This is a genomic window from Mycobacterium hackensackense (assembly GCF_025822555.1).
In the GTDB taxonomy this organism is placed as follows: domain Bacteria; phylum Actinomycetota; class Actinomycetes; order Mycobacteriales; family Mycobacteriaceae; genus Mycobacterium; species Mycobacterium fluoranthenivorans.
The window spans coordinates 1436606-2203119 of sequence record NZ_JACKUC010000030.1 but is presented as its reverse complement, the minus strand read 5'-3'; the positions used below and the strand labels follow the sequence as shown (position 1 = coordinate 2203119).

Genomic DNA, 766514 nt, shown 5'->3' with positions numbered 1-766514 from the left:
AGTTCATGTTCCAGGGCTCGCCGTAGGTGGTGACCGAGTCACCCTCCTTGGCGATCAGCCGAGCGAACGGACGCAGCAGCACACCACCGGCAGCACCGGTCACCGTGCCATGCGCATTCGACACCGCCACCGCACCATTGGCGCCCGAAACATCGGTGGAGAAGGTCGCCACTTCCTGGATACCCGGGCCGTTACCCAGATCCGCGCTGATCGACGCACCCGGGAACAGGTTCGGCGTGATCACCTGCAGCGGGTTCGACGGCGTCGCATCGTCGAGCAGGATGTTCGGCGTGGTGTAGCTGAAGTTGATACCCACACCGAGCGACCACGGGAAGCCGATCTGGTAACCCAGCTCCAACGTGCCCTCGAACTCATCCGCGCCCGGGCCCGAGACGATGTACTTGGCCTTACCCGAGTGGAACCACTCACGGGTCAGCCGGTTGCGGTCCAACGGGAACACACCATTGAGGAACGTGTCCCACTGCTGGATGGTGAGGGTCCGGTCCTTGCCGTCAACGAGACTCAACTCGTTGTCCAGACCTGCGTGAGAAGTGCCCGTNCGGTTGCGGTCCAACGGGAACACACCATTGAGGAACGTGTCCCACTGCTGGATGGTGAGGGTCCGGTCCTTGCCGTCAACGAGACTCAACTCGTTGTCCAGACCTGCGTGAGAAGTGCCCGTGCTGATAAAGAGCGATGCAAACGCTCCAGCCACGACAGTGACCATCGCAAGCAGCACCCGACTGAATGCCTTCATGTTCTCCCTAGCTGTGCCGACGGTGTTCTGGCGTGGAACACCGTATCTGTCGATGTGTGGCCCGGCCCTCACGCAACCTCACACCTTGCAAGACCTCCATGTGAACCAAATTAGAAAGCCCACATGTTGCTCTTACTCTTTGCTCATCGTTGACACGAGGAACATAACGGGGAGGCATCCACCCGGCAACGCGTACATGGCGACATCCGGCACCCCCCTACACCGCGACGGGAGTTTGCTGGGTCATGCAGATGCAGCAACGATCGGGCGCACCAGCGGCAGCGCACCACAGCGGGTACACATTTGCCTCACGCGTCAAGGCGCACAGAGATTTGCGCCGAAATCAAAGAGATTCCAGCCGATCAGAACGAAAACACAGCTCAGCCGTGGTGCGGCGGCACGTTGTCCCGCAGCCACCGATCGCGATCAGATGCCTCCGCCGGCAAATTGTCACCGCGCTCATCGCTGGTCGTGCTCGGCAGCTCGTCGCCGAAGATGGCGTTAACTACATCTCGCGAAGGCTTCGGGGGACCGCTCACATCACTCTCCAGGTGTGACTAAGATCACAATCGCAGGCCCGGTGCAGTTCACACGCGTGTAACGCAACGGGCCTGCGATTTCTTCCTTCACGTGCGCGAACGAGCATATTTCTGATCTGACAAACGCTGCTAAATGTCCAGGCTCGAGAGCTGGCCGATGATCTGGCCCGCCAGGGGGCCCAGAGTGGCCATTCCGTCGCGCACTGCCGCCCGCGAACCCGCGATGTTGACCACGAGGGTGCTGCCCGAGATACCGGCCAGACCCCGCGAGACACCGGCGTCGATGATGCCGGCGGACAGTCCCGACGCCCGCAGCGCCTCGGAGATACCGAGCAGCTCGCGGTCCAGGATGTCGACGGTGGCCTCCGGGGTGACATCGCGCGGACTCACGCCCGTGCCGCCGACGGAGATGACCAGATCCACCCCGCCGATCACCGCGGTGTTGAGCGCGTTGCGGATCTCCACCTCATCGGCGGACACCACCACGACTCCGTCGACCAGGAATCCGGCCTCCCCGAGCAGCTCGGTCACCAACGGCCCGCTGTGATCTTCTTCCCCATGTGCAGTCCGGTCGTCGACCACGACGACGAGTGCACGCCCTACCACCGACCCAGGTTGTTCCATGAGTGCCACCGTATATCCGGCCACGGACAACGGAGCAGCCGACAGCCGCGCGTCGCCACGTGTGCGGGTCATTGCGCGGCCTTGCCCAGGGTGACGTCCACCGTGGCCGGCTTCCCGGACTGATCCAGGTAGGTCAGGGTGATCTTGGTGCCGGGCGCTTTGGATCGCACCGCGGCCACCAACGCGTCAGCGCTGCCGATCACCCGGTCGTCGACCTTGGTGACCACCACACCGCTGGGCAGGCCCGCCGACGCGGCCGCGCCACCCGCGGTCACCTCGACGATCTTGGCACCGTCGACACCCGCGTCGTTACCGACCTGCACGCCCAGCGAGGCGTGTGTGGCGGTCCCGTTCTGGACCAGCTCGTCGGCGATCCGCTTCGCCTGGTCCACCGGGATCGCGAAGCCGAGCCCGATCGAACCGCTCTGGGACTGGCCTGAATCGCCACCGAGGGTGGCGATGGCCGAGTTCACGCCCACCAGCTCACCGTTCATGTTGACCAGCGCGCCGCCGGAGTTACCGGGATTGATCGCGGCATCGGTCTGGATGGCGTCGAGCACGGTGTTCTGGTTCTTGGCATCGCCACCGGCGGCCACCGGCCGGTTCAGTGCACTGACGATGCCGGTGGTGACGGTGCCCTCAAGTCCGAGTGGCGAGCCGACCGCCACCACGTCCTGGCCCACCCGCAGGTTCTCCGAGGAGCCCACCGTGATCGGGGTCAGACCGGACACGCCCTGCGCGCGCACCACCGCGATATCGCTGCTCGGATCGGTCCCGACGACGCTGTACGTCGCGGTCCGGCCGTCGGCGAAGGTCACCTTGGTCTGTGCGGCACCACCGGCGGAGGGCGCCCCGGGTGCGGACGGGCCTCCGGGACCCGCGCCGGCCACCACGTGGTTGTTGGTGAGGATCAGCCCGTCGGTGCTCAAGATGATGCCCGAGCCCTCCTCGGACGCCCGGCCCATATCGGTCTCCAGCTTGACGACGCTGGGCACCACCTTGGCGGCGACCTGCTCGACGGAGCCCACCGGCAGGTTGGCGGCCGGGACACCTGGGGTCGCGCCACCGAAAGAGGTGGTGGCCGTGGTCCGGTCTGGCTGGGCCAAGACGGCCACCCCGCCGCCGACGCCGGCCGACACGACCGCGACGGCGATCGCTCCCGCGACCAAAGCCCCTGTGCGCGAACGCTTTTCCGGACGATGTCCGGGCACCGGACCGGGCCCTCCGGCTGGTCGATACGGGTCGTACTGGGGCTGCGGCGGGTGCTGTTGACGGGGTTGCTGCGCGTATCGCCAGTCGTAGGACTGCTGGTAGCCGCTCTGCGGGCCGGTCTGCGGAACGCCGTGCGGCGGGGAGTACCCGGACCCCGGTTCATACCCGCCGGGGCGCTGCGGGGGCGTGTACCTGGGGTGGTTCGTCATGTGGCTCCGCGCTCTTTCTGTCGAGATCCTGTTACCTGGTCAACGCATCCGTCACGTACACAGTGCCCACTTGGGCTGAGAATCCACTTAGAGAACGTCCAGGACAACACGAAGAGATCCCCCTCGCGTCCCAGATCACACCCCGATGCGCCGCAGTACCCTCAGGCCGAGCGTCAATTATTCTCCGCGCCGGCCACCGCACCGTCCACTGAATTGACGGTGCGTGTCGCGGCGGGCATGTCGGCAGTGCTTTCGGGGATCGCCCGCCGACCCGGCAGCAGTACCCGGATCGAGGTGCCCGGCGGGTCGCCACCCGGCACGGTGTCCTCGACCCGAAGAGTCCCACCGTGTTTGAGCACCACCTGTTTGACGATCGCCAGGCCGAGACCGGATCCGGGCATGGCCCGGGCCGACGTCGACCGGTAGAACCGTTCGAAGACCAGGTCACGCTCCTCGGGCGGGATGCCCGGCCCGCGATCGGCCACCACCAGTTCCGCGTGCACGGCGTCGCGCTGCTGGAGTCGTACCGACACCCGACTGCCGGGCGGGCTCCATTTCGCCGCGTTGTCCAGCAAATTGAGCACGGCCCTGGACAGCCCCGCGGCATCGCCGTAGACCTGCCACGAGATCACGTCGGCGTCGAACTCGATATCGCCGCGGCGACGGCGCACCCGCTCCAGCGACCGTTCCACCACCTCGGAGATGTCCACCGCCTCATGGATGACGACACCGGCATCGTCCCGGCTGAGGTCCACCAAATCGCCCACCAGGGTGGACAATTCGCCGATCTGAGCGACCACGTCGGCTTGCAGCCCGGCCATCTCGTCGTCGGGTAGCCGCGGCGCACCCGGCGCCATCGAGGCGATCAGCAGCTCGACGTTGGTACGCAGCGAGGTCAGCGGCGTGCGCAGTTCGTGTCCGGCATCGGTGACGAGCCTGGCCTGGCGTTCCCTGGATTCGGCCAGTGCGCGCAGCATCATGTTGAAAGCCTCGGTGAGCCGGGCGAGTTCGTCGGTGCCCACCACCGGGATCGGCCGCAGGTCGTCGGTGCGGGCCACCCGTTCGGCGGCCTGGGTCAGCCGGCCCACCGGACGCAGGCCGGCGCGGGCCACCATCCCACCGGCGATGGCGGCGACCGCCATCCCCGCGCCGCCCACGATGGCCAGCACCGTGCCCAACCGTTTGAGCAGTGCCAGCGTCGGCGCAAGACTCTTGGAGATCAGCAGCGAATTACCGTCTGCGAGATGCACAGCCAGCACCCGCTGATTGTTGACGGTGCGCAGCGACATGAGCAGTTCGCCTTGGACCACCGCCTTCTCGGGCGCGCCCAGCGGCAGCGTCTGGCCCTGCTGATTCGCCGTGTAGATATAGCGGCCGGGGCTGACCAGCATGGCGTTCACATCCGAATAGGCGGTGCCCTCGATGGCCTTACCCGGATCCGCGGCCAGCGACCCGCTCTCGATGAGCAGCTGGGCCCGGCTGTGCAGCTGATTGTCGATATCGGCGAACACCGAACGCGACACCACCACATACACGGCGACGGCCATCAGGACCACGACCATGGCCACCATCGACATCGCCAGCAGCATCACCCGCCAGCGCAGCGAGACCGAACTGACATTGCGAACCGTGCTGTAACGACGATGAGGCGGTTTCACGGCGTTCATCCGACCGGGCATCAGGGCGGCGTTTCACGCAGCACATAACCCACCCCGCGCACGGTGTGGATCAGCCGCGGTTCTCCTTCGGCCTCGGTCTTGCGCCGTAGGTATCCGACATACACCTCGAGGGCATTGCCCGATGTCGGGAAATCGAATCCCCACACCTCTTCGAGAATGCGGCTGCGGGTGAGCACCCGGCGCGGATTGGCGATCAGCATCTCCAGCAGGGAGAACTCGGTGCGGGTGAGGCTGATGGACCTCTCACCGCGGGTGACCTCGCGCGTGACGGGATCCAGGCTCAGATCCGAGAAGGTCAGTGCGCGGGATTCGCTGCTGTCGTCGGGCACCCGGCGCCGGAGCAGCGCCCGCATCCGGGCCAGCAGTTCCTCGAGCGCGAACGGCTTGGGCAGGTAGTCGTCGGCGCCCGCATCGAGGCCGGCCACCCGTTCGGATACCGAATCACGGGCGGTCAACACCAGGATCGGCAGATCGTCACCGGTGCTCCGAAGATGCCGGCAGACCTCCAGACCATCGAGCCTCGGCATCATGACATCCAGGACCAAGGCGTCCGGACGGTCACTGGAAATCAGATCCAGTGCCTCGACACCATCCTGGGCCAACTCGACCGAGTACCCGTTGAAAGAGAGCGACCGGCGCAGTGATTCGCGCACCGCGCGATCATCGTCAACGACAAGAATGCGCACTGCCACAGTGTCACCCGCGCGTCTGAGAGCGACCTGAGAGGCGCGCCGGAGAGGTGTCGGTCGGACGCTTACTTGCGGTCGAGGTCAACGAGGCCGAGACGGGCAGCCTTGAGCAGGCGACGCGGCACCTTGTGCTGCTGACCGGCCACGTTGACGTTGACCAGGCCGGTGGCCTCGGTCTTCCACTGCGCGCGGCGGCTACGGGTGTTCGAGCGCGACATCCGGCGCTTGGGCACAGCCATGATCGAGATCTCCTCCTGAGGGGGCACCGACGCGCAGAGCACAGCGGCGGCAATTGGCATCCAGGATAGCCCGGGCTGCCGGTTGCCTCCAAACCGCTGAACGGTCGGCGGTAACCCGACGCCGTTTCCTCATCCAATCGGCCCACCACCCGACACCTCGTCACCGAGACTGAACCCAGGGCGACGCCGGCTTGCGGATCGATGCCTCGCTCAGGCTCGGGCCCACCCGACCCCTTGACTCGAGACCGGCGGTACCCGATAACCTACCGGTTGGTTGGTCGCGGTCAGATCGCGTCCAGTTCGAGGGAGAATGCGTGACGCCTGCAGCTGGTGCGGTCCGGATCGGCAACTGTTCGGGCTTCTACGGCGATCGCCTCGCGGCGATGCGGGAGATGCTCAGCGGTGGTGAGCTGGACTTTCTGACCGGCGACTATCTCGCCGAACTCACCATGCTCATCCTGGCGCGCGACCGCGCGAAGAACCCCGGGCTGGGCTACGCGAAGACCTTCCTGCGTCAGCTCGAAGAGTGCCTGGGCATCGCGCTCGACCGGGGCGTGAAGATCGTGGCCAACGCGGGTGGCCTGAACCCCGCGGCTCTGGCCGCCGCGGTGCGCGAACTCGCCGACCGCCTGGGCCTGACCGTCAACGTCGCCCATGTAGAAGGGGACGACCTCGTCGGGCGCGGCGAGGAACTGGGGTTCGGGAACGTGCTCGCCGCCAACGCCTACCTCGGCGCGTGGGGCATCGTCGACTGCCTGAACGCCGGCGCCGACATCGTGGTGACCGGCCGCGTCACCGATGCCTCGGTGATCGTCGGGCCGGCCGCAGCACATCACGGCTGGAGCCGGACCGATTACGACGCGCTGGCCGGTGCCGTCGCCGCGGGGCACATCATCGAATGCGGCACGCAGGCCACCGGCGGCAACTTCTCCTTCTTCACGGAGATCCCCGCGACTGCCGGGGTGTTCCGGCCCGGCTTCCCGCTGGCCGAGATCGCCGGCGACGGATCCTCGGTCATCACCAAACACGCCGGGACCGGCGGTCTGGTCAGCCCGGATACCGTCACCGCGCAACTACTCTACGAGATCACCGGCGCGCGGTATGCGAACCCGGACGTGACGCTGCGGATGGATTCGATATCGCTGTCCCCCGACGGGCCGGACCGGGTGCGGGTGGACGGCGTGCGCGGCGAGGCGCCGCCACCGACGCTGAAGGTGTCGCTCAACAGCATCGGCGGGTTCCGCAACGCGACGTCGTTCGTGCTCACCGGCCTGGACATCGAGGCCAAGGCCGAATTGCTGCAGCGCCAGCTGGAGAGCAGCCTCACGACGCGACCGGCCGAGCTGGAATGGACCCTGGCCCGTACCGACCATCCCGATGCCGACACCGAAGAAGCCGCCAGCGCCTTGCTGCACTGCGTGGTCCGCGACCCTGATCCCGCCAAGGTGGGGCGCCAGTTCTCTTCGGCCGCAGTTGAACTCGCGCTGGCCAGCTATCCCGGCTTCACCTCGACCGCGCCACCCGGGGAAGGTCAGGTGTACGGCGTGTTCACCCCTGGCTATGTCGACGCCGGGTTGGTGCCGCATATCGCGGTGCACGCCGACGGCAACCGGGTCGAGATCCCCGCCGCCACCGAGACGCTGGCGCTTGCCCCCGCCGACGAACCTCCCCTGCCGCCACCACCTGCCGACGGGCCGACGGTCCGGGCTCCCCTGGGCCGCGTCGCGGGTGCCCGCAGCGGCGACAAGGGCGGATCGGCGAACGTCGGTGTGTGGGTGCGCACCGACCCGCAGTGGCAATGGCTGGTGCACACGCTGACGGTGGACCGGCTGCGCGAATTGCTGCCGGAGACTGCCGAACTGGAGGTCACTCGGTACGTGCTGCCCAATCTGCGCGCGCTCAACTTCGTCATCGACGGCATCCTGGGCAAGGGTGTCGCTTATCAAGCCCGGTTCGACCCGCAGGCCAAGGGCCTCGGCGAATGGTTGCGATCCCGCTGTCTCGACATCCCGGAAAGGCTGCTGTGACCGACATCTGGCACACCCCAGAACGCGACGAGCTCCGAAAGACGGTGCGCACCTTCGCCGAACGCGAGATCCTGCCCAACGCCACGGCGTGGGAACGCGACGGTGAGCTGCCGCGCGATCTGCACCTCAAGGCCGGCGCCGCGGGACTGCTCGGCGCCGGGATGCCCGAATCGGTGGGCGGTGGGGGTGGCGACGGCGCCGACGCCGTCGTCATCTGCGAGGAGATGCACCAGGCCGGCGCCCCCGGCGGCGTGTTCGCCTCCCTGTTCACCTGCGGGATCGCGGTGCCGCACATGATCGCCTCGGGCGACCAGCGGCTGATCGACACTTACGTGCGACCCACCTTGCAGGGCAACCTGATCGGCTCACTGGCCATCACCGAGCCCGGTGGTGGCTCCGACGTCGGGCACCTCACCACCAAAGCTGTCCGCGACGGCGACCATTACGTCGTCAACGGCGCCAAGACCTACATCACCTCGGGCGTGCGGGCCGACTACGTGGTGACCGCCGTGCGCACCGGCGGCCCGGGCGCGGCCGGGGTGTCCCTGATCGTGGTCGACAAGGGCACACCGGGATTCGAGGTCAGCCGCAAGCTGGACAAGATGGGCTGGCGCTCCAGCGATACCGCCGAGCTGTCCTACACCGATGTGCGGGTCCCCGTCACCAATCTGGTCGGCGTGGAGAACACCGGCTTCCTGCAGATCGCGGGCGCATTCGTATCCGAACGGGTCGGTCTTGCCGCCCAGGCCTATTCGAGCGCTCAGCGTTGCCTCGACCTCACCGTCGACTGGTGCCGCAACCGGGAGACGTTCGGTAGGCCACTCATCACGCGCCAGGCCGTGCAGAACACGCTCGCCGAGATGGCGCGCCGGATCGATGTGGCTCGGGTGTACACGCGGCGGCTGGTGGAGCGGCAACTGAACGGGGATGACAACTTGATCACCGAGGTGTGCTTCGCCAAGAACACCGCCGTGGAGGCCGGCGAGTGGGTGGCCAACCAGGCCGTCCAATTGTTCGGCGGCATGGGCTATATGGCCGAGTCCGAGGTGGAACGACAATACCGCGATATGCGGATCCTCGGCATCGGTGGGGGTACCACGGAGATCCTCACCTCACTGGCCGCAAAGACGTTGGGGTATCAGGCATGACCGCACTGAAATCCACCCTGGATCCTCGCTCGCCCGCGTACGCCGAGGCGGCCGAGGCGATGACGGCCAAGCTCGCCGAGCTCGAAACCGAGCACGCCAAGGCGCTCGCCGGCGGCGGGGAGAAATACGTCGACCGCCATCATGCCCGGGGCAAGCTGACCGCACGCGAACGGGTCGAACTGTTGGTGGATCCGGATTCGCCGTTCCTGGAACTGAGCCCGCTCGCGGCGTGGGGCAGCGATTTCGCCGTCGGCGCCAGCGTGGTGACCGGGATCGGCGCGGTGGAAGGCGTCGAATGCCTGATCGTCGCCAACGACCCGACGGTCAAGGGCGGCACCACCAATCCGTGGACGTTGAAGAAGATGCTGCGGGCCAACCAGATCGCGCTGGAGAACCGGCTCCCCCTGATCTCCCTGGTCGAATCCGGCGGGGCCGACCTGCCCACCCAGAAGGAGATCTTCATCCCCGGCGGCCGGGGTTTCCGGGATTTGACCAGGTTGTCCGCCGCCGGCATTCCCACCATCGCACTGGTCTTCGGCAACTCCACCGCCGGCGGCGCCTACATCCCGGGCATGTCCGACCATGTCGTGATGATCAAGGAGCGCTCCAAGGTGTTCCTGGCCGGTCCGCCGCTGGTGAAGATGGCCACCGGCGAGGAGTCCGACGACGAATCCCTCGGCGGCGCCGAGATGCACGCCCGCACTTCCGGTCTGGGTGATTACCTGGCCATCGACGAACTCGACGCCATCCGGATCGGGCGGCGCATCGTGGCGCGCCTGAACTGGCGCAAACAAGGCCCCGCACCCGCCCCGGTGGTCGAACCACGCTTCGACGCGGAGGAACTGATCGGCCTGGTCGGCGCCGACCTGCGCATCCCGTTCGATCCGCGCGATGTGATCGCCCGGATCGTGGACGACTCCGATTTCGACGAGTTCAAACCGCTGTACGGTTCCTCGCTGGTGACGGGGTGGGCACGGCTGTACGGCTACCCGGTCGGCATCCTGGCCAATGCGCGGGGCGTGCTGTTCAGCGAGGAATCCCAGAAGGCCACCCAGTTCATCCAGCTCGCCAACCGCGCCGACACCCCGTTGTTGTTCCTGCACAACACCACCGGTTACATGGTGGGCAAGCAGTACGAAGAGGGCGGCATGATCAAACACGGTTCGATGATGATCAACGCGGTCTCCAACTCGACCGTGCCGCATATCTCGTTGCTGATCGGCGCGTCCTACGGCGCCGGGCATTACGGCATGTGCGGGCGGGCCTATGATCCGCGGTTCCTGTTCGCCTGGCCCAGCGCGAAATCCGCGGTGATGGGCGGCACCCAGCTGGCCGGTGTGCTCTCCATCGTCAGCCGGGCCGCCGCCGAGGCCCGCGGACAGACGGTCGACGAGGACGCCGATACGGCCCTGCGGGCCGCGGTGGAGGCACAGATCGAGGCCGAATCACTGCCGGCCTTCCTGTCCGGCCGGCTCTACGACGACGGCGTGATCGATCCCCGCGACACCCGGACCGTGTTGGGAATGTGCCTGTCCGCCATCGCCAGTGGCCCGATCGAGGGGACGTCGAACTTCGGCGTCTTCAGGATGTGACGCAGATGAGCGCTTGCGCGAAGAGGAAAGACCAGTGATCAACAAAGTTCTGGTTGCCAACCGCGGTGAAATCGCCCGCCGTGTCTTCACCACCTGCCGTCGGCTCGGTATCGGCACCGTCGCGGTGTACACCGACCCCGACGCCGGCTCACCGCATGTCGCCGAAGCCGACACCCGGGTACGTCTGGACGGCCGCAACGGCTACCTGGACAGCGCCCAGTTGATTGCCGCAGCACAGGCATCCGGCGCCGACGCGATCCACCCCGGCTACGGATTCCTCTCGGAGAACCCCGACTTCGCGGACGCCGTCGAGCAGGCCGGGCTGATCTGGATCGGCCCGCCGGTGCCCGCGGTGCAGGCCATGGGCTCCAAGATCGAGGCCAAGAAGCTGATGTCCGCCGCCGGCGTGCCGGTGCTGACCGAACTGCACCCGGACACCGTCACCGCCGACCAGCTACCGGTGCTGATCAAGGCCTCCGCCGGTGGTGGTGGCCGCGGCATGCGGGTGGTCCGCGAGTTGTCGGCGTTACCCGCCGAGGTTGCCGCGGCCCAGCGGGAGGCGCAATCGGCGTTCGGCGACCCGACGGTGTTCTGCGAGCGCTACCTGGCCGGCGGGCACCATATCGAGGTGCAGGTGATGGCCGATGCACACGGCACCGTGTGGGCGGTCGGGGAACGTGAATGCTCCATCCAGCGCCGCCACCAGAAGGTCATCGAGGAGGCGCCGTCACCGCTGGTGGAACGCACGCCCGGGATGCGCGACAAGCTCTACGAAGCGGCCCGGCTGGCCGCCGGCGCGATCGGTTACACCGGCGCCGGCACCGTGGAGTTCATGGCCGACCACCGGGGCGACTTCTTCTTCCTGGAGATGAACACCCGACTGCAGGTCGAGCATCCGGTGACCGAGGAGACCACCGGCCTGGACCTGGTCGAACTCCAGATCGATGTGGCAGACGGGCGCCGCCTCGACCCGGATCCACCTGCCGCCCATGGCCATTCGATCGAGGCCCGGCTCTACGCCGAGGATCCGGCCGAGAACTGGCAGCCACAGGCCGGCCCGGTGTACCGGTTCGGCGTCCCGGCCGCCCGCACGCAGTTCAGCACGCTGGGCGGGCGCAGCGGGGTGCGGGTGGACTCCGGCATCGTCGACGGCTCGGTGGTCTCGGTGTTCTATGACCCGATGCTGGCCAAGGTCATCTCGTACGCACCGACCCGCGACCGCGCCGCAGCCATCCTGGCCGACGCCCTGGCCCGCACCCAGCTGCACGGCATCAGGACCAACCGCGATCTGCTGGTCAATGTGCTGCGGCACCCAGCATTCCGCGACGGCGACACCGACACCGCATTCTTCGATACGCACGGCCTTTCCGAGTTGGCGACTGCGCCCGCCGCGGCGACCGTCCCGTCCACGGTGGCCGCCGCACTGGCCGACGCCGCATACAACCGCTCCACGGCAACGGTTTTCGCGCCCGCGCCGAGCGGCTGGCGCAATATCGCGTCGGGCCACCAGAGCCGCGGGTACCGGGATGCCGGTGGCACCGAGCACCTGGTTCGCTACCGGTTCACCCGGGCCGGGGCCGAGCTTCCCGACCATGCCGGGCTGTCCGTCGTCACCGCGACACCGGACCGGATGGTGCTGGCCGTCGACGGGGTGGAGCTGCCGTTCGACGTGGCCCGCCACGGAGACGAGGTCTTCGTCGACTCCCCGCTGGGCGCCGCGCGACTGACTGTCCTGCCGCGTTTCCCGGACCCGGACGCCGCGGTCGCGCACGGCTCCCTCCTGGCCCCCATGCCCGGGTCGGTGGTGCGCGTCGGCGCCGCCGTCGGCGACACCGTCACGGCGGGCCAACCCCTGATCTGGCTGGAGGCCATGAAGATGGAACACACCATCGCCAGCCCGCATGCCGGCGTGCTCGCCGAACTCCACGTCGCGACCGGCCAGCAGGTCGACGTCGGCGCCGTACTCGCCCGTGTAGACACCCCCGAAGGAGAACAACCGTGAGCTTCATCGAAACCGAGGAACAGCGGGCGCTGCGCGACGCCGTCAAGGCGATGGCCGCCAACTACGGCCAGGACTACTACCTGGAGAAGGCCCGCGCGGGCCAGCACACCACCGAATTGTGGAGTGAGGCAGGAAAACTCGGCTTCATCGGGGTGAACCTCCCCGAGGAGTACGGCGGCGGCGGCGCGGGCATGTACGAGCTGAGCCTGGTCATGGAGGAGATGTCGGCGGCCGGGTCGGCGCTGCTGATGATGGTGGTCTCCCCCGCCATCAACGGCACCATCATCTCCAAGTTCGGCACCGAGGAACAGAAGAAACGCTGGATCCCGGGCATCGCCGACGGCTCCATCACCATGGCCTTCGCGATCACCGAACCCGACGCCGGGTCCAACAGCCACCGCATCACCACCACGGCGCGCCGCGACGGCAGCGACTGGATCCTGTCGGGACAGAAGGTCTACATCTCGGGTGTCGACCAGGCGCAGGCCGTGCTGGTGGTGGGACGCACCGAAGACTACAAGACCGGCAACCTCAAGCCGGCCCTGTTCGTGGTGCCGATCGACACCCCCGGGCTGCACTGGACCAAGATCGAGATGGAGATCGTCAGCCCTGAGTTCCAGTTCCAGGTGTTCCTCGACGACGTCCGGTTGCCCGCCGATGCGCTGGTCGGCTCCGAGGACGCGGCCATCGCCCAGCTGTTCGCCGGGCTCAACCCCGAACGCATCATGGGTGCGGCCAGCGCGATCGGCATGGGGCGCTTCGCCATCAACAAGGCCACCGAGTACGTCAAGACCCGCCAGGTCTGGAAGACGCCGATCGGTGCGCATCAGGGCATCTCACATCCCTTGGCGCAGAACCACATCGAAATCGAACTCGCCAAGCTGATGATGCAGAAGGCCGCCTCGCTGTATGACAGCGGTGACGATTTCGGGGCCGCCGAGGCGGCGAACATGGCCAAGTACGCCGCGGGTGAGGCGTCGGTGCGGGCGGTCGACCAGGCCGTGCAATCCCTCGGCGGCAACGGGTTGACCAAGGAGTACGGCATCGCCTCGGTACTGACCGCCTCGCGGCTGGCCCGCATCGCCCCGGTCAGCCGGGAGATGATCCTGAACTTCGTCGCCCAGACCTCGCTCGGCCTGCCGCGGTCGTACTGATGTCCGACACACTCGTCCACTACGACGTCGACGACGCCGTCGCGAGGCTCACGCTGGACTCCCCGCACAACCACAATGCGCTGTCCACCGCACTGGTGAGCCAGTTGCGCGACGGGCTCGACCGCGCGGCGGACGCGCCGGGGATCCGCGCCGTGGTGCTCGGGCACACCGGTAAGACGTTCTGTGCGGGCGCCGACCTGAGTGAGGCCACCGGCCGGGACCCGGGTGACCTCGCCGTGGATCGGGCCCGCGAGATGACGGTGGTGCTCCGCGCGATCCTGGAGTTGCCGATCCCGGTCGTCGCGGCGGTCGACGGGCATGTACGCGCCGGCGGTATGGGCCTGATCGGTGCGTGCGATATCGCGGTGGCGGGGCCGGCCAGCACGTTCGCCCTGACCGAAGCCCGGATCGGGGTGGCGCCGTCGATCATCTCGTTGACCCTGTTGCCGAAGTTGACCGCCCGCGCGGCGGCCCGCTACTTCGTCACGGGTGAGAAGTTCGGTTCCACCGAGGCCGCCGCCATCGGGCTCGTCAGCATCGCCGCCGACGATGTCGGCGCCGCCGTGGCAGCCCTCACCGACGAGATCGCCAAGGGTTCGCCGCAGGGGCTGGCAGCCTCAAAAGCGCTGACCACGGCCGGCATCCTGGCCGACTTCGACCTGCACGCCGACGACCTCGCGGTGCAGTCGGCACGGCTCTTCGTCTCCGACGAGGCCCGCGAAGGCATGCTCGCCTTTCTGCAGAAGCGCACCCCGAACTGGCCGAAATGAACCGGACGACGGCGATACAGCAAACATCCCTGCGCCGGACAATATTTGGCTGACGGTATTGCATGTACCGCCATTGGCCGTAGGCTCATCTCTGATGAGCACTTCAGCGCCGCGGAGCGGATCGATGCGGGCTGCCGACACCGACCGGATCCAGGTTGCGCAGTTGCTGACGGATGCCGCCGCCCAGGGCCGCCTGTCGCTGGAGGAGTACGAGACCCGGCTGGCGAAGGCCTATGCCGCGCAGACATGTGCCGAACTCGACCGCCTCAGCGCCGACCTCCCCGGGGGCGGCGCGACCGGCAAGGGTATCTGTCGACCGGCGCCGTCGACGCTGTTGCTGGCCATCATGAGCGGCTACGAACGCCGCGGTCGCTGGAACGTGCCCAAGAAGCTGACCACCTTCGCCCTGTTCGGCGGCGGCGTGGTCGACCTGCGCTACGCCGACTTCACCACCGCCGACGTGGAGATCCGCAGTTACTCGATCTTCGGTGGGCAGACCATCCTGGTGCCACCGGAGGTCAATGTCGATATCGGCGGCGTCGGCGTGATGGGCAGCTTCGACCACAGCATCGCGGGCAGCGGGACACCCGGCGGTCCCCGGGTGCGAGTCCGTGGTTTCTCGCTGTGGGGTTCCGTCGGTGTGAAACGCAAGAAGCGGCGCAGCCCGAGCTCCGAGTCCGACGGCTGACGTCACCGACGCTCCGGCCGGATTGGCGTCACCGACGCCGTGAGGTCAGGTAGTCGCCGACCACCGCGGCACCGAGTCCATCCAGATCGGGGACGACCACCCGGCCCTGCACCCGGCGCGCGACCTGATCGATGAACTTCGCCAGTCCGGGATCGTTGCCGAGCCGGAAGATGGTCACCTGCGCACCGAGCCGGGCCACCTCGTCGAAACCCTTGACCGTGAACGCGATGGTGCGCCGGTGCGGCGGGTAATCGAAGAACACCGAAGTACCATTTTCAGGGTCCCCGTAGTCCTCCAAGTGCGCGGTGGGTTCGCCGTCGGTGACGATCATGATGACCGGCTGCGCGTTCGGATGGCGGCGCAGGTGCCGGGTCGCCAGCGCCAGCGCGTGGTGCAGGTTGGTGCCCTGCTCGTAGACACCTTCCAGCCCGGTGAGTTCGGCCGCACTCACCGTGCGGGCATACCGACCGAACGCGATGATCTGCAGATCGTCGGACCGGAACCGGGTGCTCACCAGATGATTCAGCGCCAGCGCGGTGCGCTTCATCGGTAACCACCGATTCTCCATCACCATCGAGAAGCTGGTGTCCACCAACAGCGCCACGCAGGCCTGCGTGCGGGTCTCGGTTTCGGACACCTCGACATCGTCGACCGTGATGCGCAGTGGACCTTCGGCTGTGGTTCCGGCCGTGCGCAGCACGGCATTGGTCAACGTCCTTGTCACATTCCAGGGTTCGGTATCGCCGAACTCCCACGGCCGCGTCGCCCCGGTCAACTCCCCCGCCGCGCCGGCACGCTGGGTCTGGCGTTCCCCACTGCGCCCGGACAGCTGGCGCGCCACATCGCGAAGGGCGGTCTGGCCCAGCTGGCGCATGGCCTTCGGTGAGAGCCGCCACTTTCCGTCCGACCCACGGTCCAGGAAGCCCTGATTCATCAAGGCGCGCTCCAGATCGGCGAGCGTGCGGGCATTGACCGCCGCGTCCTCGCCGAGCTGACGGGCCAGGGCGTCCAGGTCGACATCTTCCATCGTCGCGCCCGCGTAGCTCTGCGAGAGCTGCTCGGCCAGTTGCTCCAGCTCGGCGATATCGGCCAGCGCCTGGGCACCCTCCCCCATGCCCAGCGGGTCGCCGCCGGAGAACTCCTGCGAGCCCGTCCAATCCTCGCCGGGCCGGGCTGCCTGCAGGTGCGAGTCCAACCGGTCCAGCGCATTCATCAGCGACGGCGATCCGAAAGCCTGCTGCGCCAGGGCATCCAGCTCTGCACGCTGCTCCGCGGACAGACTGTTGCGGAAGCGCTGGGCTGCCGCGGCGCGCTTGGCCAGCGAGTCGATCAGCTCTTCCACGTTGCGCGGGTTCTCGGGGAAGTGCTGACCGTGCTTGGCCATGAAGTCCTGAAAATCCTGCTCGGAATCTTGTCCTTTGGCGTGTTTGTCGAGCAGGTTGTTGAGGTCGTCGAGCATCTCGTTGACGGCCTGGCGGTCCTCGTCGGTGGCGTTCTCCAGCGCTTGCTTCATCCCGGCGAAACGCTGGTCGAGCATCTCGCGGCCGAGCAGATCCCGGATCTGCTCGTACTTCTGCCGCGCCTCCGGTGAGCGCCAGTCGTAGTCTGCGAGTTCCCGCACCGCCTTGGCCGGCGACGGTGACAGGGCCTCCATCTGCATCTCGCCGAAGCGGGCGTCGTCGTCGAGGGCACGGGCCAGTTCCTTGCGTTCGGCCAGCACCGCCTCGTCGAGCAGCTTCTTGATGTCCTGCAGGGTGCCGTCGAGATTGTTGCGCTGCAACAATTCCCGGCGCTTGCGGTTGGCTTCGGCGGCAAGCTTGTCCGCGCCCGTCATATTGCCGGTACCTCGGCGCAGCAGTTCGGACAGGGCCCGCCGCGGCGAGCTGCCCTCCATGACGTCCTGGCCGATCTGTTCGAGTGCCTCCCGAAGGTCGACCGGTGGCGCCAGCGGGTCCGGGCCGCCGGTGTATCGCGAATAGCGCGAGAGGTGTTTAGCCATATACGGTTTCGCCCTCACCTGAGGTCTTGTCTATCCGCTTCGCCAGGTACAGCGCTTCCAGGGCCAGTTCCACCGCGGCGGCGCGTTCCCCGTCGGTGCTCGCCCCGAGCCGTTCGGTGATCGCATCCAGTACGGGGAGATCCGGCAGAGCCGCCAGCACATCCTTGGCACTGACCCGTTCACCGGTGGTGACCGGGGAGCCCCCCTCGATCGCGGAGACCAACGGGCCGACGTCGATACCGCCGAGCGCGCGCGACGCGGTGTCGGCCGTCGCCCGACGCAACAGGTGCTCCAGCACCACCTGCTCCCGGCCCTCTTCACCGGATTCGAATTCCAGTTTGCCGCGCAGCACGTCGATCACCGTGCCGAGGTCGACCACGCGGGCCACCGGCTCCTGCTCGCCGAGGATCGCGCCACGGTGCCGTGCGGAGGCGGCGACGGTTTCAGCCGCGGCGATCGCAAATCGGGCTGACACGCCCGAACGCTGGTCGATGGCGGTGGATTCGCGAAGTGAGCGGGCGAAGCGCGCGACGATCTGCAGCAGGTAATCCGGCACCGGAGCACTCAGGTGCGCCTCTTGCTTGATGACGGCCACCTCCGCTTCCAGCTCCAGCGGATAGTGGGTGCGGATCTCGGCGCCGAACCGGTCCTTGAGCGGGGTGATGATGCGGCCGCGGTTGGTGTAGTCCTCGGGATTGGCGCTGGCCACGACGAGGACGTCCAGCGGCAACCGCAGCGTGTAGCCGCGGACCTGGATATCGCGCTCCTCCATCACATTGAGCATCGACACCTGGATGCGCTCGGCGAGGTCAGGCAGTTCGTTGACGGCGACGATGCCGCGGTGTGCGCGCGGGATGAGGCCGTAGGCGATGGTCTCCGGGTCACCGAGGCTGCGGCCCTCGGCCACCTTGATGGGGTCGATATCGCCGACCAGGTCGGCGACGCTGGTGTCGGGGGTGGCCAGCTTCTCGGTGTAGCGCTCGCTGCGGTGACGCCAGGAGATCGGGAGGTCGTCGCCGACCTCGGCGGCCCGCCGGATCGACTCCGGGGTGATGGGGCTGTACGGATGCTCACCGAGTTCGGAGCCGGTGATGACGGGCGTCCACTCGTCGAGCAGCCCGGCCAGTGAACGCAGGAGGCGGGTCTTGCCCTGCCCGCGTTCGCCGAGCAGCACGAAATCGTGCCCGGCGATCAGGGCCCGCTCGACCTGCGGCAGCACGGTGTCCTCGAAACCGAACAGACCCGGCCAGATATCGTCGCCGTCAGCGAGGCGAGTCAGCAGATTCTCCCGGATCTCCTGCTTGATTCCACGCTCTTCGTGACCCGTTGCGCGCAGCTCGCCGACGGTACGGGGCAGATTGTTAGGTGACGTCACCACTCCACGCTACGACTGCTGCCGGGCAGCGGCATGGCCACCTGTGATTTCCACCGACGAGGTACCCGGTACCATGGGTACCGTGAATTTGCTCGAATGGCGTGATCGGCCGGATACCGTGCAGTTCGGCCCGGCATCCAGGCAATCCAAGCTCCTCGGTTTGCTGACCGCAATCTTCGTCCGCCCGGTGCTCGGGGCACTCACCATCATCGGCCTGATCTTCAACAAGGTATGGCCGGCCGGGCTGCAACGGGCGCACCTCGATGTCATCGACCGGCCGCTGCGCGTCATTCGGCCCCTGCCCGGTACGGCGGTGACCAAAGAGGCCCTGCCGCACTGCACTGCCGAGTGGCTCGTCGCCCCGAACGCGCGGGACTCCGATCGTGTCATCGTCTACTTCCACGGGTCGGCCCTGGTCACCCTGGGGCTCAACTCGCACCGGCGGTTCGCCTCCAAGCTGTCGGAGGCCACCGGCGCGCAGGTGTTCAACGTCGGCTACCGGCTTGCCCCACAGGCCAGCATCGACGAGGCCGTCGAAGACGGGTTGGACGCCTACCGGCATGTACTCGCGCTGGGTTTTTCCCCCGATCAGGTGGTGTTCGCCGGTGATTCGGCCGGCGGTTTGATGGCGGCCGACACCGCGCTCGCGGTGCGGGACGCCGGTCTGCCGGTACCCGCAGGTCAGGTGCTGCTGTCAGCCCTGACATCGGCCGATATGCAGCTGAAGTACGAGGCCCTCAAGGAACACATGGACGTGCTGTTCCCGTTCATGACCGTCAAGTTCATCTACGACGTATTCGCCACCGTGAACGGCACGCGGCCGGTGCCGGTCATGCCGTCGGAGGCGAACATGAGCGGCCTGGGCCCCTTCCTGTTGCAGATCGGCACCAACGAGATGCTGCGCAATGACACCTTCACGCTCGCCGACCGGCTGCGCGCCGACGGTGTCCCGGTCTGGGTTCAGGTGTGGGACAAGGCCATGCACATGTTCCAGTTGTCGTTCGACGTGAACCCGGACGCGCGACGGGCGGTCGAGGAGATTGCGTCGTTCGTGGAGTACGTGACGATGCCGGCTCGCGACGAGGCGGTGTCCTAGCGTCGAATGGCCAGTTGTGACACGCGTTCTCGACTTTCGCGGGTCATAACTGGCCAACGGGTTATCCACACCTGAGGATCCATCCACAGCCCGGACGTTGTGGCGGGCCGACGCCGGAGATTTGTCTGCCCGCACCGACACCGTGGCGTCATGACGACACGTCCCATTCTCGGCACTGAGGCATTGACAGCCGGCACCGCTACCCGGCGAGGGCTTCGCGGGAAATATCGTCCGGTGTACCGAAATGTCTATCTGCCTGTACAAACCGAGCTGACTGCCGCAACCCGCGCTGAGGCCGCCTGGCTGTGGTCCGGCCGAAAGGCAATCGCCGCAGGACTGTCGGCGGCGGCACTTTATGGCACGCGATGGGTCGACGCCACCGAGCCCGCCGAGTTGTACCGGACCAACGGAAAACCCGTAAGTGGAATCCTCATCCACCGCGACACACTTCTGCCGTGGGAGATCGGCTCCGCATCGGGCATCCCGGCGACCACGCCTGCTCGTACGGCATTCGATCTCGGACGTCGACCTGGCCGCACCCGCGCCGTGATACGCATCGACGCGCTCGCCCAATCGACCGGGCTGCGAGTCAGCGACATACAGCCTCTCCTCGGGTGCCACCCTGGGCTACGCGGCATGGTCCAGCTACGCAAAGTGCTCGACCTCGTCGATGGCGGTGCCGAATCCCCGCAGGAAACCAGAACTCGCCTGGTACTCACCGACGCTGGGTTGCCGCGACCCACGACACAGATCGTGGTTGCGCGCTACCGAATCGACATGGGGTGGGAGGAAGTGAAAGTCGGCGTCGAGTACGACGGCGAGCAGCACTGGAAGGACCCGGCACAGCATGCCCGTGACATCGACCGGTTGGCCGATCTGGCGGCTCTCGGGTGGCGGATTATTCGCGTCAGCGCACAGATCCTGCGCTACCGCCAGCGCGTCATCCTGGCGCGAACGTGCGCAGCGCTCGCGGAAGCGGGCGCCGACTGGCCAGTTATTGCACGCATTCTCGGATCTGGTGTGCAATAACTGGCCAATCGGCCGTAGTACTAGTGCGCGAAGTGCCGTGCCCCGGTCAGGTACAAGGTGATGCCGGCCTTGGCCGCGGCCTCGGTCACGACGTCGTCACGCACCGAACCACCGGGATGCACAATCGCTTTCACGCCCGCGTTGGTCAGCGTCTCCAGCCCGTCTGGGAACGGGAAGAAGGCGTCGGACGCGGCGACGGCGCCCTTGACCCGGTCACCGCCCCGCTCGACCGCCAGCCGGGCGGCGTCCACTCGGTTGACCTGTCCCATACCGACGCCCACGGTGGCGCCGTTGGATGCGACCACGATGGCGTTCGATTTCACCGCACGGCAGGCGCGCCATGCGAACACCAGATCTGCCAGTGTCGCGGGATCGGCGGGCGTGCCGGTCGCCAGCGTCCAGTTGGCCGGGTTGTCACCTTCGGCGTCCAGCACGTCGCGTTCCTGCAGCAGCAGCCCGCCGCTGATCTGACGGAATTCGACGCTGGACTCCTGCGGTTCGGACGCCACCAGGATGCGGATGTTCTTCTTGCCCGACAGCACTTCCACCGCACCGGGCTCATAGGCCGGGGCGACGATCACCTCGGTGAAGATGTCGGCCACCGTCTGCGCCATCTCCACGCTGACGGTGGTGTTGGTCGCGATCACGCCACCGAAGGCCGAAAGCGGGTCGCACTCATGGGCTTTGCGGTGCGCGTCGGCCACCGAGACCGACGAGACCGCGATCCCGCACGGATTGGCGTGCTTGATGATGGCCACACAGGTCTGCTCGTGGTCGAACGCGGCCCGCCACGCGGCATCGGCATCGGTGTAGTTGTTGTACGACATCTCCTTGCCGTGCAGTTGCTCGGCCTGCGCCAGGCCCGGCCAGCCCGCGTCGTTGCGGTACAGCGCCGCACCCTGGTGCGGGTTCTCGCCATAGCGCAGTACCGCGGCACGCCGCCAGGTCGCACCGACCCATTGCGGCGGAGCATCCGGCGCTGCGCCCGCTTCCGGTGAGAGCACCGAACCCATCCAGCTGGCCACCGCCACGTCGTACTCGGCGGTGTGCCGGAACGCCAACGACGCCAGCCGCTTTCGCTCGGCGAGAGTGAATCCGCCGCCACGCACCGCAACCAGCAGGCCCTCGTAGCCGAGCGGGTCGACGACCACGGCCACGCTGGGGTGGTTCTTGGCGGCCGCACGCACCATGGACGGGCCGCCGATGTCGATCTGTTCCACGCACTCATCCGGTCCGGCGCCGGAGGACACCGTCTCGCTGAACGGGTACAGGTTGACCACGACGAGTTCGAACGGGGCGATGCCCAGGTCCGCCAGCGCCGTCTCGTGTTCGGACTTGCGCAGATCCGCGAGCAGCCCGGCGTGCACCCTCGGGTGCAGGGTCTTCACCCGGCCGTCGAGCACCTCGGGAAACCCGGTGATGTCCTCGACCGGTGTCACCGGAACCCCGGCCTCGGCAATCGTTTTCGCGGTCGAGCCGGTGGAGACGATGCTCACACCCGCCTCGTGCAGGCCGCGGGCCAGCGCCCCCAGACCGGTCTTGTCGTACACGCTGATCAACGCGCGCCGGATCGGCCTGCGTCCTTCATCGGTCACCACAGTCTCCTCAACATCCGAAGGTCGCCTTTCGCCCGTTCCAGGTGAGGCCGCGGGTAGCCACCGCGGCGAGCACGTCCACCAGCAGTCGACGTTCGACCACCTTGATGCGTTCGTGCAAAGTCTCTACGTTGTCATCATCGAGCACGGGCACCGCTTCCTGCGCCAGAATCGGCCCGGTGTCCATTCCGGCATCCACGAGGTGCACCGTGGCGCCCGTCACCCGCACGCCGTAGGCCAGTGCCTCGGCCACGCCCTGCGCGCCGGGAAAAGACGGCAGCAGGGCCGGATGGGTGTTGACCACACGGCCAGAGAATCGCGAAATAAACTCGGGCCCAAGAATTTTCATGAATCCCGCGCTGACGACGAGGTCCGGCTCGTGGCCGGCGACCGCTTCGGTCAGCGCAGCGTCCCAGTCGGCCCGGTCGGCATGGTCACCCAACCGCACGGTGAACGACGGCACCCCGGCACCGGCGGCGATCTCCAGGGCGTGGCACTGCCGGTCGGTGCCCACCGCGACCACCGCACCCGGAAAGTCAGTGGCTGCGGCGGCCAGCAGCGATTCCAACAGGGAACCCGTCCCCGAGGCCAGTACCACCAGCCGCGACGGTGCAGTCGGGGGCACTCGAAGCGTGGGCTGCACGCCCAGCAGCCTAGTCGGCCTGCTCGCGGGGCTTTTCGACCGGATCCCCGTCGGTGAGGAAGTGCTCTTCAGGATCCAGCAGTGGCGCATCCAGCGGCGGCTCGTCCGCCACCTCGACCGACTCGACGGCCCCGACCACCTCGGCGTCGATCGGCTCGCCGAGCACGACCACATCGGTGATGGCGTCGTCATCGGCGTCGAGTTCAGGTTCCGGTTCGGGCACCGCGACGGGTGTGACCGGTTTCGGCCGACGCGCCAGACCGCCGGCCATCGCGACGGTCAGACCGCCGATCGAGAAGAACCACAGGAACACCGCGGGCCCGAAGGTGACCTGGTCCACCCCGACCTCGCCGAAGTTGCCCAGCCGGCCGCCGCCGGCGTAGCCGAGCAGCGCCATCACCGCTGCGGCGAGTCCGGCCGCCACCACCAGCTTCGCGGCGGCCGTCGGCAACGGCAACGGACGCCGCGCACACTGTTGGCCGAGTGCCACCGCCGAGACCGCGGCGACGATCAGCAGGGCGACCCAGATCGGTCCCAGCGGTGGCGTCGGGACGGCCGCCAGTACGGGCACCGCCGGAATGTCACCCCCCAGCACGACGAACGAGCTGAAGCTGGCCAGCCCGACATGTGCGGTCGACCCGACCGCCACCGCCGCGGTACCGACGATGACATTGGGGATATAGAGCATCGAGAGCAGAGCCAGACTGAACTGGCCGAACATCGAGTCGGTGATCCCGAACAGGTCGTGCATGGTGCCCCAGTGCACCACCAGCGATCCGACCGCGACCACACCGGACAACCCGAGCAGCGCCAGGACCCCGGCGCCGGCGGCGCGCAGCGCATCGGACACCCAACGCGGGATCCAGGGAACGGTCTGCACCTTCCCGGTGAGCAGGACGCCGATGGCCGCACCGATGGCATGCACCACGAGCACACCGGCGAAGGCACGCCCCGCACTCGGCGTCTGCAGTTCGGTCAGCACCGAGGACGCGTCGTGGATCACTGCCAGGGACAGCGCCGCGATCAGCAGCGGACCGCCCAGCGCGGAGGCCACCACCCAGCGGATGACGAACCACGACGCCCGGGCCGAGGCGGCCGCGGTGGTGCGCGCGGTACCCCAGACCATCAGCAACACCGGCAGCAACGGCATGACACCGAGCTCGCGGCCGCCGATGGACACCGGCACCTGGTGCACCCCCAGCCACATGCTGGCGATGGCACCGAAGGCGCCCGTCATATCGCTGTTGGCGATGAGCAACTGCAGCAGCGTCACCGCGGCGATGATCCCGAGGGCGACGACCGACGGACCGAAGGCGACCCGGAGCAGGTCACGCGCCTGCCGGGTGCCGACTGATCGGTTCTCCACTAGCTGGGTCGCTCCTCGTGCACTGGGCCTACGCACGCCGTGTCCACATTGCTCGGGCGCGCGACGCCCAGACTACGACGGCGGCGGCCCGGCTTGCTGTGAGGACGCGGCCGGGGGTTGCTGCTGCGTCGGGACCGCGGTGGTCGGTTCGGACGAGCCGGCGGGCTGGGGCTGGCCGAACGCAGGAAACCCGGTGGGCGGGGTCGGCGGTCCGCTCTGCGGGCCGGGTGCGGGGACGGCGGAGAAGCCACCGGTGTTCGACCCCTGCTGGTAACCGCCGTACTGCGCCGGCGGCGCGTAGCCGGGCCGGCCCTGCTGCGGCGGCGCCTGAGGCGCACCATAAGGCTGACCGGGCTGACCCGGCTGACCGTAGTACGGCGCGCCGTACTGGCCGTAGGACTGCTCGTAACGCGGGCGCGGTTCCGGCGCGGCGATGACCCCGGACTCCAGCAGCAGCGCCGCGATGGCGGCGCCGGCCTGCAGCACGGTGCTGATGATCACCAGGTACAACGCCCAGCCGATCGACACGCCCTGCGGCGCATTGATCACCTCGCCGAGCACCAGCAGGAACGACAGCAGCGCGATGGCCGCCACCACTCCGGTGGACACCTTCTGTTTGGGCAGCAGACCCACGGCGGCGATCAGGCCGGCGAGCACCGAGGCGGCGACGGCCAGGCCGATGCCGATGGTGCTTCCGCTGGCGCTGCCGAACTGCGGGAAGTCCGAACTCTTGATGGTCAGCAGCGGCCCGAAGTTGAACGCGTAGGTCGCCAGTCCGAGCACGGTGACCGCGGCGAACAGGTAAACCGGCAGCTTGGACGGCCCGGCCGGCTCGGCGACCCTTCCGTACTGCTGGGTCGGAGCACCGTACTGGCTGCTCTGCTGGGCGGGCGGATATCCGGGACTACCGGGTGGGTAAGTCATGACTCTCCTGTGTCAGCGATCTCGACCACCCACGCTAGCGCACCCAGGTGTGAGCGACCCTAAGCCGATACGAGCACCGGAGCATCGATTGCGCCCTGTTCGGATGCCTCGATTTCGCGGACCAGGGGCAGCACGTGCTTGCCGAAGTACTCGATCTCCTCCTGGAAGTGGAGGAAACCGCCGAGAATCAGATCGGCACCGCGTTTGCGGTACTCGGCGATCCGCTCGGCGATCTGCTCGGGCGTTCCGATCAGCTGGGTGCGGAACCCGTCGTTGTACTGAACGAGATCCTCGAACGACGAATCGGCCCACATACCCTTCTTGTCGCCGGTCGAGTTGCCGGCCTGCTGCACCGCCCCGCGGAACCCTTCCACCGCCGGCTTGTTGGCCTTGGCGATGATCTCGCGCAGCGTCTCGCGCGCCTCCTTCTCGGTATCGCGGGCGATGATGAACCCGTTCAGGCCGAACTTCACCTCCCGCCCAGCCTCGCGGGCATGATCGCGCACCTCGACCACCTGCTCGGTGAGGCCCTGGTAGTCCTTACCGTTGGAGAAGTACCAGTCCGCGTAGTAGCCGCCGTTGCGCCGCGCGGCAGTGGAGTTGCCGCCCTGGAACAGTTCCGGATTCGGACGCTCGGGGGTGTTGAGCGGTTTGGGCTTCAGGGTGAAGTCGTGGATGCGGTAGAAGTCGCCACGGAAATCGACATCATCCTCGGTCCAGATCTTGCGCAGCACCTGCAGGAACTCCGCGCTGCGCCGGTAGCGCTCATCGTGCTCCAGCCACGGCTCACCCAGATGGGTGAACTCGTCCTTGAACCAGCCGGAGACGACGTTGACGGCGAACCGCCCGTTCGAGAGGTGATCGGCCGTGGCACCCAGCTTGGCCAGCACCGCCGGCTGCCACAGCCCCGGATGCACCGCCGCGATCACTTTCAACCGCTCGGTGGCCAACAACAACGCCAGGCTGAAACTCGTCGACTCGTGCTGGTACTCCGCGCCATAGCTGGCCTCGTAGCGCACCTGCGACAGCGCGTACTCGAACCCGTTGTTCTCCGCGGTCTGAGCCAGCTTCTTGTTGTACTCGTAGTTCCAGTCGGTGCGCTGCTCGATATCGCTGGTCACCAAACCACCGCTGACATTGGGCACCCAATAGGCGAACTTGATGTGATCGGCAATCCGTTCAGTGGTCATGGCGTGTGATTCCATCCCGCTGCGACCAGGACGTCACGGGTAACGATCTGCGTGAACCTAAGAATCCACCCCACGCTTGCGCTGGCAGACTAGAACACGTTCTAATTCTTGCCATGGACTATGGGCTCGTACTCTTCACCAGTGACCGCGGCATCACCCCGGCGGCTGCGGGCAAACTCGCCGATGATCACGGTTTCACCACCTTCTACGTGCCCGAACACACCCATATCCCGATCAAGCGGGAAGCCGCGCACCCGACCACCGGCGACGAGTCCCTGCCCGACGACCGCTACATGCGCACCCTGGATCCATGGGTCTCCCTCGGCGGGGTGGCGGCGGTGACCGAGCGGGTGCGCCTGTCCACCGCGGTGGCCCTGCCGGTCGAACACGATCCGATCACGCTGGCCAAGTCGATCGCCACGCTGGACCACCTGTCCGGCGGACGCGTCAGCCTGGGCGTCGGATTCGGCTGGAACACAGATGAACTCGCCGACCACAAGGTGCCGCCGGGCCGGCGTCGGACGATGCTGCGTGAGTACCTGGAGGCGATGCGTGCGCTGTGGACGCAGGAAGAAGCCGAGTACGACGGCGAGTTCGTCAACTTCGGACCTAGCTGGGCGTGGCCCAAGCCGATGCAGTCACACATCCCGGTGCTGGTCGGCGCCGCGGGCAACGAGAAGAACTTCAGGTGGATCGCGAAGTCGGCCGACGGCTGGATCACCACGCCGCGCGACTTCGACATCGACGCGCCGGTGAAGCTGCTGCAGGACACCTGGGCCGCCGCCGGACGCGACGGGGCACCCCAGATCGTCGCGCTCGACTTCAAGCCGGACGCCGAGAAACTGGCGCGCTGGCGCGACCTCGGCGTCACCGAGGTGCTGTTCGGCCTGCCCGACAAGCCCGAGGCCGAAGTCGGCGCCTACGTCGAGCGCCTCGCAGGCAAGCTCGCCGCCCTCGTCTAGAGGTTGCTGGAGGCGGCCGGAAGGTAACCCTGCGCCGACTTTTCGGTGGCCTCCGAGTGAACATCAATCGACCGGGGCATGGCCGGACTCACAGGATGTTCACTGGTTGAGGCCCAACGATGCTCGCATGTCAGTCGCCCCGCTCCCGGACGAATACGAGTACGGGTACAAGGTCAGTGTCCCCACCCGGCCGGTGCTCGTGGCCGCCCGGAGGTCGCATCCCGGCACGGCCGATGCCGCCCAGGCGCGCCTGTTCGCGGCGCTGCTGGAGGCCGAGATCGCCGAACTCAGCGCTTATGCCATCGCCGCCGAGGAGAAGTGGATGCGCAGCCACCCGACAGACGCCAAACGCCCGGATGGCTTGTCCCGCCAGCACGCTCGCGTCGACGAGGCTCGACGACTGCTGGCCGCGTTGACTGAGCGTTTCCTGCTCAGCTGAGCGAATTCGGATCAGCGGGAATGGAATTCGGCCGCCACCCACCAGCTGTGCGCCGGCGGTAACAGCCTGCCCCCCGGCTCGAGTTTGCTGGCACCCGTGCGGCCTCAAGCCAGCGTTGCGCGGTTGCCCTTCTCGGTCGGTCGCACCGAGATCCGGGCGCCGAGGGGCTCACCCTCGGACAGCAGCGCCACCAGCGCCTCATCCGTGGTGGTGGCCAGGAATCGAGAGCCGTCGGCGTCCAGGCGACCGACGATGATGCCGGTGTGCGGCGTCCAGTCGTAGCGCACCGTATAGGTCTCGATGCTCGCGGCCCCGTCGGCCTGTTCGGTGACGGCGACGGCCGGGAACGCGGCGACCTCGGCCTGCAGGTCGGCGCTGCGATCGGCCACCCAGTCGGCCGGTTCGGTGGAGTAGATCCCGACCGAGTACTTGCTCGCGATGCCGCCGTTGGCGCCCACCAGCGCGAACCGCCCTGGTGTATCCCGCATTTCATTGACCGCCTCGGCGATACCGTGCAGTGAGTAGTTGTTGCCGGGGCCGCCGAAGAAGGGCAGCCCGCCCGTCAGCGTCAGGCCACGCTCGTCTTCGGTGGACAGGCCCACGCCGTCGCAGATGTTGAACACGGGGAACGCGAAGCAGCTGTAGAGGTCGAAGGCCGCGATGTCGTCGATACCGATACCGGCCACCCGCAGCGCCTCGTGCACCGCGAGAATCGAGGCAGGGCTGGCGCCCAGGTCGGCCCGCTCGAGCAGCTTCTGCTCTTTCATATCGGCGTGCCCGCGCAAGTACACCCATTTGTCTTCGGGCACACCGAGTTCGCGTGCCGAGCCGACCGACATGAGCAGTGCCGCAGCCCCCTGGTTCACCTGGTCGCGCGCCACCATCAGCCGCGGATAAGGGTCGCAGATCATCCGGTTGGCGGCCGTGACAGTGGCCAGTTCGTCCACCGAACGTTCCGTCGGCGCCGACGAATACGGGTTCTTGGCGGCGACTTTGGAGAACGGCGCGAACAGTTCGGCCATCGCCTGCCGGTAGTCCGCGACCGACAGACCCAGCCGGGCCCGCCGCGCGTTCTCCAGCAGCCCGTACTGCACCGGGGCACCGATCAGGCCGTGTGTGACCGTGTACTCGTCGAAGATGCCGTCATAGCCATAGCCGCGATCTTCCAGTTGCCCGCCGATGACCTCGGAATGGTCGGGCTTGTCCTCGCGGTCGGCGAAATACCGGAGACTGGAGGTGTTCTCGGATCCCATCACCAGGACCACATCTGCCTCGCCGGCGGCGATGGCGGCGGCGAACTCGGTGATCAGGTGCTGCGGGCTCTGGCCGCCGATGACCTCAAGGACGGCGCGGGCCGGGCCGGCGCCGATCCGGGCCGCGACCGAGCGTGGGTAGTTGTCCGACTTGCCCAGCGGCGCCGGTGTGCGCCCGGAGATCTCGAACTGGCGGGTTCCGGCGATGACGTCGATGGCCGCGGCGACGGTCGCGGGGTCGGCATCGGTGTTCTGCAACGCAGCCTGCGCGGCCGCGGCGGCCAGGTCGACCGAGGACATCCCGCGGTATCCGGAATCGCCGAGGCGTTCGGTGAACTGCCCTACGCCGACGATGACGGGGGTGCGTGGATCGACCATGACGATTCTCCTGACACGTGTTAATTCGCCAGGCTAATGGATATCAGGAGGGTGTTCCACTTTCCGGGCCGCTCATGCCGCACCAATGGCTCGATTTGACGTACGACCGATTTGGTGTACAACAAATCAGTTGTACATCGAAATTGGCGTACAGTGTTGGCATGCCCTGGGAGCTACGGCCGATGTCCCTCGTGGTCGGCGGCATCGTTCCGCCGCAGAACGTGGTCGGCAGAGTCCGTGATGTCGCCGACGTCATGGCCTCGCTGAGCGGTGGCGGCTCAGTACTTGTGGGTGACCGTCGGCACGGCAAGACATCTTTGGCGCGCGTCGCCCAATTTGAAGCCGCCAATGCCGGCGCGGTGGTCATCGCAGCCAGCGCTGAACGGGAAACCTACGCCGACTTCGTCGGGTCACTTGCCACCGAACTGGGTCGACTGGAACCCGCCTGGGCACAGGAGATGGCGCGGCTCCGGCTGTCGCTGTCCGCGGGGCCCATCAAGATCGAGCGCGGTCGCAACGCCGCCAGTGTGCTGGACGATCTCCTGGACCGAGCAGTCAGTCGGGCCGCGGGGCGACAGGTTGTGCTCTTCGTCGACGAAGTCACCATCCTGGCCCGCAATCTCGAACGCCATGAGCGCGGAGCAGGCGACAACTTTCTTCACATGTTACGACGTTTCCGCCAGAAGCACGGCTCCGCGGTGGCAACCGTGTTATCGGGTTCGATTGGCTTCCATCATGTTTCGCCTGACGCCCCGAGCACGGTGAATGACATTCGCAAGATCACGGTCGGGCCTATCCGCTCTGATCACGCCGCCTATCTGGCCGAGTGCCTCTTATTGGGCGAAGGTGTCCAATCCGAGCATCGCAGGGACGTGGCCGAGGCTGTGGCCGCAGCGGCGGAGAACATCCCCTACTACATCCAGCACCTGGTGGCGGCCACCGTCATCGCATGGCGTGCCACCGGGAAACTGCCACGGGCGGAGGATATTCCGCGTTTCGTCGACACTGCCATCGAGGACCGCGCAGATCCGTGGGACCTGAAGCACTACCGCAACCGACTGAGCGACTACTACGGCACCGACGCGACAGCGGTCGGGAGACTGCTCGACGTCTATGCCCATGCACCTGGCCGGCTCACGATCGATGACGCACTCACCCGAACACAAGGTGAAGGAATCGACATCACCGACCGCGTCCAATTGGTGACCTTCGTCGAACGTCTGGAGCTGGACCACTATTTGGAGCGCATCGGAGACGCCGACAAGTTCGCCTCGGCGCTGGTGCAGCGGGCTTGGCGCGCGATGAGGCGATGACGATGCACCCCAGTTTCACACCATCAGCCCTGACCGCGGAGGAACTCGACGCGTCAACAGTCGGCAGAGAGGCAATTTTCGACACTTTGGTGCAGCGGATCACAAGCGCCGTCAACGACGGTTCGCGTCCCCACACGTTGATTGTCGCTCCTCGCGGCGCCGGCAAGACGCACACCATCCGCGTTGCCGTACACCGCAGCCTCGCAGATACAAAGACGGCACAATCGCTCCTGCCCGTGTTCATTCCGGAAGATTCGTTGGCCATCGGATCGTATGGTGACCTTCTGGTGGAGATCGCCCGAGCCATCGATGCCGATCTGGCCAAGGCTGCCGTGGAGTTGCGTAGACACAAAGACACCATCGGCATCGAGGCTGCGATCATCGATGCTGCTGGTGACCGCATGATCCTGCTGGCCGTAGAGAACCTCGACAGGGTATTCCACAACCTGGGGCAAGGCGGGCAAGGAGCACTCCGCGCCTGGGTCGAGACATCAACCGCTGTGACCATCTTCGCGACGGCCCCGATGTTGTTCTCGGGCATTTCATCTCGTTCGTATCCCTGGTACGGATCGTTCAGCATCCAAACGCTGCCGGAGTTGACGGTCGACGAGGGCGTGACGATGCTGAGCCGGGCAGCCCGCGGCCGCGGAGACGCCGCACTTGGGGCGTTCATCGAGTCCCCCATGGGCCGTGAACGTCTCCAGGTCATTCACCGTTTGGCCGGCGGGTCGCCACGACTGTGGCACATCTTGTCCGATGCCATCGACATCGAATCACTCGATGCCTTGATACCGGCAGTGGAATCACTGCTGGACCGGCTGGCGCCGTACTACCAGGAACTGCTGTGGCAACTGCCTCCCAGTGAGCAACGCCTAGTAGTGGAGCTGGGCCGCGGCTGGCGGCCACAGACTGTGAGTGATTTGGCTACCGCAGTGGGCATTACGAATCAGTCGGCGGCGACTGCGCTGGGCAGGCTGACCTCCTCTCGCTGGGTGACGTCCAGCAAGGCTTCGTCCGGCGATCGACGCGCGTCGTGGTACGACCTCACCGAGCCATTGTTGCGGTATCACCTCCAGTACCGTGAAGATCGCGGAAAGCCGTTGCGGCTCATCGTCGAATTTCTGCGAGGATTCTTCTCCCAACATCACCTCATCGAGGAGCTAGGCAATGCCGCGCCCGGCTCGCGCATGGAGAGACACCTCCAGAAGGCGATCAATGAGGAAAGTCGATGGTTCGTTCTCGGGGCACTGCACGATCCCACCCGGCTTCTCGGCAGCTTGAGAACCTGGATGGTCGACGAGCATGCGTCCCTCAACGATATTGCGGTGATTCTCGAGGCTGTCCTACTGGCCGCCTTGGGGGACTCCTCTCCGCGAGTTGCCCCCGGCCGACTCACTGGCATCATCTCCGACGCCGTGAATGCCCAATCCGGCTATACAACTCCGCACGACAAGATCAACGCCGCGCTGCGGAATCTTCGCACCAGAGCCTGGAGCGATGACGCAAGCGATGCCATTTCGGTGTTCGAATTCCTCTGCAGCGCAAAGGCAAGCGACGATCTTGCCCATACGCTCGATTCGGAGTGTCCGGCTGTCCGGGAGCGGCATATCTCACCACCGGCACTCATGCTCCGAGGATTGTTGGGCATGGCGCTCAAGCGTGATGGCAACACCGATCTCGCACTTGCGGTATTCAGCGACATTCTCGATGACATCCATGCGTCGAACGAGGTACCGGACGCCGAGAAGATCTTTATGTGGCGAATGTGGGTCACCACGGCCTTGGAGGCCAAAGCACCGCCACCGCGGCGACACGGTGACACAGCAGCGGGCTTCGCGCTGGGATTCTCCCTACAGGACGGAGATATTCGCCCGAGCGATTTCGCCAGGGCTATGGGGATCTTCACCGAAGACAGCCAGGCCATCGTCGCTGCCACCACGATGCTCGTCCAATCTCGGGCGGTAGGTGACGGATATGACCCGCGACGTTACGTCGACGAACCGCTCCTTCGGGCCGTCGATCAGCTCATTGAGGAACAGCAGGCCGAAAGATCCTGAGGTGCAGCACCGACCCCCAACGCCTTGACGAGGCTGTCACTTAGTGACAAAGTGGAGTTGTCACTAAGTGACAGGGATGGGGTGGTGCAGATCGTCGACAAACAGGCTCAGGCCCGCCTGGACGTGTCGAGGCGGGCCGCCGCGCTCTTCTGGGAACACGGGGTCGCCGCCACCAGCGGTGACGATATCGCCGCTGCCGCAGGCCTTTCCACCAGAACCATCTGGCGCTACTTCCGCTCCAAGGAGAGCTGCGTCGAGCCCTTGCTCGCCAAATCGGCGGAACGATTCCTCGATTCGGCGCGCCGCTGGCCGCACGAGCTGTCCCTCATCGAACACCTCGCGGCCGAGGCCATCGCGTATCCCCTGTCACCACAAGACATCGAGGACGAGATCGCGGCGCTGCGGATCGCCACGCTATCGGGTACCGATCCCGCGCTGCGGACCGCCTATCTCATGGTGCATGACGAGATGGAACGCGGTCTGATCCCGGTGATCGCCGACCGGCTCGGCGTGCCGGACGACCATCTCTCCGCACGGCTCTACGCCGCCACGGTCACCGGCGCGTTCCGCGTCATCGACGAGGACGTCGGCCACACCGTCATCGTCGAAGGCAAGCCGGTCAGCCAGGACGAGGCCTACGCACTGATCGACCGAGCCATCAAGGAAGCCACCGACGGCCGCATCGGCGGACCCGTGCGGCGCTGACCCACTCTGCCCCAATTCATTACGAGCCCACATCACGGTGGGCCCGTCGACCCAGCGCGCCCCGAGAAAGGACAACCGTGCCCTTCCACATCACCGTCGAGGAGTTCTTCCGCCCGCCCGAGCGCACCGCGGCGACCATCTCCCCCGACGGCACCCGCCTGGCCTATCTGGCACCGTGGCGCAACCGCCTCAACGTCTGGGTGCAGAGCCTGGACACCGACGAGCCCGCGCGCTGTGTCACCGCCGACGACACCCGCAGCGTGTACATCTACCGATGGACCCACGACCCGCGCTGGCTGCTGTACATGCAGGACACCGGTGGTGACGAAAACTGGCACCTGCACCGCATCGATCTCGACGACCCGTCTGCCCCTGCGGTCGACCTCACCCCGTTTCCCGGCACCCGCGCTGATTTCGAGGTGCTCAAGGGGCGGCCCGGCAAGGCGGTTGTCCAGCTCAACAAACGCAATCCCGAACTGTTCGACGCCTACGAAATCGATATCGCCACTGGTGAGCTGACGCTGCTGGCCGAAAACCCCGGCACCGTTGTCGGTTGGCTCAGCAGCCAGACCGGCGACCTGTTCACCAATACGCTGACGGCCGACGGCGACGTCGAACTGTCACGCTGGGATCCGACGGCAAAAGCGTTGCGCCCCATCAAGACCTATGACGGCATGGACCATCCGCTCGGTATCCATCCCGTCGCCGTCACGCCGGACGGGACCGGACTGTGGCTCGGTTCCAACGAAGGCTCCGACCACACCCGGCTGGTCCGCGTCGATGTCGCCACCGGCGCCGAGACCGAGGTCGACAGTCACCCCACCCTCGACCTGGCCGCGCAGATGGTGCTGCCCTCACCGCTCATCCGCAGTGCCCGCACGGGTGAGCTGATCGGAGCCCGCTACTACGGGGAACGTCAGGTGACCCACGCGCTGGACCCGGAGTTCGCCGACATATTGGGCGCTTTGACCGAGCTCTCCGATGGTGACCTGGCCGCCATCTCGTCCGACGACAGCGGACGGCGCTGGGTGGTGAGCTTCACCCACGACCGCGACCCCTGGGCCACTTACCTTTACGACCACTCCACCGGCGAGCACCGGCTGCTGTTCCGGCCGTACCCGCACCTGGACCCCGATGCGCTGGCCCCGATGAGGGCGGTCACCATCCCCGCCCGGGACGGGCTGACGCTGCACGGCTACCTCACCCTGCCGGTCGAAACGGAACAGACGAACCTGCCGCTGGTGTTGCTGGTGCACGGCGGGCCGTGGGCGCGGGATTGCTGGGGTTATCAACCCGACGTGCAACTGCTGGCCAACCGCGGATATGCGGTGCTGCAGGTCAACTTTCGCGGGTCGACGGGCTACGGCAAGGCGTTCGTCCAGGCCGCAATCGGCGAGTTCGCCGGCAAGATGCACGACGACCTGATCGACGCCGTCGACTGGGCCGTGGCGCAGGGTATCGCCGACCGGGACCGGGTGGCGATCTTCGGCGGTTCCTACGGCGGATACGCGGCGCTGGTCGGCGTGACCTTCACCCCGGACGTCTTCGCCGCGGCCATCGACTATGTCGGCATCTCCAGCCTGCCCAACTTCATGCGGACCCTGCCGAATGTCGCCCGGCCCTTCCTGGCGAACAACTGGCACCGCTATGTCGGCGACCCGTCGGATCCGGCGCAGGAGGCCGATATGCTGGCCCGCTCGCCGATCACCAAGGTGGATGCCATCCGCACCCCACTGCTGATCGTCCAGGGCGCCAACGATTCTCGGGTGGTACAGGCCGAGTCCGACAACATGGTGGCCGCCCTGCGGGCCCGCGGGGTGCAGGTCGAGTACATGGTCAAGGACGACGAGGGGCATGGATTCCTCAACCCGGACAACCAGATCGACATGTACCACGCGGTGGAACGGTTTTTGGCGGCTCACCTCTGACACGCGAAAAGACGCAAACCCTCCCTTTTCCGGTGAGAAAAGGGAGGGTTTGCGTCTTTTGGCGGTGAAACCTACAGGGTCTCGAAGATCTCCCGGGCCAGCTTGGCGGTCTCGGACGGCGTCTTGCCGACCTTCACGCCCGCGGCCTCCAGAGCTTCCTTCTTGCCCTGCGCGGTGCCCGCACCGTCGGAGACGATGGCGCCGGCGTGGCCCATGGTCTTGCCCTCCGGGGCGGTGAAGCCCGCGACGTAGCCGACGACCGGCTTGGTGACGTTGGCTTGGATGTAGGCCCCCGCCTTCTCTTCAGCGTCGCCACCGATCTCACCGATCATCACGATCAGCTTGGTCTCGGGATCCTTCTCGAACGCCTCGAGCGCGTCGATGTGGGTGGTGCCGATGACCGGGTCGCCGCCGATACCGATGGCGGTGGAGAAGCCGAGATCGCGCAGCTCGTACATCATCTGGTAGGTCAGGGTGCCGGACTTGGACACCAAGCCGATCGGGCCCTTGCCGGTGATGTTGTTGGGCGTGATGCCGACCAGCGACTCACCCGGGGTGATGATGCCGGGGCAGTTGGGCCCGATGATGCGGGTCTTCTCACCCTTGTCGACGTTGTAGGCCCACGCGTAGGCGCTGTCCTGCACCGGGATGCCCTCGGTGATGACCACCAGCAGCGGGATCTCGGCGTCGATGGCCTCGATGATGGCGTCCTTGGAGAAGGCCGGCGGCACGAAGGCGATCGACACGTCGGCGCCGGTCTCCTTGATGGCCTCGGCCACGCTGCCGAAGACCGGCAGCTCGACGGGGTTACCGTCCTTGTCCTCGTGAGAGACGGTGGTGCCGGCCTTGCGGGCGTTGACGCCGCCGACCACCTGGGTGCCGGCCTTGAGCATCAGCTTGGTGTGCTTGGTGCCCTCGCCGCCGGTGATGCCCTGGACGATGACCTTGGAATCCTTGTTCAGGAAGATAGACATCTTTGTTGGCTCCCTTACTTGTTGGCCAGCTCGGCGGCCTTGTCGGCGCCGGCGTCCATGGTTTCGGCCTGGATGACCAGGGGGTGGTTGGCCTCGGCCAGGATGCGGCGGCCCTCTTCGACGTTGTTGCCGTCCAGGCGCACCACGAGCGGCTTGTTGGCCTCGTCGCCGAGGATCTCCAGTGCCTTGACGATGCCGTTGGCCACCGCGTCACAGGCGGTGATGCCGCCGAACACGTTCACGAACACGCTCTTGACCTGAGAGTCATTGAGGATGACGTCCAGGCCGGCGGCCATCACCTCGGCTGAGGCGCCACCACCGATGTCGAGGAAGTTGGCGGGCTTGACGTTGCCGTGCTTCTCACCGGCGTAGGCGACGACGTCCAGGGTCGACATGACCAGGCCGGCGCCGTTACCGATGATGCCGACCTCGCCGTCGAGCTTGACGTAGTTGAGGTCGTTCTCCTTGGCCTTGAGCTCCAGGGGATCGGTGGCGTCCTTGTCCTCGAACTCGGCGTGGCCGGGCTGCCGGAAGTCGGCGTTGGCGTCCAGGGTGACCTTGCCGTCCAGGGCCAGGATCTGGTCGTCGGGAGTGCGGACCAGCGGGTTGACCTCCACCAGGGTGGCATCCTCGCCGACGAACACCTCCCACAGCTTCTGGATGGTGACGGCCGCGGCGTCGAGCACCTCGGCGGGCAGGTGGCCCTTCTCGGCGATCTCGCGCGCGAAGGCCAGGTCGACGCCCTTGACGGCGTTGACGGGCACCTTGGCCAGACGTTCGGGCTTGGTCGCGGCGACCTCTTCGATCTCCATACCGCCCTCGACCGAGCACATGGCCAGGTACGTGCGGTTGGAGCGGTCCAGCAGGAAGGAGATGTAGTACTCCTCGGCGATATCGCTGGCCTCGGCAACGAGCAGCTTCTTGACGACGTGGCCCTTGATGTCGAGGCCGAGAATGTTCTGGGCGTGGGTGAAGGCGTCCTCGGGGGTGGCCGCGTACTTCACGCCGCCGGCCTTGCCGCGGCCGCCGACCTTGACCTGAGCCTTCACCATGACCGGCTTACCGATCTCCTCGGCGATCGCCTTGGCGTCCTCGGGCGAGTCGGTGACCCGGCCGGGAGTGGTGGGGACGTTGTGCTTGGCGAACAGCTCTTTCGCCTGATATTCGAAGAGATCCATGAGCTCTGAGAAATCCCTGTCTGTCTGCGTTGACGTTTGGTTTCACTTCAGCGTGTGGGCCTGACCGGCTCGCTGGGCACTTTATCGACCCTTGGCGCGGGCTCCCCCATCGCCCACCTGACTTGTGCTAAATCTCACCGAGGTGGCCCAGTGAGACAAGTCACATTCCCGCCCGGAATACGCGCTTAGGTTGCCACCAACATTGGGGTTTGGTTAACGTGCCTACTGGTCCAGATCACGGCAAGGTCACGAAAAGAAGGACATCGCAGGTTGCCTGAGCACAGTTCGTCCCGCTTCCCCAAGGGAACACCGACGAACGCTCGCACCGCGAAGAGTCCGCTGTCGGCCGCCGAAATCACCGACATCATCCCGTTCAACGAGTTCGGTGACCTGCACGAACTCGAGTTCCGCGACAGCTCCGCCTTCGACAAGGAGCAGCGCGTCATCGCCGCTCCGGAACTCGATGATCTGCACGACACCGACGACCTGGTCCCGCTGCGGCTCGCCGTGCCGACCGAGTTCGAATCTCACGAGCCCCGGCCCTCCGCCCGCGGCTATCGCGACAGCCACACCGACCTGAGCGACGGCCTGGCCCAGACCGACGTCATCGACATCCGCGGCCAGCGCACCGGTGGCGCGCACCGCAAGCAGACCGTGGGTGCGGTCAAGAGCCGGCTCCTGATCGCCGCCATGGCCGCCGGCGCCACCGCCTCGGGTGCTTACACGCTGAGCACCGCCGATTCGTCCACGGCCACCTCGGACACCGTGCTGACCGGCGCCCAGGCCGGGATCAGTGGCGGGGTCATCACCGGGTCGGCCGACGGGATGCAGATCGTGACCGTCGAGCCGGCCGCCAGCTCGGCCGTGCACGCCGAGGAGATCACCAAGGCCGCCGCGTTCGCCCAGGAACGCGCGGAGCGTGAAGCGCGACTGAACAGGCCGCTGTTCGTCATGCCCACCAAGGGCGTGTGGACATCGGGCTTCGGCTACCGCTGGGGCGTGCTGCATGCCGGTATCGACATCGCCGGGCCGATCGGCACGCCCATCGTGGCCGTCGCCGACGGCACCGTCGTCGACGCCGGCCCGACCGCGGGTTACGGCGCATGGGTCAAGATCCGCCACAACGACGGCACCGTCACGCTCTACGGCCACGTGAACACCTGGCTGGTGTCCGTCGGGCAGCGCGTGATGGCCGGTGACCAGATCGCCACCATCGGGAACCGCGGCAACTCCACCGGCCCGCACTGCCACTTCGAAGTCTTGCTCAACGGCAGCAACCGCATCGACCCGGTGCCGTGGCTCGCTCAGCGGGGGCTTAGCCCCGGCACCTACGTTGGATGACGTGAGTCCCGAGCACGTCCCTGAGGATCCCCGCACCAGCATCATCCGCCGGAACCCCACCGGTTCGTTCCCGGCGCTTTCGCCTGCCCTCGGCACCGACCCCACCATGTTCGTGCGTACCCCTGCCGAGCAGGACCAAACCAGTTACATCCCCCGGCCCACCCCGCAGGCCGTGGCACCGCGCCGTGAGGCCGGGCCGGCCGCGGCCATCGCCGCCGCAGTGCTGAGCATCTTGACCGGCTGGGCCACCGCCGTCATCGCCACCGATCTGATCGCCGGGTGGTGGCGCACCGACCGGTTGTTCTGCGTCGCGATCGGCTTTCTCACCGCGATCTCGGCGGCCGCCGGGATCGGGGGTTTGATCGTGCTGCTGCTTCAGCGCCGGATGGGACGGCTGCTGATCGTCGTCGGCGCCACCATCGGCCTGTTGATCTTCGGCTGCTTGTTCCTCGCCGGGGCGCGGCTGCACCCCGTCGTCTACGCGATGCCGGCGTTACCGGTCGCCGCGATCGTGCTGGCGTTGCTGCCCGCGACGGCACGGTGGGCGAAGGGTTAGGCCGTCACGGTCAGAGCTTGCTCACCGGCGCGTGGTTGTGCATCAGCTTGACCCGGCCGGCGCTACCGAAGTCGATGAGCGACATCGCCGATTCGCCCACGCCGGACACCTCTTCGACCCGACCCAGCCCGTACTTGTCATGGGTCACCCGGTCGCCGGGCTCCAGGGTGATCACCGTGCGGTTGCGCACCTTCGCCGGCGCCGGGCGTGCGCTGTCGGCGAATCGCCCCACACTGCGCGGGGCGCTCAGCACTGATGCCGGCGTCTCGACGCGGCGCCAGTTGATGAGGTCTTCCGGGATCTCGCGCAGGAAGCGGGACTCCGGGTTCAGCATCGGCTGCCCCCAGGACGACCGCACCTTGGCGCGGCTCAGATACAGCCGCTGCCGGGCCCGGGTGATACCGACATAAGCCAGCCGGCGTTCCTCGGACAGCTCCGTCGGGTCGCCGAGGGCGCGCATGTGCGGGAACATGCCGTCCTCCCAGCCCGTGACGAACACCACGGGGAATTCCAGGCCCTTGGCGGTGTGCAGGGTCATCATGGTCACCACACCCGAACCCTCTTCGGGGATACCGTCGGCGTCGGCCACCAGCGATACCCGTTCCAGGAACTGGGCCAGCACCCCGGTGTCCGGAATGTCTTCGTCGACCAGGTCCTCTTCTTCGCGCAGCGCCTGCGCATTCGCCAGGTCGATGCTGAATTCGTGTGCGACGCTGACCAATTCGTTGAGGTTGTCCAGCCGTGCGAGATCCTGCGGGTCGTTCGACGATTCGAGTTCGCGGCGGTAGCCGGTGCGGTCGAGCACCGCCTCGACCAGATCGCCGAGTTCACCGTCGAGCCCGGCCCGCAACGAGTCCAGCAGCTCCACGAAGGAGGCGATGGCCTTCTCCGAGCGGGTGTTGAGCATCGGGACCTTGCCCTCGGCGGCCACCTGCAGCGCGTCGTTGAAGTTGGTGCCGGTGTTCTCCGCGTACACCGCCACGCACGCCTCGGCCCGGTCGCCGATGCCCCGGCGCGGGGTGTTGAGGATGCGCCGCATGCTCACCGAGTCGCCGGGGTTGTCCAGCACCCGCAGGTAGGCGACGATATCGCGAATCTCCTTGCGCTCGTAGAAGCGCACGCCGCCGACGACCTTGTACGGGATGCCGGAGCGGATGAACACCTCCTCCAGGGCACGTGAGGAGTTGTTGGTGCGGTAGAACACCGCGACGTCGTTGTAACTGATCTGGTTCTGGTCGGCCAGGGCGTCGATCTCACCGGCGACGAACCGCGCCTCATCGTGCTCGTTGTCGGCGACATAGCCGACGATGAGTTCGCCCTCCCCGGAATCGGTCCACAGCCGCTTCTCGCGCCGTCCCGCATTCCGGGAGATGACCGCGTTGGCGGCGTTCAGAATGGTCTGGGTGGAGCGGTAGTTCTGTTCCAGCAGAATGGTGGTCGCGTCCGGGTAGTCCCGCTCGAAATCCTCGATGTTGCGGATGGTGGCCCCGCGGAACGCGTAGATCGACTGGTCGGCGTCACCGACGACGCACAGCTCGCCGGGCGGTACGTCACCGGCGGGGTCGTGGCCGACCAGTTCGCGGACCAACATGTACTGGGCGTGGTTGGTGTCCTGGTACTCGTCGACCAGGATGTGCCGGAAACGCCTGCGGTAGTACTGCGCCACCTGTGGAAACGCCTGCAGCACATAGACCGTCTCACCGATGAGGTCGTCGAAGTCCAGGGCGTTGGCCGCGCGGAGCCGGCGCTGGTATTCGCCGAACACCGAGGCCACGGTGCGCGACATGTCATCGGAGGAATCGGTCAGCTCGGCGACCGCGCGCTCCGGGTCGATGAGCTCGTTCTTCAGATTGGAGATGCCGTTGGACAGCACCCGCGGTGAATACCGCTTGGTGTCCAGCCCCATGTCCTTGGCGATCATCATCAGCAACCGCCGCGAATCGTCGGCGTCGTAGATGGAGAAGTTCGAGTTCAGCCCGGGCATCAGGGAGGCCTGGTTGCGCAGGATGCGCACACATGTGGAGTGGAACGTCGAGACCCACATGTTGCGCGCGCGGGGCCCGACCAGTTGCACCACCCGTTCGCGCATCTCCGCGGCGGCCTTGTTGGTGAAGGTGATGGCCAAGATCTGGCCGACGCCGACGTCGCGGGCGGCCAGCAGGTAGGCGACCCGCCGGGTGAGCACCGCCGTCTTACCCGAACCGGCGCCCGCCACGATGAGCAGTGGCGAACCTTCGTGCAGCACGGCCTGGCGCTGCTGCGGGTTGAGGCCGTCCAGCAAGTTGTCGGTGTCAGCAGCAAGAGTCATATCGCAGTCAAACCTACAACCGCGGGCAGACACTTTGCGCTGGCCCGGCCGTTAGTGGCACACTCGATTTGTGCTCCATCAGCAGCGACGATTTTTTTACGGGTACCGATCCGCGGTGCCCGTGGTCTAGCTGCTTCCCCAGAGCCCCGCGGTCCGCATCCGGATCCGGGGCTCGTCTGTTGTGTGAGGCCCGAAACCGGATGAAACCAAAACCCACCAACAGCGAGGAACCCATGACCATCGAAACCAGCGAGCTGCCGAACATCGACGATCTGCGCCTGGAGATCGACCGCCTTGACGCCGAGATCCTGGCCGCCATCGCACGCCGCAAAGAGGTCTCCCAGACCATCGGCAAGATCCGGATGGCCTCCGGCGGCACCCGCCTGGTGCACAGCCGCGAGATGAAGGTGATCGAGCGCTACAGCGAGCTGGGTCCCGAGGGCAAGGACCTCGCGATGCTGCTGCTGCGCATGGGCCGCGGCCGGCTCGGCCACTAACGCGTTTTACCGAAGCCCGCCTGCTCCAGCACCTTCTGACCCGCCGCACCGGTCACGAGGTCGATGAACTTGTGGGCCAGGTCCGCATTCGCGGCACTCTTCAGGGTGGCGATCGGGTAGGTGTTCACCGCACCGGAGGACTCCGGGAACCCGACGCCGTCGACCTTGCCGCCCGATCCCGCGACATCGGTGACGTACACCAGCCCCGCGTCGGCCTGACCGGTGGACACCTTGCCCAGCACATCGGTCACCGACGTTTCCTCACTGACCGGTGCCAGCGTCACCTTGGTGGCGTCCTCGAGCTTCTTCGTCGCCGACCCGCACGGCACCTGCGGCGCGCACACCACCACGTTCAGACCGGGCTTGGCCAGATCGCCGAAAGTCTTGATGCCCTTGGGGTTACCGGGGGCCACCGCAATGGTCAGCACGTTCGTCGCGAAGTTCACCGGGTCCCCGGCCAGCAGCCCGGCCGCAGCCGCCTTGTCCATGTTCTTGGCGTCCGCCGAGGCGAACACATCGGCCTTGGCGCCCTGCGTCAGCTGCGTCACCAGGTCCGAGGATCCGGCGAAGGAGAACTCCACCGTGGCCCCCGGATTGTCGGTGTTGAACTGATCACCGATCTGGGTGAAGGTCTGCTTGAGCGAGGCCGCGGCGAACACCACGAGGTGCTGCGCGGGCGCCGCGCTGCCGGGCGACGTGTCGGAGCCGCAGCCGCTGAGCACTGCCGCCGCGGCCAGTCCGGCAGCCGCCCACGCCCTCATGCGTTTCATCTACGTGTCTCCCGGGGTCTCGACGATGACGGTGGTGGCCTTGACGACGGCCACGGCGACACTGCCGGGCTCGAGCTGAAGATCGCGCACGGCGTCGGTGCTCATCAGCGAGACGACGGTGAACGGTCCGCACTGCATCTCGACCTGGGACATCACCGTGTCCGAGACGACCTTGGTGACCAGCCCGGCGAATCGGTTGCGCGCGGAACTGCCGATCGCGACCGGATCCTGCGGCACCCGGCCGGCATGCTCGCGGACGAAGCCGGCCAGCTGCGCGCCGTCGAGCACCTTGCGGCCCGACTCGTCCGTACTCGCCGCGATGCTGCCGTCGTCGATCCAGCGCCGGACGGTGTCATCGCTGACCCCGAGCAACTCGGCGGCCTCGCGGATACGGAGTGTCGGCACGGCAGAATCGTATCCGCATCTGCGGATAATTCACACAGATAGCACCGAAGATGCGGCTAGGGGGTGAAGGCGATGTACTTCGTCTCCAGATACTCCTCGATGCCCTCGGTGCCGCCCTCGCGGCCGAACCCGGATTCCTTCACACCGCCGAACGGCGCGGCGGGATCCGAGATCACCCCGCGGTTCACCCCGACCATCCCCGACTCGATCGCCTCGGCCACCCGTAGGGCACGGTCCAGGGACTGGGTGTAGATGTAGGACGCCAAGCCGTATTCGGTGTCGTTGGCCGCGGCGATGCCCTCTTCCTCGGTGTCGAACCCGGCGATCGGCGCGACGGGCCCGAACACCTCCTCCTTGAGGATGCGGGCATCGGCGGGCACCCCGGCCAGCACCGTGGCCGGGAAGAAGTTGCCGGGGCCGGCCGGGGCCTCCCCACCGACGGCGACCTCCGCGCCGCGGTCCACCGCATCCGACACCAGCTCGTTGACGATGCCCAGCTGCTTCGGTGAGATCAGCGGCCCCAGCGTGGACGCGTCATCGAGCCCGTTGCCCAGCTGGTACTCGCTCATCCGTTTGACGAGCTTCTCGGTGAATTCCGCGCGCACCGCGTTGGCGACGTGGAACCGGTTGGCCGCCGTGCAGGCCTCGCCGCCGTTGCGCATCTTGGCCAACAGGGCGCCCTCGACGGCGGCATCGACATCGGCGTCGTCGAACACCACGAAGGGGGCGTTGCCGCCGAGTTCCATCGACGTGCGCAGCAGTTTGTCCGAGGACTGCTTCACCAGCGCCTTGCCCACGCCGGTGGAACCAGTGAACGTCAGCTTGCGCAGCCGGCCGTCGTCGATCAGCGCGGTGGTCAGCGCACCGGGGTTCGAGGTGGGCAGCACCGAGAGCACACCCTTGGGCAGGCCCGCCTCGTCGATCAGCTTGGCCAGCAGCAACATGGTCAGTGGGGTCTCCTGCGCGGGCTTGACCAGCATGGTGCAGCCGGCGGCCAGCGCCGGGCCGATCTTGCGGGTGCCCATCGCCAGCGGGAAGTTCCACGGCGTGATGGCGTAGCACGGGCCGACCGGCATCTTGGTGACGACGATGCGGCCGGTACCGGCCGGGCTGTGGGTGTAGCGGCCGCCGATGCGCACGGCCTCCTCGGAGAACCAGCGGAAGAACTCGGCGCCGTACTTGACCTCGCCGCGGCTCTCGGCGATGACCTTGCCCATCTCCAGCGTCATCAACGTGGCGACGTCTTCGGCACGCGCCGTGAGGGTTTCGAAGACCGACCGCAGAATCTCGCCGCGCTCCCGGGGCGCGGTGGCAGCCCACTCGGCCTGCACGGCCACCGCGGCGTCCAGCGCGGCGATACCGTCTTCGGGCGTCGCGTCGGCGACGGAGGTGATCACCTCGTCGGTCGCGGGATTGTGTACCTCGAAGGTGGACGAGCCGGCGCGCTCTTCGCCGCCGATCCACAGTCCGGTGGGCACGGATGAAATCAGCTCTGCCAAGTGTTCGGTGCGCATACATCCATCATGTACACCCTCGACACGCATACCGCACTAAGGTCTGAAGAATGAGTGCTGACATCACCGCTACGGCCGCATGGCATTCGCTGGCGCGCCACCATGACGCCCTCGCGTCGAAGAATCTTCGGGAGATCTTCGCCGAGGATCCGGCCCGCGGCACGGAACTGACGCTGACCGTCGGCGACCTCTACATCGACTACAGCAAGCACCGCGTCACCCGCGAAACCCTGGATTTGCTGGTCGATCTCGCCAAAGCCGCTGACCTGGAAGGCCGCCGGAACGCCATGTTCTCCGGCGAGCACATCAACACCTCCGAGAACCGCGCGGTCCTGCACACCGCGCTGCGGCTGCCGCGAGGGGCGGCGCTGACCGTCGACGGCCAGAACGTCGTCACCGATGTGCACGAGGTGCTCGACGCGATGGGTGCGTTCACCGACCGGTTGCGCTCCGGCGAGTGGACCGGCGCGACCGGCCAGCGGATCACCACGGTGGTCAACATCGGCATCGGCGGTTCGGACCTGGGGCCGGTGATGGTCTACGACGCGCTGCGCCACTACGCCGACGCGGGCATCTCCGCGCGGTTCGTCTCGAATGTCGATCCGGCCGACCTGGTGGCCAAGCTGGACGGACTCGATCCCGCCACAACGCTTTTCATTGTTGCCAGCAAGACCTTCTCCACCCTGGAGACGCTGACGAACGCCACCGCCGCCCGACGCTGGCTCACCGATGTGCTCGGCGACGCCGCGGTCTCCAAGCATTTCGTGGCGGTCTCGACCAACAAGCGGCTGGTCGACGAGTTCGGCATCGACACCGCGAACATGTTCGGGTTCTGGGACTGGGTCGGGGGCCGTTACTCGGTCGACTCGGCCATCGGGCTGTCGGTGATGGCCGTCATCGGCAAGGAACGCTTCGCGGAGTTCCTGGCCGGCTTCCACCTCGTCGACGAGCATTTCCGCACCGCACCCCTGGCCGAGAACGCCCCGGCACTGCTCGGCCTGATCGGCCTCTGGTACAACAACTTCTTCGGCGCCCAGTCGCGTGCCGTGCTTCCGTACTCCAACGATCTGTCCCGGTTCGCCGCGTATCTGCAGCAGCTCACCATGGAGTCCAACGGCAAGTCGGTGCAGGCCGACGGCTCACCCGTGACCACGAGTACCGGTGAAATCTATTGGGGCGAACCGGGAACCAACGGCCAGCACGCCTTCTACCAACTGCTGCATCAGGGCACCCGGCTGATCCCCGCCGATTTCATCGGGTTCAGCCAGCCCACCGACGATCTGCCGACCGCCGACGGCACGGGCAGCATGCATGACCTGCTGATGAGCAACTTCTTCGCCCAGACCCAGGTGCTGGCGTTCGGTAAGACCGCCCAGGAGATCGCGGCCGAAGGCACGCCCGCCGACGTGGTGCCGCACAAGGTGATGCCGGGTAACCGGCCCACCACGTCGATCCTGGCCACCAAGCTCACACCGTCGGTGGTCGGTCAGCTCATCGCGCTCTACGAGCACCAGGTCTTCACCGAGGGCGTCATCTGGGGTATCGACTCGTTCGACCAGTGGGGCGTGGAACTCGGCAAGACTCAGGCCAAGGCCCTGCTGCCGGTGCTCACCAGCGACGCGTCGCCCGCCGAGCAGACCGATACCTCCACCGACGCCCTGGTGCGTCGCTATCGCACCGAGCGCGGTCGATCAGCCTGAGCCACAGCGATTTCGGCGCGTTCACGCTCGCTGAGCGAATGTGAGCGCGCCGAAATCACCGAGGTGGATCAGCCCGGGAGCTGGATCGTGCGGCACGGACCGCCCGGGACGCACGCGATCCCGCCGCCGGGACCGGCTTCGGCCCACGGACCGCCGGGGACCTGCGCCGACACGTGGCCGTCCGGGCTGGCCTGGGCACCGGGACCACCGGGAACCTCGGCACCTGCGCCCTGCGGACCCGCCGACGGCGTACACGGCGTGCCGTCCGGGTTGTAGCAGCCGGGGGCCGGCGGTGCCGGCGGCATCGGCTCGGCCATGGCGGCCGGGGCAAGTGCGATGGCTCCAGCAGCCGCAGCACCTGTGAACAGTAGGGGCGTCATCTTCATCAGTTTCACCATCATGTGGTTCGACTACCCGACTACTGCGCAGGGTTAAACCAGCCAATCCGAAAAATCACGCAAAACGCTTGGTGTACTTCGGCGGCAGCAGCCGCATGATCTGCGTCAACGGCGCCCACGGCCACCCGGGCACCACGGCGCGGCCTTTCTCCTTCTCGATGGCGTTGACCATCGCGCGGACCCCGGTCTCGTTGTCGACCATGAGCAGGGTCGACCCGGACTTGGCCGTCATCTCGGATTCGATGTACCCGGGTTCGATGACGGTGACCCGGATCGGTCCCTTGTCGTACTCGGCGCGCAGCGACTCACCGAGTGAGGTCATCCCCGCCTTGCTGGCGCAGTACGCGGCCTTCGTACCGGGAACACCGGTGTTGCCCAGCACCGACGAGATGAGCACCAGGTGCCCTCCCCCGGATTTCTTGAACATCTCCAGTGCCGTCTCGATCTGGACCAGCCCGGCGACCAGGTTGGTCTCGATGGTGGCCTTGTTGGCCCACGGCTTGCCCTCGCCCAGCGGCCAGCCCTTGCCGATACCGGCGTTGACGATGACCCGGTCGATACCGCCCAGCTCGTCGGACAGCTCACCGAACACCCGGGGGACGGCCTCGTGGTCGTTGACGTCCAGCGCGGCCACGGCCACCTTCACATGCGGGTGCTTCGCGGCGATCTCCGCCTTCAGCTCATCCAGCCGGTCGGTGCGGCGGGCACAAAGGGCCAGGTCACGGCCCTTGGCGGCGAAAGCGCGGGCCATGCCGGCGCCCAGTCCGGAACTGGCGCCGGTGATCAGGATCTTCTGGCGAGTCATGCCGAGCAGAATAACCCAGTTAGATAACTGACCGGAAACCTGAGGTTGCTACTTGAGCAGGCGGGACAACCTGCGGTCCGCCAGTTTCTTGCCACCGGTCTGGCATGTCGGGCAGTACTGGAACGACTTGTCGGCGAAGGACACCTCGGCCACGGTGTCCCCGCACACCGGGCACGGCAGTCCGGTGCGCGCGTGCACTCGCAAACCGGAACGCTTCTCGCCCTTCAAGGTGGCAGCCCCCTGCCCCACCGACCGTGTCACGGCATCGGTGAGCACCGACACCATCGCGTCGTGTAGTGCGCCCAGCTGATCGGGCGTCAACTTGGCGGCGGTGGCGAACGGGGAAAGCTTTGCCACATGCAGGATTTCATCGCTGTACGCGTTGCCGATACCGGCGATGATCTTCTGGTCGGTGAGGACGGTCTTGATCCGGCCGGTCTGGCTGGCGAGCACCTCCGCGAGTTCGGCAGGCCCGAGTGACAACGCATCCGGCCCGAGCGCGGCGATCTGCGGGACGGCCAGCGGATCAGCCACCACCCACACCGCGAGCCGCTTCTGCGTGCCGGCCTCGGTGAGGTCGAAACCCACGCCGCCCCCGTCCGATATCGCCGCCGGGGCGGCTCCCAGGTGCACGCGCAGGGCGATCGGCCCTTTGCCGGGTTTGAGCGGCGTCGGTGCCAGCTTGTCGGACCAACGCAGCCAGCCGGCGCGGGACAGATGCATGATCAAGAACAGCTCACCGACCTGCAGACCGAGGTACTTGCCCCACCGCGACGCCCCGGTCACGGTCTGCCCGTGCAGGGCGGTGACGGGCGGATCGAAGGTCTTGAGGACCGACAGGGCCGCCACGTCCACTCGCGTGACCGGCCGTCCGACGGCATGCCGACGCAGGTGATCGGCGAGTGCCTCGATCTCGGGCAGTTCGGGCATGTGTCCAGTGTGACATCCAGGGCGAGCGCAGCGACGGGGGAAAGTATTCAGGGCGAGCGCAGCGACCGGAGAAGACGGAGGCAAGTGCCACACCGATATCGTCGGTATGTGCCGCCGTTCCTGCGCCGCCTGCTCATCCTCAATCCGGCTCCGAGGCGCTGGCCGTTCGCGCTGCGGGCCGGGATCTGCATGGCGGTGCCGGTGCTGGCGGGCTGGCTGTCGGGCGATACCGGGGCCTGGCTCATCGCGACCATCGGCGGATTCACCGCCCTGTATGGCAGCGGCCGCCCTTACCTCAACCGTGCGGGCTATCTGGCGATCATCGCGCTGAGCTTCGCCGCCGCGGTGGCCCTCGGCGATTGGGCGGCACGGATCCCGCTGCTGGGTCTGGTGACCATCACGCTGATCGCGATGGTCGCGGTGCTGGTGTGCCACGCGCTGAGCGTCGGGCCGCCCGGGGCCTACATGTTCATGCTGGGCTGCGCGGCGGGGACCGCGACGGCGGCCACCCACCTGACGCCGTGGCATATCGGCGCCCTGGTGTTGTCCGGCGGGGTGTTCGCGTGGCTGGCGCACATGGTGGCGGTGCTGTGGCGGCCCCGCGCACCGGAGTATGCGGCGGTGGGCGCCGCACGCGCCGCGGTTATGCGCTACCTCGAATCCGGCGAGGGCGCCGACCGCCACCAGGCGGCCCGAGCGTTACACCAGGCGTGGGTGACGCTGGTCAATTTCGAGCCGGCTCGGCCCCGTCGGGACGGCACGTTGCAACGTCTGCGGGCCGAAAACCACCGCCTGCATCGCGTTTTCGCCGCGGCGATGGCTGCCGTCGATCGCGGCGAGCCGCTACCCGATATCGACGACCCGTCGTTCGCCGACACCACCCCCGATCTCCCACTGGGCCGTCCGGGGAATCTCACGTTGCTGCGGCGCGCCCTGACACCGGGCTCGGACTCCCTGCGGCTGGCAGTGCGGGTCGGTATCGCGGTCGCCTTGGCGGGCACAGTCGCCTCGGTGTTGTCCATCGATCACGCCTACTGGGCAATGGCGGCCGCGGTGCTCGTGCTGTATCAGGGTTTTGATTGGACGCGCACCGTACAGCGTGGGGTCGAGCGCCTGGTGGGCACGTGGCTGGGGCTCGGGCTGGCCGGGGCCATCCTGGCCTGGCACCCCCAGGGACTGTGGCTGGTCGCGGTGATCGCCTTGCTGCAGTTCATCATTGAGATGTTTGTGATGCGCAACTATGCGATCGCCGTCGTGTTCATCACCCCGATCGCACTGACCATTGCCACCGCCGGCCATCCGGTGGACGATCTGGGCCGACTGCTGCTGGCCCGTGGATTGGACACCGTGATCGGATGCGCCGCAGCTCTTCTGGTGTACCGGGCGGCGATCCGCACGCGCGGTCCCGCACCGGTGACCGAGGCCATCGATGCCACCCTGGCGGCGATGGCAGCCACCACCACACATCTGGAGGCCGGCTCCGTCACCACCGCGCAGGCCCGCGCCGACCGCCGCGATCTGCAGCTGCGCGCGATGGCGATGCTCGACGTGTACCAGGGTGCCGTCGGCGGATCAGCCTCCCAACGCGAGGCCGCTGAACGGCTGTGGCCGACAGTGGCCGCCACCGAGCACGACGCGTACCGCACGTTGACCGCCTGCTGGCAGACCGAGCACCGACGACCGGATCACGAATAGCCAGCACGCGTGCTGCCAATATCTTTCGCGACACGCCACGGCGGCGCCCCCGTTGCTAGAGTCGACCGTGGCGTCGTGTGAAGGGGGACCCTTCGGTGGGTGATGAGCAGGAGCGGCTTCGCTCGTTGTATGAGTCGTATCTGGACGCATGCAACAAGCACGACTTCACGCGGATGAGCACGTTTTACGCATCGCCCATCAGCATCAACGACACCCCCACGGATCCCACGAGGGTCACCGAGCAGTTCGTCCCCCTGGTGTCGGCCTTCCCCGACTGGCAGTGGGAGGTGCGGCACGAACTCGTCGAGGGAGACCTTGTCGCGCTGCACTTCTCGGTGGCAGGCACCCACCTCGGCACCTTTCGCGGAATCGCAGCGACTGGCCGCCGCGTGGTCACCTCTGAATTCACGCTTTATCGCGTCGAAGGCGACAAGTTCACCCACGTATGGGATATCACCGATATGGACGCGGTGCTGGAACAGATCACGGGCACCGAAACGCAGTGACGCCCAGTCTCAACTGAAGGGCAGATCGAGGTCACTGCAGTGGTATGTCCAGGCCGCGTTCGGCCTCGGTCCGGGGCCCGAAGTAGCGGCGTTCGGATTCGTCGATCGCGAGGTCGTTGATGCTCGCCTCCCGTCGACGCATCAACCCGTGCTCGTCGAATTCCCACAGTTCATTGCCGTAGCTGCGCCACCACTGGCCCGCGGAATCGCGACACTCGTACTGGAATCGCACCGCGATGCGGTTCCCATGGAAATCCCAGAGACTCTTGCGCAGCGCGTAGTCCCGTTCTCGCTGCCATTTGGCGGTCAGGAATGCGACGATCTCGTCGCGGCCGGTGACGAAGACGTTCCGGTTACGCCACACGCTGTCCCGCGTGTACGCCTTACTCACCCGCTCGGGGTCACAGGTGTTCCACGCGTCCTCCGCGGCCTGGACTTTCTGGAGTGCCGACTGCAGATCGAACGGTGGTAGCGGTGGACGCTCCTCGTCTGCACCCATCGGATGGGACCTCCCTCTGTACGCGTCGACGAACCTAGACGAACCTACCGACGAACCTTCTGTGCCGACAGACCTTGCGAGAACCGATCCTGCCCAACGCCTTCGGCGTCAGGAGCGAACGACCAGGGAGAGCAGCCAGCTGACGATCGACAGCATGATGGCCGCCCAGATCGCGGTCCACCAGAAGTGGTCGATGAACAGCCCCCAGTGCGTGGTGTGTTCGGTGATCCACGACGTGATCCACAACATGAGTGCGTTGACCACGACGTGGAACAGGCCGAGGGTCAGGACGTAGAGCGGTATCGAGATGATCTGCACGATCGGTTTGATGACGGCGTTGACGAGTCCGAAGATGACCGCGACGACGAAGATGATGCCGACCTTCTGAAGGGTCGTGGCACCGCCGACGAACGTCATGCCCGGCACGAAGAGCGTCACCACCCACAGCGCCAGGCCGGTCAGGGTGGCGCGCAGCAGAAATGATCCCATGCTGTGATCCTGCCAGGTCAGGCGCGAAGCAGATAGATGTCCATGATCCAGCCGTGCCGCTGCCGGGCTTCGGCCCGGCGCGCCACGATCCGGTCACCGACGTCGCCCACCCTGCCGGACTCCAGCAGTTCGTCCGGCGTCCCCAGATAGGCGCCCCACCAGATCCGGGTGTCGGGCGGACAACTCAAGAACGAGCACTCGCCGTCCAGCATCACCACGGCGTCGGTGTCCAGGCCGTTCTCCCGCAGCTGACGGCCAGTGGTGATCAGCACGGGCGCACCGATGTCGTTGAGCGCGATGCGATGTCGTGCGGTCAGCGCCTGGATGGCGGTGATCCCGGGGACGACGTCGAAGTCGAACTCGACGTGCTCGGCCACTCGCTCCAGGATGCGCAGCGTGCTGTCGTAGAGCGACGGGTCACCCCAGGCCAGAAACGCGCCGACACCGTCGGGTCCGAGTTCATCCTGGATGGCCTGGGCCCATAGCCGGGCTCGGGCGGCGTGCCATTCGTTCACGTTGTCCCGGTAGGCCGCGCTGTCGGCGGCGGCGGCCCTTTTGGGGTCCGGTAGTTCGACGAACCGGTAGCCGGGTTCGGTGATGAACCGGTCGCAGATCAGCCGGCGCAGCGCGACCAGGTCGTCTTTCGTCTCACCCTTGTCCATAGCGAAGAAGACATCGGTGTCGTTGAGCGCCGAGATCGCCTGCGTCGTCACGTAGTCGGGGTCGCCCGCGCCGATACCGATGACATGAAGGGTGCGCACCCGCAGAAGGCTAGCGGAAACGATTTATCCGGTACCGCAGGTATTGACTAAAAGTGTGACGCGGACGTAGCTTCGAAGTCACCGACCCGAAAGGTGGCAACGATGACGGCTTCGCTGAAATCCCAGACCACGCGTGCGGAATTCGCCGAGCGGCTGCTGAAGGGCTCGGTACGCAAGTCCTACGCCCCGATCGTCGATATCGACTGGGACGCCCCGCTGGAGGCGGACAAGTTCTTCTTGCCCCCCAAGGTGGTCTCGCTCTACGGCACCCCGTTGTGGGAGGCGATGAGCCGGGCCGAGCAGATCGAGCTGTCCCGTCAGGAGCTGGTGAACACGCTGTCCGCCGGCATCTGGTTCGAGAACATCCTGAATCAGTCGCTGCTGCGCAAGATGATGCATCAAGACCCGACCGCGGCCACCACGCACTATGAGCTGACCGAACTGGGCGACGAGACCCGGCACATGGTGATGTTCGGCAAGGCCATCGCGAAGGTCGGCGCGGACCCGATCCGGCCCCGGCTGTATCAGCGCGTCATCATCAACGGGCTGCCGTTCATCTTCCGCGGATCGGTGCTGTGGGTGGCCGCCCTGATCGGCGAGGAGATCTTCGATTCGCTGCAACGGCAGATGATGGACGATCCCGAGCTGCAGCCAATGGCGCAGCGGCTGATGCGGATTCACGTCACCGAGGAGGCTCGCCACATCCAGTTCGCGCGTGACGGCCTGCGCAAGCGCACCCCGTCCATGTCGCGCTGGAAGCGCTTCTGGATCGGCAATCTCAACGGCGCGGGCGGCCTGTTCTTCCGATTCCTGTTCACCAACAAGGTGCAGTACAGCCGGGTCGGCCTGGAGGCGCGGGCGGCGCGCAGGATGGCTCGCGCGTCCGCGCACCGGCGCGAGGTGCAGATCGCCGGGTTCGCCCCGTTGGCCGCATTCCTCGAGGAGGTCGGCCTGATGGGCCCGATCGCGAGGCGGGTCTGGCGGCGCACCGGGTTTCTGCCCGCGAAGGGTCCCGCCGTCGCGCAAGCCGAGGATGACGACTGCGGAACCTTCGTAGAGGACGTCTACGACGGTCCCGCGACCGTGGACGGCCACGCGGTACGGGTCCGGCTCACGGGGCATCTCGATCCGATCGACGGTAGGTATCACTGGCAGGGCACCGTGTTCGACGCGCCGGCCGAGACCCCGCGCGGCGCGGTGCCGGTCGTCATCGACGGCAATACCGTGACGGGCCGGTGCACCGAACGCACCCAGCAGGGCGGTTATCAGATCGCCGGTGCGGGGGCTCCGCCGTTCCGCCTGGTGTAGCCGACTGTCAGCATCGCGATCGCGAACACCGCGCCGACACTGCCGGAGATCAGCAGCGGCACGGTGCCATCCTGCCCCCAGGCCAGCCCGGCCCATACGCCGGCGATCAGGATCGCAAACCCGCTTGCGCCTTGGAAGACACCCTGCGCGCTGGCCTGGAGATCGGCGCCGACCAGGGTGGAGATCCATGCCTTGCCGACGCCATCGGTGCAGCCGGTGAACAGTCCGTACGCACCGATCAGCAGCCAGGCGGCCAGCGGATCGGTGGTCAGCCCCAGCCCGGTGTAGCCGATGGCAAAGAACACCAGCCCGATACCGAACACCTGCACCCGGCCGATCCGGTCTGCCAGCAGCCCGGCCGGATAGCTGCTCAGCGCGTAGACCGCGTTGTAACCGACATAGGCCAGGATCACCTCGACGACCGAGAAGCCGATCTCGTTGAGCCGCAACAGCAGCAGCGCGTCGGGAAAGTTGATGATTCCGAATGCAACGAGGATGCCCGTGGTGCGCCAGAACCGGCGCGGGAGGTCCTTGACGCGCGCGAAGAGCGGTGGCCGCGTCGTGGGTGCGGGACGTTTGCGTTCCTTGGACAGGAACACCAGCGCGACACTGAGCACGGCGGGTACGACGGCCACCCACAGCAGCGGCGCGATCTGATGGTCCAGCAGCTCGTAGCCGGCCAGCCCGATCAGCGGTCCGACGACCGCACCGAAGGTGTCCATGGCGCGATGAAAGCCGAACACCCGGCCGCGGTGACGCTCGTCGATATCGGCGACCAGGAGGGCGTCACGCGGGGCGCCGCGCAAGCCCTTTCCCAGTCGGTCGACGACCCGACCTGCGAGGACTCCCTGCCAGGCGCCCGCGGCGGCGACGATCACCTTGCCGAGGGCGGCCATCCCGTACCCGGTGGCGATGAGCGGGCGTCGCGCAAACCGGTCACCCAGCGGCCCCGAGGCGAGTTTGGTCAGCGACGCCGCCCCCTCGGCGGCACCCTCGATCGCGCCGACGACAGCGGGTGGGGCGCCCAACACGGCGGTCAGGTAGATGGGTAACAGCGGGTAGAGCAGCTCGCTGGCGGTGTCCTGAAGAAACGACACCGCGGACAGCACCCGGACATTGCGCGTCAGCCAGGTGCCCATCCGGACATCTTCCTCCGAACCATTCCGGCACACAGAACTAGAACACGTTCTAGTATCGGTGCATGCGGTTCACCTATGCGGAAGCGATGACAGACCCGAGCTACTACATCCCGCTCGCCAAAGCGGCCGATGAGGCCGGCTATCACGCCATGACCATTCCTGACAGCATCGCGTACCCGGAGGTGTCGGACTCCAAGTATCTGTACACCGCCGACGGCAACCGCGAATTCCTCGACGGCAAATCCTTCATCGAGTCCTTCTCGCTCATCGGCGCACTATCGGCCGTCACCACCAAGCTGCACTTCAACATCTTCGTGCTCAAGCTGCCCATCCGGCCGCCGGCACTGGTCGCCAAACAGGCCGGGTCGCTGGCCGCACTGTTCGGCAACCGGCTGGGCCTGGGCGTCGGCACCAGCCCGTGGCCCGAGGACTACGAGATCATGGGCGTGCCGTTCGCCCGGCGCGGCAAGCGGATCGACGAGTGCATCGACGTCATTCGCGGCCTCACCTCGGGCGACTACTTCGAGTATCACGGCGAGTTCTACGACATCCCGAGCATCAAGATGACACCCGCGCCGACCAAGCCGGTGCCCATCCTGGTCGGTGGGCACGCCGACGCCGCGCTCAAACGCGCGGCGCGCAATGACGGCTGGATGCACGGCGGCGGAGATCCCGATGAACTCGACCCGCTGTTGAAGAAGCTCCAGCAGTACCGCGAGACCGAGGAGCGGATCGGGCTGGCCGACGAATTCCAGGTCCACGTCATCTCGATCGACGGGTTCTCCCTGGACGGGGTGAAACGCCTGGAGGACAAGGGGGTCACCGATGTGATCGTCGGCTTCCGGGTCCCCTACATCATGGGCGACGATACCGAGCCGCTGGACGCCAAGATCCGCAACCTCGAGTGGTTCGCCGAGAACGTCATCGCCAAGGCTACGTAGCCAGTAGCGCGTCGACGGCGCGCGCGTTGAGCACCTCGTCCAGCGCCATGACGGCACCGCCCACCGGTGCCGCCGCACCACGGTGCACCGAGGCCACCACCTCCAGCTCGCGAGTCGCCATCGCGGTCGCGTTGCCGTACAACGCTTCTCGCAACCCCGCGACGAAGATGTCATAGGCACCGGCCATATCGCCGGTGATGACGAGCACCTTCGGGTTCAGCAGATTCACCGCGGGCGAGATGCCCTCACCGACGTAGCGCCCGCTGTCGCGGATCATCCGGCGGGTCTCGGGGTCGCCGCCGTTGGCCAATTCGACGACATCGCGCAGATGCCGCACGGCGTAGCCCTGCTGCTGCAATTCGTGCACGATCGCCCAGCCGCCGGCGACGGTCTCCAGGCATCCGGTGTCCCCGCACCGACAAGCGCGACCCGCCGCGACGGCGATCTTGTTGTGGCCGAACTCGCCCGCGGCACCGGAGACCCCCCGCTGCAGCGCACCACCGGCGATGATGCCCGCGCCCAGACCGGTCGAGGCCTTGAGCACCAACAGGTCGCTGTGCCCCTCGAGCTCTCCGCCGCGCTCGGCGAGGGCGATCGCGTTGGCGTCGTTGTCCAGGATCACCGGGACGTTGCCCAGTCGGATCACGTCGGCGAAATACGGGCGCAGCGCCACCCCATCCCAGCCGCGCAGGATCGGCGAATCCCGGCTGCAACCCCGTTCGCGATCCACCGGACCGGGCAGGCTCAGTCCGATACCGAACACCTCGACACCGGGGTACTCCTCGAGCAGAACGTCGAGGCGCTTGGCGACATCGGGCATCAGGTCGTCGGGCCCCAGGGCCACCTCTTGGTCGATATCCGACAGCCGCAGGACGGTGCCCGCCAGGTCACAGACCGCCAGCCGAGTCCGGCTGATGCCGACGGAGACCGACAGCACGACGCCCGCGTCGGCATTGAAGCTCACCGGGGTCGCCGGTCGCCCGCCGGTCGAGGGCACCTGCTCACCTTCGAGTACCAGGCCGGCTGCCGTGAGCGCCGCGATGCGCGCCGCCACGGCGGTCCGGGACAGCCCCGTCGCGGTGGCGATGTCGGCGCGCGTGGTTTCCCCACGCTCCCTGATCAGGGTGAACACATCGCCGGCGGTGGCCATGCCCCGATTGAACACCGAAAACGTAAGTTCCGCCACTTTGACCCGATTTAGACAAAAGTTAGTTGGCTGGTAGGCGTAAGTGGTTCTAGGCTGATCAGGTGACTCCCACCCTCGCCCGGCCGCACCGGCCCCACTCCGTCGTCGCGCCCGACCCGACCGTGCGCTGGCTGGCGGTGTTCGCGCTGGCCCTGGGTGGTTTCGCGATCGGTACCACCGAGTTCGTGGCGATGGGACTGCTGCCCGATATCGCCGCGAGCCTGCACATCTCCGAGCCGACCGCGGGACATGTCATCTCCGCCTACGCCCTCGGTGTGGTGATCGGCGCCCCGCTGATTGCGGCGCTGACCGCGCGGATGAACCGCAAGACCCTGGTGCTCGCCCTCATGGTGCTGTTCACGCTGGGCAATCTGGCCAGCGTGTTCGCCCCGACCTACGGCACCCTGATGGCCGCTCGGTTCGTCGCGGGCATCCCGCACGGCGCCTTCTTCGGCATCGCCGCGTTGATCGCCGCGCACCTGATGGGCCCGCAGAACCGCGCGAAGGCCGTCGCACACGTGCTCACCGGTCTCACCGTGGCCACCGTCGTGGGCGTCCCGGCCGCGTCGGCACTGGGTCAGCATTTCGGCTGGCGCAGCGCTTTCGGCCTCGTGGTGGGCATCGGGCTGGTCACCCTGACCGCCATCTGGTTCTGGGTGCCGACCCTGCGCAGCATGCACATCACCAGCCCGCTCACCGAACTCGGTGCGCTGCGCCGGGTGCAGGTGTGGCTGGCCCTACTGGTCGGAATGGTCGGCTTCGGCGGCATGTTCGCCGTCTACACCTACGTGGCCACCACGATGACCGACGTCGCCGGCTTGCCGCGCGCCCTCATACCGCTGGCGCTGATGGCCTTCGGCCTCGGCATGGTGATCGGCAATCTGGCCGGCGGCCGGATGGCCGACATCTCGGTGATCCGTGGGCTGTACCTGTCGATCAGCACGCTCGGTGTGGTGCTCGCCCTTTTCGTGCTGGCCGCCCACAATCCGTGGACCGCGCTGCCGGGGCTGTTCCTCATCGGGGCCGCGGGAGCGGCCATCGGTCCGGCACTACAGACCCGGCTGATGGACGTCGCGCACGATGCCCAGACGCTGGCCGCGGCGCTGAACCACTCCGCGCTGAACATCGCCAACGCCGCCGGAGCCTGGATCGGCGGGGTGGTGATCGCCGCAGGGTACGGCTACACCGCCCCGGCGGCGGCCGGTGCACTGCTGGCGGTGGCAGGTCTGGTGGTGCTGACGCTGTCGGTCCTGCTGCAGCGCCGCCGCTGACCCCCGGTCGCTTCCGCTCCTGCCCGCAGGATCACTCGTCGATGACGTGCACGGCGGCTTCTTCCGCGGAGGCCGCCCCGCCGTCGATGCCGACGTCGGTACCGATCAGATCCGATTCGTCGTCCTCGCCGGAGCCCCCGTTGGGTGCGACCAGCCGGCCCGACCGGACACCGCCCACCTCGTCGTCTCCGGCCTGTTCGTCCGGGACGTAGGCCTCGTCCAGTTGCATCGCCGGGTCCGGGACCTCCGCGGCCAGGAACTCGTCGAGTGTGTCGTGATCGCGCGGTTCCTGCCATTTCTCCGGCGGCGAGTAGCCCTCGTCCAGGAGATCGTTGACACCGCGGTCGAGCAGGGTGTCCTCCTGCGTCAGCTGGTCGTCGTCGTCGACGCTGTACAGGCCTGCGGTCTCTTCGGGGCTATCTGGACTACTCATGGACACCACGATGGCACTGACCGCGCCCGACTGCCACCCTTCACCCGCACATCGGCGACAACCCGGAGAAGTGCACGGCGGGCAGGCCGTCGATGGTGACGAAATCGGTGCCGGGCGACCACTGGGCACCCGGGGTGATCCACGGCGGCACACCCTGCGGATACGCGATCGTGAGATCGCCGAAGTACCGGACATCGGCCGGGCAGGCGGCGTCCTTCGCGGGCTGGGGATTCCAGGCGTGCACGACAACGGGGTTCACCAGTCGGGTGCCCTGCGCGCAATTGGGTTGGCACTCCACCGAACTGTCGGTGCCTGTCCCGCGGGCGCCGTCGGGACCCCACGTCGCCCACACCATGTCCTGCAGCACGCCGGTGCCGTCGCAGTTGTAGTCGAAGGTGGCAGGCTGAGTCAGCACGGTCTTGTCCGGGTCGTAGCACTTCCCGATCGCGAACACGGGGGTGCCGGCCTGCGGTTCGGCGGTGGCGAGCGCACTCGCCCCGAATACAGCCAGGGCGGCGGCGGGCAGTGCCAGCAGGCGAATCACGTGCGGAGATTAGCAATCGGCCGGCGGGCCCGCGCGGTATCACCGGCCAGCGCGATGACCAGTTGTTCGACGACGTCGGGGTCGGTGAGCGTCTCGCCGTACAGCTCGCGCAGTTGTCCGAGGCGGTAACGGACCGTCTGCGGGTGCACGAAGAGCGCGGCGGCGACGTCGTCGCGGCGGCCCTGATGGAGCAACCACGCCCGCAAGGTTTCGACCAGTTTGTCCCGCACCGCGGGGCGTTGCGAGTCCAGCGGTGTGAGCACCGCGGCCCGTAGGTCGGCGAGTGCATCCGGATCTGCCTGCAAGACAAGGACTTTGAGGTTCTCCTCGGTGTCGAACGGATCCGCGTCCTCAGCGCAGAGATCGACCGCGCGCAGTACCCGGGCCACGGATTGGGCCACCCGCGCCCACGGCCGGTCCGGCCCGATGACCACACCGGGGATGTCCAGCTGCCGGCGCAGCGCGGAGCCGTCGGTGCACAACAGCACCGTCACCGGCCGGGTGAGCGCGGGCAGCGCATCCTCGGGCACTTCCAGGCTGGCGGCGGCGAGCACACCGGCCACCCGGCGTTCGGACCCGCGAGGTACGGCGACGGCCGTCAAGGTGGCGGGCGCACGCCACTCGGCGCGTTCGGCGCAGGCCAGCAGATCTTCCAGGGGTGCGCCTCGGAGTAGTTGGCGGGCAAGGGTTTCCCGGTGGCGCTGCCTGGCCAGTCCGGACTTGGCGAGTTCGTGGGCGTGGCCGGCGACGCTGGCGGCCGAGAGGCGATCGATATACGCGAACACCTTCTCGGCGAACACCGCGAGTTGGTCCCCCGGTACCTCGTGTGCGACGGCGACGGCGCTCCATTCGCGCCACGCGGTCCGGGCGCCGCTGCGGAACGCGGCGAGCAGCACATCGGTGGACCGGTTCTGGCGAGCTTCACCCTGGCCCAGGGCGAAGGCACCGTCGAGCGCCGGCTGGATCGACGGCGAGGTGTCCGGGTCGTCCCCCTTGGACACCAGCTGCAAGAAGGCAGCCAGGGATTGCTGGACGGCGCGTTCGATGTTCTGCCCGGTCCGTCCGCTGAAGGCGTCGGCGTAGCTCGGAACGTCGCTGACCACGGCGGCGACGGTCCGCTCGGCAACGACAGGCAGTACCGACCGCATGGCGGCCGACACCGCCTCAGGTAGCGGTGCCCACACCACCCGGTCATCCCTGCCCACACGCCCGCCGCTCTATTTGTACTTTTCGAACAATATCACCATCTAGTTTCACACAATTCTGTCGAGAACCCGCGCATTTTTACAACGATGATGGAGGCATGACTTCAGCCATCGCCAAGGTCCGACGTGGACCACTGCGCGCTGTCGCCCACATGGTGACCACTCCCCTGGTGCCGCGGGACTTTCTCGACCTCGTCGACCCGCTCGGCAGTTCGCGTGACCTGCGCGGCCGCGTCGATGCCGTCACCTCCGAGACCGACGACACGGTGACGGTGCACATCCGGGTGGGCCGCGGCTGGCGGGGACACCTCGCCGGCCAGTACGTCCGCCTCGGCGTCGATATCGACGGCGTCCGGCAGTGGCGTACCTATTCCCTGACCTCACCGGTCACCCAGACCCGCCGCCTCGCGATCACGGTCAAGGCGATCGACGGCGGGATCGTCTCGAATTACTTTGTGTCCCAGGCCCAGCGTGGCACCGTCGTGCATCTCGACCAGGCCACCGGTGATTTCACCCTGCCGCGGTCGCACCCGGCCAAGACGCTGTTCGTCACCGCCGGCAGCGGCATCACCCCGGTGATGGGGATGCTGCGCAGCCATCTGGCCGACCTCTCCGACGTCGTCGTGGTGCACAGCGCCCGCACCCCCGAGGACGTGGTGTTCGGCACCGAACTGCGCCGACTCGCCCAATCCGGTGCCATCCGTCTCGTCGAACACCACACCGGCACATCGGTGCGCCTGACCGCCGCCGATCTCGGCGCCCTGGTGCCGGACTGGGCCGAACGGCAGACCTGGGCCTGCGGGCCCGCAGGCCTGCTGGACGACCTCGAGGCGCACTGGGGACGCCATGACCTCGCCGATGCACTGCGCACCGAACGCTTCACGATGCCGTCGGTCGACGGCGGAGACGGCGGGCAGGTCAGCTTCACCAAGACCGGCATCACCGCCGACACCGCGCCCGCGACAACGCTTTTGGAGGCCGGTGAGAACGCCGGCGTGCTCATGCCGTCGGGCTGCCGGATGGGTGTGTGCTTCGGCTGCGTCCTGCCCCTGCGCGGCGGCGCGGTCCGTGACGTGCGCAACGGCGCCGTCACCATCGGCGCGCCGGATGCCGGCGTCCTCGTGCAGACCTGCGTCTCCACCGTCGCCGGCTCCTGCGAACTCGACATCTGACCACCCACATCGACGGGAAGACATCATGACCGCCATCCAGAACCAGCCCACCAGCCCGGTCGCCCACTTGACCGCCGACGATATCGAGAACCTCGGCCGCGACTTGGATGCCATCCGCCAGAGCGTCCTGGACGCCCGCGGCGCGGACGACGCCCGCTACATCCGCACTGTCATCAAGACCCAACGCGGCCTGGAGGCGGGAAGCCGCGCGGTACTGCTCTTCTCGCTGTTCCCGCCCGCCTGGTGGCTGGGCACCGCCGGGCTGTCGGCCGCCAAGATCCTGGAGAACATGGAGATCGGGCACAACGTCATGCACGGTCAATGGGACTGGATGCGCGATCCCAAGATTCACTCCACCACCTGGGAGTGGGATCACGCCTCCACCGCCGAGCAGTGGAAGCACGCACACAACGAGGAACATCACACCTACACCAACGTGCTCGGCAAGGACGGCGACCTCGGCTACGGGATCATGCGGGTCGACGAAGAACAGCGCTGGAGCCCGTTCCACCTGGGCCAGCCGGTATGGAATGCGATCAACGCGTTGATCTTTCAGTACGGTATCGCCGCGTATGACCTCAAGCTCGGCAAGAACCTGAAGACCGCGGAACGCCGCAACAACCCCGATTTCCGGGCCCGGGTGAAGGCCACGCTGCGCAAGGTCGGCACGCAGGGTCTACGCGACTACGTCGTGCACCCGCTGCTGTCGGGGCCCAGCGCGGTCACCACCCTGACCGCCAACCTCACCGCCAATCTCGTGCGCAACGTGTGGACGCACTCGGTCATCATGTGCGGCCACTTTCCCGAGGGCGTACAGACTTTCACCTACGACAGCATCGACGGCGAGACCCGCGGCCAGTGGTACCTGCGCCAGATGCTCGGCTCGGCGAACATCACCGGCAGCCGGCTCATGCACCTGATGAGCGGCAACCTGTCCTTCCAGATCGAGCATCATCTGTTCCCCGACCTGCCGAGCAACCGGTACGCCGAGGTCGCCCCGCAGGTGCGCGACATCTTCGAGCGCTACGGGCTGACCTACACCAGCGGTCCGTTGATCAAGCAGGTTGCCTCGGCCTGGGGCAAGGTCATTCGGCTCTCGCTGCCCAACGATCTGCTGGGTTCGCGCTCGTCCACGCCGCGGCAACCGGCGGCTGTGGCGGCCTGACGAACTGTCCACAGTTCACGTCAAGGGCACGCCGAACGCCAGCACCGCGGCGTCGTCTTGGACGCCGGTCCCCAGACTGTCGAGCAGTGCGCGGATCTCGCGCACGGCCTGCTGTGCGCTCGCCGGTGCCCACTCCTTCGCGCTGGCCAACAGGGCGCCGTCATCGTCGAAGCGCTCCCGACCGATTCCGGTCAGGGCCTCGGTGAGCCCGTCGGTGTAGAGCACCATCGTGTCGCCCGGGTTCAGGTGCAGGGTGTGCGCCACGAACCGCGGTTGTTCCACCATCCCGACCGCCTGACCCCCGAGGGTGTCGGCGTAGAAGGCGCTCCCGTCGGCGCCGAGCAGCAGCGGCGGCAGGTGGCCGCCGCTTGCCAATTCGATGTCGAACCCGTCTCCGGCTCTGACCATGTTGCCGTAGATCAGGGTGCTCAGCGTCCGCTTGGGCGCCAGGCCGAGGTGCTGGGCGAGAACGGAGTTCAGATTCCCGAGCACCGCCACCGGGTCCTCGTTCGAGACGGCCGCCGACCTCAGCACGTAGCGGGTCAACCCGGTGACCACCGCCGCGTCGACACCCTTGCCGATGACATCGCCCAGAAAGAAGCCCCATGTCGACCGGTTCACCGGGAACAGGTCGTAGAAGTCGCCGCCGATGTCATCGGTGGACGCGGCGTAGTAGTAGTCGGCGGCATCCAGCCCCGGTGGCGGTGACAACACCGGCGGCAGCAGTGAACGGCGCAGCGTCTCGGCGAACGCTCGGGCCCGCGCACTTTCGGCCTCGGCCCGGGTGCGCTCAGCCAGCAGTTCGCGCTCGTAAGCCCGCCGGTCCGTGGCGTCGACCGCCGTGATGCGCAGCAGCTCGAAATTCCCCTCCGCATCCGTTTTCACGTTGGCGGTCAAGAACATCGGCCGCCGTGTTCCGTCCACACCGACCATGTCGACCGTGACACCCTGCAGGTCACCGGTCATCGCCAACAGGGGCGCGAAGTGCGTCTCGTAGTGAATACGCCCACCGACGCTCAACAGGTCGGTGATCAGGGTGCCGCGCAGCGCGTCGTGCTCATAGCCCAGCCACGCCAGGACGGTGGCGTTCACGCGCAGGATTCGGCCCGCGCCGTCGGTGATGAGGTGCCCGCACGGCGCGTGCTCCCAGAGGTCGTCGACGTCGAGGGGGCTCACGGCGCTGTGGCGAATGTCGTGATCGCGGCGGCGGTGGCTTCGGGGTGGCTGACGTGGGGGCAGTGCCCGGTGGCGTCGAGGGTGACCAATCGGCTGCCCGCGATCTGGCTGTGCACGTAGGCGCCCACCCCGGTCGGCGCGATGGCGTCATGCGCGCATTCGATGACCAGGGTGGGCACCGTGACGTGAGCCAGGTCTGCGCGGTTGTCGGACAGGAAGGTGGTCCGGGCGAAGACGCGGGCGTGCGCCGGGTCGGTGCGGCAGAACGACGCTTCGAGTTCCTCGGCCAGTTCGGGACGCTCGGCGTTACCCATGATCTGTGGCGCCATCGCTGCCGACCAGCCCAGGTAGTTCAGTTCCATCGACTCCAGCAGCTCGTCGATATCGGCTCGGGAGAAGCCACCGCGGTAATCCTCGTCATCGAGGTACCGCGGCGACGGGGTCAGCATCACCAGCTTGGCGAACCGCGTGGGGTCGGCGAGGGTGGCCAGGACGCCGATCATGGCCGACACCGAGTGCCCGACGAACACCACCTCGCGCAGGTCGAGAGCGCGCACGACCTCCACGACATCCTCGGCGTACCCGCTCAGCGCGGAATACTTGGTCTCGTCCCACGCCGCCGGGTCCGATGCTCCGGAGCCGACGTGGTCGATCAACACGATCCGGAACGTGGACTGCAGTCGTTGCACAACAGAGCGCCACAGGTTCTGGTCGCAACCGAAGCCATGCGCCAGGAACAACACCGGCCCACGCTCGACACCGAGGACGGTGACGTTGTTGCGCGTGCGTACATCCACCGCGTCAGTTTAGGAGGCCCGACATCGAAGTAGTCTCGCGTCCATGACCGTGACCGTCGACGAGCTTGAGGTCGCCGATCCGGCGGACGCCTGGACCCGGGCCGGGTTCGGTGTCGATTCCGACGGTGTGTGTCGCGTCGGCGGTGTCGGCATCCGTCTGGTCGGGCGGGACGGCGGTACCGGCATCCTCGGGTGGTCGTTGCACGGCATGCGGGTCGACGGTGCACTCGACGGCATCCCGACCAAGATCTCAGACGTCGTGGCTGCGGCGCCGGGCACGCACGCCAACGGCGTCACCGCGATCGACCACATCGTGCTCCTGTCACCCGATCTGAACCGCACGGTCGCGGCGCTGGCCTCAGCCGGGGTGCAGCCGCGGCGGGAACGCGACGGCGAACTCGGCGGGAGGGCGATCCGGCAGATCTTCTTCCGGTTCGCGGACGTGATCATCGAGGTGGTCGGTTCACCCGGGGTTGCCGGTGCGGGTCCGTCGTCGCTGTGGGGGATCACGTACGCCGTCGCCGACATCGATACCAGCGCCGCGTTCTTCGCTGACTACTGCACGCCCGTGAAGGACGCGGTGCAGCCCGGGCGCCGGATCACGACACTCGATCACCGGGCCCTCGGAATGTCGGTCCGGACGGCCTTGATCTCGCCGCCTATCCTCAGCGCATGACCGACCCTGTGATCATCCATACCGACGGCGGGTGTCGCCCCAACCCCGGCCCCGGCGGCTGGGGTGCGGTACTGCGCCACCGCGAGCACGTCCGGGAGATGTGCGGCGGCGAGCCCGGCGAGACGAGCAACAACCGGATGGAACTGACCGCGCCGATCATGGCGCTGGAGGCGCTCACCCGGCCCGTGCTGGTGCACCTCTACACCGACAGCACGTATGTGCGCAACGGCATCACCAAGTGGGTGCTGGGCTGGGAACGCAACGGCTGGCTGACCGCCGCGAAGCAGCCGGTGAAGAACGTCGACCTGTGGCAACGCCTGCAGGCCGCGTGCGCTCGGCACGAGGTCGAGTGGTTCTGGGTGAAGGGCCATGCCGGAGTCGCCGACAACGAGCTGGCCGACGTGCTGGCCACCCGCGGGATGCAGGAAGCGATGGGCGTCGCCGGCTGAGTCGTCAGCCCGGCTCGGGCAGCGGTCGACGCCGCCGCCCGAGCCGATGGTCGCACGCTACTTCGAAGTACCCTGTGAGCCACCGTCGTTCGACTCGTGTGACGTCTTGGGGGTATCGGAACTCGATGCACTATCCGGCTTTGTGGCGCCCGCCGTGGCCTTCTTCGGGATGGAGAACTTCAGGGTCGGCAGCTTGAACGTGGGAAGCTTGAGCGTCGGCTTCTTCCACGCGGGCTTCGCTGCCGTGACGGTGTCGGCAGTGTCTGCCTTCTTGGTATCGCCGGCGGTGTCCGTCGACGCCTCCGGGGCACCGTCCGCGGCGGCAGCCGCCACCTTCTGCTTGGGAACCGTCTTCGGGGCCGTGTCCACCTTCGCCGTCGACAGCGTCACGGTCGGAGTCGAGTCGGCGATCGCCGTGGACGCCACATCTTGGGTCTTGGCATCGGTCTTGGTCGTCACCGCCAGCGTCGGCGACGGGGTGAACAATGCCTTCTCCGCGGCGATGAACCCTTCGATGGCCGTCTTGATGGCGTTGAGGGCGAAGTTGATGGCCTGGGCCGGAGTGAATTTGCCCAGGACGAACGTGCCGTCCAGCGCGCTGGCCAAGGCACCTTGCACACCGGCGGCGATCGGAAACAGTAGTCCCTGGGTCAACAGGCTCGGCTGCTGAGCCAGCCGGTTATCCACGTGAAGGCCGGCGAGTACCTGCGTCACGCCCTTCACCAAAGTGTCCGCCGCGTAGGTCACGACGTAGAGCGGAACGGTGACCGCCGTCCCCAACGGGCCGGCCGGTTGGTAGTAGTACGGCGCGAAGAAGTCCACGCCGCTGGTCAGCTGCAACGGCAGCGATTTCACCTCGTGCACCGCCAGCGGTACCACGCGTTCTGCGGCGTGTTGCACCGACGGTGCGCTCACCACCGCCGCGGTCGCTATGGCCATGGCACCGGTCAGCGCCAGCGTCGGCGTCATACGTTCACGGATATCGATCAGAGCGTCCACTCTTCCCCCGTCGGTCGGATTCAACATTGTCAGCAACCATGCGTTTGCCGCCTGGTGAGCAGATCACGACGTCCAGCAAATGTCTGTGATTTTGCACAGCTGGACTAACTTCACAGCGAATTGGCAGGTTGTTCCGGATCAGTCGGGCACAACACCGTCGAGCAGAGGTGACCTACTCCCAGACCACCTCGGCAGGCGTCTTATCCGGCCGCAGCCCCCGCCAGCTGGGCTGACGCAATCGACCGTCCGATGTGCGTTCGCTGTAGCGCACCTCACCCACCAGTTCTGGCCGAACGAATGTCACGCCGCGCCCGTCGAGTGTGGAAAGCTTTGCATTGAAGGGTGATTCGCGGGTTTCCAGCGGCTTCAGCGTCTCCCGCAGATCGCTGAGCATCTTGTCGGTGAAGCCGGTGCCGACCCGCCCTGCGAAGTGCAATCCGCCCTGGGCGGGAATGCCGACCAACAGTGCCCCGATGCCGCTGGTGCGCCCGCCCTCCCCCGCGCGCCAACCGCCGATCACCACTTCCTGGGTGTTCCAGAACTTGTCCTTGATCCAGGCCGTGGACCGCCGGCCGGGCTGATAGGTCGAGTCCCATTTCTTGGCCACCACCCCTTCCAGCCCGCGCCGGCGCGCCTCGTCCAGCGCACCGGTACCCGGGAGCAGGTCGGGAACGATCAGCCCGCCGCCGGCGGCCAGAGTTTCCAACAACTTCCGCCGGTCCCGGTAGGTGGCGCGTAGCAGCATCCGGCCGTCGAGTGCCAGCAGGTCGAACGCCCAGAACTCGACGTGGGTGTCGGGTCCGCGGTTCTGCATGGCCTGGAAGCTGGGCACCCCACCCTCGAGCGCGACGACCTCGCCATCGAGGGTCACGTGGTGGTCGGCCAGATCGGCGGCCACGGCCTGCAACTGCGGGAACTCGGCCGTGACATCGCGTCCGCTGCGCGAACGTAGTTGCGCCACACCGTGATCAGCGTCGACGAGCAGCCGGTAGCCGTCCCACTTACCTTCGAACGCCCATAGCGACGGATCGAGTTCGGCGACGGAGCCGTGTGTGGTCAGCATCGGCGCGATCTCGCCGGGCTGGTCCTTCATGCGCTGCACGATCCAGTTCTTGCCCTCGGTCTGGATCAGCACGTAGCGGCCGGAGATCCGCGAGCCGCGCAGGTTGACGATCACCTCACCCTTCTTGCCGCTCGGGTCGCCGTCATCGCGGAACTTCTCGGTGTCATAGCGTCCGGAGTCCCAGATCCGGACCTCGCCGCCACCGTATTCGCCCTTGGGAATCGAACCTTCGAAGGTGGCGTACTCCAGTGGGTGGTCCTCGGTGTGCACCGCGAGGTGGTTCACCGAGGACTCGCCGGGCAGGTTCTTCGGCACCGCCCAGCTGACCAGTACGCCATCGCGTTCCAGCCGGAAGTCGTAGTGCAGGCGCCGGGCGTGGTGCTCCTGGATGACGAACCGGTCGCCGGAGCCACCCAGGCGGCGGCCCTCTGCGGTGGTCCCCACCACCGGCGGGGCGCTGGGCACCGGCTCTGGTGTCTTACCCGGGTCCCGCATGCTGCGGTATGTGGTGAGTTTGTCCGGCAGCACCACGGTGTCGTCGAGTCCGGCCAGCAGGTCGCCGTCGCGGTCGAGGCGGGCCAGCACCTCGTCGAAACTCAACTGCCGCAACGCCGGATCGTCGAGCTCCGCCCAGGTCCGCGGCGCCGCGACGGTCGGGTGCTCGCGGCCACGCAGCGAGTACGGGGCCACCGTGGTCTTGGCGGCACTGTTCTGGCTCCAGTCCAGGAACACTTTCCCCGCGCGCAGGCTGCGGGTCATGGTGGCGGTCACCTGCTCTGGCATCGCCTGCTCCAGTTGCTGGGCCACCCGGCGCGCCAGGACCGACGCGCCGTGCGAGCTGACCGGTTCGGTCAACGGCACATACAGGTGCACACCCTTGCTTCCGCTGGTGACCGGGAATGTCGGCAACCCGATATCGGCCATCAGATCGCGCACCTCGCGGGCCACCGCGCACAACTGGCCCATCTGCACCCCGTCTCCGGGGTCGAGATCGAACACGATGCGGGTGGCCGGCCCCACCGTCTGGGCGACGAACTTCCACTGCGGGACGTGTACCTCCAGCGCCGCCTGTTGGGCTATCCACGCCAGGCCTTCCCGGGTATCGATGATCGGGTACACGGTGGTCGCCGACTTGTGTGCGATGGCGCCGCGGCCAAGCCAGTCCGGCGCCGAAGAGGCCAGTTGCTTCTCGAAGAAGGACGCCTCGTCGACCCCGTTGGGCCACCGTTTCCGGGTCACCGGTCGGCGGGCGATATGCGGCACCATCGCGTCGGCGACGGCCAGGTAGTACTCGAAGACCTCGGCTTTGCTGGTGCCGGTCGCCGGATAGAGCACCTTGTCGGGGTTGGTCAGTTTGACGCGGCCGTAGCGCTCCACCTCATCAGGTTATTCCCGCATGCCTCCTGACAGCATTACTCGCTGTTACCTTGGGATGGTGAGGCGATTCTGCGTGGCGTGCCTGATGGTCGTGGCGGCGGTCGCCGGGGCCCCGGCCGCCGGCGCGGATCCAGCTGACCTGGTGCCGTACTGCTCGGGTGATCAGACGCCGATGGACAGCAATTGCCGGGTGGCGCCGTCGCAGGTCTTCACCCATGACCACTCCGGCGCCAATCCCGAGACACCGCTGGGTCTCACGCCCGACGAAGTACCGGCGGTGTAGCCGATGCGGTCGATCTGGAAAGGTTCGGTCGCCTTCGGTCTGGTGAACGTCCCGGTGAAGGTGTACAGCGCCACCGAGGACCACGACATCAAGTTCCATCAGGTACATGCGGAGGACAACGGGCGCATCCGCTACAAGCGCACCTGTGAGGTGTGCGGCGAGGTGGTCGAGTACCGGGATATCGCGCGCGCTTACGAATCTGACGACGGGCAGACGGTGGTGATCACCGACGAGGACATCGCCACCCTGCCGGAGGAACGCAGCCGCGAGATCGAGGTGGTCGAGTTCGTTCCCGCCGAGCAGCTCGACCCGCTGATGTACGACAAGAGCTACTACCTGGAACCCGATTCCAAATCGTCGAAATCCTATGTGCTGCTGGCACAGACGCTGGCATCGACGGACCGGGTCGCCATCGTCCACTTTGCACTGCGCAACAAGACGCGGCTGGCGGCGCTGCGGGTCAAGGATTTCAGCAAGCGGCAGGTGATGGTGGTACACACCCTGCTGTGGCCCGACGAGATCCGCGACCCGGACTTTCCGGTGCTGGACAAGGAAGTCGAGATCAAACCCGCCGAACTGAAGATGGCCGGGCAGGTCGTGGAGTCGATGACCGACGATTTCCACCCCGAACAGTTCCACGACACCTATCAGGATGAGCTCCGCGAGCTGGTGACGGCCAAACTCGAGGGTGGCGAGGCCTTCACCACCGAGGAGCAGCCGGCCAACCTCGATGAGGCAGAGGATGTCTCGGACCTGCTGGCCAAGCTCGAGGCCAGTGTGAAGGCCCGACAAGGCGATGGCGAGAAGCCACCCGCGAAGAAGGCTGCCGCCAAGAAAGCCCCGGCCAAAAAAGCCCCGGCCAAGAAGGCCGCCGCCAAGAAGTAGCGGCGGGCATTCCGTTCCTCACCCCGGGACCGCCGGCTCGCGCCTGAGCCGAAACCCGCCCAGACGTGACAGTCCCCGACAAATTAGAACGTGTTTCAGAAAGTGGTTCCGAAGCTTAGTCAGCCTTGCTACCGTGGCGCCGGAGAGAGAAACGAGGCAGGCATGATTCTGGACAGATTCCGGCTCGACGATCAGGTCGCGGTGGTCACCGGCGCGGGCCGCGGACTGGGCGCGGCGATCGCAGTTGCCTTCGCGGAAGCCGGTGCGGACGTGCTGATCGCGTCGCGTACGCAGGCTCAGCTCGAGGAGGTCGCGGCGCAGATCGCCGCCACCGGCCGCAGGGCCCATATCGTCGTGGCCGACCTCGCTCATCCCGAGGCCACCGCCGCGCTCGCGGAACAGGCGGTCGGCGCGTTCGGGAAACTAGACATCGTCGTGAACAACGTCGGCGGCACCATGCCCGGCCCACTGTTGAACACCTCCACCCAAGACCTCAAGGATGCGTTCACGTTCAACGTCGGGACCGCACACGCGCTCACCCAGGCGGCCGTGCCGCTCATGCTGGAGCACTCCGGCGGCGGCTCGATCATCAACATCACCTCGACGATGGGCCGGCTCGCCGGACGCGCGTTCGTCGCCTACGGCACCGCCAAGGCCGCCCTTGCCCACTACACCAGGCTGGCCGCGCTCGACCTGTGCCCGCGGATCCGGGTCAACGCCATCGCACCGGGATCGATCCTCACCTCGGCGCTGGACATCGTGGCCTCGAACGAGGCGTTGCGCGACCCGATGGAGAAGGCCACCCCGATGCGCCGACTCGGTGATCCCGTCGATATTGCCGCTGCGGCAGTCTATTTGGCATCGCCGGCCGGTTCCTACCTGACGGGCAAGACCCTCGAGGTCGACGGCGGCCTCACCTTCCCGAACCTCGACCTGCCCATCCCGGATCTCTGAGGAGCACGCAAGAATGGCCATCAAAGTCGCCGCGATCGGCACCGGAAACGTCGGCAGGCACGCCCTGAGTCAGCTCATCACCGACCCTGCCTACGAGCTCACCGGCGTGTGGGTATCCTCGGCCGCCAAGGCCGGCCAGGACGCGGGCACGCTTGCCGGTCTTGATGTCACCACCGGCGTCATCGCCACCAACGACCTCGGCGACGTGCTGGCCACCGAACCCGAATGTGTCGTCTACACCGCGATGGCCGACAACCGGCTGCCCGAGGCCCTGGAGGACTACCGCCGCATCCTGGCCGCCGGCGTCAACGTGGTGGGCAGCGCGGCCGTGTTCCTGCAGTACCCCTGGCAGGTGTTGCCCGTCGAACTGATCAGCCCCATCGAGGAGGCGGCACGGGCGGGATCTTCGTCCATTTTCATCAATGGGATCGACCCCGGATTCGCCAACGACCTTCTGCCCCTTGCTCTTGCCGGTACGTGCCAGAGCATCGAACAGATCCGATGCATGGAGATCGTCGACTACGCCACCTACGACAGCCCCACGGTGATGTTCGACGTGATGGGATTCGGCAAGTCCCTCGACGAGCTGCCGATGCTGTTGCAGCCAGGGGTCCTGAGCCTGGCCTGGGGGTCGGTGGTGCGCCAGCTCGCCGCCGGCCTGGGCATCGAACTCGACGAGGTCACCGAGACCCACGTGCGGGTACCCGCGCCGGAGGACTTCGACATCGCCTCCGGGCGCATCCCCCAGGGCAGCACAGCGGCCATGCGGTTCGAGGTACGCGGCATGGTCAAAGGTCATCCCGCGGTCGTCCTTGAACATGTCACCCGGCTGCGCGACGATCTGTGCCCGGAATGGCCCCAGCCCGCACAGGAGGGTGGGTCTTACCGCGTCGAAGTGACCGGCGAGCCGTCTTACGCCCTCGATCTCTGCCTGAGCAGCCGCAAGGGCGACCACAACCACGCCGGACTGGTGGCCACGGCCGCCCGCGTCGTCAACGCCATACCCGCTGTGGTGGCCGCGCCGGCGGGCATCGTCACCACGTTGGACCTGCCCCTCATCACAGGGAAAGGGCTGTACGCTGGCGCTTGACGCCGGAGTTCAATGAGAGGGGCCCGCGGATGCGGTCAATGTTCGTTCTGCCTTCACTCCTTGCTGCGGCCGCCGTGGTGCTCGCACCGACCGCCGCAGCCGACCCGGACTCCACGTCCGATTCCAACCTGCCTTCGTGTACCAGCGTCGGCGGAAACGAAATGGGCGGCGCCGCAACCGAATGCGCCACGCCCGGCAACGTTCAGCTCAACGCCTCCCCGCCGGAGCCCACCTACCCGTACCCCTGGGACGACGAGTTCTATGGACCCGCCCTGATCATCGGTGGCGACGGCGGAGGTGGCTACCACGGCGGCGGAGGCGGTCACCGCTAGGAGGCCACATGCGCATCGTCGTGATACCGGCCCTGCTCGCCGCCGCGATGCTCGGCGTGCCGGTGGCGGCAGTGCTTTCTGCGCCGCTCGCGGCGGCTGCACCCCAATGCGTGCACACCGGCCCGATGACGACGCAATGCGCATCGCCCGGGCACACCCAGATCGTCACGTCGCCTCCCGCCACCAACAACGGCCCGTTCTACGGTTGGCCCTACGGGGGCGGCGGGATCGTCATCGGCCTCGGCTGAGCCGACCCGACTGGTGACGATCGCAAGGTTTCGGCTACCCTAACTTTTCTATTCGTAGCCCCGGATAGAAGAGAGGGTCAGTTGTTGCAGGACACGCAGACACGGGTACGGCCGGGCTGGTATCTGCTCGGGCCCGCCTTCGTCGCCTCCATCGCCTACGTCGATCCCGGCAACGTCGCGGCCAATGTGAGTGCCGGAGCCCAGTTCGGTTACCTGCTGGTCTGGGTAATCCTGGTGGCCAACGTCATGGCCGGGCTGGTGCAGTACCTGTCAGCCAAACTCGGGCTGGTCACCGGCCGCTCGCTGCCGGAAGCGATCGCCGACAACACCCGCACTCCCACCCGGATCGCCTTCTGGTTGCAGGCCGAGACGGTCGCGATGGCCACCGACCTGGCCGAGGTCGTCGGCGGCGCCATCGCCCTGCATCTGCTCTTCGACCTACCCCTGCTGGTCGGCGGAATCATCACCGGCGTGGTCTCCATGCTGCTGCTGGCCGTGCAGAACCGCCGCGGACAGCAGGTCTTCGAGCGGGTGATCACCGGACTGCTGCTGGTCATCGCCATCGGATTTCTCACCAGCCTGTTCGTCGAGCCACCCGCACCCGCGGACATCGCCTCGGGTCTGATCCCCCGATTCGACGGCCCGGAGAGCGTGCTGCTGGCCGCCGCCATGCTGGGCGCCACCGTCATGCCGCACGCGGTGTATCTGCATTCCGGGCTGGCCCGCGACCGGCACGGCCAGCCGGACGCCGGCCCGGCCCGGCGGCGCCTGCTCCGCATCACCCGCGTCGACGTCGGCATCGCGATGCTGATCGCCGGCGCCGTGAACCTCGCCATGCTGCTCGTGGCGGCCACCAACCTGCAGGGTATGGAGAACACCGACTCGATCGAAGGCGCGCACGCCGCGGTGGCCGACACCCTTGGCCCGGTGGTGGCCTTGTTCTTCGCGATCGGGCTGCTGGCCTCGGGCCTGGCCTCGACCTCGGTCGGCGCCTACGCCGGGGCGATGATCATGTCGGGTCTGCTGCGCCGCACCTACCCGCTGTTGCTGCGCCGGCTGGTGACGCTCATCCCGGCATTGGTCATCCTGGGCATCGGTGTCGACCCGAGCCGCGCCCTGGTGATCTCCCAGGTGGTGCTGTCGTTCGGGATCCCGTTCGCGCTCATCCCACTGGTCCGGCTGACCAGCAACCGCACGCTGATGGGCCCCGACGTGAACCATCGCATCACCACCGGACTGGGCTGGCTGGTGGCGGCCGTCATCACCGTGCTCAATATCGTGCTCATTTACCTGACTGTGCGAGGCTGAATGAAGTTGTCGCACATCTATTTCGCGTACGGGTCCAACCTGTGCGTGGACCAGATGGCGCGGCGCTGCCCCGATGCCACCGACCCCCGGCCCGCGACGCTGCCCGATCACGACTGGTTGATCAACGAACGGGGCGTGGCCACGATCGAACCGCTGGACGGCACACTGGTGCACGGTGTGCTGTGGCGGGTCAGCCCCCGTGATCTGTCCACCCTGGACAGCGCCGAAGGAGTCCCGGTGCGGTACCGGCGCGACCGCCGGGTGGTGTTCACCGAGGACGGCCCGCGCGACGCCTGGGTCTACATCGATCCGCGCGTCGAGCCCGGACCGCCGCGGCCCGGCTACCTGGAACGGATCATCACCGGCGCCGTCCACCACGGGCTGCCTCAGGCGTGGATCGACTTCCTGCACCGATGGGACCCCGCCGGCTGGCCCCGCCGCGACCGCGGCGCGCACGCGTCGGCGCCGCAATCACTCACCGCACTCCTGGCCCACCCCGAGGTGTCCGAGGCGGTGACCCTGCGATCGCGGTTCGGCTTCCTGGCCATCCACGGCGGCGGGCTGGAACGGATGACCGACGTCATCGCCGAACGCGCCGCCCAGGCCAGCGGGGCGTCGTCCTATGTCGTGCGTCATCCCGCCGAGTATCCGCACCACCTGGCCTCCGCCCGGTATCTGCCCGAGCAGTCCGAACACCTTGCGGCATTTCTCGACCACGTCGACATCGTGGTGTCCCTGCACGGCTACGGCCGCATCGGCCGGAGCAACCAACTGCTCGCCGGGGGCGGCAACCGGGCGCTGGCCGCACACCTGGCCCGGCATCTGTCGATACCGGGCCATCACCTGGTGACCGATCTCGAGGCGATACCCCGTGAACTGCGCGGTCTGCATCCGCAGAACCCGGTGAACCTCGCCCGGCAGGGCGGCACTCAACTCGAATTACCGCCGCGCGTGCGCGGACTCAGTCCGCGCAGCGGAATGGTGGGACCCGACGGACTCACCCCTGCCACCGCGGCCCTGGTCCGCGGACTGGTCGCGGCCGCTCGCTCCTGGCACTGATGAAGAACGACTCGTAGAGCCGCCACGCCGCGGCGGTCGCCTTTGAGGCAAGTTCCTCTGTGCGCCTGGCGATCTCGTCTGCGTCACCGCCGGCATCCACGAGGGCCGCCTTCCTCGACGGCGTGGCCATCCAATCCTCGACCAACGCTGCGGTGACTTCCGGGTGGAACTGGACACCGACGTGCGCGCCATGGGTGTACGCGTGCAGACAGCGTGGCGTCTCGGCCAGTACCGTGCTGCCGGGCGGCGCGGTGATGTGGTCGCCGTGCCAGACGAACCACGTACCACCGTATGGCGCCGGCCCGGACACCTCACACCAGCCGATCTCCGAGCCGCCCATCGGGCTCACCCGGCCCCCGAGCCGCAAGGCCAACAACTGTGCGCCGAAACAGATGCCCAGCACCGGGGTACCGGCAGCCATACAGGCTCCGACGAAGTCGTGTTCGGCTCGTATCCAGTCGATGTCGAGATCGTAGGCCGACTCCTTGCTACCGAGCACGGCGATGGCCCGATACCGGCCCGCGGCCGGGAACTCCTCGGTCTCGACGTCGACGACGCGGTAGTCCCAGTCCTGGTCGGCGAGCCACTGCGCGAGGTTGCCGGGACTGTCGTCATGCTGATGCTGCAGGACCAGAACGAGGTCTGACGCGTTCACTGGAACGACCTCGCCTCGTCAGCGGCCGAAGCTTCGGTGAAATACACTGCTGCCCTTCGGGTTCGGTCGACTTCGGTGTTGAACACATCCGGTCGGGCGTAGTGCCCGGTGACATCGAAGTTCAGCCGCTCCTGCGCCACCCGAGACAGGTCGAGTTCGGCGACCAACACCCCCTCCACCCCGACCACCGGGGATATCAGCCACTTTCCGTTCGGCCCCGCCACTGCGCTGCCCCCGTCGAACACCGTCTGTTCGCAGGCTTGGCGAAGGCGTTGCGCCAGCGGGAAGTCATCGGGGATGGAATCCGCGGTGACCAGGCCAGAGGCCGCGATGCTGAACACCCGTCCCTCGGCGGCGACGAACCGGGTGATGTCACCGGTCAGGGTGCTCGATCCGGGCCACGACCCGATATGCACCGTCTCGCCCTGGGCGTACAGCGCCGAGCGCGCCTGCGGCATCCAGTTCTCCCAACAGTTCAGGCTGCCCACCGTGGCGGAACCGAAGCGGTGTGTCCGCAGGCCGGCGCCGTCGCCCTGAGCCCAGACCAGTCGCTCGTCGTAGGTGGGAATCAGCTTGCGGTGATGCCCCACCAAGCCCCGGGCCGGGTCGATGGTCAGCAAGGTGCACCACACACTGCCGGTCCCCACATCACGCCCCCGTTCGGAGACGCCCACGATGATGCCGATGCCCAGGTCCGCGGCGATGGTCTCGATCTCCCGCTGTTCGGGGCCGCCGATCTCCACGGCAGAGTCGAGATAGTAGGCATAGCAGTCTTTTTGGTCGGCACTGTCGAACAGGGCGCCGCCAGTGCGCGGCGGCCAGAACGGGTACCCGGACAGATAGGTTTCCGGATACGCGATCAGCGTGGCGCCGGCGGCGGAGGCGACCCACGCCGCCTCCGCGATCCGCGCCAGCCGGGCGGCCGGTTTGAGCCAGGGCCCGCCCAGTTGTGCGGCGGCTACCGTGATCGTGTGCGGTCCGGGTGTCGATTCGCGATGCTCGGCAACGACTTTGAGTGTCATCGTCAGAATACTTCGAAGTATTCGCGCTGTTCCCAGTCGGTGACGGCGGCGTTGAACCGGGCGACCTCTTTCTTCTTCACCGTGGTCAGGTAGTTCACGAACACGTCGCCGAGTTCGCGTCGCATCAGCTCGCTGCTGTCGAAGCAGCGCAGCGCCTCTTCCAGCGTGGCGGGCACCAGGGGCACGTCGGCCAGGTATGCCTCATCGGCCGACGGCCCCGGATCGAGCTTGCGCGCGATGCCGTCACGTCCGCTGATCAACTGCGACGCCAGGTACAGGTATGGGTTGGCAGCGGGCTCGCCGATCCGGTTCTCCAGGTGCGTCGAACCGTCACCGCGCGCGCCGGAGACGCGGATCATCGCCCCGCGGTTCTCCTCCGCCCACGCAATCCGGTCCGGGGCAAAAGAATTGGCTATGTAACGCTTGTAGCCGTTGATCGTCGGCGTGGTCAGTACCGAACTGGCTCTGGCGTGTTCCAGCAGACCCGCCATGAAGTGCCGCGCCACCTCCGAGAGCAGCTCGCCGTTCTGGCCGGGAAAGATGTTGGGCGAGCCGGCATCCCCGAGGGATTGGTGCAGATGCCAGCCGCTGGAGACGATGTTGGGAAACGCGGGCCGGGACATGAACGTGGCGTGGTAGCCGTGCCTGCGACAGATCTGCTTGATGGCGCTTCGGATCAGCAGGACGTTGTCGGCCGAGGCGATACCGAGGAGCGGATCGAAGGTCATCTCGACCTGGCCCGGCCCCCATTCGTCTTCGATGGTGGCCAACGGCATGCCGAGGGCGACGATCTGGTCGCGCAGGACGCTCAGGATCCCGTCGGCTTCGTCGCCGCGATTCTCGGTCAGGTATTGGTAGCCGTGGGACAGCGCCGTCACCTCGGGCGGCGCCGGTGGCCAGCCCGAGTCGGCGAACGAGAGCTTCGGGTCGACGAGCCGGGTGAGGTAGAACTCGAGTTCGGCACCGGTGGTGTAGGTGTAGCCGTCACGTTCGAGTGCGGTGAGCTGGCGCTGGAGCACCCCGCGGGTGTCGAACGGCACCCGCTCGCCGTTGCGGTAGTAGAACTCGGCGAGCACCCAGCCGGTGCCGTCTACCCAGGGCAGCACCCGGAAGGTGGTGGGGTCCGGCACCAGCACGCCGTCGGGCAGTCCGGTCAGCCGCTCGTCGCCGAAGCCGCCGGCCTCGAACGGCGGCACCGCGGGATTGTTGGTGGTGTCGAAGATCAGGGTGGCGGTCTGGAAGTCCTTACCCTCGGCCATCGCCGAGAGGAAGTGCTTCACCTCCAGCGTCTTGCCGCGCAGGATGCCGTGTTGATCTCCCCAGCTGATGCGCACCTGCCGCAGATCGAGCTCTGCGATGCGGGCGATCAGTCGTTCACCCGCGTCTTTCTGCTCTGGCGACCACAGGTCGTGGGTGGCAATGAATGAAGAGCCCATCGCTGATCCTTATCGTCCGGCCGACCGACCTGAGTTCAGGTGATCAGATCACCTGACTTGTTATATCAGCGTTCTGCCATCTCCACGACTCGAAGCGTCAGCCTCTGTTGATCAGATGATCGGTCGTACTGACCAGGTGCGTCAGCATCTTCTCGGCCGCATCGGCCGGCTCACCGCGCCGGATCGCATCGCGGATGCCCTGGTGGTCGGCCAGGGAACGGCTGGGCTGCCCCGGGCGGGTGAGCGAGGTCTCCGACGTGCGGTCGAGCGGTTTGCGCAAGCCCTTGAGCAGCTTGATCAGCACCGGATTGTGCGACGCAGCGGCCACTCCGAGGTGGAAGCGGCGGTCACCGTCCAGGCCGGGCTCCCCCGCGTCGATCTCGGCTTGCATCTGTTCGAGCGCTGCGTCCAGTTCGGCCAGGTCACTCTCGTCGGCACGTACCGCGGCCAGCCGGGCACATTGCGTTTCCAGCGCCTGTCGCGTCTCCCAGATGTAGGGGTGATCCACATGGGTCTCGACCAGTTCGGTGGCCAGCGACGAGATCACGTCTTCCGGACGCTGCTGGAGGTAGATGCCGTCACCGTGGCGTACGTCGACAATGCCCTGCGCGCGCAGGGCATTGATCGCCTCCCGCACCGATGACCTGCCGACCTGCAATTGCGCGGCGAGGTCGCGCACGTTGGACAGCTTGTCGCCGGGTTGCATACCGCTGGTGTCGATGAACTCCCTGAGCCGTTCGCTGACCTGCTCATAGAGCGGCCGGCGGTCCACCTGACGCATCCCGGCCATCGCCCGTCCTTGTCCGCTGATCTGATCTTCTGATCACCAGTTTGACAGATCGGCCCGGCGAACCGCGCTCCAGCCGGGGCGCGCACCAAAGAAGTTGCCGCACTGGCAGTTTCCAACAGCTAGTCGGCCTAATATCACCCCATGACCCATGACTTCCGGTTCGGCTTCAGCATGCGCGACGCCACCTCCGCAGGGTTCGTCCAGGAAGAGGCCCGGCGCGCCGAGCATCTCGGCTACGACGTCCTGCTCGTTCCCGACCATCTGGGGATCGCCGCTCCGTTTCCCGCGCTGACCGCCGCGGCCACCGCCACTGAGCGGCTGCACCTCGGGACGTTCGTACTCAATGCCTGTTTCTACAAGCCGGCCCTGTTGGCCCGCGATGTGCAGACCCTGCACGACATCTCCGGCGGCCGGTTCGAGGTCGGCCTGGGCGCGGGGTACGTCAAGGAGGAGTTCGACGCCGCCGAGCTGCCGTTCCCCAGCGCCGGGAAGCGCGTCGACTACCTGGCACACGTCACCGCCTATCTGGCCGAGCACGTCCCGGACGCACCGATCGTGATCGCCGGCGGGGGCGACCGGCTGCTCACCGTGGCAGCCAGGTGGGCCACCACCATCGGTGTCACCGGCGATCTGGCCGATCGCCTCGCGTTCCTGCGCACCGTCGCCGGCGACCGTTTCGACGCGCTGGAACTCAACGTGGCCATCACCGCGGTGCCGACCGACGGGTCCGGGATTCCGGACCTCAAGATGACGCGCCGGTTCGCACCGGACGCGACCGACGAGGAACTGCTCGACAACCCGGGCGTGCTGTCCGGGACGCCCGCAGACCAGGCCGACAAGCTGCGCCGGCTGCGCGACGAGCACGGCGTCACCTATTTCGTGGTGCAGTCCGCGCACGCCGAGGCGTTCGGGAAGGTGATCGCCGAACTCAGGTAGGCCTCACAGCCCGTCGGCAAGGTGGTAGTACACCGAATTCCACCGCAGTTCGCGCTGGAAGTCATGGGTGACGGTGTCGGCGTCGATGGTCACGAGTTCGGTGCCGGTGATCAGCGCCAGGTCCCGAATCGCGGACACCGATACCGCGGTGGTGAGCACGGTGTGGTGCGGCCCGCCGGCCATCAGCCAGGTCTCGGTCGAGGTGGACCATGACGGCAGGGGTTCCCACACCGCACATGCGACCGGCAGCCTCGGCAGGGCGGCAGGAGGCTCAATGACCTGAACTTCGTTGGCCACCAACCGGAACCGTCCACCGACATCGCAGATACCCAGCACCACGGCGTCACCGGGCGCGGCGGTGAAACGCAGCCGGACCGGGTCCTCCCGGCCACCGATGCCGAGTGGATGCGCTTCCACGGTCGGGGTGTGCGCGGCGATGCTGGGGCACACCTCGAGCATGTGGGCTCCGAGGATCGACTCCGCACCGGGGGTGAGGTCGTAGGTGTAGTCCTCCATGAACGACGTACCACCGGGCAGCCCGGTAGCCATGGTCTTGACGGCACGCACCATGGCGGCGGTCTTCCAGTCGCCCTCCGCACCGAAGCCGTAGCCGTCGGCCATCAACCGTTGCACGGCGATGCCCGGCAGCTGGCGCAGGCCACCGAGGTCCTCGAAGTTGGTGGTGAACGCGCTGAATCCACCCTCTTCGAGGAACTGCCGCAGACCGATCTCGATGCGTGCGGCCTCGCGCAGGGTGTCGTGTCGCTCGTTGCCGGGGCGCAACTCCACGGCGACGACGTATCGGTCCTGGTACTCCTGCACCAGCTTGTCGATATCGGTATCGGCGGCGCTGTTGACCGAGGCCACGAGATCGTTGACCGAGTACGAGTTCACCGAGATACCGAACCGGGATTCGGCTTCCACCTTGTCACCTTCGGTCACCGCGACATCGCGCATGTTGTCGCCGAACCGGGCAAGCCGCATGCCGCGCAGGTCCGCGGCGGCCAGCGCGGACCGCGCCCACGAACCGATCCGCGCGGTGGTATCGGGATTACCGACGTGGCCGGCGATCGTGGTGCGCGGCACCGACAGCCGCGTCTGGATGTAGCCGAACTCGCGATCCCCATGCGCCGCCTGGTTGAGGTTCATGAAGTCCATGTCGATGGTGTCCCAGGGGATCTCGACGCCGAACTGGGTGTGGAAGTGCAGCAGCGGCTGGCGCAGCGCGTTCAGCCCCCGGATCCACATCTTGGCCGGCGAGAAGGTGTGCATCCAGGCGATCACACCCACGCACTCATCGCTGGTACCCGCCTCGCTGAGCAATCGGTAGATGGAATCACCGGTGGTGACGACAGGCTTCCACACCACCGGGACCGGCAGGTCCGCGCTGGCGTCCAGCCGGTCGGCGATGACCCGTGATTGCTCGGCAACCTGGTCCAGGATCTCCTGACCGTACAGCGACTGGCTGCCGGTGACGAACCAGATCTCTTTTCTGGCAGGACTTTCCATGATCTTGGACATCAGCCCTCTTTCTGTCCGTAGACATTCTGGTAGCGCTCGTAGAGCGCGGTGACATCGCCGGCCGAGAGTTCCGCAGGGCGGCCGAGCTGGCGACTGAGGTAGGCGGTGCGCGCGACGTCTTCGAGCATGACCGCGGCCTTGACGGCCGACCGGGCATCCGGTCCGATGGTGAAGGGGCCGTGATTTGCCATCAGCACGGCCGCAGAACGGCTGCCGCGCAGCGTCTCCACGATCCCGCGCCCGATCGAGTCGTCCCCGATGGGAGCGAACGGGCCGACGGGTATCTCACCGCCGAACTCGTCGGCGATCATCGTCAGGATGCACGGGATGGGCTCCCCGACCGCCGCCCAGGCCGTGGCATATGTCGAGTGGGTGTGCACCACGCCCCCGACCTCCGGCATATGACGGTAGACGTAGGCGTGCGCCGCGGTGTCCGAGGAGGGCGCGAGTTCCCCGTCGACCAGTTCACCGTGCAGGTCGCAGACCACCATCTGCTCGGGCGTCATCGAATCATAGGAGACACCGGACGGTTTGATGACCATGAGTTCCCGGTCGGGAACGCGGGCCGAGACGTTGCCCGCGGTCCAGATCACCAGCTGGTAGCGGGTCAGCTCGGCGTGCAGATCGCACACCTGTCGCCGAAGCTGGGTAATCGCTTGGGACACTTCTGATGTCACGGTCACTGGGTAATCCTCGCCATATCGGGTTGGCCGGCCGCCGCGCGGATCGCCCGCAGCCTGCGCATCATCGGGTTTCCCCGACCGAACCAGTCGTGCAGCGCCACGTACTCGGCGTACAGGGCGTTGTAGCGTTCGACGTTCTCCGGGATCGGCAGGAACGCATTTCGGGTGCGTCCGCCCATCTGGGCCGACGCGGTGGGCACATCGGGGTAGATACCGGCCGCGGTTGCCGCATGGATGGCGGCGCCGAGAGCGGGCCCTTGCGCCGAGGTCACGCAGGACAGCGGTAATCCGGTGATATCGGCGTAGATCTGCATCAGCAGACGGTTTTTGATCAACCCGCCGGCGACCACGAGCTCCTCGACCGGGACTCCCGCGCGGTTGAAGGTCTCGACGATCATCCGGGTGCCGTATGCGGTCGCCTCCAGCAGTGCGCGGTACTGGTCGACACAGGTGGTGTCCAGGCTCTGCCCGACGATCACCCCCGACAGGTGATGGTCGACCAGCACCGAGCGGTTACCGCTGTGCCAGTCCAAGGCGACCAGTCCGTGTTGACCGATCTCCTGCTGGGCGGCCAACTCCGACAGGTGCTCATGTACCGATATACCGCGCTGCTGCGCTTCCCGCGTGTACTGCTCGGGCACACTGGATTTGGTGAACCAGGCGAAGATGTCGCCGACGCCGGACTGCCCCGCTTCGTAGCCCCAGAGTCCCATGGTGATGCCGCCGTCGACCACGCCGCACATGCCCGGTACGTCGCGGACCTCACGGGCGTTCATCACGTGGCATGTGGAGGTGCCCATGATCGCGACCAGGCGCCCCGGCTCGGCGGCATCTGCAGCGGCCACGGTGACATGGGCGTCGATATTGCCCACGGCCACCGGGATTCCGGCGGGCAACCCGGTCCATGCCGAAGCCTGCGCGGTCAGGTGACCGGCCGAAGCACCGAGCGCGGCGATCGGTTGTTCGATCTTGTCGGCGACGAAATCGACGAAGGCCGGATTGAGCGCGGCCAGGAAATCCCTGGACGGATAGGCGCCGTCCTGGCGGATCGCCTTGTAGCCCGCGGTGCTGACATTGCGCACATAGGTTCCGGTGAGCTGCCAGACGATCCAGTCGGCGCCCTCCACCCACCGGTCGATGGCGGCATAGACCTGTGGGTCCTCCTCCAGGATCTGCAGGCCTTTCGCGAATTCCCATTCGCTGGAGATGAATCCGCCGTACCGCGGCAGCCATGCCTCCCCCCGCACGGCGGCCAGGGTGTTGATGCGGTCGGCCTGCGGTTGCGCGGCGTGGTGACGCCACAGTTTCGCGTAAGCGTGTGGGCGGTCGGCGAATTCGGCCAGCTGACACAGCGGAGTGCCGTCGGCGCGGGTGGGCACCATGGTGCAGGCGGTGAAATCGGTGCCCACCCCGATGACGTCGGCGGGGTCGATACCCGCCGCGGCGACCGCCTCCGGCACCGCAAACCGCAGCACGTCGACATAGTCCTCGGGCACCTGCAGCGCATAGTCCGGTGGGAGCCGGACGTCGGCAACGCCCGGTAGCGCCTCGGTGATCACACCGTGGCGGTACACGTGGTCGGCGAACGCCAGTTCCTGCCCGTCGGAGACGCGCACCACCAAGGCACGCCCGGACAACGTCCCGAAGTCGATACCGACGACATACCTGCCCCTGGTCATCGATCCGCCCTCTCCGCCGTGGTGCGGAAACGGACCATCACGACCACCCCTACCGAGCTTGTGCGCTGCATCACACTGCGAATGTTAACGTGAACATTCACGATCGGTCAACGCACGATTTGTGTCGTCACCACACCCCACCGGTGCGGTCGTGCACCCCGTTCACGTAGGCCGGTACCAGCGATTCGGACCACCAGAACCAATGCCGGACCGGGGTTGACCCGCCGCTAGGTGATCGTTAACATCCAAAATGTGATGCCGGCCACTTTCTCCCCTGCCGGCGATGCCGGCCATCGGCGCGCGGCCGAGCGGCAGATCCCGGGAACGAACAGGAGTCAGGTGTGAAGAGAACCTTTGCGGCCGTCATCGGCATCGCCGCCGTCACCGCCGCCGTGGCGGCCTGCGGGAGCGGGAAGGCCCCCGAAGGCGGTGGCGGTGGTGCCGGCGGCGCGACCACCCTGGGCTTCGCCCAGGTCGGCGCCGAAAGCGGTTGGCGTACCGCCAACACCCAGTCCATCAAGACCGCCGCGCAGGCCGCCGGCATCGACCTGAAGTTCGCCGATGCCAACGGCGAACAGGAGAAGCAGATCTCGGCCATCCGCTCATTCATCCAGCAGGGCGTCGATGTCATCGCCTTCAGCCCGGTGGTTCGCACCGGTTGGGACGCAGTGCTTCTGGAGGCCAAGAACTCCAAGATCCCGGTGATTCTCACCGATCGGGCGATCGACACCCAGGAGAAGGACGTCTACAAGACGTTCATCGGCGCCGATTTCGTCGAGGAAGGCAAGCGCGCCGGCACGTGGGTGGCCGATCAGTACGCCGGCGCACCGGGGCAGGTCGACATCGTTCAACTGGAGGGCACCACCGGCGCCGACCCGGCCATCGACCGCGACACCGGTTTCAAGCAAGGCATTTCGTCGAACCCGAACCTGCGGATCGTGGCCTCGCAGACCGGTGATTTCACCCGCTCCGGCGGCAAGCAGGTGATGGAAGCCCTGCTGAAATCGACCCCGAAGATCGATGTGGTGTTCGCGCAGAACGACGATATGGGTCTGGGTGCCATGGAGGCCATCGAGGCCGCGGGCAAGGTCCCCGGCAAGGACATCAAGATCGTCGCGGTCGACGCCACCCACGACGGGATGCAGGCACTGGCCGACGGGAAGTTCAACTACATCGTCGAATGCAACCCACTGCTCGGGCCGAAACTCATGGACCTGGTGAAGCAGGTGGCCGCGGGTGAGCAGGTACCGGCCCGTGTCGTCGTTCCCGACGAGGCCTTCGACCAGCAGCAGGCGATCAAAGCGCTGCCCGGACGTCAGTACTGAGCGGCGGGGATATGCCCGCGAAGGAGCCCGTACCCGTCGTCGAGATGCGGGACATCTGTGTCGAGTTCCCCGGAGTCAAAGCGCTTGATGCCGTGGACTTCCGGTTACTGCCCGGCGAGGTGCACGCCCTGATGGGTGAGAACGGCGCCGGCAAGTCCACCCTGATCAAGGCGTTGACCGGGGTGTATCCCATCGACTCCGGGCAGATCATCGTCGACGGCACGCCACGGTCCTTCACGGGGCCGCGCCAATCCCAGGAAGCCGGTATCAGCACCGTCTACCAGGAGGTGAACCTGTGCCCGAACCTCTCGGTCGGCGAGAACATCCTGCTCGGCAGAGAACCGCGACGGTGGGGGCATATCGACTACCGCGCCCTGCACCGCCGGGCCGGCGAACTCCTCGCCCAGCTCGAACTCGACATCGACTCCCGGTCACGGCTGGGCGCCCATCCCATCGCGGTGCAACAGTTGGTGGCGATCACGCGGGCCACCGCCATGCGGTCGGCGGTACTCATCCTCGACGAACCCACCTCCAGCCTGGACGCCGGTGAGGTCAGCGAACTGTTCGGTGTCATCCGCCGGCTGCGCGACGCCGGGACGGCGATCCTGTTCGTCTCGCACTTCCTCGATCAAATCTATGCGATCTCCGACCGGATCACGGTGCTACGCAACGGAAAACTGGTCGGAGAGTACCTGACCACCGAGCTACCCCGAGTCGGCCTGGTCACCGCCATGCTGGGCCGCGCTGTCGACGCTCTCGACGAGGTCGCCGACACCACGGCGGCAATCGAGGTGACCGGCACGCCGGTGGTGTCACTCCAGGGTTTGGGCCGGGTGCCCGCGGTGGAACCGGTCACCCTCGATATCCGCCGCGGCGAGATCATCGGGCTGGCCGGGCTGCTGGGATCGGGCCGCACCGAACTGGCCCGGCTGATCTTCGGGGCCGACCGCGCCACCGCCGGTCAACTGTGTGTCGACGGCAAACGGGTGATCATGCGGACGCCGCGCACCGCCATCGATCACCGGTTCGCATTCACCTCCGAGAACCGCAAGGAAGACGGAGTTTTCGGGGAACTCACCGTTCGGGACAACCTGGTGCTCGCGCTGCAGGCCCGCCGCGGCTTCGCCCGGCCGTTGTCGGCGCGAGCCAAGGACGAACTGGTCGACAAGTACATGGAGGCCTTCGACATCCGGCCGCGCCGGCCCGATGCCCTGATGAAGAACCTGAGCGGCGGCAATCAGCAGAAGGTGCTGCTGGCCCGCTGGCTCATCACCGAACCGCAGCTGTTCATCCTCGACGAGCCCACCCGGGGTATCGACATCGGCGCGAAAACCCAGATCCAGCAACTTGTCACGGAGTTGGCCGCCGGCGGGATGGCCGTGCTGTTCATCTCCGCCGAGCTTGAGGAGGTGACCCGGGTGTCCCATCGCATCGCGGTGATGCGGGACCGTCGCAACGTCGCCCAGGTCGATACCGACCAACAGCCCGACCTGCACGAACTGATCGCGGCGAGCCCGTCATGACCAGAAGGATCGCCGCACACCAATTGTTCTGGCCCGCATTGGCGCTCATCGCGCTGCTCGCCGCGAACGCCGTGCTGTCCCCCGGTTTTCTCAGTGTGCGCGTCCAGAACGGGCACTTGTACGGCAGTCTCATCGACATCCTGCGCAACGGTGCGCCGACACTCCTCGTCGCGCTGGGCATGACGCTGGTGATCGCCTCCCGCGGCATCGATCTGTCCGTCGGCGCGGTGGTGGCGATCGCCGGCGCCGTGGCGTGCGCCCACATCGCCGGCTCATCCCAGCCCGACAGCGTGGCCACGGTGCTGACGGCGATGGCCTTGGCCGTACTGGCGGCCGCCGTGCTGGGTCTGTGGAACGCCACCCTGGTGGCGGTGCTGGGTATCCAACCCATCATCGCCACGCTGGTCCTGATGACCGCGGGACGCGGTATCGCGCTGTTCGTCACCGAAGGCCAGATCGTCACCGTCACCAGCGCCCCGTTCAAGATGCTGGGGGCGGGCTACTTTCTGGGCCTGCCGGTCGCGATCCTGGTGAGTCTGTCGATATTCGTGCTGATCGGCCTGCTCACCCGCCGCACGGCGCTGGGCATGCTGCTGGAGGCCGTCGGGATCAATCCCGAGGCAGGCCGGCTGGCCGGGGTACGCAGCCGGACCATCGTTTTCGCGGTGTATCTGTTCTGCGCGCTGTGCGCCGGCATCGCCGGCCTGATGATCGCCTCGAACATCTCCGCCGCCGACGCCAACAACGCCGGGCTGTGGATCGAGATGGATGCCATCCTGGCGGTCGTGATCGGGGGCACCTCACTGCTCGGCGGCCGCTACAGCCTCACCGGGACCCTGCTGGGCGCGTTGATCATTCAGGCGCTGACCACCACCGTCTACACGCTGGGTATCCGACCTGAGGTCACGCTGGTGTTCAAATCCGTTGTGGTGGTCGCGGTCTGTCTCATGCAGTCGGCGAAGTTCCGCGCGTCGTTCACCCGCGGCCGCCGACGTCCCACGTCCGGACCTCCGACCGCACCGACACGTGCCCGCCGGACCGAGCCGAAGGTGCCCGCATGACGACCACCCTCGCCCCACCCCGGATCCGTAAGCTGGCGACCGGAAAGTACACCGGACCGCTGGCCACCCTGGCATTGTTCGCCGTGATGTTCGGCGGCGTCCTCAATCGTTACGATTTCTCCAGCCCCACACAGGTTTTCCTCAATCTGTTCGTCGACAACTCCTATCTCATCGTGCTGGCCGTCGGGATGACCTTCGTGATCCTCACCGGCGGTATCGATCTGAGCGTCGGGTCGGTAGTCGCGCTGTCGACGGTCATCCTGGCCAAGACCCTGCAACAGGGCTGGCCCACCTCCGTCGCCATCATCACCGTCATGCTCGTCGGTCCCGCACTGGGACTGGTGATGGGCGTGATGATCGAACGCTTCGATGTCCAGCCGTTCGTCGCGACATTGGCCGGCATGTTCCTGGCGCGCGGGATGTGTTACGTCGTCAGCGTCGATTCACTGCCCATCAAGGACCCGGCGGTGCGCACCCTGGGTCTGCACTACCTGTACCTCTACGACGACAAATTCATCCGTTGGCCGGTGGTCATCGCGCTCGTCGTGGTGGTGGTCGCGCTGTACGTCCTGCACCTGACCCGGTTCGGCAGAACGGTGTACGCGGTCGGCGGTAACCGGCAGTCGGCACAGCTGATGGGTTTGGACGCGGCGGCGACCCGGATATCGGTGTACGTCATCAGCGGATTCTGCGCATCGCTGGCGGGCGTCCTGCTGGCCGTGCAAAAGCTCTCGGGCTACAGCAACAACGGAATCGGGCTGGAGTTGGATGCTATCGCCGCGGCCGTGATCGGCGGTGTCATCCTGGCCGGAGGCGTGGGCTACGTCGCGGGCGCCCTGATCGGGGTGCTGGTACTGGGCACCATCGAGACGTTCGTCACCGCGGCCAATCTCGATTCCTACTGGACCCGCATCATGACCGGCGCACTGTTGCTGATATTCGTTCTGGTCCAGCGTGTCTTGGTGCGGCCGACGTCATGAGCCCCGGCAATAATAGGTCGATGAGCCGCAAGCCAGTCATGTCCGACGTTGCCCGGCTCGCCGGGGTGTCCCATCAGACGGTGTCGCGGGTGATCAACGGCTCCCCCAGTATCCGGCCCGCCACCCGGGAACGGGTGGAGCACGCCATCGCCCAACTCGGCTACCGCCCCAACAGCGTGGCCCGCGCGCTGGTCACGAGCAGGTCGGGCATCATCGGGATCATCGGCAGCAGCACCGCCCAGTATGGCCCGGCGAGCACCCAACGCTCGGTGGAGGAGTCGGCCCGGGAGGCGGGTTTCTTCTCGAGCTCGGTGACATTGGCGTCGTTGACCCGACAGGAGATTCGCAGCGCGCTGGATCATCTGTCGCGGCTGGCGGTGGAAGCCATCGTGATGATCGTGGCACAGCAGGACGCCCTCAACGTGGTGAGCTCCGAGGATTTCGGGGTGCCGGTGATCGTGGTGGAAGGTGATCTGTCCGGGTCCGGGTTGTCGGTCGGGGTCGACCAGATCGGTGCCGCCCGCACGGCCACGCAGCATCTGATCGACCTCGGCCACACCGAGATAGCCCATGTCAGTGGTCCCGATGGCTGGCCGGAGGCGACGGCGCGCACCAAGGGATACCTCGACGCGATGCTCGCCGCGCGATTGGCGCCGCGCCCACAGTGGCGCGGTGACTGGAGCGCGGGGCGTGGGTACGAACTCGGCCAACAGATCGCGGCCGATCCCGATATCACCGGGATCTTCGTCGCCAACGACCACATGGCCATCGGGGTGCTGCACGCGCTGGCCGAGGCCGGCCGCCGGGTGCCCGACGAGGTCAGTGTGGTGGGCTTCGACGACATCCCCGAAGCGCCCTATCTCATCCCCGCGCTGACCACCATCCGCCAGGACTTCGCCGCGGTCGGCCATCGCGCCATTGCCCTGGTGAAAGCTCAACTGTCCGATACCGAATGCGAGACGGCGCTGCTGGGCGCGGATCTCGTGGTGCGGGACAGCACGGCGCCCCCGCCGGGGACGGCTTAGATGCGTACCGCCGAGGTCACCGCCCACGGCCTCGAATACGAGCTGTCGGCCGGCGGGGTGCGCGCCGTGCTCACCGGAGTGGGCGCGGCGATCCGGCAGCTGTCGGTGGACGGTGTCGATCTCACCCCGGGCTACCGACCCGACGTGCTGCGGCCGTTCTACTCGGGCACGGTGCTGATGCCATGGCCCAACCGGGTACGCGACGGCCGCTGGACGCACGGTGGCGTCACGCAGTATCTCGATATCACCGAACCGCGGCGCGCCAACGCCCTGCACGGACTCCTGTGCTTCACCGAGTATCGGCTCCTGGAGCACACAGATTCCTGTGCAGTCCTCGGGGCGCAGGTCTTTCCGCAACACGGGTACCCGTTTCAGCTGGACACCCGGGTCCGCTATGCCCTGGTCGACGACGGTCTGCACGTCACGCACACCGTCGCGAACACCGGACCGGAGACCGCGCCCGTCGGCATCGGCACCCACCCGTTCCTGTGCATCGGCGATGTGCCCACGGCCGCACTGACATTGACCGTCGCCGCCGATGACCACATCGATGTGGACGACCGCCTCAACCCCGTCGGGGTCAGCCCGGTGCACGGCGGTTACTGGGATCTCCGCGCCGGGCGTCTGGTTGCCGATCTCGACCTGGACGATGCCTGGACTGGTCTGCACATAAGCGACGGCGGTAGCACACACACCTTGAGCGCACCCGACGGTCGGACGGTATCCCTGTGGGCCGATGAACAATTCGGCTATCTCCAGGTGTTCACCACCCGCCGCTATCCGGTCGGTGACGGGTTCAGCACCGCGATTGCGGTGGAACCGATGACCGCCCCCGCCGACGCCCTCAACAGTGGGGCCGGCCTGCGGTGGCTTGAGCCCGGCCAGGACTGGTCGGCATCTTGGTCGATCCGCTACCGCGGCACCGCTCAGTAGACGCGGCGCGCCGCCCCGCTCGGGATACCGCACAGGAAATCCGGTTTCGGTAGCCGGTGGTCCTGGGCGGCCCGGCCGACGGCTTCGATGACGTCCCGCAATCGTTCGGTCCTGACCAACGCCAGCGCCGAACCGCCGAACCCGCCACCGATCATCCGCGCCCCCAGTGCGCCCGCATCCAGGGCGGCGTCCACCGCAGTGTCCAGCTCCGGCGAACTGACCACCAGATCGTCGCGCAGCGACGCATGCGAGGCGCTCAGATGTGGTCCGATGGCGGCGATCTCATCCGCGCGCAGCAGATCGGTGACCGCGCTGACCCGGCGGATCTCGGTCAGGACATGCCGCAACGCGCGCCGCAGCGGCGGGTCGTCGGTTCCGGCGCAGTTCAACACCGCGTCGACATCATCGGTGTGCAGCAGTGCCGAGCGGCCGATGCGCGCGCACACCCGCTCCACCCGAGACCGCCGCAGCCCGTAGGACCCTTCGACCAGCCGGTGCGGCGCGTTGGTGTTGATCACCAGAAGGACCACTCCCGCAGGCCGGCAGTCGAGTTTCAGGTGTTCCACACCAAAGGTGTTGCAGTCCAAGAGCATCACATGACCGGCGCGGGCACGCAGAGCGGCGGACTGATCCATGCCACCGGTGGCGGCACCGACCACGACGTTCTCGGCGGTGATGCAATCGCGGGCCAGCGTGCGGCGCCCGGAATCGTCGGTCGCCGCGCCGAACAACTCGGCGATCGCCAGCGCGGTCGCCGTTTCCAGCGCGGCCGAGCTCGACAAGCCGGCGCCCTGCGGCACCGACGAATGCACGGCGATGTCCAGACCCGGTATCCGGGCGATGGTGTCGTGGTAGGTCATCGCCCACGGCACCCCGGCGACGTACCCGGCCCACCCGTTCGGCCGGTGTGGCCCGATATCCGCACCGCCGCCCTCCCAGTGGTCCTGGTGACCGGTCGACGCCAGCCGGACCCGGTCCTCGTTGTGCACCCGGACCGCGACGGCGGTGGCGTAGGGCAACGCGAAGGGCATCACCGAGGCGCCGATGTAGTCGATATGCTCGCCGATCAGGTTGACCCGGCCCGGCGCCATCCACACCCCGTCCGGCGCCCCGCCGAAGCGCTCCCGGAACAGGTCGTCGGCCCGACCACAGAGTTCGTCGGGCGCAGCAGGAGCCACCAGATCAAGGTTGTTCATCGTCGGTGCCCTCATGCGATCTCCCGAAGCCGGTCGGCGATGTGTTCCGGAGTGGTGTCGTTGACCCATGCCCCCATCGCGGATTCCGAACCGGCCAGGTACTTCATCCGGCCGGGCGCACGCATGAGGGAGAACAACTGAAGGTGCAGCCGTCCGTGGGCACGGTCGGGTCCGACCGGTGCCTGGTGCCATGCCGCGATGTACGGAGTCTGGTCGACCCCGTCGAAGAAGCGGTCGACCCTGCCGAGCAACTGCAGGTAGATCGTGGCCAGCTCGTCCCGTTCGGCATCGGTCAGCGCGGGGAAATCCGGCACATCACGATGCGGCACAAGGTGTATCTCCAGCGGCCAGCGCGCGGCGGCGGGGACGAACGCGGTCCAGTGCTCAGCGGTCACAAGCAGCCGGCGTCCCGAATCGCGTTCGGCGCCAAGGATATCGTCGTACAGGTTGCGACCGGTGCTGGCGGCGTGGCGGCGCGCCTGCCGAACCATTGCCTGGGTCCGCTGCGGCAGGAACGGATAGGCGTAGATCTGGCCGTGCGGATGGGTGAGCGTCACCCCGATCTCGCGACCGCGATTCTCGAAGCAGAACACCTGTTGCACACCGGGTACCGCCGACAGTTCGGCGGTGCGGTCCGCCCACGCCTCGATGACGGTGCGCGCCCGCCGATGCCCCAGGGTGGCGAAGCTGGCATCGGGATCGCTGGTGAAGCACACCACCTCGCAGCTGCCCGTACCCGGTACCTGCGGCCACAGCGGCTCACCGTCGACATGGGTGTCGGTTGCCGCTGCACGGGAGGACAATGCGGGGAAACGGTTTTCGAAGACGACAACGTCGTAGTCGGCGGCGGGTATCTCGGTGGCCGGCCGGCCCGGCCGGGTGGGTGCCAGTGGCGATTCGTCCGGGCCCGGCAGGAATGTCCGGTCCATCCGATGCGCGGCGATGGTCACCCATTCGCCGGTGAGCACGTCGTAGCGCAGCTGCGATTCCGACACCGCGGGTTCCAGCGGCCTGGTGTCGGTGAGCCCTCCGGTCCGCCGCATCCGCCCTCCGCTGTCGAGTTCGTCGAAGTAGATGAGCCGGCGGCCGTCTGCCAGGGTGGTGACGGTCTTGCGGACGGTTGCGGTCGTGACGGTAGGCGGTGTGGGCACGGGTCAGCGACCGCCCCTGCGCTTGTTGTAGATGTCGAAGCCGACGGCCGCGAGCAACACGAGACCTTTGATGACCTGTTGCACGTCGCTGCCGATGCCGACGATCGACATCCCGTTGTTCAGCACACCGAGCACCAGACCGCCGATGATGGCGCCGAACACGGTGCCCACGCCTCCGCTGGAGGATGCTCCGCCGATGAAGGCCGCGGCGATCGCCTCCAGCTCGAAGTTGATACCGGCCTGCGGGGTGGCCGAATTCAGCCGCGCGGCGAACAGCAGCCCGGCGACCGCGGCCAGCATCCCCATGTTGACGAACACCAGCAGGGTGACCCGTTTGTTGCGGACACCGGACAGGCTGGCGGCTGCGGCGTTGCCGCCGACGGCATACACCTGGCGCCCGAACACGGTGTTACGCATCAGGAATGCGTAGACCAGGGTGAGCACGACGAGGATGATGCCGACGATCGGCACGCCACGGTAGCTGGCCAGCAAGAGGGTCACCGCGCCCAGCGCCACCACGATCCCTGCGCACTTGGCGACGAACAGGGCTCGGCTGGAGACCTCCTGGCCATACTGCAGTTGTGCGCGTCTGCGCCGGATCTGCATGATCACGGTGGCGACCACGGCAATGCCGCCGAGGATCACCGTCGGCCAGTGGTAGAGCGCGGCATTGCCGAGTTCGGGCAGGAAGCCACTGCTGACCTGCTCCAGCCCGCGGGGCATCGGCGCGATCGATTGTCCTTCGAGCACGTACTGGGTGGCGCCGCGGAACACCAGCATGCCGCCGAGTGTCACGATGAACGACGGAATACCCACATAGGCGATCCAGAAGCCCTGCCATGCGCCGATGAGTGCGCCCATCCCGATGCACAGCAGCACGGCCAGCAGCCACGGCATATCGTTGCGCACCATCAGGACGCCGGCCATCGCCCCGGTGAAGGCCGCCACCGAGCCGACCGACAGGTCGATGTGACCGTTGATGATCACGATGACCATCCCGATCGCCAGGACCAGGATGTAGCCGTTCTGCTGGATGATGTTGGTGACGTTGAGTGGTTTGAGGACGATTCCGCCGGTCCACACCTGGAACAGCAGCAAGATCGCGATCAGCGCGACCACCATTCCGGACTGACGCACATGCGACATCAGGAACCGAGTCACCGCGTTACCGCCGCGTCCGGACGGCGGCGTTCCGCCCTTGTCGATATCGGGCGCCGGCTGTTTCGCGGTGATGGTCACGCGGATCCTTTCATCATGTGGTGCATCAGGGTCTCTTGTGTCGCGTCGGCACGCGGCACCTCTCCGGTCAACCGGCCCTGACTGAGGGTGTAGATGCGATCGCAAAGCCCGAGCAGCTCAGGCAGTTCGGAGGAGATGACGAGGACGGCCTTGCCACGGGCGGCGAGTTCATTGATGAGGACGTAGATCTCGTGCTTGGCGCCGACGTCGATACCGCGGGTCGGTTCGTCGAGGATCAGCACGTCGGGGTCGGTGAACAGCCACTTGCTGAGCACCACCTTCTGCTGGTTGCCACCGGACAGTTTCCCGGTGGCGGTCTGCACCGACGCGGTCTTGATTCGCATCGAGGACCGGAATTGTTCCCCGATCCGGGTCTCCTCGTGGTGGTCGATGACCGAGTGGTGGCTGACCTTGTCCAGGGAGGCCAGGCTGATACTGGTGGCGATGCTGTCCATCAGGTTGAGCCCCAGGCTCTTGCGATCCTCGGTGGCATAGGCAATTCCGTTGCCGATGGCGCGTGGCACCGTACTGGTGTCGATCTCGCGGCCGGCCTTGAACACCTTGCCGTTCTCGTAGCGCCCGTACGATCGCCCGAACACACTCATCGCGAGCTCGGTGCGACCGGCGCCCATCAGCCCGGCGATTCCGACGATCTCCCCGGCTCGGACGTTCAGCGTGACATCGTCGACAACCTTGCGGTGTTGGTCGATTGGGTGCAGCACGGTCCAGTTGGCCACCGAGAACACCACATCGCCGATCTCGCAGCCCTGCCGGGACGGGAACCGGTCGGACAGATCACGGCCGACCATCGCCCGCACGATGGCGTCCTCGGTGAGGTTCTCGTCGACCGGCACGGTGTCGATGGTGCGGCCATCCCGCAAGGTGGTGACGGTGTCGGCGACCTGCAGCACCTCATTGAGCTTGTGCGAGATGATGATCGAGGTGATGCCGTGCTCGCGCAGACCGACGATCAGCTCGAGCAGGTGTTTGCTGTCCGAATCGTTGAGGGCCGCGGTCGGTTCGTCGAGGATGAGCAAGCGGACATCCTTGGACAGCGCCTTGGCGATCTCGACGAGTTGCTGTTTACCGACGCCGATATCGGAGACCCGGGCCTGCGGGCTTTCGCGCAGACCCACTCGATCCAGCAGCGTCTGCGCCTTCTGCAGCGTCCGGTCCCACGAGATCACCCCGCGGCGTGAGATCTCGTTGCCGAGGAACATGTTCTCGGCGATCGACAGGTAGGGCACCAGGGCGAGCTCTTGGTGGATGATCGCGATACCGCACCGCTCGCTGGAGCGGATATCCCGAAATGCGCACAGCTCCCCGCCGAATCGGATCTCCCCGTCGTAGCTGCCATGCGGGTACACGCCGCTGAGGATCTTCATCAGGGTCGACTTGCCGGCCCCGTTCTCGCCACAGATGGCGTGGATGGCACCGGCCTGCACCGTGAGGTCCACTCCGGACAGCGCTTTGACACCGGGAAACTCCTTGGTGATTCCCCGCATCTCCAACAGCGGTGTCGCGGTCACTTCACCTGGTCCGGCGTGTAGTAGCCCGAATCGATCAGGACCTTCTGGTAATTGGACTTGTCGACGCTCACCGGATCCAGCAGATAGGACGGCACGATCTTGTCCCCGTTGTTGTAGGTCTTGGTGTCGTTGACCATCGGGGTACCACCGGTCAGCACGGCGTCGGACTCCTGCACTGCTGCCTTGGCGAGTTCGCGGGTGTCCTTGAAGACGGTCTGGGTCTGCTCACCGGAGACGATCGACTGCACCGAGGCGAGTTCGGCGTCTTGGCCGGTGACGATGGGCAGCGGTTTGGCCGCATTGCCGTAGCCGGCGCTCTTGAGCGCCGAGAGCACACCGCGGGAGATGCCGTCATACGGTGAGAGCACGGCGTCCAGGCGGGCCGTGGTGTAGGCCTGGCTGAGCAGGTTGTCGGTCCGGGACTGAGCCAGTCCGCCGTCCCAGCGCAGCGTGGCGACCTGGTCGAAGGTGGTCTGCCCGCTGCGCACCACCAGCTTCCCGCTGTCGATGTAGGGCTTCAGCACACTCATCGCGCCGTCGTAGAAGAAGGTGGCGTTGTTGTCGTCGGGCGATCCGGCGAACAGTTCGATGTTGAACGGTCCCGCGCCACTGGCGAGTTTGAGCTTGTCGACGATGTAATTGGCCTGGAGCACTCCAACTTTGAAGTTGTCGAAGGTGGCGTAGTAGTTCACGTTCGGGGTGCCCTTGATCAACCGGTCGTAGCTGATGACCGGGATCTTGGCATCGGCGGCGCGCTGCAGTGTATTGGTCAGCGAGGAACCGTCGATCGGTGCGATCACCAGGAGCTGGACGCCCTTGGTGATCATGTTCTCGATCTGCGAGACCTGGTTCTGCACGACATCATCGCCATACTGCAGGTCGGTCTTGTATCCCAACGCCTGGAACTGGTCCACCATGTTCTGGCCGTCGCCGACCCATCGCTCCGAGGACTTGGTCGGCATCGCGATACCGATCGTGCCTTTCTCGGGGCTGCCACCCTTGGCGGCCTCGGTGGACCGGCCGCAGCCGACCAACACCACGGTGGCCATCACCAACAGAGCGACACACCATCTCAGCAACCGCATCTTTCCTCCTGCCGACACGCGGGCGGGGGTTCCGAGACCCAGCCTTTCCCGCGTTCTCTCCAAATGTGAACGTTAACACTCCACGGAAAGTATGTGAGCCAGTTCACTCGATGTCAATGGGATGCTGCACTGCCGCACCGATTACCCAGGTGAGCGCGATTATTTTGGGGTCAAACCACCGGGGCGGCGGCCCTACCGTTCGAACGACGATGTGATCATTAACATCGCGACACTTCTGGCGCCGCCGCGACCCCGGGGCCGATCCGCATGTGATATCCGCAATGCGCCGAGCAGCGTCCCATCCACGCAGAGTCCGGATCCGAATACCGGATGTGACACACATACATCCAGGTGGCCGGTCCATCGCGGTGATCGGCAGCGGCGTGGCCGGACTCACCGCCGCCTACGTACTGTCCGACCGGGACAACGTCACACTGTTCGAGGCCGATGCCCGCTTCGGCGGGCACGCCCACACGCAGTACGTCGACGACGGTGCGGGCGGCACCATCGCAGTCGACACCGCCTTCCTGGTGCACAACGACCGCACCTACCCCACGCTGTGCCGGCTGTTCGGCGAGCTCGGTATCGCGGTCCAGGACACCGATATGTCGATGTCGGTGCGCGATGACGCCAGCGGGCTGGAGTACGCCGGGGCGCGCGGTCTCGGCGGACTGTTCCCGTCGTGGTCCAACCTGACCCGGCCGCAATACCTGCGGATGTTGACCGAGGTCAGGCGGTTTCACCGATCGGCCACCGAGCTGCTGGACGCCGACGACACCGGCGAGACCGTCGGCGCGTTCCTCGAGCGGCACCGCTTTTCCCGTTACTTCACCGAGCACTTCATGAAGCCACTCATTGCGGCGGTCTGGTCCTGCCCGCCAGGTGACGCACTGCGATACCCGGCCCGCTACCTGTTCGTCTTCCTGCAGCACCACGGCATGCTGTCGGTGTTCGGTTCCCCGGTGTGGCGGACCGTCACCGGCGGTTCGGCCACCTACGTCGAGGCGATCGTGGCGCGCATCTACGAGCCGCTGACCAATGCGCCGATCGTGTCGGTGCTCCGCAGGGACGACGGGGTACTCCTCACCGCAGCAGACGGCCCGGCCCGCCTGTTCGACGCCGTCGTCATCGCCACCCATCCCGACCAGGCCCTGCTGATGTTGGCCGCACCCACCGCAGCGGAGCGGGCCGTGCTGGGTGCGATCCCGTACAGCCTGAATCAGGCACAGCTGCACACCGATACGTCGATCCTGCCCAAGCATCCGCGGGCCCGGGCGTCCTGGAACTATCTGACCGGGCCCGACAACGACGCCGTCACGGTGACCTACGACATCACCCGGCTGATGCGCCTGGGCGGCCAGAAGCGCTACCTGGTCACCCTCGGCGGAAACGACCGAGTCGACCCGTCTTGCGTGCTGGCCGAGATGATGTACAGCCATCCGGCCTACACCACGGAATCCGTTGCTGCCCAGGCACTTCTACCGACCATCGATGACGACCGCGTGGTATTCGCCGGGGCCTACCACGGCTGGGGATTCCACGAGGACGGCGCAGCCGCAGGGCTACGGGCCGCGCAGCGACTCGGTGCCCGCTGGCCGACCGGAGCCACCGAGAAGACACTCACATGCTGACGCCCGCGCTGTACCGCACCAAGGTGACCCATGTGCGCCGGGCGCCCGTGCGCCACTTCTTCGAACACCGCGGCTACAGCTGGTACATCGATATCGATCAGCCGCCGCGGCTGCCGCGCTGGCTGGCGCCGTTCGCCCGGTTCGACGCGCGCGACCACCTGCAGGGCGGGCCGAAAGATTCACTGCGGCAACGGGTCGACGCCTTTCTGGATGCGCAGGGCATCGACCTGCAGGGCGGCACGATCACCGCGCTGTTACAGGCCAGGGTACTGGGCTACGTGTTCAATCCGCTGAGCCTGTTCTGGTGCCACGATCGGGACGGCACCCTACGCTGCGTCATCGCCGAAGTGCATAACACCTACGGCGAGCGGCACGCCTACCTGCTGGATCCGGACACCTCGGAGCCGGTCGACAAGCAGATGTACGTATCCCCGTTCAACGGGATGGATGGCCACTATCGCGTGCGGGCGCCCCTGCCGGGACCACTCCTGGACGTGGCGATCTCCTTGCACCGCGACGTCCATCCGACATTCGTGGCCACCTTGCACGGCATGCGGCGACCGGTGAGGGTCGCCGAGGTGGTGCGCCTGCAGTTCGCCGCGCCGCTGGCACCGCTGACCGGGGCGCTGGCCATCCGCATGCATGGCATCTACCTGTGGCTACGCCGCGTTCCGCTGACTCCCCGACCCCACACCGTCACCCGCGAAGGAATACCCGCCCGTGAGCATTGATGTCGAAGGTTTCGAAGCCGACCACGTCGTTGATTCGGTTCGCTGGCCCGACGTGGCGACCGTGCCGTCCGGTCCACTCAACACCGTCTCGGCGGCGATCGCCGACCGGCTGCTGCGACGGGCGGTCACCCGGCTGCCGGTCCGGCTGGTCTACCCCGACGGTTCGGTGGTGGGCGCCGCGGATCCGACCCTGCCCACCATGGTGATTCACCGGCCGGAGGCACTGGCCCGCCGGATCGGCCGGTACGGATTGATCGGCTTCGGCGAAGCCTACATGGCCGGGGACTGGGAATCCGCTGACCTCGCCGGAGTGCTCACCGAGTTCGGACGATCCCTGGCTGAGCTCATACCTCCTGCCCTGCAGCGGTTTCGGCGGTTCGCGGTGGTCCGGGCGCCGCGCTCGCAACGCAACCACCCCACCCAGGCGCGGGAGAACGTGTCCGCGCACTACGACCTGTCCAACGAACTGTTCGCCGAGTTCCTCGACAAGACGATGACCTACTCCAGCGCACTGTTCGATCACCTGCCGGCCACCTGGGCGGAACTGCCTGCGGCGCAGCACAACAAGATCGACCGGCTTCTCGACGCGTCGGGCGTACACGTGGGCAGCGAGGTGCTCGAGATCGGTACCGGATGGGGCGAGCTGTGCATCCGGGCCGCCCGCCGCGGCGCCCACGTCCGTTCGGTCACGCTGTCGGTCGAACAGCAGCGCCTCGCACAACAGCGGGTGGCCGCGGCAGGGTTCTCCGACCGGGTGAGTATCGAACTGCTGGACTACCGCTCGGTGCAGGGACAGTACGACGCGGTGGTCTCGGTGGAGATGATCGAGGCCGTCGGCTATCAGTTCTGGCCGACCTATTTCCAGACGCTGGAGCGGCTGGTGCGTCCGCACGGCCGCGTCACCATCCAGGCGATCACCATGCCGCATGACCGCATGCTGGCCAGCCGCGACACCTACACCTGGATCCAGAAGTACATCTTCCCCGGTGGACTGCTGCCCTCGGAAGACGCGATCGCCGATATCACCGCGCGACATACCGGGTTGCGGACCGTGGACGTGTCGTGGATGGGGTCGCACTACGCCGAGACGCTGCGGCTGTGGCGGGAGCGGTTCCTGCACCGCGGCGAGGCAGTGCACGCCTTGGGGTTCGACGAGGTGTTCGTGCGGATGTGGGAGCTGTACCTGGCGTACTCCGAGGCCGGCTTCCGCTCGGGCTACCTCGACGTGCTGCAGTGGACATTCGCACCGACATCGCGGCCGACATGACCACACAGGTCCGGCCGGCCGCTAGGCTACGGCTCGTGACCACCGACCTCGACGTCCTGTTGCGCCGGGTCGCGCGCCGTGACGCCGAGGCCTTCGCCCAGTTCTACGACCACACCAGAGCCAGGGTGTTCGGCCTGGTCACCCGGGTGCTGCGCGATCCCGGCTACAGCGAGGAGACCACGCAGGAGATCTACCTGCAGGTCTGGCACAACGCCGGAGGCTACGACCCGGCAGCGGGGTCACCGCTGGCCTGGCTGATGACGCTGGCGCATCGCCGCGCGGTGGACCGGGTGCGTTCCGAGCAGTCGGCGAGCCAGCGCGAGTCCCGCTACGGCGCGGCCAGCGTGGACACCCCCACCGACCACGTCGCGGATTCGGTGATCACCCTCGACGAGCATCGCCGCGTCGTCGAGTGCCTCGGTTCGTTGACCGACGTGCAGCGTGAGTGCATCGATCTGGCCTACTACGGCGGACTCACGTACCGGCAAGTCTCGGAACGCCTTTCGGCGAATCTCGCCACCGTCAAATCGCGGATGCGCGACGGCCTGCGCGCGCTGCGTAACTGTCTGGGTGCCGCATGACCGGGCCCGTCGAGCATGAGGTGATGACGCTGGCGACGCCGTACGCGTTGCACGCCGTCGATGACGGTGAGGTCGAACGCCATCTGGCCGACGCGCCGCCCGCGGTCGCCCAGGAGTTCACCGCCGAGGTCGCCGCGGTGCGCGAGTCGATGGCACGGGTTTCGGCCGCGACCGCATTGGAGCCGCCGGCCTACCTGCGGGACCGGATCCTGGCCGCCGTCGAGTCACCAGGTCAGGTGCATGAGCTTCGGCCCAACCGGTGGCGGACGGCCGTGCTGGCCGCGGCGGCGGCCGTCGTCGTGGCTGCTGCCGGTGTAGGGGTGGGGATCGCACTGCGGCCGACGACACCTGCACTGACTCCCTCGACCGCGCAGCAGGTGTTCGCCGCACCCGACGTGCGCACCGTGTCCGGCCCGATCCCCACCGGCGGTACCGCCACCGTGGTGTTCTCCCGGGAACGCAACGCCGGCGTGCTGGTCATGAACAATGTCGCCCCGCCGGCCACCGGCACCGTCTACCAGATGTGGCTGCTGCGCGATACCGGTCCGCAGTCGGCGGGCACCATGGATCAGGCAGCCGTGGCACCGTCCACCACCGCTGTGCTGCCCGATCTCGGGGATGCGACCGCCCTGGCATTCACTGTGGAGCCGGGCAAGGGCTCGACCGCACCGACCGCACCGATCTTCGCCGAGCTACCGCTGACTTAGGCCGGTCGGCCCGGCTTGGGTAAGCTTCGAGCGTCCCTGGCCCCCGTAGCTCAGGGGATAGAGCACGGCTCTCCTAAAGCCGGTGTCGCAGGTTCGAATCCTGCCGGGGGCACTTTTATGTGTACGACCTCGGGTAATGGGTGACGTTTCTACTCCGGCTGATGGTTGACGTTGTTTCGGCTGATGCTTGTCAGTTGCTTCGGTTGATCCTTGGCACCCCCTGGATGAGGGAGTTGCGATGGTGACTGCACACCCGGAGCGCAGCACCTTGAGGTTCGCCCTTGCGCGCGCCTGCACAGTCCATAGTTGTTGCAGGGCTTCGATATCGACCGCCGGGGAACCTGGACCTCGGAACCGCCGGTCGACTCAGCCCGGTAACACCGTGAGATGGAGCCGAGCGATGATTCGCAGGGCCTGAGCCGGGTCGCAGCCATCGAACACTGCGGCGTGTACTCCGCGCATCGCCCCGGTGATCGCTTGAGCGGCTGCCGCGATGTCGGTATCCGGGTCGATCGCCTCGGCGCGCGCCGACGTAGCGAGCAGTTGCGCGACCGCCTGCTCGAAGGTGTCGTGCCAGCGCAGGGCGAAGCTGTCCGACCGAGGAACCCCGAGATCGCGGAAGAGGACGTGCGCGGACGGCGTGGCATAGATGGCTTCGGCTGACAGCCGCAGGAACAAGCTCAACTGCAGCAACGGCTCGGATGGCCATTGGGCCCCTTGATACCGCTGACCCATGGCATCGATCAACACCGTGGCCGCATCGTCGATCGCCGCTCGGAAGAGGTCACGCTTGCTCTCGAAATGATGAAAAGCGGTACGCAGCGCGACACCGGAAAACCGGGCCACTTCTTCGACCGTGATCTGGCTGTAGTCGTGATCTCGCAGCAATGCTTGCGTGGCGTGCATCAAGCGGGCATCCGTCGGGGCGGATTCGGCAACACCGTCGGACGCGTCGTGGACCCACCGGTACAACGTGGCCGGGTGCACCCCCAGCTCCCGCGCAACGGCCGATGCGCGCTGGCCACCGAGGACGCGCTCGACCGCGGCGCGCCGCTCGGGGTCGCTCCGGTGCGCCCTCTTACTCATCCGCCGATCGTACTCGGAGTTGCGTCATTTGCATTGCACATGCAATTGTCGCAATATTGAACGCGCGGCAGATCACCCAGACCACGTCAGGCGCCAATGAGGGGGTTATCGATGAGCAAGCCGTTCCGCGCTTCGCGAGCGCTGGTTACCGGTGCCAGCTCGGGAATTGGCGAGGCCTTCGCCCGAGCGCTCGCGAAGCGCGGTTGCGACCTCGTGTTGGTGGCCCGCCGACAGGATCGGCTCGACGCACTCGCCGACCAGCTTGAGGCGAAGTATGGAATCTCCTGTACCCGTGTCACTTTCGACCTATCAGTGGATGGAGCGGGCAGCCGGCTGCGCGATCTCGTCGAAGGGGATATCGACCTCCTCATCAACAACGCCGGCTTCGCCACTCAAGGGCCATTCCTCGATGGGGATGCGAAGGATTTTGCGCGGGTGCTGGCGGTCGACATCGGAGCGGTAGTCGATCTCTGTCATGCGTTCCTGCCCGAAATGGTTCGGCGCCGTCACGGGGCCATCATGAACATCTGCAGCACCACTGCTTATCAACCGGTGCCAACCCTGGGCGTGTACGCGGCGTCGAAGTCCTTCGTGCTCAGCTTCAGCCAATCCTTGTGGTACGAAGCAAAACAGCACGGAGTCAAGGTCTTTTCATTCGCCCCAGGCCCCACCCACACCGAGTTCTTCGATGTGATCGGCGAAACCGCGACAGTGGTAGGCCGACTGCAAACCGCCGATCAGGTCGCCGCGGCCGGTCTGAGGACACTCGATCGCCGCCAGCCGCCACCCTCCGTGGTCTCGGGGCTGGGCAATTCGCTATCCGCTGCACTGGCGAGGCTTGTCCCGCGACGCCTGTTGCTCCCGGCTCTTGCGCGGTCGATGCGCCCACTCAAAGAGTCGAGCATGAGCTCGCATCGGGGCCGGGGCAGCCTGAACAACCCCTAGTACAACGTCATTCACGATCACCTATGAGGAGCGGATCATGATCCTGGTTACCAGCGCAGCAGGCGGTGTCGGACGTCCGCTGGTTCGAGGTCTCGCGGCGAACGAACGCGACGTGCGGGCCTTCGTCAAGAACGAGGAGCAAGCGCAGCGATCGAAGGCCGACGGCGCCACCGACATCGTGATCGGAGACCTCCGACAACCAGGCGACCTCGAGACGGCGCTACGCGGAGTGAGCCAGATCTATCACGCCGCCCCGACCCAGCTCGTGAACGAGCTTCCCGTGACCGAACGGCTGATCGCAACGGCTCGGGCCGAACGGTTGGATCACGTCGTCTTCCACTCGGTCATCCATCCCGACATCGCCGAGCTTCCTCATCATCGACAGAAGCTGCTGGCCGAAGGGGTACTACGGGAGTCCGGTCTGCCCGTGACGATCCTTCGTCCCTCGCACTACATGCAGAACGTGCTGGACTTCTGGGACTTCTTCGGTGCGGGCCTACTCCCGTATCCCACCTCCCCGGAGAGCCGGATGGGTGTGGTCGACGTCGAGGACATCGCTGCCGCGGCCGCCAACGTGTTGACCCACCCCGAGGGGCACATCGGCAAGACGTATGACCTGTCTGCCGTCGAACTCGATCGCCACGAGATGGCACGGATCTGGAGCCGAGTGCTCGGCCATCCGATGACCGCCGTCCGACTGCCCCCAGAATCCTTGACCAATCCTCTGCTGGCCGTTGGACCGTTCGGTGCTGCGATTGCGCGGTCACTGGTTTCGACCAAGCTTCGTTCGGTCCCGCACATCATTCGTGGACTCCGCGCCGCGCCCAATGCCCGTGGCTTCCGTAGTTGGCCCGCGGATGCCCAGGACACCTACGTACAGATGATGAAGTACTACGACGTGCACGGACTACCCGCCGGCAACTTCGATGACCTACCGAAGGTACTGGCGCGGCCGGCCACCAACTATGAGCAGTTCGCGCGCCGCATCGCATCAGCACACGGCCTCACTGCACCTTGAGGCACCCGACTTCACGCGACGAGATAAGTCATGGACGCAGCCGCAACGACCCGACTAGTCCGCCAGGGAGTGAGAGACCTGAGCGGCTTCGGTGAGCGCGGTGGCCACGGCAGCCCGGCGCATCTCGATGGCTTCCCCCAAGATGCGGGCCAGCCGTGGGTCGGCGCGCACCACGACATTCATCGCATCGCGGGGAACCTCGACAATGGTGGTGTCGCTGGTCGCCACCACCCCACTGACCACCCGTTGACGAGTCAGCGCGGTCGTGCCGATGTAGTCACCGGGCTCCAGTTGTCCGAGGGTCAATTCCACGCCGTCGTCGGTGCAGACGACCATCGCCGCGGCGCCCTCGGTGATGAATCCGACGGCATCTGGCACTGTGTCCACGCGTTGGATGGTCTCCCCCTCGGCGTACACCAGCCGTCGGCCGGCCCCGATCATCGTCGTGATCGCGTAGTCCACGAGGCCCAGTGACTGACCAACGGTCCGGAGCTTTTCGGCGACATAGTCGGTTTGCGGTGTGCAGTCGGCACCGTCGAGATGCAGGCGTGCCCGTTGCGCGGCATACCACGCACGATGCAGCAAGAGGTTGCGCACCGTGGACGCATCGGCGGGTGAGAAAACCGGAACCGACACCTTGTATTTGGCGTCGCCCAGTGTGGTCACCCGCGCGGGCATATGGGGCACCTTCGATGGCAGTGCCTCGGCGATCCCCAGCAGGTTTCGGGAGACGACTCCCGGCGGATCGTCGGGGCTGAAGCTCAATGTCACGGTGGCGCAGAAGGCCGCTCCGGTGACCCTGCTGAGGTTGGTGAACGAGCCGGTCGCCAGCGTGGCATTCGGAATGATCTGGATGCCGTTGCCGGTGTCGATATGCACCGAGCGCCAATTCACCTCGACCACACGCCCTTTGGCGTCATCGGTGTCGAGCCAGTCACCGATGCGGAAAGGCTGCTCGAAGAGCATCAGCAGGCCGGCGATGACGGGCCCGACGGCAGTCTGCACCGCCAGGCCGATCACGATGGAGGTCACCCCGACTGCGGTGACCAATCCCCCGATGTCGGCACCCCACACCCAGGACAACAGCACGCCGATGCCGACGATGATGAGGACCAAACGACCCAGGTCGATGAAAATGGTCGGCAGGCGTTCGCGCCAACTCCCCGTACGCGCTTGCCCGAAGAGCACGGCGTTGGCGCCGGAGAGCAGGAACAACATGACCAAGAAGCCGAAGACCGTGGCCGCGATCCGCGACCAGGTGGCCTCGATGTCACTGCGCTGGACCTGGTCGACCAGGACGAATAAGGCACAGGCAGGAAGTACGTAGTTACGCAGCAGCAGAACAGGTTTCGCGTAACTGCTGTTGCGTCGGGTCAGGTAGTTGTACAACTCGGTCAGCACAAGCAGCATGATCGGCAGGCCGATCACGATGGCCAGTGCCGGCCAGAACCACGACTGGCCGGTGATGTTGCTCATGACACCCGCCGCGACGTCAGATCGAGCGACCAGATCGCCTCACCACTTCGACCGCCGGGCACGGTACCGGCAGGAGTGAACGTGTAGATGCCTTTCAGCGCATCATGAACCCTGGCGCTGACGAACACCCCCGGTTCACTGGTGGCCGCGTGCACGCTGTGGGCCAGGTCGACCGCTTCACCCCACAGGTCGTACACCTTCGCGCGCTGGCCGATCAGGCCACTGGAGACCGCGCCGCTGTCGATTGCGGCGCGGATCGACAGCGTGGCCTCGTGCGCCGCGTTGGACCTCTCGATGATCTCCGTCAGCTCACTGGCGAAGGCCACCGTCCGGCTGGCGTGGTCGACTCGGGGCACCACCAGCCCGCAGCTGGCCAGAAATCCGTTGTGCAGGTGCCTGACTCGCTCGATACCGTGCCGTTCGGCAGCCTCGTCGATGCCTTCGATGATGGAGTTGAGTAGTCCCACCGAATTGTCGGACGATGTCGAACGCGAGAATGCGTCGAACCCGACCAGCTCGGCGTAGATCACGGAAACATCCCGATAGTCGTTGCTGATGTTCTCCTCGCCATCGCGGTACCGTCGCGCCAGCGTCTCGGGCATCAGGCTGGACAGCAGTTCGTCGTATTCTCGGCGCTGCTGATCGATCAGTTCCTGTTTGACCTGGAGCGTATTGCTCATCTCATTGAAAGCTGCTCCGAGATCACCGATTTCATCCTTCGTGGTGACCGGCACCGCGACATCTCGTTCACCTCCGCTCACCCGACGTACTGCGGCGGCGAGCCTGGTCAGTGGCCGGGTGAGGATCCGACTGAACACCAGGCCGATCAGGCATACCGCCAACACGATCGCCGCGATGGACAGCGCGATGTTGCGAGCGAACTGGTTGACCGGTGCGAGCGCCTCGGAGACGTCGACCTTCGCGACCAACACCCAGTCCAAGCCTCGAATATCCAACGGCATGTACGCGACCAAAGCCTCCGGACCGACGTAGTCCGGCGCGGTCGTCACACCGGATTCACCTGCGAGGGCGCGGTTGACGGCCAGGGTGTCCACCCGTTGCAGCAGCACGCTGCCCTTGACTTCAACCTCCCTGGCCGCAATGTCCTCGGGGGTGCCGCTGGCGATGACTTCCTTGGCGTATTCGGCCGGATTGGTCAGCAGTTCCCGCGACACCGAGCGCATGAGCCTGTCGGACCCCGCCAGGTAGGTCTCCCCTGACTTACCGAGTCCATCTGTCTCCCAATCATTGTCACCGGTCATCACATCGTTGATCCGGTCGAGCGACAACTGCAGAGCGAGCACCCCGGTGATCGCGCTGCCGGTACCGATGGGGGTCAGGACCCAAGGAGTGGGTTTGCCGTATGACGGGGCATAGCGCTCGAAATCGGAGACGAACGTCTCGTCGACCGAGGACGCCTGCACAGTTTGGCGATACGCATCCGCCACCTCGGTGGTCTTGTACGGTCCGGTGAGCAGGTTCGTCCCGAGGTCGACACCCTTGTATGCGCTGTAGACGACGTCACCCGAGGTATTGAGGATCAACGCGTCCTCGAAACCGAACCGCGTGGTGAGGTCGGCGAAAAAGGGCTGATAGCGCGCATTCGCCGCCGACCACGCGCTGGCATCACCGGCCGTGTTCACCTTGAGCGCGACATCGAAATCACCATGGGCGGGCACCGTGTAGGCGTTCTGCAGATAGACCGCCGCGTTCGAGGTCGGCTCGAACAACGTCCCGTCCACGGCTTTGCCGGTTGCCTTCGCCAACCCCGGGCCGAAAACCGACGCGTAGTAGTTCGCCACCGCTGCGCGCGCACCCGCGGGTGGGGGTGTTGCTTGAAGTTCTGCGAACGCCGCATTGAAATCCCGTGACGCACCCACTGCGGTCGCGCCATGCGTGACGATCGACGCGCCATCGGTGATGGATCGATAGTAAGCGGTGATTTCGCGCGCCCGCGACTCACGCAATTGAGTCAGCCGCTGAAATTCCGTGGCCCGAAGAGAATTGGTGCCCGAGATATACCCGATGGCGCCCGCGATCAACACCGATATCACGCTCACCGTAAGCAGCATCACCAGCAGTTTGGACTGGAACCCCAGGGCTCTCCCGCGCGAAACTCGGCCCACTATCGATATTCGCGACAAAGCGGTCCACCCATCGACGCACTACCGGACGAGCAATTTCTCGAATGCTAACGGACCGAGGTCGACTTGTTCTCGATATACGAAAGAGACGTTATGCGGACACCACAGCGCATCGGACCGATCCACTCGAAGTGCACGTCGAAGACCGGAGCTATCTGCACCGCCCCGCGGATGCGTCGCGGCTCACTGCGCGCGCAGCCGCAGCGTCAGGTAGGCCTCCCGGCCACGGCTGAACATGACGCTGTCCCCTCCACTGTCGGGGTGATGCCTGGCAGCATAGAGTCGCCAGGCCCGACGCAGCTGTGCAATCGAAAACGGTTCCTGCACACCGAGAATGACAAGCGGATCGGTGGGCGCCGCAGGCAGCGCACGCCTGCCCACCGACATGCCGGACTGTCCCGAGGCTGCCTTCTTACCCGGCACCTTCTTCGCGGGCGCAGCCTTCTTACCCGGCACCTTCTTCGCGGGCGCGGCCTTCTTGGCCACCTTCTTCGCGGCCGCTTTTTTCGCCGGCGCTTTTGCCGCAGCCTTCTTGGCTGCGGCTTTCTTGGGTGCGGCCTTCTTGGGTGCGGCCTTCTTCACCGGCCGACGGTGGGCATCCCCGCCCCCCGATAGCTCCTTCAAGATCGATGTCCTCTCGCCGTAGTGACCAGGTCCCCGAATTGCGGACTCATGCCATCACCGGTTCGTCGAGCGAATCCCCGGGCGGATCCAGACTGCGTCCCGGTGGCCGGTCGGCTCGATGCGCGGTCTCCGGCACCCCGATCACCAGCAATACCAATGCAAGAACCGCGATCCCCGTCAGCACACCCATGGCAGTGGTGTAGCCGCCGAGAACGATGATCGCTCCGGCAAGCGTCGTGGACACTGCGGCGCCGATTCCCTGAACCATGGTCGCCGCTCCCAACGCGACGTTGAAGCGCCCGCTGCCACGGGTCAGATCAGCCACCATGACCGGGAACAAGGCGCCCTGCAGACCCGCCCCCACTCCGTCGAGGGCCTGGATGGCGATGATGGACGTCGTGTCACCAGCCAGGACGAACAACAATCCCCGCAGCGGCAACACCACGAATGCCGCGACGAACAACGGTTTGCGGCCCCAGCGATCTGCGTTGCGGCCCACCAGAATCGCCATCGGGATCATCACCAGCTGCGCGACAACGATCAACGCCGCCTGAAACAGCGCCCCTTCGTGGGCATTGGCCAGCGCGAGCTTCTGTCCGGTGATGGGCAGCATCGCTCCGTTGGCAAGCTGCCACAACATCGTCACCAACGCCAACATCAGCAGGGACCGGTTCCGCAACAGCACCGCCAAGCCCGACGGTTGATCGTCACCACGCAGTTCCGGGGCCAGCCCGCGCGCAAGTTTGTCGTCGATCAGCGTGGCCTTGATCATCAGCGTGGCGATGACCACGAAGATCCCGCACACGCCGGCGATCCAGAAGCCGGCACGCAAGCTGATCAGATAGCCGGCCAAGCCGTAGACCGTGGAGCCGACCACGTTTCCGGCGTGGTTGAACGCCTGCATCCGTCCGGTGCGACTCGCAAAAGCCTGCGGACCGACCAGGCCGAGTGCGATCGCCCCGATCACCGGGGCGAGCACCACAGCCGCGATTCCGGTCATCAACTGCGCGGCGGTCACCACGGCGAGACTCGGGGTCAACGTGACCACGAAGGTACCCAGAGCAGTCAGCGCGGCCGCCCCCATCAGAAGACCGCGTTTGTGGGTGGTCCTGTCGATCAGGGCTCCGGCCGGCGCGTTCAACAACAATCCGACCGCACCGCCCAGCGTCAGCACCAGCCCGATACTCGCCGGGTTCCACCCCTCCTTGTTGATCAGATAGATGCCCAGAAACGGTCCCAGGCCTGCCTGGACATCGGCGAGGAAGAAGTTGACCCAATCCAGCGCGCGCAAAGACCGTCTCAACTCGCCGGACGACGCCGCGGGCACACTGGCTGAACTCACCGCACCTTTGTCCCCAGAAAAGTGCCATCACAAACAGCTCATCTGCGAAAGACAGGAAGCCGGCAGGTGACACACAGAGTGCTCCGGGACCCGCACCGTCCCGGGCTTCAGCAGTGCAGGTCCGCCGGTGGCTGTGTGAGATCGATGAAGAAAGCCTCCAGCGGCTTGTCGATGCAGCGGTTTCCGCTGAATGCGACGGTGTGCTGATCGCCGTTGAAGGTGATCAGCGGGGCCCCGAGTTGGGCGGCCACGTCGACACCGACCTGGTACGGCGTCGCGGGATCGCCGGTGGTGGACACGACGACGACCTTGCCAGGCCCGGGGCTGGTCACCGGGTGTGGCACCGCGGTCGGCTGCACCGGCCAGAACACGCACAGGGGGCGGGGAGCGAAGCCGGTGAACTCGCCATAGCTCTTGTAGGGCGCGGCGCGGCGGACGTCGCGATCGTTCTCCGCCCAGACAGCTGGATCGCTCGGATAAAGGTCGTCGGCGCAGTGCACCGCATCGAACGCGTCCTCCAGGTTGGCGTAATGGCCCTCCTCGTCCCGTTCGGAGTACTCGTCGGCGAGCTCGAGGAGATCGTCGGCATCGCGGCCACGTGCCAGGGCGGTAAGCCCATCGGTGAGCCGCGGCCAGTCCTCGGAGTCGTAGAGCGCTGCGTCGACACCGGTCATGGCGTCTTGATAGCTCAGCCCGCGCGGGTCGGCGGTACGGGCAGGCTCGTCGGCCAGTGGGTCGACGAGTTCCCGGAAGCGGACGACGGACTGTGTCGGATCGACCCCGAGAGGACAGTCCGGTTGGGAGGCGCAGTCGCTGGCGTAGGCGTCGAAGGCCTGCTGAAATCCCGCCGCAGACACGATCTCTTTGGCCAATGGATCAGTGAACTGATCCACCACACCGTCGAGCATCATGGCCCGCACCCGATCCGGGAACTGTTCGGCGTAGGCGGTTCCCAAGCGAGTGCCGTAGGAGTAGCCGAAGAAGTTGAGCTTCTCCTCACCCAGAGCTGCCCGCACGGCGTCCATATCGCGCGCGGTGTTCTCGGTGCTCATGCCCGCCAAAAACGGCGCACCCACCCGGTCCAGACATTTCTGCGCGTGTTGGCGCTCGGTGTCTTCGATGTGCGCGACGCCGGGCGGGCTGAAGTCGACTTGAGGGTCGGTGCGGTCTTCGTCGAGCTGCGCGTCCGTCTCGCACCGCACTTCGGGGGTGGAGAATCCGACACCACGCGGGTCGAAGGCCACCAGGTCGAATTGGCGCCCGATCTCGGTTTTCGCGAGTTTCGGCACGAATCGGGACATGACGTCGATGGCCGACACGCCCGGCCCGCCCGGGTTTGAGATGATCGTGCCGAGGCGCTTGCCACTGGCCGGGACCCGCATCACCGCCAACCGCACCTGTGCTGCTTGCGGATTCGCGGCATCAGTCCAATCGACAGGCACCGACAACGTGGCGCATTGGGCGGTGGGCACGCGACTGGTGTCAACCCAGTCGTCACAACTGCTCCACGCCAACGCGTGACCGGGCTCCGCGACCTCGCCGGGGGATGCCACGGCGGGTGGGACGGTATCGGTCAGCGCCAACGTCACCGCGCAGACGATCCCGGACACCACGACCATCCCACGGTTCCCCCACCTCGACATGGCGCCATACTCGCACGAAGTGGCCCCTCACAACCGATTACCAATCAGCGTCGAGTGGGTTCCGTCATCAATCCGGCAGCCCCGAAGTCTCGGCGCACGGAGCGGCGCAGGCCGCATACATCGGCGCCGCGACCGAACGTGCGTCGGCGACGGCCGCGAACACGTAGCGGTCGGGTCGCACGACGACGAACCGCGCGCCGTTGGTCGTCATGGTGTTCCAGAGCTGACCGGTAGGGTCGCCGATTTCCTCACCCTCGACGACCGAGGTACCGGGTCTGATCGTGAGGAATCGTGCGCCGAAACGTTCCCAATCTGCGACGGTGGCTTTCGGCATAGCCGTCCGCGGGTCTTCGTCCAGTCCCAGGATCACCCACCCGGGCCCCAGCGCTTCGTCGATGTCGGACATCCGAATTCCGGGCAACGCCACGCGCGCCGGTGCGATCAGGTATCCGACCAATGCGTTCTGTTTGCCTGTGGGCAGGCATCCCGGGCCCAGGGGTGTCGGCTTGGCGATGTGGCGAACGACTGCCGTCATGACGCCCGGGATCTTCGACGCGGCACGAAACACGTTGTCGCGCAGCTTCGCCACGGTTCTGTTGGAGGTCATGACGAGACGGCCGAAGGTCACCGCGCGGTTGGTCATGGCGTCGTGATGGGGTTCTCGTTCGCTCTGATAAGTGTCCAATAATCGGTCGCCGGCCCGACCGCGGATCACCGCTTCGAGTTTCCAAACGACGTTGGCAGTGTCGCGGAAGGCTCCCGAGATTCCCTGTCCGGCAAAGGGAGGCATGACGTGGGCGGCGTCGCCGAGCAGGAGTACCCGCCCCCGGCGCCATTGCTTGGCCTTGCGGACGTGGAACGTATAGGACCAGGTACGAGCAATATCGATATCGTCAGGAGTCACGCCCTCCGCGGCGAGCATTCTCCATACGTTGTCCTCCGCCAGCATCGTTTCGGCGTCCTCGCCTGGATTGACTCGCCACTCCCAGCGGTAGTAACCACCTGGGCACGGACACCGCACACCCGGCCGGTCGGGGGAACACACGAAGTCGAAGTGTGGATCGCGGTGCAGAGGACGCTTGACGAGAGCCTGAACGTCCATCCACTGCTCGGAGTACGACGTCCCGGCAAAAGGAATGTCGAGTTGCTTTCGCATAGAGCTGCTTCCGCCGTCGCACGCCAAGACATACCGCGCGCGCACCACTCGTCGGTCACCGTCGACATCGCTCAACCGAAGGGTCACCTCGTCGGCATCCTGGCCGACGAACTCTGCCGTCCAGCCGGCGTTCACCTCGACCGAGGCGAACCGTTTCAGGCCGTCGCGCAGTGCATGCTCCAGTGCCGGTTGGTGAAAAAAGTTGGCCAGCGAGTGGCCGGTGTACGCGGTCGGTTCGGCAGGCGTGGCCAGGAACGGTTTGCCGTCAAGCCCGATGAATCTGGCGGTGACGCCGAGGTGCATGTGCGCGGTCACCTCGTCGTAGAGCCCGAGCCCACGAATGACGCGCAGGGCCTCATCATCGAGCGCGATGGCACGCTGCCGCTCAAAGATTGCCAAGTCACGCTCGACGACCAGGGTGCGCAGCCCGAACGCTCCCGCGGCATTCGCTGCGGCCGCCCCGGACGGACCGAGGCCGACAATCACCAGGTCGTACCCGGCGTCGTCCCCGGACATTTCATCCGTCATGACAGAACCCTTCATCCCATGCGACCGCGCGTGACCCGGACCACGATGCACCTTAAGTGATGAAATCGTCACATACGACTATAGCGTCAGTCAATGAGCTCAGGCGCCCAGGGCGGGCAGGCCACCGGTCACCTGTCCACGTCCCGAGTAACCGCACGATGGCTTGACTGACTATCGACTCGCATGTGACGATTTCGTCATTCATACCGAAGGAGCAAGCGCGATCACGGCGCACGCGGGTGCCCACAGTGACATACACCCCGCTCCGAGACGGCAACGCATGGAGGTCAGAGCCGCGTGAACCAAACGCATACCGAGGACGTGTTGTGGCCGCGCTACGCCGAGCCCGCCGATATCGCCGACATCGAGGCGGTTCCGCTTGCTGAACGCGGACTGCCAGTCTCCACCTATGCCCTGCTACGCCGGGCCGCCACGTTGTGGCCGGACCGGACCGCTCTACGGGTACTTCCCGACGGCGACCGGTGGCAAGAGCCGACGGTCGTCAGCTTCGGACAGCTGCTGACCGACGTGCACCGGACGGCAAACCTACTGCACCACTTGGGAGTTGATCGTCACAGCACGGTCGCTCTGATCGCTCCCAACTGCGCGGAACTGGTCACTGCCACCTTGGCTGCCCAGCTCGCCGGCGTCGCGGCGCCCATCAACGCCGCCCTGTCGCTCGATCACATCACCGAACTCCTACGCCGCTCCGGCGCACGCGTCCTCATCACGGCCGGCCCCGAACTCGACCCCGCGACCTGGGCCACCGCTCGACAACTGGCCACCGCGCGGGTCGTGGACACCGTGCTCCTGCTCGCGCCGACCGGGGAAACGGTGAGCAGCCCCGAGCCCCTCGGGGTGGACGGGCTCACCATCGGACCGCTGCACGCGCTCGCCATGGACTTCGACGGCACCGAGTTCACCGGAATCCCGCCCTCCGGCACCGACCTGGCCGCGGTCTTTCACACCGGTGGCACCACCGGTGCACCGAAACTGGCCGCCCACACCCACACCAATGAGGTCGCCGACGCCTGGATGATCGCCGCCAACACCGCGCTCGACGAGGATTCGGTGGTCTTCGCCGCGCTGCCTCTTTTTCACGTCAACGCGCTCGTGGTCACCCTGTTGGCACCGTTGTTTCGCGGCCAGTCCGCGGTGTGGGCCGGCCCGCTGGGCTACCGCGATCCGATGCTCTATGGCAACTTCTGGAAAATCGTTGAGCGATACCAGATCAGCGCGATGAGTGCGGTGCCCACGGTCTACGCGGTGCTTGCGCAGTGCCCCGTCGATGCGGACATCTCAAGCTTGCAGTACCCGTTGGTGGGTGCCTCGGCGCTGCCCCCGTCGGTGCGCACCAAATTCGCCGAGCACACCGGACTGCAGCTGCTCGAAGGGTACGGACTGACCGAGGCCACCTGCGCCAGCGTCCGCAGCTTCACCGAACTGCCCCGCGACGGCGCCGTCGGCCAGCGGCTGCCCTACCAACACCTCAAAGCCGTCGACATCGACGACGACGGCACCCGACACGACCTGCCCGCAGGCCAGGTCGGACACCTCGTCATCTCCGGGCCCTGCGTGTTCCTCGGCTACGTGGTGGGACGCGACGGCGACGAATTCCGGCTCGACGGCCTCGGCGCCCTCGTCGACGGCTGGCTGGACACCGGGGACCTGGCGATGGTCGACGCGGAGGGTTTCGTCCATCTCCGCGGCCGTGCAAAGGATCTCATCATCCGCGGCGGCCACAATATCGACCCTGTCACGATCGAAGACGCTTTGTTGACCCATCCCGACGTCACCGGAGCCGCCGCCGTGGGACGTCCCGACATCCACGCCGGCGAAGTGCCTGTCGCATACGTCACGCTGACATCTCCGGATGCGGTATCCGCCGAGGACCTGTGCAGCTGGGCCACGGCCAGGGTGCCCGAGCGCGCCGCCGCACCCAAACTCGTGACCGTCGTTCCGGACCTGCCGCTCACCGCGATCGGCAAACCGTACAAACTTCCGCTCCGCGCCGATGCCGCCCGCAGAGCCGCGCTCGACGCACTGGCCGAACTACCCGGCATCGCCGACGTTACCGCCGCGATGGATGGCAGCGCCCCAGTGGTGACCGTCACCGTCGACTCGTCAGCGGACCGCGACGCTGTCGCCACGGTTCTCGACCAGTTCACGACGGCGTGGCGGATAGAAGCACGTCATGGATGACACCGCCACACCTGCTGCTCCGCCATGCACCCGGCACTGATCCACCCTGTCACCAGCACCGCGCCAAGGAGTGCCAGCCAATGCCCAAGCCGCGCAACGTTCCCACCTATCGCCACGATATCTATTCGACGGCGGCCATCGTGGACCCCTATCCGCATTACGCGCGTCTGCGGGACCTCGGCCCCGTCGTCTGGCTGTCCAAACAACGGGTGTACGCGCTGCCTCGCTACGCCGAGTGCAAGGCAGCACTGCGTGACGACGAGACGTTCGTTTCCGGTCGCGGCGTGGCCCTCAACGCTTTCACCAACCGGATGTCCCGCGGCACGACGCTCAACAGTGACAGTGAGGACCACGACAGACGACGCAAGCTCGTCGCCCACCGGCTGACCCCCAAAGCACTGCGAACAATGTCCGACGCGGTCACCGACCGGGCCGAGCAGGTGGTGGACGCCGCCGTCACCAGGCGCACTGTCGACGGAGTCCGTGATCTGGCCAGCGCCCTACCTCTGTCGATCGTGCCCGACTTCGTCGGATGGCCTCGCGACGGTCGCGACCAGCTCATCGATTGGGCGGGAGCGACATTCGACTTCCTGGGCCCGCTCAACAAGCGCAGCATCGCCGCCCTGCCCGCCAGTTTCAGGATGCTCCGGTTCACCCGACAGGTGGTGCGGGAGCGCTCAGTCCTGGAGGGGAGCATGGGCCACGACGTCATGACCGCCGTCGACGCAGGCACCCTCGACACGTCCGAAGTCCCCCCTCTGATGATCGACTATCTGGCTCCCTCGCTGGACACCACTATCGGCGCAATCGCCAGCGCGCTGTACCTGTTCGCCACCCACCCCGATCAGTGGAAGGCGATCCGCGCCGATCCCACCCTGATCCCGAACGCAGTGAACGAAGTGGTGCGCATCGAATCCCCGCTACGCGCCTTCTCCCGCAGCGTCGCCCGCGATGTCGACATCGCCGGCACCGTCATTCCCGAGGGGGCCCGCGTATTGATCATCTACGCCTCGGCCAACCGCGACGCCCGCCAGTGGGATGACCCGGACACCTTCGACGTCCACCGCGATGCCACCGCCCAGATCGGCTTCGGTCACGGAACGCATGGTTGTGCCGGCCAAGGCCTGGCCAGGATGGAAACACAGGCGATCCTCACCGCCCTGGCTGACCGGGTGGAGACGATTCGCTGCGCGGGTGAACCAAAATGGGCTCTCAACAACATCATTCACCGCTTCGAACGTCTTCCGATCGAACTGATTCCCGCTGGAGAGGAATGATCATGAAGGTCGACATCGAGTACGCGCGCTGCGAGGGCCACGGCCTGTGCACGATGCAGGCTCCCGATGCCTTTCACCTCGACGACGACGGCGAGCTGAACTACCGGTTCCGGGGACAGGACATCCCCACCGATATGGAAGGCGACGTTCGCTCGGCCATCGACGCGTGCCCCGTGGCCGCGCTGAGCGAAGGAGCCTGATGCCTCAGACAGTGCGCGGTGTGATTTCCCGGGTCCAGGAAGCAGCCCGGCGAAGTATCGGCCCGGTACTGCGACACCTCCTCGTCTGACGAAAGTGTCATAACTGACTGTCATCGCATAGACTTGCCGCGACGTGGAGGTGGGAGTAGTGAGCGACGGGCAGATCCCGGTACCGAATCGGCTGGAGCGACAAAAGCAGCGCACCCGGGCAGCCCTGCTTCGAGCGGCGCAGGAGTTCATCGCCGCGGGCAAGCTCAATGCCCCGATCTTGGAGATCACCCAGGCCGCCGATATCGGAATGGGGTCGTTCTACAACCACTTCGGGTCCAAGGAGGAGCTGTTCGCGGCCGCGGTCGCCGATGTGCTCGACGCTCAAGGCGAGCTGCTGGATCGACTCACCGAGTCGTTGAGCGATCCGGCGGAGCGATTTGCCTGTCGGTATCGCCTGTGTGGACGACTCTTCCGGCTCCAGCCCCAAGAGAGTCGCATCATGCTGTCCATCGGAGTCTCCCTCCTGTCCTCGGACCGTGGGCTGGCACCCCGTGCCAAACGCGATATCGTCGCCGCGTCCGAGGCGGGCCGCTTCCAGGTGGATGATCCCGACATCGCCCTCGCCATTGCCGGCGGCGCGCTGTTGGGACTTGGACAACTCCTCCTCGATCAACCCGACCGCGACGACGCCCAAACCGCCGATGACGTCACGCGTGACATCCTGCGCATGTTCGGTGTCACCGCCAAGCGTGCCGAACGCCTCACGACACAGGCACTTCCCGACCTCACACCCGGCAACGACGCGGGGTCGGCCGCGTAGCGTCTGGCTCGGCTTCACTATCCCGACAGGGTGCCCACTTCGTCGAGTACATCTACCGGCGTGATGACGGGCGGCGCGCTGAAGAGTTCACCGTGCGCTTCGATCGCCTTGCGGACCTGGCAATGCAGCTGTACCTGCCGGTTGGACTTGGTGTCATACGCATCGAGGATTCCGAATGTCGTTCCTCCGGAATGGAATCCGACCCACAGTTCCGAGCCGGACTCGGCGCCGATGCGCCTGTGGGCCTCCCGAAGCACGGCGGCGACGTCGGCTTCTCGCCCGGGCCGGGCTTCCAGCGTCACGAGAAATGCCTGCACCGTCACCTCCCGATTCCTTAGATTCCCTGGGCCATCGGCATACTGTGTCCGACCCGGTTGAACCGCTTACCACGGGCGATTCTCCGCATGTCGGCGTCCTGCCCGATGAGCTCGCTCAGCGCCCGATGAAGAGCGGCACCGGTGCGCTCGCAGAACTGCCGCGGCTCCTCGGCGGCGTCGGGCAACTCGGGGATGACGAGATCGACGATCCCGGCGCGGCAGAGGTCCAGAGATCGGATGCCTTGTCGCACAGCCATCTCCGGGGCGTGCTCGACGTCGCGGTGCACGATCGCGCTGGCGCCCTCGGGCGGCAGGGGCGATAGCCACCCGTGCTGAGCGGCCAGGACCCGGTCTGCCGGAACAAGGGCGAGCGCACCGCCGCCGGTGCCCTGTCCCAACAGCAGGGATACCGTCGGGGTGTCGAGGTCGACCATATCCGCGATACAGCGCGCGATCTCCCCGGCCAATCCCCCTTCCTCGGCGTCCTTCGACAGCGCGGCGCCGGCCGTGTCGATGACGGTGACCAGCGGCAGACGAAGATCCTTGGCCAGGCGCATACCGCGCCGGGCTTCGCGCAGCGCACCGGGCCCCAGCGGGGTGAGCGGGGTCTGGCCGCTGCGGTCCTGCCCGAGCAGTACGCACGGCATATCGCCGAAGCGGACCAGTGCAAGAATGAGGCCGGGTTCCGACTCGCCCTGCCCAGTGCCGTTGAGCGGCAGGATGTCTGCGGCGGCGTGGAACAACAGCTCGCGGACACCGGGGCGATCCCGCCGGCGTGACGCCAGCACCGAGGTCCACGCGGGCACATCGCCGACCACCCAATCCGGCGGGTCGACCACGTGGGTGCAACTGCGGGGGGTGTCGGTCATGATGCGCAGGGCCCGGTCCACGATTTCACCGAGTTGTTCGGGTGGCCGGATGGCGTCGATCAGACCATGCGCTTGCAGGTTCTCCGACGTCTGCACATCCGCCGGAAACCGGTTCCCGTAGAGCGCCTCGTAAACGCGCGGGCCCAGGAAGCCGACGAGGGCCCCCGGTTCGGCGACGGTCAGATGCCCCAACGAACCCCAGGAAGCGAATACCCCGCCGGTCGTCGGGTGCCGCAGGTACACCAGGTAGGGCAGGTGGGCGGCTTTGTGTGCGGTGATCGCCGCCGTGATCTTGACCATCTGCAGGAAGGCCACGGTTCCCTCCTGCATCCGGGTACCCCCGGAGGTCGGCAAGGCCAGCAGCGGCAGCCCCTCCGCGGTGGCGCGGTGCACGGCCGTGACCAACCGCTCCCCCGCCGCGACGCCGATAGAGCCAGCGAGAAATGCGAAGTCACTCACCAGGACTGCCACCCGGCGACCACGAATGGTGATGGCGCCCGTCGTGACCGATTCGTCGAGGCCCGTCTTTTCCCTGGCCGCCGCGAGTTCCTCGGCATACCCGGCGTCGACGGCGAACTCGGCCAACGGCGAGTCCCAACACTCGAAACTGTCGGCATCGGCGATGACGTCGAGCACCTCCCGCGCGGACAGCCGGCGCATCAGACCGCTTCCTTCAGCCAAGCGCGCACCAGGTCTTCGTCGGCGCCTAGGACCGGTGGCGCGAGGTGCTGGGTCTCGGTGACCTCGGTGCCGTCGGGTTCGAAGAAACGCAACGGCGGCCCGGGCAGGGTGACCGTCCCCAGCGTGGCGTGCTCGACGTCGACCAGCAGTCCCTGTGACCGCGTCTGCTCCCACTCGTAGACCTCTTTGACGTTGCGCACTTTGCCTGCGGGAACGCCGATTTCGTCGAGCAGCGCGAGAAGCCGGGCGGTGTCGTAGGTGGAGAACAGGTTCGAGACCAGGGCGATGACGGCTTCCTGGTTGGCGACCCGTTGCGGGTTGGTGGCCATGCCCTCGGTGTCGGGATCGACGCCGAAGCCCGCACAGAATCGGTGCCACAGCCCTTCGCTGCCCACCGAGATCTGGACAGCGCCGTCAGCGGTGGGGAAGAGCCCGTACGGGCAGATGGATGGGTGGTGGTTGCCCTGGGCTTCGCCGATCTCACCGGCGACGGTCCATTTCGTGCCTTGGAACGCGTGCACGCCGACGACGCTGGCCAGCAAGGAGGTTCTCACCACCGTGCCCTTTCCGGTGCGGTCGCGATCGCGCAGGGCGGCCAGCACGCCGAAGGCGCCGTACATGCCGGCGAGCAGATCGGCGATCGGCACGCCGACGCGCTGCACATCCTGCGGGCTTGATCCGGTGAACGACATCAGTCCTGCCTCGCCCTGCGCGATCTGGTCGTATCCCGAGCGGCCCCCCTCCGGACCGTCGTGGCCGAAGCCGCTGATCGACAGGACCACCAATCGCGGATTCAGCTCCGCCAACCGCTGCGGCGGGAAGCCCAGGCGGTCCAGCACCCCGGTGCGGAAATTCTCCAGCAGCACATCGGACTTCTTGACCATCTCTTCCAGCGCCTGGCGGCCGTCGTCGGTCTTGAGGTCCAGGGTGATCGAGCGCTTGTTGCGGTTCGCGGACAGGAAATAGGTGGATTCCCGGTCGGCGCCGCTGGGCTCGACGAACGGCGGGCCCCACCCACGTGTGTCATCACCGCCCTTCGGCGACTCGACTTTGATGACGTCGGCACCGAGGTCGCCGAGCATCATCGCCGCGTGTGGTCCCGCGAGGGCGCGGGTCAGATCGACCACCACGGTCCCGTTCAGGGGACCGGTTCGGCCTGTCGAGTTCAGTGTGACCGTCATCGGCGCTACTCCTTTTGGATTGGTGACCTAGTGGCCTATCCAATTTATTGCACCATCCGGATCGCGCGGTGTCAACGTGAGTTTGCGCAGTTCAGAAGGGGTCAGAGCGCAGCAGGAGCGGCGACACGCACCCATGCGTGTCGCCGCTCCTGTGAGAACAATTCGGTCAGAACCAACCAGGAAGAACGAGGACGGCCCAGGCGATGAGCGGCCCCACCGCGACGACGATCGCGCTGTACTTGAGGATCTGCTTGTAGAAGACGTCCCGGTCGATGCCTTGCGCATTGGCCAGCACGAGCGCTCCGTTCGTCGAGAACGGGCTGACATCGACGATCGTCGACGCGATCGACAGCGCGACGATCACCCCTACCGCGCCCACCTGACCGGCCATGAGGAAGGGCACCGCCAGCGGAATGGTGGCCCCGAGGATCGCGGTCGAGGACGCGAAGGCCGACACGATGGCACCGATGTAGCAGAGCAGCAGGGCCACCAACAGCGGGGCGCCCAGCGTGGCCACGCCGTGGCCCACCCATTCCACGGTGCCCGCTTCTTGAAGGACGCCGACGAAGGTGAGGACGCCGCCGATCAAGAGCACCGTCGACCAGCTGATCTGATTGATCGCCCCCTTCTGCGCCTTGGGCGAGACCAGCGCGAGGATCACGGCGACCGTCATCGACACGAAGCCGACGTCCAAATCGAGGATCAGGGAGAACACCGCCAGCGAGGCGAGGCCGACGAGCGTGAGGACCTGCTCGATGGTGATCGCCTTGACCGCGGTCGCCAGCGGCGGGGCGTTCTCGACCGTCACCGCCTGCGAGCGGGCCTTGGTCGTCGTGGTGCCGAAGCCGCGCATCACGGTGGCAGGAGATCGTCCGCCACCAACGGCTCCCGTGTCACCTTCGGGACGCAGCTCGTCATCGTCGTGCACGCTGCGCCCGATCAGCTCGCGCCCGCCGAGGAAGACGAAGAGCGCCACACCGATCGCGGCGTTGAAGAACAGACTCCCCAGAAACAGCGTGAGCGGACTGTTCACCAAGCCCGCCTTGGACGCGATGTTGTTGACCGTGACGCCGTAGATGCTGATCGGCGAGAATCCGCCGGCTTGCGCGCCATGCACGACCATCATGCCCATGAGCAGGGGTTTGATCCGGTACCGCGACGCGAAGCCGAGCGCGATCGGGGCGACGATCGCCACCGCCGCGGGGCCGAGCGCCCCGATCGACGTCAACAGACCAGTGACACCGAACATGACCCACGGAATCAGTGCGACGCGGCCGCGGACGAGCCGGACCGCCCCACGAACCAGCAGATCGACGGTGCCATTGTTCTGTGCGATGGCGAACAGGTAGGTGATACCGACCAGGGTCAGGAAGAGGCTGCTGGGAAAGCCCCCGATGATCTGGTCGGCGTCCATTCCCACCCAGATGGTCCCGACGATGAACGCCGCGACGAAGCCGAGCGCACCCATATTGACCGGGAGCACCGTGGCAGCGACGAACATGACGACCAACGCCAGGATGGGGATCACTTCTATGGGCATCGGGAACTCCAGTCTCCGGTGTGGCTAATTGGCCTAGCCACTGAGTCACTAGGCAGTGAATCAGTGAAGCAGATCACTGTCAAGCCGTCATGTGTCGAAGGTCATGTTCCCATGATGGTTATCCTTGGCTTGAAGGAACGGAGAGTGAGTGACTCAGTGGCTGAGCAAATTCGCCCGGTAGCCCGACCGCGGCTCTATGAAGTCATCGTCGAACAGCTGTGCAAGCACATGGCCGACCGCGACATGCAGACCGGTGACCGCCTGCCGCCAGAACGCGAATTGGCCGCTCAACTCGGCGTGAGCCGGGCCTCCCTGAGTCAGGCTTTGGTGGCGCTGGAGGTCCAGGGCATCCTGACGGTCCGTCACGGCGATGGCGCAGTCCTCATCCGTCGCCCCGTCGGGGATGCCGCGATCCGCGCACTACGCGAGCACGCCGACCGTCTCCCCGAGGTCATCGAGGCGCGCGAGGCCCTGGAGGTGAAGCTCGCCGAGCTCGCCGCAGAGCGTCGCAGCGAGGCGGAGATGGCCGCCATCGATGACGCCCTGGCGATCATGGAGATGGAGATCACCAGCGGCGAACGCGGAGTCGCGGGCGACGAGCACTTCCACGCCGCCATCACCGCTGCCGCGCACTCCCCGCTGCTCGCCCGCCTGATGGGCGAGATCGCCGAGTTGGTTCGCGAGACGCGCATCGAGTCCCTGTCCCAATCCGACCGGCCGCGCGCCTCCCTGGAGGGCCATCGCAAAATCGCCGATGCGGTGCGCCGCCAAGATCCAGTCGCAGCCAGTCAGGCTATGGCAGAACACATTCGGATGGTGTCCGACGTTGCGCTGTTGCGCGCCGGGGATTGACCGACGCCGTCCCACCAGGGCGCGCACTCAACGTGCAGTGAGAGCCTCGATGGCGGCATCGATATTCACGCTGGCATCCAGCGCATGCGCACCCCGGAGCGCAGAGATCACGATCGTCACGAAGCACTCGACCATGACATCCACGTCGAATCGATCCTCGTTGTCCAGCCAATACACGCTGGCCTCGTCGATGGCCGCGACCACGGCACGTCCCATCATCGTCCAAGCCGGATTGGCAGGGTCGATGCCCAGGACGCCGGCGGCAGCGCCGAGAGCCCTCGATCGGGCAGACTGAAACACCTCCCACGCCTCGGGATCCGCACCCCCACTTCTGAGTACGCAGCGCAACGCCAGACCGCGGTGACCCGCCAGGTAACGCAGATGCGCCGCGAACGCCTGTCGCAACAACTCTGCCGGAGCGAGCGTGGGGTCGACGACAAATGCCGCATCCATTTGCGCGGCAACCTCGCGCATCGCTGCGAGATAGATTCCTCGCTTGTTTCCGAAGTGGTGAAACAGCAACCCGTGTGCGACTCCGGCGCCCTTGGCGATATCGGTCACCGCCACGTCGTCATAGTGACGGTCGGAGAACAGCTCGATGGCGGTATGAACGAGCCGCTGTCGCGTCTCGGCGGCTTGCGCGGCACGCGTCGTGGTGCCAGTTCGCTGGGTCGGCATCGCGCCCTTCCGGGAAGATCTCGCTGCAGTCTGTCCGCGGGGACTTTAGTGCCCCACCCTATCCGGTCTGCAGTCGATGATCGGAAGTCACCAACCCGCGATGCCCTCGCGTGCCTGGCCGCGTCCGCTGTCTCCCCTGCCCCTCCCACCGGGCAGCTATGAGAGATTTCACCGGTCGGCGCCGGGCTCATTCGTGTCGTGCACCGGCTTCTCGGCCGTTCCGGCGGTCTTGTCTACGGCGGTGATGTGTGAACCACCGCGGTGGTGCTCCTGGACTTCGGACGAAATCGTCGATGCCGATCGCGACGACGCCGCGGTGGGTGTGCTGTCAGTTCCCGTCACCCCGCGGGCCGCATCCAATCGGCCCCGACCGGTGACGCTGGGCATGCGCCAGCCGGTGATCTGACCGAAAGCCTTCGTCCACAGGCGTTTCGGTGATCGGCGCGCGCTGCCGCCACTTTCTTCGGCCACCGCGGCGGATCCGTGGACGCCCGCCCGTGCAGCGACATCGGTCGCACCGGTCCCGTTGTCGGAATCAACGCCGGCCGGCGAAATCCGTTGGGCAACGGATACTGCGGGTGTCGGGGCTGTCGTGTCGGCGGCCGACACCGCAGCGCTTGCCACCTGTTGCGACGATGCAGATGCGGGGGCAGGTTCCTCGGCGGTACTGGTGTCTGCAAGCACGTGGGGACGACGGATATAGGCGCTGTCGATGTACGGGCGTAGCCACTTGTCGGCGGCGGTGGTGTCGATGCCGGCGATGCGCAACGGCGCGGTGATCGGCAAGTCTGCGGTGGGGACGACGTAGTGCGTGGTGGTGCCACCGGCCGCGTTGACGGTCACGGTCTTCAGCGTGCCCGGTGTGCTCGGGTCGGCGGCGGCACCGTAGTCCGGGTGCACGAATGCCACACCCATCACCGCATTCGTGACCGCCAACGGATTGAACCTGTCCGGCCAGTCGGCGATACCGTCATACTCACGGACGATTTCCGTGGTGTCGTACGGTGTGGGCAGTAGTCCCGGCGGCACCGACAACCACAGCAGCGGATTCTTGGCCACGATGCCGCCGGTGGTGTTCATCGGATCACCGAACGTCACGAAGGTCAGTTCCGTCGGGGGCCGCTCCGCGGCGACCCGCAGGGCAAATGACTGCTTGACGTAGTCCAGCACGATGGCGCCCTGACTGACACCGGCAAGAGTGATCTTGGTGCCGGCGGGGACTGCATCCAGGTGTGCGTTCACGCCGGTGGCACCGATCGCCGAGTCGAGCGCAAACAATAGGCCTGCGGGATAACCGATTCCGGTGATGGGGCCGGCTTCGGCGAGGTATCCGTCCGCAAGTCCCAACGCCTGTTGGGCAACGGGGACGGTATTACACAGGCAGGTGCCCTGCAGATAGAACGCGGCGATGTCGGGGCTGCCGGCGACCGCGGCCCGGGCCACCGGCGCGGCACCCTGAGCGAAAGAGAGCATGGCGGCGAAACCCGCAGCGACGATGCGCGACTTGGAGTCCACGAAGAAGCCTTCCGTTGTCACAGTGGCGGTAAGCGCCCGCTCCGGTGGTCCCCACCGGTGCCACGGCAGGATTCGCACACTCACGAAACCCAGAGGTCGCGGGCGGGAGGCGGATCAATCGCGCTGTCAACACAGGCCCGTACCGGCGCACCGAAGCATCGACATGCGACCCGTCCTTTTTGGCACGCCAGTACCGATATTGACGCAGCAAAAATAACACGGTGTGCATACCCCCGCTTACCGAAAACTTCTGCAGCAGATCGGCTTCGACGAGATCTCCGTCACTCGCCTCGCTTCCCCGTGGACTGTCCGCAGGCCTGCGCCATGGAGTCGACACCTAAGTTGACTTACAGTCATTGACTGTAAGTCAACGTCGGGATAGGGTCGCGAATGTGAGCACCGTCAGCAAGAGCGACATCCAGAGCGCCGAAGACGTCAAGGCAGGTATCCGTGATATCGCGGACCTGATCAAGGCGAACGCCGGCACCTCGGAAGCCCAACGGCGTGTCTCGCAGGAGACGATCGACGCACTCAAGAGCGCAGGCGCATTCCGGATTGCCACGCCGCGCCGTTACGGCGGACTCGAAACGAGCCTGCGCGACATGATGGACGTCTCGGCTCTCATCGCCGAGTCCGACGGGGGCGCATCCTGGGTCGTCACATTGTCCAACATCAACGCCTGGGTAGGTGGCCTCAATGGAGGTCAGGCAGCAGACGAGGTGTGGGCACAGGGCCCGGACTCGATCATCGGTGGGGTTGTCGCGCCCTCGGGTACGGCTCGTGCGGTCCCAGGTGGCTATCAGGTCAGCGGTAGTTGGGCGTACTCGTCGGCAAGTCTGCATGCGGACTGGGCCGGCGGCGGTGTGTATGTCCTCGACGAAGCCGGAGAGGTCGTCGACCAGGGCATGGTGTCCCTACCGCGCGGCGACTTCCGAATCGAGGACACCTGGTACGTCGCAGGGATGCGGTCTTCGGGAAGCAACACCGTCATCGCCGAGGATGTCTTCGTGCCCGAGCACCGGTTCGGATCCCTGCTCCCCGTCATGATGGGGTCCTACCTCGCCGATCATCCCGACTCCGCGTTCTATCGATCGGCAATCGGACCGATGCTGGTGATGGTGCTCGTCGGACCACAACTCGGCTTGGCGCGTGCGGCATTGAATCTCGTCACCACCAAGGCCCCGGGAAAGGCATTGGCATACACGACGTTCGAACGACAGGCCGATTCAGTGGCATTTCAACTCCTCATCGCCGAAGCCGCCACGAAGATCGACACCGCGCACCTGCATGCCCACCGCGCCGCAGGTGACGTACAGCGCCACGCGGAAGAAGGGGTCTTCCCCGACACCGCTATCCGCGCCAGAATCCGTGCAGACGCTGCGGTCGCGCTGCGCAACGTCAATGAGGCACTCAACATCTTGCTCGATGCCAATGGATCCGGGAGTTTCGCAGAAGTCAATGTGCTTCAACGAATTTGGCGCGACTCCAACGTTGCTGCTCGACACGCGGTCATTCTGCCGCACGTCTCGATGGAGACGTACGGGAAAGCACTGCTCGGCGTAGAGGATCACATCACCCAGATCCTCTGACGCGAGAAGCGTCAGCAGATCGAGTGTCGGCACATCGACGAAACCCGTTGTCCATACGTGTGTGGAGATTGATCAAACATGGCCAGTATCGAGACATCGAGAATCATCGACGCATCGCAGAAGAACGTGTGGGATGTCGTGGCAGACCCCCGCAAGTTCGAGCAGTGGAACACGTTGCACACCCGGTGGGAGGGTGAACCTCCGCGCGAATTGGCGCTGGGGTCGCAGGTCACCGAGGTGGTATCGATCATGAAGATACCCAACACCGTCACCTTCACCGCTGTGGCGTTCGAACCTCCGAATCAGGTCAGCCTGGCAGGCAAGGGAACTGGCGGGATGAACGTGGCGCTCACCTTCTCCGTGGCGCCAGACGGCGACAGCAAGTCCGTCGCCACCATCACGGTCGACGTGGCCGGCGCATTGCTGTTCGGCCCCATGGGCAAACGTGTAGAGAAGACCCTGGTGGCCGAACTCGTTGCGTCCCTGGACAATATCGCGGCAATGCTCTGAACGACGAGCTTCGGGTACTCCTTCGGCCCTGAAAGGCTGGTCACCACATGCGGCGATCGTGGCTCACCAAGCTCGAACCGGTTGCTGCACAGAGTGTGGCGTCGGCGGTCTTGGCCGCACGTGCCGACGAACTCACCGCCCTGCTGGGTCCCGGCCCCGCGGGCTGGGCAGTGGAACTCGGCGCGACCATGGCCGGCCACATCACCGCAGCGATCCCGGAACTGGCGGTCGACGTGATCGCCACGGAGGTGCGCAAAGGATGCGAGGCGGCGGCGATCGGCACCCTGGCTGCGCTCGCACAGGATGCGGACGTGACGGCGATGGTGACGCCCGAGGTCCTGTCCGGTCCGATGGAGGTGGTGGCACGCGGAATTGGCATCGAGCACATGTTGCGCAGCATCCAGGTCGCCCACGCAACCGCAACAGAAGTCATCCTCGACGCCGCAGATCGAGTGCTTCCTGAAAGCCGACGCTTTGCCGAGATGCGGCGAGTCAGTGAACTCCTGTTCGGCGTGGTCGGATTCCTGACCGAGCGCATGGCTGCCGAGTACACCCGCGCTCATCAGGCTTGGTTGACCAGCTCGGCAGCTCTGCGCATGGAGATCGTCGAGGACATCCTCACTGGCGATGGCGGCGCGTCACCGGATCGCGCGACCCGAATCCTGGGATATGACCTGAGTCGGTGGCATCTCGCGCTGATCGTCTGGACAGACGATGCGGCGCCTCATGATCCGGTCCACCTGACCTCCGCTGCTGCCGACGTGCTGGCCGCTGCGGGCTGTGTGTCCACTCTGCTGCTACCGGTCGGCGGCCATCGCGTCTGGGCGTGGGGATCGCGTACCGCCCGACCACCGACTCCAGCCGATGCGGTGCCGGCGCCGCCCGCGCCGGGCGTGCGGGTGGCGACCGGCCTGCCCGGCATCGGCGTTGACGGGTTTCGTCGCAGCCACCAGCAGGCCGGCGATGCCGCGCATATCGGCACGATGTCGACACGCGACGAGTGGCTCCTTCGCTACGACGACCTCGATATCGTCGCCATGCTCAGCGCCGACCTACAAGCGGCCGGCGAATTCGTGGTCCGCGAGCTCGGCGAGCTGGCCGGACACCAGGAATCCGTGGCCGTGATGCGCCACACGCTCAAGTGCTACCTGGATCGAGACCGTAGCCTCGCCCGGACCGCCGAACACCTCCACGTCGCCCGCAACACGGTGGCTTATCGTGTGCAGCGAGCTGAGCAGTTGCGCGGGCGTCCCGCCACCGAACGCCGCCTGCAGCTGCACGCTGCCCTCACCCTCGCCGAGGAGATCGGCATCGCCGTTCTGCCACGAAACCCATCGGGCTGAGTGATCAGCGTCGACGGCATGACCATGTGGATCGAAGTCCAATATTCCTTCTCGAATTTGGGACGGAACACCGAGCTGATCGGCGCTTCTCCGCCTTGACTCGACGCAGCCCCTGCCCAACTTCACGACATCGAGGAGAACACGTGGTCGTCCACCTCGTCCGCTTTCACGACGAGCACCGCGCCGCCTGGGGCGTGTTAGACGGTGCCACCATCTCCCCGCTCGACGGGGACTACGAACACACCGCCGGCCTGATCGAGCGCGGCGAAGCCGACTGGCGCGCGGCCGGCACGAAGCCGGGATCCCTCGCGTTCAGCGATGTCGAGCCGCTCTCCCCCGTCACCACCCCGTGTCGAGTGATGTGCCAGGGAGCCAACTATCGCCAACATGCGATCGAGTCCGGTATGGACCCTGACGAACGAGCGTTCAACTTGTTCTTCGACAAGACCGACGCTTCCGTCACCGGCCCACACGCCGCGGTCACCCGCCCGGCCCATGTCGCACTCCTGGACTACGAGATCGAGCTGGCCCTGGTGATGCGCCAAACCGTCAGTGCACCGACGACGATCAGTGTCGACAACCTGCACGAGTACGTCTTCGGTATCACCATCGGCAACGACCTGTCCGCCCGCGACGTACAGCTGCCCCAGGGCCAGTTCCTCAAGGGCAAGAGTTACCGCGGCTTCTGCCCCCTGGGACCTGTGCTGGCAGTGCTCGAACCTCAGGATTTCTCCTTGCTCGGCGATCTGGAACTGCGGTTGGACGTCAACGGCACACCGCGGCAACGCGACAACACCTCCAATATGCTCTACCGCCCGGCGGAGACGTTGACCGAGCTCACCGAATTCTGCAACATCAGCCCGGGCGATGTGCTGCTCACCGGCACCCCGCACGGCTGTGTGGCGACCTCACCGCCGCCACTGGTGCGCCGGCTGGCCACTGCGCTACTGCCCGAGGACAAGCTCTGGGCTTCGTTCATCAAGATGAACAAGCGCAAGCCCTATCTGAAACCCGGCGATGTCATCAGCGCCTCGATCCGCAATCCCAGCGGTTCTGTGGACCTTGGCACCCAACGGACCACCATCGTTGCCCCGTCGGCCTAGAAAGGACGAAGCCCTGTGAGCACCCCGCCGAGCCAGCCGCAACCATCGACCCCAATTCGATCAGACATGTCCACTGCACCAACGGATCTCGAAGAACACCCGGATCGTCTGGTGCCCGACTTCATTGCGCACTGGGTGGTGAAAACCGCTCGCGGCGCCGAGATGATCGCCTGGTACGGCACCGTATTCGACGCCCGAGTGGTCCACGAGGATTCGCAGATCGCGTTTCTCACCTGGGACAGCGAGAGTCACCGTCTCGCTCTGATCAAACTACCGGCACCCCTGCGGCACGCTTTCCCGCTTGCCCGGTTCCGCCGCAAGACCTACGGCATCGACCACCTCGCGTTCACCTTCACCTCCGTGACCCGTCTGCTGTTGACCTATGAACGCCTCAAACATGCCGGAATCAAACCGGTTTGGTCGATCAACCACGGACCGACCACCAGCCTGTACTACGAGGACCCGGAGGGTATTCGGCTGGAGTTCCAAACCGAGAACTTTCCCAGCGCCCAGCTGACCGCGGACTACTTCAACAGCAAGGAGTTCGCCGACAACCCCATCGGCGTCAACGTCGATCCCGATTATCTGCTCGAACGTCTGCGCGCAGGTACCTCGGAGACCGATCTGCTCAAGCCCGGCGCCGGCACCCGCCCAGGAACCAAGCCGCGCGCCAACAAGCGCACCCTCACGTGGAAGACGTTGTGAGCCATGGCCACTGAACAGATCGTGATCGTCGGCGCCGGGGCAGCCGGTTGCACCCTCGCCCTACTACTGGCACGCCGTGGGATAGCCAGCACCGTCGTGGAACAGCGCACCGACACGCGCCTGCACCCCGCCGCGCACGTGGTCAACGCCCGCACGTTGGAGATCTGGAACGAGGCCTCACCGAGGCTGGTACACGACCTGGAGGTGATCACACCGCCGATCGACACGGTCAACATCATCCGGTGGTGCACCGACGTCCACGCCGCACCGTTGGGTGACATCGATCTGCTCTCCGAACCCGAGCAACTCGCCGAAGTCCGCTCGCACAGCCCGTTTCTGATCTCCCACATCGGTCAGCATCTGCTGATGCCGACGTTGTGGAAAGCTCTCGAGGGCGAGGCATTGATCGACTTCCGCCGCGGCTGGCACGCCGTCATGACCGCGGGTCAGCTGTCGCTGCAGACACCCGATGCGATGCCGCAGAGCGAAACACCGCGCTACATCATCGCCGCCGACGGCGCGAACAGCTCCCTGCGCGAGGCGGCGGGCATCGCCATGACCGGGCCCGTCCTGGCCAACATGGGCAGCGTCTTCTTCCACGCACCGGAGCTCTATCCCGACGGCGCCGACCGCCCGTTGCTGAGTTGGATCTATCACCCCCGCTTCAGCGGAGTCATGATCGCCCACGCCGACGACGACTACGTGTTGATGACGCCGTACCTTCACCCCGCTCAGCTCATCGCACGCAGCAGTCGCGACTATTGGGACCGGCAACTGCCCCACGTCCTCGGCACGAGCAATTACGGGATCCGATCCACCGGCACGTGGACCATGACCTCGCAGATGGCGCAGAGCTTTCGCCGTGGACCACTGCTCCTGATCGGCGATGCGGCACATCGCTTTCCGCACACCGGTGGCTTCGGCCTCAACAGCGGCGTCCAGGACGCCCACAACCTGGCCTGGAAGCTTGCCGCGGTACTCGCCGACGGGGCCCCCGACTCGCTGTTGGACACCTACGAAACCGAACGCCGGCCGGTGGTGACCCGATTCGCCGAGCAGAGCACGTCCAACCATTTCAAGCTTGACGAGGTCACAGCACCCCTGGGCATCACCAACCGATCTCTGCATCTGGCCACCGAGCTGATGACAAAGCCGTGGCTGTCCTGGATTCCCGACCGCGCCATAGCCACGATCGCCGATACACTGACCACCGCTCAGACGTCACGGACCAAGCGACTCCTGCAGCAGGGCAACCGAAGCCAGCGATTGCGCCGGCGCATGGCCGAGCAGATCCCCGGACAGTTGGAACATTTCGTGGCCAGCGGTTTGGAATTCGGTTACGCCTACGACAGTCCGCTGATCGACACCGCTACCGAGGGCCCCTGCCCGGCCGGCGACGTGTCTCGCTATCACCCGAGCACACACCCCGGCGCCCGACTGCCGCACACCCTCGTACTCGACGAAACCGGAAGCATCCGACCCCTGCACCACCTGATCGGCCCGACCGGGTTGACACTGTTCACCGGCGACCCCCACGCGTGGACCGCGAGCACGCGGCACCGGCCGGTGGGCGTGCCCGTCACGGTCACCGCACTGACCCCGCCCAGCCCGGATACCCGGGACGCGATGCTGGACCTCCTCGAAATCGGCGAACACGGCGCGGTGCTCGTTCGCCCCGACGGCCACGTCGTGTGGCGCAGCCGCACCGGAGTCGATGCAGCCGAGCAGTTGCAACGGTTCGTCCGCGACGCATGGGCACCTCTGTACCGAGGCAACGCCCCGAGTCTTCGGAGCCCCGTCTGAGAACGCCTCCCCACGTCGCGGAAGGACCCCGACGCGGTCGACTAATCGCAGTGTGGGAAGCCCACCGTCAGGATCGACCGGCCGCGGCGGCCCGGTAATGTTCGCGGATCTGCTTGGCCGGCACCTTGCGATCGAGGGCAAGTGCATAGGTCACGACAAAATTCTCATCGAGACCCGCCTCGATCAGATCACGCAGATGCCGCTGCGGGCGCTCCCGATCACAGCCGCGGACCGCGCTTCCGGCGAGTTCGAAGTCATAGGACAACAGTCGTGCGAATTGGCGACGCAACGGGTCACACAACGGCGACATCGTCCGCCCGGTGGACGGGTTGTACGCCCTCGCTGCGGTCGCCCACCCTCGAAAATCGACGCAGCCGGCTCTCTCGAGCACGACGAGTGTCTGGTGGACGGCCATCGGAACGGCACGTTCCAGCCAGCGGTCGTCAGGCCACACAAGAACTACCGGGCCGCTGCCCCACTCCCAATCCGTGAGCCGGCACACTCTGCGACGCGCAGTCCCTTGCGAGAGCGCACGAAGCAGCGGCATATCGTCGAGGGACTCTCGGCGCTGAGGCGTGACGAGCACACGCCTATTCATATTCGCCACACTATGACGAAGCCACTCAGCCATCCGCATGGTCGATTCGGGGTCGTGCAATGCGTGGGCAGGCATCCACACGCCCCGATGGCGGACGTCAGTGATCACACAATGAAGCGTGTCACGTCGACATGTCTGAACTAACCCGATATTCAGGACCAGAGCGTGAACAGAATTTACAAAATTCCCCCAGTATCGGGCTTATCGCAAAATACCCGACTTATCGATATCAAGTCAGCGACAAGCACGCTCAGATATCCGCCATCAAATACAGGGCCTGAAGAATGCGAACTTGACCGGTAGGCAGTTCTGGAACAGCTTCGGTACGCCGATCTTCGGCAGTCCCACCTTGACGAGCTTCGGGGATGACACCGCCTGCGCGGCGTCGGCAACCGTCGACAGTGCGCTCACACTTGACTTGGCGGAACTGGTTCCGCTGCTCCCGCTGCTCCCGCCCACCGAACCCAAGGCCTTGCTCACGTAGTACACGGCGTCGGCGGCGTCACTGATCCCGCCGACGATGCTGGTCGGGATATCGATGGCCGAGTTGACCACACTGAATACGTCCTTGGTGGCTCCGATCCCGGACGGTATCCGGCCACTCTGCTGCGCCACCTGAGCGGCATCACTCCATTGCTGCGTGGTCACGCTCGCAACGGCCGGAGCCTGCGCCTTACCGAGCGCCGCGGACAGCGCGCTGCGGCACTCGCCGGTACCCGCGTCGCGCACCTCACTCCTTTTACACGTCGACGAAACACAGTTGCCGTTGAATTCCGACTGCCCGGTCACACAGTCCGCCGAACTGGGAGCAGCTGTGATCACCCCGACTGCCGTCAACGGTGTAAAGGCGGCCAGCGCAGCCGCCACATAGCGGCCCGACGAGTTGGCCATGGTTCACTCCTAACCCAACGAATTCGGCGAACGAATATCCGAGAAGCTGTGCGCGAATCGCCAGTCCGCGCAGCGGACTGGCGACGAAGTGACCGCGCTCAGCGCGGCGGCGGAGGGCACGGATTGACCGGCGATCCGCACGGCGGAGGGGGTGGCGGAGCTGCGTTCGAAACTCCCGCTCCGATACCCAGTGCCGCCGTGCTCAACCCCGCGATCAGCACGGCAGAACCAAAGACGTGACGTACGTTGCGCTTTACAGTCAAGATCTCACCCTTTCGTCAAATCATCTGGACGACAACCAAACTAGCGACACGAGTTTGGCGCATGCCATGGTGCGCTGTGATTTCCATGTGTGTTCAGCACTCGCTCGACCTGCCCTCCCCGGCAGATCGACAGCCGAATGGTGTGGTGTACGCCGAGAAATCGGCGTACACCACACCAGCCGAACTAGCGCCAGCCGAGGCCGCCAGGTCCCGGCGGCGGCGGGTTGGGAGCCGGCGGACAAGGCAGCAGAGGCACGCAGCGCACGGGCGCGGGTGGGCCACCCGGTCCCGGCGGAGGCGGCGGAGCGGCACTGGCCACCCCAGCCCCGAACCCCAGTCCGGCCAGCACCAGGCCGCCACAGACTGCTACGGCACCGCGCAGACTACTTCTTCGATCGCGCATCACATTTCCTTTCAGGTAGTTGTGCAAAATTCGACACCGTTTGCACAGCAGCGACTTTCGTATCATTTCGTCACATCAGCACCACGACAGCATCACGAAATGCGCACTATGCCCCGCCTGTGCGTGAGCTCGCGGCAAGCTCGGAAGTAGCTAGCACACAGCATGTTTCGGGGCACATCAGATTCTTAGCCCGGGACGGGCGGCCACCCACACTGACCCCATAGCGTTTCCCATGTCCACACCAAATCGACAACAAGGAGCACTCCATGAGCAGCGCAAAGACACGTGCTCGGCGGATTGCCGCCACCGCAGGGATATTCGGGGTTGTGACGATGGGCGCGGTCGGATTCGGATCCGCCACCGCCTCGGCGTTCCCCGGACCGCCCGGGCCGCCCGGACCACCCGGACCCGGGCTGTGCATCCCGCTACTGCCGTGCGCTGGCCCACCGCCGCCTCCGATGCTGGGCGGGCCTGGCCCCGCGCCGGGGCCGTTCGGTTTGCCCATTCCCTTCCTGTGACCGAGTGAGGCGGGTTTGGTGCCATCCGGGCTGCACCAAACCCGCCTTCGGGAGACCCCTCAGCTGGAAGCGGATTCCGCCTTCTGCTGCTGCGGTGACAGGTCATTGCCGAGCGGCAGGGTGACGGTGAACGTCGTGGCGGACGGAACGCTGTCGACGGCTATCGATCCGCCGTGAGCAGACACGACCGCCGAGACGATGGCCAGCCCCAAACCCGTGCTGCCGCCGCGCCGTGAACGCGAGCTGTCGCCCCGAACGAATCGGCCGAAGATCTCCGACTGCTGTTCTGCCGGAATCCCCGGTCCGTCGTCGATCACGTTGATGGTCACGGCATCGGATCCCTGGGCCAGCACGGTGGTGATCGTCGTGCCGGCGGGGGTGTGCACGCGGGCGTTCGACAGGAGGTTGGCGAGCACTTGATGCAACCGTCCCACATCGCCCGCCACGACGACCGGTTCTTCCGGCAGTTCCAGATCCCACTGGTGGCCCGGTCCCGCGGCGTGGGCATCACTGATCGCATCGATGGCCAGGGCGGAAAGGTCGACAGGTTCATGCTCGAGCGGCCGGCCGGCATCCAGGCGGGCCAGTAGCAGCAAATCTTCCACCAGCCTCGACATTCGCTTGGCCTCGGAGTCGATTCGGCTCATCGCGTGTGCCAATCGATCCGGTGACGGATCATGCTGACGTTGAACAAGTTCGGTGTAGCCCCGAATTGCCGCCAAGGGCGTGCGTAGCTCGTGGCTGGCGTCCGCGACGAACTGCCGCACCCGGGTCTCACTGGCATGCCGGGCGGTCATCGCCTCACCGATCCGGTGCAGCATTCGATCGAAGGCTGCGCTCAGCCTGCCGACCTCGGTATATCGCGAGCCTGCTGTGCCCGCGTTCGGCGCCTTCGGCAGTGTCACCTCGCCACGATCCAGTTCGGAGTCAGCGATCCGCTGCGCCGTCGTCGCCACCGCCGACAGTGGTGCCAGCTGACGTCGCAAGATCAGCACCCCGGCAGCAATCGCGGCCGTCAGCGTGACCACACCGATCACGATCAGCATGCCGACCACCGCGAAGAGCGTGTCGTCCACCGGCCGTGTCGGCAGCCCGGTCATGATCGCCTCACCGCCGAGGCCTGGAGTGGTGATGAGGCGATATCGACCCAATCCGTCGATGACCTGCGACTCGGGGCCCGCTGTGATCATCCCGGCGAGTTCTTCGCGCGCGGTCGGGGTCACCTCTCGCAGGCTCCCGCGGTCGGTGATCACCGCAGCATCGAGCAACCGTCCGTTGTGGTAAACCGCGCCAAGCGTGCCGCTGGCCTGTCCCGGAGCATTGAGGAAGAACGGGCCGGGCCCCGATGGCCGATGTTCGTCCGGCATCATCGGTGGTGGGCCCAGGGAATACAACATCGAGGATCGCCAGCCCGCTTCGACCACCTGATCGTCCAGCTGGTCGATCAGGAAGCGGTCCAGTGCCAGCAGCACGCCGGCGCCGATCGCCGAGCAGGCCAACGCCAGCACCACTGTTTGTGCCGCCAGCAGACGTACTCGGAGTGACCAGCTGCTCGGGTGCGCCACGCGCCAGAACAGGCCATGGTCGAGGTCGGCCATTCTTGTGTGAGACGCGGAACTCATGACTTTCTCACCCGCAGATCGTCACTCGCCCAGCTAGCACAAAACTGTGCCGGACTTAGGTCTCAGCTTTGAATTCTCTGTCGGACGTCAATTCCTAACTTCCTCATAGGTTTCCAAAGGCGTTCGCAGATTTGCGCGCCCGACACTCACGCCATGATGCCACGCCTTTTCGACAGCACTCCGACCTCGTTCGGGCCGCAGGCGCGGGAACGTCCGTTGGGCGTCGGCAGGTCTCCGATGACCGTGCTCGTCGTCGACGATGACCGCGTGGCCGCGGAGATCGTGTCGATCATGCTGAGTTGGGAGGGTGCCGACGTCATCACCGCGCACGACGCGGCCGAAGCACTGTCCCTGGCACGCAGGCACCGCTTCGACGTGGCGATTCTGGACCCGCGCCTGCCCGACGCGGATGCGTTGTCACTGCTGCGCACATTGCGTCACGATCAACCGGCACTGTTGGTACTCATGTTGCTGCCGGCGGGATCAACCAATGAGCGCCTCGCCCGGTTCGCCGCCGGATACGAGTACCTGGCCAAGCCGTTCTCGGTGGAGGAGCTTTCACTGAGGTTGCGGATCTTGTTGTCGCGCGCGGCTTCAGGAGTGAATGGCGGCCTGCCGGACATCGTCGTCGGCGACCTCGTGCTCAACGAGGAAGGTCGCGAGGTGACGCGTGCCGGGCGTGCTCTCGCTCTCACGTACACCGAGTTCGAGCTGTTGCGCTACTTCATGCGCAATCCGCACCGCCTGCTGACCAAGCAGCAGATACTGGCCAGGGTGTGGCCGTACGGATACTCGGGCCGCCCCAACATCGTCGAACTCTATGTATCCAGTCTGCGTAAGAAGATCAATCAGGATGCGGCGCCGATGATCCACACGCTGCGGCTGAGCGGTTACATCCTCAAACCCGCCCTCGGCGAGGCCACGTGCCGAACTTCGTCCGACAAGCAGATCGAGACCGGGAACGCACCGAGGTGACTACTACCGAGTCGCCGGTTTGAGGATGTATCCGACGCCGCGCAGCGTGTGGATCATCGGCGGGTGGCCGGAATCGATCTTCTTCCGCAGATAGGAGATGTACAACTCCACCACGCCCACGCGCCCACCGAAGTCGTGATCCCAGACCCGGTCGAGAATCTCGCTCTTGCTGACGACCCGGCGGGCGTTGTGCATGAGGATACGGAGTACCTCGAACTCCCTTGACGTCAAGCTTATCGGTTGCCCGGCACGGGTGACCTCGAAACTGTCCTCGTCGAGAATCAGGTCTCCCACGACGATTCTTGCGCTGCCCTCGACGACCGCCGCACCAACGCGCCGGACCAGAGACCGGAGGCGAAGAATCAGCTCTTCCAGACTGAACGGCTTCGTGACGTAGTCATCACTTCCCGCGCTCAAACCGGCCAGTCGTTCCTCGACGGAATCGCGTGCCGTGAGCAGGAGGACGGGCAGAGCCGGTTGCTGGCCGCGAAGATGCCGCAGGACGTCCAAACCGTCCATATCGGGCAGCATTCCGTCCAGAACCACGACATCGGGCGGATTCCGGCGTGCCTCGACGAGAGCTGAAGTCCCGTCGGCCGCCGTCGACACCTGCCAACCCTCATAGCGCAGCGCCATGGCGATCACCTCCGTCAGCGCCAGCTCGTCGTCGACCACCAGCGCCCGCAGCGGTGATCCGTCGGGGCTGCACATGGCCACCTGTTTGCCCCCGGTCACCCACCCCGACAACGTGTTCCCACCTTCTGGTGCACTCACCGGGCCATTGTCGTCGATCGAGATGAGCGCCACCTGTGCTTGACATAGCGCGCGGCTAGGAATGACACCGGGACCCAGATCACGGCCTTGACAGAGCAATTCACCGGCCCTGGCACACGGCGCACCCAGCAACGCGATAGCCGGCACCAATATCGCTCACCTAGCGTCACCCGAGGTAATGCTCCAGTGACAGAAGGGCCGATGATGAAATCATCACTCCTGCGCGCACACCTGGTGTGCTCGCGACCGGGTGGCCCCGTGGCGTTCCAGGGTGGGCATCCGTAACGAATGCCCCTGCTCTCACGTGTCTTCCGAACTGCCGCCGGTACATCCGCGGCGAGCGTCGTCCTGCTCTGCGCCACCGCTGGTGTGGCGCAAGCAGAACAACTCAACGTGCCCAGCCTGGTACGCACCACCGATACAGTCGACGGCTGGCGTATGACTCTCGCCCTGACCGACGCGCAGATCAATGGGGTGCCGAACATGGCGTCCGCGCCCTTTGCCAGAGAGGCGTTCTTGTCCGCCAGAGTGTCGCTGACCATCGACGGCTCCGGGACTGCCCCGATACGCGACGGGCAAGTGGTGTTCGGTGCCCAACTCGGTTGTCAGGTCGATCTGAGCGACGGCCTCGATCTCGGGGTCGGATTGGACACCGATCTGTTCGACGACGACTCGGTGGTCGGCATCGGACCCGATATCGGGTCGACGATCTATCCAGGCGGTATCAGCGTCGTGGCTCTTGGCGCCAAATCGTTGAAAGGGCAGAGCGCCACCGTCTCGGTCCTGGACGCGCATGTCCAAGTCGACAAGTGCGGCGGCGCGGTGACCCTGCGGCTTTTCGCCTCCGCGCAGACGAAGACCGACTCCTCCGACGACAGCGTCAACGTCTACAGCGAGATCGTGCCGTTGTGAACCGCGCCCGCAGGCTCATCGTGAGTGCCGGGGCCACGGCGATGATCGCAGTGCTCTCATGTGGCTACGCCGCCGCCGATGACTCCGATGATGATGACGACGACGACTCGAGCCGTTCCGGCAGCAGCATCGAAACGTGGCCACCGACATCGGTGGCGTGGCCACCCTTCTCCGCTCCACGCGAATCGGAACCCGCAGATGACAATTCGGTAACCGACCCGGGTTGATAGCGGCCGGTTACCCGATTCATAGGTGGCGCATAACCTGGCCTGCTTGTCTCGGCGAACACCGCATGAACAACGACGGAACGAAAGGGGCACCCTTGGGCTTCGAGAAGTGGTTGACCAGGAAAGACAAAGGGAACCAACGGAACTCCGACGTCACCACCCAACCCACCGGTTACCAGCAGACAGCGAGCCGACTGCATTCCTTCAATCGCTACGAGATCAAGTATCTCCTCGACGAGTTCAAGGTTCCGGCGCTGCGAGAAGAGTTGGACGCGCACATGGGTTCCGACCCCTTCTCACCGCACGGCGGCTATCCGGTGACCTCGCTGTACTACGACACCGCCGACCTCCGGTTCTACTGGGAGAAGATCGAAGGCCTGCATTTTCGGCGCAAGCTACGGATGCGGCTCTACGGTGCGCCGTCGGAATGCACCGAGACCACGCCCGTGCAGGTGGAGATCAAACAGCGGGTCAACCGCGTCACCCAGAAACGTCGTATCGAGTTACCCTACGGTGTCGCCCGACGATGGCTCGATGACCGTGAATCCCTGCCGAGCGACATTGCGCACGGTCCGTTCGTCAACGAAGTGACCACGCTCATCGGCAATCTCGATCTCCGGCCCATCGTCACCACCGGCTATCTGCGCGAAGCATTCGTCGGACGCGACGCCGACCTCGGGCTGCGCGTCACCATCGACCACAAGGTGCACGGACGCGATCGCGATTTCCATTTCGCGTCCGGCGCCCAAAACCGCCACATCATCCCACCCAAACTCGCGATCGTGGAGATCAAGGCCAACGAGCGGGTGCCGTACTGGGTCACCGACCTCGCCGCCCGCATCGACATGTCCGTCATCCGGGTATCCAAGTACTGCCAGTCGGTGCAGGCCTTCGGACTCGCGCCGCGGTCGATGATGGGCGCCCCCGAACTCATCACCCCCGATCCCTCGACACCCGTGGACGCCTTCGGCGAATTCCAACCCGCAACAAACTGATCCGGAAAGGCTATTGTGACCATCGATCTACAAGATCTCAGCGGCACGTTCACCGTGTTCGATGTCGCCGCATCCCTGGCGTTGTCCTTCGTGCTGGCGGCGATCATCGGCTGGGTCTATCGCTTCACCCACAAGAACGTCTCCTACAGCCAGTCCTACGTCCAGACCCTGGTGATGGTGTGCATGGTCATCTCGGTCATCATGCTCGTCGTCGGATCCAATATCGCCCGCGCTTTCGCCCTGGTCGGGGCGCTGTCGGTGATCCGCTTCCGCAACGCCATCAAGGAGACCCGCGACGTCGGCTTCATCTTCCTGGCCATGGCGGTCGGGATGACCACCGGAACCCGCTTCTACCTGCTGGCCGTCGTGGCGACCGTGGTGATCTGCCTGGTGCTGCTGATCATGTACCGATTCAACTGGTTCAAGCTGGATGTGCAACGCCAGGTCGTCAAGGTACAGGTTCCGCCGGAGCCGGAGTACACCGCTCGCGTGGAGGACGTCCTGATCGAGTACTGCACCGAATTCGAACTCGTCTCAACTGAATCCGCTCGCTCGGGCGCTCTCAACGAGCTGTACTACACCGCCCAGTTGAAGAAGAACCGCAAGGCCGGCGAGTTGATCGCGGCCCTGAGCGCGGTCAACAGCGGGCAACGCGTCACCGTCCTGACCGGCTACGACCAGACCGACCTCTGATGTCCGAGGCCGAGCATCGGGCGGCCGCCTCTGCATCCAGACGGCCGCTCGTCCACCGCATCCCGGTCCGGCTACGCCAGTACTGGAAGCTGCTGGCGGCGATCGTGGCGGCCATCCTCGGGTTGGTCGCCACGCTCGGCGATACGGTCATCCGCCCCTACATCACCAGCGATATCGCGGTGATGACCTCGGACATCACCGAGAACATCACCGGCACAGTGGATCTGTTCGACAGCAGCGTGCCGCACAACCTGGCCATCGATCTGACCGATGCCGAGTACAGCGACATGATCAACGCCTACGCCAAGGACGGAGAGAAGAAGTGGGTGAACGCCGACATCACGATCGACGGCCTGTTGATCACCGATGTCGCGGTCCGGTTGAAGGGCAACTCGACGCTGATGGGGTTGCGCAAGAACAGTGACATCCGGCCACCGGACGGTGCCGGTGGCGGCGCACTACAGGGCGATGCGATGAACATGGTCAGCGCGACGGCCGAGGACCCGGCGTCGCTGCCGTTGCTCATCAGTTTCGACCAGAACGCCGAGGGCCGCGGATACCAAGGTATGACCGAACTCTCGGTGCGCCCGGGCACACCGGTGCTCAACGAGGCACTTGCCTTGTCCTTGACCGCCGCTTCCGGCCAACCCACCCAGCGCTATACCTACACGACGTACACGATCAATGGACACACCACGACGCGTCTCGTACTGGAGCACCCCGATGACCTCTACGCCGACGCCCTATTCGCATCCGACGGGTACCTGTACAAAGCTGACGCCAACTCGCGGCTTGAGTTTGTCGGCACCGACCAGTCCGACTACGCCGGTCAGTTCAAGCAGATCAACGCTGCCGACAGCGGGAACCTTCAGCCGCTGATCAACTTCCTGCGATGGCTCGATGGTGCTGATGATGCGGAATTCGACGCCCATCTGTCCGACTGGGTCGACGTCGAGTCCTTCGCCCGCTACCTGGCCACCCAGAACCTGCTCGTCAACGCCGACGATATGGGCGGTCCGGGCCAGAATTACTACCTTTGGTATGACCTCCATACCGAGAAACTCAGCGTCGTGTCATGGGACCTCAACCTTGCCATGCAAGGTGATGCGGCCACCGGCCCGCACGATGAGGTGAAGATATCCATGCCCGGCGGGGCAGCCGGTGACAAAGCACCCCCCGAAGGTGTCCCCGGGGGACAGGGGATGCCGAATTTCGAGAATCAACTCAAGACCCGGTTTCTGAAGTCGACGGCGTTCACACATATCTATGACGACGCCTACTGGGAGCTCTACGACCGGATGTACGGTGCCGGTCACGCGCATCGGGTCCTCGACCAGATTGGCGCCGCGATACCCGTCACCGATGGGCTCGGGGCGGAAACACGGGACGCCGCTGTCGATTCCATGCACACCTGGATCGACCAGCGGGTCACGGCACTCGATACGGTTGCGGCCGGCTGAGCTGTAGTTCTGTTGACGACGGTTGGCGGGCGGGTTACGGGCTCGTCGCAATCGAGGGTGTGGTGGTATTGCGAAGCGCTCTGTTCGTGGCAAGAAGTGTCAGAGGGCGCGCAGGGCCACGCGCGTCTGCGTCTGTGCCGCCCCGCACTCCTTTTTCAGTCGGCGTAGCAACAGATCGAGCGCGCGGGTGTCCGGGACGTATGCCCGCAGCAGGTAGTCGTAGGGGCCGGTCATGTGGATTGCGTCGACGATCTGGCGGTCGGTCTCGATCAGCGTGGTGAAGGTGTCGTAGTCGGTCTCGGTATCGAGGCGGACGTCGATGAAGACCTCAAGGCCGCCGCGAGGACCGGGTACGTCCTGGCCGGCGAGGATGGTGTAGCCGAGGATGACCCCTTCGGTTTCCAGCCGTCGCACCCGCGCCGCCGTGGCGTTCGTGCTGAGCCCGACCTGACGGCCGATCTCGCTGAACGAACGACGGGCATTCTCCCGGAGAAGACCGAGAATCTGCTCGTCTATCCGATCCATGCTTGGTAGATTAGCTGCTACGCGGCGAATTTGTCGGTGCCGCCGGCCGACACTTTCTCACACTGGACCAATGCTGGATGAGATCTGGACCCCGGCCGCCGCGGGGGTCGTCGCCGGACTCGGCGCGGCGATGCCACTTGGCGCAATCGCGGCGCTGTTGTTGCGCGAGGGACTGGTGAATGGGTTCCGGGTGGCCGCTGGCGCAGCTGCCGGGGTAGCGACGGTAGACCTGGTCTACTGCACGATCGCGACGCTGACCGGCGCGACCTTCGCTTGGGTGATCGATGATCACCGCGGAGCCTTCCTGCTCGCCTCGGGACTGTTGATCGTCGCCATCGGCGTGAGGCAGCTGTGTCAGGGCCTGAAGCAAGGTCCCCGAGTAGCGCAGGAAGTCGAACGGGCCTCGGCGCGCAGGGCGTTTGGCCGGTTCGTCGGTCTCACCGCGATCAACCCGATCACTTTGGTGTACTTCGTCGCCTTGTCCGGCGCAGTGACCACTTCCGGTGGCTCATGGGTCAGGTCAATCATTTTCGTCGCCGCGGTCGGCGGTTCCTCGCTCGCTTGGCAGCTCCTTCTCGCCGGGGTCGGTTCGAGGGTCGGTGCGTCGGTGAGCCTGAGCGCTACTCGCGTCATCGGTGTCATCGCTTCGCTACTCATCGCCGCTCTGGGCGCTGTGGTCCTGATCAATGGCGCTGCCGCACTTGGATAGCCGTCGCTCGAACGGTTCGAGATTCCGTGGTGGCCGATCGCGCCATCGGGAACTGCGGCGCACGGATCGTTCGATCCGTGCGCCGCAGTCGTGTGTACGTCAGTGCGCGGGTGCCGACAGGTCGTACAGCGTGATGCCGTCCACCGTCTTCGCGGTGTAGTGCTGTTTGACCCAATCCGAGATCTTGTCGGACTCCGACTTCGATCCGGATCCACCACCGAAGGACGGCATTCCCGGCCGTTCCGACAAGTAGTAGTAATGCACGAGCCCATCGCGGACGTAACCCTGGAACTGCTCCAAGGTCGGCGCCGGATCCCCACCACCGAATCCGCCGATCGGCATCACCGGGTGGCCGGTGGCCAGTTGGTAATCCGAGGCGTCCAAAGATCCGGTGGTCGCGGCGACCCATCTGTAATCGCCGGCATTGGCCATCAACAGCCACGACACGTCTGCGGAGACCTTGCCCCCGCCGGGGCCCCACGCGGGCGTACCCGACTTGTCACCGGGAGCACCGGGACCGCCCCCCGGGAATCCCGGCATCCCACCGTTCTTCGACGACGGTCCCGCGGTGATCACCGGACCACTGTGCGCGGTGGTCAGGGTCTGGACGCTGTACGCCACCGGTCCTGCCGTGGCGGCGACCACGGCCAGCCCGGCCGCGAACACCTTGAGGTCGCGGGCGGCGACGGTCAGGCCGGGCCGGATCAGCGAGGCGAGCAGCATGCCGACCGCCAGAGCGCCGGTGGCCACGACCACCCACCGCAACCACGGCAGGAAATCGGGTGCTCTGCCCAGCAGCACCCACGCCCACGCCGCAGTCAATGCGACCACCGAGGCCAAAACTGCAGTCACCCAGCGCTTCTCACGGTTGCGCCACAGGTGTGTCACGCCGATGCCCACCAACGCGGCGACGGCCGGCGACAGGGCGACGGTGTAGTAGTCGTGAAAGATCCCCGACATGAAGCTGAACGTCAGGGCCGTGACGACCAGCCATCCGCCCCAGGCGAGGTAGGAGGCGCGCCTCGGATCGATCCTGTCCGCTCGCCCACACAACACGAGACCCGCGACCAGCAGTATCAATGCCGCCGGCAGCAGCCAGGAGATCTGGGTGCCGGATTCCGTGGTGAACAACCGCGTGATGCCGGCCTGCCCGAACATCGGGGCGCCGGGACCGCTGGGACCGCCGTGGCCCACACCCGCGGGCATCCCACCGCCACCGCCGGCACCGCCGCCCAGGATCCGACCGAGTCCGTTGTAGCCGAGCGTGAGCTGCAGGAAGCTGTTGTTCGACGATCCGCCGATGTAGGGGCGATCGGACTTCGGCCAGAACTCGACGAGCGCGACCCACCACCCGGCGGCCGCGATGGCGGCCGCCAGCCCGGCGAACAGTTGGACGATTCGCGTCCGCAAGCGAGGCGGAGCGGCGACCAGATAGGCGATCGCCAGGCCCGGCAGGATCAACATGACCTGCAGTTGCTTGGTCAGGAATCCGAAGCCGATCAGTACACCGCACAACACGACCCATCGGGTGCGCCCACTGTCGATGCCGCGCAGCAGCGCCCAGGTCGCAGCCACCATCAGGAATACCAACAGGGCATCCGGATTGTCGTAGCGGAACATCAGCGTGGCCACGGGTGTCAGCGCGAGTACCGCGCCGGAGATCAGTCCTGCACCTGGGCCGAAAGCCCTTCGCACCGTGGCGTATAGCAATGCCACCGACGCCACACCCAGCAGCACCTGCGGTATCTGAAGGGCCCAGGAGTTCATGCCGAACAGGCGGGTGCTGATCTCCATGACCCATAACGACGCGGGTGGTTTGTCGACCGTGATCGAGTTGCCCGCGTCCGAGGAACCGAACAGGAATGCCTTCCAGCTCTCGGTGCCTGCCTGCACGGCGGCAGCGTAGAAGGAGTTGCCCCAGCCGTTGCGGCTGAGCCCGATGGTCCAGCACACGGCGGTGGCCAGGAGCAGCGCGATGAGGCCGGGCCGGGCCCAACGCGGGTCCGCCGTGTCACCGAGTTGTGCAGCGTCGCCGGTGCAATCGGTCGTGTCTGCTGCAGCAGTCATAGTTTCTCTCCGGTCACGTAGGGGCTGGAATCAGCGGTTCGGGTGAAAGACCCACGAGCGCAACACGATGAAGCGCAGCACGGTGGCGACCAGGTTGGCCGTGACGAGCACACCCAACTCGAGCCAGTGCGGGGTGGGGTGGACCAGCGCATGAACACTGGCCAGCGATCCGCCGGTGATCAGCAGCGCCATCCCGAAGACCAGCAGGCCCTCACCGTGATGACGGGCGCGGCCCTGCTGCCCGCGGATACCGAAGGTGAACCGACGGTTGGCTGCGGTGTTGGCGATCGCCGTCACCAGCAGCGCCACGAAGTTGGCCGTTTGCGATCCCAGCGCGGTGTGCAGCCCGCTGAAGATGAGCAGATACGCCAGGGTGCTGATGACGCCGATCGCCCCGAAGGCCGCCAGTTGATAGATCGTTCCCCGTGCCGGGGCGACGTGCTCCCGGCCGACCCGCAGGTCCGCAGCGACCTCGTCGACCGGGATGCGGCCCAGGGCGAAGCCCTTGCGCATCCGGGCAATCCCCTTGAGGTCGGCGGTGGCGGTGGCGACGATGTCGACCCGGCTGTCGGGGTCGTCCACCCAGTCCACCGGCACCTCGTGGATGCGCAGGCCGGCCCGCTCGGCCAGCACCAGCAATTCGGTGTCGAAGAACCATCCCGTGTCCGCCACCAGGGGCAGCAGCCGGTGCGCCACGTCCGCGCGGATCGCCTTGAAGCCGCACTGGGCATCGGAGAACTTCGCCGACATCGTCGTCTTGAGGATCATGTTGTAGCAGCGCGAGATCACCTCGCGCTTGGGGCCGCGCACCACCCGTGATGTGCGGGCCAGCCGGGTACCGATCGCCAGGTCGGAATGACCGGAGATCAGCGGAGCCACCAGGGGACCCAGGGCAGCGAGGTCGGTGGACAGGTCGACATCCATGTACGCCAGCACGGGGGCATCCGAATTCGACCAGACCGCGTTCAGCGCGCGGCCGCGCCCCTTCTGCTCCAACCGGACCACCCGGACTCCATCGAGTTCTTCGGCGAGCTCAGCGGCGATGCGAGGGGTGTCGTCGATACTGGCGTTGTCGGCGATGGTGATGCGCACCGGGTAGGGCAGGGTCTCGGCCAGGTAGCGGTGCAACCGACGCACCGAGCCCGACAGGGCCGCCTGCTCGTTGTAGACGGGCACCACGACGTCGAGAACCGGGACGCCGCGGCGGGCGGCATCGGCCAGCGCGCTCGACCGCGAAGGCGTGGACACGCCACTTTCGAGGGCCGCGGAATCAATCAGCATCTTGGTCATGACCATGATCATGGGGCCCGGGCATGAGCGGGATATGGGACAAACATGTGCGAAAGCTATGCGATGGGGACCGCGCCCGCCGGGGTCCCCGCGACCGCCGAATCAGGCCACTACGCGCCTTCGGTGCGGATCTGGTGCGCCCCCGGCGTGGGCTGGTACGTGGTCGCATCGGTACGGAACTCGGCGCCGCTGTAGCGCTCGAGCAAGCTGGACACCTTCCGGGTGAGGCGGCGGTCGGCAAGGTCACTGAGATAGGGCACGCGCTCGGCGATCGCGTAGGGCAGCATCCGCGCCACGACATACAGGAGCGCGGCGGCCGCACGGACACGATCCGCGCGGGTGATGATCACGCCCATCTTGGCAGCCCTGGCGGTGTCGCCGCTGATAAAGGTGCGGATGAAGAACAGCTTGCTGAGGCTGCGCTCGAACGGTTCCCGGATACGGGTGCTCAGTGAGTCCTCCGGCTCGAATCGGGCACCCATGGTGCCGGCCACCAGACGGCCGCAGGTGTCGTCGTCCCACCCGGCCCGCAGCGTCGCGTGGCGGGTGGCCATCACATCCACGATTTCCTGTGGGGTGGTGGGCAACAACTCCTCGGGTAGGCCGAGCAGGAAGCATCGGTACCGATAGAACTCCACGCGGGCCCGTTCGTCCGCGGTGAATTCGCGACGCCCCGTACCGACGATCTTCAACGCCAGTGCGAACATCGCCGCGTTACCCGCCGGCATCTGATCGGCCTGTGGGATCGGCACACCGTATTCGCCACTGTCCCAACGGCCCTTACGCATGACATTGATCCGGACCATCGAATGCATCAACCGCACCATCGCCGCACTCTTGAAGCTGTACCCGTCGCGCGCGAGAGCGCCGGGCAGAACCGACGAGACGAAGAACGCCGCCGTCTCCTTGACCCGTTTGCCCGAGGTTCGTTCGCTGAACGCACCCGTCACGGCCATCGGCAGCGCCGCATACTTGTTGACGAACGTTCCGAGCAGACCGCCGCGGATGACGTAGGGCAATACGTGGGCGGTGGCATTACGTTCCAGACGCGCGCCGCGCTCCACCAGATCCAGGTCGATCCACTCCGGGACACTTTCCATGTCCTCGATGAAATCGACCAATTCCGTTGGGGCACCGTCGACTTGATCAACACCCTTATCGCAGGCCTCGACCAGCATGTCGACCAGACGCTTGAATCCGTACTCGAACATCAACCCGGCATACGCATCGCCGACGCGATCCCCGAGCAGCGTGTAGTCGGCGACCACCGACACCAACTCGGCGTTGGCGAGTAGCCGTGGACGCTGATCGGCCAGTTCATCTCGCATCTGAGCCGGAACGTTCGGATCGGTGGTGAAGCGCAGCGGCATCGTGTCGAAGTCGATCGAACCGTAGATCTCGGGCTGCGCCTCGCGTTGGCCTCGAATCCGAACGGCCCGCTCCTGTGCGGTGAGCATTCCCCGTGGTCCTCTTTCTCGTCGCCGGCAGCTACGCGCCTCCCGATGCCAGGTTGGCACTGAGTGCCAGGTTAGTCCGTGGCGGCAGCGAATGCCAGCGTGAGTCGTCACGACCGCATCGCAGCGCCGGGCCGACTCAGCGACCCCGATCTAAGTACGGCGCAGGCGCAAGGGCCGCGAACGCTTCATCGAACAACGCCGAAATCGAATCGCCGCCCCCCGATTGCGCCCAGATCTTTCCGGCAGCCCGATACGCACCAGTGGCCGCGGCGACGATCACCGGCAGATACAGGTCGTTTCCGGAATGGGCGAGTCGGGTACGAGCCGCGGCGACGAGGCCGGCCTGCCATCGATCGACGCGATCAAGGTAGCGAAAACGCAGGGTCGGCGACTTCTCGATCAGCGCCAGAAACGCCAACGCGCGCGCGTGATCTTCGTCGACCCACTCCACGAACGGGGTCAGGCTGTGTCGAAGTGCGGTCCAGACATCCTCGTCGGGCGGCCGGGACAGAAAAACCTCACAGCCGATATCGGACAACACCGGCAGCTGCGAGATCACGATGTCTTCCTTGGTCTTGAAATACCGAAAGAAGCTGCGCCGGGACAACCCCGCCGCCGCGCATATCTCGTCGACCGTCGTCTCATCGAAACCCTTGGCGAGGAACAACTGCGTTGCCATCTCGGCGACCTCAGACAGCATCCGGTCCTTCATCCGGCGCTGAAGGGATTCTCCGGCACCGCCTGGGGTGATCATGTTCGCAGTCTAGTGAGCGCGGTACCTGCCGAGACCGTCCGCGATCGATCGGTCAGCGGGTGAGATCCGGGCGGTCGAGAATGAGATCGGCTGCGCGCAGGGCGATCATCATGGTGGGCGCGTTGGTGTTGCCCGAGGTGATGGCCGGGATCACCGACGCATCCGCGACGCGCAGCCCGTCGACTCCGCGCACACGCAGATCGGGACCGACGACCGCGCCGTCGTCAGTTCCCATCCGACACGTGCCGACCGCGTGGTAGATGCTGCTCTCGGCGGTGGCGAGCCAACGCCGCGCATCGCCGCCGAACGGGTTGAGCGGGGCGCCGGTGACCCCGCGCATCGCCCGCTGAGACTCGACGAGGTCACGGGTGAGTTCCGCACCCTCCAACAGCTTTCGCACATCTTCGGCCCGGCCCAACCGGTCGAACTCGATATAGGGTTTGCCGCCCCGGACGCGCACCCTCCCCCGGCCCTGGGGATGCATCAGCACCGTGTAGGCCGTGAACGCATCGGAGCGCTTCAACTTGGCTCGGCCGCTCACCGGATTGAGCTCGTAACTGGCCGGGGTCACCGCAATCTGGAAATCCTCGGTGAACAGCTGGGCCTCAAAGGGTGTGGTCGTCAACGGACCCTCGCCACGAGCACGGAAAGCGCGAACCGCCTTGGCAAGACGCACCGGGCCCATGGTGTTGATCGTCGGCACCTTCGAGGCCCAGCGTTGCGTGACGACGAGATGGTCGTGGAAGTTCTCCCCCACCCCCGGCAGGTCGGCCACGCCGCCGCCCGCGGCGATGCCGGAGTTCATCAGAAGCGCGGCAGAGCCGATCGCGCCGGCGCACAGCACGACCTCTTGGCGCGCCCGAATGACACGATCGCCGACCTGCACCCCGACCGCGCGCCCGTTCTCGACGATCACTCGCGTCACGGTGGTGCGTGTCAGGACGCGTGGGCGCTGTTCGCGGGGCAGGCCGTGCAGGAATTCCCGACCCGAGGAGCTGCGGTAGCCGCGCCGTTGGTTGACCTGGCTGCGCGCCACTCCGGCTTGGTCCGCGCCGTTCGGATCGGGGTTGCGCCGATGCCCGGCATCTACCGCTGCCTGAATGAACGCGTCATCGATCTCGTGGTGATGGCCGCACCACGAAACCGCGATGGGACCGCAACCGCCTCGATAGTCGTCGGGACCCTCGACCCAGTTCTCCAGCGCCTTGAAGTGTGGGAGCACCTCGGGGTAGGACCAGCCGGTCGCGCCGGCTCGCGCCCAGCCGTCGTAGTCGGCTCGCCGCCCCCGGGCGTAGACCATGGCATTGATTGATCCGCTGCCCCCGACGATTCGCCCGCCGGCGAAGGCACCCGCCTTCCCGTCCCTGCTCGGTTCGGGTGCGGTGGGGTATTTCCAGTTGGCCGTGGCGTAGAGCGTGACGATACCCAGGGGCAGCGCCACGTCTGGGCGTCGATCGGTGCCGCCCGCCTCAAGGAGGATCACACTGGCCCCGGCCGCGCAGAGCCGACTTGCGAGGATGGATCCGGCGGACCCCGCCCCGACCACGACGTAGTCCGCTAGATCGTGCTCGCTCATGCCGAGCTCCTCTCAACGCGTGAATGCCGGGTCAACCCGCCATCCGGCCAACAGCATAATTTAACATGCATTCGAAACTTGCCGATCGGTTATCGGCGACTGCGCGCACCACCACCGGCACCCCAGGCCGAAGTCGCTATTGTCAACGTGCTCCCCACGCGTTGAAGGACAAGCACATTGACCAACGACATCGACTCCATCGTCGCAGCCCGCCGGTCCGAGCGGCTACCAGCCGATGCGGCGACGACACTCACCCACCTGTTGGCCGTCCGCGTGAGTTGTCGTGCGTTTCGACCGGAACCCGTTGCCGAGCAGACGATCCGCGAGATTCTGTCCACTGCACAGTTGACGGCATCCTGGTGCAACAGCCAATCCTGGCAGGTGGCGGTCGCCGGCGGCGCAGGAACCGATCGCCTCCGCGCTGCGCTGTACACCGCAGCGTCGAGCGGTGACACCGCAACGCCCGATATCGCGTTTCCTCGCGAGTACCGCGGCGTCCATCGCGATCGCCGCCGCGAGAGCGGGTACCAGCTGTACAACGCGCTGGGTATCGAACGCGGCGATCACCAGCGTCAGAGGGAGCAGACGCTGCAGAACTTCACCTTCTTCGGTGCACCGCACGTGGCGATCATCCACACCGATGAAGCACTGGGGCCATATGGTGCGGTCGACTGCGGCGGCTACGTCAACAACTTCCTGCTGGCTGCGGCCGCACGCGGAGTCGGCAGCATCGCCCAAGCCGCCCTGGCGATGTACCCCGACGTTCTCCGCACGGAACTCGGCCTCACGCCGAACCGTACCGTCGTCTGTGGCATTTCCTTCGGCTACCCCGACCTCGACCACCCGTCCGACAGCTACCGCACCACGCGCGCCCCGCTCGACGAGGTCGTCGAGTGGGTCAATTCCTGACCGTGACCGCACGGTCGGCAGCGGGTGGCGTTCCGCCCACCCGCGGACGTTCCCTCCCGCACAGTGAGTTCGTTGCGCTCTAAACTCGGGAACGTGCACATCCGAGGTGGCCCGCAGGTCGCGCCAGGTCGACGCTCGAGACGCCAGGGGCGTGGTGCCGGCGCAGCTTCACCGGTGGCGCGGTGAGTACGCCCTCGCGGCGGTCGCAGCGCGAACGCGTCGAAGAGTCCTCGCGGCGGTTGGCAGAAGCCGCCATCGAGCTGATCGCGGAGAAGGGCTACAGCAATACCACCGCCCAGGAGATCGGGATCCGGGCCGGGTACAGCCGTGCGATGGTGCGAGAGCGGTTCGGGTCGAAAGAGGCGCTGCTCGAAGTGATCCTGCGCGACTACGAGGGCCGCATCGATGTGCCGCGCGAGCCCGACACCTCAGGTCTACAACGCGCGCTGGCCCCGATCCTGGCCCTGCGCGATTTCGCGGCCGAGGATCCGCGTCTGCTGCGCGCGGTGTTGAGTCTGAATTTCGAAGCGCTGCATGACCACGACGTCCTTCGCGGCCGGATTCGGGCCTGGCTCGTACAGCTGGCGGACGGTATCCGCAAGGCGGTCGTCGAGGGTCAGGCCGATGGCTCCATCTCCGATCATCGCGATGCCGACGAGGTCGGTTCGGAGCTGATGGCCACCGGTATCGGCTACGCCTACGCGTGGATTCTGGACCCGCGCACCGTTGACTTCGAAGCGGTGTTGACACGCTGGCACGACCGGGTCGCCGCCCGACTGGCCGCCCACGTGTAGCAGCGGGCGCAGTCGCCGGACTCGGATTACGTTGGCCGGCTATTCCGAAGAGTGCGGGACGTTCTGGAGACGGAGCTGACCGTGAGCCATCAGCCGGGCCGATTCGTCCTGGATGCGGATCTCCCAAAGCTGTTGCGTACGACCACGGTGTACCGGCAGGGCGGTCGCCGTGAGGTTGGCACCGCGGGTGACGGGGCGAAGGAAGTCGGTCTGGTTGGCCAGCCCGACGACCTTTCCCTGTTCGCCGTACCAGAGTCCGGCACCGATGCTTCCGGCGGTTTCCACCACGGCACAGTAGACGCCCCCGTGGACGTTCCCGTAGGTCTGTAGGTGGCGGTCATCGATGGTCCAGCTGATGTCGACGCGGTCGGGGTCGGCGTGGTCGAGTTGGAGTCCGAAGGCCTGGTTGGGACCGATCGACATGAAGGTGGCCAGCATTTCGTCCTGTGCGGCTGATGGTGAGTACTGAGTGCTCATGAGGTGAGTCCTTCGATCTCTTGGGGGGTGAGCCAGCAGGCGTGGACACCGAACGGCACGCGTTGGGGTAGGTGGAGGCGGGCGAGCTCGGTCATCGTGCGTGCGTCGATGACGATCAGTTCGGCGCTGTGATCGTCCATGAGCAGGTCGACCAGGTATCCATCGTCTTCGCCGGAAGCGTTGGGCTTGGGAATGAAAAGGGCCTCGCCGCCGTACATTTCGCCGTAGTCGAGGTAACCGGTCTCAACTTCGTCGATGAGGTCGTATTTCAACACGCCCCTACCCATGTAGCCGTCGCCATGCTCGTCGAGCAGATAGCAGTAGCGGCTTGGTTTGCCGACGTAGTCCAGATTGAGACTCGGCCGCTCGTAGCCGTGGTCGATGAGCAGGGTCTGTGACGAGATCTCGTTCGTGTCGAGGTTCAGCACCCAGGACCACACCTGGGCCGGGGGCTCCTCAGGGGTGTGGATGGGGACATCGGCAGGATAGGAAGGGAAAGCAGGTGAATAGAGCACGATCTCCGCTGCGCCATCTTCACCGCAACGCTCCCAGGCGTTGATGACGTGCCAGACGGTGGCGGGACGGTCGGTTTCGAACCACTGCACCACGGTGCTCTCGTCGAACTGGCGCGGTAGCACCCCCCAGCGCATGCGGTAGTCATCGTCGAACCGGAAAACGCTACCGTTCGGTTGCGTCAACCCTTCCGGATTCAGTCGGACCGAGATGTCCGGAAAGATCAGGTAGTTCTCCGTCAGGAAGAAGTCGTGTAGCCAGCCCATGCGGTCGGCTGACGCGCCATGAACGGCGGATTGGCGGACGAGCCGACCTTGGCTTATCAACCCGGCGATGATCTCGCCTGACGGTTGAATGCTCAGGTTGTAGACGTCACCCGTCGCTGGCTGGATGCGGGGATGGGCCGAGAACGGCCCTTCCCATTCGCCCTGCCAGGTTTCGATGCGGCCGGTGCCATCGATCGTGAGCCGTCCGTCGCTGATATCGGTGTTGAGGACGAAGGCGTGACCGGTTTCCTGCAGGCAGTAGAGCTTGCCGTGGTGATGGCGTATCGATGTTGATCCTGGGGTGAGCTCGAACGTCGTCAAGTCGGGCAATAGCCCATTTTTCACCCGCTCGGCCACCAAGGCGTTCTTTTCGATTGCGGCCGAGCCGCCGCCGGCGATGTCGGAGAACTCCGGGTACACCTCGCGGCCGGCCTGATGCTCGACCTCGAAGCGGGGCGTGCGGACGTAGGCGTTCGAGTAGGTGGCCGTTCCATCGCGAACCTGAATCTGATGCAGCATCCCCGCACCCGCGAACGCGTGCAGCCGAATATGAGTCGGATCGAATTGGATATTCGTCCCGTTGCGAAGGTAGACACCTTCGAGATCAGTTGGCAGGTCGCCGGTTACCGTGATCGGAGCGTGGCTGAGTTCTGCCCGGACCGGTCGGTAGCCCGCGACGTTGTAGACACTGGATCGGTTGTACTCGGCGACATTCAGCGCAGCTTCGATGGCATCGTCGCGGGCATCGAACAGGCTCTGGCCCCGCGCAGGGGCAGGAACAACTTCAGCGGTGTCCATGTGGTTGCACTCCCTATCTGTTCGGTGTGGCGGTGCGTGGAGGACCAGGTGCATCGGAGAAGCGCGCGAACAATGTGGCGAAGGTCGTTACGTCCCGGGGCTCCCATGAGGTGAGTTCCGCTTTGATCGCAGCTCGTTGGGCGGCGCGGGTGCGGCGCAGTCGTCGATTTCCGTCGCTGGTCAGCTCCAGACGCTGATGGCGGGGATGGGACGGGTCGGCACTGCGCGTGAGCAGACCATCGTTTTCGAGTTCGGCCAGTTGCCTACTCACGGTGGACTTGTCGAGACCGTAGGCACCCGCGAGATCCACAGCATGCGCACACTCGGCCTGCGCAATGAACTCCAAGAGCGTGTAGCCGACAAAACTGAGACCGTCATAGACATCCCAGCCCTGGTTTCTGATGTTGCGAGCGAATGTGATTACGGCTTGGTGGATCTGGTCGATGTCGGAGTCGAGTGCCACAACGTCAATCTAGAGTTGCATGATGCAACTGTCAAGGTTGCATCATGCAACTCACCGGACGGCAGGCTTGTCGGAGGAGAGTTCCTCGCCCGCCCCTCACAGAGCGGTCCGCAATGCTCGCACGGCCCGCACCGCGTCGGTGTCGGCGATGATCGCAAAGCTGCGTTCCATCAGAACCTGAAGCAGCTCTTGACCTCTGGGATTGAGTGTCTCCCAGGAGATCATGGCGAGCAGCGGCAGGGCGATCTGCGCCACGACGGCGATCTGGAACTGTTGCCACGCCCGGTCGAACGGGTAGTCGACGCCCAACCCGGCGAGAGTGTCGACGTATCGGGCGACCAACTCACGCTCGCGCCCGTCCCGCTCCTCGGGGGTGAGCCCCTGGCCGACGAGATAGGCCACGTCCCACATACCGCAGCCGCGGCCGGCGAACTGATAGTCGACGGTGACGTGCGGGCCCGTGTCACTGAAGAAGAGGTTGTCGGCCCGCAGATCGCCGTTGACCAGCGTGGCCGGCTCGGTGAGCGCGCCGAGCAGATCGGGTGCCAGGGTGGCGTACTCCTGAATCAGCTCGGCCAATCCCACTGGAGCACCGGCCCGTCCATGCTCGACGTAGATCGGCCAGCCGGCGGCGGCGCCAACGCCGAACAGGCCCGCCATGCGAGCGTCGTCGATCTGTAGGAAGGCCGGATTCTTGGTGGCTGCGGGTTTCATGCTCCAGCCCCAGGCATGGAAATACGCGAGCTCGTCCAGTACCGCCTGGGCGCGGTCGATGCTCAACCCCGCGAGGTGGTCGGCATTCTCCAGTCCCGCAAGGTCTTCCATGACGATGACGAAGTCGGTGCTGTCGTTCTCGATTGCGGCGAAGTAGTTGCGCGGCGCGCTGATCGGGGCCACGGGTGCCACCTCGCTGTAGAAGGCGACCTCACGGTCATAGAGGTGAATCGACTTGGCCAGTTCGAGATAGGCGGGGTAGTCGGTCGGCCATTTGATGATGACCGTGGCCGGGCCGGCACCGTCGACGTCCAGATGGGCTCGGTACAGGAAGGATGCGAAGCCGACTCCTTCGGCGATTCGCTCCACGCGAACGTCTCGGATGCGCGATCCGGGCGCGATGGCCTGCGCCGTGACGAGGACGTCGGTCAGCCACTCGGCGGTGAGTTCGCCCGCCGAACGGGGGAAACGCGAAATTATTGAAGTCATGTTAGAAAAGTAGTTGTTAACTTGCGCACAAGCAAGTATGAATGTGGTCATGGTTACACACCGCTTGAAGATCGTGGGCAGCCGCGCACTCGTCACCGGCGCCAGCCGGGGAATCGGTGCCGATCTGGCGCGCGGACTGCGACGCTCCGGCGCCACCCTGGCCCTGGTCGCCCGCCCCTCCGAGGAACTGTTCGCGTTGGCCGAAGAACTCGGCGCGAGGGCCTACCCCACCGACCTCACCGATCACGAGGCCGTTCGGGGCCTGCTCGATCGCGTCGAGGCCGATGGTCCCATCGACATCCTGGTCAACAACGCCGGCGACGAGAAAATCGGCCGCTTCGACGAGATGACCGCCGAAACACTGGATTTCATTCTGGATCTGAACGTCCGGGCGGTGGTCGAACTACAGCGCCAGGCTGTCCCGCGCATGGTCGCCCGGGGGCGCGGCCACGTGGTCAACGTGTCGTCCATCGGCGGCCTGATCTGCCCACCCAATCTGGCCGTCTACGCGGCCACCAAGGCGTTCATCACCCATCTCACGGCCAATCTGGCCGCCGAGTTCCATGACAGCCCGGTCGGTTTCACCAAGGTCGAGATCGGTGAGGTGGCCGACACCGGCCTGATGGAGAAGGGGCGCACCGACGCGGTCTTCACCGCGCTGGTGCAGCGGATGTACCGGCTGCACCTGAGCAGATTGATCACGCCGGCAGAGATCACCAGTGCCACGCTGGCAGCCATCGAGAACGGGCGCCTGTCCGTACGACTGCCCCGGCGCATCGGTCTCAGCTCGCACCTCGTCGACGCCCCGCGTGCGCTGACCAGTCTGCTGGCGCGCGATCTTCGTCGTAAGCAGCCCTCGATGGCCGACCGGTGAGCGACCGGGCGGCGAGTCCGCGGACGGTCGTCGAACGCTACAACTACGAGCTCTGGAACGACCAGAACTACGCGGTGGCCGAACAGATCATCGGTGCGGAGATCATCCGCAACACGCCGGGCAGTCAGACCGTACTGACGCACGAGCAGGCGGTGACACGCGTCCGGGACCTGTGGGCCACGGTGCAGAACGTGCACTTCACGCTGTTGCAGATCGTCGCCGACGCCGAACTCTGCTCGATCGTGTACCAGGCGGACATCGTCAACCACGACGGCACGCCCGACGTCATCGCGGCCATCGAGGTCTTCCGGGTGGCCGAGGGTCGAATCGTCGAAGTCTGGAACCCCTGCACCTATGACCATGATCGGTGGCCTGAAACCGCCCCGGAGAGGAACGCATGAGCACGTCCATCACACCGGAACTGGGCTTCTATACCCTTGGCGGACAACCCGAATCGCCGCGGGTGCTGATCGACGAGGTTCGGCAGGCCGAAGCCATGGGCCTTGGGCACGTGTTCATCTCCGAACGCTTCAACACCAAAGAAGCGTGCACACTGTCCGGCGCGGCCGCCGCGGCCTCTGAGCACATCGGCATCGCCACCGGCGCGACCAACCACAACACCCGCCACCCCATGGTCACCGCGGCATACGCGCTCACGATGCACGGGATGAGCAACGGCCGCTTCACCTTGGGTATCGGACGCGGAGTACCACCGCTTCAGGATGCCTTCGGCATGCCCCGCATCACGACCGCGCAGATGGAGGACTTCGTCGGCGTCATGCGCAGGCTCTTCCGCGGGGAAACCGTCGTCGGCCACGACGGCCCGATGGGGCGCTACCCCCTCCTGCGACTGGGCCAGGACTACGACGTCGACATCCCGATGGGCATGGTGGCCTTCGCACCGAACTCACTGGAGTTGGCCGGCCGGGTGATGGACCAGGTCATCCTGCACACCTTCTTCACCGACGAGACCCTGGCTCGATGCGTCCAGACGGTGAAGTCCAGCGCCGAACGCGCCGGCCGCAATCCGGACGACGTCAAGGTGTGGTCGTGTCTGGCCACCATCGGTGACCACATCCCCGAGGAGATGCGGCTGCGAAAGCTCGTCGGGCGGCTGGCCACCTATCTACAGGGCTACGGCGACCTGATGGTTCGCACGAACCGCTGGGATCCCGCAGTCCTGCAACGCTTCCGCGACGACGCGGTGGTCAAGAGCTTCTACGAGGGTGGGCTACAGGCGATCGACAGTCCGACCACGCCCATCGACAAACTCGAACACATCGCGACCCTTCTCCCCCCGGACTGGACGGCACCGGCAGCCACGGGTAGTGCGCCATCCTGTGTCGCCACCATCCGGGAACAACTGGCCCTCGGCGCCGATGGCGTGATACTTCACGGCGCCACCCCTGCCGAGTTGGAGCCGATCCTGGCGGCCTACTAGGTAGCCACCCGTCGACGCCGGGGACTCAAGGCTGTTGTCCGTAGACGTGCTGATATCGGTCGAAGAGCCGGTCGATCGCAGTGTCGGGAAGGGGAACCGGTTCACCGAACTGACGCGCGATATGCACGGTCCTGGCCACATCCTCGAGCATCACCGCGGCTTTGACGGCGTCCTGCGCGTTGGTCCCGACGGTGAACGGTCCGTGGTTGCGCATCAACACTGCCCGGCTGCGGTGTCCGGTGAGGGTCTCGACGATGCCGCGTCCGATGGAATCGTCGCCGATCACCGCGAACGGGCCGACCGGGATCGGACCACCGAACTCGTCGGCCATCGCGGTGATGACGCACGGGATGGGCTCACCACGTGCGGCCCAGGCGACGGCATAGGTCGAATGGGTGTGCACGATCCCGCCCACCTCGGGCATATGCCGGTAGACATAGGCGTGTGCCGCGGTATCGCTCGACGGGGAGCGGTGCGATCCCACCGAACCGGGAACGACCCGGCCATCCAGCGTGCACACGACCATATCCTCGGGACCGAGGTGGTCATAGGACACCCCGCTCGGCTTGATGACCATCAGGTCGGCGCCCGGTACTCGGCTCGACACATTGCCTGCGGTCCACACCACCAGACCGTTGCGCACCAAATCCTGGTGCAGGAGCGCCAGTTCATGGCGAGCCTCGGCGATGGCCGTTTCGGTGCTCATGCCGGCACCCCTGCCGCGCCGGCCCCCACGGTGCCGAACCGGTACTCGGTCCGGCTGCGGTACACCTCACCCGGGTGCAGTTCCACCGACGGGAACTCCGGGCGATTGGGGGAATCGGCGAAGTGCTCCGGTTCCAGGGCGATGGCATCGCCCTGACGGTAGATACGACCGCCCGCTCCGACGACGCTGGCATCCAGGAAGTTGCCGGTGTAGACGTCGAGTCCGGGTTCGGTGGTCCACACCTCGAGCGCCCGCCCCGACTCGGGTTCGACGAGGTGCGCCGCCCTGGCGAATCGGCTGCCGTCCAACGGTTTACGGAGGACGAAGTTGTGGTCGTAGCCACGTCCCAGACGCAACTGCTCATGCCCGGTCCGGATCCGTTCGGAGATCCGTCGGGGTGCGCGAAAGTCGAAGGGGGTACCGTCGACCTGCTCGAACTGCCCGGTCGGAACCAACTCGGCCGTGACGGGCAGGTAGGCGTCGGCATCCACCGTCAACAGGTGCTCCCCCGCGCTTCCCGAACCCTCACCGGCGAGGTTGAAGTAACTGTGCCCGGTCATGTTCACGATGGTGGGCGCATCGGTGGTCGCTTCGAACCCGAGCCGCAGCACATTGGCGTCACGCAGCAATTCGTAGCGCGCCGTGATCGTGACGTTGCCGGGGAAGCCGTTGTCGCCGTCGCAGCTGGTGATGGTCAATTCGAGGCCGCACGCGTGCGGGGTGTCCACGGCTTCCATCGTCCACACACGCTTGTCCACACTGGCGCTGCCGCCGTGCATGGTGCCGAAGGGATCGTTACGGTCCAGCTGGTACGTCACCCCGCCCAGGGTGAAGCTGCCATCGAGAATCCGGTTGGCGCAACGCCCCACGATGGCGCCCAGATAGTACTCATCGGCTTCGTAGGAGCTCAGTTCGTCGTAGCCCAGCACGACATTCGCCGTGTCCCCGTCGTTGCCCGGAACTTCGAGGCGCTGGATGATCCCCCCGAAGGACAGGATCACGACCCGCATCCCGGTCTCGTTCTCCAGGATTCCCCGATGGACCTGGGTGCCGTCCGCGGTGACCCCGAACTCCTGTATCGCGCTGCTGGACCTCATGTGGCTGTCACCTGGTCGGTGCCGGCCGGCGCCGGCTGTTCGAAGATCACGCAGTTCTGCCTGTCGATGTCGGTGTTGATGGTGTCCGGACTCGTCACACTCAGCGCCGACAACGCGGTCGCCCGCGCGTTGGCGGGGATCAGGCCCTGCCCGGCCACCGTGCCGAGGATCAATCCCGCGAGATGCGCGTCACCGGCCCCGGCGGTGTTCTTCGCCGCGACGGTGCGAGGCGCCTGGTGGTGTAGCACCGTACCGTCCCATACCCAGCTGCCCGACCGGCCCGCCGTGATGCAGAAGCTCAACCCCGGATACCTGCCGACCAGCAGACCGACTGCCTGGTCCACCACCGTGCTCGTATTCTCTTTCAGTACAGCGAATTTCACCCCGACGAGCGCGGCCGCTTCGTCGATGTTGATGGAGAGCACATCCACCAAGCCCAGCACGCCGTCGGTGTACGCCTGGCGGATCTCGCCGGAGAGGAACGAGGCGAAGCGGCCGAAGCCGTGCCGGGTCGCCAACTCCAGCAACGCGATGCGCGCAGCCATGGGTACCTCGGGTGCGGCAAGCACGATCCCGTGGTCGGCGTGCTCCACGAACAACGCCGTGGTGGCGTCGATGTCCGCCGGCCCGACGACCGAACTGGCGGTATCGGTGAGGGTCAGGTTGCCGCCGTCGCCGTTGGGATAGCTGAAGCAGACAGAGCTCAGTGTCGGTCGTGTGTGATCCGTGGCGACGTATGAAACGTCCATTCCTTCGGCGGCAAGTTCTGTCAGCACGGTCCTGCCGGCGGCATCATCGCCCACACTGCCCACCGGAACGACCCGCAGCCGCCGGTCCGCAAGCCGGGCGACGTAATGCAGGATGATGTGCAGCTTGCAGCGGTCCTGTGTGTCGACTAATCGGGCAGCCCTGCTCTCTTCGCGTCCGAGCGTGTGGTCGCCCTCCAGCACCAAGGCCGTGCCGACTCCCAGTCCGCCGGTGCCGATCACGATGTCGCATCGGCGTCGGTGGATACCGGTCACAGTGCGGTCACCCAGCCTGGATTCAGCGAGATCGGGTGCTGTGCCGTCTCTTTGGTTGCCGTGAGCATCGCATCGGGGTGGCCCTGCAGCAGGGTGACGGGATACTCGGCGGTGGGGTCACCGAACAGCGCCACCCGCAGCGCGGTCTGCTTCCAGGCACCGGTATCGCTGAACAGACGCACCCGGCGGGCCGCCAGAATCTCGCGCATGCCCAGTGTCACCGACATCGGCGGGACGAATTGGTAAGCGCCGCCCAGGGTTCGCTGCGAGAGCGCGATGATCGTGTCGACATTGTTGTCCTGGATTCGCGCTGTCGAATTCCGCAGGTCGTCCACCGAGATCTCACTGAACGGGTTGCGCCGCGCCTGGTTGTAGGCCACGTGACCGTCCTGTCCCCAACCGCCGTAGGCGAGGTCGGCGGGATTCTCGATCAGTTCGGCCGACATGGCGGCACAAGTGTCCGGTGTCAGCCAGTGACGCTGCTCCACTGCCGGCAGCAGGGCAGCGTCGATCGCACCGTAGAACTCGCGCTCCATGGTTCCGCGGAAGCTGTACGGATGATCGCGCGAGATCTCCAGACCCTGCCAATCCAGACATTCGTCCATGTGGAACACCTCGAGATTGCGCAGACTCACCTTGTCGGCGTTGACGATCCGTGCGAACGGCTCCATCCACGCCATCGGTCCGCACGGCAGGATCATCCGAAAATTGCGTCCTTCGTGCTGCGCCTGCACGACCGCGTCGACGAACTCCCGGGCCATGACGCGGCCCATCTCGGTCCTGTCCTCGACCATCCGGAACGGGATCCGGCGGGCGGGATGGGTCGTCAGCTCGTCCGCGGGAATCGCGCACCATTCCAGCAGCGCGCGCTTGGACAGAGTTTGCATGAAAGTACTCCTTTGTCATGGGGACGGTCGTCGGGTCGAGACCGTCAGGGCATGGGATTGAGTGCATCGAAGGCGCGTTCGGTCGCCTTGTAGAGCGCACCGGTGACGCCGCCATCGCCGCCGAACGCGGCCAACCGCACGTCGGGCATGATCGGCACGAGTTGATCGAGTTCGTCGCGCAGTGCGTCCAAGAGCATCTCGCCACCCTTGGACAGACCACCGGCGATCAGCACGCATTCGGGGTTGATGACGCACACCGCGGCTGCGATGCCCGCCGCGATTCGATGAGTCATGCAGCGGAACACCGCAAGTGAGGCCTGGTCACCTTCGCGGATGCCCCGGAACACGACCTCGGCGTCGACCTCATCCGGGTTGCCACCCGCGAGCTCCCGCAGTCGAGAACCGCCTGGCTCGGTGGCAGCGGCCCGCCCATGTCGGGCCCAGGCCCGTCCGCCGGCGGCCCACTCCCATGCGCCGATGCCGCTTCCGGCGGGCGGGTCATCACCGAAGCTCAGCGGTAGGTAGCCGAGTTCTCCGGCGGCACCGACGGCTCCCGTGACCGGGCTGCCATTGGCGATGATGCCACCGCCGATGCCGATGCCGAGCTGCACGTAGAGGACCGTTCCGATACCCTCCGCCGCCCCGGCCACGGCCTCGGCGAGCACCGACAGGTCGGTTTGGCGTTCGACGAACACCCGCTCCGGTTCGACGTCGAGGCACTCGGCGAAGGCAGCACGCAAATCCGTGCCGTCCCAGTCGAGTATCTGTGGGGCGAGGCTGACCACGTGCGTGCGCGGGTCGACGACCCCAGGGGTGCTGACCACGATGGTGTGGAACTCCGAACTGTCCTCAGGACCACTCTGGCGAACCGACGTCACCGCCTCCCCGACCAGACCGAGAAGGTAGTCCTTGTCGGGCTTCTCCCGGCGAGTGCGAACCTCCTTGGCGGCCAGAACGTCGCCGTCCAGGGTGGCGGTTCGGGCGCTGACCTTGTCGGCGCCCACATCGATACCGAGTACGCATCCGTGCGTGGTCGATATTCTCAGACTCAGTGCGGGACGGCCTTGTTGGCGCTTGGACGGCTCCGACTGATACTCCTCGAGCAGCCCTTCAGCGATGAGGTCGTCACAGATTTCCTTGATGGAGGTCTTCGACAGCTTGATGATGGCACCGAGCTGTGCTCGGGTGACACCTCGCCGGCTGTGCACCACGTCCAGGACCAGCCGGCGATTGCGCGCCCGGGCCCGTTGCGGACTGTCGAAGACCACCATGGAAGTCAGCCTTTCTCGTCGGTGATGTCAATGGGTGAGAGGTCCGGGGCGGCGAGCACCGACGCCGGCTCGCCGCGGAAGTTCGCCAGGAGCGCGGCGGCGGCCGCACATCCGATGACGACGATCGCGGCGATGTTACCGAGGTTGCCCGGATACTCCGGCCACGGGATGAACTGGAAGTACAGCGGCGCCAACAGAATTGCGATTGCGAGCCCGGGGAACACCACATGGAGCACGATATTCGTCCCGCGTTCGGCGCGGTCGGTGAGGTGGTATTTGATGCAGGCGAGGCAGGTCATGATGTAGATGATGATGGCGAACACGGTGATGAGCGCTCCGAGCACCGAGAACGTGGTGACCGGCCCCAGGATGAGTCCCAGGCCGAGAGCGACGATGATCGACACTCCCGTCTGGAAGTAGATGGCGAAGGTCGGAGTCGCGTGGGTGGGATGGGTACTGCCGAAGCGGGCCGGTAGCCGACCCATCCGTCCGAAGGCGAAGACGATTCGGGACGCGGCGATCGTGCCGGCGTTGATGTTTCCGAGGAAGCTGTTGAACAGGGCGAGCAGGACGAGTACCCAGGCGGGGCCCCAGAACTTGTGCGCCAGGTCGATCCACGGACTGTCCGCGGTCGCGAAGTTGGCCATATCGTCGAAGCCCCATCCGATCACCGACGCATAGGAACACAGCACGTAGAAGGCGCCGCATGCCACTGCCGAGTACATGATGGTCCGCGGGATCGTGCGGCGCGGGTCCTTGACCTCTTCGGCCAGTGGCGCGGCGGTTTCGAAGCCCTGAAACGCGAGGATCGAGAAGACGACGGCCTTGAAGATGCCCGTCCACCCCGGCTCGAGCGCGTTCGCGGGATTGAAGACGGCCAGGGTGTTGTGGTGGCCGCCGGCGACGATCATCCACACCGCCAGGACGAGGAAGGTGCCGATCTCCGCCGCGCCCATCACCACACCGGTGGCCGTGGACTGCTGGACGCCGCGAATGTTGAGCAGACAGACCAACAGAGCCGCGGGTATCACGAACACCCACCAGGGGATGTCGACTCCGGCCGCCGCGTTGATGGTGCCGGAGAGGAACTGGCCGAAGAACACGAGAACGATTGGCGCGATGAGTAATTCGAGCGGCGCGTACAGCCATCCGACGAAGGCTCCCGCCCTCTTGCCGAGGCATTGTTCGACGTAGTCGGCGAGGCCGCCGGCCGAGCTGAACACCCGGGCCAATGACCCGATTGCCACGCCCACCAGGAGAATGACGATCAGTGCGAGAAGAACCGCCAGCGGCGTCGCGGGGCCGGCGAACGCCACTGCCACCAAGAGCGAGGACGCGACCCCGGCGGCAGGCCCCATATGCGTCAGAGCCTGGAAGACTCCCGGCACCAAACCGATCGAGTTGCTGTTCAGAGATTGCGCCGGAGGCGCCGGTTGTGCCATTCATGTCTCCCTAATTAGATCGGACAGTGTCCGTATTAATGGAAGAAAGCTAACGCCTACCGCCCGACCTCGCAAGACCTGGGAGTTAAGAACTTGTTACCGCACCATCGAGGGCGCGTCGAGCAGGGCCTCGCATCGAGAAAGCACACCGAATACGGCGCCGCCGCTGCGCCGGACCTGACTCCGGCCGCGATCCGTCAGGGGCGCGTTTGCCGTCTCTTACCCGAGTACATCCGCTCGTCTGCGGTCTTGAGCAGGTGGCTCAGCACGGCTTCCGAATCACCGGTCGGCGTCGGGCCTTCGGCTCGGGCGCTACCGATGCTGACGCTGATGCCCTCGCGCGACAGGAGCTGCCGCAGGGCGTCGGCCACTTGTTCCTTGGTGCGATCCGGCTGAACCGCCACCGCGATCCCGAACTCGTCACCGCCCAACCTGGCCGACACCGCGTGCAGTCCCACCGTGCTGGTGATGCCGGCGGCCACGCGCCGCAGCACCTGGTCACCGTGGTCATGCCCATAGCTGTCATTGATCACTTTGAGGTCGTCGACGTCGACGAGTAGCACATCGACACCGTCCGGCGAGGTTTCGATCAGTCGCCGCGCGCGCAGATCAAAGGCGCGCCGATTCGCCAGCAGCGTCAACGGATCCGTGGTGGCGACCATGTGACTGCGAGCGATCGCCTGACGGATCTCACTGGTGTACAGCCCGTGCAGGAGCACCGTGCCGTTGACGGCCAGCAACAGCACCATGGTCTGCCCGACGCCACCGAGCGGGTCGGTGTCGCCGGCGGCAACCGTCCGGACGCCGAACACGATGATGACGACGCTGGACACCGCGATGTGGACCAGACGGGGTATGGCGGTGAGAAAATGCGCAGCGTAGGCACCCACCACCGCAAACAATGCGGTGCCGAGCAGCGCGGCGGCGGCGTTCTGGAACGCCGCCAGGATCACCGTCAGCCCGGTGTCGGCATAGCCGACGAACAACGTCGGAGCGGGTTGCCAACGCGCGCGCTGCGACCACCACACCGACCCGAGGTGCAGTCGGGTGGTGGCAATGGCGACCGGGAGCGTGGTGAGGGAGACCACCAGCACGACACCTCTGGCCACGGGTGCCTGCGGCCCGTCCGACGAGGCCAGGGAGAACATCGCGATGACACCGAACAGCAGCACGAACGCCGCTATCGCGTACCTGAAAACCGACTCGCGCAACAGCAGGCCGTCGAGAATTTCGCGTTGCTGCAGCCGTGACCGCAACGCCATCATGATCCCCCGATACACCCGTCCCTGGGTCGATAGTAGCCATGCACGGTGGCCTGGGCGTTTCCGCACAGGCATCGCCCGGCCATGCCGTCGCGGAGATCGGGTGTCAGCCGAGGCCGGTCAGCGTTGCCCGGGCCACCTCATCGATGACGTCGGAGACTTCGCCGCGACGCCGCCACGCCGCCAGCTGCCGGCCGGCCCCGTTGCCCTCGGCGAGCACGCGCTGTAATTCCGCAGTCACGGTGTCATAGTCCCCCACGGTCTGCAGCGCCTCTGTCACCCGAGCCAGCAGCGCTTCCAGCATGCGCGGCGCGGGCACCAATGCGTGACTATCGATCAAGTCAACGGCGAAGCCGCCCAAGCCATCTCGTGACGCACGCCAGTACGCCGTGGCCAACGCGTGTCCCGAGACGGGCTCCTGTGACCGGCCGCGCTCGATATCGTCGAGGGCGGTCATCACCAACGCGCGGACCAGCGCGGCCAGCAGCACGGTGTCACCGACCGTCGCGGGCACATCCGCGACGCGCACCTCGACGGTCGGAAACTTCACCGACGGACGCACGTCCCAATAGACCATCCCGTCGTCCAGCGCGGCGCCGGAGGTGAGCATGATGTCGACCAGTGCGTCGTACTCCGCGGCAGAGGCGAAATGCGGTGGCGGGCCCGCACTGGGCCAGCGCGCCCACAGCACGCTGCGCCAGCTCGCATACCCGGTGTCGGCGCCGCGATAGACCGCCGAGTTCGCGGACAATGCCAGCAGCGTCGGCAGCCACGGCCGGAGCCGATTGCTCACCTCGATACCGGTGTCCCGATCCGGGACGGCGACATGCACATGGCATCCGCAGATGCCCTGCTCGTGCGCGATCATCCCGAACCGCTCGGCGATCTTTCGGTACCGCGGGGTGTCGGTGATCGGAAAGTGCTGCGGCACGGTCGGCGGCAGTCCTACCGCCAGCAGTCGGGTGCCGGCATCCGCGGCGGCCTGGGCCGCGCCCGCGCGCAGTGTCGACAGTGCATCGCGGAGCTCTCGGGCACCGTGGACCACCGGCGAGGTCGTCTCCACTTGGCAACTGGTCAGCTCCAACTGCAGATCGAGGCCGCGCTGTTCGGCGTATTTCGCCACGTCACGATTGCGGGGCACGGGTTCTCCGGTGCGGGGATCGACGAGGAGGAACTCCTCTTCGACCCCGACCGTCGGATGCTCAACCATGTCCGGGGATTCCCCCAGGTGGCATGCCCGCAAACCAGCGCCGTTGAAGGACACGTGCTCTCGCACCCTTTCCCGGCGCGGAGCCGGCGAATTCCCGCCGATTACTCTGTTAGTTGCAGTAACGTCGCGGTCATGGCGTGGATCCTCGGTGGTTATCAGAGCGATTTCGCCCGCAACCTGCACCGCGAGGGTGCCGATTTCGCGGCACTGACCGCCGAGGTGGTCCGTGAGACGTTGACCGCCGCGAAGACACGGCCGGCCGATATCGGCGTGGTACACGTCGGCAATGCGTTCGGCGAGATGTTCGCGGCCCAGGGCCACCTGGGTGCCATGCCCGCCACCGTCGAGGACGCGCTGTGGGATGTCCCCGCGTCCCGGCATGAGGCGGCGTGCGCGTCGGGCGGGGTGGCGATCTTGGCCGCGCTGGCCGACCTGCGGGCCGGCAACTACGACAGCGCCCTGGTGGTCGGCATCGAATTGGAGAAGACGGTGCCCGGCGACCTCGCCGCGCAGAATCTCGGCGCGGCCGCATGGACCGGGCACGAGGGTGCGGACGCGAAATTCATGTGGCCCCACATGTTCTCCCGGGTGGCCGACGAATACGACCGGCGTTACGGCCTCGCAGACGTTCACCTCGACGCCCTCTCGGCACTGAATCACGCCAACGCCAAGGCCAACCCGAACGCACAGACCCGGGAGTGGGCGGCAACCACCGACAACCCGGTCGTGGAGGGCCGGATCCGGCGACTGGATTGCAGCCAGATGACCGACGGGGGCGCCGGCGTGGTGCTGGTTTCCGACAGCTATCTGCGCGACCATCCCGAGGCCCGACCGATCGCCCGTATCGACGGTTGGGGGCACCGCACCGTCGGCCTGGGACTGCAGCAGAAACTGGACCGCGCCGAGGCGGATCCGTATGTGCTGCCCCATGTCCGGCGCGCCGTCGTCGACGCCTTCACCCGCGCCCAGGTGACCCTGGAGGATCTGGACGGTTTCGAAGTGCACGACTGCTTCACCCCGAGTGAGTACCTGGCGATCGACCATATCGGTCTCACGGGGCCCGGCGAATCGTGGAAGGCCATCGAGAACGGCGAGATCGAGATCGGCGGCAGGCTGCCGATGAACCCGAGCGGCGGCTTGATCGGCGGCGGTCATCCGGTCGGCGCCACCGGGGTCCGGATGCTGCTCGACGCGGCCAAACAGGTCGCCGGAACCGCCGGGGACTACCAGGTCGACGGCGCGAAAACGTTCGGCACCTTGAACTTCGGTGGCAGCACCGCCACCACCGTCAGTTTCGTCGTCTCCCAGGGGTTCTGATGAACGTAGAAGTGGTCGCCAAGTATCTGTCCACCCTCCCCGAGGAGGACGACCACCCGTACCGCACCGGCCCGTGGCGCCCACAGACCACCGAATGGGATGCCGTGGACCTGCGCGTCGTCGAGGGCGAGATCCCCGGCGATCTGGACGGGGTGTACCTGCGCAACACCGAGAATCCGCTGCATCCCGCGTTCAAGACCTATCACCCTTTCGACGGCGACGGCATGTTGCACATCGTCGGATTCCGGGACGGAAAAGCCTTCTACCGCAACCGCTTCATCCCGACCGACGGCTTCCTCGCCGAGCAGGAAGCAGGTGGCCCGCTGTGGCCGGGCATCGCCGAGCCGGTCGAACTCGCCCAGCGCGATCACGGCTGGGGTGCACGGACCTTGATGAAGGACGCGTCGTCGACCGATGTGACCGTGCACCGCGGGGTCGCGCTCACCAGCTTCTACCAGTGCGGAGACCTGTACCGGATCGACCCGTACACCGGGGACGCGCTGGGCAAGGCGGACTTCTCCGGCGGCTTTCCCACCGACCTGGGTGTCTCGGCGCACCCCAAGGTCGACGGCACCACCGGCGAACTGCTGTTCTTCAACTACGGCAAGCAGGCCCCGTACATGCACTACGGCGTGGTCGACGAGCGCGATGCCCTGGTGCACTACGTCGACGTCGAACTCCCCGGCCCGCGACTGCCGCACGATATGGCGTTCACCGAGAACTATGTGATCCTCAACGATTTCCCGCTGTTCTGGGATGCCGAAATGCTCAAACACAACGCGCACATTCCCCGGCTGCACCGGGATCTGCCGTCCCGGTTCGGGATCTTGCCACGGCGCGGCGGGTCCGGCGAGATTCGCTGGTTCGAGGCCGCGACGACGTATGTCCTGCACTTCACCAACGCCTTCGAGGACGGCGACGAGATCGTGCTCGACGGGTTCTTCCAGGGCACCCCCGAACCGACCGACGCCGGAACCGCCGACGGGATGGATCCGCGGTGGCAGCGGTTCTTCCGGTATCTGTCCCTGGACGGGATGCAGACCCGGCTGCACCGCTGGCGGTTCAACCTGCGCACCGGGCAGACGCGCGAGGAGCAATTGTCCGACAGCTTGACCGAGTTCGGCATGATCAACCCGTCCTATGCGGCCAAGGACTACCGCTACACCTATGCCGCGACGGGCAAACCGGGCTGGTTCCTGTTCGACGGACTGGTGCGCCACGATCTGCACACCGGTTCCGAGCAGCGCTACGCGTTCGCCGACGGGGTGTACGGCAGCGAGACCGCCATGGCGCCCCGCCTCGGGAGCAGCGCCGAAGACGATGGCTACCTCATCACCATCACGACCGATATGACCGCCGATGCGTCGTATTGTCTGGTGTTCGACGCTGCCGGACTCGCCGACGGCCCGGTGTGCAAACTGCAACTGCCGGAACGGGTTTCCAGTGGAACCCACTCGACCTGGGCGCCGGGTTCGGAGCTGCGGCGCTGGCGGGAGTGATGGAGCCCGGCCCGACCGTGAACGCCGTCGGCAGGATGCTCGGCCTGCTCGGTGACGAGTGGACGCTGCTGATCGCCCAGCAGGCGCTGTTGGGCGCCACCCGGTACGGGGAATTCGCCGCGCGGCTGCCGATCTCGAATGCGGCGCTGACATCGCGGCTGGCGAGCATGACGTCCGAAGGGCTGCTGGACCGGGCGGGCCGAGACTATCGGCTGACCAGCAGCGGCCGGTCACTGTGGCCGATGCTGGTGTCCATCTGGGAATGGGAGCGCCGCTGGGTGCCCGAGCATGCGCTGCCTGCGATGTGGCACTCCGGCTGCGGTGCGCAGTGTGCGCCGTCGCTGACCTGTGGCGGCTGCGGCGCGGCCACGACCGAGAAAACCCTGGATGCCCGGTGGGGTCCGAGCGGATCCTGGGCGCGGTCCATGCCCACCGTCGCCACCAGGCGGCGATCCCAGGGCGACCGAGCGGGCCTGTTCCCGCAGACCATGACCATCCTGGGCAACCGGTGGTCCTTCGCCGTCATGGTCGCCGCCTTTGTCGGCACCAGCCGGTTCACCGATTTCGCCGCCCAACTCGGCGCCCCGCCCGGCTCCCTGTCCGACCGGCTGCAGATCCTGGTGGCCAACGACGTCCTGACCACCACCGACGGCCGCTACCGATTGACCGAGAAGGGCCGCGCGGTGCTGCCCATCCTGGTGACCGCCCTGGACTGGGCCCAGCGCTGGCTCGCCACACCCGAGGGCCCGGCCGTCGAGCTCACCCACACCACCTGTGGCGCCGCCTTCCATGCCGTACTGGCCTGCGATCAATGCGGGGAGGTCCTGCACGGAAGGTCGGTCGGCATCGTCCCCACCGCGTAGCCGGACCACCACACATGCTGCGCCACACCGGGTATCGGTGGTCACCTGGTGAAAAAATTCTCGAACTCAGGACTGGCACTCTCGCATCGAGAGTGCTAAAAATAGAACTGCACAGTGATTTGGCTGCCCGCCAGGGTGGTGGGCTCTTGAGCGAATGAGGAGGTGGATTACTGTGCTCCGTTTCGATCCGTTCAGTGACCTTGACGCCCTGACCCGCGGGCTGCTCACCAGCCAATCCGGATCATCGCGCACCCCCAGGTTCATGCCCATGGACCTGTGCAAGATCGATGACCACTACGTTCTGACCGCGGATCTTCCCGGCGTCGATCCCGGCTCGGTGGACGTCGATGTGGACAACGGCACGCTGACCATCTCGGCCCACCGCACGGCCCGCACCGATGACTCGGTCCAATGGTTCGCCAACGAGCGGTTTTTCGGCAGTTACCGCCGGCAGCTCTCCCTCGGCGAAGGCATTGACACCTCAGCCATTTCAGCGACGTACGAGAACGGTGTCCTCACCGTCACGATCCCGCTGGCCGAACGGGCCAAGCCGCGCAAGATCGATATCGCGCACGGCGGCGGCCAGCGATCCATCGAACCGAATACCGTCGACTCACAGTGAGTCGCAACCGCCGGGGGTGGCGTCACAGCCCACCCCCGGCGGCTTCACGCGCGCTGTAGCCGGAACCGCAGGTTGTTGCGCACCGCCGGCCACTCGATATCCAGAATCGAGTAGACGACGGTGTCCCGGCGCGATCCGTCGGGCAGCAGCTGGTGACTGCGCAGCACCCCGTCCAGTTTGGCCCCCAGCCGCTCGATTGCCGCGCGGCTGGTGGTGTTGAAGAAATGGGTGCGGAATTCGACTGCCACACAGTTCAACTCGTCGAAGGCATGGCCGAGCAACAGAAGTTTGGCCTCGGTGTTCACCCCGGTGCGGCGCACCGAGGCGCGGTACCAGGTGGCCCCGATCTCCAGTCGCCGGTTCGGCCCGTCGATGTTGAGGTAGCTCGACGACCCGACCAGAGTTCCGTCCAGGGCCCGCACCACGAAGGAGAACGCGGCCGGGTTGCCCAGCCAGGTCTGCACCCAACGGCCCGCGGTATCCGGTGACGGGGCACCGGTGAACCACAGCCGCCCGAGATCGCCATCGGCGGCGGCTTCGGCGATCTCGTCGGTGTGATCGGTGCTCAGCGGTTCCAGCGTCACCCAGTGTTGCCCCGTCAGCGTCACGGGTTCGACGAAGCTAGTCACCCCAGGCCACCACCATGGTCAGCACCGACAGCACGATCCCGACGGCCACCGCACCCGCGCCCACGAACAGCCCGTAACCCGCGGCAATGGGCGCATGCACGTACAGCCGGAAGTACCAGCCGATCAGCGCGGCGATGATCATCGAAAGTGACAGGGCGGCAGCAGAAGCCAGCCGAGGTGACAGGCGTTGTGCGGCCATCGCGGCCGCCACGATCAACGTCGAGGCCAGCAGCACGATCAACTGCCCGACACCGAAACCGGGCGGTGGCACCTCGATGGCGCCCGTCCTCGCCCCGATGGCATTGGCCCGGCCGCCGTGGGTGGTGAGCCAGGGCAGCCATGCGCTCACGATCAGCACGAGCGCACACAGTGCCACCAGCCAGCCGGGACGCAGACGTGCCATACGGCTCAGGTTATCCGGTTGGCCACCGTAGTCTGGGTTGCCATGACGGATCTCCCCGATTGGGCACGGGAACTGGACTTGTCCCCGCATCCGGAGGGCGGCTGGTACGCGGAGACCTGGCGTAGCGCGCTGACCACTCCGCAGTCGGCGCTGCCCCCGGAGTACACCGGGCCGCGCAGCGCGGGCACCGCAATCCTGTTCTTGTTGATGCCCGGTCAGCAGTCGGCCTGGCATACCGTCCGCAGTGCCGAGTTATGGCTCTATCACCGCGGCAGCCCGCTGGTGCTGGAAGTCGGGCCGCGCCAAGCGGAGGCCTCCGAACTGCTGTTGGGCGCCGATATCGCCGCCGGCGAGCAGCCGCAGGTGGTGGTGCCGCCCGGACACTGGCAGCGGGCCCGGCATCTGGGGCGAGCGCAGCGACGGGGAGAAGCACCGGACGAACCCACACTGGTCAGCTGTGTGGTCGTGCCCGGTTTCGACTTCGCAGACTTCGCACTGGGGGCGCCGAGCCCTTAGCCTTTCCTGGGGCGAGCGAAGCGACAGGAAAGGTGGCGCCCTATGCAGGGGCACATCATCGTGTGCGGCACCGACGCGTTGGCCGAGCGCATTGCCGACGAGCTGCGCGGCGCCGGCGCGACGGTGGTCCCGCTACAGGATCCGCGGGCCCTGTCCACCGCCGATGTCCCGTCGGCCACCGCGGTGGTCTGCGTCGGCGACGATGACGCCGTCAACCTCGAAATCGCCTTGCTGGCACGCCAACTGAGCCCGCAGGTGCGGGTGGTGGCCCGACTGGCCAATGGCGTGCTCCGCGAGGCGGTCGCGTTCGGCAACGGGCCCGGCGCCATCCTCGACGTCGCCGACCTGGCCGCCCCCTCGGTGGTCGAGGCCTGCCTGGATCGCACCACCCACACCATCGCGGTGGCAGGTATCGACTTCGTCGTGTCCGGTGCCGACGTGCCGCGCGACGCCACCCTGCGCGAGATCTACGGCGACCTGGCCCCGGTCGCGGTGATCCACGGCGACTCTTCGGTGACCGCGTGTCCGGGTCGTGACATCACCGTCCACGAGGGCGACCGGACCGCCATCATCGGTACCGCCGCCGAACTGGCCGGACAAGGTATCGAGGTGTCGAAACCTTTGAGCCACAACCGGGTCCGGCGGCCGCCGCTGCGCAGGTTCTTCGATGCGGTCCGGGTACTGCGCGATGACATCAACCCGATGTTCTACCGGGCGCTGGCGGCGTCGATGACCCTGCTGATCGGGTCGACCGTGCTGTTGCGCTTCACGTATCAACGGCCGCCCGGGATGAGCTGGATCGACGCCCTGTACTTCAGCACCGAAACCATCGCCACCGTCGGTTATGGCGACTTCAGCTTCATCGACCAGCCGTCCTGGCTGCGCCTCTGGGGTATCGGGCTGATGTTCGCCGGTGTCACCACCACCGCGATCCTGGTGGCCTTCGTCGCCGACGTGCTGCTGTCGCGGCGGCTGGCCCAGTCCGCGGGCCTGCGGCGGGCCCAGCATCTGCATGACCACATCGTCGTGGTGGGCCTGGGCTCGTTCGGAATCCGGGTGGTCAGCGACCTGGTGCACGCCGGATACGACGTCGCCGTCATCGACAGCGATGAGGACAACCGATTCCTGCCCACCGCACGCCGCCTGGACGTCCCGGTCATCTTCGGCGACGCGACACTGCGCGAGACCCTCGAATCCGCCCGAGTGGCGCAGTGCCGGGCGATCGCCGTCCTGACGCCCAACGATGTGGTCAACATCGAGACCGGCATCGTGCTACGCGAGCTCACCGCAGACCAACCCGTCGTGATGCGGGTGTACGACCGGGTGCTCGGCGCCGCCGTCGCGCAGCGGTTCGGTTTCGAGAACGTGCGCTCGACGGTGGAGCTGGCCGCGCCGTGGTTCATCGGCGCCGCACTCGGTCTTCAGGTGTTCGGCACCTTCTCCGTCGGCCAGCATTCGTTCATGGTGGGTGGGGTGCGCGTGGAACCGGGCAGCGAATTGGACGGGGCGCGGATGGCGGATATGTCCACGCAGACCCGGGTCATCGCGATCACCCGACCGGGTGTGGCGACGCGGCTGCATCCACGTCGCGACACCCAACTCACCGCGGGTGACACCGCCTATCTGGTGGGGCCCTACCGCGAACTGCTGGCCACCTTGGGGAAAGGGCAGGCCGTCAGGTCAACGACGACAGGTTGAATCCCGCGCCGGTGGGGTCGGTGACCGACGCCAGCCGGCCGTACGGGGTGTCCTCCGCGGCGCGGACGACGGCGCCGCCGTTGTCGACGATCAGCTGCTGGGTCTTGTCCACGTCGTCGGCACCGAGGAAGAAGAACCAGTTCGACGGTTCACCCGCGCTCATGAACGCGGTGCCGTCCATCACGCCGATCAGCGGTTCGCCATCGAATACCGCGGTGCTGTAGCGGAATTCGTCGGTATCCCCGGCCACCTCGGTCTGCCAGCCGAAGACCTGCACGTAGAAGTCGAGCACCTCGGCGAAGTCGAGGGTGGTCAGCTGATGCCACACCGGGGTGCCGGCCACGCCGGTGATCTCCGTGCCGGGGTGACCGGTGGGCTGCCACAGCCCGACCACGCCCCCGCTGGGATCGGAGACCATGGCCATCCGGCCCTGGGCGGGGATGTCCATGGCGCCGCCGCAGCAGGCCCCACCCGCCGCCGTCACCCGGGCGAGGGTGGCATCCACATCCGCGGTGTGCAGGTAGGTGTTCCACCGGTCGATGGGATGGGTCATCAGGCCGGCCACCGGCTTTCCGTCGACGTGGGCGGTCACGTACCCGCCGTATTCGGGGCCGGCATCTTCGAAGGTCCAGCCGAAGACGGTGCCGTAGAAGCGTCGGGCGACCTCGAGATCAGAGGTGGCCAGGTCGATCCAACAGGGTGCGCCGAGTGGTGTCGTCATGCCGGTACCGACCCGCGCCGGCTCCGAAACTCATCGCGGTTGTGCGGTTTCATGGGCAACGCGCCGGATGTGCCCACGGAATCGGCACAAATGCGTCGCGGCAGCCGCGCGCACGCAATGCAGATGCCACGCGCCCCAGGAATCGCCGATCACGCAGCAGTCCTGCACTCACCCGGATGACGGTCCACCCCTTCTCCTCGAGCAGCGCCGCCCGGTCGATGTCCCAACTGCGCTGCTGGGCATCCGTCCAGTGCTGGGCGCCGTCGTATTCGACCGCAACATGGAATTCGGGCCACCCCATGTCGAGGCGCGCAAACGCGCGTCCGTATTCGTCGAACACCTCGATCTGGGTGTGCGGGATCGGAAAACCCGCCGATATCAGAGCAAGCCGGGTCAACGACTCGTACGGTGACTCCGCTCCCCCGTCGACGAGTGGCAAGACCTTGCGCAGCTGCTTCAACCCGCGCGCTCTCGCATGCCGCTGCGCCACCTCTTCGATCTCGATGACCTTGACGTTCGTGGCGGCAATCAACGCGTCGATCCGCTGCACCGCTTCCGTGACGGGCAGCCACCTACCGAGGTCGAAAGCGGTCCGGGTAGGCGTCGTCGTCGGTATCGGCGTGCCTGTCACCTCATCGGGGTGCAGGCGCTCCGTATGCACCGTCAGTAACGCGGGCGGACGCCGGTTGCCATGTAACAACTGCGCGGGTTCGCCAGGTTCAATCCACTTGGCGCCCAGCATCGCCGACGCCGACAACCCGGCCACCACGCCCTCACGGCCGGACCACAGCCAGGCAGCGCACGCACGCAGTTGGGGTGTCAGCTCAGCACCGCGTGGAATCCACACCCCGGGGTAGACGGCTTGGTAGAACCGCCGAAGCTCCCACGATGTCAGCGCGCCGGCGTCGAGCATCTCGCCCGCGCGAAACGGCCAGTCGATGGCTTGCATGCGCCGACCATCGCAGTCGCACCCGACGATTCAGGGCCCTACTCAGCCGGTTATCCACAGGCTGGCCGTCGCGTTTGTGCGGTTTCGGCGGGCCGCTACGGCACGTCGCCCACGAAACCGCACAAACGCGTCAGGAGAAGACGGTCCTGAACTTGTACAACGACTGCTGGATATCGGTGCGCAGCGCGGCGGCCACCACCATGCCGATCGGCCCGAACAGCGCCGGACCACCCAGGTGGATGTCCAGCTGCACCGCCGATCCCTCATCCACGGACTTCACCTTGGCGATCAGCTTGACCTTCACGCCACCCTTGCCGTCCCCGTTGAGGGTCATCGACTCCGGCGGCTTGTAGTTCACGATGGTCCAGTTGACCCGGTTGGCCATGCCCTTGACCTCGACGATGGAGTCGATCTTGGTGCCCTTGTCCAGCGTCTGCGGCAGCGTCGAGCGCCACACCCGGTGGATGCTGAGCCACTCGGAGAACCGGGACAGATCCGACGCGGCTTCCCATGCCTTCTCCGGCGACAACGGCACGTCGACGGAGACCGATAGCTTGGCCATTTACGCCGGGTGGGTGGGGTCGATGTTGCGGGCCGCGTTCTTGGCCGCGTCCTGCGCCTTGTCGACGATGCCCTGGTACTTGTCCCCGGTCTTCTCGTCCACGATGTCGCCGACCTTGTCGATCGCGGCTTCCACCTTGTCGGTGTTCTCGGCGATCAGGTTCTTCGCCTTATCCAGAAAACTCATGGGGCCTACCTTATCGCCACAGTTTGCGGGGTTCGCCAGACACTCGGCCCTCGATCCACCACAACACCTCGATGACCGCGGCGGCCACCAACCCGATGCCCAGCGCCAACGATGTCTGCGCGACATTGCTGGGATCGAGCATGAACTTCTCCTGGGCCAGCGGGATCGAGAAGATCACCACGTAGGCCAGCGCGGACACCGCCACGAGTGCCACCCGCCACCACTGGTAGGGCCGGGCCACCACGGCCAGCACCCACACCGCACCCACCAGCAAGGTGATCAGCGCCGCCGTGGACGCCTGGGTCTGCTCGACCTTGGTCGCATGCGAACCCTGGTAGGCGAGCAGATAGGAGATCAGCGTGGCCAGGCCGACCACCACACCGTTGGGCACCGCCGAGGTCATCACCCGGCGCACGAAGCCCGGATGGGCTCGCTCGTTGTTGGGCGCCAGCGACAGGATGAACGCCGGGATGCCGATGGTGAACCAGGCGGCGATGGTGACGTGGATCGGCTGGAACGGGTACAGCAGGGCATCGGATCCGAACAGTTTCGACGCCAGGCCGCCGAGACCCACCAGCGCGGCGAGCAGCACCGAGTAGACGGTCTTGGTGAGGAACAGGTTGGAGACCCGCTCGATGTTGCCGATCACCCGGCGGCCTTCGCCGACGACATACGGCAGGGTGGCGAACTTGTTGTCCAGCAGCACAATCTGGGCCACGGCACGGGACGCCGAGCTGCCCGATCCCATGGCGACACCGATATCGGCATCCTTGAGCGCCAAGACGTCGTTGACGCCGTCGCCAGTCATCGCCACGGTGTGCCCGCGGGACTGCAGGGCGTGCACCATGGCCCGCTTCTGGTCGGGGCGAACCCGGCCGAAGGTGGTGTACTCATCCAGCGTGGACGCCAGCTCTTCGGGCTCATCCGGTAGCCGGCGCGCATCGAGGGTTTCGCCGTGCAGGCCCAGTGTGCCGGCCACCGCACCGACGGAGACGGCGTTGTCACCGGAGATGACCTTGACCGCGACCTTCTGCGAGGCAAAGTAATCCAGGGTGTCGCGGGCATCCGGGCGCACCCGCTGCTCCAGCACCACCAGCGCGGCGGGGGTGATGGTGCCGGGGGCGTCCGGGGCATCCACGGCGGTGTCGGATGATCCGAGCAGCAGCACCCGCAGCCCGTGCGCCCCGATCTGCTCGGCCTCTTCGGCCTCAGGGGAGGCCGGGTCCAGCAGCACATCGGGCGCCCCGATCACCCAGTTGCCGTGGTCGCCGTAGGAGGCGCCGCTCCACTTGGTGGCCGATTTGAACGGTGCCGAGGCGGTCTGGGTCCAGCCGGGCGGCATCTTGTAGGCCTCGGCGATGGCGGCGATGCTGGCGTTGGGGCGGGCGTCGTCGGCGGCCAGTTGGGCCAGTACGTCGGTCACATCTTCGGTGCCAACCCCGCGGTCGCTACCCAGCTTCTTGAGATCGCTGACTCGCATCCCGTTTTCGGTCAGCGTGCCCGTCTTGTCCGCGCACACCACGTCGACCCGGGCCAGGCCCTCGATGGCGGGCAGCTCCTGCACCAGGCACTGCCGCCGGCCCAACCGGACCACGCCGACGGCGAAGGCGATCGAGGTCATCAGCACCAGACCTTCGGGCACCATCGGCACCAACGCCCCGACCATCCGCAGCACCGACTCGCGCCAGCCGACGTCGGTGGTGAACAGCTGGGTGTAGATGATCAGCGCGCCGGCAGGCCACAGCAGGTAGGTGATGAACTGCAGGATCTTGTTGATCCCGCTGCGCAGTTCGGATTTCACCAGGGTGAACTTGCTGGCCTCCTCGGCCAGCTTGGCGGCGTACGCCTCACGGCCCACCTTGGTGGCGCGGTAGGCACCGCTGCCCGACACCACGAAACTGCCCGACATCACCGGATCGCCGGCGTCTTTCTGGATCGGGTCGGCCTCACCGGTCAGCAACGATTCGTCGATCTCGAGGTTGGCGCCCTCCAGTACCTCGCCGTCGACGATGATCTGGTCACCGGGCCCGAGTTCGATGATGTCATCGAGCACCACCTCGTTGGGTGACAACGCCACGGTCCCGGACTGCCTGCGCACCAACGGTTTCGCCTGCCCGACGATGGCCAGCCGGTCCAGGGTCTGTTTGGCCCGCAACTCCTGGATGATGCCGATCGCGGAGTTCGCGACGATCAGCAGGCCGAACAGGCCGTTGATCACCGACCCGGTGGCCAGCACGATCGCGAACAGCACGCCGAGAATCGCGTTGATGCGGGTGAACACATTGGCCCGCACGATCTCGGACACGCTGCGTGCGGCCCTGGTCGGGACGTCGTTGGTCTGCCCGTCGGCAACCCGCTGGGCGACCTCGGTATCGCTGAGTCCCGAAATGATCGTCGTCACTTGGTGAATACCGCCTCGTCGTAGTACTCCAGGGTGAGCTTGCCGCCGTCGAAGGTGGCCTTGGAAATGCTTCCGGGTGGGGAGTTTTCGCTGATGAACGAAAACGTGAAGATATTGCCGTCCCAATGGGTGAGTTCGACGGTGTCCCCGCGTGGACCGAGGGTGAGCGCCAGTGTGCCGTTCTTCTCCGCGATGACGGCCGGTCCCCAGTAGTCATTGCGGTAGGTGCCGACATAGCTCGACAATGGTTGTGCCGGTGCGGGATTGGCCGTCCGCTCCGCGCCGACCAGCGAGCCGACCGGTTCGCTCATCGGGAGCATCGCCCCGGTGTACAGCTTGTACCAGTCCTCCCGCACCGAACCGAATTGGACAAGGTCGGCGAATTCGGCAGTGAGCGCCTCGGGCACACCGGACGGGGTGGCGTTGGTCAGCGCGACGATCGCCACGTCGGCCGACGGCAGGAACAGGACATTGGTGCCGGCGCCGAGCTCGAACGCGCCGGAGTGGCTCAGCTGGGTGCGGGCCGCCGAGGTGGTGCCCACGTTGAACCCGAAACCGTAGGAGCCCGTACGCATCGCAGGTTCCGACGGCGGGCTGGACACCACCTGGGGAGTGAGCGCGGGCAGCAGGGCCTTCGGGTCGATGAGCTGGCGGCCCTGGTAGCTGCCGTTGGCCAGCACCATTTCCAGCCAGTGCGTCATATCGTTGACCGACGAACTGACCCCACCGGCCGGAGCCTGCTGGTCGGCGTCGCGGACGAACTCGGGCTGGTATCCGCCGTCGATGCGGATATGGCCCACCGCGCGGTCTTTGCGGCCTTCGTAGTCGGCGAAACGGTAACTGGTGGAGGACATTCCAAGCGGACCGAACAGCACGTCGCGGCCCAGCTGGTCCCACGACTTACCCGCTGCCGCGGCGACCGCCTCGGCACCGGCGGTCAATCCGTAGTTGGTGTAGGCGTAGGAGATCCGGAACGGGTCCAGTGGGAGTTGGCGCAGCCGTTCCAGCACCTGCCGGCGGTCGTAGCCGATATCCTCCAGTAGATCGCCGGCGTGGTCGGGCAGGCCGGAGCGATGGGAGAACAGGTCACCGATGGTGACCATCCGGGTGACGGCGGGATCTGACAGCGCGAACCACGGCAGCTTGCTGATGACCGGGGTGTCCCAGCCGATCGCCTTTTCACCGACCTGGTGTGCGACCACGGTGGCACTCAGCGGTTTGGACACCGAGGCCAGCTGGAAGACGGTGTCCGGGCCGACCTTGTTGGCATCGCCGGTTCCGGCTCGGTTGTCCTTGACACCGAACCCTTTGGCATAAACGGTTTTTCCACCGTGCACCACCGCGACCGCCAGACCGGGGATCCCCGATTTGCGCATGAGTTCTTCGGCGATTCCGTCGAGTTTGCCGACTGCGTTCTCGACCGCGTTGTCGGGCAACGGCATTGCCGGGACGAGCGGGGGCGGTTGATCGGACAGGATCCTCGCCGGGCCGGTCTCCGGCGTCGTGCAGCCAGCGAGCAGCGCGACAGCCGCGATGCACAATATCCGTCTCACAGGGAAGAACGCTAGCCGCTCAGAGCCGCCACCATGCGTCTATCGGCCGTGCCGTGGCTGCGCCGTCGACCCGCTGCCCGGGTTTGGGCGTCGCCACGGTCACCCCTTCCGCCGAGGCGGCGGTCAGCAGTCGCTCGACGGGTTCGGACCACGGGTGCGGCGCCAGCCGGAAGGTGGCCCAGTGGATCGGTACCAGCAGACCGGCGTCGGTGACATCGCGGTGGGCGCGGACAGCGTCCTCGGGGTTCATGTGAATGTCGGGCCAGCCCGGGTGATAGGCGCCGATCGGCATCAAGGTCAGGTCGAACGGGCCGTACTCGGACCCGATCCGGCCGAAGCCGTTGGTGTACCCGGTGTCGCCGCCGAAGAAGGCGCGGTGCCGGGGACCGATCACCGTCCACGACGACCACAGGGTGGTGTTCCGGGTGAGGAACCGGCCGGAGAAGTGCCGCGCCGGCGTGCACACCAGCCTGAGCTCGCCCAGCGTGGCGCTCTCGTCCCAGTCGAGCTCGACGATCCGGTCCGGCGGGACACCCCAGATACGCAGGTGGGACCCGATGCCCAGCGGAACGTAGAACTTGGCCCGCTGCGACCTGGCCAGCCCCTTGATGGTGTCGATATCGAGGTGGTCGTAGTGGTCGTGGCTGATGATCACCGCATCGATCGCGGGTAAGGCGTCGAGTTCGACCGGCACGGGATGCAGCCGCTGGGGCCCCACGGCACGCGACGGGGAGCAGCGCTCGCTCCACACCGGATCGGCCAGCACGCGATAACCGTCGACCTCGATGACCGCCGACGAGTGGCCGAACCAGGTGACCGCCAGGTCGGCGGCCGGGGCGGTCGCCGTCGGGCGTACCAGCGGAATCTCACCGCCCGGCCGCTGTTGGTCGCCGGTGAACAACTCGCGGATCAGCGACCACTGCTGCTGCCTGGTCAGTTGCACCTCGGAGGCGGGCTCGCGGTTGACGAACACCCCGTCGCGGTAGTTCTGGGAGGTCTTCGCCGCGGCACCGATATCGGCGGCGCCCAGCGACTCGGGGGCGCCGCGCAGGGCACGCAACGCCCAGCCGCCGGCCACCAGTGCTGCGGTGCCACCGACCACCCGGGCCGCTTCCGCGATCATCGCTGCTCAGGCCCCCGTGAAGTTCGGCGGCCGCTTCTCGATGCGCGCCACCTGCGCTTCGATGACATCCGGGCTGGCCCACGCCTTGTTGAACATCCGGGTGTGGTCCCCGCGGACGGTGTCATAGGCACCGTCGTCGTTGAGCACCCGCTTGGAATGTGCGACCGACAGGGGCGCGTAACCGGCGATCTCGGCGGCCCAGGTCTGCGCGTCGGCCAGCGTGCCGGTGCGGTTGACCATCCCGGTCAGCAGCGCGGTGTCCAGGTCGAGGCGTTCGGCGGCGATCAGCATGCCCCGGGCACGGCCATGGCCGACCAGCGACGTCAGCCGGCGGATGCTCCAGTTATCCAGGGCCAAACCGTATTTGGCGATGGGGAACTGGAAGTAGGTGCTGGGGGCGGCCACCCGCAGATCGCAGATCATCGCCAAGATGACACCGGCGCCGATCGCCGGGCCGTTGAGTGCGGCGATGATCGGCACCGGGCTGGCGTCGATCGCCAGGTTCAGGGCCAACGCCTTGTCCGGGAGTTCCTTGGCCACGCCCTCGGCGTCGGACAAGTCGGCACCGGCGCTGAACACCGTGCCCTGGCCCGTCAGCACGATGGCCCGCACGTCAGATCCCGACGCCTTCTCGATCTCTTCACGCAATCCATCGACAAGTGCGCCGTTGAGCGCATTGCGCCGCTCGGCCCGCTGCATTTCCAGAGTCAGGACATTCCCGTCCCGGGTCACTCCAATCATGGTCGCCAGCCTATATAGGTTCCTCGGGCATGCACCTTCCGGCGTAGCTGCGGTGCAGTTGCTGCCGGGATACTCCCAGCCGCCTGCCGATCTCTCCCCAGGACATCCCGGCCTGTCGGGCCTTGAACACAGTGGCGTCGTAGTCGGCGAGGATTCGCTCCCTCTCGTCGCGCACCATCGCGAGCTTTCGCGCGATCGCCCCGCTGCAGAACTCCTGGAAGACGGGGTCGTGATCGGGCGGCGGGGGTCCTTGTCCGGCCCGCTCGAGAGCTTCCAGCGCCTGGCGAGCCGTGTCGGTCAGGGTCGGATCGTCCCGCCAGTCGGCGTGGTCATCGTCGTCCTCATCGTCGCCCCACACGTCGTCCATCGCTTGAGGGTGCCGCTGCGCACCGACAACATCGCCGCTCTCGGGTGGTTCTCTTCTGAACTGTGTCAACAATCGCTGACACAGTTCAGAAGAGACCCGCCTGGGAGCCCGTCGCATAACCTCATCCCGTGAGCCGGACCCCAGCCCTCGCCGTCCGAGATGCCGTCCTCGACCCGGGATCGTTCCTCAGCTGGGACAGTCCGCCGGTGCAGGTGCCCACCTCGGAGGCTTACCGCAGAGAACTCGACGCGGCGCAAGCCAAATCCGGGCTGGATGAGTCGGTGATCACCGGCGAGGGCACCGTGTTCGGCCGCCGGGTGGCCGTGCTGGCCTGCGAGTTCGACTTTCTGGCCGGATCCATCGGGGTGGCCGCGGCGGAACGCATCACCGAAGCGATCCAGCGCGCCACCGCCGAGCGGCTGCCCTTGCTGGCCTCCCCCAGCTCGGGGGGCACCCGGATGCAGGAGGGCACCGTCGCCTTCCTGCAGATGGTGAAGATCGCCGCCGCGGTCGAACTGCACAAACGGGCGCATCTGCCCTACATCGTCTATCTGCGGCACCCCACCACCGGCGGTGTCTTCGCGTCGTGGGGCTCACTTGGACATGTCACGGCCGCCGAACCGGGCGCGCTGATCGGTTTCCTCGGTCCCCGGGTCTACGAACACCTCTACGGCGAGCAGTTCCCGGAAGGTGTCCAGACCGCGGAGAACCTGTTCCGGCACGGCGTCATCGACGGCGTGGTCCCGGTCGAGGCGCTGCGGTCCGTCCTGGACCGCACGCTGGCGGTGCTGGTCGACCCGCCTGGGACCCCACCACCGGCGCCACCGGCCCAGCCGATCCCCGACATCCCCGCCTGGGATTCGGTGACGGCATCCCGTCGCGCCGAACGCCCGGGTGCGGAGTACGTGCTGGCGCACGGGACCACGAAACCGGTGCCGCTGTCGGGTACCGGTGGGGACACCAGCCAGATGCTGCTGGCACTGGCCCGCTTCGGTGACCAGCCGGCCGTCGTCCTGGGGCAGCAGCGCATCGGCACGCTGGGCCCGGCCGCGCTGCGTGAAGCCCGCCGCGGCATGGCGCTGGCGGTGAGCCTGCGGCTACCGCTCGTCTCGCTCATCGACACCCGCGGCCCGGCGCTCTCGGTGGAGGCCGAACAGGGTGGGCTGGCCGGCGAGATCGCCCGCTGTCTGGCCGAATTGGTGACCCTGGACACCCCGACGGTGTCGGTGCTGCTGGGTCAGGGCAGTGGCGGCCCGGCCCTGGCGATGGTGCCCGCCGACCGCGTACTGGCCGCCCAGCACGGCTGGCTGGCCCCGCTCCCCCCGGAGGGTGCCAGTGCCATCGTCTTCCGTGACACCGATCACGCGCCGGAACTATCTGCCGCACAAGGTATCCGGTCGGCCGACCTGTTACTCAACGGGATCGTGGACACCATCGTCGACGAGCGTCCGGACGCCGCCGACGAACCGCTGGAGTTCACCACGCGGCTGTCGATGACCATTGCCGCCGCGCTGTACGAGCTACGCACCATGCCCGACACCGAACGGCTCGGCCTGCGGCTGCACCGATATCGCCGGATCGGGCTCACACCTCGATAGGCGGTTTGAGCCGTTCCATCGTGTACTGCCTGTCCCGCCTGGCCGCGAACGAACTGGCGGCCAATGACACCAGCAGCACCCCGGTCAGGACGGCGATCGCGATCCACAACCGCGAATCGATTCCGCCGGCGATCAACTGGCGCAAGCCGTTGACCGCGTACGTCATCGGGTCCACCGGGTGCAGGATCTGGAACGGTTTGGCCGTGGTCTCCACCGGATAGATACCGCCGGCCGAAACCAATTGCAGCATCAGGAAAGCCAGCGTCACGACCCGCCCGACCGACACCCCGAACAGGGCGTTGAACGCCTGAATCAAGGCCAGGAAGGTCGCCACGATCAGCAGCAGGAAACCCACCGTGGCGATCGGATGACGGGCCTGCAGGCCGACGCCGAAGTGCACCACCAGATACATCACCCCGACCTGGCAGACCGTGATGAGCAGCGCGGGCCAGTACGACGCCAGCACCACCCGCAGCGCGCCGAGCCCGTTGATGATGGGCCGGGACTGCACCGGTTTGAGCAGCATCCAGATGATCAGCGCACCGATGAAGAGCGCCAGCGGCAGGAAGAACGGCGCGAACCCCGTGCCGAAGGTGGCGGCGGCGTTGTCGGTCTGGATGTCCAGAGTCACCGGCGCGGCCAGGGTCTTGGCGACCGCAGTGCGCTGCTCCGGCGTCCAGGACGGGACTCGGGTGGAACCCTCCTTGAGCTTGGCGGCCAGCTCCTGGCTACCCGCGCGCAGCTTGCTGGTACCGGCCGCGAGTTGTGTTGCTCCCGAGGAGAGTTGGCCTCCCCCGGCGGCCAGCTGCATCAGTCCGCTGTTGAGCTTGCGCGCACCGCTGTCGAGTTGGTGCACACCGTCGCGCAGCTTCACCACATCGGCGCGCAGCCCGCCGTTGAGTGCGCGGGTGAGAAACACCCGCAGCTTGCTGTTGGGGTCGCCGAGTTCGTTCTCCAGCTGTGTCGCGCTGTCGCGCAATCTGTTCAGTCCGTCGTCGGTGGTGGGATCGATTCCCTTGGCCCGCAGTAGTCGCTGCGCGCCGGACAACACGTCACCGGCATCGCGCACCGCCGGATCGGGGTTGGCCTGCAACATGCCCACGGCCTGATCCACCAGCGTCGCCGCCTGGGCCTGGTCGATGTTGAGCGCGGCGATCCGATCGGTGGTCGAGCGCACCGCCCCGGACAACCGGGACGCGACGAATCCGACCTCGTCGGGATCCAATCCCAGATCACCGACTCGGTCCAGCATGGTGACCAACGGACCCGTCGCGGTATCCACGGACGCGGACAGCTGACGTGTCCCGGCGGCCAGCTGCGCCGAGCCGTCGCGTGCGGTCACCAATCCGGCCGTCAACGCACCGGCACCGTCGGCGAGTTTGTGCGCGCCGTCGTCGGCGGCCGCGGTGCCCGTGGCCAACTGGCCCGCCCCGTCGGCGGCCTGGACCAATCCGGCACCGGCGTCGGTCAGTCCGGTCAGCACGGTGCCCAAGGTGCGCTGCCCGATGCTTGCGTTGACCTGGTTGATGACTTCCCGGGCGGCGTTCTGCCCGATGATCGAACCCAGATAGTTGTTGGCGTCGTTGAACTTGAACTGGATCTGCGCCTGCTCGGGCGAGCCGCCCGACGGGGAGGCGACATCGGCGCTGAAGTTCTCAGGCAGCGTCACCGAGAAGTAGTACTTGCCGCTGGACACCCCCGCCGCGGCCTCGGTCGACGACACCCGGTGCAATTGCAGCTGGCCCGAATCGACCAGTGCGTCAGCCACTTCCGCCCCGGCGCGGACCTGCTGACCGTCCACGACGGTGCCGGTGTCCTCGTTGACCAGTGCCACCGGGATCTTGTTCACCTCGGCGAACGGATTCCAGAACGCCCACAGATACATGGCGCCGTACAGCAGCGGCATCAGGATGACGGTGACCAGCGCGATGCGGGGCAGCGCGCCCCGGGAGAAGCGCTTCAGATCGGTACCCAGCGACATTCCGGCAAGCATGGCTACTCACTCCCCACGTTCAGCTGGGCGCGCACACCCGTGTCGGTGACACCGTTCACGGTCGCGGTGATGACGGTCTGCTGCTCGCCGAGCGCGATGAGCCGCTTCAGCACGATGTCGCGGTTTCGGTCGTCGGTGAGGTGATCGAGGTTGGCGACCACCAGCAGGGGTGGTGTCGCGGTATTGGCCAGCGCGATGCGCAGCAGCGTCTGCTCGAGTTCGGACAGTTCGTCGAAGTACGCCGTGAGCGACGGCAGCGCCACCTCACCGAACACGGGTGCGCACACCCTGGTCAGGTCGTCCTGGTCGGCCGCGCCGATGAAGCGATACCAGGCTGCATCCCAGCGCTTCTGCTCGGTGATCAGATCGCGGACCGTCACCGATTCGGCGATCTTGTCCAGTTCGTCGATGCAGGCCAGCGCGGAGTGGGCGAAGATATCGCGGGCCCGGCTGTGACCGAACACCGTGATCTGTCCTTCGACGGGTTTCATCCGGCCGGCCAGTGTCATCAGCAGGGCGGTGCGGCCGGTACCGGTCGGATAGACCAGCACGCTCACCCCGCCGGCCTCCACGTCCAGATCGATGGGGCCGTAGACCGGGCCCCAGGGCCCGGTCATTCTGATGCCGCGGGCCGTGATTGCCGGCTCTGGTTCTGCCACTGAGTCATCTCAACACATCGGGCTGACCGGGCGAGCGCTAGTCGAGATTCAGATAGCCACCGAACATGCTGAGCAGCTGCACACTGCGCCACCAGATCAACGCCAGGAACAACACCAGCAGCCCCACCACCAACGAGGTCTGGACCAGGTTACGTTGTGCGCGTGGCGGATACACCAGGCCGGCGGCCACCACGCATCCGGTCACCAGCCCGCCGACGTGGCCCTGCCAGCTGATGGCGCCCGACCCGAGCAACGGGCCGATGAAGGTGAACGCGAGGTTCAGCCCGATGAGCCCGACGACCCATTTGACGTCGAGGCGCAGCTTTCGCGCCACCACGAACGTGGCGCCGAACAACCCGAACACCGCGCCCGAGGCACCGGCGGTCGCGGTGTTCAGCGGGGCGACCAGGAATACCAGCACCGACCCACCGAGCGCGGACAACCCGTAGAGCGCCCCGAACCGGACTCGGCCCAGCAGCCGCTCCAGCGGTGGGCCGATGACGTACAGCGCCCACATGTTGAACAGGATGTGTGCGATGCCGTAGTGCAGGAACGCCGAGGTGACCAGGCGGTAGTACTGGCCGTCGGCGACGGCGGGCGGCCACAGCGTCAGGTGGCTCTCCAGTTCGCGCGAGGTCATCTGCAGCACGAACATCAGGACGTTGATCGCGATCAGCGTGTAGGTGACGTACGGGGTCTCGCCCGCGGGCGTCCCCCCGAAGTGGCCTTCGACCCGGCGCACGGTGGCCGCGCCCGCCGTCACACAATCCGGGCATTGGTGCCCCACGGCGGCGTCGCGCATGCAGTCACCGCAGATGAAACGCTGGCAGCGGGTGCACTGTACGAACGCCGGCCGGCCGGGATGCCGGTAGCAGGTGGTGGCCTGCGGTGGCGGTGGCATCTGCGACGGTGGGTAGGTCATGCCCTACATGATGGCCGATGGCGCGCGGCGCCTCGTCAGGACATAGAGCACCGCGGTGGCGACACCGGCCTCGATCAGCGACACCGTGGTCGCGACCGTCATCAGTCCGTTGACCTGCTCGGGCGCCGCGGCACCGTGGTGGTGGGTGGGCATCGACCAGTGCACGGCGATCATCGCGAGGTTCATCACCGCGACCACACACCAGGTCCGCAAGCCGCAGCCACGCCACAGTTCGTAGGCGCACATCAGGCAGGCTGCGGCCATGGCCACGATGAGCACCGCGACCACCGGGGTGCGGGCATGGCCGATCATCGTGGCGTGCAGCGCGGCCGACCCGGCCGCCACCACAGCACACGTCCGCCGTCCGAGAACGGCGGACGTGCTGCTGACGGTGGACATGTACTAACTCTCGCAGCAGTGCGACTTCGGCGCAGCGGGAACGTTCAACGCGGGGTTGCGGTCGAAGAACGACACCGGCTTGAGCTTGAAGCCCGCGTAGTCCACCGGCATGACCGGCCAGTCCTCCGGGCGCGGGAAGTGCGTCAGCCCGAAGGTGTGCCACACCACGATGTCCTGACCGTCGATATCGCGGTCCTGGGCCACGTAGGCCGGCAGCCCGGCATTGCCCGGGTTCTGGTTGACGAACCGCCCGGCCGGATACCGTTCGGCGGGGTCGTATTTCGTCACCCACAGGTGCTTGGTGGCGAACGCCGCGCGCTGGGCGATCGAGCTGGTCGGGTGGGCCAGCAGCGCCGGCTGACCTTCGGGATGCAGCGCGTAGCCGACGTGCTGGCCCAGCCGGTTGGTCTTCTCCGGGTTGGTGATGTGCCACACCCGTGCCTTGAGGTTGTCGGCGGTGCGCATGGCCTCCGACTCCCGGGTCAGCCGGGTGCGTTGCGGCCGGAAGGCGTTACCCCACGGGTTCTCCGGGCCCATCGGGACGGCCACGGCGTCGACCTCTTCGACGACGTTGCACTGGCCGTCCACCTCCATGTCCAGCCGTGCCGAGAACAGGTGCTGGTGGAACGGTGCGCCCAGCCCGGGCGCCATCTCGGTGGAGAACCCGTCGGGCCCGCGGTAGGCCGAGGCGAACACGATGCCGGTGGCCTTGGCCTCCAGCTGGATGGTGCCGTCCAGGTAGAGGTACCAGTAGAACCCGTAGTCGTAATTGCCGATGGTCAGGAAGAACGAGATGACGAGTCGCCGCGACCGCCGCACCTCGGCCATCCCGTTGAACATGTCGGTGTGCTTCCACAGCACGCCGTAGTCCTCCTCGTGCAGGCAGATCGCGTTCTTCATCACCTTCGGGTTACCGTCCTCGTCGGCGATGGTGACGTCGAAGTACTTGATCTCGCCCAGGCAATCGCAGCCCAGCTCAAGGGAATTGGTGTATCGGCCGAACAGGTACTCACCCTGGTCGAAGTAGTTCTGCCAGTACCGCACCGGCGACGGGTCGGCGTAGGGCACCACCATCTCGGCGATCGACGCGCGGTACACCACAGGCCGGCCCGCGATGGACAGCTGGTGCAGGGTCAGGCCCTCGCGGACGTCGAACCCGAACCGGAACTTCCAGTCCGCCCAGCTGATCTGGTTGCCGTCGACGGTGAAGCTGGCCCCCTCGGGCTGGGTGATCTCGATGGGTTTGAGGTCGGTGCGCGGCGGCACCGCGTGCGGTTCGGCATCCCACTGGCCACGCTCGGCGGGTAGCGGCAGTTCGATCTCGTCGATCACCTTGGTGACCCGGCGCTCGGTGAGGTCCACGTAGGCCACCACCCCGTCGATGGGGTGCGCCCACGGCAGGTCGGCGGCGTCGTACTGATAGAAGGCCAGCACCCGGACGATGCGCTTGCCCACCTCGTCCTCATGCCCGAAGACGCCCGCCGACAACGGCACCGCGCGCACATCGGCGTGGGTGAGCCCGCGCTTGTCCATCGCGGCCAGCCATTCCGGGCAGTCCAGCAGGAAGGCCTCGATGTCCTCGAATTCCTGGTCCAGGATCGGCACGTGGCCGTCGACGCCGGCGTCGACGTGCTCCAGCGACACCACCTTCTGCTGGGTCACGGAGACCACCAGGTCACTACCCTGGCCGGTGGCGCGGTCGAGCAACAGCACCCGGGCCTGCCGGTCGATCGGGTCACCGGGGGCGTAGGCCTGCACGACCGACTTGTGCGGCTCCTCCAGTGCGACGAAGACGAAGCGCACGGAGGCCGACAGCAGGCCGTTCTCGTCGACGATGCGCCGGGCCGCGCGGATCTCCTCCGCGCTCAGCGGGTTCAGCGGGTGCTCGGAACTGCCGGTGGTGGTGGTTGTTTCGAGGAACGCGGTGCTCATCGTGCAATCTCCTTAACGGTTTCGATCTCTTGGTGGCCGGCGTGCGGCCGCAGCACTGCGACCGCGGCGCCGCCGAGGAAGGCTCCGGCGAGCAGCACCCCGATGACACCGGCCAGGGTGGCTGACCCACCGACGAGCAACGGCAGGTTGACCGCCGTCATCACCGAGAGCACGGCCAGGCCGATGAAGCCCAGCCCGGGCGCGATCACGGTGTGCCACAACCGGGTGTCGAATCGGGTGCGGCGGAAGTAGACGACGACCGCCGCCGAGGTGAGGGTCATCAACACGGCGATACCGACCGAGGCGGCGCCGACGAACCAGGTGAACACCTGGGTGACCGGGTCGAGATTGGCCAGCACCGCCACCACGATCAACACCAGTGCCGAGACGGTCTGGACCACCGAGGCGATATGCGGGGAATCGTGGCGCAGGTGTGAACGGCCGCAGCGTTCTGGCAGCGCGCGGGTGTTGCCGAGCGAGAAGATGTAGCGGGCCAGCACGTTGTGGAAGGACAGCAGGGCCGCGAAAAGGCTTGTGATGAGGAAGATCTGGACCAGGTCGCCGGCCACCGAACCGAGGTAGCGGTTGGCGGTGTCGGTGAGCATGGTGGCCGGTGTATCGGTGGCCGCGGCCACCGCACCGGTGTCGCCCCAGGCGCTGACCATGACCCAGCTGGAGAGCGCGTAGAAGCCGCCGATGAGCAGCAGCGCCACGTAGGTGGCCCGCGGGATGGTGCGGGCCGGGTCGCGGGCTTCGTCGCGGAAGACCGCGGTCGCCTCGAAACCGATGTAGCCGGCCAGGGCGAAGATCAGCGCGATACCCGGTGCGCCGCTGAAGAAATTGCCGGGGTGCAGGACGGCGGTCGACAGGCCTTCGGCGCCGCCCTTGGTGATGACCGCGGCGTTGATGACCAGGACGATCCCGACTTCGCAGATCAGCAGGACGCCGAGCACCTTGCCGGACAGTTCGATGTGCCGATACCCGAGGGTGCCGACGACGGCGAGCATCGCCAGCGCGTACAGGTACCACGGCACCGCCGGGCCGCCGTGGCTGGTGACCAGTTCGTTCAGCGCCGCCCCGACGTAGCCGTACACGCCGCCCTGCACCGCCGTGTACGACAGCAGCGCCAGGAACGCCGCACCCAATCCGATGTGACGCCCGAAGCCGTGGGCGATGTAGGTGTAGAAAGCCCCGGCGCCGCGGATGTGGCGGGTCATCGCGGTGAAGCCGACGGCGAACAGCAGCAGCACCGCGGTGCACACACCGTAGGAGGCCGGGAAGGCCGCGCCGTTGCCCGCGGCGATGCCGATCGGGAAGGTGCCCGCCACGACGGTCAGGGGTGCGGCCGCGGCGACGACCATGAAGACGATGGCGGTGGGGCCGAGTTTGCCGGCCAATCGGTGAGCCTGGCCACCGGCCGCGCGGCCGGCATCCAGGACTGCGTCAGTTGTCATGGGTCTACCTTCGATGGAATTGAATGTGAATTGGTTGCCGTGCGGTAAGGCTTCGGTGAGTTCAAATGAGAATGGCTGTATGTGGCAATTCCCATTTGACGGAGGAAATTCAGAGAGCGATATTGACGGCCTTCGTCTGGGTGTATTCGGCGATGGCGCCCTCGCCCAGTTCGCGGCCCCAGCCGGATTGTTTGTAGCCACCGAACGGCAGCGCGCTGTCGAACGCGTTATGGCAGTTCACCCAGACCGTGCCGGCCTTGATCTGCGCAGCCACCTCGTGGGCGGTGGACACATCGCGGGTCCAGACGCTGGCCGCCAGCCCGTACGGGGTGTCGTTCGCTGCGGCGCGGACCCCACGTTCCCGGTTGAACGGCACCGCGACCGCCACCGGCCCGAAGATCTCCTCGCGGTAGACGCTGAAGTCGTCGCGCACGTCGACCAGCAGCGTCGGCTGTACGTAGAAACCGGTGTCGCCGTGCCGTCCGCCGCCGGCCAGCGCGCGGGCGCCCTGCTCGATGCCGGCGTCGAGGTATCCGGTCACCTTGGTGAGCTGTTCCCGCGACACCAGCGGGCCGATGTCATTGGTGGGATCCAGTCCGGGGCCGATGCGCAGGCCCGCCGCATGCTCGGCGACACCGGCCGTGAACTCGTCGAAGATGGTGTCCTCGACCAGCAGGCGAGTGCCCGCGGTGCAGGTCTGGCCGTGGTTGAACAGGAATCCGCCGGCCACGCCGGGGATGGCGGCGGCCAGGTCGGCGTCGGCGAACACCACCTGCGGGCTCTTGCCCCCGAGCTCCAGGGAGACCTTCTTCAGGTTGCCCGAGGCGGCGTTGACGATCTTCTTCCCGACCTCGGTGGAGCCGGTGAAGGCGACCTTGTCGACGTCCGGATGCGCCGACAGCGCGGCCCCGATATCACCGAAGCCGGTGAGCAGGTTGAACACTCCGTCGGGCACACCGGCCTCGGCGATCACCTCGGCCAGCAGCACCGCGGTCAGCGGGGTCTGCTCGGCCGGCTTGAGGATGACGGTGTTACCGCAGGCCAGCGCGGGCGCGACTTTGAAGGCCGCCATCACCAGTGGGAAGTTCCAGGGGATGATCTGGGCGCAGACCCCGATCGGTTCGCGCAGCGTGAAGGCGTGGAAGCGGCTGCCGGGCGCCCACGGCACCGACACCGGGACGGTGCGGCCCTCGATCTTGGTGGCCCAGCCGGCGTAGTAGTAGAAGATCTCCGCGGCCCAGGTGACGTCGACGGCCTTGGCGACGGCCACCGACTTGCCGTTGTCGATGCTCTCCAGCTCGGCGAACTGGTCGGCGCGGGCGGTGATGCCCTCGGCGATCCGCCAGATCATCCGCTGCCGCTGCGCCGGTGTCATCGCCGGCCAGGGGCCGTCCTCGAAGGCGCGCCGGGCGGCGGCGACCGCGCGTTCGACGTCCTCGACGCCGCTGTGCGGGACGGTGGTGATCACCTGCTCGGTGGCCGGGTCGACGGTGTCGAACCGCCGTCCCGAGAGCGCGTCGGCCCATTGGCCGTCGATGTACATCTGCCGGGGTGCCGACACGAAGGCCGCGGTCCGCGGGTCCAGATCCGGGCTGAGCATGGTTGTCATGTAGGTCATGATTACGCCCCGATGTGGTCTGCGTCACCACTAATTCCTAATGGGTTTTCCGCACTTTTGCATTCTCATTTGGAACGTCGTTGCCATTCTCATTTGGACGTCGGGAATTCGCAGCGTACGGATGCAGCGGTGGACAAGTGACGCACGGGGCCGGTTCGATTCTCATTTGAAGTTTTCGAAGATTTACCTGACAACGCTGTGCCGGGGTGGGTGATCGGCTACGTTGCCGAAGTGAGTGGCAGACGGGCGATGCGGAGCAGCTCACCGGTGTCCGGGTTGCGACGGGCACAGCTGTCGTTCGCCCAGGTGCTGGGGCAGTCAGTGTCGGCGGTGGCGCCCTCGGCGGTGATGGTGACCTTGCCCGCCCTGGTCATTCCCGCGGCCGGGCGCGCGACGCTGCCGGTGTTCGTGGCGACCGCGCTTTTGATGGCCGCGGTGGGTTACTGCGTCACCCAGTTCTCCACCCGGATGGTCGCGGTCAGCGGGCTGTACAGCTACACGGTCAAAGGACTGGGGCCGGTGCCCGGTATCGCCGCCGGCTGGTCGGTGGTCATCGGTTACGCGGCGGCAGCGATGGCGAGCACCCTGGGCGCGGCAAGCTATCTCACCGCACTATTGGGCCGCCTGGGGGTGCCCGACGGTCGGCCGGTGATCGCGGTGCTGGCGGTGCTCGTCGGCGTCGTCGCGTGGGCGTTGATGGTCCGCGGTATCCGGTTGTCGGCCCGCATCTCCCTGACGGTGGAGGTGTTCGCCATCGCGGTGGCCGCCGCGGTGTTGGTGATCGCCTTCACCCGATCGGTCTCCGGCGGCCACGACCCACCCAAAGTGGATGTTCCCGACAGTCATTCGGCGTTGGGTTTTGCTGTGCTGCTGGCCATCACGTCGTACGTGGGATTCGAGAGCGCGGGCACCGTGGCGCGTGAGGCGCAGCGTCCGTTCGTCACGGTGACCCGGGCGATCCGGTGGTCGCCGCTGGCGCTCGGCGTGCTGTACACCTTCGCCGCGGCCATGCAAACCACCGGAACCATCAGGGCCGGAATCGGTTCCGTGCCCATCGTGCTCTCGTTGCCCGACAACGCGGCGCTGTCGGTCGTGATGGAATTGGGTATCACCGCGTCGTGGTTCGCCTGTGTCATCGGATCCACCACCGCGCTGTCCCGCACGCTGTTCGCGATGGGCCGCGAGGGCGTGCTCCCGGCACGGGTCGGGCGGGCACATCCGGTGTACCGCACCCCGCATGTGGCGCTGAGCGCGGTGATGCCGGTCATCGTGGCGGTGCCGGTCGGCTATCTGTTCCTCGCCGGATCCAGTCGCGAGGTGCTGGTCGGACTGCTCGCAGTGTCCGCGCACGGCTATATCGGGGCGTATCTGCTGGTGTGCCTGGCGGCCCCGGCATTCCTGCGTCGGATCGGCGAACTGACCCGCGGCCCGTTGGTGATCGGGATCGCCGCGGCCGCGGCGATGATCGCCATCATCTGTTGGGCTGCGCTGACGGTGGCCTCACCGGTCTGGATCGCCACCGCGGTCTACGCCACGCTGCTGGCCGCGGGTTTCGTCGCGTTCGGGTTGCGCCGCCGCAGGGTGCCCGACCTGGCCGAACGGGTCGGGGTGTTCGACGAGACGGTGGCCGGTGACGTGTTCGCCGACTACAACCCGTGGGAGGTGCGCCGGTGAGCCCCGGCGGGCTGGAGCGAAGCGACCGGGGAATCGGGCGCGGTGACGGCGCCCTGTCGGGTCGCCAACCCAAGGCGGTACAGAGTGCGTTGCAGGTGCTCGAAGCGGTCGCGCTGGCGGGGGCGGGAGTCACCGCCAAGGAGATCGCGGACCGTCTCGGTATGCCGTCGGCCACGACTTATCGGTTGTTGAATCTGCTTGTCGCCGATGGCTATATCGTGCGACTGCCGGATCTGTCCGGATTCTCGCTGGGTCCGCGGATGGGGGTGCTGATCGACGCGGCGGTGTCACCTACGGTGTGCACCGCGGCCCGGGAGACGCTGGCCGAGCTGCGGCTGTCGGTGCGCTTCGGTGTGCATCTGTTCTATTTCACCAACACCTCGGTGCGGTTGGCCGACTCCGATGACGAATACCCGCCACCGGCCGACGAATCGGTGCTCAATCACCACCTGCACGCCTGCGCCGTCGGCAAGCTGCTGCTGGCCGAGAAGCGCGATATCGACACCCTGCTCACGTTCCCGCTGCACAGTCTGACCGGCCGCACCATCACCTCCAGATCGGTTCTGGTCCAACAGCTCCAAGAGATCCGCGACCAGCAGATGGCCACCCAGGTGGGCGAAGTCACCGAGGACTCCGCCTGTGTCGCGGTGCCGGTGCGATCGGCCACCGGGGCCTTGGTGGCCGCCGTGGCGATGTCGGCGCGCGCCGACCAGGAGCAGCTGTTGATCCGGCAGGTCCCCGTCTTACGGGAGTGCGCGGCGCGGCTGAGCCCCCTGCTGGCCTGACTGGTTTCGCCCAATTGATCAAACGGGCGCGAAAGTGCGAGTAGATCACGCCTTTTCGTCGAACTCGGCGCGGAAGGTCAGCGCTCCAAGTCGGCGATATCGAGCCGCTTGATCGGCCCGACGATCACCAGGTAGCACAGCAACGCCAGGACCGCACTGAGGCCGACGTAGAGCAGCGCGAGTTCGAAGGAGCCATGCGTCTTGACCAGATAGCCAATCACGATCGGCGTCGTGATGGCGGCCAGGCTGCCGAAGGTGTTGAACACACCACCGGACAGGCCGGCGATCTCCTTGGGCGCGGTGTCGGCGACCACCGCCCAGCCCAGCGCACCGAGACCCTTGCCGAAGAACGACACCGCCATCAGCAGCACGACGAGCCAGGACGCGTCGACATAGTTGCACCCGATGATGACGGTGGCCAACAGCAGGCCGACCACGATGGGCAGCTTGCGCGCCTTGGTCTGCGACCAGCCGTGCCGCATCAGCCCGTCGGAGAGCACGCCGCCCAGGATGCCGCCGACGAAGCCGCAGATCGCAGGCAACGATGCGACGAAGCCGGCCTTGAGGATCGACATGTGCCGCTCCTGCACAAGGTAGACCGGGAACCAGGTCAGGAAGAACCAGGTGATGGTGTTGATGAAGTACTGACCGAAGTAGACGCCGAGCATCATCCGGTTACGCAGCAGGGCCTTGACGTAGTGAAGTTGGTTGGCGCCCTTGGCTTCCGCGGGTGCGGCGTCGCCGGCATCCATATCGACCAGCGCCCCGCCGGCGCGGATGTAGTCCAACTCGGCCTTGCTCACACGCGGATGGTTGCGCGGAGCGTAGATGACGAACATCCACAGCAGACCGAACAGCACACCGATGCCGCCGACGATGGTGAAGACGTGCTCCCAGCCGGCGGTCACCACCAGCCAGCCCATTAGCGGGGAGAAGGCCGCAGTGGCGAAATACTGCGCGGAGTTGAAGATCGCGGCGGCGGTGCCGCGCTCCTTGGTGGGAAACCACGCAGCGACGATGCGCGAGTTGCCGGGGAACGACGGGCCTTCGGCCAGACCGACCAGCAGGCGCAGCAGGAACAGCAGCCCGACGGCGGTGCCCATCGAGAAGTTCCCGACGAAGCCCTGGCAGACCGTGAAGATGGACCACGACAGGATCGCCCCGCAGTAGACCTTTTTGGAGCCGTAGCGGTCCAGCAACCAGCCGGCCGGGATCTGGGCCACCAGGTACGACCATCCGAACGCGGAGAAGATGTAGCCGAGCGTGACCGCATCGATGCCCAGGGCGTCCTGGATCGCGTCGCCGGCCATCGAGATGGTGGACCGGTCGGCGTAGTTGATGACGGTGACCGCGAACAGCATCGCCAGGATCACGTAGCGCACGTGACCGGCCTTGGCCGCCGGGGTACGAGCTGGGCTGTCGGCCGGCGCCGTGGTTGCGGGATTCATCGGGACTCCTTGCGTGGCCGGTCGTGCAGACAACCGGGTGGCTCAGGTCACATCGGTGACCCCGGCCGACTCTAGGCACCCGGAAACATTCCCGTCCAAGCCCGATTCGGCATATAACGATGCCGATCGGGCATCAAACTTTGCCATGCAGCCAATGCATCAATAAATCCACAATCGGTGTTGGACTGAATCGGACGGCGTCCCTACCGTGGATGTCATGACCACCAGCGCACCCATCAAGAGTGCACTCAGCGCGCCCGACGCGGCGATCAAAGCTCTGGCGGCGGGCGCTGCCACGCAGGACCGGATCACCCACGTGACCCTGTCATCGGTCACCTTGCCGCTACAGAATCCGATCAGCGACGCCAAGGTGCTCACCGGTCGGCAGAAGCCGATGACCGAGGTGGCGTTCCTGTTCGCCGAGATCCACACCGCCGACGGCCACTCCGGTATCGGGTTCAGCTATTCCAAGCGCGCCGGCGGCCCCGCGCAGTTCGCCCATGCCCAGGAGGTCGCGCCCGTCCTCATCGGCGAAGACCCCAACGACATCGCCAAGATCTGGACGAAGCTGGTCTGGGCCGGCGCCTCCGTCGGCCGCAGCGGCGTGGCCACCCAGGCGATCGCGGCCTTCGACATCGCACTGTGGGATCTCAAGGCCAAGCGTGCCAACCTGCCCATCGCCAAACTGATCGGCAGCCACCGCGACTCGGTGCCCACCTACAACACCTCGGGCGGATTCCTGCACACCCCGATCGAACAGGTGCTGGAGAACGCATCCGCAGCCCTGTCCACCGGTATCGGTGGTATCAAGATCAAAGTGGGACAACCCGATTGGCGCACCGATATCGCCCGACTGGAGAAAGTGCGCGAGCACCTGGGTGACGATGTGCCGTTGATGGTCGACGCCAATCAGCAGTGGGACCGGCCCACCGCCATGCGCATGGGCCGCATCCTGGAGAAGTTCAACCTGGTCTGGATCGAAGAACCCCTCGACGCCTACGACGCCGAGGGGCACGCGCATCTGGCCCGCGCCCTGGACACCTCCATCGCCACCGGCGAAATGCTGGCCAGCGTCGGTGAACATCAGCGCCTGATCGACGCCGACTCGGTGGACATCATCCAACCCGACGCACCGCGCATCGGTGGTATCACTCAGTTCCTCAAACTGTCCACGCTGGCCGAGCAGAAATTCCTGCAACTGGCTCCGCATTTCGCGATGGAGATCCACCTGCATCTGGCCGCGACCTATCCGCACGGGGTGTGGGTGGAGCATTTCGACTGGCTGGACCCACTTTTCAACGAGCACCTGGAGATCAGCGCCGGCCGCATGCACCTGTCGGACCGCCCCGGACTCGGCTTCACCCTCAGCGACCAGGCCCGCGCCTGGACCGTCGGCACCGCCGAATTCAGCTGAGGCCGAGGATCTCCACACTCTCCTCGCGCATCTGCACCTTGCGGATCTTCCCGGTGACGGTCATCGGGAACTCCTCGACCAGGTGCACGTAGCGCGGAATCTTGTAGTGCGCCAACCGGCCTTCGGCGAAGGCCCGGATCGCCTGGGCATCCAACGGGTCCGCGCCCGGCTTCATCTTGATCCAGACGCAGATCTCCTCGCCGTACTTCGCATCGGGGACGCCGATCACCTGGGCATCCTCGATGCCGGGGTGGGTGTAGAGGAATTCCTCGACCTCGCGCGGGTACACGTTCTCCCCGCCGCGGATCACCATGTCCTTGATCCGGCCGACGACGGTGCAGTAACCGTCCTCCCGCATGACCGCGAGGTCGCCGGTGTGCATCCAACCGTCCTCGTCGATCGCCTCGGCGGTCTTCTCCGGGTTCTCCCAATATCCCAGCATCACCGAATACCCCCGGGTGCAGAACTCCCCGGGCTGCCCTCGTTCGACGATATCGCCGGTTTCCGGGTCGACGATCTTCACCTCGACATGCGGATGCGCGCGGCCGATGGTCGCGGTACGGCGGTCCAGGTCGTCGTCGTGCAGGGTCTGACACGACACCGGTGAGGTTTCGGTCATGCCGTAGCAGATGGCGACCTCGGCCATGTTCATCTCGTTGATGCAGCGCTTCATCACCTCGATCGGGCAGACCGCGCCGGCCATCACGCCGGTCCGCAGGCTCGACAGATCGGCCTCCGGGAACGACGGATGGTTCTGCATGGCGATGAACATCGTCGGCACCCCGTACACCCCGGTGCAGCGTTCCTGCTCAATGACTTTCAAGGTCAGGCCAGGATCAAACCCGGGCGCCGGGATCACCATCGTCACGCCATGCGTGGTGCAGCCCAGGTTGCCCATCACCATGCCGAAGCAGTGATAGAACGGCACCGGGATACACAGCCGGTCCCCCGGCCGCAGATTGATGCCCTCGGTGACGAAGAACCCGTTGTTCAGGATGTTGCGGTGCGACAGGGTCGCCCCTTTAGGGAAACCTGTAGTGCCCGAGGTGTACTGGATGTTGATCGGGTCGGTGTTGTTCAGCGTCTTCTGCCGTGCCGCCAGTTCCTCCGGAGCCACCGCGCCGGCACGCAAGGCGTCCCAGTCAGCCGTGCCCAGGAAGATCACGTCGGTCAGCGTGGGCGCTTCCGGGCGCACGGCGTCGACCATCGCGACGTAGTCCGAACTCTTGAACTCGGTGGCCGAGATCAGCATCCGCACACCCGACTGGTTGAGCACATACCCCAGTTCGTGGGTGCGGTAGGCCGGGTTGATGTTGACCAGGATCGCGCCGATCTTGGCGGTCGCGTACTGCACGATGGTCCACTCGGACCGATTCGGCGACCACATGCCCACCCGGTCGCCTTTGGCGATCCTGCGGCCCAGGAGTCCCCTTGCCACCATATCGATTTCGTCGTTGAGTTCACGGTAGGTCCACCGGGTGCCTTGTGCGCAATCGACGAGCGCCTCGATGTCTGGGTGGGCAGCCGCGGTGCGCTCGAAGTTCGCGCCGATGGTCTCCTCGAGGATGGGCAGGGTCGTCGGCCCGGCGTCGTAACTCAGCATCATTGCACCAGATCCTCGTAGCGGTGCTCGGTCGGAATCGGCGACCCCGACTCGTGCGCTTCGTCTTCGCGCCGCCGCAGTTCGACGCGCCGGATCTTGCCGGAAATAGTCTTGGGCAGTTCGAAGAACTCGACCCGACGCACCTTGAGATACGGCGCGAGGTGGTCGCGGGCGTATTCCATGATGGCGCGCGCGGTCTCGGCGTCGGCCGACCACCCTTCGGCCAGTGCCACATAGGCTTTCGGGATGGCCAGCCGGGTGTCATGCGGTTGCGGGACGACCGCGGCTTCCACGACGGCGGGGTGCTCGATGAGCACGCTCTCCAACTCGAACGGCGAGACCTTGTAATCGCTGGACTTGAACACGTCATCGGTACGCCCGATATAGGTGATGTATCCGTCCGCGTCGCGGGCCGCGACATCACCGGTGTGGTAGTAGCCGCCGTGCATCACTGTCGCATTGCGTTGTGCGTCATCGAGATAGCCCGTCATCAGGTTCAGCGGCGCCTTCGACAGGTCCAGGCAGATCTCGCCTTCGTCGGCCAACTCGCCGGTGAGCGGGTCGATGAGTACCACCGGCACGCCGGGCATGGGCCGGCCCATCGAGCCGGCCTTGACCGGTTGCCCCGGGGTGTTGCCGACCTGCAGGGTGGTCTCGGTCTGCCCGAACCCGTCGCGGATGGTCAAGCCCCACGCGCGCTGCACGGTTTCGATCACTTCGGGGTTCAGCGGCTCCCCCGCGCCCAGGATCTCGCGCAGCCCTTCGGGTTTGGATCCGAGGTCGGCCTGGATGAGCATCCGCCATACCGTGGGCGGTGCACAGAAGGTGCTGACGCCGGCCCGGTGGAGCTGCGCCAGTAGGTCGGCCGCGTCGAACCGGCTGTAGTTGTAGACGAAGATGGTCGCTTCGGCGATCCACGGCGCGAAGAAGCAGCTCCAGGCGTGCTTGGCCCAGCCCGGCGAGCTGATGGCTAGGTGCACATCCCCGGGGCGCACCCCGATCCAGGCCATCGTCGACATGTGCCCGACCGGGTAGGAGATCTGGGAGTGCTCGACGAGCTTCGGCTTGCTCGTGGTGCCGGAGGTGAAGTAGACCAGCAGCGGGTCCTCGACGGTCGTGACGGTCTCGTGTGCGTCGGGGGCGACGTCGTACGCGTCGGCATAGCGGTGCCAACCCGCCACGTCGCCGACCGCGATCCGCACGTAGTCCCCCGGTACCTGCTCGAACTTGGGTGCGTCGGCGGCGTTGGCGATGACGAACCGGGCGCCGCCGCGGGTAATCCGGTCGGCCAGATCCTCCGGTCCGAGCGCACCGGTGGTCGGCATGATGACGGCTCCGAGCTTGGCGACGGCCAGCATCGCCTCCCACAGTTCGACCTGGTTGCCGAGCATCAAGATGACCCGGTCGCCCTTGCTCACCCCCAGCCCGCGCAGCCACGTCGCCACCTGGTCAGAGGCCTGCGCCATCTCGGCGAAGGTGACCTTGCGCTCGCTGCCGTCCTGCTCGACGATCCACAGAGCGGTGCGCTCGTTGTTGTGCGCGATGACGTCGAACCAGTCGGTCGCCCAGTTGAAGGAGCCGGTGATCTCCGGCCACCGGAACGTCTCGACGGCTTTGTCGTAGTCGCTGATGACCTCGACCAGATGGTCGCGGGCATCGCGGTAGAGGTCGGTGTTGGTCGACATACAGATAGGATCTACGTCACACTCGCCCGTCCGCTACCCCCGAAAGAGGGGAATTCTGTGCAATCGCTGTTAAGGCCTCGCGATACCGATGCGGTGCGCGCTGAGCTGCGGCGGGTGGCCGCCGAGGCCAGGGTTCCGGTGCTGTTCGGCGGGGAGGTGCACGGGGACGCGCTGCTGCTCACCGAGTTCGTCGGCACGCGAACAGGCGGGCTGCGGGGGCTGGTGGTGCGCTCCCGGTCCGGGCTGGGCGGGGCCAGCATGGTGGCCGGCCGGCCGATGGCGGTGGCCGACTACCGCAACGACGTCAACATCACCCACGACTACGACGCACCGGTGTCCGGCGAAGGTATCCGCTCGGTGCTGGCAGTGCCGGTGCTGGTGGACGGGCAAGCCCGGGCGATGCTCTACGGCGCGTACCGCTCCGCCGCCCCGATCGGTGGCCGGGCGATGGACCTGATGGTGGGGTCGGCGCGGCGGCTGTCGCATGAGCTGCGGGTGCGCGACGAGGTGGACCGACGGATGCGGTTGCGCGAGGCGCACCTGTCCGGCTTCACGGATCGGGTGGCCGACCCGGAGAAGATCCGGGAGGTGCACGCCGACCTGCGCCGGCTGGCCGCCTCCGCACCGGACGAGATGCAGGGCCAACTGCGGGTGCTGGCCGACCAGTTGGGGGCGGCGTTGTCAGGCGGCGCTCCGGTTGCCGCACCGCTGACTCAGCGCGAAATTGACGTACTTGCCCAGGTCGCCCTCGGGTGCACCAATGTGGAAGCCGCTCAGCGACTTTCGTTGAAACCGGAGACGGTGAAAAGTTATTTACGCAGTGCCGCAGCGAAACTCGGGACGAAGACTCGGCATGAGGCGGTGTCGCGGGCCCGGCGGGGGCGGTTGATTCCGTGACGGTCCACCGTGTCGATCGACTCACCGACGATCGTATGCACAGGTAAACGCCAATTGGGCTATTGCTGCGATCCGCTCGAGGATTCCGACGCGGATTTTGCACCTTCGGCGCTCTTGTGACCGGCACCGTCGGGTGACGTCGATCCGGAAGTGCTCGAGTCATTCTGACCAGTTGACTCGGTCGTGGTATTCGCCCCCGCACCCGCGGTGTCAGTCGTCTCAATCTTGGTAGCTGAGGCCTTCTTTGCCGGCTTGGCGGTAGTCGCTTGAGACTTCGTGGTACCGGCGGCGGCTTCTGTAGATTGCGTCGACTTCGTGGTTCGGTCTGCAGACTCGGTCGACTCGGTAGCGTCAGCCGTTTCTGCCGCGGATGTCGATGTGGAATCCGATGACCCCGCGGTCCGCGCCGACGTTCGAAGGGTGACCGTCTTCGCCGATGAAGTCGATGCCGAGTCGGCGACAGCGGCGGAGGTCTCGGTAGTCTGCCCCGGCGGCTCGGTGGTCACGCCGGTGGACCCATCCGGAACAGTGATCGGGTCCGCCTTTGCGGGCGCTCCGCCGAAGTTGCTTGCGAGGGCGCCGACAAGGTTTCTGACTGCGCTGACCGGGATTTCCACGACGCCGGGAACAACCTGGAGAAGTGCCGCGACGGGGCCGCCGGCGGCATAGGCTTTTTTGATCCCGGCCACGAACTTGTCGAATGCGGTGAATTCCAAAGAGAATCCGGTGCGGGTGAGTTTGGAGTAGGTGACCACCCACTGGCCGTCGACCTTTTCGTACTCATCGGTGTAATGGCCGTAACCATGAATCGTGACAAGCCCGGCCAGGGAAAGTCTGTCCTGCATGGTCCATACGGCACCGGCCGTCGTATCTGAGCTCAGGTCGATATCCGGGTCATAACCTTGGTGGCGGGTATTGATTGCACTCAGTGTCAGTGCAGTGAAAGCGATGAACAAGTCGCGGCTGGAGAAGTACGGCCCGTACGACCCCGTGGTGTCGACCACAGCGTCGGAGGCAAAAAGTCTGCGCAATGCCGCCCAGTTCTTGGTATCGACATCGTTAAAATACGTCGCCTTGAGTAGCTCGATCGCTGCCGTCTCGGTGGCCGCGTCGGTGACGGTGGCCATTAATGACACCGCCGGTGCAGTTCCACGCATCGGAACAGCTACCGCGGAGTGCGCTACCGGAACGACACCGACACCGGCACCGATTGCGGCGACGGCGCCTAATGCGACCGCAGTGCGCAGCATGCGTCGCTCCCCCGATGCGACCACGCGGTGCCGACTGTGTGCTTCTTTGCGCATTGCTCACTCTCCCCGTCGGAACTGCGTGTAGCAGGACCACCCCCTGGAGCAGGGTGTCAAATATTCAACTATATACATTGATTATGTGAATAGTAGCCAGGGTTGTATCCGCGCGTCAACGGATGTCATCCGCCCAGAAGGATGCAGACAGCTCCGAAGGGCCCGGCCCGAGCTGGGTGGTCCTCAAAGTTGACGGCAGTTGATACCGCCCAAGCGACAGGATGCACAGAATGACGCGCGCGGCAGGGGCCACTCGTCAGGCCAGCGAGTCCTCCCACGCCCGATACAACCCCGCGAAATGCCCACCCGCATCGATCAATTCACTGGGCGGCCCGTCCTCGACAATCCGCCCGTGCTCCAACACCAGCACCCGGTCCGAACTCAACACCGTGGACAGCCGGTGCGCGATCACCACGGCGGTGCGGTCGGCCAGCACCGTCACCAAAGCCCGTTGCACCAGACGCTCGCTCGGGATGTCCAACGAGGACGTCGCCTCATCCAGAATCAGCACCGCCGGATCGGCCAGGAACGCCCGTGCGAACGCGATGAGCTGACGCTGCCCCGCAGAGAGCCGGCCACCGCGTTTGGCGACGTCGGTGGCGTACCCGTCGGGCAACGCGTCGATGAACCGGTCCGCACCGACGGCCTCTGCGGCGGCGCGCACCTCGGCATCGGTCGCAGAGGGCCTGCCGAAGCGGATGTTGTCGGCGACGGTGCCCTCGAACATGAAGTTCTCCTGGGTCACCATCACCACGTGGCGGCGCAGTTCGGCCTGCTCGATATCGCGCAGGTCGACCCCGTCCAGGCTGACCACCCCCGAGACCGGGTCGTAGAACCGCGCAATGAGTTTGGCGATGGTGGTCTTGCCGGCGCCGGTGGTCCCCACCAGCGCCACCGTCTGCCCGGCAGGCAGGTGCAGCGTCAGATCCGGCAGCACCGGACGGCCCGGCACGTAATCGAAGCGCACATCGCGGAAGTCGACCTCGCCGCGCACCGCTGCCAACCGCACCGGATCCGAGGGATCGCGGATCCCGGGCTCGGTGGCCATCACCCCGGAGATCTTCTCCAGCGCGGCCGACGCCGACTGGAAGGTGTTGAAGAACTGCGAGATCTCCTGCATCGGTTCGAAGAAGATGCGCAGGTACAGCAGGAACGCGGTGAGCGTGCCGAGCGTCATCCGGCCTTCGAGCACCAGGTAGCCACCGTAGAGCAGCACCACCCCGGTGGCGATGTTGCCGACCAGTCGCACGCTGGGCATGAAGATCGCCATCAGTTTGAAGGCGCGCTCGTTGATCGACTTGTACTGGTCGGCAACGTCTTCGAAGATCTCCTGGTTGCGCGGCTCGCGGCGATACGCCTGCACGGCCTTGATGCCGGTCATGGTCTCGACGAACTGCACGATGACCAGGGCCGCGGCCTCCCGCACCTTCAGGTAGGTCTTCGACGATTCGGTACGGAACCACCACACCAGCCCGACCAGAATGGGGAAGGCACACAGGCACATCAGGCCCAGCCGCCAGTCCAGCACCAACAGGAGCACGGCGGTGCCGCACATCGTGAGCACGGCGGTGATCAGCCCGTCGAACCCCGTCGACAGCATCTCCTGGATGGCCTCGATGTCATTGGTGGACCGGGCCACCACCCGCCCCGACGTGTAGCGGTCGTGGAAGGCCACATCGAGACGCTGGAAATGACGAAACAGCCTGCGCCGCAATTCCAGCAGCACCTGCTGGCCGATCCGTCCGGACCGCCGCAGGAACACCATGCGGCTGCCGGCCTGCAGGATGACCACACCGCACAGCACCGCCAGGATGACCACCAATTCGCGCGCCGAACCGCCGGCCAGGATCGGCGGGATGCCATGGTCGATCCCGCGCTGCACCAGGATGGGCACCGACAGCCGGGCTGCGTTCTCGACCACGACGATGATCGCCAGCACCGCAATCACCGCGCGGTAGGGCCGCAGTAGCGAGAACAGCAGCGCGCGCGCTTCGCCGCGCCGCGACACGGTTTCGTCGATCACCGAATCGTCGGCGGACTCGACCGCCTGACCGCGCCAGTCCGTGGTACTCATCGCTGACGCTCCCAGGTGGACAGCGCTTCATCCTCCAGGTGCAGATGCTCCAGCTGAGAACGGCATTCGTCGTTCTCCCAGTCGCAGGAACGCTCGGCGCCGTCGTCGAGCTCGTCGTCGGCGGCCAGCAGATAGCGGTATTCGGGCACGCCGGCCAGCAGTTCGCCGTGCGTGCCGATATGCGTGATGGTGCCGCTCTCCAGCAGCGCGACCCGGTCGGCGAGCAACACCGTCGAGGCGCGGTGCGCCACCACGATGCCGGTGACCTCGCGCAGCACCCGGCCCAGCGCCTCGGTGACGACAGCCTCGGTGTGGACGTCGAGCGCGGACAGGGTGTCGTCGAGCACCAGCACCGACGGGTGGGCGAGGATGGCCCGCGCCAGCGAAAGCCGTTGCCGTTGACCACCGGACAGGCTCATTCCCTGTTCCCCGATGCGGGTGTCCAGACCGAACGGCAGATCGTAGACGAACTCGGCGGCCGCCACCCGGACCGCTTCGGCGAGCTGCTCGTCACTCGCGACGGGGTTACCGAGCTGCAGGTTCTCCCGCACGGACATGGAGAACAGCGTGGGATCCTCGAACGCGGTGGCCACCGCGTGACGCAGCGCCGGCAGCGACAGGTCACGGATATCTTTGCCGTCCAACATGATCCGGCCCTCGGTGACGTCGTAGAGCCGGGACAACAGGGCGGCGAGCACCGTTTTGCCCGATCCGGTGGAACCCACCAGGGCGATGGTCTCCCCCGGCTCGACGGCCAGGTTCACGTGCCGCAAGGCCCAGTCCGAGCTGTCTGCAAACCGGAAGCCGACGTCGACGAGTTCCAGCCGACCGCCGCGCGGAGTGGCACCGTCCGGCCCGTCGGTGATTTCGCTTGGCGCGTCGAAGATCTCGGTGACCCGGTTGGCCGCCGTCATCGCCTCCTGTGTCATCGACAGCAGGAAGCCCAGCGAGGCGATCGGCCACACCAGCGACAGCATCATGGTGATGAACGCGACCAGGGTGCCCATGGTGACCAACCCGTGGCCCGCCGCATAGGCGCCCACACCGAGGACGACGATCAGCGTGACCGTCGGGATGACCTCCAGCAGCGTCCAGAATTTCGCCGACACCCCGACCTTGCAGACCTCGGTGTCGAACAGGTCGGAGGCCCGCTCGTCGAACCGCTCGTAGGCGTACTCCTCCCGGCCGAACGCCTTGACCACCCGCATCCCGAGGGCCTGCTCCTCGACGTGGGTGGCGACGTTGCCGGACTGGTCCTGCGCCTGACGGGACAGCTGGGTGAACTGCCGCTGGAAGTGCAGCACCGTCGCGGTGATCGGCGCGATGGACAGCACCACGACGACTCCGAGCGGCCAGTACATGGCCAGCAGGATCGACGTCACGACGACGATCTGGACGAAGTTGAGCATCAGGAACAGCAGCCCGAAGGACAGGAACTGCCGGATGGTGCCCAAGTCGTTCATCACCCGCGACAGCAGCTGCCCGGACTGCCACCGGCCGTGAAAGTTCATCGGCAGGATCTGCAGCCGCGCGTAGAGGTCTTTGCGGATATCGGCTTCCACGCCCATGGTGGCGCGCGCCACCAGCCAGCGGCGGATGAACCACAGCACGGCTTCGGACACACCGACGGCGGTGGCGGCCGAACCCAGGATCCACAGCCCGCGCTCGTCCTGGTGGCGGATCGGGCCGTCGATGACCGCCTTGGTGATCAGCGGGATGGACACCGTGGCGCCCAGGCTGACGAACGCGGCCAGCACCATGACGGCCCAGCGCACGCGGTAGGGCTTCAGGTACGGCAGCAGGCGCAGGATGTCCGAGGACGCGCGGATACGACGCGGCGGCGGCGCAATGGCCGGTGCCCCGCGCAGCGCACTTCCGTCCGTATCCATGACCCCACCCACTAAGACTGTCTAACTCACGTCACCGACATCTACGTCGTGACCAATCGCGATCTTCCGACGCACGGAGCGCCGCGAAGCCCATCCCCCGGCATCAATGCTGCCATGCCGGACAACCGAATAACCCGACACGACACCACGTTAAAACCTCAACAAATATTGAGGTCAATTGATTTCCCCGTCGCTGCGCTCGCCCCAGAACGATTCCCCACCTCAGATGAAGCCGAGGTACCCGATCACGCCGGCGCCGGCCACGATGAACAGCGGATTGACCTTGCTGACCAGGAAGATCCCGGTGCACACGGCGGTGACGGTGTAGGCCCGCCAGTCGTGGTCGGCGGCCCGGCTCATCACCAGCGAGGTGGCCAGGATGAGCCCGACGGTCAGCGGCGCGAAACCCTTCTCCACGGCGATACGCAGTTTCGACTTCTCGGCGCGCTGCCAGAACAGCGTCACGACGTAGACGAACGACGCCGCGGGCAGCACCATCGCCACCATCGCGATCAACCCACCCAGGATTGCCGCGGGCACACCCCCGACATGCAGACCCGCGCCGTAACCCACCATCGACACGATCAGGATGCTGGGTCCCGGCGCGGTCTGCGAGATGGAGAACAGGTCGGCGAACTGGTTGTTGGTCAGCCAGTGCCGGTGGTTGACCGCCTGCATGTGCATCTCCGGCAGCACCACGTTGCCGCCGCCGATCGACAGCAGCGAGAGCATCCCGAACAGGCCGGCGATCTGCAGGTAGGTGCTCACGACTTGACCTGCGCACGCCCCCGTGGCCAGGCCCAGATCAGGCTCAGCGGCGCCATGATCGCCAAGGTCCCCAGCAACGGCCAGCGCAGCACCCCGTTGAGCAGGAATGCCCCAGCGAACAGCAGCACCGGCACCACCCCGGTGAGGCATTTCTGGCCCGTCTTGATCACCATCGTCAGCGTCAGCGCCACCGCCGCGGCCGACGCGCCGTGCAGCACCCCTTTGACGGCGGGCACTTCCTTGAAACGGAAGTAGACGAACGACAGCACCAGGATGATCACCAGCGGCATGAGGCACAGGCCGACGACGGCCGCGACCGCCCCGGCCAGGCCGCGCATCTTGGTGCCGGCGAAGACGGCCATGTTGACCTGATTGGCGCCGGGCAGGATCCGGCACATCGTCATCGCCGACAGGAACTCCGCCTCGCCCAGCCACTCCTTCTCGACCACCAGCACTTCCCGCGACCAGGCCGAGAGCCCCCCGCCGAACGACGCCAGGGCGATGTGGTTGAACGTGAGCGCCAGTTCCACCAAGGACACCTCACGCGCTCTGTCTGACCCCGGGTCCCCGACATCACTCATGCATCAAGTCCGGATCATGCGGGAAATCGTCCTCGCCATGCTCCCCCGGCCGCAGTGGATCCGGCGGCTCGTACTGATGCGAGGACTCCCAGTCGAAGGCGAAGATCGCGCCCAGCCGGGCGACGGCCTCGGAATCCTCGACGATGACGCCGAGCTCGCGGCGCAGGTCGAAGGCACTGCGGTCGATGTTCATCGAGCCCACCAGCGCGTGCGCGTCATCGGCGATGAGCAGTTTCGCGTGCACCCGCAGGTTCTTCTGCTTGTGCACCTTCACGCCGAACCGGCGCAGGGTGCGCAGCGAGGCGAAGGTGTCCAGGATGTCCCACTCGCTGATGCCGTGCTTCCCGCCGCACAGCACGCGCACCTTCACGCCGCGCCCGGCCGCGGCCGCAATGTGGTCCAGAATCACCGCGTCCACGTATTTCGGATGCTGAATATCGAGCCGGTGCCGGGCGGCGTCGATGAATTGCGCCATGTGATATCGCGAATTCGAATTGCTCCACAACAGCCCCTCGAACACCGCCGGATGCCAATCGTCGCGGTGCTCCCAGTCCGCGTCGAACGCGTCGACGATCTGCGCCACGTGTTGCGGCACCGTGGTGACGACGCCGTAGTCGCGGGTGAGGGTGAAGTACTTCTCGCAGAGGTTGAACGTGGCCACCAGCGCGGCCTGCCCGTCGACGACGATCGACTTCTCATGCGTGACATAGAACTTCGGATTGGTCCACGCCACGTTCACGCCGGCGGCCTGCAGCCGGGTGAACGAATCGTCGTTGGCACGGTCCCCGCCGGAGCGGGCCGGGTTCAGCATCACCCGCACGTCGACACCCGCGTCATGCCGCTCGATCACCGTTTCCAGCAACGATTCCTCGGTGAAGGTGAATTGTTTGAGGAGTAACGATTTCTCGGCCGACGCGACGAATTGCCGTACAGGTTCGACGCCGTCATCGGGCTGCACGATCACCCGCGGCGTAAATGCCTGCATAAATGCCGGATGCTAGCACCCAATGGTGTCCGGGACGTGCCTGCCGCAATAGCGGTGATTCATCGGGCAAGATGGGCCTTATGGACAGTGGAGCAGCGTCACCCCGGGTTCTCGTCGTCGACGACGATCCCGACGTCCTCGCGTCCCTGGAACGAGGCCTCCGGCTGTCCGGATTCGAGGTCGCCACGGCGGTCGACGGCGCCGAAGCCCTGCGCAGCGCCACCGAGACCCGGCCGGACGCGATCGTGCTCGATATCAACATGCCCGTGCTCGACGGCGTCAGCGTCGTCACCGCGCTGCGCGCCATGGACAACGACGTACCCGTCTGCGTGCTGTCGGCCCGCAGCTCGGTGGACGACCGGGTGGCCGGGCTGGAAGCCGGCGCCGACGACTACCTGGTGAAGCCGTTCGTGCTCCAGGAGTTGGTGGCCCGGGTCAAGGCGTTGTTGCGCCGTCGCGGCTCAACCGCGACCTTCTCCTCGGAGACCATCTCGGTCGGCCCGCTCGAAGTCGACATCCCGGGCCGGCGGGCCCGGGTCAACGGCACCGACGTCGACCTGACCAAGCGCGAATTCGACCTGCTCGCCGTGCTCGCCGAGCACAAGACCGCGGTGCTCTCCCGCGCCCAGCTGCTGGAGCTGGTGTGGGGCTACGACTTCGCCGCCGACACCAACGTCGTGGACGTGTTCATCGGCTACCTGCGCCGCAAGCTGGAGGCCGGTGGTGCGCCCCGGCTGCTGCACACGGTCCGCGGCGTGGGGTTCGTGCTGCGGCAGCAGTAGGTTCGCATGGATCTCAACGACCGGCTGTACCGAATACTCGGACTACCCAAGCGGGCGCTGTCGCTGCGCTCGATCGTGCTGGTGGCGTCGTTCTCGGTGATCGCCACCGTCATCACCATCGGCACCTGGGTGTGGATCGGCATCACCAACGAGCAGTACAGCCAGCTGGACCGCCGCCTCGACTCGATCAGCAGCCTCGGCGATGTCACCACCCTGCTCAGCAGCGCCCTCAACGATCACACCGACGAACCCGCGGCCAACGGCGGCCTGGTGCGCACCGCCCGCATCGCCGGATCCACCGTGTCCGCGCCCGATGACATCGTGCTGCCCGAATTCCCGGACGGTTTCGCGACCACCACGATCAACGGCGTCAAATATCGGGTGCGCACGTTCAGCGCCGGCCAGGCCTCGGTCGCCCTGGGCGCGCCGACCGCCGAGACCGAGCACCAGATCGACGCCCAGCACCGCCGGGTGTTGCTGATCTGCGGCGGTGTCATCGGCGGCACCGCCATCGTCGGCTGGATCATCTCGGCCATCATGATCACCCCGTTTCGGCGGCTCGCCCAGCAGGCCCGGGCCATCAACTCGCAGTCCAAGCCCGAAGAGGTTCAGGTGCGCGGCGTCTGGGAGGCCACCGAGATCGGCGAGGCGGTCGAGGGCATGCTGGCCCGCATCGGCGACGAGCAGCAGCGGACCAAGGCGGCGCTGGAGTCGGCGCGCGATTTCGCCGCCGTCGCCTCGCATGAGCTGCGCACCCCGCTGACCGCCATGCGCACCAACCTCGAGGTGCTCGACACCCTGGAGATGCCCGACGAGCAGCGCAAGGAAGTGCTCGGCGACGTGATCCGCACCCAGACCCGGATCGAAGCCACCCTGACCGCGCTCGAGCGTCTGGCGCAGGGCGAGCTGACCACCTCCGACGACCATGTGCCGGTGGACATCACCGAACTGCTCGACCGCGCCGCACATGACGCCATGCGCGTGTACCCCGACCTGGATGTGTCGCTGGTGCCCGCGCCGACGGTGCTGATCCTCGGGCTGCCCGCCGGGTTGCGGTTGGCGGTGGACAACGCGATCGCCAACGCGGTCAAGCACGGGAACGCGACCCGGGTGCAGCTGTCCGCGGTGGCCTCACGGGCCGGGGTGGAGATCGCCGTCGACGATGACGGCGTCGGGCTGCCCGAAGAGGAGCGCACCCGGGTGTTCGAGCGGTTCTCCCGCGGGTCGACGGCATCGCATTCCGGGTCGGGCCTGGGCTTGGCGCTGGTGGCTCAGCAGGCCGAATTGCACGGCGGCACAGCCTCATTGGAGGCCAGCCCGCTCGGCGGCGTGCGGTTGCTGCTGCGGTTGCCCGGGCCGGCCTAATCCGAGCCGAGCGGCCGGTTATGACACGCGTTTCGTACTTCCACGTGCCACAACCGGCCAGTCGAGAACCTCGGTTGCCCGAGCCGGCCTAATCAGAGCCGGCGGTCGGCGCCAAGCAGTAGGCCCGCACCGGGGCGGGGTAGCTGTAGGTGGTGGTGTCGGCCGGGCACTGGGCGGCCGCGGAGTCGAATCGCTGTACCACCTTGTAGGCCTTGTCATCACTGACGGCGCAGTCGGTTTGTTCGAGGTTCTTGCCGCTGGCGGTGGGGTGATAGCAGTGCCCGGCGGTGAGGTTCTCGACGAGGCAGAGCCGGCCGACCGCGTGATGGTCGAGAGTCCAGTCATAGCTGATGTAGTTGGCATTGGCGCACGAGCGGTCACTGTCGAGCACCGCGCCCACCGTGAAGCTGGGGTCGGTGCCGCAGTCGGTGCGGTGCACGTCTTTTCCGTCGGCCCCGAGTGCAACACAGTCGCCGACAAGGTAACTCGTGATCTCCTGCTTCGCAGCCGTGGTCGCTTGCTGCACTTCGCGCTTCTCGGCCAAGCTGAATTTGGCGAGCAGAATCAGTGAGACGCCGATGATGGTGAAGGCCAACCGGGCCTTCTTGGTGCGCCACCACCGTGTCTTGGCCGGAGCGGGCTGGGCGGTGGTTTGCGGGTTGGTCATATCTGTCGATCCTTTTTTCACGTGGACACCGAAAGCCCGCATGCCGGGGCCTCTTGCAAGGTGTAGTCGCGAAACATTCGTCGATCCGAACGCCGCCCGAGGGTGATCTGCCCCACGCCCGGACCCGCACAAGACAAAGAACCGCCGTCGCTGCGGCCCACATTGGACCGGAACGACGGCGGTTCTGTTGGTACTCGCTAGCGGGTGGCCAGCAGGTCGATGACGAATATGAGCGTCTTGCCGGACAGCCGGTGGCCGCCACCGGCCGGACCGTAGGCCTGCTCCGGCGGGATGGTCAGCTTGCGCCGGCCGCCCACGCGCATCCCGGGGATACCGTCCTGCCAGCCCTGGATGAGGCCGCGCAGCGGGAAGGTGATCGACTCGCCGCGGTTCCACGAGCTGTCGAACTCTTCGCCGGTGTCGTACTCCACGCCGAGGTAGTGCACCTCCACGGAGCCGCCGGGTACCGCTTCCTCACCGTCGCCGACGATGACGTCTTCGATGACCAGCTCGGTGGGTGCCGGGCCGTCCGGAAATTCGATTTCAGGTTTTGTTGCCACGATTGTCCACCGTAGTCGGGCACACTGGCTTCATGGCCACTGATGCGGACATCCTCGCCGAAGTCAACAAGCTCGTCGCAGAGGAGCAGGAGCTGCGCACCGCACTGCAGCACCGCGAGATCGACGAATCGACCGAACACCAGCGCCTGCGCTCCATCGAGGTGCAGCTCGACCAGTGCTGGGACCTGCTGCGGCAGCGGCGGGCGCTGCGGGAGTCCGGCGGCGATCCCGACGACGCCGCGGCCCGCCCCGCCGAAGAGGTCGAGGGCTACCTGGGCTGACACCGGGTGGCACACGCGCAGTACGACGTCGTCATCGTCGGGGGCGGACACAACGGTCTGGTCGCCGCCGCGTATTTGGCACGTGCTGGGCGCCGGGTCCGACTGTTGGAGCGGCTCGATCATGTGGGTGGCGCGGCCGTGTCCGCGCATGCCTTCGACGGTGTCGACGCCCGGCTGTCGCGGTACTCCTATCTGGTGAGCCTGCTGCCGCGGCGCATCATCGACGAGCTGGGCGCGCGAATCCGGCTGGCCCGACGGCGGCATTCCTCGTACACGCCCGACCCGGCCACCGGGGGGACCACCGGGCTGCTGCTCGGAGCGCACGACACCTTCGACGTCATCGGCGCCCGGGCCGACGCAACCGGTTTCGCCGACTTCTACCGGCGCACCGGGCTGCTCACCAAGGCGCTCTGGCCGACGCTGCTGCAACCGCTGGAGACCCGGTCCGCGGCGCGGCGCCGGGTACTGGCCGGCGGGGACGATGCGGCCACCGCGTGGCGCGAGATCGTCGAAGAACCGATCGGGCACGCGATCACCGCGGCGGTGCGCCACGACCTGGTGCGCGGGGTGATCGCCACCGACGCCCTGATCGGCACCTTCGCCTCCGTCGAGGATCCCGCCCTGCTCCAGAACGTCTGCTTCCTGTATCACCTGATCGGCGGCGGTACCGGTGACTGGGATGTGCCGATCGGCGGGATGGGCGCGGTCACCGGCGCCCTGAGCGCGGCGGCCAGCGGCTTCGGCGCTGAAATCACGACTGGTGCAGAGGTTTTCGCGATAAGTCCGGACGGCGAGGTACGCTACCGGGCCGGCGGGCAGGACCACACGGTGTCCGGCACGCACGTGCTGGCCGGTGTGACGCCCACCGTGCTGGCCGGGTTGCTGGACGAGCCCGCACCCGTGTCCGCGCCGGGAGCCCAGATCAAGGTCAACCTGATGCTGCGCCGCCTGCCGCGACTGCGCGACACCTCGGTGACCCCCGAGCAGGCGTTCGGCGGCACCTTCCATATCAACGAGACACTGACCCAACTGGAGGGCGCTTACACCGCGGCGTCCCGCGGCCAGATGCCCGAACCTCTCCCGTGTGAGATCTACTGCCATTCGCTGACCGACCCCAGCATCCTGTCCGCGAGCTTGCGCGCCGCCGGGGCGCAGACCCTGACGGTGTTCGGACTGCACACCCCGCACAGTCTGTCCGCCGGCACCGACCCGGACCGGGCCAGGACTCGGTTGACCTCTGCGGCCCTGGATTCGCTGAATTCTGTGCTGGCCGAACCGATTCAGGACGTGATTGCCGAGGACGCAGCCGGCCGGCTGTGCATCGAGGCCAAGACCACAGCGGATCTGGAGAACATCCTGGGCATGACCGCGGGCAATATCTTCCACGGCGCCTTGGGCTGGCCGTTCGCCGAGGACGATGAGCCGCTGGACACCCCGGCACGGCGCTGGGGCGTGGCGACGGCGCATCCACGAATCCTGTTGTGCGGATCAGGCTCCAGGCGTGGCGGTGCGGTGTCGGGGATCGGCGGGCACAACGCTGCGATGGCCGTGCTAGAGAGTTAGCTTCCGCAGAATCGTCTGCAGCGCAAGCAGATCGGCGTCACCCAGGGCGGCCAGCGCGGCCGGAGCCGGGTCCTGCACCGCCTCGACGGCGGCGGCCACGGCCTGCCCCTCCTCGGTGAGCGACACCACCTTGCAGCGCCGGTTCGCCGGATTCGTCTGGCGCAACACCAGGCCGCGCTCCTCCAGATCATTGACGGCCACCGTCGCCGCGGGGGCGTCCATGGTGGCCGCCTCGGCCAGCTCTTTGACCGTCATCGGGGTGCGGGCCAGCCTGCGCAACACCCGAATCCGGCTGAACGGCAGACCGGACCGGTCGATCACCGCGCGCTTCCAGTCACCGCGGTTCTCGTGCACGAGTGCGGACATCCGTTGCCACACCTCGTCGGCAATCGCGTCATCCGACATGGACCGCCGCCTTCCCTTCGATCAGCGGGACCAGCCGTTGCGCCGAGGCCAGGGCACGCGGCGCGGTGGACACGAAGCCCAACACGATGATCACGACTCCGAGCGCGACACAGACGAACCACAGCGGACGGGCGGCGGCGATGAAGTCGACCCCCGAGGCCAGCAGTGTCGTGCCCGTCACCGAACCACACAGCGCCACACCGATACTCACCCCGATCTGCCGGCTGGTGCTGGTCACCGCCGATGCCGCCCCGGCCCGATCCAGTGGCATCCCGCTGACCGCCGCGTTGGTGATGGGGGCGTTGACCATCGAGAAGCCCATACCGAACACGGTGAACACCACCAGCAGCGCCCACACCGGCGTCGTCGCCGTCAGGAACGTCAACAAGAACGCGGCCGTGGTGATCAGCACACCGGCCGCCAGCAGTGACGGCCGCGCACCGTAACGACCGACCAGCCGGCCCGACAACGGTGAGAACATCAGTGCGCCGACGGCGATCGGCAGGTAGATCAAACCGGTGTGCATGGCCGAGAACCCGCGCTCGGCCTGCAGATACAGCGACATCATGAACAGGAACGCACCCCAGGTGGCGAATGCGCTGATGGCGATCACGGTCGCCGAGGCGAACGGGACGCTACGGAAGAAGCGCAGGTCGATGAACGGGTCGTGGCGGCGCGACTCGAAACGCAGGAAGGCGGCGAACGCGACCGCGGCCAGCACCGCCACCGCGATGACCCGCGGGTTGGTCCAGCCCATCCCGGGCCCCTCGATCAACGCGAACACGACACCGAACAGGAACACCACGGCCAGGCCCTGCCCGATCGGGTCGACATTGCGCATGGTCGCCGATTTCGTCTCGGGCACGAAGATCGCCGTGAGCAGGACCGCAGCCGCACAGATCGGCAGGTTGATCCAGAACACCGCGCGCCAGCCCACGTACTCGATCAGCAGACCACCCACCGTCGGCCCCAGCGCCATCGAGATGCCGACCACCGCACCCCAGAAGCCCAGTGCGCGGGCGCGTTCCACCTTCCCGGTGAAGACCTGCGAAATGATGGACAGCGCAACGGGGTTGAGCATCGAACCACCGATACCCTGCAGCAACCGGGCGGCGATCAAGGTGTCGACACCCGGAGCCAGGCTGCACAGCAGTGAGCCGACGGCGAACACCGTGAGCCCGATCTGGAAGATCCGCCGGCGGCCGAACCGGTCACCCATCGCACCCGAGAGCATCAGCAGCGAGGCGAGCACCAGGGTGTAGACGTCGACCACCCACTGCAGCTGCGCGGGGCTGGCCCCGAGGTCGGTGCGGATGGACGGGATGGCGACGTTGACGATGGTGGCGTCCATCGACACGATCAGCAGACTGAGGCAACACGACACCAGGACGACGGCTTTACGCCGCGGGGTCAGGTTGCTGATGGCGTCGGGCCGCCGACGACCATCCCGCACAGTTTCATTCATACAACCATTGTGAAACTACAATCATTACCTTTGCAAACGCTGTCAGCCCACAAACGAGAATGCCCCCGAAAGCCGGAGCTCTCGGGGGCATTCCTGCGCAGTCTCAGCTGCGGGTATCGATCCCCGCGTAATCGCGCTCGGTGTAGCCGGTGTAGATCTGCCGCGGCCGGCCGATCTTGCCGGGCTCGGAGTGCATCTCGCGCCAGTGCGCGATCCAACCCGGCAACCGGCCCAAGGCGAACAGCACGGTGAACATCCGGGTCGGGAAGCCCATGGCCCGGTAGATCACGCCGGTGTAGTAGTCGACGTTCGGGTAGAGCTTGCGCTCGATGAAGAAGTCGTCGGTGAGCGCGATCTCTTCGAGCTGCTTGGCGATGTCCAGCAACTCGTCCTCGACACCGAGCTTGCCCAGGATCTTGTCGGCCTGCTCCTTGACGATGCGCGCCCGCGGGTCGTAGTTCTTGTAGACCCGGTGCCCGAAGCCCATGAGCTTGACACCCTCTTCGCGGTTCTTGACCTTCTTGACGAAGGTCTGCACATCGTCGCCGCCGGACCGGATCTTCTCCAGCATCTCCAGCACCGCCTGGTTGGCGCCGCCGTGCAGCGGGCCCCACAGCGCGTTGATGCCGCCGGAAATCGAGGTGAACAGGTTGGCCTGCGACGACCCGACGAGGCGCACCGTCGAGGTCGAGCAGTTCTGCTCATGGTCGGCGTGCAGGATGAACAGCATGTCCAGCGCACGGACGATCTCGGGATCGACCTCGTAGGGCTCGGCCGGGAAGCCGAACGTCATCCGCAGGAAGTTCTCGACCAGGGTCAGCGAGTTGTCCGGGTACAGGAACGGCTGGCCGACCGACTTCTTGTAGGCGTAGGCCGCGATGGTCGGCAGCTTGGCCAGCAGCCGGATGGTGGACAGCTCCACCTGCTCCTTGTCCAGCGGATCCAGCGAATCCTGGTAGTAGGCGCTCAACGCGTTGGCCGCCGACGACAGCACCGGCATCGGGTGCGCGTTGCGCGGGAAACCGTCGAAGAACCGCTTCAGATCCTCATGCAGCATGGTGTGCCGCTGGATCTGGGTGGTGAACTTCTCCAGCTGCTCGGTGGTGGGCAGCTCACCGTAAATGAGCAGGTAGCTGACCTCGATGAAGGTGGACTTCTCGGCCAGCTGCTCGATCGGGTACCCGCGATACCGCAAGATGCCGGCGTCACCGTCGATATAGGTGATCGCGGATTTGGTGGACGAGGTGTTGACGAACCCGCCGTCGAAAGTCGTGTAGCCCGTCTTGGCGAGCAACGAACCCAGCGCGATGCCGTCGGAACCCTCGGTGGCGCGCACGATGTCCAGGTCCAACGAGCCACCCGGATACGACAGGGTCGCTACTTGGTCAGGGCTGGAGTTTTCGGCCACGGGAACCCCTTCTGTGGTCGTGAGCTAAGCGTCACTACTGGACGGTAGTCGCTAACGTTGCGGCCCGCTTGCGGGGGGTGCCACGTCACGTGCCGGACGCTGCGTTGCTTGCGGTGTCGGCTCCCACGATCGGCGGAACCTCTCGAAGGTCGCCGACAGGCGTTCGCACAGGATCCCCGAGTTGATCGGCGGATGCCCGGGCAATCCGAGCCCGGCGAATGCCGAGGAGAACAGCAAGGTCCAGATATCGGCGACGAGTCCCACCGCGGGGTCGGACACCCGGACACCCAGCCGTTCGGCCAGGACCTCCACCGAGGCGCCGGCATGCCGCTGTTTGAACGTGAACGGCGAGATGGACATCGAGGTGGCGCCGTTCACGATGGAGATCAGCACCGCCATCCGGGTGAAGGCCGGCGACTCGTGGCCCCGGCGCGGAGCGAAGATCTCCAGGTGCGCCCGCAGCAGGGCCTCATGCGCGGTGATCCCCCCGGGCTGGCGGCGCAGCGCCTCGGCGACGTAGCCGTCCATGTCCTCGGCCAGCGCGGCGACGACATCGGCCTTGGTCGGGAAGTACCGGCTGAAGGTGCGCGGGGACACCTCGGCGGCGACCGCGATCTGCTCGACCGTGGTGTTGTCGAATCCCTGCCGCTGGCACAACTCGGCCGCGGCGGCCACCAGCGTCGCGCGGGTCTTGAGCTTCTTACGTTCCCGCAGTCCCGCCCCGACCTGATCAGACATTCGCCGCCACGTCGAGGTCCGCGACGAACTCCCCCGTCTGCACACACGCCTGGTTCAGCCGCTCGACCATGAGCAACGGCCCGAGCGGGCCGCCCTCGGTGTCTCCGACGAGATCCCCACACGCCGCGACGATGATCGACGAGAACACCGTCACCCCCAGCAGCAGCCGGCGGTCATCGGTCGGCACGCCCATCCGATCGGCAAGGACCGCAAGCACTCTCGGGTGTCTGAACTCGAAGGCGGCCTGACGCAACACGTCCGAGCCGTTGATGATGCGCAACATCAGCACGATGCGGCCTTTGGTGAGCCGGCCGACGGTTTGCCCGTCGACGCGGGTCAGCACCTCCACGTGCGCGGCGCGCAGCGCTTCCAGTGGTCCCAGGTGCCGCGGCAGACGGGTGATCTCGGCGGCGATCTCCTCCGCGAGATCCTCGATGAGCGTGAGGAACACGGCCTCTTTGGTCGCGAAGTAGCGACTGAACGTGCGCGCCGAGACATCCGCCTGCGCGGCGATCTGGTCGACCGTGGTGCGCTCGTAACCCTGGCGCAAACACAAGTCCAGCGCGGCGTCGATCAGTGTCGTGCGGGTTCGCTGCTTCTTGCGTTCACGCAAGCCGAGATCGGTCCCCACCCCGGCATCAGCCATTGGTGGATGGTAACTCCCACTCACGCATCGTCCCGGCTATATGCGTGCACTCGGTAACGCGCGAACGCCGGACCGGCCAGGGCAGCCACCGTCACACCGATCACCACCAACAGCCCACCGCCGGCGGCAGCCGCCGTCGTTCCCACCACCGCGGCCGTGGCGCCGTGAGCCACATCGGCGATCCGCGGGCCGCCCGCCACCACCACGGTGAACACCCCCTGTAGACGACCACGCAGATCGTCGGATGCCGCCTCCTGCAGGATGGTCGACCGGAAAGCCGCCGACACCATATCCGCGGCGCCGCCCAAGGCCAGGAACGCCAGCGCCACCCACAACATCAGGCCCGCCGTGCCGTGCGCGGCTCCGGCCGCCACGCCGAACCCGAACATCGCCAGCCCCCACACCACGATGGAGACCAGCACCGTCAAGCCCTGTCTTCGGACCCTGGGCAACCAGCCGGAGAACACGCCGCCGGCGACCGCCCCCACCGACATGGCCGCGGCCAGCAGCGCCATCGTGGTGCCGCCCTCCACCGGTCCGCCGAAGCTCTCGTGGGCCATCTGCGGGAACAGCGCCCGGGGCATCCCGAAGATCATCGCGATCAGGTCGACGACGAAGGACATCAGCACCACCTGGTTGCCGGCCAGGTAGCGGAAGCCCTCCAACACCGCGCGGAAACCGAACTTGCCCTGCCGGGGCGAGCCAAGCGACGAGGAAAGATCCGCGTCGCCGGTTCGGGTGGGTGGCATCTTCGCCAGCCGGACCGTCGCCCAGATGGGGGTGATGCACGTGACAGCGTCGATCAGATACAACGTCGACAGATCGACGAAATGCAGCAGCATCCCGGCCAGCAGCGGGCCGACGATGGCACCGAACTGCATCACCGTCATGTTCAGCGAGTTGGCCGCGGGCAGCTGCTCAGGCGGCAGCATACGGGGAATCGCCGCCGCCCGGGTGGGCGAGTTGACGGCGTAGAAGACCTGCTGCAGCGACAGCAGACACAGCACCACCCAGACGTTGTTCAGCGCGAGCGCGGCCTGCAGCCACAGCAGCACCGACGAGGCGGCGAGCCCGACGGCGGTGATGATCAGCAGCAGCCGGCGATCCATGGCGTCGGCCCAGGCCCCGCCCCACAGACCGAACACGATCAGCGGGACCAGCGCGAAAAGACCGGACAACCCGACGTAGGCCGAGCTCTGGGTGAGCGCGTAGAGCTGGACGGGGACCGCGAAGATGGTCAGGTTCCCGCCGATGACGGTGACGATTCCGGCCAGCCACAACCGCCGAAAGTCCGGGGTTCTCAGCGGTGTGGTGTCGGCGAACAACCCTCTCAGGGCTGTAGCCGCTCGACGTTAAATGTCGCCGCCGGAGCGGCTCCGACCAGACCCTGCGTCACGCGAATCCTGTTGTGTACCCGGTTCTCCCGGCCCTGCCAGAACTCGACGACCTCAGGGGCGATCAGATACCCACCCCAGTGCGGTGGCACCGGGGTGGTCTCCTGGTCGGCGAACCGGGCCGTCACCTCGTCCAGCTGATCCAGCAGCGCGCGACGCGAGGCGATCGGCTGCGACTGGTGCGAGGCCCACGCACCGAGCTGCGAGCCGCGCGGGCGCTTGCTCCAGTAGTCGGCCGTGGCCTCCGCGGACACCTTGGTCACCGGACCGCGCAGGTGCACCTGACGCCCCAGCCCGTACCACGGGAAGGTCGCCGACGCGTACGCGGTCGCGGCGAGCTGCTCGCCCTTGGCGGAGTCGTAATTCGTGTAGAAACTGATCCCGGATTCGTCCACGCTCTTGCACAACACCGTCCGCGTCACGGGCCTTCCCCGCTGGTCGACGGTGGCCACCACCATGGCGTTGGGCTCGGCCAATCCGGCCGCCCCGGCCTCGGAGATCCATGCGCGCAACAGCGTCAGCCAGCCGGTCGCGGGGTCCGGACCGAGCCAGTCGGCATCGAGGTCGACACTGCCGTCCTTCTCGACCGATCCGTACTCGACCCGCATCGCGGCCAGGTCCTGATTGTCGGCGCTGGTGCTCACGCGCCAACGCTACGCCAGCCGATGGCCACCGCACACGGCCGTCGCCGACCCGGGTGCGACAATTCCGCACATGACTGTTCCGGAAAACTTCGTTGCCGGGCTGGAAGGCGTCGTGGCCTTCACCACCGAGATCGCCGAACCGGACAAAGACGGCGGCGCACTGCGCTACCGCGGCGTCGACATCGAGGATCTGGTGACCAAGCACGTCACCTTCGGCGACGTGTGGGGCCTGCTGGTCGACGGAGAGTTCGGGCGGGGCCTGGCCCCGGCCGAGCCGCTCCCGCTGCCCATCCACTCCGGTGACGTCCGGGTCGACGTGCAGGCCGGGCTGGCCATGCTGGCGCCCATCTGGGGCTATGCGCCGCTGCTGGACATCGACGACCAGACCGCCCGCGACCAGCTGGCCCGCGCCTCGGTGATGGCGTTGTCCTATGTCGCGCAGTCCGCACGCGGTATCGGCCGGCCAGCGGTGCCACAGCGCACCATCGACGAATGCGACACCGTCACAGCACGTTTCATGACCCGCTGGCAGGGCGATCCGGATCCCCGTCATATCGAGGCCATCGACGCGTACTGGGTGAGCGCCGCCGAGCACGGCATGAACGCGTCAACTTTCACGGCCAGGGTGATCGCCTCCACCGGTGCCGATGCGGCGGCGGCGCTCTCGGGTGCGGTCGGCGCGATGAGCGGGCCGTTGCACGGCGGCGCCCCGGCACGGGTGCTGCCGATGATCGAGGAAGCCGAACGGACCGGTGATGCGCGCGCGGTGGTGCGCGGCGTCCTGGATCGCAAGGACAAGCTGATGGGCTTCGGGCACCGCGTCTACCGCGCCGAAGACCCCCGCGCCCGGGTGCTGCGGGCGACGGCACAGCGGCTGAACGCACCGCGATTCGAAGCAGCGGCGGCGCTGGAACAGGCTGCGCTGGCCGAGCTGCGGGAGCGCCGGCCCGACCGCGCCATCGAGACCAACGTGGAGTTCTGGGCCGCGGTCATCCTGGATTTCGCGCAGGTACCGGCCCGGATGATGCCCGCCATGTTCACCTGTGGACGGACCGCCGGCTGGTGCGCACACATCCTCGAGCAGAAGCGCCTGGGCAAGCTGGTGCGCCCGGCGGCCATCTACGTCGGACCCGAACCACGGTCACCGGAAGCCGTGCCAGGCTGGGAGCACGTCCGCACGTCGTGAGTGTCTTCGACACGGCGACAACGACTTCGGCCTCGCCGCGTCAGCGACTGGGTTCCCGCTCGCAGGTGCCGACCCGTACCCCTGCGCCGCCCCCGTAGGCGAAGCTGCGCCGCCAGGCCACCCTGGCCCAGATGGGCGCCCCGGCGACCAAGGTGAACGGCGTCGCCAACGGGAAATCGTCGTCACTGGACCGAATCTCGGTACCGCGCACGATGGTCGCCAGTGCCAGCGTGGCTTCCAGCATGGCGAAGTGTTCGCCGATGCATGACCTCGCACCCGCCCCGAAGGGCAGGTACTGCCACCGGTCCATGGTCTTGACCGCCTCCGGCCGGAACCGCTGGGGATCGAAGAGCTGCGGCCACTCCCACAGTGTCGGATCACGTTGCACGGCGTACGTGCCGAACACCAGCAGCGTGCCGGCCCGCACGCGGTAGCCGTCCACCTCGATATCGCGCACCGCCGTGCGGGCTGCCCCGGGTGCGGGCGGGCACAAGCGCAGCGCTTCCCGCAGCACCTGCACGGTGTAACCCAGGTGATCGATGTCCTCGGGTCCCAGCGCGCGGTCACCCAGTTCGGCAGCCTCCGCGCGGACGTTCTCCTGCATCTCCGGATAACGGCCGAGCTGCCACAACGCGTAGGTCAACGCGGTCGCGGTGGTGTCATGGCCGGCGGCGATGAACACGATGAGCTCATCGCGGATCTCGGCGTCGGTCAATCCCTGACCGGTCTCCGGATCGACGGCCGCCATCAACGCGCGGACCAGGGGTGCGTCGAGATCGGGATCGTCGCGGCAGGCCTTCAGCACGTCCTCGGCAAGCCTGCGCAACGTCGCGGCCGCGGCCCGAGCCCGGTTGCGCCCCGGGGTGGGCACCCACCTGGGCAGCCGCAGCGGGGACACCGCGCGGTCGGCGATATAGGCCAGAACCGTGCGCAGCGGCTCGTCGATCTCGTCTGCACGCTGGTCCAGGTCCAGCCCCAGCACCGCCCGGCCCAGCGCACGCATGGTCAGGCGGCGGCACTCCTTGTCCAGGTCGATGCGGGAGCCTTCCGACCAGCCGTCGACCACCGACTGCGCAGCCTGCGCCATATCCCCGGCGAAGGTCTGCACCTGCTTCTTGGTGAACACCGGTTGCACCGCGCGCCGGCGTGGCAACCACTCATCGTGCATCAGGTCGAACAGGTTCTCACCCAGCACATGCTGCATCTCGCGATGCGTGGTCGCCTTCTCGACGTACTCGCTGCTGCGCCCGAGAATGTCGCGCCCGCCGCGGGGCGAGGTGACCAACACCACCTCGGGCATCAACCACCGGGGGGCCAGCTTCAATCGGGTCACCGGGCCGCCGGAGTCGCGCAGCACCTCGAACCCCGTGTGGAAGCTGCGCAATGCGCGCAGCTTCTCCCGGTACGGCAACGGATTGAGCGGTGGCTGCGGCAGGCCCTCGACCGAGAAGTTGCTCATACGTTCAGCCTGGTAGCGGTGGCGCGGGTGCCCTAGCGTAGTTGACTACTTGTCTTTGCCTACTCGACGCATTGCTGTCACTCGCCCCATCCGCGATGAGATCCGCAGACCCGGCCGGTCTGTACCGTCGTCCACCCATCCCGCTTCTAGGAGAGACCATGGCCATCGAGATCATTCCCGCTGTCAGCCCGCACCTCGTCGTCGACGACGCGGCCGCCGCCATCGATTTCTACGTCAAGGCGTTCGGCGCCACCGAACTGGGCCGGGTGCCGGGCCCGGACGGTCGGCTGGTGCACGCCGCCCTCACCATCAACGGTGCCACCGTGATGCTCAACGATGACTTCCCCGAGTACAACGACGGCAAATCGCAGACACCGAAGGCCCTCGGCGGATCGCCGGTCACCATCCATCTGACCGTGACCGATGTCGAGGCCAAGTTCGCGCGGGCCGTCGAGGCCGGCGCCGAGGTGGTGATGCCGCTGGAGGACCAATTCTGGGGTGACCGGTACGGGCTGGTGCGGGATCCGTTCGGCCACCAGTGGTCACTGGGACAGCCGGTGCGCGAAGTCAGCCCGGAGGAGATCGCCGAGGCGATGCAGGCACAGTAGCGGGCCCGCGCCTCGCGCGGAAACACCCGGTTTTCGACCGGGTCAATTCGGCACTGTCCCTATGGGATTCGTCAGCCCGCGACGGCCCGTCCGCGACGGTATCGTCTGACCGAATATGTCCATTCGCCAACGGTCCGCGGGCACGGTCGAGTACTCCCTGTCAGGGGCGGTCGCGGCACGTGTCGATGGCGCGACGGTGCCGTTGGGCGGACCGAAGCAGCGCTGCGTGCTCGCGGTGCTACTGGCCCACCACGGCACCGTCGTCAGCATCGATCGCCTCATCGATGCGATCTGGGCCGACGAGGCTCCCGCGAAGGCACTCGCGTCGCTGCGGTCCTATGTCGCCAACCTGCGCAAGGTGCTCACGCCGGCGACCGATGACGGAACGGCCCGGCTGGCATCGCGCCCCAACGGTTACCAGCTGAACCTGCTGCCCGGCGATTCGGTGGACCTGCACGAGTTCGAGGCGCTGGTCCTCAAGGGCCGGGCGCAGCTGGTCGGCGCGGATGCCGAGGGCGCGTTCGCCTCGCTGAGCCAGGCACTGCAGCGCTGGCGCGGCGACCCGTTCGGCGAGTTCCTCTACCGCGACTTCGCGATCCCAGAAGCGCGGCGCTACAGCGCATTACAGACCACCGCGATCGAGGCCCGCTTCGACGCCGCCGTGCAGTACGGCCGGGGCGCTCAGATCATCCCGGAGATCGAGGCGGCGGTGGCGCATGATCCGCTGCAGGAACGATTGTGGGGACATCTGATGCTGGCCCTGACGCAGGCCGGCCGGCCCGCGGACGCGGTGCGGGCGTTCGACCGCGTCGGCGCGGTCCTCAAACGTGAACTGGGTGTCCGCCCCGGCGAAGGCCTGCAGACGCTGTTCGAGAAGATCGGCGACGGATCCGCCGACCCGCTGGGCACCACCTCCACGACAGCGCCCGAGCTGCCGCTGCCGCCGCTCTACGTGGGCCGGGACTCGGCCACCGACGCGGTCACGGCATCGGTGAACCGGATCCGGTTCGGCACCGGCGGACTGACGCTGGTGACCGGCGAGAGCGGTATCGGCAAGACCTCCCTGGCGCAGGCGGTCGCGGAGCGGACCGGCACCGGCGAGATCCAGGTGGTCTGGGCCGGTCACCCCACCGGGATCAGGCTGCCGCTGATGTGGACGTGGATTCAGGTGCTGCGCCAGCTGGGCACCGATCTGGGCTCCGCGGGACGCCACGTCGTGCGCCGGGCGGCGCCCGGTGTCGTCGACGCACTGGTCCCGGAATGGGGCGACGACGATGTCGGTGCGGCCGTGGCGGATCTCCCGCAGCGAACCGCGGTGGCGGCGACCGGCTTCGCCCTGGCCGAGGGTATCGCCGGCGCCCTGCGCGAGTTGTCGGCACTGCGCCCGTTGCTGTTGATCCTCGACGACCTGCACCACGCCGACACCGCCTCACTGCAGGCGCTCACCCTGCTGACCACGCAACTGGCCCGGGTGCCCATTCATATCATCGGCACCTGGACCTACTTCGGCGCCGACCGTCCGGTCAACCGGAAGGCCCTGACCCGGCTGCTGCATTCCAGCAGCATGGCCACGGTCCCACTCGGCGGTATCGACCGGACCGCCGCACACCAGCTGATCCACACGGTCTCCGGGGCGCCGGCCCGCAGCGAGGTCACCGAGTCGGTCTGGCGCCAGTCCGGCGGAAATCCGTTCTATATCAAGGAGATCGCTCGCGGCCTCGGTGCCGACGAGCCGACTGACGGGGTACCCGATGCCGTTCTCGGGGTGGTCGGTCGGCGCCTCGGCACACTCGACCGGCCCACCCGGCGCACGCTCGGGGCCGCCGCGGTGATCGGTCCGGTCTTCGATGTCGCCGCCCTGGCCGACGTCGTCGACCTGTCGGTGTCGGCCGTGCAGGCCCGGTTGCGCCCCGCGTACGAAACCGGGCTGCTCGACGAGGTTCCCGGCCAGCCCGGCGCCTACCGGTTCAGCCACGGATTGGTGCGCGACGCCGTGCTGGCCCACCTGTCCACCACCGAACGCACTGCCGCACACGCCTCGATCGCCACCACGCGCGCCGCCGCCATCGCCAGCGACGCCTACGAGGACGCGATCGCCGGCGCCGACCACGCCTGGCAGGCCGGCGCCGCACTCAACCCGGACACCGCACTGGAGATCAGCGAGACCGTGATCGAGCGGGCATTGAGCCGCTCGGCCTACGACGACATCGCCGTGCTGGCCGAACATGCGCTCCAGATCGCCACCCGGCTGCCGGCCAAACCCGAGTACCTGGCCCGGCAGGCCACGCTCTGGATGCACCTGGCCGGTGCCAAAGGAATTCTCGAAGGCCAGACCAGCAGCGCCGTCACGCATGCCATCGCCCGGGCCTTCGAGATCGGCGAACAGGTACGCGGCCGCAGCTTCTACGGTGCCGTCGCGTTGCAGTGCTTCGCCCGGATCGGCATGGGCCACACCGAGGAAGCGGCGGTCCTCGCTCATGGCCTGCGCGAGCAGTATCTGCGTTCCGGTGACCCCGACGCCGGGCTTGCCAGCGACTTCACCCAAGTGATGGTCCATTTCGTCCGCGGCGATACCGACGCCGCGATCGCCACCGGCCAACACATGATGGAGAACTTCCCGCCGCCGGAGACCGTCACCGATCCCCTGCACTTCGTCCACCCGCGGGTGTACTGCTGGATGGCGATCGCCGAAGCACAGCGCGGCAACACCGTGGCGATGGACGACTATCGGCATTCGGCAAGGGAACTCGCGCAGAGTCGGGGTGACACGTTCAACATCCTGGCCTCCGAGCTGACCCAGGTGGAATGTGCGGCCATCCTTGGTGTCACCGCGGGCACCGCCGCGGCGGCCGCGGAGGTCGACCGCAAGCTGTGCGCCGCGGGTGGACACCAATGGGCAGCGTGCGCCCGGATCATCAGCATCTGGGCCGAGGTGATGGAGACCGGCGTCGACCACGCGCCCGCCGCGTTCGAGGCATTCGACGAATTCGCCGGCGACGGCTCGGTGGCGATGCACGCGTTGTTCCTGGCATTGCTGGCCGATATCGAACAACGGGTGGGCCGCCCCGGTTCTGCGCGCGAGATCCTGACGCGCGCCCGCACGCTGACCGAAACGACCGGCGAGCATTCCTGGGACGACTTCATCGACCGGCGGGTGCAGGCGCTGCAGCGCTAGAACGGCCGCGCAAACGTATCCAGGCGTTCCTGTTTGGTGCGCTGCAGGTGTGCCGCGACCGCGGCGCTGGCGGCCTCCGCATCGCGGGCCCTGATCGCCTCCAGGATGGCTTCGTGTTCCACCACGACGTCGGCGAGGTCGTCGCGGTGGACCGCCTCTTGGTCGTACACCCGCAGCCTGGCCACCAGATTGGCCAGCGTCTCGTGCAGCGTCGAATTGTGCGACGCCGCCCACAACACTTCGTGCCACTGGGAATTGAACTGCCGGGCCACCTCGGGTTCTTCGGCCTCCGCGGCATGTTGGTGCAATTGGGTCAGCTGCGCCAACTGCAACTCGGTGCGCCGGGCCGAGGCCGCCTCCGCCGCAGCCTTTTCCAGCGCGATCCGCACGTCGTAGATCTCGATGACATCGTCGGGAGTGCCCGACCGGATGCGATAGCCGCGCGCCGATCGGATGATCAACCCCTCTTGTTCCAGCCGGCTCAGCGCCTCGCGTACCGGCGTCCGGGAGACTCCGTATGCCGCGGTGAGGGTGCTCTCGCTCAGCGGTTCGGCCGCCGAGAAGCGACCGGCGAGCAGGTCAGCGCGCAGAACGCTGTGAAAGGGGGTTCGCTGCACCCGACCGAGCATACGTTTGGTGCCGTTATGTATACAAAAAATACTCATGGTGATGCCAAGTCATACGAAGTGCACCTTGCCCGTCCATACTGATGCCTTCGCGTTCGGCCCTAAGGAGACCCATGAGCACCCAGTCCACCGACACGACGCCGGCCGCCACCGGCCGCGCCCTGCGCTGGCGCGTCGTCGATATCGTCGTCGCCAGCGTGCTCGCGACGGCCGCCGGCCTGGTCTTCGTGCTGTGGAACATCGCGTCGAACCCGATCAGCACACCGTTGAGCGCGGCCCTACCCGGCCTGCAGGCATTGCTGGGTGGCGGCTGGCTGTTCGCCGGCGTGCTCACTGCTCTGGTGATCCGCAAGCCCGGCGCTGCCCTGTACGGCGAACTCGTCGCCGCCACGGTGTCGGCCCTGGTCGGCAACCAGTGGGGTGTCCTCACCCTGGAATCCGGCCTGGTCCAGGGCCTCGGCGCGGAACTCGTGTTCGCCGTATTCCTCTACCGCCGTTGGGGACTGCCGACCGCCGTGCTCGCGGGCGCGGTGGCGGGGCTGGCCCTCGCCATCAATGACCTGATCCTCTGGTACCCGGGTTCGGCGAGCGCGTTCATCACCATCTACACCGTGTCGGCGATCGTCTCGGGAGCGCTGATCGCCGGACTGTTGTCCTGGTTCGTGGTGCGCGGCCTTGCCAAGACCGGAGCCTTGAGCCGCTTCGCATCCGGCCGGGCGGAGCCCGATCCGCGCACCCGATGAGCCGATCCGCAGGAACCGGTGCCGCCGTCACGGCACAGGGTTGGGGCTGGCGGCATGCAACGCGCACGCAGTGGGCGGTACGCGATCTCGATCTCACGATCGAACCCGGGCAGCGGGTGTTGCTCCTTGGGCCGTCAGGAGCCGGCAAATCGACTGTGCTACAAGGTATCGCGGGACTGCTCGGCGGAGCAGAAGAAGGACAGCAGGCCGGCCGTCTCCTCGTCGACGGCGCCGCGCCGACCGCCCAGCGGTCCAGGATCGGCATGGTGCTCCAAGATCCCGACGCACAGGTGATCTTGTCCAGGGTCGGCGACGACGTGGCGTTCGGGATGGAGAACTACGGCGTCGCGCGCGAGCAGATATGGCCCCGGGTGCGCGAGTCGCTCGACGCGGTGGGGCTGAACCTGCCTCTGGCGCATAACACTTCGGAGCTGTCCGGCGGCCAGAAACAGCGGCTCGCGCTGGCCGGCGTGATCGCGATGAACCCCGGCCTGATCCTGCTCGACGAACCGACCGCGAACCTGGACCCCGAGGGTGTGGTCGAGGTCCGAGACGCGATCGCCGAATCCGCGCAGCGCACCGGCGCCACGTTGATCGTCATCGAGCACCGCACCGACGTGTGGCTGCCGGTCATCGACCGGGTGATCGTGCTGGGTACCGACGGCGCGGTGATCGCCGACGGCACACCGCAACAGACGATCCGGCGCGAACACGCCTATCTGATGTCCGCGGGCGTGTGGGTGCCCGACACGCCACCGCCCGTGCTCACCCGGCACCGGCACACCGATACCCGCACACTGCTGTCAGCGGTGGACCTGTCGCTGGGCCATCGCGGTGGTGCGCGGCTGCACACCGGTGTGAACTTCTCGATCGATCGGGGACAGATCTCCGTGATCACCGGCCCCAACGGGGCGGGCAAATCCACGCTGGCACTGACCCTCGGCGGTCTGCTCCCCCCGGCCGCGGGACGCATCGAGGCCGACACCGCCTTCGCGCCCGTGCCCGCACGGCGCCAACCCATCAAGTGGAAATCCCGGGAACTGATCACCCGGATCGGCAGCGTCTTCCAAGACCCCGAGCACCAATTCCTGACCGGCACGGTCCGCGGCGAACTGGCCCTCGGCCCCAAGGCCCTCAACCGGAATGCCGCCGAATCCACCGTCGACGCGCTGCTGGAGCGCCTGCACCTGACCCATCTCGCCGACGCCAATCCCTACACCCTTTCCGGCGGTGAGAAGCGCCGGCTGTCGGTGGCCACCGTGCTCGCCACCGGTCCGCAGGTGATCGTCCTGGACGAACCCACCTTCGGCCAGGACCGTCGCACGTGGGAGGAGCTCATCCTGCTGCTCGCCGAGATCGCCGACGAGGGCACCGCCGTCGTCGCGGTCACGCATGATCTGGATTTCACGGCGCTGCTCGCCGACGCCCGCATCGAGCTGCCGGCCTGGGAGACGGTGTCATGACGGAGGCACTCGCGGCACGGACGGTCAACCCCGTCGCGCGGCTCCTCGCGGCCGCGATCATCGCGGCCGGGCTGGTGCTGTCCCTGGACTGGGTGTCCGCCCTGACCGCGCTGATCCTGGAGGTCGGCCTGTTCTTCGCGATCGGCGCCCGACCGCGACCGGTGCTCATTCGCAGTGCGCTGCTCGTGGTGGCGGCGGCGGTGACCGCGGTGACGATCCTGTTGTACGGCCAGTCCAGCGGTGCGGTCCATTGGCATTTCCTGCTGATCACCGTGAGCGACGGTTCGATCGCGCTCGCGCTGGCCACCTTCCTGCGGGTGCTCGCGATCGCACTGCCGTCGGTGATCCTGTTCGCCGACGTCGAACCCACCGAACTGGCCGACGGCCTCGGGCAGGTGCTGCGGCTGCCGGCCCGGTTCGTGCTCGGTGCACTGGCCGGGCTGCGGCTGGTCAACCTGCTCGCCGAGGATTGGCGTTACCTGGGCTACGCCCGCCGGGCCCGCGGGGTCGCTGACCACGCGCCGCTGCGCCGGGTTGCCGGTCAGGCGTTCGCGCTGCTTGTCTTCGCCGTGCGGCGTGGCTCAAAACTGGCCACCGCCATGGAGGCCCGTGGCTTCGGTGCCCACCGCACGAGGTCATGGGCCCGTCCGTCACCCTTCAGCGGACGCGAATTCGCGCTCATCGCCGCAGGATTCGCCATCGCCGCCACCGCCACCACCGTCGCGGTGACCACCGGAAACTGGAACTTCATTGGCCATCGATGACATCGCGGCCCGGCTGGCGACGGACCGGGCGACGACGGTCCTGATCGACGGCCGTTCGGGTTCCGGGAAGTCGACGCTGGCGACTCAGCTGCACACCGCGTGGCCGGACAGCCTGGTGGTCCGTCTCGATGACATCTACCCGGGGTGGGACGGGTTACTCTGGGCCGCCGAGCATCTGCAGCGCGAACTTCTGGCGCCGCGCGCGGAGGGGCGGCCCGGACGTTGGCGCGGCTGGGACTGGACCCGTGACGCGCCGGCCGGCTGGCACACCGTCGGGCCGCAGCAGCGGCTCGTCGTCGAGGGGATCGGCGCCCTGACTCCAGCCTCGCGGGCCCTGGCCGACCTGGGCATCTGGGTGCATGCCGAGGACGACGACCGCAAACGCAGAGCACTGAGCCGCGACGGCGACCTGTATCGGCCGCACTGGAACCGTTGGGCCGCACAAGAACTGGCGTTCATCGAACGTCATCGACCACAAGCGTGCGCCGACCTCATCGCCGTACCGACCGGCCTCGGATTCGGCTTCACCACACCGGAAGGGCTGCCATGACCACCCCACTTTCCCTGGCCCTGGAGTACTTCCATCCGTGGCCGAACTCCGCCGGGTTCTATATCGCGCGAGACCGCGGCTGGTACGCCGAGGCCGGCATCGATCTGCAGATCCGCACGGTGGATCCGGGTATCGGGGACAGCCTCGAGCACATCCGGCGCGAGCTGGTCGATCTGGCGGTATTCCCCACCAACCGGCTGTTGGTGCGCGCCGAGCGCGGCGAGCCACTGCAGGTGATCGCCGCGGTCAACCAGCGCGGCCTGGAGACCATTCGCACGCTCGCCGACAACGGGATCGAGACCCTGGCGGACCTGACCGGCAGGCGGTTGGCCCTGAATCCGACACCGCGCGGTGTGGCGCTGGTACGCGATCTGGTGCGCGATGCCGGCGGCGACCCGGACGCCGTGACCCTGGTGGATGTCGGGGTGCGGGAGTTGACCAGTGCGGAACTGGCCGCCGGGGTGGCCGATGCCACCTTCGGGTCGTACTGGGCGTGGGACATCCTGCTCACCGAGCATCCGGATCGGCCGGAGCGGGTCTGGCGGGTCGATGATCACCTGCCGTTCGGCTACCACAGCTATCTACTCGGTGCGCATACCCGCCTGGCCGAGCAGAACCCCGTGCTGCTGAGGGATTTCCGCGATGTCACCGATCGCGGGTTCCGGCATGCCGCCCGACACCCCGACGAGGCGGTGGCACTGCTCGGGGGCATCACCCCGTACTTCCCGGACCACGTCATCGCCCGTTCGCTGGAAGCCATTGCCCCGACCTGGTTTCATGAAGGCAGTTGGGGCACAGTGCGTCCCGAACTTGTCGAACCGTACGCACACTGGCTGGCCGGACATGGAATACTCAGCGCGCCCGATCGCTGGGAGTCAGCCTTCGCCGACTCGTCCTTCGCCAAGACGGCCCAGTCGCTATGAGTGAGAACCCGGTCGTCGGCGCTCGGGAGCTGGCCGCCGAGCTGGCCGGTCCGCAGGCGCCGGTACTCCTCGACGCCAGCCTGATCCTGCACCGGCCCGAGTTCGACGGCGACTACCGGACCGACAGCGGGCGTCACCTCTGGCAGTCGGGCCACCTGCCCGGCGCCATCCACGTCGAGGTCGACGCCGATTTCGCCGTGTCCGCCCCGACCCACAACCAGCACCCACCGGCGCAGGTATTGGCTGAGCGTGCAGCCAGATTCGGCATCGGCCCCGACACCCCGACGGTCGTCTACGACAGCACCGGTGGTTTCTGGGCGGCCAGGGTCTGGTACCTACTGCGCTGGATCGGTGTGCCGGTCCGCGTGCTCGACGGTGGCCTGGCCGCCTGGAGTGCGGCCGGACTGCCGACCGACGCCGGCTCCACGCAGCCCGTGCCGGTACCGCCATGGCGCGTGCGCGCCATCCGCGATGCCTGGATCGAGCTCGACGAGCTTCGTGAAATCGACAGCAGCGCAGCCAATCTGGTCTGCGCCCTGTCGCCCGCAGCATTCACCGGCGCCGAGCCCACGCGTTACCACCGGCGCGGACACATCCCGGGCAGCCGCAACGTCGCGACCCGTTCCCTGCTCGACCAGCGGGGCCTGCTGCTACCGCCCACCGAGATCACCGCGCTGTACCGGGACGCCGGCGCCGACCTGGACCGGGAGGTGCTGCTGTACTGCGGGGGCGGCATCTCCGCGACGGTGAACGCACTCGCGTTGGTCGCGGCCGGCATCGAGCGGCTACGCGTCTACGACGGATCACTGGAGGAGTGGAGCGCCGACCCGTCGCTCCCGTTGACCGTCGGTTGAGCCCGAAGTCAGCGCCCCAGCGCGGACAGCAGTCGTTGTCCGACAGTCGGTTTGGGTGCCGTCGCAGCGGCCGCCAGCATATCGTCGACTCGGGTGAACTTGTCCCGCGGGCGATCCTCGCCACCGCGCGCGATCTCCGCCGCGTCGATGGCACGCCAGCCCGCGGCGTCAACGACCGCGGGCCGGCGGCCTCGGACCAGCTTGTCCAGCGCCCCAGGCTTGTGCACCCGGTCGCCGAGCTGTCCTCGGTTGTAGTCCTCCACCAGATTGTGCACCGTCTCGGCGGCACACGACTTGTTGGTGCCGATGAAACCGGTGGGACCACGCTTGATCCAACCGGCCACATAGGCGCCAGGCACCGGCACACCGTTGTCGAGTACGCGGCCACCGGCGTTCGGCACCACGGCGGCGTCCTCGTCGAACGGTAGCGCGGGAATCGCCTTGCCGCGGTAGCCGATCGAGGTCAGTACCATGCCTGCGTCCACCGTGCGGTGCGCATCGGTACCGGTGACGCCGAACTCGATGCCGGCGACGCGGTCCTGCCCCACGATCCGCCGCGGGGTGAGCTGGTAGGCCAACCGGATCCGCGGGCGGGTATGGGGTGCGCTCGTCGCGGACACGGTAGGGAGTTTGGACAGGATCTCCAGCTTGTTGCGGGTCAGCGGGTCCGATTCGTGGGCCAGGTCGCGGATCACCAGGTCGTGGTCGGCGGCGTCGAGCACCACGTCGCAGACCGAGGTCAGCCCGATCAACTCGGGCAGGGTGAAGGCCGACTGCGCGGGTCCGCGCCGGGCCGCGATCACGACTTCCTGCACCTTCGAGCGCCGCAGTGCGGCAAGGGCATGGTCGGCGATATCGGTGCGCGCCAACGTATCCGGGTCGGTGGTCAGGATGCGGGCCACGTCGAGCGCGACATTGCCGTTACCGACGATGACCACCCGCTCATGACTGAGGTCCACCGGCAGGCCCACGAAGTCGGGGTGCCCGTTGAACCAGGCCACCACCTCGGTGGCGGTGGCGGTGTTGGTCAGGTCCATCCCGTCGATGTCGAGACGCCGGTCGTTGGGCGCGCCGACCGCATAGAGCACGGCGTGGTGGTGTTCCAACAACTCCGCATGGCTGAGGTGCTTGCCCACCTCGACGTTGAGGAAGAAGGTGAAGCCGGTCTGCCGCGTCATCCGGTCGAACAGCCGGGTGACGCGCTTGGTGCTCTGGTGGTCCGGCGCCACTCCGGCGCGGACCAATCCGTATGGCGTGGGCAGTTTCTCGAAGACGTTCACCCGGACCCCTCGCTGGGTGAGCAACTCGTCGGCCGCGTACATCGCCGCCGGACCGGAACCGACGATCGCCACGGTGAGCGGATCACCGGCGCGCGGATACACCTTTGGCGCCTCCAGTACCGGCGCCAGCTTCGACGTCGGCGGCAGCTTGCCCTCCCGCTTGGGGTAGAACGCCGCGTTCAATTCGATGAACGGCAACTGGTTCTCGGTGAGCCGGGTATCGGGCCCGATCGCACCGACCGGGCATGCGCTGACGCACGCGCCGCAGTCCACACAGGCATCGGGATCGATGTAGAGCATCTCGGCGGTGGCGAAACCCGGCTCGTCCGGCGACGGGTGGATGCAGTTCACCGGGCAGGCGTAGACACAGGACCCGTCGCTGCAACACGACTGGGTGATCACATGAGGCATCGGGCAGCCGTCAGGCGACCGAGACCAGGTGCTGGCGCTGCGGCTCGCTGCGGTAGCGGCTGGGGCTGCCGTTGATCCGGCAGATGCGCCACACCAGCTTCGCCAGCGGGTTCATCAGACCACTGTCGTGGGCCAGCATCCGCACGTCACCGAACATGTCGCGCAGCATAAGCCGTGACTGCGGAGATCTGAAGAAGATGTCCTTGCGCACCGAGCGCGGGATGTCGAACTTCTTCCAGAACGTGCGCGGCGGCACGATGATCGCCGAGCACAGGATGCGCATCACGATCGGGACGTAGATCGACAGCACGAACCGCTTACGCCACGACAATTCGGGAACCCGCTTGCGCAGGTACTCGTGCGCGAACGAGATGTGCCGGGCCTCTTCGGCGACGTGGATCGCCATCACCCGCTCCATGATCGGGTGCAGGGCCTTGCCCTCGCGCAGCACGTTCTTCTGGGTGTGGTCGATGGGCTCCTCGCCGGCGAGAATGCCGAACCAGAACGGGATCGGCAGCGGGCCTGCCACCAGCGGGATGCCGGGCTGGATCCACTTCAGCAGCCGCGGCATGCCCGGCACGTCAGCACCGATGCGGTTGACCATCTCCTGGAACATCAGGGTGTGGTTGCACTCCTCGACCGCCTCGTGCAGGCAGTACCGGTATTCCGGGGACCCGTTGGGCGTCCAGAAGGCGTACTCCATCAGGCCGCGGATGAGGATCGACTCGAAGTGCAGGCCGACCTTGGCGACATTGGCCTGGCGCCACATGCCGATCTCGATCTGACGCTCCAGAGGCTGGGCCTGGTACCAGGGATGCTGGCCGATGGGATCAGTGGCAGGAAGCACCCACCGCGGGTCGTTGGGGATCACGGCAAACTCCGGCGAATCCCACTCGATGTCTTTGTACGGATTGAAATTGCGCCGCACCGAACCCTCGGACAGCGTGGTGAGCATCTCGACGTACTGCGTGTCCTCGCTGACGTCCATGTTCTTGCGCCAACGCCGGATCATCTTGGTCCTAGCCACTTGAATCCCTCCGTGAGGTTTACATCGAACGGCCTCTTGTCTAGACGGTACCGCAGGTATCGAGTAAAAGTCCACACTCCTGGCGCTACATTTGCTGATATTCACGACCCGTCAAGGGAAAGTCCTGCAAACACTCTAAACGCCGCCGGACAGTGTGTTTGCTACACGCCGCCCGAGCCCTGGCTCGGAGAGTGCGGGATCGCGCCGCCCCCGACGGTCTGACCACGCAATCGTGCGACTTCGCCACCTCGGAATTACCACCTGCGCCGACCGCACAAACCTTGCTGCGCAACCCCGGAAGGCGACACCACATCGATACCGAAACCGGGGTCATCCGACGGACGACGGCGGACACCCGCGTTCCTCCGTCCATGCCGCGGCCACGCACCCAGCGTCAAAGGCGCGCAAATTCTCGTCACCTCGCTACACTCCCAGCTGACTCACAGCACCGACGAAGGATGCAGATGGCCATCAATCGCAACGTCAAAGGTGTGGTGATCGGCGCCGTGCTCGTCGTCGGCGTCCTGATCGCGGGCGCGGTGCTGTCGAGTTGCGCCACCCAGGTGGGGCCGGGGCAGACGGCGGTCAAGGTGGACGACTACGTCCTGATCCCCACCGACCCCAAGGTGGAGGGTTGCATCGATCCGGAGACCTCGGAGTTCAACCCACCCGGTGGTTTCAAGGCGTATCGCTATCCGTCCCGGCAGATCAGCTGGGACGCGACGGGCGGGCCCGATTCCGAGGCGGAGGCCACCATCGTGGTGTCCAATGCGACCGCCCCCGCCGAGCTTCGCGTTCCCGTCGTGATCACCTTCGATCTGACCACCGACTGCAGCATGCTGATGGACTTCCATCGTGACTTCGGCACCAAATACCAGGGTTGGCTGGACAACGACGGTCTGGTCACCCCCGGTTGGGTGAACCTGTTGCGCTACGTCATCGGCCAGCCCGCCGAACAGGTGCTCATCAGCGTCGCCCAGAAGTACACCTGGCGGGAGATCTGGAATGACGAGAAGGTCCGGATCGAATTCCAGAACGCACTGCGCGACGCCCTGCCCGGCGCGTCGCGGGCCCGCACCGACGGGCGGGAGTTCTTCACCAACTTCCAGGTGACCGTCATGAAACCGGATCCGGTGGAGTCGGGGCTCAAGGACGCGATCATCGCCGAGCAGAAGGCGATCGCCGATGCCCGGGCCGCCGAGGCCAAGGGGGTGGCGGACGCCAACGCGGCCAAGGCCAAAGCCGAGGCGGACAAGGCAGCCGCACAGGCCCAGACTGAACTGGCCCGTCAGCGTGCACTTCAGAAGCAGGCCGAGATCGCCGGCTACCCGGACGTGGACGCCTACCTCAGGGCCATCGCCATCGAGAACGGGCAAAACCCGTTCCAGCCCACCTATGTGGTGCCCCAGGCGCCCTGAACCGCACCGGCGTCTTCATGGCTGGCGCAGGCCGATAATCTGAACGTCATGGCCGAACTGACGATCCCCGCCGATATCAAGCCGAACGACGGACGCTTCGGGTGCGGACCGTCCAAGGTGCGCCCCGAACAATTGGCCGCACTGGCCGCCGCGGGTGACCTGTTCGGCACCTCGCACCGGCAGGCCCCGGTCAAGAACCTGGTGGGACGGGTTCGGGACGGCCTGCGCCAGCTGTTCGCGCTACCCGACGGGTACGAGGTCATCCTCGGTAACGGCGGATCCACCGCATTCTGGGATGCCGCGGCCTTCGGCCTGGTCGACAAGAAGTCGCTGCACCTGACCTACGGCGAGTTCAGCTCGAAGTTCGCCTCGTGCGTGGCCAAGAATCCGTTCGTCGGCGATCCCATCATCATCAAGACCGAGGCGGGCACCGCCCCGGAGCCGACCTCGGACCCGTCGGTCGACGTCGTCGCCTGGGCGCACAACGAAACCTCGACCGGCGTCGCGGTGCCGGTACAGCGTCCCGCCGGCGATGCGCTGGTGGTCATCGACGCCACCTCGGCGGCCGGCGGGCTGCCCGTCGACATCGCCGACACCGACGCCTACTACTTCGCCCCGCAGAAGAACTTCGCCGGTGACGGTGGCCTGTGGATCGCGGTGCTCTCGCCCGCCGCGCTGGCGCGCATCGAGGCCATCGCGGCGACCGACCGCTGGGTGCCCGATTTCCTGTCCCTGCCCATCGCGGTGGAGAACAGCCTCAAGAACCAGACCTACAACACCCCGGCCATCGGCACGCTGATCCTGCTCGCCGAGCAGATCGACTGGCTGTTGGGTAACGGTGGGCTGGACTGGGCGGTCAAGCGCACCGCCGATTCGTCGCAGCGGCTGTACTCGTGGGCCGAATCGTCGGCGTTCGCCACGCCGTTCGTGGCCGACCCGGCGCTGCGGTCGCAGGTGGTGGGCACCATCGATTTCTCGGATTCGGTCGATGCCGCGGCCGTGGCCAAGGTGCTGCGCGCCAACGGCATCGTCGACACCGAGCCCTACCGCAAACTGGGCCGCAACCAGCTGCGGGTGGCGATGTTCCCCGCCGTGGAGCCCGACGACATCAGCGCCCTGACCGCGTGCGTGGACTGGGTTGTCGAAAAGCTCTGACCGGCCTGCGTGTCCGCACGGTAACGGACAGATAACGCTGTAGGGTGCGCGGGAGGAGGTCAGTATGCGTGAACTCAAGGTCGTCGGGCTCGACGTGGACGGCAAGAGGCTGATCTGCGAGGGCGCCGACGCGAGCGACAAGTTCGTCATCAAGGTCGACAACCGGTTGCGCGCCGCCGTCCGTGGGGACAAGGCCACCTCCAACCAAACTCAGATCGAGGTCGAGGTGTCGACGACGTTGCGTCCCAAGGAGATTCAGTCCCGCATCCGTGCGGGCGCCTCCGTCGAGCAGGTCGCGGCCATCACCGGCGCCGATATCGAGCGCGTGCAGCGGTTCGCTCACCCCGTGCTCCTGGAGCGGGCCCGCGCGGCGGAGCTGGCGACCGCGGCGCATCCCATCCTGGCCGACGGTCCGGCGGTGCTGACCCTGCTGGAGACCGTCACCTCCGCCCTGATCTCGCGCGGCCTGGATCCCGATGCCACCACCTGGGATGCCTGGCGCAACGAGGACGGTCGCTGGACCGTGCAGCTGGCCTGGACGGCCGGCCTGTCGGACAACACCGCGCACTTCCGGTTCACCCCGGGCTCGCACGGCGGCACCGTGACGGCCTTCGACGAGCGGGCCGCCGAGCTGATCGAGCCGAACTTCACCCGCCAGCTGCGCACGGTCGCGCCGGTGGCTCAGCTGGAATTCGAAGCGGTGCCGGCTCCCGCGCCCGCCCCGGTGACTGCTCCGGAGCCGGTGGCGGCACCCGCGCCCGCGACGATGGCGGAGCCGACACCCGAACCTGCACCCCCGGCGCCCGCAGCCAAGCCCGCGCGTAACCGCAAAGCCCGCGCCACGGTCCCGGCGTGGGAGGACGTGCTGCTCGGCGTGCGCTCCGGCACGCAGCGCTGAGCCGGTTCCCTCCGGTCAGAGCGAAGGAGCGTTCGCGCTCATCGGCTGGCGAGCAGCGCGAGCAGGGTCGCCCAACCGGCGGCCACACCCACCGCGGAACCCAGCACGAACCAGCGCCATACCGGGCGGGTACGCCAGCCCCACACCGTGGGAGCCAGACCACCGACCGCCACCAGGTTCAACCCGACGGTGAGCAGCGGGTGCACCCGCGTCAACCCCACGCTCAGCACGATGATGGCCGCGGCGGTCAGGGCCGCCACGAACCCCGCGACGGTCAGACCGGTACCCCAGGGCACGCCCGCTCCGCGCGCATGCGATCGCGTCGTGTCACCCGACATCACGCCAGCCTAGCCCGCTCATAGAAGGCCAACGCGGCAGCCGTGGCGACGTTGAGCGAGTCGGTGCCGCGCGCCATCGGGATGCGCACCCGGACGTCGGCGGCCCGCATCGTGTGCTCGGCCAAGCCGGGCCCTTCGGCACCGACCAGGATCGCCACCTTGTCGCCCACCAAGCCGCTCATGGCCGCGGCCAGCGTGTCGGCGGCCGGATTCGGGGTCATTGCCAGCACCCGGAAACCGTTGTCCCGCAGGGTATCCAGCTCGCGAGGCCAGGACGGCGCCCAGGCGTAGGGCACCAGCAGCGCGTGTCCCATCGACACGCGCACCGCGCGCCGGTAGAGCGGATCGGCACAGCCGGTGCCGAACAGCACCGCATCCACGTCCAGGCCCGCCGCGTTGCGGAAGATCGAGCCCAGGTTCTCGTGGTCGTTCACGCCTTCCAGCACCGCGATGGTGCGGGCGTCCTCGAGCACCTCGGCCACCGACAGTTCGGGCGGGCGCGGGGCCGCCGCGAGCACGCCACGGTTGAGGTGGAAGCCGATCGCCTGGGCCATCACCTCGGCGCCGGCCCGGTAGTAGGGCACGTCCACATCCGCCAGATCGGCCGCCAGTTCCCCCAGCCGGCGATCGGTGCCCAGCAGCGCCCGCGGGGTGAACCGGGAGGCGAGCATGCGCTGCACCACCAGCACACCCTCGGCGATCACCAATCCCTTGCCGCTGGGCAGATCCGGCCTGCGGTCGACACTGTTGAGATCGCGAAAATCGTCCAGCCGCGGATCGGCCGGATCCACGATGTCGATGATGTCGGTCAGGTCGCCGAACCTTCGTCGACGATGGCCAGCATCAGGTCAGCGGCCTCCAGAAGCGTCTGGCGCTGTTCGGGGGTCAGCGCATCCAGCCGCTGTTGCAGCCATTCCCGGCTGGCCTTGCGCTCGGCCTCGATCAGGTCGGTGCCGGCCCGCGAGACGGATACCAGGACCTGCCGGCGGTCGGCGGGATGCGCGGTGCGGTCCACGAAGCCGAGATCGACCAGCGACGCGATCACCCGGGTCATCGACGGCGGGCGGACACGCTCGCGGATGGCCAGCGCGCCGGGGGTCATCGGCCCTTCCTTGGCCACCGTGGCCAGCGCCGAGAGCTGCGACAGCGACACCGGTGAGTCCGGCCGGCGGAACCGCAACTGCCGGGCCAACCTGATCACGGCCAGCGACAGATCACTCGACAACCTTGAGTCGACGTCCGCCACAGGCCAAGACAATACCCAGAGGCCATCCGGGAAGTCGGGAGGCTACGTCGGGGACTACCTTGTGAGGCGATGGCAGAGAACACGGCCGACCCGATCGAACCGCCCGCGCTGCCGGCCAGGCTCCTCGAACCGGTGCCGGTCATCATCGCGATCGCGGCCGGCTGGCTGATCGCCGTGCTGCTGGCCTTCACCGTGCCCGCCCTGCACACCTGGCGGCCGATCACCCTCGCCGGGCTCGGCGTCGGAGTGCTCGGCACCTCGATCTTCCTGTGGCAGCTGCGCTCCGCCCGTCGCGGCGACCGCGGCGCGCAGCGCGGCCTCGTCAACTGAATCGAAGGAGCACAGTGCCGTCCAGACAGGGATCCCCGCTACTGCAGGCTCAGATCGACATCCAGGCCCCGGTGTCGCAGGTGTGGGCGCTGATCTCGGATCTGCGCCGGATGCCGAAGTGGAGCCCGCAGTGCCGCGCGATGTTGGTGCTCGGGCGCACCCGCGTCGGCGCCAAGGCGATCAACCTCAACCGCCGCAACAAGACGTTCTGGCCCACGACGTGCACCGTCACCGAGATCGTCCCGCAGCGCAAGCTGGCCTTCCGGGTCGACTTCAACGCCATGGTGTGGAGCTATGAGCTCGAACCGATCGAGGGCGGCACCCGGGTGGTGGAGACCCGCCGGGCACCCGAGGGCTTCAAGACGGTCCCCACCATGCTGGTCGACAAGATGATGGGCGGGGTGCCCAGCTTCGAGCAGGAACTCGTCGCCGGGATGAACGAATCGCTGCGGCGGATCAAGACCGCCGCGGAGCGTTAGGACCCGTCCGCGGGACGTTCCGCGACGTCCAGCACGCCGTCGTCGTACGGATCGAACAGCGGCGACCCGGTGCCGGCCGGAACCGGGGTGTCCGAGTGCGCGCCGCAGCCGTACTCGCCGTCGACCACCCGGCCGTCGGCGGACATCTCGTTCCCACAGACCCCGAACACGATGCCCAGCGAGCCGGCCAGAGGCAGATAGAACCCGCATTCGCGGCACACCCGCCGGGTGGCACGGGCCATCGCCGAATCGGGGCCGAACTCGCCGTCGTGCCAGCGCTGCGCCGCATCGAGCCTGCCCTCCAGGCTGAGCACCTGACGGCGGCCCAGGCCGACCTCGCCGGCCAGTTCGTCGAGTTCCTCGTCGCCGCTGGACAGATAGCCGGGCACCAGTCGCGGATCGTCGGCCGGTGGGGCCAGCAGGTCACCGGGGCTCAGATCGCCCGGGCGGACGCGCTCCTCCCACGGCACCCACTGCGGCGCCAGCAGCGCGGTGGGACCGGGCACCAGCACCACTTCGCTGATGGTGACGTGGTCGGCGCCGGGATACCCGGCCACCACGACCGCCCACTGCCAGCCCTGATAGCCGGTCAGCACGGCGAGAAAGCGGTGCGTCGCGGCGGCCGGGTCCTCGAATGCCGAGCCCAGATACTCGCCGACGGCGTCGGCCCCGCTGAACTCCTCGATCGCCGCGCGCGCGGCGTCGACCGCACCGAGCAGCAAGGCTTCGAGCGCAGGTGACCGTTCCGCCTGCGGCTCGACCTGTTCGGTGACTTCGGCGACCGTGTCCGTTCCTGTGTCCATCGATCGCAATTATTGCCTGACCATGCCCACCAGAGCCACACCGGTCGCCTTCCCACGGCAGCCGTCGCGGTAAGGGACAATCGAGGTCGTGCCTTCCCGGGACCCCAGATACCACCCACCGCGGCCGCCGTCGGACGGTGAGCACCCCGGCATGGCGAACTATCCGAGCGACGGTGGCGCAGGTTCCAACGGCCGGCGTCAGCACCCGCCGTCCGGGCCGAGCGCCAACAGGTGGCTGCCGCCGCTGGACGAGGACACCCCCCGGCGCCACACCGATCCACCGCCCCGGACCCGTTCGGGCGTCGGCGCGGCGGCAGGCGAGAAAGTGACCGTCACCCGCGCCGCCGCCCAGCGCAGCCGGGAAATGGGCAACAAGATGTACGACCTGGTGCACCGGGCCGCCACCGCCGACGGCGCCGACAAGTCCGGGCTGACGGCACTGACCTGGCCGGTGGTGGCCAGCTCGGCAGTGGACGCCGCGATGGCGGTGGCGCTGGCCAACACGCTGTTCTTCGCGGCGGCCTCCGGCGAGAGCAAGGGCAAGGTGGCGCTGTATCTGCTCATCACCATCGCCCCGTTCGCGGTGATCGCCCCGCTGATCGGTCCTGCGCTGGACCGACTGCAGCACGGTCGCCGGGTGGCACTGGCCATGTCGTTCGCGCTGCGCACCGTGCTCGCGGTGGTGTTGATCGCCAACTACGACGGCGCCACCGGCAGCTATCCCTCCTGGGTGCTGTACCCGTGCGCGCTGGGAATGATGGTGCTGTCCAAGAGTTTCTCGGTGCTGCGCAGTGCGGTGACCCCGCGGGTGCTGCCACCGACGATCGATCTGGTGCGGGTGAACTCCCGGCTCACCATGTTCAGCCTGCTGGGCGGGACGATGGCCGGCGGGGCGATCGCCGCCGGCGCCGAATACCTGCTCAACATGGCCGAACTGCCCGGCGCGCTGTACGTGCTGGTCACGGTCACCGTGGCCGGCGCAGTGCTGTCCATGCGGATTCCCAAATGGGTCGAGGTGACCGCCGGTGAGGTGCCGACCACCCTGAGCTACCACGGTGGCGGCACCGAGGCGTTGCGCCGGCCGGCGACGCAACGGCAGCCCTTGGGCCGCAACATCATCACCTCACTGTGGGGCAACTGCACCATCAAGGCGATGGTCGGATTCCTGTTCCTCTATCCGGCGTTCGTGGCGAAATCGCACGGCGACGGTGGTTGGGAGCAGCTGCGCATCCTCGGGCTGATCGGCGCGGCGGCCGGAATCGGTAACTTCGTCGGGAACTTCACCGCGGCCCGGCTCAAACTCGGCAGGCCCTCGCTTCTGGTGACCCGGGCCGCCATCGCGGTCACCGTCATGGCCCTGGCCGCCGCCGTGTTCGGGAATCTCCTGGTGGCCGCCCTCGCCACCCTGGTGACCTCGGGCGCCAGCGCGATCGCGAAGGCATCGCTGGATGCGTCCCTTCAGGACGATCTGCCGGAGAAGTCGCGGGCATCGGCGTTCGGCCGCTCGGAATCACTGTTGCAGCTGGCCTGGGTGCTCGGCGGGGCGACCGGGGTGCTCATCTATCCGCAGCTGTGGATCGGGTTCACTACGATCACCGCCGTGCTGATTATCGGTTTGGCCCAGACACTGGTGAGCTACAACGGCGGATCCCTGATACCCGGCTTCGGCGGCAACCGCCCGGTGCTCGCCGCAACCGAAGGCGGCCCGGTGGCCGCTTCGTCGGGACGCCGATGAAGCGCGTACTCGCTGCCCTGTTGGCGGTGGCGCTGTTGGCGTCGGCGGGCACCGGACTGCTGGTGTGGCAGCTGAGCCGGCACGACGGCACCGGGCTTCCGGAGATCAGCGCCTACTCGCACGGCGAGTCGGTGCGCGTCGGCCCCTACCGGTATTGCCAGGTGCTCGATCTGGACAACTGCGAAATTCCGCAGACCACAGGTAGTTTGGCGGTGAACTCGCGCAACCCGCTGCAGCTGTCGGTGCCCTCGGCGATCGCGCGGGCGCCCTGGTGGCTGATCCGCGCCTACGAAGACGCGCCGTCGCCGGTCGTCTCGGAATTCCGGCCGGGCACCACCTTGGCGGTCACCATCCCCACCGTCGACGCGCGATTCGGCAAGCTCACCGGGATCGCGGTCCAGGTGCCCACCCTGGTGCGCGATGAGGCGGGCAACGAGTTCCCGCTGCCGCACGCCGAGTGGTCGGTGCGCACCGTCTGGAACTAGACCGGCGGGGTCCCGTCACCAAAAGGTCTGCCGCCCAGGACTTCCCGACCGTGCGGCGTGTTCCAGCCGGACAGCTCGGGCCCCTTCGGGACGATCTGGGTGGGGTTGATGTCCTTGTGCACGACGTAGTAGTGCTTCTTGATCTGATCGAAGTCGATGGTGTCGCCGAAACCGGGCGTCTGGAACAGGTCGCGGGCGTACGCCCACAGCACCGGCATCTCGGTCAGCTTGGACCTGTTGCACTTGAAATGCCCGTGGTAGACGGGATCGAAGCGGGCCAGCGTGGTGAACAACCGGACGTCCGCCTCGGTCAGCGTGTCACCCACCAGATACCTTTGCGCGCTTAATCTTTCGGATACCCAATCCAATGCGGTGAACAGCCGGTCATAGGCGGCGTCGTACGCCTGCTGGGAGCCGGCGAAGCCACACCGGTACACGCCGTTGTTGATCTCGGTATAGATGCGCCTCGCGACGTCGTCGATCTCGTCACGCAACGGTTCCGGATACAGTTGCGGCGCCCCGGCCCGGTGGTAGGCGGTCCACTCGGTGGAGAAGTCCAGGGTGATCTGGGCGAAATCGTTGGTCACGACGGCGCCGGTCGGCACGTCCACGATCGCCGGCACCGTGATGCCCTTGGGGTAGTTCGGGTCACGCTTGAAGTACGCGTCCTGCAGGCGTGGGATCTGCAGTACCGGGTCGACTCCGCCGGGATCCAGATCGAAGGTCCAGCTGCGCTCATCGTGGGTGGGCCCGCAGTAGCCGATGGACAAGGCGTCCTCCAGCCCCAGCAGGCGCCGCACGATGATGGCGCGGTTGGCCCACGGGCACGCCCGCGCCACGATCAGCCGGTAGCGTCCCGGCTCCACCGGGAAACCGTCGCGGCCGTCCGCGGTGATGCGGGTGGTGATGTAGTTGGTGTCGCGGTTGAACTCCCCTTGCGGGCTGACGTAGGCCATGGCCCCAGTGTTCCCCGTCGAGCGTCGAAAACACGTCGGCCATCCACAAATTTGTCGACAAGAAGTCGACGCTCGGTGATGCACGGAACCGCGTGGGGCCCCGGAGGGTCCAATAAGTGTGGACGTTCTGGCGTGGCCCTTCCTCGGCTCGGAGGCGCGCGCCGCCGGCCTGGTGACCGATCACCGCCTGCGGACCGCCTACGTCGCCGTCCACCGCAATGTCTATGTGCCACGCGATGTCGCACTCGATGCCAAGGACAAGGCTGTGGCGGCATGGTTGTGGTCGGGCCGGCGGGGCGTCGTGGCCGGGCTCTCGGCGGCCGCGCTGCTCGGCTCCCGCTGGATCGACGGACACCTGCCCGCCGAGCTGAACAGGCCGTCGCGCGACAAGGCCAACGGGATCGTGCTGCACAGCGACGCGTTGGCGCCCGGCGAGGTCACGCGAATCCGCGGTATCGCAGTCACCACGCCGGCACGGACGGTCTACGACCTGGGCAGGGCCACGGACCTCCACACCGCCGTCATCCGCATCGACGCCCTTCGTCATGCGACCGGCGTCCACATGGCACAGATCAATGCCGTCATCGCCCGCCATCCGGGCGCCCGGTGGGTGCGTCGGTTACGGCGAGCCGTTGAACTCAGCGACGGCGGCGCCGAATCTCCGCAGGAGACGCGGACCCGACTGCTTCTCGTGGCGCATGGACTGCCGCCCCTGACGACACAGATCGAGGTGCGCGCTGCCTACGGTTTCGTCGCCCGGCTCGATATGGGCTGGCCCGCCTATCGGGTGGCCGTCGAATTCGACGGAGCCCAGCACTGGACCGACCCGCGCCAGCGCAGTCACGATATCGATCGCATGGCCGAACTGACCGCACTGGGTTGGAGCGTGGTGCGCGTCAGCGGGGAGATGCTGCGCGACCGACCTCACGTGATCGTGCAACGCGTGAGCGCAGCGCTACGCGAACGTGGACTTGTCGTCGAAAAAACCCGCTAAGAGCGACGAAAACTCGACGTTCGCGGAGGAGAACTACGCGTCGAGTTCGCGGGCGACGGCCTTGACGACTTCGGACACCCGGCGGGCGACCTTACGGTCGGGGTACTTACCCTTGCGCAGCTCGGGCTGGATGGTGCTCTCCAGCAGGGTGATGAGGTCACCGACCATGCCGTGCAGTTCGTCGGGGGTGTGCTTGTGCTCGACGGTGACCGCCTCGCGGCGCGTCTTGGCCAGGCTCGGCGGCGGGTCGATCAGCTTGACCTGCAGCGCCTGCGGGCCGCGGCGACCGGCAGCAAGCCCGAACTCGACCTTCTGCCCGGCCTTGAGACCCTCGACACCCGCGGGCAGCGCCGAAGACCGGACATAGACGTCCTCGCCGTCCTCCTGGGACAGGAAGCCGAAGCCCTTCTCGGCGTCGTACCACTTAACCTTGCCCGTCGGCACCGCTGTTCACCCGCTCGTCTCTAGATCACATAAGTAATGCGTCCCGCCTGCGCAGGACGCAATGTTAGGAGGATCTTATCCAATTCTCGGGTCGCCGCGCTCATGGGTAGTCTGATGTGACCGCTGGAGGAGACATGCGCCTGATCCTGAATATCATCTGGTTGATCTTCGGTGGGTTGTGGCTGGCCCTCGGCTACCTGCTGGCCGCCATCATCTGTTTCGTCCTCATCATCACGATCCCGTTCGGGTTCGCTTCGCTGCGTATCGCGCTGTACGCACTATGGCCGTTCGGGTACACCGTCGTCGACAAACCTGGCGTGCGCCCCGGCGCCCTGATCGGCAACATCATCTGGATCATCGTGGCCGGAATCTGGTTGGCCATCGGGCATCTGGTGAGCGCCGTTGCCATGGCCATCACCATCATCGGTATCCCGCTGGCGCTGGCCAATCTCAAGATGATCCCCGTGTCGCTGATGCCACTGGGCAAGGAGATCGTGCCGGTCGACGAAGCACGACGGGTGACCGGATGACGCTGACCGATCTGGGCGTGCCCGCCCTCCGCATCAGCCGCCCGGCACCCACCGCGGGCCCACTGATCGACACCTTCGGCCGCGTCGCCACCGACCTGCGCGTATCGCTGACCGACCGCTGCAATCTGCGCTGCACCTACTGCATGCCGGCCGAGGGACTGGACTGGCTGCCGGGCAGTCAGCTGCTCAGCGCCGCCGAACTGAGCCGTCTGCTGCGGATCGGCATCACCCGGCTGGGCATCACCAACGTCCGGTTCACCGGGGGCGAGCCGCTGGTCTCACGAAATCTGGAAGAGGTCATCGCCGCGGCTGCGGCCCTGCGGCCCCGCCCCCAGATCGCGATGACGACGAACGGGATCGGACTGGCCGCCCGGGCCGCCGGGCTGAAGCGGGCCGGCCTGGACCGGGTCAACGTCTCCCTGGACACCGTCGACCCGACGCACTTCGCCCAGATCACCCGCCGCGACCGCCTCGATGACGTGCTGGCCGGGCTGGCCGGCGCCGCGGCAGCCGGGCTGGCCCCGGTCAAGGTCAATGCCGTGCTGGACCCGCGGACCGGTCTCGACGATGTGGTGCCGCTGCTGCGCTTCTGCCTGGAGCACGAATATCAGCTGCGGATCATCGAGCAGATGCCGCTGGACGCGGGCCATGAGTGGAGCCGGGACCGGGCGATCGGCGCCGACGCGGTGCTGGACACGTTGCGCCGGTACTTCGACCTCCGGCCGGATCCGGCCCCGCGGGGTTCGGCGCCGGCCGCTCTGTGGCGCGTCAACGGCAGTGCGGCCACCGTCGGGATCATCGCGTCGGTCTCGGAGGCTTTCTGCGGGGCCTGCGACCGGACCCGGCTGACGGCCGACGGTCAGATCCGCAACTGCCTGTTCTCGACCGCCGAGACCGATCTGCGCGGACTGCTCCGCGGGGGTGCCGGTGACGAGGAGATCGAGACCGCGTGGCGGCAGGCGATGTGGGTCAAGGCGGCCGGGCACGGCATCAACGACCCCAGTTTCGTCCAGCCGTCGCGGCCGATGAGCGCGATCGGCGGCTAGCCGTGACACCGTCCGCTGACGGCTCACCGATGACGGTCACCGTGCGATATTTCGCCGCCGCACGGGCCGCTGCCGGAATCGAGACCGAAACGTTGCAGCTGCAAAAAGAATTGACGCTCGCAGCTCTCGTACAGCAACTCTCGTCCCGGAGTCCAGAGTTGGCCAAAGTGCTGGCACGCTGCTCTTTCCTGTGCGACGAGGTCGCCGTGCGCGATCTCGAACGGCCGCTCCGAACAAACCAAACCGTCGATGTGTTACCCCCGTTCGCGGGCGGATAGTCGTGATTTGCGTCACATAACGAAACGGTCACAACGAGGCCAACCCGAGGTTCTGCGCCGAAAACACCTGCGAAAACGCCCGAGCGGCCTGCGCCTTTAAAGTCCTCATAAGATTTGCTGCCTGTGAAAACGCCGAAAACGCATCGAAGTGACGCATGCCCGGCGAACCGATACCGTCTTGTCCCAAGCCATTTGACCTATATCGAGTGGCCCGCTGTGCCCACTACGCCGAGCTCCATCCACCGGGCACTGCCACCAACGAACCAAACCTTGGATGGAGGCGGGGGACCCACCGGTCCGCCGAAAGCAGACCAGGGCTCCCGAGCCCTTGGGGTGAAGCCGGCGTCGGAAACGACGCAGGCCGGACAACCTCTCCAGTCCGAACCCGACAGCTGACCTCGCAGGCGTTCACGAGAGGACTGTCTTTACGTATGAGTGGACGGCACCGTAAGCCCACGTCAACCTCAGTCAGCGTTGCCAAGATCGCCGTCACCGGCGCTGTTCTCGGTGGCGGGAGCCTCGCCCTTGCCGGCCATGCCGGTGCCGCCACAGACGGTGAATGGGACCAGGTCGCCCGCTGCGAATCCGGCGGCAACTGGGCCATCAACACCGGCAACGGCTACCAGGGCGGCCTGCAGTTCTCGCCGGGCACCTGGTCCGGCCACGGCGGCGGTGAGTACGCCCCGGCCGCCCATATGGCCACCAAGGACGAGCAGATCGCGGTCGCCGAGCGCGTGCTCGCCACCCAGGGCAAGGGTGCCTGGCCCGTCTGCGGACGCGGCCTGTCCGCCTCGACGCCGCGCAACGTGCTCGCCGAGCCCGCTCCCCCGCAGGCACTGGACAACCCTCTCGTCAACGGTGAGCTGCCGCCGCCGCCCGCGCCTGAGCCGGCCCCCTTCGACGCGCTCGCCGCGCCGCTGCCCGACGCTCCTCCTCCGCCGCCCGCGCCCGAACCGCTGCCGCCGGCCCCCGACGTCATCCCCGCCGTCCCCGTCGATGCGGTGAGCCCCGCGCCGGCCGATCTGCCGCCCGCACCGCTCGATGCGCCTGCACCTGCACCCGTCGACGCCGCACCGCTGGACGCGCCGGCCCCGCCGGCACCTGCCCCAGCCCCGGCCGACATCGTCAACGTCGACAATGTGGTTCCCGCTCCGGCACCGGTCGATCCTGCCGCGCAGCCGGCGATCCAGGCCGCCAGCTGGGATGCCGCACCGGCACCTGCCGATCAGCCTCAGGTGTGGGCACTGCACGGCGCCCCGATGCCGCTCGACCCGGTCCTGCCGGCACCGGCCCCCGCCCCGGCGCCCGCGCCCGCTCCGGTCGCTGCGCCCGATCCGCTGGCCCCGCTCGGTGCCGTCAATGTCCCGCAGCCGGCCTATGACGTCGCCAACCAGGCGATCTCGGGTCAGCTTCCGGTGCCGGCCGAGGGGGTGCCGCACCTGATCAGCCCGGACAACCTGCCGCCGGGATCGACCATGGATCCCAACGCCGACGGCAACGAGAGCCCCAATGTCAGCTACCTGCGGCAGCTGTGGCACGCCGTGCAGAACCAGGACATCACCGGTAAGGACGCACTGATCGCGATCACCACACAGCGGTCGATGAACAGCCCGATCCCGGACGAGATCCCGGCCCCGCCGAACGCCCCGGCGCCGGCGGCACCCGCCCCGGCCGATCCGGCGCCCGCGGTCCTGCCGACGCCCTGACGACGCTTTCACGACAATGGCTGTATTCCGCTGAGGAATACAGCCATTCGTCGTTCCGGGCTCAGGCCGAGTTGACCCACTCGTCGGTCCCGTCGCCGAAGAACTGGTGCTTCCACACCGGCAGCCGGGCCTTCACGCGGTCCACCAGCAGCGCACACGTCTGGAACGCGGCGCCCCGATGGTCGGCGGCGACGGCGACGGTCAACGCCGCATCGCCGATGTGCAGCACACCGATGCGATGGCTCACCGCGACCGCCCGCACCCCCTGGGCCGCGCCGGCCACCTCTTCGACCACCTCGGTCAGCGTCTGCAGGGCCGACGGGTGCGCGGAATACTCCAGCCGGGTGACCGAGCGACCGCCGTCGTGATCGCGCACCACACCGGAGAAGCCCACCACCGCCCCGGCCGCCTCATGGGCGACCAGTGCCTCGTGTTCAGGCAGTGAGATCAGGTCCTCGGTCAGCGCGATGCGCACGACCTCAGCCGACATGGTCACCACCGCGCAGTTGGTCCAGGGCGTGCTCCAGAACGCCGTCGAGCACGCCGAGACCGTCCTTCACGCCACCGGTGGAACCTGGCAGGTTGATGATCAGGACCCCGTCGCGCACACCGCACACACCCCGGGAGAGCACCGAGGTCGGCACGTGCGGCAGTCCGGACCGGCGGATGGCGTCGGCCAGGCCGGGGATCTCGTAATCGACGATGTTCGCCGTGGCATCGGCGGTGCGGTCGGTCGGCGAGATGCCGGTGCCCCCGGAGGTGAGCACCACGTCGACGCGCGCCCCGACCGCGGCGAACAGGGCGCGGCTGACCGCGACCCCGTCGGCGACCACCACGGGCGGCGGAACCTCGAATCCACGGGCGGTGAGCCAGTCCACGATCACCGGTCCGCTGCGGTCCTCGTAGACGCCGGCGGACGCGCGGGTGGACGCGACGATGACCTGGGCCGTTCTCATCGTGTCGCCGTCGTCATCGAGTCCACGTACCCGTCTTGCCGCCCTCTTTGTGCACCACCTGAATCCCGTCGATGCGGGCGACCCGGTCGACGGCCTTGATCATGTCGTACAGGGTCAGCGCGGCCACGCTCACCGCGGTCAGCGCTTCCATCTCGACGCCGGTGCGGTCGGTGGTGCGGACGGTGGCGGTGATGGTCACCTCGGTGCTGCCGATGGTGAAGTCGACGTCCACACCGGTGAGGGCCAGCTGGTGGCACAGCGGGATCAGGTCACTGGTGCGTTTGGCGGCGAGAATGCCGGCGACCCGGGCCGTGGCCAGGGCGTCACCCTTGGGCAGTCCGCCGCCGGCGATGAGCTCGATGACATCGGCACGGGTCTGCACCGTGCCGATGGCCACGGCGGTGCGCTTCGTCGCATCCTTGGCCGTGACGTCGACCATGTGGGCGGCGCCCGACTCGTCGAGGTGCGAGAGCCCGCTCACCTGACTACTTGTTGATGACGGTGACCGAGTGCAAAAACGGCAGATCCTCGGCCGGCAGCGGGAAGGTCACATCGCCGAACGGCGAGAGGGCGCCCACGCGGTCGGTGGCGAGCTCACTGACGGCGTGCTCACCGTCGGCAACCTCGGGCCAGCCATTGTCGACGTACTGGTTCTTCTTGTCAGCCACGACTGCCATTGTGGCAGGTACTGCGCGCCGGAGCGAGACCGGTGGCCGTCTCACCGCTCGGCCCCGTAGGAAGCTGCTTTACGCTGGTCAGCGATGAGCCAACACGGAGGGACCGGGGGATCGATGCCGACCGTGCCCCTGGGTGTCTGGTTGGCCGACCTTCCCGACGACCGTCTGATTCGTCTGCTGGAGTTGCGACCCGACCTCACCCAGCCGCCACCGGGCACGATCGCGGCGCTCGCGGCCCGCGCCCAGGCCCGCCAGTCGGTCAAAGCCGCCACCGACGCGCTGGATTTCCTGCATCTGGCGGTGCTCGACGCGATGCTCGCACTGCAGGCCGACGCCGGACCGGTCCGACCCGAGGCGGTCGTGGAGTTCCTCGGCTCCCGGGCCAACGCCAACGAGGTGCAGGCCGCGCTGACCGACCTCACGGACCGCGCGCTGGTGTGGGGCACGGACGCCCTGCGCGTGACGCCCGAGGTGGCCTCCGGTCTGCCGTGGTTTCCCGGACAGGCCAGCCAGGCCGAGCCCGATCTGGATCCGGCGACGATCACGGCACTGCTGGCCGGTGTCGACGAACCCCAGCGCGAGCTGCTGGTCCGGTTGTCGGAGGGCTCGCCGGTGGGGCGCACCCGCGACGCGGCGCCCGGCACGCCCGCCGACCGGCCGGTGCAACGCCTCCTCGCCGCCGGGCTGCTGCACCGCATCGACACCGACACGGTGATCCTGCCCCGGCTGGTCGCCCAGGTGCTGCGCGGCGAACTGCCAGGTCCGGTCGGGCTGCACCGCCCGGATCCCACCGTGCACAAGACCAAGCAGGCCGACGCCGACTCGGTGGCCGCCGGCGCGGCGATCGATCTGCTCCGCGAGATCGACCTGGTGCTCGAAACACTCTCGGCCACACCGATTTCCGAGCTGCGGGCCGGCGGTCTCGGGGTACGCGACGTCAAACGGCTGACCAAGCTGACGGGTATCGACGAACAGCGACTGGGGCTGATCCTCGACATCGCGGCCGGGGCGGGCCTGATCGCCTCCGGAGTACCCGATCCACTTCCGCCGGACGGCAGCGCCCCGTACTGGGCCCCGACGGTGGCCGCCGACCGTTTCGTGGAAGCCACCACCGCCACCCGCTGGCAGTTGATCGCCGCCACCTGGCTGGACCTACCGTCGAGGCCGGGGCTGGTGGGCACCCGCGGTCCGGACGGCAAACCCTACGGTGCGCTCTCCGATGCGTTGTACTCCACCGCGGCACCACTGGATCGACGGCTGCTCCTGGCCACCCTGGCCGAGCTGAAGCCGGGTGCCGGGGTGGACGCCGCCTCGGCGGCCGGCGCCATGATCTGGCACCGTCCGCGCTGGGGTGCCCGGCTGCAGCTCGAGCCGGTCACCGACCTGCTGCGCGAGGCGCATGCGGTGGGCGTGGTGGGGCGCGGTGCCATCGCCACCCCGGCGCGGGTGCTGCTCGCCGGCGGCACCGACGACGAGGTCGTCGCCGCGATGGACAAGGCGCTGCCCGCACCGCTCGACCACTTCCTGCTGCAGGCCGATCTCACGGTGGTGGTGCCCGGCCCGCTGCAACGGGACCTGGCCGAGCAACTGGGCGCGGTGGCCACCGTCGAATCGGCGGGCGCGGCGATGGTGTACCGGATCAGCGAGGCGTCCATCCGGCACGCCCTGGACTCCGGGCGTACCGCCAGCGAGCTGCACGCGTTCTTCGAACGGCATTCGAAAACTCCTGTGCCCCAAGGTTTGACCTACCTGATCGACGATGTGGCCCGCCGGCACGGGCAGCTTCGGGTCGGGATGGCCGCATCCTTCGTGCGGTGTGAGGACCCCGCGCTGCTGGCCCAGGCGGTGGCCAGCCCGGCCACCGAGTCACTGGAAATGCGCGTGCTGGCGCCGACGGTGGCGGTCTCGCAGGCACAGATCGGCGATGTGCTGGCGGTCCTGCGCACCGCCGGCTTCGTTCCGGCGGCCGAGGATTCCTCCGGTGCCGTCGTCGATATCAGCGTCCGCGGCGCCAGGGTGCCCGTGCAGGGGCGGCGCCGGACGTATCGACCGCTGAGCGCACCCGCGGCGCAGACGCTCGCCGCGATCGTCGCCGTGCTGCGCAAGGTGTCCACCGCGCCTGCCGCGGGGCAGCGTCTGGACCCCGCCGGGTTGATCGCGCAGCTGCAGCAGGCCGCGCTCAACCAGCAGCCGGTGGTGATGGGTTATGTCGACCCGGCCGGGGTGGCGACCCAGCGGGTGGTCGAGCCGATCAACATCCGCGGCGGCCAGCTGACCGCCTTCGATCCGGCCGCCGGACGGGTCCGCGAGTTCGCGATCCATCGCGTGACGTCCGTGGTGTCGGCAGACCCTGGATAATGGACGGGATGATCTCCGCGCATGAAGGCCGCTCATGACTGACGGCCCCTTGATCGTGCAGTCCGACAAAACGGTGCTGCTCGAAGTCGACCACGAGCTCGCCGGCGCCGCCCGGGCGGCCATCGCGCCGTTCGCCGAGCTCGAACGTGCCCCTGAACACATCCACACCTACCGCATCACCCCGCTCGCGCTGTGGAATGCGCGCGCGGCCGGACATGACGCCGAGCAGGTGGTCGACGCGCTGGTGAGCTTCTCCCGGTACGCGGTACCGCAACCGCTGTTGGTGGACATCGTCGACACCATGGCCCGGTATGGCCGGCTGCAGTTGGTCAAGCATCCGGCGCACGGCCTGACCCTGGTCAGCTTCGACCGCGCGGTGCTCGAAGAGGTACTGCGGCACAAGAAGATCGCCCCGATGCTGGGCGCACGCCTCGACGACGACACCGTCGTCGTGCACGGCAGCGAACGCGGCCGGGTCAAGCAGATGCTGCTCAAGATCGGTTGGCCGGCCGAGGATCTCGCCGGTTACGTCGACGGCGAGGCGCATCCCATCACCCTGGAGCAGGACGGCTGGGAGCTGCGCGACTACCAGGAGATGGCCGCGGACTCGTTCTGGGCCGGCGGCTCCGGTGTGGTGGTGCTGCCGTGCGGTGCCGGTAAGACGCTGGTGGGCGCCGCGGCGATGGCCAAGGCCGGGGCGACGACGTTGATCCTGGTCACCAACACCGTGGCCGGGCGGCAGTGGAAGCGCGAGCTGATCGCACGAACCTCCTTGACCGAGAACGAGATCGGCGAGTACTCGGGCGAACGCAAGGAGATCCGGCCGGTCACCATCGCGACGTATCAGGTGATCACCCGCCGCACCAAGGGCGAGTACAAGCACCTCGAGCTGTTCGACAGCCGTGACTGGGGTCTGATCATCTACGACGAGGTGCACCTGCTGCCCGCGCCGGTCTTCCGGATGACCGCGGACCTGCAGTCGCGCCGCCGACTGGGACTGACCGCCACGCTGATTCGCGAGGACGGCCGCGAGGGCGATGTGTTCAGCCTGATCGGCCCGAAACGCTATGACGCACCGTGGAAGGACATCGAGGCCCAGGGCTGGATCGCACCCGCCGAATGCATCGAGGTGCGGGTCACCATGACCGACAACGAGCGGATGCTCTACGCGACGGCCGAACCCGAGGAGCGGTACAAACTCTGTTCCACGGCACACACCAAGATCGCCGTGGTGAAGTCGATCCTGGAACGGCACCCGAAGGAACCCACCCTGGTCATCGGCGCCTACCTGGACCAGCTCGACGAGCTCGGTGCGGAACTGAACGCCCCGGTGATCCAGGGTTCGACCAAGAACGCCGAGCGCGAGGCACTGTTCGACCAGTTCCGCCGGGGTGAGATACGGACACTGGTGGTCAGCAAGGTGGCGAACTTCTCCATCGACCTACCGGAAGCATCTGTGGCCGTTCAGGTTTCGGGCACCTTCGGGTCCCGGCAGGAGGAGGCGCAGCGACTGGGCCGGTTGCTGCGGCCCAAGGCCGACGGCGGTGGGGCGGTGTTCTACTCGGTGGTCTCCCGCGACAGCCTGGATGCCGAGTACGCCGCGCACCGGCAGCGCTTCCTGGCCGAGCAGGGCTACGGCTACATCATCAAGGACGCCGACGACATGTTGGGACCGGCGATCTAGGCGTCCAGTGCGCCCGCGGCCAGCGCTGCCGCGTTGATCCGAGTGAGCACCTTGTGCAGGTGCTCCAGTTCGGCGAGATCGACGCCGAGGCGGGCGACCACGGCGGGCGGGATGTCCAGCGCCCGGCGCCGTAATGCACGGCCGTCCGCCGTGAGCTCGACGTGGGTGGTGCGCTCATCGGCACTGCTGCGGGTGCGGCTGATCAGTCCCAGCGCCTCGAGCCGTTTGAGCATGGGCGAGATGGTGGCCGGTTCCAGTTGCAGAAGCGCGGCGATCTGCTTGACCGACAAGGGAATTCCCTCGGCGTTGGCGTTGTCCCAGAGCGCCAGCATCACCAGGTACTGAGGATGGGTGAGGCCGAGCGGTTCCAGCAGTGGACGGTAGACCGCGAGCACGGCACGGTTGGTCACCGCCAGCGCGAAGCACACCTGACGCTCCAGGGCGAGGGGATCGACATCTTCGGTCATGGTGGGCATGGCCACAGTGTACTACTTGATTAGCCCACTAATCATTAGTGTACTATCTAAGTACCACCCGGCACCGACCGTAGGAGCCACGATGACTGCGTCCCAGCCCACCACGTTGCAGTACCTCGCGTACGCCTATGGACGGCGCCTGCCCGACTCGATGCGGGAATGGGTGGCCAACGACCTGGCCGGCCCGGGCGCGATCCGGCGGCACATGATCCGGTACTCGATTCCGCCGCTGTTCATCCTGGCCCCCCTGTGGCTGCTGCCGGCCTCGCTGTACGTGCACCTCGAGATGACGGTGCCCATCTATTTCTGGGCCGTGGTGATGGCGTTCGTACTCAACAAGATCTGGCGCAGACACCGCCTCGCTCAGCACGGCCTCGACCCCAACCTGGTCGACTCGGCCAACCGCGAGCGCAACGCCCGCCTGCACGAGGACTACGCCCGCCGCTTCGGCCCCCGCCCCGAATCGGCGAAGTGGCAGTCCAACTCGAGTCCGTTCTGATTCTCAGACGTGCGGCCCGACGGGCTTGACGACGGTCAGCAGCACCGCCGAGTCCGCCAGCGCGTCCAGGCGGTGCCGGGTCCGCGGGATGACGAGGTGATCGCCGGGCGATCCCTCCCAGCTCGCCTCGACATTACTGAGCCGGACCCGGCCTTCGATCACGTGCAGGGTGGCCTCCCCCGGGCTCTCGTGCTCATCGAGACCGTGCCCCTCGGTCAGCGCGATGAGGGTCTGCCGCAGGGCGTGCTCGTGGCCGCCGTACACCGTGTGTGCACTGCGACCGCTGCCGGCGGCGCGGGCTGAGGCCAGTTCTTGGCGGGCAAGGGCCGTCAATGAGATCTTCTCCATGGACCCGATGCTTCCACTTCCGGGCCGTCCGCAATCCGAGAAGTCGCAGTTGGACCGAACTCAGGCGCGAGATGACGGTGCCGCGCCTTCGCCGCCTCTCGCATCGGACAGCGCCGCTTTGGCGTTGCGCGAGATGTCGTCGGCGATGATCTCCGGCGCACCGTCGAGCAATCCGTCCACGGCCAGCCGGGCGACCACCGCGGGATCGGTCTTCTGATCGGCCGGGATGTAGGTGACCATATCGGTGTCCATATAGCCGACGTGCAGGGCCGACACGCTCACCCCGCGCGGGGCCAGCTCTTCGCGTACCGCGTCGGTGAGCGCCCAGGCCGCCGCCTTCGCCGAGGCGTAGGCACCCGAGGTGTGCGGGTGCAGCCAGGACAGCACCGACAACACATTCAAGATGGCGCCACCGCCGTTGCCTTCGATGATCGGAGCGAACGCCCGGATCACGTTGAGTGTGCCGAAGTAGTGGGTCTCCATTTCCAGCCGCACATCCTCGATCGGCCCGGTGAGCAGATTGGCCCGGGTGGACACCCCGGCGTTGTTCACCAGCACCGTGACATCGGCGGCTATCCGGGCGGCTCGGCCTACCGATGCCGGGTCGGTGATATCCAGCTGGATCGGGATGACGCCGGGCAGGTCGACGGTCTCGGGCCGCCGCGCCGCGGCGTACACCTTCGCACCGCGTGCGACCAATTCGATGGCGAGCTGTTTGCCGAGCCCGCGGTTGGCGCCGGTGACCAGCGCCGTGATTTTCTCAGTCATAGCGCGCACAACGCCCGCACCGCCGGGTTCGGTACCTGACCGTTGTGAGGAATCTCCTTCCAGCTGCGAGCGCACCGATCCTGGCCGGGGGTGTGCACCGTGCCGACGATGAAACGATGCGACGACATCTGCACACGTCGGTACTGCCCACCGCCGCGGCCCTGGCGGCGGCCATGGGGGTCGGCCGGTTCGTCTACACCCCGATCCTGCCGATGATGACCGCCCAGACCGGGCTGACCGCACACTCCGGCGGGCATCTGGCGACCGCCAACTACCTCGGCTACCTGGGTGGGGCCGTCGCGACGATGCTGTCCCCGCGGCTGGCCCGTTCCGGGCCGGCGTGCCGGGCCGCACTGGTGGCGATCGTCGCGAGTATGGCGGCAATGCCGTTGACGCTCAACCTTTTTGCATGGCTGACCCTGCGTACCCTGGCCGGCTTCGCCAGTGCGGTGGTGTTCGTCATCGCGGTCAACACCCTGCTGGAACGGCTCCCGGAGAAGGCCGGCGGGGTGGGCGCGGGGATCGCATTGTCGGCGGTGCTGGTGCTCGCACTACCCGCGCACACGGGCTGGCGTACGGCGTGGTGGTCGGCGGCCGCGCTGGCCGCGGTACTCGGTGCGCTCGGCGTGCTGGTGCACCCGCAACCAGTGACCGCGACGGCCGCCACCGCGCGGGCGCGGACGCATCGGGGCTCCGCGGATTCCCCGGTCGCTTCGCTCCTGCCCGCCGGCAGGGCGGGCAGTACTCGCTTCGTGCTCCTGTTCACCGGCTACACCCTGGAGGGCATCGGCTACATCATCGCCGGCACCTTCCTGGTGGCGGCGGTGGCACAACACTCCCCCGGCGCTCTGGGCAACAGTGTCTGGCTGGTGGTGGGTCTGGCTGTCATCCCGTCGGCCGCCCTGTGGGCGCGGCTCGGCAAGCGGCACGGGCAGCCGACCATGCTCACCGTGGCACTGGCGCTGCAGGCCGCCGGGATCGCGCTGGCCTGTCGGGGCAGCGTCTCCGCCAGCCTGACCGGCGCCCTGCTGTTCGGGGGCACCTTCATCGGGGTGAGCACACTGGCGATGGCCGAAGGCAGGTTGCTCGGTGTCCGCGGCGCGGTGGCCGTGCTGACCGTCGGCTACTCCGTCGGCCAGATCCTGGGGCCGCTGCTGGTGGCCCCGCTGCTCGACGGCGGCTACCGGCCCGCGCTGGTCGCGTCGGCACTCATCGTGTCACTGGCCGCGCTGGCGACCGCTGCGGTATGGGTCATCGGCCGGAAGCCACGCATCGGCGTCGAGCACTCCCAAACCGCCTGTATCACGTGTGAATTCGTCGATGACGGCATGGACGATCGGATTGGATTCACCCCGGCGCCACACCAGTGACCACGTCCACACCGGGGTGGGTCCCACCACCGGCCGGCGCACCAGATCGCGCGGCTGCGCGTCGTTCTGCCCTTTGGGATTGTTCAGCACGGGCCTGCCCAGGTTGCGCACGTGCTCGAAGAACGTCGGCCCGGTGACTCCGCCGTCATCGGTGCGCATCACCCGGGCCCCGGTATCGGCGGCGAACTGCTCGGCGTAGCGGTTCCAGGACGACCAGCTCGCGGTGTCCGTATCGACCAGCACGACGGTGTCCTTGGCCGATACCGGCGATTCATCGCTGCCCGGACACAGGGCGTAGAGCCGATCGACGCCCACCAGGCTGGCCTCCAGCGACAGCGCATCGAGGTCGGCGCCCTGCACCCAGCAGATCGCCAGATCCAGGCTGCCTTCGGCCACCCGGGCGGCCTGGGTGTGCGACGGCATCACCCAGGTGTCCACCCGAAGCTGCGCCACCCCCGCGGCCCGTTCGGCCCAGTCGACCGGGCACCAGTTGACGTAGCCGATGCGCACCGGGTCGGAGACCACCAATCCCGCTGCACTCCTGCGTAATTCGTCAGCCTGCTCGATCAGTGCCCGCGCACCGGGCAACAGCGCGGCCCCTGCCGCGGTGAGCGCGACCGAACGCCGATCCCGGTCGAACAACTGAATCTTGAGCTCACGTTCGAGCACCTTGATCTGCTGCGACAACGACGGACCCGCGATGCGCAGCCGTTCGGCGGCGCGGCCGAAATTCAACTCCTCGGCCACGGTGACGAAGTACCGCAATTGGCGCAGCTCCACCGGAGAAAGCCTAGTAGGCACACACTTGCACCAGGGAGGATTACCGTCCTGCCGCGACGGCATCATGGGCGCGATCCTCGCGTTGAGCTCGGTGACAGACCCGCTCAGAAAGGCAGGATCATGAACACTCCCACCACCCGCGTCGCGATCATCACCGGCGCCTCCCAGGGCATCGGAGAGGCACTGGTCGCCGGCTACCGCAAGCTCGGCTACGCGGTCGTCGCCAATTCCCGCAGCATCGCCGAAAGCGACGACCCGATGGTGCTGACCGTCGCCGGTGACATCGGCGCACCGGGTGTCGGCCAGCGGATCGTCGACGCCGCCATGGAGCGGTTCGGCCGCGTGGACACCGTCGTCAACAACGCCGGCATCTTCGTCGCCAAGCCGTTCACCGAATACACCGACGCCGACTACGACGCCGTCACGGGCGTGAACCTGCGCGGCTTCTTCGAGGTCACCCGTGCCGCACTGGCCACCATGCTCACCCGGGACGGGGGCGGCAACATCGTCACCATCTCGACCAGCCTGGTCGACCACGCCAACTCCCAGGTGCCCTCGGCGATGGCGTCACTCACCAAGGGCGGGCTGAACGCGGCCACCAAGGCGCTGGCCGTCGAGTACGCCGGGCGCGGGATCCGGTCCAACGCGGTGGCGCTGGGCATCATCGACACCCCGATGCACGCACCCGAGACCCATGACTTCCTGGCATCCCTGCACCCGATGGGTCACCTGGGTGAGATCGACGACGTCGTGGACGCGGTGCTGTACCTGGAGCAGGCGAAGTTCGTCACCGGCGAGATCCTGCACGTCGACGGAGGCCAAAGTGCCGGGCACTAGCGAGGACATCGTGCGTACCGTCCTCGACGAGTGGAAGGCCGGGATCGACACGCACGACCCGGCGCGGGTGGCTGCGGTGTTCACCGAGGATGCCGTGTTCCAGGGGCTGCACCCCTACACGGTGGGACGCGACGGCGTGTTCGCCTACTACGAGGGACAGCCGCACGGACTGACGGTGGACTACCGGATGTACGAGATCCGCCGGCCCGCCGAGCAGGTTCTGCTCGGCTACGGGCACGCCGATTTCACCCGCCCCGACGGCACCGTGCTGGCCCTGATGCTCGGCGTGGCAGTCACTCGCGATGGGGACGACTGGCGGATCGCGCAGTATCAGGTCAGCGCGGTGCCCGGTTAGCCGAGGGCCGGGATGACCTCGCGCTCGAACAACTCGATACCGGACCGGTCGTACGCGGCCTCGGGGAAGTAGAGGATGGCGTACTCGCACCCGAGGTCGCGTAGCCGTGTGAGCCGCTCGATGACCTGTTCGGGGGTGCCGGTGGCCGAGTCGGGCGAGGCGACATTGGCCAGCATCGCGTCGACGGCAGTCGCATCGGCCTTGCTGACCTGACGGGCCCGGATCCGGGCCAGCCGGTCCTTGACCTCAGCTTCGGACCGACCGACCACGGCGTTGAAATTGGCCGAGCGCACGATGGCGCCGTAGTCGGTGCCGACATCGCGGCAGTGGTCCGCCAGGATCTGGGATTTGCGGGCGAACTCCTCGGGGGCCGCGCTGAAGTTGGTGTACTGCGCGTACTTGGCCGCGATCTTCAACGTGACCTTCTCGCCGCCGCCGGCGATCCACAATGGCGGCCCGCCGTCCTGCAGCGGCTTCGGCGCCACGATGGCGTCGTTCACCTGGTAGTACTTGCCGTCCAGGGTGGCGCGACCGTCGCGCCAGGCGTCCCGCATGATCTGCACGCCCTCGTCGAGGCGGCCCAACCGTTCGCCTGCGGACGGGAAACCGTAGCCGTAGGCCCGCCACTCATGCTCGTACCAGCCGCCGCCGATACCCATCTGGGTGCGCCCGCCGGAGATCACATCGACGGTGGACGCAATTTTTGCCAGGTAGGCGGGGTTGCGGTAGCTCATGGCGGTGCACATCTGGCCGAGCTTGACCCTGCTGGTGGTCGCGGCCAGCGCGGCCATCAACGACCACGCCTCATGGGTGGCCTCGTCGGTGGGCACCGGGACAGTGTGGAAATGGTCATACACCCACACCGAATCCCAGCAGCTCGCATCGGCATGAGCAGCCAATTCGCTCATCAGCGGCCAGTGTTGTTCGGTGGGGATGTCGACGAGATCGAGTCGCCAACCTTGCGGAATGAAGAGTCCGAAGCGCATGCATAGAAACTGTAGGCCCACCGCTTTGTTATCTCGTCTACACTCTAAGGAAATTGTTCGCTACATCAATGGGTGAGGACTGGCCATGACCAACTCGACGCGCCGCTACGCGGCGGCCGTGGCGGCGGCCTTCGCACCACTGGCTGTCGTTTCCGTGATCACTGCTGCACCGAGCTCCGCCGAGTGCGGGGCCGACCAGTCCGAGTTCAACGGCAACTGTGTCTCGTCGAACTGCAAGAAGACCGAGGTCCGCGACTCCGGCACCGGTGAGTGCCGCAGCGCACTCTCGGCGGCATTCGGTAAGGCCCAGCCGCGCCAGGTCGCGGAGGTCAGCCCCGAGCAGTGGAACAACGCCTATCACGTGGCGCAGCAGTCCGGTGTCGTGCCGTCCGGCGTGAAGGCCACCAAGGACGTGTTCAGCGTGGTGAACTCCGCGATCGACGTGCCGACCAGCCTCATCGGCGGGGTGAACGACCTCGCCTACACCGGTTTGCTGTTCAGCCGCATCGCCGGCGGGGGCGCCGCAGGTTTCTCCGCCGCGTCCGCCCCGGTCAGCGCGATGGGCGCCATCGCCGACGCCGCGCAGGCGCTGCCGTCCCCGAAGATCGGGCTGCCCAAGGTCGGCCTGCCCAAGGTGGGGCTGCCGAAGATCGGGATGCCGAAGCTGTTCTCGACCTGCCTGCCGGTGAAGTTCGTCTTCTTCCGGCCCTGCATCTGATCCCACGCTCGTTCGACTGGCCGGAAACCTCAGGGTTTCCGGCCAGTCGTCTTTTCACGGTCGGTACAGGGCGGCGACATCGCGCAGACTGACCTTGAGCGCCGGATTGCGGGGCAGCGCGTCGACGACCACCACCCGCACCGGGACGCTGTGGTGCGGCAGCGTCTCACGCACGAGGTCCAGCAGCGCCGCCGGATCCGGTGCGGGAGCATCCGGGATGAGTTCCACGGCGGCGAACGGCACCTGGCCCAGCCGGGCGTCGGGCACCCCGACCACGCAGGCGTCGCGCACACCGGGATGGTCGAGCAGCACCCGGCGCACCGTCTCGGGCAGGATCTTGAATCCCCCGCGGTTGATCGCACCGTCGGCGCGGCCGTGCAGGGTGATGAAACCGTCGGAGTCGATGGACGCGATATCGGTGGTGCGGATCCAGTCCGGGTTGATCGACGCGATCCGCGCTTCCAGCAGGCCCTGCCGCCCCGCCTCCAGTTGTTCTCCGGTATCCGCGTCGATGATCCGTACTTCGGTGTCGGGCAACGCTTTTCCTGAGCTTAACCGTTTGGCGGCACCGAACTCGCGATACAGCTCGGGCGTCCACGCGCACACCGATCCAGCGAACTCCGTTGCACCGTAGGCCAACAGCACCGGAATCCGGTAGCGCCGCTCGAACGCGTCGCGCACCTCCGGATCCAGCGGACCGGAAGCACTGACGATGAACCGCAACGAGGCCAGATCGACGGGGTCGAGGTCGGCGTCCAGCAGCATCCGCACCACGGTGGGTTGCACCCCGGCCCGTTGCAGCCGATAGGTTTTCACCACCCGCACCCACTCCTGGACGCTGAACTTCTCCAGCAGCACCATGCGCTTGCCGATATAGGCACCGGTGATCAATTGGCACACCCCGCCGATCCCACCCAGTGGCCAGTACACCAGCTCAGGCGGATCGTCGGCTCTGGCCTGCCCGCCGGTCACGCTGTACACCGCGCGTTCCAGCACACGGGCCGCAATGGCCTGCCGTTTGGGTGGCCCGGTGGTGCCGCTGGTGAGGACGTGCACACCGCAGCGGCCCGCAGCGGTGTCGACGTGACTGCGCGCCAAGCCATCCACGAGGTGCGCGCCGCTCACCGAGATCCGCACGCCGGCACTGCCCGCCGCCGCCGCGGCGGCCACCACCGGCTCGGTCCAGTCCTCGTCGTCGGCAAGCACCGCGGGCAACCGGAGTTTCTCGATATCGGCGGCGATGGCGGTTGGGGATTGGAATGAATAGATCATCGACACCCAGCGGTGCGCAGCCAGCAGACCGATGATCGCGGCGGCATGCGGCCAGCGGTTGCGCACCACCAGCCCGATCGGTGCGCCGGCCGGCACGCCGGCGGAGCCCAGCGCGGCCTCGACCGCGGCGGCCATGGCGGTGACTTCGGTGCCGGTGTACCAGTGCCCGTCGAATTCGATACAGGGCCGGTCAGCGTAGCCGGTCACCCTTGCCGCAAGGGTTTCGGTAAAGCTTTCGGTCACATGGCCACGGTAGCGGTCCCGCGAAAACCCCACGCCGACACCGACACGTTCGGTATACACAGGACCGCTGGTATCACCTATCGGGTTGGGGGGTCTGATGTCGATGAACCATGGCGGCACACGGGTGCGGCGGTCGGTCGCGATGTTGTGTGCGGTGTTGTGGGCGTTGGCGACCATGTGGATGGCGGGCGGCGTCGCCCACGCCGACGGGACATCGACGAAGGACTCCACACAGAGCAGCGCATCGGAGGGTGGTGCGTCCACGTCGGAGCCGGCCACCCACGACAAGCCGACGGCCGATTCCCCGGCCGCCGGGGAGGGCGCCGCCACCGGGGAATCGAACACCCAGAAGGCCGACACCCAGAAATCCGGCACCGAGAAATCCACCGCCACCGATCCGCCCAGGACCCGCGGCACCCACAAGCACGGCACCTCCCGCCCGGCGGCCAAACCCAAGACCGCATCGCCGGCCGCGACGGACACCACGTCAAGTTCCAAGTCCGACACCAAGGCCGATGCCAAACCGGCCGCGACGACGCCGGCCGATGCCGACGCGGCGCCGAGGACGACGAAGGCCAAGACCGTCACGGTCAGTGCGGCGGCCGCCACTCTTGCGGCGGCACCCACGGCCGCGAAGGTCGCCACCGCGGCGGTCACCCCGTCGGCCACGGCATCGGTGCCCAACCCGATCAAGCAGATCACCCAGTTCGCCCGCCAGATGACCGGGCTGGCCAATGACCTGGCCTTGATCGCGGTGTCGCTGGTGAACAATCTGGCCGCGGCGGCGGCCACCACCATCGGCCCCAAACCGTTCTTCGGCCTGCCGTACAACATCGCCAAGACCGTCGCCGGCACCACCGCGATCGCGGCCAAACTGCTGGACGGCACGCCTTTGGATGCCGTCAGCGAGGGACCGTACACGGTGAACTACGGTGTGCCCGATCTGCTGTCCTGGCTCAATCCGGTGAAATCGCCTGCGGGAGCCAATCTTCCGTTCACCGGAATGTCGGCCGACCACCCGCTGCCGATCATCCTGCTCAACGGCACCAGCGCCACCCAGGGTGTGAACTGGAGCGTGGGCGCCCCGGTGCTGGCCAACGCCGGCTACACGGTCTACACCTTCAACTACGGCAACACCACGACGAATCCGTACTTCCCGGTGCAGGCCACCGCCGATATCCGCAAGTCCGCGCAGGAACTCTCCGACGAGGTGGACCGGGTACTCAACGAGACCGGTGCGGACAAGGTCATCCTGATCGGTCACTCACAGGGCGGCGGCATCATGCCGTCGTATTACATCAACAATCTGCACGGGGACGAGAAGGTCTCGCAGTTCATCGGAATCGCGCCGAGCAATCACGGCACCAACGTGGACGGGCTGGTCGATCTGAAGAACATCCCCATCCTGGGCCCGGCACTCGCGCCGCTGATCTACCGCATCGTCGATCTGTTCGGCGCCGCCTGGACCCAGCAGGCCGTCGGTTCGCCGCTGCAGCAGGAGACCTACGGCGCCGGTGACACCCGGCCGGGCGTGCTGTACACGACGATCGCGTCGAAGTTCGACTGGGTGGTGACGCCGTATACGCAGCAGGCGCTGGCCGCCGGCCCGAACGTCACCAACATCGTGCTTCAGGATCTGTACCCCAACTACAACGCCGGGCACCTGGGCATCGTGTTCTCCGCCCCGACGTGGACCGCCGTGTTGGGTGCACTGGCGGCGAACCCGGCGGCGAACGTCGCACCCACAACGGCGCTCGCGGCCTGACCCGACGGCCGAAAAATTGACATCATCGGCCACGAGATGGCCGAAAGTCGCTCGCGTACACCGGACCATCGGCTATACCCATACCCAAGGGTATTGCCCAGGGGGGTCGGGGAGGCCACAGTGTCGATGAGTCGTGTCCGCATGCGCACCTGCCGTTTTCCGGCCGCGCTCTTGGTGATCGCCTGGTTGTTCGCCGCGCTCTGGCTGGCCGGCGGCGTGGCGTATGCCGATGACGCCACCTCGCACGATTCGACGCCGGGCACCTCCCAATCGGGTGACAAGAGCGCCACGTCTGCAGACAAGCCGACCGCGTCGGAGGAGAAGACCGACACCCCCACCCGCGTCGGCAAGCCGCGCGGCGCGCGTAAGCACGGCACCGCCAAACAGGCCACCGAGACCACACCGGATACCAAGCCGGACGCCAAACGCGGTCCTGATTCCGACACGAAGGCCGGGATCAAGCCGAAAACCAAGGCCGCGCCGGAACCGGATACCAAGCCGCTCACCACCACCGCGAAGAAGTCGGGCACCACCGCCACGGCCACGCAGGCCAACGGCGCCGCTGCCGCAGCGGCCCTGAAGCTGGCCTCCCCCGCGGTCCTGCCGTCGACCACCGCCAAGGCGCCCAACCCGATCGCGCACGCGGTCCAGTTCGTCCGGCAGATGACGGGACTGGCCAACGACATCGGCCTGCTCGCCGTCACCGTGGTGAACAACCTCGCCGCCGCGGCGGCCGCCACCATCGGCCCGAAACCGTTCTTCGGGGTGCCCTACCACGTGGCCAGTGCCATCGCCGGAACGGCGGCCACCGCGGGCAAGCTGCTCACCGGGACACCGCTGAACGCCGATTCCACCGTCAAGGGGCCGTTCAAGGTCACCTACGGGGTGGGTGACCTGCTGAACTACTTCAATGCGGACAAACCGCCGGCCGGCGCCAACGATCCGTCGATCAAGCTCACCGCGCAGCATCCGCTGCCGATCATCCTGGTCGCCGGGACCGCCGCCAACGCGCCCTTCAACTGGAGCGTCGGTGCACCGGTGCTGGCCAACGCCGGCTACAAGGTGTTCACCTTCAACTACGGCAACGTCACGAACAATCCGAACTGGCCGGTGCGCGGCACTGGCGATATCCGCGAATCCGCGCAGGAACTCGCCGACGAGGTCGACCGGGTGCTCGCCGAGACCGGCGCGCCGAAGGTCATCCTGATCGGCCACTCCCAGGGCGGCGGAATGACGCCGGAGTACTACCTGAACAATCTCGACGGGGCGGCCAAGGTGTCGCAGTTCATCGGGATCGCGCCGGGCAATCACGGCGCCGATCTGAGCGGGCTCGCCTACATCCAGAACATCCCGGTGATCGGAAAACCGATCTTCAACCTGGTGAACCTGCTGGGCCCGGCCTGGCTGCAGCAGGCCATCGGGTCGCCCCTGATCGACGAGATCTACGGCAACGGCGACACCCGCCCCGGCGTCCTGTACACGACCATCACCACGAAGGACGACTGGATCGTCACGCCCTACACCAATCAGGCGCTGGACGGGCCGAACGTCACCAACATCATCCTGCAAGACCGCTACCCCAACTTCAACGCCGGACACCTGGGCATCGTGTTCGCGAAGCCGACCTGGGACACAGTGCTCGGCGCGCTGGCGGCCAACCCGGCGGCCAATCGGGCACCGCAGGATCAGACCATCGCCGCCTGAAAACGACTGCCCACCAATAAGTTCAGAGCAGTGGCTAGGCTGGTGGCATGGCCCTTTCCAAGGAAGAACGCGAACAGTTTCTCGCCGAGCCGCATATCGCCGCACTGTCGGTCTATGCGGGTGACAACCGCGGACCCCTCACCTTGCCGATCTGGTACCAGTACTCCCCCGGCGGACAGCCCTGGCTGCTCACCGGGAAAGGCTCCCGCAAGCACACGCTGATCGAGTCCGCCGGTCACCTCTCGCTCATGGTCGAACGCCTCGAACCATCCGTGCGGTACGTCGCGGTGGACGGTGCGGTCGACCGCATCGAACCGGGTACCGACGATCAGCTGGTCGAGATGACCAAGCGCTATCTGGCACCGGAGAAGGTGGATCCGTACCTGGAGTTCGCCCGCCGCGAGCACGGGGAGAGTGTCGCGGTGTTCCTCAAGCCCCAGCACTGGATCTCTTCGGACCTGGGTGCACTGTGACCGCGCTTTCCGACAAGGTCGTCGCATTCCTTTCGGAGGGCACCCGCACCGCCGTATTCGGATGGGTGGCCTCCGACGGCCGGCCGCTGGCGGCACCCGTGTGGTTCTTTGTCGACGGCGACGAGTTGGTCTTCAACACCGGCAAGGACACCGCCAAGGGAAAGGCGTTGCTTCGCGATCCGAGAGTCGTGCTGTGCATTGACGATTCGCAGCCTCCGTACTCCTTCGTCCAGGTTCAAGGAGTGGCCACCCTCAGCGAGGACCCCGCCGAACTGCTCAACACGGCGACCCGCCTCGGCGGCCGGTACATGGGCGCTGACCGGGCGCGGGAGTTCGGTGAGCGCAACGGCGTCCCCGGCGAATTGGTGGTGCGGGTACGGCCGACGAAGGTGCACGCCGGTTTCGACGTCGCGAGTTAGAGACCGAGGGCGGCCATCGCGCCGTCGATGCTCGCGCGGCGCAGCGGTTCGTACGGGGTGTCGGGGAACTGCAGGCAACAATCCTGCACGCCGCCGAAGGCGATGACCGCTCGAGCCGACTGCGCCAGCGTGGGCCGGCTGCCGAACACCAGCTTGCCCAGCCGCTCCCGCCACGCCAGCATCACGTCGATCAGCCCCAGGTCGGCCAGCGTGGTCAGCTCGGCGACGATCAGGAACAGGTCGGCGCGGTGCCGGTAGTGGAAGTCGAAGTAGCCCTCCAGTAGTTCGCGGGGCCCGGTCCGCGCCGATCCGCGCAGCCGTTCGTGCCCGGCCACGAACGCCTCACCCTCCTCGATGAGCGGCGTCAGGATGCTGCGGACCAGGTCTTCCCGTGACCGGAAGTGGTAGTACAGCGCCGGTTTGGTGATACCCAGCCGGTCGGCGATGTCCTGCAGGCTGGTGCGCTGCACCCCCTTCTGGCCGAACAGCTCGCGCGCCGCCTCCTGGATGCGCTGACGGGTCTCCGACGGGGGCTTTGTCACGTAGCCACCCTAGCTGACTTAACGGGCGGTAAGCTGCTCGGCGTACACTTACCGATCGTTAAGTAAGGAGGCCGACATGAAGGCTCTCATCTCCGGTGCCAGTATCGCGGGCCCGGTGCTCGCCTATTGGCTGGCCCGGCAAGGCATCGACGTCACCGTGGTGGAACGCGCGCCCGCACTGCGTAAGACCGGTGGCCACGCCATCGACCTGTTCCGGCCCGCAATGGCGATCGCCGAACGCATGGGTGTGCTGCCCGAGGTCATGGCGCATGCCACCGGGACCACCCGACTGAACCTGTACCAGCCGTGGACACCGCGGCCGGCATCGGTCGACTACGTCAAATTGGTCGGCGCCATGTCCGACCGGCACGTGGAGATCATGCGGGACGACCTCAGCGAGATCTTCTACACCGCCGGGCGCGATGACGTCGAATATCTCTTCGGCGATCAGATCACGGCCATCACCGACGACGGCGACGTCGAGTTCCAGCACGGCCCGGCACGGCACTTCGACCTGATCGTCGGTGCCGACGGATTGCATTCGGGGGTAAGGCAACTGGTGTTCGGGAAGGTGACCGAACATTTCCTCGGCGGCTACCTGGCCGTCGTCTCGGTGCCGAAATCCCTTGCCGCCGACGGGGTGATGGCCGGCTACTACGCGCCCGGTCGGGTCGCACTGCTCTACACCGCCGACCATCTCGACGACGCGCGGGCGGTGTTCATCTTCCGCACGCTGCACACGCCGGCGTTCCACTACGACCACCGGGACGTACCGGCGCAGAAAAGCCAACTGCGGCAAGCCTTCGCGGGCACGTCGGCGGAGGTGGACAGGTGGCTGACCGAGGTCGAGCACACGCCGACCTTCTACTTCGACGCCATCACCCAACTGGAGATGCCGACGTGGTCGCGCGGTCGGGTGACCCTGGTCGGCGACGCCGGGTATTGCCCCGGGCCGGCGGTCGGCGGCAGCACCAGCCTGGCGGTGTACGGCGCCTACATGCTGGCCGACGCGCTGGCGAAAGCCGGTGGTGATCATGTGGCGGCATTCGCCGCTTATGAACGCAATATGGCCGCACCCGTGGTGGGCGCCCGCAAGCTGGCCCGGGTCAACGCCAAGACCGTGGTGCCGGGATCCCGGCTGGGGGTGCGCGCGTTGATCGGTCTGGCGGAGTTGATCACCGTGCTGCCGCTGGGGGTGACACAGTCCGTGGCCCGGCTCAACCGCAGGGGTGTGCGGCTCTACGACACCATGCCGCTGCCCGCCTGAACACACAAATCCCCCGGAACCGCAGTGGTTCCGGGGGATTCGCGTGAGATGACTAGCTCTCCAGCGACGCCGGGGGCAGGAACCGGTCGCCGTACTTGGCGGCCAGTTCCTTGGCGCGGGCCACGAAGGCTTCCTTGCCGACGCCGAGCGGTCCCTCGTACCCGACGATGAACTGGGCCGAGCCACCGGTGTACGGCGGGAAGCCGATACCCATGATGGAGCCGATGTTCGCGTCCGCGGTCGAGGTCAGCACGCCCTCGTCGATGCACTTCTGGGTTTCCAGCGCCTCGGCGAACAGCATGCGGTCGATGGCGTCCTGCAGCGGGATCTGCGCCGACCCCTGCCCATCAACCGCGGCGGTGAACGTCTCACGCAGCCCCGGCCACAGCTGGGTGCGCTTGCCGTCGGCGTATTCGTAGAAGCCGGCACCGGCCAGCCGCGAGGGACGGCCGATCTCGATCATCTTCTCCACGACCGCCTCGGCCGGGTGCGGCTCGTAGGTGCCACCGGCGTCTTCGATGCCCTTGCGGGAGGCGACCGCGATCTTGTGCATGAGCTCCAGGTTCAGCTCATCGGAGAGCTGCAGCGGCGCCGCCGGGTAACCGGCCTGCGATCCGGCCTGCTCGATCGACGCGGGCTCGACACCCTCGCCCAGCATGGCCAGCGCCTCGTTGACGAAGGTGCCGATCACGCGCGAGGTGAAGAAGCCGCGGCTGTCGTTGACGACGATCGGGGTCTTCTTGATGGCCAGCGTGTAGTCGAACACCCGGGCCAGCGCCTCGTCGGAGGTCTTCTCCCCGCGGATGATCTCCACCAGCGGCATCTTGTCGACCGGCGAGAAGAAGTGGATGCCGACGAAGTCCTCCTGGCGCTTCACGCCGGTCGCCAGACCGGTGATCGGCAGCGTGGAGGTGTTGGAGCCCAGCAGCGCGTTGGGCTCGACGATGTCCTCGATCTCCTGGAACACCTTGTGCTTGAGTTCCTGGTTCTCGAACACGGCCTCGATCACGAAATCGACGCCCGCCAGATCCGCCGGATCGGCGGTCGGGGTGATCTTGGCGAGCAGTGCCGCAGACTTCTCTTCGGTGGTCTTGCCGCGCTTGAGCGCCTTGGCTTCCAGACCCTCCGAGTACGCCTTGCCCTTCTGGGCGGCCTCGATGGTGACGTCCTTGAGCACGACGTCGAAACCGGCCTTGGCCGACACGTAGGCGATACCGGCGCCCATCATGCCGGCACCCAGCACACCGATCTTGGTGATCGGCACCGGTGCGATGCCCTCGGGCCGCGAGGCGCCGCCGTTGATGGCCTGCAGGTCCAGGAAGAACGCCTGGATCATGTTCTTGGCGACCTGACCGGTGACCAGCTGGGTGAAGTACCGGCTCTCGATCCGCGCCGCGGTGTCGAAGTCGACCTGCGCACCCTCGACGGCCGCGTCCAGGATCGCCCGCGGTGCGGGCATGGGGGCGCCCTTGAGCTGCTTGCGCAGCAGTGCCGGGAACGACGGCAGGATGGCCGCGAGCGCCGGGGTCGCCGGGGTGCCACCGGGGATCTTGTAGCCCTTGACGTCCCACGGCTGCACATGGGCATCCGGGTTCGCCTTGATCCAGGCCTTGGCGGCCGGGATCAGTTCCTCGACCGAACCGACGAGCTCGTCGACCAGGCCGACCTCCTTGGCCTTGCCCGCGGTGAACCGGGTGCCCTGGCTCAGGATCTCCATGAAGGCCTTCTGGATACCGAACATCCGCACGGTGCGGGCCACGCCGCCGCCGCCGGGAAGCAGGCCCAGGGTGACCTCGGGCAGACCGATCTGCACGCCCTTGACGTCGGCGGCGATGCGGTGGTGGGTGGCCAGCGCGATCTCCAGGCCGCCACCGAGGGCTGCACCGTTGATCGCGGCGACGACGGGCTTGCCGAAGGTCTCCAGCGTGCGCAGGTCGCGCTTGATGGTCTCGACCTCGTTGAACGCGTCAGCGGCGTTGTCGGGGCCGATGTTGATCATGGCCTTGAGGTCACCGCCGGCGAAGAAGGTCTTCTTGGCACTGGCGATCACCACACCGGTGATCTCCTCCTGCTCGGCGAAGAGTCGCTCCACGGCCAGGTGCATCGACTCCTTGTAGTGCTCGTTCATCACATTGGCCGACCCGGTCGGGTCGTCCAGGGTCAGGGTGACGATGCCGTCGGCGTCCTTGTCCCAGTGAATCGTGTTCTCAGTCATTGGTTCAGTTCTCCCTAGACGCGCTCGATGATGGTGGCCACGCCCATGCCGCCGCCGACACACAACGTCAGCAGGGCACGCCGGGCGCCGCGGCGCTCCAGCTCGTCGACCATGGTTCCGGTGATCATGGCGCCGGTGGCGCCCAGCGGGTGGCCCATGGCGATGGCGCCACCGTTGACGTTGAGCTTCTCGTCCGGGATGTTCAGGTCCTTCTGGAACTTCAGGACGACCGACGCGAACGCCTCGTTGATCTCGAACAGGTCGATGTCATCGACGGTCAGGCCGGCCCGGTCGAGCACCTTCTTGGTGGCCGGGGTCGGGCCGGTCAGCATGATGACCGGGTCGGCACCGCTGGTGGCGGTGGCCACGATGCGAGCCCGCGGGGTCAGCCCCTGCGCGGCACCCGCAGCCTCGGAGCCCACCATGACCAGCGCGGCACCGTCGACGATGCCCGAGCTGTTGCCGCCGGTGTGCACGTGATTGATCTTCTCGACGTAGTGGTACTTCTGCAGCGCCACATCGTCGAAGCCGCCCATCGCGCCGATACCGTCGAACGCGGTCTTGAGCTTGCCCAGGCTTTCCACGGTGGAACCGGGACGCATGTGCTCGTCCTGATCGAGGATGACCAGCCCGTTCTGATCCTTCACCGGCACCACGGACTTGGCGAAGTAGCCACCCGACCAAGCCGCGGCCGCGAGCTCCTGCGAGCGGGCCGCGTACGCGTCGACATCCTCGCGGGAGAAGCCCTCGATGGTGGCGATCAGGTCGGCGCCGATGCCCTGCGGCACGAAGCCCACGCGGTAGTTGGTCTCCGGGTCCAGCGCCCAGGCGCCGCCGTCGGAGCCCATCGGGACACGGCTCATCGACTCGACGCCGCCGGCGAGCACCAGGTCATCCCAGCCTGAGCGCACCTTCTGGGCGGCCAGGTTGACGGCCTCCAGGCCGGAGGCGCAGAACCGGTTGAGCTGGAAACCACCGGTGGTATCGGGCATGCCGGCGGCCAGGACCGCGGTACGCGCGATATCGCCACCCTGGTCACCGACCGGGGACACGACACCCAGGATGACGTCGCTGATGACGGATTCGTCGAGGTCGGGGAAGCGGGTACGCAGTTCGTCGATCAGACCCACAACCAGGTTGACGGGCTTGACCTCGTTGAGGGCACCGCCGCGCTGCTTGCCGCGAGGCGTGCGAATGGCCTCGTAGATGAAGGCTTCTTCGGACATGTGTAGTTCCCTTTCGGGTGGGTGACGGGATCGTCGGTCGGGACTCGAGTCCACTGGTCGCGAAGCCTAACAAAACCGCAAACCAACCTGTTGGTTGGGCGTATGCTCAGCGCCCCGAACACCCACTACACACTCATGCCGTGCGCGGTTCCTCCAGCTCAGCCAGGGTCGGGTAGTCGATATAGCCTTCGGCACCCGGGGCGTAGAAGGTGGCCACATCTGGCTCGTTCAGTTCCGCGCCCAGTAAAAGACGGTCGATCAGATCGGGGTTGGCCAGGAACGTCCGGCCCACGGCGACCGCGCTGACGGCGCCCCATTCGGCGTAGCTCTCCAGCTGGCAGAAGTCGGTGCCCGTCTCGCGCCCGGTGTTGAGCACCAGGGTGCCCGACCACACCGCGCGCAGCACGCCGAACTCCCGGGCGCTTGGGTCGATCAGCACGTGCAGATAAGCCAGTCCCAGCGGGGCGATGCGGTCGAGCAGCGCCTCGTACACCGCGACGGTGTTCTCCTCGCGCATATCCCCCGCGGAGTTCCCGGGCGAGATACGCAAGCCGACCCGCCCTGCGCCGATCTCGGCCACCACGGCCTCGACCACCTCGGCGGTCAGCCGGGCCCGATTCTCCGGCGAACCCCCGTAGGCGTCGGTGCGCTGGTTGGTCACATCCGATGAGAATTGGTGCAGCAGATAGCCGTTGGCGCCATGGATCTCCACACCGTCCAGTCCGGCGTCGACGGCACGCCGGGCGGCGGCCCGGAAATCGGCGATGATGCCGGGAATCTCGTCGGTACGCAGCGCACGCGGCACCACGAGCGCCTTCTTGCCCGACGGGGTGTGGGTGGTCATGTTCGCCGCGATCGCCGACGGCGCGACGGGCTCGATGCCGCCGTTCACCTCCGGATGACCCATCCGGCCAACGTGCCAGAGTTGCATGAAGATTCGGCCGCCCGCGTCGTGCACGGCACCGGCGATCTCGGCCCACTTCTCCTGATGCCGGTCGGTGTAGTTGCCGGGGGTGTTCATATAGGCGCCGTTGGCCACCTCGGAGATGGCGGTGGCCTCCGTGATGATCAGTCCCGCGCCCGCGCGCTGTGAGTAATACTCCGCGGCCAGATCCGACGGCGTGCCGTCGGCCTGCGCCCGGGACCGGGTCAGCGGTGCCATGAAGATCCGGTTCCGCGCGTCGGTGTCGCCGACGCGGATCGGCTTGAGCAGTGTGGCGTCGGGCGCGAGGGTGAAAGCCATGTGCTGGTAAGCGCACCTGGCAGTCGATTCATTCCGTACTGTGCGGCGTTGCACACGGCACTGGGCCTTCCGGGCGCTGGTCGACTCGGCGCGCCGTCCGGTCGCCTAGGCTCGGAGGGCATGACGGTCTCGCGGCTCCAGCCGTATGCGGTGACGATCTTCGCCGAGATGTCCGCGCTGGCGGCCCGGATCGGTGCGGTGAACCTCGGTCAGGGCTTCCCCGACGAGGACGGCCCGGCCGGCATGCTCAAGGTGGCCCAGGACGCGATCGCCGAGGGCGTCAACCAGTACCCGCCCGGCGCGGGTATCCCGGCGCTGCGCCAGGCCATCGCCGCCCAGCGCGCCAGGCACTACGACGTCGACTACGACCCCGACTCCGAGGTGCTGGTGACGGTCGGCGCCACCGAGGCCATCGCCGCCGCCGTGATCGGGCTGGTGGAGCCCGGCTCGGAAGTACTGGTGCTCGAACCGTTCTACGATTCCTACTCCCCCGTCATCGCCATGGCCGGGTGTGTGCGCAAGGTCGTGCCGCTGGTGCCCGACGGCCGCGGTTTCGCCCTCGATATCGACGCCCTGCGCGCCGCCGTCGGGCCGCAGACCCGAGCGATGATCATCAACTCACCGCACAACCCGACCGGGATGGTGCTCAGCGATGCCGAGCTGAGCGCGATCGCCGATCTCGCGGTGGCCGCGGATCTGCTGGTCATCACCGACGAGGTCTATGAGGCGCTGGTGTACACCGACTCCGACTACCGCAGACACCTGCCCCTGGCCCGCTTCCCGGGCATGGCCGAACGCACCGTGACCATCTCCAGTGCGGCCAAGATGTTCAACGTGACCGGCTGGAAGATCGGATGGGCCTGCGGTGCACCGGAACTCATCGCCGGTGTGCGAGCGGCCAAACAATTCCTCACCTATGTCGGGGGCGCGCCGTTCCAGCCGGCGGTGGCGTACGCCCTGGACCACGAGGACGTGTGGGTCCGCACGCTCCGGGACAGTCTGGAGAGCAAACGGGATCGGCTGTCCGCAGCGCTGACCGACCTCGGTTTCGAGGTGCATGACAGCCAGGGCACCTATTTCCTGTGCGCGGACCCGCGGCCCCTGGGCTATCACGACAGCACGCAGTTCTGTGCCGAGTTGCCGCACAAGGCCGGCGTGGCGGCCATCCCGATGTCGGCGTTCTGCGCGGATACCGACAACACGTGGAATCATCTGGTGCGCTTCGCGTTCTGCAAACGCGATGACACCCTCGACGAGGCGATCCGCCGATTGGAGGTGCTGCGGTGAACACCATCCCGGAACCCACGCTGGCCCGTATCGACGCGCTACTGGCCGATGTCGACGCGGACCTGGCCGCGCAGTATCCGGGTGACCGCCCCGAGACGCAGCCGGCGCACACCGTGTACATCAGCGCGGCCGACGCCTCCGCGGACACCCCCGCGATCTGGGGTGCGGCGGCGCTCGAGCTGCTGGATCGGCACACCTCGGTATTGCTCGAGCTGGGCGACCCCGCCGTCCTGGAGTTGGTGCGGCACCGGCTGTCCACCGCGCCCATCGCCGATCTGCGGCTGGATTTCGAGGACGGCTACGGCCGGCGCGGCGATACCGTCGAGGATGACGATGCCGTCCGCGCCGGCCACACCCTGCGCGCACTCGGCTTGGGCAGCTGCGGTATCCGTTTCAAAGGGCTGACCCTGGCGGATCGCCCCCGTGCGGTGCGCACCCTGGAACTGGTGCTCGACGGCGGGCTACCGGAGGGCTTCGTGTTCACCGTGCCCAAACTGCGGGCGGCCGAGCAGGTCACCGCGACGATGTGGCTGTGCGAGGCGCTTGAGCATGCGCACGGGTTGCCCGCCAGGTCATTACGGTTCGAACTGCAGATCGAGAGTCCGCAGGCGGTACTCGGCGCCGACGGCACCGCCACCTTGGCCCGAGCCCTGCACCTGGCCGAAGGTCGTTGCACCGGCCTGCATTACGGCACCTACGACTACAGCGCCGCGTGCGGTATCACCCCGCAGAACCAGTCGTTGGAGCATCCGGTGGCCGATCATGCCAAGGCCGTCATGCTGGCGGCGGCGGCCCAGACCGGGGTGTGGGTGGCCGACGGGTCCACCCAGGTGAATCCGGTGGGCACCGATACCCAAGTGGAACAAGCGATCCGACGACACCACAGACTGGTGACCCGCTCCCTGGAACGCGGTTTCTACCAGGGCTGGGATATGCACCCGGGCCATCTGGTGACGCGCTGGCTGGCGACGTTCACCTTCTTCCGGACCGCATTGGTCGCCGCGGCCCCGCGCCTGCAGGCCTATCTGGACCGGCGCGGTGGCGCGGTGGTCGACGAGCCGGCCACCGCGGAGGCGCTGGCGGCCGTGGTGCTGCGCGGACTCGACTGCGGCGCCTTCGGTGTCGACGAGGTGCTGGCCCAGGCTCCGGGCGCGGACCTCGCGACCCTGCGGGCACTGAAGTCGCGGCGGATGTGAATCGTCTGCGGATAATCGCCACTGGTGCCGCAGATGATTCACATTCGGGTACCGATCTAGGCATGCCCAACCGTTGATGGCGGTCGGCGTCACGTCGGTGATACGCGACCGAGTTCCGGTCTGAGCCCTACCGAGCAAGGTCGTGACACCTACGCGAACGGGTACGGTCCCGCGAAGGTACCGAGCTGGACCATGTGGCTGACCAGGCCGTCGCGGTCGCTCCACGAGTGCAGCAGGTAACCCCGAGGACCATCGTGACTGGACGGGCCGGCCGTGGCGGCGAACTTCAGGTCGATCTGCGTCGCGGTGCTCGGGCTCGTGCACAACACCGTGCCGGCCCAGCGCTTGACCATGGGCCGGTGCACATGCCCGCACAGCACCGCCTCGACGTTGCCGAACCGCGCGACGACGCCGCGCAGTGACGACTCGTCGAAGTACCGGTATTCGTCCAGGTACGGTATGCCGCTGACCAGCGGCGGGTGGTGCAGCATCACCACCGTCGGTTTGTCCGGCTTCTGGGCGAGAGTGTCTGCGAGCCAGTCCAACCCGGCCTGGTCGAGGTGACCGTGGTGCTGCCCGGGAACGGTGGAGTCCAGGCCGATGATCCGTACCGGATGGTCGTCGACGCAGTAGTGCAGCGGGCCACGCAACGGCAGGTAGCCATGATCGGAGAACGCCTCCCGCAAGCGGGCCCGGTCGTCGTGGTTGCCCGGGATCACCAAATACGGAATGGGAAGGGCGGTAAGGATATCCCGCACCATCGTATACTCGTCGGGCCGTCCTTCATCCACCAGATCACCGGTGATGAGCACCAGGTCGGGACGGGCATCCAGCGTGAGAACGTGCTCGATCGCGTCGGCGAATCCGCGATTGGAGTCCACAACCCCCTGGTAGAGCACGCCGTTCGGCCGCACGTGCGGGTCCGACAACTGCGCGATCAGCACATCGAACGTTCCGTGTATTGCTTCTCCGGCGGTGCCGCGAACTCGCCCCGCTTGGACGTCCGCAGCCCCAGGGTGACCAGCGACTGCACCGTCAGCGTCGCCGCCGTCACCCCGTCGATCACCGGCACACCGAGGTCGGCCGAGATGGCGGCGCACATATCGGCCATCCCCGCACAACCCAGCACGATGGCATCGGAGTCATCGGTCTCCAGCGCCTCCCGGCAGGCTTCGGTGATGATCTTGCGGGCATCGGGATCGGTCTCCAGGTCCAGCACCGCGATCTCGCAAGCATGTATTCCTCGGCAGAACCGTTGCATACCATAGTGTTCGGCCAGATCGGCGGCCCGCCCCATGGTGCGAGCCAGGGTGGTCACCACGCTGAAGCCGCGGCCCAGATGGCTGGCAGTGTGCATGGCCGCCTCGGCGATGCCGATCACGGGTCCGCGGGCCACCTCGCGGGCCGCGTCCAGGCCGGGGTCGCCGAAGCAGGCGATGACATAACCGTCGACGCCGTGGGCTTCACCACGCTTGACGGCGTCGAGCAAGCCGGGCACGCTCATCGCCTCGTCGTAGTGACTCTCGATCGAGGGCGGGCCGAATTCTGAGGTGACCCCGATGATTTCGGTGTCCGGACCGGCCACCGCCCGGGCGCACGCCTCGATGGTCGAGGTCATGGCCCGGGTGGTGTTCGGGTTGATCACCCAGATTCGGCTCATGCCACCGATGCTGCCACCAGCGTGTCGCGCTTGGCCAGCAGGTAGTAGAGGCCCAGCGCCACACCGCAACCGATGAACCAGCTGTACTGGGCCGCGGTGTGCATACCGTAGACGCTGCCGCCGAGCAATACCGGAAGCATGGCCAGCACCGCCCCGACCACCGTGGCGATCACCGCACACTTGTTGTAACCCTTGGTGTACCAGTACTTTCCGGACTCCTCCATGGTGAACAGGTCGTCCACCACCACCTTCTGCTTGCGGATCAGGTAGAAGTCGGCCAGCAGCACCCCGAACAGCGGGCCGATGAACGCGCCCAGCGTTTCCAGGGTGTAGTGGATGACCTCGGGGTTGTTGTACAGGTTCCACGGGGTGATCAGCACCGAACCCACCGCCGCGATCATGCCGCCGGCACGCCAGCTGATCTTCTGGGGGCTGACATTGGAGAAGTCGAACGCCGGCGAGATGAAGTTGGCGACGATGTTGATACCGATGGTGGCGATGGTGAAGGTCAACGCGCCCAGCACGATGGCGAAGGTGCTGTCGATCCGGGCCACCGTGGTGACGGGATCGGTGATCAACTCGCCGAACACCGGAAGTGTCAGCGACGCCGTCACCACCACCAGCACCGAGAACACCAGGAAGTTCACCGGCAGGCCGAGGAAGTTGCCCTTCTTCACCGCCGCGAACGACTTGCCGTAACGCGAGAAGTCACCGAAGTTGAGCATCGGGCCCGAGAAGTAGGACACCACCAGGGCAATGGCACCGAGCATCACCGGAACCGAGGACCAGCCGGTGTAGGTGACATCGCCGAGGTTGAGATCGATGGCGCTCCAACCGGCCTTGTGGATCAGGTAGCCGCACAGGATGAACATGACGACGTACACCGCGGGCCCGCAGAAGTCGATGAACTTGCGGATCGATTCCATACCGCGCCAGAACACGCATGCCTGCAACACCCACAGCAGCAGGAAGCTACCCCAGCCCAGCAGGGACAGTCCGGCGAACCCGTAGTCGTCGACCACCGCGTACGGTGCCAGCCCCGGGAAGAGCTTGACCAGCACGATGTCCAGGGCCGCCGACGCGAGGAAGGTCTGAATGCCGTACCAGGCCACCGCGATCAACCCACGGATGATGGCCGGGATGTTGGCGCCCAGCACACCGAACACGGTGCGGCAGATGACCGGGTACGGCACACCCGCCAGCTGACTGGGTTTGGCCACCAGGTTGCACAGGAAGTAGACGATGCTGATGCCGACCAGCAGCGCCACCAGCACCTGCCAGCTGGCCAGGCCGAGCGCGAACAGGCTGCCCGCGGTGACATAGCCACCGACGCTGTGCACATCGGACATCCAGAACGCGAAGATGTTGTAGGAACCCCAGGTCTGGTTGCGCAGCGGGGCCAGGTCTTCGTTGGTCAGCCGCGGGTCGTACCCCGGCTTGATCTCACCACCGCCGACCGGGTGACCGGCCGCTTCCACGATGTCACCGGCGCCGATGGCGGCGCCGGGAGGCAGGTCGTTCTTGGGGATGACGGTATCGGTCATAGTCGGTGACGCTAGAAACCGGGTGTTTCCCTGCTGTTTCACCGCGACTATGGATTGATTGCGAAGAAAATATATTGCCAGCTAGGCAAGTAGGCCGGTGTCGGTCGGCAGCGTCGCGATCACGGCGTTGAGCCGTGCCGCGTGGACGTCGGAGGCGGCCAGCAGCCGTGGTGCGTCGCCGGCCAGGAAAGCCTCCAGCATCTCGCGATGATCGGCGTGCAGGTGCGCACGATCCTCGGGGCCGACATGGACCATCGACTGCACGGGTTCGGTGACATTCCACGCCGCCTCGAGCATGTGCAGCAGTCGGTGCATGCGTGAGGGCCGGGTCAGTGCGGCATGGAACTCCCGGCTGCCCCGGTGGTAGGCGACGCCGTCGGCGTCCCGTACCGCTTGTTCCAGGAGATCGTTGACCGCGATCACCGCGAGCCTGTCCTCCTCGGTGGCATTGGCCACCGCGGCGGCCAGCGATGCGGACTCCAAAGTCTCACGCACGATGTACATCTCGCGTAGTTCCTCGGCGGTCAACTGCGCGACGCTGTAGCCGCCGTTGCGCCGCTGCGCCACCAGGCCCTCACCGACCAGCGTTTTCAGCGCCTCCCGCACCGGGATCTGACTGACTCCGAACACCTCGGCCACCTCGGCGAGCGGGATCGGGGTGCCGGGGGGCACGCCGCCGTCGAGGATGGCGCGACGCAATTCGCCGAGCACGGCCTGCTGCGAGGAGCCCGCATGATCGGCCACCAGATGTTCGAGCAGGGCCGATCGCCGTTGGGGCCGCATGCCCGCAGGGTAGGACACCGGTGTTGCGGCCCTGTTTCAGACCGCTTACAGCGCGGCGCCCACCTCCCAGATGGGCTCCAGCGCGGCAATACCGGTGCGGACCAACGGGCTCAGCACGACGTCGGTGGCTCCGGCGTCGAGATAGCGCCGCAATTGTGCGGTCACCTGGGCGGCCGTGCCGACGGCGGCGAGATCGATCACCGAATCCACGCCTTCGCGCTCGATGACCTTCGCGTACGACGGGATGGTGGCGTAGAACTCGAGGGCCTCCTGCGCCCGGGCCCGGCCCTCGTCCACATCATCGGTCACCAGCACGGGCACCGCGGCGATCACCTTCGGTGCGGGCCGGCCCGCCTCGGCCGCCGCTTTGGAGATCGTCGGCACGATGAACTCCGCCACGGTGCGCGGCCCCGCCAGGTACGGCAATGTGCCGTCGGCCAGTTCTCCCGTCACGCGCAGGGCCTTGGGTCCCATGGCGGCGACGTACACCGGAAGTGGTGACCCGCCGGCCACCGTGACCGGCCATTCCGGGGCCGCGGTGAACTCGGCACCGTGGAAGTCGACGGTGCCGGTGTCGAGGATGGACCGCAGCACCTGAAGGTGCTCGCGAAGCCGGCCGATGGTGTTCGGCCAGGCGGTGCCGAAGGCGGCCTGCTCGGGTGCGTGCGCACCGAGCCCCAGTCCGAGGCTGAAGTTTCCGCCGGTGGCGGCCTGAGCCGTCTGCGCCTGCGAGGCGACGATGAGCGGGTGCCGCGGGTTGATGGGCACCACGAACGTCCCGACACCCAGGCCGGGCACCGCGGCGCCGACGTAGCCGGCCAGCGAGATGGCGTCATGGTCGAACTGCTGGGCGATCCACAACTGGCGGATGCCTGCGTCGTAGGCGCGGCGGGCCTGGTCGATGGCGGCTTCGACGTGGTTGGCAGAAGTACGGTCGGGATCGAGCACTACTCCGGTGGGCATGCTGAGCACAACCCTCCGCCCGGCACCGGGAATTCCGTTCGGCTCAGGCTGAGTACTTGTCCATGACCTGTTGATGCAGGCTGTCCACGGCGGTGTCGAGCACCAGCTTCTTCGCCCGCCGGACGATGAAATCCGGGATCGGCGCGGCGAGGTCGATGATGAGGTCGAAACGCACCCGGGTCCGGTCGCCCTCGCGGGTGAGGTTGTATTCACCGTGCTGGCCGCGCTGGGTGCCGGTATCGGCGGCGTCCCACACCACCCAGTTCTCACCCCAGTGATATTCCAGCAGTTCCCTGTCGGTGAATCCCATGATCTTGAGCGTTGCCCGCACGTGATGCGGGCGACCGTCCGGATGACGGTCGAGCACCTCGGTCTCCCGATGCAGCGACGACCACGACGGCACCGAGTCGATATCGGCGATAGCGTCCAGGATCTCCTCGGGCAGGGCGTCGAAGACGATTTCCCGCGTTGCCGTGACAGCCATATGGGCAAATGTAATTACCCATTCAGCCTCGCGCAACGATTCTGAAAGCTAATTTTGTCTCAGACGTAAACGCATCGTCACCAATCGATCTGGTCGATCGGGGTGGCCGATGACGGCGGCGCGCCGACGGGTCCCGCGGGTGTCCGGGAGAACCGTGGAGCCGGCGCGGCCTGGATCATGCCGTGCGTCTCGATCAGGGTGGACCGCGCCCGCAGATGTGCGTTGCTGGCAGCTTCACCCCACGTCAGAACCGGAGTCACGCAGGCGTCGGTGCCGGCGAAGATCTCGGTCCACTCCGCGCGGGTGCGGCGGGCGAATCGTTCGGTGAACACGGCGCGCATCTCGTCGTAGCGGTCACGCTCGTGCTGGCCCGGCACCTCCTCGGCGCGCAGGCCCAGACCGGTCAGCAGATGAGCGAAGAACTGCGGTTCGATCGCACCGACCGCCATATGACCGGCGTCGGAGGTCTCGTACACCCGATAGAACGGGGCGCCGCCGTCGAGCAGGAACGACTCCCGCTCGTCGCGCAGCGCGCCGGTCGCCTTCATCGTCCACATCATCTGGGCCAGCAAGCTGACCCCGTCGACCATGGCGGCGTCGAGCACCTGTCCCGCACCGGAGCGTTCCCGCTCATACAGCGCGGCGACGATGCCGACCAGCGCCAGCATCGACCCGCCACCGAAGTCGGCGACCAGGTTCAGTGGCGCCACCGGCGGGCGGTCGCGGTATCCGATGGCGCTCAGCGCCCCGGTCTGGGACAGGTAGTTGATGTCATGGCCGGCCGTGTGGGCCAGCGGTCCGTCCTGGCCCCAGCCGGTGATGCGGACGAAGATCAGCCGCGGGTTGCGCTGCGCGCACTCGGCGGGGCCGATGCCAAGCCGCTCGCACGTGCCCGGGCGGAAACAGTCCAGCAGCACATCGGCTTTGGCGGCCAGCGCCAGCAGCGGCCCCGGATCGGCCTTCACGTCGAGGTCGACCACCCGCTTCCCGCGGTGCATCAGGTCGACGTTCTCCGCGGGCATCTCCAGTTGGCCGGGCCGTCGCACCCGCACCACTTCCGCACCGAGGTCCGCCAGCATCATGCCGGTGTGCGGCCCGGGCCCGATGCCGCCGAGTTCGAGGACGCGAACTCCGTGTAGTGGTCCCACCTACTGCTGCTTCTGCCTTCGCAGCACTTCCTTGCGCAGCCCGTCGGTGGCGACATCGAGGGCACCCTTCATCACCTTCTTGAGGATGAATCCGGGCAGCGGGATGGCGAGTTCGACGGTGATGTCGAACCGCACGCGCGTCTTGGGGTCAGTTCCCCCCAAGGGGGTCAGGGTGTAACTGCATTTCTGCGATTTCAGCTGGCTCGCCTTGACCAGCTCCCAGCTGACCTTGTCCGGCTCCCAGGTGTACTCGACGGTCAGTACGTCGGTGATGCCGACCGTCTTGATGGTCTGCTTCACCACGCGGGGGCGGCCCTCGTCGTCGGTGTCGACGACCTCCGCCTTCTGATACTGCGGTGACCACGTGGGGGTCGACTCGACGTCGGCGACGACGGCGAAGATCTCGTCGGGTGTCGCTTCGATGACCACTTCGCGGGAGTCACTGGTTGCCATGGGGTGACCATAGCCACCCGCTACCGGCCCGCGGTCACAAATCAGCGCCTCGATGTCGTGCAGAGTTCACAATCTGATGGAAGCATCGGCCGAGTGGCCGCCACCTTGCCAGACAACCCGCAGACCATCGCCTATCCCGCGCCGGGCGCCCGCCCGCATCGCCGGGACGGCGATCCGCTCGAGCCGCACGTCATCGTCCTGTTCGGGGCGACCGGCGATCTCGCCAAGCGCAAGCTGCTCCCGGGGATGGCGTACCTGGACCAATCCGAGCTCGCGCCCAATATCCAGGTGGTCGGGACCTCCCTGGAGGATCTCACCGACGACGAGTTCCGCGCGCTGGCAAAAGAGGCCATCGAGAAGTTCGGCACCCACAAGCTGACCGATGAGCAGTGGGCCAACTTCGCCAAGATCGTGAGCTATGTGCCCCAAGGTGCGGGCCCGGAGGCACTGGCCACGGCGGTCGCCGACGCCGAGACCAGGCTGGGCGGCAATGCTCAACGGCTGCACTATCTTTCGGTACCGCCCAAGGCCGCGCGTGCGGTGATCACCATGTTGCGCGAGGCCAATCTGGTGGAACGCTCGCGGGTGGTGATGGAAAAGCCGTTCGGCACCGACCTGGCCAGCGCGGTCGCGCTCAACGATTTCGTGCACGAAACCTTCAAGGAACGTCAGGTCTTCCGCATCGACCACTTCCTGGGCAAGGAAGCGGCACAGAACATCCTGGCGTTCCGGTTCGCCAACGGCCTCTTCGAACCGATCTGGAACCGCAACTTCATCGACCATATCCAGATCGACATCCCGGAGATGCTCGGCCTGGACGAGCGGGCCAACTTCTACGAGAGCACCGGCGCGTACAAGGACATGGTGGTCACCCACCTGTTCCAGGTGATGGCCTTCGTGGTGATGGAGCCTCCGACCGCGCTGGAACCCCGGGCGATCAGCGAGGAGAAGAACAAGGTCTTCCGTTCCATGCTGCCGATCAAATGCAGCGACGTGGTGCGCGGCCAGTTCGCCGGCTACCGCGAACTCACCGGTGTCGCAAGGGATTCGGACACCGAGACGTTCATCGCCCTGAAGGTCGGTATCGACAACTGGCGCTGGGCCGGTGTGCCCATCTACCTGCGCACCGGCAAGAAGATGGCCGAGGGTATGCGCATCATCTCGATCGCCTTCAAGGAGGCCCCGCGGACGATGTTCCCGGCCGGCTCCGGTGTCGGCTCACAAGGGCCGGACCACTTGACCTTCGATCTGGCGGACAACTCCAAGGTGTCACTGTCGTTCTACGGCAAGCGGCCGGGGCCCGGGATGAAGCTGGACAAGATGTCGATGCAGTTCTCGACGACGGAGATCGCGACGAACGGCGACGTGCTGGAGGCCTACGAACGGCTGATCCTGGACGCCATGCGTGGCGACCACACCCTGTTCACCACCGCCGAAGGTATCGAATCGCTGTGGGAGCGCTCCACACAGCTACTGGAGGACCCGCCCCCGGCCAAGGTCTACCAGCCCGGAACGTGGGGCCCGAACGCCATCCACCAGCTCATCGCGCCGAATGCCTGGCGGCTGCCGTTCGAGCGGGCCTGGCGCGAAAAGCCGAAGTAATCCCGCCTACCGCCCCGGTGGCACCAGCATCGACTGCCACGTCCGGTTGCCCGGGTTGGCGAGGTCGCCCTGGGTGTAACGCCGGCCGTCTGGGCCGATGTAGTCCCCGGTGGCCGGGTCATAGGGGACGGCCACCACGGGCGGCGGTGGTGACACTGCGGCCGCACCCTGCGCGGCACCTTCGGGAGTGGACGCCGGTGGCGTGCCGGGCGGGTACTGCGGAATGCTCTGCCCGGACAGCGTGGCGTTCGGATCGCCCTTCCAGTTGTAGCCGTCGTTGAGCGGGACGTACTCCTGGTCGCTCTCACACATCTCGACCGTCGGCGCCCGCTTCCACGGCTTGGCCTCACATGGGATATTGCGCGCCCCACGGACATTGAGATCGGAATCCTGAGGAACCCGGCAGTACAGTTCACCGGCGGTCCGGTCCGGATAGTCCTGCATCGACGGTGCGCGCTGCTGTTTGACCGGCAGGAAGCCCGTGTTGCAGGGCGGCGGCAGGTTCAGGTTGAGGTTGAAGTCCAGATAGATCCCGTTATAGGCCTGTTTGACGTTGGCGTCCGCGGCGGCGATCGCCGACATCACCGCCGTGCCCTGCGGGAACAGCACCAGCAGCTGCTCGATGTCGTTGCGGTAGGTCACCGCGATATCGCCCAGGCTGACCAGATTGGCCAGCAGCACCGGCAAGGCGGGCGCCACCCGGTCGAAGAGCTGTTTACCTTCGTTCAGCGCCGGGGCCCCCTGCTCCAGCAGATCGGCGAATGCCCGGTCCTGGGCTTTGAACTGGCCGAACAGTGACGCGGTGTGCGCCGCCCAGGTCCGGATCGAATCCGCGGTCTGCACCTGTGAATCAAGCACCGGAGGCGCCTCATCGATGAGCCGGCCCAACTGCTCGGTCGACATACCGCCCTCGATGGCCAACGAGGTTGAGCCGTCGACGATGCGCGACAATTCCGGCCCCAGCCCGCCGACCGCCTTGGCGGCCTCGTCGACCACGGTCTTCAGGTTGTCCTGCGGGATCGCCTGCAGCGCACGGTTGGTGGCATCCAGCAGATGGCCGATATCGGGGGGCACCGACACCTTGCCGACCGGGATCACATCGCCGTCATGCAGAACCGCCGCCGCGCCCGATCTGTCCACGCCGGGGGTGAGTTCGACGAACTGCTCGCCGACGGCCGAGCGGCTGTGCACCGCCGCGGACACATCGGCGGGTACCGACGTCGACGACTTCAGGGTCAGTTCGGCCCGCACCCCGTCCTTGGTCACGTCGACACTCGTGACCCGGCCGATTTCGTCACCGCGATAGGTCACCACCGAACTCTCGTACAGGCCACCCGAGGTCGGCAGGTCCAACGACACCGTGTACCGGCCGTATCCCAGCAGCGCGGGGACGTTCACGATGCCGAAGGCCATGACGCCCACCGAGATCAGCGTGACGGCGGCCAGGATCGCCAGCTGGATCCACACCTTGCGATGCAGGCGCAACATGTCAGTACCCCCCGAAGTGGTAGGGGGCGACCAACGGGTTGCCACCGGTATAGGGGCTCGGCATCTGCCCGATGGTCCGGCCCCACTGCATCTCGAGCTCGGTCAGGTCGCCCTCCCAGCGGGTGCCGGTGAAGATGCTGCTGTCCAGCCGGCTCAGCGTCAGGTCGAGCACCAGGGTGATGTTGGCGAAGTCGCCGCGGAACCACTTGGACAGGTTGCTCTTCACCCACGGGTAGGTGGACAGGAAGTCCAGTCCCCTGGTCAGCGACGGGCCCGCGTCGGCCAGCGAGCGCAGCACCGGGCCGATATTGCGGAGGTTGTCCACCAGTGCCTCTTTGCTCTGCCGCACAGTCGAATTGGCGACGGCACTGAACTTGCCCAGCCCGTCGATCGCGTCGGCCAGCTTGGTGCGGGTGTCGGCCAGCACAGCCAGCGCCTGCGGCAGGGTGGTCAGCGCCTTGTCGACGGTCGCGTCGTTGGCGGCGAACTTCCCGGCCAGCGAGTTGAGATGCTCTGTCGCGGTGATGATGTCGTCGGTCTGTGCATTGACCTGGGTGATGAAGGTGTCCAGCTGGGTGAGCAGGCTGCGCATGTCGTTCTCACGACCGGACAGCGCCTTGGCGAAAGTCTGGTTGATCTCCTGCAACTCCCCCAGCCCGCCACCGTTGAGCAGGACCGACACCGAGGCCAGCGTCTGCTCGGTGGTGGGATAGGTGGCCGCCGAGGACAGCGGGATCAGTGACCCGTCGTGCAGCTGCCCCTGCGGCGCTTCGTCGGTCGGCGGGGCGAGTTCGATGTGCATGGAGCCCAGTAGGCTGGTCTGCCCCACCTTGGCGGTGGCGTTGGCGGGCAGGTGCACGTCGCCGTTGATCCGCATGGTCACCAGCGCGTGCCAGTCCTGCACCTCGATCTTGGTGACGTTGCCGACGTTCACATCGGCCACCCGTACCCGGGTGTTCTGCTGGATGACCACGACATCCGGCAGCTGCGCCTGAACGGTGTAGGAACTAGGCCCGTCCCCTGCCGATGTTGAAGTGCCGGGCAGGCTCAGCGAGTTCAGGCCGCGCCATTGGCATCCGGGGATCACCGCCAGGCAGGCCACCAGCAGTACCGCGAGCAGGGGCCGCCTCATGGCGTACCACCACCGGGAACCATGAGACCGGGCAGCCCGGCCGCGGGGTCGAGTGTGGCCGTGGGTGGCGCTTCGGCGGCGAGCAGTCCCACCGGGTCGACTCCAGACCCCGTCGCTTCGCTCGCCCCGACCTGCGCCGGCGGCGGGGGGAGCAGTGGATCTCCGGGAGGCCGCAGCCGGTCCTCGCTGTAGGTGATCTCGTTCGGGCGTGCCACGGCGCCCACGAAGGGGTTGCCGCCGATCGGGAAGAAGTTCATCTGGCGGTTCTTGACGATGGGTGCCAGGTACTGCACGCACAGCTTGGCCGACTGTTCGGAGTTCAGCCGTGACGCGGCCTGGACTGCGCTGCAGAGGAATTGGACCGTATCGGCGAAGTTGACCGGCGCGAGGATACCGGTGATCGCACTCTGGGCGGGCTGGTAGATGTTGACGAAATTCTGGAAGACCGTCGGCCCGATGTGCAGCACCTGCTTGATATCGGTGCGGCTGTCGTTAAGTGCGGTGGTGATCTGGTTGAAGTGGTCGAAGGTGGTGCCCAGCGCCTCGCGGTTCTCGGCGACGAAGCCGCGCAGATCTCCGACCGCGGTGTCGAGACCCTTTGTCGCATCGGCGACTTCGTCGGGCGTGTTGGTCAGCACCGTACTGACCTGGGCGAAATTCTGATTGAACGCGGCCAGCAGGTCACTGCTGGACGACAGGGCGGACACCAGCAATTGCATGTTGCGCACGGTGCTGAAGATGTCGGAGCTGTGGTCGCCGAGCGCCGAGAGCGCCTGCGACAGTTTGATCACCGTGTCGCGAGCCGTGTCACCCTCGCCGCGCAAATTGTCGGCAGCGCTGTTGATGAACTCCCCGACCGAGTTGGGGCCGCCGGGGCTCTGTGGTTGCAGGGCGGCGGTCAGCTTCTCCAGTTGCTGCCGGAAGTCGTCCCATTCCACCGGGACGGCGGTGCGGTCCTGCGGGATCGACGACCCCGCAGCGAGTTTCGGTCCACCGTCGTAGGCGGGTACCAACTGGATGGCACGCGCGCTGACCAGCGACGGGGACAGGATGGCCGCCTTCACGTCGGCCGGCACCGGATATTGCGACTCGACGGAGAAGGTCACCTTGGTGGATTGCGGTTGCGGTTCGATCTTGTCGACCGTGCCGACGGCCACGCCCAGGATTCGCACCTCGTCGCCCTTGTACAACCCGTTGGCGTTGGCGAAGTACGCGCTGAAGGTGTCCTTGGCGACGTGTTTCCACCAACCAGATCCGGCCGGCGTCGCCACCACGCTGATACCGGCGGCCAGAATGACCACCAGCAGAACCCCCGTCAGAGAGCGGGCCTTGGAGTGTGTCACGGCTGACCTCCCGGCTCACCGGGTGCGGGCACCAGGACCGGCGTGGGTCCGGTGTACGGCACCGGCCCGACGATTCCGGGCGGCGCCGGGGCCGGCGGTCCAGGGGGCGGACCACCCGCCGGCGGGGCCGGCAGCGGTTCGCGATAGGGATAGCGCGGATCGCCCGGATTACCCGTGATGGCGTCGGGCAGGAAGAGTTTGGGATCCCCACCCTGGCCGGTGCGCGGGAAGGGGGACGGCAGGGCTGGGGTACCCGGTTGCCCGATCGCGGGGTCGACCAGTTCCGAGGGCAGTTTCACGTTCGGGTCGAGCCCGAGGTCGGAGAAGGCCGAATCGATGAACGGCTGGACGAATTGCCCGGGCAACAGGTTGACCAGGGAGGCCTTGAAGTACGGTCCCGAACCCAACACCTCGCCGAACGACATCGCGTATCGGCGGAACAGGGCGACGGTGCGCTGCAGTTCCTTCCTGCGGTTGTCCAGGATGGACAACACCCCGTTCACCTTGTCCAGGGCCGGTGTGAGCTGGGTGCGGTTGTCGGCCACCAACCCGGAGATCTGATGTGACACCGCCGTCAAGTTGCCCATGAAGCTGTCCAGGGCGCCTTGCTGGGCCACCAGTTCGGAGAGCAGGGCGTTGGCGTTGACCACGAGCCCGGCGATCTGGTCGCTGCGCTTGGCGAGCACGGTGGTGACCTTGTTGGCGTTGCCGAGCAGGTTGCGCAGCTGCGCGTCGCGCGTGTTGAGGGTGTCGGAGAACTGGGCGACACCGTCGAGGGCCAGCTTGAGGTCGCCCGGGGTCTGTTTGAACGTATCGGCCAAAGTGGTCAGCGCCGAGGACAATTGGGTGGTGTCCAGGCCGCTGACGGCGGTGGTCAGGTCACCGAGTGCGGTCGGCAGGTCATAGGGCGAGGTGGTGCGTTCCAGCGGGATGGTGCCGGTGAGGTGGCCGTCGCCGCGCGGGGTGATCTCCAGCATCTTGGTGCCGAGCACGGTTTCGGTCTTGATCGCGGCCTCGGTGCGGTCGCCCAGGTCGACACCGTCCTTGACGGTGAAGTCGACCCGGACCTTGGTGCCGTCGAGGTGGATATCGGACACCCGCCCGACGGACAGGCCCGAAACCCGCACGTCACTACCGGGTTTGATGCCGCCGGCTTCGGAGAAATAGGCGGAGTAGTCCGATGTCCCCTTGATGAACGGCAGCCGGTCGTAGGAGAACGCGGCGATGACCACCACGATCAGGATCAGGGTGCCGACCACGCCGACGACGATCCGGTTGCGCTCGGCAAGGGGTTTGATGTTGGGGCGCTTCAGTTTCAATGTCATTTGGGTGTGCACCGTCCTGTGTCCTGGCCGGCGAGTTTGATGAACACGGGTTGGCCGCCTTTACCGTTGACCTTGAGAATCGCGTCGCACAGGTAGAAGCCGAAGTAGTCACCGTAGAGCCCGTTGCGCGCCAGGATCTGATAGGCGTCGGGCAGCGTTTTCACCAGGTCGTCCACGTAGGCGTGGTCGGCCTCGATCTGACCGGACACCCGATCCGCCTGTACCACGGCCTCTTTCAGCGGGGGGCGCATATCGGTGAGCAGGTCTGCGACGGTGGCCGTCGCCGCGCTGATGTGCGCCACGCCGTGTGCGATATCGGTCCGGCGGTCCGACAATCCCTGCACCAGTTCCGAGAGTTTGTCCAGACCTGCCGAGAACTGTTCATCGCGTTCGCCGAAGGTACCCAGCACGGTGTTCAGGTTGGTGATGACCTGACCGATGAGTTGGTCACGGCCGGCCAGCGTGGTGGTCAGTGCCGACGTCTGGGCCAGCACCGAGGAGATGGTGCCGCCCTGGCCCTGGAACACCTTGAGCAGCTCGCCGGACAGCGCGTTCACCTGATCGGGATCCAGCGCCCGGAACAACGGGCGGAACCCGCCGATCAGCGCGTCCACGTCCAGAGCGGGTGAGGTGCGCTCCTTCGGAATGGTCTCCCCCGGCGTCAGCCGGTGCACCGACCCCGCACCTTCTTCGAGCGCCAGATACCGGTCCCCGATCAGGTTCTCGTAACGCACCGCCGCGGTGGTGCCCTCGGTGAGGGCGAGGTTCTTGTCGATGGAGAAGTCGACGTGGACGGTGCCGTCCTTCTGCAGCGTCATCGTGCCGACCTTGCCGACCTCGACGCCGGCGATGCGGACGAAGTTGCCCTCCTTGAGTCCCGACACATTGGTGAACACCGCGTGGAAGGTGACCCGCGAGTCGAACCGGAACTGCCCGAACACCGTCACCAGCGCGAAGAGGAAGACCAGGCACATGGCGGTGAACAACGCCACCCGCACCACCGTGCCGGTGAGGCTCTTTCGTCGCATGAGTCGTCCTAGGGGTTCGCGGGCGGGGGAGGTACGGGTGCCGGGTCGGGCGGCGGGGGCAGTCCCGGTGCGAACTGTGGCGGGAACGGTCCGGGTGCGGGCGGGCCGTTGTATCGGATGCTGGGCGGTTCGGGGACCGCCCGGGTGACCGGTAGGTAGTTGGCCCAGCCCGGGAATCCGATACCGGGGTTGGTGCGGATATCCGGCCCGGTGCCGAACCCGGTATCGGTGACCAGGTATTTGACCGGGAAGTTCTTGGTGACGTCGGGCAGCGACCCGCAGCTCGGCCTACCGCCGGGTCCACCCTGGGCGTTCACGATGGGCAGGTTGTCCGGGAAGCGGTACGGGTCGTCGCCGGCGAGCAACGCGGCGTCCATGATGACCGATTTCCCGTTGCCGCCCATGGCATCCCGGCCGCCGTGTTCCAGGAACCACTGCGCCCCCTGGAACAGGCAGGTGTAGGTGGGTGAGTACTTCAACAGCAGGCTGGTGGTCGGGTCCAGGATGTTCATGGCGCGCACCAGGTTCTGCTCATTGCCGCCGATCACGTCGACCCCGGTCTGGGCGAACCCGATCGCCGACAACAGCACGTCGTCCAACGCCTGAGCGTGCGTGGTGATCGTGGTGCTCGTGGTGGCCGCCGAGTCGAGGATCGACAGGATGTCGTCGGCGGCATCGGAATAGGCGGCGGTGGTCCGACCGAACAGTTGCCAGTCCCGCTGCACCGTGGGCATCCGCGGGTTCACGGTGAGCAGCAGGTTGTCGGCCGACGTGATGGCCTCGCCGATGCGCTCGCCCTTGCCGCGCAAGGACTCCGCCACGGCCGACAGCACGGAGTTCAGTTTCGCCGGGTCGATGGCGTGCACCACCGACTGCAGGTTCTCGAAGACGGTGTTCACCTCGACGGTGACATTGCGGGACTGCAGCACTGCGCCCGGTTTGAGCGATTGCGGACTGGCGTTGTCCGGCACGATGAGATCGACGTATTTGGCCCCGAAAGCGGTGCTGGACTTGATCTCTGCTTCGACATTGCTGGGCAGGTACCTGAACGGCCCGGGGTCGAGTTTGAGGTTCAGTGACGCGAGGCCGTCATGTGTGCCGATGCCACCGACCTCACCCACCTGTACGCCGCGCAGTTTGACCTTGGCGCCGTTCTCCATGACCAGACCGGCACGGTCGGAGATCAGGGTGACCGCGACGAAAGACCGCAGCGTCCCGTTGAACAGCACGGCGGTGAGTGCGATCAGCGCGCCGATCAGGATGAAGAGGATGGGCGCGTACCAGATCGGGTCGATCTTCTCGCGACGGGCACTGTTGGTCATCCGGGTCAGCCCGAGAGGTGGAAGTTGCCGGACTGTCCGTATACGGACAGTGTGATGGTGAGCAGCACGAACACCGTGGCGGTCACCGACGTGCGGACCGCCCGCCCGACGGCCTCCCCCACGCCGGCGGGCCCGCCGGTCGCGGTGAAGCCGTAGTAGGTGTGCACCACCATGACCGCGGCTGCCATCGACAGGGCGGCGATGAACGACCACACCAAGTCCATCGGGCGCAGGAAGGTGGAGAAGTAGTGCTGGTACACACCGTTGGACTGGCCGTAGATGACCGTGGTGCCGAACTGGGTGGCCAGGAAGGACATCAGCACGGCCACCGTATAGAGCGGGATGACCACGACGACGCCGGCGACGATGCGCGTCGACACCAGGTAGGTGATGGCCCGGATGCCCATCACCTCCAGCGCATCGATCTCCTCGTTGATCCGCATGGCGCCCAGCTGTGCGGTGGCGCCGGCGCCGATGGTGGCCGCCAGGGCGACCCCCGCGGTGGCGGGGGCGATGAACCGGACGTTGAGGAACGCCGACAGGAAGCCCGTCAGCGCCTCGATGCCCACATTGGACAGGGTGTTGTAGCCCTGCACCGCGATCAGCGCACCCGTGGACAGGGTGAGGAAGCCGATGATGACGACGGTGCCGCCGATGACGGCCAGCGCGCCGGTGCCCAGCCCCATGACGGCGATGAGCCGGAGCACCTCGCCGGGGTAGCGCCGGATGGCATCACCGATGTGCAGCAGCGACTGACCGTAGAAGGCGGTCTGCTCGCCGATCACCCGGAGCCGGTCGGCCGGGGTGCGCTTGCCGGCGGTGGCGTCACTCATCAGGGCGCGACCTTCACACCGAGTGCAGTGGCCAGGATGTTGATCAGGAACAGCGCCATGAACGCGAACACCACGGTCTCGTTGACCGCGTTGCCCACACCGGTGGGGCCGCCGCCCACCGACAGGCCTTTGTAGCAGGCGATCAGCCCGGCCGACAGGCCGAACAGCAAGGCCTTCACCAACGACACGATCACCTGGGGCAGGCCGGTGAGCAGGGTGAGCCCCGCGACGAACGCGCCGGGAGTGACGTGCTGAACGTAGACGACGAAGAGGTAGCTGCCGGTGAGGCCGACGACAGCGACCACGGAGTACAGCATCAACGCCACGAAGGTGGCGGCGATGACGCGTGGAACCACCAGGGCCTGAACAGGATTGACGCCGATCACCTTCATCGCGTCGATCTCTTCGCGGATGGTGCGGGCGCCGAGGTCCGCGCACATCGCCGTGGCCCCGGCGCCGGAGACGACGATGGCGGTGACGACGGGCCCCACCTGGGTGACCGAGGCCAGCGCCGCCCCCGCGCCGGAGAGGTCGCCGGCCCCGATCTCCAGCAGCACGATGTTGAGGGTGAAGACGATCAACACGGTGTACGGGATGGACAACATGATCGTCGGGAAGATGGACACCCTGGCGACGAACGAGATCTGTTCGAACAACTCACGCCAGGCGAACGGCCGCCGGAACATCGCAGCGAAGGTCTCGGCGCTGAGCACGACGAACTCGCCCACGGCATCCATGGACCGGGCGACCTGCCCTGTCAAGGGTCGAGCTGTCATCGCGCGGACGTTAAGGCCACCGAAGTTAGCTGTCAAAAGCAGTGCTCACAGAAATGGCGACGTCAAGATCGGATTTTGCTGGTGGACATGACGAGAATAGTTTTGCTCAGCGTGATCTGATCTCATCGATGCAAACGCTTGCCGCACAGTAAGCTCGTCCTATGACACCTGCCGATCCGGAAGCCCAGCCGGAAGTCGACCCGAACGCGACACCCAGCGGTACCGGTTGCCTGGAGTGCGATGCGGCGGGCGGCTGGTGGGTACACCTGCGCCGCTGCGCCGCCTGCGGGCATATCGGCTGCTGTGACGACTCGCTGTCCCGCCACGCGCAGGCGCATTGGCGTAGCACCGGGCATCCCGTCATCCGCAGCTTCGAACCGGACGAGGACTGGTTCTGGAACTACGACACGAACGAATACTACGACGGCCCGGAACTGGCCGAGCCGCAATGCCACCCGCTGGATCAGACGGTTCCGGGGCCGCGCGGACGGGTGCCCAGGGACTGGATGGCCCAGCTCCAGGCCAGGGGCTAACCCAGCACTGCCTGCGCGGCGTTATAGCCCGGAATGAACGTGATACCGGGCCCGCCGTGGCAGCCGGCACTGCCGAGGTACAGACCCTCGATCGGAATCGGTTGGTCGACATAGCCGCATGCGCCGGGCCGGTTGGGGCCCATCTGCTCGGGGTGGATCAGCCCGTGACAGTAGTCACCCCCGGGGGCGCCGAACATGGTGCCCATATGCCGCGGGGTGAAGGTGGTGTGCCGGGTGATGAGCTGCTCGAAATCCGGTGCGATGCGGGTGATCTTCTCGATGACGCGGCGGCCCATCTCGGCCTTCGATTCCCCGTAGGACGCCGAACCCGCTTCGATCGGAAACCACAGCGCGAACGCCGACACCGCGTGCTTGCCCGGTGGCGCCAGGTCGGGGTCGTGCACGGACGGCATCTGCATGGCGACGGCGGGATCGGCGGGCACGATACCGCGCCGACTGTCCTCCCACTGCTGTTGCAGTTCCTCGGGAGTGCTGAAAAGCCCGATGGCCGCCTGCATCTCAGGGTTGTTGAGCATGCCGTAGGGTTCGGCGAAGGTGGGGATGCCGTCCAGCGCGAAGTGCATCTGCAGGTAGCTGCCGCGGTGATCGATGCGGGCGAAGCGTTCCCGGATATCGGCGGGGACCGCGCCGGGGTCGATCAATCCGTTGACGGTGAGATCGGGTGCGATGCCGGAGACGACGACCGGCGCACTCACCACGGTCCCGTCGGCCAATCGCACTCCGGTAACCCGCCCGCCGTCGACCAAGATCTCGTCGACCTTGGCGCGCAGGCGCACTTCGCCACCGGCCGTGGTGAGCCGGCGCACCAGGTGATCGGTCAGCGTCCCGATACCGCCGCGCAGCTTCTTCATCAGCACGGCATTCTCGTCGGGCACCGCCAGCCCGAACGCCAGCGCCGCGGCGCTGCCCGGGGTGGCAGGACCGCGGTAGGTGGTGTTGACGGCCAGGAAGGACAACATGCCGCGCAGTGCCCCGTGCTTCTCACCGTCGGGCAGATAGCGGTCCAGCACGTCGGTGACCGAGCCGAACAACATGTCGCTGATCGCCGCACGTTCGAATTCGTTTGTGGCACAGCCGTACATCTCGTCGAGTGTGCGGGGCGGCTTCCCGGCGTCAAAGCGCCCGAGCGCCCGGGTGGGCGCCTGGCTCCAGGCCATCAGGCCGGCCATACCGTTGACCGCCTCGGCGCCGTGCACCTCGTTGAGGTGGGTGAGCAGCTTCATCGGGTCGGTGTAGTAGATCACCGGCTCGTCGCCGATTCCGCGCAGTGACACCGACATCACGTCGACGTCGACACATGGCAGTTCGTCGAGACCGAGTTCCGCGCTGACCACTGCGGAGGTCGGGAACTGCAGTGAACCCGCGATCTCGAATTTGTAGCCGTCGAAGAGTTCGACGGTCGAGGCCATGCCACCGGCGTAGAGCTTGGAATCCAGACAGAGGGTGTGCAGTCCGGCGCGTTGCAGCAGGACGGCGGCGGCCAGGCCGTTGTGGCCCGCACCGATCACGATGGCATCGAAATCCGTGGAATCCGGCATCAACCGAGGCTGGCAGCCGAGGAATGTTTTGTCAATATTGACAAAACTAGGACGGGAGGAGGCCCGTCTCCAACGAGTTCAGCGCACTGCGGGTCAGCCGGGCCAGTTCGGGAAGCGACCGCTCGCCGAGCATCCATACCTCCATGGCACCGAACACCGCCGCGGCGATACACCGGGCCGCCACCGTCACCCGCAATCGGGCGTCGGTACCCGGCCGGGGCGGGTAATCGCGACGCAGATGTTCTTCGACGACTTCGGCGAAATCGGCCTCGACCTGCCGGATGTGGCGCACGATCCGGCCGGGCTCCAATTCCTCGGCGCGCAGCGCGGCGATCTTGGTCACCGCCTCCACGTCGTACGGCGACGCCAGGATCGCCGAGTGCACCGACTCCACGATCGACTCGCCCGAGTTCCGTTCGGCCAGGGCCGCGCGGAACCACTCCAGGCCGGCGTCGTAGTCGACGAAGAGCAGATCGTGCTTGGACGAGAAGTGGCGATAGAACGTCCGCAGCGACACCCCGGCATCGGCGGCGATCTGCTCGGCCGAGGTCTCCTCCACCCCCTGAGCGAGAAACCGCACCAGGGCCGCCTGCCGCAGCGCTTCGCGGGTGCGCTCACTTCGCGCCGTTTGGGCTGGCCGGACCATTATTTCAACGTACCGCAGCGCCCACGTCACACCCCGAGGCTGACAAAGTGCACCGTTTGACATGCTTGCCGGGGTTGCCCACAAAGTTGCCCACAGAAGATGACTCGCAGGAGATCGCGTGAAGGTTCACCACCTCAACTGCGGCAGCATGAGACTGCCGACCTATCCCCTGGTGTGCCACGTGCTGCTGGCCGAAACCGAACACGGACTGGTGCTCGTCGACTCGGGTTTCGGCACCGGCGACTGCGCCGACCCGCGGCGCCGCATCGGCCCCGTCCGGCGTCTCACCCGTCCCGCGCTCTCGCGCACCGAGACCGCTCTGCACCAGATCCAGGAACTCGGGTACCGCGCCGGCGATGTGCGCCATATCGTGGTCACCCACTTCGATTCCGACCACATCGGCGGGATCTCCGACTTCCCGCTCGCGCGCATCCACACCACCGTCGCCGAGGCACGCGGCGCCGTACATGCCCCGTCCCCGCGTGAGCGCATCCGGTACCAGAAGGCACAGTGGGCGCACGACCCACTGCTGGTCGAGCACAATCCCGACGGGGAATCCTGGCGCGGATTCGCCGCCGCCAAGGAGCTTTTTCCCGGCATCGTGCTGGTGTCGCTACCCGGGCACACCCGCGGCCACGCGTGCGTCGCCGTCGACGCGGGGCAGCGCTGGATCCTGCACGCCGGTGACGCGTTCTACCACCACGGGACGATCCGGGGCACGACGGTCCCGCCGATGTTGAGCCGGATGGAGAGTTCCGTCTCGTTCGACCGGAAATGCCTGCGGGACAACCATGCTCGACTGGCCGAGCTGGCCGGCCGACACGAGCCCGATCTGTTGATCGTCAACGCGCACGACCCGGTGCTCCTCGATCAAGCCCGGGTCAGCGGCGGGCACGCCGGCGAAGCACCGATTCCACCCGGCTCATGACGTCGTAGTAGTACGTCGGCGTGATCCGCGTGAGCGCGTCGAACACGTACGCGTCGGGCCCCACCAGGACGCGGGCCTTCCCAGCCTCCACGCCGCGGTGGATGATCGCGGCCGCCTTGTCGGGTTCGGTCATGGTGAGCGCGGCGAACTCCGCCACCATCTCATCGTGCGTGCGCCCCCGGCCGTCGGGGTCCTTGCGGACCCGCGCATTGCGCACGATATTGGTGTTGATCCCACCCGGATGCACGTTGACCGCCGACACACCGGTACCGCGCAACTCCTGGCGCAACGCGTCGGTGAAGCCGCGCACCGCGAATTTCGCAGCGCAATAAGCACTCTGGTTGGGCATGCCGGCCAGGCCGAACACGCTGGAGGTGTTGACGACGACCCCGCAATCCTGCCGCACCAGGATGGGCAGGAATGCCCGCGTGCCGTTGACCACACCGTGGAAGTTGATATCCCACGACCAGTTGTCGTCGCCGGTGTTCGCTTCGAGCACACTGGACGACACGGCCACGCCGGCATTGTTGAACACCGCGCCGATCGGTACCGGCGCCCACTCGGCGACCTCGGCCGCGAAGTCGCGCTGAGCTTGGGCGTCAGCGACGTCGAGCACCGTGCGCAGCACCGGACCGGACAGCGCGGCCTCGGTCTCCTTGAGTCCCGCCTCGTCGATGTCGGAGATCGCCACCGGACAGCTGTGCGCCGAAAGCCGCTGTGCCAATGCCCGTCCGATCCCGGACGCGGCACCGCTGATGACCGCGGTGCGGCCACTGATGGTTCTACGCGTGGACTTGCTCACGTTGCTCCTCATGTGGTGTCTCGGCCGGCGTGCGACGCCGGAAGACCACGGCGCGCCCGCCCGCGCCGGGGGCCATCGCGACGCCGCGCGAACGTTGCGGTTCCCCGGCTGCGGTGGTGGTGCCGAAAGCGAAGTCCTGCAACAAGGTACGCAGCGTCACCGTCATCTCCATGTTGGCGAACGCCGCGCCGATACAACGCCGGATGCCACCGCCGTAGGGAATCCAGGTGTAGTTGTCGGGATTGGATCCGAGGAACCGGTCGGGGTCGAAGGCCATGGCATCGCGGAAGTTGGACTCGCAGCGGTGCGACAGGCCGAAGCTCGCGATGACGGCGGTACCTTCGGGAAGGACCCAGTCGCCCAACCTGATTCGGGTGTCGACGATGCGCGCGGTGAACTCCACCACCGGCCGCGTGCGCTGCACCTCCCAGATGACGGCCTGGCGTAGCTCGCCGCCGTCGTGCTCGAGGCGCTCCAGCACCGACGGATGCCGGCGCAGTCGTTCGATCACCCACGACAGTGTCGTCGCGGTGGTCTCGTGTCCGGCCGCGAGCAGGGTGAGCAGTTCGTCTGCGACATGATCGTCGGCGATCGGCGAACCGTCCTCGTAGCGTGCGCTCAACAGCAGCGCCAGCACGTCACTGCGGTCTTCGAACCGGGGATCGGCGCGGGCCTCGGCGATCAGCCCGGCGATGATCTCGTTGTAGCGGCGCCGGGCCCGCTGCACCCGGCCCCATGGACTCCACGGCCCGAGATCCCGACGCAGCGCCCGGGGCAGGATCGCCATCTTCGATGCCAGCGGGACCATCGGCGGCAACAGCTCGCGCAACTCGTCCAGCGCGGGGCCCTGTGCGCCGAAGACGGTGCGCAGGATGGCACTCAACGTGATGCGCATCATCGGTTCGAGCGTCGCGAACTCGACACCCTCGGGCCACGTCGCCGTCTCCCGACGCACCTCTTCCTCGATGATGGCTTCATAGGAGGACATCCGCTTGCCGTGGAACGGCGGCACCAGCAGCTTGCGCCGTTCCCGGTGTTCGTCACCGTTGAGGCTGAAGGTGGATCCGGGGCCCAGCACCGAGCCCAGATTCGCCGGCCTGCTGATCAGGTCCGGTCCGGTGGTGAACAGCTCCTTGATCAGCGCCCGGTCGCTGATGACGACGGCGGTGCCGAAGATCGGCACTTTCACGGTGAAGGCCGTGCCGTACCGCCGCGCGGCGGTGTCGAGCACCCGCCGCCGGGCACTGAGGAACACCAGGCCCTGCACCAGTGGAGGCCACCGCGGACCGGCAGGCAGCCGGATCGGATCGGTCGTCGCTTCGGCCATGTCCACACACCCATCAAGTTGGTACTGCGATGTACCGACTACGGTACGTGGAAGTACCGGGCTCCACAAGAACGTGTCAGGACATCGGCGTGATGAGCGCGATGGTCGCCTCGACCGCCTCCTCGGTGAAATCGCTCATCCGGCCGCCGTTCTCCACCGTGACCGCGGTGAGCTCGCGCAGCCCGCCCAGCAGCATGATCAGCCGTTGCCGCGAGATCGGGCCGATCCCCGCCTCGCGGAACTCGGACCGGTCCACCAACTGGTTCACCATGCCGACGAACTGCTCCATGGCGTCACGGACGAGCTGACGGCCCGCCACCCCCAGCGAGGGGCCGTCGCGGATCCAACTCAACGTCAGGCCGGGCCGGGATTCGGCCGAGGCGATCCAGGCTTCGATGGCCTGGCGGGCTTGCTGCTGCCAGGGCGCCCCGGGATCGACGGCCGCGGCGATCTGCTGCACCTGTTCGGCGTTGGCCTCGGCCAACAACCGCACAAAGCACTCCTCCTTGCTGGCGAAATGCTCATAGAACGTGCGACGCGACGTCCGGGCCCGGCGCACGATATCGGCGATCGTCGTCTTGGCATAGCCAGTCTCGGCGATCGACTCTTCGAACGCCGTGAGCAGTCGCTGACGGAAGTCGGGCGCAGCGGGTTCGGTCGTCACCAGGTCCACCTCATATCGGGCAGTCATCGTACTGCCCGAGAACGCGCAGGTGGTGCACAGCAATCGCACGCATACTGGCCGCCATGTCTTTGGCGGTGGCACCGCTGACGCTGTCCACCGCGGCGACATCGTGGACCGTCGATGCGGCTTCGACGGCGCTGCTTGTGCTGGCAGGCAGCGCCTACGCGTGGTGCTGCCGGCGCGCGCACGCTGCCAAGGCGCCGCTGCCGGCCCCCAGACGGGCCGGATTCTGGAGCGGAATCGCGGTCTGGGCGCTGGCCACCATGAGCATGGTCGGCGTGTACGCCCCGGTGCTGTTCTGGGTGCGCGCTCTCCAAGTTCTGCTGCTGCTGTTCGTGGTGCCGATGTTGTTGGCGCTGGGCACCCCGCTGACCGCGTTACGCGCGGCGGGCGGCGCCGCACTCGTCGACAGGGTGCTCGCCGGCAAGGTCGCCCGCGTGCTCACCCATCCGGCCACCACCTCGGTGCTCATGTTGGCCACGCCGTGGCTGCTCTACCTGACACCCTGGTACGTGGCGGCCCTGACCAACCCGGCCATCGAATCACTCACCCGAATAGTCTTGGTACTCATCGGTTTCTGCTACTTCTATGCGCGCATCCAGGCCGACCCGGTGCCGCGGCGGTACCCGCAGATGATCTCGGTCGTGATCAGCATCGCCGAGACACTGGGCGACGGTCTGTTGGGCCTGGTGTTGTGGCTGGGACCGCTGGTCGCCACCGACTACTACCTGGCCCTGAACCGCACCTGGGGCCCCAGCATGCGGGTGGACCAGTCGATCGGCGCGGGCGTGCTGTGGATTCTCGGTGACGTGCTCGGTGTGCCGTTCCTGATGGTGCTGATGCGCGCGCTGTCTTCCGACGAGCAGGCCCAGGCCGCGGTGCTCGACGCCGAACTCGATGCGGCCGACGACACGTCCGGTGAACAGACCTCATCCGCACTGTGGTGGGAGGCCGATCCGCAGCTGCGTGACCGCTTCCACCGCCGAACAACCGAATAGGCGTACATGCTGACCTATCTGCAGGCCGTTGTCATCGGCGCGCTCCAGGGTGTCACCGAACTGTTCCCGATCTCCAGCCTGGGCCATTCGGTGCTTGTCCCGGCCTGGCTCGGCGGGTCCTGGAGTCAGCTTGTGACACAGGGCAATTCCCACGGCCACACCCCGTACCTGGCCTTTGTGGTCGGGCTGCACGTCGCGACGGCACTGGCCCTGCTGGTGTTCTACCGGCGGGACTGGGTGCGCATCATCGGCGCGTTCGTGACCTCGGTGCGGATCCGCAGGATCGAGACGTCCGCGCAGCGGCTGGCCTGGCTGCTGGTCCTCGCGACCATCCCGACCGGGCTGCTCGGGCTGGCCTTCGAACATCCGCTGCGCACGCTGTTCGCCACCCCGCTGGTGGCGGCCGTGTTCTTGACGCTCAACGGTGTGATTCTTGCCATAGCCGAACTGTGGCGAAGGCGGCTGCCGGGCACACGAACCCTCGACGACCTCAGTGCGGTGGAGGCCGGTGGTATCGGCCTGGCGCAGAGCCTGGCACTGCTGGCCGGGATCAGCCGGTCCGGGGTCACGATGGTCGGCGGGCTGATCCGGGGCTTGGACCACGAGGATGCCGCCAAGTTCGCGTTCCTGCTGGCCACGCCGATAATCCTGGCCGCAGGCGTGCTCAAGTTGCCGGAACTGGCCGAGCCGGCCAGCCGGGGCATCCTGGGCCAGGTACTGGCGGGCTCGGCCGTCGCCGCAGCGGCGGCCTACCTCTCCGTGCGCTTCCTGACCCGCTATTTCGAGCACCGCACGCTGCTGCCGTTCGCGGTCTATTGCGTTATCGCAGGCGCGGCCTCGGTCGTACACTTCGCCTGATATGCCCGACGCCGCCCGGCACCGATTGCCTGAACCGCCTCGGCGCCGGCTCCGCTGGGCCCGCGTCGTCCTTGCTGTGTTGTCCACCGCACTGGTGGCGGTGTCCGGGGCGGCGTGGTGGACCACCCGCGGCGTGCTGACCGGATTCACCGTGTCACATGCGCTGGCCGACTCGGCGCACATCAAAGGCGGCCCGATCAATATCCTGCTGATCGGGCTGGACTCCCGAAAGGACCAGCACGGCAACGACCTGCCGCAGGAAGTGCTGGATCAGTTGCATGCCGGGGATTCCGAGACCGGCGGCTACAACACCAACACCCTGATCCTGGTGCACGTCGACGCGGACAACAAGGTGACCGCCTTCTCCATCCCGCGGGATGACTATGTCGACTTCCACCGCCTGCCCGGTTACACCAATATCAAGATCAAAGAGGCCTACGGGCTGACCAAGTTCTACACCGAACAGCACCTGGCCGATGAGGGGATCGGCGACCGCGAAACGCTCGAGATGGCCGGCCGCGAGGCCGGCCGCGCCGCCACCCTGAGCGCCGTGCGCAGCCTCGTCGGGGTACCCATCGATTACTTCGCGGAGATCAATCTGGCCGGCTTCTATGATCTGGCGTCCACTCTGGGTGGCATCCAGGTGTGTCTCAACCACGCGGTGGACGACGAATATTCGGGGGCGAACTTCCCGGCGGGTCTCCAGACCCTCAACGCCGCGCAGGCGCTGGCCTTCGTCCGGCAGCGGCACGGTCTGGAGAACGGTGACCTCGACCGCACCCACCGCCAACAGGCCTTCCTGGTGGCGGTCATGCGGCAGCTGCAGGAGTCCGGCGCTTTCACCGATATCGGCAAGCTCAACGAGTTGATGGCGATCGCCCACAAGGACATCGTGTTGTCCAGCGGCTGGGACTCCGATCTGTTCCGCAGGCTGGGCTCGATCAGCGGTCCGGATGTCGTCTACAAGACCCTGCCCGTGGTGCGCTACGACACCCGAAACGGCCAGGACGTCAACATCATCGACCCCGACGCCATCAAGGCACAGGTGCGCGCGGCGTTCTCCGACGGCACTCCGGTCGCCACCTCCACCACCGTCCCGACGAACCCCGTGCAGGTGGTCAACGCCGACAGCAACTGGACGGCCTCGACCGTCGCGACCGCCCTGGAGAAACGCGGGTTTCACGTCGAGACGCCCGATATCCAGCTCGAGGACAAGCCTGCACTGACGACCATCAGCTACGGCGCCGGGGCCGACGACGTCGCCCAGGAGCTCTCCGGTCTGCTCGGTGCCGTGGTGACCGTCGCGGACAAGGAGCTGCCGGCGGGTCAGGTGCGGGTGGTGATCGGCAACGGTTATCTGGTGCCGGCCAAGCTGACCGCGCAGGATTCCACGTCTTCCACGTCCAGCACCACACCCAGCTCGTCCGCCGCCAGGACCGCCACGACGTCCGCGCACCGGCCGTGGTTCGGTACCGAGGAGGCCGGGTCCAGCGACCCGACTCCCGACCACGGCCTGCCGGTAAGCGGCGACCGCACCCCGTGCGTGAACTGAGGCCCACAGCGGGTTGACATCCGTGCCGGAGTCAGGCCCCAGCGCCGTTTCCTAGCCTGGCGCGACAATGACGCTGCCATTTCTGGGCCCGATCACGCTGGCGGGCTTCGCCCACGCATGGTTCTTCCTGTTCGCACTCGTCGCCGCGGCGGTGGCCGTGCTCTACATCGTGATGCTGCGCAAGCGCCGGATCCGGGTGCTGCGCTTCGCCAATCTGCACATCCTGGACAAGGTCGCACGCCCACGCACCGATCGCTGGCGGCACCTGCCGGCAGTCCTGCTGGTCGGTGCTCTGCTGCTGTTGAGCTGCGCCTTGGCCGGGCCGACCCATGACGAGCGCATCCCGCGGGACCGGGCGGTGGTGATGCTGGTGATCGATGTCTCGGAGTCGATGCGCGCCACCGACGTGTCTCCGAGCAGGCTGGCGGCCGCCCAGGCGGCCGGGAAGAAGTTCGCCGACGAACTCAACCCCGGTATCAACCTCGGCCTGATCGCGTACGGCGGCACCGCAACGGTCCTGGTGGCCCCGACCACCAACCGCGCCAAGATGAAGAACGCCATCGACGGACTCAAGGCCGAGGAGCGGACCGCCACCGGCGAGGCCATCTTCACCGCGCTGCAGGCGATCTCGACGGCGGACGCGGTGATCGGCGGCGGCGACGGACCACCGCCGGCGCGCATCGTGCTCGAATCCGACGGCAAGGAGACGGTGCCCTCACAGCCCGACGAGCCGCGCGGCGCGTTTACCGCGGCACGGGCCGCCAAAGACCAGGGCGTGCCCATCTCGACGATCTCGTTCGGTACCCCGGACGGTTATGTCGACCTCAACGGGATCCGCCAGCCGGTGCCGGTGGACGATGCCACGCTGAAGAAGATCGCCGAACTGACCGACGGCCAGATGTTCTATGCGTCGAACCTCGACGAGCTCAACGGGGTGTACGACAAGCTGCAGCAGCAGATCGGGTATCAGACGGTACCCGGCGACGCCAGCGCCGGCTGGCTGCGGTTGGCGGTGCTGGTGACGGTGGCGTCCGCGGTGGCGTCGCTGACGCTGAACCGCCGAATTCCGGCCTGAGGGAAGGGGACAGCCCGGGAAGTCATCGTTCCGTCGCGGCGACTCGGGCATCCCTGCGGTTGCCCCACCAGATGACCAGGCGTCGTACGCCTTGGATCACGAGGAACACCGTGATCACCGCCGGGATGACCAGCATCAGAGTCGGTCCACCGAAATGCGTACCCAGGACCAAGACGAGCGCCCACACCGCGGAGGCGATCACCGAATAGCCGACGAACCGCCCGAAAGGCCGTCGTGCCGTGCCGAGTGAGGCCGGCACGAAACCGCGCGCCGGGGGCACCCAGCGCTGAACGATCATGGCGCCCAACACACCTCGGCGTTGCACGGAGTGGTGCGCGCCGTAGACGTGTTTGCGGGAACGACGCACGATCCTCGTCTTGAGCAGCCTCGGTCCGAGCGTCCGGCCGAGCCAGTAACTCACCATGTCACCGACGACGGCGGCGCCGATCGCGACCGCGAGCAGCTCAGGAACGGACAGATCGTGATCGGTCGCCAGTATCACGGCGACCAGAATCGGTTCGGCGGCGATCACGATGCTGAATACCGGCACCGACGAGCCGATGACGACCGCTGCCAACACGACGAAGGTCAGCGGCCCGACGGGTATTTCGGGCAGGAAGTTCAGTGGGAACACGTATCCGCTGTCCTTACTCGCAAGAGGTGAACAGCGTGGGGTGCCACGGATCTGGCGCCGAGGTCACCGGTGACCTCGGCGCTGTCCCCCGTCCACAGGTCGCGCACGCTGTAACAGGACGCCGGCGGCAGTCCCACTGCGGCGGCCGTGGTCGCGATATCCCCCGGCACGCTCGAGGGATTGAACAGCGCGACCGCCACCGAGGAATCGGCGAGCCGCTTGGCCCAGATCCGCCCATCGCCGCCGACCTGGCGGGCCTTGGCCATCAGCGGGTCCTGATCGACCGCGATGACCTCGCGGTTGGTGAGGATCGACAACGTGGTCGGCGACATTGCCCGTAAGTCGTTACCGGCCAACAACGGGGCGCCCAGCATCGCCCACAGGGAGAAATGGCTGCGCTGCTCGTCTTCGGTCAAGCTTGGTTGAGTGGCGGCGATCCACTGCGCGGTCCGCGCCGGCATGGCCAACATCGGCTCGATCAGCGCACGTTGGTCGGCGGTCAAGGGCTGCGACTTGATGGTGTGGCGCAACAGTTCTCGGTGCCGGAGAAAGAAGTCGCTCCACGTCACCCCGACCACCAGCATGTCCGGGTCGCTGCGATATGCCGGGCGGTCATTTGCCGCGGCGGCATCCGCGAACTGGTCGGGGACGCCGCCGAACATCCCTGAAGCGAACGGATCCACACCACCCGGCATGGTTAACACATTGCGCCACAACGGAACCAGGTCGCCGGACGTGCGGACCATGTCCGCGACTCCAGTCCAGTCGAAGCGGGCACCCGCGGCGGGGTCCCCGGAACTGTTCGGGTTGATGCTGTAGACGATGCGTCTTCCGCTGTCCCGCAGGGCCGACCCCATCGCGCCGAACACCCGAACCTGTTCGTCGTGGTCGGCGGCGACGCTGCACCAGTCGTACTTGAGGAAGTCGATTCCCCACGCCGCGAAGGTCGCGGCGTCCACGGTTTCGTGGCCGAGGCTCGCGGTGCCCACACCTTGTCCACAGGTCTCGTTGAACGGGCTCGAGTACAGACCGAACCGCAGTCCGCGTTCGTGTGCGTAGTCGACCAGCGGTGTCAGCCCGAACGGAAAGCGCTGAGGGTCGGGGACCAGCTCACCGGCAGAATTGCGTTCTGGTGCAGCCCATCCCGCATCCAGATTGACATATGTGTATCCCGCATCTCGCATGCCGGAGGACACCATCGCGTCGATGGTGTCCCTGATCGACTGGTCGTCGATCTCCATTCCCGAGTTCCACGAGTTCCATCCCATCGGGGGCAGCGGTACAGGTGGTGCGGCGATCACGACATCGGCGGGGTACGAACACCCGGAAACCACAGCGGCAACTCCCAGCACGCACAGCAAGCGACGCAAGACCCCGACCTCCCGATGGTGGACGACTAGGACACGGCGGATTGCGGCTGAACCGCGTCGCGCCAGGCCAGCGGGTTCAGTTGACGGAAGGGGTCTTCGGCGCGGATGTCCTGCAGCTCGCGCAAGATGTTCTCCACCGCCGTCTGGGTGGTCTTCTTGACGGTCTCCACCCACTCGTCGTCGGATACACCGGCCGGTTGTGTGGTGTCGATCGGTTGACCGAAGCGCAGGTAGTTCCGCTGCGGGCTGGGAATCAGCGTCGGGCCGATCCCCCGCACCAAGGGCATCGTCATGTCCGGCTTTCCGGTGACGGCCAGACCCAACTTCTCGGTGAGCCTGCCCAGCAGGCTGTCCCGCGGGGTGATGCTGTGGTAGATGTCGTCACCGCCGACATAGCCGAATGGGACGATCGGATAGTCGTTGGCGATCGCCACCCGCGCGAAGCCGGCGCGCCCTTGCCACTTGAGTTGGTATTCCTCGCCTTTGAACTTTCCGATCTCGCGACCGCCGCCGGGAAACACCAGCAGTGTCTCGTTGTTCTGCATCAGCTTGGTGGCATTCTCCGGCGTTCCGACGACCCCGCCGCACGCGGCCAGAACGTCTCCCATCGGCCCCGGCATGCTTCCCATCCCCCGTTCGGTCAACGGCCGGACCCGGGTGCCGATCGCCCGCCGTACCGCCAGGCAGGTCAGCCACGCTTCGCCCATCCCGGTCTGGGTGTGGTTGCCTACCAAGAAAAACCGGCCGTCGCGCGGGAGGTTCTCAGTGCCGTCGATGTACGGCCGGGACAGCTCGATCGCCGGCCACAGGCCGTCCGCGGTGGCTTCCACCAGTTTTCGCAGCGCCCGGACCCGTGCGGGCTGTTCGATGATCTGTTCGGTTCTGGCGGCGGCGTTCTTCATTGGGACGTTCCTTCCTTGGCCGGGGCGGGGGCGCAGGCGCGTGGCGCCCGGGAGAAGACGGCGGTCATCGACGGCGGACCGAACCTCGAGCGTGGCGGTCGAAGAAAGTCGATGTTCATCTGCGGGTCGGCGGCCTTGCCGAGCGCAACCAGCGCCGGCGCCGAGTAGGCGCGCAGCGAGCTGATGATGCCGTCGTGCATGGTCGGCAGGATGGACGCGCGCGGCATGATCGCCAGTGATGTCGGCACCATCACGATCGGGGTGAGCAGCATCCCCCACGGCGAGGCACGCTTGAGGTCGATCACCAGGAAGCGGGAGGCCACCCGCGTGGCCTCGGCGATGGCGCGATACGCCGTCGCGGGCGGCAGGTGATGGAAGGCCAACGCGAACACCACCAGGTCATAGGAGGCGTCCTCGGCATCGATGGCGGTGGCATCGACCACCTGGGTGCGCGCCCGGGGATGAGATCCGAGCGGGCCCGCCGCCATGTTGGCCACCGACGTCGGGTCCAGATCGCTGGCGGTCACAGTGGCGGTGGCGTGCAGTTCCAGAATCCGCGCCGATAACCGGCCATGGCCGGCGCCGATCTCGAGAATGCGCGGGTTGGCGATATCGGCGACGACCTGAAGTGCCGTCCTCGCGTGGTGATCGTGAAGGCCGGTGCGTTCACCCATCGCGTCGAGCCCCTCGATCACTCGCTGCTTGAGCTCGTCGGGGACGTCCTGCCGATCGGTGTACTCCAGGACGTCCGTCTGCATCAGCCGGTCCAGTCGCGTGGCGTCGGGGCCGCCGCGCGGCATCGACGCAATCGACGACGTCGCGGTGTTCTGCTGGGTCATAGTCCCGAAAGTACCAAACGAACTGTTTCGTTTGGTTATGATCTTCCTGTGAGAAGTACAGCCGAACTACGCGACGTGATCATCGACGCGGCACGCGCCGAGTTCGCCCGATACGGACTGGCCGGCGCCCGGATCGACCGGATCGCCAAATCCGCGAACGCCAGCAAGGAGCGGCTCTACGCGCATTTCGGCGACAAGGAGGCCCTGTTCCGACAGGTGGTCGCCGCCGACAGCGCGGAGTTCTTCAGTGCGATCGCTGTCCGGCCGGACGCCGTCGCCGAATTCGCCGGAGACCTCTACGACCTGGCCACCAGCAAGCCGGAGCATCTCCGGATGATCACCTGGGCACGTTTGGAAGGCGTACCGCTCGAGGAACCCGAGCTCGACGGCCACAACATCCGCGAACGCGACACCGCTTCGATCATCGCCGCCCAGGCGGCCGGCCACGTCGACCGGCGATGGGAGCCCCACCAGCTGCTGATAATGATGTTCGGCATCGGGATGGCCTGGGCGGCTTGGCCGGAGGTCGGCCCCGTCGACGCCGATACCCACGCCACCAGCCGCGCCGCCGCGGTCGAGGCGGCCGCCCGCATTGTTGCCCCACGGGAACCGGCGGCCCTACAGACGTGAGTTAGTCGGTTCACCGCGATTGCGTTGTGGCACCAAGAACATGGTGTGACGTTGGCGCGCGGACGCAAGACGCGCCGCCCGCGCTCGGGCTGAAATGGCTTGGTAATTCAGCACATCGCGATCTTTCGAGGAGCCACCATGACCGACGCTCGACTCAACCTGCGACCGGGAATCGGCTACCCGGATATCCCCCTGTTCCAGGGCTGGGGCACACCCAGCCGCATCGAGGCCGACGTGTACGAACTGGAGTCCTACGGCCAGGTGCCGGCCGACCTCAACGGGCGTTACTACCGCGCCGCGTACGACTGGGCGTTCCCGCCGATGGCAGACGATGAACTGTTCATCAACGGAGACGGTATGACCGCGATGTTCCATTTCCAGAACGGCCACGTGGACTTCAAGTCGCGATTCGTGCGTACCGAGAAGTTCCGGCTGGAACGCGCCGCCCGGCGCGCCCTGTTCGGGCGATACCGCAACGTCTACACGGCCGACCCGAGCGTTCGTGGCCGCGTCCGCTCGACGGCGAACACCCATGTCGTCTGGCACGGCGGCAAGCTGCTCATGCTCAAAGAGGACGGCCTGCCCTGGGAGGTGGACCCGGAAACCCTTGAGACAGTGGGCCAATGGGATTTCTACGGGGCGATGACCAGCAAGACCTGCACGGCGCACCCGAGCTTCGACCCCGACACCGGAGAGATGTTCCTGTTCGGTTACGAGGCCAAGGGTGAGGCCACCCGCGATATCGCCTACTACGTCGTCGACGCGAGTGGGCATGTGACACACGAGACGTGGTTCGAGGCCCCCTACCCCGCCTACATCCACGATTTCCGGGTCTCCCCCAGTCATGCGGTGTTCCCGATCAGTCCGGCCGCGACCGACCTGGACCGGCTCAAAGCCGGTGGTGCGCACTGGCAATGGGATTCGTCCAAGGCGTCCTACGTCGGGGTGCTACCACGGTACGGGCACGGCGAGCAGATCCGGTGGATCGAGGTGCCGACCCACGCCCCGGGCCATTTCGTCAATTCCTACGACGAGGACGGTGTGACCGTCGTCGACGTCTGCCAGGGCAAGACGGGACCGTTTCCGTTCTTCTTCCCCGACGTGCAGGGCAACATGTTCGACCCGGCCGATATGGCGACCTACCTGACCCGGTGGCGGATCGATCCGAGCGATCCGGCGACGCCGGTCCGGGTGGAGCGCCTCGATGAGGTCGTCTGCGAATTTCCGCAGATCGACGCCCGGTGGGAGATGTCACGGCACCGGCATGGCTACTTCTTGGTCATGAACGCGGGCATGCCCGCCGGCCGGCTGCTGGAGGCGCCCGGCGACCCGGCATTCCCGGACGGCGCACCTGACGTGGTTCCCGCGTCGCCGGCCACGAACGGGATCGGCCACTACGACTTCGACAACGGGCAGTTCACCGTGCACGCCCTGCCCCCGGGCGATACCGCGCAGGAGGTCGAGTTCGTCCCGGCATACCGGGGCGCCCCCGAAGGGGTCGGCTATCTGCTGGCGCTGGTGAACCGGGTCGCCGAGCGCCACAGTGACCTGCTGATCTTCGATGCCGAGGACGTCGGGGCGGGTCCGTTGGGTGGGTACAAGCTGCCCGTGCGGCTGAGCACGATCCACGGGACCTGGATGCCCGAACACCAGCTCGGTCTGTAGCGCATCGGCTTCCGGGCGGATCTCAGCCGAGCAGGGCAGGGAAGTCTCGGGCCAGGCTGAGGGCGACGACCATGGGCGTGGGATCGTCGAGGGCCGGCCGTTCCAGACGTTCGTCGGCTTGGCGCACCCGGTAGGCGACCGTGTTCGGCGCGATGTGCAGCTCTTCGGCGGCCGCGAGTCTGCTGCGTCCGTGCCGCAGGTAGGCCCACAGTGTTTCGCGCAGCATCGCCGACTTGGCGTCACCGTCGGTCAGACCCTTGAGCACGTGGCGGACGTACCTGCCGGCGGCCTCGGGGTCGGCAAGCAGCACCGCTTGCAGCCCGACATCGTCGTAGGTCCATGCGCCCTCGCTCTGGTGCTGCCCACCCACGAGCGCAGCCTGCCGGGCCCCGAGCAACGAGCTCTGCAAGCCGGCCACGTCCCGGCCGACCGGTCCGAACGCGACGATCGATCCGGGCGGGTGCGGGACACGGTCCGTGACGGCCGAGACCGGGTCCCGCGGCGCAGCGGACAGCGACCAGATCACCGTGGAGCCATCCGGCTGGTCGAGGACCAGACTGTTGACCGCCTCGATCGTCGCGCTCACCGCTGCGACATAGCGCGTGACGCTGCCGTCCCATCCGGTCGGCGGGGCCGGGTCGACCGACCGGATCACGGCGGCCAGATGGTCACCGCGCAGGCGGATCCCGAGGAGTTGTTCGCTGCCATCCCGGGCGGTGCCGTGCTCGACGATGTGCTCCATGGTCTGGCGGCGCAATGCCGCCAGGCGGCCGTGCCACGCCGCACGTTCCTGGTCGTAGGCCGTGGCGAGCTCGCGGACGAGGCCGTCGACGAATTCGAACAATCCCTCGGAGACCGCGCGCAGTTCGTCGGCGAGCCGCTCGGCCGGCACCTCGCGGGACAGCACCTCCAACAGGGCCATTTGAACGGTGGTGTGGCTGAACCACACCACCCGCAGGATTGTCTCGATTCTGGCGCCTTGGCGGACGGCGCGCCGGACACTCTCGAAGCCTTCCGGCGGTGCCGGGGCCTCAGCGCGCCCGGTACGAAGGTTGACCAAGACCGTCAGGAGCGCGGCCTCGCACGCCACCCGATCCAGCCCGTCGACGGTGATCGTCGGATCGGCCCGAGCGGACGCCTCGTAGGTATCGCAGATCTGCTTGGATCGCTGGATCGCCCAGGCCGTCGGCTCGTCGCCGAGGACCGCCCTGGCGCGGGCAACGGTCTCCGGCAGGCTCACCGGATCGAGGTCGTCACTCGTCGCGGGTTGGGAGGGCCGTAAGGCAGACATCCAGGCCGACATCGGCGGACGCCCTCCTTCCGGTGGCTGCTCATCGCCATTCGTCCGAGTACGAAACCAGGCGGGGACCGGCGCTCATCCGGTGGCTGTCTACGACAAGCAACGTATATCAAGCTCGAGCCGAACGATTCGCGTCAACACCGCGAGTGGCTGGTGGCCAACACCTTTGGCACGAAGGATGTGCAGCCCGAAAGCTCGCCAAAAAAAGCGGAGGATGAACCGAGATGGAGCTTGGTGGCCAGGGCCGGGATCGAACCGGCGACCTTCCGCTTTTCAGGCGGACGCTCGTACCAACTGAGCTACCTGGCCGGAAGGCGCCGGTCTTTCGACCGAGCAAGCCTTACGCCGCAATACTGCGACCCTGACGGGACTCGAACCCGCGACCTCCGCCGTGACAGGGCGGCGCGCTAACCAACTGCGCCACAGGGCCTTGCTTTCCTGCGTGCTCCGCGTTTCCGCGTTGCGTACCCCCAACGGGATTCGAACCCGTGCTACCGCCGTGAAAGGGCGGCGTCCTAGGCCACTAGACGATGGGGGCCTAATCCGAATTCCTCCGGGGTACTCGCAACTACGTTCCGTTGAGAGCTTCGATAGCTTAGGACACCACCGCCGGAAATCCCAAACGGGATCCCCCCGCCCAGCTCAGACCACCTGTCGGACCACCTGACGACGACCGTCCGACGGCAGGCAGTATTCTGTTGCTCCACGCCCCTATAGCTCAGTCGGTAGAGCTACGGACTTTTAATCCGCAGGTCCCAGGTTCGAGCCCTGGTGGGGGCACTGAAAAGGCCACAAGGTCATCATTTATTCATCGGGTATGGCGCGATCGAGAAGGTCCGCCACTTCCGTATGCACCTTCCCGCGGCGCATGTACACATCCTGAGTCATGCCCACTTTGGAGTGGCCCAGCTGATCGGCGCCGACCCTCGCGGACAGGCCGGCGTCGTCGATCAGAGTCGCTACGCTCTTGCGGAACGAGTGGCTCGTGACGTCGGGCACCCCGAGGTCGTCGCGTACCTTGCGCCACTGCTTGTTGAAGTTGTCCGGGTCGCGCCAGGTGCCGGCCGTCGACGGGAAGATCATCGGCTGCTCACCGAGGAAGTCGCGGCCACGTCGATCCTCCAGCGCAGCGACCGCGAACGCAGGCAGCGGCACTACTCGTATCGCCGAATCGGTCTTGCCGCTGTCGAGCCGCTTCAGCCCTTGCCCTTCTATCCGAGTGAGCTTGCCCGCGACGGTGGGTGTACCGCTTCGCCGAACGCTGGGCAGCGGCCAACGGGCAGCACGGTGTAGACAACCACGCGCTGATTCCCGGCACCCCACAGTGGTGCGCCCTCCCCGACGATGACGCCCGCAAGCTCCTCGCCCTGATCCTGGGCGGCGTCCGCGAAGCACTCAACCACGATGTCGTACAGGGACATCGTGCCGATGCCGGCCGCCAGATCGCCGACTCACAGAACTGGGCCACCCAGGCTAAGCGCGTCACCGGCCGCAGCGGCTCCTCCTACATTGCCCGGAAGGCAGCATCTTGAAAGACACCGAATTCTGGTCAGCAACAGAACAACTCAAGCTGATCCATCAATCGGCACGCGCGAGCTACGTCGCACCCTGGGCCCTCCTCGTCGCCATCCTCAACCGTGTCATCGCCACCACCGGACCGCACGTGATGCTCCCCGGCCCGCCGGCCCCGGCGTCACTGAACATGGGTGTCGTACTCGTCCGGCAAAGGCGTCACCGACAAGCTCAGCCGCGTCGTGTGGCCCGCCGACATTCACGAGGAAGGGCCTCGGCTCCGGGCAAGGGATCGCCGAGCTGTTCAAGGAACAAAAGAATCCTGAGGACCGGATCGACCGCGCGCTGATCACCGTGTCCGAGATCGACCATTTGACCGCCCTCAATGCCGGGCAGGGCAACAACACCCGGGCCGCAGTCAAGGCGGCACTGACAGGTGATCGGTTGGGCAGCAAGGGTGCATCCGCCGCCACCACGCGGGCGGTCCCGGCCGACTCCTACCGCCTCTGCTTGTCGATCAGTGCGCAGTTCGGCCACTGCGGTGTCCTCCTCGACGACGTGAGCGGCGGTACACCACAGAGGCAGATCTGGATGAACAACCAGACCTACGGCTACGGCCACGGCCTCACACCTCGCCCATACGGCAGCACCGGCAGCCCCACGGACCAGTCACGAGAATCACGTGCACGCTTGGTACAAGCCCGGGGACCCGAACGACATTGCCAGCGCGGGAGTCCCCTATATGCCGGGCGGGCCGGTCAGCAATGGCATGCCACAGGCAGCTCCGCTCACCGGTGGGCCACCGGCAGTGTCGCCTGCCTCGTTCGGCCCGTCGAGTCCGTTCGCGGGACAGGCTGGCCCGGGTGTCGCACCGGGTCAGGCGTATCCGTCGCACGGCGGGAATAGGGACAACGCAGTCGGCGGCTTGCCCCTGGACGCCGCGATGGCCGCGACCAGCGTCGCCGACATGATGCTCCCCGGCGCCGGTGCTGCAGCCAAGATCGGTATCCAGCTCGCCAGCCGCACGATCGGTTACGGCGCGCAGAATCTCGGTATCGCCGCCAACGCGATCGGCGAAACCCTGTCCCTCGGTGATAACCCGCGCGGCGGTATCGGCAACTCGTGGTTGGGGAAGCTCGCCGGCGGTCTCGCCGGCGCCGCACCTGCATTGCCGAACCTGGCTGGGAAGAAGCCGCCCGGCCCAATGGATCAGGTCGGTGGCGGACAGGGCAAGGGCGACACGACGATCAACCAGAACGACCAGAGCATCCACATCAAGAACGAGAAGGCGTCAGAGGATCAGACCGGCAAGGTCATCGCCGAGCAACGCGCCGCGATGTTCGCGCCGCCCGGACAGTCGGGCGGATGACCGGCCAGCAGTGCGAGACATGCGCTCACGTCAACCGTGGTCAACCTGACCACGGTCCCGGCCCCGACATCATCCGCGCCCAACGACTACTCCTGGCCGTGCTGAACCACGACGGTGACGCCGCGGTCCTCGTCGCCGAAGAGATGCACGACTGCCTCGACTGCCGCGGCCGACTCCTGTCGATGTTCCTGATGATGGCCGGCGGCCTCGTCACCCTCGTGACCGGCTCTCGCGAGAACGCGATCGAGTGTGTCGAAGAGGGGCTGGTGAGTGACCTAGACCCCGTCGCACCATTTCGGGGCTGACCCCTGAAATGAGTGCCCCGCCAAGACAGGGTTTGCAGACGCAACGAACCTTGCTGCTCGGTGGTCCGCCCTCAGCGGGGGCGGACCACCGAGCAAACTTGAGCACTCCTGACTCAATCGAACTTGAGTAGGCCAGACGCAAGCAATTTAATTTGCGCCGAAACAAAATGGAACTACAAGAATGTGATTAGCTAGATTCGACAGCTAGCACGCAGCGGGGATTCCCTGTGCCTCCGGTCGCGCTTCAACCGAGCTCAGCTCTCTGATGCTGACGTTGTCTACGACGACCGGATCGGGCTGGCTGGGGCTCTGCAGACCGAGCCCATCCGCGGCAGCGCGAACGGTGTAAACGGCCTCCGCGACTACTCCCTCAATCGGAAAATCGCTGGTAGTTGACATGCCGATAGTTAGGCGGTTGTCCGTAGGCGCGTACGTGAAGATGACGTCGCCCTGATGCCGCTCGTCCAGGACGGCGATGAACTTGTCGACAGCTCCGCGGCCTCCAGCCATGCTGAGGGCAATCTCAACCCAGTAGGTGGGCTTCGCCATGTTCATTTCCCTAGGCATGTCGTTTGCTCAATCATCCGCGCGTTCTGGTCGACGAGGTTCGGAATTGATGGCCACAATATAACTCTCGCTTGGTGTTGTGCAGGACAAGCGCATGTAACAAGTGCGTATTCCCCGGATCTCTCAGAGTATGCCCACCCAGCATCCCTCAGCCGCCTGAGCAATACCTGAACGTGACTTGGACACGTGTCAAGATCCGTCCATTCGGGCATGATCTTGCACTTTAGCGCCGAGGCGGACTCGTCAGAGTGAAGAATTCGCCGCCCTGGCCTTAATGTGCCGTGCGTCACATGCGCCCCTCGTGGATGCCGCCAGCGCCGCCTTTGTGGACCCGTTCGTCGCCACCACCACCCGCCCCACCGTCAGATCACTAGGCAAGCCGCCGGCGGAGATGCCCCCTACCTGACTGGGCGCCGCCTGCAGAGCGGCGATGGTCAATCGGGCGCCGACTCCCCGGAGGGTGAGTCCTGGAGGACGACCAGCTCTTTGAACAGTTCATCGACGGTGACCTCCTCGTTCGCCGCCGACGTGACGGGGTCTTCAATCCACTCTGATCCGTCAAGCGGCTGCTTGCCGGGAGTAAAAGCGTCCATTAGATGCACCGCGGGATAGAAGCCGCTCTTAGCGTCGCCCTCCAGCAACCCCAGTGATCTCAGCTTGCCCGTGTCATGCGACAGTGCACGGTCACCGACGTGGGCGTACATCTCGGCGAGCTCGGGGGTGAGGCGCCTAAGCCGCGACCGTGGCGTCGGTTGATTTTCCGGCAGGGACAGCAACAGTGTCCGACGGCGTTTTGACGTCTCGCCCTGGGTCTCGTATTGAAAGACCTCATGCACGTAGTTCACCCAGGCAACCTGGCGCTGCTGGATTTGAACGAGAGCGATCTGTTCGCGAAGCTGATCTACGAATCCATCTGCGGCGTAAGCGATTAGGCCAATAACGTCACCTTTCCGAGACGCTGCGTCTAGCTTCGAGTAATAGCGGTTGCGGGTGCGGTTGTAGTGGTCCGAAAGCAGACTGCTCGACACCCACGGTACCAAGTGCGAGTGTGCCAGGATCGCGCACTCCAACGCCCCCGCGGTGCGGCCATTGCCGTTGCCAAAGGGGTGAATCCATGCAATGTATAGGTGGCTGAGCACAGCCGCGTAGAAAGCCTGGAAGAACCTCTTGTCGGCGTCAAGGTTCTTGTCGAAAACGTGGTTCAGCATTTCGTTGATCCAGTCACACAGGCGCTCAACGAGATACGGAACGTCTTCAGGGGGAGCTGCACGGTAGACGCTGCCGACCAACAATTGCTTCGTTGTGTACTCGCCTGGCACAACGTGGTCGTCATCGGGAATCCCATCGAGGATCGCGCGGTTCTGAGTTTTCAGCCAATCTGGCGTGACACGCCACGACCCGCCTGAGCGCTGCGCCGCGACGTCGACGCCACGCAACACCCTCTCCATGTTCTCGACCTCTCGCTGCAGGTACTCCTGGGACGGCGGAAGATTGCGACGGTCCTCAAGAATCTCGGTCACCTCGGTCTCGGTCAACGTGTTCCCCTCGATCGCGGTCGTGGCCGAGACACCCTTGATGAGGTAGACCTGCGCGAGCTTCGCGGCCAGGCCAGGCTGCAGCGGAGTACCAGCCATATGGGCACACTTGGAGAACGCCTCGCCAAGACGTACGCTCAGCGTGTCGTACCTTCCGTCTGCAAATTCGAAGGTTATCCAGGGATGTGTGGTCTGATAAAGTTTGTCTCCCATCAGGCAATACTAGAAACTTCACTCATATTTGTCTAGAATTGCGTCCGAATGAGCGCCGGTTTTCGCGTCGGGCGAAACCTGCGTTCATGGTCACGATGCGCCGAGCAGGGAGCTCGACTCGAAAAAGGAGTGCCAGTGAAGACGTATCCAGTGACTGTGCGCCGTTCCGGTGGATGCGTGCAGATCGATTTCCCCTCACTCGGCAATGAGGCCTACGAGTTCGATCTCGAACATCTGGCCGATGCACCCGCTGTAGCGAGGGATCACATCGCAGAAGCAACAGGCGAGGCAACGTCTGACATCGCATTGGCCATCCAGTGGGCCGTCGCGCCACCGAGTCGGCTCCGCAACGTGCACGCACAGTTGAGGCTCCGACACTATTCCGTCGGGTCGATCGAATGGGCAGACAGCGGCGTCTGGAGATTCGAAATCGAGGGGGGTCCTGGACTCGACGGCGCCCGGGCCGCCGGTGTGATCGTGGGTGACGTTGGGGAAGACGGCCCGGACCGTGACCTATGGGCGCCTCAGCACGTGCAGTGGGCAACCAACCTGACGAACTACACCGGCAACGGAATGTACTCGCCGCCCGAACTAGCCGATCGGATCCTGACGACTATCGCCACCGACCACGGTGGCGACTGATCAGCCAAGCGATCTGAAGTGAGAGTGCCAGCTTTCGTTCCCATTGGCATATCCGGCTCCGCGTCCGCTCTGGCGATCGCTGCCCTTTTGCACGCAAGCAGATCGGCGATCAACTGGGGATCAGTGGCAGACTGGGCGGCTGCTGCCGGCTCAGTATTCGCGGCCTTCACTGCGCTGTACATCGCCACGACCGATCGACGCGAGCGTCACCGTGAACGGGCAGCAACGAGTGCGGAGCAGGCTACCCTCGTCATCTCGAAAGTCAGACAACCAGAGGGTCCCGACGGGTACTTCACCGTCGAGGTCTTCAACTACGGGGCACAAGCGGTGCTCGACCTAGCTTTCGATTCAGCACTGTTCGACGACCATCCCAAGGCTGTCGCCGAGGTCGACGAAGCGAGGCGGATGACCACGGTTCTCGACTGTAACCGCCAGCCTTACAGGTTCTTCGTGGTGTTCATCGACGCTGACAAGAGACCAGTCCTCGCGGGCAACGAGCGCGACGGCGATGGCCGAGTTATCCACACCCCTGTCGATCTGACAGCCGTGCATGTGTGGGTTCGCTTTCGAGACGCCGATGGCATCACCTGGCGCCGGTCAAGTACGGGCGGCATCGAACGGATTGGACTGAGGCACCGGTAATTCGTGGCGATTCCAGCCGCTGTGTTCGACCGGTCTCAGCCCTCGCAGGCGACGCCGTCTCCATCTCGAACCTGAGAATCCTTATAGTCAGGATCGCCCTGCGGAATGTTGTACCTGCCGTCCTTGTGCGCTTCGGTGCAGTTCTTGTACGGACCAGCGGCCTGCGCGGCGGGAGCGACGGCTGCGCCGGCAACTGCGATCAAAGTAGCGGCGATCAGCGCACGCACCATCGTGGATACCTCTTCGAACCTCGTCGGCTGGTGTGGGTGTTCCTGCCGTGGCGAGATCGCACGCTACAACGCTCCGAGGTGCGGTGATTCCAGAAGTCGTGCGTTGTCCGTTCTTCGGCTGACACTGTCTTTGAACCCGCAGCACATATTGACGGTCGCGACTATCGTGCGCGGTTATGAGCGCGCCGCCGGGCGACGAAACCGCCGACTACGACGAGGCGCTCCCTGGTGCCCAGACCGAGCTCGCCCCGTCAGCGTCGGAGACGGATGCGCACACCGCGTGGTCGCTCGACGACGGCCCGGAATGGAAGCCACCGTTCTGGTCGCCCGGCCGGATCACCGCGGTGGCAGCCGGGGCGAGCACCGCCCTCATCGCAACGGCCGCGGTCGTCGGGTTCCTGTATATGCGCGACCGCCTGGACGCCGTGCAGGTGCCGGCCGCCGACGCCACACCGACCAGCACCGTTGCATTGCCGCCCCCGCCGCTGCCCGCACCACCGCCGGTCACCATCACCACTGTGGTGGTCCAGCAGGCGCCGAAAACCATCACCAATGTAGCTCCCCCGCCGACTTGGGACAGGCCGACGCCGCCCGTCGTCTTTCCGTCAAAGCCGCCACTCGCAGGCCCGCTTCCAGACCTGATGCCTTACAACGCCGAGTTCCTCAGCAATCTGCGAGTGTACGGCTGGACGATCTGGAATGAGGCGGTGATGATCCAGCGTGGCCACGAGACATGCGCCATGATGCGGGATGGAGAGCCGCGTGGGCTCATCAGCCAGAAGCTGATCGGCGTCGAGCCTCAGCTGACGATGCAGATGGCGATGCAGTTCACCAACATCGTCACGTCGGCTTACCCGAACTGCCCGTAAGTCAAGGGGAAAGATAATCGCAAAAGCGAAGCACGGCAAGGAAAAGGCCGCTGAGCAAGTGGTTCAACCGCCAGGCAATGCCCCTGAACAGTTGTCTACCGAGCAGCTAGTCGCCGGCGCCCGTCGCTTACACGCGCGACTCGCGAGAAGCCTCGATGCCTCGGAAAATGGTGAGTCGGGGGCAATCGACGACATCGCCGCAGCGTTGCGAACAATTCTCGTGCGCGGCAGAGGCGACGACGTTCTTCGCCGACTATGTAGGCGGACGAAAATCGCTCAACCCCAAATTCTTGTGACCAGGCCCACTGCCGATAGCCGCAACGTCGTTTTCGAGTTTGGGGGCCTACCAGCCAGCCCACCGGAGACCGAGTATTCACAGTGGATGGATGTCGACGTTTGGGCGCGTGGAACTGCTCTCATCATCGCGGGTGGACGACCCCGAAAGAACACATGGGAGCAACTGATCACGCACTACGCCAATACATTCGGGGCGCACATGGGCGTTGAAGTCCCGTACGTGCTATCGGCAATGTCGCTGATGTCGACCACAATGGGCGGCAGGCAGCTCACACTCGGCGAACATTTGATCCACTGCGCGGGGATCATCGCGGAGGACGCGCTATTTCAAGCGCTGACCGAAGTGGACGGCCAGTCAATTGTGGTGCCGAATTCACGCCGCCGGGTGCTCAGCCCAATTACGGGGCTGTGTATCCGCATCGATCCGAGCGGTTTGCCAGGGTTCCATCTTGTTGTTGATGATGCATCGATCCCTAGGGCAGACAACGTCGTGCTCTTCAGGGCGAAAATCGAGGGACACTACTACCGGATTGCTACAGCAGACGCGATCGGCCAGCAGAAGAGAGTCAACTCAACACTGTTCTCCGTGCCAGTTCTGAAACGCGCGCTGGCGATTCCGCCTTGGTGGGACGAGCCAGACACCTCCGCGACACCCGACCCGCCCACTGAAGCTAAATGCTGACGCGCTGGGAGACGCGGGCACGCGGCGTTTGGCGTTAGCGATCAGCGCTCGTCGGGGCCGGTGGCGACCCGGCATCCGTCGGTAAGTGGTGGCCCGTACACCGTTGCACCGCAGCCGGGTTCGCGACACCGCCATGTGCGGTGGCCGCCGCGCTGATCGCAGGAGCATCCGGCGTGGCCGACGAGGACGCGGTTCGGGCCGAGCTGGTGGCCCGCTGGGCAGTGCGTCGGCGCCTGCTCAACCCAGCGCCCCCGGCGATTGCGGTAGAGGTCACCGAGGCGGGGCATGCGGGCAGCGTAGGGCGGGGTGCCGACAGGATGTCGGCTGGCGGCAATACCCTCAGCTCATGACCGCCAGTTGGCAGGAGCAGTACGCGCGAATGCAACGCTCACATCGACGACTCAAGGACGCACTCGCTCAGCGCACCGAACCCGGTGACCCGGACTATCCGCCGCTCGACGCGTTCTACCATTTCTGTTGCGACGCACTGCATTTCCGCGACTGGATTTCCAGTGACCTTCACGAGCATGCATCGGCGGCAGTCGAGGCGATCAACCAGCACACGGCGCTGTCGATCTGCTCCGATGTGGCGATCGGTGGCAAGCACCGGATCATGAGGCAGACGGCGCGAACGCCAGGCGGCCCATCGACGGCAGAGAGGGTAGGCGTGACGATAATGGCCCCTCTGGCAGGCTCCGACAGCGTTGGCTGGACCCAATACACAGTTCATGTCGACGCCGGCGACCACGGCACACTCGACGCATCACAGGTCGCGGACGACGCGATCGCCGCCTGGGACGCGTGGCTAACCGCGAGAGAGATCGCCGTGCCGTCGGCCTGATAACCAGCCAACAAATCAGGTCGACGCCTCGGCCGCCTTCCCAAACCGCTCATACGCACCCTGCCGCGAAGTCCCCAACGCAGCACCGATCAAGTCCCACGTATCCCCGGCAGCACACGCAGCAGCCACCGCAGCCACCAATTCGGCATCCGCTGCGGCCACAGCATCCCGCGCCGCGATAATCCGACGGAAGTGCGACGCATCACGCGCATCCTCCGGATTCACCTCGACAGCGTCGAGGAAATGTTCAAGCTCGTTCTGTCCTGCCTTCACCCTCGTCATGCTTCCCCACCCGACCTGCCGAGGCTGCGCATTTCCCGCAAAGTGTCGACACCCGCCTGGAATCAGGATCCTCGGACAGCCATCGAGTCTGATCTCGGCATCGCTTGATGACCCCGTCAGAATTCTTGAAGGGGGGGCCGGGGGGTTGGCTCCTGACCCCCGAATCAGGATTTCTCTCCCCCCGGGTGGAATGGTCGGAGGCCGGTAGGCCCTTGTCAGGGTCAACCCTGGAATGGGATCTTTTGGTGGAGCCGACAAAAAGGCTGGTGAGGACCATCTTCCCGGCGCCGGGAAAGAGCTGCGACACCCTCTACGTGACGCAGGTCGGGACCTCAGTGACAACCCAGTCTGTCGGCGCCGACAACGTGGCTGCCAGGACCTTATTTGACCCCCGTTGAGATGGACATCGCGTCCCACTCAAAATCCGCGGCCCTGCTGTCCGCCTGGCGGACAGCACTTCATCGATCCGCGCGGCTGGTCTCAGGGTTTGAGAGGGAGCCGAAACCACCGCTCAACGAGTCCAACCGTGGTCAGGTTTGACCACGGTCGCCATAGCAGGTCGGTGAGACATCATGATCCATGAAGACTTACTCACTCGACGAGGTCGTTGCCGAATGGGGCTTGACCGAAGATATGTCGGATCCGGTGCGGTGGTTGGCGAATCAGATCCGGGCGGGTCGGGTTCGGGCCCGGAAGATTGGTCGGTCGTGGCGGATGACGCAGGCTGATGTCGATGCGGCACTGGAGGTTTTCGCCTCAAAGCCTCCTCCGACAGCGGTTGCGGGACAGCCCGACGAGCTGCGGCGTGGGTTGTCGGCGGCCTCGCTTAACAGGCGCATTGGAGGCTGACGGTTCCTTGCCAACTCACTTGTCAGTGGTGCTGGCTAGCCTGTCCAGGGGTCAGGATCCCGATGCGCGATGGCGGCGCGATGCTGGCTTCTCAACATCAAAAACCTCGGGGCCCTGACCGTCTGACAGAAGCACATCGTTGGGCTTCCCTCGCGCGCTCTATGCCCCGCTGCGCGGAGCCGAAAACCCCGGCGTCTCAAATGTTGCATTTGCTACCCCTAGGTCCGGTCATAGATTGCGGGGTCGCGCCCACTCCGGTTCCCAGGAACGGGACATCATCCAAAGCATCAACGTCCTCTGCCCGTATCCGGTACTGCCGCCCGCTCCTGCCCACTGCGTAGGCGGGTAGTTCACCGGATTTCACGGCTTCCCGGATCGTTGCTGCCGAGACCTTCGCGTGCTCGGCAGCCTCAACAGCCATCAACCAAACAGTCATTGCCGCTCCAATCGAGTCGAGAGTCGCCCATCCTCATGCAAGATCATCTTGATTGCCGACCGCAGCCCTCTCGGGTCAGATTCTTCAGATGACACTTCAGTCCTACTCACTACAACACCTTGTCGATGCCGGCTTAGCTCCGTCAGTTCGATGGTTAGCAACCGGCATCAAAGACGGCCGAATCCCTGGCCGGATGATCGGCCGCTACTGGAAGAGCTGGCGGATGACGGATGAGGACTTGGCCGACTACCTGGAGGCAGCTAGACCCGCGGCGGTAGCCATTCGGCCAGCCACCGAGACTTCCGAGAAGGCGCCCGTTCCGGAGGAGTCGTGGGGTTTGATTCGATCGGGGTTATCGGCACGCAGCGCTCGCCGGTTGATCGACTAGCTGGAGACCAAACTCCAGCATCGGTTATTCATCGGTAATGGCCGGTATCTAGGCGATCCGAGCGAGTACCAACCGGTAGCGTTCAGTTATGTGATGCCCGCTCAGGTGTGGTTTTTGAGATTCGTCACGCTACATCGAGTTCTTTGACCCACAATTCCGCAGGTCCCAGGTTCGAGCCCTGGTGGGGGCACCACCCGATTCAGGCGCTGCGCGCCGTCGCGATCTCGTCGGCCAACGGCGCGACAGCGCCGATGATCTCGGCCACCAGCTGCTCAGGTACCCCTGCGGCGGTCAGGCTGTCCGACAGATGCCCGGCGACCAGAGCGAAGTGGTGCGGGGTGATCCCACGACCCTGATGGACCTGGCGCATGGGTGCGCCGGTGTAGGGGTCGGGCCCGCCGAGGGCGGCACCGAAGAACTCGGCCTGTTTGCCTTTGAGCCGGGCCATGTTCGTTCCGGTGAAGAAGCCCGCCAGCTCGTCGTCGGCGAGCACACGGACGTAGAAGTCCTCGACGACGGTCTCGATGGCCTCCGCCCCGCCGATCTGTGCGTAGATGCTCATACGTCAAGGACACCGCGTCGCCGTTGCCGCCCCGTTTCGGCGAGGTACCTGCCACGCTACAAGGACCTCACACCCTCATGCATGCGATTTCACCTGTCGCCGAACATATTTGACGACTCTCAGCCTTGACCGTGTTTCGGCTTGTGCCCGTTGGTATTTCCCTTGCCGTTACCGCCACCGCGATCCTTGGGCGGGCCCTGCTGGTCCGTGGGGACAGGCGCCGGTGACGGCGGCGGCACCACGGAAGTCGTTGGCGGCGAAGGCTCGGAGGTGGTCGAGCCGGCCGGCTCAGGGACGCTGGGCCGCGACGCGGAATCCACGACGAAGGCCAACACCACCATCACCACGACGGCGATGGCTCCGATCACCGCGATCACCGGCCGACGCCGCCGGCGCTGCCGCCGCGCCGGGACCACCCTCGTCGTCGGATCGACCGGTGGACTCTCCAAAACCCGGGTCGGCGGGCGCACCGGCAGCCCACCTGGCAACGCGGCACGCATCTCGGTGGCGCTGCCGAAGTCTCGCGCGAGTGCCCGCTCGATGACGTTCACCAGTGCGGGGTCGGCATCGGGCCGCAGAGCAGCCAGCGGCGCACGCAGCCCCTCGGAGATGGCGCGGACCAGTTCGGCGAGATTCTCCTGTGGGAAGGGCCGTCGACCGGACAGCGCTTGGTAGCCCACCACCCCGACGGCGTACAGGTCATCGGCCGCCGTCGCCGGCCGGGCGGCGATCCGCTCCGGTGACAGGTAGGCCATGGTGCCGATGATCTGGCCGGTCATGGTGTCCGCCGAATCGGCAAGCTTGGCGATTCCGAAGTCGGCCACCTTCGCCGTTCCGTCTTCGGTCAGCAGGATGTTCGCGGGTTTGATGTCGCGATGCAGCACGCCCGCCCTATGCGCCGCCGATAGCGCGGACAGCACCTGGTCGAGCAGTGCCCGCACCGCATGATCCGGAAGTGGGCCGTGATCGAGCGCGTCGGCCAGCGTCCGTCCGGACAGCCGTTCCATCACGATGTAGGGGGTGGTCCGGTATTCACCGACATCGTGCACCGCCACCACATGCGGATGACTCAGACCGGCCGCCGCACGGGCCTCCACGTCGAACCGTCGCCTGCTGTCCGGTTGTGCACTCAGCGGCGCAGAGAGCAGTTTGATGGCGACCGCACGACCCAGCCTGACATCCCAGCCCGAGTGAACCTCCGCCATACCGCCGCGGCCCAGCAGCCCCCGCAGTTCATACCGGTCGCCGAGAAGTTCCGGGCGCTGCATGCCCACCACGCTAACCTGCCCGCCGCCCAGCGGAATCGACGGTCAGACCAAGGCCAACCGATGGCAGCGCCCCGAAGCCTGCGTCTAGCCGGGCCCGGCCGCGTTCTTGTAGATCGTCGTCGCCTGATCCATCGCCGTCATACCGTTCTTCACATCGACGCTGATCGCCTGGACCGCCGCCTGGCCGCCCTCCGGAGTCAGCGTGTCGCACTTCGCCCCGGCCTGTTGGTAGCTGTCGACGGCACTCTGCAGCGCGGCCGTCATATCGCGCCGCGGGGCGGGCAGCATCGCCTCGATATCCCCGGCAGCCTTGGACAACCGGTCGCAGGAGGCCTGCATGGCGCCGAAGTCCTGCCCCTCGGCCGCCGCTTGCAGGCTCTTGATCGAGTCGTTGACGCGACCCAGGGCCGGCATGAACTTCGTCACCCACTGCTGGGTGGCGCCGGCCTGCACCTTCATCGACACCGTGGGGTTGGCCGACATCAGCGCCACGCCGGCCTGTGTCGGGACGGGAGCCCCCGCCGCGGTGATCTGCGTGGGCTGAGCCAGCACAACTCCGGCCACGATGGCGCCGGCGCCCACCGCGAAGACCGCCGAATACCAGACGCGCAGTGACGTGGACATCCTTCTCCTGACACAACTAAGGCCCCGTCGGAACTGTCAAGCAAAGGCTACGCGACGGTCCCGGCTCTGGCCAGCACGGTCATTTCGGTCCCTGGGCGCGGCCGCACCGATGGCCCACCACCCGCGATACCGTGGTCACGGCAGGTGTCAGATCGCACAGGCCCGGCCCGGCGCGTCAGCCAGGGTGGATGCCGAACCGCGGTCAGCAAATTGATTGACGCCTGCGCAACCAGGACGCACGACCGGACGATCGACAGTCCGCACGCCGCTGCGACGCCCCCGCAGTACGATTCAGCCCTGGTGTCAGCCGACCTTCGGGCAGTAGAAATTGGGGCTGTCGCGGTACTCGACCGGCGGCAGATTCCGTGCCGGGGTCTGCACCAGCGGCGAGTCCACCGGAATCCGGCCCGTCGCCCGGTCCATGGCGGAACGCTTCCGCGGATGCATCAATCTGCGCTTGGGACCGAACTTGGTGACCAGCGTGATCCCCGCGCACAGCCGGTCGTGCAGCCATTGCTGACGGGGCGACCAGGTGTAACCCATCAGGTCACGGATCGGCGGGTCGTAGAGCGCCACCGTCATGAACGTCAGGAACCGTTGCATGACCTTGAGGTTCTGCGCCCAGAGCCAATCCGGAATCCATTGCAGCGAAGGATGTTTGGGCATGGTCGACAGATCCATCACCTCACGCGCCGCATAGTTGTTCTCCAGTACGTTGCGGCACATGTGGTCCCAGTACTCCTGGAATTCCTCCCAGCTCTTGGGGACCGGCCGCATGCTCATCCCGTACATGCGGTACCAGGTGATGTGCTCGGAGAACAGCTGGCGTTTGTCGGCCTCGGTGATTCCGCCGCCGAACTTCTCGGCGGCCAGCAGGGTCGACTTGAAGAACGTCGCGTGCGCCCAGTAGAAGACCTCCGGGTTCAGCGCGCTGTAGCGGCGGCCCTGCTCGTCGACGCCCTTGATGCCGATGTGGTAATCGCGCACCTCGGCGCCGGTCTGTGGCGCCCGATAGCCGTCGAACACCACGCCGCCGATGGGATAGATCGACCGCATCAGCCGCGGGATCCGTTCCATGAAGAAGATCGAGTGGTCCTTCACCGCCGCACCCAGCTGTGGGTGCATGTTCTGCATCGAACCCGCCCAGGTGCCCTGGAACAGGCCGGTCCATTGACCGAAGTACTTCCAGGTCAACGAGTCCGGGCCGAGCGGGACCGGCGGCGCGTCATAACCACCCGCAGACACCGGGCAACCCGCGGCGAGTGCAGCATCATCGGCCGCCGGGCATGTCGGCGACGTCTCTTGTGCCACGGACGCCCTTTCCGTCAGGGGCAGCCATATTCTGACTACACTCGTTGTCACTATGGAGCTTAGGAGCAACGAGCCGTCCGGTCAACGACGAGGTCGCTGGTCGGGAGTTCCCCTGCGCGACCGTCAGGTGCTCCGGCGCAGCGAGCTGATCGCCGCCGGCGTCACGCTGCTCGGCGGGCCGGACGGGCCCAGCCTCACGGTGCGCGCGGTGTGCCGGGCAGCCGGTCTCACCGAGCGCTATTTCTACGAAAGCTTCAGCGACCGAGATGAATTCGTGCGCGCCGTGTACGACGACGTGTGCACCACGGCAATGACGGCGTTGGCGTCGTCGAGCACGCCGCGCGAGGCCGTGGAGGCATTCGTGGCCCTGATGGTCGACGATCCGACGCGGGGACGGGTGCTGCTGCTGGCCCCGGAGCGCGAACCGGTGCTCACCAGGTCCGGCGCCGACTGGATGCCCACGTTCATCGGGCTGTTGCAGAGCCGGCTGAGCCACGTGAGCGACCCCGCCCGCCAACAGATGATCGCCACCGGACTGGTCGGCGCCCTGACGGCCCTGTTCACCGCGTACCTGGACAACCGCCTGTCGGCCACCCGGCAGCAGTTCATCGACTACTGCAGTGACCTGGTGTTACGCCGCGCGGCGGCGCACTGACCCCGACCTACTGGTCGGGGGTGCTGACCTGCGCGAGATCCGCTTCCTGCTGGGAGGCGGCCTCCAGCTCGGCCTGCTTCTGCTCGGCCTCGGCCTTGGCGGCGGCCTCGTCGGCGGCAGCCTTCGCGGCCCGGCCGTCCGGGCTGGCGACCGAGGCACCGGGGTTGGTGGCAGTCGCGTACGAGCCTGCGCAGTTCAGATAGAACTGAACCTGGCTGGACACATGCACACCGTCGTTTGCGCTGGCGAAGGGCGCGGTCTGCGAGCGCGTGACGATGCAGTCGCCCTCGCTGAGCTTGTCCCCGACCCGCGCCGCCACGACGACCGTCTGACCCGCATCACTTGCCGCGGAGCTTGCATCGCTATAGGTCTGCCCGGCGTACGAATCGGCAGCGGCCACACCGGTACCGAAAAGCGCGGTGGCGGCCGCCAGCGCACCGACTGTGCCCGACCCCAAAACGATCAGCTTTTTCACGTGTGGCCCTACTCCCATTACTCAGGGTTTTGTTGTAATCGACAGAGCGTAACGTGCCTTGTAGTGGGCCGCATCCTTCCCGTCGACGTCGACGGGATTCGCAATCGTGTGAAAACCGTTACACGACGGCCCGGACCATGAACTTGATGTAACCGGAGTCCACAGATATATTGACTGCTACCAACAGGTACAGATAACTGGGAGCGAACGTGCCGCAAGATCTACCCGACGTGCAGTTGTTGCGTGAACTTGAGCCCGTCGTCGAACAGAACATCAACCGGCATCTGTCGATGCGCAAAGACTGGAACCCCCACGACTACATCCCATGGTCGGACGGCAAGAACTTCTATGCGCTCGGTGGTCAGGAATGGGATCCGGAGCAGTCCAAACTCTCCGAGGTCGCCCAGACCGCAATGGTGCAGAACCTGTTGACCGAGGACAACCTGCCCTCCTATCACCGCGAGATCGCGATGAACTTCACCATGGACGGCCCGTGGGGCTGGTGGGTGAACCGCTGGACCGCCGAGGAGAACCGGCACGGTATCGCCCTGCGCGACTACCTGCTGGTCACCCGCGCCATCGATCCGATCGAGCTGGAGGAACTGCGCGTCGAGCAGGTCACCCGCGGCTTCTCACCCGGCCAGAACCAGCAGGGCGACCTGTTCGCGTCGACCCTCTTCGATTCCGTCGTCTACGTGACGTTCCAGGAACTGGCCACCCGCGTCTCGCACCGCAACACCGGCAAGGCCTGCGAGGAGACCGTCGCCGACCAGCTGCTGGGGCGCATCTCCGCCGATGAGAACCTGCACATGATCTTCTACCGCGATATCAGCGCCGCGGGCCTGGACCTGGTCCCCAATCAGGCGATGAAATCGCTGCACCGGGTGCTGCGCAACTTCAAGATGCCCGGATACACGGTGCCGGAGTTCCGCCGCAAGGCCGTCATCATCGCCGTCGGCGGTGTCTACGACCCGCGGATCCACCTGGACGATGTCGTGATGCCGGTGCTGAAGAAGTGGCGCATCTTCGAGCGCGAGGACTTCACCGGCGAGGGTGCCCGGCTGCGCGACGACCTGGGGCTGCTGGTGCAGGAACTCGAGGAGACCTGCGTGAAGTTCGAGGTGGCCAAGGAACGCCGACTGGAACGCGAGCGCAAGATGGCCGAGAAGAAGGCGATGAAGAACCTGCTGGTGTCGACCTCCGCGGCAGGATGACTCTCACCACCCACCGTCCGACGTCGGCCCGATCCCTGCGGATCGGGCCGATCTCATTGCGTTCCCCCGTCGTGCTGGCCCCCATGGCCGGCGTCACCAACGTGGCGTTTCGCACCTTGTGCCGGGAGCTCGAGCAGGCCCGCGCCGGGACGGTCAGCGGCCTCTATGTCTGCGAGATGGTCACGGCCCGCGCGCTCGTCGAACGCCATCCGGTCACCCTGCACATGACGACCTTCGCGCCGGAGGAGTCCCCGCGGTCGCTGCAGCTCTACACCGTCGACCCGGACACCACCTATGCCGCGGCGAAGATGATCGTCGACGAGGGCATGGCCGACCACATCGACATGAACTTCGGCTGCCCGGTGCCCAAGGTGACCCGCCGTGGTGGCGGTTCGGCCATCCCGTACAAACGCCGGCTGTTCGGCCAGATCGTCGGTGCCGCGGTGCGCGCGGCCGAAGGTTCCGGCGTTCCCGTGACGGTGAAGTTCAGGATCGGCATCGACGACGCCCACCACACCCACCTCGATGCCGGCCGGATCGCCGAGCAGGAAGGCGCGGCCGCGGTCGCGCTGCATGCCCGCACCGCCGCCCAGCGCTATTCCGGTGCCGCCGACTGGAGTCAGATCGCGGCGCTGAAACAGCACGTCACCACCATCCCGGTGTTGGGCAACGGCGACATCTTCAACGCCGACGACGCACTGGCGATGATGGAACAGACCGGATGTGACGGAGTAGTCATCGGTCGCGGCTGCCTGGGCCGGCCCTGGCTGTTCGCCGAATTGTCGGCGGCGTTCACCGGCCGGCCGATCGCCACCCCGCCCACCCTCGGCGAGGTGGCCGACATCATGCGCCGCCACGGTGCCCTCCTGGCCGCGCACTTCGGCGAGGACAAGGGCATGCGCGATATGCGCAAGCACATCGCCTGGTACCTGCACGGCTTCCCGGCCGGCGCCGACGTCCGCCGGGCGCTGGCACTGGTCAAGACCTTGGACGAACTCGACGCGCTGCTCGGCGAGCTCGACGGCGAGGTGCCGTTCCCGCCCGCTGCGTCCGGCCCGCGCGGCCGTCAGGGCTCACCGTCCTCGGTGACGCTGCCCGAAGGCTGGCTCGACGATCCGGACGATCTCACGGTGCCCGAAGGTGCCGATGTGATGCATTCCGGCGGCTGAACCGACCCCTGACATAGTTGCGTCTGAAACGATATTGAGATGGCCCTGTCACTTCCTCGGGCTGGCTGACGCTCAGGTTGTCTCAGTACGATGAGGGCCCACTTCACCCCTTCCGGCTGGCGGAAGGGGGTACCGGGCTGCTAGACAACAATGCAGCCCCCACGACCACGCGTGTGCAACGGCGCGCACGTCCCCGCGAACGTCGAAGGCCGGTACGACATGAGTGACGGCGACAACGCCACTCCCGGTCTTTGGGGTCCCGCGGAGCCGTCCGATCAGGACGGCACGAAGCCTTCACAGGGCTCTCAGCGACTTACCCGATCGACCCCGCCGGGACCAGGTGCCGCGCCGTGGGAGCGCGCCCAGGGTGTGCTGCCGCCCGATCGACGGCCTGACGTGGAAGGCACCGGTAACCACACCGACGGCGTCGCCGTTGCCGACCTGATCGCCAAGCTCGCCAACGAGTCGGGCACCGGCGGCCGTCGCCGGCGCCGCCCCGCACCCCAACCGACGGCACCCGAGCCGACCGTGGAGGAACAGGCCGCCGCGACCCCCCTGCTCGAAGACGACCCCGTCGCGCCGGCGGACACGGGCGCTACGGGCGATTCGGACACCGAGGTCATCCACATCGCGTCGGCCTACGCCTCCGATTACACCTCCGTACTTCCCGATCTGGCCCTGGCTCATCCGGACCGACCGGCCCACATCACCGCCGCACCTGCGGCTCCGCGGGGCACCCACCGCCGGGCCCGCATCATCGGCCGGGTCGCCGCGGCGCTCATCGCGGTATGCGCGCTGGCACTCACCGGTGGGGCCTGGCAGTGGCAGTCGATGAAGAACAACAGCCTCAACAAGGTGTCCGCACTGGACCTCAACTCGCGCGATATCGTCGACCCCACCGCCCAGTTCGGGGACGAGAACTTCCTCATCGTCGGTGTCGACAGCCGGATCGGCGCCAACAGCGATATGGGCGCGGGCAGCACCGACGACGCCGCAGGCGCACGCTCGGACACCGTCATGCTGGTGAACATCCCGGCCAACCGCAAACGGGTGGTGGCGGTGTCGTTCCCGCGCGATCTCGCCATCACGCCGATCCAATGCCAGGCGTGGGATCCGTCCACCGGGAAGTACGGCCCGGTCTATGACGAACAGACCGGCGAATACGGTCCCGACGAGGTCTACACCGAGACGAAGCTGAATTCGGCGTACGCGTTCGGCGGCCCCAAATGCCTGGTCAAGGTCATCCAGAAGCTGTCCGGCCTGTCGATCAACCGGTTCATGGCCGTCGACTTCGCGGGCTTCGCGAAGATGGTCGACGCCCTCGGCGGGGTCGAGGTGTGCAGCACCACCCCGCTGGAGGATTACGAACTGGGCACCGTGCTGTCCACCGCCGGTCGGCAGATGGTGGACGGGCACACCGCGCTGCAGTATGTGCGGGCCCGCCAGGTCACCACCGAGGTCAACGGTGACTACGGCCGCATCAAACGCCAGCAGCTGTTCCTGTCCTCGTTGTTGCGGTCGCTGATCTCCAAGGACACGTTCTTCTCGCTGAGCAAGCTCAACAACGTCGTCAACATGTTCATCCAGGACAGCTACGTCGACAACATCAAGACCAAGGATCTGGTGGACCTCGGCCAGTCCATCCAGGGTGTGAACGCCGGGCGGATCAGCTTCATCACGGTGCCCACCACCGGGCAGACGGACTCGGACGGGAACGAGCCGCCGCGCACCGACGACGTCCATGCGCTGTTCGACGCGATCATCAACGACGATCCGCTGCCCGAGGAACGCAACGCCGACAACACTCCCGTCCCGCAGACCCCGGAAGCGCCGAGCGCGCCCGCACCGGGCACCGCCGAGGTGGTCGACGCCGTGGCCACCGACCCGAGCCTGGTCACCGTCCGGGTGTCCAACTCGACCGGCGAGAACGGCCTGGCCGCCGACGCCGCCTCAGCCCTGCAGCAACACGGTTTCAACGTCGACGCTCCCGACGACTATCCGGGGCCGCTGAACTCGACGACGGTGTTCTTCGCTCCGGGCAATGAGCAGGCGGCCGCGACCGTGGCGTCCTCGTTCTCCAACGCCACCATGGAACGGACGACGGGCCTGGGCAGTGTGGTGCGCGTCGTGCTGGGCTCGGACTACCGCACGGTGACCCCACCGCAGCCGAGTGGCTCGGCGGTGCAGGTGCATCTGGTCCACGGCGTCGCCACCGAGCCGACGCGCCTGCCCGAGGACCTGACCGTCACCAACGCGGCCGACACGACCTGCGAATAGCCGCACACCGCCGCCTGCGGCCATTCATCGCGAGTTCACCTGCGGCATCGTGACGATCCCGCATCGCAACCGTAGGCTTATCGCCATGCGTACCGCGTACCACGAGCAGCTTCAAGGCCTGAACGATCGACTGGGCGAGATGTGCGGCCTGGCAGGTCAGGCGATGGAACGCGCCACTCAGGCCCTGCTCCAGGCCGATCTGGTGCTCGCCGAGCAGGTGATCACCGACCACGAGCGCATCACCGAGATCAGCAAGGAAGCCGAGGAAGAGGCGTTCGTCATCCTGGCACTGCAGGCCCCGGTCGCCGGCGACCTGCGCGCGATCGTCAGCTCCATCCAGATCGTCGCCGACGTCGACCGGATGGGCGCGCTGGCCCTGCATGTGGCCAAGATCGCCCGTCGCCGCCACCCGCAGCATGCGCTGCCCGAAGAGGTGAACGGCTACTTCGCCGAAATGGGCCGGGTTGCAGTCGAATTGGGCAACAGCGCCCAGGAGGTGCTGCGCACCCTGGATCCGGAGAAGGCGGCCCAGATCCGCGAAGAGGACGATGCGATGGATGATCTGCATCGCCATCTGTTCTCCGTCCTGATGGACAAGGAGTGGCGCCACGGTGTCACCTCCGCCGTCGATGTGACACTGCTGAGCCGGTTCTATGAGCGCTTCGCCGACCACGCGGTGGAGGTGGCCCGCCGGGTGATCTTCCAGGTCACCGGTGAACTGCCGGCCGACGACGAGGCCACCCCGCGCTGAGCGGTTCCCCTTCGCTACGCTCGCCGGGATCATTCCCCTTCGCTACGCTCGCCCCGCGATCATTCCCCTTCGCTACGCTCGCCCCGGGACGATGCGCACCCCCTCCTTGCGTGCGGCCAGCAGATCGCGCAACACCGTCTCCAGCACCTGCAGATCCGCATTGCTGTAGCGCTGCAGGAATTCGCGCATCCCGCGGTCCATCTCGTCGTGCAGTTCGCCGTGCGCGGCGGTGACCAGCTCCCCGTCGGCGGTGAGGCCGAGCGCGATCTCCTTGCGGTTGCCGGGCACCGGTGTGCGCTCCACCAGCCCGGCCTCGACCAGGCGCTGCACGTGTTTGGACACCGTCCCCTTCAGCTGACCCGACCGCGCGGCCAACCCGACCAGACTGAGCGGGCCGTCGGCGATCGCGGCCAGCAGGTGCATCGACAGGGTCGGTAGCGCGCGGACGGTACCCTCCAACCGCTTCGGGCAACGGGCGGCGATGAAATCGCGCTCCGGGTCACCGTCCTCATCGGTGTCGAACTTGTCGCCGACAGCGCCGATCAGCGCGTTGATCGCGTCGACCAGGGCGGCCTTGGTTTTCATGGAAACAATCTTGCCATCCCGGCCCCGTCGGCATACATTGTTTCCATAGAAACTATTTCTACCGAAACTCGAGGAGCGCCATGAAAGCAGCCGTTGTCACAGCATTCGGCCAGGTTCCCGCCTACGCCGACTTCCCCGATCCACAGGCCGGCGAGGGGACGGTGACCGCCACCGTCGAAGCCTCCGCACTGACGAATCTCACCAGGGGATTGGTCAGCGGAAAGCACTACGCCAGTGGCGAACTCACCCTGCCCACCATCCCCGGCTTCGACGGGGTGGCGCGCCTACAGGACGGGCGACGGGTGTACACCGGAGCGGTCGCACCCTACGGCATGATGGCCGAGCGCACCCTGATCAGCACCCACGGCGCCGTCGAGTTGCCCGCCGCCGTCGATTCCGTCACCGCGGCCGCCGTCCCCAATCCCGGCATCTCGGCGTGGACGGCACTGGAACATGCGGCGGCACTGCGCCCCGGCCAGCGCGTACTGGTGCTCGGTGCCACCGGCGTCACCGGCTCGATGGCGGTGCAGCTGGCCAAGACGGTGTTCGGCGCGGGCCGTGTGGTCGTCGCCGGCCGCGACACCGCCCGGCTGGACTGGCTGCGCACCGTCGGGGCGGACGAGGCGATCGCACTGGGCGAGGACGACCTCAGCGCCCGGGTGTCCGCGCTGCACGCCGAGCAGCCCTTCGACGCCGTGTTGGACTACCTGTGGGGACAGCCCGCCGAGACGGTGCTTTCCGCCCTGGCCGCGAGCCACCCCTCGGCGCACTATCACGCCACCCGGTTCATCCAGATCGGATCGATGGCCGGACTGACCTTGACGCTGCCCGCCGGAATCCTGCGCGGTACCGGCATCGTGCTGTCCGGTGTCGGCATCGGCAGCGTCCCGCCCGAGGTGCTGGCGCGGGTGCGCACCGAGGCGTTGCCCCGGTTGTTTGACATGGTCGCTACCGGCACCCTCGAATTACGCACGGCCACAAGGCCCTTGGCCGAGGTAGCGCAGGCCTGGACCGCCGCCGAACCGTCCGGTACCCGGGTCGTGCTCGTCCCCTGAGTGGCTCGCTCTAGCCGAAGCGGCCCGAGATGTAGTCCTCGGTGGCCTTCTGCGTCGGGTTGGAGAAGATCTTCTCGGTGTCGTCGATCTCGATCAGCCTGCCGGGCTTGCCCGTTGCTTCGAGATTGAAGAACGCGGTCTGGTCGCTCACCCGGGCGGCCTGCTGCATATTGTGCGTGACGATCACGATGGTGAAGTCCTGCTTCAGCTCCGAGATCAGGTCCTCGATGGCCAGTGTGGAGATCGGGTCCAGTGCGGAGCAGGGCTCATCCATCAGCAGCACGTCGGGCTGAACGGCGATGGCGCGGGCGATACACAGCCGCTGCTGCTGACCACCGGAGAGGCCGCCACCCGGCTTGTCCAGGCGGTCCTTCACCTCGTTCCACAGGTTGGCGCCCTTGAGCGAACGCTCGCAGACCTCATCGAGGGTCTTCTTGTTGCGCACGCCCTGCAACTTCAGGCCGGCCACCACGTTGTCGCGAATGGACATGGTGGGGAACGGGTTCGGGCGCTGGAACACCATGCCGATGGTCTTGCGCACACCCACCGGGTCGACGCCGGCACCGTAGATGTCCTCGCCGTCGAGCAGCACCGAGCCCTCGACACGGGCGCCGGGGATGACCTCGTGCATGCGGTTGAGGGTGCGCAGCACGGTCGACTTGCCACAGCCCGACGGGCCGATGAACGCCATCACGCTGCGCGGCTGAACCGACAGCGAGACGTCGGACACCGCGTGGAATGCCCCGTAGTAGATGTTGACGTCTTTGAGATCAAGCCGTTTTGCCATGGCAGTTCACTCCTCTAAACCTTCTTGGGGGCAAAGATCTTGGCGACGAGTCGCGCGCCGATGTTGAGTACGGCGACCAGCAGGATCAGGGTGAGCGCCGCTCCCCACAGCCGGTCGGTGGGCACCGGGTTGGCGCCGGCGCCGGCCGAGATCTGGTCGTACATCATGCCGGGCAGCGATCCCATGAACCCGCCGAACATGTCGAAGTTCATCGCCTGGGCATAGCCCACCAGGACCAGCAGCGGTGCGGTCTCCCCCATCACGCGGGCCAGGGCCAGCATGACACCGGTGACGATGCCCGACAGTGCCGTCGGGATGACGATCCGCATGATCGTCTTCCATTTCGGCACGCCCAGTGCGTAACTCGCCTCGCGCAGGTCCATCGGGACGATGCGCAGCATCTCCTCGGTGGCTCGCACGATGACCGGGATCATCAGCAGCACCAGCGCGAGCGACACCGCGAAGCCGGACCGCTCGAAGCCCAGCGTGGCCACCCACAAGGCGTAGATGAAGAGCGCGGCGACGATGGAGGGCACACCGGTGAGGATGTCCACCATGAAGGTGGTGAGCTTGCCCAACCGGGTGCCGCCGCCGTACTCGACGAGATAGACGGCCACGAACACGCCGATCGGGATCGAGATCAGCGAGCAGACCAGGCCTTGCAACAGCGTGCCGACGATCGCGTGGTAGACGCCGCCGCCGGCGCTGAACGTCGTCATCCCGGCTTGGGAGTTGGTGAACCACGTCGGCGCGCTGATGGCCTTGAAACCCTTGACGATCACCGAAAAAAGCACCCACACCAGCGGTACCAGGGCCACCAGCACCGACCCTGTCACCAGCACCGTCGCCACGTTGTTGGTGACCTTGCGGCGCGCACTGACACCCTGGAAGGCGGGCGCCTTGACCGGCTTTTCCAATGTGGAGGTCATGACTTTGCGCCCCTTCCGGCCACCGCGGCGCGGGCCAGCGAGTTCACGATGAAGGTCAGGATGAACAGCACCAGGCCGGCGGCGATATAGGCACCGGCCTTGTACTGGTCGTTGAATTCGCTTGCGGTGGCGGCGATCTTGCTGGCGAAGGTGTAGCCACCGTCGAACAGCGACCATCCGAACGCGGTCTGCGTGCCACGCAGGATGATCAACAGCGCGATGGTCTCACCGAGCGCACGGCCGAGGCCGAGCATCGCACCGCTGATGTAGCCGGACAGACCGAACGGCAACACCGTGGTGCGCACGACCTCCCAGCGGGTGGCGCCCAGCGCCAGCGCGGCCTCGATCTGGCCGCGGGGCGTCTGCATGAAGACCTCGCGGCTGACGGCGGTGATGATCGGCAGGATCATCACCGCGAGCACGATGCCCGCGGTGAAGATGGTGCCGCCGCCGGCCACCGACGCGGTTCCGGTCTTGAACAGGAACAGCCAGTTCAGGTTCTCGTTGAGCCAGATCGCGAAGGGCTTGAGCACCGGCGCCAGCACGTACAGGCCCCATACGCCGTAGACGATGGACGGCACCGCCGCGAGCAGGTCGACCATGTAGGCCAGCGGGCCGGCCAGTCGCTTCGGGGCGTACTGGGTCAGGTAGATCGCGATACCCAGTGCCACCGGCATGCCGAGCACGAGGGCGAACAGCGACACGAAGACCGTCACCTGCAACAGGTCGAAGATGCCGAAGTGCATCGCCGAGGTGTCGGTGGTGACCCAGTTGCCGCCGTAGGTGAAGAAGTTCTCTTTGTTGCGGGCCAGCGCGGGGATGGCCCGCCACAGGAGGAACACCCCGATCGCCGCGATGAGCGCGACGATCAGGATGCCCGATCCTTCGGAGAGACCACGGAAAATGCGGTCTCCCAAGCGTACTTTCGCACCCTTGGAGGGGTTGGTGGAGATGGGCTCCGGCGCCGGGATGGGTGAGGCGATTACCTCACCCGATCCCGCGTCGGCTGGATTAGGTGTCGTCACTGTTATCCCGTCAGGGACCTGGTTGGTCATCGGTCCGCAAGTCCATCCTCACCGCAATTGTGGTTACGCGCCAGCCGTCAGGAGATCGCCGAAACGGAGGCCAGCAGGCGCTGCTTGAAGCTGTCCGGGAGGGCGACGTAGCCGGCCTGGGACAGGCTGGCCTGGCCCTGGTTGGCCGACACCGTGAGGAAGGACTTGACGGCCGCAGCGGTGTCGGCGTCGTAACCCTTCGAGCAGACGATCTCGTAGGTGGCCAGCATCAGCGGGTAGACGCCGGCGTCCTTGGAGGCGTACAGCGCGTTCAGATCCAGGGTCAGATCCTTGCCCTCGCCCTTGAACTTGGCGGCACCGACGGCCTTCGCGGTGGAGTCATCGGTCAGCGCCACGGCACCGGCACCGCTGTCGATCTGCGCGGTGTGCAGGTTGGCTGCCATGGCCGGGCTCTTCTCGACGTAGCCGATCGACCCGGGGGTGGCCTGAATGGCCTGCACGACACCGGAGGACTTCTGCGCACCCTCACCGGCGCCACCCTGGAACTCCTTGCCCGCACCCTTGGTCCACGCCTGCGGCGCGGCGGCGGCCAGGTACTTCTGGAAGTTGTCGGTGGTGCCCGAGGAATCCGAGCGGTAGATCGGCTTGATGTCCGTGTCGGGCAGCGTGGTGCCCGAGTTCAGCGCGGCGATGGCCGGGTCGTTCCACTTCTTGATCTCGCCCTGGAAGATCTTGGCGAGCACCTCGGGGTTCACGACGAGGTTGTCGACACCCTCGATGCTGTAGGCCAGCGCGACGGGGCCGAACACCAGCGGCAGGTTCCAGGCGTCGTTGCCACCGCAACGCTCCTTGGCCTTGGTGATCTGATCGTCTTTGAGCGCCGAGTCGGAGCCGGCGAAGTCGACCTGCTTGGCGATGAACTGGTCCACACCCGCGCCGGAGCCGGTCGGGTTGTACGCCAGGGTCTTGCCCGAGCAGACCTGTCCCCACACCTTGTTGAACTCGGCGATCGCGTTCTGCTGGGCGGTCGAGCCCTCGGCGGTCAGGCTGTTCTTGCCGGCGCAGTCGGCGGCGGAGGCGGCCGAGCTGCCGGAGGCGGCCGACGAAGAAGAGGAACTGCCGGAGTTGTTATCGCTACCGCACGCGGTGAGCGACAGTGCGGCGACGGCAGTCATGGAGAGCGTCGTGCCAAGGACCTTGCCAAAGCGATTGAGCTTCACTTATCCCACTTTCGGTTGACGGCTTCAGGCTCTCCGGCAACGTATGCGGTGGTAGTGGACTCTTAACGGATGGAAAGTGAACGGAAGGTGAATAGGTCCAGGGGGTTCACAGGATGCTGAGAAAGGCCTTCGAGCAGCCCGCGCAGCCTAGATTCCGTAGGCGACATCGGTGCTGAACACCGTGAAACCCAGCCGCTGGTAGGTCTTCACCGCCGCGGTGTTGTCCCCCTCCACATAGAGGGTCACCTCGGCGCCGGGACCCAGCCGCTGGGCCAGGTGGTGCAGGCCCACCAGCGTCAGCACCGCGCCCAACCCGCGGCCCTGCGCGGCCGGGTCGACACCCACCACATAGACCTCGCCCAAACCTCGGTCGTGCACGTCCCCGCCGGGCGCGGAATGGATTTTCGTCCAGTGGAAACCCAGCAGCCTGAAACCACCGCCCGAGTCGCTGCGCTCCAGCCCGCCGGAGCCCTCGAACACCATGAACAGCCCGGCCGGGTCGAACCAGCTCTCGCCGCGACGCTCGGCGATATCGGCCTCGGTCCACCCACCCTGCTCCGGATGCCAGGCGAACGCGGCGTTGTTCACGCGCAGCAGCTCCGCGTCATCGGACGGTCCGGCGTAAGTCCGTAAGCCGTCCACCGCCGGAAGCGCCGGCAGGTCGGCCAGGCCGCGGCGCATCTGGAGCAGCTCACGCTTGGGAACCAGCTTCAGCGCGGCGGCCAGCGCTTGAGCCGGTTCCAGGTTGCCGTGCGCCCAGACCCGGATATCGTCTCCGGACTCGGCCAGACCGGTGCGCGCCAGCGCGGACCCGATACCGCGCCGCCGGGCCTGCGGGTGCACCACCAGCTCGGCCATGGCGGGGGCCAGGTTGAGGTAGCCGACCAGTTCCCCGCCGTCGAGGGCGAGCAGGTGGCGGGTGTCGTCGCGCGAAAGCTCGCGCAACACCTGATCACCGACCGGCGCGACGCCGTCGTGGGCAGTGGCCGCGTCGATCAGCGCCGCGATGCGCTGCTGTTCGGATACCGGCAGTCCGGTCTGCCACGAGATCACTGACTGTGCAGCGGATCGAACGCCTCGGACGCCGAACCGAAATCGTCGTCGTCGAACACGTCGTCGTCGTCCGCTTCGGGTGCCGGGGCCCGGCCTCGAGCGGGACGCACCGCTTTGTATCCGACATTGCGCACGGTGCCGATCAGCGATTCGTATTCGGGACCGAGCTTGGCCCGCAACCGCCGCACGTGCACGTCCACCGTGCGGGTACCACCGAAGAAGTCGTAACCCCACACCTCCTGCAGCAGCTGTGCCCGGGTGAACACCCGCCCGGCGTGCTGCGCGAGGTACTTGAGCAGCTCGAACTCCTTATAGGTGAGGTCGAGCGGGCGGCCACGCAACCGCGCGGTGTAGGTACCTTCGTCGATGACGAGCTCACCGAGGGTGACCTTGCCCATGCTCTCCTGGTCGGATACCCCGCCGCGCCGGCCGACCAGCAACCGCAGTCGGGCGTCGATCTCGGCGGGCCCCGTGCCGGGCAGCAGAATCTCGTCCAGGCCCCACTCCACGTTGACCGCCACCAAGCCGCCCTCGTTCACCACGGCCACCACCGGGATCGATGTTCCGGTGGTGCCCAGCAGTCGGCACAGCCCCCGGGCCGCCGCCAGATCGGTGCGCGCGTCGACGATCGCGACGTCGGCGGTACTTGCCTCCAGCAGGGAGGAAACCTCAGTCGGTGCGGAGCGAACGTTGTGTGCCAGAAGGGACAATGACGGCAGCACGGACTCAGGATTCGGGTCTACGGTGAGTAGCAAAAGCTCCAAAAGGCCCTCCGGCGCCCCAGAGGATTCCCAGGACAACGTTGTCGAAGGTCATCTTCCAGATTCATGGCTGACACGTGGTCGTTACGACCGACGATGCGTTAACGATAGCGTGCTACCTGCTGATTAGCTGAGTTGAACGGAGCGCCGCGAACTCCGGGCCCCGCCGGGTACGCCAGAATGTCCGGGTGCGCAAACTGCTCGCCGGTCTCATCGCGACTCTCACCACGCTGGTGCTGGGAGCCGTCGCTGTCGATTTCGGCGCGGCGATCTACGCCGAATACCGGTTGGCCCGCAGCGTTCGCACCGCCGCTCACCTGCCCTTCGATCCGTGGGCCAGCATCCTGAGCTTCCCGTTCATCTCCCAGGCCGCCAACCACCGCTATCGGGAGGTGGAGATCCGGGCCACCGGGGTGGACCACCCGATCACGGGCAAGGTTTCGCTGGAAGCCACGCTGCACCGCGTCGACCTGCACGACTCGTCCTGGCTGATCGGTCCGGATGCCACCCTGCCGGTGGGCAAGCTGGAAAGCCGGATCATCATCGACTCCAGGCACGTCGGCGATTTCATGGGCATCAAGGACCTGCAGGTCGAGGCCCCGCCGCGGGAGTCCAACGACGCGACCGACAACACCACGGAATCGGGCATCTCCAGCGGCGACGGGCTGGTGTTCACCGGCACCCCGGCCGCCGCCGGTTTCGACAAGCGGGTCAGCGTCTCGGTCGATCTCACCCTCGACGGCCCGAACCAGACCACCCTGGTGTTCACCCCGACCAACGTGCTCACCGGACCCGGCACCGCCGATCAGGCCGTACCGCAGGACCGCACCGCCGCGGTGCTGGCGGCCTTCACCTCGCAGGTGCCCGGCCAGAAGCTGCCCTTCGGTCTGACGCCCACCTCGGCCGGAGTCCGCGGATCAGACATCATTGTGGAAGGCATCACCGAGGGAGTAACCATCACACTCGACGGGTTCAGACAGTCATGAACAGTTCCATGGCCCTGGTCATCGTCATGGTGATCGCCGTGCTGGGTCTCGGCTACATCGTCGGGCGCCTGATGACACTGCGGGCCGGCATGCTGCGCGCCGCGGCCGAGGACGCCCCCACCGAGGATGTCGACACCTCCGATCTCGGGCTGTCCGGCACCGGACCCACGATCGTGCATTTCACCGCCGTGTGGTGCGGGCCGTGCGCCGCTGTGCGCCGCGTGGTCAGCCAGGTCTGCGCCGAACTGCCCGCGGTGGCGCACGTCGAGATCGATATGGACGCCAATCCGGCCGCCGCCCGGCGCCTTTCAGTGCTGTCACTGCCGACGACCTTCATCTTCGATGCCCAGGGCCGGCAACGCTTCCGCGCAACCGGGGTTCCCAAGGCCGCTGACCTGCGCTCGGCCCTGGAGCCACTATTGGCTTGACCGCAGGGTCAACAGGTATTGTGTGCGACGTGTCCGCCCGCCTTGAGCTGCTGCTCACCAAGCGCCGCGCAGTCGATCTGTGCCGCGTCGCGGGTTGTTGCTGTTGTTGTTGTAGCTGCTGAGTAGCCGCGCTTCTCTCTGCGCCGCGCTCGGGGCCAGGCCACCAGGCCGGAATGTGCCCCTTCAGCCCCAACCCCAGCCCAGCAACAGGAGCACAGATATGTCCACCACCACCAGCACCATCACGAATCAGGCCCTCGACCAGGTCGATGTCCGCGGTCCCCGCTTCGTCGCCTGGGTCACCACCGGCGTGCTCATCGTCACGCTGCTGGTGTCCGCGATCAGCGTGCCCGCCGCGGCGGTCATCCTCGCCCTGCAGGCCGTGGTCTTCGCCATCGGCGCGGTACGGGGCCCCCGTCAGCACCCTTACGGCCGGGTGTTCGCCGCGCTCATCGCACCGCGACTGGGCCCGGTCACCGAGAAGGAACCGGTGCCGCCGCTGAAGTTCGCCCAGTTGGTCGGCTTCCTCTTCGCCGTCGTCGGCGCCGCGGGCTTCGCTTTCCAGGCGGCGCTCGGCGGGCCGCTGCTCGGCCTCATCGCCACCGCGTTCGCCCTGTTCGCGGCGTTCCTGAACGCAGCCTTCGGCATCTGCCTGGGCTGCCAGATCTACCCGTTCGTCGCTCGCCTGCGACGTGCAACTCCCGCCACAAGCCGATAACCGAAAGGAATCACTCCATGGCACGCTCCGACGTCCTGGTCTCCACCGACTGGGCCGAGAGCAATCTCGACGCGCCGAACACCGTCTTCGTCGAGGTCGACGAAGACACCTCGGCCTACGAAGGCGGTCACATCGCCGGCGCCGTCCGGCTGGACTGGAAGACCGAGCTGCAGGACCAGGTCAAGCGTGACTTCGTCGACCAGCAGCAGTTCTCGAAGCTGTTGTCCGACAAGGGAATCAGCAACGACGACACAGTGATCCTGTACGGCGGCAACAACAACTGGTTCGCCGCGTACGCCTACTGGTACTTCAAGCTGTACGGCCACAACGACGTCAAGCTGCTCGACGGCGGGCGCAAGAAGTGGGAGCTCGACGGGCGCCCCCTGGTGACCGAGGTACCCACCCGCCCCGCCACCTCGTACACCGCCGCGGCGCCGAACAACGACATCCGCGCCTTCCGCGACGAGGTCATCGCGGCCATCGGCGAGAAGAACCTCGTCGATGTGCGCTCCCCCGACGAGTTCTCCGGCAAGATCCTCGCGCCCGCGCACCTGCCGCAGGAACAGAGCCAGCGCCCCGGCCACATCCCCGGCGCCATCAACGTGCCGTGGAGCAAGGCGGCCAACGAGGACGGCACCTTCAAGTCCGATGAAGACCTGGCCAAGCTCTACGCGGCGGCCGGCCTGGACGGCGAGAAGGAGACCATCGCCTACTGCCGCATCGGCGAGCGTTCCTCGCACACCTGGTTCGTGCTGCAGGAACTGCTGGGTCACCAGAACGTCAAGAACTACGACGGCAGTTGGACGGAATACGGCTCCCTGGTGGGCGCCCCGATCGAGTTGGGAAGTTGATATGTGCTCTGCACCGAAACAAGGTGTGACGCTGCCGGCAGGCGTCGACCTGGAGAAGGAAACCGTCATCACCGGTCGTGTGGTGGACGGATCGGGCCAGACCGTCGGCGGCGCGTTCGTGCGGCTGCTGGACAGCTCGGACGAGTTCACCGCTGAGGTGGTGGCCTCGGCGACCGGCGACTTCCGCTTCTTCGCCGCACCGGGCACGTGGACCGTGCGTGCGCTGTCGCCCGCGGGCAACGGCGACGCCAGCGTGACGCCGTCCGGCGCCGGGATCCACGAAGTCGACATCAAGGTCGCCTGACGCCGATCGAGTGCCGCTGCGCTCGGGCCTCCGGTTCGAGCGCAGCGGCTCCCGGCAGTTAGACTCCTGACGTGGTTCTCTTCTTCGAATTCATGCTTGTGGCGGCCGTGGTCGTCATCACCTGGTTTGCGCTCTACGCGCTGTACCGCCTGATCACCGACGAGGCGTGAGCAACGACGACGCCGTCGAGCCGGGGTCGGGCGACCGGGCCGTAGCCGCAGCTGCGGAGCGGGCCAGGATCACCGCGGCCCGCAACATCCCGACGTTCGACGATCTGCCCCTTCCGGCGGATACCGCGAACCTCCGGGAAGGCGCCGACCTCAACCCCGCACTGTTGGCGCTCCTGCCGCTGGTCGGCGTGTGGCGCGGCGAGGGCGAGGGTCGCGACACCCACGGCGACTACCGTTTCGGCCAGCAGATCATCGTCTCTCACGACGGTGGTGATTACCTGAACTGGGACAGCCGCTCCTGGCGGCTCGGCACGGACGGCGAGTTCGAGTCGACCGGGTTCCGCGAGTCGGGATTCTGGCGCTTCGTGGACGATCCCGCCGATCCGTCCGAGACACAGGCCATCGAGCTGCTGCTGGCCCATTCCGCCGGCTACGTCGAGCTGTTCTACGGCCGCCCGCGCAACCAGTCCTCCTGGGAACTGGCCACCGACGCCCTGGCCCGCAGCAAGTCCGGCATGCTCGTCGGCGGGGCCAAGCGGCTGTACGGCATCGTCGACGACGGCGATCTGGCCTATGTCGAGGAGCGGGTCGACGCCGACGGCGGGCTGGTACCGCACCTGTCGGCGCGCCTGAGCCGCTTCGTCGGATAGCCGCACCGGCGCATAACCTACGCCCAGGCCAGCGATACCGGGCGCCCAGCAACGGCCCATACCGTCGTCTCCGTCAATTCGAGAACGGAGAATTCATGGCTCTGACAGCACTACGCACCGCGGCGCTGGGCCTCACCGGTGCGGCCTTGATCGCCGGCGTGGTCGGTTGTTCGTCGGGTGGAACGTCAACGGAATCAACGACTTCGGCGACGGCATCCACCTCCTCGAGCGCGACGTCGGAATCCACGTCGGCGGCGTCCGCACCCGACGGTCACGATGCTTTCACCGCCTGCATGACGGAGCACGGCGTGCCCGCTCCGCCGGAGGGCGGTCCGCCCGCCGGAATGACCCCGCCGCCCGGGATGACGCCACCGAGCGGTCCGCCGCCCTCGGGCGCACCCCATCCGGGCGAGGGTAAGACACCGCCGGCACCTCCGGGCGTCGACCAGGGCACGTGGGATAAGGCCAACCAGGCCTGCGCGTCGCTCGCCCCCGCACCCCCGAAGTAGCCCAGACATGGGGCGGCCCCCGAGCCGTAGTTCTTGGTGGGACAAAACCAAGGGCTCGGGGGCCGGGTGGCTGCTTGGAATTCGCCAGCGCTCGCAGGTGGATTCCTCGCGCCTGCAGCTGCTAGCGAGCAGCCACCTCACTTGTCCGTATGCCAATCAATGTGTCGGACCACCTCCTTCCCTGTGTACCGACGAAAGTACTCGCGCCCCGCGGACCCGACAACCGAATATCGTCAGGATTCGCGGTCGACCGCGGTGTCCACCCACTCGGCCAGCTGCGCCGCGAGCGGCGCCGGCGCCAGGGCGACACCGTCCAGGGTGTGCACACGCGCGGCCAACGTCACCGCCGAGAGCAGCCAAACACCTTGCGCTGCAAAAAGATCGGCGACGGTCAGCGGACGGTACACGACCCGCGGCGCGGTCTGGAACAGCGCGCGCACGGTGGTGCCGGGCAGGATCGCCGGCGTGGCCGGCGGGCTGATCAGGGTTTCGCCCTCAGCGATCACCACCGACGAACGCGGGCCCTCCAGCACCAGCCCGTCGGCGCCGACATAGATCGCGTCGCCGGCGCCGCGGCGGGCGGCCTCCCGTAGCGCCGCGGCGTTACCGGCGTAGGACAACGACTTCGCCGCATGCAGGGGATCGTTCAGTCCACGATCCAGCGTCACCGCAGCCACCCCGTCGCGGCGGGCCGCGGCCACCCGGTCCGGCACCGGCGATATCGCGGCGAAGGCCGCGCCACGGCCGTACACCAACCGCAGCACCGCGTCCCCGGCCCACCGCGAGACCGCCGTCGCCGCCGCCGTGCGGAACAGCGCGAGGTCGACGGGCGGCAGCGCCGCGATACGTACGGAGTCGGCCAGCCGGCTCAGATGGGCTTCCAGCAGACAGGCCCGCCCCCCGCGCACCAGGGTGGTCTCGAACACCCCGTCACCGTGGGTCAGCACCGGGTCCGTGACCCGCACCAACGGCTCGTCGAAACCGTGCACGTCCCCGTCGAGCGTCACGACGAGACCGGCGGGCATGACGCCAGAGCCTAGTGACCGCTGCGCCGTAGGCTTGGGGCATGTCTGCAGTTCCCGCCCCTGAACACGGTCCCGACGCCGGCGCCGTCTGGCACTACGGCGATCCCTTCGGCGAGCAACGCGCCGCTGCCGACGGCGCCGTGGTGGTCGACCGGTCGCACCGGGCGGTGCTCGCACTCACCGGCGGCGAACGTCGCTCCTGGCTGCACACCATCTCCAGCCAGCACGTCAGCGACTTGACCGACGGCACCGTCGTGCAGAACCTCAGCCTCGACGGGCAGGGCCGTGTGGAAGATCACTGGCTGCAGACCCAGCTCGACGGTGTCACCATTCTGGACACCGAGCCGTGGCGCGGCGAACCGCTGCTGGCTTATCTGCGCAAGATGGTGTTCTGGGCCGACGTGGTGGTCGAACCCGCCGATCTGGCCGTGCTCTCCCTGCTCGGGCCGGCCCTGACCACACCCGAGGTCCTGGCCGCGCTCGGCGTCGACGCTCTGCCTGCCCCCTGGACCGCGGTCGGGCTGCCCGGTGGCGGCTTCCTGCGCGGCGTCTACCCCGGCGAATACGACCTGGTGGTGCCGCGTGACACGGTCGGCGACCGGCAGCGCACCCTCGCGGCGGCCGGCGTCCGGCCGGCCGGAATCTGGGCCTACGAGGCCCACCGGGTGGCCGCCCTGCGCCCACGGTTGGGGCTGGACACCGATGAGCGGACCATCCCGCACGAGGTCGGCTGGATCGGCGGTCCCGGTGAAGGCGCGGTGCATCTGGACAAGGGCTGCTATCGCGGCCAGGAGACCGTCGCCCGCGTCCACAACCTGGGTAAACCGCCCCGCGCTCTGGTGCTGGTGCAGCTGGACGGCTCCGGGGACCGGCCCTCGACCGGGGACCCGCTGACCGCCGGCGGCCGGCCGGTCGGGCGACTGGGCACCGTGGTGGATCATGTCGACGACGGTCCCATCGCGTTGGCGCTGGTCAAGCGGGGCATCCCGGCCGATACGGAGCTGAGCACCGGTGGTGACGTGGCCGTGGCCGCGGTGATCGATCCGGATTCGGTGGCCGCCGATGACCACGTCGGCGCGGGCCGAATCGCGCTGCAGCGGCTGCGCGGCGGTGACCGTTGAACTGCTCGGGCCGCGCCGACGACCTGTGACAGGCAGGGCCTACCAGCGCGGCGCCGCGCGGCACGGTAAAGTGGCCGCAGGACAATAACGACACACAGATCGGAGCCGCCTGCACGTTGGGCCGCTCCGTTATTGCGCGAGGGGGTCCCCCATGGGCCGCGGCCGGGCGAAGGCGAAGCAGACGAAGGTCGCACGCGACCTCAAGTACAGCTCGCCACAAACCGACTTCGACAGGTTGCAGCGTGAGCTGTCACATGCCGAGTCTGAGAACGACTTCGGGGGCAGTGACGGCTTCGCCGATCAACACGCCGATGAAGACGACTGGCGGCGCTGACTCACGCAGAGGTCTAGCCCCGCGGTTCTGACTTCCGTCAGAACCGCGGATGCTGACCGACGAGGTGTGCGCGGGCCTCACCCTTGCCGCTCTTGGCAACGGTGCCCAGCGTCCAGCAGTTCAGATGACGTGCGGTGAGAATCGCCAGTGCGCGGTCGGTGTCCTCCGGCGCGACGATGGCGACCATGCCGACGCCCATGTTGAACGTCTTCTCCATTTCGGCACGCTCCACGCGACCGCGCTGGGCGATCATGCCGAAGACCGGCGCGGGCGTCCAAGTGCCGCGGTCCAGCTCGGCGACCAGTCCGTTCGGGATGACCCGTTCGAGGTTGCCCGCCAGCCCGCCACCGGTGACGTGGCAGAAGGTCCGGACCTGGGTCTCCGATGCCAGCGCCAGGCAGTCCTTGGCGTAGATGTAGGTGGGTTCGAGCAGTTCCTCGCCGAGTGTGCGGCCGAACTCCTCGACGTGGCCGGCCAGATCCATCCGGTCGATCTCCAGCAGCACCTTGCGGGCCAACGAGTAGCCGTTGGAGTGCAGGCCGGTGGACGCCATGGCGATGATCACATCGCCGGGCCGGACCAGTTCCGGCCCGAGCAGGTCGTCGGCTTCCACGACGCCGACACCGGTCGCCGAGATGTCGTAATGGTCGGGCTCCATCAGTCCGGGGTGCTCGGCGGTCTCCCCGCCCAGCAGCGCGCAGCCGGCCAGGACACAGCCGTCGGCGATACCGGACACGATGGCGCTGACCCGCTCGGGGACCGTACGTCCGACGGCGATGTAGTCCTGCAGGAACAGCGGCTCGGCCCCACAGACGACGAGGTCGTCGACGACCATCGCCACCAGGTCGAGGCCGACCGTGTCGTGCTTGTCCATCGCTTGTGCGATGGCCAGCTTGGTGCCGACGCCGTCTGTCGACGAGGCCAGCAGCGGTTCTCGATACCCGCCGCGCAGCGCGAACAGTCCGGCAAACCCACCCAGACCGCCTCGGACCTCCGGGCGGGTGGCTTTCTTGGCCAACGGTTTGAACAGCTCGACGGCGCGATCCCCCGCCTCGATGTCCACCCCGGCCGTTGCATAAGAGATGCCGTGTTGTTCGGCGCGACCCTGACTCATCAGGCTAAAGGCTACCGCTCCCGGTCCGGCCCCGACACCGCTGGTAAGGCCCGGGCGTTCTGCCGGGGCCACACGCAATGAGGTGACGTATGACACTCTGGGCGCTCATGAACCGATTTCGCTGGTCGGCGCTGGCCGCCGGGGCTGTCGTGGCGGGTGCCGCGGGCCAGTCCGCAACGGCGTCCGCCACCGCCGGAGTGGGCGTGGAGGCGCAGATCCTGGCGCAGGCCACCCGGGACGGACACGACTACATCACCAAAGAGATCACCATCGCCCCAGGCGGCGGTACCGGTTGGCACTGGCATCAGGGCCGGGTGTTCGGCCTGATCGAGTCCGGGACGCTCACCCACTTCCGGGCGGACTGCTCGGTGGACGGGGTGTATCCGACCGGAGCGCCGATCACCGAGGAGAGCGGTCCGGTGCACAACGGCCGCAACCTGGGTCCGGACCCGCTGGTGATGTGGGTGGTCTACATCGATCCGGCCGGCGCCCCACCGGCCACCGATGCGCCGGATCCCGGCTGCGGTTTCTAGTGCCGGACGACGGCGGAGCCGTCAGGGCCTTCTGATCGCGGAGGCGTTGTCGTTGGCCGGCTCCAGCGGGATCCCGCTGCGTGCCGCGTTGGCCAGCATGTGCTCGATGACGTTCTTGCCCAGGGCGCTCTCGCCCGGGAGTTCGATCGGGTAGTTCCCGTCGAAACACGCCGAGCACAGCCGCGATGACGGCTGCTCGGTGGCGGCGACCATGCCCTGCTGGCTGATGTAGCCGAGGGTGTCGGCACCGATGGCCCGACGCACGTCCTCCAGCATCTCGTCCTCGTCGCCGCTGGAACCGTTGGCGATCAGCTCAGCGGGGGTGGCGAAGTCGATTCCGTAGAAGCACGGCCACTTCACCGGCGGCGAGGCGATCCGGACGTGCACCTCGAGGGCACCGGCCTCCCGCAGCATCCGGATGAGGGCGCGCTGGGTGTTACCGCGCACGATCGAGTCGTCGACGACGATCAGCCGCTTGCCGCGGATGACTTCCTTGAGTGGGTTCAGCTTGAGTCTGATGCCGAGCTGACGAATGGTCTGCGACGGCTGGATGAAGGTGCGCCCCACGTAGGCGTTCTTCATCAGGCCCTGTCCGTAGGGGATACCCGAACCCTGCGCATAGCCGACCGCCGCGGGGATCCCCGACTCGGGAACCCCGATCACCAGGTCACCCTCCACGGGGTTCTCAGCGGCCAGCCGACGGCCGATCTCGACGCGGGTGGCATGCACGGACCGGCCACCGATCACACTGTCCGGCCGGGCCAGGTAGACGTATTCGAAGACGCAGCCCTTGGGGGTCGGATTCGCGAATCGGGTGGAGCGCACCCCGTCGGCGTCGATGGCCAGCAGCTCGCCGGGCTCGATATCGCGCACGAAGGACGCACCCACGATGTCCAGTGCCGCGGTCTCCGAGGCCACCACCCAGCCGCGGTCCAGCCGGCCCAGCGACAGCGGGCGCACACCGTGCGGGTCGCGCGCCGCGTACAAGGTGTTCTCGTCCATGAAGGTCAGGCAGAAGGCACCGCGCACGGTCGGCAGCAGGTCCAGGGCGGCTTGCTCCAGGGTGGCATCGGCCGCGCCGTGGGCCAGCAGTGCGCCGAGGATGTCGGAGTCGGTGGTGGCAGCAGGGGCGCCACGGGTCTCGATCAGCCCGGCTTCACGAGCCTGGCGGGCCAGCTCCGCGGTGTTGACCAGGTTGCCGTTGTGTCCCAAGGCGACACCGGTGCCGGCGGCGGTGTTGCGGAACACCGGCTGGGCGTTCTCCCAGGTGGTGGAGCCGGTGGTGGAGTAGCGGCAGTGTCCGACGGCGACGTGGCCGGGCATGGCCGCCAGCGTCTGCTCATCGAACACCTGACTGACCAGACCCAGATCTTTGAACACCAGCACCTGCGAACCGTCGGCGACGGCGATACCGGCCGCCTCCTGGCCACGGTGTTGTAGCGCATAAAGGCCGTAGTAGGTGAGTTTGGCCACATCTTCGCCGGGAGCCCAGACGCCGAAGACGCCACACTCTTCTCTCGGGTCTTCTTCGGTCTGCTCGATCTGCTCGGCGGTCACGATCAGTCTGCTCCCTAGGGGCTGTGGGTGACGTAACACAGTTTACGGGCAACCCCCGTCATTAGCTGAATCGAACGGCGGATTACCCACTCGTGAACGTCAACGCCCTTGGCGGGTGAAGACATTCCGGTGCCGGCACCGCACGCCACTACGGTGGACGGACGTGAGCCACGACACCGTCTCGGGCGACCCGATCACCGCGGAACCCGCCGACTGGCACCCACTGACCCGGGTCGCGTTCCGGTTCTGCGTCGTGTACTTCGGATTGTTCTGCCTGTGGTTCGCCCAGATCACCTTCGCCTTCGCCGGGCCGGTGGCGATGCTGCTGCCCGAGGGTTCGGTGCAGTGGCAGATGCTGGTGACCGATCCGCTCACCAGCTGGGTGGGCCGGCAGGTCTTCGGTGTCGACGCGCACCTTCGCCCCGGCTCCGGCAGCGGCGATCAGGCCGCCATCTGGATCGCGATGTTCTGTCTGCTCGTCGTCGCCGTGGCGGGCACGGCCGTGTGGTCCGCACTTGATCGGCGCGCCACCGGCTATCCGCGACTGGCCGCCTGGTTCGCCGTCTTCCTGCGGCTCTGCCTGGCCGGGCAGATGTTGTTCTACGGTGTCGCCAAGGTCATTCCGACGCAGATGCCGCAGCCGCCGCTGACCGCCCTGCTGGAACCGTTCGGCGAGTTCAGCCCAGCCTCGGTGCTGTGGCTACAGGTGGGTAGCTCGCCGCCGTACGAGGTTCTGCTCGGGGCCGTCGAGATGCTCGCAGGCCTGCTGCTGTTCGTACCGCGCACCGCCACCCTGGGTGCGTTGGTCGCCCTGCTCAGCATGGCGCAGGTGTTCATCCTCAACATGACCTTCGACGTGCCGGTCAAGATCCTGTCCGGACATCTGCTGCTGATGAGTCTGGTCTTGCTCGCACCCCGGGCCCGGCGGTTGTTCGACGCCGTCGTGCTGGAGCGGGCCTGCGGACCGGTCACCGTGACGCCGTTGTTCAGCAGTGCCCGGGCCAATCGCTGGACCACCAGAGTGCAACTGGCCCTGTGCGTCTGGGTACTGGCCGGGTTGCTGCTGCAGGGCTGGCAGGCCTGGAGCAGCTACGGCGGCGGGCGACCCAAGCCGGAGCTATACGGCATCTGGTCGGTCAGCTCGTTCAGGCTGGACGGTCAGCCGCTACCGCCGCTGACCACCGACGCGAGGCGTTGGCAAAAGCTGGTCTTCGACCAGATCGGGGCCGCGACATTCCAGGCGATGGACGGCTCGCTGCATACCGCACCCGCCGATGTCGACGCCGGCACCCACACCCTGGTGCTCACAACTCCACTGCCCCCGCCCGACGGTACGTCCGCCCCCGCGCCGGACCCGACACTGTTCGCGCGGTTCACCTACGCACGGCACGGCCCGGACCGGCTGACGCTGACCGGCACGTTGCGGGGCGCACCGGCGATCATCGAACTCGACCGGTTGGACCCGGACAGCTTTCCGCTGCGTAACCGCGGATTTCACTGGGTACAGGAGTACCCGTACTTCCGCTGACTCGTCAGTCCGGTAGCGGCACCACTGGCAGCCAGCCGGCGATCTCGCGGGCCCGTGAACCGGACATCGTCATCCCGGGCGCCGAGTCGATATCGAGCAGCCCGGTGGCGAGCAGCAGCCAGGTGCGCGGATCCGCCTCGACCACATTCGGTGGGGTGCCGCGGGTGTGCCGGGGGCCGGCGATGCACTGCACGGCGACATACGGCGGCACCCGGACCTCGACGCTGGCGCCGGGGGCCAACGCGGCCAGGGTGCGCGCGGTGAGCCGGACCGCAGCGGCGAGAACGGGCCGCTCCGGGGCCGGACGGCTGTCATCGCGCAGCCAGTCCGCGACGGCGAGCACCGCGGCCCGCGTCTGTTCCGGATCTGCTGTTCGGCGCGCCACCATCCCATTAGTGTCGCAATGTGGCAGCCGAGCGCTTCGCACCGCCGTATCGGGCGGTCGGTGCGGTCGCGCTGGCACTGTTGACCGGCCTGGCCGTCGTCATCTCTCTGCAGTTCCGGGGCGAGTTCCGTTACCGCGTGGAACTGACCGTGCTGTCGCCGCGAGCCGGCCTCGGAGTGGATCCGGGATCGAAGGTCACCTTCAACGGGGTGGAGATCGGCCGGGTGCGCACGATCTCCCCCACCGATGTGGACGGGACGCCCCATGCCCGGCTGGCGGTGCAGATCGAACCGCGCTACCTGCCGCTCATCCCGTCGAACGTCACCGCCGATATCAACGCCACCACCGTGTTCGGCAACAAGTACATCGCGCTGAGGTCACCGGAAATCCCCTCGCCACAGCACATTTCACCCCACGGCGAGATCACCGCAACGTGGGTCAGCACCGAGTTCAACACCCTGTTCGAGACGGTGATGGCCATCGCCGAGCAGGTCGACCCGGTGAAGCTGAACCTGACACTGACCGCGGCCGCGGAGGCGCTGGACGGGATGGGCGCCAAGTTCGGGAACTCCCTGCAGGACGGCAACGCGATCCTCGCGGATTTCATCACCCGCACCGACGAGTTCGGGCATGACACCCGGTCATGGGCCACGCTGGCCGATCGATACACCGACGCCGGCCCCGACCTGTTCGACGGACTGGCCGCCGCCGTGCGCACCGCCGCCACGCTCAACGACCAACGCGGCGCCATCGATCGGGCGTTGCTCGCCGCCGTCGGGTTCGGCGACAACGCCGGCGACATCCTGGAGCGAGGCGGACCGTTTCTGTCGCGCGGCGCCCAGGATCTGATACCGACGTCGAAGGTGTTCGACGTCTACAGTCCGCAACTGCTGTGCACCATCCGGAACTACTACGACGTCGCACCGCTGATGGCATCGACGTTCGGCGGCGACAACGGCTACTCGCTGGACTCGGCGGGCACGGTGTTCGGGTTCGGCCTGCCCAACCCGTACGTGTACCCGGACAACCTGCCCCGGGTGAACGCCCACGGCGGTCCGGAGGGCAAGCCAGGCTGCTGGCAGAAGATCACCAAAGACCTCTGGCCCGCACCATATCTGGTGATGGACACCGGCCTGTCCATCGCGCCGTACAACCATTTCGAATTCGGCTCGCCGATCTTCACCGACTACGTGTGGGGCCGCCAGGTGGGCGAGCCCACCATCAATCCGTGAGGGTTGACCTCAACCTTCATTGAGCTCCTAGCGTGGGTTCATGACATTCACACCGTACGAAATCGCGTTCCTCGACAACGCGGAACTGGGTCGCCTGGCGACCATCGGGCCGGATGGAACACCGCAGAACAGCCCGGTCGGCTTCACCTACAACGCGGAGCTGGGCACCATCGACATCGCCGGCTACCGGATGTCGTCCAGCCGCAAGTTCCGCAACCTCGCCCGCAACGACAAGGTCGCCTTCGTCGTCGATGACATCACCTCACGCGAACCGTGGCGGGTGCGCTGCCTGGAGATCCGGGGCACCGCGGAACAGGCGACGGTCCCCGTCCGCACCGGGCCGGCCGGCGACCCGTTGGATTCCGCCATCATCAGGGTGACGCCACGGCGGATCATCAGTTTCGGCATCGACGATCAAGACACCGAACCACACGACCTGGTGCCCGATATCCGCGACGCCTAGCGATGACGCCGCTGGACCACCAGCGCCGCCACCGCGCCGGCCTCATTGATGGCCAGGTGCGCCAGCATCGGTGCCAGCAAGCTGCCCGAGCGGCGATACAGCCAGTCGAAGGCCCATCCAGCGGCAGCCGTGGCCACGACGGTGGCCCACACGAGCCCATCCCCCGAGTCGCTGCGCTCCTGCCGGGCGTCGCCGATATGGCTGAGGCCGAACGCGATCGCCTGCACCAGCCGGCCGGCCCGGGGGCCGAAAGCCGCCGCGGTGACGGTACCGAGCCCGCCCCGAAACGCCGCCTCCTCGGCCCAGACGGTGGCCACCGGGATACGCACCAACAGCCAGCGCGCCGGATCGGCGGGCAGTTTCCGCGCCGCCATTCCGGCCCGCACCGGTGGCAGCGCCGCCGCGACCGCGGTACCCACCGCGATCGGGGCGGCCACGACCAGGCCCAGGCGTATACCGGAGCGCACCGCCGGGCCACGCAGCCCGACCCGGGCCCCGCTCCAGGTCACCAGGGCGGTACCCGCCGCGACGCGCACGGGCGCGCGGGTCAGCGCCGATTTGCCCGCCGCCACGGTGGCCGCCAGCACAATAGCCCCAATAACTTTGTGGGACATCAGTATTGGTCGGATGCGTCGTCGTGGTGCAAGGCACCGCGGATCCGTGCGGTGTCCGCCGGAGTCCAGCCCGGCGGTGCGGCGACGGCCACCCAGCCGTCCAACACCGAGTCGCCGTAGTTGTGCCCATGACCGCCGGGCACCCCGGACGCGTTGGTCATATCGGCACCCACCTGCCAGAACGTCACGATCGGATACCAGCGCATGGACGCCGTGCGATCCGCACCGGGCGGCTCGGTCAGCCAATCCGGCCGGGAGAACAGGAGTTTCGGCGACCACCAGACGATCGGGTCGGACGCGTGCTGCAGGAACAACACCCGGGTGCCGTCCCACGGTGCCGCAGCCACCCGCGCGATCTCGTCCGCATTCTGAGCCTGCGAGAACCGCACCGTGCGGCCGTTGTCGTAGCGCGGTTCGACCTCGCGGGTGCCCGGGTCGCGCCGCTGCACCAGACCGCTCCACAGCGCGCTCTCGTTCGGGGGCCCTACCCACAACACCGAGGAGAAGTCCATCGCGGCGACATCGGGCAACCAACCGAAGGCGCCCTGCCCGGCCAGCGACCCCAGGCTCTCGCCGTACAACGCCAGCCTGGGCCGGTGCTCCGGCGGCAGTTTCGACCAGCGGTCGTGGATCGCGTCGATCATCATCCGGCCGGTCTGCACCGACTTCTGCCGGTCACCGAGAAACGAAATCCAGCTCGGCAGATACGAATACTGCATACCGACCAGGGCGGTGTCGCCGTTGTACATCAGCTCGATGGCGCGCGCCGCAATCGGATTGATCCATCCGGTGCCCGTGGTCGGGATGATCACCAGCACCTTACGGTCGAAGGCATCCGTGCGCTCAAGCTCGCTGAGCAGCACCGCCAGCCGGCCTTCGTCGGTGTCGGCGGTCTCCAGACCGGCGTACACCCGGATGGGTTCTTGAGCCGGGGTGCCGTTGATCCGGGTGAGTTCGCCGGCATCGGGGCCGCCGGCGACGAAGTTGCGCCCCTGGTAACCGAGGCCGTCCCAGGACGCGAAAGAGGTGGGGCTGCCCGACCTCTCCGGCTCCAGCGGTTGGCTGACCCCGGCCCGTGTCGTCGAGTTCTGCGGCTGGAAGACGCTGCTCGCACCGATCAGGAAGCCGCGGTACAGCACACCGTTGACGAGGGTGATGATGAGCACCACGACGATGGCGGTACCGATGAAGAACGCCACCTCATGGTGCAGGTGCCAGCGCCGGATCAGCAGCCGGGCCAGCAGTTTGACCGCATCGATGAGCACTCGCCAGGTCCCCACACAGGCCGCGCCGACCAGCAGCGCGATGATCAGCGTGCGCAGGTAACTGGCCGTGCCCGGGCCCGCGATGCCCATCGCCGCCGACACCTGCCGCTGCCACGCCGCGGCCGGGATGAGCACCAGCAACGCGGACCCGACGGACGCGGTGACGATCACGGCCTTGAGCACCCGGGTCACCCGCGGAGGCGGTGGCCACCAGGATCGGTACCGAAGCACGAAGCGGTACAACAGCTTTCCGACGCCGACACCGATGCCGTAACCGATCGCCGAGTTGATGCCACCGATCAGGCCGGCGAACAGCCAGTCCCGCGGCAACAGTGACGGGGTCAGCGACAGACAGAAGAACAGTGCGCCGAACGCGACGCCGACGAAATCGAGGCGGACCAGGCTCCAGGCCCACACCAGAAGGGGGTGGTGGTAACCGGTCCGCTCGATCACCCGAACAACCCGGGCAGCACGCCCTCGGACGTCCTGCGCAGTTCGTCGAGCGTCACGGTGAACTGACCCTGCACCTCCACCGAGTCGCTGCCTTCGTCGGCCACCCCGATGCGCTGCACCGGCAGGCCACGCGCCTCGCACATCGACCGGAATCGGCTCTCCTCGGTGCGCGGCACCGCGACCAGCACCCGGCCCGACGACTCGGAGAACAGGAACGTGAACGGACCCGTGCCCTCCAGGAATTCGTCGGGAATGATGATCCGGCAACCGGTTTCGCCGGCCAGCGACGCCTCCACGACAGCCTGGATCAGACCGCCCTCACTGAGGTCGTGCGCGGCCGAGATCAGTCCGTCGCGCGAGGCGGAGGTCAACACCTCCGACAGCAGTTTCTCGCGGCCCAGATCAACCTTGGGGGGCACGCCGCCGAGGTGGTCGGCGGTGACCTGCGCCCAGATCGAGCCGTCGAACTCGTCATGGGTGTCGCCCAGCAGCAGCAGGGTTTCACCGGGCTCGGCTCCCAGACCGGTGGGGATCCGGCGGGTCACGTCATCGATGACACCGAGCACCCCGACCACCGGGGTGGGCAGGATCGCGGTGCTGCCGGTCTGGTTGTAGAAGCTGACGTTGCCACCGGTCACCGGAATGCCAAGGGCGGCACAACCATCGGCGAGTCCCCGCACCGCCTGCGAGAACTGCCACATGACACCCGGGTCCTCCGGCGAGCCGAAGTTCAGGCAGTTCGTCACGGCCACCGGGGTGGCGCCGGTGACGGCGACGTTGCGGTAGGCCTCCGCCAGCGCGAGTTGCGCTCCGGTGTACGGGTCCAGCTGGGTGTAACGCCCGGAGGCGTCGGTGGAGACCGCGACACCACGGCCGGTGGCCTCGTCGATGCGCAGCACACCACCGTCGGCGTGTTCGGCGAGCACGGTGTTACCCCGCACGTAGCGGTCGTACTGCTCGGTGATGAACGCGCGGCTGCACAGATGCGGACTGCCCACCATCGCAAGCAACGTGGCGCGCAGCTCATCGCCGGTCACCGGGCGAGGCAGCGCGGCGGTGGTGTCGGCGATCAGCGCGTCCTGGGTGTCGGGGCGCGCGACGGGCCGCTGGTACACCGGGCCTTCGTGGGCGACGGTGCGTGGCGGCACGTCGACGACGGTCTCACCGTGCCAGGTGATCTCGAGGCGGTCGCCGTCGGTGACCTCCCCGATGACGGTGGCCAGCACCTCCCACTTGCGGCAGACGGCCAGGAACGCCTCGACGTTCTCCGGTGTGACGACCGCGCACATGCGTTCCTGGGATTCGCTCGACAGGATCTCGGCCGGGGTCATGTTCGCGGCGCGCTGGGGCACCGTCTCCAGCTCCACCCGCATACCCCCGTCGCCGGCCGATGCGAGTTCGGATGTGGCGCAGGACAATCCGGCACCACCGAGGTCCTGGATACCGACCACCAGGTCGGCCGCGTAGAGCTCCAGGCAGCACTCGATGAGCACCTTCTCCATGAATGGGTCACCGACCTGCACGGCGGGCAGTTTCTTGCGGCCCGGACCGGATCCCTCGTCGCCGCCGAAGGTCTCCGATGCCAGCACCGACACACCGCCGATACCGTCCAGACCGGTGCGGGCGCCGAACAGGATGATCTTGTTACCGGTGCCCGAGGCGAACGCCAGGTGCAGGTCCTCCTTGCGGAGCACGCCCACGCACAGCGCGTTCACCAACGGGTTGCCGGCGTACGACGCGTCGAACACCGTTTCGCCGCCGATGTTGGGCAGGCCGAGTGAGTTCCCGTAACCGCCGACACCGCGGACCACCCCGTCGAGCACGCGCCGGGTGTCGGGGGCGTCGGCCGCCCCGAACCGCAGCTGATCCATCACGGCCACCGGGCGGGCGCCCATCGCCATGATGTCGCGGACGATCCCGCCGACGCCGGTGGCCGCACCCTGATAGGGCTCCACGTACGACGGGTGGTTGTGCGATTCGACCTTGAAGGTGACGGCCCAGCCGTCGCCGATGTCGACGACGCCGGCGTTCTCGCCGATGCCGGCCAGCATCCCGGCCCGCATCTCGTCGGTGGTGGTCTCCCCGAAGTAGCGCAGGTGCACCTTGGAGGACTTGTAGGAGCAGTGCTCGCTCCACATCACCGAGTACATGGCCAGTTCGGCATCGGTGGGTCGGCGGCCCAGGATCTCGCGGATGCGCTGGTACTCGTCATCCTTGAGACCGAGCTCACGGTAGGGCTGCGGATGTTCGGGGGTGGTGGCTGCCCGCTCGACGGTGTCTACTTCGGGACTGTTACCAGAGGTCACCGGCATAGTTTATTCGTTCTTCGCGTAGCGGCCGACCAGCACCGGCCCGAGCACTCCCCAGAGCAGCACGCTGCCGAGCACCACCAGGATGGTGGACAGCAGCACGGCGCGTTCGGCGGCGTCCTCCAGCACGTTGAACGCCAGCAGGCCCAGCACGATGGTCGCTGCTCCGCGCGGCGCGAGCACGGCCACCAGCCGCCGTTCCGACCGGCTCAAACCCGACCCGGTCAGCGACAGCACCACCGGGACGAACCGGACCACGGTGACCACCAGCACACAGAACACCACCAGCCCGATCGACACACCCTCTTCGAGGACGTACCAGGCCACCGCGCCGAAGACGAACCACAGCACGGCCGACAGCAGGAACGCCACGTCGTCGAGCAGTTCCAGTTCCCGCCGCTCATCGGAGTAGCGCCGCAACCCGTTGAACGCGATACCGCAGACGAAGGCCGCCACGAACCCGTTCCCGTGCGAGGCCACGTTGAGGGTGTAGGCCAGCACCGGTGTGCACAGCAGGATCAGCCGTCGGGCCCGGTCGGTCATGAACCCGCGGCGGTCCACGGCGTTCGCGGCGACGGCGGCCACCGCACCGATGGCCAGTCCCAGCACGACGGCGCTCAACAGATGCGGGACGGCGTCGCGCACGGCGTGCATCAGACTCTCGGCGCCGGCTTGTTGGCCCCCGGTGATCGCCAGCGCGAAGACCAGGATCGGCGCGACCACACCGTCGCTGTAGCCCTCCTCGACGTTGAGCAGATTGCGGACCCGCGCCGGGATGCGGTCGTCGTGCAGGAAGGACGCCACCGGCGCGAAATCGATGGGTACCACCACGCAGGCGACCGCAAGCAGTGCGGCCCACGACAGCCCGGGCAGCAGCCAACTGCCCAGCAGCACCGACAGGCCCATGCTCATCGGCAGCGCGATCACGATGAGCCGGAACGCGGGCCCGAACATGCCGCCGAAGAAACCGCCGCGCACATGGGTGGCGTGACCGAACAACAGGATGGCCAGGATCACCTCGATGATCGGCAGGATCACATCGGTGTCGAGGCTCGCCGCCAGCGCGTGATGGGTACTGACACCCACCCCCGCACCCACCACGACGAGCACCATGGCGGGCGTGATGCGCCAGCGCTCCAACTGCCGCGCGAACAACGCCCACACCGCCAGCGCCGCGCCGATACCGACGACCGACCACACCATGCCCGCGGACACGCGTCAGGAAGCGGCAGTCAAGCAGAAGGCGTTTCCGTCCGGGTCCGCGAGCACCACCCAGCGGAACTCCGCGCCGAATTCGTGCCGGCCGGTCTCACGAGCGCCCAGCGAGACCAGGCGAGCCACCTCCGCCTCCATATCGGCGGCGCTGAAATCGACGTGCACCCGGTTCTTGCCGGGCGTGGGATCCTCGACCCGCTGGAACCCCAGCCGCAACCCGCTCGGCAAGGCGACGAACACGAATTCCCCTGGCATCACCGGGGTCAACTCACCGCCGGTGGCGGTGGCCCACCACGCCGCGAGGCGATCGGGGTCGAGTGAGTCGACGGTGATCATCTCCACGCCAAGGCCCATACCGGGAGCCTAGCGACTACCCCCGACGTCTACGACTCAGGACGAACCGGCGGGCGCCAGGAACGCCTGAAGCGCCGCCGAATACGCCGCGACGTCGAGGGCGCCCATCATCTCGCGGGCCGAATGCATGGCCAGCTGAGCCGCGCCCACGTCGACCGTCGGGATACCGGTGCGCGCGGACGTCATCGGCCCGATGGTCGACCCGCACGGCAGGTCGGCTCGGTGCTCGTAGCGTTGCAGCGGCACCCCGGCCTGCCGGCACGCGAGCGCGAACGCCGCCGCGGTCCGGCCGTCGGTGGCGTACCGCAGGTTGGGCTGCACCTTGAGCACCGGGCCGGCGTTGACGGCGATGAGGTGACCGGGTTCGTGCCGGTCCGGGTAGTTCGGATGGGTGGCGTGGGCCATGTCCCCGGAGGCCACCATCGACTCGGCGCAGCGGCGCAGGAAATGCTCCCGGCCGTGACCCGCCGCCAGCACGATGCGCTCCAGCACGGTCGGCAACAGCTCGGACTGGGCGCCGTGATCGGACTGCGAGCCCACCTCCTCGTGGTCGAACAGGGCGAGCACCGGGATGTGGCCGGTGGGCTGCACCGCGAGCAGCGCCTCGACCCCGGCGTAGCAGGTGACCTGGTTGTCCAGCCGCGGGGCGCTGACGAATTCGCCACCGGCGCCGGTGACCGCCGACGCCGCCAGGTCGTGGGTCATCAGGTCGAAGCCCAGGACCTCAGAGGAGCGCACCCCGGCGCGTTCGGCGACGAACTCGAGGAACGAGCGCTGCTCCCCCAGACCCCAGATCGCGTTGACGTGGCGCTGCGGGTCGGGGCTGACACCCTTGCGGTCATCGGACAGGTGGATGGCCAGCTGCGGCACCCGCAGGATCGGGTCGTCGATGCGGACCAGCCGGTGCTCCACCCCGGCGACACCGCCGGACCCACTGCCCGCGTCGCTGCGCTCCCCCGCGCCGACGATCGACAGCCGGCCGCTGATCCCGAGATCGCGGTCCAGCCAGGAGTTCAGCCACGCACCGCCGTAGGGCGCCAACGCCACCACCTGCCAGCCCGCGACCGCCCGGTCCGGGTGCTGCTTGACGCGCAGGTTGGGGCTGTCGGTGTGGCCGCCGACGATCCGGAACGGCACATCGCCGGGCGTCGAATCCCAGGCGACCAACGAACCCGCCCGCACCGTGAAGTAGCGGCCGGAGGCGGGCCAGGCGTCCGCCTCGGACAGTTCGGTGTATCCGGCGGCCTCCAACAGGCGCGCGGCGGTCGCGCACACATGGAACGGCGACGGTGAGGCGTCGATGAACGCACACAGGCTCTGGGGGCTAGCTGGCATCTTTTCATCTTGACCGGTGTGCCGAGCGTCGGCCGCGCTAGGGTCTGCGATGTGCCCGATCTTGTTCCGCAGGCGGTGCTTGCGCCTCTGACGCCGGCCGCCATCTTCTTGGTCGCCACCATCGACGACGGTGGTGAGCAGACAGTGCACGATGCCCTCGGCGATATCTCGGGGCTGGTTCGCGCCATAGGTTTTCGCGATCCGGCCAAGCATCTGTCCGTCATCACGTCGATCGGCTCGGACGCCTGGGACCGGTTGTTCAGCGGACCGCGGCCGGCCGAACTACACCCGTTCATCGCGTTGGAGGGCCCGCGGCACAGCGCCCCGTCCACCCCCGGGGATCTGTTGTTCCACGTCCGCGCCGAGTCGCTGGACGTGTGTTTCGAGCTGGCCGGCAAGATCGCCCAGGCGATGGACGGCGCCATCACCATCGTCGACGAGGTGCACGGGTTCAAGTTCTTCGACAACCGCGACCTGCTGGGCTTCGTGGACGGCACCGAGAACCCTGGTGGCCAAGTGGCACTGCACGCCAGTCAGATCGGCGACGAGGATCCCGACTTCGCCGGCGGCTGCTACGTGCACGTGCAGCGCTACCTGCACGATATGTCGGCCTGGAACGCGCTGTCGGTCGAGGAGCAGGAGCGCGCGATCGGCCGCACCAAACTCGACGACATCGAACTCGACGACGCCGTGAAACCCGCGAATTCGCATGTGGCCCTCAATGTGATCGAGGATGACGAGGGCAACGAACTGAAGATCCTGCGCCACAACATGCCGTTCGGTGAGATCGGCAAGGGTGAGTTCGGGACCTACTACATCGGGTACTCGCGCAGCGCCGCGGTCACCGAGCGCATGCTGCGCAACATGTTCATCGGGGATCCGCCCGGCAACACCGACCGGATTCTGGATTTCTCCACCGCGGTCACCGGGTGTCTGTTCTTCACGCCGACCGCCGATTTCCTCGACGACCCACCCCCGTTACCCGGTGACGAGAACGCCGCACCCACCGTGGTCGTCGTCACGCCCCCCGCCCCCGCATACTCCGGTTCACTGTCGATCGGCAGCTTGAAAGGACAACCCCAATGAACAACCTGTACCGCGAACTGGCGCCGGTCACCGACGAGGCGTGGGCCGAGATCGAGCAGGAGGCCACCCGGACCTTCAAGCGCCACATCGCCGGACGCCGCGTCGTGGACTGCAGCGGGCCCAGCGGCGCCACCACCGCCGCGGTGTCAACCGGACATCTGCTCAACGTGGCCTCGCCGGGCGACGGTGTGCTCGCCCACCTGCGGGACAGCCGGCCGCTGGTGCGGCTGCGGGTGCCGTTCACGATCACCCGCGAGGCGATCGACGACGTGGAGCGCGGCTCGCAGGACTCGGACTGGGATCCGGTCAAGGACGCGGCCAAGAAGCTGGCCTTCGCCGAGGATCGGGCGATCTTCGAGGGCTACGCGGCCGCCAACATCCAGGGCATCCGGGCGTCCAGCTCCAACCCCGGCCTGGCCCTGCCCGAGGATCCCCGCGACTACCCCGATGTGATCGCCCAGGCGCTCTCGGAGCTGCGGCTGGCCGGTGTCGACGGGCCGTACTCGGTGCTGCTGTCGGCCGACGCGTACACCAAGGTCAGCGAGACCACCGAACACGGCTACCCGCTGCGCGAGCACCTCAACCGGGTGGTCGACGGAGACATCATCTGGGCCCCCGCCATCGACGGCGCGTTCGTGTTATCCACGCGCGGAGGCGATTTCGATCTGCAGCTGGGCACCGATGTGTCGATCGGCTACCTGAGCCACGACGCCGAGACCGTGCAGCTGTACCTGCAGGAGACGTTCACGTTCCTGAACTACACGGCCGAGGCGTCGGTCGCACTGTCCGCCTGAGTCAGGCGGTGAGGACCGCGTCCAACGCGGAGTAGAACAAGCCGAGCCCGTCATCGGACGGGCCGGTGAGCGGTTCGGTGGCGTGCTCGGGGTGCGGCATCAGCCCGACCACGCGGCCGTCGGCCGAGCTGACCCCGGCGATGCCGCGCATCGACCCGTTGAGGTTGTCGCGGTAGCGGAACACCACGCGACCCTCACCCTCGAGTTCGTCGAGCACCGCCTCGGAGGCGACATACCGGCCCTCGCCGGATTTCAGCGGCACCAGCAGATCGGCGTCCTGCTCGTAGCGGGTGGTCCACGCCGTCGAGTTGGACGCCACCTGCAGCCACACGTCGCGGCAGATGAAGTGCAGTCCGGCGTTGCGGGTCAGCGCACCCGGCAGCAGTCCGGCTTCACACAGCACCTGGAAGCCGTTGCAGATGCCGAGCACCGGCAGCCCGCCCCGGGCAGCGTCGACCACCGAGCGCATCACCGGCGCGAAGCTGGCGATGGCTCCGGCGCGCAGGTAGTCCCCGTAGGAGAACCCGCCCGGCACCACCACGGCGTCCACACCCTTGAGGTCGGCGTCGGCATGCCACAGGGCGACGGCCTCGCCGCCGGCCAACCGCACCGCCCGGGCCGCGTCGACGTCATCCAGCGTGCCGGGGAAGGTGATCACGCCCACCTTGGCTGCACTGCTCCCCGCCTCGGCCTCATTCCCCGTCGCTACGCTCGCCTTGGGGCCGGTCACGACTGTTCCCGGCTCACGACGAAGTCCTCGATGACCGTGTTGGCCAACAGCGATTCGGCGATTTCGGACAGCGCCGCGTCGGATACCGAATCGTCCACCTCGAGCTCGAAACGCTTGCCCTGGCGGACGTCCGAGATACCTGAGTGGCCGAGACGGCCCAGCGCGCCGACGATCGCCTGCCCCTGCGGGTCGAGGATCTCGGCCTTGGGCATCACGTGCACTACGACGCGGGCCACGGGTACTCCTTCGAAAGTTTGCACAAATCGGTCCTGATCGGCTGTAACTCTACCGACGTAGATACAAGCCACAATGGAGCCATGCAACTCGTGCATTTCGGCCACTCCTGCCTATTGGCAGACTTCCCGAACGCCGACGGCGGCAGCACCAGGGTGCTGTTCGATCCCGGCAACTTCTCCCACGGCTTCGAGGGCATCACGGGTCTGGACGCGATCCTGATCACCCATCAGCATCCCGATCACGCCGACACCGCCCGGCTGCCCGCCCTGCTGGACGCGAACCCGCAGGCCAAGCTGTACGCGGATCCCCAGACGGCGGCGCAGCTGGGAGCAGCGTGGACGGCGGTACACGCCGGCGACGCCTTCACGGTCGGGCATCTGTCGGTGCGTGGCGTGGGCGGCACGCACGCCACGATCCACCCGGAGATCCCGGTGATCGACAACACGTCGTACCTGATCGGCGACGGCGACCACCCGGCCCGGCTGATGCATCCGGGCGACGCCCTGTTCGTCCCCGGTGAGCCGGTCGATGTGTTGGCCACCCCGGCTGCGGCGCCGTGGATGAAGATCTCCGAGGCCGTCGACTATCTGCGCGCCGTCGCTCCGGCCCGGGCCGTGCCCATCCACCAGGGCATCATCGAGCCGGCAGCGCGCGGTATCTACTACGGCCGGTTGTCGGAGATGACGGACACCGATTTCCAGGTGCTCGCCCCGGAGAACGGAACGACATTCTGAACGCGCGAACCCTGCTGCTCTGGTGGCCGCCCGTCGGCATCACCGCCATGGTGGTGCTGGGCCTGCTGGTCGGTCCGAACAACACCCCCTTCGACACCGCCGCGCTGAACGCGATGAACCGGGTCCTCGGCCCGGATCCCCGCTGGATGCTCTGGTTCACCTGGGGTATCGCGATGGTCGCCCTGCTGTTCTGCGCGGTGGTGGTGGCACTGTGGCAGCGGCGCTGGCGGGTGGCGGTGGCCGCGGCCTTGTGTCCGGTCCTCGCGCTGCTCGGATCGCGGGCGCTCAAGAAGCTGTTCGGTCGTTCCAAAGGGGACGGCGACTACTGGGCCCACGCCTACCCCAGCGGACACACCACGGTGGTCACCACCGTGACGGCGATGTTCGTGCTGGCCATCGGCTACACGGCGTGGCGAGCCGCGCTTGCCGCGGTGATCAGCGTGATCGGTGGCATCGGGATGGCCGCGACCGACTACCACTATCTGACCGATATCTTCGGCGGCTGGCTGTGGGCCACCGCACTGGTGTGCCTGGCGGTCCTGGCGGCCGGGCCTCAGGCGGTGTCGCGGGCTGCCGCCCTGCCCGCGGCCCGGCCGGAGAACACGCAGCCACCCAAGAAAGTGCCTTCCAGCGAGCGGTAGCCGTGCACGCCGCCCCCGCCGAAGCCGGCGGCCTCACCCGCGGCGTACAGGCCGCTCAAGGCGCTGCCGTCGGCGGTGAGAACCCGCGATTCCAGGTCGGTGTGCAGTCCACCCAGCGATTTGCGGGTCAGGATGTGCAGTTTGACGGCGATCAGCGGGCCGGCCTTGGGATCGGTCAACCGGTGCGGGGCCACGACGCGAGCGACCCGGTCCGGCAGATAGTCACGGGCACCCCGGATCGCGGTGATCTGCCCGTCCTTGCTGAAGCGGTTGACCACCTCGCGGTCGCGTGCGGTCACTTCGGCCTCGACAGTCGCGTAGTCCAGGGACGCCACCCCGTCGACGCCGTTCATCGCGGACACCAGGTCTCGGAGTGAGTTCGCGGTGACGAAATCGACGCCCTTGTCCACGAATGCGCGGACCGGGGCGGGGCCGCCGTCCCGGCCGCGGGACAGCACGGCGCGGACGCTGCGCCCGGTCAGGTCCGGGTTCTGCTCCTGCCCGGACAGGCCGAACTCCTTGGCGATGATGCGGGCGTTGAGCACAAACCAGGTGTAGTCGTAGCCGGTGGCGGCGATGTACTCCAGCGTGCCGAGCGTGTCGAATCCCGGGTACAACGGCACCGGCAGGCGTTTCCCGGTGGCGTCCAGCCACAACGAGGAGGGCCCGGGCAGGATTCGGATGCCGTGGTTGGGCCACACCGGGTCGTAGTTGGTGATGCCTTCGGTGTAATGCCACATCCGGTCGGCGTTGATCACCTGGGCGCCCGCGGATTCGGCGATCCCGATCATCCGCCCGTCGACGTGCTCGGGTACCCCCGAGAGCATCGTCGTGGGTGGTGTGCCCATCCGGGCCGGCCAGTTCTTGCGCACCAGATCATGGTTGCCGCCGATGCCGCCGCTGGCGACGATCACGGCCTGGGCCCGGAAATCGAATTCCCCCACGGTGTTACGCGAGGACGCAACACCACGTGCGGCGGCCGACGGTTCCAGCACCGCGCCGCGCACACCGACGACGGCGCCGTCGGTGACGATGAGCTCGTCGACCCGGTGCCGGTGCGCGAAGGTCACCTTCGGGTGGCCGAGCAGGCGGCGGGCGAAGATGTCGACCAGGGCCGGGCCGGTGCCCCAGGTGATGTGGAAGCGCGGGACCGAATTCCCGTGTCCGCGAGCGCCATAGCCGCCGCGCTCAGCCCAGCCGACCAGTGCGAAGGTCTGCAGCCCGCGCTCGCGCAGCCAGCGGCGCTTCTCCCCCGCGGCGAAGTCGACATAGGCGTGCGCCCACTGGCGGGGCCAGTGGTCCTCGGTGCGGTCGAAGCCGGCGGAGCCCAGCCAATCCTGTAACGCCAGCTCGTGGCTGTCGCGGATGCCGAGGCGGCGCTGCTCGGGGCTGTCGACGAAGAACAACCCGCCGAACGACCAGTAGGCCTGGCCGCCGATGTTGGCGGCGTTCTCCTGGTCGACGATCAGGACCGTCCGGCCCCGTTCGACCAGTTCGCATGCGGCGACCAGCCCGGCCAGCCCAGCACCCACCACGATGACATCGGCGTCCATGACGCCAAGGCTAGCCCCAGCCCGACGACGATCAAGCGGTGAGGAACGAGCCGCGTTGAGGAGTCGGGCAGTTCAGCGTCAGCCCGACGACGATCAAGCGGTGAGGAACGAGCCGCGTTGAGGAGTCGGGCAGTTCAGCGCGTCAGGCCGCGTCGGTGAGAGCCGGATACGGGGTCCAGCGGTACACCGCAGGCACGCACTGGTGCATCAGGGCCAGGTCGATGGCGTCCAGGATGGCCTGCCGAGTCCCGGTACGGCGGAGCTGGCGGGCCGAGACGGCCAGTCGCACCATGCCGCCGCGGCGGGCGCTGCGTTCGGCGGACAGCACCAGGGTGCGGCACCACCACGGTTCGGTCAGAAATCCCTCGCCGATGCCGAGCACGCGGGCCCGCACGGTGGTGTCGCGGATCAGATCGCTGATGCCCGCGACGCCGATGAGCAACCGGAATCCGTTCCGCGGCAAGGCCGCGACGGTGCCCTGCGAGACCGTCCAGCCCGGCGCGGCGAACAGCCGGGTGCGCAGGCCGAGATGTTCCAGAACGCGGTCGGCGCCCGTCAGCCGCAGATTCGCCTCGTGCGCGGGCAATACGGCGAACTCGCCACGACGGGTCTTGGTGGCGGCCTCGTCGAAACCGTGCAGGACCAGGGCGTCGCCCCGGTTGCGACGGTCGCCGAGCCATTCGACGCTGGAGCCGTCCTGCTCCAGGCGGTAGTCGCCCTTGAGCCGGGGCGCCACCATCAGCGACACCGGAACACCGCGGGTGTCCAGCTCACCGCAGAACGCGTCGACCTCGGTCAGGGTGCGATCCCTGATACCGGAAATGGAGACGATCAGTTCTCCTGCCACGTTCACAGTGTGGCAACGTCAGGTGTCGCGACGGTTGCGAACACCCGGACGCAAGTTGACTTTTGGATCGGCTATTCGGCCAGTACGGCTTCGATCGCCGCGATCACCTCGGGTGCATCGGGTTCGGTGCGGGGCCGGAACCGGTTGACCACCGCACCGCCGGGCGCGAGCAGGAACTTCTCGAAGTTCCACTGGATGTCGCCGGCCGCACCGTCGGCGTCGACGGTCTCGGTCAGCGCGGCGTACAGCGGATGCCGGTCTTCGCCGTTGACGTCGGTCTTGGCCAGCAGCGGGAAGCTGACCCCGTAGGTGGTCGAGCAGAACGTCTGGATCTCCTCGGCAGTGCCGGGCTCCTGTCCCATGAACTGGTTGCACGGCACGCCGACGACGGTGAGCCGGCCGGCGTAGTCCTGTGCCAGCTTCTCCAGCGCGCTGTACTGCGGTGTCAAGCCACACTTGGAGGCGACGTTCACGACGAACGTTGCGCCGTCGGATAATTCGGCCAGCGTGGTGGGTTCCCCGGCGAGGGTGGTCAGCGGGATCGTGTTCAGGCTCACCGGGACGACGCTAGCCGTCGAACAGGATCGCCGCCAGCCTCTCGACCGTGGCGATCGGATCGCCTGCCATGCGCGTCTTGTCGAAGGCGTCGTTGAGCCACAACTGGGCGAACCCGTGCACCAGCGACCACGCCGCCAGGGCGGCACCATCGGGATCGGCTTTGGCGTGCGGATCCGCCAGGGTGCCGACGCCGCGGTTCAGTTCGGCACCCGCGGCGGCCGAGGCGCGTAGCAGGTCGGGGTCATCGTCGTCGTAGAGCGACTTGTCGAACATCACCTCGTAGTGGCCGGGATGATCCAGGGCGAACCGGACATACGCTTTGGCGGCGTCGATGAACTGTGGCCGGGCGTCGGCCAGGGTCGCGGCCAGCAGGCCGAATCCTTCGGCCGCCAGCGCGGTGAACAGCCCACGCCGATCGGTGAAGTGATGCGCGGGTGCGGCGTGTGAAACGCCTGCGGCTCTGGCCAATTCGCGCAGCGAGATGCCGTCCGCGCCACGTTCGGCGACCAGCGCCGCAGCCTGCGAGAGGATCGCCGCCCGCAGGTCGCCGTGGTGATAGGTCTGTTTTCCCACGTCTGCATCCTATCTTGACATCGTCTAGTTTCTCGATATTCTCATCTTGACAATGCCTAGATGAGGGAGGTGCGATGGCCGTTTTCCTCGCGCTGATGCTCGGCAGCCTCGCGGCCCGCGCCACACTCGCCGACACCTGGCCGGCCGCCATCGCGTGCGGGCTTGCCCTGATGTTCACCCTGACCGGGATCGCGCATTTCGTGCCGGGAATGCGCCGGGACATGATCGCCATCGTGCCGCCACCGCTGCCGGCGCCGGCCCTGCTGGTCACCGTCACCGGCGTGCTCGAACTGGTGGGCGCGGTCGGTGTGGTCTATCCACCCACGCGGGTCGCCGCGGCAGGGTGTCTGTTCGTGCTGATGCTGGCCATGTTCCCGGCCAACATCTACGCCGCCCGCATGCCCGACCCGCCGGCGTCGATGACGGCGAACCTAGGTCTGCGGTCCGCCGAAGAGGCTGTGTACCTGGCCGCTGCCGTAGTTGTCGCGGTCTGCGGTGGCCAGTAGCCAGGCGTACTGGAACGCCGCTTCCTTCCAGCGTTCGTAACGTCCGCTGATACCGCCGTGCCCGGCGGCCATCTCCGTCTTCAGCAGCACCGGGTGGTCATCGGTCTTGACATGACGCAGCGCGGCAACCCATTTCGCGGGTTCGACGTAGTACACCCGGGTGTCGTTGAGTGAGGTCATGGCCAGGATGGCCGGGTAGTCCTTGGCCTCGACGTTCTCATATGGTGAGTACGACTTCATGTACTCGTAGACGCTCTTGTCCTCCAACGGGTTTCCCCACTCGTCCCATTCGGTGACGGTCAGCGGCAGGGACGGGTCCAGGATGGTGGTCAGGGGATCGACGAACGGCACCTGGGCCAGCACACCCGCAAACGCCTGCGGGGCGAGGTTGGTCACCGCGCCGATCAGCAACCCGCCCGCACTGCCGCCGAGGGCGACGAGATTCTGCGGCCGGGTCACGTCGGTGTCCACCAGATGTGCAGCGACAGCGATGAAATCTGTGAACGTGTTGCGCTTCTGCAACAGCTTGCCGTTCTCGTACCACGGCCGGCCGAGCTCCCCACCGCCGCGGACATGCGCCACCGCGAACACCATGCCACGGTCCAGCAGGGACAGGCGCGCGATCGAGAAGCGCGGGTCCTCGCAGGATTCGTACGCGCCGTAGCCGTACAGCAACGCAGGCGCGGGAAAGGCCAGCCCGGCCCGGTGCACGATCGAAATCGGGATCCGGGCACCGTCTTCGGCCACGGCCCAGTCCCGGCGCTCGACGTAGTCCTGCGGCCGGTAGTCGCCGAGCACCGGCTGCTCCCGCAACAGGGTGCGCTCACCGGTGGTCAGGTCCAGGTCGTAGATGCGCACCGGGATGACGAACGAGGTGGCCCCCACCCGCAGTTTGGGCGACGACCAGTTCGGGTTTCCGGACAGGCCCGCCGACATCAACTCGGATTCGAACGCGATCTCCTCGGGAGCGCCGTAGGTTCCGTCGGCGCTGATGGGCCACAACTGGATTCGCGGTAGTGCTTCGCGCCGATAGCTCACCACCAGGTGCTTCTCGAACGCGTCGACACCGTCGAGACGGACATCGTCGCGAGCCTCGATCAGGGTGCGGAACGCGGTCGGGTCACTCACCGGGGCATCGACCAGGGTGAAGTTCAGCGCCCCGTCGTTGTGCATGATCAGGAAGCGGTCCTCGCCGCCGACCACGGCGTGCTCGACCGAATACTCGACCAGGTCGCGCCGCGGCAGCACGACGGTGAACTCGGCCTCCGGGTCCGCGGCGTCGGCGTAGTGCACCTCGGTGGTGACCGCGCTGCCCGCCGCGATCAGCACGTATTTGTTACTGCGGGTACGCCCGACGGCCAGCCAGAAGCGCTCGTCGGGTTCGTGGAACACCTTCTGCGACGGCAGACCTGCAGCCAGCCGGTGCCGCCACACGGTATCCGGGCGCCAGGCGTCGTCGACCGTCACGTAGTAGACGGTGCGGTTGTCGGCGGCCCAGGTGACTCCGGAGCCGATCCCGGTGATGGTGTCCTCGTACAGTTGCCCGGTTCGTAAGTCTTTGAACCGCAGGGTGTACCGCTCGTCACCCTTGACATCCACCGAGTACGCCAGGATGTTCCCGTCGATGCTGACACTGATGGCCCCGAGCGAGAAGAAGTCGTGCCCGTGGGCCTCGTCGTTCTCGTCGAGCAGGATCTGCTCACCGGGGATCACGGTGTTCTCGTCGAGTTCCGGTGGCGTCCAGTCGTCGGGACCGGCAATCGGGCACCGGCACTGCACGCCGTACTGCTTGCCCTCGAAACTGCGGCCGTAGTACCACCATTCGCCGCGCCGGGTCGGGATCGACAGATCCGTTTCCTTGGTGCGGGCCTTGATCTCGTCGAAGATCTTCTGCCGCAACGGCGCCAGATGTTCGGTGGCCTGCTCCGCGTACTCGTTCTCCGCCTCCAGGTGGGCGATGACCTCAGGGCTCTCCTTGTCGCGCAACCACTCGTAGTGGTCGACGAAGACATCGCCGTGATGTTCGCGGCGTTTCGCCACCCGCTTCGCGACGGGAGCCCCTGTCATGCGCCGATCCAATCGTTGAAGTTGAGCCCGGAAATACGTTCGTAGGCTTCGATATAGCGCGCCCGGGTCGCCGCGGCGATCTCCTCGGGCAGCGGCGGTGGCGGGGTGTTCCCATGCCGGTCCCAGCCGGAGTCCGGACCGGTCAGCCAGTTGCGGACGAACTGCTTGTCGTAGCTGGGCTGCACCACGCCCGGCTGGTAGCTGTCAGCGGGCCAGTACCGCGACGAGTCCGGCGTCAGGACCTCGTCGGCCAGCACCAGCTCGCCGTCGCCATCCACCCCGAACTCGAACTTGGTGTCGGCGACGATCACCCCCTTGCTCAGGGCGTGGTCGGCGGCTTTCGAGTAGATGGCCAGGGTGCGGTCGCGCAGTTGGGCGGCGCGATCTTCGCCGACGAGCTTGACGACGGCGTCGAAGGCGATGTTCTCGTCGTGGTCGCCGAGCTCCGCCTTGGTGGCCGGGGTGAAGACCGGCTGGGCGAACTTGCTGGCCTCGACCAGACCCGGGGGTAGCTCGATCCCGCACACGGCACCGGTCTGCTGGTAGTCGATCAGCCCGGATCCGGTCAGGTAGCCGCGGGCCACGCATTCGACCGGCAGCATCTCCAGCTGGCGCACCACCAGGGCGCGGCCCAGCACCTCGGCCGGGATGCGTTCGTCGTCCGCCGGGCCCGCGAGGTGGTTGGGCACGCCGAGGTGGTCGAAGAAGAACACGCTCATCGCGGTAAGGATCCGGCCCTTGTCGGGTATCTCGGTGTCCAGGATGAAGTCGAAGGCCGAGATGCGATCGGAGGCCACAAACAGCAGGTGGCCGTCGTCGATGCGGTACAGCTCGCGAACTTTGCCGCTGGCCAGATGCCGGTAGTCGGTCAGAGCGGGGCGCATCCGCCCACCCTATGTGCTGGGATCAGGGCCATGAGTTCGCGGTACCTCCCCTACGCCACCAAACCCGGCCGATTACTGGCCCAGCTGCTCAGCGATATCGCGGTGATCATCTGGATCGTCATCTGGGTGATGGTCGGCGGGGCGGTGTACTCGGCGGTCGCCACCATCTCCGAAGTGGGTCGTCAGGTGCAGAGCGGCGCCGACGGGGTGTCCGGGAATCTGGCGTCGGCCGGGGACAGCACCGATGACGTGCCGCTCATCGGCGGCACCCTGGCGGGGCCGCTGAAGGCGGCCAGCAAGGCGGCGGGTGAGATCGCCGGCGCCGGTCACAGCCTGGATGTCACCGCGAGCTGGCTGGCGTGGGTGCTGGCCGTTGCCGTGGCCGCGACGCCGATCCTGGCCGTGACGATGCCCTGGCTGTTCCTTCGGCTGCGGTTCTTCCGCCGCAAGCTGGTGGTGCTGTCGCTGGCCTCCAGCCACGCCGGCCAGGAACTGCTGGCCATGCGGGCCCTGGCCAACCGGCCGCTGGCCAAGCTCACCGCGATCGACCCCGACCCGATCGGGGCGTGGCGCCGCGACGATCGGATGGCCATCCGCGGCCTGGCCCTGCTGGAACTGCACGCGGCCGGTATCCGCCTCAAGTCCTGAGCTCACGTCCTGAGGCGATTTGTGCACGTTCACCGGCGGCCATCGCCGGTGAACGTGCACAAATCGCCCGGAACGGAACCAACCGTGGGGTCATGCCGTCCAAGAGAACGTGCTCCAAGACCTTCTGCGCGATCACGACGGGGTCATCACCATCGCCCACGCTCGACTCGCGGGCCTCAGCCAGGACGCCGTCAACCGCAGAGTCCGATCGGGTCACTGGCGCCGCTGTTCGCGCGGCGTCTACTTCGCCGACGACCGTCCTTTCACTGACGCGGCTCGGGTACGGGCCGCAGTCTGGGCGTACGGTGACGCGGCGACGGCGACGGGCCTGGCCGCAGCGTGGTGGCTCGAGCTGACCAAGTACGCGCCGGCTGTCGTCGAAGTGACAGTGCCCAAGGTGAGCAATCATCCGAAGCGCGCTGGTGTCCGGGCTCGTCGTCGTGACCTCGCGCCAACTGACATCGTCGAGCGGCGAGGACTGCGCGTCACCACGCCTGCCTTGACGATCGTGGAGGCCGCAGCCCGGCGTGGTGGCGGCATGAAGATCATCGATACCGCAATGCAACTGCACCTCGTGGAACTCCGACAGCTCTGGCGTGCCCATCTGCAGAACAAGGGACGCCACGGTTCCCCGGCAGCTCGCCGGCTGTTGCAGGCCGCCGACGGCGGCGCCCATTCCGAGGCGGAACGGCTGCTCATCAGGGCACTTCGCGATGCGGGCATCACGGGATGGAAGGCCAATCAATGCATCGGGCGCTGGGAGGTCGACGTTCTGTTCGCCGCCGCGCGGGTCGTCGTCGAAGTCGACGGACTTCCGTTTCACACCGCGGCCGACGATTTCCACCGGGACCGCGTCAAACAGAACGAGATAGCGCTGCTCAACTGGCAGGTCCTGCGGTTCACCTGGCTGGACCTCACCGAATACCCCGAGCGCGTCATCGCCGAGATTCGGCACGCCGTGAAACGTGTGCACGTTTAGCGGCGGCACCCGCCGGTAAACGTGCACAAATCACTGGAGGGCGACGAACAGGTGGCGTATGCCGGTATGCCGGTTGCTACGGGTCCATTCCACCGGCGCCGCCAACTCGGCACCGGAGAACCGCGTCAGCAGCTCCTCGAACATCACCCGCAATTCCAGGCGGGCCAGGTTGGCACCCAGGCAGTAGTGCACGCCGTAGCCGAATCCCAGGTGTGGATTGGGCTTACGGGTGATGTCGAACGTGTCCGGATCCGAGAAGACCAACTCGTCGCGGTTGGCCGACCCTTCCCACACCTGGACCTTCTGTCCCGCGGTGATCGTCACACCGCCGAGTGACACCTCTCGGGTGGCGGTGCGCCGCTTCGACGGCGAGGGCGTCGTCCACCGCACCATCTCCTCGATGGCGTTGGGCAGCAACGACATATCCGCGCGCAATGCCTGGAACTGTGCGGGGTGCTCGATCAGCGACAGCAACCCGCCGGCGACGGCGTTGCGCGTGGTCTCCGCACCGGCGCTGAACAACAGGCTGAAGAACAGATACAGCTCGAGATCGGACAACTCGGTGTCGGTGTCGTTCACGCCGGCGTTGGCCACCACCGAGAGCATGTCATCCGTCGGCGCCGAGCGTTTGGCCGCAATCAGCTCCATGCCGTAGGTGTACATCCGCGACCCGGCCTCCTCGGCCGTCAGCTGGCCCACCTCGGCACTGCGCCCGGAGAAGTCGAACTGCGGCTCGATGGCATGAAACAACCAATGCCGTTCCGATTCCGGGATTCCCAGCAGGATGCAGATCATCTGCATCGGCAACTCGGCGGCCACCTCGACCAGGAAGTCCACAGCCACACCTGGTTGCACCGCGTCCAGCAGACTCCGGGCTCGCCCGCGCAGGTCGGTTTCGACCCGGCTGATCATCCGCGGGGTCAGCCCGGAGGACACCAACCTGCGGATCTGCGCATGCCGCGGATCGTCCATCATGTTGAGCACCTGACCCGCGATGGACAGGTCCTGCAGCAGCGTCCCGCCGTACGGCCGGGAACCGCCGGTGACGGACGAGAATGTCACCGGATCACGAAGCACCGCAAGCGTTTCCGCGTGAGTGGCGACGGACCAGAAGCCTTCGCCATCCGGTGTGTGTTCGGTCGGCGCGTGCCAGAACACGGGTGCGCAACGCCGATGCTCGGCGAACAGCTCATGGGGGAACCCCTGAGCGAAATTATCCAGATCTGTCAGATCTGCGGACGTCACAAGATGGCACCCGAGGTGTACTTGGCCGCCTCCGGGTAGCGGCTCACCAGTTCGTCGACCGCACTCACCACCGCATCCACCTGCGCCGACGCCGCGCCACTGAAGGCGGCACGGTCGGCCAGCGCCGCGTCGAGGGCGACCCGGTCCAGCGGCAGCCGCGGGTCGGCCGCCAACCGATCCAACAGGTCTGGTTCCACACCCTTTTCCCGCATCGCCAGCGCGACGGCCACCGCGTGTTCCTTGATCACCTCGTGGGCGGATTCACGTCCCACCCCGGCACGTACCGCGGCGATGAGGATCCGGGTGGTCGCCAGGAACGGCAGATAGCGGTCCAGTTCGCGCTGGATCACCGCGGGGTAGGCACCGAACTCGTCGAGCACCGTCAGGAACGTCTCGATCTGCCCGTCGATGGCGAAGAACGCGTCCGGCAGCGCGACCCGGCGCACCACCGAACAGAACACATCGCCCTCATTCCACTGGGCGCCGGCCAACTCGGCGGCCATTGACGCATAGCCCCGTAGCACCACCTGCAGACCGTTCACCCGTTCACAGGAGCGGGTGTTCATCTTGTGCGGCATGGCCGAGGACCCCACCTGCCCGGGCGCGAATCCCTCGGTGACCAGCTCATGCCCGGCCATCAGCCGGATGGTGTGCGCGAACGAGGAGGGCCCCGCGCCCAACTGCACCAGCGCCGAGAGCACGTCGTGGTCCAGCGACCGCGGATACACCTGGCCGACGCTGGTGAAAACGTCTGTGAATCCGAGGAATTGGGCGACCCGGCGTTCCAGTTCGGCGAGCCGATCGGTGTCCCCGTCGAACAGGTCGAGCATGTCCTGGGCGGTGCCCATCGGCCCCTTGATCCCGCGCAGCGGGTACCGGTCGATCAGCTCGCGCAGCCGCTGCAACGCCACCAGCGTCTCCTCGGCCGCCGAGGCGAACCGCTTGCCCAGCGTGGTGGCCTGCGCCGCGACGTTGTGCGAACGCCCCGCCATCACCAGCTCGCGGTACAGCGCCGCCCGCTCGGCCAGCCGCGCGACGACGGCCACCCCGTGGGAGAACACCAACTCCAGCGACCGCCGGATCTGCAGCTGCTCGACGTTCTCGGTCAGGTCGCGGCTCGTCATGCCCTTGTGCACGTGCTCGTGGCCGGCCAGTGCGTTGAACTCCTCGATGCGGGCCTTCACGTCGTGCCGGGTGACGCGTTCGCGCGCGGCGATGGACGCCAGGTCCACCTGCTCCAGCACGCGCTCGTAGTCGGCCACCACGCCGTCGGGCACCGCCACCCCGAGTTCGGCCTGCGCGCGCAGGACAGCCAGCCACAACCGGCGTTCGGCGACGATCTTGGCTTCGGGTGACCAGATGGCCACCATGTCATCGCTTGCGTAGCGGCTGGCCAGGACATTCGGGATGCTCACGAGCACACAGCTTACGAGTCAGTCGAACGGCGCGAGAACGTCGATCACATCCATCAGGGTCGCGCGGGCGGTCTCACGCGGCGTATCGCCGTCGTCGACGAGCGCGGCGACCACCGCACCGTCGACGGCGCGGACCAGCGCGGTGAGCAGTTCGGTGTGCACCGTGCGCCCTGAGCGCTCGACCACCTCGACGACGGCGTCGGTGCGTTCGCGCAGGATCCGGCGCTGGATGGTGCGCAGTTCCGGTTGCCGCGCGCACGCGATATAGCGCTCGTAGCGGGAGATGAGTTCGGGGACCCGGGACCCCGGGTCGTCACCGACCAGAAGGTCCACCAGCAGGTCGGCGGTGGACTCCGCGCCGCGGCGCCGCCGGGACAGCGTCGCGACCTGTGTCTTGAGATGTTCGGCCTCGCGGGTGCCGACGTGTTCGACGGCTTTGGCGATGAGGTCGTCCAGGGAGGAGAAGTAGTACGTCGTCGACGCCAGCGGCAGACCGGCTCGTCGCGCCACCGCGCGGTGGCGCACCGCGTCGAACCCGCCCTCGCACAGCAGATCGGCGGCGGCGCTGACGAGAGCGCCCCGCCGCCGCTCTCCCTTGGGGGTCACTGCCGCCGTCACGCCTTGCATGCTGCCAGCAAATGGCCTGCTGTATGGGGGTTTTGCGGCAATCGCCAAGGCACCGCACAAGAATGTCACCGGGCCGATGGCATGATGGCCCGCATGCCAGACGTCACTCGCCGGACTGTTCTACGGCTGGGCGTCGGCGCCGCCGTCGGAGCGGCGGGCGCCTACGCACTGGGCTCGCTGCCCTCCGCTCCGCAGGCCACCACTCCACCGGTGGCGATGACGAGCGTGGGCGCGCCACTCGCGCCGCCTCCCCCGAGCGCACCGGCCCCGACCTACGTCACCGGATCATTCGTCTCGGCGGCCCGCGGCGGGATCACCACCAACTGGGCCATCGCCCGCCCGCCCGGCCAGACGGCGCCGCTGCGTGCGGTGATCGCGCTCCATGGGAAGGGCAGTGACGCGGCGACGGTGATGGCCGGCGGTGTCGAGGACGGCCTGGCGCAGGCCGTGGCCACCGGAATCCCGCCGTTCGCGGTGGTCGCGGTCGACGGCGGCGGCGGGTACTGGCACAAGCGTGCCGACGGTGACGACGCCGGCGCGATGGTCCTCGACGAGCTGATCCCGATGCTGGCCGGCCAGGACCTGGATACCTCGCGGGTGGGTTTCCTGGGTTGGTCGATGGGTGGGTACGGCGCACTGCTGCTGGGCGCGCGGCTGGGGCCGGCCCGCACCGCGGCGATCTGCGCGGTCAGCCCGGCGCTGTGGACGTCCTCGGGGGCCACCGCACCGGGCGCATTCGACGGCGCCGACGACTACGCGGCCAACAGCGTGTGGGGCCTGCCCGCGCTGGGGTCCATCCCGATCCGCATCGACATCGGCAACAGCGATCCGTTCGCCTCGGCGACCCGGCAGTTCATCGCGCAGCTGCCGACACCGCCGTCGGGCGGCTTCTCCCCCGGTGGCCATGACGCCGGGTTCTGGAGCTCGCAACTGCCGGCCGAGGCGGCCTGGATGGGCCCCCTGCTGGTCGCGTAATCACTCCCCGGGGTCGGCCGGAAGCGAGATCCGGCCCTGCGCCGCGGCCAATCCGATGTCGGTACGGAAATGACTGCCCGGCAAGCGGATTGATTCGATCCGCCGGTAAGCATCGGCGCGCGCAGCGGAAAGGTCGGCGCCGGTGCCCACCACCGACAGCACCCGCCCGCCGGAGGAGACGATGGCACCGTCGTCACGCCGGGTGGTACCGGCGTGCAGGACACCGTCGGCTTCCGAACCGGTGATCACGTCACCGACGCGCGGCCGGCCCGGATAGTTCTCGGCGGCGATCACCACGGTGGCGGCCGAACCGTCCCGCCACTGCAGCGGCGGATGGTCCGCCAGGGTCCCCGTGGCGGCGGCGTGCAGCAGCGTGCCCAGCGGTGATTCCAGCAGGGCGAGCACGGCCTGGGTCTCGGGATCGCCGAAGCGGCAGTTGAACTCGACCACAGCGGGCCCGTTCGAGGTGATGGCCAGGCCCGCGTACAGCAGGCCGGAGAATGAGTTCCCGCGCGAAACAAGTTCGGCAGCAACGGGTTTGACAACCTCGTCGACAATCTGCGCGAGAACCTCGTCCGGCAGCCACGGCAGCGGGGTGTAGGCGCCCATCCCACCGGTGTTGGGGCCGGTGTCGTTGTCACCGACACGCTTGAAGTCCTGCGCCGGCAAGAGCGGCACCACCGTCTCGCCGTCGACGACACAGAACAGCGACACCTCGGGGCCGTCCAGGAACGACTCCAGCAGCACCGGGTGCCCGGAGTCGAGCAGTGCCGCCGCGTGCGCACGAGCGGCCTCACGGTCGGCGCTGACCACCACACCTTTGCCCGCAGCCAGACCGTCGTCCTTGACCACCCAGGCCTGCTGACCGGCGGGCGGCCCGAAGCGGTCCAGGGCCGCGTCCAGGCGGGCGGGGTTGTCGACGATCTCGCTGGTGGCCGTCCGCACTCCGGCGACGGTCATCACGTCCTTGGCGAACGCCTTGGATCCTTCGATACGGGCGGCGTCCTTGGACGGGCCGAACGTGGCGATGCCGGCCTTGCGCAGGGCGTCGGCGACCCCCAGCACCAGGGGCACCTCCGGGCCGATGACCACCAGGTCGGCGTCCAGACGCCGCGCCAGGGCGACGACCGACTCGCCGGACGTCGCATCGACGTCGTACTGCTCGGCGACCGCGGCCGTCCCGGCGTTACCGGGCGCCACGGCCAGATAGTCGACGCCGGGATCGCGGCTGAGCGCCAGTAGCAGGGCGTGCTCACGGGCACCGGATCCGATTACGAGGACGCGCACGAGTGATCACCTTATCGGCCCACCGCGGGGCCCGGCCCGAAAGCCACGGCCATACAGTTGACATTGCAGTGTATGGTCGATGCAACGAGTGCGGTATGTCACACCAGGAGGCCACAATGACGACGCTGGAAAGCGCCTGCCCGTTCGGTAAGGGTTACGACTTCACCGATCCCGACGTGCTGCTACAGGGCATCCCGGTCACCGAGTTCGCCGCGCTGCGCAAGACGGCGCCGGTGTGGTGGAACGAGCAGGGTGAGTCGATCTTCGACGACGGCGGCTACTGGGTGATCAGCCGCCACGAAGACATCAAGGCCATCTCCCGCAACGGCGGCGATGTGTGGTCCACCAACGCCAAGGGCGCGGTCATGCGCCTACCCGACGGCATCACCGCCGATCAGCTCGACCTCACCAAGGCCCTGCTGATCAACCATGACGCCCCCGAGCACACCCGGTTGCGCAAGCTGGTGTCCCGGTTGTTCACCCCGCGCTCGGTGGCCGCGCTCGAGCACAAGCTCGCGGTGGCCGCGCGCGAGATCGTGGCCGCCGCCAAGGAACGAAACTCCGGCAACTTTGTTGACGAAGTGGCGATGCCGCTGCCCCTGCTGGCCATCGCGGATCTGATCGGCGTCCCGGAAGAAGACCGGGAGAAGATCTTCCACTGGTCCAACTGCATCATGAACACCGACGACCCGGATTTCGACGCCGATCCCACCACGGCCAACGCCGAGCTGATGGGCTACGCCTACACCATGGCCGAGGCCCGCCGGAAATGCCCGGCCGACGATATCGTCACCCGGCTGGTGCAGGCCGATTTGGGAGATGAAGCCGGCGGAGGCATCACGGACGTCGAATTCGCGTTCTTCGTGATCCTGCTGGCCGTGGCCGGCAACGAGACCACCCGCAACGCCATGACCCACGGGATGAACGCCTTCTTCGAAAACCCGGACCAGTGGGAGCTTTTCAAGCGCGAGCGGCCCGACACCGCCATCGAGGAGATCATCCGCTGGGCCACACCGGTGCACTGTTTCCAGCGCACCGCACTCGTCGACACCGAGATCGGCGGGGTGACCATCCGCAAGGGCCAGCGCGCCGGGCTGTTCTACAGCTCGGCCAACTATGACGAAGAGGTGTTCGAGAACCCGTTCACCTTCGACATCCTGCGCAACCCCAACCCACACCTGGCCTTCGGCGGCAACGGTGCCCATTTCTGCATCGGCGCCAACCTCGCCCGCATGGAGATCAAGCTGATGTTCAACGAGATCGCCGACCAGATCCCCGATATCTCCAAACTCGCCGAGCCACTTCGCCTGCGCTCCGGCTGGATCAACGGAGTGAAGGACCTGCAGGTTTCCTACAAATAGTCCTTTAAGATTCCCGAGTGCGAACCCACGGCTGGTCCGGCGCCGCCCCGGCAAGCGATGAGGAGGCGGTCGCGCGCATTCTGGCCGCCGCCGGCAAGGCCATCGACGAACGCGGCGCAGACTTCTCGATCGCCGATGTCGCGCGCACGCTGGGTGTCACCCGCCAGACCGTCTACCGGTACTTCCCCAGCACCGATGCGCTGCTGATGCAGGCCGGTGTGGTCGCGGCCTCCGATTTCCTGGAGCGTCTGGCGTCCCACATCCAGGGCATGACCAATCCGATGGACGCCGCCGTGGAGGCGATCGCGACCGCATTGGAGTGGCTGCCCAAGGACAAGCACATCGGGTTGCTGCTGGCGCCCGGCCGCTCCCCTGCCCTCACCGAATCGATGACCTCGGATATCGCCCTGCAGTTCGCACAGTCGGTGGTGCGACGTTTCGACGTGGATTGGGCGGCCGCCGGGTTCGACGACGCCGATCTCGACGAGCTCGCCGAGTACCTGCTGCGCATCATCCAGTCGTTCGTCGTCGACCCGGGGCGCCCCCCACGCACCGGGGCCGAGTTGCGCGCCTACCTGCGACGCTGGGTCGCTCCGGCACTGAGGCCGGCGTGATGGACGCGAATACCTGGATCGGCATCGGCAAAGTGGCGCTGCCGGCTTTCCTCACGGACGGCGTGGCGACGGTGACTCTGTGATCGGGTGATCACACGACGGTCAGCGGCAGCGACTTGCGCTCCTCGAACACCCAGGACGCACCGCCACTGAACTCGCACACCTCGACCTCGGGATGTTTCTTGGCCGCGGTGTCGGTCTCGATGACGCGCACGGTCCAGTCCGACTCGGTACCGGACACCTCGGCGCGCAGATGAGGATCGACCGCCGCCACGATCGCCTGCAGCGGGGCATCCGCCACCGGTGAGACCAGCGAGATCCACGAGCCGTCCTCATAGGCCGACGAGCGGCGCACGTGCACGAAATCCGGGTCGATATCGGCGGACACATAGGCGGCCGGGTTGAGCAGCGGGTGCAGTTCGAGCACCCGCAACGCGCCGCGTACGTCCGTGCTGAGCTTGAGCGCCTTGTGAATTCGCGAGGCGGCGACACCGGCGATGCCGATCAACTGCTTCGTGCGGATCGACCGCGCGAGGGCCACATCGTCCTTGGCGCGCTTGTCCACCGCAATCGTGAACGACTTGACCAGCAGGTGCATCTGGATGCAGACCTCATCCGCGATCCGGACCAGTGCCGAGTGGGAGAACGCGCCGAAATCGACATCTGCGAGCAACTCACCCGAATAGTCGGCCATACCTTCGTCGTTCGGGTCGATCGGATCCAACTCACACGCGTAGGCATGGGTCGCACCGACGATGTCCATCGCCGGGATGAACGGCACCTCGGGGTAGGACTCGTCGATGATGACGGTCCACCGGCAATGCGGGTGCTGATCAGAGGGTGTACGGGGCGGCCGGTGGATGGGCCGGACCTGCGCCCTGCGGTTGGTGGCCAACGCGGTGGCATCGAAGGTGGGGTCCTCGATGTCGTGGCACATGCCCTTGACGTATTCCTCGCCCATCGGTTCGACGTCGAGCAGCGCACCGCAGTGATCCAGATAGAACTCGCCGTGCCATCGGTCGTGCACGACATAGCGGAAGTCCATGAACTGCGGCGGCGCACCGATGTCCAGCTGCAGGCCCTTGAACAGGGTGAAGATGTCCACGCCCTCGTACTTGAGCGCCTTCTGCATCCGCTTGGTGTACAGCGGACTGGAGGCCGCCCACTCCTCGATGGCGATCTGCAGCATTTCCTCACGGCCGAACGACGATATGCACCACGCCATTCCGGACCGGTCGATCAACTGACCGATCAGCAGCAACTCCGGGACCAGTGTTGCCAGCTCCTCGCGTGTCAGCGCCGCATATCTACTGTTCATCGACGCTGCCCCCGGAATGCATCTTCACCGCGGCGTTGACATTGCCCTTCTTGTCCTCGCCGGCACCGCGCTCGGCCGCCTTCTTACGCTGCCGCACCACCTTGCTCACCGCGCCGTCCAGCTTGGAACCCAACGGGAACCCGAGGTAGTGGGTCAGGAACACCGACACCTCTTTGAGTTCCTCCGCGGTGATCTCCCCGTTGTGCAGCGCGGCGTTGATCTGGATCTCGGCCAGATCCGAATTTCCCACCGCCGTCACCGCGGCGAGCGTCAGCAGGCGCTTGTCCCGCATCGACAACCCCGGCCGGGTCCAGATGGTGCCGAAGAGGTGTTCGACGGTCAGGTCGAAGTACGGGTCGCCCTGGATATCGGGCATCTCCCAGCCGTAGACCTCGTTCATCTTCTGCAGGCCCTGCTGGCGACGATCGTCAGAACTCACTGCGTCACTCCTTCGTGTGCGGTACGCCGAGGCCGTCGGCCAAGCGGTCCAGCGCCACCCTGGCCAGCGGAAGATCCACTCCCACAACCTCGCCCAGCCCGAGGGCGAGCGTGAGGTCCTTCTCCGCCAGACCGCGGGTGTGGATGAACATGTCATATATCCAGTGGTCGGGAGTCAGCTGCTTGGTGTCATCGCGCACCATGATGGCCCCGGGCCCGCCGCTCTGTGCGTCGCTGTGGCGCACCACCCGGCCCAGCTTCTGCAGATCGATACCGGACGCCTCGGCCAGTTGCTGCGCCTCACATGCGGCCGCGAACCCGATGAAGGTGAGCATGTTGCGAGCCAGCTTCATCCTGGTACCCGCGCCGGGCTCGCCGGCACGCACCACCATCGACGCCCATTTCTTGAACACCGGCTTGACCAATTCGTAAGCTTCGTCGCTCGCGCCCACCATGACAGCCAGTTCGCCCTTGTCGGCGGCACCCGCGCCACCACTGACCGGCGCGTCGACCACATGGATGCCCTTGGGCTGCAACTGCTCGGCGAGCTCAGCCGCGGTGTTCGGCTCGATCGTGGAGTGGATCGCGATCACCGTGCCCGGCGTGGCGTGCTCGGCCAGCCGGCCGACGACGTCACGCACCTGCGCGTCGGTGAGCACGGTGACACTGATGACATCGGCCTTGGCCACCTCGGCGATATCGTCCGCCGCCGTCGCGCCTGATTCGGCGAACGGTGTCATCGCGTCGCGGCGCACATCGAACACCGTGAGTCCGCCTGGCCAGTCGACCAGCCTTCTGGCCATCGGTGCGCCCTGGTTGCCCAGGCCGATGTACCCCAGTCTCAGCTCGCTCATGCCCGGAAGATCTGTCCGCCATCGACGTTGAAGATCTGGCCGGTGATCCAGTTGGCTTGATCGGAGAGCAGGAACAGGAGCATGCCGACCAGGTCCTCGGGCTGCCCCATCCGCGACAGCGGGATGGCCTTGACGATATCCGCGACCATCTCCTGCGGAGTGGTGCTGCGGTTGGCTTCGGTGTCGATCGGGCCCGGGGCGATGGCGTTGATCCGGATGTTCTGGCCGCCGAGCTCGCGGGAGAGCTGCTGGGTGAGACCGTTGATACCGACCTTGGCCAAACCGTAGAAGTTCGAGTAAAGCCATGCCGCCGTGGAGGACTGGTTGACGATCGCCCCGCCACCGCGCTTGGCCATCTTCTTGTAGACCGCCCGGGTACACCACAACGCACCGTCGAGGTTGACGCTCATGAACTTCTTGTAGTACTCGGGGTCGACGGTGAGCAGGAAGTCCAGCTTCATTCCGCCGAAGATGGCGGCGTTGTTCACCAGGTGGTCGATACCACCGAATTCGGCGAGCGTCTGGTCCGCCATCGCCTTGGCCGACACCGGATCCGACACGTCGACGGGCAGCGCGAGCGCGGTCCCGCCCTCCCCTTTGATACCGTCGGCGACCTTCTGGGCGCCCTCGAGGTTGATATCGGCGACGACGACCGCCGCGCCTTCCCGGGCCAACGCCTCGGCGTAGGCCTGGCCGATACCGCCGCCGGCACCGGTGACGATGGACACCTTGTTGTCGAACTGCCCCATGATTTCCTCTCGCCACGCCGGCGGGGCCGGCAATGTTGGTGTGTGTATTCGCTCTAGGTCGCGATGGTCGCGATGAGCTTGGTTTCCAGATATTCCTCGAAGCCGGCCACGCCCATCTCACGGCCGATTCCGGACTGCTTGTAGCCGCCGAACGGCGCGTCGGCCGAGTACCAGACGCCACCGTTGACATTGACCGTGCCGACGCGCAGCCGCGAGGCGACCGCCTGCGCACGGGCGTCGTCACCGGAGAACACCGTGCCCGACAGGCCGTAGGGCGAATCGTTGGCGATGCGTACCGCATCGTCGTCACCGTCGTGAGCGATGACCGTCAGTACCGGACCGAAGATCTCTTCGCGAGATACCCGGGCCGAATTATCCAGGCCGGCAATGACGGTCGGCTCGATGAAGTAACCGGTGTCCAGGTCCGCAGGCCGTCCGCCACCACAGGCGAACCGGCCACCCTCGGCGATCGCCGAGTCCAGATAGCCCTGGATACGATCACGCTGCCGGGCCGAGATCACCGGGCCGCAGACGGTGCGCTTGCTGTGGGGATCGCCCGGCTTGATACCGCCGAGGGTCGCCGCCGCCGCCTCGACGGCGGCGTCGTACTGGGCCCTCGGCACGACCAGCCGGGTGGTGATCGCGCAGCCCTGTCCGGCGTGCATGGCAACGGTGAAGGCCGCCATCGCGCAGGCGCCACCCAGGTCCGCGTCGTCGAGCACCAGAAACGCCGACTTGCCGCCGAGTTCGAGGAACACCTTCTTGATGGTGACCGCGGCATCGGCCATCACGGCGCGTCCGGTGTTGGTCGATCCGGTGAACGAAACCATGTCGACCCGTGGGTCTTTGGACAGCAGCGCGCCGACACCGTGGTCATCGGAGGTGACGATGTTGAACACGCCGGGCGGGAAATCGGTGTGCTCGGTGACGATCTCGCCGAGCACCGCGGCCGCCCACGGGGTATCCGGGGCCGGCTTGAGGATCAGGGTGTTGCCGGCCGCCAGCGCCGGTCCCACCTTGGCGAGATTGATCTGGTGCGGGAAGTTCCAGGGAGTGATCGCACCGACGACGCCGACAGCCTCCCTGGCGACGGTGCGGTTGGTCGGAATTCCCTGTGGTGTCGCGTATCCGAGCTCGGTGCGCCACTGGTAGGTCTCCGCGGTGTCGGCGCAGAACGCCAGATCATCGATCGGCCCCTCCAGCTGGGCACCCGAGGTCAGCATGCGTGGCGCACCCACCTCGGAGATCGTCAGCTCCCGCAGTTCTTCCACGTTCGCCTGCAGAGCCTCGCGCAACTGGCGCAGGCAACGTACCCGCAGCTCGGTGTTGGTCGACCAATCGCTGTCGTCGAAGGCCGCGCGGGCCGCCCCGATCGCAGCCGACATATCCGCTTGATCGGCGTTCGCCGCCACCCCGAGAACTTCCTCGGTGGCGGGGTTGACGGTCTCGAACGTGCCCGCACTTCCGGTGACCAGCTTGCCGTCGATGAGCAATCGGCTCTCGCGGTCGGCGATCAGCGACATCCGCACTCTCCTGTTACATCCATCCGGCCATCCCAGCCGGTCCGTTCCTGGACAACTGTCCGGTGACACTCCTTCGAACCATAACCTCAGCCGCGTCGCAGTGGCAAGACCGGATTACTTCCGCATCGCGAATAGCGCTATTTTCCTGCAACTTTGCACATGGAACTTGCCCCGAACGGGCCATATCGGATAACTTGGACATGTGTCCAGCGATGCCGTGGTAGCCGCCACAAGCCAGACGGCGGAGACGCCGCGTAACCGCCGCCAGGAGGAGACCTTCCGCAAGGTCCTGACTGCCGGTATGGAGATGTTGCGCGAGTCGTCCTACTCGGATCTGACGGTGCGCGCCGTCGCCGCCCGCGCCAAGGTCGCCCCGGCCACGGCCTACACCTACTTCTCGTCGAAGAACCATCTGATCGCCGAGGTCTACCTGGACCTGGTCAAGCAGGTGCCCTACTTCACCGACGTCAACGACAGCCTGATCAGCCGGGTACAACAGGCGCTGCGCAGCCTGGCCCTGGTGGTCGCCGACGAACCCGAGGTCGCCGCGGCGTGCACCGCGGCCCTGCTGACCGGTGGCGACCCCACGGTACGCAAAGTGCGTGATCGGATCGGTTCCGAGATCCACCGGCGTATCCGGTCGGCCGTCGGACCGGACGCAGACCCCCGTGTCGTCTCCGCCCTCGAGATGACGTACTTCGGCGCGTTGGTCAATGCCGGCAGCGGCGCCTTCACCTACCACCAGATCGCCGATCGCCTGAGCTATGTGGTCGGCCTTCTCCTCGGAGATGACACATGAGCCTCAACACCGTCGAGCCGATCCTCGACCCCTACGATTACGACTTCCACGAGGACCCGTACCCGTATTACAAGCGGCTGCGCGATGAAGCCCCGCTGTACCACAACGAACAGCGCAAGTTCTGGGCGCTGTCGCGCCACAGCGACGTGCTGGCGGGTTTTCGCAACAGCGTCACCCTGTCCAACCGCCATGGCGTGTCCCTGGATCCGATCTCACGCAATGACGAAGCCCACCGCGTGATGTCCTTTCTGGCACTTGATGATCCCGGGCATCTCCGGCTGCGCACGCTGGTGTCCAAAGGCTTCACGCCACGGCGCATCCGCGAACTGGAGGGCCGGGTCACCGAGATCGCCCACCAGCATCTGGACGCTGCGCTGCAGAGCACCACGTTCGACTATGTCGACGACTTCGCGGGCAAGTTGCCGATGGACGTCATCTCCGAGCTGATGGGGGTGCCGGACGAGGACCGGGTGCGGATCCGCGCGCTCGCGGACGGCGTGATGCACCGGGAGGACGGCGTGCCCGATGTACCCGCTTCGGCCATCGAGGCCTCCGGTGAACTACTGGTCTACTACGCCGACATGGTCAAACAGCGCCGCAAGAACATCTCCGACGATCTGACCTCGGCATTGGTCGAGGCCGAGATCGACGGCGACCGGCTCACCGATGACGAGATCATGGCGTTCCTGTTCCTCATGGTGGTGGCCGGTAACGAGACGACCACCAAATTGCTTGCCAACGCCGCATATTGGGGTGCCAAGAACCCCGACCAACTGGCCCCGGTGTTCGACGACCACGACCTGGTCACCCCGTGGGTCGAGGAGACACTGCGTTATGACGCCTCCAGCCAGATCCTGGCCCGGCTGGTCAGCGAGGACCTCACCTTCTACGACACCACCGTTCCGGCGGGCGATGTGCTGGTCCTGCTGATCGGCTCCGCCAACCGCGACGAACGCGTCTTCGAGAACCCCGACGAATACCGCATCGACCGTGAGATCGGTCCGAAGCTGGTGAGTTTCGGCAGCGGCGCCCACTTCTGCCTCGGCGCACACCTCGCGCGCATGGAGGCCCGGGTGGCACTGACCGAGTTGTTCAAGCGAATCCGTGGGTACGAGGTGGACGAGGCCAACGCCGTCCGCGTCCACTCCAGCAGCGTCCGCGGATTCGCTCACCTACCCATCACCGTCCAGCCCCGCTGAAAGGCCCGCTGAATGCCTCGTTTCGATCCCCTGCCCGCCCGCCGTCCGGCACTGGTCGCCGGCGCCTCCTCCGGTATCGGCGAGGCGACCGCGATCAGACTCGCCCGCAACGGTTTTCCGGTGGCACTCGGTGCCCGCCGAGTGGAGAAGCTCGATGAGATCGTCGGCAGGATCCGCGCCGACGGCGGCGAGGCCATCGCCGTGCACCTCGACGTCACCGACCCCGATTCGGTGAAGGCCGCCGTCGAGCAGACCACCTCCGACCTCGGCGAGATCGAGGTTCTGGTGGCCGGCGCCGGCGACACCTACTTCGGCAAGCTCGACTCGATCAGCACCGAACAGTTCGAGTCCCAGATCCAGATTCACCTGGTCGGCGCCAACCGGCTCGCCACCGCGGTGCTGCCCGGCATGATCGAACGCCGGCGCGGTGACCTCATCTTCGTCGGATCCGATGTGGCACTGCGTCAGCGGCCGCACATGGGCGCCTACGGAGCCGCCAAGGCCGCCCTGGTCGCGATGGTGACCAACTACCAGATGGAGCTGGAAGGCACGGGCGTGCGCGCCTCGATCGTGCATCCCGGACCGACCAAGACGTCGATGGGCTGGAGCCTGCCCGCCGAGTTGATCGGCCCCGCGCTGGAGGACTGGGCCAAGTGGGGTCAGGCGCGTCACGACTACTTCCTGCGCGCAGACGATCTCGCGCGGGCCATCACGTTCGTCGCCGAGACGCCGCGCGGCGGCTTCATCGCGAACATGGAACTCCAGCCCGAGGCTCCGCTGGCCGACGTCAAGGACCGCCAGAAGCTGGCTCTCGGTGAAGAAGGGATGCCTGCTTCTGCGGGCGGGAGCGAAGCGACAGGGGGTTCAGCACTGTGAGCGATCTCAAAGAGGTGGAACGCGTTTCCGGTGGCGAGGAGGAACACGGCCACCTGGAGGAGTTCCGCACCGACCCCATCGGCCTGATGTGGCGGATCCGCCAGGAATGCGGTGACGCCGGCTGGTTCCAGCTTGCCGACAAGCAGGTGGTGCTGTTGTCCGGCGCGGAGGCCAACGAGTTCTTCTTCCGGTCCACCGACAGCGAGCTCAATCAGGCCGAGGCCTACCCGTTCATGACGCCGATCTTCGGCGAGGGAGTGGTGTTCGATGCCGACCCCGAGCGCCGGGCCGAGATGCTGCACAACACCGCCCTGCGCGGTGAGCAGATGAAGGGCCACGCGGCCACCATCGAGAACGAAGTCCGCAAGATGATCGCCGACTGGGGCGACAGTGGCGAGATAGATCTCCTGGAGTTCTTCGCCGAACTGACCATCTACACCTCGACGGCCTGCCTGATCGGCCAGAAGTTCCGCAACCAGCTGGACTCGCGGTTCGCGAACTACTACCACCTGCTCGAGCGCGGTACCGATCCGCTCTGCTACGTCGACCCCTACCTGCCCATCGAGAGCTTCCGCATTCGCGACGAGGCCCGGGCCAACCTGGTGGAGTTGGTGCAGGAGGTCATGAACGGCCGAATCGCGAACCCGCCCACCGACAAGAGCGATCGTGATCTGTTGGACGTGCTGGTCTCGATCAAGGATGAGGACGGCAATCCGCGCTTCACCGCCAATGAGGTCACCGGGATGTTCATCTCGTTGATGTTCGCGGGGCACCACACCAGCTCGGGCACGTCGAGCTGGACGCTGATCGAGCTGCTGCGCAACCCCGACTTCTACACCAAGGTCCAGAACGAGCTCGACGAGCTGTATGCCGACGGCCAGGAGGTGAGTTTCCATGCGCTGCGCCAGATTCCGAACATCGATAACGCGCTCAAGGAGACCCTGCGCCTGCATCCGCCGCTGATCATCCTGATGCGGGTCGCCCAGGACGAGTTCGAGGTCGCCGGACACCCGATCCACAAGGGCCAGATGGTTGCCGCCTCGCCGGCGATCTCCAATCGCATCCCCGAGGACTTCCCCAACCCGGATGCCTTCGACCCGGACCGCTACAACAAGCCGCGCCAGGAGGACCTGATCAACCGGTGGACCTGGATCCCGTTCGGTGCCGGCCGGCACCGGTGCGTGGGTGCGGCGTTCGCGCAGATGCAGATCAAGGCGATCTTCTCGGTGCTGTTGCGCGAGTATGAGTTCGAGATGGCGCAGCCTCCCGAGAGCTATCAGAACGACCACTCCAAGATGGTGGTGCAGCTGGCCCGGCCGGCTAAGGTCCGCTACCGCAAGCGTGTGAAGGACTAGTTCGGTGGGCTGCTACCGAATCGAACTCGACGAGGACCTGTGCCAGGGCCACGCCATGTGCGAGCTGGAGGCCCCCGACGTCTTCAAGGTACCCAAACGCGGAGTCGTCGAGATCCTCGACCCGGAACCGCCCGACGAGCTCCGCGAGGATGTCGAACGGGCCATCGACATGTGTCCCACCCGAGCTCTTTCCCTCATCGAAAAAGACTGAAAGGCAACGACAATGGCGTCATCGTCAACACGCGAGGCACTTGAGGACTGGACCCAGCGCTGGCTCAAGGCCAACCAGGACGCGGAAGCGGCCGGCGACTGGAAACCGTTGGCGGACTTCTATACCGAGGACGCCACTTACGGCTGGAACATCGGCCCCAAAGAAGACGTCATGTGCATCGGCCGGGACGAGATCCGCGATGTCGCGCTCGGACTGGAGATGGAAGGCCTGGAGAACTGGGTCTACGAGTACCAGAAGGTGCTCATCGACGAGAAGCAGAACGAGATCGTCGGGTTCTGGAAGCAGATCGCCAAGAAGTCCGACGGCACCACCTCCGAGATCTACGGCATCGGAGGCAGCTGGTTCCGGCTCAACGATCAGCTGCAGATCGAGTGGCAGCGCGACTTCTTCGACTTCGGGCACGTGCAGAAGGCGTTCATGGACCTGATCACCTCGGGCGACCTCACCCCGACCATGCAGAAGCGCATCGAGCGCTCACTGGCCGGCGAGAAGTTGCCCGGCTACTACCCCCTCGGCGAGGCGCCCGTTCCGCTCTGGTGAATCACCACCAAGCAGTTGCTTGGGGGCAGTGTGATGTGGCTAACTAGAGGCTCTAGTCTGGAGTTCGAGGCTCTCGTCGAAAGCAGGAGATATGAAGACCAAAGGCGCTCTGATCTGGGAATTCAACCAGCCGTGGTCGATCGAGGAAATCGAGATCGGTGATCCCGTCAAGGACGAGGTCAAGATCCAGATGGAAGCCTCGGGCATGTGCCATTCGGACCATCACCTGGTCACCGGCGATATACCGATGGCGGGATTCCCGGTGCTCGGCGGGCACGAGGGCGCCGGCATCGTCACCGAGGTCGGCCCCGGAGTCGACCACATCGCACCCGGTGACCACGTCGTGCTGTCGTTCATCCCCTCCTGCGGTGAATGTCCCGCGTGTCAGGAAGGCCTGCGCAACCTGTGCGACCTGGGCGCGGGACTACTCGCCGGCACCGCGGTGTCCGACGGCACGTATCGCATCCACGCCGCCAAGAACGGCCAGCCGGTCATCCCGATGACCCTGCTGGGCACCTTCAGCCCCTACATGGTGGTGCACAAGAGCTCGGTGGTGAAGATCGACCCGTCCATCCCCTTCGAGGTGGCCTGCCTGGTCGGCTGCGGTGTGACCACCGGCTACGGGTCCGCGGTTCGCAGCGGTGACGTGCGCCCCGGTGACGATGTCGTCATCGTCGGTGTGGGTGGTGTCGGCACCGGCGCCCTGCAGGGTGCGCTCAACGCCGGCGCGCGCAACGTCTTCGCGGTCGACCCGGTGGAGTTCAAACGCGACAACGCACTCAAGTTCGGCGCGACGCACGCCTATCCCGATATCTTCACCGCGATGGCCGGAGTCGCCGAGGTCACCAACGGCCGGATGGCGCACAAGACGATCGTGACAGTGGGCGAGCTCAAGGGCGAGGACATCGACCACTACATGAACATCACCGCCAAGGGCGGCACCGTCGTGGCCACCGCGGTCGCGAACATGGCCAGCAACGATGTGAAGTTGAACCTGTCGATGTTGACCCTGCTGCAGAAGCGCCTGCAGGGCACCATCTTCGGTGGCGGCAACCCGCATCACGACATCCCTCAGCTGCTGTCGATGTACAAGGCCGGCCGGCTCAACCTCGATGACATGGTCACCAGGCAGTACAAGCTGGAACAGATCAACGACGGCTACAAGGACATGTTGGAAGGCCGCAACATCCGCGGCGTCATCCGGTACACGGACGCCGATCGTTAATCGTGATTTCGGCGCGCTTACCTGCGAGTACCGCGGGTAAGCGCGCCGAATCGCTGAAAGGACACCATGACCGAGTCACCCGTCGTCATCGCATCCGAGGCTTCCTGGCGTTGCGTGCAGTCCGGCGACCGCGAAGGCTGGCTGGCGCTGATGGCCGACGACATCCTGGTCGAGGACCCGATCGGCGAGGCGGTCACCAATCCGAGCGGTACCGGGGTGCGCGGCAAGGAAGCACTGGCAGCGTTCTACGACACCAACATCGGGCCCAACAAGCTGACCGTCACCCGCGAGGCGACGTTCCCGTCCAGCTCGCCGGCCGAGATCGCCTACATCCTGTTGCTGCGCACCGAATTCCCGAACGGCTTCGTCGCCAGTGTGCGAGGCGTATTCACCTACCGGGTGAATGACGCCGGCCTGATCACCAATCTGCGCGGCTACTGGAACATGGACGCCATGGAGTTCACCGAGGCGAAGGCCGATTAGCGCGCCGCTGGCCGGCCGCGCTGCCGTCGTGGTCGGCGGGACCCGCGGGATCGGCCTGGCCGTCGCCGAACTACTGGCATCCCAGGGTGCGTCGGTCGTGGTCAACGGCCGCGACCGGGAAGCCACCGACGAAGCGGCACAGCGGGTCTCGGGCCTCGGCATCGCCGGATCGCCGGCCGACCCGGACGTCGCCGACGACCTGATCGACGCGTGCGTGGCTGCCCACGGACGCATCGACATCCTGGTCAACTGCGCCGGCACCGCAGAGCCCACCGGATCATCCATCCTCAACGTCACCTCGGCGCAGTTCCGCGAACTACTCGACGCACACCTGTTGACCGCATTCGAGACCTGCCGGGCCGCCGCACCGCATATGGTCCGGCAGGGCTCCGGCGCCATCGTGAACACCAGTTCGTTCGCTTTCCTCGGCGACTACGGCGGTACGGGATATCCGGCCGGCAAGGGCGGGGTCAACAGCCTGACGCTGGCCATCGCAGCCGAACTGAAAGAACATGGAGTGCGGGCGAATGCGGTCTGCCCGGGTGCGCGCACCCGGCTGTCCGAAGGCTCGGACTACGAGCAACACATCGCCGAGCTGAACCGGCGGGGACTGCTCGACGACGTCAGCGCCCAGGGTGCGCTGGACGCCGCCCCGCCCGAGTATGTCGCGCCCACCTACGGCTATCTGGTCAGTGACCTCGCCGCGCACATCACCGGCCGGATCTTCATCGCCGCCGGCGGATTCGTCGGTGAGTTCGCCCGGCCCGAAACAGGATTCATCGGCTACCGGGATCACAAGGACACGCCGCCGTATGCGATCGAGGATGTGCACGCGTTGATCGGCGGTTAGTTCGCACGGATCAACCGGCCGTGCGCGATAAGCGAACCCACCTGTTTGAGCCGCTTGCTGCGGATACTGACGTCATAGGCCAGGATGTGGTCGACGGTGGCCAGTCGCTCGGCCAGGTAGCGATACAAGTGCTCGACGTCGCGACATATCACCACGACCATCAGGTTGGCCGAGCCACTGATCGCGACGACCGAGGCCACCTCGTCGTGCACCACGATCTGTTCGGCCGTCGCGGTGAGATGCCGGGGTGGGGTCGAGATCCAGATGGTCGCGTTGAGCGTGTATCCGAGCAGTTCGGGTAGCACATCGACGTCGTAATACAGGGTGTCGGAGTCCTGTAGTGCCGCCAACCGGCGTTTGACCCGCGCCGGTGACCATCCGGTGAGTGCGGCCAACGCACTGTCGGAGATACGCCCGTCATCGGCCAAAGCGTCGATCAGCCGCTGGTCATCGGGCGACGGTGGGCCAGGTCGATTCGGGTGTGCGGTCTCCGCCGGTTGCAACGCGGCGATCTGTTCCGCACTGAGCGGGCGGCCGTGGCCGGTCCAGTGACCACTGGATGCCTGGCCGAACACCTTGAGCACCAAGTTCACTCGGACATCGAGGACCGCAGACGTGCGGGGCAAGCGGTGCAGCAAGCCGTCGCCGGTATCACCGATCGGCGCACGGACAACGCAGATCAGCTCGGTACCGCCGGACAGCACATTGGCGTGCGTCACCTCCGGCCAACGAACCAAGGCCTCCGCCAGCTTGGGTACGTTGTCCGGTTTGGCGTGCACCCGCACGATCCACTGGCACTCGCCGTAGACCCTCGGGTTCACCACTCCGATCACCCTGAGTACGCCGTCACGGCGCAGCGCCCGATAGCGCCGGGCGACCGTCTGCTCGCCGGCGCCGATGACCTCGGCGATCCGCCGGAAGGGCGCCCGCGGAGCGATCTGCAACGCGTGCAGAATATGACCGTCGAGACGCTCCATAGTGTCAGTAACACTACGCATGTGACGTCTTTGCTGCCTATTTTTGCCGCTTCGATGCGCATCCCTGGCTGGACTCGCTCAACCGGCCAATGCTGAACACCATGAATCTGACCGGCAATGCCGCGCTCAACACGATCGAAACGAAGGACGTGCTGTGAAACTGGGAATCGGGTTGCCCAACCACATTGCCGGGGTGGCGGGTACGGCCATCACGGAGTGGGCGCGCCGCGCCGAAGAACGCGGATTCGAATCCGTCACCACGATCGACCGGCTGCGCTACCCGGGTCTCGACTCGCTCATCGCACTGGCCGCCGCGGCCGGCGCCACCACCGACGTGACGCTGGTGACGAATGTCCTTCTCGCCCCGGTGTATCCGGTGGTGCCGCTGGCCAAGCAGATCGCCGGCGTGGCGCAGATATCCGGCGGACGACTTGTCGTCGGTCTGGGTGTGGGCAACAGACCCGACGACTACGCAAGCACCGGAACGGACTTCGACCGCCGAGGGAAGATCCTCGACGAGCAGGTCGAGCGGATGCGCCGGCTCTGGACCGGCGCCGGCGATGCGCCGTTGTGCGCACCCGTATCGGTTCCTTTGTTGTTCGGCGGACGGTCGGCGGCCACGGTCCGGCGGGTGACGACCGTCGGCGACGGCTGGGCCGCCGGCGCTGTCCGCCACTATGACGTCCAGGCCGAACTGGTCCAGCGCATTCGCTCCGGCTGGGCGGCCGCCGGCCGTGGGGGCCACCCGTATCTGCAGGCATCGGTGAACTTCGGGCTCGGACCCGAGCAGGCGATCGCCGCCGGAAAGGACCACCTGGCAAGGTATTACGGGTTCAGCCCGGAGTACGCGCAGGTGAACGTCGACGATATGGTCAGCTCGCCCGATGAGGCCCGTGACACGGTCCGACGGTATCGGGATCTCGGGTTCGACCGACTGCTGTTCCATCCGACGACCGCCGGGGTCGAGCAGCTCGACCGTCTCGCCGACGCGATCCTCTAGCCCGGCTAGCGCCGATGCACCCCGAACGCCCGGCGCAGCGCGACAAAGCGCACCAGGGTGGCCACCAGGTTCGCCACCACCAACACGGACAGTTCGACTGCCTTGTCCTTGGTGAGACCGAAGTGGTGCAACACCAGCAGTGACCCACTGGTGATCGCCAACCCGAAGAGGAAGACCAGCAGGCCGCCGGCCTGGTGGCGGGCCACCCCGGCGCGACCACGGATGCCGAAGGTGAACGCCCGGTTGGCCGTCGTGTTCCCGATCGCGGTGAGCAGCAAGGCCGTCAGGTTTGCGGCTTGAGCGCCCATCGCCGCGTGCAGCGCCATGAACAGCAGGGCGTAGGCGACCGTGCTGATCACGCCGACGATGCAGAACCTGGCCAGTTGGCCGACCATGCCGGGCGGCACGCCGGGTACCAGGGGCTCGCGCCCGAGACTGGCCTGCAGTTCGCGCAGCGGCAGGGCACCGGTGGCCAGCGCCCGTCCCACCCGCCAGCAGCCCTTGAGATCGTCGATCGCGGTCGCGACGATGTCGACGCGGGAGTCGGGATCGTCGACCCAGTCGACCGGGACCTCGTGGATGCGCAGCCCGGCCCGCTCGGCGATCACCAACATCTCGGTGTCGAAGAACCATCCGGTGTCGGCCACCAAGGGCAGCAGCTGACGGGCCACGTCGGCGCGCACCGCCTTGAACCCGCACTGCGCATCCGAGAACCGTGCACCGAGCGCGCCGCGCAGGATGAAGTTGTAGGAGCGCGAGATGAATTCGCGCTTCGGGCCGCGCACCACCCGCGCCGACGCGGCCAATCTGGATCCGATCGCCACATCCGAATGCCCTGAGATCAACGGCGCGACCAACGGCATCAGCGCCGAGAGGTCGGTCGAGAGATCGACGTCCATATAGGCCACCACGGTGGCCGGTGAGGCCATCCACGCGGTGTACAGGGCGCCGCCCCGGCCCTTGCGGTCCAGATGGATCACTTCGACACCGGGCAGTTCGGCCGCCAACCGGCGCGCGACCTCAAGCGTGGAATCGGTACTTGCGTTGTCCGCGACGGTGATCCGGGTGGGGTAAGGAACCTGCTCGGCGAGGTAGCGATGCAACCGGGTCACACACCCGGGCAGATCGTGTTCCTCGTTGTACACCGGGATGACGATGTCCAGAACGGGGGTTTCCCGCGCAGGCTGGAACAAGCCCCCGTCCGCCTGGGCGCGAGCCAGCTCGGTCATATCGTTCACACTCCCGTAACGAGCTGCCACGGCACTGCCGTCGGCCTGGGAGCTTGCTGCGCCCTGACTATGCTCGGTACTCATGGCGACCGTCTTCACCATGATCATCAACGGGGATCTGCCCGGCCGTTTCGTCTACGAGGACGACGAGGTGGTCGCGTTCCTGACCATCGAACCGATGACGCAGGGGCACACACTGGTGGTGCCGCGGGCCGAGGTGGACAACTGGCAGGAACTGGATCCCGCGGTGTTCAACAAGGTGATGTCGGTGGCGCAGCTCATCGGTAAGGCGGTCACCAAGGCGTTCGACGCCGAACGTGCCGGCCTCATCATCGCCGGGCTTGAGGTGCCGCACCTGCACGTGCACGTGTTCCCCGCCCGCAATCTCAGCGATTTCGGCTTCGCCGGCGTCGACCGCAATCCGTCGGCCGAGTCGCTCGACGAGGCCCAGGCCAAGATCAAGGCCGCCCTGGCTCAGCTGGCCTGAACGCTATCCGCGCCGGTCGTGGCGGTCACCGCCGGCGCGGCTCCGGCCGCCTCCGCGATGCGCGGCAGGTTCACCCGGAACTGGCAGCCGTGGCCCGGTGCGGTGCGCACCGACACCGTGCCGCCGTGGGCGTGCACCAGCGAGTCGACGATCGACAGGCCCAGCCCGGTGCCGCCGCTGGCGCGTGTGCGCGACGAGTCGGCGCGGTAGAACCGCTCGAACACCCGTTGGGCGTCCTCGCTGCTCATCCCCGGCCCTTCGTCGCAGACCTCGAGCACCGCGTGTTGCTCGTCGGTGCCCACCCGCACCGTGATGCCGGCGGATTCCGGGGTGTGCTGCAGGGCGTTGGCCACCAGATTGCTCAGCACCTGCCGCAGCCGGGCTTCGTCGCCGAGCACCTCGGGTGTGCCCGGTCCGTCGAACACCTCCATCCGGATATGGCGAGCGGGCGCCACCGATTGGGCGTCGTGCACGGCGTCGCTGGCCAGGGCCAACAGATCGACCCGGTTCTGTTCGAGCGGCCGCTGCACATCCAGACGGGCCAGCAGCAGCAGGTCCTCGACGAGCAGACCCATCCGTCGGGCCTCGCTCTCGATACGGCCCATCAGCATGTCCACATCTCGTGCGGCGCCCTGCCGGTACAGCTCGGCGTAGCCGCGAATGGTGGTCAGCGGCGTCCGTAACTCGTGGCTGGCATCGGTGATGAAGCGCCGCATCCGTTCCTCGGAGCCGCGGGCAGCTTCCGCGGAGGAGTCCGACGAAGCCACCGCACGCTGGATCTGCGCGAGCATGCCATTGAGCGCGAGCGAGAGCCGGCCCACCTCGGTACGCGGATCACGTTGCGGCACACGCCGTTCCAACTCACCCGCGGCGATGGCCGCGGCGGTCTGCTCAACCTCGACCAGGGGCCGCAGGCTGCGATGCACCACCGCGAAACCGGCTACACCCAGCACCAGCAGCACCGCCAGGCCGATGCCCACCTGGGCGTAGATCAGCGCGCGAACGGTCGACTGCACCTCGGAGAGGTCGATGGCGACGGTGGTCAGCTCGCCGTGCGGACCGCGCACCGTCATGGCGCGCCATTCCACCCTGGATCCGTCGACCGAGCCGACCGTGACCGGCACCGGGCCGACGTTGTTGTCATCGGGCAGATCCGGTTCGGCGTCGCGGTCGTTGACCGCCATCCAGGTGCGCCCGTCCGGGCCGATGCCCCGAACATAGAAGTTCGACGGCGGCCGGCCCGGATTCGGATCCTCGGGTGTCAGCGTCGGCTGGCTGGGCATCCGCCGGGGCGCCTGCGCCCAGCTGCGCGAGGCATCCAACAGGGTCTGGTCGATCCGGTCGACCTCGGTGTGCGACATGATCGAGGTGACCGCGATCCCCGAGGCGAGCAGGCCGAACGCCACCAGCACCAGGGTGGCGGCGACCAGGCCCACCCGCAGCGGCACACCGCGGCGGCGTTGTTCGGTCATGTACTCATTGTTGGCCGGGATGGCCCGGCCGTCCGGGCGTTGGAGAATCAGCGGGGCTCGCGCAGCACGTAACCCACACCGCGCAGGGTGTGCAGCAGGCGCTTCTCACCGGTGTCGATCTTGCGGCGCAGGTAGGACACATAGGACTCGACGACGTTGACGTCGCCGCCGAAGTCGTAACGCCACACATGGTCGAGGATCTTGGGCTTGGACAGCACCGTGCCGGCGTTGATGATGAAGTAGCGGAGCAGCGTGAATTCCGTCGGCGACAGCGAGACGGGCTCACCAGCCTTCCACACCTCGTGGGTGTCCTCGTCGAGTTCGATATCGGCGAACGTCAGCCGGGCATTGCGGGGTTCCTCGATACCGCGGCCGGTGCGGCGCAGGATGACCCGCAGCCGGGCCACCACCTCTTCCAGGCTGAACGGCTTGGTGACGTAGTCGTCGCCGCCGAGCGTGAGTCCGGCGATCTTGTCCTGCAAGGTGTCGCGGGCGGTGAGGAACAGGGCCGGGGCGTCGATACCGTCGGCGCGCAGCCGGCGCAGCACGCCGAAGCCGTCCATACCGGGCATCATCACGTCGAGGATCACCGCGTCGGGCTTGACCTCGCGCGCCTTGTCCAGCGCGGCCGGTCCGTTGGATGCGGTGTGCACCTCGAAGCCTTGGAACTTCAGGCTCACCGAGAGCAGCTCGACGATGTTCACCTCGTCGTCCACCACGAGGATCCGCGCTTCGGGAATGCTTTCAGGTACCGCCGCCATAGCCATACAACTACTGTCCACCCGCCGTTTGGACTCATCCTGCATACCCACTGTGAGATTCCTGTGAACCTGGGAGTCCCATGTGAGGATAACCCCCTCGACCGGCCGCGCGGTCCGTGCGCACGCACCTAGACTGGCGCCATGAACCTCGGCAACACCGTCGTGCAGTTTGCCACGGCTCCGGTCCGGCTCGGACTCGCTATTGCCGACCTGGGATTGAGCATTGCCGGCGGGACACTCAAGACCGTCCAGCGTTCGCTGAACGACCCGAATCAGATGAGCGGCGCCACCTCGTTCGCCGGCATGCTCGGCCTCGACGAAGCCGTCAACCGGGCCAACCGGCTGGCCAGACTGATGGATGACGACGCCCCGCTCGGTCGTGCGCTGGCCCCCGAGGGCCCGATCAATCAGCTGCTGCGCCAGGGCGGACTGGTCGATCAGCTCACCGCCCCGGGCGGGCTCATGGACCGGCTGACCGCCGAGAACGGGCCGGTGGCGCGCGCGCTGGCCAAGGACGGGCTGATCGATCAGCTCACCGCGGAGGGCGGCCTGATGGACCGGCTCACCGCCAGCGGTGGCGTGGTGTCCCGGGTCATCGAGCCCGGCGGTCTGGCGGACCGGTTGCTCGCGCAGGACGGTGTGGTCGAGCGGGCCCTGCGCCAGGACGGCGTCGCCGATCAGCTGCTGTCCGAGAACGGCCCGGTCGGACGGGCGCTGGCCCCGGGCGGCCTGGTCGAACAGGTGACCGCCGAGGGCGGCCTGATCGACCGGCTCACCACCGACAGCGGTGCGTTGTCACGGCTGATCGCACCCGGCGGCCTGGCCGATCAGCTGCTGGCCGACGACGGGCTGATCGAACGGGTACTGCGCGAAGAAGGGGTTGCCGACCGACTGCTCGCCGAAGGCGGCCTTCTGGACACCCTCACCGACCCGGACGGCCCGCTGCTCAAACTGGCCGATGTCGCCGACACCCTGAACCGGTTGACCCCCGGACTGGAAGCCCTCGCACCCACCATCGATGCGCTGCACGAGGCGGTCATCACGCTGAGCCAGGTGGTCAATCCGCTCAGCAATATCGCCGGCCGCATCCCGTTGCCGCGACAGCGCAACCGGCGTGGCAACACCGGGCCGCGGGCGGTGGTCTCCGAGCGGGTCATCGACGAGGACCGCTAAGCTATCGCGCGTAACAACGCCTCCTTAGCTCAGTGGTAGAGCACTCGCCTTGTAAGCGAAAGGTCGTCAGTTCAATCCTGACAGGGGGCTCAAACTCCACCGAGCTGCCTTGTCGGGCCCACGTCGTAGCGTGCGTTCATGAGACAGTGTCGGGGCTGCGGAGCCGAACTCACACGGCGCAGCCAAAAGCTCTACTGCAGCAATCCATGTCAGATCGCGTCCCGCCGCAGGACGCGCACAGATCTGTGGCTGGAGTCCGGCGAGGGCCGCGCCGGTTCTCTTCCGGGTCATTACATCCGCGCACACGTGGCTGCTGAACAATCGGGCCGGTGCGCAATCTGCGGCGGGGCAAGCACGTGGCAAGACCTCCCGCTGGTCTTGATCCTGGACCATATCGACGGGAACCCCACCAACAATCGCCGCGAGAACCTGCGACTCATCTGCCCGAACTGCGACTCGCAGCTGCCGACGTACAAGAGTCGAAATCGCGGCAATGGCCGCAGTTACCGCAGGCAGCGCTACGCCGACGGCCTGTCGTACTAGCGGTAGTCGATGACAACCCGGCCGTCGATCTGACCGGACTCCATCCGGGCGAAGATCTCGTTGATGTCCTCCAGGCGCGCGCTGTGCACGGTCGGATGAATGAGCCCGCGCGCGTAGAAGTCCAACGCCTCCACCATGTCCTGGCGGGTTCCCACGATGGATCCGCGGATGGTCAGACCCTTGAGCACGATGTCGAATATCGGGGCCGGGAACTCGCCCGGAGGCAACCCGTTGAACACGATGGTGCCCCCACGGCGCGCCAGACCGATCGCCTGGCCGAACGCTTGCGGGTGCACCGCGGTGACCAGCACCCCGTGGACCCCGCCGGTGGCCTTCTGGACTTCGGCCACCACATCGCAGGTGCGGGCATTGACGGCGACCTCGGCACCGAGGCGGGTGGCCAAGTCGAGTTTGGTGTCGTCGATGTCCACCGCCACCACCCGCAGACCCATCGCGCGGGCGTACTGCACGGCGATGTGGCCGAGCCCGCCGATCCCCGAGATGGCCACCCACTGACCGGGCCGGGTGTCGGTGACTTTCAAACCCTTGTACACGGTGACGCCCGCACACAGGATCGGCGCCAATTCCAGCGGGTCCGCACCCTCCGGGAGTCGTGCCGCGTAGGCGGCGTTGACCAGCATGTAGGAGCCGAAGCTGCCGTTGACGCTGTAGCCACCGTTGCGCTGGCCTTCGCACAGTGTTTCCCACCCGGTGCGGCAGTAGTCGCAGTGTCCGCATGCCGACCAAAGCCAGGCATTTCCGACCTTGTCGCCGACTTTCAGATCCTCGACGCCGTCGCCGATCGCCACGACGGTGCCACACCCCTCATGCCCGGGAACGAACGGGGGCTGCGGCTTGACGGGCCAATCACCATGTGCAGCATGCAAATCCGTGTGACAGACGCCGGAGGTTTCGAGTTTGACCAGCACCTCCCCGGGACCCGGTGTGGGCAGGTCGAGATTCTGCACCTCCAGCGGCTCACCGAATGCGGTGACGACGGCGGCGCGCATCAAGTCGGTGGCTGCACCGGTCGCAGGACTGCTCAGTGTTCTGGTCATGTAGTGATTCCAGCCCGGAACGGTCCCGGTGCGTAGGGTCTTTGGACCTTGACCGAAGAACCCGAAGGCCTTCCGCGACGAGCGGACGACGCCGAATGATTCAGCGGAAGGTCTCACCCAGTCGGTCGCCGAGCTGCTCGTCCGCCCGCTCGTAGGTCGACGCGGCGGCCGCCAAGTTGGTGGCGTAGCCGGACATCTCATCGGTCATGTGCTGTGCCTGCGCCGCGAACGACTCCCCTGCGAACCGACAGGCCGCACCGGACGCCAGATTCGCCACACCTTCGGCGGCAGCGGCCATAGCACCGCCGACATCGAGCCCGGCGACCGTCGTCGCCAGGTGTGCCTGCGCCGCCGACGCGGCCCGCACTGCCGCAGGATCGACGGACAACGGAGCGGTCATGCACTCGAGTCTAAGGTCGCTGCCGAACCTCGCTGCGCATCGATCGTGTGTAGCTTCGTCGACATCCGACAGAGAGGAACCGTCATGGCCGAGGCCGGATTCTGGGTGGCATGGGGGCTGCCATCGCGGGGTCGCGAGACCAACGCGTTGGATGTGCTGCGGAAGTCCCGCGACTACCTGCAGGCGGCGGCCCGTGACGGGCGGATCGAGCGGTTCGACACGGTGATCCTGCGCCCACAGAGTGTGGAACTCGGGGGCTTCTTCCTGATCCAGGGCAGCACGGCGCAGCTCGACGCGCTGCGCCGTGATCCGGGCTTCGAAACGTGGGTCAACCAGGTCCAGCTGGTCGCCGACCGGGTCGCGGCCGTGGACGCCTGGGTGGACACCGGCATCGACGAGGCGATCAGCCTGTACGAGGACGCACTGCGCGAAGCCGGCCTGAGTGACTGATGGGATTCGTGTAACAAATGTGGTCTCCGCTGCGAAAATGGAGCGGGTTGCACTGACGAGTGCCCCGCGCGATTGACGGAGGACGCAGGCATGGGCGCAGCGGCATATATCGGCCGGATCGGCGGCCTGGCCATGGCCTTGGGTGTGGGCACGGCGATCGCCACAGGTCACGGCATCGCGGCGGCCGACGACACGAGCACCGCAGGCACCCAGAACGCCACCTCGGACACGAAGACCGCCGACAACACCGACCCCAAGACCGGTACCGACCCCAAGACTGCCGAGACCAAGGCCCAGGAGCCGACCGACACCGAACCCGCGGGTTCCAAGGACACCGAACCCAAGACCGGCACCACCACCCAGCCCGCCGACGGCGTGGTGGTCAGCGCCCAGACCAACACCGGCTCAAGCACGGCCACCAAGACACCCGAGAAGACGCCCGAGCCCGAGAAGCCGGCCAAGCCGAAGAAAACCGCGCGCACCGCCGCGACCACAACCACCAAGACGGCGAAAGCCACCACCGCGACCACCGCTGCCGATCCGGCTCCTGCCGACACGAAGTCCGCAGCCACCACCGCCTCGGCCGTGTCCTCGACGGTGCAACCCGCGGCCTCGGTCGCGGTCTTCGCCAATGCCCTGACCATCGCCTCGCAGACGGCAGCCCCGACCACGACCGCCCCGGTGCCGGTCCCGGCCGTACTGCGCAAGCCCGTCACCGCCGTCCTGAAGGCGGTCGCGGGTGCACTCGACTGGGCGCTGAACAACACCGCGAATTCCCCGGTCCAGCCAGTACTGAGCTGGACACTGCTCGCGTTCGCCCGCCGCGAGGTCGACCACCTTCTGACGGCCATCAACCCGCGCAGCGCAGCGGCCACCGGCGGTGTCGCCACCGACACCACCAGCCTCGCGCTGGCCGCGACCACTCTGAACCCGCGACCCGGCTTCCCTTATCCGGGACAGCAGTTGAGTCCGTCGACCAGCTTCGTCGATTGGGTCACCGGCAATTTCGCCCCGAACGACACCTACAACCGGTTCGGCATCTGGGGCACCGATGTCGGCACCATGTGGGACAACGGGATCCCCGACGATCCGACCACCCCGATCAACGAACACCAGGTTCTCATCGCCTTCGGCGACACCTTCGGCGGCCCCAACATGACGGGCACGTGGCGGCTCAACACCCTGTTCCGCAGCTTCGACACCAACCTGTCCGACGGGATGACCATTCCGGCCGGACAGTGGCTCAACGGCAACATGTTCGGCGGCTCGCCACTGTGGGGTGAGACCTACGCGCGGCAGATCATCCTGCCCGAGCGGCTGCCGTCCGGCCTGCCCACCGGCGTGACACTGATCCCCACCGCGGGCATCTCGGTACCCACCCCCGGCACGAAATACGGTGCCACGCAATATCTGAGCTTCATGTCGGTCAAGCAGTGGGGCGCAGCCGGGCAGTGGACCACCAACTACTCGGCGATCGCCTACTCCGAAGACAACGGCGAGAACTGGTACATCTCACCCAAGAGCGTGCGGACCAACTTCGGTGGCAACGCGAAATTCCAGCAGGCCGCGCTGATCCGACCCGGCGACGGGTACGTCTACTCGTACGGCACCCCGAACAGCAGACAGGGTTCGGCCTACGTGTCACGGGTGGCGGAGAAGGACATCCTCGACGCCAGCAAGTACGAGTTCTACAGCAAGGGCAGCAAGGGCGGGATCTTCGGTATCGGCGCCTACAAGGCCGGCTGGTACAAGAACGATCCGTCCAAGGCCACCCCGGTCTTCGGTCAGGAGAAGGGCGCCTGCGGAATCGGCAAGCCGGGCAACCAGGTCAGTGAGATGTCGGTGCAGTACAACCAGACCCTCGGCAAGTACGTGGTGCTGCACGCCGACCAGTTCAACAACATCATCCTGCGCACGTCGGACAGCCCGGAGGGCACCTGGTCGGCGCCGACGGTGCTGATGACCCAGCAGAACGGCGGCATCTACGCCCCCATGCTGCACCCCTGGTCGCCGTCCACCGTCGGCACCGGCACCGACCTGTACTGGAACCTGTCGCTGTGGAGCCAGTACAACGTCATGCTGATGAAGACCGACCTCACCAAGCTGTAGCGATGCCCCGACTCGTCGTGCTCTGCGCCCTGCTCGCCGCCGCGCTGGCTGTCCCGCCGGCCGCCTCGGCCGATCCCGCCGCACCGCAACCGGATTCGCCGTGTCCGGCCGAGTTCACCGGCGCCACCACGATGCCGCCCGGACAATCCCTGCCGCTGGTATGCCAGGGGCAACGGTGGCAGGCCGTCACCGCACCCGGAGATCCCAGCGATCGCTGGGTCAGCTTCGGTCCCGCCATGGCGCTGCATGGCGAAGGCCTGCGCAACCCGAACCTGGCCTCCGGCGCCTGGACGGCGACACCACTGGATCCCGATGCCCGGTGCGCCGCCACCCAGCACGCCGTCGTGAGCGCGGGCGTGGTCGGCCCCCCGGTGACCGCGCAAGGCTCACCCGGACAGCCGCTTTCACTTCAGGTGCTGCCCAGCCTGTTCGACATCTCGATGGCCGGGTACTGCCTGTGGACGCGTACCGGCTAGCGACAGACGCCGACGTCGCGATCTGCGCCTCACCCGTCACGAGCGCTTGCCCGCCGTCGCGCACCTAGACTCGGCCTGGTGCGCGAGGTTCTCGACGAGCTGATGACGATATGGCGGGCGGGCGGCACCGCCGGTCTGGCCACCGTCGTGCGCACGATCAGGTCGGCACCCCGGCCGGCCGGGGCCGCCCTGGTGGTCGATCCCGACGGCGCCGTGGCGGGCTCGGTCTCCGGCGGCTGCGTCGAGGGTGCGGTCTACGAGCTGGCGACCGATGTGGTCACCACCGGCAGGCCCGAGCTGCAGCGCTACGGAATCAGCGATGACGACGCCTTCGCCGTCGGCCTGACATGCGGCGGAATTCTCGATGTCTTCGTGGAGCCGGTGTCACAGAAGACTTTTCCGCAACTGGACGAGGTGGCCGACGCCATCGGTGCACACCATCCGATCGCGGTGGCCACGGTGATCGCCCACCCGGACCCGTCCTGGCTGGGCCGCAGGCTCATCGTCGACTCCGAGCGCTGCACCGGATCACTGGGATCCGCACGCGCCGATGCCGCCGTCGCCGACGACGCCCGCGGTCTGCTGCTGGCCGGGAGCACCTCGGTGCTGTCGTACGGGCCCGACGGGCAACGCGTGGACGAAAGCTCCGGCGAGACCGATACCGGCATGGAGGTGTTCGTCGCCAGTTACGCGCCGCGGCCCCGCATGCTGATCATCGGTGCCATCGACTTCGCTGCCGCGCTGTCTCAGCAGGCAACCTTCCTCGGCTACCGAGTGACCGTCTGCGATGCCCGGCCGGTGTTCGCCACACCGGCGAGGTTCCCGTCCGCCGACGAGGTGGTCGTCGATTGGCCCGATCGCTATCTGCGTGGCCAGCAGGATCTCGGTGCGATCGACGGCCGCACCGCTATCTGCGTGCTGACCCACGATCCCAAGTTCGATGTGCCCGCACTCGAGGTCGCCCTTCGCCTGCCTGCGGTCGGCTACGTCGGGGCCATGGGCTCGCGGCGCACTCATCTCGACCGTCTCGACCGGTTGACCGCCGCCGGACTCACCGACACGGATCTGGTCCGGTTGTCCAGCCCCATCGGCCTGGATCTGGGCGCCCGCACGCCCGAGGAGACGGCGGTGTCGATCGTCGCCGAGATCATCGCCCGACGCTGGGGCGGGGGCGGCCGCCCGCTGGCCGCCGTCGACGGGCGAATCCATCACGAGCTGGTCGAACGCCCCTCGGTCACCAGCGCCGACGGCGCGGGATGATCAGTCGACGACGCCGCGTAACGCAGCCTCGCCGAACACCGGGCCCAGCATCGAGGACATGTCCGGCCCACGGCGCAGGCAGTGACCGCCGTCGACATTGATCAGCTGACCGGTGATCCACGCGGCGGCGTCGCTGAGCAGGAAGATCGCCGCGTTGGCGACGTCGGAGACCTCGCCGGGCCGCGGCAGTGGCGTGCAACTGGCGTAGTCGGCGCTGATCTCCGGTGACTCCAGGATCGGCGCCACCATCTCGGTCTTGATCAACCCGGGGCGAATGCCGTTCACCCGCACCCACGACGGGCCGAGCTCGTCGGCGGCCAGTTGGAGCAGATGGTCGAGCGCGGCCTTGCTCGGTCCGTAGGCGGCGAACCATCGGTGGGTGTTGCTCGACGCGATGGACGAGATACCGACGAACGATCCGCCGCCGCCGCGCACCATCGCGCGGGCGCTGTGCTTGAGCACGTACATGGTGCCGTTGACGTTGAGGTCGACGGTTTGGCGCCACAGCTCGGAATCCACCTGAGTCAGTGGGCCGATCGTCAACGATCCGCCCGCACAGTGCACGACACCGTGCAGGTGTCCGTTCCAGGCCTCGGCGGCGTCGACGACGCCGGCCACCTCGTCCTCGTCGGTGACATCGGCAGGCTCGTAACGGACGCGCCCGGATGCACCGGCGGCCTCGATCTCGTCGACCGCCGCCGAGAGGCGATCCGCGTTGCGGCCCACCAGCATTGCGTTACCACCGCTGGCGACCACCGCCGCCGCGACGCCCTTGCCGATACCACTGCCACCGCCGGTCACCAGTACCGTCCGACCCGCCAAGGAGAGCTGCACCGCGATCCCTTCGACACCAAAACTGCAACACGTTCTCGCCATAGAACCACGCCGCACCACCGGCGCACAGGAATTCGCCGTCCAGCACTCACGCAGCGATCGTCCAGACCTTTCCCAGAATTGGCACTGGCGCACCAGTATTCACGCTCTCGCCAGGGTTTTTCGCCTCCGTCAGCGTATTCTGGCCCCCAGGAGTCACATCCCTCCGGACTGGATCAGCCCGATAGATCCGGCCGGCACATCACAGAAAGCGTGACGCTCATGGCGACCTTCGCGTTCCCTGCCCGACGAATGATCCTTGCCGGCGGATTCGCCGCAGCGGTCATCGCGGCCCCTGCCCTCGCGGCGTTCGCCGTCGAGGCACCCGCACCGGGCCCCGCCCTTGCGTCGTGCCCGTCGGGTGAATCCGAGGACACGTTCACCGGCGCGTGCACTCCGGAACTGGTGCCCAACTCCCCCGAGTTCGGTAGCACCTCGACGGGTGGCGGTGGCCTCCCGTCCGTGGACGGCATCCCCTGCACCGGCGGCAACTCCGGTCAGTGCATCGGCCTGTCCGAGGACCAGCCGCAGTTCGTCGAGCCGCACACCAGCGTGAGCTCCAGCCCCTAGCGCGATCGTGTCGCGACAGCCGGGGCGCCCTGCGGGCGTCCCGGCTGTTTTCTTGCGCCCGCGCGGTCCACCCCGCGAGGACCTGCGCAGATTCCGGCTCCCAGACAACTCATGGAACTCATGCAGATTCCTCTCAGCTTCCTTAGACTCGGTCCGACGTGTCGGTCAATAACTACAGAAAGCGTGACGATGGCGAGCTTTGAGTTATTCGTTCCACGACTGGCCCTTGCCGGCGGATTCGTGGTCGCAGCGGCCGCCGCCCCGGTGGTCGCCCTCCTCACCACGGTCGGCCCCGCCGGCACCACGGTCTCGGCCTGCCCATCCGGCGAAGAAGAAGACCTCTACACCAGCGAGTGCCTGCCGCACACCGTGCCCAATTCGCCGGCGTCGCCGTTCAGTTCCATTCCCGGCAACCCCGACCTGCCCGCCATCAACGGCATCCCCTGCACCGGCCACAACTCGGGGCAGTGCATCGGCCTGTCCGAGGACGCGACGCAGTTCCAACAGCCGCAGACCAGCGTCAGCTCAAGCCCGTAACCATCCGAAGTAGCGCCTGGTGACCTCGCGTTTCGCGGGGTCGCCTAGAGTGGGTAGATGCCTGCAAAATCTGAGACCGCCGAAATCGGCGAAGTCGAGCCGGTCGCCGACGACACCGCCAGCCAGGCCCGTCGAGTGGTGGCCGCTTACGCGACCGACGCCGACGAATGTCGGACCTTCCTTTCCATGCTTGGTATCGGTCCGGCGAAGCAAGAGGCCTAGGTGGCGCCCGGAGACGGGAAATTGACCGACTCCGTCCCCGCCGAGGGCGCCTCCGACTTCGTCGTGGTCGCCAATCGGCTGCCGATCGACCAGGTACGCCTGCCCGACGGCACCACCACGTGGAAGCGCAGCCCAGGCGGTCTGGTGACCGCACTGGAGCCGCTGCTCCGCAAACAGCGCGGCGCCTGGATCGGGTGGCCGGGCGTACCCGACAGCGACCAGGAGCCCATCGTCCAGGAGGGCCTGAAGCTCTTCCCGGTGCGGCTGTCCGCCGAGGATGTCGCCGAGTACTACGAGGGTTTCTCCAACGCCACGTTGTGGCCGCTCTATCACGACGTCATCGTCAAACCCATCTATCGGCGCGAATGGTGGGAGCGGTATGTCGATGTGAACCGGCGCTTCGCCGAAGCCACATCCAAAGCCGCGGCACCGGGAGCGACCGTCTGGGTGCAGGACTACCAGCTGCAGCTGGTGCCGAAGATGCTGCGCATGCTGCGGCCCGACCTCACCATCGGGTTCTTCCTGCACATCCCCTTCCCGCCGGTCGAGCTGTTCATGCAGATGCCCTGGCGCACCGAGATCATCGACGGCCTCCTGGGCGCCGACTTGGTGGGCTTCCACCTTCCCGGCGGGGCACAGAACTTCCTCATCCTGGCCCGCCGGCTGGTGGGGGCGAACACCTCGCGCGCGACGGTGGGCGTACGGTCCCGGTTCGGTGAGGTCCAGGTCGGTTTCCGCACCGTGAAGGTCGGTGCGTTCCCGATCTCCATCGACTCGGCCGAGCTGGACAGCAAAGCGCGCGAACGGTCGATCAGGCAGCGCGCCAAGGAAATTCGCGCCGAACTCGGCAATCCGCGCAAGATCATGCTCGGCGTCGACCGATTGGATTACACCAAGGGCATCGACGTCCGGCTCAAGGCGTTCTCCGCGTTGCTCGCCGAGAAGCGTGCCGACCGCACCGACACCGTGCTGGTGCAGCTGGCCACCCCCAGCCGGGAACGCGTGGAGAGCTACATCGAGATGCGCGAGGACATCGAACGCCAGGTCGGCCACATCAACGGCGAGTACGGCGAGGTCGGCCGGCCCGTGGTGCACTACCTGCACCGCCCGATCCCCCGCGATGACCTCATCGCCTTCTTCGTCGCCGCCGACATCATGCTCGTCACCCCGTTGCGTGACGGCATGAACCTCGTCGCCAAGGAGTACGTGGCCTGCCGCAGCGACCTGGGTGGAGCGCTGGTGCTGTCCGAATTCACCGGCGCCGCAGCGGAACTCCGCCAGGCCTACCTGTGCAATCCGCACCACACCGACGGGGTGAAGGAAGCCATCGAGCAAGCGCTGACCCAGTCACCGGAAGAGGGCAAGCGACGGATGCGGGCCATGCGCCGCCAGGTGCTCGCCCATGACGTGGACCGCTGGGCCCGTTCGTTCCTGGACGCGCTGGCCGGGGCGCGCGACAGCTGACCCGTTCTACACCGGCTGGATGTACTTGATCAGCCACCTGCCGTCGATTTTCTGGTAATCGACGCGAAGCCGGCTGCCGTCGTAGACGGGCTGCTTGGACTTGTCGGTGACGGTGCGGTTCATGAACACCAGCACCGAGGCGGAATCCCGTTGCGCGCTCAGCATTCCCGCGCCGACGACATGCGCCTGGCTGACCACCTGGCGGTCGCGCGCCTGGGGGATGATGTCCTTTGCGGCCCGATCCTCGAACTCGCGGCGGTAGTCGGGGGTCAGCAACGTCGCCGCGTCGGTCAGGCTGCGCTCCACCGTCTGATAGTCGTAACCGAAGATCTTGGGGATCTCGTCGGTCGCCTGCGACGGCAGGTCTGCGCTGGCCTCCTGCACGGCGCGGGTCTGCACCCGGTCCCAGTAGAGAGCTCCGCCCACCGCGGACAGCCCGACCAGGCCGATCGCGAATACCAGAACCACCAGGGTAATGAGCTTGCCGCGCATCAGTTTCCACCCTCGGGGTACTTCAGGTCGTATCCGGTCATGTGGCCGTTGTCATCCTCGTGCACGATGACCCGCATCCGATAGGCCTGTGACGGTTTGTTGACGCCGTCGATATCGGTGACGGTGACGCGCACCGCGACCAGTACCGCGGCATTACTCCCGACGTCGTCAATCTTCTCCAACGCTGCGCCGCTGACCACGGCCTCGGAGCTGGCCTGGGTGTCACGGAAGATGGCCTTGAGGTTATCGACGTTCTTGCCCTGGCTCAGCATGTCCCGTAACGGGCCACTGGTGCCGTCGACGAACCGGTTGACGCTCTCGTCGATGGTGTTCTGGTTGTAGCTGAACATGTTCAGTACGGTCTGCTCGGCCGTGTCGACGAACCGCTGCTGTCGAGCAGTCGTCGCCTCGGCATGCCGGTACTGGGTCAGCAGCACCAACACCACCGAGACGAGCGCGACAGCGGCCAGTACCGCGGCCACCGCCGAGATGAGCAGGACCCGGCCCCGGTTGGGCTGCCGGCGCGGCAGCACCACCGTCCCGATCGGCTTCCCGGCGCGCATCGGCGCGGGAGCGCTCACCACCGCATTCGGCGTGTGCCCGGGTTCGCCACCCGCGGGGCCTGCCGCACGGGACGCGCGCCGGCGGACCGGCTTCGGCTTGTCCGCCGAAGCCTGTTCCTCAACCATCTAGACCTGCCTATACCTGCTTTGGCGCCATCATCAAATCCACCCAGTTCTCCGCGGGTGCGAACTTGTCGCTCCCGGAGGCGAACACTCCGGTGCCGCCGGACGGATCCGCGAACACACCTGTCTTCGGATCGTAGGTGGTGCTCGTGGGAGCACTGGCCTGGGGTTGGGGCGCCTCGGCCGGCAACGGTGCCGGAGGTGCGTCGGGCGCGGGCGCACCCGCCGGTGCGGGCGGTATGCGCCCATACGGCGGCACCACCTGATCCGGCGGCGCGTAGAACGTCCCGGGCGGCGCCGGCGGGTTGTCATTGGGCGGCACCGGGAGCGGGAACGGCGCGTTCGGCGCCGGACCTGGGCCCGGCTGCACGCCCGGCGGCAATTGCACCGCCGGCGGTCCCGGGTCGTAGTCCGCACCAGGGGGAATGTTCGGGAACTTGTTGGGCGGCAAGATATTGCGGCCGTCCTCCACCGGAGTCCCGTACGGCACCGGGGGCCCGCGCCACGGATTGCTTCCGATCGGCACATATCCGCGCGGGTCGCGGCACAGCTGGATGGTCGGTGCGCGCTTGCCCGGGAACTCCTGGCAGGGATAGTTACGCGCGCCGCGGACCACCGACGGATCGTTCTGCGCGGTCTTGCAGTACAGATCGTTGGGCAGCTCACGCAGGGTCGTATCGGCGGGCGAACGGATCGCGGTAGGCGGCAGGAAGCCGGTCAGACACGGCGGCGCGTCACCCAGATCGACCTTGAAGTCGAGCTTGCCGCCCTCGTCGAAGGGCAGCCCGCCGCCGACGGTGTTGAGCGCCGCGATCAGGGCCGGGAAGATCACCAGAGCCTGCTCCACGGACTTGTGGTAGATCACCCCGATCCGGCCGAAGGCGGCGAGATTGGCCGCCAGCACCGGGAAGGTCGGCCGAATGCCGGCGAAGGTGGTGTTGGCTTCGGCGACGGCACCGGGGACCGTCTGCAGCACCGAACGCAGCTGCGGGTCTGCCTTGTTCAGCTCGGTGGTGAACCGGGCCAGACCGTCGACACTCGATTTGATGTCGTCGCCGGCGCGGATCTGGGCGTCCAGGAACGGCCCGGCTTGGTCGATCAGCTGGGTGGTTTGCCCGTAGTTGGCATTGGCCTCGTCCACCAACTGACGAGAGGACTGGATGAGCCGGGACAGCTCGGGCCCGGATCCATTGAACGCCTTGAAGGTCTCTTTGAGCAGATCCTGGATGCGGCTGTCACCGACGCTGCTGACCAGGTCGTCGGCCTGCTTGAGCAGACCGGCGATGTCCTGACCGATCGCCGTGTGCGCGACGCCGATATTGGAACCATCCCGCAACAGCGCCTTGGCGGGCGCCTCGCCGTTGCCGGGCGGAACCAGGTCGATGTACTGCTCGCCGACCGCCGACACGCTCTTGACCGTCGCGGTCACGTTCTCCGGGACGCTGGTGTCGGTGTTGAGCCGCATGTGGGCGATGACGCCGTCATTGGTCAACCCGACCGACTCCACCCGGCCGATCGTGACGCCGCGGTAGGTGACGTTGGCGTTCTCGTACAGACCACCGCCGGCCACGAAGTTCGCGGTGATGTTGTAGGTGCCGATACCCAGTGCGGCAGGCACATGCAGATAGAACGCCGAGATCGCGGTGACGGTGAGCACGGTGACGATCGCGAAGATCGACAGTTGGAGTCGAGTCAGCCGGTCCAGCATTACGGCGTACCTCCGTGCTGCGTGGCGGTACCCGGCGGGATCTTGAACGGATCCGCCGCCTGGCCGGACAGATTGGCCAGCGCCCCGGTCAGGAAGTCCGGCGGGTTGATCACCTCGTTCAGATGCTTCATGTTCGGGTCGAAGAACGACGTGGTGAACATCGATTCGCCGAACCGCCGCACGGTGAGGTCGAACGTCACGAACACGTTCAGATAGTCACCGCGGACCGCGTTACGCAGGTACTTGTAGTGGAACGGGAAGGTCGGCAGCAGCTCCAGATCCGTGATCACATCGTCGGCACTGTCATTCAACCCCTTGATGACCGGAAAAAGATCCTTGAAATCAGCGGCGAAATCGGTCTTGGTCTCGGACAGCACGCGGGCACCCACATCGGCGAACTTCCGCAAAGCGGTGAAGGCATCGACGATATTGGACCGGTTGTCGTTGAGCACCTTCAGCGCATTGGGCAAGCTGTCCAGCGTGCGGCCCAGGTTGTCCTTGCTGCGCGCCAGCATCGAGGCGAACCGGTTAAGCCCCTCGGCTGCCGAGATGATGTCATTGGTCTGCTGGTCCAGTGATGCGGTCAGCTCGGCCAGCCGCGGGAACAGGTCCGCGAAGCTGCCCGCGCGGCCCGCCACCGCCGCATAGGCCTCGTCGGTGATGTCCTGCAGCGCACCGAGATTGCCCTTGTTGACCACCACGCCCAGCGAGGACAGCACTTCCTCGGTGGTTGGGTACCGGCCGATGCTGCCGAGCGGGATGTTCGACCCCTGTTTCAGCTCGCCGACACCCTTGCCCTCCGGGGCGGTCAGCTGCACATGCTGCGAGCCCAACAGGGAGGTCTGTGCCACCGTGGCCGTCGAGTTGGCCGGCAGGTTGACATCGCCGTCCAGCGAGAGCTTCACCGCGGCGAAAAAGGTGCCGTCCGGGCGCTGCACGGCCTCGATACCGGACACGCTGCCGACGGTGACGTCATCCACCATCACCGGTGAGTTCTGCGGCAACGTCGCGACATCGGGCAGCTCGACGGTGATCGTGTAAGACCCGGAACCGTGCCCCGCGGTGCCCGGCATGTCCAGCGAGTTCAGCCCGCCGAACTGGCAACCGGCCAGCAACAGCGCACCGGACCCGAGTGCGATACCCCGCACAATCATCGGCGTCATCCCCCTGCTCCTTCCGCTGGGAGCGGTATTGCCGGTGCCGCAGCCGGTGCGGCGGGACCGGGAAGCGGACCCGCACCCATCGGCGGTGCCGGCGGAACCGGGCCGGCCGGTGAGATCTGACCGGTGACCGCCGGCGGCGGCAGGATCAGATCGCTGAGGTTGCCGTCCCGACCGACCGTAGGCGGGGTGACGCCGGGCGCAGGCTGCCACTGCAGATACGACACCGGCGTCTGGGCCTTGGCCTCGGTCGCGGGCGTGTCATAGATGATCTGGCCCTTGTACGCGGTGATGCTGTCGATCGGGTGGAACAGCACCGGCGGGTAGTTCATCGCGATGCGCTTGAATACCGGCCCCATCCGCTGACGGCACAGCTCGGCGCGCTTGTAGTTGTCCGGGGAGGCACCCACGTCGAAGGTGCCGCCACAGATGAACTGCACCGGGTTGGCGAAGTTGGGCAGGGACAACAGGCCGCCGACGGTGCCCTGGGCGGGGTTGTAGATGTTGTAGAAGTTGGCCAGACCATTGGGCGTGATGTGCAGGATCTGCTCGATGTCATCGCTGTGGTCGTTGAGGATCTGGGTGAAGTCGGCCAGTTTGCTCACCGAGTCGATCAGCGATTTGTTCGAATCATGCAGCAGCCCTTTGACATCCCCGAGGGCCTGGTTCAGCGCGCCGAGCGTGGTATCCAGATCTGCCGAACTGGCGGCCAGCACCTGCGACACCGAAGCGACATGGCTGGTGAACTGCACGATCTGCTCGTTGCTGTTGGACAACGCGTTCACCAGCACCTGCAGGTTGCGGATGGTGCCGAACAGGTCGGTCCGCGAGTCGCCGAGCCGGCCGGCGGTCTGCGACAGTTCACGCAGGGCCTGACGGAACGAATCGCCGTTGCCGTCGAAGGTGTCGGCGGCCTGGTTGACCGCGGCCACCAGCGGTCCCTGCACACCGCCCTGTTTGGGACCCAACTGGGCGGACAGCTGAGTGAGCTGCTCTTTGACCTCGTCCCACTCGACGGGGACGCCGGTGCGATCGAGCCCGATCTGGGCGTTGTCGGCGAGCGCATCGCCGCCGGTGTAGGCGGGGGTGAGCTGAATGAACCTGGCGGACACCAGGTTCGGCGCGATGATCAGGGCACGCGCATCGGCCGGCACCTTGATGCCGTCATCCAGCGTCATGGTGATCTTCACATCGGTGGCGCGCGGCTCGATCGAGTCGATGCGGCCGATCGGCACCCCCACCACCCGGACTTCGTCACCGGGATACAGCCCGACCGCCGTGGTGAAGTACGCGACGACCTTCTGCCCACCGCGGTTGGGCCAGACCACGTACACACCGACGGCGAGCAGAGCCACCAGCAGTACTGCCAAGCCGCCGCGCAGCCACTTTGCACGGGTCGATGTCGATTCAGGCGCGGTCATGGTGACTTGGGCCTCACGATCAGGCGTTCGGAGATGTACCCACGCAACATGTCGGCGAGGCTGTCAGGCAGCTTGCCGGGCTGGAAGTAGGTGTCCAGCAGGACCTCGGACATGGTGGCCGGGGGCAGGCCATAGAGGTTGATGTTGAAGCCGGGACCGTTGCCGACCACCTCGCCGAGTGCGGTGGCAAAACCGGGCAGTCGCTTGAGCGCCTCGCCGATATGCTCCCGCCGCTCCAGCAGGTTGGCCATCACCGCGTTGAGCCGCTGCAGCAACGGCTCAAACTCGCGCTTGTTGTCCGCGACGAACCCCGAAAGTTGATGGGAGACATCGTCGATACCGGCGATCAGGGTGTTCAGGGCCTGGCGCCGCTCGTCCAGGGCCGCGAACAACAGGTTGCCATCGGTGACCAGCTTGTTCACCTGGTCCGCGCGCTGCGCCAACGTGTCGGACACGTTCTTGGCATGCCGCAGCAGCTCTTCGAGAGCCTCATCGCGTTTGTTCAGGCTCCGGCTCAGGCTCGCCACCCCGTCCAGGGCACCGCGCAATTGCGGAGTCGCGTCGTGCAGCGTGTCGGTCAACGTCTGCAGCGCCTGTTCGAACTTCGGCTTGTCGAGAGCGCTGACATTGCCACCGAGATCCTGCAGCGCAGTGTTCAACGTGTAGGGAGTCGTGGTGCGCCCCACCGGGATCACCGTCGAATCACCGCCGCCTTTGGGCGTCACCGACAGCGACTTCTGGCCGAGCACGGTATCGGTCTTGATCGCCACCAGAGTCTGGTTGCCGACCTTGATGTTCCGGTCCACGGTGAACCCGACCTTGGCCTGGTCACCGGCCAGCGCCACCGAGGTGACCTTGCCGACCTTGATACCGGACACCGCCACGTCGTTGCCGGGCGAGATTCCACCGGCATCGGTGAAATAGGCCTCGTAATTGCGGCCCTGCGGCCACCACGGCAGGCCGGTGTACCCGAAGGAGATCAGCACCAGGCACGCCACCACGAAAATACCGAGGATGCCGGTCCGTAAGGGGTTGTCACCCTTGGGGCTAGCCATTCGGTGAGCACCTCCCCTTGGTCGGGTCCGGTGGGCCACCGAACGGGATCAGGATGTCGCTGCCGGCCGGCCCGTTGATCTTCATCCGGATGGAGCAGTAGTAGATGTTGAAGAACGAGCCGTACGCGCCCAGTGCGTTGAGGCGTAGGTAGTTCTCGGCGAGCGGCTCGATGACCTTGTTGATATCGGCCTTCCGCTCGTCTGCACGCTGCAGGAACGGCCTGGCGTTCTCGATGACACCCTGCAGGGGACGCCGTGACGCCTGCAGCATCTCGGTCAAGTCGTTCTCGGCCGAGGCCAACGGCCCGATCGCCCCGGCGATCGGATCGCGGCCGTCGGCGAGTCCGGAGATGAGCTTCTGAAGTTCGTCGACGCTGGCGTTGAACTGGGTGCCCTTCGCATCGACGGTTCCCAGCACGGTGTTGAGATTGTTGATCACGTCGCCGATGAGCTGGTCCCGGTTGGCCAGGTTCTGGCTGAACGAACTGGTGTTGGCCAGCAGACTCTGGATGGCACCGCCCTGGCCCTGCAGCAGTTCCAGGACGGCACTGCTGATCTCGTTGACCTTCGTCCCGTCGAGACCCTTGAGCACCGGCTTGAGCCCGCCCAGCAGCGCGTCCAGATCCAGGGCCGGCTGGGTGTTCTCGCGCGCAATCGTGCTTCCGGGCGGGAGCTTGCGCAGTTCGCCCGGACCCGAGGTGATCTCCAGATAGCGGTCACCGACCAGGTTTTCGTAGCGCACCACTGCCCTGGTCGAGGTGTACAGCTGGTAGCGCTTGTTGACGTCGAACGCCACGTCGACGCTGTTGTCCGGATTGAGCTTCACCGCGTTGACGGTGCCCACCGGCACACCGGAGATACGCACGTCCTGGCCCGCCTTGAGCCGGGAGGCCTCGGAGAAGTTCGCGTGGTAGGAGGTGCTGGAGGCGAACCGGAACTGACCGAACACCACCACCAGCCCCGCGGCGACCAGGACCATCGCCACGGTGAACACCACGACGTTGATCAGCGTGCGTCTCTGGCTACCCATCAGCAGCCCATGTTCTTAAGCATCGGCTCTTCGCGCAGGCGCTCATCGCGGCGCAACCTGATCATCAGAAATCATCCCGTTCGGCGTACGCGCCGTTGAACAGGAACTGCAACGTCGACGGCGCATTGAACTGCACTTCGGTGTTCGGCTGGAACGGCACGTAGGCGTTGTCGGTCACCAGGAACGGCGAGTGGTACCAGCTGCCACCGAACTGCTTGCTGGGCACATCGGGCAATCCGCGGCAGTTCGGACCACCGGAGGCATTCACCAGCGGCAGGCTCTCCGGGAAGGTGTAGGCCGGGGCGCCGGGCAGGAAGTTCGACGCCACAAACAGACCGGGGCGGATACCGCCGATGACCGGAGCGAAGGTGTCAAGCGCCTTCTTGACGCCCTTGAACAGGCAGCCGAATTCGGGTGAGTAGTCGGCAGACACCTTGGCCAGCGCCCGCAATCGCTTGATCGCTGCGATGTAGTCGTCGGCAGCCGGCGCCAGTGTCGCGGTGCCGTTCTCGGCGAATCCGGTGGCGGCCAACAGTGCGGCGTTGAGGTTGTCCTGCTCGTCGACGATGGTCTTGGACAGCTTGGGCGCGTTGTCCAGGACGGTGGCCAGGTCGGCGCCGGCGTCGCCGTAGATATTGGCGACCACGCCGGCCTTGGCGATATCGGACTGCAGGGTCGGCAACTTCGGATTGAGCTGCGCCAGATACGAGTTGAGCCCGGCCATGGTGGCGCCCAGGTCATCACCGTGACCGCGTAGACCTTCGCCCAGGGCGGTCAGCGTGGCGTTCAGGTTGATCGGGTCGATCTTGTGCAGCAGGTCGGTCAGGGTCTGGAACAGTGTGTTGACTTCCAGCTGCACACTGCTGGCCTCGATGTTCGCACCCGGCTGCAATGTCGTCTTCTTCGGATCCTGCGGGGGCAGGAATTCGACCGACTTGGCACCGAAAACCGTTGTCCCGCCGATCTTCACCAACGCGTTGGACGGGATGAAACGCATCTGGTTGCGGTCGATGTCCAGGGTCAGCTTGGCCTGCTCGCCGGTGAAGGCGATATTGGTGACCTTGCCGATCTGAATGCCGCGGTACTTGACCTTCGCGTCGGTCTCCATCACCAGGCCGGCCCGCTGTGACGTCACGGTGACGGTGTCGGTCTTGGTGAAGGCGGCGGTGTAGGAGAGATAGGTGAACACCACCGCGGCGACCACGATCGCGGCGAGGATCGCAGCGGCGATCCTGACATGACTGCGCTTGGCACTTCCGGAGGACACTGGCGGCCTACCCGGAGAGGTTGAAGTTGCCGGACGCGCCGTAGACGGCGAGTGAGATGAACAGGGTGATGGTCACGACGACGATCAGTGACGTGCGCACGGCTTGGCCCACCGCGATACCCACACCCACCGGACCACCGGAGGCGTTGTACCCGTAGTACGTGTGCACCAGCATCACGGCGATCGACATGACGATCGCCTGCAGGAACGACCACAGCAGGTCAGTGGGAATCAGGAACGTGTTGAAGTAGTGGTCGTACAGACCCGCGGACTGACCGTTGATGAACACCGTGGTGAACCGTGCGGCGAAGAACGCGGCCAGCACCGACAGTGAGTACAACGGGATGATGGCGATGAGTCCGGCGATCAACCGGGTGGACACCAGATACGAGACGGCATGCACCGCCATGGCTTCCACCGCGTCGATCTCCTCGGCGACACGCATCGCGCCGAGTTGCGCGGTGGTTCCGGCGCCGATCGTGGCGGCCAAGGCGATACCGGCGATCACCGGCGCCACGATGCGCACATTCAGGAAGGCCGACAGGAAGCCGGTGAGGGCCTCGATACCGATATTGCCCAGCGACGAGTAACCCTGCACGGCGATGACGCCGCCGGAGGCCAGGGTCAGGAACGCCGCGACGCCGACGGTGCCGCCGATCATCACCAGAGCGCCTGCGCCCATGGTCATCTCGGCGACCAGCCGGATGGTCTCTTTGCGGTAGCGGGTCAGTGCGTTGGGGATGTAACGCATCGTCTCGCCGTAGAACAACGCCTGCTCGCCGATGTTGTCGACCGCTCTGGGCACGCCGCGGAAGAACCGGCGCACGCGCAAGGTCACGTCATAACTCATCGGCGTTGTCTCTTCTTCGCGCAAGCGCTCATCAGTGGGCCCTCACCGCTCCAGGACCCGCACGCCGACAGCGGTCAGGATGACATTGATGACGAAGAGGCAGATGAAGGCGTAGACGACCGTCTCGTTGACGGCGATGCCCACGCCCTTGGGTCCGCCCTGCACGGTGAGCCCGCGATAGCAGCCGACCAGACCGGCCATCAGACCGAACAGGACGGCCTTGAACATGGCGAGCACCAACTCACCCAATCCGGTCAGAATTGTCAGGCCGTTGATGAAGGCTCCGGGATTCACGCCCTGCAGGAATACCGAGAAGACGTATCCACCCGCGAGGCCGATCGCGCAGACCAGACCGTTGAGCAGCAAGGCCACGAAGGTGGAGGCCAGCACCCGCGGGACCACCAGCCGCTGGATCGGATCGATACCGAGCACTCGCATCGCGTCGATCTCTTCACGGATGGTGCGCGCACCCAGGTCTGCGCAGATCGCGGTCGCGCCGGCACCGGCGACGACAAGCACCGTCACCACCGGGCCGAGCTGCGTGATGGTGCCGAACGCCGTGCCGGCTCCGGACAGATCGGCCGCGCCGATCTCACGCAGCAGGATGTTAAGCGTGAAGGCCACCAGCACGGTGAACGGGATGGATACCAACAACGTCGGGACGAGCGAGACGCGAGCGATCATCCAGGTCTGGTCGAGGAACTCGCGGAACTGAAACGGCCGCTGCCACATCTTGACGAAGGTGTCGATGGTCATCTCGAAGAATCCACCCACGGCCCGCGCCGGAGCCGCAAGCTGTTCGATCAACCTCGGCTCCGTTCTCGGTGGGGGGCGAGAAACACCCGCGTTGGCGAAGAGCCCGAATATAACGGGAATCTGTTCGCTCCGGCGGCCTTTCCACCCCTGGTCTACACGCTTGGCTTAGCGAGCGGGCTCATAGTAACTAGAACACGTTCACAGTGTCAAAGAACCGCAATCTTCACCAAAACTTCTTATTTACGCAGGTCAAGCACGGTGTGACCGAGATCATTTTAGAACGTGTTCTAATCCTCACAGGCCCCACGAGTATGGTGTTCTCAAATTCAAGAACCCATTAGCGCAGTTGCCGAGAATCCCGTTTCCGGATCCCTCTCAGCAAAGAAACCACCGAGCGCCGAGCTCAGCGCGGCCGGGTCCCAGGCATCACCGTCGGCCTGGAAGCGCTGCGCGACCGTCGGCGCGGCCACCAACGTGACCGTCGGGCCGTAGACGATGAACAGCTGTCCGTTCACCGCATCGGACGCCGGTGAGGACAGATAGGTCACCAGCGTCACCACGTGCTCGGGCGACAGCGCGTCGACCTGACCGTCGGACAGCTCGGGAGCATCGCCGAACACATCGGCGGTCATCGCCGTGCGGGCCCGCGGCGCGATGGCGTTGGCCCGCACACCGTAGCGACCCAGGCCGCGCGCAGCGGTGAGCGTCAGCGCCGTGATGCCGGCCTTGGCGGCCCCGTAGTTGGCCTGTCCCACCGGGCCCGCCAGCCCGGCCTCTGACGAGGTGTTGATGATCCGCCCGTACACCCGGCCGTCCGCCGAGTCCTTGGCCTTGGCCCGCCAGTAGGTGGCCGCGTTCCGGGTCAGCAGGAAGTGTCCGCGCAGGTGCACGGCGATCACCGCGTCCCAGTCCTCGTCGGACATGTTGAACAGCATCTTGTCCCGGGTGATACCGGCGTTGTTCACGACGATGCTCAAGCCGCCGAGGCCGTCCGCGGTCGACACCAGTTCGTCGGCGGTGCTGCGGGCGCTGATGTCACCGGCAACGGCCACGCCCTTGGCGCCGGCCGCGGCGATCTCGTCGAGCACATCCGATTTGTCCAGAGCGGCGGCGATGTCGTTGACCACGACGGTGGCGCCCGCACGGGCCAGACCCACGGCTTCCGCGCGGCCCAGACCGGCCGCGGCACCGGTCACGACGGCGACCTTTCCGGACAGGTCGAGCGCGGCGGTGTTGTCAGCGGATATCGAAGATGTTTCGGCCAATTTATGAATACCTCTAGTCTTTTCGGATCAGGGCTGCGCGCGGGCACTCGGCGACGGCTTGTTCGGCCAGGTCCTCCTGGTCGGCCGGCACCGGGTCGGCCTTGATCACCGCATAGTCGTCGTCATCCAGATCAAACAGGTCGGGGGCGATACCGACGCAAACCGCGTTGCCTTCACAACGATCGCGGTCGACTTCCACACGCATGACAACCTCCTCGGGCTCTTCATATCCATGCTCGGCTCAACTTCGCCAATGTGCCGGCTAACCATACCGCCCTGGACCTCGAGACTAGAACGTGTTACAACCGGTTGGGAAAAAGGTGCCGTTGAGCACCTTCGATACGACACGGCATGCCAACGCCGCCCGATAGTGAGGATGTCAAGATGCGGATCGGTTACACCGCCGAGCAGGAGGAGTTGCGCCGCGAGCTGCGGTCGTACTTCACCAAACTGATGACACCCGAGCGAGCCGAGGCGCTGGCCGCCAGCGACGGCGAGATGGGCCGCGGCAACGTCTATCGCGAAACCGTGTCCCAGATGGGCAAGGACGGCTGGCTCACGCTGAACTGGCCCAAGGAGTACGGCGGCCAGGCCCGGACGCCGATGGAGAGCCTGATCTTCAACGACGAGGCCGCCATCGCCAATGTCCCGGTCCCGTTCCTCACCATCAACAGCGTCGCACCGACGATCATGCACTTCGGTACCGAGGAGCAGAAGAAGTTCTTCCTGCCCAAGATCGCCGCCGGTGATCTGCACTTCTCCATCGGCTACTCCGAGCCAGGCGCGGGCACCGACCTGGCGTCCCTGCGCACCACGGCCGTGCACGACGGCGACGACTACGTCATCAACGGCCAGAAGATGTGGACCAGCCTCATCGCCTACGCCGACTATGTGTGGCTGGCCGTGCGTACCAACCCCGAGGCGAAGAAGCACCGCGGGATCTCGATGCTGATCGTCCCCACCACCGCCGAGGGCTTCTCCTGGACACCGGTACACACGATGTCCGGTGTCGACACCAGCGCCACCTACTACCAGGACGTCCGCGTTCCCAAGACAGCGCTCGTCGGCGAGGAGAACGCCGGCTGGAAGCTCGTCACCAACCAGCTCAACCACGAACGCGTCGCCCTGGTATCGGCGCAGCCGATCTTTGTGGCGCTCAACGGCGTTCGCGAGTGGGCGCAGAACACCAAAGATGTGCACGGCAAGCGGCTGATCGACTCGGAGTGGGTGCAGCTGAACCTGGCCCGCGTGCACGCCAAGGCCGAGGTGCTCAAGCTGATCAACTGGGAGCTCGCCTCCGCCGATGACGTCGCCCCCTCCCCCGCCGACGCCTCGGCGGCCAAGGTGTACGGCACCGAGCTGGCCACCGAGGCCTACCGCCTGCTCATGGAGGTGCTCGGCACCTCGGCGACGCTGCGGACCGGATCATCGGGGGCGCTACTGCGCGGGCGGGTGGAGCGGCTGCACCGCTCCTGCCTCATCCTGACCTTCGGCGGTGGCACCAACGAGATCCAGCGCGACATCATCGGCATGGTCGCACTCGGCCTCCCACGAGTGAATCGATAAGGAAGAACATGGATTTCACACCTACTGAGGCGTCACTCGACCTGGGTGGCCTGGTCCGCACCATCACCGAATCGGTGTGCACGCCCGAACACCAGCGTGTCCTCGACGGACTCGACCAGCGGTTCGACCGCGACCTGTGGGCCAAGCTGATCGACGCCGACATCCTCTCCACCGCCGCGCCGGAGTCGGTGGGCGGCGGCGGATTCGGTGTGCTGGAACAGACCGCCGTGCTGACCGCGCTCGGCCGCCAACTGGCAGCGGTGCCCTATCTGGAATCCTCGGTGCTCGCCGGGGGTGCGTTGGCCAGATTCGGGTCCGAGACGCTGCAACAGGATTGGGCGGTGCCCGCCATCAACGGCGCCAAGATCGTCACCGTCGCCCTCGATGGTGAGATGGGCCAGGGCCCGGTGCAGGCCACCTCTGACGGACCCGGATTCCGGCTGACCGGAACGCGCACCCAGGTGAGCTACGGCCCGGTGGCCGACGCCTTCCTGGTGCCCGCTGAAACGCCTTCCGGCGTAGAGGTTTTCCTGATCACCGCCACCGATCCCGGCGTCACGGTGAGCACATTGGACACCACCGGTCACGGCGCCGTGGGCCATCTGGAACTCGACGGAACGGTTGCGGATGCCTCCCGTGTCATCGGCGGCCGAGAGGTCCTCGACTGGCTGACCGTGCACACTGCGCTGGGCCGCACCGCGTTCCAGCTCGGGGTGCTGGAGCGCGCACTGGAACTCACCGCTGTCTATGCGCGCGAACGTGAGCAGTTCGACCGGCCGATCGGCAGCTTCCAGGCCGTGTCCTCGCGGTTGGCCGACGGCTACATCGACGTCAAGGCGCTGCGGTCCACCCTGACCCAGGCCGCGTGGCGGCTCTCCGAGGACCTCCCCGCAGATATCGATGTGGCCAGCGCCGCATTCTGGGCCGCCGACGCGGGACACCGGGTCGCACACACCACGGTGCACGTGCACGGTGGTGTCGGCATCGACATGGATCACCCGATCCACCGCTACTTCCTGGCCGCCAAGCAGACCGAGTTCGCGCTGGGCGGCGCGACCGGGCAGCTGCTGCGGATCGGCCGCGAACTGGCCGACACCCCGGTCTAGATGGCCGACACCGTTGGCGCCTTATTGGCACCATTGGTCGGCGTCACCGACCGCGGCGTGCACTACGGCGACGAGTTCACCAGCTGGCAGGACCACATCGCCGCCGGGGCTGCGCTGGCGGCCGCGTTGCGGGCCCGACTGGACCCGGACCGGCCGCCGCATATCGGTGTGCTGCTGGGCAATACGCCGTTCTTCTCCAGTGTGCTGGTGGCGGCGGCGCTGTCCGGTCTGGTGCCGGTCGGGCTCAACCCGACCCGGCGCGGGGCGGCACTGGCCGGCGACATCGCCCGCGCGGACTGTCAGCTGGTGCTCGCCGACTCGGGCGCCGAAGTGCCGGACGGGGTCGAGTTCATCGACGTCGAATCCGCCCTGTGGGCCGCCGAACTCGCCGCCCACGCCGGCGCCGCGGTGACCTTCGCCGAGCTGTCCCCGGACGACCTCTTCATGCTGATCTTCACCTCGGGGACCAGCGGTGACCCCAAGGCCGTTCGAGTCACCCAGGACAAGGTGGCTTTCCCCGGAAGGATGCTGGCACAGCGGTTCGGGCTGGGACCCGCGGACACGTGCTACCTGTCCATGCCGTTGTTCCATTCCAACGCGATCATGGCCGGCTGGTCGGTCGCCGTGGCGGCGGGGGCTTCGATCGCGTTGCGGCGCAAGTTCTCCGCCTCTCAGTTCCTCCCGGATGTCCGCCGGTACGGTGCCACCTACGCGAACTACGTCGGCAAGCCCCTGTCCTATATTCTCGCCACCCCACCGCAGCCCGACGATGCCGACAATCCGCTGAAGTTCCTGTACGGCAATGAGGGTGCGCCCCGGGATCTGGTGCGCTTCGCCGATCGGTTCGGCGTGCGGGTGGTCGACGGATTCGGCTCCACCGAAGGCGGTGTGGCGATCGCGCGCACCCCGGAGACCCCCGAAGGATCCCTGGGCCCGCTCACCGATGAGGTGGCCATCGTCGACGTGGAGACCGGGCAACCGTGCCCGCCCGGAGTGGTCGGGGAGATCGTGAATCCGACTGGTGCTGGTTGGTTCCGCGGCTACTACAACTCACCCGAGGCCCAGACCGAACGGATGGCGGGCGGGGTCTACCACTCCGGGGACCTCGCCTACCGGGACGAGGCGAACTTCGTGTACTTCGCGGGGCGCCTGGGCGATTGGATGCGAGTGGACGGTGAGAACCTGGGCACCGCGCCGATCGAACAGATTCTGCTGCGCCACCCCGATATCGCCGAGGCGGCCGTCTATCCGATCCCGGACCCCGCGGTGGGCGACCGGGTGATGGCCGCGGTGGTGCCGGTCCCAGGCGCCGCGTTCGATGTCGAACGGTTCGCGACGTTCCTGGCCGAACAACCCGATCTCGGCACCAAACAATGGCCGTCTTTCGTCAGGGTCAGCACCGCACTGCCACGTACCGAGACGTTCAAGGTGCTCAAGCGCGAACTCTCGGCCGAGGCCACCGACTGCGCCGATCCGGTGCACACCGTCGAACGGCCGGCGCTGCGCGGCTAGGGTGCAGCCATGGCCATCGACCCGTCCGCCGTGTCGCTGCACGATCGGGTCGCCGTGGTCACCGGCGCCGGCGAAGGCATCGGCCGCGGCATCGCGGCGGGACTGAGCGCCTTCGGCGCCAAGGTGGCGATCTGGGAACGCAACCCGCAGACGTGCGCGGACACCGCCGCCGCTATCGGGGCACTGGGTCTGGCCGTCGACGTGCGGGACAGCGATGCCGTCGACGAGGCGTTGCGCCGCACGACCGATGAACTCGGCCCGGTCCGAATCCTGGTGAACAACGCGGGGGGTACCTTCTCGTCGCCGCTGCTGGAGACCTCCGAGAACGGCTGGGATGCGCTGTACCGGGCCAATTTGCGCCATGTGTTGTTGTGTACGCAACGCGTCGCCCGGGTGATGGCTGCGGCGGGCCGAGGCGGCAGCATCATCAACATCACCTCCATCGAGGGGGTGCGCGCAGCTCCGGGCTACGCGGCGTACGCCGCGGCGAAGGCAGGGGTCATCAACTACACCCAGACCGCGGCACTGGAATTGGCCGAACACGGGATACGGATCAATGCCTTGGCCCCTGATTTCACCATGACCGAAGGATTGGCCCGAATGGCTTCGCCGGAACGCCTGGAAAATGCCGGACAGATGGTCCCTTTGGGGCGCCCCGGCAATGTCGATGAAATGGCGGGAGCCGCGGTATTCCTGGCGTCTGATCTGTCGAGCTACGTGACGGGGCAGACCATTCATGTCGACGGGGGCACCCACGCCGCCGGTGGCTGGTATCGGCACCCTGAAACCGGTTCGTACACGCTGGGACCGGCCTGACCGCGGGCAATCATCGTATGAGGATTTGCTGGCCGCGGTAAGACTTTCTTCACCTCGAATTCGAGTAGTTCTACTCAGCACGGCGAACGCCGCGCTGAGCTACGCTTCCGATCGGAAATGCATGGCGGTGACCTTTGCCGTAATTGCACCGGAAGACTTCGACCTCCGAGGAGTTATGTCATGAGAGCATCTGCGCTCACCGGTTTGGCGGCCGCGGCCACCGCCCTGGCCGTGGTCCTTTCCGGCTGCGGCTCGGACACCAAGACCGCCGCGAGCAGTAGCGAGAAGACCACCGCGTCGTCGTCGGAGAAGACGTCGACCAGTAAGTCCGAGTCCCCCACCAAGAAACCGAAGGTGGCGCCGCGCGACGAGGATGCGGCCGGGCCGAACGAGACCATCGCCGGCTATATCAAGGCGAACAACATCCAGGAGACTCCCGTGCACCGGGGCGATCCCGGCTCGCCGACCATCGACCTGCCGCTGCCCGAGGGCTGGGAATCCGCCGGCACCGACACCCCGGACTGGGCCTACGGAGCGATCGTCTACACCGGCCCCGAGGCCTCCGAGTACACCCCGAGCGTCGTCGCGATCGTGTCGAAGCTGACGGGCAACGTCGATCCGCAGAAGATCCTCGATCTGGCTCCGGGCGAACTGCAGAACCTCTCCGGTTACGAGCCACTCAACGAGGGCGCGGCCAGCACCCTCGGCGAGTACCCCGCCTTCCAGCTGGGCGGCACCTGGGTCCAGGACGGCCAGAAGAAGATCGTCGCGCAGAAGACGGTCGTCATCCCCGGCAGCGACGGCCTCTATGTGCTGCAGCTCAATGCCGACGGTCTCGAGGACCAGGTGGACATCGTGGGCGCGGCGACCGACGCCATCGACTCGGGAACCACCATCACGCCCTGACCTGAACGACGACAACGCCTCCACGGGTACGCCCGTGGAGGCGTTGTCATGTTCATCACCGCAGGTCAGGATGACCCGCGGCGGCTTCGTGAACAAATCGGACGGGCACCCTGGTCGATACCGCAGGTACCGGGTAGGTTTGCCCTAGCCGTTTAGTTACTCACCAGTAAGGGAGAGTCGACCATGCCCGCTCCATCCGCCGCGGACTTCGCTCGTCTGCGCACGCTGGTCGCCATCGACGATGTTGACGCGCGCCCGTCCAAGCCGATCGACGAGGTGTTCACCGGCAGGGAACTCACCACCATCCCGGTCGGCAACGCCGACGACGTCGCCGCAGCGTTCGCCAAAGCCCGTGCCGCGCAGGCCAAATGGGCCCAGCGCCCGGTTGCTGAGCGGTCCGCGGTCATCGAACGGTTCCGCGATCTGGTGATCGCCAACCGCGATTTCCTGATGGATGTCGCGCAGGCCGAAACCGGAAAGGCCCGCTCGGCCGCCCAGGAAGAGATCGTCGACATGATCCTCAACGCGCGTTACTACGCGCGGGAGGCGGTCAAGCTGCTGGGCACCAAGCGGGTGCAGGGCCTGTTGCCCGGTCTCGTCAAAACTGTGGTCAACCACCACCCCAAGGGCGTCATCGGCGTCATCTCGCCGTGGAACTACCCGATGGCGCTGTCCATCTCCGACTCGATCCCCGCGTTGCTGGCGGGCAACGCCGTGGTGGTCAAACCCGACAGCCAGACTCCCTACTGCACACTGGCCAACGCCGAACTGCTGTACCAGGCCGGGCTACCGCGCGACCTGTTCGCCGTGGTGCCCGGGCCCGGGTCGGTGGTCGGCACCGCGATCGTGGCCCACTGCGACTACCTGATGTTCACCGGTTCCACCTCCACCGGCCGGACGCTGGCCGAACAGTGTGGCAGCCGGCTCATCGGCTTCTCCGCCGAGCTCGGCGGCAAGAACCCGATGATCGTGACCAAGGGCGCCAACCTCGACGTCGCCGCCAAGGCCGCCACCCGGGCGTGTTTCTCCAACGCCGGGCAGCTGTGCATCTCGATCGAACGGATCTATGTCGAACGTTCCGTCGCCGACGAGTTCGCCGCCAAGTTCGCCAAGCAGGTCAAGGCGATGAAGCTCTCCACCGCCTACGATTTCAGCGCAGATATGGGCAGCCTGATCTCCGAGGACCAGATCAAGACGGTGTCCGGACACGTCGATGACGCGAAGGCCAAGGGCGCCAAGGTGATCGCCGGCGGCAACGCCCGCCCCGACATCGGCCCGCTGTTCTTCGAACCGACCGTGCTCACCGATGTCAACGACGAGATGGAGTGCGGCCGCAACGAGACCTTCGGGCCCTTGGTGTCCATCTACCCCGTCGACTCGGTGGATGAGGCGATCGCCAAGGCCAACGACACCGAGTACGGGCTGAATGCCAGTGTGTGGGCAGGCAGCAAGGCCGAGGGTGAGGCGATCGCGGCCCGGCTGCAGGCCGGCACCGTGAACGTCGACGAGGGCTACGCCCTGGCCTTCGGCAGCACCGCTGCGCCGATGGGCGGGATGAAGGCCTCCGGGGTGGGGCGCAGGCACGGCGCCGACGGCATTCTCAAATACACCGAGTCCCAAACGGTGTCCACCGCCCGGGTGATCAATCTCGATCCCCCGCTGGGCATTCCGTCGGCCTGGTGGCAGCGGGCGCTCACCCCGATGATCCAGGCGGTGCAGAAGCTGCCCGGCCGGTGATCCCTTCCGCGCCCAAACGCACGTTTGGGCGCGGAAATGCGGGGAGATCACGCCATTGCGTCGATCTCGGCGGTCAGGACCCGGCGATACCGTCCAACCGCTTCGTGGCCTGCTCGAATCCCGCCACCAACTCGGCGATGATGTCGGCGGCGGGGCGGATCTCGTTCATCCGGCCCACGATCTGACCCACCGGCATGGACACCGTGTCCGGATTGTCCGACTCGTTCATCCGCTGGTGTGCCTCGCTGACCAGGATGTTCTGCAGCGGCATCGGCAGCGGCTCCGGAGCGTCCGGCGCATCCCAGGCATCGGTCCACTTGGTCTTCAGCAACCGGGCCGGCTTGCCCGTGTAGATCTTGCGGCGCACCGTGTCAGCGGTGGTCGCGCGCAGCAGCGCGTCCTGAATGGTCGACGTGCCGCCGGGCAACCGGTGACCCAGATCGTATTCGGCCGCAGTCAGGAAGGCCGAGCCCATCCACACGCCCTGGGCGCCGAGCGCCAGCGCGGCCGCCACCTGGCGGCCGGTGCCGATACCGCCGGCGGCCAGGACCGGCGCCCTGCCGTCGAGTGCGTCCACGATTTCCGGCCAGAGCACGACGGAACCGATCTCACCGGTATGCCCGCCGGCCTCATGCCCCTGCGCGACGACGATGTCGACACCGTTCTCGACATGGCGCAACGCGTGCTTGGCGCTGCCGGCCAGTGCGGCCACCGGCACGCCGGCCGCGTGCGCCTGCTCGATGACGTCGACAGGTGGCGAGCCCAGCGCATTGGCGATCAGCTTGATCGGATGCTTGAGCGCCACGTCGACATGGCTACGCGCCACCGAATGCAGCCAGCCCAGCACGCCCTCGTTTTTCTCCTCGTCCTCGGGCAGCGGCGGAACACCCAGATCGGCAAGGGTTTTCGCGACGAAGTCGCGGTGGCTCTGCGGGATCAGCTTGTTGATGTCAACGGCTGTGCCCTCGGTGGGGATCTTGGCCGGCATCACGATGTCCACGCCGTACGGCTTGCCGTCGGTATTGGCGTCCATCCACTGCAGGACTTCTTCCAGATCGTCGGCGTCGTTGAACCGCACGCAGCCCAGCACGCCCAGGCCGCCGGCCTTGCTGACCGCCGCGGCCACCTTCTCCGACGGAGTGAACACGAAGATCGGGTATTCGATCCCAAATCGTTCGCAGAGTTCGGTACGCATCTACACTTCCCGTCGCTTCGCTCGCCCTGGCATCACTTGGCCCCTACATGTTTGGCGTGCACCTCATCGGCCGGACGCTCTTCGGTGGTGTCCTTGGCCCACCGGTAGTCGGGCTTACCCGCCGGGGACCGCTTCACCTCGTCGACCAGCCAAAGACTGCGCGGCACTTTGTATCCCGCGATCTCGCTGCGGACGAACTCATCTAGCGACGCGAGCGTCGGCCGGGTCCCTTCACGCGGCTGCACCACGGCCGCCACGTGATTGCCGAAGCGTTCGTCGGGCACCCCGACCACCAGCGCGTCGAACACATCCGGGTGGCCCTTGAGCGCGGCCTCCACCTCTTCGGGGTAGATCTTCTCGCCGCCACTGTTGATCGACACCGAGCCGCGACCCAGCATGGTCACGCTGCCGTCGGCCTCGACGGTGGCGTAGTCACCCGGGATCGCGTACCGCACACCGTTGATGGTCCGGAACGTCTCGGCGGTCTTCTTCTCGTCCTTGAAGTAGCCGACCGGGATGTGACCGCGCTTGGCGAGGATGCCGCGCACCCCGGATCCTGGGACCACCGGGTTGCCGTCCTCGTCGAGCACCGCGGTGTTCTTGTCGATGGTGACCCGCGGTCCACCGGTGTGTGACTGCCCCTTGGCCACCACGCTGGTGCCGCCGAACCCGGTCTCCGAAGAGCCGATCGAGTCGGTGATGACGCGGTTGGGCAGCAACTCCAGGAACTTCTCCTTGAGGCTGGTGGAGAACAGGGCCGCGGTGCTGGCCAACAGGAACAGACTCGACAGGTCGAACGTTTCACCTTGCTCCTGGTGCGCCAGCAGCGAATCCAGCAGCGGCCGCGCCATCGCGTCACCGGTGAAGAACAGCAGGTTCACCTTGTGCTCGTGGATGGCCCGCCACACCTCGTCGGCGTCGAACTCCGGCACCAGCAGTACCGTGCCGCCGGAGAACAGCGCCATCCACGTGGCCGACTGGGTGGCGCCGTGGATCATCGGCGGAATCGGGTAACGCACCATGGGACCGCTGGTGGCGGCCTGCTTGGACAGGTCGTATTCGTCGGCCAGGGGCTCACCGGTGGCGAAGTCAGTGCCGCCCAGCAGCACTCGGTAGATGTCCTCGTGGCGCCACATCACGCCCTTGGGGAATCCGGTGGTGCCACCGGTGTAGAGCAGGTAGATATCGTCCGCGCTGCGCGGTCCGAAGTCGCGTTCGGCCGACTGGTCGGCCAGGGCGGAGTAGAACTCGACACCGCCGTAACGCGAGAAGTCGTCGTCCGTCCCGTCTTCTACGACGAGCACGGTCTTGATATTCGGGGTCTCCGGCAGCACGTTGGCGACCCGGTCGGCGTAGCGCCGCTCATGCACCAGCGCGACCATGTCAGAGTTGTCGAACAGATACTTCAGCTCACCCTCGACATAGCGGAAGTTCACGTTCACCAGGATCGCGCCGGCCTTGACGATGCCCAGCATCGCGATGACGATCTCGATGCGATTGCGGCAGTACAGGCCGACCTTGTCGTCCTTCTGGATGCCCTGCGACTGGAGGTAGTGGGCGAAGCGGTTCGCCTTCTCCTCCAGCTGGGCGTAGGTGAGTTGATCGTCCGCACTGATGAGGGCGACACGGTCCGGCACAGCGTCGATGGCGTGCTCGGCAAGATCGGCGATATTCAGGGCCACGGAACCTAAACTAGAACGTGTTACATTTCGTGACAAGTCTGGGGTTGTCGAGCAGAGAGGCTGGGACGGGTGACGGAGAGCGAAAAGGGGCCTGACGCCCTCATTGAGCAGCGCGGACACACGTTGATCGTGACGCTCAACCGCCCGGAGGCGCGCAATGCCCTTTCTGGCGAGATGCTCTCGATCATGGTTGAGGCGTGGGACCGCGTCGACAGCGATCCGGAGATCCGCACGTGCATCCTGACCGGCGCGGGCGGTTACTTCTGCGCGGGTATGGACCTCAAAGGCGCCACCAAGAAGCCGCCGGGCGACTCGTTCAAGGACGGCAGCTACGACCCCTCGCGTATCGACGGTCTGCTCAAGGGCCGCCGGCTCACCAAGCCGCTGATCGCCGCCGTCGAAGGACCGGCCATCGCGGGCGGGACCGAGATTCTGCAGGGCACCGATATCCGCGTCGCCGGCGAGAGCGCCAAGTTCGGGATCTCGGAGGCCAAGTGGAGCCTCTACCCGATGGGCGGTTCGGCGGTGCGCCTGGTACGCCAGATCCCGTACACCATCGCGTGCGACATGCTGTTGACCGGACGGCACATCACCGCCCAACAGGCGCTGGACTACGGACTGATCGGTTACGTGGTGCCCGACGGCACCGCACTCGACAAGGCCCTGGAGATCGCCGAGGTGATCAACAACAACGGGCCACTGGCGGTGCAGGCCATCCTCAAGACCATCCGCGACACCGAGGGCATGCACGAGCTGGACGCCTTCAAACCCGATACCGCCAACGGCATCCCGGTGTTCCTCTCCGAGGACGCCAAGGAAGGTCCACTGGCGTTCAAGGAGAAGCGGGCACCTCAGTTCAAGATGCGCTGACCCGGTCCTCGGTTGTCGGCAGGAACGCGTCCCCCTGCTCCCGGTCGAGGTAGGTGGTGGCCTTGTTCTTGAGGACGAACAGGTACACCGCCAGCGACAACGCGATGCAGACCGTGACGTAGCCGATGAACAGGGGCACCTGGTCGCGGGCCTTGAGCGCCTGATAGATCAGCGGCGCGGTGCCGCCGAAAGCCGAATTCGCCAGTGCATATCCGACTCCCACGCCGAGTGCCCGCACGCGGGCGGGGAACAGTTCGGATTTCACCAGGGCGTTGATCGACGTGTAGCCGGTGAGGATCACGTAGCCGACGGCGACCAGCAGGAACGACAGCAGCGGTGAATGCGTCTGCGGCAGATAGGTGTACAGCACGTAGGTGTACACCACACCGCCGAAGCCGAAGAACAGCAGCAGCGGCTTGCGTCCCACCCTGTCGCTGATGATGCCGCCGACCGGCTGCAGCAGCATCAGGAAGATCAGACTGATCAGGTTGATCCAGGTAGCCGTCATCGCCTCGTTCTTGTAGGTGGCCTTGACGATGGCCGGGGCATTCACGCTGTAGGCGTAGAACGCCACGGTGCCGCCGAGGGTGATCAGGAAGCACAGCAGCAGCGGTCGCCAGTAACGCGTGAGCAGCACCCGGATGGACCCGGCGCCCGTGTCCTTGCCCTCCCTGATCGCCTCCAATTGCTCGGCGGACAGGGATTCATCCATGGTGCGCCGCAGCCAGAACACCACGATCGCGGCCGCACCGCCGACGGCGAACCCGATGCGCCAACCGAATTCGTGCACCTGCTCGGTGCTCAACGTGGTCAGGATGATCAGCAGGGTGAACTGAGCGAGCACATGACCGCCCACCAGCGTGACGTACTGGAAGGACGAGAAGAACCCGCGCCGCTCCCGCGTCGCGGCCTCCGACATGTAGGTCGCCGAGGTGCCGTACTCGCCACCGGTGGCGAAACCCTGCACCAACCGGCACAGGATCAGCACGATGGGAGCGGCGACACCGATGGTCTCCCGGCCGGGCACCACCGCGATCACCAGTGAGCACAGGGCCATCAGCGAGACGCTGATGGTCAGCGCGGCGCGCCGACCCCGCCGGTCGGCGAACCTGCCGAAGAACCACGAGCCCAGCGGCCTGGTCAGGAACGTGACCGCGAAGATCGCGTAGACGTAGATCGTCGAATTCTGGTCTGCCGGATCGAAGAACTGCTTCTCGAAGTACGTCGCGAAGACGGTGTAGACGTAGACGTCGTACCACTCGACCAGGTTGCCCGACGATCCCCTGATGGTGTTCCAGATGGCGCGGCGGGTGTCCGCCCTCGATGTGGTCATGCCCCATCTTTAGCGGTCACACGTGCCCGCAGTGCGGGCTCTACCGGATTTGCCGCCGAATTCTTACCTTCGCTCCGGTATCTAGTCCAGGAGCCGCGGGGTCGGGGTGAACACCACCGGCATGGCCTCAGGACCGCTGACGAAGTTGGCCGGCCGCAGCGGAACCTCGGCGCCGTCGGCCAGCCGCAGATCCGGCAGCCGGCGCAGCACCCGCTCGGTCATCAGCTTGAGCTCGAGACGGGCCAGCTGATTGCCCAGGCAGAAGTGGCTGCCGAAGCCGAAGGCCAGGTGGCTGTTCGGGTTTCGGTCGATGTGGAACTCGTGCGCGTTCTCGAACGCCGATTCGTCGAAGTTGGCGGACTCGAACATGAGCATGATCTTCTCGCCGGCTTTGAGCTCGGCGCCGTGGAACTCGGTGTCCGCCGTGACCGTGCGGCACATGTTCTTCACCGGTGAGGTCCAGCGCAGCATCTCCTCGATGGCGCCGGGGAGCAACGACTCGTCGGCGACCAGTGCCTCCCACTGGTCCCGGTGCCGCAGCAGTTGCTCGGTGCCGCCGGACAGGGTGTGCCGGGTGGTCTCGTCACCTCCGATGAGGATCAGCAGCGTCTCGAAGACGATCTCGTCATCGCTCATCCGCTGCCCCTCCACCTCGGAGTGCACCAGCACGGAGAACAGATCCTCGGTCGGGTCGGCGCGCCGCTTGGCGATGACGTCCATGGTGAACGCCGTGTATGCGGCGAAGGTCTCCATCAACTTCTGGACGGCCGATTCGTCGACGTGCGAAGACAACCCGCACACCAGGTCATCGGACCACTGCAGCAACATCTCGCGTTCCGTCGGCAGCACGCCGAGCATGTCCCCGATGACCGCCATGGGTAGCGGAGCCGCGATCTCGCGGACGAAGTCGGCCGTACCGCGCTCGCACACGCCGTCGATCAGGGTGTCGCACAGTCGCTCGATGGCGGGCAGCTTGTCCATCACCCGCTTGCGGGTGAATCCGGCGTTGACGAGCTTGCGCCGCACCAGATGCGCCGGATCGTCCATATCGATCATGTACGGCATGCCCGGCTGGTCGGGCCGGATACCGCCGGCGCTGGAGAACAGTTCCGGGTTGCGTTCGGCGTCGAGGACCGCCTGATAGCTGGCGGCGGCGGCCAGCCCGTTGCGATCCCGGAACACCGGTTGGTGGGCCCGCATCCAGCGGTAAGCCTCGCGTGCCGCGGGTCCGTCGGCGTAGAAGCGGCCGTCGGCCAGGTCCACATCGGGTTTGGCGACGACGGTCGTCATGCGATCTCCTTGGCGTCACCGAAGGTCATGTCCACGTTCTGCGCGGATCCCGAGAACATCGCCCGTTTGGGGAAACCGAGGTCGGCGAGTTCTCTGGCGTAGGGATGGCCGCCGAGACGCACCCGCACCCCGCCCGGCCGGTACCGCACACCGGTCATCCGCATCTCGCCGGAGGTTTCGCGGGTGACGCCGTCCAGATGCGAGTAGGTGGGATGGACCTGGGCGCGCGAGGTGAACAACGCGGGCACGGGCAGTCCCGGGCTGAAATCCATGCCGACGGCATGGATGCCGTCGATGCTGACATCGAAGGAGAACGACCCCCCGTCGACAATGCTGAAGTCCGCCATCACCTTCGGGTAGCCCCAGATGGTCCGGCCGGCCTCCAGCGTGAAGGCCTGATCGACGGGCAGGTGGTGGATGAACGCCCCGGCCGACTGCAACGCCTTAAACCCCGAGGCCTGCTGCCCCGGTGGATTGACCATGACGTTGGTGCCGTACTCGTAGTACTGGCCCAGATCGGTGTCGAGGTAGTGCATCAGCATCAGCACGACGACGGCCTTGCCGGGCCGATAGCGGCAGACCTGCAAGCCGCTGTAGTCGATCATCCGCTGGGCGGCATCGGCATTCACCGAGAACATGGCCATGTGCTGCTGCGCGGTGCGTACCCGCACCGGCATCGTCAGGACGGTGCCGGCGATGGTGTGTTGCGTCACACGCCAAATCTAGAACGCGTTCTAGACAACTGCAAGAAAGTGTCTACACCAATGCCGCGAGATCACGGATCTGCTCGACCGACCGGGCGCCGACCACCATCATCGTGACGCCGGACGCTTCCCAGGCCTTGATCTGCTCCTTGACGTAGTCGAGGTTGCCCACGATCGCCGAATCGTCGACGAGCTCGTCCGGGATAGCCTTGGCCGCCTCGTCCTTGCGATCGTTGCGGAACAGTTTGGTGACGTCGTCGACGACCTCGGCGTAGCCCATCCGGCGGTAGACGTCGGCGTGGAAGTTGGTGTCCTCGGCGCCCATTCCGCCCATGTAGAGCGCCAGGTGCGGCTTCATCAGCTCCATGATGGCCGGGCGGTCGTCGGTGACGACGACCTGCGCGGTCGCGCAGATCTCGAACGTCTCGCGGGTCCGGCGCGCGCCGGGACGGGCGAAGCCCTCGTCGAGCCATTCGTTGTACATACCCGCGATCCGCGGCGAGTAGAAGATCGGCAGCCAGCCATCGGCGATCTCGGCGGCCAGTGCCACGTTCTTGGGCCCTTCGGCGCCCAGCATCACCGGGATGTCGGCGCGCAGCGGGTGGGTGATCGGCTTGAGGTTCTTGCCCAGCCCGGTGGTGCCCGCACCGGTCAGCGGCAGCGGGTAGTGCGGGCCGGCGCTGTGCACGGGTGCCTGCCGCGCCCACACCTGGCGCAGGATGTCGATGTATTCGCGGGTGCGGGCCAGCGGCTTGGGGAATTTCGCGCCGTACCAGCCCTCGACCACCTGCGGCCCGGACACGCCGAGACCCAGGATGTGCCGGCCACCGGAGAGGTGATCCAGCGTCAGCGCGGCCATCGCGCACGCGGTCGGGGTGCGCGCCGACAGCTGGATCACCGAGGTGCCCAGCCGCAGCTTCGTCGTTTCGCGGCCCCACCAGGCCAGTGGGGTGTAGGCGTCCGACCCCCATGCCTCGGCGGTGAAGACGGTGTCGAAGTCCGCCTCCTCGGCCGCTGCGACGAGTTCGGCGTGGTTGGTCGGCGGCTGCGCGCCCCAGTAACCAAGCTGCAAACCCAGTTTCATTTAGCCCACCTTCCGACCCATGGTTGAAACCATTCTTAGAACCTGTTCTACTCGATGCCGTGACCACAGGCCAAAGCAGCCCGGTGCAGATCGACGAGCATGAGCGGCCTCTCTCGGCGCCGTTGAAGCTCGCATTCGACTACACCCGTTCAGTCGGACCACTCCTGTCCCAGTTCTTCACCGCCCTGCGCGAACGACGCATCGTCGGCGTTCGCGGGTCGGATGGCCGGGTACACGTACCGCCCGCTGAGTATGACCCCGTCACCTACGCGGCCCTGACCGAGGTGGTGCCCGTCAGCAGTGTCGGCACGGTGCAGTCCTGGACCTGGCAGTCCACCCCGTTGGAAGGCCAGCCACTGGACCGCCCGTTCGCCTGGGCGCTGATCTTGCTGGACGGCGCGGACACCGCACTACTGCACGCCGTGGACGCCCCGGAGGGATCGGTCAAGACCGGTGACCGGGTGCATGCGCACTGGGTCGACGAACCGGTCGGCGCCATCACCGATATCGCCTACTTCGTGCCCGGTGAGGAATCCGAGCCGGCGGGTGCACCCGACGCGCACGATCCCAGGGACCCCGTCACCGTGCAGGTGACGCCCAGCTTCATCGAGATCCAGCACACCGCGTCGCTGCCCGAGACCACGTTCCTCAAGGCGCTCCAAGAGGGCAAGCTGCTCGGCGCCCGGACCAAGCACGGCCGGGACGGACAGCCGGGCAAGGTCTACTTCCCCCCGAAGGAAGCCGATCCCGCGACGGGTCTGGAGCTCGACGAGTTCATCGAGCTGCCGGACCGGGGCACCGTCACCACCTTCGCGATCATCAACATCCCGTTCCCGGGGCAGCGGATCAAGCCGCCCTACGTGGCCGCCTACGTGCTGCTCGACGGCGCCGACATCCCGTTCCTGCACCTGGTCGTGGAGATCGACCCGGCGGATGTCCGGATGGGCATGCGGGTGCAGGCCGTGTGGAAGCCGCGCGAGGAATGGGGGCTGGGTATCGACAACATCGACTACTTCAAGCCCACCGGCGAGCCGGATGCCGACTACGACTCCTACAAGCACCACCTGTAAAGGGCCCGAACTGATGACCGAAATCGCAGTGGTGGGCTTCGCGCACGCGCCCCACGTCCGCCGCACCGACGGCACCACCAACGGCGTCGAGATGCTGATGCCGTGCTTTCACCAGCTCTACGAAGAGCTCGGCCTCAAGCAGACCGATATCGGCTTCTGGTGCTCCGGATCCTCGGATTACCTTGCCGGCCGCGCTTTCTCGTTCATCTCCGCGATCGACTCCATCGGCGCGATCCCGCCGATCAACGAGTCGCATGTCGAGATGGACGCGGCGTGGGCGCTGTACGAGGCCTACATCAAACTGCTGACCGGGCAGGTGGAGACCGCGCTGGTGTACGGCTTCGGCAAGTCCTCGGCCGGAACCTTGCGCCGTGTTCTGTCGCTGCAGACCGACCCGTATACGGTCGCGCCGCTGTGGCCGGATTCGGTGTCGATGGCGGGCCTGCAGGCCCGGGCGGGCTTGGATGCCGGCAAATGGACCGCCGAGCAGATGGCCCAGGTGGCACTCGATTCCTATGCCGCCGGGGGCCGTACCGACAGAGAAGAGGTCACCGGCAGCATTGACGACCTGCTGTCCCGGCCGTACTTCGCCGACCCGCTACGCCGCCACGACATCGCACCGATCACCGACGGTGCGTCGGCGATCGTGCTCGCCACGGGTGATCGGGCCCGTGAGCTGCGCGAGAACCCGGCCTGGATCACGGGTTTCGAGCACCGCATCGAGACGCCCATCCTGGGTGCCCGTGACCTGACCACCTCACCGTCCACGGCGGCGTCCGCGCGGGCGGCGACCGGTGGTGATACCGGTTCGATCGAGGTGGCCGAGATCTACGCCCCGTTCACCCATCAGCAGCTGATCCTGACCGAGGCGATCGGGCTGGGGTCGAACACGTCGGTGAATCCGTCGGGTGGGGCCCTGGCCGCCAACCCGATGTTCTCGGCCGGGCTGGAGCGCATCGGTTTCGCCGCGCAGCACATCTTCAACGGTTCCGCGCAGCGCGTACTAGCGCACGCCACGAGTGGCCCTGCGCTGCAACAGAACCTGGTTGCCGTCCTGGAGGGAGAAGCCTGATGGCTCCGAAATCGGGTAAGAAACTCGCCGCGGTGCTGGGTACCGGGCAGACGAAGTACGTCGCCAAGCGTCACGACGTGTCGATGAACGGCCTGGTGCGTGAGGCGATCGACCGGGCGCTGGCGGATGCCGACTCGACATTCGACGATATCGACGCCGTGGTGGTCGGCAAGGCGCCCGACTTCTTCGAGGGCGTCATGATGCCCGAACTGTTCATGGCCGACGCGACCGGCGCGACGAACAAGCCGCTGATCCGGGTGCACACCGCCGGTTCGGTGGGCGGCTCCACCGCCATCGTCGCGGCCAGCCTGGTGCAGTCCGGCAAGTACAAGCGCGTGCTGACCATGGCGTGGGAGAAGCAGTCGGAATCGAATGCCATGTGGGCGTTGAGCATTCCGGTGCCGTTCACCAAACCTGTCGGCGCCGGCGCCGGCGGGTACTTCGCTCCCCACATCCGCGCGTACATCCGCCGCTCCGGCGCCCCCAATCACATCGGTGCCATCGTGGCGGTCAAGGACCGGCTCAACGGCGCGAAGAATCCGTTGGCGCATCTGCACCAGCCGGATATCACTGTTGAGAAGGTGATGTCCTCCCCGATGCTGTGGGATCCGATCCGCTACGACGAGACCTGCCCGTCCTCCGACGGCGCGGCGGCCATGGTGATCGGCAACGAAGAAGCAGCCGAGGCCCATCTCGCCAAGGGAAATCCCGTCGCCTGGATCCACGCGACCGCGCTGCGGACCGAACCGCTGGCCTACGCCGGGCGCGATCAGGTCAACCCGCAGGCCAGCCGGGATGCCGCCGCCGCGCTGTGGCGTGACGCCGGGATCACCTCACCCATCGACGAGATCGACGCCGCCGAGGTCTACGTCCCGTTCTCCTGGTACGAGCCGATGTGGCTGGAGAGCCTCGGTTTCGCACCCGAGGGCGAGGGCTGGAAACTCACCGAGGCCGGCGAGACCGCGATCGGCGGCCGCATCCCGTTCAATGCCTCCGGCGGTGTGCTGTCCTCCAACCCGATCGGCGCCTCGGGCATGATCCGGTTCGCCGAGTCCGCGATCCAGGTGATGGGCAAGGCCGGTGACCACCAGGTGCCCGGTGCGCGCAAGGCACTCGGCCACGCCTACGGCGGCGGTGCGCAGTACTTCTCCATGTGGGTGGTCTCCAGCGACAAACCGGCGGGTAAGTCCTGATGACGGCCCCGGTGACGGTTGCCGGGCGGCGGTCGCGGGAAGCGGCCGTCGCCCGCGACAAGGAAGCCTGGCTCGCGCTGTTCGCCGATGACGCGATCGTCGAGGACCCGATCGGTCCGTCGCATTTCGACCCCGAGGGCACGGGCCATCGCGGCAAAGCGGCGATCGCCGCGTTCTTCGACAAGGCGATCGCCCCGAGCCGACTGGAATTCCACTTCGAGAAGACCTATGTCTGCGGTAACGAGGAGGCCAACGTCGGTCACATCGTGATCGTCGCGGGCGGGTACCGCGTGCAGGCCGAAGGGGTCTTCACCTACCGGGTGAACACCGACGGCAAGATCGCGGCCCTGCGCGCCTACTGGGAGGTGGCCGCGGCCACCGCGGGCGCACGCAAGATCTGAGTCGTTCGCGTACCGTTGGGGACATTCATCGTCCAGTTCCCAAGAGTCAACAGATCACCTTGCGCCGCTTCATTTTCCCCACCGTCCTTTCAGCCCTCGTCGCCTTCCTGATCAGCGGTTGCGCCGGTACCGACGGCAGCACACCCGCCGCGACCAGCCTCCCTGGCTTTCCCGCACAGCCCTCGTCGACGACCACCACGCCCTCCTCGAAGAGCAAGGCCGCACCGCAGTACGAGCGCCTGTTGATCACCGCCGACGACCTCAGTGACGAACAGGACACTTTCCACCAGCAGTCCGTGCAGTCACAGCCCGACGGCCAACCCGGGGCCAGCGCATTCTTCGTCAACGACAAGGACGACCGCGCGATCAGCACCGTGGTGTTGATCTACCCGGACGCCGCCACCGCCGCGGCGACCCTGAAACAGGCGGAGGCGACGCTGCCCTCGCTGGTGGCCGGCGGCACCCCGCAACCCATCGCGGTGGGCAACGGCGGCGTCGTCGTCAAAGGCGCCAAGCCCGAAGAGGACAAATCGGTCACCTTGATGTTCTTCACGGTGGACCGGGCCCTGGTACGGCTGGAATTCCAGAGCGCGATCGGGGACGTCACCACCGACCCATTCGTCACCAACGTCGGCAAGATGCAGGCGATCGCCCTGCGGACCGGCCTGGCTACACAGCCTTGAGGCCCTCGCGGTAGCGGCGGGCCAGATCCTGGTAGGCCTGGGCGTTGGTGTCGATCCAGACCTGCGCGCCGGTACCGGCGATCGGCCCCCTGACCTTGGCCGGCACCCCGGTGACGAGTACCTCATCGGGAATCTTGGTGCCACCGACCACCAGCGCGTGGGCGGCGACAAGGGTCCGCGCACCGATGATCGCCCCGTCGAGCACGGTGGCGTGGTTGGCGATGAGGGCGTGGCTGCCGATGTGGGCACCGTGGATGACGCAGCCGTGGGCGATGGTGGCTCCCGGGCCGATGTCCACCGGAATCCCCGGCGGTGCATGCAGAACCGATCCGTCCTGCACATTCGCCCCCTCGCGGATGATGACGGGCGCGTAGTCGGCCCTCAGCACCGCGTTGAACCAGACCGATGCACCCGCCGCGACGTGCACGTCCCCGATGAGGGTGGCGGTCGGAGCGATGAACGCTGTCGGGTCCACCACGGGAGTTCGGCCCTCGAATTCATAAAGAGGCATGGTTCACATATACCGCAGGTAGGCGTGCATGCGTTGCGCGAACGAGGACCAAAACTGTAACGTGTTCTAGTTAGAAGACCGATACGGGAGGCCCACCGTGACTACTGAATCCACCGGCACTGTCGGTGTCAGGGAGATCGACACCGGAGCGCTGCCGGACCGCTATGCACGCGGCTGGCACTGCCTTGGTCCGGTCAAGGATTTCCTCGACGGCAAACCGCACGGCGTCGAGATCTTCGGCACCATGCTCGTCGTGTTCGCCGACTCGAACGGCGAAGTCAAGATCCTCGACGGCTACTGCCGCCACATGGGCGGCAACTTGGCGCAGGGCCAGATCAAGGGCGACACCGTGGCGTGCCCGTTCCACGACTGGCGCTGGGGCGGGGACGGCAAGTGCAAGCTGGTGCCCTACGCCAAGCGCACCCCGCGGCTGGCCCGTACCCGCGCCTGGGAGACCGATGTGCGCGGCGGCCTGCTGTTCGTCTGGCACGACGTGGAGGGCAATCCGCCGCAACCCGAGGTCCGCATCCCGGAGATCCCCGAGGCCGCCGACGACCAGTGGACCGAGTGGCGCTGGAACACGATGCTCATCGAGGGCTCCAACTGCCGCGAGATCATCGACAACGTCACCGACATGGCGCACTTCTTCTACATCCACTTCGGTCTGCCGACGTACTTCAAGAACGTGTTCGAGGGCCATATCGCCTCCCAGTACCTGCACAACGTGGGCAGACCTGATGTAAACGATCTGGGAACCTCCTACGGTGAGGCTCAGCTGGATTCCGAGGCGTCGTACTTCGGCCCGTCGTTCATGATCAACTGGCTGCACAACAACTACGGCGGCTTCAAGGCCGAGTCGATCCTGATCAACTGCCACTACCCCGTCAGCCAGGACTCGTTCATGCTGCAGTGGGGCGTCATCGTCGAAAAGCCCAAGGGCCTGGACGAGGCGACGACCGACAAGCTCGCTCGGGTGTTCACCGAGGGCGTCAGCAAGGGCTTTCTGCAGGATGTCGAGATCTGGAAGCACAAGACCCGGATCGACAATCCGCTGCTGGTCGAGGAGGACGGTGCCGTCTACCAGATGCGCCGCTGGTACCAGCAGTTCTACGTCGACGTCGCCGATGTCACCGCGGATATGACCGACCGTTTCGAGATGGAGGTCGACACCACGGCCGCCAACGAGAAGTGGCATGTCGAGGTGGAGGAGAACCTCAAGGCCCAGGAAAGTCAGAAGGCCCACGAAGAGACAGTAGAAACAGTTCAGCCGAGCTGATGACCACCCACGACGAGCGGGCGCAGACGCCGGACGTTGATCGTCTGGCCCGGTCGATGCTGGAGTTGCTCGGTCACGATGACGATCACGATCATCCGGCCGGCGACTCCACTGCGCCCGGATCTTGGTCGAAGGCACCGGATTTCGCCGGCGATCCACACCGCGCCGCTGCCATCCGGGAGGCCACCGTGCGGGACCGGGAGCGTTATCTGACCTCTGGCCTGGTGTCGGTGGACTGCCGGTTCTGCCATGTCACGGTGCAGGTCAAGAAGCTCGGCCCGGAACAGACCTCGGTGCAATGGAGTAGCGGGGCAACGCAGCGGTGTGCGGTGTTCAGTGAGATTCGGGGCACCGGCGGGGATCCCGCCCGTGCGCGGTCCTGTCCGAAGCTGACAGATAGCATCAGGCATGCCGTCGCGGAAGGCTGTCTGGAAGAGGTGTCGAGCGCACCGTCGCCCGGTGACGGCTGACGTCGCCGTTGCCCTTGTTCTTGCCGGTGGCCTCGCGGTGAGTGGCTGCGCCCGAATCATCGATACCGCGACCCCGCACCCGGCCCCCCGGGTCGGTCCCATTCTCGCCAATCAGGTGGGTGACCTGCTCAGCAAGCAGGCCCAGGACGACAAGGACGGCAACCGGTTCGTCAGCGTGGTGCCCGATTCCTGCGCCGGTGCGGCCCGGGAGAAGGATGCCCCGTTCATCGTCGACCATCATCCCGAGGCGACCGACGGTGGGCACTGGGTGGCCGCCGAGGGCCGGCCGGTGTATGTCGAGGAGATCGTCGCGGTGTACGCCGCGGATTTCGATGCCCGGTCGGCGATCACCGGCGCCCGCAGCGCGCTGGAAGGGTGCCGCACCCCGTTCACCGTCACCGATATGAAGGGCCGGGAGTACCACTTCAGCATGGGTGTCGCCGGCCAGGGTTCGCCGCATTCGGTGATCTGGTCGTTCCACGCCGCCGACTGGGCATGTGACAACGCGTTCGTCGCTGCCCACAACGCCGCGATCGAGATCACCACGTGCGGATCGGTCGGCGGCTACAACGTGAGCGCCTTGGCTCGCGATGCCCTCAAACTCATTGAGTCGCTGGCAAATACGAAGGCCTGATGCTCAGAGTCCGGCGAACCGCTCCTTGACCTGCTCGTCGGTGAGCCCGTAGTCACTCAGCGAGTAGGTGTGCTTGGGTGCGCGCGGCCCCTTCTTGCTCGCCTCGTGAGAATCGACCATGGCCTGGCGAGCGGCGTCGGTGAAGTCGATGCCGAACGTCCGGTAGATACCCTCCACCGCGCCGATCGGATCCTTGATGAACTCGAAGTAGTCCACATCGCAGAACTGAGCCGGATCATGTTTGGCGCGTTCGGCATCGAAGAGTTCCAGGCCGCGCGACCAGGTTTCCATCGAGTCGGCACCGATGACCTCGCCGCGGAACGTGTCCGACCACCCCTCGGTGGTGTGCTGGGCCAGTGAACACATCGAGGCCATGATGGTCTCGGCGGGCCGGTGGCACTGCACCACCAGCGCGTCGGGGTAGGTCGCGAACAGGGCGTCGAGCGCGAACAGGTGACTGGGATTCTTGAGCACCCAGCGCTTCTCCGGTTCGTTGAGCCCGATCAGCTGCAGATTGCGGCGGTGCCGCTGATAGGACTTGGTCCAGTCCTGCCGCGCCAGCCACCGGGAATAGGTCGGGATGTGGGCCAGCGTCTCGTAGGACACCGAGTGCAGCGACTGACGCAGCAGCTGCCAGCACTCCTCGACCTCGTCGGCTGTCATGTAGTGCAGGCCGGTGTAGTCCGGGTTCTCCTCGTGCGCCTTGGTGAACTGCGCGTCGAGTTGGGCGAATACCGGATTCTGCGACCAGGTTTCACGCGGCGGACGGGGTTGCGGGAACTCGGCGAGCCACAGTTCCAGACCCTGGTGCCGCGGGTCCGCGGTGAGCAGCCGATGGATCACCGTGGTGCCGGTGCGCGGCAGGCCGGTCACGAAGATCGGCCGCTCGATCGGCACGTCGGCGTGCTGCGGGTACTGCTTGAACGCCGCCTCGGAGACCAGACGGGCGACAAGGGCGTTCCGCACGAAGAAGCGCTGCATCTTGCTGCCGAGCTCGGTGAGATCGGCATCGCGTTGATAGGCCTCCAGCAGCACGCCGAGCGCCTCTTTGTAGTTGTCGTCATCGGGGCCGAAATCATCCAGCCCGCAGGCCTTCACGGCCGAGGCGTGCAGGTCCTCGACGGTCCCCACATTGGTGCGCGTCATCAGTACTTGTACTCCCCGCAGTTGACATCCAACGTCTGCCCGGTGATACCGCTGGACAGGTCGCTGGCCATGAACAGGATGGCCGAGGCCACCTCGTCCTCGGTCGGCAGCTTCTTCAGATCGCTGTTGGCCGCGGCCGCCTTGTAGATCTCGTCCACGGTGGTGCCGTATTTGCCGGCCTGGTGTTCGAAGTAACCCTGCAGGGTTCCGCCCCAGATATAGCCGGGAAGTACCGAGTTCACCCGAATACCGCTGCCGCCCAACTCACTTGCCAGCGACTGGGACATGGCCAACAGCGCCGACTTGGCCAGCTTGTAGGCGCCCTGCTTGGGATCGGAGTGCCGGACCACCATCGAGTTGACGTTGACCACCGACCCCTTGGCCTCGGCCAGCGCCGGGGTGAACCCCTGGATCAGACGCAGCGCGCCCAGCACCGTGAGCTCGATGGTCTCGCGGATATGTTCGAAAGTGGTGTCGGCGAACGGTTTCATGGACGGCACCCGGAAGGCGTTGTTGATCAGCACATCGACCTTGCCGTACGCCTGCAGCGACTCGTCGACCAGATTGGCGACCTGCGCCCCATCGGTGATGTCGGTGCCGATCGCGACGGCTCGGCGTCCCAGCCCCGTCACCTCTTTCGCGACGCTTTCCAGCCGTTCCACGGTGCGGGCGGCCAGCACCAGATCGGCCCCCTCCTCGGCACATCGCCGCGCCAGCGTGGTGCCGAGCGCCGGCCCGACGCCGCTGATCACCACGACCTTGTCCTGCAGCAGTCCACCCAACGCACCGGCCATCGTCAACCCACCATTCTTTCGCCGATCAGCTTCTGGCGCAGCGCGATCCGCGCCCGCCAGTCATCGTCTGAGATCTTGTTCGAGTCGTAGTACGGCAGCGCCCCCGCCAAGTCGGCCAGGTCGACGATCTGCGCGGTCGGGCCGTCCGCTTCGGTCAGCTGGCGCGACACCCGCTGCCAGCGGAACTGGAGATATCCCTTGCCGTGCCCCAGGGTTTCACACCAGTTCGTCACGCCGGGGTTCGCATCGGAGACCACGATGCGGACCTTGCCATCCGGATCCGCCTGCGCCTGAGTTCCGTTCAGCGACGTCTGATGGTTGATGTAGTCCAGCGAGATGTACCACAGACTGCCCAGCTGGAAGCCCACGTACGGCGCATCGGTGACGGGCAGCGTGATGACGACGGCCTGGTCCGGCGCAAGATCGTAGTGCCCCACCGCGGAGTACTGGGTGGCCAGCCCGCCCGGGGTCAGCCGCGGCGCGGTCAGCGTGTTCACCGGAAGGTTGTCGTAGAACCATTTCGGGAACTGCAGCCAGGTCTTCACGCGCTGCACGAGTTGCTTGCCCGCCACCGCATAGCGCTTCTCCACCAGTTCTCTGGTGAGCGCAGCCGGGGCGGTGCCGGCGGTGTCGGTCCGCGCGATGGCGAACGTGCCACGCTGGGCCGCCCAGTCGTTGTAGACCTCGCGGATCACCAATTGGGCGGGCTTGTCCGGGGTGAAGCGCCATTCGAAGGTGCCGTCGGCGGCAATGTCGAGCTTGCGGTCGTCGAAGGCCGTCTCACTGTCGGGCACGACCTCCTCGGTGTACTCGCCGCCCAGCAATTGGAAGCTGACATCGGTGGTGGTGCCGCGCCGTCCGGTCACCACATATTCATGGCCGGGCTGCACCCGGGTACCGAAGTACATGGTGTCCGGATTGTCGAGGCCCATCTTGGTGAACGGACCAGTTCCGCTGTGCAGGAACGGGTGGTCGCGGTCGTAGTCGAAGGCGACGTGCGTGCAGGCCGCGATGCAGCCGGCCAGATATTGCAGCCCTTCGAGCAGATCGGCTTCGGATTCGATGAACGGAGCTTCGGTGACGAGACGTTCGGCCTCGGCGACGGCGTCCAGAAAAGGTTGTGCGTACATCCTCATCCGTTCCTTGCGTTCCAATATTGGACCGCAGTGGTAGAGTTTCCGACCTGAGACTAGAACGGGTTCTAGTTCGCGTCAACGATTGGGGGTCAGTAGCGATGACACTCGCCGAACCGGCGGGGCGCGCCTCACCACCCACCGCCCGCGTGGTCGCGATCCTGGACTTCCTGGCGCGCCATCCGCACGATCGGTTCGGCCTGTCCGAACTGGCCCGCCGGGTCGGGCTGAGCAAGCCCACCTGTCTGGGGATCGTCACCACCCTGGCCGAGAGCGGCTACCTGGTGCGCGAATCCTCGGACAAGACCTACCGGCTGGGCCCGGCGCTGATCACGCTCGGCCATACCGCCCAGGAGTCGATGCGGGTCAGCCCGGCCGCACGCACCGAACTGGGACGCCTCAGTGAGAAGTTCGATGCCACCGCGGCACTCTCGGGCGTCGTCGACGACCGCATCACCCTGCTGGAACTGGTGGCCCCGACGGGCACGCCGCCGGCGGTGCGGGTCGGTCAGAGCTATCCGTTCGCCCCACCCGTCGGACTGATGTTCGTGCTCTGGGACGAACGAGCCGTCCGGGAGTGGCTGGCCAAGGAACCCACCATTCCGCTGCGCACCGACAGCGATCGCCTGGCCCGGGTGATCACCGAATGCCGTGCCGCGGGTTATCTGGCGGAGCGGCTGACTCCCGGTGGCCGGCGGCTCTATGCCCTGATGGCCGGGATGTCGAGCACGCTGCCCGACGAATTACGGGCGCTGCTGGGCGAATTGGTCTCCGATATCGGCGAACGGGTCTACCTGCCCGACGACGAGCCGCCTGCGCACAGTGCGGACCGTGGCGAGCCGGGGCCACCGACCCGGCACGACATCAGCGTCATCGCCGCGCCGGTCTTCGACCATCACCGACGCCAGGTCATGGTGGTCTCGCTGCAGATCGGGCATGCCCTGACCGACAGCGAGATCACCGAACGAGCCCGCGAGGTGATGACCAGCGCGGCCGCGCTGACCGCCCAGCTCGGCGGGTCGAGACCGGACCGGACCTAGACCTCGGCCAGCACCGCGAGCGCGTCGGTCGGCGCCACCTGCAACCCGCACCGGTCCTTGTAGGCGGTCAGCGGCGCCTGGATGGCACGCAGCTCATCGGCCTCTTGCGGATGATCCTTGAAATAGCCGTCGAACTGACCGACCGCGACGAAGGCCGGCTGCCGGGTGAAGTCGATGAGCGCCGCATTCACGTCGGGATGCGCGGCGAAGTACGCCGACAGCTCCTTGGTGACCGAACTGATGGTGTCGGCCAGCCCAGCCGCGTTGCAGTCGCCGGCTGCGGGCGCCGACGTCGTCGGAGTCGCCGGGGCGGGCGTGCTGTCCGAGTCCTCCGGATCAGCCCAGGCGGTCGGCATGCCCAGCATGGCGCCGGCGGCACCGGCAACGATGAGACCGAAGGTGGCGCGCCGGAAGGCGGCGATACGAGCCATGTGTGTACTCCTTTGCAGCGGATCGGCCGGGGCATCCCGGCCCTGTAGAGCACGTCGCCTCGGCAAACACGGCTGTTACACAGGTGGCGGAAATTCACTTCTGTCCGCACGGCGCGATGTGTTGCGATGGCAGCCATGACGGACCCGATCTGGCCGCTGGCGAACTTGGAGGTGACCACTCCGACCCTGGGCCTGCGCTACATCACCGACGAGCTGGCCACCGAACTCGCGCGCCTGGCGGCCGGGGGTATTCACGATCCTGCCACCATGCCGTTCTCGGAGCCGTGGACCGACGTGCCCTCGCCCCAGCTGGAACGCAACAGCCTGCAGTACTTCTGGCGCTGCCGCGCCGAGGTGACCCCCGAACACTGGGACCTGCCGCTCGCCGTGCTCGCCGGCGGGCGGCCCGTCGGGGTGTGCACGGTGCACGCCGAGCAGTTCCCGGCCCACCGATCGGTGACGACGGGGTCGTGGCTGGGCCGCGCACATCAGGGCCGCGGCCTCGGGCGGGAGATGCGCCAGGCCGCCCTGCATCTGATCTTCGCGGGCTTCGGCGCCGGCGAGGCCACCACCCGCGCGTGGCACGACAACGCCGCATCGCTGGGTGTCACGCAATCGCTGCCCTACGTGCAGACCGGCACCGCGCAGGAACAACGCCGCGACCGGACCGACACCATGCTCGCCTTCACGATGCGCCGTGCCGCATGGAAGCCGATCCGCCGCAATGACATTCATCTGAGCGGCGTGCCGGCCGTCGCCGCGCAGCTGGGCTTCTCACCGCACTGCGGCGAGCGCGAACGGGAGGACGGCTGACGCACCGGCAGCCCGCACCACCCGTGCCGCCATGGTCAGCGTCCACCCGGTATCGGTGACATCGTCGACGAGCAGTACCGGTCCCGCATCCACGTGGACCGGTGCCTCCCACGCATCCCGCAGTCCCGCCACCCGGTAAGCCGAGTTCGCCGCGGTGACGGGCCGGTGCTCGGGTAGGTACCGCAGCACCCCGAGATCGGTAAGCCTGCCGAGCTGGGCCAGCCGGGCCGCGGTCGAGCGGATCAGCTGCGGCCTGGTGGCCGAGTCCAGCGCCAGCACCGCGGTGGGCCTGGTCTTCCAGTCCCATGCCTTGAGCACCGCTATGGCGGCCTGCACCAGGTCATCGGGGACTTCACCGTCGGGCTCGTCCAGCAGCCGCCGCAGCCGGGTGCCCCAGCCCAGGTCGGTGAGCCGGCCGATCACCCGGCCAGGTTCCGGGCCGTCCCCGATGCGGCCGGACAGGTCGACACCCAGGGACGCCAGCCCGGTGGGCCATTGGCGGCGCGGGGCGAACTCCACCCCGGGTCGCATCAGCTGCTCGCGGGCCGATTCGGCCGCCGACACATCGACCGCGTTCGGGTAACGGGAGCCGACACAGTTGTCACAGCGCTCGCACCGATGATCGGCCGCCAGGTCGGGGTCATCGAGCTGCCCCCGCAGGAACGCCATCCGGCACCCAGATGTCGACTGGTAGTCGAGCATGGCCTGCTGCTCGCGCTGCCGGGCCTCCGCCAGCTTTCGGTACCGCGGTTCGTCGTAGCCCCACGGTTGGCCGGTGCTGATCCAGCCGCCCTTGACCCGGCGCACCGCGCCGTCGACGTCGAGCACCTTGAGCACCATCTCCAGACGCGACCGGTTGAGGTCGACCAGCGGTTCCAGCGCGGCGGTGGACAGCGCCCGGTCCGGCTCGAGCGCGCCGATCACGTTGCGCACCATCGCTTCCGACGGGAACGCCACCGAGGAGAAATACCGCCACACGTCGGCGTCCTCGCGACCTGGCAGCAGGATCACCTCTGCGCTGGCGGTGGCACGACCGGCACGGCCCACCTGTTGGTAGTAGGCGATCGGTGAGGACGGCGCACCCAGATGCACGACGAACCCGAGATCGGGTTTGTCGAAACCCATCCCCAGCGCCGAGGTGGCGATCAGCGCCTTGACCCGGTTGGCCAGCAGGTCGGCCTCCAACTGCTCGCGTTCGGCGGCCTCCGTCGACCCGGTGTAGGCCGCCACCTGGAATCCGCGTTCCCGCAGCAGCGCGGCGATATCGTGGGCCTGCGACACCGTGAGGGTGTAGATGATGCCCGAGCCGGGTAGCGAATCCAATTGCGCGGCAACCCATGCCGCGCGTTGGGCTGGTCCCCCGGCCTGTACCACCGACAACCGCAGCGACTCCCGGTCCAGTCCGCCGCGCAGCACCAGGGTGTCCGCTCCCCCACCCGGCATACTATCGGCACCGCCGACGCCCAACTGGGCGGCGACATCCTCGACCACTCGGTCGTTGGCTGTTGCCGTCGTCGCCAGAACGGGTATATCGGAACCCAATTCGGCGATCAGCGTCCGGATCCGGCGGTAGTCGGGACGGAAGTCGTGTCCCCAGTCCGAGACGCAGTGCGCTTCGTCGACCACCACCAACCCCGCGTCGGCGGCCAGTGCGGGCAGCACGGCGTCCCGGAAGTCCGGATTGTTCAACCGCTCCGGGCTGACCAGCAACACATCGAGTTCACCCGCGGTCACCCGTCGATGCACGTCCTGCCATTCGGTCACATTGCTGGAGTTGATCGTCGCCGCCGCCACCCCGGCCCGCTGCGCCGCCGCCACCTGGTTGCGCATCAGCGCCAGCAGCGGTGACACGATGACCGTCGGCCCGCGCCCGGCGGCCCGAAGCAGCTTGGCGGCGATGAAGTACACCGCCGATTTGCCCCAGCCGGTGCGTTGCACCACCAGCGCACGCCTGCGCCCGACGACCAACGCTTCGATGGCCGTCCATTGATCATCGCGCAGCACCGCCTCCTGGCCTGCGAGCTGCTCCAGGATGGCCTGCGCGTCAGTACGCGTAGGTGTTGACAGGCTTGGGGATCGGGGTGGCACGGGTGACCTCCAGGGTCGGGATGAAATGGGTGGAAGGATTCGAGGACCCCGGGATGACACGCCCTTCGATGCGCAGCCAGGTGTCATCGGGATGACCGGAGATGTTGCCGGACAGATGGACCCGGGCAAGCTGCGCATCCGCGGCGCAGCAGATGATCACCACCCGGGCCAGGTCGTCGCCCATGACGAAGCCGGTGGTGCTGATCGATCGGTTGTCCAGGCTCTTCGTCGAGTCGGCGGCCGCGCGCATCAGCAGTTCGGGCAGGGAGACCGTGCCATCCGCAGGTAGCGGCGGGAACGGCCGCAGATGCGGCTGCGCGGCGGCCGGCGACTCCGGAGTCGCGCCGACCACGCCCATGGCCGGTACCGCCACGAATGCGGTGAGCGCCACCGGGATCAGCAGCAGCCAGGCCGTACCGCCGTGGTGGTGGTGCTCGGCCGCACCGTGGCGCGCGTCGGCGAGGAATCCGGCCAGCCCCAGCACCACCAGCAGCACCGCGGCCGCGATCAGCCACGGCAGTAGACCCGGTTTGACGAAGTTGAGGTAGGTGCCTTTCACCACCAGCAATCCCGCACTCAGCCCGATCAACAGCACCAGCGTGTTCTGCACGACGCGGCTCATGACGCGGTCCCCAGCACCAACAGTCCGACCGCGATGGCACTGGCGGTGGCCACCAGCAGGGTGAGCGGCGCGAACCGGACCGCGAACGCCCGGCCGAACATCCCGACCTGCATGGCGAACAACTTCACGTCGATGGCCGGGCCGACCACCAGGAACACCAGCCGGGGCAGCAAGGGCAGCATGGTGAATCCGGCCGCGACGAAGGCGTCGGCTTCCGAACAGAGGGCCAGCACCACCGCCAAGATCGCCATCGCGAGGATCCCGACCACCAGGTTTCCGGCCACGTGCTCGAACACCCATGTGGGCACGAACGCCCGTAGCAGTGCCACCGCCGCCGCGCCGATCACCAGGTACCCGGCGGACTGCAGGAAGTCGTGCCGGGCAGCACCGGTGAACACCGACCAGCGCGGGGCCGAATCATCGTGCGGGGTCGGCAGGGTGCGGGTCACCCACGCGGCGCGGCCCCAGCGCTGCCACAGCAGACCCATGGTCACCGCGGTGAGAAGCGAGGCGGCGCAACGGGCCGCCACCATCTGCGGCTGACCGGGGAACGCGACCGCGGTAGCGACCAGTACCACCGGGTTGATGGCCGGCGCCGAGAGCATGAACGTCAGCGCGGCACCGCCGGTTTCGGGGCTGAACAACCGGCGCGCCACCGGGACCGAGCCGCATTCGCAGCCCGGCAGGGCAGCTCCCCCCACCCCGGCGGCGGCCACCGCGAACACCGGGCGCCGCGGCAGCCAACGCTGCAGCCGCTCAGCGGTCACAAAGGCGGCGACCAGCCCGCTGACGATGACGCCCAGCACCAGGAAGGGCAGCGCCTGAACGAACACCCCGCAGAAGATGGTGGCGGCGGCCGCCAGCCGCGGGTGGGTGGTCAACACGCCGCTGACCGTCCCCGCCGACAGCGCCAGCACGATGAGACCGACCAGCAGGAACTCCAGTGAGCCCACCCTGCGGCGCGTTGTCGCAGTGGTGGCCATGGCCTCTATCTTGCCCGGGCCTCCTGACAGTTACCCAGATCGACGTTTTGGCCGGTTCTTCTCGACCTTTCCCGCCCGTGTGATCAATTGGGCGGATAGGGGGTCAGGCGTTGGAGGCTTCCTGCTCGCGTTTGATTTCCAGCGCGATGTCGATGAGCTGATCCTCCTGGCCACCGATCAGTTTGCGTTGGCCGACCCGGAGCAACAACTCATGGGCGGGCACGCCATAACGTTCGCCCTGGCGAACTGCGTGTTTGAGGAAGCTGGAGTACACCCCGGCGTAGCCCATGATCAGGGCGTTGCGGTCGAGCAGGCATTCGGCGGGCATCGCGGGGGCGACGACCTCTTCGGCGGCGTCGGCGATATCGAAGAAGTCGATACCGGTCTTGACACCGATCTTGTCGAACACCCCGACCAGCGCCTCCACCGGCGCGTTACCGGCACCGGCGCCGAACCGGCGACACGACCCGTCGATCTGCTTGGCGCCGGCGCGCACGGCCTCGACCGAATTGGCCACGCCGAGCCCGAGGTTCTCATGACCGTGAAATCCGACCTGGGCGTCATCGCCGAGTTCGGCGACCAGCGCCGCGACCCTGTCGGCGACCTGATCGAGCACCAGCGCACCGGCCGAATCCACGACGTAGACGCACTGGCAGCCGGCATCGGCCATGATGCGGGCTTGGGCGGCCAGCTTCTCCGGGGCGATGGTGTGGCTCATCATCAAAAACCCGACCGTCTCCAACCCGAGTTCACGGGCCAGCCCGAAATGCTGGATCGACACATCGGCCTCGGTGCAGTGGGTGGCGATCCGGCAGATCGACCCACCGTTGTTCTGCGCCTCCTTGATATCTTCCTTGGTGCCCACCCCAGGCAGCATCAGGAACGCGATCTTGGCGTTCGTCGCGGTCTCGGCGGCGAGTTTGATCAACTCCTGCTCAGGGGTTTTCGAGAAACCGTAGTTGAAACTCGATCCGCCCAGCCCGTCACCGTGGGTGACCTCGATGACCGGCACGCCCGCGTTGTCGAGTGCGGCGACGATCGCCTGCACTTCGTCTTTGGTGAACTGATGGCGCTTGTGGTGGCTGCCGTCGCGCAGCGAGGTGTCGGTCATCCGGACATCCCAGCTCGCGTCGAACCAGACTTCTGCACTCATGCTTGCGCTCCCGTTCCTGCCGACGCCCGTTCCTTGGCGATTTCCTCGCCCACCTTGGTGGCCGCGGCGGTCATGATGTCCAGATTCCCCGCGTAGGGCGGAAGATAATCCCCGGCACCTTCCACTTCCACGAACACCGTCACCACATGGTTGCCGCCGTTGACCACCGACGGCTCGTCGAACTGCGGTTCGTTGAGCAACCGATACCCGGGCACATAGGTCTGCACCTGCGCGACGACCTCCTTGATCGACGCGGTGATCGCCGCCTGATCAGCATCCTCGGGGATGGCACAGAAAATGGTGTCCCGCATGATCATCGGCGGCTCGGCCGGGTTCAAGATGATGATCGCCTTCCCCTTGGCGGCCCCACCGATATCACGCACCCCGGCGCTGGTGGTCTTGGTGAACTCATCGATATTGGCCCGCGTCCCCGGCCCCGCCGACGCCGAGGACACCGACGCCACGATCTCGGCATAGGCCACCTGCACCACCCGGGACACGGCGTACACCATCGGGATGGTCGCCTGCCCACCACAGGTCACCATGTTCACGTTCGGCGCATCCAGATGCGCACGCAGATTCGCCGGCGGGATCACCCCGGGCCCGACCGCCGCCGGGGTCAGATCGATCGCCCGGATCCCGGCCGCCTCATACCGCGGCGCCGCAGCACGATGCACATACGCACTGGTCGCCTCGAACACCAGATCCGGCAATTCACTGCGCCCCAGAAGCCAATCCACACCCTCATGACTGGTCTCCAGGCCCAACTTGCGGGCCCGGGCCAAACCCTCAGACTCCGGGTCGATCCCGATCATCCAGCGTGGTTCCAACCAGTCCGACCGCAACAACTTGTACAGCAGATCGGTACTGATATTGCCCGACCCGACAATCGCCACTGATGCCTTATCAGCCATAAGAACGGCTCTCCCTATTCGAAACTCAGTCGGACTGAACCTAGTCCGTCGAAATCTGCTACGAAATCGTCACCCGGACGTGCATCTATCGCACGCATGCACGCCCCCGGCAGCACGATGTCGCCGGCCTTCAACCGCACCCCGAACTGGTCGACCTTGCGGGCCAGCCAGGCCACCGACGTGACGGGATTGCCCAGCACCGCGTCGCTGCGGCCCTCCGCCACCACCTCACCGTTGCGTTTAAGCACAGCGCTGATGTTCTTGATATCAATATCCTTGGGCGACACCCGTTCCGGCCCCAGCACCCAACCGGCCGACGACGCGTTGTCCGCGATGGTGTCGCACAACTTGATCTTCCAGTCGGTGATGCGGGTGTCAATCAACTCGATCGACGGGGCGAATGCCGCCGTCGCGGCCAGCACGTCGTCCTCGGTGCAGCCGGCGCCCGGCAGATCGTCGGCCAGGATGAAGCCCACCTCGACCTCGACTCGCGGGTACAGGAACCGGCCCACCGCAACCGGCTTGTCCTCGAAGACCTCCATATCGGCCAGCAGATGACCGTAGTCGGGCTCGTCGACGCCCATCATCTTCTGCATCGCCTCTGAGGACAGCCCCACCTTGTGCCCGATCACCCGCGCGCCTTCGGCAACCCGCTGCCGAATGTTGATCAACTGGATCTCGTAGGCATCCACGACATCGATGTCCGGATACCGGTCCGTCAACGGGGTGGTGGGCACCCGGCTGCGCTCCGCCTCAGCCAGATCGGCAGCAAGCTCGTCACGGACCTCGACACTGAGCATCTTGGTGAATTCCCCTCATAACCTCGGTAAGCCCTCGACCGGCACAGTTACGGGCCTGTTGTCGAAAGGCGCTGCAATTCTATAACGTGTTCTACATGACTGGACAGGAGTACGACGTCGTCGTGGTCGGCAGCGGCGCTGCCGGCATGGTCGCCGCCCTCACCGCTGCTCACCAGGGTCTCTCGACAGTAGTCGTCGAGAAGGCTCCGCACTACGGTGGTTCCACTGCGCGGTCAGGTGGCGGCGTGTGGATCCCGAACAACGAGATCCTCCAGCGTGACGGGGTCAAAGACACCGCCGACGCGGCCCGGAAATACCTGCACACGATCGTCGGCGACGTGGTGCCCGCGGAGAAGATCGACACCTACCTGGACCGCGGTCCGGAGATGCTGTCCTTCGTCCTCGCGAACTCCCCGCTGAAGCTGTGCTGGGTGCCGGGGTACTCCGACTACTACCCGGAGACCGCGGGCGGCAAGGCCACTGGACGGTCGGTGGAGCCCAAGCCGTTCAACGCCAAGAAGCTCGGGCCCGACGAGTCCGGCCTGGAGCCGCCGTACGGCAAGGTGCCGCTGAACATGGTGGTGCTGCAGCAGGACTACGTCCGACTCAACCAGCTCAAGCGCCACCCGCGTGGTGTGCTGCGCAGCATCAAGGTGGGCGTGCGTTCGGTCTGGGCCAACGCGACCGGTAAGAACCTCGTCGGCATGGGCCGCGCACTCATCGCACCGCTGCGTATCGGCCTGCGCAACGCCGGGGTTCCGGTGTTGCTGAACACCGCGCTGACCGATCTCTACGTCGAGGACGGCGTGGTCCGCGGGATCTACGTACGGGCCGACGGCGCACCGGAATCTGCTGAGCCACAACTGATCCGGGCGCGCAAAGGGGTTATCCTGGGCTCCGGCGGCTTCGAGCACAACGAGCAGATGCGGGTGAAGTACCAGCGCGCACCCATCACCACCGAATGGACGGTCGGCGCCAAGGCCAATACCGGCGACGGCATCCTGGCCGCCGAGAAGCTCGGTGCGGCATTGGAACTCATGGAGGACTCGTGGTGGGGCCCGACGGTCCCGCTGGTCGACGCGCCGTGGTTCGCCCTGTCCGAACGCAACTCTCCCGGGTCGATCATCGTCAACCTCAAGGCCCAGAGGTTCATGAACGAGTCCATGCCCTACGTCGAGGCCTGCCATCACATGTACGGCGGTCAGTACGGTCAGGGTTCGGGCCCGGGCGAGAACGTGCCGGCCTGGCTGATCTTCGACCAGCAGTACCGGGACCGCTACATCTTCGCGGGACTGCAGCCGGGACAACGGATTCCGAAGAAGTGGTTGGAGTCCGGCGTGGTCGTCAAGGCCGACACGCTGGCCGAGCTGGCCGAGAAGACCGGCCTTTCCGGCGAGGCCTTGGCCGCCACCGTCGAGCGCTTCAACGGGTTCGCCCGGACCGGTGTGGATGAGGATTTCCACCGCGGCGAGAGCGCCTACGACCGCTACTACGGTGATCCGACCAACAAGCCCAATCCGAACCTGGGTGAGATCAAGAACGGCCCGTTCTACGCGGCCAAGATGGTGCCGGGTGACCTCGGCACCAAGGGCGGCATCCGCACCGATGTGCACGGCCGGGCCTTGCGCGACGACGGCTCGATCATCGAGGGGCTCTACGCCGCAGGTAATGCCAGCTCACCGGTGATGGGCCACACCTATCCCGGCCCGGGTGGCACCATCGGACCCGCCATGACCTTCGGATACCTGGCCGCCCTCGCCGTAGCCGGAAAGGCCCGCTAGTGCCCATCGATGTCGAAAAGGCGCTCGCCGCCGACCTGGAGCCCATCGAATTCTCCTGGACCAGTAGCGATATCCAGCTGTACCACCTGGGGCTCGGTGCGGGTGCGGACCCGATGGACGAGCGCGAGCTGCGCTACCTGACGGACAACACCCCGCAGGTGCTGCCCACCTTCGGCAATGTCGCGGTCAGCTTTCACATGACCGAGGCGCCGACGGTGCAGTTCCCGGGGATCGACATCGAGCTGTCCAAGGTGTTGCACGCCAACGAGGGCGTCACGGTGCCGGGTCCCATCCCCACCAGCGGTAAAGCCTGGTCCAAGCAGCGCTTCACCGAGATCTGGGACAAGGGCAAGGCCGCCGTCATCGTCAGCGAGTCGACCGTGACCGACGAATCCGGCGCGGTGCTGTGGACCACGAAGCGCTCCATCTTCGCCCGCGGCGAGGGCGGATTCGGCGGGGAGCGTGGACCGTCGACCTCGGCGGAGCTGCCCGACCGGGCCCCGGACGCCGAGATTGCCCTGCCGACGCTGCCGCAGCAGGCGCTGCTGTACCGGCTGTGCGGTGACCGCAACCCTCTGCATTCGGATCCGGCGTTCGCCAAGGCCGCCGGGTTCGATCGGCCGATCCTGCACGGGCTGTGCACCTACGGCATCGGCGCGAAGGCCATCGTCGATCACTTTCTCGACAGCGACGTGGCGCAGGTGGCTTCCTACGGTGCCCGATTCGCCGGCACCGTCATCCCGGGTGAGGCATTGCAGGCCAATATCTGGAAGCAGGACGGCAAGTTCCTCGGTGTGCTGACCGCACCGAGCCGGGACAACGCCGTCGTGCTGTCCGGAGTGGAACTCATCCCCGCTTGATCACACGCGGCGGGCCGCGTCGTCTCCGGCGGTAGGCCTGCCGTGTTCGTGCGGTGAGACCGGAGCCGGCGCCGCCGTGCCCGCCGCCGGGCCCGCCGCACCGTGCTGCGGTGCCGCCGCATCGCGCGCGTCCTGGGCGGCCTGCCGCTGGTCCTGCTGGTGTTCGCGTTGGTCCTGTTCGGTCTGGCGCTGATCCTGCTGGGTCTGGCGCTCGTTCTGCTGCTGTTCGCGCTCGTCCTGCTGCTGACGATCGTCCGGGCGGCCCTGGTCCGTGGGTATCTGTCCGGCCAGCTGCGAGCCGAGGGACCCGAGCGAACCGAGCCCGCCCGCGCCGCCCCCGGCGCCCGACCCCGAGCCACCGCCCTGGCCGGCACTTCCCATGGCCTGCTGCATCATCGAGCCGAAGCTGCCGGTCTGCCCGCCCAGGCTGCCGGCCGCCTGCATCGGCGCCTGCATCATCTGACCCATCTGGCCGAGCATGCCGCCCAGCTGCCCGACGGACTGGCCACCCTGCTCATCGGCGTTCTGATAGGCCGACTGCGCCGCGCCGACCTTGCCGGAGAACTGGTTCTCCTTCGCCGACAACGCGGTGACATTGGCCGTCAGGGATGCTTCCAGCGCGGGCAGTACCGACGCGATGGTCATACTCATCGCATCGGCGCCCGGCGGGATCGTCGGCATCGGCGGCAGTTCGACCGACGCGGCATCCCAGGTGAGTCCTTCGGGTTTCTCCAGCGGACTCGTCATCGGCGGTCACCATTCATCGTCATCGACCTCGTCCTCCCCGTAGTCCAGGGATGGCGGTAGTGCCAGACCCTGTTTGGTGCCACCGCCCTCGGTTCCGCGGTGGCCCATCATCCCGCCACCCATGCCGCCCATGCCGCCGCCACCGGCCGCGACGGGCGCGACACCACCGACGACTGCACCGGCTGCGGCCTCGGCCGGCGCCACCGAGACGGGCAGCGTCTTGCCGACCAGGCTTGCCATCAACGGAGTCTGCGGCGACCCGCCACCGGCGCCCGGCAGCCCAGCGGCACGCACCATGCCCGCGCCGCCACCCGCGCCGGAGCCGCCCGCCAGCGGATGGTTGGAGAACGCCGAGAACGGCGAGGGCCCCATCCCGGCACCGCCGGGCGAGCCGCCCTTACCGAGCATCGAGGTGAGCTGCTGCAGCGGCTGGGTCATCTGCTGCAACGGCTGCATCAGCTGCTGGGGGGCCTGCCCGAGCGCCTGGCCGAGCTGCTGTGGCAATTGGGTGAGCATGGATCCCATCTGGCTGAGCATCTGCATCGCCTGCTGTGGGTCCTGACCGGCCAGCTGCTGCGGGCCCACCGCGGGCGGACCCGAGGCCGGCACGCTGGGCGGCGCCCCGATGGTGTTGGCCAGCTCGGTGGCGTTGGCGGTCACGGTCGCGGTGTTCTGCGACAACCCCAGTTTGATCCGGGCCTGCACCAGCTCCTGGGCGTTGCTGTAGGGCATGGACTGCAGTGCCATGCACTCCGCGTTCGTCTCTTCGGCCATCGTGTTGACCAGCGTCTTGGTGGCCACGACGGCGGCCTCCATGCTGCGCAGTTTCGCGGCGATGGCGGCGGCCTGGGCGCCGTTGGACTCATGACCACCGATGATCGTGGTGGCCTCGCCTGCCGCGGCGACCGCCGAGCCGCCCTGCCACACGTCGGCGAGCTTCATCAGCTGACCTGATTGCTGAGGCACCACGGTGCCGGTGATCTTGGCCGCCAGTGCCTCGTACTGTGCGGCCGCGGCACCGAGCGCGTCCTCATCGACGTTCGGCCAGCCCGGTCCGGTGACCGTCTGCGAACCGAACGGGCTCATATCGGGCTGTATGCCCATGCCAAGGCCCCCCTCGAGCGCATATGAACAGCAGTCTCGAGGTTACCGTGCGCCGGGCAGGCGGCCGAACACTTGTCGGATGAGACGCCTGAACGGCTGCACGTCCCGGTGGTGGTCGGACCGCCGCGTCCTGTGGGGCGAACCTCGCCGCCACTCATACCTGTCGCCATCGTGCGAAAACAGCAAATAAACGAGCCAGGATCGCCGACGCTCGGCCTTGCCGCGCGCGCTGCCGGTCCGCCCGCGTCCGCCGAAGGGATGATTCGGTGCGATTTCGCGACGAAACCCGGCACTCTCTCCTAAAATTGACGCAGCAGTGATCGCAGTGGGGGGCCCTCGGGAAGGGATATGCGACGCCGCGAAGAGCTGGAGTTCATTCCATTCAGGTTCGGGGGAACCGATTTCAGCGATCTTTCGGCCTCGCATATTCGAGTTCGGAGACGGGCGCCGCCCCGCGACGGGGACGGGAGCGGACGGGCGTGGGCGAGAGGGCTGAGCTTCGACGAGCCGTTGACGCGGCAGTCGATCATGCCCTTTCACGCCCGAGTGCACCCGAACACGAGGGTGACCGGTACCGGTATCGACCGGAACGGTTCGACGTGCACGTCTGATCGGGGAGGGCAGATGAATTCCACATGGAAGCGCCGCATCGAACAGGTTCGGAGGCGGTGGTGGGTCGTTGCCGCGGTCACCGCGCTCGCCCTGGCCGGCGCGACGATGTCTGCGTTGACCACACCCACCACCTATGTGGGGAAGTCGACGCTGGTGTTGTCGGGGCGAACCCCCGAACAGGACGCGGTGATGATGGTGGGCTACCTCACCATCTTCCGGGAGCCGGCGACGATCCCCCGGTTGCGCGCCGGGACGTCCATCCCCGCCGATGTCACCTTCGACGCCCAGACGGTCGCATCGAGTCCGATTCTGACCATCGAAGCGACCGCAAGCGACCCTGGAACCGCACAGAGCGCGGCCACGGCCATGGGGGTGGCGTTCAGCGATGACATCAACGCGGTCCAGAAGGAAGGCATCCAGGACAACGTCACCGACCTGGAGCGTCAGCTGGGGCAGATACCCCGGGTGGATCCCAACGGTGCGACGAACCCCTACTACGCGTCGCTGCAGGAACGCATCGATGCGGCCCGGGCCAACCTGGCCGACCAGCTGACCGCCCTGCAGCCCGAGGCGGGCGTCACCGAGGTCGCACCCAACATCATGTCGGCCCTCGGCCGGGCTGCGATCGGGGGTCTGGTTCTCGGCGTCCTCGCCGCGTTGGGTCTGGCGGCAGTGTCGTCACGCGTGACCAGTGAGGACGACCTGCAGGAGAAGACCGGGATCGAGCCGTTGGTGGAACTGCCCGGCCCCCGGTCCGGTGAGTCGGCCGGAGTGCGCCGAGATCGGTTGCGCACCTTGACCAATCTCATCAGCCTTGAGGATCTTCCCAAGCCGACCGTCATCGCACTGACCGCCGGACACGGCACCTGGGGATCCCGGAACATCGCCGCCGAGCTCGCCGAGCTGTCGGCCCGACGACACGAGCGGGCCGTGCTGGTCTACGCGGACAACGAGCCGGCGCAGTCCCGCGGTGAGGCCGGCTTCAACGAGGCACTCGCCGACCCGCGCCGGATACCCGATCTGTTGAGGGACGGCGACATCCCTTCGCTGAAAGTCCTCGCTGTGGGTGCGCATCTCGCCGACCGGTACCCGCTGGCGACCCGCGAGAGAATCCTCGCCGTCCTGGACGAACTCCGCTCGCACGGCGACATCGTCCTCGTCGCCGCCCCGGCGATATCAGACGGCAGTGACGCGTCACTGCTCTGTGCCGCAGCAGATGCCGCGATTCTCGTCGTCGCTGCGGGTTCGCGCGCCGGCGATATCAGCGCGGCCGCCGAGGCGCTGGAACGCGCACACGCGGCCGTGCTCGGGGCGGTGCTGATCGACGCCACGCAGACCTCCACGCACTCGGAGGCCGTGGACCGGTCGGACGTGATCGAGTCCGGACAGCGGCCGGCCCATGACCACCGCTCGCCGGTGCACACCGCCGACACCAGACCACATTCGTGGTCGGTGCCCGAACAAGATCACGCGTGAATCGACGCCTCTGATGACCGGTTCGCCGCACCTGGCGGGACACCGACTCGGGGACGGCCGGCACACGGCGTGGACGACCGCCCCGATCCTCGCCGCACTGCTGCTCCTGGTGGCGACGTTTCTGCATTCGCCGCTCGCGGACGACCTTCCCGGCAACACCTTCGCGATACTGATAGCTCTGGTCATCGGCGCCACCGTGTTGTGGATGGACGTATCGCCCACCAGGTTGCGCGGTGTCGGCGCGGTGGAATGGGCGATGGCGCTGTACCTGATGTGGAACGCCTACTCGGTGATCGCTCCACACGAGTACTCGACGGTGGTACCGCTGGACGGCTTGGACTACCCGCCCGCCCGGTTCATCATGACCGGCACGGTGATCCCGTTCCTCATGTACGCCGTGGGTCGCTACGCTTTCGACCGGCCGGCGGCGGTCCGGCTGTCGCTGTGGACCGTCCTGGCGTTGGCGGCCTACTCGGCCTGGGTGAGCATCCTCGAGTTCACCGGCCCGGCGAGTTGGGTCTGGCCCCGTTCCATCGTCGACGGGTCACTGCCCGCCGATCAAACCTGGGTCGGCCGTGCGGTGGGTGTCGTCAATCAGCCAGTGGTCAACGGTTTGATCCTGATCTTGGGCTTCGCCATCGCGATCACGTTGATGAGCCGGCACGGCGAGCCGACGTGGCGCCGGTGCCTGCTGCTCGTGGTCGCGGTGGCATGCGGATACGGGCTCTACCTGACGCACACCAGGGCCGCCTGGCTCAGCGGCGTGGTCATGCTCGTCCTCGGGGCACTGCTGGCCAAGGGCTACCGCTCCGGATTCACCGCGGCGCTCGGACTCATCGCCGCAGTCGTCGCACTCAACTGGTCGGTGTTCATCAGCTCCGACCGGGCGGCCGGCGGCGTGGGCTCACAAAGCGAGGTCTGGGACCGGCTCAACATGATCCGCACCGCGCTGTGGGCTTTCGGCCAAAAGCCCATCGAAGGCTGGGGAATCAACCGGTTCAGAGCGGTCAACACCTTCCACCACCAGCAATGGGCGCCAGAGGTGCCGTGGCGCAACGGGTACGGAATGCCCTCGCACATGAATGAACTCGGCATCCTCGCCGAACTGGGCCTGATCGGGCTGGCCCTCTGGATCGGCGTGCTGGCGCTCATCGCCCACCGGTTGTGGGACGCCTACCGAACGCTGCCCGACGGCGATATCTGCGGCAAACCTCTTGCCGTGATCGGGATCATCGCGTTGGCGACGCTGCTGTGCACCGGATCCACGGTGGATCTCCGGTTCCTCGACTTCCCCACCGCCGCAGTCTTCCTGCTCGTCGGAATCGCCGTCGGGTGGTGCGACCGGCACAAGCGGGAGCAGGCGCCGATCTGGGACAAGGCGGTGACTCATGCCGTCTCGGCTGCCCACCCGCGATGAGACCGTCTTCGCCACACTGACGCTCGCCGGATTCTCCTTCTGGTTCCTGCTCGGCTTTCCGTACGCCAACCACAACGAGTCCTTTGCGATCGTCGCACAGCTCAAAGAGATCGGGATGGTGCGCGCGCTCACCAGCGTCGTCGAGCCCGTGGCGAACTACCGGCCTCTCGGCCAGGCGCTCGCCTGGCTCGGCTATCGCTCCGCGGGCGCGATCTACCCCGTCGAGATCTTCAATTATGTTGTCGCCGGGGCCGCCTGGGTGCTCCTGTTCACGGCCTCGCGGGAACGGAAGCTGTTTGCGGTCACGGCATTGATCACCGGCGGGGTGTTCTTCACCGGGTACATCTACCTCTTTCACCTGCACGGGGTGTTCTACAGCCCACTGCTGTTCGTGACGGCGATGCTGTTCTGGCTGGATCGGGACTTCTCCCGCAACCGCTTCGTCGCCCTCACCCTCTGCACACTCGTGGCCGCGTTGTTCCATCCCTATTCGCTGCTGGTCTATCTCGCCGGCGTCGGCGGCATGGCGGTCGAGCGATGGCGAACCCTGGCGGGTCTCAGGGCCATGGTCGCCGGCGGCCTCGCGGCGGCGGTGCTGCTGTTCGTGACGCTGCTCGCCACCCAGTCCAACAAGAACGTCCTCACCGCCGGTGAGATGCTCGACGGATTGCTCGCCTCGTACCGATTTGCCGAGATCAACCTGATCGCCTCGCTGGTCGCCCTGTGTCTTGCCATCGTCACCTCGTTGAGCCTGCCTGTCGGTGTCAGACCGCGCAGGATCGTGGCCATCGGGTCAGGCATCGCGGGGTTGTCGTTCATCTATGCGGGCCTACCCGTGCTCCTGATCTGGATCGCCCTCTGCCTCGCCAAGACACTGCTGATGCGGAAATGGTGGATGGCGCTCGTATTGTGCTGCGCCACCTTGTTTCCCGCGCCGACCGCAACGGGCTCGCCCACCTATGCGATCTTCGCCCTGATGATCTGCACGGCCATTGTTCCCTACGGCAACTCAACGTGGGAAGAACGGCTTCGTATGCCGGCCCGAAGGGCAGCGGTCGCCGTCGTCGCCGTCGCCACGGCACTGCTGGTGCTCCTGCGTGTCGGGGTGGACCTACCGGTCGCGACGCACCTCGCGCAGCCCTTGATCGCCGAGCAGGAGAAGACCTTCCAAATGGAGCAGATCGCCCGGTGGCTGGCCTCATCGGAGTACTCCGGGTACGAACCGAGGTTCGTTCGTGCGGTGCGCAACCCCAAGGACGCCTCCGACTCCGTCGACCGGACGTTCCGGCCGCCCACCACCGACGAGGATCTGGCCATGTACATGCGCGCGCTGCGCGGCTCCTCCGCGCCGCCGCCGGCGAAGGACAAGATCGTCCTGGTGGGCTTCGGCGGCGACACGATGCCGCCAGGTGCGGTGCTGCTGACGGTGCCGAGCGCACACGCCGGCGTGGCACGGGTGGTGCTGCCGGAGAGCAGGAATCGCGATGTCACGTGATGCCGAAACGGTGGGCTGATGTGCGGCATCTGCGGCATCAGCAGTACGTCCGATCGGGCTTCCGCTCGCCTGGACCGGATGCTGGATGCGATCGTGCATCGCGGCCCCGACGGCGAAGGCCGCCTGCAGCGGCCGGGACTCGTCCTCGGGATGCGCCGACTGGCCGTCATCGACCTCGCCGGCGGTGACCAACCGATCTTCAATGAGGACGGCTCGGTTGCGGTCGTGTTCAACGGCGAGATCTACAACTTCCGCGAGCTGCGGACAGAGCTGGAACGCCACGGACATCATTTCGCCACCCGTTCCGACACCGAGGTTCTCGTGCACGGTTACGAACAATGGGGGGACGAAGTCCTGCACCGCCTCGTCGGCATGTTCGCCTTGGCACTCTGGGACGAGAACCGCCGCCGGCTCCTGGTCGCCCGGGATCGCTTCGGCAAGAAGCCGCTCTACTACTCACGCGAGGCAGGCGAGGTGGTGTTCGGATCGGAGATCAAGGCGGTGCTGGCCGCGGGCGTCTCGGCGGATGTCGACGACGCCGCCTTGCAGGACTACCTGGCCCTGCGCTACGTCCCGGCCCCCCGCACCCTCTTTCGGTCGGTGCGCCAGCTCCCCCCGGGGCACAAGTTCGTCGTCGGCGATGACGGATTCGCCGTCGAACGCTGGTGGCAGTTGCGCTATGAGCCCAAGCCGGCGATCACCGTTGTCCAAGCAGCCGACGAGGTCGAAGACTTGATGCGCACCGCCGTCGCGCGACGCCTCGTGAGTGACGTCCCCCTGGGGTGTTTCCTGTCCGGCGGCCTCGACTCCTCGACCGTGCTGTCGTTCATGTCGGAGCTCTCGGACGAGCCCGTGCGCACCTTCTCCTTCGGATTCGACGAGAGCTGGGCCGGCGATGAACTGGCGGCCGCCCGCGCCACGGCACATTCCTTCCACACCGTTCATCACGAGACCCGCCTCGGCCCCGACGAGTTCCTCCGGCTCCTGCCTGCCGCAGTCTGGCACCGTGACGAACCGCTCGCCGAGCCTTCGGAGATCCCCCTGCTGGCGCTGTCGCGGATGGCACGCGAGCACGTCACGGTGGTGCTCTCGGGGGAGGGCGGCGACGAGTTGTTCGGCGGGTACCCGAAATACCGGGTCGACGCACTCCTGGACCGAGCCGGTCGACCCGCACGCGCCGCGATAGGTGCGGGGCAGCTGCACCGACTGGCCGGCTGGCACCGGCTGTCGCGGCGGGCCAGATTGGCCGTCGAAGCCCTGGCGACTGCGGCGCCTGCGCAGCGATGGCCGGCCTGGTTCGGCGCCGACCGCTCGGCCGGCCTGCACGCAGCGGACCTGCGACCGCTGGACTCGGCACTATCCGAAATCGGTACCGGGCTGGGCCCTTTGGACCGCATGCTCGCGCTCGACGTCCACACCTATCTGGCCGACAATCTGCTCATTCGCGGGGACAAGATGACGATGGCGGCATCGGTCGAAGGACGGATGCCGCTCCTGGATCACCAGCTGGCCGAGTACGCGGCCCGGCTGCCCGCCTCTCTCAAGGCCACACCCAGAAGTACCAAGATCGTCATCCGCGAGATCGCCCGCCGGCGGCTGCCCGCAACACTGCTGTCCCGCACGAAGATCGGCTTCGCGGTCCCGGTGGCACCGTGGTTCCGAGGGAGTCTCGGAGACGTACTGGAGCGATTGACCTTCGGCCCGCAAGCGCGGCCCGACCCCCTGGTGGATCCGGAGCGGGTCCGGCGCGCCCTCGCCCTGCACCGGTCCGGTCACTACGACTTCGGCAAAGAACTGTGGAGCGTGCTCACGCTCGACGTCTGGGCACGGCTGTTTCTCGACGGCGCCGAGCCCGCGAGCCTCATATTCGATCGGTGACCCGGGTCCTACTGCAACCCGTATCTCCCCGCATATGACCACAAGTCATAGCGGCGCTCGCGGAAGATGAAATCGAGATTCGGGTATTCCAGCGTCTCTGCGGTCATCTCGACCCGGCTTCTCAAGTCGTTGACGACGGCACATGCCGCAAGAAACGTAGCCTGTTTGATTCGGGAATCCTGGCCCGACAATCGGGCCCAGAGCAGTTGTCCGAACTGGTTCTGCACTTTGTTGAACAGGTTCGCGTCGACCGGCATCGCGAGACGTTCACGTTGTTCGAGGAGGAGGGGAACGAGCCAATACGCATCCAGCGCGGATTGTCGGCCCACGAGCTTCCGCGTGATTCCGCACGGATTGTCGCGATAGTCGTACACAGACTCGCTCAGCGCCACGTAGCGTCCGCACAGCGGAAAGATCACCAGCGCGAAGATCGTGTCCTCGAAGTCCATGCCGTCCGGAAACCGAACCTTCTCGAACAGAGTTCTCCGGATCGCTTTACCCCACGGGTATCCCGAGGTACGCGTCATACGTTCGTCGAGTCTGGGTTGGCTGCAGGCTTTGTACCGAACGCGTTCGATCACGCCTCCAGCGGTGTCGATGACGTCGTAACCTCCCTGGACGATATCGGCCTGCTCGCGTTCCGCCGCGCCCAGGAGTAACTCGACACTGTTCGTCGCGAGTCGATCGTCGCTGTCGAGGAACACCAGGTACCGGCCCCGGGCCGCGGCGATGGCATGGTTTCTGGCGGTTGCCACCCCTGCGTTCAGCGTGCGAATGACGGTGAGGTCCTTGTGATCCCGATAGCCATCCAAGATTGCGGGGGTGCCGTCACCGGAGCCGTCGTCGACCACCAGGATCTCGTAACGATAGTTCGTGGCTTGGGCAATGGCGGAGTCCAGGCATTCCTTCACGTGGGATTCAGCGTTGTACGCGGGGACGATGATCGACGCATCCAGGTCGTCGGGTCCCGATACCAGTTCAGGGTGACACCTCGGCACCGCGCGAGGCCGCACCGTCGAAATACAGCTCTCCGGATCGAGGACGGCTCCGTCGTCCCACGATCGCCGCATCAACTTCTTGGCAGCGAATCCGGCGGAGAGCAGCGTCTCGAACACATCCGCGGCGAATGTCGCTGCGAGCTCCGATCCGGTCGATCTGGCGACCCGCCCGAACACCTTGTCCCGCACGTCGCCTACTCAACAACCAGGCTGCAGGACCGCGCGGGCGTACCCCGCGCTCTGGTAGGCGTACTCGAATGCCCACCTCGGCAAGGGTATCCGCGCCGGGCTGTCCACCATCACAAGGTCACCGCCGAAGCACTGCTCGAGAATGAATCGGGCCCGCGAGATGTGGGGGCGGAAGGTCACCACGATGACAGTGTGCCAACCATATTGCGCTGCCAACCGGCGCAGCTCCCGCCCTTCGCCCTTGGTGGTGCCCGGATCCGGATCGAAGCACAACACCCTCGGTCCCTCGATCGCGGCCCCGCAGCGGTGAATCGTGTCGTCATCGGCATCGTCCGGGCTGGACACCACCAGGGTCGGTGCCCATCCTTGTGCCTGGAGCTCACGGCCGTAGGCATAGCGCTGTGCCCCATACCCGCCCAGCACGAGAATCGCATCCGCGGTGCGCAATCGGTCGATCTGCGGGTGCACGTACACCGGCAGTCCGGCGACGACGATCGCCGCCGGCAGATACGCCAGGGTCCGGACAATGCCGCGCCACCGGCGGCGCCGCGGTACCAGCTGCGGCGGGACGGCAGCCCGGGCCGCGCCGCTACAGGCCGTCTGCACTGTCGGCCGCCCGGAAGCCGGTGTGGTAGACGATATCGGTGGAGGTGGTGGGCTTGCGATACATCCCCTCCTTGTAATACACGGCAGCGTCACCAGGTATCAGCGTGCGGACGAAATAGGTGTCGGCACCGTTGACGAACGTCTGCCTTGTTCCGTTGTGCCATAACCTGATCCAGCCTTTGTCGTCCGATGCCGACCAATTTATCTGCATCGTCACGTCATGCCACTGCCCGACATCGAGCGGGGTGTCGAAGATGGAGAAGGTGCCCAGCCAGACGCCCGGCGCGGATTGATCCTCGATCGTCAGCGACCAGAAGCCGTTGCGCGAGTCCACCGTCCAACTGATCGGCGGGCTCCCCGCACTACCGTCTTGGTGCCACTGGTTGGTCACCCCCCAACCAAGGTCGCCGTGATTCATCGGGAACGTCTGGTCGAACTTGGTCGAGAATCGATACCAGCGGGTCTGCCCTTCCGAGCCGCCGGCATCGGGGGTGTCGCCCTGCACCTCGGCGCGTTCGCCACCGCCGAACGGGGGTACGTCCCCGGGACGAACCTCGAAGCGAGCCACCCTCCCCTTGGTGGGATCGTCGACGATGCGCGCCGAATACCCTGGTACGTAGTCTTTTCCGGCACCGTTGTAACCGCGCACCTGCACCGTGGGCCACTGGGCGAAATCGCCGGTGGCGTAGTCGCCGGTGAACAGCGCCCCGGCCGCGAGCGCACCCGGCGCTGTCCACAGTGCCAGCCCGAGGACAACGGACGAAACGAGTAAGCGCATGACGCCTCCGTGAGTCGATTGATGAGTCAGGGGCTTGTCTCCCCCGAGGCCCCGGTGCCGTCGTTGTCCACCTGGGCAGAAGACGAGGGGCCGACTGGCTCTGCCGGTCCTTGCGTGCTGGTCGTCCCACCGGTCTGCGTTGCGCTCGGCTCGGGCGTCGCCGTGGCAGACGGCTGGGCATGCTCGGTTGCGGAACCGCCGGCACTCGACGAGCCGGCCACCGTATCGCCCGGCTCGAACTTGTTGCCCGTCGACATGATGTCCTGGGATGGTGGTGTCGCGCTGGTCGGTGGGACCGACGGCGGCTCCGGGGCCACCGTCGCGGCCGTGAGTGCCGGCACCTGCTCCGAAACCTGTGGTGACGGCGCCATTTCACTGGTCGGCAGCACCATCGTCATGGCGGATATCGTGGGGGTGGCGGGGGTGACGGGATCCGGCGGCGCGGGCGCCGGGAGGGGTTGGATCGCCGGTGTCGCCATGAAGGCTGACATGACCGAGACCGTCGGCGGCGGCGGCACCGGGGCGAGCACCACCACCGTCACCGCAGCGGCCGGCGGTGCGGCCTCGGGGGCCGGCGGATCGGAACCGTCCGGGGTGCGCATCCGCGCGGTGGGCGTGTGTACGACGAATGCGGCGGCACCATTGATTTCGATCACCTCGACCTTCCCGGACGGCGCCGGCACCGGGGTCACGACGATCTTGTCCAACTCCGTCGTGACGTCGGAGAGATCAGAGGTGCCCACGAACACGCCGTCGAGCATTCTGTTCAGGTCCGCCAGATCCGGGTGGCCCATCACCTGCTCCAACACGGAGTCCGGCATCGCCAACAGGGCTTGGAGTTTCGTCTCCAGCATCGTTTGTTCCGCGTCGGCCGAGTGGAAACTCAACAACATCAGCAGGGCTTGCAGCTTCGCCCGCACCGGAAGGGGTCCGACATCGACCACCGCACTCGGATAGGGCTGCGTCTCCAATTCGGCCGCGGCCGGCTGCCACGACGATATCCTGGCATTCATCAACCCGAATTCGGCTGTCCGCGAGGCATCGAACGTATCGTCGACCACCGCCCCGTGCATCGAGGTGATACCGGCGGCAGGTGATGCCGAACGATCGGGGAGCCCGATCGCGAGTCCGGACTCGACCGTCGAAGGAAACAGCGCCCACGTCGAGACCCCGACACCGAAGACGAGCAGCCCCGCGATCTCCCGGCGACCCGCCGGGCGCGAACGAATGAGTTCTCTTCTAGCTCGCATGTGCGATCACCCCTCGGAATCGCCTGAATTGCTTGCATATTCAGGCTAGGTCTCGGTAGACGACGGTGTCAATGAATCCCGCCGACGTTATCTTTTGTCTAATTGAGCACGGCACCAATGATATTCACAAGATAACCGCACCAAGAAGAGACATCCGAACGAGTTCGTTCGATGAATACCCTTCTGTGGCACCACCTTTTGTCATCCCAACTGGAGTACACCTCCGCCCCCAGGCTGTGCGCACGATTCACCCGGCATGACGCACCTGCCGCACCACGGCCGACAGTTCACGCCACGCTGCGGGTGCGAACAACGCCAGACCGGCCGCGTAGAGCACCAGGTAACCGACACCCTCGCCCACCAGGATCGCCACACCCGCCAGGAAGCCGCGTTGATCGGAGTGGCTCACCAGGTGCTCGAGAAGGCCGAGCGCGATGGCCGCAGGCGCTGCCACCAGGACCGGCGGCCCCAGTCGGGCGGTCAGCTCACCGAAGGTCACCCCAGCCTGAGGCCGGGCGAGCAGCAGGCTGAGCACGCCGGCGACCACGGACGACAACGACAGCGCCAGACCGACTCCCGTCAGCCCGAGGGGCAACAGCGCGAACAGCAGGCAGATCCCCAGCACACTGGTGAACAGCGTCACCCAGTTGAGCAGGTGGGTCCGGCCCGCCCCTTTGATCGACTCCATTCCGACGGCCATCAGCGCCACCCCCGGCCCGATTCCCGCGAGAGCCACCAGCATCACGCCCGCCCCTCGCCACTTCTCGCCGAGCAGCACGGTCACCGCCGGTTCACCCGCGGCGATCACGAAACCCGCCACCGGGACCATCAGGCCCCACAGCAGCCCGAGGGCACGCAGGAACGCCGACCGGAATCGCTCGGGATCTCCGGCCAACCGGGAGAAGGCCGGGAACAACACATATGAGCCGGCGTCGATGACCGCCGTCTCGGGCAGCGATCCGAGCCGCCGGCCGTAGCGGTAGTACCCGAGCGCGGTAGCGCTCAGCGCACCGCCGACCACCGCCGTCTCCAACAGGTCCCGGGCCCGATTGACGACGGTCCAGACCACCAGAGGCAGTGAGAACCTGGCCAGTTCCCGCCACAGCGCGAACGACGGCTTACCGCCGTCCGCACCTGGACGCCAGCCGGCCAACACCCACGCGGTGCCCAGCCACGCCACCGTCGAGCAGTAGGTTCCGATGACCAGCCCCCACACCCCGAAACCATTGACACACAGAATGATCGACGTCCCGGCGAAGGTCAGCGCCACGACGGGACGGACGATCAGCCGTTCCCGGAAATCGAAACGGCGCTGCATGAGCGCGTCCGGCACATAGGTGAGTGCGTGCAGGACGATCGTTCCCGCCGACACCGCGGCGATCGCTCCCACGATGTCACTGGAGAAGATCCACGCGATCAGAGGGGCACTCGCCAAGGCCACCGCCGCCCAACCCACGCCGGCGAGCAGCGTCGCCCAGAAGACGGTGGTGGCGACATCGGCGAGCCGGCCTTCGCGCTGCACCAGCGCATTGGACATACCGGCCTCGGCAAAGGTGGTGAGAAAGCCCGACAGCACCGTGCCGGCGGCGAACCAGCCGACCTCGGCCGGTGAGAGCAATCGCGCCAGCACCAGGGTCTGCACCAGCGCTACCAACTGGGTGAAGACCAGCATTCCGGTCGCGATGGCGGCCCCGCGACGCAGTGTGCCCGACAGTGGGCCCACCGATGAGCCCGGCACGCCCGTCACGGGCGCGCCGGTGTCCGCGCCGGCCGGACTAGGCACTCTCCCCCTGTCCGGCAACGGCTTTCGCGTTTGCCTCCGTCTTCCCGAACAGGGCCTGCCACGGACGACCGGTGACGTGCCAGGGATAGTGCTCGTGCAGCAGTGCGTTGGCATTCGCCCGCAACCTCAGCCGTCGCGCCGGATCGTCGAGCAGACCCAGCACCGCGGTCACGAACTCGGCACCGCCGTCCGCGACGACCAGATGCTCGCAGTGGCGCACGCCGGGCAGCGCTTCGACGCCACGTGCCGTCGACACGACCGCGATCCCCAGCCCGAATGCCTCCAGCACCTTGTTCTTGAGCCCACTCCCGGTCTGCATCGGATTGACCATCACCGGATACCGGGACGCCTCCGCGCGCAGATCGGCCACGAAACCCGTCACCCGGACCAGTGGCTCCCGTTCGGCCAGCGCCGCCAGCCACGCCGGCGCGTTTCGGCCCATCACCGCCACCTCCACCCCGGCGGCCCGCAGCGCGGGAAACCACACCTCGTCGAAGAAGTAGCTCAGCGCGTGCGCGTTCGGCTCGAAATCCAGGTTGCCCCAGAACACCACCCCCTGCCGCTGCGCCGGTGGGGGCATGGGTGCCAGGAAGGCGTCGTCGACACCGTTGGGCACCGTGAACACGTTGGCTGCGGTACCGCTGCGCTTGACGATCTCGGCGGTGTCCATGTCACCCACCGTGGTCACCGCGTCGAACAGCGCGGGCAGCCGGGCTTCGGTACGACGGGCCCGGTACAGGTCGAGAGCGTCGCGCCAGTTGCGGCCAGCACGAAAGCCACCCGCGTGCGCGAAGGCACGGCTCTGCGTCAGCGCGGTGCTGTCACAGACGTCGAGCACCATCGAGCAGGACGGAATATCGCGCACCAGCTCGACGAGGCTCTCGCCGAATACGATGACGCGGCGGACGTCGCGTTCGGCCACCACGGCCGACAGCAGGCGGCGCGTGGCGGCGGCCTCGCGCGGCCTGCTCATGCGTAGGTAGTGGTGATTGTCCAGCCGCAGATGCCTGCGCAGAGCCTGCGACCCGGTGAGAATCGGCGGACACTCGGTCACGCTGGCGAACAGTGCCGAGGTGTCCATCGTGGGCGTGCGGGCCGGCAGCGGGTAATGCGGTGCGACCACCAGGTGCAGCTCGTCGGGAACCAGCGCGCACAGCTGTGCCACCCGCAGGTCGTAGCCGCTGTGCAGCGTGTCCACCCGCGTCGAGGCGAGCACCAGGGTTGTCACGACGACCTACCTCGCTCCCGCCGAGGGCAGTTGCGCGGGGTTTCGGGCCTGTTCCTCGACGAAGCCGGCGAGCGTGCCGATCGTCTCGAACACCTCGCCCCTGAAGTCCTCGTCGTCGATCTCGAACCCGAACTCTCGTTCCAGCGCAACGGCCAACGCGACCACGGCCATCGAATCGAGTTCGGGCATACCGCCGAACAACGGCGTGGAGGCCGTCAGCGTGTCGGCCCGGTCCTGGATGCCCAGTGTGCTGACGATGACCGCGGTGACGCTGTCGAGGGTCGCCGAGCTGTACTCCATCCTGTTCTCCTTTTCATCGCTCTGTGGTGGCTAGACGAGCACCTCGGCCGGATGCGGGTGGCCGAGAAACGCTGTCGGGCTTGCGGTCAGGCCATACGCTCCGGCCTGGAACAGCACGATCAGGTCGCCGATATCGGCAGGTGGGAGCGCGACCTCGTCGCCGAGCAGGTCCAACGGGGTACACAGGCAGCCGACGACGGTGACGGCGCCCGCCGTTGGCTCGTCCATCCGGTTACCGACGGCGATCGGGTAGTTCCTGCGGATCACCTGACCGAAATTGCCCGACGCCGCCAACTGGTGGTGCATCCCACCGTCCACCACCAGGTAGTCGCGTCCACGTGAATGTTTGCGGTCGACCACGCGGGTCACGTAGATCCCGCATTCTCCGACGAGATAGCGGCCGAGCTCGACCACGACCGCTGCCTCCGGCAGGTTCGCGGCGATCCGGGTCGCCATCAGTTCGGCCAGATTCGCTCCGATGGCGTCCAGGTCGACGGGGATGTCCTTGGCGAAGTAGGGGATACCGAAACCGCCGCCGAGGTTGACGTAGCGGATGGGCGCGGGAAGCCGCTCGGCCAGCGCCACGATGAGATCGACGGTGCGGCGCTGGGCTTCACCCAGAATCGCCGCGTCGAGGTTCTGGGATCCGGCGAAGACGTGGAAGCCGAGGAAGTCCACCTCGGCCGCGACCAGGCGGGCCAGCAGGTGCGGCACCTGTTCCACGTCGACACCGAACTGCTGCGGGCCGCCACCCATGCGCATACCCGATCCCTTCACCCGGAAGTCCGGATTGACCCGCAATGCGACCCTGGGGCGAAAGCCCAGTCGGTCACCGATTTTCACCACCCGATCGACTTCGGTCGCCGACTCCATCTCGATGGTGACGCCGGCGGCGACCGCCTTCTCGATCTCGGCCTCGGTCTTGCCGGGCCCGGCGAAGCTCACCCGTTCCGCCGGCAGGACGGTATCCAGGACCGTCGCCATCTCCCCTGTCGACGCCACATCCATCGCGTCCACCAGGCCGGCAAGGTGTTGGACGACGGCGGGCATCGGGTTGGCCTTGACGGCGTAACTCAGGTGGATCCCCTTCGGTAGCGCCGCGCGCAGCCGCTCGACCCGCGCGGTGAGCAGGGCCCGGTCATAGGCGAAGAACGGCGTGGTTCCCACTCGGGCGGCCAGTCGCTGCAACGTCATTCCACCGACTGTCAACTGACCGTCGGCGGTGCCGAAGGTGGCGATGGTCGGGTGCTCGGTCACGGTCCGAGTTCCTCACGCAGGCGCGCGCGATCGAACTTGCCGTTGGGTGAGCGCGGGATCTCCGCCCGCACCGAGACCGATGAGGGCACCATGTATCGCGGAACCCGCTTGCTCAGTTCGCCGATCAGCGCATCCGTATCGAACCGGCCGGCCGTCGCCGGGGTCACCACCAGCCGGATCCGCTGGCCCAGGTCCTCGTCGTCGACACCGAGGGCGACGGCGTCCCGGACCCGGCCCGTCTCATACACGACATCTTCGATCTCGGTCGGGCTCACACGATAGCCGGACGTCTTGATCATCTCGTCCCGGCGCCCGACGAAATACAGGAAACCGTCCTCGTCGGCGATCACGTTGTCACCCGACCACACCGCCAGCTCTGCTGCGCGCCAAGGCATTTCCCGCCGCGGTACCGGACGGAACCGCTCCGCGGTGCGCGCCGGGTCGTTCCAGTAACCGAGTGCGACGAGCGCGCCACGGTGCACCAGCTCACCTTCCTCGCCCGGGTCGCACAACGAGTCGTCCGGCCGGACAACCAATATCTGCACACCGGGGATGGCTTTACCGATGGAGCCGGGCCGGCGATCCAGTTCGGCCGGATCGAGGTAGGTCGACCGGAACGCCTCGGTCAGGCCGTACATGAGATACGGCCGCGCATCGGGGAAGACCGCGCGCAGCTTGTCCAGCGTGGGCTTGGGCATCCGGCCCCCGGTGTTGGCGAAATACCGCAGGGAGCGGATGGCCTGCGGCGGCCACTTCTGCTCGGCGATCTGTACCCACAGCGGCGGGACGCAGGTGAGCCCGGTGACGCCGTGCTGCGCACACAACCGCGGCACATCGCCGGGGAGCAGGTAGTCCATCAACACCACGTGGGCACCCGCACTGAATGCGGTCGTCAACTGACTGAAGCCGGCGTCGAAACTCAACGGCAACACGGCGAGAATCACGTCATCGGCCGAATTGCCCAGGTACTGTGCGACGCTCTCGGCACCGGCGATCAGGTTGCGATGGCTCAGCACCACACCTTTCGGCCTTCCGGTGCTCCCCGACGTGTAGAAGATCGCGGCCATGTCGAGATCGATCCTCGCGGCGGGCGCCAGGTCGTGCCGCCGGGCTGTGCACAGGCCGGCCCAGGAGTGCATCGCATACCTGCAGGGCGGCGGGTCGTCCGGCAGCGCACCGACCACGACGACGTGCTCCAGGTCCGGGCATGTCTCCAGATCAGCCCGAAGCAGCGCCCACCGCTCCGGTGTGGTCACCAGCACCGTGACAGCGCAGTCGACCAGGATGTGCCGCACTTGCGCGGATCGCAGCAGCGGATTCACCGGTACGAACACGCAACCCGCCGCGGACGCCCCGAACACCGCAGCCACGGTCTCGACCCGCTTGTCGAGATAGACGGCCACCCGCTGCTCGGCAGTCACACCGAGGGACGACAATCCGGCCGCCGTACCTCGGATCAAGGTCCACAACTCGCCGTAGCCGATGGTCTGGTTCTTGACCGTCAGCGCCGGCGCCGCGGGGTGCGATCGGGCGCGGTGCTCGATCAGATGGTGCACATTGGTTCGCATCAGTCACCACCGCATACTCGTGAGTTCGCTGTAGAGATAGTCGATTTGGTCTGCCCGCAGGGTGTCGCTGCGGTACATCTTCGCCCTGCCCGACACCTGCACCGACCCGGTGAAGCGCGCATCGACGACATGCGATTCGATGAGCGTTGCCGGTAGGCCATGGTGCAGCAGGAGATGGCCGAACAGGTGGCGGCCGGTTTCCCTGAACAACCTCTGGTTGCTGACATGGACGAGTGCCGCGAACAACGGCAGGTTCTTCCGCCGGACACGCCGGAACATCACGTGACAGGTCTGCGTTCCGCGCACGATGACGGCATGCTGCACTGCGGCCGCGCCGGCATGATCGAGATACACCGAGAGATCCTCTGCGCGAAGGCTCTTCTTGATGTCCGGGAAGTGCGACAACACCCGGACACCGTCGGAACGGACGGGCCAGGGCACGTTGGGGACGACCACCGTGGACGTGTCCAGCGCAACGAAGCCGAGCCGGGTGTTCAGCGCCTGCACATCGATCGACGGGGACAGATCGGTGAAGTGATACCCCTGCTGGCGCAGCAGTGCGCGCAACAGACGCACACCGTGCGATCGGTACGGCTGCGCCACACACCATGCCGCCAGATTGCAGAAACGCTCTGTTCTGCCGTCGATCCGCCGATCAGAATAGAAGGCCAGATGGGCACCGACCACCTCGGCGCCGCACCGAAGCAGGAAACCGTGGTTGGGCTGGTCCACCGACCACGTCGGAATGATCTGCGCGGACCAGCACTCCACGGGTACCCGCGGGTCGAGCTGATCGTGTAGGAACTGGGCCACCTCCGGCAGATCCGCGACGGTGATCGGCCCCAGTTCCACGGCGGGCTCAACCAATGCACCCATCCGCAGTGCCGACCCGTGACCGTCAGACGCCGACATCGGTACTCACCTTGTTCTGCGCCGGTCGCGCACCGACAGAAGTGCGTCGGCGCGGTCGCGGCGCGAAGCCGGACACCTTCAGCTTGAACACCGCGAACGACTGGTGTGCCGCGAACCCCATGCGGGGCAGCGCCAACGGGTCCGAATCGGCATCGGCGAATCCGTCGGTGGTCGCCAACGCCCATCGGATACCGTTGCGGCGCAGCGCCGCTTTCGCCCGGTCGTCGAAGTCCTGCGTCCTGCCGTTGGGGTAGGCGAAGATCCTCGGCGCCCGGCCGGAGTTGATCTCGACCGCCCGGCATGATTCCGAGATCTCCTGATCCACCTTGTCGTCATCGCAGCGCGACAGGATCGGGTGGGTCACCGAATGCGGATACAGAGTGACCGGCGCGTCATCGGCCAACGCACACGCCTCGTTCCAGGACAGCAGCTGGAACGGCCCGCCGTGCGCATCGGAGTCCTGTCCCAGGGCGGCGACCAGGGACTCGACCTCCGCCAGCCGTTGGGCATCGGGCACCTCCTTCAAACGCTGGGTGATCTCCTCACGAGTCCGGGTGCGGTCGCCGTCGGTGCGCAGCGATCGAATGCCCAGCCCCTGCGCCGTGAGGTCGACCTCCGTCCTGGCCGTCTGCGCAAAGGCGTGCCACAGCTGGTCCGGCCACAGCAATTCGGCCGTCCCCATCGGCCCGGTCGCCAGAAACACCGCCGCGGGCAACTCGAGATCACGCAACACAGGCGCGGCGTTGGTCAGCAGGTTACGTGTGCCGTCGTCGAAGGTCACCGCCGCTGCCCGGTGGGGCAGCGTCCCGTCGCGCAGCCGCTCCAGCGCCTCCTCCAGCGGGAGAACAGTGAAGTGCCGGCGAACGTAACCCAGGTGACGCCGCAGCGCCGCAGTGTCGATCACCCAGTCGCAGGGCGGACACAACGGCTCGTCCTGCACCCCGTGGAACATCAGAATCGCCAGTTGGCGTGAGTGCTTCCACCGCGCGTACCTCGGCACTCCGAGCGCGCACAGCAGCCGAGCCGCCACATCCCTCGTTCTGGTCATCGTCATGCTCCTATGCCATGGCTTTCCGGTAGGCGTCGACGGTCATCTCGGCGACCGCAGCCGCGGTGTACCGTTGCACCGCAACCTCGTGTGCGCGTCTGCCCATCTCGAGCGACAGCTCTTGATCGGCAAGGAGTTTCACCATTCGATCGGCGAGTGTCACCTCATCGTCGGGGTCGACCAGAAATCCGGTCTCCCCGTCCTGCACCATTTCCGGCACCCCGCCGACCCGGCTCGCCACGACCGGTTTGCCCGCCGCCATCGCCTGCGCGAGGATCGTCGGCGCGGTCTCTTGGCGAGAGAACAACACGACCGCCCGGGCGCTGGAGATCTCGCGCCGCATCCGTTCGTTGCCGACCAGATCGACGATGTCGACACAGTCTTCGAGACCGAGGTCGCGCACCCGATCCTCGACGAGTTTCGCGTAAGCCGGGTCGGGCTGCGGGCCGACGAGTGTGAGACGAGCCTGCGGTACGGACATCTGCACGCGGGCGAAGGCACTGACCAGACCGACCGGGTTCTTACGGGGTGTGAAAACACCGGCGAAAAGCAGGTGCGGCTGAGTCGGTTTCGGGGGCGCCAAGGCGAAGAACTCCGCTCCGGCGGGATTCGGAATGCTCACGCGGGTGCCCCGGATCGGCGCATCCAGGACCTGGGAGTCCCAGTCGGAGATGGAGATGGCGACCTTGGCGCGACCCAGCACCCGCCTTTCCAACCGGCGGATCAGTCTGTCCCGCAATCTGCCTTGCAGGCTTCCGTCATCGAGGGTGTCCGGCGATGTGTCGGTGAACGTCACACCGTGCACGGTGATCACGGCGTCCGCGCGGCAGCGCTGTGCGATATCGCCGTACAGTCCGATCTCCTGTCCGTGCACCACGTCGGGGTCCACCTGCGCCACCAGCCAGCGGGCCTTGCGCACGTCCAGGAAGGATCTGGTGATCGCCCGCAATCGGCGTTGCCCGCGCACGCAGTGGACCTCGACCTTCGGGCCCTCACGCCGGTATTCGGCCGGTGCGTCACCATCGTGGAAGCGCAGCACCGTCACACTGTCCACATCGTCGCGCTCCGCCAGGGCCGGGACGAGTGTGCTTGTCACCGACTCGATTCCACCGCGCACCAGCCCGGGTTCGAGCGGATACGGCCCGACCATGACGATCCTCAGTCCCGGCCTCGTGCTGCTGTCCGGGACGGTGCGCACCACCGACGGCACCTCGGTCACCAGCCGATACCCTGGTAGTTCGGCGCACCCCGCAGTTGCCCGGCATCGGGCAGCCGCACCAGGTCGATGATGAGCCGGTCCGCCCCGGCCCGTGCGATCGCCTCGACAACCCTGGGTTCCCGCGACCCGATGATCAGCACCTCGCCGTGGTCGAGCACCGCGTCGACATCGTCGGTCAGAAGCTCGCCGAGGTGGGGCAGTTGCTGGCGGATATACGTACGGTTCGCTCCGGTCAACCGGGACAGCATGACGGTCGCATCGTAGATCTTGACGTGAAATCCCTTGCCTATCAGCCGTTCGGTGAGCTCGACCATCGGGCTGTCGCGAAGATCGTCGGTTCCCGGCTTGAAGGACAATCCGAAGATCCCCACCTTGTGCCGACCGTTGGCCAGCACCAGATCGACGGCGCGTCGCATATGACTCTCGTTGGATGTCAGCAGATTCGCCAGCAGCGGAACATCGAGATCGTTTCGGCGCGCGGCGTGCGTCAGTGCGCGGACATCCTTCGGCAGACAGGAGCCGCCGAATGCGAATCCCGGTCGCAGATACGCGGTACTGATGTTCAGTTTGGTGTCGGCCAGGAAGATATCCATCACTGCATGCGAGTCCAACGCCAAGGAGGAACAGATGGCCCCGATCTCGTTGGCGAAGCCGACCTTGAGGGCGTGGAAGCTGTTGTCGACGTATTTCGTCATCTCGGCCACCGGTATCGGGACCTGGAACCGCGGGCCCGGCAGCCCGTCGTACAGGCCCAAGACCATCTCCGCACTGCGGGTATCAGAGGTCCCCACAACCGTTTTCGGCGGATCCAGAAAGTCGCGCACACTCGTGCCCTCGCGCAGGAACTCGGGATTCACGCACACTCCGAAGTCCCGTCCCGCCCGCTTACCCGAGGCCGACTCCAGCCGCGGGATGAGGACGTTCTCGCAGGTACCCGACACCATGGTGCTGCGGTAGACGACGACGTGCCACCCTTGCTTCACGGCCAGCGCCGCACCGATCTCGTCGGTGACCTGTTCCAGGTAGGCGGTCGACAACCCCCCACCGTGGGCAGAGGGTGTACCGACGCAGACGAGTGAGAGATCCGTACTCGCGACAGCGGCCACCGGATCAGTGCTCACACTGAGATCTCCGGTACCCACGACCTCGGCGATGAGCTCGCCTATTCGTTCCTCGACCACCGGAGACACCCCCCGGCGGAGCGCCTCCGTCTTGTCCGGGTTGACATCCACTCCGATCACCCGATGCCCCAGCCAGGCCAAGCACGCCGCGCTGATGCACCCGACGTAGCCGAGCCCGAACACACTGACCGAATGCGACAAGGTATCGCTCATCGTTTACCCACCAATCCCATCGACGGTGACAGGGACACACCGGACACAGCACCTCGCCGGCCGGCGTCGATCGTCAATCCGCGCCGGCCGTCCTGCTGGTACCAGCTGACCTTGAGTGCCGAACCTTCTCGGACTATGCGCGGCGCGGCCGTCACCCCCGGGTCGCCGACATGAAGCACCGACAGGATCGCCACCGGCGCGCCGGATCGGCAACGGGCTCCGACCAGCCAAGCCGGTGTTCTGGCCTCGAGCCGGTCCGACCACCACCCCAGATTCGAGGCGCCGTCCGCCCGTACCTGTTCCGGCCAGATCGTCGTCGTTGCGGCGTAACAGAGTTCGAGCACCGGCGCGCCGTCACGGGTGATCCGTTGACCCGTCCGCGTGGGTGTCGAAACCAGATCGGGGTGCAGCGGCCACGACACCGCGACGTCATGATCTGACCGCCCGCAGATCAGGTCGACGACGATCACCGCCGGATCCTCGGCCGGTGCGATGAGCCAGCGCCGGTGCACCACCGGGTCGTCGAGCCGGCGGTATCCGTCATGCTCGGCGTCGACGATGCCGCGGTCGAGATCGACCGAGTGCACGGTCGTGTGGGCCCGGCTCCGCCAATAGAACGGTCCGCCGATCAACGATTGGTCCACGTTGTCGACGCACACCGTCGCATGGGTGCGGGTACCGCGGTGCATATCGCGCACGGCAGGGTCCCCGTAGAAGCTGGCCGTCCCAGGATCGGTGACCACCTCGCGCCCCTCGACGCTGAGCGTGATGCCGAGCGCGTCCGCGTGCCCGTGCGCCGCCGTCGCCGGATAGCCCAGGGGGCCCACATCCATCGTGAGTCGCCGGCGGCCGTGCCGCAGCACCACCAGCCCACCGTTCGGCGCATAGGCGCTGGGCGTCGGATCGTCGCCGCCCGCACCCGGCCGGCCGGTGGATGTGCACAACGCGTTGCCGAACCAGGCGGAGGTGAGGGTGGGGTGTCCGTATCTGGCAGCGGTCGCATTTGCGGTGACCGCCCCGACGATCCCGAGATGCTCGCGGACCGTGCGTTTGTGTTCGGCACCCAGCCGCACCGCGAAACTGTCGTCATCATCCCCATACCGGGGATCCGGATCTTCGGTACCGACCAGGGATGCCAGGTATGCCGCACCGCGGTCGAGCGCCTCGGTCAACCGGTCCGGCACCCTTTCCCCACTGAGCTGTAGCAGTGCCACGACCACCGCCAGCAATTCCGCGGTGAAGATCTGATAGGCGACCGACTGCTCGGCGCCGGCGCCGTCGGGCAGGATCAGTCGGTCCGCTTCCTCGGTGAGGGTGTCCATTGCACGCTCGTACAACGCTGCGGGAGCGGACAGTTCGGGGAAGATCAGATGAACGGTCACCAATCCGGCCAGTTCACCGACCACATGGTTGTTGGCCGAACTGAACCGCGAGCGCGCATGCCAGCAGTGCCGTGCACTGGCATCGAGCATCCGGACGATACGGCGGTATCTCGATGTCGTCATTGCCGGTGCGTTGCGGAGTCCCTGTACGGCGAGGGCCACCGAGATCGCCCGAACGCCGACTTCGAACGCGCCCCGCCAGGCCATGCCGCAGCCGACCGGGTTCTGGTCCAGCCACGAATCGAGGTGCGCGAAGGCCGCTTCGCTGTAGCGCGATTCGTCGGTGTAGAGCCATGCCTGCGCCAACAGCGGAAGGTGCTGTAGGCGGTTGAGTTCCCAGATCCATTTCGGGTCGCGCCGGCCGACCCGATGGTCGATCCTGCTGCCTGCGACAGCCGGCCAGTGATAGTCGGCGATCGGGTCATGGTTCCAATCGACGGCCCGCCCGACATTGACCGTGCGATAGCCGAAATAGGTGCGATCGCCGGCAAGTACACGGTCGGCCTCGATCAGGAGCCGGCCGACCTGCGCGAGGTGTTGGCTCTGCACCTCGCCGGCCCGCTCCTGATCGAGAAGAACCGGCCTGCCGATACCGTTGCGGAAATCCTGCAGCAACGCGGTCCAGTCGGAGTCGAAATCCGTCAGCATCCTGGAGTCGGCACACTCACGCAATCCATCCCGGTTGGTCAGGGTGTCGACCACGCGCCGGGCGCGCCAGAGCACCTCGCGGGGCGACATCGCCGTCGCGCGGCCGGCATACCAGGTGAGCTTAGACACCTGTCGGTTCCTCCAACGCCGCTCCGGCGCGCAGGACGGGCTCCCGCGCACCGACCCGTTGGACGGGAATCCTGTTCCGGTGAAGCGGGATCGGCGTCACGGCGGGCCGCAGATCGACGGTGCTGGGCTCTTCGCTGGGCTGGACACCCAACAGCTCGGCGTAGAACCGGACCAGCGCCCGACTCGATACCTCCCAGGACAGCTCCTCTTCGATCCTGCGGCGCCCCAGCTCCCCCATCTGTCGACACTGCTCGGGGTTGCGCAACAGTGCGTCGACTGCTCGGGCAAAGGACAGTTCATCGTTACCCGGCACGTATACCGCTGCGTCACCGGCAGATACCCGCGCCTCGGCGAGGTCGAAGGAGACGATGGGGCGCCCCATCGCCATGTATTCGAGCACCTTGTTCATCGTCGACACATCGTTGAGAGGATTCAACGGGTCTGGCGACAGACACACATCGGCGGTGGACAGGCAGCGCTCGACATAGGCGTCGGGCACCCGGCCGGGAAACTCGACGATATCGTCGACGCCGAGTTCTGCACTCAGCGAGACCATGTCACCGTATACATCGCCGGCGCCCATGAAGATACAGCGGAAGTCGTCGCGCCCGATCTCGTCGCGCAGACGCTGCACGGCCCGAAGCGCATAGTCGACACCGTCCTGAGGTCCCATCACGCCCAGGTACGCCAGCAGATGGCGCTTGTCCCTGCGCAGGCTGGTGTCCGGGGACCGGAGGTTGAAACGGTTCAGGTCCGGTGCGCTGCGCACCACCGTGACCCGGTCGGGTGACATTCCACCGCGCTCGATCGCCACCCGCCGATAGCTTTCGTTGGTCGAGATGACGGCATCCGCTGCGGCATAGGTCATCCGCTCGACGTAGCGGGTCAACCGGTAGAGCAGCCGCCCACCGTTCGGGAAGCGGGAGAGGAACAGTTCCGGCACCAGGTCGTGCTGGTCGAAGACGAAGCGCGCGCCACCGGGGCGCAGAGCCACCGCGATCAGGAACAGCAGATCCGGCGGGTTGCACGCGTGAACGATGTCGATACGCGCAGTCCGGCGGACTTTGATCGCCAGCCGCAAGGTGTGCCACAGGGCGAGGAGGTACTCGCGCAGATACCCCGCCGGGCCGCCGGTCGCCGCCCGCAACGGGTAACGCAGAATACGGACACCCTCGATCGTCTCCTCCGGCTCGGTGTCCTGGTTGACCCCTTTGGGACAGATGACGGTGACTTTGAACCCCGCCCGCGTCAGGGCCCGGGCTTCCTGCCAGACGCGCCTGTCGAAGGGCACCGATAGGTTCTCGACGAGGATCAGTATGTGTCGCTTCTTCATGCGTGGACTCCCCCTACTTGTGTGTACTCGGCGTTGAGCAGATCCTCGATCTCCCGTTGGGCCGCTTCGACGCTGCGGTCCAAACCGAAATCGGTCTCAACGCGGCGGCGCCCCGCCCTCCCCATGCGGCGCGCCCGGTGCGGGTCCGACAGCAGGCCGACGATCTTGGCCGCCAGCTGCGCTGGGTCTTGTTTCGGTACCAGAAATCCCGTCGTTCCGTCCTCGACCACCTCGACCACTCCGCCGACGGCGGTACAGACCGCCGGACGGGCACATGCCATGGCCTCCAGCAGAGCCATCGGGAGACACTCGGTGGTGGAGGTCAGCGCGAAGACGTCCATCGCGCAGAGCATTCGGCCCACATCGGCACGGGCACCGACGAAATGCACGTTCGACGTGATCCGCAAGGCACCGCACAATGTTTCGAGCCGGGAACGGCACACGCCGTCGCCGACCACCAGGAACCTCGCCCGAGGCACCTCGTCGATCACGATGCGCGCGGCCCGCAGGAACGTCTCGTGGTCCTTCTCCGGCCGCAGCGAACCGAGGATGCCCACCACCGGGTCGCCCTGATCCACCCCGAATTCGGTGAGGACGCTGCGGTCGGTGGCAGTGTCGAACAGCGCCGGATCCACGCCGTTGTGGATGGTGCGGATCTTTCCCGCGGGATATCCGCGCTCCTGGACCAGAAATTCTCGCTGCACCTTGGCGACACCGAAATAGCCGCTCGTCCAGCGGATCAGGCCACGGTCCACGGCGCGATGAAGAACTCCGCGAGGGGTGATCTCACTCGCGTTGTGCACCCACATGATCGTGTGCCGGACCCCGGCGATGCGGGCGGCGATGCGGCCGAGAGTCTCTGCGTTGTAACCCGACACCACCACGAGGTCGGGCCGGTCCCGCCGGATGATCGAGATCAGCTCGCGCAGTGCACGAACGGCTTGCCACTTTCGCAGGTGCAGTGCCGTCGCCGCGATGCCGGCGGCACCCAGATCGGCGAAGAGATCGCCCTCGCCACCGATGCAGACCACCGACGGTGTGAACCGCGCCGGATCCATCCGCGGCAGCACCGTGGTCAGATGTCGTTCAGCGCCGCCCGCTCCCAACAGTGGAACGACGAACAGTGCCCGGATCGGTCGTCCGCTCATCGGCACACCTGCCGGTAGAGCGCGTCGATCCGACTCGCGATGCGGATGGTGTCGAAGTGATCCCGGACCCTGGCATGGGCGGCCGCCCCATAGCGGGCACGCAGGTCATGGTCGTAGACGACCGTGCGCAGTGCCATGGCGATCGCCTCGGTGTCCTCCGGCGGGATGAGCAGACCGCACTCCCCGCCGATCATTTCCGGTAGTCCACCTACGTCGGTGGCCACGACACACACACCGCGGGCCATCGCCTCCAGCACCGCCATCGGCTGGCCCTCGTTTCGTGATGGCAGCACCAACACGTGAGCGCGGTCGAGCAGCTCACCGGTCTCCCGCTCCGACAGCCAGTCGTGCACGTCGACGGTGTCTTCCAGGCAGAGCTCGCGGCGGTACCGACGAGCCTTCTCCACCTCGCCGTCCCCGGCGATCGTCAAGGTCGCCAGGTGTCCGCGCGGCGTGCTGAACCCCGGCTCACACACCAGCTTGGCCCAGGCGTCGAGCAGTCTGAACGTGCCCTTGTGATCGCCGATGCGGCCCAGGAAGACCACGTTGACGGGCGCACCCGGCGGCGGCTGGGCGTTGCGGTCCGCCAGACGCACGGCGTTGGGAATCGCGACTATCCGCGCGGATGGAGCGGTCACCTGCATCCGGGCGGCCCACAGGTCGCCGAGCGTGACGAAGGCGTCGGCCCGGCGCAGGGTCGCCCCGATCGCCGCCCGGATGAGCCGCGGCGCCTGCTCACAGTCCGCTTGGAAAGCCGAACCATGCATGTGCAGGACGACGGGTACCCGGGCCGGCCGGCTGATCCACAGCAGGAGGGCTTTCCGGACGAAGCTGCCACGGGCGCTGGAATGCAGGTGGATCACGTTCGGCCGGAACCGGATCAGTTCGATGACGAACCGCACCACTCCGAGCGCGAATGTCGCGATCTTCTGTGTGGTCGAGCCATCGCGGTGCGTGACGACGTGGCGGACCTCCCATTCACTCCACAACGGTGTCTGCTGCATGGCCCGTACGTAGGAGGCGATACCGCCCCTGGTCGCGGTGCTGGTGGAGACCCACAGTGCACGTCGCGCAGCCGTGTCGGTCATCGGTGCCGGCCCTCCCACCTCTACGCCTCGACCAGCTCGGGCTTCGAACCGGCACGCAGCCACTGGAGGGTGCGGCGAATCCCCTCCTCGACGGCGACGGCCGGCACCCAGCCCAGTGCCTCCTCGGCCCTGCGTACGTCGAGCGCGATGGCCTGTACTTCTGCCGCCGGGGCCGGTGCGTAACGGGGTCGTGCCGTCGCACCCAGAGCCGAGGAGATCAGGCGATGCACCTCGTTGGTGGTCGTCTGCCGCCCGGTCCCGATATTGAAGATTCCCCCGGTTGTCGATGGTGCCCGGCCGGCGCGCACGAACGCGTCGACAACGTCGTCGACGTAGACATAGTCGCGGGTGGCTGTCCCGTCCCCGAACACGGTGACCGGTCGACCGTCGAGCATCCTGCTGCCGAAGACGGCGATCACCCCGGCCTCACCGTGCGGATTCTGTCGAGGTCCGTACACGTTGGCCAAGGCCAGCCGGATTGCCGACATACCATACAGCTCGGCATAACAGGACAGATAGACTTCACCGGCGAATTTCGCAGCGGCATAAGGTGATCGAGGATCGGCAGGCGTGGATTCGCTCACCGGAAGAGCGGTCGGTGCCCCATAGCGGGATCCGCCCGATGCGGCGTAGACGATTCGTTCGACACCGGCATGCCGACACGCCTCCAGCACACCGATCGTCCCGAGCACATTGCAGCCGGCGTCGTGCAGAGGGTCGGCGACCGAGGCGCGCAAGTCGACCTGCGCTGCGAGGTGAAACACCACGTCGGGCCTGGCCGCCGCCATGATCTCGATCAACTCCGGTGCGCGAATGTCGAGCTGACGGAAGATGAACCGGTTCCCGGCCGACCCGAAGCGGCTCCGGGCGTGGTCGAGGTTGGCGGCGATGCCGGTGCTGAGGTTGTCGACAGCGACGACCTGGTGCCCCTCGTCGAGCAACCGGTCGACCAGAGTGGAACCGATGAAGCCGGCTGCGCCGGTGACGAGTGTCCGCATTCCCGTCACTCTCCTTTTCCATACACACGTGTGGGTTTCACGATCTCGAACGTCACGTCGACCCCCTCAGTAGGCACCTGTGCGAGCCAAGACGGCTCGCAGAGTCTTCGCGATGATCAGGACATCACCCACCATCGACCAGTTGTCGACATAGGAGAGGTCGAGGCGAACAGACCTGTCCCAGGACAGATCCGAGCGTCCGCTGACTTGCCACAACCCGGTGATACCGGGCTTGACCAGGAGCCTGCGCAGCACATCGCAGTCGTAGGACTCGACTTCGGGCCGCAACGGTGGTCGTGGGCCGACGACACTCATCTCCTGCCGGAGCACATTGATGAACTGCGGCAGCTCGTCGATGCTGAATCGGCGCAGGATGCGGCCGACCGGGGTGACCCGAGGATCATCGCGAATCTTGAACAGCAGGCCGTCACTCTCGTTCATCGTCGAGAGGCTCGCGAGCTGTTGATCGGCACCCACCACCATGCTGCGGAATTTCAGCATCGAGAACGGCTTCCCGTTGATGCCGATGCGCTCCGCAGCGTAGAAGACGGGTCCTCGGCTGGTGAGCTTGATGGCCGTGGCCGCAACGACGAGGATGGGCAGTGTCGCCGTGAGCGCGGCCAAGGCAAAGCAGAAGTCGAACGCTCGCTTCTGGAAACACTTGGCGCCCCGATATTGCGGCTTCTCGACCTGCAACAGCGGTAGACCTGACATCGGCCGCATCGCCAGACGCGACAATGCCACGTCGACGACCCCGGGCGACACCATCAGGTCGACACCCATCGGCTCGAGTTCCCAGATGAGCCGCTGGACTCGATGGACGCCGAAGTGTCCGGTACCCGCCACTGCCACCGTGTCCGCACCGCATGTCCTGATCGCCGGCACAGCGCAGTTCTCGTCACCCACGATCGGGATGTCCAGGCCTGCGACCGTGAGGAATTCACCCTGCACGCCCCGGTATCCCGGGATGCACACCCCGACGACGTGATAGCCGTCCGACGGATTGTCGACCAATTCGTCGACCAAGTGCGCCACCGCGTCTCGTTCGCCGACCGCCAGAACCGCCGTCCGGCATCTGCCCTTACCCCGTTCGCGGACAACGACTTTCCGGCAGACCCACCTGCCCAGCAACAGACCCAACGTCCCGACCGGAAGTGCCACTACCAGGTAACCACGGGAAAGCTCGAGCTTGACCACCAGTTCGGCGATCGCCATGGCCCCGAAGGTCGCAAGGGACGCGTTGACGACTCGCCGATACTCCTCGGCTCCTGCACCGACCACTTTGGCGGACCGGGTATGGAAGCCCGCCAGCATCGACAACCACAGCGCGGCGATCACGACCGAGAAGGCGGTCACAAGGTGACTCACTGGTCCGGGTGAGGTGACGGTACTGCCGAATCGCACATACTGCGCCAGCATCACGGCACCGGCGACCACGGCGGTGTCGGTCACGCGTAGCCGAGTGACGTACTGCCGCTGCCAACGTAGGCGCTCGGTAACGGCCTCCGGCGGGCTGCCGACTTCGCTGAGCGGTATGACAACTCGTCGGGCCGCCGGCTCCGCCCGTCGGGCTTGTCCGGCGATCGCACGCTTGCCGGGACCCTGACTGACGGTGTTGAGGTGTGCCATGGTCAGCCCACCAGATCCACGCTGTGCGAAATACGCTCTGCGGAGATCTTCTTCCGTGAGAGTTCTTCGCATTCCGAAGTCGGATCAGTCGCCGTGAGGTCCGTCAGCCAACGGACCGTCCGGGCGATCCCGTCCGGGAGATCGACCAGGGGAGTCCACTCCAGAGGGCACCGGGTGGGAGTGCCGGTGCTGATATCGCATGTGCCGGTGATCTGCACGGGCGCATGACCGGCGCGTACGAGTGCGTCCACCGCGTCATCGACGTACACGTAGTCACCGGCACGAATGTCGTCCCAGCCCCTGATCTGCGAACCGCCGGCGATCATGGCACTCGCCAGAGCCGCGATGGCGTTTCCCGGGCCACGGTGATTCTGACGCGGACCGTAGACGCTGCCCAAGGCCAGGCACAGCGGGGCCAGATCGTACATCTCGGCGTAGGCGCACAGATACATCTCAGCGGCGACTTTGGCGACCCCATGTGGTGACACCGGATTGGTCCGGCCGCTCCCCTCAGGCGGCCGTCCCGCACCGATGCCGTACCGGGCTTCCCGGCAACCCGCGTAGACGATTCGCCGAACCCCGGACCGGCGGCTTGCCTCACAGAGATTGATCGTGCCGAGTACGTTACTGCGCGCGTCGAATTGCGGATCCAAGACCGATACCTGCGGATCCATCTGCGCCGCCAGATGAAAGATGATGTCCGGGTTGGCCCCCGCGACCACTCCCGCGAGCTCAGGTGCCTGAACATCAAGGCAGATCAGCCTGAACTGTCCGGGTCTGCGCTCGTTCCACCTCATCGCGTCCTTCAGGTTCGCGACGGTGCCCGCCGTGAAGTTGTCGATTCCGATGACCTGGTGGCCGTCGGCCAACAGACGGTCGACGAGCGTGGAGCCGATGAATCCGGCCGCGCCGGTGACTAGAGACCGCATGGCACATCCGTCCCCGACACCGCGGTGAGCCACGCCGGCGATCCCCCACCGCCGTCAACAGCTAATTCGTCACGCACCCCTTAACTATCGGGTCCCCCACCGGTCCCGTACATGGACCGTCGGAGCGATCTTTCGGTTGAATCCCGATCTAGTTCCAGGAACTAGCCACGGTGCGCCAGACGGCACGGAAGTGCTTGCAGCAACACATATTCAGAAGCCCGCGGGCAAAGCACCACCCGCCGACGGCGCACGGATGGACACGGTCGTTATCACGCCAGGTGAACGCACGTCATCCAGCAGTGCATCGGATGACCGGAACACCGAGGTGCCGCGGGTCGAATCCGCAGCACGCGAACATGATTTGGTCAGGCCGGTGGGATGGCCGGCGGATCCGGTTCTCACCCTCCCGAGACCTGGTCCTTCGGGCGATGCGAACTAGATCCTCGCGGATCGTCGACCCGCACGACGACAATCAGATCAGCGGTGCGATGAGTCTCGTTACCGCTCAACGGCGAACAGCCGCATCGACGCTCAGCAATGCCGCGACTCGGCAACACCGCGTCGCCGAAGGAACCCGGCCTGGTGTGCCGTTCACCACCAATCGGTGGACTCCCACAGCCGGCACTGCGGGATTCTCGATCGAAGACGCAACAGCAGTGCGATGTTGACCGCTATCAGAATCCCGAACACTCCCACGACGGCGATGCCGACAACCGCTACCGCACCCACGAGAATTCCCACCATGGCAATCACCTCTCAGCACAGGCGAATTGGCTGATCGACTACCACGGAACGCACGCAAGCTCGCTGTACAGGTAGTCGATCTGCTTCGGTTCCAGACTCGGGCTGGAGTACATCTTCGGCCTGTTGTTCAGGCTGAACGACAGCAAGGGTCGGTGCTCGATGGTGCGCAACTCAGCCAGGGTCGCCACCAGTCCCCGCCTGACCAACAAGTGCCGGGTCAGCGGGATCAACGAACGGTGGAACAGGTCGAGGTTGCTGACATGCAGGATCATCGCGTAGCCCAGTGCGCCCATGTACCGGAACTCCCGGTACATGACGTGGCCGGACTCCTGACCACGGGTCAGGACGAGGTGCCGGGCCGCGAGCGCCTGTGCGTGGTCACGGTAGAGTGCCAGCCCCGATCCGACCAGCGACCTTTCGATCACATCCGGATCGGCACTGATCCTCGTGCCACACCGGAAGGTCGGCCACGGCAGATTGGGAATGAGAGCGGCCGAGGTGTCCAGATAGCGAAACTTCAGCCAGGCCAGAATCTCCCGAGGCCCCTCTTTCGGGGACAGACTGGTGAAGTGAAAGCCCTCCTGCGCCAACATCGCGTTGAGCAGCGACATGCTCTCGCCGCGGTATTCGGGCAACACGCACCACGAGCCCATATTGCAGAACCGTTCCAGCCGGCCCGCGACCAACCGCTCGGAGTACAGAGCCAGAAGGACGCCCACGACGCGCTCCCCGTCACGGAGCATGAATCCATGATTGGGGGCCTTATCCTCCCACGGAGCCGAACACGATGCGGTCCAAGGAGTCCGGTCGTTGTGATTGGTCCGGAGGAACTCCGCGGCCACCGCGATGTCGGCGTCCGTGATCGGACTCACCTCGGCTGTCATCGGTCCCCGCACGCCGTTGACGTCACCGGCCGAACGTGCGGTGAGTCGTTGTCCCGCCACCATGCCTGCCCGGATTCCGGCAGACTGCCCACCGGGTCGTAGAACGGGTAGACACGGTTCAGGGCACCGACATCCGCACCGTCCAAACCGGTGCGGTAGTTCTTGGTCCAGTAGGAGATCCCCAGGTCGCGGTCGTAGCGGACCGCCTGATGAACCCACCGTTTACCGACATACGGGACGTCGCAGACGATTCGCGGTGTCGCGAAACCCGGCAGATAGCCCATGATCGACAACTGCAGCTGCTGCGCTTGCCACAGCGGGGTCCGCCAGTGCTCGGCACTGGGCACCATGTCGCACATGTAGAAGTAGTACGGCAGGATTGCCGCTTCGCCCTGTAGGGCGAAGCACAGGTCGAGCAGATCGTCAGCGGTGTCATTCACTCCGCGCATCAGCACGCCCTGGTTGCGCACATCTCGCAGCCCCGCACCGAGCAGAGCCCGCGCCGCCGCGGCAACCAGCGGAGTCACCGACTGCACGTGGTTGATATGGGTGTGCAGCGCGAGGTTGACGCCACGGGCGGCGGCCAGCTGAGCGACGCGACCGACGCCGTCGACGACCTTCGGCTGAAGCCAATGCTGGGGCAGCGCGGCCAACGCCTTGCTCGCAAGCCTGATATCACGAATGGTGTCGATGTCGAGTAGCTGCGCGACAAACGATTCCAGCCGTGGCCAGGGCACATTGGCCACGTCACCGCCGGATACCACGACATCACGCACGGACGGCGTGGCTCGCAGGTAATCCAGCATGCGGCCCTGCCGTTCGGCTGGGCTGAGCGTCAGCCTGGCCTTGCTGATCGTGGGTGTGGAGTTGCCGACCAGGTCCATCCGGGTGCAATGCCCGCAGTACTGCGGGCAGGTCGACAGCAGCTCGGCGAGCACCTTGGTCGGGTACCGGTGGGTCAGTCCCTCCACCACCCACATATCGCTTTCGTGCAACGAATCCCGTTCGGCGTAGGGGTGCGATTCCCATACCGGCTCGCGGTCGCTGAGGACCGGCAGCATGTAGCGCCGGACCGGATCGGTGTAGAAGGCCTCCGTCAACCAACGGCGCTCCGGCGCACAGTGCGCGGCGATGGTGTTGAGCATCTGCGGCGGCACCAACATCGACATGGTCGCCCGCTGTTGCTGATCGGCGGACAGATCGGCGTAGAACCGATCGTCGAGCAGGTCGCCCACCACCGCGCGGAGCTGGCCGATGGTCTTGACGGAGTGTGCTCGCTGCCATTGCGGATCGTGCCACTGCGCCTCGGTGACCAGCGCCCAGCCCGGGTAGCGCCGCCAGTCCGGCTCCGAAAGCTGGCTGCGTACATAGGAATACGGCTGATCTACCGCCGCGGCGAATCCGGCCCGCTCGGGTTCGATGGCTTCGGTCAGTGACGTCATCGGGACAGCACCTTCTCCGACACGGGTGTCCGTTCGTCGCCGTGGATCAGCTCGGCCGCGACCCGCCGGCCCGATCTGATCGCACCCTCCATCAACCCGAAGAATTCCAGACTGGTTTCGGTGCCACACCAGTGCACGTGGCCGTGCGGCTCGGTCAGCGTCGGCCCCAGGTTCAACCAGTCGCCCGGACCGAACAGGGCGGCATAGCATCCCCTGCTGTACTTCTCGGCAAGCCAGTCCGTCACGGTGCACTGCGTCGGCGCCGGCAACTGCGGGAAGATCCGGCCGATGTGCGCCAGGGCCGCATCCCGTTGTGCGGTCGCCGACAGCGCGGAGAATGCGGTTGCCGCCGCGCCGGTGACAAACCCGGTCAGCACACCGGCTGAGCCATCCGGCGGAGAATCGTCGACTGTGGACAGCAAGGGCCCGTTCGTACTCACCGACCATCCCGACAAACCGAACTCACGCCACAACGGGGCCGGATAACCCAGTTGCACCTTGACCGCGCAACCGCGGCCGGTGACCGCCGTCGCGCGCAGCGCACGCAGAGCGGGCCGGAACTCGATTCGCTGCGCCAACAGCGGTGGCACGGCGAGCACCACCCGGTCCGCTCGATACCGAGACCGCGCCCCGGATTCCGGATCACATTGCACCACCACGTCGCCGGCGCTCTGGTCGATCGCGCACACCGGCTGCCCCAACCGAACCCGTGCGCCGAGCCGTTCGGCGAGCGCCTGGCACAGCAGCTGCGCGCCGCCGTCGATCCGCCACTCCTGGGCCCCACCCTCGAAGGCGTTGAGATAGCGGACACCCCCACCGGACCGCAGATAGAAAGCCATGTGCAGGACGGAGATCGCGGCCGGATCGGCCGCCATCATCTCGCCGAGAAACAACGGGAAGAAAGTCCGCGCGTCCGGATGTCGGACCTCTTGGGCAAGCCAGCTTGCCACCGACAGGCGGTCGAGAGCGCCCGCGTGTGAGCTCTGCCACGGCGCATCCGGCCGGACGTCGGCCACGAGCTCGTCGAGCCGATCGAACATGCCACCGAGCGCAACCGCGTCCAGCGGGGGCATCCGACTGGCACTGGTGGTCCGGCGGCCCGACAGCAGGAAGGTGCTGTCCCCGATCATCGTGGCCGGAACCAGTCTGAGCCCGTGCTCGCCCACCAGTGCCAGCAGTTCGGTGTGCCGTGCACCGAGATACGCAGCGCCCCCATCGGCCATGACACCACCGGGCATCGAGACGCCGTGGATGCGACCACCCACCCGGTCCCGTGCCTCCAGCACGGTCACCTCCGCGCCCGCGGCCACCAGATCGAGCGCCGCCGTCAATCCCGCCAGACCAGCACCGACGACCAGAATGCGCATGCCGGCCGCTGTGGTCATTGCGCCACCGCGATCACTTTGGTGAACAACCCCTCCGCCGAGGGGCTTTCGCTGAAGTCGTCCCATGACAGCTCCACCCCGAAGTCCCGCGCGATCGCGCTGAGCACCCGGGTGGCCAACAGTGAATCACCACCGAGTTCGAAGAAGTCGGAGTGCGGACCCACCTCGCGGGTGTTGAGCACCCTACGGAAGATCTCGACGATATGATCTGCGCTCATCGCTCTGCTCCTTGGCTTCGGTGGTCCTCGGCGGCCCGCTGCGTTGCCGCTCGATCGACTTTTCCGCTCGTGGTGTACTTCATCGAGGTGACGAATGAGATTCTGCTGGGCACGAATTGGCTCGGCAGGCGCTGACGTAGGTAGTGCTTGAGCTCACCCGAGGTGGTCGGCGCGACCGCGACCACGTACGCCGCCAACGAGGTGCGGCCCAGTACCCGTTCACCGACCACGACCGCGCCTCCGACAGCGGGGTGCGTGATCAACTGCGTCTCGATCTCGGCCGGATGTACCCGCACACCAGAGACTTTCACCTGTTCGTCGATGCGGCCGCGCGGATACAGCAGACCGTTCTCCCCGCGGGCGACCAGATCCCCGGTGCGGAACCACCGTTGCGGTCCGCAGTCGTGATCGGCGAGCGGGAATGCCGCCGCGGTGAGTTCCGGAGACCCGAGGTAGCCGTCTGCCAGGCTGGGGCCCGCCACCAGCAGCTCACCTTCGTCGGTGACATGGTCGCGCACATGCGGCAGCCTGCGGCCGAGCGGCGCCTCGGCAGCCTCGGCCGCGACTTCCGGCTCGGTCCCGGGACCAGCCAGCTGGACGGCATGGGTGATCATGGTCGTCTCGGTGCAACCGTAGGTGTTCAGCAGTGTGACGTGACCGATGCCGAGTTCGCGCCACTGCCGCAGCCGGGTCGGATCAACCCGCTCGCCGCCGATCACGATCAGCCGGACGCAGGCCGGTAACGTCGCATGTTCTTCGTGTAGGAAGAACACCAGCTCGTGCCAGAATGCCGTCGGCAGGTCGAGCACGGTGATACCGAGCTCGGCCAGCATGCGCACGAAGGCAGGGAATGAACCGGAGTGCGCGATATCGTCGAAAACCAGTGCTGCGCCGGATGTCAGTGCGGGCAGTATCTCCTCCAGGCAGGTGTCCCAGCCCAGCGAGGCGAATTGGAGCACGCGGTCGTCAGGCGTGAGATCGAAGAGCCGGCGCAACGCCCGCACCGTGACCGACAGCGCATCACGTGATACGACGACCGGTTTCGGCACTCCGGTCGAACCCGAGGTGCAGAGCACGTAGGCCGCGTCAGCCGGCCGACACCTCGGCTGTGGTGATTCGGTATCGGCTGCCGCCATGTTCTTGTCGAGCGTCTTGACGGGCAGCTCCGCCGTTCCGCACATGCCGGGGACGGTGGCATACAGATGACCGATACCGAGCACCGCGGCCAGACTCTGTATCCGGGCATCCGGGAGGGCGGCTGCGATCGGGCTGTACGCTGCGCCGGCCTGCAATATCCCGATCAGGTGCTCCACCATCGCGGGCGTATGGGTGACCAGGGCGCCGACGGGACGCGACGAACTCCCCGCTCCACCGGCGCGATAGCACATTGCCGTCTCCCGAATGCGTTCTGCGAGTGCGTGGTAGCTGATCGCCCTCCCGTTGTGCAGGACGGCGATGCGATCCGGCCAGTCACGGGCCGCGGCGGCGAAGTCATCGACCACGTCGCCGTACGTGGTCGATGAACTTGTCATGGTGACCGCTCCGATCGGATTCATGGCACTGCTCCCGATTCACTCGACCGTCACGGATTTGGCGAGATTCCGTGGCTTGTCCACGTCGTGACCCAAGGCCAGCGCCATCGTGCGGGCCAGTATCTGTAGCGGTACCGTCGCCGCGATCGGGCCCCACGGCGCGGCGGGATCATCGATGACCGGTATGGCGCCACCAGCGCCCCCGACCGTGATGACATGACCACCGCGGGCTCGAACCTCCGCGACGTTACCGGCGAGCTTCGGGTCGCCGTTGTCGATGACGATCACGGGTGTGCCCACACCGACCAGAGCGAGCGGGCCGTGCTTGAGTTCTCCGGCCGGATAGTGCTCGGCCCACCTGTAGGTGAGTTCCTTGAGTTTGAGCGCACCTTCGGCCGCGTAGGGAAGCCCCAGGCCCCGTCCGATGAAGATGAATCCGGCCTCGGCTGCGAATTGGTCGACGAGCGGCGGGATGACGCATTTGGCGACCGCACTGGCGGCGGCCAGCTGGTCCGGCACGCGACGGAGATCGTCGACGAGCGCCGCAGCCGAGCGGGCCGACACCCGATTCATACCCACCAGAGCCGAGATCATCAGCGCCGCGGCGGAGATGATCTGGCAGATGAAAGTCTTGGTGGCGGCCACGCCGATCTCGGGTCCGGCCGAGCTTCCGATGACGGCGTCTGCCAGCCGGGCCAGCGTGGACTGCGGGTTGTTGGTGAGTGCGAGCACGGGCGAACGACCGACCGCGCAAGACTCCACCCCGCGCAACACATCGGCCGTCTCGCCGGACTGACTCATGGCCACAACCAGCTGCGCCGTATCCGGAACTTCTTTTGCCGCTTCGCTTCCTGCGACCGTGGTCGTGGGGATCCCGCCGAGCCGGCGCGCCAGGTTGGCGAGCACATTCCCGGCGTTCAGTGACGTCCCGCAGCCGATCACCCGCAGTCGCTCGAACGGCGGCAGGTTCAGCTGCTCCCAGATCGCCCCGTTGGCGATGCCGTCCGCGAGTTCGTCGAGCACCCGGGCCGCGGCTTCGGGTTGTTCGTCGATCTCCTTGGCCATGTAGTCGGCGTAGCCGTTCAACTCGACATCCCGGCCGCGCCACGGGCAGCGGGTGAGTGCCGGCGGCGGTATGACGATCCCACCGCGACGCCAACTGTCGGGGCGTGCGAGTTCGACGATATCGCCGTCACCGAGTACCCGGTATTCGTCGACCCAATCCGCGATTGCCGCAATATCGCTCGCGGCGAAGTCGCCTTCTGCCGTGTGTCCGACCACCAGCGGGGAACCCTTGGCGGCGACGATGATTCGGCCGCTGCCCTGCTCCAGCACCGCAAGTGCCCATGAGCCGTGCACCCGGCACAGTGCGTCCTGCAGCGCCTGGAGCAGATCAGTGCCGTGCCGCCGCTCGTCCTCGATCAGATGGCACAGAACTTCGCTGTCGACCGTGGTGACGAATGTGTGTCCGGCACCCACCAGTTCAGCTCGCAGGCTTGCCGCGTTCTCCACGATCCCGTTGTGCACCAAGCTGATCTGTCCGGCGCAGTCGACATGGGGGTGGGCGTTACCTTCGGTCACCGCACCATGGGTCGCCCACCGCGTATGGCCGATCCCGGCCCCGTCGAACCGGGGGCCCGCCCAATCGTCGAGCAGTGCCTCCAGGGCTCCGATCCGGCCGGTCGTTCGAAGTCGGGCGATATCGCCACCGGTCGTCCGCAGCGCCATGCCGACCGAGTCATATCCCCGGTACTCGAGCCGGCGCAGTCCCACCCGAAGATATTCGACGGCAGGGCCTTCCGTCCGGCATGCGATGATGCCGCACATCATCGGACCCCGCGGTCGGATTCGGCGCACCTCTGATCGTGTGCCACCAGCGACCATTCGGCGGCCTCCTGAGTTAATCCCCCAAACACCACTTCACTATCGGGTGCCGAAAGGCATTGGTACATGGACCATCAGAGCGAATTCCAGATTGAATCGCGGACTAGATCCCGGATTGGTACCCGGGGGGATCCTCGGGTACCAGCAGAGTGCGGGCGATCACCGCGGCCTGCGCCCGTGTGCTCACGCCGAGCTTGGTCAACAGGCTGTGCACGTGATTTTTGACGGTGTGGATGGCAATGCAGAGTTCTTCGGCAATCTGCCGATTCGCGAGACCCAGTTCCAGCATCCGCAAGATCTGGATCTCGCGAGCGGTCAGGACTAGTTCCTTGGACGCCGGCGGTCGCTGTGACGCCAGCGCCGACAGTCGGCGCAGGAGGATGGCCGAGACCCTCGGCGAACAAAGCGATTCTCCTGCAGCAACTTTGCGGATCAACTCGATGAGATCGTCGAGCGATTCGGTTCGGAGGTGATAGCCCGCCACGCCCGCCTCGGCGCAGGCGACGATCTCCGATTCGTCATCCTCCGAAACCCCCAGCACCACCACACGCAGGTGCGGGCCCAAGGCCAGCGCATGACGCAACAGCGTCGCGCTGTCCCGAGACGCCATGTTCAGCAGTATCACCCGCGGCAGTGTCGAGTCGAACGCAGCGACCAGCGACGGCAGATCCCAGGCCACTCCCGGTGCCACCGCACCGTGCGCGGCAAGGACGCCGTACAGGTAATCGCGGTACAGGGTGCAGTCGTCGACGATCAACACCCGCACGTCGTGAAGCAACGTCAGCCCGTCGGCCAATTCCTGGCGAGTCTCTGCCCACCGGCCGTTCGACGCCAGATCCCACCCGAGCGGCTCGTCACGGCGGACCGGAAATGATCTCGGGTTAGCTGATCGACGGCCGTTTCCCGACGAATGGCCGCGCGACGCCTCGGCGAGATCGTCGGCGACGTCGGCTGGCGCGATCGCTACGTGCGGTGTCGTAACGGTCAGATCACCGGTGCTGGACTCCATCTCACTGGCTCGACCTGTCGGGCGCCGGATAGGACATCCGACTCGGCACGACATGCTGCCTGGTCAATACCGCCGCTCGTGACATTTGTTGGACTATCAATGGTCCCACCCCCGTGGCCTTTGACTGCGTACAGGCCCCACACCTGCAATGGGCAGATTGTAGACATTTGCCATAATCACGGTCAACGTACACGTAAATAACGACCGAGCAAGACTTGCAAGTGCAAATAGTCTCGCCGGGGCGACCGCGTTGACGTAAGCCACCGCCTAGCACATCCACCCAGCTAAGTACAGGTTCTCACGCATTCTGCCACTGCGGAGTGGCGGAATGCCTGGTCATAGTTTTAGTAAGTCGGCCTTCGGTTCAAAGGTCACCCACAGCGGTCCGCATTCCGCACGCTCAGGGCCACCAAATCGTCCATCGAACGAAATCCGAGGCTGCGCGCAAGTGCGATCCAGACCCGACCACAGCGATCCGGACCAATACTACCTAGCTAGGCTAGTAAGTTTGCTGTGGCGGTGTGAAAGGCCCCCCGGGGGGCCGGCACCCCGATGCTCTCAGCCTAGGATCAGCCCCGACGTGGGCACGCCGGTACCCGCGGTGACGAGGACATGCTCGACGTTGTCGACCTGATTGACCGACGTTCCGCGAAGCTGGCGCACGCCCTCGGCGATCCCGTTCATCCCGTGGATGTAGGCCTCACCGAGCTGACCGCCATGGGTGTTGATCGGCAGTCGTCCGCCGAGTTCGATGGCGCCTCCGGCGATGAAATCCTTGGCCTCCCCCTTACCGCAGAAGCCCAGCTCCTCGAGCTGGATCAGCGTGTACGGGGTGAAGTGGTCATACAGGATCGCCGTCTGGATATCGGTCGGCGCCAGTCCGCTCTGCTCCCACAGTTGGCGGCCCACCAGACCCATCTCGGGCAGCCCGAGCTCATCGCGGTAATAGGAGTACATGGTGAACTGATCGGCACCCGCGCCCTGAGCGGCGGCCTCGATGATCGCGGGCCGATGCTTGAGATCCTTGGCCCGCTCGGGGGTGGTCACGACGATGGCCACGCCGCCGTCGGTTTCCTGGCAGCAATCCAGCAAACGCAGCGGTTCGGCAATCCACCGCGAGTTCTGGTGGTCCTCGATGGTGATCGGCTTGCCGTAGAAGTGCGCCTTGGGGTTGTTGGCTGCATGTTTACGGTCCGCCACCGACACGACACCGAAATCCGCACTGGTGGCGCCGTATTCGTGCATGTATCGCTGGGCGATCATCGCGACCGAGGCAGCGGGTGTGCTCAACCCGTGCGGGTAGGACCAGCTGTACTCCACACCGCGCGAGTCGGCATTGATCGTCAGGCCGGTCATCACCTGGCCGAAGCGGAACTCCGAGCGCTCGTTGAAGGCCCGATACGCCACCACGACTTCCGCGACCCCTGTAGCGACCGCGAGGGCCGCCTGCTGCACGGTTGCCGCGGCGGCGCCACCTCCGTAGCCGATCTGACTGAAGAACTTCAGCTCCCCGATTCCGGTCGACCGCGCGACGGCGGTCTCCAGGTTCGAGTCCATGGTGAAGGTCACGAGCCCGTCGACATCTGACGGTTCGAGGCCGGCGTCGGCCAAGGCGTCGAGGACCGCCTCGGCAGCCAGTCGCAGCTCGCTGCGGCCGGAGTTCTTGGAGAAGTCGGTGGCACCGATACCGGCGATCGCCGCCTTTCCGGACAACCCGGCCTTGCTCGACAGCGTCACTTGTCCCCCAATGTCAGCGTGGACGTGGCGATGACATGGTCGCCAAGGCTGTTGCTACCCACTACTTTCAGCGTCACCCGGTCGCCCTCGACCGCGGTCACCTCACCACGGAACGTGATGGTGTCATAGGCATACCAGGGCACACCGAGGCGCAGCTTGATCGACGTGACGATCGCGTTCGGACCGGCCCAGTCGGTGACATAGCGACCCACCAGACCGGTGTCGGTCAGGATGTTGACGAAGATGTCCTTGGACCCCTTGGCCTGCGCCTTGTCCCGGTCATGGTGCACGTCCTGGTAATCGCGGGTCGCGATGGCGGTCGACACGATGAACGTCGGGTCGCCATAGATCTGCAGTTCGGGCAGCTTGGTCCCGACCTCGGCCGTCACGCTCATGCTTGCGGCTCCCATGCATACAGCGACCAGGCCGGGCTGACTTCACTGTCCGGGAAGTCGAGATACGTGGCACGCACCGGCAATCCGATCTTCACCTGCTCGGGTTCGATTCCGCGCAGCTCGCCGAGCATGCGGACGCCCTCCTCGAGCTCGACCAGGGCGATGACGAACGGCAAGCTTCGGCCGGGCACCTTCGGCGCATGGTGCACGACGTAGCTGAACACCGATCCCTTACCGGAGGCGACGACATAATCCTCCGGCGCCTCCTTGTCGGCCCACACCGCAGGCACCGGCGGATGCTGCAGCGTGCCGTCCGGACGGCGCTGGATGCGTAACTCGTGCGCGTTGACACCGTCCCAGAAGAACTTGGTGTCCCGCGACGAGGACGGCCGCATCAGCTTGTCCGGATCGAGATCCTCGGGCAACGATGCGGTTTCGCCTGAATCTTCCTGGCCAGGCGTCGCTCTCGGCAGGAACTTCATGATGCGCCAGTCCATATCGGCGACTTCCTCGTCAGCCCCGTCTTCACGAGCAACGTGCCAGCGGATCTTCTGATTGATGAAGTAGCCCTCACCCAGCGCGGTCTGCTTGGGTCCGATGATGCTGACGATCTCGGCGCTCATGGCCACCTGCTCACCCGGCTTCAGGTAGCGGTGATAGGTCTGGTCGCAGTTGGTGGCGACCACGCCGACGTACCCGGCGTCGTCGAACAGTTTCATGGCCCGCGCCAGCGGATCGTCCTCCGAGCGCGCGCGTCCCAGCCCCATCATGGTCCACACCTGGATCATGGCGGGCGGCGCGACGATGCCGTCGTGCCCGGCCGCCCGCGCCGCGGCATCGTCGACGTAGATCGGGTTGGTGTCGCCGATCGCGTCGGTCCAGTGGTGAATCATGGGCTGGTTCACCGGATCCCGGCCCACCGTCGGCTCACCGCGTCCCGACGCGATGATGGCGTCGATACCGGCCTGCAGATCGCTCGTGCCGGTCACCGGGGAACCCTCGGCACCTTCAACCCGGACGCGGCGATCATCTCGCGCATCACCTCGTTGACCCCGCCGCCGAACGTGATGACCAGGTTTCGCTTGGTCATCTTGTCCAGCCAGTCCTGCAGATGAGCGGTGTCCGGATCGGCCGGGTTGCCGAATCGGCCGACGAGCTCCTCGGCCAGCCTGCCCACCTCTTGAATGCGTTCGGTGGAGAAGACCTTCGTCGCGGCGGCATCGGCGACGGCGATGGTCTCGCCGGATGCGGCGACCTGCCAGTTCAGCAGCTCGTTGATCCGCCAGATGGCCTTGATCTGACCGAGCAGGTGCTTCGCGTCATCGTGTTCGATCGGGGCCACACCGTCGGCGGCCGGCTTCTCGGCCCATGCCCGCACGTGTTCGTAGATCCCGGCGACCCGGCCGGCCGGACCGAGGCCGACTCGCTCGTGGTTGAGCTGGGTGGTGATCAGTTTCCAGCCGCCGTGCTCCTCACCGACCAGCATGTCGGCGGGTACCCGGACGTCGTTGTAGTAGGACGCGTTGGTGTGATGTGCGCCGTCGGACAAGATGATCGGGGTCCACGAATACCCCGGATCCTTGGTGTCGACGATGAGGATCGAGATGCCCTTGTGCTTGGCGGCTTCGGGATCGGTGCGGCAGGCCAGCCAGATGTAGTCGGCGTCGTGTGCGCCCGTCGTCCACATCTTCTGGCCGTTCACGATGTATTCGTCACCGTGGCGCACCGCGGTGGTGCGCAGCGACGCCAGGTCGGTGCCGGCATCCGGTTCTGAGTAACCGATCGCGAAATGTACGTCACCGGACAGGATTCCCGGCAGGAACTTATTCTTCTGTTCCTCGGTGCCCAGCACTTGCAGGGTCGGGCCGACGGTCTGCAGCGTCACCATCGGCAGCGGGATATCGGCGCGGTTCGCCTCGTTGATGAAGATCTGCTGCTCGATCGGGCCGAAGCCCAGGCCGCCGTACTCCTTGGGCCAGCCGACGCCGAGCTTGCCGTCCGTGCCCATCCGCTTGATCACCGCGCGGTAGGCCTCGTTGTGCCGGTCGCTCTCCATCGCCTGTGCTTCTTCGGGCGTAACGAGAGTTGAAAAGTATTCTCGCAGTTCGGATTGCAGCTTGCGCTGCTCCGGGGTCAGATCGATGTACATACTCTATTTCCCGTCGCTTCGCTCGTCCGGCCCCGTTTCCCGTCGCTTCGCTCGCCCATTCAGGCTCCCACCAGATCCAGGCGATACGTCGGACCCCCCAGCAGCCGGGTGAGGTCCTTGATCGAGGAGTAGTACCGATCCATCGGATAGGTGATGTCCATACCCATGCCGCCGTGCAGATGGTGGCTCAGACGCATGGCGGGCGGGGCCTGCGAGGTCAGCCAGTAGCCCAGGATGGCCAGATCTTCGGCGGCGTCCAGATCCTCTGCGAGCCGCCAAACCGCCGACGTGGACAGCAGATCGATGGTCCGCGAGGCGATATAGATCTCGGACAGCTGTGCGGCAACGGTCTGGAAGGTGGAGAGCGGTCGACCGAACTGCTCGCGGGTGGCCACGTAGTCGGCGGTCAACCGCAGCGCGCCCGCGACCAGACCGGCCGCGAACGCACCCGTCGTCGCCAGCGCCAGCTGGTTGACCCGTGCCACGGTGGCGCCCTCGAGGACGTCGGCCGCCGGCACTTCCACGTCGGTGAACGTCACGACATACTCGTCGGACGCGTTGGAGGTCGGCGTCTTGGTGAGCGCCACACCCGCGGCCGTCGGCGCGATGACGACCACCGCGCTGTCGGTGGTGACGAGCAGCCACTGCGCCGACTCGGCATACGGCACACCGATTTTGGTGCCGTTGAGCTTGTGTCCGTCTGCGGACCACGAAAGCACGGTCGAGGGGTGCTCCGGCAGCGACACGCCCTGCTCGTTCAGCGCCGCCGACAACACCGCCCCCTGGGCCACGCCCGCCAGGTATCGGTCCTGCTGCTCCGCCGAGGCGAGGTCGAGCAGGGGCACCAACCCGAGACCGAGGGTCGCCAACGCGGGGCTGATGGTGCCGTGCCGCCCGATCTCGGTCAGCGCGGTGGCCACCTCGAGCAGCCCGAGACCGTCACCACCGAGCCGCTCCGGCGTGGCCAGCGCGGTCACGCCACCGGAAACCAGTGCATCCCAACTATTGTCCCGATCGAGCACAGAGGTCACCACATCGGCGACAGCCTGCTGTTCCGGGTTTGGACTGAAATCCACCCGACTCCTCCTTGAGCCTATGCGGCCAGTGACAGACTGGTCACTTACCGGTGTAGTCGACCTGCCAATGCTTAATACCATTGAGCCAGCCGGACTTCAGCCGCTCGGGCTCGCCGATCGGCTTCAGGTCGGGCATATGGTCGGCGACCGCGTTGAAGATCAGGTTGATGGTCATCCGAGCCAGGTTGGCGCCGATGCAGTAGTGCGCGCCGGTGCCGCCGAACCCGACGTGCGGATTCGGGTCCCGAAGGATATTGAAGTCGTGAGGAGCGTCAAAAACCTCGTCGTCGAAGTTGGCCGAGCGGTAGGACATCACCACCCGTTCGCCCTTCTTGATCGCCACGCCGCCCAGTTCGGTGTCCTCGAGCGCGGTGCGCTGGAACGCCGACACCGGGGTGGCCCAGCGGACGATCTCGTCGGCAGCGGTACCGGGGCGCTCCTTCTTGTACAGCTCCCACTGCTCGGGGTGCTGCGAGAAGGCGATCATGCCGTGGGTGATGGAGTTTCGGGTGGTCTCGTTGCCCGCGACCGCGAGCATGACCACGAAGAAGCCGAACTCGTCGTCGGAGAGTTTCTCACCCTCGATATCGGCCTCGATGAGCTTGGTGACGATGTCCTCGGTCGGGTTCTTGGACCGTTCCTCGGCCATCTTCATGGCGTAGGTGATGAGTTCGAACGAGGACATCGCCGGGTCGACATCGGCGTACTCGGGATCCTCGCCGGCGGTCATCTCGTTGGACCAGCGGAAGAGTTTGTCGCGATCCTCTTGTGGCACACCGAGCAGACCGGCGATGGCCTGCAGCGGAAGTTCACACGACACCTGCTCGACGAAGTCGCCGGAGCCCTCAGCGGCCGCGGTCTGCGCGATCTTCTGGGCCCGCTCGGCGAGTTCGGCCTCCAAACGGCCGATCGCGCGCGGGGTGAAGCCGCGGGAGACAATCTTGCGCAGTCGGGTGTGCTGCGGGGCATCCATATTCAGCAGCACGGCCTTCTGCAGGTCGACCGCCTCGCGGGTCATCTCCTGCGGCCACACCGGGATGGCACCGTCGGGCGAGCTGCCGAAGATGTCGTTGCGCTTGGACACCTCTTTGACATCGGCATGCTTGGTGACGAGCCAGTAGCCCTTGTCGCCGAATCCGCCGGTACCACCGGGCACGTCCACCCAGTGGACGGGCTCGGATTTTCGAAGTTCCGCCAGCTCTTCCACGGGGAGGCGCTCCAGGTTGAGTGCCGCGTCGAGGAGATCGAAGTCGCTCGGGATGATGGATGGCATAGCTTTGCGCTCCTAAGAATGCAACGTGTTCTAGTGTCAGTAAAACATGCCTCCACCGCAGATGAAAGGCACGGGGGCATCGCGGCTTGTCAGACTAATGGAACGTGTTCTAGCCTGGCGACATGGGTAACCCTGTCATCGTCGAAGCCACCCGCAGCCCCATCGGCAAGCGCAACGGCTGGTTGTCCGGCCTGCATGCCACCGAACTTCTCGGCGCCGTGCAGCGGGCCGTGGTCGAGAAGGCCGGCATCGACGCAGGTGACGTCGAGCAGGTCATCGGCGGTTGCGTCACCCAGTATGGCGAGCAGTCCAACAACATCACCCGCGTGGGCTGGCTGACCGCCGGTCTGCCCGAACATGTCGGCGCCACGACCATCGACTGCCAGTGCGGCAGCGCCCAGCAGGCCAACCACCTGATCGCGGGCCTGATCGCCACCGGCGCGATCGACATCGGCATCGCCTGCGGTATCGAGGCGATGAGCCGGGTCGGGCTGGGGGCCAATGCCGGTCCCGACCGCAGCCTCATCCGCGCCGCGTCGTGGGATATCGACATGCCCAACCAGTTCGACGCCGCCGAGCGGATCGCCAAGCGCCGCGGCATCACCCGCGCCGATGTGGACGCCCTCGGGCTGGCGTCCCAAGCCAAGGCCAAGCAGGCCTGGGCCGAGGGCCGCTTCGATCGTGAGATCTCCCCGATCTCGGCGCCGGTCCTCGACGAGAACAAGCAGCCGACCGCCGAGTGGGCGCCGGTGTCGCGCGACCAAGGCCCGCGGGACACCACCCTGGAGGGGCTGGCCTCGTTGAAGCCGGTCATCGAGGGCGGTATCCACACCGCAGGCACGTCCTCGCAGATCTCCGACGGCGCCGCCGCGGTGCTGTGGATGGACAGCGATGTGGCAAAAGCCCATGGCCTGAAGCCCCGGGCCCGGATCATCGCGCAGGCCAACGTGGGCGCCGAGACCTACTACCACCTCGACGGGCCGGTCCAGTCCACCGCACGGGTGCTGGAGAAGGCCGGGATGAAGCTCGGCGATATCGACCTCGTGGAGATCAACGAGGCCTTCGCCTCGGTCGTATTGTCCTGGGCGCGGGTGCATGACGCCGATATGGACAAGGTCAACGTCAACGGCGGCGCGATCGCGCTGGGCCATCCGGTCGGTTCGACGGGTGCGCGGCTCATCACCACGGCGCTGCACGAGCTCGAGCGGACCGACAAGAGCACCGCGCTCATCACCATGTGCGCGGGTGGCGCCCTGTCCACCGGCACCATCATCGAGAGAATCTGAGCCCGTCGGTGTCACTCTCAGAAGCGGACCGTATCGCGGCGGCCCAGGCGTATATCGATGCCCTGGTGACACACCGCGCCGATGACGTGCCGTTCACACCGGACTGCATCCGGATCGAGATGGGCCTGAAGACCGGCCGTTCCGGAGATCACTTGCGGCGCAGCCTCAACCACGGTCCGCAGTTCAAAATCATCGAAGCGACGACGCCACCGGAGTTCACCGTCGACGGTGACCACGTCCGGGCGAAGTTCGACGTGCTGACCAAACCGCGACTGTTCGGCCGCCGGGTGAACTCGCATGTCGACGAGACCTTCCTGATCCCGGCGTCCGATCCCAGTGGTTCGGCGAAGATCCACCACATCCGCGCCGCACTGACACCGTTCATCAGCCGATAGGGTCCCCACCTCGATGTCCAAGCCTGCCAAGCAGTCGCGTCCGCTGAGCCCCAAGCAGATCGAGTCGCTGAACTCGAAGGGCGTGGGCACCGCGATCAAATGGATGTCACGCGCTCAGACCTGGCTGTTCAAGAAGACCAACGGCCGCCTGGGCGACAAATTCCTGCACGGCGCCGAGGTCGGCATCCTCACCACGACCGGCCGCAAATCCGGTGAACTCCGCGACAGCCCGCTGCTGTACCTCCAGGAGGGCGAGCGCATCGTCCTGGTCGCGTCGCAGGGTGGTCGCGACACCGACCCCATGTGGTACCTGAACCTGCGGGCCAACCCGAAGGTGTCGTTCCAGACCAAGCACGAAACGCTGACGCTGACCGCACGTGACGCCACGGACGCCGAGCGCGACGAGTACTGGCCCAAGCTCGACGCCATGTACGCCGACTTCGCGAACTACCGCTCCTACACCGAGCGCAAGATCCCGATCGTCATCTGCGATCCCGCGTAAGCGGGCCCCCGTCGCGCCACGGCGCCGGGGGCCGAGCAGGCGCCCAGGTTCCTAGGCGCCGAACACCGGCAGCGGTGTGCGCGACTTGGCCAGCAGGTCGCTGACCACCGGGCCCAGTTCTGCCGGATCCCATCGTGCGCCCTTGTCGATCTCGGCGCCGCGGGCCCAGCCCTCGGCGACCCGGATGATGCCGCCCTCGACCTCGAACACCCGGCCGGTGACGCCCTTGGCCTCGACACTGCCCAGCCACACCACCAGCGGTGAGATGTTCTCCGGGGCCATGGCGTCGAAATCGGCGCCCTGCGTGGACATCATGTCCGCGAACACGGTTTCGGTCATGCGCGTGCGCGCCGACGGGGCGATGGCGTTGACGCTGACGCCGTAACGGCCCATCTCCGCGGCGGCCACCAGGGTCAGCGCAGCGATACCCGCCTTGGACGCGCTGTAGTTGGCCTGCCCGACACTGCCCTGCAGACCAGCGCCCGAGCTGGTGTTGATGATGCGGGCGTCGACGGTGTTGCCGGCCTTGGACTGGGCACGCCAGTAGGCCGCGGCGTGCTTCATGGTGGCGAAGTGGCCCTTGAGATGGACGGCCGTGACGGCGTCGAATTCCTCTTCCGAGGTGTTGGCGAACATCCGGTCCCGCACGATGCCGGCGTTGTTGACCAGCACGTCGAGCCCCCCGAACGCGTCGACCGCGGTCTGGATGAGCCCCTCGGCCTGTGCCCAGTCCGCAACGTTCGCGCCGCTGGTGACGGCTTCGCCTCCGGCAGCGACGATCTCGTCGACGACGCTCTGTGCGGCGCTGCCGCCACCGGCGGGCGAACCGTCCAGCCCGACACCGATGTCGTTGACCACCACGCGCGCGCCTTCGGCGGCGAAGGCGAGCGCATGCGCCCGGCCGATCCCGCCACCGGCACCCGTCACGATGACCACGCGGCCGTCAAGCAAACCCATTGTTGTCTCTCCTTTATTTGATGTCGGCGGTCGTGGTGCTCAGGTAGTGCGGCGGCTCGCCACCGCCGTGCACCTGTAGCGCGGCACCACTGATGTAGGAAGCTGCTTCGGAAGCCAGAAATGCTGTTGCCCAACCGATATCGGCCGGCTTGGCGAGGCGGCCCAAGGGCACATTCTTGGAGATGGCCGCGATGGAGTCGGCGTCGCCGTAGAACAGCTCGGACTGTTCGGTCTCCACCATGCCGACCACCACCGAGTTGACCCGCACCTTGGGCGCCCATTCCACGGCCAGGGTGGAGGTGAGGTTGTCGATGCCCGCCTTGGCCGCCCCGTAGGCCGCGGTGCCCGGTGTCGGCCGGTGCCCACTGACGCTGGAGATGTTGACGATCGAACCGCCGGTGTCCTGGGTCTGCATCACGGCGTTGGCGTGAGTCGATACCGACAGCGCCCCGATCAGATTGAGTTCGATGATCTTGGTGCTGAACTTCGCCGAGGCGTCGGCGGCGAGCACATAGGGCGAGCCACCGGCGTTGTTGACCACCACATCCAGACGGCCGTGGGCAGTGACGATCGCGTCGACGAGGGCCTTCACCGAAGCGTCGTCGCGGATATCGCACGAATGGAACTCATAGGGCGAACCCTGCACCGGGCGGCGCGCACACGTCACGACGGTGGCCCCCTGAGCCGCGAACACCGCACTGATCCCGGCGCCGACCCCACGCACCCCGCCGGTCACCAGGACCACCCGGCCCGCGAGTTGCAGATTGATTCCAGCCGCGTCAGTCACTGTGCTAGCGTACCAAGCAAGTGCTTGCTTAGGTAGCGACCCCTCCAGGAAGTGACTGATGACCATCACCACCGCGACAGTCGAACCGGGCATCGTCTCGGTCACCGTCAACTACCCACCGGTCAATGCCATCCCGTCCCGCGGATGGTTCGAGCTCGGCGATGCCATCACCGCCGCCGGCCGTGACCGCAGCACCCACGTGGTGATCCTGCGGGCCGAAGGCCGCGGCTTCAACGCCGGCGTGGACATCAAAGAGATGCAGAACACCGAGGGTTTCACCGCGCTCATCGATGCCAACCGCGGCTGCTACCACGCATTCAAAGCCGTGTACGAATGCGAGGTGCCGGTGGTCGCGGCCGTCAACGGCTTCTGCGTCGGCGGCGGTATCGGGCTCGTCGGCAACGCCGATGTCATCGTCGCCTCCGATGACGCGAAGTTCGGCCTCCCCGAGGTGGAACGCGGCGCTCTGGGCGCAGCCACCCACCTGTCCCGCTTGGTCCCCCAGCATCTGATGCGCAGGCTGTTCTTCACCGCCGCCACCGTGGACGCGAACACCCTGCACCACTTCGGGTCCGTGCACGAGGTGGTGCCGCGCGCCGACCTCGACGAGTCCGCGCTGCGGGTCGCTCGCGATATCGCCAGCAAGGACACCCGGGTGATCCGCGCCGCCAAGGAAGCGCTGAATTTCATCGACGTACAGCCGGTCACCGCGCGCTACCGCATGGAGCAGGGCTTCACGTTCGAGCTGAACCTCGCCGGCGTCTCCGACGAGCACCGGGATGCGTTCGCGGGGACTTCGAAGGGCGAGAAGGCATGAGCGATAAGAGAACAACGCTGGACGAGGCCGTCTCGTCCATCGAGAGCGGGATGACCATCGGTATCGGTGGCTGGGGCTCGCGACGCAAGCCGATGGCCTTCATCCGAGCGCTGCTGCGCACCGATGTCACCGACCTGACCGTGGTCACCTACGGCGGACCGGATCTGGGTCTGTTGTGCTCGGCAGGCAAGGTCAAGCGCGTCTACTACGGCTTCGTGTCGCTGGACTCGCCGCCGTTCTACGATCCCTGGTTCGCCAAGGCCCGCACCACCGGCGCCATCGAGGCGCGCGAGATGGACGAGGGCATGCTGCGTTGTGGCCTGCAGGCCGCCGCACAACGCCTGCCGTTCCTGCCGATCCGGGCCGGACTGGGCAGCGACGTCCGCGCGTTCTGGGGTGACGAGCTCAAGACGGTGAAATCGCCCTATGACAACCAGGAACTCATCGCGATGCCGGCGCTGAATCTCGACGCGGCCTTCGTCCACATGAACCTCGGTGACGAGCGCGGCAATGCCGCCTACACCGGGATCGACCCGTACTTCGACGACCTGTTCCTGATGTCGGCCCAGAAGCGCTTCCTGAGCGTGGAGAAGGTGGTGTCCACCGAAGAACTGGTGAAGTCGGTGGTGCCACAGCAGCTACTGATCAACCGGATGATGGTCGACGTGGTGGTCGAAGCGCCCAACGGAGCGCATTTCACCACCAACGAACCCGACTACAAGCGCGACGAGAAGTTCCAGCGCCACTACGCCGAGGCCGCGGGCTCCGAGGAGACCTGGGCCGGGTTCGTGAAGACGTATCTGTCCGGCAGCGAGGCCGATTACCAAGCAGCGGTACGTAAGTTCGCCGAAGCGCAGAAGGAAGGGGCCAAGTGATGTCGGTGACCCGTGCCGAGGTGTGCGCCGTCGCGTGCGCCGAACTGTTCCGCGACGCCGGCGAGATCATGGTCTCGCCGATGACCACCATCGTCCAGATCGGGGCTCGGCTGGCGCGACTGACCTTCTCCCCCGACATCGTGCTGACCGACGGGGAGGCCCGCATCATCGCCGACACCCCGGCCATCGGTGCGCCGGCGGCCATCGAGGGCTGGATGCCCTTCGGCCGGGTCTTCGAGACCCTGGCTTGGGGGCGCCGCCATGTCGTGATGGGCGCCAACCAGATCGACCGGTACGGCAACCAGAACCTGTCCGCATTCGGGCCGATCCAGCACCCGACCCGACAGATGTTCGGGGTGCGCGGTGCGCCCGGCAACACCATCAACCACGCCACCAGCTACTTCGTGGGCAACCACTCCAAGAGGGTGTTCACCGATACCGTGGACATCGTGTCCGGGATCGGTTGGGACAAGATCGATCCCGACAATCCCGCCTACCGCTTCGCCAACATCTTCCGGGTGGTGACCAACCTGGGCGTCTTCGATTTCAACGGCCCCGATCACCAGTTCCGGGCGGTCTCACTGCACCCCGGGGTGGAGGCCGATCAGGTCGCCGAGAACACCTCCTTCGAGGTGCACGGCCTGTCCGAGGCCGCCACCACCCGGGTGCCGACCGGCGAAGAGCAGGAACTGCTGCACGAAGTCATAGACCCGAAGTCGTTGCGCGACAAAGAGGTCAAGGTCTAGCCATGAGCAATCTCGTCACACCGCTGACCGAACTGGTCGGCATTGAGCACCCCGTCGTGCAGACCGGGATGGGCTGGGTCGCGGGTGCCCGGCTGGTTGCGGCGACCTCCAACGCGGGCGGCCTGGGCATCCTCGCCTCGGCGACCATGACGCTCGCGGAACTGCAGACCGCGGTCACCAAGGTCAAGGCGACCACCGACAAACCGTTCGGCATCAATATCCGTGCCGACGCCGGCGACGCAAATGATCGCGTCGACCTCCTGATCCGCGAAGGAGTCAAAGTCGCCTCCTTCGCCCTGGCTCCCAAGCCGGACCTGATCGCCAGGCTCAAAGAAGCCGGCGTGGTGGTCATCCCCTCGGTCGGACTGGCCAAGCACGCCAAAAAGGTGGCGAGCTGGGGGGCCGACGCGGTCATCGTGCAGGGCGGTGAGGGCGGTGGCCACACCGGACCGATCGCCACCACGCTGCTGCTACCCTCGGTGCTCGACGCCGTCGCCGACACCGGCATGCCGGTGATCGCCGCGGGCGGGTTCTTCGACGGTCGCGGGCTGGCCGCCGCGTTGTCCTACGGTGCCGCCGGAGTCGCGATGGGTACCCGCTTCTTGCTGACCGCCGATTCGACGGTGCCCGACGCCGTGAAGCGGCGCTATCTGGAGGCGGCGCTGGACGGCACGGTGGTGTCCACCCGCGTCGACGGGATGCCACACCGGGTACTCCGCACCGGCCTGGTCGAGAAGCTCGAAAGTGGCTCACCAGTAAGAGGTTTGGCTGCCGCGGTGGCCAATGCCCAGAAGTTCAAGAAGATGTCCGGCATGACCTGGAAGTCGATGGTCACCGACGGTCTGGCCATGCGCCACGGCAAGGATTTGACCTGGTCCCAGGTGGTGATGGCGGCGAACACCCCGATGCTGCTCAAGGCCGGCCTGGTCGAGGGCAACACCGACGCCGGCGTGCTGGCCTCGGGTCAGGTGGCCGGCATCATCGACGACCTTCCGACCTGCGCGGAGCTGGTTCCGGCGATCGTCGCCGAGGCGATCGAGCATCTGGAGTCGGCCGCCAAATACATCCGGGCGTGACTCCGGCTGCGCTTGTCGCCGAAGTCAGCCGGAGCGCTGCACCCGCACCTTGATGTTCTTCATGATCGGCTGGTCGCTCTGCGTGCTGTAATCGCCGATGGCGCACAGCACGTTCATCTCCGGCATATAGCCGGCGGCGTTCCCTCGGGGAATGCTGTACGGAATGGCCTTGTACCGGCGTAGCGATCGCGTGCTCCCGTCACGTGCGGTGGCCACGATATCGACCTCGTCGAACTCCCGAATCCCCCGATCGGCCATGTCCTCGGCGTTCATGAAGACTAGCGTGCGCAAATTCTTCACACCGCGGTAGCGGTCATTGTCGGAGTAGACGGTGGTGTTCCACTGATCGTGCGACCGCAGTGTCGCAAGGACGAGGCTGTCGTCGGCGACACTGTCGTCGGGTAGCGGGGGCGACCAGAATTCGGCCTTGCCCGAAGGAGTCAGGAAGACGAGTTCGCGGGCCGGCTGCTTGATCCGGAACCCCAGCGGCAGGCGGACCCGCCGGTTGAAGTCCTCGAATCCGTCGAGCACCCTGGCCATCGTGTCGCGGATCCGGTCGTAATCCTCGACGTACCACTGCCACGGTGTGGCGCTGCCGGGCAGGGCTGCCGCGGCAATACCCGCGATGATGGCCGGCTCCGACATCAGCTCCGGGGATGCGGGCGTCTTCATTCCGCGCGACAGGTGCACCATGCTCATCGAATCCTCCACCGAGCAGGACTGCACGCCTGAGCGCTGGTGGTCCTTCTCGGTCCGGCCGAGGCAGGGCAGGATCAGGGCGCGGCGGCCGTGGACGACGTGGCTGCGGTTCAGTTTGGTACTGACCTGCACGGTGAGTTCGCATTTCCGGAGCCCGGCATAGGTGTATTCGGTGTCGGGTGCGGCGGCGGCGAAGTTGCCGCCCATACCCACGAACACCTTCAGCGCGCCGCTGTGCATGGCCTCGATGGTCCTGACGGTGTCCAGGCCGTGTGCGCGGGGCGGGTCGATCTTGCAGACCTCGGCCAGCCTGTCCAGGAAGTCCTCGGTGGGTCGGTGATCGATACCGCAGGTGCGGTTGCCCTGCACATTGCTGTGACCGCGCACCGGCGACGGCCCCGCGCCTTCCCGGCCCAGATTGCCCCGCAGCAGCAGCAGGTTGACGATTTCGCGGACGGTGTCGACGCCGTGTTCGTGCTGGGTGACACCCAGGCACCAGCTGATGATGCTGCGGTCGGCATCCCGGTAGATCTTTGCGGCACTGCGGATATCACGCTCGGTCACCCCGGATTTCCGCTCGATCTCGTCCCATGGGGTGGCTTCGACCACGCTGCGGTACTGCTCGAAACCGGCGGTGAAGCGTTCGATGAATTCGATGTCGAGCGCCTTGGGGTCGGTCTTCGACTGTTCCAGAACGACTTTGGCGATGCCACGGATCAGGGCCAGATCGCCACCGATCCTGGGTTGCAGGTTCAAGGTGCTGGTCTTGGTCGATCTGAAGGTCGCCATCCGCAGGAGGTCGTGCGGGATGATGGTCCTGGTGGCGCCGCCCTCGACGAGCGGGTTGATGTGCACGATCTGCGCGCCGCGGCGATAGGCCTCCGACAGCGCGGTCAACATCCGGGGCGCGTTGGACGCGGCGTTGACCCCGAGAATGAACAGGGCGTCGGCCGTCTCCCAGTCCGCGAGGTCCACGGTGCCCTTACCGGTGCCCAGCGCGGCCTGCATCGCGCGCCCGCTCGCCTCGTGACACATGTTCGAACAGTCCGGAAGATTGTTGGTCCCCAGCTCGCGGGCCATTAGCTGGTAGAGAAAAGTCGCTTCGTTCCCGAGTCGGCCCGAGGTGTAGTACGCGGCCTGATTCGGGTCGTCGAGATCGGCAAGGGCCCCGCCGACCAAGGCGAATGCCTCCGCCCAGCCGATCGGCTCATAGTGGTCGGTATCCGGGTTGTAGACCATCGGTTCGGTCAGCCGGCCCTGGTCTTCCAGCGCGAAGTCGCTCCAGCCCGCCAGCTCGGAGACCGTATGTGCGGCAAAGAACTCCGGACCGCAACGCTTGTGCGTCATCTCCCACGTGACGTGTTTGATGCCGTTCTCGCAAATGTCGAGCTTGAGGCCCTTGAGGTCATCGGGCCACGCACAGCCGGGGCAGTCGAACCCACCGTTCTCGTGATTCATCTTCATGATGGCCCGGGGTCCGTCGAACGGCTCACGTTCACGGGCCAGGAACTTGGTGACGCTGACGGCCGCTCCCCACCCGGCGGCCGGGTGGTGATACGGATGGAACTCCGGGCGGTGCCGGTCGCTGTCGTCGGTGCCTCGGTCGGTCATGATCTCAGTCTGCTCGACGTGAAGCGCCGACGCCTACCAACACCGATAACTCTCGACCCGCCCCGCACCGCTCAGCGGTACCAGTCCGGCAGGTCAACCGGCCGAAGATCGGTGGGGTCACCTGGCCGCGTCAGCGTCAGGACGGCGCGCACGATGGTGGGCCGCGACTGCAGTTCGTCGGCGATGGCGTTGAGCCGGGCGGCGACGTTGGATTCGGCCGCATCGCCGACCAGGTCCACGGCGGCCACCAGGTAGATCCGGTCCGCGCCTACCCATTCCATGTGCAGGTAGCTGACCCGCTCGACATCGTGGTGGTCGAGCAGACCTTGCAGCGCCGTGTTGCGGGCCAGCGGGGTGACGGCTTCACCCGTCAGGAAGTCCATGTTGCGACCGATGAGGAAGAGCGCGACCCCACCCAACAGGATGCCGACCAGGATGGAGCCGACGGCATCCCAGACCGCGTTCCCGGTGAGCTGATGGGCCAGGATGCCGGCGGAAGCGAGGACGATCCCGATCAACGCCGAGAGGTCTTCCGCGAACACCGACCGCAGCATCGGGTTCGACATGACCCGGACATAGCGCAGCGGGTGAATCCGGCGCTGTGCCGCACCGGATCTGGTCTGGTTCAAGGCCTGCAGGAACGAGGTGCCCTCCAGCACGAAAGACACCCCCAGCACCGCATACGCCCAGACATAGGACGTCGCTTCTGCCTCACCGCCCAGTGACTGCACCCCGTGCCAGATCGACACCGCGGCCCCGACACTGAACAGTCCGAAGGCCGCGAACATCGACCAGATGTAACCGGCCCGGCCGTAGCCGAGCCGGTGCTCGGCATCCGGCGGCTTCTCCGACCTGCGAGTCCCGATCAGCAGGAACACCTCGTTGCCGGTGTCGGCCCAGGAATGCGCCGCCTCGGCCAGCATCGACGCCGATCCGGTCACGCTCGCCACCGCTGTTTTGGCCACGGCGATAAGCACATTCGCACCGAGCGCGATGATGACGATCAGCAAGCTCTGGTTCTGCGCTGCGTCGTCCCCAGAATTGCCCATGCCTGCACCCTAGAGCGGCGAACCCGGGCGACGCAGGCCGCGACGTTCCGACCCGGCGATAAAGCCTTCTCTGGACAACTCGGTCAGCCGAGCTCGTAGCCCTCCCGCGAGACCTTGAAATAGTGGCCGGTGTAGGTGTCGCTGCAGGTGATCCCGGTGGTCTTGCTGTAGCAGACCAGGGTGCCGTCGGAGAGGGACGTCCCGTAGGCCAACGTCTGTTCGGGTGCGGGCATCGACTGGCCGTAGCAGGCGAAGCGGGCCGGCAGTGCCTGCTCCAGCCGCAATCTGCTACCCCAGTCGAGGTGGCAGTCGTCGGGCCGGGGCGGAGCAGTCCAGTACTTCTGCGCGATGGCACAGGTGACGGACACGGCTCCGTTGGGGTCGTGCCCCATGTAACAGGTGATATTGGACGAGGGCGACTGGAATGCCGCCTGTGCGGTTGCGGGAATCGCGAATGCCGCGACGGCAGTGGCCGCGGTGACGGCGACCGCCGCCTTGACGATGGTGTGCATCGCTGGTCCTTTGTCCGGGAGCCCCGAATGGGCTGTTGAGACAAAGAATGGGCGCGGCGCCTTGATGGAATCTTGGGGTGGAACCTTGGCGCCGCGCCCCTATTCGTGCCGGGTCAGAGACGTTCGATGATGGTGACGTTCGCCGTGCCGCCACCCTCACACATCGTCTGTAGCCCGTAGCGGCCGCCGGTGCGTTCCAACGTGTTCAGCATGGTGGCGAACAGTTTGGCTCCGGTGGCGCCGAGCGGATGACCGAGGGCGATGGCGCCGCCACTCGGGTTCACCTTCGCCGGGTCTACGCCGGTTTCTTTGATCCAGGCCTGAACCACCGGCGCGAACGCCTCGTTGATCTCGACGGTGTCGATGTCCTCGATCGACAGGCCGGTCTTCTCCAGGGCGTAATGGGTGGCCGGGATCGGGCCGGTGAGCATGTACACCGGATCGGCGCCCCGGGCACTGATGTGGTGGATACGGGCGCGTGGCTTGAGGCCGTGCGTCTTCACCGCATCTTCCGACGCGAGCAGTACAGCACTGGCACCATCCGAGATCTGGCTGGCCATCGCCGCGGTGAGGCGACCGCCCTCGACGAGGGTCTTGAGGCCGGCCATCTTCTCCAGCGAGGTGTCTCGCGGACCCTCATCGGTGACGAACCCGACGCCGTCGACCTGGACGCCGATGATCTCGTTCTCGAAGTACCCGGCGCGAATGGCTTCCTGCGCACGCTGGTGACTGGTGAGGGCGTACTGCTCCATATCCTCCCGCGAGAGGTTCCACTTCTCGGCGATCATCTCGGAGCCGCGGAACTGCGAGATCTCCTGGTCGCCGTACCGGTGCAGCCAGCTCTTGGACTCATTGGTGGGAGAGGTGAAACCGAACTGCTCGCCGACGATCATCGCGGAGCTGATCGGGATCTGGCTCATGTTCTGCATACCGCCGGCCACGATCACGTCCGCCGTGCCCGACATGATCGCCTGTGCGCCGAAGGAGATGGCCTGCTGGGACGAGCCGCACTGGCGGTCGACGGTCACGCCGGGCACCTCTTCGGGGTAGCCGGCGGCCAGCCATGACAGCCGGGCGATGTTGCCGGCCTGGCCTCCGATGGCATCCACGCAGCCGGCGATCACATCGTCGACCGCGCTGGGGTCCAGATCGGTGCGCTCGAAAAGCCCGCGCCAGGCGGCGGCACCCAGGTCGACCGGGTGCACTCCGGACAGCGATCCTCCACGCTTGCCGATCGCAGTGCGAACGGCATCGATGACGTACGCCTCAGCCATTACTGATCTCCTTCTTTCGTGATGCCGCCAAGAACGATGGCGAGGTACTGGCGGCCGACTTCCTCGGCCGTGAGAGGTCCTCCCGGTTGGTACCAGCGGACCGATACCCAGGTGGTGTCGCGGATGAAGCGGTAGACCAGGTCGACGTCGAGATCGGGCCGGAACGATCCGTCGGCGATGCCCTGGTTCAGCAGGTCCAGCCACATGTTGCGCTGTTCACGGTTACGTTTGTCGACGAAGGCGAACTGCGGCAGCGATGACAAGCGTTTGGCCTCGTCCTGATAGATGACGACCTGCGCGTGCCGGTGCTCGATGGCCTCGAAGGAGGTCAGGAACAGCCCCTTGAGGCGCTCCAGCGGGCTGGCCTCGGTGGCCGCAATCTGTTCATACTTGGCGAACAGCCAGTCCAGGAAGTCCCGCAGCACCTCTTCGACCATCTGTTCTTTGGACTTGAAGTGGTGGTACAGGCTGCCCGACAGGATGCCCGCGGAGTCGGCGATATCGCGGACGGTGGTCGCCTTCAGGCCGCGCTCCGCGAACATCGTGGCAGCGAGCTCGAGGAGCTCGTCACGCCTGCTCGCCGGCTGCCCGGGCGGTTCCGTCGCCATCATCGAAGCATAGCAACCAAGCGCTTGCTAGGTCGAATATGTGATAGATGACATGGGGTCCGCATCGAGTCCCTAGTCTTCATTCGGTGGAGCACGATCCAAGCAGACTCGAAGTCAGTACAAGTCCGCCTGGTCAGCGACTGCCAGTTCGTAAGCGACTGACGCGCCGCACCAAGATCGTCCTAGCCGCAGACCTTGCGATCCTGATAATCGCGCTGGCGATATCCCTGGCTTGGATCGCCTTACGGCAGGAAGAGTCGGCCGACCGCGCAGCGGGCATTGAAGCGACCGCGGAGACCACGTCGTCCACCCCGGAACCATCACCGCCATTCCAGTCGGCTCAAGGCATCACGTGGATCACGGCCGCTTGTGGCAGCCCAACGATGCTGGACGACAACCGAGCCAACACGCTACTTCCACAGTCCACCGACTGGGGCATCTGCATGGGAACGCCGGGGGCTCTGCCAGTGCTTGCCGGGGTGTACGACCAGAGTTCCAAGTTGAAAGACGACCTGGCGGCATTGAGCCCTCACTACCACCACGCGGTGCGTACTGACGACACGGGCATGTCGTGGATTTTCGTGACAGAAGGTGACGCGTCCACCCTTGCTGGACTCGACCGGTACGGATTTCGCATCGATTGACATCGGCCCTTTTGACGCGCAGCCTCGCTCGCGAACAGAGGTAATCTGTCTGTAGCTAAGGGGGAGCGATGATTGTTGATCCAGATCTGCTACGTATGGGGGCTGCGTTCTCGCAGAGCGCCGGGACTATCGCACAGAGGGGTGCCGCCAAGCTCAGTGAGGCAGCAATCCCATCGCATATATTCGGCGATCTCGATGCGGCGCGAGATTTTTATCGCGAGCTCTCCAACACCCACGAAGCCCACGTGAACACTTTGCAGAGCTTCCGCCAAGAGTTTGATTCACTCGCCGACCGTGCTGTCACCGCGGCGACAGCGTTTTCTACTCAGGACGACACGGGCGCATCCTCGATAGACAGCGCCGCGAACCTCCTTTAGTTTCGTGCCTTTACAACTAAAACACCTGAACGTCGGGGAGCTGATCGGCGCAGCAGGTGGTGACCCGTGGCAGCTGGACAGGGCACTTGACGGCGGCTCCCCCGGCGAGATCAGCGAACTCGCGTCCGCTTTCTATGAAGCGGGTGTGTGCACAAGGGAAACCAGCGAGGAGTTCAACACAGCCAAGCAGAGGTTTGAGTCAGCGTGGGATCGTCAGGACGGCGGAGCGCACCCGATCAATGATTCAGCCGAAGTGCAACGCGCGACTGACTCGCTTCACCTCACCAAGGAACAGATGTCGAGAATAGGCGTTGAGCTGCAAACTATCTCGGCTGCACTGTCGGAAAGCCAGAGAAGCGGGAAGGTCTCCATAAGTAACCTAGAAGCTAGGCTGGAACAACTCGACGACCAAATCGATGCGAGAATCGCGGTAGCCGCGGCCGACGGCCGTACTGCGGATTGGTCAGATCTGAAGGCAGCCGCAATCGATGCCACCGCCAATTCGCTACATGAGATGCAAGCCATTCACGATGCCTACGGAAGTGCACTGGACAAAGCCACCCAAGCCATGTCGGCAGACGGTTATCACGCAGATCCCACGTCAGACATCGATGGACAGGGCGAGGAACGGAATTATGGGCAGGCGGAAGCACAGAAGTACGGCGAAGCGGAACGCGCCGCAGACCAGGAATTGGTGAACTCTCCTGGCGGCTGGACACCTGAAAAACAGGCCGCAGCAGGTCGATTGCGCGACTACGCCACCATCAATGATCCAACGTCCAGCGTTGACGAAACACGTTACGCAGGGGAACGACTGAACGACTACGAAACCTCACGTTCAACGGGCCCACTGCCGATCGATCCCGTTCTCGGCGGCGACGCGCGCACCCGCGCCCAACGACGACTTGAGATGCAGCAGAAACTTGAACAAGGCTTGCTGGGTTCGGCCGGCATGACACCAGATCAAGCCACCGAACTCTTGGACAGTTCGGAAAGGCAAGCGCGCGAACTGGTCATCACCCGCGTGCAAGAACAACTCCAACAGGCAGGTATGTCGCCGCAAGGAGCTGCCCAAGTCGCTACGGAAATGTCGCATGGAATCATTCCCAAAGAATTGGTCGAGGGTGCGTCCGCGGCGGGTAAGCCGATATCCGGACTCAAAGAGGCATTTGACCGCACTGGCGAATCGCTGCCGACAGGTAGCCATTGGAACGAATCAGTGGTCACCTACTCAGCTCACGATGTAGAAGCCCTGAAAGCCGTTGGCAGCAAGCTCGGCGTTGCAGGCAATCTGATTGACCTGGGTGTCGGGCTGTACGACATCCAGCACGGTGTCCCCGTGGGGCAGGTTGCTGCAAAGACCGGCGGAGGGATGGCCGGCGCCTGGGCGTTGGGCGCCCTGGGTGCAGAAATAGGTGCACCCGCCGGCCCGCCTGGTGTCTTTATCGGATCTGTCACCTTGGGCACGATTGGCGCCATTTACGGCGAGGACGCCGGCGATCAGCTCTACAACTGGCTGGCCGGCAAATGACAAGTGACGTCAGTCTCGTCGTCGCGTTTGTCGGCATGGCTGCAATGGCACTAGCGCCGCGCGGCAACCTCTCCGCAGGACGGCTCCTCTACTGGGCGGGAGCACTGATCACCTGCGTCGCGTCGTATTTCGTCGCCGCACCACAGGGCTGGAAGTCAGCCACTGGCGCTGCCGTATTCGTCTTCGGCGCAGTCACCTTCATCGCCTACGCGTACACGCCCTTTCTCAAGATCAAAGGCCGTCGCGCATCGTTCTACAGCGACCGTCCGCAGCCTTATGGCGCAGCTGTCACGGCCGCCAAGTCCTGGTGGAGGGCGCTGGTGGCCCTGATCATCCTCATGTTCGGCGTCCTGCCCTACCTCACCGGAGAGGGCAATCCTTGGTTGGCTGCCGGGGCGCCCGTCGCCATCATCGTCATCGGTGCGATCTTCGGCCATCGAGACGCAGTACTCGATGCGGGAATCGCGTCAGGACAACGCCTTCAGCTCGTCCTTGCCGCCGTCGTCACCGTGGGCGTTTTCGCCGTTGCCTACTTTTGTGGTTACTACGGAAGCCGACACTGGGCCTCAACTCATCGAGACCACGGCCGACACACTCGGTAGTAGGTCCCCACTCAGGCCGCTGTCGCGCCCGCCGCCGCACCGGTCACCGTGACACTCACCGCGGTCGCACCGTCATCCGCGGCAATGACGAGCTTCGCGTCATTGGCAGCCGAGACGACGTGCCCGCCGACGACGCTCACCTGGTAGCCGTTCGGGAACTGCACCGCCGGGACCGAGATTGTCGTCTGCGCGCCGGCCGCGAAGGTGCCCGAGCCATCGGCTTTGGCCGTGGAGTAGCTGAACGCGAAAGTGCCGTCGGCGTAGGACCATGACTTCGGGGTGCCCGAGACCGCCTGCGGGTAGGGCGCGGACAGGATGCCCAAGTTGCCGGTGTTGACGTTGTCACCGGTCGGCGGCAGCGCCGGGTCGTAGACGAGCGCCTCACCGTCATGCGTTCCACTGGTGGTGATATCACCCTTGCCGGTGTAGGCCCACACCGACCAGCTCATCAGGTAGCTGTCGCCGGCTCGCATCTGTTTGGTCAGATCACCCTTTGCGCTGGTGGCCCCGAACTCGTTCATGAAGGCCGGGATCCCGTGTTGAGCCGCGTAGTTGTGGGCACCCCGGGCCAGCGCCTTGGCGATGTACCCGCACAGCGCGGACAGGCTCGACCCTCCGCAGTAATCATGAAATGCCAGAACGGTATTCGGGTCGCTCACGGTGCCGAGGCTGGTGGGGAACCCGAGGATGTCCAGTATTTCGGACACCGCTGGATTGGCCGGCTCGATATACACCGGAGTGGTCGGGTCGACGGCCCGGATCGCCGAGATGACCTGGTTGTAGAACGGGGTCAACTGCTGGTATCCAAAGAACGGGCTTCCGAGCAGGGTTGGCAGCCAGGAGAATCCAGGGAACGGCTCGTTCATGATGTCGTAGCCGATCACGGCGGTGTTGCCGGAAAAATAGCTCGCGACGTTCTCCCACATCTGCGCGTAGGCATCCTGCAGACCCAGCCCCGTCGGTGACTCGGCGTTGTTCCAGAACTGGGTCCAGGCATGGTTCATCGCGAGATTCAGGTAGTAGCTGCCCGGAAAGCCGAAGTTCTGGTTGGGCAGTCCACCGGTCTGTGTCGCCCATTCCGGGGCGCCCTCCCCGGCGAAGGTGCTGCTGTAGAGATCCTGGTGCATGTCGAGCAGGGTGTAGATGCCGTGGTCGGCCAGCATCTGCACCGTCTGCGACAGCGACGCCAGGTACTCCGTGTCGTAGACACCGGGCCGAGGCTCGACCGCCGCCCAGATGACGCCGAGGCGTACCACGTTGAACCCGTTTGCCGCGAGGAACTGCGCGTCGTCCTCGCTGAAACCGCTGGCGGCCGGCTCAAAGGGTGCCAGCTTGTAGACCTCGTTGACGCCGTGCAGGATGACGACCTGCCCATCGCTGTTGGTGATCCACGTCCCCGTGATGGACAAGCCGGTACCGCCCGCGGTGACCGCGACGGTGCCGGAGGCACCGAAATGTCCTACCTCACCGTGTGTTCCGAGCAGACCTGCATTTCCACCGGCCCCACCGAGTGCGGGCAGACCGGTCGGGTCACCCCCGACACCGCTGTCGCCGGCGTCGCCACCGTCGCCGCCGCTGCCCAGCAACCGCGCGCCGTCGCCACCGTTTCCGCCACGACCGCCGTCCACGCCGTCGCCGCCCTGCCCCCCAGCCCCACCGATCCCGAACAGCAGTCCGGCCCCGTCACCGCCCGCACCGCCGGCGCCACCGGTGGTTGCCGCCCCACCCTGGCCGCCGCCACCACCGATCCCCATCAGCTGGCCACCGGTCCCCCCTTGGCCACCTGCCGCCCCGGCTCCGCCCGCTCCGCCCATGCCGCCGTCGCCGACCAACCCAGCCCTGCCACCCGCGCCACCGGCCTGCCCGGCCACGGTGCTGGTCCAGCCGGCGCCGCCATCGCCGAACAGCCAGCCGCCGGCACCACCGTCGGGGTGTTCGGCGGTCCCCGCCGCTCCGTCACCGATCACATACGATCCGGCCAGTCTGTTGATGGTGCCGTTGACCTGGTACCCGAGTTCGGTGCCGATCCAGGCTTCGGCCACGGTGTGCACCGGCGTGTAGACGAAGTGCTGGAACAATCCGGCCGGCGACTTGGGAATCGGGCCGGTGGCGACGACCTGCACCGCGTGCACGGCGGCCGCCGTGACGGTGCTGACACCGTTGATGATCACCCGGACCTCGCGCGCGACACCGGCGACGACCGACTGGATCAGTCCGACGACCGCGGGCGCCTTGGGCGTCGCGGTAGCGCCGGCCGCCGCGAGCGGAGCCGCATAGGCGGACACCTTCTGGGCCACAGACTCTTTGGCGGCAGGTGCAGCGGTCACCGCGACCGTGGCCGAGGCCGCTTTCGTCGCCGACTCGGAGGTCGGGGTGGCCGCCGGGGTCACCGTCGGGATTGCGGTCGCCACTGCCGCGCGGCGCCGGTGCGCGGGCTTTTCCGCGGGGGGCTCCGGGTCGGCGGTGGTGCCTGCCGTGGTGGTCGCCGACTCGCGAGTCGCGGTGACGCGGGTCTTCTTCTTGCGCTTGGTGGTCGCGGCAGGCTTGGCCGAATTCTCTTCGGCGGCTTCCTCGGTGGGCGCCTTGGTCTCAGCGGGTTCGTGCGTGGTGGGTTTCGGCTCGTTGGTGCTCGCCGAGGACGTGCCGGCGTCCGAACCGGACGGGGTGTCGGCCGCAGCCACGCCCGCGCCTGCGAGCATGGCCGCCGAGACACCCGCCGTCACGAGGCCCGCACCCATCCACGCCGATAGCTGTTGCATGAAATCGGACGCTAACCCACAAATTCACAGAAATCTGCGGAATCGCCACCGGGTGGAGAAAGCTACGCGCGCTGGCTCGACACCGAGATGATCTCGCCGGTGAGGTAGCTGGAGTAGTCGCTGGCCAGGAAGGCGATGGTGGTGGCGATCTCCCACGGTTCGGCTGCCCGGCCGAAGGCCTCGTCGCCGGCGAGACGGTCGAGCAACTCCGCCGACGACGTCTTCTCCAGGAACTTGTGCCGGGCGATACTCGGGGACACCGCGTTGATGCGCACCCCGTACTCGACGGCTTCGATTGCACTGCAACGGGTCAGCGCCATCACGCCGGCCTTGGCGGCGGCATAGTGCGACTGCGAATGCTGGGCACGCCAGCCCAGCACACTGGCGTTGTTCACGATCACCCCGCCATGCTCAACCCCGCGGAAGTACCGCAGCGCGGCGCGGGTGGCCCGCATCACCGAGGTCAGCGTGACGTTGAGGACGCGGTCCCATTCGTCGTCGGTCATCTCGATGACCGGGGTCTGTCCGCCGAGGCCGGCGTTGTTCACCAACACGTCGATCCGCCCGGCCTTCTCCACGGCACCGGCGATCAAGGCGTCGACGGCGTCGGTGGAGGTGACGTCGCAGACCACGGAGTCCACCTTGCCCAGGCCCAGTCCAGCCAACTCCTCGCGGGTCTCGTTGAGGCGGCGTTCGTGGAAGTCGGAGATGACGACGTCGGCGCCCTCCAGCAGAGCCCGGCGCGCCGTCGTCGATCCGATTCCGGTGCCGGCGGCGGCGGTCACCAGGACCACCTTGCCCTTCAGAAGTCCATGTCCGTCAATCTCTTTGGGTACTGCTGAGAGGTCCGTCATCCTTTGGCTTCCCTGGGTAGGCCGAGCACCCGCTCGGCGATGATGTTGCGCTGGATCTCGTTGGAGCCGCCGTAGATGGTGTCCGAGCGCGAGAACAGGTACAGCCGCTGCCATTCGTCGAACTCACCATTGTCAAGGGTCAGTCCGGCGACACCCTGCACGTCCATGGCGATCTCGCCGAGCTCGCGATGCCAGTTGGCCCACAACAACTTCGACACATTGTCCTGGCCGGGCTGCTCAACATCCATGGTGGCCAGCGCGTAGGACCGCATGGCCTTCAGGCCGGTCCAGGACCGGGTGAGACGCTCTCGGATCAGCGGGTCGTCAGCCGCGCCGGTGCGCTTGGCCAGCTCGACGAGATTCGAATGCTCACGGGCGTAGCGAATCTGCTGCCCCAGGGTGGACACGCCACGCTCGAAGGTCAGGGTGCCCATGGCCACTCGCCACCCGTCGCCGGGCTGCCCGACGACCAGCGAGGCGTCGGTGCGGGCGTCGTCGAAGAACACCTCGTTGAACTCGGAGTCGCCGGTGAGCTGGATGATCGGACGGATCTCGACGCCGGGCTGCTGCAGCGGCACCAGCAGGTAGGACAGTCCGGCGTGCCGCTTGGAGCCCTTCTCGCTGCGGGCCACCACGAAGCACCATTGCGCCCAGTGCGCCAGTGAGGTCCACACCTTCTGGCCATTGATCACCCACTCGTCGCCCACAAGTTCGGCCGACGTCGACACGTTGGCCAGGTCACTGCCGGCGCCGGGTTCGGAGTAACCCTGGCTCCAGAGTTCGGTGACGTCGAGGATCTTGGGCAGGAACCGTGCCTGCTGTTCAGGGGTGCCGAACGCGATCAGCGTGGGCCCGAGCAGTTCCTCACCGAAGTGGTTCACCTTGTCGGGGGCATCGGCCTTGGCGTACTCCTCGTAGAAGGCGACCCGGTGCGCGACGGTCAGACCGCGGCCGCCGTGTTCCTCGGGCCAGCCCAGGCAGGTCAGTCCTGCCGCGGCCAGATGCTGATTCCACGCCCGGCGTTCTTCGAATGCCTCGTGCTCGCGACCGGGGCCACCGAGGCCCTTCAGCGCCGCGTATTCGCCGACGAGATTATCGGCGAGCCATTGCCGGACCTCGGCCCGGAAGTCCTCGACCTCTATCACCCTTGTAGGCTAACCTACCAAGCACTTGCTTTGTTAGAGGAGCGTCAATGACGAGCGTGAAGCGGACCGTTCCAGCGGTGCTGGACCGGATTGCCGTACAGCTGTCCGAGCATGACGCCCTGGTCACGCCGGATAAACGCCTCACCTACGGGCAGCTGCGCACCGAAGTCCGCCAGGCCGCTGCGGCGATCGTCGACCTCGGTGTGGCCCCAGGTGACCCGGTGGCGATCTGGTCCCCCAACACGTGGCACTGGGTGGTCGCCGCGCTGGCCACCCACTACGCCGGCGCCGTCGTCGTGCCGCTGAACACGAGATACACCGCCAGCGAGGCCACCGACATCCTGGCCCGCACCGAGGCTCCCCTGCTGATCGCGGCCGGCAGATTCCTCGGCGCGGACCGCACCGAACAGCTCGACAGGGACGCGCTGCCGGCGCTGCGCCACATCGTGCGGGTGCCCATCGAGGAACAGGACGGAACCTGGGACGAGTTCGTGGCCCGCGGCACCGATCTGGCCGAGGTCGACGCACGGGCCGCCGCGGTGCAGCCCGACGATGTGTCCGACATTCTCTTCACCTCCGGCACCACCGGACGCAGCAAGGGTGTGCGGTGTGCACACCGGCAGTCGTTGGACGCGTCGGCCGCCTGGGCCGCGTGCGGTGAGGTCACCAGCGCCGACCGCTATCTGTGTATCAACCCGTTCTTCCACAACTTCGGGTTCAAGGCCGGCATCCTCGCCTGCCTGCAAACCGGCGCCACCCTCATTCCACAGCTGACCTTCGACCCGGAACTGGCGATGAAAACCGTTGCCGAGCAGAAGATCACCGTGCTGCCCGGACCGCCGACGATCTACCAGATGCTGCTGGACCACCCGAACCGCGACCGGTACGACCTGAACTCACTGCGGTTCGCGGTGACCGGCGCGGCGGTGGTGCCGGTGGTGCTCATCGAACGGATGCAGTCGGAGCTCGATATCGACATCGTGCTCACCGCCTACGGCCTCACCGAGGCCAGCGGATTCGGCACCATGTGCCGGGCCTACGACGACGCCGTCACCGTGGCCACCACGTGCGGTCGGCCGATCGCGGATTTCGAACTGCGCATCGACGACTCCGGCGAGGTGCTGCTGCGTGGCCCGAATGTGATGCTGGGCTACCTCGACGACCCGGAGGCCACCGCGGCCGCCATCGATTCCGACGGCTGGTTGCACACCGGCGATATCGGCACCGTGGACGACGCGGGCAATCTGACCATCACCGACCGGCTCAAGGACATGTACATCTGCGGCGGATTCAACGTGTACCCCGCCGAGATCGAGCAGGTGCTCGCCCGGCTGAACGGTATCGCCGATTCCGCGGTGATCGGGGTTCCCGACGACCGGCTCGGCGAAGTCGGCAAGGCATTCGTGGTGGTCAAGCCCGGAGCCCAGCTCGACGAGGCGGCGGTGATCGCCCATGCGCGTGAGCATCTGGCGAACTTCAAGGTGCCCCGTTCGGTGGTGTTCCTCGACGTTCTGCCGCGTAACCCAGGAGGCAAAGTGGTCAAACCACAGCTGCGAGAGATGATCTAATGGATCTGAAATTCGACGACGACAGCGAAGAGTTCCGCGCGGAGGTCCGCGAGTTTCTCGCTGCGCACCGGGATTCCTTCCCCACCAAGTCCTACGACACGCTCGAGGGTTTCGAGCAGCACCGACGCTGGGACAAGATCCTGTTCGACGCGGGACTGTCGGTGATCGCCTGGCCGAAGAAGTACGGCGGCCGCGACGCCACCCTGCTGCACTGGGTGGTGTTCGAGGAGGAGTACTTCCGCGCCGGCGCGCCCGGCCGGGCCAGCGCCAACGGCACCTCCATGCTGGCCCCCACCCTGTTCGCGCATGGCACGCCGGAACAGCTGGATCGTGTGCTGCCGAAAATGGCCAGTGGCGAGGAGATCTGGGCCCAAGCCTGGTCGGAGCCCGAGTCCGGCAGCGATCTGGCCTCCCTGCGGTCCACCGCCACCAAGGTCGACGGCGGCTGGAAGCTCAACGGGCAGAAGATCTGGAGCTCGCGGGCGCCGTTCGGCGAGCGCGGCTTCGGCCTGTTCCGGTCCGACCCGGAAGCACAACGGCACAAGGGCCTGACGTACTTCATGTTCGATCTGAAGGCCGAGGGCATCACCGTGCGACCCATCGCCCAGCTCGGCGGTGACACCGGCTTCGGCGAGATCTTCCTCGACGACGTGTTCGTGCCCGACGAGGACGTCATCGGCGGTGTCCACGACGGCTGGCGCGCGGCCATGAGCACGTCTAGCAATGAGCGCGGGATGTCGCTGCGCAGCCCGGCGCGCTTCCTCGCGCCCGCGGAACGACTTGTCGCGCAGTGGAAGTCCGATCCCGATCCGGTGTTCACCGACCGGGTGGCCGACGCGTGGATCAAGGCTCAGGCCTACCGGCTACACACCTTCGGCACCGTCACCCGGCTGGCCGGCGGCGGTGAGCTGGGTGCGGAGTCGTCGGTGACCAAGGTGTTCTGGTCCGAATTGGACGTCGCACTGCACCAGACCGCCCTCGACATGCAGGGCGCAGACGCCGAGATCGTGGACCACTGGACCGAGGGGCTGCTCTTCGCCCTCGGTGGCCCGATCTATGCGGGCACCAATGAGATCCAGCGCAACATCATTGCCGAGCGATTACTGGGCCTGCCGCGTGAGATTTCTGGGGGGAAGCCGAAGTGAACTTCGAGATCGACGATCAGCAGCGCGATTTCGCGTCCAGTATCGATGCCGCACTGAGTGCCGCCGATGTGCCCGCCGCCGTGCGCGCCTGGGCCGCCGGTGACACCGCCGCGGGTCGCAAGGTGTGGGCCCAGCTGGCCGACCTCGGGGTCACGGCGCTGGTGGTGCCGGAGAAGTTCGACGGCATCGACGCGCACCCGGTGGATCTGGTGGTCGCCCTGGAACGCCTCGGTTACTGGGCGGTCCCCGGACCGGTCACCGAATCCATTGCCGTGGCGCCGATTCTGCTCGCCGGCCTGGAGGAGTGGGGCGAGCGGTCCGCACAACTCGCGTCGGGCGAGCTGATCGCCACCGTCGCACTGCCGCCGTCGGTGCCGCGCGCGGTGAATGCCGACGTGGCCGGGCTGACCCTGCTGGCCACCGACGGGCAGGTCGCCGAGGCCGGTATCGACCTTCAGGGGGGCGCGGCTCACGAGTCCGTGGACCCGACCCGGACGCTGTTCGACGTCACCGCCGCCGGCCCGTCGCAGGCCGCGGACACCGCCCGCGCGTATGAGTTCGGCGTGCTGGCCACCGCTGCCCAGCTGGTCGGCGCGGGCCAGGCCATGCTCGACCAGTCCGTCGAGTACGCCAAGCAGCGCACCCAGTTCGGCCGGATCATCGGCTCCTATCAGGCGCTCAAACACAAGCTGGCCGACGTACACATCGCCGTCGAGCTGGCCCGCCCGCTGGTGTACGGCGCGGCGCTGGCCCTGGCCGAGGGTTCGCCGGACACCGCACGCGATATCAGCGCAGCCAAGGTGGCCGCGGCCGACGCCGCACTGCTGGCCGCACGCTCGTCGCTGCAGACCCACGGCGCCATCGGCTTCACCCAGGAACACGACCTGTCGCTGCTGCTGCTGCGGGTACAGGCGCTGCGCTCGGCCTGGGGCGATCCCACCCTGCACCGACGCCGACTGCTGGAGGCTTTGTAAGACCATGAGTGAAGAACGCGAACTGCTGCGCGACACCGTCGCCGCACTGGTCGAGAAGCACGCCGGCCCCGAAGCCGTACGCGCGGCGATGGCCTCCGAACAGGGCTATGACGCGTCGCTGTGGAAGCTGCTGTGCGAGCAGGTCGGCGCGGCCGCGCTGGTGGTTCCCGAAGAACTCGGCGGCGCCGGCGGCGAACTCGCCGACGCCGCGGTGGTGCTGGAGGAACTGGCCCGCAATCTGGTGCCCACGCCGCTGCTCGGTACCACGCTCGCCGAGCTGGCCTTGCTCGCCGTCGACGCGCCGGAGCATGAGGAAGCACTTACCGGGCTCCTTGAGGGCACCTCGATCGGCGCGGTGGTGTTCGACCCCGAGTTCGTGGTCAACGGCGATATCGCGGACGTGGTCATCGCGGCGGACGGAGAGCACCTGACACGCTGGGACACTTTCACCGCCCACGCCAAGCCCACCATGGACCTGACCCGTCGGCTGTCGGCGGTCACCCCCGGCGAGACGACCGTCCTCGGTGCCGATCCCGGCCTGGCCGATATCGCCGCCCTGCTGGTGGCGGCCGAGCAGATCGGTGCGGCGGCAAGGGCTCTCGACCTCACCGTGGCCTACACGAAGGACCGGGTGCAGTTCGGCCGCCCGATCGGTAGCTTCCAGGCGCTCAAGCACCGGATGTCCGACCTGTACGTGAAGGTGTCCGCCGCCCGGGCCGTCGTCAACGATGCGATCGCCGAACCGTCGCCCGTGTCCGCGGCGCTGGCTCGGGTGCTGGCCAGCGAGGCACTGTCCGCGGTGACCGCCGAGGCCGTCCAGATGCACGGCGGTATCGCGATCACCTGGGAGCACGACATCCAGCTGTATTTCAAGCGGGCGCACGGCAGCGCGCAGCTGCTGGGTCCCCCGCGCGACCATCTGCGCCGGCTCGAAGCAGAGGTGTTCTAGACCTGCTGTCCGCCGCGCACCACAGTGCGGATCAGCGGTACGCCCGGCCGGTAGGCCAGGTGGATGTACGACGGCGCGTCGAGGCAGACGAAGTCGGCGCGCTTCCCCGGCGCCAGCACTCCGATATCGTCGCGCCGCAGCGCCGCCGCGCCACCGGCGGTGGCCGCCCAGAGCGCCTCTGCGGGAGTGAACTTCATATCCCGGACCCCTACGGCGATGCAGAACGGCATGCTCGTGGTGAACGAGCTGCCGGGGTTGCAATCGGTGGCGATGGCCACCGTCACGCCGGCCTCGATCATCCGGCGGGCGTCCGGCCACGGCGCCCGCGTGCTGAATTCCGCGCCGGGTAGCAGCGTGGCGACCGTATCGCCGGCGGCCATCGCCTCGATATCCGCGTCGGTGACGAAGGTGCAGTGGTCCACCGAAGCGGCACCCATCTGCACCGCCATCTGGATCCCACCACTGGGACCGAGTTGACCGGCGTGCACCCGCAACTGCAGACCGGCCGCCCTGCCCGCCGTCAGGATGGCGCGCGACTCGTCGACGTCGAAAGCCCCGCGGTCACAGAACACATCGATCCAGCGGGCGTGCGGTGCGCAGGCCTGCAGCATCGGACCTGTCACCAGCTCGACATAGGCATCGCGGTTGTCGCGGTACTCCGCAGGGACCACGTGGGCACCGAGAAAGGTGGTCTCGCTGGTGAATTCGCGCGCGACGACCAGCGAGCGGCTCTCGTCGGCGACGTTGAGGCCGTACCCGCTCTTGGATTCGAAGGTCGTGACGCCGGCCGCCAGGAGCTCACCGGCCAGCCGGCTCACTCCCGCGGTCAGCGTCGCGGTGTCGGCCTGGCGGGTCGCCGCCACCGTTGTCGCGATTCCGCCCGCCGCGTACGGCAGACCAGCCATCCTGGCGGCGAATTCCGCCGAGCGCTCACCGGCGAACACCAGGTGCGCATGGCTGTCGACGAAACCGGGGATGACACCGACCCCGCCGCAGTCGACGCGCTGCGTCGCCGCGGGGGCATCGCCCCGGCGGCCGACCCAGGCGATGACCTCACCCTCGACGAGGATGGCGCCGTCGCTGATGACACCCAGCGCAGTTCCGTCGCCCTGCGCGGGGTCGTTGGTGACCAGTTCGGCGATCCCGTCATACAGGGTGCTCATAGGCACACCAGCAGGTCGTCGATCGCCGAACCCAATTCGGCGGCGGCGTCGACACGCAGATGCCTGCGCTCGGCCACCACGACCCGGCCGTCGATCACGACATCGGTGACATCGCCCGCCGTTGCCGCGAACACGATGTTCTCCGGAGTCGCGCCGCCACCTGCCGTGCGCACCGAATTCAGGTCCACGGCAACGAAATCCGCACGCGCGCCGACCTGGATCGAACCAGCATCGGTCCAGCCCAGTGTGTGTTGCCCACCGACAGTCGCGGCCTGTAACAACCTGGAAGCATCGATGATGCCGCGCTGCCTACGGGCCAGTCGCTCATCCAGTTCGACCGCCCGGGCCTCTTCGAACAGGTCGATCACGGCGTGGCTGTCCGAACCGAGGCTGAACAGTCCGCGGGTGCCGAGCAGTGCGGGCGCCGGACCGATCCCGTCGCCCAGATCCCGTTCGGTGGTAGGACAGAAGCACACCCCGGTGGCCGTGGCATCGAGGTCCGCGAGGTCATTGTCGGTGACATGGGTGGCGTGTACCGCGGTCGTGCGGGGGCCGAGCACGCCGGCATCCTTCAGCACGGCGGTCGGGGTACGCCCGTGCACTGACAGGCACTGCTCGACCTCGGCCTGCTGCTCGGACGAGTGCACGTGCAGCGGAGCGTGATTCGCGGCGGCCCAGTCGACCACCGCGGGCATGTGTTCGACCGGAACACCCCGCACCGAGTGCAGCGCCGCACCGATCAGCAGACCGCTCCGTCCGTGCGCCTGGGCACGCAGGGCTTCCACCCGTTCGGCCCACCCTTCGCCACTGCCGTCGCCGAAGCGCAGCTGCGGACCGTCCTGTAGTGGTGCGCCGTCGGGAGCCGAACTGAGATAGCAGGTGTCCAGCAGGGTCAGCCGCAGGCCGGCATCGGCTGCACCGTCGATCAGGGCGTGTCCCATCGCGTTCGGATCCCCATAGCGCCGGCCGCCGGTGTCGTGATGCAGGTAGTGGAATTCCCCGACAGAGGTGATCCCGGCGAGCGTCATCTCGGCGTAGACCGCCCGCGACAACGCCCGGTACCGGTCCGGGTCCAGCCGGTCGGCGGCCCGGTACATCAGGTCACGCCAGGTCCAGAACGATCCGCGGTCCCGCTGGGTGCCGGCCCGCAGCGCACGGTGAAACGCGTGTGAGTGCGCGTTTCCCATACCAGGGATCACCAAGCCGTACAGCCGATTCGGCACCCGGAGCGCCGGCGTTCCCGGTTGTACCGAACTGATCCGGCCGTTGTCGACGGTGATCACCACACCCGTGTCCACGGTGTCCCCGCCGAGCCAGGCGTGCTCACACCACCAGGTCTCGGTCACGACGAGATCCAGTCGGCCATCACATCGGCGAGCGCCTCCGCGCCCTCGTTGCAATCGTCCATCTCCGCGTGTTCGGCCGGCGAGTGCGAGACACCGGTCGGATTGCGTACGAACAACATTGCCGTGGGAACCTGAGCCGACAGGATGCCGGCGTCATGGCCGGCTGCGGTGGGCAGCACCGGGATTTCTCCGAGTCGGCCCAGGGCCTTCGTCAGGCGTGCCCGCGGACCTTCCGGGAATTCGACGATGGGCGTGATCGATTCGGCAACCACCTGCAGCCCGACCGAGTCGAGGGTGGCGTGCCGGTGGGCTTCGGCAGAGATCGCCTCGACCAGGGCCGTCAAGGTCGCCTCGTCTGCGGCCCTGGCGTCCAGCCAGGCGCGGATCTGCGACGGGATGGCATTGGCCCCGTTGGGGGATACCAGCACCTTACCGAAGGTCGCCACCGCCTGGTGGGCCTGCGCCTGCGCGCGGGCGGTGTGCACCGACGAGGCGAACGCCAGCATCGGATCGCGGCGATCGACCAGCCGGGTGGCGCCGGCATGGTTGGCCTCACCGTCGAACGTGAACTCCCACCGGCCGTGGGGCCAGATCGAGGACGCCACCGCGACGGGGGCGTCGATGAGGTCCAGCGCACGGCCCTGCTCGACGTGCAGTTCGACGAACACGCCGACCCGTTCGGCCAGGTGCCGGTCCGGCCCGAGCTGGTTCGGGTCACGTGCGGCCCGAACCAGGGCCTCCGCCAAGGTGATTCCGTCGATATCGCGCAGCCCACGGGCCCGGTCCGCGGTCAGTGCCCCGGTGGACAGTTGCGATCCGACACACGCCACCCCGAACCTGGCACCCTCCTCATCGGAGAATGCGGCCACCCCGACCGGGATGGCGGGCACCACACCGCGCTCCCGCACGATATCGATGGCGGCGAAGGCCGATACGACACCCAGCGGCCCGTCGAAGGCACCGCCGTCGGGCACCGAGTCCAGATGCGAGCCCGTCACGAACGCGTCGCGCGGGTCTCCCGACCATCCCGGCGGCATCCACCATGCCCACAGGTTGCCGTTGCGGTCCACCTCGACCTCCATGCCGCGGCGTTCCGCCTCACCCACGAACCATTCCCGCAACGTGAAATCCGCGTCGCTCCAGGCGAACCGGCGATAGCCGCCATTTGCCGGGTTACGGCCGACGTCGAGGATCGCCGGCCACAACGTATCGAAGGTGCTCGTCTGTCGGTTCGCTCCGCGAGCGTCGCTCACGCGTCCTCCCACATCGGAATACGGACCCCGCGGTCACGAGCCACCTCGGCCGCGTGCTCATAGCCGGCGTCGACGTGCCGGATGACGCCCATCCCGGGATCGTTGGTGAGCACCCTGGCCAGCTTCTGGGCGGCCAGGTCGGTACCGTCGGCGACACACACCTGCCCGGCATGGATGGATCGGCCCATACCCACCCCGCCACCGTGGTGGATCGACACCCAGGACGCACCGGATGCGGTGTTCACCAGCGCGTTGAGAAGCGGCCAGTCGGCGATCGCGTCGGAACCGTCGAGCATGGACTCGGTTTCTCGGTACGGCGAGGCGACCGAGCCGGAGTCCAGATGATCGCGCCCGATGACCAGCGGCGCGGACAGTTCACCGGAGGCGACCATCTCGTTGAACTTCAGACCGGCCCGGTGCCGCTCGCCATAGCCCAGCCAGCAGATGCGCGCAGGCAGTCCCTCGAAGGCCACCCGCTCGCCGGCCATGGTGATCCACCGGCGCAGATGGTCGTTCTCGGGGAACAGTTCCAATATGGCTCGGTCGGTCGCGGCGATATCGGCGGGATCACCCGACAACGCGGCCCAGCGGAACGGACCGAGGCCCTCTTCGAACTGCGGCCGGATATAGGCCGGCACGAAACCGGGAAAGTCGAACGCGCGCCCGTAACCCGCCTTTCTGGCCTCGTCACGGATCGAGTTCCCGTAGTCGAAGACCTCCGCGCCGCGGTCCATGAAACCGACCATGGCCTCGACATGCTTGGCCATCGAGAGTTCGGCCTGCTCGGTGAAGTAGGCGGGATCCTTGTCCGCCATCTTCTTCATATCCTCGATGTCGATACCGATGGGAAGGTAGGACAGCGGATCGTGGGCCGAGGTCTGATCGGTGACGATGTCGATCGGGGCCTCGCGTCGCAACAGTTCGGGGAACACCTCGGCGGCATTGCCGACAAGACCGATCGACAGCGCCCGCTTGGCATCCCGCGACTCGACGGCCAGCTTGAGCGCCTCGTCGATATCGGCCGCCTTGGTGTCCAGGTAGCGGTGCGCGATACGCCGGTCGATCCGGGTCTCGTCACAGTCCACGCAGATGGCCACCCCGTCGTTCATGGTGACCGCCAGCGGCTGGGCGCCACCCATGCCGCCCACCCCGGCGGTCAGGGTGATGGTGCCGGCCAGCGTGCCGCCGAACCGCTTGCGCGCGACGGCGCCGAAGGTTTCGAACGTGCCCTGCAGGATGCCCTGGGTGCCGATGTAGATCCACGAGCCGGCCGTCATCTGGCCGTACATCATCAGGCCTTCGGCTTCCAGCTTGCGGAACTGCTCCCAGTTGGCCCAGTCGCCGACCAGGTTCGAATTCGCCAGCAGCACGCGGGGAGACCAGACATTGGTCCGGAACACGCCGACCGGCTTTCCGGACTGGATGAGCATGGTCTCGTCGTCTTCGAGCGAGCGCAGGGTACGCACGATCGCGTCGAAGGCCTCCCAGCTGCGGGCCGCACGTCCGGTGCCGCCGTAGACGACGAGATCGTCGGGATGTTCGGCCACCTCGGGGTCGAGGTTGTTCATCAGCATGCGCAGGGCGGCTTCCTGTTGCCACCCCTTACAGGAGATCTCGGTCCCGCGCGCGGCACGGACGGGCCGCGGACCCGCGGTCACAGAATCGGTCATGAGAGTGGAGTTCCTTTGACGGGAGGGGTGTTCACTGGCCGTTGATGCCGGCGCCGGCCAGCCACTTCTTGGCGATGTCGGCCAGGTTCGTGCCGGTGGCAGCCTCGGCGTTCATCGAGATGAGGTCATCGGTGGTGAGTTTCGCCGACACCGCATCCAGGGTCTTGGTGACCGTGTCGTTCTGCTTACCCGCCTTGATCAGCGGCACCACGTTCTCGGCGGCGAAGAGGTTCTTGTTGTCCTCCAGGGCCACAAGCTTGTTGGCCTTCAGGCCCGGGTCGGTGCTGAACAGATCGCCGGCCTGGATCTGACCATTGGTGAGTGCGGTCATCGTCAGGGTGCCCCCGGCGTCGAGGCTGACGAAGTCCTTGAAGTTCAGGCCGTACACATCGCGCAGACCGACCACACCCTGCTGACGGGTCTTCCATTCCGCGGGCCCACCCAGCACCAGTTCCCCGGCCACCGGCGCCAGATCGGAGATGGTCTTCAACTTGTACTTGTCTGCGGTGGCCTGGGTGACCGCGACGACATCCTTGTCCTCGGCCGGAGACGGCGTCAGCATCGAGATACCCTCGGGCAGCTTGGTCTTGAGTTCGGAGGTCACCGAATCCGGTGTCGCGGCAGTCGACTTCGGATCCAGATAGCTCAACAGCGCACCGGTGTATTCCGGGACCAGGTCGATAGAGCTGTCCTTGAGCGCCTGGATGTAGACCTCACGGCTGCCGATGTTGAACTGTTCCTTGACGCTGACGCCCTTGGCCTGCAACGCCTGTGAGTAGATGCTGGCGATCAGCTGGCTCTCGGTGAAGTCGGCGGAGCCGATGACCACCTGCGAGCCCGCGGAACCCTTGTTGTCCCCGCCGCCGGAAAGTGGGTCGCCCCCACCTCCGCCGCAGGCGGACAGGGCGAGTGCGGCGGCGAGGCTCAGGGAGGTGAGGAACGTGCGCTTCTTCATGGTGCTTTCTCCAAACTGACGGTGGTGGTGGTGTTGTGGACAGACGAGTCGGGTTTCGCCGTGGCGCGTCGCAGTCCGGGCGACACGATGAGCCGGCCTGCGCCGGCGAAGGTGAATTCGAGGATGATGGCGAGTAGTGCGACAAGGATTGCTCCGCCTGCCATTTCGGCGAAGTTCGCCGTTGCCCGGCCGTCCAGGATGAACCGGCCCAGGCCCTGCAGACCCAGGTATGCGGCGATGGTGGCGGTCGAGACGATCTGCAGAGTGGAACTGCGGACTCCGGAGATCATCAGTGGCAACGCGCACGGGAGCTGCACCCGCAACAGGATCTGACGTTTGGTGAACCCCATGCCGCGAGCGGCCCCGACCGCGTCTGGGTCGGCGCTCTGGATTCCGGCATACGTTCCGGTGAGGATCGGCGGCACCGCCAGCAGCACCAGCACGACGATGGTGGGCAGGATGTACACGAGTTGGCCTGCAACCACCGGTGAGATGACCAAGAACAGCAGCACCAGCAGCCCGAGCGACGGCAGCGCGCGCAGCGCGTTCGCGAACCCGGCGATCAGTGCCTCGCCGCGTCCGGTGTAACCGATGACGATGCCGAGCGGCACCGCGATGGCCACAGCGGCCAGGAGCGCGACGGCCGAGTACACCAGGTGATAGCCGATCTGCATGGGGATCCCGCCCGATCCCGTCCAGTTTGCCGGATCGGTGAACCAGCCGATGATGTTCACGCGGTCACCGTCCTCTGCCGCCACGGGGTGAGGAGTTTGTTCAGCCAGACGATCAGACCGTCGAAGATCACGGCGAGCACCACGCAGAGGACCACCCCGGTGATCAGCGGAACGTAGAGCCTGAGCTGAAACCCCTGGGTGAACAGCGATCCCAGCTGCGGGATGCCCAGCAGGGCCGCCATCGTGACGATGCTGACGTTGGACACCACCGCGACCCGCAAGCCGGCGGCGATCACCGGGACGGCGACGGGGAGTTCGACCAGCACCAGACGCTGCCACCCGCGGTAACCCATGGCTTCGGCAGCGGCAACGGTGTCATGCGGTACCGATCCGAGACCGTCGGCGACGACGCGCACCAGCAGCGCCAGCGTGTAGAGCGTCAGCGCCACCACGATGTTGACCGGGTCGAGGATCTTGGTGCCGAGGATGACCGGCAGAATGATGAACAGCGCCAGCGACGGGATCGTGTAGAGCAGACCGGCGATTCCCACGATGGCGGCGTATCCGCGTCCCGATCGGTGGGCCCACCAGCCCAGCGGCAGGGCCAGGACCAGACCGATCAACGTCGGCACCAACGTCAGCCAGGTATGACTGATGGTCAACGAGATGATGCGGTCGATATTCGACGAGATCCAGTTCATGACGGGATCTCGATTCCCCGGTCGCTGCGCTCCTGCCCGCCGGACTCAACTCCCCGGTCGCTGCGCTCCTGCCCGCCGGACTCAACTCCCCTGGCCCGCCTGATCGCATCGATGACGTCGTGATCGGTTGCGGTGCCGAGCAGCACGCCGGACTCGTCGGTGACCACGCAGCGCCCGCTCGGGCTGGACAGCGCCGAGTTGAGCAGATCGCGCAGGGGATCGCCGCGACGTGCGGTGGTACCGCTGAGGTTGACATCACCCTCGCGTACCTGATCGCCCGCGACATTCTTGGTGTCCACCCAGCCTCGCGGCGCTCGCGCGGAGTCGACGACCAGTACCCATCGCCCGTGGCCACCCGGGAGTACCGATAATGGTTGTCCCACAGCGATGGTCGGCTCGTCGTTCAAGGTGAGGCGGTCATCGGAATTGTGGAAGCCGAGTGCGCGATAGCCGCGGGCCGAGCCGACGAAGTCGGCGACGAACGCGTCGCTCGGGGCTGCCAGCAGTTCCGCCGGCGTTGCCGCCTGAGCCAGGGTTCCGCCCTCGCGAAGCACGACCACCTGGTCGCCCAACTTGAGCGCCTCGTCGATATCGTGGGTGACCATCACGATGGTCTTGGAGATATCGGCCTGCAGACGCAGGAACTCGTCCTGCAATTGGTTGCGGACAATCGGGTCGACGGCACTGAAGGGCTCGTCCATCAGCAGGAAGGGTGGGTCGGTGGCGAGTGCCCGCGCCACGCCGACACGCTGCTGCTGGCCGCCGGAGAGCTGCCAGGGATACCGGCGCGCGAATTTGGCATCCAATCCGACACGTTCCAGGAGTTCCATTGCTGCCGAACGGGTTTCCTTCTTTCCGCCACCGAGAAGCCGGGGTAGTGCAGCGACGTTGTCGACCACCGTTCGGTGCGGGAAGAGCCCGGCGTTCTGGATGACGTAACCGATCTTGCGGCGCAGCGCCACCCGGTCCAGGGACTGCGTATCGACGCCGTCGAGCGCGATCGTGCCCGAGCTGGGCTCGATGAGTCGGTTGATCATCCGCATCGACGTGGTCTTCCCGCAGCCCGACGGGCCGACCAGCGTGGTGATCTTTCCGTTGGGTGCGGTGAGCGTCAGCCCGTCTACGGCGACGGTGCCATCGGGGTACACCTTGGAGACGGTGTCGAATGTGATCATGACTGTCCTTCTGGTGGGCCAGGTTTGGCGGGTCGGCTCAGCCGGGCGGACACCTCCGCCGCGGCTGACCCCAATATGTGGCCGTACCGTGCCGTGTCCGGCGCAGTGAGGCGATAGCTCGGAACGACGAGGCTGAGTGCCGCGACGATTCGAGCCTCCGAACGCACCGGGCACGCGATGGCGGTGACGTCGGCTTCGACGCCGCTTCCGATGACGACGTACCCCTCGGCGGGGATGTCCCCACGAAGCGCGTGGCCGGCTGCCGACGTGTCCAGCGGAACCGTCCTGCCGACCCAACTGGCGTGCCGGACCGAATGAGTGCCCTGAACGATGTTGAGATAGAGCGCGGTGTCACCGTGCCCCCGCACGGACAGATACGCCGATTCGCCGGTGGCGGCCACCACGGCATCCATGGTGGGCTGCGTCAGATCCACCAGCGATTCGTTGCTCAGCGCCTGCGCGCCGAGTTGGATGATGCGGCCGCCGGGCCGGTAGACGCCGGACTCATCCTTGGTGACGAAGCCGGTGGTCTCGAGCGTGCGCAGCAGCCGTAGTGCGGTGCTCGGCGCGAGCTCACAGTCCCGGGCGCTGTCGACGAGATTCGTCCCGCCGCTCTCACACACGGTGGCCAGCAGCGCGAGTGCCCGTTCCACGGTCCGTGTGGACGCTTCCGCCACCTCGACCTCCTTTCGTCGAGTCCCAAAAGTAGGGCCCCGACGTTTCGTCCAATGCTCGCCAAATTTCCGCTAAGTAAAATCTGATTTCCATCTAGCGGAATCTTTGGACTTTCGGTGATGATAGGACGCATCGCTCGCAGGCGGTGGAGAACGAGGAGAATTTCCGATGATCGTGCTGAACGGAGCGGGCACCATCGCCGATGTCGTGGCGCTTGCCGAACGGCTCGATCGGGTTGCGGTGGCACCGGCGATCCTCGCGGCCGTCACCCACGCGCACGAGCAGGCCGCCGCGCTGAGCTCGCGGTTCGCCACCTACGGCCGCACCACCGGAGTCGGCGCGAATCGCAGCACACCGGTGCTGCCCGACGACGACACCTACGGCATGCGACTGCTGCGCAGCCATGCCGCGGATGCGGGTGATCCCCTCGACGACCGCACGGTGCGCGCCATGCTCGCGGTGCGCCTGGTGCAGCTGTGCGTGCCCGGCTCGGGTCTGGATCCGCAGATCCTGGGTGGGCTGGAGCGGATGCTCAACGACGACGCCCTGCCGGAGCTACGCCACTACGCATCGATCGGAACGGGAGATCTGGCCGCGCTCGCCGGCACCGCACTGACCCTGATGGGCGAGCGCCCCGCCACCAGGCCGTTGGCGCCGATGCCGCAATGGCACGCCGACAGCGCCCTGCCGTTCATGAGCAGCAGCGCCCTGACGGTCGGCCGCAGCTGTCTCGCCGTCGCCGAATTGAGTCGCCTGGAACGAGCCTCGAGCATCATCTACACCCTCAGTTTCCTGGCGCTGGACGGCAACCCGTCGGCATTCTCCGCCGCCGCCGCACGAGCCGCGGCCGCACCGGAGGTCGACGCCGTCGCCGCCCGATTGCGCTCGCTGTTCACCGGGGCGGGCCACCCCGACCACATCCCGGCCCGGATCCAGGATCCGTACGGGCTGCGGGTCTATCCGGTCGCCCAGGCGAGCGTGGTGGCTACCCTCAATTCGATTGTCGGGCAACTGGAACGGACGCTGAACACGGCCCAGGAGAACCCGTTGTTCGACATCGACGGCGATCAGGTGGTCCACCACGGCGCCTTCTACCAGGCGGCCCTGTCACTGGAACTCGACGGAACGACGCTGGCGATGGCGCTGACCGCGCCGATCACGCATTCCCGGATCCGCATGCTCAACGATCCGGAGACCAACGGCCGCAACCCTTTCCTCGCTTCGGCCGAGGACGGCTCCTCCGGCCTCATGATGGTGGAGTACGTCGCGGCAGGGGCGATCGCCGAGATCCGCGCCGCCGCGCAACCAGCATCGGTCGGCACGCTGGTGCTGTCCCGCGGGATGGAGGAGGACGCCACCTTCGCCTCCCAGAGCGCGCTGCAACTCGAACGATCGGTGGCCGCCTACCGAGTGCTGCTGTGCTGCGAACTCGTCGGGGCGGTCCGGTTGTTGCGGCAACGTGGTCTGCACCGGCAATTCACCGGCGTCGCGGGCCAGGCGATGGCGCTCACGACGGATCTGCCCTGGGATGACCGGGATCGGGATCTGCGGGGCGACCTCGCCGCCGCCGAAGCACTGCTCGACGATCTCGGGCGACTGGTCGGCGACGCCGACCAGTTCAGCTGAGGCTGCCGGTCACCGTCTCCGCCGCGCGGACCAGAGAACCGTCGCGGGCCAGTCCGACGACGGCGTCGATCTCCGGGGCGAGGTACCGATCCGGCCCGCTGCCGTCCACCCTGCCCCGGACGACGGCGATGACCGCAGCAGTCGCCGGACCGGGTTGCAACGGCGCCCGCATATCGATTCCCCTTGCCGCGGTGAGGACTTCGATGGCCAGTACCCGGGTCAGCCCGTCGATGGCCCTACGCAGTTTGCGAGCCGCCGACCAGCCCATGGACACATGGTCCTCCTGCATGGCCGAGGACGGGATCGAGTCGACGCTGGCGGGCTGGGCCAGACGTTTGAGTTCGGAGACGATCGCGGCCTGGGTGTACTGCGCGATCATGTGCCCACTGTCGACGCCCGGGTCTTCGGCCAGGAACGGATTGAGCCCGCGGTTGCGTGCCGCATCCAGGAAACGGTCGGTACGACGTTCACTGATGCACGCCAGATCGGCGACGACGATGGCCAGGAAGTCCAGCACGTACGCCACGGGTGCGCCATGGAAGTTCCCGTTGGATTCCACGTTTCCGGCATCGGTGATGACGGGATTGTCGACGATGCTGGCCAGTTCCCAGTCGGCGACGTTGCGGGCGTGTGCGATGGTGTCGCGGGCGGCGCCCGCGACCTGCGGGGCGCACCGCAGCGAGTAGGCGTCCTGCACCAGCGGACAGTCCGGTCCACTGTGGCTCGCGACGATGGGCGACCCGCGCAGGATCCGGGTCATATTCGCCGCAGCGACGGCCTGACCGGGTTGGGGCCGCAGCGCCTGCAGATGCGCCGCGAAGACGCGATCGGAACCGAGCAGGCCCTCCACGCTCATCGCGGCGGCCACATCGGCGAGCACCAGCAGCCGATCGAGATCGGCCAGGGCCAGGACCAGTTGGCCGAGCATCCCGTCGGTGCCGTTGATCAGGGCCAGGCCCTCCTTCTCGGCGAAGGTGATCGGCGTGAGGCCATGTGCGGCCAAGGCGTCGGCAGCCGGTGTCAGTGTGCCGTCGGCGGTACGGACGTGTCCCTCGCCCATCACCGCGAGTGCGACATGGGACAGCGGGGCGAGATCACCCGAGCAGCCGAGGCTGCCGTACTCGTAGACCACCGGGGTCAGGCCCGCCGACAGCAGGCCCGCGTACGCCCGGGCGACTTCGGCCCGAACACCGGTGCGGCCGGTGGTCAGCGTCGCCAGGCGCAACAGCATCATCGCCCGCACCACCTCGCGCTCGACTTCGGGTCCCGACCCCGCGGCATGTGAGCGAATCAGGCTGCGTTGGAGTTTGGTTCGCAACTCTGGCGGTATGTGCCTGGTGGCAAGCGCACCGAACCCGGTGGATATCCCGTATACCGGCGCGGGACTGTCCGCGAGCGCCTCGATCCGGGCCCTACTGGCCGTGAGGGCGGCGATCGCGTCCTCCGGGATGACCACCGCGGCGTTCCCACGCGCCACCCGGACGACGTCGTCAGCACTGACCGGACCTACCCCCACCACAACTGGACTCATTCGACGATTGTGCTACTAGCCTGGCTTCGGTGAGCGTTGCTTTGCGTGCGGGCATCCCGCCGTTCTATGTGATGGACGTCTGGCTGGCCGCTGCCGAGCGGCAGCGCACCCACGGAGATCTGGTCAATCTGTCCGCGGGCCAACCCAGCGCGCAGGCCCCGGCACCGGTCCGGGCGGCCGCCGCCGACGCTCTGGAACATCACAACCTCGGCTATACCGTGGCCCTGGGCATTCCGGAGCTCCGCGAGGCCATCGCCACGTCGTACCGCGACCGGCACGGTATCGACGTCGAGCCGGACGCCGTCGTCGTCACCACCGGCTCGACGGGCGGCTTCCTGCTGTCGTTCCTGTCGTGTTTCGACGTGGGCGACCGGGTCGCGGTGACCAGCCCGGGCTATCCCTGTTACCGCAACATCCTCTCGGCGTTGGGCTGCGAGGTGGTCGAGGTGCCGTGCGGCCCGGACACCCGGTTCCAGCCGACGGTGGCCATGCTGGAGGCACTGGACCCGCCGGTGCAGGGGCTGATCATCGCCAGCCCGGCCAACCCGACCGGGACCGTCATCGCCCCCGCCGAGCTGGCCGCGATCGCAACGTGGTGTGACGCCAACCGGGTGCAACTGGTCAGCGACGAGATCTACCACGGCCTGGTGTACCCGGGCGCTCCGGCCACCAGCTGCGCGTGGGAGACCTCACGCAATGCCATTGTGGTGAACAGCTTTTCGAAGTACTTCGCGATGACCGGCTGGCGGCTGGGTTGGCTGTTGGTGCCCGAGCCGCTGCGCCGCGCCGTCGACCGCCTGACCGGGAACTTCTCCATCTGCCCGCCCACCCTGCCGCAACTGGCGGCGGTGGCCGCCTTCGACCCGGAGTCGCTGGCCACCGCCGACGCCCTGGTGGGCGAGTACGCGGTGAACCGGGACCTGTTGTTGCGCGGACTGCCCGAGATCGGTCTGGACCGGCTCGCACCGGCCGACGGGGCGTTCTACGTCTACGCCGATATCTCCCGGTACTCGGACGACTCACTGGCGTTCTGCGCAAAACTGTTGGCCGACACCGGGGTTGCCATCGCCCCCGGTGTCGACTTCGACACGGTGCACGGCGGCTCGTTCGTCCGACTGTCCTTCGCCGGGGCCGCGGCCGATATCACCGAGGCGCTGGCACGGATGGGCTCCTGGCTACGCTGAACTTGTCGGTGCCCGCGGGTACAGTCGACGGCATGTTCGAAAGTTTGTTCGATATAGACATCCAGGTCGACACGGGGGCCGATGAGGCGACGCTGCGTGATGTGGTCGAGCGACTCGAACACCTCAAGGCCGCCGCGGCCGCGGCGCAGGCCCGCGCGACGGAAGCGTGGGCGACCAAACGCCATGCCGCGGAGACAGCTGCAGGCGTGCCGAAGAAGAAGCGCGGTCGCGGGCTGGCCCACGAGGTGGCCCTCGCCCGCCGGGCCGCCCCCAAGCGCGGTGGCCAACATCTCGGGCTGGCCACCGCCTTGGTCCGGGAGATGCCGCACACCTTGGCGGCGCTGGAACGCGGGATTCTCAACGAGTGGCGCGCGACGTTGATCGTGCGGGAGTCGGCCTGCCTGTCCGTCGCGCATCGCCGGCAGCTGGATGCCGAACTGTGCAGCGACACTTCACGACTCGTCAGCTGGGGCGACAAGCGGATCGCGGCCGAGGCCAAGAAGATCACCGTACGCCTGGACGCGCAAGCCGTGGTCGAACGCCATGCGAAGGCGGCCGGGGATCGCGGCGTGTGGATCCGCCCCGCACCGGACACCATGACCTACCTGACGGTGTTGTTGCCCGTCGCGCAAGGAGTCTCGGTGTACTCGACACTCAAGCGGGCAGCCGACACCACCTTCGACGGCCGTTCCCGCGGCCAGGTCATGGCGGACACGGTGGTCGAGCGCGTCACCGGACGGCCGGCCGAGCAGCCCGTACCGGTGTCCTTGAATCTGGTGATGGCCGATACCACCCTGGCCGGTGACGACGACGAACCCGGTTGGCTGGACGGGTACGGTCCGGTGCCCGCCGGGTTCGCGTGCAAGATGGTCGGCGACGCCGCAGTCGACGAAGCCACCAAAGCCACGCTGCGCCGGCTCTACCGGCACCCCGAGAGCGGACAGCTGGTCGCGATGGAATCGCGCTCACGAATCTTCCCGAAAGGGCTGGCGGCCTTCATCGGACTGCGGGACCAGACGTGCCGCACCCCGTACTGCGATGCCCCGATCCGGCACCGCGATCACGCGCGACCGCACCGCGAGACCGGCCGCACGAGCGCGCTCAACGGCTTGGGTGAGTGCGAGGCGTGCAACTACGCCAAGGAAGCACCGCGGTGGCGGGTACGCACCCGGGAGCGGGACGGCCGGCATGAGGCCGACTTCACCACTCCGACCGGTGCCACCTACCGATCCATCGCTCCACCGCTGCCGGGCCACCGATCCGAAGACGGATCAGCATCACCGAGGGCGGGCTCAGTGTCGACCTGGTCATGTTCGACGCTGCGTGACGTACCAGTCCAGCAGCGCCGGGTCGTCGACGGCGCTGCGTTCCACCACACGTTCCGGATCGGCACCCTGGAACAGCTTTTTGATGGGCACTTCGAGTTTCTTGCCGGTGCGGGTGTGCGGGATGCCGGGTGCCACGATGATCTCGTCGGGCACATGGCGCGGGGACACCTCCGAGCGGATGGTCTGCTTGACCTTGTCCACCAGCGCATCGTCGAGTTGCACCCCGTCGGCCAGTACCACGAACAACGGCATCCAGTATCCGCCGTCGGGCTGCTCGGCGCCGATCACCAGCGCCTCGGCGATCTCCGGCAGCCGTTCCACCGACTGGTAGATATCGGCACTGCCCATCCGGATCCCGTGCCGATTCAGCGTCGAATCGGACCGGCCGTGCACGATGATGCTGCCGTGATCGGTGATGGTGATCCAGTCCCCGTGCCGCCACACCCCGGGGAACATCTCGAAATAAGCTTCGCGGTAACGGGTTCCGTCCGGATCATTCCAGAATGCCACCGGCATGGACGGCAGCGGTTTGGTGATGACGAGCTCACCCACCTCACCGCGCACCGGCTTGCCGGACTCGTCCCAGGCATCCAGGGCCACCCCCAGATAGGGCGCGGACAGCTCCCCCGGCCACACCGGGACCGTCGGCACACCGCCGATGAACGCCGACACCACATCGGTACCGCCACTGATGGAGGCCACCTGGACCTGCTCACCGACGTTGTCGCGCAACCACAACGCCGACGACGGTGGCAGCGACGAACCGGTGATTCCGACCGTCCGCAGCGCGGACAGATCGTGATCGGCGCGGGGTACCGCGCCGGCCTTGGCACAGCCGAGGACATAGCCGGGGCTGGTACCGAGCACGGTGACCCCGAGCCGGGCGGTCAGCTCCCAGAGGGTGTCCGGTGCGGGGTAGGACGGACTGCCGTCGTAGCAGACGATGGTGGCACCCACCAGCAGGCCTGCCACCTGGAAGTTCCACATCATCCAGCTCGGGCTGGTGAACCAGAAGAACGTGTCATCTGGCCCGATATCGCTCTGCAGGGCAACGGCTTTCAGATGCTCGACGAGCACACCGCCGTGACCGTGGATGATCCCCTTCGGCAGTCCGGTGGTCCCCGAGGAGAACAGAATCCACAGCGGGTGGTCGAAGTCGACGGCGGTGGTGGTCAGGGCGTCCGGGCCGGGCGTGGTGACCTGAGCCCAATCGAGGTAGTCAGCCGGGGTGGATGCCAGCCGGGACACCGACACGGTCGCCTTGAGGGTCGGCAGGCCGGCCCTCAACTCGGCGACGTCGGCGCTCTTGTCGTGTGCCCCGCCGCCGAACCGGTAGCCGTCGGCGGTCACCAGCACCGCCGGTTCGAGCTGACCGAGCCGGTCCAGCGCCGCCTTGGCCGAGTAGTCCTGGCCGCAGGCACTCCAGACGGCACCGATACTGGCCGTCGCCAGGAACGCGATGACCGCTTCGGCGATATTGGGCAGATAGCCGACGACCCGGTCGCCGGGGCCCACCCCGAGACCACGAAGGGTGGCCGCGAACGCGGCGGTGCGCCCGAGCAGCTCGGCCCAGGACAGTTCGGTGTCCGGCGCGTCCTCGCTGATGCACAGGATGGCCGGGCGGTCGGTGCGGGCCTGCCGGGCGATCTGATCGACGTAGTTCAGTGTGGCGCCCGGAAACCATTGCGCCCCAGGCATATCACTGTTCGCCAGCACGGCACCGGGAATCTCGCCCAGCTCGAAGTACCGCCACAGCGCACCCCAGAAGGCGGCGGGCTCGTCGACCGACCACCGCCACAGAGCCGGATAGTCGGCCGGCCGGCCGGCGAAACGCGCGAAGTCGGTGATTCGCGCCGCCTCGACACCGGCCGCCGTCGGCTCCCATTGGGGTTCGGTCATCGGGCGCTCCACCCGCCATCCATCGTGTAGGACGCGCCCGTCACCATGCCCGCGTGCGGACCGGCCAACCACCCCACCAGTGCGGCCACCTCTTCGGGTTCGACCAGGCGTTTGATGGCGCTCTCCTTCAACATGATCTGCTCCATGACCTGCTGCGCATCGATGCCGTGGGTGCGGGCCTGATCGGCGATCTGCTTGTCCACCAACGCCGTCCGCACATAGCCGGGGTTCACGCAGTTGCTGGTGACACCATGCTGCCCACCTTCCAGGGCGGTCACCTTGGACAGTCCCTCCAGCGCGTGCTTGGCCGTCACGTACGCGACCTTATATTCCGAGGCGCGCAACCCGTGCACCGACGACAGATTGATGACGCGGCCGAACCCCTGGGCGTACATATGCGGCAGGGCGGCACGAACCAGCAGGAAGGGCACCTCGGTCATCAGGGTGAGCAGCGCGCGGAAGGCCGCGGGCGGGAACTCGGCGATGGGCGCAACCTGCTGCACGCCCGCATTGTTCACCAGGATGTCGGCCTGCAACGTCAGGCTCTCCAACGCGGCGACGTCGAGCAGATCCACCTGCCACGCCGTCCCACCGATCTCGTCGGCCAGTGCCGCAGCACCCTCGCCGTCCCGATCGGCGACGGTGACATGGGCGCCGCGGGCGGCGAGCTCGCGGGAGCAGGCCGCACCGATACCACTCGCCCCGCCGGTGACCAGTGCCGTTCTACCGGACAGCTCACTCATGCACGCGTCCCGGCGATCTCGCGTGCGTCGGCATCGTCGAGGGTCCGCAGGTCGATACCGTTGGTCTCCCGGCTGTAGAGCACCGCGATCAACGTGATGCCGCAGGCGGCGGCCAGGTAGATCGAGATCGGCACCGGCGAGCCGTAGAGCTCGAGCAGTTTCACCGCGATCAGCGGAGCGAGCGAGCCCGCCACGATGGAGGTCACCTGATAGCCCAGGGACACACCGGAATACCGCATCCGGGTCGGGAACATCTCGGCCATGATGGCCGGCTGCGGCGCGTACATGAGGGCGTGGATCATCAGGCCGAGCGTGATCGCCGCGGTGACGATCAGGTAGTTGCCGCTGTTCATCATCGGGAAGGCGAAGAAGCCCCAGGTGCCGCCCAGCACCGCGCCCACCATGTACACCGGGCGGCGGCCGAACCGGTCGGCCAGATGGCCCACCACGGGCACCACGGCGAAGTGCACGGCGTGCGCGACCAGCAGGTACCACAGGATCGAACTGGTGTCCGCCCCCACCGACACCTTCAGATAGGTGATGGAGAACGTGACGACCAGGTAGTACATGATGTTCTCGCCGAACCGCAGGCCCATCGCGGTGAACACGCCACGCGGGTAGCGCTTGAGCACCTCGACGACGCTGAACGAGGTGGCCTTGATGCGTTCGGCCTCCTCCTGCGCCTCCACGAATATCGGTGCATCGGTGACCTTGGTGCGGATGTAGTAGCCGATCAGCACGACCACCGCCGACAGCCAGAACGCGACCCGCCAACCCCAGGCCAGGAACGCCGCGTCCGACAGTGTCGAGGTCAGCACCAGCAGCACGACGGTGGCGAGCATGTTGCCCACCGGCACGCCGGCCTGGGGCCAGCTGGCCCAGAAACCGCGGCTGCGGTTGGGACTGTGTTCGGCCACCAGGAGCACCGCCCCACCCCATTCACCGCCGACGGCGAAGCCCTGGATGAACCGCAGTGTCACCAGCAGACCCGGTGCCCAGTAACCGATCTGCCCGAACGTGGGCAGGCAGCCCATCAGGAAGGTCGCGGCACCGACGAGCAGCAGCGAGAACTGCAGCAGTTTCTTGCGCCCGAATTTGTCGCCGTAATGGCCGAACACGATGCCGCCGAGTGGGCGGGCCACGAAGCCCACCGCGTAGGTGGCGAAGGCCAGGAAGATCGCGTTGAGCTCGCTGGTCGTCCCGGCGAAGAAGACCTTGCTGAACACCAGCGTCGCCGCGGTGCCATAGAGAAAGAACTCGTACCACTCCACGACCGTGCCGGCCATGGATGCGGCCACGACGCGCTTCAGACCGGTGGTTGGGGCGGAATTGTGATCGGCAGCACACATACGAGTGAGTATTCATGCACGTCACGATCGAAACAATGGCCAGATGCGCAGGACGAGTCTGCAAAAATGCAGATATGGCACTGCCGAGCGCCGATGATCTGTTGATCCTGCTGGCCGTCGGGCGCACCGGGCGCTACGTCACCGCGGCCGAACACCTCGGTATCAACCACACCACCATCTCGCGCCGCATCGCCGCCCTCGAGGAGGCGATCGGCGCCCGGGTCCTCACCCGCGTCGGCGGCAGTTGGGAACTCACCGACCGCGGGCGGGAGGTGCTCGCCGCCGCGGAAGCCGTCGAGGCCGCGGTGCAGTCGTTGAGCGGCTTCCCCGGCCAGTCGCCCACGCTGGCCGGTGCCGTACGAATCTCGGCGACCGATGGCTTCAGCGCCTATATCGCCGCACCCGCGGCCGCCCAGGTCCAGCGCCACCATCCGAAAGTCGCCGTCGAGATCGTCGCCGCCACCCGGCGAGCCAGCCAGCAGCGTTCCGGCGTCGACATCGAAATCGTGGTCGGGGCACCCACCGTGCGCCGGGCGCTCGCCATCCGGCTCGGCGACTACTGCCTGGGCCTCTACGGGTCGCGTGACTACCTCGCCGAACGCGGCACCCCGACCTCCATCGACGAGGTCGTGGATCATCCGCTGGTCTACTTCATCGATTCGATGCTGCAGGTCGACGACCTCGATCTGGCCGCGAATTTCGCACCGGCCACTCGGGAGTCGATCTCGTCGACCAACGTCTTCGTCCACGTGGAGGCCACCCGTGCCGCCGCCGGCCTCGGCCTGTTGCCGTGTTTCATGGCCGACCGCTGGCCCGACCTCGTTCGCGTGCTCCCCGAAGCGGTTTCGCCGCGGCTGACCTACTGGCTGGTGACCCGGGCCGAGACATTACGCAGGCCCGAGGTGTCCGCCGTGGTCGAGGCGATCCGCCGGCAGATGGCCGACCAGCACGACATCCTGCTCGGTGCGCCGTGAGCGAAACGCTTGTCGCCGCCCGCGTCACCTGATGCAGTGGTGTCATGCCCTTCCTCGAATCCGGCGACACCCGCGCCTACTACCGGCATTGGGCCGCAAGCGATCCCCGCGCCGCCATCGTCTTCCTGCACGGCTTCGGTGAGCACACCGGTCTGTACCACCGGTACGGTTTCACGCTGAATGCCGCCGGGATCGATCTGTGGGCGGTGGATCAGCGCGGCCACGGACTGAGCCCTGGACCGCGCGGGAACTTCGGCACGTTGGCCGACAGCTCGGCGCTGGGCGAGGAACTGACCGCGATCGTCGAGCGGAACCGGCCGGGCCTGCCGCTGATCGCGGCCGGGCATTCATTCGGTGCGGTGGTCACCCTGCTGCGGGTACTGGAGCAACCCGACCGCTATCGCGCGGCGGTGGTCTCCGGTGCACCGCTGATCCCCATCCCCGAATTGCTGGACACCGACTCCGAATTCGAGCTCGACCCCAGCTGGCTGTCCGGCGACGCGTTCTACGTCGACTCATTGGAGAACGACCCGCTCGCGTTCGTCGATGCCGATGGCGCCCCACTGGCCCGCGCCCTCGACGCGGCCTGGGACCGGTTCGGTACCGAACTGCCTGCACTGTCGGTGCCCACCCTCGCGGTGCACGGCACCGCCGACCCCATCGCACCGATCGGCCCGGTGCGGGCCTACGCCGAACAGATCGGCCCGCTGCGCCTCGCCGAGTTCGCCGGGGCACACCACGATGTGCTCAACGAGACCGTCCACCGCGAGGTGGCCGCCACGGTGATCGACTTCGTGGGGACGCATATCGACAACTGAGCGCGGCCGAGATGGCATCCTGTAGCGCGATGGCACTCGGATTGAGCAAGGGCGCGCAACGCACCCTGGTGAAGTTACTGGCTGCGGCGGCGCTGATCGCCACCGTGCTCGGCGGATTCGCCGCGTGTCTGTTCACGCTCGGGATGCCCGGTAAGGAAGCCGAAGTGCCGAAAGCCGGTCCCGTCCTGAACGGCTCGTTCAAGGTCGAGATCGGCCCGATCGCCACCCCGGACGGCAAGCCGGTCGCGGGCACCGCGCGCACCGAGACATGGGTGGCACGATCCACCTGCCGTGAGGGTGGCGCCTGCGTGGCCACCGTGGCGATCATCGACCCGCGCAAGCCCGACGCCCCGGCGTCGGACAACCTGGTGTTCGACTATGTCGACGGCGACTGGCTGATGGTTCGCGAAGCACCCGACAAATGCAAGGTCGGCGATGTCGAGGTCGACGCGCAGGGCTGGACGATCATCAAACTGAAGGCCCGCATCGACGGTTCCTTCGAAGGCGAGTACACCTGGGCGACCGCGCCACCGCTGTGCGCCAACAAACGCGCCATGGCCCTGGCCCCCACCCGCGGTGCGGACAACAGCACCCAGCCTCCGGATCCCGCGGCCGAGCCACCCCTCAAGACCGCGCCTGGAGCGGCATTGCGGGGCACCTACGTCTACACCCAGACCTACCCCCAGACCGGTGAGGTGTTCCCGGCGCACACCTACAACGCGACGACGTTCTGCCTGCGCACCGGCGACCGCTGCATCTCCCTGATGACGAGCCCCGACACCCACAATCTGTTCGTGATGATCTACGGCGACGGGCATTTCACCGCCAACTTCCCCGACGGGGATGCGCACTGCACCGACAACATCGGCAAAGTGCGGCAGTCCTCGCGTGACGACCTGCCGCTGCCGCAGGGCCCGCAGGACCCGCTGCTGGGTCTGGTCGGAAAGTCGTATCAGGACTATACCGGCGACTGCCCGGCCAAGGTCGAGCTCGACGTCACACTTGCGCGCACGGGAGATTAGACGCTTGTTCGCAGGCTCGTGCCACTACAGCCAGGTGTCTGAGGTGGTGGCGGTGAGGAACGCCTCCAGATCGTCGCGCCACTGCGCCGGGGTGTTCTTGTCCGGTTCTATCCCGGTGTACTCGCCGCGGTAGAACAGCAGCGGACGGGGCTTGATCGCCTGGGGTTCGGACATCGCCTGCACCGCGCCGAAGACCACGAAATGGTCCCCGCCGTCGTGCACCGAAGCCACCGTGCAGTCGATGTGCGCCAGCGTTCCGTCGATCACCGGTGAACCCAGTTCGGAAGGCTTCCAGTCGATTCCGGCGAATTTGTCCGGCGCTTTCGAACCGAACTGGGCCGACACGTGCTGCTGGTTCTCGTGCAGCATGTTGACGCAGAACCTGCCACTGGCCTCGATGGCCTGCCAGGCCCGCGACTGCTTGGTGGGGCAGAACAGCACCAGCGGGGGATCCAGCGACAGGGCGGCGAAGGACTGGCAGGCGAAACCGATCGGCACCTCGTCATGGACCGTGGTGATCACGGTGACGCCGGTACAGAACTGCCCCAGCACATGACGGAAGGTGCGCGGGTCGATCGGCTGAACGGCCATGGTTACTTGAAGCCGACGCTGAAGTCGTGGCCCCACAGGGAGACGGCGGTACTCTCCCGCGCCACCCAGTTTTCGTCTTCGACTTCGAGCCCTTCACAACCGAATTCGATGTCGAAGCCGCCCGGGGTCTTGATGTAGAAGGACAGCATCTTGTCGTTGATGTGCCGGCCCAGCGTCGCCGACATCTTGACCTTGCGGCGCAACGCGCGATCCAGGCACAGGCCGACATCGTCGGAATTCTCCACCTCGACCATCAGGTGCACGATGCCGGTCGGGTTGGGCATCGGCATGAAGGCCAGCGCGTGGTGGCGCGGGTTGCAGCCGTAGAAGCGCAGCCAGATCGGGTCGCTGTCGGCGGGGCGGCCTGCCAGCTGCGGCGGCAGGCTCATCGAGTCCCGCAGCCGGAAGCCCAGCACGTCCTGGTAAAAGGCCTGCGCCGCAACGTCATCGTCACAGGTGAGCACGACGTGCCCGAGGCCCTGCTCGGCGGTGACGAACTTGTGGCCGTACGGGCTGACGAACCGGCGGCCCAGGTACTGGGCGCCGTGGAACGCCTCCAGCACGTTCCCGGCCGGGTCGGTGAACCGGATCAACCCCTCGACCCGGCGCTCGGACTTCTCCTCACGAGTGCCTTCGGCGAAGGTGACCCCGGCCTTGGCCAGGGTCTCGCGCAGGCTCTGCAGAGCGGGCGCGTCGGCCACCTCCCAGCCGGAGATGAGCAGGCGGTCCTGGTCACCCGGCACGATCACCAGGCGGGCCGCAACCTCGTCCATCCGCAGGTAGAGCGCACCCGGGGTGGTGCCGTCACCCTCGACCATGCCGAGCACTTTCAGCGCGAACTCCCGCCACGCCGCGACATCGGTCGACTCGATACGCATGTACCCCAGCGACTTGATGCTCATGGTGCTGCCTTTCTAACCCGTCAGGAAATCGACGGTGAGCTTGTTGAACTCGTCGAACTTCTCCAGCTGCGCCCAGTGGCCGCACTGGCCGAAGACATGCAACTGCACCCGGGGGATCTGTTTGACCGCCACCAGCGCCCCGTCCAGTGGGTTGACCCGGTCCTCGCGCCCCCAGATCAGCAGTACCGGCTGGCGCAGCTTGTAGACATCGCGCCACATCATGCCGAGTTCGAAATCCGGGCCCGCGAAAGACTTCCCCATCGCCCTGGTGGCCGCCAGCGACTCGGGAGTGCTGGCGATCTGGAAGCGCTCCTCGACCAGCTCGGGGGTGATCAGACTCTGGTCGAACACCATGATGCGCAGGAACTTCTCGATGTTCTCCCGGGTCGGGTCCCCGGCGAAGCGGCCGAGCAGCTTCACGCCCTCGGTCGGATCCGGCGCGAACAGGTTCACGCTCAGCCCGCCCGGGCCCATCAGCACCAGCCGGCCGGCCCGCTTGGGGTTGTCCAGCGCGAACCGCACCGCGGTGCCGCCGCCGAGCGAATTACCCACCAGCGCAGCGCGTTCGATACCGAGGTGGTCGAACAGGTTCAGCAGCGCGGTGGCACTGTAGCGGTTGTACTGCTCGTGTTCGGTGTGCTTGTCGGAGTGGCCGTAACCCGGCTGGTCGACGGCCAACACGTGGAACTGCTCGGCCAGCACCGGGATGTTCTTCGAGAAGTTCGACCAACTGGACGCGCCGGGGCCACCACCGTGCAGCAGCACGATGGTGTCGGCGGTAGGGTCGCCCGCCTCGTGGTAGTGCAGCCGCATGTCATCGCGGACCTGCGCGTACCGAGAGGTCGATTCGAACGTGATTTCAGATACCGCAGTCATCAGACCATCGTGTCCGCGGGCGGCAGGCCGAACTCGTTGTTGCCGAAGATCAGATAGGCGCGCTCGGGCTCGTTGGCGGCGTGCACCCGGCCGGCGTGCGCATCACGCCAGAACCGCTGCAGCGGAGCGCCGGTCACCAGCGCGGTGGCACCGGCCGACTCGAACAGCAGGTCGATCGAGGCGATGGAGCGCGCCGTGGCACGCACCTGGTCGCGGCGCGCCCGGGCGCGCAACTCGAACGGAATCTCCTTGCCCGCCTGCAGAAGTGCGTACTCGTCGCCGACATTGCCGATCAGCTGGCGCCAGGCGGCGTCGATATCGCTGGCGGCTTCGGCGATGCGGACCTTGGCGAACGGGTCGTCCTTGGCCTTCTCGCCGGCGAAGGCCGCACGCACCCGCTTGCCCTGATGCTCGACGTGCGCGGCGTACGCGCCATAGGCCATGCCCACGATCGGTGCGGAGATGGTGGTGGGGTGCATGGTGCCCCACGGCATCTTGTACACCGGCGCGGTGTTGTTCTGGTACCCGCCCGCGGTGCCGTCATTCATCGACTTGTAGGACAGGAAGCGGTGCGTGGGCACGAACACGTCCTTGACGACGACGGTGTTGCTGCCGGTGCCCTTCAGGCCGACCACATGCCACACATCGTCGATCGTGTACTCGGTGCGCGGGATCAGGAAGCTGCCGAAGTCGACCGGGCGACCGTCCTTGATCACCGGGCCGCCGAGGAACGCCCAGCTGGCGTGTTCGCTACCGGACGACCACTGCCAGGCGCCGCTGACCAGATAGCCGCCGTCGACGACGATGCCCGCACCCATCGGCGCGTAGGACGACGACACCCGGACCGTCGGATCGTCGCCCCAGACTTCGTCCTGGGCCTTCTGGTCGAACAGCGCCAGATGCCAGTTGTGCACACCGATGATCGAGCTGATCCAGCCGGTCGAGCCACACGCGCTGGCCAGCCGCCGGACCGCCTCGTAGAAGTACGTCGGATCGGCCTGCAGGCCACCCCACTGTTCGGGCTGCAGCAGCTTGAAGAAGCCGATCTCGTCGAGTTCGTTGACCGTCTCGTACGGAACCTGACGCTGGTCCTCGGCGAGTTGTGCCCGTTCGCGCAGCTTCGGCAGCAGATCATCGATGCCGGCGAGGACCGCCTGCACATCACGCTGTTCAATGGACGTCACTGAATTGCCTCCCGGATCGAGATCCACCACTAGACAGAGATTAGAACACGTTACGATTTGTGTCGAGCAGGGCATTGATTCAGCGGCTGGACCTGCGCAAGTTCGTTTTTGTAACATGTTCTAGTTATCGGGGTGAGGAGAGGGGTCCACTGTGGCGGATGAGCCGCTTGGCAGTCACGTGCTCGAACTGCAGGTGACCCGCGTCGTGGAGGAGACCGCGGATGCGCGGTCGCTGGTGTTCGCAGTGCCGGAAGGCAGTACGGTCCCGGCCGACCGCTTGCGGTACGCACCGGGCCAGTTCCTCACGCTGCGCGTCCCCAGCGATCGGACCGGGTCGGTGGCCCGCTGCTATTCGCTATCGAGCTCGCCGTTCACCGGTGACGAGCTGACCGTCACCGTGAAGCGCACCGCGCAGGGGTACGCATCGAACTGGTTGTGCGACAACGCCCATGCCGGTATGCGGATGCACGTGCTGGCCCCGTCGGGCACCTTCGTCCCCAAGACCCTGGACACCGATTTCCTGCTGCTGGCGGCCGGCAGCGGTATCACCCCGATGCTGGCGATCTGCAAATCGGCGCTGTCGGAGGGCGCCGGCCGGGTGGTGCTGGTGTACGCCAACCGCGACGAGAACTCGGTCATCTTCGGCGCCACCCTGCGCGAGCTGTCCGCCAAATATCCGGATCGGCTGACGGTGATCCACTGGCTGGAGACGGTGCAAGGCCTGCCCAGCGCCACGACACTGGCCGGGCTGGTGGGCCCGTACGCCGGGCACGACGCCTTCATCTGTGGGCCGGGCCCGTTCATGGCCGCCGCCGAGGAAGCCCTCAAGGCCGCGGGCGCCGACCGCATCCACATCGAGGTGTTCAAGTCATTGGACTCCGACCCGTTCGCCGCCGTGGTGCTGGAAGAAGACACCAGCGATGAGGGTCCGGCCACCGCGGTGGTGACCCTGGACGGCACCACCCACGAGGTGTCCTGGCCGCGCCGGGCAAAGCTGCTCGACGTGCTGCTCGACAAGGGGCTGGACGCACCGTTCTCCTGCCGGGAGGGCCACTGCGGGGCCTGCGCGGTGGTCAAGAAATCCGGAGACGTCGAGATGCAGATCAACGACGTGCTGGAACCGTCCGATCTGGAGGAGGGGCTGATCCTGGCGTGCCAGGCGCTGCCCACCTCGGATTCCGTGGAAGTCACCTACGACGAATAGCGCCCGGGCTAACATCTGCCGGACCGACCACAGGGAGTGTGCCGTGAAGAAGTTCGCAGGAGTGCTCGCGGCCGCGTGTTCGGTCGCCGCGCTCAACAGTCCGGTGGCCGCCGCGGGGGTGAACACCGCGACGACGTCGATACCGACACCCAACGGCACCGTCGAGATGCACGTCACCGCCAACTGCGCGGGCGGCGAGGGCCGGTGCTTCTTCAACACCCAGGCCAACCTGCTGACGCCGGACGGTCCGGTCGGACTGCCCGGGGACACCTGGGCCCGGCAGACCGTCACGGTCCGCAGCACCGACCGCGACGTCTACCAGAACGCCTGGTACAGCGCCCCGGCCGGGATGCCGCGGGAACTCAAGGGCGCCAACCACGACAACGTGCTGTCCAAGGCCTACAAGTCGATCACCGACTACCAGATCTCGGTGACCTACTTCGGCGGCGGGCCACTGGAGCGTTTCGCCGTCGACGGCGACTCCGTGCAGACCGACTGGCGCACCGGCCAGCCCAACCTGAAGGCCGGATTCATCGTGTGCTCGGACATCCAGGTGGTGTTCGGCGGGGTGAATGTGAACACCCCGAGCGCCTGCGCGCAGACCACCTTCAGCTGACCGGTCCCGGTGTCAGGTGCCTGGCCACCAGGCGGTGCCAGCGCCGCTGCCGGTAGCGGTAGAGACCCCTGGCGACGAGCACCACGACCGGCGTGAGCGCACCCGCGTCGATGTCGACGGTATCGCTGTAGCGACAACGGTTTTCGCCAGTCTTTTCCCCGTCGCTTCGCTCGCCCCAGGCGGGCTCGACGTGCAGGGTGTGATTCCACGCCTTGAGCAGCCCGCCGTACTCGTGGGTGGTGATGGTGCGGGTGGATTCGTCGACGCCGACGATCTCCAAGGTGTGCCTGTAGGCGGGAAACACGTGGAAGACGAACAGCCAGCCCGATCCCCGCTCACCCACCCGTAGCGGCGCGCTGCGCCCGACCAGTGCCGGCATACCGAACAGTCCACGGCACACGTAGAGGAACGTCACCGGATAGTGCATGGCCCGCCAGACCTCGTCGGCATCGGTGGGCAGAATGATCTCGACGTGTACTCGCTGCATGACTTCCATTCTCCGAAGGCCTTGCCGCGGCTGACTACTCGCTTTTCACCCGGAGGTGACGATGGCCCCGACCGACCGATTCCGGTCGCGTAAGCAGCCGAGACAAGCCCGTTCGATAGAGACCCGGCAACGGGTGCTGGATGCAGCTGCTCACGTTTTCAGCACCCACGGATACGCCGCGGGGACCACGAATCGCATTGCGGCCACCGCCGATATGTCCATCGGATCGCTGTATCAGTACTTCCCCAACAAGGATGCGATTCTGTCGGCGCTCACCGATGCGCATCTCGATGCCGGAACGGCGCTGTTGGCCCAGCGCGCGTCCGCCGGGCTGCCCGCCGGTTTGGCGGACACGCTGCGGCTGTTCATCCGGGCCACCATCGACAACCACCGGGACAACCCGGCATTGCACCGGGTGTTGTTCGAGGAGGCACCACGCTCGCCCACTCTGTTAGCCCGCCTGCGCGAGGCCGAGCAGCGCGCGGTTGCGGTCGCCGCGGAGCTGCTGCGCACCCATCCGGAGATGACCGCCGCCGACCCTGTTCTCGCCGCCCGGATCACGGTGGCGACCATCGAGTCGCTGGTTCACCGGCTCATCACGGCACCGGTCGACGCCCAGCAGCTCGAGGACGCGATCGTCGAGATGCTGGCGGGCTACCTAACGCGGCAGACCCAGCAGGCGCTCCCCGGCCAGGGTGAGCAGGATCTGCTCGGTGCCGCCGGCGATGGACAGGCACCGGGTGTTCAGGAAGTACCGGACATCGGCGGAATCGACGATGCCCGCACCGTCCAGGGAATCCATCACGGCCTCTGAAAGGCCTTGGCGGTAGCGCACACCGATGAGTTTGCGCACACTCGACGGTGCCCCGGGGTCGTGTCCGCCGACCGCCAGCCGGGCGATCAGCTGGTCCAGCAGCGAACCCACCTGCGCGGCGACGATCAACGTGCCGAGTCGATCCGCCTCGGCACCGTCGAGCTCGCGGCCGTCCAGGACGGCCAGCAGGTGTTCCATTCCCTTGTCCAGCGCGCCGCCGGTGGCGATGGCGACCCGCTCGTTGGCCAGCGTGGTGCGGGCCAGCGGCCAGCCACCGTCGACCTCGCCGATGACCTGCTCGTCGGGGACGAACAGGTCGTCGAAGAACACCTCGTTGAACAGTGCATCCCCGGTGATCTCACGCAGCGGGCGGATATCGATACCGGGGGCGTCCATCTCCACCAGGAAATAGGTGATGCCTTTGTGCTTGGGCACATCGGGATTCGTCCTCGCCAGGCAGATACCCCAGTTGGAGCGGTGCGCGTTGGAGGTCCACACCTTCTGTCCGGTGAGCAGCCAACCACCCTCGGTGCGAACGGCTTTGGTGCGCAGCGCGGCCAGGTCCGAGCCGGCGCCCGGCTCGGAGAACAGCTGGCACCAGTAGATGTCGCCGGTCAGCGTGCCGGGGATGAACTTCTCGATCTGTTCGGGTGTACCCGCGGACAGGATCGTCGGCGCGGCCCACCAGCCGATGGAGATGTCGGGCCGTGCCACGTGCGCCGCGGCGAGTTCCTGATCGATCACCAATTGTTCTGCGGGCGTGGCGTTGCGGCCGTACGGCTTGGGCCAGTGCGGCGCCAGCAGACCGGACTCGGCCAGCGCGCGCTGCCGCTGCTCTTCCGGCAGTGCGGCGATATCTGCCGCGGCGGCGGCGATCTCGGCGCGCACGGCCTCGGCTTCGGCGACGTCCACATGCAGCTGGCGACGCACCCCGGCCCGGGTCAGCTCGGCGATACGCCGTAACCAGCGCGACCGGCCGCCGAGGAACTGCGACAGTGAATAAGCCCGACGCAGGTACAGGTGTGCGTCGTGCTCCCAGGTGATCCCGATACCGCCCAGCACCTGGATGCAGTCACGCGCGTTCTCCTTGGCGGCGTCGATTCCCACTGCCGCAGCCACCGCGGCGGCGATGGACAACTGCTCGGGATCGGACCCGTCCGATGCCGCGGCAGCAGCGTCGTCCGCCGCCACCGCCACCTGCTGGCTGCGCAGCAACATCTCGGCGCACATGTGTTTGACGGCCTGGAAACTGCCGATCGGCTTGCCGAACTGCTCACGCACCTTGGCGTACTCGGTGGCGGTGTTCAACAGCCAGCGGGCGGTGCCCGCGGCCTCGGCGGCCAGCACGGTGGCCACCAGATCCTCGACACGGCGGGCCGGGGCGGACAACACCTGAGCCGGCACCGAGGTCAGCGTGACGCGCGCCAGCGGCCGGGAGAAGTCGGTGGCCTCCAGGTCCTCGATGGTCACCCCGTCGGCAGCGGCGTCCACCAGGATCCACTCACCGCCGGTGCCGTCCCCCGAGTCGCTGTGCTCCTGCCCCCTGGCCGGGAGCACCAGCACACCCGACGGATCGGCGCCGAGCACCCATTTGGCCGAACCTGATGCCGTCCCGGCGGAGAGCGTGATGTCGGATTCCAGCGCCAGGCCCGCACTGCGCTCGCCGGCGGCCAGCGCCTCCAGCACCTCCGGGTCATCGACGACCAACGTGGCCAGCGCCGTGGTGGCGACCGGTCCGGGCACCAGGGCGGCGGCCGCCTCATCGATCATGCCCAGCAGATCCTCGATAGTGCTCCCCGCGCCGCCGTGCTCTTCCGGGACCGCGACACCGAACGCCCCTAGTTGCGCGAAACCGTCGTACGGGGCCCGCCAGGCGTCGGGGTCACCGAGCTCCACATCACGCACCGCGGTGATCGAATTCGAGCCGGCGGCCCAGCTCTGCACCAGTTCTCGGGCGGCAAACCGGTCCGACGTGTCGTTCTTCGGCGCCTTCACGGACACGGGCAACTCCTCGCCATTGGGTGAGAAGGCCACGCTTCCCACTAGAACGTGTTCTAATAGTGCCAGCGTTCGAACGTCAAGTCGACCGCCATCACGGCAGGACACGACTGTTGCGACCGCTCGGTGTCGGCTTGTCCAAGGTGCTCGGAGGTGGGAAATTAGCTGTCGGCATGCGTATCTTTCTGATGAAGAACGCCGTACGAAGGAGCACTCCACCCAATGTCGTCACCAGCACAGCCCGGATCGGGTTCTGACTCACCACGTCAGGTGACGACGGTGGCCGTCCTCGCCGAATCCGAACTGGGGTCAGAAGCACAGCGCGAGCGCCGCAAGCGCATCCTGGACGCCACCCTCGCCATCGCCTCCAAGGGCGGCTACGAGGCGGTTCAGATGCGTGCGGTCGCCGAACGCGCCGATGTCGCCGTCGGCACCCTGTACCGCTACTTCCCGTCCAAGGTGCATCTGCTGGTCTCGGCGCTGGGTCGCGAATTCGAGCGGATCGACGCCAAGACCGACCGGGCCTCGCTCACCGGCGGCACCCCGTACCAGCGGCTGAACATGATGGTCGGCCGGCTCAACCGGTCCATGCAGCGCAACCCACTGCTCACCGAGGCCATGACGCGGGCCTTCGTTTTCGCCGACGCCTCCGCGGCGGGTGAAGTCGATCACGTCGGCAAGCTGATGGATTCGATGTTCGCCCGCGCGATGAGCGACGGCGAACCGACCGAAGACCAGTACCACATCGCGCGCGTGATCTCCGATGTGTGGCTGTCGAACCTGCTGGCGTGGCTGACCCGGCGGGCCTCGGCCACCGACGTCAGCAAACGCCTCGACTTGGCGGTCCGGTTGCTCATCGGCGACGGGGATCAGCCTAAGGTGTGACGGGAGCGAGCGAAGCGACGGAGGTGTGGTCCAGGGTGGATGATCTGCGGCACGCGCTCACTGCCATCGCCGAGACCCCCCGCCTCCTGGTCACCTCCGATTTCGACGGCACCCTCGCGCCGATCGTCAACAACCCGGCCGACGCGCGGGCCCTGCCCGCCGCCGCCGAAGCTCTGGTGGCCTTGTCCGAACTGCCCGACACCACCGCCGCGCTGATCTCCGGGCGCGCCCGCAGTGTGCTGCGCGACCTGTCCGGGATGCCCGACACCGTCGCGCTGATCGGCAGCCACGGCGCCGAGTTCGACACCGGTTTCGTACGCGCGATAGACACCGAGCTGCTGGACACGATGATCGAGACCCTGCGCGGTATCGCCGCCGGACGACCCGGGGTGACCGTCGAGACCAAACCGGCCAGTGTCGCCCTGCACGTGCGCAATGCCGTTGCCGCCGAAGGCGATTCCGCGCTGGCTGAAGCCCGCGCGGCCGCGCAGTCCTGGGATGCGCACCTCACCGCGGGCAAGGCGGTGCTGGAGTTCGCGGTGATCGTCACCGACAAGGGCGAGGCCGTCGACACGTTACGCAGCATGCACGACGCGACCGCGGTGGTCTTCCTCGGTGACGATGTGACCGACGAGAAGGCGTTCGCGCGGATGCGGGACTCCGATGTCGCGGTGAAGGTGGGACCGGGCGAGACCCTGGCCCGCTACCGCGTGGACACGCCTGAAGATGTGGCCGAGGTGCTGCGGTTCCTCGTGGCGGCGCGCAGCTGATCAGGACGGGGGCCCCGCGGTGCGACCGCGGATCAGCTCGGTCGCCAGCATGTCGATGACGGGCAATCCCGAGCGCGGCGGGTTGTGCAGCAGCCGGCCGGCCCGTCGGCCCTTCTCCATACTCGGCTGCACCACCGTGGTCAGGCCCCGTCGCAGCGCCTCGGGCACTCCGTCGAAGCCGGTCACCGTCATCTGCCCGGGCACATAGATCCCGCGCGCCCGAAGCGAATCCATCGCGGAGAGCGCCAACACGTCCGCGGTGCACACCAGCGCCGTGATGCGCGGGTTGCGCGCCAGCGCGACATCGGCGGCCAACCCGCCCGAGGTGGGCCCGTGGTCATAGCTTTCGACCACCGTCACCGATGCCGGATCCAGCCCGGCCGCGGCCATCGCATCGAACAGTCCGTGCGCACGTTCGCGCTGCACGTGGAAATGCGGGGTGTTCAACCGGTCCCGCTCGGCGACCGCCGGGGCCGGGTCCGGATGTGGCCAGTCCCGGCCCAACCGCATGGTGAGCAACCCGATCTCGCGGTGCCCAAGGCCCACAACATGTTCGGCGAGCTGACGCATGGCCGCCCGATCGTCGATGCACACCCGGGAACTGCCCGGCACATCCTTGGGCTGATCGACGACGACGACCGGAAGATGACGCTGCAACACCACCGGCAGGTAGGGGTCGTCGTCAGAGGCCGAATAGATGACGAAGCCGTCCACGCCGGCCGACAGCACCGCCGCCGACCCGTCTGCCACACTGCGGTTGGGGCCCGCCGCCACGAGCAGCAGACCCTGCCCGGCCTCTTCACATGACTCGGCAAGCCCGGCAACGAAATCCAGCGCCGCCGGATCGCTGAACGAATAGTCGAGCGGTTCGGTGAGCATCAACCCGACCGCGCCCGCCTTGCGGGTGCGCAGCGATCGCGCCACCGGATCCGGTCCCGGGTAACCCATTTCCTTGGCGGCGGCCAGCACACGCTCGCGCAGTTCCGTCGAAAGCTGGTCGGGACGGTTGTACGCGTTGGAGATCGTCGTCCGCGAAACCTTGAGTTCAGCGGCCAGTGAGGCCAGTGTCGCCCGTCGCCTGGGCGCCGGACTTCTGGACATGCTCTCCGAGGTTAGTGGACGTGGGGGCCGACGGCGCCGTGTGGCGGCGCGATTCGCCGATCCGTTCCGGTGCGCTGCGCGATTGCCCACACCACCAACCAGATTCCGCTGACGATCGTGACGATGACGAAGCTCGGCGGAACGTTGAACATCGCCGACAGCGCGAGGCCGGTCCACACCGAGACCACCGCCAGCAGGGTGGAGACCAACATCGCCAGCCCGGGCCGCGCGACCAGCATGATCGCCGTGGCGGCCGGGGTGACCACCAAGGCGAACAGCAGCAGGGTCCCGACGGCCTGCACCGCCATCGTCACCGCCAGCCCGAGCAGCGCCATGAACACGACCGACAGCACCCGGACGGGAACGCCCTTGGCCTCGGCGACCTCGGCATTGATCGACGCGAACAACAACGGCCGGTAGACGAATGCGACCACCACGGCCAGCACCGCGACGGCCACCCCGAACGACACGAGCTGCTCATGGGTCACCGCGAGCAGGTTGCCGAACAGCACGTTGGTGACGGTGCTGCTGCTCTTGGTGGCCTGCGAGCTGAAGAACAGGCCGAGTCCGGTCGCCGCCGCCAGCACGGTCCCGGTCGCCACCTCCCGTTCGTCGGCGCGCTTGCCCAGGGCCCCGATCACCAGGGCGCCACCGACGCAGAACACCGCGAGGCCCACCGTGACGGGCAGCCCGAGCAGGACCGCCCCCGTCGCACCGGGAAAGCCGATATGCGCCAGGGCATGCGCCGCGAACGCGCTGTTGCGCACCACGATGAAGTAGCCGATCAAGCCGGCGGCCAGGGCCACCAGCGTGCCGCCCAGCAGCGCGTTGCGCATGAAGGCCGACGTCAGGATCTGCCACCAGTTGTCCTGATAGCCCAGGGCCAGCACCGTGGTGTGCATCAGATGCTCCGCACGTACATGTCGCCCTGCGGGGTGTGCACCACCTGAACCGATGTGCCGTACAGGTGGCTCAGCAGGTCCGCGTCGACCACTTCGTCGGTGGTGTCGAAATGCGCGTGGCCGTCCAGCAGATAGATGGCGCCGTCGAGCACGGCCAGCAGCGGGTTCAGATCGTGGGCGACCACCAGGATCGTCACGCCGAGCTCCTCACGGATCTTGGCCAGCAGCCGGACGATATCCCGCTGGTTGCGCACGTCCAGGGCGGTCAGCGGCTCATCGAGGATGAGCAGCTGGGGCTCGGCGACCAGTGCCTCGGCGATGGCGATGCGCTGACGCTGCCCGCCGGACAGCTGGGACAGGCGGCGGTGGGCGAAGTCAGTGGCATCGACGGCGGCGAGCACCTCGGTCACCCGCGTCCGCTCCGCGGCGCTGGCCCGGCCGAATCCCCACCGGTTGCCGGTCAGTCCCAGCAGGACCGCGTCGCAGGCTCGGATGGCGTTGCCCGCGGCCACCGCATAGTTCTGCGGGACGTAGCCGATCAGTCCGGTGGCGGCGCCCGGTGGTCTGCCGAGAACGCGGATGGTGCCCGAACTCACCGGAATGGTGCCGAGCACGGCATGCAGCAGGGTGGTCTTGCCCGAGCCGCTCGAGCCGATCACCGCGAAGATCCCACCGGCGGGCACATCGAAGGTGCCTTCCGACCAGATCAGCCGGCCGCCGCGGACGACGCTGACATCCTCGAAGGACAGGGCGGGGGCGGCACGCTCAGGTCTGGACGCGTCAGAGTCAGACACCGAGGGCCTTGGCGAGGGCGGTGAGTTGGTCCACCTGCCAAGCCTCGAACGATTTGGCTCCCGGCGCCACCGTTTCGGTCACGTTCACCACGGGGATGCCTGCCTTCTGCGCCGCATCGCGCAGCTGCTCGGGGACGGATCCCTCGGTTTGGGTGTTGTAGATGAGCACATCGACACCCTTGGCATTCAACAGCTTGAGGAAGGCGTCCAGATCGGCCGGGGAGGGATCGGTCTCGTTGTTGGCCGCGGCCTGGTAGCCGGCCGGGGTCTTGTTCTGCAATCCGACGGCAGAGGCCAGGTAGTCGAACACCCCCTCGGTGGCGGCATACGTCTTACCGGCCGCACCGGTCTTGATCTTGGCGATCGTGTCGGTATAGGGCTGCAGCGAGGTGGTGAATGCGCTGCGCCGGGCGGCGAAGTAGTCCTTCGCCGCCGGGGCGAGTTGGCCGAGCTCGGCGGTCACCGCATCCGCGACGGCCGTCACCGTGGCGGGGTTGTACCAGACGTGCGGGTTGACCTCGCCGTGGTCGTGATCGCCGGCCGTGCCGTGATCCTCGTGCGGCTCCTCGCCGCCGGTTTCGGCGGCGTTGATCACCGGCGCGTTCGGTGCCGAGCTCGCGGCCAACTTGCTGGCCCATTCGTCGTAGTGCGCGCCGTTGACCACGATCAGCTTGGCGCCCTGGAACGTCGCGGCATCGGCGGGCGACGGCTCGTAGTCGTGGGGGTCCACCGAGGAGCTGGCCAACAAGGTCTTGACGCGGGCGCAGCTGCCGCCGAGCTGCGACACGATATCGCCCCATTGGTCGACGCTGACCACGACGTCGACCGGGGTGGTGGGGCAGTCGCCGGCCACCGTCGTCGACGTGGCGGTGGTGCCGCCACCCGAGCAGGCGGCCAGGGCGAACGGGGTGGCGAGCAGAACACCGGCTGCCAGGGCGCGGAGGGTCTTCGTGGCGGTCATGTCGATAACGATAACCGTTTGCATTAAGTCCCGCGCACCGGGATCCTGTTTTATTGAAAATCATTTCCATTAAGGAGTTCGATGACATCCTCTGCGCAACTGCCGGTGACGGTGCTGTCCGGTTTCCTCGGCGCCGGAAAGACCACGCTGCTCAACCACATCCTGGCCAACCGGGACGGCCGACGGGTCGCCGTCATCGTCAACGACATGAGCGAGATCAACATCGATGCCGCGCTGATCGCCGGCCAGGGCCACCTGGACCGCGCCGATGCCACGGGTTCGGAGAGGGGCTCTGCGATCCGGACCGAGGAGAAACTCGTCGAGCTCACCAACGGCTGTATCTGCTGCACGCTGCGCGAAGACCTGGTGGAAGCCGTCGGCACCCTCGCCCGGCAGGGCCGCTTCGACCAGCTGGTGATCGAATCCACCGGGATCTCCGAACCGATGCCCGTCGCGGCGACCTTCGAGTGGCAGTTCGAGGACGGCTTCCGCCTCGGCGAGCTGGCCCGTCTCGACACCATGGTGACCGTCGTGGACGCCTCGACGTTCCTGACCGAGCTGGCCCGCGGGCAGGCCCTGGCGGAACGGGATATGAGCGCAGGTGACGGCGACGCCCGCAATATCGCCGACCTCCTGGTCGACCAGGTCGAGTTCGCCGACGTGCTGTTGCTCAACAAGACCGACCTGGTGTCGGCCGCCCGGCTCGGTGCCGTCGAGACACTCCTGCGCCGACTCAACCCGTCGGCGAAACTGATCCACGCCGACCACGGCGTGGTCGACCTGGACGAGGTGCTCGACACCGGACTGTTCGACCCGGTCGCCGCCGCGAACGCACCCGGCTGGGACGAGGAGATCGCCGACGGCCACACCCCCGAGACCGAGGAGTACGGCATCGCCTCGATGACCTTCCGCGCCGATCGGCCGTTCCACCCCCAACGACTGGCGTCGGCGCTCGAGCAGATGCGGGGACTGTTGCGCAGCAAGGGTTTCTGCTGGATCGCCAGCCGTCCCACGATCGCCGCCATCTGGTCGCAGGCCGGCCCGAATCTGGTGATCGAACCGGCACAGTACTGGTCGTCCACCGAGATCGCCCCGGGGCAGGAGATCGTGTTCATCGGAGTGCGCATCGACCGGGACCGGATCGACGCGCTGCTGCGTGAGGCGCTGCTCACCGATGCCGAACTGCGCGTCGGGGAACAGCACTGGACCAGGTTCCCCGACCCACTTCCGGCCTGGGGTGTCACCCACACGCACTGAGTACGTCGGGTCAGCCCCCGGTCTGGACCGGCGACGCCGGGTCGGCACTCCACTGCGACCAGGACCCGGGGAACAGTGCCGCGTCCACACCCGCGGCGGTCAATGCCGCCACCAGGACGGCGGCCGTGACGCCGGAGCCGCAGTACGCCCCGACGGGTCCCCCGAAATCGGGAAGCGCGTCCAGCGCGAAGGTGCCGTCGGCGGCCAGTACCGCGGTGCTCGGCAGGTTGCGCGCGCCGGGGATGTGCCCGGCCACCGGGTCCACCGGTTCGGTCTCACCGCGGAACCGTTCCGGGGCGCGGGCGTCGAGCAGCACCGGGGCCTGGGCGGCCTGTTCGGCGGTCAAGGTCGCAAGGGCGCCGGCATACAGATCGTCATGCGTGACGGTCACATCGCCCGGCTCGGCGATCGAGGGGCCGGTCGCCAGGTCGCCGCGCCACGCGGCCAGCCCGCCGTCGAGGATGCGCACGTCGCCGATCCCCGCTGCGGTCAACACCCACCAGGCCCGGGCCGAACCCGCGCGGTTCCAGTCGTCGTAGACCACCACCGGCACGCCGGCACGCACGCCCCACCGGCGCGCCGCGGCCTGCACGGCCGCGCCGGAAGGCAGCGGGTGCCGGCCGCGGCCGGCCACCCGGTGATCGGACAACTCGTCCTCAAGCGATACGTACACCGCACCCGGCAGGTGGCCCCGCTCGAAGGCCGCCCGGCCGTCCGGCTCGGACAACTGCCAGCGGACGTCCAGAATCGCCACGGGGGAACCTGATTCAACCCTTTCGGCTAGTTCTGCCGCCGATATCAGAACCTGCGCACGCGTGCTCATCCGACCAGCCTAGGCTGCGATGGTGACCGATCACGCGTTCAGCGACACCGACCGCCAGGCCGTGTACCGGGCCATTGCCGAGCGCCGCGATATGCGCCGGTTCGTCCCGGGCGCGGAGGTTCCCGCCGAGGTGCTGGCGCGCCTGCTGGCCGCCGCCCATTCCGCGCCCAGCGTCGGGCTGATGCAGCCGTGGCGGTTCATCCGGATCACCGATCCGGCCCTGCGCGTACAGATGCACGACCTGGTGGACGAGGAGCGCCGGGCGACGGCGGCCGCGTTGGGCACCCGCAGCGAGGAGTTCCTCGAGCTCAAGGTCGAGGGCATCCTGGAGTGCGCCGAGCTGTTCGTGGTGGCCCTCGGCGAGGGCAGGCAGGCGCACGTCTTCGGCCGCCGCACCATGCCGCATATGGACCTGGCCTCGGTGTCCTGCGCGATCCAGAATCTCTGGCTCGCCGCGCGCGCCGAAGGTCTGGGCATGGGCTGGGTGTCCATCTTTGACCCGGCCCGGCTGGCCGCCTTGCTGAACATGCCGGCCGACGCCGAGCCGGTGGCCATCCTGTGCCTGGGTCCGGTTCCGGATTTCCCGCCGCGGCCCGCCCTGGAGATCGACAACTGGGCCTTCGGGCGCCCGCTGCCCGAGTTCGTCTCGGAAAACCGTTGGCCGCCGGCGGAATTACCCGCATGACGGTGACGGTCGACCTCAACGCCGACCTTGGCGAGGGTTTCGGAATATGGCGCCTCGGCGATGACGACGCCATGCTCGACATCGTCACGAGCGCGAACGTGGCCTGCGGCTTCCACGCCGGTGACCCCGCCGGCATGGTGCGCACCTGCCGGGCCGCCGTCGAGCGTGGCGTGCGCATCGGTGCACAGGTGAGCTATCTCGACCTGGCCGGATTCGGGCGCCGATTCATCGATGCCGAGCCCGATGACCTGCGGGCCGACGTCATCTACCAGATCGGCGCGCTACAGGCCATCGCCCAGAGCGCAGGATCGTCGGTGTCCTATGTGAAACCCCATGGCGCACTCTATAACTCGATCGTCACCCACCGAGACCAGGCCATGGCCGTGGCCGAAGCGGTGCATGCCGTCGATCCTGCGCTGCCGGTACTCGGCCTGGCCGGTTCGGCGTTCTTCGACGCGGCCACCGAACTCGGCCTGCGCACCGTGGCCGAGGCGTTCGCCGACCGGGCATATCGCGCCGACGGTCAGCTGGTATCGCGCCGCCAGCCCGATGCGGTGCTACACGACCCGGAGCGGATCGCCGAGCGGGTGACCGCGATGGTGCGACACGGCCAGGTGACCGCGATCGACGGATCGACCATCGCCGTCACCGTGGAATCTGTGTGCGTGCACGGCGATTCACCGGATGCGGTGCGGATCGCGCACGCCGTACGGACCCGCCTGGAGGCCGAGGGCGCCACGCTCGCGGCGTTCACGGGCTAGGGCAGCAACGCCATCTCGCGGGCGTTCTTGATGGCCGTGGCGACCTGTCGCTGCTGCTGCGGCGTCAGCCCCGTGACCCTCCGCGACCGGATCTTGCCGCGTTCGGAGAGGAAGGTGCGCAGCACGGCCACGTCCTTGTAGTCGACACGGCTGACACCGAGCGCCTTGAGCCGGTTCACCTTGGGCCGCTTGATCTCCGGCGCGGCGGTCCGCTTGCGCTTGTCCGCCATCACCAGCTGGCCTTCCGCACACCGGGCAGCTCGCCGCGATGCGCGAGTTCGCGCACCCGGACCCGGGACAGCCCGAACTTGCGCAGGTGCCCCCGCGGCCGGCCGTCGATGGAATCCCGATTGCGCACCCGCACCGGGCTGGCATCACGGGGTAACCGCTGCAGGGCCGCCTGGGCAGCCGCGCGTTCCTGGGCACTGCTGGACGGCAGCCGGATGATCTCCTTGAGCGCGGCACGTTTCTCCGCGTAGCGCGCCACCGTCGCACGGCGCCGCTCGTTTCCCACGATCTTGGCGGTCTTGGCCATCAGCGCTCCTCCCTGAAATCGACGTGCCGGCGCACGACCGGGTCGTATTTACGCAGCACCAGCCGGTCCGGGTCGTTGCGGCGGTTCTTGCGGGTGACATAGGTGTAGCCGGTTCCCGCGGTGGACCGAAGCTTGACGATGGGCCGGATCTCGTTGCGGGCCATCAGATCTTCACTCCGTCCCGGCGCAATCTGGCGACGACGGCCTCGATCCCGTCCCGGTCGATGACCTTGATGCCCTTGGCGCTGACCCGCAGCCGGACCCGACGCCCCTCGGAGGGCAGGTAGTACGTCTTGAGCTGGATATTGGGATTCCAGCGACGGCGGGTGCGTCGCTGCGAGTGTGACACCCGGTTACCGAAACCCGGTGCGCGGCCGGTGACTTGGCAGTGCGCCGACACGTGAACCTCCTACGCTTAATGGAAATGATTTTCGACAAGTCGATGTCGGCACGGTAGCGTACGGATACGTTAATGGCAATCGTTTTCAATAGTGCAGGAGGCGCGATGCGGACCCCAGTGGTGCTGGTGGCCGGTCAGGGACCAGCAGACGATGTGGCGGACACCCTGATCCGTTCCCCGGGCACGATCAGCGTCGGCTATGCGATCGAAGGACATCTGGCGATTCGGCAGATCACCGAGATGCGTGCCGAGCGGCGGATCATCTCGGTATGGCCGATCGAGGTGACGGGGTGCCTGAACTGCGCTATCCGGGCCGACCTGCTGCCACTGCTGCGGCGGCTGCACCGGCGTGACGACGTGTCCCGGATCGCGGTCGCCCTACCCGCGTGGGCCGACCCCGAGTCGCTGTGCACCGCGATCGAGCGCACTCCCCTTCATATCGGCCCCGGCTACATCGACGGGCCCGCCGGCCGCGATGTCGTCGTCTCCGCCGTGGTCACCGGTATCGAGTCCGAAGGCTGGCTCGCCCAGGCGCTCGGCGACGACGACCTGGAGGTGGACCTCGAGCACTCCCAGACTGTCGCGCAGGTGGTGGTGGCCCAGGCCGAGTTCGCCGATGTGCTGGTGCTCACCGCACCCGAGGCCACCACCCTCGCGGTGCTGCGCCGGCTGGCGCCGCGGGCCCGGATCACCGTCGGTACCGACAACGTGGAACTGGCGCTGGCGAACCTCGATCCGCTGGCCCGCCGGGGCCGACCCGACGATCCACACGATCCGCTGCTGGCCGGCCAACCACCGCTGCGGCCCGACGGGCCGGTGCGCCTGCTGGAGTTCAACGCGCGCAGGCCTTTTCACCCTCTGCGTCTGCATCATGCGATCGACGACCTGCTCGACGGCGTGGTCCGCATCCGCGGCCGGGCCTGGATCGCGAGCCAGCCCGATGCGGTCGTCTGGATAGAGTCCGCAGGGGGCGGGCTCGGTGTGGGGCACTGCGGAACCTGGCTGGCGGACATGGACCCGGCCGAACGCGCCTATGTCGACCCGGAGCGCATCGCGCTGGCCGGCTCGATCTGGGACGACCGCTTCGGCGACCGGCACATCGCGATGACAGCTCTGGTGTGCGGGGCCGACCCGGACGTCATCACCGGCGCACTGAACCGGGCCCTGCTCACCGATGACGAATTGGCCCGACCGCGGGACTGGGCGCACTACCCGGACCCCTTCGGAGACTGGCATCACGACCCCTGCGAGTCACTACAGGCCGACGTCGACGCGAACAAGGAGGCAAGCAATGAAGGCTGAGATCCATCCCGACTACCACCCCGTCGTATTCGCCGACGCCAACACCGGGGCGATGTTCCTGACCCGCTCTACGGCGACCAGCGACCGCACAGTCGATTGGCAGGGCAGCACCTATCCGCTGATCGTCGTGGACGTCACCAGCGATTCCCACCCGTTCTGGACGGGATCGAGCCGGCGTATCGACACCGCCGGCCAGGTCGAGAAGTTCCACCGCCGCTACGGGGCACGTCCCGCCCCCTAGGGTGGAGGGATGCGCCTGAAACCCGGACGCCCGGACCTCGGCGACTATGCGCGGTTCTTCGATCTGCCCGCGGCCGGCTCGGCGCCGTTGACGGTGACCTGGGCCGGCGTCACCACCCTGCTGGTCGACGACGGGACCTCGGCGGTGATGACGGACGGGTTCTTCAGCCGGCCCGCCCTGCTGCGGGTCGGGTTGGCGCGCATCGCGCCGTCGGCTCCGCGCATCGACGGCTGTCTGGCTCGGCTCGGGGTGCGCAGCCTCGATGCGGTGCTGCCGGTACACACCCACTTCGATCACGCCATGGATTCCGCGGTGGTGGCCGACCGTACGGGCGCCGCGCTGGTGGGGGGCGACTCCGTGGCCCACCTCGGCCACGGGCTCGCGCCCGAGAAGATCGTCCTGGCCACTCCCGGTGTTCCGTTGCGCCTCGGTGCTTTCGACATCACGCTCATCGTCGGTGAGCACTGCCCACCCGACCGATTCCCCGGCCCGATCACCGCACCGGTGCGCCCGCCGGTGCGGGCCGCGGCATATCGGTGTGGCGAAGCATGGTCCACGGTGGTGCACCACCGGCCGTCGGACCGGCGACTGCTGATCGTCGGCAGCGCCGGTTTCGTCCCCGGTGCGCTGGCCGGGCACCGCGCCGAGGTCGTCTACCTCGGCATCGGCCAATTGGGCCTGCAGCCCGAGCACTACCTGCTCGACTACTGGACCGAGACCGTGCGCACCGTCGGTGCCCGCCGGGTGGTGCTGATCCACTGGGACGATTTCTTCCGACCGCTGGACGAGCCGCTCCGGGCATTGCCCTACGCCGCGGACGACCTCGACGTGTCGATGCGGGTGCTGGCCCGGCTCGCCGAGCAGGACGGGGTCACCCTGCACCTGCCGACGTTGTGGCAGCCGACGGATCCCTGGATCTGACCGAACCTTGAACACCCCTTTGGTCTTTTCGGCTGCCCTTCTCGCGCTCGTGTTGGTCTTCACCATGGTGCGGCCGCACCGCTGGCCGGAGGTCGCCGTGGCCGCCCCCGCCGCCGGGCTGCTCCTGCTCGCCGGTGTGGTGACCATGGACTCGGCTGCCGCGGAGATCGGCGAACTGCTCCCGGTGACCGGCTTTCTCGCCGCCGTGCTGGCGCTCGGGCGGATATGCGATGACGAGGGGTTGTTCCGGGCCGCCGGGACCACGATGGCGCGGCTGAGCCGCGGCGATCCGCACCGCCTGCTCGGTGGGGTGTTCGTGCTCGCCGCGGCGACGACGGCCGTGCTCAGCCTGGACGCGACCGTGGTGCTGCTGACCCCGGTCGTGCTGGCGACGGCCCGGACCCTGGCCGTGTCACCGAAACCGCATGCCTATGCCACCGCGCACCTGTCCAACAGCGCCTCGCTCCTGCTACCGGTGTCCAACCTGACCAACCTGCTCGCCTTCGGCGCCGCGGGTATCTCGTTCGCTATGTTCGCGACCGTGATGGTGCTGCCCTGGCTGGCGGTGATCGCGGTCGAATACCTGTTGCTGCGCCTGATCTTCAGGCGTGAGCTGGCCGCGCCCTCGCCTCATGAGGAACCGCCGCCGCCGGCCGATATCCCGGTGTTCGTGCTGGTCGTGCTCGGGCTCACCCTGGCCGGTTTCGCGGTCACCTCCGCCCTCAACATCGCGCCCGCCTGGGCGGCGCTCGCCGGCGCGGTGGTGCTGGGGGTGCGCAGCCTGGCACGCGGGCGCAGCAGCGTGACCGGCATCGCCAAGGCCGTCGACGTGCCGTTCCTGGTGTTCGTGCTGTGCCTGGGCGTCATCGTCGACGCCGTCATGCGACACGGTCTGGGCGATTTCATGAAGACCCATGTGCCGCTGGGCACTTCGCTGCCGTCGTTGCTGCTGATCGCCACGGTGGCGGCGGTGCTCTCCAATGTGGTGAACAATCTGCCCGCCGTGCTGGTGCTGCTCCCGGTGGTGGCAGCGGCCGGGCCGGCGGCCGTACTGGCCGTGCTGATCGGCGTCAACGTGGGCCCCAACGCCACCTACCCGGGGTCACTGGCGAACCTGTTGTGGCGAAACATCATCCGCCGCGAGGGCATGACTGCGGGCGTCGCCGAGTTCACCCGGGTCGGGTTGCTCACCGTCCCGCTCAGCTTGGTGGTGGCGGTGCTGTGCCTGTGGGCCGGTGTCCGGGTGTTCGGCCTCTAGCGGCGGCGCTGCCGGGCGATCTCGGCCAGCACCACACCTGCGGCCACCGAGGCGTTGAGCGACTCGGTCGGGCCGGCCATCGGGATGGACACGATGGCATCGCAGTTCTCCCGGACCAGGCGCGACAGCCCCTTGCCCTCGGATCCGACCACCACGACCGTCGGCACCGAGGCATCCCAGTCGTCCAGTTCGGTGTCGCCGCCGGCATCGAGGCCGACGATCTGCAGACCGGCGTCGGCCCAACTCTTCAGCGTCCGATTGAGGTTGGTGGCCCTGGCCACCGGCAACCGGGCGGCGGCACCCGCACTGGTCCGCCAGGCCACCGCGCTCACCGAGGCCGAACGGCGTTGCGGGATCACCACTCCGTGCCCGCCGAAGGCCGCCACCGAGCGCACGATGGCACCCAGGTTGCGGGGATCGGAGATGTTGTCCAGCGCCACCAGCAGAGCGGGCGTGCTGTCGCTCTGCGCCGCCTTCAGCAGGTCGTCCGGGTGGGTGTAGCTGTACGGCGGCACCTGCAGCGCCAGCCCCTGATGCAGCCCGTTGCTGGCGATGCGGTCCAGATCATGCTTCTGGACCTCCAGGATGGAGATACCGGAATCTGCGGCGCGCTTCACCGCTTCGGTGATCCGCTCATCGGCATCGACACCGAGCATCACCCAGAGTGCCGTGGCCGGGACGCCGGCCCGCAGACACTCCACCACGGGGTTACGACCGAGGACGACCTCGACTTCATCGGTCTTGCGCTGTTGCCTGCCCTGATTCTGCCGGGCCACCTTGGCGGCCTTCTTGCCCGCCGGGTGGTGCGGCCGCTGATGTGCGGGCGGCGTGGCGCCCTTGCCCTCCAGCCCGCGCCTGCGCACACCGCCGGAGCCGACGGTCGGGCCCTTCTTGGTGCCTTCCTTGCGGACGGCGCCGCGGCGCTGTGAATTACCGGCCATTACTTCGTGTCTCCCTCAAGCAGCGACCACTGTGGTCCGTCTGCGGTGTCGGTGACCTCGATTCCGGCCTCCTTGAGGCGGTCCCGGATCGCGTCCGCGGCCGCCCAGTCCTTATTCTCCCTGGCCTCGGCCCGGCCCGCCAACGCCCAGTGCACCAGTACGTCCACCGCCGCCAGCGCGGCCGACGTCTCATCACGCGATTCCCAGCGCTCGTCGAGCGGATCGCAACCCAGGATGCCCATCATCGCCCGCACGGATTGCGCTGCCGCCATGGCGGTTTCGTGGTCACCGGCATCCAGCGCGCGATTGCCCTCGGCCCGGGTGTAATGCACCTCGGCCAGCGCGATCGGCACGGACAGGTCGTCGTCGAGCGCCGCACCGAACTTCTCGGTCCACGTGCCGGGCACCACGGTGCCGACCCTGTTGCGCACCCGGTGCAGGAACTCCTCCACGCCGGTGTAGGCCTTGGCGGCGTCGGTCAGTGCGTTCTCGGAGAACTCCAGCATCGACCGGTAGTGCGCACTGCCCAGGTAGTAGCGCAGTTCTGCGGCCCGAACCCGCTGCAGTACGGCCGGAATCGCGAGGACGTTGCCCAGCGATTTGCTCATCTTCTCGCCGCCCATGGTGACCCAGCCGTTGTGCAGCCAGTACTGCGCAAAACCGTCTCCGGCCGCCTTGGCCTGGGCGATCTCGTTCTCGTGGTGCGGGAACACCAGGTCCATCCCACCGGCGTGGATATCGAACTGCGGCCCCAGGTAGGACTCGCACATCGCGACGCACTCGGTGTGCCAGCCCGGCCGACCCGGGCCCCACGGGGTGGGCCAGGACGGCTCCCCCGGCTTGGCGCCCTTCCACAGGGTGAAGTCCCGCTGGTCGCGCTTTCCGGTGCCGGCGCCCTCACCCTGGTGGACGTCGTCGATCCGGTGTCCGGACAACGCGCCGTACTCGGAGTAGCTGAGCACGTCGAAGTACACATCGCCCTGTGCGGCGTAGGCGTGGCCGCGCTCGATGAGCCGCTCGATCAACTCGACCATCTGGGTGATGTGCCCGGTGGCCCGCGGTTCGGCCGACGGCGGCAGCACCCCGAGCGCGTCGTAGGCCTCGGTGAACGCCCGCTCGAAGGTCGCCGCCCATTCCCACCAGGGCCTGCCCGCGTCGGCGGCCTTGTTCAGGATCTTGTCGTCGATATCGGTGACGTTGCGGATGAACGCCACGTCGAAGCCCTTCGCGGTCAGCCAGCGCCGTAGTACGTCGAAGGCGACACCGCTGCGGACGTGTCCGATGTGGGGCAACCCCTGAACCGTGGCCCCGCAGAGGTAGATGGAGGCATGGCCGGGCCGCAGCGGTACAAAATCACGAACGCCACCCGAGAGGGTGTCGTATAGCCGCAGCCCAGTCACGTCGGCCAACCGTTCGCTTCACTCACCTCGGCCAACCGTTCGCTTCGCTCACGACGGGCCAGCCTACCGGCCTATTCGGCCGAAACGAGCAACGCCGTCGCAATCGCGGCCAGACCTTCGCCGCGACCGGTCAGACCGAGGCCGTCGGTGGTGGTCGCCGAGACCGAGACCGGCGCATCCAGCAGTTCGGACAGCAGCTGCTGCGCCTCGGCACGCCGCGGCCCGACCTTCGGCCTGTTACCGATCACCTGCACGACGGCGTTACCCACGCGGAAGCCTTCGGCCCGCACCAGGTTGTGCACATGGCGCAACATGTCGGCGCCGGTGACGCCCCGCCACTGTGGTTGATCGGTGCCGAACACGCTGCCCAGGTCGCCGAGACCGGCGGCGCTGAGCAGCGCGTCGCACAATGCATGTGCTGCGACGTCACCATCGGAGTGTCCGGCGCAGCCGTCCGAATCATCGAACAGCAGGCACAGCAGCCAACACGGCCGCCCCGCCTGGATGGGATGAACGTCGGTACCCAGACCGACGCGCGGCAATTCCACGTCTAGTAGTCGATCGACGTGAACAACTAGGAAGCTGCGGCCAGCACCTCGTCGAGAATGGTCTCAGCCTTCTCGTCATCGGTGTTCTCGGCGAGCGCGAGCTCACCGACGAGGATCTGACGCGCCTTGGCGAGCATTCGCTTCTCGCCGGCGGACAGACCGCGTTCCTGATCCCGGCGCCACAGATCGCGAACGACCTCGGCCACCTTGTTCACATCCCCGGATGCGAGCTTCTCCAGGTTTGCCTTGTACCGGCGCGACCAGTTGGTCGGCTCCTCGGTATGCGGCGCGCGCAGCACCTGGAATACCTTGTCGAGGCCTTCCTGGCCCACAACGTCGCGCACACCCACATATTCGGCGTTCTCAGCTGGGACTCGAACGGTGAGATCACCCTGGGCGACCTTCAAGACGAGGTACTCTTTCTGCTCGCCTTTGATGGTGCGGGTTTCGATCGCCTCGATCAATGCAGCACCGTGGTGTGGATAGACGACGGTGTCTCCGACCTTGAAAATCATCAGATTAGAGCCCCTTTCACTTCTCAATCTTAGCACGGGGCACCCACACGCGCGGATCAACTATGCAGGTCAGGGGCATAGGAAGTGAAGACTAGGGGTTGACACGGTGGCCAATACGTGCAACGGCACAACGGTTTTCGGACCTCGCGCCGACCCGCGAGCGGTCCATCCGGAGCGCGGCGGGGACCGTCGATCGGCCCTGCCCAACCCTCCGCTACCGCGGCCGATGCCGACCTACTACTGTGCATAGTTGAATTCCGTCGGCCGATCAGGAGGCTCCAGTGGCTGCAGTGGTCTCTAAGAACCGCTTCGATAGGCGCGCAACGGCCCTCACCGGCCTGGCCGCATGCGCGTTGATGGCCAGCGTCGCCCTGACCGGCTGCGGCTCCGGCCAGGTGTCCCAGACCGCGAACCAGGAACCGGCCGTCAACGGGGCGGCCGCGACGACGGGCAACATCGCCCTGCGCAATGTGCACCTGCGCGCCCCGCAGACCTCCGATTACGTCCAGCCGGGCAGCGATGTCGAGCTGCTGCTGGTCGCCGCCAACAACTCGGCGGATGTCAACGACAAGCTCGTGTCGATCACCTCCGACATCGGCGAGGTGACCCTGACCGGTGACGGCACGGTCCCGGCCGCCGGCGTGCTGGTGGTGGGCGAACCGGACGGCCAGCTGAAGGCGCTCGACGCCGCCGAACGAGCCGACGCGGTCACCGCCGAGGTGGCGCTGACCAAGCCGATCACCAACGGGCTGACCTACCACTTCACCTTCGACTTCGAGAAGTCCGGCCAGACCACGGTCGCCGTGCCGATCTCGGCCGGTGAGACCCCGCGCCGCGACGGTGAGCCCAATGCGGGAACCGAGAAGGCACCCGAAGGCGCCGACGCCGACACGGGCGGACACCACTGACGATCTGACGGATCTGTCGCCCCCGGCAGCTACCGTTTGAGCGTGGCTTCGAAAGTACGTTCGCAATTCCGGTGTTCCGAGTGTCAGTACGTCACGGCCAAATGGGTCGGCCGCTGCCCGGATTGCGGCACCTGGGGCACGGTCAACGAGGTCGCCGCACTGACCTCATTCGACGGGAAGTCGATCCGTCGCGCGGTCGCCCCGACCTCCCCCGCCGTCCCCATCACCTCGATCGACCCGGGGGTGACCCGGCACCTCCCGACCGGGGTCAGCGAACTGGACCGGGTCCTGGGCGGTGGCCTGGTGCCGGGCTCGGTCACGCTGCTGGCCGGGGATCCCGGCGTCGGCAAGTCCACGCTGCTGCTGGAGGTGGCCCACCGGTGGGCCCGCGCCGGCAAGCGGGCGCTCTATCTGTCCGGCGAGGAGTCGGCCGGCCAGATCCGCCTTCGGGCCGAGCGCACCGGGTGCACCCACGACGAGATGTACCTGGCGGCCGAATCCGATCTGCAGACCTCGCTCGGCCATATCGAGGCGGTCCGGCCCAGCCTGGTCGTGGTCGATTCGGTGCAGACGATGTCCACCACCGAGGCCGAGGGCGTGACCGGCGGCGTCACCCAGGTCCGCGCCGTCACCACCGCGCTGACGTCCTACGCCAAATCCGCCGGACCGGACGGCCTGTCCCTGCTGCTGGTCGGCCACGTGACCAAGGACGGAGCCATCGCCGGCCCGCGCTCACTGGAACACCTGGTGGATGTGGTGCTGCACTTCGAGGGCGACCGGGCATCGGCACTGCGGATGGTGCGCGGTGTCAAGAATCGCTTCGGGGCCTCCGACGAGGTGGGCTGTTTCCTGTTGCGCGACAACGGTATCGAATGCGTCGCCGACCCGTCCGGGCTGTTCCGGGACCAGCGCCCGGCCCCGGTGTCCGGCACCGCGGTGACGGTCACGCTGGACGGCAAACGGCCGCTGCTCGGTGAGGTTCAGGCCCTCATCGGCAACGCGGCCCAGGGCACCGCGCGGCGCGCGGTCAGCGGTATCGACTCCGCCCGGGCCGCCATGATCACCGCGGTACTGGAGAAGCGGGCCGGTCTGCGGCTCGGAGGCAACGACATCTACCTGTCCACCGTCGGCGGGATGCGGCTGACCGACCCGTCGTCGGATCTTGCGGTGGCGCTGGCCATCGCCTCCGCGCAGACCGACCTGCCCGTCCCGGCCACCGTGGTGGCGATCGGCGAGGTGGGTCTGGCCGGGGACCTGCGCCGGGTCAGCGGGATGGAACGGCGGCTGGCCGAGGCCGCCCGGCTGGGTTTCCGGCACGCGGTGGTGCCGCCCGGGGTCACCGATGTGCCGGCCGGGCTGCGCATCAGTACCGCGGCCAACATCGGCGAGGCATTGCGGGTTCTGAAGTCCATCACGGACAATGGCGGCCAATCCAAGGAGGCGCGATGTCGGTGAAGTCCAGGGCGGGCCGCACTGTGGTGCATCTGACGCGGCCCACACTGCGCGAAACGCTCGGGCGGCTGGCGCCGGGCACCGACCTGCGTGACGGCCTGGAGCGCATCCTGCGCGGCCGCACCGGCGCGCTCATCGTGCTCGGCTACGACGACAGCGTGGACGCGATCTGCGACGGCGGGTTCGCCCTCGATGTCCGCTACGCACCGACCCGGCTGCGGGAGCTGTCGAAGATGGACGGTGCCGTCGTGCTGTCCAGTGACGGCACCCGGATCCTGCGCGCCAACGTCCAGTTGGTGCCGGATCCGTCCATCCCCACCGAGGAGTCCGGCACACGGCACCGCTCCGCGGAACGCACCGCGGTACAGACCGGTTATCCGGTGATCTCGGTCAGCCACTCGATGAGCATCGTGACCGTGTACGTCGCGGGCGAGCGCCACGTCGTCCCGGACACCCCGACCATCCTGTCGCGGGCCAACCAGACCATCGCCACCCTGGAGCGCTACAAGTCGCGCCTCGACGAGGTCAACCGCCAGCTCTCGACGGCCGAGATCGAGGATTTCGTCACGCTGCGCGATGTGATGACCGTGGTGCAACGCCTGGAGATGGTCCGCCGGATCAGCCTGGAGATCGACGCCGACGTGGTCGAGCTGGGCACCGACGGGCGGCAGCTGCAACTGCAGCTGGAGGAGCTGGTAGGTGACAACAGCACCGCCCGAGAACTGATCGTGCGCGACTATCACGCCAACCCGGATCCGCCGAGTGCCGCTCAGGTCACCGCCACCATGGAGGAGCTGGACGCGCTCTCCGATAACGAGTTGCTCGACTTCACTGCTCTGGCAAGGGTTTTCGGCTATCCCTCCACGGTCGAGGCGCAGGATTCGGCGATGAGCTCACGCGGGTACCGCGCGATGGCAGGTATCCCGCGACTGCAGTTCGCCCATGTCGACCTGCTGGTCCGGTCGTTCGGGTCGCTGCAGGGCGTGCTTGCGGCCAGCGCCAGCGATCTGCAATCGGTGGACGGGATCGGCTCGATGTGGGCCCGGCATATCCGCGAGGGCCTGTCGCAGCTGGCCGAGTCGACGATCGCCGACCAGCTGGCCTGACTATCCGCCGGGTGCGGGTGCGGGGGCCGGTGCCGGCTCGGCCGGGGGTGCGGCCGGCTCGGCGGGCGGTGCGCCCGGGTCGGCGGGCTTGGACTCGGCCAGGATGAACGGCACCGGGGCCGACCGCAGATTACCCAGCTGCACCAGCAGGTTGTATGTGCCGGGGCCGATCGGCGAGCGCGGCAGCGGGCAGTTCGGCGCCGAACCCATACCGGTCCAGGTCACCTCGGTGGTGACCTGCTCGCCCGGGTTGAAGGTCTTCACCAGGGTCTCGTTCGACGGGGCACAGTCCAGGTTCGACCACAGTCGGTTGTTGTCCAGCGAGTAGACGTAGGCCGACAGCACGGCCGCACCCACATCACGCTTGCACGCCACCAGCCCGATGTTCGTCACGACCATGGTGAACTTCGGCTGATCGCCCATCACATAGTCGGGGGCACTGGTGATGCCCTTGACCGCCAGGGTCGAATCGGGGCAGTCGTCACCCTCTTTGAGCACCGGCGGCGGCGTGACCGCCGCGGTCGGCGTCGGCGTGGGTACCGGTGCCTGCTGGGCGGGCACCACCGGTGTCTTCACGCCCGGGGTCTCACCGGGAAGCGGAGTGGGCGCCGCGTTGGCGCTCGTCGCTGCGGTCTTGTCCGCGGTCGGCGTTCCCGAGCTGGTGCTGTTTGCCACCACGATCGCCACGATGCCGACGACCACCGCGAGTACGACGACCGCGATCCCGATCGCCGCAATCCGGCGCCGCCGGTAGATCTGGGACGGCGTAGGGCCACCATGCGGTTCGACGTCAAGCACGATCTCAACGGTAAGCCGCGCTCACGCGCTGCCGTCCGAGGCGGCCCGGCGTGTCGGCCTCAGGCTTTTATCCGATCCGCGCTTACGCGTCAAGCCTCGCCGATATCACCGAGATGATCTCGCAACACAACCTTGCCGTCGGACAGCTGGTAGGTGAGGCCGACGATTGCCAGCGTGCCGGCAGTCACCCGTTCGGCGATGGCGGTCGACCGCGCCATCAACTGCGCGCCGGTCTCGGTGACGTGCCGGGCCTCGAACTCGTCGACCCTGGTCAGACCGTCGCGACGGCCCAGCAGGATGGACGGGGTGACGCGCTCGACGATGTCGCGGATGTAGCCGCCGGGCACCGCACCCTCGTCCAGCGCCGACAGGGTGGCCTTCACCGCGCCGCAACTGTCGTGGCCGAGCACCACGATCAGCGGCACGTTGAGTACCACCACCGCGTATTCGATGGACCCGAGCACGGCCGAATCGATGACGTGTCCCGCGGTGCGGACCACGAACATGTCGCCCAGACCCTGATCGAAGATGAGTTCCGCGGCCACCCGACTGTCGCCGCAGCCGAACACCACCGCGGTGGGCTTCTGCGCGGCGGTCAGGCTCGCCCGGTAGGCGATGCCCTGGCTGGGATGCACCGGTTCGCCGGCGACGAAGCGCTCGTTACCCTCCTTGAGTGCCTTCCACGCGGATATCGGGTTCGAGTTCGGCATGACGCCCATTCTGCCCGAGACACCGGTAACGATCGACCCGGCCATCGACTCGCTCGAGCTGATCACCTGGTTCGGCCACGCCCAGCGCGACCTGCCGTGGCGCCGACCGGGGGTGTCGGCGTGGCAGATCATGGTCAGCGAGTTCATGCTGCAGCAGACGCCGGTGTCGCGGGTCGAGCCGATCTGGCTGGACTGGATCGCCCGCTGGCCGACACCGTCGACCACGGCGGCGGCCGGACCGGCCGAGGTGCTGCGGGCGTGGGGCAAGCTGGGTTACCCACGACGGGCCATGCGGCTGCACGAGTGCGCGGTGACCATCGCGGCCGAGCATGGCGACGTGGTGCCCGACGATGTGGAAACGCTGCTGACGCTGCCCGGGGTCGGGGCCTACACCGCACGGGCGGTGGCGTGCTTCGCCTACGGCAAGCGGGTGCCGGTGGTGGACACCAACGTGCGCCGGGTGCTCTCGCGCGCCGTGCACAGTCGCGACGAGGCACCGGCCCGTGCCCGTGACCTCGACGACGTTGCGGCCCTGTTACCCGAAGACGATGCTGCGGCCCAATGTTTTTCGGCCGCACTGATGGAGCTGGGCGCAATCGTGTGCACGGCCCGGAACCCGAAATGCGGGCTGTGCCCGCTGAGCTCCTGCGGTTGGCGCACTGCGGGCTATCCCACCAGGGAAGCCGGCGAGACACCGGCGCGCCGGGTGCAGAAGTATGCGGGCACCGATCGCCAGGTGCGCGGCAGGTTGCTCGACGTGTTGCGCGGCAGCACCGTGCCGGTCACCCGGGCCGCCCTGGACGTGGCCTGGACCTCCGATACCGCCCAGCGGGACCGCGCCCTGGACTCACTCCTGGTCGACGGGTTGGTGGAGCAGACCGCTGACGGCCTGTTCGCGCTGGCAGGCGAGGGCGAAATTCAGGACGCGCGGGCGAAACTGCGCCGGTAGTCCGACGGGGTCACCCCGATGACGCGGCGGAAGTGGTGGCGCAGCAGGGTCGCGGTACCGAAGCCCGACCGGTCGGCGACGCGGTCGATGTCCAGGTCGGTCTCCTCCAGCAGCCGCCGCGCGAAGAGCACGCGCTGGTCGGTGACCCACTGCATCGGGGTGGTGCCGGTCTCCTCGACGAAGCGTCGGGCGAAGGTGCGCGCCGACATGCTGGCGCGGGCGGCCAGGGTCCCGACGGTGTGCGGTTCCTTGAGGTTGGCCAGGATCCAATCCAGTTGCGGGGCAAATCCTTCCGAACATCGGATCGGGATGGGCTGGTCGATGTACTGGCGCTGGCCGCCGTCGCGCTGGGGCGGCACCACCATGCGTCGGGCGATCTTGTTGGTGACCTCACTGCCGAGCTCGCGCCGGACCAGATGCAGGCAGGCGTCGATACCGGCGGCGGTACCGGCACTGGTGATCAGGTTGCCGTCGTCGACGAAGAGCACATTGCGGTCCACCCGCGCGGTCGGATACATGCGGGCGAGTTCGTCGGCGTGCATCCAATGCGTGGTGCACGGCCGTCCGTCCAGCAGGCCCGCCGCGCCGACCACGAACGCGCCCGAGCACACGGTGAGGATGATCGAGCCGGCGGCCGCGGCCGCCCGCAGTGCTTCCAGGGCTTCTTCGGGATATTCGCCGTACCGGGTGGTGACGGCGGGGACCGCGACCAGGTCGGCGCCGACGAGCGCCGAGAAGTCGTGATCGGGGGTGATCTGAGCACCCACCGAGGTACGCAACGGTTCACCGGCGACCGGTCCGCAGATCTTGAAGTCGAAGTTGGGCACGCCGTCGGCGGACCGGTCGATTCCGAAGACCTCGCAGATGACCCCGAACTCGAAAACCGCTAGACCGTTCAGCACCATCGCCGATACGCTTTTAATCATGGCAGCATCTTATCCAACTGGGGCAGTGCTGCCACTGTTCGGCTGGATATCGACTGTCGAAGAATTACTGCCATGACCGTTGCCCTCGCCATCCTGATCTTGTTGGCCCCCTTCGCCCTCGCGATAACCCTGGGCTGGCTGGCCAATCGCTCACATGTCCTGCGTCTGCACCTCGACCAGTTCCGGGTCCCCGCCTCGGCGTGGGACCGGGTGTTCGACATCGACCCCGATGCGTCCCGGACCTTCGGCGATTCTGACGCGGCCCGCATCCAGCACGACCTGGATGCGATCCGCACCCGCTTCGAGGAAGCCCCCGCCTGGCCGTCCTCAGGTGTCCTGGGCGAACGTCGATAAGAACGATTCCACGGCGGCGCGATATTCCTTCGGCGCGTCGTCGTGGATGAGGTGGCCGGCACCCGGTACGTGCAGATACGTGGTCCGGTGCCCGAGCTCCGCCATCCGCTTCATCTGGCCCGGCGGGGCGACGGTGCCCCCGGCCTCCAGCAGCAGAACCGGTACCCGGACCGCCCGCCACTGCTCCCAATAGTCACGGGTGCCCCACTGCGCCGCGATCTCGATCCATTTCGCGGGCCGGCCGTGCAGGCGCCAGCCGGACGGCGTCCGGTCGAAGGCATCGAGGAAGTACTGACCGGCCACCGGGCCGAACTCGTCATGAACCTGCTGCGCCGAGGTGAACTCGAGCGGAAGCGCATGCAGCCACGGCTCCCAGGCCCCCGTGGTCTGGCCTTTGAAGTCCGGCGCCATATCCTCCACCACCACCGCCTTCACCAGCTCCGGCCGCGCGGCGGCCAGACACCAGGAGTGCAACCCACCCATGGAGTGCCCGATCAGGATCGCCGGCCGGCCCAGTTCGGCCACCGCGTCGGCCAGATCCGCCACGAAACGCTCGGTACTGACCGGATGCGGATCCTCGACCTCGTGACCCCGGTGCCAGGGGGCGTCATAGGTGTACACCGCCCCGAACCGGGTCAACCAGGGCAGCTGACGCGACCAGGTACTGCCGCGTCCCATCAACCCGTGTACCAGGACCAATGGGTCGCCGGCCGAATCGGCCGGACCACCCCTGGCGGTCAGAAGTGCGGCGCGCATATCGCCATCCTGCCGCGCGGGTGTCCGGGTGGGCGGCCCCAGGTAACCTCAGTCGCATGCCCGTCGTGAAGATCAATGCCATCGAGGTCCCGCCCGATGCCGGCCCGGAGCTGGAGAAGCGGTTCGCGCACCGCGCGCACGCCGTGGACAACCAGCCCGGCTTCCTCGGCTTCCAGCTGCTGCGCCCCGTCAAGGGCGAGAACCGCTACTTCGTGGTGACGCAGTGGGAGTCCGACGAAGCGTTCCAGGCGTGGGCCAACGGCCCCGCCGTGGAAGCACATGCCGGTCAGCAGAAGAACCCGGTGGCCACCGGCGCATCACTTCTGGAGTTCGAGGTTGTGTTGGACGTTGCGGGGACCGGCACCGCGTCCTGACGGTGCTCGAGCAGCCCGCCGCGTCGCGGCGCTGATCGGCACCCTCGCCCTCGCCACCGTATCGCTGGGCGGCTGCACACCGGCCAGCACGCCACCCGCCAACGCGGGTGACGCCGTCATCAAGACGAACACGCCACCTGGCGTGCGCGCCAAACAGCTGATGGACATGCTGAATTCGGACTGGCCGATCGGTCCGGTCGGTGTGAAGACCCTTGCGGTGCCCTCTCAGGTCGACGATATCGGCACCACGATGGACATGATGTGGTGGGACCGGCCCTACACGCTGGCCGGTGTCGATATCGGAGCCGGTGCCGCCACCCTGCACGTGGTGACCTCCTACGGCGCGCGCCAGGACATCGAGCTGCGCACCGATGACAGCAGCACCCTGGTCGACCGCATGACGGTAACGAATCAGCCTCTGGCCCTGCATAGTTGGGCCGACGTCGATGCGGTGCTCGCCAAGACCGGTGCGCGGTACGCCTACCAGCTGTCGAAGGTCGACAACGGCAGATGTGTGAAGGTGGCGGGCACCAACACCACCCAATCCCTGCCGCTGGCATCGATTTTCAAGCTCTACGTGCTCTACGCGGTGGCCGATGCCGTCAAGGCCGGCACGCTGGCGTGGGATGACCAGCTGACCATCACCGCCGAAGCCAAGAAGCTCGGATCGTCGGGTTTCGACAAACTGCCCCCCGGTGCACAGATATCGGTACGCGACGCCGCCGGAAAGATGATCGCCACCAGCGACAACATGGCAACCGACCTGCTGATCGGGCGACTGGGCCCGGGCGCGGTCGAACGTGCGCTGGCCGCGGCCGGGCACCACGATCCGGCGAGCATGACGCCGTTCCCCACCATGCACGAGATCTTCTCGATCGGTTGGGGCGAGCCCGATCTGCGCGCGCAGTGGCAACACGCCGACGCCGCGGGCCGCGGAGCCCTGCTCCAGCAGACCAGCACCCGGCCCTATGAACCCGATCCGCTGCGGACCCACTCCCCCGCCTCGGCGTACGGAGCCGAGTGGTACGGCAGCGCCGAGGACATCTGCCGGGTGCACGCCGCCCTGCAGACCGCGGCGGTCGGAGTCGCCGCACCCGTGCGCGACATCATGTCGTTCATCCCCGGTATCGATCTGGATCGCACCGAGTGGCCCTATATCGGCGCCAAGGCGGGCAACCTGCCCGGCGAACTCACCTTCAGCTGGTACGCGGTGGACCGCGCCGGCCAGGCCTGGGTGCTGAGCCTGCAGACGAACTGGCCGCGGTTCTACAGTGTGCGCACCGCCGGCTGGCTGATGACGGTCATCAAGCAGATGTGGGCCCTGGCGCATCAGGGTTAGGGGCGCGAGCGCACCGTCCAGGTGTGCCCGCGGAAATGCATCACGGTACGGCTCACCGGGGCGATATCCAGGCGCCAGAACGACTTCGGCGGTGCGTCCAGGGCGTTGAGGATCGCCGCCCGGATGACGGCGGGGTGCGTCACGGCGACCACCCGGGCATGGGTGGCGGTCAGGGTGTCCAACCACGTCCGCACCCGGGCGATCAGGTCGACGATCGTCTCGCCGCCGTGCGGTGCCTGCACCGGATCGGTGAGCCACACCGCCAGCTCCGCCGGATCGACGCCACTGAGTACGTCGCCCCGCCACCTGCCGCAATCCAGATCGGCCAGCGCCGATTCGGTGCGGGCGCGCAGCCCCAGCAGTTCGGCGGTCCGCACCGCCCGTTGCTCGGGGCCGCACACAGCGATGTCCACCGGCCCGAGGTCGATCGTGGCATCGGCCTGACGGTGCCCGAGGGCGTTGAGCGGTTCGTCGGTGGGGAATCGCCCGGCCGCCATGGCATCGGTCATGGCGTGTGACACCAGGGTCAGCCGGACGACTTCACTCACCGGGTTTCGCTCACGTGGAAAGACTGGCCTCCGACAGACCGGACCCCGAGCGCTTGCCTTCGAGCAGTCGCGACGCCAAGGCCCCGAACACCAGCCCGATGGTCGCCCACATGACGACCTGCGTGCCCAGCGAATACAGCCGGAACTCGTAGAGATCGTCGGCGGCGAAGCCGGGGAAGATGATCGTGCCCGCGGCGTCGGTGACCGGTCCCGGCGTCTCGTCGATCGTGGGCAGGATCAGGAACACGACCGCCATCGACACGATGTAGTCGGCAGCCCCGATCAGAGTGGCGTTCCAGACCCCGAACCGCGGCGCGAGCCGCCGGCCCAGCAATACCGATCCGACGAACAGACCCGCGGAGAGCACCACGACGAGCAGGTAGAGCAGGGTCCGCTGTTTGATCGTCTCGTCCAGGCTGGTCGCCGGCGGGCTGGGCGGGTACTTCAGCGCAGGGACCACCCAGAGCGACAGCAGCATGCCCCCGGCAACCAGCATCGACAACGCCCGTGCGGACAGAGTGGTCACCCGGCCGTACGTCACGCAGAAGAGGACGGCCAGCAGCGCACCCATGGCCAGACCGAAGGCCAGCACGCCGAAGCCCATACCGATATTGGACTGCACGCCGCGGGTGAACAGTTCGACGCCGTGCTCGTGGGCACCGTGTGAATGGCCCTCCAGGGACTCACGAGCAGCGCCGACGCCATCCTCGAAGTCGATGGCCCGGCCGATCACCGGTTCGATGAAGATCTTTGCAAAGACGAACGCGGCCAAGCCGCCGAGGGCGCCGGCCAGCAGACCGCGCCCGATGAGGTGTTTTTCCATCGGTGTATCCCGTACGCCCTGATCAGTGGCAGGGGAAGCCGAGGAGGTGCCGCGCGTCGTGCACGAACTCGTGCACGTAGGTGTTGTTACCGAACACCGAGGTGGCACCTTGGTCCATACCGACGAAGTAGAGCACCAGCAGCGCCAGGAAAGCGGTCGCCGACAACCACACCACGGCACGCGCGGCGGAGAGGTCGATGGCGGGCACCCGGGTCTGATGCGCCTGAGAAGAAGTCATGTCCAAATTCCTTTCGGGATCTTGCGTCCCAGCAACAAAGGGAACAACGGAGTCGGGTCTGACTATCACAGTGGCGCGACCGTTCTGGATTTACACCAGATTCCTCGTCCGTCGATTACAACATGCATGGTAAGCGCCCTGGCCCGCTTCGGTGTACCCAGTACGCGAAATCCGCCGGCGCGGCGCCGGCTCGGTTTGCTGTTCTCGCCGCATGCCGACCGGCACCTGATGTTTGACCATGCAAGGACCTGCCCGGCGCGCCGTCGCTAAGTGTTGCCTGTGAATGAGAGCCCCCACATAATCAGCCGGTGACTCATCTCATACGTCGTATCCGTACGTGTGCCATCGCACTGCTCGTCGTGATGCCGTTCCTCGCAGCGCCGGTCGCGGCGGCCGACGCCCCGCACATCACCGACATCCAGCATGTCAACGATCGCTGGGACAAGGTCTCGGTGTACTCCCCGGCCATGAATAAGGTCGTCGTCAACGACGTGTTCAAAGCGCGGTCCTCGGGGGCGCCGACCTTCTACCTGCTGCCCGGCATCGACGGTGGCGACAACCTGGACCCCGGGGGCAATTTCGCACCCGGCGCCAAATCCTGGTTCGGGATGACCGACATCCAGGGTTTCTTCGCCAACAAGAACGTGAACGTGGTGTCCCCGCTGGGTGGTCAGTTCAGCTGGTGGACCAACTGGGTCAACGACGCCGACAAGCAGTACCAGACCTATATGACCCAAGAGCTGCCGCCGCTGATCAACAAGCAGTACAACACCAACGGCCGCAACGCCGTCGGTGGTCTGTCCAGCACCGGTGGCACGGCCGTCGACTACGCCGTGCAGGCGCCCGGCCTGTTCCGCGCCGTCGCCTCCTACAGCGGCATGCTCAACCCGTCGGCCGATCCCGGACAGGTCGGCATGACACTGATGGGCGGCGGCCTGAGCGCCGACAACATGTGGGGCCCGGGTGGCGGACCGCTGTGGATCCAGCACGACCCGACCCGCAATGTCGGCGCGCTGAAGGGCACCGCCGTCTACGTCGCCGCATCAGGCTCGGGCAACGTCGGCTCAGTCGACCGGCTACCGGAGGGCTTCGGCCCGAACTTCACCGGTGGGCTGATCGAGCGCATCGTGGCCGACAGCACCAAGGCCTTCGCCGACGCCGCGGGCGCCGCCGGAGTGCCGATCACCTACATCGTCCGTCCGGACGGATCCCACACCTGGGGCCTGTTCGAATCGGAGATGCAGGAGTCCTGGAACACCACCGTCGGCCCGGCGCTCGGAGTCCGGTAGACAACCCGAAAGAAATGGCCCCCCGCTCGCGCGGGGGGCCATTTCTTTCGCTCTGACTATTCGCTGCTTGCCGCCGTGGCAGCCAGATCAGCCTCGGCAGACTCCTTGGGCTTGCCGGAGAACGTGAACTTCGCGTTCTCGCCCTGGCCTTCGCCGTCCCAGCCCTCGACATCGACGGTGACGAGCTGACCGGGGCCGACCTCGTCGAAGAGGATCTTCTCGCTCAGTGCGTCCTCGATCTCGCGCTGGATGGTGCGGCGCAGCGGCCGGGCACCCAGCACCGGGTCGAACCCGCGCTTGGCCAACAGGGACTTGGCCTGTTCGGTCAGCTCCATGGTCATGTCCTTGGCCGCCAGCTGCTTGGACACCCGGCCGATCATCAGGTCGACCATCTCGATGATCTCGTCCTGCGTCAGCTGGTGGAACACGATGATGTCGTCGATCCGGTTGAGGAACTCCGGCCGGAAGTGCTTCTTGAGCTCATCGTTGACCTTGAGCTTCATCCGCTCGTAGTTGTTCTCCCCGCCACCGGAGGTGAAGCCCAGACCCACCGCCTTGGAGATATCGGAGGTGCCCAGGTTCGAGGTGAAGATCAGCACGGTGTTCTTGAAGTCGACCGTGCGACCCTGACCGTCGGTGAGGCGACCGTCTTCGAGGACCTGCAGCAGGGTGTTGTAGATCTCCTGGTGCGCCTTCTCGATCTCGTCGAACAGCACCACCGAGAACGGCTTGCGCCGCACCTTCTCGGTCAGCTGGCCGCCCTCTTCGTAGCCGACGTAGCCCGGAGGGGCACCGAACAGCCGCGACGCGGTGAAGCGGTCGTGGAACTCGCCCATGTCGATCTGGATGAGCGCGTCGTCATCGCCGAACAGGAATTCCGCCAGCGCCTTGGACAGCTCGGTCTTACCGACACCGGACGGGCCGGCGAAGATGAACGAGCCCGACGGGCGCTTGGGATCCTTCAGCCCGGCGCGGGTGCGGCGGATCGCCTTGGAGACCGCGCGGACCGCGTCCTCCTGGCCGATGATCCGCTTGTGCAGCTCATCCTCCATACGCAGCAGGCGGGTGGTCTCGGCCTCGGTCAGCTTGAAGACCGGGATGCCGGTCCAGTTGCCCAGGACCTCGGCGATCTGCTCATCGTCGACCTCGGCAACCACGTCGAGATCGCCTGAGCGCCACTGCTTCTCACGCTCGGCGCGCTGCGCGACGAGCTGCTTCTCCGAGTCGCGCAGCCGGGCCGCCTTCTCGAAGTCCTGCGCGTCGATCGCGGATTCCTTCTCCCGGCGGGCGTCGGCGATCTTCTCGTCGAACTCGCGTAGGTCCGGCGGAGCGGTCATCCGGCGGATACGCATCCGGGCGCCCGCCTCGTCGATCAGGTCGATCGCCTTGTCCGGCAGGAACCGGTCGTTGATGTACCGGTCGGCCAGCGTGGCCGCGGCCACCAGAGCACCGTCGGTGATCGAGACGCGGTGGTGCGCCTCGTACCGATCCCGCAGACCCTTGAGGATCTCGATGGTGTGCTCGACCGTCGGCTCACCCACCTGCACCGGCTGGAACCGGCGCTCCAGGGCGGCATCCTTCTCGATGTACTTGCGGTACTCGTCGAGCGTGGTCGCACCGATGGTCTGCAGCTCGCCGCGGGCCAGCTTCGGCTTGAGGATGCTGGCCGCGTCGATGGCACCCTCGGCGGCACCCGCACCGACGAGCGTGTGCAGCTCGTCGATGAACAGGATGATGTCGCCGCGGGTGTTGATCTCCTTGAGCACCTTCTTCAGGCGCTCCTCGAAATCACCGCGGTAGCGGCTGCCGGCCACCAGCGAACCGAGGTCCAAGGTGTAGAGCTGCTTGTCCTTCAGCGTCTCGGGAACCTCGCCGTGCACGATGGCCTGCGCCAGACCCTCCACGACGGCGGTCTTACCGACGCCCGGCTCACCGATCAGCACCGGGTTGTTCTTGGTGCGGCGGCTCAGCACCTGCATGACCCGCTCGATTTCCTTCTCGCGGCCGATGACGGGGTCGAGCTTGCCCTCCATCGCGGCCGCGGTCAGGTTGCGGCCGAACTGGTCGAGCACCAGCGAGGTCGAGGGGTTGCCCGACTCGCCACCGCGGCCACCGGTACCGGCCTCGGCGGCCTCCTTGCCCTGGTAGCCGCTCAGCAGCTGGATGACCTGCTGACGCACGCGGGTCAGCTCGGCGCCCAGCTTCACCAAGACCTGGGCGGCCACACCCTCACCCTCACGGATCAGGCCGAGCAGAATGTGCTCGGTGCCGATGTAGTTGTGGCCCAGCTGCAGCGCCTCGCGCAGGCTGAGCTCGAGCACCTTCTTGGCGCGCGGAGTGAAGGGGATGTGCCCGGACGGGGCCTGCTGGCCCTGGCCGATGATCTCCTCCACCTGGCTGCGCACACCCTCAAGGGAGATGCCGAGGGACTCCAGCGACTTGGCTGCGACGCCCTCGCCCTCGTGGATGAGGCCCAGCAGGATGTGCTCGGTGCCGATGTAGTTGTGGTTGAGCATCCGGGCTTCTTCTTGCGCCAGGACGACGACCCTGCGGGCACGGTCGGTAAATCTCTCGAACATCGGTGCTTACCTGCTCTTCCTGCTAAGGCCTTCTCACGAGGGGCGCGGCTTGAGCTGCCAGCCACACGTTGCCTGACGTCCACTCTAATGGGCCGCTGCGACGGGTGCGTTGCCTTGGTTGCGCTTCCAGAGAACCTCGGCGAACACGTGCCCCACCCGCAGCGACTGCAACACGCCTTCGGTACGGCTGCGTGCACTTACGTAACGCGCAAGGGGTACCCGGCGTTTCCCGGCCGACACGTTTCGCGCTTCGCCTGTAGCGAAACGGGACGGCGGGGACCTCACGGCCAGACGGCTCCGCCCGAACGGGCGGGAAGGCCGTCTGGCAATGATCGCCTAGGTTGCTGCGTGGAACGCGTCGATCACTTCGGCGGGGATCCGGCCGCGGGTCGAGACATTGTGCCCGTTACGGCGCGCCCACTCCCGGATGGCGGCGCTCTGTTCCCGGTCGATCGCGGCGCGACCTCGACCGGACCCGGCGGAACGACCACGGCGCCGGCCACCGACCCGGCGGCCTGCCTCCACCCACTGCTTGAGATCGTTGCGAAGCTTCGCGGCGTTCTTCGAAGAAAGGTCGATCTCGTAGCTCACCCCGTCGATGGCGAATTCGACGGTCTCATCTGCTGCTGCTTCACCGTCGAAATCGTCAACTAACGTGACAGTTACTTTCTTCGCCATTAGCTCACTGACCCTTCTGTGGCTGTTGTGTTCATCCCCGTCCCCAAAGCAATATTTGCATAGGATCCGAATCCGAACAACAACTCATCGACCGCGTCGGATCAGTTAGCCTGTCTGCGCACAATCGGGAACAAAACAGTCTCCCGAATCGACAGACCCGTCAATGCCATCAACAGCCGGTCGATGCCCATTCCGGTGCCCGTCGTGGGGGGCATCGCATACTCCAATGCGGCAAGGAAATCCTCGTCCAGGCGCATTGCCTCGTCATCGCCCGCCGCCGCGGCGCGCGCCTGGTCTTCGAACCGCTCCCGCTGAATCACCGGGTCGATCAATTCCGAGTAGCCGGTGGCCAATTCGAATTTGCGGATGTAGAGATCCCATTTCTCGGTCACGCCGGGAATGCTGCGGTGAGCGCGGGTCAGCGGGGTGGTCTCCACGGGGAAATCCCGTACGAACGTCGGCGCCCAGAGGTTGTCTCCGACGGTGTGCTCCCACAGTTCCTCAACCAGTTTCCCGTGCCCGTAGCCGCGATCGGCAGGAATCTCCACACCCAACCGATCGGCGATGGACCACAAGTGCGCGACACCGGTTTCCGGTGTGATCTCCTCACCCAGCGCCTCGGACAGCGACGGATACATTTCCAGCGTCTGCCATTCACCGTCGAGGTCGTACGTGCTGCCATCCGGCAATGGGACCGCTCTTGTGCCGATCGCCTCATCGGCCACTTCCTGAACAATTTCGCGGGTGGTCCGCGCGGAATCGTCGTAGGTGCCGTACGCCTGATAAGTCTCCAGCATCGCGAATTCCGGCGAATGTGTGGAATCGGCACCTTCGTTACGGAAGTTGCGATTCAACTCGAAGACCTTCTCGAACCCGCCCACCAGGCACCTTTTGAGGAACAACTCCGGGGCGATGCGCAGGTACAGATCGGCGTCGAGTGCATTCGAGTGGGTGACGAAAGGCCGAGCCGCCGCCCCGCCGGCCAGCGTCTGCAGCATCGGTGTCTCGACTTCGAGAAAACCCCGGCGCTCCAGGGCGGACCGGACGGCCCGCACCACGGCGACGCGCTGCCGCGCGATGGTGCGTGCCTCCGGACGGACGATCAGGTCGACATAACGCTGCCGGACCCGGGCCTCCTCGCTCATCTCCTTGTGCGCCACCGGTAGCGGCCGCAATGCCTTCGACACGATTTGCCAGGAATCGGCGAGCACAGACAGTTCGCCGCGCCGTGAGCTGATCACCTGGCCATGGACGAACACGATGTCACCGAGATCGACATCGGCCTTCCAGGCGTCCAGCGAATCCTGTCCCACCTCGGCGAGGCTGATCATGGCCTGCAGCTGCGTGCCGTCACCGTCCTGCAGCGTGGCGAAGCAGAGCTTCCCCGAGTTACGGGCGAAGACCACGCGCGCGGCGACGCCGACCTGATCGCCGGTCTGGGTGTCGACCTCCAGGTCCGGATAGGCCGCGCGGAGTTCTGCCAGCGAGTGGGTGCGAGCCACCTCCACCGGGTACGGATCGCGGCCCTCCGCGATCAGGCGCGCCCGCTTGGCCTGGCGAATCCGGTACTGCTCCGGAATATCGTCGGACTCGATCGGAGCTGCCACGGGCGGACCTGGAACATCAGAAGAACTCACGACGTGCCAGCTTAAATGAACAGGTGAACCCACCAACGCACGCTGCCGTCGCAGCACTGTACGAGCAGCGGCTGGATTGGCGTTTCAAGGGCATTCCGGTGGCCTGGCAGGACGCCACCGCGGCCCAGGTGCTGGCGGCCGCGCCGCAGTTGTTCGACGCGGGACCGACCGGGCCCGTGTGCGTACTGCGCGAGCCGGCCCTGCGGCACAACCTCGCGACCATGGCGGCGTGGTGCGCCGACCGCGGGGTGACCATCGCCCCGCACGGTAAGACCCACATGTCTCCCCAGCTGTACGCCAGGCAGGCCGCCGCGGGTGCCTGCGCGGTCACGGTGGCCACCATCGGCCAGGCGCGCGTGTACCGGGCGTTCGGCGTGCCTGCCATCGTGCTGGCCAACGAACTCGTCGATGCGCCCGGACTGAGCTGGCTGGCCGCCGAACTGGATGCAGACCCCGATTTCAGCGCGGTGTGCTGGGTGGATTCGGTGCGCGGCGTGCAGCTGATGACCTCCGCGCTGACCGGGGCCGACCGCCGCGTGGACGTCTGCGTCGAGGTCGGGATGGCGGGCGGCCGGACCGGCTGCCGCACCCCTGCCGAGGTGGACGAGGTGGCCCGCGCCGCGGTGGCGTCACCACGGCTGCGCCTGGTCGGGGTGGCCGGTTACGAAGCAGCTCGCACAGGCGTGCGCAACGACGGGGCCATCGCGCAGGTCCGGTCCTACCTGGCCGAGATGCGCGCCACGGTGACCCGGCTGTCCGGGCTGTTCGAGACGGACGAGGTGATCCTCACCGCCGGCGGCAGCACCTACCCCGACGTGGTGGCCGATGAGCTGGCGGGGGCGGCGGCCCGGGTGATCCTGCGCAGCGGCTGCTATCTGACCCACGACGACGGGCTGTACGCGGCGGCGTCCCCCCTGCCGCTGCACCCGGCCCTGCAGGTGTGGGCGCCGGTGGTATCCCGTCCCGAACCGGAGCTCGCGCTCGTCATGATGGGCCGGCGCGATATCTCGTTCGACGCCGGACTACCGGTGCCCCTGCACCTGCCGGGGGCGCGCGTCACCGCACTCAACGACCAGCACGCCTACCTGGCATCCGCGGGTCACCGGGTCGAGGTGGGCGACTGGCTCGGGTTCGGCGTCTCACACCCCTGCACGACATTCGACAAATGGCAGCTGATCCCGGTGCTCGACGACGCGGACCACGTCGTGGACCTGGTCCGGACGTTCTTCTAGCTCGGGCGGCGAACCCGCTGGTTGTCGCGGTTGCGTTCGTACACCAGGCGCAGGCCGTCCAGCGTCAGGTTCGGTTCGTAGTGCTCGACGGTGCGCAGATCGGGAAGCACCAGGGGCGCCGTGTGGCCCGTCGCGACGACCGCGACGTCGCTGCCCGCGAAACCGTCGACATCGGAGCGCACCCGGCTCACCAGACCGTCGACCAGTCCCGCGAATCCGAACACCGCCCCGGCCTGCATGCATTCCACGGTGTTCTTGCCGATCACCGACCGCGGCCGGGTCAGCTCGACGCGGCGCAGCGCGGCCGAACGGGCGGCCGCGGCATCGGAGGACACCTGGATCCCGGGCGCGATGGCGCCACCGAGGAATTCCCCCTTGGCCGACACCACGTCGACACAGATCGAGGATCCGAAGTCGACCACGATCGCCGCGGTGCCGTACTTGTGGAAGGTCGCCAGGCAGTTCACGATCCGGTCCGCGCCGACTTCCTTCGGGTTGTCGACCAGCAGCGGGATCCCGGTGCGCACTCCGGGCTCGATCAGCACATGCGGCACCGCGGGCCAGTACTGGTCGAGCATCAGCCGGATCTCGTGCAGCACCGAGGGCACCGTCGACAGGGCCGTGGCGCCGGTCAGCTGTTCGGTGGCCTCGCCGATCAGCCCGTCGATGGTCAGTGCCAGTTCGTCGGCGGTGATCTCGGATTCGGTTCTGATGCGCCAGGTCTGGGTGACCTTGGTGTGGTCTCGGGAACCCGACACCAGACCGACCACCGTGTGGGTGTTGCGGACGTCGATCGCGAGCAGCATCAGCGCGGCGACATCAGGCCGGACGCGTCGGCCGGCACGTGGGCGGGATCGGAGCCCAGGTCGATCTGCCGGTTGTCGGCGTCCACGAAGACGATCCTGGGCTGGTACGCCCGGGCGTGCGCGTCCTCCATCGTGCCGTAGGCGATCAGGATCACCAGATCTCCGGGATGCACCAGATGCGCTGCCGCACCGTTGATCCCGATCACACCACTGCCCCGCTCACCGGTGATCGCGTAGGTGACCAGTCGGTTGCCGTTGTCGATGTCGACGATGGTCACCTGCTCACCCTCGAGCAGGTCGGCCGCGTCCATCAGGTCCGCATCGATGGTGACCGACCCGACGTAGTGCAGGTCGGCGTGCGTGACGGTGGCACGGTGGATCTTGGATTTGAGCATCGTGCGTAACATCAGTTCCTCCAGGGCAATTCGTGCTCGTCGTACTCGACGTCCGGACCGGGGCCGGACGGCACACCGATATCGATGGCGATGTTGTCCAGCAATCGGGTGCCGCCGAGCCGGCCTGCCACCAGCATCCGGGCCCGGCCCTGCTCCGGCGGGGGCCCCAGCCAGATGTCGCGCACCTCCAGGTAGTCGACCTGTATTGCCGGTACCTCGTCGAGCACCGCGCGAGCGGCATCCAGCGCGGACTCCACACCTTCACCCGCGCCGTACATTCCGGCAAGCAGCGCCGCCGACAGCGCGCATGCCTGTTCCCGGTCCGCCTCACTGAGGTAGCGGTTACGCGACGACATGGCCAGACCGTCGGACTCCCGGACGATCGGCACGCCGACGATGCGGGTGTCGAGGTTGAGGTCGTCGGCCATCTGCCGGATCAGCACCAGCTGCTGGTAGTCCTTCTCGCCGAAGTAGGCGCGGTCCGGCCGGACGATCTGCAGCAGCTTCAGTACGACGGTCAGCATTCCGGCGAAGTGCGTTGGGCGCGAGGCACCTTCGAGATCAGACCCGAGCGGACCGGGATGTACCGAGGTGCGCGGACCGGCGGGATACATCTGGGCCGCACTCGGGGCGAACACCACCTCCACCCCTTCGCCGCGCAGGGCCTCGAGATCGGCGTCCAGCGTGCGCGGGTAGGCGTCGAGATCCTCCCCCGCCCCGAACTGCAACGGATTGACGAAGATCGACACCACGACCACCGCACCCGGCACCTGTTTGGCGGCGCGGACCAGGCTCAGGTGTCCTTCGTGCAGCGCACCCATCGTCGGCACCAGCGTCACCCGCCGGCCGGTGGTCCGCAGCGCCCGGGTCAGGTCGGCGACGTCAGCGGGGCGGGTGTAGACGTTGAGCTGACCGGCGACGAACTTCGGCGGCTTGGTCGCACTCACTGATCGGTCACCTTCCGTGCGAGCACGTCGAACACTTCCTTCGGTGCGTGCGCCCGCTGGGCGGTGCGCAGTGAATTGGCCCGATAGGCTTGTGCCAGTTCGGGATCGGTCTCGATGAGGGCATGCAGGTGGCCGGCCACCGCGGCCGCGTCGCCGCGGGCCACCGGGCCGGTGAGGGCGGACTGCCCACGCGCCAGCGCGTTCTCCAGCGACGCCCGGGCCAGCGGACCCACGATGCGTTCGGCCAGCCCGCCCGGTGCGTCGCCGACCAGTTCCTGGCCGAGCAACTCCTGGCCGCGCAACGCGGTGCGCAATGCCGCAAGCGAGTCCAGCACCACGGTGACGAGATGGTTGCTGGCATGCGCAAGGGCCGCGTGGTAGAGGGTGCGGGCATCTTCGCGCACCCGGAAGGGCTCACCACCGATCTCCAGTACCAGGGCCTGCGCGACGGCGTAGCCGATCTCGTCGCCGGCGGTGATACCGAAACAGGTGTCGGGCAACCGCGCGATGTCCTCATCGGATCCGGTGAAGGTCATCGCCGGATGGATGGCCAGCGGGATACAGCCCTGCTCGGTCAGCGGTGCGAGCACGCCGACACCGTTGGCACCGGAGGTATGCGCGACGATGGTGCCGGGGCGGACCACCCCGGTGGCAGCCAGGCCCGAGACCAGCGACGCCAGTTCGGAATCCGGGACCGCGAGCAGCAGCAATTCGGCGCGGGCAGCGACGTCATGGACGGGCATCACCGCCGTTTCCGGCAGTCGGCGGGCGGCCCGATCCCGTGACTTGCGCGATATCGCGCTGCAGGCCACCACGACGTGGCCGGCCCGCTCGAGTGCCACCCCGAGCGCGGACCCCACCCGACCTGCGGACACCACGCCGACCGTCAGCCGGGCCGGGCGAAACCCATCCGGGCCCTCCCACGCAGGCTCCGACGCCGAAGCGGACTGCACCATCGCAGTGACCTCGCAAACTTCTCAGAAATATCGTTCCAGTCCTGCTCTGCAGGTACCGGACGGTCGGCATGAGCCTAGCTCACTCGTCACGGCGGCGACGCCGCCCGCCTCCGGTACCGGTACCGTCGCCTCGCTCGCCCTGGAAACTTCCCGCCTGCAGCCGCGACAGCAGCTCCGAGACCGGCTGGCCACCCGCATGCTGGCCGGCGGCTTCTTCTGACATCTCCTCCGGCGGTGCGGGTTCGTCGGCGCTGCGGTGCCGGGCCGAGCGGCTGGGCTCCGGGGGTAGCGGCGGGGTGGCCAGCGTCGGTGACGGCGCAGGTTCGGCGGGCACCGTGTGGCGTGCAGCGCGGGGCGCCACGTCGGCGTCGGCGCCGGAATGGCGACCGCGGCGGGTCTCCACGGGCGGCGCGGTCATCGCCGGGCCCGGGTGCACCGGCGGCGGCACTGGTTCGACGGGCGGCGCCACCCAGTTGCTGCCCGGAGCGCCTGCGGGGATCCACTCGCCGTCGGCCGGTGCCGGCCGCCAGTCGGCGGCGGGGCGGCGCGGCGGTGCCTGCGGCGGGGGCGGGGGTGTCCATGCGGGCGGCGGCGGACTCGGTGCCTGAACCGACGGCTGGGGCGCGGGCTGGGGTGTCGGCTGGGGTGCAACGGGGGGCTGCTGCCACACCGACTCTCGTGCCTGCGGTGGGGGCGGTGCAGGCTCCCGTGCGGGCGGCGCACTCCACGGCGCCGGCTGCTCTGCTTCACCGGCCCTGCGGTGGGCGCCACCGGGGGGCTGCGACGGACCCCATTGGTACTCGGGCACATGAGGTTCGGCGGGCACGTCGATGATCGGGCTTTCCTCGGTGCGGGGTTCGGCCCGGCGCGAGGCGAAGGACTCCACCCGTTCCTCGATATCGATCCGGCTGGCGATCACCCGTCCGGCCGGGCGATCGGTTTCCAGTGCGGGCCGCTGATCGAGGTCGGTGTCGAACAGAATCTCCAGATTGTTGCGCAGTGCCGCCAACTCGGCGCGCAGCGCCGCCACCTCATCGGCGGCCTGGGCACGCAACTCCGCGGCCAGTTCCCGGCGCAGTTGTGACTCCACGGCAAGTTCGTATTCGCGGCGGGCCGAGATCTCCCGGTCCAACTGGAGGTCGTAGACGAGTTTGAGATCACGCACCTTGGCCTGATCGACGTCGCTCTGCCTGCGGTAGATCACCGAGACGAACGCGGCGACCACGGCCGCCCACAACGCCAGCACGACTGCGAGTTTGAGCAATTCGACCCGGTTGGTGAACACCAGCACCGAGCTGGCGACGATGGCCAGCACCAGCAACACCGACAGCAGGATCCATCCCGGCCTGCGGGAAACGCGTCGAACGCGCATGCCGCGGGACGGATCGGTCATGGGCTGACTGTACCGGTCACAGCTCGCCTAGCGTGTCGACCACCGCGGCGATTCGAGCAGATTCGGCTACTCGAGCGCCGCATCCCGGGGCTGTTCGGGCTCGTCCGGGGACTTGCAGCAATGCTCCAGCCACAGGGCCGCCGCCACCAGCGCCAGTGCGCACAACGCGGCGACCACCGACCCGGGGATGTCCTCGTGCGGGATCCGGATACCCCGGCGCGGCAGCAGATAGCCCAGTACCCCCAGCCACCAACCGAACACCAGAGCGCCCAGCCACGCGGACGCCTTCGCCGTCACCACCGAACGCGCCACCGCCAGCGGGTGCAGCCGGCCGCCACCCACCCCGATCCGCCCGTCGCGAACCCGGCCCCGCACCACGTAGCCCCAGCCGGCTTCGGCACCCGCCACCACGAGCAAGGACACCCCGGTCCACAACGTGATCGGCGGGAACCACCGGTACAGCCAGACCACCAGCAGGTATCCCACGATGGCCGCCGCCGCGGCCGCGAACACCAGGTCGCGCCTGCGCGTCGGGCCCATCAGGTGCTCAGCACCAGGTCGGTGGGTCGGACCCCATCCCGCTCGCGGGCGTCCAGTTCGGCGAGCAGCTCTGTCACCGGCCGGTCCAGTCCGGTCACCCAGAGCCGCGCGGCCGGATCGACGGCCAGCCACGGGATCAGCACGAAGGCACGCAGGTGCGCGTAGGGATGCGGCAGCGTGAGCTCGGGATCCGAGCTGCGCACCTGCTCCTGACCGTCCCGGCAGGCGACGATATCGACATCCAGAGTGCGTGGACCCCAGCGCATTTCGCGCACCCGCCCGGCTGCGGTCTCGAGTTCCTGGCAGCGCCGCAACCAGCCGGCCGGGCTCAGCCCGGGATCGTCGGCGAGGACGACGGCATTGAGGAACGGTCCTTGCTCGACCCCACCCCAGGCATCGGTCTCGTATACCGGCGAGACCGCGCGGACCGCCACCCCGAGGCCGTCGACCACCGACTGCAGATGCCCGAGACGGTCGCCCAGGTTCGAACCGACAGACAGCACCGCGCGAGTCACGGGCGCTCCCGCATCCCGCGCCTGGACCTGCGCGCCACCACCGCAACATCGTGGAACGTCAACGGGATCGGAGCACTGGGCTTGTGCACCACCACCTCCACCGCATGCACCCGCGGGTCGGTCATCACATCCTCGGCGATCTCCGCCGACACCGTCTCGATCAGGTTCCGCGGCGGCCCGGCCACGATGCCGGCGGCCCGCTGGGCCAACGCGCCGTAATCCAGCGTGTCGGCCAAGTCGTCGCTGGCGGCGGCCGCCGCGAGGTCCGCCCAGACCGTCAGGTCTATGACGAAGTCCTGCCCGTCTCGGCGCTCATGCTCGAACACCCCGTGATACCCGCGAACGGTCAAGCCGCGCAATTCGATTCGATCAGCCATCGGACCCTCCCCACGCCGTCACAACCTTGAGCGCATCGACGGATGCCCGCACATCGTGGACGCGGACACCCCAGGCGCCGTCGCGCGCCGCCAGCGCCGAGATCACCGCGGTCGCGGTCTCCCGGCCGGCCGGAGGCCGCGGTTCGCCGTCGGCGCCGGCCAGCAGGGCACCCAGGAAACGCTTGCGGGATGCACCCACCAGCACCGGGATCCCGGTGCCGACGAATTCGGGCAGCGCCCGCAGCAGGGCCCAATTGTGTTGGGCCGTCTTGGCGAAGCCCAGTCCCGGGTCGATGATGAGCTTGCCCGGATCCACCCCGGCCTCGACCGCCGCGTCGACACTGCGCATCAGCTCGTCGCGCACCTGCGCCACCACATCGGTGTACCGGGGCGCCTCATGCGGCTCGTCGGCCCCGACCGAACGCCAGTGCATCAGAATCCACGGCACCTTCGCCTCGGCGATCAGGCCGGCCATCGCCGGATCTGCGCGGCCGCCCGACACATCGTTGACGATCTGCGCACCGGCGGCCAGCGCCGCCTCGGCCACCGCGGCGTGCATGGTGTCGATGCTGAGCGTGACTCCCTGGGCTGCAAGATCTTCGATGACGGGCACCACCCGGCCCGTCTCGACCGCGGCATCCACCCGGGTGGCGCCGGGCCGCGTCGATTCGCCGCCCACGTCGATGATGGCGGCGCCGTCGGACACCAACGCCAGGGCGTGGGTCACGGCCCGGTCCCGGTCGAGGAACTGCCCGCCGTCGGAGAAGGAGTCGTCGGTGACGTTGACGACACCCATCACGACCGGGGAGAGGGAGGCGACGCTCACTTCCGCAGGATCAGTTCCAGTGCCTCGGCCCGGGATGCCTTGTCCGTCTTGAACTGTCCGCGTACCGCCGACGTCGTGGTGACCGCACCCGGCTTGCGCACCCCGCGCATGGCCATGCACAGGTGCTCGGCTTCGATGACGACGATCACCCCGCGCGGATCGAGTTTGCGCATCAGGGCGTCGGCGACCTGTGCGGTCAGTCGCTCCTGAACCTGTGGACGCTTCGCGTAGAGGTCGACCAGCCGCGCGATCTTGGACAGCCCGGTGACCCGGCCGTCCAGGCCCGGGATGTAGCCGACATGCGCCACGCCGTGGAACGACACCAGGTGGTGCTCACAGGTGGAGTACATCGGGATCTGCTTCACCAGCACCAGTTCGTCGTGCTGCTCGTCGAACGTGGTGTTGAGCACCGCGTCGGGATCGGTGTACAGCCCCGCGAAGATCTCCCGGTAGGCGCGCGCCACCCGGGCGGGGGTGTCGATCAGACCGTGCCGATCCGGGTCCTCACCCACTGCCAGCAGGAGTTCGCGCACGGCGGCCTCGGCGCGCGGCTGATCGAAGTCACGCACCGCTGCGGTGACATCACTCGCCGTCATCGGCGCTCCTCGGGTGCCTGTTCTCCGTGGGTCGGCGGGTAGGGCGGGTACGGCTGCTGCTGATGCGGCGGCGGGTAACCGTGGGGCTGCTGATGTTGCGGCGGCTGGTTCGGCGGATACCAGTAGCCCTGCTGCGGGGGCTGGTCGCGCGGCGGCCAGCCGGGAGCGTGCCAGCCCGCGGGCGCACCGTAATCGGGTTGCGCACCGTTGGGATGGCCGTTGGCGGCCCCGGCCCCGGCCCCGTTGCCATTGCCATTGCCGTTCTGCACCGCGGCCTCGGCACTGGCCTTGGCGATGGCGGCCTTGAAGGCCGGTTCGGGCACCGGTGGCGGCCAGGGCTCGCCCCGCTCGATCGCGATCTCGCCCGGGGTCTTGATCGGCGGCTTGTCCGAGGGGATACGGCCACCGAACTCGTCGAACATGGTGAGCCGGGGCCGCTTCTTCACGTCGACGAGGATCCGCTCCAGGTCGGGGCGGTGCAGCGTCTCCTTCTCCAGCAGCTCACCGGCCAGGATGTCGAGGACGTCCCGGTACTGGGTGAGCACCTCCCACGCCTCGGTGTGGGCGGCCTCGATCAGCTTGCGGACCTCGTCGTCGATATCGCGGGCGACCTCGTGGCCGAAATCGGCCTGCGTGCCCATGGTCCGACCGAGGAACGGATCGCCGTGTTCGGTGCCGTAACGGACCGCACCCAGCTTGGGGCTCATACCGTGCTCGGTGACCATCGCCCGGGCCACCTTGGTCGCGTTCTCGATATCGGACACCGCGCCGGTGGTGGGCTCACGGAAGATCAGCTCCTCGGCGGCACGGCCACCGACCGCCATCACCAGGCGCGCGATCAGCTCGGAGCGAGTCTGCAACCCCTTGTCGTCCTCGGGGACGGCGACCGCGTGCCCGCCGGTCCGGCCGCGGGCCAGGATGGTGACCTTGTACACCGGATCCAGGTGCGGCATGGCCCAGCCGGCCAGGGTGTGTCCGGCCTCGTGGTAGGCGGTGATCTTCTTCTCGAACTCGCTGATGATGCGGCCCTTGCGGCGCGGGCCTCCGAGCACCCGGTCGACGGCCTCCTCCAGCGCCGCGCCGGTGATGACCGTGCCGTTCTCGCGGGCGGTGAGCAGCGCGGCCTCGTTGATGACGTTGGCCAGGTCCGCGCCGGAGAACCCGACGGTCCGCTTGGCCAGTCCTTCCAGATCCGCATCGGGGGCGATCGGCTTGCCCGCCGAGTGCACCTTCAGCACGGCGCGGCGCCCGGCCAGGTCCGGGTTGGAGACCGGGATCTGCCGGTCGAAACGGCCGGGACGCAGCAGCGCCGGGTCGAGGATGTCGGGCCTGTTGGTGGCCGCGATCAGGATGACGCCCTGGCGATCGCCGAAACCGTCCATCTCGACCAGCAACTGGTTGAGCGTCTGCTCGCGTTCGTCGTGCCCACCGCCCATACCGGCGCCGCGCTGTCGGCCTACGGCGTCGATCTCGTCGACGAAGATGATGCACGGGCTGTTCTGCTTGGCCTGTTCGAACAGGTCGCGCACGCGGGAGGCACCGACACCGACGAACATCTCGACGAAATCGGACCCCGAAATCGTGAAGAAGGGCACACCGGCTTCGCCTGCGACCGCACGGGCCAGCAGCGTCTTACCGGTACCGGGCGGCCCGAACAGCAGCACACCCTTGGGGATCTTGGCGCCGAGCGCCTGATAGCGGCTGGGGTTCTGCAGGAAATCCTTGATCTCGTACAGCTCTTCGACGGCCTCGTCCACGCCGGCGACATCCGCGAAGGTGGTCTTGGGCATGTCCTTGCCCAACTGTTTGGCCTTCGACTTACCGAACCCGAAGCCCATCCGGCCGCCGGTCTGCATCCGGGAGAACATGACGAAGAGGCCGACCAGCAGCAGCAGCGGCAGCATGTAGATCAGCAGCGAGCTGAGCAGGCTGCTCTGGTTGACCACGGTGTTGGTCTTGGCGTTCTTCGCGGTGAGCGCATTGAACAGGTCCACGCCGTACCCGTTGGGGTACTTGGTGATGATCTTGTCGCTGTTCTCGGTATCGCCGTTGCCGGACTTCAGCTCCAGACGCACCTGCTGTTCGCGGTCGTCGATCTGGGCGCTCTTGACGTTGTCGGCGCTGATCTGCGCCATCGCCACCGAGGTGTCGACCGGCTTGTACCCGCGCGTGTCATCGCTGAAGTAGAAGAAGGACCAACCCAGCAGCAGCACGACCGCGATCGCGGTGAGTGTGCGGATCACGTTTTTACGGTTCATCGATGTCTTTCGCCGGCAGGTGTGAGCCGACCCGGTCCTTCCAATGAGCGCAGTTGAGAACTTTCAGGCTACCGCTAGACCAACGATCGGCAGTTCCCACCATGGGTACCGAGTGTGCTTTGGTGGATTGGTGGTCACCCCGACGGAGCGGTCAGTCGACACCAACGGCGTCACCCTTCGGATCACCGAGGCCGGCGAACGGGGCGCACCGGTGGTCGTACTGGCCCACGGCTTCCCCGAACTGGCGTATTCGTGGCGGCATCAGATCCCGGCTCTGGCGGCGGCCGGCTACCACGTCATTGCCCCTGACCAGCGCGGCTACGGCGGCTCCTCGCGGCCACGGGCGGTCGAGGACTACGACATCGTGGCGCTGACGGGTGACCTCGCGGGCCTGCTCGACGACATCGGTGCCGAACGAGCGGTGATGATCGGGCACGACTGGGGATCCCCGGTGGTGTGCAACTTCGCGCTGCTGCACCCGGACCGGGTGGCGGCCGTGGCGGCACTGAGCGTGCCGCCGGTGCCCCGGGCCTCGGAACCACCGACCCGCATCTGGCGCCGGCTCGTCGGCGACGGTTTCTTCTACATCCTGCATTTCCAGGAGCCCGGGGTCGCCGATGCGCAGATGGCCTGCGATGTGCGCGACACCATGGCACGCATGGTCGCGATGCAGGGTTTCACCGCGCCGGTCACCGATCTCACCGAGAGTCCGCTTCCGGCGCTGCCGGACTGGATCAGCGCCGACGAGTTCGAGCACTACGTCGCGGCGTTCGAACGGACCGGGTTCACCGGGCCGCTGAACTGGTACCGCAATTTCGATCGCAACTGGGAGCTCACCGAGGTGACTCCGGCGCCCACGATCACCGTGCCCACCCTCTTCCTGGCCGGCAGCGCCGATCCCGTCCTGACGTTCACGCCGCGGCACCGGGTGCACGACGTGGTCACCGGTGACTACCGCGAGGTGCTGCTGGACGGCGCCGGGCACTGGCTGCAGCAGGAACGCCCCGATGAGGTGAACGCGGCGCTCCTGGAGTTCCTGGCCGGCGTGAGGTGATCTAGCTGGACCGATCCGTCCAGCCGCTAGGGTGCGAACATGCCCCTTGCACTGCGTGCCGCCATCCGTCTGGCCATGGTCGCCGCGACGGTTGTCGTCGGCGTCGCCGCCTGTGATGCGAAACCCGCCTCCCCTGCGTCGTCCGGCACCGACGCGCCGCGTCAGGTGACGGTGGTCGGCAGCGGCAAGGTGCAGGGCACCCCGGACACGCTGACGGTGTCGGCGTCGATGGAGGCCACCGCACCCGATATCACCGCGGCATTGAACCAGACCAGCCAGCGCCAGCAGGCGGTGATCACCGCCCTCGGTGGCGCCGGTGTCGACAAGAAGGACATCAGCACCTCCCAGGTGTCGCTGCAGCCGCAGTACAACATCGACGGCTCCACCATCTCCGGCTATCGGGCCAGCAACTCGATCGAGGTCAAGATCCGCAAGATCGACACCGCGTCGAACATCCTGTCGCTCATCGCCAACACCGGCGGCGAGGCCACCCGGATCAATTCGATCAACTACTCGATCGAGGACGACTCGCAGTTGGTCAAGGACGCCCGGACGCGCGCCTTCAACGACGCCAAGGACCGTGCCGATCAGTACGCGCAGCTGTCCGGGCTGACCCTGGGCAAGGTCATCTCCATCTCCGAAACCACCGGTGCCACGCCGCCGCCCCCGCCGACACCGATGCCGATGCCGCGGGCCGCGATGGCCGAAGCCGTCCCGCTGGAGCCGGGACAGCAGACCGTCGGGTTCTCGGTGACGGTGGTCTGGGAGCTGACCTAGCCGGCAGGCGCGATATCGACCGGGATGCCGTTGAGCACCGCGGTCCCCGACAACGGATCCAGCGCGCTGCCGTCGTTGAGCTGATTGGCGTTCACCCCGGGCTCGGCGGCCGCGACGCCCAGCCTGGTGTCCGCGCGGTCATGACCCCAGCCGTGCGGCAGCGACACCACACCGCGGCGCAGGCCCGGCGTCACCTCGACCGGCACGATCACTTCGCCACCGGGTCCGCGCACCTTCGCCGAATCGGTCAGGCCGAGTTCGGCAGCGTCGTCGGGGTGCACCTGCAATGTGCACCGGTTGCTGCCGCCGGTCAGCGCCGCGACATTGTGCATCCAGCTGTTGTTGGACCGCAGGTGCCTGCGCCCGATCAGCACGAAGGCCTCGCCTGCGCGGCCGATCGACTCCCGCAACCGGGCGGTGTCGGCGACCAGCGCCGGTGGCGCCAGCTCCACCTTGCCCGACGGCGTCGAGATCACCTGCGCCAGCCGTGGTTTCAGTGGACCCAAATCGATCCCGTGCGGCGCCGCTTTGACCTTGTCCAGCGTCAGCCCGTCCGGATCGGCACCGAACCCGTCGCCGTACGGACCCAGCCGCAACATCATGTCCAGCCGGCGTTCGTACCCACGCACCCCGGTCAGCACCGCGGCCAGTTCCTCGACCGGCCGGCCGTGCAGGGGTGAGTTCGGATCGGTGGTCGCCTTGGCCAGGGTTGCCGCGATCACCTGGTCGTCGACCAGTCCGGGATCGCCGTGCGGGCCCACCCCGTACAGGATCAGGGCCAGCCGGGACAGGATCTCGGCTTCATCGGGCCGGCCGTCGGCCGGGGGCAGCACGAGTGGGGTGTAGCGCACGTTGTTGTGCACGGCCAGGTTGTTGAGCGCGAAGTCGAAATGCGGGCTCGCCGAAGGCGGCGGCGGGGGCAGGATGACGTCGGCGTGCCGGGTGGTCTCGTTGAGGTAGGGGTCGACGGACACCATGAACCCGACACCCGCCAGCGCTCGGTCCAGCCGGGCACCGTCGGGCGCCGAGAGCACCGGATTACCGGCGATCGTGATGATCGCCTTGAGCTGGCCGTCGCCCGGGGTGTCGATCTCCTCGGCCAGTGCCGCCGCGGGCAGTTCGGAGAGCACCTCGGGATGCCCGGACACCCGGCTGTGCCAGCGGCCGGTGACGAACCCGCGCCCCGGCCCGGGTTTGCGCGGCGCGGGAGCCGCCGCGCCGAGCGGGAACATCGCTCCGCCGGGCCGGTCCAGGTTGCCGGTCAGGATGTTCACCACGTCGACGAGCCAGCTGCCCATGGTGCCGAATTCGACTGTGGACGTGCCGATTCGGCCGTACACCGCAGCCGAGGGTGCCGCCGCGATCTCGCGGGCCAGCTCCCGGATCTCCGCGGCGGGCACACCGCAGTGTTCGGCGACGGTCTCCGGCGCGAAAGCCTCCGCCAGCGCGCGCACCTCATCGACACCGTTGACCAGCGCGGCGATCTCACCCAGGTCGGTGAGTCCCTCGTCGAACAGGACGTGCACGACCGCGAACAGCAGCGCGGCGTCGGTGCCGGGTCGTGGCGCGAGATGACGATCCGCCAGCGCGGCGGTCCGGGTGCGCGCCGGATCGATGACGGTGAGGCGGCCGCCACGGCGGCGCAGCGCCCGCAGCTTGCCGGGAAAATCGGCGGCGGTGGCCAGAGATCCGTTGGACACCATCGGATTGGCGCCGATGATCACCAGGTGGTCGGTGCGATCGATATCGGGCACCGTGAAGGCGACGGGGCTGCCGAACAGGTAGCCCAGCGAGACGTGTTTGGGCATCTGGTCCAGCGTGCTCGCGGAGAACACCTGCCGGGTGCCCAGCGCCTTGACGATCACGGGCGCGTACAGCGCTCCGGCGACGGTGTGCGCATTCGGATTGCCAAGGTAGACACCGACCGATGTCCCGCCGTGGGCGGAGAGGACACCACCGAGGCCGGCGGCGACCGCATCGAAGGCCTCGTCCCAGCTCGCGTCGACCAGCACGCCGTCGCGCCGGATCAGCGGGCGGCTCAACCGGTCCGGGTCGTTGTCCAGTCCGGGCAGGCTGGCGCCCTTGGGGCAGATGAAGCCGGCGCTGAACACATCGTCGGCGTCGCCCCGAGCGTGGGTGATGCGGGCCGCGCCGTCCGACCGGTCGATGGTCACGACCAGTCCGCAGGTGGCCTCGCACAGCGGACAGATCCGAAGGGCTGATTCGGTCATCACCGCATTCTGCGCCGTCTACGGGTGCTCGTACACCTTGGGTTCCAAGGTGCCGATGAACGGCAGGTCGCGGTAGCGCTCGGCGTAGTCGAGGCCGTACCCGACCACGAACTCGTTGGGGATGTCGAAACCGATGTGGGCGATGTCCACATCGGCGCGGACCGCCTCCGGTTTGCGCAGCAACGCGCACACCCGCAGCGAGCGCGGGCGCCGGGTCGCCAGGTTGCGCAGCAGCCAGGACAGCGTGAGTCCGGAGTCGACGATGTCCTCGACGATCAGCACGTGACGGTCGTTGATATCGCGGTCGAGGTCCTTGAGAATCCGCACCACCCCCGAGGAGGAGGTCGAGGACCCGTACGAACTGACGGCCATGAACTCCAGCTGGGTGGGCAGCGGGATGGCGCGGGCCAGGTCCGTGACGAACATCACCGCGCCCTTGAGGACCGTGACGAGCAGAAGATCGTCCTCGCCCTCGACCAGCGGGCCGTAGTGCTCGGCGATATCGGCCGCGAGTTCGGCGGTGCGCGTCTGGATCTGCTCTTCGGTGTACAGCACCGACTTGATATCGCCGGGGTACATCTCGGCGGCGGATTGCGCGGGCACGCCCACAGCGTGCCACGTAAACCCGCCGTGCTCCAACGTCACACAGTTTCGGTGTGCATCGTGAGCACCCCGTCGCGGCGGCCCGCGAACAGCCGCGCCCCCCGCAGCGCGGATCCGACGGCCACCCCGCCCTGCCCGCGCCATGCGGTGACCAGCTCATCCACCCGGCGGATCTGTTGGCTGGTGAGATCGCGAGCACCACCCTCGAGCAGCCACAGCCTGATCACCCGACGCCGCACCGCGGCCGGCAGCGCGGCCAGTGTGGCGGTCTCCAGGCCCTCACCCCGCCGCACTTCCGGCAGGGTCCGCTCGGCCAGCGCATCCAGGGCCTCGGTGTCCTCGCGCAGTGCGGCGGCGGTGCGGGCCAGTGCGCCGGCAACCCCGCCGCCGAGCACCTCCTCCAGCAGCGGCAGGACCTCGGTGCGCAACCGGACCCTGGTGTAGCGGGGGTCGGCGTTGTGCGGGTCCTCCCAGGGAGTCAGGCCGAGTTCGGCGCACGCGGCCCTGGTCACCGCCCGGCGTACGGTCAGCAGTGGGCGGCCCCACGGGGCGTCGAACGCGCGCATGCCGGCGATGGACCGGGTGCCCGAACCGCGGCCCAGCCCGAGCAGCACCGTCTCAGCCTGGTCGTCGAGGGTGTGCGCCAGCAGTACGGGCAGCCCGGCACGGGCGTGATCCAGTGCTCGGTAGCGCGCGGTCCGGGCCGCCCCTTCCGGTCCGCCCGCAGCACCCACGTCCACCGTAAGAATCTGTGCGTCAACGCATCCCAGTTTCAGCGCCTGTTGACGGGCGGTCTGCGCGACGGTGGCCGAGCCGGCCTGCAGGCCGTGGTCGACGATCAGCGCGACGGTCGGTCGCAGCGCCGCCGCGACGGCGGTCAAGGCTAGCGAGTCCGCGCCGCCGGACAGTCCGACGCACCAGCGCTCGCAGTCGTGCGCCGCGGCGAACGCGCCGACCGCGGCGCGCAGTTCGGTTACAGCACCCGGTCGATCCACCGTTGCGGCTCTTCGATTTCCGGGGGTAACGGCAGCGTCTGCGCACTGGTCCAGATGGTGTTGAAACGGGCCATGCCGACCCGGCCGACCACCTCGTCGACGAAAGCCTTACCGCGGGTGTACTGGTCCATCTTGGCCTCGAAGCCGAGCAGCACCCGGATGATCCGTTGCAGCGGAGGCTGTTTGCGCTGCCGACGATGATCGAACCGGGCCCGGATGGTGGCCACCGACGGCACCACCGCCGGCCCGACGGCATCCATCACGTGCTCGGCATGCCCTTCCAACAAGGTGCCCAGCACCAGCAGCCGGTCCAGCGCCTGGCGTTGCGGTTCGGCCTGCACGGCCCGCAACAGTCCCACCACGCCGCCCGGATTCTGTTCGGCCACCCCACCTTTACGCTGATCACGCGCATAGGCGGCGAGCCTGCCCACCACCTCTCCGACCTGCTCACCGGCATCGTGGGTCAGCGTCGCCAGCGACGACGACATATGTTCGGCCAGCCACGGATTGGCCCGGAACTGCACCCGGTGCGTCACCTCGTGCAGGCACACCCAGAACCGGAAATCGGTGGGATCGACCTGCAACTGCCGTTCCACGGCAATGACATTCGGGTACACCAGCAGCAGTTCCCCGCCACTTACCCCAAAGGGGTCGTACTGCCCCAGAATTCCCGACGAGATGAAGGCCAGCACCGCGCCGGTCTGCGCACCGGTCAGTTTCGAGGTCAGGAATCCGCCGGGAGTATCGCCGCCTCCGGTCATCACCCGCATCGATCCGGTGGCGGCCCGTACCCATTGCGGGCGGTCCACCACCCGCGCTTCGGTGATGTCCGCGCCCTCGTTGAGCCCGGTCACCTCGCGGACCGGTTGCTCTGCGCGGCGGGCCAATTCGGCGAGCTGGGCGACGGCCTGATCGCGGGTGTAGTCGGTGGTGGCCGGGGCGGGACGGGCCAGTTTCGCGCCCACGGTGGCGGCCAACTCCCAGTCGACGGCGCCACCGATGGTCAATTTGGAGGAGTCGCTCATCCGCCGCACCCACAGGACCGCAACACCGCGGCCAGTGCGTCCAGCGACGTCCGGCCGGTCGGCCCGGCGTTGTTGGACATCAGCGCGAACGTCAGCACCCGCCCGCTCTTGTCGGTGACGATGCCGGCCAGGGTGTTCACCGCCGTCAACGATCCGGTCTTGGCCCGCAGCCAGCCCGCGGCGGACTTACCGGCATCGGTGTCCAGGTAGCGGTTGGACAGCGTGCCGCTGCCACCGGCGATCGGCAACACGTCCACCAGCGGACGCAACCGGGGGTGCTCCCCGCTCACCGCGGCGGCGACGGCACCGTCGAGCGTGTTGGCGGTCAACCGGTCATCGACCGACAGGCCACTGGAATCGACCAGCACGGCGCCCGCGGTATCGACGCCGACGCCGCGCAGCTGGGTCAGCACCGCGGCCACGGCGCCGTCGAAGCTCTGCGGGCGGTTCAGCGCCGCGGCAACCTCACGGCCGGTCGATTCGGCCATCACGTTGTCGGATTCGTTCATCATCTGCCGGAGCCGCTCCAGCAACGGCGGCGACTTCACCGAGGCGATCTCCCGGGCATCCGGCACCGGCCCGGAGGCGACGGTCACGCTCGCGGGATCCACACCCAGCGCGGCGGCCAGCGCGCGCCCGGCGTCCAAGCCCGGGGTGGTGGAGCGTCTCGACTCGGCGGACACCGGCTGGATTCGGCCGCCGTCGAGCATCACCGACTCCATCGGGGCGATGTCGCCGCCGTCGATATCGGCGGGATCCCAGCCCGGCGCCATGGTGGGCCCGCTGTACGCGGACAGGTCGACCTGCACCGCGGTCACGGTGGCACCGCTGCGCCGGACCTGATCGGCCAGATCGCTGATCCGGGCCGCCCCCTTGTACCAGGTGGGTTTGTCCGCGGGTGCCGCCGACAGCGTCGGGTCGCCGCCGCCGTGCAGCACCACCAGACCGGGTGTCGGGCCGGCCAGCACCGTGGTGGTCAGCGTCGCGTCCCGGTCCAGGGTGGCCAGCGCGGCGACGGTGGTGAGCACTTTGTTGGTCGAGGCCGGCAACATCGGGATGGTGGCGCCCTGGGCCCACAGCTCGGCCCCGGTGCCGGCGTCGGTCACCCGGCCGGTCAGCGCCCCCAGGTTGGGGTCGGCCAGCGGACCGGCCAGCGCGGCGGCCAGACCCGCCGGGGACGGCTTGTCGGTGTCGTCGGCCAGGGCCTGCACGCCGGGCGCGGCGGTCGCCGGGGCGGGTTGCGGCCGGACCGCGTCGGTATTGCGGGCCGAGGTGTCACCCGAGGTCAGCACCGCGGCGACCCCGATGACGGCGGCGACGAGCACCAGTACCACCAGGCCGATCACCAGGTGGGTGGATCGGCGCCACCGAGCGGGCCGCATATAGAGCAGGGTATCGGTACCTCTAGGGTGGACCCGCGTCGTCAGGTGGCGACCCCCACAGACACAGTGCCCATGGAGGAGCTTTGAGCGTGCAGTTCGACGTCGTCATCGAGATCCCCAAGGGATCGCGCAACAAGTACGAAGTGGATCACGAGACCGGGCGGGTCAAGTTGGACCGCTACCTCTACACCCCGATGGGCTACCCCACCGACTACGGGTTCTTCGAGAACACCCTCGGCGAAGACGGCGACCCGCTGGACGCGCTGGTGCTGCTGCCCGAGTCCGTTTTCCCCGGCGCGATCGTCGAGGCCCGGCCCGTGGCGATGTTCCAGATGACCGACGAGGCCGGCGGTGACGACAAGGTGCTGTGCGTGCCCGCGGGTGATCCGCGCTGGGATCACATCCAGGACCTCAGCGATGTGTCGTCCTTCGAACTGGACGCCATCAAGCACTTCTTCGTGCACTACAAGGACCTGGAGCCGGGCAAGTTCGTCAAGGCTGCCGACTGGGCCGGACGCGAGGCCGCCGAGGCCGAGCTGGCGCGTTCCGTCGAGCGTTTCAAGACCACAGGTCACTGATCGGCTCGCCGGGCCGAGCCCGCACTTTCGCTTTGGTAAGTGATTTAGCACTGCCGTAACACGGGGTAACGCCGCCGTGCTTTCCGCCTTCGATCATGGGCTTTGTGCTGATGCATCAAGGGATCGGCCTGGACGCGTTCAACGCGTTGCCCGAACGCAAAGCGGTGCACGCGCTCTACGAGTGCTGTCACTGCGTGACGCTGGCCGGCGATCTGGCCGGCGGGCGGCCCTATCCCGATCACAACAGCCTGTTCCGGCGCGCGGACGCGCTGCTGTTCGCCCTGTCCGAGCAGTCCGTCGACGCGATCCTGCAGGCCTATCCGTGCTCGGTACGGCCCTGCGACGACACCGAGCGGGCCGCCCTGCGAACCGCCGAGGAGAGCTACCGGGACCGGTTCGGCTTCGATTATGTGATGTACGTCGCGGGCCTGTGCGCGCCGGACGTGCTCACCACCATCGCCGACCGCATGCACAACGATGTCGAGACCGAGCGCAAGGTGGTGCGCAACGAGCTGGCCAAGATCAACCGGACCCGGTTGGAGCGGATGCTCGGGCCCGAGGGCGGGTTCGACAACTGGTGAGCCACTAGGCTCGGTCCGTGAGCAGTAGTACCCCTCCACACTTCCTGGCCTTCCCCGATCTGGCGTCACGTGCCGCCGGCGGCGCGGTGATATGGGCCAACGACGATCTGTTCGCCGAGAAGGAGAACCTGATCACCCCCGCCGCGGCCGAGTTCCGGCCCGCGACGTTCGGGCACAAGGGCCAGGTCTATGACGGCTGGGAGACGCGGCGGCGCCGCGGCGCCACCGCGGATTCCTGCGATTCGGCGATCGTGCGACTCGGGACCGCCGGCGTGGTGCGCGGTGTGGTCGTCGACACCGCCTGGTTCACCGGCAACTATCCGCCGCACATCTCGGTCGAGGCGGCCAACGTCACGGGTCATCCCTCGGTCGAGGAGTTGGTGCACAAGACCGAGTGGACGCCCATCGTGGAGCGCAGCGCGGTCAACGGCGACACCCGAAACCCGTTCCAGGTCAAATCAACCCAACGGTGGACGCATGTGCGTCTGTCGATGTACCCCGATGGCGGCATTGCGCGGTTCCGGGTACACGGCGAAGGTCTGCTCGATCCCAGCTTCGCCGAGGCGCTACCGCTGGATCTGGCGGCACTGGAGAACGGTGGCCGGATCACCGCCTGCTCCAACATGTTCTACAGCTCGCCGAACAACCTGCTGCTGCCCGGCACGCCCCGGCACATGGGTGAGGGCTGGGAGACCTCCCGGCGCCGCGATGCCGGGAACGACTGGGTGCAGGTGCACCTGGCGAACCAGGGCGTGCTGGCCGCCGCCGAACTGGACACCTCCTACTTCGTCGGTAATGCCCCGGGCTGGGCGCGACTGTCGGGCCGGGACGGCACCGGCGACTGGTTCGAGTTGCTGCCGCGCACCGATCTGCAACCCGATACCCGGCACCGGTTCCTGATCCAGGACGACCGCCCGGTCACCGAGGCCCGGCTCGATATCTACCCGGACGGCGGAATGGCCCGGTTGCGCCTGTTCGGCACATTGACTTCACAAGGGCTGCAACAGGTTCGGCAGATCTGGGCTGCCAGCTCCTGAATCTGGCAGATGATGGCCCGATGACCTTGCAAGGACATTGGGACGACCGCTTCGCCCAGGTGGCCGCCGCGCTGGAGACCGCCATCGCCGAGGGCGAGGAGGTCGGCGCGGCGATTGCCATCGATATCGGTGGCCAGACCGTCGTCGACATGTGGGGCGGTCATGCCGACGCCGCCAGAACCAGGCCCTGGGCCGCGGACACCGTGGTCAACGTGTGGTCGTCGACCAAAACCGTCACCGCCCTGGCCGCGCTGATGCTCATCGATCGCGGGCTGATCGCCGCACACGACCGCGTCGCCGACTACTGGCCCGAGTTCGCCGCCAACGGTAAGGACGGCGTGCAGATCCGCCACCTGCTCACCCACTCCTCCGGTGTCTCGGGCTGGGATCAGCCGGTGGTCCCCGAGGACATCCTGGATTGGGACAGATCCACCGCCGCACTGGCCGCCCAAGCCCCGTGGTGGGAGCCCGGCACCGCGTCCGGCTATCACGCCCTGACCTACGGGCATCTGATCGGTGAAGTGGTGCGCCGTGTCACCGGCAGCCCGCTCAAGGACTTCGTCCGCGACGAGATCGCCGGACCTCTGGGCGCGGACTTCCAGATCGGCGCAGCACCCGAGGACACCGATCGGATCGCGGAGATCATCCCGTCCACCGAACCTTTCGCGCTTCCACCGATGGATCAGTGGCCGGAGCCCATGCTCAAGACGTTCACCGGGCCGGCCCCCGAGCCGGGTATCGCCAACACCGCGGCCTGGCGCGCGGCCGATATCGGCGCGGTCAACGGGCACACCAATGCCCGCGCCCTGGCCAAGATCCTGTCGGTGATCTCACTCGGCGGCACCGTCGACGGCGTCACCCTGCTGCGGCCGGAGACCGTCGAGAAGATCTTCGAGGTCCAGCTGGAGGGACCCGATCTGGTGCTCGCGGGCCATCCGTTGCGCTGGGGCCTCGGATTCGGCCTGCCGAAGCCGGAGACGATCCCGTATGTGCCGGACGAGAAGATCTGTTTCTGGGGCGGCTGGGGTGGGTCCTGGGAGACCATGAACCCGGACCGCGGCGCGACCATCGCGTACGTGATGAACAAGATGGGCCCGGGAGTCGAGGGGTCGCCTCGCACCGACCGGTACTTCCGGCTGATCTACGACGCTCTCTGAGACACCACATTCAGCAGCGGTTCGGCGCGGTACAGCCGGCCGATGTTGGCGGCGATATCGTCGGCCCGGCCCGCGAACGTGTCCGAGGTGACCCCTGAGGAGTGCGGGGTCATCAGGATGTTGGTCAGCTCGTGGAACGGCAGCTCGGCGGGCATGCCACCGCCGGTACCCGGTGCCGGGTAGCGATACCAGACGTCGATCGCCGCGGCGCGGATCCTGTTGTGCAGCAACGCCTCGTACAGCGATCTTTCGTCGACCAGCGGCCCGCGGCCCACATTGATCAGGACACCGTCTGGCCCCAGGGCGCGCAACTGGGCGGATCCGATCATGCCCGTGGTGTCCGCGGTCAGCGGCGCGGAGACCACGACCACCTCGGACTCGGTCATCAGCCGGTCCAGCGATGCCGTGGTGGCGGCCCAGTCCAGGCCGCACGCAGGGTCGACCCGGCCCGTCCCGGTGACCGCCGCGCCGGTGCATCCCAGAGCGCGCAGCAGTTCCCAGCAGCGCCGGCCGATGTGCCCGAAGCCGACGAAGCCGATCCGGGCCGCACCCAGGGTCGGCAACTGCGCCAGCGCATCGTCGTACACCGGGGTGGCCCACACCTGCCGGCGCAAGGCCCGATCCTGAGCCAGGAAGTCGCGCCGCAGCATGATGGCGGCGCTCAGGACGTACTCGGCGATCGAGCGTTCATGGTGAAAGGTGTTGGCCACCTGAGTATCCGGACTCAGTGCCGCGAAATCGACCCGGTCGGTCCCCGCACCGGCGACGTGGATGAGCCGCAGTTCCTCGGCCACCGCGGCCATTTCGGCGGTGAACCGGCCACCCACGAACACCTCGGCCGTGCGCAGTGCCTGCTCGTCCCCCCACACGACGATGACATCGGCGGGCAGCGCGGCTTCGAAGCGGGCCCGGTGCGGCACCAGGTTGCGGTCGGCGACCAGAACGCGCATGCTCACACCTTCCTCACAGATCACGCAGCAGGGCAGGGCGTTTGCTGTCGAAAGTCCAGCCCGGGATCAGGTACTGCATGGCCACCGCGTCGTCGCGGGCACCGAGCCCCTCGGCCAGGTAGAGCTCGTGCGCGGCCGCCACGCGGTCCTCGTCGAGTTCGACACCCAAACCCGGCTTCTCCGGCACATCCAGGTACCCGTCGACGATCTGGTAGGGCGCCTTGGTGATCCGCTGACCGTCCTGCCAGATCCAGTGCGTGTCGATCGCGGTGATCGCCCCGGGTGCCGCCGCGGCGACATGGGTGAACATCGCCAGGGACACGTCGAAGTGGTTGTTGGAGTGCGATCCCCACGTGAGCCCCCAGGCGTCGCAGAGCTGTGCGACACGCACCGAGCCGTTCATGGTCCAGAAGTGCGGATCGGCCAGCGGGATGTCGACCGCACCCGAGCGGATCGCGTGCCCCATCTCGCGCCAGTCGGTGGCGATCATGTTGGTCGCCGTCGGCAACCCGGTCGCCCGTTTGAATTCGGCCATCACCTCGCGTCCGGAGAATCCGCCTTCCGGGCCGACCGGGTCCTCGGCATAAGCGAGTACCCCGGTCAGTTCCCGGCAGGTGGTGATCGCATCGGCCAGCAGCCAGCCGCCGTTGGGATCCAGGGTGATCCGGGCGTCCGGGAACCGGTCGGCCAGCGCGATCACGGCCTTGGCCTCATCGGCCGCGGGCAGCACCCCGCCCTTGAGTTTGAAATCGCGGAAGCCGTACCGTTCGCGGGCGGCCTCGGCCAGCCGCACCACGGCTTCGGGTGTCATCGCCTCGTCGTGCCGCAGGCGCAACCAGTCGTCGGCGCCGGCCTGTTCGTCGGCGGCCGACCGGTAGGCCAGATCCGTCTTGGTGCGGTCGCCCACGAAGAACAGGTAGCCCAGCGCCTGCACCCGCGTGCGCTGTTGTCCGTCACCGAGCAGCGCCGCAACCGGAACCCCGAGATGCCGGCCGAGTATGTCCAGCATCGCCGACTCGACGGCGGTGACGGCATGCACGGTCACCCGGAGATCGAACGTCTGGGCACCGCGCCCACCGGAGTCACGGCCGGCGAACTCACGCCGGATATCGGCCAGCACGGCGTGGTACTCACCGATGGCGCGGCCCTCGACGAGCGGCCGGGCATCGGTGAGGGTGCGCTCGATTGCCGCACCGCCGGGCACCTCACCGACACCGGTGTTGCCGTCGGAGTCCTGCAGGATCACCAGGTTCCGGGTGAAGAAAGGCCCGTGGGCGCCACTGAGATTCAGCAGCATGCTGTCGTGCCCGGCGATGGGTACCACCCGCATCCGGGTGATGACCGGGGTCTTGTGTGTGCTCATCAATCCACCTTTTCGATCGCTACTGCGCAAACCATTTGTCCCCGTTGGCGACCGGCCGCAGCACCCGGCTCACCTTGTCCCCCACCGCGCACAGCGCCTCGACGAGGTCGGCCTCGCGCTCCGGCGTCAGCCGCGCGATCGGCACCGAGACACTGATCGCGTCCTGCGCGGGGCGGCAATGCCGCAACGGCACCGCGAAGCACCGCACACCTGGGGTGTTCTCCTCGTCATCGGTGGCGTAGCCGCGGATCCGGGCGATCTCCAGAGCCTCCTCCAGCGCCCCCCGATCCGTCACCGTCCGCGGGGTCAGCGCGACCAGTTCGGCGGGGATGTGTGCATCGCGCTCGGCGCCGACCCGTTCGGCCAGCAGCACCTTGCCCAATGCCGTCGTATGGGCGGGCAGTCGCCGACCCACCCGGTTGGTGGTGCGCTGGTACTGGCGGGACTCCCGGGTGGCCAGGTAGACCACGTCGCAACCGTCCAGGCGCCCCAGATGGAACGTCTCATCCCAGACACCCCGCAGTTCGTCGAGAAAGGGGGTGATGCTCGGCAGGTAGGGGTCGGTGTCCAGATAACTGGTCCCGACCAGCAGAGCCCGGATCCCGATGCTGTACAACGTGCCCGACTCGTCGCAGCGCACCCAGCCCTGCGCGATGAGGGTGCGCAGCAGGGCGTGCGCGCTGCTGCGCGGCATATCGAGTGCGACGCTGACATCGCGGACGCGCGTCGGCTGGTCGTGGCGATCGGCCAGGTACTCGAGCAGTTCGACGGTGCGTGCCGCCGATTTCACGCCGGACGAGATCTTGCGCACTGCAGGTTCGCTCATATCAGTCCCATCTGCTGGACGACGAGGAGGACGGCGCCGGTGGCCGAGGCGGTGATCGCCGTCCACCGCTGCCGCCGTGGATTCAACAGCCGGTTCGCGTAGCGGGACAACACATATCCGCCGACGGTCGCCGGTATCAGGACGGCGCATGCGACCACGGTGTGCCGGTCGACGGCACCGGTGAGGGTCAGCATCGTCAGCGACATCAGCGACCCGATCAGGAAGAAGCCGGCCATCGTGCCGCGCAGCCGGGGACCACTGCTGCGTTGCCACACCAGCGCCATCGGCGGCCCACCGATGGACGTCGCGGTACCCAGCACCCCCGAGGTGGCTCCGGCCAGCACGAGGTTGCGCCGTCGCGGTGCGGGCACCCAACCCATGCTCGTCAGGGCGACCCCGCCGAGTACCACCGCGGCGATCAGCATCGCCAGTGCCCGTTCCGGTATCGCGGTGAGGATCAGGGCGCCGGCGATCGTCCCGGGAACCCGGCCGACCAAGGCCCAGCCGGTACCCGTCACATCGATGGCGGTCCGCTCACGCAGGACCACCATGAGCGTGACGATGGCGGCCAGCATGATCAGGGTGCCCGGGATGAGGCGGGGATCGACCAGCGCGACGACCGGAGCGGCCAGCATGCCCAACCCGAAGCCGATCGACGCCTGCAGACAGGACGCGATCAGCACCGCGATCCCGATGATCGCGTAACCGGACAGGCTCAGCTCGCTCACGCGCTGTGTGACAGCGCTGTCGATGCGCCGAGCGGATGGTGGCATTCCGCGGAGTGCCCGGCCACCGCCGGGTCCAGGGCCAGCGGGGGTCGTTGGCTCGCGCAGATCTCGGTGGCGTGCGCGCAGCGGGTGCGGAACCGGCAGCCCGACGGCGGGTTCAACGGGGACGGTACTTCCCCCTTGAGCAGGATGCGGTCTGCGCGCTGTGCGGCATGAAGTTTCGGGGCGGCTGACATCAGCGCGGCGGTGTACGGATGCTCGGGGTGGTCGAACACCGCCTCGGTGGGCCCGGTTTCGATGATCCGGCCCAGGTACATCACGGTGACCCGGTCGGCGACATGTCGCACCACCGACAGGTCGTGCGAGATGAACACGTAGGAGATCTTCAGTTCCCGCTGCAGGTCGTTGAGCAGGTTGAGCACCTGAGCCTGCACCGAGAGATCCAGTGCGGAGACGGGTTCGTCGCAGATGATGACGTCCGGGTTCAGTGCCAGTGCCCGTGCGATGCCGATCCGCTGGCGCTGGCCGCCGGAGAACTCCTGGGGGTACTTGCCGAAAGCCTTGGCGCCCAGCCCCACCATGTCGAGCAGCCCCCGCACCCGCATATCGCGGTCTTTGCGGGACGGGTGGAGCGTCTTGTGGGTGCGCCACGGCTCGGCGATGATCTCGGCCGCCGTCATCCGCGAGTTCAGCGAGGCGTACGGATCCTGGAAGACCATCTGCACGCGTCGGCGGAATTTCAGCAGGTCCTTGCCGCGCAACCGATAGGGGTCGATCCCGTCGAAGCTGACGGTACCGGCGTCCGGCTGCTCCAGCATCATCAGCGTGCGCGCCAGGGTGGACTTGCCGCAGCCGGATTCTCCCACCAGGCCGAGGGTTTCGCCACGGCGCAGGTCCAGGTCGATACCGTCCAGGGCGCGCAGCTTCTTGCCTCCCGCCGCCCGGAAGCTCTTGGCCAGCCCGCGCACGGACAGCAGTTGGTCAGACATTCTGGACCTCCCCGGAGAAGTGGCATGCGGATTGCCGCGTCGACCCGACCGCGGTCAGTTCCGGGCGGGTGTCCCGGCACAGCTCGCGCACCAGGGGGCAGCGGTCCTGGTAGACACAGCCTTTCGGGATGGAATGCAGGTCCGGCGGCGACCCGCCGATCGATTTCAGCTCGGCGCCGCGTTCGGCGCTGACCGGGACGGAGTCCAGCAGGCCCTTGGTGTAGGGATGCTTGGGATCGGCGAACACCTCCGATACCCGCCCGGTCTCGACGACGGTGCCGGCGTACATCACCGCGACCCGGTCGGCCTCTTCGGCGACGAGCGCCAGGTCGTGGGTGATCAGTACGACGGCCATGTCGTTCTCAGCACGAAGGCTTTTCAGCAGCGCCATGATCTGCGCCTGCACCGTGACATCCAGTGCGGTGGTGGGCTCGTCGGCGATCAGCACGCGCGGGTTGAGCGCGACGGCCATCGCGATGAGCAGTCGCTGGCGCATCCCGCCGGAGAACTGATGGGGGTAGGAGTTGATCCGCTCCTGCGGCTGCGGGATACCCACGCGTTCCATCAGCTCGATGGCCTTGCGCCTGGCCTCTTTCGCCTTCATCCCGTGGTGGATGCGGAACGGTTCGGCCAGCTGGGTGCCCACGGTGTAGAGCGGGTTCAGCGCTGTCAGCGCGTCCTGGAACACGATGGCCAGTTCCGGACCGGCCAGCTTGCGCCGGGTCTTGCGATCGGCCGCGAGGACATCCGTGTCGCCGACCCGCGCCGAACCCGCCACCACATCGGCGACCGGCTCCAGCAGCCCGACCAGCGCGGTGGCGGTCATCGACTTGCCACAGCCGGATTCCCCCAGCAGCGCCAGGGTTTCACCTCGGCGGGCGGTGAACGAGACATGGTCGACGGCACGGACGGTACCGGTGATGGTGCGGATGTCGACGGTCAATCCGTCGACCCGCAGCGCCGGTTCGGCATCGGGGTGGGTGGCGACGGGCGGCTGTTCTACGACGGCGGTCATCACGGTGCCTTTCATGACAGGCGCTTTCCGGTCTTGGTGAAGCGGGAGAGTCGTTTCTGCGGGACGGTGAGCCGCCACCGCTGCCCGGGGTCGGTGGCGATGCGGGCCCAGGCGGCCAGAATGGTGGCCGAGACCGTGGTGATGACGATGGCCGCACCGGGGAAGAACGACAGCCACCAGGCGGTGTGCAGGTAGGTCCGGCCTTGGGCGACCATCAGGCCCCAGCTGACGTCCGGCGGCTGGATTCCGATGCCCAGGAAGCTCAGTGAGCTCTCCGCCAGCATGACGTAGCAGAAGTCCAGGGTGGCCACGGTGAGCAGGGTGGGCAACACGATGGGCAGCACGTGCCGGATGATGATCGACGAACCGCTGGCACCGAATGTTCGTGCGGCGTCGACGAATACACGGCTGGACAGCTCGGCTGATTCGGCCCGGGCGGTACGCAGATACACCGGGATGCGGGTGATGGCCAGCACCAGCACGATATTGGCCGCACTCGGCGAGAACACGTAGAGCACGACGACTGCCAGCAGCAGTGACGGGAAGCTCATGATGACGTCGGCCACCCGCATGGCCACCGTCTCCCGCCAGCCGCGGTGGTAGCCGGCCCACATGCCGATCACCGAACCGACGACGGCCGAGATCACCACGGCGGGGATCGCCACCGACAGCGTGGTGCGGCAGGCCACCACGAGGCGGGCCAGCATGCTGCGGCCCAGCGGGTCGGTGCCCAGGATGTTGGCCCAGCCGTGCGCCAGGGTGAACGGGGGCTGATTGGAGTTGTCCAGGTCGATGTGGGTGGCCAGCCCGCCCATCAGCATCGGGCCGAAGACGGCGGTGAGGATCACCAGGCCGAGGACCACCGCGGCGACGGTGGCCACCCGGTCGTTGACCAGCAGGCGCATCCACGTGGAGCGGGCGTTCGGCTTGGTCGCCGGTTCGCCGACGACGGCGGTGGTGGGTTTGACCGGTACGAGATCGATCTGAGTCATGTTGTTTTCTTCCTGGGGCGAGCGAAGCGACGGGGAAGGGTTCAGACCTTTGCCGGTTCCCGGACGCGGGCGTCCAGCAGCGCGTAACAGGCGTCGATGAGGATGTTGAGTAGGAAGATGCTGACGGCGGTGAGCAGCACCGCGGCCTGCAGCACCGCGAAGTCGCGTTGCAGGATCGCGTCGATCATCAGCTTTCCGATACCCGGCCAGCCGAAGATGGCCTCGACCACCACCGCACCGTTGATCAGGCCGACGGCCAGGTCGCCGGCCACTGTCAGCGCCGGTGCGGCGGCGTTGCGCAGCGCGTGGTGGGTGACCACCCGGAAATCGCCGGCGCCCTTGCTGCGGGCCAGCCGGACGTACGGGGCCGACAACGCCGAGACCATGGCGCCTCGCACCACCTGGGTGAGCACCCCGAGCGGACGGATCATCAAGGTGGCGATGGGCAGGATCCAGGACAGCACGCCGGCGTCGGTACCCGAGGTCGGTAGCACCCCGAGCAGCACCGCGAACAGCCAGACCCCGGTGATGGCGAACCAGAAGTCGGGGATGCTGGCCGCCGTCATGGACAACAGGCTGGAAAATCGGTCGGCCAGTGAGTTGGGCCGGTACGCCGCCCAGCATCCGACGATCACGGCGCCGACGGCGGCGAGCGCCATGGTGGTGACCGCGAGTTGCAGGGTGGCCGGGAAGGCGCGCAGCGCCATCTCCGAGGCGGATTCACCGGTGCGCAGTGAGGTGCCGAAGTCCAGGTGCAGCACGCCTTTGAAGTAGTCCATCAGCTGCACGATCATCGGTCGGTCGAACCCGTGTGACTGCGCGAACGCCTCACGCTGGGCCGCGGTGGCCGACTCCGGGAGGTAGAGGTTGGTGGGATCACCGGTGAGTCGGGCCAGCAGGAACACCCCGAGCAACACGATGACGAGCGGGATGGTGCTGGTGTACATGCGGCGCCGGACGAAGGAGAACATCGGGTTCAGCTCCTGTCGGACAGGTCAGAGCCGTTGCCGGCCTTGGTCATCTCGGCCAGGCGCATCTCGTCACCGGTGGCGGAGTTGGGGGTGTAGTGGATCCGGGGCGCGAGGCCGATGATCCCTTTCATGTGGGCGATATAGGCGAACTGCATGATCTGCTGCGGCTCCTCGGCGAACAGGGTGGCGAACGCATCCTGGCGGGCCTGACCGGTGAGGGCTTCCGCGGCTCGGATCTTGGCATCGAATTCCGGTGTGCCGTAGGCACTCTGTGGACCGTCGGAGAGCATGTACTGGTCCATGGTGAAGGCGGCGTCACCGGCCTGGTTACCGTGCTGGATCATCAGCAGGTACGGCCCGGTGTTCTGCGGGAAGGGCCGCAGCTGGTACTGCAGCTGACCCGCGGTGTCCATCATCTCGATCTTGACGTTGAGGCCGATCTCGGTGAACTCACTCTGCAGGACCTCTATGGTCTCGGCGATCTTCGGGAACTGGGCGGTACGGCCGATCAGCCGGATCTGCCTGTCCACCGGCACGCCGTCCGCCTTCGCTTCGGCGACAAGAGCTTTGGCCTTGTCGGCATCGTGCGGCCAGAGGGCCAACCGATCGTTGTAGCCGACCACACCCTTGGGGATGAGCTGCGAGGCCGGATCGCCGAGGCCGCGGAACAATGCCTTGACGATTCCGGTCCGGTTGACGGCGTAGTTGACGGCCTGGCGCACCCGGATGTCGTTGAGCGGCGCCTCGCCCGCCTGCATCCGCAGGGCGGTGGTCTCGTTGTTCTGGAACGGGACGCCCCGGTCGCCGGCGCCGTCCTCGGGACCCAGAGAGGTGGCGATGTCGGCCTCGTCGTTGGTGATCATCGCGGCGCGCACACTGCCCTCGCTGCGCCATTGGTATTCGGCGTGCCCGAAAGCGGGTTTGGCGCCCCAGTACCGGTCGTTGCGCGCCAGCACCAGCTTCTGGCCGTACTCCCAATCCGCGATGGCGTACGGCCCGGTGCCGATGGGTTCGCGCACCTTCTCCGTCATGCTGGTGCCGCGGGGCACGATCTCTACGAACGAGATACGCAGCGGCAGAATCGGATCCGGCTTCTCGGTGGTGATGGTCAAAGTGTTGTCGTTCGGGGTGGCCAGCTTGAGCTTCTCGTCGCCGAACACGTAGCCGTCGACATTGCACTGCAGGTCCGAGTTGACGGCCCGGTCGATCGCGAAGGCCGCGTCCGCGGCGGTGAACGGCGCACCGTTGGAGAAGGTGACCCCGGACCGGATGTCGAAGGTCCATTCGGTGGGCGAATCCTGCCGCCAGCCGGTGGACAGCAGCGGCTGCAGGTCACCGGTGTCGGGCTCGCGTTCGATGAGCGGTTCGGTGATGTTGGAACGCACCACGATGCCCGTCGAGGTCAGCGAGCTCTCACACGGCTCCAACGTCGGCGGCTCCTGCGAGATGACCAGGCGCAGGGTGTCCGGGTCGTAACCGCCGTGGCCCGAGTTGGCGACGGTGCAGCCGCCGGTGAGCAGGACGGCACCCGCCAGGGCCAGCGCGGTCATGCGCAGGCGGGCGGGCGAAGTTGCGGCCATCTGATCCTCCGGTTCGGAAAGGGCTGTTCCGTGTGATGTCCATGTATGTGGACGGAATCTGTGACGGTAGACACACCGTAGGAGTGGGTCCGGAAACCCGTCAACCCCGGCCAAAAGGGCGAATTCGGTGTTTTCCGGCCTTGTCCGGCGTCCGTTCGGCGCCGCATTTTTGCCCCTTGAACAGGCGCTTTATCCCGAACGAGCGGACTTTGATACCCGCAAGCCACCAGGGTTTGGCCTGTTATGCGGGTTCAGCATCAACCCATGCTATTTCCGTGTTGGACAGGTATTCCCGGGCATCCTTAGCGTGGTGAGCGAAGAGAAAGGCACCACCATGCCCCGTTCCGTTCCCGACAGCGCACGCATCCTGCAGGTCGGACCGCTCAAGCCCTCCCTGACAGAGACGCTGCGCACCAAGTACGACGCCCTGGTCCTGCCTGCGGACCCCGCCGAACGAGCCGGCTTCCTGACCACTCATGGTGCAGACGTCACCGCCGTGGTGACCTCGGGTCGCACCGGGGTGGACGCCGCCCTGATGTCGGCGCTGCCCGCGCTGGGCGCGGTGGTGAACTTCGGGGTCGGGTATGACACCACCGATGTCGATGCGGCGGCCGCCGCAGGTGTCGGGGTGAGCAACACCCCGGACGTGCTCACCGACTGCGTCGCCGACACGGCCGTCGGGCTGATGATCGACGCGCTGCGCCGGTTCACCGATGCCGACCGCTACCTACGGGCCGGCCGCTGGCCCGTCGACGGCAACTACCCGCTGACCCGCCAGGTCAGTAACTCCCGCGTCGGCATCATCGGAATGGGCCGTATCGGCGGCGCAATCGCCAAGCGGCTCAGCGCTTTCGGTTGCACCATCAGCTATCACAACCGCCACCGGGTGGCCGATTCGCCGTATCGCTACGCCGGGTCGCCGGTCGAGCTGGCCCGCGACGTCGATGTCCTGGTGGTGGCCGCGGCCGGCGGCAGCGGCACCCGCCGCCTCGTCGACGCCGACGTCCTGGAGGCACTGGGGCCGCAGGGCTACCTGATCAACATCGCCCGCGGCAGCGTCGTCGACGAGGACGCACTGGTGGCCGCACTCGGTGCCGGACGGCTGGCCGGTGCGGGCCTGGACGTGTTCGTCGACGAACCGAACGTCCCGGTGGAACTGCTGCGGATGGACAACGTGGTCCTGTTGCCGCATGTCGGCAGCGGCACGGTGGAGACCCGGGCCGCGATGGAAGCCCTCACCCTGCGCAATCTGGACGAGTTCCTGGCGACCGGGCAGTTGGTGACACCGGTGCTGCAGCCCGCCGCGCGCGTCTGAGGACGCGCGCAACGCGGTCAGGTGTGCAGGTCCACCAGATCGTCGGTGGTCCACTCACGGGCGGGCAGCACGTCGCGCAGCAGCCGCAGCAGCGCCGGGTTGGTGCTGTCCCCGCGCCAGGCCGCATCGAGTTCGACCGGGCGCTCCCGGAACGCCCCGATGGACCGGAACACCACGCCCTCGGGATGCAGGGTGGCCGCCGAGGCGGGCACCAGCGCTATCCCGATCGCGGAGCGGACCAGTACCAGCATGGTGTGCACCTGTGTCACGAACTGCACGTACCGCGGTGTGGCACCGGCGATGGTGAAGGCGCTGATGAGCAGTTCGTTGAAGTAGCGGGCCTGGATCGGCGAGTACATGATCACGTCCTGGCCGTCCAGGTCGTTGAGGGTCAGCTGACGCGCCTGTCCGACCAGCGGGTGCTCGGCAGGCAGTGCTGCGACCAGCTGCTCGTGCAGCAGCGGCCGGGACACGATGCCCGGCCGCTTCAGCGGTGGCCGGGCCATCCCCAGGTCGATCTCGCCGGTCATCAACCCTTCGATCTGGGCGGCTGAAACCATTTCGCGTAGTTCGAGTTTCACATCGGGAAGCTTCGCCCTGGTGCGTTCCAGCAGGCGCGGCAACACCGCGTGCGCCGACGCCGCGGTGAATCCGACGACCACGGTGCCCAGATCACCCGCGGGCACCCGCTTGACGGTCAGCGCGGCGCTCTCGGCCAGTTGCAGGATGCGGCGGGCGTCGGGCAGGAACGCGATACCGGCCGGGGTGAGCATGACCGAGCGGGTGGTGCGGTCGATCAACTGCACGCCCAGCTCGGCCTCCAGTTGCTGGATCTGCCGGCTCAGCGGCGGCTGCGTCATGTGCAGCCGTTCGGCGGCCCGGCCGAAGTGCAGCTCCTCGGCGACTGCGATGAAGCAGGACAGCCGGGCCAGAGAGAACATCGATGCAGTCTATGCGTGTCCGGGCCGCTACCAGCGTGGGCTGACCGCCGCGAACGTCGGGTCGACGCTGCGCATGTAGCCGGTGTCATCGCGGTCGCGGATCCCGCACCGCAGGTACTGCTCATGCAGCGCGGCCAGCGCCTCTCGGTCCAGTTCGACACCCAGACCCGGGGTGACCGGGACGGCCACGCTGCCGCCGCGGATGCTCAGTACGCCCGGCGCGACCACATCTTCGGTCTTCCAGGGCCAGTGCGTGTCGCAGGCGTAGGTGAGGTTGGGTGTCGCGGCGGCCAGGTGCACCATCGCGGCCAGGCTGATCCCCAGATGCGAGTTGGAATGCATGGACAACCCGAGCCCGAATGTCTCGCAGATCCCGGCGAGCAGCCGGGATCGGTGCAGGCCGCCCCAGTAGTGGTGGTCGGAGAGAACCACTTTCACCGCGCCCGCGGCGACGGCCGGGGCCAGCTGGTCGAATGCGACCACACACATGTTGGTGGCCAACGGCATCGGCGCCTGCGCCGCCACCTCGGCCATCCCGTCGATACCCGGCGTGGGGTCCTCCAGGTACTCCAGGATCCCGGCCAGTCCGGTGGCCACCTTCACCGAGGTCTGCGGCGTCCACGCGGCATTGGGGTCCAGCCGCAGCGGGTGGTCCGGGAACGCCTCGTGCAGGGCCTCGATGGCCGCCATCTCCTCCTCGGGCGGGAACACCCCGCCCTTGAGCTTGATTGCGGTGAAACCGTATTCGCCGATCATCCGCCGGGCCTGGGCCACCAGACCGGCCGGGTCGAGCGCCTCGCCGAACTGGTCGGGCTCTCCTCCAGGATGCGCCGCCCACTTGTAGAAGAGGTAGGCGCTGAACGGCACCGCGTCGCGCACGGCACCGCCCAGCAGATCCGACACCGGACGACCGGTGGCATGCCCCTGCACATCCAGGCAGGCGACCTCGAACGGCGAGAACACCTGGTCGACAGCGCTGGCGGTGGTGATCATCCCCGCGGTACCCACCGCGGCGTCGTCGCCGCGCAGACGGTCGGCGATGGCAGCCCGAATGGCATTGAGGGCGAACACATCCAGCCCGGTGATCGCCTCGGCCGCGGCGTTCAGCCGGGCCAGGTGCCGGGTGTCTGCGTAGGTCTCGCCCAGCCCCACCAAGCCGGCGTCGGTGCGCAGTTCGATGATCGCCCGCAACGCGTACGGCTGGTGCACCCCGACGGTGTTCAGCAGGGGCGGGTCGACGAAGGCGACCGGAGTGATGTCAGTGCCGGTGATCCGTATCGTCGCGGGCGCCATCACAGCACCGCGCGGCCGGCTTTGACGATCTGGGTGAGCTCGCTCAGGTGCTCGGGTGAGGGCATCACCAGTGGAGCGCGCACGGGCCCGGCGTCGATACCCTCCATCGTCACCCCCGCTTTGACCAGCGAGACGGCGTAGCCCGGCACGGTGTCGCGCAGCCGCACCAGCGGGTGGAAGAACTCGCGCTGCAGCGCGGCCAGGGTCGCGTCGTCTCCGTCCTCCAGCGCCCGGTAGTAGGCCAGCGCCAGTTCCGGAGCGAAGGCGAAGGTCGCCGACGAGTACAGCGTCACCCCGATCGCGCGGTAGGCCTGCTGGGACACCTCCGCGGTGGGCAGACCGTTGAAGAACTGGAATGCCTTGCCCGACGGCGCAAGTGCGTCGGTGACGGCGCGCACGATACGCGCCACCCGGTCCACGTCACCGGTGCCGTCCTTGAATCCGACGACGTTCGGGATCTGGGCCACCTCGACCGCGGAGGCTTCCGTGTAGCGGGCGTTGCCGCGGTTGTAGACGATGACCGGCAGCTCGGTGGCGGCGGCGACCTCGCGGGTGTAGTCGACCAGACCCTGCTGCGACATCGTCACCAGATACGGTGGCAGCAGCAGCAATCCGTCCGCACCGGCGTCGGCGGCAGCCTTCGCGAACACCTTGGCCTGCGCCAGCGATCCGCCCGCACCGGCGTACACCGGGATCCGGCCGCCGGTGACCACCACCGCGGTACGCACCACCCCGGCGAACTCCTGGGTCTCCAGCGCATGGAATTCACCTGTGCCACAGGCGACGAAGACCCCGCCGGGGCCGGCGTCGACACCCTTGGCGATATGCGCGGCCAGGGCTTCCAGATTGACCTCGCCGTGGGAGGTGAAGGGGGTGACGGGAAAGAACAGGACACCATCAAGCATGGGAGTACTCCTCGAGAGTTCGGTGATTGACGTCAGTCGTGGGTGAGTTGGCCGTCGATCCGGCGCCACACACCGTCCGGGTTGCCGTCGGCGATGACGCTGGGCAGCAAGGCGTCGGGGACATCCTGGTAACACACCGGACGCAGGAAACGCTCGATCGCCCTGGCCCCCACCGACGTGGTGCGCGAGTCGGAGGTCGCCGGGTACGGCCCGCCGTGCACCATCGCGTGCCCGACCTCGACCCCGGTGGGCCAGCCGTTGAACAGAATGCGCCCGGCTTTGAGCTCCAGCACGGGCAACAGCTCGGCCGCCACCTGATAGTCGGATTCCTCGGCGTGCACGGTGGCCGTCAGTTGACCTTCCAGGCCGGCGGCGACGGCCACCATCTCCTCGATGCCGGCGCACCGCACGAGCACACTCGAGGCTCCGAACACCTCGGCCTGCAGCGCCTCGGTGGCCAGGAATGTCGCCGCGTCCGTGCTGAACAAGGCGGCTTGACAATAGGTCTCGCTGTCGGCCGCCTGGCCACGGGCTTCCTCGGTGGACACGGCGCGCAACGTGTCCACCCCCTTGGCGTAACTCGCGGCGATACCCGGAGTGAGCATCGGGGTCGCCGCTGCCGTGGCGAGCGCGGCGCCGGCCGCGGCCAGGAAGTCATCCACGCCGGGACCGTCCACCGCGAGCACCAGCCCGGGGTTGGTGCAGAACTGACCGGACCCCATGGTCAGCGACCCGACGAACGCCGCGCCGATCTCGGCACCGCGGGCACGCAGCGCACCGTCGAGCAGGAACACCGGGTTGACGGCACTCATCTCCGCATACACCGGGATGGGCTCCGGTCGAGCGGCCGCCGTGGCCACCAAAGCCATTCCGGCAAAGCGTGATCCGGTGAATCCCACGGCTTTGATGCGCGGGTCGGCGACCAGCGCGACACCCAGCCCGGGGCCGGAGCCGAACAACAGCGAGAAGGTGCCCGCGGGCATCCCGCTCTGTGCGACGGCACGCGCGATGGCCGCCCCGACCAGCTCCGAGGTGCCCGGATGGGCGTCGTGCGCCTTCACCACCACGGGGCAGCCGGCGGCCAGCGCGGAGGCGGTGTCGCCACCGGCGACCGAGAACGCCAGCGGGAAGTTGCTCGCGCCGAACACCGCGACGGGACCCAGCGGCACCTCGCGCTGCCGGATGTCCGGACGCCGCAGCGGGCTGCGGTCGGGTTGAGCCGGGTCGATTCGTGCGCCGTTCCAGCTGCCCTCGCGCAGCACCGCGGCGAACAGCCGCAGCTGGCCGGTGGTGCGGCCGACCTCGCCGGCGATCCGCGGCTCGGGTAGCCCGCTCTCGGCGACGGCGCGCTCCACCAATTCGGTCTTGATCGCCTCGATGCTCGCGGCCACCGACTCCAGGAACCGGGCGCGCTGCTCCGAGGTGGTCGCCCGGTACGGGCCGAACGCCTCGGCGGCGGCGGCGCAGGCCCTGTCCACATGCGATTCGTCGCCGTAGCGGTAGGCGGGCTCCAACGTCTGGCCGGTGGCGGGATTGAATCCCCGGATTTCGGTACCGGTTCCTGCGACGGGGTTGCCGGCGATGAGCATCTGGCCGGTCGGGCGGGCGGTCAGTTGGGTGGTCACGCGTTCAACGCTAGGACCCCAATCAATTCATGTCCAAGACTATTTTGGCGCGCACTAATGCATGAATTGAATTGTCGATGGTGCGACCTCAGGCCGAGATACGACCCCGCTCGGCGAGCCTGCGCAACACGTCCTCGCCCAGCCCGCGCAGGTCCTGCGGGGAGTCCGCCGCGACCAGCGTCACCCCGTCGGCGACCTCGGCCGATTCGATATCGGCAATCAGCCCGGCCAGCCCGTCCACGGTTCCGGCGTACCGGACGCCCGCGGTCTTGCCGTCGAGCGACGCATAGGCCGCCCGGACGTCACCGTGTGCGGCCACGGTGACCTCGATGTCGAGAATCACCGCGACCCGTTCGGGGCCGCCCCGCAACCTGGCTCGGGCCCGCCGGGCCTGACCGAGGTCGGCGGCCGCCACCCGCACCACCGGCTCGGCACCGGACGTCAACTCGCTCCACGCATCGTCTGCCAGGAATAACCGCACGCCGCCACAGTAGGTGCGACACGTGAGACTGCATACGGTTGCGATCACACAGACCACAAAGCAGCCAGACCCAAAGGGAATGTCCCCGCCCCCGTGCGTCATCACCGGCCCGTCACCGGGGCCCAGTAGTTTGTACGGGTGACAGCGGCACCCGTACCGGCCATCCCTCCTCAGTACCTCTTGTCTTCCTCGGCGCCGGAGCCTCGCACGCTGGTCGACATCCTCTACGACACCGCGCGTCGCTACCCCGACGCACCCGCCATCGACGACGGCGAGGTCCAGCTCACCTACGCCGAACTGATCGGCGATATCGAGGAGAGCGTGGCGTGGCTGGCGGCGCGCGGGATCGGCCGCGGCGACCGCATCGGCATCCGGATGCCCTCGGGCAGCTATGCGCTCTACACGGCCATTCTGGCCACCTTGGCCAGCGGCGCCGCCTACGTCCCGGTGGATGCCGACGACCCCGGCGAGCGCGCGGCACTGGTGTTCGGCGAGGCCCAGGTGGTCGCGGTGATCACCGAGAAGGGCCTGGTCCGGGCGACCGGCTCATCGCGCGGCTGGCGCGCGGCGCCACCGCTGAACCGCGACGATGCCTGGATCATCTTCACCTCCGGTTCGACCGGCACCCCCAAGGGCGTGGCGGTGACGCACCGCAACGCGGCCGCCTTCGTCGACGCCGAGGCGCGGATGTTCCTGCAGTCCAATCCGCTGGGCCCGGGTGACCGGGTGCTGGCCGGATTGTCGGTCGCCTTCGACGCGTCCTGCGAGGAGATGTGGCTGGCCTGGCGGCATGGTGCCTGCCTGGTGCCCGCCCCCCGCTCCCTGGTGCGCAGCGGGATGGATCTGGGCCCGTGGCTGGTCTCCCGCGATATCACCGTGGTCTCGACGGTGCCGACGCTGGCCGCGCTGTGGCCGGCCGAGGCGCTGGAAGCGGTGCGACTGCTGATCTTCGGCGGCGAGGCCTGCCCGCCCGAACTCGCCGAGCGCCTGGCCGTGGAAGGTCGCGAGGTGTGGAACACCTACGGCCCCACCGAGGCGACCGTGGTGGCGTGCGCCGCGCCGCTGGATGGCAAGGGGCCGGTGAGTATCGGCCTGCCGCTGCCGGGCTGGGACCTGGCGGTGGTGGGCAAAGAGGGGCAACCCGTCGGCCTCGGCGCGGTCGGTGAACTCGTCATCGGCGGGGTGGGCCTGGCCCGGTACCTGGACCCGGAGAAGGACGCCGAGAAATACGCCCCCATGCCGAGCCTCGGCTGGGACCGGGCGTACCGCAGCGGGGACCTGGTGCGGCTGGAGGCGGACGGCCTCTACTTTCAGGGCCGCGCCGACGATCAGGTCAAGGTCGGGGGCCGCCGCATCGAGTTGGGCGAGGTGGACTCGGCCCTGGTGCATCTTCCCGGGGTCAGCGGCGGCGCGGCCGCGGTGCGCAAGACCGCCAGCGGCACCCCGCTGCTGGTCGGTTATATCGCCAGCGCCGACCCGTCCTTCGATCTGGCCGCGGCACGGGCCGCACTGGCCGCCGCGTTGCCCGCCGCGCTGGTCCCGCGGCTGGTGCTGCTCGACGAGCTACCGACCCGGACGTCGGGCAAGGTCGACCGCAATGCGCTGCCGTGGCCGCCCCCGGGGGCCGGCCCGGAGGACGAACCCGACCTGGGCACCGGCACCACCGGCTGGCTGGCCGGGCTGTGGCGGGATGTGCTCGGCGCGACGGTGGACGGACCCGAGGCGGACTTCTTCGCCCTCGGCGGCGGATCGCTGTCGGCCGCCCAGCTGGTGACCGCGGTGCGGTCGCGCTACCCGCAGGTGACCGTCGCCGACCTCTACGACCATCCCCGTCTGGGCTCCCTGGCCGGCTATCTCGACGAGCTCGCCCCGCCGCCGGAGGTCCACACCCGCGAGGTCGCCCCCACACCGCTGCTCACCCAGCTGGCCCAGGTGGCGATGTCGGTACCCCTGGCCACCTTGACCGGCCTGCAGTGGGTGGTCTGGCTGGGCGTACTCAACAACATTGCCGCCGCCACCCATCTGGTGCCGTGGGCGGTCCACCTGAACTGGTGGATCATCCTGGCCGGCTTCCTGGTGTTCATCACCCCGCCGGGGCGGATGGGGATCGCGGTGCTGGGCGCCCGGACGCTGCTGTCCAACTTGGCGCCCGGCACCTACCGGCGCGGTGGGTCCGAACACCTGCGGGTGTGGTTCGCTGAACGGCTCGCCGACGCCAGCGGCGCCGAGAATCAGGCCGGCGCGCCCTGGCTGGTGTATTACGCACGCGCCCTGGGTAATTCGGTCGGTATGGGCGTCGACCTGCATTCCGCGCCGCCGGTCACCGGGATGCTCACCATCGGCCACCGGGCATCGGTCGAACCCGAGGTGGACCTCACCGGGCACTGGATCGACGGCGATGAGTTCCATGTCGGGCCGGTCAGCATCGGCAACGATGCCACCATCGGCGCACGCACCACATTGTTCCCCGGCGCGGTGGTGGGCAAGAACGCCGACGTGGCACCGGGATCCGGTGTGGTCGGCAAGGTGAAGAACGGGCAGTACTGGAAGGGCTCGCCCGCGGCGAAGTCCGGCAAGGCCCGGCACCCCTGGCCCGACGAACGACCGCCCCGCTCGACGGTGTGGGTGGCGATCTACGGCGTGACGTCGATGTTGTTGGGCGCCTTGCCGTTGACCGGCCTGGCCGCCGGCCTGGCCGTGCTGGCCTGGGGTATCCGCGGCACCGCCACCCCCGCGGCGGCGATCGTCCCGGCGCTGCTGTGGACCCCGGTCGCGGCGTTGGCGGCCATGGCGGCCTACGCCGCGCTGACGGTCATCGGTGTCCGGATGCTGTCCATCGGCCTCTACGAGGGCTACCACCCGGTGCGCAGCCGGGTGGGCTGGCAGCTGTGGGCCACCGAACGACTGATGGATGCCGCCCGCAACTACCTGTTCCCGATCTACGCCGGCCTGCTCACCCCGTGGTGGTTGCGGGTGCTCGGCGCGAAGGTCGGCAAGGGCACCGAGATCTCGACCGCCCTGCTCACCCCGAAGTTCACCGTGGTCGAGGACGGCGCGTTCCTGGCCGACGACACCATGGTCGCCTCCTATGAACTCGGTGGCGGCTGGATCCACGTCGCCAGGGCCACCATCGGCAAGCGGGCGTTCCTGGGCAATTCCGGGATCACCCAGCCCGGACGGCGGGTTCCCGACGACGGCCTGGTCGCGGTGCTCTCAGCTGCACCCTACAAAGCCAAGGCCGGTTCCTCATGGCTGGGCAGCCCGCCGATCCGGTTGCGCCGCAACCCGACCGATGCCGACGTGCTGCGCACCTTCCAGCCGTCGACAAAGCTGAAGATCATGCGTTCGGTGGTGGAGACCTGCCGCATCATCCCGGTCATCGTGACCTTCGGGATCGGCGTCGCCGTGCTGGCCGGACTGCAGGCACTGGCCGCCGCGTTCGGATACGCACTCGCCGCCCTGGCCGGCGGGGTGGTGCTGCTGACCGCGGGCGCGGTGGCCGGCGGTATCGCCGTCCTCGCCAAATGGCTTGTCATCGGCCGTATCCGGGCAGTCGAGCATCCGCTGTGGTCGTCGTTCGTGTGGCGTAACGAGGTATCGGACACCTTCGTCGAGACGGTCGCCGCACCGTGGTTCGCCAGGGCCGCCACCGGGACACCGGTGATGAACATCTGGCTGCGCGGGCTGGGCGCCAAGATCGGCCGCGGCGTGTGGTGCGAAACCTACTGGCTGCCCGAGGCCGATCTGGTGCGCCTGGGTGCCGGCAGCACCGTCAACCGTGGCTGTGTCGTGCAGACGCACCTGTTCCACGACCGGATCATGCGAATGGACACCGTCGTCCTCGAGGACGGGGCCACCCTGGGCCCGCACTGTGTCGCGTTGCCCGCCAGCAAGATCGGCGCCGGGGCCACCGTCGGTCCGGCGTCGCTGGTGATGCGCGGTGACGAGGTGCCCCCGTTCTCGCGCTGGCAGGGCAACCCGATCGCGGTGTGGGATCCGTCGCGCAAGAAGAAGAACGCGTGAGCCCGAAAAAGGCGGCCAGGAAGGTGGCGGGCGCGGCCACCAGCCCGCCCGTCATCGATCCGTACCTGCCGCGCAACGGTAACTTCGGCTACCGGGTGTCGCGGTACGAACTGGATCTGGAGTACAAGGTCTCGGCCAACCGGCTCTCGGGTTCGGCCACCATCACCGCCGTGACACTGGCCGAGTTGCGCACGTTCACCCTGGATCTGGCCGACCCGATGGCCGTCTCCAAGGTCGCGGTGAACGGGCGCCGCCCCGACCAGTTCCGATGTTCGAACGGCAAGCTGCACATCACCCTGCCCAACCGACTGCCCGCCGGGGCCGCGATGACCATTGCGATCCGCTACGGCGGAACCCCGCGCCCCATCCGAAGCCTTTGGGGTGAAGTCGGTTTCGAAGAGCTCACCAACGGCGCCCTGGTCGCCGGGCAGCCCAACGGCGCGGCATCCTGGTTCCCGTGTGATGACCACCCGGCCGCCAAGGCCAGCTTCCGCATCCGGATCGCCACCGATAACCCGTACTACGCGATCGCCAACGGCGAATTGATATCCCGGCAGAACAGGGCCAGCCTGAACATCTGGACCTACGAGCTCGCCGAACCCACGTCCACCTACCTGATCACCCTGCAGATCGGGATGTATGAGCGGCTCCGCCTGCAGAAGAGCCCGGTACCGATGTACGCGGTCCTGCCCGACCGCCTGCGCCGCCACTTCGACCACGATTTCGGCCGGCAGGCGCAGATGATGAAGCTGTTCACCAGACTGTTCGGGCCCTACCCGCTCGCGGACGGCTACACCGTCGTCGTCACCGATGACGACCTTGAGATTCCCCTTGAGGCGCAGGGCCTTTCGATCTTCGGCGCCAACCACTGCGACGGCAAGCGCACCGCGGAACGACTGATCGCCCATGAGATGGCCCACCAGTGGTTCGGCAATTCGGTGACGGTGCGGCGCTGGCGCGATATCTGGCTGCACGAGGGATTCGCCTGTTACGCCGAGTGGTTGTGGTCGGAGGAGTCCGGCGGACCCAGCGCCGACGAACGGGCCCGTTCGTATCACCGCAGACTGCAGCATTCGCCGCAGGACCTGCTGCTGACCGACCCGGGCCCCGCCGACATGTTCGACGACCGGGTGTACAAGCGGGGAGCGTGTACGCTTCATGCGCTGCGCGGCGTGATCGGCGACCCGAGTTTCTTTGCCCTGCTGAAGGATTGGACGACCCGGTACCGGCACAGCACCGCCGTCACCGACGATTTCACCGGGCTGGCCGCCAACCATGCCACCGTCTCACTGCGCCCGTTGTGGGATGCCTGGTTGTACTCGACGGCCGTGCCGGACCTGTGAGCCACGCATGACAGGGGGGCCGGTCGCACGCAACAGCGTCGCCCGGGTGGGGGTGGCCACGGCGGTGTCCGCGCTGTGCGGCTACGCCGTGCTCTACCTGGCGGCGCGCAGTCTCGAGCCGGCCGGCTTCTCGTTGTTCGGGGTGTTCTGGGGTGCGTTCGGGTTGGTGACCGGAGCGGCCTTCGGCCTGTTGCAGGAGGCCACTCGCGAGGTCCGCGCCGCCCGGCACACCGCCGCCGTCACCGGTCCGCGCACTCACCCGATGCAGGTGGCGGCGGGCCTGGGTGTCGCGGCTGCGGTGTTCATCGCGGTGTCCGCACCGTTGTGGTCGGCCCATGTGTTCGCCCAGTCCCGGCTGCTGTCCGTGCTGTTGTTGAGCGTCGGGCTGGCCGGGTTCTGCCTGCACGCCACGCTGCTGGGCATGCTCGCCGGCGTGGACCGCTGGACCCAGTACGGCGCGCTGATGGTCACCGACGCCGGCCTGCGCGTGGTGATCGCGGTGGCCAGCTTCCTGGCCGGGTGGGGGCTGGCCGGCTACCTGTGGGCGACGGTCGCCGGTTCGGTGGCGTGGTTGCTGCTGCTCCTGGCGTCCCCGGCGAGCCGGGCGGCCGCAGTGCTCGCCACCCCTGGCAGCGTGCGCACCTTTCTGGCCGGCGCGTCGCACTCCATCGCCGCCGCGGGCGCCAGCGCCATCCTCATCATGGGTTTTCCGGTGCTGCTCAAGGCCACCACCGCGCATCTGGGTGCCACCGGCGGCGTCGTCATCCTGGCCGTCACCCTGACGCGGGCCCCGCTGCTGGTGCCGCTCACCGCACTGCAGGGCAATCTGATCGCCTATTTCGTCGACAAACCGCGCGAACGCCTGCGTGCGCTGGTCACCCCGGCCCTGGTGGTGTGCGCGATCGGGCTGGTCGGCATCGTCGCGGCCGGTCTCGCCGGCCCGTGGCTGTTGCGGGCCGCCTTCGGCCCGGACTACGTGGCCGGCGGCGGGCTGCTGGCCTGGCTCACAGCCGGCGCGGTGGCCATCGCGTTGCTGACACTGACCGGAGCCGCCACCGTGGCCGCCGCGCTGCACCGCGCCTACGCGACGGGGTGGGTGAGTGCGACGGTCGCCGCGACCCTTCTTCTGCTGCTGCCCCTCGAGCTGGAGACGCGCACGATCGTCGCGCTGCTGTGCGGACCGGTGGCGGGAATCGCCGTGCACCTGGCCGCGCTGGCACGCGGCTCCCGCCGCGGATCGGAGCGGCTGCGGCCACAGCACTGAAGCCGGTGTATTTTGGTGCCCATCGATACCTCGTACCAGGACGTTTGGATCATCGTCCCCGCCTTCAACGAAGCGAGCGTCATCGCCGACGTCGTCGCCGATCTGCGCACCGTCTTTCCTCATGTGGTGTGCGTGGACGACGGCAGCCGCGACGGCACCGCCGATGCCGCGTACGCCGCGGGCGCGCATGTGGTGCGCCACCCGGTGAATCTCGGGCAGGGTGCGGCGATCCAGACCGGCGTGGAGTACGCGCGCTCGCGTCCCGGCGCGGCGGTGTTCGTCACCTTCGACGCCGACGGCCAGCACCGGGTCAAGGACGTCATCCGGATGATCGACCGGCTCACCAGCGAGGACGTCAATGTGGTGATCGGGACCCGGTTCGGCGGTACGGTCACCCACACCCCTCCGCTCAAACGGGTCATCCTGCGGGCCGCGGCGATCATCAGCCCGCACAGCCGCAGCTTGGGCCTGACCGACGCCCACAACGGGCTGCGTGTGTTCGACAAGGTCGTGGCCGACGAGCTCAACATCACCATGAGCGGGATGGCGCACGCCGGCGAATTCATCGCGCTGGCCGTCGAAAACCATTGGCGGGTGGCCGAAGAGCCGGTCGAGATCCTCTATACCGACTACTCGAAGTCCAAGGGCCAGCCCCTGCTCAACGGGGTCAACATCCTGTTCGACGGCCTGCTGCGCGGGAGGATGTCCCGATGAACTGGATCCAGGTGCTGTTGATCGCCTCGATCATCACGCTGCTGGTCTACCTGCTGCGGTCGCGGCGCAGTGCGCAGGCCAAGGCGTGGGTGAAGCTGGGCTACCTGCTGTTCGTCATCGCGGCGATCTACGCGATCGTGCGGCCTGACGACACCACCGTGGTGGCCAACTGGCTCGGGGTGAAGCGCGGGGCGGATCTGCTGGAGTACGCGCTGATCATCGCGTTCCTGTTCACCACGATCAGTACCTATATGCGGTTCAAGGATCTTGAGTTGCGTTTCGCGCGGCTGGCGCGTGCGGTGGCGCTCGACGGGGCACGCGCACCGTCCGACGATCCGGCTCAGTAGCCGCCCAGCAGTTTCGCCAGCAATTCGATCTTGCGGGCCTCGAACTCCGGATCCGACAGCACCGGCCGCAGCATGGCCGCACCGTCGAACGTGTTGGTCAGCAGCCCCGTCACCACCGCGCGGGTCCCGTCCGGGAACTGTTCGGCGGTGGGCGCGGCGCTGGCCGCCTCGAAGATCTTCGCGCTGTATTCGGTGAAGACATCCTGCAGGGTGGCGCGCAGCTTTTCGTCGGTGCGGGCGGCGATCATCAATTCGTAGAGCACCGCGTTGGTGTCGTTGCCGGTGATATCGCGCAGGACCGTCAGCACCGCCGGAAGCGCGGGCTCGCCGGTCGGTATCTGGGCCACCTGCTTGCTGAACAGTTCCAGCTGACGGCGCAGCGCTTCGTAGGCGGTGGCGGCCATGAAATCCCCGATGGTCGGGTAGTGCCGGAACAACGCGCCCACCGACAGGCCCGCGCGCTTGCAGATGACCGCCGCAGAGGCGCGGGCATAACCGATTTCGATGATCGTCTCGATGCTCGCATCGAGCAACCGGGCGATCGTCTCCTCGCGTCGCTGCTGCTGGGTTCGCGCCATCTCAGACCGTGGCCGGCCCGGGCGAGCGCAGCGACGGGGAATTCAACTGAGGCGAGCGCAGCGACGGGGAATCCACATGCGGGGCACCCGCACGCAGATACCGGCCCGAGCGGACCGTGGTGCCGTAGCCGTCGCGGAACTCACCGCTGCGGAACACCACCTGCCCGTTGACCCCGGTCGCGACCACGGTCGCGTCGTTGCGGTTCACCATCCGGCTCAGGTCGCCGTAGAACGGGACCGTCGCCTCGTGATACTCGTTCACCGAATCGTCCAGAGCGGCAGGGTCGATCACCACGAAGTCCGCGCGATCCCCGCGGCGCAGGGTGCCCGCATCCAGGCCGAACCAGTCGGCCACCTCGGCGGTGAGCCGGTGCACGGCGTGCTCGGTGGTCAAGAACGGCCGACCGGCACGGTCGGCATCGCGGACCCGCTTGAGCATGCGCAGGGCATAGTTGTAGAACGCCATATTGCGAAGGTGCGCACCGGCATCCGAGAAGCCCATGTGCACCGACGGCTCCTTGGCCAGTTTGTCCAACTGCTTGGGCCGGTGGTTGGCCACGATGGTGGTCCACCTGACGCGCCGTTCCCCGTTCTCCACGAGTACGTCCAAGAAGGCGTCCAGCGGATGGATACCGCGTTCGTCGGCGATCTGCCCGAAGCTCTTGCCGATCAGCGTGACGTCCGGGCATTCGACGATGGTGGCATCGTGGAAATCGCGGTGCCACAACGCCGGTCCGAGCTTGCGCCGATCGAAGGAGCGGTGGAAGCGGCGGCGGTACTCGGGATCGGCGAGCAGCGTGTTGCGTTCCAGCTGATCACGCAGATGCAGGGCGGCAGTGCCGGCCCCGAACTCCTCGAACACCGGCAGATCGATTCCATCCGAATACAATTCGAAAGGTACCGGCAGGTGCTGGAACCGCACCTGCGAGTTCAGGATGCGGTTCAGCAGCCGCACGCCAGGCCCCAGGATGTGCACGGCCCCGGGGGATGATTTGGCGTCGGCGGAGACCAGCAGGCTCATCCGAACCCCGCGGCGCCGGCCGAACCAACCGCTGCTCTCCAGGAAGAAGTTCAGCGCCTCTTGGATTTTGGCGACGTTGGGTGCGCTCTGCAGGATGCGGCCGCGCTTGCGCAGCACCTTGATCAGACGACGGCGTTCCCGCCAGGTGGCGAAGGTGGACGGCAACGCCCGGGAACGGAACCGGTCGCCGTCGAGTTTGTCGATCGCCGCGTCCATCCCGGACATGCCCAGCATCCCGGCGTCCAGTGCCCGCTCCAGCCGCTGTGCCATGGTCTCCAGTTCGGCATCGGTGGGCACCACATCGCGCGTGGTGGCGCGATCCAGTCCCAGCACCGAGGCGCGCAGATCCGAATGTCCCAGCAGCGACGCCACATTCGGACCGAGCGGCAGGGCATCGATGGCATCGACGTAACCGGCCGGGTCGGTCCAGGTCTTGTGGTCGGTCAAGGCGCCGAGCACATACTGGCGCGGCACGGCCTCCACCCGGCTGAACAGATCGGCGGCGTCCTCGGTGTCGGCGTACACCGTGGACAGCGAGCACATGCCCAGCAGCACGGTGGTGACACCGTGGCGCACCGACTCGCGCAGGCCGGGATCGAGCAGCACCTCGGCGTCGTAGTGGGTGTGCACATCGATGAAGCCCGGGATCACCCATTTCCCCGCCGCGTCGATGACGTCGGGGCAGCCGGTCTCATCGAGTGCCCCCGCCGAGATGTCGGCGACGATGCCGTCGCGAATTCCCAGGGTGCGGGTCAGCGGCGGCCGGCCGGTGCCGTCGAACCACAGTCCGTTGCGGATGATCACGTCATAGGGCATGTCGTCACCCTAGGTTAGATAGCGAGCGCTCACAATCTTTTTCGCGTTTCAGGCGCGAAAGAACTCGACCGTCCGCTCGATGCCCTCGTCGATGTCCACCTGCGGACGCCAGCCCAGCACCTCGGCACCCCGGCTGATGTCGAGCTGGGATTTGCGCAGGTCACCCAGGCGCGGCGGGTAGAACTCCGGATCGTCGGCGGTGCCCACGGCCTTGGCGATCGCGGAGTGCAGATCGCGGACCGTGGTGCTGATCCCGGTGCCGACGTTGAAGCGCTGGCCGCTGCCGGCCTCGCCGGAGGCCTTCACGAAGGCGTCCACCACGTCGTCGACGAAGACGTAGTCCCGGCTGTCGGTGCCGTCGCCGAAGATCTTGGTGGCCTCGCCGGCCAGCAGCGCCTTGGCGAAGATCGCCACCACACCCGCCTCGCCGTGCGGATCCTGGCGCGGGCCGTAGACGTTTCCGGGCGCGATATGCGAGCAGTCCAGGCCGTACAGGTGGCGGAAGGTGTTGAGGTAGACCTCGCCGGCCACCTTGCTGGCCGCGTACGGCGACGCCGGGTCGGTCGGCACGTCTTCGCCGGTGGGGTACACCGGCGGGGTGCCGTAGATGGATCCACCCGACGAGGTGTGCACGATCTTGCGAACACCGTGCGCGCGGGCGGCCTCGGCGAGCCGGATGGTGCCGACCACATTCACCGTGGCGTCGAACTGCGGGTTGTCCACGGAGTGCCGTACCGAGATCTGGGCGGCCAGGTGAAAGATCACCTCCGGTTTGGCCTCGGCAACGATCGCGCCGAGGTCGGCGTCGGTGATATCGGCCTCGATGAAGGTGAAGTCGGGATCGGCTTCCGCCGAGGTCAGGTTGACCCGCCGACCGGTGCTCAGATCGTCGATACCCACCACGGTGTGCCCGTCGGCGAGCAAACGATCGACCAGGGTAGATCCGATGAATCCGGCAGCTCCGGTGACCAGTGTGCGCACGGGCTCACTTTAGCGACGAAAGATGTGCGTCCGTACAGTCGGCAGCGATGAAATGGCTTCGCGTTGCTGTCGCACTGATCGTGGCGCAGCTGGCGATCCGTGGCGTGGTGGCCTTCGGCGGTTACTTCTACTGGGATGACCTGATCCTCATCGGCCGCGCCGGCACCCAGGGACTGCTGTCACCGGGATACCTCTTCGATGATCACGACGGGCACGTCATGCCGGGCGCGTTCCTGGTGGCCGGAGCCATCACCCGGCTGGCACCGTTCAACTGGGCCTTGCCCGCACTGAGCCTGCTGGTACTGCAGCTGCTGGCTTCCCTGGCGCTGCTGCGGACGCTGACGATCATCCTCGGCCGCCGTCCGGTGTTGTTGATTCCCTTGACTTTCGCCTTGTTCACCCCGCTGACGGTGCCGGCCTTCGCGTGGTGGGCGGCCGGGCTGAACTCACTGCCGCTGCAGGCCGGGCTGGCGTGGGTGTGCGGCGAGGCGATTCTTTTGGTACGCACCGGCAATCGACGCCATCTGGTCTCGGCGGTACTGGTGTACTTCGGCACGCTGTTGTTCTTCGAGAAGGCTGCCGTCATCCCGTTCGTCGCCTTCGCGGTCGCCGCCCTGCTGGCCCACGTCCGCGGCGATTCGGTGCGGGCGGTGTGGCAGCGGGGACGGGAGCTGTGGCTGTCGCTACTGCTTGTCACCGCGGCCTGGATCGGGGTGTATCTGGCGGTGGTCGACCAGAAGCGCTGGACGCTGGATCCCGTCATGACGTGGGACCTGTTGCGGCGCTCGGTGACCCACGCGATCGTGCCGGGCCTGGCCGGAGGACCGTGGGAGTGGCAACGCTGGGCGCCGGCCTCGCCGTGGGCCACACCGGGTACGACCGTGACGGTGCTGGGTTGGCTGGTGCTGGCGGCGGTGCTGGCGGTGTCGTGGGCCCGCAAGCAGCGGATCGGTGCGGTGTGGGCCGCGGCGCTCGGCTATGCGGTGGCCTGCCAGGTCCCGATCTATCTGATGCGGTCCTCCCGGTTCACCGCACTGGAGTTGGCGCAGACGTTGCGGTATCTGCCCGATCTCGTGGTGGTGCTGGCCCTGCTGGCCGCCGTGGCGTTCTGCGCGCCCAACCGTCCGTCACCTCGACTGGACGCCTCCACCCCGCGTGCGGTGGTGGTCTGTGCCGTCGCGGTCGCCTTCGTGGCGAGCAGCCTGTATTCGACGGTGACGTTCCTGCGGGTCTGGCGGGACAGCCCGGTGCCGGTCTATGTGGCCAATGCCCGGGCCGGGTTGGCCGCGGTGGATACCCCACTGCTGGACCAGGAGGTGGATCCGCTGATCCTGCAGCGGGTGGCGTGGCCGGAGAACCTGGCCAGCCATATGTTCGCACTGGTCCATCCGCGCCCCGAATTCGCCACCGCCACAACTGAACTCCGGATGTTCGACAGCGTAGGCCGGCTGCTGGACGCCAAGGTCACCTGGGTGCGCACGATCACGCCCGGCCCGGCACCGCACTGCGGTTACCTCGTCCAGCCCGACGACGAGGTCACCATGCCGCTGGACGGACCACTGCTGCCCGCCGACTGGACCGCCGAGATCAATTACCTGGCCAACAACGACGGCTCCCTGACGATGACGCTGCCGGAGGGGAACACCGCGAAGGTGCCGGTGCGGCCGGGACTGAACCGGGTGTTCGTCCGGCTGGCCGGTGCCGGTGCGGCCATCAAGGTGCGGGCCAACACCGCGGCGCTGTCGGTGTGTATCGCCTCGGGACCCGTCGGATTCGTGGCACCGAAGTAGTTTCTGCGCGGCCCCGGCGTGTGCCGAGAGGACTTGTCGGTGCCATTCCCTACGCTGCTGCACATGAGTTGGCCAGATTCTCGACCCTCGGTCGTCGCACCGTGCCCGCACTGCGATACCGAGACGGTCTGGTTGCAGTTGGCCTACGGCAGCTGGCAGCTCTTCGACGCCCGGATGCACCCCACCGAGGACAGTGCGGCCGGTAACCGGTTCGCCATCCGGCGGCAGTCCCGCCAGGTGATCGATCTCGACGACGTCCTCGAAAGCCGTTGGCCGGCCACTTGTCTGCAGCTGCACAAATTCGCCTGCCCGGAGAGCTTCGACCAGACGCGCTTCCATCAGCGCAGGCCGCGCCAGGCCAACGATATCGATCTCGAAGACCTGTGGCAGCGCCTCGCGGTGCGACGGGACGCGCTACAAGCCGAGGCCGGCTGAGCGCGTTCGGCGCCGGTCAGGCGGCCCGCGGTCAGGATTTCATCGCCCGTGCAGTCGTCGTTCTCACAGCCGCTTCATAGCCAGACGAACCAGTTCGTTCGGTAGCCTGGAGTCATGACTTCCTCCGCCATGACCAACGTCGACACCCTGATCGACCCACCCGGTCACATCCGGGCCATGCGCCGGGCCGCAGAGACCGCCGCCGACGCCGCCGCACCCCTGGTCGATTTGTATCGACCGTACGTCGACGGGTTGCAGAACCTCGCCCGTGACGGCCGATTCCTGTTGGTGGGCAACCACTCTCAGGCCGGCGTCGAGGGATTCCTGATCCCCTACATGGTGCGCCGCGAGATCGGCCACCTGGTCCGGCCACTCACCGACCGCGGATTCGGCAAAATGCCGTTCCCGGTGGCCGACCTGATGGCCGCCTTCGGCGCGACCGTCGGCGCACCCGAATCGGCGCGCGAGTTGATGCGGCACAACCAGCCCATCCTGGTGTTCCCCGGTGGCGGGCGCGAGATCGCGAAATTCAAAGGCGAGCAGAACACCCTGCGCTGGGAGGGCCGCGCCGGCTTCGCCCGACTGTCGGTGGAGAACGACTACCCGATCGTGCCCGCCGCGCTGATCGGCGGGGACGACGTTTACACCAGCCTGACCCGGCGCGACGGCCTGTGGGGACGGCTCAGCCAGGGGCTGGCCGAGAGGCTCGGCGGCAAGCCCGATATGGCCATGCCGCTGCTGCGCGGTATCGGGCCGACCCTGATCCCGCGACCGCAGCGCATGTACCTGCGCTTCGCCCCGCCGATCGACACCACCAAACCCGCCGGTATCGATGAGCAGGACTGGGTCGCCACGATCCGCGACGAAACCAAGAAGACGCTGGAGCGCACGCTCGACGAGCTGCTCGCGATCCGGGCCGAGGATCCCTACCGGGAACTCAACCCACTGGCGTGGCACCGAGCCACGCAACCGGCCTGACCTGCAGAAACAAAGAGAGCCGCCCAGGGGAATCGAACCCCTGACCTTCTCATTACGAGTGAGATGCTCTACCGACTGAGCTAGGGCGGCGTTGCCTGGCCGACGAGCGCGTGCGCGAACGATCTGGCAGGCGCAGGTGAGTCTACGGTAGTTCCCGCCCGCCTCCCAAAAGGTGGGCCCACCTCAGCTCTTGAGGGCCTGCCCCACGGTCGCGACCATGGCGTCGACGGCGAATTTCGGTTTCACATTCGTTTCGAGCGCCTCCCGGCACCCCAGCACCGCCTCGATACAGCGCAGCAGTTTGTCCGGTGGCGCATGCGCCGCCAGAGCCGCGACCTTGTCCTGCATATCGGGATGGTTGGCCGTCACACCGCCCGCACCCGCGGACACCACCAGCGCGTCACGGAAATAGGTCGCCAGGTCCATCAGGGCCCGGTCCAGCGCATCCCGGGATGCCCGGGTCTGCCGTGACTTCTGCCGTTTCTCCAGGTCTTTGATCGCCCCGGCCGCACCGCGGATCGCGCCGGCCGCACCCTTGCCGGTACCGCCGGCGCCGAGCGCGGTGCGCAGTTCCTCGGTCTCGGTCTCGTTCCGGCCGGCCGTCAACGCCTTGGCCTCCGCCTCGGCCGTCGTCACCAGCTCTTCCGCGGCGCCGTACGCCCTGGCTGGGGTGGCCGCATCGCGGGCCAGTCCCAGCGCACGTTCGCGGCGCTGGCGGGCCTCCGGATCGGTCGCCAGCCGGCGCGCCCGGCCGACATGCCCACCGCTGATCGAGGCGGCCCACGCGGCGACCTCGGCGGTCAGGCCGTCATTGTCGACCAGCACCTGCGCGATGGCCTCGGAGCGTGGCGTCACCAGCGCGATGTGCCGGCAGCGCGAGCGCAATGTGACCGCGATGTCCTCGGGATCCACCGACGGGGCACAGAGCAGGAACACCGTCGACGGCGGCGGTTCCTCCACCACCTTCAGCAGCGCGTTGGCGGCGCCCTCGGTGAGCCGGTCGGCGTCCTCGACCACCACGATCTGCCAGCGGCCGGTCCCGGGGCGGCGCGAGGCGATCTGCACGATCTCGCGCATCTCCGAGACACCGATGGACAGCCCCTCCGGGATGATGCGGCGCACATCGGAGTGGGTGCCCGCCATGGTCGTCGTGCACGCGCGGCATTCACCGCAGCCGGGTTCCCCCTCGGACTGGCACTGCAGGGCGGCGGCAAAACACACCGCGGCGATCGAGCGGCCGGACCCCGGCGGGCCGGTGATCAGCCACGCATGGGTCATCCCACCGGCTGTCAGACCGCTGTGAGAGGAATCACCACGGGCGGCGCGCGCGGCCGCCACCAACTCCGCCGCCACGGCGTGTTGGCCCACCAATCGCTCGAATACACCGCTTCCCACCGCTCAAACAGTAGTGGGACGGCCGGACACGGGGCATCACAGCGGCGCACGAGGTCACACCCGACCGATACGGTAAACGGGTGAGCACGTTAACCAACCCGATCGGACGGATCAGCGCATTCGTCCGTTGGGTGGCGCGCACGCCGTGGCCGGTGTTCACGCTGGGCATGGTGCAGTCCGACATCATCGGCGCACTGTTCGTCCTGGGTTTCCTCCGGTTCGGGCTGCCCGCCGAGGACCGCATCCAGCTGCAGGACCTGCCGGCCTTCAATCTGGCGGTCTTCCTGGGCTACCTGTTCGTGGCCTTCACGGTGGGCGCCTACCTCAGTCTGCGGCTGCTGCTTCCGGTCATCCGTTGGCAGCGGCGCGACACCCTGCTCGCCGACGGCGACCCGACCATCACCGGGCTGGCCCGCGTCCGCGCGCTGAAGATGCCCTTCTACCGCACGTTGATCAGCGTCTCGAACTGGCTGCTGGGCTCGATCGTGTTCATCGTCGCCAGCTGGCCGGTGGCCAGCAAGTCCGCGCCGGTCGTCGCGGTGGCCACCGCACTGGGCGCCACCGCCACCGCCATCATCGGCTACCTGCAGTCCGAGCGGGTGCTGCGCCCCGTCGCCGTGGCCGCGCTGCGCGGCGGGGTGCCGGAGAACTTCCGCGCGCCCGGAGTCATCCTGCGCCAGGTGCTCACCTGGGTGCTGTCCACCGGGGTGCCGCTGCTGGCCATCGTGCTGGCGCTGGTGGCCAGCAAGTTCGCCATCCTCACCGCACCCGCCGAACGCCTGAACACCCCGCTGCTGCTGCTTGCCATCGCCGCCCTGGTGATCGGGCTGGCCGGCACCGTGCTAGTGGCGATGTCCATCGCCGACCCGCTGCGGCAGCTGCGCTGGGCCCTCGGTGAGGTACAGCGCGGCAACTACAACGCGCACATGCAGATCTATGACGCCAGTGAGCTGGGGTTGCTGCAGGCCGGGTTCAACGACATGGTCCGCGACCTGGCCGAGCGACAACGCCTGCGTGACCTGTTCGGCCGCTATGTGGGCGAGGACGTCGCCCGTCGCGCCCTGGAGCGCGGCACTGAGCTCGGTGGCCAGGAACGCGATGTCGCCGTCCTGTTCGTCGACCTCGTCGGTTCGACGCAGCTGGCGTCGACCGTGCCCGCCTCCGAGGTGGTGAACCTGCTCAACGAGTTCTTCCGCGTCATCGTCGACACCGTGAACAGGCACGGCGGCTTCGTCAACAAGTTCCAGGGTGACGCCGCGCTGGCCATCTTCGGCGCCCCGATCGAACACCCCGACGCCTCCGGTGCCGCGCTGGCCGCGTCCCGCGAACTGCACGACGAACTGGTGACGGTGCTGGGCCAGACCGAGTTCGGCATCGGGGTGTCCGCCGGGCGGGCCATCGCCGGACACATCGGCGCGCAGGCCCGTTTCGAGTACACCGTGATCGGCGACCCGGTCAACGAGGCCGCGCGGCTGACCGAGCTCGCCAAGCTGGAGGCCGGCCATGTGCTCGCCTCCGCGATCGCGGTCAGCGGCGCACTCGACGCGGAGGCCCTGCGCTGGGATGTCGGCGAGATCGTCGAACTGCGTGGCCGCACCATGCCCACCCAGCTGGCCCGGCCGCTGGTGCGAGCCACCCCGAGCGGGCGTATCCAGATCGGCCACGACGCGGCCACCTAAAGACCGGTCAGGCCTTCTTGGCGGCCTTCTTCGCCGGCGCCTTCTTGGCCGGCGCCTTCTTGGCAGCGACCTTCTTCACCGGCGCCTTCTTCGCGGCCTTCTTCACCGGACCGCGGGCCCGGCGATCGGCGAGCAGCTCCGACGCGCGGGCATCGGTGATGGTCAGCACGTCATCGCCCTTACGCAGGCTGGCGTTGGTCTCACCGTCGGTGACGTACGGGCCGAACCGGCCGTCCTTGATCACCATCGGCTTCTCGGACACCGGGTCGGTACCCAGTTCGCGCAGCGGCGGGGTGGCCGCGCCCTGGCGGCCCCGTCGCTTGGGCTCGGCGTAGATCTTGAGCGCCTCGTCGAGGGTGACGGTGAACATCTGCTCTTCGGTGGCCAGCGACCGGGAATCGGTGCCGCGCTTGAGATATGGGCCGTAGCGGCCGTTCTGCGCGGTGATCTCTTCGCCTGAGGCCGGATCCACACCGACGACGCGCGGCAGCGACAGCAGCCGCAGCGCATCCTCGAGGGTGACGGTCTCCAGATCCATCGAGCGCAGCAGCGAGCCGGTGCGCGGCTTGGGCCCGGTCGGCTTCTTACCCTTCTTCGCGGTGACCCCGTCTTCGGGATCCTCCGGCGGCTCCGGCAGCACCTCGGTGACATACGGGCCGAAACGCCCGTCCTTGGCCAGGATCTCGTGGCCCGTCTCCGGATCGACACCCAGCGAGCGACCCTCTTGCGGTGTGGCGAAAAGCTTTTCGGCGAGCTCGAGGGTGAGTTCGTCGGGAGTCAGCTCGTCCTTGAGGTTCGCGCGCTGCGGCTTCAACTCGCCGTCGGGAGATTCCGGATCGACGATCATCCGCTCCAGATACGGACCGTTACGGCCGACCCGGACGTTGATGGCCCGCCCCTCGGCGTCGTCGAACAGCTTGATGGAGTTGACCACCCGCGCGTCGATGCCCTCGAGGTTGCCGCCCACCAGATGCTTCAGGCCGCCGGCGCGGGCGATCGACCCGTCCACGCCGTGCTCGCCACCGAAGTAGAAGTTGTTGAGCCAGTTGGTCCGTCGCTCGTTGCCGGAGGCGATCTCGTCGAGCTCGTCCTCCATCGCCGCGGTGAAGTCATAGTCGACCAGTCGCCCGAAATGCTGTTCCAGCAACCCGATGACGGCGAACGCCACCCAGGACGGCACCAGGGCGCTGCCCTTCTTGTGCACGTAGCCGCGGTCCTGGATGGTCTTGATGATCGACGAGTAGGTCGACGGCCGGCCGATACCGAGGTCCTCGAGCGCCTTGATCAGCGAGGCCTCGGTGTAGCGGGCCGGCGGGCTGGTGGTGTGCCCATCGGCGGTCAGACCTGCGGCGTCGACGCGCTGCCCCTGGGTCAGGTTGGGCAGCCGGCTCTCGGCGTCGTCGGCCTCGCCACCGGCCTGCTCGTCGAGGCTCTCGACATAGGCCTTCAGGAAGCCGGCGAAGGTGATGGTGCGGCCGCTGGCGTTGAACACGACCTGCTCGCCGGTGCGGGCGGCTCCAGCGATACGCAGCGACAGCGTGGTGCCGCGGGCGTCGGCCATCTGGGAGGCGACGGTGCGCTGCCAGATCAGCTCGTAGAGCCGGAACTCGTCGGTGTCCAGCGCGCTGTGCAGCTGCCCCGGGGTCTGGAAGACGTCACCGGCGGGCCGGATGGCCTCGTGGGCCTCCTGCGCGTTCTTCACCTTGCGGGTGTACTGCCGCGGCGACGGGTGCACGTACTCCTCGCCGTAGAGCTGCCCGGCCTGGGTGCGCGCCGCGTTGATCGCCGACTCCGACAGCGTCGTCGAGTCGGTACGCATATAGGTGATGTAGCCGTTCTCGTACAACCGCTGCGCGATGCTCATGGTGCGCTCCGAGGAGAAGCGCAGCTTTCGGCCGGCCTCCTGCTGCAGCGTCGAGGTCATGAACGGCGGATAGGGCTTACGGGTGTAGGGCTTCTGCTCCACCGAGGACACCGCGAGCTGCTCGCCGCGCAGGCCGGCGGCCAGGGCGTTGGCAGCGGTCTCGTCCAGGACCATGACCTCGTCGGGTTTGCGCACCGCGCCGAGCGAGTCGAAATCGCGGCCGCTGGCCACTCTGCGGCCGTCGACGGTGTTGAGCTTCGCCGTGAACCTGGGCGGGGATGCCTGCGGGTCGGACACGCTGGCGTCCAATTCGGCGGTGACATCCCAGTAGCCGGCGCTGCGGAACGCCATGCGTTCGCGCTCCCGCTGCACGATGATGCGCGTCGCCACCGACTGCACACGGCCGGCCGACAGCTTGGGTGCGACCTTCTTCCACAGCACGGGTGAGACCTCGTAGCCGTAGAGGCGGTCCAGGATACGGCGGGTCTCCTGCGCGTCGACCAGGTCGATGTCCAGGTCGCGCGGGTTCTCCGCCGCCGCGCGGATGGCGGGTTCGGTGATCTCGTGGAACACCATCCGCTTGACCGGGATGCGCGGCTTCAGCGTCTCCAGCAGGTGCCAGGCGATGGCCTCACCCTCGCGGTCACCGTCGGTGGCGAGATAGAGCTCGTCGACACCCTTGAGCAGATCCTTCAGCTCGGCGACGGTGGCCTTCTTATCCGGGCTGACGATGTAGAGCGGCTCGAAGTTGTCGTCGACATTGACCCCGAGTCGGGCCCACGGCTCGGATTTGTACTTGGCCGGGACGTCGGCGGCGTTACGCGGGAGATCGCGGATATGTCCGCGGGAGGATTCGACGACGTAGTTGGAGCCCAGGTAGCCGGCGATTTTGCGCGCCTTGGTCGGCGACTCGACTATCACGAGCCGCCGAACGTTACCGGCGCCTCCCCGGCTCCGGTCCTCCTCAGCCACCTGCTCTTACTCTCCACTTCTCCACGCCTCGGGGCGCGACAGCAACTGACAATTTCGCACCCCACGCCTACCAACGCAAACTGGCTCGCCCGCCACCTGTCCTTATATTCGTGGCCACTGTGCGAACGCGTCGATATCGCCGGGAGGTTCCCCCACCGTCTCTACCAGCCGTAACAGCCGTCTACGACCACTTATTCGCAGCGCCGGATGCGACCCCCTGGTACCGATCAGAGTGGGCGCAATTCCCACCCTCATCAAGGCCCCCGCCAGCGCCGCGTGGGTGTCCGGCGCGTGCGGGTCCAGACCGAGCAGGTACCGGTCGGCCTCCGGCCGCCCGTCGGCCAGCACCCAGGCCCGCAGCTCCCGGGGGCCCGGCAGCCACTGCGACGGCACCGTCTTGACCGCGCCCCTGGTCCAGTCCCGGGCGATACCGGCGAGCCGGTTGTCCATGCCGGTGCGCACCAGCGGGTTGTTCTCGTCTGTACGGGCGATCTCGGGGACCAAGCCGGCATCGGTGATCATCTCGGCCAGCCCCTCGGCACGCCAAAGCCGGTCGACGACCACCGACAGCCGCGCCTCATCCCCGGAGATCACCACCTGGCCGGACGCCGCCAGAATCCCCGTGAGGTCGGCCACCTGAGGTGGTATCGACTCAGCCGAGAAGAACGACAGCTGACTCACACGTCCGACACTAACGGCGTCGTAAACGAAAACACCCCCGGCGTGGCCGGGGGTGTTCCGTCAGACTCAGTAGATCGAACAGCGCGTGGCTCAGACGGCGCGAACGCCGGTGGCCTGGGGGCCCTTGGGGCTCTGGCCGACCTCGAACTCAACCTTCTGGTTCTCCTCCAGGGTGCGGAAGCCCGACCCCTGGATCTCCGTGTAGTGGACGAAAACGTCAGCGGAGCCGTCCTCGGGGGCGATGAAGCCGAAGCCCTTCTCCGCGTTGAACCACTTCACAGTTCCCTGTGGCATTTTCCGTACATTCCTTCTCTTACCGGGTGCGGTTCACCGACTTCCGGTGTACCGGGCCCGTTCCGACCGCCAATCCTTCGTGGAGTCGTCGGAACTTGACCCGACTCACAACCCTCGCAGGAACCGCGATCGCAACGACGATCCTGCGAGTGCGAGTACACGAACACAGAAGCTGCGACCGCGATAAGTCAATCATGTTCGGGGCGTCTGCGACAGTGTCGGCACGATCCGGTAGTTAACAATTCACCTGGGGACACATCCCGGGAATCCTCCCGGAATTTGAGAAAGGAAGCAGGTGAGCGGTTCGGTGGCCGAATCGGGGTCGCAGTTCGGGCGCGAACTGCTGGCCCGCGCGATCGACGGCACGCCGGCCGGCGAACATCCGCTGCGGCACGTCACCGATCTGGCACCCCGCCGCGCGCAGCGGCGGCCGTGGCCACAGTGGGCTCCTGACGCTGTCGTGGCGGCCTACGCCGACCGCGGGATCACCGGCTTGTGGTCGCACCAGCTTGCCGCCGCTGAGCTGGCACATCAGGGTCGCCACGTGGTGCTCTCGACCGGCACCGCGTCGGGTAAGTCGCTGGCCTACCAACTGCCGATCCTCACCGCGATGTCCGCCGATCCACGGGCCAGGGCGCTGTATCTCTCCCCGACCAAGGCACTCGGCCACGATCAGTTGCGCAGCGCGCAAACCCTCACCCTGGCGGTCGCGAACCTGCGCGATATCGCACCGAGCGCCTACGACGGCGATGCCAGCACCGAGGCCCGCCGGTTCGCACGGGAGCGGTCACGGTGGATCTTCTCCAACCCCGACATGATCCATCTGTCGCTGCTGCGCAACCACGCCCGCTGGGCGGTGTTCCTGCGCAACCTCACCTACATCGTCGTCGACGAGTGCCATTACTACCGCGGCATCTTCGGGTCGAACGTGGCGATGGTGTTGCGCCGCCTGTTGCGGCTGTGCGAGCGGTACTCGGGCACGCCCACCGTCATCTTCGCCAGCGCGACGACGGCGCTGCCCGGGGAGACCGCCGCCGAGCTGATAGGCCAGACCGTCGCCGCGGTGACCGAGGACGGATCGCCGCAGGGTGGGCGCACCGTCGCGCTGTGGGAGCCGGCCCTGCTGGGCGATCTCGTCGGCGAGAACGGCGCCCCGGTGCGGCGCTCAGCGGGTGCCGAGGCCGCCCGCGTGATGGCAGATCTGATGGCCGAGGGGGCGCGCACCCTCACCTTCGTGCGGTCCCGGCGGGGTGCCGAACTCACCGCGCTCGGGGCGCGGGCCCGGTTGGAGGAGGTGGCACCGCAGATCGCCGGTCAGGTCGCCTCATACCGGGCCGGTTATCTGGCCGAGGACCGCCGGGAGCTGGAACACGCGCTCTCCGAAGGGGATCTGCGCGGACTGGCGACCACCAACGCACTCGAACTCGGCGTCGACATCGCCGGACTGGACGCCGTGGTGCTGGCCGGCTTCCCCGGTACCGTCGCCTCGTTCTGGCAGCAGGCCGGACGTTCGGGCAGACGGGGACAGAGCGCGCTGATCGTGCTCATCGCCAGGGACGACCCGCTGGACACCTATCTGGTGAACCATCCCGCGGCGCTGCTGGACAAACCGATCGAACGAGTGGTGATCGACCCGGCCAATCCGTACGTGCTGGGTCCGCAGCTGCTGTGTGCGGCCACCGAACTGCCGCTGTCCGACGCCGAGGTGCGGGCCTGGAGCGCCGAGGCCGTCGCCGCCGAACTGGTCGACGACGGCCTGTTGCGACGCAGGGCGGGCGGGTACTTCCCCACCCCCGGTGTCGACCCGCATCACGCCGTCGACATCCGCGGCGGGACGGGCGGGCAGATCGCGATCCTCGAGGACGGCACCGGGCGCATGCTCGGCACCACCGGCACCGGTCAGGCCCCGGCCGCGGTCCACCCCGGCGCCGTCTATCTGCATCAGGGTGAGAGCTATCTGGTCGATTCGCTCGATTTCGACGACGGGATCGCCTTCGTACACGCCGAGGACCCTGGCTACACCACCTCGGCCCGCGAGGTCACCGATATCAGCGTCACCGGCCCCGGTGAACGAAATACATTCGGGCCCATCACACTTGGGCTGGTTCCGGTATCGGTGACCAATACGGTGACCGGGTACCTGCGTCGCCGGGTCGACGGCGAGGTCATTGACTTCGTCGAACTCGACATGCCGTCACGCACGCTGGACACCGTCGCGGTGATGTGCACACTGACACCGGAGTTGTTGGCCGCCAACGGTATAGACATGCTGCAGGTGCCCGGCTCGTTGCACGCCGCGGAGCATGCGGCCATCGGGTTGTTGCCACTGGTCGCCAGCTGCGACCGCGGTGACATCGGCGGGGTGTCGACCGCATCCGGGCCGGAGGACGGGTTGCCGACGATCTTCGTCTACGACGGATATCCGGGTGGTGCGGGGTTCGCCGACCGGGGGTTCCGCCAGTTCAGCACCTGGTGGGGCGCCACCGCGGCGGCCATCGAGGCGTGCGAATGCCCGTCCGGATGTCCGTCGTGTGTGCAGTCGCCCAAGTGCGGCAACGGAAATGATCCGTTGGACAAGTCCGGCGCGATCACGGTGCTGCGCATGGTGCTCGGCATACTGGCTCGCCACGAGCAGTGACGACTCACCCCTCGAGAATCGTGATTTGCTCGTCCCGACGCACCGATGCCGGCATGCCGAGCACATGAACACTGCGATAAACGGTCGGACGACGCGATCCGTTTTCAACCCGGCGAAACCCGGCGCCGACGTAAAATACCCCGAGACCTGGGCACCCGCAACCCGGCCCGGGGCGCAGCGACATCGCTCCGACACCGGATCACCGGTGCAGACCAGCCTCATACGATGGATTTCGTTGCTACCGCAAATTACCAGCGGGCTGCCCACCGCCAGCTAAACTCGTGTCCATGGACCACGACTGGCTGCTCGTGGAGACGCTCGGAGACGAGCCGGCAGTGGTCGCCCAGGGGCCGCGCACCAAGAACCTCGTGCCCATCACGACGTTTCTGCGACGGAATCCGCACCTGATGGCCATTCAGTCGGCGATCGGCGAAACCGTCCGCGGCGGACAGCCACTGACGAGCATCACCTCCAAACACGACCGCGTGATACGCACCGATGTGGTGCGTATGTCCGACGGGGTGATCCACGGTGTGCAGTTGTGGATCGGGCCGCCGGATATCGAGGCGCCGGAACGCCCGTTGATCGGGCCACTCAAATGGGATCTGGATTCCGGTGTGGCAACCGATACGCCCGAATCACTGACCATCAGTGGCCGCGACGCGTCCCGGGAGGCGACGCACGGTCGCGCGTTTGCCGAGGACCTGCCCGCGCACGCACTCAACGCCGACGAATCCAGTGTGCTGTCGATGGTGATCCGCGCCAAACCGGGCAATGTCATGTGCAGCACCTGGAATGTCACCGATTACCGGGGTGCGCCCATCGCCGTCGGCTTCGTGGCCCGGGCTGCGCGTGAACCCCAGGACGACGGCACCGAGCGGCTGATCTGCCGGTCGATGAACTGGCGCGCCGAGCGTGAAGAACCGGTGCCGCGACCCGACGATCTGGCCCAGCGCATCCTCGACGGGCTGGCGACGCCGGGCGTGCACCGAGCCCTGGTGGACCTCAACAGCTGGCGCCTGCTGAAGTGGCTGGATGAGCCGTGCCCGTTCTACGACTGGCGCGCCACCGAGGTGGACGTCCCCATCCTCGATCCCGCAGACGAACACCAGATCCTGTCGATGGCACAGGAATTCGCGGTCGGCCCGACTTCCCGCGTGCTGGGGCTGCGGTCCCACGACGGTGGCTACACCCCGATCCACGTGACGGCCACCCGCGTCGAAATCGACGAGAACACCATCGCCGCACTGCTGGCGTTGCGGCTGCCGACCGATGAGGAGCTCGCGGCCGCCCAGCAGGGCGCGATGGTGGCCGAGCCCGCCGAGCCCAGCTCCCGGCCCTCCCTGAAAACGCTGTTGCGGCTGGGCAAATCGGCCGATCCGCACGACTGATCACACCGGGCCCGCGCGGGCCTGCGCGCGGGCTCGCCACTGCCGCACCCCGGTGGCCGCGTCGACGGTGACCACCGCGTCCAGTCCGTCGATGACACAATCCGACAGTGCCGTCCCCATCGCGGAGGCCACCGACGTCGCCCGGGCGCAGGCGACGTGCCGGCCAGATGGCAGTGCGGTGGCCGCGGCGTGGGCGGCGAGATCGGCTGCCGCCTGCGCCCGGTGCCGGGCGATGACCACCGCGCCCACCACCGCCATTCCCATGGTGACCGCGACCAGCACACCCACCATGGCCGCGCCGATCAGCGTCGCCGAACCGCGGTCGTCACTGACCGGGTTCGACGGCGGCCACCGCTTCCGCGGCGACGGTGATACCGGGTAGCAGTGGCGATTTCGCACTGACCCGGGCGACGACGAACGCACCGTCGCGCCGCAGCGCCACCACCGCGCCGCTGGGGCCGACCCGTTCGGCGGCCGCGGTCCCGTCGGCGCCACGCGCGGCCAGTCGGGCCGCCTCCCGCGCCGCGTCGACGCAGCGCACCTGCATGCCCAGCGCGGTGAGGCCGGCCGCACAGAAGACCAGAACCGCCACCAGTGTGGCGACCGCGAACGCGGCCTCGACCGTGACCGCCCCGTCATCGGCGCTCAGACATTGGTGTTGAGCGCCCGGGTGATGATGTTGGACAGCGCGGTGACGATGGAATCGCCGGTCACCACCGAGTAGAGAATGGCCCCGAAGGCCGCGGCGGCGATCGTGCCGATCGCGTACTCGACGGTGGACATGCCGGACTCGTCGGTGGCGATCACCGTCATTCTCGCCTGAAATGACCGAATCATGTTCTTTACCATTGCTTCTCCCCTCGATGGACGTGATCTTCACAGCAGGCCCGACCCCAGCACGTCGCCCGCCAGACCGGCGACCACCGGAACCACGCCCAGGCAGACGAACGCCGGAAGGAAGCACAGACCCAGCGGTCCGGCGATGAGCACCGAAGCCCGTCCGGCGGCGGCTTCTGCCGCGGCACCGGCCTCGCTGCGCACCTGATCGGCCAGTTCGGCAGCCCCCTGAGCCAGCGCCGCCCCCGATTCGGCGGAGCGCCTGGCCATCCGGGCCAGCGACCCGCCATGTGGGTCGGAGGCGGATTCGGCCTGCGCCCAGGCGCTGCCCGGGTCCGCGCCCAGCGCGAGCAACCGCGCTGCACGAGTGAGCCGTTCGGCGAGCTCCGCGGGGGCCAGGGCGGCTGCCGCCGCGGCCGCCGCCGGGGTGGCCATGCCTGCGCCCAGACAGGCGGACAGGATGTCGAAACACGAGGCCGCGGCCAGCGGATCCGAGGCCGGACGCACCGGTGTCGGCTCCGCGGGCCGGATCCCGGACCGGACGGGTCCGGTACCGATGAGCAGCGCGGCAGCCAGAAGCAAAGCGGACCAGGTCATTCCAGGGCTCCCGAGGCGATCCGGTCCGACCACCACAACCCGAGGCAGCACAGGGCCACGCCGATGACCAGCAACCAGCCACCGGTTCCGCCGGATACCAGGAACTGCAGCGAGTCGGCACCGATGAGCTGGCCGAGCGCGATACCGAGCACCGGCAGCGCCGCCAGAATCGTGGCCGTGGCGCGCGCACCGGCCAGACCGGCATCGAGTTTGGCCGAGAATCGTTCGCGCTCGACGATGTCGCGCTGGGCGGCCCGCATCAGCGTGGCGATGGCCAGGCCATGGGTCTGCGCGAGCTGCCAGCACGCCGCCAGGCGTTCCCAGTGTGCGGGTAGCGCAGATGTCCGGCCGGCCACCCGTAGACCGGCGGCCACGTCGGCGCCGAGCTGCCCGCGGGCCGCCACCCCGCGCAACGCCTGCGCCACCGGTCCGTCGACTTCCCCGGCGGCGACGCCGAAGGCCACCACGGGGTGCGCGCCCACCCGCAACTCACCCACCAGGACGTCGAGGGCGTCGCGCAATGCCGCCGCTTCCGACCGCATTCGCGCGCGGCGACGGGCCCGATGACGACGCGCGAGCACCGTCGCGCCGATCAGCCCGCCGGCCACCACGGTCCCCAACGGCAGCACGAGCGCAGCCACCGCGACACCGGCCACCACACCCGCCCACGGCGGGAGGTGGCCGGCGATCCGGCGTCCCGCCACGCCCAGCCGCATCCGCGCCACCGGTGGCGTGATGAGCAGGGCGGCGGCCAGCAGCAGCGCGGCGGTGATCATCGGCCGCTCCTGTCGGCGATGAACTTGTCCAATACCGCTGCACCAGAACCGAATCCGTCGTCGGCATGCCATACCGTCGCGGCGCGCACACATCCGTCGGTGCCGCGCTCCAGCACCGCGATCTCGACGAGCCTGCGGCCGGCGGTCGCGTCTCGGCGCACGTGCAGCACCACCTGGACCGCGGCCGCGAGCTGGCTGTGCAGCGCCGCCCGACTCAGCCCGCCCGAACCTGCCAGTGCTTCCAGCCGGGCCGGCACCTCCGCGGGGCTGTTGGCGTGCACCGTGCCCGCTCCCCCGTCATGACCGGTGTTGAGCGCGGCCAGCAGATCGACGACCTCGTCCCCGCGCACCTCACCGACCACGATCCGGTCGGGACGCATCCGCAGGGCCTGCCGGACCAGGTCGCGTACCGTCACCACGCCCACACCTTCGACGTTGGCGCCCCGGGCCACCAGCTTGACCAGATGCGGGTGCCGGGGCGCGAGCTCCGCGGCGTCCTCGACACAGACGATCCGCTCCCCCGCGTCGACCGCACCCAGCAGCGCCGCCAACAGCGTGGTTTTCCCCGCACCCGTGCCGCCGGAGATCAGAAAGGCCAGGCGCGCCCGCAGGATCTGGTCGAGCAACCGGGCCGCGGGTTCGGCGATGGCCCCGGTGGCGATCAGCGCATCGAGGTCCTGGTCGACAGGGCGCAGCACGCGCAGCGACAGACACGTCCCGCCGGCGGCGACCGGCGGGAGCACCGCGTGCAACCGCACCGGGTCGGACCCCAGACACGTCAGCTGGCCGTCCACCCACGGCTGGTTCTCATCGAGCCGGCGACCCGCGGCGAGGGCCAGCCGCTGCGCGAGCCGCCGCACCGCCTCTTCGTCGGCGAAGCGTATTTCGCTGCGGTACAAGCCATTTCCGCCATCCACCCAGACCGCATCCGGCGCCGTGACGAGGACATCGGTGGTACCGGGCAGGCGCAGCAGCGGGTCCAGGAGGCCCGCGCCCGTCAGTTCGGTCTGCAGCACCCGCATGGTGGCAAGCACATCGGTGTCGCCGAGCAGACCGCCCGATTCCGCGCGGATGGCCGCGGCGACGACCGCCGGCCGCAACGGAATGTCCTCGACGGCCAGCCTTTCGCGGACCCGCTCGATCAACGACGCCGTCATCCCGGCACCGCCACCGGCTGCTGCCGCAGCAGGGCGAGAATCCGGCCGGCCGCTGTCGCCAGCGGCGATCGGGCCCGGACCCGCAGTCCACCGCGCTCCATCGAACCGTCCAGGCCCGGCTGCGGGCGCATCGACACCAGCAGCGGCAGGCCCACCGTCCGCGCCACATCGTCGGCCCGTAATCCACCCGGAGCCGGGCCGCGAACCACCAGGCCGACATTGGGATTGATGGCACCTGCCCACCCACCCGTCACGGCGGCCGCAGCCGTGGATCGCACGTCGGCGGGGGTGATCAGGACGACCAGGTCGGCGGCACGCATCGCGGTTTCGGTGGCCGGGCCGGGCTGCCGGGGCACGTCGCACACCACGGTCACCCCGGCGCGCCGGCCCGCATCGATGACCGCCGCGAGCGGGCCGGGCCTGATCTCGGTGCCCATCCGCCCGCCCGACAGCACGGTGACCCCGCGGTGGGTCGGCAGCACGTCGCGCAGGGCGTCATAGCCGAGCCGGCCCTCGCTCAGACGGAGATCGGGCCAGCGCAGCCCCGGCTCCCCCTCGTTACCCAACGCCAGATCCAGGCCGCCGCCCCACGGATCGGCGTCGATCAGCAGTGACTCGGCCGCCGCCTGCGCGATCGCGACCGTCAGCAGCGAGGCGCCCGCGCCACCGGTTCCGCCCAGCACCGCCACCACCGGACCACGCCGCGGACCCGCACCGCGGCCGTCCGGCGCTGCCGACAGCGTGGCCACCAGCTCCCCGTCCTGTCCAGGCAGGTGCAACACCCGTTCCGCACCCACAGCGACCGCGGATTCCCAGTCCTCACTGGTCAGGGCGGGCGACAGCAGCAGCACCCGGTCGCGGCGCGGCAGTCCGTGCGCCACACACCGCGCGGCGGCACCGCGGTCGAGGAGCACCACCGGCGCACCGGCCCACACCGCTCGACTGGACGGTTCACCGGCATGCACCACCCGGACACCGGCCGCGGCGGCCACCCGGTCTACGTCATCGCGCATCGGCCGGTCACCGAGCATCGCCAGCACCGAAGCCGTCCCGGAAATGGTCACCCACTCACTGTGCGAACAGATGGCGACCACACGCCAGAGGGCGGTTGAACATCTGTGGATGAATCGGCAACTGTGGATGAATCCGGCCGGAACTCGACACTGAGAATGACATTCCGCAACGCCGGGAGGATGAGATTGCCCCTACGGGCCGAAAGAAAAACCCCCAGAAAAGGGACGACCCCCGCCAGGGGGGGAGGAGGCGGAGGTCGTCGTGTATCAGCCCCGGGGGGTCGGGCTGATCCACACCCGACATAAGCCGGGTAATGCTCACTATACACACGAGCGTGTCTCGCGGCGCAAGTTGCGCTTGCCAGAGAATGCGTCCGGGAACGGAAAAACCAGCGGTTAGCGATACCGCGTGTGAGCTGCCACTTTCCCAGCTATGGGAGAAGCCTCCCCTGGCACGGGCCTATGCTGGGCGTCGTGACGGTATCCGACGGGACCCCTGACGCGCCCGCCGCCGCAGATGGCCGCGCCGAATCCGGGCAACCTGTCCGCACGGCGGCATTCTTCGATCTCGACAAGACCGTGATAGCAAAGTCCAGCACGCTGGCGTTCAGCAAACCATTCTTCGATCAAGGACTACTGAATCGCCGTGCGGTCCTCAAGTCCACCTATGCGCAGTTCCTCTTCCTGATGTCGGGTGCCGACCACGAGCAGATGGATCGGATGCGCACGTACCTGACCGAAATGTGCACCGGCTGGGATGTCGAGCAAGTGCGCTCGGTGGTGGGTGAGACCCTGCACGAGATCGTCGATCCGCTGGTATTCGACGAAGCCGCGAACCTGATCGCCGACCACAAACTGTGCGGACGTGACGTCGTCGTGGTCTCCGCCTCGGGCGAGGAGATCGTCGCGCCCATCGCCCGCGCCCTGGGCGCCACCCATGCCATGGCCACCCGGATGGTCGTCGAGGACGGCAAGTACACCGGCGAGGTCGCGTTCTACTGCTACGGCGAGGGCAAAGTGGACGCGATCCGGGAGCTCGCCGCGCGCGAGGGGTACGCACTCGAGCACTGCTACGCGTACTCCGATTCGGTCACCGACCTGCCGATGCTGGAAGCGGTCGGCCATCCGTCGGTGGTCAATCCCGACCGCGCATTGCGCAAGGAGGCGACCTCGCGGGACTGGCCCGTCCTGGCCTTCAGCCGGCCGGTATCCCTGCGGGACCGACTGCCCGCCCCCTCCGGTGCGGCAGTCGCGACGACGTTCGCGGTGAGCCTCAGCGCCCTGGCAGGCGGGGCGCTGACGTATTCGTTGTTGCGCCGGTTCGTATTTCAAGGCCGGTAGTACGACACCCGGTCGTAGTGACACCGAGTCGCGTAACGATCCGGAATCGGCATCAATTGGCCCTTGATGTGATCGCGGTCACGGAGTACAAAGGAGTCACGGAGGAGCGGTAAGGCCAAGGCCACACCGGAAGAGAAGGTGTGATCTCCCGAACCGAACTTCCCAGCACGGATCCCGGCACCCACGCGGAGCACATACCGCGATAGAGGTAAAAGTGTTGCGGGCCTGCGGAATTGCGAAAGCGGCTGACATCGACGATCCCTTGGGTGGGATCGCAGACAGAGCGCAACGGAAGAACGCCGAGGCCACCCACGCAGCCACCAGAGCACGCTTGGTAACCGGAGTCCGTGCTAGCGGGCGGCGAGCCGAATCGGATGCAGGTCCGATACCGGAACGTCGCCCGCTTCGTATGTCCCTACTTCTTCGCCGCCTCGGCGATCGAAAGCGCTTCTCGCGCACCGGCATGCAGTGCCTGACTGCTCAGCACCAGCCAGGCGCCCAGCCCGTTCGGCGTTCCCGAGGCGAATCCGCGCGCGGCCGCGCGGTAATTGCCGGACTGTTTCATCCAGAACATCTCCGGCACGCCCAGTCCGTGCGGATCCAGCCCGCTGGCCATGGTGATCAACCGCGACACCGCGCGCGCCACCACACCGTCGGCCACCCCGAACGGCGCCAGGGTCAGCAGCTCCCCGTGTGCCACCGCCGCCAGCACGAACGCCGGAACCTTGGTGCCGCCCGTCACCAGATCGGCGAGCAACTCCAGGCGCGGGCCCACCTCGGGGTCCGGCCGCGGGCGGCCGAGTCGGTCATCCCCGACCAGATCCGCGGCCGCCAGGGCGTGCAGCCGGGCCAGCGCCTGCAGCGGGGCCCGTTTCCACACCCCGATCAGCGCGCCGGCTCCGCCCTCCAGGACTTCGGCCACCCGCAGTGCACCCGCGAGCACCGCATCGGGGTCACCCGACTCGTCCAGGCTCAGCGCGCCGCCGTCGAGCACCGACGAGGCCCGCGCCGCCCGCAGTGACGCCTCGGCCGCGGTCGCCGGCCAGCCCCGCAGGTTGGTTCGGTGCCGGTGCGCCCGGCCCAGCGCCTCCCGGGCCTCTTCGCCGGCAGCCGTCACCCCTTCGAGGTCGGCCAGTGGTGCAAGTGGGTCGGTCACAACGAGCACGCTAGCCGACCGTTGGGCGCCGATTCCCCGACCGTTCATCGCAGCGGCCCCGCCGCCCGCAGCACGCTGTGACGCTCCAACACTTGTGCAACGTTCGGTGACTACGCTCACACCCATGACCACACCGCCGCTGACGCATGCCGACGTTCCGTCCGTCTACCCGCCGCCCGCCGATTTCGTGGCGAATGCCAATGCCACGGGTCAGTTGTACGACGACGCCGCGGCCGACCGGTTGGGGTTCTGGGCCACCCAGGCCAACCGCTTGAGCTGGGCGACGCCGTTCACCGAGGTGCTGGACTGGTCGCAGGCGCCGTTCGCGAAGTGGTTCGTCGGCGGCAAGCTCAACGTCGCCTACAACTGTGTGGACCGCCACGTCGAGGCCGGCAACGGCGAGCGGGTGGCGATCCACTGGGAGGGCGAGCCCGTCGGCGATTCCCGCGATATCACCTACGCCCAGCTCAAGGATGACGTCTGCAAGGCGGCCAACGCGCTGACCGAGTTGGGGGTGGTGGCCGGGGACCGGGTCGCCATCTATATGCCGATGGTGCCCGAGGCGATCGTGGCGATGCTGGCGTGTGCGCGGTTGGGCGCGATGCACAGCGTGGTCTTCGCCGGGTTCTCGGCGACCGCGCTGGCGGCCCGGATCGAGGACGCCGCGGCCAAGCTGGTGATCACCACCGACGGGCAGTACCGCCGCGGCAAGGCGGCGTCGCTCAAGGATGCCGTCGACGAAGCAGTGGCGGATCAGCCGTCGGTGCAGCACGTGCTGGTGGTGCGCCGCACCGGGATAGACGTGAACTGGACCGACGGCCGCGACCGGTGGTGGCACGACACCGTCGAGCAGGCCTCACCGGAGCACGCCCCGGAAGCCTTCGACTCCGAGCAGCCGCTGTTCCTGCTGTACACCTCCGGGACCACCGGCAAGCCCAAGGGCATCGTGCACACCTCGGGTGGTTACCTCACCCAGGCGGCCTACACCCACTACAACGTGTTCGACCTCAAACCCGAGACCGACGTGTACTGGTGCACCGCCGATATCGGCTGGGTCACCGGGCACACCTACATCACCTACGGCCCGCTGGCCAACGGCGCCACCCAGGTGGTCTACGAGGGCACACCGACCTCGCCGACCGAGCACCGGCATTTCGAGATCATCGAAAAGTACGGTGTCACCATCTATTACACGGCACCGACGCTCATCCGCACCTTCATGAAGCTGGGCCACCAGATCCCCGCCGCCCACGATCTGTCCAGCCTGCGGCTGCTCGGCTCGGTGGGCGAGCCGATCAACCCCGAGGCCTGGCGCTGGTACCGCGAGTACATCGGCGCGGGCAAGGCCCCCATCGTGGACACCTGGTGGCAGACCGAGACCGGCGCGATCATGATCTCCCCGCTGCCCGGTGTGACGGCCACCAAACCCGGCTCCGCAATGACCCCGCTGCCCGGTATCTCGGCCAAGATCGTCGACGATGACGGCAACGAACTGGTGCCCGGTGCCGACGAAGCCGAGCACGTCACCGGCTACCTGGTGCTCGATCAACCGTGGCCGGCGATGCTGCGCGGGATCTGGGGTGACCCGGAGCGTTTCAAGGACACCTATTGGTCTCGCTTCGCCGAACAGGGCTGGTATTTCGCCGGTGACGGCGCACGCTACGACTCGGACGGCAACATCTGGGTGCTGGGCCGCATCGACGACGTGATGAACATTTCCGGACACCGGATCTCCACCGCCGAGGTCGAATCCGCACTCGTCGGGCACTCCGGGGTGGCCGAGGCCGCCGTCGTCGGCGCCTCCGATGACACCACCGGCCAGGCGATCTGCGCGTTCGTCATCCTCAAGGCCAGCGCACACGGCGGCACCGAGGGCATGGTCGAGGAACTGCGCGCCCAGGTGGCCATCGAGATCTCACCGATCGCCAAACCGCGCGAGATCCACGTCGTGCCCGAGCTGCCCAAGACCCGCAGCGGCAAGATCATGCGACGGCTGCTGCGCGATGTGGCCGAGGGCCGCGAGCTCGGCGACACCTCAACCCTGGTGGACCCCAGCGTCTTCGAGGCCATCCGCGCGAGCAAGTAACCGACGGGGAATCGGCTCAGGGGACGGGAACGAATCCCGTCCCCGGGCGGTTCTTTGCCGCGATATCGCCCAGCACGGCGTTCATCGACACGGTCACCGCCGGGGTGTGCAACGGCACGTATTTCACGATGCAGGTCGGCAGGTCCTCGGTGAAGGCACCGTGGATCATGCCGACCAGCCGGTTGTTCACGGTGACGGGTGCGCCGGAGTCGCCGGGTTGTCCGCACACCTGATTGAGGATGGTGCCCGGATCCTTGCCCGGGCCCCAGGTGACCCCACAGGAGTAGCCGGTGGTGCGCCCGAGCTTGCACGCGACATCACCGAACCCCGGATCGGGCCCGATACCGTCGATGCGGAATCCGTTGACGGTGTCGACGGGACGCACCTTCTGCGGGTCGAACTCGATCACCGCGTAATCCAGTCCGTCGTTGCCCGCGACCATGGTGCCCAGCACCCCGGCGTCGGGCGCGGCTTCCGAGCCGACCTTCGCGCCGGGGCCGCCGCAGTGCGCGGAGGTGAATCCGATGAGCTTGCCGGAGGCGTCGTTACCGATCGCGGTCAGCGTGCAGAAGGTGTCCCCCTCGATCACGATGCCGGATCCGCCGCCTAGATCGACCGGGCCGGCGGCGTGGGCCATCGGCGCGGTCACGATCGTCGCAAGGGCTGTCACAGCCGCCGCAACCGCCGCATGCCAGCGGTGTCTCACAAGCATCCTCAATTCGACATGGCCCCGACGACCGGCACCCATTCTATCGTCGGGCTGGATCGATGGATGTGACGCGACATGGCACCATAGCCCCATGACGACAGGGCAAAGCAAGAACGGCGTGCCGACCACGGTCGCATCCATCCCCCTCGTTGACCCGCATGCCCCGAAGGTCGACCCGTCGATCGGCGACCTGGTCAAGGACGCCACCGCACAGGTGTCGACCCTGGTCCGCGCCGAGGTGGAACTGGCCAAGGCCGAGATCACCCGCGACGTGAAGAAGGGCCTCACCGGCAGCATCTTCTTCATCGCCGCGCTGGTGGTGCTGTTCTACTCGACGTTCTTCTTTTTCTTCTTCCTGGCCGAGCTGCTCGACGAATGGATCTGGCGGTGGGTCGCCTTCCTGATCGTCTTCGTGCTCATGGTGCTGACGACCGGTGCGCTGGCGTTGTTCGGCTATCTGAAGGTGCGCCGGATCCGTGGGCCCCAGCAGACGATCGAAACCGTCAGGGAGATCCCGGCCGCGCTGACCCCGGGCCACGACAAGACCCCCGACGTGGCGCGCCCGACTCCGACCGACCCGTCGGGCTGGTAAATGCACCCGCCCGATCCGTCGGTGGTCTACATCGACGGCCCGTGGCGTCATCTTCAGGTCCACGCGAACGGCATCCGCTTCCATGTGGTGGAGGCCGAGCGTTCACAGGACGACCAGGCCGACAATCCTGACCGCCCGCTGGTCATCCTGCTGCACGGCTTCGGTTCGTTCTGGTGGTCGTGGCGTCACCAACTGCGGGGCCTGAGCGCCGGAACCGGGGCGCGGGTGGTGGCGGTCGATCTGCGCGGCTACGGCGGCAGCGACAAACCCCCGCGCGGGTATGACGGCTGGACCCTGGCCGGTGACACGGCCGGCCTGGTGCGCGCGCTGGGGCATCGCAGCGCGACGCTGATCGGACATGCCGACGGGGGTCTGGTGTGCTGGGCCACCTCGGTGCTGCACCCGCGCGCGGTGACGGCCATCGGACTGGTCAGCTCACCGCATCCGGTGGCGTTGCGGGCCTCCGCCCTGACCCGGCGCGACCAGGGCAGGGCGCTGCTGCCGTCGATGTTGCGCTACCAGGTGCCGTTCTGGCCCGAGCGCGAACTCACCCGCAACGGCGCGGCCGAGCTGGAACACCTGGTCCGCACCCGGGCGAGCGCGAAATGGCAGGTCTCCGAGGACTTCGCCGAGACCATCGCGCATGTGCGCACGGCCGCCCGGATCCCCGGGGCCACCCATTGCGCACTGGAGTATCAGCGCTGGGCGGTCCGCAGCCAGTTACGCGCCGAGGGCCGCCGGTTCATGCGCTCGATGAAACGGCCGCTGGCGATTCCCGTCCTGCACCTGCGCGGTGACGCCGATCCCTATGTGCTCACCGATCCGGTGCACCGCACCCGCCAGTTCGCGCCGCACGGGCATTTCGTCTCCATCGACGGCGCCGGGCACTTCGCCCACGAGGAATCCCCGGAGGCCGTCAACGCGCAGCTGACACGATTCCTGGCCCAGGTGTATCCGCGCTAGGAAATGCACTTGCCGGTCGGCACCGGCGCGGTGTTACCGACCTTGAGGCGCTGCTGCAGCACTTCCTCGGCGGTGAGCACGAATCCGGTATCGGCATCGTCGACGGCCGCGCCGAACACGACCCCGAGCACCTTGCCGTCGGTGTCGATCATCGGGCCGCCCGAATTGCCTTGTTTGACGGTCCCTCTGATCGTGTAGACGGTCCGGTTCACCGTGGTGGTGTGGTAGATGTCGGGCCCGTTGAGCTCGATGGTCTCGCGGATACGCGCCGGGGTCGCCGTGAATTCGCCGCCACCGGGATATCCCATCACGACGGCATCGGTCGCCGGTTTGGCCTCGGCGTCGTGGAACAGCAGCGGCGGCGCGGGCAGGTCCGGCACCGCGAGAATCGAGATGTCCTCGTCGGGGTCGTAGGAGACGACGGTGGCGTCATAGGACTTGCCGTCCACCTCTACGGTGACGGTCTCGGCACCGGCCACCACGTGCGCGTTGGACATCACCCGGTTCGGGGCGATGACGAAACCGCTGCCCTCCAGCACCTTCTGGCAGCTGGGTGCGACGCCGCGGATCTTGACCACGCTGGCGCGCGCGGCAGCGACGTTGGGGGTGTCGACCAAGGCGCCGTCCGGTGCGTCCACCGCGACGATCGGGGTGCGCCCGAAGGGCGGCAGCAGATCGGGCAGACCGGAGGTGTCCAGCAAGCCGGCCAGCCGGGTCGGCACCTTGCGCATCCACTCCGGCGCGAGCGCGTTGACCTCGGTGAGCACGCGCGAGCCGCGGACCGCCGCGCTCAGGCCGGGCTGGCTCGACGAGGTCAGCGGGGCGGCCAGCAGCCAGGCGGCCAACAGCACCGCGACCAGCTGCAGACCCGCACCGACGAGCGAATCGACACCGCGCAGCAGTCGGTTGCGGATGGCGCCGCGCACCGCGCGGCCGAGCACCACACCGGCGATCTCACCGATCACCACCAGCGCCAGGATCAGGAACAGCGTCGCGAACAGCCGCGTGCGCGCCCCATCGATATGACTGACGATGTGCGGGGCCAGCAGTACCCCGGCGACGGCACCGAGAACGACGCCGACCAGTGACAGCAACGAGCCGAGTGCACCGGAGCGCAGACCCGACAGCGCAGCGACGACGGCGAAGGCGAGGATGACGAGGTCAAGCCATTGAGACGAGGTCATTATTGCTCTACACCGTACTGGCTGGCCCGCCCAACCAGCGCCATTGCCTCGTCGAGTTCGCGCACGTCGCCGGTGTTCCACGGCTGGGCCCAGCCCGCGACATCCAGCAGCGCCGAGATCACCTGACCGGTGAATCCCCACACCAGCATCTGGTTGAGCAGGAACGCCGGGCCGGCGAAACGGCTGGTGTTCTGCTGCCGGTAGACCATCAGCCGATTCTCCGGATTGATGAAGGCGCGCACCGGCACCCGCGCCACGATGGCCGTCTCCGCGGGGTCGACGACCTCGACGGGGCCGGGGTCCGGCGAGTACGCCAGCACCGGCACCACGTGGAACCCCGAGGGCGGGATGAACATCCGGTCCAGCGTCGCCAGCGGTGTCAGCCTGGCGGTGTCCACGCCGGTCTCCTCCCTGGCCTCGCGCAGGGCGGTGCCCACCGGGCCGCCGTCCCCCGGGTCGGCTGCCCCACCCGGGAAAGCGGCCTGGCCGGAATGGTTGCGCAGCGTGGACGCCCGGACGGTGACCAGCAGGTCGGCGTCGTCGGGCAGCCCGCCGGCCGGTGCGTCCTGCGGTCCGGAGAACAACACCAGCACCGCCGCATCGCGTTTGGTGCCGGAGCGGGTCGCCGAGGTGTTGGCGTCCGCGATCGCGGCGAGTACGTCGGCGGGTACCCGGCTCCGATACGCGTCGGGCACCCGGCCGACGTTGTCCACCAGCGCGCGCAGCCACTCGGGTGTGGCCGCCGGTGTCACGCCGGTGTTCTGGCCGGCATCGAGCGTGCTCATCCCGGCACTCCTATCGATGGATTCACCGCCGCGGCGATGTCGTCGGCGTGGGCGAACGGCCGGGGCAGGATTTCGGCCACGCTACCGTCCGCGCGCAGCACGACGGTGGCAGGCATGACGTTGGGCACCTTCAGCGCGGCGGCTACTAGCCTGCGGCCGTCCTGCAGCATCGGCAGGTGCACGCCGAGTTCGGCCATCCGCATCAGGCCGGCCGACTCGTTCTCATCCTGGTGCACGGTCACGACGCTCACCGCGGTTCCCATCCGGCGCTGGTATTCGGCCATCGCCGGCAGTTCGTCGGTGCACGGTCCACACCAGTAGGCCCACAGGTTCAGCAGCACCGGGCGCCCGGCCAACGCCGGCGCGAGGTCGACGAGTTCGCCGTCACCGGCGCATTCCAGGGTGATCCCGCGCAGAGCGGGCGGTCCCGGCTGGGGGTTGGGACCGGGCCCCGGGCACGGTGGCAGCCCAGCCGCTGCCCGCGGGCCCTGCAGGGCCGCGGGGGTGTCCGCGTCGCGGTGATCGCGGGCGGTGGGTGCCTCCTCGGTTGAGCCCGGCGCCGCGGTCCGATCCGTCCCGATCTCCCGCCACAGCGCGACGGCCAGCGCCACGAAGACGATCAGCACCACCGCGGTCCAGCGCGCAGACCTGCTCACAGCCCGGCGAGCGCCAGCAGATGCTCGGTCTCGGGGCCCTTGACCAGCGCTGCCGCCGTGACCGGATCCGTGGGGCCGGCACCGAACGACGGGCAGTCCTTGGCCAGGACGCACACCCCGCACGCCGGGCGACGGGCGTGGCAGACGCGGCGGCCGTGGAAGATCACGCGATGGCTCAACAACGTCCATTCCCGGCGTTCGATGAGCTCGCCGACGATGTGCTCCACCTTGACCGGGTCCTCCTCGGCGGTCCAGCGCCAGCGGCGGACCAGTCTCCCGAAGTGGGTGTCGACGGTGATCCCGGGAATTCCGAAGGCGTTGCCCAGCACCACGTTGGCGGTCTTGCGACCCACCCCGGGCAGGGTGACGAGGTCTGCCAGATTGCCGGGCACCTCGCCGTCGAACCGGGCTTCCAACTCCTGGCCGAGGCTGATCAGCGCGTTGGCCTTGTTTCGGTAGAAGCCGGTGGGCCGGATCAGCTCCTCCAGCTCGGCGCGGTCGGCCTGGGCGTAGTCCAGCGCCGTGCGGTACTTGGCGAACAGCGCCGGGGTGGTCAGGTTGACCCGTTTGTCGGTGCACTGGGCCGACAGGATGGTGGCGACCGTCAGTTCGAGCGGATTGGTGAAATCCAGTTCGCAGTAGACATGAGGGAACGCCGTCGCCAGGGTGCGGTTCATCCGGCGGGCCCGGCGAACCAGGCCGAGGTGGGTCTCGGCATCCCATTGGGTGGCCGATTTACTCCGGCCGGTGCGGACTGTCACCCGAATCAGCGTACTGACGTGCGAGCCCAGGGCGAGCGGAGCGACGGGGAACAACAGCCCGGCGCGAGCGCAGCGACGGGAAACAAAGGCCGGTAGTGCTGTGCCTACCGGTGGCAAACCGTGATCTGGCTGAGACCTTGGCCGTGTTTACTCATCATTCGTGTCGTGGTTGCTGGTGGCGTTCGTGCCGGGGTTGCTGATGCTGGCAACCTTCGGTCTGGACCGGTTGGAAGCCGGGTTGCGCATCGACACCGAACCCGCCGCGGCCGCAGACAATTTGCTGGACCGGGCGCCGGCCCCGCGACCGGCGATGCAGCACACGGCGGTGCTGCCGACCCGGATCCACGCATCGGCCGGACTGAATCCGCAATTTCCGGCGACTCGCCAGCCCAATCGTGTGTAGCGTTGGCACGTCGCGAACTGGCCAGCATCTAGACTGAATTCGCTCACCAGCCAGCGGTTGGTCTGCGCGTGTCATATCAACAATTAGCTTAAGAGGGGCAACGTGGACGAGATCCTGGCCAGGGCCGGAATCTTCCAAGGAGTCGAACCCACCGCGGTGGCGGCGCTGACCAAGCAGCTGCAGCCCGTCGACTTCCCGCGGGGACACACCGTGTTCGCCGAGGGTGAGCCCGGCGACCGCCTGTACATCATCACGTCCGGCAAGGTGAAGATCGGCCGCCGATCTCCCGATGGTCGCGAGAACCTGCTCACCATCATGGGCCCGTCGGACATGTTCGGTGAGCTCTCGATCTTCGACCCCGGTCCGCGTACCTCCAGCGCCACCACCATCACCGAGGTGCGCGCGGTGTCGATGGACCGCGAGGCGCTCCGCGCCTGGATCGCCGACCGCCCCGAGATCGCCGAGCAACTGCTGCGTGTGCTGGCCCGTCGTCTGCGTCGCACCAACAACAACCTCGCCGACCTGATCTTCACCGACGTGCCGGGCCGGGTGGCCAAGCAGCTGTTGCAGCTGGCCCAGCGTTTCGGCACCCAGGAGGGTGGCGCGCTGCGCGTCACCCACGACCTGACCCAGGAGGAGATCGCCCAGCTGGTCGGCGCCTCCCGCGAGACGGTCAACAAGGCGCTCGCCGATTTCGCCCATCGCGGGTGGATCCGCCTGGAGGGCAAGAGCGTGCTGATCAGCGACTCCGAACGGCTGGCGCGCCGAGCACGGTAGCGCGCCCCGGGCAGGCGAGCGTCAGCCTCGCAGGTAGTCCAGCTGCGCCTGGGTTGATTTCTCGGCTGCGTCCCACAGCTTCTGGTCGACATCGGTGTACACGTGTTCGACGATCTGACGTGCGGAGGCGTCCTCACCGAGGATCCGCAACGCCCCGCGTACCTGGTTCAGCCGGTCCTCGCGGTGCGCGAGGTACGCCGCACTGACCGCCTCGAGATCATCGAGCTCGGGACCGTGGCCGGGCAGCACCCGGCGCCGGCCCAGGCCGTGCAGCCGGCGCAGCGATTCCAGATAGTCGGCGAGGCTGCCGTCCTCGGTGTCGATGACGGTGGTGCCGCGGCCCAACACCGTGTCGGCGGTCAGCACGGCATCGAATCCCCCGCCGCTGCGCTCGCCCCGGGTACCGACGAGGAACGACAACGAGTCCGCGGTGTGCCCCGGCGTCGCCATCACCTTGATCCGGACCCCGGCGGCGTCGATCTCCTCACCGTCGGTGAGTGGGCCGCCCAGGCCGCGCTGGAAACCGCTGCCGACGGAGCGCACCACGGCACCGGTGCGCTCGACGATGGCGTCGATACCCCCGGTGTGGTCCTCATGTTTGTGACTGATCAGCACCAACGGGATCGGCCCGAGGTCGGCCAGCCGGCCGATGTGCTCGGCATCGTCGGGGCCGGGATCGACGATCACCATCTCGGCACTGCCCGGGCCGCGCAGCACCCAGGTGTTGGTGCCGTCGAGCGTCATGATGCCCGGGTTCTCGCACAGCAGTACCGAGGCCAGTTCGGTCACCGGCCGCAGCACGCCGTACGCCGGATGCGTCACGCCTGGCTCGATACCTCGACGATAATCTCCACCTCGACCGGTGCATTTCGCGGCAGCTCGGACACCCCGACCGCGGAGCGGGCGTGCACGCCGGCGTCGCCGAACACCTCGCCGAACAGTTCCGAGGCCCCGTTGATGACGCCCGGCTGGCCCGCGAAACCCGGTGCGGAAGCCACGAATCCGACCACCTTGACCACTTTCACCACCGCGTCGATACCGACGAGTGCGTGCACCGCGGCCAGTGCGTTGAGGCCGCTGATCCGGGCCAGCTCCTTGGCCTGCTCCGGGGTGACCTCGGCGCCGACCTTGCCGGTGGCCAGTAGTTCACCATCGGCGATCGGCAGCTGCCCGGCGGTGTAGACCAGGTTCCCGGTGCGGGTTGCGGGCACGTAGGCCGCCAGCGGGGCGACCACCGGCGGCAGCTCGATGCCCAGTTCGGTCAGCCTCTGCAGATGGCTCACTTGGGCCGCTTGAGGTAGGCGACGTGCTGTTCACCGGTGGGGCCGGTCAGCACCGACACCAGTTCCCACCCGTCGGCGCCCCACTGATCGAGGATCTGCTTGGTGGCGTGTGTCAGCAACGGGACGGTGGCGTACTCCCACCGGGTCGGTTCGCTCATGCTGGAGAGCTTATCCGGAGCACGGATGTTCACAGCTAGCATGCACTGGTGGACCCTGCACCCAACCCGGTCGGCTGGCCGACGCGCCTGACCGAGGCCCGCCTGCACTTCGTATCGGGCAAAGGCGGTACCGGTAAGTCGACGATCGCCGCCGCGCTCGCATTGGCCTTGGCGACGGGTGGACGCAAGGTGCTGCTGGTGGAGGTCGAGGGACGCCAGGGCATCGCCCAGCTCTTCGATGTGCCACCGCTGCCCTACAAAGAGGTGAAGATCGCGACCGCCGACGGAGGCGGCCAGGTCAACGCGCTGGCCATCGACACCGAGGCCGCGTTCCTGGAATACCTCGACATGTTCTACAACCTGGGCATCGCGGGCCGGGCGATGCGCCGGATCGGCGCCGTCGAGTTCGCCACCACCATCGCGCCCGGACTTCGCGATGTGCTGCTCACCGGCAAGATCAAAGAGATCGTGGTGCGCAACGAAAAAGGGAAGTCCGACAGCTACGACGCGATCGTCGTCGACGCGCCGCCGACCGGCCGGATCGCCCGGTTCCTGGATGTCACCAAGGCGGTCTCGGAACTCGCCAAGGGCGGGCCGGTGCACTCGCAGGCCGACGGCGTGGTGAAGATCCTGCACTCGCAGCTGACCGCCATCCATCTGGTGACGCTGCTGGAGGCGCTGCCCATCCAGGAGACCCTGGAGGCGATCGACGAGCTGCGGGCCCTGGACCTGCCGATCGGCAGCGTGATCGTCAACCGCAACATCCCGACCTATCTGCCCGCCGACGCGCTGAGCAAGGCCGCCGAGGGCGACATCGACGCCGACGCGGTCCGTGCCGGCCTCGCCAAGGTTGGAATCACCTTGTCGGACAATGACTTCGCGGGTCTACTCACCGAATCCATCCAGCATGCCACCCGGATCGCCGCCCGCGCGGAAAGCGCCGAGCAACTGGCGGAACTCGACGTGGCCCGCCTGGACCTGCCCGCCATCGCCGACGGCGTCGACTTGGGCAGTCTGTACGAGCTGGCCGAGGCGCTCGCCCAGCAGGGAGTGAGATAGCACCCATGAGCACCACGCCTCCCGCGCTCGATCTGGGCGCGATCCTGACCGACAAGTCCAACCGCGTCGTCGTGTGTTGTGGCGCAGGCGGTGTCGGCAAGACGACCACCGCCGCGGCGATGGCGCTGCGCGCCGCCGAATACGGCCGCACCGTCGTGGTGCTGACCATCGACCCGGCCAAGCGCCTGGCGCAGGCACTCGGCATCGAAAGCCTGGGCAACACCCCGCAGCGGGTGCCGCTGGCGCCCGAGGTCACCGGTGAGCTACACGCCATGATGCTCGATATGCGCCGCACCTTCGACGAGATGGTGCTGCAGTACTCCTCCGACGCCACCCGCGCGGAGGCCATCCTGGAGAACCAGTTCTACCAAACCGTCGCGACATCACTGGCCGGCACGCAGGAGTACATGGCCATGGAGAAACTCGGGCAGCTGCTGGCCGAGGACAAGTGGGACCTCATCGTGGTCGACACCCCGCCGTCGCGGAACGCCCTGGACTTCCTGGACGCCCCCAAACGCCTCGGCAGCTTCATGGACAGCCGGCTCTGGCGGTTGCTGCTGGCCCCGGGCCGCGGTATCGGCAAGCTCGTCACCGGCGCCGTCGGCCTGGCGATGAAGGCACTGTCCACCGTGCTCGGCTCGCAGATGCTCGCCGATGCGGCCAGTTTCGTCCAGGCCCTGGACGCCACCTTCGACGGGTTCCGGCAGAAGGCCGACAAGACCTACGAACTGCTCAAGCGCCGGGGCACCCAATTCGTCGTGGTGTCGGCGGCCGAACCGGACGCGCTGCGTGAGGCTTCGTTCTTCGTCGACCGGCTCTCCCAGGAACGCATGCCGCTGGCCGGCCTGATCCTGAACCGGACCCATCCGACCTTGAGCAATCTGGCCGGGGAGATGGCTGCTGCCGCCGCCGACGAGCTGGACGCGCAGGAGCCCGGCGGGTTGACCTCGGCGGTGCTGAGGATTCACGCGGCCCGCGCGGCGACCGCCAAGCGCGAGGTGCGGCTACTGGGCCGGTTCACCGGCGCCAACCCGCATGTCGCCATCGTGGGGGTGCCTTCGCTACCGTTCGACGTGTCCGACCTGGAGGCGCTGCGGGCGATAGGCGATCAACTCACGGGTGTCGCCGAAACCGCCTGAGAAAAGGCGTGTACCCCACGAATCGTGGGGTACGCGGTGCTGGAACAGAGGGTCTAGACGGCGCTGCGGTGCTTGCGCTGGGCGGCGAAGAACTCGGCCCAGGACACCACCTCGGGGTGCTGTTTGAGCAAGGCGCGGCGTTGACGCTCGGTCATCCCGCCCCACACCCCGAACTCGACGCGGTTGTCCAGGGCGTCCGCGCCACATTCGGCGATGACGGGGCAGTGCCTGCAGATCACGGCGGCCTTGCGTTGGGCCGCTCCGCGGACGAACAGTTCATCCGGATCGGCCTGCCGGCAGCGAGCCTGGGAGACCCACGCGATGCGTGCTTCGGCCTCTGCGCAGGGCGTGGCAACGTCGGGTTGCTGGCCCATGCCTGATTTGCGTATTGCAGTCGACGAAACTGACACCAGCAACCCTTTCGCTTCGACGGACCAGACCGCGGGTGCGATCTACGCCACATTGCGTCCAATAGTGTTACCTGAATCGCATTGTGTGTCCAAGCTAGGTGGTCAGAGGGGTTTTACGCAACAGTCAGATCACGATTTTTTGGGACGGGCGTGCAGTCGGGCCGTCCCACGTACAAACGCACCGCTCGCAGGCCACCTCAGAAACGTCTGGTTAGTCTGTTACCCATGGCAGAGCAGCACACCGTGCGCCCACCCGTTGCGGTGACGCTCATCAAGCTCGCATGGTGCTGCTTGTTGGCCAGTGTGATCGTCGCCGGTTTGATGTTTCCCGTGGTGGGCGGCTTCGGCCTGATGTCCAACCGCGCGTCCGACGTCGTGGCCAACGGATCGGCGCAGCTGGTCGAGGGTGAGGTCCCCGCGGTCTCGACGATGACCGATGCCCGCGGCAACCCCATCGCATGGCTGTACAGCCAGCGCCGGTTCGAGGTGCCCAGCGAGCAGATCGCCAACACCATGAAGCTGGCCATCGTCTCCATCGAGGACAAGCGGTTCGCCGAACACAACGGTGTGGACTGGAAAGGCACGCTCACCGGGCTTGCCGGGTACGCCTCCGGCGATATGGACACCCGCGGCGGTTCCACCCTCGAACAGCAGTACGTGAAGAACTACCAGCTTCTGGTGATCGCCCAGACCGACGCCGAGAAGCGCGCCGCGATCGAGACCACGCCGGCTCGCAAGCTGCGCGAGATCCGAATGGCGTTGACCTTGGACAAGACGTTCACCAAACCGGAGATCCTGACCCGCTATCTCAACCTGGTGTCATTCGGTAACGGCGCCTTCGGAATCCAGGACGCGGCCCAGACCTATTTCGGCATCAACGCCTCGGAGCTGAACTGGCAGCAGGCCGCCCTGCTGGCCGGCATGGTCCAGTCGACCAGCGCACTGAACCCGTACACCAACCCCGACGGCGCGCTGGCCCGGCGAAATCTCGTGCTGGACACCATGATCGACAACATCCCCCAGGAGGCCGAGGCGCTGCGGGCGGCCAAGCAGCAGCCACTGGGCATCTTGGCGCAACCCAACGAGCTGCCCCGCGGGTGTATCGCCGCCGGCGACCGCGCGTTCTTCTGCGACTATGTCCTGGACTATCTGGCACGGGCCGGTATCAGCAAGGAGCAGGTGGCCAAGGGCGGCTACCTGATCCGCACCACGCTGGATCCCGACGTGCAGGCCAACGTGAAATCGGCGGTCGACGGAATCGCAGCACCCGATCTCACCGGTGTCGCCAGCGTGATGAGCGTGATCCGGCCGGGCAAGACCGCCCACCCGGTGCTCGCGATGGCCAGCAACCGCACCTACGGCCTGAACACCGAGGCCGGCGAAACCATGCAGCCCCAACCCTTCTCGCTCGTCGGCGACGGTGCGGGCTCGATCTTCAAGGTGTTCACCACCGCCGCCGCCCTCGATATGGGCATGGGTATCAGCGCCACCCTCGACGCCCCCGCACGCTTCGAAGCCAAGGGGCTGGGCAGCGGTGGCGCCAAGGGCTGCCCGGCCGCCACCTGGTGTGTACAGAACGCGGGCAACTACCGCGGGCAGATGAGCGTCACCGACGCGCTGGCCACCTCGCCGAACACCGCGTTCGCCAAGCTGATCAGCCAGGTCGGAGTCCAGCGCACGGTGGACATGGCGGTCAAGCTCGGGCTGCGGTCCTATGCGCTTCCGGGGACCGCTCGCGACTACGACCCGGAGAGCAACGAGAGCCTCGCCGATTTCATCAAGCGGCAGAACCTGGGCTCCTTCACCCTGGGTCCCGTCGAGGTGAATGCGCTGGAGCTGTCGAATGTCGCTGCGACGCTGGCTTCCTCGGGCACGTGGTGCCCGCCGAACCCGGTCGACAAGGTCTTCGACCGCACCGGCCAAGAGGTCGCGGTCACCACCGAGACCTGTGAACAGGTCGTGCCCGAGGGACTGGCCAACACCCTGGCCAACGCGATGAGCCATGACGACCAGGGCAACGGCACCGCCGCCGGTTCGGCCGGGGCCGCGGGCTGGAACCTGCCGATGTCGGGTAAGACCGGCACCACCGAGGCCCACCGGTCGTCCGGGTTCCTCGGCTTCACGAGCGCTTTCGCCGCGGCGAACTACATCTACGACGATTCCAGCACTCCCGGCGACCTGTGCTCGTTCCCACTGCGCCAGTGCGGATCGGGCAACCTGTTCGGCGGTAACGAGCCGGCCCGCACCTGGTTCACCGCCATGAAGCCGATCACCCCGGACAGCGTGCAGTTGCCCCCGACGGATCCGCGGTACGTCGACGGCGGACCGGGCTCGAAGGTGCCCAGCGTCGCGGGGATGAGCCAGGACACCGCGCGCCAGCTCCTCAAGGACGCCGGCTTCCAGGTCGCCGATCAGGCCAACCCGGTGAACAGCGTGTCTTCGGCGGGCACCGTGGTGGGGACCTCGCCGTCCGGGCAGACCATCCCGGGTTCGATCATCACCATCCAGATCAGCAACGGGATTCCGCCGCCACCGCCGCCACCGCCGGCGGGCATTCCGGGCCTGGATCCGCTCGCCCCACCGCCGCAGGTGGGTTCCACGGTCATCGAGATCCCGGGACTGCCGCCGATCACCGTGCCGGTGCTCGGTCCGCCGCCACCGGCCCCGCCGCCACCGTGATCACAGGTGTAAGGCAGGTCGTCGTACGTCACGGGCAGTAGTCTGCTGTCATGCCGTACGTCAAGAACACCGCTGCCATCGCCGCAGGCACCCTGGCCGCCGGCATCGGTTATGCGTCCCTCATCGAGCGCAACGCGTTCGCACTGCGCGAGCTGACCATGCCGGTGCTCTCGCCGGGGTCCACCCCACTGCGGGTGCTGCACTTGAGCGATTTGCACATGCTGCCGCGGCAGCGGCGCAAGCAGGCGTGGCTGCGTGAGCTGGCGGCGCTGGAACCGGATTTCGTCGTCAACACCGGGGACAACCTGTCGCACCAGCGCGCGGTCCCGGCCGTCGTGCAGGCACTCGGCGATCTGCTGTCGGTGCCCGGGGTCTTCGTGTTCGGCAGCAACGACTATTTCGCCCCGAAGCCGAAGAACCCGGCGAACTACCTGGTCAAGAAACACAAGCGGATCCACGGTGCGCCCCTGCCCTGGCAGGACCTGCGGGCCGCGTTCACCGAGCGCGGCTGGCTGGACATGACCCACACCCGCCGGGAGTTCGACGTGGCGGGCCTGCGTATCGCGGCGGCCGGTGTGGACGACCCGCACCTGCGGCGCGACCGCTACGACGCCATCGCCGGGCCGGCCAGCCCGACCGCCAATCTCCGCCTGGGCATCACCCACTCGCCGGAGCCCCGGGTGCTGGACCGCTTCGCCGCCGACGGCTACCAGTTGGTGATGGCCGGGCATACGCACGGCGGACAGCTGTGCGTGCCGTTCTACGGCGCCCTGGTGACCAATTGCGAGCTGGACCGGTCCCGCGTGAAGGGCCCCTCTCAGTGGGGGGCCGATATGAAGCTGCACGTATCGGCCGGGATCGGCACGTCCCCCTACGCGCCGGTGCGGTTCTGCTGCCGGCCGGAGGCCACCCTGCTGACCTTGGTCGCCGCACCCACGGGCGGCGCGGTGCTCGGCGCCCGGGCCGGACAGGCGCACCCGACCGTCACGGCGCGGTGAACCCCGGGATATCGAGCGAAGGCCAGACCGTCACCCGCAGCCGGCCACGCGCGTGGGTGGACAACGCCGTCCGGCTGATCGAGGCCGACGCGCGCCGCAGCGCGGACACCCACCTGCTCCGCTACCCGCTGCCGAGTGCCTGGGCCGGCGGGGTCGACGTGCAGCTGTATCTCAAGGACGAGACGACGCATATCACGGGCAGTCTCAAGCACCGGCTGGCCCGTTCGCTGTTCCTGTATGCGCTGTGCAACGGTTGGATCGGTGAACACACCACCGTGATCGAGGCGTCGTCGGGTTCCACGGCGGTCTCCGAGGCGTATTTCGCGGCGCTGCTCGGGTTGCCCTTCATCGCGGTGATGCCGTCCTCGACCAGCGCCAGCAAGATCAAACTGATCGAATCACAAGGTGGCCGTTGCCATTTCGTGGCGAATTCGGCGCAGGTGTACGCCGAGGCCGAGCGGCTGGCGGCCGAAACGGGCGGGCACTACCTGGACCAGTTCACCAACGCCGAACGGGCCACCGACTGGCGCGGCAACAACAACATCGCCGAATCGATCTTCGATCAGATGCGCGACGAGGCGCATCCGGTGCCGGACTGGATCGTGGTCGGCGCAGGCACCGGCGGAACCAGCGCGACCATCGGCCGGTACCTGCGCTACCGCCGCTACCCGACCGGGTTGTGCGTCGTCGACCCGGAGAACTCGGCCTTCTACCCGGCCTATGCGCAGGGCCGCGACGATATCGTGACGGGCGCATCGTCGCGGATCGAGGGGATCGGGCGGCCCCGGGTGGAGCCGTCGTTCCTGCCCGGCGTGGTGGATCGGATGGTGACGGTGCCCGACCCGGCGTCGGTCGCCGCGGCGCGCCATGTCAGCCGGGTACTGGGCCGACGGGTGGGACCGTCGACGGGCACCAACGTCTGGGGTGCGTTCGGCCTACTGGCCGAGATGATCGCGCAGCAGCGCAGCGGATCCGTCGTGACGTTGCTCGCCGACAGCGGCGACCGCTACATGGACACCTATTTCGACAACGAATGGGTGACCAGCCACGGGCTGGACCCCTCGGAGCCGGCGGCGGTGCTCGACGAGTTCGAACGCTCGGGGTATTGGCCCTGACCCTCGGCCCGGCCGGTCACGAACAGCCACAACGCCGCGAGAGCGAAGAATCCGACGTAGACCAATGCTCCCAGTCCGGTCATCTCTGCCTCCCTTTGTCGTGTGAGCGCGATGCCCTGCTGGGTGTAACGCCGGCGACGCTCTAATTCTTTCCTAATCTGGAAAGTGCTGACCATCGCCACGCCGAGGGCACCAAGAAACCGGTCTTGAACAGGCGTTTGGCTTCGCGGTACCCCGGTGCGATACGCTGTCGTGGCTTCACGCGGGGTGTGGCGCAGCTTGGTAGCGTGCTTCGTTCGGGACGAAGAGGTCGTGGGTTCGAATCCCGCCACCCCGACAGCGTGAAGAAGGCCCTGACCTGGGATGACCGGGTCGGGGCCTTCTTGCTGCGCGGCACAGGTTTGCCTCTGCCCGTTTCCGGCGACCCTGCGTACATGGAGCAGAGCAGGATCCACCCGCCGATACCCGAGGACGCCACCGAGTCCGCCGCAGAACAGCGTGCGATGCAGGACCAGCTGGATCACCGGAACGAGGATCCCGACGCTCCCGCCCGGTTCCAGAGTCGCCATCAGGTCGCCGACGAGACGTGAGCCGCTGACGCGCGCGGACACCCCGATGCGCCTAACCTGAACATCGTGTTCGGGGCCGGCAGTCTCGTCTCGGGTTACATCGTCGATGCGCACCTCGGCGGCGGCGCGAGCGCAGACGTCTACCGTGTACATCGCGCCGGGCAGTCGGCCCCGCTGGCGATGAAGGTGCTGCACACCGACGCGACCACCCATGAGAAGGCGCGTGAGCGGTTCGCCCGCGAGTTCGACATCGCGTCGCTTTTGCGGCATCCGCACATCGTCGCCGTGTTCGAGAAGGGCGAGATCCCGGCCGCGCCCCCGGCGCCTCCCACCTTGTGGATGACGACGCAGTATGTCGACGGACCGGATTCTTCCGCCCTCGTTCCCGGGCCGGACGCACCCTGCGACCCCGCCGCGGTACTTATGGTGGCCGAGCAGATCGCCGACGCGCTCGACTATGCCCATTCGATGGATGTCCTGCACCGAGATGTCAAGCCCGCCAACATCTTGCTCACGGCCGACCGCAGCTGCGCCTACCTCACCGATTTCGGCATCGCGCAGCTGATCGACGATGTCAAGCCGCTGGCGAGTAACGGCCGGGTCAGCGGTTCCATCGCCTACGCCTCCCCCGAGCTGCTACAGGCCCAGCAGTTGACACCGGCGACCGACCTCTATGCGTTGGCGTGCACCATGTTCGAGTGGCTCACCGGACTGCCTCCGTTCCCCCGCGGCACCGCATTCGCCATCACGTATGCACACCTTCGCGATCCGGTGCCGACACTGACAGCGCGTGTCTCGTGGTTACCCACGTCGCTCAACGCCGTTTTCGCGAAGGCACTCGCGAAAGACCCTGCCGGACGCTATCGGTCCTGCGTCGAATTCACCGATATCGTCAGCCGGACGCTGCGCGGCGTCGAGGTACCCCAGGTGCGCGCGGCCAGGCGCCGGCGGCTTCGCCCTTGAATGACCTTGCCGAACAAGGTGATCACTTTGTTCGGTGCTGACACTTGCGCAAGTTCGTGTTGCGCAATGTTTACATCGCCCAGCTTTCGCTCCCCGGCCACCGAGCCTACTGTCGAGCCAGTACGCACATGTGGACGCAACCGGTTTGCGCCCACGGCACACCGCGTGCGAAGTATTTTCCGGGCCCCGGGGATGAGGCCCACACCTACCGGCGGGGAGTGGTATGACCACAGAATCGACGTACGACAACTCGGCTTTGGCGCACGAGGACGAGGGCTATCACAAGGCACTCAAGCCCCGCCAGATCCAGATGATCGCGATCGGCGGAGCCATCGGTACCGGCCTGTTCATGGGTGCGGGCAGCCGCCTCCACGATGCCGGTCCGGGATTGTTCCTGGTGTACGCATTCTGCGGGATCTTCGTCTTCTTCATCCTGCGCGCCCTCGGCGAGCTGGTGCTGCACCGGCCGTCGTCCGGCTCATTCGTGTCCTACGCTCGCGAATTCTTCGGTGAGAAAACGGCTTTCGTCACAGGATGGCTCTACTTCTTCAACTGGGCGGCCACCGCGATCGTCGATGTCACCGCGGTCGCGCTCTACGTACACTACTGGGGGATGTTCGAGGCGCTCCCGCAGTGGCTGATCGCTCTCGTCGCCCTCGGCATCGTGCTGACCATGAACATCATCTCGGTGAAACTGTTCGGCGAGATGGAGTTCTGGGCGTCGATCATCAAGGTCGCCGCACTCATCACGTTCCTGGTGGTGGGTATCATCTTCCTGGCCGGCCGGTTCGAGATCCAGGGCCAGTCCACCGGATTCGGGGTGATCAGCGATAACGGCGGCCTGCTGCCCGTGGGTATCTTCCCGTTGGTGGTGGTCACCTCAGGCGTCATCTTCGCTTATGCCGCAGTCGAACTGGTCGGTATCGCGGCCGGCGAGACCGAGGACCCGCCCAAGGTGATGCCACGGGCCATCAACTCGGTGATCGTGCGAATCGCCCTCTTCTACGTCGGGTCCCTGGTGCTGCTGGCATTGCTGTTGCCCTACACCGAGTTCCACAAAGGCGAAAGCCCGTTCGTGACGTTCTTCTCCAAGATCGGAGTGCCCGCGGCCGGTGGCATCATGAACCTGGTCGTACTCACCGCCGCGATGTCCAGCCTGAACGCCGGGCTGTACTCGACCGGGCGCATCCTGCGATCGATGGCGATGAACGGCAGCGGGCCCGCCTTCACCGGGAAGATGAACCGCAACGGCGTGCCGTTCGGCGGCATCGCACTGACCGGCGCCCTGACCCTGCTGGGCGTCATCCTCAACCTGTTCGTCCCCGAGGACGCCTTCAACATCGCGCTGGATCTGTCCGCCCTGGGCATCATCTCGACGTGGGCGATGATCGTGGCCTGCCAACTGCAGCTGTACCGCTGGGAGCAGAAAGGCATCCTCGAACGACCCAAGTTCCGGTTGCCCGGCACCCCCTACACCGGCTACGCGACGCTGGTATTCCTGGCCGCGGTGACGGTGCTGATGTGCTACGAGAACGTCTGGAATCTCATCGCGATCGTCGTGCTCATCCCGATGCTGATCGGTGGCTGGTACGCGGTGCGCGGCAAGGTGAGTGCGATGGCCGCGCAGCGCATCGGCTACACCGGCGAGTACCCCGTGATCCCGCAGCCGCCGATCCCGGAGGGCCCCGGCGACTAGTCCCGGCGACTGAGGACTTGCCGTCCCGCGTCCCGTTCCAAGAACGTCTCAAGCGCCCGCGCCTAGCATCCTCGCCATGAGAACAGATCTGCGTTACGAGAAGTGGATGCTGCCGCTGTCGGTGCCGTTCGGCCTCGGTCCACGGCACAGCCAGGTGCGTGTCGAGGACGGTGTCCTGCATGTGTCGATGGGTTGGGGATTCCGCGTCGATCTGCCGCTGGAGTCCGTCGCCTCGGCCGCGCATTACACCGGTCGCGTCACCGCATGGGGCGCACACGGCTTCCGGGGACGGTGGCTGGTCAACGGTTCCTCCAAGGGCATCGTCGCACTGACCATCGACCCGCCGGCCACCGCGCGGATAGTCGGCGGGGTGCCGGTCACCCTGAAGGAGCTCGCCGTGAGCGTGACCGATCCGGACGCGCTGATCGCCGCGTGTGGGAAGGCCGTCTAAGCACCCGGCGGGGCTGCCCTACCAAGTAGTTGATAGGGTCACGCCGATGACCGGAAAGAGCTGGATCGCCACGCTGCTCGAGTTCGACCGCGACGGCGACCGGTTCATCGCACCGCAGTCGGCCGGCCCGGGCAGCCGGCTGTTCGGCGGCCTCATCGCCGCGCAGTCGCTGGGTGCCGCCGGCGCGACGGTGGACCCCGCCAAACAACCACAATCGCTGCACGCCTATTTCGTGCGCGGCGGCCGGTACGGCGTCGACGTCGAGCTGGAGGTGGAGCGCACCCGCGACGGCAGATCTTTCGACACCCGCCGGGTGACCGCCCGCCAGGCCGGCAAAGTCATCCTGGAGATGATCGCGTCGTTCCACCTTTCCGAACCCGGCCCCGACTGGCATCCACCCCGCTCCCCCAGTGTCGAACTGGCCGACGCCGTCCCCAAGCGGCCGGACCTGGAATCGGTGGACCGGTTCGAGTTGCGCTGCAATCCCGGTGATGATTCCCCATTTGCGGTGCCGCCCTTCTGGATTCGCACCCACGATCCCATCGAGGACGATCCGCTGATCCGGGCCTGCACGCTGACCTATATGTCCGACCTCGGCCCGGTGCCGGCAGCCCGGCCGCCCGGCGCCGACGTCGTCCCCGACGGTGGATTCGCCGCCAGCCTCGATCACGCGGTGTGGTTTCACCGGCCGTTCACCCCGGACCGGTGGCACCGCTACGAGGTCGACCCCCTGGGCAACAGCCACTCACGCGGACTGGTCGCCGGTGGCATCTACGACACCGAGGACAGGCTCATCGCGAGCACCAGCCAACAGGCCCTGTGGCGCCTTTGACCGGTGTCCAGAATCACGTCCACGGCGGTGTCATCCGATTGACCGACTCAAGATCATCTTTCAGACTAGTGAGCGTGGGTAGACGCACGGAACAAGATCAGGTGAACGACGTGGAAACGCGGCTACGCGAGAAGTTTCCCAGCCTGCCGTCCGAACACGTGACCGCCGCGGTCTCCGATGCCCACAAGCACTTCGTCACCAGCACCGTGCGTGACTACATCGCCCTGCTGGTCGAGCGCCGCGCCGTGGCGAACCTACAGCCGCGCTTTGACGGCCGCGGATAGCCGCGACCCGTCCGCTTTGCCCGCCGCGATCGCCGTGGCCGCCTTCATGACCTGTCCCATCTGGCGTATGCCGGGCCGCTCCCCGAGTTCCTCGGCGATCTGCGCGATCGCGGTGTCGACGACGTCGGCGAGTTCGGCCTCGGTCAGCGGGGTCGGCAGGTACTCGTCGATCACCCGGGCTTCGGCGTGTTCGTTGGCCGCGAGTTCACCGCGGCCGTTCTGGGTGTAGATCTCCGCTGCCTCGGCGCGCTTCCTGGCCTCGCGTGCAAGCACCTTGAGCACCTCGTCATCGGACAGCTCCCGAGTCTGCTTGCCGGACACCTCCTCGGCACCGATGGCGGCGATCACCATGCGCAGGGTGGCCGTCCGCAGTTTGTCCTGAGATTTCATCGCCGCGGTCAGGTCTGCGCGCAGCCGGTCCTTGAGTTCCGCCATGGCCCAGACGCTACGCCTGCCGACTCCCCCGCCGTACGGGATACGTTGTCAATGACACGACTCGCCGACAGGATGGTGGCCATGCACAGCGACTGGGGCGAGCGAAGCGACGGGGCAGTGCCGTACCCGTCGTATCCGCCGCCCGGGTACGGGCACCCCGGCTACCCACCGCCGGGTTACGGTCCGCCCGGTTACGGGCCGCCGGTCTACGGCCCACTGCCAGACCTCAAACCGGGCATCATCGCGCTGCGCCCGCTCAACCTGTCCGATATCTTCAACGGCGCCTTCGCCTATGTCAGGGCAAACCCGAAGGCCACCCTCGGACTGACCACCATCGTCGTGGTCATCGCCCAACTCTTCGCGCTGGTGCTGCAGATCTCCCCACTCATCGCCGGCGGCGGGCTGGACTCGACGTATACCGGTGAAGACGCGCCCGCCACGGCCCTCATCGGTCCCACGCTGGGGAGCATGGCCGGTGTCATCGCCACCTGGGTGTCGGGCATCGTGCTGAGCGGATTGCTCACCGTCATCGTGGGCCGCGCCGTATTCGGATCCGGGATCACCATCGGGGCGGCCTGGCAGCGTCTGCGCGGCCGCATCTGGGCATTGCTCGGATTCACCGTCCTGGAAGGACTGGGCGCGGTGCTGCTCATCGCGGTCGTCGTCGGAATCACCCTCACCGCGGTCCTCATCCGCGACGGCGCCGCCGGCTTCCTCGTCGGCATCCCGCTCACCCTCGGGCTGGTCGTCCTCATGGTGTATCTGGGCACCATGCTGGGTTTCGTCCCGACACTCATCGTGCTGGAGCGCCTGCCGATCATCGCCGCGATCCGGCGCTCGTTCGCGTTGATCCGCAACAACTTCTGGCGGGTGTTCGGCATCCGGCTGCTGGCCACCATGGTCGCGGGCATGATCGCCGTCGCGGTCGCCGTGCCGTTCAGCATCGGCGGCCAGGTCCTCATCTTCGCCTCCGACACCTCCACCACCGCGGTGCTGGGGCTGGTACTCGTCGCCGTCGGCGGGGCCATCGGGCAGATCCTCACCGCCCCCTTCAGTGCCGGCGTCGTCGTCTTGCAGTACACCGACCGCCGCATGCGCGCCGAAGCCTTCGACCTGGTCCTGCGGACCGGCGCCGTCGCCGGTCCCGTCGCGCCCGCGGACAGCACCGACTACCTGTGGCTGACCCGCCAACCCTGACGTGTCCGGACTCGAAATCGACAGTGACGCCGCCCATGACGCGGCGCAGCGCGAGCTGAGCAAGCCGATCTATCCCAAGCCGTCACTGACCGATCAGCTGTGGGCCTGGCTCGACGATCTGATCTACCGGATATTCAGCGCGGGGTCATCGGTCCCCGGAGGCTGGATCACCATCAGCCTGTTCGCCCTGGTGGTCGTCATCGCGGCCGTCGTGGCGGTGCGGATTGCCATGCGCACCATGCGAACCCGCCGCAACGGTGAGACCGCGCTGTTCGACGGCCACGAACTCGATGCAGCCGAGCACCGCGCACTGGCCGAACGTTCTGCCGCGCAGGGTGATTGGGCATTGGCCATCCGACACCGGCTGCGTGCGGTCGCGCGCAGGCTGGAAGAGACCGCAGTGCTGACGCCGGCGCCGGGACGCACCGCAACCGAACTCGCTCGCGATGCCGCCCTGCCACTACCTGACCTCAAGGACGAATTGCGGCGCGCTGCCGAGATTTTCAACGACGTCACCTACGGCGGGCGAACCGCCACCGAGGCGGGTTACCTGGTGATCGCCGACCTCGACGATCACCTGCGCCGCGCCGTCGTCAGGCATGGCGACACCCCGAGTACCGCACCCGACGACTGGGCGCCGCTCCGATGACGACTCACAGCTCGCCGCGCGTGTCGCTCGCCCCGGTGACCCGGTGGCGTACCGCGCGCTGGATCGCCCTGGCCGTGGCCGCCGTCGTCGCGGTCGCGGCGTTGACCACCTTCCTCACCGCGCCCCGGCCGGGCGGCCTGATGGAGGCCGACTCCACCTCCCCCGACGGTGCCCACGCGCTGGTGACGTTGCTCGGCGACCACGGAGTGGAGGTGGTCGTGGCCGACGACCTGGACGCGGTGGTCCGCGCCGCCCGGCCCGACACCCTCCTCGTCGTGGCCCAGACCTACTTCCTCTATGGCGAGGATACGTTGACCACGCTGGCGGGCCTGCCCGGCGACCGCCTGGTGGTGGCCCCCACCGCCGGGACCCGAGAACGGCTGGCACCCGGGGTCCGCCGCGACGGTGCGACCCCCTTCGGCGGGCGGCCCGGATGCGACCTACCGGAGGCGATGCGCTCCGGTGCAGCCGATCTCGGCGTAAGCGATACCTTCAAGGCCGCCGATGACGTCCCGGTGACCACCTGCTACGACGGCGCCCTGGTCCGCTACACCGAAGCGGGCCGCACAGTCACCGTCGTCGGCAGCAACGATTTCATGACCAATGCGGGTCTGCTCGGGAAGGGCAATGCCGCGCTGGCCATGAATCTGGCGGGCGCCCGCGACCGGGTCATCTGGTACGCCCCCCAGCGCACCGAGGGCACCACCGAGGGCGCGCGCACCATCGCCGACTTGATCCCGGACCAGGTGTACTGGGCTGTCCTGCAGTTGTGCCTTGCCGTGGCGCTGATCGCCTGGTGGCGCGGTCGGCGACTCGGGCCTCTGGTGGCCGAGAGACTACCCGTGGTGGTGCGCGCCTCGGAGACCGTCGAGGGCCGCGCCCGGCTGTACCGGTCCCGGCGAGCCAGGGACCGGGCGGCGGCGGCGCTGCGTACCGCGACGCTGGCCCGCCTGCTGCCCCGGCTGGGCCTGGGCACGTCGGCAACCGACTCCGCCGTCACCGAGGCGGTCGCGCAGCGCGTATCGCTGGATCCGAATACCTTGGCGTACAGCCTTTTCGGGCCGTCTCCGACATCCGATACCGAATTGCATCAGCTCGCCCACCAGCTCGACGATATCGAAAGGCAGGTCGCACAGTCGTGAGTCAGCCCTCCCCCCAGGATGCCGCCCGCGACGCCCTGCTGGCATTGCGGAACGAGATCTCCAAAGCCGTCGTCGGTCAGGAGGCCGTGGTCAGTGGCCTGGTGATCGCCCTGCTCTGCCGGGGACATGTGCTGCTGGAAGGGGTACCCGGCGTGGCCAAGACGCTCCTGGTGCGCACCCTGGCGGCGGCCCTGCAACTGGAGTTCAAGCGGGTGCAGTTCACCCCCGATCTGATGCCCGGTGACGTCACGGGGTCACTGGTCTACGACGCACGCACCGCCGAGTTCGAGTTCCGGGCCGGTCCGGTGTTCACCAATCTGCTGCTGGCCGACGAGATCAACCGCACACCGCCCAAGACCCAGGCCGCGTTGCTGGAGGCGATGGAGGAGCGTCAGGTCAGCGTCGACGGCGAACCGCGGCCGCTACCCGACCCGTTCATCGTCGCAGCCACCCAGAACCCGATCGAATACGAGGGCACCTACCAGCTACCCGAGGCACAGCTGGACCGCTTCCTGCTCAAACTCAATGTGCCACTGCCACCACGAGATCAGGAGATCGCGATCCTGGAGCGTCATGCACGCGGCTTCGACCCTCGCGATCTGTCGGCGGTGCGCCCGGTCGCCGGTCCGGCCGAACTGGCTGCCGGCCGCGACGGGGTTCGCCAGGTGCTGGTGGCCGGCGAGGTGCTCGGTTACATCGTCGATATCGTCGGCGCCACCCGGCAGTCGCCGTCACTGCAGTTGGGTGTCTCCCCGCGCGGCGCAACGGCGCTGCTGGCGACGGCGCGGTCGTGGGCCTGGTTGTCCGGCCGCAACTACGTCACCCCCGACGATGTGAAGGCCATGGCCCGGCCCACGCTGAGGCACCGGATCGCCCTGCGACCCGAGGCCGAGTTGGAGGGGGCCAGCCCGGACGGTGTACTTGACGGCATCCTGGCCAGTGTGGCGGTACCCCGCTAGTGGTGCTGACCGGCCGCACCGGCCTGATCGCCGCGATCGGCGCCCTTCCGGTTCTGCTATCCCCTTGGCCCGCAGTGACTTTCGTCGTCATCGTGGTCATGCTGGCCGGTGCGGTGGCGATCGACGTGGTGCTGGCCGCAAGCACCCGGGCGGTGGAACTGCACCGGTCGGGGGATACCGCGGCGCGTCTCGGTCAGCCGGTACAGACCGAACTGGAGGTCTACAACCGTGGCGGCCGACGGCTGCGGGGCCTGATCCGCGATGCCTGGCCGCCGAGCGCGTGCGCACACCCCCGCGAGCATGCAATGGATATTCCTGCCGGACAACGTGTTCGCGTGGTCACCACCTTGGCACCGGTGCGTCGCGGCGACCAGCGCAGCGCCCACGTCACGGTGCGGTCGATGGGTCCACTCGGACTGGCCGGCCGGCAGCGCACCCACCCCACGAGTGGGACGGTCCGCATCCTGCCGCCGTTCCTGTCCCGTAAACATCTTCCGTCGCGGCTGGCGAAGCTGCGTGAACTCGACGGTATGGTGCCGGTGCTGATCCGGGGTCAGGGCACCGAATTCGACTCGCTGCGCGAATACGTCGTCGGCGACGATGTGCGCTCGATCGACTGGCGGGCCACCGCGCGGCGCGCCGATGTGGTGGTCCGGACGTGGCGTCCGGAGCGGGACCGCCGGGTGGTCATCGTGCTCGACACCGGCCGGACCTCGGCCGGGCGCATCGGCGTCGACCCCACCTCCGCCGATCCCCACGGCTGGCCCCGGCTGGACTGGTCGATGGATGCCGCACTCCTGTTGTCCGCACTCGCCTCCCGCGCCGGTGACCACGTGGATTTCCTGGCCCACGATCGCATCCTGCGGGCGGCGGTGTTCAACGCCGCACGTACCGACCTCCTCGCGAAACTGGTCGAGGCCATGGCACCGCTGGAGCCGGCATTGGTGGAATCCGATGCCACCGCAACCGTTTCCGCCGTCCAACGCCGCGTCCGGCGCCGTGCCCTGGTGGTGCTGCTCACCGACCTCAATGCCTCCGCCCTCGACGAGGGCCTGATGGCGGTGTTGCCTCAATTGGCCAACCGGCACCATGTGCTCATCGCGGCGGTGTCCGACCCCCGGGTCGACCAGTTGGCCGCCGGGCGAGCCGACGCCGCACAGGTCTACGACGCCGCGGCCGCCGAACGATCCCGCAACGATCGCCACGAGATCGCCACTCGGTTACGTCGGCACGGTGTCGATGTCATCGACACCGTGCCTGAGGAGTTGGCGCCGGCCCTGGCCGACCGATACCTGGCCATGAAGGCCACCGGTCGCCTCTAGAACGCTTGGTCGATGAAGCCGTTGGTGGTGCTGACCGGGTCCCACGGCGTTCTAACCGGTGGGCAGCACATCGGGCGCCTCGTCGGCATCGCCTGACTCGCCCGCGCGGACCGCCTTGCGCCCGAAATAGACGATGTAGGTGAGGAAGACGATCTCGGCGGCGACACCGATCCCGATGCGCAGGAAGGTCGGCAGCGGCGACGGCGTCACCAGCGCCTCGATCAGCCCGGAGATCAGCAGCACCACCACCAATCCCACGGCCACCGCCACTACGGCGCGGCCCTGCTCGGCCAGCACCTGTCCGCGCGGCCGATCTCCCGGCGCGATCACCGTCCAGCCCAGCCGCATCCCGACCGCCGCGGCCAGGAACACCGCCGTCAGCTCGAGCAGGCCATGCGGAATCAGCAGCCCCAACAACACGTCTGCCTTGCCGGCACCGAACATCAAGCCACCCGACACCCCCACGTTGAGCGCGTTCTGGAACAGCACATAGGGGATCGGTATCCCCAGCAGGATGGCGAAGCCGATGCACTGCGCGGCCACCCACGAGTTGTTCACCCACACCTGCAGGCCGAAGGACCCCGCCGGGTTCTCGCTGTAGTACGCCGCGAAGTCGTGGTTGATCAGCTGCTCGAGCTCGGCGGGCGTCCCGATCGAGGCCCGGACCTCCGGACTGCCCGCCACCCACGCGCCGATGACCACCGCAACGACGAAGAACGCCACCGCGGTGCCCAGCCACCACCGCCACGAGCGGTAGGCCACCACCGGGAAGGACACCGTCCAGAACCGAACCAGCTCGCTCCACAGCGGCGCATGCGCGCCGGTGACCACCGAGCGGGCCCGCGCCACCAGACCCGACAGCCTGCCGATCAGGACCGGATCGGCCGATGAGCTGCGCACCATCGACAGATGGGTGGACACCCGCTGATACAGGTCGACCAGCTCGTCGACCTCGGCGCCGGTCAGCGCGCGGCGTCGGGTGAGCAGAAGCTCCAAGCGGTCCCAGGACGCGCGGTGGGCCAGCACAAACGCGTCGACATCCACCCCCGCAACCCTAGTAGCGTTAACCGGCATGGTCTCGCAGCCGGAACCGTTGGTGACAGGCGACGCGGTGGTGCTCGATGTGTCGATCGCCCAACTGCCGGTGCGCGCTGCGGCGGCGCTCATCGACCTCACCGTGATGATGATCGGCTACATCCTGGGCGTCACACTGTGGGCGCTGACGCTGGGTGAGTTCGACTCGGCTCTCTCGGCGGCCGTCCTGATCCTCTTCACGGTGCTGATGCTGCTCGGCTATCCGGTGGTGTTCGAGACCGCGACCCGAGGGCGTTCACTGGGCAAGATGGCCCTGGGCCTGCGCGTGGTGTCCGATGACGGCGGTCCGGAACGATTGCGCCAGGCCATTTTCCGGGCGCTGGCCGGCGTCATCGAGATCTTCATGTTCACCGGCGCGCCGGCGGTCCTCTGCAGCATGATGTCGTCCAAGGCCAAGCGGATCGGGGATGTGTTCGCCGGCACCATGGTGATCAGCGAGCGCGCACCGAAGCTGAGTCCGCCCCCGCCGATGCCGCCCACGCTGGCCTGGTGGGCGGGCTCGCTGCAGTTGTCCGGGCTGGCTCCTGCGCAGGCGGATATGGCACGACAGTTCCTGTCCCGTGCGGCACAGCTGGACCCGCGGATGCGCGCGCAGATGGCGCACCGCATCGCCGGCGAGGTGACGGCCCGTATCGCACCCCCGCCACCGCCGGGGACGCCACCCGAACTGGTGCTGGCCGCGGTACTGGCGGAGCGACACCGCCGCGAGCTCGACCGGCTGCACGTCTCACGTCCCACCTCCGGTCCGCCCGCCTGGACACCGCCCGTGACGTCCTCACCGCCTCCTGCGACACCACCTTCCGGCAGCGGGTTCGCGGCGCCCCAGTAACAAAATGGGACAGCGATGTCCCATTTTGGATCAAAACTGCTATATTTTGATTCATGAGTATGCCCAACTGGACCGATAACGCGGCCGCCAGCGGCCCGCGGGGGCGGACCCGGCGGGCCATCATCGATGCCGCCATCGCGGTGATCGCCGCCAACCCGGCCGCCACGCTCAGCGATATCGCCGAGGCCGCAGGCGTCGGGCGCAGCACCTTGCACCGGCATTTCTCAGAGCGCAGCGACCTGATGCGCGCGGTCGCCCTGCACGTGCACGAGGTGAGTACCGCGGCCATCGCCGCCGCCGACCCAGCTTGCGGGCCGGTCGATGCGGCATTGCGCCGCGTGGTGGAAAGCCAGCTCGACCTGGGCCCGATCGTGCTCTACATCTACACCGACCCGGCCCTGCTGGCCGATCCCGAACTGGCCGCCCATCTCGACACCGGGGACGAGGCCATCGCGGAGGTACTGGCCCGCGCGGCCGCCGACGGACCCGTGTATCCCCCCGGCTGGTCCCGCCGGGTGTTCTGGGCACTGCTGCTGACCGGCTATGACGCCATCAGACAGGACGGTATCCCCCGACACCAGGTCGTCGACGCGATCATGTCCAGCCTCACTCAAGGCACCATCACCTCTCGCTAAGGAAGTTCCATGTCCACCCGGCTCGATGCGGACGCATCGGCAAGCAACACGACCCCCACCACCCCCAAACGCGCCTGGATCGCGCTGGCAGTTCTCGCCCTGCCGGTATTGCTGATCGCGATCGACAACACGGTGCTGGCGTTCGCGCTACCCATGATCGCCGAGGATTTCCGGCCGGCGGCATCCACCCAGTTGTGGATCGTCGACGTGTATTCCCTTGTGCTGGCTGCACTTCTGGTCGCGATGGGCAGTCTCGGCGACCGGCTGGGCCGGCGCAAACTGCTGCTGGTCGGCGCGAGTGGCTTCATGGTGGTCTCCGCCGCTGCGGCCTTCGCGCCCAGCGCCGAGATGCTGGTGCTGGCCCGCGCTGTGCTCGGCGTGTTCGGCGCCATGCTGATGCCCTCGACACTGTCGTTGATCCGCAACATCTTCACCGAGGCCTCCGCGCGCCGACTGGCGATCGCCATCTGGGCCTCCTGTTTCACCGCGGGAACCACGCTGGGCCCCATCGTGGGTGGCGCCCTGCTGCAGCACTTCCATTGGGGTGCCGTCTTTCTGGTGGCCGTGCCCGTTCTGCTCCCGCTGGTGGTGCTGGCGCCCAAGCTCGTCCCGGAATCGCGTGACCCGAATCCGGGCCCGCTGGATCTGACCAGCGTGGCGCTGTCGTTCGTCGCCATGCTGCCGTTGGTGTGGGCCATCAAGACCGCTGCGCATGACGGCCTGTCGGCCGCCGCGGTGGGTGCGTTCGCCCTGGGCATCACCGCGGGCGTGCTGTTCGTGCGACGGCAGAACCGCAGTGCCACACCGATGCTGGACATGGAACTGTTCCGGTACGGGCCGTTCACCTCGTCGGTGTTGGCCAACTTCCTGTCCATCGTCGGCCTGATCGGGTTCATGTTCTTCACCTCGCAGCACCTGCAACTGGTGCTGGGGCTGAGTCCACTGGCCGCGGGCCTGGTGACGCTGCCGGGGGCAGTTGTCTCGATGATGGCGGGCATGGGTGTGGTGCGGGCCGCGAAGCGGTTCACGCCGCAGACGCTGATGATCGTCGGCCTGATCTTCGTGGCACTGGGCTTCACCCTGATCCTGTTGTTCCGGCATGACCTGACGGTCGCGGCGGTCATCGCGTCCTTCGTGGTGTTGGAGTTCGGCGTGGGTGTCTCCCAGACGGTGTCCAACGACACCATCGTGGCGTCGGTCCCGGCTGCCAAAGCCGGTGCCGCATCGGCGGTGTCGGAGACCGCATACGAACTGGGCGCGGTGGTCGGCGCCGCGACGCTGGGCACCATCTTCACCGCGTTCTACCGCTCCAATGTGGTGGTGCCGAGCGGATTGACTCCCGAGCAGGCCGGCGCGGCCGGCGAGAGTATCGGTGGCGCGACCTCGGTGGCCGCCGAACTGCCCGCTGGTCTGGCCGAGCGGCTACTCGATTCCGCCCGTACGGCTTTCGACTCGGGTATCGCGCCGACCGCGGCCATCGCGATCGTGCTGACGCTGACCGCGGCGGCCATTGTCAGCGTGTCATTCCGCCGGTCCACAGCAGCGCCGCTCCCAGCAGAGCGGTGACGGTGCGGGCGTGGTTCCACGCCGTCCACGGACCCAGGTAGGTTTGCCAATCCAGCCCACCGTCGAGCTTGTCGTTCAGCGGAACGTTGAACGCGATGGTGATGAGGGCAGGCAGGACGGCCAGGGCGGCACCTGCGACCAGGTACCCGCTGCCCGGCCTCCCCCACTGCATGATCGCGAGGGCTCCGAGCACCAGCGCCAGCAGCGTGGTGCCGAAGAACAACGCCAGGAAGGGCGCGTTGGCCTGGGCTTCGGCGTTGACACCGCGCATGGCGGTGGCGGCATCGGCGGCTCCGGTCCGGTCCAGCCCGGGCATCACAAAGCTGGAGAACGCGTAGAAGATGCCGCCGACGGCGGCGCTGCCGATTGTGGTGGCGGCGACGAGCAGGGCGACGGGGGTGTGTGACATATGCCCAAGTCAACGACACCAAGCCCAGACGATCTATGGCTGAAGATCTCATCTTCATACGTGATCGTCTCGATGAATCGACCTAGTTCGCCGTCGGTGGTGGTGGTTCGAAGGGCTGGTACCACCACCATTGGGCGCGTTCCCCGGTCGGTCCGGGGTAGGGCGGGACCGACGGTGGTGCGGTGGTGGGTGGGCGGGCCAAGGATCCGCCCTCGAGTCTTCGGCCGTCGCTGTCGGTGACGACCAGCCGGTCCGCGGGCCCGGTGAGGGTGAGGCCACCGCGGTGGTGCAACCGGTGGTGGAACGGGCAGAGCAGCACCAGGTTGTCGAGGTTGGTGTGCCCGCCGTCTTCCCAATGCTGGAGGTGGTGGGCGTGCAGTCCGCGGGTGGCGGCGCAGCCGGGGATCACGCAGCAGCGGTCACGGTGCTCCAGGGCGCGGCGCAGCCGGCGACCGATGGTGCGGGTGGCCCGGCCGGAGCCGATCGGTTGGCCGTGGCGTTCGAACCACACCTCGCAGGTGGCATCACAGAGCAGGTAGCGGCGTTCGCCCTCAGACAGCAGCGGGCCCAGATGCAGTGATGCGACCGGCTTGTCGATATCGAGGTGTACCACCACGGTGGTGTGCTGGCCGTGCGGGCGCCGCGCCACGTCGGAATCCCAGCCGGCCTCGACCAGGCTCATGAACGCATCCACCCGCGTCGGGAACGCTTCCTCGGTGTCGGCGGGGTGTTCGGCGATCAGCGCGTCGTGGTGGGACTGCACGGCCGCATCGAATTTCGCGGCCTCCAGCCGCGGGAGCCGGATCCGGTAGATCGTATAGGTGTCGTCGGGGCTGCTGGTCTTGGTGAACTCGCGGCGCGGCTCGGGCGCCACCTCCGGATCAGGGTGCGGTTCCATTTTGACCGCGGTACGCAACTGGGTGACCGTGGCCACCGACGCCAGCTCGGCGTAATGCTCATCGGAGCCCTCGGCCGCACGCTCGGCGATCACCCCGACCTGATCCAACGACAACCGCCCCTCACACAGGGCCTCGGTGCAACGCGGAAACTCCTCCAGCCGCCGCGCCACCGCCACCACCGTCTCGGCGTTACGCGGGGCGACCCCGGTCTTCCAGGCCACCAGAGCGGACATGGAACGCACGCCGGTCAGGCCGGCGAGCTCCTCGCGCTCCAATTCGGCCACGATCTGCACCAGGCGCCCGTCGATCGCATTGCGCTGCCCACACAACTCGGCGATCTCGTCGAACAACACCTCCAACCGCTCCCCGGCGGCCAAAGATGTTGCGGTACTGGACATGACCCCAATTCTCGCAGAGGGGTCCGACAAGTTCGGATCACCGGAAGTCGACGCAGTGCGGCCCCGCGGACGATCCCGCGGGGCCGCACGCATCACCTCTACTCGCCCGCGCTGCTCGACCCCGAGTCACCCGAGGACTTCGCGCCGGCGCCGGCCTTGGCCGACTCTGTCGAACCCGACTCCGATGCGCCGGCCGTGCCGGACGACGCATGGGTGCCGCCCGACGTGGTCCCGGTACCCGGCTCCGCCTTGACGCTATCGCGCGTCACCGACCCCTTGCCACCCTTCGCACCCTTGACGCCCTTCGCGCCCTTGACGCCCTTCGCGCCCTTGGTGCTGGTGGCGTCCTTGGTGGTCGCGTCCTTGGTGGTGGTCGATGAGTCGGTATCCGCGTCTTTCGTTGCGGTCGAACCGGATTCGGCAGTGGCGCTACCCGCGGTGCTGGCGTCAGGGGTCTTGACCGCAGTGGCCGGTTCGGCATCCTTGGTCACCGTGGCATCGGCTTCCGCGGGAGTCGCCTTGGTATCGGTCGCCGAGGCTTCCGCGGTCTCGGCGGCGGGGGCCGAAGCCGTTTCTCCACCCGCCGTTGCGGATGCGGTTTCCGTTGCTGCCGTGGCCTTTTCAGCAGTCGCAGCGGGTGCGGCACCGGTGGCATCCACTGCCAGCGTCACCGTGGTGGCGGCGGACGCGGTGGGTAGCGCCGCGGCCGTTGCCGCGGGCGCCGTGGTCGTGGGCAGGCCGGCCCGCAGCGCCTGAAGGATCGTGCTCCCGATGTACGGCAAGGTGCCGGTCGTGAACTGCTTCGCCTGCTCGACCGCGTTCTTCAGTACGTCGGCGATGCCGTGCTGCACGGCGTTGATGACGTTCACCGGGTTCAGCGTCTTGATTGAGTCCAGCACCTTCTGGGTGCTGGTGACGATCTGCTGAAGCAGCGGCGGCGTGCCACCGGCGTTGAAGCCCAGGCCGATTGTCGAGGCGACGACCCCCACCAGCATGCTCAGCCCGGCGTTGTACAGCGCCGACACCATTGCCTGACCGACCTTGAACGGCCGTTCCAGCGCCGGCTGCAGCGCCGCCCACGGGTTACCGAGCAGTGCCAGGATGGGCATCAGGCCGGCGTTGATGACGGCGTCGATGGCGCCGTTCACGTCACCGGTGGCCAGAATCTTCCCGGCCGCCTTCAGCGTCGCGGGCAGCCCCGCGCCGAGCTGACCGAGCGCCGACCCCGCGGCCTTCGCCGCTTCGAGGACCTGCCGCGCCGTGTAGAGCTGGTTGCTCACGATCTGCCGCAGAATCGGCAGCGGGTCGGCCAGCACCGTGTGGACGGTCTGATTCAGCCAGGAACCGGCATCTTCGAGTACCGGCTTGAACACGTTGATCGGGTTGTCGATCGACGACGCGGTCAGCTGCACCTGCGGCATGTGCGTCTGGGGCAGGTTGGGGTGCGCGGCGATCGGTGTCACCGCGATAACGCTGGCGCCGACGAGCGCGACGCCCGCGGTCACATAAGGGCGCATCGCCGATTGCATAGACATTCCTTCTGTCATCCCTTCATCGGATCTTTTGTTCCCCCCAGCCGAACAGAACCTACTGGCCAGTAAGTTGCCGTCCAGGCATTTGAGCAAAGTTGCAGAAGCTGTCAATTTTCACAGACTGCCACTCTGCGAATCACTGTGTTTGCTGGTGGATCCCCATACTTTTGATCGCAATGAAACTGGCAAAGGAAGTGCCCAGTAAAGTCATTAGCCTCGCGTATGACGCGGCGCCTGCCCGTCGCAGCTCAGCACGGAAAGCGAATGACCCAGGTGAGCCAGCACACATTCATAGAATGTAGTGATCTGTCGCACATCGACTCTCGTTCGATCATCTGTCCCCGATATGTCCAGGATCTCGACAATCAGCAATGAAATGTCGGCTGCGCGGGATACGTAGCCGCGGTCGACACGGTTGCGGACACGCCACGTACCGACGCTGTCCACATGTTGAGATACGGCGTATCGCGGCAGTAGGGTCCGCCGGTATGGATGCGCTCGCAGGACTGCTCGACGGAGTCCGCGCACGCGGGGCGTTCGTGCTTCGACTCTCACTGGACCCGCCGTGGTCGATGCGTATCCAGGACGACGCGCTGACACTGATCTGCCAGACCTCGGGGAACTCGGTGATCATCACCGACAGCGGCGACGAATTCCCTTTGGCCGCCGGGGATATCGCGTTGGCCAGCGGCGCCTGCCACTACCTGTTCACCTGCGCCGCCGGGGTCGCGCCGCAGCTGGTGATCCATCCGGGCCAGCGGTGCACCACCCTCGCAGGCGAGGACATGCGCTTCGCACTGACCGTGGGGGTCCGCACCTGGGGCAACAGCGCGACGGGCACGGACCGGGTCGTCATCGGCGCCTACGAGGGTCGCAGTGAAGTCAGCGCCCGGCTGCTCCGGTCCCTGCCGCCGGTGCTGGTGGTGCAGGCCGGGGAGACGGCGCCGCTCACCGAGCTGCTCATCACCGAGGCCGGATGTGAGCGCGCCGGGCAGGAGGTGTACCTCGACCGCCTGCTCGACTTGATGCTCATCGACACCCTGCGCACCTGGTTCGACGGCGACGACGTTGCCCCACCGTGGTGGCACGCCGGCGACGACGCCATCGTCGGTGCGGCCCTGCGGTTGATCCACCACAATCCGCGACATCCCTGGACGGTCGCGAATCTCGCGAACGCGGTGGGCACCTCGCGTGCCGTGCTCGCCCGCCGGTTCACAGATCTGGTTGGCGAGCCGCCCATCGCCTTCCTCACCGGCTGGCGCCTGGCGCTGGCCGCCGATCTGCTCCGGTCCGGCGACCGCACCATCGCCGCGGTGGCCGATCAGGTCGGGTACGGCACCCCGTTCGCCCTCAGCACGGCGTTCAAACGGGCCTACGGGGTGAGTCCCGCCGCCTACCGCACCGGTCAGGTGGCCGGCGCAGCACCGGCCTGACGTCGTTTGGCGACCGCACCCGCCACCGATGTCGCGGCGATCGCGATCAGTGCGCCGAGGATGAGCGCCGACGGTTCACCCGGCGCCAGCAGCCCCTGCTCGGTTCCCAGCGTGGCCGCCGCCACCGGTACCCCGAGCTGGGCCGCGGCCAGCACGCACAGTGCCAGTGGCTGCCCGAAAAGTCGCCCGACCGTGTGGGCGGCGATGGCGCCCACCCCCAATGCCACACCGAGACCGATGAATTGGGGGTGGTCGGCAAGTTCCCGTACCTGCAGCGACGCACCGAGCCACACGAAGAACAGCGGCGCGAAGAAGCCTTCGGTGATCCCGAACAGCTGGCGGGCCAACCGGCGCGGCTCCCCGATCGCCGAGATCACCAGCCCCAGAGCGAAACCCGCCAGCATGATCGACACATGCGTGGCGATCGCCAGCGCAGAAAGGCAGAACAACAGGATCAGGCTGCCCCGCAGCTCCAGTGCCAGCCGGTGGACCTCGGAGTAGTGGTGTAGCCGTTTCCGGGTACCGCTGCGTTCGACATGGCGCAACACGATGAACAGCACCGCGGCCGCCACGGCGATCGCCAGTGCGCCGAGAGCCGCACGCGGCGCCCGACTGGGGTCGATCACCAAGGGCAGCAGGACAATCGATGCGGCATCGGCGATCGCGATCTGCGCGGTGACCGCCAACACCGGAGGCCCGGTCAGTCCCAACGAGTCGATCACCGGCAGGGCGAGCGCCGCCGAGGACGACGCCAGCAGAACGGCGTAAAGGAGCGCGTGTCCGGTGCCGAAGGCCGACGCGATCATCACCCCCAGTACCGCGGCGACCGCTCCGACCGCGATCGCCCGCAGTGCCGCTTTGCCCAGCGCGCCGCGAAGTGAGGTATCGCGAACCGGCACGTGGGTGCCGACGACGAACATCACCAATGCGAAGCCGATATTGGCCAGCAGTTGAAAGGTCGGGTTGGTGGCATCCACGATGCCGAACCCGGTTCTGCCGACGACGATCCCGGCCACCAGCTCACCGACCACCACCGGCACGCGCAGCCCCGGGATGGCGGCCAGTGCCGGCCCGGCCAGCCCGATGACCGCCACCAGGGCCAGGGTGTCGAGTCCGAAACCCGTCATCTCAGGAGGTCACGCCATTCCCCGTCGCTCCGCTCGCCCCCGGAACATTCCCCGTCGCTCCGCTCGCCCCCGTGCCATTCCCCGTCGCTTCGCTCGCCCCGGCGTCCTGCCACGACACCAGCCGGCACGGGATCGGGGTGTTCTCGTCGGTGAGGTAGCTCGCGCACACCCGGTGGTACCCGTCGGCCACCTCCATCGGCACGCTCAGCGCGTACTGGCCACGGACCAACAGGATCGGTGAGAGCCGCTTACCGTCGCTGATCTTCGCCAGATCGTTGCGGACGTGGGAATTGCTCTCCGGAAGCAGAACAAGCCGCGCCGCACGCAGAATGTCTTTCGCCTTGCGCTGCACGGGTTTCGCGTTCCTCAGCGCATCCACCGTCGACGTCACCACCGCCGCTTCGGCAAGCATGCTCAGGTAGTCCGCCGCAGCGTCGTAGTCGTGCTCTTCCGGCTCATCCAGCCACTTCACACCCATCCGGACACCCTAGTCCCGATGGACTGGCAACCCGCTGGGAAATCAGGCGCTGATCCAGTTCCCGTGAAAGCCATAGGGAACTCGGCGTGGGAGGTGGATGGTCGCGACCGGGTCACCCCCGAAATCGGCGGCGTCCACGATCACCAGGTCGCTGCCGTCGCGCTCCGGGTCGTAGACGTAACCGAGGTACCAGCCGTTGCTTTCGTCGGCGTTGCCCTGGCCCGGCACGAACACCGCCTCCCCCGCTCCGCCGGTCCCGAGGTCGTGGCGCACCGTCGTCCCGCCGCTCAGGTCGTAACGCAGCCAGCTGTTCTCGCCGACCGCCACCGTGTACCGGGCGGGCAGCCCGGCGAGCCGGTCGTCGATGCGCGGGAACTCCACACCGCTGTCGTCGAGCTGACGTTCGCGCACGGCGCCGGCCGCCAGATCGATCCGCCATTCCCACAGCACACCGTCGACGTCGAAATCGCCGGCGCGCCGCCACAGTTCCGGATACCGGACTGCCTGCAACACAATCGAATCACCCTCGTCGTGGGCGTTGGCGACATGGAACACGTAGCACGGGTCGATCTCGAACCAACGGATGTCACCGAACGGGTCGCTGCGGCGCAACACCCCCAACCGGGCCCCGTAGGAGTCGCTCCAGCGGTAGGGCATATCGCGTTCGGCACCGACCGCGATATTCATGTCGAAGACGATGGGCAGGTCCAGGAAGACGATGTGCTCGGCGGTCATCGCGAAGTCGTGCATCATCGTCAGCGCCTTCACCTCGACGGGCCGGTTGACGATGAGCTCCCCATTGGCGTCGGCGCGGTGATAGGTGACGTGCGGGGCGAAGATGCTGCCGTATCCGAAGAAGTGCAGTTCCCCGGTGGTCGGGCAGATCTTGGGGTGCGCGGTCATCGCGTCGGCGAGCTTTCCGCCGAAATCGTAGGCACCGACGGTTTCCAGCTCGTTGGTGATCTCGTAGGGGAGCGAGGATTCGACCAGGGCCAGTGTCTTGCCCGCGTGGTTGACGACGTGCGTGTTCGAGGTGGCGGCGCGCAGGTTCCGGCTGCCATCGCTGTTGTACAGCGGAAAGTCCTCGACAAAACTGTCCGTGCGCACCCAGCGGTTGCGGTACCACTTGGCTGCGCCGTGTTCGACGCGGACGCCGTGGATCATCCCGTCGCCGAGGAACCAGTGCGCCGATTCCTGGCGCGGATTGGGCCCGTTGCGCAGATACCAACCGTCCAGTTCGGGCGGGATGGCGCCGTCGACGGGCAGATCGTATTCGGTGAGTTCGTCGGCGACGGGCGCATAGTTCCCCCGGCGGAAGAAGTCACCCGTGGTGGGCAGTCCCGTGGAAAGTGAGGGCTGAGTCATGCAGTTCACCCTGACATTCCACTAATGACATGTCAATAGTGGAATGTAGGATCCGCTCATGAGTTTACGAATCGCCGCACTGGGCCTGCTCGCCCAACACCCCGGCAGTGGATACGACCTGATGAAGCGATTCGAGAAGTCGATGGCCAACGTGTGGCCGGCCACCCAGAGCCAGCTCTACGGGGAGCTCAACAAGCTGGCGGCAACCGGCCTCATCGAGGTCGCCGCCACCGGTCCGCGCGGACGAAAGGTGTACCGCACCACCGATTCCGGGCGCGACGAGCTGCTGCGCTGGCTGATCAGCCCGCAGGATGACCCGCCCTATCGCAGCCCCGGGCAGCTGCGCATCTTCCTCCTCGGCGAACTGCCGCGGGCGGGCGCCGCCGGGCACGTGCAGGCACTGGCCGACCACGCCCGCGCAGAAATCGACCGGCTGGAGACGCTGCGCGCACAGCTGCACTGGGACGACTCCGACGAATCGTTCTACGGGTACGCCGCCCTCGAGCAGGGACTGCGCCATCACGCCATGCAGGTCGAGTGGGCGGAGTGGCTGGTCAAAGCCATAAACGAGCGATCTTGATATTTCATGGTTGCATCGCGATAGTTTCCGATATATCGTCGACGCATCGGAAGCGCACACCGTGCTTCCCGTCGAAATGAGAGACACCAGACATGAACACCCCATTCACACCTCCCCATCAACCCTTCGGATTCGGCCCCGGCTTCGGCCCTGGCGGCTTCGGCCCCGGTGACCGGCGTGCGCTACACGAGCAGCGCCGTCAGGCCCGGCGAGAATTCCGTGAGAATCTGCGCGAACACGGCGCTGGACCGCAGGGCCCGTTCGGCCCCGGCGGCTTCGGTCCCGGCGGTTTCGGCCCCGGGTTCGGACCCGGTTTCGGCCGCGGCGGTTTCGGACCGGGCTTCGGACCGGGCGGTCCCCGTGGTCGCGGCCGCGGTGGTCGTGGCGGACGCGGCGGCAGTCGCGGTAAGCGCGGCGACGTGCGTGCCGCGATCCTGACACTGCTCGCCGAACGACCCATGCACGGCTACGAGATGACCCAGGAGATCGCCACCCGCAGCAACGATCTGTGGAAGCCCAGCCCCGGCTCGGTCTACCCCACGCTTCAGCTGCTGGTCGACGAGGGCCTGATCGTCCCCACCGAAAGCGAAGGCAGCAAGAAGACTTTCGAGCTGACCGACGAGGGCCGCGCCGCGGCCGAGAAGGTCGAGACCGCGCCGTGGGACGCCATCACCGAAGATGCCGATCCCAACGCCGTCAACCTGCGCGCCGCACTCGGACAGCTGTTCGGTGCCGTCGCCCAGGCGGTGCACACCACCGGCGATGAGCAGCAGCAGCGCATCCTCGAGATCGTCAACAACGCCCGCCGCGAGGTCTACCAAATCCTCGGCGAAGAGTGACCCCGGCGGTGGGTCTGCATAGCCTGGGGGTATGCAGACCCACCCGCTCGGTCCGTTCGACGTCGCCCGCATCGGGTTCGGAGCAATGCAATTGCCCGGACCCGGTGTCTTCGGGCCGCCCCGGGATCGTGATCAGGCGCTCGCCGTCCTTGATCGCGCCGTCGCCTTGGGCGCCAACCACATCGACACCTCCCAGTACTACGGCCCCGACGTGGCCAATGAACTCATCCGGGAAGCACTGCATCCCTACCCTGCCGACCTTGCCCTGGTGAGCAAGGTCGGCGCCCGCCGCGACGCACAAGGCGGCTGGTTGCCGTTCGACCGGCCCGACGAACTCCGCCAGGGCATCGAGGACAACCTGCGTGCCCTCGACATCGACCGGCTGGCCGCGGTGAACCTGCGGATCATGCCGCCCCGCGAGGCCCCCGATGAGATCGCGCCGTTGGATCCCGAGCTTTTCAACGCGCAGCTCGACGCGATGATCACCGCGCGCGACGAGGGCCTGATATCGGGAATCGGACTGTCCAACATCGGGGCCGACCACCTGTCGTTCGCCTTGGAACGCACCGAGATCGCCTGTGTGCAGAATGCTTTCAACCTTCTGGACCGGTCCGCTGCGCCCGTGCTCGAGCTCTGCGCCGGACACGGTATCGCGTTCGTGCCCTTCTTCCCGCTGGGTTCGGGATTCCTCCCGGGCAACCCCGTGCTGAACAACGACACCGTCACCCGCGCTGCCGCCGATCTGGGTCGCACCCCGGCGCAGGTCGTGCTGGCGTGGACGCTGACGGTGTCCCCGCACGTGCTGCTGATCCCGGGCACCTCATCGGTGGCCCACCTTGAGCAGAACCTGGCAGTCGGCGAGATCGAGTTGCCCGCCGACGTCAAAAGCCGCCTCGATAGCATCCTGGATGAGCGCAGCGACGGGATGGGTGACTGAACCAGCAATGAACATCGACAATCTCACCGACTATGCGATCCCCGTCATCGTCGCCATCCTCACCGGACTCGGCGCTGTACTCGGTGTGAGCTTCCGCGATGCCGACGCCACCGAACGCCGGCGCGGCATGTGGCTCTACATGCTGGTCCTGCTGACCGCGATCGCCACCTCCGCGGCGATCAACTCGGCCTCCGGTTTCGGCCGGCCACTGGCAGCCACCGTGATGGCCATCGTCGCGTCGGCCGTCGCGATCGGCGCCCACCTGCTGTGGCGCCGGATCGTCTTCGACGCGCCCCAGCGCAATGTGCACATCGCGCTCGCCGCGGTGGTCTTGGCCGTCGTCGTGATCGTCTCTTCGGTGACCTACAGCTACATCTCGGGCAAGGCCTGCCGGCAGGCCCAGGGACTGATCACCACCGGGATGGCGCAGTCGGCGTTCGTGCTGCCCTCGTTCGCCAACCAGGGCCCGACGTCGGGCGACTTCCAGAAGTGGTCCCGCGATCTGCATGACGCAGCGGCCCAGGTCACCGAAAAGGGCGAGGTCGCCGACCGGTCCAAGGATCTGGCCGACCTCGCCGACCAGATCACCGCCACGGTGCAGATCGGCGATACCGGCACGCATGCGCTGCTCGGCGCACGGTTCTACGACACGCTGCGGGTGCTGCTGCGAAAGTGCCAGAACATCTAGGCATTTCGGCCGGATACGACATGGTGATCCGGTCCACGGTGCGGATCTCGGCGGGCCTTGTTACATGATGGACCACATGCCGGGGCAGATCTCAGATATCGATCGGATGCCGCGCGGCGGCCCGGACGCCTCCTGTGTGGACCGACTACTGGAAACCGACCGGCCCGAATACCTCGATCGCGAGGACGTCGATCCGGCCGTCAAGCGCAGCGTGATCGCCGCGCTGGACTGGACCGGGCGGGTTTTCGGCAACCACGACCAATTCGCCCGGATCGTCCTGGACGAGGTGGCCGACGTGCCGGACCCCAGGATCCTGGAACTCGGCGCCGGGCACGGCGCACTCTCGGCGACCCTGCTCGCCCAGCACCCCACCGCACGGCTGACCGTCACCGATATCGCACCGGAATCGGTGGCCGCGATGACCGCGGGAGATCTCGGCCGTCACCCCCGTGCCCTGGTGCGCACGATGGACGCCACCGCGATCGACGCCGCCGACGGCGAATTCGCCCTGGCGGTCTTCGCGCTGTCGTTCCACCATCTGCCGCCCGCGCTCGCGGCGAAGGTACTCGCCGAGGGCACCCGGGTCGCCGACAAGCTGCTCATCATCGACCTGCCGCGGCCGCCGTCGGCCCTGCATCTGCTGCGGCTGGCGACGATGCTGCCGCTGGCGCCCTTCATCCCGTTCGTTCACGACGGCGTGATCAGCTCACTGCGCTGCTACAGCCCGTCGGCCATGCGTGCCCTGGCGGCGCACGCCGGCGTGGACGTGGACGTGCGCACCGGCCTGATGAGTCCGCAGATAACGGTGGCCACCCGGCGATAGCCCCGTAGGCTCGGCCCATGGGTGACGATGTCACGCAGACCGACTTCAGCAGAGCTGAACGCCGCGAGTACCGGCGCAAGGTGCAACTGTGCCTCGATGTCTTCGAAACCATGCTGTCGCAGTCGAGCTTCGAGTTCGACAGGCCGCTGACGGGTATGGAGATCGAGTGCAATCTGGTCGACGGCGCATATCAGCCGGCACTGCGCAACGCCGAGGTGCTCGAAGCCATCGCCGATCCGGCCTATCAAACCGAATTGGGCGCTTACAACATCGAATTCAACGTCCCACCGCGTCCGCTTCCCGGCCGCGCCGCCCTGGACCTGGAAGACGAAGTGCGGGCCAGCCTGAACGCGGCCGAGAGCAGGGCCGCCGAGCATGGTGCGCATATCGTGATGATCGGCATCCTGCCGACCTTGATGCCCGAACACCTGACCGCGGACTGGATGAGTCCCTCGACGCGCTATCAGGCCCTCAACGATTCGATCTTCACCGCCAGGGGTGAGGATATCGACATCGACATCGCCGGGCCGGAACGGCTGGCGGTGCAGTCGGCCGATATCGCACCCGAATCAGCCTGCACCAGTGTGCAATTACATCTCCAGGTGTCTCCCGCCGATTTCGCCAAGAACTGGAACGCCGCCCAGGTGCTGGCCGGTCCGCAGCTGGCACTCGGCGCCAACTCGCCGTACTTCTTCGGGCACGAACTGTGGGCCGAGACCCGGATCGAGCTGTTCACCCAGGCCACCGACACCCGCGCCGACGAACTCAAGACCCAGGGCGTGCGGCCACGGGTGTGGTTCGGCGAACGCTGGATCACCTCGATCTTCGATCTCTTCGAGGAGAACGTCCGCTACTTCCCGTCGCTGCTGCCCGAATTGTCCGACGAGGATCCGGCGGCCGAACTGGCGGCCGGGCGCTCCCCGCAACTGGCCGAGCTGCGGCTGCACAACGGCACCATCTACCGGTGGAACCGCCCGGTCTACGATGTCGTCGGGGAAGGCGCTGCCGGCCGGCCACATCTGCGGGTGGAGAACCGCGTCCTCCCGGCCGGCCCGACCGTGGTCGACATGCTGGCCAACTCGGCGTTCTACTACGGCCTGCTGCGCACCCTCTCGGAGGAGGACCGCCCCCTCTGGACCAAGATGAGTTTCGCTGCGGCACAACATAATTTCACCGCGGCGGCGCGGCGCGGTATGGAGGCCAGGCTGTACTGGCCGGGCCTGGGCGAGGTGACACCCGACGAGTTGGTGCTGCGCGAGTTGCTCCCCCTGGCCGACGAGGGGTTGCGCCGGTGGAGTGTGGCCGCCGAGGTGCGCGACCGATATCTCGGTGTCATCGAGGGCCGAGCAAAGACCGGGCGCAACGGGGCCGCATGGCAGACCGCCACCGTGCACGCCTTGCAGGAGCGCGGACTGGCCCGCCCGCAGGCGCTGGCCGAGATGCTGCGACTGTACTGCGAGGGTATGCACAGCAACGCCCCCGTGCACACGTGGGAGACACCGCAATCCTGACGCGGCGTACGTTGGATGTCATGGCATCTGAGGTCTTGGACTGGGACGGCGCATACCGGCAGGACGGCACCTTCGAGGGTCCGCCGCCATGGAATATCGGCGAGCCGCAGCCCGAACTCGCCGCCCTCATCGCCGCCGGCAAGGTCCGCAGTGACGTGCTCGACGCGGGCTGTGGACACGCTGAATTGTCCCTGTCGCTGGCGGCGCAGGGTTACACCACCGTCGGCCTGGATATTTCGCCCACCGCCATCGCCGCGGCGAATCGTGCAGCCCAGGAACGCAATCTGAGTACCGCCGCGTTCGCTCAGGCCGACATCACGTCGTTCACCGGGTACGACGGCCGGTTCAACACCGTCATCGACTCGACGCTGTTCCATTCGCTACCGGTCGAAGGGCGCGACGGCTATCTGCAGGCGGTCCATCGCGCGTCGGCCCCGGGTGCGTCGTACTTCGTGCTGGTGTTCGCCAAGGGCGCGTTCCCGGCCGAGTTGGAGCAGAAGCCACATGAGGTCACCGAGGACGAACTCCGGGCCGCGGTGTCGAAGTACTGGACGGTCGACGAGATCCGCCCGGCGTTCATCCACGCCAACACCATCGCGATGCCCGACGCACCGTTCGACATGCCACCGCACGCCACCGACGAGAAGGGCCGGGTGAAGTTCCCGGCGTTCCTGCTCACCGCACACAAATAGCGCTCAGAGTCCGCCGCGGGCGACCAGTTGTGCGGCGATGACGTTGCGTTGGATCTCGTTGGTGCCTTCCCCGACGATCATCAACGGGGCGTCCCGGAAGTAGCGTTCCACGTCGTACTCGGTGGAATACCCGTACCCACCATGAATACGCACCGCGTTCAACGCGATCTCCATCGCGACCTCGGAAGCGAACAGTTTGGCCATCCCGGCCTCCATATCGCAGCGCTGCCCACTGTCATACATGCGCGCGGCATACCAGGTCAGCTGCCGCGCCGCGGTCAACTTGGTGGCCATATCGGCCAGATAATTACCGATCGACTGATGCTTCCAGATCGGCTGACCGAAACTCTCCCGCGCCTGGGCATAAGCCAACGAATCCTCCAACGCCGCCGTGGCCACCCCCAACGCCCGCGAGGCCACCTGGATCCGCCCGGTCTCCAACCCCTTCATCATCTGCGCAAAACCCCGACCCGGCTGCGCCCCCAAAATCGCCGATGAGCTGATCCGATACCCGTCGAAAGCCAACTCGCACGACTCCACCCCCTTGTACCCCAACTTGGGCAGATCCCGCGACACCGTCAACCCCGGCCCATGCTCGACCAACACAATCGACATCCCCCGATGCTTCGGCTGCGCCGAGGGATCGGTCTTACACAACAACGCGATCAGATCCGAGCGCCGCGCATTCGAAATCCAGGTCTTGGCCCCGCTGATCACCAGATCATCGCCATCAGCGCGCGCCACCGTGGTCATGGCCTGCAGATCCGAACCCCCGCCCGGCTCGGTCAACGCCATTCGAAATCCAGGTCTTGGCCCCGCTGATCACCAGATCATCGCCATCAGCGCGCGCCACCGTGGTCATGGCCTGCAGATCCGAACCCCCGCCCGGCTCGGTCAACGCCATCGTCGCCCGGCACTGTCCGCTCGCCATCACCGGCAGATACCGCTGCTTCTGTTCCTCGGTACCGAACAACACCAGCAGCTTGGCCACCACGGTGTGCCCGCCCATCGCCCCGGCCAGACTCATCCACCCCCGCGCCAACTCCTGGGTCACCTGCGCATAACACGGCATCGACACCGGACTGCCCCCATAGGCCTCCGGCACCGCCAACCCGAAAATCCCGATCTGCTTCATCTGCTCGATCCACCGCTCGGGATAGGCATTCGCGTGCTCCACCTCCAGCACCGACGGCTTGACCTCACGATCGATGAAAGCCCGCACCGTCTGGACCAGAAACGCCTCTTCATCACTGAGCTGATTGGGTGCGGTCACGCGCTCACCCTAGCTACAGGCCACCAGCGCTTCGGTGAACTGTTCCAACTCGGCTTCGGTGACATCGACGTGCGGTGACACCCGCAGCACGGGTCGCATCAGTTCGTAAGGGGCGCGCACCAGTTCGCATGCGGTGGTCACGATGCGGTGTTCGGCGATCAGCCGGGACCGCACCCGCGCCGGGAGGGCGTCACCGGTGGGTTCCAGCGTGGTCAGTGCCGTGGGTTCGTCGGCGGGTTCGATGACGCGCCAGCCCGGTACGGCGGACAGCGCGGTCCGTGTCCAGCGCCCCACTTCGGCGAGCCGCGTCCGTATCGCGGACGGTCCGGCGGCCAGGTGCTCCCCGACGGCGAGCGAATAGCCGACCCGGGCGGCGATATTGGCCTCACCGCTTTCCAGCGGTGGTAGCCGCGGGGCGAGCCCGCCGGCGAAGTGCGGCGCGATGGCCAGCACACCGACACCGCGCGGGCCGGCCAGCCACTTGCGTGACGAGGAGTACAGCACATCCGCTCCCACCGCGCAGTCGAGGTGGCCGAGGGCCTGCGCCGCGTCGATCACCAGCGGCAGCCCCAGGTCCCGGCACACCGGCGCCAGTTCGGCCAGCGGCTGCGCGACACCGCGGTGGCTGCCCAGCGCGGTCAGGTGAACCAACGCGGGCGGATCGGCGCGCAGTACCGCTTCGGCCTCATCCACCAGCAGGCGGCCCAGTGGGTCGACGGGCAGCGGACGCACCTGAAAGTCGTTGGCCGCCATGATCGCCAGGTTGGGCCCGTACTCACCCGGCGGGCATGCCAAGGTGCGCGGGCCGGCCCAGCTGCTCAGCAGCAGATCCAGGGCATGATTGGAACCCGTCGTGAACACCACGTCGGCGTCCGGGATCCCGGCGAGCACCCGCACCGCTTCCCGGCCTGCGTCCAGGACCGGGGTGGCGGCCTCGGCGGCGACATAGCCACCCACCTCGGCCTCATGGCGGGCATGCGTGGCCGCGGCGTCGATCACGGTGTTGCTCTGCCGCGAGCAGGCGGCGCTGTCCAGGTGCAGACCCGCGGTGGCGACCCGGGCGGCCCGCCACTGCTCGGCGAGTGTCATTTGACGGCCAGCGAGAGTCCGAAGTCACCGGCCGGGTCGGTCCACCAGTGGGTGCGGCGCAGCCCGGCCGCCTCCAGTTCGGCGGCCACGCCCTCGGACCGGAACTTGCAGGACACCTCGGTCAGCATCTCCTCACCCGCCGCGAAGTGCACGGTCAGGCCCAGGGCCTCGATGTGTACACGTTGGGCGGGAACGGATCTCAACCACATCTCGATACGTTCCAGTTCGCCGTTCCACTTGGCGACATGTTCGAAGGCGTCGAGGTCGAAGTCGGCGTCCAGCTCCCGGTTGACCACGGCCAGCACATTGCGGTTGAAGGCGGCGGTGACGCCCGCGCTGTCATCGTAGGCCCGCACCAGGCGGTCGGTGTCCTTGACCAGATCCGTGCCGAGCAGCAAGGCATCGCCCGGGCGCAGCGTATCCGCCAGCGCGGCAAGGAACTGGGCGCGCGGCGCGGCGTTGAAATTACCGATGGTGGAACCGAGGAAGATCATCAGCCGGCGGCCCACCCACGGGATCTCACCGAGATCCCGTTCGAAATCGCCACACACGGTGTCGATCTCGACGCCGGGGTATTCGGAGCGAAGGGCGACGGCGGCATCGTGGAGCACGCTGGGGTCGACGTCGAACGGGATGAACCTGCGCAGCGCGCCGCTGTCACGCCAGGCATCGAGCAGTAACCGGGTCTTCTCCGAGGTGCCGCTGCCCAGCTCCACCAGGGTGTCCGCCCCGGAGGCGGCGGCGATCTCGGTGGCGCGGTCCCGCAGGATCGACGCCTCGGTGCGGGTCGGGTAGTACTCCGGCAACCGGGTGATGCGGTCGAAGAGATCACTGCCCTTGGCATCGTAGAACCATTTGGGCGGCAATGTCTTCGGAGTCTGCTGCAGGCCGTCGAACACATCGCGTCGCAGCGATTTGGCCAGATCCGTGCGCAAGCCGGTGGTCATGCCGATCCTTCCAGAGGGGTGAGGGTGATCTCCCCGGGCACCACCGCCACGAGGTGGCGGTCGGGAATGTCGCGCCAGGCCGGGTCATCATCGTAGGGTTCGCTGGCCAGCACCACACCGTCGGCGCGTTCCAGGATCGACAAGGTGTCGCCCCAGGTGGTGGCCAGCAGCCGGGTGCCGTTACCGGCCAGAATGTTCAGTCGCGCACCGGGATCGGCGGCGCCCACCGCGGCGACGGTATCGCCGAGCGCGTCGAGCCCGCGCTCGAAGATGTGCGCGGCCAGCACGGCACTGTCGACAGTGGATTCGGCATCTCGGGACGGTGGCAACACCGTGCGGTCGACGACGCCGTTGTGCGACAACAGCCAGGTGCCGTCGGTGAACGGGGCCGACGCCGACGGTTCGATGGGCATCCCGATGGTGGCCGACCGCACAGCAGCCACCACGCAGCCGCTGCGCAGCGCCGGCGCCACCGAGGCGAAGGAAGCGTCACCCCACAGCGGTTTGTCGCTGCGCCAGCGGTGTACGCCCTGCGCAGAGAAGAATCCCACTCCCCAGCCGTCGGCGTTCACCAGGCCGTGTTTCTGCCGTCGTGGCGAATACGACTGCACCACAAGACCTTCTGGAGGTTCCAGCACCAGCGACGATACCGACACCGGAGCGCCCAGCCACCCGAGATGCCTACACATCCCACGCCAACCGGACACCCGAGAAGATCTGCCGCCGGATCGGATGGTCCCAGTTCCGGAAGCTGGGCCGCACGATGGAGGCGGCCACCGCCCACGAGCCGCCGCGCAGCACCCGGTAGTCGCCGGTCCCGGAGCCTTCGAAGAACGGTTCGCTGTACCGGTCGTAGATCATCGGCCGGAACCCCGGCCAGGGCCGCAGCGCCGAGGTGGTCCACTCCCACACGTCGCCCAGCATCTGTTCGGCCCCGTACGCGGACGCACCAGCCGGATAGGCGCCCACCGGGGCCGGGCGCATGGCCTCGCCGCCGAGGTTGACCAGCTCCGGTGTCGGTGGTGCACTGCCCCAAGGGAATCTGCGCCGCTCCCGGAGTGCGGGATCCCATGCGCAGGCCTTCTCCCATTCGATCTCGGTCGGCAACCGGGCTCCCGCCCACGCGGCGTACGCCTGCGCCTCGAAGAAGGTGACGTGCTGCACGGGCTCGTCGGCCGGGATCTCCTCGACATGCCCGAACCTGGTGCGGGTGCCCGCCAGGGCTCCGTCGTTCCAGAACTGCGGTGCCACCAGACCCGCCTGTTCCCGGTGCTCCCACCCGCGCGCCGACCACCAGCGCGGTTCGCGGTAGCCGCCGTCCTCGATGAATCCGCGCCACTCCGCGTTGGTGACCGGGACCCGGCCGATCCGGAAGGCGTCGACGTGCACCGTGTGGGCGGGTCGTTCGTTGTCCAGCGAGTACGGCTCGTCGGACGCGTTGACGCCCAGCGTGAACGGCCCCGCCGGCACCGGCACGGCCGTACCCGCGACACCGGGCCGGCCGGCGGGCAGGGAGACGCCGGTACCGAGAATGGGTGCGCCGGAGCGCAGGTTCAGCGCCTGCAGCATCGTCTCGTCGTGCTGGTTCTCGTGCGAGATCACCAAACCGAACCGGAACAGCTCGTCCTCGGTGCGCGCCGCTCCCAGGGCATCGAGGGCGCGATCACGCACGGTGCGGCAATACACCCGGGCATCCGTCGGCGGCAGCAGCGGCAGCTCGACCCGACTGGCGCGGGAATGCACGAACGCGTCGTAGAGCCGTTCGACATCCGGTGCCAGCATGCCCGGCCTGTCCGGGTTGCCGTCACGCAGCAGCCAGAGTTCCTCCTGCTGCCCGATATGGGCCAGATCCCACACCAGTGGGCTCATCAACGGGTCGTACTGGCGGTGCAGTTCGGCATCGTCGAAATCGACCAGCGCCAAGGTACGTTCCCTGGCCCGGATGAGTTCGCGGGCCAGCACCTCTGGTGACGTCACGACCCACCCTTCGCCAATTGTCCGAGTACGGAAGGAATCCCGTCCGCGAGCACCCGATCGGAAAAGTCGTCGGCCGGGCTGCGGCCGGCCGACGCGTTGCGCAGCAGGAGGTCCATCGGCTCGGCCAGCTCGGCGGGCGCACGTTCGGCGGCGGCGGTCACGCACCGCACCGCCGCGTCCTTCAACCGCGGATCGCCCAGCCCCACTCTGGCCGCCAGATCCCATTCGGCGGCAACAGGTTCGGTCGCCTCGGCCGCGATCTGCGCGGCGGCGGGGTCATCCATCAACGTGACCAGGGTGAACACCACAGCCGGCCACACATGGTCGGGCATGCTGTCCAGATAGCGGATCTCCAGCCACTGCCGCGGACGCACCGGCGGGAAGAGCGTCGTCAGGTGGTAGTCGAGATCTTCGTCGGTGGGCAGCCGGCCGCCGAGGGCCGCGCGGCCGTCGGCCCAGTCTGCGAACGTCACCCAGTCCGCCACCGCCTCGGTATGGGCGTCGGCGTCGGTCGCGCGCACCAACATCACCGGCGCCCGCAGTGCGTAGCGCGCCCAGTCCACCCTGGGGTCGTCGCTGTTCTGGCCGAGCACCGGCCCGCAGCGCGCGGCGTCGATCTGCCCCCAAACCCGCTGCCTGGTGCTGCGCCAGCCGGTGAACTGGCCACCGAGCAACGGGGAGTTGGCCGACAGGGCGATCATCGTCGGTCCCAAGGCGTGCGCCAGCCGCACCCGATCAGCCCAGCCCTCGCGCGGGCCGGCTTCGATGTTCACCTGCATCGACGCCGTCGACGTCATCATCGCCGCGCCGGCGGTACCCGACCGGGCGAAGAAGGACTCCATGGCGCGGTACCGGGGGCCGGGGTGGATTCGCTCGGCCGGGCGCAGCGGGTCGGTGCCCAGCAGCACCAGACCCAGTCCACGGGCGGCGAACGCCGTGCTCAGCGCCGTGCGATCGGCACCGATCGTCGCGATCGCGGCGGACGCCCCCTGTGCGGGTGGGCCGGAGAGTTCGACGGCCCCTCCCGGCTCGACGGTGATGGCGCTACCGCCGGGCAGCGTGGGCACCGAGGCGATGGCATCGGCGAGCTCGGCCCAGCCCGGCCTGCGGGACGGGTCCTCGGTGTCGTAACAGTGGGCTTCGAGCTCCAGCCCGACCGCGCCGACGGGACCGTCGCGCAGACAGCCCTCGGCGATACGCGCAGCCATGGCCCCGGAGGCGCAATCGACATCCCACGCGGCGGTGGTCATGCGTGCCATTCCTTCCCCCGGGGGTCTGGACGCTGAGGGGCGTTCTCTCTGACTACCCTTTATCTTCCAGAAGGGTCCGACATATTCCCAAGGCTTTTGCTCACAGCTACTGCCCCAGGGAGTTCTGCATGGCACCGGCGAGCACGTTGACCGCAGGTCCGCCGTTCCCAGATTGACAGACCTTGGCTTGCAGCAAAACATTTTCGCGCAGCCGGGTCTGGGTGAAGCAACGCCGGTCGGTCCCGGCTTCCTGCTTGATCCACACCGCGTCGGCGGGCATGGCGGGACCGCCGGTGAAGGTCCACACCTGCGTGACGAAGTCGTCCAGGTGCATCGCCGTCGTCTGCCCGGCGCAGCCGACGGTGCGGTCGGTGATCCGGTGGAAGGCCCGGGTGGCCGCATCGTCGGTGGCGAACACGCCCACCGCCTGCTTGATCAGGTGCGTGGTGTCGGTGGCCGAGGTCTGCGCCAGGGCGCTGTTGAACGAGGCGAGGTCGGGGTCGTCGTAGACCTCGGGCAAGCCGATATCGGCCCAGTTGTTGCAGACCGGGTTGTCGACGGAGAAGGTCTGGGTCGGGTCGGTGGACGCGGTCCCCCACGCCAGCGGTGCGCCGACGATATTGGCCACCGACCCCTTCGGCAGCACCGCGTAGTTCACCACCCCGGGATCGGACGGTTTGGCCCAGGCGGTTGCGGTCGGCGCGACCGCCAGACACATACCTGCCACGACTGCTGTCAGGCGCATGGCATCGATCATGCCAGGACCTGTGTCGCGGTCAGAAAAGCGTCTGGGTGCAATAGGTCCGGGCCGGGGCGGGATACGGCCACGCGTAGGAACCGGCGACGGCGGGGCATGCGGACTGATCACGCACGTCGAGCCGCTGGGTGATCTGGACGATCAGCTCCGAGCCCCGTTCGGCGCAATCGGCCTTCTGCACCACACCGATCGGCATCTCCATCGTGTAGCAGTGCTGCGCCACGAGATTGGGCACCAGACAGAGTCGCGCCGTGCCCGGCTCCGCCAATTGGGTGGACAGGTGCTGATATTCGTTGCTCGGGCAGTTGCCGTTCGCGTCCGCGGTGGCACCGACGGTGTAACTCGGATCGGCCGTGCACGCGGACTTGGCGGCGCGGGCGGGCGCTTCCGGAGTCGCAGAGGGGATCTGCACACAGTCGCCCACGGTGAAGATCGTCGACGTCGCCACATCGGCGGACTGGGCCCGCAATCCACACGAGGACAGAATGGCCGCCAATACCACAACACCGACCATCAGCACGGTAGGCGACGGTCGGCGTGTCATGGTTAGCGAGACTCTCACGAGTCACCCGCTGCTGCCAAGAGGTCACGGGGATTCTCAGACCCCCGTGACCTTCCTCTTAATGTCTCTAGGGCCGATTAACGTCTCTAAGGCCGATTGACGTCTCTAAGGCCGCGGCATGACGTTCGGGCCACCCGGCCCGGCCGGACCCTGCTGCCCACCGGGGCCACCCGGTCCACCGGGGCCACCCGGGAAGCCGTCGCGGTCACCGGGACCGCCCGGGAAGAACATATGCGGCGGGCCCATCGGTGGCCCCTCCCGGTGGAACATGCCCGACTCGCGATGCGGGCCGCCGCGGTGTCCGCCGTCGGAGTTCTTGCCCAGGTAGAACCCGGAGAAGAACACCACCGCGACGATGAAGGTGGCGCCCGCGGCGATCCCCACCCAGGCGACGGCCTGGAACAGTTTGTTCGGACGCTTGGGCTCCACGACCACCGGCTGCGGGGCGGGGGTTACCGTGGCCACTGGGGCCACCGGGGTGGTGGGTGTCTCGGCTTCATCGCTCATGCTTCCCATGATGCCGACGCGGGGCAATGTGCCGGTTAGATGGGCAATATGAATCAGCTGTGAGACGTGGCCACGCCCTCGGCGGGCGGCACTTCCACGAGCAGCGACATCCCGTGGTGGACCGACATCTCGACGGCGAAACTGTGCAGATCGTCGACATGGCCGATCACCTTGCCGCTGAACATGTCCGACACCGCCGCACCGGGGGGCAGGTACTCGGAGCGAACGGTGCCCGCGATGTCCTCGTTGGCGAAGTTCAGCACCGTCAGCTGCATCTGGTTCGGGTCGTCGAGCTGGTGGACCATGACCAGCATGCCGTGGTGGGAGACGTCGGGGATGTCGATCTGGCGGCTGGTCGCCACCCCGAAATGCGTCCGGACCCGCAGGATGGCCTGGAGCTGACGGAGAAAACTGGTGTCGTCGGCGAGCTGTTCCGGTATGGATCCGTACAGGCTGGTACCACGCGGCATGCCGGCACCCGAGTGACTGGCCTCGGGGTTGACGCCCATCAGATCGTGCGCGGCACGGTGGATCCAGCGGGTGTCTCCCCCACGCAGGAGCTCGCGGATCTCCGCGGCCGGTAGCGTCAGCATCCCGCAGAGGTCCCAGCCGGACAGGGCGAACACCCCCGGCTGCAGCGCGTTGAACATGGCCAGCAGCAGATGTGCCCGCCGGATGCGGTCGAGCGAGACCCCGGCGTCGTCGATCTGCGCGAGATCGGTGATACCGAGGGTCGCGGCGATGACCGTGGCGGTGGTGCAGGCGATGCCGTTGGTGGTGAAGACCAGGTTGTACGGCGCGTGCGGGCCGGTGAGTGCATCGGTCAGATCGGTGCGGATGGTCTGCCCGAGTTCTTCGCCGGTGACCTCGTGACCCTTGTAGGTGTAGACATCGTCGCGGTGCCCGGCGGACCAGTGCACCAGCTCATAGGTCAGCTCGTCGTGGTTCTGCAGGGCGTGTACCAGCGAGGCCGGATCGACCTCCGTCTCCAGCGTGGTGCGCAGGGTGAGGCGCAGGAACTCGGTATCCCCCGTGGCCAGCGCATGCTGGTAGGCGGGCCGGTTGATGAAGTCGTAGGACAGATCGGGTCCGGCGATGCTGTTGTCCCGGATGTCGTCGATGGTCAGGTTCAGCTCCTGGAAGGTGAACCCCCCGAGCTTGCGCACCATGCTTCCGATGAACTGGTTCGCCGCCTGTGACAGCGGGTGGCCTTCCGACCAGCCGACGTCATCCTCGGCCGATTTCTCCGCGCCGAGGAACCCGTTGGCATCCAGGCGCAGTCCACCCGATCCCAGGTCGCTCAGCGAGTGCAGCGCGTCGCCGATCACCAGTCGCATACCGGCGAAGCTGGGATCGAGCCAGTTGATCGAGGGTTGCCCGTCCTTGAAGTAGTGCAGATACACCCAGCGCCGCTCGACACCGTCGACACCGACGATCGGCCGGGTCACACTCCAGTTGGTTTCCTTGATGCCCTCGGCGTAGAAGATGACCCGCTGCAGCCGGCCGATGATGTACCCGGCCTTGTCCAGCCAATCCTCGGTCGCGGAATCGACATTCACCGAATCGACACCGGCCGGGACCTCCGGCAGGTGCTCCCAGTCCCGGGGATCGATGTCGACCATGTGGTAGATACCCGGGTAGTCGGCGTACTTCATCTCCGCCAGCCGGAAATCGGCACCCTTGCCGGTGTGGCCGGGCACGATGTCGTCGATGATGGTGCCGCCGTACCAGTTGGCCGTGCCGCACATCTGCCGGAACTCGTCCTCGGTTCCGAAAGCGGGGTCTATCTGGGTGCTGATCCGATCGAAGTGGCCGTCCACGCTGGGCGTCAACTGCCAGCCCGAGATGCCGCCCGCCCGTTTCACCGGGCCGGTGTGCACCGCTTGAATACCGATCTCCGCGAACGCTTTCCACATCTCCTCGTCGGCCATCGCCTTGAGGAACGATTCGTCGGGCCGGGTGATCAGCGACAGCGGGTAGGCGGTGAACCATACCGATGCGGTGTCGACGGCCGAGCGCGGGTTCGGCCGCGCGAACGGGTTCTGCCACATCGAGCCCTGCCCGGAGAACTGCTGGCTGATCTCGTTGGCGTCGGCCAGCATCGACTGCGACAGCAGCCACGAGACATAGGCGGGGTTCGCGCCGGTCGGCGGTCCGTCCTGAGCCAGCGACCGCCGCACGAACGGGGTGCGCACCCGGGGTCGGGAGCGCAACGTCTTGGGGCGAGCCGGATGCAGATGCTCGTCGAAGGTGATCTCGGCAGGCTCGTTGGACTGACCGTCCACCGCGGGGTCCGGTGGTCCAGCTGCCTGCGACGACATCTGTCTCCTCCCTCACGTACCACGACGGCGCTACCCCGAGGGGCAGTATTGCCACGTGCCGCTGCGCGCAAACATCGTGGGACCTGTACCCGCGACGGCACAGCGCCGACTCGATGCTACGCGAACACCATGAGAGGCCGGGCGTTCGCGCTAACCCGTTGCCTCCCAAGGCTTCAACGGATTCACCGCGAACTGGATCACCCGGTACGGGGCATTGTCGGCAGGTGCGGTGTGCCACTGGCTGATGAACACCCTCAGCTCGTCGAGGGTCGACGCCGGTGAGATGTAGCCGCCGTACGGCTGGGCCAGGCTGTTATCGCGCGGATCGGGCAGATCCTCGGGCGCGTCCGGCCACGGCGAGGCCACCACCACCGTGGTGACCGGTGCGGCGCCGAGCCGGGTCGGATCGTCGGCGACGCGCACCTCCATGTTGCCCGTGGTGGCATTGAAATAGGACAGCACCGTCTTACCGTCGATCTGGCGCGCGCTCAGCTCGCCGGCCCGATCGCTCCACAGCGCGGTGGGCGGGTGGCCCCAGCCCCGCGCCGCCGACCAGCCCTGCCAGCGACTGCGGTCGGTGAAATCGGCCGGCGGCACCCGGTACAGGAACACCGGGCTGGTGCGGTCGAAGTTGTCGGCCACGATGTACACCCAGCCGCTCGGCGAGTCGCGGGTCGGAATCGGGTCGTAGTATCCGCTGATCTGCGACTGCGCACCGCCGGCATAGGAAGCGTCGCGCCGAGACTTCGGCACGGTGGGCCAGTTCGGTTGCGCCGCATCGGCTTTCACCAGGCGAGAGGACTCGGGTTTGAGACCGTGCGTGGTGGTGACGAGCATGTAGTTCGCCCGGTTGATCGACACGATCCCGGCCGGCAGTTGCGACGCACCCACCGGCGGCCGGTCGGCCAGCAGCGGCGTCGTCACCCCGGTGACCCCGGTGACGCGCACGCGGTCGGCGATCGAGTCCGGATCGACATGCAGGGCCACGGGCGAATACCAGTTGCCGAATCCGACGCCCTGGCCCGCGAAGCTGTCGCCGCACACCTGCAGCATCCGGCTGGGGAACTCCATGAACTCACACAGGTCCGTCGCACCGATACCGTAATCACCGGTATCGGTGCCCGTTCCGGCCACCGGACCCAGGCGCGTCACCTGGCCGGGCGCCAAGCCGAGGTCGGCCTGGGCCGGCACGGCGAACACCAGCGCCGAGACCGACGAAATGGCGCACACCACTCGCACTTTCGCGCCCAAATGTGCACCTCGGCGCAAATTAGCCCTGAGCCAGCAGTTCGGCGATCTGGATGGTGTTCAGTGCGGCACCCTTGCGCAGGTTGTCACCGGAGACGAACAGCGCCAGTCCGCGCCCGTCCGGCGCTCCGGGATCCTGACGGATCCGGCCGACCAGCGACTCGTCCACGCCGGCGGCGGCCAACGGCGTGGGGACGTCCACCAGCTTCACCCCCGGCGCGCCGGCCAGCAACTCGCGCGCCTGTGCGGGCGAAAGGGGTTCGGCGAACTCGGCATTGATCGACAGCGAGTGGCCGGTGAACACCGGTACCCGCACACAGGTGCCGGACACCAGCAGGTCGGGGATACCGAGGATCTTGCGGCTCTCGTTGCGCAGCTTCTGATCCTCGTCGGTCTCGCCGGAGCCGTCGTCGACCAGCGCACCGGCCAGCGGGACCACGTTGAAGGCAATGGGCGCAACGTATTTCACCGGAGCCGGGAAGTCCACCGCACGTCCGTCGTGCACCAGCCCCTCGACACCGTCGATCACCGCGCGCGCCTGGGTGGCCAGTTCCTCGACACCGGCCAGACCGGTGCCCGAGACCGCCTGGTAGCTCGACACGATCAGCCGGGTCAGGCCGGCGGCGTCGTGCAGCGGCTTGAGCACAGGCATCGCGGCCATGGTGGTGCAGTTCGGGTTGGCGATGATGCCTTTCGGACGATTGGCGGCATCTCGCGCGAAGTTGACCTCACTGACCACCAGCGGCACGTCGGGGTCCTTGCGCCACGCCGACGAGTTGTCGACGACGACGGCCCCGGCGGCGGCGAATCGCGGTGCCTGCACCCGCGACATGGTGGCGCCCGCGGAGAACAACGCGATGTCCAGACCGGACGGGTCGGCGGTCTCGGCGTTCTCGACCTCGATCTCCTGGCCGCGGAAGGTGAGCTTCTTGCCCTCCGAGCGGGGTGAGGCGAAGAACCGCACCGACGTGGCCGGGAAATCCCGTTCCTCCAGCAGTGCCCGCATCACCTGGCCGACCTGACCGGTCGCGCCCACCACTCCGATGGAAACCATTATTTGACCCCGTCGCTTCGCTCGCCCCACATCGCTAGATCCCCGTCGCTTCGCTCGCCCCACATCGCTAGATCCCCGTCCCCGCGTACACGACGGCTTCCTCATCGCCCCCGAGACCGAAGGCCTCATGCAGCGTGGCCACCGCCTTGTCCAGCTCGGTGTCCTTGATCAGCACCGAGATCCGGATCTCGGAGGTGGAGATCAGGTCGATGTTGATGCCGGCGTCGGCCAGCGCCTCGCAGAAGGTGGCCGTCACCCCGGGATGGCTGCGCATCCCCGCGCCGATCAGCGACACCTTGCCGATGTGATCGTCGTAGAGCACCTGGGAGAAGCCGATCTCGTCCTTGAGCGCGGTGAGCTTCTCCACCGCACTCGGTCCGTTCTCCCGCGAGCAGGTGAAGGTGATGTCGGTCTTGCCGTCCTCCACCTTCGAGATGTTCTGCAACACCATGTCGATGTTCACGTCGGCGTCGGCGACGGCGCGGAACACCTTGGCGGCGTAGCCGGGGACGTCGGGCAATGCCACGACGGTGACCTTGGCCTCGCTGCGGTCGTGCGCGACTCCGGTGAGGATGGCGTCTTCCATGGGGATGTCCTCGATCGATCCTTTGACAATGGTTCCGGGCTTGTCCGAGTACGACGAACGGACGTGAATCGGCACGTTGTATCGGCGGGCGTATTCGACGCAGCGCAGCATCAGCACCTTGGCGCCGCAGGCGGCCATCTCCAGCATCTCCTCGAAGGAGACGGTGTCCAGGTGCTTGGCGTTGGGCACGATGCGCGGGTCGGCGGTGAAGATGCCGTCGACGTCGGTGTAGATCTCGCAGACATCGGCGTGCAGGGCGGCGGCCAGGGCGACGGCCGTGGTGTCCGAACCGCCGCGGCCCAGCGTGGTGACGTCCTTGCTGTCCTGGCTGACGCCCTGGAATCCGGCGACCAGGACGATCTGGCCCGCATCGAGGGCTTCCCGCAGGCGGGTCGGGGTGACGTCGATGATCTTGGCGTTGCCGTGCGTGCCGGTGGTGACGACGCCGGCCTGTGAGCCGGTGAACGAACGGGCTTGCGCGCCGAGCGACTCGATGGCCATCGCGACCAGCGCGTTGGAGATGCGCTCACCGGCGGTGAGCAGCATGTCCATCTCGCGCGCGGGCGGTGCCGGGGATACCTGGCGGGCCAGATCCAGCAGGTCATCGGTGGTGTCACCCATCGCGGAGACCACGACGACCACGTCATGGCCGGCCTTCTTGGTTTCCACGATGCGCTCGGCGACGCGCCGAATCCGATCGGCGTCCGCCACCGATGATCCGCCGTATTTCTGCACGACGAGCGCCACTGTAGAACCTCTCAACCGCCGGGATGTCCCCACAAGGATAAGGGGTCCGGACACCGGTTTTTACTCCTCCACCTGCCGGTAGCGTCAGCGGGGTGGATGAGCCGCTTGTGCGAAGACCGCTGGGACCGCACGACCGCCTGGCGCGCACCAGCGTGCCGATCCATCCGCCCATCGCGGCCCGCTGGAGCCCGCGCGCTTTCGACCCGTCCGCGGTGGTCAGCCGCCACGACCTGACGGCGTTGGTGGAGGCGGCGCGCTGGTCGGCCACCTGGGGGCACCGCGAACCGGTGCGCTACGTCGTGGGGATACGCGGGCATGAGACATTCACCACTCTGGCGGGCCTGCTCAAGAGGGGGAACAGCTACGCCCGTGCGGCGGGCGCGCTGATCCTGGTGTGCGCTGACGACGGCGAGGACGAGCGCACCGCGCGCTATGCCGCCGTCGACGCCGGTGCGGCGATCGCCGCACTGAGCATCGAGGCGGTGTCGCGCGGTCTGATCGCGCATCCGATGGCCGGGTTCGACACCGACGGCGCGCGGGGAGCATTCGATCTCCCGGCCGGGCTCCGTCCGCTCGCGGTGGTCGCCGTGGGCTCGCTGGGCGACTACGCACAGGCCGATGTCGCCGTCGTCGAGCGCGACAGCCGGCCCCGGGAACGGCTGCCCCTGGACCGGCTCGTGCTCAACTGGCCGTGTGAGCCGTAACTCGCCCGCAACACCGCACAACAGTCCACGTAACAGAAACATCGTCTACTGCCAGTGATCGGCCTGGCGGCCGCACCCCCTCAGGAGACGTATATGGATACCGGTACTACCGCGTTCATGCTCTGTTGCATCATCGGCCTCACGATGATGATCCCCGGCCTCGCGCTCTTCTACGGAGGCATGGTCTCCGTCAAGAGCTCGACCAACATGATGATGATGACCTTCGGCGCGGTCGCGATCGTCGGTGTGCTCTGGGTGTTGTTCGGCTTCTCGATGACCTTCGGCACCTCGATCGGCGGCTCCGGACTGGTCGGCAGCTTCACCGAGTTCGCCGGTATGAAGGATCTTCTGGAATCGCAGACGACCATCAGCGGCCTGCCGGTCAGCCTGTTCGCGTTGTTCCAGGCACTGTTCGCGGCCATCACGGTGGCGCTCATCTCCGGTGCGGCAGCCGACCGGATGAAGTTCGGCGCCTGGATGCTGTTCGCCACGGTGTGGGCCGTGCTGGTCTACTTCCCCGTCGCGCACTGGGTGTTCGCCTTCGACGGTGTGGTCACCAAGGACTCGGTCGGTGGCTGGATCGCCAACAGCCTCAAGGCGATCGACTTCGCCGGCGGCACCGCGGTGCACATCAACGCCGGTGCGGCGGCGCTGGCCGTCGCCATCGTGCTCGGCAAGGCCGCCAACTGGGGTCAGCTGCGCAAGCCGCACAACGTCCCGCTGACCCTCCTGGGCGCCGGCCTGCTGTGGGCCGGTTGGTACGCATTCAACGGTGGTTCGGCCCTGGCCGCCGGTAACTCGGCCGCCATCGTCATGGTCACCACGTTCGTCGCGACCTGCGCCGCCACCCTGGCCTGGCTGGCCGTCGAGAAGTTCAAGGACGGTCATGTCACCGGCGTCGGTGCCGCGGCCGGCGCGATCACCGGTCTGGTCGCCATCACCCCCGCCTGCGGTGCGGTCACCCCGGTCGGTGCCATCGTCCTCGGCCTGGTCGCCGGGGCCATCTGTCCGTTCGCGGTGGGGCTCAAGGAGAAGTTCGGCTACGACGACTCGCTGGACGTGGTCGGCGTGCACCTCGTCGGCGGTGTCATCGGCACCCTGATGATCGGCTTCCTGGCCAGTGATTCCATGCCGAATGCCACCAACGGCCTGTTCTACGGCGGCGGATTCGGTCAGCTCTGGAAGCAGGCCCTCGCGGCAGGCGCGGTGATGGTCTACTCCTTCGTCATCGCGTTCGTCATCGCCTTCGCCATCAAGAAGACGATCGGCATCCGCATCTCGCCCGAAGAAGAAGAAAAGGGCATCGACACTCACGTCCACCGGGACGCGGCCTACGAGCTCGCACCCGCCTAGATCCCAACCCGGCTCCAGCCGGCGCAGCACTCCTGCGCCGGCTGGTCACCGGGGTTTCTTTGGCCCATTCGAGTTTCACCGTACGATACATTGGTTCTTATTAGGAGACAGTTATGCCGCCCGATCTTGCCACCCAGGCCGAGCAATCCGGCACCCGATTCATCCTCGCGCTGTTCGTCGACCTACGCGGAAAGCCCTGCGCCAAACTGGTTCCCGTCGAGGCCGTCGACCAGCTGGCCACCGAGGGAGTGGGATTCGCCGGGTACGCCGTGGGCGCCATGGGCCAGGAGCCCAAGGACCCCGATCTGATGGCCATTCCCGACCCGGCGTCGTTCACCCCGATCCCGTTCATCAAAGAGGGTCTGGCGCTGGTGCACTGCGATCCGCACGTGGAGGGCAAGCCGTGGCCGTACGCACCGCGGGTCATCCTCAAGGGCTTGATCCAGCGGGCCGCCGACGCCGGTTTCGAGCCCTGGGTGGGTGCGGAGGTGGAGTACTTCCTGCTGCGCCGCGACGCCGACGGCAGCCTGGTCACCGCCGACACCGCCGATACCGCGGCCCAACCCTGTTACGACGCACGGGGTGTCACGCGGATGTATGACCACCTGACATCGATCTCCACCGCGATGAACGCACTGGGCTGGTCCAACTACGCCAACGACCACGAGGACGGCAACGGTCAGTTCGAGCAGAACTTCGAGTTCGCCGACGCGCTGACCACGGCCGACCGGGTGATCACGCTGCGCTACCTGTTGTCGATGATCGCCGCCGAGCGCGGCATGGTCGCCACGTTCATGCCCAAGCCGTTCGCCGATCGCACCGGCAACGGACTGCACCTGCACATGTCGCTCACCAGCGCGGGTGCCCCGGTGTTCCCGGCCCAGGAGGACCCGCGGGGCCTGGGGCTGTCCGACACCGCGTACGGGTTCATCGGCGGCATCCTGGACCACGCCTGCGCACTGCAGGCCGTGGTGGCCCCCACCGTCAACTCCTACAAACGAACCGGTGCCACCACCACGTCGTCGGGGGCCTCGTGGGCACCGCGCAAGCCCAGCTACGGCGGCAACGACCGCACCCACTACATCCGGGTGCCCGACAACCAGCGCGTCGAACTGCGGGGCGGCGACGGCTCGGCCAACCCGTACCTGGCGATCGCGGCGTCGCTCGGCGCCGGCATCGACGGCATCAAGCGCAGCCTCGACCCCGGTGCCGTGGGCGCGCAGGGCCCGTCGACGTTGCCGCCCACTTTGCTGCACGCCATCGACGAACTGGAGGCCGACCCGGTGATCACCGGGGTACTCGACGCTGCCGGAGAGGGCGTCGCGTCCTACTTCGCCGGCGTCAAACGTGACGAGTTCTTCGCCTACCACGGCACCGTGGCGCCGTGGGAAGTCGATTCCTATCTGACCGCGTTCTGAAACTTTCAAGGGAGACAACATATGTGCGGGATCGTGGGGTTACACCTGCGCACGCCGGAGCTCTATCCCCGGTTGGGCGAACTGCTCACCGGAATGCTGTGCGAAATGTCGGACCGCGGGTCGGATTCGGCCGGGGTGGCCGTCTACGGCGACCCGGTGTGGTCACCGCCGGGCCGGGGGTGCGTATCGGTGACCGATATCGAGACGGCCCCCGACCTGGGCTCCGATGTTGCGGTGGTACAGGTTGATTCGACCTATATCCTGACCGCCGACGAGCCGTCGGAGGAACTGCTCACCCGGGTACGGGCGGCCCACCCGGATGCGTTGATCGCAGGGTTCGGAGCCGATCTGGCCGTGCTCAAGGGTGTCGGCAATCCACGTGCCCTGACCGAGGGCTGGGGGCTGGCCAAGGCCCAGGGCTGGCAGGGTGTCGGACACACCCGGATGGCCACCGAGTCGGCCGTCACCCCGTCGGGCTGCCATCCCTACACCGTCGGCCCGCAGCAGTGCCTGGTGCACAACGGATCGTTCGCCAACCACGCCACCATCCGGCGCGAACTACGCCGGGCCGGAGTCGACTTCGACAGCGAGAACGACACCGAGGTCGGCGCCCGATTCGTCGCCAAAGCGCTGGCCGACGGGCGGGACGTGGAAGGCGCGCTGAAGGAACTCTGCGCCACCTTCGACGGTTTCTACACACTGCTGGTGTCCGACCGCGACTCGTTCGCAGTGGTGCGTGACGCCATCGCCTGCAAACCGGCGGTCATCGCCGAGACACCCGACTGGGTGGCGATGGCCAGTGAATACCGCGCGCTGGCCGGTCTGCCCGGTGTCGACGAAGCCAAGATCTGGGAACCGGAACCGGAGGTTGTGTACGCATGGAAAAAGTAGGGGCCACGCTATCGGTCGAGTCTTTCGATCTGCGCACCTCACCGTTGCGCGAGGTCAACTCGGCGCTGCATCAGCCGGGCATCGAGGGTGATTTCCTCATCGCCCATCCCGACGGCGCCCACAATGTCGCCGTCGGACTCAACGCACCGGTGCAGGTGCGCATCGAGGGACATGTCGGCTACTACGCCGCGGGAATGAACCAGCTCGCCGACATCACCATCGCCGGTAACGCCGGCACCGGGGTGGCCGAGAACATGATGAGCGGCACGGTGCGGGTCACCGGCAACGCGTCGCAGTCCGCCGGGGCCACCGCGCACGGCGGCCTGCTGGTGATCGAAGGTGACGCGGCGGCACGCTGCGGTATCTCGATGAAAGGCGTCGATATCGTGGTCGGCGGCAACATCGGCCACATGAGCGCCTTCATGGCCCAGGCGGGGCGACTGGTGGTACGCGGCGATGCCGGTGAGGCCCTGGGGGATTCGATCTACGAGGCCCGGATCTACGTGCGCGGCAAGGTCGCCTCGCTGGGCGCGGACTGCATCGCCAAACCCATGCGTCCCGAACACCATGCCGAACTGGCCGAGCTACTCGCCGCGGCCGGCTACGCCGACGACACCTCCGAGTACACCCGGTACGGATCGGCACGCAACCTCTACCACTTCCACGTCGACAACTCTGCGAGCTACTAAATGACTTCAGTTGATGACCGGGCCCGGCTGGGCCTGCGCGAGTCCGCCACCTTCGACCGCCCCACCATCGCCGCCATCCAGCGGGCCGCCGAGACGGGGATCTACGACATCCGGGGCTGGGGCGCCAAGAGGCCGCTTCCCCATTTCGACGACCTGCTGTTCCTGGGTGCGTCGATGTCGCGTTACCCCTTGGAGGGCTACCGGGAGCGCTGCGGCACCGATGTGGTGCTCGGCGACCGGCATGCCAAACACCCACTGCACCTGGATATCCCGGTCACCATCGCGGGTATGAGCTTCGGGGCGCTGTCCGGGCCGGCCAAGGAGGCATTGGGCCGCGGCGCCAGCGAAGCGGGCACCTCCACCACCACCGGCGACGGCGGGATGACGCCCGAGGAACGCGGTCAGAGCAAGAACCTGGTCTACCAGTACCTTCCGTCGCGCTACGGGATGAACCCCGACGATCTGCGCAAGGCCGATGCGATCGAGGTGGTGCTGGGCCAGGGGGCCAAACCCGGTGGCGGTGGAATGTTGTTGGGGCAGAAGATCTCACCGCGGGTGGCCGGGATGCGCACGCTGCCCGAGGGGATCGACCAGCGCAGTGCCTGCCGGCATCCGGACTGGACCGGGCCCGATGATCTGACCATCAAGATCAACGAGTTGCGCGAGATCACCGACTGGGAGAAGCCCATCTACGTCAAGGTCGGGGCCACCCGCACCTACTACGACGTCAAGCTTGCGGTGCACGCCGGCGCCGACGTGGTGGTGGTCGACGGGATGCAGGGCGGCACCGCCGCCACCCAGGATGTGTTCATCGAACACGTCGGCATCCCCACCCTGGCCGCGGTCCCGCAGGCGGTGCAGGCACTCTCCGAGCTGGGGGTGCACAGAAAGGTTCAACTGATCGTCTCCGGCGGCATCCGGTCCGGCGCCGACGTGGCCAAGGCGCTGGCCCTGGGCGCCGACGCGGTGGCCATCGGCACCGCGGCGCTGATCGCGCTCGGCGACAACCATCCCCGGTATGCCGCCGAGTACGAAAAGCTGGGCAGCGCAGCCGGTTTCTACGACGACTTCCAGGACGGCCGTGACCCCGCCGGGATCAGCACCCAGGACCCCGAACTGGCCGCACGTTTCGATCCGGTCGAGGGTGGCCGGCGGCTGGCCAACTACCTGCGGGTGTTGACCATGGAGGCCCAGACCATCGCGCGGGCCTGCGGCAAGGCGCATGTCACCCATCTGGAACCCGAGGATCTGGTGGCCGTCACCATCGAGGCCGCCGCCATGGCACGGGTACCACTGGCCGGTACGAACTGGATTCCCGGCTCATGAGCGAGACCGCAGATGTCGTCATCGTCGGCGGCGGACTGGAGGGGGCCGCCGCGGCGTGGGCGCTGAGCCAACGCGGGGTGACCGATGTCTTTGTGGCCGAACGCAATACCGTCGGCAGCGGGATGACCGGGAAGTCCAGCGGCATCGTGCGCTGCCACTACGGGGTCAGCTCGCTGGCCGCGATGGCCACCGTCGGCCTGGAGGTGTTCGAGAGCGCCGAGGAGATCTTCGGCGTCGACATCGGGTTCCGCCAGACCGGCTATGTCGTCGGGGTCGGCGCACCGAATGTCGAGAACCTGCGCAAAAGCCTGGCCGCCCAACGTGAGGTGGGCGTACAGACCGAGGAGATCGACGCGGCGGACGTCGCGGCGATGTGGACGTGGGCCGACCTGGAGCCGTTCGCCGCGTTCGGCTGGGAAGCCCGGGGCGGCTACGGTGACGCCTACCAGACCGCGCAGGCCTTCTCGGTATCCGCACGCGCCGCGGGTGTGCGGGTCCGCCAAGGCACCGAGGTCACCGCATTGCTCACCGACGGCGACAAGGTCACCGGAGTGCGCCTGGCCGACGGCACCGAGGTGTCCGCCGGCACCGTCGTCATCGCGACCGGGGTGTGGACCCGTCCGCTCCTGGCGCCCTACGGGATCGACGTACCCATCGAGGTGCACCGGGAACAGATCATGATGATCAAACCCGGCGTCGACCTCGGGCAGGTCCCGGTGTTCTCCGATCTGGTCTCCCTGCAGTACATCCGCCCGGAACCCAACGGGGAGCTGCTGTTCGGGAACTCCGATCTGGTGGCACTGGACATCGCCGATCCCGACGCGTATTCCAACCGCGCCGATGACGCCTTCGTCGACCTGACCGTCGACAAGATCAGCACCCGGTTCCCCGGCCTCGCCGACGCCGCCATCGCCAGCAGCTACGCGGGCTGTTACGACGTCACGCCGGACTGGAATCCGGTCATCTCACGCACCGGAATCGACGGGCTCATCGTGGCCGCCGGCTTCAGCGGGCATGGCTTCAAGATCGCCCCGGCCGTGGGGCGGCTGGTCGCCGATCTCGTCGTCGACGGCCGCAGTACCGATCCGCGCATCCCGGAGACCGATTTCCGGTTGTCCCGGTTTGCCGAGGAGGATCTACTCAGAAGCCCCTACCCCTACGTCGGCGCGGGCGAGATGCGCTAGGCAGGAGAGCAGAGTCGAACCATGAGTGACGTCCCACTGCTCCGCAATTCCGGTATCGCCCGGGACCGGGATCCGCAGGCGCCGCCCGACGACCTCGAGTTCGAGGCAGCCATCGGGCGCAATGTGCGCCAGCTGCGGTTGGCCCAGGGGCTGACCGTCGCGGAGATGGCGGCCCGGGTGGGCATCTCCAAGGCGATGCTGTCCAAGATCGAGAACGCCCAGACCTCGTGCAGCCTGTCCACGCTTGCGCTGCTGGCCAAGGGTCTCGACGTGCCGGTGACCAGTCTGTTCCGCGGGGCCGACGTCGAACGCCCGGCCGCTTTCGTGAAGTCGGGCACCGGGGCGCGCATCGTGCGCAACGGCACCAAGGAGGGGCATGAGTACCAGCTGCTGAGCTCGCTGCGCGGCGAGCACAAGCGGCTGGAGTGCCTGCACGTCACGCTGAGCGAGAAGAGCCGGACCTATCCGCTGTTCCAGCATCCGGGTACGGAGTTCATCTTCATGCTCGAGGGGGTCATGGATTACAGCCACAGTCGATCGGTGTACCGGTTGCACCCGGGTGACTCACTGCAGATGGACGGCGAGGGAGCGCACGGCCCGGTGGATCTGGTGGCGCTGCCGATCCGGTTCCTCTCGGTGATCGCGTTCCCGGACACCCAGGTCTGACTACTGGTGGTGGAACGCGGTTCCGGTGGCCGACTGAGCGGTCGCGGCCGCTTCCAGACCGGTGACGGCGCCGGTCGCGCCGAACAGTCCCAGTGCCGCGGCGCCGAGGACACCGGCGGCCAGGATCGGGGTGCCGATGGCTTTGACGAAATTGATCATGTCGTGAGTTCCTTTGCGTGAGTGCGCTGTTGACTCAACGATGCCCGGGCGCAGGGCCACGGTCTGTCGGGCGAGTGGTGGATATCCGGGATGAACCCGGTGTCCCCTGATCAGGGGAAGGAGCTCCGGATTCAGCCGAAGAGTTTGGCCGCCGACACCGCGATATCGGTGACCGCCTCGCACCGCGGCGGGGTGCTCTCCACCGAGACCGAGGGGCGGATCACCACGTCCGAAGGACGCAGATAGTCGCCGCCGAGCAGTTTGCGGCGCATCGGAGCACCGAGGAACACACTCGCCGTACAGAGTTGGGTATCGAGGAACACCACGACACCGTCGCGACTGAGCCGCGACCGGTTGTCGGTGTTCGGTTCGAACAGTTGAGGTTGCAACGTGAGCCGTAGGGCGGTGCTATCGGCCAGCGTCATGGCACACATGTGCGGCCGGGTGGCGCCGATATCCCACCGCGCCGCAGACACCACCGGCACGATCTCGCAGGGATCGCGCTCGGCGAGCACGACAGGGTAGGCCGCCGCACCGTCGCGGATCGGGGGCCGCTTGGCGTCGAGTATGGGCGCCGCCGACCGCCCGATGACGTCGGCGAAATCGCACGCCTGTTCGGTGATCGGGGCGATCCGGACCACCGGTTCCACCGGCCCGGGCAGCGGTGGGGCGCCGGGCAGGCGGGCCAGCGGCAGCGTCCCCACGAATTCACACGGCGACGGCTCCAGGGTGTCCAGCCCCACCCATACGCTCACGTAGCGGCGGGCGCTTTCGCCGGCCACCTTGATGTCCACATCGCATTCATCGAAGGCGAACATCGTTCCGACAGAACCGATCTCACCGACTTTCGCGAGCGTTTCACGGGTCAGCAGGGCGCACGGGTCGACGCGGCGAAGTGCGCGCAGATACGCCAGCCGATCCCGTTGCGCGGGGCTCACCGGCACCCCGTAGGTGGACACGGGTCCGGCGAAGAAGTACCCGGGATCGGGGGCCGCGGCGCGCGGTGCGGCGGGGGTGAACCGGGCACATCCCGCGAGGCCGAGCACCGTGACGAGTAACAGGACCAGCACGGACTGCACAGAGCGGGGTTTTGGCGCCACAGCGATGCGGAGTACAGTAACGCACGTGCAGCGGGTGCTCCTTCTCGGACGCCGCGACGGGGTCTGACCAGACCGGCAACCCGTCGCGGGTGTTTGGCGATGCGCCGGTCTGAAATCCACGGGATTGATCCCAAGACTCCGGAGCGAACACCATGAACAGCCCAGACGCCTACACCTCTGCCCGCACCATCACCACGCCCGCCGGCCCGCGCCGTGCCGGTCAGCCCGCCTGGAACACCCAGCGCACGTCCGCGATGCCGGTCAACCGGTACCGCAGCTTCGCCGCTGAAGTCCCAGGTGGACAGCCCGCAGTCCCCTTCGACCGCACCTGGCCCGACACCGTCGTCACCCACGCCCCCGGTTGGTGCGCCGTGGACCTGCGCGACGGCAACCAGGCCCTGATCGACCCGATGAGCCCGGCGCGCAAACGCCGGATGTTCGACCTGCTGGTGCGGATGGGTTACAAGGAGATCGAGGTCGGTTTCCCGTCGGCCAGCCAGACCGACTTCGACTTCGTCCGCGAGATCATCGAGCAGGGCGCCATCCCCGACGATGTCACCATCCAGGTGCTGACCCAGTGCCGCCCGGAGCTGATCGCCAAGACCTTCGAAGCCTGCGCGGGCGCCCCGCAGGCGATCGTGCACTTCTACAACTCGACCTCGATCCTGCAGCGCCGGGTGGTGTTCCGCGCCGACCGGGAAGCGGTGAAGAAGATCGCCACGGACGGCGCCCGCATGTGCGTCGACGAGGCCGAGAAGTACCCGCAGACGCGGTGGCGCTACGAGTACTCCCCGGAGTCCTACACCGGTACCGAGCTGGAGTACGCCGTCGACGTCTGCAACGCGGTGGCCGAGATCGTCAAGCCCACCCCCGAGTGGCCACTGATCATCAACCTGCCCGCCACCGTCGAGATGGCCACCCCGAACGTCTACGCCGATTCGATCGAGTGGATGAGCCGTCACCTGTCGCCGCGGGAGTCGATCATCCTGAGCCTGCACCCGCACAATGACCGCGGGACCGGTGTCGCCGCAGCGGAATTGGGCTATCAGGCCGGCGCGGACCGGATCGAAGGCTGCCTGTTCGGCAACGGCGAACGGACCGGCAACGTCTGCCTGGTGACCCTGGGGCTGAACCTGTTCTCCCGCGGGGTGGATCCGCAGATCGACTTCTCCAACATCGACGAGATCCGCCGCACCGTGGAGTACTGCAACCAACTGCCGGTGCACGAACGGCATCCCTACGGCGGAGATCTGGTGTACACCGCCTTCTCCGGCAGCCACCAGGACGCCATCAACAAGGGCCTGGACCAGATGAAGGTCGATGCGGACGATATCGACTCGGATATCGACGACATCCTGTGGCAGGTGCCCTATCTGCCCATCGACCCCAAGGACGTCGGGCGCACCTACGAGGCCGTCATCCGGGTGAACTCGCAGTCCGGCAAGGGCGGGGTGGCCTACATCATGAAGGCCGACCACGGTTTGGTGCTGCCCCGGCGGCTGCAGATCGAATTCTCCAAGTCCATCCAGGCGATCACCGACGGTGAAGGTGGCGAGGTCTCACCCAAGGCCATCTGGGATGTCTTCGCCGACGAGTACCTGGCGCCGATCACACCGCTGGAGCGCATGCGCCAGAAGGTGGACGCCGCCGAGGTCGACGGCGGCACCGACACCATCACCGCGGTGGTGAAGGTCGACGGGGTCGAACGCGAGATCGTCGGCGCCGGCAACGGTCCGCTGGCCGCATTCTGCGACGCCCTGGGCGCCATCGGCTACGACGTGAACGTGCTGGACTACTCCGAGCACGCCATGTCCTCGGGTGAAGAGGCCCAGGCCGCCGCTTATGTCGAGGCGTCCATCGGCGGCAAGACCGTCTGGGGTGTGGGCATCGCGACGTCGATCACAACTGCGTCACTGCGGGCGGTGGTATCCGCCGTGAACCGCGCCGCGCGTGATTGACTGACGTATGCGTAAATAACGCACCGTCACCTACGAGGAGTAGCTATGGACTGGGGTTCGACATGGGATTTCCTGTGGCACTTCCTGATCATCTTCGCCTGGATCGCCTACCTGCTCGTGCTGTTCCAGATCCTCACGGACCTGTTCTGGCGTGACCACAAGACATCCGGTTTCGCCAAGGCGATCTGGGTGATCCTGCTGATCGTCTTCCCGTGGCTGACGGCACTGGTGTACCTCATCGCCCGCGGCAACGGCATGGCCGAACGGGCCCGCGAAGCCGCTGCGGCCGCCAAGAAGCAGACCGACGACTACATCCGGGAGGCCGCGGGCCGCTCCCCGGCCGAAGAGATCGCGCACGCCAAGGAACTGCTGGACGCCGGCACCATCAGCCAGAGCGAGTTCGACGCACTGAAGACCAAGGCGCTCAGCTAGTTTCGCTCCGACTGCCCGAGTACGGCAGTCAGCATCCGCTCGACCAGCCCGGCAGGATCGGACGCGCCGGGCTGGCCGGCGATGAACGTCAGGTTGCTGTAGGCCAACCCGTTGAGCAACCGGGCGAGTTCGCCCACCTGCTCGTCGGTCACCGCCAGCCCCGCGGCGGCCAGCAGTAGCGATGCGGACTTCAATGCCGCCGACTGCATCTCACTCAACAACGGCCGCAGCTCGGGCCGCCGCACGCCCTCGTTGAACAGTTCGTACCGCGCCAGTTGCCGTCGCCCGTTCGGGCCGCCGAGATCGGTGACCATGGCCGTCATCATCGTGGCCAGCGTCTCCCGGTTCAGCGTTCCCAACCCGTTCTGCAGCAGGCCGACGTGCTGCCACTGCAGTTCCACGAGGCGCGCGGCCGTCGCCTCCAGCAGGGCCATCCTGGTCCTGCAGTAGTTCGAGGTCGTGCCGGCGGGCTGTCCCGCCCGCTCGTCGACCGCGCGGTGGGTGAGCCCTCCCGCGCCCATCTCGCCCAGGATGTCGATCGCGGCATCGAGCAGCACGGCGCGGCGGTGCGGATTCGGCGGCATCAGTCCTGATACCGCACCCGAGCCAGCATGACCAGGAACACCGGGTAGACCAGGCAGAGCAGCAGGTAGCTGAACCAGTAGCCGGCCAGGTGGACATAGAAGCTGACATCGCCCAGCACGAACAGCACATACAGGTGCAGCGGGACGCTGACCGTGATGTAGCCGATCGCCGCCGTCAGCGCGATGCGGTGGGGCCGGTTGACGAACGCCATCCGGCGGTACCCGACGATTCCGGTGACGGCGGCGTAGGCCATCGGTAGCAACAGCAGCAGGTCACCGACGGGCGTGACGACGTAGCGCAGCGCGGCCTCGTCGCCGAACAGGACGCGGCAGAGGTGCATGCCGAACCCGATCAGGATGGTGAGCATCGCGGCCTCGCGGAAGTAGTACCCGTGGCGGCGGTACGCCTCCCACCGCGACGGTTTCACTACATCTGTAGTGGTATCCATGGTGCGTAGGTTACCACTACGGAAGTAGTGGTAACAATCTACGTCCGGGTACCCCGAAAGAAGGCGACCGGACCCACCAGGCGCAGCCGCCGGGAACCCAGATCGGCGCAGTCGAAACCGGCCTCGCGCAGCAGACCGGGCAGTTCGCCATCGGCATGGGCCACCGAGAGGTGCCGGCCCACCACATCGACGATGTGAACGCTGCCTCCGGGCCGCAGCACCCGGTACGCCTCGCCCAGCGCGGCCCTGCGCATCTCAGGATCCAGGTGGTGCAACATCATCGACGACAGCACTCGATCGAACGACCCGTCGACAAACGGTAGTTCCTGCGCATAACCACGCTCGAAGGTGACGTCCGGAGCCTTCTTCCGCGCCTTTTCCAGCGCCCGGGGATCCGGATCGATACCGGTGATCTGCACGGCCGACTCGGCCCGTCTCGCCCTGATGGTGAGATTTCCCGTACCGCAACCGATGTCGAGTACACGCGCACCTGCGAACAGCTGCGCTTGGGCCACCAACATGTCGTAGGCGGGCGGCATGCCGAGGACGCGGGTGAGCAGGTCATAGACGGGTAACAGCAGATCGTGCCCGGCGGCGGGCAGGTAGTCGTGTCGGTTGCCCCACGTCTTGGCGACAGAATTCGGATGATCGTTGCTCATGGCTTCCATGCTGCACCAGGTGTGAACTCGGATGTTGTGCGATCTTCGGCCAAATCAGGACTATCTTCATGCCATGACCTCGGCTGTCCGACCTGCTCGGCACGTCAACGGTGTGCCGGTCTACGAGTACTCCCCGGCGACCCACCAGGACCCGGTCGTGGTGATCCGGTCACTGCCCGACAACGTTCTGCAGAAGAGCCGCCATATCCACGATTTTCCGCTCCTGACCTATGTCGCGGAGAGCAGTTCCGTGTACGTCGTCGCAGCGGGCGAACCGATCGACCCGGTGTGGATCCGGAATACACCCGACGTGGCCGTGGTGTTCTTCGACGCCGCCGCACTCGGTGACAGCACCCGATCGCCGTGGCCGTCCTGGCGCGGACATCCCCTGCTGTTCCCGTTCTTGCACGGCGATGCCGGCGGAATCCTGCACCTGCAGCTTCCGCCGGATCGAAAGTCATTCTGGGACAACACCATCGACTCGATGGATGCAGAACTCACGGTCCGTGGCGAGGGTTACCGGCAAGCGGTCCTGGCCCACCTCACCCTGCTGCTGATCGACCTGGCCCGCATGACCGGTGACGTGGTGGCCGATCTGCGCCGCAGCGGTGAGCCCTTGATCGCCGATGTCTTCGCCGTCATCGAACGGCGTATCGGTGAACCCCTGTCCTTGAGCGACGTGGCCGCCGAACTCGGATTGACCCCCGGGCATCTGACCACCGTGGTGCGCCGCCGGACCGGGCGCACGGTACAAGAGTGGATCATCGAACGGCGGATGACCGAGGCTCGCGCCCTGCTCGCCGGGACGGACCTGCCCGTCGCCGAGATCGCCCGCCGTGTCGGTGTCGGCGACCCGGGTTACTTCGCCCGACTGTTCCACCGCCGGCACGGCGTACCGCCGCGGCGTTGGCGGGGCGGTACGAGCGCAAACTGATTGCTACTCCCTGCGATTGTGCCGCCGGCTGCACCCGATCTCGGTGCCCGACTGCACTACAAGAGATTTCGATTTGGTGTCAATCCGCCCAATCCACCGAACCGTCTCCCCCAGTTACCGTCTAGCTCTCGCTCGTAACGGGTCGGCGCGCAAAGCGTAACGACTTGGCGCACATGCGTACACAGCGATCACGCAGGTGATAGCAATTGCGGTAGCGACAGCGGATGGAGATCGGTATGCAATGGGATTGCCCGCCGGCAGAGTGCGCCGAGAACTCGGCGCCGGTCTGCGTCATCCCGTTCGCCATGGCAGAACGTGTCAGCCGATGACGACGCTCAGTCGTACCGACGACACGTCCGAGGCCGAATATTCGGACAAGGTCACGGCGCTCACCGAGGCGATGACCCGACTGGCATTCGATCCCTATCGTGATATCGATTGGGATGCAACGGAGAACGTCTTGACCGAGGACGATCCGCGCTGGCAATTGGATCCGGACGCCGCCCCGCTGGCGGCAACGCAGTGGTATGGCGAACAGTCGCTGCAGCGGCGTATCGACATGGGCCGCTGGATGACCGCGAACATGCTCAAGGTCACCCTTCAGTTCGAGATGATGCTCGTGCGCGGCGTCGTGCACTACGCGGGCAGTCTGCCCAACGGCGCCGAGGTCTTCCGGTATCTGCTCAACGAACTGTCCGACGAGTGTCATCACATCCAGATGTTCCAGGAGTTCGTCAACCGCACGCGTGAAGACGTCCCCGGAATGCGCCGTGCCTCCCGCATCATCGGTCCGATCATCGCCTTCATCGGCGGCTACGCCAATATCTTTCTCTTCATCGGGGTCTTGTGTGGCGAACAGCCACTGCACTTCCAGCAGACGCTGCAGCATCGCGGCGCCACCCAGGTACCCCCGCTGCTCAATCGCATCACCTCGATCCATCTGGCGGAGGAAGCACGCCACATCACCTTTGCCGACATCCACCTGGCGCAGCAGATCGGGAGCGCCGGGCGATTACGACGGGCGTTGTACGCCCTCACCTTCCCGTTCTTTCTGCGCTGGCTGATCGGTGAGATGCTCACGCCGCCGCGCGCATTCGTTCGGCAGTTCGGGATCCCCCGGCAGGTTTTCAAGGCCGCGTACTGGCGAAGTGCCCACTCACGTCGACTGTTGGCCGAATCGGCGGCCGACGTTCGGCGTGCCGCCGCCGACCTCGGTCTGCGCCCGGTGTGGTCGCGTTGGATCTGGCGACTGCTGGGCATCGACGGGCGCCTGCCCCGGTATCGCGGCGAGCCCGATCGCAGTCCGGCGACCACGCTCACGACGGACTGTCGAGGAACGGTGTGGGGACGGTGTGCCGCAGCGATACTCATGGCGGGCGTGGCCCTGTTGGCCACCCCGGACGGATTGCGCATCATCGCCGTCGCCGCCGCCGGTGCAGGCGTCTGGGCGACCTACCACACGCTGCGGGCACGATACGGCCGCGTGGTGGGCAACCAGCCATTCGAGTGGTCGCGGTTCCTGGTCTGGGTGGTGGTCTGCGTCGCCATGATTCCCGCCGGCGGGTTGATCGGCCTCGCTCTGGTGGTGTTCATGATCCTTGCTCTTGCCGAATGGATGCCCACGCCATGACCGAGGGCACACCAACATGGCAACCCCGAATCTACGTGAAAGGCAACAAATGACTATCTCGCCCACCACCGAATCCGCGGAGGCACCTGATATGAAAACGATGTCGGCGCAACACCTCTCCAGACCCGCCCTGCCCTATTTCGACCTGCTGATGGAGGAACGCCAGGAGGGCGGTGAAACCGGCCAGCTCTGGGAGAATCAGGTGCACTGGGGGTATTGGGAGGACCCCAAGGCCGCCGAGGGCACCCGGGCCGACTACACCGCCGCCATGGAGGCGATGAACGGCGTGCTGTTCCACGCCGGAAAGCTCACCGACGGCCAGAAGCTGCTCGATGTGGGTTGTGGTTTCGGCGGGACGCTCCAACAGATCAACGGTGCCTATTCCGATATGGATCTCACCGGCCTGAACATCGACCCACGCCAGCTCGCCGCTGCCGACGCCCAGATCACGCCCACCTATGGCAACACCCTTCGCTGGGTCGAAGGCGACGCGTGCGAGCTGCCGTTCGAAGACAACTCGTTCGACCGAATCCTGGCAGTAGAGTGCATTTTTCACTTCCCCTCGCGACAGAAGTTCCTCGCCGAAGCCGCCAGGGTGCTCAAACCGGGCGGCTACCTGGCGGTGTCCGACTTCGTCCCGACCATGATGTTCTTCGGCAAGACGCCGATCTGGATGGCGATCCGCCCCAGAATCGCGAAGTCCTATGGCACGCTCGGCGATGTCCCCCTGCGGGGTTACCGGTCCATGGGTAGGCGCGCCGGGCTGCAGCTCGTCGCAAATCGCAACATCCGGAAGAACACCATGCCGACGTATCCGTTCCTGCTGCGGTTCTTCCGCGAGCAGGCATCCGAGGACGCCCAGAGCACCATGCTCGTCGGGACCCGATGGATGAAATGGCTTTCCAAACTCAGCCTTCTCCAATACCGGGTCTACACCTTCGTCAAACCCGACTGACGTCCACCGGCCGGGGGCTCAGAACAACGCGTACTGGTCGCCGTCGCCGGTGGTGTCGACGAACTGCTCGACATCACGGCCACCGACGGCCTGTTCGATGAGCGCCATGAACTCGGTGTCCGCGATCAAAGGGACGCCCAGTTCGGCCGCTTGGTAGCCCTTGCCCTGTTCCGGCGCCGTGTCGTTGCACACCACCACCGAGGTCTGCTGGTCGACGTTCTCGGTGTACGCCAGTCCGGCGTCGAGGATCCGCTCGATCACCTCTTCATGGGTGTGCGCCATCTCCGCCGACAGCGCCACCCGCATGCCCTGCACCAGCGGGCGGCCGGTCACGAACGGTCCAGGGTTCTGGAACGGGCACGGGCGCCGGGCGGCCAGGGTTTTCAGCGGCCGCAGCTCTTCGTGGGTGACCTGGCCGTTGGGCCAGGTCTTGCGCGATACCGACCTGATCGGCAGCCACGATCGGCGCTCGCGTGCCGCCACCAGCGCGGGCTTGAGGATCTGGGCCAGCACGAGAGCATCGTCGAGGGCATCGTGCGGGCGCATCTGGGTGACGCCCCAGTGCGCGGCGAGCGTCTCCAGGCGCAGGTTCTCGGTGCCCAGCTGCAACCGGCGGGACAGTTCGACGGTGCACATCACCGACTCCACCGGCAGCGCAGCACCGACCAACTCGGCCTCCGCGGCAAGGAAGGCGTAGTCGAATGCCACGTTGTGGGCGACCAGCGTGCGCCCGCGCAGGATCTCCATCAACCGGGGCGCGACATCGGCGAACGTGGGCTGGCCGTCGAGCATCTCCGCGGTCAGGCCGTGCACATGGGTGGGACCGGGGTCCACGCCGGGATTGAGCAGGCTGGACACACTGTGTTCGACGTTGCCGTCATCGCCGACTGCGAGCGCGGCCACACTGACCACCCGGGCCTGTCCCGGCCGGAAACCCGTGGTCTCGACGTCGACGACGGCCCAACCGGTGCCCGGCTCGACCGCCGGTCGTCCCCAGGTCTGGCTCATGAATCGAGGATGGCACGGCGGTCCGACAACACACCGATCGCAGGCGCGCGTGTCGGACCCCTAAAATTCAGCTGATGGCTGTCTCTACTCGCGGGAAAGTGGCCCTGGGCGCCGGTGCCGCCGCGCGCTGGGCGTCACGGGTGACCGGCCGCGGCGCCGGTGCGATGATCGGCGGCCTGGTGGCGATGACACTGGATCGCTCCATCCTGGGTCAGCTCGGTGCGGGCCGCCGCTCGGTGGTGGTCACCGGGACGAACGGCAAATCCACCACCACCCGGATGACGGCGGCGGCGCTGGCCACGCTTGGACCGGTCGCGAGCAATTCCGAGGGTGCCAACATGGATGCCGGTCTGGTGGCCGCGTTGGCCGGTGCCCGGCACGCCGAATTGGCCGCGCTGGAAGTCGACGAGATGCACGTGCCGCACGTCGCCGATGCGGTGGCGCCCGCGGTGATCGTGCTGCTGAATCTCTCGCGCGATCAGCTGGACCGGGTCGGCGAGATCAACCACATCGAGCGCACGCTGCGGTCGGGACTGGCCCGTCATCCCGACGCCGTGATCGTGGCCAACTGTGACGACGTGCTGATGGCGTCGGCGGCCTACGACAACCCGAACGTGGTGTGGGTGGCCGCCGGGGGCGGGTGGGCCGGCGACTCGGTGAGTTGCCCACGGTCCGGCGAGGTCATCGTGCGCGACGGCGCCGACTGGTATTCGACCGGAACCGATTTCAAGCGTCCCACCCCGCAATGGTGGTACGACGACACGAATATCTATGGTCCGGACGGCTTTTCACAGCCCATGCAGCTGGCCCTACCCGGCGCGGTGAACCGCGGCAATGCCACCCAGGCGGTCGCCGCCGCGGTGGTGCTCGGTGCAGACCCGGCCCGGGCGGTGGCGGCGGTGTCGACCGTCGACGAGGTGGCCGGCCGGTACCGAACGGTGCGGGTGGGCAGTCACACCGCGCGCTTGCTGCTGGCCAAGAATCCCGCCGGCTGGCAGGAAGCACTGTCGATGGTCGACAAACACGCTGCGGGCGTAGTGATCTCGGTCAACGGCCAGGTCCCCGACGGCGAGGATCTGTCCTGGCTGTGGGATGTGCGGTTCGAGCACTTCGACGATACGACCGTGGTGGCCGCCGGTGAGCGCGGTACCGACCTCGCGGTCCGGCTGGGCTACGCGGGGGTGCAGCACACGCTGGTGCACGACACCGTCGCGGCGATCGCCTCCTGCCCACCCGGACATGTCGAAGTGGTCTGCAATTACACGGCTTTCCTGCAGCTGAGCCGGCGGCTCTCATGACGGTGCGGATCGGGCTGGTGCTGCCCGACGTGATGGGCACCTATGGCGACAGCGGCAACGCGGTGGTACTGCGGCAGCGGCTTCGTCTGCGCGGGATCGACGCCGAGATCGTGGAGATCACGCTCGATGACCCGGTACCGGACTCGCTGGATCTCTACACCCTCGGTGGCGCAGAGGATTACGCGCAGCGACTGGCCACCCGTCATCTGATCCGTCATCCCGGGCTGCAGCGTGCCGCGGCCAAGGGCGCGCCGGTGCTGGCGATCTGCGCTGCCATCCAGGTGCTCGGCCACTGGTACGAGACCTCCGCCGGTGAGCGTGTCGAAGGAGTCGGCATGTTGGACGTCACCACCTCGCCACAGGAGGCCAGGACCATCGGCGAAGTGGCGTCGACACCGCTGATCGACGGCCTGACCCAACCGCTTACGGGCTTCGAAAATCACCGTGGCGGAACGACTCTGGGCTCCTCGGCGCAGCCGTTGGCCAGGGTCACCAAGGGTGCGGGGAACCGCCTCGGCGACGGGTATGACGGCGCGGTACAGGGCAGCGTGGTGGCGACCTATCTGCACGGCCCGTGCCTGGCCCGCAATCCGCAGCTGGCCGACCACCTGCTCAGCCGCGTGGTCGGGGATCTACCGCCGCTGGACCTGCCCGAGGTGACACAGCTGCGCACCGAACGCCTGGCTGCACCGCGCCGAGTCTAAGCCGCATCCTCCTTCCGCCCAATTGAACAAACGGGCGGATTTCTGCGAGTGGATCGCGCCAGTTCGTCGATCTCGGCGCCGCGACGCGCGAAGGCCTCACCCACCCGCTCCAGGATTTCGCTCTTGGTGTCCTCGGCGATCACGCGGATGACCTCCCAGCCGCGCCTGGCGATCTTGGGCAGCCGCTTGTGGTCCTTGGCGTACTGCGGGCGTGATGTCTGGTGCTGCTCTCCGTCGTACTCGACGGCGAGCCCCAGACTCCGCCATCCCATATCCAGATACGCGAAGGCCTGCCCGTCCTCACCGCAGACCGGGATCTGCGTCTCGGGCACGGGAAAGTTGTTGTCGATCAACAGAAGCCGCAGCCAACTCTCCTTCAACGACGCGGCGCCCGGGTCGATCAGCGGCAGTAGTTCGCGAAGTTGGCGGACACCACGCACCGGGCCATACCGTTGCGCAAGCAGCGCGACCTCATCGGATCCGAATGCGACGCTTCTCATCAGTGCATCGAGACGACCGAGTGCGATCGATCTTCTCTGGTGGCGCCCGAGGTCGAACGCGGTGCGCGCCGGCGTCGCCACCGGGATACCGTCGACCGTGGTGATCTCGTCGTCCGCGATCCGATCCATCCTGATCAACAACCCCGGCTGCCGACGGTGTTGTAGTACGACCACCTCGATCGGCTCGGTGTCGTCGACCCACTCGGCGCCGTGCAACGCCGAAGCTGCCACCCCGGTGATCACGCCGCTGCGACCGGACGTCAGCCAGGCACCGAGCGCCCTGTCCTGCAGGGTCGGTATGGCCCACTTGGGTGTGTACACCCCGCGGAACATCGGCCGATACCACCGGCGGAGCACGGTGCGCGGCATGCCGGCGCCCAGCGCCTCACTGCCCAGAAATACTTCGTTCATGCAGGCATGGTGACGCCCGGGTCCGACACGTCACCGAACTCGACGAAATGGCGTGGACCACTCGATCTTTCCCGCCCGTTTGATCAATTGGGCGGAAAAGGGAAGGGCGCAGTGGGGGTCGTCAGACCATGGCGCGGCGGCCGGCCAGGGCGCGGCCCAGGGTCAGCTCGTCGGCGAACTCCAAGTCCCCGCCCATCGGCAGGCCCGACGCGATCCTCGTCACCGTCAGACCCGGGATATCGCGCAGCATGCGCATCAGGTAGGTGGCGGTCGCCTCACCCTCGGTGTTCGGGTCGGTGGCGATGATCACCTCGGCGATGTCGACACCGTCGACCCGTTCGCCGATCCGGTTGAGCAGTTCACGGATCCGCAGTTGGTCCGGTCCCACCCCGGACAGCGGATCCAACGCGCCGCCCAGGACGTGATAGCGCCCCCGGAATTCGCGGGTGCGCTCGACGGCCTGAATGTCCTTGGGCTCCTCGACCACGCACACCAGCGACGCGTCACGACGGGAGTCGTTGCAGATGCGGCAGCGCTGGTCGTCTGAGACGTTGCCGCACACGGCACAGAACGTGACACCGTCGCGGATCCGGCCCAGCACCGCGGTCAGCCGGTCGATATCCGGAGGTTCGACCGACAACAGGTGGAAAGCGATGCGCTGGGCGCTCTTCGGCCCGATCCCGGGCAGCTTGCCGAGCTCGTCGATCAGATCCTGGACCGGGCCCTCAAACACGTGGGCACACCTCAGAATCCCGGCAACTGCAAGCCGCTCATCCCGCCGGCGAGCGGGCCCAGCCGGGTCTGCGCCAGGATGGTCACCTGCTTGGAGGCGTCGGCGATGGCGCCGACGATGAGGTCCTGCAACGTCTCGGGGTCCGCCGGGTCGATGACCTTGGGGTCGATGGCCACCGCAGTGACCTCGCCGCTGCCCTTCATGGTGACCTGCACCAGGCCACCGCCACCCTGGCCGTGCACTTCCGAGTTGGCCAGCGCCTCCTGCGCCTCCATCAGCGCCTGCTGCACCTGCTGAGCCTGGGCGAGCAGCGCGGACATATCGGGGGGGCCGGGTTCCATGATGAGTTCCTTTTGAGTCCGACTCGAATCTGACACTGCGTGTTGGTTGCGTCCTGGTCTCGACTTGGTTTCGCTCGCGAGCCGACCGCGGTTTGTCCTTCAACACTAGTCTCCACCCCGGTTACGGTGGCGCCGTGCACGTCCCCAACAGCTTGCGTGTCGGCGCCACGGCACTGCTCATCGCCGCCACCGTGTCTTCCGTAACGTCGTCTGCGCCCGCCGCCGCCGCTCCGGCGAACATCGCCGGCATGATCGTGTTCCTCGACCCCGGCCACAACGGCGCCAACGATGCGTCCATCAGCCGACAGGTACCGACCGGCCGCGGCGGTACCAAGGACTGCCAGGCCAGCGGCACCAGCAGCAACTCGGGCTATCCGGAACACAGCTTCAACTGGGACACCACCCTGCGGGTACGGGCAGCACTCACCCAACTCGGCGTGCGCACCGCGATGTCGCGGGGCAACGACGACGCGCTGGGTCCGTGCGTCGACGAGCGCGCCGCCATGGCCAATGCGATCCGCCCGAACGCGATCGTGAGCATCCATGCCGACGGCGGCCCGGCCAACGGCCGCGGCTTCCACGTGCTGTACTCGTCGCCGCCGCTGAACACCGCCCAGGCCGGCCCCGCGATCCAGTTCGCGCAGGTCATGCGTGACCAGATCCAGGGCTCGGGAATCCCGCCGGCCAACTACATCGGTTCGGGTGGGCTGGACGCACGTTCGGATATCGCCGGGCTGAACCTGGCGCAGTACCCCTCGATCCTCGTCGAGTGCGGCAACATGAAGAACCCGGCCGACTCGGCACTGATGGAGACCGATTCCGGACGCCAGAAGTACGCCGACGCCATCGTCCGGGGCATCGTCGCCTACCTGGCGTCCGGGGCGCGCTAACCCACGTCGCGGGCTACGCCGCCTCGAGTTCCTTCTTCAGGTTGGCCAGCACCGCGTCCTGGATCTTGCGCAGGCCCAGCGGCGCGAACGTCTTCTCGAAGAATCCCTTGACGCCGCCCGCACCTTTCCACGACGTCTTGACCGTGACGGTCGATCCGGTGCCGGCCGGGGCCACGGTCCAGTTGGTCACCAACGTGGAGTTGGCGTCCTTCTCGATGACGGTCTTGCCCGCCACGTCGACGGTCGCCTTGATATCGCGCACCCGTGACTCGGTGGCCTGCAGCTTCCAGCTCACGACGGTGCCCGCACCCTGCCCGCCCTCGAGCACCTGGTAATTGCTGTAGTGCGAGGAGAGGATCTTCGGTCGCACCGTCTGGTAGTCGGCGACTGCGGCGAGCACTGCTTCCGGCGCCGCGTCGATCAACACCGTGTTGGATGCGCTGACCTGTCCCATTCAGAAAACTCCCGTGTCATCTATGGGGCGTGCCCCCGTGTGTGCGGTCGCATCGTCGGCGACCGAGGACTAGCGTATATGTGTGTCTGTTGTTGCAACCGACGCGCAGGGGACCCACGCCGCGGGGGTGCAGCGGCTGCTTGACAGTTACCGCGCCATCCCCGCGACGGCCACCGTGCGCCTGAATAAGCCCACGTCCAACCTGTTCCGCTCACGCGCCAAAAGCACCGCAAAAGGTCTGGACACCTCAGGTTTGACCGGTGTCATCGGCGTCGATCCCGACGCCCGCACCGCCGATGTGGCCGGAATGTGCACGTACGAGGATCTGGTGGCGGCCACACTGCCCCACGGGTTGTCACCGCTGGTGGTGCCGCAGCTCAAGACCATCACCCTCGGCGGCGCCGTCACCGGACTGGGTATCGAGTCCGCGTCGTTCCGCAACGGCCTGCCACACGAATCGGTGCTCGAACTCGACATTCTGACCGGGGCCGGGGATATCGTCACCGCGAGCCGAACTCAGTACCCCGATCTGTTTCACGCCTTCCCGAATTCATATGGCACGCTCGGTTACTCGGTACGCCTCAAGATCGAGCTCGAACCCGTGAAACCCTTCGTGAGCCTTCGCCACCTGCGATTCCACACGATCGAGGACCTGATCGCGGCCATGGAGCGCATCATCGAGACCGGTGGTTACGACGGCGCACCCGTGGACTACCTGGACGGGGTGGTGTTCAGCGCGCAGGAGAGCTACCTGTGCCTCGGAGTACAGACCGCGACGCCGGGACCGGTCAGCGACTACACCGGCCGGCAGATCTACTACCGCTCCATTCAGCACCCCGAGGGCGAGCAACAGGACCGCCTGACCATCCACGACTATCTGTGGCGATGGGACACCGACTGGTTCTGGTGTTCAAGAGCTTTCGGTGCCCAGCATCCCGTTGCCCGGCGGCTGTGGCCCCGCCGCTTCCGGCGCAGCAGTTTCTACTGGAAGCTGGTCGGTTACGACCAGCGCTTCGACATCGCCGATCGCATCGAGAAACGACACGGCAGGCCACCGCGGGAGCGGGTGGTGCAGGACATCGAGGTCCCGCTCGAACGGTGCGCCGAGTACCTGGACTGGTTCTTGGCACATGTGCCGATCGAACCGATCTGGTTGTGTCCATTGCGTTTACGCGGTGACGACGAGTGGCCGCTGTATCCGATCCGTCCGCACCACACCTATGTGAACGTGGGCTTCTGGTCGTCGGTCCCGGCCGGCGCCACCGAGGGTGAGACCAACAGGCTCATCGAACGCAAGGTGAGCGAACTGGAGGGGCATAAATCCCTCTACTCGGACGCTTTCTACTCTCCGGAGGAGTTCGACGCACTCTACGGCGGCAAGGCCTACCGGACCGCGAAGTTGACCTATGACCCCGATTCCCGGCTGCTCGATCTGTATGCGAAGGCGGTGCAAAGAAAGTGACCACGTACAAAGACCGCGCTGCGGTGCCCACCGGTCGGCTCACTCTGGCCGAAATCCTGGAAATCGTCACGGCAGGTGATGTCCCGCTGAAGTTCACCGCGTACGACGGCAGCACCGCCGGTCCCGAGGACGCCGTCGTCGGGCTGGACCTCAAGACGCCGCGGGGCACCACCTACCTGGCCACTTCACCCGGCGAGCTCGGACTGGCCCGGGCTTATGTGTCCGGTGACCTCGACATGCTCGGCGTGCACCCCGGCGATCCGTACGACCTGCTCAGGGCCATGGCCGGCAAGACGGATTTCAAACTGCCGCCGGCTCGCGTGCTGGCCCATATCGTCGCCTCGATCGGCGTGGAACATCTGCTGCCCATCGCCCCGCCCCCGCAGGAGGCACTGCCGCGCTGGCGCCGACTCGCAGAGGGCTTGCGGCACAGCAAGACCCGGGATGCCGAGGCCATCCACCACCACTACGACGTGTCGAACACGTTCTACGAGTGGGTGCTCGGCCCATCGATGACCTATACGTGTGCGTGCTACCCGGACGACGACGCCACCCTGGAGCAGGCCCAGGACAACAAGTACCGGCTGGTGTTCGAGAAGTTGCGCCTCCAGCCCGGTGACCGGCTGCTCGACGTGGGCTGCGGCTGGGGCGGGATGGTCCGCTACGCCGCCAAACACGGGGTGAAAGCCCTCGGTGTCACCTTGTCGGCCGAACAGGCTTCCTGGGCCCAGAAGGCCATCGAAGAGCAGGGCTTGTCCGACCTGGCCGAGGTGCGGCACGGTGACTACCGGGATGTGGGCGAATCGAATTTCGACGCGGTGTCCTCGATCGGGCTGACCGAGCACATCGGGGTGGCCAACTACCAGTCGTACTTCCGGTTCCTGCAGTCCAAGATGCGGCCCGGAGCGCTGCTGCTCAACCACTGCATCACCCGGCCGGATAACCGGACGGGTCCACACGCAGGCGGATTCATCGACCGGTACGTCTTCCCCGATGGCGAACTCACCGGGTCGGGGCGCATCATCACCGAAGCTCAGGATGTCGGACTCGAAGTGGTCCACGAGGAGAACCTGCGTGAGCACTACGCGATGACGCTGCGCGACTGGTGCCGCAATCTGGTCGAGCACTGGGATGAGGCCGTCGCCGAGGTCGGGCTGCCCACCGCGAAGGTGTGGGGTCTGTACATGGCCGGGTCACGCTGGGGCTTCGAATCGAACGTTGTTCAGTTGCACCAGGTTCTGGCGGTCAAATTGGATGAACGGGGCGGCAACAGTCTGCCGCTGCGTCCGTGGTGGACTCCCTGAGTTCCCACTCGGTTCGCGTCGGCTAACCCTTGTCGATCCGGCGCGCGCCGAGTTCGGTCTGCAGCAGCTCGATCGCCACTTCCTCCGGGTCGCGGCGCACCACCTCGGAGGTGTCGCTGTTCGCCTCGGCGAGCATGCGTTCCTCTTCGGCCTGCGGATCGGGCGCGGCGGGCGCCGGGCCCGCGGCCGGCACGGTCTCACCGGTGTCCGGCACACACCGGATCTGCCAGTCGACACCGAGCGCATCCTTGATCGATTCCCGGATGATCTCGGCGTTCTTCGTCTCCCCGAGGCGCTTCACGAGTGACTGCGCCGGGTGGCTGAGCACCAGCGTGTCACCGTCGACGGTGCGCACGATGGCATCGGCCAACATGGCGTTGACCGCCTTACTACGGCCGTTGACCTTCTCCCGCACCGTGTTCCACATGCTGCGGACGGCGGCCGCGTCGGGCTGACCGACCGCGGCGGCCACCGTCGGCGGGGCAACCGGGGCCGGCGGGGGTGGCGGGGTCGGTGCGGGTGGCGGAGTCGGCGCGGGCGATGGGGCCGGCGCGGGTGGCGGCGCGGGCGCGCGCACGGGCTCAGGTTCCGGCGGCGGTTCCGGAGCAGGTTCGGGTTCGGGGGCCGGTGCGGGGACGGGTACCGGTCGTGCCACGGGGGCGGGCTCGGGTGCGGGCGGCGCGGACGCGGGTGCGGGCGGCTCGGACTCGGTGCGACTGGGGCGGACGAACTGCCGGGTCGCCGGAGCAGCCGGCGCAGGGTTCAGCTCGTTGCTGGGGACCGAGACGTCCAACCGTGTCTCGATGCGCTCGATACGTTGCAGCAGCGCCGCTTCGGTATCGCTGGCCGACGGCAGCAGCAGCCGGGCACACACCACCTCGAGCAGCAGGCGGGGCGCCGTCGCTCCGCGCATCTCCCCCAGCCCGGCGTGCACCACCTCCGCGTAGCGGGCGAGCGTCGCCGAGCCCAGCCGGGCGGCCTGCTCCCGCATACGCTCCAGCACATCGGCCGGCGCGTCGACGACTCCGCGGTCGGCGGCATCGGGCACCGCCTGCAGCACGATCAGGTCGCGGAACCGCTCCAGCAGGTCGGTGGCGAAGCGGCGCGGATCGTGTCCGGCGTCGATGACCGATTCCACCGCACCGAACAGTGCGGCGGCGTCCCCCGCGGTGAGTGCGTCGACCGCGTCGTCGATCAGCGCGACGTCGGTGGCACCCAGCAGCGCCAACGCCCGCTGGTAAACCACCCGGTTACCGTCGGCGCCGGCCACCAACTGGTCGAGCACCGACAGGCTGTCCCGAGGCGAGCCGCCCCCGGCGCGAATGACCAACGGGTACACGGCGTCATCGACGGTCACGCCCTCGTCCCGACATATCCGCTCCAGCAGGCCGCGCATGGTCTTGGGGGCCAACAGCCGGAACGGATAGTGGTGGGTGCGCGATCGGATGGTCGGCAGCACCTTCTCCGGCTCGGTGGTCGCGAAGACGAAGATCAGGTGATCCGGCGGCTCCTCGACGATCTTGAGCAGCGCGTTGAACCCCGCGGTGGTGACCATGTGCGCTTCGTCGACGATGAAGATGCGGTAGCGAGACTGGGCCGGCGCGTAGAACGCACGGTCGCGCAGTTCGCGGGTGTCGTCGACACCGCCGTGGCTGGCCGCGTCGAGCTCGACGACGTCGACATTGCCCGGACCGTTCGGCGCCAGCGCCACACAGGAATCACACG

The 766514-nt window shown here is 67.1% G+C and carries 740 protein-coding genes, 8 tRNA genes, 9 pseudogenes and 1 riboswitch (1 of these 758 cut by a window edge); of the genes and pseudogenes, 328 read left to right on the top strand and 429 right to left on the bottom strand.

Going from position 1 to position 766514, the window contains the following annotated elements:
* From mspA to rpmF, 6 genes and pseudogenes are all read right to left on the bottom strand, one after another.
* Positions 1-559, bottom strand: a pseudogene (gene mspA, locus H7J86_RS20125) (porin MspA); the annotation flags it as partial.
* An 866-nt stretch (positions 560-1425) separates the two neighbouring features.
* Positions 1426-1992, bottom strand: a complete 567-nt coding sequence (locus H7J86_RS20115; protein WP_090354942.1) for a MogA/MoaB family molybdenum cofactor biosynthesis protein — start codon at positions 1990-1992, stop codon at positions 1426-1428.
* A complete protein-coding gene (locus H7J86_RS20110; RefSeq protein ID WP_267292843.1) occupies positions 1989-3341 on the bottom strand; it encodes a S1C family serine protease in 1353 nt (450 codons plus the stop codon). The genes H7J86_RS20115 and H7J86_RS20110 overlap by 4 nt, the downstream gene beginning before the upstream one ends.
* 173 nt (positions 3342-3514) lie before the next feature.
* Positions 3515-5008: a HAMP domain-containing sensor histidine kinase gene (locus H7J86_RS20105; RefSeq protein WP_170847135.1), complete on the bottom strand. Its 1494-nt coding sequence runs from the start codon at positions 5006-5008 to the stop codon at positions 3515-3517.
* Positions 5009-5019: 11 nt separating this feature from the next.
* A complete protein-coding gene (locus tag H7J86_RS20100) occupies positions 5020-5706 on the bottom strand; it encodes a response regulator transcription factor (protein WP_090354937.1) in 687 nt (228 codons plus the stop codon).
* A gap of 68 nt (positions 5707-5774) precedes the next feature.
* The gene (gene rpmF, locus H7J86_RS20095) at positions 5775-5948 is read right to left on the bottom strand and encodes a 50S ribosomal protein L32 (protein ID WP_024453127.1); all 174 of its coding nucleotides are present in this window, start codon (positions 5946-5948) and stop codon (positions 5775-5777) included.
* A gap of 314 nt (positions 5949-6262) precedes the next feature.
* Between rpmF and H7J86_RS20090 the strand changes: the two genes are divergently transcribed.
* The 7 genes from H7J86_RS20090 (at position 6263) to H7J86_RS20060 (ending at position 15329) form a co-directional block, all read left to right on the top strand.
* Positions 6263-7975, top strand: a complete 1713-nt coding sequence (locus tag H7J86_RS20090; protein WP_267292841.1) for an acyclic terpene utilization AtuA family protein — start codon at positions 6263-6265, stop codon at positions 7973-7975.
* Positions 7972-9123: an acyl-CoA dehydrogenase family protein gene (locus H7J86_RS20085; protein WP_267292839.1), complete on the top strand. Its 1152-nt coding sequence runs from the start codon at positions 7972-7974 to the stop codon at positions 9121-9123. The genes H7J86_RS20090 and H7J86_RS20085 overlap by 4 nt, the downstream gene beginning before the upstream one ends.
* Complete coding sequence (locus H7J86_RS20080) at positions 9120-10715, top strand: acyl-CoA carboxylase subunit beta (protein WP_267292837.1); 1596 nt, start codon at positions 9120-9122, stop codon at positions 10713-10715. Before H7J86_RS20085 ends, H7J86_RS20080 begins: the two co-directional genes overlap by 4 nt.
* Before the next feature lie 34 nt (positions 10716-10749).
* Positions 10750-12717 (top strand): ATP-binding protein, encoded by a 1968-nt coding sequence (locus H7J86_RS20075; protein WP_267292835.1) that lies wholly within the window; start codon positions 10750-10752, stop codon positions 12715-12717.
* Positions 12714-13871: an acyl-CoA dehydrogenase family protein gene (locus H7J86_RS20070; protein ID WP_267292833.1), complete on the top strand. Its 1158-nt coding sequence runs from the start codon at positions 12714-12716 to the stop codon at positions 13869-13871. The genes H7J86_RS20075 and H7J86_RS20070 overlap by 4 nt, the downstream gene beginning before the upstream one ends.
* Positions 13871-14641, top strand: a complete 771-nt coding sequence (locus tag H7J86_RS20065; RefSeq protein WP_267292831.1) for an enoyl-CoA hydratase family protein — start codon at positions 13871-13873, stop codon at positions 14639-14641. Before H7J86_RS20070 ends, H7J86_RS20065 begins: the two co-directional genes overlap by 1 nt.
* Before the next feature lie 94 nt (positions 14642-14735).
* On the top strand, positions 14736-15329 hold the full coding sequence (locus tag H7J86_RS20060) for a DUF1707 SHOCT-like domain-containing protein (protein ID WP_090354922.1): 594 nt from the start codon (positions 14736-14738) through the stop codon (positions 15327-15329).
* A 28-nt stretch (positions 15330-15357) separates the two neighbouring features.
* On the opposite strand, the gene H7J86_RS20055 is transcribed toward H7J86_RS20060, so the two are convergent.
* Entirely contained in the window at positions 15358-17328 is a 1971-nt protein-coding gene (locus H7J86_RS20055; protein WP_187096833.1) for a VWA domain-containing protein, read from the bottom strand.
* Positions 17321-18706 carry a sigma 54-interacting transcriptional regulator gene (locus H7J86_RS20050; RefSeq protein WP_170847134.1) on the bottom strand — a complete coding sequence of 462 codons (1386 nt, stop codon included), beginning with the start codon at positions 18704-18706 and terminating at the stop codon, positions 17321-17323. The genes H7J86_RS20055 and H7J86_RS20050 overlap by 8 nt, the downstream gene beginning before the upstream one ends.
* A gap of 79 nt (positions 18707-18785) precedes the next feature.
* Here H7J86_RS20050 and H7J86_RS20045 point away from each other — a divergent pair, with 79 nt between their 5' ends.
* Both H7J86_RS20045 and H7J86_RS20040 read left to right on the top strand, forming a co-directional pair.
* Positions 18786-19799 (top strand): alpha/beta hydrolase, encoded by a 1014-nt coding sequence (locus H7J86_RS20045; protein WP_187096834.1) that lies wholly within the window; start codon positions 18786-18788, stop codon positions 19797-19799.
* A gap of 150 nt (positions 19800-19949) precedes the next feature.
* Complete coding sequence (locus H7J86_RS20040) at positions 19950-20828, top strand: endonuclease domain-containing protein (RefSeq protein WP_267292829.1); 879 nt, start codon at positions 19950-19952, stop codon at positions 20826-20828.
* 20 nt (positions 20829-20848) lie between these two features.
* On the opposite strand, the gene purH is transcribed toward H7J86_RS20040, so the two are convergent.
* The 5 genes from purH to sfnG form a co-directional block, all read right to left on the bottom strand.
* Positions 20849-22426, bottom strand: a complete 1578-nt coding sequence (gene purH / locus H7J86_RS20035) for a bifunctional phosphoribosylaminoimidazolecarboxamide formyltransferase/IMP cyclohydrolase (protein ID WP_170847133.1) — start codon at positions 22424-22426, stop codon at positions 20849-20851.
* A gap of 7 nt (positions 22427-22433) precedes the next feature.
* Complete coding sequence (gene purN, locus H7J86_RS20030) at positions 22434-23066, bottom strand: phosphoribosylglycinamide formyltransferase (RefSeq protein ID WP_267292827.1); 633 nt, start codon at positions 23064-23066, stop codon at positions 22434-22436.
* A gap of 10 nt (positions 23067-23076) precedes the next feature.
* Positions 23077-24432 (bottom strand): cell division protein PerM, encoded by a 1356-nt coding sequence (locus H7J86_RS20025; protein WP_267292825.1) that lies wholly within the window; start codon positions 24430-24432, stop codon positions 23077-23079.
* A 72-nt stretch (positions 24433-24504) separates the two neighbouring features.
* The gene (locus tag H7J86_RS20020; protein ID WP_267292823.1) at positions 24505-25356 is read right to left on the bottom strand and encodes a DUF5336 domain-containing protein; all 852 of its coding nucleotides are present in this window, start codon (positions 25354-25356) and stop codon (positions 24505-24507) included.
* Between the two features lie 59 nt (positions 25357-25415).
* Complete coding sequence (sfnG, locus tag H7J86_RS20015; RefSeq protein WP_187096840.1) at positions 25416-26546, bottom strand: dimethylsulfone monooxygenase SfnG; 1131 nt, start codon at positions 26544-26546, stop codon at positions 25416-25418.
* A 113-nt stretch (positions 26547-26659) separates the two neighbouring features.
* Here sfnG and H7J86_RS20010 point away from each other — a divergent pair, with 113 nt between their 5' ends.
* Together H7J86_RS20010 and H7J86_RS20005 are read left to right on the top strand one after the other, a co-directional pair.
* On the top strand, positions 26660-27508 hold the full coding sequence (locus H7J86_RS20010) for an LLM class F420-dependent oxidoreductase (protein WP_267292821.1): 849 nt from the start codon (positions 26660-26662) through the stop codon (positions 27506-27508).
* Positions 27509-27635: 127 nt separating this feature from the next.
* Entirely contained in the window at positions 27636-27947 is a 312-nt protein-coding gene (locus tag H7J86_RS20005) for a hypothetical protein (RefSeq protein ID WP_267292819.1), read from the top strand.
* Between the two features lie 104 nt (positions 27948-28051).
* On the opposite strand, the gene H7J86_RS20000 is transcribed toward H7J86_RS20005, so the two are convergent.
* The gene (locus H7J86_RS20000) at positions 28052-29578 is read right to left on the bottom strand and encodes an acetyl-CoA acetyltransferase (RefSeq protein WP_267292818.1); all 1527 of its coding nucleotides are present in this window, start codon (positions 29576-29578) and stop codon (positions 28052-28054) included.
* Between the two features lie 182 nt (positions 29579-29760).
* On the opposite strand from H7J86_RS20000, the gene H7J86_RS19995 reads away from it, so the two are divergent.
* From H7J86_RS19995 to H7J86_RS19980, 4 genes are all read left to right on the top strand, one after another.
* Positions 29761-30891, top strand: a complete 1131-nt coding sequence (locus H7J86_RS19995; RefSeq protein ID WP_267293043.1) for an ATP-binding protein — start codon at positions 29761-29763, stop codon at positions 30889-30891.
* On the top strand, positions 30870-32948 hold the full coding sequence (locus H7J86_RS33410) for a hypothetical protein (protein WP_308204847.1): 2079 nt from the start codon (positions 30870-30872) through the stop codon (positions 32946-32948). The genes H7J86_RS19995 and H7J86_RS33410 overlap by 22 nt, the downstream gene beginning before the upstream one ends.
* 84 nt (positions 32949-33032) lie before the next feature.
* On the top strand, positions 33033-33653 hold the full coding sequence (locus H7J86_RS19985; RefSeq protein ID WP_090355095.1) for a TetR/AcrR family transcriptional regulator: 621 nt from the start codon (positions 33033-33035) through the stop codon (positions 33651-33653).
* A 77-nt stretch (positions 33654-33730) separates the two neighbouring features.
* Complete coding sequence (locus H7J86_RS19980) at positions 33731-35581, top strand: S9 family peptidase (RefSeq protein ID WP_267292816.1); 1851 nt, start codon at positions 33731-33733, stop codon at positions 35579-35581.
* Positions 35582-35652: 71 nt separating this feature from the next.
* Here H7J86_RS19980 and sucD read toward each other — a convergent pair whose 3' ends face one another.
* A complete protein-coding gene (sucD, locus tag H7J86_RS19975; protein WP_267292814.1) occupies positions 35653-36555 on the bottom strand; it encodes a succinate--CoA ligase subunit alpha in 903 nt (300 codons plus the stop codon).
* Positions 36556-36569: 14 nt separating this feature from the next.
* Positions 36570-37733 carry an ADP-forming succinate--CoA ligase subunit beta gene (gene sucC, locus H7J86_RS19970; RefSeq protein ID WP_090354900.1) on the bottom strand — a complete coding sequence of 388 codons (1164 nt, stop codon included), beginning with the start codon at positions 37731-37733 and terminating at the stop codon, positions 36570-36572.
* A gap of 270 nt (positions 37734-38003) precedes the next feature.
* On the opposite strand from sucC, the gene H7J86_RS19965 reads away from it, so the two are divergent.
* Together H7J86_RS19965 and H7J86_RS19960 are read left to right on the top strand one after the other, a co-directional pair.
* Positions 38004-39074: a M23 family metallopeptidase gene (locus H7J86_RS19965; protein ID WP_090354898.1), complete on the top strand. Its 1071-nt coding sequence runs from the start codon at positions 38004-38006 to the stop codon at positions 39072-39074.
* Positions 39067-39630 carry a hypothetical protein gene (locus tag H7J86_RS19960; RefSeq protein ID WP_267292812.1) on the top strand — a complete coding sequence of 188 codons (564 nt, stop codon included), beginning with the start codon at positions 39067-39069 and terminating at the stop codon, positions 39628-39630. The genes H7J86_RS19965 and H7J86_RS19960 overlap by 8 nt, the downstream gene beginning before the upstream one ends.
* A 10-nt stretch (positions 39631-39640) precedes the next feature.
* Here H7J86_RS19960 and pcrA read toward each other — a convergent pair whose 3' ends face one another.
* Positions 39641-41938 (bottom strand): DNA helicase PcrA, encoded by a 2298-nt coding sequence (gene pcrA, locus H7J86_RS19955; protein WP_090354895.1) that lies wholly within the window; start codon positions 41936-41938, stop codon positions 39641-39643.
* A 200-nt stretch (positions 41939-42138) separates the two neighbouring features.
* On the opposite strand from pcrA, the gene H7J86_RS19950 reads away from it, so the two are divergent.
* Complete coding sequence (locus H7J86_RS19950; RefSeq protein ID WP_090354893.1) at positions 42139-42435, top strand: chorismate mutase; 297 nt, start codon at positions 42139-42141, stop codon at positions 42433-42435.
* On the opposite strand, the gene modA is transcribed toward H7J86_RS19950, so the two are convergent.
* From modA to H7J86_RS19935, 3 genes are read right to left on the bottom strand one after another with little or no spacing between them, the layout of a single operon-like run.
* Positions 42432-43205 carry a molybdate ABC transporter substrate-binding protein gene (gene modA, locus H7J86_RS19945; protein ID WP_267292810.1) on the bottom strand — a complete coding sequence of 258 codons (774 nt, stop codon included), beginning with the start codon at positions 43203-43205 and terminating at the stop codon, positions 42432-42434. The two genes, H7J86_RS19950 and modA, sit on opposite strands and share 4 nt — an antisense overlap.
* Positions 43206-43610, bottom strand: coding sequence for a TOBE domain-containing protein (locus tag H7J86_RS19940; RefSeq protein ID WP_090354890.1), 405 nt, complete (start codon positions 43608-43610; stop codon positions 43206-43208).
* Positions 43611-43666: 56 nt separating this feature from the next.
* Complete coding sequence (locus tag H7J86_RS19935; protein WP_187096848.1) at positions 43667-45124, bottom strand: NAD-dependent succinate-semialdehyde dehydrogenase; 1458 nt, start codon at positions 45122-45124, stop codon at positions 43667-43669.
* Positions 45125-45174: 50 nt separating this feature from the next.
* Between H7J86_RS19935 and pgi the strand changes: the two genes are divergently transcribed.
* Positions 45175-46824: a glucose-6-phosphate isomerase gene (gene pgi, locus H7J86_RS19930; protein ID WP_267292808.1), complete on the top strand. Its 1650-nt coding sequence runs from the start codon at positions 45175-45177 to the stop codon at positions 46822-46824.
* 68 nt (positions 46825-46892) lie between these two features.
* Here pgi and H7J86_RS19925 read toward each other — a convergent pair whose 3' ends face one another.
* From H7J86_RS19925 to H7J86_RS19910, 4 genes and pseudogenes are all read right to left on the bottom strand, one after another.
* Positions 46893-47210 (bottom strand): hypothetical protein, encoded by a 318-nt coding sequence (locus tag H7J86_RS19925; RefSeq protein WP_222622192.1) that lies wholly within the window; start codon positions 47208-47210, stop codon positions 46893-46895.
* Between the two features lie 67 nt (positions 47211-47277).
* Entirely contained in the window at positions 47278-48027 is a 750-nt protein-coding gene (locus H7J86_RS19920; RefSeq protein WP_090354884.1) for an SDR family oxidoreductase, read from the bottom strand.
* A 48-nt stretch (positions 48028-48075) separates the two neighbouring features.
* Positions 48076-48549: a zinc finger domain-containing protein gene (locus H7J86_RS19915; protein WP_267293041.1), complete on the bottom strand. Its 474-nt coding sequence runs from the start codon at positions 48547-48549 to the stop codon at positions 48076-48078.
* Positions 48550-48711: 162 nt separating this feature from the next.
* Positions 48712-48957, bottom strand: a pseudogene (locus H7J86_RS19910) (DNA-formamidopyrimidine glycosylase family protein); the annotation flags it as partial.
* A 108-nt stretch (positions 48958-49065) separates the two neighbouring features.
* Between H7J86_RS19910 and H7J86_RS19905 the strand changes: the two are divergent.
* Together H7J86_RS19905 and H7J86_RS19900 are read left to right on the top strand one after the other, a co-directional pair.
* Positions 49066-50652, top strand: coding sequence for an FUSC family protein (locus H7J86_RS19905; protein WP_267292806.1), 1587 nt, complete (start codon positions 49066-49068; stop codon positions 50650-50652).
* 95 nt (positions 50653-50747) lie between these two features.
* The gene (locus tag H7J86_RS19900; RefSeq protein ID WP_267292804.1) at positions 50748-51158 is read left to right on the top strand and encodes an ester cyclase; all 411 of its coding nucleotides are present in this window, start codon (positions 50748-50750) and stop codon (positions 51156-51158) included.
* 31 nt (positions 51159-51189) lie between these two features.
* Here the strand turns inward: H7J86_RS19900 and H7J86_RS19895 are convergent, their stop codons facing one another.
* The 3 genes from H7J86_RS19895 to cobF all read right to left on the bottom strand — a co-directional run bounded on the left by H7J86_RS19895 (position 51190) and on the right by cobF (position 52907).
* Positions 51190-51657, bottom strand: coding sequence for a nuclear transport factor 2 family protein (locus H7J86_RS19895; protein ID WP_090354879.1), 468 nt, complete (start codon positions 51655-51657; stop codon positions 51190-51192).
* Between the two features lie 108 nt (positions 51658-51765).
* Positions 51766-52146 carry a phage holin family protein gene (locus H7J86_RS19890; RefSeq protein ID WP_090354877.1) on the bottom strand — a complete coding sequence of 127 codons (381 nt, stop codon included), beginning with the start codon at positions 52144-52146 and terminating at the stop codon, positions 51766-51768.
* Between the two features lie 17 nt (positions 52147-52163).
* Positions 52164-52907: a precorrin-6A synthase (deacetylating) gene (cobF, locus tag H7J86_RS19885; RefSeq protein ID WP_090354876.1), complete on the bottom strand. Its 744-nt coding sequence runs from the start codon at positions 52905-52907 to the stop codon at positions 52164-52166.
* Positions 52908-53009: 102 nt separating this feature from the next.
* Between cobF and H7J86_RS19880 the strand changes: the two genes are divergently transcribed.
* Positions 53010-54215: a diiron oxygenase gene (locus tag H7J86_RS19880; RefSeq protein ID WP_267292802.1), complete on the top strand. Its 1206-nt coding sequence runs from the start codon at positions 53010-53012 to the stop codon at positions 54213-54215.
* Here the strand turns inward: H7J86_RS19880 and H7J86_RS19875 are convergent.
* Positions 54173-55354 (bottom strand): MFS transporter, encoded by a 1182-nt coding sequence (locus tag H7J86_RS19875; protein WP_267292800.1) that lies wholly within the window; start codon positions 55352-55354, stop codon positions 54173-54175. The two genes, H7J86_RS19880 and H7J86_RS19875, sit on opposite strands and share 43 nt — an antisense overlap.
* A gap of 62 nt (positions 55355-55416) precedes the next feature.
* Here H7J86_RS19875 and H7J86_RS19870 point away from each other — a divergent pair, with 62 nt between their 5' ends.
* Positions 55417-56295 (top strand): LLM class flavin-dependent oxidoreductase, encoded by an 879-nt coding sequence (locus H7J86_RS19870; RefSeq protein ID WP_267292798.1) that lies wholly within the window; start codon positions 55417-55419, stop codon positions 56293-56295.
* Here H7J86_RS19870 and H7J86_RS19865 read toward each other — a convergent pair.
* Positions 56288-57445, bottom strand: a complete 1158-nt coding sequence (locus tag H7J86_RS19865) for an ROK family protein (protein ID WP_267292796.1) — start codon at positions 57443-57445, stop codon at positions 56288-56290. The genes H7J86_RS19870 and H7J86_RS19865 overlap by 8 nt on opposite strands.
* A gap of 98 nt (positions 57446-57543) precedes the next feature.
* Between H7J86_RS19865 and H7J86_RS19860 the strand changes: the two genes are divergently transcribed.
* Entirely contained in the window at positions 57544-58752 is a 1209-nt protein-coding gene (locus H7J86_RS19860; RefSeq protein WP_090354867.1) for an MFS transporter, read from the top strand.
* Positions 58753-58783: 31 nt separating this feature from the next.
* Here the strand turns inward: H7J86_RS19860 and H7J86_RS19855 are convergent, their stop codons facing one another.
* The 3 genes from H7J86_RS19855 to H7J86_RS19845 are packed head-to-tail and all read right to left on the bottom strand — an operon-like array spanning position 58784 to position 60934.
* Entirely contained in the window at positions 58784-59185 is a 402-nt protein-coding gene (locus H7J86_RS19855) for a DUF5709 domain-containing protein (protein ID WP_090355090.1), read from the bottom strand.
* A 40-nt stretch (positions 59186-59225) separates the two neighbouring features.
* Complete coding sequence (locus tag H7J86_RS19850) at positions 59226-59729, bottom strand: hypothetical protein (protein WP_090354865.1); 504 nt, start codon at positions 59727-59729, stop codon at positions 59226-59228.
* Positions 59726-60934 carry a PucR family transcriptional regulator gene (locus H7J86_RS19845; protein ID WP_267292794.1) on the bottom strand — a complete coding sequence of 403 codons (1209 nt, stop codon included), beginning with the start codon at positions 60932-60934 and terminating at the stop codon, positions 59726-59728. The genes H7J86_RS19850 and H7J86_RS19845 overlap by 4 nt, the downstream gene beginning before the upstream one ends.
* A gap of 98 nt (positions 60935-61032) precedes the next feature.
* Here H7J86_RS19845 and H7J86_RS19840 point away from each other — a divergent pair, with 98 nt between their 5' ends.
* Together H7J86_RS19840 and H7J86_RS19835 are read left to right on the top strand one after the other, a co-directional pair.
* Entirely contained in the window at positions 61033-62106 is a 1074-nt protein-coding gene (locus H7J86_RS19840) for a ferredoxin reductase (RefSeq protein ID WP_267292792.1), read from the top strand.
* A 25-nt stretch (positions 62107-62131) separates the two neighbouring features.
* On the top strand, positions 62132-63271 hold the full coding sequence (locus H7J86_RS19835) for a fatty acid desaturase family protein (RefSeq protein WP_267292790.1): 1140 nt from the start codon (positions 62132-62134) through the stop codon (positions 63269-63271).
* Between the two features lie 15 nt (positions 63272-63286).
* Here H7J86_RS19835 and H7J86_RS19830 read toward each other — a convergent pair whose 3' ends face one another.
* A complete protein-coding gene (locus H7J86_RS19830; RefSeq protein WP_267292788.1) occupies positions 63287-64447 on the bottom strand; it encodes a PP2C family protein-serine/threonine phosphatase in 1161 nt (386 codons plus the stop codon).
* The gene (locus H7J86_RS19825; protein WP_090354859.1) at positions 64444-65244 is read right to left on the bottom strand and encodes an alpha/beta fold hydrolase; all 801 of its coding nucleotides are present in this window, start codon (positions 65242-65244) and stop codon (positions 64444-64446) included. Before H7J86_RS19825 ends, H7J86_RS19830 begins: the two co-directional genes overlap by 4 nt.
* 43 nt (positions 65245-65287) lie before the next feature.
* Here H7J86_RS19825 and H7J86_RS19820 point away from each other — a divergent pair, with 43 nt between their 5' ends.
* The gene (locus H7J86_RS19820; protein WP_267292787.1) at positions 65288-65920 is read left to right on the top strand and encodes a glyoxalase; all 633 of its coding nucleotides are present in this window, start codon (positions 65288-65290) and stop codon (positions 65918-65920) included.
* Entirely contained in the window at positions 65917-66369 is a 453-nt protein-coding gene (rnhA, locus tag H7J86_RS19815) for a ribonuclease HI (RefSeq protein ID WP_090354855.1), read from the top strand. The genes H7J86_RS19820 and rnhA overlap by 4 nt, the downstream gene beginning before the upstream one ends.
* 57 nt (positions 66370-66426) lie before the next feature.
* Here the strand turns inward: rnhA and H7J86_RS19810 are convergent, their stop codons facing one another.
* Positions 66427-67368, bottom strand: coding sequence for a hypothetical protein (locus H7J86_RS19810; RefSeq protein WP_267292785.1), 942 nt, complete (start codon positions 67366-67368; stop codon positions 66427-66429).
* A 172-nt stretch (positions 67369-67540) separates the two neighbouring features.
* Positions 67541-69808 (bottom strand): ATP-dependent DNA ligase, encoded by a 2268-nt coding sequence (locus H7J86_RS19805; RefSeq protein WP_267292783.1) that lies wholly within the window; start codon positions 69806-69808, stop codon positions 67541-67543.
* 55 nt (positions 69809-69863) lie between these two features.
* On the opposite strand from H7J86_RS19805, the gene H7J86_RS19800 reads away from it, so the two are divergent.
* From H7J86_RS19800 to H7J86_RS19765, 8 genes are all read left to right on the top strand, one after another.
* Complete coding sequence (locus H7J86_RS19800; protein ID WP_170847130.1) at positions 69864-70091, top strand: hypothetical protein; 228 nt, start codon at positions 69864-69866, stop codon at positions 70089-70091.
* A 3-nt stretch (positions 70092-70094) separates the two neighbouring features.
* Entirely contained in the window at positions 70095-70976 is an 882-nt protein-coding gene (gene ku / locus H7J86_RS19795; RefSeq protein WP_187096869.1) for a non-homologous end joining protein Ku, read from the top strand.
* Between the two features lie 162 nt (positions 70977-71138).
* The gene (locus tag H7J86_RS19790) at positions 71139-71930 is read left to right on the top strand and encodes an SDR family oxidoreductase (protein WP_090354846.1); all 792 of its coding nucleotides are present in this window, start codon (positions 71139-71141) and stop codon (positions 71928-71930) included.
* Positions 71931-71943: 13 nt separating this feature from the next.
* Positions 71944-73020, top strand: coding sequence for an NAD(P)H-dependent amine dehydrogenase family protein (locus H7J86_RS19785; protein WP_267292781.1), 1077 nt, complete (start codon positions 71944-71946; stop codon positions 73018-73020).
* A 38-nt stretch (positions 73021-73058) separates the two neighbouring features.
* Positions 73059-73352, top strand: a complete 294-nt coding sequence (locus H7J86_RS19780; RefSeq protein ID WP_267292779.1) for a hypothetical protein — start codon at positions 73059-73061, stop codon at positions 73350-73352.
* 8 nt (positions 73353-73360) lie between these two features.
* Positions 73361-73600, top strand: coding sequence for a hypothetical protein (locus H7J86_RS19775; RefSeq protein ID WP_267292777.1), 240 nt, complete (start codon positions 73361-73363; stop codon positions 73598-73600).
* A gap of 81 nt (positions 73601-73681) precedes the next feature.
* Positions 73682-74908 (top strand): Nramp family divalent metal transporter, encoded by a 1227-nt coding sequence (locus H7J86_RS19770; RefSeq protein WP_090354838.1) that lies wholly within the window; start codon positions 73682-73684, stop codon positions 74906-74908.
* Positions 74909-75967, top strand: coding sequence for a poly-gamma-glutamate hydrolase family protein (locus tag H7J86_RS19765; RefSeq protein WP_267292775.1), 1059 nt, complete (start codon positions 74909-74911; stop codon positions 75965-75967).
* Here the strand turns inward: H7J86_RS19765 and H7J86_RS19760 are convergent.
* The 4 genes from H7J86_RS19760 to H7J86_RS19745 all read right to left on the bottom strand — a co-directional run bounded on the left by H7J86_RS19760 (position 75906) and on the right by H7J86_RS19745 (position 79870).
* On the bottom strand, positions 75906-76622 hold the full coding sequence (locus H7J86_RS19760) for a type 1 glutamine amidotransferase (protein WP_090354836.1): 717 nt from the start codon (positions 76620-76622) through the stop codon (positions 75906-75908). The genes H7J86_RS19765 and H7J86_RS19760 overlap by 62 nt on opposite strands.
* A complete protein-coding gene (locus tag H7J86_RS19755) occupies positions 76619-77644 on the bottom strand; it encodes a carbon-nitrogen hydrolase family protein (protein WP_090354834.1) in 1026 nt (341 codons plus the stop codon). The genes H7J86_RS19760 and H7J86_RS19755 overlap by 4 nt, the downstream gene beginning before the upstream one ends.
* A 2-nt stretch (positions 77645-77646) precedes the next feature.
* Positions 77647-79080, bottom strand: coding sequence for a glutamine synthetase family protein (locus H7J86_RS19750; protein ID WP_090354832.1), 1434 nt, complete (start codon positions 79078-79080; stop codon positions 77647-77649).
* A gap of 97 nt (positions 79081-79177) precedes the next feature.
* Positions 79178-79870, bottom strand: a complete 693-nt coding sequence (locus H7J86_RS19745) for a FadR/GntR family transcriptional regulator (RefSeq protein ID WP_267292772.1) — start codon at positions 79868-79870, stop codon at positions 79178-79180.
* Between the two features lie 141 nt (positions 79871-80011).
* Between H7J86_RS19745 and H7J86_RS19740 the strand changes: the two genes are divergently transcribed.
* Positions 80012-80806 (top strand): TIGR03621 family F420-dependent LLM class oxidoreductase, encoded by a 795-nt coding sequence (locus tag H7J86_RS19740; RefSeq protein WP_267292770.1) that lies wholly within the window; start codon positions 80012-80014, stop codon positions 80804-80806.
* Positions 80807-80809: 3 nt separating this feature from the next.
* Here H7J86_RS19740 and araA read toward each other — a convergent pair whose 3' ends face one another.
* The 3 genes from araA to araB are packed head-to-tail and all read right to left on the bottom strand — an operon-like array spanning position 80810 to position 84689.
* Entirely contained in the window at positions 80810-82327 is a 1518-nt protein-coding gene (gene araA, locus H7J86_RS19735) for an L-arabinose isomerase (protein ID WP_267292768.1), read from the bottom strand.
* Positions 82327-83010, bottom strand: a complete 684-nt coding sequence (locus H7J86_RS19730; RefSeq protein ID WP_090354827.1) for an L-ribulose-5-phosphate 4-epimerase — start codon at positions 83008-83010, stop codon at positions 82327-82329. Before H7J86_RS19730 ends, araA begins: the two co-directional genes overlap by 1 nt.
* Positions 83007-84689 carry a ribulokinase gene (gene araB / locus H7J86_RS19725; protein WP_187096878.1) on the bottom strand — a complete coding sequence of 561 codons (1683 nt, stop codon included), beginning with the start codon at positions 84687-84689 and terminating at the stop codon, positions 83007-83009. The genes H7J86_RS19730 and araB overlap by 4 nt, the downstream gene beginning before the upstream one ends.
* 341 nt (positions 84690-85030) lie before the next feature.
* Here araB and H7J86_RS19720 point away from each other — a divergent pair, with 341 nt between their 5' ends.
* From H7J86_RS19720 to H7J86_RS19695, 6 genes are read left to right on the top strand one after another with little or no spacing between them, the layout of a single operon-like run.
* Positions 85031-86014, top strand: coding sequence for an ABC transporter substrate-binding protein (locus tag H7J86_RS19720; RefSeq protein WP_090354823.1), 984 nt, complete (start codon positions 85031-85033; stop codon positions 86012-86014).
* 11 nt (positions 86015-86025) lie between these two features.
* On the top strand, positions 86026-87537 hold the full coding sequence (locus tag H7J86_RS19715) for a sugar ABC transporter ATP-binding protein (protein ID WP_267292766.1): 1512 nt from the start codon (positions 86026-86028) through the stop codon (positions 87535-87537).
* On the top strand, positions 87534-88598 hold the full coding sequence (locus H7J86_RS19710; RefSeq protein ID WP_267292764.1) for an ABC transporter permease: 1065 nt from the start codon (positions 87534-87536) through the stop codon (positions 88596-88598). Before H7J86_RS19715 ends, H7J86_RS19710 begins: the two co-directional genes overlap by 4 nt.
* Entirely contained in the window at positions 88595-89578 is a 984-nt protein-coding gene (locus tag H7J86_RS19705) for an ABC transporter permease subunit (RefSeq protein WP_267292762.1), read from the top strand. The genes H7J86_RS19710 and H7J86_RS19705 overlap by 4 nt, the downstream gene beginning before the upstream one ends.
* A 20-nt stretch (positions 89579-89598) precedes the next feature.
* Positions 89599-90603 carry a LacI family DNA-binding transcriptional regulator gene (locus tag H7J86_RS19700; protein ID WP_187096881.1) on the top strand — a complete coding sequence of 335 codons (1005 nt, stop codon included), beginning with the start codon at positions 89599-89601 and terminating at the stop codon, positions 90601-90603.
* Entirely contained in the window at positions 90604-91536 is a 933-nt protein-coding gene (locus H7J86_RS19695; protein WP_267292760.1) for an aldose 1-epimerase family protein, read from the top strand. It abuts the gene before it with no gap.
* On the opposite strand, the gene H7J86_RS19690 is transcribed toward H7J86_RS19695, so the two are convergent.
* The 5 genes from H7J86_RS19690 to chvE are packed head-to-tail and all read right to left on the bottom strand — an operon-like array spanning position 91530 to position 97736.
* Positions 91530-92747 (bottom strand): galactokinase, encoded by a 1218-nt coding sequence (locus H7J86_RS19690; protein ID WP_267292758.1) that lies wholly within the window; start codon positions 92745-92747, stop codon positions 91530-91532. The two genes, H7J86_RS19695 and H7J86_RS19690, sit on opposite strands and share 7 nt — an antisense overlap.
* On the bottom strand, positions 92744-93883 hold the full coding sequence (galT, locus tag H7J86_RS19685; RefSeq protein ID WP_267292756.1) for a galactose-1-phosphate uridylyltransferase: 1140 nt from the start codon (positions 93881-93883) through the stop codon (positions 92744-92746). The genes H7J86_RS19690 and galT overlap by 4 nt, the downstream gene beginning before the upstream one ends.
* Positions 93884-93886: 3 nt before the next feature.
* Positions 93887-95122: a multiple monosaccharide ABC transporter permease gene (mmsB, locus tag H7J86_RS19680; protein WP_443677657.1), complete on the bottom strand. Its 1236-nt coding sequence runs from the start codon at positions 95120-95122 to the stop codon at positions 93887-93889.
* Entirely contained in the window at positions 95119-96627 is a 1509-nt protein-coding gene (gene mmsA / locus H7J86_RS19675; RefSeq protein WP_267293038.1) for a multiple monosaccharide ABC transporter ATP-binding protein, read from the bottom strand. Before mmsA ends, mmsB begins: the two co-directional genes overlap by 4 nt.
* 20 nt (positions 96628-96647) lie before the next feature.
* Positions 96648-97736: a multiple monosaccharide ABC transporter substrate-binding protein gene (chvE, locus tag H7J86_RS19670; protein ID WP_187096883.1), complete on the bottom strand. Its 1089-nt coding sequence runs from the start codon at positions 97734-97736 to the stop codon at positions 96648-96650.
* 368 nt (positions 97737-98104) lie between these two features.
* On the opposite strand from chvE, the gene H7J86_RS19665 reads away from it, so the two are divergent.
* The 6 genes from H7J86_RS19665 to H7J86_RS19640 all read left to right on the top strand — a co-directional run bounded on the left by H7J86_RS19665 (position 98105) and on the right by H7J86_RS19640 (position 102765).
* Positions 98105-99367, top strand: coding sequence for an NAD(P)/FAD-dependent oxidoreductase (locus H7J86_RS19665; protein WP_372517311.1), 1263 nt, complete (start codon positions 98105-98107; stop codon positions 99365-99367).
* Positions 99361-100098 carry a DUF1365 domain-containing protein gene (locus H7J86_RS19660; RefSeq protein ID WP_267292752.1) on the top strand — a complete coding sequence of 246 codons (738 nt, stop codon included), beginning with the start codon at positions 99361-99363 and terminating at the stop codon, positions 100096-100098. Before H7J86_RS19665 ends, H7J86_RS19660 begins: the two co-directional genes overlap by 7 nt.
* Positions 100094-101365: a class I SAM-dependent methyltransferase gene (locus H7J86_RS19655; RefSeq protein ID WP_090355078.1), complete on the top strand. Its 1272-nt coding sequence runs from the start codon at positions 100094-100096 to the stop codon at positions 101363-101365. The genes H7J86_RS19660 and H7J86_RS19655 overlap by 5 nt, the downstream gene beginning before the upstream one ends.
* Positions 101362-101946 carry a sigma-70 family RNA polymerase sigma factor gene (locus H7J86_RS19650; RefSeq protein ID WP_090355077.1) on the top strand — a complete coding sequence of 195 codons (585 nt, stop codon included), beginning with the start codon at positions 101362-101364 and terminating at the stop codon, positions 101944-101946. Before H7J86_RS19655 ends, H7J86_RS19650 begins: the two co-directional genes overlap by 4 nt.
* Positions 101943-102653 (top strand): anti-sigma factor, encoded by a 711-nt coding sequence (locus tag H7J86_RS19645; RefSeq protein WP_267292750.1) that lies wholly within the window; start codon positions 101943-101945, stop codon positions 102651-102653. The genes H7J86_RS19650 and H7J86_RS19645 overlap by 4 nt, the downstream gene beginning before the upstream one ends.
* A gap of 39 nt (positions 102654-102692) precedes the next feature.
* Positions 102693-102765, top strand: a tRNA-Arg gene (locus H7J86_RS19640).
* 254 nt (positions 102766-103019) lie between these two features.
* Here the strand turns inward: H7J86_RS19640 and H7J86_RS19635 are convergent.
* Positions 103020-103739 carry a TetR family transcriptional regulator gene (locus tag H7J86_RS19635; protein WP_187096887.1) on the bottom strand — a complete coding sequence of 240 codons (720 nt, stop codon included), beginning with the start codon at positions 103737-103739 and terminating at the stop codon, positions 103020-103022.
* 111 nt (positions 103740-103850) lie between these two features.
* On the opposite strand from H7J86_RS19635, the gene H7J86_RS19630 reads away from it, so the two are divergent.
* Both H7J86_RS19630 and H7J86_RS19625 read left to right on the top strand, forming a co-directional pair.
* Positions 103851-104684, top strand: a complete 834-nt coding sequence (locus H7J86_RS19630; protein ID WP_267292748.1) for an SDR family NAD(P)-dependent oxidoreductase — start codon at positions 103851-103853, stop codon at positions 104682-104684.
* Between the two features lie 37 nt (positions 104685-104721).
* On the top strand, positions 104722-105702 hold the full coding sequence (locus H7J86_RS19625) for an SDR family oxidoreductase (protein WP_267292746.1): 981 nt from the start codon (positions 104722-104724) through the stop codon (positions 105700-105702).
* A gap of 54 nt (positions 105703-105756) precedes the next feature.
* Here H7J86_RS19625 and H7J86_RS19620 read toward each other — a convergent pair whose 3' ends face one another.
* From H7J86_RS19620 to H7J86_RS19595, 6 genes are all read right to left on the bottom strand, one after another.
* A complete protein-coding gene (locus H7J86_RS19620) occupies positions 105757-107178 on the bottom strand; it encodes a mechanosensitive ion channel domain-containing protein (protein WP_267292744.1) in 1422 nt (473 codons plus the stop codon).
* Positions 107175-109238 (bottom strand): adenylate/guanylate cyclase domain-containing protein, encoded by a 2064-nt coding sequence (locus H7J86_RS33405; protein ID WP_267292742.1) that lies wholly within the window; start codon positions 109236-109238, stop codon positions 107175-107177. Before H7J86_RS33405 ends, H7J86_RS19620 begins: the two co-directional genes overlap by 4 nt.
* Before the next feature lie 267 nt (positions 109239-109505).
* Positions 109506-109904 (bottom strand): hypothetical protein, encoded by a 399-nt coding sequence (locus tag H7J86_RS19610; RefSeq protein WP_267292740.1) that lies wholly within the window; start codon positions 109902-109904, stop codon positions 109506-109508.
* An 88-nt stretch (positions 109905-109992) separates the two neighbouring features.
* On the bottom strand, positions 109993-111288 hold the full coding sequence (locus H7J86_RS19605) for an MFS transporter (protein ID WP_267292738.1): 1296 nt from the start codon (positions 111286-111288) through the stop codon (positions 109993-109995).
* Between the two features lie 107 nt (positions 111289-111395).
* A complete protein-coding gene (locus H7J86_RS19600; protein WP_267292736.1) occupies positions 111396-112931 on the bottom strand; it encodes an alpha/beta hydrolase in 1536 nt (511 codons plus the stop codon).
* Positions 112932-112998: 67 nt separating this feature from the next.
* The gene (locus H7J86_RS19595; protein ID WP_267292734.1) at positions 112999-114615 is read right to left on the bottom strand and encodes a bifunctional 3-(3-hydroxy-phenyl)propionate/3-hydroxycinnamic acid hydroxylase; all 1617 of its coding nucleotides are present in this window, start codon (positions 114613-114615) and stop codon (positions 112999-113001) included.
* A gap of 297 nt (positions 114616-114912) precedes the next feature.
* Here H7J86_RS19595 and H7J86_RS19590 point away from each other — a divergent pair, with 297 nt between their 5' ends.
* The 4 genes from H7J86_RS19590 to H7J86_RS19575 all read left to right on the top strand — a co-directional run bounded on the left by H7J86_RS19590 (position 114913) and on the right by H7J86_RS19575 (position 119105).
* Positions 114913-116817, top strand: coding sequence for an acyl-CoA synthetase (locus tag H7J86_RS19590; RefSeq protein WP_267292732.1), 1905 nt, complete (start codon positions 114913-114915; stop codon positions 116815-116817).
* Between the two features lie 80 nt (positions 116818-116897).
* Positions 116898-118094, top strand: coding sequence for a cytochrome P450 (locus H7J86_RS19585; protein ID WP_267292730.1), 1197 nt, complete (start codon positions 116898-116900; stop codon positions 118092-118094).
* A gap of 2 nt (positions 118095-118096) precedes the next feature.
* Entirely contained in the window at positions 118097-118294 is a 198-nt protein-coding gene (locus H7J86_RS19580; protein WP_090355073.1) for a ferredoxin, read from the top strand.
* Between the two features lie 148 nt (positions 118295-118442).
* Positions 118443-119105 (top strand): TetR/AcrR family transcriptional regulator, encoded by a 663-nt coding sequence (locus H7J86_RS19575; RefSeq protein WP_090354791.1) that lies wholly within the window; start codon positions 118443-118445, stop codon positions 119103-119105.
* A gap of 17 nt (positions 119106-119122) precedes the next feature.
* Here H7J86_RS19575 and H7J86_RS19570 read toward each other — a convergent pair whose 3' ends face one another.
* The 4 genes from H7J86_RS19570 to H7J86_RS19555 form a co-directional block, all read right to left on the bottom strand.
* The gene (locus H7J86_RS19570) at positions 119123-119428 is read right to left on the bottom strand and encodes an NIPSNAP family protein (RefSeq protein ID WP_267292728.1); all 306 of its coding nucleotides are present in this window, start codon (positions 119426-119428) and stop codon (positions 119123-119125) included.
* Positions 119429-119439: 11 nt separating this feature from the next.
* Positions 119440-120951 (bottom strand): carboxyl transferase domain-containing protein, encoded by a 1512-nt coding sequence (locus H7J86_RS19565; RefSeq protein WP_267293036.1) that lies wholly within the window; start codon positions 120949-120951, stop codon positions 119440-119442.
* Entirely contained in the window at positions 120951-122153 is a 1203-nt protein-coding gene (locus H7J86_RS19560; RefSeq protein WP_187096897.1) for a CaiB/BaiF CoA transferase family protein, read from the bottom strand. Before H7J86_RS19560 ends, H7J86_RS19565 begins: the two co-directional genes overlap by 1 nt.
* Positions 122154-122319: 166 nt before the next feature.
* Positions 122320-123693 carry an SLC13 family permease gene (locus H7J86_RS19555; protein ID WP_090354785.1) on the bottom strand — a complete coding sequence of 458 codons (1374 nt, stop codon included), beginning with the start codon at positions 123691-123693 and terminating at the stop codon, positions 122320-122322.
* 156 nt (positions 123694-123849) lie between these two features.
* Between H7J86_RS19555 and H7J86_RS19550 the strand changes: the two genes are divergently transcribed.
* Positions 123850-124545: a FadR/GntR family transcriptional regulator gene (locus H7J86_RS19550; protein WP_090355071.1), complete on the top strand. Its 696-nt coding sequence runs from the start codon at positions 123850-123852 to the stop codon at positions 124543-124545.
* A gap of 27 nt (positions 124546-124572) precedes the next feature.
* Here H7J86_RS19550 and H7J86_RS19545 read toward each other — a convergent pair whose 3' ends face one another.
* Positions 124573-125223 (bottom strand): TetR/AcrR family transcriptional regulator, encoded by a 651-nt coding sequence (locus tag H7J86_RS19545; protein WP_090354783.1) that lies wholly within the window; start codon positions 125221-125223, stop codon positions 124573-124575.
* Positions 125224-125391: 168 nt separating this feature from the next.
* The gene (locus tag H7J86_RS19540) at positions 125392-126738 is read right to left on the bottom strand and encodes a PE-PPE domain-containing protein (protein ID WP_267292726.1); all 1347 of its coding nucleotides are present in this window, start codon (positions 126736-126738) and stop codon (positions 125392-125394) included.
* Positions 126739-127130: 392 nt separating this feature from the next.
* Between H7J86_RS19540 and H7J86_RS33400 the strand changes: the two genes are divergently transcribed.
* The 6 genes from H7J86_RS33400 (at position 127131) to H7J86_RS19510 (ending at position 133791) form a co-directional block, all read left to right on the top strand.
* The gene (locus H7J86_RS33400) at positions 127131-128327 is read left to right on the top strand and encodes an acyl-CoA dehydrogenase family protein (RefSeq protein ID WP_187096899.1); all 1197 of its coding nucleotides are present in this window, start codon (positions 127131-127133) and stop codon (positions 128325-128327) included.
* 78 nt (positions 128328-128405) lie between these two features.
* Complete coding sequence (locus tag H7J86_RS19530) at positions 128406-128837, top strand: type II toxin-antitoxin system Rv0910 family toxin (protein WP_267292724.1); 432 nt, start codon at positions 128406-128408, stop codon at positions 128835-128837.
* A 47-nt stretch (positions 128838-128884) separates the two neighbouring features.
* Positions 128885-130180, top strand: a complete 1296-nt coding sequence (locus tag H7J86_RS19525) for a PucR family transcriptional regulator (protein ID WP_267292722.1) — start codon at positions 128885-128887, stop codon at positions 130178-130180.
* A 143-nt stretch (positions 130181-130323) separates the two neighbouring features.
* Positions 130324-131283, top strand: coding sequence for a fumarylacetoacetate hydrolase family protein (locus H7J86_RS19520; RefSeq protein ID WP_267292720.1), 960 nt, complete (start codon positions 130324-130326; stop codon positions 131281-131283).
* Positions 131284-131349: 66 nt separating this feature from the next.
* Positions 131350-131988 (top strand): VOC family protein, encoded by a 639-nt coding sequence (locus H7J86_RS19515; protein WP_267292718.1) that lies wholly within the window; start codon positions 131350-131352, stop codon positions 131986-131988.
* A gap of 3 nt (positions 131989-131991) precedes the next feature.
* Positions 131992-133791, top strand: coding sequence for an FAD-dependent monooxygenase (locus H7J86_RS19510; protein WP_267292716.1), 1800 nt, complete (start codon positions 131992-131994; stop codon positions 133789-133791).
* A 67-nt stretch (positions 133792-133858) separates the two neighbouring features.
* On the opposite strand, the gene H7J86_RS19505 is transcribed toward H7J86_RS19510, so the two are convergent.
* From H7J86_RS19505 to H7J86_RS19495, 3 genes are all read right to left on the bottom strand, one after another.
* Positions 133859-134497, bottom strand: coding sequence for a hypothetical protein (locus H7J86_RS19505; RefSeq protein ID WP_139169853.1), 639 nt, complete (start codon positions 134495-134497; stop codon positions 133859-133861).
* 156 nt (positions 134498-134653) lie between these two features.
* Positions 134654-135280, bottom strand: a complete 627-nt coding sequence (locus tag H7J86_RS19500) for a hypothetical protein (protein WP_139169852.1) — start codon at positions 135278-135280, stop codon at positions 134654-134656.
* A 1243-nt stretch (positions 135281-136523) separates the two neighbouring features.
* Positions 136524-138086 (bottom strand): sensor histidine kinase, encoded by a 1563-nt coding sequence (locus tag H7J86_RS19495; RefSeq protein WP_372517296.1) that lies wholly within the window; start codon positions 138084-138086, stop codon positions 136524-136526.
* Between the two features lie 237 nt (positions 138087-138323).
* Here H7J86_RS19495 and H7J86_RS19490 point away from each other — a divergent pair, with 237 nt between their 5' ends.
* Positions 138324-139061 carry a response regulator transcription factor gene (locus H7J86_RS19490; protein ID WP_235683723.1) on the top strand — a complete coding sequence of 246 codons (738 nt, stop codon included), beginning with the start codon at positions 138324-138326 and terminating at the stop codon, positions 139059-139061.
* A gap of 3 nt (positions 139062-139064) precedes the next feature.
* Here H7J86_RS19490 and H7J86_RS19485 read toward each other — a convergent pair whose 3' ends face one another.
* On the bottom strand, positions 139065-139772 hold the full coding sequence (locus H7J86_RS19485; RefSeq protein WP_090355069.1) for a response regulator transcription factor: 708 nt from the start codon (positions 139770-139772) through the stop codon (positions 139065-139067).
* 501 nt (positions 139773-140273) lie between these two features.
* Between H7J86_RS19485 and H7J86_RS19480 the strand changes: the two genes are divergently transcribed.
* The 4 genes from H7J86_RS19480 (at position 140274) to H7J86_RS19465 (ending at position 144122) form a co-directional block, all read left to right on the top strand.
* Positions 140274-140747, top strand: coding sequence for an MspA family porin (locus H7J86_RS19480; RefSeq protein ID WP_235632726.1), 474 nt, complete (start codon positions 140274-140276; stop codon positions 140745-140747).
* A gap of 292 nt (positions 140748-141039) precedes the next feature.
* Positions 141040-141969 (top strand): polyphosphate polymerase domain-containing protein, encoded by a 930-nt coding sequence (locus tag H7J86_RS19475; RefSeq protein WP_267292715.1) that lies wholly within the window; start codon positions 141040-141042, stop codon positions 141967-141969.
* Between the two features lie 15 nt (positions 141970-141984).
* Entirely contained in the window at positions 141985-142662 is a 678-nt protein-coding gene (locus H7J86_RS19470; RefSeq protein ID WP_267292714.1) for a DUF4956 domain-containing protein, read from the top strand.
* Positions 142662-144122, top strand: coding sequence for a CotH kinase family protein (locus H7J86_RS19465; protein ID WP_267292712.1), 1461 nt, complete (start codon positions 142662-142664; stop codon positions 144120-144122). The genes H7J86_RS19470 and H7J86_RS19465 overlap by 1 nt, the downstream gene beginning before the upstream one ends.
* Positions 144123-144221: 99 nt before the next feature.
* Here the strand turns inward: H7J86_RS19465 and H7J86_RS19460 are convergent, their stop codons facing one another.
* A complete protein-coding gene (locus H7J86_RS19460; protein ID WP_267292710.1) occupies positions 144222-144647 on the bottom strand; it encodes an Lrp/AsnC family transcriptional regulator in 426 nt (141 codons plus the stop codon).
* A 70-nt stretch (positions 144648-144717) separates the two neighbouring features.
* Here H7J86_RS19460 and H7J86_RS19455 point away from each other — a divergent pair, with 70 nt between their 5' ends.
* The gene (locus H7J86_RS19455) at positions 144718-145356 is read left to right on the top strand and encodes a LysE family transporter (protein ID WP_267292708.1); all 639 of its coding nucleotides are present in this window, start codon (positions 144718-144720) and stop codon (positions 145354-145356) included.
* A gap of 99 nt (positions 145357-145455) precedes the next feature.
* Here H7J86_RS19455 and H7J86_RS19450 read toward each other — a convergent pair whose 3' ends face one another.
* From H7J86_RS19450 to H7J86_RS19430, 5 genes are all read right to left on the bottom strand, one after another.
* Positions 145456-147423 (bottom strand): glycosyltransferase family 39 protein, encoded by a 1968-nt coding sequence (locus H7J86_RS19450; protein WP_267292706.1) that lies wholly within the window; start codon positions 147421-147423, stop codon positions 145456-145458.
* A gap of 30 nt (positions 147424-147453) precedes the next feature.
* Positions 147454-148713 carry a bifunctional glycosyltransferase family 2/GtrA family protein gene (locus tag H7J86_RS19445; RefSeq protein WP_235683407.1) on the bottom strand — a complete coding sequence of 420 codons (1260 nt, stop codon included), beginning with the start codon at positions 148711-148713 and terminating at the stop codon, positions 147454-147456.
* 110 nt (positions 148714-148823) lie between these two features.
* Positions 148824-150170, bottom strand: coding sequence for an oxygenase MpaB family protein (locus H7J86_RS19440; RefSeq protein WP_267292704.1), 1347 nt, complete (start codon positions 150168-150170; stop codon positions 148824-148826).
* A gap of 136 nt (positions 150171-150306) precedes the next feature.
* Entirely contained in the window at positions 150307-150924 is a 618-nt protein-coding gene (locus tag H7J86_RS19435) for a TetR family transcriptional regulator (protein WP_267292702.1), read from the bottom strand.
* Positions 150925-150976: 52 nt separating this feature from the next.
* The gene (locus tag H7J86_RS19430; RefSeq protein WP_267292700.1) at positions 150977-152500 is read right to left on the bottom strand and encodes a GMC family oxidoreductase; all 1524 of its coding nucleotides are present in this window, start codon (positions 152498-152500) and stop codon (positions 150977-150979) included.
* A 177-nt stretch (positions 152501-152677) separates the two neighbouring features.
* Between H7J86_RS19430 and H7J86_RS19425 the strand changes: the two genes are divergently transcribed.
* Together H7J86_RS19425 and H7J86_RS19420 are read left to right on the top strand one after the other, a co-directional pair.
* Complete coding sequence (locus tag H7J86_RS19425) at positions 152678-153409, top strand: nitroreductase (protein WP_308204846.1); 732 nt, start codon at positions 152678-152680, stop codon at positions 153407-153409.
* Positions 153410-153591: 182 nt separating this feature from the next.
* The gene (locus H7J86_RS19420) at positions 153592-154203 is read left to right on the top strand and encodes a TetR/AcrR family transcriptional regulator (RefSeq protein WP_267292698.1); all 612 of its coding nucleotides are present in this window, start codon (positions 153592-153594) and stop codon (positions 154201-154203) included.
* Between the two features lie 39 nt (positions 154204-154242).
* Here H7J86_RS19420 and H7J86_RS19415 read toward each other — a convergent pair whose 3' ends face one another.
* The 4 genes from H7J86_RS19415 to H7J86_RS19400 all read right to left on the bottom strand — a co-directional run bounded on the left by H7J86_RS19415 (position 154243) and on the right by H7J86_RS19400 (position 157923).
* Positions 154243-154680, bottom strand: coding sequence for a PaaI family thioesterase (locus tag H7J86_RS19415; protein WP_267292696.1), 438 nt, complete (start codon positions 154678-154680; stop codon positions 154243-154245).
* The gene (locus H7J86_RS19410) at positions 154677-156257 is read right to left on the bottom strand and encodes a carotenoid oxygenase family protein (protein WP_267292694.1); all 1581 of its coding nucleotides are present in this window, start codon (positions 156255-156257) and stop codon (positions 154677-154679) included. Before H7J86_RS19410 ends, H7J86_RS19415 begins: the two co-directional genes overlap by 4 nt.
* A 13-nt stretch (positions 156258-156270) precedes the next feature.
* Positions 156271-156720, bottom strand: a complete 450-nt coding sequence (locus H7J86_RS19405) for a MarR family winged helix-turn-helix transcriptional regulator (protein ID WP_267292692.1) — start codon at positions 156718-156720, stop codon at positions 156271-156273.
* A 96-nt stretch (positions 156721-156816) separates the two neighbouring features.
* Entirely contained in the window at positions 156817-157923 is a 1107-nt protein-coding gene (locus tag H7J86_RS19400; protein WP_267292690.1) for a phosphotransferase, read from the bottom strand.
* Positions 157924-157972: 49 nt separating this feature from the next.
* Between H7J86_RS19400 and H7J86_RS19395 the strand changes: the two genes are divergently transcribed.
* From H7J86_RS19395 to H7J86_RS19385, 3 genes are read left to right on the top strand one after another with little or no spacing between them, the layout of a single operon-like run.
* Entirely contained in the window at positions 157973-158797 is an 825-nt protein-coding gene (locus H7J86_RS19395) for an SDR family NAD(P)-dependent oxidoreductase (RefSeq protein ID WP_267292688.1), read from the top strand.
* The gene (locus tag H7J86_RS19390) at positions 158794-159198 is read left to right on the top strand and encodes a nuclear transport factor 2 family protein (RefSeq protein ID WP_187096917.1); all 405 of its coding nucleotides are present in this window, start codon (positions 158794-158796) and stop codon (positions 159196-159198) included. The genes H7J86_RS19395 and H7J86_RS19390 overlap by 4 nt, the downstream gene beginning before the upstream one ends.
* Entirely contained in the window at positions 159195-160238 is a 1044-nt protein-coding gene (locus tag H7J86_RS19385) for a TIGR03857 family LLM class F420-dependent oxidoreductase (protein WP_187096918.1), read from the top strand. Before H7J86_RS19390 ends, H7J86_RS19385 begins: the two co-directional genes overlap by 4 nt.
* A gap of 25 nt (positions 160239-160263) precedes the next feature.
* Here H7J86_RS19385 and H7J86_RS19380 read toward each other — a convergent pair whose 3' ends face one another.
* From H7J86_RS19380 to H7J86_RS19345, 8 genes are all read right to left on the bottom strand, one after another.
* Positions 160264-160944 (bottom strand): L-ribulose-5-phosphate 4-epimerase, encoded by a 681-nt coding sequence (locus H7J86_RS19380; RefSeq protein WP_090354734.1) that lies wholly within the window; start codon positions 160942-160944, stop codon positions 160264-160266.
* Positions 160941-162041, bottom strand: coding sequence for an aldose epimerase family protein (locus tag H7J86_RS19375; RefSeq protein WP_267292686.1), 1101 nt, complete (start codon positions 162039-162041; stop codon positions 160941-160943). The genes H7J86_RS19380 and H7J86_RS19375 overlap by 4 nt, the downstream gene beginning before the upstream one ends.
* Positions 162038-163063 carry a carbohydrate kinase family protein gene (locus tag H7J86_RS19370; protein ID WP_187096921.1) on the bottom strand — a complete coding sequence of 342 codons (1026 nt, stop codon included), beginning with the start codon at positions 163061-163063 and terminating at the stop codon, positions 162038-162040. Before H7J86_RS19370 ends, H7J86_RS19375 begins: the two co-directional genes overlap by 4 nt.
* The gene (locus H7J86_RS19365; RefSeq protein WP_187096922.1) at positions 163060-163950 is read right to left on the bottom strand and encodes a 6-phosphogluconolactonase; all 891 of its coding nucleotides are present in this window, start codon (positions 163948-163950) and stop codon (positions 163060-163062) included. Before H7J86_RS19365 ends, H7J86_RS19370 begins: the two co-directional genes overlap by 4 nt.
* Before the next feature lie 44 nt (positions 163951-163994).
* Complete coding sequence (locus tag H7J86_RS19360) at positions 163995-165221, bottom strand: ROK family transcriptional regulator (protein WP_267292684.1); 1227 nt, start codon at positions 165219-165221, stop codon at positions 163995-163997.
* Positions 165222-165226: 5 nt separating this feature from the next.
* Positions 165227-166663 carry an APC family permease gene (locus tag H7J86_RS19355; RefSeq protein ID WP_267292682.1) on the bottom strand — a complete coding sequence of 479 codons (1437 nt, stop codon included), beginning with the start codon at positions 166661-166663 and terminating at the stop codon, positions 165227-165229.
* Positions 166664-166860: 197 nt separating this feature from the next.
* Positions 166861-167925, bottom strand: a complete 1065-nt coding sequence (locus H7J86_RS19350; protein WP_187096925.1) for a GGDEF domain-containing protein — start codon at positions 167923-167925, stop codon at positions 166861-166863.
* 106 nt (positions 167926-168031) lie between these two features.
* Positions 168032-169135: a glutamate--cysteine ligase 2 gene (locus tag H7J86_RS19345; protein WP_267292680.1), complete on the bottom strand. Its 1104-nt coding sequence runs from the start codon at positions 169133-169135 to the stop codon at positions 168032-168034.
* A gap of 132 nt (positions 169136-169267) precedes the next feature.
* Between H7J86_RS19345 and H7J86_RS19340 the strand changes: the two genes are divergently transcribed.
* The 4 genes from H7J86_RS19340 to H7J86_RS19325 all read left to right on the top strand — a co-directional run bounded on the left by H7J86_RS19340 (position 169268) and on the right by H7J86_RS19325 (position 173436).
* Positions 169268-170452 (top strand): acetyl-CoA acetyltransferase, encoded by a 1185-nt coding sequence (locus H7J86_RS19340; RefSeq protein WP_187096927.1) that lies wholly within the window; start codon positions 169268-169270, stop codon positions 170450-170452.
* On the top strand, positions 170452-171951 hold the full coding sequence (locus tag H7J86_RS19335) for a carotenoid oxygenase family protein (protein ID WP_267292678.1): 1500 nt from the start codon (positions 170452-170454) through the stop codon (positions 171949-171951). The genes H7J86_RS19340 and H7J86_RS19335 overlap by 1 nt, the downstream gene beginning before the upstream one ends.
* A complete protein-coding gene (locus H7J86_RS19330; protein WP_267292676.1) occupies positions 171951-172814 on the top strand; it encodes a winged helix-turn-helix transcriptional regulator in 864 nt (287 codons plus the stop codon). The genes H7J86_RS19335 and H7J86_RS19330 overlap by 1 nt, the downstream gene beginning before the upstream one ends.
* Before the next feature lie 172 nt (positions 172815-172986).
* Complete coding sequence (locus H7J86_RS19325; protein ID WP_090354710.1) at positions 172987-173436, top strand: Hsp20/alpha crystallin family protein; 450 nt, start codon at positions 172987-172989, stop codon at positions 173434-173436.
* A gap of 44 nt (positions 173437-173480) precedes the next feature.
* Here H7J86_RS19325 and H7J86_RS19320 read toward each other — a convergent pair whose 3' ends face one another.
* A complete protein-coding gene (locus H7J86_RS19320; protein ID WP_187096929.1) occupies positions 173481-174065 on the bottom strand; it encodes a GNAT family N-acetyltransferase in 585 nt (194 codons plus the stop codon).
* Positions 174058-174468 carry a hypothetical protein gene (locus H7J86_RS19315; protein ID WP_090354706.1) on the bottom strand — a complete coding sequence of 137 codons (411 nt, stop codon included), beginning with the start codon at positions 174466-174468 and terminating at the stop codon, positions 174058-174060. Before H7J86_RS19315 ends, H7J86_RS19320 begins: the two co-directional genes overlap by 8 nt.
* A gap of 42 nt (positions 174469-174510) precedes the next feature.
* On the opposite strand from H7J86_RS19315, the gene H7J86_RS19310 reads away from it, so the two are divergent.
* Positions 174511-174984: a cupin domain-containing protein gene (locus H7J86_RS19310; protein ID WP_267292674.1), complete on the top strand. Its 474-nt coding sequence runs from the start codon at positions 174511-174513 to the stop codon at positions 174982-174984.
* A gap of 42 nt (positions 174985-175026) precedes the next feature.
* A complete protein-coding gene (locus tag H7J86_RS19305; RefSeq protein WP_090354703.1) occupies positions 175027-176682 on the top strand; it encodes an NAD-binding protein in 1656 nt (551 codons plus the stop codon).
* Here H7J86_RS19305 and H7J86_RS19300 read toward each other — a convergent pair.
* The 9 genes from H7J86_RS19300 to H7J86_RS19260 all read right to left on the bottom strand — a co-directional run bounded on the left by H7J86_RS19300 (position 176660) and on the right by H7J86_RS19260 (position 185285).
* Positions 176660-177403: a VOC family protein gene (locus tag H7J86_RS19300; protein ID WP_267292672.1), complete on the bottom strand. Its 744-nt coding sequence runs from the start codon at positions 177401-177403 to the stop codon at positions 176660-176662. The two genes, H7J86_RS19305 and H7J86_RS19300, sit on opposite strands and share 23 nt — an antisense overlap.
* A 49-nt stretch (positions 177404-177452) precedes the next feature.
* Complete coding sequence (locus tag H7J86_RS19295) at positions 177453-178352, bottom strand: endonuclease domain-containing protein (RefSeq protein WP_267292670.1); 900 nt, start codon at positions 178350-178352, stop codon at positions 177453-177455.
* 130 nt (positions 178353-178482) lie between these two features.
* The gene (locus H7J86_RS19290) at positions 178483-178914 is read right to left on the bottom strand and encodes a type II toxin-antitoxin system Rv0910 family toxin (RefSeq protein ID WP_090354694.1); all 432 of its coding nucleotides are present in this window, start codon (positions 178912-178914) and stop codon (positions 178483-178485) included.
* The gene (locus tag H7J86_RS19285; RefSeq protein WP_090354693.1) at positions 178915-179100 is read right to left on the bottom strand and encodes an antitoxin; all 186 of its coding nucleotides are present in this window, start codon (positions 179098-179100) and stop codon (positions 178915-178917) included.
* Positions 179101-179110: 10 nt separating this feature from the next.
* Complete coding sequence (locus H7J86_RS19280; RefSeq protein WP_267293030.1) at positions 179111-181510, bottom strand: cation-translocating P-type ATPase; 2400 nt, start codon at positions 181508-181510, stop codon at positions 179111-179113.
* Complete coding sequence (locus H7J86_RS19275) at positions 181498-183054, bottom strand: serine hydrolase (protein ID WP_372517295.1); 1557 nt, start codon at positions 183052-183054, stop codon at positions 181498-181500. Before H7J86_RS19275 ends, H7J86_RS19280 begins: the two co-directional genes overlap by 13 nt.
* A gap of 19 nt (positions 183055-183073) precedes the next feature.
* Positions 183074-184177, bottom strand: coding sequence for an MBL fold metallo-hydrolase (locus H7J86_RS19270; RefSeq protein WP_267292668.1), 1104 nt, complete (start codon positions 184175-184177; stop codon positions 183074-183076).
* A 6-nt stretch (positions 184178-184183) separates the two neighbouring features.
* Positions 184184-184918 carry an enoyl-CoA hydratase gene (locus tag H7J86_RS19265; protein WP_090354685.1) on the bottom strand — a complete coding sequence of 245 codons (735 nt, stop codon included), beginning with the start codon at positions 184916-184918 and terminating at the stop codon, positions 184184-184186.
* A 10-nt stretch (positions 184919-184928) separates the two neighbouring features.
* The gene (locus H7J86_RS19260; RefSeq protein ID WP_090354683.1) at positions 184929-185285 is read right to left on the bottom strand and encodes a hypothetical protein; all 357 of its coding nucleotides are present in this window, start codon (positions 185283-185285) and stop codon (positions 184929-184931) included.
* Positions 185286-185413: 128 nt separating this feature from the next.
* On the opposite strand from H7J86_RS19260, the gene H7J86_RS19255 reads away from it, so the two are divergent.
* Positions 185414-186883, top strand: coding sequence for a carboxyl transferase domain-containing protein (locus tag H7J86_RS19255; RefSeq protein ID WP_267292667.1), 1470 nt, complete (start codon positions 185414-185416; stop codon positions 186881-186883).
* Here H7J86_RS19255 and H7J86_RS19250 read toward each other — a convergent pair.
* The 7 genes from H7J86_RS19250 to H7J86_RS19220 form a co-directional block, all read right to left on the bottom strand.
* On the bottom strand, positions 186870-188876 hold the full coding sequence (locus H7J86_RS19250) for a YhgE/Pip domain-containing protein (RefSeq protein WP_267292666.1): 2007 nt from the start codon (positions 188874-188876) through the stop codon (positions 186870-186872). The two genes, H7J86_RS19255 and H7J86_RS19250, sit on opposite strands and share 14 nt — an antisense overlap.
* 2 nt (positions 188877-188878) lie before the next feature.
* Positions 188879-189493 (bottom strand): ATP-binding cassette domain-containing protein, encoded by a 615-nt coding sequence (locus H7J86_RS19245; RefSeq protein ID WP_267293026.1) that lies wholly within the window; start codon positions 189491-189493, stop codon positions 188879-188881.
* 79 nt (positions 189494-189572) lie between these two features.
* The gene (locus tag H7J86_RS19240) at positions 189573-190457 is read right to left on the bottom strand and encodes a rhomboid family intramembrane serine protease (RefSeq protein ID WP_187096938.1); all 885 of its coding nucleotides are present in this window, start codon (positions 190455-190457) and stop codon (positions 189573-189575) included.
* 3 nt (positions 190458-190460) lie between these two features.
* Positions 190461-190856 carry a lipase chaperone gene (locus H7J86_RS19235; protein WP_090354671.1) on the bottom strand — a complete coding sequence of 132 codons (396 nt, stop codon included), beginning with the start codon at positions 190854-190856 and terminating at the stop codon, positions 190461-190463.
* Positions 190857-190859: 3 nt separating this feature from the next.
* A complete protein-coding gene (locus tag H7J86_RS19230; protein WP_267292664.1) occupies positions 190860-192788 on the bottom strand; it encodes a primary-amine oxidase in 1929 nt (642 codons plus the stop codon).
* Positions 192785-194242: an APC family permease gene (locus H7J86_RS19225; RefSeq protein ID WP_267292662.1), complete on the bottom strand. Its 1458-nt coding sequence runs from the start codon at positions 194240-194242 to the stop codon at positions 192785-192787. The genes H7J86_RS19230 and H7J86_RS19225 overlap by 4 nt, the downstream gene beginning before the upstream one ends.
* Positions 194243-194351: 109 nt before the next feature.
* Positions 194352-195851: an aldehyde dehydrogenase family protein gene (locus H7J86_RS19220; RefSeq protein WP_372517310.1), complete on the bottom strand. Its 1500-nt coding sequence runs from the start codon at positions 195849-195851 to the stop codon at positions 194352-194354.
* Between the two features lie 240 nt (positions 195852-196091).
* Between H7J86_RS19220 and H7J86_RS19215 the strand changes: the two genes are divergently transcribed.
* Together H7J86_RS19215 and H7J86_RS19210 are read left to right on the top strand one after the other, a co-directional pair.
* Entirely contained in the window at positions 196092-197534 is a 1443-nt protein-coding gene (locus tag H7J86_RS19215) for an APC family permease (RefSeq protein ID WP_372517294.1), read from the top strand.
* A gap of 32 nt (positions 197535-197566) precedes the next feature.
* A complete protein-coding gene (locus tag H7J86_RS19210; RefSeq protein ID WP_267293022.1) occupies positions 197567-198319 on the top strand; it encodes an IclR family transcriptional regulator in 753 nt (250 codons plus the stop codon).
* Between the two features lie 77 nt (positions 198320-198396).
* On the opposite strand, the gene H7J86_RS19205 is transcribed toward H7J86_RS19210, so the two are convergent.
* Positions 198397-199767: an MFS transporter gene (locus H7J86_RS19205; protein ID WP_267292660.1), complete on the bottom strand. Its 1371-nt coding sequence runs from the start codon at positions 199765-199767 to the stop codon at positions 198397-198399.
* Between the two features lie 217 nt (positions 199768-199984).
* Between H7J86_RS19205 and H7J86_RS19200 the strand changes: the two genes are divergently transcribed.
* The gene (locus H7J86_RS19200) at positions 199985-201181 is read left to right on the top strand and encodes an L-talarate/galactarate dehydratase (RefSeq protein WP_267292658.1); all 1197 of its coding nucleotides are present in this window, start codon (positions 199985-199987) and stop codon (positions 201179-201181) included.
* Here H7J86_RS19200 and H7J86_RS19195 read toward each other — a convergent pair.
* Entirely contained in the window at positions 201174-202784 is a 1611-nt protein-coding gene (locus tag H7J86_RS19195) for an AMP-binding protein (protein ID WP_267293021.1), read from the bottom strand. The genes H7J86_RS19200 and H7J86_RS19195 overlap by 8 nt on opposite strands.
* Positions 202784-204469: an AMP-binding protein gene (locus H7J86_RS19190; RefSeq protein ID WP_267292656.1), complete on the bottom strand. Its 1686-nt coding sequence runs from the start codon at positions 204467-204469 to the stop codon at positions 202784-202786. The genes H7J86_RS19195 and H7J86_RS19190 overlap by 1 nt, the downstream gene beginning before the upstream one ends.
* A 93-nt stretch (positions 204470-204562) precedes the next feature.
* Between H7J86_RS19190 and H7J86_RS19185 the strand changes: the two genes are divergently transcribed.
* Positions 204563-205366 (top strand): response regulator transcription factor, encoded by an 804-nt coding sequence (locus H7J86_RS19185; protein WP_267292654.1) that lies wholly within the window; start codon positions 204563-204565, stop codon positions 205364-205366.
* Positions 205367-205425: 59 nt separating this feature from the next.
* On the opposite strand, the gene H7J86_RS19180 is transcribed toward H7J86_RS19185, so the two are convergent.
* From H7J86_RS19180 to H7J86_RS19155, 6 genes are all read right to left on the bottom strand, one after another.
* Positions 205426-206493 (bottom strand): nuclear transport factor 2 family protein, encoded by a 1068-nt coding sequence (locus H7J86_RS19180; RefSeq protein ID WP_267292652.1) that lies wholly within the window; start codon positions 206491-206493, stop codon positions 205426-205428.
* A gap of 433 nt (positions 206494-206926) precedes the next feature.
* Positions 206927-208744 (bottom strand): ABC transporter ATP-binding protein, encoded by a 1818-nt coding sequence (locus H7J86_RS19175; protein ID WP_267292650.1) that lies wholly within the window; start codon positions 208742-208744, stop codon positions 206927-206929.
* Positions 208741-210633, bottom strand: a complete 1893-nt coding sequence (locus tag H7J86_RS19170; protein WP_267292648.1) for an ABC transporter ATP-binding protein — start codon at positions 210631-210633, stop codon at positions 208741-208743. Before H7J86_RS19170 ends, H7J86_RS19175 begins: the two co-directional genes overlap by 4 nt.
* 222 nt (positions 210634-210855) lie before the next feature.
* Positions 210856-211401, bottom strand: a complete 546-nt coding sequence (locus H7J86_RS19165) for a chromate transporter (RefSeq protein ID WP_090354657.1) — start codon at positions 211399-211401, stop codon at positions 210856-210858.
* The gene (locus H7J86_RS19160; RefSeq protein WP_267292646.1) at positions 211398-211982 is read right to left on the bottom strand and encodes a chromate transporter; all 585 of its coding nucleotides are present in this window, start codon (positions 211980-211982) and stop codon (positions 211398-211400) included. Before H7J86_RS19160 ends, H7J86_RS19165 begins: the two co-directional genes overlap by 4 nt.
* A complete protein-coding gene (locus H7J86_RS19155; RefSeq protein ID WP_090354655.1) occupies positions 211975-212967 on the bottom strand; it encodes a phospholipase D-like domain-containing protein in 993 nt (330 codons plus the stop codon). The genes H7J86_RS19160 and H7J86_RS19155 overlap by 8 nt, the downstream gene beginning before the upstream one ends.
* A gap of 71 nt (positions 212968-213038) precedes the next feature.
* On the opposite strand from H7J86_RS19155, the gene prrA reads away from it, so the two are divergent.
* Both prrA and H7J86_RS19145 read left to right on the top strand, forming a co-directional pair.
* Entirely contained in the window at positions 213039-213749 is a 711-nt protein-coding gene (gene prrA, locus H7J86_RS19150) for a two-component system response regulator PrrA (protein ID WP_090354654.1), read from the top strand.
* Positions 213750-213755: 6 nt separating this feature from the next.
* A complete protein-coding gene (locus H7J86_RS19145; protein WP_090354653.1) occupies positions 213756-215114 on the top strand; it encodes a sensor histidine kinase in 1359 nt (452 codons plus the stop codon).
* An 88-nt stretch (positions 215115-215202) separates the two neighbouring features.
* Here the strand turns inward: H7J86_RS19145 and H7J86_RS19140 are convergent, their stop codons facing one another.
* Together H7J86_RS19140 and H7J86_RS19135 are read right to left on the bottom strand one after the other, a co-directional pair.
* On the bottom strand, positions 215203-215781 hold the full coding sequence (locus H7J86_RS19140) for an LppU/SCO3897 family protein (protein WP_090354652.1): 579 nt from the start codon (positions 215779-215781) through the stop codon (positions 215203-215205).
* Positions 215782-215978: 197 nt separating this feature from the next.
* On the bottom strand, positions 215979-216341 hold the full coding sequence (locus tag H7J86_RS19135) for an FKBP-type peptidyl-prolyl cis-trans isomerase (RefSeq protein ID WP_090354651.1): 363 nt from the start codon (positions 216339-216341) through the stop codon (positions 215979-215981).
* A 32-nt stretch (positions 216342-216373) separates the two neighbouring features.
* On the opposite strand from H7J86_RS19135, the gene H7J86_RS19130 reads away from it, so the two are divergent.
* Together H7J86_RS19130 and H7J86_RS19125 are read left to right on the top strand one after the other, a co-directional pair.
* Positions 216374-216622 carry a DUF2630 family protein gene (locus tag H7J86_RS19130; RefSeq protein ID WP_090354650.1) on the top strand — a complete coding sequence of 83 codons (249 nt, stop codon included), beginning with the start codon at positions 216374-216376 and terminating at the stop codon, positions 216620-216622.
* Between the two features lie 6 nt (positions 216623-216628).
* Positions 216629-218185: a phytoene desaturase family protein gene (locus H7J86_RS19125; protein WP_267292643.1), complete on the top strand. Its 1557-nt coding sequence runs from the start codon at positions 216629-216631 to the stop codon at positions 218183-218185.
* Here the strand turns inward: H7J86_RS19125 and H7J86_RS19120 are convergent.
* The 7 genes from H7J86_RS19120 to pdxH form a co-directional block, all read right to left on the bottom strand.
* The gene (locus tag H7J86_RS19120) at positions 218174-218590 is read right to left on the bottom strand and encodes a MarR family winged helix-turn-helix transcriptional regulator (protein ID WP_267292641.1); all 417 of its coding nucleotides are present in this window, start codon (positions 218588-218590) and stop codon (positions 218174-218176) included. The genes H7J86_RS19125 and H7J86_RS19120 overlap by 12 nt on opposite strands.
* Positions 218580-220055, bottom strand: a complete 1476-nt coding sequence (locus H7J86_RS19115; protein ID WP_267292624.1) for an MFS transporter — start codon at positions 220053-220055, stop codon at positions 218580-218582. Before H7J86_RS19115 ends, H7J86_RS19120 begins: the two co-directional genes overlap by 11 nt.
* 103 nt (positions 220056-220158) lie before the next feature.
* Positions 220159-221463 (bottom strand): citrate synthase, encoded by a 1305-nt coding sequence (locus tag H7J86_RS19110; RefSeq protein ID WP_090354646.1) that lies wholly within the window; start codon positions 221461-221463, stop codon positions 220159-220161.
* A gap of 51 nt (positions 221464-221514) precedes the next feature.
* Positions 221515-222201, bottom strand: a complete 687-nt coding sequence (locus H7J86_RS19105) for a TetR family transcriptional regulator (RefSeq protein ID WP_090354645.1) — start codon at positions 222199-222201, stop codon at positions 221515-221517.
* Positions 222194-222847 carry a TetR/AcrR family transcriptional regulator gene (locus H7J86_RS19100; protein ID WP_090354644.1) on the bottom strand — a complete coding sequence of 218 codons (654 nt, stop codon included), beginning with the start codon at positions 222845-222847 and terminating at the stop codon, positions 222194-222196. The genes H7J86_RS19105 and H7J86_RS19100 overlap by 8 nt, the downstream gene beginning before the upstream one ends.
* A gap of 20 nt (positions 222848-222867) precedes the next feature.
* On the bottom strand, positions 222868-224181 hold the full coding sequence (locus H7J86_RS19095; protein ID WP_267293020.1) for an MFS transporter: 1314 nt from the start codon (positions 224179-224181) through the stop codon (positions 222868-222870).
* A complete protein-coding gene (pdxH, locus tag H7J86_RS19090) occupies positions 224178-224849 on the bottom strand; it encodes a pyridoxamine 5'-phosphate oxidase (protein WP_267293019.1) in 672 nt (223 codons plus the stop codon). The genes H7J86_RS19095 and pdxH overlap by 4 nt, the downstream gene beginning before the upstream one ends.
* A gap of 106 nt (positions 224850-224955) precedes the next feature.
* Here pdxH and H7J86_RS19085 point away from each other — a divergent pair, with 106 nt between their 5' ends.
* Positions 224956-226071, top strand: a complete 1116-nt coding sequence (locus H7J86_RS19085) for a citrate synthase 2 (RefSeq protein WP_267292622.1) — start codon at positions 224956-224958, stop codon at positions 226069-226071.
* A gap of 40 nt (positions 226072-226111) precedes the next feature.
* Here the strand turns inward: H7J86_RS19085 and H7J86_RS19080 are convergent, their stop codons facing one another.
* Entirely contained in the window at positions 226112-227530 is a 1419-nt protein-coding gene (locus H7J86_RS19080) for a cytochrome P450 (protein ID WP_267292620.1), read from the bottom strand.
* Between the two features lie 158 nt (positions 227531-227688).
* Here H7J86_RS19080 and H7J86_RS19075 point away from each other — a divergent pair, with 158 nt between their 5' ends.
* Together H7J86_RS19075 and H7J86_RS19070 are read left to right on the top strand one after the other, a co-directional pair.
* Positions 227689-228138 carry a VOC family protein gene (locus tag H7J86_RS19075; RefSeq protein ID WP_090354641.1) on the top strand — a complete coding sequence of 150 codons (450 nt, stop codon included), beginning with the start codon at positions 227689-227691 and terminating at the stop codon, positions 228136-228138.
* A 115-nt stretch (positions 228139-228253) separates the two neighbouring features.
* On the top strand, positions 228254-231313 hold the full coding sequence (locus H7J86_RS19070) for an ATP-binding protein (protein ID WP_267292618.1): 3060 nt from the start codon (positions 228254-228256) through the stop codon (positions 231311-231313).
* Here H7J86_RS19070 and H7J86_RS19065 read toward each other — a convergent pair.
* On the bottom strand, positions 231310-231930 hold the full coding sequence (locus H7J86_RS19065) for a GntR family transcriptional regulator (RefSeq protein WP_170847123.1): 621 nt from the start codon (positions 231928-231930) through the stop codon (positions 231310-231312). The two genes, H7J86_RS19070 and H7J86_RS19065, sit on opposite strands and share 4 nt — an antisense overlap.
* A 122-nt stretch (positions 231931-232052) precedes the next feature.
* Between H7J86_RS19065 and H7J86_RS19060 the strand changes: the two genes are divergently transcribed.
* Genes H7J86_RS19060 through H7J86_RS19035 form a run of 6 tightly spaced genes read left to right on the top strand, consistent with a single transcriptional unit; the run spans position 232053 to position 237236 of the window.
* Positions 232053-232682: an ECF transporter S component gene (locus H7J86_RS19060; RefSeq protein WP_267292617.1), complete on the top strand. Its 630-nt coding sequence runs from the start codon at positions 232053-232055 to the stop codon at positions 232680-232682.
* A complete protein-coding gene (locus H7J86_RS19055; RefSeq protein ID WP_267292615.1) occupies positions 232679-234145 on the top strand; it encodes an ABC transporter ATP-binding protein in 1467 nt (488 codons plus the stop codon). The genes H7J86_RS19060 and H7J86_RS19055 overlap by 4 nt, the downstream gene beginning before the upstream one ends.
* Positions 234142-234909: an energy-coupling factor transporter transmembrane component T family protein gene (locus H7J86_RS19050; RefSeq protein ID WP_267292613.1), complete on the top strand. Its 768-nt coding sequence runs from the start codon at positions 234142-234144 to the stop codon at positions 234907-234909. Before H7J86_RS19055 ends, H7J86_RS19050 begins: the two co-directional genes overlap by 4 nt.
* Positions 234896-235459: a nucleoside/nucleotide kinase family protein gene (locus tag H7J86_RS19045; RefSeq protein ID WP_267292611.1), complete on the top strand. Its 564-nt coding sequence runs from the start codon at positions 234896-234898 to the stop codon at positions 235457-235459. The genes H7J86_RS19050 and H7J86_RS19045 overlap by 14 nt, the downstream gene beginning before the upstream one ends.
* Positions 235456-236382 carry an ABC transporter substrate-binding protein gene (locus H7J86_RS19040; RefSeq protein ID WP_090354634.1) on the top strand — a complete coding sequence of 309 codons (927 nt, stop codon included), beginning with the start codon at positions 235456-235458 and terminating at the stop codon, positions 236380-236382. Before H7J86_RS19045 ends, H7J86_RS19040 begins: the two co-directional genes overlap by 4 nt.
* Entirely contained in the window at positions 236379-237236 is an 858-nt protein-coding gene (locus tag H7J86_RS19035) for a sulfurtransferase (RefSeq protein ID WP_267292609.1), read from the top strand. Before H7J86_RS19040 ends, H7J86_RS19035 begins: the two co-directional genes overlap by 4 nt.
* Before the next feature lie 8 nt (positions 237237-237244).
* On the opposite strand, the gene H7J86_RS19030 is transcribed toward H7J86_RS19035, so the two are convergent.
* On the bottom strand, positions 237245-238927 hold the full coding sequence (locus H7J86_RS19030) for an FAD-dependent oxidoreductase (protein ID WP_267292607.1): 1683 nt from the start codon (positions 238925-238927) through the stop codon (positions 237245-237247).
* A 10-nt stretch (positions 238928-238937) separates the two neighbouring features.
* A complete protein-coding gene (locus tag H7J86_RS19025; RefSeq protein ID WP_276065578.1) occupies positions 238938-239939 on the bottom strand; it encodes an AurF N-oxygenase family protein in 1002 nt (333 codons plus the stop codon).
* A gap of 479 nt (positions 239940-240418) precedes the next feature.
* Between H7J86_RS19025 and H7J86_RS19020 the strand changes: the two genes are divergently transcribed.
* From H7J86_RS19020 to sepH, 3 genes are all read left to right on the top strand, one after another.
* Positions 240419-241372: a membrane protease subunit, stomatin/prohibitin gene (locus H7J86_RS19020; protein WP_235683413.1), complete on the top strand. Its 954-nt coding sequence runs from the start codon at positions 240419-240421 to the stop codon at positions 241370-241372.
* A gap of 48 nt (positions 241373-241420) precedes the next feature.
* Positions 241421-242527, top strand: a complete 1107-nt coding sequence (serC, locus tag H7J86_RS19015) for a phosphoserine transaminase (RefSeq protein WP_187096967.1) — start codon at positions 241421-241423, stop codon at positions 242525-242527.
* A gap of 64 nt (positions 242528-242591) precedes the next feature.
* On the top strand, positions 242592-243425 hold the full coding sequence (gene sepH, locus H7J86_RS19010; protein ID WP_267292605.1) for a septation protein SepH: 834 nt from the start codon (positions 242592-242594) through the stop codon (positions 243423-243425).
* Between the two features lie 38 nt (positions 243426-243463).
* On the opposite strand, the gene H7J86_RS19005 is transcribed toward sepH, so the two are convergent.
* The 3 genes from H7J86_RS19005 to H7J86_RS18995 are packed head-to-tail and all read right to left on the bottom strand — an operon-like array spanning position 243464 to position 245009.
* Positions 243464-243763, bottom strand: coding sequence for a DUF2537 domain-containing protein (locus tag H7J86_RS19005; RefSeq protein ID WP_267292604.1), 300 nt, complete (start codon positions 243761-243763; stop codon positions 243464-243466).
* Positions 243763-244575 carry a TrmH family RNA methyltransferase gene (locus H7J86_RS19000; protein WP_267293017.1) on the bottom strand — a complete coding sequence of 271 codons (813 nt, stop codon included), beginning with the start codon at positions 244573-244575 and terminating at the stop codon, positions 243763-243765. The genes H7J86_RS19005 and H7J86_RS19000 overlap by 1 nt, the downstream gene beginning before the upstream one ends.
* A complete protein-coding gene (locus tag H7J86_RS18995) occupies positions 244572-245009 on the bottom strand; it encodes an Rv0880 family HTH-type transcriptional regulator (RefSeq protein WP_267292602.1) in 438 nt (145 codons plus the stop codon). Before H7J86_RS18995 ends, H7J86_RS19000 begins: the two co-directional genes overlap by 4 nt.
* A gap of 69 nt (positions 245010-245078) precedes the next feature.
* Between H7J86_RS18995 and H7J86_RS18990 the strand changes: the two genes are divergently transcribed.
* Complete coding sequence (locus tag H7J86_RS18990; RefSeq protein WP_267292600.1) at positions 245079-245339, top strand: DUF2530 domain-containing protein; 261 nt, start codon at positions 245079-245081, stop codon at positions 245337-245339.
* A 14-nt stretch (positions 245340-245353) separates the two neighbouring features.
* On the top strand, positions 245354-245818 hold the full coding sequence (locus H7J86_RS18985; RefSeq protein ID WP_267292598.1) for an SRPBCC family protein: 465 nt from the start codon (positions 245354-245356) through the stop codon (positions 245816-245818).
* Here H7J86_RS18985 and H7J86_RS18980 read toward each other — a convergent pair.
* Positions 245815-246621: a DUF3027 domain-containing protein gene (locus tag H7J86_RS18980; protein WP_090354620.1), complete on the bottom strand. Its 807-nt coding sequence runs from the start codon at positions 246619-246621 to the stop codon at positions 245815-245817. The genes H7J86_RS18985 and H7J86_RS18980 overlap by 4 nt on opposite strands.
* A gap of 151 nt (positions 246622-246772) precedes the next feature.
* Here H7J86_RS18980 and H7J86_RS18975 point away from each other — a divergent pair, with 151 nt between their 5' ends.
* The gene (locus tag H7J86_RS18975) at positions 246773-248356 is read left to right on the top strand and encodes an MFS transporter (RefSeq protein WP_090354618.1); all 1584 of its coding nucleotides are present in this window, start codon (positions 246773-246775) and stop codon (positions 248354-248356) included.
* Positions 248353-248841, top strand: a complete 489-nt coding sequence (locus H7J86_RS18970) for a DUF2771 domain-containing protein (protein WP_187096973.1) — start codon at positions 248353-248355, stop codon at positions 248839-248841. Before H7J86_RS18975 ends, H7J86_RS18970 begins: the two co-directional genes overlap by 4 nt.
* On the opposite strand, the gene H7J86_RS18965 is transcribed toward H7J86_RS18970, so the two are convergent.
* A complete protein-coding gene (locus H7J86_RS18965; RefSeq protein WP_267292596.1) occupies positions 248838-249797 on the bottom strand; it encodes a glutathione S-transferase family protein in 960 nt (319 codons plus the stop codon). The genes H7J86_RS18970 and H7J86_RS18965 overlap by 4 nt on opposite strands.
* 118 nt (positions 249798-249915) lie before the next feature.
* Between H7J86_RS18965 and H7J86_RS18960 the strand changes: the two genes are divergently transcribed.
* A complete protein-coding gene (locus H7J86_RS18960; RefSeq protein ID WP_267292594.1) occupies positions 249916-250791 on the top strand; it encodes an endonuclease domain-containing protein in 876 nt (291 codons plus the stop codon).
* Positions 250792-250824: 33 nt separating this feature from the next.
* Here the strand turns inward: H7J86_RS18960 and H7J86_RS18955 are convergent, their stop codons facing one another.
* On the bottom strand, positions 250825-251235 hold the full coding sequence (locus tag H7J86_RS18955; protein WP_090354612.1) for a cold-shock protein: 411 nt from the start codon (positions 251233-251235) through the stop codon (positions 250825-250827).
* A gap of 134 nt (positions 251236-251369) precedes the next feature.
* Between H7J86_RS18955 and H7J86_RS18950 the strand changes: the two genes are divergently transcribed.
* The 4 genes from H7J86_RS18950 (at position 251370) to H7J86_RS18935 (ending at position 254795) form a co-directional block, all read left to right on the top strand.
* Positions 251370-251765, top strand: a complete 396-nt coding sequence (locus tag H7J86_RS18950) for a YccF domain-containing protein (RefSeq protein ID WP_090354610.1) — start codon at positions 251370-251372, stop codon at positions 251763-251765.
* Positions 251762-252811, top strand: a complete 1050-nt coding sequence (gene moaA / locus H7J86_RS18945) for a GTP 3',8-cyclase MoaA (protein ID WP_090354609.1) — start codon at positions 251762-251764, stop codon at positions 252809-252811. The genes H7J86_RS18950 and moaA overlap by 4 nt, the downstream gene beginning before the upstream one ends.
* 29 nt (positions 252812-252840) lie before the next feature.
* Complete coding sequence (locus tag H7J86_RS18940) at positions 252841-253089, top strand: MoaD/ThiS family protein (RefSeq protein ID WP_276065241.1); 249 nt, start codon at positions 252841-252843, stop codon at positions 253087-253089.
* 251 nt (positions 253090-253340) lie between these two features.
* Positions 253341-253511, top strand: a riboswitch (cyclic di-AMP (ydaO/yuaA leader).
* Between the two features lie 9 nt (positions 253512-253520).
* Positions 253521-254795: a transglycosylase family protein gene (locus tag H7J86_RS18935; protein ID WP_187096978.1), complete on the top strand. Its 1275-nt coding sequence runs from the start codon at positions 253521-253523 to the stop codon at positions 254793-254795.
* 61 nt (positions 254796-254856) lie between these two features.
* Here the strand turns inward: H7J86_RS18935 and H7J86_RS18930 are convergent, their stop codons facing one another.
* Genes H7J86_RS18930 through H7J86_RS18915 form a run of 4 tightly spaced genes read right to left on the bottom strand, consistent with a single transcriptional unit; the run spans position 254857 to position 256428 of the window.
* Entirely contained in the window at positions 254857-255285 is a 429-nt protein-coding gene (locus H7J86_RS18930) for a molybdenum cofactor biosynthesis protein MoaE (RefSeq protein ID WP_187096979.1), read from the bottom strand.
* The gene (locus H7J86_RS18925; RefSeq protein WP_267292590.1) at positions 255275-255751 is read right to left on the bottom strand and encodes a MogA/MoaB family molybdenum cofactor biosynthesis protein; all 477 of its coding nucleotides are present in this window, start codon (positions 255749-255751) and stop codon (positions 255275-255277) included. The genes H7J86_RS18930 and H7J86_RS18925 overlap by 11 nt, the downstream gene beginning before the upstream one ends.
* 13 nt (positions 255752-255764) lie before the next feature.
* Entirely contained in the window at positions 255765-256232 is a 468-nt protein-coding gene (moaC, locus tag H7J86_RS18920; protein WP_267292588.1) for a cyclic pyranopterin monophosphate synthase MoaC, read from the bottom strand.
* 4 nt (positions 256233-256236) lie between these two features.
* Positions 256237-256428: a hypothetical protein gene (locus H7J86_RS18915; RefSeq protein ID WP_090354602.1), complete on the bottom strand. Its 192-nt coding sequence runs from the start codon at positions 256426-256428 to the stop codon at positions 256237-256239.
* Between the two features lie 84 nt (positions 256429-256512).
* Between H7J86_RS18915 and H7J86_RS18910 the strand changes: the two genes are divergently transcribed.
* Entirely contained in the window at positions 256513-258786 is a 2274-nt protein-coding gene (locus H7J86_RS18910; RefSeq protein WP_267292586.1) for a helicase-associated domain-containing protein, read from the top strand.
* A 34-nt stretch (positions 258787-258820) separates the two neighbouring features.
* Entirely contained in the window at positions 258821-260470 is a 1650-nt protein-coding gene (locus tag H7J86_RS18905) for a DNA repair helicase XPB (RefSeq protein ID WP_090354600.1), read from the top strand.
* Here H7J86_RS18905 and H7J86_RS18900 read toward each other — a convergent pair.
* Positions 260467-260946 (bottom strand): MarR family winged helix-turn-helix transcriptional regulator, encoded by a 480-nt coding sequence (locus H7J86_RS18900; protein WP_090354599.1) that lies wholly within the window; start codon positions 260944-260946, stop codon positions 260467-260469. The two genes, H7J86_RS18905 and H7J86_RS18900, sit on opposite strands and share 4 nt — an antisense overlap.
* A gap of 82 nt (positions 260947-261028) precedes the next feature.
* Between H7J86_RS18900 and H7J86_RS18895 the strand changes: the two genes are divergently transcribed.
* Positions 261029-261445, top strand: coding sequence for a DUF5313 domain-containing protein (locus H7J86_RS18895; protein WP_090354598.1), 417 nt, complete (start codon positions 261029-261031; stop codon positions 261443-261445).
* Positions 261446-261448: 3 nt separating this feature from the next.
* Here H7J86_RS18895 and H7J86_RS18890 read toward each other — a convergent pair whose 3' ends face one another.
* Positions 261449-261793 carry a cupin domain-containing protein gene (locus H7J86_RS18890; RefSeq protein ID WP_267292584.1) on the bottom strand — a complete coding sequence of 115 codons (345 nt, stop codon included), beginning with the start codon at positions 261791-261793 and terminating at the stop codon, positions 261449-261451.
* A gap of 60 nt (positions 261794-261853) precedes the next feature.
* Positions 261854-262561: an SDR family oxidoreductase gene (locus H7J86_RS18885; protein WP_090354595.1), complete on the bottom strand. Its 708-nt coding sequence runs from the start codon at positions 262559-262561 to the stop codon at positions 261854-261856.
* A gap of 116 nt (positions 262562-262677) precedes the next feature.
* Here H7J86_RS18885 and H7J86_RS18880 point away from each other — a divergent pair.
* A pseudogene (locus H7J86_RS18880) lies at positions 262678-263736 on the top strand (YbfB/YjiJ family MFS transporter); the annotation flags it as partial.
* 42 nt (positions 263737-263778) lie between these two features.
* Here H7J86_RS18880 and H7J86_RS18875 read toward each other — a convergent pair.
* Positions 263779-264711 carry a LysR family transcriptional regulator gene (locus H7J86_RS18875; protein WP_267292582.1) on the bottom strand — a complete coding sequence of 311 codons (933 nt, stop codon included), beginning with the start codon at positions 264709-264711 and terminating at the stop codon, positions 263779-263781.
* Positions 264712-264831: 120 nt separating this feature from the next.
* On the opposite strand from H7J86_RS18875, the gene H7J86_RS18870 reads away from it, so the two are divergent.
* Both H7J86_RS18870 and H7J86_RS18865 read left to right on the top strand, forming a co-directional pair.
* The gene (locus tag H7J86_RS18870; RefSeq protein ID WP_090354592.1) at positions 264832-265548 is read left to right on the top strand and encodes an SDR family NAD(P)-dependent oxidoreductase; all 717 of its coding nucleotides are present in this window, start codon (positions 264832-264834) and stop codon (positions 265546-265548) included.
* Positions 265535-265903 carry an SgcJ/EcaC family oxidoreductase gene (locus tag H7J86_RS18865; protein WP_267292580.1) on the top strand — a complete coding sequence of 123 codons (369 nt, stop codon included), beginning with the start codon at positions 265535-265537 and terminating at the stop codon, positions 265901-265903. Before H7J86_RS18870 ends, H7J86_RS18865 begins: the two co-directional genes overlap by 14 nt.
* Here H7J86_RS18865 and H7J86_RS18860 read toward each other — a convergent pair.
* Positions 265900-266889, bottom strand: coding sequence for an LLM class F420-dependent oxidoreductase (locus H7J86_RS18860; RefSeq protein WP_267292578.1), 990 nt, complete (start codon positions 266887-266889; stop codon positions 265900-265902). The two genes, H7J86_RS18865 and H7J86_RS18860, sit on opposite strands and share 4 nt — an antisense overlap.
* Before the next feature lie 85 nt (positions 266890-266974).
* Between H7J86_RS18860 and H7J86_RS18855 the strand changes: the two genes are divergently transcribed.
* A complete protein-coding gene (locus tag H7J86_RS18855) occupies positions 266975-267607 on the top strand; it encodes a hypothetical protein (RefSeq protein WP_267292576.1) in 633 nt (210 codons plus the stop codon).
* 54 nt (positions 267608-267661) lie between these two features.
* Here the strand turns inward: H7J86_RS18855 and H7J86_RS18850 are convergent, their stop codons facing one another.
* Positions 267662-269122: an ANL family adenylate-forming protein gene (locus tag H7J86_RS18850; protein WP_267292574.1), complete on the bottom strand. Its 1461-nt coding sequence runs from the start codon at positions 269120-269122 to the stop codon at positions 267662-267664.
* Positions 269123-269219: 97 nt separating this feature from the next.
* Here H7J86_RS18850 and H7J86_RS18845 point away from each other — a divergent pair, with 97 nt between their 5' ends.
* The 4 genes from H7J86_RS18845 to H7J86_RS18830 all read left to right on the top strand — a co-directional run bounded on the left by H7J86_RS18845 (position 269220) and on the right by H7J86_RS18830 (position 273483).
* Positions 269220-270887: an alpha/beta fold hydrolase gene (locus tag H7J86_RS18845; RefSeq protein WP_267292573.1), complete on the top strand. Its 1668-nt coding sequence runs from the start codon at positions 269220-269222 to the stop codon at positions 270885-270887.
* Positions 270888-271013: 126 nt separating this feature from the next.
* Entirely contained in the window at positions 271014-272591 is a 1578-nt protein-coding gene (locus tag H7J86_RS18840; protein WP_267292572.1) for an alpha/beta fold hydrolase, read from the top strand.
* Positions 272592-272638: 47 nt separating this feature from the next.
* On the top strand, positions 272639-273064 hold the full coding sequence (locus H7J86_RS18835) for a pyridoxamine 5'-phosphate oxidase family protein (protein ID WP_267292571.1): 426 nt from the start codon (positions 272639-272641) through the stop codon (positions 273062-273064).
* Positions 273061-273483, top strand: coding sequence for a PPOX class F420-dependent oxidoreductase (locus tag H7J86_RS18830; RefSeq protein ID WP_267292570.1), 423 nt, complete (start codon positions 273061-273063; stop codon positions 273481-273483). The genes H7J86_RS18835 and H7J86_RS18830 overlap by 4 nt, the downstream gene beginning before the upstream one ends.
* Here H7J86_RS18830 and H7J86_RS18825 read toward each other — a convergent pair.
* Positions 273480-274025, bottom strand: a complete 546-nt coding sequence (locus tag H7J86_RS18825; protein WP_090354581.1) for a TetR/AcrR family transcriptional regulator — start codon at positions 274023-274025, stop codon at positions 273480-273482. The genes H7J86_RS18830 and H7J86_RS18825 overlap by 4 nt on opposite strands.
* A 76-nt stretch (positions 274026-274101) precedes the next feature.
* On the opposite strand from H7J86_RS18825, the gene H7J86_RS18820 reads away from it, so the two are divergent.
* Entirely contained in the window at positions 274102-275292 is a 1191-nt protein-coding gene (locus H7J86_RS18820) for an FAD-dependent monooxygenase (RefSeq protein WP_267292569.1), read from the top strand.
* Between the two features lie 52 nt (positions 275293-275344).
* On the opposite strand, the gene H7J86_RS18815 is transcribed toward H7J86_RS18820, so the two are convergent.
* The 3 genes from H7J86_RS18815 to H7J86_RS18805 all read right to left on the bottom strand — a co-directional run bounded on the left by H7J86_RS18815 (position 275345) and on the right by H7J86_RS18805 (position 279976).
* Positions 275345-277507: a 3-hydroxyacyl-CoA dehydrogenase NAD-binding domain-containing protein gene (locus tag H7J86_RS18815; RefSeq protein ID WP_090354577.1), complete on the bottom strand. Its 2163-nt coding sequence runs from the start codon at positions 277505-277507 to the stop codon at positions 275345-275347.
* A gap of 14 nt (positions 277508-277521) precedes the next feature.
* On the bottom strand, positions 277522-278733 hold the full coding sequence (locus H7J86_RS18810) for an acetyl-CoA C-acetyltransferase (RefSeq protein ID WP_090354576.1): 1212 nt from the start codon (positions 278731-278733) through the stop codon (positions 277522-277524).
* A 133-nt stretch (positions 278734-278866) separates the two neighbouring features.
* On the bottom strand, positions 278867-279976 hold the full coding sequence (locus H7J86_RS18805; protein ID WP_267292568.1) for an alkene reductase: 1110 nt from the start codon (positions 279974-279976) through the stop codon (positions 278867-278869).
* 120 nt (positions 279977-280096) lie between these two features.
* On the opposite strand from H7J86_RS18805, the gene H7J86_RS18800 reads away from it, so the two are divergent.
* Positions 280097-281263, top strand: a complete 1167-nt coding sequence (locus H7J86_RS18800; RefSeq protein WP_187096990.1) for a pyridoxal phosphate-dependent aminotransferase — start codon at positions 280097-280099, stop codon at positions 281261-281263.
* Positions 281260-282459, top strand: coding sequence for a DUF6986 family protein (locus H7J86_RS18795; protein ID WP_267292567.1), 1200 nt, complete (start codon positions 281260-281262; stop codon positions 282457-282459). Before H7J86_RS18800 ends, H7J86_RS18795 begins: the two co-directional genes overlap by 4 nt.
* A 149-nt stretch (positions 282460-282608) precedes the next feature.
* On the opposite strand, the gene H7J86_RS18790 is transcribed toward H7J86_RS18795, so the two are convergent.
* From H7J86_RS18790 to H7J86_RS18755, 8 genes are all read right to left on the bottom strand, one after another.
* The gene (locus tag H7J86_RS18790) at positions 282609-283403 is read right to left on the bottom strand and encodes a phosphodiesterase (RefSeq protein WP_267292566.1); all 795 of its coding nucleotides are present in this window, start codon (positions 283401-283403) and stop codon (positions 282609-282611) included.
* Positions 283397-284119 (bottom strand): aspartate/glutamate racemase family protein, encoded by a 723-nt coding sequence (locus H7J86_RS18785; RefSeq protein ID WP_090354568.1) that lies wholly within the window; start codon positions 284117-284119, stop codon positions 283397-283399. Before H7J86_RS18785 ends, H7J86_RS18790 begins: the two co-directional genes overlap by 7 nt.
* A complete protein-coding gene (locus H7J86_RS18780) occupies positions 284116-285663 on the bottom strand; it encodes an NCS1 family nucleobase:cation symporter-1 (protein ID WP_090354566.1) in 1548 nt (515 codons plus the stop codon). The genes H7J86_RS18785 and H7J86_RS18780 overlap by 4 nt, the downstream gene beginning before the upstream one ends.
* 81 nt (positions 285664-285744) lie before the next feature.
* Complete coding sequence (locus H7J86_RS18775) at positions 285745-286446, bottom strand: GntR family transcriptional regulator (protein ID WP_090354565.1); 702 nt, start codon at positions 286444-286446, stop codon at positions 285745-285747.
* Between the two features lie 45 nt (positions 286447-286491).
* On the bottom strand, positions 286492-287409 hold the full coding sequence (locus tag H7J86_RS18770; protein ID WP_187096993.1) for a TIGR03564 family F420-dependent LLM class oxidoreductase: 918 nt from the start codon (positions 287407-287409) through the stop codon (positions 286492-286494).
* A 43-nt stretch (positions 287410-287452) separates the two neighbouring features.
* Positions 287453-287893: an SRPBCC family protein gene (locus H7J86_RS18765; RefSeq protein ID WP_090354563.1), complete on the bottom strand. Its 441-nt coding sequence runs from the start codon at positions 287891-287893 to the stop codon at positions 287453-287455.
* A gap of 77 nt (positions 287894-287970) precedes the next feature.
* Entirely contained in the window at positions 287971-289041 is a 1071-nt protein-coding gene (locus tag H7J86_RS18760; RefSeq protein WP_267292565.1) for a CaiB/BaiF CoA transferase family protein, read from the bottom strand.
* Positions 289042-289494, bottom strand: coding sequence for an SRPBCC family protein (locus H7J86_RS18755; protein WP_090354559.1), 453 nt, complete (start codon positions 289492-289494; stop codon positions 289042-289044).
* A 93-nt stretch (positions 289495-289587) separates the two neighbouring features.
* Here H7J86_RS18755 and zwf point away from each other — a divergent pair, with 93 nt between their 5' ends.
* Positions 289588-291096, top strand: coding sequence for a glucose-6-phosphate dehydrogenase (gene zwf, locus H7J86_RS18750; RefSeq protein WP_235683419.1), 1509 nt, complete (start codon positions 289588-289590; stop codon positions 291094-291096).
* 6 nt (positions 291097-291102) lie between these two features.
* Here the strand turns inward: zwf and H7J86_RS18745 are convergent, their stop codons facing one another.
* The 8 genes from H7J86_RS18745 to H7J86_RS18710 are packed head-to-tail and all read right to left on the bottom strand — an operon-like array spanning position 291103 to position 300343.
* Positions 291103-292584 carry an MCE family protein gene (locus H7J86_RS18745; protein ID WP_267292564.1) on the bottom strand — a complete coding sequence of 494 codons (1482 nt, stop codon included), beginning with the start codon at positions 292582-292584 and terminating at the stop codon, positions 291103-291105.
* Position 292585: 1 nt separating this feature from the next.
* Positions 292586-293716 carry an MCE family protein gene (locus H7J86_RS18740; protein ID WP_090354556.1) on the bottom strand — a complete coding sequence of 377 codons (1131 nt, stop codon included), beginning with the start codon at positions 293714-293716 and terminating at the stop codon, positions 292586-292588.
* Complete coding sequence (locus H7J86_RS18735; RefSeq protein WP_372517293.1) at positions 293713-295059, bottom strand: MCE family protein; 1347 nt, start codon at positions 295057-295059, stop codon at positions 293713-293715. The genes H7J86_RS18740 and H7J86_RS18735 overlap by 4 nt, the downstream gene beginning before the upstream one ends.
* Positions 295056-296357, bottom strand: a complete 1302-nt coding sequence (locus H7J86_RS18730; protein WP_372517309.1) for an MCE family protein — start codon at positions 296355-296357, stop codon at positions 295056-295058. Before H7J86_RS18730 ends, H7J86_RS18735 begins: the two co-directional genes overlap by 4 nt.
* A gap of 23 nt (positions 296358-296380) precedes the next feature.
* Complete coding sequence (locus H7J86_RS18725) at positions 296381-297412, bottom strand: MCE family protein (RefSeq protein WP_267292562.1); 1032 nt, start codon at positions 297410-297412, stop codon at positions 296381-296383.
* A gap of 8 nt (positions 297413-297420) precedes the next feature.
* Complete coding sequence (locus tag H7J86_RS18720; protein WP_267292561.1) at positions 297421-298734, bottom strand: MCE family protein; 1314 nt, start codon at positions 298732-298734, stop codon at positions 297421-297423.
* Between the two features lie 5 nt (positions 298735-298739).
* Entirely contained in the window at positions 298740-299567 is an 828-nt protein-coding gene (locus H7J86_RS18715; RefSeq protein WP_090354550.1) for an ABC transporter permease, read from the bottom strand.
* A complete protein-coding gene (locus H7J86_RS18710; RefSeq protein ID WP_187096998.1) occupies positions 299567-300343 on the bottom strand; it encodes an MlaE family ABC transporter permease in 777 nt (258 codons plus the stop codon). Before H7J86_RS18710 ends, H7J86_RS18715 begins: the two co-directional genes overlap by 1 nt.
* A gap of 161 nt (positions 300344-300504) precedes the next feature.
* On the opposite strand from H7J86_RS18710, the gene H7J86_RS18705 reads away from it, so the two are divergent.
* A complete protein-coding gene (locus H7J86_RS18705; protein WP_090354547.1) occupies positions 300505-300876 on the top strand; it encodes a UBP-type zinc finger domain-containing protein in 372 nt (123 codons plus the stop codon).
* On the opposite strand, the gene H7J86_RS18700 is transcribed toward H7J86_RS18705, so the two are convergent.
* Both H7J86_RS18700 and H7J86_RS18695 read right to left on the bottom strand, forming a co-directional pair.
* Positions 300873-302435, bottom strand: coding sequence for a phytoene desaturase family protein (locus H7J86_RS18700; protein WP_267292560.1), 1563 nt, complete (start codon positions 302433-302435; stop codon positions 300873-300875). The genes H7J86_RS18705 and H7J86_RS18700 overlap by 4 nt on opposite strands.
* A 46-nt stretch (positions 302436-302481) precedes the next feature.
* The gene (locus tag H7J86_RS18695; protein ID WP_090354544.1) at positions 302482-303081 is read right to left on the bottom strand and encodes a TetR/AcrR family transcriptional regulator; all 600 of its coding nucleotides are present in this window, start codon (positions 303079-303081) and stop codon (positions 302482-302484) included.
* 118 nt (positions 303082-303199) lie between these two features.
* Between H7J86_RS18695 and H7J86_RS18690 the strand changes: the two genes are divergently transcribed.
* Positions 303200-304009: an MBL fold metallo-hydrolase gene (locus H7J86_RS18690; protein WP_267292559.1), complete on the top strand. Its 810-nt coding sequence runs from the start codon at positions 303200-303202 to the stop codon at positions 304007-304009.
* Here H7J86_RS18690 and H7J86_RS18685 read toward each other — a convergent pair.
* From H7J86_RS18685 to H7J86_RS18675, 3 genes are all read right to left on the bottom strand, one after another.
* A complete protein-coding gene (locus tag H7J86_RS18685) occupies positions 303963-304811 on the bottom strand; it encodes an SDR family NAD(P)-dependent oxidoreductase (RefSeq protein ID WP_267292558.1) in 849 nt (282 codons plus the stop codon). The two genes, H7J86_RS18690 and H7J86_RS18685, sit on opposite strands and share 47 nt — an antisense overlap.
* A complete protein-coding gene (locus H7J86_RS18680; RefSeq protein WP_267292557.1) occupies positions 304792-306138 on the bottom strand; it encodes a cytochrome P450 in 1347 nt (448 codons plus the stop codon). Before H7J86_RS18680 ends, H7J86_RS18685 begins: the two co-directional genes overlap by 20 nt.
* A 76-nt stretch (positions 306139-306214) precedes the next feature.
* Positions 306215-306802 carry a TetR/AcrR family transcriptional regulator gene (locus tag H7J86_RS18675; RefSeq protein ID WP_235632718.1) on the bottom strand — a complete coding sequence of 196 codons (588 nt, stop codon included), beginning with the start codon at positions 306800-306802 and terminating at the stop codon, positions 306215-306217.
* A gap of 83 nt (positions 306803-306885) precedes the next feature.
* On the opposite strand from H7J86_RS18675, the gene H7J86_RS18670 reads away from it, so the two are divergent.
* From H7J86_RS18670 to H7J86_RS18655, 4 genes are all read left to right on the top strand, one after another.
* On the top strand, positions 306886-307821 hold the full coding sequence (locus H7J86_RS18670) for a cytochrome c oxidase assembly protein (RefSeq protein ID WP_267292556.1): 936 nt from the start codon (positions 306886-306888) through the stop codon (positions 307819-307821).
* A 6-nt stretch (positions 307822-307827) separates the two neighbouring features.
* Positions 307828-308679: an undecaprenyl-diphosphate phosphatase gene (locus H7J86_RS18665; RefSeq protein WP_267292555.1), complete on the top strand. Its 852-nt coding sequence runs from the start codon at positions 307828-307830 to the stop codon at positions 308677-308679.
* A 1-nt stretch (position 308680) separates the two neighbouring features.
* Positions 308681-310231, top strand: a complete 1551-nt coding sequence (locus H7J86_RS18660; RefSeq protein ID WP_267292554.1) for an LCP family protein — start codon at positions 308681-308683, stop codon at positions 310229-310231.
* 67 nt (positions 310232-310298) lie between these two features.
* Positions 310299-311306: a VWA domain-containing protein gene (locus tag H7J86_RS18655; protein WP_090354534.1), complete on the top strand. Its 1008-nt coding sequence runs from the start codon at positions 310299-310301 to the stop codon at positions 311304-311306.
* Between the two features lie 22 nt (positions 311307-311328).
* On the opposite strand, the gene H7J86_RS18650 is transcribed toward H7J86_RS18655, so the two are convergent.
* Genes H7J86_RS18650 through H7J86_RS18635 form a run of 4 tightly spaced genes read right to left on the bottom strand, consistent with a single transcriptional unit; the run spans position 311329 to position 315051 of the window.
* Positions 311329-311940 (bottom strand): DedA family protein, encoded by a 612-nt coding sequence (locus tag H7J86_RS18650; RefSeq protein WP_267292553.1) that lies wholly within the window; start codon positions 311938-311940, stop codon positions 311329-311331.
* Entirely contained in the window at positions 311928-313310 is a 1383-nt protein-coding gene (locus tag H7J86_RS18645) for a glycoside hydrolase family 27 protein (protein ID WP_267292552.1), read from the bottom strand. The genes H7J86_RS18650 and H7J86_RS18645 overlap by 13 nt, the downstream gene beginning before the upstream one ends.
* Positions 313311-313336: 26 nt before the next feature.
* Complete coding sequence (locus H7J86_RS18640; protein WP_090354530.1) at positions 313337-314212, bottom strand: lysophospholipid acyltransferase family protein; 876 nt, start codon at positions 314210-314212, stop codon at positions 313337-313339.
* Entirely contained in the window at positions 314209-315051 is an 843-nt protein-coding gene (locus H7J86_RS18635; protein ID WP_267292551.1) for a class I SAM-dependent methyltransferase, read from the bottom strand. Before H7J86_RS18635 ends, H7J86_RS18640 begins: the two co-directional genes overlap by 4 nt.
* 48 nt (positions 315052-315099) lie before the next feature.
* Between H7J86_RS18635 and H7J86_RS18630 the strand changes: the two genes are divergently transcribed.
* Positions 315100-315681: a TetR/AcrR family transcriptional regulator gene (locus H7J86_RS18630; protein WP_187097011.1), complete on the top strand. Its 582-nt coding sequence runs from the start codon at positions 315100-315102 to the stop codon at positions 315679-315681.
* 138 nt (positions 315682-315819) lie between these two features.
* Positions 315820-317346 carry a carotenoid oxygenase family protein gene (locus tag H7J86_RS18625; RefSeq protein ID WP_267292550.1) on the top strand — a complete coding sequence of 509 codons (1527 nt, stop codon included), beginning with the start codon at positions 315820-315822 and terminating at the stop codon, positions 317344-317346.
* A gap of 22 nt (positions 317347-317368) precedes the next feature.
* Here the strand turns inward: H7J86_RS18625 and H7J86_RS18620 are convergent, their stop codons facing one another.
* The 4 genes from H7J86_RS18620 to H7J86_RS18605 form a co-directional block, all read right to left on the bottom strand.
* Positions 317369-318649 (bottom strand): PucR family transcriptional regulator, encoded by a 1281-nt coding sequence (locus H7J86_RS18620; RefSeq protein ID WP_267292549.1) that lies wholly within the window; start codon positions 318647-318649, stop codon positions 317369-317371.
* A 229-nt stretch (positions 318650-318878) separates the two neighbouring features.
* Positions 318879-318955 (bottom strand) — tRNA-Phe (locus H7J86_RS18615).
* A 47-nt stretch (positions 318956-319002) separates the two neighbouring features.
* Positions 319003-319076, bottom strand: a tRNA-Asp gene (locus H7J86_RS18610).
* Positions 319077-319111: 35 nt separating this feature from the next.
* Positions 319112-319184: transfer RNA gene (locus H7J86_RS18605), tRNA-Glu, on the bottom strand.
* A gap of 169 nt (positions 319185-319353) precedes the next feature.
* On the opposite strand from H7J86_RS18605, the gene H7J86_RS18600 reads away from it, so the two are divergent.
* Positions 319354-319426, top strand: a tRNA-Lys gene (locus H7J86_RS18600).
* Positions 319427-319450: 24 nt separating this feature from the next.
* Here H7J86_RS18600 and H7J86_RS18595 read toward each other — a convergent pair.
* Positions 319451-319897 (bottom strand): annotated as a pseudogene (locus tag H7J86_RS18595) (site-specific integrase); the annotation flags it as partial.
* Here H7J86_RS18595 and H7J86_RS18590 point away from each other — a divergent pair.
* The 3 genes from H7J86_RS18590 (at position 319888) to H7J86_RS18580 (ending at position 321832) form a co-directional block, all read left to right on the top strand.
* A complete protein-coding gene (locus H7J86_RS18590; RefSeq protein WP_267292545.1) occupies positions 319888-320178 on the top strand; it encodes a DUF2742 domain-containing protein in 291 nt (96 codons plus the stop codon). The pseudogene H7J86_RS18595 and the gene H7J86_RS18590 overlap by 10 nt on opposite strands.
* A gap of 905 nt (positions 320179-321083) precedes the next feature.
* Positions 321084-321527 carry a hypothetical protein gene (locus H7J86_RS18585; protein WP_267292543.1) on the top strand — a complete coding sequence of 148 codons (444 nt, stop codon included), beginning with the start codon at positions 321084-321086 and terminating at the stop codon, positions 321525-321527.
* Complete coding sequence (locus H7J86_RS18580) at positions 321524-321832, top strand: hypothetical protein (RefSeq protein ID WP_267292541.1); 309 nt, start codon at positions 321524-321526, stop codon at positions 321830-321832. Before H7J86_RS18585 ends, H7J86_RS18580 begins: the two co-directional genes overlap by 4 nt.
* A 204-nt stretch (positions 321833-322036) precedes the next feature.
* Here H7J86_RS18580 and H7J86_RS18575 read toward each other — a convergent pair whose 3' ends face one another.
* Both H7J86_RS18575 and H7J86_RS18570 read right to left on the bottom strand, forming a co-directional pair.
* A complete protein-coding gene (locus H7J86_RS18575) occupies positions 322037-322381 on the bottom strand; it encodes a hypothetical protein (protein ID WP_267292539.1) in 345 nt (114 codons plus the stop codon).
* Between the two features lie 452 nt (positions 322382-322833).
* Positions 322834-324147, bottom strand: a complete 1314-nt coding sequence (locus H7J86_RS18570) for a Fic family protein (protein ID WP_267292537.1) — start codon at positions 324145-324147, stop codon at positions 322834-322836.
* A gap of 177 nt (positions 324148-324324) precedes the next feature.
* Between H7J86_RS18570 and H7J86_RS18565 the strand changes: the two genes are divergently transcribed.
* A complete protein-coding gene (locus tag H7J86_RS18565) occupies positions 324325-324789 on the top strand; it encodes a hypothetical protein (RefSeq protein ID WP_267292535.1) in 465 nt (154 codons plus the stop codon).
* Between the two features lie 123 nt (positions 324790-324912).
* The gene (locus H7J86_RS18560) at positions 324913-325431 is read left to right on the top strand and encodes a hypothetical protein (RefSeq protein WP_267292533.1); all 519 of its coding nucleotides are present in this window, start codon (positions 324913-324915) and stop codon (positions 325429-325431) included.
* A gap of 35 nt (positions 325432-325466) precedes the next feature.
* Here H7J86_RS18560 and H7J86_RS18555 read toward each other — a convergent pair whose 3' ends face one another.
* Positions 325467-325661: an excalibur calcium-binding domain-containing protein gene (locus H7J86_RS18555; RefSeq protein ID WP_267292531.1), complete on the bottom strand. Its 195-nt coding sequence runs from the start codon at positions 325659-325661 to the stop codon at positions 325467-325469.
* Between the two features lie 176 nt (positions 325662-325837).
* Here H7J86_RS18555 and H7J86_RS18550 point away from each other — a divergent pair, with 176 nt between their 5' ends.
* The 3 genes from H7J86_RS18550 to H7J86_RS18540 all read left to right on the top strand — a co-directional run bounded on the left by H7J86_RS18550 (position 325838) and on the right by H7J86_RS18540 (position 328350).
* The gene (locus H7J86_RS18550; protein WP_267292529.1) at positions 325838-326530 is read left to right on the top strand and encodes a DUF732 domain-containing protein; all 693 of its coding nucleotides are present in this window, start codon (positions 325838-325840) and stop codon (positions 326528-326530) included.
* Between the two features lie 382 nt (positions 326531-326912).
* The gene (locus H7J86_RS18545; RefSeq protein ID WP_267292527.1) at positions 326913-327509 is read left to right on the top strand and encodes a hypothetical protein; all 597 of its coding nucleotides are present in this window, start codon (positions 326913-326915) and stop codon (positions 327507-327509) included.
* A 346-nt stretch (positions 327510-327855) separates the two neighbouring features.
* Positions 327856-328350: a hypothetical protein gene (locus H7J86_RS18540; protein WP_267292525.1), complete on the top strand. Its 495-nt coding sequence runs from the start codon at positions 327856-327858 to the stop codon at positions 328348-328350.
* A gap of 15 nt (positions 328351-328365) precedes the next feature.
* Here H7J86_RS18540 and H7J86_RS18535 read toward each other — a convergent pair whose 3' ends face one another.
* The 6 genes from H7J86_RS18535 to H7J86_RS18515 form a co-directional block, all read right to left on the bottom strand.
* Entirely contained in the window at positions 328366-328623 is a 258-nt protein-coding gene (locus H7J86_RS18535; RefSeq protein ID WP_267292523.1) for a hypothetical protein, read from the bottom strand.
* Positions 328624-329677: 1054 nt separating this feature from the next.
* Positions 329678-329902, bottom strand: a complete 225-nt coding sequence (locus H7J86_RS33625) for a helix-turn-helix domain-containing protein (protein ID WP_372517292.1) — start codon at positions 329900-329902, stop codon at positions 329678-329680.
* 602 nt (positions 329903-330504) lie between these two features.
* On the bottom strand, positions 330505-330867 hold the full coding sequence (locus H7J86_RS18530; RefSeq protein WP_090354501.1) for a group I truncated hemoglobin: 363 nt from the start codon (positions 330865-330867) through the stop codon (positions 330505-330507).
* 119 nt (positions 330868-330986) lie between these two features.
* Positions 330987-332135 carry a serine/threonine-protein kinase gene (locus H7J86_RS18525; RefSeq protein ID WP_267292521.1) on the bottom strand — a complete coding sequence of 383 codons (1149 nt, stop codon included), beginning with the start codon at positions 332133-332135 and terminating at the stop codon, positions 330987-330989.
* An 84-nt stretch (positions 332136-332219) separates the two neighbouring features.
* A complete protein-coding gene (locus tag H7J86_RS18520) occupies positions 332220-332759 on the bottom strand; it encodes a hypothetical protein (RefSeq protein WP_090354498.1) in 540 nt (179 codons plus the stop codon).
* Between the two features lie 303 nt (positions 332760-333062).
* Positions 333063-334070, bottom strand: coding sequence for an oxygenase MpaB family protein (locus H7J86_RS18515; protein ID WP_267292519.1), 1008 nt, complete (start codon positions 334068-334070; stop codon positions 333063-333065).
* Between the two features lie 52 nt (positions 334071-334122).
* On the opposite strand from H7J86_RS18515, the gene H7J86_RS18510 reads away from it, so the two are divergent.
* Positions 334123-334725 carry a TetR/AcrR family transcriptional regulator gene (locus H7J86_RS18510; RefSeq protein WP_267292517.1) on the top strand — a complete coding sequence of 201 codons (603 nt, stop codon included), beginning with the start codon at positions 334123-334125 and terminating at the stop codon, positions 334723-334725.
* Between the two features lie 7 nt (positions 334726-334732).
* Here the strand turns inward: H7J86_RS18510 and H7J86_RS18505 are convergent, their stop codons facing one another.
* A complete protein-coding gene (locus H7J86_RS18505; RefSeq protein WP_090354494.1) occupies positions 334733-335200 on the bottom strand; it encodes a hypothetical protein in 468 nt (155 codons plus the stop codon).
* 209 nt (positions 335201-335409) lie between these two features.
* Here H7J86_RS18505 and H7J86_RS18500 point away from each other — a divergent pair, with 209 nt between their 5' ends.
* The 4 genes from H7J86_RS18500 (at position 335410) to phoU (ending at position 340611) form a co-directional block, all read left to right on the top strand.
* A complete protein-coding gene (locus H7J86_RS18500) occupies positions 335410-336414 on the top strand; it encodes an acyl-ACP desaturase (protein ID WP_090354493.1) in 1005 nt (334 codons plus the stop codon).
* Positions 336411-337583 carry a tRNA dihydrouridine synthase DusB gene (gene dusB / locus H7J86_RS18495; protein WP_090354492.1) on the top strand — a complete coding sequence of 391 codons (1173 nt, stop codon included), beginning with the start codon at positions 336411-336413 and terminating at the stop codon, positions 337581-337583. The genes H7J86_RS18500 and dusB overlap by 4 nt, the downstream gene beginning before the upstream one ends.
* A gap of 219 nt (positions 337584-337802) precedes the next feature.
* A complete protein-coding gene (locus H7J86_RS18490) occupies positions 337803-339860 on the top strand; it encodes an LCP family protein (protein WP_267292515.1) in 2058 nt (685 codons plus the stop codon).
* An 85-nt stretch (positions 339861-339945) separates the two neighbouring features.
* Positions 339946-340611, top strand: coding sequence for a phosphate signaling complex protein PhoU (phoU, locus tag H7J86_RS18485; protein ID WP_090354489.1), 666 nt, complete (start codon positions 339946-339948; stop codon positions 340609-340611).
* Positions 340612-340683: 72 nt separating this feature from the next.
* On the opposite strand, the gene H7J86_RS18480 is transcribed toward phoU, so the two are convergent.
* Complete coding sequence (locus H7J86_RS18480; protein ID WP_187097018.1) at positions 340684-341196, bottom strand: MarR family winged helix-turn-helix transcriptional regulator; 513 nt, start codon at positions 341194-341196, stop codon at positions 340684-340686.
* Positions 341197-341276: 80 nt separating this feature from the next.
* Between H7J86_RS18480 and H7J86_RS18475 the strand changes: the two genes are divergently transcribed.
* Complete coding sequence (locus tag H7J86_RS18475; protein ID WP_267292513.1) at positions 341277-342251, top strand: quinone oxidoreductase family protein; 975 nt, start codon at positions 341277-341279, stop codon at positions 342249-342251.
* Positions 342252-342261: 10 nt separating this feature from the next.
* Here the strand turns inward: H7J86_RS18475 and pstB are convergent, their stop codons facing one another.
* From pstB to H7J86_RS18445, 6 genes are all read right to left on the bottom strand, one after another.
* Positions 342262-343038, bottom strand: coding sequence for a phosphate ABC transporter ATP-binding protein PstB (gene pstB / locus H7J86_RS18470; RefSeq protein WP_090354484.1), 777 nt, complete (start codon positions 343036-343038; stop codon positions 342262-342264).
* 14 nt (positions 343039-343052) lie between these two features.
* The gene (gene pstA / locus H7J86_RS18465) at positions 343053-343967 is read right to left on the bottom strand and encodes a phosphate ABC transporter permease PstA (RefSeq protein ID WP_090354482.1); all 915 of its coding nucleotides are present in this window, start codon (positions 343965-343967) and stop codon (positions 343053-343055) included.
* A complete protein-coding gene (gene pstC / locus H7J86_RS18460) occupies positions 343964-345022 on the bottom strand; it encodes a phosphate ABC transporter permease subunit PstC (protein ID WP_267292511.1) in 1059 nt (352 codons plus the stop codon). Before pstC ends, pstA begins: the two co-directional genes overlap by 4 nt.
* 47 nt (positions 345023-345069) lie before the next feature.
* Positions 345070-346203, bottom strand: a complete 1134-nt coding sequence (gene pstS, locus H7J86_RS18455; RefSeq protein WP_170847119.1) for a phosphate ABC transporter substrate-binding protein PstS — start codon at positions 346201-346203, stop codon at positions 345070-345072.
* Between the two features lie 147 nt (positions 346204-346350).
* The gene (mshD, locus tag H7J86_RS18450; RefSeq protein ID WP_267292509.1) at positions 346351-347256 is read right to left on the bottom strand and encodes a mycothiol synthase; all 906 of its coding nucleotides are present in this window, start codon (positions 347254-347256) and stop codon (positions 346351-346353) included.
* A complete protein-coding gene (locus H7J86_RS18445) occupies positions 347253-348056 on the bottom strand; it encodes a winged helix-turn-helix transcriptional regulator (protein WP_170847118.1) in 804 nt (267 codons plus the stop codon). Before H7J86_RS18445 ends, mshD begins: the two co-directional genes overlap by 4 nt.
* 149 nt (positions 348057-348205) lie before the next feature.
* Here H7J86_RS18445 and lmeA point away from each other — a divergent pair, with 149 nt between their 5' ends.
* The 8 genes from lmeA (at position 348206) to H7J86_RS18410 (ending at position 352633) form a co-directional block, all read left to right on the top strand.
* Positions 348206-349003 carry a mannan chain length control protein LmeA gene (gene lmeA / locus H7J86_RS18440; protein ID WP_090354469.1) on the top strand — a complete coding sequence of 266 codons (798 nt, stop codon included), beginning with the start codon at positions 348206-348208 and terminating at the stop codon, positions 349001-349003.
* Positions 349000-349431, top strand: coding sequence for a thioredoxin family protein (locus H7J86_RS18435; protein ID WP_090354467.1), 432 nt, complete (start codon positions 349000-349002; stop codon positions 349429-349431). The genes lmeA and H7J86_RS18435 overlap by 4 nt, the downstream gene beginning before the upstream one ends.
* A 20-nt stretch (positions 349432-349451) precedes the next feature.
* Positions 349452-349553 carry an Ms5788A family Cys-rich leader peptide gene (locus H7J86_RS33620; protein ID WP_372517291.1) on the top strand — a complete coding sequence of 34 codons (102 nt, stop codon included), beginning with the start codon at positions 349452-349454 and terminating at the stop codon, positions 349551-349553.
* Positions 349554-349651: 98 nt separating this feature from the next.
* Positions 349652-350149 (top strand): DUF4395 domain-containing protein, encoded by a 498-nt coding sequence (locus tag H7J86_RS18430; RefSeq protein ID WP_090354466.1) that lies wholly within the window; start codon positions 349652-349654, stop codon positions 350147-350149.
* Positions 350150-350166: 17 nt separating this feature from the next.
* A complete protein-coding gene (locus tag H7J86_RS18425; RefSeq protein ID WP_090354465.1) occupies positions 350167-351000 on the top strand; it encodes a sulfurtransferase in 834 nt (277 codons plus the stop codon).
* Between the two features lies 1 nt (position 351001).
* The gene (locus H7J86_RS18420) at positions 351002-351304 is read left to right on the top strand and encodes a DUF1416 domain-containing protein (protein ID WP_062655781.1); all 303 of its coding nucleotides are present in this window, start codon (positions 351002-351004) and stop codon (positions 351302-351304) included.
* Between the two features lie 166 nt (positions 351305-351470).
* Positions 351471-352124: a heme-binding beta-barrel domain-containing protein gene (locus tag H7J86_RS18415; RefSeq protein ID WP_090354463.1), complete on the top strand. Its 654-nt coding sequence runs from the start codon at positions 351471-351473 to the stop codon at positions 352122-352124.
* A gap of 95 nt (positions 352125-352219) precedes the next feature.
* Entirely contained in the window at positions 352220-352633 is a 414-nt protein-coding gene (locus tag H7J86_RS18410; RefSeq protein ID WP_090354461.1) for a hypothetical protein, read from the top strand.
* 233 nt (positions 352634-352866) lie between these two features.
* Here H7J86_RS18410 and H7J86_RS18405 read toward each other — a convergent pair whose 3' ends face one another.
* The gene (locus H7J86_RS18405; protein WP_267292507.1) at positions 352867-353658 is read right to left on the bottom strand and encodes an aminodeoxychorismate lyase; all 792 of its coding nucleotides are present in this window, start codon (positions 353656-353658) and stop codon (positions 352867-352869) included.
* 41 nt (positions 353659-353699) lie between these two features.
* Between H7J86_RS18405 and ygfZ the strand changes: the two genes are divergently transcribed.
* Together ygfZ and H7J86_RS18395 are read left to right on the top strand one after the other, a co-directional pair.
* Entirely contained in the window at positions 353700-354779 is a 1080-nt protein-coding gene (ygfZ, locus tag H7J86_RS18400; RefSeq protein WP_267292505.1) for a CAF17-like 4Fe-4S cluster assembly/insertion protein YgfZ, read from the top strand.
* A gap of 151 nt (positions 354780-354930) precedes the next feature.
* Positions 354931-355113: a DUF3073 domain-containing protein gene (locus H7J86_RS18395; protein WP_090354456.1), complete on the top strand. Its 183-nt coding sequence runs from the start codon at positions 354931-354933 to the stop codon at positions 355111-355113.
* A gap of 37 nt (positions 355114-355150) precedes the next feature.
* Here H7J86_RS18395 and purM read toward each other — a convergent pair whose 3' ends face one another.
* Complete coding sequence (gene purM / locus H7J86_RS18390) at positions 355151-356227, bottom strand: phosphoribosylformylglycinamidine cyclo-ligase (RefSeq protein ID WP_090354455.1); 1077 nt, start codon at positions 356225-356227, stop codon at positions 355151-355153.
* Between the two features lie 89 nt (positions 356228-356316).
* On the opposite strand from purM, the gene H7J86_RS18385 reads away from it, so the two are divergent.
* A complete protein-coding gene (locus H7J86_RS18385) occupies positions 356317-356760 on the top strand; it encodes a cupin domain-containing protein (protein ID WP_235632714.1) in 444 nt (147 codons plus the stop codon).
* A gap of 21 nt (positions 356761-356781) precedes the next feature.
* Here H7J86_RS18385 and purF read toward each other — a convergent pair whose 3' ends face one another.
* A complete protein-coding gene (gene purF / locus H7J86_RS18380) occupies positions 356782-358317 on the bottom strand; it encodes an amidophosphoribosyltransferase (protein ID WP_090354453.1) in 1536 nt (511 codons plus the stop codon).
* A 163-nt stretch (positions 358318-358480) separates the two neighbouring features.
* Between purF and H7J86_RS18375 the strand changes: the two genes are divergently transcribed.
* Entirely contained in the window at positions 358481-359845 is a 1365-nt protein-coding gene (locus H7J86_RS18375; RefSeq protein ID WP_267292503.1) for a DoxX family protein, read from the top strand.
* A 4-nt stretch (positions 359846-359849) separates the two neighbouring features.
* Here the strand turns inward: H7J86_RS18375 and H7J86_RS18370 are convergent, their stop codons facing one another.
* A complete protein-coding gene (locus tag H7J86_RS18370) occupies positions 359850-360233 on the bottom strand; it encodes a sterol carrier family protein (protein WP_090354451.1) in 384 nt (127 codons plus the stop codon).
* A gap of 17 nt (positions 360234-360250) precedes the next feature.
* On the opposite strand from H7J86_RS18370, the gene H7J86_RS18365 reads away from it, so the two are divergent.
* Together H7J86_RS18365 and H7J86_RS18360 are read left to right on the top strand one after the other, a co-directional pair.
* Complete coding sequence (locus H7J86_RS18365; RefSeq protein WP_090354450.1) at positions 360251-361462, top strand: MCE family protein; 1212 nt, start codon at positions 360251-360253, stop codon at positions 361460-361462.
* A gap of 40 nt (positions 361463-361502) precedes the next feature.
* Complete coding sequence (locus H7J86_RS18360) at positions 361503-361925, top strand: PPOX class F420-dependent oxidoreductase (protein WP_267292501.1); 423 nt, start codon at positions 361503-361505, stop codon at positions 361923-361925.
* Here H7J86_RS18360 and H7J86_RS18355 read toward each other — a convergent pair.
* The 6 genes from H7J86_RS18355 to H7J86_RS18330 are packed head-to-tail and all read right to left on the bottom strand — an operon-like array spanning position 361922 to position 369470.
* The gene (locus tag H7J86_RS18355) at positions 361922-362512 is read right to left on the bottom strand and encodes an Rv0804 family intramembrane glutamic endopeptidase (RefSeq protein ID WP_267292499.1); all 591 of its coding nucleotides are present in this window, start codon (positions 362510-362512) and stop codon (positions 361922-361924) included. The two genes, H7J86_RS18360 and H7J86_RS18355, sit on opposite strands and share 4 nt — an antisense overlap.
* A gap of 26 nt (positions 362513-362538) precedes the next feature.
* Entirely contained in the window at positions 362539-364257 is a 1719-nt protein-coding gene (locus H7J86_RS18350; RefSeq protein WP_187097026.1) for an alpha/beta hydrolase, read from the bottom strand.
* On the bottom strand, positions 364254-366569 hold the full coding sequence (gene purL / locus H7J86_RS18345) for a phosphoribosylformylglycinamidine synthase subunit PurL (protein ID WP_267292497.1): 2316 nt from the start codon (positions 366567-366569) through the stop codon (positions 364254-364256). The genes H7J86_RS18350 and purL overlap by 4 nt, the downstream gene beginning before the upstream one ends.
* A gap of 3 nt (positions 366570-366572) precedes the next feature.
* Complete coding sequence (locus tag H7J86_RS18340; RefSeq protein ID WP_267292495.1) at positions 366573-367769, bottom strand: cation:proton antiporter domain-containing protein; 1197 nt, start codon at positions 367767-367769, stop codon at positions 366573-366575.
* Between the two features lie 15 nt (positions 367770-367784).
* Positions 367785-368135 (bottom strand): VOC family protein, encoded by a 351-nt coding sequence (locus H7J86_RS18335; protein WP_090354441.1) that lies wholly within the window; start codon positions 368133-368135, stop codon positions 367785-367787.
* A 36-nt stretch (positions 368136-368171) separates the two neighbouring features.
* Complete coding sequence (locus H7J86_RS18330) at positions 368172-369470, bottom strand: M18 family aminopeptidase (protein WP_267292493.1); 1299 nt, start codon at positions 369468-369470, stop codon at positions 368172-368174.
* A 51-nt stretch (positions 369471-369521) separates the two neighbouring features.
* Between H7J86_RS18330 and H7J86_RS18325 the strand changes: the two genes are divergently transcribed.
* Both H7J86_RS18325 and H7J86_RS18320 read left to right on the top strand, forming a co-directional pair.
* Positions 369522-370556 carry a Dyp-type peroxidase gene (locus H7J86_RS18325; protein ID WP_187097031.1) on the top strand — a complete coding sequence of 345 codons (1035 nt, stop codon included), beginning with the start codon at positions 369522-369524 and terminating at the stop codon, positions 370554-370556.
* Complete coding sequence (locus H7J86_RS18320; protein ID WP_090354436.1) at positions 370553-371350, top strand: family 1 encapsulin nanocompartment shell protein; 798 nt, start codon at positions 370553-370555, stop codon at positions 371348-371350. The genes H7J86_RS18325 and H7J86_RS18320 overlap by 4 nt, the downstream gene beginning before the upstream one ends.
* Position 371351: 1 nt before the next feature.
* Here H7J86_RS18320 and purQ read toward each other — a convergent pair whose 3' ends face one another.
* Entirely contained in the window at positions 371352-372080 is a 729-nt protein-coding gene (gene purQ, locus H7J86_RS18315) for a phosphoribosylformylglycinamidine synthase subunit PurQ (protein WP_267292491.1), read from the bottom strand.
* Positions 372077-372316, bottom strand: a complete 240-nt coding sequence (gene purS, locus H7J86_RS18310) for a phosphoribosylformylglycinamidine synthase subunit PurS (protein ID WP_170847117.1) — start codon at positions 372314-372316, stop codon at positions 372077-372079. The genes purQ and purS overlap by 4 nt, the downstream gene beginning before the upstream one ends.
* Positions 372317-372397: 81 nt before the next feature.
* Between purS and H7J86_RS18305 the strand changes: the two genes are divergently transcribed.
* Positions 372398-373051, top strand: a complete 654-nt coding sequence (locus H7J86_RS18305) for an MBL fold metallo-hydrolase (protein WP_090354431.1) — start codon at positions 372398-372400, stop codon at positions 373049-373051.
* Positions 373052-373098: 47 nt separating this feature from the next.
* The gene (locus tag H7J86_RS18300) at positions 373099-373692 is read left to right on the top strand and encodes a phosphatase PAP2 family protein (RefSeq protein WP_139169845.1); all 594 of its coding nucleotides are present in this window, start codon (positions 373099-373101) and stop codon (positions 373690-373692) included.
* On the opposite strand, the gene H7J86_RS18295 is transcribed toward H7J86_RS18300, so the two are convergent.
* The 4 genes from H7J86_RS18295 to H7J86_RS18280 form a co-directional block, all read right to left on the bottom strand.
* Positions 373605-375245 (bottom strand): FAD-binding dehydrogenase, encoded by a 1641-nt coding sequence (locus H7J86_RS18295; protein WP_267292489.1) that lies wholly within the window; start codon positions 375243-375245, stop codon positions 373605-373607. The genes H7J86_RS18300 and H7J86_RS18295 overlap by 88 nt on opposite strands.
* Before the next feature lie 142 nt (positions 375246-375387).
* Positions 375388-376092 carry a DUF2334 domain-containing protein gene (locus tag H7J86_RS18290; protein WP_090355026.1) on the bottom strand — a complete coding sequence of 235 codons (705 nt, stop codon included), beginning with the start codon at positions 376090-376092 and terminating at the stop codon, positions 375388-375390.
* Between the two features lie 71 nt (positions 376093-376163).
* Entirely contained in the window at positions 376164-376649 is a 486-nt protein-coding gene (locus H7J86_RS18285) for a glutathione peroxidase (RefSeq protein WP_267292487.1), read from the bottom strand.
* A gap of 10 nt (positions 376650-376659) precedes the next feature.
* Positions 376660-377223, bottom strand: a complete 564-nt coding sequence (locus H7J86_RS18280) for a TetR/AcrR family transcriptional regulator (protein WP_267292485.1) — start codon at positions 377221-377223, stop codon at positions 376660-376662.
* A gap of 74 nt (positions 377224-377297) precedes the next feature.
* Between H7J86_RS18280 and H7J86_RS18275 the strand changes: the two genes are divergently transcribed.
* Positions 377298-377729 carry a DoxX family protein gene (locus tag H7J86_RS18275; protein WP_267292483.1) on the top strand — a complete coding sequence of 144 codons (432 nt, stop codon included), beginning with the start codon at positions 377298-377300 and terminating at the stop codon, positions 377727-377729.
* Here H7J86_RS18275 and H7J86_RS18270 read toward each other — a convergent pair.
* Both H7J86_RS18270 and H7J86_RS18265 read right to left on the bottom strand, forming a co-directional pair.
* Positions 377655-379796: a S9 family peptidase gene (locus H7J86_RS18270; RefSeq protein ID WP_267292481.1), complete on the bottom strand. Its 2142-nt coding sequence runs from the start codon at positions 379794-379796 to the stop codon at positions 377655-377657. The two genes, H7J86_RS18275 and H7J86_RS18270, sit on opposite strands and share 75 nt — an antisense overlap.
* Positions 379793-380680: a phosphoribosylaminoimidazolesuccinocarboxamide synthase gene (locus H7J86_RS18265; protein WP_267292479.1), complete on the bottom strand. Its 888-nt coding sequence runs from the start codon at positions 380678-380680 to the stop codon at positions 379793-379795. Before H7J86_RS18265 ends, H7J86_RS18270 begins: the two co-directional genes overlap by 4 nt.
* A gap of 30 nt (positions 380681-380710) precedes the next feature.
* Here H7J86_RS18265 and H7J86_RS18260 point away from each other — a divergent pair, with 30 nt between their 5' ends.
* On the top strand, positions 380711-381328 hold the full coding sequence (locus tag H7J86_RS18260; RefSeq protein WP_090354420.1) for a hypothetical protein: 618 nt from the start codon (positions 380711-380713) through the stop codon (positions 381326-381328).
* A gap of 109 nt (positions 381329-381437) precedes the next feature.
* Complete coding sequence (locus tag H7J86_RS18255) at positions 381438-382307, top strand: type IV toxin-antitoxin system AbiEi family antitoxin domain-containing protein (RefSeq protein ID WP_267292477.1); 870 nt, start codon at positions 381438-381440, stop codon at positions 382305-382307.
* Between the two features lie 30 nt (positions 382308-382337).
* Here the strand turns inward: H7J86_RS18255 and H7J86_RS18250 are convergent, their stop codons facing one another.
* Genes H7J86_RS18250 through H7J86_RS18240 form a run of 3 tightly spaced genes read right to left on the bottom strand, consistent with a single transcriptional unit; the run spans position 382338 to position 385594 of the window.
* A complete protein-coding gene (locus tag H7J86_RS18250) occupies positions 382338-383552 on the bottom strand; it encodes a cytochrome P450 (protein WP_267292475.1) in 1215 nt (404 codons plus the stop codon).
* On the bottom strand, positions 383549-384967 hold the full coding sequence (purB, locus tag H7J86_RS18245) for an adenylosuccinate lyase (RefSeq protein ID WP_267292473.1): 1419 nt from the start codon (positions 384965-384967) through the stop codon (positions 383549-383551). Before purB ends, H7J86_RS18250 begins: the two co-directional genes overlap by 4 nt.
* 18 nt (positions 384968-384985) lie before the next feature.
* A complete protein-coding gene (locus tag H7J86_RS18240) occupies positions 384986-385594 on the bottom strand; it encodes a TetR/AcrR family transcriptional regulator (protein ID WP_090354417.1) in 609 nt (202 codons plus the stop codon).
* A gap of 81 nt (positions 385595-385675) precedes the next feature.
* Here H7J86_RS18240 and H7J86_RS18235 point away from each other — a divergent pair, with 81 nt between their 5' ends.
* A complete protein-coding gene (locus tag H7J86_RS18235) occupies positions 385676-386569 on the top strand; it encodes an alpha/beta hydrolase (protein WP_267292472.1) in 894 nt (297 codons plus the stop codon).
* Here H7J86_RS18235 and purD read toward each other — a convergent pair whose 3' ends face one another.
* Entirely contained in the window at positions 386570-387856 is a 1287-nt protein-coding gene (gene purD / locus H7J86_RS18230) for a phosphoribosylamine--glycine ligase (RefSeq protein ID WP_267292471.1), read from the bottom strand.
* A gap of 116 nt (positions 387857-387972) precedes the next feature.
* Between purD and H7J86_RS18225 the strand changes: the two genes are divergently transcribed.
* Together H7J86_RS18225 and H7J86_RS18220 are read left to right on the top strand one after the other, a co-directional pair.
* Entirely contained in the window at positions 387973-389217 is a 1245-nt protein-coding gene (locus H7J86_RS18225) for a cytochrome P450 (RefSeq protein ID WP_267292469.1), read from the top strand.
* Between the two features lie 17 nt (positions 389218-389234).
* A complete protein-coding gene (locus tag H7J86_RS18220) occupies positions 389235-389831 on the top strand; it encodes a TetR/AcrR family transcriptional regulator (RefSeq protein ID WP_187097042.1) in 597 nt (198 codons plus the stop codon).
* 91 nt (positions 389832-389922) lie between these two features.
* On the opposite strand, the gene H7J86_RS18215 is transcribed toward H7J86_RS18220, so the two are convergent.
* The 5 genes from H7J86_RS18215 to H7J86_RS18195 are packed head-to-tail and all read right to left on the bottom strand — an operon-like array spanning position 389923 to position 394713.
* Positions 389923-391149, bottom strand: a complete 1227-nt coding sequence (locus H7J86_RS18215) for a hypothetical protein (protein WP_267292467.1) — start codon at positions 391147-391149, stop codon at positions 389923-389925.
* Positions 391139-391549, bottom strand: coding sequence for a carboxymuconolactone decarboxylase family protein (locus H7J86_RS18210; RefSeq protein WP_090354410.1), 411 nt, complete (start codon positions 391547-391549; stop codon positions 391139-391141). The genes H7J86_RS18215 and H7J86_RS18210 overlap by 11 nt, the downstream gene beginning before the upstream one ends.
* Before the next feature lie 43 nt (positions 391550-391592).
* On the bottom strand, positions 391593-392441 hold the full coding sequence (locus H7J86_RS18205; protein ID WP_090354408.1) for an NAD(P)-dependent oxidoreductase: 849 nt from the start codon (positions 392439-392441) through the stop codon (positions 391593-391595).
* Positions 392438-393190, bottom strand: a complete 753-nt coding sequence (locus H7J86_RS18200) for an SDR family oxidoreductase (RefSeq protein ID WP_167163153.1) — start codon at positions 393188-393190, stop codon at positions 392438-392440. The genes H7J86_RS18205 and H7J86_RS18200 overlap by 4 nt, the downstream gene beginning before the upstream one ends.
* A gap of 53 nt (positions 393191-393243) precedes the next feature.
* The gene (locus H7J86_RS18195) at positions 393244-394713 is read right to left on the bottom strand and encodes an aldehyde dehydrogenase (protein ID WP_090354405.1); all 1470 of its coding nucleotides are present in this window, start codon (positions 394711-394713) and stop codon (positions 393244-393246) included.
* Between the two features lie 202 nt (positions 394714-394915).
* Between H7J86_RS18195 and H7J86_RS18190 the strand changes: the two genes are divergently transcribed.
* The 9 genes from H7J86_RS18190 to H7J86_RS18150 all read left to right on the top strand — a co-directional run bounded on the left by H7J86_RS18190 (position 394916) and on the right by H7J86_RS18150 (position 402272).
* Positions 394916-395512 (top strand): TetR family transcriptional regulator, encoded by a 597-nt coding sequence (locus tag H7J86_RS18190; RefSeq protein WP_267292465.1) that lies wholly within the window; start codon positions 394916-394918, stop codon positions 395510-395512.
* Positions 395509-396711, top strand: a complete 1203-nt coding sequence (locus H7J86_RS18185; protein ID WP_267292463.1) for a cytochrome P450 — start codon at positions 395509-395511, stop codon at positions 396709-396711. The genes H7J86_RS18190 and H7J86_RS18185 overlap by 4 nt, the downstream gene beginning before the upstream one ends.
* Positions 396712-396723: 12 nt before the next feature.
* Positions 396724-397587, top strand: coding sequence for an SDR family oxidoreductase (locus H7J86_RS18180; protein ID WP_090354402.1), 864 nt, complete (start codon positions 396724-396726; stop codon positions 397585-397587).
* On the top strand, positions 397584-398942 hold the full coding sequence (gene cyp51, locus H7J86_RS18175) for a lanosterol 14-alpha demethylase (RefSeq protein ID WP_267292461.1): 1359 nt from the start codon (positions 397584-397586) through the stop codon (positions 398940-398942). Before H7J86_RS18180 ends, cyp51 begins: the two co-directional genes overlap by 4 nt.
* Positions 398943-398946: 4 nt before the next feature.
* Positions 398947-399153 carry a ferredoxin gene (locus tag H7J86_RS18170; RefSeq protein ID WP_090354399.1) on the top strand — a complete coding sequence of 69 codons (207 nt, stop codon included), beginning with the start codon at positions 398947-398949 and terminating at the stop codon, positions 399151-399153.
* A gap of 12 nt (positions 399154-399165) precedes the next feature.
* Positions 399166-399714, top strand: a complete 549-nt coding sequence (locus H7J86_RS18165) for a nuclear transport factor 2 family protein (protein WP_267292459.1) — start codon at positions 399166-399168, stop codon at positions 399712-399714.
* Between the two features lie 91 nt (positions 399715-399805).
* A complete protein-coding gene (locus H7J86_RS18160) occupies positions 399806-400939 on the top strand; it encodes an NDMA-dependent alcohol dehydrogenase (RefSeq protein ID WP_090354395.1) in 1134 nt (377 codons plus the stop codon).
* 66 nt (positions 400940-401005) lie between these two features.
* A complete protein-coding gene (locus H7J86_RS18155) occupies positions 401006-401422 on the top strand; it encodes a nuclear transport factor 2 family protein (RefSeq protein ID WP_267292457.1) in 417 nt (138 codons plus the stop codon).
* A gap of 28 nt (positions 401423-401450) precedes the next feature.
* A complete protein-coding gene (locus H7J86_RS18150; protein WP_267292455.1) occupies positions 401451-402272 on the top strand; it encodes an SDR family NAD(P)-dependent oxidoreductase in 822 nt (273 codons plus the stop codon).
* Here H7J86_RS18150 and H7J86_RS18145 read toward each other — a convergent pair.
* Positions 402269-403249: an Lrp/AsnC family transcriptional regulator gene (locus tag H7J86_RS18145; RefSeq protein WP_267292453.1), complete on the bottom strand. Its 981-nt coding sequence runs from the start codon at positions 403247-403249 to the stop codon at positions 402269-402271. The genes H7J86_RS18150 and H7J86_RS18145 overlap by 4 nt on opposite strands.
* 154 nt (positions 403250-403403) lie before the next feature.
* Between H7J86_RS18145 and H7J86_RS18140 the strand changes: the two genes are divergently transcribed.
* Positions 403404-404249: an LLM class flavin-dependent oxidoreductase gene (locus tag H7J86_RS18140; protein WP_267292451.1), complete on the top strand. Its 846-nt coding sequence runs from the start codon at positions 403404-403406 to the stop codon at positions 404247-404249.
* Positions 404250-404254: 5 nt separating this feature from the next.
* Here the strand turns inward: H7J86_RS18140 and H7J86_RS18135 are convergent, their stop codons facing one another.
* Entirely contained in the window at positions 404255-405478 is a 1224-nt protein-coding gene (locus H7J86_RS18135) for a bifunctional glycosyltransferase family 2/GtrA family protein (RefSeq protein WP_267292449.1), read from the bottom strand.
* Positions 405479-405560: 82 nt separating this feature from the next.
* On the opposite strand from H7J86_RS18135, the gene H7J86_RS18130 reads away from it, so the two are divergent.
* Complete coding sequence (locus H7J86_RS18130) at positions 405561-405965, top strand: HIT family protein (protein WP_090354386.1); 405 nt, start codon at positions 405561-405563, stop codon at positions 405963-405965.
* Here the strand turns inward: H7J86_RS18130 and H7J86_RS18125 are convergent.
* Both H7J86_RS18125 and H7J86_RS18120 read right to left on the bottom strand, forming a co-directional pair.
* Positions 405953-407437, bottom strand: coding sequence for a sensor histidine kinase (locus H7J86_RS18125; protein ID WP_090354384.1), 1485 nt, complete (start codon positions 407435-407437; stop codon positions 405953-405955). The two genes, H7J86_RS18130 and H7J86_RS18125, sit on opposite strands and share 13 nt — an antisense overlap.
* Positions 407438-407484: 47 nt before the next feature.
* The gene (locus H7J86_RS18120) at positions 407485-408204 is read right to left on the bottom strand and encodes a response regulator transcription factor (RefSeq protein ID WP_024453738.1); all 720 of its coding nucleotides are present in this window, start codon (positions 408202-408204) and stop codon (positions 407485-407487) included.
* A gap of 135 nt (positions 408205-408339) precedes the next feature.
* Here H7J86_RS18120 and H7J86_RS18115 point away from each other — a divergent pair, with 135 nt between their 5' ends.
* The 3 genes from H7J86_RS18115 to H7J86_RS18105 all read left to right on the top strand — a co-directional run bounded on the left by H7J86_RS18115 (position 408340) and on the right by H7J86_RS18105 (position 409914).
* Positions 408340-409371, top strand: a complete 1032-nt coding sequence (locus H7J86_RS18115) for a hypothetical protein (RefSeq protein ID WP_090354382.1) — start codon at positions 408340-408342, stop codon at positions 409369-409371.
* Positions 409372-409389: 18 nt separating this feature from the next.
* Positions 409390-409461: transfer RNA gene (locus H7J86_RS18110), tRNA-Thr, on the top strand.
* A 48-nt stretch (positions 409462-409509) separates the two neighbouring features.
* Entirely contained in the window at positions 409510-409914 is a 405-nt protein-coding gene (locus H7J86_RS18105; protein ID WP_267292447.1) for an HNH endonuclease, read from the top strand.
* Here H7J86_RS18105 and adhP read toward each other — a convergent pair.
* Positions 409911-410972 carry an alcohol dehydrogenase AdhP gene (adhP, locus tag H7J86_RS18100; protein WP_267292445.1) on the bottom strand — a complete coding sequence of 354 codons (1062 nt, stop codon included), beginning with the start codon at positions 410970-410972 and terminating at the stop codon, positions 409911-409913. The two genes, H7J86_RS18105 and adhP, sit on opposite strands and share 4 nt — an antisense overlap.
* Before the next feature lie 100 nt (positions 410973-411072).
* A complete protein-coding gene (locus H7J86_RS18095) occupies positions 411073-411372 on the bottom strand; it encodes a type VII secretion target (protein WP_267292443.1) in 300 nt (99 codons plus the stop codon).
* 84 nt (positions 411373-411456) lie between these two features.
* On the opposite strand from H7J86_RS18095, the gene H7J86_RS18090 reads away from it, so the two are divergent.
* The 4 genes from H7J86_RS18090 (at position 411457) to H7J86_RS18075 (ending at position 415667) form a co-directional block, all read left to right on the top strand.
* Positions 411457-411822: a hypothetical protein gene (locus H7J86_RS18090; protein ID WP_090354376.1), complete on the top strand. Its 366-nt coding sequence runs from the start codon at positions 411457-411459 to the stop codon at positions 411820-411822.
* A 90-nt stretch (positions 411823-411912) separates the two neighbouring features.
* A complete protein-coding gene (locus tag H7J86_RS18085) occupies positions 411913-413931 on the top strand; it encodes a glycoside hydrolase family 183 protein (RefSeq protein ID WP_267292441.1) in 2019 nt (672 codons plus the stop codon).
* A gap of 2 nt (positions 413932-413933) precedes the next feature.
* On the top strand, positions 413934-414407 hold the full coding sequence (locus H7J86_RS18080; RefSeq protein ID WP_267292439.1) for a hypothetical protein: 474 nt from the start codon (positions 413934-413936) through the stop codon (positions 414405-414407).
* 78 nt (positions 414408-414485) lie between these two features.
* A complete protein-coding gene (locus tag H7J86_RS18075; RefSeq protein ID WP_267292437.1) occupies positions 414486-415667 on the top strand; it encodes an XdhC family protein in 1182 nt (393 codons plus the stop codon).
* Here H7J86_RS18075 and H7J86_RS18070 read toward each other — a convergent pair whose 3' ends face one another.
* Positions 415668-416501 (bottom strand): SDR family oxidoreductase, encoded by an 834-nt coding sequence (locus H7J86_RS18070; protein ID WP_267292435.1) that lies wholly within the window; start codon positions 416499-416501, stop codon positions 415668-415670.
* A 261-nt stretch (positions 416502-416762) separates the two neighbouring features.
* Here H7J86_RS18070 and H7J86_RS18065 point away from each other — a divergent pair, with 261 nt between their 5' ends.
* From H7J86_RS18065 to H7J86_RS18050, 4 genes are all read left to right on the top strand, one after another.
* Positions 416763-417110 carry an intersectin-EH binding protein Ibp1 gene (locus H7J86_RS18065; RefSeq protein ID WP_090355018.1) on the top strand — a complete coding sequence of 116 codons (348 nt, stop codon included), beginning with the start codon at positions 416763-416765 and terminating at the stop codon, positions 417108-417110.
* A 189-nt stretch (positions 417111-417299) separates the two neighbouring features.
* Entirely contained in the window at positions 417300-417647 is a 348-nt protein-coding gene (locus H7J86_RS18060; RefSeq protein ID WP_090354371.1) for an intersectin-EH binding protein Ibp1, read from the top strand.
* 57 nt (positions 417648-417704) lie between these two features.
* Positions 417705-417869, top strand: coding sequence for a hypothetical protein (locus H7J86_RS18055; RefSeq protein WP_090354369.1), 165 nt, complete (start codon positions 417705-417707; stop codon positions 417867-417869).
* Complete coding sequence (locus H7J86_RS18050; protein WP_090354368.1) at positions 417870-419333, top strand: alpha,alpha-trehalose-phosphate synthase (UDP-forming); 1464 nt, start codon at positions 417870-417872, stop codon at positions 419331-419333.
* Positions 419334-419339: 6 nt separating this feature from the next.
* On the opposite strand, the gene H7J86_RS18045 is transcribed toward H7J86_RS18050, so the two are convergent.
* The 12 genes from H7J86_RS18045 to H7J86_RS17990 form a co-directional block, all read right to left on the bottom strand.
* Positions 419340-419825, bottom strand: a complete 486-nt coding sequence (locus tag H7J86_RS18045) for an Rv1363c family protein (protein WP_267292433.1) — start codon at positions 419823-419825, stop codon at positions 419340-419342.
* Positions 419825-420514, bottom strand: coding sequence for an Rv1363c family protein (locus tag H7J86_RS18040; protein ID WP_267292431.1), 690 nt, complete (start codon positions 420512-420514; stop codon positions 419825-419827). Before H7J86_RS18040 ends, H7J86_RS18045 begins: the two co-directional genes overlap by 1 nt.
* A 10-nt stretch (positions 420515-420524) precedes the next feature.
* Complete coding sequence (locus H7J86_RS18035) at positions 420525-422219, bottom strand: MCE family protein (protein WP_267292429.1); 1695 nt, start codon at positions 422217-422219, stop codon at positions 420525-420527.
* Positions 422219-423382 (bottom strand): MCE family protein, encoded by a 1164-nt coding sequence (locus tag H7J86_RS18030; RefSeq protein WP_372517290.1) that lies wholly within the window; start codon positions 423380-423382, stop codon positions 422219-422221. The genes H7J86_RS18035 and H7J86_RS18030 overlap by 1 nt, the downstream gene beginning before the upstream one ends.
* A complete protein-coding gene (locus H7J86_RS18025; protein WP_090354362.1) occupies positions 423379-424800 on the bottom strand; it encodes an MCE family protein in 1422 nt (473 codons plus the stop codon). The genes H7J86_RS18030 and H7J86_RS18025 overlap by 4 nt, the downstream gene beginning before the upstream one ends.
* Positions 424797-425855, bottom strand: coding sequence for an MCE family protein (locus H7J86_RS18020; RefSeq protein WP_090354360.1), 1059 nt, complete (start codon positions 425853-425855; stop codon positions 424797-424799). The genes H7J86_RS18025 and H7J86_RS18020 overlap by 4 nt, the downstream gene beginning before the upstream one ends.
* Positions 425848-426885, bottom strand: coding sequence for an MCE family protein (locus H7J86_RS18015; protein WP_090354359.1), 1038 nt, complete (start codon positions 426883-426885; stop codon positions 425848-425850). Before H7J86_RS18015 ends, H7J86_RS18020 begins: the two co-directional genes overlap by 8 nt.
* Positions 426886-426949: 64 nt before the next feature.
* Complete coding sequence (locus H7J86_RS18010) at positions 426950-428152, bottom strand: MCE family protein (protein ID WP_267292427.1); 1203 nt, start codon at positions 428150-428152, stop codon at positions 426950-426952.
* Between the two features lie 7 nt (positions 428153-428159).
* Entirely contained in the window at positions 428160-429002 is an 843-nt protein-coding gene (locus tag H7J86_RS18005) for an MlaE family ABC transporter permease (protein WP_090354356.1), read from the bottom strand.
* A gap of 42 nt (positions 429003-429044) precedes the next feature.
* Positions 429045-429809 carry an MlaE family ABC transporter permease gene (locus H7J86_RS18000; protein ID WP_062655854.1) on the bottom strand — a complete coding sequence of 255 codons (765 nt, stop codon included), beginning with the start codon at positions 429807-429809 and terminating at the stop codon, positions 429045-429047.
* A 275-nt stretch (positions 429810-430084) separates the two neighbouring features.
* Entirely contained in the window at positions 430085-431023 is a 939-nt protein-coding gene (locus H7J86_RS17995; protein WP_267292425.1) for a 3-oxoacyl-ACP reductase, read from the bottom strand.
* A 13-nt stretch (positions 431024-431036) separates the two neighbouring features.
* Positions 431037-431228, bottom strand: a complete 192-nt coding sequence (locus H7J86_RS17990; protein WP_090354353.1) for a ferredoxin — start codon at positions 431226-431228, stop codon at positions 431037-431039.
* 179 nt (positions 431229-431407) lie between these two features.
* Here H7J86_RS17990 and H7J86_RS17985 point away from each other — a divergent pair, with 179 nt between their 5' ends.
* From H7J86_RS17985 to H7J86_RS17960, 6 genes are all read left to right on the top strand, one after another.
* A complete protein-coding gene (locus tag H7J86_RS17985; RefSeq protein ID WP_167163225.1) occupies positions 431408-432589 on the top strand; it encodes an acyl-CoA dehydrogenase family protein in 1182 nt (393 codons plus the stop codon).
* 8 nt (positions 432590-432597) lie between these two features.
* Positions 432598-433695, top strand: coding sequence for an acyl-CoA dehydrogenase family protein (locus H7J86_RS17980; protein ID WP_187097062.1), 1098 nt, complete (start codon positions 432598-432600; stop codon positions 433693-433695).
* Positions 433696-435207 (top strand): long-chain-fatty-acid--CoA ligase FadD17, encoded by a 1512-nt coding sequence (gene fadD17, locus H7J86_RS17975; protein ID WP_267292423.1) that lies wholly within the window; start codon positions 433696-433698, stop codon positions 435205-435207. It abuts the gene before it with no gap.
* A gap of 9 nt (positions 435208-435216) precedes the next feature.
* Positions 435217-436023 carry an SDR family NAD(P)-dependent oxidoreductase gene (locus H7J86_RS17970; protein WP_267292421.1) on the top strand — a complete coding sequence of 269 codons (807 nt, stop codon included), beginning with the start codon at positions 435217-435219 and terminating at the stop codon, positions 436021-436023.
* A gap of 180 nt (positions 436024-436203) precedes the next feature.
* Entirely contained in the window at positions 436204-436929 is a 726-nt protein-coding gene (lpqN, locus tag H7J86_RS17965) for an envelope biogenesis lipoprotein LpqN (RefSeq protein WP_267292419.1), read from the top strand.
* 183 nt (positions 436930-437112) lie between these two features.
* Positions 437113-438666, top strand: coding sequence for a succinic semialdehyde dehydrogenase (locus tag H7J86_RS17960; RefSeq protein WP_090354345.1), 1554 nt, complete (start codon positions 437113-437115; stop codon positions 438664-438666).
* A gap of 73 nt (positions 438667-438739) precedes the next feature.
* Here H7J86_RS17960 and H7J86_RS17955 read toward each other — a convergent pair whose 3' ends face one another.
* Together H7J86_RS17955 and H7J86_RS17950 are read right to left on the bottom strand one after the other, a co-directional pair.
* Positions 438740-439861 carry an NAD(P)H-dependent flavin oxidoreductase gene (locus H7J86_RS17955; protein ID WP_267292417.1) on the bottom strand — a complete coding sequence of 374 codons (1122 nt, stop codon included), beginning with the start codon at positions 439859-439861 and terminating at the stop codon, positions 438740-438742.
* 32 nt (positions 439862-439893) lie between these two features.
* Positions 439894-441579 (bottom strand): acyl-CoA synthetase, encoded by a 1686-nt coding sequence (locus H7J86_RS17950; RefSeq protein ID WP_267292416.1) that lies wholly within the window; start codon positions 441577-441579, stop codon positions 439894-439896.
* 33 nt (positions 441580-441612) lie between these two features.
* On the opposite strand from H7J86_RS17950, the gene H7J86_RS17945 reads away from it, so the two are divergent.
* Positions 441613-442413 (top strand): crotonase/enoyl-CoA hydratase family protein, encoded by an 801-nt coding sequence (locus H7J86_RS17945; RefSeq protein ID WP_090354341.1) that lies wholly within the window; start codon positions 441613-441615, stop codon positions 442411-442413.
* On the opposite strand, the gene H7J86_RS17940 is transcribed toward H7J86_RS17945, so the two are convergent.
* The 4 genes from H7J86_RS17940 to H7J86_RS17925 form a co-directional block, all read right to left on the bottom strand.
* Complete coding sequence (locus tag H7J86_RS17940) at positions 442400-443746, bottom strand: MFS transporter (RefSeq protein ID WP_267292414.1); 1347 nt, start codon at positions 443744-443746, stop codon at positions 442400-442402. The two genes, H7J86_RS17945 and H7J86_RS17940, sit on opposite strands and share 14 nt — an antisense overlap.
* 81 nt (positions 443747-443827) lie before the next feature.
* Positions 443828-445036: a cytochrome P450 gene (locus tag H7J86_RS17935; protein WP_267292411.1), complete on the bottom strand. Its 1209-nt coding sequence runs from the start codon at positions 445034-445036 to the stop codon at positions 443828-443830.
* Positions 445033-445749 (bottom strand): acetoacetate decarboxylase family protein, encoded by a 717-nt coding sequence (locus H7J86_RS17930; protein WP_267292410.1) that lies wholly within the window; start codon positions 445747-445749, stop codon positions 445033-445035. Before H7J86_RS17930 ends, H7J86_RS17935 begins: the two co-directional genes overlap by 4 nt.
* Positions 445750-445792: 43 nt before the next feature.
* A complete protein-coding gene (locus tag H7J86_RS17925; RefSeq protein ID WP_267292409.1) occupies positions 445793-446824 on the bottom strand; it encodes an LLM class F420-dependent oxidoreductase in 1032 nt (343 codons plus the stop codon).
* Between the two features lie 59 nt (positions 446825-446883).
* On the opposite strand from H7J86_RS17925, the gene H7J86_RS17920 reads away from it, so the two are divergent.
* Genes H7J86_RS17920 through H7J86_RS17900 form a run of 5 tightly spaced genes read left to right on the top strand, consistent with a single transcriptional unit; the run spans position 446884 to position 451243 of the window.
* Entirely contained in the window at positions 446884-447894 is a 1011-nt protein-coding gene (locus H7J86_RS17920; protein ID WP_267292408.1) for a Zn-ribbon domain-containing OB-fold protein, read from the top strand.
* Between the two features lie 13 nt (positions 447895-447907).
* The gene (locus tag H7J86_RS17915; RefSeq protein ID WP_187097069.1) at positions 447908-448966 is read left to right on the top strand and encodes a thiolase family protein; all 1059 of its coding nucleotides are present in this window, start codon (positions 447908-447910) and stop codon (positions 448964-448966) included.
* Positions 448966-450159, top strand: a complete 1194-nt coding sequence (locus tag H7J86_RS17910; RefSeq protein WP_090354330.1) for a thiolase family protein — start codon at positions 448966-448968, stop codon at positions 450157-450159. The genes H7J86_RS17915 and H7J86_RS17910 overlap by 1 nt, the downstream gene beginning before the upstream one ends.
* Positions 450159-450560 (top strand): nuclear transport factor 2 family protein, encoded by a 402-nt coding sequence (locus H7J86_RS17905; protein WP_090354329.1) that lies wholly within the window; start codon positions 450159-450161, stop codon positions 450558-450560. Before H7J86_RS17910 ends, H7J86_RS17905 begins: the two co-directional genes overlap by 1 nt.
* A 59-nt stretch (positions 450561-450619) precedes the next feature.
* The gene (locus tag H7J86_RS17900) at positions 450620-451243 is read left to right on the top strand and encodes a hypothetical protein (RefSeq protein ID WP_181953080.1); all 624 of its coding nucleotides are present in this window, start codon (positions 450620-450622) and stop codon (positions 451241-451243) included.
* Here the strand turns inward: H7J86_RS17900 and H7J86_RS17895 are convergent.
* Complete coding sequence (locus tag H7J86_RS17895) at positions 451230-451754, bottom strand: gamma carbonic anhydrase family protein (RefSeq protein WP_090354327.1); 525 nt, start codon at positions 451752-451754, stop codon at positions 451230-451232. The two genes, H7J86_RS17900 and H7J86_RS17895, sit on opposite strands and share 14 nt — an antisense overlap.
* Before the next feature lie 97 nt (positions 451755-451851).
* Here H7J86_RS17895 and H7J86_RS17890 point away from each other — a divergent pair, with 97 nt between their 5' ends.
* From H7J86_RS17890 to H7J86_RS17880, 3 genes are read left to right on the top strand one after another with little or no spacing between them, the layout of a single operon-like run.
* Positions 451852-453030 carry a 3-ketosteroid-9-alpha-monooxygenase, oxygenase component gene (locus tag H7J86_RS17890; protein WP_090354326.1) on the top strand — a complete coding sequence of 393 codons (1179 nt, stop codon included), beginning with the start codon at positions 451852-451854 and terminating at the stop codon, positions 453028-453030.
* Complete coding sequence (locus tag H7J86_RS17885; RefSeq protein ID WP_267292407.1) at positions 453030-453500, top strand: hypothetical protein; 471 nt, start codon at positions 453030-453032, stop codon at positions 453498-453500. The genes H7J86_RS17890 and H7J86_RS17885 overlap by 1 nt, the downstream gene beginning before the upstream one ends.
* Positions 453490-454134: a sensor domain-containing protein gene (locus tag H7J86_RS17880; RefSeq protein WP_235683424.1), complete on the top strand. Its 645-nt coding sequence runs from the start codon at positions 453490-453492 to the stop codon at positions 454132-454134. Before H7J86_RS17885 ends, H7J86_RS17880 begins: the two co-directional genes overlap by 11 nt.
* Positions 454135-454137: 3 nt before the next feature.
* On the opposite strand, the gene H7J86_RS17875 is transcribed toward H7J86_RS17880, so the two are convergent.
* Genes H7J86_RS17875 through H7J86_RS17865 form a run of 3 tightly spaced genes read right to left on the bottom strand, consistent with a single transcriptional unit; the run spans position 454138 to position 457204 of the window.
* Positions 454138-455280, bottom strand: coding sequence for a sulfotransferase family protein (locus H7J86_RS17875; protein WP_187097073.1), 1143 nt, complete (start codon positions 455278-455280; stop codon positions 454138-454140).
* Positions 455280-456074: an SDR family oxidoreductase gene (locus H7J86_RS17870; protein ID WP_372517289.1), complete on the bottom strand. Its 795-nt coding sequence runs from the start codon at positions 456072-456074 to the stop codon at positions 455280-455282. The genes H7J86_RS17875 and H7J86_RS17870 overlap by 1 nt, the downstream gene beginning before the upstream one ends.
* A 2-nt stretch (positions 456075-456076) precedes the next feature.
* Positions 456077-457204, bottom strand: coding sequence for a hypothetical protein (locus H7J86_RS17865; protein WP_267292406.1), 1128 nt, complete (start codon positions 457202-457204; stop codon positions 456077-456079).
* A 104-nt stretch (positions 457205-457308) separates the two neighbouring features.
* On the opposite strand from H7J86_RS17865, the gene H7J86_RS17860 reads away from it, so the two are divergent.
* The gene (locus H7J86_RS17860; RefSeq protein WP_187097075.1) at positions 457309-458247 is read left to right on the top strand and encodes an IclR family transcriptional regulator; all 939 of its coding nucleotides are present in this window, start codon (positions 457309-457311) and stop codon (positions 458245-458247) included.
* On the opposite strand, the gene H7J86_RS17855 is transcribed toward H7J86_RS17860, so the two are convergent.
* Positions 458244-458678, bottom strand: coding sequence for a hemophore-related protein (locus tag H7J86_RS17855; RefSeq protein ID WP_267292405.1), 435 nt, complete (start codon positions 458676-458678; stop codon positions 458244-458246). The two genes, H7J86_RS17860 and H7J86_RS17855, sit on opposite strands and share 4 nt — an antisense overlap.
* 126 nt (positions 458679-458804) lie before the next feature.
* Between H7J86_RS17855 and H7J86_RS17850 the strand changes: the two genes are divergently transcribed.
* The gene (locus H7J86_RS17850) at positions 458805-459491 is read left to right on the top strand and encodes a GNAT family N-acetyltransferase (protein ID WP_267292404.1); all 687 of its coding nucleotides are present in this window, start codon (positions 458805-458807) and stop codon (positions 459489-459491) included.
* Here the strand turns inward: H7J86_RS17850 and H7J86_RS17845 are convergent.
* The 6 genes from H7J86_RS17845 to H7J86_RS17820 all read right to left on the bottom strand — a co-directional run bounded on the left by H7J86_RS17845 (position 459453) and on the right by H7J86_RS17820 (position 466051).
* Complete coding sequence (locus H7J86_RS17845; RefSeq protein WP_267292403.1) at positions 459453-461495, bottom strand: RecQ family ATP-dependent DNA helicase; 2043 nt, start codon at positions 461493-461495, stop codon at positions 459453-459455. The two genes, H7J86_RS17850 and H7J86_RS17845, sit on opposite strands and share 39 nt — an antisense overlap.
* 40 nt (positions 461496-461535) lie before the next feature.
* Positions 461536-462201, bottom strand: coding sequence for a TIGR03943 family putative permease subunit (locus H7J86_RS17840; protein WP_267292402.1), 666 nt, complete (start codon positions 462199-462201; stop codon positions 461536-461538).
* On the bottom strand, positions 462198-463184 hold the full coding sequence (locus H7J86_RS17835) for a permease (RefSeq protein ID WP_267292401.1): 987 nt from the start codon (positions 463182-463184) through the stop codon (positions 462198-462200). The genes H7J86_RS17840 and H7J86_RS17835 overlap by 4 nt, the downstream gene beginning before the upstream one ends.
* Positions 463185-463287: 103 nt before the next feature.
* Positions 463288-464337 carry a 4-hydroxy-2-oxovalerate aldolase gene (gene dmpG / locus H7J86_RS17830; RefSeq protein WP_267292400.1) on the bottom strand — a complete coding sequence of 350 codons (1050 nt, stop codon included), beginning with the start codon at positions 464335-464337 and terminating at the stop codon, positions 463288-463290.
* Positions 464334-465251 (bottom strand): acetaldehyde dehydrogenase (acetylating), encoded by a 918-nt coding sequence (locus tag H7J86_RS17825; protein WP_267292399.1) that lies wholly within the window; start codon positions 465249-465251, stop codon positions 464334-464336. The genes dmpG and H7J86_RS17825 overlap by 4 nt, the downstream gene beginning before the upstream one ends.
* Positions 465252-465265: 14 nt before the next feature.
* Positions 465266-466051: a 2-keto-4-pentenoate hydratase gene (locus tag H7J86_RS17820; RefSeq protein ID WP_090354305.1), complete on the bottom strand. Its 786-nt coding sequence runs from the start codon at positions 466049-466051 to the stop codon at positions 465266-465268.
* 95 nt (positions 466052-466146) lie between these two features.
* On the opposite strand from H7J86_RS17820, the gene kstD reads away from it, so the two are divergent.
* The gene (kstD, locus tag H7J86_RS17815; protein WP_267292398.1) at positions 466147-467832 is read left to right on the top strand and encodes a 3-oxosteroid 1-dehydrogenase; all 1686 of its coding nucleotides are present in this window, start codon (positions 466147-466149) and stop codon (positions 467830-467832) included.
* A complete protein-coding gene (gene chsH3, locus H7J86_RS17810; RefSeq protein WP_267292397.1) occupies positions 467832-468692 on the top strand; it encodes an enoyl-CoA hydratase ChsH3 in 861 nt (286 codons plus the stop codon). Before kstD ends, chsH3 begins: the two co-directional genes overlap by 1 nt.
* On the opposite strand, the gene H7J86_RS17805 is transcribed toward chsH3, so the two are convergent.
* Positions 468693-469439 carry a hypothetical protein gene (locus H7J86_RS17805; RefSeq protein ID WP_267292396.1) on the bottom strand — a complete coding sequence of 249 codons (747 nt, stop codon included), beginning with the start codon at positions 469437-469439 and terminating at the stop codon, positions 468693-468695. It abuts the gene before it with no gap.
* Positions 469440-469445: 6 nt separating this feature from the next.
* Complete coding sequence (locus H7J86_RS17800; RefSeq protein WP_267292395.1) at positions 469446-470543, bottom strand: hypothetical protein; 1098 nt, start codon at positions 470541-470543, stop codon at positions 469446-469448.
* 624 nt (positions 470544-471167) lie between these two features.
* Here H7J86_RS17800 and H7J86_RS17795 point away from each other — a divergent pair.
* Genes H7J86_RS17795 through asnB form a run of 4 tightly spaced genes read left to right on the top strand, consistent with a single transcriptional unit; the run spans position 471168 to position 477421 of the window.
* The gene (locus H7J86_RS17795) at positions 471168-472631 is read left to right on the top strand and encodes a hypothetical protein (protein WP_267292394.1); all 1464 of its coding nucleotides are present in this window, start codon (positions 471168-471170) and stop codon (positions 472629-472631) included.
* Positions 472632-472644: 13 nt separating this feature from the next.
* Positions 472645-474048 carry an O-antigen ligase family protein gene (locus H7J86_RS17790; RefSeq protein ID WP_187097089.1) on the top strand — a complete coding sequence of 468 codons (1404 nt, stop codon included), beginning with the start codon at positions 472645-472647 and terminating at the stop codon, positions 474046-474048.
* Positions 474020-475543, top strand: a complete 1524-nt coding sequence (locus tag H7J86_RS17785) for a hypothetical protein (protein ID WP_267292393.1) — start codon at positions 474020-474022, stop codon at positions 475541-475543. The genes H7J86_RS17790 and H7J86_RS17785 overlap by 29 nt, the downstream gene beginning before the upstream one ends.
* Positions 475544-475561: 18 nt before the next feature.
* The gene (asnB, locus tag H7J86_RS17780) at positions 475562-477421 is read left to right on the top strand and encodes an asparagine synthase (glutamine-hydrolyzing) (RefSeq protein ID WP_267292392.1); all 1860 of its coding nucleotides are present in this window, start codon (positions 475562-475564) and stop codon (positions 477419-477421) included.
* A gap of 8 nt (positions 477422-477429) precedes the next feature.
* Here asnB and H7J86_RS17775 read toward each other — a convergent pair whose 3' ends face one another.
* The 34 genes from H7J86_RS17775 to H7J86_RS17610 form a co-directional block, all read right to left on the bottom strand.
* Positions 477430-478608 carry a glycosyltransferase family 2 protein gene (locus tag H7J86_RS17775; protein WP_267292391.1) on the bottom strand — a complete coding sequence of 393 codons (1179 nt, stop codon included), beginning with the start codon at positions 478606-478608 and terminating at the stop codon, positions 477430-477432.
* A gap of 9 nt (positions 478609-478617) precedes the next feature.
* A complete protein-coding gene (locus H7J86_RS17770) occupies positions 478618-479214 on the bottom strand; it encodes a YdcF family protein (protein WP_267292390.1) in 597 nt (198 codons plus the stop codon).
* Positions 479198-479992 (bottom strand): polysaccharide lyase family 20 protein, encoded by a 795-nt coding sequence (locus tag H7J86_RS17765; protein ID WP_187097093.1) that lies wholly within the window; start codon positions 479990-479992, stop codon positions 479198-479200. The genes H7J86_RS17770 and H7J86_RS17765 overlap by 17 nt, the downstream gene beginning before the upstream one ends.
* 26 nt (positions 479993-480018) lie before the next feature.
* Positions 480019-481242, bottom strand: a complete 1224-nt coding sequence (locus H7J86_RS17760) for a hypothetical protein (protein WP_267292389.1) — start codon at positions 481240-481242, stop codon at positions 480019-480021.
* A gap of 247 nt (positions 481243-481489) precedes the next feature.
* Positions 481490-483025 (bottom strand): lipopolysaccharide biosynthesis protein, encoded by a 1536-nt coding sequence (locus tag H7J86_RS17755; protein ID WP_267292388.1) that lies wholly within the window; start codon positions 483023-483025, stop codon positions 481490-481492.
* Positions 483018-484253, bottom strand: coding sequence for a glycosyltransferase (locus H7J86_RS17750; protein WP_267292387.1), 1236 nt, complete (start codon positions 484251-484253; stop codon positions 483018-483020). Before H7J86_RS17750 ends, H7J86_RS17755 begins: the two co-directional genes overlap by 8 nt.
* 6 nt (positions 484254-484259) lie before the next feature.
* The gene (locus H7J86_RS17745) at positions 484260-484553 is read right to left on the bottom strand and encodes an acyl carrier protein (protein ID WP_167163269.1); all 294 of its coding nucleotides are present in this window, start codon (positions 484551-484553) and stop codon (positions 484260-484262) included.
* A 30-nt stretch (positions 484554-484583) separates the two neighbouring features.
* Positions 484584-485810: a pyridoxal-dependent decarboxylase, exosortase A system-associated gene (locus H7J86_RS17740; protein WP_267292386.1), complete on the bottom strand. Its 1227-nt coding sequence runs from the start codon at positions 485808-485810 to the stop codon at positions 484584-484586.
* Positions 485807-487378, bottom strand: a complete 1572-nt coding sequence (locus tag H7J86_RS17735) for an acyl-CoA ligase (AMP-forming), exosortase A system-associated (RefSeq protein ID WP_267292385.1) — start codon at positions 487376-487378, stop codon at positions 485807-485809. The genes H7J86_RS17740 and H7J86_RS17735 overlap by 4 nt, the downstream gene beginning before the upstream one ends.
* 3 nt (positions 487379-487381) lie before the next feature.
* Complete coding sequence (locus H7J86_RS17730) at positions 487382-488290, bottom strand: hypothetical protein (RefSeq protein ID WP_267292384.1); 909 nt, start codon at positions 488288-488290, stop codon at positions 487382-487384.
* Positions 488277-489344 (bottom strand): polysaccharide deacetylase family protein, encoded by a 1068-nt coding sequence (locus tag H7J86_RS17725; RefSeq protein ID WP_443677656.1) that lies wholly within the window; start codon positions 489342-489344, stop codon positions 488277-488279. The genes H7J86_RS17730 and H7J86_RS17725 overlap by 14 nt, the downstream gene beginning before the upstream one ends.
* A 4-nt stretch (positions 489345-489348) precedes the next feature.
* Positions 489349-490557 carry a glycosyltransferase family 4 protein gene (locus H7J86_RS17720; RefSeq protein WP_267292381.1) on the bottom strand — a complete coding sequence of 403 codons (1209 nt, stop codon included), beginning with the start codon at positions 490555-490557 and terminating at the stop codon, positions 489349-489351.
* Positions 490554-491891 carry a nucleotide sugar dehydrogenase gene (locus H7J86_RS17715; RefSeq protein WP_267292379.1) on the bottom strand — a complete coding sequence of 446 codons (1338 nt, stop codon included), beginning with the start codon at positions 491889-491891 and terminating at the stop codon, positions 490554-490556. The genes H7J86_RS17720 and H7J86_RS17715 overlap by 4 nt, the downstream gene beginning before the upstream one ends.
* Positions 491888-494050 carry a heparinase II/III family protein gene (locus tag H7J86_RS17710; RefSeq protein ID WP_267292377.1) on the bottom strand — a complete coding sequence of 721 codons (2163 nt, stop codon included), beginning with the start codon at positions 494048-494050 and terminating at the stop codon, positions 491888-491890. Before H7J86_RS17710 ends, H7J86_RS17715 begins: the two co-directional genes overlap by 4 nt.
* Positions 494043-495383, bottom strand: coding sequence for a glycosyltransferase family 4 protein (locus tag H7J86_RS17705; protein ID WP_267292375.1), 1341 nt, complete (start codon positions 495381-495383; stop codon positions 494043-494045). The genes H7J86_RS17710 and H7J86_RS17705 overlap by 8 nt, the downstream gene beginning before the upstream one ends.
* A complete protein-coding gene (locus H7J86_RS17700; RefSeq protein ID WP_187097103.1) occupies positions 495380-496531 on the bottom strand; it encodes a glycosyltransferase in 1152 nt (383 codons plus the stop codon). Before H7J86_RS17700 ends, H7J86_RS17705 begins: the two co-directional genes overlap by 4 nt.
* The gene (locus H7J86_RS17695) at positions 496528-497619 is read right to left on the bottom strand and encodes a glycosyltransferase family 4 protein (RefSeq protein WP_267292373.1); all 1092 of its coding nucleotides are present in this window, start codon (positions 497617-497619) and stop codon (positions 496528-496530) included. The genes H7J86_RS17700 and H7J86_RS17695 overlap by 4 nt, the downstream gene beginning before the upstream one ends.
* A 20-nt stretch (positions 497620-497639) precedes the next feature.
* On the bottom strand, positions 497640-498617 hold the full coding sequence (locus H7J86_RS17690; RefSeq protein WP_267292371.1) for an NAD-dependent epimerase/dehydratase family protein: 978 nt from the start codon (positions 498615-498617) through the stop codon (positions 497640-497642).
* A 66-nt stretch (positions 498618-498683) separates the two neighbouring features.
* Positions 498684-500246 carry a sugar transferase gene (locus tag H7J86_RS17685; RefSeq protein WP_267292369.1) on the bottom strand — a complete coding sequence of 521 codons (1563 nt, stop codon included), beginning with the start codon at positions 500244-500246 and terminating at the stop codon, positions 498684-498686.
* A 2-nt stretch (positions 500247-500248) separates the two neighbouring features.
* Positions 500249-501175 (bottom strand): NAD-dependent epimerase/dehydratase family protein, encoded by a 927-nt coding sequence (locus H7J86_RS17680; protein WP_267292367.1) that lies wholly within the window; start codon positions 501173-501175, stop codon positions 500249-500251.
* A 591-nt stretch (positions 501176-501766) separates the two neighbouring features.
* The gene (locus tag H7J86_RS17675; RefSeq protein WP_267292365.1) at positions 501767-501919 is read right to left on the bottom strand and encodes a hypothetical protein; all 153 of its coding nucleotides are present in this window, start codon (positions 501917-501919) and stop codon (positions 501767-501769) included.
* A 38-nt stretch (positions 501920-501957) separates the two neighbouring features.
* Positions 501958-502638 (bottom strand): hypothetical protein, encoded by a 681-nt coding sequence (locus tag H7J86_RS17670; RefSeq protein ID WP_267292363.1) that lies wholly within the window; start codon positions 502636-502638, stop codon positions 501958-501960.
* Positions 502639-502799: 161 nt separating this feature from the next.
* A complete protein-coding gene (locus H7J86_RS17665; protein ID WP_187097109.1) occupies positions 502800-504245 on the bottom strand; it encodes a KamA family radical SAM protein in 1446 nt (481 codons plus the stop codon).
* Positions 504242-505630, bottom strand: coding sequence for a flavin monoamine oxidase family protein (locus tag H7J86_RS17660; protein WP_267292361.1), 1389 nt, complete (start codon positions 505628-505630; stop codon positions 504242-504244). The genes H7J86_RS17665 and H7J86_RS17660 overlap by 4 nt, the downstream gene beginning before the upstream one ends.
* On the bottom strand, positions 505627-505848 hold the full coding sequence (locus H7J86_RS17655) for an acyl carrier protein (RefSeq protein ID WP_167163282.1): 222 nt from the start codon (positions 505846-505848) through the stop codon (positions 505627-505629). Before H7J86_RS17655 ends, H7J86_RS17660 begins: the two co-directional genes overlap by 4 nt.
* Positions 505845-507380, bottom strand: a complete 1536-nt coding sequence (locus H7J86_RS17650; protein ID WP_267292359.1) for an AMP-binding protein — start codon at positions 507378-507380, stop codon at positions 505845-505847. The genes H7J86_RS17655 and H7J86_RS17650 overlap by 4 nt, the downstream gene beginning before the upstream one ends.
* 39 nt (positions 507381-507419) lie before the next feature.
* Positions 507420-509207, bottom strand: coding sequence for a glutamine--fructose-6-phosphate transaminase (isomerizing) (glmS, locus tag H7J86_RS17645; protein WP_267292357.1), 1788 nt, complete (start codon positions 509205-509207; stop codon positions 507420-507422).
* A 160-nt stretch (positions 509208-509367) separates the two neighbouring features.
* Positions 509368-510273, bottom strand: a complete 906-nt coding sequence (locus H7J86_RS17640) for a LuxR C-terminal-related transcriptional regulator (protein WP_187097113.1) — start codon at positions 510271-510273, stop codon at positions 509368-509370.
* 558 nt (positions 510274-510831) lie between these two features.
* Positions 510832-511986 carry a 17-hydroxy-3-oxo-4-pregnene-20-carboxyl-CoA lyase gene (gene ltp2 / locus H7J86_RS17635; protein ID WP_170847141.1) on the bottom strand — a complete coding sequence of 385 codons (1155 nt, stop codon included), beginning with the start codon at positions 511984-511986 and terminating at the stop codon, positions 510832-510834.
* 20 nt (positions 511987-512006) lie between these two features.
* Positions 512007-512405, bottom strand: coding sequence for a MaoC family dehydratase (locus tag H7J86_RS17630; RefSeq protein WP_170847108.1), 399 nt, complete (start codon positions 512403-512405; stop codon positions 512007-512009).
* Positions 512402-513394: a bifunctional MaoC family dehydratase N-terminal/OB-fold nucleic acid binding domain-containing protein gene (locus H7J86_RS17625; RefSeq protein WP_267292355.1), complete on the bottom strand. Its 993-nt coding sequence runs from the start codon at positions 513392-513394 to the stop codon at positions 512402-512404. Before H7J86_RS17625 ends, H7J86_RS17630 begins: the two co-directional genes overlap by 4 nt.
* Entirely contained in the window at positions 513391-514554 is a 1164-nt protein-coding gene (gene fadE29 / locus H7J86_RS17620; RefSeq protein WP_187097115.1) for an acyl-CoA dehydrogenase FadE29, read from the bottom strand. Before fadE29 ends, H7J86_RS17625 begins: the two co-directional genes overlap by 4 nt.
* A 59-nt stretch (positions 514555-514613) precedes the next feature.
* Positions 514614-515630: an acyl-CoA dehydrogenase family protein gene (locus tag H7J86_RS17615; RefSeq protein WP_267292353.1), complete on the bottom strand. Its 1017-nt coding sequence runs from the start codon at positions 515628-515630 to the stop codon at positions 514614-514616.
* A gap of 40 nt (positions 515631-515670) precedes the next feature.
* A complete protein-coding gene (locus H7J86_RS17610; RefSeq protein WP_090354251.1) occupies positions 515671-516903 on the bottom strand; it encodes a cytochrome P450 in 1233 nt (410 codons plus the stop codon).
* A gap of 122 nt (positions 516904-517025) precedes the next feature.
* On the opposite strand from H7J86_RS17610, the gene H7J86_RS17605 reads away from it, so the two are divergent.
* The 3 genes from H7J86_RS17605 to H7J86_RS17595 are packed head-to-tail and all read left to right on the top strand — an operon-like array spanning position 517026 to position 519086.
* Positions 517026-518189: a steroid 3-ketoacyl-CoA thiolase gene (locus H7J86_RS17605; RefSeq protein ID WP_090354250.1), complete on the top strand. Its 1164-nt coding sequence runs from the start codon at positions 517026-517028 to the stop codon at positions 518187-518189.
* Positions 518190-518197: 8 nt separating this feature from the next.
* Positions 518198-518584: a DUF8021 domain-containing protein gene (locus H7J86_RS17600; protein ID WP_090354248.1), complete on the top strand. Its 387-nt coding sequence runs from the start codon at positions 518198-518200 to the stop codon at positions 518582-518584.
* Between the two features lie 13 nt (positions 518585-518597).
* Positions 518598-519086 (top strand): nitroreductase family deazaflavin-dependent oxidoreductase, encoded by a 489-nt coding sequence (locus H7J86_RS17595; protein ID WP_090354246.1) that lies wholly within the window; start codon positions 518598-518600, stop codon positions 519084-519086.
* A gap of 51 nt (positions 519087-519137) precedes the next feature.
* On the opposite strand, the gene H7J86_RS17590 is transcribed toward H7J86_RS17595, so the two are convergent.
* Both H7J86_RS17590 and H7J86_RS17585 read right to left on the bottom strand, forming a co-directional pair.
* Entirely contained in the window at positions 519138-520043 is a 906-nt protein-coding gene (locus H7J86_RS17590) for an SDR family oxidoreductase (protein WP_267292351.1), read from the bottom strand.
* Positions 520044-520056: 13 nt separating this feature from the next.
* A complete protein-coding gene (locus tag H7J86_RS17585; RefSeq protein ID WP_267292349.1) occupies positions 520057-520830 on the bottom strand; it encodes an SDR family oxidoreductase in 774 nt (257 codons plus the stop codon).
* Positions 520831-520888: 58 nt separating this feature from the next.
* On the opposite strand from H7J86_RS17585, the gene echA20 reads away from it, so the two are divergent.
* Genes echA20 through ipdC form a run of 4 tightly spaced genes read left to right on the top strand, consistent with a single transcriptional unit; the run spans position 520889 to position 524344 of the window.
* A complete protein-coding gene (gene echA20, locus H7J86_RS17580) occupies positions 520889-521647 on the top strand; it encodes a (7aS)-7a-methyl-1,5-dioxo-2,3,5,6,7,7a-hexahydro-1H-indene-carboxyl-CoA hydrolase (protein ID WP_090354241.1) in 759 nt (252 codons plus the stop codon).
* Positions 521644-522522 carry a CoA transferase subunit A gene (locus tag H7J86_RS17575; RefSeq protein WP_090354239.1) on the top strand — a complete coding sequence of 293 codons (879 nt, stop codon included), beginning with the start codon at positions 521644-521646 and terminating at the stop codon, positions 522520-522522. The genes echA20 and H7J86_RS17575 overlap by 4 nt, the downstream gene beginning before the upstream one ends.
* The gene (ipdB, locus tag H7J86_RS17570; RefSeq protein WP_267292347.1) at positions 522522-523268 is read left to right on the top strand and encodes a cholesterol ring-cleaving hydrolase subunit IpdB; all 747 of its coding nucleotides are present in this window, start codon (positions 522522-522524) and stop codon (positions 523266-523268) included. The genes H7J86_RS17575 and ipdB overlap by 1 nt, the downstream gene beginning before the upstream one ends.
* Positions 523269-523270: 2 nt before the next feature.
* Positions 523271-524344: a (3aS,4S,5R,7aS)-5-hydroxy-7a-methyl-1-oxo-octahydro-1H-indene-4-carboxyl-CoA dehydrogenase gene (gene ipdC, locus H7J86_RS17565; RefSeq protein ID WP_090354236.1), complete on the top strand. Its 1074-nt coding sequence runs from the start codon at positions 523271-523273 to the stop codon at positions 524342-524344.
* Positions 524345-524368: 24 nt separating this feature from the next.
* On the opposite strand, the gene H7J86_RS17560 is transcribed toward ipdC, so the two are convergent.
* From H7J86_RS17560 to kstR2, 5 genes are all read right to left on the bottom strand, one after another.
* Positions 524369-526654: an FdhF/YdeP family oxidoreductase gene (locus tag H7J86_RS17560; protein WP_267292345.1), complete on the bottom strand. Its 2286-nt coding sequence runs from the start codon at positions 526652-526654 to the stop codon at positions 524369-524371.
* Positions 526655-526725: 71 nt separating this feature from the next.
* Positions 526726-527703 (bottom strand): cation diffusion facilitator family transporter, encoded by a 978-nt coding sequence (locus H7J86_RS17555; RefSeq protein WP_267292343.1) that lies wholly within the window; start codon positions 527701-527703, stop codon positions 526726-526728.
* An 83-nt stretch (positions 527704-527786) separates the two neighbouring features.
* Positions 527787-528215 carry a DUF6636 domain-containing protein gene (locus H7J86_RS17550; protein ID WP_090354234.1) on the bottom strand — a complete coding sequence of 143 codons (429 nt, stop codon included), beginning with the start codon at positions 528213-528215 and terminating at the stop codon, positions 527787-527789.
* 113 nt (positions 528216-528328) lie between these two features.
* Positions 528329-529489, bottom strand: coding sequence for a steroid 3-ketoacyl-CoA thiolase FadA6 (gene fadA6 / locus H7J86_RS17545; protein WP_267292341.1), 1161 nt, complete (start codon positions 529487-529489; stop codon positions 528329-528331).
* Positions 529489-530097 (bottom strand): TetR family transcriptional regulator KstR2, encoded by a 609-nt coding sequence (gene kstR2 / locus H7J86_RS17540; RefSeq protein ID WP_090354231.1) that lies wholly within the window; start codon positions 530095-530097, stop codon positions 529489-529491. Before kstR2 ends, fadA6 begins: the two co-directional genes overlap by 1 nt.
* A gap of 86 nt (positions 530098-530183) precedes the next feature.
* Between kstR2 and H7J86_RS17535 the strand changes: the two genes are divergently transcribed.
* The 4 genes from H7J86_RS17535 to H7J86_RS17520 all read left to right on the top strand — a co-directional run bounded on the left by H7J86_RS17535 (position 530184) and on the right by H7J86_RS17520 (position 533251).
* Positions 530184-530741 (top strand): hypothetical protein, encoded by a 558-nt coding sequence (locus H7J86_RS17535; RefSeq protein ID WP_267292339.1) that lies wholly within the window; start codon positions 530184-530186, stop codon positions 530739-530741.
* A 68-nt stretch (positions 530742-530809) separates the two neighbouring features.
* The gene (locus H7J86_RS17530) at positions 530810-531118 is read left to right on the top strand and encodes a DUF2563 family protein (RefSeq protein ID WP_267292337.1); all 309 of its coding nucleotides are present in this window, start codon (positions 530810-530812) and stop codon (positions 531116-531118) included.
* A 4-nt stretch (positions 531119-531122) separates the two neighbouring features.
* Complete coding sequence (locus H7J86_RS17525; RefSeq protein WP_267292335.1) at positions 531123-532649, top strand: putative alpha/beta hydrolase; 1527 nt, start codon at positions 531123-531125, stop codon at positions 532647-532649.
* The gene (locus H7J86_RS17520; RefSeq protein WP_267292333.1) at positions 532646-533251 is read left to right on the top strand and encodes a hypothetical protein; all 606 of its coding nucleotides are present in this window, start codon (positions 532646-532648) and stop codon (positions 533249-533251) included. The genes H7J86_RS17525 and H7J86_RS17520 overlap by 4 nt, the downstream gene beginning before the upstream one ends.
* A gap of 11 nt (positions 533252-533262) precedes the next feature.
* Here H7J86_RS17520 and H7J86_RS17515 read toward each other — a convergent pair whose 3' ends face one another.
* The 3 genes from H7J86_RS17515 to ipdE1 all read right to left on the bottom strand — a co-directional run bounded on the left by H7J86_RS17515 (position 533263) and on the right by ipdE1 (position 538009).
* A complete protein-coding gene (locus H7J86_RS17515) occupies positions 533263-536010 on the bottom strand; it encodes a cellulase family glycosylhydrolase (RefSeq protein ID WP_267292330.1) in 2748 nt (915 codons plus the stop codon).
* A gap of 62 nt (positions 536011-536072) precedes the next feature.
* Positions 536073-536864, bottom strand: a complete 792-nt coding sequence (gene ipdF, locus H7J86_RS17510; protein ID WP_267292328.1) for a (5R,7aS)-5-hydroxy-7a-methyl-1-oxo-2,3,5,6,7,7a-hexahydro-1H-indene-carboxyl-CoA reductase — start codon at positions 536862-536864, stop codon at positions 536073-536075.
* Positions 536861-538009 (bottom strand): acyl-CoA dehydrogenase IpdE1, encoded by a 1149-nt coding sequence (gene ipdE1, locus H7J86_RS17505; protein WP_267292326.1) that lies wholly within the window; start codon positions 538007-538009, stop codon positions 536861-536863. The genes ipdF and ipdE1 overlap by 4 nt, the downstream gene beginning before the upstream one ends.
* Before the next feature lie 47 nt (positions 538010-538056).
* Between ipdE1 and fadD3 the strand changes: the two genes are divergently transcribed.
* From fadD3 to ipdE2, 4 genes are read left to right on the top strand one after another with little or no spacing between them, the layout of a single operon-like run.
* The gene (fadD3, locus tag H7J86_RS17500; RefSeq protein ID WP_267292324.1) at positions 538057-539577 is read left to right on the top strand and encodes a 3-((3aS,4S,7aS)-7a-methyl-1,5-dioxo-octahydro-1H-inden-4-yl)propanoate--CoA ligase FadD3; all 1521 of its coding nucleotides are present in this window, start codon (positions 538057-538059) and stop codon (positions 539575-539577) included.
* Positions 539577-540722 (top strand): acyl-CoA dehydrogenase family protein, encoded by a 1146-nt coding sequence (locus H7J86_RS17495; RefSeq protein ID WP_267292322.1) that lies wholly within the window; start codon positions 539577-539579, stop codon positions 540720-540722. Before fadD3 ends, H7J86_RS17495 begins: the two co-directional genes overlap by 1 nt.
* Positions 540719-541696 carry an acyl-CoA dehydrogenase family protein gene (locus H7J86_RS17490; RefSeq protein WP_267292320.1) on the top strand — a complete coding sequence of 326 codons (978 nt, stop codon included), beginning with the start codon at positions 540719-540721 and terminating at the stop codon, positions 541694-541696. Before H7J86_RS17495 ends, H7J86_RS17490 begins: the two co-directional genes overlap by 4 nt.
* Positions 541697-541700: 4 nt before the next feature.
* The gene (gene ipdE2 / locus H7J86_RS17485; RefSeq protein ID WP_267292318.1) at positions 541701-542645 is read left to right on the top strand and encodes an acyl-CoA dehydrogenase IpdE2; all 945 of its coding nucleotides are present in this window, start codon (positions 541701-541703) and stop codon (positions 542643-542645) included.
* On the opposite strand, the gene hutI is transcribed toward ipdE2, so the two are convergent.
* From hutI to H7J86_RS17440, 9 genes are read right to left on the bottom strand one after another with little or no spacing between them, the layout of a single operon-like run.
* Positions 542642-543808, bottom strand: a complete 1167-nt coding sequence (gene hutI, locus H7J86_RS17480) for an imidazolonepropionase (RefSeq protein ID WP_267292316.1) — start codon at positions 543806-543808, stop codon at positions 542642-542644. The two genes, ipdE2 and hutI, sit on opposite strands and share 4 nt — an antisense overlap.
* On the bottom strand, positions 543805-545154 hold the full coding sequence (locus H7J86_RS17475; RefSeq protein ID WP_267292314.1) for a formimidoylglutamate deiminase: 1350 nt from the start codon (positions 545152-545154) through the stop codon (positions 543805-543807). The genes hutI and H7J86_RS17475 overlap by 4 nt, the downstream gene beginning before the upstream one ends.
* Positions 545151-546407: an allantoate amidohydrolase gene (locus H7J86_RS17470; RefSeq protein ID WP_267292312.1), complete on the bottom strand. Its 1257-nt coding sequence runs from the start codon at positions 546405-546407 to the stop codon at positions 545151-545153. The genes H7J86_RS17475 and H7J86_RS17470 overlap by 4 nt, the downstream gene beginning before the upstream one ends.
* Positions 546404-548077 carry a urocanate hydratase gene (gene hutU, locus H7J86_RS17465; RefSeq protein WP_187097129.1) on the bottom strand — a complete coding sequence of 558 codons (1674 nt, stop codon included), beginning with the start codon at positions 548075-548077 and terminating at the stop codon, positions 546404-546406. Before hutU ends, H7J86_RS17470 begins: the two co-directional genes overlap by 4 nt.
* Positions 548078-548108: 31 nt before the next feature.
* Positions 548109-549032 carry an ABC transporter substrate-binding protein gene (locus H7J86_RS17460; protein WP_090354215.1) on the bottom strand — a complete coding sequence of 308 codons (924 nt, stop codon included), beginning with the start codon at positions 549030-549032 and terminating at the stop codon, positions 548109-548111.
* Positions 549029-549766, bottom strand: coding sequence for an ABC transporter permease (locus tag H7J86_RS17455; protein WP_267292310.1), 738 nt, complete (start codon positions 549764-549766; stop codon positions 549029-549031). The genes H7J86_RS17460 and H7J86_RS17455 overlap by 4 nt, the downstream gene beginning before the upstream one ends.
* A complete protein-coding gene (locus H7J86_RS17450) occupies positions 549763-550407 on the bottom strand; it encodes an ABC transporter permease (RefSeq protein WP_267292308.1) in 645 nt (214 codons plus the stop codon). The genes H7J86_RS17455 and H7J86_RS17450 overlap by 4 nt, the downstream gene beginning before the upstream one ends.
* Complete coding sequence (locus tag H7J86_RS17445) at positions 550404-551582, bottom strand: ABC transporter ATP-binding protein (RefSeq protein WP_267292306.1); 1179 nt, start codon at positions 551580-551582, stop codon at positions 550404-550406. The genes H7J86_RS17450 and H7J86_RS17445 overlap by 4 nt, the downstream gene beginning before the upstream one ends.
* Entirely contained in the window at positions 551579-552259 is a 681-nt protein-coding gene (locus tag H7J86_RS17440; protein ID WP_267292304.1) for an IclR family transcriptional regulator, read from the bottom strand. The genes H7J86_RS17445 and H7J86_RS17440 overlap by 4 nt, the downstream gene beginning before the upstream one ends.
* 166 nt (positions 552260-552425) lie before the next feature.
* Here H7J86_RS17440 and H7J86_RS17435 point away from each other — a divergent pair, with 166 nt between their 5' ends.
* Complete coding sequence (locus H7J86_RS17435; protein ID WP_267292302.1) at positions 552426-553883, top strand: aromatic amino acid lyase; 1458 nt, start codon at positions 552426-552428, stop codon at positions 553881-553883.
* Here H7J86_RS17435 and hutH read toward each other — a convergent pair.
* The gene (gene hutH / locus H7J86_RS17430) at positions 553876-555414 is read right to left on the bottom strand and encodes a histidine ammonia-lyase (RefSeq protein WP_267292300.1); all 1539 of its coding nucleotides are present in this window, start codon (positions 555412-555414) and stop codon (positions 553876-553878) included. The two genes, H7J86_RS17435 and hutH, sit on opposite strands and share 8 nt — an antisense overlap.
* A gap of 71 nt (positions 555415-555485) precedes the next feature.
* On the opposite strand from hutH, the gene H7J86_RS17425 reads away from it, so the two are divergent.
* Together H7J86_RS17425 and H7J86_RS17420 are read left to right on the top strand one after the other, a co-directional pair.
* On the top strand, positions 555486-556598 hold the full coding sequence (locus tag H7J86_RS17425; RefSeq protein WP_267293011.1) for a pyridoxal phosphate-dependent aminotransferase: 1113 nt from the start codon (positions 555486-555488) through the stop codon (positions 556596-556598).
* 32 nt (positions 556599-556630) lie between these two features.
* Positions 556631-557925 (top strand): annotated as a pseudogene (locus tag H7J86_RS17420) (13E12 repeat family protein).
* Here H7J86_RS17420 and H7J86_RS17415 read toward each other — a convergent pair.
* Genes H7J86_RS17415 through H7J86_RS17405 form a run of 3 tightly spaced genes read right to left on the bottom strand, consistent with a single transcriptional unit; the run spans position 557906 to position 561917 of the window.
* Positions 557906-559825, bottom strand: coding sequence for an acetoacetate--CoA ligase (locus H7J86_RS17415; protein WP_267292298.1), 1920 nt, complete (start codon positions 559823-559825; stop codon positions 557906-557908). The pseudogene H7J86_RS17420 and the gene H7J86_RS17415 sit on opposite strands and share 20 nt — an antisense overlap.
* Positions 559822-560568: a 3-hydroxybutyrate dehydrogenase gene (locus H7J86_RS17410; RefSeq protein ID WP_267292296.1), complete on the bottom strand. Its 747-nt coding sequence runs from the start codon at positions 560566-560568 to the stop codon at positions 559822-559824. Before H7J86_RS17410 ends, H7J86_RS17415 begins: the two co-directional genes overlap by 4 nt.
* A complete protein-coding gene (locus H7J86_RS17405) occupies positions 560565-561917 on the bottom strand; it encodes an MFS transporter (protein ID WP_090354201.1) in 1353 nt (450 codons plus the stop codon). The genes H7J86_RS17410 and H7J86_RS17405 overlap by 4 nt, the downstream gene beginning before the upstream one ends.
* Before the next feature lie 74 nt (positions 561918-561991).
* Here H7J86_RS17405 and H7J86_RS17400 point away from each other — a divergent pair, with 74 nt between their 5' ends.
* From H7J86_RS17400 to H7J86_RS17390, 3 genes are read left to right on the top strand one after another with little or no spacing between them, the layout of a single operon-like run.
* Positions 561992-562891: a LysR family transcriptional regulator gene (locus H7J86_RS17400; protein ID WP_372517288.1), complete on the top strand. Its 900-nt coding sequence runs from the start codon at positions 561992-561994 to the stop codon at positions 562889-562891.
* A gap of 44 nt (positions 562892-562935) precedes the next feature.
* Entirely contained in the window at positions 562936-563709 is a 774-nt protein-coding gene (locus H7J86_RS17395; RefSeq protein ID WP_187097139.1) for an alpha/beta fold hydrolase, read from the top strand.
* A gap of 29 nt (positions 563710-563738) precedes the next feature.
* Entirely contained in the window at positions 563739-564731 is a 993-nt protein-coding gene (locus H7J86_RS17390) for a hypothetical protein (RefSeq protein WP_187097140.1), read from the top strand.
* A gap of 24 nt (positions 564732-564755) precedes the next feature.
* On the opposite strand, the gene hsaB is transcribed toward H7J86_RS17390, so the two are convergent.
* The 4 genes from hsaB to hsaA are packed head-to-tail and all read right to left on the bottom strand — an operon-like array spanning position 564756 to position 568284.
* Positions 564756-565322, bottom strand: coding sequence for a 3-hydroxy-9,10-secoandrosta-1,3,5(10)-triene-9,17-dione monooxygenase reductase subunit (gene hsaB, locus H7J86_RS17385; protein WP_267292292.1), 567 nt, complete (start codon positions 565320-565322; stop codon positions 564756-564758).
* A gap of 2 nt (positions 565323-565324) precedes the next feature.
* Positions 565325-566224, bottom strand: a complete 900-nt coding sequence (hsaC, locus tag H7J86_RS17380) for an iron-dependent extradiol dioxygenase HsaC (RefSeq protein WP_090354194.1) — start codon at positions 566222-566224, stop codon at positions 565325-565327.
* 12 nt (positions 566225-566236) lie between these two features.
* Positions 566237-567100, bottom strand: a complete 864-nt coding sequence (gene hsaD / locus H7J86_RS17375; RefSeq protein ID WP_267292290.1) for a 4,5:9,10-diseco-3-hydroxy-5,9,17-trioxoandrosta-1(10),2-diene-4-oate hydrolase — start codon at positions 567098-567100, stop codon at positions 566237-566239.
* The gene (gene hsaA / locus H7J86_RS17370) at positions 567100-568284 is read right to left on the bottom strand and encodes a 3-hydroxy-9,10-secoandrosta-1,3,5(10)-triene-9,17-dione monooxygenase oxygenase subunit (RefSeq protein WP_267292288.1); all 1185 of its coding nucleotides are present in this window, start codon (positions 568282-568284) and stop codon (positions 567100-567102) included. The genes hsaD and hsaA overlap by 1 nt, the downstream gene beginning before the upstream one ends.
* A gap of 151 nt (positions 568285-568435) precedes the next feature.
* On the opposite strand from hsaA, the gene H7J86_RS17365 reads away from it, so the two are divergent.
* Entirely contained in the window at positions 568436-569488 is a 1053-nt protein-coding gene (locus tag H7J86_RS17365; protein WP_090354192.1) for a ferredoxin--NADP reductase, read from the top strand.
* A 43-nt stretch (positions 569489-569531) separates the two neighbouring features.
* The gene (locus H7J86_RS17360) at positions 569532-570104 is read left to right on the top strand and encodes a hypothetical protein (protein ID WP_372517287.1); all 573 of its coding nucleotides are present in this window, start codon (positions 569532-569534) and stop codon (positions 570102-570104) included.
* On the opposite strand, the gene H7J86_RS17355 is transcribed toward H7J86_RS17360, so the two are convergent.
* On the bottom strand, positions 570097-570591 hold the full coding sequence (locus tag H7J86_RS17355; protein WP_267292286.1) for a hypothetical protein: 495 nt from the start codon (positions 570589-570591) through the stop codon (positions 570097-570099). The genes H7J86_RS17360 and H7J86_RS17355 overlap by 8 nt on opposite strands.
* A 61-nt stretch (positions 570592-570652) precedes the next feature.
* Here H7J86_RS17355 and H7J86_RS17350 point away from each other — a divergent pair.
* Positions 570653-571255, top strand: a pseudogene (locus H7J86_RS17350) (TetR/AcrR family transcriptional regulator); the annotation flags it as partial.
* On the opposite strand, the gene H7J86_RS17345 reads toward H7J86_RS17350, so the two are convergent.
* On the bottom strand, positions 571250-573406 hold the full coding sequence (locus H7J86_RS17345; protein ID WP_267292284.1) for an acyl-CoA dehydrogenase family protein: 2157 nt from the start codon (positions 573404-573406) through the stop codon (positions 571250-571252). The pseudogene H7J86_RS17350 and the gene H7J86_RS17345 sit on opposite strands and share 6 nt — an antisense overlap.
* Positions 573407-573682: 276 nt before the next feature.
* Between H7J86_RS17345 and kstR the strand changes: the two genes are divergently transcribed.
* The gene (kstR, locus tag H7J86_RS17340) at positions 573683-574288 is read left to right on the top strand and encodes a cholesterol catabolism transcriptional regulator KstR (RefSeq protein WP_170847140.1); all 606 of its coding nucleotides are present in this window, start codon (positions 573683-573685) and stop codon (positions 574286-574288) included.
* A gap of 35 nt (positions 574289-574323) precedes the next feature.
* On the top strand, positions 574324-575058 hold the full coding sequence (gene otsB / locus H7J86_RS17335) for a trehalose-phosphatase (RefSeq protein WP_090354188.1): 735 nt from the start codon (positions 574324-574326) through the stop codon (positions 575056-575058).
* Here otsB and H7J86_RS17330 read toward each other — a convergent pair whose 3' ends face one another.
* Genes H7J86_RS17330 through H7J86_RS17315 form a run of 4 tightly spaced genes read right to left on the bottom strand, consistent with a single transcriptional unit; the run spans position 575059 to position 578840 of the window.
* Positions 575059-576159, bottom strand: coding sequence for an Rv3575c family transcriptional regulator (locus H7J86_RS17330; RefSeq protein WP_090354187.1), 1101 nt, complete (start codon positions 576157-576159; stop codon positions 575059-575061).
* Between the two features lie 11 nt (positions 576160-576170).
* Entirely contained in the window at positions 576171-577061 is an 891-nt protein-coding gene (locus tag H7J86_RS17325; RefSeq protein WP_187097148.1) for a metal ABC transporter permease, read from the bottom strand.
* Entirely contained in the window at positions 577061-577855 is a 795-nt protein-coding gene (locus H7J86_RS17320) for a metal ABC transporter ATP-binding protein (protein ID WP_090354184.1), read from the bottom strand. Before H7J86_RS17320 ends, H7J86_RS17325 begins: the two co-directional genes overlap by 1 nt.
* Positions 577848-578840, bottom strand: coding sequence for a metal ABC transporter solute-binding protein, Zn/Mn family (locus H7J86_RS17315; RefSeq protein ID WP_267292282.1), 993 nt, complete (start codon positions 578838-578840; stop codon positions 577848-577850). The genes H7J86_RS17320 and H7J86_RS17315 overlap by 8 nt, the downstream gene beginning before the upstream one ends.
* A 57-nt stretch (positions 578841-578897) precedes the next feature.
* On the opposite strand from H7J86_RS17315, the gene H7J86_RS17310 reads away from it, so the two are divergent.
* Positions 578898-580073: a GTP-binding protein gene (locus H7J86_RS17310; RefSeq protein ID WP_267292280.1), complete on the top strand. Its 1176-nt coding sequence runs from the start codon at positions 578898-578900 to the stop codon at positions 580071-580073.
* Between the two features lie 10 nt (positions 580074-580083).
* Here the strand turns inward: H7J86_RS17310 and H7J86_RS17305 are convergent, their stop codons facing one another.
* On the bottom strand, positions 580084-580896 hold the full coding sequence (locus H7J86_RS17305) for a sulfurtransferase (RefSeq protein WP_090354179.1): 813 nt from the start codon (positions 580894-580896) through the stop codon (positions 580084-580086).
* Positions 580897-580915: 19 nt separating this feature from the next.
* On the opposite strand from H7J86_RS17305, the gene bluB reads away from it, so the two are divergent.
* Positions 580916-581581 carry a 5,6-dimethylbenzimidazole synthase gene (gene bluB, locus H7J86_RS17300; protein ID WP_170847105.1) on the top strand — a complete coding sequence of 222 codons (666 nt, stop codon included), beginning with the start codon at positions 580916-580918 and terminating at the stop codon, positions 581579-581581.
* Positions 581578-582342, top strand: coding sequence for a LamB/YcsF family protein (locus H7J86_RS17295; protein WP_267292278.1), 765 nt, complete (start codon positions 581578-581580; stop codon positions 582340-582342). The genes bluB and H7J86_RS17295 overlap by 4 nt, the downstream gene beginning before the upstream one ends.
* On the opposite strand, the gene rpsR is transcribed toward H7J86_RS17295, so the two are convergent.
* Genes rpsR through rpmB form a run of 4 tightly spaced genes read right to left on the bottom strand, consistent with a single transcriptional unit; the run spans position 582339 to position 583277 of the window.
* A complete protein-coding gene (rpsR, locus tag H7J86_RS17290; protein ID WP_267293007.1) occupies positions 582339-582572 on the bottom strand; it encodes a 30S ribosomal protein S18 in 234 nt (77 codons plus the stop codon). The genes H7J86_RS17295 and rpsR overlap by 4 nt on opposite strands.
* Positions 582572-582877 (bottom strand): 30S ribosomal protein S14, encoded by a 306-nt coding sequence (gene rpsN / locus H7J86_RS17285; protein ID WP_090354174.1) that lies wholly within the window; start codon positions 582875-582877, stop codon positions 582572-582574. Before rpsN ends, rpsR begins: the two co-directional genes overlap by 1 nt.
* The gene (rpmG, locus tag H7J86_RS17280) at positions 582877-583041 is read right to left on the bottom strand and encodes a 50S ribosomal protein L33 (protein ID WP_024451593.1); all 165 of its coding nucleotides are present in this window, start codon (positions 583039-583041) and stop codon (positions 582877-582879) included. The genes rpsN and rpmG overlap by 1 nt, the downstream gene beginning before the upstream one ends.
* Positions 583041-583277 (bottom strand): 50S ribosomal protein L28, encoded by a 237-nt coding sequence (rpmB, locus tag H7J86_RS17275; RefSeq protein ID WP_267292276.1) that lies wholly within the window; start codon positions 583275-583277, stop codon positions 583041-583043. The genes rpmG and rpmB overlap by 1 nt, the downstream gene beginning before the upstream one ends.
* Positions 583278-583382: 105 nt before the next feature.
* Here rpmB and mrf point away from each other — a divergent pair, with 105 nt between their 5' ends.
* From mrf to H7J86_RS17255, 4 genes are all read left to right on the top strand, one after another.
* Entirely contained in the window at positions 583383-584579 is a 1197-nt protein-coding gene (mrf, locus tag H7J86_RS17270; protein WP_267292274.1) for a ribosome hibernation factor-recruiting GTPase MRF, read from the top strand.
* A complete protein-coding gene (locus tag H7J86_RS17265; protein ID WP_090354170.1) occupies positions 584569-584820 on the top strand; it encodes a type B 50S ribosomal protein L31 in 252 nt (83 codons plus the stop codon). The genes mrf and H7J86_RS17265 overlap by 11 nt, the downstream gene beginning before the upstream one ends.
* A 9-nt stretch (positions 584821-584829) precedes the next feature.
* Positions 584830-585741, top strand: a complete 912-nt coding sequence (locus tag H7J86_RS17260; RefSeq protein WP_267292272.1) for an MBL fold metallo-hydrolase — start codon at positions 584830-584832, stop codon at positions 585739-585741.
* A 64-nt stretch (positions 585742-585805) separates the two neighbouring features.
* A complete protein-coding gene (locus H7J86_RS17255) occupies positions 585806-586999 on the top strand; it encodes an SLC13 family permease (protein ID WP_267293005.1) in 1194 nt (397 codons plus the stop codon).
* On the opposite strand, the gene rlmB is transcribed toward H7J86_RS17255, so the two are convergent.
* From rlmB to carD, 4 genes are all read right to left on the bottom strand, one after another.
* The gene (rlmB, locus tag H7J86_RS17250; protein WP_090354165.1) at positions 586996-587940 is read right to left on the bottom strand and encodes a 23S rRNA (guanosine(2251)-2'-O)-methyltransferase RlmB; all 945 of its coding nucleotides are present in this window, start codon (positions 587938-587940) and stop codon (positions 586996-586998) included. The two genes, H7J86_RS17255 and rlmB, sit on opposite strands and share 4 nt — an antisense overlap.
* Entirely contained in the window at positions 587940-589349 is a 1410-nt protein-coding gene (cysS, locus tag H7J86_RS17245; RefSeq protein ID WP_267292270.1) for a cysteine--tRNA ligase, read from the bottom strand. The genes rlmB and cysS overlap by 1 nt, the downstream gene beginning before the upstream one ends.
* Before the next feature lie 62 nt (positions 589350-589411).
* Positions 589412-589888 (bottom strand): 2-C-methyl-D-erythritol 2,4-cyclodiphosphate synthase, encoded by a 477-nt coding sequence (gene ispF, locus H7J86_RS17240; RefSeq protein ID WP_090354162.1) that lies wholly within the window; start codon positions 589886-589888, stop codon positions 589412-589414.
* A 26-nt stretch (positions 589889-589914) separates the two neighbouring features.
* Positions 589915-590403 (bottom strand): RNA polymerase-binding transcription factor CarD, encoded by a 489-nt coding sequence (gene carD / locus H7J86_RS17235; RefSeq protein ID WP_024451602.1) that lies wholly within the window; start codon positions 590401-590403, stop codon positions 589915-589917.
* Positions 590404-590759: 356 nt separating this feature from the next.
* Between carD and H7J86_RS17230 the strand changes: the two genes are divergently transcribed.
* Genes H7J86_RS17230 through disA form a run of 3 tightly spaced genes read left to right on the top strand, consistent with a single transcriptional unit; the run spans position 590760 to position 593869 of the window.
* Positions 590760-591311 (top strand): copper chaperone PCu(A)C domain-containing protein, encoded by a 552-nt coding sequence (locus H7J86_RS17230; RefSeq protein ID WP_090354160.1) that lies wholly within the window; start codon positions 590760-590762, stop codon positions 591309-591311.
* Between the two features lie 42 nt (positions 591312-591353).
* The gene (gene radA, locus H7J86_RS17225) at positions 591354-592766 is read left to right on the top strand and encodes a DNA repair protein RadA (RefSeq protein WP_170847104.1); all 1413 of its coding nucleotides are present in this window, start codon (positions 591354-591356) and stop codon (positions 592764-592766) included.
* Positions 592767-592789: 23 nt separating this feature from the next.
* Positions 592790-593869: a DNA integrity scanning diadenylate cyclase DisA gene (gene disA / locus H7J86_RS17220; RefSeq protein ID WP_170847138.1), complete on the top strand. Its 1080-nt coding sequence runs from the start codon at positions 592790-592792 to the stop codon at positions 593867-593869.
* Here disA and H7J86_RS17215 read toward each other — a convergent pair whose 3' ends face one another.
* Positions 593870-594667: a hypothetical protein gene (locus H7J86_RS17215; protein ID WP_090354155.1), complete on the bottom strand. Its 798-nt coding sequence runs from the start codon at positions 594665-594667 to the stop codon at positions 593870-593872.
* An 89-nt stretch (positions 594668-594756) separates the two neighbouring features.
* Complete coding sequence (locus tag H7J86_RS17210; RefSeq protein ID WP_090354154.1) at positions 594757-595377, bottom strand: carbonic anhydrase; 621 nt, start codon at positions 595375-595377, stop codon at positions 594757-594759.
* Between H7J86_RS17210 and H7J86_RS17205 the strand changes: the two genes are divergently transcribed.
* On the top strand, positions 595376-596326 hold the full coding sequence (locus H7J86_RS17205; protein ID WP_267292268.1) for an iron-sulfur binding domain-containing protein: 951 nt from the start codon (positions 595376-595378) through the stop codon (positions 596324-596326). The genes H7J86_RS17210 and H7J86_RS17205 overlap by 2 nt on opposite strands.
* Here H7J86_RS17205 and H7J86_RS17200 read toward each other — a convergent pair.
* Positions 596296-597252: a GlxA family transcriptional regulator gene (locus H7J86_RS17200; RefSeq protein ID WP_090354151.1), complete on the bottom strand. Its 957-nt coding sequence runs from the start codon at positions 597250-597252 to the stop codon at positions 596296-596298. The genes H7J86_RS17205 and H7J86_RS17200 overlap by 31 nt on opposite strands.
* 72 nt (positions 597253-597324) lie before the next feature.
* Here H7J86_RS17200 and H7J86_RS17195 point away from each other — a divergent pair, with 72 nt between their 5' ends.
* Positions 597325-597606, top strand: a complete 282-nt coding sequence (locus tag H7J86_RS17195; protein WP_090354149.1) for a hypothetical protein — start codon at positions 597325-597327, stop codon at positions 597604-597606.
* On the opposite strand, the gene H7J86_RS17190 is transcribed toward H7J86_RS17195, so the two are convergent.
* Entirely contained in the window at positions 597580-598362 is a 783-nt protein-coding gene (locus tag H7J86_RS17190) for an alpha/beta fold hydrolase (protein ID WP_187097159.1), read from the bottom strand. The two genes, H7J86_RS17195 and H7J86_RS17190, sit on opposite strands and share 27 nt — an antisense overlap.
* A 56-nt stretch (positions 598363-598418) precedes the next feature.
* Between H7J86_RS17190 and mhuD the strand changes: the two genes are divergently transcribed.
* A complete protein-coding gene (gene mhuD, locus H7J86_RS17185) occupies positions 598419-598736 on the top strand; it encodes a mycobilin-forming heme oxygenase MhuD (RefSeq protein WP_090354146.1) in 318 nt (105 codons plus the stop codon).
* Positions 598711-600075 (top strand): serine hydrolase, encoded by a 1365-nt coding sequence (locus tag H7J86_RS17180; RefSeq protein WP_372517286.1) that lies wholly within the window; start codon positions 598711-598713, stop codon positions 600073-600075. Before mhuD ends, H7J86_RS17180 begins: the two co-directional genes overlap by 26 nt.
* On the opposite strand, the gene H7J86_RS17175 is transcribed toward H7J86_RS17180, so the two are convergent.
* Genes H7J86_RS17175 through H7J86_RS17165 form a run of 3 tightly spaced genes read right to left on the bottom strand, consistent with a single transcriptional unit; the run spans position 600072 to position 601684 of the window.
* Complete coding sequence (locus H7J86_RS17175; protein ID WP_090354143.1) at positions 600072-600623, bottom strand: histidine phosphatase family protein; 552 nt, start codon at positions 600621-600623, stop codon at positions 600072-600074. The two genes, H7J86_RS17180 and H7J86_RS17175, sit on opposite strands and share 4 nt — an antisense overlap.
* Positions 600624-600633: 10 nt before the next feature.
* Positions 600634-601446: a CbtA family protein gene (locus tag H7J86_RS17170; RefSeq protein WP_187097160.1), complete on the bottom strand. Its 813-nt coding sequence runs from the start codon at positions 601444-601446 to the stop codon at positions 600634-600636.
* Between the two features lie 22 nt (positions 601447-601468).
* Entirely contained in the window at positions 601469-601684 is a 216-nt protein-coding gene (locus tag H7J86_RS17165; protein ID WP_090354140.1) for a CbtB domain-containing protein, read from the bottom strand.
* A 308-nt stretch (positions 601685-601992) separates the two neighbouring features.
* On the opposite strand from H7J86_RS17165, the gene H7J86_RS17160 reads away from it, so the two are divergent.
* Positions 601993-602973 (top strand): alpha/beta hydrolase, encoded by a 981-nt coding sequence (locus H7J86_RS17160; RefSeq protein ID WP_139169837.1) that lies wholly within the window; start codon positions 601993-601995, stop codon positions 602971-602973.
* A gap of 56 nt (positions 602974-603029) precedes the next feature.
* On the opposite strand, the gene clpC1 is transcribed toward H7J86_RS17160, so the two are convergent.
* The 3 genes from clpC1 to lysS all read right to left on the bottom strand — a co-directional run bounded on the left by clpC1 (position 603030) and on the right by lysS (position 607837).
* Positions 603030-605552, bottom strand: a complete 2523-nt coding sequence (gene clpC1 / locus H7J86_RS17155; RefSeq protein WP_090354137.1) for an ATP-dependent protease ATP-binding subunit ClpC — start codon at positions 605550-605552, stop codon at positions 603030-603032.
* A 336-nt stretch (positions 605553-605888) separates the two neighbouring features.
* Entirely contained in the window at positions 605889-606230 is a 342-nt protein-coding gene (gene lsr2 / locus H7J86_RS17150) for a histone-like nucleoid-structuring protein Lsr2 (protein ID WP_090354136.1), read from the bottom strand.
* Between the two features lie 101 nt (positions 606231-606331).
* Complete coding sequence (lysS, locus tag H7J86_RS17145; protein WP_090354134.1) at positions 606332-607837, bottom strand: lysine--tRNA ligase; 1506 nt, start codon at positions 607835-607837, stop codon at positions 606332-606334.
* A gap of 53 nt (positions 607838-607890) precedes the next feature.
* Here lysS and H7J86_RS17140 point away from each other — a divergent pair, with 53 nt between their 5' ends.
* Positions 607891-609099 carry an alanine racemase gene (locus H7J86_RS17140; protein WP_267292266.1) on the top strand — a complete coding sequence of 403 codons (1209 nt, stop codon included), beginning with the start codon at positions 607891-607893 and terminating at the stop codon, positions 609097-609099.
* Here the strand turns inward: H7J86_RS17140 and H7J86_RS17135 are convergent.
* The 11 genes from H7J86_RS17135 to ftsH form a co-directional block, all read right to left on the bottom strand.
* Positions 609096-609905 (bottom strand): type III pantothenate kinase, encoded by an 810-nt coding sequence (locus H7J86_RS17135; protein WP_267292264.1) that lies wholly within the window; start codon positions 609903-609905, stop codon positions 609096-609098. The two genes, H7J86_RS17140 and H7J86_RS17135, sit on opposite strands and share 4 nt — an antisense overlap.
* Positions 609905-610312, bottom strand: a complete 408-nt coding sequence (panD, locus tag H7J86_RS17130; RefSeq protein ID WP_090354130.1) for an aspartate 1-decarboxylase — start codon at positions 610310-610312, stop codon at positions 609905-609907. The genes H7J86_RS17135 and panD overlap by 1 nt, the downstream gene beginning before the upstream one ends.
* On the bottom strand, positions 610312-611247 hold the full coding sequence (gene panC / locus H7J86_RS17125) for a pantoate--beta-alanine ligase (protein WP_267292262.1): 936 nt from the start codon (positions 611245-611247) through the stop codon (positions 610312-610314). The genes panD and panC overlap by 1 nt, the downstream gene beginning before the upstream one ends.
* A complete protein-coding gene (locus H7J86_RS17120; protein ID WP_267292260.1) occupies positions 611244-612203 on the bottom strand; it encodes a Rossmann-like and DUF2520 domain-containing protein in 960 nt (319 codons plus the stop codon). The genes panC and H7J86_RS17120 overlap by 4 nt, the downstream gene beginning before the upstream one ends.
* Before the next feature lie 79 nt (positions 612204-612282).
* Complete coding sequence (locus tag H7J86_RS17115) at positions 612283-613596, bottom strand: DUF6779 domain-containing protein (RefSeq protein ID WP_267292258.1); 1314 nt, start codon at positions 613594-613596, stop codon at positions 612283-612285.
* A 66-nt stretch (positions 613597-613662) separates the two neighbouring features.
* On the bottom strand, positions 613663-614136 hold the full coding sequence (locus H7J86_RS17110) for a DUF3180 domain-containing protein (protein ID WP_090354123.1): 474 nt from the start codon (positions 614134-614136) through the stop codon (positions 613663-613665).
* Positions 614136-614651 (bottom strand): 2-amino-4-hydroxy-6-hydroxymethyldihydropteridine diphosphokinase, encoded by a 516-nt coding sequence (gene folK / locus H7J86_RS17105; RefSeq protein WP_267292256.1) that lies wholly within the window; start codon positions 614649-614651, stop codon positions 614136-614138. The genes H7J86_RS17110 and folK overlap by 1 nt, the downstream gene beginning before the upstream one ends.
* Complete coding sequence (gene folB, locus H7J86_RS17100; protein WP_090354120.1) at positions 614648-615028, bottom strand: dihydroneopterin aldolase; 381 nt, start codon at positions 615026-615028, stop codon at positions 614648-614650. Before folB ends, folK begins: the two co-directional genes overlap by 4 nt.
* Entirely contained in the window at positions 615021-615824 is an 804-nt protein-coding gene (folP, locus tag H7J86_RS17095) for a dihydropteroate synthase (protein ID WP_090354972.1), read from the bottom strand. The genes folB and folP overlap by 8 nt, the downstream gene beginning before the upstream one ends.
* 26 nt (positions 615825-615850) lie before the next feature.
* Complete coding sequence (folE, locus tag H7J86_RS17090; protein ID WP_090354119.1) at positions 615851-616450, bottom strand: GTP cyclohydrolase I FolE; 600 nt, start codon at positions 616448-616450, stop codon at positions 615851-615853.
* Complete coding sequence (ftsH, locus tag H7J86_RS17085; protein ID WP_267292254.1) at positions 616447-618708, bottom strand: ATP-dependent zinc metalloprotease FtsH; 2262 nt, start codon at positions 618706-618708, stop codon at positions 616447-616449. The genes folE and ftsH overlap by 4 nt, the downstream gene beginning before the upstream one ends.
* 130 nt (positions 618709-618838) lie before the next feature.
* Between ftsH and H7J86_RS17080 the strand changes: the two genes are divergently transcribed.
* A complete protein-coding gene (locus tag H7J86_RS17080) occupies positions 618839-619762 on the top strand; it encodes an alpha/beta fold hydrolase (RefSeq protein WP_267292252.1) in 924 nt (307 codons plus the stop codon).
* A 39-nt stretch (positions 619763-619801) separates the two neighbouring features.
* Positions 619802-620539 (top strand): SIMPL domain-containing protein, encoded by a 738-nt coding sequence (locus H7J86_RS17075; protein WP_267292250.1) that lies wholly within the window; start codon positions 619802-619804, stop codon positions 620537-620539.
* Here the strand turns inward: H7J86_RS17075 and H7J86_RS17070 are convergent.
* The 5 genes from H7J86_RS17070 to dacB form a co-directional block, all read right to left on the bottom strand.
* Positions 620536-622770, bottom strand: coding sequence for a molybdopterin-dependent oxidoreductase (locus tag H7J86_RS17070; RefSeq protein WP_267292248.1), 2235 nt, complete (start codon positions 622768-622770; stop codon positions 620536-620538). The two genes, H7J86_RS17075 and H7J86_RS17070, sit on opposite strands and share 4 nt — an antisense overlap.
* An 18-nt stretch (positions 622771-622788) precedes the next feature.
* Positions 622789-623349, bottom strand: coding sequence for a hypoxanthine phosphoribosyltransferase (gene hpt / locus H7J86_RS17065; protein WP_170847137.1), 561 nt, complete (start codon positions 623347-623349; stop codon positions 622789-622791).
* 62 nt (positions 623350-623411) lie between these two features.
* Entirely contained in the window at positions 623412-624368 is a 957-nt protein-coding gene (gene tilS, locus H7J86_RS17060; protein WP_267292246.1) for a tRNA lysidine(34) synthetase TilS, read from the bottom strand.
* Entirely contained in the window at positions 624347-625393 is a 1047-nt protein-coding gene (locus H7J86_RS17055; protein ID WP_267292244.1) for an Rv3626c family coenzyme F420 biosynthesis-associated protein, read from the bottom strand. The genes tilS and H7J86_RS17055 overlap by 22 nt, the downstream gene beginning before the upstream one ends.
* Complete coding sequence (gene dacB / locus H7J86_RS17050) at positions 625390-626775, bottom strand: D-alanyl-D-alanine carboxypeptidase/D-alanyl-D-alanine endopeptidase (protein ID WP_267292242.1); 1386 nt, start codon at positions 626773-626775, stop codon at positions 625390-625392. The genes H7J86_RS17055 and dacB overlap by 4 nt, the downstream gene beginning before the upstream one ends.
* A gap of 89 nt (positions 626776-626864) precedes the next feature.
* Between dacB and H7J86_RS17045 the strand changes: the two genes are divergently transcribed.
* From H7J86_RS17045 to H7J86_RS17030, 4 genes are all read left to right on the top strand, one after another.
* Positions 626865-627353, top strand: a complete 489-nt coding sequence (locus H7J86_RS17045; protein ID WP_090354106.1) for an inorganic diphosphatase — start codon at positions 626865-626867, stop codon at positions 627351-627353.
* 110 nt (positions 627354-627463) lie between these two features.
* Positions 627464-627934, top strand: a complete 471-nt coding sequence (locus tag H7J86_RS17040; RefSeq protein ID WP_090354969.1) for a 2-oxo-4-hydroxy-4-carboxy-5-ureidoimidazoline decarboxylase — start codon at positions 627464-627466, stop codon at positions 627932-627934.
* A gap of 17 nt (positions 627935-627951) precedes the next feature.
* The gene (gene alc, locus H7J86_RS17035; protein WP_267292240.1) at positions 627952-628971 is read left to right on the top strand and encodes an allantoicase; all 1020 of its coding nucleotides are present in this window, start codon (positions 627952-627954) and stop codon (positions 628969-628971) included.
* A 20-nt stretch (positions 628972-628991) separates the two neighbouring features.
* A complete protein-coding gene (locus H7J86_RS17030) occupies positions 628992-630128 on the top strand; it encodes a serine hydrolase domain-containing protein (RefSeq protein ID WP_267292238.1) in 1137 nt (378 codons plus the stop codon).
* On the opposite strand, the gene H7J86_RS17025 is transcribed toward H7J86_RS17030, so the two are convergent.
* From H7J86_RS17025 to H7J86_RS16985, 9 genes are read right to left on the bottom strand one after another with little or no spacing between them, the layout of a single operon-like run.
* The gene (locus H7J86_RS17025; RefSeq protein ID WP_267292236.1) at positions 630113-631078 is read right to left on the bottom strand and encodes a 2-hydroxyacid dehydrogenase; all 966 of its coding nucleotides are present in this window, start codon (positions 631076-631078) and stop codon (positions 630113-630115) included. The genes H7J86_RS17030 and H7J86_RS17025 overlap by 16 nt on opposite strands.
* 13 nt (positions 631079-631091) lie before the next feature.
* Positions 631092-632441 carry an enolase C-terminal domain-like protein gene (locus tag H7J86_RS17020; protein WP_267292234.1) on the bottom strand — a complete coding sequence of 450 codons (1350 nt, stop codon included), beginning with the start codon at positions 632439-632441 and terminating at the stop codon, positions 631092-631094.
* 19 nt (positions 632442-632460) lie between these two features.
* The gene (locus H7J86_RS17015; protein WP_267292232.1) at positions 632461-633267 is read right to left on the bottom strand and encodes an IclR family transcriptional regulator; all 807 of its coding nucleotides are present in this window, start codon (positions 633265-633267) and stop codon (positions 632461-632463) included.
* A complete protein-coding gene (locus tag H7J86_RS17010) occupies positions 633264-633986 on the bottom strand; it encodes a sulfite exporter TauE/SafE family protein (RefSeq protein WP_090354965.1) in 723 nt (240 codons plus the stop codon). Before H7J86_RS17010 ends, H7J86_RS17015 begins: the two co-directional genes overlap by 4 nt.
* A 5-nt stretch (positions 633987-633991) precedes the next feature.
* Complete coding sequence (locus H7J86_RS17005; protein ID WP_267292230.1) at positions 633992-634984, bottom strand: ABC transporter ATP-binding protein; 993 nt, start codon at positions 634982-634984, stop codon at positions 633992-633994.
* Positions 634977-635999, bottom strand: a complete 1023-nt coding sequence (locus tag H7J86_RS17000) for an ABC transporter ATP-binding protein (protein WP_267292228.1) — start codon at positions 635997-635999, stop codon at positions 634977-634979. The genes H7J86_RS17005 and H7J86_RS17000 overlap by 8 nt, the downstream gene beginning before the upstream one ends.
* Positions 636000-636010: 11 nt before the next feature.
* Positions 636011-636991: an ABC transporter permease gene (locus H7J86_RS16995; protein ID WP_267292226.1), complete on the bottom strand. Its 981-nt coding sequence runs from the start codon at positions 636989-636991 to the stop codon at positions 636011-636013.
* Between the two features lie 41 nt (positions 636992-637032).
* On the bottom strand, positions 637033-637962 hold the full coding sequence (locus H7J86_RS16990; RefSeq protein ID WP_267292224.1) for an ABC transporter permease: 930 nt from the start codon (positions 637960-637962) through the stop codon (positions 637033-637035).
* A gap of 5 nt (positions 637963-637967) precedes the next feature.
* Positions 637968-639542 carry an ABC transporter substrate-binding protein gene (locus H7J86_RS16985; protein ID WP_372517285.1) on the bottom strand — a complete coding sequence of 525 codons (1575 nt, stop codon included), beginning with the start codon at positions 639540-639542 and terminating at the stop codon, positions 637968-637970.
* A gap of 334 nt (positions 639543-639876) precedes the next feature.
* On the opposite strand from H7J86_RS16985, the gene H7J86_RS16980 reads away from it, so the two are divergent.
* Positions 639877-640857 carry a 2-hydroxyacid dehydrogenase gene (locus H7J86_RS16980; protein ID WP_267293001.1) on the top strand — a complete coding sequence of 327 codons (981 nt, stop codon included), beginning with the start codon at positions 639877-639879 and terminating at the stop codon, positions 640855-640857.
* 17 nt (positions 640858-640874) lie between these two features.
* On the opposite strand, the gene H7J86_RS16975 is transcribed toward H7J86_RS16980, so the two are convergent.
* The 5 genes from H7J86_RS16975 to H7J86_RS16955 form a co-directional block, all read right to left on the bottom strand.
* A complete protein-coding gene (locus H7J86_RS16975; protein ID WP_267292222.1) occupies positions 640875-641798 on the bottom strand; it encodes a LysR substrate-binding domain-containing protein in 924 nt (307 codons plus the stop codon).
* A gap of 27 nt (positions 641799-641825) precedes the next feature.
* Positions 641826-643091: a glucarate dehydratase family protein gene (locus tag H7J86_RS16970; RefSeq protein ID WP_267292220.1), complete on the bottom strand. Its 1266-nt coding sequence runs from the start codon at positions 643089-643091 to the stop codon at positions 641826-641828.
* Positions 643091-643996, bottom strand: a complete 906-nt coding sequence (locus tag H7J86_RS16965; protein WP_187097180.1) for a 5-dehydro-4-deoxyglucarate dehydratase — start codon at positions 643994-643996, stop codon at positions 643091-643093. Before H7J86_RS16965 ends, H7J86_RS16970 begins: the two co-directional genes overlap by 1 nt.
* A gap of 32 nt (positions 643997-644028) precedes the next feature.
* Positions 644029-645585 (bottom strand): aldehyde dehydrogenase (NADP(+)), encoded by a 1557-nt coding sequence (locus tag H7J86_RS16960; RefSeq protein WP_267292999.1) that lies wholly within the window; start codon positions 645583-645585, stop codon positions 644029-644031.
* A gap of 124 nt (positions 645586-645709) precedes the next feature.
* A complete protein-coding gene (locus H7J86_RS16955) occupies positions 645710-646102 on the bottom strand; it encodes a hypothetical protein (RefSeq protein WP_170847102.1) in 393 nt (130 codons plus the stop codon).
* A 138-nt stretch (positions 646103-646240) separates the two neighbouring features.
* Here H7J86_RS16955 and H7J86_RS16950 point away from each other — a divergent pair, with 138 nt between their 5' ends.
* The 5 genes from H7J86_RS16950 to H7J86_RS16930 are packed head-to-tail and all read left to right on the top strand — an operon-like array spanning position 646241 to position 653793.
* Positions 646241-650125: a Pls/PosA family non-ribosomal peptide synthetase gene (locus H7J86_RS16950; protein ID WP_267292218.1), complete on the top strand. Its 3885-nt coding sequence runs from the start codon at positions 646241-646243 to the stop codon at positions 650123-650125.
* Positions 650122-651468, top strand: coding sequence for a M1 family metallopeptidase (locus tag H7J86_RS16945; RefSeq protein WP_267292216.1), 1347 nt, complete (start codon positions 650122-650124; stop codon positions 651466-651468). Before H7J86_RS16950 ends, H7J86_RS16945 begins: the two co-directional genes overlap by 4 nt.
* A gap of 7 nt (positions 651469-651475) precedes the next feature.
* Complete coding sequence (locus tag H7J86_RS16940; protein WP_090354085.1) at positions 651476-652732, top strand: hypothetical protein; 1257 nt, start codon at positions 651476-651478, stop codon at positions 652730-652732.
* Positions 652733-652747: 15 nt separating this feature from the next.
* Positions 652748-653446, top strand: a complete 699-nt coding sequence (gene ppgS, locus H7J86_RS16935) for a polyprenyl-phospho-N-acetylgalactosaminyl synthase PpgS (RefSeq protein ID WP_090354084.1) — start codon at positions 652748-652750, stop codon at positions 653444-653446.
* Positions 653443-653793, top strand: coding sequence for a DUF2304 domain-containing protein (locus H7J86_RS16930; RefSeq protein ID WP_090354082.1), 351 nt, complete (start codon positions 653443-653445; stop codon positions 653791-653793). Before ppgS ends, H7J86_RS16930 begins: the two co-directional genes overlap by 4 nt.
* Here the strand turns inward: H7J86_RS16930 and H7J86_RS16925 are convergent.
* From H7J86_RS16925 to H7J86_RS16915, 3 genes are read right to left on the bottom strand one after another with little or no spacing between them, the layout of a single operon-like run.
* A complete protein-coding gene (locus H7J86_RS16925; protein ID WP_090354081.1) occupies positions 653787-654371 on the bottom strand; it encodes a TetR/AcrR family transcriptional regulator in 585 nt (194 codons plus the stop codon). The two genes, H7J86_RS16930 and H7J86_RS16925, sit on opposite strands and share 7 nt — an antisense overlap.
* A gap of 1 nt (position 654372) precedes the next feature.
* A complete protein-coding gene (locus tag H7J86_RS16920) occupies positions 654373-656208 on the bottom strand; it encodes an N-acyl-D-amino-acid deacylase family protein (RefSeq protein WP_267292213.1) in 1836 nt (611 codons plus the stop codon).
* A gap of 48 nt (positions 656209-656256) precedes the next feature.
* The gene (locus tag H7J86_RS16915) at positions 656257-657189 is read right to left on the bottom strand and encodes an SDR family NAD(P)-dependent oxidoreductase (protein WP_267292211.1); all 933 of its coding nucleotides are present in this window, start codon (positions 657187-657189) and stop codon (positions 656257-656259) included.
* 47 nt (positions 657190-657236) lie between these two features.
* On the opposite strand from H7J86_RS16915, the gene H7J86_RS16910 reads away from it, so the two are divergent.
* The 3 genes from H7J86_RS16910 (at position 657237) to H7J86_RS16900 (ending at position 660392) form a co-directional block, all read left to right on the top strand.
* Positions 657237-658979, top strand: coding sequence for a hypothetical protein (locus tag H7J86_RS16910; RefSeq protein ID WP_267292209.1), 1743 nt, complete (start codon positions 657237-657239; stop codon positions 658977-658979).
* A gap of 63 nt (positions 658980-659042) precedes the next feature.
* Positions 659043-659414: a hypothetical protein gene (locus H7J86_RS16905; RefSeq protein ID WP_187097187.1), complete on the top strand. Its 372-nt coding sequence runs from the start codon at positions 659043-659045 to the stop codon at positions 659412-659414.
* A 114-nt stretch (positions 659415-659528) separates the two neighbouring features.
* A complete protein-coding gene (locus H7J86_RS16900; RefSeq protein WP_372517284.1) occupies positions 659529-660392 on the top strand; it encodes a lysophospholipid acyltransferase family protein in 864 nt (287 codons plus the stop codon).
* A gap of 17 nt (positions 660393-660409) precedes the next feature.
* On the opposite strand, the gene H7J86_RS16895 is transcribed toward H7J86_RS16900, so the two are convergent.
* Both H7J86_RS16895 and H7J86_RS16890 read right to left on the bottom strand, forming a co-directional pair.
* Positions 660410-660482 (bottom strand) — tRNA-Thr (locus H7J86_RS16895).
* Between the two features lie 93 nt (positions 660483-660575).
* Complete coding sequence (locus tag H7J86_RS16890; protein WP_187097188.1) at positions 660576-661787, bottom strand: DNA polymerase III subunit delta'; 1212 nt, start codon at positions 661785-661787, stop codon at positions 660576-660578.
* Positions 661788-661822: 35 nt separating this feature from the next.
* Between H7J86_RS16890 and H7J86_RS16885 the strand changes: the two genes are divergently transcribed.
* Positions 661823-663466 (top strand): adenylate/guanylate cyclase domain-containing protein, encoded by a 1644-nt coding sequence (locus H7J86_RS16885; protein ID WP_372517308.1) that lies wholly within the window; start codon positions 661823-661825, stop codon positions 663464-663466.
* Positions 663467-663473: 7 nt separating this feature from the next.
* On the opposite strand, the gene topA is transcribed toward H7J86_RS16885, so the two are convergent.
* The 3 genes from topA to H7J86_RS16870 form a co-directional block, all read right to left on the bottom strand.
* Complete coding sequence (gene topA, locus H7J86_RS16880; protein ID WP_267292207.1) at positions 663474-666302, bottom strand: type I DNA topoisomerase; 2829 nt, start codon at positions 666300-666302, stop codon at positions 663474-663476.
* A 102-nt stretch (positions 666303-666404) separates the two neighbouring features.
* A complete protein-coding gene (locus H7J86_RS16875; protein ID WP_090364662.1) occupies positions 666405-666983 on the bottom strand; it encodes a hypothetical protein in 579 nt (192 codons plus the stop codon).
* 90 nt (positions 666984-667073) lie between these two features.
* Positions 667074-667277, bottom strand: a complete 204-nt coding sequence (locus H7J86_RS16870) for a cold-shock protein (RefSeq protein ID WP_006243848.1) — start codon at positions 667275-667277, stop codon at positions 667074-667076.
* A gap of 307 nt (positions 667278-667584) precedes the next feature.
* Here H7J86_RS16870 and sftH point away from each other — a divergent pair, with 307 nt between their 5' ends.
* Together sftH and H7J86_RS16860 are read left to right on the top strand one after the other, a co-directional pair.
* Positions 667585-669915: a DEAD/DEAH box helicase gene (sftH, locus tag H7J86_RS16865; protein WP_267292995.1), complete on the top strand. Its 2331-nt coding sequence runs from the start codon at positions 667585-667587 to the stop codon at positions 669913-669915.
* Between the two features lie 287 nt (positions 669916-670202).
* Positions 670203-671306, top strand: coding sequence for a PAS domain-containing protein (locus H7J86_RS16860; protein ID WP_267292205.1), 1104 nt, complete (start codon positions 670203-670205; stop codon positions 671304-671306).
* Here the strand turns inward: H7J86_RS16860 and H7J86_RS16855 are convergent, their stop codons facing one another.
* From H7J86_RS16855 to ssd, 7 genes are read right to left on the bottom strand one after another with little or no spacing between them, the layout of a single operon-like run.
* On the bottom strand, positions 671307-671597 hold the full coding sequence (locus H7J86_RS16855; RefSeq protein WP_372517283.1) for an Rv3654c family TadE-like protein: 291 nt from the start codon (positions 671595-671597) through the stop codon (positions 671307-671309).
* A gap of 34 nt (positions 671598-671631) precedes the next feature.
* Positions 671632-671898: a TadE family type IV pilus minor pilin gene (locus H7J86_RS16850; RefSeq protein ID WP_235633137.1), complete on the bottom strand. Its 267-nt coding sequence runs from the start codon at positions 671896-671898 to the stop codon at positions 671632-671634.
* Positions 671899-671951: 53 nt separating this feature from the next.
* The gene (locus tag H7J86_RS16845) at positions 671952-672155 is read right to left on the bottom strand and encodes a DUF4244 domain-containing protein (protein ID WP_187097191.1); all 204 of its coding nucleotides are present in this window, start codon (positions 672153-672155) and stop codon (positions 671952-671954) included.
* A gap of 27 nt (positions 672156-672182) precedes the next feature.
* Positions 672183-672740, bottom strand: a complete 558-nt coding sequence (locus H7J86_RS16840; protein ID WP_187097192.1) for a type II secretion system F family protein — start codon at positions 672738-672740, stop codon at positions 672183-672185.
* Complete coding sequence (locus H7J86_RS16835) at positions 672737-673516, bottom strand: type II secretion system F family protein (protein ID WP_187097193.1); 780 nt, start codon at positions 673514-673516, stop codon at positions 672737-672739. The genes H7J86_RS16840 and H7J86_RS16835 overlap by 4 nt, the downstream gene beginning before the upstream one ends.
* The gene (locus H7J86_RS16830; protein WP_267292201.1) at positions 673513-674673 is read right to left on the bottom strand and encodes a TadA family conjugal transfer-associated ATPase; all 1161 of its coding nucleotides are present in this window, start codon (positions 674671-674673) and stop codon (positions 673513-673515) included. Before H7J86_RS16830 ends, H7J86_RS16835 begins: the two co-directional genes overlap by 4 nt.
* A complete protein-coding gene (gene ssd, locus H7J86_RS16825) occupies positions 674670-675704 on the bottom strand; it encodes a septum site-determining protein Ssd (protein ID WP_090364678.1) in 1035 nt (344 codons plus the stop codon). The genes H7J86_RS16830 and ssd overlap by 4 nt, the downstream gene beginning before the upstream one ends.
* 444 nt (positions 675705-676148) lie before the next feature.
* Here ssd and H7J86_RS16820 point away from each other — a divergent pair, with 444 nt between their 5' ends.
* Entirely contained in the window at positions 676149-677027 is an 879-nt protein-coding gene (locus tag H7J86_RS16820) for an HAD-IB family hydrolase (RefSeq protein WP_090364647.1), read from the top strand.
* A 415-nt stretch (positions 677028-677442) separates the two neighbouring features.
* Here the strand turns inward: H7J86_RS16820 and H7J86_RS16815 are convergent, their stop codons facing one another.
* Entirely contained in the window at positions 677443-678231 is a 789-nt protein-coding gene (locus H7J86_RS16815) for a Fic family protein (RefSeq protein ID WP_090364645.1), read from the bottom strand.
* A 76-nt stretch (positions 678232-678307) separates the two neighbouring features.
* Here H7J86_RS16815 and acs point away from each other — a divergent pair, with 76 nt between their 5' ends.
* A complete protein-coding gene (gene acs, locus H7J86_RS16810) occupies positions 678308-680269 on the top strand; it encodes an acetate--CoA ligase (protein WP_267292199.1) in 1962 nt (653 codons plus the stop codon).
* A gap of 16 nt (positions 680270-680285) precedes the next feature.
* Here acs and H7J86_RS16805 read toward each other — a convergent pair whose 3' ends face one another.
* A complete protein-coding gene (locus H7J86_RS16805) occupies positions 680286-680981 on the bottom strand; it encodes a S1 family peptidase (RefSeq protein ID WP_090364676.1) in 696 nt (231 codons plus the stop codon).
* An 88-nt stretch (positions 680982-681069) separates the two neighbouring features.
* Here H7J86_RS16805 and H7J86_RS16800 point away from each other — a divergent pair, with 88 nt between their 5' ends.
* Positions 681070-681570, top strand: coding sequence for a phage holin family protein (locus H7J86_RS16800; protein ID WP_090364641.1), 501 nt, complete (start codon positions 681070-681072; stop codon positions 681568-681570).
* Positions 681571-682533, top strand: coding sequence for an alpha/beta fold hydrolase (locus tag H7J86_RS16795; protein ID WP_090364639.1), 963 nt, complete (start codon positions 681571-681573; stop codon positions 682531-682533). It abuts the gene before it with no gap.
* Here H7J86_RS16795 and marP read toward each other — a convergent pair.
* The 4 genes from marP to nth are packed head-to-tail and all read right to left on the bottom strand — an operon-like array spanning position 682530 to position 685835.
* The gene (gene marP, locus H7J86_RS16790; RefSeq protein WP_090364637.1) at positions 682530-683717 is read right to left on the bottom strand and encodes an acid resistance serine protease MarP; all 1188 of its coding nucleotides are present in this window, start codon (positions 683715-683717) and stop codon (positions 682530-682532) included. The two genes, H7J86_RS16795 and marP, sit on opposite strands and share 4 nt — an antisense overlap.
* The gene (locus tag H7J86_RS16785; protein WP_090364634.1) at positions 683717-684502 is read right to left on the bottom strand and encodes an NUDIX hydrolase; all 786 of its coding nucleotides are present in this window, start codon (positions 684500-684502) and stop codon (positions 683717-683719) included. The genes marP and H7J86_RS16785 overlap by 1 nt, the downstream gene beginning before the upstream one ends.
* Positions 684499-685158, bottom strand: a complete 660-nt coding sequence (locus tag H7J86_RS16780) for a TlpA family protein disulfide reductase (protein ID WP_267292197.1) — start codon at positions 685156-685158, stop codon at positions 684499-684501. Before H7J86_RS16780 ends, H7J86_RS16785 begins: the two co-directional genes overlap by 4 nt.
* Positions 685155-685835 (bottom strand): endonuclease III, encoded by a 681-nt coding sequence (gene nth / locus H7J86_RS16775; protein WP_170847519.1) that lies wholly within the window; start codon positions 685833-685835, stop codon positions 685155-685157. The genes H7J86_RS16780 and nth overlap by 4 nt, the downstream gene beginning before the upstream one ends.
* A 244-nt stretch (positions 685836-686079) precedes the next feature.
* Here nth and H7J86_RS16770 point away from each other — a divergent pair, with 244 nt between their 5' ends.
* Both H7J86_RS16770 and crp read left to right on the top strand, forming a co-directional pair.
* Complete coding sequence (locus H7J86_RS16770) at positions 686080-686322, top strand: hypothetical protein (protein ID WP_187097199.1); 243 nt, start codon at positions 686080-686082, stop codon at positions 686320-686322.
* A gap of 102 nt (positions 686323-686424) precedes the next feature.
* Entirely contained in the window at positions 686425-687099 is a 675-nt protein-coding gene (crp, locus tag H7J86_RS16765; RefSeq protein WP_019510750.1) for a cAMP-activated global transcriptional regulator CRP, read from the top strand.
* A 21-nt stretch (positions 687100-687120) separates the two neighbouring features.
* On the opposite strand, the gene H7J86_RS16760 is transcribed toward crp, so the two are convergent.
* From H7J86_RS16760 to sp36, 3 genes are read right to left on the bottom strand one after another with little or no spacing between them, the layout of a single operon-like run.
* Complete coding sequence (locus H7J86_RS16760; RefSeq protein WP_187097200.1) at positions 687121-687921, bottom strand: MBL fold metallo-hydrolase; 801 nt, start codon at positions 687919-687921, stop codon at positions 687121-687123.
* Entirely contained in the window at positions 687918-688382 is a 465-nt protein-coding gene (locus H7J86_RS16755; protein ID WP_167163466.1) for a RidA family protein, read from the bottom strand. Before H7J86_RS16755 ends, H7J86_RS16760 begins: the two co-directional genes overlap by 4 nt.
* Positions 688379-688540: a Sp36 family protein gene (gene sp36 / locus H7J86_RS16750; protein ID WP_090364625.1), complete on the bottom strand. Its 162-nt coding sequence runs from the start codon at positions 688538-688540 to the stop codon at positions 688379-688381. Before sp36 ends, H7J86_RS16755 begins: the two co-directional genes overlap by 4 nt.
* A 48-nt stretch (positions 688541-688588) precedes the next feature.
* On the opposite strand from sp36, the gene bagA reads away from it, so the two are divergent.
* Both bagA and bagB read left to right on the top strand, forming a co-directional pair.
* Positions 688589-689599: an ATPase BagA gene (bagA, locus tag H7J86_RS16745; protein ID WP_235633134.1), complete on the top strand. Its 1011-nt coding sequence runs from the start codon at positions 688589-688591 to the stop codon at positions 689597-689599.
* A gap of 5 nt (positions 689600-689604) precedes the next feature.
* Complete coding sequence (bagB, locus tag H7J86_RS16740) at positions 689605-690738, top strand: ArsA family ATPase (protein WP_187097202.1); 1134 nt, start codon at positions 689605-689607, stop codon at positions 690736-690738.
* A 53-nt stretch (positions 690739-690791) separates the two neighbouring features.
* Here bagB and H7J86_RS16735 read toward each other — a convergent pair whose 3' ends face one another.
* On the bottom strand, positions 690792-691112 hold the full coding sequence (locus H7J86_RS16735; protein WP_090364619.1) for a WhiB family transcriptional regulator: 321 nt from the start codon (positions 691110-691112) through the stop codon (positions 690792-690794).
* 261 nt (positions 691113-691373) lie between these two features.
* Between H7J86_RS16735 and ponA2 the strand changes: the two genes are divergently transcribed.
* The 10 genes from ponA2 to H7J86_RS16685 all read left to right on the top strand — a co-directional run bounded on the left by ponA2 (position 691374) and on the right by H7J86_RS16685 (position 700735).
* Positions 691374-693827 carry a transglycosylase/D,D-transpeptidase PonA2 gene (gene ponA2 / locus H7J86_RS16730; protein WP_090364617.1) on the top strand — a complete coding sequence of 818 codons (2454 nt, stop codon included), beginning with the start codon at positions 691374-691376 and terminating at the stop codon, positions 693825-693827.
* Positions 693828-693877: 50 nt separating this feature from the next.
* Positions 693878-694825 (top strand): metallophosphoesterase, encoded by a 948-nt coding sequence (locus H7J86_RS16725; RefSeq protein ID WP_090364616.1) that lies wholly within the window; start codon positions 693878-693880, stop codon positions 694823-694825.
* Positions 694822-695940: an L-cysteine desulfhydrase Cds1 gene (gene cds1, locus H7J86_RS16720; RefSeq protein WP_372517282.1), complete on the top strand. Its 1119-nt coding sequence runs from the start codon at positions 694822-694824 to the stop codon at positions 695938-695940. The genes H7J86_RS16725 and cds1 overlap by 4 nt, the downstream gene beginning before the upstream one ends.
* A 263-nt stretch (positions 695941-696203) precedes the next feature.
* A tRNA-Pro gene (locus H7J86_RS16715) sits at positions 696204-696277 on the top strand.
* A gap of 4 nt (positions 696278-696281) precedes the next feature.
* Complete coding sequence (locus H7J86_RS16710; RefSeq protein ID WP_267292195.1) at positions 696282-696530, top strand: hypothetical protein; 249 nt, start codon at positions 696282-696284, stop codon at positions 696528-696530.
* Between the two features lie 45 nt (positions 696531-696575).
* Entirely contained in the window at positions 696576-697472 is an 897-nt protein-coding gene (locus tag H7J86_RS16705; RefSeq protein WP_187097205.1) for a serine/threonine-protein kinase, read from the top strand.
* A 223-nt stretch (positions 697473-697695) separates the two neighbouring features.
* Positions 697696-699168, top strand: a complete 1473-nt coding sequence (locus tag H7J86_RS16700; RefSeq protein WP_267292193.1) for an amino acid permease — start codon at positions 697696-697698, stop codon at positions 699166-699168.
* 76 nt (positions 699169-699244) lie between these two features.
* Positions 699245-699619 carry a hypothetical protein gene (locus tag H7J86_RS16695; protein ID WP_267292191.1) on the top strand — a complete coding sequence of 125 codons (375 nt, stop codon included), beginning with the start codon at positions 699245-699247 and terminating at the stop codon, positions 699617-699619.
* Between the two features lie 46 nt (positions 699620-699665).
* Positions 699666-700451, top strand: a complete 786-nt coding sequence (locus H7J86_RS16690) for an acyl-CoA thioesterase (RefSeq protein WP_267292188.1) — start codon at positions 699666-699668, stop codon at positions 700449-700451.
* Positions 700452-700525: 74 nt separating this feature from the next.
* Positions 700526-700735 carry a three-helix bundle dimerization domain-containing protein gene (locus H7J86_RS16685; protein ID WP_267292186.1) on the top strand — a complete coding sequence of 70 codons (210 nt, stop codon included), beginning with the start codon at positions 700526-700528 and terminating at the stop codon, positions 700733-700735.
* On the opposite strand, the gene H7J86_RS16680 is transcribed toward H7J86_RS16685, so the two are convergent.
* Entirely contained in the window at positions 700706-701170 is a 465-nt protein-coding gene (locus H7J86_RS16680; RefSeq protein WP_267292184.1) for a GatB/YqeY domain-containing protein, read from the bottom strand. The genes H7J86_RS16685 and H7J86_RS16680 overlap by 30 nt on opposite strands.
* Before the next feature lie 81 nt (positions 701171-701251).
* Between H7J86_RS16680 and H7J86_RS16675 the strand changes: the two genes are divergently transcribed.
* The 5 genes from H7J86_RS16675 to H7J86_RS16655 are packed head-to-tail and all read left to right on the top strand — an operon-like array spanning position 701252 to position 706439.
* Positions 701252-702367 (top strand): DUF7847 domain-containing protein, encoded by a 1116-nt coding sequence (locus tag H7J86_RS16675; RefSeq protein ID WP_267292991.1) that lies wholly within the window; start codon positions 701252-701254, stop codon positions 702365-702367.
* A 1-nt stretch (position 702368) separates the two neighbouring features.
* Positions 702369-703016 carry a DUF4129 domain-containing protein gene (locus H7J86_RS16670; RefSeq protein ID WP_090364601.1) on the top strand — a complete coding sequence of 216 codons (648 nt, stop codon included), beginning with the start codon at positions 702369-702371 and terminating at the stop codon, positions 703014-703016.
* Positions 703013-704158: a DUF4350 domain-containing protein gene (locus H7J86_RS16665; RefSeq protein WP_267292182.1), complete on the top strand. Its 1146-nt coding sequence runs from the start codon at positions 703013-703015 to the stop codon at positions 704156-704158. Before H7J86_RS16670 ends, H7J86_RS16665 begins: the two co-directional genes overlap by 4 nt.
* Entirely contained in the window at positions 704155-705117 is a 963-nt protein-coding gene (locus H7J86_RS16660) for an AAA family ATPase (protein ID WP_090364596.1), read from the top strand. Before H7J86_RS16665 ends, H7J86_RS16660 begins: the two co-directional genes overlap by 4 nt.
* The gene (locus H7J86_RS16655) at positions 705117-706439 is read left to right on the top strand and encodes a DUF58 domain-containing protein (protein WP_267292180.1); all 1323 of its coding nucleotides are present in this window, start codon (positions 705117-705119) and stop codon (positions 706437-706439) included. Before H7J86_RS16660 ends, H7J86_RS16655 begins: the two co-directional genes overlap by 1 nt.
* A gap of 51 nt (positions 706440-706490) precedes the next feature.
* Here the strand turns inward: H7J86_RS16655 and H7J86_RS16650 are convergent, their stop codons facing one another.
* Positions 706491-707483: a stage II sporulation protein M gene (locus H7J86_RS16650; RefSeq protein ID WP_267292178.1), complete on the bottom strand. Its 993-nt coding sequence runs from the start codon at positions 707481-707483 to the stop codon at positions 706491-706493.
* Between the two features lie 28 nt (positions 707484-707511).
* On the opposite strand from H7J86_RS16650, the gene H7J86_RS16645 reads away from it, so the two are divergent.
* The 3 genes from H7J86_RS16645 to lfrA are packed head-to-tail and all read left to right on the top strand — an operon-like array spanning position 707512 to position 710564.
* The gene (locus H7J86_RS16645) at positions 707512-708363 is read left to right on the top strand and encodes an RDD family protein (RefSeq protein WP_090364589.1); all 852 of its coding nucleotides are present in this window, start codon (positions 707512-707514) and stop codon (positions 708361-708363) included.
* Between the two features lie 53 nt (positions 708364-708416).
* A complete protein-coding gene (locus H7J86_RS16640) occupies positions 708417-708998 on the top strand; it encodes a TetR/AcrR family transcriptional regulator (protein ID WP_235633133.1) in 582 nt (193 codons plus the stop codon).
* A 9-nt stretch (positions 708999-709007) separates the two neighbouring features.
* A complete protein-coding gene (gene lfrA / locus H7J86_RS16635; protein WP_187097214.1) occupies positions 709008-710564 on the top strand; it encodes an efflux MFS transporter LfrA in 1557 nt (518 codons plus the stop codon).
* Here the strand turns inward: lfrA and H7J86_RS16630 are convergent.
* From H7J86_RS16630 to H7J86_RS16620, 3 genes are all read right to left on the bottom strand, one after another.
* On the bottom strand, positions 710512-710973 hold the full coding sequence (locus H7J86_RS16630; protein WP_267292176.1) for an anthrone oxygenase family protein: 462 nt from the start codon (positions 710971-710973) through the stop codon (positions 710512-710514). The genes lfrA and H7J86_RS16630 overlap by 53 nt on opposite strands.
* A gap of 82 nt (positions 710974-711055) precedes the next feature.
* On the bottom strand, positions 711056-712270 hold the full coding sequence (locus H7J86_RS16625; protein WP_267292174.1) for an HNH endonuclease signature motif containing protein: 1215 nt from the start codon (positions 712268-712270) through the stop codon (positions 711056-711058).
* 98 nt (positions 712271-712368) lie between these two features.
* Positions 712369-713799: a hypothetical protein gene (locus H7J86_RS16620; RefSeq protein ID WP_267292172.1), complete on the bottom strand. Its 1431-nt coding sequence runs from the start codon at positions 713797-713799 to the stop codon at positions 712369-712371.
* Positions 713800-714290: 491 nt separating this feature from the next.
* On the opposite strand from H7J86_RS16620, the gene H7J86_RS16615 reads away from it, so the two are divergent.
* Positions 714291-715235, top strand: a complete 945-nt coding sequence (locus H7J86_RS16615) for an AraC family transcriptional regulator (protein ID WP_267292170.1) — start codon at positions 714291-714293, stop codon at positions 715233-715235.
* On the opposite strand, the gene H7J86_RS16610 is transcribed toward H7J86_RS16615, so the two are convergent.
* From H7J86_RS16610 to H7J86_RS16600, 3 genes and pseudogenes are all read right to left on the bottom strand, one after another.
* On the bottom strand, positions 715208-716362 hold the full coding sequence (locus tag H7J86_RS16610; protein ID WP_267292168.1) for a cation:proton antiporter: 1155 nt from the start codon (positions 716360-716362) through the stop codon (positions 715208-715210). The two genes, H7J86_RS16615 and H7J86_RS16610, sit on opposite strands and share 28 nt — an antisense overlap.
* A 106-nt stretch (positions 716363-716468) precedes the next feature.
* Positions 716469-716840: pseudogene (locus tag H7J86_RS16605) on the bottom strand (hypothetical protein); the annotation flags it as partial.
* 42 nt (positions 716841-716882) lie between these two features.
* On the bottom strand, positions 716883-718205 hold the full coding sequence (locus tag H7J86_RS16600) for a carotenoid oxygenase family protein (RefSeq protein WP_090364943.1): 1323 nt from the start codon (positions 718203-718205) through the stop codon (positions 716883-716885).
* A gap of 58 nt (positions 718206-718263) precedes the next feature.
* Here H7J86_RS16600 and H7J86_RS16595 point away from each other — a divergent pair, with 58 nt between their 5' ends.
* The 7 genes from H7J86_RS16595 (at position 718264) to H7J86_RS16565 (ending at position 724275) form a co-directional block, all read left to right on the top strand.
* On the top strand, positions 718264-718785 hold the full coding sequence (locus tag H7J86_RS16595) for a PadR family transcriptional regulator (protein ID WP_267292166.1): 522 nt from the start codon (positions 718264-718266) through the stop codon (positions 718783-718785).
* A 92-nt stretch (positions 718786-718877) separates the two neighbouring features.
* A complete protein-coding gene (locus H7J86_RS16590; RefSeq protein WP_090364947.1) occupies positions 718878-719624 on the top strand; it encodes a PadR family transcriptional regulator in 747 nt (248 codons plus the stop codon).
* A 31-nt stretch (positions 719625-719655) separates the two neighbouring features.
* Positions 719656-720561 carry an oxidoreductase gene (locus H7J86_RS16585; RefSeq protein ID WP_267292164.1) on the top strand — a complete coding sequence of 302 codons (906 nt, stop codon included), beginning with the start codon at positions 719656-719658 and terminating at the stop codon, positions 720559-720561.
* Positions 720554-721249, top strand: coding sequence for a hypothetical protein (locus H7J86_RS16580; RefSeq protein ID WP_267292162.1), 696 nt, complete (start codon positions 720554-720556; stop codon positions 721247-721249). Before H7J86_RS16585 ends, H7J86_RS16580 begins: the two co-directional genes overlap by 8 nt.
* A 67-nt stretch (positions 721250-721316) precedes the next feature.
* The gene (locus H7J86_RS16575; protein WP_235683734.1) at positions 721317-722072 is read left to right on the top strand and encodes a class I SAM-dependent methyltransferase; all 756 of its coding nucleotides are present in this window, start codon (positions 721317-721319) and stop codon (positions 722070-722072) included.
* 17 nt (positions 722073-722089) lie between these two features.
* On the top strand, positions 722090-723583 hold the full coding sequence (locus tag H7J86_RS16570; RefSeq protein WP_267292160.1) for a glutamate-cysteine ligase family protein: 1494 nt from the start codon (positions 722090-722092) through the stop codon (positions 723581-723583).
* A 20-nt stretch (positions 723584-723603) separates the two neighbouring features.
* Positions 723604-724275: a class I SAM-dependent methyltransferase gene (locus tag H7J86_RS16565; protein WP_267292158.1), complete on the top strand. Its 672-nt coding sequence runs from the start codon at positions 723604-723606 to the stop codon at positions 724273-724275.
* 3 nt (positions 724276-724278) lie between these two features.
* Here H7J86_RS16565 and H7J86_RS16560 read toward each other — a convergent pair.
* From H7J86_RS16560 to H7J86_RS16495, 14 genes and pseudogenes are all read right to left on the bottom strand, one after another.
* A pseudogene (locus H7J86_RS16560) lies at positions 724279-725070 on the bottom strand (acyl-CoA dehydrogenase family protein); the annotation flags it as partial.
* A gap of 16 nt (positions 725071-725086) precedes the next feature.
* A pseudogene (locus H7J86_RS16555) lies at positions 725087-725548 on the bottom strand (acyl-CoA dehydrogenase family protein); the annotation flags it as partial.
* Between the two features lie 9 nt (positions 725549-725557).
* On the bottom strand, positions 725558-726637 hold the full coding sequence (egtE, locus tag H7J86_RS16550) for an ergothioneine biosynthesis PLP-dependent enzyme EgtE (protein WP_267292154.1): 1080 nt from the start codon (positions 726635-726637) through the stop codon (positions 725558-725560).
* Entirely contained in the window at positions 726634-727584 is a 951-nt protein-coding gene (gene egtD, locus H7J86_RS16545) for an L-histidine N(alpha)-methyltransferase (RefSeq protein WP_267292152.1), read from the bottom strand. The genes egtE and egtD overlap by 4 nt, the downstream gene beginning before the upstream one ends.
* Positions 727581-728273, bottom strand: a complete 693-nt coding sequence (egtC, locus tag H7J86_RS16540) for an ergothioneine biosynthesis protein EgtC (protein ID WP_267292150.1) — start codon at positions 728271-728273, stop codon at positions 727581-727583. Before egtC ends, egtD begins: the two co-directional genes overlap by 4 nt.
* Entirely contained in the window at positions 728266-729561 is a 1296-nt protein-coding gene (gene egtB / locus H7J86_RS16535) for an ergothioneine biosynthesis protein EgtB (RefSeq protein ID WP_267292148.1), read from the bottom strand. Before egtB ends, egtC begins: the two co-directional genes overlap by 8 nt.
* A complete protein-coding gene (egtA, locus tag H7J86_RS16530; protein ID WP_372517281.1) occupies positions 729558-730811 on the bottom strand; it encodes an ergothioneine biosynthesis glutamate--cysteine ligase EgtA in 1254 nt (417 codons plus the stop codon). Before egtA ends, egtB begins: the two co-directional genes overlap by 4 nt.
* Before the next feature lie 106 nt (positions 730812-730917).
* Entirely contained in the window at positions 730918-731556 is a 639-nt protein-coding gene (locus H7J86_RS16525; protein WP_235633008.1) for a sensor domain-containing protein, read from the bottom strand.
* Positions 731557-731587: 31 nt separating this feature from the next.
* Positions 731588-732112 (bottom strand): hypothetical protein, encoded by a 525-nt coding sequence (locus H7J86_RS16520; protein ID WP_235683436.1) that lies wholly within the window; start codon positions 732110-732112, stop codon positions 731588-731590.
* Positions 732113-732235: 123 nt separating this feature from the next.
* On the bottom strand, positions 732236-732637 hold the full coding sequence (locus H7J86_RS16515) for a hypothetical protein (protein ID WP_187097229.1): 402 nt from the start codon (positions 732635-732637) through the stop codon (positions 732236-732238).
* A gap of 53 nt (positions 732638-732690) precedes the next feature.
* Positions 732691-734958: a maltose alpha-D-glucosyltransferase gene (treS, locus tag H7J86_RS16510; protein ID WP_267292146.1), complete on the bottom strand. Its 2268-nt coding sequence runs from the start codon at positions 734956-734958 to the stop codon at positions 732691-732693.
* A gap of 150 nt (positions 734959-735108) precedes the next feature.
* Positions 735109-736179 carry a DUF4185 domain-containing protein gene (locus H7J86_RS16505; RefSeq protein WP_267292987.1) on the bottom strand — a complete coding sequence of 357 codons (1071 nt, stop codon included), beginning with the start codon at positions 736177-736179 and terminating at the stop codon, positions 735109-735111.
* A gap of 49 nt (positions 736180-736228) precedes the next feature.
* Positions 736229-737263, bottom strand: a complete 1035-nt coding sequence (locus H7J86_RS16500) for an aspartate-semialdehyde dehydrogenase (RefSeq protein WP_267292985.1) — start codon at positions 737261-737263, stop codon at positions 736229-736231.
* A gap of 64 nt (positions 737264-737327) precedes the next feature.
* Positions 737328-738593, bottom strand: coding sequence for an aspartate kinase (locus H7J86_RS16495; RefSeq protein ID WP_090361663.1), 1266 nt, complete (start codon positions 738591-738593; stop codon positions 737328-737330).
* A gap of 92 nt (positions 738594-738685) precedes the next feature.
* On the opposite strand from H7J86_RS16495, the gene H7J86_RS16490 reads away from it, so the two are divergent.
* From H7J86_RS16490 to H7J86_RS16455, 8 genes are all read left to right on the top strand, one after another.
* Positions 738686-739297, top strand: a complete 612-nt coding sequence (locus H7J86_RS16490; protein WP_372517280.1) for a nitroreductase family protein — start codon at positions 738686-738688, stop codon at positions 739295-739297.
* Positions 739298-739390: 93 nt separating this feature from the next.
* The gene (locus tag H7J86_RS16485) at positions 739391-740650 is read left to right on the top strand and encodes an ammonium transporter (protein WP_090362160.1); all 1260 of its coding nucleotides are present in this window, start codon (positions 739391-739393) and stop codon (positions 740648-740650) included.
* Positions 740651-740763: 113 nt separating this feature from the next.
* Positions 740764-742068, top strand: coding sequence for a type III glutamate--ammonia ligase (gene glnT / locus H7J86_RS16480; RefSeq protein WP_267292144.1), 1305 nt, complete (start codon positions 740764-740766; stop codon positions 742066-742068).
* Positions 742069-742089: 21 nt separating this feature from the next.
* Positions 742090-742959, top strand: a complete 870-nt coding sequence (locus H7J86_RS16475; protein ID WP_267292142.1) for a class II glutamine amidotransferase domain-containing protein — start codon at positions 742090-742092, stop codon at positions 742957-742959.
* Entirely contained in the window at positions 742947-743648 is a 702-nt protein-coding gene (locus H7J86_RS16470) for a GltB/FmdC/FwdC-like GXGXG domain-containing protein (protein ID WP_267292140.1), read from the top strand. The genes H7J86_RS16475 and H7J86_RS16470 overlap by 13 nt, the downstream gene beginning before the upstream one ends.
* Positions 743649-744974, top strand: a complete 1326-nt coding sequence (locus tag H7J86_RS16465; protein WP_187097235.1) for an FMN-binding glutamate synthase family protein — start codon at positions 743649-743651, stop codon at positions 744972-744974.
* Complete coding sequence (locus H7J86_RS16460; protein WP_267292137.1) at positions 744971-746158, top strand: NAD(P)/FAD-dependent oxidoreductase; 1188 nt, start codon at positions 744971-744973, stop codon at positions 746156-746158. The genes H7J86_RS16465 and H7J86_RS16460 overlap by 4 nt, the downstream gene beginning before the upstream one ends.
* A gap of 21 nt (positions 746159-746179) precedes the next feature.
* Positions 746180-746824, top strand: a complete 645-nt coding sequence (locus H7J86_RS16455; protein ID WP_090361680.1) for a helix-turn-helix domain-containing protein — start codon at positions 746180-746182, stop codon at positions 746822-746824.
* On the opposite strand, the gene H7J86_RS16450 is transcribed toward H7J86_RS16455, so the two are convergent.
* Positions 746825-746983 (bottom strand): hypothetical protein, encoded by a 159-nt coding sequence (locus tag H7J86_RS16450; RefSeq protein ID WP_167163515.1) that lies wholly within the window; start codon positions 746981-746983, stop codon positions 746825-746827.
* A gap of 131 nt (positions 746984-747114) precedes the next feature.
* The gene (locus H7J86_RS16445; RefSeq protein WP_267292135.1) at positions 747115-748062 is read right to left on the bottom strand and encodes a hypothetical protein; all 948 of its coding nucleotides are present in this window, start codon (positions 748060-748062) and stop codon (positions 747115-747117) included.
* 173 nt (positions 748063-748235) lie between these two features.
* On the opposite strand from H7J86_RS16445, the gene leuA reads away from it, so the two are divergent.
* Together leuA and H7J86_RS16435 are read left to right on the top strand one after the other, a co-directional pair.
* Complete coding sequence (gene leuA, locus H7J86_RS16440) at positions 748236-750041, top strand: 2-isopropylmalate synthase (protein ID WP_267292133.1); 1806 nt, start codon at positions 748236-748238, stop codon at positions 750039-750041.
* Between the two features lie 45 nt (positions 750042-750086).
* The gene (locus tag H7J86_RS16435; protein WP_090361689.1) at positions 750087-750473 is read left to right on the top strand and encodes an SHOCT domain-containing protein; all 387 of its coding nucleotides are present in this window, start codon (positions 750087-750089) and stop codon (positions 750471-750473) included.
* On the opposite strand, the gene H7J86_RS16430 is transcribed toward H7J86_RS16435, so the two are convergent.
* Genes H7J86_RS16430 through H7J86_RS16420 form a run of 3 tightly spaced genes read right to left on the bottom strand, consistent with a single transcriptional unit; the run spans position 750470 to position 752165 of the window.
* Positions 750470-751057, bottom strand: a complete 588-nt coding sequence (locus H7J86_RS16430) for a TetR/AcrR family transcriptional regulator (RefSeq protein WP_267292131.1) — start codon at positions 751055-751057, stop codon at positions 750470-750472. The genes H7J86_RS16435 and H7J86_RS16430 overlap by 4 nt on opposite strands.
* Positions 751057-751506: a hypothetical protein gene (locus H7J86_RS16425; RefSeq protein ID WP_267292129.1), complete on the bottom strand. Its 450-nt coding sequence runs from the start codon at positions 751504-751506 to the stop codon at positions 751057-751059. Before H7J86_RS16425 ends, H7J86_RS16430 begins: the two co-directional genes overlap by 1 nt.
* Positions 751507-751544: 38 nt before the next feature.
* Positions 751545-752165, bottom strand: a complete 621-nt coding sequence (locus H7J86_RS16420; protein ID WP_267292127.1) for a class I SAM-dependent methyltransferase — start codon at positions 752163-752165, stop codon at positions 751545-751547.
* Positions 752166-752238: 73 nt separating this feature from the next.
* On the opposite strand from H7J86_RS16420, the gene H7J86_RS16415 reads away from it, so the two are divergent.
* The 3 genes from H7J86_RS16415 (at position 752239) to H7J86_RS16405 (ending at position 755684) form a co-directional block, all read left to right on the top strand.
* Positions 752239-753099 (top strand): helix-turn-helix domain-containing protein, encoded by an 861-nt coding sequence (locus tag H7J86_RS16415; RefSeq protein ID WP_090361698.1) that lies wholly within the window; start codon positions 752239-752241, stop codon positions 753097-753099.
* A gap of 325 nt (positions 753100-753424) precedes the next feature.
* Complete coding sequence (locus tag H7J86_RS16410) at positions 753425-754729, top strand: AurF N-oxygenase family protein (protein ID WP_267292125.1); 1305 nt, start codon at positions 753425-753427, stop codon at positions 754727-754729.
* Positions 754730-754820: 91 nt separating this feature from the next.
* Positions 754821-755684 carry a class I SAM-dependent methyltransferase gene (locus H7J86_RS16405; RefSeq protein ID WP_263987876.1) on the top strand — a complete coding sequence of 288 codons (864 nt, stop codon included), beginning with the start codon at positions 754821-754823 and terminating at the stop codon, positions 755682-755684.
* A gap of 18 nt (positions 755685-755702) precedes the next feature.
* On the opposite strand, the gene H7J86_RS16400 is transcribed toward H7J86_RS16405, so the two are convergent.
* Positions 755703-756692 (bottom strand): DEDDh family exonuclease, encoded by a 990-nt coding sequence (locus H7J86_RS16400; protein WP_090361703.1) that lies wholly within the window; start codon positions 756690-756692, stop codon positions 755703-755705.
* Positions 756693-756766: 74 nt separating this feature from the next.
* Here H7J86_RS16400 and H7J86_RS16395 point away from each other — a divergent pair, with 74 nt between their 5' ends.
* Positions 756767-757990, top strand: coding sequence for a Mur ligase family protein (locus H7J86_RS16395; RefSeq protein ID WP_267292123.1), 1224 nt, complete (start codon positions 756767-756769; stop codon positions 757988-757990).
* Positions 757987-758694 carry a type 1 glutamine amidotransferase gene (locus H7J86_RS16390; protein WP_090361709.1) on the top strand — a complete coding sequence of 236 codons (708 nt, stop codon included), beginning with the start codon at positions 757987-757989 and terminating at the stop codon, positions 758692-758694. Before H7J86_RS16395 ends, H7J86_RS16390 begins: the two co-directional genes overlap by 4 nt.
* Here the strand turns inward: H7J86_RS16390 and H7J86_RS16385 are convergent.
* The 3 genes from H7J86_RS16385 to H7J86_RS16375 all read right to left on the bottom strand — a co-directional run bounded on the left by H7J86_RS16385 (position 758691) and on the right by H7J86_RS16375 (position 760679).
* Positions 758691-759605, bottom strand: coding sequence for a type IV toxin-antitoxin system AbiEi family antitoxin (locus tag H7J86_RS16385; protein ID WP_090361711.1), 915 nt, complete (start codon positions 759603-759605; stop codon positions 758691-758693). The two genes, H7J86_RS16390 and H7J86_RS16385, sit on opposite strands and share 4 nt — an antisense overlap.
* A 121-nt stretch (positions 759606-759726) precedes the next feature.
* Positions 759727-760338: a recombination mediator RecR gene (gene recR / locus H7J86_RS16380; RefSeq protein WP_090361714.1), complete on the bottom strand. Its 612-nt coding sequence runs from the start codon at positions 760336-760338 to the stop codon at positions 759727-759729.
* Between the two features lie 11 nt (positions 760339-760349).
* Positions 760350-760679, bottom strand: a complete 330-nt coding sequence (locus tag H7J86_RS16375; protein WP_167163527.1) for a YbaB/EbfC family nucleoid-associated protein — start codon at positions 760677-760679, stop codon at positions 760350-760352.
* Between the two features lie 134 nt (positions 760680-760813).
* On the opposite strand from H7J86_RS16375, the gene H7J86_RS16370 reads away from it, so the two are divergent.
* Complete coding sequence (locus H7J86_RS16370; RefSeq protein WP_181953109.1) at positions 760814-761569, top strand: Rv3717 family N-acetylmuramoyl-L-alanine amidase; 756 nt, start codon at positions 760814-760816, stop codon at positions 761567-761569.
* A 13-nt stretch (positions 761570-761582) separates the two neighbouring features.
* Here H7J86_RS16370 and H7J86_RS16365 read toward each other — a convergent pair whose 3' ends face one another.
* A complete protein-coding gene (locus H7J86_RS16365) occupies positions 761583-762023 on the bottom strand; it encodes an SRPBCC family protein (protein WP_187097250.1) in 441 nt (146 codons plus the stop codon).
* An 82-nt stretch (positions 762024-762105) separates the two neighbouring features.
* Here H7J86_RS16365 and H7J86_RS16360 point away from each other — a divergent pair, with 82 nt between their 5' ends.
* Together H7J86_RS16360 and H7J86_RS16355 are read left to right on the top strand one after the other, a co-directional pair.
* Positions 762106-763485 carry an FAD-binding oxidoreductase gene (locus H7J86_RS16360; protein WP_267292121.1) on the top strand — a complete coding sequence of 460 codons (1380 nt, stop codon included), beginning with the start codon at positions 762106-762108 and terminating at the stop codon, positions 763483-763485.
* Entirely contained in the window at positions 763482-764789 is a 1308-nt protein-coding gene (locus H7J86_RS16355; protein ID WP_267292119.1) for a class I SAM-dependent methyltransferase, read from the top strand. Before H7J86_RS16360 ends, H7J86_RS16355 begins: the two co-directional genes overlap by 4 nt.
* Positions 764790-764811: 22 nt before the next feature.
* On the opposite strand, the gene H7J86_RS16350 is transcribed toward H7J86_RS16355, so the two are convergent.
* Positions 764812-766514 carry the 3' portion of a DNA polymerase III subunits gamma/tau gene (locus H7J86_RS16350; RefSeq protein WP_267292117.1) on the bottom strand. Its footprint extends 214 nt past the window's final position, so the window shows 1703 of its 1917 coding nt (coding positions 215-1917); its start codon lies off the right edge, out of view — the gene reads right to left on this strand; its stop codon occupies positions 764812-764814.

What these genes read in the sequence shown, in the direction of transcription:
- H7J86_RS18910 (WP_267292586.1), top strand. Translation starts at nt 256,513, where the DNA reads ATGAGCCAACACGGAGGGACCGGGGGATCGATGCCGACCGTGCCCCTG.
- H7J86_RS17905 (WP_090354329.1), top strand. Translation starts at nt 450,159, where the DNA reads ATGACGGCCCCGGTGACGGTTGCCGGGCGGCGGTCGCGGGAAGCGGCC.
- H7J86_RS18210 (WP_090354410.1), bottom strand. Translation starts at nt 391,549, where the DNA reads ATGAACGAGGTCTACGGCTGGGAGATGCCCGATATCCAGGGCGACCCG.
- H7J86_RS18840 (WP_267292572.1), top strand. Translation starts at nt 271,014, where the DNA reads ATGAGTCGTGTCCGCATGCGCACCTGCCGTTTTCCGGCCGCGCTCTTG.
- H7J86_RS16375 (WP_167163527.1), bottom strand. Translation starts at nt 760,679, where the DNA reads ATGGAACCCGGCCCCCCCGATATGTCCGCGCTGCTCGCCCAGGCTCAG.
- H7J86_RS17520 (WP_267292333.1), top strand. Translation starts at nt 532,646, where the DNA reads ATGACAAGTGACGTCAGTCTCGTCGTCGCGTTTGTCGGCATGGCTGCA.
- H7J86_RS18225 (WP_267292469.1), top strand. Translation starts at nt 387,973, where the DNA reads ATGACGACGCTGGAAAGCGCCTGCCCGTTCGGTAAGGGTTACGACTTC.
- folE (WP_090354119.1), bottom strand. Translation starts at nt 616,450, where the DNA reads ATGACGGCGAGTGATGTCACCGCAGCGGTGCGTGACTTCGATCAGCCG.
- H7J86_RS18005 (WP_090354356.1), bottom strand. Translation starts at nt 429,002, where the DNA reads ATGAGTTATGACGTGACCTTGCGCGTGCGCCGGTTCTTCCGCGGCGTG.
- H7J86_RS17030 (WP_267292238.1), top strand. Translation starts at nt 628,992, where the DNA reads ATGACCTTGCAAGGACATTGGGACGACCGCTTCGCCCAGGTGGCCGCC.
- H7J86_RS16400 (WP_090361703.1), bottom strand. Translation starts at nt 756,692, where the DNA reads ATGAGCCAGACCTGGGGACGACCGGCGGTCGAGCCGGGCACCGGTTGG.
- H7J86_RS16390 (WP_090361709.1), top strand. Translation starts at nt 757,987, where the DNA reads ATGACGGTGCGGATCGGGCTGGTGCTGCCCGACGTGATGGGCACCTAT.
- H7J86_RS16995 (WP_267292226.1), bottom strand. Translation starts at nt 636,991, where the DNA reads ATGACTCAGATCGATCTCGTACCGGTCAAACCCACCACCGCCGTCGTC.
- H7J86_RS16630 (WP_267292176.1), bottom strand. Translation starts at nt 710,973, where the DNA reads ATGTCACACACCCCCGTCGCCCTGCTCGTCGCCGCCACCACAATCGGC.
- H7J86_RS19055 (WP_267292615.1), top strand. Translation starts at nt 232,679, where the DNA reads ATGAGCCGATCCGCAGGAACCGGTGCCGCCGTCACGGCACAGGGTTGG.
- H7J86_RS18975 (WP_090354618.1), top strand. Translation starts at nt 246,773, where the DNA reads ATGGCGAACTATCCGAGCGACGGTGGCGCAGGTTCCAACGGCCGGCGT.
- H7J86_RS19395 (WP_267292688.1), top strand. Translation starts at nt 157,973, where the DNA reads ATGGTTACACACCGCTTGAAGATCGTGGGCAGCCGCGCACTCGTCACC.
- H7J86_RS20000 (WP_267292818.1), bottom strand. Translation starts at nt 29,578, where the DNA reads ATGGTCGATCCACGCACCCCCGTCATCGTCGGCGTAGGGCAGTTCACC.
- H7J86_RS19075 (WP_090354641.1), top strand. Translation starts at nt 227,689, where the DNA reads ATGGCCATCGAGATCATTCCCGCTGTCAGCCCGCACCTCGTCGTCGAC.
- H7J86_RS18715 (WP_090354550.1), bottom strand. Translation starts at nt 299,567, where the DNA reads ATGAGTGACGCCACCGCCGGCAAGCGCACCCCGGCCGACCGGCTCCGG.
- H7J86_RS16845 (WP_187097191.1), bottom strand. Translation starts at nt 672,155, where the DNA reads ATGGTAAAGAACATGATTCGGTCATTTCAGGCGAGAATGACGGTGATC.
- H7J86_RS17790 (WP_187097089.1), top strand. Translation starts at nt 472,645, where the DNA reads ATGACCGGTTCGCCGCACCTGGCGGGACACCGACTCGGGGACGGCCGG.
- H7J86_RS17955 (WP_267292417.1), bottom strand. Translation starts at nt 439,861, where the DNA reads ATGCGTACCGAACTCTGCGAACGATTTGGGATCGAATACCCGATCTTC.
- lfrA (WP_187097214.1), top strand. Translation starts at nt 709,008, where the DNA reads ATGTCCACCCGGCTCGATGCGGACGCATCGGCAAGCAACACGACCCCC.
- H7J86_RS18035 (WP_267292429.1), bottom strand. Translation starts at nt 422,219, where the DNA reads ATGCTGGACCGGCTGACTCGACTCCAACTGTCGATCTTCGCGATCGTC.
- H7J86_RS16465 (WP_187097235.1), top strand. Translation starts at nt 743,649, where the DNA reads ATGACTTCAGTTGATGACCGGGCCCGGCTGGGCCTGCGCGAGTCCGCC.
- H7J86_RS19200 (WP_267292658.1), top strand. Translation starts at nt 199,985, where the DNA reads ATGACCACCAGCGCACCCATCAAGAGTGCACTCAGCGCGCCCGACGCG.
- H7J86_RS19240 (WP_187096938.1), bottom strand. Translation starts at nt 190,457, where the DNA reads ATGACCTACCCACCGTCGCAGATGCCACCGCCACCGCAGGCCACCACC.
- H7J86_RS19085 (WP_267292622.1), top strand. Translation starts at nt 224,956, where the DNA reads ATGACTGTTCCGGAAAACTTCGTTGCCGGGCTGGAAGGCGTCGTGGCC.
- H7J86_RS19580 (WP_090355073.1), top strand. Translation starts at nt 118,097, where the DNA reads ATGAAGGTCGACATCGAGTACGCGCGCTGCGAGGGCCACGGCCTGTGC.
- H7J86_RS19840 (WP_267292792.1), top strand. Translation starts at nt 61,033, where the DNA reads ATGACTTCAGCCATCGCCAAGGTCCGACGTGGACCACTGCGCGCTGTC.
- H7J86_RS19270 (WP_267292668.1), bottom strand. Translation starts at nt 184,177, where the DNA reads ATGATCGCGGAAGCGGCCCGGGTGGTCGGTGGCACCGCAGCACTGGTG.
- egtA (WP_372517281.1), bottom strand. Translation starts at nt 730,811, where the DNA reads ATGACCACCGCCGCGTGGGATGTCGATTGCGCCTCCGGGGCCATGGCT.
- H7J86_RS16985 (WP_372517285.1), bottom strand. Translation starts at nt 639,542, where the DNA reads ATGGCCGCAACTTCGCCCGCCCGCCTGCGCATGACCGCGCTGGCCCTG.
- H7J86_RS19855 (WP_090355090.1), bottom strand. Translation starts at nt 59,185, where the DNA reads ATGAGTAGTCCAGATAGCCCCGAAGAGACCGCAGGCCTGTACAGCGTC.
- H7J86_RS17135 (WP_267292264.1), bottom strand. Translation starts at nt 609,905, where the DNA reads ATGCTGCTCGCGATCGACGTCCGCAACACCCACACGGTGGTCGGTCTG.
- H7J86_RS18270 (WP_267292481.1), bottom strand. Translation starts at nt 379,796, where the DNA reads ATGACAGGGGCTCCCGTCGCGAAGCGGGTGGCGAAACGCCGCGAACAT.
- ipdC (WP_090354236.1), top strand. Translation starts at nt 523,271, where the DNA reads ATGAGCAATCTCGTCACACCGCTGACCGAACTGGTCGGCATTGAGCAC.
- H7J86_RS19310 (WP_267292674.1), top strand. Translation starts at nt 174,511, where the DNA reads ATGACGGATCTCCCCGATTGGGCACGGGAACTGGACTTGTCCCCGCAT.
- H7J86_RS17070 (WP_267292248.1), bottom strand. Translation starts at nt 622,770, where the DNA reads ATGACCGAATCAGCCCTTCGGATCTGTCCGCTGTGCGAGGCCACCTGC.
- adhP (WP_267292445.1), bottom strand. Translation starts at nt 410,972, where the DNA reads ATGACCAGAACACTGAGCAGTCCTGCGACCGGTGCAGCCACCGACTTG.
- H7J86_RS16925 (WP_090354081.1), bottom strand. Translation starts at nt 654,371, where the DNA reads ATGGCGCGAACCCAGCAGCAGCGACGCGAGGAGACGATCGCCCGGTTG.
- H7J86_RS17405 (WP_090354201.1), bottom strand. Translation starts at nt 561,917, where the DNA reads ATGTGTGCTGCCGATCACAATTCCGCCCCAACCACCGGTCTGAAGCGC.
- H7J86_RS18240 (WP_090354417.1), bottom strand. Translation starts at nt 385,594, where the DNA reads ATGCAAGGCGTGACGGCGGCAGTGACCCCCAAGGGAGAGCGGCGGCGG.
- asnB (WP_267292392.1), top strand. Translation starts at nt 475,562, where the DNA reads ATGTGCGGCATCTGCGGCATCAGCAGTACGTCCGATCGGGCTTCCGCT.
- H7J86_RS19360 (WP_267292684.1), bottom strand. Translation starts at nt 165,221, where the DNA reads ATGGTGGTCTTCGACAGTCCGCAACGGGCCCGGGCGCGCAATCGCCGG.
- H7J86_RS18545 (WP_267292527.1), top strand. Translation starts at nt 326,913, where the DNA reads ATGGATGTCGACGTTTGGGCGCGTGGAACTGCTCTCATCATCGCGGGT.
- H7J86_RS17210 (WP_090354154.1), bottom strand. Translation starts at nt 595,377, where the DNA reads ATGCCGAACTCGAACCCGATATCCGCGTGGAAGGCACTCAAGGAGGGT.
- H7J86_RS18335 (WP_090354441.1), bottom strand. Translation starts at nt 368,135, where the DNA reads ATGGGCCTTGGCGTGGAGATGATCACCGTCGACTCACTCGACCCCGAT.
- H7J86_RS19740 (WP_267292770.1), top strand. Translation starts at nt 80,012, where the DNA reads ATGACCCATGACTTCCGGTTCGGCTTCAGCATGCGCGACGCCACCTCC.
- H7J86_RS19435 (WP_267292702.1), bottom strand. Translation starts at nt 150,924, where the DNA reads ATGATCACCCCAGGCGGTGCCGGAGAATCCCTTCAGCGCCGGATGAAG.
- H7J86_RS16820 (WP_090364647.1), top strand. Translation starts at nt 676,149, where the DNA reads ATGCTGGGCGTCGTGACGGTATCCGACGGGACCCCTGACGCGCCCGCC.
- ku (WP_187096869.1), top strand. Translation starts at nt 70,095, where the DNA reads ATGCGGTCGATCTGGAAAGGTTCGGTCGCCTTCGGTCTGGTGAACGTC.
- H7J86_RS19295 (WP_267292670.1), bottom strand. Translation starts at nt 178,352, where the DNA reads ATGCAAGCCATCGACTGGCCGTTTCGCGCGGGCGAGATGCTCGACGCC.
- sucC (WP_090354900.1), bottom strand. Translation starts at nt 37,733, where the DNA reads ATGGATCTCTTCGAATATCAGGCGAAAGAGCTGTTCGCCAAGCACAAC.
- H7J86_RS19170 (WP_267292648.1), bottom strand. Translation starts at nt 210,633, where the DNA reads ATGGATACGGACGGAAGTGCGCTGCGCGGGGCACCGGCCATTGCGCCG.
- panD (WP_090354130.1), bottom strand. Translation starts at nt 610,312, where the DNA reads ATGTTACGCACGATGCTCAAATCCAAGATCCACCGTGCCACCGTCACG.
- H7J86_RS18765 (WP_090354563.1), bottom strand. Translation starts at nt 287,893, where the DNA reads ATGGCTGTCACGGCAACGCGGGAAATCGTCTTCGACGCCCTGCCCGAG.
- H7J86_RS19920 (WP_090354884.1), bottom strand. Translation starts at nt 48,027, where the DNA reads ATGACTCGCCAGAAGATCCTGATCACCGGCGCCAGTTCCGGACTGGGC.
- H7J86_RS16570 (WP_267292160.1), top strand. Translation starts at nt 722,090, where the DNA reads ATGGGTGACGATGTCACGCAGACCGACTTCAGCAGAGCTGAACGCCGC.
- H7J86_RS16640 (WP_235633133.1), top strand. Translation starts at nt 708,417, where the DNA reads ATGAGTATGCCCAACTGGACCGATAACGCGGCCGCCAGCGGCCCGCGG.
- H7J86_RS16690 (WP_267292188.1), top strand. Translation starts at nt 699,666, where the DNA reads ATGACCGGAAAGAGCTGGATCGCCACGCTGCTCGAGTTCGACCGCGAC.
- H7J86_RS19650 (WP_090355077.1), top strand. Translation starts at nt 101,362, where the DNA reads ATGACCACACAGGTCCGGCCGGCCGCTAGGCTACGGCTCGTGACCACC.
- folP (WP_090354972.1), bottom strand. Translation starts at nt 615,824, where the DNA reads ATGGGTGTCGTCAACGTCACCGACGACTCCTTCTCCGACGGCGGGCAG.
- rnhA (WP_090354855.1), top strand. Translation starts at nt 65,917, where the DNA reads ATGACCGACCCTGTGATCATCCATACCGACGGCGGGTGTCGCCCCAAC.
- H7J86_RS18125 (WP_090354384.1), bottom strand. Translation starts at nt 407,437, where the DNA reads ATGACCGAACAACGCCGCCGCGGTGTGCCGCTGCGGGTGGGCCTGGTC.
- rpmF (WP_024453127.1), bottom strand. Translation starts at nt 5,948, where the DNA reads ATGGCTGTGCCCAAGCGCCGGATGTCGCGCTCGAACACCCGTAGCCGC.
- H7J86_RS16680 (WP_267292184.1), bottom strand. Translation starts at nt 701,170, where the DNA reads ATGGCGGAACTCAAGGACCGGCTGCGCGCAGACCTGACCGCGGCGATG.
- H7J86_RS16455 (WP_090361680.1), top strand. Translation starts at nt 746,180, where the DNA reads ATGAGTGACGTCCCACTGCTCCGCAATTCCGGTATCGCCCGGGACCGG.
- H7J86_RS18915 (WP_090354602.1), bottom strand. Translation starts at nt 256,428, where the DNA reads ATGGCAGTCGTGGCTGACAAGAAGAACCAGTACGTCGACAATGGCTGG.
- ipdE2 (WP_267292318.1), top strand. Translation starts at nt 541,701, where the DNA reads ATGAGTGAAGAACGCGAACTGCTGCGCGACACCGTCGCCGCACTGGTC.
- H7J86_RS19925 (WP_222622192.1), bottom strand. Translation starts at nt 47,210, where the DNA reads ATGAAGATGACGCCCCTACTGTTCACAGGTGCTGCGGCTGCTGGAGCC.
- rpsR (WP_267293007.1), bottom strand. Translation starts at nt 582,572, where the DNA reads ATGGCGGACAAGCGCAAGCGGACCGCCGCGCCGGAGATCAAGCGGCCC.
- fadA6 (WP_267292341.1), bottom strand. Translation starts at nt 529,489, where the DNA reads ATGGCTGAGGCGTACGTCATCGATGCCGTTCGCACTGCGATCGGCAAG.
- H7J86_RS19265 (WP_090354685.1), bottom strand. Translation starts at nt 184,918, where the DNA reads ATGATTGGAGTGACCCGGGACGGGAATGTCCTGACTCTGGAAATGCAG.
- H7J86_RS20110 (WP_267292843.1), bottom strand. Translation starts at nt 3,341, where the DNA reads ATGACGAACCACCCCAGGTACACGCCCCCGCAGCGCCCCGGCGGGTAT.
- H7J86_RS19305 (WP_090354703.1), top strand. Translation starts at nt 175,027, where the DNA reads ATGCAGGGGCACATCATCGTGTGCGGCACCGACGCGTTGGCCGAGCGC.
- H7J86_RS19865 (WP_267292796.1), bottom strand. Translation starts at nt 57,445, where the DNA reads ATGGCCACCGCCGGCGATGTGTTCACCCTGATCAGGGAGCGTGGGGAA.
- H7J86_RS18410 (WP_090354461.1), top strand. Translation starts at nt 352,220, where the DNA reads ATGGCTCTGACAGCACTACGCACCGCGGCGCTGGGCCTCACCGGTGCG.
- H7J86_RS18320 (WP_090354436.1), top strand. Translation starts at nt 370,553, where the DNA reads ATGAACAACCTGTACCGCGAACTGGCGCCGGTCACCGACGAGGCGTGG.
- H7J86_RS18980 (WP_090354620.1), bottom strand. Translation starts at nt 246,621, where the DNA reads ATGGACACAGGAACGGACACGGTCGCCGAAGTCACCGAACAGGTCGAG.
- H7J86_RS16665 (WP_267292182.1), top strand. Translation starts at nt 703,013, where the DNA reads ATGACGACTCACAGCTCGCCGCGCGTGTCGCTCGCCCCGGTGACCCGG.
- H7J86_RS16625 (WP_267292174.1), bottom strand. Translation starts at nt 712,270, where the DNA reads ATGTCCAGTACCGCAACATCTTTGGCCGCCGGGGAGCGGTTGGAGGTG.
- H7J86_RS16435 (WP_090361689.1), top strand. Translation starts at nt 750,087, where the DNA reads ATGGACTGGGGTTCGACATGGGATTTCCTGTGGCACTTCCTGATCATC.
- H7J86_RS17575 (WP_090354239.1), top strand. Translation starts at nt 521,644, where the DNA reads ATGAGCGATAAGAGAACAACGCTGGACGAGGCCGTCTCGTCCATCGAG.
- H7J86_RS16410 (WP_267292125.1), top strand. Translation starts at nt 753,425, where the DNA reads ATGACGACGCTCAGTCGTACCGACGACACGTCCGAGGCCGAATATTCG.
- H7J86_RS18395 (WP_090354456.1), top strand. Translation starts at nt 354,931, where the DNA reads ATGGGCCGCGGCCGGGCGAAGGCGAAGCAGACGAAGGTCGCACGCGAC.
- dacB (WP_267292242.1), bottom strand. Translation starts at nt 626,775, where the DNA reads ATGCGGCCCGCTCGGTGGCGCCGATCCACCCACCTGGTGATCGGCCTG.
- H7J86_RS16725 (WP_090364616.1), top strand. Translation starts at nt 693,878, where the DNA reads ATGCCGTACGTCAAGAACACCGCTGCCATCGCCGCAGGCACCCTGGCC.
- H7J86_RS19335 (WP_267292678.1), top strand. Translation starts at nt 170,452, where the DNA reads ATGAACGTAGAAGTGGTCGCCAAGTATCTGTCCACCCTCCCCGAGGAG.
- H7J86_RS16695 (WP_267292191.1), top strand. Translation starts at nt 699,245, where the DNA reads ATGAGAACAGATCTGCGTTACGAGAAGTGGATGCTGCCGCTGTCGGTG.
- H7J86_RS17400 (WP_372517288.1), top strand. Translation starts at nt 561,992, where the DNA reads ATGGCACTGCCGAGCGCCGATGATCTGTTGATCCTGCTGGCCGTCGGG.
- H7J86_RS17935 (WP_267292411.1), bottom strand. Translation starts at nt 445,036, where the DNA reads ATGACGACCGTCGTCGCCAAACCCGATGTGGACCTGGCCGACGGCCGC.
- H7J86_RS17015 (WP_267292232.1), bottom strand. Translation starts at nt 633,267, where the DNA reads ATGAGCGAACCTGCAGTGCGCAAGATCTCGTCCGGCGTGAAATCGGCG.
- H7J86_RS18200 (WP_167163153.1), bottom strand. Translation starts at nt 393,190, where the DNA reads ATGGGGCAGTTCGACAACAAGGTGTCCATCGTCACCGGTGCCGGCGGC.
- H7J86_RS18065 (WP_090355018.1), top strand. Translation starts at nt 416,763, where the DNA reads ATGGCGACCTTCGCGTTCCCTGCCCGACGAATGATCCTTGCCGGCGGA.
- H7J86_RS16675 (WP_267292991.1), top strand. Translation starts at nt 701,252, where the DNA reads ATGCACAGCGACTGGGGCGAGCGAAGCGACGGGGCAGTGCCGTACCCG.
- H7J86_RS18385 (WP_235632714.1), top strand. Translation starts at nt 356,317, where the DNA reads ATGACACTCTGGGCGCTCATGAACCGATTTCGCTGGTCGGCGCTGGCC.
- H7J86_RS19365 (WP_187096922.1), bottom strand. Translation starts at nt 163,950, where the DNA reads ATGCAAACTCTGTCCAAGCGCGCGCTGCTGGAATGGTGCGCGATTCCC.
- H7J86_RS20080 (WP_267292837.1), top strand. Translation starts at nt 9,120, where the DNA reads ATGACCGCACTGAAATCCACCCTGGATCCTCGCTCGCCCGCGTACGCC.
- H7J86_RS18180 (WP_090354402.1), top strand. Translation starts at nt 396,724, where the DNA reads ATGCCTCGTTTCGATCCCCTGCCCGCCCGCCGTCCGGCACTGGTCGCC.
- H7J86_RS17685 (WP_267292369.1), bottom strand. Translation starts at nt 500,246, where the DNA reads ATGGCACACCTCAACACCGTCAGTCAGGGTCCCGGCAAGCGTGCGATC.
- H7J86_RS17295 (WP_267292278.1), top strand. Translation starts at nt 581,578, where the DNA reads ATGACGGTGACGGTCGACCTCAACGCCGACCTTGGCGAGGGTTTCGGA.
- H7J86_RS18845 (WP_267292573.1), top strand. Translation starts at nt 269,220, where the DNA reads ATGTCGATGAACCATGGCGGCACACGGGTGCGGCGGTCGGTCGCGATG.
- H7J86_RS17020 (WP_267292234.1), bottom strand. Translation starts at nt 632,441, where the DNA reads ATGAGCACACACAAGACCCCGGTCATCACCCGGATGCGGGTGGTACCC.
- H7J86_RS19105 (WP_090354645.1), bottom strand. Translation starts at nt 222,201, where the DNA reads ATGTCTGATCAGGTCGGGGCGGGACTGCGGGAACGTAAGAAGCTCAAG.
- H7J86_RS18905 (WP_090354600.1), top strand. Translation starts at nt 258,821, where the DNA reads ATGACTGACGGCCCCTTGATCGTGCAGTCCGACAAAACGGTGCTGCTC.
- prrA (WP_090354654.1), top strand. Translation starts at nt 213,039, where the DNA reads ATGGGCCTTATGGACAGTGGAGCAGCGTCACCCCGGGTTCTCGTCGTC.
- H7J86_RS18145 (WP_267292453.1), bottom strand. Translation starts at nt 403,249, where the DNA reads ATGGAGCGTCTCGACGGTCATATTCTGCACGCGTTGCAGATCGCTCCG.
- H7J86_RS19875 (WP_267292800.1), bottom strand. Translation starts at nt 55,354, where the DNA reads ATGGGCACCTGGCTGACGCGCAATGTCCGGGTGCTGTCCGCGGTGTCG.
- H7J86_RS19385 (WP_187096918.1), top strand. Translation starts at nt 159,195, where the DNA reads ATGAGCACGTCCATCACACCGGAACTGGGCTTCTATACCCTTGGCGGA.
- H7J86_RS19880 (WP_267292802.1), top strand. Translation starts at nt 53,010, where the DNA reads ATGACGGCTTCGCTGAAATCCCAGACCACGCGTGCGGAATTCGCCGAG.
- H7J86_RS18665 (WP_267292555.1), top strand. Translation starts at nt 307,828, where the DNA reads ATGCTGACCTATCTGCAGGCCGTTGTCATCGGCGCGCTCCAGGGTGTC.
- H7J86_RS19515 (WP_267292718.1), top strand. Translation starts at nt 131,350, where the DNA reads ATGTCCACTGCACCAACGGATCTCGAAGAACACCCGGATCGTCTGGTG.
- H7J86_RS19345 (WP_267292680.1), bottom strand. Translation starts at nt 169,135, where the DNA reads ATGGTTGAGCATCCGACGGTCGGGGTCGAAGAGGAGTTCCTCCTCGTC.
- H7J86_RS17415 (WP_267292298.1), bottom strand. Translation starts at nt 559,825, where the DNA reads ATGACCGAACCCCAATGGGAGCCGACGGCGGCCGGTGTCGAGGCGGCG.
- H7J86_RS17700 (WP_187097103.1), bottom strand. Translation starts at nt 496,531, where the DNA reads ATGAGCGGACGACCGATCCGGGCACTGTTCGTCGTTCCACTGTTGGGA.
- H7J86_RS16405 (WP_263987876.1), top strand. Translation starts at nt 754,821, where the DNA reads ATGAAAACGATGTCGGCGCAACACCTCTCCAGACCCGCCCTGCCCTAT.
- araB (WP_187096878.1), bottom strand. Translation starts at nt 84,689, where the DNA reads ATGACCAGGGGCAGGTATGTCGTCGGTATCGACTTCGGGACGTTGTCC.
- H7J86_RS17850 (WP_267292404.1), top strand. Translation starts at nt 458,805, where the DNA reads ATGGCAGCCATGACGGACCCGATCTGGCCGCTGGCGAACTTGGAGGTG.
- mhuD (WP_090354146.1), top strand. Translation starts at nt 598,419, where the DNA reads ATGCCCGTCGTGAAGATCAATGCCATCGAGGTCCCGCCCGATGCCGGC.
- H7J86_RS18165 (WP_267292459.1), top strand. Translation starts at nt 399,166, where the DNA reads ATGGCGTCATCGTCAACACGCGAGGCACTTGAGGACTGGACCCAGCGC.
- H7J86_RS20115 (WP_090354942.1), bottom strand. Translation starts at nt 1,992, where the DNA reads ATGACCCGCACACGTGGCGACGCGCGGCTGTCGGCTGCTCCGTTGTCC.
- H7J86_RS18700 (WP_267292560.1), bottom strand. Translation starts at nt 302,435, where the DNA reads ATGCCGGATTCCACGGATTTCGATGCCATCGTGATCGGTGCGGGCCAC.
- H7J86_RS16970 (WP_267292220.1), bottom strand. Translation starts at nt 643,091, where the DNA reads ATGGCGCCCGCGACGATACGGATCACCGGCACTGACATCACTCCGGTC.
- ftsH (WP_267292254.1), bottom strand. Translation starts at nt 618,708, where the DNA reads ATGAACCGTAAAAACGTGATCCGCACACTCACCGCGATCGCGGTCGTG.
- H7J86_RS18185 (WP_267292463.1), top strand. Translation starts at nt 395,509, where the DNA reads ATGAGCCTCAACACCGTCGAGCCGATCCTCGACCCCTACGATTACGAC.
- H7J86_RS18950 (WP_090354610.1), top strand. Translation starts at nt 251,370, where the DNA reads ATGCGCCTGATCCTGAATATCATCTGGTTGATCTTCGGTGGGTTGTGG.
- H7J86_RS19585 (WP_267292730.1), top strand. Translation starts at nt 116,898, where the DNA reads ATGCCCAAGCCGCGCAACGTTCCCACCTATCGCCACGATATCTATTCG.
- H7J86_RS19020 (WP_235683413.1), top strand. Translation starts at nt 240,419, where the DNA reads ATGGCCATCAATCGCAACGTCAAAGGTGTGGTGATCGGCGCCGTGCTC.
- fadD3 (WP_267292324.1), top strand. Translation starts at nt 538,057, where the DNA reads ATGACGAGCGTGAAGCGGACCGTTCCAGCGGTGCTGGACCGGATTGCC.
- H7J86_RS18025 (WP_090354362.1), bottom strand. Translation starts at nt 424,800, where the DNA reads ATGACCGCGCCTGAATCGACATCGACCCGTGCAAAGTGGCTGCGCGGC.
- H7J86_RS17825 (WP_267292399.1), bottom strand. Translation starts at nt 465,251, where the DNA reads ATGGCTGATAAGGCATCAGTGGCGATTGTCGGGTCGGGCAATATCAGT.
- H7J86_RS19195 (WP_267293021.1), bottom strand. Translation starts at nt 202,784, where the DNA reads ATGCTGAGTTACGACGCCGGGCCGACGACCCTGCCCATCCTCGAGGAG.
- H7J86_RS18855 (WP_267292576.1), top strand. Translation starts at nt 266,975, where the DNA reads ATGACCAACTCGACGCGCCGCTACGCGGCGGCCGTGGCGGCGGCCTTC.
- H7J86_RS19040 (WP_090354634.1), top strand. Translation starts at nt 235,456, where the DNA reads ATGACCACCCCACTTTCCCTGGCCCTGGAGTACTTCCATCCGTGGCCG.
- H7J86_RS16520 (WP_235683436.1), bottom strand. Translation starts at nt 732,112, where the DNA reads ATGACACGCCGACCGTCGCCTACCGTGCTGATGGTCGGTGTTGTGGTA.
- H7J86_RS17970 (WP_267292421.1), top strand. Translation starts at nt 435,217, where the DNA reads ATGGCCATCGACCCGTCCGCCGTGTCGCTGCACGATCGGGTCGCCGTG.
- dmpG (WP_267292400.1), bottom strand. Translation starts at nt 464,337, where the DNA reads ATGAGTGCAGAAGTCTGGTTCGACGCGAGCTGGGATGTCCGGATGACC.
- glnT (WP_267292144.1), top strand. Translation starts at nt 740,764, where the DNA reads ATGCCGCCCGATCTTGCCACCCAGGCCGAGCAATCCGGCACCCGATTC.
- sucD (WP_267292814.1), bottom strand. Translation starts at nt 36,555, where the DNA reads ATGTCTATCTTCCTGAACAAGGATTCCAAGGTCATCGTCCAGGGCATC.
- H7J86_RS18815 (WP_090354577.1), bottom strand. Translation starts at nt 277,507, where the DNA reads ATGACTGAGAACACGATTCACTGGGACAAGGACGCCGACGGCATCGTC.
- H7J86_RS19475 (WP_267292715.1), top strand. Translation starts at nt 141,040, where the DNA reads ATGAACAACGACGGAACGAAAGGGGCACCCTTGGGCTTCGAGAAGTGG.
- H7J86_RS18275 (WP_267292483.1), top strand. Translation starts at nt 377,298, where the DNA reads ATGGCCGTTTTCCTCGCGCTGATGCTCGGCAGCCTCGCGGCCCGCGCC.
- H7J86_RS17745 (WP_167163269.1), bottom strand. Translation starts at nt 484,553, where the DNA reads ATGGAGTACAGCTCGGCGACCCTCGACAGCGTCACCGCGGTCATCGTC.
- pstC (WP_267292511.1), bottom strand. Translation starts at nt 345,022, where the DNA reads ATGACCAACCAGGTCCCTGACGGGATAACAGTGACGACACCTAATCCA.
- H7J86_RS18020 (WP_090354360.1), bottom strand. Translation starts at nt 425,855, where the DNA reads ATGGCTAGCCCCAAGGGTGACAACCCCTTACGGACCGGCATCCTCGGT.
- H7J86_RS16420 (WP_267292127.1), bottom strand. Translation starts at nt 752,165, where the DNA reads ATGAGCAACGATCATCCGAATTCTGTCGCCAAGACGTGGGGCAACCGA.
- H7J86_RS16430 (WP_267292131.1), bottom strand. Translation starts at nt 751,057, where the DNA reads ATGCCGCCGAATCCGCACCGCCGCGCCGTGCTGCTCGATGCCGCGATC.
- H7J86_RS16485 (WP_090362160.1), top strand. Translation starts at nt 739,391, where the DNA reads ATGGATACCGGTACTACCGCGTTCATGCTCTGTTGCATCATCGGCCTC.
- H7J86_RS18710 (WP_187096998.1), bottom strand. Translation starts at nt 300,343, where the DNA reads ATGACAGCTCGACCCTTGACAGGGCAGGTCGCCCGGTCCATGGATGCC.
- H7J86_RS17395 (WP_187097139.1), top strand. Translation starts at nt 562,936, where the DNA reads ATGCCCTTCCTCGAATCCGGCGACACCCGCGCCTACTACCGGCATTGG.
- H7J86_RS19035 (WP_267292609.1), top strand. Translation starts at nt 236,379, where the DNA reads ATGAGTGAGAACCCGGTCGTCGGCGCTCGGGAGCTGGCCGCCGAGCTG.
- ipdF (WP_267292328.1), bottom strand. Translation starts at nt 536,864, where the DNA reads ATGACGGACCTCTCAGCAGTACCCAAAGAGATTGACGGACATGGACTT.
- H7J86_RS19160 (WP_267292646.1), bottom strand. Translation starts at nt 211,982, where the DNA reads ATGAGTGATGTCGGGGACCCGGGGTCAGACAGAGCGCGTGAGGTGTCC.
- clpC1 (WP_090354137.1), bottom strand. Translation starts at nt 605,552, where the DNA reads ATGTTCGAGAGATTTACCGACCGTGCCCGCAGGGTCGTCGTCCTGGCG.
- H7J86_RS18745 (WP_267292564.1), bottom strand. Translation starts at nt 292,584, where the DNA reads ATGTTGCGCCTGCATCGCAAGGTGTGGATCCAGCTGGCGATCCTGGCC.
- H7J86_RS17495 (WP_267292322.1), top strand. Translation starts at nt 539,577, where the DNA reads ATGGATCTGAAATTCGACGACGACAGCGAAGAGTTCCGCGCGGAGGTC.
- H7J86_RS18835 (WP_267292571.1), top strand. Translation starts at nt 272,639, where the DNA reads ATGGCCCTTTCCAAGGAAGAACGCGAACAGTTTCTCGCCGAGCCGCAT.
- H7J86_RS17055 (WP_267292244.1), bottom strand. Translation starts at nt 625,393, where the DNA reads ATGAGCGACTCCTCCAAATTGACCATCGGTGGCGCCGTCGACTGGGAG.
- H7J86_RS19510 (WP_267292716.1), top strand. Translation starts at nt 131,992, where the DNA reads ATGGCCACTGAACAGATCGTGATCGTCGGCGCCGGGGCAGCCGGTTGC.
- H7J86_RS18055 (WP_090354369.1), top strand. Translation starts at nt 417,705, where the DNA reads ATGCCTGCAAAATCTGAGACCGCCGAAATCGGCGAAGTCGAGCCGGTC.
- H7J86_RS19315 (WP_090354706.1), bottom strand. Translation starts at nt 174,468, where the DNA reads ATGGCACGTCTGCGTCCCGGCTGGCTGGTGGCACTGTGTGCGCTCGTG.
- H7J86_RS18305 (WP_090354431.1), top strand. Translation starts at nt 372,398, where the DNA reads ATGCAACTCGTGCATTTCGGCCACTCCTGCCTATTGGCAGACTTCCCG.
- H7J86_RS19445 (WP_235683407.1), bottom strand. Translation starts at nt 148,713, where the DNA reads ATGACCAAGATGCTGATTGATTCCGCGGCCCTCGAAAGTGGCGTGTCC.
- fadE29 (WP_187097115.1), bottom strand. Translation starts at nt 514,554, where the DNA reads ATGTACATCGATCTGACCCCGGAGCAGCGCAAGCTGCAATCCGAACTG.
- H7J86_RS18810 (WP_090354576.1), bottom strand. Translation starts at nt 278,733, where the DNA reads ATGTCCGAAGAAGCCTTCATCTACGAGGCCATTCGCACGCCTCGCGGC.
- H7J86_RS17680 (WP_267292367.1), bottom strand. Translation starts at nt 501,175, where the DNA reads ATGCGGTCTCTAGTCACCGGCGCGGCCGGATTCATCGGCTCCACGCTC.
- H7J86_RS18475 (WP_267292513.1), top strand. Translation starts at nt 341,277, where the DNA reads ATGAAAGCAGCCGTTGTCACAGCATTCGGCCAGGTTCCCGCCTACGCC.
- H7J86_RS16470 (WP_267292140.1), top strand. Translation starts at nt 742,947, where the DNA reads ATGGAAAAAGTAGGGGCCACGCTATCGGTCGAGTCTTTCGATCTGCGC.
- H7J86_RS17885 (WP_267292407.1), top strand. Translation starts at nt 453,030, where the DNA reads ATGACCACCCACGACGAGCGGGCGCAGACGCCGGACGTTGATCGTCTG.
- H7J86_RS18080 (WP_267292439.1), top strand. Translation starts at nt 413,934, where the DNA reads ATGCCCCGACTCGTCGTGCTCTGCGCCCTGCTCGCCGCCGCGCTGGCT.
- hutH (WP_267292300.1), bottom strand. Translation starts at nt 555,414, where the DNA reads ATGAGTCCAGTTGTGGTGGGGGTAGGTCCGGTCAGTGCTGACGACGTC.
- hsaD (WP_267292290.1), bottom strand. Translation starts at nt 567,100, where the DNA reads ATGACTGCGGTATCTGAAATCACGTTCGAATCGACCTCTCGGTACGCG.
- H7J86_RS17860 (WP_187097075.1), top strand. Translation starts at nt 457,309, where the DNA reads ATGACACTCGCCGAACCGGCGGGGCGCGCCTCACCACCCACCGCCCGC.
- H7J86_RS19120 (WP_267292641.1), bottom strand. Translation starts at nt 218,590, where the DNA reads ATGTCGGATGACGCGATTGCCGACGAGGTGTGGCAACGGATGTCCGCA.
- H7J86_RS19625 (WP_267292746.1), top strand. Translation starts at nt 104,722, where the DNA reads ATGATCCTGGTTACCAGCGCAGCAGGCGGTGTCGGACGTCCGCTGGTT.
- H7J86_RS18520 (WP_090354498.1), bottom strand. Translation starts at nt 332,759, where the DNA reads ATGTCCACGTCACTGCGCGTCTGGTATTCGGCGGTCTTCGCGGTGGGC.
- H7J86_RS18930 (WP_187096979.1), bottom strand. Translation starts at nt 255,285, where the DNA reads ATGTCGGCTGAGGTCGTGCGCATCGCGCTGACCGAGGACCTGATCTCA.
- H7J86_RS17675 (WP_267292365.1), bottom strand. Translation starts at nt 501,919, where the DNA reads ATGGTGGGAATTCTCGTGGGTGCGGTAGCGGTTGTCGGCATCGCCGTC.
- H7J86_RS16620 (WP_267292172.1), bottom strand. Translation starts at nt 713,799, where the DNA reads ATGCAATCGGCGATGCGCCCTTATGTGACCGCGGGCGTCGCGCTCGTC.
- H7J86_RS16385 (WP_090361711.1), bottom strand. Translation starts at nt 759,605, where the DNA reads ATGAACGAAGTATTTCTGGGCAGTGAGGCGCTGGGCGCCGGCATGCCG.
- H7J86_RS17025 (WP_267292236.1), bottom strand. Translation starts at nt 631,078, where the DNA reads ATGCGCGTTCTGGTCGCCGACCGCAACCTGGTGCCGCACCGGGCCCGC.
- H7J86_RS17590 (WP_267292351.1), bottom strand. Translation starts at nt 520,043, where the DNA reads ATGGGTTTGCTTGACGGCCGCGTGGTCATCGTGACGGGTGCCGGTGGC.
- H7J86_RS17865 (WP_267292406.1), bottom strand. Translation starts at nt 457,204, where the DNA reads ATGTACGCACAACCTTTTCTGGACGCCGTCGCCGAGGCCGAACGTCTC.
- H7J86_RS19710 (WP_267292764.1), top strand. Translation starts at nt 87,534, where the DNA reads ATGACCAGAAGGATCGCCGCACACCAATTGTTCTGGCCCGCATTGGCG.
- hpt (WP_170847137.1), bottom strand. Translation starts at nt 623,349, where the DNA reads ATGTACCCCGGCGATATCAAGTCGGTGCTGTACACCGAAGAGCAGATC.
- H7J86_RS18260 (WP_090354420.1), top strand. Translation starts at nt 380,711, where the DNA reads ATGAGTTCGCGGTACCTCCCCTACGCCACCAAACCCGGCCGATTACTG.
- H7J86_RS18740 (WP_090354556.1), bottom strand. Translation starts at nt 293,716, where the DNA reads ATGAGGCGGCCCCTGCTCGCGGTACTGCTGGTGGCCTGCCTGGCGGTG.
- H7J86_RS19690 (WP_267292758.1), bottom strand. Translation starts at nt 92,747, where the DNA reads ATGAGGGCACCGACGATGAACAACCTTGATCTGGTGGCTCCTGCTGCG.
- H7J86_RS19555 (WP_090354785.1), bottom strand. Translation starts at nt 123,693, where the DNA reads ATGCCCATAGAAGTGATCCCCATCCTGGCGTTGGTCGTCATGTTCGTC.
- H7J86_RS18115 (WP_090354382.1), top strand. Translation starts at nt 408,340, where the DNA reads ATGAACCTCGGCAACACCGTCGTGCAGTTTGCCACGGCTCCGGTCCGG.
- hsaB (WP_267292292.1), bottom strand. Translation starts at nt 565,322, where the DNA reads ATGGCCGTTCAGCCGATCGACCCGCGCACCTTCCGTCATGTGCTGGGG.
- H7J86_RS19765 (WP_267292775.1), top strand. Translation starts at nt 74,909, where the DNA reads ATGAAGTTGTCGCACATCTATTTCGCGTACGGGTCCAACCTGTGCGTG.
- H7J86_RS17255 (WP_267293005.1), top strand. Translation starts at nt 585,806, where the DNA reads ATGGTGCGGCCGCACCGCTGGCCGGAGGTCGCCGTGGCCGCCCCCGCC.
- H7J86_RS17550 (WP_090354234.1), bottom strand. Translation starts at nt 528,215, where the DNA reads ATGCACACCATCGTCAAGGCGGCGGTCGCCGTCACCGCGGCCACTGCC.
- araA (WP_267292768.1), bottom strand. Translation starts at nt 82,327, where the DNA reads ATGTCCAAGATCATGGAAAGTCCTGCCAGAAAAGAGATCTGGTTCGTC.
- H7J86_RS18655 (WP_090354534.1), top strand. Translation starts at nt 310,299, where the DNA reads ATGACGCTGCCATTTCTGGGCCCGATCACGCTGGCGGGCTTCGCCCAC.
- H7J86_RS17690 (WP_267292371.1), bottom strand. Translation starts at nt 498,617, where the DNA reads ATGCGGACACTCGTCACCGGCGCAGCCGGCTTCATCGGTTCCACTCTG.
- carD (WP_024451602.1), bottom strand. Translation starts at nt 590,403, where the DNA reads ATGATTTTCAAGGTCGGAGACACCGTCGTCTATCCACACCACGGTGCT.
- H7J86_RS18030 (WP_372517290.1), bottom strand. Translation starts at nt 423,382, where the DNA reads ATGACGCCGATGATTGTGCGGGGTATCGCACTCGGGTCCGGTGCGCTG.
- H7J86_RS17165 (WP_090354140.1), bottom strand. Translation starts at nt 601,684, where the DNA reads ATGACTTCTTCTCAGGCGCATCAGACCCGGGTGCCCGCCATCGACCTC.
- H7J86_RS17450 (WP_267292308.1), bottom strand. Translation starts at nt 550,407, where the DNA reads ATGAACTGGATCTCGTCGAATATCGACCGCATCATCTCGTTGACCATC.
- H7J86_RS18060 (WP_090354371.1), top strand. Translation starts at nt 417,300, where the DNA reads ATGGCGAGCTTTGAGTTATTCGTTCCACGACTGGCCCTTGCCGGCGGA.
- H7J86_RS16425 (WP_267292129.1), bottom strand. Translation starts at nt 751,506, where the DNA reads ATGGATACCACTACAGATGTAGTGAAACCGTCGCGGTGGGAGGCGTAC.
- H7J86_RS16870 (WP_006243848.1), bottom strand. Translation starts at nt 667,277, where the DNA reads ATGCCACAGGGAACTGTGAAGTGGTTCAACGCGGAGAAGGGCTTCGGC.
- H7J86_RS18235 (WP_267292472.1), top strand. Translation starts at nt 385,676, where the DNA reads ATGATGGCCCGCATGCCAGACGTCACTCGCCGGACTGTTCTACGGCTG.
- sfnG (WP_187096840.1), bottom strand. Translation starts at nt 26,546, where the DNA reads ATGACCACTGAACGGATTGCCGATCACATCAAGTTCGCCTATTGGGTG.
- H7J86_RS17410 (WP_267292296.1), bottom strand. Translation starts at nt 560,568, where the DNA reads ATGAGTGAGCTGTCCGGTAGAACGGCACTGGTCACCGGCGGGGCGAGT.
- H7J86_RS17460 (WP_090354215.1), bottom strand. Translation starts at nt 549,032, where the DNA reads ATGAAGAAGCGCACGTTCCTCACCTCCCTGAGCCTCGCCGCCGCACTC.
- H7J86_RS17910 (WP_090354330.1), top strand. Translation starts at nt 448,966, where the DNA reads ATGGCTCCGAAATCGGGTAAGAAACTCGCCGCGGTGCTGGGTACCGGG.
- H7J86_RS19155 (WP_090354655.1), bottom strand. Translation starts at nt 212,967, where the DNA reads ATGCAGGCATTTACGCCGCGGGTGATCGTGCAGCCCGATGACGGCGTC.
- H7J86_RS18420 (WP_062655781.1), top strand. Translation starts at nt 351,002, where the DNA reads ATGTGCTCTGCACCGAAACAAGGTGTGACGCTGCCGGCAGGCGTCGAC.
- H7J86_RS19950 (WP_090354893.1), top strand. Translation starts at nt 42,139, where the DNA reads ATGAAACCAAAACCCACCAACAGCGAGGAACCCATGACCATCGAAACC.
- H7J86_RS16595 (WP_267292166.1), top strand. Translation starts at nt 718,264, where the DNA reads ATGAGTTTACGAATCGCCGCACTGGGCCTGCTCGCCCAACACCCCGGC.
- H7J86_RS19140 (WP_090354652.1), bottom strand. Translation starts at nt 215,781, where the DNA reads ATGACCAACCCGCAAACCACCGCCCAGCCCGCTCCGGCCAAGACACGG.
- H7J86_RS18640 (WP_090354530.1), bottom strand. Translation starts at nt 314,212, where the DNA reads ATGAAGAACGCCGCCGCCAGAACCGAACAGATCATCGAACAGCCCGCA.
- H7J86_RS18680 (WP_267292557.1), bottom strand. Translation starts at nt 306,138, where the DNA reads ATGGCCGAAGCGACGACCGATCCGATCCGGCTGCCTGCCGGTCCGCGG.
- sepH (WP_267292605.1), top strand. Translation starts at nt 242,592, where the DNA reads ATGCGTGAACTCAAGGTCGTCGGGCTCGACGTGGACGGCAAGAGGCTG.
- H7J86_RS19330 (WP_267292676.1), top strand. Translation starts at nt 171,951, where the DNA reads ATGGAGCCCGGCCCGACCGTGAACGCCGTCGGCAGGATGCTCGGCCTG.
- purL (WP_267292497.1), bottom strand. Translation starts at nt 366,569, where the DNA reads ATGCCGGTGACCTCTGGTAACAGTCCCGAAGTAGACACCGTCGAGCGG.
- bagB (WP_187097202.1), top strand. Translation starts at nt 689,605, where the DNA reads ATGAGCACCACGCCTCCCGCGCTCGATCTGGGCGCGATCCTGACCGAC.
- H7J86_RS16975 (WP_267292222.1), bottom strand. Translation starts at nt 641,798, where the DNA reads ATGTTCTCTCTGGCCCGGCTGTCCTGCTTCATCGCAGTCGCCGAGGAG.
- lpqN (WP_267292419.1), top strand. Translation starts at nt 436,204, where the DNA reads ATGAGAGCATCTGCGCTCACCGGTTTGGCGGCCGCGGCCACCGCCCTG.
- H7J86_RS17005 (WP_267292230.1), bottom strand. Translation starts at nt 634,984, where the DNA reads ATGTCTGACCAACTGCTGTCCGTGCGCGGGCTGGCCAAGAGCTTCCGG.
- H7J86_RS17725 (WP_443677656.1), bottom strand. Translation starts at nt 489,344, where the DNA reads ATGACGATGACCAGAACGAGGGATGTGGCGGCTCGGCTGCTGTGCGCG.
- H7J86_RS19100 (WP_090354644.1), bottom strand. Translation starts at nt 222,847, where the DNA reads ATGGCTGATGCCGGGGTGGGGACCGATCTCGGCTTGCGTGAACGCAAG.
- H7J86_RS19660 (WP_267292752.1), top strand. Translation starts at nt 99,361, where the DNA reads ATGCTGACGCCCGCGCTGTACCGCACCAAGGTGACCCATGTGCGCCGG.
- fadD17 (WP_267292423.1), top strand. Translation starts at nt 433,696, where the DNA reads ATGGCCGACACCGTTGGCGCCTTATTGGCACCATTGGTCGGCGTCACC.
- H7J86_RS17665 (WP_187097109.1), bottom strand. Translation starts at nt 504,245, where the DNA reads ATGACGTCACTGACCGAAGCCATCGAACCCGAGCGGGCCGGATTCGCC.
- H7J86_RS19750 (WP_090354832.1), bottom strand. Translation starts at nt 79,080, where the DNA reads ATGGGCTCTTCATTCATTGCCACCCACGACCTGTGGTCGCCAGAGCAG.
- H7J86_RS19455 (WP_267292708.1), top strand. Translation starts at nt 144,718, where the DNA reads ATGCTGGATGAGATCTGGACCCCGGCCGCCGCGGGGGTCGTCGCCGGA.
- H7J86_RS19495 (WP_372517296.1), bottom strand. Translation starts at nt 138,086, where the DNA reads ATGAGTTCCGCGTCTCACACAAGAATGGCCGACCTCGACCATGGCCTG.
- H7J86_RS16600 (WP_090364943.1), bottom strand. Translation starts at nt 718,205, where the DNA reads ATGACTCAGCCCTCACTTTCCACGGGACTGCCCACCACGGGTGACTTC.
- egtC (WP_267292150.1), bottom strand. Translation starts at nt 728,273, where the DNA reads ATGTGTAGGCATCTCGGGTGGCTGGGCGCTCCGGTGTCGGTATCGTCG.
- H7J86_RS19645 (WP_267292750.1), top strand. Translation starts at nt 101,943, where the DNA reads ATGACCGGGCCCGTCGAGCATGAGGTGATGACGCTGGCGACGCCGTAC.
- H7J86_RS18695 (WP_090354544.1), bottom strand. Translation starts at nt 303,081, where the DNA reads ATGGTCCGGCCAGCCCAAACGGCGCGAAGTGAGCGCACCCGCGAAGCG.
- H7J86_RS16415 (WP_090361698.1), top strand. Translation starts at nt 752,239, where the DNA reads ATGACCTCGGCTGTCCGACCTGCTCGGCACGTCAACGGTGTGCCGGTC.
- H7J86_RS18090 (WP_090354376.1), top strand. Translation starts at nt 411,457, where the DNA reads ATGGCCGAGGCCGGATTCTGGGTGGCATGGGGGCTGCCATCGCGGGGT.
- H7J86_RS19635 (WP_187096887.1), bottom strand. Translation starts at nt 103,739, where the DNA reads ATGAGTAAGAGGGCGCACCGGAGCGACCCCGAGCGGCGCGCCGCGGTC.
- H7J86_RS19080 (WP_267292620.1), bottom strand. Translation starts at nt 227,530, where the DNA reads ATGAGCAACTTCTCGGTCGAGGGCCTGCCGCAGCCACCGCTCAATCCG.
- pstA (WP_090354482.1), bottom strand. Translation starts at nt 343,967, where the DNA reads ATGACCTCCACATTGGAAAAGCCGGTCAAGGCGCCCGCCTTCCAGGGT.
- H7J86_RS16930 (WP_090354082.1), top strand. Translation starts at nt 653,443, where the DNA reads ATGAACTGGATCCAGGTGCTGTTGATCGCCTCGATCATCACGCTGCTG.
- marP (WP_090364637.1), bottom strand. Translation starts at nt 683,717, where the DNA reads ATGACCTCGTCTCAATGGCTTGACCTCGTCATCCTCGCCTTCGCCGTC.
- H7J86_RS19375 (WP_267292686.1), bottom strand. Translation starts at nt 162,041, where the DNA reads ATGAGGTCCAGCAGCGCGATACAGGAGTTCGGGGTCACCGCGGACGGC.
- H7J86_RS16940 (WP_090354085.1), top strand. Translation starts at nt 651,476, where the DNA reads ATGACAGGGGGGCCGGTCGCACGCAACAGCGTCGCCCGGGTGGGGGTG.
- H7J86_RS16805 (WP_090364676.1), bottom strand. Translation starts at nt 680,981, where the DNA reads ATGCTTGTGAGACACCGCTGGCATGCGGCGGTTGCGGCGGCTGTGACA.
- H7J86_RS17870 (WP_372517289.1), bottom strand. Translation starts at nt 456,074, where the DNA reads ATGGCCGGTGCGTTGGGTGGACTGCTGCAGGACAAGGTCGTGGTGATC.
- H7J86_RS19565 (WP_267293036.1), bottom strand. Translation starts at nt 120,951, where the DNA reads ATGCGCCGGCTGTCCGCGCGGGAGGTGCTCGACGTCATCGCCGATGCC.
- H7J86_RS16365 (WP_187097250.1), bottom strand. Translation starts at nt 762,023, where the DNA reads ATGGGACAGGTCAGCGCATCCAACACGGTGTTGATCGACGCGGCGCCG.
- H7J86_RS19745 (WP_267292772.1), bottom strand. Translation starts at nt 79,870, where the DNA reads ATGGCCGGGATGCGTCAGGTGGACCGCCGGCCGCTCTATGAGCAGGTC.
- H7J86_RS16460 (WP_267292137.1), top strand. Translation starts at nt 744,971, where the DNA reads ATGAGCGAGACCGCAGATGTCGTCATCGTCGGCGGCGGACTGGAGGGG.
- H7J86_RS18360 (WP_267292501.1), top strand. Translation starts at nt 361,503, where the DNA reads ATGACATTCACACCGTACGAAATCGCGTTCCTCGACAACGCGGAACTG.
- H7J86_RS18205 (WP_090354408.1), bottom strand. Translation starts at nt 392,441, where the DNA reads ATGAGCGAGCTGAGACTGGGGTACATCGGCCTGGGCAACCAGGGCGCA.
- H7J86_RS19705 (WP_267292762.1), top strand. Translation starts at nt 88,595, where the DNA reads ATGACGACCACCCTCGCCCCACCCCGGATCCGTAAGCTGGCGACCGGA.
- H7J86_RS19235 (WP_090354671.1), bottom strand. Translation starts at nt 190,856, where the DNA reads ATGTCCACCGTCAGCAGCACGTCCGCCGTTCTCGGACGGCGGACGTGT.
- kstD (WP_267292398.1), top strand. Translation starts at nt 466,147, where the DNA reads ATGACTGGACAGGAGTACGACGTCGTCGTGGTCGGCAGCGGCGCTGCC.
- H7J86_RS18095 (WP_267292443.1), bottom strand. Translation starts at nt 411,372, where the DNA reads ATGACCGCTCCGTTGTCCGTCGATCCTGCGGCAGTGCGGGCCGCGTCG.
- rlmB (WP_090354165.1), bottom strand. Translation starts at nt 587,940, where the DNA reads ATGGCCGGTAATTCACAGCGCCGCGGCGCCGTCCGCAAGGAAGGCACC.
- H7J86_RS19290 (WP_090354694.1), bottom strand. Translation starts at nt 178,914, where the DNA reads ATGGCCAAGCTATCGGTCTCCGTCGACGTGCCGTTGTCGCCGGAGAAG.
- pstB (WP_090354484.1), bottom strand. Translation starts at nt 343,038, where the DNA reads ATGGCAAAACGGCTTGATCTCAAAGACGTCAACATCTACTACGGGGCA.
- bluB (WP_170847105.1), top strand. Translation starts at nt 580,916, where the DNA reads ATGGTGACCGATCACGCGTTCAGCGACACCGACCGCCAGGCCGTGTAC.
- H7J86_RS19620 (WP_267292744.1), bottom strand. Translation starts at nt 107,178, where the DNA reads ATGAGCAACATCACCGGCCAGTCGTGGTTCTGGCCGGCACTGGCCATC.
- H7J86_RS19485 (WP_090355069.1), bottom strand. Translation starts at nt 139,772, where the DNA reads ATGTGCAGCCCCGACGGATCACCGCTGCGGGCGCTGGTGGTCGACGAC.
- H7J86_RS33625 (WP_372517292.1), bottom strand. Translation starts at nt 329,902, where the DNA reads ATGGCTGTTGAGGCTGCCGAGCACGCGAAGGTCTCGGCAGCAACGATC.
- H7J86_RS18215 (WP_267292467.1), bottom strand. Translation starts at nt 391,149, where the DNA reads ATGAACAGTAGATATGCGGCGCTGACACGCGAGGAGCTGGCAACACTG.
- H7J86_RS16575 (WP_235683734.1), top strand. Translation starts at nt 721,317, where the DNA reads ATGGACCACATGCCGGGGCAGATCTCAGATATCGATCGGATGCCGCGC.
- H7J86_RS19410 (WP_267292694.1), bottom strand. Translation starts at nt 156,257, where the DNA reads ATGGACACCGCTGAAGTTGTTCCTGCCCCTGCGCGGGGCCAGAGCCTG.
- H7J86_RS17960 (WP_090354345.1), top strand. Translation starts at nt 437,113, where the DNA reads ATGCCCGCTCCATCCGCCGCGGACTTCGCTCGTCTGCGCACGCTGGTC.
- H7J86_RS17170 (WP_187097160.1), bottom strand. Translation starts at nt 601,446, where the DNA reads ATGGAAAAACACCTCATCGGGCGCGGTCTGCTGGCCGGCGCCCTCGGC.
- H7J86_RS18525 (WP_267292521.1), bottom strand. Translation starts at nt 332,135, where the DNA reads ATGCAGCGCCCGGAACTTCTCGGCGACCGGTATGAACTGCGGGGGCTG.
- H7J86_RS19050 (WP_267292613.1), top strand. Translation starts at nt 234,142, where the DNA reads ATGACGGAGGCACTCGCGGCACGGACGGTCAACCCCGTCGCGCGGCTC.
- H7J86_RS17875 (WP_187097073.1), bottom strand. Translation starts at nt 455,280, where the DNA reads ATGACGCGCACCAATGTGGGGACCGTCGAGGACCTGCACGCCTCGGCC.
- H7J86_RS19380 (WP_090354734.1), bottom strand. Translation starts at nt 160,944, where the DNA reads ATGAGCACCGAAACGGCCATCGCCGAGGCTCGCCATGAACTGGCGCTC.
- H7J86_RS19340 (WP_187096927.1), top strand. Translation starts at nt 169,268, where the DNA reads ATGGCGTGGATCCTCGGTGGTTATCAGAGCGATTTCGCCCGCAACCTG.
- H7J86_RS17230 (WP_090354160.1), top strand. Translation starts at nt 590,760, where the DNA reads ATGGCCAGCGTCGCCCTGACCGGCTGCGGCTCCGGCCAGGTGTCCCAG.
- H7J86_RS18925 (WP_267292590.1), bottom strand. Translation starts at nt 255,751, where the DNA reads ATGAGAACGGCCCAGGTCATCGTCGCGTCCACCCGCGCGTCCGCCGGC.
- H7J86_RS17425 (WP_267293011.1), top strand. Translation starts at nt 555,486, where the DNA reads ATGGACGTCTGGCTGGCCGCTGCCGAGCGGCAGCGCACCCACGGAGAT.
- rpmG (WP_024451593.1), bottom strand. Translation starts at nt 583,041, where the DNA reads ATGGCCCGCAACGAGATCCGGCCCATCGTCAAGCTTCGGTCCACCGCG.
- modA (WP_267292810.1), bottom strand. Translation starts at nt 43,205, where the DNA reads ATGAAACGCATGAGGGCGTGGGCGGCTGCCGGACTGGCCGCGGCGGCA.
- H7J86_RS18965 (WP_267292596.1), bottom strand. Translation starts at nt 249,797, where the DNA reads ATGGCCTACGTCAGCCCGCAAGGGGAGTTCAACCGCGACACCAACTAC.
- serC (WP_187096967.1), top strand. Translation starts at nt 241,421, where the DNA reads ATGGCCGAACTGACGATCCCCGCCGATATCAAGCCGAACGACGGACGC.
- H7J86_RS17785 (WP_267292393.1), top strand. Translation starts at nt 474,020, where the DNA reads ATGCCGTCTCGGCTGCCCACCCGCGATGAGACCGTCTTCGCCACACTG.
- H7J86_RS17190 (WP_187097159.1), bottom strand. Translation starts at nt 598,362, where the DNA reads ATGCGCGCCGCACTTCTGACCGCCAGGGGTGGTCCGGCCGATTCGGCC.
- H7J86_RS19560 (WP_187096897.1), bottom strand. Translation starts at nt 122,153, where the DNA reads ATGACGGTCACACTGAACTCGACAGGCCGAACCGGTCCCCTGAACGGG.
- H7J86_RS17760 (WP_267292389.1), bottom strand. Translation starts at nt 481,242, where the DNA reads ATGCGAGCTAGAAGAGAACTCATTCGTTCGCGCCCGGCGGGTCGCCGG.
- H7J86_RS16860 (WP_267292205.1), top strand. Translation starts at nt 670,203, where the DNA reads ATGGACCACGACTGGCTGCTCGTGGAGACGCTCGGAGACGAGCCGGCA.
- H7J86_RS19220 (WP_372517310.1), bottom strand. Translation starts at nt 195,851, where the DNA reads ATGACAACCATGCTCAGCCCGGATCTGGACCCGCGGACCGCGGCCTTC.
- H7J86_RS17605 (WP_090354250.1), top strand. Translation starts at nt 517,026, where the DNA reads ATGGGTAACCCTGTCATCGTCGAAGCCACCCGCAGCCCCATCGGCAAG.
- H7J86_RS18705 (WP_090354547.1), top strand. Translation starts at nt 300,505, where the DNA reads ATGACACCTGCCGATCCGGAAGCCCAGCCGGAAGTCGACCCGAACGCG.
- H7J86_RS16615 (WP_267292170.1), top strand. Translation starts at nt 714,291, where the DNA reads ATGGATGCGCTCGCAGGACTGCTCGACGGAGTCCGCGCACGCGGGGCG.
- H7J86_RS17515 (WP_267292330.1), bottom strand. Translation starts at nt 536,010, where the DNA reads ATGCAACAGCTATCGGCGTGGATGGGTGCGGGCCTCGTGACGGCGGGT.
- H7J86_RS16910 (WP_267292209.1), top strand. Translation starts at nt 657,237, where the DNA reads ATGAAATGGCTTCGCGTTGCTGTCGCACTGATCGTGGCGCAGCTGGCG.
- H7J86_RS18770 (WP_187096993.1), bottom strand. Translation starts at nt 287,409, where the DNA reads ATGCCCACCGGAGTAGTGCTCGATCCCGACCGTACTTCTGCCAACCAC.
- H7J86_RS19500 (WP_139169852.1), bottom strand. Translation starts at nt 135,280, where the DNA reads ATGGCCAACTCGTCGGGCCGCTATGTGGCGGCTGCGCTGGCCGCCTTT.
- H7J86_RS18890 (WP_267292584.1), bottom strand. Translation starts at nt 261,793, where the DNA reads ATGGAGAAGATCTCATTGACGGCCCTTGCCCGCCAAGAACTGGCCTCA.
- H7J86_RS19225 (WP_267292662.1), bottom strand. Translation starts at nt 194,242, where the DNA reads ATGACAACTGACGCAGTCCTGGATGCCGGCCGCGCGGCCGGTGGCCAG.
- H7J86_RS17630 (WP_170847108.1), bottom strand. Translation starts at nt 512,405, where the DNA reads ATGAGCGTGACGGCCGAGGTCGGGACCAAGCTGCCCGAACTGCAGATC.
- H7J86_RS18990 (WP_267292600.1), top strand. Translation starts at nt 245,079, where the DNA reads ATGGCAGAGAACACGGCCGACCCGATCGAACCGCCCGCGCTGCCGGCC.
- H7J86_RS20010 (WP_267292821.1), top strand. Translation starts at nt 26,660, where the DNA reads ATGGACTATGGGCTCGTACTCTTCACCAGTGACCGCGGCATCACCCCG.
- H7J86_RS19465 (WP_267292712.1), top strand. Translation starts at nt 142,662, where the DNA reads ATGTCCGAGGCCGAGCATCGGGCGGCCGCCTCTGCATCCAGACGGCCG.
- H7J86_RS17985 (WP_167163225.1), top strand. Translation starts at nt 431,408, where the DNA reads ATGCGGATCGGTTACACCGCCGAGCAGGAGGAGTTGCGCCGCGAGCTG.
- H7J86_RS19460 (WP_267292710.1), bottom strand. Translation starts at nt 144,647, where the DNA reads ATGGATCGGATAGACGAGCAGATTCTCGGTCTTCTCCGGGAGAATGCC.
- H7J86_RS16475 (WP_267292142.1), top strand. Translation starts at nt 742,090, where the DNA reads ATGTGCGGGATCGTGGGGTTACACCTGCGCACGCCGGAGCTCTATCCC.
- H7J86_RS18555 (WP_267292531.1), bottom strand. Translation starts at nt 325,661, where the DNA reads ATGGTGCGTGCGCTGATCGCCGCTACTTTGATCGCAGTTGCCGGCGCA.
- H7J86_RS16905 (WP_187097187.1), top strand. Translation starts at nt 659,043, where the DNA reads ATGAGTTGGCCAGATTCTCGACCCTCGGTCGTCGCACCGTGCCCGCAC.
- moaA (WP_090354609.1), top strand. Translation starts at nt 251,762, where the DNA reads ATGACGCTGACCGATCTGGGCGTGCCCGCCCTCCGCATCAGCCGCCCG.
- H7J86_RS16980 (WP_267293001.1), top strand. Translation starts at nt 639,877, where the DNA reads ATGCCCCGTTCCGTTCCCGACAGCGCACGCATCCTGCAGGTCGGACCG.
- H7J86_RS17195 (WP_090354149.1), top strand. Translation starts at nt 597,325, where the DNA reads ATGACCGTTGCCCTCGCCATCCTGATCTTGTTGGCCCCCTTCGCCCTC.
- H7J86_RS18490 (WP_267292515.1), top strand. Translation starts at nt 337,803, where the DNA reads ATGAGTGACGGCGACAACGCCACTCCCGGTCTTTGGGGTCCCGCGGAG.
- H7J86_RS19245 (WP_267293026.1), bottom strand. Translation starts at nt 189,493, where the DNA reads ATGACCGGGCCCTGGGGCCCGGTCTACGGCCCCATCGATCTGGACGTG.
- H7J86_RS19545 (WP_090354783.1), bottom strand. Translation starts at nt 125,223, where the DNA reads ATGCCGACCCAGCGAACTGGCACCACGACGCGTGCCGCGCAAGCCGCC.
- H7J86_RS17820 (WP_090354305.1), bottom strand. Translation starts at nt 466,051, where the DNA reads ATGCTCAGTGTCGAGGTCCGTGACGAGCTTGCTGCCGATCTGGCTGAG.
- H7J86_RS16785 (WP_090364634.1), bottom strand. Translation starts at nt 684,502, where the DNA reads ATGAGCACGCTCGATGCCGGCCAGAACACCGGCGTGACACCGGCGGCC.
- H7J86_RS18720 (WP_267292561.1), bottom strand. Translation starts at nt 298,734, where the DNA reads ATGACCAACAGTGCCCGTCGCGAGAAGATCGACCCGATCTGGTACGCG.
- H7J86_RS18435 (WP_090354467.1), top strand. Translation starts at nt 349,000, where the DNA reads ATGAACAGTTCCATGGCCCTGGTCATCGTCATGGTGATCGCCGTGCTG.
- H7J86_RS18265 (WP_267292479.1), bottom strand. Translation starts at nt 380,680, where the DNA reads ATGCGCCCCGCTCTGACCGACTACCGGCATCTGGCCAGCGGCAAAGTT.
- H7J86_RS19355 (WP_267292682.1), bottom strand. Translation starts at nt 166,663, where the DNA reads ATGGCACAACCGGCGCCTCCGGCGCAATCTCTGAACAGCAACTCGATC.
- H7J86_RS19145 (WP_090354653.1), top strand. Translation starts at nt 213,756, where the DNA reads ATGGATCTCAACGACCGGCTGTACCGAATACTCGGACTACCCAAGCGG.
- H7J86_RS19490 (WP_235683723.1), top strand. Translation starts at nt 138,324, where the DNA reads ATGACCGTGCTCGTCGTCGACGATGACCGCGTGGCCGCGGAGATCGTG.
- rpsN (WP_090354174.1), bottom strand. Translation starts at nt 582,877, where the DNA reads ATGGCCAAGACCGCCAAGATCGTGGGAAACGAGCGGCGCCGTGCGACG.
- H7J86_RS17555 (WP_267292343.1), bottom strand. Translation starts at nt 527,703, where the DNA reads ATGGGCAATTCTGGGGACGACGCAGCGCAGAACCAGAGCTTGCTGATC.
- H7J86_RS19025 (WP_276065578.1), bottom strand. Translation starts at nt 239,939, where the DNA reads ATGATCCGGCGTTGGCGCAAGAACATGGACGTCAGCGAGGACACGCAG.
- H7J86_RS16920 (WP_267292213.1), bottom strand. Translation starts at nt 656,208, where the DNA reads ATGCCCTATGACGTGATCATCCGCAACGGACTGTGGTTCGACGGCACC.
- H7J86_RS19300 (WP_267292672.1), bottom strand. Translation starts at nt 177,403, where the DNA reads ATGACGACACCACTCGGCGCACCCTGTTGGATCGACCTGGCCACCTCT.
- H7J86_RS17305 (WP_090354179.1), bottom strand. Translation starts at nt 580,896, where the DNA reads ATGAGCACGCGTGCGCAGGTTCTGATATCGGCGGCAGAACTAGCCGAA.
- H7J86_RS18970 (WP_187096973.1), top strand. Translation starts at nt 248,353, where the DNA reads ATGAAGCGCGTACTCGCTGCCCTGTTGGCGGTGGCGCTGTTGGCGTCG.
- H7J86_RS19890 (WP_090354877.1), bottom strand. Translation starts at nt 52,146, where the DNA reads ATGGGATCATTTCTGCTGCGCGCCACCCTGACCGGCCTGGCGCTGTGG.
- H7J86_RS17660 (WP_267292361.1), bottom strand. Translation starts at nt 505,630, where the DNA reads ATGACCACAGCGGCCGGCATGCGCATTCTGGTCGTCGGTGCTGGTCTG.
- H7J86_RS17940 (WP_267292414.1), bottom strand. Translation starts at nt 443,746, where the DNA reads ATGACCACATCGAGGGCGGACACCCGCCGCGCCATCTGGAACACCATC.
- H7J86_RS19205 (WP_267292660.1), bottom strand. Translation starts at nt 199,767, where the DNA reads ATGAATCCCGCAACCACGGCGCCGGCCGACAGCCCAGCTCGTACCCCG.
- H7J86_RS19440 (WP_267292704.1), bottom strand. Translation starts at nt 150,170, where the DNA reads ATGCTCACCGCACAGGAGCGGGCCGTTCGGATTCGAGGCCAACGCGAG.
- H7J86_RS18725 (WP_267292562.1), bottom strand. Translation starts at nt 297,412, where the DNA reads ATGCGACGAAAGAGCCTCACCGGCACGGTGGTGCGGGTGGCGTTGTTC.
- mmsA (WP_267293038.1), bottom strand. Translation starts at nt 96,627, where the DNA reads ATGCGGGGAATCACCAAGGAGTTTCCCGGTGTCAAAGCGCTGTCCGGA.
- H7J86_RS16990 (WP_267292224.1), bottom strand. Translation starts at nt 637,962, where the DNA reads ATGTTCTCCTTCGTCCGGCGCCGCATGTACACCAGCACCATCCCGCTC.
- H7J86_RS17655 (WP_167163282.1), bottom strand. Translation starts at nt 505,848, where the DNA reads ATGAGCGCAGATCATATCGTCGAGATCTTCCGTAGGGTGCTCAACACC.
- H7J86_RS17640 (WP_187097113.1), bottom strand. Translation starts at nt 510,273, where the DNA reads ATGGAGTCCAGCACCGGTGATCTGACCGTTACGACACCGCACGTAGCG.
- H7J86_RS17530 (WP_267292337.1), top strand. Translation starts at nt 530,810, where the DNA reads ATGATTGTTGATCCAGATCTGCTACGTATGGGGGCTGCGTTCTCGCAG.
- H7J86_RS17800 (WP_267292395.1), bottom strand. Translation starts at nt 470,543, where the DNA reads ATGGGCATACAGCCCGATATGAGCCCGTTCGGTTCGCAGACGGTCACC.
- echA20 (WP_090354241.1), top strand. Translation starts at nt 520,889, where the DNA reads ATGACCATCACCACCGCGACAGTCGAACCGGGCATCGTCTCGGTCACC.
- H7J86_RS16835 (WP_187097193.1), bottom strand. Translation starts at nt 673,516, where the DNA reads ATGATCACCGCCGCGCTGCTGCTGGCCGCCGCCCTGCTCATCACGCCA.
- H7J86_RS18635 (WP_267292551.1), bottom strand. Translation starts at nt 315,051, where the DNA reads ATGACCCAGCAGAACACCGCGACGTCGTCGATTGCGTCGATGCCGCGC.
- chvE (WP_187096883.1), bottom strand. Translation starts at nt 97,736, where the DNA reads ATGCGGTTGCTGAGATGGTGTGTCGCTCTGTTGGTGATGGCCACCGTG.
- H7J86_RS19450 (WP_267292706.1), bottom strand. Translation starts at nt 147,423, where the DNA reads ATGACTGCTGCAGCAGACACGACCGATTGCACCGGCGACGCTGCACAA.
- H7J86_RS17855 (WP_267292405.1), bottom strand. Translation starts at nt 458,678, where the DNA reads ATGGCTCGTATCGCCGCCTTCCGGCGCGCCACCTTCGGTCTCATCGTT.
- H7J86_RS19060 (WP_267292617.1), top strand. Translation starts at nt 232,053, where the DNA reads ATGAGCACCCAGTCCACCGACACGACGCCGGCCGCCACCGGCCGCGCC.
- H7J86_RS18530 (WP_090354501.1), bottom strand. Translation starts at nt 330,867, where the DNA reads ATGAGCATCTACGCACAGATCGGCGGGGCGGAGGCCATCGAGACCGTC.
- H7J86_RS17650 (WP_267292359.1), bottom strand. Translation starts at nt 507,380, where the DNA reads ATGACAAGTTCATCGACCACGTACGGCGACGTGGTCGATGACTTCGCC.
- H7J86_RS18085 (WP_267292441.1), top strand. Translation starts at nt 411,913, where the DNA reads ATGGGCGCAGCGGCATATATCGGCCGGATCGGCGGCCTGGCCATGGCC.
- H7J86_RS19525 (WP_267292722.1), top strand. Translation starts at nt 128,885, where the DNA reads ATGCGGCGATCGTGGCTCACCAAGCTCGAACCGGTTGCTGCACAGAGT.
- H7J86_RS18755 (WP_090354559.1), bottom strand. Translation starts at nt 289,494, where the DNA reads ATGGCAACCAGTGACTCCCGCGAAGTGGTCATCGAAGCGACACCCGAC.
- H7J86_RS17835 (WP_267292401.1), bottom strand. Translation starts at nt 463,184, where the DNA reads ATGGCCACCACTGCGACAACGCGCCGCAGGGTGGGCTCACTGGAGTTC.
- pgi (WP_267292808.1), top strand. Translation starts at nt 45,175, where the DNA reads ATGAGTGCTGACATCACCGCTACGGCCGCATGGCATTCGCTGGCGCGC.
- H7J86_RS18430 (WP_090354466.1), top strand. Translation starts at nt 349,652, where the DNA reads ATGTCCACCACCACCAGCACCATCACGAATCAGGCCCTCGACCAGGTC.
- H7J86_RS16590 (WP_090364947.1), top strand. Translation starts at nt 718,878, where the DNA reads ATGAACACCCCATTCACACCTCCCCATCAACCCTTCGGATTCGGCCCC.
- H7J86_RS18820 (WP_267292569.1), top strand. Translation starts at nt 274,102, where the DNA reads ATGAAGGCTCTCATCTCCGGTGCCAGTATCGCGGGCCCGGTGCTCGCC.
- H7J86_RS19780 (WP_267292779.1), top strand. Translation starts at nt 73,059, where the DNA reads ATGTTCGTTCTGCCTTCACTCCTTGCTGCGGCCGCCGTGGTGCTCGCA.
- H7J86_RS19755 (WP_090354834.1), bottom strand. Translation starts at nt 77,644, where the DNA reads ATGACACTCAAAGTCGTTGCCGAGCATCGCGAATCGACACCCGGACCG.
- H7J86_RS16840 (WP_187097192.1), bottom strand. Translation starts at nt 672,740, where the DNA reads ATGACCTGGTCCGCTTTGCTTCTGGCTGCCGCGCTGCTCATCGGTACC.
- H7J86_RS18800 (WP_187096990.1), top strand. Translation starts at nt 280,097, where the DNA reads ATGACGGTCTCGCGGCTCCAGCCGTATGCGGTGACGATCTTCGCCGAG.
- H7J86_RS18155 (WP_267292457.1), top strand. Translation starts at nt 401,006, where the DNA reads ATGACCGAGTCACCCGTCGTCATCGCATCCGAGGCTTCCTGGCGTTGC.
- H7J86_RS17325 (WP_187097148.1), bottom strand. Translation starts at nt 577,061, where the DNA reads ATGCACACCACGGTGCTGGCCCTGGGCTATCAGGACAACTGGTGGCAG.
- H7J86_RS18135 (WP_267292449.1), bottom strand. Translation starts at nt 405,478, where the DNA reads ATGACCGAGCTGGCTCGCGCCCAGGCGGACGGGGGCTTGTTCCAGCCT.
- H7J86_RS18895 (WP_090354598.1), top strand. Translation starts at nt 261,029, where the DNA reads ATGACTGCGTCCCAGCCCACCACGTTGCAGTACCTCGCGTACGCCTAT.
- H7J86_RS18805 (WP_267292568.1), bottom strand. Translation starts at nt 279,976, where the DNA reads ATGGCTTTCACCCTCGCGCCCGACGCCACACTGCTCAAGCCGATCCGC.
- H7J86_RS18620 (WP_267292549.1), bottom strand. Translation starts at nt 318,649, where the DNA reads ATGTCGGCCTGGATGTCTGCCTTACGGCCCTCCCAACCCGCGACGAGT.
- H7J86_RS17560 (WP_267292345.1), bottom strand. Translation starts at nt 526,654, where the DNA reads ATGACCGACCGAGGCACCGACGACAGCGACCGGCACCGCCCGGAGTTC.
- H7J86_RS18940 (WP_276065241.1), top strand. Translation starts at nt 252,841, where the DNA reads ATGACGGTCACCGTGCGATATTTCGCCGCCGCACGGGCCGCTGCCGGA.
- H7J86_RS20055 (WP_187096833.1), bottom strand. Translation starts at nt 17,328, where the DNA reads ATGGCTAAACACCTCTCGCGCTATTCGCGATACACCGGCGGCCCGGAC.
- H7J86_RS19630 (WP_267292748.1), top strand. Translation starts at nt 103,851, where the DNA reads ATGAGCAAGCCGTTCCGCGCTTCGCGAGCGCTGGTTACCGGTGCCAGC.
- H7J86_RS19775 (WP_267292777.1), top strand. Translation starts at nt 73,361, where the DNA reads ATGCGCATCGTCGTGATACCGGCCCTGCTCGCCGCCGCGATGCTCGGC.
- H7J86_RS18160 (WP_090354395.1), top strand. Translation starts at nt 399,806, where the DNA reads ATGAAGACCAAAGGCGCTCTGATCTGGGAATTCAACCAGCCGTGGTCG.
- H7J86_RS18860 (WP_267292578.1), bottom strand. Translation starts at nt 266,889, where the DNA reads ATGCGCTTCGGACTCTTCATTCCGCAAGGTTGGCGACTCGATCTCGTC.
- H7J86_RS17075 (WP_267292250.1), top strand. Translation starts at nt 619,802, where the DNA reads ATGCCCCTTGCACTGCGTGCCGCCATCCGTCTGGCCATGGTCGCCGCG.
- H7J86_RS19790 (WP_090354846.1), top strand. Translation starts at nt 71,139, where the DNA reads ATGATTCTGGACAGATTCCGGCTCGACGATCAGGTCGCGGTGGTCACC.
- H7J86_RS20040 (WP_267292829.1), top strand. Translation starts at nt 19,950, where the DNA reads ATGACGACACGTCCCATTCTCGGCACTGAGGCATTGACAGCCGGCACC.
- leuA (WP_267292133.1), top strand. Translation starts at nt 748,236, where the DNA reads ATGAACAGCCCAGACGCCTACACCTCTGCCCGCACCATCACCACGCCC.
- pdxH (WP_267293019.1), bottom strand. Translation starts at nt 224,849, where the DNA reads ATGCGGGTCGAGTACGGATCGGTCGAGAAGGACGGCAGTGTCGACCTC.
- H7J86_RS16795 (WP_090364639.1), top strand. Translation starts at nt 681,571, where the DNA reads ATGCACCCGCCCGATCCGTCGGTGGTCTACATCGACGGCCCGTGGCGT.
- H7J86_RS18040 (WP_267292431.1), bottom strand. Translation starts at nt 420,514, where the DNA reads ATGGTTGAGGAACAGGCTTCGGCGGACAAGCCGAAGCCGGTCCGCCGG.
- H7J86_RS16830 (WP_267292201.1), bottom strand. Translation starts at nt 674,673, where the DNA reads ATGACGGCGTCGTTGATCGAGCGGGTCCGCGAAAGGCTGGCCGTCGAG.
- H7J86_RS16525 (WP_235633008.1), bottom strand. Translation starts at nt 731,556, where the DNA reads ATGCGCCTGACAGCAGTCGTGGCAGGTATGTGTCTGGCGGTCGCGCCG.
- H7J86_RS19230 (WP_267292664.1), bottom strand. Translation starts at nt 192,788, where the DNA reads ATGAGCACCGCGTTCCTCGAAACAACCACCACCACCGGCAGTTCCGAG.
- H7J86_RS19995 (WP_267293043.1), top strand. Translation starts at nt 29,761, where the DNA reads ATGTCCCTCGTGGTCGGCGGCATCGTTCCGCCGCAGAACGTGGTCGGC.
- H7J86_RS19285 (WP_090354693.1), bottom strand. Translation starts at nt 179,100, where the DNA reads ATGAGTTTTCTGGATAAGGCGAAGAACCTGATCGCCGAGAACACCGAC.
- H7J86_RS19030 (WP_267292607.1), bottom strand. Translation starts at nt 238,927, where the DNA reads ATGCCTCATGTGATCACCCAGTCGTGTTGCAGCGACGGGTCCTGTGTC.
- H7J86_RS16565 (WP_267292158.1), top strand. Translation starts at nt 723,604, where the DNA reads ATGGCATCTGAGGTCTTGGACTGGGACGGCGCATACCGGCAGGACGGC.
- H7J86_RS17040 (WP_090354969.1), top strand. Translation starts at nt 627,464, where the DNA reads ATGCATCAAGGGATCGGCCTGGACGCGTTCAACGCGTTGCCCGAACGC.
- H7J86_RS16450 (WP_167163515.1), bottom strand. Translation starts at nt 746,983, where the DNA reads ATGATCAATTTCGTCAAAGCCATCGGCACCCCGATCCTGGCCGCCGGT.
- H7J86_RS17795 (WP_267292394.1), top strand. Translation starts at nt 471,168, where the DNA reads ATGAATTCCACATGGAAGCGCCGCATCGAACAGGTTCGGAGGCGGTGG.
- H7J86_RS19695 (WP_267292760.1), top strand. Translation starts at nt 90,604, where the DNA reads ATGCGTACCGCCGAGGTCACCGCCCACGGCCTCGAATACGAGCTGTCG.
- H7J86_RS19820 (WP_267292787.1), top strand. Translation starts at nt 65,288, where the DNA reads ATGACCGTGACCGTCGACGAGCTTGAGGTCGCCGATCCGGCGGACGCC.
- H7J86_RS19715 (WP_267292766.1), top strand. Translation starts at nt 86,026, where the DNA reads ATGCCCGCGAAGGAGCCCGTACCCGTCGTCGAGATGCGGGACATCTGT.
- H7J86_RS19835 (WP_267292790.1), top strand. Translation starts at nt 62,132, where the DNA reads ATGACCGCCATCCAGAACCAGCCCACCAGCCCGGTCGCCCACTTGACC.
- H7J86_RS16610 (WP_267292168.1), bottom strand. Translation starts at nt 716,362, where the DNA reads ATGACGGGTTTCGGACTCGACACCCTGGCCCTGGTGGCGGTCATCGGG.
- H7J86_RS16900 (WP_372517284.1), top strand. Translation starts at nt 659,529, where the DNA reads ATGACTTCCTCCGCCATGACCAACGTCGACACCCTGATCGACCCACCC.
- H7J86_RS18425 (WP_090354465.1), top strand. Translation starts at nt 350,167, where the DNA reads ATGGCACGCTCCGACGTCCTGGTCTCCACCGACTGGGCCGAGAGCAAT.
- H7J86_RS16855 (WP_372517283.1), bottom strand. Translation starts at nt 671,597, where the DNA reads ATGGTGGGTGTGCTGGTCGCGGTCACCATGGGAATGGCGGTGGTGGGC.
- H7J86_RS19430 (WP_267292700.1), bottom strand. Translation starts at nt 152,500, where the DNA reads ATGAGCGAGCACGATCTAGCGGACTACGTCGTGGTCGGGGCGGGGTCC.
- H7J86_RS18550 (WP_267292529.1), top strand. Translation starts at nt 325,838, where the DNA reads ATGAGCGCGCCGCCGGGCGACGAAACCGCCGACTACGACGAGGCGCTC.
- ssd (WP_090364678.1), bottom strand. Translation starts at nt 675,704, where the DNA reads ATGCTCGGTGACCGGCCGATGCGCGATGACGTAGACCGGGTGGCCGCC.
- H7J86_RS19005 (WP_267292604.1), bottom strand. Translation starts at nt 243,763, where the DNA reads ATGTCGGGTGACACGACGCGATCGCATGCGCGCGGAGCGGGCGTGCCC.
- H7J86_RS18670 (WP_267292556.1), top strand. Translation starts at nt 306,886, where the DNA reads ATGTCTTTGGCGGTGGCACCGCTGACGCTGTCCACCGCGGCGACATCG.
- H7J86_RS18570 (WP_267292537.1), bottom strand. Translation starts at nt 324,147, where the DNA reads ATGGGAGACAAACTTTATCAGACCACACATCCCTGGATAACCTTCGAA.
- H7J86_RS18785 (WP_090354568.1), bottom strand. Translation starts at nt 284,119, where the DNA reads ATGAGCCGAATCTGGGTGATCAACCCGAACACCACCCGGGCCATGACC.
- sp36 (WP_090364625.1), bottom strand. Translation starts at nt 688,540, where the DNA reads ATGAGCGAACCGACCCGGTGGGAGTACGCCACCGTCCCGTTGCTGACA.
- H7J86_RS19130 (WP_090354650.1), top strand. Translation starts at nt 216,374, where the DNA reads ATGGCCACTGATGCGGACATCCTCGCCGAAGTCAACAAGCTCGTCGCA.
- H7J86_RS17990 (WP_090354353.1), bottom strand. Translation starts at nt 431,228, where the DNA reads ATGCGTGTGGAAGTCGACCGCGATCGTTGTGAAGGCAACGCGGTTTGC.
- H7J86_RS19260 (WP_090354683.1), bottom strand. Translation starts at nt 185,285, where the DNA reads ATGGACGACGTGTGGGGCGACGATGAGGACGACGATGACCACGCCGAC.
- H7J86_RS17925 (WP_267292409.1), bottom strand. Translation starts at nt 446,824, where the DNA reads ATGAAACTGGGTTTGCAGCTTGGTTACTGGGGCGCGCAGCCGCCGACC.
- ipdB (WP_267292347.1), top strand. Translation starts at nt 522,522, where the DNA reads ATGTCGGTGACCCGTGCCGAGGTGTGCGCCGTCGCGTGCGCCGAACTG.
- H7J86_RS17260 (WP_267292272.1), top strand. Translation starts at nt 584,830, where the DNA reads ATGCGCCTGAAACCCGGACGCCCGGACCTCGGCGACTATGCGCGGTTC.
- H7J86_RS19935 (WP_187096848.1), bottom strand. Translation starts at nt 45,124, where the DNA reads ATGCGCACCGAACACTTGGCAGAGCTGATTTCATCCGTGCCCACCGGA.
- egtD (WP_267292152.1), bottom strand. Translation starts at nt 727,584, where the DNA reads ATGACCACCGGCTTGCGCACGGATCTGGCCAAATCGCTGCGACGCGAT.
- H7J86_RS17435 (WP_267292302.1), top strand. Translation starts at nt 552,426, where the DNA reads ATGATCGTGCTGAACGGAGCGGGCACCATCGCCGATGTCGTGGCGCTT.
- H7J86_RS19870 (WP_267292798.1), top strand. Translation starts at nt 55,417, where the DNA reads ATGCGGTTCACCTATGCGGAAGCGATGACAGACCCGAGCTACTACATC.
- H7J86_RS17980 (WP_187097062.1), top strand. Translation starts at nt 432,598, where the DNA reads ATGGATTTCACACCTACTGAGGCGTCACTCGACCTGGGTGGCCTGGTC.
- H7J86_RS17730 (WP_267292384.1), bottom strand. Translation starts at nt 488,290, where the DNA reads ATGTCGGCGTCTGACGGTCACGGGTCGGCACTGCGGATGGGTGCATTG.
- H7J86_RS18295 (WP_267292489.1), bottom strand. Translation starts at nt 375,245, where the DNA reads ATGGACGCCGATGTCATCGTGGTGGGTGCTGGGCTGGCCGGGCTGGTC.
- H7J86_RS17110 (WP_090354123.1), bottom strand. Translation starts at nt 614,136, where the DNA reads ATGGGCCCGACGCGCAGGCGCGACCTGGTGTTCGCGGCCGCGGCGGCG.
- H7J86_RS17115 (WP_267292258.1), bottom strand. Translation starts at nt 613,596, where the DNA reads ATGACCGATCCGTCCCGCGGCATGCGCGTTCGACGCGTTTCCCGCAGG.
- H7J86_RS18300 (WP_139169845.1), top strand. Translation starts at nt 373,099, where the DNA reads ATGGTGGTGCTGGGCCTGCTGGTCGGTCCGAACAACACCCCCTTCGAC.
- H7J86_RS19190 (WP_267292656.1), bottom strand. Translation starts at nt 204,469, where the DNA reads ATGTCGACCAACACCGACCTCTACCGCGATGCCCGCGACCATCTGGTC.
- H7J86_RS18775 (WP_090354565.1), bottom strand. Translation starts at nt 286,446, where the DNA reads ATGCGGCCCCAACGGCGATCGGCCCTGCTCGAACATCTGGTGGCCGAT.
- H7J86_RS19530 (WP_267292724.1), top strand. Translation starts at nt 128,406, where the DNA reads ATGGCCAGTATCGAGACATCGAGAATCATCGACGCATCGCAGAAGAAC.
- H7J86_RS17355 (WP_267292286.1), bottom strand. Translation starts at nt 570,591, where the DNA reads ATGCAGCGAGTACACGTCGAGATCATTCTGCCCACCGATGCCGACGAG.
- acs (WP_267292199.1), top strand. Translation starts at nt 678,308, where the DNA reads ATGACCACACCGCCGCTGACGCATGCCGACGTTCCGTCCGTCTACCCG.
- H7J86_RS17695 (WP_267292373.1), bottom strand. Translation starts at nt 497,619, where the DNA reads ATGACCGACACGGCTGCGCGACGTGCACTGTGGGTCTCCACCAGCACC.
- dusB (WP_090354492.1), top strand. Translation starts at nt 336,411, where the DNA reads ATGACTCTCACCACCCACCGTCCGACGTCGGCCCGATCCCTGCGGATC.
- mrf (WP_267292274.1), top strand. Translation starts at nt 583,383, where the DNA reads ATGCGGACCCCAGTGGTGCTGGTGGCCGGTCAGGGACCAGCAGACGAT.
- H7J86_RS18045 (WP_267292433.1), bottom strand. Translation starts at nt 419,825, where the DNA reads ATGCGCGGCAAGCTCATTACCCTGGTGGTTCTGGTATTCGCGATCGGC.
- H7J86_RS18780 (WP_090354566.1), bottom strand. Translation starts at nt 285,663, where the DNA reads ATGACCGATACCGTCATCCCCAAGAACGACCTGCCTCCCGGCGCCGCC.
- H7J86_RS16645 (WP_090364589.1), top strand. Translation starts at nt 707,512, where the DNA reads ATGGTCTCGCAGCCGGAACCGTTGGTGACAGGCGACGCGGTGGTGCTC.
- H7J86_RS18935 (WP_187096978.1), top strand. Translation starts at nt 253,521, where the DNA reads ATGAGTGGACGGCACCGTAAGCCCACGTCAACCTCAGTCAGCGTTGCC.
- H7J86_RS18660 (WP_267292554.1), top strand. Translation starts at nt 308,681, where the DNA reads ATGCCCGACGCCGCCCGGCACCGATTGCCTGAACCGCCTCGGCGCCGG.
- H7J86_RS17205 (WP_267292268.1), top strand. Translation starts at nt 595,376, where the DNA reads ATGACGCCCATTCTGCCCGAGACACCGGTAACGATCGACCCGGCCATC.
- H7J86_RS16815 (WP_090364645.1), bottom strand. Translation starts at nt 678,231, where the DNA reads ATGAACGGTCGGGGAATCGGCGCCCAACGGTCGGCTAGCGTGCTCGTT.
- H7J86_RS18870 (WP_090354592.1), top strand. Translation starts at nt 264,832, where the DNA reads ATGAACACTCCCACCACCCGCGTCGCGATCATCACCGGCGCCTCCCAG.
- H7J86_RS16965 (WP_187097180.1), bottom strand. Translation starts at nt 643,996, where the DNA reads ATGCTTGATGGTGTCCTGTTCTTTCCCGTCACCCCCTTCACCTCCCAC.
- H7J86_RS17120 (WP_267292260.1), bottom strand. Translation starts at nt 612,203, where the DNA reads ATGGTGCAGTCCGCTTCGGCGTCGGAGCCTGCGTGGGAGGGCCCGGAT.
- H7J86_RS19350 (WP_187096925.1), bottom strand. Translation starts at nt 167,925, where the DNA reads ATGGCGTTGCGGTCACGGCTGCAGCAACGCGAAATTCTCGACGGCCTG.
- H7J86_RS16515 (WP_187097229.1), bottom strand. Translation starts at nt 732,637, where the DNA reads ATGAGCGATGAAGCCGAGACACCCACCACCCCGGTGGCCCCAGTGGCC.
- folB (WP_090354120.1), bottom strand. Translation starts at nt 615,028, where the DNA reads ATGGCTGATCGAATCGAATTGCGCGGCTTGACCGTTCGCGGGTATCAC.
- H7J86_RS18900 (WP_090354599.1), bottom strand. Translation starts at nt 260,946, where the DNA reads ATGCCCACCATGACCGAAGATGTCGATCCCCTCGCCCTGGAGCGTCAG.
- H7J86_RS17915 (WP_187097069.1), top strand. Translation starts at nt 447,908, where the DNA reads ATGACCGAAATCGCAGTGGTGGGCTTCGCGCACGCGCCCCACGTCCGC.
- H7J86_RS18580 (WP_267292541.1), top strand. Translation starts at nt 321,524, where the DNA reads ATGACCGGCCAGCAGTGCGAGACATGCGCTCACGTCAACCGTGGTCAA.
- H7J86_RS16585 (WP_267292164.1), top strand. Translation starts at nt 719,656, where the DNA reads ATGCAGACCCACCCGCTCGGTCCGTTCGACGTCGCCCGCATCGGGTTC.
- H7J86_RS20060 (WP_090354922.1), top strand. Translation starts at nt 14,736, where the DNA reads ATGAGCACTTCAGCGCCGCGGAGCGGATCGATGCGGGCTGCCGACACC.
- H7J86_RS19600 (WP_267292736.1), bottom strand. Translation starts at nt 112,931, where the DNA reads ATGTCGAGGTGGGGGAACCGTGGGATGGTCGTGGTGTCCGGGATCGTC.
- H7J86_RS16735 (WP_090364619.1), bottom strand. Translation starts at nt 691,112, where the DNA reads ATGGGCCAGCAACCCGACGTTGCCACGCCCTGCGCAGAGGCCGAAGCA.
- H7J86_RS17610 (WP_090354251.1), bottom strand. Translation starts at nt 516,903, where the DNA reads ATGCCATCCATCATCCCGAGCGACTTCGATCTCCTCGACGCGGCACTC.
- H7J86_RS18330 (WP_267292493.1), bottom strand. Translation starts at nt 369,470, where the DNA reads ATGCCAGCTAGCCCCCAGAGCCTGTGTGCGTTCATCGACGCCTCACCG.
- H7J86_RS18885 (WP_090354595.1), bottom strand. Translation starts at nt 262,561, where the DNA reads ATGACTGAGAAAATCACGGCGCTGGTCACCGGCGCCAACCGCGGGCTC.
- H7J86_RS20005 (WP_267292819.1), top strand. Translation starts at nt 27,636, where the DNA reads ATGTCAGTCGCCCCGCTCCCGGACGAATACGAGTACGGGTACAAGGTC.
- H7J86_RS19895 (WP_090354879.1), bottom strand. Translation starts at nt 51,657, where the DNA reads ATGGGTGCAGACGAGGAGCGTCCACCGCTACCACCGTTCGATCTGCAG.
- H7J86_RS19480 (WP_235632726.1), top strand. Translation starts at nt 140,274, where the DNA reads ATGACTCTCGCCCTGACCGACGCGCAGATCAATGGGGTGCCGAACATG.
- H7J86_RS19115 (WP_267292624.1), bottom strand. Translation starts at nt 220,055, where the DNA reads ATGAATGAAACTGTGCGGGATGGTCGTCGGCGGCCCGACGCCATCAGC.
- H7J86_RS18540 (WP_267292525.1), top strand. Translation starts at nt 327,856, where the DNA reads ATGACCGCCAGTTGGCAGGAGCAGTACGCGCGAATGCAACGCTCACAT.
- H7J86_RS17390 (WP_187097140.1), top strand. Translation starts at nt 563,739, where the DNA reads ATGGCACTCGGATTGAGCAAGGGCGCGCAACGCACCCTGGTGAAGTTA.
- H7J86_RS17445 (WP_267292306.1), bottom strand. Translation starts at nt 551,582, where the DNA reads ATGATCACATTCGACACCGTCTCCAAGGTGTACCCCGATGGCACCGTC.
- H7J86_RS19785 (WP_267292781.1), top strand. Translation starts at nt 71,944, where the DNA reads ATGGCCATCAAAGTCGCCGCGATCGGCACCGGAAACGTCGGCAGGCAC.
- H7J86_RS16700 (WP_267292193.1), top strand. Translation starts at nt 697,696, where the DNA reads ATGACCACAGAATCGACGTACGACAACTCGGCTTTGGCGCACGAGGAC.
- H7J86_RS17840 (WP_267292402.1), bottom strand. Translation starts at nt 462,201, where the DNA reads ATGAGCCGCGTCGTGCAGAACACGCTGGTGCTGTTGATCGGGCTGAGT.
- H7J86_RS20105 (WP_170847135.1), bottom strand. Translation starts at nt 5,008, where the DNA reads ATGAACGCCGTGAAACCGCCTCATCGTCGTTACAGCACGGTTCGCAAT.
- treS (WP_267292146.1), bottom strand. Translation starts at nt 734,958, where the DNA reads ATGTCGTCGCAGGCAGCTGGACCACCGGACCCCGCGGTGGACGGTCAG.
- H7J86_RS18625 (WP_267292550.1), top strand. Translation starts at nt 315,820, where the DNA reads ATGACCGACGCTCGACTCAACCTGCGACCGGGAATCGGCTACCCGGAT.
- H7J86_RS18015 (WP_090354359.1), bottom strand. Translation starts at nt 426,885, where the DNA reads ATGGGTAGCCAGAGACGCACGCTGATCAACGTCGTGGTGTTCACCGTG.
- H7J86_RS17595 (WP_090354246.1), top strand. Translation starts at nt 518,598, where the DNA reads ATGTCCAAGCCTGCCAAGCAGTCGCGTCCGCTGAGCCCCAAGCAGATC.
- H7J86_RS18340 (WP_267292495.1), bottom strand. Translation starts at nt 367,769, where the DNA reads ATGGTGTGGTCGGTCGTCGGTATCGGCGCGGCGCTGGCGGTGTGGGCG.
- H7J86_RS19415 (WP_267292696.1), bottom strand. Translation starts at nt 154,680, where the DNA reads ATGAGCACTCAGTACTCACCATCAGCCGCACAGGACGAAATGCTGGCC.
- H7J86_RS18510 (WP_267292517.1), top strand. Translation starts at nt 334,123, where the DNA reads ATGGAGCTTAGGAGCAACGAGCCGTCCGGTCAACGACGAGGTCGCTGG.
- H7J86_RS18120 (WP_024453738.1), bottom strand. Translation starts at nt 408,204, where the DNA reads ATGGCTATGGCGGCGGTACCTGAAAGCATTCCCGAAGCGCGGATCCTC.
- ygfZ (WP_267292505.1), top strand. Translation starts at nt 353,700, where the DNA reads ATGTCTGCAGTTCCCGCCCCTGAACACGGTCCCGACGCCGGCGCCGTC.
- H7J86_RS18130 (WP_090354386.1), top strand. Translation starts at nt 405,561, where the DNA reads ATGGCGACCGTCTTCACCATGATCATCAACGGGGATCTGCCCGGCCGT.
- H7J86_RS18575 (WP_267292539.1), bottom strand. Translation starts at nt 322,381, where the DNA reads ATGGCGAAGCCCACCTACTGGGTTGAGATTGCCCTCAGCATGGCTGGA.
- H7J86_RS17265 (WP_090354170.1), top strand. Translation starts at nt 584,569, where the DNA reads ATGAAGGCTGAGATCCATCCCGACTACCACCCCGTCGTATTCGCCGAC.
- H7J86_RS19700 (WP_187096881.1), top strand. Translation starts at nt 89,599, where the DNA reads ATGAGCCGCAAGCCAGTCATGTCCGACGTTGCCCGGCTCGCCGGGGTG.
- H7J86_RS17000 (WP_267292228.1), bottom strand. Translation starts at nt 635,999, where the DNA reads ATGACCGCCGTCGTAGAACAGCCGCCCGTCGCCACCCACCCCGATGCC.
- H7J86_RS16960 (WP_267292999.1), bottom strand. Translation starts at nt 645,585, where the DNA reads ATGCTCATCGCCGGCAACCCCGTCGCAGGAACCGGTACCGAAATCCGG.
- phoU (WP_090354489.1), top strand. Translation starts at nt 339,946, where the DNA reads ATGCGTACCGCGTACCACGAGCAGCTTCAAGGCCTGAACGATCGACTG.
- H7J86_RS17200 (WP_090354151.1), bottom strand. Translation starts at nt 597,252, where the DNA reads ATGATTAAAAGCGTATCGGCGATGGTGCTGAACGGTCTAGCGGTTTTC.
- H7J86_RS19175 (WP_267292650.1), bottom strand. Translation starts at nt 208,744, where the DNA reads ATGAGTACCACGGACTGGCGCGGTCAGGCGGTCGAGTCCGCCGACGAT.
- hutU (WP_187097129.1), bottom strand. Translation starts at nt 548,077, where the DNA reads ATGACCGATTCTGTGACCGCGGGTCCGCGGCCCGTCCGTGCCGCGCGC.
- H7J86_RS16800 (WP_090364641.1), top strand. Translation starts at nt 681,070, where the DNA reads ATGACGACAGGGCAAAGCAAGAACGGCGTGCCGACCACGGTCGCATCC.
- H7J86_RS17805 (WP_267292396.1), bottom strand. Translation starts at nt 469,439, where the DNA reads ATGACGAGTCCGCTGGAGAAACCCGAAGGACTCACCTGGGATGCCGCG.
- H7J86_RS17310 (WP_267292280.1), top strand. Translation starts at nt 578,898, where the DNA reads ATGACATCCTCTGCGCAACTGCCGGTGACGGTGCTGTCCGGTTTCCTC.
- H7J86_RS19595 (WP_267292734.1), bottom strand. Translation starts at nt 114,615, where the DNA reads ATGACGGATGAAATGTCCGGGGACGACGCCGGGTACGACCTGGTGATT.
- H7J86_RS17735 (WP_267292385.1), bottom strand. Translation starts at nt 487,378, where the DNA reads ATGCGAACCAATGTGCACCATCTGATCGAGCACCGCGCCCGATCGCAC.
- H7J86_RS19180 (WP_267292652.1), bottom strand. Translation starts at nt 206,493, where the DNA reads ATGGCCACCGTCACCGACGCGGCCACCGAGACGGCAGCGATCGAGCTA.
- H7J86_RS16395 (WP_267292123.1), top strand. Translation starts at nt 756,767, where the DNA reads ATGGCTGTCTCTACTCGCGGGAAAGTGGCCCTGGGCGCCGGTGCCGCC.
- H7J86_RS19400 (WP_267292690.1), bottom strand. Translation starts at nt 157,923, where the DNA reads ATGACTTCAATAATTTCGCGTTTCCCCCGTTCGGCGGGCGAACTCACC.
- purM (WP_090354455.1), bottom strand. Translation starts at nt 356,227, where the DNA reads ATGAGTCAGGGTCGCGCCGAACAACACGGCATCTCTTATGCAACGGCC.
- H7J86_RS18405 (WP_267292507.1), bottom strand. Translation starts at nt 353,658, where the DNA reads ATGCCCGCCGGTCTCGTCGTGACGCTCGACGGGGACGTGCACGGTTTC.
- hutI (WP_267292316.1), bottom strand. Translation starts at nt 543,808, where the DNA reads ATGAGCACCCTGTATGACGGGATCGCCGAACTGGTCACCAACGACCCC.
- H7J86_RS18370 (WP_090354451.1), bottom strand. Translation starts at nt 360,233, where the DNA reads ATGGTGGCGCGCCGAACAGCAGATCCGGAACAGACGCGGGCCGCGGTG.
- H7J86_RS19800 (WP_170847130.1), top strand. Translation starts at nt 69,864, where the DNA reads ATGGTGAGGCGATTCTGCGTGGCGTGCCTGATGGTCGTGGCGGCGGTC.
- H7J86_RS19250 (WP_267292666.1), bottom strand. Translation starts at nt 188,876, where the DNA reads ATGCTTGCCGGAATGTCGCTGGGTACCGATCTGAAGCGCTTCTCCCGG.
- pcrA (WP_090354895.1), bottom strand. Translation starts at nt 41,938, where the DNA reads ATGACTCTTGCTGCTGACACCGACAACTTGCTGGACGGCCTCAACCCG.
- glmS (WP_267292357.1), bottom strand. Translation starts at nt 509,207, where the DNA reads ATGTGCGGCATCATCGCATGCCGGACGGAAGGCCCTGCCGTCGAATAT.
- nth (WP_170847519.1), bottom strand. Translation starts at nt 685,835, where the DNA reads ATGAACCGCACCCTGGCGACGGCGTTCCCTCATGTCTACTGCGAACTG.
- H7J86_RS17330 (WP_090354187.1), bottom strand. Translation starts at nt 576,159, where the DNA reads ATGTCCAGAAGTCCGGCGCCCAGGCGACGGGCGACACTGGCCTCACTG.
- lsr2 (WP_090354136.1), bottom strand. Translation starts at nt 606,230, where the DNA reads ATGGCGAAGAAAGTAACTGTCACGTTAGTTGACGATTTCGACGGTGAA.
- H7J86_RS18195 (WP_090354405.1), bottom strand. Translation starts at nt 394,713, where the DNA reads ATGTCGCTGATCGCCGACCGCGAGAGCCGATTGCTCATCGACGGCAAG.
- kstR2 (WP_090354231.1), bottom strand. Translation starts at nt 530,097, where the DNA reads ATGGCGACGGAACCGCCCGGGCAGCCGGCGAGCAGGCGTGACGAGCTC.
- H7J86_RS17715 (WP_267292379.1), bottom strand. Translation starts at nt 491,891, where the DNA reads ATGAGCGATACCTTGTCGCATTCGGTCAGTGTGTTCGGGCTCGGCTAC.
- egtE (WP_267292154.1), bottom strand. Translation starts at nt 726,637, where the DNA reads ATGACACTCGCCGAGCAGTGGCGGGCCGCCCGGGTCGCCACCGCGGGT.
- H7J86_RS20020 (WP_267292823.1), bottom strand. Translation starts at nt 25,356, where the DNA reads ATGACTTACCCACCCGGTAGTCCCGGATATCCGCCCGCCCAGCAGAGC.
- H7J86_RS17315 (WP_267292282.1), bottom strand. Translation starts at nt 578,840, where the DNA reads ATGCAAACGGTTATCGTTATCGACATGACCGCCACGAAGACCCTCCGC.
- hsaC (WP_090354194.1), bottom strand. Translation starts at nt 566,224, where the DNA reads ATGAGCATCAAGTCGCTGGGGTACATGCGTATCGAGTCGACCGATGTC.
- ponA2 (WP_090364617.1), top strand. Translation starts at nt 691,374, where the DNA reads ATGGCAGAGCAGCACACCGTGCGCCCACCCGTTGCGGTGACGCTCATC.
- H7J86_RS19070 (WP_267292618.1), top strand. Translation starts at nt 228,254, where the DNA reads ATGTCCATTCGCCAACGGTCCGCGGGCACGGTCGAGTACTCCCTGTCA.
- H7J86_RS18105 (WP_267292447.1), top strand. Translation starts at nt 409,510, where the DNA reads ATGAGACAGTGTCGGGGCTGCGGAGCCGAACTCACACGGCGCAGCCAA.
- H7J86_RS17705 (WP_267292375.1), bottom strand. Translation starts at nt 495,383, where the DNA reads ATGAAGAAGCGACACATACTGATCCTCGTCGAGAACCTATCGGTGCCC.
- H7J86_RS17895 (WP_090354327.1), bottom strand. Translation starts at nt 451,754, where the DNA reads ATGCCTCTTTATGAATTCGAGGGCCGAACTCCCGTGGTGGACCCGACA.
- H7J86_RS17765 (WP_187097093.1), bottom strand. Translation starts at nt 479,992, where the DNA reads ATGCGCTTACTCGTTTCGTCCGTTGTCCTCGGGCTGGCACTGTGGACA.
- H7J86_RS20065 (WP_267292831.1), top strand. Translation starts at nt 13,871, where the DNA reads ATGTCCGACACACTCGTCCACTACGACGTCGACGACGCCGTCGCGAGG.
- H7J86_RS18480 (WP_187097018.1), bottom strand. Translation starts at nt 341,196, where the DNA reads ATGAAAACCAAGGCCGCCCTGGTCGACGCGATCAACGCGCTGATCGGC.